At 67.4% G+C, this 922,746-nt stretch carries 781 protein-coding genes, 7 tRNA genes, 3 rRNA genes, 2 other RNA genes, 36 pseudogenes and 2 riboswitches (1 of these 831 cut by a window edge); of the genes and pseudogenes, 327 read left to right on the top strand and 502 right to left on the bottom strand.

The window, feature by feature from the left end:
* Positions 1-70: 70 nt before the first annotated feature.
* The 6 genes from GAA2_RS15110 to GAA2_RS15135 all read right to left on the bottom strand — a co-directional run bounded on the left by GAA2_RS15110 (position 71) and on the right by GAA2_RS15135 (position 4,596).
* Positions 71-781, bottom strand: a complete 711-nt coding sequence (locus GAA2_RS15110; RefSeq protein WP_024500394.1) for a lysophospholipid acyltransferase family protein — start codon at positions 779-781, stop codon at positions 71-73.
* A 136-nt stretch (positions 782-917) separates the two neighbouring features.
* Positions 918-1,907, bottom strand: coding sequence for an ROK family protein (locus GAA2_RS15115; RefSeq protein ID WP_024500395.1), 990 nt, complete (start codon positions 1,905-1,907; stop codon positions 918-920).
* Complete coding sequence (locus tag GAA2_RS15120) at positions 1,907-2,341, bottom strand: hypothetical protein (protein ID WP_024500396.1); 435 nt, start codon at positions 2,339-2,341, stop codon at positions 1,907-1,909. The genes GAA2_RS15115 and GAA2_RS15120 overlap by 1 nt, the downstream gene beginning before the upstream one ends.
* Positions 2,342-2,510: 169 nt before the next feature.
* Positions 2,511-3,695: an ArsA-related P-loop ATPase gene (locus GAA2_RS15125; RefSeq protein WP_024500397.1), complete on the bottom strand. Its 1,185-nt coding sequence runs from the start codon at positions 3,693-3,695 to the stop codon at positions 2,511-2,513.
* A gap of 20 nt (positions 3,696-3,715) precedes the next feature.
* Positions 3,716-4,153 carry an SRPBCC family protein gene (locus GAA2_RS15130; RefSeq protein ID WP_024500398.1) on the bottom strand — a complete coding sequence of 146 codons (438 nt, stop codon included), beginning with the start codon at positions 4,151-4,153 and terminating at the stop codon, positions 3,716-3,718.
* Complete coding sequence (locus GAA2_RS15135; protein ID WP_024500399.1) at positions 4,153-4,596, bottom strand: hypothetical protein; 444 nt, start codon at positions 4,594-4,596, stop codon at positions 4,153-4,155. The genes GAA2_RS15130 and GAA2_RS15135 overlap by 1 nt, the downstream gene beginning before the upstream one ends.
* Positions 4,597-4,704: 108 nt before the next feature.
* On the opposite strand from GAA2_RS15135, the gene GAA2_RS15140 reads away from it, so the two are divergent.
* Positions 4,705-6,513 carry an AMP-dependent synthetase/ligase gene (locus tag GAA2_RS15140; protein WP_024500400.1) on the top strand — a complete coding sequence of 603 codons (1,809 nt, stop codon included), beginning with the start codon at positions 4,705-4,707 and terminating at the stop codon, positions 6,511-6,513.
* A gap of 79 nt (positions 6,514-6,592) precedes the next feature.
* Positions 6,593-7,540 (top strand): NADP-dependent oxidoreductase, encoded by a 948-nt coding sequence (locus GAA2_RS15145; RefSeq protein WP_024500401.1) that lies wholly within the window; start codon positions 6,593-6,595, stop codon positions 7,538-7,540.
* Between the two features lie 7 nt (positions 7,541-7,547).
* Here the strand turns inward: GAA2_RS15145 and GAA2_RS15150 are convergent, their stop codons facing one another.
* The 4 genes from GAA2_RS15150 to GAA2_RS15165 all read right to left on the bottom strand — a co-directional run bounded on the left by GAA2_RS15150 (position 7,548) and on the right by GAA2_RS15165 (position 11,982).
* Complete coding sequence (locus GAA2_RS15150) at positions 7,548-8,672, bottom strand: glycosyltransferase family 4 protein (protein ID WP_024500402.1); 1,125 nt, start codon at positions 8,670-8,672, stop codon at positions 7,548-7,550.
* The gene (locus tag GAA2_RS15155; RefSeq protein ID WP_191834436.1) at positions 8,672-10,075 is read right to left on the bottom strand and encodes a hypothetical protein; all 1,404 of its coding nucleotides are present in this window, start codon (positions 10,073-10,075) and stop codon (positions 8,672-8,674) included. Before GAA2_RS15155 ends, GAA2_RS15150 begins: the two co-directional genes overlap by 1 nt.
* A gap of 9 nt (positions 10,076-10,084) precedes the next feature.
* On the bottom strand, positions 10,085-11,104 hold the full coding sequence (locus GAA2_RS15160) for a C40 family peptidase (RefSeq protein WP_262411034.1): 1,020 nt from the start codon (positions 11,102-11,104) through the stop codon (positions 10,085-10,087).
* A 197-nt stretch (positions 11,105-11,301) separates the two neighbouring features.
* Complete coding sequence (locus GAA2_RS15165) at positions 11,302-11,982, bottom strand: C40 family peptidase (RefSeq protein WP_006434965.1); 681 nt, start codon at positions 11,980-11,982, stop codon at positions 11,302-11,304.
* Between the two features lie 17 nt (positions 11,983-11,999).
* Positions 12,000-12,232, bottom strand: a riboswitch (cyclic di-AMP (ydaO/yuaA leader).
* A 679-nt stretch (positions 12,233-12,911) separates the two neighbouring features.
* On the opposite strand from GAA2_RS15165, the gene GAA2_RS15170 reads away from it, so the two are divergent.
* Positions 12,912-14,768: a DEDD exonuclease domain-containing protein gene (locus GAA2_RS15170; protein ID WP_191835014.1), complete on the top strand. Its 1,857-nt coding sequence runs from the start codon at positions 12,912-12,914 to the stop codon at positions 14,766-14,768.
* Positions 14,765-15,043 carry an Lrp/AsnC family transcriptional regulator gene (locus tag GAA2_RS15175; protein ID WP_191834437.1) on the top strand — a complete coding sequence of 93 codons (279 nt, stop codon included), beginning with the start codon at positions 14,765-14,767 and terminating at the stop codon, positions 15,041-15,043. Before GAA2_RS15170 ends, GAA2_RS15175 begins: the two co-directional genes overlap by 4 nt.
* Here GAA2_RS15175 and trpD read toward each other — a convergent pair.
* Together trpD and GAA2_RS15185 are read right to left on the bottom strand one after the other, a co-directional pair.
* Positions 15,040-16,116 (bottom strand): anthranilate phosphoribosyltransferase, encoded by a 1,077-nt coding sequence (trpD, locus tag GAA2_RS15180; protein WP_191834438.1) that lies wholly within the window; start codon positions 16,114-16,116, stop codon positions 15,040-15,042. The genes GAA2_RS15175 and trpD overlap by 4 nt on opposite strands.
* 11 nt (positions 16,117-16,127) lie before the next feature.
* Positions 16,128-16,625 carry a hypothetical protein gene (locus GAA2_RS15185; RefSeq protein ID WP_024500409.1) on the bottom strand — a complete coding sequence of 166 codons (498 nt, stop codon included), beginning with the start codon at positions 16,623-16,625 and terminating at the stop codon, positions 16,128-16,130.
* Positions 16,626-16,792: 167 nt separating this feature from the next.
* Between GAA2_RS15185 and GAA2_RS15190 the strand changes: the two genes are divergently transcribed.
* From GAA2_RS15190 to GAA2_RS15210, 5 genes are all read left to right on the top strand, one after another.
* A complete protein-coding gene (locus GAA2_RS15190) occupies positions 16,793-17,404 on the top strand; it encodes a heme-copper oxidase subunit III (RefSeq protein ID WP_024500410.1) in 612 nt (203 codons plus the stop codon).
* 91 nt (positions 17,405-17,495) lie between these two features.
* Positions 17,496-18,347: a cytochrome c gene (locus tag GAA2_RS15195; protein WP_024500411.1), complete on the top strand. Its 852-nt coding sequence runs from the start codon at positions 17,496-17,498 to the stop codon at positions 18,345-18,347.
* The gene (locus tag GAA2_RS15200) at positions 18,344-19,501 is read left to right on the top strand and encodes a ubiquinol-cytochrome c reductase iron-sulfur subunit (RefSeq protein WP_024500412.1); all 1,158 of its coding nucleotides are present in this window, start codon (positions 18,344-18,346) and stop codon (positions 19,499-19,501) included. The genes GAA2_RS15195 and GAA2_RS15200 overlap by 4 nt, the downstream gene beginning before the upstream one ends.
* Entirely contained in the window at positions 19,498-21,120 is a 1,623-nt protein-coding gene (locus tag GAA2_RS15205) for a cytochrome b (RefSeq protein WP_024500413.1), read from the top strand. The genes GAA2_RS15200 and GAA2_RS15205 overlap by 4 nt, the downstream gene beginning before the upstream one ends.
* 278 nt (positions 21,121-21,398) lie before the next feature.
* Entirely contained in the window at positions 21,399-22,898 is a 1,500-nt protein-coding gene (locus GAA2_RS15210) for a bifunctional phosphatase PAP2/diacylglycerol kinase family protein (RefSeq protein ID WP_081712496.1), read from the top strand.
* Positions 22,899-22,982: 84 nt separating this feature from the next.
* Here GAA2_RS15210 and GAA2_RS15215 read toward each other — a convergent pair whose 3' ends face one another.
* A complete protein-coding gene (locus GAA2_RS15215) occupies positions 22,983-23,399 on the bottom strand; it encodes a cytochrome c oxidase subunit 4 (protein ID WP_024500415.1) in 417 nt (138 codons plus the stop codon).
* Positions 23,400-23,401: 2 nt separating this feature from the next.
* Entirely contained in the window at positions 23,402-24,493 is a 1,092-nt protein-coding gene (locus GAA2_RS15220; protein WP_024500416.1) for a cytochrome c oxidase subunit II, read from the bottom strand.
* A gap of 332 nt (positions 24,494-24,825) precedes the next feature.
* Here GAA2_RS15220 and asnB point away from each other — a divergent pair, with 332 nt between their 5' ends.
* On the top strand, positions 24,826-26,751 hold the full coding sequence (gene asnB / locus GAA2_RS15225; protein WP_191834439.1) for an asparagine synthase (glutamine-hydrolyzing): 1,926 nt from the start codon (positions 24,826-24,828) through the stop codon (positions 26,749-26,751).
* Here the strand turns inward: asnB and GAA2_RS15230 are convergent.
* The 5 genes from GAA2_RS15230 to GAA2_RS15250 form a co-directional block, all read right to left on the bottom strand.
* Positions 26,748-27,767 carry an IS481 family transposase gene (locus tag GAA2_RS15230; RefSeq protein WP_191834440.1) on the bottom strand — a complete coding sequence of 340 codons (1,020 nt, stop codon included), beginning with the start codon at positions 27,765-27,767 and terminating at the stop codon, positions 26,748-26,750. The genes asnB and GAA2_RS15230 overlap by 4 nt on opposite strands.
* Before the next feature lie 248 nt (positions 27,768-28,015).
* Positions 28,016-28,330, bottom strand: a complete 315-nt coding sequence (locus tag GAA2_RS15235) for a DMT family transporter (protein WP_006434952.1) — start codon at positions 28,328-28,330, stop codon at positions 28,016-28,018.
* 10 nt (positions 28,331-28,340) lie between these two features.
* Positions 28,341-28,408, bottom strand: a riboswitch (guanidine-III (ykkC-III) riboswitch).
* 117 nt (positions 28,409-28,525) lie between these two features.
* Positions 28,526-29,497 (bottom strand): carbohydrate kinase family protein, encoded by a 972-nt coding sequence (locus GAA2_RS15240; RefSeq protein WP_006434951.1) that lies wholly within the window; start codon positions 29,495-29,497, stop codon positions 28,526-28,528.
* A gap of 121 nt (positions 29,498-29,618) precedes the next feature.
* Positions 29,619-29,972: a HesB/IscA family protein gene (locus GAA2_RS15245; RefSeq protein WP_006434950.1), complete on the bottom strand. Its 354-nt coding sequence runs from the start codon at positions 29,970-29,972 to the stop codon at positions 29,619-29,621.
* 154 nt (positions 29,973-30,126) lie between these two features.
* Positions 30,127-31,221, bottom strand: a complete 1,095-nt coding sequence (locus GAA2_RS15250) for a glycerate kinase (RefSeq protein WP_006434949.1) — start codon at positions 31,219-31,221, stop codon at positions 30,127-30,129.
* A 149-nt stretch (positions 31,222-31,370) separates the two neighbouring features.
* Here GAA2_RS15250 and GAA2_RS15255 point away from each other — a divergent pair, with 149 nt between their 5' ends.
* From GAA2_RS15255 to GAA2_RS15265, 3 genes are read left to right on the top strand one after another with little or no spacing between them, the layout of a single operon-like run.
* Positions 31,371-32,057 carry a DUF3043 domain-containing protein gene (locus GAA2_RS15255; protein ID WP_006434948.1) on the top strand — a complete coding sequence of 229 codons (687 nt, stop codon included), beginning with the start codon at positions 31,371-31,373 and terminating at the stop codon, positions 32,055-32,057.
* Positions 32,058-32,060: 3 nt separating this feature from the next.
* On the top strand, positions 32,061-33,839 hold the full coding sequence (gene cobT, locus GAA2_RS15260; protein ID WP_006434947.1) for a nicotinate-nucleotide--dimethylbenzimidazole phosphoribosyltransferase: 1,779 nt from the start codon (positions 32,061-32,063) through the stop codon (positions 33,837-33,839).
* A gap of 48 nt (positions 33,840-33,887) precedes the next feature.
* A complete protein-coding gene (locus GAA2_RS15265) occupies positions 33,888-34,685 on the top strand; it encodes an adenosylcobinamide-GDP ribazoletransferase (RefSeq protein WP_006434946.1) in 798 nt (265 codons plus the stop codon).
* A 79-nt stretch (positions 34,686-34,764) separates the two neighbouring features.
* Here the strand turns inward: GAA2_RS15265 and GAA2_RS15270 are convergent, their stop codons facing one another.
* Positions 34,765-35,871 carry a branched-chain amino acid aminotransferase gene (locus GAA2_RS15270; RefSeq protein WP_024500421.1) on the bottom strand — a complete coding sequence of 369 codons (1,107 nt, stop codon included), beginning with the start codon at positions 35,869-35,871 and terminating at the stop codon, positions 34,765-34,767.
* Positions 35,872-35,961: 90 nt separating this feature from the next.
* Positions 35,962-37,065: a glycine cleavage system aminomethyltransferase GcvT gene (gene gcvT, locus GAA2_RS15275; RefSeq protein ID WP_006434944.1), complete on the bottom strand. Its 1,104-nt coding sequence runs from the start codon at positions 37,063-37,065 to the stop codon at positions 35,962-35,964.
* A gap of 88 nt (positions 37,066-37,153) precedes the next feature.
* On the opposite strand from gcvT, the gene GAA2_RS15280 reads away from it, so the two are divergent.
* The 6 genes from GAA2_RS15280 to GAA2_RS15305 all read left to right on the top strand — a co-directional run bounded on the left by GAA2_RS15280 (position 37,154) and on the right by GAA2_RS15305 (position 44,217).
* A complete protein-coding gene (locus GAA2_RS15280) occupies positions 37,154-38,707 on the top strand; it encodes a leucyl aminopeptidase (RefSeq protein ID WP_006434943.1) in 1,554 nt (517 codons plus the stop codon).
* Positions 38,708-38,924: 217 nt separating this feature from the next.
* Positions 38,925-40,673, top strand: coding sequence for a 2-oxoglutarate dehydrogenase, E2 component, dihydrolipoamide succinyltransferase (gene sucB / locus GAA2_RS15285; RefSeq protein WP_191834441.1), 1,749 nt, complete (start codon positions 38,925-38,927; stop codon positions 40,671-40,673).
* A gap of 30 nt (positions 40,674-40,703) precedes the next feature.
* Positions 40,704-41,600: a TIGR01777 family oxidoreductase gene (locus GAA2_RS15290; RefSeq protein WP_006434941.1), complete on the top strand. Its 897-nt coding sequence runs from the start codon at positions 40,704-40,706 to the stop codon at positions 41,598-41,600.
* Positions 41,597-42,313: a lipoyl(octanoyl) transferase LipB gene (lipB, locus tag GAA2_RS15295; protein ID WP_191834442.1), complete on the top strand. Its 717-nt coding sequence runs from the start codon at positions 41,597-41,599 to the stop codon at positions 42,311-42,313. The genes GAA2_RS15290 and lipB overlap by 4 nt, the downstream gene beginning before the upstream one ends.
* Positions 42,310-43,407, top strand: a complete 1,098-nt coding sequence (lipA, locus tag GAA2_RS15300; RefSeq protein WP_191834443.1) for a lipoyl synthase — start codon at positions 42,310-42,312, stop codon at positions 43,405-43,407. Before lipB ends, lipA begins: the two co-directional genes overlap by 4 nt.
* 66 nt (positions 43,408-43,473) lie before the next feature.
* Positions 43,474-44,217 (top strand): DUF4191 domain-containing protein, encoded by a 744-nt coding sequence (locus GAA2_RS15305; protein ID WP_191834444.1) that lies wholly within the window; start codon positions 43,474-43,476, stop codon positions 44,215-44,217.
* Between the two features lie 90 nt (positions 44,218-44,307).
* Here GAA2_RS15305 and GAA2_RS15310 read toward each other — a convergent pair whose 3' ends face one another.
* Complete coding sequence (locus GAA2_RS15310; RefSeq protein WP_006434937.1) at positions 44,308-44,811, bottom strand: RDD family protein; 504 nt, start codon at positions 44,809-44,811, stop codon at positions 44,308-44,310.
* Between the two features lie 113 nt (positions 44,812-44,924).
* Positions 44,925-45,944 (bottom strand): IS481 family transposase, encoded by a 1,020-nt coding sequence (locus GAA2_RS15315; protein ID WP_191834445.1) that lies wholly within the window; start codon positions 45,942-45,944, stop codon positions 44,925-44,927.
* 326 nt (positions 45,945-46,270) lie between these two features.
* Here GAA2_RS15315 and glnA (GAA2_RS15320) point away from each other — a divergent pair, with 326 nt between their 5' ends.
* Positions 46,271-47,704: a type I glutamate--ammonia ligase gene (gene glnA, locus GAA2_RS15320; RefSeq protein ID WP_006434936.1), complete on the top strand. Its 1,434-nt coding sequence runs from the start codon at positions 46,271-46,273 to the stop codon at positions 47,702-47,704.
* Positions 47,705-48,128: 424 nt separating this feature from the next.
* On the top strand, positions 48,129-48,314 hold the full coding sequence (locus tag GAA2_RS15325; protein ID WP_006434935.1) for a hypothetical protein: 186 nt from the start codon (positions 48,129-48,131) through the stop codon (positions 48,312-48,314).
* 19 nt (positions 48,315-48,333) lie between these two features.
* On the opposite strand, the gene GAA2_RS15330 is transcribed toward GAA2_RS15325, so the two are convergent.
* From GAA2_RS15330 to glnA (GAA2_RS15345), 4 genes are read right to left on the bottom strand one after another with little or no spacing between them, the layout of a single operon-like run.
* Positions 48,334-48,993 carry a heme oxygenase (biliverdin-producing) gene (locus tag GAA2_RS15330; RefSeq protein WP_191834446.1) on the bottom strand — a complete coding sequence of 220 codons (660 nt, stop codon included), beginning with the start codon at positions 48,991-48,993 and terminating at the stop codon, positions 48,334-48,336.
* The gene (locus GAA2_RS15335; RefSeq protein ID WP_191834447.1) at positions 48,990-49,940 is read right to left on the bottom strand and encodes an endonuclease/exonuclease/phosphatase family protein; all 951 of its coding nucleotides are present in this window, start codon (positions 49,938-49,940) and stop codon (positions 48,990-48,992) included. Before GAA2_RS15335 ends, GAA2_RS15330 begins: the two co-directional genes overlap by 4 nt.
* 25 nt (positions 49,941-49,965) lie before the next feature.
* Positions 49,966-53,013 carry a bifunctional [glutamine synthetase] adenylyltransferase/[glutamine synthetase]-adenylyl-L-tyrosine phosphorylase gene (locus tag GAA2_RS15340; protein ID WP_191834448.1) on the bottom strand — a complete coding sequence of 1,016 codons (3,048 nt, stop codon included), beginning with the start codon at positions 53,011-53,013 and terminating at the stop codon, positions 49,966-49,968.
* A gap of 30 nt (positions 53,014-53,043) precedes the next feature.
* On the bottom strand, positions 53,044-54,384 hold the full coding sequence (gene glnA, locus GAA2_RS15345; protein ID WP_191834449.1) for a type I glutamate--ammonia ligase: 1,341 nt from the start codon (positions 54,382-54,384) through the stop codon (positions 53,044-53,046).
* 328 nt (positions 54,385-54,712) lie between these two features.
* Here glnA (GAA2_RS15345) and panB point away from each other — a divergent pair, with 328 nt between their 5' ends.
* From panB to GAA2_RS15360, 3 genes are read left to right on the top strand one after another with little or no spacing between them, the layout of a single operon-like run.
* A complete protein-coding gene (gene panB, locus GAA2_RS15350; protein WP_006434930.1) occupies positions 54,713-55,567 on the top strand; it encodes a 3-methyl-2-oxobutanoate hydroxymethyltransferase in 855 nt (284 codons plus the stop codon).
* Between the two features lie 24 nt (positions 55,568-55,591).
* Positions 55,592-56,557, top strand: a complete 966-nt coding sequence (gene pip / locus GAA2_RS15355) for a prolyl aminopeptidase (RefSeq protein ID WP_006434929.1) — start codon at positions 55,592-55,594, stop codon at positions 56,555-56,557.
* Between the two features lie 59 nt (positions 56,558-56,616).
* Entirely contained in the window at positions 56,617-58,110 is a 1,494-nt protein-coding gene (locus tag GAA2_RS15360) for a CYTH and CHAD domain-containing protein (RefSeq protein ID WP_006434928.1), read from the top strand.
* Between the two features lie 315 nt (positions 58,111-58,425).
* Here the strand turns inward: GAA2_RS15360 and GAA2_RS15365 are convergent, their stop codons facing one another.
* From GAA2_RS15365 to cobC, 6 genes are all read right to left on the bottom strand, one after another.
* Positions 58,426-59,844, bottom strand: coding sequence for an RNB domain-containing ribonuclease (locus GAA2_RS15365; RefSeq protein WP_006434927.1), 1,419 nt, complete (start codon positions 59,842-59,844; stop codon positions 58,426-58,428).
* Between the two features lie 54 nt (positions 59,845-59,898).
* An RNA gene (gene rnpB / locus GAA2_RS15370) (RNase P RNA component class A) lies at positions 59,899-60,314 on the bottom strand.
* Positions 60,315-60,377: 63 nt separating this feature from the next.
* Positions 60,378-61,058 carry a histidine phosphatase family protein gene (locus GAA2_RS15375; RefSeq protein WP_006434926.1) on the bottom strand — a complete coding sequence of 227 codons (681 nt, stop codon included), beginning with the start codon at positions 61,056-61,058 and terminating at the stop codon, positions 60,378-60,380.
* A 4-nt stretch (positions 61,059-61,062) separates the two neighbouring features.
* Positions 61,063-61,800, bottom strand: coding sequence for a zinc ribbon domain-containing protein (locus GAA2_RS15380; RefSeq protein ID WP_006434925.1), 738 nt, complete (start codon positions 61,798-61,800; stop codon positions 61,063-61,065).
* A 91-nt stretch (positions 61,801-61,891) separates the two neighbouring features.
* Positions 61,892-63,031 carry a Nif3-like dinuclear metal center hexameric protein gene (locus tag GAA2_RS15385; protein ID WP_006434924.1) on the bottom strand — a complete coding sequence of 380 codons (1,140 nt, stop codon included), beginning with the start codon at positions 63,029-63,031 and terminating at the stop codon, positions 61,892-61,894.
* Positions 63,009-64,103, bottom strand: coding sequence for an Rv2231c family pyridoxal phosphate-dependent protein CobC (cobC, locus tag GAA2_RS15390; RefSeq protein WP_006434923.1), 1,095 nt, complete (start codon positions 64,101-64,103; stop codon positions 63,009-63,011). Before cobC ends, GAA2_RS15385 begins: the two co-directional genes overlap by 23 nt.
* Before the next feature lie 30 nt (positions 64,104-64,133).
* Here cobC and GAA2_RS15395 point away from each other — a divergent pair, with 30 nt between their 5' ends.
* Both GAA2_RS15395 and GAA2_RS15400 read left to right on the top strand, forming a co-directional pair.
* Positions 64,134-64,820, top strand: a complete 687-nt coding sequence (locus tag GAA2_RS15395) for an HAD-IA family hydrolase (RefSeq protein ID WP_174324702.1) — start codon at positions 64,134-64,136, stop codon at positions 64,818-64,820.
* Between the two features lie 53 nt (positions 64,821-64,873).
* Positions 64,874-65,353: a low molecular weight protein-tyrosine-phosphatase gene (locus tag GAA2_RS15400; RefSeq protein ID WP_006434921.1), complete on the top strand. Its 480-nt coding sequence runs from the start codon at positions 64,874-64,876 to the stop codon at positions 65,351-65,353.
* Positions 65,354-65,376: 23 nt separating this feature from the next.
* Here GAA2_RS15400 and GAA2_RS15405 read toward each other — a convergent pair whose 3' ends face one another.
* Positions 65,377-66,381: a putative zinc-binding metallopeptidase gene (locus GAA2_RS15405; RefSeq protein WP_006434920.1), complete on the bottom strand. Its 1,005-nt coding sequence runs from the start codon at positions 66,379-66,381 to the stop codon at positions 65,377-65,379.
* Positions 66,382-66,418: 37 nt separating this feature from the next.
* On the opposite strand from GAA2_RS15405, the gene GAA2_RS15410 reads away from it, so the two are divergent.
* A complete protein-coding gene (locus GAA2_RS15410; protein ID WP_006434919.1) occupies positions 66,419-67,441 on the top strand; it encodes an SURF1 family protein in 1,023 nt (340 codons plus the stop codon).
* Here GAA2_RS15410 and GAA2_RS15415 read toward each other — a convergent pair.
* Complete coding sequence (locus tag GAA2_RS15415; RefSeq protein ID WP_191835015.1) at positions 67,419-68,396, bottom strand: cobalamin biosynthesis protein; 978 nt, start codon at positions 68,394-68,396, stop codon at positions 67,419-67,421. The two genes, GAA2_RS15410 and GAA2_RS15415, sit on opposite strands and share 23 nt — an antisense overlap.
* Before the next feature lie 72 nt (positions 68,397-68,468).
* On the opposite strand from GAA2_RS15415, the gene GAA2_RS15420 reads away from it, so the two are divergent.
* Together GAA2_RS15420 and GAA2_RS15425 are read left to right on the top strand one after the other, a co-directional pair.
* A complete protein-coding gene (locus tag GAA2_RS15420; protein ID WP_006434917.1) occupies positions 68,469-69,296 on the top strand; it encodes a spermidine synthase in 828 nt (275 codons plus the stop codon).
* Positions 69,297-69,402: 106 nt separating this feature from the next.
* A pseudogene (locus tag GAA2_RS15425) lies at positions 69,403-71,444 on the top strand (protein kinase domain-containing protein).
* A 104-nt stretch (positions 71,445-71,548) separates the two neighbouring features.
* Here the strand turns inward: GAA2_RS15425 and GAA2_RS15430 are convergent.
* The gene (locus tag GAA2_RS15430; RefSeq protein WP_024500434.1) at positions 71,549-72,373 is read right to left on the bottom strand and encodes a maleylpyruvate isomerase family mycothiol-dependent enzyme; all 825 of its coding nucleotides are present in this window, start codon (positions 72,371-72,373) and stop codon (positions 71,549-71,551) included.
* Positions 72,374-72,540: 167 nt separating this feature from the next.
* Between GAA2_RS15430 and GAA2_RS15435 the strand changes: the two genes are divergently transcribed.
* From GAA2_RS15435 to GAA2_RS15450, 4 genes are all read left to right on the top strand, one after another.
* Positions 72,541-73,524 (top strand): helix-turn-helix transcriptional regulator, encoded by a 984-nt coding sequence (locus tag GAA2_RS15435; protein ID WP_006434913.1) that lies wholly within the window; start codon positions 72,541-72,543, stop codon positions 73,522-73,524.
* A gap of 55 nt (positions 73,525-73,579) precedes the next feature.
* Complete coding sequence (locus GAA2_RS15440; protein ID WP_006434912.1) at positions 73,580-74,656, top strand: NAD(P)H-binding protein; 1,077 nt, start codon at positions 73,580-73,582, stop codon at positions 74,654-74,656.
* A gap of 40 nt (positions 74,657-74,696) precedes the next feature.
* Positions 74,697-75,404, top strand: coding sequence for a CPBP family intramembrane glutamic endopeptidase (locus tag GAA2_RS15445; protein WP_006434911.1), 708 nt, complete (start codon positions 74,697-74,699; stop codon positions 75,402-75,404).
* A 165-nt stretch (positions 75,405-75,569) separates the two neighbouring features.
* A tRNA-Val gene (locus GAA2_RS15450) sits at positions 75,570-75,641 on the top strand.
* Positions 75,642-75,695: 54 nt separating this feature from the next.
* Here GAA2_RS15450 and GAA2_RS15455 read toward each other — a convergent pair.
* The 3 genes from GAA2_RS15455 to GAA2_RS15465 form a co-directional block, all read right to left on the bottom strand.
* Positions 75,696-76,178, bottom strand: coding sequence for a peroxiredoxin (locus GAA2_RS15455; RefSeq protein WP_096274157.1), 483 nt, complete (start codon positions 76,176-76,178; stop codon positions 75,696-75,698).
* Positions 76,175-76,603 carry a DUF3052 domain-containing protein gene (locus GAA2_RS15460; RefSeq protein WP_006434909.1) on the bottom strand — a complete coding sequence of 143 codons (429 nt, stop codon included), beginning with the start codon at positions 76,601-76,603 and terminating at the stop codon, positions 76,175-76,177. Before GAA2_RS15460 ends, GAA2_RS15455 begins: the two co-directional genes overlap by 4 nt.
* A 199-nt stretch (positions 76,604-76,802) precedes the next feature.
* A complete protein-coding gene (locus tag GAA2_RS15465; RefSeq protein ID WP_024500435.1) occupies positions 76,803-77,423 on the bottom strand; it encodes a hypothetical protein in 621 nt (206 codons plus the stop codon).
* 142 nt (positions 77,424-77,565) lie between these two features.
* On the opposite strand from GAA2_RS15465, the gene aceE reads away from it, so the two are divergent.
* From aceE to GAA2_RS15495, 6 genes are all read left to right on the top strand, one after another.
* Positions 77,566-80,469: a pyruvate dehydrogenase (acetyl-transferring), homodimeric type gene (aceE, locus tag GAA2_RS15470; RefSeq protein ID WP_096274159.1), complete on the top strand. Its 2,904-nt coding sequence runs from the start codon at positions 77,566-77,568 to the stop codon at positions 80,467-80,469.
* A 76-nt stretch (positions 80,470-80,545) separates the two neighbouring features.
* Positions 80,546-81,820, top strand: a complete 1,275-nt coding sequence (locus GAA2_RS15475) for a PucR family transcriptional regulator (RefSeq protein WP_006434906.1) — start codon at positions 80,546-80,548, stop codon at positions 81,818-81,820.
* A gap of 195 nt (positions 81,821-82,015) precedes the next feature.
* Positions 82,016-82,924: an ACP S-malonyltransferase gene (locus GAA2_RS15480; RefSeq protein ID WP_006434905.1), complete on the top strand. Its 909-nt coding sequence runs from the start codon at positions 82,016-82,018 to the stop codon at positions 82,922-82,924.
* Positions 82,925-83,054: 130 nt separating this feature from the next.
* Positions 83,055-83,357 (top strand): meromycolate extension acyl carrier protein AcpM, encoded by a 303-nt coding sequence (gene acpM / locus GAA2_RS15485; protein ID WP_006434904.1) that lies wholly within the window; start codon positions 83,055-83,057, stop codon positions 83,355-83,357.
* Positions 83,357-84,625, top strand: coding sequence for a KasA/KasB family beta-ketoacyl-ACP synthase (locus GAA2_RS15490; RefSeq protein WP_006434903.1), 1,269 nt, complete (start codon positions 83,357-83,359; stop codon positions 84,623-84,625). The genes acpM and GAA2_RS15490 overlap by 1 nt, the downstream gene beginning before the upstream one ends.
* Positions 84,626-84,697: 72 nt before the next feature.
* Complete coding sequence (locus tag GAA2_RS15495) at positions 84,698-86,149, top strand: acyl-CoA carboxylase subunit beta (protein ID WP_006434902.1); 1,452 nt, start codon at positions 84,698-84,700, stop codon at positions 86,147-86,149.
* 159 nt (positions 86,150-86,308) lie between these two features.
* Here the strand turns inward: GAA2_RS15495 and GAA2_RS15500 are convergent, their stop codons facing one another.
* The 5 genes and pseudogenes from GAA2_RS15500 to GAA2_RS15520 form a co-directional block, all read right to left on the bottom strand.
* Positions 86,309-86,827 carry a DUF3145 domain-containing protein gene (locus tag GAA2_RS15500; RefSeq protein ID WP_006434901.1) on the bottom strand — a complete coding sequence of 173 codons (519 nt, stop codon included), beginning with the start codon at positions 86,825-86,827 and terminating at the stop codon, positions 86,309-86,311.
* Positions 86,828-86,954: 127 nt separating this feature from the next.
* Positions 86,955-87,773, bottom strand: a complete 819-nt coding sequence (locus GAA2_RS15505; RefSeq protein ID WP_006434900.1) for a serine hydrolase domain-containing protein — start codon at positions 87,771-87,773, stop codon at positions 86,955-86,957.
* Positions 87,774-87,821: 48 nt separating this feature from the next.
* Entirely contained in the window at positions 87,822-88,952 is a 1,131-nt protein-coding gene (locus GAA2_RS15510; RefSeq protein WP_024500437.1) for an NDMA-dependent alcohol dehydrogenase, read from the bottom strand.
* Positions 88,953-89,210: 258 nt separating this feature from the next.
* Positions 89,211-90,815 (bottom strand): fatty-acid--CoA ligase FadD5, encoded by a 1,605-nt coding sequence (fadD5, locus tag GAA2_RS15515; RefSeq protein ID WP_006434898.1) that lies wholly within the window; start codon positions 90,813-90,815, stop codon positions 89,211-89,213.
* Positions 90,816-90,900: 85 nt separating this feature from the next.
* Positions 90,901-91,706 (bottom strand): annotated as a pseudogene (locus tag GAA2_RS15520) (enoyl-CoA hydratase-related protein).
* A gap of 199 nt (positions 91,707-91,905) precedes the next feature.
* Here GAA2_RS15520 and GAA2_RS15525 point away from each other — a divergent pair.
* Entirely contained in the window at positions 91,906-93,117 is a 1,212-nt protein-coding gene (locus GAA2_RS15525) for a TetR/AcrR family transcriptional regulator (RefSeq protein ID WP_006434896.1), read from the top strand.
* Positions 93,118-93,274: 157 nt separating this feature from the next.
* Here the strand turns inward: GAA2_RS15525 and GAA2_RS23385 are convergent.
* The 9 genes and pseudogenes from GAA2_RS23385 to GAA2_RS15570 all read right to left on the bottom strand — a co-directional run bounded on the left by GAA2_RS23385 (position 93,275) and on the right by GAA2_RS15570 (position 101,165).
* A pseudogene (locus GAA2_RS23385) lies at positions 93,275-94,119 on the bottom strand (hypothetical protein).
* Between the two features lie 42 nt (positions 94,120-94,161).
* Positions 94,162-94,605: a pyridoxamine 5'-phosphate oxidase family protein gene (locus GAA2_RS15535; protein WP_006434894.1), complete on the bottom strand. Its 444-nt coding sequence runs from the start codon at positions 94,603-94,605 to the stop codon at positions 94,162-94,164.
* 55 nt (positions 94,606-94,660) lie between these two features.
* Entirely contained in the window at positions 94,661-95,413 is a 753-nt protein-coding gene (locus GAA2_RS15540; protein WP_006434893.1) for an isocitrate lyase/phosphoenolpyruvate mutase family protein, read from the bottom strand.
* A gap of 52 nt (positions 95,414-95,465) precedes the next feature.
* Entirely contained in the window at positions 95,466-96,113 is a 648-nt protein-coding gene (locus GAA2_RS15545) for a dihydrofolate reductase family protein (protein ID WP_006434892.1), read from the bottom strand.
* 233 nt (positions 96,114-96,346) lie between these two features.
* A tRNA-Asn gene (locus GAA2_RS15550) sits at positions 96,347-96,419 on the bottom strand.
* Positions 96,420-96,577: 158 nt separating this feature from the next.
* The gene (locus tag GAA2_RS15555) at positions 96,578-98,176 is read right to left on the bottom strand and encodes a hypothetical protein (RefSeq protein ID WP_006434891.1); all 1,599 of its coding nucleotides are present in this window, start codon (positions 98,174-98,176) and stop codon (positions 96,578-96,580) included.
* Between the two features lie 75 nt (positions 98,177-98,251).
* Positions 98,252-98,950, bottom strand: a complete 699-nt coding sequence (locus GAA2_RS15560; protein ID WP_006434890.1) for a cysteine hydrolase family protein — start codon at positions 98,948-98,950, stop codon at positions 98,252-98,254.
* Positions 98,951-98,983: 33 nt separating this feature from the next.
* A complete protein-coding gene (locus GAA2_RS15565; RefSeq protein ID WP_096274974.1) occupies positions 98,984-100,405 on the bottom strand; it encodes an allophanate hydrolase in 1,422 nt (473 codons plus the stop codon).
* Positions 100,406-100,469: 64 nt separating this feature from the next.
* On the bottom strand, positions 100,470-101,165 hold the full coding sequence (locus GAA2_RS15570) for a GntR family transcriptional regulator (RefSeq protein ID WP_006434888.1): 696 nt from the start codon (positions 101,163-101,165) through the stop codon (positions 100,470-100,472).
* Between the two features lie 137 nt (positions 101,166-101,302).
* Between GAA2_RS15570 and GAA2_RS15575 the strand changes: the two genes are divergently transcribed.
* Positions 101,303-101,379, top strand: a tRNA-Ile gene (locus GAA2_RS15575).
* An 11-nt stretch (positions 101,380-101,390) separates the two neighbouring features.
* On the opposite strand, the gene GAA2_RS15580 is transcribed toward GAA2_RS15575, so the two are convergent.
* The 6 genes from GAA2_RS15580 to GAA2_RS15605 all read right to left on the bottom strand — a co-directional run bounded on the left by GAA2_RS15580 (position 101,391) and on the right by GAA2_RS15605 (position 108,595).
* Entirely contained in the window at positions 101,391-102,194 is an 804-nt protein-coding gene (locus GAA2_RS15580; protein ID WP_024500457.1) for an alpha/beta fold hydrolase, read from the bottom strand.
* A gap of 37 nt (positions 102,195-102,231) precedes the next feature.
* Positions 102,232-102,765, bottom strand: a complete 534-nt coding sequence (locus GAA2_RS15585) for a dihydrofolate reductase family protein (protein ID WP_024500458.1) — start codon at positions 102,763-102,765, stop codon at positions 102,232-102,234.
* A 90-nt stretch (positions 102,766-102,855) separates the two neighbouring features.
* Positions 102,856-104,781: a DNA primase gene (gene dnaG, locus GAA2_RS15590; protein WP_024500459.1), complete on the bottom strand. Its 1,926-nt coding sequence runs from the start codon at positions 104,779-104,781 to the stop codon at positions 102,856-102,858.
* Positions 104,782-105,268: 487 nt separating this feature from the next.
* Positions 105,269-106,534, bottom strand: coding sequence for a deoxyguanosinetriphosphate triphosphohydrolase (locus GAA2_RS15595; RefSeq protein WP_096274161.1), 1,266 nt, complete (start codon positions 106,532-106,534; stop codon positions 105,269-105,271).
* Between the two features lie 43 nt (positions 106,535-106,577).
* Positions 106,578-107,060: a cold-shock protein gene (locus GAA2_RS15600; RefSeq protein ID WP_006434884.1), complete on the bottom strand. Its 483-nt coding sequence runs from the start codon at positions 107,058-107,060 to the stop codon at positions 106,578-106,580.
* A gap of 149 nt (positions 107,061-107,209) precedes the next feature.
* On the bottom strand, positions 107,210-108,595 hold the full coding sequence (locus tag GAA2_RS15605; RefSeq protein ID WP_006434883.1) for a glycine--tRNA ligase: 1,386 nt from the start codon (positions 108,593-108,595) through the stop codon (positions 107,210-107,212).
* 164 nt (positions 108,596-108,759) lie between these two features.
* On the opposite strand from GAA2_RS15605, the gene GAA2_RS15610 reads away from it, so the two are divergent.
* The 3 genes from GAA2_RS15610 to GAA2_RS15620 all read left to right on the top strand — a co-directional run bounded on the left by GAA2_RS15610 (position 108,760) and on the right by GAA2_RS15620 (position 111,170).
* Entirely contained in the window at positions 108,760-110,292 is a 1,533-nt protein-coding gene (locus tag GAA2_RS15610) for a M28 family peptidase (protein WP_081598182.1), read from the top strand.
* A 78-nt stretch (positions 110,293-110,370) separates the two neighbouring features.
* Positions 110,371-110,742: an ArsR/SmtB family transcription factor gene (locus tag GAA2_RS15615; protein ID WP_006434881.1), complete on the top strand. Its 372-nt coding sequence runs from the start codon at positions 110,371-110,373 to the stop codon at positions 110,740-110,742.
* Entirely contained in the window at positions 110,739-111,170 is a 432-nt protein-coding gene (locus tag GAA2_RS15620; RefSeq protein WP_006434880.1) for a Fur family transcriptional regulator, read from the top strand. Before GAA2_RS15615 ends, GAA2_RS15620 begins: the two co-directional genes overlap by 4 nt.
* Positions 111,171-111,260: 90 nt before the next feature.
* Here GAA2_RS15620 and GAA2_RS15625 read toward each other — a convergent pair whose 3' ends face one another.
* The 14 genes from GAA2_RS15625 to hrcA all read right to left on the bottom strand — a co-directional run bounded on the left by GAA2_RS15625 (position 111,261) and on the right by hrcA (position 125,429).
* A complete protein-coding gene (locus GAA2_RS15625; protein ID WP_096274163.1) occupies positions 111,261-111,662 on the bottom strand; it encodes a hypothetical protein in 402 nt (133 codons plus the stop codon).
* Positions 111,659-112,480, bottom strand: a complete 822-nt coding sequence (locus GAA2_RS15630) for an isoprenyl transferase (protein WP_006434878.1) — start codon at positions 112,478-112,480, stop codon at positions 111,659-111,661. The genes GAA2_RS15625 and GAA2_RS15630 overlap by 4 nt, the downstream gene beginning before the upstream one ends.
* On the bottom strand, positions 112,461-113,291 hold the full coding sequence (gene recO / locus GAA2_RS15635; RefSeq protein WP_006434877.1) for a DNA repair protein RecO: 831 nt from the start codon (positions 113,289-113,291) through the stop codon (positions 112,461-112,463). Before recO ends, GAA2_RS15630 begins: the two co-directional genes overlap by 20 nt.
* Before the next feature lie 307 nt (positions 113,292-113,598).
* Positions 113,599-115,455 (bottom strand): pyruvate kinase, encoded by a 1,857-nt coding sequence (locus GAA2_RS15640; RefSeq protein ID WP_096274165.1) that lies wholly within the window; start codon positions 115,453-115,455, stop codon positions 113,599-113,601.
* Positions 115,456-115,507: 52 nt separating this feature from the next.
* On the bottom strand, positions 115,508-116,926 hold the full coding sequence (locus GAA2_RS15645; protein ID WP_006434874.1) for a YhgE/Pip domain-containing protein: 1,419 nt from the start codon (positions 116,924-116,926) through the stop codon (positions 115,508-115,510).
* A gap of 73 nt (positions 116,927-116,999) precedes the next feature.
* Positions 117,000-117,929 (bottom strand): GTPase Era, encoded by a 930-nt coding sequence (era, locus tag GAA2_RS15650; protein WP_006434873.1) that lies wholly within the window; start codon positions 117,927-117,929, stop codon positions 117,000-117,002.
* Entirely contained in the window at positions 117,922-118,266 is a 345-nt protein-coding gene (locus tag GAA2_RS15655; protein ID WP_006434872.1) for a hypothetical protein, read from the bottom strand. The genes era and GAA2_RS15655 overlap by 8 nt, the downstream gene beginning before the upstream one ends.
* Positions 118,263-119,690, bottom strand: a complete 1,428-nt coding sequence (locus GAA2_RS15660) for a hemolysin family protein (protein ID WP_096274167.1) — start codon at positions 119,688-119,690, stop codon at positions 118,263-118,265. Before GAA2_RS15660 ends, GAA2_RS15655 begins: the two co-directional genes overlap by 4 nt.
* A 2-nt stretch (positions 119,691-119,692) precedes the next feature.
* Positions 119,693-120,274, bottom strand: a complete 582-nt coding sequence (gene ybeY, locus GAA2_RS15665; RefSeq protein WP_006434870.1) for an rRNA maturation RNase YbeY — start codon at positions 120,272-120,274, stop codon at positions 119,693-119,695.
* Positions 120,271-121,359 (bottom strand): PhoH family protein, encoded by a 1,089-nt coding sequence (locus tag GAA2_RS15670; RefSeq protein WP_006434869.1) that lies wholly within the window; start codon positions 121,357-121,359, stop codon positions 120,271-120,273. Before GAA2_RS15670 ends, ybeY begins: the two co-directional genes overlap by 4 nt.
* A gap of 169 nt (positions 121,360-121,528) precedes the next feature.
* Positions 121,529-122,323: an alpha/beta hydrolase family protein gene (locus GAA2_RS15675; RefSeq protein WP_006434868.1), complete on the bottom strand. Its 795-nt coding sequence runs from the start codon at positions 122,321-122,323 to the stop codon at positions 121,529-121,531.
* On the bottom strand, positions 122,320-123,069 hold the full coding sequence (locus tag GAA2_RS15680; RefSeq protein WP_006434867.1) for a 16S rRNA (uracil(1498)-N(3))-methyltransferase: 750 nt from the start codon (positions 123,067-123,069) through the stop codon (positions 122,320-122,322). The genes GAA2_RS15675 and GAA2_RS15680 overlap by 4 nt, the downstream gene beginning before the upstream one ends.
* Entirely contained in the window at positions 123,066-124,223 is a 1,158-nt protein-coding gene (dnaJ, locus tag GAA2_RS15685) for a molecular chaperone DnaJ (protein ID WP_096274170.1), read from the bottom strand. The genes GAA2_RS15680 and dnaJ overlap by 4 nt, the downstream gene beginning before the upstream one ends.
* Before the next feature lie 171 nt (positions 124,224-124,394).
* Positions 124,395-125,429 carry a heat-inducible transcriptional repressor HrcA gene (hrcA, locus tag GAA2_RS15690; protein ID WP_006434865.1) on the bottom strand — a complete coding sequence of 345 codons (1,035 nt, stop codon included), beginning with the start codon at positions 125,427-125,429 and terminating at the stop codon, positions 124,395-124,397.
* A gap of 105 nt (positions 125,430-125,534) precedes the next feature.
* Here hrcA and GAA2_RS15695 point away from each other — a divergent pair, with 105 nt between their 5' ends.
* A complete protein-coding gene (locus GAA2_RS15695) occupies positions 125,535-126,029 on the top strand; it encodes a type II toxin-antitoxin system VapB family antitoxin (RefSeq protein ID WP_006434864.1) in 495 nt (164 codons plus the stop codon).
* Positions 126,030-126,113: 84 nt separating this feature from the next.
* Here the strand turns inward: GAA2_RS15695 and hemW are convergent, their stop codons facing one another.
* Positions 126,114-127,325 carry a radical SAM family heme chaperone HemW gene (gene hemW / locus GAA2_RS15700; protein ID WP_006434863.1) on the bottom strand — a complete coding sequence of 404 codons (1,212 nt, stop codon included), beginning with the start codon at positions 127,323-127,325 and terminating at the stop codon, positions 126,114-126,116.
* 397 nt (positions 127,326-127,722) lie between these two features.
* On the opposite strand from hemW, the gene GAA2_RS15705 reads away from it, so the two are divergent.
* From GAA2_RS15705 to GAA2_RS15725, 5 genes are read left to right on the top strand one after another with little or no spacing between them, the layout of a single operon-like run.
* Positions 127,723-129,465, top strand: a complete 1,743-nt coding sequence (locus GAA2_RS15705; RefSeq protein WP_040004523.1) for a nitrite/sulfite reductase — start codon at positions 127,723-127,725, stop codon at positions 129,463-129,465.
* Positions 129,462-130,214, top strand: coding sequence for a phosphoadenylyl-sulfate reductase (locus tag GAA2_RS15710; RefSeq protein WP_006434861.1), 753 nt, complete (start codon positions 129,462-129,464; stop codon positions 130,212-130,214). Before GAA2_RS15705 ends, GAA2_RS15710 begins: the two co-directional genes overlap by 4 nt.
* On the top strand, positions 130,211-131,152 hold the full coding sequence (gene cysD, locus GAA2_RS15715; protein WP_040004522.1) for a sulfate adenylyltransferase subunit CysD: 942 nt from the start codon (positions 130,211-130,213) through the stop codon (positions 131,150-131,152). The genes GAA2_RS15710 and cysD overlap by 4 nt, the downstream gene beginning before the upstream one ends.
* A gap of 1 nt (position 131,153) precedes the next feature.
* Positions 131,154-132,449: a sulfate adenylyltransferase subunit 1 gene (locus tag GAA2_RS15720; RefSeq protein ID WP_006434859.1), complete on the top strand. Its 1,296-nt coding sequence runs from the start codon at positions 131,154-131,156 to the stop codon at positions 132,447-132,449.
* Positions 132,446-133,192: a sirohydrochlorin chelatase gene (locus GAA2_RS15725; RefSeq protein ID WP_006434858.1), complete on the top strand. Its 747-nt coding sequence runs from the start codon at positions 132,446-132,448 to the stop codon at positions 133,190-133,192. The genes GAA2_RS15720 and GAA2_RS15725 overlap by 4 nt, the downstream gene beginning before the upstream one ends.
* An 86-nt stretch (positions 133,193-133,278) precedes the next feature.
* Here the strand turns inward: GAA2_RS15725 and GAA2_RS15730 are convergent, their stop codons facing one another.
* Entirely contained in the window at positions 133,279-133,479 is a 201-nt protein-coding gene (locus GAA2_RS15730; RefSeq protein WP_006434857.1) for a hypothetical protein, read from the bottom strand.
* Positions 133,480-133,574: 95 nt separating this feature from the next.
* Here GAA2_RS15730 and GAA2_RS15735 point away from each other — a divergent pair, with 95 nt between their 5' ends.
* On the top strand, positions 133,575-135,596 hold the full coding sequence (locus GAA2_RS15735; RefSeq protein WP_096274172.1) for a glycoside hydrolase family 15 protein: 2,022 nt from the start codon (positions 133,575-133,577) through the stop codon (positions 135,594-135,596).
* Between the two features lie 33 nt (positions 135,597-135,629).
* Here GAA2_RS15735 and GAA2_RS15740 read toward each other — a convergent pair whose 3' ends face one another.
* The 7 genes from GAA2_RS15740 to lepA all read right to left on the bottom strand — a co-directional run bounded on the left by GAA2_RS15740 (position 135,630) and on the right by lepA (position 144,594).
* Positions 135,630-136,625, bottom strand: a complete 996-nt coding sequence (locus GAA2_RS15740) for a sulfate/molybdate ABC transporter ATP-binding protein (RefSeq protein ID WP_024500482.1) — start codon at positions 136,623-136,625, stop codon at positions 135,630-135,632.
* 1 nt (position 136,626) lies between these two features.
* A complete protein-coding gene (gene cysW / locus GAA2_RS15745; protein ID WP_024500483.1) occupies positions 136,627-137,565 on the bottom strand; it encodes a sulfate ABC transporter permease subunit CysW in 939 nt (312 codons plus the stop codon).
* Positions 137,562-138,458 (bottom strand): sulfate ABC transporter permease subunit CysT, encoded by an 897-nt coding sequence (gene cysT / locus GAA2_RS15750; RefSeq protein ID WP_096274174.1) that lies wholly within the window; start codon positions 138,456-138,458, stop codon positions 137,562-137,564. The genes cysW and cysT overlap by 4 nt, the downstream gene beginning before the upstream one ends.
* Positions 138,455-139,585, bottom strand: coding sequence for a sulfate ABC transporter substrate-binding protein (locus tag GAA2_RS15755; protein ID WP_394854754.1), 1,131 nt, complete (start codon positions 139,583-139,585; stop codon positions 138,455-138,457). Before GAA2_RS15755 ends, cysT begins: the two co-directional genes overlap by 4 nt.
* Before the next feature lie 152 nt (positions 139,586-139,737).
* Complete coding sequence (locus tag GAA2_RS15760; RefSeq protein WP_096274178.1) at positions 139,738-140,643, bottom strand: cation diffusion facilitator family transporter; 906 nt, start codon at positions 140,641-140,643, stop codon at positions 139,738-139,740.
* A 12-nt stretch (positions 140,644-140,655) separates the two neighbouring features.
* Positions 140,656-142,707, bottom strand: a complete 2,052-nt coding sequence (locus tag GAA2_RS15765; protein ID WP_096274180.1) for a M3 family metallopeptidase — start codon at positions 142,705-142,707, stop codon at positions 140,656-140,658.
* Positions 142,708-144,594 carry a translation elongation factor 4 gene (lepA, locus tag GAA2_RS15770; RefSeq protein ID WP_006434838.1) on the bottom strand — a complete coding sequence of 629 codons (1,887 nt, stop codon included), beginning with the start codon at positions 144,592-144,594 and terminating at the stop codon, positions 142,708-142,710.
* Between the two features lie 50 nt (positions 144,595-144,644).
* On the opposite strand from lepA, the gene GAA2_RS15775 reads away from it, so the two are divergent.
* Positions 144,645-145,343: an alpha/beta fold hydrolase gene (locus tag GAA2_RS15775; protein WP_096274182.1), complete on the top strand. Its 699-nt coding sequence runs from the start codon at positions 144,645-144,647 to the stop codon at positions 145,341-145,343.
* Positions 145,340-145,768 carry a type II toxin-antitoxin system PemK/MazF family toxin gene (locus GAA2_RS15780; protein ID WP_096274184.1) on the top strand — a complete coding sequence of 143 codons (429 nt, stop codon included), beginning with the start codon at positions 145,340-145,342 and terminating at the stop codon, positions 145,766-145,768. Before GAA2_RS15775 ends, GAA2_RS15780 begins: the two co-directional genes overlap by 4 nt.
* A 14-nt stretch (positions 145,769-145,782) precedes the next feature.
* Here GAA2_RS15780 and GAA2_RS15785 read toward each other — a convergent pair whose 3' ends face one another.
* Positions 145,783-147,051 carry an MFS transporter gene (locus GAA2_RS15785; RefSeq protein WP_096274186.1) on the bottom strand — a complete coding sequence of 423 codons (1,269 nt, stop codon included), beginning with the start codon at positions 147,049-147,051 and terminating at the stop codon, positions 145,783-145,785.
* 3 nt (positions 147,052-147,054) lie between these two features.
* Positions 147,055-148,188, bottom strand: coding sequence for a PLP-dependent cysteine synthase family protein (locus tag GAA2_RS15790; RefSeq protein WP_096274188.1), 1,134 nt, complete (start codon positions 148,186-148,188; stop codon positions 147,055-147,057).
* Positions 148,189-148,395: 207 nt separating this feature from the next.
* Here GAA2_RS15790 and GAA2_RS15795 point away from each other — a divergent pair, with 207 nt between their 5' ends.
* A complete protein-coding gene (locus GAA2_RS15795) occupies positions 148,396-149,166 on the top strand; it encodes a response regulator transcription factor (RefSeq protein ID WP_396349861.1) in 771 nt (256 codons plus the stop codon).
* Positions 149,156-150,331, top strand: coding sequence for a sensor histidine kinase (locus GAA2_RS15800; RefSeq protein ID WP_096274192.1), 1,176 nt, complete (start codon positions 149,156-149,158; stop codon positions 150,329-150,331). Before GAA2_RS15795 ends, GAA2_RS15800 begins: the two co-directional genes overlap by 11 nt.
* On the opposite strand, the gene GAA2_RS15805 is transcribed toward GAA2_RS15800, so the two are convergent.
* The 4 genes from GAA2_RS15805 to GAA2_RS15820 all read right to left on the bottom strand — a co-directional run bounded on the left by GAA2_RS15805 (position 150,315) and on the right by GAA2_RS15820 (position 155,185).
* On the bottom strand, positions 150,315-151,163 hold the full coding sequence (locus GAA2_RS15805) for a transglutaminase domain-containing protein (protein ID WP_006434835.1): 849 nt from the start codon (positions 151,161-151,163) through the stop codon (positions 150,315-150,317). The genes GAA2_RS15800 and GAA2_RS15805 overlap by 17 nt on opposite strands.
* Complete coding sequence (locus GAA2_RS15810; protein WP_006434834.1) at positions 151,160-152,137, bottom strand: alpha-E domain-containing protein; 978 nt, start codon at positions 152,135-152,137, stop codon at positions 151,160-151,162. Before GAA2_RS15810 ends, GAA2_RS15805 begins: the two co-directional genes overlap by 4 nt.
* Positions 152,134-153,954, bottom strand: coding sequence for a circularly permuted type 2 ATP-grasp protein (locus GAA2_RS15815; RefSeq protein ID WP_096274194.1), 1,821 nt, complete (start codon positions 153,952-153,954; stop codon positions 152,134-152,136). Before GAA2_RS15815 ends, GAA2_RS15810 begins: the two co-directional genes overlap by 4 nt.
* 79 nt (positions 153,955-154,033) lie before the next feature.
* Positions 154,034-155,185, bottom strand: coding sequence for a sulfotransferase family protein (locus tag GAA2_RS15820; RefSeq protein WP_096274196.1), 1,152 nt, complete (start codon positions 155,183-155,185; stop codon positions 154,034-154,036).
* Positions 155,186-155,415: 230 nt separating this feature from the next.
* Here GAA2_RS15820 and rpsT point away from each other — a divergent pair, with 230 nt between their 5' ends.
* A complete protein-coding gene (gene rpsT, locus GAA2_RS15825) occupies positions 155,416-155,676 on the top strand; it encodes a 30S ribosomal protein S20 (RefSeq protein ID WP_006434830.1) in 261 nt (86 codons plus the stop codon).
* 403 nt (positions 155,677-156,079) lie between these two features.
* On the opposite strand, the gene holA is transcribed toward rpsT, so the two are convergent.
* The 14 genes and pseudogenes from holA to GAA2_RS15895 form a co-directional block, all read right to left on the bottom strand.
* Positions 156,080-157,048, bottom strand: coding sequence for a DNA polymerase III subunit delta (gene holA, locus GAA2_RS15830; protein ID WP_096274198.1), 969 nt, complete (start codon positions 157,046-157,048; stop codon positions 156,080-156,082).
* Positions 157,049-157,301: 253 nt separating this feature from the next.
* Positions 157,302-158,860 (bottom strand): annotated as a pseudogene (locus tag GAA2_RS15835) (HD domain-containing phosphohydrolase).
* Positions 158,861-158,883: 23 nt separating this feature from the next.
* Positions 158,884-159,709: pseudogene (gene mddA / locus GAA2_RS15840) on the bottom strand (methanethiol S-methyltransferase).
* Positions 159,706-160,452: a hypothetical protein gene (locus tag GAA2_RS15845; RefSeq protein WP_191834451.1), complete on the bottom strand. Its 747-nt coding sequence runs from the start codon at positions 160,450-160,452 to the stop codon at positions 159,706-159,708. Before GAA2_RS15845 ends, mddA begins: the two are co-directional and overlap by 4 nt.
* A gap of 59 nt (positions 160,453-160,511) precedes the next feature.
* A complete protein-coding gene (locus GAA2_RS15850; RefSeq protein WP_191834452.1) occupies positions 160,512-161,924 on the bottom strand; it encodes a ComEC/Rec2 family competence protein in 1,413 nt (470 codons plus the stop codon).
* 4 nt (positions 161,925-161,928) lie between these two features.
* The gene (locus tag GAA2_RS15855; RefSeq protein WP_191834453.1) at positions 161,929-162,930 is read right to left on the bottom strand and encodes a ComEA family DNA-binding protein; all 1,002 of its coding nucleotides are present in this window, start codon (positions 162,928-162,930) and stop codon (positions 161,929-161,931) included.
* 103 nt (positions 162,931-163,033) lie between these two features.
* Entirely contained in the window at positions 163,034-163,894 is an 861-nt protein-coding gene (locus GAA2_RS15860) for a DegV family protein (RefSeq protein ID WP_006434822.1), read from the bottom strand.
* Positions 163,895-163,953: 59 nt separating this feature from the next.
* A complete protein-coding gene (gene octT, locus GAA2_RS15865) occupies positions 163,954-164,703 on the bottom strand; it encodes a diglucosylglycerate octanoyltransferase (RefSeq protein WP_096274201.1) in 750 nt (249 codons plus the stop codon).
* Positions 164,700-165,413 carry a histidine phosphatase family protein gene (locus GAA2_RS15870; RefSeq protein WP_006434819.1) on the bottom strand — a complete coding sequence of 238 codons (714 nt, stop codon included), beginning with the start codon at positions 165,411-165,413 and terminating at the stop codon, positions 164,700-164,702. Before GAA2_RS15870 ends, octT begins: the two co-directional genes overlap by 4 nt.
* On the bottom strand, positions 165,410-165,772 hold the full coding sequence (gene rsfS, locus GAA2_RS15875) for a ribosome silencing factor (protein ID WP_006434818.1): 363 nt from the start codon (positions 165,770-165,772) through the stop codon (positions 165,410-165,412). The genes GAA2_RS15870 and rsfS overlap by 4 nt, the downstream gene beginning before the upstream one ends.
* Before the next feature lie 18 nt (positions 165,773-165,790).
* The gene (gene nadD, locus GAA2_RS15880; RefSeq protein WP_006434817.1) at positions 165,791-166,552 is read right to left on the bottom strand and encodes a nicotinate-nucleotide adenylyltransferase; all 762 of its coding nucleotides are present in this window, start codon (positions 166,550-166,552) and stop codon (positions 165,791-165,793) included.
* A gap of 30 nt (positions 166,553-166,582) precedes the next feature.
* Positions 166,583-167,968: a vWA domain-containing protein gene (locus GAA2_RS15885; RefSeq protein WP_006434816.1), complete on the bottom strand. Its 1,386-nt coding sequence runs from the start codon at positions 167,966-167,968 to the stop codon at positions 166,583-166,585.
* Positions 167,968-168,891 (bottom strand): AAA family ATPase, encoded by a 924-nt coding sequence (locus GAA2_RS15890; RefSeq protein WP_006434815.1) that lies wholly within the window; start codon positions 168,889-168,891, stop codon positions 167,968-167,970. The genes GAA2_RS15885 and GAA2_RS15890 overlap by 1 nt, the downstream gene beginning before the upstream one ends.
* Positions 168,891-170,174, bottom strand: coding sequence for a glutamate-5-semialdehyde dehydrogenase (locus GAA2_RS15895; protein WP_006434814.1), 1,284 nt, complete (start codon positions 170,172-170,174; stop codon positions 168,891-168,893). Before GAA2_RS15895 ends, GAA2_RS15890 begins: the two co-directional genes overlap by 1 nt.
* A gap of 384 nt (positions 170,175-170,558) precedes the next feature.
* Here GAA2_RS15895 and GAA2_RS15900 point away from each other — a divergent pair, with 384 nt between their 5' ends.
* On the top strand, positions 170,559-170,795 hold the full coding sequence (locus GAA2_RS15900; RefSeq protein WP_006434813.1) for a DUF2892 domain-containing protein: 237 nt from the start codon (positions 170,559-170,561) through the stop codon (positions 170,793-170,795).
* Between the two features lie 110 nt (positions 170,796-170,905).
* On the opposite strand, the gene GAA2_RS15905 is transcribed toward GAA2_RS15900, so the two are convergent.
* Complete coding sequence (locus GAA2_RS15905; RefSeq protein ID WP_374978496.1) at positions 170,906-171,196, bottom strand: metal-sensitive transcriptional regulator; 291 nt, start codon at positions 171,194-171,196, stop codon at positions 170,906-170,908.
* Between the two features lie 134 nt (positions 171,197-171,330).
* Between GAA2_RS15905 and GAA2_RS15910 the strand changes: the two genes are divergently transcribed.
* The 3 genes from GAA2_RS15910 (at position 171,331) to GAA2_RS15920 (ending at position 174,626) form a co-directional block, all read left to right on the top strand.
* Positions 171,331-173,493 carry an MMPL family transporter gene (locus GAA2_RS15910; protein ID WP_006434811.1) on the top strand — a complete coding sequence of 721 codons (2,163 nt, stop codon included), beginning with the start codon at positions 171,331-171,333 and terminating at the stop codon, positions 173,491-173,493.
* Positions 173,494-173,569: 76 nt separating this feature from the next.
* Positions 173,570-173,974, top strand: a complete 405-nt coding sequence (locus tag GAA2_RS15915) for a DUF302 domain-containing protein (RefSeq protein WP_006434810.1) — start codon at positions 173,570-173,572, stop codon at positions 173,972-173,974.
* A gap of 46 nt (positions 173,975-174,020) precedes the next feature.
* The gene (locus tag GAA2_RS15920; RefSeq protein ID WP_006434809.1) at positions 174,021-174,626 is read left to right on the top strand and encodes a DsbA family protein; all 606 of its coding nucleotides are present in this window, start codon (positions 174,021-174,023) and stop codon (positions 174,624-174,626) included.
* A gap of 10 nt (positions 174,627-174,636) precedes the next feature.
* Here GAA2_RS15920 and GAA2_RS15925 read toward each other — a convergent pair whose 3' ends face one another.
* The 3 genes from GAA2_RS15925 to GAA2_RS15935 all read right to left on the bottom strand — a co-directional run bounded on the left by GAA2_RS15925 (position 174,637) and on the right by GAA2_RS15935 (position 179,472).
* Complete coding sequence (locus tag GAA2_RS15925; protein ID WP_024500512.1) at positions 174,637-175,425, bottom strand: HNH endonuclease family protein; 789 nt, start codon at positions 175,423-175,425, stop codon at positions 174,637-174,639.
* A gap of 148 nt (positions 175,426-175,573) precedes the next feature.
* Complete coding sequence (gene recG, locus GAA2_RS15930; RefSeq protein WP_024500513.1) at positions 175,574-177,826, bottom strand: ATP-dependent DNA helicase RecG; 2,253 nt, start codon at positions 177,824-177,826, stop codon at positions 175,574-175,576.
* Complete coding sequence (locus GAA2_RS15935) at positions 177,823-179,472, bottom strand: DAK2 domain-containing protein (protein WP_024500514.1); 1,650 nt, start codon at positions 179,470-179,472, stop codon at positions 177,823-177,825. The genes recG and GAA2_RS15935 overlap by 4 nt, the downstream gene beginning before the upstream one ends.
* A gap of 276 nt (positions 179,473-179,748) precedes the next feature.
* Here GAA2_RS15935 and rpmB point away from each other — a divergent pair, with 276 nt between their 5' ends.
* Positions 179,749-179,940, top strand: coding sequence for a 50S ribosomal protein L28 (gene rpmB / locus GAA2_RS15940; protein ID WP_004023092.1), 192 nt, complete (start codon positions 179,749-179,751; stop codon positions 179,938-179,940).
* 167 nt (positions 179,941-180,107) lie between these two features.
* Positions 180,108-180,878 (top strand): enoyl-CoA hydratase-related protein, encoded by a 771-nt coding sequence (locus GAA2_RS15945; protein WP_191834454.1) that lies wholly within the window; start codon positions 180,108-180,110, stop codon positions 180,876-180,878.
* Between the two features lie 79 nt (positions 180,879-180,957).
* On the opposite strand, the gene GAA2_RS15950 is transcribed toward GAA2_RS15945, so the two are convergent.
* From GAA2_RS15950 to GAA2_RS15965, 4 genes are read right to left on the bottom strand one after another with little or no spacing between them, the layout of a single operon-like run.
* On the bottom strand, positions 180,958-181,641 hold the full coding sequence (locus GAA2_RS15950; RefSeq protein WP_024500515.1) for a uracil-DNA glycosylase: 684 nt from the start codon (positions 181,639-181,641) through the stop codon (positions 180,958-180,960).
* A gap of 39 nt (positions 181,642-181,680) precedes the next feature.
* On the bottom strand, positions 181,681-182,202 hold the full coding sequence (locus GAA2_RS15955; protein WP_006434803.1) for a gamma carbonic anhydrase family protein: 522 nt from the start codon (positions 182,200-182,202) through the stop codon (positions 181,681-181,683).
* A gap of 50 nt (positions 182,203-182,252) precedes the next feature.
* Positions 182,253-183,617, bottom strand: coding sequence for a glutamine synthetase family protein (locus GAA2_RS15960; protein ID WP_051349695.1), 1,365 nt, complete (start codon positions 183,615-183,617; stop codon positions 182,253-182,255).
* 57 nt (positions 183,618-183,674) lie between these two features.
* Positions 183,675-184,709 carry a thiamine-phosphate kinase gene (locus GAA2_RS15965; RefSeq protein WP_051349696.1) on the bottom strand — a complete coding sequence of 345 codons (1,035 nt, stop codon included), beginning with the start codon at positions 184,707-184,709 and terminating at the stop codon, positions 183,675-183,677.
* Positions 184,710-184,914: 205 nt separating this feature from the next.
* Here GAA2_RS15965 and GAA2_RS15970 point away from each other — a divergent pair, with 205 nt between their 5' ends.
* Positions 184,915-185,160 carry an Lrp/AsnC ligand binding domain-containing protein gene (locus tag GAA2_RS15970; protein ID WP_006434800.1) on the top strand — a complete coding sequence of 82 codons (246 nt, stop codon included), beginning with the start codon at positions 184,915-184,917 and terminating at the stop codon, positions 185,158-185,160.
* A gap of 57 nt (positions 185,161-185,217) precedes the next feature.
* Positions 185,218-185,850 (top strand): DUF3515 domain-containing protein, encoded by a 633-nt coding sequence (locus GAA2_RS15975; protein WP_006434799.1) that lies wholly within the window; start codon positions 185,218-185,220, stop codon positions 185,848-185,850.
* A 9-nt stretch (positions 185,851-185,859) separates the two neighbouring features.
* Here the strand turns inward: GAA2_RS15975 and GAA2_RS15980 are convergent, their stop codons facing one another.
* Complete coding sequence (locus GAA2_RS15980) at positions 185,860-186,867, bottom strand: NAD(P)H-dependent glycerol-3-phosphate dehydrogenase (RefSeq protein WP_024500517.1); 1,008 nt, start codon at positions 186,865-186,867, stop codon at positions 185,860-185,862.
* 125 nt (positions 186,868-186,992) lie between these two features.
* Here GAA2_RS15980 and cofC point away from each other — a divergent pair, with 125 nt between their 5' ends.
* The 3 genes from cofC (at position 186,993) to GAA2_RS15995 (ending at position 191,019) form a co-directional block, all read left to right on the top strand.
* A complete protein-coding gene (gene cofC / locus GAA2_RS15985; RefSeq protein ID WP_006434797.1) occupies positions 186,993-187,742 on the top strand; it encodes a 2-phospho-L-lactate guanylyltransferase in 750 nt (249 codons plus the stop codon).
* A gap of 114 nt (positions 187,743-187,856) precedes the next feature.
* Positions 187,857-190,055, top strand: coding sequence for an RNA degradosome polyphosphate kinase (locus GAA2_RS15990; RefSeq protein WP_006434796.1), 2,199 nt, complete (start codon positions 187,857-187,859; stop codon positions 190,053-190,055).
* 40 nt (positions 190,056-190,095) lie between these two features.
* The gene (locus GAA2_RS15995) at positions 190,096-191,019 is read left to right on the top strand and encodes an NUDIX hydrolase (RefSeq protein ID WP_024500518.1); all 924 of its coding nucleotides are present in this window, start codon (positions 190,096-190,098) and stop codon (positions 191,017-191,019) included.
* 85 nt (positions 191,020-191,104) lie between these two features.
* Here the strand turns inward: GAA2_RS15995 and GAA2_RS16000 are convergent, their stop codons facing one another.
* From GAA2_RS16000 to leuC, 3 genes are all read right to left on the bottom strand, one after another.
* Positions 191,105-191,725, bottom strand: coding sequence for an HU family DNA-binding protein (locus GAA2_RS16000; RefSeq protein ID WP_024500519.1), 621 nt, complete (start codon positions 191,723-191,725; stop codon positions 191,105-191,107).
* A gap of 184 nt (positions 191,726-191,909) precedes the next feature.
* The gene (gene leuD, locus GAA2_RS16005; protein ID WP_006434793.1) at positions 191,910-192,503 is read right to left on the bottom strand and encodes a 3-isopropylmalate dehydratase small subunit; all 594 of its coding nucleotides are present in this window, start codon (positions 192,501-192,503) and stop codon (positions 191,910-191,912) included.
* 49 nt (positions 192,504-192,552) lie between these two features.
* Positions 192,553-193,989, bottom strand: coding sequence for a 3-isopropylmalate dehydratase large subunit (leuC, locus tag GAA2_RS16010; protein ID WP_096274211.1), 1,437 nt, complete (start codon positions 193,987-193,989; stop codon positions 192,553-192,555).
* Positions 193,990-194,084: 95 nt separating this feature from the next.
* On the opposite strand from leuC, the gene GAA2_RS16015 reads away from it, so the two are divergent.
* Both GAA2_RS16015 and GAA2_RS16020 read left to right on the top strand, forming a co-directional pair.
* Entirely contained in the window at positions 194,085-194,819 is a 735-nt protein-coding gene (locus GAA2_RS16015) for an IclR family transcriptional regulator (RefSeq protein ID WP_006434791.1), read from the top strand.
* Positions 194,820-194,885: 66 nt separating this feature from the next.
* Positions 194,886-195,383, top strand: a complete 498-nt coding sequence (locus tag GAA2_RS16020) for a PPOX class F420-dependent oxidoreductase (RefSeq protein WP_024500520.1) — start codon at positions 194,886-194,888, stop codon at positions 195,381-195,383.
* A 127-nt stretch (positions 195,384-195,510) separates the two neighbouring features.
* Here the strand turns inward: GAA2_RS16020 and GAA2_RS16025 are convergent.
* The 5 genes from GAA2_RS16025 to GAA2_RS16045 all read right to left on the bottom strand — a co-directional run bounded on the left by GAA2_RS16025 (position 195,511) and on the right by GAA2_RS16045 (position 198,913).
* Positions 195,511-195,583: transfer RNA gene (locus GAA2_RS16025), tRNA-Glu, on the bottom strand.
* A 54-nt stretch (positions 195,584-195,637) separates the two neighbouring features.
* A tRNA-Gln gene (locus GAA2_RS16030) sits at positions 195,638-195,709 on the bottom strand.
* A gap of 86 nt (positions 195,710-195,795) precedes the next feature.
* The gene (gene gltX / locus GAA2_RS16035) at positions 195,796-197,274 is read right to left on the bottom strand and encodes a glutamate--tRNA ligase (RefSeq protein WP_006434790.1); all 1,479 of its coding nucleotides are present in this window, start codon (positions 197,272-197,274) and stop codon (positions 195,796-195,798) included.
* Between the two features lie 44 nt (positions 197,275-197,318).
* The gene (locus tag GAA2_RS16040; protein WP_159405881.1) at positions 197,319-198,143 is read right to left on the bottom strand and encodes an alpha/beta fold hydrolase; all 825 of its coding nucleotides are present in this window, start codon (positions 198,141-198,143) and stop codon (positions 197,319-197,321) included.
* On the bottom strand, positions 198,140-198,913 hold the full coding sequence (locus GAA2_RS16045) for a fumarylacetoacetate hydrolase family protein (protein WP_006434788.1): 774 nt from the start codon (positions 198,911-198,913) through the stop codon (positions 198,140-198,142). The genes GAA2_RS16040 and GAA2_RS16045 overlap by 4 nt, the downstream gene beginning before the upstream one ends.
* A gap of 138 nt (positions 198,914-199,051) precedes the next feature.
* Here GAA2_RS16045 and GAA2_RS16050 point away from each other — a divergent pair, with 138 nt between their 5' ends.
* The gene (locus GAA2_RS16050; RefSeq protein ID WP_223121894.1) at positions 199,052-200,290 is read left to right on the top strand and encodes an MFS transporter; all 1,239 of its coding nucleotides are present in this window, start codon (positions 199,052-199,054) and stop codon (positions 200,288-200,290) included.
* A 99-nt stretch (positions 200,291-200,389) separates the two neighbouring features.
* On the opposite strand, the gene GAA2_RS16055 is transcribed toward GAA2_RS16050, so the two are convergent.
* Together GAA2_RS16055 and serA are read right to left on the bottom strand one after the other, a co-directional pair.
* Positions 200,390-201,400 (bottom strand): 3-isopropylmalate dehydrogenase, encoded by a 1,011-nt coding sequence (locus tag GAA2_RS16055; RefSeq protein WP_159405879.1) that lies wholly within the window; start codon positions 201,398-201,400, stop codon positions 200,390-200,392.
* Positions 201,397-202,992 carry a phosphoglycerate dehydrogenase gene (gene serA / locus GAA2_RS16060; protein ID WP_159405878.1) on the bottom strand — a complete coding sequence of 532 codons (1,596 nt, stop codon included), beginning with the start codon at positions 202,990-202,992 and terminating at the stop codon, positions 201,397-201,399. Before serA ends, GAA2_RS16055 begins: the two co-directional genes overlap by 4 nt.
* Before the next feature lie 332 nt (positions 202,993-203,324).
* Here serA and GAA2_RS16065 point away from each other — a divergent pair, with 332 nt between their 5' ends.
* Complete coding sequence (locus tag GAA2_RS16065; RefSeq protein WP_006434784.1) at positions 203,325-203,990, top strand: trypsin-like peptidase domain-containing protein; 666 nt, start codon at positions 203,325-203,327, stop codon at positions 203,988-203,990.
* A 118-nt stretch (positions 203,991-204,108) separates the two neighbouring features.
* Here GAA2_RS16065 and GAA2_RS16070 read toward each other — a convergent pair whose 3' ends face one another.
* The 5 genes from GAA2_RS16070 to GAA2_RS16090 form a co-directional block, all read right to left on the bottom strand.
* Positions 204,109-205,011 carry a DDE-type integrase/transposase/recombinase gene (locus tag GAA2_RS16070; RefSeq protein WP_232513020.1) on the bottom strand — a complete coding sequence of 301 codons (903 nt, stop codon included), beginning with the start codon at positions 205,009-205,011 and terminating at the stop codon, positions 204,109-204,111.
* Between the two features lie 119 nt (positions 205,012-205,130).
* A complete protein-coding gene (locus GAA2_RS16075; RefSeq protein WP_096273810.1) occupies positions 205,131-205,598 on the bottom strand; it encodes a hypothetical protein in 468 nt (155 codons plus the stop codon).
* 164 nt (positions 205,599-205,762) lie between these two features.
* Positions 205,763-206,776 carry a ketol-acid reductoisomerase gene (ilvC, locus tag GAA2_RS16080; RefSeq protein ID WP_006434783.1) on the bottom strand — a complete coding sequence of 338 codons (1,014 nt, stop codon included), beginning with the start codon at positions 206,774-206,776 and terminating at the stop codon, positions 205,763-205,765.
* Positions 206,777-206,871: 95 nt separating this feature from the next.
* Positions 206,872-207,375, bottom strand: coding sequence for an acetolactate synthase small subunit (ilvN, locus tag GAA2_RS16085; protein ID WP_006434782.1), 504 nt, complete (start codon positions 207,373-207,375; stop codon positions 206,872-206,874).
* On the bottom strand, positions 207,372-209,351 hold the full coding sequence (locus GAA2_RS16090) for an acetolactate synthase large subunit (protein WP_006434781.1): 1,980 nt from the start codon (positions 209,349-209,351) through the stop codon (positions 207,372-207,374). Before GAA2_RS16090 ends, ilvN begins: the two co-directional genes overlap by 4 nt.
* A gap of 334 nt (positions 209,352-209,685) precedes the next feature.
* Between GAA2_RS16090 and GAA2_RS16095 the strand changes: the two genes are divergently transcribed.
* The 3 genes from GAA2_RS16095 to ilvD all read left to right on the top strand — a co-directional run bounded on the left by GAA2_RS16095 (position 209,686) and on the right by ilvD (position 213,712).
* Complete coding sequence (locus GAA2_RS16095; RefSeq protein WP_096274213.1) at positions 209,686-210,165, top strand: PH domain-containing protein; 480 nt, start codon at positions 209,686-209,688, stop codon at positions 210,163-210,165.
* Positions 210,166-210,242: 77 nt separating this feature from the next.
* Complete coding sequence (gene mgtE / locus GAA2_RS16100) at positions 210,243-211,586, top strand: magnesium transporter (RefSeq protein ID WP_024500522.1); 1,344 nt, start codon at positions 210,243-210,245, stop codon at positions 211,584-211,586.
* A 281-nt stretch (positions 211,587-211,867) separates the two neighbouring features.
* Positions 211,868-213,712: a dihydroxy-acid dehydratase gene (gene ilvD / locus GAA2_RS16105; protein ID WP_006434778.1), complete on the top strand. Its 1,845-nt coding sequence runs from the start codon at positions 211,868-211,870 to the stop codon at positions 213,710-213,712.
* 84 nt (positions 213,713-213,796) lie between these two features.
* Here the strand turns inward: ilvD and GAA2_RS16110 are convergent, their stop codons facing one another.
* Positions 213,797-215,041, bottom strand: coding sequence for a DoxX family protein (locus GAA2_RS16110; RefSeq protein WP_096274215.1), 1,245 nt, complete (start codon positions 215,039-215,041; stop codon positions 213,797-213,799).
* A gap of 106 nt (positions 215,042-215,147) precedes the next feature.
* Between GAA2_RS16110 and GAA2_RS16115 the strand changes: the two genes are divergently transcribed.
* Positions 215,148-216,251, top strand: coding sequence for a PQQ-dependent sugar dehydrogenase (locus tag GAA2_RS16115; RefSeq protein WP_024500524.1), 1,104 nt, complete (start codon positions 215,148-215,150; stop codon positions 216,249-216,251).
* Between the two features lie 340 nt (positions 216,252-216,591).
* Here the strand turns inward: GAA2_RS16115 and gatB are convergent, their stop codons facing one another.
* Complete coding sequence (gatB, locus tag GAA2_RS16120; protein WP_024500525.1) at positions 216,592-218,097, bottom strand: Asp-tRNA(Asn)/Glu-tRNA(Gln) amidotransferase subunit GatB; 1,506 nt, start codon at positions 218,095-218,097, stop codon at positions 216,592-216,594.
* 115 nt (positions 218,098-218,212) lie between these two features.
* Here gatB and GAA2_RS16125 point away from each other — a divergent pair, with 115 nt between their 5' ends.
* On the top strand, positions 218,213-218,443 hold the full coding sequence (locus GAA2_RS16125) for a PspC domain-containing protein (protein WP_024500526.1): 231 nt from the start codon (positions 218,213-218,215) through the stop codon (positions 218,441-218,443).
* Here the strand turns inward: GAA2_RS16125 and GAA2_RS16130 are convergent, their stop codons facing one another.
* The 3 genes from GAA2_RS16130 to GAA2_RS16140 all read right to left on the bottom strand — a co-directional run bounded on the left by GAA2_RS16130 (position 218,444) and on the right by GAA2_RS16140 (position 221,539).
* Positions 218,444-219,478: a 6-phosphofructokinase gene (locus GAA2_RS16130; protein ID WP_024500527.1), complete on the bottom strand. Its 1,035-nt coding sequence runs from the start codon at positions 219,476-219,478 to the stop codon at positions 218,444-218,446.
* A gap of 77 nt (positions 219,479-219,555) precedes the next feature.
* Positions 219,556-220,248, bottom strand: a complete 693-nt coding sequence (locus tag GAA2_RS16135) for a response regulator (protein ID WP_159405390.1) — start codon at positions 220,246-220,248, stop codon at positions 219,556-219,558.
* Positions 220,249-220,258: 10 nt separating this feature from the next.
* Entirely contained in the window at positions 220,259-221,539 is a 1,281-nt protein-coding gene (locus GAA2_RS16140) for a sensor histidine kinase (RefSeq protein ID WP_024500529.1), read from the bottom strand.
* Between the two features lie 311 nt (positions 221,540-221,850).
* Here GAA2_RS16140 and GAA2_RS16145 point away from each other — a divergent pair, with 311 nt between their 5' ends.
* Entirely contained in the window at positions 221,851-222,405 is a 555-nt protein-coding gene (locus GAA2_RS16145) for a hypothetical protein (RefSeq protein WP_159405389.1), read from the top strand.
* Positions 222,402-223,652: an alpha/beta-hydrolase family protein gene (locus tag GAA2_RS16150; protein WP_024500531.1), complete on the top strand. Its 1,251-nt coding sequence runs from the start codon at positions 222,402-222,404 to the stop codon at positions 223,650-223,652. The genes GAA2_RS16145 and GAA2_RS16150 overlap by 4 nt, the downstream gene beginning before the upstream one ends.
* 83 nt (positions 223,653-223,735) lie before the next feature.
* Here the strand turns inward: GAA2_RS16150 and gatA are convergent, their stop codons facing one another.
* Positions 223,736-225,241 carry an Asp-tRNA(Asn)/Glu-tRNA(Gln) amidotransferase subunit GatA gene (gene gatA / locus GAA2_RS16155; protein WP_024500532.1) on the bottom strand — a complete coding sequence of 502 codons (1,506 nt, stop codon included), beginning with the start codon at positions 225,239-225,241 and terminating at the stop codon, positions 223,736-223,738.
* Entirely contained in the window at positions 225,238-225,549 is a 312-nt protein-coding gene (gene gatC, locus GAA2_RS16160; protein WP_006438859.1) for an Asp-tRNA(Asn)/Glu-tRNA(Gln) amidotransferase subunit GatC, read from the bottom strand. Before gatC ends, gatA begins: the two co-directional genes overlap by 4 nt.
* Positions 225,550-225,782: 233 nt before the next feature.
* On the opposite strand from gatC, the gene GAA2_RS16165 reads away from it, so the two are divergent.
* Both GAA2_RS16165 and GAA2_RS16170 read left to right on the top strand, forming a co-directional pair.
* On the top strand, positions 225,783-226,454 hold the full coding sequence (locus GAA2_RS16165; protein ID WP_024500533.1) for an amino acid-binding protein: 672 nt from the start codon (positions 225,783-225,785) through the stop codon (positions 226,452-226,454).
* 15 nt (positions 226,455-226,469) lie between these two features.
* Positions 226,470-226,982 carry an O-acetyl-ADP-ribose deacetylase gene (locus GAA2_RS16170; protein WP_024500534.1) on the top strand — a complete coding sequence of 171 codons (513 nt, stop codon included), beginning with the start codon at positions 226,470-226,472 and terminating at the stop codon, positions 226,980-226,982.
* A 299-nt stretch (positions 226,983-227,281) separates the two neighbouring features.
* Here GAA2_RS16170 and ligA read toward each other — a convergent pair whose 3' ends face one another.
* From ligA to GAA2_RS16220, 10 genes are all read right to left on the bottom strand, one after another.
* Positions 227,282-229,372 carry an NAD-dependent DNA ligase LigA gene (ligA, locus tag GAA2_RS16175; RefSeq protein ID WP_024500535.1) on the bottom strand — a complete coding sequence of 697 codons (2,091 nt, stop codon included), beginning with the start codon at positions 229,370-229,372 and terminating at the stop codon, positions 227,282-227,284.
* 129 nt (positions 229,373-229,501) lie between these two features.
* Positions 229,502-229,900: an MmcQ/YjbR family DNA-binding protein gene (locus tag GAA2_RS16180; protein WP_024500536.1), complete on the bottom strand. Its 399-nt coding sequence runs from the start codon at positions 229,898-229,900 to the stop codon at positions 229,502-229,504.
* Positions 229,901-229,949: 49 nt separating this feature from the next.
* Positions 229,950-230,966, bottom strand: coding sequence for a vitamin-B12 independent methionine synthase (locus GAA2_RS16185; protein WP_024500537.1), 1,017 nt, complete (start codon positions 230,964-230,966; stop codon positions 229,950-229,952).
* On the bottom strand, positions 230,963-232,081 hold the full coding sequence (gene mnmA / locus GAA2_RS16190; protein WP_024500538.1) for a tRNA 2-thiouridine(34) synthase MnmA: 1,119 nt from the start codon (positions 232,079-232,081) through the stop codon (positions 230,963-230,965). The genes GAA2_RS16185 and mnmA overlap by 4 nt, the downstream gene beginning before the upstream one ends.
* The gene (locus tag GAA2_RS16195; RefSeq protein WP_051349694.1) at positions 232,081-233,301 is read right to left on the bottom strand and encodes a cysteine desulfurase family protein; all 1,221 of its coding nucleotides are present in this window, start codon (positions 233,299-233,301) and stop codon (positions 232,081-232,083) included. The genes mnmA and GAA2_RS16195 overlap by 1 nt, the downstream gene beginning before the upstream one ends.
* Positions 233,302-233,359: 58 nt before the next feature.
* Positions 233,360-233,839, bottom strand: a complete 480-nt coding sequence (locus tag GAA2_RS16200; protein ID WP_024500540.1) for a DUF4334 domain-containing protein — start codon at positions 233,837-233,839, stop codon at positions 233,360-233,362.
* A gap of 62 nt (positions 233,840-233,901) precedes the next feature.
* Positions 233,902-234,765, bottom strand: a complete 864-nt coding sequence (locus tag GAA2_RS16205; protein WP_024500541.1) for a lysophospholipid acyltransferase family protein — start codon at positions 234,763-234,765, stop codon at positions 233,902-233,904.
* Positions 234,762-235,694, bottom strand: coding sequence for a GNAT family N-acetyltransferase (locus tag GAA2_RS16210; RefSeq protein ID WP_096274975.1), 933 nt, complete (start codon positions 235,692-235,694; stop codon positions 234,762-234,764). Before GAA2_RS16210 ends, GAA2_RS16205 begins: the two co-directional genes overlap by 4 nt.
* An 86-nt stretch (positions 235,695-235,780) precedes the next feature.
* Positions 235,781-236,737: an electron transfer flavoprotein subunit alpha/FixB family protein gene (locus tag GAA2_RS16215; protein WP_006438818.1), complete on the bottom strand. Its 957-nt coding sequence runs from the start codon at positions 236,735-236,737 to the stop codon at positions 235,781-235,783.
* Positions 236,738-236,789: 52 nt separating this feature from the next.
* Complete coding sequence (locus GAA2_RS16220) at positions 236,790-237,575, bottom strand: electron transfer flavoprotein subunit beta/FixA family protein (RefSeq protein ID WP_024500543.1); 786 nt, start codon at positions 237,573-237,575, stop codon at positions 236,790-236,792.
* A 231-nt stretch (positions 237,576-237,806) separates the two neighbouring features.
* On the opposite strand from GAA2_RS16220, the gene GAA2_RS16225 reads away from it, so the two are divergent.
* From GAA2_RS16225 to GAA2_RS16260, 8 genes and pseudogenes are all read left to right on the top strand, one after another.
* A complete protein-coding gene (locus GAA2_RS16225) occupies positions 237,807-238,625 on the top strand; it encodes a class I SAM-dependent methyltransferase (protein ID WP_024500544.1) in 819 nt (272 codons plus the stop codon).
* Positions 238,626-238,628: 3 nt separating this feature from the next.
* Entirely contained in the window at positions 238,629-240,188 is a 1,560-nt protein-coding gene (locus GAA2_RS16230) for a glycoside hydrolase family 57 protein (RefSeq protein ID WP_024500545.1), read from the top strand.
* The gene (locus GAA2_RS16235) at positions 240,188-241,471 is read left to right on the top strand and encodes a glycosyltransferase family 4 protein (protein WP_024500546.1); all 1,284 of its coding nucleotides are present in this window, start codon (positions 240,188-240,190) and stop codon (positions 241,469-241,471) included. Before GAA2_RS16230 ends, GAA2_RS16235 begins: the two co-directional genes overlap by 1 nt.
* Positions 241,472-241,616: 145 nt before the next feature.
* On the top strand, positions 241,617-242,138 hold the full coding sequence (locus GAA2_RS16240) for an alternate-type signal peptide domain-containing protein (RefSeq protein ID WP_024500547.1): 522 nt from the start codon (positions 241,617-241,619) through the stop codon (positions 242,136-242,138).
* Positions 242,139-242,149: 11 nt separating this feature from the next.
* Positions 242,150-242,722 carry a hypothetical protein gene (locus tag GAA2_RS16245; protein ID WP_024500548.1) on the top strand — a complete coding sequence of 191 codons (573 nt, stop codon included), beginning with the start codon at positions 242,150-242,152 and terminating at the stop codon, positions 242,720-242,722.
* Between the two features lie 170 nt (positions 242,723-242,892).
* Positions 242,893-243,240, top strand: a pseudogene (locus GAA2_RS23240) (signal peptidase I); the annotation flags it as partial.
* Positions 243,241-243,382: 142 nt separating this feature from the next.
* Positions 243,383-243,940 (top strand): hypothetical protein, encoded by a 558-nt coding sequence (locus GAA2_RS16255; protein ID WP_024500550.1) that lies wholly within the window; start codon positions 243,383-243,385, stop codon positions 243,938-243,940.
* Positions 243,940-245,472: a S24/S26 family peptidase gene (locus tag GAA2_RS16260; RefSeq protein WP_024500551.1), complete on the top strand. Its 1,533-nt coding sequence runs from the start codon at positions 243,940-243,942 to the stop codon at positions 245,470-245,472. Before GAA2_RS16255 ends, GAA2_RS16260 begins: the two co-directional genes overlap by 1 nt.
* Positions 245,473-245,485: 13 nt before the next feature.
* Here GAA2_RS16260 and GAA2_RS16265 read toward each other — a convergent pair whose 3' ends face one another.
* Complete coding sequence (locus tag GAA2_RS16265; protein WP_159405388.1) at positions 245,486-246,253, bottom strand: acyltransferase; 768 nt, start codon at positions 246,251-246,253, stop codon at positions 245,486-245,488.
* Positions 246,254-246,343: 90 nt separating this feature from the next.
* Between GAA2_RS16265 and GAA2_RS16270 the strand changes: the two genes are divergently transcribed.
* Positions 246,344-247,681, top strand: a complete 1,338-nt coding sequence (locus GAA2_RS16270) for a PQQ-binding-like beta-propeller repeat protein (protein ID WP_159405387.1) — start codon at positions 246,344-246,346, stop codon at positions 247,679-247,681.
* Positions 247,682-247,753: 72 nt separating this feature from the next.
* Here GAA2_RS16270 and GAA2_RS16275 read toward each other — a convergent pair whose 3' ends face one another.
* The 4 genes from GAA2_RS16275 to GAA2_RS16290 all read right to left on the bottom strand — a co-directional run bounded on the left by GAA2_RS16275 (position 247,754) and on the right by GAA2_RS16290 (position 251,243).
* The gene (locus GAA2_RS16275) at positions 247,754-248,953 is read right to left on the bottom strand and encodes a THUMP-like domain-containing protein (protein WP_159405386.1); all 1,200 of its coding nucleotides are present in this window, start codon (positions 248,951-248,953) and stop codon (positions 247,754-247,756) included.
* A 55-nt stretch (positions 248,954-249,008) separates the two neighbouring features.
* Positions 249,009-249,266, bottom strand: coding sequence for a hypothetical protein (locus GAA2_RS16280; protein ID WP_006436043.1), 258 nt, complete (start codon positions 249,264-249,266; stop codon positions 249,009-249,011).
* Positions 249,267-249,345: 79 nt separating this feature from the next.
* On the bottom strand, positions 249,346-250,320 hold the full coding sequence (locus tag GAA2_RS16285; RefSeq protein ID WP_040004688.1) for a class I SAM-dependent methyltransferase: 975 nt from the start codon (positions 250,318-250,320) through the stop codon (positions 249,346-249,348).
* 134 nt (positions 250,321-250,454) lie between these two features.
* Positions 250,455-251,243: an enoyl-CoA hydratase-related protein gene (locus GAA2_RS16290; RefSeq protein WP_006436041.1), complete on the bottom strand. Its 789-nt coding sequence runs from the start codon at positions 251,241-251,243 to the stop codon at positions 250,455-250,457.
* 86 nt (positions 251,244-251,329) lie between these two features.
* Between GAA2_RS16290 and ligD the strand changes: the two genes are divergently transcribed.
* On the top strand, positions 251,330-252,316 hold the full coding sequence (gene ligD, locus GAA2_RS16295; protein ID WP_159405385.1) for a non-homologous end-joining DNA ligase: 987 nt from the start codon (positions 251,330-251,332) through the stop codon (positions 252,314-252,316).
* A gap of 4 nt (positions 252,317-252,320) precedes the next feature.
* Here the strand turns inward: ligD and GAA2_RS16300 are convergent, their stop codons facing one another.
* Positions 252,321-253,145 (bottom strand): NUDIX hydrolase, encoded by an 825-nt coding sequence (locus GAA2_RS16300; RefSeq protein WP_159405384.1) that lies wholly within the window; start codon positions 253,143-253,145, stop codon positions 252,321-252,323.
* On the bottom strand, positions 253,142-253,978 hold the full coding sequence (locus GAA2_RS16305; protein WP_006436038.1) for an ABC transporter ATP-binding protein: 837 nt from the start codon (positions 253,976-253,978) through the stop codon (positions 253,142-253,144). Before GAA2_RS16305 ends, GAA2_RS16300 begins: the two co-directional genes overlap by 4 nt.
* 103 nt (positions 253,979-254,081) lie before the next feature.
* On the opposite strand from GAA2_RS16305, the gene GAA2_RS16310 reads away from it, so the two are divergent.
* Positions 254,082-255,086, top strand: a complete 1,005-nt coding sequence (locus tag GAA2_RS16310) for an LLM class flavin-dependent oxidoreductase (RefSeq protein ID WP_159405383.1) — start codon at positions 254,082-254,084, stop codon at positions 255,084-255,086.
* A 92-nt stretch (positions 255,087-255,178) separates the two neighbouring features.
* Entirely contained in the window at positions 255,179-256,066 is an 888-nt protein-coding gene (locus tag GAA2_RS16315) for a tyrosine-protein phosphatase (protein WP_159405382.1), read from the top strand.
* Between the two features lie 60 nt (positions 256,067-256,126).
* On the opposite strand, the gene GAA2_RS16320 is transcribed toward GAA2_RS16315, so the two are convergent.
* The 6 genes from GAA2_RS16320 to ctaD form a co-directional block, all read right to left on the bottom strand.
* Complete coding sequence (locus GAA2_RS16320) at positions 256,127-257,293, bottom strand: hypothetical protein (RefSeq protein ID WP_159405381.1); 1,167 nt, start codon at positions 257,291-257,293, stop codon at positions 256,127-256,129.
* 216 nt (positions 257,294-257,509) lie between these two features.
* The gene (locus GAA2_RS16325; protein WP_159405380.1) at positions 257,510-257,959 is read right to left on the bottom strand and encodes a cupin domain-containing protein; all 450 of its coding nucleotides are present in this window, start codon (positions 257,957-257,959) and stop codon (positions 257,510-257,512) included.
* Positions 257,956-258,789 (bottom strand): aminoacyl-tRNA hydrolase, encoded by an 834-nt coding sequence (locus tag GAA2_RS16330; RefSeq protein ID WP_024500562.1) that lies wholly within the window; start codon positions 258,787-258,789, stop codon positions 257,956-257,958. The genes GAA2_RS16325 and GAA2_RS16330 overlap by 4 nt, the downstream gene beginning before the upstream one ends.
* A 3-nt stretch (positions 258,790-258,792) precedes the next feature.
* Entirely contained in the window at positions 258,793-259,173 is a 381-nt protein-coding gene (locus tag GAA2_RS16335; protein ID WP_006436033.1) for a VOC family protein, read from the bottom strand.
* A 104-nt stretch (positions 259,174-259,277) separates the two neighbouring features.
* Positions 259,278-260,519 (bottom strand): phosphoserine phosphatase SerB, encoded by a 1,242-nt coding sequence (gene serB / locus GAA2_RS16340; RefSeq protein WP_159405379.1) that lies wholly within the window; start codon positions 260,517-260,519, stop codon positions 259,278-259,280.
* Positions 260,520-260,522: 3 nt separating this feature from the next.
* Complete coding sequence (gene ctaD, locus GAA2_RS16345; RefSeq protein WP_024500564.1) at positions 260,523-262,307, bottom strand: cytochrome c oxidase subunit I; 1,785 nt, start codon at positions 262,305-262,307, stop codon at positions 260,523-260,525.
* Between the two features lie 334 nt (positions 262,308-262,641).
* Between ctaD and GAA2_RS16350 the strand changes: the two genes are divergently transcribed.
* Together GAA2_RS16350 and GAA2_RS16355 are read left to right on the top strand one after the other, a co-directional pair.
* Positions 262,642-263,616 carry an ABC transporter substrate-binding protein gene (locus GAA2_RS16350; RefSeq protein WP_159405407.1) on the top strand — a complete coding sequence of 325 codons (975 nt, stop codon included), beginning with the start codon at positions 262,642-262,644 and terminating at the stop codon, positions 263,614-263,616.
* Positions 263,617-263,767: 151 nt separating this feature from the next.
* Positions 263,768-264,256 carry a beta-class carbonic anhydrase gene (locus tag GAA2_RS16355; protein WP_159405378.1) on the top strand — a complete coding sequence of 163 codons (489 nt, stop codon included), beginning with the start codon at positions 263,768-263,770 and terminating at the stop codon, positions 264,254-264,256.
* Between the two features lie 61 nt (positions 264,257-264,317).
* Here the strand turns inward: GAA2_RS16355 and GAA2_RS16360 are convergent, their stop codons facing one another.
* Entirely contained in the window at positions 264,318-264,482 is a 165-nt protein-coding gene (locus GAA2_RS16360) for a hypothetical protein (protein ID WP_191834455.1), read from the bottom strand.
* Positions 264,483-264,608: 126 nt separating this feature from the next.
* On the opposite strand from GAA2_RS16360, the gene GAA2_RS16365 reads away from it, so the two are divergent.
* Together GAA2_RS16365 and GAA2_RS16370 are read left to right on the top strand one after the other, a co-directional pair.
* Positions 264,609-267,605 carry a DEAD/DEAH box helicase gene (locus GAA2_RS16365; protein WP_159405377.1) on the top strand — a complete coding sequence of 999 codons (2,997 nt, stop codon included), beginning with the start codon at positions 264,609-264,611 and terminating at the stop codon, positions 267,603-267,605.
* Positions 267,602-268,414: a hypothetical protein gene (locus GAA2_RS16370; protein WP_159405376.1), complete on the top strand. Its 813-nt coding sequence runs from the start codon at positions 267,602-267,604 to the stop codon at positions 268,412-268,414. Before GAA2_RS16365 ends, GAA2_RS16370 begins: the two co-directional genes overlap by 4 nt.
* A 47-nt stretch (positions 268,415-268,461) precedes the next feature.
* On the opposite strand, the gene nrdF is transcribed toward GAA2_RS16370, so the two are convergent.
* The 5 genes from nrdF to GAA2_RS16395 all read right to left on the bottom strand — a co-directional run bounded on the left by nrdF (position 268,462) and on the right by GAA2_RS16395 (position 273,710).
* Positions 268,462-269,466 carry a class 1b ribonucleoside-diphosphate reductase subunit beta gene (gene nrdF, locus GAA2_RS16375; protein ID WP_024500569.1) on the bottom strand — a complete coding sequence of 335 codons (1,005 nt, stop codon included), beginning with the start codon at positions 269,464-269,466 and terminating at the stop codon, positions 268,462-268,464.
* Between the two features lie 68 nt (positions 269,467-269,534).
* Positions 269,535-271,727 carry a class 1b ribonucleoside-diphosphate reductase subunit alpha gene (nrdE, locus tag GAA2_RS16380; RefSeq protein ID WP_024500570.1) on the bottom strand — a complete coding sequence of 731 codons (2,193 nt, stop codon included), beginning with the start codon at positions 271,725-271,727 and terminating at the stop codon, positions 269,535-269,537.
* A 100-nt stretch (positions 271,728-271,827) separates the two neighbouring features.
* Complete coding sequence (gene nrdI, locus GAA2_RS16385; RefSeq protein WP_024500571.1) at positions 271,828-272,292, bottom strand: class Ib ribonucleoside-diphosphate reductase assembly flavoprotein NrdI; 465 nt, start codon at positions 272,290-272,292, stop codon at positions 271,828-271,830.
* Between the two features lie 230 nt (positions 272,293-272,522).
* Positions 272,523-272,759, bottom strand: coding sequence for a redoxin NrdH (locus tag GAA2_RS16390; RefSeq protein WP_006436022.1), 237 nt, complete (start codon positions 272,757-272,759; stop codon positions 272,523-272,525).
* A 393-nt stretch (positions 272,760-273,152) separates the two neighbouring features.
* A complete protein-coding gene (locus tag GAA2_RS16395; protein WP_159405375.1) occupies positions 273,153-273,710 on the bottom strand; it encodes an NAD(P)H-dependent oxidoreductase in 558 nt (185 codons plus the stop codon).
* A gap of 111 nt (positions 273,711-273,821) precedes the next feature.
* Between GAA2_RS16395 and GAA2_RS16400 the strand changes: the two genes are divergently transcribed.
* Both GAA2_RS16400 and hpxO read left to right on the top strand, forming a co-directional pair.
* Positions 273,822-274,448, top strand: coding sequence for a TetR/AcrR family transcriptional regulator (locus tag GAA2_RS16400; RefSeq protein ID WP_159405374.1), 627 nt, complete (start codon positions 273,822-273,824; stop codon positions 274,446-274,448).
* A 132-nt stretch (positions 274,449-274,580) separates the two neighbouring features.
* Entirely contained in the window at positions 274,581-275,741 is a 1,161-nt protein-coding gene (gene hpxO, locus GAA2_RS16405; protein WP_159405406.1) for an FAD-dependent urate hydroxylase HpxO, read from the top strand.
* A gap of 19 nt (positions 275,742-275,760) precedes the next feature.
* Here the strand turns inward: hpxO and eccB are convergent, their stop codons facing one another.
* Positions 275,761-277,239 (bottom strand): type VII secretion protein EccB, encoded by a 1,479-nt coding sequence (eccB, locus tag GAA2_RS16410; RefSeq protein WP_159405373.1) that lies wholly within the window; start codon positions 277,237-277,239, stop codon positions 275,761-275,763.
* Positions 277,240-277,440: 201 nt separating this feature from the next.
* Here eccB and eccE point away from each other — a divergent pair, with 201 nt between their 5' ends.
* Positions 277,441-279,174, top strand: coding sequence for a type VII secretion protein EccE (eccE, locus tag GAA2_RS16415; RefSeq protein WP_024500576.1), 1,734 nt, complete (start codon positions 277,441-277,443; stop codon positions 279,172-279,174).
* A gap of 31 nt (positions 279,175-279,205) precedes the next feature.
* On the opposite strand, the gene manA is transcribed toward eccE, so the two are convergent.
* From manA to GAA2_RS16430, 3 genes are all read right to left on the bottom strand, one after another.
* The gene (manA, locus tag GAA2_RS16420; protein ID WP_024500577.1) at positions 279,206-280,501 is read right to left on the bottom strand and encodes a mannose-6-phosphate isomerase, class I; all 1,296 of its coding nucleotides are present in this window, start codon (positions 280,499-280,501) and stop codon (positions 279,206-279,208) included.
* Positions 280,498-281,646, bottom strand: a complete 1,149-nt coding sequence (locus tag GAA2_RS16425) for a hypothetical protein (RefSeq protein WP_024500578.1) — start codon at positions 281,644-281,646, stop codon at positions 280,498-280,500. The genes manA and GAA2_RS16425 overlap by 4 nt, the downstream gene beginning before the upstream one ends.
* A 170-nt stretch (positions 281,647-281,816) precedes the next feature.
* The gene (locus tag GAA2_RS16430) at positions 281,817-282,377 is read right to left on the bottom strand and encodes a DUF3499 domain-containing protein (RefSeq protein ID WP_191834456.1); all 561 of its coding nucleotides are present in this window, start codon (positions 282,375-282,377) and stop codon (positions 281,817-281,819) included.
* Positions 282,378-282,480: 103 nt separating this feature from the next.
* Between GAA2_RS16430 and GAA2_RS16435 the strand changes: the two genes are divergently transcribed.
* Entirely contained in the window at positions 282,481-283,002 is a 522-nt protein-coding gene (locus GAA2_RS16435; RefSeq protein ID WP_024500580.1) for a metallopeptidase family protein, read from the top strand.
* A 96-nt stretch (positions 283,003-283,098) separates the two neighbouring features.
* Here GAA2_RS16435 and GAA2_RS16440 read toward each other — a convergent pair whose 3' ends face one another.
* Entirely contained in the window at positions 283,099-283,362 is a 264-nt protein-coding gene (locus GAA2_RS16440; protein ID WP_232513138.1) for a WhiB family transcriptional regulator, read from the bottom strand.
* Positions 283,363-284,078: 716 nt separating this feature from the next.
* Here GAA2_RS16440 and cofD point away from each other — a divergent pair.
* The 3 genes from cofD to GAA2_RS16455 are packed head-to-tail and all read left to right on the top strand — an operon-like array spanning position 284,079 to position 287,040.
* Positions 284,079-285,113, top strand: a complete 1,035-nt coding sequence (cofD, locus tag GAA2_RS16445) for a 2-phospho-L-lactate transferase (RefSeq protein WP_024500581.1) — start codon at positions 284,079-284,081, stop codon at positions 285,111-285,113.
* Positions 285,110-286,459 (top strand): coenzyme F420-0:L-glutamate ligase, encoded by a 1,350-nt coding sequence (locus GAA2_RS16450; protein WP_024500582.1) that lies wholly within the window; start codon positions 285,110-285,112, stop codon positions 286,457-286,459. The genes cofD and GAA2_RS16450 overlap by 4 nt, the downstream gene beginning before the upstream one ends.
* Positions 286,456-287,040 carry an NUDIX hydrolase gene (locus GAA2_RS16455; protein ID WP_159405372.1) on the top strand — a complete coding sequence of 195 codons (585 nt, stop codon included), beginning with the start codon at positions 286,456-286,458 and terminating at the stop codon, positions 287,038-287,040. Before GAA2_RS16450 ends, GAA2_RS16455 begins: the two co-directional genes overlap by 4 nt.
* 489 nt (positions 287,041-287,529) lie before the next feature.
* Here the strand turns inward: GAA2_RS16455 and glgC are convergent, their stop codons facing one another.
* Positions 287,530-288,744, bottom strand: coding sequence for a glucose-1-phosphate adenylyltransferase (gene glgC / locus GAA2_RS16460; RefSeq protein WP_159405371.1), 1,215 nt, complete (start codon positions 288,742-288,744; stop codon positions 287,530-287,532).
* A gap of 113 nt (positions 288,745-288,857) precedes the next feature.
* Between glgC and glgA the strand changes: the two genes are divergently transcribed.
* Positions 288,858-290,024 (top strand): glycogen synthase, encoded by a 1,167-nt coding sequence (gene glgA, locus GAA2_RS16465; protein ID WP_198362468.1) that lies wholly within the window; start codon positions 288,858-288,860, stop codon positions 290,022-290,024.
* A gap of 24 nt (positions 290,025-290,048) precedes the next feature.
* Here glgA and GAA2_RS16470 read toward each other — a convergent pair whose 3' ends face one another.
* From GAA2_RS16470 to GAA2_RS16515, 10 genes are all read right to left on the bottom strand, one after another.
* Positions 290,049-290,951 (bottom strand): putative RNA methyltransferase, encoded by a 903-nt coding sequence (locus GAA2_RS16470; RefSeq protein ID WP_191834457.1) that lies wholly within the window; start codon positions 290,949-290,951, stop codon positions 290,049-290,051.
* Positions 290,952-290,992: 41 nt separating this feature from the next.
* Positions 290,993-291,160 (bottom strand): DUF3117 domain-containing protein, encoded by a 168-nt coding sequence (locus GAA2_RS16475; RefSeq protein WP_004019232.1) that lies wholly within the window; start codon positions 291,158-291,160, stop codon positions 290,993-290,995.
* Positions 291,161-291,262: 102 nt separating this feature from the next.
* Positions 291,263-291,709 carry a DivIVA domain-containing protein gene (locus tag GAA2_RS16480; protein ID WP_024499000.1) on the bottom strand — a complete coding sequence of 149 codons (447 nt, stop codon included), beginning with the start codon at positions 291,707-291,709 and terminating at the stop codon, positions 291,263-291,265.
* Positions 291,710-291,848: 139 nt separating this feature from the next.
* Entirely contained in the window at positions 291,849-292,862 is a 1,014-nt protein-coding gene (locus GAA2_RS16485) for a glucosyl-3-phosphoglycerate synthase (protein WP_024499001.1), read from the bottom strand.
* Positions 292,859-293,740, bottom strand: a complete 882-nt coding sequence (gene folP, locus GAA2_RS16490; protein WP_024499002.1) for a dihydropteroate synthase — start codon at positions 293,738-293,740, stop codon at positions 292,859-292,861. The genes GAA2_RS16485 and folP overlap by 4 nt, the downstream gene beginning before the upstream one ends.
* The gene (locus GAA2_RS16495) at positions 293,737-295,569 is read right to left on the bottom strand and encodes a long-chain-acyl-CoA synthetase (protein WP_191834458.1); all 1,833 of its coding nucleotides are present in this window, start codon (positions 295,567-295,569) and stop codon (positions 293,737-293,739) included. The genes folP and GAA2_RS16495 overlap by 4 nt, the downstream gene beginning before the upstream one ends.
* 76 nt (positions 295,570-295,645) lie before the next feature.
* A complete protein-coding gene (locus GAA2_RS16500; protein WP_024499004.1) occupies positions 295,646-296,182 on the bottom strand; it encodes a TIGR00730 family Rossman fold protein in 537 nt (178 codons plus the stop codon).
* Positions 296,179-297,003, bottom strand: a complete 825-nt coding sequence (locus GAA2_RS16505) for a TIGR00730 family Rossman fold protein (RefSeq protein WP_006435999.1) — start codon at positions 297,001-297,003, stop codon at positions 296,179-296,181. The genes GAA2_RS16500 and GAA2_RS16505 overlap by 4 nt, the downstream gene beginning before the upstream one ends.
* A gap of 51 nt (positions 297,004-297,054) precedes the next feature.
* Complete coding sequence (dapE, locus tag GAA2_RS16510) at positions 297,055-298,152, bottom strand: succinyl-diaminopimelate desuccinylase (protein ID WP_159405370.1); 1,098 nt, start codon at positions 298,150-298,152, stop codon at positions 297,055-297,057.
* A gap of 18 nt (positions 298,153-298,170) precedes the next feature.
* Positions 298,171-298,680 (bottom strand): DM13 domain-containing protein, encoded by a 510-nt coding sequence (locus GAA2_RS16515; protein ID WP_191834460.1) that lies wholly within the window; start codon positions 298,678-298,680, stop codon positions 298,171-298,173.
* 212 nt (positions 298,681-298,892) lie between these two features.
* On the opposite strand from GAA2_RS16515, the gene dapD reads away from it, so the two are divergent.
* Positions 298,893-299,858 (top strand): 2,3,4,5-tetrahydropyridine-2,6-dicarboxylate N-succinyltransferase, encoded by a 966-nt coding sequence (gene dapD / locus GAA2_RS16520; RefSeq protein WP_159405369.1) that lies wholly within the window; start codon positions 298,893-298,895, stop codon positions 299,856-299,858.
* A 73-nt stretch (positions 299,859-299,931) separates the two neighbouring features.
* Here the strand turns inward: dapD and dapC are convergent, their stop codons facing one another.
* Both dapC and fdxA read right to left on the bottom strand, forming a co-directional pair.
* Positions 299,932-301,074, bottom strand: coding sequence for a succinyldiaminopimelate transaminase (gene dapC / locus GAA2_RS16525; RefSeq protein WP_282707224.1), 1,143 nt, complete (start codon positions 301,072-301,074; stop codon positions 299,932-299,934).
* 62 nt (positions 301,075-301,136) lie between these two features.
* Complete coding sequence (gene fdxA, locus GAA2_RS16530; RefSeq protein ID WP_024499009.1) at positions 301,137-301,466, bottom strand: ferredoxin; 330 nt, start codon at positions 301,464-301,466, stop codon at positions 301,137-301,139.
* 450 nt (positions 301,467-301,916) lie between these two features.
* On the opposite strand from fdxA, the gene GAA2_RS16535 reads away from it, so the two are divergent.
* Entirely contained in the window at positions 301,917-302,510 is a 594-nt protein-coding gene (locus GAA2_RS16535) for a cysteine dioxygenase (protein WP_159405367.1), read from the top strand.
* A complete protein-coding gene (locus tag GAA2_RS16540; protein ID WP_024499012.1) occupies positions 302,507-302,890 on the top strand; it encodes a rhodanese-like domain-containing protein in 384 nt (127 codons plus the stop codon). The genes GAA2_RS16535 and GAA2_RS16540 overlap by 4 nt, the downstream gene beginning before the upstream one ends.
* Before the next feature lie 112 nt (positions 302,891-303,002).
* On the opposite strand, the gene cofG is transcribed toward GAA2_RS16540, so the two are convergent.
* The 7 genes from cofG to typA all read right to left on the bottom strand — a co-directional run bounded on the left by cofG (position 303,003) and on the right by typA (position 312,330).
* On the bottom strand, positions 303,003-304,310 hold the full coding sequence (cofG, locus tag GAA2_RS16545) for a 7,8-didemethyl-8-hydroxy-5-deazariboflavin synthase CofG (protein ID WP_159405366.1): 1,308 nt from the start codon (positions 304,308-304,310) through the stop codon (positions 303,003-303,005).
* A complete protein-coding gene (locus GAA2_RS16550; RefSeq protein ID WP_236577663.1) occupies positions 304,307-305,743 on the bottom strand; it encodes a flavin-containing monooxygenase in 1,437 nt (478 codons plus the stop codon). The genes cofG and GAA2_RS16550 overlap by 4 nt, the downstream gene beginning before the upstream one ends.
* A 98-nt stretch (positions 305,744-305,841) precedes the next feature.
* A complete protein-coding gene (locus GAA2_RS16555; RefSeq protein WP_191834461.1) occupies positions 305,842-306,996 on the bottom strand; it encodes an FO synthase in 1,155 nt (384 codons plus the stop codon).
* A gap of 62 nt (positions 306,997-307,058) precedes the next feature.
* Positions 307,059-307,442: a facilitated glucose transporter gene (locus GAA2_RS16560; RefSeq protein WP_159405363.1), complete on the bottom strand. Its 384-nt coding sequence runs from the start codon at positions 307,440-307,442 to the stop codon at positions 307,059-307,061.
* A 92-nt stretch (positions 307,443-307,534) separates the two neighbouring features.
* A complete protein-coding gene (gene mshB, locus GAA2_RS16565; protein WP_159405362.1) occupies positions 307,535-308,425 on the bottom strand; it encodes an N-acetyl-1-D-myo-inositol-2-amino-2-deoxy-alpha-D-glucopyranoside deacetylase in 891 nt (296 codons plus the stop codon).
* Entirely contained in the window at positions 308,422-310,353 is a 1,932-nt protein-coding gene (locus GAA2_RS16570) for an ABC transporter family substrate-binding protein (RefSeq protein ID WP_159405361.1), read from the bottom strand. The genes mshB and GAA2_RS16570 overlap by 4 nt, the downstream gene beginning before the upstream one ends.
* A 66-nt stretch (positions 310,354-310,419) precedes the next feature.
* Entirely contained in the window at positions 310,420-312,330 is a 1,911-nt protein-coding gene (gene typA, locus GAA2_RS16575; protein WP_024499019.1) for a translational GTPase TypA, read from the bottom strand.
* 207 nt (positions 312,331-312,537) lie between these two features.
* Between typA and GAA2_RS16580 the strand changes: the two genes are divergently transcribed.
* Positions 312,538-312,714 (top strand): hypothetical protein, encoded by a 177-nt coding sequence (locus GAA2_RS16580; RefSeq protein WP_191834462.1) that lies wholly within the window; start codon positions 312,538-312,540, stop codon positions 312,712-312,714.
* 4 nt (positions 312,715-312,718) lie between these two features.
* On the opposite strand, the gene GAA2_RS16585 is transcribed toward GAA2_RS16580, so the two are convergent.
* Genes GAA2_RS16585 through GAA2_RS16600 form a run of 4 tightly spaced genes read right to left on the bottom strand, consistent with a single transcriptional unit; the run spans position 312,719 to position 317,491 of the window.
* Positions 312,719-313,636, bottom strand: a complete 918-nt coding sequence (locus GAA2_RS16585; protein ID WP_159405360.1) for an EamA family transporter — start codon at positions 313,634-313,636, stop codon at positions 312,719-312,721.
* 24 nt (positions 313,637-313,660) lie between these two features.
* On the bottom strand, positions 313,661-314,734 hold the full coding sequence (locus GAA2_RS16590; RefSeq protein WP_236577661.1) for an ABC transporter ATP-binding protein: 1,074 nt from the start codon (positions 314,732-314,734) through the stop codon (positions 313,661-313,663).
* Positions 314,731-316,392, bottom strand: coding sequence for an ABC transporter permease (locus GAA2_RS16595; protein WP_191834463.1), 1,662 nt, complete (start codon positions 316,390-316,392; stop codon positions 314,731-314,733). The genes GAA2_RS16590 and GAA2_RS16595 overlap by 4 nt, the downstream gene beginning before the upstream one ends.
* Positions 316,393-316,399: 7 nt before the next feature.
* Entirely contained in the window at positions 316,400-317,491 is a 1,092-nt protein-coding gene (locus GAA2_RS16600) for a thiamine ABC transporter substrate binding subunit (protein ID WP_191834464.1), read from the bottom strand.
* A gap of 324 nt (positions 317,492-317,815) precedes the next feature.
* Between GAA2_RS16600 and GAA2_RS16605 the strand changes: the two genes are divergently transcribed.
* From GAA2_RS16605 to GAA2_RS16620, 4 genes are all read left to right on the top strand, one after another.
* The gene (locus GAA2_RS16605; RefSeq protein ID WP_159405358.1) at positions 317,816-318,649 is read left to right on the top strand and encodes a hypothetical protein; all 834 of its coding nucleotides are present in this window, start codon (positions 317,816-317,818) and stop codon (positions 318,647-318,649) included.
* Between the two features lie 297 nt (positions 318,650-318,946).
* On the top strand, positions 318,947-319,846 hold the full coding sequence (locus GAA2_RS16610) for a hypothetical protein (RefSeq protein ID WP_159405357.1): 900 nt from the start codon (positions 318,947-318,949) through the stop codon (positions 319,844-319,846).
* A 56-nt stretch (positions 319,847-319,902) separates the two neighbouring features.
* Positions 319,903-321,174: a lipase family protein gene (locus GAA2_RS16615; RefSeq protein ID WP_159405356.1), complete on the top strand. Its 1,272-nt coding sequence runs from the start codon at positions 319,903-319,905 to the stop codon at positions 321,172-321,174.
* Positions 321,175-321,181: 7 nt separating this feature from the next.
* The gene (locus GAA2_RS16620) at positions 321,182-321,871 is read left to right on the top strand and encodes a lysoplasmalogenase (RefSeq protein ID WP_159405402.1); all 690 of its coding nucleotides are present in this window, start codon (positions 321,182-321,184) and stop codon (positions 321,869-321,871) included.
* Positions 321,872-321,889: 18 nt separating this feature from the next.
* Here the strand turns inward: GAA2_RS16620 and GAA2_RS16625 are convergent, their stop codons facing one another.
* A complete protein-coding gene (locus GAA2_RS16625) occupies positions 321,890-322,342 on the bottom strand; it encodes a hypothetical protein (protein WP_159405401.1) in 453 nt (150 codons plus the stop codon).
* Between the two features lie 118 nt (positions 322,343-322,460).
* Between GAA2_RS16625 and GAA2_RS16630 the strand changes: the two genes are divergently transcribed.
* Together GAA2_RS16630 and GAA2_RS16635 are read left to right on the top strand one after the other, a co-directional pair.
* Positions 322,461-323,033: an HhH-GPD-type base excision DNA repair protein gene (locus GAA2_RS16630; protein ID WP_024499029.1), complete on the top strand. Its 573-nt coding sequence runs from the start codon at positions 322,461-322,463 to the stop codon at positions 323,031-323,033.
* 81 nt (positions 323,034-323,114) lie between these two features.
* A complete protein-coding gene (locus GAA2_RS16635; RefSeq protein WP_024499030.1) occupies positions 323,115-324,032 on the top strand; it encodes a hypothetical protein in 918 nt (305 codons plus the stop codon).
* Positions 324,033-324,306: 274 nt separating this feature from the next.
* Here GAA2_RS16635 and GAA2_RS16640 read toward each other — a convergent pair whose 3' ends face one another.
* Together GAA2_RS16640 and GAA2_RS16645 are read right to left on the bottom strand one after the other, a co-directional pair.
* Positions 324,307-325,611 (bottom strand): WS/DGAT domain-containing protein, encoded by a 1,305-nt coding sequence (locus GAA2_RS16640; RefSeq protein WP_024499031.1) that lies wholly within the window; start codon positions 325,609-325,611, stop codon positions 324,307-324,309.
* Positions 325,612-325,628: 17 nt separating this feature from the next.
* Positions 325,629-326,858, bottom strand: coding sequence for an acyl-CoA dehydrogenase family protein (locus GAA2_RS16645; protein WP_096274274.1), 1,230 nt, complete (start codon positions 326,856-326,858; stop codon positions 325,629-325,631).
* Between the two features lie 195 nt (positions 326,859-327,053).
* Here GAA2_RS16645 and GAA2_RS16650 point away from each other — a divergent pair, with 195 nt between their 5' ends.
* The 6 genes and pseudogenes from GAA2_RS16650 to GAA2_RS16675 all read left to right on the top strand — a co-directional run bounded on the left by GAA2_RS16650 (position 327,054) and on the right by GAA2_RS16675 (position 334,590).
* A complete protein-coding gene (locus tag GAA2_RS16650; RefSeq protein WP_096274276.1) occupies positions 327,054-329,453 on the top strand; it encodes an acetyl-CoA acetyltransferase in 2,400 nt (799 codons plus the stop codon).
* Between the two features lie 267 nt (positions 329,454-329,720).
* Positions 329,721-330,875, top strand: a complete 1,155-nt coding sequence (locus tag GAA2_RS16655; protein ID WP_191834465.1) for an AI-2E family transporter — start codon at positions 329,721-329,723, stop codon at positions 330,873-330,875.
* Between the two features lie 45 nt (positions 330,876-330,920).
* Positions 330,921-331,823: pseudogene (locus GAA2_RS16660) on the top strand (acyl-CoA dehydrogenase family protein); the annotation flags it as partial.
* A gap of 20 nt (positions 331,824-331,843) precedes the next feature.
* Positions 331,844-332,995 carry an acyl-CoA dehydrogenase family protein gene (locus GAA2_RS16665; RefSeq protein WP_182154721.1) on the top strand — a complete coding sequence of 384 codons (1,152 nt, stop codon included), beginning with the start codon at positions 331,844-331,846 and terminating at the stop codon, positions 332,993-332,995.
* 105 nt (positions 332,996-333,100) lie between these two features.
* Positions 333,101-333,568 (top strand): hypothetical protein, encoded by a 468-nt coding sequence (locus GAA2_RS16670; RefSeq protein ID WP_096273810.1) that lies wholly within the window; start codon positions 333,101-333,103, stop codon positions 333,566-333,568.
* A 119-nt stretch (positions 333,569-333,687) separates the two neighbouring features.
* Positions 333,688-334,590 (top strand): DDE-type integrase/transposase/recombinase, encoded by a 903-nt coding sequence (locus GAA2_RS16675; RefSeq protein WP_232513020.1) that lies wholly within the window; start codon positions 333,688-333,690, stop codon positions 334,588-334,590.
* A 50-nt stretch (positions 334,591-334,640) separates the two neighbouring features.
* Here GAA2_RS16675 and GAA2_RS16680 read toward each other — a convergent pair whose 3' ends face one another.
* Positions 334,641-335,420, bottom strand: coding sequence for an enoyl-CoA hydratase (locus tag GAA2_RS16680; RefSeq protein WP_182154723.1), 780 nt, complete (start codon positions 335,418-335,420; stop codon positions 334,641-334,643).
* Between the two features lie 153 nt (positions 335,421-335,573).
* Between GAA2_RS16680 and GAA2_RS23465 the strand changes: the two genes are divergently transcribed.
* Together GAA2_RS23465 and GAA2_RS16690 are read left to right on the top strand one after the other, a co-directional pair.
* Positions 335,574-335,921, top strand: a complete 348-nt coding sequence (locus GAA2_RS23465) for a hypothetical protein (protein WP_374978469.1) — start codon at positions 335,574-335,576, stop codon at positions 335,919-335,921.
* Between the two features lie 55 nt (positions 335,922-335,976).
* Positions 335,977-336,285, top strand: a pseudogene (locus tag GAA2_RS16690) (leucine zipper domain-containing protein); the annotation flags it as partial.
* A 64-nt stretch (positions 336,286-336,349) separates the two neighbouring features.
* On the opposite strand, the pseudogene istB reads toward GAA2_RS16690, so the two are convergent.
* Both istB and GAA2_RS16700 read right to left on the bottom strand, forming a co-directional pair.
* Positions 336,350-337,211: pseudogene (gene istB, locus GAA2_RS16695) on the bottom strand (IS21-like element helper ATPase IstB).
* Positions 337,208-338,554 (bottom strand): Mu transposase domain-containing protein, encoded by a 1,347-nt coding sequence (locus GAA2_RS16700; protein WP_024498618.1) that lies wholly within the window; start codon positions 338,552-338,554, stop codon positions 337,208-337,210. Before GAA2_RS16700 ends, istB begins: the two are co-directional and overlap by 4 nt.
* Before the next feature lie 128 nt (positions 338,555-338,682).
* On the opposite strand from GAA2_RS16700, the pseudogene GAA2_RS16705 reads away from it, so the two are divergent.
* Positions 338,683-339,082 (top strand): annotated as a pseudogene (locus GAA2_RS16705) (IS481 family transposase); the annotation flags it as partial.
* Between the two features lie 34 nt (positions 339,083-339,116).
* Here the strand turns inward: GAA2_RS16705 and GAA2_RS16710 are convergent.
* On the bottom strand, positions 339,117-340,436 hold the full coding sequence (locus GAA2_RS16710; RefSeq protein ID WP_006438912.1) for an IS256 family transposase: 1,320 nt from the start codon (positions 340,434-340,436) through the stop codon (positions 339,117-339,119).
* A 138-nt stretch (positions 340,437-340,574) separates the two neighbouring features.
* Here GAA2_RS16710 and GAA2_RS16715 point away from each other — a divergent pair.
* The 4 genes and pseudogenes from GAA2_RS16715 to GAA2_RS16730 all read left to right on the top strand — a co-directional run.
* Positions 340,575-340,730, top strand: a pseudogene (locus tag GAA2_RS16715) (integrase core domain-containing protein); the annotation flags it as partial.
* A gap of 48 nt (positions 340,731-340,778) precedes the next feature.
* Complete coding sequence (locus GAA2_RS16720; protein ID WP_005195137.1) at positions 340,779-341,069, top strand: transposase; 291 nt, start codon at positions 340,779-340,781, stop codon at positions 341,067-341,069.
* Positions 341,066-342,004, top strand: coding sequence for an IS3 family transposase (locus GAA2_RS16725; RefSeq protein WP_020169777.1), 939 nt, complete (start codon positions 341,066-341,068; stop codon positions 342,002-342,004). The genes GAA2_RS16720 and GAA2_RS16725 overlap by 4 nt, the downstream gene beginning before the upstream one ends.
* A gap of 37 nt (positions 342,005-342,041) precedes the next feature.
* Positions 342,042-342,164 (top strand): annotated as a pseudogene (locus GAA2_RS16730) (integrase core domain-containing protein); the annotation flags it as partial.
* Here GAA2_RS16730 and GAA2_RS16735 read toward each other — a convergent pair.
* Positions 342,161-342,760 (bottom strand): TetR/AcrR family transcriptional regulator, encoded by a 600-nt coding sequence (locus tag GAA2_RS16735; protein WP_238063834.1) that lies wholly within the window; start codon positions 342,758-342,760, stop codon positions 342,161-342,163. The pseudogene GAA2_RS16730 and the gene GAA2_RS16735 overlap by 4 nt on opposite strands.
* A 95-nt stretch (positions 342,761-342,855) precedes the next feature.
* Between GAA2_RS16735 and GAA2_RS16740 the strand changes: the two genes are divergently transcribed.
* Complete coding sequence (locus tag GAA2_RS16740; RefSeq protein ID WP_182155779.1) at positions 342,856-344,166, top strand: cytochrome P450; 1,311 nt, start codon at positions 342,856-342,858, stop codon at positions 344,164-344,166.
* Positions 344,167-344,440: 274 nt separating this feature from the next.
* Positions 344,441-344,776: a transglycosylase family protein gene (locus tag GAA2_RS16745; RefSeq protein ID WP_182155781.1), complete on the top strand. Its 336-nt coding sequence runs from the start codon at positions 344,441-344,443 to the stop codon at positions 344,774-344,776.
* A gap of 102 nt (positions 344,777-344,878) precedes the next feature.
* Here GAA2_RS16745 and GAA2_RS16750 read toward each other — a convergent pair whose 3' ends face one another.
* Together GAA2_RS16750 and GAA2_RS16755 are read right to left on the bottom strand one after the other, a co-directional pair.
* Positions 344,879-345,301: a hypothetical protein gene (locus GAA2_RS16750; RefSeq protein WP_006435951.1), complete on the bottom strand. Its 423-nt coding sequence runs from the start codon at positions 345,299-345,301 to the stop codon at positions 344,879-344,881.
* Positions 345,302-345,368: 67 nt separating this feature from the next.
* Positions 345,369-345,548, bottom strand: a complete 180-nt coding sequence (locus GAA2_RS16755; protein WP_006435950.1) for a hypothetical protein — start codon at positions 345,546-345,548, stop codon at positions 345,369-345,371.
* A gap of 80 nt (positions 345,549-345,628) precedes the next feature.
* On the opposite strand from GAA2_RS16755, the gene GAA2_RS16760 reads away from it, so the two are divergent.
* Together GAA2_RS16760 and GAA2_RS16765 are read left to right on the top strand one after the other, a co-directional pair.
* Positions 345,629-346,372 (top strand): guanylate cyclase, encoded by a 744-nt coding sequence (locus GAA2_RS16760; protein WP_182155783.1) that lies wholly within the window; start codon positions 345,629-345,631, stop codon positions 346,370-346,372.
* Positions 346,373-346,380: 8 nt separating this feature from the next.
* Positions 346,381-347,582, top strand: a pseudogene (locus GAA2_RS16765) (RtcB family protein).
* Positions 347,583-347,606: 24 nt separating this feature from the next.
* Here the strand turns inward: GAA2_RS16765 and urtE are convergent.
* From urtE to GAA2_RS16795, 6 genes and pseudogenes are all read right to left on the bottom strand, one after another.
* A complete protein-coding gene (urtE, locus tag GAA2_RS16770) occupies positions 347,607-348,299 on the bottom strand; it encodes an urea ABC transporter ATP-binding subunit UrtE (protein WP_006435946.1) in 693 nt (230 codons plus the stop codon).
* A gap of 6 nt (positions 348,300-348,305) precedes the next feature.
* Positions 348,306-349,169, bottom strand: a complete 864-nt coding sequence (urtD, locus tag GAA2_RS16775) for an urea ABC transporter ATP-binding protein UrtD (RefSeq protein ID WP_182155785.1) — start codon at positions 349,167-349,169, stop codon at positions 348,306-348,308.
* Positions 349,166-350,278, bottom strand: coding sequence for an urea ABC transporter permease subunit UrtC (gene urtC, locus GAA2_RS16780; protein ID WP_006435944.1), 1,113 nt, complete (start codon positions 350,276-350,278; stop codon positions 349,166-349,168). The genes urtD and urtC overlap by 4 nt, the downstream gene beginning before the upstream one ends.
* Entirely contained in the window at positions 350,275-351,162 is an 888-nt protein-coding gene (urtB, locus tag GAA2_RS16785) for an urea ABC transporter permease subunit UrtB (RefSeq protein ID WP_006435943.1), read from the bottom strand. The genes urtC and urtB overlap by 4 nt, the downstream gene beginning before the upstream one ends.
* Positions 351,163-351,246: 84 nt before the next feature.
* The gene (gene urtA / locus GAA2_RS16790; RefSeq protein WP_191834466.1) at positions 351,247-352,530 is read right to left on the bottom strand and encodes an urea ABC transporter substrate-binding protein; all 1,284 of its coding nucleotides are present in this window, start codon (positions 352,528-352,530) and stop codon (positions 351,247-351,249) included.
* A 315-nt stretch (positions 352,531-352,845) separates the two neighbouring features.
* Positions 352,846-353,891, bottom strand: a pseudogene (locus GAA2_RS16795) (oxygenase MpaB family protein).
* 180 nt (positions 353,892-354,071) lie between these two features.
* Here GAA2_RS16795 and GAA2_RS16800 point away from each other — a divergent pair.
* Entirely contained in the window at positions 354,072-354,674 is a 603-nt protein-coding gene (locus GAA2_RS16800) for a TetR/AcrR family transcriptional regulator (protein ID WP_006435939.1), read from the top strand.
* Here the strand turns inward: GAA2_RS16800 and GAA2_RS16805 are convergent.
* Together GAA2_RS16805 and GAA2_RS23245 are read right to left on the bottom strand one after the other, a co-directional pair.
* Complete coding sequence (locus GAA2_RS16805; protein ID WP_159405335.1) at positions 354,655-355,947, bottom strand: MFS transporter; 1,293 nt, start codon at positions 355,945-355,947, stop codon at positions 354,655-354,657. The genes GAA2_RS16800 and GAA2_RS16805 overlap by 20 nt on opposite strands.
* A gap of 86 nt (positions 355,948-356,033) precedes the next feature.
* The gene (locus GAA2_RS23245) at positions 356,034-356,159 is read right to left on the bottom strand and encodes a hypothetical protein (RefSeq protein WP_255219186.1); all 126 of its coding nucleotides are present in this window, start codon (positions 356,157-356,159) and stop codon (positions 356,034-356,036) included.
* 98 nt (positions 356,160-356,257) lie between these two features.
* Here GAA2_RS23245 and GAA2_RS16810 point away from each other — a divergent pair, with 98 nt between their 5' ends.
* Positions 356,258-358,336, top strand: a complete 2,079-nt coding sequence (locus tag GAA2_RS16810; RefSeq protein WP_191834467.1) for a DUF2339 domain-containing protein — start codon at positions 356,258-356,260, stop codon at positions 358,334-358,336.
* On the opposite strand, the gene GAA2_RS16815 is transcribed toward GAA2_RS16810, so the two are convergent.
* A complete protein-coding gene (locus tag GAA2_RS16815; RefSeq protein ID WP_006435936.1) occupies positions 358,323-359,201 on the bottom strand; it encodes a formate/nitrite transporter family protein in 879 nt (292 codons plus the stop codon). The two genes, GAA2_RS16810 and GAA2_RS16815, sit on opposite strands and share 14 nt — an antisense overlap.
* A gap of 320 nt (positions 359,202-359,521) precedes the next feature.
* On the opposite strand from GAA2_RS16815, the gene cynS reads away from it, so the two are divergent.
* A complete protein-coding gene (cynS, locus tag GAA2_RS16820) occupies positions 359,522-359,974 on the top strand; it encodes a cyanase (protein WP_006435935.1) in 453 nt (150 codons plus the stop codon).
* 60 nt (positions 359,975-360,034) lie between these two features.
* Here the strand turns inward: cynS and GAA2_RS16825 are convergent, their stop codons facing one another.
* Positions 360,035-360,898 carry an AraC family transcriptional regulator gene (locus tag GAA2_RS16825; RefSeq protein ID WP_006435934.1) on the bottom strand — a complete coding sequence of 288 codons (864 nt, stop codon included), beginning with the start codon at positions 360,896-360,898 and terminating at the stop codon, positions 360,035-360,037.
* A gap of 152 nt (positions 360,899-361,050) precedes the next feature.
* On the opposite strand from GAA2_RS16825, the gene GAA2_RS16830 reads away from it, so the two are divergent.
* The 4 genes from GAA2_RS16830 (at position 361,051) to GAA2_RS16845 (ending at position 364,147) form a co-directional block, all read left to right on the top strand.
* A complete protein-coding gene (locus tag GAA2_RS16830; RefSeq protein ID WP_096274282.1) occupies positions 361,051-362,364 on the top strand; it encodes a S1C family serine protease in 1,314 nt (437 codons plus the stop codon).
* Between the two features lie 74 nt (positions 362,365-362,438).
* The gene (locus GAA2_RS16835; RefSeq protein WP_040004665.1) at positions 362,439-363,086 is read left to right on the top strand and encodes a TetR/AcrR family transcriptional regulator; all 648 of its coding nucleotides are present in this window, start codon (positions 362,439-362,441) and stop codon (positions 363,084-363,086) included.
* A 30-nt stretch (positions 363,087-363,116) separates the two neighbouring features.
* Complete coding sequence (locus GAA2_RS16840; protein ID WP_191834468.1) at positions 363,117-363,824, top strand: hemerythrin domain-containing protein; 708 nt, start codon at positions 363,117-363,119, stop codon at positions 363,822-363,824.
* Positions 363,821-364,147 carry an SRPBCC family protein gene (locus GAA2_RS16845; protein ID WP_006435930.1) on the top strand — a complete coding sequence of 109 codons (327 nt, stop codon included), beginning with the start codon at positions 363,821-363,823 and terminating at the stop codon, positions 364,145-364,147. Before GAA2_RS16840 ends, GAA2_RS16845 begins: the two co-directional genes overlap by 4 nt.
* A 16-nt stretch (positions 364,148-364,163) precedes the next feature.
* Here the strand turns inward: GAA2_RS16845 and GAA2_RS16850 are convergent, their stop codons facing one another.
* Positions 364,164-364,658, bottom strand: coding sequence for a nucleoside deaminase (locus GAA2_RS16850; protein ID WP_191834469.1), 495 nt, complete (start codon positions 364,656-364,658; stop codon positions 364,164-364,166).
* A 152-nt stretch (positions 364,659-364,810) separates the two neighbouring features.
* Entirely contained in the window at positions 364,811-365,170 is a 360-nt protein-coding gene (locus tag GAA2_RS16855) for an Rv2640c family ArsR-like transcriptional regulator (protein WP_191834470.1), read from the bottom strand.
* A gap of 97 nt (positions 365,171-365,267) precedes the next feature.
* Here GAA2_RS16855 and GAA2_RS16860 point away from each other — a divergent pair, with 97 nt between their 5' ends.
* The gene (locus tag GAA2_RS16860) at positions 365,268-365,768 is read left to right on the top strand and encodes an ArsI/CadI family heavy metal resistance metalloenzyme (RefSeq protein ID WP_006435927.1); all 501 of its coding nucleotides are present in this window, start codon (positions 365,268-365,270) and stop codon (positions 365,766-365,768) included.
* Positions 365,769-365,820: 52 nt separating this feature from the next.
* Here GAA2_RS16860 and GAA2_RS16865 read toward each other — a convergent pair whose 3' ends face one another.
* The 10 genes from GAA2_RS16865 to GAA2_RS16910 form a co-directional block, all read right to left on the bottom strand.
* Entirely contained in the window at positions 365,821-366,243 is a 423-nt protein-coding gene (locus tag GAA2_RS16865; RefSeq protein ID WP_191834471.1) for a low molecular weight phosphatase family protein, read from the bottom strand.
* Positions 366,240-366,668 carry an arsenate reductase ArsC gene (locus GAA2_RS16870; RefSeq protein WP_006435925.1) on the bottom strand — a complete coding sequence of 143 codons (429 nt, stop codon included), beginning with the start codon at positions 366,666-366,668 and terminating at the stop codon, positions 366,240-366,242. The genes GAA2_RS16865 and GAA2_RS16870 overlap by 4 nt, the downstream gene beginning before the upstream one ends.
* A gap of 69 nt (positions 366,669-366,737) precedes the next feature.
* Positions 366,738-367,817: an ACR3 family arsenite efflux transporter gene (arsB, locus tag GAA2_RS16875; protein ID WP_006435924.1), complete on the bottom strand. Its 1,080-nt coding sequence runs from the start codon at positions 367,815-367,817 to the stop codon at positions 366,738-366,740.
* Positions 367,814-368,194, bottom strand: a complete 381-nt coding sequence (locus GAA2_RS16880) for an ArsR/SmtB family transcription factor (RefSeq protein ID WP_006435923.1) — start codon at positions 368,192-368,194, stop codon at positions 367,814-367,816. The genes arsB and GAA2_RS16880 overlap by 4 nt, the downstream gene beginning before the upstream one ends.
* A 133-nt stretch (positions 368,195-368,327) precedes the next feature.
* A complete protein-coding gene (locus tag GAA2_RS16885) occupies positions 368,328-368,765 on the bottom strand; it encodes a VOC family protein (protein ID WP_040004680.1) in 438 nt (145 codons plus the stop codon).
* Between the two features lie 42 nt (positions 368,766-368,807).
* Positions 368,808-369,170, bottom strand: a complete 363-nt coding sequence (locus GAA2_RS16890; RefSeq protein ID WP_006435921.1) for a zinc ribbon domain-containing protein YjdM — start codon at positions 369,168-369,170, stop codon at positions 368,808-368,810.
* Between the two features lie 143 nt (positions 369,171-369,313).
* A complete protein-coding gene (locus GAA2_RS16895; RefSeq protein ID WP_006435920.1) occupies positions 369,314-369,646 on the bottom strand; it encodes a hypothetical protein in 333 nt (110 codons plus the stop codon).
* A gap of 37 nt (positions 369,647-369,683) precedes the next feature.
* Entirely contained in the window at positions 369,684-370,763 is a 1,080-nt protein-coding gene (gene ychF, locus GAA2_RS16900) for a redox-regulated ATPase YchF (RefSeq protein WP_006435919.1), read from the bottom strand.
* 69 nt (positions 370,764-370,832) lie between these two features.
* A complete protein-coding gene (locus GAA2_RS16905; protein WP_191834472.1) occupies positions 370,833-372,134 on the bottom strand; it encodes an AI-2E family transporter in 1,302 nt (433 codons plus the stop codon).
* A gap of 94 nt (positions 372,135-372,228) precedes the next feature.
* Positions 372,229-372,558 (bottom strand): hypothetical protein, encoded by a 330-nt coding sequence (locus tag GAA2_RS16910; protein WP_247603096.1) that lies wholly within the window; start codon positions 372,556-372,558, stop codon positions 372,229-372,231.
* Positions 372,559-372,663: 105 nt separating this feature from the next.
* Here GAA2_RS16910 and GAA2_RS16915 point away from each other — a divergent pair, with 105 nt between their 5' ends.
* The 4 genes from GAA2_RS16915 to GAA2_RS16930 all read left to right on the top strand — a co-directional run bounded on the left by GAA2_RS16915 (position 372,664) and on the right by GAA2_RS16930 (position 377,056).
* A complete protein-coding gene (locus GAA2_RS16915; RefSeq protein ID WP_006435917.1) occupies positions 372,664-374,196 on the top strand; it encodes a DNA-3-methyladenine glycosylase 2 family protein in 1,533 nt (510 codons plus the stop codon).
* An 83-nt stretch (positions 374,197-374,279) separates the two neighbouring features.
* Positions 374,280-374,873, top strand: a complete 594-nt coding sequence (locus GAA2_RS16920; protein WP_006435916.1) for a methylated-DNA--[protein]-cysteine S-methyltransferase — start codon at positions 374,280-374,282, stop codon at positions 374,871-374,873.
* A 52-nt stretch (positions 374,874-374,925) separates the two neighbouring features.
* On the top strand, positions 374,926-376,155 hold the full coding sequence (locus GAA2_RS16925; RefSeq protein ID WP_006435915.1) for a DNA recombination protein RmuC: 1,230 nt from the start codon (positions 374,926-374,928) through the stop codon (positions 376,153-376,155).
* Positions 376,156-376,159: 4 nt separating this feature from the next.
* A complete protein-coding gene (locus GAA2_RS16930; RefSeq protein WP_040004678.1) occupies positions 376,160-377,056 on the top strand; it encodes a DUF6542 domain-containing protein in 897 nt (298 codons plus the stop codon).
* A gap of 79 nt (positions 377,057-377,135) precedes the next feature.
* Here GAA2_RS16930 and GAA2_RS16935 read toward each other — a convergent pair whose 3' ends face one another.
* The 7 genes from GAA2_RS16935 to GAA2_RS16965 all read right to left on the bottom strand — a co-directional run bounded on the left by GAA2_RS16935 (position 377,136) and on the right by GAA2_RS16965 (position 382,871).
* Positions 377,136-377,699: a nucleosidase gene (locus tag GAA2_RS16935; RefSeq protein WP_006435913.1), complete on the bottom strand. Its 564-nt coding sequence runs from the start codon at positions 377,697-377,699 to the stop codon at positions 377,136-377,138.
* Positions 377,700-377,745: 46 nt separating this feature from the next.
* Positions 377,746-378,528, bottom strand: a complete 783-nt coding sequence (locus tag GAA2_RS16940) for a fructosamine kinase family protein (RefSeq protein WP_096274332.1) — start codon at positions 378,526-378,528, stop codon at positions 377,746-377,748.
* Positions 378,525-379,448: an SDR family oxidoreductase gene (locus GAA2_RS16945; protein WP_096274334.1), complete on the bottom strand. Its 924-nt coding sequence runs from the start codon at positions 379,446-379,448 to the stop codon at positions 378,525-378,527. The genes GAA2_RS16940 and GAA2_RS16945 overlap by 4 nt, the downstream gene beginning before the upstream one ends.
* Before the next feature lie 33 nt (positions 379,449-379,481).
* Positions 379,482-380,507: an N-acetylmuramoyl-L-alanine amidase gene (locus GAA2_RS16950; RefSeq protein WP_096274336.1), complete on the bottom strand. Its 1,026-nt coding sequence runs from the start codon at positions 380,505-380,507 to the stop codon at positions 379,482-379,484.
* A 220-nt stretch (positions 380,508-380,727) separates the two neighbouring features.
* Positions 380,728-381,792, bottom strand: a complete 1,065-nt coding sequence (locus tag GAA2_RS16955; RefSeq protein ID WP_096274338.1) for a CobW family GTP-binding protein — start codon at positions 381,790-381,792, stop codon at positions 380,728-380,730.
* Positions 381,780-382,625 carry a rhodanese-related sulfurtransferase gene (locus tag GAA2_RS16960; RefSeq protein ID WP_096274340.1) on the bottom strand — a complete coding sequence of 282 codons (846 nt, stop codon included), beginning with the start codon at positions 382,623-382,625 and terminating at the stop codon, positions 381,780-381,782. The genes GAA2_RS16955 and GAA2_RS16960 overlap by 13 nt, the downstream gene beginning before the upstream one ends.
* Positions 382,626-382,685: 60 nt before the next feature.
* Positions 382,686-382,871 (bottom strand): hypothetical protein, encoded by a 186-nt coding sequence (locus tag GAA2_RS16965; RefSeq protein ID WP_006435907.1) that lies wholly within the window; start codon positions 382,869-382,871, stop codon positions 382,686-382,688.
* Positions 382,872-383,718: 847 nt separating this feature from the next.
* Here GAA2_RS16965 and GAA2_RS16970 point away from each other — a divergent pair.
* Entirely contained in the window at positions 383,719-384,063 is a 345-nt protein-coding gene (locus tag GAA2_RS16970) for a histone-like nucleoid-structuring protein Lsr2 (RefSeq protein ID WP_096274344.1), read from the top strand.
* Between the two features lie 93 nt (positions 384,064-384,156).
* Positions 384,157-385,195, top strand: a pseudogene (locus GAA2_RS16975) (PHP domain-containing protein).
* On the opposite strand, the gene GAA2_RS16980 reads toward GAA2_RS16975, so the two are convergent.
* Positions 385,149-386,390 carry a cation:proton antiporter gene (locus GAA2_RS16980; protein WP_006435904.1) on the bottom strand — a complete coding sequence of 414 codons (1,242 nt, stop codon included), beginning with the start codon at positions 386,388-386,390 and terminating at the stop codon, positions 385,149-385,151. The pseudogene GAA2_RS16975 and the gene GAA2_RS16980 overlap by 47 nt on opposite strands.
* A gap of 43 nt (positions 386,391-386,433) precedes the next feature.
* Positions 386,434-387,669: a serine hydrolase domain-containing protein gene (locus GAA2_RS16985; protein WP_191834473.1), complete on the bottom strand. Its 1,236-nt coding sequence runs from the start codon at positions 387,667-387,669 to the stop codon at positions 386,434-386,436.
* Between the two features lie 149 nt (positions 387,670-387,818).
* Here GAA2_RS16985 and ygiD point away from each other — a divergent pair, with 149 nt between their 5' ends.
* Entirely contained in the window at positions 387,819-388,679 is an 861-nt protein-coding gene (ygiD, locus tag GAA2_RS16990) for a 4,5-DOPA dioxygenase extradiol (protein ID WP_024498239.1), read from the top strand.
* Positions 388,680-388,856: 177 nt separating this feature from the next.
* Here the strand turns inward: ygiD and GAA2_RS16995 are convergent, their stop codons facing one another.
* The 4 genes from GAA2_RS16995 to aqpZ all read right to left on the bottom strand — a co-directional run bounded on the left by GAA2_RS16995 (position 388,857) and on the right by aqpZ (position 392,360).
* A complete protein-coding gene (locus tag GAA2_RS16995) occupies positions 388,857-389,342 on the bottom strand; it encodes an SRPBCC domain-containing protein (RefSeq protein WP_024498238.1) in 486 nt (161 codons plus the stop codon).
* 3 nt (positions 389,343-389,345) lie between these two features.
* Positions 389,346-389,720, bottom strand: a complete 375-nt coding sequence (locus GAA2_RS17000) for an ArsR/SmtB family transcription factor (protein WP_024498237.1) — start codon at positions 389,718-389,720, stop codon at positions 389,346-389,348.
* Positions 389,721-389,865: 145 nt separating this feature from the next.
* On the bottom strand, positions 389,866-391,530 hold the full coding sequence (locus tag GAA2_RS17005; RefSeq protein ID WP_024498236.1) for an ABC-F family ATP-binding cassette domain-containing protein: 1,665 nt from the start codon (positions 391,528-391,530) through the stop codon (positions 389,866-389,868).
* A gap of 41 nt (positions 391,531-391,571) precedes the next feature.
* Positions 391,572-392,360 (bottom strand): aquaporin Z, encoded by a 789-nt coding sequence (gene aqpZ, locus GAA2_RS17010; protein WP_024498235.1) that lies wholly within the window; start codon positions 392,358-392,360, stop codon positions 391,572-391,574.
* A gap of 484 nt (positions 392,361-392,844) precedes the next feature.
* Between aqpZ and GAA2_RS17015 the strand changes: the two genes are divergently transcribed.
* The 5 genes from GAA2_RS17015 to GAA2_RS17035 all read left to right on the top strand — a co-directional run bounded on the left by GAA2_RS17015 (position 392,845) and on the right by GAA2_RS17035 (position 396,529).
* Positions 392,845-393,849 carry a hypothetical protein gene (locus GAA2_RS17015; protein WP_024498233.1) on the top strand — a complete coding sequence of 335 codons (1,005 nt, stop codon included), beginning with the start codon at positions 392,845-392,847 and terminating at the stop codon, positions 393,847-393,849.
* 109 nt (positions 393,850-393,958) lie between these two features.
* A complete protein-coding gene (locus tag GAA2_RS17020) occupies positions 393,959-394,432 on the top strand; it encodes a flavin reductase family protein (RefSeq protein WP_394854771.1) in 474 nt (157 codons plus the stop codon).
* A complete protein-coding gene (locus GAA2_RS17025) occupies positions 394,429-395,169 on the top strand; it encodes a pyrimidine reductase family protein (RefSeq protein WP_191834474.1) in 741 nt (246 codons plus the stop codon). The genes GAA2_RS17020 and GAA2_RS17025 overlap by 4 nt, the downstream gene beginning before the upstream one ends.
* 40 nt (positions 395,170-395,209) lie before the next feature.
* Positions 395,210-395,443 carry a hypothetical protein gene (locus GAA2_RS17030; RefSeq protein WP_024498229.1) on the top strand — a complete coding sequence of 78 codons (234 nt, stop codon included), beginning with the start codon at positions 395,210-395,212 and terminating at the stop codon, positions 395,441-395,443.
* A 174-nt stretch (positions 395,444-395,617) separates the two neighbouring features.
* The gene (locus GAA2_RS17035) at positions 395,618-396,529 is read left to right on the top strand and encodes a formylglycine-generating enzyme family protein (RefSeq protein WP_191835017.1); all 912 of its coding nucleotides are present in this window, start codon (positions 395,618-395,620) and stop codon (positions 396,527-396,529) included.
* 10 nt (positions 396,530-396,539) lie between these two features.
* On the opposite strand, the gene GAA2_RS17040 is transcribed toward GAA2_RS17035, so the two are convergent.
* Positions 396,540-398,894 carry an arylsulfatase gene (locus GAA2_RS17040; protein ID WP_191834475.1) on the bottom strand — a complete coding sequence of 785 codons (2,355 nt, stop codon included), beginning with the start codon at positions 398,892-398,894 and terminating at the stop codon, positions 396,540-396,542.
* A gap of 408 nt (positions 398,895-399,302) precedes the next feature.
* Positions 399,303-401,117, bottom strand: a complete 1,815-nt coding sequence (locus GAA2_RS17045) for a multicopper oxidase family protein (protein WP_407043647.1) — start codon at positions 401,115-401,117, stop codon at positions 399,303-399,305.
* Between the two features lie 233 nt (positions 401,118-401,350).
* Here GAA2_RS17045 and GAA2_RS17050 point away from each other — a divergent pair, with 233 nt between their 5' ends.
* Complete coding sequence (locus GAA2_RS17050; protein ID WP_191834476.1) at positions 401,351-401,965, top strand: TetR/AcrR family transcriptional regulator; 615 nt, start codon at positions 401,351-401,353, stop codon at positions 401,963-401,965.
* 118 nt (positions 401,966-402,083) lie between these two features.
* Here the strand turns inward: GAA2_RS17050 and GAA2_RS17055 are convergent, their stop codons facing one another.
* Positions 402,084-402,491, bottom strand: coding sequence for an NUDIX hydrolase (locus GAA2_RS17055; RefSeq protein WP_191834477.1), 408 nt, complete (start codon positions 402,489-402,491; stop codon positions 402,084-402,086).
* Here GAA2_RS17055 and GAA2_RS17060 point away from each other — a divergent pair.
* Positions 402,472-402,684 (top strand): annotated as a pseudogene (locus tag GAA2_RS17060) (hypothetical protein); the annotation flags it as partial. The gene GAA2_RS17055 and the pseudogene GAA2_RS17060 sit on opposite strands and share 20 nt — an antisense overlap.
* 91 nt (positions 402,685-402,775) lie before the next feature.
* Here GAA2_RS17060 and GAA2_RS17065 read toward each other — a convergent pair.
* Positions 402,776-402,848: transfer RNA gene (locus GAA2_RS17065), tRNA-Ala, on the bottom strand.
* A gap of 111 nt (positions 402,849-402,959) precedes the next feature.
* Complete coding sequence (locus GAA2_RS17070) at positions 402,960-403,706, bottom strand: DsbA family protein (protein WP_006435885.1); 747 nt, start codon at positions 403,704-403,706, stop codon at positions 402,960-402,962.
* Between the two features lie 119 nt (positions 403,707-403,825).
* On the opposite strand from GAA2_RS17070, the gene GAA2_RS17075 reads away from it, so the two are divergent.
* Positions 403,826-404,524 carry a VIT1/CCC1 transporter family protein gene (locus tag GAA2_RS17075; RefSeq protein WP_191835019.1) on the top strand — a complete coding sequence of 233 codons (699 nt, stop codon included), beginning with the start codon at positions 403,826-403,828 and terminating at the stop codon, positions 404,522-404,524.
* Here GAA2_RS17075 and pgm read toward each other — a convergent pair whose 3' ends face one another.
* A complete protein-coding gene (pgm, locus tag GAA2_RS17080) occupies positions 404,525-406,168 on the bottom strand; it encodes a phosphoglucomutase (alpha-D-glucose-1,6-bisphosphate-dependent) (RefSeq protein WP_191834478.1) in 1,644 nt (547 codons plus the stop codon).
* A gap of 144 nt (positions 406,169-406,312) precedes the next feature.
* Here pgm and GAA2_RS17085 point away from each other — a divergent pair, with 144 nt between their 5' ends.
* The gene (locus GAA2_RS17085; RefSeq protein WP_024498212.1) at positions 406,313-406,963 is read left to right on the top strand and encodes an alpha/beta fold hydrolase; all 651 of its coding nucleotides are present in this window, start codon (positions 406,313-406,315) and stop codon (positions 406,961-406,963) included.
* Positions 406,964-407,052: 89 nt separating this feature from the next.
* Here GAA2_RS17085 and GAA2_RS17090 read toward each other — a convergent pair whose 3' ends face one another.
* Entirely contained in the window at positions 407,053-408,837 is a 1,785-nt protein-coding gene (locus tag GAA2_RS17090) for a long-chain-acyl-CoA synthetase (RefSeq protein WP_024498211.1), read from the bottom strand.
* Positions 408,838-408,981: 144 nt separating this feature from the next.
* On the opposite strand from GAA2_RS17090, the gene GAA2_RS17095 reads away from it, so the two are divergent.
* From GAA2_RS17095 to GAA2_RS17115, 5 genes are all read left to right on the top strand, one after another.
* Positions 408,982-410,223: a CaiB/BaiF CoA transferase family protein gene (locus GAA2_RS17095; protein ID WP_024498210.1), complete on the top strand. Its 1,242-nt coding sequence runs from the start codon at positions 408,982-408,984 to the stop codon at positions 410,221-410,223.
* A 178-nt stretch (positions 410,224-410,401) separates the two neighbouring features.
* Complete coding sequence (locus GAA2_RS17100) at positions 410,402-411,328, top strand: metal ABC transporter substrate-binding protein (RefSeq protein ID WP_024498209.1); 927 nt, start codon at positions 410,402-410,404, stop codon at positions 411,326-411,328.
* Positions 411,325-412,080 carry a metal ABC transporter ATP-binding protein gene (locus GAA2_RS17105; RefSeq protein WP_024498208.1) on the top strand — a complete coding sequence of 252 codons (756 nt, stop codon included), beginning with the start codon at positions 411,325-411,327 and terminating at the stop codon, positions 412,078-412,080. The genes GAA2_RS17100 and GAA2_RS17105 overlap by 4 nt, the downstream gene beginning before the upstream one ends.
* Positions 412,077-412,952: a metal ABC transporter permease gene (locus tag GAA2_RS17110; protein WP_024498207.1), complete on the top strand. Its 876-nt coding sequence runs from the start codon at positions 412,077-412,079 to the stop codon at positions 412,950-412,952. The genes GAA2_RS17105 and GAA2_RS17110 overlap by 4 nt, the downstream gene beginning before the upstream one ends.
* 185 nt (positions 412,953-413,137) lie before the next feature.
* Positions 413,138-413,293 carry a DUF6131 family protein gene (locus GAA2_RS17115; RefSeq protein ID WP_096274988.1) on the top strand — a complete coding sequence of 52 codons (156 nt, stop codon included), beginning with the start codon at positions 413,138-413,140 and terminating at the stop codon, positions 413,291-413,293.
* Positions 413,294-413,501: 208 nt separating this feature from the next.
* Here GAA2_RS17115 and ssrA read toward each other — a convergent pair.
* Both ssrA and GAA2_RS17125 read right to left on the bottom strand, forming a co-directional pair.
* Positions 413,502-413,877, bottom strand: a transfer-messenger RNA (tmRNA) gene (gene ssrA / locus GAA2_RS17120).
* 232 nt (positions 413,878-414,109) lie between these two features.
* On the bottom strand, positions 414,110-414,658 hold the full coding sequence (locus GAA2_RS17125; RefSeq protein WP_024498205.1) for a TetR/AcrR family transcriptional regulator: 549 nt from the start codon (positions 414,656-414,658) through the stop codon (positions 414,110-414,112).
* Between the two features lie 190 nt (positions 414,659-414,848).
* On the opposite strand from GAA2_RS17125, the gene GAA2_RS17130 reads away from it, so the two are divergent.
* The gene (locus GAA2_RS17130) at positions 414,849-415,163 is read left to right on the top strand and encodes a hypothetical protein (protein WP_051349579.1); all 315 of its coding nucleotides are present in this window, start codon (positions 414,849-414,851) and stop codon (positions 415,161-415,163) included.
* 22 nt (positions 415,164-415,185) lie between these two features.
* Here the strand turns inward: GAA2_RS17130 and smpB are convergent, their stop codons facing one another.
* The 7 genes from smpB to GAA2_RS17165 form a co-directional block, all read right to left on the bottom strand.
* Positions 415,186-415,659 carry an SsrA-binding protein SmpB gene (gene smpB, locus GAA2_RS17135; RefSeq protein ID WP_191834479.1) on the bottom strand — a complete coding sequence of 158 codons (474 nt, stop codon included), beginning with the start codon at positions 415,657-415,659 and terminating at the stop codon, positions 415,186-415,188.
* Positions 415,660-415,727: 68 nt separating this feature from the next.
* Positions 415,728-416,636, bottom strand: a complete 909-nt coding sequence (gene ftsX, locus GAA2_RS17140; RefSeq protein WP_024498203.1) for a permease-like cell division protein FtsX — start codon at positions 416,634-416,636, stop codon at positions 415,728-415,730.
* A 55-nt stretch (positions 416,637-416,691) separates the two neighbouring features.
* Complete coding sequence (gene ftsE / locus GAA2_RS17145; protein ID WP_006435870.1) at positions 416,692-417,378, bottom strand: cell division ATP-binding protein FtsE; 687 nt, start codon at positions 417,376-417,378, stop codon at positions 416,692-416,694.
* 101 nt (positions 417,379-417,479) lie between these two features.
* Positions 417,480-417,959 (bottom strand): hypothetical protein, encoded by a 480-nt coding sequence (locus GAA2_RS17150; protein WP_191834480.1) that lies wholly within the window; start codon positions 417,957-417,959, stop codon positions 417,480-417,482.
* Positions 417,959-418,921 carry a mechanosensitive ion channel family protein gene (locus tag GAA2_RS17155; protein ID WP_024498201.1) on the bottom strand — a complete coding sequence of 321 codons (963 nt, stop codon included), beginning with the start codon at positions 418,919-418,921 and terminating at the stop codon, positions 417,959-417,961. Before GAA2_RS17155 ends, GAA2_RS17150 begins: the two co-directional genes overlap by 1 nt.
* On the bottom strand, positions 418,918-420,033 hold the full coding sequence (gene prfB / locus GAA2_RS17160) for a peptide chain release factor 2 (RefSeq protein WP_006435867.1): 1,116 nt from the start codon (positions 420,031-420,033) through the stop codon (positions 418,918-418,920). Before prfB ends, GAA2_RS17155 begins: the two co-directional genes overlap by 4 nt.
* A gap of 102 nt (positions 420,034-420,135) precedes the next feature.
* The gene (locus tag GAA2_RS17165; RefSeq protein ID WP_024498200.1) at positions 420,136-420,537 is read right to left on the bottom strand and encodes a hypothetical protein; all 402 of its coding nucleotides are present in this window, start codon (positions 420,535-420,537) and stop codon (positions 420,136-420,138) included.
* 19 nt (positions 420,538-420,556) lie between these two features.
* On the opposite strand from GAA2_RS17165, the gene hisN reads away from it, so the two are divergent.
* A complete protein-coding gene (hisN, locus tag GAA2_RS17170) occupies positions 420,557-421,378 on the top strand; it encodes a histidinol-phosphatase (RefSeq protein ID WP_051349578.1) in 822 nt (273 codons plus the stop codon).
* A 10-nt stretch (positions 421,379-421,388) separates the two neighbouring features.
* On the opposite strand, the gene GAA2_RS17175 is transcribed toward hisN, so the two are convergent.
* Together GAA2_RS17175 and GAA2_RS17180 are read right to left on the bottom strand one after the other, a co-directional pair.
* Positions 421,389-422,048, bottom strand: a complete 660-nt coding sequence (locus GAA2_RS17175; protein ID WP_024498198.1) for an MBL fold metallo-hydrolase — start codon at positions 422,046-422,048, stop codon at positions 421,389-421,391.
* Positions 422,049-422,066: 18 nt separating this feature from the next.
* On the bottom strand, positions 422,067-422,525 hold the full coding sequence (locus GAA2_RS17180; protein WP_024498197.1) for a DUF2752 domain-containing protein: 459 nt from the start codon (positions 422,523-422,525) through the stop codon (positions 422,067-422,069).
* A gap of 159 nt (positions 422,526-422,684) precedes the next feature.
* On the opposite strand from GAA2_RS17180, the gene GAA2_RS17185 reads away from it, so the two are divergent.
* Together GAA2_RS17185 and GAA2_RS17190 are read left to right on the top strand one after the other, a co-directional pair.
* Entirely contained in the window at positions 422,685-424,052 is a 1,368-nt protein-coding gene (locus GAA2_RS17185) for an acyl-CoA dehydrogenase family protein (RefSeq protein ID WP_035760333.1), read from the top strand.
* A 26-nt stretch (positions 424,053-424,078) separates the two neighbouring features.
* The gene (locus GAA2_RS17190) at positions 424,079-425,302 is read left to right on the top strand and encodes an acyl-CoA dehydrogenase family protein (RefSeq protein ID WP_024498195.1); all 1,224 of its coding nucleotides are present in this window, start codon (positions 424,079-424,081) and stop codon (positions 425,300-425,302) included.
* A 77-nt stretch (positions 425,303-425,379) separates the two neighbouring features.
* Here GAA2_RS17190 and GAA2_RS17195 read toward each other — a convergent pair whose 3' ends face one another.
* The 5 genes from GAA2_RS17195 to GAA2_RS17215 form a co-directional block, all read right to left on the bottom strand.
* Positions 425,380-425,748: a fluoride efflux transporter FluC gene (locus tag GAA2_RS17195; RefSeq protein WP_006435860.1), complete on the bottom strand. Its 369-nt coding sequence runs from the start codon at positions 425,746-425,748 to the stop codon at positions 425,380-425,382.
* The gene (crcB, locus tag GAA2_RS17200; RefSeq protein WP_191834481.1) at positions 425,745-426,209 is read right to left on the bottom strand and encodes a fluoride efflux transporter CrcB; all 465 of its coding nucleotides are present in this window, start codon (positions 426,207-426,209) and stop codon (positions 425,745-425,747) included. The genes GAA2_RS17195 and crcB overlap by 4 nt, the downstream gene beginning before the upstream one ends.
* A gap of 15 nt (positions 426,210-426,224) precedes the next feature.
* A complete protein-coding gene (locus GAA2_RS17205) occupies positions 426,225-426,707 on the bottom strand; it encodes a DUF6790 family protein (protein ID WP_191834482.1) in 483 nt (160 codons plus the stop codon).
* 13 nt (positions 426,708-426,720) lie between these two features.
* Positions 426,721-428,601, bottom strand: coding sequence for a propionyl-CoA synthetase (locus GAA2_RS17210; protein ID WP_191834483.1), 1,881 nt, complete (start codon positions 428,599-428,601; stop codon positions 426,721-426,723).
* Between the two features lie 156 nt (positions 428,602-428,757).
* Positions 428,758-429,201: a MarR family winged helix-turn-helix transcriptional regulator gene (locus GAA2_RS17215; RefSeq protein WP_051349584.1), complete on the bottom strand. Its 444-nt coding sequence runs from the start codon at positions 429,199-429,201 to the stop codon at positions 428,758-428,760.
* Between the two features lie 76 nt (positions 429,202-429,277).
* Here GAA2_RS17215 and GAA2_RS17220 point away from each other — a divergent pair, with 76 nt between their 5' ends.
* Complete coding sequence (locus GAA2_RS17220; protein ID WP_024498190.1) at positions 429,278-430,237, top strand: alpha/beta fold hydrolase; 960 nt, start codon at positions 429,278-429,280, stop codon at positions 430,235-430,237.
* A gap of 42 nt (positions 430,238-430,279) precedes the next feature.
* On the opposite strand, the gene GAA2_RS17225 is transcribed toward GAA2_RS17220, so the two are convergent.
* Complete coding sequence (locus GAA2_RS17225; protein ID WP_024498189.1) at positions 430,280-430,885, bottom strand: universal stress protein; 606 nt, start codon at positions 430,883-430,885, stop codon at positions 430,280-430,282.
* Positions 430,886-431,050: 165 nt separating this feature from the next.
* On the opposite strand from GAA2_RS17225, the gene GAA2_RS17230 reads away from it, so the two are divergent.
* Both GAA2_RS17230 and GAA2_RS17235 read left to right on the top strand, forming a co-directional pair.
* Entirely contained in the window at positions 431,051-432,220 is a 1,170-nt protein-coding gene (locus GAA2_RS17230; protein WP_248664811.1) for a sensor histidine kinase, read from the top strand.
* Positions 432,217-432,918 carry a response regulator gene (locus tag GAA2_RS17235; protein WP_024498187.1) on the top strand — a complete coding sequence of 234 codons (702 nt, stop codon included), beginning with the start codon at positions 432,217-432,219 and terminating at the stop codon, positions 432,916-432,918. Before GAA2_RS17230 ends, GAA2_RS17235 begins: the two co-directional genes overlap by 4 nt.
* 108 nt (positions 432,919-433,026) lie before the next feature.
* Here the strand turns inward: GAA2_RS17235 and GAA2_RS17240 are convergent.
* Positions 433,027-434,263: pseudogene (locus GAA2_RS17240) on the bottom strand (GAF domain-containing protein).
* Positions 434,264-434,428: 165 nt separating this feature from the next.
* Here GAA2_RS17240 and GAA2_RS17245 point away from each other — a divergent pair.
* Positions 434,429-436,268 (top strand): annotated as a pseudogene (locus tag GAA2_RS17245) (flavin-containing monooxygenase).
* Positions 436,269-436,418: 150 nt separating this feature from the next.
* Here GAA2_RS17245 and rrf read toward each other — a convergent pair.
* The 4 genes from rrf to GAA2_RS17265 all read right to left on the bottom strand — a co-directional run bounded on the left by rrf (position 436,419) and on the right by GAA2_RS17265 (position 442,659).
* Positions 436,419-436,535 (bottom strand): 5S ribosomal RNA (rrf, locus tag GAA2_RS17250).
* A gap of 114 nt (positions 436,536-436,649) precedes the next feature.
* Positions 436,650-439,778 (bottom strand): 23S ribosomal RNA (locus tag GAA2_RS17255).
* A 471-nt stretch (positions 439,779-440,249) separates the two neighbouring features.
* Positions 440,250-441,769 (bottom strand): 16S ribosomal RNA (locus tag GAA2_RS17260).
* Together the 16S, 23S and 5S rRNA genes form the textbook arrangement of a ribosomal RNA operon.
* 813 nt (positions 441,770-442,582) lie before the next feature.
* A tRNA-Met gene (locus GAA2_RS17265) sits at positions 442,583-442,659 on the bottom strand.
* Between the two features lie 229 nt (positions 442,660-442,888).
* On the opposite strand from GAA2_RS17265, the gene GAA2_RS17270 reads away from it, so the two are divergent.
* Positions 442,889-443,170 carry a hypothetical protein gene (locus GAA2_RS17270; protein WP_006437374.1) on the top strand — a complete coding sequence of 94 codons (282 nt, stop codon included), beginning with the start codon at positions 442,889-442,891 and terminating at the stop codon, positions 443,168-443,170.
* 88 nt (positions 443,171-443,258) lie between these two features.
* Here the strand turns inward: GAA2_RS17270 and GAA2_RS17275 are convergent, their stop codons facing one another.
* Positions 443,259-446,246 (bottom strand): UPF0182 family protein, encoded by a 2,988-nt coding sequence (locus GAA2_RS17275; protein ID WP_191834485.1) that lies wholly within the window; start codon positions 446,244-446,246, stop codon positions 443,259-443,261.
* A 165-nt stretch (positions 446,247-446,411) separates the two neighbouring features.
* Here GAA2_RS17275 and GAA2_RS17280 point away from each other — a divergent pair, with 165 nt between their 5' ends.
* Entirely contained in the window at positions 446,412-446,948 is a 537-nt protein-coding gene (locus GAA2_RS17280) for a PPA1309 family protein (RefSeq protein ID WP_096274993.1), read from the top strand.
* 19 nt (positions 446,949-446,967) lie between these two features.
* Here the strand turns inward: GAA2_RS17280 and GAA2_RS17285 are convergent, their stop codons facing one another.
* Complete coding sequence (locus GAA2_RS17285) at positions 446,968-448,032, bottom strand: PDZ domain-containing protein (RefSeq protein ID WP_191834486.1); 1,065 nt, start codon at positions 448,030-448,032, stop codon at positions 446,968-446,970.
* 173 nt (positions 448,033-448,205) lie between these two features.
* Between GAA2_RS17285 and GAA2_RS17290 the strand changes: the two genes are divergently transcribed.
* The 3 genes from GAA2_RS17290 to GAA2_RS17300 all read left to right on the top strand — a co-directional run bounded on the left by GAA2_RS17290 (position 448,206) and on the right by GAA2_RS17300 (position 452,018).
* Entirely contained in the window at positions 448,206-449,687 is a 1,482-nt protein-coding gene (locus tag GAA2_RS17290; RefSeq protein ID WP_096274392.1) for a zinc-dependent metalloprotease, read from the top strand.
* Between the two features lie 87 nt (positions 449,688-449,774).
* A complete protein-coding gene (locus GAA2_RS17295; protein WP_096274394.1) occupies positions 449,775-450,686 on the top strand; it encodes a hypothetical protein in 912 nt (303 codons plus the stop codon).
* A 15-nt stretch (positions 450,687-450,701) separates the two neighbouring features.
* Positions 450,702-452,018, top strand: a complete 1,317-nt coding sequence (locus GAA2_RS17300; protein ID WP_191834487.1) for an ABC1 kinase family protein — start codon at positions 450,702-450,704, stop codon at positions 452,016-452,018.
* 68 nt (positions 452,019-452,086) lie between these two features.
* Here GAA2_RS17300 and GAA2_RS17305 read toward each other — a convergent pair whose 3' ends face one another.
* Entirely contained in the window at positions 452,087-452,380 is a 294-nt protein-coding gene (locus GAA2_RS17305) for a WhiB family transcriptional regulator (RefSeq protein ID WP_024498914.1), read from the bottom strand.
* A gap of 561 nt (positions 452,381-452,941) precedes the next feature.
* Positions 452,942-455,074 carry an ATP-dependent DNA helicase UvrD2 gene (locus tag GAA2_RS17310; RefSeq protein ID WP_269551719.1) on the bottom strand — a complete coding sequence of 711 codons (2,133 nt, stop codon included), beginning with the start codon at positions 455,072-455,074 and terminating at the stop codon, positions 452,942-452,944.
* Between the two features lie 130 nt (positions 455,075-455,204).
* On the opposite strand from GAA2_RS17310, the gene GAA2_RS17315 reads away from it, so the two are divergent.
* Complete coding sequence (locus tag GAA2_RS17315) at positions 455,205-455,489, top strand: mycoredoxin (protein ID WP_006437384.1); 285 nt, start codon at positions 455,205-455,207, stop codon at positions 455,487-455,489.
* Positions 455,490-455,550: 61 nt separating this feature from the next.
* Here GAA2_RS17315 and nudC read toward each other — a convergent pair whose 3' ends face one another.
* The 4 genes from nudC to GAA2_RS17335 are packed head-to-tail and all read right to left on the bottom strand — an operon-like array spanning position 455,551 to position 464,480.
* Positions 455,551-456,486 carry an NAD(+) diphosphatase gene (gene nudC / locus GAA2_RS17320; RefSeq protein WP_024498912.1) on the bottom strand — a complete coding sequence of 312 codons (936 nt, stop codon included), beginning with the start codon at positions 456,484-456,486 and terminating at the stop codon, positions 455,551-455,553.
* A 46-nt stretch (positions 456,487-456,532) separates the two neighbouring features.
* Positions 456,533-457,609, bottom strand: coding sequence for a potassium channel family protein (locus tag GAA2_RS17325; RefSeq protein ID WP_006437386.1), 1,077 nt, complete (start codon positions 457,607-457,609; stop codon positions 456,533-456,535).
* 60 nt (positions 457,610-457,669) lie between these two features.
* Positions 457,670-461,080, bottom strand: coding sequence for an ATP-dependent helicase (locus tag GAA2_RS17330; protein WP_024498910.1), 3,411 nt, complete (start codon positions 461,078-461,080; stop codon positions 457,670-457,672).
* The gene (locus GAA2_RS17335) at positions 461,073-464,480 is read right to left on the bottom strand and encodes an ATP-dependent helicase (protein ID WP_096274406.1); all 3,408 of its coding nucleotides are present in this window, start codon (positions 464,478-464,480) and stop codon (positions 461,073-461,075) included. Before GAA2_RS17335 ends, GAA2_RS17330 begins: the two co-directional genes overlap by 8 nt.
* Before the next feature lie 99 nt (positions 464,481-464,579).
* Here GAA2_RS17335 and GAA2_RS17340 point away from each other — a divergent pair, with 99 nt between their 5' ends.
* On the top strand, positions 464,580-465,368 hold the full coding sequence (locus tag GAA2_RS17340; RefSeq protein WP_096274408.1) for an alpha/beta fold hydrolase: 789 nt from the start codon (positions 464,580-464,582) through the stop codon (positions 465,366-465,368).
* A 12-nt stretch (positions 465,369-465,380) separates the two neighbouring features.
* Positions 465,381-465,680 (top strand): MGMT family protein, encoded by a 300-nt coding sequence (locus GAA2_RS17345; protein ID WP_096274410.1) that lies wholly within the window; start codon positions 465,381-465,383, stop codon positions 465,678-465,680.
* A gap of 4 nt (positions 465,681-465,684) precedes the next feature.
* On the opposite strand, the gene GAA2_RS17350 is transcribed toward GAA2_RS17345, so the two are convergent.
* From GAA2_RS17350 to GAA2_RS17385, 8 genes are all read right to left on the bottom strand, one after another.
* A complete protein-coding gene (locus GAA2_RS17350; protein WP_096274994.1) occupies positions 465,685-466,416 on the bottom strand; it encodes a sirohydrochlorin chelatase in 732 nt (243 codons plus the stop codon).
* A 20-nt stretch (positions 466,417-466,436) separates the two neighbouring features.
* Positions 466,437-467,642 carry a uroporphyrinogen-III synthase gene (locus GAA2_RS17355; RefSeq protein WP_394855150.1) on the bottom strand — a complete coding sequence of 402 codons (1,206 nt, stop codon included), beginning with the start codon at positions 467,640-467,642 and terminating at the stop codon, positions 466,437-466,439.
* Positions 467,639-468,067, bottom strand: a complete 429-nt coding sequence (locus GAA2_RS17360; RefSeq protein ID WP_006437393.1) for a nitrite reductase (NAD(P)H) small subunit — start codon at positions 468,065-468,067, stop codon at positions 467,639-467,641. The genes GAA2_RS17355 and GAA2_RS17360 overlap by 4 nt, the downstream gene beginning before the upstream one ends.
* Positions 468,064-470,646: a nitrite reductase large subunit NirB gene (gene nirB, locus GAA2_RS17365; RefSeq protein WP_096274412.1), complete on the bottom strand. Its 2,583-nt coding sequence runs from the start codon at positions 470,644-470,646 to the stop codon at positions 468,064-468,066. The genes GAA2_RS17360 and nirB overlap by 4 nt, the downstream gene beginning before the upstream one ends.
* A gap of 50 nt (positions 470,647-470,696) precedes the next feature.
* Positions 470,697-472,163 (bottom strand): nitrate/nitrite transporter, encoded by a 1,467-nt coding sequence (locus GAA2_RS17370; RefSeq protein WP_006437395.1) that lies wholly within the window; start codon positions 472,161-472,163, stop codon positions 470,697-470,699.
* Positions 472,164-472,403: 240 nt separating this feature from the next.
* A complete protein-coding gene (locus GAA2_RS17375) occupies positions 472,404-473,258 on the bottom strand; it encodes a TIGR02569 family protein (RefSeq protein WP_006437396.1) in 855 nt (284 codons plus the stop codon).
* Positions 473,259-473,349: 91 nt separating this feature from the next.
* Positions 473,350-474,546: an adenylyltransferase/sulfurtransferase MoeZ gene (gene moeZ / locus GAA2_RS17380; RefSeq protein WP_006437397.1), complete on the bottom strand. Its 1,197-nt coding sequence runs from the start codon at positions 474,544-474,546 to the stop codon at positions 473,350-473,352.
* 73 nt (positions 474,547-474,619) lie between these two features.
* A complete protein-coding gene (locus tag GAA2_RS17385) occupies positions 474,620-475,663 on the bottom strand; it encodes a DUF3152 domain-containing protein (protein WP_006437398.1) in 1,044 nt (347 codons plus the stop codon).
* Positions 475,664-475,729: 66 nt separating this feature from the next.
* Here GAA2_RS17385 and GAA2_RS17390 point away from each other — a divergent pair, with 66 nt between their 5' ends.
* Positions 475,730-476,422 (top strand): TetR/AcrR family transcriptional regulator, encoded by a 693-nt coding sequence (locus GAA2_RS17390; protein ID WP_024498905.1) that lies wholly within the window; start codon positions 475,730-475,732, stop codon positions 476,420-476,422.
* A 91-nt stretch (positions 476,423-476,513) separates the two neighbouring features.
* On the opposite strand, the gene GAA2_RS17395 is transcribed toward GAA2_RS17390, so the two are convergent.
* Together GAA2_RS17395 and GAA2_RS17400 are read right to left on the bottom strand one after the other, a co-directional pair.
* Entirely contained in the window at positions 476,514-476,744 is a 231-nt protein-coding gene (locus GAA2_RS17395; protein ID WP_005197051.1) for a DUF3107 domain-containing protein, read from the bottom strand.
* Between the two features lie 113 nt (positions 476,745-476,857).
* Entirely contained in the window at positions 476,858-477,562 is a 705-nt protein-coding gene (locus tag GAA2_RS17400) for a ferritin-like fold-containing protein (protein WP_096274414.1), read from the bottom strand.
* A gap of 313 nt (positions 477,563-477,875) precedes the next feature.
* On the opposite strand from GAA2_RS17400, the gene GAA2_RS17405 reads away from it, so the two are divergent.
* Both GAA2_RS17405 and GAA2_RS17410 read left to right on the top strand, forming a co-directional pair.
* Positions 477,876-479,486, top strand: a complete 1,611-nt coding sequence (locus tag GAA2_RS17405) for a DEAD/DEAH box helicase (RefSeq protein ID WP_006437401.1) — start codon at positions 477,876-477,878, stop codon at positions 479,484-479,486.
* Positions 479,487-479,503: 17 nt separating this feature from the next.
* Positions 479,504-480,778, top strand: a complete 1,275-nt coding sequence (locus GAA2_RS17410) for a hypothetical protein (protein ID WP_024498903.1) — start codon at positions 479,504-479,506, stop codon at positions 480,776-480,778.
* Between the two features lie 19 nt (positions 480,779-480,797).
* Here the strand turns inward: GAA2_RS17410 and GAA2_RS17415 are convergent, their stop codons facing one another.
* Positions 480,798-481,586, bottom strand: a complete 789-nt coding sequence (locus tag GAA2_RS17415; RefSeq protein WP_006437403.1) for a ParA family protein — start codon at positions 481,584-481,586, stop codon at positions 480,798-480,800.
* A gap of 106 nt (positions 481,587-481,692) precedes the next feature.
* Positions 481,693-482,139, bottom strand: a complete 447-nt coding sequence (locus tag GAA2_RS17420) for a hypothetical protein (RefSeq protein ID WP_024498902.1) — start codon at positions 482,137-482,139, stop codon at positions 481,693-481,695.
* Positions 482,140-482,269: 130 nt separating this feature from the next.
* Between GAA2_RS17420 and GAA2_RS17425 the strand changes: the two genes are divergently transcribed.
* Positions 482,270-483,205, top strand: a complete 936-nt coding sequence (locus GAA2_RS17425) for a diacylglycerol/lipid kinase family protein (RefSeq protein ID WP_006437405.1) — start codon at positions 482,270-482,272, stop codon at positions 483,203-483,205.
* Here GAA2_RS17425 and GAA2_RS17430 read toward each other — a convergent pair.
* Positions 483,124-484,362, bottom strand: coding sequence for an MFS transporter (locus GAA2_RS17430; RefSeq protein ID WP_096274416.1), 1,239 nt, complete (start codon positions 484,360-484,362; stop codon positions 483,124-483,126). The two genes, GAA2_RS17425 and GAA2_RS17430, sit on opposite strands and share 82 nt — an antisense overlap.
* A 441-nt stretch (positions 484,363-484,803) precedes the next feature.
* Here GAA2_RS17430 and GAA2_RS17435 point away from each other — a divergent pair, with 441 nt between their 5' ends.
* Positions 484,804-485,058 carry a WhiB family transcriptional regulator gene (locus GAA2_RS17435; RefSeq protein WP_004023450.1) on the top strand — a complete coding sequence of 85 codons (255 nt, stop codon included), beginning with the start codon at positions 484,804-484,806 and terminating at the stop codon, positions 485,056-485,058.
* 91 nt (positions 485,059-485,149) lie between these two features.
* Here GAA2_RS17435 and GAA2_RS17440 read toward each other — a convergent pair whose 3' ends face one another.
* Together GAA2_RS17440 and GAA2_RS17445 are read right to left on the bottom strand one after the other, a co-directional pair.
* Positions 485,150-486,655, bottom strand: coding sequence for a sensor histidine kinase (locus GAA2_RS17440; protein ID WP_191834489.1), 1,506 nt, complete (start codon positions 486,653-486,655; stop codon positions 485,150-485,152).
* 42 nt (positions 486,656-486,697) lie between these two features.
* Complete coding sequence (locus tag GAA2_RS17445) at positions 486,698-486,913, bottom strand: biotin/lipoyl-binding carrier protein (protein ID WP_040004884.1); 216 nt, start codon at positions 486,911-486,913, stop codon at positions 486,698-486,700.
* Between the two features lie 143 nt (positions 486,914-487,056).
* On the opposite strand from GAA2_RS17445, the gene GAA2_RS23470 reads away from it, so the two are divergent.
* A complete protein-coding gene (locus GAA2_RS23470) occupies positions 487,057-487,131 on the top strand; it encodes a 50S ribosomal protein bL37 (protein WP_369758845.1) in 75 nt (24 codons plus the stop codon).
* Positions 487,132-487,250: 119 nt separating this feature from the next.
* Here the strand turns inward: GAA2_RS23470 and rsrA are convergent, their stop codons facing one another.
* Positions 487,251-487,538: a mycothiol system anti-sigma-R factor gene (rsrA, locus tag GAA2_RS17450; protein WP_006437409.1), complete on the bottom strand. Its 288-nt coding sequence runs from the start codon at positions 487,536-487,538 to the stop codon at positions 487,251-487,253.
* The gene (locus tag GAA2_RS17455) at positions 487,535-488,329 is read right to left on the bottom strand and encodes a sigma-70 family RNA polymerase sigma factor (RefSeq protein WP_006437410.1); all 795 of its coding nucleotides are present in this window, start codon (positions 488,327-488,329) and stop codon (positions 487,535-487,537) included. Before GAA2_RS17455 ends, rsrA begins: the two co-directional genes overlap by 4 nt.
* A gap of 206 nt (positions 488,330-488,535) precedes the next feature.
* On the opposite strand from GAA2_RS17455, the gene ybaK reads away from it, so the two are divergent.
* Both ybaK and GAA2_RS17465 read left to right on the top strand, forming a co-directional pair.
* Positions 488,536-489,030, top strand: a complete 495-nt coding sequence (gene ybaK / locus GAA2_RS17460) for a Cys-tRNA(Pro) deacylase (protein ID WP_006437411.1) — start codon at positions 488,536-488,538, stop codon at positions 489,028-489,030.
* Between the two features lie 56 nt (positions 489,031-489,086).
* Positions 489,087-489,833 (top strand): SOS response-associated peptidase, encoded by a 747-nt coding sequence (locus GAA2_RS17465; RefSeq protein WP_238063905.1) that lies wholly within the window; start codon positions 489,087-489,089, stop codon positions 489,831-489,833.
* A gap of 7 nt (positions 489,834-489,840) precedes the next feature.
* Here the strand turns inward: GAA2_RS17465 and GAA2_RS17470 are convergent, their stop codons facing one another.
* Complete coding sequence (locus GAA2_RS17470; protein WP_040004891.1) at positions 489,841-490,869, bottom strand: zinc-binding alcohol dehydrogenase family protein; 1,029 nt, start codon at positions 490,867-490,869, stop codon at positions 489,841-489,843.
* A gap of 138 nt (positions 490,870-491,007) precedes the next feature.
* On the opposite strand from GAA2_RS17470, the gene GAA2_RS17475 reads away from it, so the two are divergent.
* Genes GAA2_RS17475 through GAA2_RS17485 form a run of 3 tightly spaced genes read left to right on the top strand, consistent with a single transcriptional unit; the run spans position 491,008 to position 493,471 of the window.
* Positions 491,008-492,135, top strand: coding sequence for an ABC transporter permease (locus GAA2_RS17475; protein WP_006437414.1), 1,128 nt, complete (start codon positions 491,008-491,010; stop codon positions 492,133-492,135).
* Positions 492,132-492,812: an ABC transporter ATP-binding protein gene (locus tag GAA2_RS17480; protein WP_006437415.1), complete on the top strand. Its 681-nt coding sequence runs from the start codon at positions 492,132-492,134 to the stop codon at positions 492,810-492,812. The genes GAA2_RS17475 and GAA2_RS17480 overlap by 4 nt, the downstream gene beginning before the upstream one ends.
* A gap of 17 nt (positions 492,813-492,829) precedes the next feature.
* Positions 492,830-493,471 carry a TetR/AcrR family transcriptional regulator gene (locus tag GAA2_RS17485; protein ID WP_191834490.1) on the top strand — a complete coding sequence of 214 codons (642 nt, stop codon included), beginning with the start codon at positions 492,830-492,832 and terminating at the stop codon, positions 493,469-493,471.
* On the opposite strand, the gene GAA2_RS17490 is transcribed toward GAA2_RS17485, so the two are convergent.
* Positions 493,456-494,967 (bottom strand): flavin-containing monooxygenase, encoded by a 1,512-nt coding sequence (locus GAA2_RS17490; RefSeq protein ID WP_191834491.1) that lies wholly within the window; start codon positions 494,965-494,967, stop codon positions 493,456-493,458. The two genes, GAA2_RS17485 and GAA2_RS17490, sit on opposite strands and share 16 nt — an antisense overlap.
* A 340-nt stretch (positions 494,968-495,307) precedes the next feature.
* Positions 495,308-496,498 carry a hypothetical protein gene (locus GAA2_RS17495; protein WP_024498888.1) on the bottom strand — a complete coding sequence of 397 codons (1,191 nt, stop codon included), beginning with the start codon at positions 496,496-496,498 and terminating at the stop codon, positions 495,308-495,310.
* Between the two features lie 111 nt (positions 496,499-496,609).
* Between GAA2_RS17495 and GAA2_RS17500 the strand changes: the two genes are divergently transcribed.
* Positions 496,610-497,803 carry an MFS transporter gene (locus GAA2_RS17500; RefSeq protein WP_024498887.1) on the top strand — a complete coding sequence of 398 codons (1,194 nt, stop codon included), beginning with the start codon at positions 496,610-496,612 and terminating at the stop codon, positions 497,801-497,803.
* On the opposite strand, the gene malQ is transcribed toward GAA2_RS17500, so the two are convergent.
* The 6 genes from malQ to GAA2_RS17530 form a co-directional block, all read right to left on the bottom strand.
* Complete coding sequence (malQ, locus tag GAA2_RS17505; RefSeq protein ID WP_024498886.1) at positions 497,775-499,907, bottom strand: 4-alpha-glucanotransferase; 2,133 nt, start codon at positions 499,905-499,907, stop codon at positions 497,775-497,777. The genes GAA2_RS17500 and malQ overlap by 29 nt on opposite strands.
* 75 nt (positions 499,908-499,982) lie before the next feature.
* Positions 499,983-501,380 (bottom strand): FAD-binding oxidoreductase, encoded by a 1,398-nt coding sequence (locus tag GAA2_RS17510; protein ID WP_024498885.1) that lies wholly within the window; start codon positions 501,378-501,380, stop codon positions 499,983-499,985.
* Between the two features lie 4 nt (positions 501,381-501,384).
* A complete protein-coding gene (locus GAA2_RS17515) occupies positions 501,385-502,038 on the bottom strand; it encodes an SDR family oxidoreductase (protein ID WP_024498884.1) in 654 nt (217 codons plus the stop codon).
* 125 nt (positions 502,039-502,163) lie between these two features.
* Positions 502,164-502,442, bottom strand: a complete 279-nt coding sequence (locus GAA2_RS17520) for a GlsB/YeaQ/YmgE family stress response membrane protein (protein WP_024498883.1) — start codon at positions 502,440-502,442, stop codon at positions 502,164-502,166.
* A gap of 230 nt (positions 502,443-502,672) precedes the next feature.
* Positions 502,673-503,122: a lipoprotein LpqH gene (locus GAA2_RS17525; RefSeq protein ID WP_081712446.1), complete on the bottom strand. Its 450-nt coding sequence runs from the start codon at positions 503,120-503,122 to the stop codon at positions 502,673-502,675.
* Between the two features lie 120 nt (positions 503,123-503,242).
* Positions 503,243-504,109 (bottom strand): ParA family protein, encoded by an 867-nt coding sequence (locus GAA2_RS17530; protein WP_024498881.1) that lies wholly within the window; start codon positions 504,107-504,109, stop codon positions 503,243-503,245.
* A gap of 480 nt (positions 504,110-504,589) precedes the next feature.
* On the opposite strand from GAA2_RS17530, the gene GAA2_RS17535 reads away from it, so the two are divergent.
* Positions 504,590-505,207: a hypothetical protein gene (locus GAA2_RS17535; RefSeq protein WP_024498880.1), complete on the top strand. Its 618-nt coding sequence runs from the start codon at positions 504,590-504,592 to the stop codon at positions 505,205-505,207.
* Positions 505,208-505,225: 18 nt separating this feature from the next.
* On the opposite strand, the gene GAA2_RS17540 is transcribed toward GAA2_RS17535, so the two are convergent.
* Together GAA2_RS17540 and GAA2_RS17545 are read right to left on the bottom strand one after the other, a co-directional pair.
* Positions 505,226-505,420, bottom strand: coding sequence for a hypothetical protein (locus tag GAA2_RS17540; RefSeq protein ID WP_006437429.1), 195 nt, complete (start codon positions 505,418-505,420; stop codon positions 505,226-505,228).
* A gap of 87 nt (positions 505,421-505,507) precedes the next feature.
* Entirely contained in the window at positions 505,508-505,981 is a 474-nt protein-coding gene (locus GAA2_RS17545; RefSeq protein WP_024498879.1) for an NUDIX hydrolase, read from the bottom strand.
* Between the two features lie 60 nt (positions 505,982-506,041).
* Here GAA2_RS17545 and GAA2_RS17550 point away from each other — a divergent pair, with 60 nt between their 5' ends.
* The 18 genes and pseudogenes from GAA2_RS17550 to GAA2_RS17635 all read left to right on the top strand — a co-directional run bounded on the left by GAA2_RS17550 (position 506,042) and on the right by GAA2_RS17635 (position 529,177).
* A complete protein-coding gene (locus GAA2_RS17550; RefSeq protein ID WP_024498878.1) occupies positions 506,042-507,250 on the top strand; it encodes an aminotransferase class I/II-fold pyridoxal phosphate-dependent enzyme in 1,209 nt (402 codons plus the stop codon).
* Positions 507,251-507,465: 215 nt separating this feature from the next.
* Complete coding sequence (locus GAA2_RS17555; protein ID WP_191834492.1) at positions 507,466-508,854, top strand: FAD-binding oxidoreductase; 1,389 nt, start codon at positions 507,466-507,468, stop codon at positions 508,852-508,854.
* 32 nt (positions 508,855-508,886) lie between these two features.
* Positions 508,887-510,025 (top strand): annotated as a pseudogene (locus GAA2_RS17560) (helix-turn-helix transcriptional regulator).
* A gap of 193 nt (positions 510,026-510,218) precedes the next feature.
* Positions 510,219-511,855 (top strand): annotated as a pseudogene (locus GAA2_RS17565) (methane monooxygenase).
* A gap of 144 nt (positions 511,856-511,999) precedes the next feature.
* Positions 512,000-513,040, top strand: a complete 1,041-nt coding sequence (locus GAA2_RS17570; protein WP_182154869.1) for a 2Fe-2S iron-sulfur cluster-binding protein — start codon at positions 512,000-512,002, stop codon at positions 513,038-513,040.
* 28 nt (positions 513,041-513,068) lie between these two features.
* Positions 513,069-514,198 (top strand): annotated as a pseudogene (locus GAA2_RS17575) (aromatic/alkene monooxygenase hydroxylase subunit beta).
* A 5-nt stretch (positions 514,199-514,203) separates the two neighbouring features.
* Positions 514,204-514,542 carry a propane 2-monooxygenase effector subunit MimD gene (mimD, locus tag GAA2_RS17580; RefSeq protein WP_174324744.1) on the top strand — a complete coding sequence of 113 codons (339 nt, stop codon included), beginning with the start codon at positions 514,204-514,206 and terminating at the stop codon, positions 514,540-514,542.
* Positions 514,543-514,692: 150 nt separating this feature from the next.
* Positions 514,693-515,740: pseudogene (locus tag GAA2_RS17585) on the top strand (amidohydrolase family protein).
* Complete coding sequence (locus tag GAA2_RS17590) at positions 515,737-516,450, top strand: iron-sulfur cluster assembly protein (RefSeq protein ID WP_182154871.1); 714 nt, start codon at positions 515,737-515,739, stop codon at positions 516,448-516,450. The pseudogene GAA2_RS17585 and the gene GAA2_RS17590 overlap by 4 nt, the downstream one beginning before the upstream one ends.
* Positions 516,451-516,453: 3 nt before the next feature.
* Positions 516,454-517,479: an NAD(P)-dependent alcohol dehydrogenase gene (locus GAA2_RS17595; protein WP_182154873.1), complete on the top strand. Its 1,026-nt coding sequence runs from the start codon at positions 516,454-516,456 to the stop codon at positions 517,477-517,479.
* A 327-nt stretch (positions 517,480-517,806) separates the two neighbouring features.
* Entirely contained in the window at positions 517,807-519,459 is a 1,653-nt protein-coding gene (gene groL, locus GAA2_RS17600; protein WP_182154875.1) for a chaperonin GroEL, read from the top strand.
* A gap of 241 nt (positions 519,460-519,700) precedes the next feature.
* Positions 519,701-521,493: pseudogene (locus tag GAA2_RS17605) on the top strand (sigma-54-dependent Fis family transcriptional regulator).
* Between the two features lie 320 nt (positions 521,494-521,813).
* On the top strand, positions 521,814-523,628 hold the full coding sequence (locus GAA2_RS17610) for an acyl-CoA dehydrogenase (RefSeq protein ID WP_182154877.1): 1,815 nt from the start codon (positions 521,814-521,816) through the stop codon (positions 523,626-523,628).
* Between the two features lie 67 nt (positions 523,629-523,695).
* Positions 523,696-524,457 carry an SDR family NAD(P)-dependent oxidoreductase gene (locus GAA2_RS17615; protein ID WP_182154879.1) on the top strand — a complete coding sequence of 254 codons (762 nt, stop codon included), beginning with the start codon at positions 523,696-523,698 and terminating at the stop codon, positions 524,455-524,457.
* Between the two features lie 53 nt (positions 524,458-524,510).
* Positions 524,511-525,029, top strand: a complete 519-nt coding sequence (locus GAA2_RS17620) for a PH domain-containing protein (RefSeq protein ID WP_006438646.1) — start codon at positions 524,511-524,513, stop codon at positions 525,027-525,029.
* Positions 525,016-526,554 carry a PH domain-containing protein gene (locus GAA2_RS17625; protein ID WP_182154881.1) on the top strand — a complete coding sequence of 513 codons (1,539 nt, stop codon included), beginning with the start codon at positions 525,016-525,018 and terminating at the stop codon, positions 526,552-526,554. Before GAA2_RS17620 ends, GAA2_RS17625 begins: the two co-directional genes overlap by 14 nt.
* Positions 526,555-526,688: 134 nt before the next feature.
* Complete coding sequence (locus GAA2_RS17630) at positions 526,689-528,536, top strand: FAD-dependent oxidoreductase (protein ID WP_182154883.1); 1,848 nt, start codon at positions 526,689-526,691, stop codon at positions 528,534-528,536.
* 23 nt (positions 528,537-528,559) lie between these two features.
* Positions 528,560-529,177: a TetR/AcrR family transcriptional regulator gene (locus GAA2_RS17635; RefSeq protein WP_182154885.1), complete on the top strand. Its 618-nt coding sequence runs from the start codon at positions 528,560-528,562 to the stop codon at positions 529,175-529,177.
* A gap of 413 nt (positions 529,178-529,590) precedes the next feature.
* On the opposite strand, the gene GAA2_RS17640 is transcribed toward GAA2_RS17635, so the two are convergent.
* Positions 529,591-530,076, bottom strand: coding sequence for an NUDIX domain-containing protein (locus GAA2_RS17640; RefSeq protein WP_040005076.1), 486 nt, complete (start codon positions 530,074-530,076; stop codon positions 529,591-529,593).
* A gap of 149 nt (positions 530,077-530,225) precedes the next feature.
* Positions 530,226-530,603: a cupin domain-containing protein gene (locus GAA2_RS17645; protein ID WP_006438651.1), complete on the bottom strand. Its 378-nt coding sequence runs from the start codon at positions 530,601-530,603 to the stop codon at positions 530,226-530,228.
* A gap of 185 nt (positions 530,604-530,788) precedes the next feature.
* On the opposite strand from GAA2_RS17645, the gene GAA2_RS17650 reads away from it, so the two are divergent.
* The 4 genes from GAA2_RS17650 to rsgA are packed head-to-tail and all read left to right on the top strand — an operon-like array spanning position 530,789 to position 533,808.
* Positions 530,789-531,049: a hypothetical protein gene (locus GAA2_RS17650; RefSeq protein WP_006438652.1), complete on the top strand. Its 261-nt coding sequence runs from the start codon at positions 530,789-530,791 to the stop codon at positions 531,047-531,049.
* Positions 531,050-531,433: a VOC family protein gene (locus tag GAA2_RS17655; protein ID WP_006438653.1), complete on the top strand. Its 384-nt coding sequence runs from the start codon at positions 531,050-531,052 to the stop codon at positions 531,431-531,433.
* A 57-nt stretch (positions 531,434-531,490) separates the two neighbouring features.
* Positions 531,491-532,768, top strand: coding sequence for a 3-phosphoshikimate 1-carboxyvinyltransferase (gene aroA, locus GAA2_RS17660; protein ID WP_006438654.1), 1,278 nt, complete (start codon positions 531,491-531,493; stop codon positions 532,766-532,768).
* Positions 532,765-533,808, top strand: coding sequence for a ribosome small subunit-dependent GTPase A (gene rsgA, locus GAA2_RS17665; RefSeq protein WP_006438655.1), 1,044 nt, complete (start codon positions 532,765-532,767; stop codon positions 533,806-533,808). The genes aroA and rsgA overlap by 4 nt, the downstream gene beginning before the upstream one ends.
* On the opposite strand, the gene GAA2_RS17670 is transcribed toward rsgA, so the two are convergent.
* The 9 genes from GAA2_RS17670 to hpf form a co-directional block, all read right to left on the bottom strand.
* Complete coding sequence (locus tag GAA2_RS17670; RefSeq protein WP_006438656.1) at positions 533,762-534,958, bottom strand: fatty acid desaturase family protein; 1,197 nt, start codon at positions 534,956-534,958, stop codon at positions 533,762-533,764. The two genes, rsgA and GAA2_RS17670, sit on opposite strands and share 47 nt — an antisense overlap.
* 87 nt (positions 534,959-535,045) lie before the next feature.
* Complete coding sequence (locus GAA2_RS17675; protein WP_006438657.1) at positions 535,046-536,377, bottom strand: fatty acid desaturase family protein; 1,332 nt, start codon at positions 536,375-536,377, stop codon at positions 535,046-535,048.
* A gap of 261 nt (positions 536,378-536,638) precedes the next feature.
* Complete coding sequence (locus GAA2_RS17680; RefSeq protein ID WP_006438658.1) at positions 536,639-537,769, bottom strand: GNAT family N-acetyltransferase; 1,131 nt, start codon at positions 537,767-537,769, stop codon at positions 536,639-536,641.
* Positions 537,770-537,890: 121 nt separating this feature from the next.
* Positions 537,891-539,006, bottom strand: coding sequence for a ferredoxin reductase (locus GAA2_RS17685; protein WP_024497771.1), 1,116 nt, complete (start codon positions 539,004-539,006; stop codon positions 537,891-537,893).
* A gap of 94 nt (positions 539,007-539,100) precedes the next feature.
* Entirely contained in the window at positions 539,101-539,667 is a 567-nt protein-coding gene (locus GAA2_RS17690; protein WP_006438660.1) for a DUF6912 family protein, read from the bottom strand.
* Positions 539,668-539,727: 60 nt separating this feature from the next.
* Entirely contained in the window at positions 539,728-541,209 is a 1,482-nt protein-coding gene (locus tag GAA2_RS17695) for a wax ester/triacylglycerol synthase domain-containing protein (protein ID WP_006438661.1), read from the bottom strand.
* 68 nt (positions 541,210-541,277) lie between these two features.
* Complete coding sequence (locus GAA2_RS17700; protein ID WP_310649853.1) at positions 541,278-541,748, bottom strand: Rv3235 family protein; 471 nt, start codon at positions 541,746-541,748, stop codon at positions 541,278-541,280.
* 196 nt (positions 541,749-541,944) lie between these two features.
* A complete protein-coding gene (gene secA / locus GAA2_RS17705) occupies positions 541,945-544,758 on the bottom strand; it encodes a preprotein translocase subunit SecA (protein ID WP_006438663.1) in 2,814 nt (937 codons plus the stop codon).
* A 178-nt stretch (positions 544,759-544,936) separates the two neighbouring features.
* Positions 544,937-545,758: a ribosome hibernation-promoting factor, HPF/YfiA family gene (gene hpf / locus GAA2_RS17710; RefSeq protein WP_006438664.1), complete on the bottom strand. Its 822-nt coding sequence runs from the start codon at positions 545,756-545,758 to the stop codon at positions 544,937-544,939.
* A gap of 384 nt (positions 545,759-546,142) precedes the next feature.
* Between hpf and GAA2_RS17715 the strand changes: the two genes are divergently transcribed.
* On the top strand, positions 546,143-546,811 hold the full coding sequence (locus tag GAA2_RS17715) for a ComF family protein (protein ID WP_024497765.1): 669 nt from the start codon (positions 546,143-546,145) through the stop codon (positions 546,809-546,811).
* A gap of 7 nt (positions 546,812-546,818) precedes the next feature.
* Here GAA2_RS17715 and lpqB read toward each other — a convergent pair whose 3' ends face one another.
* The 3 genes from lpqB to mtrA are packed head-to-tail and all read right to left on the bottom strand — an operon-like array spanning position 546,819 to position 550,923.
* Complete coding sequence (lpqB, locus tag GAA2_RS17720) at positions 546,819-548,582, bottom strand: MtrAB system accessory lipoprotein LpqB (protein ID WP_024497764.1); 1,764 nt, start codon at positions 548,580-548,582, stop codon at positions 546,819-546,821.
* Positions 548,579-550,249: an MtrAB system histidine kinase MtrB gene (mtrB, locus tag GAA2_RS17725; RefSeq protein WP_024497763.1), complete on the bottom strand. Its 1,671-nt coding sequence runs from the start codon at positions 550,247-550,249 to the stop codon at positions 548,579-548,581. Before mtrB ends, lpqB begins: the two co-directional genes overlap by 4 nt.
* On the bottom strand, positions 550,246-550,923 hold the full coding sequence (gene mtrA, locus GAA2_RS17730; RefSeq protein ID WP_004023513.1) for an MtrAB system response regulator MtrA: 678 nt from the start codon (positions 550,921-550,923) through the stop codon (positions 550,246-550,248). Before mtrA ends, mtrB begins: the two co-directional genes overlap by 4 nt.
* Before the next feature lie 97 nt (positions 550,924-551,020).
* Between mtrA and GAA2_RS17735 the strand changes: the two genes are divergently transcribed.
* Entirely contained in the window at positions 551,021-551,653 is a 633-nt protein-coding gene (locus GAA2_RS17735; protein ID WP_024497762.1) for a dTMP kinase, read from the top strand.
* A gap of 415 nt (positions 551,654-552,068) precedes the next feature.
* Positions 552,069-552,578: a hypothetical protein gene (locus GAA2_RS23250; RefSeq protein ID WP_081712384.1), complete on the top strand. Its 510-nt coding sequence runs from the start codon at positions 552,069-552,071 to the stop codon at positions 552,576-552,578.
* A 99-nt stretch (positions 552,579-552,677) separates the two neighbouring features.
* Here GAA2_RS23250 and ahcY read toward each other — a convergent pair whose 3' ends face one another.
* The 13 genes from ahcY to GAA2_RS17805 all read right to left on the bottom strand — a co-directional run bounded on the left by ahcY (position 552,678) and on the right by GAA2_RS17805 (position 563,303).
* The gene (gene ahcY, locus GAA2_RS17745) at positions 552,678-554,153 is read right to left on the bottom strand and encodes an adenosylhomocysteinase (protein ID WP_006434582.1); all 1,476 of its coding nucleotides are present in this window, start codon (positions 554,151-554,153) and stop codon (positions 552,678-552,680) included.
* Positions 554,154-554,246: 93 nt separating this feature from the next.
* On the bottom strand, positions 554,247-555,785 hold the full coding sequence (locus tag GAA2_RS17750) for an amino acid permease (RefSeq protein WP_024497760.1): 1,539 nt from the start codon (positions 555,783-555,785) through the stop codon (positions 554,247-554,249).
* Between the two features lie 121 nt (positions 555,786-555,906).
* A complete protein-coding gene (locus GAA2_RS17755; RefSeq protein WP_159404889.1) occupies positions 555,907-556,083 on the bottom strand; it encodes a methionine/alanine import family NSS transporter small subunit in 177 nt (58 codons plus the stop codon).
* Positions 556,080-557,660: a sodium-dependent transporter gene (locus GAA2_RS17760; protein ID WP_159404890.1), complete on the bottom strand. Its 1,581-nt coding sequence runs from the start codon at positions 557,658-557,660 to the stop codon at positions 556,080-556,082. The genes GAA2_RS17755 and GAA2_RS17760 overlap by 4 nt, the downstream gene beginning before the upstream one ends.
* A 200-nt stretch (positions 557,661-557,860) precedes the next feature.
* Positions 557,861-558,157 (bottom strand): WXG100 family type VII secretion target, encoded by a 297-nt coding sequence (locus GAA2_RS17765; RefSeq protein ID WP_006434586.1) that lies wholly within the window; start codon positions 558,155-558,157, stop codon positions 557,861-557,863.
* Positions 558,158-558,186: 29 nt separating this feature from the next.
* Positions 558,187-558,507: a WXG100 family type VII secretion target gene (locus GAA2_RS17770; RefSeq protein WP_006434587.1), complete on the bottom strand. Its 321-nt coding sequence runs from the start codon at positions 558,505-558,507 to the stop codon at positions 558,187-558,189.
* Positions 558,508-558,622: 115 nt separating this feature from the next.
* Complete coding sequence (locus tag GAA2_RS17775) at positions 558,623-559,429, bottom strand: ESX secretion-associated protein EspG (RefSeq protein WP_024497758.1); 807 nt, start codon at positions 559,427-559,429, stop codon at positions 558,623-558,625.
* Positions 559,426-560,490 carry a PPE domain-containing protein gene (locus tag GAA2_RS17780; RefSeq protein ID WP_024497757.1) on the bottom strand — a complete coding sequence of 355 codons (1,065 nt, stop codon included), beginning with the start codon at positions 560,488-560,490 and terminating at the stop codon, positions 559,426-559,428. Before GAA2_RS17780 ends, GAA2_RS17775 begins: the two co-directional genes overlap by 4 nt.
* 85 nt (positions 560,491-560,575) lie before the next feature.
* Positions 560,576-560,887, bottom strand: a complete 312-nt coding sequence (locus tag GAA2_RS17785; protein WP_024497756.1) for a PE family protein — start codon at positions 560,885-560,887, stop codon at positions 560,576-560,578.
* Positions 560,884-562,233, bottom strand: coding sequence for a hypothetical protein (locus GAA2_RS17790; protein ID WP_159404891.1), 1,350 nt, complete (start codon positions 562,231-562,233; stop codon positions 560,884-560,886). Before GAA2_RS17790 ends, GAA2_RS17785 begins: the two co-directional genes overlap by 4 nt.
* Complete coding sequence (locus GAA2_RS17795) at positions 562,230-562,538, bottom strand: type VII secretion target (RefSeq protein ID WP_006434592.1); 309 nt, start codon at positions 562,536-562,538, stop codon at positions 562,230-562,232. The genes GAA2_RS17790 and GAA2_RS17795 overlap by 4 nt, the downstream gene beginning before the upstream one ends.
* 58 nt (positions 562,539-562,596) lie before the next feature.
* A complete protein-coding gene (locus tag GAA2_RS17800) occupies positions 562,597-562,911 on the bottom strand; it encodes a YbaB/EbfC family nucleoid-associated protein (RefSeq protein ID WP_006434593.1) in 315 nt (104 codons plus the stop codon).
* An 8-nt stretch (positions 562,912-562,919) separates the two neighbouring features.
* Positions 562,920-563,303 carry a hypothetical protein gene (locus tag GAA2_RS17805; RefSeq protein WP_024497754.1) on the bottom strand — a complete coding sequence of 128 codons (384 nt, stop codon included), beginning with the start codon at positions 563,301-563,303 and terminating at the stop codon, positions 562,920-562,922.
* 396 nt (positions 563,304-563,699) lie between these two features.
* On the opposite strand from GAA2_RS17805, the gene GAA2_RS17810 reads away from it, so the two are divergent.
* Entirely contained in the window at positions 563,700-565,229 is a 1,530-nt protein-coding gene (locus tag GAA2_RS17810; RefSeq protein ID WP_159404892.1) for a MinD/ParA family protein, read from the top strand.
* A gap of 9 nt (positions 565,230-565,238) precedes the next feature.
* Here GAA2_RS17810 and GAA2_RS17815 read toward each other — a convergent pair whose 3' ends face one another.
* Positions 565,239-565,910 (bottom strand): DedA family protein, encoded by a 672-nt coding sequence (locus tag GAA2_RS17815; RefSeq protein ID WP_159404893.1) that lies wholly within the window; start codon positions 565,908-565,910, stop codon positions 565,239-565,241.
* Between the two features lie 190 nt (positions 565,911-566,100).
* Between GAA2_RS17815 and GAA2_RS17820 the strand changes: the two genes are divergently transcribed.
* The 3 genes from GAA2_RS17820 to GAA2_RS17830 are packed head-to-tail and all read left to right on the top strand — an operon-like array spanning position 566,101 to position 568,392.
* A complete protein-coding gene (locus tag GAA2_RS17820; RefSeq protein ID WP_191834493.1) occupies positions 566,101-567,171 on the top strand; it encodes an alpha/beta fold hydrolase in 1,071 nt (356 codons plus the stop codon).
* A gap of 48 nt (positions 567,172-567,219) precedes the next feature.
* Complete coding sequence (locus GAA2_RS17825; protein WP_159404895.1) at positions 567,220-567,726, top strand: hypothetical protein; 507 nt, start codon at positions 567,220-567,222, stop codon at positions 567,724-567,726.
* Positions 567,727-567,786: 60 nt separating this feature from the next.
* Positions 567,787-568,392, top strand: coding sequence for a TM2 domain-containing protein (locus GAA2_RS17830; protein WP_159404896.1), 606 nt, complete (start codon positions 567,787-567,789; stop codon positions 568,390-568,392).
* 141 nt (positions 568,393-568,533) lie between these two features.
* On the opposite strand, the gene truA is transcribed toward GAA2_RS17830, so the two are convergent.
* The 8 genes from truA to infA all read right to left on the bottom strand — a co-directional run bounded on the left by truA (position 568,534) and on the right by infA (position 573,311).
* Positions 568,534-569,409, bottom strand: a complete 876-nt coding sequence (truA, locus tag GAA2_RS17835; protein WP_191835022.1) for a tRNA pseudouridine(38-40) synthase TruA — start codon at positions 569,407-569,409, stop codon at positions 568,534-568,536.
* A 19-nt stretch (positions 569,410-569,428) separates the two neighbouring features.
* Positions 569,429-570,013, bottom strand: coding sequence for a 50S ribosomal protein L17 (rplQ, locus tag GAA2_RS17840; protein WP_159404897.1), 585 nt, complete (start codon positions 570,011-570,013; stop codon positions 569,429-569,431).
* 83 nt (positions 570,014-570,096) lie between these two features.
* Entirely contained in the window at positions 570,097-571,149 is a 1,053-nt protein-coding gene (locus tag GAA2_RS17845) for a DNA-directed RNA polymerase subunit alpha (protein WP_005197582.1), read from the bottom strand.
* Between the two features lie 89 nt (positions 571,150-571,238).
* Positions 571,239-571,844, bottom strand: coding sequence for a 30S ribosomal protein S4 (gene rpsD, locus GAA2_RS17850; RefSeq protein ID WP_005197585.1), 606 nt, complete (start codon positions 571,842-571,844; stop codon positions 571,239-571,241).
* Positions 571,845-571,868: 24 nt separating this feature from the next.
* Positions 571,869-572,276 carry a 30S ribosomal protein S11 gene (gene rpsK / locus GAA2_RS17855; protein WP_004023536.1) on the bottom strand — a complete coding sequence of 136 codons (408 nt, stop codon included), beginning with the start codon at positions 572,274-572,276 and terminating at the stop codon, positions 571,869-571,871.
* The gene (rpsM, locus tag GAA2_RS17860; RefSeq protein ID WP_006360180.1) at positions 572,276-572,644 is read right to left on the bottom strand and encodes a 30S ribosomal protein S13; all 369 of its coding nucleotides are present in this window, start codon (positions 572,642-572,644) and stop codon (positions 572,276-572,278) included. Before rpsM ends, rpsK begins: the two co-directional genes overlap by 1 nt.
* Positions 572,645-572,856: 212 nt before the next feature.
* Positions 572,857-572,970, bottom strand: coding sequence for a 50S ribosomal protein L36 (gene rpmJ / locus GAA2_RS17865; protein WP_005207978.1), 114 nt, complete (start codon positions 572,968-572,970; stop codon positions 572,857-572,859).
* A 119-nt stretch (positions 572,971-573,089) separates the two neighbouring features.
* Complete coding sequence (gene infA, locus GAA2_RS17870; RefSeq protein WP_005170487.1) at positions 573,090-573,311, bottom strand: translation initiation factor IF-1; 222 nt, start codon at positions 573,309-573,311, stop codon at positions 573,090-573,092.
* A gap of 295 nt (positions 573,312-573,606) precedes the next feature.
* Between infA and GAA2_RS17875 the strand changes: the two genes are divergently transcribed.
* The 5 genes from GAA2_RS17875 (at position 573,607) to fdhD (ending at position 576,799) form a co-directional block, all read left to right on the top strand.
* Positions 573,607-573,999, top strand: coding sequence for a phage holin family protein (locus tag GAA2_RS17875; RefSeq protein WP_006434603.1), 393 nt, complete (start codon positions 573,607-573,609; stop codon positions 573,997-573,999).
* Positions 573,996-574,742 (top strand): SIMPL domain-containing protein, encoded by a 747-nt coding sequence (locus tag GAA2_RS17880; protein WP_159404898.1) that lies wholly within the window; start codon positions 573,996-573,998, stop codon positions 574,740-574,742. Before GAA2_RS17875 ends, GAA2_RS17880 begins: the two co-directional genes overlap by 4 nt.
* Before the next feature lie 162 nt (positions 574,743-574,904).
* Positions 574,905-575,420, top strand: coding sequence for a hypothetical protein (locus GAA2_RS17885; RefSeq protein WP_159404899.1), 516 nt, complete (start codon positions 574,905-574,907; stop codon positions 575,418-575,420).
* A gap of 55 nt (positions 575,421-575,475) precedes the next feature.
* Positions 575,476-575,925, top strand: coding sequence for a D-aminoacyl-tRNA deacylase (gene dtd, locus GAA2_RS17890; RefSeq protein WP_159404900.1), 450 nt, complete (start codon positions 575,476-575,478; stop codon positions 575,923-575,925).
* A gap of 16 nt (positions 575,926-575,941) precedes the next feature.
* Entirely contained in the window at positions 575,942-576,799 is an 858-nt protein-coding gene (fdhD, locus tag GAA2_RS17895; RefSeq protein WP_006360186.1) for a formate dehydrogenase accessory sulfurtransferase FdhD, read from the top strand.
* On the opposite strand, the gene GAA2_RS17900 is transcribed toward fdhD, so the two are convergent.
* From GAA2_RS17900 to rpsH, 15 genes are all read right to left on the bottom strand, one after another.
* Entirely contained in the window at positions 576,789-577,901 is a 1,113-nt protein-coding gene (locus GAA2_RS17900) for an ABC transporter ATP-binding protein (RefSeq protein ID WP_024497742.1), read from the bottom strand. The two genes, fdhD and GAA2_RS17900, sit on opposite strands and share 11 nt — an antisense overlap.
* A gap of 56 nt (positions 577,902-577,957) precedes the next feature.
* A complete protein-coding gene (locus GAA2_RS17905; protein WP_159404901.1) occupies positions 577,958-579,274 on the bottom strand; it encodes an ABC transporter substrate-binding protein in 1,317 nt (438 codons plus the stop codon).
* Between the two features lie 52 nt (positions 579,275-579,326).
* Positions 579,327-580,163 (bottom strand): carbohydrate ABC transporter permease, encoded by an 837-nt coding sequence (locus tag GAA2_RS17910; RefSeq protein ID WP_024497740.1) that lies wholly within the window; start codon positions 580,161-580,163, stop codon positions 579,327-579,329.
* Complete coding sequence (locus tag GAA2_RS17915) at positions 580,160-581,077, bottom strand: carbohydrate ABC transporter permease (RefSeq protein WP_006360190.1); 918 nt, start codon at positions 581,075-581,077, stop codon at positions 580,160-580,162. Before GAA2_RS17915 ends, GAA2_RS17910 begins: the two co-directional genes overlap by 4 nt.
* A gap of 130 nt (positions 581,078-581,207) precedes the next feature.
* Positions 581,208-583,301 (bottom strand): bifunctional lysylphosphatidylglycerol flippase/synthetase MprF, encoded by a 2,094-nt coding sequence (locus GAA2_RS17920; RefSeq protein WP_159404902.1) that lies wholly within the window; start codon positions 583,299-583,301, stop codon positions 581,208-581,210.
* 2 nt (positions 583,302-583,303) lie between these two features.
* Positions 583,304-584,695 carry an alpha/beta hydrolase gene (locus GAA2_RS17925; protein WP_316249304.1) on the bottom strand — a complete coding sequence of 464 codons (1,392 nt, stop codon included), beginning with the start codon at positions 584,693-584,695 and terminating at the stop codon, positions 583,304-583,306.
* 100 nt (positions 584,696-584,795) lie between these two features.
* Positions 584,796-585,590 (bottom strand): type I methionyl aminopeptidase, encoded by a 795-nt coding sequence (gene map, locus GAA2_RS17930; RefSeq protein WP_159404904.1) that lies wholly within the window; start codon positions 585,588-585,590, stop codon positions 584,796-584,798.
* Between the two features lie 23 nt (positions 585,591-585,613).
* Positions 585,614-586,168, bottom strand: coding sequence for an adenylate kinase (locus GAA2_RS17935; protein WP_024497736.1), 555 nt, complete (start codon positions 586,166-586,168; stop codon positions 585,614-585,616).
* The gene (gene secY / locus GAA2_RS17940) at positions 586,165-587,493 is read right to left on the bottom strand and encodes a preprotein translocase subunit SecY (RefSeq protein ID WP_024497735.1); all 1,329 of its coding nucleotides are present in this window, start codon (positions 587,491-587,493) and stop codon (positions 586,165-586,167) included. The genes GAA2_RS17935 and secY overlap by 4 nt, the downstream gene beginning before the upstream one ends.
* A gap of 202 nt (positions 587,494-587,695) precedes the next feature.
* A complete protein-coding gene (rplO, locus tag GAA2_RS17945; protein ID WP_004023566.1) occupies positions 587,696-588,136 on the bottom strand; it encodes a 50S ribosomal protein L15 in 441 nt (146 codons plus the stop codon).
* Between the two features lie 3 nt (positions 588,137-588,139).
* The gene (rpmD, locus tag GAA2_RS17950; RefSeq protein WP_005197622.1) at positions 588,140-588,319 is read right to left on the bottom strand and encodes a 50S ribosomal protein L30; all 180 of its coding nucleotides are present in this window, start codon (positions 588,317-588,319) and stop codon (positions 588,140-588,142) included.
* 2 nt (positions 588,320-588,321) lie between these two features.
* The gene (gene rpsE / locus GAA2_RS17955) at positions 588,322-588,969 is read right to left on the bottom strand and encodes a 30S ribosomal protein S5 (protein ID WP_006434614.1); all 648 of its coding nucleotides are present in this window, start codon (positions 588,967-588,969) and stop codon (positions 588,322-588,324) included.
* Between the two features lie 46 nt (positions 588,970-589,015).
* On the bottom strand, positions 589,016-589,420 hold the full coding sequence (rplR, locus tag GAA2_RS17960; RefSeq protein ID WP_024497734.1) for a 50S ribosomal protein L18: 405 nt from the start codon (positions 589,418-589,420) through the stop codon (positions 589,016-589,018).
* A 3-nt stretch (positions 589,421-589,423) separates the two neighbouring features.
* Entirely contained in the window at positions 589,424-589,960 is a 537-nt protein-coding gene (gene rplF / locus GAA2_RS17965) for a 50S ribosomal protein L6 (protein ID WP_006434616.1), read from the bottom strand.
* Between the two features lie 13 nt (positions 589,961-589,973).
* Positions 589,974-590,372 (bottom strand): 30S ribosomal protein S8, encoded by a 399-nt coding sequence (gene rpsH / locus GAA2_RS17970; RefSeq protein WP_005197628.1) that lies wholly within the window; start codon positions 590,370-590,372, stop codon positions 589,974-589,976.
* Between the two features lie 266 nt (positions 590,373-590,638).
* Between rpsH and GAA2_RS17975 the strand changes: the two genes are divergently transcribed.
* From GAA2_RS17975 to GAA2_RS18065, 19 genes and pseudogenes are all read left to right on the top strand, one after another.
* Positions 590,639-591,727: a PQQ-dependent sugar dehydrogenase gene (locus tag GAA2_RS17975; RefSeq protein WP_159404905.1), complete on the top strand. Its 1,089-nt coding sequence runs from the start codon at positions 590,639-590,641 to the stop codon at positions 591,725-591,727.
* Positions 591,728-592,055: 328 nt separating this feature from the next.
* Complete coding sequence (locus tag GAA2_RS17980; RefSeq protein WP_006360202.1) at positions 592,056-592,385, top strand: cupin domain-containing protein; 330 nt, start codon at positions 592,056-592,058, stop codon at positions 592,383-592,385.
* A 183-nt stretch (positions 592,386-592,568) separates the two neighbouring features.
* Positions 592,569-596,327 (top strand): nitrate reductase subunit alpha, encoded by a 3,759-nt coding sequence (locus GAA2_RS17985; protein WP_159404906.1) that lies wholly within the window; start codon positions 592,569-592,571, stop codon positions 596,325-596,327.
* Positions 596,327-598,018, top strand: a complete 1,692-nt coding sequence (gene narH / locus GAA2_RS17990) for a nitrate reductase subunit beta (protein ID WP_024497731.1) — start codon at positions 596,327-596,329, stop codon at positions 598,016-598,018. Before GAA2_RS17985 ends, narH begins: the two co-directional genes overlap by 1 nt.
* The gene (gene narJ, locus GAA2_RS17995) at positions 598,015-598,710 is read left to right on the top strand and encodes a nitrate reductase molybdenum cofactor assembly chaperone (RefSeq protein ID WP_191834494.1); all 696 of its coding nucleotides are present in this window, start codon (positions 598,015-598,017) and stop codon (positions 598,708-598,710) included. Before narH ends, narJ begins: the two co-directional genes overlap by 4 nt.
* Before the next feature lie 3 nt (positions 598,711-598,713).
* On the top strand, positions 598,714-599,463 hold the full coding sequence (narI, locus tag GAA2_RS18000; protein WP_159404908.1) for a respiratory nitrate reductase subunit gamma: 750 nt from the start codon (positions 598,714-598,716) through the stop codon (positions 599,461-599,463).
* Positions 599,460-600,668: an MFS transporter gene (locus GAA2_RS18005; protein WP_024497728.1), complete on the top strand. Its 1,209-nt coding sequence runs from the start codon at positions 599,460-599,462 to the stop codon at positions 600,666-600,668. Before narI ends, GAA2_RS18005 begins: the two co-directional genes overlap by 4 nt.
* 92 nt (positions 600,669-600,760) lie before the next feature.
* A pseudogene (locus tag GAA2_RS18010) lies at positions 600,761-601,359 on the top strand (DUF4262 domain-containing protein).
* Positions 601,360-601,483: 124 nt separating this feature from the next.
* Positions 601,484-602,884: an O-antigen ligase family protein gene (locus GAA2_RS18015; protein ID WP_191834495.1), complete on the top strand. Its 1,401-nt coding sequence runs from the start codon at positions 601,484-601,486 to the stop codon at positions 602,882-602,884.
* Positions 602,885-602,916: 32 nt separating this feature from the next.
* The gene (locus GAA2_RS18020) at positions 602,917-603,882 is read left to right on the top strand and encodes a glycosyltransferase (RefSeq protein ID WP_191835024.1); all 966 of its coding nucleotides are present in this window, start codon (positions 602,917-602,919) and stop codon (positions 603,880-603,882) included.
* Positions 603,879-605,408 carry a flippase gene (locus GAA2_RS18025; RefSeq protein ID WP_191834496.1) on the top strand — a complete coding sequence of 510 codons (1,530 nt, stop codon included), beginning with the start codon at positions 603,879-603,881 and terminating at the stop codon, positions 605,406-605,408. Before GAA2_RS18020 ends, GAA2_RS18025 begins: the two co-directional genes overlap by 4 nt.
* Complete coding sequence (locus tag GAA2_RS18030) at positions 605,405-606,499, top strand: glycosyltransferase family 4 protein (protein ID WP_159404911.1); 1,095 nt, start codon at positions 605,405-605,407, stop codon at positions 606,497-606,499. The genes GAA2_RS18025 and GAA2_RS18030 overlap by 4 nt, the downstream gene beginning before the upstream one ends.
* Positions 606,500-606,549: 50 nt before the next feature.
* Positions 606,550-607,647, top strand: a complete 1,098-nt coding sequence (locus GAA2_RS18035; protein WP_040004491.1) for a cellulase family glycosylhydrolase — start codon at positions 606,550-606,552, stop codon at positions 607,645-607,647.
* A gap of 114 nt (positions 607,648-607,761) precedes the next feature.
* Positions 607,762-609,237 (top strand): hypothetical protein, encoded by a 1,476-nt coding sequence (locus GAA2_RS18040; protein ID WP_006434625.1) that lies wholly within the window; start codon positions 607,762-607,764, stop codon positions 609,235-609,237.
* Positions 609,227-610,333, top strand: a complete 1,107-nt coding sequence (locus tag GAA2_RS18045; RefSeq protein ID WP_006434627.1) for a glycosyltransferase — start codon at positions 609,227-609,229, stop codon at positions 610,331-610,333. Before GAA2_RS18040 ends, GAA2_RS18045 begins: the two co-directional genes overlap by 11 nt.
* Complete coding sequence (locus GAA2_RS18050; RefSeq protein WP_159404912.1) at positions 610,320-611,573, top strand: hypothetical protein; 1,254 nt, start codon at positions 610,320-610,322, stop codon at positions 611,571-611,573. The genes GAA2_RS18045 and GAA2_RS18050 overlap by 14 nt, the downstream gene beginning before the upstream one ends.
* 83 nt (positions 611,574-611,656) lie before the next feature.
* Positions 611,657-612,850, top strand: coding sequence for a lipase family protein (locus tag GAA2_RS18055; protein WP_232513011.1), 1,194 nt, complete (start codon positions 611,657-611,659; stop codon positions 612,848-612,850).
* 55 nt (positions 612,851-612,905) lie between these two features.
* Positions 612,906-613,541: a GAF domain-containing protein gene (locus tag GAA2_RS18060; RefSeq protein ID WP_035760271.1), complete on the top strand. Its 636-nt coding sequence runs from the start codon at positions 612,906-612,908 to the stop codon at positions 613,539-613,541.
* Between the two features lie 98 nt (positions 613,542-613,639).
* Positions 613,640-615,121, top strand: a complete 1,482-nt coding sequence (locus tag GAA2_RS18065) for a sugar transferase (protein WP_024497716.1) — start codon at positions 613,640-613,642, stop codon at positions 615,119-615,121.
* A 17-nt stretch (positions 615,122-615,138) separates the two neighbouring features.
* Here the strand turns inward: GAA2_RS18065 and GAA2_RS18070 are convergent, their stop codons facing one another.
* Positions 615,139-615,279 carry a hypothetical protein gene (locus GAA2_RS18070; RefSeq protein WP_191834497.1) on the bottom strand — a complete coding sequence of 47 codons (141 nt, stop codon included), beginning with the start codon at positions 615,277-615,279 and terminating at the stop codon, positions 615,139-615,141.
* A 257-nt stretch (positions 615,280-615,536) separates the two neighbouring features.
* A pseudogene (locus GAA2_RS18075) lies at positions 615,537-616,368 on the bottom strand (HNH endonuclease).
* A gap of 124 nt (positions 616,369-616,492) precedes the next feature.
* Here GAA2_RS18075 and GAA2_RS18080 point away from each other — a divergent pair.
* Entirely contained in the window at positions 616,493-617,890 is a 1,398-nt protein-coding gene (locus GAA2_RS18080) for an AIM24 family protein (protein WP_096274504.1), read from the top strand.
* A gap of 15 nt (positions 617,891-617,905) precedes the next feature.
* Here the strand turns inward: GAA2_RS18080 and GAA2_RS18085 are convergent, their stop codons facing one another.
* From GAA2_RS18085 to GAA2_RS18105, 5 genes are read right to left on the bottom strand one after another with little or no spacing between them, the layout of a single operon-like run.
* Positions 617,906-618,397: a hypothetical protein gene (locus GAA2_RS18085; protein ID WP_096274506.1), complete on the bottom strand. Its 492-nt coding sequence runs from the start codon at positions 618,395-618,397 to the stop codon at positions 617,906-617,908.
* The gene (locus GAA2_RS18090) at positions 618,394-619,251 is read right to left on the bottom strand and encodes a ParA family protein (protein ID WP_096274508.1); all 858 of its coding nucleotides are present in this window, start codon (positions 619,249-619,251) and stop codon (positions 618,394-618,396) included. The genes GAA2_RS18085 and GAA2_RS18090 overlap by 4 nt, the downstream gene beginning before the upstream one ends.
* A 24-nt stretch (positions 619,252-619,275) precedes the next feature.
* Entirely contained in the window at positions 619,276-622,206 is a 2,931-nt protein-coding gene (locus GAA2_RS18095) for a Z1 domain-containing protein (RefSeq protein ID WP_096274511.1), read from the bottom strand.
* A complete protein-coding gene (locus tag GAA2_RS18100; protein ID WP_096275000.1) occupies positions 622,203-623,648 on the bottom strand; it encodes an ATP-binding protein in 1,446 nt (481 codons plus the stop codon). The genes GAA2_RS18095 and GAA2_RS18100 overlap by 4 nt, the downstream gene beginning before the upstream one ends.
* Positions 623,645-625,678, bottom strand: coding sequence for a hypothetical protein (locus GAA2_RS18105; protein WP_096275001.1), 2,034 nt, complete (start codon positions 625,676-625,678; stop codon positions 623,645-623,647). Before GAA2_RS18105 ends, GAA2_RS18100 begins: the two co-directional genes overlap by 4 nt.
* 205 nt (positions 625,679-625,883) lie before the next feature.
* Between GAA2_RS18105 and GAA2_RS18110 the strand changes: the two genes are divergently transcribed.
* From GAA2_RS18110 to GAA2_RS18120, 3 genes are all read left to right on the top strand, one after another.
* A complete protein-coding gene (locus GAA2_RS18110) occupies positions 625,884-626,339 on the top strand; it encodes an SRPBCC family protein (protein WP_159404913.1) in 456 nt (151 codons plus the stop codon).
* A 378-nt stretch (positions 626,340-626,717) separates the two neighbouring features.
* Complete coding sequence (locus GAA2_RS18115; RefSeq protein ID WP_159404914.1) at positions 626,718-630,059, top strand: hypothetical protein; 3,342 nt, start codon at positions 626,718-626,720, stop codon at positions 630,057-630,059.
* A 92-nt stretch (positions 630,060-630,151) separates the two neighbouring features.
* Positions 630,152-630,304: a hypothetical protein gene (locus tag GAA2_RS18120; RefSeq protein WP_236577613.1), complete on the top strand. Its 153-nt coding sequence runs from the start codon at positions 630,152-630,154 to the stop codon at positions 630,302-630,304.
* A gap of 78 nt (positions 630,305-630,382) precedes the next feature.
* On the opposite strand, the gene GAA2_RS18125 is transcribed toward GAA2_RS18120, so the two are convergent.
* From GAA2_RS18125 to rplN, 4 genes are read right to left on the bottom strand one after another with little or no spacing between them, the layout of a single operon-like run.
* The gene (locus GAA2_RS18125) at positions 630,383-630,568 is read right to left on the bottom strand and encodes a type Z 30S ribosomal protein S14 (RefSeq protein WP_005197641.1); all 186 of its coding nucleotides are present in this window, start codon (positions 630,566-630,568) and stop codon (positions 630,383-630,385) included.
* Position 630,569: 1 nt separating this feature from the next.
* Positions 630,570-631,172 carry a 50S ribosomal protein L5 gene (gene rplE, locus GAA2_RS18130; RefSeq protein WP_035754990.1) on the bottom strand — a complete coding sequence of 201 codons (603 nt, stop codon included), beginning with the start codon at positions 631,170-631,172 and terminating at the stop codon, positions 630,570-630,572.
* A 1-nt stretch (position 631,173) separates the two neighbouring features.
* Entirely contained in the window at positions 631,174-631,491 is a 318-nt protein-coding gene (rplX, locus tag GAA2_RS18135) for a 50S ribosomal protein L24 (protein ID WP_005197643.1), read from the bottom strand.
* A gap of 2 nt (positions 631,492-631,493) precedes the next feature.
* Positions 631,494-631,862, bottom strand: a complete 369-nt coding sequence (rplN, locus tag GAA2_RS18140; RefSeq protein WP_005197644.1) for a 50S ribosomal protein L14 — start codon at positions 631,860-631,862, stop codon at positions 631,494-631,496.
* Positions 631,863-632,434: 572 nt separating this feature from the next.
* Between rplN and GAA2_RS18145 the strand changes: the two genes are divergently transcribed.
* The 5 genes and pseudogenes from GAA2_RS18145 to GAA2_RS23255 all read left to right on the top strand — a co-directional run.
* The gene (locus GAA2_RS18145) at positions 632,435-646,225 is read left to right on the top strand and encodes an amino acid adenylation domain-containing protein (protein ID WP_191834498.1); all 13,791 of its coding nucleotides are present in this window, start codon (positions 632,435-632,437) and stop codon (positions 646,223-646,225) included.
* Positions 646,225-646,482, top strand: coding sequence for an MbtH family protein (locus GAA2_RS18150; RefSeq protein ID WP_035754988.1), 258 nt, complete (start codon positions 646,225-646,227; stop codon positions 646,480-646,482). The genes GAA2_RS18145 and GAA2_RS18150 overlap by 1 nt, the downstream gene beginning before the upstream one ends.
* Positions 646,460-647,686, top strand: a complete 1,227-nt coding sequence (locus tag GAA2_RS18155; protein WP_035754987.1) for an ATP-binding cassette domain-containing protein — start codon at positions 646,460-646,462, stop codon at positions 647,684-647,686. The genes GAA2_RS18150 and GAA2_RS18155 overlap by 23 nt, the downstream gene beginning before the upstream one ends.
* A complete protein-coding gene (locus GAA2_RS18160; RefSeq protein ID WP_035754986.1) occupies positions 647,676-648,458 on the top strand; it encodes an ABC transporter permease in 783 nt (260 codons plus the stop codon). The genes GAA2_RS18155 and GAA2_RS18160 overlap by 11 nt, the downstream gene beginning before the upstream one ends.
* A gap of 47 nt (positions 648,459-648,505) precedes the next feature.
* Positions 648,506-648,682: pseudogene (locus GAA2_RS23255) on the top strand (RNA polymerase subunit sigma); the annotation flags it as partial.
* 74 nt (positions 648,683-648,756) lie between these two features.
* On the opposite strand, the gene GAA2_RS18170 reads toward GAA2_RS23255, so the two are convergent.
* Positions 648,757-649,995, bottom strand: coding sequence for an IS256 family transposase (locus GAA2_RS18170; RefSeq protein WP_159405424.1), 1,239 nt, complete (start codon positions 649,993-649,995; stop codon positions 648,757-648,759).
* 57 nt (positions 649,996-650,052) lie between these two features.
* On the opposite strand from GAA2_RS18170, the gene GAA2_RS18175 reads away from it, so the two are divergent.
* The 3 genes from GAA2_RS18175 to GAA2_RS18185 all read left to right on the top strand — a co-directional run bounded on the left by GAA2_RS18175 (position 650,053) and on the right by GAA2_RS18185 (position 652,523).
* Positions 650,053-650,577 (top strand): sigma-70 family RNA polymerase sigma factor, encoded by a 525-nt coding sequence (locus GAA2_RS18175; RefSeq protein ID WP_262410983.1) that lies wholly within the window; start codon positions 650,053-650,055, stop codon positions 650,575-650,577.
* Positions 650,570-651,394, top strand: a complete 825-nt coding sequence (locus GAA2_RS18180; RefSeq protein WP_035754977.1) for an anti-sigma factor — start codon at positions 650,570-650,572, stop codon at positions 651,392-651,394. The genes GAA2_RS18175 and GAA2_RS18180 overlap by 8 nt, the downstream gene beginning before the upstream one ends.
* A gap of 124 nt (positions 651,395-651,518) precedes the next feature.
* Complete coding sequence (locus tag GAA2_RS18185) at positions 651,519-652,523, top strand: alpha/beta hydrolase (protein ID WP_035754972.1); 1,005 nt, start codon at positions 651,519-651,521, stop codon at positions 652,521-652,523.
* 44 nt (positions 652,524-652,567) lie between these two features.
* On the opposite strand, the gene GAA2_RS18190 is transcribed toward GAA2_RS18185, so the two are convergent.
* Together GAA2_RS18190 and GAA2_RS18195 are read right to left on the bottom strand one after the other, a co-directional pair.
* Positions 652,568-652,945 carry a LuxR C-terminal-related transcriptional regulator gene (locus GAA2_RS18190; RefSeq protein WP_035754971.1) on the bottom strand — a complete coding sequence of 126 codons (378 nt, stop codon included), beginning with the start codon at positions 652,943-652,945 and terminating at the stop codon, positions 652,568-652,570.
* 225 nt (positions 652,946-653,170) lie between these two features.
* Positions 653,171-653,821: a helix-turn-helix transcriptional regulator gene (locus GAA2_RS18195; RefSeq protein WP_035755171.1), complete on the bottom strand. Its 651-nt coding sequence runs from the start codon at positions 653,819-653,821 to the stop codon at positions 653,171-653,173.
* A gap of 421 nt (positions 653,822-654,242) precedes the next feature.
* Here GAA2_RS18195 and GAA2_RS18200 point away from each other — a divergent pair, with 421 nt between their 5' ends.
* A complete protein-coding gene (locus GAA2_RS18200; RefSeq protein WP_035754969.1) occupies positions 654,243-654,998 on the top strand; it encodes an acetoacetate decarboxylase family protein in 756 nt (251 codons plus the stop codon).
* Positions 654,999-655,045: 47 nt separating this feature from the next.
* Positions 655,046-656,053 carry a pirin family protein gene (locus GAA2_RS18205; RefSeq protein ID WP_035755168.1) on the top strand — a complete coding sequence of 336 codons (1,008 nt, stop codon included), beginning with the start codon at positions 655,046-655,048 and terminating at the stop codon, positions 656,051-656,053.
* Between the two features lie 18 nt (positions 656,054-656,071).
* Here the strand turns inward: GAA2_RS18205 and GAA2_RS18210 are convergent, their stop codons facing one another.
* Together GAA2_RS18210 and GAA2_RS18215 are read right to left on the bottom strand one after the other, a co-directional pair.
* Positions 656,072-656,905, bottom strand: a complete 834-nt coding sequence (locus GAA2_RS18210) for a glycosyltransferase (RefSeq protein ID WP_191834499.1) — start codon at positions 656,903-656,905, stop codon at positions 656,072-656,074.
* A 154-nt stretch (positions 656,906-657,059) separates the two neighbouring features.
* Entirely contained in the window at positions 657,060-658,136 is a 1,077-nt protein-coding gene (locus GAA2_RS18215; RefSeq protein ID WP_075863956.1) for an LLM class flavin-dependent oxidoreductase, read from the bottom strand.
* 155 nt (positions 658,137-658,291) lie between these two features.
* On the opposite strand from GAA2_RS18215, the gene GAA2_RS18220 reads away from it, so the two are divergent.
* Positions 658,292-658,810: a DUF4878 domain-containing protein gene (locus tag GAA2_RS18220; protein ID WP_075863957.1), complete on the top strand. Its 519-nt coding sequence runs from the start codon at positions 658,292-658,294 to the stop codon at positions 658,808-658,810.
* A 79-nt stretch (positions 658,811-658,889) separates the two neighbouring features.
* Positions 658,890-659,543: a DUF4190 domain-containing protein gene (locus GAA2_RS18225; protein WP_075863958.1), complete on the top strand. Its 654-nt coding sequence runs from the start codon at positions 658,890-658,892 to the stop codon at positions 659,541-659,543.
* A gap of 142 nt (positions 659,544-659,685) precedes the next feature.
* On the opposite strand, the gene GAA2_RS18230 is transcribed toward GAA2_RS18225, so the two are convergent.
* The 4 genes from GAA2_RS18230 to GAA2_RS18245 all read right to left on the bottom strand — a co-directional run bounded on the left by GAA2_RS18230 (position 659,686) and on the right by GAA2_RS18245 (position 703,099).
* Positions 659,686-660,000 carry a hypothetical protein gene (locus tag GAA2_RS18230; RefSeq protein ID WP_075863960.1) on the bottom strand — a complete coding sequence of 105 codons (315 nt, stop codon included), beginning with the start codon at positions 659,998-660,000 and terminating at the stop codon, positions 659,686-659,688.
* A gap of 287 nt (positions 660,001-660,287) precedes the next feature.
* Entirely contained in the window at positions 660,288-660,515 is a 228-nt protein-coding gene (locus tag GAA2_RS18235) for an MbtH family protein (protein ID WP_075863961.1), read from the bottom strand.
* Between the two features lie 69 nt (positions 660,516-660,584).
* The gene (locus GAA2_RS18240; protein WP_191834500.1) at positions 660,585-695,003 is read right to left on the bottom strand and encodes a non-ribosomal peptide synthase/polyketide synthase; all 34,419 of its coding nucleotides are present in this window, start codon (positions 695,001-695,003) and stop codon (positions 660,585-660,587) included.
* A gap of 68 nt (positions 695,004-695,071) precedes the next feature.
* Positions 695,072-703,099: an amino acid adenylation domain-containing protein gene (locus GAA2_RS18245; RefSeq protein WP_139319583.1), complete on the bottom strand. Its 8,028-nt coding sequence runs from the start codon at positions 703,097-703,099 to the stop codon at positions 695,072-695,074.
* 985 nt (positions 703,100-704,084) lie between these two features.
* Here GAA2_RS18245 and GAA2_RS23390 point away from each other — a divergent pair.
* Genes GAA2_RS23390 through GAA2_RS18260 form a run of 3 tightly spaced genes read left to right on the top strand, consistent with a single transcriptional unit; the run spans position 704,085 to position 706,863 of the window.
* Complete coding sequence (locus GAA2_RS23390; RefSeq protein ID WP_407043650.1) at positions 704,085-705,233, top strand: ATP-binding cassette domain-containing protein; 1,149 nt, start codon at positions 704,085-704,087, stop codon at positions 705,231-705,233.
* The gene (locus GAA2_RS18255; RefSeq protein ID WP_075864020.1) at positions 705,230-706,021 is read left to right on the top strand and encodes an ABC transporter permease; all 792 of its coding nucleotides are present in this window, start codon (positions 705,230-705,232) and stop codon (positions 706,019-706,021) included. Before GAA2_RS23390 ends, GAA2_RS18255 begins: the two co-directional genes overlap by 4 nt.
* On the top strand, positions 706,018-706,863 hold the full coding sequence (locus GAA2_RS18260) for an ABC transporter permease (protein ID WP_187346539.1): 846 nt from the start codon (positions 706,018-706,020) through the stop codon (positions 706,861-706,863). The genes GAA2_RS18255 and GAA2_RS18260 overlap by 4 nt, the downstream gene beginning before the upstream one ends.
* Before the next feature lie 121 nt (positions 706,864-706,984).
* Here the strand turns inward: GAA2_RS18260 and GAA2_RS18265 are convergent, their stop codons facing one another.
* Positions 706,985-707,899, bottom strand: coding sequence for a polysaccharide pyruvyl transferase family protein (locus tag GAA2_RS18265; RefSeq protein ID WP_075864018.1), 915 nt, complete (start codon positions 707,897-707,899; stop codon positions 706,985-706,987).
* Between the two features lie 230 nt (positions 707,900-708,129).
* On the opposite strand from GAA2_RS18265, the pseudogene GAA2_RS23260 reads away from it, so the two are divergent.
* Both GAA2_RS23260 and GAA2_RS18270 read left to right on the top strand, forming a co-directional pair.
* Positions 708,130-708,267, top strand: a pseudogene (locus GAA2_RS23260) (phosphoribosyltransferase); the annotation flags it as partial.
* A gap of 4 nt (positions 708,268-708,271) precedes the next feature.
* Positions 708,272-708,658, top strand: coding sequence for a GNAT family N-acetyltransferase (locus GAA2_RS18270; RefSeq protein ID WP_075864017.1), 387 nt, complete (start codon positions 708,272-708,274; stop codon positions 708,656-708,658).
* Positions 708,659-708,668: 10 nt separating this feature from the next.
* On the opposite strand, the gene GAA2_RS18275 is transcribed toward GAA2_RS18270, so the two are convergent.
* The 15 genes from GAA2_RS18275 to rpsJ form a co-directional block, all read right to left on the bottom strand.
* A complete protein-coding gene (locus tag GAA2_RS18275) occupies positions 708,669-709,814 on the bottom strand; it encodes a hypothetical protein (protein ID WP_075864016.1) in 1,146 nt (381 codons plus the stop codon).
* Positions 709,811-711,016 carry a sensor histidine kinase gene (locus GAA2_RS18280; protein ID WP_230461830.1) on the bottom strand — a complete coding sequence of 402 codons (1,206 nt, stop codon included), beginning with the start codon at positions 711,014-711,016 and terminating at the stop codon, positions 709,811-709,813. The genes GAA2_RS18275 and GAA2_RS18280 overlap by 4 nt, the downstream gene beginning before the upstream one ends.
* 41 nt (positions 711,017-711,057) lie before the next feature.
* On the bottom strand, positions 711,058-712,161 hold the full coding sequence (locus GAA2_RS18285; protein ID WP_155225492.1) for a hypothetical protein: 1,104 nt from the start codon (positions 712,159-712,161) through the stop codon (positions 711,058-711,060).
* Positions 712,158-713,405 (bottom strand): sensor histidine kinase, encoded by a 1,248-nt coding sequence (locus GAA2_RS18290; RefSeq protein WP_155225493.1) that lies wholly within the window; start codon positions 713,403-713,405, stop codon positions 712,158-712,160. Before GAA2_RS18290 ends, GAA2_RS18285 begins: the two co-directional genes overlap by 4 nt.
* 145 nt (positions 713,406-713,550) lie before the next feature.
* Complete coding sequence (gene rpsQ / locus GAA2_RS18295) at positions 713,551-713,841, bottom strand: 30S ribosomal protein S17 (protein WP_006360249.1); 291 nt, start codon at positions 713,839-713,841, stop codon at positions 713,551-713,553.
* Positions 713,838-714,071 (bottom strand): 50S ribosomal protein L29, encoded by a 234-nt coding sequence (rpmC, locus tag GAA2_RS18300; protein WP_005194647.1) that lies wholly within the window; start codon positions 714,069-714,071, stop codon positions 713,838-713,840. Before rpmC ends, rpsQ begins: the two co-directional genes overlap by 4 nt.
* A complete protein-coding gene (gene rplP, locus GAA2_RS18305; protein WP_004020548.1) occupies positions 714,071-714,487 on the bottom strand; it encodes a 50S ribosomal protein L16 in 417 nt (138 codons plus the stop codon). Before rplP ends, rpmC begins: the two co-directional genes overlap by 1 nt.
* 3 nt (positions 714,488-714,490) lie before the next feature.
* Positions 714,491-715,297: a 30S ribosomal protein S3 gene (gene rpsC, locus GAA2_RS18310; RefSeq protein ID WP_004020549.1), complete on the bottom strand. Its 807-nt coding sequence runs from the start codon at positions 715,295-715,297 to the stop codon at positions 714,491-714,493.
* A 2-nt stretch (positions 715,298-715,299) separates the two neighbouring features.
* Positions 715,300-715,710 carry a 50S ribosomal protein L22 gene (gene rplV, locus GAA2_RS18315; RefSeq protein WP_005194644.1) on the bottom strand — a complete coding sequence of 137 codons (411 nt, stop codon included), beginning with the start codon at positions 715,708-715,710 and terminating at the stop codon, positions 715,300-715,302.
* Positions 715,710-715,991: a 30S ribosomal protein S19 gene (gene rpsS / locus GAA2_RS18320; protein WP_004020551.1), complete on the bottom strand. Its 282-nt coding sequence runs from the start codon at positions 715,989-715,991 to the stop codon at positions 715,710-715,712. Before rpsS ends, rplV begins: the two co-directional genes overlap by 1 nt.
* Positions 715,992-716,008: 17 nt before the next feature.
* Positions 716,009-716,845 carry a 50S ribosomal protein L2 gene (gene rplB / locus GAA2_RS18325; RefSeq protein WP_005194639.1) on the bottom strand — a complete coding sequence of 279 codons (837 nt, stop codon included), beginning with the start codon at positions 716,843-716,845 and terminating at the stop codon, positions 716,009-716,011.
* Positions 716,846-716,873: 28 nt separating this feature from the next.
* A complete protein-coding gene (rplW, locus tag GAA2_RS18330) occupies positions 716,874-717,179 on the bottom strand; it encodes a 50S ribosomal protein L23 (protein ID WP_005194638.1) in 306 nt (101 codons plus the stop codon).
* Between the two features lies 1 nt (position 717,180).
* On the bottom strand, positions 717,181-717,870 hold the full coding sequence (gene rplD, locus GAA2_RS18335; protein WP_191834501.1) for a 50S ribosomal protein L4: 690 nt from the start codon (positions 717,868-717,870) through the stop codon (positions 717,181-717,183).
* A complete protein-coding gene (rplC, locus tag GAA2_RS18340; protein ID WP_005194633.1) occupies positions 717,870-718,526 on the bottom strand; it encodes a 50S ribosomal protein L3 in 657 nt (218 codons plus the stop codon). Before rplC ends, rplD begins: the two co-directional genes overlap by 1 nt.
* 19 nt (positions 718,527-718,545) lie before the next feature.
* Positions 718,546-718,851: a 30S ribosomal protein S10 gene (rpsJ, locus tag GAA2_RS18345; RefSeq protein WP_003938093.1), complete on the bottom strand. Its 306-nt coding sequence runs from the start codon at positions 718,849-718,851 to the stop codon at positions 718,546-718,548.
* Positions 718,852-719,339: 488 nt separating this feature from the next.
* On the opposite strand from rpsJ, the gene GAA2_RS18350 reads away from it, so the two are divergent.
* Positions 719,340-719,816 carry a hotdog fold domain-containing protein gene (locus tag GAA2_RS18350; RefSeq protein ID WP_024497680.1) on the top strand — a complete coding sequence of 159 codons (477 nt, stop codon included), beginning with the start codon at positions 719,340-719,342 and terminating at the stop codon, positions 719,814-719,816.
* A 635-nt stretch (positions 719,817-720,451) separates the two neighbouring features.
* Here the strand turns inward: GAA2_RS18350 and GAA2_RS18355 are convergent.
* The gene (locus GAA2_RS18355; RefSeq protein WP_159404921.1) at positions 720,452-721,720 is read right to left on the bottom strand and encodes a hypothetical protein; all 1,269 of its coding nucleotides are present in this window, start codon (positions 721,718-721,720) and stop codon (positions 720,452-720,454) included.
* Between the two features lie 249 nt (positions 721,721-721,969).
* Between GAA2_RS18355 and GAA2_RS18360 the strand changes: the two genes are divergently transcribed.
* The 4 genes from GAA2_RS18360 (at position 721,970) to GAA2_RS18375 (ending at position 728,137) form a co-directional block, all read left to right on the top strand.
* Complete coding sequence (locus tag GAA2_RS18360; RefSeq protein ID WP_159404922.1) at positions 721,970-723,769, top strand: N-acetylglutaminylglutamine amidotransferase; 1,800 nt, start codon at positions 721,970-721,972, stop codon at positions 723,767-723,769.
* Entirely contained in the window at positions 723,766-725,679 is a 1,914-nt protein-coding gene (locus GAA2_RS18365) for a prolyl oligopeptidase family serine peptidase (RefSeq protein ID WP_159404923.1), read from the top strand. The genes GAA2_RS18360 and GAA2_RS18365 overlap by 4 nt, the downstream gene beginning before the upstream one ends.
* Entirely contained in the window at positions 725,676-726,380 is a 705-nt protein-coding gene (locus GAA2_RS18370; protein ID WP_236577614.1) for a GntR family transcriptional regulator, read from the top strand. Before GAA2_RS18365 ends, GAA2_RS18370 begins: the two co-directional genes overlap by 4 nt.
* 140 nt (positions 726,381-726,520) lie before the next feature.
* Complete coding sequence (locus GAA2_RS18375) at positions 726,521-728,137, top strand: NCS1 family nucleobase:cation symporter-1 (protein ID WP_159404924.1); 1,617 nt, start codon at positions 726,521-726,523, stop codon at positions 728,135-728,137.
* Between the two features lie 25 nt (positions 728,138-728,162).
* On the opposite strand, the gene GAA2_RS18380 is transcribed toward GAA2_RS18375, so the two are convergent.
* From GAA2_RS18380 to mftE, 6 genes are read right to left on the bottom strand one after another with little or no spacing between them, the layout of a single operon-like run.
* On the bottom strand, positions 728,163-729,026 hold the full coding sequence (locus tag GAA2_RS18380) for an LLM class flavin-dependent oxidoreductase (RefSeq protein WP_159404925.1): 864 nt from the start codon (positions 729,024-729,026) through the stop codon (positions 728,163-728,165).
* Between the two features lie 41 nt (positions 729,027-729,067).
* A complete protein-coding gene (locus GAA2_RS18385; protein ID WP_375295619.1) occupies positions 729,068-729,748 on the bottom strand; it encodes a hypothetical protein in 681 nt (226 codons plus the stop codon).
* Complete coding sequence (locus GAA2_RS18390; RefSeq protein ID WP_159404926.1) at positions 729,735-730,166, bottom strand: PPOX class F420-dependent oxidoreductase; 432 nt, start codon at positions 730,164-730,166, stop codon at positions 729,735-729,737. Before GAA2_RS18390 ends, GAA2_RS18385 begins: the two co-directional genes overlap by 14 nt.
* Positions 730,167-730,175: 9 nt before the next feature.
* On the bottom strand, positions 730,176-731,525 hold the full coding sequence (mftG, locus tag GAA2_RS18395) for a mycofactocin system GMC family oxidoreductase MftG (RefSeq protein WP_159404927.1): 1,350 nt from the start codon (positions 731,523-731,525) through the stop codon (positions 730,176-730,178).
* Positions 731,522-733,060 carry a mycofactocin biosynthesis glycosyltransferase MftF gene (gene mftF, locus GAA2_RS18400; protein WP_159404928.1) on the bottom strand — a complete coding sequence of 513 codons (1,539 nt, stop codon included), beginning with the start codon at positions 733,058-733,060 and terminating at the stop codon, positions 731,522-731,524. Before mftF ends, mftG begins: the two co-directional genes overlap by 4 nt.
* A complete protein-coding gene (gene mftE, locus GAA2_RS18405) occupies positions 733,057-733,767 on the bottom strand; it encodes a mycofactocin biosynthesis peptidyl-dipeptidase MftE (protein WP_024497675.1) in 711 nt (236 codons plus the stop codon). Before mftE ends, mftF begins: the two co-directional genes overlap by 4 nt.
* A 178-nt stretch (positions 733,768-733,945) precedes the next feature.
* On the opposite strand from mftE, the gene GAA2_RS18410 reads away from it, so the two are divergent.
* The gene (locus GAA2_RS18410; RefSeq protein ID WP_006434696.1) at positions 733,946-735,055 is read left to right on the top strand and encodes a CaiB/BaiF CoA transferase family protein; all 1,110 of its coding nucleotides are present in this window, start codon (positions 733,946-733,948) and stop codon (positions 735,053-735,055) included.
* A gap of 632 nt (positions 735,056-735,687) precedes the next feature.
* Positions 735,688-736,857 (top strand): IS30 family transposase, encoded by a 1,170-nt coding sequence (locus tag GAA2_RS18415; protein WP_394855154.1) that lies wholly within the window; start codon positions 735,688-735,690, stop codon positions 736,855-736,857.
* 206 nt (positions 736,858-737,063) lie between these two features.
* Here GAA2_RS18415 and GAA2_RS18420 read toward each other — a convergent pair whose 3' ends face one another.
* The 5 genes from GAA2_RS18420 to mftA form a co-directional block, all read right to left on the bottom strand.
* Entirely contained in the window at positions 737,064-737,876 is an 813-nt protein-coding gene (locus GAA2_RS18420; protein ID WP_024497673.1) for a mycofactocin-coupled SDR family oxidoreductase, read from the bottom strand.
* 136 nt (positions 737,877-738,012) lie between these two features.
* Positions 738,013-739,209 (bottom strand): pre-mycofactocin synthase MftD, encoded by a 1,197-nt coding sequence (mftD, locus tag GAA2_RS18425; RefSeq protein WP_096274554.1) that lies wholly within the window; start codon positions 739,207-739,209, stop codon positions 738,013-738,015.
* A gap of 95 nt (positions 739,210-739,304) precedes the next feature.
* Positions 739,305-740,597 carry a mycofactocin radical SAM maturase gene (gene mftC, locus GAA2_RS18430; protein ID WP_006434700.1) on the bottom strand — a complete coding sequence of 431 codons (1,293 nt, stop codon included), beginning with the start codon at positions 740,595-740,597 and terminating at the stop codon, positions 739,305-739,307.
* Between the two features lie 70 nt (positions 740,598-740,667).
* Positions 740,668-741,036, bottom strand: coding sequence for a mycofactocin biosynthesis chaperone MftB (gene mftB, locus GAA2_RS18435; protein ID WP_096274557.1), 369 nt, complete (start codon positions 741,034-741,036; stop codon positions 740,668-740,670).
* A complete protein-coding gene (gene mftA, locus GAA2_RS18440) occupies positions 741,036-741,143 on the bottom strand; it encodes a mycofactocin precursor MftA (protein WP_096274559.1) in 108 nt (35 codons plus the stop codon). Before mftA ends, mftB begins: the two co-directional genes overlap by 1 nt.
* A 160-nt stretch (positions 741,144-741,303) precedes the next feature.
* On the opposite strand from mftA, the gene mftR reads away from it, so the two are divergent.
* The 3 genes from mftR (at position 741,304) to GAA2_RS18455 (ending at position 743,558) form a co-directional block, all read left to right on the top strand.
* Positions 741,304-741,933: a mycofactocin system transcriptional regulator gene (gene mftR / locus GAA2_RS18445; protein ID WP_096274561.1), complete on the top strand. Its 630-nt coding sequence runs from the start codon at positions 741,304-741,306 to the stop codon at positions 741,931-741,933.
* Positions 741,934-742,060: 127 nt separating this feature from the next.
* A complete protein-coding gene (locus GAA2_RS18450; protein WP_096274564.1) occupies positions 742,061-743,119 on the top strand; it encodes a ferredoxin--NADP reductase in 1,059 nt (352 codons plus the stop codon).
* Positions 743,120-743,219: 100 nt separating this feature from the next.
* On the top strand, positions 743,220-743,558 hold the full coding sequence (locus tag GAA2_RS18455) for a DoxX-like family protein (protein WP_096275005.1): 339 nt from the start codon (positions 743,220-743,222) through the stop codon (positions 743,556-743,558).
* 19 nt (positions 743,559-743,577) lie between these two features.
* On the opposite strand, the gene GAA2_RS18460 is transcribed toward GAA2_RS18455, so the two are convergent.
* The 10 genes from GAA2_RS18460 to GAA2_RS18505 form a co-directional block, all read right to left on the bottom strand.
* Complete coding sequence (locus tag GAA2_RS18460; RefSeq protein WP_096274566.1) at positions 743,578-744,324, bottom strand: DNA alkylation repair protein; 747 nt, start codon at positions 744,322-744,324, stop codon at positions 743,578-743,580.
* A 5-nt stretch (positions 744,325-744,329) separates the two neighbouring features.
* Positions 744,330-745,535, bottom strand: a complete 1,206-nt coding sequence (locus GAA2_RS18465) for an NAD(P)/FAD-dependent oxidoreductase (protein WP_096274568.1) — start codon at positions 745,533-745,535, stop codon at positions 744,330-744,332.
* A gap of 67 nt (positions 745,536-745,602) precedes the next feature.
* Complete coding sequence (locus GAA2_RS18470; protein ID WP_096274571.1) at positions 745,603-746,166, bottom strand: hypothetical protein; 564 nt, start codon at positions 746,164-746,166, stop codon at positions 745,603-745,605.
* Positions 746,163-746,816 carry a hypothetical protein gene (locus GAA2_RS18475; protein ID WP_096274573.1) on the bottom strand — a complete coding sequence of 218 codons (654 nt, stop codon included), beginning with the start codon at positions 746,814-746,816 and terminating at the stop codon, positions 746,163-746,165. Before GAA2_RS18475 ends, GAA2_RS18470 begins: the two co-directional genes overlap by 4 nt.
* Before the next feature lie 4 nt (positions 746,817-746,820).
* A complete protein-coding gene (locus GAA2_RS18480) occupies positions 746,821-747,330 on the bottom strand; it encodes a hypothetical protein (RefSeq protein WP_191834502.1) in 510 nt (169 codons plus the stop codon).
* Positions 747,327-747,923, bottom strand: coding sequence for a hypothetical protein (locus tag GAA2_RS18485; RefSeq protein WP_191834503.1), 597 nt, complete (start codon positions 747,921-747,923; stop codon positions 747,327-747,329). Before GAA2_RS18485 ends, GAA2_RS18480 begins: the two co-directional genes overlap by 4 nt.
* A gap of 14 nt (positions 747,924-747,937) precedes the next feature.
* Positions 747,938-748,837, bottom strand: coding sequence for an SDR family oxidoreductase (locus tag GAA2_RS18490; RefSeq protein ID WP_096274579.1), 900 nt, complete (start codon positions 748,835-748,837; stop codon positions 747,938-747,940).
* A 99-nt stretch (positions 748,838-748,936) separates the two neighbouring features.
* Entirely contained in the window at positions 748,937-749,584 is a 648-nt protein-coding gene (locus GAA2_RS18495) for a TetR/AcrR family transcriptional regulator (protein ID WP_096274581.1), read from the bottom strand.
* A 4-nt stretch (positions 749,585-749,588) separates the two neighbouring features.
* Entirely contained in the window at positions 749,589-750,926 is a 1,338-nt protein-coding gene (locus tag GAA2_RS18500) for a cytochrome P450 (protein WP_096274583.1), read from the bottom strand.
* A 115-nt stretch (positions 750,927-751,041) separates the two neighbouring features.
* Positions 751,042-752,025 carry an o-succinylbenzoate synthase gene (locus GAA2_RS18505; protein WP_191835025.1) on the bottom strand — a complete coding sequence of 328 codons (984 nt, stop codon included), beginning with the start codon at positions 752,023-752,025 and terminating at the stop codon, positions 751,042-751,044.
* A gap of 100 nt (positions 752,026-752,125) precedes the next feature.
* On the opposite strand from GAA2_RS18505, the gene GAA2_RS18510 reads away from it, so the two are divergent.
* Positions 752,126-753,061 (top strand): oxygenase MpaB family protein, encoded by a 936-nt coding sequence (locus GAA2_RS18510; RefSeq protein ID WP_096274585.1) that lies wholly within the window; start codon positions 752,126-752,128, stop codon positions 753,059-753,061.
* A gap of 69 nt (positions 753,062-753,130) precedes the next feature.
* Here the strand turns inward: GAA2_RS18510 and GAA2_RS18515 are convergent, their stop codons facing one another.
* Complete coding sequence (locus GAA2_RS18515; protein WP_096274587.1) at positions 753,131-753,886, bottom strand: alpha/beta fold hydrolase; 756 nt, start codon at positions 753,884-753,886, stop codon at positions 753,131-753,133.
* 87 nt (positions 753,887-753,973) lie between these two features.
* The gene (locus GAA2_RS18520) at positions 753,974-754,570 is read right to left on the bottom strand and encodes a TetR/AcrR family transcriptional regulator (protein WP_006434717.1); all 597 of its coding nucleotides are present in this window, start codon (positions 754,568-754,570) and stop codon (positions 753,974-753,976) included.
* 145 nt (positions 754,571-754,715) lie between these two features.
* Here GAA2_RS18520 and GAA2_RS18525 point away from each other — a divergent pair, with 145 nt between their 5' ends.
* Positions 754,716-756,383 carry a long-chain-fatty-acid--CoA ligase gene (locus GAA2_RS18525; protein ID WP_096274589.1) on the top strand — a complete coding sequence of 556 codons (1,668 nt, stop codon included), beginning with the start codon at positions 754,716-754,718 and terminating at the stop codon, positions 756,381-756,383.
* A gap of 249 nt (positions 756,384-756,632) precedes the next feature.
* Here the strand turns inward: GAA2_RS18525 and tuf are convergent, their stop codons facing one another.
* The 9 genes and pseudogenes from tuf to GAA2_RS18565 form a co-directional block, all read right to left on the bottom strand.
* Positions 756,633-757,823, bottom strand: coding sequence for an elongation factor Tu (gene tuf, locus GAA2_RS18530; RefSeq protein ID WP_006434719.1), 1,191 nt, complete (start codon positions 757,821-757,823; stop codon positions 756,633-756,635).
* 114 nt (positions 757,824-757,937) lie between these two features.
* Positions 757,938-760,043 (bottom strand): elongation factor G, encoded by a 2,106-nt coding sequence (gene fusA, locus GAA2_RS18535; protein ID WP_096274592.1) that lies wholly within the window; start codon positions 760,041-760,043, stop codon positions 757,938-757,940.
* Between the two features lie 89 nt (positions 760,044-760,132).
* Positions 760,133-760,603: a 30S ribosomal protein S7 gene (gene rpsG, locus GAA2_RS18540; protein WP_006434721.1), complete on the bottom strand. Its 471-nt coding sequence runs from the start codon at positions 760,601-760,603 to the stop codon at positions 760,133-760,135.
* A 6-nt stretch (positions 760,604-760,609) separates the two neighbouring features.
* On the bottom strand, positions 760,610-760,981 hold the full coding sequence (gene rpsL / locus GAA2_RS18545) for a 30S ribosomal protein S12 (protein ID WP_004020596.1): 372 nt from the start codon (positions 760,979-760,981) through the stop codon (positions 760,610-760,612).
* Positions 760,982-761,392: 411 nt separating this feature from the next.
* The gene (locus tag GAA2_RS18550) at positions 761,393-762,196 is read right to left on the bottom strand and encodes a hypothetical protein (RefSeq protein ID WP_159404936.1); all 804 of its coding nucleotides are present in this window, start codon (positions 762,194-762,196) and stop codon (positions 761,393-761,395) included.
* 10 nt (positions 762,197-762,206) lie between these two features.
* The gene (locus GAA2_RS23265) at positions 762,207-762,455 is read right to left on the bottom strand and encodes a hypothetical protein (RefSeq protein ID WP_236577621.1); all 249 of its coding nucleotides are present in this window, start codon (positions 762,453-762,455) and stop codon (positions 762,207-762,209) included.
* A 100-nt stretch (positions 762,456-762,555) separates the two neighbouring features.
* Positions 762,556-762,936 (bottom strand): annotated as a pseudogene (locus GAA2_RS23270) (class I SAM-dependent methyltransferase); the annotation flags it as partial.
* Positions 762,937-762,951: 15 nt separating this feature from the next.
* A complete protein-coding gene (locus GAA2_RS18560) occupies positions 762,952-763,554 on the bottom strand; it encodes a hypothetical protein (RefSeq protein ID WP_159404937.1) in 603 nt (200 codons plus the stop codon).
* A 161-nt stretch (positions 763,555-763,715) separates the two neighbouring features.
* Positions 763,716-764,591: an exodeoxyribonuclease III gene (locus GAA2_RS18565; RefSeq protein WP_159404938.1), complete on the bottom strand. Its 876-nt coding sequence runs from the start codon at positions 764,589-764,591 to the stop codon at positions 763,716-763,718.
* A 68-nt stretch (positions 764,592-764,659) separates the two neighbouring features.
* On the opposite strand from GAA2_RS18565, the gene GAA2_RS18570 reads away from it, so the two are divergent.
* Positions 764,660-766,321, top strand: a complete 1,662-nt coding sequence (locus GAA2_RS18570) for a sigma-54-dependent Fis family transcriptional regulator (RefSeq protein WP_159404939.1) — start codon at positions 764,660-764,662, stop codon at positions 766,319-766,321.
* A gap of 26 nt (positions 766,322-766,347) precedes the next feature.
* On the opposite strand, the gene GAA2_RS18575 is transcribed toward GAA2_RS18570, so the two are convergent.
* Complete coding sequence (locus tag GAA2_RS18575; RefSeq protein WP_159404940.1) at positions 766,348-767,496, bottom strand: HPP family protein; 1,149 nt, start codon at positions 767,494-767,496, stop codon at positions 766,348-766,350.
* Positions 767,497-767,754: 258 nt separating this feature from the next.
* On the opposite strand from GAA2_RS18575, the gene GAA2_RS18580 reads away from it, so the two are divergent.
* The 3 genes and pseudogenes from GAA2_RS18580 to GAA2_RS23275 all read left to right on the top strand — a co-directional run.
* Complete coding sequence (locus tag GAA2_RS18580) at positions 767,755-769,251, top strand: aldehyde dehydrogenase family protein (protein WP_159404941.1); 1,497 nt, start codon at positions 767,755-767,757, stop codon at positions 769,249-769,251.
* A gap of 52 nt (positions 769,252-769,303) precedes the next feature.
* The gene (locus GAA2_RS18585; protein WP_159404942.1) at positions 769,304-770,422 is read left to right on the top strand and encodes an NDMA-dependent alcohol dehydrogenase; all 1,119 of its coding nucleotides are present in this window, start codon (positions 769,304-769,306) and stop codon (positions 770,420-770,422) included.
* 154 nt (positions 770,423-770,576) lie between these two features.
* Positions 770,577-770,976 (top strand): annotated as a pseudogene (locus GAA2_RS23275) (Pr6Pr family membrane protein); the annotation flags it as partial.
* A gap of 10 nt (positions 770,977-770,986) precedes the next feature.
* Here the strand turns inward: GAA2_RS23275 and GAA2_RS18600 are convergent.
* The 5 genes from GAA2_RS18600 to GAA2_RS18620 all read right to left on the bottom strand — a co-directional run bounded on the left by GAA2_RS18600 (position 770,987) and on the right by GAA2_RS18620 (position 776,072).
* Complete coding sequence (locus GAA2_RS18600) at positions 770,987-771,661, bottom strand: TetR family transcriptional regulator (RefSeq protein ID WP_394855153.1); 675 nt, start codon at positions 771,659-771,661, stop codon at positions 770,987-770,989.
* A 3-nt stretch (positions 771,662-771,664) separates the two neighbouring features.
* Positions 771,665-772,837: an acyl-CoA dehydrogenase family protein gene (locus GAA2_RS18605; protein ID WP_006434732.1), complete on the bottom strand. Its 1,173-nt coding sequence runs from the start codon at positions 772,835-772,837 to the stop codon at positions 771,665-771,667.
* 46 nt (positions 772,838-772,883) lie between these two features.
* A complete protein-coding gene (locus tag GAA2_RS18610) occupies positions 772,884-774,047 on the bottom strand; it encodes an acyl-CoA dehydrogenase family protein (protein ID WP_006434733.1) in 1,164 nt (387 codons plus the stop codon).
* A gap of 61 nt (positions 774,048-774,108) precedes the next feature.
* Positions 774,109-774,912: a TIGR03084 family metal-binding protein gene (locus GAA2_RS18615; protein ID WP_159404944.1), complete on the bottom strand. Its 804-nt coding sequence runs from the start codon at positions 774,910-774,912 to the stop codon at positions 774,109-774,111.
* Positions 774,913-775,130: 218 nt separating this feature from the next.
* Entirely contained in the window at positions 775,131-776,072 is a 942-nt protein-coding gene (locus GAA2_RS18620) for a PaaI family thioesterase (RefSeq protein WP_159404945.1), read from the bottom strand.
* Positions 776,073-776,175: 103 nt separating this feature from the next.
* Here GAA2_RS18620 and GAA2_RS18625 point away from each other — a divergent pair, with 103 nt between their 5' ends.
* The 5 genes and pseudogenes from GAA2_RS18625 (at position 776,176) to GAA2_RS18645 (ending at position 781,485) form a co-directional block, all read left to right on the top strand.
* On the top strand, positions 776,176-776,637 hold the full coding sequence (locus tag GAA2_RS18625; RefSeq protein ID WP_006434736.1) for a hypothetical protein: 462 nt from the start codon (positions 776,176-776,178) through the stop codon (positions 776,635-776,637).
* 112 nt (positions 776,638-776,749) lie between these two features.
* Positions 776,750-778,339, top strand: coding sequence for a fatty-acid--CoA ligase FadD1 (gene fadD1 / locus GAA2_RS18630; protein ID WP_159404946.1), 1,590 nt, complete (start codon positions 776,750-776,752; stop codon positions 778,337-778,339).
* A gap of 4 nt (positions 778,340-778,343) precedes the next feature.
* Positions 778,344-779,428: pseudogene (locus GAA2_RS18635) on the top strand (TIGR03857 family LLM class F420-dependent oxidoreductase).
* Between the two features lie 13 nt (positions 779,429-779,441).
* On the top strand, positions 779,442-780,497 hold the full coding sequence (locus tag GAA2_RS18640; protein WP_006434739.1) for a phosphotransferase: 1,056 nt from the start codon (positions 779,442-779,444) through the stop codon (positions 780,495-780,497).
* Positions 780,494-781,485, top strand: a pseudogene (locus GAA2_RS18645) (NAD-dependent epimerase/dehydratase family protein). Before GAA2_RS18640 ends, GAA2_RS18645 begins: the two are co-directional and overlap by 4 nt.
* Positions 781,486-781,570: 85 nt before the next feature.
* Here the strand turns inward: GAA2_RS18645 and GAA2_RS18650 are convergent.
* The 8 genes and pseudogenes from GAA2_RS18650 to GAA2_RS18685 all read right to left on the bottom strand — a co-directional run bounded on the left by GAA2_RS18650 (position 781,571) and on the right by GAA2_RS18685 (position 788,508).
* Positions 781,571-782,464, bottom strand: a complete 894-nt coding sequence (locus GAA2_RS18650; protein ID WP_159404947.1) for an SDR family NAD(P)-dependent oxidoreductase — start codon at positions 782,462-782,464, stop codon at positions 781,571-781,573.
* Positions 782,461-783,728, bottom strand: a pseudogene (locus GAA2_RS18655) (hypothetical protein). Before GAA2_RS18655 ends, GAA2_RS18650 begins: the two are co-directional and overlap by 4 nt.
* A 6-nt stretch (positions 783,729-783,734) precedes the next feature.
* The gene (locus GAA2_RS18660) at positions 783,735-784,280 is read right to left on the bottom strand and encodes a nuclear transport factor 2 family protein (protein WP_159404948.1); all 546 of its coding nucleotides are present in this window, start codon (positions 784,278-784,280) and stop codon (positions 783,735-783,737) included.
* Between the two features lie 11 nt (positions 784,281-784,291).
* Positions 784,292-784,489 carry a ferredoxin gene (locus GAA2_RS18665; RefSeq protein WP_024497636.1) on the bottom strand — a complete coding sequence of 66 codons (198 nt, stop codon included), beginning with the start codon at positions 784,487-784,489 and terminating at the stop codon, positions 784,292-784,294.
* Positions 784,489-785,856 carry a cytochrome P450 gene (locus GAA2_RS18670; protein WP_159404949.1) on the bottom strand — a complete coding sequence of 456 codons (1,368 nt, stop codon included), beginning with the start codon at positions 785,854-785,856 and terminating at the stop codon, positions 784,489-784,491. The genes GAA2_RS18665 and GAA2_RS18670 overlap by 1 nt, the downstream gene beginning before the upstream one ends.
* Complete coding sequence (locus GAA2_RS18675) at positions 785,853-786,683, bottom strand: SDR family oxidoreductase (protein WP_159404950.1); 831 nt, start codon at positions 786,681-786,683, stop codon at positions 785,853-785,855. The genes GAA2_RS18670 and GAA2_RS18675 overlap by 4 nt, the downstream gene beginning before the upstream one ends.
* Positions 786,683-787,927: a cytochrome P450 gene (locus GAA2_RS18680; protein WP_159404951.1), complete on the bottom strand. Its 1,245-nt coding sequence runs from the start codon at positions 787,925-787,927 to the stop codon at positions 786,683-786,685. Before GAA2_RS18680 ends, GAA2_RS18675 begins: the two co-directional genes overlap by 1 nt.
* Positions 787,927-788,508 (bottom strand): TetR/AcrR family transcriptional regulator, encoded by a 582-nt coding sequence (locus GAA2_RS18685; protein WP_006434747.1) that lies wholly within the window; start codon positions 788,506-788,508, stop codon positions 787,927-787,929. Before GAA2_RS18685 ends, GAA2_RS18680 begins: the two co-directional genes overlap by 1 nt.
* A gap of 64 nt (positions 788,509-788,572) precedes the next feature.
* On the opposite strand from GAA2_RS18685, the gene GAA2_RS18690 reads away from it, so the two are divergent.
* From GAA2_RS18690 to GAA2_RS18705, 4 genes are all read left to right on the top strand, one after another.
* Positions 788,573-790,039, top strand: a complete 1,467-nt coding sequence (locus GAA2_RS18690) for an aldehyde dehydrogenase (RefSeq protein WP_159404952.1) — start codon at positions 788,573-788,575, stop codon at positions 790,037-790,039.
* Positions 790,040-790,372: 333 nt separating this feature from the next.
* Positions 790,373-791,815, top strand: a complete 1,443-nt coding sequence (locus tag GAA2_RS22970; RefSeq protein WP_159404953.1) for an SDR family oxidoreductase — start codon at positions 790,373-790,375, stop codon at positions 791,813-791,815.
* On the top strand, positions 791,812-792,201 hold the full coding sequence (locus tag GAA2_RS18700) for a carboxymuconolactone decarboxylase family protein (protein WP_159404954.1): 390 nt from the start codon (positions 791,812-791,814) through the stop codon (positions 792,199-792,201). Before GAA2_RS22970 ends, GAA2_RS18700 begins: the two co-directional genes overlap by 4 nt.
* Positions 792,198-793,550, top strand: a complete 1,353-nt coding sequence (locus GAA2_RS18705) for an alpha/beta hydrolase domain-containing protein (protein WP_159404955.1) — start codon at positions 792,198-792,200, stop codon at positions 793,548-793,550. Before GAA2_RS18700 ends, GAA2_RS18705 begins: the two co-directional genes overlap by 4 nt.
* Positions 793,551-793,577: 27 nt before the next feature.
* On the opposite strand, the gene GAA2_RS18710 is transcribed toward GAA2_RS18705, so the two are convergent.
* Genes GAA2_RS18710 through GAA2_RS18725 form a run of 4 tightly spaced genes read right to left on the bottom strand, consistent with a single transcriptional unit; the run spans position 793,578 to position 798,662 of the window.
* Positions 793,578-794,750 (bottom strand): alpha/beta hydrolase family protein, encoded by a 1,173-nt coding sequence (locus tag GAA2_RS18710; RefSeq protein ID WP_191834505.1) that lies wholly within the window; start codon positions 794,748-794,750, stop codon positions 793,578-793,580.
* Positions 794,747-796,192, bottom strand: a complete 1,446-nt coding sequence (locus GAA2_RS18715; RefSeq protein ID WP_191835026.1) for a wax ester/triacylglycerol synthase domain-containing protein — start codon at positions 796,190-796,192, stop codon at positions 794,747-794,749. Before GAA2_RS18715 ends, GAA2_RS18710 begins: the two co-directional genes overlap by 4 nt.
* A 3-nt stretch (positions 796,193-796,195) precedes the next feature.
* Positions 796,196-797,845: an AMP-binding protein gene (locus GAA2_RS18720; protein WP_191834506.1), complete on the bottom strand. Its 1,650-nt coding sequence runs from the start codon at positions 797,843-797,845 to the stop codon at positions 796,196-796,198.
* A gap of 19 nt (positions 797,846-797,864) precedes the next feature.
* Positions 797,865-798,662, bottom strand: a complete 798-nt coding sequence (locus tag GAA2_RS18725) for a lysophospholipid acyltransferase family protein (RefSeq protein WP_191834507.1) — start codon at positions 798,660-798,662, stop codon at positions 797,865-797,867.
* Positions 798,663-798,856: 194 nt separating this feature from the next.
* Between GAA2_RS18725 and GAA2_RS18730 the strand changes: the two genes are divergently transcribed.
* The 5 genes from GAA2_RS18730 to GAA2_RS18750 all read left to right on the top strand — a co-directional run bounded on the left by GAA2_RS18730 (position 798,857) and on the right by GAA2_RS18750 (position 802,802).
* Complete coding sequence (locus GAA2_RS18730) at positions 798,857-799,498, top strand: PaaI family thioesterase (RefSeq protein WP_191834508.1); 642 nt, start codon at positions 798,857-798,859, stop codon at positions 799,496-799,498.
* Between the two features lie 4 nt (positions 799,499-799,502).
* The gene (locus GAA2_RS18735) at positions 799,503-800,510 is read left to right on the top strand and encodes an alcohol dehydrogenase catalytic domain-containing protein (RefSeq protein WP_191834509.1); all 1,008 of its coding nucleotides are present in this window, start codon (positions 799,503-799,505) and stop codon (positions 800,508-800,510) included.
* A 103-nt stretch (positions 800,511-800,613) separates the two neighbouring features.
* Entirely contained in the window at positions 800,614-801,513 is a 900-nt protein-coding gene (locus tag GAA2_RS18740; RefSeq protein WP_191834510.1) for an amidohydrolase family protein, read from the top strand.
* Complete coding sequence (locus tag GAA2_RS18745; RefSeq protein ID WP_191834511.1) at positions 801,458-801,856, top strand: SDR family oxidoreductase; 399 nt, start codon at positions 801,458-801,460, stop codon at positions 801,854-801,856. The genes GAA2_RS18740 and GAA2_RS18745 overlap by 56 nt, the downstream gene beginning before the upstream one ends.
* Before the next feature lie 139 nt (positions 801,857-801,995).
* Positions 801,996-802,802 carry a FadR/GntR family transcriptional regulator gene (locus GAA2_RS18750; protein WP_096274612.1) on the top strand — a complete coding sequence of 269 codons (807 nt, stop codon included), beginning with the start codon at positions 801,996-801,998 and terminating at the stop codon, positions 802,800-802,802.
* A gap of 4 nt (positions 802,803-802,806) precedes the next feature.
* On the opposite strand, the gene GAA2_RS18755 is transcribed toward GAA2_RS18750, so the two are convergent.
* From GAA2_RS18755 to GAA2_RS18780, 6 genes are all read right to left on the bottom strand, one after another.
* The gene (locus GAA2_RS18755; protein WP_096274613.1) at positions 802,807-803,553 is read right to left on the bottom strand and encodes an amino acid ABC transporter ATP-binding protein; all 747 of its coding nucleotides are present in this window, start codon (positions 803,551-803,553) and stop codon (positions 802,807-802,809) included.
* Between the two features lie 3 nt (positions 803,554-803,556).
* Positions 803,557-805,293 (bottom strand): ABC transporter substrate-binding protein/permease, encoded by a 1,737-nt coding sequence (locus tag GAA2_RS18760; protein ID WP_232513146.1) that lies wholly within the window; start codon positions 805,291-805,293, stop codon positions 803,557-803,559.
* A 265-nt stretch (positions 805,294-805,558) separates the two neighbouring features.
* Positions 805,559-806,095 (bottom strand): hypothetical protein, encoded by a 537-nt coding sequence (locus GAA2_RS18765; protein ID WP_232513016.1) that lies wholly within the window; start codon positions 806,093-806,095, stop codon positions 805,559-805,561.
* 220 nt (positions 806,096-806,315) lie between these two features.
* On the bottom strand, positions 806,316-808,715 hold the full coding sequence (locus GAA2_RS18770; protein WP_096275010.1) for a hypothetical protein: 2,400 nt from the start codon (positions 808,713-808,715) through the stop codon (positions 806,316-806,318).
* A 515-nt stretch (positions 808,716-809,230) separates the two neighbouring features.
* On the bottom strand, positions 809,231-809,500 hold the full coding sequence (locus tag GAA2_RS18775) for a DUF2277 domain-containing protein (RefSeq protein WP_024497587.1): 270 nt from the start codon (positions 809,498-809,500) through the stop codon (positions 809,231-809,233).
* Positions 809,501-809,554: 54 nt separating this feature from the next.
* Positions 809,555-810,529, bottom strand: coding sequence for an NADPH:quinone oxidoreductase family protein (locus tag GAA2_RS18780; protein WP_159404963.1), 975 nt, complete (start codon positions 810,527-810,529; stop codon positions 809,555-809,557).
* A gap of 49 nt (positions 810,530-810,578) precedes the next feature.
* On the opposite strand from GAA2_RS18780, the gene GAA2_RS18785 reads away from it, so the two are divergent.
* Positions 810,579-811,271, top strand: a complete 693-nt coding sequence (locus tag GAA2_RS18785; RefSeq protein ID WP_159404964.1) for a class I SAM-dependent methyltransferase — start codon at positions 810,579-810,581, stop codon at positions 811,269-811,271.
* Between the two features lie 123 nt (positions 811,272-811,394).
* Here the strand turns inward: GAA2_RS18785 and GAA2_RS18790 are convergent, their stop codons facing one another.
* The 3 genes and pseudogenes from GAA2_RS18790 to GAA2_RS18800 all read right to left on the bottom strand — a co-directional run bounded on the left by GAA2_RS18790 (position 811,395) and on the right by GAA2_RS18800 (position 814,489).
* A complete protein-coding gene (locus GAA2_RS18790; protein WP_159404965.1) occupies positions 811,395-812,162 on the bottom strand; it encodes an SDR family NAD(P)-dependent oxidoreductase in 768 nt (255 codons plus the stop codon).
* Positions 812,159-813,101, bottom strand: a pseudogene (locus tag GAA2_RS18795) (alpha/beta hydrolase). Before GAA2_RS18795 ends, GAA2_RS18790 begins: the two are co-directional and overlap by 4 nt.
* Positions 813,098-814,489, bottom strand: a complete 1,392-nt coding sequence (locus GAA2_RS18800) for a flavin-containing monooxygenase (protein ID WP_159404966.1) — start codon at positions 814,487-814,489, stop codon at positions 813,098-813,100. Before GAA2_RS18800 ends, GAA2_RS18795 begins: the two are co-directional and overlap by 4 nt.
* A gap of 187 nt (positions 814,490-814,676) precedes the next feature.
* On the opposite strand from GAA2_RS18800, the gene GAA2_RS18805 reads away from it, so the two are divergent.
* On the top strand, positions 814,677-815,279 hold the full coding sequence (locus GAA2_RS18805) for a TetR/AcrR family transcriptional regulator (protein WP_159404967.1): 603 nt from the start codon (positions 814,677-814,679) through the stop codon (positions 815,277-815,279).
* A 7-nt stretch (positions 815,280-815,286) separates the two neighbouring features.
* On the opposite strand, the gene GAA2_RS18810 is transcribed toward GAA2_RS18805, so the two are convergent.
* From GAA2_RS18810 to GAA2_RS18830, 5 genes are all read right to left on the bottom strand, one after another.
* Positions 815,287-816,144 carry an LLM class F420-dependent oxidoreductase gene (locus tag GAA2_RS18810; RefSeq protein ID WP_159404968.1) on the bottom strand — a complete coding sequence of 286 codons (858 nt, stop codon included), beginning with the start codon at positions 816,142-816,144 and terminating at the stop codon, positions 815,287-815,289.
* 153 nt (positions 816,145-816,297) lie between these two features.
* The gene (locus tag GAA2_RS18815; RefSeq protein WP_159404969.1) at positions 816,298-817,350 is read right to left on the bottom strand and encodes a prenyltransferase; all 1,053 of its coding nucleotides are present in this window, start codon (positions 817,348-817,350) and stop codon (positions 816,298-816,300) included.
* A complete protein-coding gene (locus GAA2_RS18820) occupies positions 817,347-818,075 on the bottom strand; it encodes a class I SAM-dependent methyltransferase (RefSeq protein WP_159404970.1) in 729 nt (242 codons plus the stop codon). Before GAA2_RS18820 ends, GAA2_RS18815 begins: the two co-directional genes overlap by 4 nt.
* Entirely contained in the window at positions 818,062-819,339 is a 1,278-nt protein-coding gene (locus tag GAA2_RS18825; protein ID WP_159404971.1) for a glycosyltransferase family 4 protein, read from the bottom strand. The genes GAA2_RS18820 and GAA2_RS18825 overlap by 14 nt, the downstream gene beginning before the upstream one ends.
* Before the next feature lie 2 nt (positions 819,340-819,341).
* On the bottom strand, positions 819,342-821,018 hold the full coding sequence (locus GAA2_RS18830; protein WP_159404972.1) for an FAD-dependent oxidoreductase: 1,677 nt from the start codon (positions 821,016-821,018) through the stop codon (positions 819,342-819,344).
* Between the two features lie 100 nt (positions 821,019-821,118).
* On the opposite strand from GAA2_RS18830, the gene GAA2_RS18835 reads away from it, so the two are divergent.
* Entirely contained in the window at positions 821,119-821,946 is an 828-nt protein-coding gene (locus GAA2_RS18835; RefSeq protein ID WP_159404973.1) for an acyl-[acyl-carrier-protein] thioesterase, read from the top strand.
* Positions 821,947-821,955: 9 nt separating this feature from the next.
* Here GAA2_RS18835 and GAA2_RS18840 read toward each other — a convergent pair whose 3' ends face one another.
* The 9 genes from GAA2_RS18840 to GAA2_RS18880 form a co-directional block, all read right to left on the bottom strand.
* Positions 821,956-822,507, bottom strand: coding sequence for a DUF3558 domain-containing protein (locus GAA2_RS18840; protein ID WP_006436935.1), 552 nt, complete (start codon positions 822,505-822,507; stop codon positions 821,956-821,958).
* Positions 822,504-823,388: a DUF3558 family protein gene (locus tag GAA2_RS18845; protein ID WP_040004812.1), complete on the bottom strand. Its 885-nt coding sequence runs from the start codon at positions 823,386-823,388 to the stop codon at positions 822,504-822,506. The genes GAA2_RS18840 and GAA2_RS18845 overlap by 4 nt, the downstream gene beginning before the upstream one ends.
* A 185-nt stretch (positions 823,389-823,573) precedes the next feature.
* The gene (locus GAA2_RS18850; protein ID WP_006436937.1) at positions 823,574-823,768 is read right to left on the bottom strand and encodes a hypothetical protein; all 195 of its coding nucleotides are present in this window, start codon (positions 823,766-823,768) and stop codon (positions 823,574-823,576) included.
* A gap of 119 nt (positions 823,769-823,887) precedes the next feature.
* On the bottom strand, positions 823,888-825,657 hold the full coding sequence (locus GAA2_RS18855) for a hypothetical protein (RefSeq protein ID WP_159404974.1): 1,770 nt from the start codon (positions 825,655-825,657) through the stop codon (positions 823,888-823,890).
* A gap of 233 nt (positions 825,658-825,890) precedes the next feature.
* Entirely contained in the window at positions 825,891-827,561 is a 1,671-nt protein-coding gene (atzF, locus tag GAA2_RS18860; protein WP_159404975.1) for an allophanate hydrolase, read from the bottom strand.
* Positions 827,558-829,627 (bottom strand): 5-oxoprolinase/urea amidolyase family protein, encoded by a 2,070-nt coding sequence (locus tag GAA2_RS18865; RefSeq protein ID WP_096274618.1) that lies wholly within the window; start codon positions 829,625-829,627, stop codon positions 827,558-827,560. The genes atzF and GAA2_RS18865 overlap by 4 nt, the downstream gene beginning before the upstream one ends.
* A gap of 54 nt (positions 829,628-829,681) precedes the next feature.
* Positions 829,682-830,350 carry an urea amidolyase associated protein UAAP2 gene (locus tag GAA2_RS18870; protein ID WP_191834512.1) on the bottom strand — a complete coding sequence of 223 codons (669 nt, stop codon included), beginning with the start codon at positions 830,348-830,350 and terminating at the stop codon, positions 829,682-829,684.
* Between the two features lie 29 nt (positions 830,351-830,379).
* On the bottom strand, positions 830,380-831,225 hold the full coding sequence (locus tag GAA2_RS18875; RefSeq protein WP_006436942.1) for an urea amidolyase associated protein UAAP1: 846 nt from the start codon (positions 831,223-831,225) through the stop codon (positions 830,380-830,382).
* A 22-nt stretch (positions 831,226-831,247) separates the two neighbouring features.
* Positions 831,248-832,795 carry an amino acid permease gene (locus GAA2_RS18880; protein WP_159404976.1) on the bottom strand — a complete coding sequence of 516 codons (1,548 nt, stop codon included), beginning with the start codon at positions 832,793-832,795 and terminating at the stop codon, positions 831,248-831,250.
* Between the two features lie 219 nt (positions 832,796-833,014).
* Here GAA2_RS18880 and GAA2_RS18885 point away from each other — a divergent pair, with 219 nt between their 5' ends.
* Positions 833,015-833,656, top strand: coding sequence for a TetR/AcrR family transcriptional regulator (locus GAA2_RS18885; protein ID WP_159404977.1), 642 nt, complete (start codon positions 833,015-833,017; stop codon positions 833,654-833,656).
* A gap of 77 nt (positions 833,657-833,733) precedes the next feature.
* Here the strand turns inward: GAA2_RS18885 and GAA2_RS18890 are convergent, their stop codons facing one another.
* Both GAA2_RS18890 and GAA2_RS18895 read right to left on the bottom strand, forming a co-directional pair.
* Positions 833,734-834,717 carry a hypothetical protein gene (locus GAA2_RS18890; protein WP_159404978.1) on the bottom strand — a complete coding sequence of 328 codons (984 nt, stop codon included), beginning with the start codon at positions 834,715-834,717 and terminating at the stop codon, positions 833,734-833,736.
* A 96-nt stretch (positions 834,718-834,813) separates the two neighbouring features.
* Positions 834,814-853,182 carry an amino acid adenylation domain-containing protein gene (locus GAA2_RS18895; protein WP_191834513.1) on the bottom strand — a complete coding sequence of 6,123 codons (18,369 nt, stop codon included), beginning with the start codon at positions 853,180-853,182 and terminating at the stop codon, positions 834,814-834,816.
* 945 nt (positions 853,183-854,127) lie between these two features.
* Here GAA2_RS18895 and GAA2_RS18900 point away from each other — a divergent pair.
* Positions 854,128-854,632, top strand: a pseudogene (locus GAA2_RS18900) (MarR family transcriptional regulator).
* 52 nt (positions 854,633-854,684) lie between these two features.
* On the opposite strand, the gene GAA2_RS18905 reads toward GAA2_RS18900, so the two are convergent.
* From GAA2_RS18905 to GAA2_RS18920, 4 genes are all read right to left on the bottom strand, one after another.
* Positions 854,685-855,557 (bottom strand): type IV toxin-antitoxin system AbiEi family antitoxin domain-containing protein, encoded by an 873-nt coding sequence (locus tag GAA2_RS18905; protein ID WP_006436949.1) that lies wholly within the window; start codon positions 855,555-855,557, stop codon positions 854,685-854,687.
* 132 nt (positions 855,558-855,689) lie between these two features.
* Positions 855,690-856,559, bottom strand: a complete 870-nt coding sequence (gene mmsB, locus GAA2_RS18910) for a 3-hydroxyisobutyrate dehydrogenase (protein WP_006436950.1) — start codon at positions 856,557-856,559, stop codon at positions 855,690-855,692.
* 58 nt (positions 856,560-856,617) lie between these two features.
* Positions 856,618-857,793, bottom strand: coding sequence for an acyl-CoA dehydrogenase family protein (locus GAA2_RS18915; protein ID WP_006436951.1), 1,176 nt, complete (start codon positions 857,791-857,793; stop codon positions 856,618-856,620).
* An 11-nt stretch (positions 857,794-857,804) separates the two neighbouring features.
* Positions 857,805-859,337: a CoA-acylating methylmalonate-semialdehyde dehydrogenase gene (locus GAA2_RS18920; protein WP_096275012.1), complete on the bottom strand. Its 1,533-nt coding sequence runs from the start codon at positions 859,335-859,337 to the stop codon at positions 857,805-857,807.
* 269 nt (positions 859,338-859,606) lie between these two features.
* Between GAA2_RS18920 and GAA2_RS18925 the strand changes: the two genes are divergently transcribed.
* The gene (locus GAA2_RS18925; protein ID WP_006436953.1) at positions 859,607-860,050 is read left to right on the top strand and encodes a flavodoxin domain-containing protein; all 444 of its coding nucleotides are present in this window, start codon (positions 859,607-859,609) and stop codon (positions 860,048-860,050) included.
* A 29-nt stretch (positions 860,051-860,079) separates the two neighbouring features.
* Here GAA2_RS18925 and GAA2_RS18930 read toward each other — a convergent pair whose 3' ends face one another.
* On the bottom strand, positions 860,080-860,952 hold the full coding sequence (locus GAA2_RS18930; RefSeq protein WP_006436954.1) for a DMT family transporter: 873 nt from the start codon (positions 860,950-860,952) through the stop codon (positions 860,080-860,082).
* A 115-nt stretch (positions 860,953-861,067) separates the two neighbouring features.
* Here GAA2_RS18930 and GAA2_RS18935 point away from each other — a divergent pair, with 115 nt between their 5' ends.
* From GAA2_RS18935 to GAA2_RS18955, 5 genes are all read left to right on the top strand, one after another.
* Entirely contained in the window at positions 861,068-861,355 is a 288-nt protein-coding gene (locus tag GAA2_RS18935) for a hypothetical protein (RefSeq protein ID WP_006436955.1), read from the top strand.
* Entirely contained in the window at positions 861,352-861,846 is a 495-nt protein-coding gene (locus GAA2_RS18940; protein ID WP_006436956.1) for a SixA phosphatase family protein, read from the top strand. Before GAA2_RS18935 ends, GAA2_RS18940 begins: the two co-directional genes overlap by 4 nt.
* 43 nt (positions 861,847-861,889) lie before the next feature.
* On the top strand, positions 861,890-862,714 hold the full coding sequence (nadE, locus tag GAA2_RS18945) for an ammonia-dependent NAD(+) synthetase (protein WP_159404980.1): 825 nt from the start codon (positions 861,890-861,892) through the stop codon (positions 862,712-862,714).
* Between the two features lie 114 nt (positions 862,715-862,828).
* On the top strand, positions 862,829-863,848 hold the full coding sequence (locus GAA2_RS18950; protein WP_159405211.1) for an IS481 family transposase: 1,020 nt from the start codon (positions 862,829-862,831) through the stop codon (positions 863,846-863,848).
* A gap of 48 nt (positions 863,849-863,896) precedes the next feature.
* Entirely contained in the window at positions 863,897-865,933 is a 2,037-nt protein-coding gene (locus GAA2_RS18955) for an NAD(+) synthase (RefSeq protein ID WP_159405212.1), read from the top strand.
* A 31-nt stretch (positions 865,934-865,964) separates the two neighbouring features.
* Here the strand turns inward: GAA2_RS18955 and GAA2_RS18960 are convergent.
* From GAA2_RS18960 to GAA2_RS18970, 3 genes and pseudogenes are all read right to left on the bottom strand, one after another.
* Positions 865,965-867,364: pseudogene (locus GAA2_RS18960) on the bottom strand (WS/DGAT/MGAT family O-acyltransferase).
* A 124-nt stretch (positions 867,365-867,488) separates the two neighbouring features.
* Positions 867,489-868,325 carry a fibronectin type III domain-containing protein gene (locus GAA2_RS18965; RefSeq protein WP_096274622.1) on the bottom strand — a complete coding sequence of 279 codons (837 nt, stop codon included), beginning with the start codon at positions 868,323-868,325 and terminating at the stop codon, positions 867,489-867,491.
* Positions 868,325-870,217, bottom strand: a complete 1,893-nt coding sequence (locus GAA2_RS18970) for a serine/threonine-protein kinase (RefSeq protein WP_096275013.1) — start codon at positions 870,215-870,217, stop codon at positions 868,325-868,327. The genes GAA2_RS18965 and GAA2_RS18970 overlap by 1 nt, the downstream gene beginning before the upstream one ends.
* A 119-nt stretch (positions 870,218-870,336) precedes the next feature.
* On the opposite strand from GAA2_RS18970, the gene GAA2_RS18975 reads away from it, so the two are divergent.
* The 6 genes from GAA2_RS18975 to GAA2_RS19000 all read left to right on the top strand — a co-directional run bounded on the left by GAA2_RS18975 (position 870,337) and on the right by GAA2_RS19000 (position 876,945).
* Positions 870,337-870,891: a nuclear transport factor 2 family protein gene (locus tag GAA2_RS18975; RefSeq protein WP_006436962.1), complete on the top strand. Its 555-nt coding sequence runs from the start codon at positions 870,337-870,339 to the stop codon at positions 870,889-870,891.
* A 335-nt stretch (positions 870,892-871,226) separates the two neighbouring features.
* Positions 871,227-872,219 (top strand): acyl-ACP desaturase, encoded by a 993-nt coding sequence (locus GAA2_RS18980; protein ID WP_006436963.1) that lies wholly within the window; start codon positions 871,227-871,229, stop codon positions 872,217-872,219.
* A 74-nt stretch (positions 872,220-872,293) separates the two neighbouring features.
* Complete coding sequence (gene dusB / locus GAA2_RS18985; protein WP_255219194.1) at positions 872,294-873,421, top strand: tRNA dihydrouridine synthase DusB; 1,128 nt, start codon at positions 872,294-872,296, stop codon at positions 873,419-873,421.
* Positions 873,422-873,597: 176 nt separating this feature from the next.
* Complete coding sequence (locus GAA2_RS18990; RefSeq protein ID WP_096274624.1) at positions 873,598-875,862, top strand: LCP family protein; 2,265 nt, start codon at positions 873,598-873,600, stop codon at positions 875,860-875,862.
* A 105-nt stretch (positions 875,863-875,967) separates the two neighbouring features.
* On the top strand, positions 875,968-876,630 hold the full coding sequence (gene phoU, locus GAA2_RS18995; RefSeq protein ID WP_096274625.1) for a phosphate signaling complex protein PhoU: 663 nt from the start codon (positions 875,968-875,970) through the stop codon (positions 876,628-876,630).
* Between the two features lie 165 nt (positions 876,631-876,795).
* On the top strand, positions 876,796-876,945 hold the full coding sequence (locus GAA2_RS19000; protein ID WP_191834514.1) for a hypothetical protein: 150 nt from the start codon (positions 876,796-876,798) through the stop codon (positions 876,943-876,945).
* A gap of 64 nt (positions 876,946-877,009) precedes the next feature.
* Here the strand turns inward: GAA2_RS19000 and pstB are convergent, their stop codons facing one another.
* The 6 genes from pstB to GAA2_RS19030 form a co-directional block, all read right to left on the bottom strand.
* Positions 877,010-877,786: a phosphate ABC transporter ATP-binding protein PstB gene (gene pstB, locus GAA2_RS19005; protein ID WP_096274626.1), complete on the bottom strand. Its 777-nt coding sequence runs from the start codon at positions 877,784-877,786 to the stop codon at positions 877,010-877,012.
* Between the two features lie 66 nt (positions 877,787-877,852).
* On the bottom strand, positions 877,853-878,752 hold the full coding sequence (gene pstA / locus GAA2_RS19010) for a phosphate ABC transporter permease PstA (RefSeq protein ID WP_096274627.1): 900 nt from the start codon (positions 878,750-878,752) through the stop codon (positions 877,853-877,855).
* Between the two features lie 2 nt (positions 878,753-878,754).
* Positions 878,755-879,786 (bottom strand): phosphate ABC transporter permease subunit PstC, encoded by a 1,032-nt coding sequence (pstC, locus tag GAA2_RS19015; protein ID WP_096274628.1) that lies wholly within the window; start codon positions 879,784-879,786, stop codon positions 878,755-878,757.
* A 156-nt stretch (positions 879,787-879,942) separates the two neighbouring features.
* Positions 879,943-881,016, bottom strand: coding sequence for a phosphate ABC transporter substrate-binding protein PstS (gene pstS, locus GAA2_RS19020; RefSeq protein ID WP_096274629.1), 1,074 nt, complete (start codon positions 881,014-881,016; stop codon positions 879,943-879,945).
* Between the two features lie 268 nt (positions 881,017-881,284).
* Complete coding sequence (gene mshD, locus GAA2_RS19025; RefSeq protein WP_006436972.1) at positions 881,285-882,166, bottom strand: mycothiol synthase; 882 nt, start codon at positions 882,164-882,166, stop codon at positions 881,285-881,287.
* Positions 882,167-882,170: 4 nt separating this feature from the next.
* Positions 882,171-882,974, bottom strand: coding sequence for a winged helix-turn-helix domain-containing protein (locus GAA2_RS19030; protein WP_006436973.1), 804 nt, complete (start codon positions 882,972-882,974; stop codon positions 882,171-882,173).
* 211 nt (positions 882,975-883,185) lie between these two features.
* Here GAA2_RS19030 and GAA2_RS19035 point away from each other — a divergent pair, with 211 nt between their 5' ends.
* From GAA2_RS19035 to GAA2_RS19050, 4 genes are all read left to right on the top strand, one after another.
* On the top strand, positions 883,186-884,043 hold the full coding sequence (locus GAA2_RS19035) for a DUF2993 domain-containing protein (protein ID WP_006436974.1): 858 nt from the start codon (positions 883,186-883,188) through the stop codon (positions 884,041-884,043).
* Between the two features lie 409 nt (positions 884,044-884,452).
* Positions 884,453-885,292 (top strand): sulfurtransferase, encoded by an 840-nt coding sequence (locus GAA2_RS19040; protein WP_006436975.1) that lies wholly within the window; start codon positions 884,453-884,455, stop codon positions 885,290-885,292.
* A 5-nt stretch (positions 885,293-885,297) separates the two neighbouring features.
* Positions 885,298-885,603 carry a DUF1416 domain-containing protein gene (locus GAA2_RS19045; protein ID WP_006436976.1) on the top strand — a complete coding sequence of 102 codons (306 nt, stop codon included), beginning with the start codon at positions 885,298-885,300 and terminating at the stop codon, positions 885,601-885,603.
* Positions 885,604-885,895: 292 nt separating this feature from the next.
* Positions 885,896-886,582: an FABP family protein gene (locus tag GAA2_RS19050; protein WP_035760795.1), complete on the top strand. Its 687-nt coding sequence runs from the start codon at positions 885,896-885,898 to the stop codon at positions 886,580-886,582.
* 35 nt (positions 886,583-886,617) lie between these two features.
* Here GAA2_RS19050 and GAA2_RS19055 read toward each other — a convergent pair whose 3' ends face one another.
* The 13 genes from GAA2_RS19055 to GAA2_RS19115 form a co-directional block, all read right to left on the bottom strand.
* The gene (locus tag GAA2_RS19055) at positions 886,618-887,535 is read right to left on the bottom strand and encodes a hypothetical protein (RefSeq protein ID WP_006436978.1); all 918 of its coding nucleotides are present in this window, start codon (positions 887,533-887,535) and stop codon (positions 886,618-886,620) included.
* A gap of 503 nt (positions 887,536-888,038) precedes the next feature.
* Positions 888,039-888,701 (bottom strand): hypothetical protein, encoded by a 663-nt coding sequence (locus GAA2_RS19060; protein ID WP_006436979.1) that lies wholly within the window; start codon positions 888,699-888,701, stop codon positions 888,039-888,041.
* On the bottom strand, positions 888,701-889,591 hold the full coding sequence (locus GAA2_RS19065; RefSeq protein ID WP_006436980.1) for a hypothetical protein: 891 nt from the start codon (positions 889,589-889,591) through the stop codon (positions 888,701-888,703). Before GAA2_RS19065 ends, GAA2_RS19060 begins: the two co-directional genes overlap by 1 nt.
* Entirely contained in the window at positions 889,588-891,027 is a 1,440-nt protein-coding gene (locus tag GAA2_RS19070) for an MCE family protein (protein WP_006436981.1), read from the bottom strand. Before GAA2_RS19070 ends, GAA2_RS19065 begins: the two co-directional genes overlap by 4 nt.
* A complete protein-coding gene (locus GAA2_RS19075; RefSeq protein ID WP_006436982.1) occupies positions 891,027-892,322 on the bottom strand; it encodes an MCE family protein in 1,296 nt (431 codons plus the stop codon). The genes GAA2_RS19070 and GAA2_RS19075 overlap by 1 nt, the downstream gene beginning before the upstream one ends.
* Positions 892,319-893,578: an MCE family protein gene (locus tag GAA2_RS19080; RefSeq protein ID WP_006436983.1), complete on the bottom strand. Its 1,260-nt coding sequence runs from the start codon at positions 893,576-893,578 to the stop codon at positions 892,319-892,321. The genes GAA2_RS19075 and GAA2_RS19080 overlap by 4 nt, the downstream gene beginning before the upstream one ends.
* A 2-nt stretch (positions 893,579-893,580) precedes the next feature.
* Positions 893,581-894,801 (bottom strand): MCE family protein, encoded by a 1,221-nt coding sequence (locus tag GAA2_RS19085; protein ID WP_006436984.1) that lies wholly within the window; start codon positions 894,799-894,801, stop codon positions 893,581-893,583.
* A complete protein-coding gene (locus tag GAA2_RS19090) occupies positions 894,798-895,856 on the bottom strand; it encodes an MCE family protein (RefSeq protein WP_006436985.1) in 1,059 nt (352 codons plus the stop codon). Before GAA2_RS19090 ends, GAA2_RS19085 begins: the two co-directional genes overlap by 4 nt.
* The gene (locus GAA2_RS19095) at positions 895,849-896,970 is read right to left on the bottom strand and encodes an MCE family protein (RefSeq protein WP_035760631.1); all 1,122 of its coding nucleotides are present in this window, start codon (positions 896,968-896,970) and stop codon (positions 895,849-895,851) included. The genes GAA2_RS19090 and GAA2_RS19095 overlap by 8 nt, the downstream gene beginning before the upstream one ends.
* A gap of 57 nt (positions 896,971-897,027) precedes the next feature.
* Complete coding sequence (locus GAA2_RS19100; protein ID WP_006436987.1) at positions 897,028-897,879, bottom strand: MlaE family ABC transporter permease; 852 nt, start codon at positions 897,877-897,879, stop codon at positions 897,028-897,030.
* A 3-nt stretch (positions 897,880-897,882) separates the two neighbouring features.
* A complete protein-coding gene (locus GAA2_RS19105; RefSeq protein ID WP_006436988.1) occupies positions 897,883-898,647 on the bottom strand; it encodes an MlaE family ABC transporter permease in 765 nt (254 codons plus the stop codon).
* 63 nt (positions 898,648-898,710) lie between these two features.
* Positions 898,711-899,601, bottom strand: coding sequence for a 3-oxoacyl-ACP reductase (locus GAA2_RS19110; protein ID WP_006436989.1), 891 nt, complete (start codon positions 899,599-899,601; stop codon positions 898,711-898,713).
* 82 nt (positions 899,602-899,683) lie between these two features.
* Complete coding sequence (locus GAA2_RS19115; protein WP_005201561.1) at positions 899,684-899,878, bottom strand: ferredoxin; 195 nt, start codon at positions 899,876-899,878, stop codon at positions 899,684-899,686.
* Positions 899,879-900,022: 144 nt separating this feature from the next.
* Here GAA2_RS19115 and GAA2_RS19120 point away from each other — a divergent pair, with 144 nt between their 5' ends.
* The 3 genes from GAA2_RS19120 to GAA2_RS19130 are packed head-to-tail and all read left to right on the top strand — an operon-like array spanning position 900,023 to position 903,909.
* A complete protein-coding gene (locus GAA2_RS19120) occupies positions 900,023-901,225 on the top strand; it encodes an acyl-CoA dehydrogenase family protein (RefSeq protein ID WP_024499323.1) in 1,203 nt (400 codons plus the stop codon).
* Between the two features lie 27 nt (positions 901,226-901,252).
* The gene (locus GAA2_RS19125; RefSeq protein WP_006436992.1) at positions 901,253-902,374 is read left to right on the top strand and encodes an acyl-CoA dehydrogenase family protein; all 1,122 of its coding nucleotides are present in this window, start codon (positions 901,253-901,255) and stop codon (positions 902,372-902,374) included.
* Complete coding sequence (locus GAA2_RS19130) at positions 902,371-903,909, top strand: long-chain-fatty-acid--CoA ligase (RefSeq protein ID WP_006436993.1); 1,539 nt, start codon at positions 902,371-902,373, stop codon at positions 903,907-903,909. The genes GAA2_RS19125 and GAA2_RS19130 overlap by 4 nt, the downstream gene beginning before the upstream one ends.
* Positions 903,910-903,986: 77 nt before the next feature.
* Here the strand turns inward: GAA2_RS19130 and GAA2_RS19135 are convergent, their stop codons facing one another.
* Positions 903,987-905,126 carry an NAD(P)H-dependent flavin oxidoreductase gene (locus GAA2_RS19135; protein ID WP_006436994.1) on the bottom strand — a complete coding sequence of 380 codons (1,140 nt, stop codon included), beginning with the start codon at positions 905,124-905,126 and terminating at the stop codon, positions 903,987-903,989.
* A 50-nt stretch (positions 905,127-905,176) separates the two neighbouring features.
* Positions 905,177-906,802 (bottom strand): acyl-CoA synthetase, encoded by a 1,626-nt coding sequence (locus GAA2_RS19140; protein WP_024499324.1) that lies wholly within the window; start codon positions 906,800-906,802, stop codon positions 905,177-905,179.
* Between the two features lie 62 nt (positions 906,803-906,864).
* Between GAA2_RS19140 and GAA2_RS19145 the strand changes: the two genes are divergently transcribed.
* Positions 906,865-907,686 carry a crotonase/enoyl-CoA hydratase family protein gene (locus GAA2_RS19145; RefSeq protein ID WP_024499325.1) on the top strand — a complete coding sequence of 274 codons (822 nt, stop codon included), beginning with the start codon at positions 906,865-906,867 and terminating at the stop codon, positions 907,684-907,686.
* Positions 907,687-907,702: 16 nt separating this feature from the next.
* Positions 907,703-908,698 carry a TIGR03617 family F420-dependent LLM class oxidoreductase gene (locus GAA2_RS19150; protein ID WP_159405215.1) on the top strand — a complete coding sequence of 332 codons (996 nt, stop codon included), beginning with the start codon at positions 907,703-907,705 and terminating at the stop codon, positions 908,696-908,698.
* 27 nt (positions 908,699-908,725) lie between these two features.
* Here the strand turns inward: GAA2_RS19150 and GAA2_RS19155 are convergent, their stop codons facing one another.
* Positions 908,726-909,763, bottom strand: coding sequence for an LLM class F420-dependent oxidoreductase (locus GAA2_RS19155; protein WP_006436999.1), 1,038 nt, complete (start codon positions 909,761-909,763; stop codon positions 908,726-908,728).
* A gap of 91 nt (positions 909,764-909,854) precedes the next feature.
* On the opposite strand from GAA2_RS19155, the gene GAA2_RS19160 reads away from it, so the two are divergent.
* The 3 genes from GAA2_RS19160 to GAA2_RS19170 are packed head-to-tail and all read left to right on the top strand — an operon-like array spanning position 909,855 to position 913,142.
* The gene (locus tag GAA2_RS19160; RefSeq protein ID WP_006437000.1) at positions 909,855-910,898 is read left to right on the top strand and encodes a Zn-ribbon domain-containing OB-fold protein; all 1,044 of its coding nucleotides are present in this window, start codon (positions 909,855-909,857) and stop codon (positions 910,896-910,898) included.
* A 16-nt stretch (positions 910,899-910,914) separates the two neighbouring features.
* Positions 910,915-911,964, top strand: coding sequence for a thiolase domain-containing protein (locus tag GAA2_RS19165; protein ID WP_040004814.1), 1,050 nt, complete (start codon positions 910,915-910,917; stop codon positions 911,962-911,964).
* Positions 911,964-913,142, top strand: coding sequence for a thiolase domain-containing protein (locus tag GAA2_RS19170; protein WP_006437002.1), 1,179 nt, complete (start codon positions 911,964-911,966; stop codon positions 913,140-913,142). The genes GAA2_RS19165 and GAA2_RS19170 overlap by 1 nt, the downstream gene beginning before the upstream one ends.
* A 43-nt stretch (positions 913,143-913,185) precedes the next feature.
* On the opposite strand, the gene GAA2_RS19175 is transcribed toward GAA2_RS19170, so the two are convergent.
* Entirely contained in the window at positions 913,186-913,734 is a 549-nt protein-coding gene (locus GAA2_RS19175; protein WP_006437003.1) for a carboxymuconolactone decarboxylase family protein, read from the bottom strand.
* Between the two features lie 124 nt (positions 913,735-913,858).
* Here GAA2_RS19175 and GAA2_RS19180 point away from each other — a divergent pair, with 124 nt between their 5' ends.
* Complete coding sequence (locus GAA2_RS19180) at positions 913,859-914,395, top strand: hypothetical protein (protein WP_159405216.1); 537 nt, start codon at positions 913,859-913,861, stop codon at positions 914,393-914,395.
* On the opposite strand, the gene GAA2_RS23280 is transcribed toward GAA2_RS19180, so the two are convergent.
* The 4 genes from GAA2_RS23280 to GAA2_RS19195 all read right to left on the bottom strand — a co-directional run bounded on the left by GAA2_RS23280 (position 914,353) and on the right by GAA2_RS19195 (position 916,768).
* Entirely contained in the window at positions 914,353-914,514 is a 162-nt protein-coding gene (locus GAA2_RS23280; RefSeq protein WP_236577658.1) for a sigma factor-like helix-turn-helix DNA-binding protein, read from the bottom strand. The two genes, GAA2_RS19180 and GAA2_RS23280, sit on opposite strands and share 43 nt — an antisense overlap.
* Positions 914,454-914,897: an RNA polymerase sigma factor gene (locus tag GAA2_RS19185; protein ID WP_236577653.1), complete on the bottom strand. Its 444-nt coding sequence runs from the start codon at positions 914,895-914,897 to the stop codon at positions 914,454-914,456. The genes GAA2_RS23280 and GAA2_RS19185 overlap by 61 nt, the downstream gene beginning before the upstream one ends.
* A gap of 105 nt (positions 914,898-915,002) precedes the next feature.
* A complete protein-coding gene (locus tag GAA2_RS19190; RefSeq protein WP_006437006.1) occupies positions 915,003-915,452 on the bottom strand; it encodes a nuclear transport factor 2 family protein in 450 nt (149 codons plus the stop codon).
* Positions 915,449-916,768, bottom strand: coding sequence for a cytochrome P450 (locus GAA2_RS19195; protein WP_159405217.1), 1,320 nt, complete (start codon positions 916,766-916,768; stop codon positions 915,449-915,451). The genes GAA2_RS19190 and GAA2_RS19195 overlap by 4 nt, the downstream gene beginning before the upstream one ends.
* A 344-nt stretch (positions 916,769-917,112) precedes the next feature.
* Between GAA2_RS19195 and GAA2_RS19200 the strand changes: the two genes are divergently transcribed.
* Both GAA2_RS19200 and GAA2_RS19205 read left to right on the top strand, forming a co-directional pair.
* Complete coding sequence (locus tag GAA2_RS19200) at positions 917,113-918,276, top strand: steroid 3-ketoacyl-CoA thiolase (protein ID WP_159405218.1); 1,164 nt, start codon at positions 917,113-917,115, stop codon at positions 918,274-918,276.
* A 4-nt stretch (positions 918,277-918,280) separates the two neighbouring features.
* Positions 918,281-918,778 carry a nitroreductase family deazaflavin-dependent oxidoreductase gene (locus tag GAA2_RS19205; protein ID WP_191834515.1) on the top strand — a complete coding sequence of 166 codons (498 nt, stop codon included), beginning with the start codon at positions 918,281-918,283 and terminating at the stop codon, positions 918,776-918,778.
* A gap of 175 nt (positions 918,779-918,953) precedes the next feature.
* On the opposite strand, the gene GAA2_RS19210 is transcribed toward GAA2_RS19205, so the two are convergent.
* Positions 918,954-919,574 carry a TetR/AcrR family transcriptional regulator gene (locus GAA2_RS19210; protein ID WP_006437010.1) on the bottom strand — a complete coding sequence of 207 codons (621 nt, stop codon included), beginning with the start codon at positions 919,572-919,574 and terminating at the stop codon, positions 918,954-918,956.
* Between the two features lie 133 nt (positions 919,575-919,707).
* Here GAA2_RS19210 and GAA2_RS19215 point away from each other — a divergent pair, with 133 nt between their 5' ends.
* Complete coding sequence (locus GAA2_RS19215) at positions 919,708-920,952, top strand: cytochrome P450 (protein WP_006437011.1); 1,245 nt, start codon at positions 919,708-919,710, stop codon at positions 920,950-920,952.
* Between the two features lie 15 nt (positions 920,953-920,967).
* Here GAA2_RS19215 and GAA2_RS19220 read toward each other — a convergent pair whose 3' ends face one another.
* Positions 920,968-921,573, bottom strand: a complete 606-nt coding sequence (locus GAA2_RS19220) for a TIGR03086 family metal-binding protein (RefSeq protein WP_159405220.1) — start codon at positions 921,571-921,573, stop codon at positions 920,968-920,970.
* An 88-nt stretch (positions 921,574-921,661) separates the two neighbouring features.
* Between GAA2_RS19220 and GAA2_RS19225 the strand changes: the two are divergent.
* A pseudogene (locus GAA2_RS19225) lies at positions 921,662-922,603 on the top strand (helix-turn-helix transcriptional regulator).
* A 117-nt stretch (positions 922,604-922,720) separates the two neighbouring features.
* Here the strand turns inward: GAA2_RS19225 and fadD8 are convergent.
* A protein-coding gene (gene fadD8, locus GAA2_RS19230; protein ID WP_159405221.1) for a fatty-acid--CoA ligase FadD8 crosses the window boundary here: on the bottom strand, positions 922,721-922,746 show its 3' portion. 1,621 nt of this gene lie beyond the right edge of the window; 26 of the gene's 1,647 nt are visible here — the last part of the coding sequence; its start codon lies off the right edge, out of view; the stop codon is at positions 922,721-922,723.

Here is a 922,746-nt window from a genome sequence, read left to right on the forward strand (position 1 = left end):
GTTCACCCCTGGTCGATGTCGCACGCGACCTCGATCAGGGTGCCGTGCACTGGGTTGCGGGTCGCACTGCTCAGGCGGCCGCGTCGGCAGCCTGCGACTCGGTGGACGGGGCCTTGTTCTTGAGGCTCGCGGCGTAGACGTCGACGTACTGCTGGCCGGAGAGCTGCATGAGTTCGTACATGATCTCGTCGGTGACGGCGCGCTCGATGTAGCGGTTGCCCTCCATTCCCTCGAAGCGGGAGAAGTCGAGCGGCTTGCCGATGCGGACGGTCACCCTCGTGGGGCGCGGCAGGATCGACCCGGGCGGGTTGAACTTGTGGGTGTCGATCATGGCGACCGGGATGACCGGCACTCCGGTGTCCATCGCCAGACGCGCGAGTCCGGTCTTGCCCTTGTACAGGCGGCCATCGGGTGAGCGGGTGCCTTCCGGGTACATGCCCATCAGCTTGCCCTTGTCGAGTTGGCGGCGTGCGGCGGTGAAGGCACCTTCGGCGGCGGCCGCGCCCGACCGGTCGATGGGGATCTGACCGACCGCGGTGAAGAACCACCGCTGGAACGCGCCCTTGAGACCCGTGCCGGTGAAGTACTCGCTCTTGGCGAGGAAGTAGATCCGGCGGTCGACCATCAGCGGGAGGAAGAAGCTGTCCATCACCGCGAGGTGGTTGCTCGCCAGGATGGCGGGCCCGTCGACCGGGATGTTCTCGTGTCCCTCGATCCTCGGGCGACCCAAGACGCGGAGGAACGGTCCCAGGAAGATGTACTTGAACGCCCAGTACCACATGAGACTCTCCTCGCCGCGCATTACTCCTGACCCGATGCCGGTGTCGACAGCGGACCCCCACCGCCGGAACCCGCACCCCGTGGTCCCGACATCAAGACCTTACCTGCGTCGACTCTACCGACCGGCCCCGGTTTCCTCAGCGGGCGGCAGACGGCGGCGTCGAGCGACTCGCCGCCGTCCGAAGTGCTTGGCGCGCAACCTCGGCCGCGCCGACGACACCGGCTGTCTCACCGAGCTGGGTGCCACGTATCCGGGCGAGCTGACGGTGGCCGGCACCGGTGACCTGCCGCGCGTAGTGCTCACGCGCCTCGTCGAGGAACAAGCCCGAGGCCGCGCCGACGCCGCCGGCCAGCACGATCAGGTCCGGGTCGAAGATGTCTGCGATCATCGCCAGACCCTGTCCCAGGGAGGTCGCGAACCGGGCGAAGGCCGCCAGGGCCACGGCATCGCCGTCGGCGGCCGCACCGGCGACCCGCCGGCCGGTCAGGGAACCGGGGTCGGCGGCGACGTCGGCGGCGAGCTGGCTGCGCCCCCAGTCGCCGTCGGCCAGCAACTCGACCACGGTGTCAACCAAAGCGGTTCCGCTGCAATACCTTTCCCAGCATCCGCGTTTGCCACAGGCACAGGCACGACCGTCGGGGACGATCGCGAGGTGTCCGAGTTCCGGTGCGACGCCGTAACTCCCGCGGTAGATCTCGCCGTCGATCACGAGACCGGCACCGATGCCGGTACCGATCGCGAGCACCACCGTGTTGTGTCCACGCGCGGCCGCACCGAACCGCACCTCGGCCACCGCCGCCGCGTTGGCGTCGTGTTCGGCGAACACCGGGATGCCGACGCGTCGGGTCATGTCCTCGGCCACCGGGGCCTCACGCCACGGCAGATGGGGCGCGAACCGGACGATGCTGCGGTCGGTGGTCAGGAACCCGGCGATCGCGAGCCCGACGGCCTTCGCGTCCCACCTCGAGGTCAGCTCGCCGACGAGACGGTCCAGGCAGTGTTCGAGGGCCTGAGCGGTGGGCGGCGTCTGCGCGCGGAGGGTGTCGAGCATCGTGCCGCGGTCGTCGACCACCGACGCACGCACACTCGTGCCGCCGATGTCGATCCCGATCGTCAGCTCACCCATCACTGCTCCTGCTCGGGTGCGGTGGACGCGTCCGGACGACGCGGGCTGCCGATCCGAACCGCGATCGGCTCGTAGTTCCGCGGTTCCGACACCGAGCTGGGAGCCGACCGCAGAGCCTCCGCGATGGCCTCGAGGACGGCGATGACCGCCGCGAGAAGCCGGGCGATGAGGTCGCCGATCTCGCGCAGCAACGAGGTGATCTCCCCCGACGCACCGGCGAGTGTCTGGCCGACCGGGCCGTCGGCACCGAACGCGGCTACATACCCGGCGGCAGCCGCGCCCGCGTCCTGCGTGCCACCCGCGAAGAGACCCGCCAGCGCGTCGATCTGATTGGCCACACCGAGCAACAGGTCCCGGACCGGATCGCCGTGCGGACCACCGCGGTCGTCACGATCGGGCCCGTCACCCCGTGACGTCCCCTCGTCCGTGCCCATGCGCGTAGTCTCCCCTCACCGCTCGTACCCGGAGGCCTGGTGCCGCTCGCTCTCGCCATCATGAATGGACGGGCGTCCCAGCACCGTACCGTGTGGTCGCCGAACGCGCGTTCTCGCACACGACTGCGCGGGCGGTCTTCGAACGTACCCGGTGTCCGTGCGGCGTCGACTAGCGGCGCGGCCAGACGGCGGGGTCGGGGACGAAACAGACGGTCAGCCGGCCGTCGTCCCAGGCCGCGTCGACCACCGTGCACCGGCGCAACACCGACGGCAGACGCACCGGGTGACGGAACCCGGAGACGGTCACGAGCAGGTCGTCGCCGCTGCGGCCGAGGGCCAGCGAATCGGGTTCGGGCAGGCGCTGTGACCACGACAGCCGGAAGGAGACCGGCTCCTCGGAGGCGGTCTCGACGACCGCAGCAGCCGATCCGCGCGGGATACCGTGTGGATCGGGCAACCGGACCGCGAGTTTGCGCAGCCGCGCCATCCGGTCGATCGTCTCCGTGGACCGGTCCACCAGTGCGACCCGCACATCGCCGCGTCCGGCGAGAAGCCCCTCGACGTGCGCGGCGAGGTCTTCCGGCGACTCCGCGCCCACACCGCGGTTCACCTGAACCGAGGTGAGCGGTAGTCCCATGACGTCCGCCCCCGCGACATAGTGCTCAGCGAGGCGGCGTGCCCGATCCTCCGCGCCGAGAACCAGGTGGACGGCCACCGCATGCGCGTCGGCGAACAACTCGGCGACGTCCGCGCAGTCGCGGTCGATGGCGTCGACCGCGGCGGTCAACTGTGCCATCACCGGCCGTTCGGCCGCCATCGCGAGCCGCCGGTGCCGCGGCCAGAACCGGTTGAGGGCCTGACTCAGCACCGCTCCCCCACGCAGGAACTGCAAGGGGTCGCCACACCCCGAGCAGTCGACGACGATCCGTTGCCACCGACCACTCGTCGCCTCGTCGCGGATGCGCCGGAGCAACAGGAAGTCGTCGATACCCGGCAACGAGGTCAGCTCCGCGGCGTCGATGCCGGCGAGGGTCCCCACCCCCGGCATGACGGCCTTGCTGCGTCCGACCGTGTGCTCGAGGACGTCGACGAAGGCCGACCACGTGCGTTCGGTGAGATCGAGCCGGTCGAGTGTCAGCAGGTGCAGGAACTTCGAGACCGCCACCGGCTCACCGGGTTGCCGGTAGACGCGAGCCCAGTCGTGCACCGGCGACCAACGGTCGACCGTGATGAGCAGTGTGTGCTGCTCCGGTCGGGTGACGGCACGACGCGAATCCCTGGGCGTGCTGGGCCGTTGGGACGCCGCCGCGGCGGCGACAGCGGAGACACCGGAGCCTCCGGGACCGAGCACCACATGAATGGGTGTGAGATCGATCAGCCTTCGACCCTCTTCTTGAGCTCGTGCAGCGCGGAATCGGTGATCGCCTTCTCCGCACGACGTTTCAGCTGTCCGATCATCGGCACCTGCAGGTCGACCATCAGCTCATAGGTGACCTTGGTCGAGCCGGGAACCTGCTGGGTCAGGATGTAGCGGCCCCGCTGGTCCTTCTGCAGATCACTGGAGACCAGCCGCCACGACACCGACGTCCCGTCCGGATCCCACTCGTAGGCAAGCACATACGTGTCCTGCAGGACACCGGCGTCGAGCACGAACCGCACCTCGAGTGCGCGCCCGGCGGCGTCGGCGCGCAGCACCTCGACCTCACGCGCCGCGGCGACCCAGTCCGGGTAGTGCTCGAAATCGGAGATCACGGCCAGGATGTCCTCGGCGTCCGCGCCGATGACGATGTCGCGTTCGGTGTGATCGGCCATCACACGGCCTCGGCGGTCTCGGCACCGGCGGCCGGACCGCCCACGTGCCGGCCGGCCTCGAGGAGCTTCTTCACCTCGAAGGACATGTCCTTGCCCGCCACACGACGACGTTTGTTCTCCTCCGCCAGCGCGTCGGCGCGTGCGCGCGGATCGTCTCCCCGCTCGCCGCCCAGCGGCTGCGTCGGTTCCGCATGGAGGAAGTAGTGCAGTACGAAGCCGTCGAGAATGGCTTCGTTCCAGATCTCCATCGTTCCGGCCACCGGTCCGTCGACACGCCACCGGACCCCCTGCTCGGCACGGTCTTCGGTGACCGCCAGACGCAGGTCGGGCCACCATCGCCGCCAGTTCGCGGGGTCGCCGATCACGGCAGCGGCCAGGCGGGGTGCCGCGGCGACGAAGACCTCGTCGGCCACCTGGATGCTCGTCACGCCCACTAGCTTCACATACTCGTGTCGGCGCAGGGTAGTGCACCCGACGGGCGGTGCCGTGAACGTCCCGGTTCCCAACAGAGTTACGATCTGCACAACGGCATCTACTGGAGGGTAACCACGATGAGTGAGTACAGCGTGCCTGCGAAATTCTCGATCGCCGACGACGAGAACTGCACGAACATCATCTTCGATCTGGCACAGCGATCACCTCAGCACGTCGTGTTCCGCCACAAACAGGGCGATACCTGGGCGCCGATCACGGCCGCTGATGCCGCAGCACGCATCTCGTCGATCGCCAAGGGCCTGATCGCCTCCGGCGTGAACCCGGGCGACCGCGTCGCACTTCTCTCGCGCACCCGCCTCGAGTGGAACCTCTTCGACTTCGCGATCTGGTCGGCCGGCGCGATCACCGTGCCGATTTACGACTCGTCGTCGGCCAGCCAGATCGAGTGGATCATGCGCGATTCCGGCGCCGTCGCGATCGTCCTCGAAGACGACGGCCATCGTGCCGCCTTCGAGTCCATCGACTCGCTGACCGAATCGGTCAAGGTGTTCCAGATCGATCGCGCCGACGGACCGGGTGCCGTCGACGAACTCGTGTCCGCCGGCGCCGATGTCCACGACGACGAGGTCGCCAAGCGCCGCGCGACCGTCGGTGCCGCCGACCCGGCGACCCTCATCTACACCTCGGGCACCACCGGGCGACCGAAGGGGTGCGAGCTGACCCATTCGAACATGCTCTCCGAGGTGCGCGCGGTCCTCGCCGGCGACATCCTCGACGACCTCATCGCGCGCGACGAGAAGCGTCTCCTGATGTTCCTGCCGCTCGCACACGTCCTGGCCCGCGCCATCACCCTGGTCGCGATCGAGGCCGGCGCCGAGGTCGGGCACACCAGTGACATCAAGACCCTCGTCGACGAGTTCGCGGTCTTCAAGCCGTCGCTCATCCTCTCGGTGCCGCGCGTGTTCGAGAAGGTCTACAACTCCGCGCGCCAGAAGGCCCACGACGGCGGCAAGGGCAAGATCTTCGACGCCGCGGCCGAGACCGCCATCGCCTACTCCGAGGCGCGTGAGAAGGGTCAGATCGGGCTGCTCCTCAAGCTCAAGCACGCCCTGTTCGACGCGCTCGTCTACAAGAAGCTCCGCGACGCCCTCGGCGGCGAGTGCGGGATGGCGATCTCCGGTGGCGGCCCCCTCGGTGCACGCCTGGGCCACTTCTTCTCCGGCGTCGGCATCCCGGTGTTCGAGGGTTACGGCCTGACCGAGTCGACCGCCGCGTTCAGTGTGAACACCCCCTCCGCCTGGAAGATCGGCACCGTCGGCAAGCCCTTGTCGGGCAACGCCGTTCGCCTCGGCGAGGACGGCGAGATCCTGCTCAAGGGCGGCGTCGTGTTCAAGGAGTACTGGCAGAACCCGGAGGCGACGGCCACCGCGATCGTCGACGGCTGGTTCCACACCGGCGACCTCGGCACCGTCGACGCCGACGGCTTCATCACGATCACCGGCCGCAAGAAGGAACTCATCGTGACCGCGGGCGGCAAGAACGTCTCCCCCGCCGGACTCGAGGACGTCATCCGCGCCAACGCCCTGATCTCCCAGGCGATGGTCGTCGGCGACGCGAAGCCGTTCATCGGCGTGCTGATCACGATCGACTCCGAAGCGTTCCCCGCCTGGAAAGAACGCAACAACAAGCCGGAGTCGGCCTCGGTCGCCGATCTCTCCGACGACGCCGACCTGCGGGCCGAGATCCAGTCGGCCATCGACGCCGCCAACAAGACGGTGTCTAGCGCGGAGGCGATCAAGAAGTTCCGCATCCTGCCGTCGGACTTCACCGAGGAGACCGGCGAGATGACCCCGACCCTCAAGGTCAAGCGCAACGTGGTCGTGGAGAAGTTCTCCGACGACATCGAGGCGATCTACCAGAAGTGATCCTCCAGAAGTGATCTTCCAGAACTGATCCGTTCGCCGGATCAGGAATCAATCCGCCCGAGCACCCGTTGGTGCCACCATGCGTGCAATCACCTACAGCCGCTTCGGCGGCCCTGATGTCCTGGAGGTCACCGATCTCCCCACGCCCAAGGTCGGTCCGGACTCCGTACTGATCCGAGTGCGCGCCTCGAGTGTCAACCCCGTGGACTGGAAGGTCCGCGAGGGACACCTCGCCGAGATCATGGACACCGTGTTCCCGGTGATCCCGGGTTGGGATGTCGCGGGCGTGGTCGAGCAGGTCGGCCTGGACACGCCGGAGTTCCGGGTGGGCGACGAGGTGTTCGGTTACGTCCGGAAGGACGTCGTCGGCGGGGAGGTCGCCGGCGGCACGTTCGCCGATCTGGTCGCCGCACCGGTCCGCACACTCGCGCACAAGCCGTCCAGCTTGTCGTTCGAGGAGGCTGCGGCCGTACCGCTCGCCGGACTGACGGCGTACCAGACGATTCGACGGGCGGGCGTGCAGTCGGGTCACACTGTGCTGGTCCATGCCGCCGCGGGCGGCGTCGGGTCGTTCGCGGTTCAGATCGCGCGATCTCTGGGCGCACGGGTGATCGGCACCGCCTCGGAGTCCAATCACGACTACCTCCGAACCCTCGGCGCCGAGCCCACCACCTACGGGGATGGTCTGGCAGACCGGGTACGTGCGCTCGAGCCCGCCGGTGTCGACGTCGTCCTCGACTATGTCGGTGGAGAGGCACTCGATTCGGTGCCAGACGTATTGCGCGACGGCGGCACCGTCGCCTCCATCATCGACGCACGGGCGCGAGATGAGTTCGGGGGCCAGTACGCGTGGGTGCGTCCCGACTCCGCGGACCTCGCCGAGCTCGCCCGGCTCGCCGACGCGGGCGACCTCAAGCCGGAGATCGCCGAGGTCTTCGACCTGGCCGACGCTGCCGGCGCTCACGAGCGCAGCCAGTCCGGTCATGTGCGAGGAAAGATCGTGGTTCGAGTCTCGACCGGGGCGTAGGGACGACTCAGAGCAATTGGCGCAGCCGGGCCGCCATCTGACTCCACTGCCAGTTCTCCATCACGAAACGCCTTCCGGCAGCGCCCATATCGGCCGCCGCCGCCCGGTCGCCGAGGATCGCCAGGATCGCCAGGGCGACGGCGTCGACGTCGGTGCCGTCGACCGTCGTCCCCGTCACCCCCTCCACCACGGTCTCCGGCGCACCACCCGAGAGCCCGGCGACCACCGGCACGCCGGTCGCCGAGGCCTCGAGATAGACGATTCCGAGCCCTTCGACGTCGAGTCCGCCCCCGCGGGTGCGGGACGGCATCGCGAAGACGTCGGCGATGTTGTGATATGCCGAGAGTTCTTCGGCCGGAACCGATCCGGTGAAGATCACGTGATCGGTGACATCCGCCTCGGCAGCGAGTGCGTGCAGCTTCTCCGCATACGGGCCGCCGCCGACGACCACCAGTACGGCATCGGGCATCCGGCGACGGATCAGCGGCAGCGCCCGGATGAGCACGTCCTGCCCCTTACGCGGCACCAGTCGCGACAGACACAGGATGGTCGGCCGGTCCCCCAGGTCGTGACGGTCGCGGAACTTCTGCCGCAGAATCGGATCGGGCGCGAACCGGTCGACATCGACACCAGGCGGCAGGTATTCGAGTGCGGCATGCGGACCGAAGGCGGAGGCGAATCGGCCGCGCGTGTACCGGCTGACGAAGGTGATCACGTCGGTGTGGCGACCGATGTGTCCGAGTACCTGACGTGCCACCGGGAGCATCGACCAGCCGACCTCATGGCCGTGCGTACTGGCGAGCACGCGCTGGGCACCGGCACGCCTCATCGCGGGCGCCAGGACGGCCAGCGGTGCGGCCGCCCCGAACCAGACCGTCGAGATCTCTTCGCGCCGAACGATCTCCGCAGCACGTCGGGCGACGAACGGCGTCGGCAGCATCAGCGTCGTGCGATGGCGGTACACCCGGTACGGCGCTGCCGCGTCGAAGTCGATGTGCGACCGGCCGCGCCAGCGCGGCGCGTAGACGACGATGTCCTCCGGCGGTAGCAGATCTACCAGATTCTGCAGATAGGACTGGATCCCGCCCGGCCGCGGCGGAAAGTCATTCGTGATCAACAGGGTTCGTGACATCAGCGGACCTGTCCCTCGAGCCATCGACCCCACCCGGCCACCAGTTCATCACGACCGACGCCGAGCGCGGCCCGGATGGCGGCGTCCTGGCGAGCCGGGTCGGAGGTTGCCGCGACCCCGAGGTAGAGCCGCTTCAGACGCGCCTCGTCGTACCGGTCGGCGACATAGGCAGCCATCGACCACGCACTCTGATAGGCGATCTGGGAGTTCTGCCCGTCCACGGCGAAGGCAGCGTCGTCGGGCAACGCAGTGGGGGTGTTGCCCGCACGGACCGCCTGGGTCAGGTCGGGTGCGGCGTCGGGGAGTCGGGTGTAGGTGCCCTTGCGGCCGACGTACTCGGCCACGCCCTCGGTGATCCAGAGAGGGGCGTCGAGGGCGGTCTGGGCCCGGGCCGCGACGTGGGTGAGTTCGTGGCGCAGCACGACGGCGAGCGTCGGCGCGGCCAGGTCGTCGGCGGCTGGGGTGAAGACGATGCGCTGGCCGGAGGCGGTGCGCCGGGGGAAGTCCACTCGGCTGTACACGGTCGCGGCGGCTGCGGTGCCGGTCACCCCGCGTCCCGGCGCCACGAGCTCGTCGAACTCCTTCGGTGTCGAGGTCGCGACGAGCACTGCGCGTCGATCCCAGGAGTTGCCCCAGAAGGCGGTCACCGCGTCGACGGCATCGGGCAGCAGCCGGCGCAGGTTCGCCAGCGCCGGGTTGGTGCGCAGGTACCAGGCGATCACCGACGTCCCACCCGCGGTCTCCACATCGGAGACCGAGAGTCCGGGGAGCTCCCACAGCTGGGTCGGGGACGGTTCGCCGCCGAGCGCCTCGGCGTCGCCGACGAGCTTCCACTCGTCGCCGTACCTGGCGACCACGAACTGGTTGGTCACCACCACCTCGGGTTCGTCGACCCCGGGCGCACGCTCGCCTCCGAGGGCGTATCGCAGTTCCACCGGCGCGACCCAGGAGTCGGAACTCCCCTTCACGTCGAGAAGCCCCTGGACATCGGCGGGCACCAGCGTCTCGGCTTCCTCGGTGGGTGCGAGCTGATAGCGGAAACGGGCGAACTGCAATCGACCGTCGGACTCGTCGCCGGAGAACGGCCGGGGACGGAAGTTCTCCGCGGCGGTCACCCATCGATTCTCGAAGGCCGGGATCGCCGTGTCGTCCACGAGGCGGCCGATCGCCCGCAGGTCCCCCGCGGACACGGCGGTGGTGAGGTCGTCGAGCAGGCGCGTCACACCCTCGGCACGCTGCTGCTCATACACATTCGCCGGGGTCGTCGACGTCGTGGTGGACCCGGTGGAGACCGATGCGACGTTCGAGGACGGACCCGGACCCCCACATCCGGTGGTCACACCGATCAGCAGCACCACCGCGGAGGCGAGCGTCGGGCGCCAACGCCCGCGGAGTGAGACCACCAGAGGAGTCTAGAACCGACGGCCGGAGTTGAAGGGACCGGCCTCGTCGAGCGGGACGACCTTGACCGGGACACCGAAGGTCGAGGCGTGGATGACGTATCCGTCGCCGACGTACATCCCCACGTGGTGGGCGTCCGGGTAGTAGATGACCAGGTCGCCGGGCTTGAGGTCCTCGCGGGACACCGGCTGTCCGCCGGCCATCTGCGCCTCACTCGACCGCGGGAGGGTCTTGCCGGCCTGCTTGTAGGCCCACACCATCAGACCAGAGCAGTCGAAGGAACTCGGACCGGTGGCACCCCACACATAGGGATCGCCGATTCGCGTCAACGCTGCCTGAACGGCGACGAGCGCGGCGGCGGTGCCCCTCGGGACGATCCGCGGGTCGAAGTCGAAGGTCGGGCCGCGCAGCGCGGCGAGCTGCTTGCCGGTCATCGACTGGTAGATCGTGCGGATCTGGATCGCCTGCATCTGCAGGTCGGCCTGCTTGGTCTGGAGGTCTCCGCGGACGCGTTCGGCGCGCGAGACCGCCTCCGACGCGGCGAGCGCGGTCTGGTCGGCGTCCTTCTTGGCGGCCGCGGTCTGGGCGCGGACCTTCTTGACGGCGGTCAGGTCCGACGCGGCCTGCCGCGAGATCATGTCGAGCCCCGACATCTGGTCGAGGAGGGCCTGCGGCGAGTCACTGACCATCACCGCATAGAGGCCGCTGACGCGGGCTCCCTGGTAGCTGGCGCGCACGATGGCGTCGACCCTGGCCTGGTAAGCCGCGAGCTGCTCACGGCTGATGTCGAGCTTGCGCTGGGCGTCGGCCGCGGCCTTCTTGGCCTGCACGACGATCGAGCGCTGCTTGTCGTACTCGATCTTGGCGTTGTGCATCGCCTCGGTGGTCTTCTCGGCCTCGGTGCCGAGCTGCTTGTACCGATCGAGAAGCTGATCGGCTGATCGCGCGGGCACGGCCCGCGCCTGCCCGGTTCCGCCGGTCGTCAGTGGGACGACGGTCACGATGGCCGCCAGCAGACACATGACGAGCATCATCGGGCCCGATCGTGCACGGATACGAGTCGCGTTCACTCGCCCCTCCCCGGAAAGCACGGTGCCAGTCACTTCCTTACCGCTTCGTTACCGTCCGCGGACCACCGTAGGTTCCCCCGATGGCCCCAAGGACCGGATCGGGCGGATCGCACCAAACCGCGACCCGCCCTTTCCCTGATGCTCTTGTTCAGTTGATGTCAGTAGCGGCGGATACCGGTGAGCTGCCACTCCTTGACCGCGTCACGCTTGACCGGGGTGCCGTAGGTCGAGGAATGGACGAACTGTCCGTTACCGGCGTAGATGCCGGCATGGCCGCCACCGTTGAAGATCATCACGTCGCCGGGCTTGGCCTCGTTGTACGAGACCGGGCGACCGCCACCGAGCTGGCCGTAGCTGTCACGCGGGATGGTCTTGCCAGCCTGCTTGTAGGACCAGTAGACGAGACCCGAGCAGTCGAAGGCGTTCGGGCCGGCCGAGCCGTAGGAGTAGGGCGAGCCGATCTTGCTCTCCGCGGCCTTGACGGCCTTCTCGCCCGCGGTCAGCTGGGGCTGCCCGAGCGGGGCGCCACCGTGCGGACGGAACTGGTCCGGGATCTGGTTCTGGCCGATGCCCGGGATGGTGAACTGGCCGACGTTCGGGATCTCGACCGTTGCGGCCGGCGACTTCGCGACGGGCTTGGGCGCGGGCGCAGCCTCGGGAGCCTTCTGCTCGCCGGGCAGAGCCGGGATCTCGAAGGTTCCGAGCGGGGTGTGGACCGGGGCCGCGAGAGCAGGGCCGGCCGCAGCAGCGAGCGAACCGAGCGTGATCGATCCAGCGATCACCGCTTTCTTGGCTACCTTGCTCCCACGATTGGGCTGTTCCAAACGATGTTTGGCCACGAAGCGAGTTCTCCTTCAGTTTCTCCCTGTACCGCCGACCGAGTTAGCTGTCGGGTTCGGGCCGGAAGAGTGGCCCTACGCGTTTTCGGCACAGCCGTATCCCGAGAGGACACGCTTGCGCGTTGACGCGATTCACCCCGATTCGGGACAGTCTCACCAGGTCATGTCAGGACTGACATCGACTGGCCGCACTGCCCGAAGTGTGTGGTTCCCCGGTTCGCCCGCAAGGGCGATTGAGCGGCGACTTGTGCGGACCACTTCTGTTGAAGCGGGACGCTCCGCAAAGGTCTCAGAAAGGTTACGAAATCGACGGCCCTGTGTCCACTACGCAACGGACACGCAGATCGCACCCGACTTTCAGCCCGCGCGGAGATCAGTCCCGGCGACGACTCGAAATGCCCGATGACGTGCAGTTTTCGAGGTTCTTGCAGATCGTGCAGCACCGCTGGTGACCATTGCAGCGGACTGGAACACATCGATCGCGAGGTCCAGTTCAGCATCGTCGTCGAGGGCCTGCGCCGTTACCGTAACTCCACCTTCAGCGGGCCCATCGTCCCAGTTCGGGCCGCCGAAAAGCACCGTCATCATGCACCCGTCACAGGCGACGGGGCGGGCCGGGCAGGTCGCGCAGTCAACGTGCATGGTGTGATCTCCATCTCATCTTGGCGCCGGAGGCGTTTGACCTCCGAATCGGGCGGTTCATGGGGGTGTGGTTCGCCGCCGCCGGCGACGATCTCTCACTTCGAGGTGGAGACTAGGGGGCACCACCGACAAACTCGTTCGCACAGTGTTCGACACATGCGTCACAGGGGTAACAGGCGACATCGGCGAACGTCCCCGCGCCGACCGCCGCCGAAAACAGAACGATCGATCGGGGTGTCACATCCGGCCTGTCGGTGCGTCGAACTAATGTTCGGCCCGTGACGCGCATGGATGGTGGCGGTGCAGCCGCGGGACAGACGACCTCGGGCCAACTGACCTTCGCCGACCTCGAAGCCGCCGATCAGGCCACCGGTGGCGACGCGACATCGAACGAGTTCAGCGACCGGGCACTCTTCGACACCACCCTCGTCGTCGTCGACCTCGAGACCACCGGGTCCGATCCCGCGGGCGACCGCATCACCGAGATCGGCGCCGTGAAGATCCGGGGCGGCGAGGTGATCGGCGAGTTCGCCACCCTCGTCGATCCCGGTCGCCCCATCCCGCCCCAGATCGTCACCCTCACCGGGATCACGACCGCGATGGTCACCGACGCGCCCCGTATCGAGTCGGTACTACCTGCGTTCCTCGAGTTCGCCCGCGGGGCGATCCTGGTCGCGCACAACGCTCGCTTCGACATGGGGTTCCTCCGGCAGAACGCACTCCGGCTCCACCTCGACTGGCCGTTCAGCCTGAGTCTGTGCACGGTGACCATGGCCCGGCGCATCCTGTCGCGCGACGAGGCCCCGACGGTCAAGCTGAGCGCCCTCGCCGATCTGTTCGACGTCTCGGTCCGTCCCACCCACCGGGCGCTGGACGACGCCCGCGCCACCGTCGAGGTCTTCCACCGTCTGCTCGAGCGCGTCGGGAACCAGGGCATCGCGACGGTCGGGGAACTCACCTCCTACCTGCCGCGCACCGATCCCCGTCTGCGCGGCAAACGTCACCTCGCCGACCGGGTACCGGCCCGGCCCGGCGTCTACCTCTTCCGCGGGCCCTCGAACGAGGTCCTCTATGTCGGCACCGCGGTGGATCTACGACGCCGGGTCCGTTCCTATTTCTCCGGCAGCGATCCCCGGCGACGCATCACCGAGATGGTCCTGCTCGCCGAGCGCGTCGACGTCGTCGAGTGTTCCCACGCCCTGGAGGCGGCCGTCCGCGAGTTGCGACTGCTGGCGGCGCACGCGCCCGCCTACAACCGACGTTCGACACAGCCCCACAAGGGATGGTGGGTGACCCTGACGGAGGAACGTTTCCCGCGTCTCAAGGTCAGCCGCACCCCCACCGACGAATCCATCGGTCCGGTGGGCAACCGCAACAACGCGTCGACGGTTGCCGACGTGATCGCCGCAGCCGCCGGACTGCGCACGTGCACCAAACGTCTCGGGGCCACCGGCTACCACTGGTGCCCGACGTCCGACGGCGTCCGGCAGCCCGGCGGATGTCATGCCGCCGCCGCAGCGCCCCAGACCGTCCCGGACTATCTGCCGCGCGTGACCGCGGCCCGCCGGCTGATGCGTGGGGAGGCCGACGACCTCCTCGACGACCTCACCGCGCGCCTCGCGGATCTCTCCGAGGCGCAGATGTTCGAGACCGCCGCCCGCCACCGAGACCGGCTCGCCCTCACCATCGACGCCCTGGCGCGTTGTCAGCGGCTGGCCGCGCTGTGTGCGATCGCCGAGATCGTCGTCGCCCGTCCCGACGACGACCGCGGCTGGCATTTCGCCGTCGTCCGCCACGGACGCCTCGCGGCGGCGGGACGTGCGCGTCGGGGCGTCTCCCCCATGCCGGTGGTCGACGCGCTCGTCGCCGCAGCCGAGACGGTCATCGCCGGAACAGGTCCCCTACGCGGGGCACCCGCGGAAGAAGTGGCGCTGATCTACCGGTGGATGACCGAGCCGGGGGCCCGGATCGTGTCCACGACCGATCCGGTGGCGCTGCCGGCCGGATGCGCCGAGCGCCGGCGCGCCTGGTCGCAGTCGGCGCGAGAGGCACGCTCGGACGCCCACTCGGTGGTGCACCGGACACCACGGCCCGCACAGCGCTCGCCGGTCCACCGGCTCGCGGCCACTAGGCTTGCGCCATGATCACTGCCATCGTCCTCATCCAGGCCGACATCCACCAGATCCCGGAGACCGCTCAGTCCGTGGCCGACATCGCCGGCGTCGAAGAGGTGTACTCCTGCGCGGGTGACGTCGACCTCATCGCGAAGATCCGCGTCCGCGACCACGAGCAGATCGCGACAGTGGTGACCGGAGAGATCAACCGGCTGCCCGCGGTGCTCAAGAGTGCCACCCACATCGCGTTCCGCAGCTACTCGAGCTCGGACGTCGAGGGTGGTTTCTCCATCGGCGAGAACTAGTTTCGCGCGGCCGACCCCAACCGGGTGCTGAGCGAGGCCCAGCGGTAGAGCAGGGACGCCGCCGCCCCGGAGTCGATGGCGTCGGCCGCACGGTCCTTCGCGGCACCGAGCGCCTCGGTGAGTTCGGCGGAGGTCATCGGCGCCCGCTGTTCGAACGCCACGATCGCGCCGGCCGAGTTCAGCAGCACCGCGTCACGTACGGGACCGGTTGTGCCCGCGAACAATTCCCGCGCGATCGCGGCGTTGGCGACCGCATCGCCGCCCTGCAGCGCGGACAGCTCGACGCGCGGGATGCCGAGATCGGCCGGGTCGACGCCGAGCTGGGTGACGCTGCCGCCGACGACCTGCCACACCGTCGAGGTGGTGGTCGTGGTGAGTTCGTCGAGGCCGTCGTCGCCGCGCACCACCAGTGCCGATCCACCGCGGTCGGCAAAAGCGCCGGCGAGAACCGGTGCAAGGTCGGCGAAGGCGCACCCGATGAGGCCCGCGGTGGGACGTGCCGGGTTCGTCAGCGGCCCGAGCACGTTGAACACGGTCGGGATGCCGATCTCCTTGCGCGGCGGACCGGTGAAACGGAAGGCCGGGTGGAACACCGGCGCGAAGCAGAACCCGATACCGAGTTCGTCCACACAGCGCGCGACCGCGTCGGCGGACAGGGTGATGTCCACGCCGAGCGCCTCCAGCACGTCGGCACCGCCGCTCTTCGACGACGCCGCCCGGTTCCCGTGCTTCACGACCGCCACCCCGGCGGCCGCGATGACGATCGACGTCATCGTGGAGATGTTCACGGTGTGCGACCGGTCGCCGCCCGTACCGACCACGTCGACCGCCGGACGACTCACCTCGACGAGCGTCGCATGGTCGAGCATCGCCTGCGCCAGGCCGATGAGCTCGCCGGGAGCCGCGCCCTTCATCTTCACGCCGACACCGAAGGCGGCGATCTGTGCGCCGCTGGCACTGTCGGTCATGATCTCGTTCATCGCCCAGGCGGCCTCTTCGGCGGTGAGGTCGATGCGATCGGTGATCTTGCCGAGGATCTGCGGCCAGCTGAAGGCAGACTTTGCGGTACTCACAGGCAGAGAGCCTAGTGCCCCGCCCCGCCGGCCGGACGCTGCAGTACAGACCACCGTCGTGCGATTCCGCCGTGACGGGAACCCAGACTGGCCATGCGGGACCGTTCCTGGGACAGATGCATGGCGTCGAGCAACTGGACACGTGCGAGGACGAGCACCTCGAGCCGGTCGTCGCCGGCCTCGGGCCGCGGCCCCCAGCGGTCGTCGCCGACCACCTCATATCCGTCGAGTGCCGCCACCGCCGCGGCATCGCTCACGCGATCTGCCGGCAACTCGAGATCGTGACGGAGGATCACCTCCTCCTCCCCGCGCCAGGACGACTCGTCGAGGGCGACCGAACTCGCGATCGCATCGTCGTCCGAACCGGCGACGACAACCACCTCGTCCAGTAGACCGAGGGGAGCGGTGCCGCCACCGCTCCGGAGCCGGGATCGCAGGCGCGCCAGGCGACCCCGGGCGACGACCCGCCCGTTGAGGTCGCGGGGACCGGAGGAATCCGAACTCGACATGAACTCACCGTAGCTACCGTGCCAACGCCCCAGACAAGCCGCCGGACACGCCGCCGAACACGCCGGAGACGCGATCCCCGGCCCCCCGACCTGCAGCGGGACAAAAACCTGCCCCCAATATCCGACCCGGGTGGCCACCGCTTACTACGAACCGTCATACTTCACTTGTGACAAGCGCTGTAGGTACCTCAGGAACAGCCATCACCTCGCGCGTGCACTCGCTGAACCGGCCCAACATGGTCAGCGTCGGCACGATTGTGTGGCTGTCCAGTGAGCTCATGTTCTTCGCTGGCCTCTTCGCGATGTACTTCGTCGCCCGAGCCAACTCCGCCATCGGCTGGCCACCAGAGCCGACCGAGCTGAATCTCGCCCTCGCCATACCGGTGACGACGGTGCTGATTCTCTCGTCGGTCACGTGCCAGATGGGTGTGTTCGCCGCCGAACGAGGTGACGTCTTCGGCCTCCGCCGCTGGTACGTACTCACCTTGGCCATGGGCACGTTCTTCGTGTGCGGCCAGGCGTACGAGTACTACCACCTGGTGCACGAGGGCACGACGCTGTCGTCGAGTGCATACGGTTCCGTCTTCTACATGACGACCGGCTTCCACGGCATGCACGTCATCGGCGGACTGATCGCGTTCGTCTACCTCCTCATCCGCACCAAGCTCTCGAAGTTCACCCCGGCGCAGGCAACCGCCGCAATCGTTGTCTCCTACTACTGGCACTTCGTCGACATCGTCTGGATCGGACTGTTCGTCACGATCTACTTCATCCGATGACCCCGGCGACACCGCGCCACGCGCGATCCGCCAACCCAGAGCGCAGCTCGCTCTAGAACACCAGTCCGTCCCGCTTAGTAGAGAGTCACAGATGAGTTCATCTCCACCGCGACCGTCGGATAGCGGCACCGACGCCCGCCGCGCCAAGGCACGGCGCAAGCTCCGTCGACGCGCCAGCGGCACCATCGTGCTCCTGGCCGGTCTGGTCATGGCCGGTGTGCTGGCTTCGGTTCTGACCCCCGACCCCCAGGTCGCGGTGGCCGACGAGAGCAACGCCGCGATGATCAACGACGGCCGCAAGCTCTACGAGACCTCGTGCATCACCTGCCACGGCGCGAACCTGCAGGGTGTGCCCGAGCGTGGTCCCGCCCTGCTCGGCGTCGGCGATGCCGCCGTGTACTTCCAGGTGTCGACCGGCCGCATGCCGGCCGCACGTGGTGAGGCACAGGCACAGCGCAAGCCCGCGAAGTTCACCACCGAGCAGATCGACCAGCTCGGCGCCTTCATCCAGTCCGAGGGCGGCGGACCGCAGGTCCCCCGCGACGCCAACGGCGAGGTCGCCCAGGGTTCGCTCCGTGGCGACAGCATCGGACGCGGCAGCGAGCTGTTCCGCCTCAACTGCGCCTCGTGCCACAACTTCACCGGTCGTGGCGGCGCCCTGTCGTCGGGTAAGTACGCCCCGAACCTCGACGGCGTCAGTGAGGCACAGATCTACACCGCGATGCTGACCGGTCCCCAGAACATGCCCAAGTTCTCGAACCGTCAGCTGGATCCGGAAGAAAAGAAAGACATCATCGCCTACGTCAAGTATGCGACCGAGGCCAAGCCCAGCGGCGGACTCGGACTGGGCGGCTTCGGGCCGGTCAGTGAGGGCATGGTGATGTGGTTTGTCGGCGTCATCGCCATCGTCGCAGGCGCCATGTGGATGGGATCTCGAGCATGAGCGGCAGTGACAAGGACGTCCCGTCGCGGGACGAACTGGAGCAGATGAGCACGGATGAGCTCGTCAAACTCGGCACCAATCTCGACGGTGTCGAGATCATCCACCGGGCCGAGCGGTACACCGAGGCGGGAACCAGGGTCGAGAAGCGCGCCGAGCGCCAGGTCGCGGTCTGGTTCACGATCGCAGGTATCTCCGCACTCGCCTGCCTGGGCATCTTCCTGTTCAACCATTGGGAATTCGCCCTCCCCGACGATCCGAACTACTGGTGGTACACCTTCAACACGCCGCTCCTCGGTGCGACGTTCGGACTCTCGGTGCTGTCCATCGGCATCGCGATGATCCTGATCACCAAGAAGTTCATCCCGTCGGAGATCTCCGTGCAGGATCGCCACGACGGCGGTTCGGCCGAGGTCGACAAGAAGACGATCGTCGGACTCCTCCAGGACACCGGCACCACCTCGACCCTGGGTCGTCGCAAGATGATCATCGGTTCGGCCGGGTTCGGTCTGGGCGCCTTCGCGCTGACCGGCCTCGTGGCCTTCCTCGGTGGCTTCATCAAGAACCCGTGGGCCGAGCGCGAGAACGCCCCGCTGTGGCACTCGGGCTGGTCGCCGATCTACAACTCCAAGGAAGACCCCAACGAGACCGTCTACCTGCGTCGCGACACGGGCAACCCGTACCAGGTCGCCCTGGTCCGTCCGGAGGATCTCGACGCCGGCGGCATGGAGACCGTCTTCCCGTGGCGTCGTTCCAACGGGTTCGGCGAGACCGAGCACTCCCGTCACGCGCTGATGGAGAGCCTCCACGAGGTCCGCAACCCCGTCATGCTCATCCGTCTTCGTCCCGAGGACACGGCCCGCGCCATCAAGCGCAAGGGCCAGGAGAGCTTCAACTACGGTGACTACTTCGCCTACACCAAGGTCTGCAGCCACCTCGGTTGCCCCGCCTCGCTGTACGAACAGCGGAGCAACCGCATCCTGTGTCCCTGCCATCAGTCGCAGTTCAACGCGCTGGAGTACGCAAAGCCGATCTTCGGACCGGCCGCCCGCGCCCTCGCGCAGCTGCCGATCACGGTGAACAATGAGGGCTACCTCGTTGCGGCAGGCGACTTCATCGAGCCCGTCGGACCGGCATTCTGGGAGCGTAAGTCATGACCATCGCCGACCGCCTCGGCGCACAAGCCGAAGAAATGGACTCGCGGTATCACCTCGCCGCGGGTATGCGTCGCCAGATCAACAAGGTGTTCCCCACCCACTGGTCGTTCATGCTGGGTGAGATCGCGCTCTACAGCTTCATCATCCTGCTGATCTCGGGCGTCTACCTCTCGCTGTTCTTCGATCCGTCGATGACGCACGTCGTCTACGACGGCGCGTACCAGCCGCTCAACGGCGTCATGATGACCAAGGCGTACGAAACCACGCTGGACCTCTCCTTCGAGGTTCGCGGCGGCCTGTTCGTCCGCCAGATCCATCACTGGGCAGCTCTGCTGTTCGCGGCGTCGATCATCATCCACATGGCGCGCATCTTCTTCACCGGTGCGTTCCGTCGTCCGCGTGAGGCCAACTGGATCATCGGCTCCCTGTTGCTGGTACTGGCGATGTTCGAGGGCTTCTTCGGCTACTCGCTGCCCGACGACCTGCTCTCGGGCACCGGCGTCCGCGCCGCCATGAGTGGCATCGTCCTCGGCATCCCGGTCGTGGGCACCTGGATCCACTGGGCGCTGTTCGGTGGGGACTTCCCCGGCGACATCATCATCCCGCGCCTGTACGTACTGCACATCCTGCTGTTCCCGGGCATCATCCTGGCCCTGATCGGTGCTCACCTGGCGCTCGTCTGGTACCAGAAGCACACCCAGTTCCCCGGCCCCGGCCGCACCGAGAAGAACGTCGTCGGTGTCCGGATCATGCCGGTGTTCGCCGCCAAGGCCGGCGCGATGTTCGCCTTCGTCACCGGTGTGCTGGCCGTCATGGCGGGCATCTTCCAGATCAACCCGGTCTGGAATATCGGCCCGTACAACCCGGCGCAGGTGTCGGCAGGTTCGCAGCCGGACATCTACATGATGTGGACCGACGGTCTGATACGTCTGTTCCCCGCGTGGGAGCTCTACCTGGGCAACTACACCGTCGTGATGTCCAACTGGGTCGTCCTGATCATCACCATCATGTTCGGCGTGATGTTCGCCTACCCGTGGATCGAGAAGAAGCTCACCGGAGACGACGCTCACCACAACCTGCTGCAGCGTCCGCGTGACACCCCGGTCCGTACCGCGATCGGTGCGATGGCGTTCTCGTTCTACATCCTGCTGACGCTGGCCTGCATGAACGACATCATCGCGTTCAAGTTCCACATCTCGCTCAACGCGACGACATGGATCGGCCGGATCGGTCTGATCATCCTGCCGCCGCTGGTGTACTTCATCGCCTATCGCTGGGCGATCTCGTTGCAGCGCAGCGACCGTGAGGTCCTTGCTCACGGCATCGAGACCGGCATCATCAAGCGTCTGCCGCAGGGCGAGTACATCGAGCTGCACCAGCCACTCGGACCGGTCGACGACCACGGTCACCCGATCCCGCTCCCCTACCAGGGCGCTGCACTGCCGAAGCGGATGAACAAGCTCGGTTCCGCCGGCGCACCGGGTACGGGTTCGATCCTGACCGCCGACCCGGTCGAGGAGCAGCTGCGCAACGTCGAACTCGAGCACGAACTCGAGGCCGCCGAACGCAAGGCTCTCCGCGAACTCCAGGCCAAGGGTGGCAATCCCTTCGTCGAGTAGCTTCCGACGCAACAAAGCGGGCCGTCACGCACCATCCGGTGCATGACGGCCCGCTTTGTGGTGTTGCCCGCCGAATGAGCCGCTCGACGGGATGAGCGTTCCTTCGCCCGTTGAGCGTTCCTGCGCCGGTTGCGCGTTCCTTCGCCGGTTGAGCGTTCCTTCGCCGGTTGAGCGTTCCTTCGCCGGTTGAGCTTGTCGAAACCCCCCTCTCCCCTCCCCCACCGGGCCTTCTGGCCTCGCTCCGACGGCCGCCCCCCGGATATGGCACGGTGGACACCATGCGCCGGTTACGTCATCGTGGTTCCGGCCTGTCCCAGATCACCCGTGGGATGGGCACTCTGGACGCCGAGATCTATGACACGATCGCCCGCTCGCCGAGTCCGCTGCTCGACTCCACGATGCCGGTGCTGACCCACGCGGCTGATCACTCGAAGCTGTGGATGGCGATCGCCGCCGGATTGGCCGTCTCCGGCCGGCCGTCACTTCAGCGCGGAGCGGCCCGAGGTATCGCCTCGCTGGCCGTTACCAGTCTCGTGACCAACCAGGCCGCCAAGCGAATTCGACGCCGACCACGTCCGCATCCGGGACTCATCCCCGACCCTCGACGCGCCCGCAGACAGCCGACGTCGAACTCCCTGCCCTCCGGACACTCCGCGAGCGCTGCGGCCTTCGCGATCGGTGTCGCCGTCGAGAACCCACCCGCGGGCCTCGTGCTGTCCGGGCTGGCCGCCCTCGTCGGACTCTCCCGGGTCGCCACCGGCGCCCACTACCCCGGCGACGTGGTCGCCGGGCTGAGCATCGGGGCCGCCGTCGCGACACTGGGCACCCGTGTCGTGCCGCCGATCGCCCGGCCATCCCTGTCGCTCGCCGATCCGACACTCGTCGAGGCCGAACCTCGACCCGACGGTGCCGGTCTCGTCGTGGTGGTGAACCCGGCTTCCTCGGACGGGCGCGGACGTCGTGTGCTTAAGGACATCCAGACGGCGCTCCCCGCCGCCGAGATCGTCGAACTCGACGACAAGGACGATGTCGCCGCGGTGTTCGCCGATGTCGCGACGCGCGCGTCGATCATCGGCGTCGCGGGCGGGGACGGCACGGTGGCGTGCGCCGCAGGCGCGGCGGTCGACGCGGAACTGCCGCTCGCGGTGTTCCCGGCGGGCACCTTCAATCACTTCGCGCGTGACATCGGTTGCGGGACAGTCCAGGACACCGTCCACGCCATTGCCTCCGGGTCGGTGTCCAAGGTCGACGCGGTGTGGCTCAACGATTCTCGACTGATCCTGAACACCGCCAGCATCGGCGCCTATCCGCATTTCGTCCGCATCCGGGAACGCCTGCGGCGGCGCATCAGCCGTCCACTCGCCACCGCCACCGCGATCATCCGGGTGCTCCGCGAGGACGCCAACGTACGGATCGAGGTCGACGGCCAGGTGCTCGACGTCTCCCTGTTCCTCCTCGGGAACTCGATCTATCAACCCACAGGATTCCTGCCCACACGACGCCTACGGCTCGACGACGGGCTCCTCGATGTCCGGATACTCGAGATGGGACATCGCTGGGCAACCCTGCGGCTGCTGGGATCTCTCGCCGCCGGCCGCCTGGAACGGTCCCGGCTGTACCACGAGATGCAGGTACCCGAGTTCCGGTTCACGGCCGTCGACGGTCCGGTGGCGGTCTCCCACGACGGCGAGGTCGAGGAGAGCTACTCGACCGCGCACTTCCGCGCCGACTACCGCCGGCTGAAGGTGTACGGCCCGGTTCGCTCCAGGCGGATCTGAAGGGCTCGCCCGGACACGAGACAAGAAAAGACGACGCCCCACCGCATGGGTGGGGCGTCGTCTGTTGTCGGTTCTACCGAAGGCTCAGTGCTTCTCGGGTCCGACGTGGTACTCGAAGACGAGTCCGGCCGCGGTACCCAGGATCACCGCCACGGCGAAGATCGCGAGCCAGAAGTTGCCGGATGCGAACCCGACCGCGAAGGTCGAGGCGCCCAGGGCGATCAGGATCGGCCACCACGAGTGCGGGCTGAAGAAGCCCAGCTCGCCGGCGCCGTCCTCGATCTCGGCATCCTCATAGTCCTCGGGGCGGATCTCGACGCGCCGCGACACGAACCGGAAGAACGTGCCCGCGATCAGCGTCAGACCCCCGGCGAAGAACAGGCCGACGACGCCGACCCACTCGATGCCCTTGCTGGTGAACGCGGTGAACAGCGTGTACGCGACGCCGGTCAGCACGAAGAAGGCTGTCAACATCTCGAAGAGGCGTGCTTCGATCTTCATCGTCAGCTCTCCTTCTTGGTGCAGTTGGCGAGGGTCGGGTCATCCGGGTTGCCGGTGGCACCCACCGAACCGTCGGTCTTGCGACGGGTGTCGAACGGAACCGTGGTGACGGCTTCCGGTGCCTGGCAGATCGACGCGAGCGCCTCGGCGTTGGTGGCCTCCGGATTCGACTGGCGGAATCGGATGTAGCTGTCGAAGTCCTGCGGTGAGACCGCGCGGACCTCGAAGTTCATCATCGAGTGGTAGGTGCCGCACATCTCGGCACAGCGGCCGACGAAAGCTCCGGTCCGGTCGAGCGAGCCGATCTGGAAGATCGGGTCGGTCGAGTTCTCCTTCGGGAACGGCATCACGTCGCGCTTGTACAGGAACTCCGGCACCCAGAACGAGTGGACGACGTCGCCCGAGGCGAGATTGAACTCGATGCGCTTGTCGGTCGGCAGGACCAGGACCGGGATCTCGCTCGACGAGCCGACGGTCTCGATCTTGTCGAACCGCAGGTAATCGCGGATGTCGTCGTCGCGCCCACCGGCCGGACCGGGCAGCTCGCCGCCGTGCTCACCCTCGACAGCCGGCTCGGGCTCGACCTCGCCGCCCTTCTGCTGCTGCAGTTCGAACGGGTTGCCGTCGGCCTCGAAGCCGTCGTAGGTCGAACCGTCGCTGAAGACGACCTTGTTGTAGCCGAACTTCCAGTTCCACTGGAAGGCGGTGACATCCACCACGACCTTGGAGTCGTCGTTCTTACGCTCGACGTCGTTCTGCACGATCACGGTGAAGTAGAACAGCACCGCGATGATGACGAACGGGATCGCCGTGTAGGTGAGCTCCAACGGAACGTTGTACGCGGTCTGACGCGGGAACACGCCCTTCTTGGCGTCGTTCGCGCGGTGGAACGTGATCGTCCAGAAGATCAGTGCCCAGACCAGAATGCCCATGACGAGTGCGGCGATGACGGACCAGGTCCAGAGATCGACCATCTTCTTACCCTCGGGCGTGACGCCCTCGGGCCAACCGAAACGCATCGCCTCATTGGCGTCGCATCCCGACATCAGCAGCGCGCCGAGTCCGAGAGCGACGACGATTCCCAGTCGCTTCATCGTCTGCGACGCGGATGAGACACGCCGCGCTCGGGGCCGTCCACCGTGTGCCAATTTCACGCCTTCCTGCTCGCTCACCGGCGCCCTTGCGCCGCAGTGAGTGCATGCCACATGACCTGCACAGGGCAAGTACCCGCCGTGGACACACAACGAAGTCTTGCACCTAGTACTACGCAGCGTAGACCAACCCGGCGAAGCTTTCGTGATCGGGGTTTGATCCGGCCGTGTCCGAGCACTCCAGGTCGGAATCCCGCTGGTGGCTCAGGCATACTCGGACCCGACCCGACGCCCGTCGGGACCTGTGCTCGCGACGAGATTGGGGAGAAGCCAACGTGTGTGGTCTGCTCGGCCTTCTGACATCCGACCGGACGGCCGCCGAGGTCGTCGACGCGGTGGCGGTGGCCTCGCACTGCATGCGGCATCGTGGTCCCGACGAGCCCGGCACCTGGCACGACGAGAACATCGTCTTCGGCTTCAACCGACTCTCCATCATCGACATCGAGCACTCTCACCAGCCGCTCCGCTGGGGCCCGCCGGAGAACCCCGACCGCTACGCACTGGTCTTCAACGGCGAGATCTACAACTACCTGGAGATCCGCGCCGAGCTGGCCGAGGACGAGGGTGCGACCTTCCGTACCGAGGGGGACGGGGAGGCCATCGTCGCCGCGTTCCACCACTGGGGCCCCGACGCGGTGCGCCGCCTCCGCGGCATGTTCGCCTTCGCCATCTGGGACACCGAGAACCGGTCGCTGTTCCTGGCCCGTGACCCGTTCGGCATCAAGCCGCTGTTCGTGGCATCTGGGCCCGGTGGCCTGATCTTCGGCAGCGAGAAGAAGTCCCTCCTCGACCTGATCGAGCGCGTCGGCCTGTCCAAGGACCTGGACCCGCGGGCGGTCGAGCACTACACGGTGTTGCAGTACGTCCCGGAGCCCGAGACCATCCACGCCTCGATCCGCCGGCTCGAGTCGGGCTGCCACGCCACCGCCTCCCCTGGCAGTCCGCTCTCGGTCCGCCGCTACTTCACGCCGCAGTTCGGGGTGCGTCCCGTCACCGACGCCACGCGCCAGAAACGCTATGACGAGATCGCCGACGTTCTCGCGGACTCGGTCGCCAAGCACATGCGTGCCGACGTCACCGTCGGCTCGTTCCTGTCCGGCGGCATCGACTCGACGGCCATCGCCGCGCTGGCGATCCGCCACAACCCCGACCTGATCACCTTCACCACCGGGTTCGAGCGCGAGGGGTATTCGGAGGTCGATGTGGCCGCCGAGTCGGCCGAGGCGATCGGCGCGAAGCACGTCGTCAAGGTCGTCGGACCGTCGGAGTTCATCGAGGCGTTGCCGTCGATCGTCTGGTATCTCGACGACCCGGTCGCCGACCCGGCCCTCGTCCCCCTCTACTTCGTCGCCGCCGAGGCACGCAAGCACGTCAAGGTCGTGCTGTCCGGGGAAGGCGCCGACGAACTCTTCGGTGGTTACACCATCTACAAGGAACCGCTGTCGCTCGCGGCCTTCGACCGTCTCCCCCGCCCGCTGCGTCGGGCGGCCGGCAAACTGTCCGACCGCATCCCGGAGGGCACTCGCGGCAAGAGCCTGCTGCACCGCGGCTCGCTCACGCTCGAGGAGCGCTACTACGGCAACGCCCGCAGCTTCGACGACGCCAGGCTGCGTGCGGTACTGCGCGACTATCGCCCGGAGTGGACCCACACCGACGTCACCGCGCCGATCTACGCGATGAGCGAGGGCTGGGATCCGGTGGCCCGCATGCAGCATCTCGATCTGTTCACGTGGCTGCGCGGCGACATCCTGGTGAAGGCCGACAAGATCACGATGGCCAACTCGCTCGAGCTGCGCGTGCCGTTCCTCGACCCGGAGGTCTTCGCGATCGCCGAGCAGCTGCCGCACGACGAGAAGATCTCGCACGGCACCACCAAGTACGCGCTGCGCAAGGCGCTCGAGCAGATCGTCCCGGCGCATGTCCTGCACCGCAAGAAGCTCGGCTTCCCGGTCCCGATCCGCCACTGGCTGGCCGGCACCGAGATGTACGACTGGGCGCACGACACGATCACCGAGAGCCAGACCGACCACATCTTCGACAAGAACGCCGTGATCGCGATGCTGAACGAGCACCGGGAAGGCGTGGTGGACAACAGCCGTCGCCTCTGGACGGTGCTGATCTTCATGATCTGGCACGGCATCTTCGTCGAGGGCTCGATCGTGCCGGAGATCGTCGACCACACCTACCCGGTCCGCCTCTAGCTGTACTGACCCGCCAGGTTGGGTACGCGGTCGGCGGGTGAGTCGCCTCTGAGTGCGGTGTGGCCGCGTTCGTGATTGTAGATGCGCAGGAACTCGTCGAAGGCGGCCACGCGTTCGGTCTCGCTGTTGTAGGGGCGGGCGTAGGCCCATTCCTCTTGCAGTGTGCGGTTGAATCGTTCCACCTTGCCGTTGGTTTGCGGCCGGTACGGTCGTGTCCATTTGTGTTTGATCCCGTTGTCGGCCAATCGTTTCCGGAACATTCTGGACCGGTAACAGGACCCGTTGTCGGTCATCACCCGTGTGGTCGTGACGCCGATCGAGGCAAAGTGGGCCACGGCACGCGTCATGAACGCGGTCGCGGTTTCCTTCTTCTCATCAGCGAGGATCTCCGAATAGGCGTATCGGGAGTGATCATCGACGGCGTGGTGCAGGTAGGCGTATCCCAGGTTGGGGCGGCCATGCACGGTGCGGGGCCGGGACGGATCGCGATGGGCACTGGAATTGCGGCCGCCTCGGGCGCGGCCGTGCACGCGGTGCCCACCACCGTCGGGGATCCTGCCCAGCTTCTTGATGTCGACGTGGATCAAGTCCCCGGCAGCTTCGCGTTCATACCGGCGAACCTCACGTCGTCGTGCACGCACCGGTGCTCCGGTGGCCGGGTCGGTCCACGACAACCGCACACACTGGTACCGGGTGAGGATGCGGTGGACTGTGGACACGTTCAACCCCAGGTGGAACCCGATCCGAGCTGGTCCCCAACGGCGCGACACGCGTAACCCCACCACCCGGCGTTCCCGGCGACGGGTGGTGCGATGCGGGCATGAGCGGGGCCGGCTTGAGCGGTCAACCATCCCTGCGGGCCCGTGGTCGCGGTAGCGGTCGGCCCACCGTTTGGCCGTGGTCACCGAGACATTGAAACGGTCCGCGGCACGCCGCAGCGGCCACCCATCCTCGACAACACACCGAGCCAGACGCAGCCGGCCAGTCGGGGACAACGGTGAATTACGGTGAGACATGAAGACCTCCGGGTTGAGGAGCGGTTCTTAGACAGCTCCACACCTCACTCGGAGGTCTTCCCTATGTCACGCCGACTCGCCGAACCCCGTACCTAACGTCCCGGGTCAGTACATCTAGCCCCTGTCGCTGCCCGGCCCGAAAACCGCCCCTGGAAACGACCCTCACCAGGCGAACCGACGACACATTGTCGTCGGCGAGCCTCTGAAGGGCGCTTGCCAGGGGCGGTTTTCAGTGGTCAGGCGCGCGCTCAGTGGGCCAGTTTGAGGCCGATGACACCGCCGACGATCATCACCAGGCACAACGCCTGGACCAGCGACACCGGCTGCTCCCCGGTGACCATCGCGAAGACGACGGTCAGCACCGCACCGATACCGACCCAGACGGCATAGGCAGTGCCCACCGGGAGGTCACGCATCGCGAAGGCCAGACCGCCCATGCTGGCGGCGAGGGCCACGAAGAAGACCACGGACGGCGCCACCTTGGTGAAACCGTCGGACTTGCCGAGCGCGGTGGCCCACACCGCCTCGAGAACACCGGACAGCACGAGTATCAACCACGACATGACAGCCTCCCGCGGGCCGTCTTGTCGCACACCGGGTACAGCACCCCTCGTCCGGGAGTCCAGGAGAGCGGACTCTGCCTCCACGTTGTCACATCACCGATCGCGACGGCAATGTCAGACCGGTCACCGACCACTGCTGAGCGAAAACGGGTGGCGCAGGCCATTGCCCGCACCACCCGTCAGCGAAAGACGTTGTCAGAAAGCCGCTTTGATCTCCGCGGCGGCATCGGCGCCGTACGCACCCTCGATGCGTGCGAGTGCCGACTCGACGTCCCAGGTCCAGTCCTGCGTCGACACGGTCTCGAGGACGAGGACGGCGACCATCGAACCGACCTGCGCGGCGCGTTCGAAACCGAGCCCCTTGGAGAGCGCCGACAGGAAGCCGGCCCGGAAGCCGTCGCCGACGCCGGTCGGGTCGACCTTCTCGGTCTCCGGGACGACCGGGACATGGAGACGGGTCCCGTCGCGCTCGACGATCTCGACGCCGTCCTTGCCGAGGGTCGTGACGCGCACGCCGACCATCTCCGCGACCTGCGTCTCGGACAGGCCGGTCTTCTGGCGCAGCAGGCCCCACTCGTACTCGTTGGTGAACAGGTAGGCGGCGCCGTCGATCAGCGTGCGGACCTGCTCGCCGTCGAGACGGGCGAGCTGCTGGCTCGGGTCGGCGGCGAACGGGATTCCCGCGGCGCGGCAGGCCTCGGTGTGGCTGAGCATGCCGGCCGGGTCGTCGGCGCCGATCAGCACGAGTTCCGGCGTACCGGTCTCGGCGATGACGTCGGCGAGCGAGATGTCGCGGCTCTCGCTCATGGCGCCCGCGTAGAAGGTGGCGAGCTGCGCCATCGTCTCGTCGGTCGTGCACATGAAGCGGGCGGTGTGATGGGTCTCGGAGACCCGTACTCCCCGGCAGTCGACGCCGTTGGACTCGAGCCACTTGCGGTAGTCGTGGAAGTCCGAGCCGACCGCCCCGACGAGCACCGGGTTGCCGCCGAGCTGTCCCATGGCGTAGCAGATGTTGCCCCCGACGCCGCCGCGGCGGACGACGAGGTCCTCCACCAGGAAGCTGAGAGAGATGTGTTCGAGGTGGTCGCCGAGCAGCTGCTCGGAGAACTTGCCGGGGAACTTCATCAGATGGTCGGTTGCGATGGAGCCGCATACAACGATTGCCACTGGCGCTCTCAGCCCTTCAGTTGTTTGGTCGGACAGCTGTCCACGCTACCCACTGCCCCGACATACGACACCGGCCGCATCCCGAAAAGGGATACGGCCGGTGCCGGAAGACGTGTTCGACTCAGTTGAACGAGTCACCGCAGGCGCAGCTGCCGGTCGCGTTCGGGTTGTCGATGGTGAAACCCTGCTTCTCGATGGTGTCGACGAAGTCGATCGTGGCGCCCTGGACGTAGGGAGCGCTCATCCGGTCCACGGCCAGCGTGACGCCGCCGAAGTCCGAGGTGATGTCGCCGTCGAGGGTGCGGTCGTCGAAGAAGAGCTGGTAGCGCAGACCAGCGCATCCACCCGGCTGCACGGCGATGCGCAACGCGAGGTCGTCGCGACCTTCCTGGTCGAGCAGTGCCTTGGCCTTGCTGGCTGCTGCGTCGCTCAGGATGACGCCGGTGGCAGTGCCCGTTTCGTTCTGCACGGTCATTGATGCTCCTGTAGTGGTGTGGTCCCGGTGTGACGTGGCCCGATCGCGTCGCGAGACCTGCTGCCCGCGCATGATCGGGAAACACCCCGCTCGCCGGGAGGTCGACCGGTTGTGCCCGTGCGTACAACCGTACTCCTTCGCGCTGTATTCCCGCCTACTCGGACGTGCGTTTCCCCCAGTGCGCGGGGTAGGAGCCGGCGACCGTCTCCGCGAGCTTCACGAGTTGGTTCTCGGCGTCGCTCATGGCGACCTCGACCGACCCGGCCACGTCGACGATGGCATGCGCTTCCGCGATGCCGGCCTCCTCGATCTCAGCCGCCGACAGCGCGACCTGTCCGGCGAGGACCAGGGTCGGCGCGCCGGCACCGGATGCGCCCGCGGTCGACGCCTCATGGTGCAGGGCCGAGACCACTTTTCCGCGGAGTGTCTGGGAGTCGAACTTCCCCTCGCCGGTGATGACGAGGTCGGCGGCCGCGACGTCGGCCGTCAGGTCGGTTGCCTCCGCGACGACCGTCGCCCCGGACACGCGACGGCCACCGAGGGCGAGCAGCGCGGCGCCGAGCCCACCGGCGGCGCCGGCACCGGCGTCGGCGGTGATGTCCCGGCACGCGAGCCCGTTCAGGGTCGCCGACCATTCGGTGAGGCGCTCCTCGAGCAGTTCGACGGTGTCGGGGTCGGCACCCTTCTGCGGCCCGAACACCGTCGCGGCACCGAGCGGGCCGAGCAGCGGGTTCTCCACGTCCGACGCCACGACGATCTCGATGCCGGCCAGCCTCTCTCGCGCCCGCTCCGGCCCGCCCAGGGCGTCGACGAGTCCCGCACCGCCATCTGTCGTCGAGCTGCCGCCGAGCCCGACGACGAGCCGCCGGACCCCGCGTGCCAGAGCCGCCGCCACGAGCTCACCGACACCGTGCGTGGTGGCCGCGACCGCGGTCCGCGGGGTCGGCCGTCCGCCCAGCTGATGGAGACCACACGCCTGCGCACATTCGACGTAGGCCGTCGACGAGGCGTCGTCGAAGAGCCAGCGCGCGGTGACACCCGCGCCGAGCGGACCGTGCACGTCCGCGGTGACGAGAGTGCCGAACCGCGCGGCCAGGACGTCGACGAAGCCGGGTCCGCCGTCGGACTGCGGGGCGAGGACGAGGGTGTCGCCGGGTCGGGCGGCCGCCCATCCGCGGGCGATCGCGGTCGCGGCCACCACGGCCGACATCGTGTCGCCGAAGGAATCCGGCGCGATCAGAACGTGCAAACGCCGACTTCCGTCCCGGGTCATGGGCACGAAGTATAGGGACGCGGTGGCCACCCGGCAGCGTGACCGATTTGGGCGACCGCAAGGGTCCACCGAAAAGCGACGACCACGCGTTTCGACCGCAATCACGATCACCTACGCTCGTAGGCGTGAAGCTGCCATGGAAGAAGGACGAAACGTCGGAGGATTCCGGCGAGAGCTCGGTGACCACGTACGCCGCCGACGACGCGGCCACCGAGGACTCCGCGCCGGCCAAGGGCAGCAAGACCACCCCCGGCAAGGGCCGTCCGACGCCCAAGCGTCGTGAGGCCGAGAACCGTCGCCGTGGTCCCGTCGCGCCGCCGCCGACCACCCGGTCCGAAGCGCGCGCACGCAAGAAGGAACTGAAGAACACTCTTTCCAAGGAAGAGAAGAAGCAGCTCTCCGCGGAGCGGCGCGCCAAGCGCCTCGAGCAGCGTGAGCGGATGATGGAGGGCGACGAGGCCTACCTCATGCCTCGCGACAAGGGCCCGGTCCGCCGTTACACCCGCGACCTCGTCGACGCGCGCCGCAATTTCGCCGGGCTGTTCATGCCGTTCGCGATCGTGCTGATCGTGCTGATGTTCATGGTGCCGCGGGCGGCCGCGCTCACCAACCTGATCCTCGTCGCCTTCGTCGTCCTGATGGCCGTCGACGGCGTCATCCTCGGTCGTCTCGTGAACCGCCGTGTCGCCGAACGCTATCCCGATTCACAGGACGGCGGCTTCAAGCTCGGTTGGTACGCGTTCACCCGAGCCATGCAGCTCCGGAAGATGCGTGCGCCCAAGCCGTCGGTGTCGCGCGGCGACGAAGTCTGATCAATGGCCGATCGCGCTACGCGCACACTCGTCCTGGGTGGTGTGCGTTCGGGAAAATCCGCATACGGCGAGTCGCTGCTCCGCGCGCATCGGCAGATCCGGTACCTGGCCACCGGCCCGGTCACGACGTCGGACGCCGAGTGGACGGCGCGGGTCAACACCCACCGGCAGCGTCGCGATGATCGCTACACGACCATCGAGACCACCGAGCTCGCCGACGCCTTGCGCGCGGCACCGGACATCCCGGCACTCGTCGACGACCTCGGGAGCTGGCTCACCGCCCGGATCGACGCCGTCGACGGCTGGGACTCGGGTTCGGAGATCGATCTCGACGCCGACGTGGCGGACCTCTGCGACGCGCTGCAGACGATGAACGCCGACGTGGTGCTGATCAGTTCCGAGGTGGGGCTCTCCCTGGTTCCCCCGACCCCGGCCGGCCGGCTGTTCCAGGATCTGCTGGGCACACTCAACTCCGCGGTGGCTCAGGCGTGCGACCGGGTGTCGCTCGTCGTGGCGGGCCGGGTGCTCGACCTACCGCGCGACGCGGTCGCCGACGACACCTCCGGCGCAACGGTGGCGGCAACCGCACCGGCCCCCCACCACGCCATGACTGCTCCGGTGGTCACACCAGCCCCCGTCACGCACGGACACGTTGTCGAGCCCACCCCCGTCACGACCGCCGGCGAGCTCCCCGATCCCACCGACGCCGAGGTCTTCGAACCGGTCACCCCGCCGAGCGAGGCGATCGCCTTCGAGGCCCGCGAGCGCCAGGCGACGCTCACCAAGCCGCCGGGTTCACTGGGACGCCTCGAGGAGATCGGCGTCTGGATCTCGGCGTGCCAGGGCCAGTGCCCACCCGCACCGATCACGTCGCCGAGCGTCGTCGTCTTCGCCGGCGACCACGGCGTCGCCCGCGGCGGCGTCTCGGCGTTCCCGCCCGAGGTGACCGCGCAGATGGTCGCGAACATCTCCGCCGGCGGCGCCGCGGTCAACGTGATGGCCGCACGTGTCGGCGCCTCGGTGACGGTCGTCGACATGTCCGTCGACGCCGACACCGCTCCCCACCTGTCGACGTTCAAGGTCCGTCGCAGCAGCGAGGACCTGCGTACCACCGACGCGATCACCCTCGCCGAGGCCCGCGCCGCGCTGGCCGCCGGTCGGGCCATCGCCGATCGGCTCATCGACTCGGGTAGCGACCTGCTGATCGCCGGCGAGATGGGGATCGGAAACACCACCCCGGCGACCGTCCTCATCGGTGCGCTCACCCGCCGCGAGCCGGTCGAGATCGTCGGGCGCGGAACGGGTGTCGACGACCATGGCTGGATGCGGAAAACCGCCGCGATCCGGGACGGCATGCGCCGCGCCCGCAAGGTGGTCCACGACCCGCTCGCCCTGCTCGCCGCGGTCGGCGGCGCGGACCTGACGGCCACCGCGGGATTCCTTGCCCAGGCCGCACTCCGTCGCACGCCGGTGATCCTCGACGGCGTCGTGATCACCGCGGCCGCGATGGTCGCCAACGAACTCGCGCCCGGCGCCATGCGCTGGTGGATCGCCGGACATCGCTCGGTCGAGCCCGCACACCGGATCGCGCTCGACCATCTCGACCTCGAGCCGGTCCTCGACCTCTCGATGCGACTCGGTGAGGGCAGCGGTGCGGTCCTGGCGTTGCCGGTCGTTCAGTCGGCCGCCGACATCCTCATCTCGATGGCGACCTTCGCCGAAGCCGGGGTGACCGACCGCGACGACTCAGCCGTACCCGAACCCGCCCCCGAGTCATCCTGACCGCATGACACGGCGTCGACCTGAACGCATGACACGGCCGGTTCACCGTTGATCTCGCCGTCTCGGGCGGTCCGGACCGCGCTGTGCTGGATGACCGTCCTTCCCGTCGGCACGGACACCGACCCGGACGAGACGCCGGATCGCGCGCTGGGCGGTGCGGTGATGGCCGCACTCCCCGTCGTCGGCATCGTGGTGGGTGCCGCGGCGGCTGCCCTGGCCGCCGGACTGTCGTTCACCGCCCTCCCGGCCACGCTCACCGGCATCCTCGTCGTCGTCCTGACATCGGCGCTCACCCGGGGAATGCACCTCGACGGCCTGGCCGACACCGCCGACGGGCTCGGGTGTTACGGACCGCCGGAGCGCGTCGCCGAAGTGATGCGGAGCGGGACCGTCGGCCCGTTCGGGGTGGCGACCCTCGTCCTCACACTGGGTCTGCAGACCGCCGGATTCACCGGCCTCGTGGGCGAATCCCGCTGGTATGAAATCGCTTTCGCGGTCGCGCTGGGCCGACTCGGGGCAGTCGTCGGCACCCGGACGTCGATCTCGCCCGCTCATCCGAACGGTTTCGGCGCCCTCGTCGCCGGCACCCAGCGGCTCTCGATCCCGGTGTGGTGTCTGGTCGCCGCGGTGGCGACGATCCCGATCGGACTGCGCGACAACGGGTCCGGCATCGACCTCGACCTCGTCGCGGTGGTGCAGGGACTCGTCGTCGTCCTCGTGATCGTGGTGTTCGCATGGGTTTTCACCCGGCACTGTGCGCGTCGCATGGGCGGACTGAACGGCGACGTCCTGGGCGCGACCATCGAACTCGGTGTCGCGCTCGCCGTGGTCGGTCTGCTCGTCTAGACCCGCACACAACAGTTCTGGCGCCACGATCCGCCGATCGTGACGCCAGAATGTCTGTGCCGCAGGAGATCCCTGGGACTCAGGCCCGGTACAACTCCGTCATCCACCCGTGGGTGTCGGCGAAGGTGCCACGCTGGATACCCGTGAGGGTGTCGCGCAGGGCCTGGGTGACCTCACCGGTCTCACCGTTGTTGATCGTGTAGTCCTCGCCCACGCCCTTGACGCGGCCCACCGGGGTGATCACCGCGGCGGTGCCACAGGCGAAGACCTCGGTGATGTCACCCGAGGCGACGCCCTTGCGGAGTTCCTCGGTGGTGATCTTGCGCTCCTCGACCGCGAAGCCGGCGTCGGTGGCCAGCGTCAGCAGCGACGACCGGGTGATGCCCGGCAGCAGCGAACCCGACAGTTCCGGGGTCACGAGGCGTGCATCGGCACCGGAGCCGAACACGAAGAACAGGTTCATTCCGCCCATCTCCTCGATGTAGCGGCGCTCGATGGCGTCGAGCCAGACGACCTGATCGCAGCCCTGCTCGGAGGCCTGACGCTGCGCGAGGAAGGCCGCGGCGTAGTTGCCGCCGCACTTGGCGAAGCCGGTGCCACCGGGAGCTGCGCGCACGTATTCGGCGGACAGCCACACGCTGACGGGCTTGATGCCGCCCGAGAAGTACGCACCGGCCGGCGAGGCGATGACGGAGTAGATGTACTGCGACGAGGGCGCGTTGACACCCAGGCCTGCCTGCGAGGCGAACATGAACGGACGCAGGTAGAGCGCCTCCTCGCCACCTGACGGGGGAACCCACTCGTGGTCGGCGGCGAGCAGCGCCTCGAGCGAGGCGATGAAGTCCTCGACGGGCAGCGCCGGCATCGCCAGACGCTCGGCGCTGAGCTGCAGTCGCGCCGCGTTGGCCTCCGGGCGGAACGCGGCGATCGAACCGTCGGGCTGCCGGTAGGCCTTGAGACCCTCGAAGACCTCTTGACCGTAGTGCAGGACCATCGCCGAGGGATCGAGCGCGATCGGACCGTACGGACGTACCTGCGCGTTGTGCCAGCCCTTGTCCGCGTCGTAGTCGACCATCACCATGTTGTCGGTGAAGTAGCGGCCGAATCCCGGGGCGGAGAGGATCTCCGCGCGACGGCTGTCCGACACCGGATGGGGATGCTCGGTACGGTTGAACTCCAAGGTCATGCGGCCCATGGTACCGCTGGCCGCAAAAGCATTATCGAGCCCGTCCGCGAGGCGTGAGACGGCCCACGGAGCAGCGTCACACCGCCGGGGTCACACGTGGGAGGGCACGAACGGCGGGATGACGACCTCGCACGTGAGATCACGCCCCCGCACGTCGACGATCACCTGATCGCCCTTGGCGACGCCCGACGCGGTGTCCAGCAAGGCCAGCGCGATGCCCTGCTTGAGGGTCGGCGAGAACGTCCCGGACGTGCACACGCCGATCGCGTTGTCCCCCAACCGGACCGCGCAGTCGGCGCGCGGCACGCCGCGGCCGGTGGCCTTGAGTCCGTAGAGCCGACGCGCCGGGCCGGCCTCCTTCTCGGCGACCAGGGCATCGCGCCCGAAGAACGACGGCTTGTCCCAGCCGACCGCCCAGCTCGAACGCGCCTGCACCGGGGTGATCTCCGGGCTCAGTTCGTGACCGTGGAGGGCGTAACCCATCTCGGTGCGCAGGGTGTCACGGGCACCGAGGCCGGCGGGCTGTCCACCGGCCTCGGTGATCGCCTCGAGCAACACGTCGAAGACGGCGCCGGCGTCGTCCCACCGCGGCAGTAGCTCGTAACCGCGTTCCCCGGTGTACCCGGTGCGGCACACGCGGACCGGCTTGTTCCCGTCCGCCGTCGACAGCTCGGCGTCGACGAAGGCCATGTACTCCATGTCGGCGGGCAGGCCCAGTGCGGTGAGGACCTCCGGCGAGCGCGGACCCTGCACCGCGAACACCGCGAGGTCGCGGTGCTGGTCGGTGATCGAGATCTGTTCGGGCGCAACGGCGGACATCTGTGCCACGACGGCCGCAGTGTTCGCGGCGTTGGGGACCAGGAACACCTCGTCGTCGCTCACGAGGTAGGCGATCAGGTCGTCGACGACGCCACCGGAGGAGTTGCAGCACAACGTGTACTGCGCCTTGCCGGGAACGATCTTGCCGAGATCGTTGGTGAGGGTGGAGTTCACGAACTCGGCGGCGCCGGGTCCCGCCACCAGCGCCTTGCCGAGATGGCTGACGTCGAAGATCGCCACGGCCTCACGCACCGCGGTGTGTTCGGCGACGGTGCCCGCGTAGGACACCGGCATGTTCCAGCCGCCGAACTCGGCGAAACTCGCACCGAGTGCGGCATGACGGTCGGCGATGGGTCCGGCGAGGAGTTCACTCATGGGCCATACGCTATCGGGCCACGCACGCCGACCGGAGCGGTCCCGCGGTCGCCGCCGACATGCGGCGCGCTGTGGCAGAGTTGAGCGGGTGAGCAAGAACGACACCGTCGACCGCGTGCGCGGCCCCGAATTCGACCTGTCCACCTCGATCGGCAAGGGCGACACCGCCCTGGTCATCGGCCTGATCAGTGCGCCGGAGGGCGACGAGAAGGCCGGCGGCAAGGAGGAGTCCACCGCCGAACCGACGCTCGCCATCGGTGACGGCGTCCTCGACGACGCGCAGGCAGTCGCGATCACCGCGGCCCTGACCGCACTCGGGGCCACCGGTTCGCACGGCGAGGTGACCCGCCTGGCGGCACCCGAGTCGCTGCCGGTCGACCTCGTCGTCGCGGTCGGTCTCGGGGACGCCGACGATCTCGACGACGCCGACCAGGTCCGTCAGGCCGCGGGCATCGTCGCCCGCGAACTCGACGGCCTCGAGTCGGTCGCGACCACCCTGTCGTCGGTGGACCTCGCCGCCGCCGCCGAAGGCCTGTTCCTCGGCGCCTACCGGTTCGACGAGTTCCGCTCCGAGTCGTCGAAGCCGAAGAAGACTCCGCCGCAACGCATCACATTGCTGGTCGAGTCGAAGTCCAAGGAGGCCAGGGCGGAGCTCGACCGCGCGATCGCGGTCGCCGACTCCGTGGCCATCGCCCGCGACTTCGTCAACACCCCGCCCAGCCACCTCTTCCCCGAGGAGTTCGCGGCCCGCGCCCGCACCCTCGGCAGCAAAGCCGGCCTGAAGGTTGAGATCCTCGACGACAAGGAACTCGAGGCGCAGGGTTACGGCGGGATCATCGGTGTCGGCAAGGGCTCCGCGCGCCTTCCGCGCCTGGTGCGGCTGACCCACACCGGCAAGAAGCCGGCCAAGAAGGTCGCCCTCGTCGGCAAGGGCATCACCTTCGACACCGGCGGCATCTCCATCAAGCCCGCCGCGAACATGGACCAGATGACCTCGGACATGGGCGGGGCCGCCGCGGTCATCGCCGCCACCATCCTGGCCGCCCGCCTCGACCTCGACGTCTCGGTCACCGCGACCGTGCCGATGGCCGAGAACATGCCGTCGGCCACCGCCCAGCGTCCCGGTGACGTGCTGACCCAGTACGGCGGTCGCACGGTCGAGGTCCTCAACACCGACGCCGAGGGCCGGCTGATCCTGGCCGACGCGATCGTGCGCGCGGCCGAGGACGACCCCGATTACCTCATCGACACCGCGACGCTGACCGGGGCGCAGATGGTCGCGCTCGGCACCCGCACCCCGGGCGTCATGGGCACCGACGAGTTCCGCGATCGGGTGGCCGCACGGTCGGCCGAGGTCGGCGAGAACGCCTGGGCGATGCCGTTGCCCGCCGAACTGCGTGCCGACCTCAAATCCCGTGTCGCCGATCTGGCCAACATCACCCCGCACCGCTGGGGCGGGATGCTCGCCGCGGGCATCTTCCTCAAGGAGTTCGTGCCGGAGGATGTCCAGTGGGCCCACATCGACATCGCGGGACCGGCGTTCAACACCGGCAGCCCGTGGGGCTACACCACCAAGGGCGGCACGGGCGTACCCGTCCGGACCATCGCCGCCGTACTCGAGGACATCGCGGCCAACGGCTGACATGACCGGCATCCCACGCTTGAGAATCGTTACCGCCGAGTACGAGCCGAATCCAGTCGGCGACGCGGCGTACGGGTAGGGTGATCCGCGGGGATGAGTGGCTGACCCGCCCCTCATCTCGGCGGTCCCCTGACCGCTTCCCACCCCCGTGCCCACGGAGCACACACCGACGGGCCACATCTACAGACCACCACGTCGAGTTCAGGAGTTCACAACGATGGCCTTCTCCGTCCAGATGCCCGCCCTTGGTGAAAGTGTCACCGAGGGGACAGTCACCCGGTGGCTGAAGGAGGAAGGCGACACCGTCGAGGCCGACGAGCCCTTGCTGGAGGTGTCGACCGACAAGGTCGACACCGAGATCCCGGCTCCGACCGCGGGCGTGCTGACGAAGATCATCGCCCAGGAGGACGACGTCGTCGAGGTCGGTGGTGAACTCGCACTGATCGGCGACGCCGACGAGGCCGGCTCCGGCGACTCCGGTTCCGACGATTCCGCAGGGGGCGACGAGCCCACCGACGCTGCCCCCGAGCCCGAGCCCGAGCAGGCCGCCGAGGAGCCCTCCACCGAAGAAGAGGCGCCGGCCGAGAAGCCCACCGCCGACACCGGTTCGGGTTCGACCGAGGGCACCGACGTGCTGATGCCCGAACTCGGCGAGTCCGTCACCGAGGGCACGGTGACCAACTGGCTGAAGGCCGTCGGTGACGAGGTCGCCGCCGACGAACCACTGCTGGAGGTCTCCACCGACAAGGTCGACACCGAGATCCCCTCCCCGGTTGCCGGCACCCTGCTCGAGATCCTCGCCCAGGAGGACGACGTCGTCGAGGTCGGCGGCAAGCTGGCCGTCATCGGTGACGCCTCGGCGGCCCCGGCGAAGAAGGAGCCCGAGCCGGAACCCGAACCCGAACCGGAGCCGGAGCCCGAGGCCAAGTCGGAGGCGAAGGAAGAACCCAAGGCAGAGCCGAAGGAAGAGCCCAAGGCAGAGGCCCCCGCGAAGTCGACCCCGCCGACCGTCGAGTCGACCCCGTACGTGACCCCGCTGGTGCGCAAGCTGGCCGCGGAGAACAACATCGACCTGAACTCGATCAAGGGCACCGGGGTCGGTGGCCGCATCCGCAAGCAGGACGTGCTGGCCGCCGCCGAGGCCGCCAAGAAGCCGGCCGCCGCGCCGGAGAAGAAGGCCGAGCCGGCCGCCGCCTCGGCTGCGCCGTCGGCATCGCCGGAGATCCGACCCGAGCTCGCCGAGCTGCGCGGGACCACCCAGAAGATCAACCGCATCCGTCGGATCACCGCCAAGAAGACCCGCGAGTCGCTGCAGCAGAGCGCTCAGCTCACTCAGGTCTTCGAGGTCGACATGAGCAAGATCGTCGGCCTGCGCAAGGCGGCCAAGGACAACTTCAAGGCATCCGAGGGTGTCAACCTCACCTTCCTGCCGTTCATCGCCAAGGCCGTCGTCGAGGCGCTGAAGGTCCACCCGAACGTCAACGCGTCGATCGACGAGGACGCCAAGGAGATCACCTACTACGACAAGGTGCACCTCGGCATCGCCGTAGACACCCCGCAGGGTCTGCTGTCGCCGGTCATCCACAACGCCGATGACCTGTCGGTGGCCGGTCTCGCCCGCGCCATCGCCGACATCGCGGCCCGTGCACGCTCCAACGGCCTCAAGCCCGACGAGCTCGCCGGCGGCACCTTCACCATCACCAACATCGGCAGCCAAGGCGCCCTGTTCGACACCCCGATCCTGGTCCCGCCGCAGGCGGCGATGCTGGGCACCGGCGCGATCGTCAAGCGTCCGGTCGTCATCACCGGGGAGGACGGCTCGGAGTCGATCGCGGTGCGGTCGATGTCGTACCTGCCGCTGACCTACGATCACCGTCTCATCGACGGCGCCGACGCGGGCCGTTTCCTCACCACGGTGAAGAAGCGCCTCGAAGAGGCCTCGTTCGCCGCGGACCTCGGTCTCTAGGTACACGACGAGACGACGTCGAGGCGATCGATGCGCATAGCCGTCGCAGGTTCACAGGGGCTCATCGGAAATGCCCTGGTCAACTCGCTGCGCGCGGCGGGCCACACGGTCATCCGTCTGGTCCGCCGCGAGGCACTCGCCGATGACGAGTTCAGTTGGGATCCCGAGACCATCGGGATGCCCGCCGAGAGTCTCGACGGCGTCGACGCGGTGGTCTCGCTCGGCGGGGTCGGCGTCGGTAACGGTCGATGGACCGGGCGGTTCAAGCAGGAGTTGCGCAACTCCCGTATCACGCCGACCGAAGTACTCGCCGAGGCCGTGCGCGACCTGGGCATCCCGACGTTCATCAGCGCCAGCGCCACCGGTTTCTACGGTGACACCGGGACCCGGGCTGCGGTCGAAACCGATGGTCCCGGTGAGGGATTCCTCGCCGAGCTGGTCGTCGACTGGGAGCGCGCCGCCACCGCCAACGCGGGCCCCGACACCCGGGTCGTCCTGCTGCGGACCGCGCCGGTCCTCAGTGCGCAGGGTGGTCTGCTCGGCAAGTTGCGGCCGCTGTTCAAGCTCGGGTTGGGCGGTCCGATCGGCAACGGCAAGCAGTACTTCTCCTGGATCAGCCTCATCGACGAGGTCAGGGCGATCGAGTTCCTCCTCGACTCCCCCGGTATCGCCGGCCCGGTCAACCTGAGTGCTCCGGGGTCCCTGCCGTTCGGCGAGTTCTGCAAGGCCCTCGGCAAGGCCGTGCACCGTCCCGCGGTACTGCAGGTGCCCGAATTCGTGGCACGCCGCGTCGGTGGTGAGATGGCCGAGGAAATGATTCTGTTCAGTCAACGCGTTGAACCCCGCGTGCTCACCGAACACGGATTCACGTTCAACCATCCCGAGATCCGCCAGGCCCTGACCTACGCGATGAAGCCGGCGACATGACCCAGCATTCCGTCCGCGCCGACTCGGCTCCGATCGAGGTCCGGCGCCTGGGCATCGTCGACTACCGTGCGGCCTACGAGATGCAGCACCGTCTGGCGACCGAGCGCGCCGACGGCACGCTCGACCACGACGTGCTCCTGCTGCTCGAACACCCGTCGACCTACACGGCCGGCAAACGCACCGAGGACGCCGACCGGCCCACGAACGGCGCGCCGGTCATCGACGTCGACCGCGGTGGGCGCATCACCTGGCACGGACCGGGACAGCTCGTCGGCTACCCGATCGTGAAGCTGGCGGAGCCGCTCGACGTCGTCGAATACGTGCGGCGCCTCGAGACTGCCCTCATCTCCGTGTGCGCCGACCTCGGAGTCACCACCGGGCGCGTCGAGGGACGATCCGGAGTCTGGATCGACGACGACGCGGGTGAACGCAAGCTCGGTCAGATCGGCATCCGCGTGGCGCGCGGGGTCGCGCTGCACGGGTTCGCCCTCAACGTCGATCCCGACATGTCCGCCTTCGAGGCCATCGTGCCGTGCGGGATCGCCGATGCCGGCGTCACCTCGCTGGCCCGTGAACTGCCACAACCGATCTCGGTGACCTCCCTCCTCGACGCCACCGCGGCCGCGGTTCTCGCCGCGATGGACAACCCGCGGGAGTCCGCCCCGACGGCAACCGAAGGCGCCACGACCGCGAGCGTAGGATCGGTCCGGTGACCGCGTCCCCTCTCACCCCCGGACCCGGTGCCCCCGACGCCACACCCCCGGCCTCGGCCACCGCACCGAAGACCACCGCTCCCCCCTCACCGGCTCCCGAAGGCCGCAAACTGCTGCGACTCGAGGTGCGCAACGCGCAGACCCCGATCGAGCGCAAGCCCAGCTGGATCAAGACCCGCGCGACGATGGGCCCGGAGTTCACCGAACTCAAGGGACTCGTGAAGCGCGAGGGCCTGCACACGGTCTGCGAAGAGGCCGGATGCCCCAACATCTACGAATGCTGGGAAGACCGCGAGGCAACCTTCCTCATCGGCGGTGAGCAGTGCACCCGACGCTGCGACTTCTGCCAGATCGACACCGGCAAGCCCGCCGAACTCGACCGCGACGAGCCGCGTCGCGTCGCCGAGAGCGTGCAGGCCATGTGCCTGCGCTACTCGACGATCACCGGCGTCGCCCGCGACGACCTGCCCGACGAGGGCGCCTGGCTCTACGCCGAGACCGTCCGCGCCATCCACCGGCTCAACCCGGGCACCGGCGTCGAGAACCTGATCCCGGATTTCCACGCCAAGCCCGACCTGCTGGCGGAGGTCTTCGAGGCCCGGCCGGAAGTGTTGGCGCACAACCTCGAGACGGTGCCCCGCATCTTCAAGCGCATCCGTCCGGCGTTCCGGTACGAACGGTCCCTCGAGGTCATCACCGCCGCCCGGGATTTCGGCCTGGTGACCAAGTCGAACCTGATCCTCGGCATGGGCGAGACGCCGCAGGAGGTGCAGTCGGCCATCGTCGACCTGCACGAGGCCGGTTGCGACATCCTGACGATCACCCAGTATCTGCGTCCCTCGCCGCGACACCATCCCGTCGAGCGGTGGGTCAAGCCGGAGGAATTCGTCGACCACTCCGAGTTCGCCCAGGAGGTCGGGTTCGCCGGGGTCATGGCCGGTCCGCTGGTGCGGTCGTCCTACCGGGCCGGTCGGCTGTACGCGCAGGCCATGGCTCACCACGGCCGCGAGATCTCGCCCGCCCTGGCGCACCTCGCCGCCGAGGGTTCGGCCAGCCAGGAGGCGTCGAGCCTGATGGCACGGCTCGCCCGCTGACGCATTCGTGGCCGCGCCCGCCGACCATGCGGCAGGTCGCCCGACGACCGGACGTAAACTGGCCATATGGCAAAGGCGCAGTCCGTGAGCAAGGAAGCAAAGGCCGCGAAGAAGCAGGCCCGCAAGGCTGCATCGAAGGAACGGCGCCAGCAGTTGTGGCAGGCGTTCCAGATGCAGCGCAAGGAAGACAAGCGACTCATCCCCTACATGGTGGGTGTGATCGTGCTGTCCATCGCGGTGTTCACGGCACTCGGCTTCCTGCTGGGCTCGCCGTGGCTGCTCATCCCGCTCGGCGTCGTGCTGGGCGTGCTGGGTGCGTTCATCCTGTTCGGCCGTCGTGTGCAGAAGAACGTCTACACCAAGGCCGAGGGCCAGCCCGGTGCCGCCGGATGGGCGCTGAGCAACATGCGCGGTCAGTGGCGCGTGGCCCAGGCCGTGTCGGGTACCTCGCACCTCGACGCCGTGCACCGCGTGATCGGCAAGCCGGGCGTGATCCTCGTCGGCGAGGGCTCCCCGACTCGCGTGAAGACGCTGTTGAACCAGGAGAAGAAGAAGGCCGCGCGCGTCGTCGGCGACACCCCGATCTACGAGATCATGGTCGGCAACGACGACGATCAGGTCCCGCTGTCGAAGCTGGAACGCCACCTCAACAAGCTGCCCAGCAACATCGACCGCAAGCGCATGGAGACCCTGGAGGGTCGTCTCGCCGCACTCAGCAGCAAGGCTCCCGGTCCCGGCATGCCGAAGGGCCCGCTGCCGGGCAACGCCAAGATGCGGAGCATGCAGCGCACCGCGCGTCGTCGCGGCTGAGCAACTGCGCAAACCCACCCTTTATGGAGAGATCCACCACCCGATCGGGTGGTGGATCTCTCCATTAGTGGTGGGTTTGCGGGGGCGGGCTCAGCGGGTGCGGAGGATCGCCGTCCCGGTCGCGCGATCGTGCAGAGCGCGACCGTTGTAGTCGTTGATCAGGGCCGGCACGAGGAACACCATCAGCAGCTGCCGGAAGAAGGCGCGCACGATGCCGACGGCGGCGGGGCTCTCCTTGCCGGTGGCCTCGGCGGTGTTCCGTTCGGGCCCGTAGTCGACGCGGGCCACGCGCATGCCGAGGACGTACTGGCCGGGGGTGAATCCGAAGAGTGACACCGCGAAGATGCCCATCACGAACCAGATGCCGAGCTGCGTGGTGCCCAGGATCGACGAATCGAAGCCGACGAACAGGATCGCGAGCCCGCCGGCGATCAGCCAGTCGACGAGCAACCCGGCGACCCGCGGCCATCCGGTGGCCAGCGACCCGGGTCCGCACGCGGGCAGACCGAGGTCCTGACCGCGGAAATCATTGTCGACGCCTTCGCCGGGACCGATCTGCGGTCCCGACAGCCAGGAACCGGTGACTCGTCCCATCGTGATGACTCCTCTCGCAACCGCGGCGTCATCGTCGACGACCGCGGCGTTCACTGGTGTCCATCGTAGTCGTGGGCGTCACCCCTTCGGTCTTCCCCGGTCGCCCCCGCGGGCTAGGTGTACTGACCCGCCAGGTTGGGTACGCGGTCGGCGGGTGAGTCGCCTCTGAGTGCGGTGTGGCCGCGTTCGTGATTGTAGATGCGCAGGAACTCGTCGAAGGCGGCCACGCGTTCGGTCTCGCTGTTGTAGGGGCGGGCGTAGGCCCATTCCTCTTGCAGTGTGCGGTTGAATCGTTCCACCTTGCCGTTGGTTTGCGGCCGGTACGGTCGTGTCCATTTGTGTTTGATCCCGTTGTCGGCCAATCGTTTCCGGAACATTCTGGACCGGTAACAGGACCCGTTGTCGGTCATCACCCGTGTGGTCGTGACGCCGATCGAGGCAAAGTGGGCCACGGCACGCGTCATGAACGCGGTCGCGGTTTCCTTCTTCTCATCAGCGAGGATCTCCGAATAGGCGTATCGGGAGTGATCATCGACGGCGTGGTGCAGGTAGGCGTATCCCAGGTTGGGGCGGCCATGCACGGTGCGGGGCCGGGACGGATCGCGATGGGCACTGGAATTGCGGCCGCCTCGGGCGCGGCCGTGCACGCGGTGCCCACCACCGTCGGGGATCCTGCCCAGCTTCTTGATGTCGACGTGGATCAAGTCCCCGGCAGCTTCGCGTTCATACCGGCGAACCTCACGTCGTCGTGCACGCACCGGTGCTCCGGTGGCCGGGTCGGTCCACGACAACCGCACACACTGGTACCGGGTGAGGATGCGGTGGACTGTGGACACGTTCAACCCCAGGTGGAACCCGATCCGAGCTGGTCCCCAACGGCGCGACACGCGTAACCCCACCACCCGGCGTTCCCGGCGACGGGTGGTGCGATGCGGGCATGAGCGGGGCCGGCTTGAGCGGTCAACCATCCCTGCGGGCCCGTGGTCGCGGTAGCGGTCGGCCCACCGTTTGGCCGTGGTCACCGAGACATTGAAACGGTCCGCGGCACGCCGCAGCGGCCACCCATCCTCGACAACACACCGAGCCAGACGCAGCCGGCCAGTCGGGGACAACGGTGAATTACGGTGAGACATGAAGACCTCCGGGTTGAGGAGCGGTTCTTAGACAGCTCCACACCTCACTCGGAGGTCTTCCCTATGTCACGCCGACTCGCCGAACCCCGTACCTAACGTCCCGGGTCAGTACAGCTAGGGTGGGATTCGCCGAGTGCGTTCTCCGAGGTATGAGCCGTGTGTCGCCAAGAACACCGGGTGTGTAACACGGGGGAAACACGGACTTGACGCCTGGGCAACTTCGCCTCCATACGGTTGCCGCTGAGATCCGCTGCTGTTTCTCGGCGGCGGATGTGTGTGGCGTGTCAGTACCACTGACCACCCGATCACGAAGGAGTCACCGCACGGTGTACAGCAGTAAAGAAGAACTACTCGAGGGCATCAAGAAGGAAGGTGTCGAGTACGTCGACATCCGATTCTGCGACCTGCCCGGTGTCATGCAGCACTTCTCGATCCCCGCTTCGGCGTTCGACGAGGACGTGTTCGAGGACGGTCTGGCATTCGACGGTTCGTCGGTGCGCGGCTTCCAGTCGATCAACGAGTCGGACATGATGCTGCTGCCCGACCCGGCCACCGCGCGGATCGACCCGTTCCGCAAGGCGAAGACGATGAACGTCAGCTTCTTCGTCCACGACCCGTTCACCCGCGAGGCCTACAGCCGCGACCCGCGTAACGTCGCGCGCAAGGCCGAGGACTACCTTGCCTCGACCGGCATCGCCGACACCTGCTTCTTCGGTGCCGAAGCCGAGTTCTACATCTTCGATTCGGTGTCCTTCGGTTCGGAGATGAACGGCACCTTCTACGAGATCGAGTCGGAGTCGGGCTGGTGGAACACCGCCTCGCCGAGCGATCCGGACGGCAGCCCCAACCTGGGCTACAAGGTCCGCCCCAAGGGTGGTTACTTCCCGGTTGCTCCGTACGACCACTACGTCGATCTGCGCGACGAGATGTCGACCAACCTGCAGAACTCGGGCTTCGAGCTCGAGCGCGGCCATCACGAGGTCGGTACCGCGGGCCAGGCGGAGATCAACTACAAGTTCAACACGCTGCTCCACGCGGCCGATGACGTGCAGCTGTTCAAGTACATCATCAAGAACACCGCATGGCAGAACGGCAAGTCGGTCACCTTCATGCCGAAGCCGCTCTTCGGTGACAACGGCTCGGGCATGCACGCCCACCAGTCGCTGTGGAAGGACGGCAAGCCGCTGTTCCACGACGAGGCCGGCTACGCTGGCCTGTCGGATCTGGCTCGCTACTACATCGGCGGCATCCTGCACCACGCGCCGTCGCTGCTGGCGTTCACCAACCCGACGGTCAACTCCTACAAGCGTCTGGTCCCGGGCTACGAGGCTCCGATCAACCTGGTCTACAGCCAGCGCAACCGTTCGGCCTGTGTGCGTATTCCGATCACCGGCAACAACCCGAAGGCCAAGCGCCTCGAGTTCCGTTGCCCGGACAGCTCGGGCAACCCGTACCTGGCGTTCGCGGCGATGATGATGGCCGGCCTGGACGGCATCAAGAACAAGATCGAGCCGCACGAGCCGGTCGACAAGGACCTCTACGAGCTCCCGCCGGAGGAAGCCAAGTCGATCCCGCAGGCCCCGACCTCGCTGTCTGCCGTCATCGACCGCCTCGAGGAGGACCACGAGTACCTCACCGCCGGTGGCGTCTTCACCGAGGACCTCATCGAGACCTGGATCGCGCTCAAGCGTGAGAACGAGATCGAGCCGGTGCAGATCCGTCCGCACCCGTACGAGTTCTCCCTGTACTACGACTGCTGAGCACTGCGACTGCTGAGTCGCTTCTTTCAGCACGACGCCCCGTCCGCGTTCTCGCGGGCGGGGCGTTCGTCGTTGATGAGCACGCCTCTGGCGACGACGCACCGGTCACGTCGCCAGAGATCTCGTCTCCGTGAGCACCGCTCAAGGGCAATGTGCCCTCCGAGGCCCCTCAGATGGACGAGATCTGCGCCCGGTCGGCGCCGAGAGGTTCCACCCACCCCGACGCCGAGGTTGCGCACCACCGGCCCGAGGAAGCGCCGGAGACGCCATCTCGTGTTTCGGGGACACAGACGTAGGGCAGACGATGACACGCGACCGCGTGAACGGCCTATTGCGAGCGCCTGGACAGCCGTAGATGTGATCTGTCACACAATTGGGACTTCTTGCTCTGCCAAGCCACACGGTCCGGCCTTAATTTGGTCGTATGACCAGAGATGTGTATGTCGAAGATCTTGTCCCCGGGGATCGCATCAGCCTCGAAGGCACCCCGCGCGTGGTTCGCACCACCAGCCGCCTCGACGACAATCAGTTGCGCATCGAGTTGGTCAAGGGCCGCGACGACCTCCACGAGGTCGTCCTGGACCGCACCGTCAAGCTCCAGGTCAACTAGAAGCCCTCAGCACCACCGCTCAGGCGGCGCTGGCGCCGTCGAGATCGCCGAAGACCGCTTGGTTGTGGCCGAAGGCGGCGATCGCCTCGTCGACGAGCCGTTCCACGGCAGCCGCGTCGAGGGGCAGGGCGTCGAGCCGCGCACGGTAGGCGTCCTTGTACCGCTTGAGTTTCTCGATGCCGTCGAAGGTGTAGAAGCTCAATCCCGATGGATCGACGCCGTAGTGCTCACGCATGCGGTGGGCCACCACCTGTCCTCCGCTCAGGTCGCCCAGATATCGCGTGTAATGGTGTGCCACAAAGCGAGCCGGGTCGTCTCGCGTGGCCTCGATGGCTTCGACGTACCGGGCGACCGACGGCAGCGGCGCACTCGACGCCGGGTCGATCCCGAACGACGCGAGATCGGCTCCGAGGCGCGGGAGCCGACGCAACTTGTCATCGATGACCGCCCCGGCGATCGGATCGTCGGCGAGATGGTCCCCGACCGCTTCGAGGGCCTCGTAGACGAAGTACAGCTGGACGGCCAGCCTCTGGTACTCACCGCTGTCGAGACGACCGGACATGAGGTCGTCGATGAACGGCGCGTGCTCGGCGGCGCGGTGCGCGGCGGCGGTGGCCTCGCGAAGGCGTTCGGAAATGCTGGGTCCCGGGGTGCCGGGATCGGAGATGCTGGCGCTCATGATGCCACCAGTGATACCACCAGAGCCCGATGATCGGAACCGGGCAGGTGATGACTGTCCATCGACGTGGCGACGAATCCGCGCAGGATGACCCGATCGATGGCGACGAGCGGACGGTTGCCGATCCGCTTGTCGGTGGGATACGTCGGCAGGAAACCCGCACCCGCCATGTCGGTGCCGTCGACGAGCCCGTTGCTCAGCAGTTTCCGGTAGGTCGCGTGGTTCCAGGTGGAGTTGTAGTCGCCGATGGCGAGCACCCGGCCCGACGGCAGCTGTGCGAAATGGTCGGCGAGGATGTCCATGTCGTGGAACCAGCCGTCCTTGTCCCCCCACAGCGGCGCGGCCGGGTGAATGGCCAGGACCTGCGTGCCCGGCGCTCCGGGCAGGTCGGTGCGCGCCTGCAGGTTGTGGAGGGTGGTGTCAGGGATGTTGAACTGATCCGACAAGGCCTGCTTGGTGAACAGCGCGGTGCCGGCCGCCTGCGGATACGGGATCGCGAACTCGTTCGGCAGCAGGCGCGCGATCTCACTGCCGCGAAGACGTTCCAGCGCTTCCGGGGTCACCTCCTGCAGGGAGACCATGTCGGGGTCCGCGTCGGCCACGATCTTCTCCAGGACGCCGATGTCGCCGCCGCCGAACAGCAGATTCACCGAGACGACGGTGAACTCCTCGCCCGCCGGCGCACTCGCCGGAATCACCAGCGGGACCTGGGTGTAGGCCAGCGCACCGGACACCGCGAGCGCGATCACCAGCATGAACCAGCGACGCAGCGCGGCGAAGATCGCGATGGCGACGAGGCCCGGGATGAGCGCGAACTGCACCCCGCTCGTCAGATACAGCGCGACGTTCCCGCGCGAGGGATAGAAGTGCAGCCACACCCCCAGCACCACGCCGGCCAGCATCGCCCAGCCGACGATGTACGCCGACACCCACAGAAATCTCTTCATCTGTCCCCCGTACAGCAGCAGGCGCCTATGCGCCGAAGACCTTGAGCACCACGGCCTTCGCCCGGCGCGTCACCCGCAGGTAGTTCTCCAGGAACTCCGACGCCTGGTCCTCCGGCCAGCCGGCCGCATACGCGATCTGGCGCAGTTGTTTGCCCGGACCCGGCAACTGGTCGACCGGCTTCCCCCGCACCAGCACCAAGGCGTTGCGCGCCTTGGTCGCGGTGATCCACGCATTCTTGAGCAGCGCCACGTCGTTCTCCGACAACAACTCCGCGGCACCGATCGCGTCGAGCGACTCGAGTGTCGAGGTGTTGTGGAGACTACGGTAGCGGTGGGCATAGCGCAGCTGGAGCAGCTGCACCGTCCACTCGATGTCGGCGAGCCCGCCGCGCCCCAGCTTGGTGTGGGTCGCCGGGTCGGCCCCGCGCGGCAACCTCTCGGCGTCGACGCGGGCCTTGATGCGCCGGATCTCCTTGACCGCCTCGTTGCTGACGCCGCCCGCCGGGTAGCGCACGTGATCGATCATGTGCAGGAAGTCGATACCCAGGGCCTCGTCGCCGGCGACCTGGTGAGCCCGCAGCAGCGCCTGCACCTCCCACGCCTGCGCCCAGTGCGCGTAGTAGGCCGAGTACGCGGCCAGCGTCCGCACAACCGGGCCGTTGCGTCCCTCCGGTCGCAGCCCGGTGTCGACCTCGAGCGGCGGGTCGGCGCTGGGGCTGCCGAGCGCGGAGCGGACGGTCTCGGCGACGGTCTGCGACCATCGCACGGCCTCGGATTCGTCGGCGTCGCGGTTCGGCTGGCACACGAACAGGACGTCGGCGTCCGAGCCGTAACCGAGTTCGCCGCCCCCGAGCCGCCCCATGCCGATCACCGCGATGCGTGCGGGGGCGGGCTTTCCGCGGTCTCGTTCGGAGACCTTGATCGCGACGGTGAGTGCGGCGTTGAGGACGGCGGCCCACACGCTCGACAGTGCAGCGCACACGGCCGGCACGTCCATCAGTCCGAGCACGTCTGCCGACGCCACGCGGACCAGTTCGGCACGACGATGCGAACGCGCAACGGCGACCGCACGTTTCATGTCCTGTTGTCGCACGGTCGAGGCGATGAGACCCTTGGCCACATCCTCGGGCCGGATGCCGCACAGCTTCGGACCGTCGGGCCCGTCGGAGTACTGGTGGATCACCTCCGGCGATCGCATCAGCATGTTCGCGATGAACTCCGAGGTGCCGAGCACCTTCATCAGCCGTTCGGCCACGACTCCGTCGTCACGGAGTAGACGGAGGAACCAGTCCTTGTCCTCGAGCGCCTCGCACAACCGGCGGTAGTTGAGCAGGCCGGCGTCGGGATCCGGCGTGTCACCGATGTGTTCGAGCAGCTGCGGCAGGATGAGCAGCTGGATCTGGCCGCGGCGCCCGGGTGCGTTCGACAGCGCCCGGATATGGCTGAGCGCGCGGTCGGGCATGGCGTAACCCAGTGCGGCCAAGCGCCTCTCGGCCGACGCGTCGCTCAGGGTCAGCTCGTCGGGCTTGAAGCGGGTGACCGCCTCGAGCAGCGGACGGTAGAAGAGCTTCTGGTGCAGGCGTCGCACGCGGAGGGACTGATGGCGGATCTGTTCGCGCAGCACGCCTGTCGCGTCGAGTTCACCCTCGCGGCGGATGTGGGCCGCCCGCGCGAGCCAGCGCAGAGCCTCGGTGTCGTCGGCCTCCGGGAGCAGGTGCGTCCGCTTCATCCGCTGCATCTGCAGCCGATGCTCGAGCAGCCTGAGGAACTGGTACGACGCGCTGAGATTCGCGCCGTCGTCGCGTCCGACGTAGCCGCCGGCGGTCAGCGCCGCCAGTGCGTCGACGGTCGGCATGACCCGCAGGTTCTCGTCGACGCGGCCGTGCACCATCTGCAGCAACTGCACCGCGAACTCGACATCGCGCAGACTTCCCTGTCCCAGTTTGAGATTGCGTTCGCGCTCCCCCTCCGGGACCAGCGACTCCACGCGGCGTCGCATCTTCTGCACCTCGGGCACGAAGTCCGGACGCTCGGCGGCCTTCCACACCATCGGCTTGACCGCCGCGATGTACTCGTTCGCCAGTTCCATGTCACCGGTCATCGCGCGGGACTTGAGCAGGGCCTGGAACTCCCAGGTCTTGGCCCACCGTTCGTAGTACGCGACATGGGATTCGAGCGTGCGGGTCAACGCGCCGGACTTGCCCTCCGGCCGCAGCGCGGCGTCGACCTCGAAGAAGGCCAGCGATCCGATCCGCATCATCTCCCCGGCGATGCGCGAGGAGGTGCCGTCGGCGGGGTTGCTGACGAAGATGACGTCCACGTCGCTCACGTAGTTCAGCTCGCGCGCACCGCATTTGCCCATCGCGATGACCGCGATCCGGACCGGGATGGGATCGTCGCCGCACACCTCGGCGAAGGCGACCGCCAGTGCCGCGGTCAGCGCGGCGTCGGCGAGGTCGGACAGGTAGGCACCGACCTCGGGCAGCCACATCACCGGTTCGTCCTCGACCGTGGAGGCGACGTCGTGTGCGGCGAGCTGCAGGATCAGGTTGCGGTATGCGATACGGAGCGCGACGACGGACTTCGGTCCGGTCAGTTTCGCGCGGTAGAGACGGTTGCCCTTCTCGACCTCGCCCGGTTCGGCCTCGGCCCCGACGGATTCGAGCATCCGCCGGTCGACCTCATCCCGGTCGGGCAACGCGTCGGCGAGCAGCAGTCGCCAGCTCGACGGCTCCGCGACGAGGTGATCGGCCAGGGCGTCGGAGGACCCGATGACGCCGAAGAGACGACCCCGGAACGACTTGTCGGTGCGCAGCGCCGCGTCGATCTCGGACCACTCGTCCTCGACGGCCCCGCGGAGGCGGACCAGTGTGCGCAGGGCCAGGTCGGCGTCGGGCGCCCGCGACAACGCCCACAGCACGTCGACGGATTCGGGCGTGTTCCAGCCGAGGTCGGCGAGATTCTGCGGCGCGGTGGTGTCGAGGAGCCCCAACCGTCCCGCACTGGGTACCGCGCTGCGGCCCGATCGTCGTGTCACATCACAAAAATAGCGGCACCGGCACGCAGACGTCATCGAGGTCCCGAACGGACCGCCGATCGGTCCTTACAGCGGCAGGTAGTTCTTCAGCTCGTACGGGGTGACCATGCTGCGATAGCCGGTCCACTCGGCCCACTTGTTGCGCAGGAAGTAGTCGAACACGTGCTCGCCGAGGGCCTCCGCGACCAGCTCCGAGTTCTCCATCTTCGTGAGTGCATCCGCGAGGCTGCCGGGCAGTTCCTGGTACCCCATCGCCCGGCGCTCGGCGGTCGTGAGGGCCCAGACGTCGTCCTCGGCCTCGTCGGGCAGTTCGTAGTCCTCCTCGATGCCCTTCAAGCCGGCGGCGAGCAGGACGGCGAAGGTCAGGTACGGATTGCAGGCCGAGTCCGGGCTGCGGACCTCGATGCGACGCGACGACGCCTTGTTGGGCGTGTACAGCGGCAGGCGGATGAGTGCAGACCGGTTGGCACCGCCCCAGGTCGCAGCGGTCGGCGCCTCACCGCCGTGGATCAGGCGCTTGTAGCTGTTGACCCACTGGTTGGTGACGGCGCTGATCTCCGACGCGTGGTGCAGGATGCCGGCGATGAACTTCTTGCCGGTGGCCGACAGCTGCATCGGGTCGTCGGGGTTGTGGAAGGCGTTGATGTCGCCCTCGAACAGGCTCATGTGCGTGTGCATCGCCGAGCCCGGATGCTCGCTGTACGGCTTGGGCATGAAGGTGGCCCACACGCCCTCGTTGATCGCGACCTCCTTGATGAGGTAGCGGAAGGTCATCACGTTGTCGGCCATCGACAAGGCGTCTGCGTAGCGGAGGTCGATCTCCTGCTGACCGGGTGCGCCCTCGTGGTGGGAGAACTCCACCGAGATGCCCATCGACTCCAGCGCCTCGATCGCATGACGACGGAAGTTGGGAGCGGAGTCGTGGACGGCCTGGTCGAAGTAGCCGCCGGAGTCGGCCGGCGTCGGCACCGACCCGTCGAGCGGTGCGTCCTTGAGAAGAAAGAACTCGATCTCGGGGTGCACGTAGCAGCTGAAGCCGAGGTCGGCCGCCTTGTTCAGTTGGCGACGCAGCACGTGACGCGAGTCGGCCCAGCTCGGGGTCCCGTCGGGCATCGCGATGTCGCAGAACATGCGAGCCGAGTGGTGCCGGCCGGCCGAGGTGGTCCACGGCAGGATCTGGAAGGTCGACGGGTCGGGCTTGGCGACCGTGTCGGCCTCCGACACGCGGGAGAAGCCCTCGATGGCCGAGCCGTCGAAGCCGATGCCCTCGGCGAAGGCGCCTTCGAGCTCGGCCGGCGCGATCGCCACGGACTTCAGATAACCGAGTACGTCGGTGAACCACAGTCGAACGAAACGGATGTCGCGCTCTTCGAGGGTCCGCAGCACGAATTCCTTTTGGCGATCCATGGTCGCCGACATTAGAAGTCGGCTGTTAAATCTGTGTTACACGCGCAAGACCAACTCGCTGTCCAGCGAGTTTGTCGGCGCCATCCCATCATCTGGGACAACAACCCGTAGGGCTGGGAAGCCCCCGAACAGCCCGGATGCCGAAGGACCGCGACGGCCGCTGCACAACGGTCCCTGCCCACCCCCAGCGGGGTGTGACCAATTGCATAACTCACGGCGGTTACACCACAAATCCGCGGTGACACAATGGCGCTTGTCCGTGTTCAACCCGGGTACCCGCCGCGCCTCTTCTGGCCAGCCGGGACTCGAGGCAGGAAAAGAGACGACGATGTCCGAAACCTCGGTCTATGGTGCTTCCACCGCAACCCCCGCCACCGACGCGCCCAAACGTCGTGTGACCCGCGTCCATCACCTCGCCCAGATGAAGTCCGAGGGCGAGAAGTGGTCGATGCTCACCGCCTACGACTACTCGACAGCCCGGATCTTCGACGCCGCCGGAATCCCGGTGCTGCTCGTCGGCGACTCGGCGGCCAACGTCGTCCTCGGCTACGACACCACCATCCCGGTCAGCGTCGACGAGATGATCCCGCTGATCCGCGCGGTCGTGCGCGGTGCGCCCCACGCCCTCGTCGTAGCCGACATGCCCTTCGGCAGCTACGAGATCGGGCCGCAGCACGCCCTCGAGAACGCCTTCCGGATCTTCAAGGAGACCGGCGCCCATGCGGTCAAGCTCGAGGGCGGTGAGCGCGTCGCCCCCCAGATCGCGGCACTGACCGCCGCCGGCATCCCGGTCATGGCGCACATCGGGTTCACCCCGCAGAGCGTCAACGGCCTCGGCGGCTTCCGCGTCCAGGGTCGCGGCGACGGCGCCGACCAGCTCATCGCCGACGCGATCGCGGTCCAGGAGGCCGGTGCCTTCGCCGTCGTGATGGAGATGGTGCCCGCCGAGTTGGCCGGACAGATCTCCCGCAAGCTGACCATCCCGACCGTGGGCATCGGCGCCGGCAACGAGACCGACGCCCAGGTCCTCGTGTGGCAGGACATGGCGGGCCTCACCCACGGCAAGACCGCGAGGTTCGTCAAGCGGTTCGCCGACGTCGGCTCCGAATTACGTTCGGCCGCCGAGCAGTACGCCGACGAGGTCCGTCGCGGCGTGTTCCCCGGCCCTGAGCACAGCTACTGAGCTTCGGCGCCTACGCTGGCGTCCATGCGTGACTTCTACCCGGAGATCGAGCCCTACGAGTCCGGTCACCTGGATGTCGGCGACGGCCAGCAGATCTACTGGGAGACCACGGGCAACCCGGAGGGAAAGCCCGTGGTCTTCGTGCACGGCGGTCCCGGCGGTGGGACCTCGCCGACCCAGCGACGCTTCTTCGATCCCGCGAAGTACCGGATCGTGCTGTTCGACCAGCGCGGTTGCGGACAGTCCCGCCCGCACATCGCCGACGGCGCGGATCTGAGCGTGAACACCACGCCCCACCTCATCGCCGACATGGAGAGGCTTCGTACCCATCTCGGCATCGACCGCTGGCAGGTCTTCGGCGGTTCCTGGGGGTCGACGCTGGGACTCGCCTACGCGCAGACGCATCCCGACCGGGTCACCGAACTCGTTCTGCGCGGCATCTTCCTGCTGCGCCGCAGCGAGATCGACTGGTACTACAACGGCGGCGCCGCGCACATCTTCCCCGACGTCTGGGAGACCTATCTCGAGCCGATCCCGGAGAACGAGCGCGACGGCGATCTGGTCGCCGCGTACCACCGTCTGCTGACCTCCGACGATGCCGCGGTCGCCCGGGCGGCGGCCCGCGCCTGGACCGGCTGGGAACAGGCCACCAGCTACCTCCTCCCCCGCTCCGAGGAGGAATCGGGCCAGAACCCCGATGACGCCCACCGCTTCGACCTCGCCTTCGCCTCGATCGAGAACCACTACTTCGTCAACCACGGCTTCCTCGACGACGGGCAGCTCCTCGACAACATCGACGTCATCGCGCACATCCCCGGCGTCATCGTCCAGGGTCGCTACGACGTCGTGTGCCCGATGCGCAGCGCCTGGGATCTCCACCGCGCCTGGCCGGCCGCCGACCTGCGCATCGTCGACGACGCGGGTCACGCGTCCTTCGAAGAAGGCATCCGCCATCACCTGCTGGAAGCGACCGACCGCTTCGCGGAATGATCGGCCGCCGCACCCGCGGCCACTAGACTCGACATCGTCGCAGGCATCAGGAGGAACAGGTGGCCGCATCCGAGCAGGTCGAGGTGGAACTCAAGTTCGACGTGGACCCCGGCCATGTGGCCCCGGATCTACGGGCGCTACCCGGAGTGGTGTCGGCGACGGCACCCGAGACGTTCTCGCTCGATGCCACCTATTTCGACACCGAGAACCTCGACCTCGCCGGCAACAGGATCACCATGCGACGCCGCACCGGCGGCACCGATCAGGGCTGGCATCTCAAGCGCCCCACCGACATCCCCGGAACACGTCGCGAACTCCACGTGGGTTTCGACGAGGCGCCGGCCGACGGTGACGTCCCGGAGGCACTGGTGACCCCGGTCCTCGCACTGACCCGCTGCCGGCCCCTCACGCCCGTCGCGGTCATCTCGACAACGCGCACGGTGACGCGCCTGCTCGGCGTCGACGACGAGCCGCTCGCCGAACTCGCCGAGGATCTGGTGACCACCCAGTCCCTGCTGCCGGGCGGGCACTCCCAGCAGTGGGCCGAATGGGAGTTCGAACTCCTCTCCGGCGGCACCGGCAAGCTGTTGAAGGCCGCCGACAAGGTCCTGCGCGCCGGTGGCGGCCGCTCGTCGTCGAGCGCGTCGAAGCTGGCCCGCGCGATCGGTTCGACGCCGACCGTCCACAAACCCCGGTTGTCCAAGCGCCCCACTGCGCTCGAACTCGTGATCACCGACATCGCGATGCACCGAAACAGCCTGATCGCCTACGACCCGCTCGTCCGCGAGGACGCGGAGGACGCCGTCCACCAGATGCGGGTGTCGTGCCGTCGCCTGCGCAGCGTGTTGTCGGGATACCCTACGGTTCTCGACGCCGAACGCACCGCCCACATCGGTGCCGAACTCAAGCTGCTGGCCCGAATCCTCGGTGATGCACGGGATTCCGAGGTCCAGCTCGAACTCGACCAGTCCCTGCTGCGCGGCGAGAACGCCTCGCCCGAGCTGCTCGCCGCCCTTGCGGGTGCCGAGACCCGAACCCACGATCGCGCGATCCGGGCGGCGCACGCGGCGATGTCGTCGAAGCGCTACTTCACGCTCCTCGACTCCGTCGACGCCCTCCTCGCCTCTCCCCCGCCGGGACCCGACGCGGAACTCCCCGCAACCGACGTCGTCGACAAGGCGATCGCGAAGAGCCGCAAGCACATCCGCAAGGCCCAGGCCGAACTCGCCGGCCTCACCGAAGGCTCGGACGAGTGGCAGGAACAGCTGCACACGATCCGTAAACGCGCAAAGCGGTTGCGCTACAGCATCGATGCGACCGAGCCGCTGAACAAAAAGAAGTACCGCGCGATCGGCGCGGTCGCCAAGAAGATCCAGTCCGCCCTCGGCGACCACAACGACATCCGCATCAACCGCGCCCAGCTCGCCACGATCGTCGAGGACGGAAAGCTCAGCGCCGCCGACATGTTCATCGTCGGCCGTCTCGACGCGCGCCTCGAAGCCGCGTCCGACCGCGCCGTCGCCGAGTACCGCAAGGCCGCCAAGGACCTGTGACAACCGGCGACGTCGGGCGGGTATCGGGTGACCTCGATACGCGGCGTCCTCGCTTCGCTCGGTCGGCGCTACTCGGCCAGCAGTACGGACCCCACAGCTGGATGAACCGACCCCACCTGCTGCCGGTTGAGCCGGCCCCACCGGCAGGTTGAGCCGGTTCCAGCTGCCGGTTGAGCCGGTCACGAGCGCAGCGAGTAACCGTGTCGAAACCACCCGGTGACCCGGCCCCACTGCCGGTTGAGCCGGTCACGAGCGCAGCGAGTAACCGTGTCGAAACCACCCGGTGACCCGGCGTCGAAACGAAGTCGCAGCGCCCTACGCCGGCCGGAACCTGACCGTCCTCGTCACCTCGTCCGCGGTCACCAGCTCGACCTCGAGTCGGGTTCCCGGACGCAGATCACCTTCGCAACCCGCGACGACGGGCGGATCGGCGATGAAGATCTGGGCCGGCTTGCGCTCGGTGGCCGCCGACATCACCACCGCGTCGAAGCGTTCCCCGACGCGGCCGCCCAGGATGACCGCCTCGGCGAGGTCGATGGCCGCCCGGTCGGCCGTGGAGCCGAGGGTGTCGGCCGAGCGCAGGATCTTCGGGAGGGTCGGCAGGGCACGCGTCACCCAGTCGGGCACGTCGTCGCCGGTGGTGACGGCGAGGCACACCTCGGTGGCGAACCGGTCACCCAGCCGACGCAGGGGTGCGGTGACGTGGGCGTAGACGCCCGCGATCGCGCCGTGCCGCTTCTTGTCGTCCGGGATCGCGCGCGCCTCGTCGGTGCCGTCGAGTGCGAGATAGTTGGCGCCGCGCATGAGACCACTCGCGGCCGACTGGAGGGCCAAGGTGCTCGTCCGGTTGCCGGGCAGTCCGGCCAGGAACCAGCCCACCGCCAGCCCCTCGGGCCATTCGACGCCCAGCGCTCGGGCGGCAGCGCGCAGGTCCTCGACCGCGTCGGGGTCGGCCGGCGGCAACGTCCGCAACAATCCGACACCGGCCTCGGCCATGATCGAGCCGGCGCACATCCCGGCGAGCAGGGAGAGCTGCGAGTTCCACATGTCCGCCGGGGTGTGGGGCTGCAGGTCCAACCGCCATCCCGCGTCGGTACGTGACACCCGCTGGTCCGGCAGATCCAGTTCGACGGCGCCGCGGTCGAGCGCCACCTTCTGCCGGAGCTCGCCGAAAGCCGGCAACGCCGCGATCGACGGATGCAACCGTCCGGCCTCGGCATCCGCGCTGACACCGGCGTAGTCGAAGCGCGCCACGGATCGAATTCGCGATCGCCGAACCCGCACATCGATGACAGTGCCGTCCCCCGCCACCCGGATCGTCCACAGCACGCACGGCCGAACCTGTTCGGGCAGAAGCGATCCGATCCCCTCGGACAGTTCCCGCGGATGCAGTGGCACGGAGCCGTCCGGGAAGTACACGGTGGTCCCGCGGCGTCGGCTCTCCTGGTCGAGCGCGCCTTCGGGGATCACGAGTGCCGCGACGTCGGCGATGGCGTAGTCCACGACGAACCCGTCCCCGTCGGCGACGAGATGGACGGCCTGGTCGAGGTCCCGCGACGTCGGCGGGTCGATGGTGACGAACGGGACGCCGGTGTGGTCCTCGCGGGTGTCGGCGAACCGGTCGACGGCCTCCCGCGCCTCGGCGAGCGCATCGTCGCCGTATGACTCGTCCACCCCGAGTTGATCGCGGATTCCGGCGAAGTCGATGTCGGGGGCGAAGAGGAAGCGTGTCACGTGTCGAACCCTAGCGCGCGGATCCCCCGGTGAACCGAAACCGCGGGCCGAAGGCGAACGAGTCGGCGCGTAAGCCGGATCCTGTACCCGCGAGGTCTCTCGACCATCGCGGGCGGCGACCATCCATCTGGGCACACCGTCGCCGGGTACCTCGAGCGGCCCACCCGCGGGCTGGGGCGAGCAGCCCTCGTAACACCCGCGCACGCGCACCGTGAAGTGCGCGCTTCGGCCTTGCTCCGGGTGGGGTTTACCGAGCCGACGCGGTCACCCGCGCCGCTGGTGCGCTCTTACCGCACCGTTTCACCCTTACCGGCCTCGCGGCCGGCGGACTGTTCTCTGTGGCACTGTCCCGCGGGTCACCCCGGGTTGCCGTTAGCAACCACCCTGCTCTGTGGAGTCCGGACTTTCCTCGGTGCGCGGCGTGGCGGTCTTCCGCCCGTTCCGCTCACCGCGGCCGCCCGGCCGACTCGTTCGCGAACCCAGGATACGGCAGCCCCGGCACAGCTCTTCATCCGATGGCGCAGAGCGCCCCGTCAGTGCCAGTGCGCGGCGTCGTTGACGAGCCGGACCACGGAACCGCCGTCGGGGAAGAACTCCGCGATCGAGACCGACGCCAGGTCGAGGTGGAGCCGGAACAGCAACTCAGGTCCGACGCCCAGCGCCTCCCGCAGCATCAGCTTGATCGGGGTCACGTGCGAGACGAGCACGATCGTCTGTCCCGGATAACGCTGCAGCAGATCGTCTTTCGTTTCGGACACCCGCTCGGCGACCTGCGCGAAGCTCTCGCCACCCGGCGCGGGCACGGTGATGTCCGACAGCCACTTGCGGTGGATCTCGGGGTGCCGTTCGGCGGCCTCGACGAAGGTCAGGCCCTCCCATTCGCCGAAGTCGTTCTCGATGAGTCCGGGATGTTCGACGATATCGACCCCGGTCACCGCGGCGACCTCCTCCGCAGTGGCGCGGGCGCGGCGCAGCGGCGAGGTCACGATCGCCGAGATGTCCTTTTCACGCATGACCCGCTGGGCCGCCGCACGTGCCTGGCGCCGACCTTCCGGGGTCAGCTCGGGGTTGCCGCGCCCGGAGTACCGGCGTTCCACCGACAACGCGGTCTGGCCGTGCCGCAACAGGATGAATCTCGTCGGCGAACTCAGCTGCCCCTGCCAGGACGGCGATTTCCGGCCCGGCGTCGACACGCGCTCGGAACCCGCGCTCAAGGCGTCAGATCCCCGATTCGGCGGTGCGCACCAGGATCGCGCCGCATTCCTCACAGCGGATGACCTCGTCGGACAGTGCCGCGCTGATCGAGGCGATGGTGCCCCGGTCGAGTTCCATCCGGCAGGCGCCGCATCGACGTGCACGCAGGAGCCCCGCACCGATCCGACCGTTGGCACGCTGCTTGTCGTAGACGGCCAGCAGGTCGGAGTCGATCTCCGCGGCGAGCGAGTCCCGCTTCTCACGGACACGGGCCAGGTCCTCGTCGATGGTCGCGAGCGACTTGTCGCGGCGGGTCCGCGCGTCGGCGACCTTCTCCTCGAGGTGGGAGATCGTCGCAGCGGCGCGGCTGCGTTCGGCCTCGACGGCCTCCTGCTGCTCCATCAGCGTCAGCAGTTCGTCCTCGAGCACCGCGCGGCGGCGTCCGAGCCCGGCGAGTTCGTGCTGCAGTTCCGACAGCGCCTTGGGTGCCAACCCGCCGGCGGTCAGAAGCTTGGAGTCCTTGGCCTCACGGTTGGTCATCCCGGTCACCTCGGACTCGATGCGGCGATACTCGCGGCTCAGGTCCTCGGCGGAGATCTCCGCACGCACCAGATCGTCGCGGGCAGCATCGATTGCCTTGTCCTGCTCGGCGATCTCGGTGTCCTCGGGCAAGTTCTTGCGGCGATGCTCGAGTCGGTTGATCTCGGCATCGGAGTCCGCGAGATCGAGCAGCAGTCGCTGCACACCGGCGTCGACTTTCATTGCGGCCTCCTGTCTCTGAAGTCCCCCTACCGTACGCGGGTGGTCCCGGCGTTCCGGCGGCGGATGGGCTTTGGTCGGCGTTCCCCCGGGGTCAGCCGAAGCTGTGCAGCCCGAAGGGGTCGGTCGGTGTGTCGAACACCGTCACCGGCACGTGGAATTCCTTGCCGAGCAGTTCCGCGACCTGGGCGCACCACGGGAACTCGGTGGCCCAGTGGCCCGCGTCGACGAGGGCCGGCCCACCGTCGCGCAGACTCTCGTCGGCCGGATGGTGCCGCAGGTCGCCGGTCACGTAGACGTCGACGCCGAGCCCGCGGACACGACCGAGAAGTGAATCGCCCGCACCGCCGCACACCGCGACCGTGCGCACGAGCGCATCCGGATCGCCGGCCGCCCGGATGCCCGACGGGGCGCGCAGTGCCCGCGCGACTACCGCGGTGAAGTCGCGCAATGTCATCGGCTCGGTGAGCGAACCGACCCGACCCAGGCCCAGGTCGCTGCCGAGGTCGGCGAGCTCGAAGACGTCGAACGCCGGTTCCTCGTACGGGTGCGCGTTGCGCAGTGCCCGCAGCACGGATCCGCGGATGGATCGCGCGGCGACCATCTCCACCCGCGCCTCGTCGACGTGGGTTCTGGTGCCGATCTCGCCGATCGTCGGCGTCGCCTCCTCCTGCGCCTCGAACTGGCCCGTGCCCACGACCGTCCACGAGCAGTCGCGGTAGTCGCCGATCGCACCCGCGCCGGCGGCGAACATCGCCTCACTGACCTGTTCGACGTTGCCCTCGGGCACCATCACCACCCATTTGTCAAGGGGTGCAGCAGATCTGGGCTCGATGGGCACGGTGTCGACCACACCGAGCAGGTCGGCGAGTGCGTCGGACACGCCCGGCCGCGCCCGGTCGGCGTTGGTGTGGGCCGACAGCAACGCGATGCCGTGGCGGATCAGGCGGTGCACGATGCGGCCCTTGGGGGTGTCGGCGGCCACCGACGTGACCCCGCGCATCAGCAGCGGGTGATGCGCGATCACCAGGTCCGCCTTCTCGGCCACGGCCGCGTCGACCACGGCGTCCGTCACGTCGACGCACGCCAGCACCCGACGCACCGGTTCGGAGCGGTCGCCGCACACGAGCCCCACCGCATCCCAGGACTCGGCGAGCGCCGGCGGATACGCGCGTTCGACGACGTCGACCATGTCGCCGACGGTGATGCCCTCAGATGTCGACTCGGTTCCCATCCCTCATCTCCTCTCGTACCTGCTCGATCGCTGCGGTCAACGCACGGACCTGCTCGACCGGACGTACCGCGAGCCGCAGATGGTCGTCGCCGAGTCCGACGAAGTTGGCGCAACTGCGCACCGCGAACCCGTGATCGACGAGACGCCGTTTGACGTCCGTCGCCCGTGGCACCTCGACGAGGACGAACGGCGCGGCCGGTTCCGCCACGACGACGAGCCCGATCCGGGTCAGTTCGTCGACCATCTCGGCGCGTTCGGCCGCGACCCGGCGGGCCTGGTCCGAGCAGTAGCGATGCCCCTCGTCGCCGAGGCACGCGGTCAGCGCGGCCAGAGCCGGTGTGGACAGCGCCCACGGCCGACGTCCCGCACGCAGGCGCGCGACGACCTCCGGTGCGGCAAGCAGGTATCCGGCGCGTAACCCGGCCAGACCGAAAGTCTTTGTCACACTCCGGATCACGATGAGATCCGACCAGTCGGACGAGGCCAGCGACTGTGGTTCGAGGGTGCCGTCCACGCCGAGAGTGAGGTCGGCGAACGCCTCGTCGACGACGATGATGCGTCCCGGACGACGCAGCGCCCTGATCGCTTCCCGCGGGTGCAGCACCGACGTCGGGTTGGTGGGGTTACCCAGGATCACCAGGTCGGCGGTGTCGGGTACGTCCGCCCGGTCGAGCCGCCACGGCTCGTCGAGTGTCACCTGGGTGATGGGCACCGCGGCGGCACGCAGCGCGAGTTCCGGTTCGGTGAACGACGGCTGGATGAGGGCGGCATGGCGCACGCCCAGTCGCGGCAGCATCTCGAAGCCGTCGGCCGCGCCGGACAACAGCAACACCTCGTCGGGTGACCGCCCGTGGGCGGCGGCGATGGCGTCGACCGCGCGCCGCTCGTCGTCGTGGCCGGGGTACCGGGCCAGATCGCCGAGACCGCGCATGATGGCGTCGAGGACGAAAGGTGGTGGCGTGCCGCGGACATTGACCGCGAAGTCCACCAGCCCGGGCGCCGCGTCCTGATCGCCGTGCCGGTCCGGGTCGGACAGGTCGGATGTGGATGCCACGCCATACCCAGCTGTCATGCCTACTGACCTTACGTGCACGATGGACGCGTGTTGACGCCGCCAGATCCCCGCCATCCCGACACCGTGCTGCTCGTCGATCTCGACGGCACCATCACCGACAGCTTTGCGGGTATCGCCAACAGCTTCCGGCACGCCCTCGCCGCCGTCGGCGCGTCCGAGCCCGGTCCCGAGGTCGTCGCGGGCATCGTCGGGCCGCCGATGCTCGACACCCTCAACAGTCTGGGGCTCGCACCCGCGGTCGCCGACGAGGCGATGCGCGCCTACCGGGAGCGCTACACCGAGATCGGCTGGCGGGAGAACTCGGTGTACGACGGGATGGCCGACGTCCTGGCCGATCTCGCCGCGTCGGGGCGCACGATGGCGATCGCGACGTCGAAGAACCAGACCACCGCGCGCAAGATTCTCGAGCACTTCGGCCTGGCCGACCATTTCAAGTACATCGCCGGCGCCAGCGACGACGGTTCGCGCCGCCACAAGTCCGATGTCATCGCTCATGCGGTCACGGAGCTGGGACTTCCCGTGGATGCCGACACCGGTCACGTGACCGCACCGGTGGTGATGATCGGCGATCGCAGCCACGATGTGCACGGCGCAGCGGCGTTCGGCATCTCAGCGATCCTGGTCAGATGGGGTTATTCTCTGCACGGGGAGGAACAGGGCGCAGCCTGGACGGTTGATTCCACAGCCGAATTGCGCGACGTCCTGGGTATGTGACCGACGCCCTGGACCACCGAGCGCGTCGGCACGTCGAGCTGAGGTGGGCACCAGTGGCTGAAGAACTACACGTCTGTTTCGTGTGTACGGGCAACATCTGCCGGTCACCGATGGCGCAGAACATCTTCCGGACGGCTCTGGACGACGCCGGACTGGGCGGCAAGGTACGCGTCACCAGTTGCGGGACAACCGGTTTCCACGTCGGCGAACCGGCCGACAACCGCGCCCGCACCGAGTTGCTGGCCCACGGCTACTCCGACGCGCACGTGGCGGCGCTGCTCGGACCCGAACACTTCGACGCCGATCTCTTCCTGGCGATGGACGACGGCCACTTCCGGGAACTCGAACGCAAGCGGCTCGGTGACCGGACGCGACTGCTGCGATCGTTCGATCCGTCGGCACCCGCCGACGACCTCGCCCTCCTCGACCCCTATTACGGCGGCACCGAGGACTTCGTCGCCACCCGCGAGCAGATCGAGAGCGCCGTCCCCGGACTGATCGACTGGGTGCGCCTGCAGCTGGGCGTGGACTGACGCCACGCCCAGCGCGACCGGTCTCATCCGACCGGCGCCACCAGGTTGTGCACGAAGCGGATCTTCTCGAGCACCGGCGCCGGGAGCACGAACGGGTAGAGGTCCGGGTGACCCATCGACCGGTTGATCTGGTTGAGCGCCCACGTCAGCGGTAGCCACTCGCCGATGATCCGATCGAAGCCGACGTCGCCGGGCGGCACACTGTCCAGCGTCGTACCCGACGGTGCCATCGCGAATGCGGCGGCGGTGTCGAGGGTGTCGCGGATGTGCAGGTAGTGCGCGAAGGTCTCGGCGAAGTCCTCGGCCGGGTGCATCGTGGCGTAGGAGGAGACGAAGTTCTTCCGCCATCCTTCGGGCGCACCCTCCTTGTAGTGACGGTCCAGGGCGGCCTGATAGTCGTCGCCGGGGTTGCCGAACAGCTCCTCGAAGCCGGGCCGGCGGTCGTCGGTGATGAGCACGAGCTGGTAGTAGTGACCGATCTCATGCCGGAAGTGTCCGAGAACCGTGCGGTACGGCTCGTCCAGCTCGACGCGCATCTGTTCGCGGTGGACGTCGTCGCCCTCGGCGAGGTCGAGGGTGATGACCCCGTTGGCGTGACCGGTGATGACGTTCTGCCGAGCGCTGGACAGGAGGTCGAAGGCGAGTCCCGTGTCGGGATTCTCGTCACGGTCCTCGATCGGCAGTCCCAGTTCGGCGAGTTCGAGGACGAGCCGCCGTTTCGCGGTCTCGGCCTGGCCGAACGCGACGAGCGCGTCCGGATCGTCGTCACCCGGACGGGTGCGCGTCAGCCGGCAGGACTGGCACAGCTCCGGATTACCCGTCCACTTCACCAGCCAGTTGCACTGCGCCACCTTGATGTTCGCGCACCGTTCGATGAGGACACCGTCGACCTGGGCACGCCCCTTGTCGTCGAGCACTTGGATGGAGCGGGACTCGAGCCAGAACCCGAGCGCACTCTTGCAGTTCAGGCAGAGACTGTTTTCGAAGGAGAGACGCTGGCCGCAGTTCAAGCAGATGAAGTCTCGCATTTCGATCACGCTACCCGTGCTCGGTAACCTGGGAGCTGTGCACGTACTGCGAACAATCCTGCGTCCAGGGTGGATTGCCCTCGGAGTCGTGGTCGTGGCGTTCGCAGTGGCCTGCTTCACGCTCCTCGCTCCGTGGCAGCTCGGGAAGAACTCGGACACCGAACACCGCAACGACCTGATCCGTACCGCGACCTCGCTCGAGACCGTCCCGCTGGCCGAGGTGGCACCGTCGTCGACCCTCGACCCGTCGACCGAGTGGCGTCAGGTCGCGGTGACGGGCCGGTATCTCGAGGACCGGCAGGCACTGGTGCGGTTGCGCAACATCCAGGAACGTCCGGCGGTCCTGGTCCTCACCCCGTTCGCCGTGACCGGTTCGGATCGGGTGATCCTTATCAACCGCGGTTTCGTCCGCCCGGTGGAGGGCAGCGTTCCCGCCATCCCGTCGCCGCCCGTTGGTGAGCAAACCGTTCAGGGACGGATCCGCGCGGCAGAGAGTGTCAGCGCCGACCGCGGCTCACGTGCCGACAACGGCGTGCTGACCGTGCCGTCGATCAACCCCGGTCTGGTGGGGACCGCGACGTCGACGCCGATGGACGACTTCTATCTCCAGCTCTCCCCGGATCAGCCGGGCTCGCTGGGCGAGATCCCGCTCCCCCAGCTCGACACCGGCCCCTACCTCTCGTATGGGTTGCAGTGGCTCGCCTTCGGGATCATGGCGCCCCTCGGTGTCCTGTACTTCCTGATCGCCGAGATCCGTTCGCGCCGTCGGGCCGCCGCCGCCAACGCGGCTCCGGTGACGGAGGACACCGGCGCGGCCCCCGCCGCGGAGTCCGCGCCACGTCCGGAGCCGAGTACCGCCGCCTCGCGCGCCGAGCGACGCCGGCAGATGCGCGAGGAACTGCGCGCCGCGAGCGGCACCACGGTGGTCCACAGCGTCGGACGCATCGGCCACGGTCCGGTCGCCGAGGACACGGTCGGCGACGTCCGCGACGCGACCCCGGACCCCCGGAGTCAGGACGGCGACGTACGGGACAAGCTCAGCCGGCGCTACGGCGGCTGACCGCGACCCGGACCAGACAGCCCGCCACACACACGGCCAGCGTTGCACGCTGAACCCGACGTGACAGCTCGACAGCTGCTCGCAGATCGCCGGGTCGTGGCGCCGGCCCCTGTCCGAGAGTCGGCCGTTGTTCGACGCCGTGCGGGTACACCGTCCGGCCCCCGAGCTGCACCCCGAGGGCACCGGCGAAGGCCGCTTCGACGACCCCCGCATTGGGACTCGGATGTGCACGGCTGTCCCGGCGCCAGGCTTCGGCAGCGCGTCGAGGCGCGCCGGAGACCAGGACGATCAGCGCACCCGCGAGGCGTGCGGGGAGGATGTTGACGACGTCGTCGAGTCGCGCGGCCGCCCAACCGAAGTCGCGATAGCGCTCGATGCGGTACCCGACCATGGCGTCGAGAGTGTTGACCGCACGGTAGCCGAGGATTCCGGGAACGCCGGCGACCGCACCCCAGAACAGCGGTCCGACGGTCGCGTCGGAGGTGTTCTCGGCGATCGACTCCAGCGCCGCACGACAGATCCCGCTCTCGTCGAGTGACTCGGGGTCACGCCCGCAGAGGCTCGGGATGAGGGCTCGCGCGGCGTCGATGTCGTCCGATTCGAGGGCGTCGGCGACCGCATCACCCACCCGGCACAGCGAGGTCCCGCCCAGCGCGACCCAGGTCGACGCGGCGGTCAGCGCCACCACCGCCGGCGCCCGGCGCCCGGCCGATGCGACGACGCCCGCCCCCACGACGCCGCCGGCCGCCACCGCGACCAGGCCCGCGCCCGCCACACGCGAGTCGCGATACAGACGACGTTCGAGCACAGATGTCAGCCGACCGAAACCCGCGACCGGGTGTCCCCGAGACGGGTCACCCAGCGCTTCGTCGACCAGGAAGCCGACAACGAGTCCGGCTGCGGTCGACAACGAACGTCGTGCGGGTCGGTTTCGCTGCTCACGGGTCAGGGACACACAGGCGAGGGGCACCGCGCGATGGTAGCGGCCCCTCCCTCCTCCGTGATCCGGTCGTGCCAGACTCGACCCGTGGCCAGGTCATCTGCAGAACCGTCGCCGGGTCGGCACGTCATCGACACCGGTGTCGCCGAACTGGCACGTGACACCATCGCCGGCGGCTGGTTGCTGACCGTGAACGGGGCGCACAGCTCACACATCGATCCCGACGACCCGACCGTGCTCGACTTCGAGTACCTGCGCCAGATGGCCGCCGTGATCGCCGAACGCCACCCCACCTCGGATCGACTGCGCGTCCTGCACCTCGGCGGTGCCGCCTGCGCACTCGCCCGCTATCTCGACCACCTGTACCCCGATGCCCGGCAGGTGGCCGTCGAGGTCGACGGCGAACTCGCCCGCCTGGTGCGTGAGTGGTTCGACCTCCCCCGTGCCCCCCGGCTGCGGATCCGGGTCGGCGACGCGCGTGAGGTGGTGACCTCCCTGCAACCGGGCACGCGTGAGGTGATCGTGCGCGACGCTTTTGCCGGGGACCGCACGCCGGCCCATCTGACGACCCGCGAGTTCACCGCCGCCGTCCGCGATGTGCTCGTGCCGGGCGGGCTGTATCTCGCGAACTGCGGGGACAGCCGCGATCTGGCGGGCGCTCGCGCCGAGGCCGCAACCGTGGCGCCGGTCTTCGAGCACCTGCTGCTCATCGCCGACGCCGCGATGTTCAAGGGGCGCCGCACCGGAAACATCGTCATCGTCGGCAGCGACGCCCCGCTCGACGCGTCGGCGACACTGGTCCGCACCCTGCTCAGCGATCCGCTACCAGCACAGATCCTCTCGGGCGCCAAGGCGCGCGACTTCGCACGCGGTCCGGGACTGACGGACGCCGACGTCGCGTCGACCGGGGCGTGAGCGGTCGCCGGTCCCGCGTCCGGTCGATGTACGAACCCGCTCGACAGTCGTTAGGGTGGTTTCGACCGCCGGCTGAGGATCTGACGATCGAAGAACCGAGGATGACGTGACCGATCCATCGTCGAGAGCGGGCACCACGCTGGGCCCGTACCGCATCGACAGACTGCTGGGTCGCGGCGGCATGGGTGAGGTGTACGAGGCGTACGACACCGTCCGGGAACGTCGTGTCGCCCTGAAGCTGCTTCCGCCACATCTGGTCCACGACAACGACTTCCGCGAACGATTCGAACGCGAGTCGAAGACCGCGGCCAAACTGTCCGATCCGCACGTCATCCCGATCCACGACTGGGGCGAGAAGGACGGCGTCCTGTTCATCGACATGCGCCTCGTCGACGGTCAGGACCTGCGCAAGGTCCTCGACTCCGGTCCTCTGGCACCTACCCGGGCGGTCCACATCCTGGGTCAGGTCGCGGCGGCGCTCGACGCGGCGCATCGCGACGGTCTGGTCCATCGCGACATCAAACCCGACAACATCCTCGTCGACGCCGACGATTTCGCCTACCTCGTCGACTTCGGTATCGCGCAGGGCACCACCGACAGCCGGCTGACACAGGTCGGGACCGCGCTGGGGACGCTGGCGTACATGGCGCCGGAACGGTTCGGCGACGACCCGGCGGGCCCGGCATCGGACAACTACTCCCTGGCCTGTGTGCTGTACGAATGCGTCACCGGCCAAACCCCGTTCCCGGCGAAGACCGACCAGGGACTGATGACCGCGCACATCACCAAGCCGCCACCGCAGACCGGCGGACCGCTCGACCCGGTGATCGCACGCGGCCTCGGCAAGAACCCCGCGCAACGCTACCCGTCCGCACGCGAACTCATCCGTGCGGCGTCGGACGCCATGTCGGGCGGCGCAGCCGCGTCGGCGGTTCGAGCGCAGACACCTCCGGCCGATCAGGCGCCGCCCACGGTCGTCCCGCAGCCGCTCCCGCCCCCGGGCATGACTCCGCCGACCTACGCGCCACGGCCACCGCAGCAGACGCCGGCGGCACAGCCGACCCCGGGCAGCCCGATGTCCGCCGACCCGACGATGGTCCGCGGCCCGAGTTCGGGTCCGACCGTATCCGGCCCGCCGCACGCCCCCGGTTCGGGCGGTGGATACGGTTCTCCCCCGGGACATTCCGGCCCGCAAGGGTTCTCGGAGCCCCAGCCGTACTCGGGACCTCAGTCGCATTCCGGCCCGCAGTCCTATTCCGGGCCACAGTCGTATCCCGGCCCTCAGTCATACTCAGGGCCACAGTCGTATTCTGGGCCCCAGTCGTATTCGGGGCCCCAGTCGTATTCGGGGCCCAACCAGTGGGGTATCCCCCGACTCCGCCTCCACGCAAGTCGCACACCGGACGCAACCTGGCGGTCGCCATCGGCGTCGGTGTGGTGGTGATCGCTCTCGCGGTCACCGGCATCGTCGTCGCGCTGTCGGGCGGTGGCGAGGATCCGCCGGGCCCCGACACCTCGACCCAGGCCATGCCCGCGGGCACGGTCGCCTGTGACTATCCGACGCGGCCGGTGGTCGGCGGCATCACCCAGCCGCCGCCCGCGTCGACCCAGCCCAACACCGGCACCGTGGACGCGACGATCCCGATCGCCGCGCAGGGCACCATCAGCATGACCCTCAACCGGGCCGAGGCGCCGTGCAACGTCGGTGCCATGGTCTCGCTGATCAAGTCCGGCTTCTACGACGGCAGCAAGTGCCACCGTGCGTCGGCCAAATATCTGATCTGTGGGTCGTCGGGCGGCAAGGAGGGCACCAATCCCGGCTGGACCAGTCCTGATGAACTGCCCGAGGATCTGCCGTCGGCGGGCACGGATGACGACGGCGTCCCGCAGGTGACATATCCGCGCGGTACCGTCGGCATCCTCGATCTGCCCGACGACGAGGGCGCCACCGGGTCGACGACGTTCTTCATGCTCGCCGGCGACACCGATCTCCCGCTGACCTACTCGATCGTCGGCACCATGGACCCCGCCGGCCTTGCCGTATTGGACAGGATCGTCGCGGGCGGGTTCACGCCCGCCAAGCCCGGCGCGCAGTCAGGACCACCGAACCAGAATCTGCTCATCCAGAAGGCGACCGTCGGCGAGTAGCCGCGCTGCTCGCCGCTTGTGCGGCGGAGTCGGCAATAGGTATCGCCTGGCGAAACCTATTGCTGACTGAAACCCTCCTGAGCTCGCCACATCTCCGCTCCGGGTCAGATCACGTAGTTCATCCGGTTGAGGATCGCGCTGCCCAGTGCCTCATCGCCATCGATCTCCACCGCGCCCGGATCGGCGTCCCGCCGGCCACCGGCGCACCGGGCCAGGTTCGCCGCGTCGATCCGGAGCCGCACATCGGCGGAGGCGTCGCCGCCCTCGAACTCCTCGACCGCCGCCGCCCGGTCGCCGACGAAGATCCGGACCGTCCGAGCCGCCAGGCCGGTGATGTCGAAGAGAACCTTGCTGCCCTTGGGCGCGTCGGCTCGCTTGCCGACGACGAACGGCAGTGACGCACCGATCTCGTCGAGCGCCCACGACGCGGGGACGGGGTCGGTGACGGCCGAACCGTCGGTGCCGTCGCGCAGGTCGATCTCGTGGACCCAGCAGTCGAAGATGCGGATTCGCATGAAGCGCCCGTAGGTGTCGGCTCCGGCCGGGGTCATCGAGGGAGCCTCGAACTGCTCCTGTGTCATCGCCTGCAGCGCCGCGGTACGAACCCCGACGATCTCCTCGAGCGCCGCGAGAACCTCGGCGCGCGACTTGGGGCGGTAGTGGTCGACCCACTTCTCGTTGAGTTCGCCGATCGGGTTGCGCACGTGGTCGAGCGCACTCACCGTGCGGGTGGCCTCGACGTCTCGGCCGTCGAGCATGCTCTCGGTGCCGATGATGTGCGCGACGATGTCGGCGTTGGTCCATCCGTGCAACACCGAAGCAGCCGACCACTGTTCATCGGTGAGTCCGCCGGCCACGTCGGCGATCGCGGCCCACTGGGCGATCAGACCCGCGGTGACCTCGTCGAGCGGCAGGATGGTCGTGGCCATGTCGTCCTCCTTGCGGTCGTGCGCCCGGCGGGAACACCGGACCGGCACAACCCTAGCCGGGCAGTCGCGCTCAGCGGCCACATTGACCACCGCGCCGAACCGTTCCGAAATCCACGCTCCGACAAACAAGGACAGAACCTGTCCGCATCCTGAGGCAGGATGTCTGCATGTTGGAAACCTCGGCCCGGTTACTCGCTCTGCTGTCGCTGCTGCAGACGCGGCGGGAATGGTCGGGGAAGGAACTCGCGGAACGCCTCGACATCACGACCCGCACCGTGCGTCGCGACATCGATAAGCTCCGCGAGCTCGGCTATCCGGTCGACGCGAATGTCGGTGCACGCGGCGGGTATCGCCTCGGCGCGGGTGCGGAGATGCCGCCCCTGCTCCTCGACGATCAGGAGGTGCTCGCCGTCGCCCTGGGGCTCGACGCGGTGACCACGGGAGCGGTCGCCGACATGGCCGAGGCGTCCGCCGGGGCACTCGCCAAACTGCGCCAGGTCATGCCCTCGCGCCTCCAGCACCGCCTCGACGCGCTGCGCATCGAGGCAGTTCCCAGGGAGGCGCCATCGAGCGCTGTCCCAGCCGATCGCCTCACCGAGATCGCGACGGCCTGTCATCGCCACGAGCGCCTGCGTTTCGACTACCGACGCAACGACGGCGAGGAGAGCCGACGCGAGGTCGAGCCATATCGTCTGGTGCGCAACGGGAATCGCTGGTACCTCGTGGGCTTCGACCTCGCTCGCGCCGACTGGCGTTCGTTCCGCGTCGATCGCATGGACCCGAAGATCCCCACCGGACCGCGATTCACACCGCGCGAGCCGCCCGAGGGCGGCGCGGCGGCCTTCGTCGCCCGCGGTCTCGGCGCACTCCAGCAACGGGCGACGGCCCGGGTACGCATCCACCTGCCGCTGGACGAGGTCGCACCGATGATCCACCAATCGTGGGGCACTCTGGAGTCGGGCGACGAACACACCTGCGAGGTGACCGTCTACAGCACTTCGCTGACGTCGATCGCGCGCTGGATGTACGCCTTCGGGGCCGACTTCACCGTCATCGAACCCGCCGAACTGCGCGTCGAACTCGGCGCCGTCGCGGACTATCACGACCAGGTCGCCGAACGCTATCGGCGCGCGATGACCGCCCGGCCCTAGCTGCGCTGACCTGCTCGTCCGACCGGATCGCCGATTCTTCTCTACGGTCGAAGGCATGAGGCTACTCATCACGGGGGCGACCGGGTACGTGGGCTCCCGACTCGTATGCGCATTGCTCAGGCAGGGCCACGAGGTGGTGGTCACGTCCAGGGACACCCGCAAGCTCGACCGGTTCGGCTGGTCGTCGGACGTCACCAAGGTCGCCATGGACGTCGACGATCCGATCTCGGTGAAGAGGGCGATGTCCGACGCCGGCCACATCGACGCGATCTACTACCTGGTCCATGCCATCGGGACGGACGACTTCGCCAGCGGCGATCGGGACGCGGCACGCAACGTCGCCGAGGCGGCACGCGATGCCGACGTCGCCCGGATCATCTACCTGGGTGGCTTCGTGCCGGGGGGCGGCGACCTCTCGTCGCATCTGCAGAGCCGCGCCGACGTCGCCGAGGGGCTGGTCGTCGAAGGCGGCCCGGAACTCGTCTGGTTGCGTGCGGCGGTGATCATCGGCGCCGGGTCGACGTCGTTCGAGATCATCCGCTACATGGCCGACCGCCTCCCGGTGATCCCCGAGCCCGACTGGATCACCAACGAGATGGACCCGATCTCCATCCGCGACGCCATTCACTACCTCGTCGCGGCATGTGAATCATCGCTTCCGCCAGGCGAATACGATATATCCGGCCCCGACCACGCCCGCTATATCTCGATCCTGCACGAGTACATCTCCGCGGTCCGCTTCCCGCGGCTGCGGCTTCCGGTCTTCGGCGTCAGTACCCGCGTCGCGGGCCGGCTGGGTGGCATGTTCGTGCCGGTTCCGGCGTCGCTGACCGAGGAACTGGTGACGTCGCTCAACCATCCGATGACGGCGTCGGAGCATCGCATCCGCGAACTGGTGCCACCACCCGAGGGCGGTCTGACGCCGATGCGCGATGCCGTGCGGGCATCTGTGGAGTCCCCATATCCCCGTTCCGTCTGCGATCTGAACGACCTGCACCACCTGGCCGACACCGACCCGGCGTGGGCCGGCGGCGATTGGTTGCGTGTCAAACGCACTATCGGTGAGACGATCGGTGGCACGCTGCGGGTGTCGGCGAAGATCGCCGGAGCTTTTCTGTCGAGCCGTCCCTGAATGATTCGTGTCCGTAGACGACCGACCTAGGTGGTGATGAGTGCTGGTGACTGCACTGGCGCGCGACCTCTACAACTCGATAGCCACGGATCGGGATCCCGATCCGGGTTCCCACTACGTCCGACGCCGCTGGATCGTCGGCGTCTTCCTCGTCATCGGGGCCGTCATGCTCGGCGTCTCGATGCGCGTGGAGCCCGGCGACACCGCGTTCTACCCGCTGACGGCCGGAATGGCCGTGGTGTGGATCGCCGGGGCATTCACCTCCGGCAAACTACGACTCGGTGCCTACAGCCCGACGGCGTCCCGGCCCCCTGATCGTCTCGGCGCCGTGGGACTGGGCGTCGTCGTCGGCCTCGCGGTCGGTGCCGCGTTCGTCGTCGGCGGTCTCATCGCCCGGATGATCCCCGGCGTCAGCGACCTGGCGAACCAGGTGCTCGCCTTCGCCGACTACGGCAGCCTCGCCGTCGTCACCGCGATCACCATGATCAACGGACTCGCCGAGGAGCTGTTCTTCCGCGGGGCGGTCTACTCGGCAGCCCGCCCCCACAACCCGGTGCTGGTGTCGACGGTCATCTACGTGCTCGTCACCATGGCGAGCGGCAATGTGATGCTCGGCTTCGCCGGTGCCGTCCTGGGCACCGTCTGCGCCATCCTCCGACGCAGCACCGCAGGTGTCCTCGCGCCCGCGATCACGCACGTCATCTGGGGCGCCGTCATGGTCCTCGCACTCCCGCCGGTCTTCGCGTGAATCGCTGATCCGCTGCGTGACCGGTGGACCTCGGCCTCGACATGCAGACCTCGATCGACGTCTGCATGTCGAGGTGAGGTTCGCCGGTCACCGCTCCGCAGTTTGGGCGTTCGGCGTCGACCCGCTAGATTCGTTCTCGCAAGTGCCGCCGCGGAGGCGGCGCACGCGCGTATAGCTCAGCGGTAGAGCTCTGGTCTTACACACCAGCGGTCAGGGGTTCGAATCCCTTTGCGCGCACCGAGATCTATGGCTCCAACCCGCGCTCAGCGCGGCTTGGAGCCATAGGACGGATCAGCCGACCGAGCTGAGAGCCTGGTCCCAGACGTCGTTCTCGCGCACCTCGCCCGGCCCGACCATGTCGGCGTAGACGATGACACCCTCGCGGTCGACGAGGAACGTGCCACGGTTCGCGTAGCCGCGTTCCTCGTTGAACACGCCGTAGGCCTTCGCCACCTCACCGTGCGGCCAGAAGTCGGACAGCAGCGGGAACAAGAAGCCCTGCGCCGCCGACCACACCTTGTGCGTCGGCGAGGGTCCCACCGAGACCGTCACCGTGGTCACGTCGTCGTTCTCGAAACGCGGCTGCTGGTCGCGGATGTAGCCCAGCTCGCCCTGGCAGGTGCCGGTGAATGCGAGCGGGAAGAAGACCACGAGAACGTTGCGCTCGGCACGCAACGCGCTCAGGGACACGAGCTGGTTGTTCTGATCCCGCAGTTCGAAATCAGGTGCCCGATCACCGACGCTCAGCGGCGCGGTGGGCAGAGCATCGCTCATGCTTTCTTGCCCGAGCGTGCCTTGGGCTGGACGAGTCGGGCGGCCGACCAATCCCCCAGGCTGATCGCCGATGTCTGGGTGAGACCCGCAGTGGGGGCCGCCTCGGCGATCTCGCTCGGATCCACATATCCGGGTTTCCCGGTCTTGGGCGAGAACACCCACACGTATCCGTCTTCGGCCAGCGGTCCGATGGCGTCCATCAGCGCGTCGACGAGGTCTCCGTCGCCTTCACGCCACCAGAGGACCACGACGTCGACGACGTCGTCGGCATCCTCATCGACCATCTCGGCATCGATCGCGTCCTCGATGTCGGCCCGGAGCTCGTCGTCCGTGTCATCGTCCCAACCGACTTCCTGCACGACCAAGCCTGCCTTCAAGCCCAGTTTTTGGGCGTTGCTGCCCGTACCGTCTGTGGCGGCTACCACCGCGCGTGACCTCCTGAGGGTGATGGGACGTTTTTCTCGTCGCCGGTCTGTACGTCTCTTTTCGCCAACTCGCCTGTCAGCATAGGCAACAGCCTAGAGCCTCACATTGCAAGCCGACCGACGTCACTCGATTTCGGGCGTTTCTTTTCAGACGACGGTTGCACGATCGCACGAACCCCCGACACCGGGCGACGGCGCATCAGCGACCGGGACTCGTCGGAGCCGGGCCAGCGGGAACCGAGGTCCGGGGCGTGGCCGAGGAGGCCGCCGGGACGGGCGTGTATTCCCCGCAGACCTCGAGAAGGCGCGCCTTGTCGCGCGTCCACTGCCCCGACACCGGGTTGAGTTCGGTGCGCAGTTCCTTGCGGATCGCGTTCTCGAGACGCGTCGTCGCATCCAGGAACGTCCGCGCCGGCGACGCGATCTCCGGCGGTGAGGTGTCGGTGATCTTCGGCCGGATCTGGTCGGCACCCGCGATGAGGCTCGCCCGCGCCTTGTCGGCGAGGTCCCCGACCTCCGGATACGAATGCGTCGTGTTGAGCCGCTTGATGAAGGTGTTGTAGCCGCGCAGCATCACGACCATCGACGACATCGACTCCCGACAGAGTTCGACGCCCTCGGCACGTACCTGCGCAGCCGCCGAGGCCGACACCTCCGACCGGTAGACCGCCACCTCGCCGGGCGCCGGCACACCGGCACCTCCGACCGTGGACGTGCACGCCGACAGCATGATTCCCCCGAATGCCATGCCGATGGTCGCGCTCACCCGGACACCCCGATGTCCGCCGCGGCCGGGCCCGGCCTCCCCTGTGCCCAGCATCGCCATCCCCCTACTCATCGGTAACGCTGCAAGGACGCTACAGCACCTTCGCGATCGCGACAGCCTACACAGATCCAGCGGTGCCAAGCCCCCTCACATGGGGCACGATGAGGGGTGACACCGCACAACAAAAGGAGTTGCAGTGTCGTACGCCATGCAGTCGGACCACCACCCCGAGTCCGGCCTGTCAGAGGGAGTAGGCATCACCGTGACCGACCAGATGGACCAGGCGACGCAGGACACGATTCCCAGCGAGCACGCCGGCCAAGCCGACTCGAGCTCCAATGGACGTGCTGCCGGACGAAGCGGACACCGGGTCCGCGTCATCCGCGAAGGAGTCGCGTCCTATCTGCCCGACATCGACCCCGACGAGACCACCGAGTGGCTCGATTCGTTCGACGCCCTTCTCGACGCCGCGGGGCCCGGACGCGCCCGTTACCTGATGCTGCGGCTCCTCGAACGCGCCGGCGAGAAGCGGGTGTCGATCCCCGCGCTCACCTCCACCGACTACGTGAACACCATCCCCACCGAGGCAGAACCCTGGTTCCCCGGTGACGAGGAGGTCGAGCGCCGCTTCCGTCAGATGATCCGCTGGAACGCCGCGATCATGGTGCATCGCGCCCAGCGCCCGGGAGTCGGTGTGGGCGGCCACATCTCGACGTACGCGTCGTCGGCGTCGCTCTACGAGGTCGGCTTCAACCACTTCTTCCGCGGCAAGAACCACTCCGGCGGCGGCGACCACATCTTCATCCAGGGCCACGCCTCCCCCGGCATCTATGCACGCGCCTACCTCGAGGGCCGCATCGACGAGGCCCGCATGGACGGCTTCCGCCAGGAACACAGCCACGCGGGTGAGGGCGGCGGTCTGCCGTCGTATCCGCACCCGCGCCTGATGCCGGACTTCTGGGAGTTCCCGACCGTCTCGATGGGTCTCGGCCCGATGAACGCGATCTACCAGGCGCGCTTCAACCACTACCTGCACGACCGCGGCATCAAGGACACCTCCGACCAGCATGTGTGGGCGTTCCTCGGCGATGGCGAGATGGACGAGCCGGAATCGCGCGGCTTCGCCAGCTTCGCGGCCACCGAGGGTCTCGACAATCTGACCTTCGTCGTCAACTGCAATCTGCAGCGACTCGACGGCCCGGTGCGCGGCAACGGCAAGATCATCCAGGAGCTGGAGTCGTTCTTCCGCGGCGCCGGCTGGAACGTCATCAAGGTCATCTGGGGCCGCGAGTGGGATGCGTTGCTGCACGCCGACCGTGACGGCGCGCTGGTCAACCTGATGAACACCACGCCCGACGGCGACTACCAGACCTACAAGGCCAACGACGGCGCCTTCGTCCGCGAACACTTCTTCAACCGCGACCCGCGGACCAAGGAGCTCGTCAAGGACCTCTCCGACGCCGAGATCTGGAACCTCAAGCGCGGCGGCCACGACTACCGAAAGATCCACGCCGCCTACGCCTCGGCGATGACGCACAAGGGCCAGCCGACGGTCATCCTGGCCCACACGATCAAGGGCTACACGCTCGGCAAGCACTTCGAGGGACGCAATGCGACCCACCAGATGAAGAAGCTGACGCTCGACGACCTCAAGGCGTTCCGCGACAGCACGCGCATCCCGATCAGCGACGAGCAGCTCGAGAAGGATCCGTATCTGCCGCCGTACTACCATCCCGGCGAGGATTCTCCGGAGCTCCAGTACATGCTGGACCGCCGCAAGACCCTCGGCGGGTTCCTGCCGAGCCGTCGCACGAAGTCCAAGGTGCTCAAGGCCGACACCTCCTCGGCCCTCAAGGCCACCGCGAAGGGTTCGGGCAAGCAGCAGGTCGCGACCACCATGGCGCTGGTCCGTGTCTTCAAGGAACTGTTGCGCGACAAGGAAATCGGCAAGCGCATCGTGCCGATCATCCCCGACGAGGCCCGCACCTTCGGCATGGACTCGTGGTTCCCGACCCTGAAGATCTACAACCGTAACGGCCAGCTGTACACCTCGGTCGACGCCGAACTGATGCTCGCCTACAAGGAGAGCTCCGAGGGGCAGATCCTGCACGAAGGCATCAACGAGGCCGGTTCGACGGCCAGCTTCGCCGCGGTCGGCACGTCGTACGCCACCCACCACGAACCGATGATCCCGCTGTACATCTTCTATTCGATGTTCGGTTTCCAGCGCACCGGCGACAGCTTCTGGGCGGCCGGCGACCAGATGGCGCGCGGTTTCATCATCGGCGCCACCGCGGGCCGCACGACGCTCACCGGTGAGGGCCTGCAGCACGCCGACGGCCACTCGCCGTTGCTCGCCGCGACCAACCCGGCCGTGATCGCCTACGACCCCGCGTTCGCCTACGAACTCGGCCACATCGTGGACGACGGTCTCACGCGCATGTACGGCGAGGACCCGGAGAACGTCTTCTACTACATCACCGTCTACAACGAGCCGATCAGCCAGCCGGCGAAGCCGGAGGGCCTCGACGCCACGGGCATCGTCAAGGGCGGATATCTGTTCCAGAAGGCTCCCGAGAACAAGAAGTACCCGGCCAACATCCTGGTCTCCGGCGTCACGATGCCCGACGCGCTGCGTGCGTCCGAACTGCTCGCCGAGGAGTGGAACGTCGGCGCGAACGTCTACTCGGTGACATCGTGGAGTGAGCTGGCCCGCGACGGCATCCGCGCCGACCGGGAGGCACTGCGCGATCCCGGCACCGAGCCCGCGCCCGCCTACCTGACCGAACTGATGGCCGACGCGGCCGGACCGTTCGTCGGCGTCAGCGACTACATGCGCGGCGTCCAGGAGCAGGTCCGTGCGTACCTGCCCGGTACGTACCTGACGCTCGGCACCGACGGGTTCGGCTTTTCCGACACCCGCCCGGCCGCGCGGCGTTTCTTCAACGTCGACGCCGAGTCGATCGTGGTCGCGGTCCTCGTCGCGCTCGCCCGCGACGGCCACCTCGACATGTCGGTGGCCAAGCAGGCAGCGGACAAGTACAAGATCGACGACGTGGCCGCCGCTCCCGAGCAGACCAGCGATCCGGGCGTGGCCTGACCCGGAAACCGGGCCGCCGCCGTTCGAGGGGAACCGGCGATCCCGGCATGGCCTGAACAGGGACTAGATTGAGGTCGTGTCCGACGCGCGAGTGAATCAGCCCACAACACCGCCGGCTGACGTGTTCGGTGCGCGGGGTGCCCATGTGCCGGCCCCCGCCACCGTGCACGACGCGCTGCCCGACACGCTGCTCCGGCGGGTCAAGCAGTACAGCGGCCGCCTCGCCACCGAGGCGGTCCACTCGATGCAGGACCAGCTGCCCTATTTCGGCGACCTCGACGCCGCGCAGCGCGCGAGTGTGCAGCTGGTCGTGCAGACCGCGGTCGTGAACTTCGTCGAGTGGATCCAGGATCCCGAGGGCAACGTGAAGTTCACGGTCCAAGCGTTCCAGGTGGTACCGCAGGACCTCGCCCGCCGCATCACCCTGCTGCAGACCGTCGAGATGGTCCGCGTGGCGATGGAGTTCTTCGAGAAGTGGCTGCCGCTGCTCGCCCGGAACGACGCCCAGCTCCGTGCACTCACCGAGTCGGTCCTGCGCTACGGACGGGAGATCGGTTTCGCCGCAGCGGCGATCTACGCCTCGGCCGCCGAGTCGCGTGGCGCCTGGGACTCCCGACTCGAGGCCCTGGTCGTCGACGCGGTGGTTCGCGGCGACACCGGACCGCAGCTCCTCTCTCGGGCGGCCGCCCTGAATTGGGATTCGGACGCCCCGGCGACGGTGATCGTGGGCACTCCGCCGCCCGAACAGAACGTCTCGGTGCCACTGGCCATCCACAACACGGCACGGCAGTTCGACCGGTCGGCGCTGTCGGTGGTCCAGGGCTCGGTGCTGGTCGCGATCGTGAGCGGACCGGCACGGCCGACGGAGAAGTTCGTCTCGGCTCTCCTCACGCACTTCGCCGACGGCCCGGTGGTCATCGGGCCGACCATGCCGAACCTCGGCAGCGCCCACACCAGTGCCGCCGAGGCGATGGCCGCGATCGAGGCGGTGGTGGGCTGGCCGAGTGCACCGCGACCGGTCCACAGTCTCGAACTGTTACCCGAACGTGCACTCAAAGGTGACGAGTCAGCGGTGACCGCTCTGGTCGAATCGGTGGTCCGTCCGCTGTCGGCGGGAGGCTCCACTCTGACGACGACGCTCGAGGCCTATCTCGACTCCGGCGGATCGGTCGAATCCTGCGCGCGCGTTCTGTACATACATCCAAATACGGTCCGGTACCGGCTGAAGAAGATTGCGGAAATCACACGGCGCGACCCGACGAACCCCCGCGACGCGTATGTACTACGGATCGCGACGACCGTCGGTCGTTTGACACACTTACGGCACAAAACGGAGTCTTCTGCCCCATAGGCCACACGAGTAACATGTCCGATTCGCCATTTATGCTGATATGAGCCTTAAGAACACGTTTCGGTAACGAATCTCAGCCTGATGACGAAGCAGGTGGCACTTCGGTGAAGTTTGTGGGAACCCTACAAAACCCTGCGACAAGGTTCATGCTTCTCTACACCCACATAGGGCGGGGAAAGGGTGTTCTCTGGTCACGTGCTTTCGTTGCTTGCTCCCGGCCAGGGTTCCCAGACACCCGGCATGCTCACGCCGTGGCTCGACCTGCCCGGTACCCGTGATCAGATCGCCACGTGGTCCAAGCTCACTCAACTGGACTTGGAACGACTCGGTACCACCGCCACCGCGGAAGAGATCACCGACACCGCGGTGACCCAGCCGCTGGTCGTGGTCGCCGCCCTGCTCGCCTTCGACGAGGCCCGCAAGAACGGCGAGCTGCCCGCGGACGCGGTCGTCGCCGGCCACTCGGTCGGCGAGCTCGCCGCCGCCGCCATCACCGGTGTGATCTCGGCCGACGAGGCCGTCACCCTCGCCGCGATCCGCGGTGCCGAGATGGCCAAGGCCTGCGCTCTCGTACCGACCACCATGGCCGCCGTTCTCGGTGGCGACGAAGCCGCCGTGCTCGCCCGCCTCGAGGAACTCGAACTCGTCCCGGCCAACCGCAACGCGGTCGGCCAGATCGTCGCGGCCGGAGCCGTCGACAAGATCGACGAGCTCATCGCGTCCCCGCCGGAGAAGGCCCGTATCCGCAAGCTCGCGGTCGCCGGCGCCTTCCACACCCACTTCATGGCTCCGGCGCAGGACGCCGTCGCCGCGGCGGCCGCGAAGATCACCCCGTCCGACCCGAATCGCACGTTGCTGTCGAACTCCGACGGGCAGCCTGTAACGAATGGCTCCGAAGCACTGACAAAACTGGTGGGCCAGGTGACCAGGCCGGTCCGCTGGGATCTCTGCTCGGCGTACCTGCGTGAGAACTCGGCCACCGCCGTCGTGGAACTGCCGCCGGCGGGCACGCTCGTGGGGATCGCCAAGCGCGAGCTGAAGGGCACCCCATCGCTGGCGCTCAAGGAGCCCGGCGACATCGCGAAGATCACTGAACTTGGATAGCGGTCGCGGTTAGTCCGCGACCCCCGGAAGATCGGCCCCGACGCCGATCTGTCCAAGCGCGCGGACTCTCTCGGGTCCGTCCTGCGCTCCGGAAACTCATCTACCCGATACACGGAAAGGGAACCACACAGTGGCTGCCACCCAGGAACAACTCATTGCCGGCATCGCCGAGATCATCGAGGAAGTCACCGGCATCGAGCCGTCCGAGGTGACCCTCGAGAAGTCGTTCGTCGACGACCTCGACATCGATTCGCTGTCCATGGTCGAGATCGCCGTCCAGACCGAGGACAAGTACGGCGTGAAGATCCCCGACGAGGACCTGGCCGGTCTGCGCACCGTCGGCGACGCCGTCTCGTACATCCAGAAGCTCGAGAGCGAGAACCCCGAGGCTGCGGCTGCCATCAAGGCTCAGGTCGAGGCAGACCAGAACTGATGAGCTCCCCCTCCCTCCGCGACTACTCGACGCTGGGTGGGAACTTCCCGAGCGTGGTCGTCACCTCCATGGTGGCGACCACCTCGCTCGGCGAAGATCTCGACTCGACGTGGAAAGCACTGCTGGCGGGTGAGTCGGGCATCCGCGTCCTGACCGACGACTTCATCACCAGGTACAACCTGCCGGTTCGTATCGGCGGTCGTCTGCTGAAGGATCCGACCGACGAGGTCACCCGAGTCGAGGCCCGCCGGATGGCCTATGTCGAGCGCATCGCCCACGTGCTGAGCAAGCGTCTCTGGACGCAGGCCGGCGAACCCGAGGTCGACCCCGACCGTCTCGCCGTGGTCGTCGGCACCGGTCAGGGTGGCGGCGACGCGATGGTCGACGCCGTCAAGGCCATGGAAAGCACGGGCAACTACCGCAAGGTGTCCCCGCTCGCCGTGTCGATGGCCATGCCCAACGGTCCGGCCGCCGTCGTCGGTCTGAACGTCGGCGCCCGCGCAGGCGTCATCACCCCGGTCTCGGCGTGCTCGTCGGGGGCCGAGGCGATCGCACACGCGTGGCGCCACATCGTCATGGGTGACGCCGACATGGTCGTCACCGGTGGCGTCGAGGGACGCATCGACGCGGTGCCGATCGCGGCATTCTCGATGATGCGTGCCATGAGCACCCGCAACGAGGACCCCGCAGCCGCCTCTCGTCCGTTCGACAAGGACCGCGACGGCTTCGTCTTCGGCGAAGGTGCCGCGATGCTCATCCTCGAACGCGAGGAGCACGCTCGGGCCCGCGGTGCGCACATCCACGCGCGTCTCCTCGGCTCCGGCATCACCTCCGACGGATTCCACCTGGTGGCCCCGGATCCCAGCGGTCAGGGCAATGCCCGCGCGATGACTCGCGCCCTGCAGACCGCCGGTCTCCAGAAGTCCGACATCACCCACATCAACGCGCATGCGACGTCGACCCCGATCGGCGACACCGCCGAGTCCGCGGGCATCATCGCCGCCATCGGTCAGCATGCCGCGGTGTACGCACCGAAGTCCGCTCTCGGACACTCGATCGGTGCCGTCGGTGCTCTCGAGTCGGTCCTCACCATCAAGAGCGTCGAGGAAGGCGTCATCCCGCCGACCCTCAACCTCGAGAACCAAGACCCGGAATGCGACATCGACGTCGTCCACGGTGAGCCGCGCTACGGACAGATCGACTACGCGATCAACAACTCGTTCGGTTTCGGTGGGCACAACGTGGCGCTCGCCTTCGGTCACTACTGAGTCCTCGGCCTCCTCGCCGATCTCGGCAGCGCCCGAGACGAACCACGCCCGACACCCCTGGAGGAGACTGCGATGACGACCTTGGCTCCCATGCCCGGCCGCGAAGAAGCCGCCGATCCCCGCGACCCCCTGTTGCGGCTGACGAACTTCTTCGACGAAGGCACCATGTCGTTGCTGCACCCTCGCGACAAGTCCGGTGTCCAGGCCGCGGTCGGCCTGGTCAACGGCGTTCGCACGGTCTCCTACTGCACCGATGGCACCGTCATGGGCGGTGCCATGGGTGTCGTCGGTTGTGCTCACATCGTCAACGCCATCGACACCGCCATCTCCGAGCAGGCGCCGGTCATCGGTATCTGGCACTCGGGTGGCGCACGCCTCGCCGAGGGGGTCGAGGCGTTGCACGCGGTGGGTCAGGTCTTCGAGGCCATGGTCCGGGCCTCCGGGTACATCCCGCAGATCTCGGTGGTCGTCGGCTTCGCGGCCGGCGGCGCGGCGTACGGACCCGCCCTCACCGACATCGTGATCATGGCTCCGGCCGGTCGCGTCTTCGTCACCGGACCCGATGTCGTCCGCAGCGTCACCGGCGAGGACGTCGACATGGAGTCGCTCGGCGGTCCCACCACACACGGCAAGAAGTCCGGTGTCTGCCACATCGTGGCCGATTCCGAGCCCGACGCCCTGTGGCGCGCACGCCGTCTCGTCTCGACCTTCACCCAGCAGGGCCACTTCAACCGTGAGCTGGCCGCCGCCGGCGACACCGACCTCAAGGCCCTGCTGCCCGAATCCGCCCGTCGCGCCTATGACGTCCACCCGGTCGTCGAGAAGCTGCTCGACACGGCGCTGGCCGCCGACGGCGAGACCGAGATCTCGAGTTTCGAAGAGTTGCAGGCGAAGTGGGCGCCGAACATCGTCGTCGGATTCGGTCGGCTGTCGGGCCGCAGCGTCGGCGTCATCGCCAACAACCCGCTGCGCATGGGTGGGTGTCTGAACTCGGAGAGCGCCGAGAAGGCCTCCCGGTTCGTCCGCCTCTGCGACGCCTTCGGTATCCCCCTCATCGTCCTCACCGATGTCCCCGGTTACCTGCCGGGTGTCGGCCAGGAATGGAACGGTGTCGTCCGCCGCGGCGCGAAGCTGCTCCACGCCTTCGCCGAGTGCTCGGTTCCCCGCGTCACGCTCGTGACCCGAAAGATCTACGGCGGCGCCTACATCGCGATGAACTCGCGTGCGCTCGGTGCCACCGCGGTGTTCGCCTGGCCCGGTTCCGAGGTCGCCGTCATGGGTGCCAAGGCCGCCGTGGGCATCCTGCACAAGAAGGCACTCGCCGCCGCACCCGACGATGAGCGTGACGCCCTCCACGATCGCCTGGCCGCCGAGCACGAGGCCATCGCCGGTGGCGTGGGACGGGCCCAGTCGATCGGCGTCGTGGACGAGATCATCGACCCGGCCCGCACGCGCAGCATCATCGCCGAGGCACTCGCGGCTGCACCCGCCCGACGCGGTCGGCACAAGAACATCCCGCTGTGACCGCCTGACGGACCCACACGTCGACAGACATACGAAGAACGCCACCGGTTCTCACCGGTGGCGTTTCTCGTGTGTCCCTGAGATCGCGGGATGTACTCACCGCGCTCCCTGGGAAGTTCACGCTCCCTGAGTAGCCCCAGAGCTTGCGGAGGGCGCTCCTCAGCCGACCCGCTGCTGCAGCCAGGTGACCTCGGCCCCGGCACCGCCCATGCGGTACTGCTCGAGGGCGTCGTCCCAGGCCGTGCCGAGGGCGGCTTCGAGTTCGCCGGCGAGTCCGGCACGGTCGGGCTGCGATTCGATCAGCGAGCGCAGTTGGTTCTCGCCGACGATGACGTCGCCGTTGGCGCTGGTCGATCCGCGCCAGAGCCCGAGACCCGGCACGTAGCTGTAGCGTTCGCCGTCGACACCCTCGCTCGGGTTCTCGGTGACCTCGAACCGCAGCGCCGACCACTCGCGCAGAGCGGTCACCAAACGTGCCGCTGTCCCGACCGGCCCCGCCCAGTCGACAGTCGCACGCTGCATACCCGGCTCGGCGTCCTGTGCCGACCATTTCAGGTTCGCGCGTGCATTCAGGGTCGACGACAGAGCCCACTCCACATGCGGGCACAGCGCCACCGGCGCCGAGTGGATGTAGACCACTCCCGTTGTCATGTCCGCAAACTGGTTCAGATTGCGCACCTTTTCACCTCCGTTGTCGACGAGGAACGTCTTCCCCAACACACCTCGCGACTCCGGATATCACACTCGTGGGATTTATTGTGCCTCAAGATGCACGTGTTGCGCTAGTTTCTCGTGCGAGAAAACTTCATTTCTGTGACGAAAGTTCACTGACGACTCGATCGTTGAACTCACTCCACAACGGCTTCGCCCACGGTCCGAACGACCGGTCGGTGAGGACGACGCAGGCGGCCTGCAGGTCGGGGTCGACCCAGAGAAAAGTCCCAGCCTGGCCGAAGTGCCCGAAAGTCCGCGGCGAGTTGCCCGCCCCGGTCCAGTGCGGAGACTTCTTCGACCGGATCTCGAAGCCCAGGCCCCAGTCGTTGGGACGATGCCTCCCGTATCCCGGCACGAACCCGTCGAGTCCCGGGAACTGCACCGATGTCGCATCGGCGAGCGTCTCGGGGGCGAGGATCTGCGGTGCGAGGAGCTCCTGCGCGAAACGGGCCAGATCTGCGGTGCTGGATCGTGCACCGTGGCCGGCCGGTCCGTGGAGCTCGGTCGATTCGAGTCCGAGAGGCGCGCTGACGGCGTCGGCGAGGTACTCCGGAAACGCGATGCCCGCCGCCTGTTCGACGGTCTCGGCCAGGATCTCGAACCCCGCACTCGAATAGATGCGCTTCTCCGCGACCCCCGCCTCGATGTCCCGCGAGTCGAAGGCGAGTCCCGATGCGTGGGCCAGGAGATGCGCGACAGTGGCACCGGGCGGACCGGCGGGGTCGTCGAGTTCGACGGCCCCCTCCTCGACGGCCACCAGAACCGCCTCCGCGACGAGGAGTTTGGTGACCGAGGCGAGCTCATAGTCGCGAGCGGGGTCGCCGAATTCCTCGGCGACCCCGTCACGGGTGATGATCGCCGCCGACACATTGTCGACGGGCCATTCCGTCAGAGATTCAAGGACCGACACATCGGGTCACGTTACCCGTGGACGCGTGCCGGCCGGTGGGCACAGGGCTCACCAATCCTCTTCGGTGTAGCGGATGACACCGCGAATGTTGCGGCCTTCCAGCATGTCCTGGTAGCCCTCGTTGATCTGGTCCAGGCGGTACTGGCGGGTGATCATGTCGGCGATGTTGAGCTTGCCGATCTTGTACATCGAGAGCAGCTGCGGGATGTCGAGCTTGGGATTGGCGCCGCCGAAGATGGAGCCCTGCAGGTTCTTCTGCAGCAGCGTCAGCATGGCGAGGTTCAGGGTCACGTCGCTCTCGAGCATGTTGCCCATACCGGTCAGCACACAGGTGCCGCCCTTGCCGGTGATCCCCATCCACAGATCGACATCCTTGCCGTGGACCTCACCGACGGTGACGATCACCTTCTGGCACATACCGCCGTGGGTGGTCTCCGCGATGGCCATGGCGGCCTCTTCGACCGATGCGAATGCCGCGGTGGCCCCGAACTTCAACGCCTGCTCACGCTTCCACTCCACCGGATCGATGGCGAACACGTTGCGGGCACCCGAGATGACCGCCCCCTGCAGGGCTGCCGTACCGACGCCGCCGACGCCCACGATGGCCACGTCCTCGCCGGGGCGGACGTCACCGCTGCGGGTCGACGAGCCGTAGCCGGTGGGGACGCCGCAGCCGCACAGAGCGGCGACCTCGAACGGGATGTCCTTGTCGATCTTCACCGCCGACGCCTCGTGCACCACCATATAGGGCGCGAAGGTGCCCAGCAAGGTCATCGGGTAGACGTTCTCGCCGGCTGCCGTCTGGATGCGGAAGGTGTTGTCCGACACGGCTTCGCCCTGCAGCAGCATGGCGCCGAAGTCGCACAGGTTGGCCATGCCCGACTGGCACGACGGACACTTGCCACACGACGGGATGAACGACAGCACGACGTGGTCGCCGACCTCGAAATCGGTGACACCCTCGCCGACCTCGGCGACGACGCCGGCACCCTCGTGCCCACCCAGGATCGGGAAACCCGCCATGGGGATGCCACCGGTCACCAGATGGTGATCGGAGTGGCACATGCCTGCTGCTTCCATCTTGATCTTGATCTCGTGCGCCTTGGGGTCACCGATCTCGATCTCCTCGATCGCCCACGGCTTGTTGTTCTCGCGCAGCAGCGCACCTTTGGTCTTCACTGATCTCCTCCGTTCGACCCGGCAACGTCTCGCCCCGGGAGGTCTACCCGCGTCGTTGCCGACGCTTGTGACTGTAGTCACTCAACCACAAAATTGGAACGTGTCCTAGTCCGTGTTCCATCGACTCCCTACGCCGTTCGACGGACCGTCGAGACGCTGGAAACACGGCGACCTGGGCGCTTGGGAACACGCGCCCAGGTCGGAGTGTGTGCGCCGATCAGCGCGGGCCCGGACGGGCCGAAGAAACGATCGAAGCGGTCAGTTCGCCAGACCGGCGTCCTTGGACCCGTAGGTCTGACGCAGGGTCGGCTTGACGACCTTGCCACCGGCGTTGCGCGGCAGTTCCTCGACGATGACCAGGTCCTTGGGGTGCTTGAAGCGGGCCAGGTTCTCGTTCAGGTACGGCTCGAGGTCGGCGAGGGTCAGATCCTCGACGCCTGCGGCGGGGACGACGACCGCGACCGGCACCTCGCCCCACTTCTCGTGCGCGCGACCGATGATCGCCGCCTCGCTGATGCTCGGGTGACCGAACAGCACGTTTTCGACCTCGGCGCAGTAGATGTTCTCGCCACCCGAGATGATCATGTCCTTGGCGCGGTCGACGACGTAGAGGAACCCCTCCTCATCCTGACGCACGAGGTCGCCGGAGTGGAACCAGCCACCGGCGAAGGCGTCGGCGGTCCCCTGCTCGTTCTGCCAGTAGCCCTTCATCATGTTGGGTCCGCGGTAGACGATCTCGCCGACCTCACCCTGGGCGACGTCGTTGCCCTCCGGGTCGATGACGCGGGCGGTCACCGCGGGCACGACCTTGCCGATCGAGCCGATCTTGCGCAGGGCGTCCTTGCCTTCGAGTACGCAGGTGATCGGCGACATCTCGGTCTGACCGAAGACCGCGACGTTCAGCGCGTCCGGGAAGGTCTCGTTCATCGCGCGCAGCACGGTGTCCGAGGCCGGGGCCGCGCCCCAGCTGATCACGCGCAGCTTCAGGTCGCGCGGCTTGGCCTGCTGGGCGGCGCACACGGCCTGCCACTGAGCCGGCACCAGGAAGATCGAGGTGGTGCCCTCTCGCTCGATGGTGTCGAGCATGTCGTTCGGGTCGAACGCTCCGAGTGGGTGGATGACCGACAGTGCCCCCATGTAGAACAGCGGCGTCATGGCACCAAGCCCGGCGATGTGGAACATCGGCGCGACGCACGAGCCGATGTCGTCGGACCGGGTGTGCAGCGCCTGCATGCAGGTGGCTGCCTGCGCCTGCAGGTTGGTGTGGGTGAGCATGGCGCCCTTGGGCTTTCCGGTGGTGCCCGAGGTGTACATGATCAGCGCGACGGTCTCTTCGGGGACGTCGATCTCCGGCAGATCCGAGGAGTCCTCGGCGACGAGCGCCTCGTAATCGAGGTGGTTGTCCTTGTCGGATCCCCCCACGACGACGATGTGGTCGATCGCATTGGTCGAGGCCGCGACGGCATCGACGAGCGGGGCGAGCAGGGTTTCGGTGACGACGACCTTGGCGCCGCTGTCGTTGACCAGGAAGGCGATCTCGGCGGGGCTCATGCGGATGTTCACCGGCACCGGGATGGCGCCGATCAGGTTGGCACCCAACGTCGCTTCGACATACTCGGTGCGGTTGAGCAGGACGATGAGGATCCGGTCACCGAACCCGACGCCGCGACGGGTCAGCGCCGCGGCGAAGGCGCGGGTCCGTTCGTCGAGCTCCTTCCAGGTGGTGACCTTCCCGAGGAACTTCAGGGCCGGGCCGTCGGGGTTCATGAAGGCGTGGCGCTTGACCTGGTTGATCCAGTGGTTGCGGCGCGAGCGCAGCGGTTCGGTGGCGAGGTCGGTGACGGTGTCGACGGTCGCGGTCATACGATCGGTCTCCTTGTTGTCTTTCATCGTGTCGAGCGATGGGTGAAAACGTGTGTGGTGGTGAGTGTTCGGCGTGGGCCGAGGTTCACTTCTGGGCGCCCGCGAAGGCGGCGATGGCGGCCTGGAACTCCGGCGACTGCAGCAGTTCGGTCTGGCCTTCGAGTTCCCGCTCGATGGCCGCTTCGAAGCCGGACATCGTGTGTGCGTCGAGGGCCGACTTCGTCAGGCGCAGCGCGGAGCGGCTCTTGCCGGCCAGCTTCGCGGCGACCTTGTCGACAGCTTCGTCGAGTGCGGCGCGATCGTCGTAGACCCCGTTGATCAGGCCCGCGGCGAGAGCCTCCGGCGCGCGGAGCTTCTCACCGAGGAGGGCGAGCTCATTGGCGCGGACCCGGCCCACGGCCGAGGTGAACAGCATCGACGCGCCACCGTCGGGCATCAGACCGATGTTGATGAAGGCGAGCAGGAAGTACGACCGCTGGGTCGTGTAGATGAGGTCGGCGGCCAGAGCCAGCGAGGCGCCGATTCCCGCGGCCGGTCCGTCGACGGAGGCGATGACCGGGACCTGGACCGACCGCACCGCGCGCACGAGCTCGGAACCGGCGGAGATGATCCCGCGGGCCTGGTCGGGGTCGAGCCCCGACGACCCGTTGGCGGTCGACTGCGAGTTGATGGAGACGACATCGGCCCCGGCGCTGAAGCTTCCGCCCGCACCGTCGATCACGATGACCCGGACGTCGTCACTCGACGACCACTGCTCCATCGCAGCCCTGATGCCGAGGTTCGCCTCGGTGTCGAGAGCGTTCATCTTCCCCGGACGGAAATCGTCAGCCGCGCAACCCCGCGGTCGTCGACCGAGGTCACGATTGCGCTCTGGCTGGTCTCGTCGCTCACTGTTCTCCCCACTGGTGACCGGACAAATAGACACAGGTGATCCCATCTGTGCCATCGCCTAGATTTTTACCACAGTGCGACGCAGATCACGAGAATCTTGGTTAACTTATTCTCGCGTTCCAACGATTCTTCCTGGTGTTTTTGGTCGAGGCACCGGAATGTGTCTCGTGAACGTCGTATCCGGCTAGAGTGGGTCGCCATGACCGTGCGCCCGGGGACGCCGCCTTCCGAGACGTCCCAGACCGATGCTCCGGGCACCCGACGCCGCCGCCCCGCCGACCGGAGACGACTCATCGTCGACGCGTCGGCCAAGGCATTCAGTGACGGCGGCTATCACGCGGTCCGTCTCGAGGACATCGCCGACGCGGTCGGGATCTCCGCGCCCGCGCTGTACAGGCACTTCCCGAACAAGTACGCACTGTTCGCCGAGACGACCGCCGTACTCGCGCAGTCGCTGCGGTCCGCACTCGACGCGGTGGAGACCGGTGGCGACGACGAGCTGCGCTCCCTTCTCGTGGCGATCACGGCCGCCTCGTTCGAGAACCGTCGCAAGGGTGGCCTCTACCGGTGGGAGTCCCGGTATCTCGAGCCGGACGATCGCGCCATCGTCCGGGATGTCGTCGTCCATCAGCACCGGCGCGTCCGAGCGGCTGCGCGACGTCTTCGTCCCGGGCTCGGTGATGCTGACGCGAATCTGATCGCCGCCGCGATGACCAGCGTCGCCGCCAGTCCGACCACCCACCGCGCCTCGCTGCCCGCACGCGAGGTCACCAGCCTCATTCCCGACGCCGCGATGAGCCTCCTCGACGTCGACCTCCCCGATCCGGTGGAACCGGTGGCCTCCGGCGTTCACGGCCTCGCGCCGGCCGCGAAACGCGAGATCATCCTGACCGAGGCGATCAACCTCTTCGCGGCCCGCGGATTCCGCGACGTGACCATCGAAGACATCGCCCATGCCGCCGACCTACCGGCATCCGGCGTGTACCGCCACTTCCCGAGCAAGGTCGCCATCCTCGAGGCCGCGTTCTGGCGGGCGACCGATCGCGTCACCAGCGCCATCTCCGACGCCCTGGCCAACTCGACGACACCACGCGAGGCAATCGTCGGCATGGTTCACAGATACGTCCGGTTGACTTGCAGCACAACCGATCTGATCAGCGTCTACGAGACCGAGATCGGCCACGCCACCCCGGAGGCGCGGAACGCGCTCCGCAACCAGCAGCGCATCACCGTGGAAGAGTGGGCGACCTGGGTGAGCCGCGAACGCGAAAACCTCTCGATCACCCACGCCCGCTTCCTGGTGCACGCCGCGCTCAACGTCGTCACCGACCTGACGCGATTGAGACCACAACCCTCCCCTGAGCGCATCGAGGCGCCGTCGACGCGAATCCTGTTGGGAGAGAACGGCTGAGTCGAAGCCCCGCTCGTTGAGCCGACGCCGAGCGTCGTCCTGCCGGTTGAGCCGACACCGAGCGGAGCGAGGCGTCGCGTCGAAACCCCGTTCACCGCACCCCCCCTGCCGGTTGAGCCGACACCGAGCGACGCGAGGCGTCGCGTCGAAACCAGCCCTACAGCACCGCGAAGTCGTCCATCAGCCAGCGACCGTCGTTCTGGACCAACGTCACCTTCACCCGCGACTGGTACGGGAATCCCTCGGGGAACTGTTTCGCGGTCTGCGGCGACTTGATGGTCTGGTCGAGGGTGACGAGCACGACGGCCTTCCCCTCGTCGAGGGACATGATGCCGGCGTTGTCGGCTTTCGCGGTCGACACCGCTTCTGCGTCGGTGGAGCCGCGACGGGCGTCCTGCGAGGACTCGATGTAGGTCTGGGTGAACGCGGGGGTCGAGATCTCCCGGATTCGACGGTCGAGGTCCGAATAGTCGGCCGAGTTGTAGGTCGTGATCTCGGTGGCGTACTTGCGGGCGGTGTCGAGGATCGTCGTGTCGATCGTGCTGACCGCGGTGTCGCCCGGCGGTCGGCGTCGACGTAGGCGACGGCCAGGACCGCGGTCGACGCCGTGAGCACAACGGCGACGGCCGTCAACGCGACGACCGCCCACGTCTTCTTGCCGAGACCGGTCGCCCAGCCGGTCCAGCGATTGTTCTTGCCGGTGGCGGCTTTCCGGTCGAGCTTGCGGGGTGTGCGGTCCTCAGCGGACTCCCCCGTGGCCCGTGCTTCCGTGCTGTCCGGCTCGGTCTCGCCCTCGACGACGGCGTCGTCTGCTTCCCCACGACGCCCCGCCTTGCGTGCGGCCTTTGCCGCCCTGGCCTCCGCCTCGGCCCGGAACTTCTCCCGGTTCGTGCGGTTGGCCTGCAGGAACTGCTCGCCGTCGAGCGGGGTCACGCCATCTTCGACGTCGGTCGTCGCCGGGGTGGCGTCGGGGGCGTCGGAGGTCTGACGAGGCTTCGGCATGGGTTCAATGTAGCGATGCCGCGTCGGGCACTGTGTCCGGCGTCATATGACCGGCAGATCTCCGAGGCTGCCGAGGTCCAGTGACACCCACTGCTCGGGGTCGAGGTACAGCTTGGTCTGCGGGCCGTGCTCCTTCTCCGCCATCTCGATGTACGGTTCGACGGCCTGCGGCGGGAGGTACCGAGAGGCCAACTCGCGCAGGTCGTCTCGGGTTCCGGCGACCATGTCGACGGCGTTGCCGGACACCGATACGTACTTCAGCCGCGGCGACACCTCGTCGACCATGAGGGTGAACCGTCCCGCCGCCCGGATGAGATTCAGCTTCCGGGACTCGGTGCCGGTGAGCACCCACGGTCTTCCGCCGGGTGTGTAGTGGTACCAGATCGGCACCGTCAGCGGCGCCCTCCCCGGTTCGGCTTCCACAGACAGCGCCGCGACATGCGGTTCTGCCAGAAACGCTTCTCGTTCGCTCTTGCTGAGTGCCATGTCCCGACGGTAAACCCGACCTCTGACACCCGCGCCCGATTCGCTCGGTCCGACCCTACTTCCAGGGAGCGAGCACCTCGGCCGCCCGTTCGGCGAGCACCTTCTGGAACAGCGGGCCGAAGCTCACGCGTCCGACGCCGAGCGCGGCGAGTGCCGCCTTGTTGTTCTTGGTCGGGTGCCCGATGGCGTTGACCGGAAGCGGCAACTCGTCGGCAAGTCTCTTCTGCGTGGCGTCGTCGTGGAAGCCGACCGGGTAGAGCACGTCGGCTCCGGCCTCCGCGCAGAGCTTCATCCGGGCGATGGCACGGTCGACGCGGTCGGACTCGTCGCCGACCTGCTTGATGAACAGGTCGGTGCGGGCGTTGATGACGACGTGGACATCGGTGGCGTCCGACGCTGCGCGCAATGCGCCCACGAAGTCGGCGTGTTCCTGCGCCTCGCGGAGTCGGCCGCCTTCGCTGTGGACGGTGTCCTCGATGTTGAGGCCGACGGCCCCGGCGTCGATGAGTCCCTCGATCAGCGTCTTCGGGTCTTCGCCGTAGCCGGATTCGATGTCGACGGAGATCGGGACGTCGACTGCTGCGGTGATCTGTTTGATCCGAGTCGTCAGCTCGTCGAAGGCGATTCCCTCGTTGTCGGGTTTGCCGATCGAATCGGAGACCGGGTGACTGCCGACGGTGAGTGCGGTGAACCCGGCGGACACCGCCAGGTTCGCCGACCATGCGTCCCACACCGTCGGCAGGATCACCGGGTCGCCCGGTTTGTGGAGTTGGAGCAGAGTCGCGGCCTTGTCGGCTAGTTCCGTCATGACCCCTACAACTACCCCGCTCGCAGCAGACATTCCGGGGCTTGGCGAAAAACTACTTCCGCCAGAACAAATGGTGGGTGACTCCGCTGGGACTCGGGATCGCCTCGTGCTCGAAGCGATCCTCCAGGTCCTCCGGCGAATCCCACAGGCGCAGACCGTTCCCGTAGGTGACGGGCGCGACCGCGATGTGCAGCGTGTCGATGAGATCTGCGTCGAGGAACTCCCGCACGGTGCTGACGCCGCCACCGATCCGGACGTCTTTGCCGTCGGCTGCCGCTTTCGCCTTCTCGGCTGCCTCCGCCGGTGTGGCGTCGAGGAAGTGGAAAGTGGTCTCACCCAGGGTGAACGACGGTCGGAGGTGGTGAGTCAGGACGAAGACTGGGGTGTGGAACGGCGGTTCGTCGCCCCACCACCCCTGCCAGTCGTGGTCGGTCCACGGGCCGCGCTGATGACCGAACTTGTTGCGGCCCATGATCTCCGCGCCGATGTTGTGGGTGAAGTCCCGGGTGAAGTAGTCGTCGAGGCCCCGGGTCCCGCCGGGATCGGTGCGGTTGGGCCAGCTGGCAGTGGCCCCGGCCCACGACATCAGTTCCCAGGGCTCGACGGTGTCGCCGAAGGGCCTCTCGAAGGTCTGATTCTCACCTGCACCGATCCCGTCCTGCGAGACCGCGAAATTCTGCACTCTGAGTAGCTGCGGCATGGTTTGTCGTTTCCTGTTCGTCGTCCGGCATGAGGGATCTATGCAGGACAGACTCACCACCGCAGCGGAACTCATCGGTGGGACGGCAGGTCGGGCCAGCCCCGGCAAACCCACCCCTTTTCGACATTTCCACCCCGACGCGCGCGGCGGTGATTCTGCCGAAAAAGGGTGGTTTTGCGGGCCCACGAAGAAGCCCGCCACCTGCTGTCGCAAGTGGCGGGCTGTCGTTGTTGCTCCCCCAACTGGACTCGAACCAGTAACCGTTCGATTAACAGTCGAATGCTCTGCCAATTGAGCTATGGGGGATTGCTCGGCCCTCGTTCGGCGCCGCGGGCGCTTCACTTGAACCGAGGACAGACTCTAGCGCATGCCGCTGCCGGACGACAAAACGGCAGGTCAACGGCATACGACGTGGCGGCAGTTGTGTCCGGACATCGGACACAACTGCCGCAGATCCTACGACTTCAGTGACCGGCGACGACGTCGGCTTCGTCGACCTCCACCGGCGTCCGCGCACCGGGCAGGAACCAGTAGGCGAAGCACACCGCCCCGAAGAACAGGTAGCCCAGCGAGACCTCGGGCGCGGCCGCCCACGACACCTCCGGCGCGTGGATGAGGCCGATGAACGAGAGCACCGCCCCCACCGCCGCGGCGATGGCCGCGAAGTGGAACTTCTTCTCCAGGATGAACGTGACGATCGTGCCGAGGATCAGCCCGACGAGCACCGCTCCCTCGCCGAGCGTCTTGAGGCCCTCGTAGATCACGCCGGCACCGTTCATCGCCTCCATGCCCACCTCGTCGACCGTGGTCCCCGCCGCCGAGAGCGCGTTGTCGATGAGTCCGCGCCCCCACTCGGCCAGGTTCGGCAGCAGCGCCGCGACCACCGCGACCGCGTGCAGGCGCGGCACCGCCTGGAAGGCCTGTGCCCCGATCAGCAAGCCGATGAACAGCAGGATCGGCACGATCGCCGGCACCGGCAGCAGGTAGTTCAGCACCCCGAACAGACCGAGGAAACACAGCAGGCCGATCGCTGCTCCACTGGCCAGCGAGTAGCTCGCGCGACCACCGGCGTCCTTCCAGCCCGGATGACCGATGTACACGGCCGGCGGGAAGGGCGACCCGAACGCCGCACCGATGCACGCCCCGGCACCGTCGGCGAGCAGCACGCTGCGCAGATTGTAGTTGTCCCCCGCCGCCGCGGCGCTCTCCACATTGCTCATCGCCTCGGTGAAGTTGTAGACGCCCAGCGGTATCGCGGTGCCCAGCAGCGGCGCGAGATCGCCGAGACCGTTGAACAACAGGTCGAATCGTTGATCCGGAATGCCGACGGCGATGTCTTCCACCGCCGCGGTCAGGTCCGGTACCGACATGAACCCGCCTGCCCAACCGATCGCCGTACCGACGAGCAGCGCGGCGAGCCCGACGGGGACGTTGCCGGGCAGCTTCACATCGGTGAAGAAACCGATGAGGATGATCGCCAGCACCGGCAGACCGATCCACGCCGCCTCCCAGATCTGCCCTGCCGGACGCATCGAGATGAACGTGATCGAGATACCGGCCAGGGTGCCGAGCATCGCGGCGCGCGGCGTCAGTTTGCGCACATAGGGTCCGACGAACGCGCCGATCATGACGATGACACCGATCATGAACGCCCACGCCAGACCGGCCTGCCACGCCTGGATGGCGTCCTTGGTGTTCAGGTACACCGGCAACATCACGACGAACACCACGATGAACATGTGCGGGACACTCGGCCCGTACGGCAGGGCTGTCACATCGTCGCGTCCCTCCCGCGCGGCGAGGCGTCGGGCCAGGAACGTGTAGTACAGGTTGCCCAGGATCAGCGCGACGCCCAGCGCGGGCAGCACGGTGCCGAGGACGTTGTCCGGACTGAGACCGATCACGCCGATCATCAAGCCGGTCAACGTCAGCACGTTGACGAGGATGTTGAAACCGAGACCGAAGAAGGCGTTGGTGTCTCCGCGCGTCCACCACGCGACCTTCGGGGTTGCAGCCGGTGACGGCGGGTCGGTGGTCGGGGCTGGATCGGTGGTGGCGCTCATGAATTCCTCCGGACTGCTGGGGTTTGATGGGGAAAACGAGACGCCGATGTCTCGTCTGGGTAGGTTGGATCGTTCTCAGACGGCGGGTTCCACAGGCGCTCGCCCGTTCAGCAGCGGGATGATCGCCGTGCCGGGCGCGGTCCAGCCGAAGATGCCTCCCTGCGCCGCGATCATCTCCAGGCCGACGCGCTGGAAATCGGGGAAGTACGAACCGACACAATCGGATACGACGACGCACTCGAAACCTCGGTCGTTGGCCTCACGCGTGGTGGTGTGGACGCACACCTCGGTGGTCACGCCGGTCACCAGTAGTTGCGTGATCTCGTTGTCGGCCAGCACCTTCGACAGTTCGGTCGCATAGAACGCCCCCTTGCCGGGCTTGTCGATGACGACCTCGGTGTCGAGCGGGGCGAGTTCGTCGATGATGTCGTGCCCGTACTCACCGCGGATCAGGATGCGCCCGAACGCCCCCGGGTCGCCGATCCGCTTCGACGGTTGGCCGCGGTTGAGCTTGGCCGGCGGGCAATCCGACAGGTCTGGCAGATGCCCCTCCCGGGTGTGGATGACGAGCATCCCGACCGCCCGCGCGGCGTCGAGCAGAGCAGCGAGGGGTTCGACGACGCGCTGCAGTTGCGAGACGTCGTTGCCGAGGGTTTCGCCGAAACCGCCCGGCAACAGGAAGTCCCGCTGCATGTCGATGATGATCAGCGCGGTCTGGTCCAGGTCGAGTTCGATCGGACCGGGCAGCGCGTCGAGGATGACGGTCGTGGGCATCGAATGGCCTTCCGAGGTGGGTGTTCGCGGGTTTCAGGACGCGGGAAGCGTGGTCGAGGTGCGGACCTCACCGGCCGACGACGACCGGTCGCGCGGTTCGTCGAGCAGAGCGGCCGCCAACTGGAGCACGGTGTCGTCGGTGAGTGCGGCCCCGAGAAGCATCGCGCTGTGGGGCCGACCGTCGGATGTCACACCTTGCGGAACGGCGATCCCGGTGAGGTCGAGGAGATTTCCGAAATGCGTGTAATGACCGAGCATCGTGTTGGTCGCGATCGGTTGCGCCAGGACCTCCTCGACGGTGAACGTCCGCCCGATCGTCGGTACCACGAGGACATCGATTCCCTCCCACACCCGACCGACCTCGGACCGCAGCTCCTGCAATCGCTGCAATGCAGCGAAAGCGTCTACGGCCGTGTACTTCTCGCCGCTGCGGAGGATGTCGCGGACCACGGGATGGATCTCGTCGGGCTTCTCGGTGAGGAAGTCCCCGAAGACGACCAGTCGCTCCGCGACCCACGGTCCCGAGTACAGGAGTTCCCCGGCTGCCAGGAACGGCGACAAGGAGACGTCGACGATCTCGACGCCACCCGGTAAGGCCAGATGTGCCAGACGGTTTCGGAATGCGAGGTGCGCCTCGCGCATGGCGTCGTCGCCGAAGAACTCCAATTCCTCGACCGGCGGGAGGCCGACCGTGATCGTCGAGCCGTCGAATCCGGGTCCGCGGTCGCGGGACCACGGATCAGCGTCGTCGCGGCCCATCATCACGCTCATGACACGATCCATGTCGTCGACGGTCGCGGTCATCGCCGTGATGCAGTCGAGGGACTTGCAGGCCGGGACCAGCCCCACCGTGCTGATCAGACCGCGCGACGGTTTGTATCCGACGATGCCATTGAGTGCAGCAGGCACCCGCCCCGATCCGGCGGTGTCAGTGGCGACGGCGAAGGGGACGTCGCCGTGTGCCACCGCGAGGGCTGAGCCGGAACTCGAACCGCCGGAGATCATCTCGTTGCCGTAGACCCCGCGCGGCATCGTGGACGGGGTCCGCGTGCCGTTCAGGCCGGTGGCGAACTGGTCCAGATTGGTCTTCCCGATGAACAGCGCGCCGGCGTCGAGCAGGCGCTGTACGACAGGCGCGGTCGTGTCGGGGACGTACGCGTACCCGGGGCAGGAGAGAGTCGTCGGGACGCCGGCCACGTCGATGGAGTCCTTGACGCCGAACGGCACGCCGTAGAGCGGGAGGTCGCGTGCGTCGGGACGACTCTCGAGTTCCGCCGCCGCGGCGAGCACCTCGTCGCGCGGCACGGTCGACAGCCAGGTCCCGTCGTCACCCCGCGCCTCGATGGCGTCGAGGACCATGCGTGCGGTCCGCGTCGGGGATCCGCTCCCGTGTAGGTGCGAGTCGAGGATCTCGGCAACCGTGGGACCGGTGGTGGGCCCGCCCAAAAGAGTCATACCGTCGATTGTCGACAGAATCATGGCGCCTGCGGAACGGCTGTGTGTCGATTGTGTTAGCTGGTCAGCGCGGCTGTTCGTCCCCGGCTGTGGCCGAAACCAGGTCCAGGTAGTGGAGGTGGCCGTGATCGTGGAGGGCCGCGATCGCCGCCGCGGCGTCATTGCGTTCGAGTGCGTCGAGGATCGCCTGGTGCCGGTGGAACCCGTCGTCGGGGCCGTGGTGGTCGGCGGTCTCGGTTCGCAGGTTGACCGCCATCGGCAGCTGTAACTTCAGCAGGATCGGTTCGAGGGTGATGTCGAGCTGTCGATTCCCGGCCAGTCCGACGACGGCGGCATGGAATCGACGGTGCGCGTCATCGCGCGCGAGATCGTCTGTGGCACGGCGCATCGCATCGATCGCCGCACGAACAGGCGCGAGCTGCGATGCCGGATCGGTCAACGGCAGGGCGGCCTCGACGGCATACCGTTCGAGCACCTGGCGCAGCTCGAACAGCTGCAGGATGTCCCGGGGCGACCACTCCGCGACCCGGACCCCACGACGCGGCTGGTGTTCGACGAGCCCCTGCTGGGCGAGCAGCCGTAACGCCTCACGTACCGGCGCCCGACTGATCCCGAGGTCGGCACACAGCGTCTCTTCGACGATCTTCGCACCAGGCGCAAGAGCACCACTCAAAATGGCGTCCCGGATACGCCGGCCGGCCACGTCGACAAGACTCTCCGGCAGCTCACCGCCACCGTGAGACGCCTCCCCGACCGTCATCCGCGCACCCTCCCGTCCGCCGTGTCCGATTTTGCGCCAGTGTAGCGCCGTCGACTGTCGACCGTTTTCCATGACAGTTGGCTGCAGCCGCCGTAGCACGGTGCGGTAATCTCCTCCCGCGGGCCGGGTGCCCGTACGGGGAGTTAGCTCAGTTGGTTAGAGCCGTCGACTCATAATCGATTGGTCGCGGGTTCAAGTCCCGCACTCCCCACCATTCGGCGACGATCAGTCGTCGCCCGTGATCGCCTCCCGCAGCGCGGCCGTCACCGCCGCGGGGTTGTCGACGTTCATCAGGTGCCCGGCGTCCGGGATCACGCGGTAGGTCACGTCCGCCAGTCCGTCGACGATCATGCGGGCGGCCTTCTCCGGACACAGAGCGTCGCTCGACGCCGCGATGACATCGACATGCTGACGGATCTCGGAAAGCCGTGGGGTCAGCGGTTGCTCGCGCACCCGGGCCATCGCGCGTGCCGCGTTGGCATAGCCGGCACCGTCCCCGATCGCCTCGAGTCTCCTGGCCGCGATCTCGTCGACGCGATCATGGGCGGACACCAGCCCGGAGACGGTGTCGTCGCGCATCGCCGCCCGGAATTCGTCGCTCGAGGTGTCGGCGGCCTGACCGGCGCGCTGCGTGTAGAACTCGGCCGCGGCTCGCCCCACCACCGACGACGTACCGAGCACGATCGCCCGGCTCACCAGATCCGGCCGCTCGGCAGCCGCCCAGAGGACGATGGTCCCACCGGCGGAGAAGCCGACGACGATGGCCGGCCCGGTCACGGCCTCGAGGAACCCGACGAGATCTCGGCCGAGTTGCTCAAGGGTCCCCTCGGCCTCCCCGACCGTCGTCGCGCCGTGTCCGCGGAGGTCGACGGCGAAGGTGTGCTGGTCGGCGAGGTCGCGCTGCGTGTGCGCCCAACTCCGACCGTCTTCACCCAATCCGTGGACCAGAACGATTGGCGCCGAGGTTGATTCGTCGCTCCCCTGTTCTGAGTAGTTCACCGTGAGATCGCCGATCGACACCATCGTCATGGATCCAGGCTCTCACACGCGCGACACCCGGACCCGCTCACCTCTCGACCCGGCACCAGAACTCGGCTTCGCCCGGAATCCGCATCAGCCGCACCTCGCCGCCACCGGGACGATCGAAGAGCCGGACCCCGTCGCCCAGGAAGACCGGGACGTGGAAGACGAGGACCTCGTCGAGCAAGCCGGCGTCGATCATCTGACGCGCGACGTCGGCGCCGATGACCGTGACGTACCGATCTCCCGCCAGCCTCGTGGCCTCCTCGACGGCGCGGTGCAGGTCGGTGACGAAGGTGACACCCTCCACCGGGTCGGCGGGCGGATTGTGCGTGAGAACCACTGTCGGGCACTGGTATTCGCCCTCGAACGCACCTTCGCGGTCGGTGCCCTTGTTCGGGTCGTCGCCCCCGAAACTGCGATTCCCCACGAGCAGGGAGCCCGTCCCGTCCCGGAGCCGCCGGGCGGCGGAATTGTCCTCGTCCTCGCCGAAGAACCGCGTCAGCCAGGACATGTCTCCGCCGGGACCGGCGATGAACCCGTCGAGGGATGCGGTCGCCGAATAGATGGTGGTCGCCATGGTGTTCTCCGTTCAGACGTGGTCGATGTACAGACCGCCTGAACCGTTCCGACTCATCGCGCCCGGCGTAAGGCCTCTGCCGAGAGCGACTCAGCCGACGTCGACGGTCGGGTCGAGGGCCTGCTCCAGCAGGCTACGGCGATAGGCCTCCAGGGCCACCAGATCGCCGAAGACGGCGTTGTAACCGTCCGGGTCGTCGCTGGGTGCCATCCGACGCAGTCGTGACTTGATGTCGGCGATCTGCGAACCGACCCACACTTCCTGCAGTCGAGCGAGGACGCTCGTGATGTAGCGGGCGATGTTGTCCTCGTCGACGGGCATCGACTCGACGGCGAGCTCGGTGACCAGCGGGTCGATGACCGGGTCGTCGACGGCGTTGCGCACGGAGTCGACCCAGGCGGCCCCGCCCAGACCCGACGACGTGCCGCCGATGCTGATCATCGCCTGTCGCACAATGGCATACGCGGGCTCGTCGAAGCATTCGACGGGTAGCGAGTCGAAGACCGTCCCGGCGATCGCCGGGTACTGCAGCGCGGCCTTGAGGGCTTCACGCTGGGGCCACAGCCGCGGGTCGTTGGGCTGGGGGCGTGCGGACGTCGGTGCCGTCTCCGCTTCCGGCCGGTTGCGCGCGGGAGCACCGCGTCGACCGCCCCGCCCGGAATCCGTACCGCCCTTGGCCTTCCGGATCTTCGCGCCTTCTTCGCGCACCCGACCGAGGACCTGGCTCACTTCTTCCCAGCCGACCCAGCCGGCGAGCTGGCGGGCGTACTCGTCGCGCAGCGCGACGTCTTTGATGCGGGCGACCACCGGGACCGTGTCACGCAGGGCGTGCACGCGGCCCTCCGCGGTGTCGAGGTCGTGTTCGGTCAGCAGCGTCTTGATCGCGAACTCGAACATCGGCACCCGGCGGGCGATGAGGTCGCGCACCGCGGCGTCTCCCCTGGCCTGACGGAGCTCGCACGGGTCCATGCCCTCCGGTGCGATCGCCACGAACGTCTGACCCGAGATGGACTGTTCTCCCTCGAAAGCCTTGAGCGCGGCGGCCTTTCCTGCGGCGTCGCCGTCGAAGGTGTAGATGACCTCACCGCGGAAGTACGAGTCGTCCATCATCAGGCGCCGGATCAGCGCGAGGTGATCCTCCCCGAAGGCGGTGCCACACGAGGCGACGGCGGTGGTGACGCCGGCGAGATGCATGGCCATGACATCGGTGTAACCCTCGACCACGACCACCTGATGGCCCTTGGCGATGCTCTTCTTCGCGTGGTCGAGACCGAACAACACCTGAGACTTCTTGTACAGCATGGTCTCCGGTGTGTTCATGTACTTGCCGAGGTTATCGTCGTCGAACAACTTGCGGGCGCCGAAGCCGATGATGTCCCCGCCGAGATTGCGGATCGGCCAGAGCAATCGACGATGGAATCGGTCGATCGGTCCCTTGCGGCCCTGCTTGGAGAGACCGGCCGCCTCGAGTTCGCTGAACTCGAAACCCTGCGACAACAACGCCTTGGTCATCGTGTCCCAGCCGGCGGGCGCATAGCCGCACCCGAACTGGATGGCGGCCGCGGCGTCGAAATCCCGCTCGGACAAATAGTCCCGCGCCGCTTGCGCCTCGGGGGTCTGCAGGGCGGCCTGGTAGAACTTCGCGGCGGCGGCGTTGGCGGCGACGAGCCGGGCACGCGTACCACGGTCCCGCTTGATCGCGGTGCCGCCGCCCTCGTAGTTGATCTGGTAGCCGAGCCGGTCGGCGAGCTGCTCCACGGCCTCGACGAAACTGATGTGCTCCTGCTTCTGCAGGAAGCTGTAGACGTCGCCGCCCTCCCCGCAGCCGAAGCAATGGAAGTGGCCGTGGTTGGGACGAACGTGGAACGACGGCGACTTCTCGTCGTGGAACGGGCACAGACCCTTGAGGCTGTCGGCACCTGCTCGCCGCAGTGCGACGTAGTCGCCGACGATGTCCTCGATCCTCGTCTGCTCACGGATCGCCGTGATGTCACGATCGGGAATTCGGCCTGCCACGCGTCCAGTGTAGTGACCCCGGTCGATCGGTCCGGCCGGGCACTCGACACATGCCGTCCACGAGACGGATCCGACGTCTCGGCAGGTCCCCGGCCCGCAAACCGCCCCGGAGAAGGGCCCCGGAAATGCGCCCCCCGAGTTCCGCCCCGCGCCGAAACCGCCCCTCATATCCGCCCCTGGTTTCCGCCCCGGCCGGAAAACCACCCCTGATATCCGCCACCGAGTTCCGCCCCGGCCGGAAAACCACCCCTGGAAACAACCCGACAGCGCCGCGCCGCAACCCATATGTCGCCGCCGGGGCTGTGGAGGGCGTTTCCCAGGGGCGCTTTTCGACGCGGGGTGGATTGTAGGGGCGCTTTTCGGGGGCGGATCTCAGTGCCGGGCGGATACCAGGGGCGCTTTCCAGGGGCGCTTTTCGATGCCGGGCGGATTCCAGGGGCGGTTTCCAGGGGCGCTTTTCAGGCCCGGCCCAGCCCTGCCCACGGCCTCACCCCAGGTGCGCTTGAGCCCCGGAGTTCTGCTTGTCCGTGCGCTCCAGACGGCCCTCGGTCATCGACGCGATCTGATCGATGATGACCCGCATCCGGGCCGCGTCGTCGGCCGCGGCGTTCCACCGGGGCACGAAGATCGGGTCGAGTCCACCGGGAGCGGCTTCGACGAACCAGTTGGCGACGCGGTGAATCCGCTCGCGCTGCCGCTGCTGGGTCGCCTTGTGTCGTTCGTTGGAGAAGATGAACCGCAGCGCCATGGTCTTGAGCATGGGGACCTCGGCGGCGATGAGCGGGGGCACCTCGAGATCGGCGTCGTAGCGTGACACCGGCCGGTCCCCCACCATCGCGCGCGTACCGGTGATGGCGGCCGACGCGAATCGTCCGATGAGCTCACTGGTGAGACGTTTGAGGGCGACATACGAGTCGAGGGTGCCGTCGAAGACTCCGACCGCCCGCACGATGTCCATCTCGTGGAGTCGCCGGGCGGCGTCGACGAGTGCCTCCGGGTCCAGGCCGGGGAATTCCTTGGCGCCGATCTCCGCCATCTCCCGTCGGTCCTGCGGGTCGCCGAGGCTACGCAGGTCGATTCGGCCGCCGATGACGCCGTCCTCGAGATCGTGCACCGAATAGGCGACGTCGTCGGACCAGTCCATGATCTGGGCTTCGATGCACTTCCGGGTTCCGGGCGCGTTCCGGCGAACCCAGTCGAGCGTCGCGGCGTCGTCATCGTAGGCGCCGAACTTCCCGCCGGGGGTGCGTCGAGTCCACGGGTACTTCAACGTCGCGTCGAGCGAGGCACGCGTCAGGTTGAGCCCTGCGCTGTGGCCCTCGGCGTCGAGCAGCTTCGGCTCGAGCCGGGTGAGGATGCGCAGGTTCTGCGCGTTGCCCTCGAAGCCGCCGTGGTCGGCGGCCACCTCGTCGAGCGCGCGCTCGCCGTTGTGCCCGTAGGGCGGGTGCCCGATGTCGTGGGCGAGGCCCGCGAGTTCGACGAGGTCGGGTTCGGCGCCCAGCCCGATGGCGATACCGCGACCGATCTGCCCGACCTCGAGCGAATGGGTCAGGCGGGTACGCGGGGTGTCGCCCTCGCGGGGCCCGACGACCTGTGTCTTGTCGGCGAGGCGACGCAATGCGGCGGAATGCAGCACGCGAGCGCGGTCGCGGGCGAAGGCGCTGCGGTGATCCGTCCGGGTGCCCGGCAGGCTCGCGACCTTGGCACCTTCGGGGACAAAACGTTCGACGGCCTCGTCGCCGTAGGTGGCCATGTCCGGAAGGACATGGCCGGCGGCGCCGGAACTGGATTGACTGCTAGTCAAGCACCCAGCCCCGGCCGACCGCGAAATCGGTGACCCGCTGGCGGATGGCCACGATCTGGCGTGCGGTCAGGTCGTCGTCGGCGTCGAGGAGAAGCTCGGTCAGCTCCTCGGTGAACGCGCCGGCGTCGAGCGAGCCACCGCCACCGCGCGGACGCCGACCGTGATCGTCACGACGATGCCCGCGGTCACCACGATCGCCGCGGTCGCCACGTCCGTGGTGATCGTCGCGGCGATGCGCACGTGCACCCGCCGAATCGTCGGCCGGAGCCTCTTCGGTCACGGCGACGTTGATCGCCTTGGAACCGCGGTCGGTCTCCTCGATGTCGAAGGTCACCTTGGCACCCGGTTTCAGCGAGTCCTCGTCGATGTCGATGTCGTTGATGTGAAGGAACACATCGGCACCGCCCGATTCCGGCGCCAGAAACCCGAATCCCCGATTCGCGTCGTAATGGACGACTTTCCCGCTGACAGACACGACTCCACTCACTCTCTCGTCGCGCGCATGACGGGCCCCATGCCCTCCTCCGCGCGACAACTCGCCCTCAATTGTGACAGACAACCGCAGGTCAGGCGGAATCGTGCCCGTCCCGCCACACCGGGGGTACCAGGTGTGGCGGGCGGTGGTCAGGCGCCGAGCAGCTTGCCGCCGAGGTATTCGGCGACCTTGTCGAGGGCGACACGCTCCTGGCTCATGGTGTCGCGCTCACGCACGGTCACGGCCTGATCGTCGAGGGTGTCGAAGTCGACGGTCACGCAGAACGGCGTACCGATCTCGTCCTGGCGGCGGTAACGCTTGCCGATGCCCTGCGCGTCGTCGAACTCGACGTTCCAGTGCTTGCGCAGTTCTGCGGCGAGGTCGCGTGCCTTCGGCGACAGTTTCTCGTTGCGCGACAACGGCAGCACCGCGACCTTGATCGGGGCGAGACGACGGTCGAGGCGCAGCACGGTACGGGTGTCGGTGCCGCCCTTGGCATTCGGCACCTCTTCCTCGGTGTACGCGTCGCACAGGAACGCCATCAGCGAACGGGTCAGGCCGGCTGCGGGCTCGATGACGTACGGGGTGTAGCGCTCGCCGGTGGCCTGGTCGAAGAACGACAGGTCCTCGCCGGAGTGCTTGCTGTGGGTGGTGAGGTCGTAGTCGGTGCGGTTGGCGACGCCCTCGAGCTCACCCCAGGGGTTGCCGGCGAACCCGAACTTGTACTCGACGTCGACGGTCCGCTTGGAGTAGTGCGACAGCTTCTCCTTGGGGTGGTCGTAGAGTCGCAGGTTCTCCGGATCGATGCCCAGGTTGACGTACCAGTTGAAACGCTGATCGATCCAGTACTGGTGCCACTCTTCGTCCTCGCCCGGCTTGACGAAGAACTCCATCTCCATCTGCTCGAATTCGCGGGTGCGGAAGATGAAGTTGCCCGGTGTGATCTCGTTGCGGAAGCTCTTGCCGATCTGCGCGATGCCGAACGGCGGCTTCTTGCGCGCGGTGGTCATCACGTTCTTGAAGTTCACGAAGATGCCCTGCGCGGTCTCCGGACGGAGGTAATGCAGACCCTCTTCGTCGTCGACGGGGCCGAGGAAGGTCTTCATCAGCCCGCTGAACGCCTTGGGCTCGGTCCAGTTGCCGGGCTGGCCGGTCTCCGGGTCGTTGATGTCGGCGAGGCCGTTCTCCGGCGGGTGCCCGTGCTTGGCCTCGTAGGCCTCGATCAGGTGATCGGCGCGGTAGCGCTTGTGGGTGTGCAGCGACTCGACGAGCGGATCGGTGAACACCTCGACGTGGCCCGAGGCCTCCCAGACCTGACGCGGCAGGATGACCGACGAGTCGAGACCGACGACGTCCTCACGGCTGATGACCATGTTCCGCCACCACTGCCGCTTGATGTTGTCCTTGAGCTCGACGCCGAGCGGGCCGTAATCCCAGGCCGACTTGGTGCCGCCGTAGATCTCACCGCACTGGTAGACCAGACCCCGGCGCTTGGCGAGGTTGACGACGGATTCCACTTTGGACTGGGCGGCCACGGTTAACTGCTCTCCACGGGTTGAGGTTCTCGGCTTCGAACTGTTCTGCGCATGCGCGTGCGACCGGGTGGGGTCGGGCGCGCACGGCAACCCCTACAGACTACCGAGCGGGCCCTCCGTTCGACTAAACCAGTCGCCCCAGCAGGCCGATCGCGGCCCGGCCGATGCCGTCTCCCCGGAACTGTCACAGTGGCAGGGTGATCACTCGAGCACGACTGTTGCCCGTCGTCGCCGCGACCGCGGCCGCGGTGGCCTTTCTCGCCGGTTGCGGCGGAGACCAACGCGAGGGTCCGGCACGCAGCGTGTCCTCGGCTCCGGTGTCGACGCCGGCGGTCGGCCCGCCGGTCGTCGAGGTCACTCCGGATGGGCTGGCCGACGCGGTCACCCTCGACCGTGTCATGGGCCATGTCCGGGCGTTCCAGCAGACCGCGGACAACCACGGCGGAACCCGGGCGTCGGGCACACCCGGACATGCCGCGTCGGTGGATTACGTCGCCGGGCTCCTGCGTACCGCCGGGTTCGAGGTCACCACACCCGAGTTCGGCTACCAGCGATTCGACGCCGGGCCCGTGGAACTGACGGCCGACGGGGACAAGATCGATGCGCACGTTCTCGAGTACTCGGCAGGCACCGGCGGCAAGTCCGTGACCGGAAAACCGGTGGAGGTCGGCGCACTGGGATGCGCACCCGGCGACTATCCGCCGGCCGTGCGCGACTCCGTCGCGGTGGTCACCCGAGGTCAGTGCACCTTCGCCGACAAGGCGCGCACCGCCGAGACGGCCGGCGCGGTCGGGGTCGTGGTGGTGAACAACGAGCCGAAGCCGATGCTCGGCTCGACCCTCGGACCCGACGACCGGCCGGGGATCCCGGTGGTCGGGATCAGCTCCGACGACGGGCAGCGCGTGCGGTCGTCATCAGAGGTGAGCCTGTCGGTCGATGCCGAGACGACCCCCGTCACCACCCGCAATGTCGTCGCCGAGACGCGCACCGGGGCCACCGACGACGTCGTGATGGCGGGCGCCCACCTCGACAGCGTCGTCGAGGGACCCGGCATGAACGACAACGGGAGCGGCAGCGCGGCAGTTCTCGAGACCGCGTTGCGACTCGGGTCGTCGCCGCGCGTTCCCCACCGGGTGCGTTTCGCCTTCTGGGGTGGCGAGGAGGACGGGCTGGTCGGCTCCACGGAATACGTTCGTGGACTCGACGCCGCCGAGCGACGCGCCATCGCGCTCTACCTGAACTTCGACATGCTCGCCTCACCGAACGGCGGGTACTTCACCTACGACGGCGACGACTCCGAACACCAGGGTGCCGGCGCCGGGCCCGGCGGCTCCGACGGCATCGAACGCGTCTTCGCGAAGTTCTACGCCGATCGCGGAATCCCGTTGGGCCCGAACGACTTCGACGGTCGATCCGACTACGGACCGTTCATCGCGGCCGGCATACCGTCCGGTGGCGTGGCGACCGGCGCCGAGCGGAAGAAGAGCAAGGAACAGGCCGAGATGTGGGGCGGTACGGCCGGCGAGCCCTTCGATCCGAACTATCACAGCCCGCGCGACACCGTGGACAACGTCAACACCGAATCACTGGCCGTCAACGCCGCCGCCGTCGCCCATGCGGTCGCCACTTACGCGCTCGCGACGAACGGCCCCGACGGCGTTCCGGCGGTCGGCGTGCGGCAGCGAGCCGAGGGCTGAGTCCGCCCTCGCTGTTTGAAAACGATTTCCGTTAGAATGGCGGCAGTGCTGTGACGCGAGCAGTCCGGGAGGAGTGACATGTCGACCGAACCGATCGAAGGGTCCGGGCAGTTCGGCGCGTCCGGGCCGGTCGCGGACTCCGACGCCACCGCCCGTGAGGCCGCTGCCGATCTCCTGCGAGCCCTCGCCTCCCCCACCCGCGTCGCGATCGTCCTGTCCCTGCGCGAACGTGTCCAGTGCGTGCACGAACTCGTCGGACACCTCGGTCTGAGCCAACCGCTCGTCAGCCAGCACCTCCGCGTACTCAAGGACGCCGGCGTCGTCCGCGGCCACCGCAACGGCCGCGAGATCACCTACGAACTGCTCGACGACCACGTCGCCCACATCGTCGTCGACGCACTGGTCCACGCGAACGAGACCAACCGCGGCCCGTCGGTGGTGAACGAGTGACCGGCGTCGAGGCCACCGGCCCGCAGCCGGTCACCGGAATCCGCTCCACGCGTCAGCGCGCGGCCATCGCCGACGCGCTGGCCGGCACCGACGACTTCTGCTCGGCCCAGGAACTCCACGAGATCCTCAAGGGCCGGGGCGAATCCATCGGCCTGACCACCGTCTACCGCAACCTGCAAGCACTGAGCCAGGCCGGTCAGATCGATGTTCTGTGGGACGGTTCCGGCGAGACCCGCTATCGCCACTGCTCGTCCGGACATCACCATCACCTGGTGTGCCGCAACTGCGGCACCACGGTCGAGGTACAGGCCGATCCGGTCGAGAAGTGGGCGGCCACGATCGCCGCCGAACACGGCTTCACCGACATCAACCACACGGTCGAGGTCTTCGGCCTCTGCGCCGATTGCCAAGGGTGCCAGGACAACTGACCCAGCGGCCTGCCGTCGAGTCGTGGTTGCCCTCGTGCCCGATCGCCGGGCAAGGGCGCAATGAGATCGCGGAGCGACGAGCGCGACCAGCTACGTGGCCACCAGCCGCTCGGCGGCGTCGACACCCGCTGCCAGCACGATGTGCAGCACCGTCAGCAACGGCAGGTCGTCGAGCCGACCGGCGGGAAATGTGTAGTACTGCAACACATCTGTGGTGACACCGGTCGGATCGGAACGACGCAGACTGCCGAAGCTCAGCTGCGCGCCGAAGGTCTCCACATCGTCACGCAGGGTCGGGGTGTTCGGCAGGTCCATGGCGACCATCTGGGTCACGGCGAGCACGTCGAGGCCGTCCGCGAGCGTAAGCACGCGAAGCGACGCTCGAGTCGGGCCAACCTGCACCACAACGGATTCCGCATCAGGGCGGTCGGTGGGGCCGAGCTCTGCCACGATGACGGCGGCACGCTCGAGCAGCGCGGCGGCATCGGTCACGACGGCTTCACCCCACCGAAGCGCCGGTCACGGGAGGCGTACTCCAGGCAGGCATCCCACAGGTCCCGACGGTCGAAGTCGGGAAAGAGTTTCTCCTGGTAGACCATCTCCGCATACGCCGACTGCCACAGCAGGAAGTTCGAGATGCGCTGTTCACCCGAGGGACGCAGAAACAGGTCGACGTCGGGCATGTCGGGCTCGTCGAGGTAGCGGGCGAAGGTCGACTCGGAGATGCGTTCGGGGTCGATCTCTCCGCGCGCAGCGCGCCGGGCGATCTCGCGGGCGGCGTCGGCGATCTCGGCGCGGCCACCATAGTTGACGCACATCGTCAGCGTCATCACGGTGTTGTCCTTCGTGAGCTCCTCGGCGATCTCGAGTTCACGGATGACGCTGCGCCACAGGCGGGGTCGGCGGCCGGCCCAGCGGACGCGGACACCCATCTCGTGCATCTCGTCGCGCCGGCGACGGATGACGTCGCGGTTGAAGCCCATGAGGAAGCGGACTTCGTCGGGGCTGCGTGACCAGTTCTCGGTCGAGAAGGCGTACGCAGACAGCCAGCCGACGCCCAACTCGATGCAACCGCACACGGTGTCCATCAGGACTGCTTCGCCGCGCTTGTGTCCTTCGGTGCGCGGCAGTCCGCGGTCAGTGGCCCAGCGGCCGTTGCCGTCCATGACCAGAGCGACGTGCCTGGGCACGAATTGGGCGGGGATGGCCGGGGGTCGCGCTCCACTGGGATGGGGATCGGGGGGGCGAACCTCCGTGCGTGGGCTCGTCGGCTTGCGACCCTTCGACGAACTACCCGGCCGCAACGCCATCGTCGACTCTCCTCACCCCGTTGTCCCGCATCCCGCCGACCGCACCTGGTTCGACACCCGTTTCCATCAGCCTATGAGGCGCGGTGCGTTCGATGAGCGGCAGGGTTCGCAGCTGACGTTCGAGATGCCACTGCAGATGCGCGGCCGTGAGGCCGCTGGCCTGGCGGCGCAGCGAGTTCGAGGACTCCTCCACGTGGTCCCACTGACCGCGGAACAGTGCTTCCATGAGATCGAGAACGCCGGGCGACGGCGTGGCCGAGCCCGGCGGACGGCAATGCAGGCACACTGCCCCACCGGCGGCGACATGGAAGGCGCGGTGCGGGCCGGGGGTGGCGCAGCGCGCGCACTCCTCCAACGCTGGCATCCAACCGGCGCTGTACATGGCGCGCAGCAGGTACGCGTCGAGGATCAGTTCCCGCGGCCGGCGGTCGTCGGCCAGCGCCTCCAGCGCACCCACCGTCAGGCGGTGCAACTGGCGGGTGGGGGCGCGCTCCTCGCCGGCGAGCCGTTCTGCGGTCTCGAGGACCGCGCAGGCCGTCGTGTAGCGGCCGTAATCCGCGACGATCGCGTCGGCGAAGGCGTGCAGACTGTGCACCTGCGTCACGACGTCGAGGCTGCGGCCCGGATACAGATGTACGTCGATGTGCGCGAAGGGTTCGAGACGGGCACCGAACTTCGACCGTGTCCGACGCACCCCCTTGGCGACCGCACGCACGAGCCCGTGCTCCGCGGTCAGCAGGGTGATGATGCGGTCGGCCTCGCCCAGCTTGTGCTGACGGAGCACGACGGCCTCATCCCGGTAGAACCTCACCCGCCGATTGTCCCACTGTGTACCGACACCACCGGGTACCGACACTGGCAAGGTCCTTTCGATACGCCCCTCCGCAAGCTCCGGGGCTACTCAAGGAGCAGCAGACAGCCCTCACACGCCCCGGGGCCGCAGCAGACCAGCCCTCACACGCCCCGAGACCGCAGCAGACCAGCCCCCTCACAAGCGCCGAGACCGCAGCAGACCAGCCCCCTCACAAGCGCCGAGACCGCAGCAGACCAGCCCCCTCACACGCCCCAAGACCGCAGTAGACCAGCCCCTCACACACGCCCCGGGACCACCAGTGACGTCAGTCCAAGCCGATGTCGAAAGAGGTCAGGGGTCGCAGCAGCGACCGCTTCTTCTCGACGTGACCGCCCATCCGGTCGAGGATCGAGGTCAGCGCTTCGATGGCCTCGACGATGTAAGGGCCCTTGTTGAGCATGACCCCCTCCGCGCGGCGGCTCATCGCGGCGTCGGTGACCTCCGCGCGCGTCGGCACGCCTGTCTTCGCCAGACCGTCGAGCACCTGCGTCGCCCACACGACCGGGATGTGGGCGGCCTCGCACAGCCAGAGGATCTCCTCCTGGACCTCGGCGAGCCGCCCGAAACCGACCTCGACGGCGAGGTCTCCGCGCGCGATCATCACCCCGACCTCGTCCCACCGCATCGCCTCGAGCAGCATCTGCGGCAGCGATTCGAACGCGGCGCGGGTCTCGATCTTGAGGACGATCCCGACGTTCCGGGCGTCGAGGCGCTCGAGTTCGGCGATGAGGTCGGCGACATCCTCCGGCGACCGGACGAACGAGTAGTTGACCATGTCCGCGTGCGTCGCCACGAACTCGAGAGCCGCGCGGTCATCCGGTGTCAGCGCGGGAATGTGGAGGGTCGTGTCCGGGAGGTTGACGCCCTTCTCCGCACGCAGTTTGGAACCCTTCGGGCCGGCGCGTTCGACGTCGACGACGATCTCGTCGTCGAGCCTCTCACGCACCCGTCCGGCGATCTTCCCGTCGTCGAACAGCACCCGGTGTCCGGGCTCCACGTCGTCGAAGGCGTCTCCGAGTTCACACCCGATCCGATGCGGCCCGACCCTGGTCGCGGGCATGGGCGACAGGTCGCGCCGGAGTCGGATCTCATCGCCGGTGCGGATCAGCAGATGCTGTGGCTTCTCCGGCAGTTCACCGATGACGAGTGTTCCGCCGCCGAACCGTTTGACCCTGATCGACGCGCCCGTCCGGTAGTAGACGGTGCGGTCGCATTCGGCGTCGATCCCGTCCTCGGAGGCCCCGACGACGTCGAGGCGTCGACGCCGGCCCCGCGCATCGCGCAACACGAGCCGGTCACCGTCGGACAGGCTGCCGAGGTCGTCCACCGGGATTACCGCATCGATACCGTCGGGAAGGTCGTGCTCGGCATCGTGGGGGGTTGTGCTCAACCGCACCCGTGACCGCCGTTCGACGGTCCCGTCGTCGGCGCGAACGGGTTTGACCTTCACGACCTTCGGTCCCGGCTCGAGCGGCCCGGTCCGGAGTTTGGGTCCGGCCAGGTCCATAGCCACGCGCACCCGTCCGGGGAGTGCACGCACCGACTCGATCATCCGCGCCCATTCCGCGGGTCCGTCGTGGGCGCAGTTCACCCGCGCCACATCCATGCCGGCCGCGCCCATGCGTCGCACCAGGTCCGGCTCGTCGGCGGCCTGCGTCGGCATCGTGACCATCACCCGACTCGTCCGCTCACCGTGCTCGTCGCCGGACCGATCGGCGGTGACGTCGTCGACCCCGCCGGGGTGCACACTCCCCAGCAGTCGGTCCCGGTTGGCGCTGAGAACCCGCACGCCGTCGGAGAGATCGCCCCAGATCGGTTGTCGCCGTCGGCCTTCGGCGAGTGCGTCAACGGTTTCGATGACCGTCTCGATCCAGGAGTAGACGATCGACTCCATCCGGCCGAGACTCGACAGCCCGTGAGCGGCCATCGACGCCTGCAGCGGTCGCAGGTCACGACGACGGACGGTGACGTAATGCACGAGATTGCGTGCACTCTGCCGATGCTGTACGGCGACCGCGGAGATCAGCGGACCGGCGTGCTTCTCCGCGCGGTCGAGCTCGTCTCGCAGGTCGTGCAGAGCGTCCGACATCTCCTCGATCGACATCTCCACCGGGAACCCCATGCCTCCACCCTGCCAGGTTTCCGCCTCGGGGGGCGCGGCGACAGCGGCCTGCTCATCCAGCGTTCACGATCTTGTCGAGTTTGGGCGGCAGCGTCATGCCCCCCGGGTAGCGGTGCCAACCCTTGCGGTCGTAGTACTTGGTGCCGAGCAGACCCAGCAGGACACCGATGCACAGTCCGATCAGGCACTGGACGACCGACCGCGCGAGCCCCGCCGACAGGTCGGCGTCGAAGTACAGGACCGACCGCACCCCGAGGTAGATGACGTGCATCGGTTCGATCGCGGCGATCCACTCGAAGATCCGCGGACTGGCCTCCAGCGGCAGGGTCCCGCCCGACGACGGCAGGCCGAAGACCACGAAGAACAGGAGGTTGAACAGCAGACCGGCGTTGCCGAAGACGGCCATCATCGCGCTCGCGCTCACGCCGACGGCGAAGATGCCGAGGATCGAGATCACCCACAGCACGAAGGCATTCGGCAGGGACGTGCCCACCCAGGCGCCCACCACGATGAACAGGGTCGAGAGGACCACCGCGACGAGGAACATGATCGTCCACTTGGCGGCGAGGGTCGCCCAGCGGCTGATCGCCAGACGTTCACGGAGTTGGTAGAACGGGCCGTACTCGATGGGCGTCTGACCGAGCATGCCGTCGACGACGATGCTCACCATCATCGCGCCGGTGAAGCCGGCGAGCACCAGGAGAAGCGTGAGGTAGAACGCCGACAGTCCGTTTCCGGCACCCTGGGGCAGCGGCGTGGGCTCCGACACCGAGACCGCGACCGGATCGGCCAGCGCGAGCTGTGCGGCACCGGTGAACGTGACGTCGTTGCGGTCGAGCTGATCTCGGACCTGTGCGGTCAGCTGCGCGCCGACCTCGGCGTTGACCCGCTCGGTCAGTTGCTCGGCGAAGGTCGAGGTGATCGACGACGCGAAAGCGCCCGAGCCGCGGTTGATGAAGATGTCGATCGCCGGACGCGTGGGCTGCGCCGGAAGGACCGTCGAACGTCCCAGCGCGACTGCGCGATTGGTGAAGTTCGAGCCGATGACGACGACGCCGTACACCTTGCCGCTGTTCAGTTCACCGATCGCGGTCGAGCGGTCGGTGCGCCGGACGACGATGCCGCTGTCAGCGGCCGACGAGATGATCCCGTTCGCGACCTCGTTCCCGATGTTCTGCTCGGTGGCCTTTCCGTCCGCGCCGGTCACCTCACCGCCGGAGTCCTCGTTGACGAGGGCGACCGGGAAGTCGTGGAGGTGGCGTTGCGGGTCGACGACGGCCGACATGTAGAGCGCGGCCATGAGGGAGAACAGCACCGCCACGAGGACCAGTGGGGCGAGCCAGAACCGGGGTGACCCGAGTACGCCGGCGATCGTCCGGCCGGTCGGCTGTTCGACCTCGGGTGCCTCATGGGCTCCGCGACCAGTGTCGGCGTCGGAGTCCGAGACCTTGTGCGACTCGTGCGTTCCCATCGACGTACCTCCCCCGCAGGCGCGTGCCCGCCGTCTGAACACCGTCGCGAGGACGGTGCCGGCATTCTCTCCTCTAGAAGCCCAGTCGGCGTAGCTGCTTGGGGTCGCGCTGCCAGTCCTTGGCGACCTTCACGTGCAGATCCAGGTACACCTTGGTCCCCAGCAGCCGCTCGATCTGTGCGCGCGCAACTGTACCGACCTCTTTCAGACGCGCCCCCTTGCGCCCGATGATGATGCCCTTCTGGCTGTCCCGTTCGACGAAGAGCACGGCGTGGACGTCGACCATCGGCGGCTGGTCCGGGCGCCGGTCCTCGCGATCGATGACCTCCTCGATGACCACGGCGAGCGAATGCGGCAGTTCGTCGTGGACGCCTTCGAGGGCGGCCTCGCGGATGAATTCCGCCATCAGGACCTGCTCGGGTTCGTCGGTGAGCTCACCGTCGGGATAGAACGCCGGACCTTCCTCCATCAGACCGACGAGCACGTCGCTGAGGACGTCGAGCTGCTTGCCGGACTTCGCCGACACGGGGACCACCTCGGCGTCCGGGCCGAGGATCTCGGAGAGCGCCACGAGCTGCTTGGCAACCTGCTCGGGACCCACCCGGTCGATCTTGGTGACCACGCCGAGAAGTGTGGTGCGCGGGGCCATCTCGCGGACCTGGGAGATGATCCAGCGGTCACCCGGGCCGATCGCCTCGTCGGCCGGGATGCACACACCGATCACGTCGACCTCGGAGTACGTGTCGCGCACCAGGTCGTTGAGCCGCTGCCCCAGCAGCGTGCGGGGCCGGTGCAGTCCCGGGGTGTCGACGAGGATCAGCTGGGCGTCGGGCCGGTTGACGATTCCGCGGATCGTGTGGCGGGTGGTCTGCGGCCGGTTGGAGGTGATCGCGATCTTCTCCCCCACCAGCGCGTTGGTGAGCGTCGACTTGCCGGTGTTGGGGCGCCCGACGAAACAGACGAAACCGGAGCGGAATTCAGGAGCGGAGCCGGACTCAGACATCGGCGCCACCGAGTCGCTGCTGCGGCCGCCCGGCGGCATCGGTGACGTACGCGTAGGCCTGCGGACTCAGTTCGTGCAGGGTCGCGAGACCGGGATCGTCGGCGTCGCCGTTGACCAGGACGGCCGCCTCGAAGGAGCCGGCCCCGCTCGAGATCGCCGAGGCGACCGCGACCTGCAGACCGCTGAGTGTGAGGGTCTTGGTGCGGACCTCGGCACCCGCGTAGGTCCGACCGTCGCCGTCGCGAACGGCGGCTCCCGATCGCGCTTCGGCACGCGCGAGCGCGCCGCGAGCGAGCACCACGAGCTTCTGATCCTCGTCTGCGAGGGTCTCGGTCACTGATTCATCCTTGCTGTCGTCTGCTCGTGTGTACTGCGATGGGATTCGTCCTCGTGTTCACGCGCCGCGGTGCGGTCATGACGTCCGGAACGGCCGGAGTGCCCACGACCGCCCGAGGATTCGTGCCGCTGCGGGTCCGGTCCGTCGGCGCCCTCCCCGGGTACCCGGGTGACGAGGACGGTGATGATGCGTTGGCGCCCCTTGCGATTGGGACCGCCCTCCGCGACGAGCTGCAGGCCGTGGGACTTGACCCGGGCGCCGGGGAGCGGGACGCGGCCGAGTTCGAGTGCGACGAGTCCACCCACCGTCTCGACCTCTTCCTCCTCGATCTCGACGTCGAACAGCTCACCGAGATCCTCGACCGGAAGACGCGCCGACACCCGGTACGACCCGTCGCCGAGGTCCTCGACCGGTGCGAGTTCGTCGGTGTCGTACTCGTCGGTGATCTCACCGACGATCTCCTCGAGCACGTCCTCGATCGTCACCAGGCCGGCGATGCCACCGTATTCGTCGACGAGGATCGCCATGTGGTTGCGCGTGAGCTGCATGTCGGCGAGGACCTTGTCGAGCGGTTTGGAGTCCGGGATGAACTCGGCGTCGCGCATGATCTCGGAGACGCGCAGCGTGGTGGGGTCGGTGCGTTTGGCGACCGTCCGTTCGACCATGTCCTTGAGGTACACGATCCCGAGCACGTCGTCGGTGTTCTCGCCGATGACCGGGATACGCGAATGTCCCGACCGGGTCGCGAGGTTGGTGGCCTGCAGGACGTTCTTGTCGGCCTCGATCCAGACCATCTCCGGACGTGGCACCATGACCTCGCGCGCGCTGGTGTCGCCGAGGTCGAACACCGAGTGGATCATCCGGCGCTCGCCGGCCGCCACCACTCCGCGGGCCTCGGCGAGGTCGACGACCTCACGCAGCTCGATCTCGGTGGCGAACGGGCCGTTCCGGTAGCCGCGACCCGGGGTCAGCGCGTTACCGATGAGGATGAGCAGCCGCGTCACGGGCTTGAGCAGGATGCCCAGCGCGAACAACAGATACGACATCGACAGTGCGATGGTGTACGCGTGCTGCCGGCCCAGGGTGCGCGGCCCGACGCCCATGGCGACATAGGAGATGACCGTCATCGCGGTGATGGCGACGACGAGTCCCCAACCGACGCCGAGCCATTCGGCCGCGGACAGGGCGATGAGTGCGGCGGCCGCGGTCTCGCAGACCACGCGCAGCAGGACCACGAGTCCCACGTAGGTGGCGCGGGCGTCGAGGATGATCGCGAGGCGTCGTGCACCGCCGCGGCCCTCCCGGACCATGTCGTCGACGCGGGCGTTCGAGACGGTGGACACGGCGGTGTCGACGGCGGCGAACAGTCCGCCGAGCCCGATCAGAACGACTGCGGCCACGATGAACCAATAACCGGAGGACACGCTCAGTCCTCCTCGGACCGTCCGGTCGCCCCCGCGTCCCCGGTTCCCTGTTCGGTCCCGGTGAATCCGATGTTGGACAGCAACCGCGAATCACGATCGGTCTGCCGCTGTTCCTGCGCGCGTCGGTTCCGCTCGGCATAGAACGCGTCGAGGATCTCGTTCTGCAGCCCGAACATCTCGCGCTCTTCCTCGGGTTCGGCGTGGTCGTAGCCGAGGAGATGGAGCACACCGTGGATGGTGAGCATCGCGAGCTCGTGTTCGAAGGACCTGCGCGCCTCGCGGGCCTGCTTCCGTGCGAACTCGGGGCACAGGACGATGTCGCCGAGGATGGCCGGTCCCAGATCGGTGGCGTCGGGTCGGCCGCCCGGGACGAGCTCGTCCATCGGGAAGCTCATCACGTCGGTGGGTCCGGGCAGGTCCATCCACTGCACGTGCATGTCGGCCATGGTGTCCTCGTCGACGCAGAGGACCGACAGGAGCGCGCCGGGGTTGACGTCCATCGCGTTCACGGCGAAACGTGCGGCGTCGATGATCAGCTCGGCCGGGACCTCGACCCCGGACTCGTTGGCCAGTTCGATGCTCATGAGCGACGTCCGTGGGAAGCCGCACGACGCGCCGCGCGGTTGCCGCCGATCGCGGTATCGATGCGTGCACCGGCTCGCTGGGATTCCTCCGCGCGCCCGTAGGCGTCGACGATGTCGGCGACCAGACGATGCCGGACGACGTCCTGGCTGGTGAGACGGGAGAAGTGGATGTCGTCGATGCCCTCGAGGATCGCGGTCGCCGCCATCAGGCCGCTCTTCGCGCCGCCCGGCAGGTCCACCTGGGTGACATCGCCCGTGACGACGACCTTGGAGCCGAAGCCCAGGCGCGTCAGGAACATCTTCATCTGTTCGCTCGTCGTGTTCTGCGCCTCGTCGAGGATGATGAAAGCGTCGTTGAGGGTCCGCCCGCGCATGTAGGCCAGCGGCGCAACCTCGATGACCCCGGCGGCCATCAGCTTCGGGATCGCCTCGGGGTCCATCATGTCGTGCAGCGCGTCGTAGAGCGGGCGCAGGTACGGGTCGATCTTCTCGCTCAACGTGCCCGGCAGGAAGCCGAGACGTTCGCCGGCCTCGACGGCGGGACGAGTGAGGATGATGCGGTTGACCGACTTCGACTGCAGCGCCTGCACGGCCTTGGCCATCGCGAGGTAGGTCTTGCCGGTACCGGCCGGCCCCAGACCGAAGACGATGGTGTGGTTGTCGATCGCGTCGACGTAGTGCTTCTGGTTCAGCGTCTTGGGTCGGATCGTCTTGCCGCGGCGCGACAGGATGTCCAGCGACAGCACCTCGGCGGGCGACTCCTGGCTGCCGTCGGAGAGCATCGACACGCTGTGCCGGACGAGGTCCGGGGTCAGCGGGGTGCCACGTCCGACGAGGTCGGTGAGTTCGGCGATGACACGTTCGGAGGCGGCGACATCGGCGGGCTCGCCGGTCAGCGTCACCTGGTTGCCACGCACGTGGATGTCGGCGGGCAGCAGCTGCTCGAGCGTCCGAAGGTTGACGTCACTGGCGCCGAGCAGCCCGAACACCACTCCGGGAGAGACTTCGACGGTGGATGTGACCCCAGACCGGCGCGGCTGCGTACGGCTGGATTGCGCGCTCGGGTCGGGGTTGTCGTCACTCACGTATGAAATCACTCCTGGTGGTCTGCGGTTGTGGGCTGCGCGTCCGTCACCTCACAGTGAGAATTCACTGAAGGAAACACACAGCTGTGTGAACAGTGTATCGCTATGCAACGGCCGGTCAGCAGGCAATATTTCTCAGCACGGCCACGTCACCGCCGGACCGCGTGCTTCAGATCCCCAGGACCCGGATCGTCTGCCGGGCGCACCCGGTGCCCGGGTCGACGAAGGCCTCGTGACCTTCGCCCGGTACGACGATCAGTTCGGCCGACTGTCCGCGGGAGATCGCGTCGTCGACGTAGCGGCGGCTCACCACGTCGGGTACCAGGTCGTCCTCGTCGCCGGTGATCGCGACCACGTGCGCGTCGAAGACCGGCGCGAGCAGAGGCGAGGCCTCCTCGTAGCGGCGCGGCGACTCACTGTACGGCCGCCCCATGAGGGCCCGCAGGGATTGTTTGTCCGCCGCGGAGACCGTGTCGAGGACCGCCGCCTGGGCGACGACGGTGGTGATGGTGGTCGAGGCGGTCCGCGCCCCCAGCTTGCCGACGGCCCACACCGCGAGCTGGCCGCCGGCCGAATGCCCGACCACGCCGACTGTGGAGAAGTCGACCGCGGCGAGATCGACCTCCTGCTCCTGCAGCGCCTCGCGCACCGGGCCGTCGAGGGCACGGATCGCGCCGACCACATCGCGGCCGGTGTTCGGCCAGCCGCCGCCGGGCTCCCCGACGCGGCGATACTCGATGTTCCACACGACCGCGCCGCGCTCGGCCATCGTGCGGGCGACCGCGGTCTGGATCGTGGAGCCGTACTCCACCGACCACGAACCGCCGTGGACGAGCACGACCACACGGGCCGGGGTGGCGGGGTCGAGAACGTCACGCGGCACGTAGAGGTGGCCGAATTGTGAAAGCTCGGTGCCGTATTCGATCTTGGTGCGGCGCACGGCGCAGCGTCGGACGGCACTCACCGCGACCACCGTCGGGTCAGCACGCCGATCGCACCCAGCGCGACGGCTGCCGCCGTGGAGGTCCGCAGGACCTCCGGGCCGAGCACCACCGAATGCGCGCCGAGAGCTGTGAGGTCGGCGACCTCGGTGTCGTCGAGTCCGCCTTCGGGACCCACGACGAGCACGATCTCGCTCGCATCGGCGAGCGGCAGTTCGGCAAGGGGCCGGGCGGCCTCCTCATGCAGCACGGCGACGACTCCACCGCCGGCGACCGCGTCGGCACACCGCGCGCGGACGTCGATGGTCGAGGCGAGCTCGGCGACCTCGGGGATCCACGGCCGTCGACTCTGCTTCGCGGCGGCCGACGCGGCGGCCCTCCACTTGGCAACACCCTTGTCCGCCTTGCCCGTCCATCGGGCGACACAACGCATGGCCTGCCACGGCACGATGACGTCGACGCCCGCTTCGGTCGCGAGGTCGACGGCGAGTTCGGACCGTTCGGACTTCGGCAACGCCTGGACGACGGTCACCTGCGGGGTGGGGCGCGCCTGGAACGAGAACTCACGCACCGAGGCGACGAGGGTGTCCTTCCCGGTGATCTCCCGGATCTCGCACCCGGCGACCGAACCGGCGCCGTCCCCGACGAGGATGCGCTCCCCCGCCCCAAGCCGTGCGACCGTCACCGCATGCCGGCCCTCTGGCCCGCTGAGAACGAGGTCGGCTCCCGGGGCGGGGACGGAGTCCGCCCAGAAAAGCGGTGGGCTCACTTGCCCGCGAACGCGTTGCGCAGTCGTGAGAAGAGGCCGCCCGGGGCGGACGCGGCCGAGGTGTTGACCACCTCGATCTCGTCCTGCGCCACCGTCTTGAACTTCTTGAGGGCGTCGGTCTGGGCACCGTCGAGCTTGGTCGGGACGACCACGTCGAGGTGGACGTGCAGGTTGCCGCGGACACCGGCGCTGACGTGCGGCATGCCCTGGCCGCGCAGCTTGACGACCTGACCGGGCTGCGTTCCCGGAGCGATCGTGACGGTGACCGGGTCGCCGAGGATGGTCTCGACGTCGAACTCGGCGCCGAGCGCGGCGTCGACCATCGGCACCTTCACCGTGCAGTGCAGGTCGTCCTTGTCACGCAGGAAGACCTCGTGCGGGCGTTCGGTGACCTCGACGTAGAGATCGCCGGCGGGCCCGCCTCCGGGACCGACCTCGCCCTGACCGCTGAGGCGGACCCGCATGCCACTCTCGATACCGGCCGGGATGCGGACGGTCATGGTGCGGCGCGAGCGCACACGCCCATCGCCGCCGCACTTGTGACAGGGGTCGGGGATGACCTCGCCGACGCCGTGACAGGTGGGGCACTCGCGCACGGTCATCACCTGACCGAGGAACGACCGCTGCACCGACTGGATCTCGCCGGCCCCGTTGCAGGTGTCGCAGGCAACCGGCTTGCTGTCGCCGTTGGTTCCCGACCCGGTGCACGCGTCGCACAGGATCGCGGTGTCGACCGTGATCTCCTTGTTGACGCCCTTGGCACACTCGGCGAGATCGAGTTTGACGTTGACCAGCGCGGGCTCACCCGGCTGGACGCGCGAGCGGGGACCGCGCCCCGAGCCGAATCCGCCGCCGCCACCGAAGGCGCCGCCGTTGCCGAAGAACGCCTCGAAGACGTCGCCGAAGCCGCCGCCACCCCCGCCGAAACCGCCGGCGCCCGCACCCGCCAGGGGATCGCCTCCGGCGTCGACGATGCGACGCTTCTCCGGATCGGTCAGCACCTCGTAGGCGGTGCTGACTTCCTTGAACTCGTCTTCCTTGCCCGGGTTGACGTCGGGGTGCAGTTCGCGGGCCTTCTTGCGGTAGGCGCGCTTGAGCTCCTGGTCACTGGCACCCTTCGCCACACCCAGGATTGCGTAATAGTCACGTGCCACGGTTGTAGTGATCCTTCGGTTCAGTTTGGTACCCAAGCGGTCTCGGGTGATGCCCGCGCGGTGCGTGCCTCATCGGGATGGACGTACGTCCGCGCGGTACGCAGTGGAACCACTCGATTCTGCCGACGACCGGTCGAGGCCCTCACCCGACGTCCGTCGCCGGGGCGGCGGTCATCGTTCGGCGAGCACCTCACCGATGTATTTGGCAACGGCTGCGACCGAGGCGATGGTTCCCGGATAGTCCATTCGTGTGGGGCCGAGCACACCGACGCCGCCGAACACGGTTCCCGATGCACCGTACCCTGTGGACACCACCGAGGTTCCACGCAGGTTCTCGGTCTGCGTCTCTTCTCCGATCTGCACGGTGACCTGGCCCATGTCCTGCGTCGTGGCGAGGATCTTGAGCACGACGACCTGCTCCTCGAGTGCTTCGAGGACGGTGTCCATGCCGCCGACGACGGGCGTGAAGTCGGCCGCCGACCGCGCGAGGTTCGAGGTGCCGCCCAACACGAGACGGTCGTCGCCGCGTTCGACGAGGGTCTCGACGAGAACCATCACGATGTTGAGGACCGCGCCGCGGATGTCGTCGGGTGCGGAGTTGGCGAGTTCCGCGACCGCCGCCGACGCTTCTTCCAGTCGTTTGCCGTGGAGTGCCGCGGAGAACATGTCGCGCAGGCGCGCGATGTCCCCCTCGTCGTGATCCTCGTTCAGCGCGACCATGCGCTGTTCGACCCGGCCGTTGTCGACGATCACCACGAGCAGCAGTCGCGACGGCGAGAGGGACACGACCTCGAGATGCCGAACGCGCGAAACCGACAGGACCGGGTACTGGATGACCGCCACCTGACGGGTCAGCTGGGCCAGCAGCTTCACCGAGCGCCGCAGCACGTCGTCGAGGTCGACTCCGGAGTCGAGCACCGACAGGATGGCCCGTCGTTCGGCGGAGGAGAGCGGTTTGATCTCGCTGATGCGGTCCACGAACATCCGGTAGCCCTTGTCCGTGGGGACACGGCCGGAGCTGGTGTGCGGCTGGGTGATGTACCCCTCGGCCTCGAGCACCGCCATGTCGTTGCGAACGGTGGCGCTCGACACCCCTAGCTGATGTCGTTCGACGAGTGCCTTCGATCCGATGGGCTCCTGCGATTCGACGTAGTCGGTCACGATCGCGCGGAGGATCTCGAACCTACGGTCGTCCGTAGTGGACACGCGGTACACCTCCTGATCCGAGTCCCGGTCCATGGAGTTGGGCCATAGAGTCGGGTACGTCCCATACTGGGTAGGTTCCATACTACGAAACCGGCGCGGAGTCACATGATCTTCAAGGGGGTACGGGAGGGTAAGCCCTATCCCGACCACAAGCTGTCGACGCGGGGCTGGGCGAAGATCCCGCCGCGTCAGCTGCGGCTCGACCAGCTGATCACGCTGACCAAGGTCTTGGCCCTGGACAAGCTGCTGAGCGAGGACTCGACGTTCTACGGCGACCTGTTCGCGCATGTCGTGCGCTGGGAGGGCGAGCTCTACCTCGAGGACGGACTGCATCGCGCCGTGCGCTCGGCGCTGCGGAACCGCAACATCATCCACGCGCGCACCCTCGACCTCGACGCCCTCGATCTCTCCGAGGGCGCCCGCCCTCTGGAGGAGCAGCTCGATGACACCGCCGAGATCCCGGCGCGTCCCCGCGTCGTCGACGTCCCGTCCGAACCGGTCCGGCCGAACCGTGGCGCCGACGATCCGCACAGCGGCGGCGGCGCCCATCGTCGAGGCCCCCAGTCCACGGGCTGGACGAGGCCGACTCGCCCCTGGTAGCCGGCGAGATCCACCACTTTTCGCCGAACCCACCCCGCGACGCGGCGGTGGATCTGCCGAAAAGTGGAGGGTTTGCGGAGCGGGTCAGCCCCAGAGGACGCAGCGGATCACACCGTCGGCGAGGAGCCGGCCGGCGTCGGTGAGGACGTAGGCGTCCCCGGTCGAGGTGAGCAGGCCGTCGGCGCAGAGTGCGTCGGCGTTCGCGCGTTCGGTGTCGTCGAGCAGCCCGCCCGGCAGTCCGGTACGGCACCGTGTGGTGAGCATGACCGCCTCCATGTGGCGGTCCTCGGCGGTGAGTTCCTCCGACGACGCGGCGGGCAACACACCCTCACCGAGCGTCTGCGCATAGCGCGCCGGATGCTTCACGTTCCACCAGCGCACCCCGTTGACATGCGAGTGCGCGCCGGGACCGATCCCCCACCAGTCGTGACTGTTCCAGTAGGCGATGTTGTGCCGGCACGCACCGGCGTCGTCGAGTGCCCAGTTCGACACCTCGTACCAGCCGAAACCGTTGGCGCTCAACCGGTCGTCGAGGATCTTGTAGCGGTCGGCGAGGACGTCGTCGTCCGGTGCGGGCATCTCGCCGCGCCGGATTCGGCGCGCCAGGGCCGTGCCGTCCTCGACGATGAGCGCGTAGGCCGACACATGGTCGACACCCGCGGACAGCACGGCGTCGAGGGTGGCGTGCAGGTCGGCGTCGGTCTCGCCGGGCGTGCCGTAGATCAGGTCGAGGTTGACGTGTTCGAAGCCGGCCGCCCGGGCCTCGCGCGCCGCGGCGACCGCCCGTCCCGGCGTGTGGACCCGGTCGAGGACCTTGAGGACATGCTGGGCCGCGGACTGCATGCCGAGCGAGATCCGGGTGAACCCGGCGGCGCGCAGCTGCTCGAAGAACTCCGGCGACGTCGACTCCGGGTTCGACTCGGTGGTGACCTCCGCGTCGGGAGCGAGGTCGAAGTGGGCGCGCACCGCGTCGAGCAATCGCGTGAGACCGTCGGCACCGAGCAGCGACGGCGTGCCGCCGCCGACGAAGATCGTCGACACCTTCCTCGCCGGCTGCAACAGCCGCGCGGCCGACTCCAGTTCCGCGGCCACGGCCTGCTGCCACGACTCCGGCGACGACGTCGAACCCAGCTCCCCCGCGGTGTAGGTGTTGAAATCGCAGTAGCCGCAGCGGGTGGCACAGAACGGGACGTGCAGGTAGAGACCGAACGGCACCTCGGGGTCGACGTCGCGGCAGGCCCCGGCGACGAGCTCGGTGGTGAGCTCTCGGGCGGGCGCTTCGATGTCGACGTTCACCGTTCCATCATGCCGACCTCGGCGTCTGCACCGAAATCGTCGCGTTCTGTCCCCCTCGTCGGTGGGGCCGGGGAACAACCAGGCGGCCGGGCTGCTTGACCGGCTCAGGTAGGACCTCCGGCCCCGCCGGCACCGGCGCGTTTCCATCATCATGATGGAAAATAACCCCAAGTAGACGAGGCGATGATGGTCGTGGCACTATGGACCCCGTGATTTTCCCCGGGGTGTGGCTCGCAGCGCGTCGCCACATTGATCTCAAGCGCGTCAACAGCGCTTTCTGTCGCGTCTAGCGACGTCTCGGCCCCGATTGATCCCTGAATCCAGGGATGCCGGCACGTTTCAGCCCACCTTTTCGTGCGATTGAAGCCGGCCCCTGTGCGCCGGCACAGGAGATTTCATGACGTCCACAACTGATGCCCCAGCTGTGCCCGATGCCGTTCCCGCTCCGGCCGCCGAGAAGCGAACTCGTCCCGCCCGCAAGGCGCGCCCGGTCAAGCGCCGCGCCGAAGGCCAGTGGAAGCTCGGTTACCGCGAGCCGCTGAACCCGAACGAGCAGGTCAAGAAGGACGACAACCCGCTCAACGTGCGCGCCCGCATCGAGAACATCTACTCCAAGCAGGGTTTCGACTCCATCGACAAGCAGGACCTGCGCGGCCGGATGCGCTGGTGGGGCCTCTACACCCAGCGCGCCGAGGGCTACGACGGCACCTGGACCGGCGACGAGAACATCGACCTCCTCGAAGACAGCCACTTCATGATGCGCGTGCGCTGCGACGCCGGCGCGCTGAACGTCGAGCAGTTGCGCACGCTCGGCGAGCTCTCCACCGAGTTCGCCCGCGACACCGCCGACCTCTCCGACCGCCAGAACGTCCAGTACCACTGGATCCGGATCGAGGACGTCCCGACGATCTGGGAACGTCTCGAAGGTGTCGGACTCAAGACCACCGAGGCCTGCGGCGACTGCCCCCGCGTCGTGCTGGGCTCGCCGCTCGCCGGTGAATCCCTCGACGAGGTCCTCGATCCCACCCCGGCCATCGACGAGATCGTCCGTCGCTACATCGGCGACCCGAAGTACTCGAACCTGCCGCGCAAGTTCAAGACCGCGATCTCGGGCCAGCAGGACGTGGTGCACGAGATCAACGACGTCGCCTTCGTCGGCGTCGTACATCCCGAGCACGGCCCGGGTCTCGACCTCTGGGTCGGTGGCGGACTGTCCACCAACCCGATGCTCGCCCAGCGCGTCGGCGCCTGGGTCCCGCTCGACGAGGTGCCCGACGTGTGGGAGGCCGTGGTCTCGATCTTCCGCGACTACGGATACCGACGTCTCCGCGCCAAGGCCCGTCTGAAGTTCCTCATCAAGGACTGGGGCATCGAGAAGTTCCGTCAGGTGCTCGAGGACGAATACCTCGGCCGCAAGCTGATCGACGGCCCGGCTCCGGAACAGCCCGAGCGCCCGATCGACCACATCGGTGTGCAGAAGCTGCGCAACGGACTGAACGCGATCGGCTTCTCCCCCATCGCCGGCCGCGTCTCGGGCACCATCCTGACCAAGACCGCCGAGGCCGTCGCCGCGGTCGGTTCCGACCGCGTCCGCTTCACCCCGTATCAGAAGCTGATCGTGCTCGACGTCCCCGACGACAAGGTGGACTGGCTGATCGACGAGCTCAAGCCGCTCGGTCTGCACGGCCGCCCGACGCAGTGGCGACGGAATCTCCTGGCGTGCAGCGGTATCGAATTCTGCAAACTCTCGTTCACCGAGACCCGCAAGCGGTCGCAGGTCCTCGCCCCCGAGCTGGACGAGCGGCTCGCGGACATCAACTCGCAGCTCGACGTGCCGATCACGGTGAACATCAACGGCTGCCCCAACTCCTGCGGACGGTCGCAGATCGCCGACATCGGTTTCAAGGGACAGCTCGTCGAGGACGCCGACGGCAACCAGACCGACGGCTTCCAGGTCCACCTGGGCGGCAGCCTCGGCCTGGACTCCGGTTTCGGTCGCAAGCTGCGCCAGCACAAGGTGCTCGGCACCGAGCTCGGCGACTACATCGAACGCGTGGTCCGCAACTTCGTGGATCAGCGCGAAGAGGGTGAACGGTTCGCGCAGTGGGCCGTTCGCGCCGACGAGGAGGCACTCCGATGACCATCAGCACCACGGCGCCGGCCACCGGCCGCCGCCACAGCGAGGACGAACTCCGCGCGATCGCGGCGAAGGGCGCGGCCGACCTCGGTCCCGAGGCCACCCCGGAGGAACTGATCCGCTGGACCGCGGAGACCTTCGGCACGAACTTCGTCGTCGCGTCGAACATGCAGGACGCCGCCCTCGTCGATCTCGCGGTCAAGAACGTCGACCGCGAACTCCTCGGCGGCGACCCGGTCAAGGTCCTGTTCCTCGACACCGGCTACCACTTCGCCGAGACCATCGGCACCCGTGACGCCGTCGAGCAGGTGTACGGCGTGGACATGGTCAACCTGACCCCCGAGCACACCGTCGCCGAACAGGACGAACTGTTGGGCCGCAACCTCTTCGCACGCGACCCCGGTGAGTGCTGCCGGTTGCGCAAGGTCGTCCCGCTCAAGGCGGGTCTGGCGGGTTACGACGCCTGGATCACCGGCATCCGCCGCGTCGAGGCGCCGACCCGGGCCAATGCGCCGCTCATCTCGTTCGACGAGGGCTTCGGGCTCGTCAAGATCAACCCGATCGCACCGTGGTCCGACGAGACGATGCAGGACTACATCGACTCCAACGGAGTGCTGGTCAACCCGTTGGTCGACGAGGGCTACCCCTCGATCGGTTGTGCACCGTGCACCGCCAAACCCGAACCCGGATCCGATCCGCGCAGTGGCCGCTGGGCCGGCCGCGCCAAGACAGAATGTGGGCTCCACGCATGACCGTCACCGAACCCGTCCACGACGCAACCGTCTCCGCCGAGGCCGACGACTTCACCACGCTCGACGCCCTCGAATCCGAGGCCATTCACGTCTTCCGTGAGGTGGCAGGCGAATTCGAGCGCCCGGTGATCCTCTTCTCCGGCGGCAAGGACTCCACCGTCCTGCTCCACGTCGCACTCAAGGCGTTCTGGCCTGCGCCGCTGCCGTTCTCGCTGCTGCACGTCGACACCGGCCACAATCTGCCCGAGGTCCTCGAGTTCCGCGACAACGTCGTCGAGCGTCACAACCTGCGGCTCCACGTCGCCAAGGTCGAGGACTACCTCGCCGACGGCCGGCTGACCGAGCGCCCCGACGGCGTCCGCAACCCGCTGCAGACCATCCCGCTGCTCGACGCGATCACCGAGAACCGCTTCGACGCGGTCTTCGGCGGTGGCCGCCGCGATGAGGAGCGGTCGCGCGCCAAGGAGCGGATCTTCTCGCTGCGCAACGCCTTCGGCCAGTGGGATCCGAAGCGTCAGCGTCCCGAGCTGTGGAATCTCTACAACGGCCGGCACGCACCGGGCGAGCACGTGCGCGTGTTCCCGCTGTCGAACTGGACCGAGCTCGACATCTGGCGCTACATCGCGCGCGAGCAGGTTCTGCTCCCCTCGATCTACTACGCCCATGAACGTGACGTCTTCCTGCGGGACGGCATGTGGATGACCCCCGGCGTCTGGGGTGGGCCCCGTGAAGGCGAAGAGCTGCAACGTCTCTCGGTGCGCTACCGCACCGTCGGCGACGGCTCGTCGACCGGCGCGGTGCTCTCCGACGCCGCCGACAACGAGGCCGTGCTCGACGAGGTGGCCGCGTCGCGGCTGACCGAGCGCGGCGCCACCCGTGGCGACGACCGGGTCTCCGAGGCCGCCATGGAAGACCGCAAGCGCGAAGGATATTTCTGACATGAGGCATGCACCCGACCTTCTCCGCATCGCCACCGCGGGCAGTGTGGACGACGGCAAGTCGACGCTCGTCGGCCGCCTGCTGTACGACACGAAGTCCGTTCTGGCCGATCAGATCGACGCAGTGACCAAGGCGTCGGTCGACCGCGGACTCGAGGGGCCCGACCTGTCGCTGCTCGTCGACGGCCTGCGGGCCGAGCGCGAACAGGGCATCACCATCGACGTGGCGTACCGCTACTTCGCAACGCCCGCACGCTCTTTCGTGCTCGCCGACACCCCCGGACACGTGCAGTACACGCGTAACACGGTGTCCGGCGCCTCCACCGCGCAGCTGGTGATCCTGCTCGTCGACGCCCGCAACGGCGTCGTCTCGCAGACCCGTCGCCACGCCGCGGTGATGGCCCTGCTCGGTGTTCCGCAGCTCGTGCTGGCGGTCAACAAGATCGACCTCGTCTCCGATCAGGCGTCGGTGTTCGCCGAGATCTCCGCCGAGTTCGCCGAGCTGACGCGCTCGCTGGGCTGGTCGGACGAGCAGGTCACCTCGATCCCCGTCTCGGCGCTGCACGGCGACAACATCGCGAACCGTTCGGAGAACACCCCGTTCTACGATGGCCCCACCCTCATCGAGCACCTCGAGACGGTGCCGAACCTCACCGAGCGTGCCCCGGTGGGACTGCGTTTCCCGGTGCAGTACGTGATCCGTCCCCGCACCTCCGAGTACCCCGACTACCGCGGTTACGCGGGTCAGATCGCGGCCGGCCGGGTGTCGGTCGGCGACGAGGTCGTCGTCCTGCCGTCGGGTCAGCGGACCACCGTCAGCCAGATCGACACCGCCGACGGACCGTTGGAGACCGCGCACACCGGACGCAGCGTCACGATCCTGCTCGCCGACGACGTCGACATCTCGCGCGGCGACCTGATCGCGGCTGCGGCGGACGCTCCGGAGCCGGTTCAGCAATTCACCGCCACCGTGTGCTGGCTCGCCGAGAAACCGTTGCGCCCCGGTGTCCGCCTGCTCCTCAAGCACGGCACCAAGACCACGCAGGCCATCGTCGGCGGGCTCGACGCGCTCTTCGACGAACAGAACCTCGCGCTGGAGCAGGCTCCGGAATCGGTGGAACTCAACCAGATCGTGCGGATCTCGGTGCAGACCGCCGAGCCGATCCCGGCCGACGACTATCAGGTGAACCGCGAGTCGGGCAGCTTCCTGCTGATCGACCCGCAGGGTGGCAACACCCTCGCAGCCGGCCTGGTCGGCGACGCGCTCGCGCCGCTGCACCTCAAAGAGTTGGTGTGAATCCGGCTCTCGTCCTCGTCGCACACGGCAGTCGCGATCCGCGCTTCGGCGCGACCGCACGCCGTGTGCGCGACGCCGTCGCGGCGACCCTGCCGGGCGTCGAGGTGGTCTTGTCCTACCTCGACCTCGACGAGCCGCTCGTCGGCGATGTCCTCGGTCGGACCGGGAACGATGCCGGCGGGGATGGGGCGGGCGGCGATCCTATTGTGGTGCCGTTGCTGCTGTCCGCGGGTTATCACCACAAGATCGACCTGCCGGCGATCATCGCCGAGCACCGGCCGTTCGCGTATCAGACCGATGTCATCGGAACGCGGTCGTTCACCGCGGCCCTCGCCGACCGTCTGCTCGAAGCAGGCCTCGACGAGCGCTACGGCGTGATCCTGTCGGCGGTGGGTTCCTCCGACGAGTCCGCCGACCGTCACGTCCGGCGGAGGGCCCTCGAGCTCTCGACCCACCTGCATCGACCGGTCGAGGTGGTCTTCGCGACCAAACTCGGTTCAGGTGACCGCGCGGTCGCCTCGGCTGTCCGCCGGCTCCGTGCCGCCGGTGCCGAGCACGTCGCCCTCAGTCCGTACTTCCTCTCGGCGGGTCTGCTGATCGAGCGGGTCGAGACCGCTCTCGACGCGCTGGTCGAGGAGATGCTCGTGGCCGGCCCGCTCGGCGCGCACCCCGATGTCATCGGGGGCATCTGCAGCCTCTATCGCGCGGCCGCACGGGATCGGGCCGTCACCGCGTCACGGTGACGACTCCTAGATCGTGACGAGCCAGGCGATCACGACGAGGACCAGCAGCGCCAGCAGCGCCAGGGTGACCGGCGAGCGCAGTAGTTTCACAGTCCGGTCCCATCGTCGTCGGCGAAGCGTCTGCGGTCGAACAGCGTCGCCGCCAGATCGACCATGAGACTGAGAACATAGGCGATCAGGATCGCGACCGGAATCACCACGGCGACGGTGACCAAGAGCTGCGGAACGAAGGAAAGGCCGGTCAGCCACTCCTCCACACCGTCCCACCAGGCGAAGAACGCCGTCACCTCATCACCTCGTCCGTCCGATTCGGATCATCCTTCTGCCCGGCCCCGTCGAGACCGACTGGCGTCGGACAGCGCCCGTCGCAATGATAGATCCCATGTCTGTTGCAGATGACTCCACCGTAACGTCCCTGCCGACGGCGACCTCCGCACAGGGCACCGGCACCGACGCCGCACGAGTCAGCGTCCCGGGACCGGCGCCGATGGCCCCGACCAACCCGGCGCACGGGAGCGCCTTCCCACCCATCGGCGACTACGCATTCCTGTCCGACACCGAGACGAACTGCCTGATCGCCCGCAACGGTTCGGTCGAGTGGATGTGCGTGCCGCGACCCGATTCGCCGAGCGTCTTCGGGGCGGTGCTCGACCGGAGCGCCGGCCACTTCCGCCTCGCGCCGTACGGCGTCAACGTGCCCGTCGATCGCCGGTACCTGCCGGGCAGCCTGATGGTCGAGACGACCTGGCAGACCGACACCGGCTGGATCATCGTGCGCGATGCCCTGGTCATGGGCCCGTGGCACGACAACGACCGACGCTCCCGTACCCATCGCCGCACGCCCACCGACTGGGATGCCGAGCACATCCTGCTCCGCACGGTGCGCTGTGTATCCGGCACTGTCGAACTGCACATGAGCTGTGAGCCGGCGTTCGATTACCACCGCGGGACGACCAAGTGGGAGTACTCGGGTCCGGCGTACGGCGAGGCCATCGCCACCGCCCGGGACACCGACGCCGACACCCCGACCCTCAAGCTCACGACCGACCTCCGCCTCGGGCTCGAGGGCCGCGAGGCACGTGCCCGCACCCGCCTCGTCGAGGGCGACAATCGGTTCGTCGCGTTGAGCTGGTCTCGGTTCCCGGCACCGCAGAACTGGGACGAGGCGGCCCAGAAGATGTGGTCCACGGCCGAATCGTGGCGGCAGTGGATCAACATCGGAACCTTCCCCGACCATCCGTGGCGCTCCCATCTGCAGCGCTCCGCGCTGACCCTCAAGGGACTCACCTACTCCCCGACCGGCGCCCTGCTGGCTGCCGCGACCACCTCGCTGCCGGAGACCCCTCAGGGCGAACGCAACTGGGACTACCGCTATGCGTGGGTGCGTGATTCGACGTTCGCCCTGTGGGGTCTGTACACGCTGGGCCTCGACCGTGAGGCCGACGACTTCTTCTCCTTCATCGCCGATGTCTCGGGCATCACCAACGGTGAACGCCATCCGCTGCAGGTGATGTACGGGGTCGGCGGCGAGCGGACCCTCGAGGAGGAGGAACTCACCCACCTCTCCGGCTACGACGGCGCACGCCCGGTCCGGATCGGCAATGGCGCGTACAACCAAGCGCAGCACGACATCTGGGGCACGATGCTCGACTCGGTGTACCTCAACATCAAGTCCCACGAGTCCGTCCCCGAGACCCTGTGGCCCGTCCTCAAGGCGCAGGTCGAGGAGGCGATCGAGCACTGGCGCGACCCCGATCGCGGCATCTGGGAGGTTCGCGGCGAACCGAAGCACTTCACCTCGTCGAAGGTGATGTGCTGGGTGGCACTGGATCGCGGTTCCCGCCTCGCCACCATGCACGGCGAGGACACCCATGCCCGGGAGTGGGCGGCGATCGCCGACGAGATCAAGGCCGACGTCCTGGCCCATGGCGTCAACGACCGCGGGGTCTTCACCCAGCGCTATGGCGACGACGCCCTCGACGCCTCACTGCTCCTCGTACCCCTCCTGCGGTTCCTGCCGCCCGACGACTACCGCGTCCGCGCAACGGTTCTCGCGATCGCCGACGAACTCACCGACAACGGTCTCGTACTTCGCTACAAGGTCGAGGAGACCGACGACGGCCTCACCGGCGAGGAGGGCACCTTCACGATCTGTTCGTTCTGGCTGGTGTCGGCACTGGTCGAGATCGGTGAGCTGGAGCGGGCCAAGACCCTGTGCGAACGTCTCCTGTCCTACTCGAGTCCGCTCAAGCTGTACGCGGAGGAGATCGATGCGAAGACCGGTCAGCAGCTCGGGAACTTCCCGCAGGCGTTCACCCACCTGGCGCTGATCAACGCGGTCATGCACGTCATCCGCGCCGAGGAGGCCGAGCACCAGCACACGTTCCAGCCGGCGAATCACTGAGAACCGGCCGGTGTGCTCTTACCGGGCCAGGTCTCAGATCTCGGTCAGGGCGGCGACCTTGGTGGCCCGCGCGTACACGGTCTCGCCGGTCTTCAGGTTGAGGGCGTTCTGGTCCCCTCGGGTGATCTGGGCCGCGAACTCGTCACCCGTCGTCGCGGCGACGAGCTCAACCCGGGTCTCGAAGCCGAGGTTGACCACACGCAGGACGGTCGCCTTGATCACACCGGTGTCGAGGGACGCGTCGGCCGCCGGCGACGCCATCTCCGGGGTACGTCCGATCCGGATGTCGTGTGGGCGGACGAGTTCGCCGTTCAGACGCACCGTGGACCCGAGGAACGACGCGACGAACTCGTTGGCCGGGCGGTCGTAGAGGTCGTCGGGAGTGCCGACCTGCTCGATGCGCCCCTTGTTCAGGACAGCGATGCGGTCACTCACGTCGAGCGCCTCCTGCTGGTCGTGGGTGACCAGCACGGTGGTGACGTGGACCTCTTCATGCAGTCGACGTAGCCAGCGGCGCAGGTCATCTCGCACCTTCGCGTCGAGCGCACCGAACGGTTCGTCGAGGAGCAGCACCTTGGGGTCGACGGCGAGTGCGCGGGCCAGCGCCATACGCTGCCGCTGACCGCCCGACAGCTGTGCCGGGAACCGCTGCTGGAAGACGGTCAGTCCGACCACCTCGAGCAACTGGTCGACCTTCGCGTCGATCTCCTTCTTGGACCGCTTGCGGATCTTGAGGCCGAAGGCGATGTTGTCGCGCACCGTGAGGTGTTTGAACGCGGCGTAGTGCTGGAACACGAATCCGATGTCGCGCTTCTGCGGCGACTTCTGCGACACGTCGTTGTCGTTGATGCGGACGATGCCCGAGTCCAGTGTGTCGAGGCCGGCGATCGCGCGCAGCAGAGTCGACTTCCCCGAACCCGACGGACCCAGCAGCGAGGTCAGCTGCCCGTCCGGGATGTCGATGGAGACGTTGTCGAGGGCGGCGAAGTCGCCGTAGCGCTTGTTCGCACCGATCACCTGGATGGACATGTCACACGCCTTCCTTGTTGTGGGCGTTCGAGTGGACGACCTGCTTGGCGTCGACGGACTCCGGCCCGTGCGGCGGGGTCAGGTCGACTTCGGTGAGTTCGGCGTCGCCCGAGGTGGATTCACTGGCGTCGACGAGACGGGACTTGGCGCGGCGCTCGATGAGCGACATGAGCACGAGCACCAGGATGGCGACGAACATCAGCAGCGTCGCCGCCGCGTAGGCGCCGAACTCGTTGTAGTCGTCGGTGTAGCGGGAGTGAACCAACAGGGTCAGCGTCTGGGAGACACCGGGATAGTTCGACGAGACCATGGTCACCGCACCGTATTCACCGAGCGCTCGGGCGACGGTCAGGACGATGCCGTAGGTCAGACCCCAGCGGATCGCCGGAAGGGTGATCCGCCAGAAGACCTGCCACGAGTTCGCTCCCAGCGTCGCGGCCGCCTCCTCCTGTTCGGTGCCGATCTCACGCAACACCGGTTCGACCTCACGGGCGACGAACGGCAGGGTGACGAACAGCGTGGCCAGCACCAGGCCGGGGAAGCCGAAGATGATCCGGAATCCGAGACTCTCGACGCCGCCGAACCAGCCCCCGTGGCCCCACAACAGGATCAGCGCGACACCGGCGACCACCGGCGACACCGCGAACGGCAGGTCGACGACCGCCTGCAGGAGACCCTTGCCGGGAAACCGGCCGCGGGCCAGTGCCAGCGCCGTGATCACCCCGAACACCACGTTGAGCGGCACCACGATCGCGACGATGAGCAGACTGAGCTGGAGCGCAGAGATGGCCGCGGGAGTGGTGATCCACTCCCAGAACTGGACGATGCCGTGTTCGAAGGAGCGATAGAAGATGGTGCCGACCGGGACGACCAGCAGGATGAACAGGTAGACCAGCGCGACGGTGCGCAGCCCGTACCTGGTCAGCGGTGAAACCTTCATCGGTCTGCGTCCTCCCGCTTGGACTGCCACCGGCCCGCGACACGCAGGACGAGCAGGGTGACGAAGGCAATCAGCAGCAGTACCACCGAGATCGCGGCCGCGTCGACCGGTGCGTCGATCTCGACCTGCTGCTGGATGTACTGCGACGCCACCTGGGTGTCTCCGGGAATGTTGCCGCCGATGAGCACCACCGAACCGAATTCACCGATCGCACGGGTGAACGCGAGGCCGGCACCGGTCAGGATCGCCGGCAGCAGTGCCGGCAGGACGATCTTGCGGAAGATCGTGGCGTTGTTGGCGCCGAGCACCGCAGCGGCCTCCTCGACATCGACGTCGAGTTCGATGAGCACCGGCTGTACCTGGCGCACCACGAACGGCAGGGTGACGAAGGTCAGCGCGATCACCAGTGCCGGCTTGGTGGCGTTGAGCTGGATGTCGATGGGACTGTTCGGCCCGTACAGCGACAGCAGCACGAGGCTGGCAACGATCGTCGGCAGTGCGAACGGCAGGTCGATGATCGCGTTGACGAATCCCTTACCGGGGAACTCGTCGCGCACCAGCACCCACGCGATCAGGGTGCCGAACACGACGTTGATGAGCGCGGCCACCACGGACACGAGGACCGTGATCCAGATGGCGTCCACCGCGACGGGCGCGGAGATGGCCTCCCAGAAACCGCTCCAGCCGTCGTCGAAGGACTGCACCGTGATCGCGGCCAGTGGGAGCAGCACGATGATGCTGAGCCAGAGCCAGGCGATGCCGATGGTCATCGGGCTCACGCCGGCGAACGTCCGCGAGCGTCCGAGGAATCCGCGCGGCGGTCCGGCATCGGGGACCGGCGAGCCGGTGTCCGGGGCCGTGACCGGTGTTCCGACAGGATCGACCGAGGTCACTGCACACCCCCTGAGTCGTAGATCTTGGTGATGGCGCCCTTCTTCCCGAACAGGGCGTCGTCCACGGCTTTCCAACCCGTCAGGTCCGTGCCGTCGTTCTCCTCGGCGGTTCCCTCCCCGAGTACCTTGCCGAGTTCGGCGATCGTCCACAGCTTCGCGATGTCACCCGGGAACAGGTTCCGGGTCTCGTCGATGACCGCCGGGTCGACGGGCCGGAAGCCCTGCTCGGCCCAGATTCGTTGCGCCTCCGGGGTGAACAGGAAGTCCACGAACGACCGCGCGCCGGCGAGGTCGTCGGAAGTGTTGATCACCGCGACCGGGTTCTCGATCTTGAACGTCTGCGGCGGGATCACGTACTCGACCTCATTGTCCGGGCCGGCGGTGGCGTTCGCCCGGTCGAGCATGATCGCCTCGTTCTCGTAGCTGATCAGCACATCGCCCTGGCCCTGCTCGAAGGCCGTGGTGGCTTCGCGACCCGACTTGGGGACCACCTTGATGTGGTCACGCACCAGTTCGGCCACGTAGTCGAGGCCGGCCTGCGGGTTGCGACCGCCGTCGCTGATCGCGGCGTACGGTGCCAGCAGATTCCACTTCGCCGAGCCGGAGCTGCCCGGATTCGGGGTGACCACCTGCACGCCGGGCTTCAGCAGATCCGCCCAGTCGCGGATGTTCTTCGGGTTGCCCTTGCGAACCACCAGCGCGACGACCGACCCGAACGGGGTGCTGTTGTTGGGAGCCTGCTTCTTCCAGTCCTCGTCGACCAGACCAGCCTTCACCAGTCGGGTGATGTCGGGCTCGACCGAGAAGTTCACCACGTCGGACGGAACACGACGGGCCACCTTGCGCGACTGGTCACCGGACGCGCCGTACGACACCGAGAAGCCGAGGTCCTCACCCGCCGGGGTTTCGCGGAAGGCCGGGATGATCTCGTCGAAGCCGATCTTGGGGACTGCGTAGGCGACCAGATCGAGGTGTCGATCACCGCTGGAGATGTCCACTCCGCCGGGTTCGTCGGTCGATCCGCCACCGCAACCCGCGACGACCACCATCACCGCTGCCAGCAAGCTCACCAGCACAGCGGTGCTCGTCCGACGGATGCCGCGCCGCGCGGCCGGGCCAGCGCTCACTCTTCCTCCAAGACTCAACGGGACCGGCCGGTACGGGCTGTGACCGGCGGACCGAACCACGCTAGCAACCAGCGTGATCGTCATCGGATTTCAAATCAGTGAGATCGAAACTCTGCCCAGGCCACACCTGCGGTCGGCCGGCACACGTCCTGCTACTCCAGCCGCCAGTCCTCGTAGGCCCGCGGATCGTTGACCGGCTCGAGGTGTGTCGTGATGTTCAGATCGGGGACCGCGGCATGCAGATCGTCTTCGACGACCTCGGTGAGGTCGTGGGCGTGCTGTACCGACCAGTCCCCCGGCACCAGCATGTGCAACTGCACGAATCTCTGGTGACCCGCCTCGCGCGTGCGGATGTCGTGGAAGACGATACCGTCGGCGCGGTGCCGGTCGAGCACGTCGTTGATCGCGTTGCGCTGTTCTGCCGGTAGTGCGGAATCCATCAGACCGGCGCCCGACCGCCACACGAGTTGGGTGCCGACGACCATGATGTTGACGGCGACCGCGATGGCGATCAGCGGGTCGAGCGGGAGCCAACCGGTCCACGCGACCAGGAACACGCCCACGACGACGCCCACCGTCGTCCACACATCGGTCATCAGGTGCTTGCCGTCGGCCTCGAGGGTCAACGAGCGGTGTTTCCGGCCGGCGCTGATGAGAATCCAGGCCACCACCGCGTTCAGGACCGTGGCGCCCACGGATATGCCGAGGCCGAGTCCGACTTCCTCGAGCTCACGCGGGTTGATGAGCCGGTCCACCGCGGTTACCACGATGATGACCGCTGCGACGACGATCAGCACACCCTCGAAGACCGCCGAGAAGTACTCGGCCTTGGTGTGCCCGAAGTTGTGACGCTGGTCCGGCGGTTTCGCCGCGACCCGAAGAGCGACGAACGCACCCACGGCCGCGATGACGTTGACGATCGACTCGAGCGCGTCGGACAACAGCCCCACCGATCCGGTGACCCACCAGGCGAGCAGTTTGAGCCCGAAGACCGCGACGGCGGTCACGATGCTGAGCATCGCGAACCGCGACAGGTTCCGGCGATGGTTGCTCGTCATGACCGGCCCCGATCAGGCAGCAAGGCCACGACGACGCAGCAGCGGCTCGATCTGCGGCTTGCGGCCGATCAGCGTCTCGTGCGACACGAGCGGGTCGACGCTGTCACCGCGCGACAGCGTCGCCTCGGCGAACCGCCGGCCGTTCTCGCGCTCCAGGCCGCCCGAGGCGAGGAACCACTGTTCGGTCTCGGCGTCGAGGACCTCCGACCAGATGTAGCTGTAGTAACCGGCCGAGTATCCGCCGCCGAAAACGTGGTTGAAGTAGGCGCTGCGATAGCGGGGCGGGATCAGATCGGTCTGCAGGCCGACCTCGGTGAGGGCCTTCGCCTCGAAGGCCTCGACATCGGTGACGGCAGCGGCCTCCTCGACCGTCAGCCGGTGCCAGGCCAGGTCCAGCGACGACGCCGCCAGGTACTCGAGGGTCCCGTGTGCGGTCTCGGCGCCCGCGGATTCGCGTGCGGCAGCGGCCAGCTCGGCCGGGATCGGGTCGCCGGTCGCGTGGTGCAGCGCGTAGTTGGCGAGCACCTCCGGATGCAGCGCCCACATCTCGTTGACCTGAGAGGGGAACTCGACGAAGTCGCGCGGCACGGATGTCCCCGACTGCGACGGGTACTCGACCGACGACAGCAGACCGTGCAGTGCGTGTCCGAACTCGTGGAACAGGGTCGTGAGCTGATCGATGCTGAGCAGACACGGCTGCCCCTCATCGGGTTTCGTCAGGTTCAGGACGTTCACGATGATCGGCTGGGTCTGCAACACCGACGACTGGTCGACGATGTTGTTCATCCAGGCACCGCCGCGCTTCGACGGCCGCGCGTAGAAGTCACCGAGGAACAGGCCGATGCCGGTGCCGGCGTCGTCCCGCACCTCCCACACGCGCACGTCGGGGTGATAGACGGGCAGGCCGGTCCGTTCGACGAACTGCAGGCCGTACAGCTTGTTCGCGGCGTAAAAGACGCCCCGCGTGAGCACGGTGTCGAGTTCGCAGTAGTCGGCGAAACCGTCGAGCGGGACCGACGATCTGGCCTGCTTCTCGCGCTCGAGCCAGAAGGTCAGGTCGGCGGGACCGATCTCGACGTCGCCGGCGAACTCGGTGAGCCGCGTCAGTTCCCGACCACCGGCACGCATCGCGGTCTCGTTCAGCTCACGGAGCATGTCGTCGACCGCCGACGGGTCGGGTGCGGTCTGCTCGGCGATCACGAACTCGGCATGGTCGCGGTAACCGAGGAGCTCGGCGCGGCGGGCACGCAGACGCACGATCTCGAGGACGAGGTCACGGGTGTCGTGGTCATTGCCGCGCGAGCAACGGTTCACCGACGCATCGAAGACCCGTTGACGCACAGCGGGGTTCGTCAGCTCGGTGAGCACGGCCTGACTGGTCGGCAGTTCCAGGGTGATCAGGTATCCGCTCTCGTGACCGGCATCGGCGGCCGCTCGTCGGGCGGCCGTGATCTGGCCTGCGGACAACCCGTCGAGGTCGGCCGCGTCGTCGACGAGCACCGCCGACTCGTTGGTGTCGTCGAGGATCTTCTGCGAGAACGTGGTCGTGAGATACGCCAGCCGAGAGGCGATCTGACGCATCTCCTCCTGCTCCGCCGCGGGCAGACCGGCGCCGGCGCGCACCGACTCGCGGTACCGCTTGTCGAGGAGACGACGCTGCGGCTCGGTCAGGTCGAGTTCGTCGGTCCGGGAGGCGAGTTCCGAGATCCGGCCGAACAGAACCGGGTTCATCGCGATGGTGTTGCCGTGATCGGTGAGCAGCGTCGAGAGTTCTTGGGAGATCTCGTTGCGCTTGGGGTTGGTGTCGGGGCCGACGAGGTTGAAGAAGATTCCCGACGCGCGAGCCAGGTCACGGCCCGACAACTCCAGCGCCTCGACGGTGTTGGCGAACGTCGGCTCCGCGGGGTCCCACGCGATGGCCTCGACCTCGGCGAGATGCGACGCCATCGCCGAGGTGAAGGCAGGCAGGAAATCGTCGTCGGAGATCGACGTGAAGTCCGGCAGCTCGTAGGGCAGATCGCTCTGTGCCAGTACCGGATTGGTTGCGCTGTCCTGCCCCGCCATCTATTTGCCCTTCGGTTTGTCACCTGCTGCATCGGTGGAGAGCGCCGCGACGAACGCCTCCTGCGGGACGTCGACGCGGCCGATCGTCTTCATCCGCTTCTTGCCTTCCTTCTGCTTCTCGAGCAGTTTGCGCTTACGGCTGATGTCGCCGCCGTAGCACTTCGCGAGCACGTCCTTGCGGATCGCCCGGATGTTCTCGCGCGCGATGATCTTGGAGCCGATGGCCGCCTGGATCGGAACCTCGAACTGCTGGCGCGGGATGAGTTCCCGGAGCTTGAGCGCCATCCGGTTGCCGTAGGCGTAGGCGGCGTCGCGGTGGACGATCGCGCTGAACGCGTCGACGGCCTCACCCTGCAGCAGGATGTCGACCTTCACCAGGTCCGCTTCCTGCTCGCCCGCCTCCTCGTAGTCGAGCGAGGCGTAACCGCGGGTCCGCGACTTCAGCGAGTCGAAGAAGTCGAAGATGATCTCCGCCATGGGCAGCGTGTAGCGGAGTTCGACGCGGGTCTCGGAGAGGTAGTCCATGCCGCCGAGCTCGCCGCGGCGCGACTGGCACAGTTCCATGATGGCGCCGATGAACTCGCTCGGCGCGATCACGGTGGTCTTCACGACCGGCTCGTAGATGTGGCGGGTCTTGCCCTCCGGCCAGTCCGACGGGTTGGTGACGACATGCTCGGAGCCGTCCTCCATCACCACGCGGTACACCACGTTGGGAGCGGTCGAGATGAGGTCCAGATTGAACTCGCGCTCGAGACGTTCGCGGGTGATCTCCATGTGGAGCAGCCCGAGGAAGCCGCACCGGAATCCGAACCCGAGCGCCACGGACGTCTCCGGCTCGTAGGTGAGCGCGGCGTCGTTGAGCTGCAGCTTCTCCAGCGCCTCACGCAGCACCGGATAGTCCGAGCCGTCCATCGGGTACAGGCCCGAGTAGACCATCGGCCGCGGTTCGCGGTAGCCGGTCAGGGCCTGGGTCGCGCCGTGCCGGGCGGTGGTGACGGTGTCACCGACCTTCGACTGCCGCACGTCCTTCACACCGGTGATGAGGTAGCCCACCTCGCCCACACCGAGACCCTGGGTGACCTTCGGTTCCGGTGACACGATGCCCACCTCGAGCAGTTCGTGCGTGGCGCCGGTCGACATCATCTGGATCTTCTCGCGGGGCACGATCTTGCCGTCGACCACACGGACGTAGGTGACGACGCCGCGGTAGGTGTCGTAGACCGAGTCGAAGATCATGGCTCGCGCCGGGGCGTCGGCGTCGCCGACGGGTGCCGGCACCTTGCGGATGACCTCGTCGAGCAGCTCCGACACGCCGACACCGGTCTTGCCCGACACCCGCAGGACGTCCTCGGGCTCACAACCCACGATGTGGGCGAGCTCGGCGGCGTAACGGTCGGGGTCGGCCGCGGGCAGGTCGATCTTGTTGAGCACCGGGATGATGGTGAGGTCGTTCTCCATCGCCAGATAGAGGTTGGCGAGGGTCTGTGCCTCGATGCCCTGGGCCGCGTCGACGAGCAGCACCGCACCCTCACACGCCTCGAGCGCACGCGACACCTCGTAGGTGAAGTCGACGTGACCGGGGGTGTCGATGAGGTGCACGACGTAGTCGTCACCGTCGAGCTGCCAGGGCAGGCGTACGTTCTGCGCCTTGATGGTGATACCGCGCTCACGCTCGATGTCCATGCGGTCGAGGTACTGCGCCCGCATCTGGCGCTCTTCCACCACGCCGGTGAGCTGCAGCATCCGGTCGGCCAGCGTCGACTTTCCGTGGTCGATGTGGGCGATGATGCAGAAGTTCCGGATGCGCGCCGGGTCGGTGAAGGTCTGGTCGGCGAAGGTGGGAATTGGAACTACTCCTCGAGGATGGACACGGGCGTTGACCACCATGTTCTCATGAGCGCCGCGAATGGTGCCCAGGCGGATGGCGGGGCGCTACCGTGGCAGCCGTGACAGCCGAGTCCGACGAGTCGGAAAAGCCAGGGACCACCATCACCATCGTCGAGACCGACGACGTCGCCGCCGACGTGCACCGTCCCGACGGCACACCGCGCGCCACGATCGTCCTCGCGCACGGCGCCGGCGGGAACCGTTCCGCCGTCATCCTGCGCGCGCTGGCAGACGAGCTGAGTTCGCGCGGGTATGTCGTCGCCCGGATCGACCTCTCCTATCGCCGCCGCCGCCCCAAGGGACCTCCCAGTCCGTCGACGTCGCCGGCCGACCGCGACGGCATCCGCGCCGCCTGCGCGATGTTCCGGGCCGAGTCCGACGGCCCGCTGTTCGTCGGCGGTCACTCCTATGGCGGCCGCCAGGCGTCGATGGCCGTTGCCGAGGACGGGCCGGCCCTCGCCGACGGTCTCCTGCTCAGCTCCTATCCGCTGCACCCACCGGGCAAGCCCGACCGGCTGCGCACCGAACACCTGCCGTCGATCACGGTGCCGACCCTCGTCGTCCACGGCAGCACCGACCCGTTCGGAACCACCGAGGAGATGGCCGAGGCCATCGGCCTGATCGACGCGCCGACGCGGATCGTCGAACTCGAGAAGGTCGGTCACGACCTGAACCCGAAGAAGAAGCCGACCGCCGCGCTGACCGCCGACGCGGTGGACGAGTTCCTGATGGGAGAAACTTCCGCATGACCCGCACCAATCGCCCCGCCGCTCTCCGACCGAGTCGGGAGCTGGCGCGCACGATCAGCTACGTCCCGGACCTCGACGGCGACGCCGATCCCGGCGAGATCGTCTGGACCTGGGTCGCCTACGAGGAGGACCCCACGCAGGGTAAGGACCGACCAGTCCTCGTGGTCGGCCGCGATGCGCGCGCCGAGACCACCGACGACGTCCTAGGGCTGATGCTCTCGAGCAACGACCGACGCGCCGCCGACGACGACTGGTTCGGTGTCGGGTCCGGCGGCTGGGACTCGTCGAACCGCCCCAGCTGGGTTCGCCTGGATCGGGTCCTCGTCGTCGACGCCGACGGAATCCGACGCGAGGGCGCCGTCCTCGATCGTGCACGTTTCGATGCCGTCGCCGAGCAACTCCGCGAACGCTTCGGCTGGCGGTAACCCACCCGCGAGACCTACTGGCTCGTCGCAACTTCCCGACCGAGACCGACGTCGAGGGCGAGCCAACCACGACGGTTCAGCACGAACAGCGCTGATGCCGAAGCCGTACCCGTCAATAGCAGCACGACCCAGATCAGCTCCGCTCTGCCCTGGGTCGCAGCAACGCTGTACAGCCATCCCGTCACGGCATTACCCAACAGGATTCCCGCTCCTACGATCGTGTTGTAGAGGCCGTAATGGGTCGCGACCAGTTTGCCGTTCGCAAGTCCGATCATCGTGTCCATCTCGAACGGAAAGACCGCTGCGGTTGCCGCGGCAAGTATCGCGGCAGTCAACAGCAGTGCGGCGATGTTGACGGCGAGATTGCCCTGATCGGTGGTGGTGGTCACGATCAGTGGCAGGAAAGCTGCCGCCATCACAGCCATACCCACACTCAGACTCCCGGCGTTGCCCCATTTCCTGGCGAACCAGGAGGTGATGCGCAGCTGCCCCGCTATGGCCACCAACCCGGTCACCGCGAACATTGCAGTGACGACTCCGGTTGCCGCCGTTGGACTGTCCGCGATCCGATCGGCATGAAGGGGCAAGGCGAGGTAGATCTGGAACGACAACACATACGAGCTGGTCATAGCCACCGCAAAGAGCAAGAATCGGCGGTTGACCAGCACAGTTCGCCAGTCTTGAACAACCGAGTTGTCGCTCGCGGGCGGTTTGGCCGACGGTAGTGCCTTGATCTGAACGATCGTGAGAATCGCGAAGATTCCCGCCGCACACAGGGAAGTGAGCCGAAAGTCGAGTGCGGTCAATGCCAGTCCGACGAGCGGCCCCAAGAGGATTCCGGCCTGGTAGAAGACGTTGAAGACGGCGAACGCCTCGACTCGACGCTCCCCGGCATCAGCGGCCAGGTAGGCACGCACCGCCGGGTTGAACAATGCACCGGCGAATCCCGTTGCCGCCGAGGCAATCAGAATCGCGGGCAACGACGTGGCACATGCCAGCAAAATGAATCCGATGACTCGGATGAGACAGCCCGCAACGATCAGTGGCTTGTAACCCCAGCGATCGGCCAGTGTTCCTCCGACCAGGAACATGCCTTGCTGTGAGAAGTTCCGGATACCCAAGACCAGTCCGACCGCCCACGCGGCCAACGCCAACGGTCCGGCGAGATAGGCCGCCAGGTAGGGCATGAGCATGTAGAAGCCGAGATTGATGGTGAACTGGTTGACCATCAACACCTGGCTAGGACGGTCAAAACTGCGGAAAGTGCGATACAACCGGCGCATCTATCAGCTCGCAGGCTCGGCGCGTCGAATGCGAGTCGGATCGACAACAGAACCACACCGCGTCCAACTGGTCGCCACCTCGTTCAACGGATCATCGATGGTGCGAGGCCCGGTCGGCACCGGCACGTCGAGCAGGTGGTGTGCGCGGCAGTACTCGTCGTTGTAGACGGTTCCGTAGTAACGCGCGGGTCCATCCGGGAAGATTGCCGCGATCCGGGTATCGGCCAATCGGGTTCGTGCCAGCCAGCCTGCCACCAGGGCCACGGCGCCGACGCTCCACCCACCGGTCGCATAATGCGTGGCGGCGAGGGTCCTGCATGCCCACACCGCCTCGGCCGGCCCCACCCAGTGAACCTCACTGAACTGGTCGTAGTCCACGTTGCGCGGATAGATACTCGAGCCGAGGCCGCGCATGACTCGCGATTGTGCGGGTTGCCCGAAGATCGTCGAGCCGACCGTGTCCACACCCACGACCTCCAGATCGGGGTTGAACTGTCGCAGGGCGTGCGCCACACCCGCGGAGTGCCCGCCGGTACCCACTGAACACACCAGCACATCGACGTGCCGCAGCTGTGCGATCAGCTCCACCCCGAGCGGGTTGTATCCCGTCACATTGTCCGGGTTGGAGTACTGATCGGGGCACCACGCGGTGTCGTCGAGTTGCAGCAGCGAACGCACCCGGTCACGTCGTGCCTGTTGCCATCCGCCGGTCGGGTGGGGCTCGGTCACGATATCGACGTGAGCGCCATAGGCTGCCAGCATCTGCCGCAGAATCGGCTCCAGTCCCGGGTCGGTCACCAATGTCACCGGATGACCGAAGACGATGCCAGCCAACGCCAATCCCAGACCCAGGGTTCCGCTGGTCGATTCGACAATCTGCGCGCCTGGGGCCAAATCGCCTCGTGCACGGGCGCGTTCGACCATGTGCAACGCCGGGCGGTCCTTCATTCCGCCTGGGTTGAATCCCTCGAGCTTGGCCCAGAATCCGTGTCCTGCTCCGGCGAAAGGTTCGGAGATCCGGAGCACCGGAGTGCCACCTACTAGTTGACGGCTCAAGCTTGCATGGCGAGAGGTGGCTTCGGTGGCAGATACGGCGGCGAATGGGTCACTGGTGATGGGGTTGTATGAAACGGTCACCCGAGCATCCTCTGCGTCGTTGGAAAGGGGGCCGCCGGCCGCAACAACATCGACAGTGTGAGAGGGACTGCGTCATGACAACGCTCCGATCGGCGACAACTCCACCTTGCCGACCGAAGCTCAAGCTGATCGACAGACAAGTTCAAGATCTGCTCAAGAACGCCCACCGGGTTGGCCCGTTCGGTATTGCCCGCCACCATGGAAGGCGTGCACGATAACCGCTTCGTCGACGACCCACTCGTTCCGGCAGTCCGCCAAGCGCAGGGCCAGCATGCGTTGATCATCGAAGACGAGCCCGACATCGCTGAGGTCGTGGCCGGCTATATGCAGCGCAGCGGCTTTCAGGTCACCATCGCGCATGACGGCCGCGAGGGAATCACCGCAGCGCGCGCGGTGACTCCGGTGGTGGTGATCCTCGACCTCGGTCTACCATCGATAGACGGCGTCGAAGTCTGTCGACAACTGCGTACCTTCACCGACGCCTACATCGTGATGGTCACCGCGCGCGCAGACGAGGTCGACACTCTGATCGGTCTGGCGGTGGGAGCCGACGACTACGTCACCAAACCGTTCCGCCCACGTGAACTGGTCGCTCGTATCGACGCCATGCTGCGTAGACCACGAGAATCGACCGACTCCGTCGGGGCGCACTCACGCCGGCTCGGCGATCTCTCCATCGATCCACAGTCTCGTGAAGTCCAGGTATCGGGAAGAATCGTCGAGCTCACGCGTACCGAATTCGATGTGCTCGAGGTCCTCAGCCGGCGGCCGGGCATGGTCTTGCGCCGGGAACAGGTGCTCGCCGAAATCTGGGGGTCGGACTGGGTTGGTGACACTCACGTCGTCGAAGTCCACGTAGCGAGCCTCCGCCGCAAACTCGGCGACAGCGCCGCGACCGGACAGTTCATTCGTACCGTGCGCGGCGTGGGATACCGCATGGGAAGTGGCCGACCTCCGGGAGTAGACCATGCGAATTGATCGTCGCCGGCTCAGGTTCCCCGACGGCTTCGGCTCCCGCCTGCTACTGGCCCAGGCCATCGTGATCGGCGGCGGCGGCATCAGCGTAGCGCTCGTGCTGCTGTTCCTCGCCCCGCACGCCTTCCATGGACACCTCGGCCAGTACAACCCCGCGGTCGGCTCCGCCCCGGCCCGCCATCTCGAATCCGCGTTCACCTTCTCGATCATCGTCTCGATGAGCGTCGCACTGATCACCTCGACGGTGCTGGCCACGGCGGTGAGTTGGTTCCTCGCGCGTCGGGTCCAGCGTTCGGTGGCCAGTGTCGCGCAGTCGGCGGTGGCGATCGGCGCGGGTAACTACCGCTCACGGGTATCCGATCACCGACTAGGCCACGAATTCACCCAACTCAGCGACGCCATCAATCAACTCGCAGAGCGGTTGAACTCACAAGAAGACGTCCGCAAACGCATGCTCTCCGACCTCGCGCACGAACTGCGCACTCCGTTGACCACCATCGGCGCCGTCACCGATGCGATCGAAGACGGTGTACGGCCCGCAGATTCACAGACTTTCGACGTGGTGCGTTCGGCCACGACCCGGCTGCAACGACTGGCCGAGGACATCGCCGCCGTCTCCAGCGCCGACGAGCACCAGCTACCCCTCCACCGAGGGCCGGTCGCCCTCGACAGACTCCTCGAGACCGCGCGCGGCCAAGCCATCGACCTGTTCGCGGAGGCCGGTGTGGAGATGGCCATGGCCGCCCCCACATCACGCATCTACCTCGACATCGACCTCGACCGGATGAGTCAGGTTCTCCTCAACCTGCTCAGCAATGCCCTACGACATAGTTCACCTGGTGACCGCGTGACCGTTGCGGCGCGGGTATCGGCTGGTCGGACCGTCCACATCGCGGTCGTGGACGAGGGTGACGGTATTGCACCACAACATCTTTCCCATGTCTTCGACCGGTTCTACCGCACTGATTCCTCGCGTACAAGAGACGTCGGAGGCAGCGGAATCGGCCTCACGATCGCGCGCTCGATCGTCGAAGACCACGGCGGAACGCTGATCGCCGAGAGCAATGGTCTCGGGCACGGCGCAGCCTTCACCATCGCGCTACCTGCGATCGCCCTCTCCGGCAGCACGGACCGGCCGTCAGCAACCAGGATCACGCCAACCGGGTGATCTCCACGATGACGTCGAGATCCGTTGCGCCGCCGCCGGTGTAGACACCCTTGAGCGGCGAGACGTCCGCGTAGTCGCGACCCACGCCCACCGACACGTGCTGTTCGCTGATCGAGGTGTCGTTGGTCGGGTCATAACCCCACCAGCCACCGGTCCACGCCTCGATCCACGCATGGCTCTGGCCCTGGACCGTCTTGTCGATCGCGGCATCGGGTTCCGGATGCAGGTAACCCGACACGTAGCGAGCGGGAATCCCCAGGCCGCGCAACATCACCAGGGTGAGATGTGCGTAGTCCTGACAGACGCCCTTGCGCTCGTTCCAGGCGTCGACGGCGGTGGTGTGCACGCCCGTGGTGCCCGGAACGTACTCCATCTCGTCGTGGACGAACCGCGAGATCGCCTCGACCGTCTCCCCCGGTGTCAGGCCTTTGGCCACCTTCTTGGCCGCCGAGATCAGCTGACGGTTTCTCGGCACGTACGTGGTGTTGGACAGCATCTCGTCATAGCGGTCGATCACGGCGTCGCTGGTGATGTCCTCCCAGGTCGCCTGCTCGTCCTCGCCCGGCCGTTGCCCGCGATCGGTCTCGACCACCGACATCCCCGACACCTCGAGTTCCTCGTGGGGCGCGTGGAGATCGAAGGCGGTGACCGCGGTTCCCCAATAGTCGGTGTAGCGGTACGACCTGGTGGCCGGGACCGTCTCGACACGGTTGACGATGACGTTCTGCCGGGCATCGCTTCGAGGCGTGAGCCGGGCCTCGTTGTACGACGAGGTGACGGGACCGTTGTACGCGAAACCGGTGGAATGGACGACGCGTAGACGCCAGCTCACAGTTCACTCTCCTCGATGACTTGCCCGTCGCTGACCCGGGCGTCGGCCCACGAGACGTACGGCGACACATGGAAGTACTGCTTGGTGACCGCCTCGTTGACGGCACGGCAGGTGTCCTGCAGATCGACGAGCCGTTCCTGCAGCCCGTCGAGCAGCTCACCCGGTTCGAGGAACTCCAGCGAACTCCGCGCCCGACCGAGCAGCAACTGGGCCTCGGCCTGTGCGCCGACGCGGCTGGGGCCCTTCTCGAGCTGGGCGAGGTTGCGCTCGGCGACGCTGAGCGCATGGAAGATCGCCCGCGGGAACAGACGGTCGAGCAGCATGAACTCGACGATGTTCTCCGCGTCGAGGACGCCGCGGTAGGTGCGCAGGAAGGTGTCGTGACCGCCGGCGGACACCAGCACGTTGACCCATGCGGGCGACGACGTGCGATCCCCCGCACGCGACAACAACATCCGGATCGTCATGTCCACCCGCTCGACCGATCGGCCGAGCAGCAGGTAACGATAACCGTCGTCGTGGCTCAGGGTGGCGTCGGCGAGGCCGGCGAACATCGCCGCACGGTTCTTCACGTACGAGAGGAACTCGTGCGGTCCCAGGCGACGTGAGCGGCGTTCGGCGGCGTCGAGCCCGTTGTAGGTGGTGTTCAGACACTCCCACAGCTCGCTCGACGTGACTTCCCTTGCGCCCCGCGCATTCTCGCGTGCCGCACGGATCAGGTCGACGATCGACCCGACCGCGTCGGCGTCGTAGGCGACGCGCTCGGTCAGCGTCCAGACGTCGAGCTCCTCGTCGGTCTCGGGGGCCTCGAGGCCGAGCACCTGGATGATCAGTCGCGCCTGCTGGTCGACGTCGACGGTGGTGTCCTCGAGCAGCTGATGGATCGCGACGTCGAGGATGCGCGCCATGTCGTCGGCGCGTTCCACGTACCGGCCGATCCAGTAGAGGGATTCGGCGTTGCGCGCCAACATCATCGGGGATCACCGCCCTGCTGCTGGATCATGTCGCCGAGTTGCTGACACGGCCCGCCGGACGACTGCGACCGGGATGTCGTGCCCTGCTGCTGCTGCTGGGTCTGTGTGTGGACCGGGTCGGGGGCGCTGTCGGCGGGTCGGGCCGCGGCGACGCCGCTGGAGGTGACCACCTTCGCCCCGGACAGTTCGCGTTCGGCCTCCGACGTCCGGCTGGCCAACACCCAGGTGTCCTTGGAACCGCCACCCTGACTGGAGTTCACCACCAGCGACCCCTCCGGCAGTGCGACACGCGTCAGCCCACCGGGCAGGACCCACACGGACTCACCGTCGTTGACGGCGAACGGACGCAGGTCGACGTGACGTGGCCGGATCTCGTTGCCGATCTTCGTCGGCACCGTCGACAACTGCACGACGGGCTGCGCGATCCAGCCGCGCGGATCGTTGCGGACTTTGCGCGCCAGCGTGTCCAGCTCCGCCTTGGTGGCCTCCGGCCCGAAGACGATGCCGTATCCGCCCGATCCCTCAACGGGTTTCACGACGAGTTCGTCGATCCGGTCGAGCACTTCCTCGCATTCCTCGGGAAGCCAGCAGCGCAGGGTGTCGACGTTCTGCAGGCTGGGCTTCTCCCCGAGGTAGTACTGGATGATCTCCGGGACGTAGGTGTAGATCAGCTTGTCGTCGCCCACTCCGTTGCCGACCGCGCTCGAGATGACCACGTTGCCGGCGCGGGCCGCGTTGAGCAATCCGGCGACACCCAGCATCGAATCGGGGCGGAACTGCATCGGATCGAGGAAGTCGTCGTCGATCCGGCGGTAGATGACGTCGACGCGCTGTTCGCCCTCGGTGGTCCGCATGTACACGACGTTGTCGCGGCAGAAGAGATCTCGGCCCTCGACCAGCTCGACGCCCATCAGCCGCGCGAGCAGCGAGTGCTCGAAGTAGGCGGAGTTCGCCACACCCGGCGTCAGCACGACGATGTTCGGGTCGGCCTCGTTGAACGCGGCCGACGCCCGCAGTGCCCGCAGCAGATGGCTCGGATAGTCGGCCACCGCACGGACCCGGTGTTTGGAGAAGAGGTCGGGGAACACGCGTGCCATCGCACGACGGTTCTCGAGCACGTACGACACACCCGACGGCGAGCGCAGATTGTCCTCGAGGACACGGAAGTCGCCGTTCTCGTCCCGGATCAGGTCGATGCCGGCGACGTGGATGCGAACACCGTTGGGCGGCCGGATGTTTGCCGCCTGTCGGTGGAAATGCTCACACGAGTGGACGAGGCGTTTCGGCAGCACACCGTCGCGCAGGATCTCCTGCTCGCCGTAGATGTCGTCGAGGAACAACTCGAGCGCCTGCACACGCTGGGTGATGCCCGCTTCGAGCTTGCTCCACTCACTGGCCGAAATCACGCGCGGCACAATGTCCAACGGGAACGGACGCTCCTTGCCGGACAGCGAGAAGGTCACGCCCTGGTCGAGGTAGGCGCGGCCCAGTGCTTCGACGCGGGCCTCGACCACATCGGACTGGTCCTCGTCGGCCATCGCCTTGTAGATGCCGCGGTAGGGCGTACGCACCTCCCCCGCGGCATCGAACATCTCGTCATATGCCTTGCCGTACGGGCCTTTTGCGTATCCACCGAAGTTTCCGGTGAAGTTTCCCTCGCCACTCGACTTCGTCGGTTTGGCGGCCGATCCCGAACCCTTCGTCGCGCCGGTGCGGCCCGACGCCGATTTCCCGGACGAGCTCGACGTCGTCGTCTTCGCGGATGCGGACTTACGCGCCGCCTTCTTGGCGGGCGCACTTGTCGATGCGGGGGTCATAAAGTGCCATGGTGCCGCATAACCGCGTAATCGGCACGACGGTTGGCCACCCGTGTCGCGCAGGGCACGCGACCGCAGTTCAGCGCGAGCGACGCATCGCCAGAGCGCGGCGCTTGACTCGCCGCAGGACATTGGCCGCGCGGGTCTTGACCGGTGGCCCCACCTTGGGCAGCGGCGCCGCCAGCACCATCGACGCAATCGTGTCCAGCGCCACGTCGAGCACCTCCCGGTCCGACGGCATCGGCGCGTCGGCGGCGCCCTCCGCGGACACCTCGAGGTCGGCGAGGTCGCCGGCGACGTCGTATCCGGCGTTGCGCACCGACTCCACCATCGTGGCCGCCTGGGCAGCGGCCCACTGCCGATGTTCGACGGTCAGCCCCTGCGGCGCGCCCGACCGCGCTTCGAACAGGATCTCGCCGATCAGCTGCCCCTTGATGATGCGTTCGTAGCGACGCCATTCGATGGTCTCGGGCTGGAGGCGCTGGTTGAGACCGCGCAGGAACTCGGCCTGAGCGGCCGACAACGAACTGTTGAGGCTCGGCACCGGGATGCTCAGCGGTGCGGGGTCGACGTTGATGACCCGGAGGAAGCGATCCCACAGGGTGTCGCCCGTCGCCGGCCGGCCGCGCGGCACGGTCACCACGTGCACCCGTCCGGGCCCGACGAACTTCGCCCATTTGGCGAGGATGCCGACGTGGTCCTGGAACTCCCAGAACGGTTCGTCCTCGACGAGCGGACCGGCGTCCTCGGTGGCCGCCTCGTCCACCGAGTTCGACTCGGCCGCGAAAGCCACCGCGTCGACGAACTCGTCGAAGGAGGCACGACGCTGATTCTTGACGTTCTCCTGCCACACCGACGGGAGCTGCCTACCGAGGTCGCGGACGGTGGCGATGACGTGGACCTCGTCGGCGAACGACAGACCGGCCAGCAGCCGCTCGATCTGCTCGCTGGTTGCGGTGCTGTACAGCTCGTGGGACAGCAGTGACGTCTGCGGCCAGGCCCGCATCTGCCCGAGCAGCTTGGGCCACACGCCGGCGAAGGCCGGGTCGGCCCAGTCGAGGTAGCGCTCCGACTGGAGGTGGACCGCGGCGTGGAAGTGATCGGAGATCACATTGCCCGGATAGAGCAGCCCCGACGTCTGTAACGCCAGGTCACGGTTGCGCCAGAGTCGATCCTGCAGGTGCGTGGTGCCGGTCTTGGGGAGACCTATGTGTACGTAAACGACGGACATGATGAATCGAGCCTAGACTTTCATGCACGATGATTCTTTCCGGCGTGCGTCGCGCGCGCAACGGATTTTGGGCTGGCCGAACCCGGCTGGTAATGTTGTCCGCTGTTGCGGTGACGCCGTGAAGATACTTCACGCGCCGACACCGCGCGGGGCGAGCCCGGACCACCCGGTCCGCCGCCCCGACCCAGAACAGACAGTCATATCCACCAGCAACGACAGAGGTAACACGCGTGGCGAACATCAAGTCTCAGATCAAGCGCAACCGCACCAACGAGAAGAACCGGCAGCGCAACGTGTCGGTGAAGTCGGCGCTGCGTACCTCGATCCGTAGCTTCCGCGAGGCCGTCGAGGCCGGCGACAAGGCAAAGGCTGCCGAGCTCGGGCAGGCCGCGAGCCGCAAGCTCGACAAGGCCGCCAGCAAGGGTGTCATCCACGCCAACCAGGCCGCCAACAAGAAGTCGGCCATCGCTCTCGCGGTCAACAAGCTCTGAGCTGACCCACTCCGACCTCCGGGTCGCCTCGGCGCGGCGCGCCGCCATATCCTCATACGTACGATCACCCCGGCGGCATCCACGCGGTTGCCGGGGTGATCGTCGTTCTCGGGCGCCTTCGGACGATGGGCCCTGTTACTCGCAGAGTCGCCCGCTGTGGAGCCGCCCCTTCGCCGGTTGAGCCGCCCCCTCCCGCTGGTTGAGCCGGCCACGAGCGCAGTGAGAGCCCCCCTCCGCCTGTTGAGCCGGCCACGAGCGCAGCGAGAGCCCCCCTCCGCCTGTTGAGCCGGCCACGAGCGCAGCGAGAGCCCCCCTCCGCCTGTTGAGCCGGCCACGAGCGCAGCGAGAGCCCCCCTCCGCCTGTTGAGCCGGCCACGAGCGCAGCGAGAGCCGCGTCGAAACCTCAGCTCCGACGACGCCCGTCAGGCCTGAGGTCGGCGACGGCCGCAACGGCGTGCGTCAATGCGTAATCGGCGTCCGCGGCCTGGCCCTTGACGTCGCCGTTGAGCTTGGCGACCACGCCGATCGCGTGAGCGATCGACTCCGAATCCCACGCCTTGGCCTTCGCCTGCACGCTTTTCACCCGGTTCGGCGGCATGCCGAGTTCGGAAGCGGCCGCGAAGTGATCGATCGACCCCATCGGCCTGATACGGGCGATGGCGTGCACGGCCTCGGCGAGGGCATCGGCCAGCAAGACGCGCGGCACGCCGTGATGCAGAGCCCAGGCCAGCGACTCGAGTGCACCGGCCCGGTCACCGAGGACCGCTTTGTCGGCCACCTCGAAGCCGGTCACCTCGGACCGACCCTGGTAGTAGAGCTGGACGGTCTCGCGGTTGACCTTGCCACCGGTGTCGGCGACGAGCTGGGCACACGCGGCGGCGAGCTCACGCAGCTCGGAACCCACACTCTCCACGACCTGCTCGACGACGTCGGCGCTGACCTTCACCCCGAGGGACCGGAACTCGTCGCGGACGAACGTCATCCGGTCCGACGGCCACTTCGGTGCGGTGGTCGCGTGTTCCACCGCGCCGGCCTTCTTGAGCGCCGGCACCATCGACTTGGCGCGCCCCCCACCGTGGTGGATCACCATCAGCGTGATGCCCTCGGGCAGGGATGTGGCCGACGCGGCGATGAGGGCCGCAGGTTCCTTGCCCGCGTCGGCGGCCGCCTCGATGACGACGACCCGCTCCTCGGCGAAGAGCGACGGGCTCAGCAATTCGGCCAGCTCGTGTTCGCTGACGTCGCCCGCGCGCACCCGGGTCACCGGGACCGGAGTGCCCGCCTCCTTGGACGTGGCCTCGGCCACCGCGGAGATCACCCGACCGGTCAGGAAGTCGTCGTCTCCGAGGAGCAGGTGCAGGCGATCGGTCACGTGCTCATCGTGCCAGATCCGGCCGACAACGCCGCGGGGGCTACTGCGACGGTCTCAGCGCCGTGTGATCGACCTGCCCCGCGCCGAAAACCGCCCCTGACAAGCACCCTGTCAAGCGGCGTCGACGACGTATTGTCTCCCGCTGTCCCCTCGAGGGCGCATTCCGGGGGCGCATTTCCGGGGCGCTGTTCGGGGGCGGATCCCGGGGGCGCATTTCGGGGGCGGGCTCCGGCTGCGGGCTCCGGCCGCGGACTCACGACGGTCCCGCGAGTCCGTTCTCCAGGGCGTACAGGCTCGCGCCGACCCGGTTGGATGCCCCGATCTTCGTGTAGGTGCGCTCGACGTGATTGCGCACCGTCTTCTCGCTGAGCACCAGTTTCGACGCGATCTCCCGATTGGACAACCCTCGCGCGACGAGGCCAAGGATTTCCCGCTCGCGAGGTGTGAGCGCGTCGGTGCGCCGTGCCCGGGTCCGGGCGTGGCCGGCGGCGGCGAGGACGGCCTCGACGCAGTCGGCGTCGAGCTCCCCGCGAGCGGCGCGGCGTCCGAGCCGCGCCACCGCGTCCTCCGTGGACATCGCATCCCGATAGGGCCGCGGTTCGATCGCCGATCGATATGCGACTGCCGCGGCGAGGATGCGTTCCGGTCGTCCGAGCGCCGGCCCGCCGAGTCCCAGGGGATAGCCCGTGCCGTCCAGGTGCTCGTGATGGGTCCGGGCGATGCGAGCCTCGTCTCGGAGCCCGGGAATGCGCGTGAGGACGCGGTCGGTGAGATACGGGTGCATACGTACTCGCTCCCACTCGGCCGCGGTGAGGTCACCGGCTTTCGACCAGATCTGGTTGGAGACCCCGATCCGGCCGACGTCGTGGAGACAGCCGGCACGACGGATCACCGCGATGTCGTGCCGGTCGAGACCGAGGTGTCCGGCGGCCGACTCGGCCAATGCCGACACATCGCGCGAATGACCCAGCGCAAAAGGACATTTCAGGTCGACGAAATCACCGATGGCGAGTAGGAGGTGGTCGAGATCCGGATCGTCGAGGCGCAACTCCGCGTCGGGTGCGATGGAAAGCGCCAGCTCCCAGGGATCGTCGGAGTCGGCCGGGAACAGTGTCGCGGGGTCGTCGACGAACGCGTCGACGACGTCGGGATCGAAATGACCGCCCCGGCGACTCCGGGCCATCGCCACCGCGCCCTCGACCCCGTACATGCGGTGGTGAACCTCCGCCATGTCGGCCAGTTGCGCCACCCGCATCTCGATCGGGATACCCGCGCCCGACACCCCGCCGGGTAGTCCTCCCCCGTCGAATCGTTCGAAAGTGAACGTGATCGCGTGCTCGACGTCGGCACCGAGTCCGATGTGGCCGGCCAGGGCGGCCGCCGACAGGCAGTGTGAGTGCACGAGCAGCGACATCTGGCCGCGCGCATCCCGGAAGAGTTCGGCCATCGTCCGCATCCGTCTGGGGAGGGATTCTCCCCGACCGAGATTGCCGACGACGAACCGCAGGTACGGCAGACCCGACCAGTCGACGAGGTAGGCGTTGCGCCGCACCGCGATGTCGTCGCCGAACCAGTGGGCGTACTCCGCGGAGTCGGCATGGCACCCGATCCACATCACGAGCGTCGTGTAGTAGACGGTGTCCTGCTGGTGACGGTCGAGCCCGAGCCGGTGAGCCAACCGACTGGCGATGACCGCCGAGCGCAACATGTGCTCGGCCGGCTGACCGAGCCCGAGATCGCGATCGCGACCGAGAGCCCGGCCAGCACCTCGACACGACGAGGCAGCACATCCTGCGCACCCATGACGTTCATTGTCGCGCTCTTCGGCCCGGGTGTCAGCTGACCGGCACATGCACCGGGTGCGACGCCCGACGTGTACGCAACCCCGGCAGCAGCATCGGCACGCGACGGCGGTATTCGACGTAGTCGTTCCCGAAGACCCGGATCAGGTCCCGTTCCTCGAGATGTATGCCGACGAAGATGTAACCGGTTGTCGCGCAGGCGAACAGAAGGTGCCCGACGGTCATCGTCGGCGTCACCCAGAAGGCGATCACGAAGCCCAGATAGATCGGATGACGCACGACCCCGTACCAGAGGGGCGTGATGAACCGATATGGCGGGAGCGGACGCCGGCGCGCATTGGCGACCACCTGCCGCAGCCCGAACAGGTCGAAGTGGTTGATGAGGAACGTCGAGGTGAGGACGAGAAGCCAGCCGAACACGGACACCCCGACGAGAAGCGCCCGCGCAATCGGCGCCGAGACATCCCAGATGGTGGCCGTGACCGGATGCCACCACCACAGGAGTGCGGCGAGACAGGCTGTCGCCGCCAGCACGTAGGTGCTGCGTTCGATCGGGGTGGGCACGATCCTGGTCCACCTCTTCTTGAAACCTTCGCGCCATCACGCTGTGCTGCGCGGCGAACAAAGTCAGCAACGCCAGGTCGATCACCACCGCCAGGGCCACCCCCGTCGACGGTCCGCCCCGATCGACGGTCCGCGGGACGATCTCGACGCCTCCGACGACGATCGAGGCATTCTCGACGAAGGCGATCGCCCACAGGAACACGATCAGGAAGGCAACGTAGGCGATCACACCGTAGGCGAGGCATCCGAGGCGGACGAGAACTCCTGTCGTAGCGCCGGTTTCGGTGGTGGTCATCGCACTGCTCCCGTGTGGTGAAGTGAGTCCGGGTCGGTCGTGGTGGTGCTCGGAGTGTCGAACGCCGATCGACCGACGAAGAACAGACCGCGTTGCGGAAGCGGGATGTCGCCGATCCGGACCTGCTCGTCGAATGGTCCGGGAGCACCGAGAGTCTCGCCGTTGAGCGATGCCCGGCTGTCGGCGACGCGCCAGATGTACAGAGGTGTTCCCCGGAACTCGGGCCCGTTGGGGGTCCGTGCACACATCCGGACTCGGCCGGCACGCAGCATGATGGTTGCCATCGGTCCCACCGCGTGCAGCACCGCCCGGCTGCGCCACGCTGCTGCGGGCGTCGCACCGCTCAGCGCAGTCATCACGCGCGTCGTGGGTGACGAGGTCAGCTCGACCTGCCAGGTGAGGGTGTTGCCGAGTGTCACCTCGAACGTGTGGTCATCGGTCCACCCGACATCGATCGCCGGAACCTGACGGGTCGTCGCGCCCGCATCGAAATACCGCGGGCAGCTCCGCTCGGGTTCTGTTGTCGTATAGATCGTCCAGTGTCCGTTCGGATCTCGGTGCCATACGGACCGGTACGCCGGACCGATGGAACTGGCGACCATGTCACGCAGAGCCAGATAGTGGCCCGACCTGAACGGCAGGCCCATGACGCCGTATCCGGCGAAACGTTCATCGTCGCCGTCAGCGAGTCGCGGGTGAGCGCGGACATCGGTGACGACCTCTCGGGGTGTTCGTGTGTTCATGACCCCAGAGTCGTCCGCCATACGCCTCACCCGCGTGGGGCATCTGCCTCATCTTCCCCTCACCCCAGCACCTCCACACTCGCCCACCCCAGCACCTCCACACTCGCCCACCCCGGCCCGCCGAAGGCGTGCGCGCACCAGATCATCCACCACAGTTCCGGCCCCAGAGCTCGGACCAAGAGTTCGGCGATCCCGGCACCGAGGCCGTCGGGCGGACCGATCGCACCGATGAGGGCGGCAGCGGTACCGACGACGCTGATGATCGCGACCACGGGTGCGACGAGAAGGTTGGCCACGATCCCGACCACGGACAACTGACCTGTCACCAGCACGACGACCGGCGCGGTCACCACTTGCGCGGTGACCGCCATCGCGATCACCTCCGCCAATCCCGGCGGACAACGCCACGCCCGCAACCGATCCCGGAGACGAGGCGCCCACAGCACGATGGCGCAGGTGGCCGCCACCGACAGCGCAAAGCCCGGCTGCAGCGCCAACTCCGGCCACCACAGCAGACCGCCGATCACTGCGGCCCCCAGAGCAGGCAGCGACTGCGAGCGTCGCGACGCGAACAGAGCCAACACCCCGACCCCACCCATCAGCGCCGCGCGCAACACGCTGGGTGTCGGCCGGACGAGCATCACGAAACCGACGATCACCACGAGGCCGACGATCGCCGACGAGCGCGGCGGCACCCCGATGCTGCGGACGATGAGAAGCGCTGCGCCGCAGACGATCGCGAAATTCGCTCCGGACACCGCGGTGAGATGGCTCAGGCCCGCGGCCCGGAAGTCATCGCGCAGTCCCTCGTCCACCCCGCTCTCGTCGCCGAGCACGAGCCCCGGCAGCAGACCCGCGGCCTCCGGACCGAGGGCGCGGGTCGCCACCAGTTGTAGGCGTTGCCGGATCGATCCCGCGACGGTCTGGTACGCGGGCGGTCCGCCGACGAGCTTCGGGGAAGACGCGGTGAGGGACGCGACGAGAAGAGTTCGGTCCGGTGGTGGCCGCACCTTCACGACGGCGACGACTCGTTGACCGGGCAGCAACCCCGCCCATGCCTGCGTTGCACCACGAAGGTCTGCCGGCGCGGTCGAGACCCGCTCGGTACCGATCTGTTCGACGTCGACGCGCGCGCGGATGCGTCCCTGCCCCGTCGGGCCGATCGGCAACGGATCGCTGCGAAGAGTCATGACCACCGTCGCCTTCCCCGACACATGCGACAGCGGATGATCGGCACGGGCCTCCTGCCGGAGCGAGAGGGATGTCGCACAAGCCGCGGCCAAACCCGCTCCTACGACGACCAGCCCCACCGCCTCCCAGCCGAGCCGGTGAGCACCGCATGCCAGCACCCCGGCGAGGGCCACCACCGCCGAGACGATCGCGACGCCGACGCCGACACCGACCGGGGCCACCAGCCCGCACGCCGTCACCGACCACACCATCACCGCCGGCACCAGCAGCCGGAAGTCCATCGCCTCAGACCGTCACGAGGTTCACCAGCTTCGCCAGCCGGGCCGGACCGATCCCGTCGACTTCGGCGAGCTGGTCCACAGATGTGAAGCGGCCGTTGCGTTCTCGCCAGTCGAGGATCGCCTTCGCCGTCACCGGACCGACGCCGGGGAGCGCATCCAGCTCGGCCTCGGTCGCCGTGTTGAGGTTGACCCGGCCGCCCGGTTCGGCAGCCGACGATGCCGGTGGCGGACTTCCCCGCCCGACCGACGGGCCCGGTGCAGGCACACCACCTTCGGCTCCGACCACCGCACTACGCAGCGACATCCGCCCCTCGCCCGCGGCATAACCGACGAGGATCTGATCTCCGTCGCGCAGAATCCGAGCGAGATTGAGCGACAAGAGGTCCGCGCCCTTGCGCGGCCCACCGGCCTGGTCGATCGCCTCGGCGACCCTGGCTCCCGGAGCGAGACGCACCAGTCCGGGTCTGTTCACCAGTCCGACGACGCTCACCACCAACCGGGCCGGCGTCGTACTCGGTGGCGCGCTGACCGGAGGCACCGATGCATCCGGCATCGACGACGAACCGGCCGTCGCGCCGAAATCCACGACTGGTGCGGAATCCGTTCCGCGGAACAGTCCGAATCCGGCCACGACACAGGCGATCACCCCGACCGCGATCAACGCGATCGCCGCGGGCGGTGCCACGGCGAAGCGTCGGCGCGGAACGGGATCCTCGTCCTCGTCCCGGTCCTCACCCGACCGATCGTCGTCGGGGTCGAGCACATCGTCGAAATGCCCACGCGTCGGCGACGTGGGCGGCGGCGCATCCAGCCACGTCGGCATCCCACCGATCCCCCACCCCGGATGCTCGGGCTCCTCGACCGCCACGGCTGCCGCGGCAGGGTCACCGGCACCCGGCGGTGGGTCGGAGCCGGCCGCGGCCGGCGACAAGTCGTCCCGGCTCGCCGGCCGCTCGACGACCGGCCCCAACCGGTCCAGCGGATTCCGCCGTCCTGATGCGCTCATGGCGTCACACGCTAGGGGTGTTCAGAACCGATCACGTGAGCTGTGGACGCCGACCACGAGATCTGTGGACAGGAGCGCGGCTGTCGACAGGAAACGGGCGCCGTCAGCCCTCCTCGAGCCCTTCGATCGGTTCGAGATGCGACGCGATGACGACGCCCACCGCCCCGGGACCCACGTGGGAACCGAGGATCGGCCCGAGGTCGACGGTCAGCTCGGAGGTCACCATCCGCAGCCGGTTGCGCAGGGTGGCGAGAAGTTCGGCCGCGACGTCCGGGGTCTCGCAGTGCTGCACTCCGACGGTGACCGCGCGACCTCCCGCCGACTCGACCGCGGCGCCGACCATCTTGTCGAGCGCCTTGGAGAACGTGCGATGGCGTTCCTTGAGCTGGAGCGTGCCGTCGACCATGTGCAGGATCGGCTTGATCGACAGCGCCGACCCGAAGAGTCTTCCGGCCGCGGAGATCCGGCCACTCTGACGCAGGTTGTCGAGCTGCTGTACGCACAGCAGTGAGTCCACCGTCGCGGCCTGCCGGATCGCGGACTCGTAGACGCGGTCGCGGTCGGCCCCACCGGCGGCCGCCTGGGCCGCGGCGATGGCGGTCAAACCCACTGCGAGACCGACAGATCGGGAATCGACGATGCGGACCTGCCCAGAGAACTTCTCCGCCGCCAGCCGTGCCGAACCCCAGGTGCCGGACAATCTCCGGGACATGTGCACGCTCACCACACCCGCTCCCTCGCTGGCCTCCAGCGCGGATTCGAAGTACTCGGTGAGTTCGGCGGGATTAGCTCCAGACGTGGTCACGCCGGGCATCGAGACGACATCCTCCGGAATGGGGTCGATGCCCTCGCGGTAGTCCTTGTCCTCGACCGTCACGTGCAGCGGCACCTGCCGGATCCCGTAATGCTCGGTGACCGACTCCGGCAACCGAGAAGAGGAATCTGTGACGACGACGACAGGCACCCGTCTACGTTAGCCGGTTCACCGGCCCGACCTCACACGGGAGTCGTGGCGTCCGTCGACTATCGGTTCGCGCGGCTCTTCTCGACCACCGGCGCCACCGCATCGGCGATCCGGCGATGGCACGAGAAGCCCCAGTGGATGCCGTCCGGGTTCATCTCCGCGGCCGGATCGTCGAACGCGTCCCGGGTCACCGGGTAGAAGTCGACGCAGGGCAACCCGTGTCTCTCCGCCCACCGCGCGATCGCCGCCGTCGTCGGGATACGACCCGTGTGGACGTAGCCGTAATACGGGCTGCGATGGGTCGGTGGCAGACACACGACGATCGGCAGCTCCGGGCGTAGCTGTGTGAGGGCCTCTCGGATCTTGTCCAGGTATTCGACGGTCACCTTCGGCGGCAACGCCAGCGGCCAGCCCAGACGCGAGCCGCGCGGCTGCACCCATGAATACGCGTTCCGCACCAACTGCCGCAACCGATTCGGCCGCACATATCGGATCTGCTCCCGCAGCGCGGTCGGCAGCGGCGAGGGCAGCGTGTCCATCCCCCCGAATGCCAGCACGACGACGTCGGCATGCGGCACCGTGGCCCAGATGTTCGGGTCCTGGGTCAGCGCCCACCACACGTCGCGGCTCGTCCAGCCGATCCGGCCGAACAACCGCACGGGCAGACCGACGTCGGCGCCGACCAGCGACGGCCAGATCCGCGGATCGTCCGCGGGCAGCCCGCCGACCGGGCCGTAGTAGGCCAGCGAGTCGGACAGGACCAGTACACAGCGCTCCCCCGCAGGGGCATCGAGAGCCGGATCGGTCACTGCACGGCTGGATCGGAGTCCTCGGCCGACGCATTCCACACGTCGAGACGCCAGCGCGGGAGCTCGCCGGGCATGCCGTGCCCGGACAGCTGAACCCAGCTGGTGTTCGCCAACCCACCGAAAACCGGCCAGTTGTCCACCGGCAGTCCGAGCAGCGCAGCGGTCATCGCCGCGATCACCCCGCCGTGGGCCACCAGCACGACCGGAGCCTCGGGGTTGTCACCCACGCCCCATTCCGGCAGCTGCTCGATCAGCTCGTCCACCAGCGGGGTGGAACGCTTCGCCACGTCGACGCGGCTCTCGCCACCCGGCGGCGTCCACGTCGCGTCGTCGCGCCACACCACACGCGCTCCCGGCATCGCCGCGTCCACGTCGAGATGGGTGAGACCCTGCCACTCGCCGAGATGGGTCTCACGGAGGCGCTGGTCGACTGTCACCGAGAGCCCGGTGCGCTGCGCCAGCGCCTCCGCGGTCTCCCGTGCACGCTTCAGATCCGACGACCAGATCACCAGGGGCTGCCGCTTGGCCAGTTCGATGGCAGCCGAATTCGCCTGCCGCACACCAAGCTCGGAGAGGTCGGTGTCGAGCTGGCCTTGCATGCGGCTGCCCGCGTTGTACTCGGTCTGCCCGTGACGCAACAGGATCAGGCGCCGGACGACCGGGGTCAGGCGCTCGACCGAGGTGTCGTGATTGTCGGGACCGCCGCTCACGAAAGCCCTTCCACCTCGACCACCGGACAGTCCTTCCACAGACTCTCCAGTGCGTAGAAGCGTCGTTCGTCGGTGTGCTGGATGTGCACCACGATGTCGGCGTAGTCGAGCAGAGCCCACCGGCCCTCACGGGTACCCTCGCGGCGCAGCGGCTTGTGCCCGGCCTCCCGCAACTTCTCCTCGACCTCGTCGACGATCGCATTGACCTGTCGCTCGTTGTCCGCCGACGCGATGACGAAGGCGTCGGTGATCACCAACTGTTCCGACACATCGATCACGGTCACCTCATGGGCGAGCTTCTCCGCGGCCGCCAGAGCAGCCACCTTGGCCATCTCCAACGCTTCAGCTGACGCAGTCACACAAGTCCTCTCGAAAATTCACTTACCGGCCGAGGCCGCAGGCGCTCCCGGCGCAGGATCAACTCTGCCCGCTCGCTCCGCTCCCGGCGCAGGATCATTACCGCCCGCTCGCTCCGCTCCCGGCGCGGACACCCCGGGCGACGACGCCCGAGGCGCACGATACAGCTTCCTCTTGGCGATGTACTGCACGACGCCGTCGGGCACCAGGTACCAGACCGGTCGTCTCTGTGCCGCACGCGTGCGGCATTCGGTCGACGAGATCGCCAGCGCCGGGATCTCCAGCAGGTGCAGCGTGTCATCCGGCATCTGGGCGAGATGCTGCGCCAGATGCGTGGCGTCGAGCTCATACCCCGGCCGGCTCACACCCACGAACCGCGCCAGCTCGAACAGTTCCTCCCAGTCCTGCCACGACAGGATCGACTCCAGCGCATCGGCCCCGGTGATGAAGTACAGCTGCGCATCGGGCAGCTGTTTCCGCAGATCACGCAGCGTGTCCACGGTATAGGTGTCACCGTCACGGTCGATGTCGACGCGACTCACGCTGAACTGCGGATTCGACGCCGTCGCGATGACCGTCATCAGGTACCGGTCCTCGGGTGGGCTGACCATCGTGTGCTCGCCCAGCTTCTGCCACGGACGCCCGGTCGGGACGAAGATCACCTCGTCCAGCTCGAAACGGTGGGCGACCTCGCTGGCCGCCACCAGGTGCCCGTTGTGGATCGGATCGAACGTGCCACCCATGACGCCGATGCGGCGCGCGCGGTGGCGGTCGGTTGACATGGACGGTCAGTCTACGCGGTGACGGCCGGGTCAGACCGGCAGCAGGTCGGCGATGACGGTTCCCAGCTGCGTCGCATTGCGGCATTCGAACATGTCGATGACCTCCGCGTAGTCGGTGGCGACCGAATCACCGGTTCCCCAGTGCTCCTTGGCCTCGGGGTTCAGCCAGTACGCGTGCCGGGCGCGTTCGACCAGTTCCGCGAGCGCGTCGGCGTGCGCGTCGTGGTAGTTGTTGCGCGCGTCGCCGAGCACCAACAGGGCGCCCCGGTGCGTCAGCGTCTCGACGTGGTCGGCGACGAAACCGGCGAGCATGTTGCCGTAATCCGAATGTCCGTCGCGCGTGGAGATCCGCGCGGTCGAGATCATGTGGTGCATCGCAGCACCGAAATCCTCTTCGCCATGGTCGAAGAAGTCGGTGACCTCGTCGACGGTGTCGACGAAGGCGAACACCCGTACCTTCGAGAACTGTTGCCGCAGTGCATATACCAGCCGCAGCGTGAACTGGCTGAACCCGGCGACCGACCCCGACACATCGCAGATGACGATCAGCTCCGGGCGTCCGGGACGCGGCTTGCGGTGACTGAGTTCGATCGGGACGCCGCCAGTGGACATCGACGCGCGCAGTGTCTTGCGCACGTCGACCGCCCCGCGATGGGCACGACGCCGCCGCGTCTCGAGCTTGGCGGCGAGCAACCGGGCCAGTGGCTCGATCGTCTTGCGGATCTCCACCTGCTCCTTGGCGCCCGCGGAGAGGAAGTTGACGTTCTCCGGCAGGGGCGGCACCGCATACGCGCCGACCTTGTCCCGGCCGTTGCGATCGGCCATCCGACGCTGCGTCTCACGCTCGATCGCGGCCCGCAGGTCGGTGGCCTTCTGACGCGCGGCTTGCCGGTACAGCGGCTCGGTACCCGGTCGGGCACCGTCGCCACCGGCCATCGCCGCGGCGATCTTGGCGATCAACGTCTGCGGGTTGACCGCGGAGATCGCCTGATACGCCGAGAAGGCCTCGCCCTTCGTCGACCCGTAGCGCCCCAGTTCGTCGACGATCATCGCGATCGCCTGCTCGAGCCGCCCGTCACCGGCCGCCGCATCGTCGGCCAGCATCTCCGCCAGCGCGTCCCGCACCGCCTCGACGTCGAGGTTTCCGTCCTCGTCGCGCGGCAGATCCTCGGTGACGGTGCGCATTCCCGCGCCGACCGGGAACCACAGGTCGAAGACACGGTCGAAAACCCCTCGATGCGCATGGTCGACGAGCAGCGTCGTCGCCAGACCCTCACGGAGGCGGGACCGCTCGAGCAGATCGAGCACCTCCATCGCACTCGCCGCGTCGATCAGCGCCGACGGCCCGACGACGATCCCGCGACGACGCAGCTCATCGACGAAATCGGTGAGGTGCGCGACGAGCGGAGTCGTCATCAGCCCAGCTTGAGTTCTTTGAGAGCCGTCTTCAGATCGGGCCGGTGTTTGAGCACCACACCGAGGGTGCGGGCGATGAGGCCGTCGTCGAGTCCGCCGCGCTTGGCGTCGGCCTGTTCTCCCGCACCGAGCGCGAGCAGCGTGTGGGCCCAGTCGATCGTCTCGGCCACCGACGGCTTCTTGCGGATGTCCAGCGTCCGCAGCACACCGACGATCCGGACCAGTTCTGCACTCAGCGACGCCGACAGGTTCGGCACCCGCGACGCGAGGATCTCCTTCTCCCGCTCGGCGTCGGGGAAGTCGATGTAGAGGTACAGGCAGCGACGCTTGAGCGCCTCGGACAGTTCACGCGTGGCGTTCGAGGTGAGCAGCACGATCGGTCGGCGCTGCGCGGCAACGGTTCCCATCTCGGGGATGGTGATCGCGAAGTCGCTGAGCACCTCGAGGAGCAGCCCCTCCATGTCGACGTCGGCCTTGTCGACCTCGTCGATCAGCAGCACGGTCGAACCCTCGCGCGAGATCGCCTTCAGCAGCGGCCGCGGCAGCAGGAACTCGTCGGAGAAGATGTCGGTCTTCGCCTCTTCCCAGGCGCGGTTGCCCGTCGCCTGGATGTGCAGGATCTGCTTGGCATGGTTCCACTCGTAGAGCGCGCGGGCCTCGTCGATGCCCTCGTAGCACTGCAGGCGGACGAGCTCGGCATCCGTGGCTGCGGCGATCGACTTGGCCAGTTCGGTCTTGCCGACACCCGCGGGTCCCTCGACGAGCAGCGGCTTGCCCAGCCGGTCGGCGAGGAAGGTCGACGTCGCCGTGGCGTCGTCGGCGAGGTAGCCGGTGTCGCGGAGCCGTGCGACGACGTCGTCGACGGAGGTGAACGACGGGACGACCTGTGGTCCGGAACCGGTGTACTCCGTGGAGCCCGTCATCAGGCCGGCCGAACGTGGCCGTTGCCCCAGACCAGCCACTTGGTCGAGGTCAGCTCGGGCAGGCCCATCGGGCCGCGGGCGTGCAGCTTCTGGGTGGAGATGCCGATCTCGGCGCCGAACCCGAACTGCTCGCCGTCGGTGAAGGCGGTGGAGGCGTTCACCATGACGGCGGCGGCGTCCACGCGGCGGGTGAACTCGTCCGCGGCGGCGAGGTCGGTGGTGATGATCGCCTCGGTGTGACCGGTGCCGTAGGAGTCGATGTGGGAGACGGCGGCGTCGAGGTCGTCGACGACCTTCATCGCGATGTCCATCGACAGATACTCCTTGGTCCAGTCGTCCTCGGTGGCCGGTTCCATGCCCGGCTCGTCACCGTGGATCACGACGCCCTGGGACTGCAGGACCTGGGTGATGCGAGGCAGCGCGTCGGCCGCCACCGCCTTGTCGATCAGGACCGTCTCGGCGGTGTTACAGACACTCGGCCGGCGGGTCTTGGAGTTCAGGATGACGCGGACGGCGACGTCGAGGTCGGCGAGGGCGTGCACGTAGACGTGGCAGTTGCCCACGCCGGTCTCGATGGTGGGGACGGTCGCGTTGGAGACGACGGCCTCGATGAGACCGGCACCGCCGCGCGGGATCACGACGTCGACGAGTCCGCGGGCGCGGATGAGCGCGGTGACGCTCGAGCGGTCCTCGCTGGGCAGCAGCGACACGGCATCAGCGCTGACGCCCTTCGCGGACAGGGTCTCTCGCAGGACGCGGACGAGTTCGGCGTTCGACGACGCGGCCGACGACGAACCGCGGAGCAGCACCGCGTTACCCGACTTGAAGGCGATCCCGAAGGCGTCGACCGTGACGTTGGGCCGCGCCTCGTAGACGATGCCGACGACACCGAGGGGAACCCGTACCTGTCGGAGTTGAAGTCCGTTGGGCAGCGTCTTGCCGGAGACGATCTCACCGATCGGATCGGGCAGGACCGCGACCTGACGCAGACCGTTCGCGATGCCGACGACACGGGATTCGTCGAGACGCAGGCGATCGAGCAGGCTCGCCTCGGTGCCCGCCTCCTCGGCGCGCGCGATGTCCTCGGCGTTGGCGGTGAGGATCGTCTCCGACGCGGATTCGATGGCGTCAGCTGCCGCGAGCAGGACCTCGTTCTTGTCCGCCGACGTGAGACCACCCAGCGAGCGGGATGCCGATTTCGCCGCTCGCGCGAGTCCGAGGACGACCTTCTCGGTTCCGGACTCGTCTCTTGCGACGGAGGGCTCTGCGGTGGGTGCGCTCATCAACATCCTCGACTTCGCGGGTGGTCGCCGCGACGATGCCGCCGCGGGATGTATGCCGTCCTCAAGAGTAGCGCCGGGCCGAGCACGTCCCCAAAGAGCTATCCGGTCCGGTCAGGCTCTGGACCACCACTTCGAGCGCGGGGACGGCGCCTGCTTGTGCCCGTCGCACCACTGAGAGTCGAGAATGCGGCGTTTGAGGGCGTCGACATGACGACCGCACCCCGACCAGGTCGTCTTGCCACACGTTGGGCACTTCACCGGTGAACACATGCTCTCGGTCCTTACGTTCGAGTTCGAGACAACGCCGCCACTATACCCCAGGGGGTATAGTGGCATTGCCATCGATCCCGGGCGTTCACACGTCCCCAGCAGAAGGAAGACCCCATGACACGCGCAACCGGTACTCACGAGCCCCGATTGACGGTGGAGAGAATGGTGCCCGCGCTCGCGGGCGTGATGGTGACGATCAGCGTCATCCTCGTACTGACAGTGTCCCCGTGGTGGACCGTGCTCACCCTCTTCGTGGCCGCCAATCTGCTGCTCTACAGCGCCGTCGGATGGTGCCCCGCCAGCCTGCTCATGTCGAAGGCGGGACTCCCTCGCGCCACATACCCCCGCTGAGCGCCCTGCTCACCCACCCACGAAAACACCCACATCCACGAAAGAGGGGGCCGATGCCTCGGCCCCCTCTTTCGTTCGCTCCTACTCGGCCACCGGCCCCGGACCGCCCGTCACGCCAGCGCGAGGAACAGCTTCTCCAGTGCAGCCTCGGACAACGGCGGCTGCTCACCGTCGGCGGTCTCGACACACTGCCGCATCCCCGACGCCACGACCTTGAAGCCGGCCCGGTCGAGCGCTCGCGACACCGCCGCGAGCTGGGTGACCACGTCCGCGCAGTCCCGGCCCGCCTCGATCATGGCGATCACCCCGGCAAGCTGGCCCTGAGCACGCTTCAGCCGATTCAGAACAGCCCCCATCGCCTCTTCCCCGACGGTCAAGCGCGGCCTCTCGTCTGCGGCCATGGTGATTCCTCCTCATGTTTCAACACCCACAGCTCTCGGTAGTCGGAGCTGTGGATCCTTGACGCCACCATACCCCCCGGGGTATCTTCGCGCCAGATCCAATACCCCTACGGGTATCAGACGAAAGGAATCTCATGGCGCCGAAGACGGCCCTGTCCGAAGACGAAGCAACACCTGACCCAACAGGTTCCGCAGCCGGAATCCTCGGTCGCTGGGGCGCGACGATGGCCGGCCGCGCCCGTTGGGTGTTCGGTGTGTGGGTGCTCCTCCTGGTGGTTCTGGGAGCGGCGGCGCCCTCGGTGTTCTCCTCACTCGCCGGCGCCGGATGGCAGGCGAACGGGTCCGAGTCCGTCCAGGTCCGCGAACTGGCCCAGCAGCACTTCGGCGGCAACTCCTCGGCTGCGGTGCAGGTGGTCGTCCATTCCGACCGCGATCGCGTCGAGAGTCCCGCGGTCCAGGCCGTCGTCGGAAAGATCACCGAACTCGCGGCGACCGATGACCGATTCGCCCAGGTCGTGCCACCACAACCGGGAATGTCCATCAGTCCCGACGGTCACACCGGCATCGTCATCATCGGCGCTGCTGCCAACACCGACGACATGGTGCGGGCAGTCGACGAACACAAAGACGAGCTGACCGGGCTGTCCGGGAACGGTGTCGAGGTCTACCCGACCGGTGCGTCCGCGTTGTGGAGTGACTTCAACAAGGCCAATCACGACGCGATGATCAAGGCCGAGCTGTTCTCCTGGCCGGTCACCTTGACGATCATGGTGCTGGCCTTCGGGTCGCTGGTCGCGGCCGGACTTCCCTTGCTGCTGACCATCGCCGGACTCGTCGCGTCCGCCGGCGGACTGGTCCTGCTGAACCAGGTCACCCCGATCTCGGTGTGGGCGATCAACTTCGCCATGATGTTCGCTCTGGCCCTGGGCATCGACTACGCACTGTTCATCGTGTCGCGCTTCCGCGATGCCATGCGCGGTTACGGCGACAACATGCGTGCCGCGGTCGCCGAGACCATGGACACCGCAGGAAAAGCGGTGTTGCTCTCCGGCATCACCGTCCTGGTGAGCTTGTCGGCCGTGTTGCTGGTTCCCGCACCCGCGGTGCGAACGATGGCCGTGGGCATCATGCTCGCCGTCGTCTTCGTCCTGGCGGCAACCCTGACACTTCTGCCCGCCGCGCTGGGCAAGCTGGGTCCCCGGGTCAATGCGGTGTCGATGCCGTATGCCCGCCGTCAGCAGCACCGTTCACCGGTGTTCGCCCGCTGGGGACTCTTCCTGCACCGTCACCCGTGGACCGTGGCCGCCGGTTCCCTCGCCGTTCTCATCGCGTTGGCGATCCCGGTCTTCGGCCTGAAGGTCGCGATGCCGTCGATCACCGTCGTCCCCGAGGATGCACCGGTGCGTCAGGGCTACGAACTCGTCCAGTCACAGATGGGTGAGGGCGCACCCGGGATGTTGCAGATCGTCGCACCTGCCAACGAGGCACAGCAGACCGCCCAGGCCGCTTCTCAGTCGCCGGGAATCGAGATGGTGACTCCCCCGATGCCCTCCGCAGATGGCTCGGATTACGTTCTGATGCAGGCACTCCCGTCGGTCGACCCGTCCGACGAGCAGATGGGCACGATCGTCGACGACCTGCGCAGCACCCTGCCCGACGGTGCACTGGTCGGTGGCGCGCCCACTGAGAACCTGGACCTCCAGCAGGCCCTGAACGACTACTTCCCGCTGGTTGTCGCCGTCATCCTCATCCTGGGCTTCCTGTTGCTCCTGGTCTCGCTGCAGGCACCTCTGATCGCCCTGATCGGCACCGTGGTCAGCCTGTTGTCGACGGCAGCTGCCTTCGGCGTCGCAAAGCTCATCTTCCAGGACGGGCACCTCGCGGACCTGTTGGGCTTCACACCACAGGGCTTCCTCGACGGGTGGGGACCGGTGTTCTTCTTCGCGATGATCTTCGCGATCGCGATGGACTACACGGTCTTCCTGCTCGCCACCGCGAAGGAACACTTCGAGCGGTCCGACAACGCCACACAGGCACAGATCGACGGGATGGCGCACTCCGGCCGGATCATCTTCGCCGCGGCAGCGGTCATGGTGGCGGTGTTCTTCACCTTCGCCCTGGCCGAACCTCTTCCCCCGAAGGAGATGGGGATCATCCTCGGTGTCGCCGTTCTGCTGGATGCCGTCCTGATCCGTCTCACACTCCTTCCGGCGCTGTTGCGGATCACGCGTCGCGCGGCATGGTGGTCGCCCGCCTGGTTGCGCCGCATCCTGCCCAAGATCAGCTTCGCGCACTGACAACCCGAACCGGATTCCGTCCCGGGCCAGCGGACAACCGTCTGGCCCGGGCCGGGTCCGAACCGAAAGGAACACAATGTCCCTCGCACTGAACACCACGCTGGCCGTCCCCTTCGACGAAGCGGTCGAGCGCACCCGCGCCGCACTCGCCGACCAGGGTTTCGGAGTCCTCACCGAGATCGATGTCCAGGCCACCATGAAGAAGAAGCTCGACGAGGACATGGAGCAGTACCTGATCCTGGGCGCCTGCAATCCGCCTCTGGCAAACCGAGCACTCGGGGTCCAACGCCAGATCGGACTGCTGCTGCCGTGCAACGTCGTCGTCCGGTCGGACCCGGACCATCCCGGCACGACACTCGTCGAGGCGATGAATCCGGATCTGATGGTTCAGGTCTCGGGTGAGCCCGAACTCGAGTCCGTCGCACGTGATGCCGCCACGAAGCTGCAGGCCGCGATCGACGCACTGTCGAACCAGTCCTGACCCCCGCCGATCCCAGAACAGAATCCCTGACACGACAGGAGTTGTCATGAACCGCTTCGACTTCTACTTCGATCCGGTGTGTCCCTTCGCGTGGGCCGCATCGCGGTGGCTCGCCGACCAGGCCGGGAGACACGATGACTCGGTCGACTGGCACGTCATGAGTCTGGCCGTCCTCAACGAGGATCGGGAACCCGCATCGGACCAGCAGCGACGGCAACTGGACACCTCCCGCCGGCTCGGCCGGGTGTTCATGGCCGCCGTCGCGAAGAACGGCGCGGACGCGATCGGGCCCCTCTACTCGGCGGTCGGCCGGCGTTTTCACCACGCGGGCGACGAGATGACCCCCGCGGTCGTCTCGGAGATCCTCGTCGAGGCCGGACTCCCCGGTGAACTGGCCGAGGCCATGGACGACGACTCGTTCGACGATGCCCTGAGGACAGCGCACCAACGCAGTCAGGATGTCCTGGGCGAGACCGGCGGCAGCCCGATCACCGGGATCAACGGAACCCACTTCTTCGGCCCGGTGCTCTCCGACATCCCGACCGGTGACGAGGCCGAGGCCCTCTACTCCGCGATCGTCACGCTCGGGGCCACGTCTGCCTTCTCGCAGCTCAAACGGCCCACCGGAGGCAAACCGACGTTCTCGGCCTGAGCTCGCCGCCTCACTGTCCGCACCGCAACGCGTCGGTCAGCACCTCACGCGATTCGGCATCGACCGTCAAACCGTATGTCGCGCTGACCATCACGAACTGGATCGCGTACTGGCACCAGAACCCGCGGACCGGTGGCATCCACCGGCCCGGTTCGGAGTCACTCTTGTCCTGATTCGAGGGGCCGTCGACGGCGACGAGGTTGGCCGGGTCGTTGGCGAAGCTCAGTCGTCGGCCGAGTTCCCACGACCACGCACCCATGTCCCATGCGTAGGCCAGCGGCACGATGTGGTCGATCTGCACACTCGACGCGTTGCGGTCGCGGCGGAACACCACGAACTCGCCGCTGTACGGGCTCCGGAACTCCCCCGCGAGAACCGCGCGCGGACAACTCGACACCGGTCCCGCCCGGATGTCCTGTAGATCTCGGGCCAGGATGTCGTTGCGGGTGTCGCATCCGTTGCCACCCCCGGCCACGGCCACCGCATCCGTCCACGCCGCGCCGAACGCGCTTCGGTCGTAGTCGTCGCGGTCGGGACGCTGTGCGTGCACGGGGATGGACGCCAAGCGCGCCAGAGCTTCTCGCGCCAGCGTCCGCACTCGCGAGTCGATGTCGGACTGCGGACCGAATCCACCTGATCCCACCGCGACCACGATCGCCGTGACGACCGCGAAGACCAGCAGCGACCACTGTCGGGCCGACCACGACCCCGATGCCGATGACTTCCAGGCGATCCACCGCACCCGCATGCGGAGCCGCCGGAGCGTCGGCGATCGGAACGTCGCGTCGCGGAGGACCATGGGACTTTGACGCAGCGCCGGGCGGCGAGGTTCCACGAAACGTGAAACCTGTTTCCGCGCAGCGGTTCACCTCGCGATGGGCGGTTTCCTTCGCGCTGACCGGATCTGCTCGGCGTGAGGGAAACACGACGGCGGGATCAGCCGACGGTCAGGACTTGTCGAGATACGCGATCTTCTGCGGCACCAGAATCCCGTCGACGAGGTCCGCGAGCGGGCGGTGGTGCAGAAGCGTGATGTCCTCGCTCACCACGTCCTCGGCGAGTCCGCGCGCATCCTCGATGACCTCCACGTCCTCGAGCAAGGACAGGAACCGCAGCGAGGTGTTGACGCCGGACTGCAGCGACCCGAGCAGGTCACCTTCGCGGCGTTGTTCGAGGTCCACACGGGCCAGTTCGAAGCCGTCGTTGGACCCCGCCACGGCACGCAGACGCTGCATCGATTGGGAGATGTCCTTGCTGTGCGTCATCAGCAGACACAGGCCGGCGTGCTGGCCACGACCGACACGTCCACGCAGCTGATGAAGCTGGCTCACCCCGAACCGTTCGGCGTCGACGATCACCATCGTGGTCGCGTTCGGCACGTCCACACCGACCTCGATGACGGTGGTGGACACCAGGACATCGACCTCGCCCCGTCCGAACGCGTCCATGATCGCGTTCTTCTCCTCGGGCGCCAGGCGACCGTGCAACATCTCGACTCGCCGATGCGCGAACGGACCGGCCACGAGAGCCTCGTACTGCTCGACGACCGACGTGGTCTTCGGACCCTTCTCGTCGTCGTCGGCTGCGGGTTCCGGGGCGTCGTCGTCGCCGATGCGCGAGCACACGACGTAGACCTGTCGGCCGGCGTCGATCTCCTCGTTGGCACGTGACCACACCCGGTCGACCCAGTTCTGCCTGCCCATCGGGACCACCGACGTCGAGATCGGCTGGCGGCCGCGCGGCAACTCGCGCAGGACCGACGTCTCGAGATCGCCGAAGGCGGTCATCGCGACGGTGCGCGGGATCGGCGTCGCGGTCATCACCAGGAAGTGCGGGATACGGCCGTCACGCCCCTTGCCGCGCAACACATCACGCTGTTCGACACCGAACCGGTGTTGTTCGTCGATCACCACGAGGCCGAGGTCGAAGAACTCGACCTTCTCCTCCAGCAGGGCGTGCGTACCGATGACGATGCCCGCCGAGCCGGTGACCACGTCGAGCAGCGTCTCGCGCCGGCCTTTGGTCTTCATCGATCCGGTCAGCAGGGCGATACGGGTCGCCCCCTCGGCCGCGGTCAGCTCACCACCCTCGGCCAGGTCACCCAGCATCTTCTTCATCGTTCGGTGATGCTGCGCCGCAAGCACTTCGGTGGGTGCGAGGATCGCGCACTGGTATCCGTTGTCGACGACCCGCAGCATCGCGAGCAGCGAGACGAGGGTCTTACCGGAACCGACCTCACCCTGCAGCAGCCGCGACATCGGTTGCGCCAGAGCCAGGTCCTCGGCGAGTTCCTCCCCCACCGCGAGCTGCCCCTCGGTGAGCGTGAACGGAAGACGCTCCCGCAGCTTGTCCTCGAGACCGCCGGGCACATGCGGGCACGGCGGAGCCGCTTCACTGCGGCCCGCGAGCCGTCGCTGTGCGAGCACCGTCTGGATCGCCAGCGCCTCGTCGAACTTCAGCCGATGCGAGGCGACCTTCACATCGTCCTCGGAGTCGGGTAGGTGGATCTTGCGGATCGCCTCGTCGGTGGAGACCAGTCCGCGTTCCCGGCGCTGCGCGTCGGTCAGCGCGTCGGGGATCGGCGCGCAATGGTCCAGCACCCGCCGCACGGCGCCCAGGATGTCCCAGGTCTGTACGTCTTTGGTGGCCGGATACATCGGGAGGATCTCGCGGTCGAACATCGCGACCAACGGATGCGCACCGCCATGTTCCCGGGTGACCTCCTCCTCGATCGCGTACATCTCGGTCAGCATCTTGGAGCCGACGACGTGATCGATCTCGGGATCGCCGTCGGGCAGGATCATCCACTCCGGGTGGGACAACTGGATCTGCTCGCGGAAGTACTTGACCGTACCGGCCATCATCACCCGGGCACCCGGGCGCAGCTGATGCCTGATGAACTTCGGATTGAAGAAGCTCGCCTCGTAGACCTCGTTCTCGTCGGTGACCTTGACCTTCAGGAACTGTCCACGGCGGCTCTTCATCTGGATCAGATCGGACTTGGTGATCCGGCCGACGATGGTCAGCCACTCGCCGGGTTCGGGCCGCTGATGGTCGGCCACGAGACCACGGCGGATGTAGCGACGGGGCGTGTAGCGCAGCAGTTCGCCGACGGTGGTCACGCCGAGTGCGGCGAGCTTCTCCGCCGGCTTAGGGCCGAGAACGTCGGACAGCGAATCCGCCAGCGCCAGTTCGGTCACTCGACACCCACCTGCAGCAGATCGCTGCGCTGCCCGGTGCGGTAGACCGCGAGTTCGATACCCGGGTAGCTGCGGCGCATCTGTTCCGCGACGGCCTCCAGCGCGGACTCGTCGACGGCGGTGCCGGCGAGCACGGTCACCAGCTCACCACCGGTCGCGAGCATCAGGTCGATCAGGGCGGTTCCAGCCGAGGTCTGGTCGGGCGCCACCACCAGGACGTCGTCGCCGATGAGCCCGAGGACGTCACCGACGTCCGACATCCCGGCCAGCGTCATCATCTTCGTGGTCGCGAGCTGCAGGGACCCCCACCGCGCACCGGCGGCGGCCTCGGCCATCGCATAGGCGTCGATGTCGGGGGTCTCACTCGGATCGTGCACCGCGAGCGCCGCCAGGCACTGGGTCATCGACGACGTCGGGAGCATCAGCACCGAACGCTGCGTCGAACGCACTTCGGTGGTGACGGTGACGAGATCCTGAGAACTCAACGCGCCGTTGGCCATGACCACCACGTGGGCACTGTCGGTGTCGCGGATCGACCGTCCCAAGGCCTGTGCGGTCAGCCCGCCGTCGGCGCGCAGCACGGTCGCCCCGGCCTCGGCGAAGAGGTCGGCCGCACCGTCGCCGAGCGCCACCGCCACCACGGCACGCTTGTGCCGCGGCGGAGGTTCGCTCGAATCGACTTGTGCGCGAATGGCATCGAGCGCGAAGCAGCTGATGCGGACATCCGAGAGCCGGCCGAGTCCCGCGCCGGCCTCCACCGCGGGACCGGGCTCACAGGTGTGGACGTGGACGGAGAAGCGCTCGCCCTCGCCGCTCGAGCTGTCGCCGACGATGACCACGGCGTCGCCCAGTTCGTTCAGACGCTCGCGGAGTTCGGCGATCTGTTCACCCGCCGCGCCGTCGAGCAGGTACATCACCTCGAAGTCCTGATCGCTGCTCTCCACGCAGGCGTCGTCGACCCCGTGTCCGAGGGTCGTGCTGTCGGTGAGGATGCCCCGGTAACGGCGCCGGCGGTTGGCCACCCCGGTGATCACCCGGACCATGGCATCGACGATCACGAGGAACCCGCGTCCGCCTGCGTCGACGACCCCCGCGGAGGCGAGGACCGACAACTGCTCCGGCGTACGTTCGAGCGCCTCGGCGCAGTCGTCGGCGACGGCGCGGACGATGTCGGCGGCGGTCTCCTTCTCATGTGCGGCGGCCGCCTCGGCGGCCACTCGAACCAGGGTCAGCACCGTTCCCTCGCGCGGTTCGCTGACCGCGCGGGTCGCGGCGAGCGACCCGAGGCGGAGGCCGAGCGTCGCCAGATCACCGAAGGTCAGGGATTCGGTGTCGCCGAGGATCTCGGCGCCGTCGGCCAGGCCGACGAGGACCTGCGACAGGATGATGCCCGAGTTGCCGCGTGCCTGCGCCACCGCACCGTCGGCCATCGCGCGGGCGACCTGCGGCAACGACGCGTCGTCCGGTGCGGCCTCGGCGGCGTCCGCAGCCGCCCGCATGGTGAACAGCATGTTGCTGCCGGTGTCCGAGTCCGGGATCGGGAAGACGTTGAGGTCGTTGATCTCGCCTCGCAGATCCTCGAGCTGGTCGACACAGACACGGGCCCAGTCACGCAGCAGCTGCGGGTTGATGGTGCGGGCGATCACGCGGTGACTCTTTCTCGCTCTGACCTGGGCATACGACGGGGCTGCGCCGCGGGCCGAGGGGACGGTCTGGAAGGATGTGTGCAAGGTTACTCGGCGTCCCCGACGACCCGGAGACGTCCGCGCCTCGAGGCGGGGCACCGCGACCCGGATTTGGCCACGCCCACCCGAGCTGGTTATCCTTGCAGGGTTGCCTTTCGGTCCACGCGCACACTTCCGGTGGTGCCGATCCGCGAGGCTGACCACGAGACCATATTCATCTATCAAGGGAGTTCGACGATGGCTGCCGTCTGCGACATTTGCGGCAAGGGCCCGGGCTTCGGCAAGTCGGTGTCTCACTCGCACCGCCGTACCAACCGCCGCTGGAACCCGAACATCCAGTCTGTTCGCGTCGAGGTCGCCCCGGGCAACCGCAAGCGCAAGAACGTCTGCACCTCCTGCCTGAAGGCCGGCAAGACCGCAGCTGTCTGATCGTCATCACCCGTACGCGGGTGATGGGGTTCGAGAGCACGAGACCCGATGCCACCGAGCGTAAGCTCCCCGGCGTCGGGTCTTTGGTGTGTGCGAGATAATGTTCCGCGCATGACTTCCACGCAATCCCCACCACCGAAACCCCCCAGCCCGACGCGTCGGCTCCCGTGAGTGAGGCCAACGGCGTCCTGACGATCGCGGTGTCGGCTGCGGGCGCGGGCAACTCACTCGACGACGACGGGATCGCCGCGGGCACCCAGGCGCTGCGCGAGGTGGCACGCGGTCGTCGCGACGTCGGCGCGGTGCTCCTCGTCGGTGCGGGCAAGAACTTCTGCGCCGGCGGCAACGTGCGGGCCTTCGCCGCCGCCGACGATCGACCCACCTATCTGCGTCTGATCGCCGACAACTTCCACGCCTTTGTCAACGCCCTCTACGAGGCCGAGGTCCCGGTTGTCGCCGCCGCCAAGGGCTGGGCTGCCGGTGCCGGCATGTCGCTGGTGCTGCACGCCGACGTCGCCATCGGCGGCACCTCCTCCAAACTCCGTCCCGCCTACCGCGGCATCGGACTCACCCCCGACGGCGGGCTCACCTGGACCCTTCCCCGCGCGGTCGGCGCCGCGCGGGCACGCCAGATCATCCTCACCGACCGCGTCCTCTCCGCCGACGACGCGCTGAACTGGGGAATCCTGTCGGAGATCGTCGCCGACGAGGACGTCGAGACCGTGGCCCGCGCCAACGCCGAGACGATCGCGGCAGGGCCCCGCTCCGCCGACTCCGGCACCAAACGCCTGCTGGCCGTGTCGTCGGAGAACTCGCTGATCGAACAGCTCACCATCGAGGGACGTTCCATCTCCGAACGGTCCGGCCTCGCCGAGGGCATCGAAGGCGTCGACGCGTTCGTCGGCAAGCGCGCGCCGGACTTCGGCAAGACGCGCTGATCTTCTCGGCTTACCGAGTAGGCCACCGCTCCCTGAGATGGGTGGTTGTCCCGGGTTCTCTCGGAGACGAGAGCGGAACTCAGGGCAGCCGCCAGTCCACCGGATCGGCGCCGAGATCGGCGAGTTCTTCGTTGGCCCGGCTGAACGGCCGCGAACCGAAGAAGCCGCGCGACGCCGACAGCGGCGACGGGTGTGCCGAGACGATGGCCGGGACGTCCGGCAACCACTCCTGAAGCCCGGCCGCATCCTTGCCCCACAGGATCGCGACGAGCGGTTCGTCACGGGCGACAAGCGCCTTGATCGCGCATTCGGTGACCGCTTCCCAGCCCTTCTTGCGGTGAGATGCGGGCTCCCCCGGCGCGACCGTCAGCACCCGGTTCAGCAACAGGACGCCGTTGTCGGCCCACGGGGTGAGATCTCCGTTGGTCGGCATCGGATACCCGAGATCCGAACAGTACTCGGTGTAGATGTTGGCCAAGGACCGCGGAATCGGACGCACGTCGGGGGCCACGGAGAAGCTCAGGCCGACAGCATGCCCCGGGGTCGGGTACGGGTCCTGCCCGACGATGAGCACCCGCACGTCGTCGATCGGCCGGGTGAAGGCCCGCAGGATGTGTTGTCCGGCGGGCAGATAGCGGCGGCCCTCGGCGATCTCGTTGCGCAGGAACCGGCCCATCTCGGTGATGATCGGCTCGACCGGGGCCAGGGCCTCGGCCCAGCCGGGGTCGATGATCTCGGCGAGCGGTTTGGTCGGTGCGGTCACTCCGGTCTCCCCATCAGTCCCATCGGTGGATCATGTGTGTCAGTCGAGTCGCCGCAGCGATTCGCGGTAGTACTTGGCGTTCTGGAAGTACATCTCGCTGTTGAGTTCGGTGTGTCCCTCGGGGACCTCGTAGTTCTCCCGTAGTCGCGCGGGCACACCGAGTGCCATACGACGCGGCGGCACGTCGAATTTGAACGGGACGACGGCCCCTGCCCCGACGATCGCACCGCTGCCGATCGTCGACCCGTTCAGGACCACCGAGCCGGAGGCGATGAGACAGTCGTCGCCGATGGTCGCACCCTCGATGTGCGCATTGTGTCCGACCACGCACCGCGCGCCGATCACGGTCGGCTCGAAGACTGTGCAGTGGATGACCGTGCCGTCCTGGATGTTGCTGCGCTCACCGATGGTGATGGTGCCGTAGTCGCCCCGCAGAACGGCCCCCGGCCACACCGAGACACCGTCGCCGAGCGTGACGGCTCCGATCACCACCGCGTCGGGGTGGACATAGGTCTCGTCGCCCAGGACGGGCACGCGGTCGTCGAGTGCGTAGATCGCCATACGGAGACTCTAGCCACGTGCAGATACCGACCCGTGCCCACCCGCGCCGGTCACACGCTCCAGGCCAGCCGGAACCGCTCGGTCAGTGTCTCGGGGGTGTGATCGGGGAAATGGGTGACCTCGTACCGCCGGACCGCCACGAGTGCGTCGACCGCGGGGTCGCCGAGGATCCCGCGAAGCAGCGGGGACACCTCCATCCGGTCGACGACCTCACCTTGATCGGTGGACAGCGGCCTTCGCTCACCCAGTGGGCGGGTGCGGGGATCGACGCCGACCTCGGGCGGCAGGGTGGCCCTGCGTTCGATCCCGGCCGCGGCCGCGCCCAGGATGGCCGCGGTGGCGAAGTAGACGTTTGCGGACGGATCGATGATCTTCACCTCGACATTGGCGCCCCGACCCCGCGTTCCCGGAGCATCCTCTTGCGTACCAACGACACTCGCGATGTCCACCGCATCCGCACGGACCAGTCGCACCGCCGCTTCGCGGTTCTCCACACCCCAGCAGGCGTGGGCGCCGGCCCACTGCCCGGGCAGCATGCGCAGCCCGGACACCACCGATCCACACAGCACACCCTGCAGCTCGAGGATCGCGTCGAGGATGCCCGCGACCGCGCGCTCGCCGTCGGGCGTCATCCCGGCGACCCCGGTTCCCCCGGACAGCAGTGGCCGATCACCGCGGTGCAGCGAGATGTGCTGATGGGCACCGCATCCCGCCTCGTCCACGAACGGTTTGGGTGAAAAGCTGGCACGCAGACCGTGTTTGCGGGCGAGCCGTCCGATCAGGATTCGGGTGAGCACGAGTCGATCGGCCGCGGTGATGGGGTCGGACGGACCGAGTGACACCTCGAACTGCCAGCGCGCGTGTTCGGGATGAAACTGTTCGACGATGATCCCCGCGGCCCGACACGAGATGAGGACATCCCGGACGAACCCCTCGAGTTCGACGAGGCCGACCGCACCGTACGGCGTCCACAGGGCGGACGGCAGCGGCGTCCCGTCCGATGCGACGAGCACGAACTCGAGTTCGTGACCCACCATGGCGTGCAGTCCGGCGTCGGCGAGATCGGCGACGACGCGACGCAGTGTGCCGCGAGCGCACTGCGGCACCGGATCACCCGTGAGGCCGAAGAACTCTCCGGGTGCCCAGCTCAAGGTCGGGTCGACCACCACCCGGGCGTCGAGATCGATCCGGATGCGCTGATCCCCCACCACTCCGACCTCGTCGCTGAACGCGATACCGGTCTGATCGATCGCGAACGCATGCCATGACGGGCTGGCCCCGAGACCCGCCGACGCGAACGCCGGCACTCGTTCGGGAGTGACCGTCTTCGCCAGCGTCAGTCCGGCCGGATTGACGACGGTCGCGAGAAGGATCGACGACGATGCGTCGTCGGCGGCATCCGATCGCGAGACCATGTCCACAGTGTCATGGAGCGGGGCGATTCCGGTGGCGGAACCGCACGGTCCGTCGGATCATCCGCGCGGAACGGCGAACGACTGCCACCCGTGTAGATCGGGCCCGTCCGGTCCGCCGACGCGCCGGCCGTCGACCCACACCTCTGGTGTCGGCGAAGAGGCCTCCCGGACCGACCCGATCACCGTCCAGCCGTCGGGCACGGACGTGACGTCGAAGGCGGCGAGAAGGTGGTGATCCTCACCGCCGGTCAGCACCCATTCGTCCACCTCGACACCGAGTTCTGTGGCCAGTGGGGCCAGATCGGGACGCCGCGGCACCGCGTCGACCTCGACGGCCATCGCCAACTGCGCGGCACGCGACATGGTGATCAGTTCTTCGACGAGCCCGTCGGAGATGTCGGTCATCGCATGCGCTCCGGCCGCGGCCGCGACGGGCCCCTGGCTCAGGTCGGGCATCGGAACACGATGCAGAGCAACGACTTCCGACCACAGTGACTCGTCGATGCCCGGGGTCGACAACACCGCCAGACCGGCTGCACTGGCGCCCAGCGGACCACTCACCGCGAGGACATCGCCGCTGCGGGCACCACCCAGCGAGACCGGCCGGCGACCTTCGAGCGCCCCGACGGCGGTGACGCTCACCACCACCTGCTCCGCGGCGACCAGGTCACCACCGAGAACCCGTGCGCCCAGGGCATGTGCGGCGCCCACGACTCCGTCGTTGAGGTCGAGGACGACGCTCACGGGAGTGGCCGACGGGCAGGCGATGGACACCACGAGCCCGGTCGTCCGGCCGCCCATCGCGGCGACGTCGGCCGAACTCTGGACCACCGCCCGCGCCCCGACCTGCTGCGGCGTCGACCAGTCGAACCGGAAATGCCGTCCCTCGACGACCGTGTCGGTGCTGATCACCGCCGACCCGCCGATCTCGAGGACGGCCGCGTCGTCGCCCGAGCCGATCACGATGTCGTCGGCGGGTCCGGCCGCGGTCGCCGCTGCGGTGAGCGCGGCGATCACCGCACGCTCACCGATCTCCCCCACGGTGTCGGTGTGGTCGGTGTCGACAGAGTCGGTGTGGTCGGTGTCGACAATGTCGAGGCGCTCGGTGCCGACGTCGTCGGAGGTCACTTGTCCGGTCTCACTCTCGTCGGGTCCCCGTCGAGTCGCGCGCGAACGGGATTGTCGGTGACAATGTGTGCCACAGTGTATTGGGCTCACGGCGAACGGTGTTCGCCGCGCAGCGCCCACTGCCGCCGGATTCGAACCCGTGTCGGCGATGGGGGCACAAACGGAGAGGATGCCCGTGGTTCAGGCGTACATACTGATCCAGACCGAGGTCGGTCGGGCCGCCCTCGCGGCGGCGACCATCGCCGAGATCTCGGGGGTCGCCTCATCCGAAGAGGTCAGCGGACCTTATGACGTGATCGTCCGGGTGGATGCCGCCGATGCCACGCAGCTCACCGAGAGTGTGGTTCCCCAGATCCAGAAGGTAGCCGGGATCACCCGCACCTTGACCTGCCCGGTGGTCGACCACACCCGCTGAGTCGGGTTTGCCGGTCCCGGCTTCGGCCGGGACGCGGCCGGCTCCTAGGGTGGTGGCGTGACGTCAGCAGGTTCGGATGACACCCCTCAGGATCCCGAGAACGACAAGGCGGACGATCCGGCGGCCGGTGACCTCGCCGGCCCGGAGGACCCTGCGGTCGACGAACGGTATGGTGCCGGCTCCCGCCTGAGTCCCGCGCTCATCGCGACTCTCGTCGCCATCCCGGTGATGGTGATCGCGGGCTTCATCGCTTTCGCCGCGTTGCGGCCCGAGACGGTGAACCCCGTCGAGTCATACGCCTCGGACGGCAGCGCGTCTGCGGACTGCACGCGTCTGCTCGACGCGGCGCCCCAGCGGTTCGAAGGATTCGGCGACAAGGAGATCTCCGGGGACCGCGCGACCTGGCCCGCGGAAGCGTCCGGCGACGACCTGACGCTGCGCTGCGGCGTGACGCGGCCGGCCGAGCTGTCCCCGACGAGCAACCTGCAGGAGATCCACGCGGCCGGCCGGGCCGGTGTGCAGTGGTTCATCACCGACACCGTCGACGGTTCCGGACAGGCCTACGTGAGCGTCGATCATCGTCCCTACGTCGCACTGTGGGTTCCGTCCAATGCCGGGAACGGTCCGATCACCGACATCTCGGGCCTCATCGACCAGACGCTCGAACGCGGTCCGCTCGACTTCGGCTGACGCTTCAGGTCAGTCCCGGTAGATCTCCGGCTTGGCGCTGCGGCCGAGCAGGGAGTTGATCGCGTCGGCGACCGATTGCCCGTCATGGCACACCTTGTGCACCGCGTCGGTCAGCGGCATCGGCACCTGGTGCTTCTCGGCGAGCGCGCGCACCGACGAACACGACTTCACACCCTCGGCGACCTGTCCGTTGGTGGCCGCCTGCGCTTCGGCCATCGTCGCGCCCTCGCCGAGTCGGGCTCCGAAGGTCCGATTCCGGGACAGCGGCGACGAGCAGGTCGCGACCAGATCGCCGACTCCTGCGAGCCCGGCCAGGGTCTCGATCTGTGCGCCGACGGCCACCCCGAGACGGATGGTCTCCGCAAGGCCGCGCGTGATGATCGTGGCGAGCGTGTTCTGACCGAATCCGACTCCGCTCGCGATGCCGCAGGCGAGCGCGATCACGTTCTTGGCCGAGCCACCGATCTCGCAGCCGATGACGTCTGTGTTGGTGTACGGCCGGAAATAGCGGGTGCTGAACGCGCTCTGCAGGGTGACGGCGCGGGACTCGTCGACGCTTGCGATGACGGTCGCCGCCGGCTGCCCCTCGGCGACCTCATGCGCGAGGTTGGGTCCGGTGAGCACGGCGATCCGGTCATCGGCGACGCCGGTGACCTCGGCGATGACCTCACTCATCCGCAACAGCGTGCTGGTCTCGATGCCTTTGGCCAGCGACACGAGCGATGCGTCGGAACCGATGTGCGGGGTCCACTGCGTCAGGTTCTCCCGCAGGGACTGCGACGGCACGCCGCACACGACGATGTCTGCACCTGTCAGTGCGTCCACCGCGTCACTGGTGGCCGTCAGCTCGCCGGGCAACGTGATGTCCGACAGATAGTTCGGGTTCACGTGTTCGGAGTTGATCGCATCCGCCAGTTCCGGGCGTCGTGCCCAGATGACCGTCTCGGTTCCCGCATCCACGAGGACTTTCGCCACCGCCGTACCCCAGGAACCAGCACCCATGACCGCCGCGCGCACCGCACTCCTCCTGCCCCGGGTCCGTCTCTTCGGACCGAACGACTACCTGCCCACCCTAATGCCACGCACCGGCTGACCGACCCGGAATGTCACCCACCATCGCGCGGTGCACCATGATGGTCAGCATGGACCACAGCGCCGTCGACATGAGCGTCGACCTCAGCGCCGCCACGGGGAGCCCCGCGGCCGGCGGGGCGACGGTCGCGGCCGTGCTGGCCGTCAAGAGTCTCCAGCGCGCGAAGTCGCGGCTGGTGGCCACGCTGTCGGCCGCCACCGGCCACGACGAACCGACCACGCGGGGCTCTCTTGTCCTGGCGATGTTTCTCGACACCGTCGAGGCCCTTCGAGGTGCCGGCGTCTCGAGAGTGGTGGTCGTCAGTCCGGACGACGAGGTACTTGACGCGGCGCGACGGGCGGGCACGCACGGACTACCCGAGGTGGACTCGCCCACGACCGGTTCGGGCCTCAACAGCGCCTTCGGCCACGGTGCGCGGTGGGCCCGTGAGACATGGCCGGATTCGACGCGGCTGGTGTTCGTGCAGGCCGACCTGCCGGCCGCGACCAGCGATTCGCTGCGCGCGGTCCTGCGGGAGGCGCCGGCACACCGTCTCAGCTTCCTGACCGACCGCGACGGTACCGGCACGGTTCTCCTGCACGGCAATCTCCTCCCCGACGAGACCGGTGCTCTCGACGACGCACCTCGATTCGGCCCGGGTTCGGCGGCTGCGCACCGGGCCGCCGGCGCCGTCGAACTCGACCCCGCACACACCCGGTGGATCGATCTGCGCACAGACGTCGACACCGCAACCGATCTCGTCGCCGCACGCGCACTCGGCATCGGCCCCCACACCGCCGAGGCTCTGCGTCGTCTGTGACTGCCGCATGACTCCGCTTGTCGTGTGACGGCGACAGGGACATCGTGCCGTGGACGACGGGGTTCACGGGTCCTGCTCATGCCACGGGCTCCGAGTATGGGTCATCATTGATGGGTGAGCCCTGCCGACGACACCTCATCGACGACCGCCACGGTCACGACCACGCCGATCCCCAATGCCCCGCCGGCCGCAACGCTCGTCCCCGACGAGTCCGCGGACCTGCCCGAGGATCGGTATCTCAACCGAGAATTGAGTTGGCTCGACTTCAACTCCCGGGTGCTGGCACTCGCCGAGGACACCTCGCTGCCGTTGCTCGAACGCGCGAAGTTTCTCGCCATCTTCGCCTCCAACCTCGATGAGTTCTTCATGGTCCGGGTCGCGGGCCTCAAACGCCGCGACGAGACGGGCCTGTCGGTCCGATCGGCAGACGGACTCTCCCCGCGGGAGCAGCTGATGCGCATCGCCGGGCGGACCCAGAGCATCGCCGACCGTCACGCCCGCGTCTTCCTCGACTCGGTCCGACCGGCATTGGCCGACAACGACATCTATGTCGTGTCCTGGTCACAGCTCACCGATGACCAGCGTGCCCGGATGGTCGACTACTTCCAGGACGAGGTCTTCCCCGTCCTCACCCCGCTCGCGGTCGACCCGGCTCACCCGTTCCCCTACATCAGTGGCCTGTCGCTGAATCTCGCGGTGACCGTCAAGGACATCAACGAGAGCGGCGAGCACTTCGCCCGAGTGAAGGTCCCGGACAACGTGAACCGCTTCATCCGGGTCGATCAGCTCGCGCCCTACCGCGGCCCGGACGACGGGACGCACACGAAGAGCGCGGTGTTCCTGCCGATGGAACATCTCATCGCGGCCAATCTCGGCACGTTGTTCCCGGGCATGGAAGTAGTTGAACATCATGCCTTCCGGATCACCCGAAACGCCGATTTCGAGGTCGAGGAGGACCGCGACGAGGACCTCCTGCAGGCCCTCGAGCGTGAACTCGCCCGACGCCGGTTCGGTTCACCGGTGCGTCTCGAGGTGGCCGACGACATGAGCGAGCACATGCTCGAGCTGTTGCTGCGCGAGCTCGACGTCAACCCGGCCGATGTCATCCAGGTGCCCGGTCTGCTCGATCTGTCATCGCTTTTCGAGATCTACGACCTGGATCGGCCGCATCTGAAGGATCGTCCGTTCGTGCCGGCCACCCACCCGGCGTTCGGCGAGCGCGAGACACCCAAGAGTGTCTTCTCGACGTTGCGCGAGGGCGACGTCCTCGTTCATCACCCGTACGATTCGTTCTCCACGAGCGTGCAACGGTTCATCGAACAGGCGGCGGCCGACCCACAGGTTCTCGCGATCAAGCAGACCCTCTACCGCACCTCGGGTGATTCCCCGATCGTCAATGCGCTCATCGATGCCGCCGAGGCGGGCAAACAGGTCGTGGCGCTGGTGGAGATCAAGGCACGCTTCGACGAGCAGGCCAACATCAAGTGGGCGCGCAAACTCGAGCAGGCCGGTGTCCACGTCGTCTATGGACTGGTGGGGCTCAAGACGCACTGCAAGACATGTCTGGTGGTCCGCCGCGAGGGCTCGACGATCAAGCGCTACTGCCACATCGGTACCGGCAACTACAACCCGAAGACCGCGCGGCTGTACGAGGACGTGGGCCTGCTCACCGCCGCCCCCGACATCGGCGCGGACCTGACGGACCTGTTCAACACACTGACCGGGTATTCACGCAAGAAGGAGTACCGCAACATCCTCGTTGCCCCCCAGGGCATCCGGGCGGGCATCATCGAGCGCATCCACCGCGAGATCGAACTCTTCCGCGCGGGCGACGACCGCGCTCGCGTGCAGCTCAAGGCCAATGCGTTGGTCGACGAGCAGGTGATCGACGCGCTGTACCGGGCCTCGCAGGAAGGGGTCCCGGTCGATGTCGTGGTCCGCGGGATCAGCGCTCTGCGTCCGGGGATTGCCGGCGTCAGCGACAACATCCACGTCCGGTCGATCCTCGGCCAGTTCCTCGAACATTCCCGCATCCTGCATTTCGGTGCCCAGAACGAGTATTGGATCGGCAGCGCCGACATGATGCATCGCAACCTGGATCGTCGGATCGAGGTGATGGTGAACGTGCGCGACAAGCGCCTCGCCGGTGAACTCGGCGACATCTTCGCCTCGGCGCTCGACCCGCGCACGCGATGCTGGGTCCTGCAGACCGACGGCAGTTGGGTGGCCTCCCCTGCCGCGGGCGAGGAGGTCCGCGACCATCAGCGACAGATGATGCGCCGCAATCGTCGTCGGCCGGAGATCAATTCGTGACCGGCTCCGCCTTGACGCCGCATCCGGGCAGCGATTCCCGATGACGAAGACGGTGCCTCGGAAAAGTGTGTGGGCCGCCGGCGCCGTCGTCTGGCGGCCGGGTACGTCGGGCTCCACCGCTCCGGAAGACCTGGAGATCGCCGTTGTCCATCGGCCGCGCTACGACGACTGGACCATCCCCAAGGGGAGGGGTGAGCCGGGCGAGACCCTCGTCGACACCGCGGTCCGTGAGATCGCCGAGGAGACGGGGCAACACGTCGTCCTCGGACGGCACCTCGGCGATGTTCACTATGACCTCGGGTCGGGGCGCAAGCATGTGCGCTACTGGTCCGCGCGAGGCGACAACGGTGCGTTCACCCCCGACGACGAGGTCGACGAATTACGCTGGCTCACGGTCGAGAAAGCGCGAAAGACGCTGAGCTATGACCTGGATCGCGAAATTCTGCGCGAGTTCACGCGACTGCCGGCCGATCTGCACACGTTGCTGCTGGTGCGCCACGCCAAGGCGGGGCGGCGCTCTGTTTACAAAGGTGACGACCGCCTCCGCCCGCTCGACGCCCTCGGTCGCACCCAGGCAGCGGCGCTCGTCCCGCTGCTGCTGGCCTTCGGTGCGCAACGGATCCACTCCGCGGATCGAGTGCGCTGTGAGCAGACACTGGAGCCGCTACGCTCCCGTCTCGGTGTCGAGTCCTGCAGCGAGCCGGACCTCTCCGAGGAGGTTTATCGCGCGGATCCGACCGCGGCACAACGCCGAATCCGGGAGCTGGCGTCCGAAATGCCGGACACCCTGGCGGTGTGCAGTCAGGGCAAGGTGATCCCACCGCTGATGGACTGGTGGGCCGAGCGCGACGGCATCACCCTGCCGAAGGCCTCGAACCGCAAGGGCAGCGTGTGGGTGTGCTCGCTCCACGACGGCCGGCTCGTGGCGGCCGATCACATCGCGAGTCCGCTTCCGTCCGACTGAGAGTCCCTCCGAACACAGATCAACCCCTGGTGGGGAAGTCACCAGGGGTTGATCTGAAAAGCGGTGTGCCCTACCGGGCCGGTCTTCAGCGGCGCGTCGACTTCTTGGCCGGAGCCTTCTTCGCCGCGGCCTTCTTGGCCGGAGCCTTCTTGGCTGCGGTCTTCTTGGCCGGAGCAGCCTTCTTGGCCGGAGCGGCCTTCTTCGCCGCGGTCGTGGTCTTCTTGGCCGGCGCGGTCTTCTTGGCCGCCGTGGTCTTCTTTGCCGCGGTGGTCTTCTTGGCCGCCGTGGTCTTGGCCGGAGCCTTCTTCGCCGCGGTCTTCTTGGCCGGAGCAGCCTTCTTGGCCGCGGTCTTCTTGGCCGGAGCAGCCTTCTTGGCCGCCGTGGTGCCGCTGCCGCGCTTCACAGCCGGACCGGTGGCGGCGAGCTTCTGCTTGCCGGCCACGACGGCCTTGAACTGAGCACCCGGACGGAACGCGGGAACCGAAGTAGCACGGACCTTCACGGTCTCGCCGGTGCGCGGATTGCGAGCGACGCGCGGCGCACGCTTCCGCTTCTCGAAAACACCGAAGCCGGTGATCGTCACGCTCTCGCCCTTGTTGACCGCGCGAACGATCGTGTCGACGACGAGCTCGACGGCTTCAGTCGCAGTCTTGCGATCCGCGTCGAGCTTCTTGGTCAGCTCATCAATGAGCTCCGCCTTGTTCATGAGTACCTCCGCAAGCTGATCTGACCGGTTTTCGGCCAGCTACCCACACACGGTAAACGTCGAATTTGAAAACGTCCATCTTCCACGCCAATTAGGACGCCGTGTTGCGAAATCGCATAGCAGCTCACAGGGTCTCCGCGTCGCGGGACCGGACCGTCCGCGCGGCCTCGAGAGGGGTCTCCGGTCAGTCCGCGAGAGTCCTCGGTTTGAACGACGGACGCTTCGACTCGTACTCGGAAATCGCGTCTACCTGCCGCAACGTCAATCCGATGTCGTCGAGACCCTCAATCAGGCGCCACCTGGTGTAGTCATCAATTGCCAACGGCACCACGAGGTCTCCTGCCGTGACGCTCTTATCGACAAGGCTCACCGTGATTTCCATCCCGGGGCTCTCCTCGAGTCGCTTCCACAGCAACTCGACGTCGGACTGTTCGACCTGGGCGGCGACCAGTCCGGCCTTGCCGGCGTTCCCGCGGAAGATGTCGGCGAACCGGGACGAGATCACCACGCGGAACCCGAAATCGGACAGCGCCCATACCGCGTGCTCGCGCGAGGAGCCGGTGCCGAAGTCCGGCCCGGCGACCAGAACGGAGCCGTTGCTCCACGGCTCGTTGTTGAGGATGAAGCCCGGGTCGGTGCGCCACCCGGCGAAGAGACCGTCCTCAAAGCCAGTGCGGGTCACCCGCTTCAGGTATTCGGCCGGGATGATCTGGTCGGTGTCGACGTTGCTGCGGCGCAGCGGGACGCCAATGCCCGTGTGTTCGGTGAACGGCTGCATGATGAAAGTCCCTGTTCGGAAGTTGTCTGGAATGTGGTCTGGGGGTTACTCAACCGAGATCGGCCGGAGCGGACAGCGTCCCGCGGATCGCGGTGGCGGCCGCGACGGCCGGTGACACCAGGTGGGTGCGTCCGCCCTTGCCCTGCCGCCCTTCGAAATTGCGGTTCGACGTCGAGGCGCACCGCTCACCGGGCGCAAGCTGATCCGGGTTCATCCCCAGACACATCGAGCATCCGGCCTGTCGCCATTCGGCGCCGGCGTTCAGGAAGACCTCCCCGAGGCCCTCTTCCTCGGCCTGGGCGCGCACGCGCATCGAACCGGGCACGATGAGCATCCGCATGCCGTCGGCGATCTTGCGGCCCTTGAGGATGTCGGCGACCGCGCGCAGGTCCTCGATGCGACCGTTGGTGCACGATCCGACGAACACCGTGTCGACCTTGATGTCACGCAACGGCGTACCCGGCTGGAGATCCATGTACTCGAGGGCCTTCGACGCGGCGCTCGATGCGACCTCGTCACCGAAGTCGGCGGGGTCCGGGACGGTCGCTCCCAACGGCGCACCCTGCCCCGGGTTGGTCCCCCAGGTGACGAACGGGGTCAACTCGCCGGCGTCGATGTGGACCTCGGCGTCGAAGACGGCGTCGTCGTCGGTGCGCAGGCTGTCCCAATACTCAACAGCCGCATCCCATTCGGCACCCTTCGGAGCGTGCGGACGACCCTTGAGGAACTCGTAGGTGACCTCGTCGGGAGCGATCATGCCGGCGCGGGCGCCCGCTTCGATCGACATGTTGCACACGGTCATCCGCGCTTCCATCGACAGGTTGCGGATCGCCTCGCCGCGGTACTCGAGGACGTAGCCCTGTCCACCGCCGGTGCCGATCTTCGCGATGATCGCCAGGATCAGATCCTTGGCCGTGACGCCGGGGGGCAGGCGGCCGTCGACGTTGATCGCCATCGTCTTGAACGGGCGCAGCGAAAGGGTCTGCGTCGCGAGGACGTGCTCCACCTCGCTGGTGCCGATCCCCATGGCGATCGCACCGAAAGCACCGTGGGTGGCCGTGTGGCTGTCACCGCACACCACGGTCATTCCGGGCTGGGTCAGACCCAGCTGCGGACCGACCACGTGCACGATGCCCTGTTCGGCGTCTCCCATCGGGTGCAGCCGGATACCGAACTCCTCGCAGTTCTTGCGAAGGGTCTCGACCTGCGTGCGCGACACCGGATCGGCGATCGGCTTGTCGATGTCGACCGTCGGGACGTTGTGATCCTCGGTGGCGATCGTCAGGTCGGGGCGTCGCACGGGGCGACCCGCCAGTCGGAGGCCGTCGAAGGCCTGCGGACTGGTGACCTCGTGGACGAGATGCAGGTCGATGTAGATCAGGTCCGGATTGTTGTTTCCGGACGCATCGGCCTCACCGGGCACGACAACGTGGTCGCGCCAGACCTTCTCGGCAAGAGTTAGCGGCTGGGCTGGGCTGTTGCTCATGGCTGCACTCGATATCTTCTCGGGTTCGGCGGACGGTGCGCGCTCAGCTCGCGCTGAAACGTGCATCTCACTATTTGGACAGCTAGTATCGTCCTATGGGACAGGATAGCGCATCCGCGGTCAGCAGCGGAATCGGCGTACTCGACAAATCCGTGGCGGTACTCCACGCCATCGCCGAGGCCCCGTGCAATCTCTCGGAGTTGTGTGGGCGCACCGGACTCCCGCGCGCCACCGCACACCGGCTCGCGGTCGGCCTCGAGACCCATCGCTTCCTCGCACGAGACATCACCGGACGCTGGCAACCGGGGCCGGCACTGGGCGAACTCGCCGCCTCCGCCCATGATCCCGTGACCGAGTCCGCGTTGATGGTCCTTCCCCGACTCCGTGACATCACCGGCGAATCCGTCCAGGTCTACCGCCGCGAAGGTGCCGAACGCGTGTGCGTGGCCGCGATGGAACCGCCTACCGGCCTGCGCGACACCGTGCCCGTCGGAACACGGTTCCCGATGAGCGCCGGCTCCGCAGCCAAGGTCCTGCTCGCCTGGGCCGACCCGGCGACGCAGCGCGCGCTGCTGCACGACAGCGTGTTCAGCGAGCGAGCCCTGCACGAGATCCGACGCCGCGGCTGGGCCCAGAGTGCCGGCGAGCGCGCGGCGGGCGTGGCGAGCGTCTCGGCGCCCGTGCGCGACGGCAACGGTGACGTCGTCGCCGCGATCTCGGTCTCCGGCCCCATCGACCGCATGGGCCGTCGGCCGGGCGCCCGCTGGGCCGCCGATCTCCTCGCCGCCGCCGATGCGATCCACAAGCGGCTGCAGACCTCCCGCGCCTGACCCGCCGCCGCAGGCGTTCCCGGCGTGACCGTTCCGCGCAGCGGACGGGTCGGATAGCTTCGTCACATGGGAGTCAACCAACGCAACCAGATCGTCATGTCCGACGCCGAGATCGAGGAATTCGTCGCGCGCAGCCGCACGGCCACCCTCGCCACCACGGGCCCCGACGGTGGCATCCACCTCGTCGCCATGTGGTACGGGGTCATCGACGGCGAGATCTGGTTCGAGACGAAGTCGAAGTCGCAGAAGGCGGTCAACCTCCGCCGCAACAACCGCTGCACGGTGATGATCGAGGACGGCGACACCTACGACACGCTGCGGGGCGTGAGCTTCGAGGGGACCGCCGAGATCCTCGACGACCCCGACTCCTGCCTGAAGGTCGGGATCAGCGTCTGGGAGCGCTACACGGCGCCCTACACCGAGGAATCGCGCCCCTTCGTCGAGCAGATGATGCACAAGCGTGTGGCCGTCCGTCTGGTGCCCACACGCACCCGTTCGTGGGATCACCGCAAACTCGGTATCCCGGAGATGCCGGCGTCGGGAAGCACCGCCCAGTTCCTGTGAATCCGCCCACCCGATAGGCGGATCCCCCTCGCCCGTGTCGCGATGTGATCATCGCAACACGGGCGAGATCGTCTGCACCACAAAGAAAAACACCCTCCCGCTGCGATGCAGAGGGAGGGTGTTTCTGTAGCCCCGACGGGATTCGAACCCGCGCTACCGCCTTGAGAGGGCGGCGTCCTAGGCCGCTAGACGACGGGGCCTTGGAACTTTGTTGCGATCAAGACCCTAGCACGGTCTCGAACTCATTCAGTTCGCTGGGGTACCAGGACTCGAACCTAGAATGGCTGAACCAGAATCAGCTGTGTTGCCAATTACACCATACCCCACGGACTTCCCTTTTCCCTGAGGAAAAGTGCCGAGAAAGACAATAGCAAAGGGTTACCGGAAGTCCACAAACGTGCAGTTCAGAGGCCTATTTCGCAGCGATCTCACGAGCCGCGGCCAGACGGGCGAGGGTCTTGTCGCGACCGAGGATCTCCATCGACTCGAAGAGCGGCGGACTCACCTGCGAACCGGTGACGGCGACGCGCACCGGACCGAACGCCTTACGTGGCTTGAGCTCCATACCGTCGACCAGAGCCGCGTTGAGGGCGTCCTGCAGCTCCTGGGTGGTCCAGGACGTCAACGGCTCGATGGCGGCGATGGCGGCGTCGAGAACGGCCACTGCGTCGGCTCCCAGGTTCTTGCTCGCGGCCTTCTCGTCGATCGTGAACTCGTCGTCGGACACGTAGACGAACTTGATGAGGTCCCAGGCGTCGGCGAGTACCTGGATGCGCGTCTGCACGAGTTCGGCGAGTGCGGCGAATCTCACATCGTCGACCGGCTCCGACAGGTGTCCGTGACCGATCAGGAACTCCTTGAGGCGCGCAGTGAAGTCATCGGTCTCGAGCCGGCGGATGTGCTCGGCGTTGATCGCGTCGGCCTTCTTCTGATCGAAGCGCGCCGGATTCGAGTTCACCTGCCGCACATCGAAAGCGGCGATCATCTCGTCGAGTGAGAAGACATCGGTGTCGCTGGAGTAGCCCCAGCCGAGCAGCGCGAGGTAGTTGAGCAGGCCTTCCGGGATGAATCCACGGTCGCGGTGATGGAAGAGGTTCGACTGCGGGTCGCGCTTGGACAGCTTCTTATTGCCCTCGCCCATCACGAACGGGAGATGGCCGAACTCCGGGACGAACTCTGCGACACCGATGCGGATGAGTGCCTCGTACAGCGCGAGCTGACGCGGCGTCGACGAGAGGAGATCTTCGCCACGCAGCACGTGGGTGATCTTCATCATGGCGTCGTCCACGGGATTGACCAGCGTGTACAGCGGGTCGCCCGACGCACGCGTCAGCGCGAAGTCCGGAACGGTGCCCGCCTTGATCGTCGTCGTACCGCGGACCAGGTCGTCCCAGGAGAGATCGGTGTCCGGCATCCGCAGGCGCACAACCGGTTTGCGGCCTTCGGCGCGGTAGGCCGCGCGCTGTTCGTCGGTGAGGTCGCGATCGAAGTTGTCGTAGCCCAACTTGGGATCACGTCCGGCCGCCTTGTGACGCGCCTCGACCTCCTCGGGGGTGGAGAACGCCTCGTAGGCCTCCCCTGCCTCGAGAAGGCGTGCGACGACGCCGGCGTGGATGTCACGACGCTCCGACTGACGGTAGGGACCGTAGGGTCCACCGACCTCGGGTCCCTCGTCCCAGTCCATTCCGAGCCACCGCAGGGCATCGAGGATGGCCAGGTAGGACTCCTCGCTGTCACGGGAGGAGTCGGTGTCCTCGATGCGGAACACGAAGGTTCCACCGTCATGACGCGCCTGGGCGAAGTTGAACAGCGCGGTCCGTACGAGTCCGACATGGGGTGTACCGGTCGGCGACGGACAGAATCGGACTCGTACGGCTTCACTACTGGTCATGACCGTCAGGGTATCGAAACCCCGTCGAGCCCTGACCGGCGCGTTCAGTCCCGGAAACGCCCGCAGAAGTCGACGAGGACGCGGTTCACCTCGGCCGGTTGTTCGAGATAGCCGAAATGCCCGGCACGTTCGATCTGTACGTACTCCGCACCCGGGATCGCCTCGGCCACCTCACGCGCGAGGTGGGGCGGCAACGTGCGATCGTCGGCGAACCCGACGACGAGTGTCGGGCGCGTGATGTTGCGATACGCTGAGAGTCGGTCCGACTCCTTGTTGTGGAGCTCGAGCTGAGCGCGCACCCCCGGGGTCACCGTCTGCGGCGAGAACCCGATGATGTCGAGCCAGTCCCGTGCGGAGCGGTCGTCGTCGAGCGTGTGCGGCGACAGGTTCAGATGAGCCGTGATCGCGGCCTCGTACTCCGGCGGCAGCTTGATCTTGTTGTCGTAGAGCGCACGCTCACCGGCCGAGATCGCTTCCTGCAGTGGCGTGTTGCGGCCGTAGGTGGCGATCAGAACAGCGGCCTTGACGACGTCGGGCCGCGCCAGGGCGAGTTCTTGGGTGATCCGGGCGCCCAACGAGGTTCCCACGACGATCGCCGGACCACGGCCGAGATGTTCGATCAGCGCGGCGGTGTCGGCCACCATGTCATCCAGGCCGAAACCCTCGGGACATTCCGATGACGGGGCGATGCCACGGTTGTCGAACGTGACGACGGTGTAGCCGGCCTTCACCAGTGCCGGTTCCTGATTGGCCTTCCACACGCGACCGGGACTGCCCGTGCCCATGACCATCACGACCAGCGGGCCGCTCCCGGCCACGCTGTAGGAGATGTCGATGCCGTTGACGCGTGCCGTATTGGGAGCTGTCATGCCTTGTCCACCACCGGGTTCGAGAGCGTGCCGATTCCGTTGACGGTCACCGAGACCCGCTGTCCGGCAACCATGGGTCCCACACCCTCGGGCGTGCCCGTGAGAATCACGTCGCCGGGGAGCAGGGTCATGATCCGTGTGATCCACTCGACGATCTCGCCGATGTCGTGCAGCATCAACGAGGTCCGCGTCCGCTGCTTGACCTCACCGTCGAGTTCGGTGACGAGTTCGACGTCGGAAGGGTCGAAGGAGGTCTCGATCCAGGGACCGAGCGGACAGAAGGTGTCGTAGCTCTTCCCGCGCGTCCACTGTCCATCGATCTTCTGCTGATCCCGGGCGGTCACGTCGTTGGCGATCGTGTAGCCGAGGATGACGTCCTTGGCCTGTGCGGCCTTGACATCCTTGCAGGGCCGGCCGATGACGACGGCGAGCTCACCTTCGTAGTCCACGCGTTCCGACGACGGCGGACGCACGATCGGGACCTCGGGTCCGATGATCGAGGTGTTCGGCTTGATGAAGATCACCGGGTCCGCGGGCGCCTCACCACCCATCTCGGCCGCGTGGGCGGCGTAGTTCTTGCCGATGCAGATCACCTTGCTGGCCAGGATCGGGGCCAGCACACGGACGTCGGCCATTTTCCAGGAACGTCCCGTGAACGTCGGGGTGCCGAACGGATGCTCGGCGATCTCCTTGGCGACGGCGTCGTCGCCCTCCCCTTCGACGGACACGAAAGCCACTCCGTCGGGACTCGCAATTCGACCTAAGCGCATGTCCAGACCCTATCGCACCGACCGATCCCATCCGTTGGGAGCCGAGTTGGCGGACCCGGCCAGCGGTTTTAGAATGTGAACAGTTTGTTCCATATTCTGAGATTCAGACGATGCGAATCCGCGTGTGCAACGAGAGAGGTGAGTTTCATGGATGACGCCAGAGTCATTTCCGACACCAGACGGTGGGTCATCCTCGGTTGTTCACTTCTCGCCGCGCTGACCACCACCTGCGTCGTCAGCGGCATCGCATATCTGATTCCCTCACTGCACACCGACGCCGGACTCACCCTGACCGAGGCGTCGACCCTGGCCGCCATTCCCACGATCGGCCTCACCACCGCGACCATCCTGTGGGGAATCCTGCTGGACCGCTATGGCGAACGCCGGATCCTGGCGATCTCCCTGTCGATCTCGCTGGCCGGCGCCACCGGCGCGGCCGTGGCCGCGGCCGTCGACGCGTCGTATGTCGTCGTCGGTGCGGCTCTCCTGGTGGGCGGGATCGGTTCCGGTGCCGCCAACGGGGCCAGCGGCCGAATCGTGGTGGGCTGGTTCCCCGCTCATCAACGTGGCACCGCGATGGGCATCCGCCAGATGGCGCAACCCCTGGGCATCGGCGTGTGCGCATTGACGATGCCGGTCGTCGCTGCGACCCAGGGACCCGCTGCGGCGCTGGCGATCCCGGCCGTGATCACGGCCGCGGGGCTGCTGGCCGTGCTCGTCGGGATCAGCGACCCGCCGCGGCGTGCGGCCCCGAGCGGAACCGGCGATGTTCCGGCCACCCGTCCAAACCCGTACCGCGGCAATTCGTTCCTCGCGCGCGTCCACGCCGTCAGCATGCTGCTCGTCATCCCGCAGTCGATGATGTGGACCTTCGTGCCCACCTGGCTGATCGTCGCGCACGACTGGTCACCGGCCGCTGCGGGCTTGCTGATCACCGTGACCCAGGTGATCGGCGCGTTCGGCCGGATCGCCGCGGGCCGATGGTCGGACGCGTGGCTGTCACGGATGCGCCCCGTTCGCATCATCGCCGTGACCGGGGTTGCCTCGATGTGCGCTCTCGCACTGGCGGATTGGTTCGACAGCCCGGTCGCTCCCGCGCTGATGGCGGTGGCGAGCATCATCTCGGTTGCCGACAACGGGCTGGCGTTCACCGCCATCGCCGAGTTCGCGGGTCCCGACTGGAGCGGGCGCGGACTCGCGGTACAGAACACCGGCCAGTTCCTGGTCACCGCCGCGACCACGCCCGTACTGGGTGCGCTGATCGCCGCTGCCGGTTTCCCGGCTGCATTCGCGGTCACCGCGCTCGCACCGCTGGTCGCCGCCGCCCTGGTCCCCAATGATCAGGATCTGCGGGTCGAGGAACTGGCCGAGGTCTGACCCGCCCCGCAAACACGGCGGATACAGATCATCCCACCACCCGGGTCGGGTGGTGGGATGATCTGTATCCGGTGGATCTGTGGCGATCCGCCAAACGTCTCAGCTGAGCCGTTGGCGGATGCGCTTGCCGACCTCGCTGGTGTTCACCGGTCCGCTGCGTTCGGCAAGGTCATCGGCGACGGCCTTCTCGATCCGTGCCGCGGCGTCGTTCTCGCCGAGATGCCGGAGAAGCAGCGCCGTCGACAGGATCGCCGCGGTCGGATCGGCCTTGCCCTGGCCGGCGATGTCGGGTGCCGAGCCGTGAACCGGTTCGAACATCGACGGATTCGCGCCGGTGGCATCGATGTTGCCCGACGCCGCGAGTCCGATGCCACCGCTGACGGCAGCCGCGATGTCGGTGATGATGTCGCCGAACAGGTTGTCGGTGACGATCACGTCGAAGCGGCCCGGATCGGTGACCAGGTAGATGGTCGCCGCGTCCACGTGGCAGTAATCGGTGGTGACGTCGGGGAATTCGGCGCCGATCTCCTCGACCGCGCGGCTCCACAACGATCCGGCGAAGCCGAGCACGTTGGTCTTGTGGACCAGGGTGAGCTTCTTACGACGCTGCTGCGCGCGCTGGAACGCGTTGCGCACCACACGTTCTACGCCGAAGCGGGTGTTGACGCTGACCTCCGTCGCCACCTCGTGCGGGGTGCCGACGCGGATCGCGCCGCCGTTGCCGGTGTAGGGCCCCTCGGTGCCTTCACGGACCACGACGAAGTCGATCTCCGGGTCGCCCGCCAGCGGCGAGGACACACCCGGGAACCGGCGCGACGGGCGCAGGTTCACATGGTGGTCCAGGGCGAAGCGCATGGTGAGCAAGAGACCGCGCTCGAGGATTCCGGGCGGCACCGACGGATCGCCGATGGCTCCCAACAGGATTGCGTCGTGACGACGCAGCGACTCGAGGTCGGCCTCGGTGAGGAGTTCACCGTTGCGGTGGTAGCGGCGAGCGCCGAGATCGAACTCGGTGGTGCTCACCGACGGGACGACGGACTCGAGGACGCCGAGCGCCTCCCCGATGACCTCAGGGCCGATGCCGTCGCCGGCGATGACGGCGAGCTTCACGACAGATCCACCTGGACGATCAGGGTGGCGCCCACGGCCGCACCGATGGCCTCGACGACCTCGTCGGCCAAGACGCTGCTCACGCGCAGCATCATGGTGGCGCCTCCACCCTCGACGTCCTGCGACAGGCCAGCCGCGAGGATGTCGACGCCGGCATCGCCGAGCAGGGTGCCGATCTTGCCGAGCGAACCGGGACGGTCGGCGTAGCTCACGATCAGGTTGTGGCCCTCGGCGCGGAGGTCGAAGTTGCGTCCGTTGATGTTGACGATCTTCTCGACGAGACGCGGCTCGGTGAGCGTGCCGGAGACGTTGTGGATCGAACCGTCGGCGAAGACGGCCTTGACGTCGACGACGCTGCGGTGGTTCGGGCTCTCCGGAGCGGTGGTCACCTCGCTGGTGACACCACGGCTCTCGGCGACGGCCGGGGCGTTGACGAAGGTGACCGGCTCGTCGAGGACGGCCGAGAACAGACCGCGCAGAGCAGAGAGTCCGAGCACCTCGACGTTCTTGGCGGCCAGTTCGCCGCGGACGTCGACGACCAGCGAGGTCGGCGGCTCCTTGCTGATGGCGCCGACGAGGACACCGGCCTTGCGGGCGACCTCGAGCCACGGTGCGACCTCTTCGTCGATGGCGCCGCCGGTGATGTTGACGGCGTCGGGCACGAAGTGACCGGCCAGGGCGAGACGCACGCTCTTGGCGACGTCGGTGCCGGCACGGTCCTGGGCCTCGCTGGTGGAGGCGCCGAGGTGCGGGGTCACGACGACCTGCGGGAGGTCGAACAGGGGCGAGTCGGTGCAGGGCTCGGTGGCGAAGACGTCGAGGCCGGCGGCGCGGACCTGACCGGAGTTGATGGCGTCGGCCAGTGCCTGCTCGTCGATCAGACCACCGCGGGCGGCGTTGACGATGACGACACCCTTCTTGGTGCGGGCGAGCTGCTCGGCGCCGATGAGGCCGAGGGTCTCCGGGGTCTTCGGCAGGTGCACGGTGATGAAGTCGGCGCGCTCGAGGAGCTCGTCGAGGCTGACCAGCTCGATGCCGAGCTGAGCGGCGCGGGCCGGCGACACGTAGGGGTCGTAGGCGATGATGTGGGTCTCGAAGGCGGCCAGACGGGCGGCGACCAGTTGGCCGATGCGTCCGAGACCGACGACGCCGACGGTCTTGTCGAAGATCTCGACACCGTTGAACGCCGAACGCTTCCAGGTCTTCTCACGCAGGGTGGCGTCAGCGGCCGGGATCTGGCGCGACGCCGACATCAGCAGCGCGATCGCGTGCTCGGCAGCGGTGTGGATGTTGGAGGTCGGCGCGTTGACGACCATGACACCGCGAGCGGTGGCGGCGGGGACGTCGACGTTGTCCAGACCGACACCGGCACGCGCGATGATCTTCAGCTTCTTGCCGGCGTCCAGGACCTCGGCGTCGACAGTCGTCGCGGAACGCACGAGGATGGCGTCGGCGTCGACGACGGCCTCGAGCAGCTTGGGACGGTCCGGGCCGTCGACCCACCGCACCTCGACACCGTCACCGAGTGCTTCCACGGTGGACGGCGCCAGTTTGTCGGCGATGAGTACAACCGGGCGGCCAGCAGAGCTCACAGTCTTTTCTCCAGGTTCGGGGCAGGTGCGATTTCTCACCTTTGGCGGGACGGAGCGTCGGAGACTCTCCGTACCACAGCTTAAAGGTCTGGTCGATGGCTCAGAACAGGCGGTCTACCCCAAAAGAGGAGTCGCCTCCGTGCGGCTGGGTAGAGTGTGACGAGCATTACGACACGCTGTTGCCTGCATCACGGAAGGGTTGCAAACCGACCGCGGGTCGATCCCACGCAGGAGCGAACGACGGTGGCTCCCGGTACGGTGTGTTTGACCGCCTGCCGCGATGAGTTGCGGCAGGCGTTTCGGCGCATTGCGAAATCAGAAGTGGAGAGCGGATGACGAAGAAGCTGACGGCACTGTTGGCGGTTTTGGCTGCGACGGTGCTGGCCGGCTGGGGAGCGGGCGTCGCGGTCGCGGCCCCGGCGAAGATCTTCCTCGGGGGCGGCTCAGGAATCCTGGTTCTCAAAGGTGGGAACTCGGCTGCGGCCTGCACCTTGACGACGATCGGCCGCTCGAAGACCGGCAAACTGATCGGCATCACCGCGGGCCACTGTGGCAACCCCGGCCAGAAGGTCTATTCGGAGACCTTCCAGGACCGTGGACAGGCCGGCACCATCACCTACTCGGCCTCCGACCTTGACATGGCGATCATCGAGATGGACGCCTCGCGCGTGGTGCCGCTCCGGACCGTCCGTGGCGTGACGATCCGATCGGTCGACACCCGGCCTATCGGCTTCCCCACCATTGCCTGCAAGGAAGGCCGCACCACCGGCAACACCTGCGGCATCGCCTGGTTCTCCGACGGCGACGTCCATCTGAGCCAGCTGTGCGTGATCGAGGGCGACTCCGGTAGCCCGGTCGTCGTCGGCGACCGCCTCGTCGGCATGGTGAACGCCTACTACTTCCTCGGCTGCTTCGGCCCGGAGACCGGTACGAACATCAAACCGATCCTCGACCGGGTGGCCTCGCTTCCCGACTACAAGGGATACCGCGTCGCCTGACGTCTGATCGAACTTCCCTCGCGACGCCCCGGGTTACCACCCGGGGCGTCGCGCTTTCCCTGGGCCTTACGCAAAGCCACCCTTTTTCGGCATTTCCACCACCTCGCGGCGGAATTTCTCAACCTGTCTGAGACAGGACTTGGTTGGTTGTTCTTCTGTGGTTGATCCCGACGGTGGTCGGGATTTCCGGGGCCCGGGGTGGGCGCCGGAAGCGTTGCGGGTGGGCCAGGTAGTGGCGGTTGAGCAGTGTTTGGCGGTGCTGCCGCTGCTGGGTGGCAGTACCGTCGAACACCGAGGCCGGGGTGTGCCAGGCCAACCCGCTGTGGCGATGCTCGTCGGCATAGGTGGCGAGGAAGGTGGCGGTCCAGGCGCGGGCGTGGTCGATGTGGTCGAACCGGTCGGGACACTGCAGGTCGTATTTGATGGTCTTGAACAGCGATTCGGAGAACGGGTTGTCGTCACTGACTCGGGGCCGGGAGAACGAGGCTTCGATCTTGGCAGCCTGCAGGGCGTCGAGCAGATCGCGTGAGCGCATGATCGCCCCGTTGTCGGCGTGGAGCACCTGCGGGGCGCCGTAGCGGGTGAAGGCGGCGGCGAACATGTCGACTGCCAGGGCGGTGTCCTCGACGTGCTCGATGCGCCAGGCGACCGGGTAGCGGGAGAACACATCGATCACCAGGTACAGCTTGTAGCGCTGGCGGGATGGTCCTTTGAGTTCGGTGACATCCCAGGACCACAACTGCCCCGGCGCCGTCGCTACCGCTTTGGGCGCCGGGCGTGCGCACCCGCCGCCGTGCCTGCCTTTGCGGCGATCACCGGTCATCTGTTCGGCTTTGGCAATGCGGTAGAAACTGCTCTGCGAACACGGCACCCGACCGGCATCGAAAGCCCGCCAATAGGTTTGGCACACTGACAGCTCGGCGTATTGCTCGTCTTCGAGTACCGCTCGTGCCTGGGCACGCTCACCGGCAGTCAATGCCGCCGGCTGTTGGCGGGCGTGCTGCGGGACCGGATCGGTCACCGGTGTGTAGTGCCGATACCGGCGAGTGAGGCGATAAAACGTTGCCCGCGGCAATCCCGCCCACACACATGCCGCCGCGATCGTCATCCCAGCTGCGGCCAACGCGATGACCGTCTCGACTAGGACAGTCCTTTGCGGTGCAGCCACTGCTGGTACTGTTCGGCGCTCATCAACGCCGGTGGGATCTGCTCCTCCTCGCTCGTCGAGCTCGCGGTGATCCCGTCCATGAGCTCGATAGCTTTTCCCATGATCTCTTGAATGGCTTCGGCCTGTTCGACCTTCTTACGTAGCCGTTGGTTCTCAGCGCGTAACCGCGCCAACTCGGCTCGTTCCTGAGCATCCACCCGGCGCGATCCTTTCGACTTGAGTGCTGCCGACACCATCGACACCTCAAAGTCTCCCCGATCACGGGCGTGCAACCAGCCCCGCACCGTGGCCCGCGACAGAGCATGCTCGCGCAGCAACCGGGCACGGCCACCGCGCTCCAGCGTCGCCGCATCCCACAACTGCAAAAACTCGACCTTGAAACCAAGCGGGTAAGACCGCTGCCCATTCGGGGTTCGGCCGACCTCGACACTGATAGTCATCACACATTCCGATCCCCGCACACCCCGCCAGGTGTCTCACAAACAGCCTGACAGGATGCGGCGGGGTGGTGGAAATGCCGAAAAAGGGTGGCTCTGTCGTTGGCAGACGACGGCAGGCCCGCACCTCCGAAGAGGTGCGGGCCTGCTGTCAGAGTGGCTGAGACTCAGGCGGTCTCGGTGATCGGACGATCAACCCAGCTCATCAGGTCGCGCAGCTTCTTGCCGGTGACCTCGATCGGGTGCTCGGCGTTCTGCTTGCGCAGGCCTTCGAGCTCCTTGTTGCCGCCCTCGACGTTGGCGACGAGGCGCTTGACGAAGGTGCCGTCCTGGATGTCCTTGAGGATGGCGCGCATGCGCTCCTTGGTGTCGGCATCGATGACGCGCGGACCGGAGACGTAGCCACCGAACTCGGCGGTGTCGGAGACCGAGTAGTTCATGCGGGCGATGCCACCCTCGTACATGAGGTCGACGATGAGCTTGAGCTCGTGCAGCACTTCGAAGTAGGCCATCTCCGGCGCGTAACCGGCCTCGACCATGACCTCGAAGCCGGCCTTGACCAGTTCCTCGGTGCCACCGCAGAGCACGGCCTGCTCACCGAAGAGGTCGGTCTCGGTCTCTTCCTTGAAGGTGGTCTTGATGATGCCGGCACGGCCACCGCCGATGGCGCTGGCGTAGCTGAGTGCGAGGGCCTGGCCCTCACCCTTCGGGTCCTGGTGGACCGCGATGAGCGCGGGGACGCCCTTGCCGTCGACGAACTGACGACGCACCAGGTGGCCGGGGCCCTTGGGGGCGACCATGGCGACGGTGACGTTGGCCGGAGCCTTGATCAGGCCGAAGTGGATGTTCAGGCCGTGACCGAAGAACAGCGCGTCGCCGTCCTTGAGGTTCGGCTCGATGTCCTCGGTGAAGATCTGTGCCTGCGAGGTGTCGGGCGCGAGGACCATGATGACGTCGGCCCAGGCAGCAGCCTCGGCTGCGGTGAGGACCTTGAGGCCCTGCTCCTCGGCCTTGGCCTTGGACTTGGAGCCCTCACGCAGACCGATGACGACGTCGACGCCCGAGTCACGCAGCGACAGCGAATGCGCATGGCCCTGGCTGCCGTAGCCGATCACCGCGACCTTGCGACCCTGGATGATCGACAGATCCGCGTCGTCGTCGTAGAACAGTTCGATGGCCACTTTGTTTCCCTTCGATTTGTGGCGCCCCTCGCGATTTTCTCTCTCGCCGAGGGACTTCTAAATTCTTCGCCGCTGTTTCCAGCGGAGTGTATCGGTCAGCGATTGACCGACATGCTCTTCGGTCCGCGACCCAGCGCGACTGCACCGGACTGGGCGATCTCACGGATGCCGTAAGGATCGAGCATCCGCAGAAGAGCCTCGAGCTTCTCCGACGTACCGGTGGCCTCGATGGTGAGCGACTCCGGCGACACGTCGATGACCTTGGCGCGGAACAGGTTCACCACCTCGATGACCTCGGTGCGCACCGTCGAATCGGAACGGACCTTGACCATCATCAGCTCGCGGGACACCGAGTTGGCCGGGTCCTGCTCGACGATCTTGATCACGTTCACCAGCTTGTTGAGCTGCTTGGTGACCTGCTCGAGCGGGAAGTCCTCGACGGAGACCATGATGGTCATCCGCGAGATCCCCTTGAGCTCGGTCGGTCCGACGGCAAGCGACTCGATGTTGAACCCGCGACGCGAGAACAATCCGGAGACGCGGGCGAGGACGCCCGGCCGGTCCTCGACCAGGACGCTGAGGGTATGGGTGGTGCTCACTTCTGGTCCTTCTCTGCTGCGCGGTCGGCCGGAGCGTTGTCGACCTTCTGGTCCACAGTCCCGCGTGGGGCGTTCATCGTCTCGTGGATCTCGACCGGGTCCGACGCCGACTCGTCGTCGTCGAACAGCGGCCGGATGTCGCGGGCCGCCATGATCTCGTCGTTGCCGGTGCCCGCGGCGACCATCGGCCACACCTGGGCGTCCTTGCCGACGATGAAGTCGATGACGACCGGACGGTCGTTGATCGCGCGTGCCTGAGCGATGACGTCGTCGACGTCCTCCTCACGCTCGACGCGGAAAGCGACGCAGCCCAACGCTTCTGACAGCTTGACGAAGTCCGGGATCATCCGCGAATGCGTCGCCAGATCGGTGTTGGAGTACCGCTCCTCGTAGAACAGGGTCTGCCACTGCCGGACCATGCCCAGGTTGCCGTTGTTGATCAGCGCGACCTTGATCGGGATGCCCTCGATCGCGCAGGTGGCCAGTTCCTGGTTGGTCATCTGGAAGCAACCGTCGCCGTCGATGGCCCACACCTCGGTGTCGGGTGCGGCGGCCTTGGCGCCCATGGCAGCGGGGACGGCGTAGCCCATCGTGCCCAGACCACCGGAGTTGAGCCAGGTGCGCGGCTTCTCATAGGAGATGAACTGCGCCGCCCACATCTGATGCTGGCCGACGCCGGCGCAGTAGACCGCGTCGGGTCCGGCGGCCTTGCCCAGCGCCTGGATGACGAACTCCGGCGACATCGAACCGTCGGTCTGACGGTCGTAGCTCAGTGGGTACGTCTTCCGGATGCCGTCGAGGTAGGTCCACCACTCCGACAGATCCGGCGTGGCGCCACTGGTCGCCCGCTCGTCGCGCAGCGTCTCGGTCAGCTCGGCGATGACGGCTTTGCAGTCGCCGACGATCGGGACGTCGACCGGCCGGTTCTTGCCGATCTCGGCCGGGTCGATGTCGGCGTGGATGACCTTGGCGTCGGGGGCGAAGGAATCCAGCTGTCCGGTCACCCGGTCGTCGAACCGTGCGCCCAGCGTGATCAGCAGATCGCTTCGCTGCAGCGCACCGACGGCGGCCACGGTGCCGTGCATACCCGGCATACCCAGGTGCTGGTTGTGGCTGTCGGGGAACGCGCCGCGCGCCATCAGGGTCGTGACGACCGGGATGCCGGTCAGCTCGGCGAGCTCGAGCAGCTCCGCGGACGCGTTGGCCTTGATCACACCGCCACCGACGTAGAGAACCGGCGACTTCGCGGCGTTGATCATCCGAGCCGCCTCGCGGACCTGCTTGCCGTGCGGCTTGGTGACGGGACGGTAGCCGGGCAGGTCGATCTGAGGCGGCCACGAGAACGTGGTCTGGCTCTGCAGGATGTCCTTGGGGATGTCGACGAGAACCGCACCCGGACGTCCGCTCTCGGCGATGTGGAACGCCTCGGCGATGGTCTTGGGGATGTCGATCGCACGGCTGACCAGGAAGTTGTGCTTCGTGATCGGCATCGTGATGCCGGAGATGTCGGCCTCCTGGAAGGCGTCGGTGCCGATCAGCGACCGACCGACCTGACCGGTGATGGCCACGACCGGCACCGAGTCCATCTGCGCATCGGCCAGCGGGGTCACCAGGTTGGTGGCACCCGGGCCCGAGGTGGCCATCATGACGCCCGCGCGACCGGCGACCTGGGCGTAACCGGTGGCGGCGTGGCCGGCACCCTGCTCATGGCGGACCAGGACGTGACGGACCTTGGTGGAGTCCAGAAGCGGGTCGTAGACCGGCAGGACCGCGCCGCCGGGGATGCCGAAGACGACCTCGACACCGAGCTCCTCGAGGGATCGGACCACCGACTGCGCACCGCTGACGCGCTCCGGCGCGACGGTGTGCTGACCTACCGCACGGATGTTGCCCGCCGCGGGCGACTGCTGACGCAGTCCGGCGTTACGCGTCGGCTCACTGCGGCCGGCGTCGTTGCGTGCTGTTGGTGCGCTCACTGCACGATCCTCATCTTGTCTGTATTTCGGTGGTGGGGTGATGTGACTACCTGACATGAAAAAACCCCCGACAGCTTCCGCTGTTCGAGGGTGGCGCGTCGATGCCGGTAGGGGTCTGCGAAGTGACCGGTCAGGCGACGCGCCAGCCGATTACTACGAGGATCCCGTTAATCATCACGTTGATCACGGTAGGACCGCGCGTCGTTCTGAGTCAAACTCCGGACCATGCCGTCCCACATGATGGGAAGGCACAGGTGGTGACGGACGTCTCACCCACTACTCACGGGTACACCCGACGCCGGACTCGCCGCGGCCGGGTTGGCACAATGGAGACGTGCCGACTGATTCCAGCGACCCTGCCGCCCAGCCTCCGCGCAGCTCCCGGACACCACGCGACGCGGCGGCCGCCGACGACTCCCTCGAGATCACCTACCCGGTGACCTTCCGGATGAATCGGCTCGCCTACTTCACCGTGCCGATGCTCGCACTGGTCGTGGTCCTGCTGATCGGCGCCTCGCCGTGGTTCGCCTTCGCCTTCGTGGTGCCGGCCGTGCTGTGGTTCTGGATTCATCGTCTGCGCACGATCGTCACCGAGGACGGATTGCGTGCGGTCGGATTCTCGACCACCGAGGTGGCCTGGTCCGACATCGCGGGCCTGCAGTTCCCCAAGTGGAGTTCGGTGCGCGCCGTCCTCCACAACGGTGAGCGAGTTCGCCTCCCCGCCATCGGTTTCCGCGACCTGCCCGCGCTGTCGATCGTCAGCGGAGGACGGATTCCGGATCCGTTCGAGGCGGCCGCGAGCCCCGACGAGTAGAACCGGCACGCCCCAGAGGCACAGAATCGACGCTGCGCGAACGGCTTTGACACGGACTCGGCCGTTAGGCTCGTCGGGTGACGTACGCGACGCTCGACGCGAACCAACTCGACGACCTGATCTCCGACGGTGAACTCGGCGCGGTCGCGACCGCGCTGTCCGCGATCCCCGCCGGTGACATCGCCGCTCTCCTCGACCGTCTCCCCCACCAGTCGCGGGGCGTGGCGTTCCGCCTCCTGCCCAAGGATCTCGCCGTCGAGGTCTTCGACGATCTCTCCGCCGACTCCCAGCGCAGGCTCATCGACGACCTCGGGACGGTCGAAGTGGTCGCCGCGTTCGATCACCTCGACCCCGACGACCGCGCGGAACTCCTCGACGAACTGCCCGCCGGTGTCGCCCGGGCACTCATCCAGCAACTGACCCGGGCCGAACGCGACGTCACCGCCGTCGTACTGGGTTATCCCCGCGGTTCGGTGGGGCGGCGGATGAGCCCGGAGTTCGTGCACGCCCGACTCGACGAGACCGCCGGCGCGGCGCTGAGCCGAGTGAAGGAGCGCGGGCACGCCGCCGAGACCATCTACACCGTGCCCGTGCTCGACGATGCCCGCACGCTGAGCGGCGTCGTCAGTCTTCGTGACCTGCTACTCGCCGATCCGGAGGCACCCGTCGCCGGTCTGATGCGCAAGCCGATGTTCGCGCACTCCGACGACGACGCGGAGTCCACCGCCCAGCGGTGCGTCGATCGGGGCATCCTCGCGATGCCCGTCGTCGACCGCGACAACCGACTCGTCGGCGTCCTCACCATCGACGACGCGGTCGAAGTCGTCGAACAGGCCCGCGACACCGACGAAGCCCGTGCCGGTGCCCGCGAACCACTTCGCGAGCCGTACCTGCATGCGTCGATACTGTCGATCACCCGCGCCCGGATCGTGTGGCTGTTCGTCCTCGCGGTGTCGGCGATCCTCACCGTGAACGTTCTGGAGATCTTCGAGGGCACGCTCGAACAGAAGGTCGCCCTCGCGCTGTTCATCCCACTGCTCACCGGGATCGGCGGCAACACCGGTTCGCAGGCCGCGACCACCGTCACCCGCGCCCTCGCGACCGACGACGTGACGACCCGCGACGTCGTGCGCGTCGCCGGCAAGGAGATCCGGGTCGGTCTGACGATGGGCTCGCTGCTCGGCGTCGTCGGATTCGCCGTCGCCGCACTGGTGTACGGCATCGACATCGGCACGGTGATCGGCCTGACCATCGTGTCGATCTGCACGATGGCCGCGACCGTCGGCGGGGTGATGCCGCTGGTCGCGAAATCCATCCGCGTGGACCCGGCGGTGTTCTCGACCCCGTTCATCTCCACGTTCTGCGACGCGACCGGTCTCATCGTCTACTTCTCCATCGCCAAGGCGGTCTTGGGAATCTGACGCCGCCACCCGGCATCGCGAGCGTCCGTCCACGGCCGAATCGTTTTGTTTCCGCATGTCACAGCGGAGTAGCCTGGTCTCTCGGCGACTCGCGACGCCCACCCTCAGCGTGCGACGCCCCGTTCAACCCAGTTCCCGGGGCACACGGCCCTGTGAAAAACACCCTCGGGATCCCGGTGTTGACGCCACGAGTCCGACGCGGCGAACGCCTCCGGCCCAGGAGCCCGAAGGCGTTCGGCCGGAACGACTCCGCCCGACCCGACGATCGATATGAGGAAGCCATGCCAGCCCTGAGGTCACGCACCACCACCGTCGGCCGCGAAGCCGCCGGCGCCCGCTCCCTGTGGCGCGCCACCGGGATGACCGACGACGATTTCGGCAAGCCGATCGTGGCGATCGCCAACTCGTACACGCAGTTCGTGCCGGGGCATGTGCACCTCAAGGATGTCGGCGAGATCGTCGCCGACGCAGTGCGCGCCGCCGGTGGCGTCCCCCGCGAATTCCACACCATCGCCGTCGACGACGGCATCGCGATGGGTCACGGCGGCATGCTGTACTCGCTGCCCAGCCGCGAGATCATCGCCGACTCGGTCGAATACATGGTCAACGCCCACACCGCCGACGCGCTGGTGTGCATCTCCAACTGCGACAAGATCACCCCCGGCATGCTCAATGCCGCGATGCGCCTGAACATCCCGACCGTGTTCGTCTCCGGCGGACCGATGGAGGCCGGCAAGGCCGTCGTCGTCGGCGATGTCGCTCATCCGTCTTCGGACCTCATCACCACCATCTCCGCGTCGGCCAACAGCGACGTCGACGAGGCCGGGCTGGACGAGGTCGAACGGTCGGCCTGCCCGACCTGTGGCTCGTGTTCGGGCATGTTCACCGCCAACTCGATGAACTGCCTCACCGAGGCTCTCGGACTCGCCCTGCCGGGCAACGGTTCCACGCTGGCCACCCACGAGGCGCGGCGTGCGTTGTTCGAGCGCGCGGGCAAGGTGGTCATCGACGCCGCGAACCGCTGGTACCGCGACGACGACGCCTCGGTCCTGCCCCGCAACATCGCGACCCCGGCCGCCTTCCGGAACGCGATGGCGCTCGACGTCGCGATGGGCGGCTCGACCAACACCGTGCTGCACATCCTCGCCGCGGCACAGGAGGGCGAGGTCGCCGATTTCGACCTGTCGACCATCGACGAGATCAGCCGCAGGGTCCCGTGCCTGTCGAAGGTGTCCCCCAACTCCGACTACCACATGGAGGACGTCCACCGCGCCGGCGGAATCCCGGCGATCCTCGGTGAACTCCGTCGCGCCGGACTGCTCGACGACACCACCTCGACCGTCCACACGCCGACGATGGCTCAGGCCCTCGACGACTGGGACATCCGCGGCGGCAAGGCTCTCGACGAGGCCGTCGAACTGTTCCACGCGGCGCCGGGTGGCGTGCGGACGACGACCCCGTTCTCCACGGCGAACCGGTGGAGTTCACTCGACACCGACGCCGCCGGGGGCTGCATCCGCGACCTCGAGCACGCCTACACCGTCGAAGGCGGGCTGTGCGTGCTGCGCGGCAACCTCGCGCCCGACGGTGCCGTTCTCAAGACCGCCGGCATCGACGAGGACCTGTGGCACTTCGAGGGTCCGGCCCGCGTGGTCGAGAGCCAGGAGGATGCCGTCCAGGTCATCCTCTCGAAGACCATCCAGGCCGGCGAGGTCCTGGTCGTGCGCTACGAAGGCCCTGCGGGTGGTCCGGGCATGCAGGAGATGCTGCACCCGACCGCCTTCATGAAGGGCACCGGCATGGGCAAGAAGTGCGCGCTCATCACCGACGGCCGGTTCTCCGGCGGATCGTCGGGTCTGTCGGTCGGCCACATGTCGCCGGAGGCGGCGTCGGGGGGCGCGATCGGACTCGTCGAGGACGGCGACCGGATCCTCATCGACGTCAAGACGCGTCGACTCGAGGTGCTCGTCGACGACGACGTGCTCGCCGAGCGCCGGGCGAAGATGGAGGCCTCCGAGCGTCCGTGGCAGCCGAAGGACCGTCAGCGCACGGTCACGACCGCGCTGCGCGCGTACGCGAAGCTCGCGACCTCGGCCGACAAGGGCGCGGTCCGTCAGGTCGACTGACGCCTCTCAGCAGAAGATGCGGGGTGCGTACCGGAGTCCGGTACGCACCCCGCATCCTGTGTCGGAGCTTGCTCGTCGTGCGACTCAGTTGAGCGGGTTGGTGCCGTTCGCCAGAATCCAGACGGCAGCGGCCGCCCCGATGCCGACGATCAGCCACACGAAGGACCCGACGAACGGTCGACGGGCCCAGCCCCGCGGGTAGTCCAGTGAGTACAGGCCGGGACCGGTGAGGATGACCGCGGCCGCGGTGGCCGCGAGGAACAACTCGTACTCCGCTCCCTGTGCCGCGGCGAAGAATTCGAAGCCGCCGGCCGAGGACACCCGGTACGCCGCGGCGACGAGCATCGTGCCGAGGATCGCCGACGCGCCGATCGGGGTCAGCAAGCCGAGGATCACCATGAGGCCGCCGACCGTCTCCGCGAGTGCGCCGACGATCGCGAGGATCTGCGCGTAGTCGGCGTTGAACCCGCCGTCGACGAGCATCTGCTCGAATCCGCTGAGCCGCGGCCCGTTCCAGAGGCCGAACAGTTTCTGCAGGCCGTGTGCGCCGACGAACGCGCCGAGCGCGATCCGCAGCAGCAACAGGCCGAGGTCGATGGTGCCGCGCCGCGACTTCGCGACAGCGTCCTCGAGTTCGTCGTCGGCCACCGACCTCGTGTCGTACTCGTCCTCATGCGCCCGGCTCCGTCGACGACCGAACAGTCGCCGACCCGGTGACTCGTCGTCGAGCAAAGCGGTGTCCGACGAACGCGGTTCGTCCGGGTGCGCGCGGTAACGGCCGGTGTCGTCCTCGTCGTCGAGGAAGTCGTAGCGGCCGGTGCCGACCGGTGGCAACGCGGGTTCGGGCCTGGTCGCGGTGTCGTCGGCGGGGATCTCGACGGAGGTACCGGTCTGGGCGGCCGGGCGGCGCCCGAACGCGACGGTCAATTCGCCGTCCGACTGCGGGCTCCGGGACTCCGGAGTGCTCGCAGGTCCCGCGGTGCCCCGAGGTTCCGGGGAGCGAGCAGGTACGGGGCTGCTCGCAGGTTCCGGGGTGCGCACGGTTTCGTGTACAGGTGCCGGTGGCGGGTTGTCCACGGTGCCCCTGATCTGGCGGGTCTCCACATCGCCGGGATCGATGTCGTCGAGTTCGTCGACCCGCGAATACGGTGCCGGCGAACGCCGTGCGTGCCGGTTGTAGAAGTCGTCCCGGTCGACCGCGGGCGGCGGTACGGCGGTCGGTGGATGGTCCGTCACCGGGATCTGACCGGTCGGCTCGTCGTATGGGCTGGTCGCGGACGGGCTCGACGTATCGGGCTCCCTGTCGCTCGGCGTGTCGCGTTCGCTCACATGCCCGACTCTAGAGGCTCGCGGTGTGCGGTCCCCGCACCCCGACGGGGTGAGTCGGCACACCACTACTGTGGACGCCATGTGGAAGGGGCGGCCGACGGGCCGAATGCTGGTGGCGTTTCTGGCGGTGATCGCGCTCGCTCTGGGCGGCTGCGCGAACTTCACCGAACAGGACCGTCAGCGGGAGGCCGGCGCGTTCAGTCCCAACAACCGTCCGAGTGGCCAGGCCGAGCCGACGCCGCCCCCGGAGACGCCGCGGGAGACCCAGCCGCCGCCGACGGGACCGTGCGTCGACCCCGATCCCGCGGTGATCGCGACCTGTCTCGCGTCGACGGGTGGGGTGATGCCCGGTGACGAGCAGGGCGAGGTCACGGTCGTCGCCGAACGCACGACCGGGAAGATCATCACCACCAAGCGCTATGGCCCCGAACGGGTCCTCGGTCAGGCCCCGGTCGACGCGTCGGGCGACGGCGGACTCATCGATTTCGCCTTCTCCCCCACCTACTCCCAGGACCGCCTGATCTACGCACTGATCACCACGCCGTCGGACAATCGGGTCGTCCGTCTCGCCCCCGGCGACGTGCCGAAGCCGATCCTGACCGGAATCCCCAAGGGCGCCACCGGGAACATGGGCTCGATGTACTTCCGCTCGCCCACCGAGCTGGTGGTCGCCACCGGCGACGCCGGGAACCCGGCCGCCGCTGACGACGCGTCGTCTCTGGCCGGAAAGCTGCTGCTGATCACCTCGTTCACCTCGGGTGTGAGCCCGCGTCCGCAGATCCTGGCCTCGGGTTTCGGATCATCGGTCGCCCTGTGCCCCAACGCATCCACCGGGACCATCTACGTCGCCGACCAGAAGGCCACCGAGGACCGCGTGCAGGTCATCGAAGAAGGTGGCCCCAAGGTGCTGTGGACGTGGCCCGACAAGCCGCAGATCGCCGGGTGCGGCGTGGCCGGCGGCAGCATCTTCGTCTCGACGACCCGCACCCAGCGGATCGAGGGCATCCGCGAACCGACCCGCGAGGACCCGACGATCACCCCTCCCGTCGTAGCCCTCGACCGCCGCTACGGCGCGCTCGGCCGGATGGCCGCTCTTCCCAACGGACTCCTGCAGGTGGCCACCGTCAACAAGCAGGTCGGCAATCCGAAGCCGACCGACGACCGCGTGTTCCGCTTCCTCCCGCAGGGTGGGGGCAACGACCGGACCTGAGCGGGCTTCGACCGCACCGGGCTTCGACGCGGTTCCTCGCTGCGCTCGGTACCGGCTCAGCCGGCAGCAAGCACCACCCACGCTGCGCTCGGTACCGGCTCAGCCGACAGGAAAACACCACCGACACTGCGCGCGATACCGGCTCAGCCGGCAAGAAGCACCACCGACACTGCGCTCGGTACCGGCTCAGCCGACAGGAAAACACCACCCACGCTGCGCTCGGTACCGGCTCAGCCGACAGGAAACACCACCCATGCTGCGCTCGGTACCGGCTCAGCCGACAGGAAAACACCACCCACGCTGCGCTCCGTACCGGCTCAGCCGGCAGCAAGCGCCACCGCTAGGAGCAGGCCGCGAGCACCAGTTCCTTGACCCGTGCCGGGTCGGCCTGTCCGCGGGTGGCCTTCATGACGTCGCCGACGATCTTGCCGGCCGCGGCGACCTTGCCCCCGCGGATCTTCTCGGCGATGTCGGGGTTGGCGGCCAGGGCGTCGTCGACGGCCTTCTGCAGGGCCGAGTCGTCGCGGACGACCTCGAGGCCGCGGTCGGCCACGATCTGCTTCGGCTCACCTTCACCGTCGAGCACCGCGGTGGCGACCTGCTGGGCGAGCTTGGTGGTCAGCTTGCCCTCGTCGACGAGTCCGATGATCTCGGCGACCTGCGCCGGCGTGACGGACAGGTCGGCGAGTTCCACGCCACGCGAATTGGCCTGCTGCGCAAGGAACGACACCCACCAGCCGCGGGCGGCCTCGGGTGACGCACCGGCGTCGACGGTGGCGATGATGAGGTCGACGGCTCCGACGTTCACCAGGTCGCGCATGACCTCGTCGGAGACGCCCCATTCCTCCTGGATGCGCGCGCGACGCAACCACGGCAACTCGGGCAGCGTGGCTCGGAGTTCCTCGATCCACGCCGAATCCGGCTGGACCGGAGGAAGATCCGGCTCCGGGAAGTAGCGGTAGTCCTCCGCGGTCTCCTTGCGGCGTCCGGCCGAGGTGGTGCCGTCGGCCTCGTGGAAGTGCCGGGTCTCCTGCACGATCTCGCCGCCGGTCTGCAGGATCGCCGCCTGGCGGCGCATCTCGTAGCGCACGGCGACCTCGACGCTCTTGAGCGAGTTGACGTTCTTGGTCTCGGTGCGGGTACCGAATTCGGCCGCGCCCTTGGCCATCAGCGACAGGTTCACGTCGCAGCGCATCGAGCCCTGGTCCATGCGCACGTCCGACACGTCGAGGGACTTGAGCAGGTCGCGCAGCGCCGTCACATAAGCGCGTGCAACCTCGGGTGCACGCTCGCCGGCTCCGACGATGGGTCGGGTGACGATCTCGACGAGCGGCACGCCGGCGCGGTTGTAGTCGAGCAGCGAGTGGCTCGCACCGTGGATTCGGCCGGTGGCGCCGCCGATGTGCAGCGACTTGCCGGTGTCCTCCTCCATGTGTGCCCGCTCGATCTCCACGCGCCACGTGGTGCCGTCGGCGAGCAGGACGTCGAGGTAACCGTCGTATGAGGTGGGCTCGTCGTACTGCGAGATCTGGTAGTTCTTCGGCTGGTCCGGGTAGAAGTAGTTCTTCCGCGCGAACTTGCTCGACGGCCGGATCGAGCAGTTCAGTGCCAGGCCGATGCGGATCGCCGATTCGATGGCCTTGGCGTTGGCGACCGGCAGCGAGCCGGGCAGACCGATGCACACCGGGCACACCTGAGTATTGGGGTCGGCGCCGAACTCGGTCGGGCATCCGCAGAACATCTTGGTCGCGGTACCCAGCTCGACGTGCACCTCGAGGCCCATCACCGGATCGAAAGCGGCGATGACCTCGTCGTACTCCAACAGTTCGACGGCGGCGGAAGTCATGGCTGCCAGTTTATGCGGCGATATCCCAGGGATACGTTCAGGGTGATCACCGATGCCGGGAACCGGTCGTCGAACCTACCGTCGAAGACATCAGTTCACCGACCGAGGAGTCCCGATGACCACCGCACAACCTGCTTCCCCCGCCCCGCGACTGACGCGATCACGCTCGAACGCATGGCTCGGCGGCGTCTGCGGCGGTATCGCCGAACGATGGGGCTGGGACCCGACCCTGGTGCGTGTCCTGTTCGTGCTGTCGATGCTCCTCCCCGGCCCCCAGGTGCTCATCTACCTGGCGCTGTGGATCGTCATCCCCCGCGAACCCGCACCGGCCATCACCGCGGTCTAGCTAGCCGAAGATGACCCGGATCTCCTTGTACTGATCCAGGGGCACGGTTTTCAGTTCCCCGAGCGCCTCGTCGAAGGTGATCCGGTCGATCCGGGTCCCGTGGAGGGCGACCATGTGTCCCCAGCCCTTCTCGGCGACCAGGTCCGCGGTGGCCATGCCCATGCGGGTGGCGAGAACCCGGTCATAGGCCGACGGCACACCGCCGCGTTGGATGTAGCCGAGGACCGTTGCCCGGGTCGCGATGCCGGTCCGTTCCTCGATGAGCGGCGCCAGCACCTCCGCGACACCACCGAGGCGTGGCCGGTTGAATTCGTCGCGCCCCTTGGTGGAGTACGCCTCCGTCATCTCGGGGAGCTTGAAACCCTCGGCGACGACGACCATCGGTGCACGACCGCGCGCCTTGACACTGGTCACCCAGGCGCATATCTGATCGAGACTCTCGGGGTGCTCGGGGATGAGGATGACGTGCGCGCCGCCGGCGATACCCGAGTGCAGGGCGATCCAGCCGGCGTGGCGCCCCATCACCTCGAGCACCATGCACCTCCTGTGCGAGTTGCCGGTGGTCCGTAAGCGGTCGATGGCCTCGGTTGCGATCTCGACGGCGGTGTTGAATCCGAACGTGTAGTCGGTGGCGTCGATGTCGTTGTCGATCGTCTTCGGGACGCCGACGATGTTGATGCCGTCGTCGAACAGTCGCTTCGACGCCGACGCCGTGCCCTCGCCGCCGATCGCGATGACACCGTCGATGCCGAGGTTCTCGAGCACCTTCTTGATGTTGTCGGGGCCGCCGTCGGGTTCGGTGTAGGGACCGAACCTGCTCGTCCCCAGGATCGTTCCGCCCTGATTGGACAGACCGCGCACCGTGGATCGGTTCAGTTCCATGATGTCGCCGTAGACGAGACCCGCCCAGCCGTCCTTGAAGCCGACGAACTCGTGACCGTAGACGGTCTCACCCTTGAGCACCGCACCGCGGATGACGGCGTTCAGACCGGGGCAGTCACCGCCGGAGGTCAGAATGCCGAATCTCTTGGCCATGTGGTGAGACCCTCCTTCTCGAGCGCGACGGACACCCCCAATCTAGTGCCCGCGTGCCCGACCCGCTGACCACGAAATCACTTGATCCCGTTCTCGTAGGCGAACACCACGGCCTGCGCTCGATCGCGCAGCGCCAGCTTGCCCAGGAGACTGCTCACGTGGGTCTTGACGGTCTGTTCGGTGACGTAGAGATCGGCGCCGATCTCGGCGTTCGACTTGCCGTCGGCCACCAGATCGAGTACCTCTCGCTCGCGCGGGGTGAGGTGTTCGAGTGCGGGGTTGCGGCTGGGGCGTCGACGGCGTGCGGTCACCTCGGTGATGAGTCGCTTGGTGATCGACGGCGCGAGTAGCGCTTCGCCGGCGGCGACCACGCGCACCGCACGCACGAGTTCGTCGGCGGGCGCGTCCTTGAGCAGGAAGCCCGACGCACCGATCCGCAACGCCTCGTAGACGTAATCATCGATGTCGAAGGTGGTGAGCATCAGCACGCGCGTCGGCGGTTCCAGCCCGGCCGACAGGATCTGTTCGGCGGCCCACAGCCCGTCCTTGCGCGGCATCCGCACGTCCATCAGGACGACGTCGGGACGCGCACGCCGGCACACCTCGACCGCTTCGACCCCGTCGGCGGCGTCCCCGAGCACGGACAGGTCGGGCTGGGCGGCGAGCAGGGCCGAGAAACCCTGACGCACCATCGCCTGGTCGTCGGCGATGACCACGGTGATCGGACCGGTGTTGCCCTGTGCTTGCTGCGATTCCGCGTTGATCGGCACGCCTGCCACGCTACTGGTCGGAGACTGGCGAGGAGACCTTCGGCACGGTCGCCGACGACGGTGCGCCGGCGATGACCCCGTCGCGTGGTGGCGTCATCGGGATCCGCGCACGCACCGCGAACCCGCCGTCGACCGTCGGTGCCGCGACGAGCGAACCCCCTACGGCCTGCGCACGTTCGAGCATCCCGGGGATACCGACGCCGTTGCCGCCGATCCCGAGGGGTTCGGCCGTCGGCGTCGAATTGACCACAGCCACCTCGACGGTGCCGTGCTCACCCGGTGTCACACTCACCAGCGTGCGGCTGCCCGGCGCGTGTCGGGTGGCGTTGGCCAGCGACTCCTGAACGATCCGGTAGATCACCAGTGCCGCCGATTCCCCCACCCCGGCATCGTCGACCTCGCGGATCAGCGTGACCTCGGAGCCGGCCCGAGTGGTCGCGGCGACGAGCGAATCGATCTGCGCCAGGCCCGGATTGGGGGCCGTGGTCTCGGCGCCCTCGACCCGCAGCACCCCGAGCAGCTGGCGGACCTCGTCGAGTGAGGTCCGGGCGGCATCGGCGATGGCGTCGAATTCGGCTGCCGCCGCGGGCGAGACGTCGTCGATCCGGTAGCGCGCGGTCTGCGACATCACGACGACCATCGACATGCGGTGTGCCACCACGTCGTGCAGGTCGCGGGCGATGCGCGCGCGTTCCTGCAGCACCGCGGATTCGGCCTCCGCCTCCTCGGTTTGTCTCGTGCGAACGGCGAGCTGCCGCCGCGACGCCATCAGTCCGCGGAGCAGTGCCACGACGACCGCGAGCACCGAGATCCCGACGATCCACGCGGGGTGCACCGCGTAGGCGACGACGAGCGAGGTCGTGAGCCACACCAGCGGAATCCATCGCAACGGGCAGCGCAGCATCACCATGGCCGTCAGCACGAGCAGCTCGATGAAATGGGTGACCTGGATGGTGAGTTCCCAATCGTTGCGCGTGGGCACGACGAGACCGATGACCTGCGCCGAGACCACCGAGACCGCCCAGCCGACGAGCGGCGCCGACCAGGCGAGCGCGATGGGGAGCGCGGCGAACGCCGCGACGACGGGCAGGACGAACGCCGGCACGGAGTGCGTGACCGGCAGGGTCGGCCACGCGATCGAGTACATGATCAGGGCCACGACCAGGAAGAACCAGTTGACCCGCGAGGAGAAATAGGCACGCACCGCGGGGTCCTGGGCGACCGGCGCGGTGGACGCCCAGCCGACGAAGTCACCGCCGGCCGCGCGCAGATGCTTGCGTAAACCGAACATGAGGTTCACCCTAGGCTCCGAGGGGCCCGGCAGTCCTCATACTTTCGGGGGAGACGACCTCGTTCCCGAGTAGTGTCCGCCGCCGGACATCCCCGCCCCGCCGGTGATTACGAACCGCCCGTCGGAGCGATGTGGACCGGCGGTTTCACCACTTAGCGTCAACGGCCATGAACCCTCCCGGACCACTGCGGAAATGGCCTTCGGACAACACTTCTCACCTTGATCACGGCGCGGACCCGGCGCACCGACGGGGCCGGATCCGAACCCTCGTCGCCGCACTGACACTCGCTGTTCTCCTTGCCGGACAATGGATGTCGACGGCGCAAGCAGTCGCCGGTGACACCGGTTCCATCGCGGGTCCGGTCATCCCGCACCCCGAGGATGCCGACAATCCATATGCCGCAGCCGTCGTCGCACTGACCGGACCGGCTCCGGCCACGACGATGGACGTCCTGCCCGCATCCTTCGAGATGCACATGGGTTACACGCCGACGGTCGTGACCGGTGTACCCACGGACCCGGACGGCGGCTGCTCGTCGCCGGTACCGCTCCCGGACCGGTTCACACCGCTGTGCCGCACACACGATTTCGGCTACGACCTGTTGCGTGCTGCCGCGGCAGACGGCCGACCGCTGGGATCGTGGGCGCGATTCGCCCTGGACCGCATGCTGATCGAGGCGATGCAGCGTTCCTGCGATGATCCCGCCTGCGCGACCGCGGCCCGCGTAGCCCGCATCGGTCTGGCCTGGAACACCTGGCGCCAGTTCGGTGGACCGCCGATCCGACAGGAATCGATTCCCCAGCTGGTGTCCACCACGGTCGAACGCGCGCTGGTCGATCGGCAGCCCACCGAGGAGCTCTCATGACCAGCGCGCCTGCCGCTCGCGTGTCGATGGACGCCGGGCGAGCTCTGCCTCCCCCGGTTCTCGTGGTCAGTATCGTCGCTTCGTATCTCCTGGCGCTCCATCCCGGAACGCTTCCGCGCGACGCGGCGACGACCGCGGTCGTGACGTCCGGCTTCGCCGCCGTGGGCGCGGTCGTGGGAATGCTGTTGTCAGGATGGGCTTCTCGGCGACGCCCGCACCCGGACACGCAGACGCGTCGCGTCGTCTTCGGTGCCGGGGTGCTGATCGCGGCCGGCGGTGCGGGACTGTCGGTGTGGTGGCAGAGCTTGATCCGCGCCGCGGTCGGGGCGCCACCCGTTGGGCCCGACTGGTGGGTTGCGGCTACGGTCGCACCCGCTGCAGCGGTCGCCGCGATCGTGCTGATCCCCCGCGTCACCGCGGTGATCGCGGCGTCGGCGGTCGCGCTCACCGCCGGACTTCTCACCCCGGCCGACGCCGGTGCCGACCGCGGACAACCGTTGCCGCGCACCATCGTCGTCTCCGAGTTCGGGACTCTGCTGCGCGGAGAACTCGCCGCACCGGAATTCGATCGTCCGGCAGAACGGTTGGTGAGGTCCTGGATGCACAGCGGCGGACTGTCGGCTCGCGCGGTGATCGTTGCGGTCCCCACCGGGTCGGGCTGGGTCGACCCGGCCGCGGTCGCCGGTTTCGTCGACCGCTTCGACGGCGACGTCCGGATACTGACACTCCCCTACGCCGACGTGCCGTCGTGGAAAGCGTTCATCTCCGATGATGCGGCCGCGGCGGAATCGTCGATCACGCTGGTCCGCGAACTCGCGAAGGTCCTGGCGAGCCGGTCCGCGGGCGCCCGGCCCCGGTTGGTGCTCTACGGCCAGAGCCTCGGCGCGGTGGGGGCCGACGCCGCCCGGGTCTGGCTCGAGGACCATCACCCGTCACTGCTCGCGGAGACCGTCCTGACCGCACCGCCCGAGGGGACGGTGGCGCAGGCGTCGAGAACGCCGCGGATCGTCATGGCCAATCGCAGCGATCCGGTGGTCCGCTGGTCACTCGGTTCGCTGTGGCGTCCGCCTGCGTATCCCGACGACACCGTGCTCGGCGGTCGACGGGTACCCGAGGTCCCCTGGCTGCCGGTCGTCGGATTCCTGCAGTCCAGCGTCGACCTGCTGGCCGCGCTCGACGGACCGACGGGCGTCGGTCACCGCTACGGGACCGAGCAGGCGCGACCGGTCAGCGGCCTGCCGCGGTGACCTCGCAAACCCACCACAGATGGACGAACCCACCACCTGAAACGGTGGTGGGTTCGCCCAAAAGTGGTGGGTGTGCAGTGACGTCAGATGATCGCGCCGCGAGCCGCCTCATACGACGCGCCGACCCGGTAAAGCCGGTCGTCGGCGAGTGCGGGCGCCATGATCTGCAGGCCGACGGGCATGCCGTCGTCCTTCGACAGCCCGGACGGCACGGACATCGACCCGATGCCGGCCAGGTTCACCGGCAGCGTGCAGAGGTCGAACAGGTACATCGCCAGCGGATCGTCGACCTTCTCCCCGATCGGGAAGGCGGTGGTCGGGGTGGTCGGCGAGATCAGCACGTCGACCTTCTCGAAGGCGGCGGTGAAGTCGCGCGAGATCAGGGTGCGGACCTTCTGCGCCTGACCGTAGTAGGCGTCGTAGTAGCCCGAGGACAGCGCGTAGGTGCCGATCATGATGCGGCGCTTCACCTCTGGGCCGAAACCGGCTTCGCGGCTCAGCGCCATGACCTCGTCGGCCGAATGCGAACCGTCGTCGCCGACGCGTAGTCCGTACCGCATGGCGTCGAAGCGTGCGAGGTTCGACGACACCTCTGACGGGAGGATCAGATAGTAGGCGCCGAGCGCGTAGGTGAAGTGCGGGCAGCTGACCTCGACGACCTCCGCGCCGCGCTCGGTGAGCAGTTCGACCGCCTGGTTAAAGGAATCGAGCACGCCGGACTGGTAGCCCTCGCCCTGCAGTTCGGTGACGACGCCGATCTTGACGCCTTTGAGGTCCTGTTCCGCACCTTCGCGAGCGGCCGCGACCACGTCGGGTACCGGCACGTTGATCGAGGTGGAGTCACGCGGGTCGTGTCCGGCGATGACCTCGTGCAGCATCGCGGTGTCGAGGACCGTGCGGCCACACGGGCCGCCCTGGTCGAGCGACGACGCGCACGCGACGAGTCCGTAGCGGGAGACGGTGCCGTAGGTCGGCTTGACGCCGACGGTCGCGGTGACGGCGGCCGGCTGCCGGATCGAGCCGCCCGTGTCGGTACCGATCGCGAGCGGGGCCTCATACGACGCGAGCGCCGCGGCGCTGCCGCCGCCCGAGCCGCCGGGGATCCTGGTGGGGTCCCACGGGTTTCGGGTCAGCTGGTAGGCGGAGTTCTCGGTCGAGCTGCCCATGGCGAACTCGTCCATGTTGGTCTTGCCCAGGATCGGGATGCCTGCGGCGCGGAGCCGCTCGGTGACCGCGGCGTCGTAGGGCGGAACCCAACCCTCGAGGATCTTGGAACCGCACGTCGTGGGGGCGTCGGTGGTGGTGAAGACGTCCTTGAGCGCGATCGGCACACCGGCGAGCGACGACACGGCGTCGCCCGAGGCGATCGCGTCGTCGGCGGCTTTGGCAGCGACGAGCGCCTCGGCGCCGCTGACGTGCAGGAAGGCCCCCAGCTCGCCGTCCACCTCGGCGATGCGGTCGAGGTGGGCCTGTGTGACCTCGACCGAGCTGACCTCGCGGGTCGCGATCTTGGTGGCGAGTTCGGCCGCGGACAGACCGGTCAGGTCACCGGCGGGACGAGGAGCTGCGGCGTGCGAATCGGGGCTCACTGCTCTTCTCCCAGGATCTGCGGAACGGCGAAACGGTCCTGTTCGACGGCCGGCGCACCGGACAGCGCGGCGTCGGTGCTCAGGCCGGGCACGACGACGTCGGGACGCAGCACGTTGGCGAGTTCGGCCGGATGCGCGGTTCCGGGCACGTCGTCGGCGGCCACCTCCGACACCGACGCGACGTGGGTCAGGATCGAGTCCAGCTGCTTGGCGTAGACATCGAGTTCGTCCTCGCTCAGCGCCAGTCGCGACAGTCGCGCCAGATGCGCGACCTCTTCACGCGATATGGACTTCGGTTCGCCAGCCACCGTCAGCGTCCTCTCTCACCATCACTTGCTCGGTCATGTCGCTCACCCGACGCCCATGCGACGCAGATGCGCCTCTCCAGCCTATGGGAACGCGCCAACCCGACTCACCCCAGCCACCGGTTGCACCTCCCGGACACACCCGCCCCGCCCCCGGCGCGGCGCACCCGGTCGCCTCCGGCGCGGCGCACCCGGTCGCCCCCGGCGCTGCGCGCGCCGTCGCCACGGGTGCGAGAATGACCCACGTGTCTTACCTGTTGCGCGTCCAGCTCGAGGACCGTCCCGGCAGTCTCGGCGTGCTCGCCGTGCAGCTCGGTTCGGTCGGTGCCGACATCCTGTCACTCGAAGTGGTCGAACGCGGCAACGGTTATGCCGTCGACGACCTGGTCGTCGAGGTGGCACCCGGTGCGCTGCCGGACAGCCTGATCACGGCAGCCGAGAAGGTCAACGGCGTTCGCGTGGATTCGATCCGCCCGTATTCCGGCGTGCTCGACACCCACCGCGAACTCGAGCTCGTCGACCAGGTCGCCACCGCGAAGCGCAAGGATCGCCTCCAGGTCCTCGTCGACAACGCCCCGCGCGTGCTGCGGGTGTCGTGGGCGATGGTCATCACCAGGGCCAGCGGCGGCGTCCTACAGCTGTTCGGCTCCTCCGGCGCCCCGGAAACCCCACTCACCAGGGCTGATTGGCTGCCTCTGGAGCATGCGGCGCAACTCGACGCCGAAGGCGACTGGGTGCCGGGTGCATGGCAGGACATGGACACCCGCCTCGCCGCGGCGCCGATCGGCTCCAATGACAAGGCGATCCTGCTCGGCCGCATCGGCGGGCCGGATTTCCGGCCCTCGGAGGTCGCCCGACTCGGCTACCTCGCCGGGATCGTCAGTACGGTGTTGCGCGCCGACGGTTAGCAGGATGATGGAGGCATGACCTCCATCACACTCACGCAAGGAGACATCACCCTTCAGTCGGTCGACGCGATCGTCAATGCCGCCAATTCGACACTCCTCGGCGGTGGCGGGGTCGACGGCGCCATCCATCGGCGTGGAGGTCCCGCGATTCTCGCCGAGTGCAAGGAACTCCGGGCCGGACGCTACAAGCGCGGACTCCCCGTCGGCGAAGCAGTTGCCACCACCGCCGGCGATCTGGATGCACGCTGGGTCATCCACACGGTCGGACCGGTGCACTCCCACGATGAGGACCGATCCGAATTCCTGGTCGCCTGCTATCGCGAATCCCTCCGCGTGGCAGACGAATTGGGTGCGACGACGATCGCCTTCCCGGCCATCTCGACCGGCGTCTACGGTTGGCCCATGGCCGATGGCGCACGCCGGGCCATCGACACCGTCCGGTCCGTGGACACCGCGATGACCGAGATCCGGTTCGTGTTGTTCGATCCGCGGGCGTACCGCGCCTTCGACGCCGCGCTCAACGGTTAGCGCTGCTCAACGAAAAGAATTCGCTCCTGAGGAGCGGACTTACGAAGCGGAATCCCTGCTCCCTGAGGAGCGACCGGAGCGGACTGACGAAGCGGAATCCCTGCTCCCTGAGGAGCGTCCGGAGCGGACTGACGAAGCGGAATCCCTGCTCCCTGAGGAGCGACCGGAGCTTGCGGAGGACGCGTCTCGAAGGGTCGACGACGCGATCTCATCAGGCCTTCGAGGCTCGTCGCTTGCGCTCCTCACACCTCAGGCAGCGAAGGGTCGTGCCGCGTTCTTTCGATCCGGCCGCGAGGGGGTCACTCGGGACTGCCGGTCTCCAGGAGACGCTTGAACGCGTCCTCGTCGAGGACCGGCACACCGAGTTGCTCGGCCTTGTCGGCCTTGCTCCCCGGCGAGTCACCCACGACCACGTAGTCGGTCTTCTTCGACACCGATCCCGATGCCTTGCCGCCACGCTGCAGGATCGCCTCCTTGGCGCCGTCGCGGGAGAAGTCCACCAGCGATCCGGTCACGACGATGGTCTTGCCCTCGAGGGTCCGCGCGATCGAGTCGTCACGCTCGTCCTCCATGGAAACGCCTGCGGCGCGCCACTTCTCCACGATCTCCCGATGCCAGTCGATGGTGAACCAGTCGTGGATCGACTGCGCGAGAGTCATGCCGAGGCCCTCGACGTCGGCGAGCTGTTCGACGTCGGCGGCCTCGATGGCCTCCAGTGAGCCGAACTCGGTGGCCAGCGCGCGCGCCGCGGTGGGCCCGACGTGGCGGATCGACAGACCCACCAGCACGCGCCACAACGCCACGTCCTTGGCCTTGTCGAGGTTGGCCAGCAAGCGTTTCCCGTTCGCCGACAACGCGCCCGCCTTGGTGGTGAACAACTCCGTGCGGGCGAGGTCGTCGGCGGAGATGGAGAACAGATCACCCTCGTTGCGGATCACCTTTGCCGACAGCAGCGCGGTGGCTGCCTCGTAACCGAGCGCCTCGATGTCGAACGAACCACGACCGGCGAGATGAAAGAGCCGCTCCCGCAATTGAGCCGGGCAACTCTCCTGATTCGGGCACCGGACGTCGACGTCGGATTCCTTCTCCGGACGCAACGGCGTACCGCATTCCGGACAGCGCTCGGGCATCTCGAACTCGAGCTCGGAACCGTCGCGCAGGTCGACCACCGGCCCGAGCACCTCGGGGATCACATCGCCGGCCTTGCGGATGGTCACGGTGTCGCCGATGAGCACACCCTTGCGCTTGACCTCCGAGCCGTTGTGGAGGGTCGCGCGAGAGACCGTCGAACCCGCGACGAGGACCGGTTCGAGCACCGCGAACGGTGTGACGCGACCGGTGCGCCCGACGCCGACCTGGATGTCGCGCAGCTTGGTCGTGGCCTCTTCCGGCGGGTACTTGTAGGCGATCGCCCACCGCGGTGCGCGCGAGGTGGAACCGAGGCGGCGTTGGACGCCGAAGTCGTCGACCTTGACCACGATGCCGTCGATCTCGTGGTCGACGTCGTGGCGGTGTTCGCCCCAGTAGGAGATCTTGTCGAGGATCTCGGCGGCGGTCGAGGCCTTGGTGGTGTGGGTGGACACCGGAAGTCCCCACGCGCCGAGCGCGAGATAGGCATCATGCAACGACTCCGGCCGCCACCCCTCGGTGTGGCCGATGCCGTGACAGATCATCCGCAGTTTTCGACGAGCGGTGACCTGCGGGTTCTTCTGCCGCAGCGACCCAGCCGCCGAGTTGCGTGGATTGGCGAACGGCGGCTTGCCATCGGCCACCAGGGACGCGTTGAGCGCCTCGAAATCCTCGACACGGAAGAAGACCTCGCCGCGCACCTCGAGGACGTCCGGGATCGGATAGCCGTCGGCGGCCGTCAGTCGGTGCGGGATGTCGTCGATGGTGCGCGCGTTGAGCGAGACGTCCTCACCGGTGCGACCGTCGCCACGGGTGACACCGCGTTCGAGGACTCCGTTGCGGTATACGAGCGCCAGGGCGACACCGTCGATCTTGAGTTCGCAGAGGAACTCGACCTCGGCACCGGCGTCGGAGTTGACCCTCTGGACCCAGGAGGTCATCTCGTCGTAGTCGAAGACGTTGTCCAGCGACATCATCCGCTCGAGATGGTCGACCGGGGAGAACGCGGTGGAGAAACCGCCGCCGACCAGTTTTGTCGGCGAGTCGGGCGTCGCGAGCTCGGGGTGACTGTCCTCGAGGTCCTGCAGGCGTCGTAGGAGAGCATCGAACTCGCCGTCGGAGATGACCGGCGCATCCTTCACGTAGTACCGGAACTGATGCTCGCGGATCTCCTCGGCGAGCTCCGTCCACTGCTCCCGCAGGTCTCCCTCGGGTCCCGACTGTTCGGTCGCCGGCCGCCCCGACTCCGTTGTTTCTGCCACGCACCGAGGGTATCGGAGTACCCGGACAACGAGCCCGGAGCTCACCGGGCAACTGCACCGCCCCTACGGAATGACGTCGCGCGCGACGTCAACACCTCGGGGAGAAGTGGCGAAGCCGCTGCTCTCGGATCACGGAGCGGTCGAGTCGAGCTTCGCCAGCGACCGTTTCGGCGCGACCTGACGGTAGCTGGCGTCGAGGAGTTCGGCGACCTCGTCCCAGTCGGGGTCCCCGTCACCGTCGAGGATCAGGGCCAGCCACCCGTAGGGGCCGTAGTAGGCCGGCACGTAGAACCGCGGATCCTCTTCGAGCGCGGGCTTCTCCGACTCGTCGGGGATGAACAGGACCGAGTGGTCGTAGCGGATCTTGCCACCCTTCAGACCGCCGCCGTAGTTGGCGAACATCTTGCCGCACCGGAACGTCGGGCGACCGTGCGCCACGACCTCGGTGGCGTCGGGAAGCGCGAGCGCGATCTCGCGGACGCGACCCAGGATCGGGTCGGCGTCGTCGAACATGATCGGATGCGGCATGCCCGCAGGATAGTTCCGGCCGCCCGGGTTCCGCAGTCGTTCCGGGTCGTCAGAGGGCGGTCGGGTCGCCGGCGAGCAGCTGACCCGCTTCGGCAACCACCGCGAGAGCCTTGCGCGCCCAGCTCTCCGACGCTCCGGCCATACCGCAGGTCGGTGTGACGATGACGCTCTCCGACAACACTTTCCGGTTGAGGCCGATTCGGTCGGTGAGTGCGGCGAGGCCGGTCGCCACGGTCTCGGCGTTGACCGGCTGTTTCGGCGCGGTGGACGGCACCCGACCGGCAACCAGTACATCCCCGCGATCGATGAGCATCCCGATGCCGTCGAGGTCGGCGTCGCCGGGTGCGGTGACGTCTATCGAATACGCCACGCCCCGAAGGTGTTCGAGGAGATCCCAACGGGGACGGCTGCAGTCGTGGAGCACCACCGGGGCGTCGACGTGATCGATCAGCTCGGTGAGGGCCCGCGCCACCTCGACCGCCGGGATCGCCCGGATCGGGTCGAATCGGGTGAGGGGTGTGACGGTTCCGTCGATGACCCGGCCGATCATCGGTTCGTCGATCTGGACCACGACCTGTGCGCCCAGGCGCCGGGTGACCTCGCCGACGTGTTCGCGGATTCCTTCGGCGGTGGACGCGACGATGTCGCGGACCGCGCCCGGATCCTTCAGCACACGATGACCGTTGGGCAGTTCGACCGACGCCGACGTCGTGAACGGACCGGCGACCTGGACCTTGTAGGCTCGGCCGGTACCGACGAATCCCGCTGTCTCCCACAGCTCCTCGGCGACGTCGAGATCCTCTTTGAGGTAGTCACGCGCTCGCCGGGTCAGTTGCGACTCCCGTTGCGCCAACCGGTATCCCCAGGTCGCGGTGTCCATCGGGAGGTCGACGAGGATCGCGGCCATCCGGCCGATCAGGTCCGAGCCCGCTCCGCGACCGGGGAGTTCGACGAGGTGCGCGAGGTCGAGTTCACCGTTGACGACGGCAGCGGCCGCGCGCGGATCGGTGCCGGGCATCGAGCCCACGCCGGTGCCGATACCGGTGGGCAGATCGGGTGTGGTCACCGAGCCGCGACAGCGGTCGGTCGCGACGTGGTCGACGCGATGCGTCCGCATCCGACGACCTGATCGCCGCGCTCCGCGTCGGGCAGGTACAGCACGGCGGCCTGGCCGCGTGCGACGCCGGTCAGCGGTTCGTGCAGGACGATGTCGATCGCGGGTTCGCCGTCGACGGTGGTCGGCGTCGCGGTCACCGGCGCGAGCCCGCCGTGGGCGCGGACCTGGACCACGGCCTCGAACGGCTCGTCGGGGGTGATGCCCGACGTCCACACCGCGCGGGTGGCGGTGATGCCCCAGACCTGCAGATCCTCCGCGGTGCCGACCGTGACGGTGCCCGAGTCCGGGTCGATCTCGGTGACGTAGCGGGGCTTGCCGTCCGCGGCGGGGGCGTCGATGCCGAGCCCCTTGCGCTGTCCGATGGTGAAACCGTGGACACCCTCGTGGTCGGCGAGGCGCTCACCGGACGAGGCGTCGACGACCGCGCCCGGACGGATCCCGATCTTGGCGCCGAGGAAGGCGCGGGTGTCACCGCTGGGGATGAAGCAGATGTCATGCGAGTCGGGCTTGTCGGCGACCGCGAGACCGCGGCGCGCGGCCTCCGCCCGGATCTCGGCCTTCGGGGTGTCCCCGACCGGGAACAGCGCACGGGAGAGCTGCTCGCGGGTGAGGACGGCGAGCACGTAGGACTGGTCCTTGTCGTCGTCGACGGCCCGGCGCAGCTCACCGTCGACGAGCTGGGCGTAGTGACCGGTGGCCAGCGCGTCGAAGCCGAGGGCGATCGCCTTGTCGGCGAGCGCGGCGAACTTGATCTTCTCGTTGCACGTCAGGCACGGGTTGGGGGTGCGTCCGGCGGCGTAGGCCTCGACGAACTCGTCGATGACGTCGTCCTTGAACCGGTCGGCGAAATCCCAGACGTAGAACGGGATTCCGAGCACGTCCGCGGCACGGCGCGCATCCGAGGCGTCCTCCCGGGAGCAGCAGCCGCGGGAGCCGGTACGCAGTGCTCCCGGTGCGGTCGAGAGAGCGAGGTGGACGCCGACGACCTCGTGTCCGGCGTCGACGGCACGCGCGGCCGCGACCGCCGAGTCGACGCCGCCACTCATCGCTGCGAGTACGCGCATCAGGAGACCTTTCCGCCGGGTGCGGAGACGAGGCCGGCGGCGCGAGCACGATCCACGACCTCGTCGATGACCTGGGCCACCGCGTCGATGTCGGCGTCGGTGGTCGTGTGGGAGAGCGAGAACCGCAGCGACGAGCGGGCGTCGGCCATGTCGAGTCCCATCGCGAGCAACACGTGGCTCGCCTGCGCGACACCCGCGGTGCAGGCGGAACCGGTGGAGCACTCGATGCCCTTGGCGTCGAGCAGCATCAGCAGGGAGTCTCCTTCGCAGCCGGCGAAGGAGACATGCACGTTTCCGGGCAGGCGTGCGTCCACATCGGCCCCGTTGCGCACCGTGCCCTCGACGCCGAGCAGGACGTCGGTGAGCCGCGACGCGAGGGCGCGTACGCGGGTCGTGTTCTCCTCCATGTGCTCGACACACCAGGTCAGCGCAGCGGCCATGCCGGCGGCCCCGGCGACGTCCTGGGTGCCCGACCGCACGTCACGTTCGTGGCCTCCACCGTGCTGTAGCGGGACGCAGGCGACCTCACGACCCAGCAGCAACGCACCGACGCCCTGCGGTCCGCCGAACTTGTGGGCGGCGAGGCTCAGCGCGGACAGTCCGCTGGCGGTGAAGTCGATCGGCAGGTGGCCGACGGCCTGGACGGCGTCGGAGTGCACCGGCACGCCGAACTCGGCGCCGAGCGCCACGATCTCGGCGATGGGCTGAATGGAACCGACCTCGTTGTTGGCCCACATGACCGAGATGAGGGCGGTCTGGTCGGCGTGTGCCTCCAGTTCGGCACGGAGATCGGCGGGTGAGACCACGCCGTCGGCGTCGACCGGCAGCACCACCAGCTCGGCTCCGGCGTCGGCCGCGAGCCACTGCGCGGGGTCGAGGACCGCGTGGTGCTCGACCCCCGACACGATGATGCGGCGACGCTGCTCATCGGCCCGGCGACGGGCCCAGTAGATCCCCTTGACCGCGAGATTGTCAGATTCGGTACCGCCCCCGGTGAAGATGACCTCCGACGGCCGCGCACCGACCGCCGCGGCGATCGCCTCGCGCGCCTCCTCGAGGCGGCGTCGGGCGGTGCGGCCGGATCCGTGCAGGGAGGAGGCGTTACCCGGCGTGCTGAAGACAGCGGTCATCGCCTCGACGGCTTCGGGCAGCATCTGCGTCGAAGCGGCGTGGTCGAGGTAGACGGACGTGCGCGGAGGCACTCGGGTTGGCAGGGGCATCGCTAGCAAGGATAAACGCGCGGCCGACGTCGACAAATTCCGCGACCGCGTGCCTGCCTCAGACGCGTTCGAGATAGAAGTACAGGTGGCGTCCGTCGATGACGCCGCCCTTGCCGTTCATGATGCCCATGACGGTGGTGTCGTCGACGCGCTTGAAGTGATCGATGACCGGCTGGCCGTCGTAAACCATCGACGCGGTGATCTCGCCGCGGAACTCGATCGCCCACAGGCTCGCCTCGCCCTTGCCGAGTGCGACGTTGGAGAACAGCTTGCCGTTCTCGTCGCGACAGACCAGCGGCTGCACATCACTGCGCGAGGTGAAGGTCTTGCCGAACCAATTGGCCTTCCCCAGCACCCCGTTGATGGCGTGGCCGGTGGTGAACTCGCCACCCTTCCACGCCCCCAGCATCTCTTCGGGACGCAGCGTCGCGAGCCCCGCCCAGACGGTGTCGAGGACCGCGTCGTCGACGAGCCCTTCCGCTTCCCGCAGCTCGAAGAACTTGGCGCGGGCCGCTTCCCGGGTCAGGGTGGACGTCATCGTCGGACTCCTTCGACATACGGCGATCTTCTCGGCCGCGTGCGCGGCCGCTCCGAAGGAACCTATATCAGAGAACAGTCGATGTCACTTTCCGCCGAACTCAGGACGCGTTCGCAGCGACGCGCCAACTCGCGACGGTCGGTTCCCGGCGCTTCGGCGGGCTCGAGACGGACGACCACGGTCAGTCCGCGGGCCCGCAGCACTCTCCGGAGGGTGTCCAGGGGAGAGTCGTCGCCGATGAAACTCGGGTCGGTCGCGGCGTGTCCGTCCGGCCCGAGAAACCTCAGACGGACCGGGAGCACCGGCACCGCGGCGTCGATCGCGGCCTGGAAGAACGCCGGACGGAACTCACCGCCGGTGCGGCCGCAGAAGGTGGTCCCCTCCGGGAACACGATCACCGAGGAGTCGGCGGCCAGGCGCGCGCAGACCCCGCCCACCGCCGCCGGGAGTCCGCGCAGCGTTCCACGGTCGACGGCGATCACGCCGAATCTGCGCGCGATCCCCGCGACGACCGGCATGTCGACGACGTCCGATTTCGCCACCACATGCGCCGAGCTCACCAGGGCCAGCGCGAGGACGTCGAGGAACGAGATGTGATTGGCGACGATGAGCCCGGTCGCGCGCGGGTCGCGTCGCCGGTCGTCGACGACGACCCGGATACCGAGCGCGGCGAGCAGCGGGCCCGAGGCCCGCGCCCGAAGCGCTCGCCGTGGCCGATGCCGCAGGCGCGCCACCGCCTCGTCGGCGACGAGCATCCCGACGATCCAGCAGACGACGGCGGCGAGGCGGCACAGTCGCTGACCCACGACCACCGCGTCGACGAGCAGTGCGACACGCCTCGTGCCCCGGGGACCGAGGCAACTGTCTCCGCAGGTGCTGACCGGGAACCACGGGTGCCGCGCCGGTTCCGCCGACAGCGGGATCATCGCGACGGGGCGGCCGAGCCGAGGCGCTGGGCGCTCGATCGCAGGCGTTCGAGGTAGCGCCGGTTGGTACCTTCCCGATCGAGCACCGTGAGGAAGTCCGCGACATCGAAGACGTCGTCGACGGCGGGTTCGCCGCAGATACGGGCACCCATCCGCAGGTATCCGCGCATCAGGGGCGGCATGCCGACGGTGTCCGACGGCGTGATGTCCTCGAGCAACCGCCCGCCGATGCGTGGGGGCGTCAGTGGAGAGACATGCAGGACGGGGTCGGTGTAGTCCTCACGCAGCCGGTCACGGACCGCGCGCAAGACCGACCCGGGCATCCACTCCCCCGGGCTGTGCAGGGGCACCGATACACAACCCATCAGATAGCGGTAGCCGGCCTGATCCATGTACTGCAGCAGGGCCGCCCACATGAGCGCGGTGACCGACCCGTCACGATGCTCGGAGTGGACGCAGGCACGACCCAGTTCGACTGTCTCCGCGAAGATGTCGGCCACGGCTCCGAGGTCGAACTCGGTGGACGAATACCAGCCGCCGGCGGCGATCGCGCGTGGCGGGGCCAGCAGCCGTGCGCATCCGATGACGCCGTGGTCGTCGTGCCGCACGACGAGGTGTTCACAGAACTCGTCGAAACGATCGGCGTCGCGTCCGGTGACGGCGTCGCCGATGCGATCGGAGAACCCGGGCTCGTCGGCGAAGACCCGGTAGCGGAGTTGTTGGACGGCAACGATGTCGGCCGGGTCTTCGGACACGAGCACCCGGACCGGGCCGGCGGTCAACAAGGTGGTCGAGACGGCGGAAGCGGTTGCAGCGGACGAGGCGATGGACTGCAGAGCGTTCATGCCCCGAATGAAAGCCAGCGTCTGCGTCGCCACGGCCACGTCGGCGTGACGTGTCGGGGCGAACCGGGTGAACACGAGACGCACCGGGATTCCGGGTGAACGGAACGCGAACGCACGGTGGCCCCCGACGCGAACGTCGGGGGCCACCGGAGTTCTGCGTGATCAGCAGATCACTTGCGCTTCTTGACCTCTTCGGTCAGCTGCGGTGCGACGTTGAACAGGTCGCCCACGACGCCGTAATCGGCGATCTCGAAGATCGGCGCCTCTTCGTCCTTGTTGACCGCGACGATGGTCTTCGAGGTCTGCATACCGGCCCGGTGCTGGATCGCACCCGAGATACCCAGGGCGACGTAGAGCTGCGGCGACACGGTCTTACCGGTCTGACCGACCTGGAACTGACCCGGGTAGTACCCGGAGTCGACCGCGGCACGCGAAGCACCCACGGCGGCACCGAGGGCGTCGGCGAGCTCCTCGACGACCGAGAACTTCTCGGCGCTACCGACACCGCGACCACCGGAGACCACGATCGAGGCCTCGGTGAGCTCGGGACGATCGCCACCGATGTTCGGCTCGACCTTGGTGATCTTGACGGCGTTCTCGGCCGCAGCCGGGACCTCGACATCGACACGCTCGCCGGCACCGGCCTGCGGAGCGGCCTCCACACCACCCGGGCGGATCGAGATGACCGGGGTGTCGCCCTTGGCCTGCGCCTCGACGGTGAACGCACCACCGAAGATGGAGTGGATGCCCACCCCGCCTTCCTTGACGTCGACGACGTCGGCGAGGACACCCGAGCCGAGACGCACGGCGAGACGGCCGGCGATCTCCTTGCCGTCGGCGGTGGCCGCGACCAGGATCGCTGCCGGAGCAGCACTCTCGGCGATCGAGGACAGCACGTCGACCTGCGGGTTGATCAGGTAGGTGGCCGCGTCGTCGGACTCGGCGACGTAGACCTTCTCAGCGCCGGCTTCCTTGAGGCCGTCGATGATCGCATCGGCCGAGCCGGGCTTGCCGACGACGACAGCCGACGGGGTACCGAGGGCGCGGGCGGCGGTGATGAGCTCGCTGGTGACCTTCTTCAGGGCGCCTTCGGCGTCCTGCTCCACGAGCACGAGTACTTCTGCCATGTTGGTTTTCTCCTGAATGTCTGGGGTTCGCCGGATTGTCTGGTGGGGAAGATCAGATGATCTTCTGACCGACCAGGTACTCGGCGACCTTCGTGCCGCCGTCGCCTTCGTCGGTGACGCGCTCGCCGGCGGTCTTCGGCGGCTTCGGGGTCGAGGAGTTCACGACGCTGCCGGCGTTGGCCAGGCCCACATCGGTCGGCTCGACATCGATCTCGGCCAGCGAGACGACGGTGACTTCCTTCTTCTTCGCGGCCATAATGCCCTTGAAGGACGGGAAGCGGGGCTCGTTGATCTTCTCGTTGACGCTGACGATCGCCGGGAGCTGCGCCTCGACGTGGAAGATGCCCTCGTCGGTCTCACGCTCGCCCTTGAGGGTCTCGCCCTCCAGGGTCAGCTTGCGCAGATGCGTCAGGTGCGGCAGTTCGAGGTACTCGGCGATCATCGCCGGGATCGCGCCGACACGGCCGTCGGTGGCCTCGTTACCGGCGATGACGAGCTCGACACCCTCGACCGTGCCCAGCGCGCGGGCCAGTACATAGGCGGTCTGAACCGCATCCGAACCGTGCAGCAGATCGTCCTTGATGTGGATCGCCTTGTCCGCACCCATCGACAGTGCCTTACGGATGGCGTCGGTGGCCCGGTCGGGACCAGCAGTCAGGATGGTGACCTCACCGCCGTCGGCCTCCTTGATCTTCAGCGCTTCTTCGACGGCGCGCTCGTTGATCTCGTCCAGCACGGCGTCAGCTGCCTCACGGTCCAGGGTGTAGTCGTCGTCGGACAACTTGCGCTCGGACCACGTGTCGGGAACCTGCTTGATCAGTACGACAATGTTTGTCATGGGTCTACGTCGACCTCCTGCGTCGGGTTCGGCAACTTACCGGCGGGTAAGGCCATGGGTCTCCCCCACTTTAGCGTTTCCTATGTTCTCACTAAACACCGACTACCTCACACTATGGAGCGGCACCGGACCTGCGGGTGAGCCCAGCGGCGACGACGGCCGATCGCTTGTTCGGTCATCGGCGCCGGGACGAACCGGGAGGCCGCGACCCCATGCCCTACGCTCGTGCAGATGACTGACGCAGACCTCGGTTCTCCGCCGACCGCCGGGACGACCGGTCTGGAGGCCCTCGACACCGACCGGCAACTGGCACTGACCGGTGAACGGACGGTTCCGGGCATCCCCGCGGAGAACTACTGGTTTCGCCGCCACGAGATCGCGTACCGCCACATCCTGGACCGCTGCACGGGCCGCGAGATCCTCGAGGCGGGCTCGGGCGAGGGTTACGGCGCCGCGATGATGGCCGACGCCGGGGCGTCGTCTGTGGTCTGCGTCGACTACGACACCGCTGCGGTCGAACACACGCGTCGCCGTTACCCCGGACTCGTCGTGCACCAGGGCAATCTGATCGACCTCCCGCTGGCCGACGCATCGGTGGATCTCGTGGTGAACTTCCAGGTGATAGAGCACCTCTGGGACCAGGCCGCGTTCATCGCCGAGTGCCGCCGGGTGCTGCGTCCGGGTGGCGAGCTGCTGATCTCGACCCCCAACCGGATCACCTTCTCCCCCGGTCGCGACACACCGCTCAACCCGTTCCACACCCGTGAGCTGAACGCCGCCGAACTCACCGAACTCATCGTCGAGGGCGGGTTCACCCTCGAGGCGATGCTCGGCGTGCACCACGGCCCCCGCCTGGCCGCACTCGACGACAAGTGGGGCGGATCGCTGATCGACGCCCAGATCGAGCGGGCCCTCGCCGGCCAACCATGGCCCGCCGACCTGGTCGACGACGTCGCCGCCGTCGTCGCGGAGGACTTCGCGGTACTCGACGCGCGCGACTCCGACATCGACGCCTCGCTCGACCTGTTCGTGGTGGCGATCCGGGACTGAGGAATGACCATCAGCACCACAGAGGTTCCGGGACAGTTCACCTTCGTCCTGCACTCACACCTCCCCTGGCTGGCCAATCACGGTCGCTGGCCGGTCGGCGAGGAATGGCTCTACCAGTCGTGGGCGTCGTCGTATCTGCCGTTGTTCGATGTGCTCGAGCGGCTGGCCGCCGACGGCTTCACCGACCAGTTGACCCTCGGCCTCACCCCGGTCCTGGTCGCGCAGCTCGACGACCCGCACTGTGCGTCGTCGATGTACGAGTGGCTCGCCGACTGGCAGCTGCGGGCCATCCAGGCCGCGACGTCGAGCGATACCGACCGCGCCGACGCCGGCCGCCGCGAGTACCTCGCCGCCCAGCGTGCGCTGGACACCTTCGAGACCAAGTGGCGCCACGGGGCCTCGCCGCTGATCCGCCACGTCGCCTCGAGCGGGGTCGCCGAGATCCTCGGCGGACCGCTCGCGCATCCTTTCGCCCCGCTCCTCGATCCTCGCCTACGGATGTTCTTCCTCCGAGAGGGACTTGCGGACGCCCGCGCGCGTTGGGGTTTCGACCCGGTCGGGATCTGGGCCCCCGAGTGCGCCTTCGCTCCGGGCATGGAATTCGAGTACGCCCGCGCCGGCGTCGGGCATTTCATGGTCGACGGCCCGACCCTGCACGGCGACACCGCTCTCGGGCGGCCCGTCGGCGACAGCGGCGTCATCGCCTACGGGCGTGACCTGACCGTGAGTTACCGGGTGTGGTCGCCGAAGTCGGGCTACCCCGGCCATGCCGCCTACCGCGACTTCCACACCTACGACCACGAATCGGGACTCAAGCGGTTCCGCGTCACCGGACGCTCGGTACCCGGCGACGAGAAGAAGCCTTACGACCCCGCGCGCGTCGACGCCGTGATCGACCGCCACGTCGAGGATTTCGTCGGACACGTCCGCGACCGCCTCATCGAGGAATCCGCGCGCATCGGCCGGGACGCACTCGTCGTCGCAGCCTTCGACACCGAACTGTTCGGACACTGGTGGCATGAAGGTCCGGTGTGGCTCGAACGGGTCCTACGCCGTCTTCCGGAGGTCGGGGTGAAGGTCGGAACCCTCGCCGGCGCAACCCGATCCGGACTCGTCGGCGAGCCGGTCGATCTCCCGGCGTCGTCGTGGGGATCGGGCAAGGACTGGCGGGTGTGGAACGGCCCGCAGGTTCAGCATCTCGTCACGCTCAACGCGGAGGTCACCGAGACCGCTCTCGATGCCGTCGCCAAACTCCTCGCCCACGGAGGCGAACGGAGCCGCGTTGCCGATCAGATCGTGCGGGAGGCACTGCTGACGTTGTCCTCGGACTGGCCGTTCATGGTGTCGAAGGACACCGCCGCGCAGTACGCTGTCTCCCGAGCGCACACCCACGCACACGCCACGCGGGAGATCAGCGATGCCGCGATGCGCGGTCGCGACGACGCGGCGGCGACGCTCGCGCAGAACTGGGCGCGGGCCGACAATCTCTTTCCCGGACTCGACGCGCGCCGGTTGCACGCGATCATGACCGCAGATGGGTGTAGTGCCGAGGGGGGCATCTGATGAGAGTGCTGTTCGTGTCGTGGGAGTACCCACCCGTGGTGGTCGGTGGCCTCGGCCGGCATGTGCATCACCTCGCCACCGAGATGGCCGCCGCCGGACACGATGTGGTGGTCCTGACCCGCCGCCCGTCGGGGACCGATGCGGTGAGCCATCCGACGACCGACACCGTCGTCGAGGGTGTACGCGTGATCGCGGTCGCCGAGGATCCGCCGGAGTTCGAGTTCGGGCAGGACATGATGGCCTGGACTCTCGCCATGGGGCACTCGTTCATCCGAGCCGGTCTCAAGATCCTGGCCGGTGAAAGGGCATTCGCGGATTCTTCGACTCGATGGATTCCCGAAGTCGTGCACGCACACGACTGGCTGGTGGCCCACCCGTCGATTGCTCTTGCCGAATTCTTCGACGTGCCATTGGTTTCCACGATCCATGCCACCGAGGCCGGCCGGCACAGCGGCTGGGTCAGCGGCCGGACGAACCGGCAGGTGCACTCGGTCGAGTGGTGGCTCGTCGCCGAATCCGATGCTCTCATCACATGTTCGGCGTCCATGCGCGACGAGGTGAATCGTCTCTTCGGCTACGACGCAGCCGACATCGCGGTGATCCACAACGGGATCGACATCCGCACATGGCCGTTCGCGCCACGAACGCGGACGACCGGTCCCGCGGAACTGCTGTTCGCGGGGCGACTCGAGTACGAGAAGGGCGTGCAGGATCTGCTGGCCGCACTCCCCCGCATCCGGCGCAGCCATCCGGGCACCACGCTGACCATCGCCGGTGACGGTACACAGCGAGACTGGCTGATGGAACAGGCTCGCAAGCACCGGGTGAGCAAGGCGGTACGGTTCATCGGCGCCGTCGACCACGACGAACTGGTGACCCACATGCATCGGTGCGACGCGATCGTGTTGCCGAGTCGGTACGAGCCGTTCGGCATCGTCGCCCTCGAGGCGGCGGCCACCGGTATCCCGCTGATCGTCTCGACCGCCGGCGGTCTGGGTGAAGCGGTGCAGGAACCGGATACCGGCCTCACTTTCGAACCGGCTGACGTGGCAGGTCTTGCCACCGCGGTGCGGGCGACGCTGTCGGATCCGGATGCGGCAGCGCAACGTGCCTTACGTGCGCGGGCCCGGCTCACGGCCGAATTCTCCTGGGCCGAGGTGGCCGAACGCACGGAGTCGGTGCATCTGGCCGCCAAACGGCGAGTGCGTCATCCGGTTGGGCGCCCGGATATTCCGATGCGACCGTTACCGGAACGCGACCCCGGGAAACCGGTCGAGCACTAATTTGCACTTTCCGTAACAAAAGTGTCACCAGTCACAGGAATAACATCCGTTTCAAGTACGGCCCCTTTTTTTATTCGTTAGCGTGACGTTCGTTCCTCATCTCCAAGGTGATGGGGTATGACATTTCCCTCGGAGGGGCACGATCATGAATCGGAAAACCAAAGGCGCAATATCGGTCGGTGCGGGGGCGATCCTACTCCTCGGGGGGATGGGATCGTATGCGTTGTGGAGTGATGAAGAGGACGTGGCCGGCGATGCGATCACCACGGGCGACTTCGGGCTCAACTGTCCCGCAGGCACGTGGACCGATGTTTCCGGGGACGTACCTGTGGTCGCGATCGACACGACCACCGATCTGATGGTGCCGGGCGATACCTGGGAATACAGCGCCAACTGCACCGTGACGGCCACTGGCAAGAACATGAAAGCCGAATTGTCGGTCACCGGGGTCGGCACCGGTTCCACCACCCCGTCGACGACTTATGTGACCACGACGACTCAGGTGGCCGGCGGTACTCCTAATACGCCCGTGGTCGTCACAAACGGTCAGGTTCTCGCGGTGACCGTGACCGTCGCATTCTCGTCGACGACACCAGACACCGAATTCACCAACGGCACGATCAATGTCAGCGGAATGAAGATCGCACTGAATCAGGTGCGGCCCTAACGGCTGATTCGATGTCCGAAGCCCGAAAGCGGCGGGGCGTCCTCTACGCCGCCCTGGCGATCCTGGTGGCCGTACTGCTCTTCGGATCGGTGCGGACCACCGGGGCGCTGTGGGCCGAGCAGGCAGATGTCTCTGACACCGACATCACCACCGGGACAATCGGTTTGGCACCGGGTACCGGCGGCGGTTCGTCGTTCACATTTCCTGCGCTGAACGGCACCAATGTGATTCCGGGCCAGGCCCAGCAGGCCGTCCTGACCATCACCAACGCCGGCTCGACGCCGTTGCGGTTCCGGCTCGCGTCTGCCGGACCGTCGGTGTCGACGCCCGGCGCGACGGTCACGGTGAACCTCTCAGGTGCCCCGGGGGCGAGTTGTCCCGGGACCGGAACTCCGCTGACCGGTGCGTTCACCGCGCAGGACACGTCGAGTCCCGGTACCGGTTTCACCTCGCCGTGGACGCCTCTCGCCAAGAGTGCCTCCACCTCCTGGTGCGTCCGCGCCGAGCTCGTCTCGGTGACCGGAACACAACCGGCGACGTTCACCATCAACTTCAGTTTCGCAGCGGAGCAGACCCGGCCATGAACGAACCCACAGCACCCGCTGTCGACGAGAGTCCTACCGTCAAGTTCGGCCGGGATGAATCTCTCGAAGCCACAGACAGTTCTGCCGAGCAACCGGCCGAGCGACGCAGCGTCCTCCACCACCTCTGGCAGGTTCTGTCCTGGCTGCTGCTCATCGGGGCCGTCGCGATCATGTGCCTGACGATCCTCATCCCGAAGATCGCCGGAGCACAGCCCTATACGGTTCTCACCGGCTCGATGGAGCCGGACTATCCCCCGGGCACGCTCATCGTCGTGAAACCCCGCCCGGCGGATGAGATCGGTGTCGGCGATGTGATCACGTATCAGATCCGTTCGGGTTCACCGGAAGTCATCACGCACCGGGTCATCGAGGTGACACGGGATGACGACGGCGAGCCACGATTCATCACCCAGGGTGATGCCAACGGCGGCGCCGACGAAGACCCGGTCCGCCCCGTCCAGGTGCGTGGCACGCTCTGGTACTCGGCGCCCTACTTCGGTTGGGTCAACAACTGGTTCATCGGGCAGCGTCGCACGGTGCTGATATTCGTACTGGCGGGCACGCTGTTCGTCTACGGCGCATGGCAATTCATCGCCGATCGGCGCGAGCGCCAGGACGAGGAAGAATGCGGCACGCACCATCCGGTCCGGAGACGATTGCATGAATCGTCCGAGGTGGTCACCGGGCACGTCACGCCGAGTGCGTGCGCTGCTGACGTGCGGAGTCCTGCTGACGACCGGCGCTATCGGTACCACGGCACTGTGGTCGACAACTGCAGCGACCACGTCGGGCACATTCACCACCGCGAACCTCGAGATCAAGGCCAACGGTTCGGTCGCACACACTTTCGCGTTCCCCGGAGCCCTCCTTCCCGGGAACACGACCGCCTATGTGGTGAACGTTCAGAACACCGGGTCGGTGCAGTTCCGCTACGACGCCAAGGTCTCCAGTTCCACCGTGTTGGGGCGGGCCATGAGACTGCGCGTGGTCAGCGGCGGCACCGTCAGCGGATCGACCTGTTCGGGCGGTACCCAGATCGCGTCCGATCTCGCGATCACCGCCGGCGCCGTCGCCTTCGCCACGAGCCGTGGTCCCTTGGCCGCCACGACCGGCACCGAGGCGCTCTGCATGCAGCTCACCCTGCCGTCCACGGCAGCCGGATCTCTCGCCGGCACGAGCGGGTCCGTCACCTTCACCTTCGATGCGACGGGCCCGTGATGGACAGCACCGGATCGGAGAACTTCCCGACCGCCGAGTTCGCGGCGCAGCAGCAGCGCCGTCGGGGTGACCGCTTGCTGACCGTCGGCGCGATCCTGGGCGGCATCTGTCTGGCCGCAACAGCTCTCGCGCTGATCCTCGGGGTGCGCCCGGTGATCTTCGAGACCGGTTCGATGGCGCCCACGATTCCCACCGGATCACTGGGACTCAGCCGCACGGTGCCCGCCACGTCGGTGCATCCGGGCGACGTGGTCAGTGTCATCCGCGACGATGGCGTCCGGGTGACCCACCGCGTCACCGCAACCGGCGAGCCAGTCGGCAACTCCGTCTCGCTGACCTTGCGCGGCGATGCGAACAGCGCCCCCGACCCGCAGACGTACGTGATCACCGAGGTACAGCGGATCGTCGGCACCACGCCGATTCTCGGCTATGTGGCGGCCTGGCTGAAGAATCCGTACACCCTGACACTGCAGGCTGTCGCGGTCGTGTTCCTGCTCGCGGTCGCGTTCGCACCTCGACGGGGATGGCGCAATTCGCCTGCCGGGCAACGAATCGTAGCCGGGACCGCCGCCGCAACCGTTGTCGCACTGAGCGTATCGAACGTCCACGGCACGGGCGAGGCGAGCGCGCTCACCGGTCAGGCCACCGCCACCGGTTCGGTGACCACCGGACGACCGTCGAACCCATCGTTCACCTGTACCAACACGGTTCGGCCGCTCATCTCCGACACGGTCACCCTCAGCTGGCCGAACCCACCGGCGAACGTGACCGCGGGGTACATCTACGAACTCCGGTTCCCGTCCCTCCCCACGATCAATCCCATCTCCGTGCCGGCGACTTCGGGACTAGGGGATCCAGCACACTATGAGTTCTCGTCGACCCTGATCGGAGCACTCCTTGCCCTCCTGGCGGGTGATACCACCGTGACCCTGACCGTCAAGGCCGGGAACTTCCCGTCGGCAGTCAGCCTCAGTCACCAGATCGGCGCTGATCTGGGGCTCCCCGTCGGTATCGAATGCAAACCCCCGGGCACCGTCACCGCACCTGCGGGCGCGGTGGCATTCCTCGCCGCACCGGAGGCGTCGGTAGCCGAAGAGACGACCTCGACAACGGCCGATGAGTCGCCCGTCCCGAGCGTCACCGAGGACTCCGCCGACCCGACGGCCAGTTCCTCGACCGTCTCCGAGCTGCCGGCCGGCGGGACCCTCAGCGGCTCCGGAGAGTTCGCTTTCTACTACGACGACACCGAGGTGACGATCCGGGACGTGGAGACCACCGATGTCGAGTACCGGGCGCAGTTCTCGTCCGACAGCCTGGTCCGCTGGCTTCCCGACACGTCGACGCTGGAGATCAGCGAACCCGATGGCACGGTCACGCTCGTCGACCGGAGCGGCTCGCGATGGACGGAGACCGTCGACGAGCCCGACGCGACCGAGACGACGACCCCGGCCGGCGAACTCGGGTCGGCAGAGACCACGTCGGCAACGATTGCGTCCCCGGTGCCCGCGGCAGTCGAGCCGACCGAACCGTGACGTGCCGACAGATCTACTTGTCGGCTTTCTGCGCGGCAGCCTTCTCCGCCGCCGCCTTCTTGCGTTCGATGTCGGCCAGGGCGCGTTCGAGTTCGGCACGCTGCTCGGCGTTCTTCGCCCAGTCGTCCATGCGGTTCTTGACCACGCGGGCCGGGGCCCCGACCGCGATCGAGTAGTCGGGGATCACCCCCTTGACCACCGCGTGCGAACCGAGGACACAGCCTCGGCCGACGATGGTGTTCCGCAGCACCGACACCTTGGCGGCGACCCAGGTGTCCGGCCCGATCCGAACCGGACCCTTGACGATGCCCTGGTCCTTGATGGGCAGCGTGATGTCGTCCATCTTGTGGTCGAAGTCGCAGATGTAGCACCAGTCGGCGATGAGCGTCGAACCGCCGATCTCGAGGTCGAGGTAGGAGTTCACGACGTTGTTGCAGCCGAAGACGGTCTTGTCGCCGATCTTGAGGCTGCCCTCGTGGCAGCGGATCGAGTTGCCGTCGCCGATGTGCACCCAGCGCCCGATCTCCATCCGGGCGAGCTCGGGCGTGCAGTGGATTTCCACGTTGCGCCCGAGGAAGACCATGCCCCGCAGTACGACATGCGGGTTGGCCAGGCGGAACTTCGCGAGGCGGTAGTAGCGGACCAGGTACCACGGCGTGTACGCCCGGTTGCGTTTCACCCAGCGCAGCGAATCGAGAGTGAGGAATCGTGCCTGCTCCGGATCGCGGCGACGGCCCGCGCGGCGCCGGGACCGGTAGGAGGCGTTCCACATGGTGGTCATGGGACAAACCCTAAACGACCCGTTTTTCGCACACGATAGGCTCACTGCTGGCACGTGCAGTGCCCGTGAGGACCGACGATGAGGAGCGCGATGGCCTTGGCACGACCGCAGGTGTCCCGACACCGCAGATCCGCGGTGACCCGCCTGTTCGTCGCCGTCACCGCCGCGTGCTCGCTGGTGCTCGCCGGCTGCTCCGACGGACACATCGACGTCCGATCGATCCCGAGCGTCGGCTGGCCCAGCTACGGCGGCGCCGCCGGCAATGCGAACTTCGCCTACGCCGACGTCCCCGACGACCTCGCCCTGAGTTGGACGCGTCCCACCGGCGGACCGGTCACCGCGCCCGTCACCATCTCGGGCAAGGGCAATGTCGGCGTCACGTCGAATGCCGCCCAGGGCTGCAACGTGCTGGTGCTCGACGGCCGGTCGGGCCGCAAGAACTTCTGCAAGGACATGCGCGCAGGGGTCGAGATCAACGCGATGCTCGTCGACCAGTACGACCAGCCGTACCTCGGCGAGGAGACCACTTTCCTGGCGTTCAACGCCGGTGGCGCGATCCGCTGGCGTGCCGGCGTGATCGGCGTCCCGCTGTCGGCGAAGTTCGCCGCGCCGAATGAAGTGCTGGTGACCACGACCCAGGGCCAGATCCTGCTGATCGACACCCAGCGCAACGAACTCGTCGCCCCCGAGGTGAAGCTGCGCGACGACGCCGATCCGGAGCAGCCGCTGCTCGGCTTCGGCGACTGTGTGCGCAACGGACCGCAGTGCGCGATTCCCGCGCCCGCCGCCGTCGACACCGGCCGAGAACGCTTCTACCTCAACTTCTTTCCCGAGGGCGCCGCGTCGTCGCAGATCCGGTCGATGAAGTACAACAAGGTGGGCGGCAAGCGCGAGGTGCGGACCGCCTGGACGGCCGATGTCCCGAGCGGAGTCGTCGGTACGCCGACCCTGTCCGCCGACGGCTCGACCCTCTATGCGTTCTCGCGCGACGGCAAGATCGTCGCGCTGAACACCGAGGACGGGTCGACCAAGTGGACGCAGGACATCGGCGGTCACGGCTTCGCGACGATGACCGTGTCACCCGACGGCCTGATCATCCCCACCGGTTCGCTCGGCGCCCCGCTCACCCTTTACCGCGACGCCGGTGACCGTGCCGAACGCCTCTGGCAGCGCACCGATCTCGCCACGGTGAGCCTGTCGGCGCTCACCCAGCAGAAGACCGCGTGGACCGTTGTCCGCGACGCCGGCAAGGACACGCTGTCGCTGGTGGAGGTCTCCACCGCGGACGGTACGACCAAACGGTCTCTGCCGCTACCGAACTCCGCGGGCTTCGCGACCGGTGTCTCGATCTCCTACTCGGGTCAGATCGCCACCGCGACCAATCTCGGTGAGGTGTACTTCTTCGACAGCAAGGCGAACCTGGGATAAGCGTCCGAACAAGAATGCGGGCTGAGTGCCGGAAACCGACACTCAGCCCGCATTCTGTTTGTGCGTGGTCGCTCAGAAGCGCACCCCCGGTTCGCAGATGAACGCGGTCCCCTTGCGTCCGATCCGGGTGAGCACCACCGACAGTGGGCGATCGCCCTTGGGTTTGAGCTTCTTGCGGAGCTGGTCCGGGTCGACGTCCAACCCGCGGACAAGGATCTCGAGCGGTCCGCAATCATGGACGGCCAGAGCCTTGCGAAGGATCTTCTCGGTCACCCCGACCTGTTCGATCACTCGGAAGCCACGTGCCCCGGCCGGCACCGAACCGCCGGTCAGATAGGCGATCTGCGGGTCGAGCTGCCAGAGACCGAAACGGTGCGCGTAATGCTTGACGAGTCCGGCGCGCACGATGGCGCCGTCCGGATCGACGATCCACTCCCCCGCCTCGCCGGCCGGCACCTCGTCGTCCTCGTGGTCGGTGATCTCGAACTGCGACACCGACCCGTCGGGTCGCGTGCGCAGCACGGTTGCCCGGCGTCGGGTCTCGATCCCCGGCCCCGACCACAGGCAGGCTTCCCGGACGCCGCCGTCGAGCGAGGTCACCTGGACCTCACCGTCGAAACCGAACCTGTTGCGCAGCATCTGATGATCCAGTCCGGGAGCACATTTCACGATGAGCACGCGACCGGCATAGGTGGCGAGCAGTTCGAGGAGCGGCGGGGTCAGCTGGTCGAGCCGGAAGATCCGGCCGGCGTCGGAGCGGCGGGCCGGGTCGGCGAGCAGGACGTCGGCACTCGAGGTCGGGGTCAGCGCATCGGCGACCAGGAGCGTCGCGTCGGGTACGTTGTGGCGTGCCATCGCGAGCCGGACCCGGTCGAGGTCGCTGCCGATAGCTCCCGAGATCCCGCTGGCGCGCACCAGTTCTCGGAGCTCGGCCCCGATCGAGCAGGTCATGTCGTGGACGACCGACGCCGGAAAACGGCCGGCGATCTCGGCGGCGCGGTGTTCGGCAACCACCGAGGCGGTCGCCTGTTGCAGTGCGTCGTCGGTGAGCAGCAGCTCGGCGGGATCCCGCAGTTTCGTCGTCGCCCGCCGACGACAGCGCACGGTTTCGATCAACGCGGCGTCGTGCGGTGCATACCGGCTGCGGACCTCGGTGATGTCGGACAGCATCGACGACGACGTGAGCGCGAGACCCGACACCGTTTCCAGCGCCTTCTCGCCGTGCCGCGACCGCAGGAAGCCGACGTCGTCGAGACTGAAGGAATAGCCCATGATCCTTGCAGGCTACCGTCGCCCGCACGGGTTCCCGCGCCGAGGTTCGTCGGCGCTACCCGCGCACTTCGGAGATCGCCAGCACCACCGTCTTGCCGTCATCGGTACCCAGCGACTCGTCGCCGGGATCCTGGTCGACCAGCGTGAAGTGTTTGACGTTGCCGAGATTCAGGAAGTGGGCCGTGCCCTCGACCTCGAGCGCGATCGGTTCCCGCTTGTCGACGACTTCCCGGAGGAACTTCTTCACCTCCGCCACCGGCTCGGCGAAGAGCAATCGGAGGTCGAACTCGTCGGATGTGAGGAGCGTGGCCATAGCCCATGGTGGCACGCGGCGACCCGATCGGTAGCGAGAATGCGCGCGATGGCCCCACGCTTTCTACATCATGGTCCGGTTACTCCGGCTTGGTGCCGGTGACCACCACGTTGTAGAAGAACTTCGGCGGCACGACCTTGCGCAGGACGTTCTCGTCGAGCCAGGTGAGACGCTTCCAGCCGCCGAAGGCGAACCGCGCCCAGCCCCAGCCGAGCTTCTCCGGCGGGACAGCGGCCTCGAAGGTGCGGACCGGCCAGCCGAGCATCGCCGCGGCCAGTTCTTCGGTGGCGGTGGAGACCTTGGCCGCGCCGGCAGAACGGGCGATGCCGGCCAGCTCGTCGGGATCGAAGGTGTGGATGTCGACGACGGCCTCGAGCGCCGCGGCGCGCGAGGACTCGTCCAGCTCCTCCTGCGGGCGCCGCCAGCTCTTGAGCGGACCGAACTTGGTGACGTTGGTGGTGGCGAACCACGTCGCGCGGCTCATCCAGCGTGCGTAGAAGTCGCCGATCGTCGACGGCTCACCGGCGAACACGAAACGGCCGCCCGGCTTGAGCACCCGGAGCACCTCGCGCAGCGCCTGCTCGACATCCGGGATGTGGTGCAGCACAGCATGTCCGACGACGAGGTCGAAGGTGTTGTCATCGTAGGGGATCTTCTCCGCGTCGGCGACCCGGCCGTCGACGTCGAGGCCCAGATTCTCGGCGTTGCGCAGCGCGACCTTGACCATGCCAGGCGACAGGTCGGTGACCGAACCCTTCTCGGCGACACCGGACTGCATGAGGTTCAGCAGGAAGAAGCCGGTCCCGCAACCGAGTTCCATCGCCCGCCCGTACGGCAGTGGCTCGTCGGCGGCGATGGCGTCGAAACGGCCACGCGCGTAATCGATGCAGCGTTCGTCGAAGCTGATCGACCACTTCTCGTCGTAGGTCTCGGCCTCCCAGTCGTGGTACAGCACCTGGGCGAGTTTGGTGTCCTTCAGTGCGGCCTGCACCTGCTCCTCGGTGGCATGCGGATTCGGCGCCGGATCGATACCCGGAGTGGCGTCGGTGGTCATGATCGCTTCCTTGTCGCGTGGGTCGGTCACTGCTGATGTCGTTGTGGGCCGGTGATCAGCCCCGGTGAGGTTCGCTTCGCTCAGCGCCCCGATGGAGTTCGCTCCGCTCAGCGCCCCGATGGAGTTCGCTCCGCTCAGCGCCCGGTGAACTTCGCCTTACCGGGGCCGTTCTCCACGAACGACTTCATGCCGATGGCACGGTCGTCGGTGGCGAACAGCGCGGCGAAGAGCTGTTCCTCGATCTTGAGGCCGGTGTCGAGGTCGACGCCGAGGCCCTGGTCGACGGCCTTCTTGGCGGCGGCGATGGCAACCGACGCGGCGTCGGTGAACTGTCCCGCCCAGGCGAGGGCGGCGTTGTACACCTCGTCGGGGGCGACGACCTCGTCGACGAGACCGATGGCGAGTGCTTCCTCGGCACCGACGAAACGGCCCGTGAAGATGAGGTCCTTGGCCTTGGCCGGGCCGATGAGCCGCGCGAGACGCTGCGTGCCGCCACCACCGGGGATGAGGCCCAGCAGGACCTCGGGCACACCGAGCTTCGCGTTGTCGCCGGCGATCCGGCGGTCGGCTCCGAGTGCGACTTCGAGGCCGCCGCCCAGTGCGTAACCGGTGATGGCCGCGACCGTCGGCTTCGGGATCGAGGCGATGGCGCCCAGGTCGCGTTGCAGACGACCCGCGACCTTGCTCATCTCGGCGTAGGTGAGGTCGTTCATCTCCTTGATGTCGGCGCCGGCCGCGAGGACCTTGGGGCCGCCGTAGACGACGACGGCCTTGATGTCGTCGCGCAGCGTCGCCTCCTCGGCGGCTGCGGCCAGTTCGGCCTGCACCTGGCGGCTCAACGCGTTCATCGGCGGGCGGGCCAGGAGGATGGTGCCCACGCCGGGATGGTCGTCGGACGTCTCGAGTGTCACGAACTCAGGCATCCTCGAAGGCTACCGTCTGGTAAGTCGGCCCGGTGTCCCAGGCCGGACAACCGCGCTCACGCGCGGTTGCGCCTTACAGTGGGCGCATGGCGAAGGGTGCGGGTTCCGCAGGTGAGCCGATCGAGCTGCAGGTGGGCGACCGAACGGTCCGCCTGTCGAGTCCGGACCGCATCTATTTCACCGAACGCGGCGAGACCAAACGCGACCTCGCGGAGTATTACCTGTCGGTGGGTGACGGCATCGTGCGGGCGCTGCGCGACCGCCCCTGCATGCTGCACCGCTTCCCCAAGGGCGTCAGCGGCAACAAGGTACATCAGAAGCGTGTCCCGGCCGGCGCACCCGACTGGCTGGAGACCACCGAGATCTACTTCCCCCGCTACGGACGGACCGCCGACGAACTGTGCGTGACCGAGCTGGCGTCGGTGATCTGGGCCGTGCAGATGTCGACGGTCGAGTTCCATCCCTGGAACTCGCGCCGCGCCGACCCCGAATCCCCCGACGAGTGGCGCATCGACCTCGATCCGATGCCCGACTGCCCGTTCTCGCGCATCCAGCGGGTGTCACACGTGGTCGCGGAGGTTCTCGACGAACTCGGCATGCGTGGTTTCCCGAAGACGTCGGGCGGGCGCGGTCTCCACATCTACGTGCGGATCGCACCGGAATGGGGCTTTCCGCAAGTCCGGCGCGCCGCCCTCGCTTTCGCCCGCGAGGTGGAACGCCGGGCCCCGAAGGACGTGACGACGAAGTGGTGGCGCAAAGACCGCGACCCGGCCGCCGTCTTCGTGGATTACAACCAGAACACGCGCGACCACACCATGGCCTCGGCCTATTCGGTACGCGGCAACCAGCGCGCGACGGTGTCGACGCCGGTGCGCTGGGACGAGATCGACGACATCGCACCCGACGACTTCACGATCGCCACCGTGCCCGCACGGTTCGCCGAACTCGGCGATCTACACGCCGAGATCGACGACGTCGCCCACCGTCTCGACACGCTGCTCGAATGGGCTGATCGCGAGGACATCGGCGAGGACGAGGACTCCGTCGAGGCAGTCGACCTCGACGAGCGGTGATCCGTCAGAGAGTGATGTCGGGCGGCGTCTGGTCGCCGAGCGTGCGGAAGTACTCGTCGGAGCCCGGGAAACCGAGGCCGGAGAGACCGGCACCCGGGGTGGTGTCGGGAAGTATGCATTCGATGGCCCGCTCGGCGGCCAGCAGTTCGTCGACGGTCGCGAAGCCACTGACGTAGTGCAGCTGCGCCCAGGTCGGCGGCATCAGGAAGTGCTTGCCGTCGGCCCACGAGTCGATCGCGACTCGGGCGTTGACCCAGCGCGCCACCTCGGCCTCGGTGGTCTCGGCATCGGCCTCCTGCCCTTCGGGCATGGCGGCGAGGAAGAAGCGGGTGTCGTAGCGGCGCTTTTCGTTGACCGGGGTGATCCAGTGCGCGAGCGGACTCAGCAGATCGGCGCGCAGGGTGAGGCCCCGCGCGGTGAGGAACTCCGCGAACGACAGCGACTTCTCGACGAGCCGCTGTCGATCCTCGGCGAGTGCTCCCGGATCGGCGAAGACACCGTCGGCGGTGGTCGCGAGCAGGACGCCGCATTCTTCGAAGGTCTCGCGGACGGCCGCACAGACGAGTGCCTGGGCCAGCTCGTCATCGGTGTTGAACCGGTCGGCCCACCACGCCGCGTCCGGACCGGTCCAGGCCACGTGGGCACCGGCGTCACGCTTGTCGACGCCGCCGCCCGGGAAGACGGTCATGCCGCCGGCGAACGCCATCTGCTTCACCCGACGCTGGAGGAACACCTCGATGCCGTCGGCGGAGTTCCGGACCAGGACCACCGTCGCGGCGTCGCGGATCGGTGCGGACACGACCTCGGGTCCCTGATCGGTGGATGTCATCGGTTGCCTCCTGCTCGACGGTGACCGCCCGCGCGGCGACGACGTCGAGCGAAGTACCGTCCGTCGACCTTGTCGAGGATGATCTGCTGCCGGAAGGCGGCCGTCAGGTTCTCGCTGGTCAGCACCTCTTCGAGCAGGCCCTGTGCGACGACGCCGCCCTCGGACAGGATCAGCGCGTGCGTGAACCCCTCCGGGATCTCCTCCACATGATGGGTGATCAGCACGATGGCCGGAGCGTCGGGGTCGGCGGCAAGCGTGGCGAGACGATCGACGAGTTCCTCGCGCCCGCCGAGGTCGAGACCGGCGGCCGGTTCGTCGAGCAGCAGCAGCTCGGGGTCGGTCATGAGCGCACGGGAGATGATCACACGTTTGCGTTCGCCCTCCGACAGGGTGCCGAAGGTGCGTTCGGCGAGATGCTCGGCGCCCATCGACTCCAGCGACTCGACCGCCTGGTCCCGATCCATCTCGTCGTAGGCCTCGCGCCAGCGACCCAGCACGGCGTAACCGGCCGAGATGACGACGTCGCTGACGACCTCGGAGTCGGGCACACGATCGACGAGCGCGGGACTGGCGACGCCGATCCGAGTCGCGAGTTCCCGGATCTCGATCCGGCCGAGCTTCTCGTTCAGCACGAAAGCCGTACCCGACGTCGGGTGGAGCTCCGCACCGGCGAGGCGCAGCAGGGTCGTCTTCCCGGCACCGTTCGGGCCGATGATGACCCAGCGTTCGTCCAGCTCGACCTGCCAGGACAGCGGGCCGACAAGCGTTTTGCCACCGCGGACTATCGCGACGTCGCGGAAGTCGATCAAGAGGTCGGGATCGGATTCGGTCACGCCCCCATCCTGCCTCACGCCCGCGCAGTCGACCGGCTCGGATCAGCCGTGTCGGAGACGGGCGCGGGAATACTCGGACCGGTTCGCCGGGTTGAGGGACTACGTGACCGCTCAACGCCTTCCCCTGTCCATCCTGGATCTCGCCACCGTCGGCCGCGACGAAACGGTCGCGCAAAGTCTCGCCGCCAGTGTCGATCTCGCGCAGCATGCGGAGAAGTGGGGATACAAGCGGATCTGGTACGCCGAACACCACAACATGTCGGCTATCGCGTCGTCGGCGCCGGCGGTGCTCATCGCGCACATCGCCGCCCACACCTCGTCCATCCGCCTGGGTGCCGGCGGCGTCATGCTGCCCAACCACGCCCCGCTCACCATCGCCGAGCAGTTCGGCACGCTCGCCGAACTCCACCCCGGCCGCATCGACCTCGGACTCGGCCGCGCGCCGGGCAGCGACCAGCAGACCTTCCAGGCTCTCCGTCGCACGCACGCGTCGGCGGAGCGGTTCCCGCATGACGTTCTCGAACTGCAGGCGTTCCTCGGCGACGAGTCACGTATCGAAGGTGTGCGCGCGACGCCGGGCGCCGGTACCCATGTGCCCCTCTACATCCTGGGCTCGTCCCTTTTCGGTGCGCAGCTCGCCGCCGCTCTGGGACTCCCCTACGCCTTCGCGTCGCACTTCGCTCCGCAGGCACTGACTCAGGCAGTTGAGTTGTACCGCCGCGAGTTCCGGCCGTCGGAGGTCCTCGCCGAACCGTACGTGATCGCCGGCGTCGGTGTGATCGCCGACGACGACCCGGACGTCGCTCAGGAGCAACTGCAGATCGCCCGACGCCAGCGTGTCTCGTTGCTCTACGGTCGCGGCCGGACCTTCACCGACGAGGAAGCCGACGCCGTGCTCTCGATGCCTCAGGGCCGGCAGATCGACGAGATGCTCACCTACGCCGGTGTCGGGACGCCCGACGAGGTGCGGAAGTACCTGACCTGGTTCGCCGGACACGCCGACGCCGATGAGCTGATCGTCGCCTCGCTGGCGCCCAGTCGCGCCGTGTCGCTGAGCACCCTCGGACACCTCGCCCCGGCGATTTCGCCGGTCGCCACGCTCGACTGAGCGCCCACGAGTCACCTGCTCGCCGCGGGCAGTTGGTTGTCCGTTCACCGCACAACAGTCCGCAGTCCATTCGGCCGATGAACGATCCGACCGTGAGAACAACACGAACGGTATGGAAGACCCTGGCCGCCATCGCAATCGCGGCCGGTCTCGTCGCCGGCTGCAGCGCGACACAGAGTCCGCCGCAGCATGACGCGCAGTCCGGCGTCGCTGCACCGGCTCCGGCTCCGCGGCTCGCCTCTGTCGACAACTTCCGTGATGTGGCAGGAGCGGGCGACGGCTATCCCGTCGACCGTGGCCACATGCGTCGCGGGGTCCTCTACCGATCGAACGCGCTGACACCCGACGACCACGACCTGGCCTCGCTGTCCGCACTCGGCATCCGCCGGGTCTACGACCTGCGGACCACCCTGGAGATCGAGGCCAAACCCGACGTCCTCCCGACCGGCGCGGCGTACGTGCGACACAACATCGTCGGCGACGACCAGGGATCTGCCGCGATGGGCCTGTCGAGTCTGCGGAGTGCCGACGAAGCCCGCGGTCTCCTGATCTTGGCGAACAAGAACTTCGTCACCGACCCCGACGACCGAGCCGAGATCGCCGCCACCATCCGCGACATCGCCGCCGGCCAAGGTCCTCAACTCTTCCACTGCACGTCGGGCAAGGACCGTACGGGCTGGATCTCCGCGGTTGTCCAGACCCTCGTCGGGGTGAACCGCGCCGACGTGATGCGTGACTACCTGCTCACCAACGAATACTCCGCCGCGTCGATCGACAAGGCGGCCTCGGCCGCGGCGGCGAAAGCCGGACCGGGGACCGGCGAGGCGGTACGGGTCGTGTCCGGGGTCTTCCCGGAGGCGCTGGGTGCCGGACTCGACGAGGTCGACCGACAATACGGATCGATGGAGGAGTACGCCCGCAGCGGGCTGGGCCTGTCCCCCGACACCATCGATGCCCTCAAGGCGGAACTCACGGCGTGAGCACACCACTGAAGTCGATTCATCGGCAGTAATGACCTATCGACATGAGGCTCCGTTGACCTATAGGCCAAGTGGCGCATAGGGGCCATCGAGGAACAGTTCGGTCTGACCCGCGCCCGACCACTCGCGCCCGTCCGGGGCAATTGTCCTGGTGCGCACCAGATATTCCTTCCCGATGAGAACCCGCTGGACGACGCCGTCATGGCGGACATGGTCGAACGGCTGGTCTCGTGCGTCCACGTCGTCCCACTCGAGCGAGACCCCCGGTCCGTGGTAGGTCCGCATCGAGCCTCCGTCCCTCCAGGAACCGGCCTGGTATCCGATCGTCGAGGTGATCCACGGCGGGCAAGCAGGTTCCACTTCCTGCACCCACTCGCCGTCGTCGGCGTCGTGCAGGATCACTCGACCTCGCCGCAGGAGCCGGGTACCCGGCACCAGCTCGAGTTCACAACGCCCGCTGACCAACTCGTAGGTCTCCTGGTCCCATCCGACGACGAGCCGGCCTTCGAAGGGGGTTCCGAAAGTGTCGTTCATGGGCACCTGACGCCCCCGGGCGTCCTCGTGGATGGCGTAGAAACCGGAGAGATCCTCCGACCCGAACAGCGTCCAGAACCGCAGCGATCGCGGAACACCTTCCGGCGCGGGAGGAGGAAGGAGCTGCGGATTCGGGGCGATGGGTGGGCGCTCGAAATAGACACCCCATGAGTGATCGCGGCTCCCATACCAATTCGGGCCACCCACCTCGATCCGTTCACCGTCGAGTTCGATCCACCCCTCCACCGTTCCCGGCTGCGAGTAGCGGGACTGGTCGGTGGTCGGGCGGCCCCGATTGGTCGCGAGGTGATGCGCCTCGAGATAGGCCGGCGACATACCGAACCAGTCGAGCGAACACGACAGACCGGATTCGTTCGGCGCGAGCTCCAACCGGATGTGGCGGTATGGCTCCACCACGGTGATGCGATACGGCCCGACCTCGAGTTCACACTTCTCCCGCCACGTGCGACTGAATCGCACGGTGCGCTGGAGGCCATCCCGGTTCAGACCGACATACCCCCCGATCAGATCCGTGTTCGGAGAGATGCGCAGACCCTGGAAACAGAAGGTCTTCGCCTCCGCGGAGAATGCACCGAAGTAGTACCCGTCGTCGAAGCCGGTGTTGGTGTCACTCACCACCGACAACGGTTGCGACGTCTGATGCACGGGCAGTTCGTCGTAGGGACTCAGCACGAATTTCCTCCTCGTCTGATGAACATCACCGGTCCATCAGAATAGTCTAGGCATGGATTTTTTATCCCTCACCTATTTCGAGGAGTTCGTGGTGACATGGACAGCCAGGCGGGGACCTGTCCCGTCGGCACGTTCGACGACCTGATGGGCCCGCATCCCGACATCGTCCGCTGCCCCTACGGCGCTGAAGCCACACTCACGGCGTGACAGTCTGTTTCAAGCCAGCCGGAAGTCCGCGAAGTCGAATCCGGGCACCACGATGCAGCTGACCAGCGCCGCCTCGTCCCCGATCGGCCGCGCCCGTTGCCACACGCCCGGAGGGACCAGCGCCTGCGGCTGATGTCCGGCGGCGATGTCGGGTCCGACCATGAGCGGGGTCGGATCACCCGGCGCATCGTCGTCTCCGCCGAGGTCGAGTTGCACGGGCGCCCCGCGGTGGTGCAGCCAGATCTCCGTCCCGCGAACGGTGTGCCACGCGGACTGTTCGCCGGGCATCAGGACGAAGTAGATGGCGGTCCCGGCGGCCCGGTCACCGGTGTAACCGGCCGGCAGCACCTCCTGCGGCAGGCCGACCTCGCTCCGCCAGGTCTGGCGATACCAGCCGCCCTCCGGGTGTGGCTGAAGGTCAAGGCTTTTCGCCCAGTCCGGCAGCTCCGTCGCGCTCATCTGCTCCCCTGTCTCGTGATCAGGTCTCCGATGACCTCGGCGATGACGGTGACCGAACCGGGCGCTATCTCGGTGAACCCGGCATCGCGGACCGCCACCGCGGTTCCGGCGGCATCGGCGTCGAGCAGTTCTCGCCATCGTTCGGGCGTGGCCCGACGCACCGCCAGCCGGCATTCGTCGAGCCGCCACCGGATCGCCTCGTCGGCGGTCAACAGCTTGGCGGCGAGCATCGACGCGTGCCCGACCTGCGCGGCGAGCTTGCCGACCGTCATGTCCAGGCCGGGGTTGGTCCACAGCACCACACCGTGTTCCGGCGCCTCGGTGGGGATGTCGCCGTCGACCTCGGTCCCGCCGATCTGCAGTTTCTTGACCCGGCGGTCGAGATCGCCGACACGACCGGGCACGAAAGCGCGCGCCTCGGCGTCGCCTTCGGTCGCGGTGACACCCCACACCTCTTGCGCCGCAGCCCATTGCGCTCCACGGGCGCGCCGGGCGATCTTGCGAATCCGGGCGTTGCACCAGTCGTCCATCGCCGATGCCCACGGTCCGTCGCCGGCGGCGCGGTGGTCCAGGCACAGCAGCGCGACGGCCCGCGCAGCTGCGGCCAGCAGATCGGTGCGATTCGGCGGGTCGTTCTTCTCGATGCGCAGCACCATCGCCATCGCCAGCACATCGGCGGGATCCTCGGGATCCTCACCGCCGCCGACGTACCCGACGAGACGTCGGTGGTCGGCGACGATCGCTTCCGGCACCACCGGGAGGGGCACCGGCCGATCGTCGACCTCCTCGGACGGCGACCGTTCGGCTGTCGGTGTCAGGTCATCGGTCACGCATCATCCCCAGTTCTCGGCTTTCGTCAGACAGAACGGATGTCCGGCGGGGTCGAGCAGCACACGCCACGTCTCCCCCGGTTGTTCCGACGGTACGGTGGCGCCGAGTTCCACGCAGCGCGTCTGGGCGGCGTCGAGATCGTCGACGGCAAGGTCGAAGTGGAACTGCTTGGAGCCGTGCTCATTCGGCCACGCCGGGGCAACATAGTCGGGCACCGTGCCGAAGCCGACGGCGGGACCGTCACCGACGATCATGGCGTACCCCTCGCCCGATGCGCCGATCTTCCAGCCGAGCACCTCGGACCAGAAGGCTGCCGACGCACCGGCATCGGCGCAGTCGAGGGAGATCATGGCGAGCTTCGCGACACTCGTCGAGATGGTCATCGGAGGTCCTTTCACGGCAGGAACGAATGGATCTCCATCGTCTCTCGCCATCTGGACCCCCGCCTTGAACGAACCCGACGGATCGGGCCCCTCGAGACCCGATCTCAGCCCAGCGGGACCCGTCGGTACACACCGTCGGCGGCGTCCGCGGCCTCGATCTCGTCGCGTGACACCCCGAGGATGAACAGCACGGCGTCGAGGAACGGGTGGTTGAGCGTCGCGTCGGCGACCTCTCGCAACGCGGGCTTGGCGTTGAAGGCGATGCCGAGTCCGGCGACGCTGAGCATGTCGATGTCGTTGGCACCGTCACCGACCGCGATCGTCTGCTCCATCGGCACGCCGACCTGGTCGGCGAACGAGCGCAGCGCCTGCGCCTTGCCCATCCGGTCGACGACCTCGCCGATCACGCGGCCGGTCAGTTTGCCGTCGACGATCTCCAACGTGTTGGCACGCACGAAGTCGAGCTCGAGTTCGTGTGCCAGACCGTCGATGACCTGCCGGAAGCCACCGGAGACGAGGCCACAATGGAACCCGAGACGATGCAACGTCCGGATCGTGGTCCGCGCGCCCGGGGTGAGCTCCAGCGATTTGGCAACGTCGTCGAGGACACTCGCGTCGAGACCGGCCAATGCCTTGACCCGTTCGTGGAGCGACTGAGCGAAGTCCAGTTCACCGCGCATCGCAGCTTCGGTCACCGCGGCGACCTCGGGCTCGCGGCCGGCATGTGCGGCCAGCATTTCGATGACCTCGCCCTGGATGAGCGTGGAGTCGACGTCGAAGACGATGAGGCGCTTGGCGCGTCGGGCGAGACCGCCCCGTTCGACGGCGATGTCCACCGAGTGCCTGGCCGCGACTTCGGCCAGTCCCTTACGCAGCGCGGCGTCGGCAGCGACCCCGCCCCGGCCCGCGACGCTGACCATCAGTTCGAGGCCGGTGAGCGGGTAGTCGGCGATGCCACGGATCGAATCGATGTTGCCACCCTGGCTCGCCAGTTTCGCGGCGACCGCGCTGAACGCGGTGGCCGTGACCGGGCTGCCCAGGATGACGACCGCGTGCGAAGACGGCGAGCTCTTGCCGGCTCCGACACCGATCTCCACGCGGACATCGAACCCGATGGAGGCCATGGCCTGTTCGACGACCTCTTGGAGACCTTCAGGGTCCCTGGTTGCCGAGACGAGAACGCCGAGCGTCAGCTGACCGCGGATGACCACCTGCTCGACGTCGAGCAGTGCTACGGCCTGACCGGCCAGGGCACCCATCAGAACGGAGGTGACACCTGGCCGGTCGGGACCGGTGACAGTGAAGAGAACGGTCGTGCCGGTACTGCCTGTTGAGTCTTTGCTCACCGGTCAGCGCGGATCGGGATCCGGCGACCCCTCGTGCGATCCGACGGTGAACGGCTCGCGACGAGCCTCCTCCATCTGGCGATCCTTGCCCGCGTCGTGACCCGGACCGACGTGAGCCTCGGCACGCATCCGCTCGATCATGTGCGGGTAGTGCAGCTCGAAGGCCGGACGCTCCGAACGGATGCGGGGCAGCTCGGTGAAGTTGTGGCGCGGCGGCGGCGACGAGGTCGCCCACTCCAGCGAGTTGCCGAAGCCCCACGGATCGTCGACGGTCACGACCTCGCCGTAGCGGTAGCTGCGGAACACGTTCCACAGGAACGGCAGGGTCGACAGGCCGAGGATGAACGCGCCCACGGTCGAGATGGCGTTCAGCGTCGTGAAGCCATCCGACGGCAGGTAGTCGGCGTAACGACGCGGCATGCCCTCGTTGCCCAGCCAGTGCTGCACCAGGAACGTCATGTGGAAACCGATGAACGTCAGCCAGAAGTGGATCTTGCCCAGGCGCTCGTCGAGCATGCGTCCGGTCATCTTCGGGAACCAGAAGTAGATACCCGAGTAGGTGGCGAACACGATGGTGCCGAAGAGCACGTAGTGGAAGTGGGCGACCACGAAGTAGGTGTCGGAGAGGTGGAAGTCCAGCGGCGGGCTCGCGAGCAGAACACCGGTCAGACCACCGAAGAGGAAGGTCACGATGAAGCCGACCGCGAACAGCATCGGCGCTTCGAACGTTATGTGACCTCGCCACATCGTTCCCACCCAGTTGAAGAACTTCACGCCGGTCGGAACCGCGATCAAGAACGTCATGAAGGAGAAGAACGGCAGCAGCACGGCGCCGGTGACGTACATGTGGTGCGCCCACACGGCCGCCGACAGGGCGGCGATGGCCAGGGTCGCGTAGATCAGGCCCGAGTAACCGAAGATCGGCTTACGCGAGAAGACCGGGAAGACCTCCGAGACGATGCCGAAGAACGGCAGCGCGATGACGTACACCTCGGGGTGTCCGAAGAACCAGAACAGGTGCTGCCACAGGATCACGCCGCCGTTGGCCGGGTCGTAGATGTGGGCACCGAACTGGCGGTCGACCTCGAGGCCCATCAGGGCGGCGGTCAGCAGCGGGAAGATCAGCAGGATGAGCACGCTGGTCACCAGGATGTTCCAGGTGAAGATCGGCATCCGGAACATGGTCATACCGGGGGCACGGAGACAGACCACCGTGGTGATCATGTTGACGGCACCGAGGATGGTACCCAGACCGGACACACCCAGACCCATGATCCACAGGTCGGCGCCGAGGCCCGGGCTGTGGACCGCGTCGGTCAGCGGGGTGTACGCCGTCCAACCGAAGTCGGCAGCACCACCCGGGGTGATGAAGCCGGCAAGGGCGATGGTCGAACCGAACACGAACAGCCAGAACCCGAGCGCGTTGAGTCGCGGGAAGGCGACGTCAGGCGAACCGATCTGCAGCGGCAACACGAAGTTGGCGAAGCCGATGACGATCGGGGTCGCATACATCAGCAGCATCACGGTGCCGTGCATCGTGAAGAGCTGGTTGAACTGCTCTGTCGACAAGAACTGCATGCCCGGCTGTGCGAGCTCGCCACGCATCAGCAGCGCCATGAGGCCACCGATGAGGAAGAACGCAAAACATGCAGAGATGTACATCATGCCGATCAACTTGTGATCGGTCGTGGTCAGCAGCTTGTAGATGAACGAACCCTTGGGCTGATAGCGCTCCGGGAACGGACGCACTGGAGCCACTTGCGTGGTGGGTTGGTCTACCGCGGTCACAGATCCTCCTCTTGCCCGAGCGCGACGCCGAACCCCTTCGGACGTCGGTCGGCACATGAACAAACCGAGCGCTGAATACTGATCCTAAACCCTCACCGGCGCCCGAGCCGAGCGGGTCCTACGATCTGTCGTATTCGACGCCCGACACACCACATCGGCCGTGCTCAAACCCATTTCCGTACGACGCGCCAGGCGTTCCGGACAGCCTGGGCGGCGTCGGCGGCCGACGGTCTCGCGGCCCCATCCGAGCCTACGCTCGACCCGAGTGGGCCGATGCTAGGTTGGGCGGGTGCAGAGCAGGGGTAACGGTGCCACGGATGTACGTGTTCGTCGTATTCGGGGTCGCCGACCGGTCTGGGCAGCCCTTCTCGGTGTGGTCGCCCTCGCGTCGGCCGCCTGTTCCGGCGACGAACCGCTGACCACTCCCGACGGCTCCCCCATCTCGACCACCGTGACACGCGTCGCGGAGGTCAACATCGTCTCCGCCGACCGCGACTTCTCGAAGACATGTCTCGCCCCCACGGCGGCCGACGCCGGGACGACCGACGCCGCCCGCATCGTCGTGACCGATCCGGCGCTCCTGGACGCGCTGTGCGCGCTCGGTATCGGCGACAAGGTGACGGCGGTGACCGCGGCACCCGGTTCGGTGCCCGCCTATCTGGGACCGCAGCTGACGTCCGTGCCGGCGATCGGGACAACCCCGGACGCCGCAGCGGTGTCGAAGGCCGACGCCGACCTCGTCCTCACCACTCCCGGGACCGCCCCGTCGTCGAAACCCTTCGGTGCAGTGCGTTCCGTGACGATCCCGGCCGGCGACTGGCAGGAGCAGTTCCGAGCAGTCGCCGACGCGGTGAACCGCAGCGAGGCGGGCCGTCAGCGGCTCGCCGAGTTCACCACCGAGGCCACCAAGACCGGCCGGCGCATGGACGCCTCGCACACCCAGGTGTCGCTGGTCCGGTTCGGCGACGACTCCGAGACCATCGCCGGCATGGACACCTTCGCCGGGCAGATCCTCGGCGAGATCGGTGTCCAGCGACCCGGCCCGCAGCGCGTCCCCGATTCGTTCCCCGTCGACGACGCGAACTTCCGCGCGGCCGAGGGCGACCTCATCTATGTGAGCTTCGAGGGCGAGCAGGGTCGGAAGCACGGCGAAGAGGTCCTGCTGAGCGACGAGTGGCTGAATCTGGGCGCCTCCATGTGGAAGCGCGTCCTGGCCGTCGACGACGCCGTCTGGTACGACTCGTCGGGCCTGGCCGCCGCGTGGCTGGTCCTCAACGACGTGAAGGGTTCGCTCGACGGGAACTCGTGAGTCACGCCCGGCCGCGAGAGTGCGTCGTGAGTGCCCTTTTCCGGCACTGACCACGCATTCTGCGACGAGGACACTGTCGACCGAGTCCACCGTTTCGATCAGGCCAGGTGAAACCCTCGCCCGTGGCGCCGCAACCCATCACTGTTGACGCATGAGTGTCACCGATCAGTACCTGGCGAACAACGCCGAATACGCCAAGACCTTCACCGGGCCCCTGCCGCTGCCGCCGAGCAAGCACGTCGCGGTGGTCGCCTGCATGGATGCCCGCCTCGACGTCTACCGCGTCCTCGGCATCAACGAAGGCGAAGCCCACGTCATCCGCAACGCCGGCGGCGTCATCACCCACGACGAGATCCGCTCCCTCGCGATCAGTCAGCGACTGCTCGGCACCACCGAGATCATCCTCATCCACCACACCGACTGCGGCATGCTGACCTTTACCGACGACGAGTTCAAGCGGGAGATCCAGACCGAGATCGGCCAGAAGCCGGAGTGGGCCGCCGAGTCGTTCACCGACATCGACGAGGACGTCCGCCAGTCACTCACCCGTATCAAGAACAGCCCGTTCATCACCAAGACGAGTTCGCTGCGCGGATTCGTCTTCGACGTCGCGACGGGTCTGCTGCGCGAGGTTTCCTGACCTTCTGACACAACTGACCGGGTACGCGCTCGAGCCGCATACCCGGTCAGTTCGTCTGCGATCAGTCCTCCGCGGAGTCGTCCGAGCGCTGAACCGCGTCCGGGGCGTTCTCCCTGGTCGCCATACCGCCCTCGCGTCCGTGGTCCTTCGGCCCCGGCGGGTCCTGGCGCACCTCGGCGGTGCCCGCCTCGTGTTCGGACTTCCTGCTGTCCTTCGACTGCCCCATCGCGTCCTCCTCGTGCCACGGCCGGATACCTCTGCGCCGGATCTCCAGTTCTCGTCCATACCCCCGCCGAACGATGCGGAAACCGGCACTGTCGTGGGTCGTCGTTAGACTGGCGGGCGATCCTCGATGCCATCAGAACCGCAGCTCAGTGGGCCGACTCCGCCGGACTCCGCCTCGTCCCCCCGTTCCCTCGCACCCCTCCACGTCCTGTGGCGGCCCGGTGTCGGTATGGCCGTGTGGATCGATGGCGAACCGGCCGACCTTCCCGAGTCGCTTCGCGACGCCGTGTCCGGCCGCCGGTTCCGCAGCGAGATCCCGATCGTCGACGACGGCAACCGGCGACGATTCGTCCGGGCGGCGACACTCGGTCTGACCTCGGCGGTGTCACTGCTCGATGCGTCGAGGTCGGTGACGGTCCCGGGCGACGTCCGGTGGTACCGATACCTCTTGGACGGCGTGCGCACCTTCGTCACCGCGGGTGCGGTCGCGCCGTCGGCCGAGCAGGTCGCCGGGGAATGGTTGCTCCGCTGGGTCGCCATCCCGACGCCCACGTGGCGCAGCTGGCACGCCGTCGTGCTCGGTAGCGCGCCGGATGCACTGCTGCACAACGGCTCCCACGCCGCGCTCGACGATTTCCTCGCCGAGCTCGTCGATCACGAGTGCCGTACCACGATCGCCCGCTCGATCCCCCGGCTCGGTGAACCTCGTCCGGCGTCGCCGGTCGTCCGTGCACTCCTACCCGGGACCGACGTCGGTCCGCCCTGCTCCCCCGAACGACTCTCGGCCGCCGCCGGGAGCTGGTCCCGATGGAATGCCGGCGTGCCACGGGACGACCAGTCACTCATCTTCCGTCTCCACGAGCCCGAGTACGACGACCTCACCGACAGTCACTGGGACGATGCGTGGGAGGACGAGACGTTCGACCTGCCGACCCGCGACGAGGTCGCCGACGCCTCGCGATGGCGGCTGGAGGTCTGCCGCCGCAGCATCGACGGTCAGATCGAGCCGGTCGCACCCCATCGCCTGGACGCCCACGAACTCGACGAGCTGACCACGGCACTGGCCGCCGCGGTACGGGAGTTCCCCGAACTCGATCGAGCCGACCCGGACCGCGGCTCCCTCGACTTCCTGTTGCCCACCGACGTCGCCGCCGAACTGTTCGCCACCGGCGCTGCAGCCCTGGGCGCCGCCGGGATTCCGGTGCTGCTTCCCCGCACCATCGCCGAGGTCCGGCCGAGCCTCACGCTGCGTGCACTGGCGCCGCCCGGCGGTGGCGCACCGGCGGCGATGGTCGGACTCCGCGAGATCCGCGAATTCGAATGGCGACTGGCACTGGGAGATTCGCCCGACGCCATCACCCTGACCGATGCGGATCTCGACGACTTGTCCGGCCAGAAGGGTGATCTGGTGCGGGTCCGCGGCGTGTGGGTCCGCGCGGAGGGTTCGGCGTTGACGCGTGCCGCCGCCTTCGTCGCGACCCAGCGTGCGCTCGCCGCATCTGCGCCACCTGCCGACTTCGGCGAACTGTTCGGACTCGTGACCGGCGAGTCCGACAGACTCCCGGTGCCCGTCACCCGGGTCGAAGGACTCTCGTGGCTCGACGATGTCGCCGAGGGCGGTGTCATCCGACCCGAACCCGTCACGCCCCCAGCCGATCTGGAAGCGATCCTGCGTCCCTACCAGCAGCGCGGCCTGGACTGGTTGGCGCACCTGTCGGACCTCGGCGTCGGAGGTGTGCTCGCCGACGACATGGGTCTGGGCAAGACCCTGCAGGTGATCGCGCTCGAGTGTCACGAACGCAGCGTCGTCGCCGACGATGCCGAGACACCCGGGCCGACCCTCGTGGTCTGCCCGATGTCATTGGTCGGCAACTGGTCTCGTGAGTTCGCGCGCTTCGCGCCGACCCTTCGGGTGGCCATCCATCACGGTCCTTCGCGGGCATCGGGCGCCACCTTCACCGGCATCCGCGACTCCGTCGACGTGGTCATCACGACGTTCGCGATCGCGGGCCGCGACCTCGAGCTGCTCTCTGCACATCCGTGGCACCGCATCGTCGTCGACGAGGCCCAGCACCTCAAGAACGTGAACACCATTGCCTCCAAGGCGATACGGACGATCCCGGCCGACCGTCGCCTCGCGCTCACCGGTACTCCTGTGGAGAACCGGCTCGAGGATCTGCGCGCGGTGATCGACCTGGTTAACCCCGGCCTCCTGGGGTCCGCGTCGGTGTTCCGGGCCCGTTACGCCGAACCCATCGAGCGGGACCGCGACCCCGGCGCCCTCCGACGCCTGTCCGCGATCACGCGGCCGTTCATCCTGCGGCGCGAGAAAACCGATCCGGCCATCGCCGCCGACCTGCCGGAGAAAGCGGATTTCGCGGTGCGCGCCAACCTCACCGTCGAACAGGCCGCGCTCTACCGTGCCGTCATCGACGAACTCATGGAGGCACTGCGCGACAAACAACAGCGAACGCTGCGCCGCCGCAACGTGCTGGCCGCACTCACCCGGCTCAAGCAGGTGTGCAACCACCCTGCGCACTACCTCGCCGACGGCACCGACCTCGTCCGCGACGGCGAACACCGCTCGGGCAAGGTCGAATTGCTGGCCGACATCGTCTCCACCGTCGCCGACGAGGGCGACCGCGCACTCGTCTTCACCCAGTTCGCGGCCTTCGGCGAGATGCTGTCGGGCTGGCTCGGCGAACAGTTCGGCACCGAGATCCCGCTGCTGCACGGTGGTCTCGGCCGCACCGAACGCGATCGTCTGGTCGCCGACTTCCAGTCCGACGACGGCGCCCCGGTGATGCTTGCGACCCTCAAGGCCGGCGGCACCGGTCTCAATCTGACCGCTGCCAACCACGTCATCCACGTGGACCGCTGGTGGAATCCCGCGGTCGAGGATCAGGCCACCGACCGCGCGTACCGCATCGGCCAGAACCAGAAGGTCTCGGTGCACCGCTTCGTCTGCGTCGGCACCATCGAGGAACGGATCGACGACATGATCGCCAAGAAGCGCGAACTGTCCCGGCTGACCGTCGCGGCCGGCGAGAACTGGGTGTCCGATCTCGCCGATGACGAACTCTTCGAACTGTTCCGGCTCCGCGACGAGGCGGTGAGCGAATGACCGTGCGCAAGAAGGGCACTCAGCGTAAAGGCGAACGGGGCACCATCGCGGTCCGCGGGTACGGCCTCACCCCGTGGTCGCGAGCGTTCGTCGACGTGGTCGAGGGCCGTGGCGCCGACGGTGAAGCGGTCGCCGACAGCCGACATGTCACCAAGGCGCGCAGGTACTTCCGCGACCGGCATGTACGTGGTCTGCGGATCGGGGCAGGCCAGGTGACGGCATCGGTGGAGGGCACCCAACTCGAACCGTTCGACGTCATCATCACCACCCGGACCGTCGACACCCCGACTCTCGCCGGTCTGCTCCGTGACCGCGGCGGCGTCGAAGAACTCATGCGACTCACCCGCGGTGAGCAGCCACCGATCCTCGGTGAGCTGCTCGTCCCCACCGAATCGGCGGACGTCGCGACCGACTGCACCTGTCCGGACGAGGCGCCGAGGTGCGTCCATGCCCTGGTGACCAGTTATGAGATCGCCGCCGAGATCGACAGGTCGCCGCTGACGCTGTTGACCGTGATGGGTACCGACCTGCGCGACCTGCTCACCGAGATCGACTCGCGCCCCGCGCCCTCCCCCGTCGCCGCCGACGACGACTCATCGTCGGGAACGCTGCGGCCCGACGACTTCTACGGCACCGCGTCGACGCGGCCGCCGCTGCCCTCGGTCCCACCGATGAATCCCCTCATCGCGCTCGACGGCTCGGACCTGCGCGCCGCGCTGCGTGCCACCGGCGTGGCGCCGGCCGACATCGCCGAGGCGATCGACGAACTCGGCGATCTCTACGACCGCCTGACCGCCACAGATTCATAGCCCGAAACCGCGCTGAGCGCGGCTCCGGGCCATAGATCGGGTGGGATCTAGAAGTCCCAGTCCTCGTCTTCGGTGTTGACGGCCTTGCCGATGACGTACGAGCTACCCGACCCCGAGAAGAAGTCGTGGTTCTCGTCGGCGTTCGGCGACAGTGCCGACAGGATCGCCGGGTTCACATCGGTCTCGTCCTTCGGGAACATCGCCTCGTAGCCGAGGTTCATCAGCGCCTTGTTGGCGTTGTAGCGCAGGAACTTCTTGACGTCCTCGGTGAGCCCGACCTCGTCGTAGAGCGTCTCGGTGTAGTCGCTCTCGTTGTCGTACAGCTCGAACAGCAACTCGAAGGTGTAGTCCTTGAGTTCCTGACGACGCTCCGGCGACTGCGTCTCCAGACCGCGCTGGTACTTGTACCCGATGTAGTAACCGTGGACGGCCTCGTCGCGGATGATGAGGCGGATCAGGTCGGCGGTGTTGGTGAGCTTGGCGCGGCTCGACCAGTACATCGGCAGGTAGAAGCCCGAGTAGAACAGGAACGACTCGAGCAGCGTCGAGGCGACCTTGCGCTTGAGCGGGTCCTCGCCACGGTAGTAGTCCATGACGATGCGCGCCTTGCGCTGCAGCTGCTCGTTCTCCTCCGACCAGCGGAAGGCCTCGTCGATCTCCTTGGTGGAGCACAGGGTCGAGAAGATCGAGCTGTAGGACTTGGCGTGCACCGACTCCATGAACGCGATGTTGGTGAGCACCGCCTCCTCGTGCGGAGTGGTGGCGTCCGGGATCAGCGACACTGCGCCGACGGTGCCCTGGATGGTGTCGAGCAGCGTCAGGCCGGTGAAGACCCGCATGGTGAGCTGCTTCTCGTACTCGGTCAGCGTCCCCCACGATGGGATGTCATTGGACACCGGCACCTTCTCCGGCAGCCAGAAGTTGCCGGTGAGGCGATCCCACACCTCGGCGTCCTTGTCGTCGGGGACACGGTTCCAGTTGATCGCCGAGACCCGGCTGACCAGCTTGATGGGCGCGCCGTCGGCGGGGCTGTGGCTTTCGGTGGAGGTCATGTGACTGTTCCTCGTCTAACGGGTCGTGTGGGGGCCGGGATTGCTGAAAGGCATTGCGGAGCAGGGGGTCACAGCATGCATGACACGCAGCCCTCCACCTCGGTCCCCTCGAGGGCGATCTGGCGCAGACGGATGTAGTACAGCGTCTTGATCCCCTTGCGCCATGCGTAGATCTGCGCCCTGTTGACGTCGCGCGTGGTGGCGGTGTCCTTGAAGAACAGGGTCAGGCTCAGGCCCTGGTCGACGTGCTGGGTCGCCGCCGCGTAGGTGTCGATGATCTTCTCGTACCCGATCTCGTACGCGTCCTGGTAGTACTCCAGGTTGTCGTTGGTCATGTACGGCGCCGGGTAGTAGACGCGACCGATCTTGCCTTCCTTGCGGATCTCGATCTTCGCCGCGACCGGGTGGATCGAGCTGGTCGAGTGGTTGATGTAGCTGATCGAACCGGTCGGCGGAACCGCCTGCAGGTTCTGGTTGTAGATGCCGTCGCGCTGCACGGCTTCCTTCAGCTCGCGCCAGTCGTCCTGGGTCGGGATGTGGATGCCCGCCTGTCCGAAGATGTCCCGGACCTTCTGGGTCTCCGGCTCCCATGCCTTGTTGGTGTACTTGTCGAAGAACTCACCCGACGCGTACTTCGACTTCTCGAAGCCGGTGAACGCCTGGCCGCGCTCGCGAGCGATCCGGTTCGACGCGCGCAGTGCGTGGAAGAGCACCGTGTAGAAGTAGATGTTCGTGAAGTCGATGCCCTCTTCGCTGCCATAGAAGATGCGCTCGCGGGCCAGGTAGCCGTGCAGGTTCATCTGGCCGAGACCGATGGCGTGAGAGTTGTTGTTGCCGTGCTCGATCGAGGGCACCGAGGTGATCGAGGTCTGATCGCTCACCGCGGTGAGTCCGCGGATCGCGGTCTCGATGGTCTGGCCGATGTCCGGCGAGTCCATCGTCTTGGCGATGTTGAGCGACCCCAGGTTGCACGAGATGTCCTTGCCCACATGGGAGTAGGACAGATCGTCGTTGAAGGTCGACGCCGTCGAGACCTGCAGGATCTCCGAGCACAGGTTGGAGTGGGTGATCTTGCCGTCGATGGGGTTCGACCGGTTCACCGTGTCCTCGAACATGATGTACGGGTAACCCGACTCGAACTGCAGCTCGGCGAGGGTCTGGAAGAACTCGCGGGCCTTGATCTTGGTCTTGCGGATTCGACGATCCTCGACCATCTCGTGGTAGCGGTCGGTGACGTTGATGTCGGCGAACGGCACGCCGTAGACGCGTTCGACGTCGTACGGGCTGAACAGGTACATGTCGTCGTTGGCCTTGGCCAGCTGGAACGTGATGTCCGGGATGACCACGCCGAGCGACAGCGTCTTGATGCGGATCTTCTCGTCCGCGTTCTCGCGCTTGGTGTCGAGGAAGCGGTAGATGTCGGGGTGGTGGGCGTGTAGGTAGACCGCACCCGCGCCCTGACGCGCACCGAGCTGGTTGGCGTAGGAGAAGGAGTCCTCGAGCAGCTTCATGATCGGGATGACCCCCGAGCTCTGGTTCTCGATCTTCTTGATCGGAGCGCCGTGCTCACGAATGTTGGAGAGCAGCAACGCAACTCCGCCACCGCGCTTGGACAGCTGCAGGGCCGAGTTGATCGAGCGGCCGATCGACTCCATGTTGTCCTCGATGCGGAGCAGGAAGCACGAGACCGGCTCGCCGCGCTGCTTCTTGCCCGAGTTGAGGAAGGTCGGCGTGGCCGGCTGGAAGCGGCCGGAGATGATCTCGTCGACCAGGTCGCGGGCAAGTGCCGTGTCGCCGTCGGCCAGCGTCAGCGCCACCATGCAGACACGATCCTCGAAGCGCTCCAGGTAGCGCTTGCCGTCGAAGGTCTTGAGCGTGTAGCTCGTGTAGTACTTGAACGCCCCGAGGAACGTCGGGAACCGGAACTTCTTGTCGTAGGCGTGCTTGAACAGGCCCTTCACGAACTCGCGGTCGTACTTGGCGAGGACCTCGGGCTCGTAGTAGTTCTCCTCGACGAGGTAGTCGAGCTTCTCGTCGAGGTCGTGGAAGAACACGGTGTTCTGGTTGACGTGCTGCAGGAAGTACTGGCGCGCGGCCTCACGATCCTTGTCGAACTGGATCTTCCCGTCGGCGTCGTACAGGTTGAGCATCGCGTTGAGCGCGTGGAAGTCCAGCTCGCCGGGCTCATGGCCCGACGGGCCGGCATGCACGCCCGACTTACTTGCTGAAGAGGTGTCCGAGACGGCGGCGGTGGGCGACACGACAGATGACTCCTGCGGATAGTGGTGGGCTTACCAAGTGCCTCATGGGCAGAGTATGGGCGGGGTGTGACAGTCCGGTGGCGGCGCGCCCGGCCGACTGTCAGGCGGGTGCGGCGTGGAGCGAACCGGTTGCCGCGAACGCGGGACTCTGGGCGAAGTCGGCCAGTCCCGCACGCACGCGGTCGACGTCGTCGGTGGTGCCCATCAATTCGAATCGGTACAGGTAGGGCACGCGACACTTGCGCGAGATGATGTCGCCGGCGTAGCAGAACTCCTCACCGAAGTTCGTGTTGCCGGCCGCGATCACCCCCGTGATGAGGGATCGGTTGTGTTCGTCGTTGAGAAAGCGGATGACCTGCTTGGGGACGAAACCGCCGGGCTTGCCCGTCGCCTTGCCTCCCCCGTAGGTCGGGCAGATCAGCACGTAGGGCTCATCGACACGGAATTCACCGGCCGCTCCGGTCAGCGGGATACGCACCGAGCGCATATCCAGCTTCTCGACGAATCGGTGGGTGTTCTCGGAGACCGAGGAGAAGTAGACGATCAACGGCGACGTGGCCGACATGTCTCCCTCCAACCCTGCTGACGATGACCGTGTGGAACGTCTGTTCGTTTGCGTTCTGATCGACGGCGCCGATCACCGACGCCATCTGGTTCCAACACCGGAACCCTCGTGACCATTTCCCGATCCGAGACCGGGGTCACTCTCGGCTGTCACATCCCGACGCGGCGGATCCGGCTTCCCCTTCGGATCGCACCCGCGCCCGGGTCGACGGTGACAGCAGACTGCGGAGATCAGGCAGCAGCAGTGGCGAGCGCCTTGATGCGGTCGGGACGGAAGCCCGACCAGTGCTCGTCGCCGGCGACGACGACCGGGGCCTGGAGGTAACCGAGCGCCATCACATAGTCGCGGGCTTCCGGGTCCTGGCTGATGTCGACGACCTCATAGGACAGACCCTGCTTGTCCAGGGCCTTGTAGGTGGCGTTGCACTGGACACATGCCGGCTTCGTGTAGACGGTGATGGAAGACATCGAGAGGTTCTCCTCGGTCGTAGGAATCGCCAGTGACGTGCAGTTTCCCAGCGTGAAGATGGTGACCTACGTCACCGTCTCCCTGGCGTTTCCGGAGGAGTGGATCCACTTCCTCTTGTCCGCCTGACTGGTACCGCAAACACTACACCTAGTGGCTGACATTTCTGGTCACCACAAGGGGTTGTGAATAACATCGGTGGAAGACATGCAGGTCGGAGGGGTGCAGGATTCGAAATTCCGGCGTGTCACGGGCCCGTACGGCGTGTCGCTCACAGGTTGTCCAGGACTGCTCCACAACATGTGCACCGGCAGTCCACAATCCCCAGCTCGTCGACAAGACGACGCCGCACCGGGCGTGGGCCCGGTGCGGCGTCGAAGAAACCAGAGAACAGGTCAGGCGCTGACGGCGACCTCGTCGACGAGGCGGGCGACCGACGCGACGACCTTCGCCACGATCGTGGGATCGGTGAGGCCACCCTCCGGGAGCGCGGGGATCTGCAGACCGAGGTCGGCCTCCTCGATCGCGCGACCGCCGGCGATGCCGACCGACTTACGGGTGTCCTCACGGGTCCACTGTCCGCCGTACTGGCCGAGGCCCGCACTCAGCACCGCCACCGGCTTGCCGCCCAGCGCCCCGGCGCCGTAGGGACGCGACAGCCAGTCGATGGCGTTCTTGAGCGCGGCCGGAATGGTGCCGTTGTACTCGGGGGTGGCGATGAGCACTCCGTCCGCCTTGGCCACGGACTCACGGAGGGCGACCACACCGTCGTGGAGGGCGCCCTCGACGTCGATGTCCTCGCTGTAGAACGGCAGCGCACCGAGATCGTCGACGACCGTGATGTCGACCCCGGCGGGAGCATTGTCGGCAGCGACCTGGGCCAGCTGCCGGTTGACGGAGGCAGCACGAAGGCTTCCGACGAGCGCAACCAATTCGACAGTTCGATCCGACATGTCATTCCTTTCGACGAGGGCATCGGCCCGGAGGGGACCGTGAATACGCATCAAGTAACCGGACCCGGGTCCGATTGATTCCAGGCCGAGGTAAAGAGTTACCCTCATCACGTGCCGAACGGGCCAGACCACTCCCCGCTCCATATCTCCTTCAACAACTCGGGGACCGAACGTGCCGACGCCGCACGAAATCGGCGTCTGTTGCTGGCTGCCGCCAAAAACCTGATCGATCACCACGGCGCGGCGGCGGTCACCATGGAAGCGGTCGCCCGCGAGGCAGGTGTGGGCAAGGGCACGGTGTTCCGACGCTTCGGCAACCGCACCGGATTGATGCTCGCACTGCTCGACCATTCCGAATCCGAGATGCAGCAGGCCTACCTGTCCGGACCCGAACCCCTGGGTCCCGGCGCGCCCCCGCTCGACCGGTTGCTGGCCTACGGCCGCGCCCGGCTCAAACTCACCTGCGACCACCTCGACATCCTGCTGGAGGCCGGGGCGGCCGCCGACGACTTCATGACCCACCCGGTGGGTCGCGCGTCGACCCAGCACGTACAGATCTTGCTGCGGCAGTTGGGTTTCGCGGACGAGCTCGACTTCATGTCGCTGGCCGTGCAGGCACCGTTGGCCGCCGGGTCGGTCCGGTATCTGATGGTCGAGGTCGGCCTCGATCTCGAGACCATCACCACACAGTGGCAGGAGATGGTCACCGCTCTCGTGGCCTCCCGCCGTTCGCAGTGATCCCCACCCCCACTGTCCTCTCGTAGGCCGGACGAGATGTTTGGTCGCGCACCAGCGTCGGTCGCGTCTTAGCCTTGTGTCGTGTCGGTGAGAAGCGGCCGGCGGGTGACATCGGAGAAAGCGGTGGTGAGCGTGAAGGCAGTGATCGTCGGCGCAGGTATGGGCGGTATGTCGGCGGCCATCGCTCTCAGACAGCTGGGAATCGAGGTCGAGGTCTACGAGCAGGTCACCGAGAACAAGCCCGTCGGTGCCGCGATCTCGGTGTGGTCCAACGGGGTCAAGTGCCTCAACCACCTCGGGCTGGAGAAGGAGACCGCCGAGATCGGCGGGATCCTCCACTCGATGAGCTACGTCGACGGCTTCACCGGTGACACCATGTGCCGCTTCAGCATGCAGCCACTCATCGACGAGGTGGGTCAGCGTCCGTACCCGATCGCGCGGGCCGAACTGCAGCAGATGTTGATGGACGCGTATGGATTCGACGACATCCACTTCGGCAAGGAGATGGTGGCGGTCCGCAGCGACGAGAATCGTGCCACCGTCGAATTCGCCGACGGGACCACCGATTCCGGCGACATCGTGATCGGCGCCGACGGCGCGAGGTCACTGGCCCGCGAATACGTCCTGGGCGGCCCGGTTGCGCGCCGCTACGCGGGGTACGTCAACTTCAACGGACTCGTCGAGGTCGACGAGAAGATCGGCCCGGCCACCGAATGGACCACCTATGTGGGTGATTCACGGCGTGTGTCGGTGATGCCGGTGGCGGGCAACCGCTTCTACTTCTTCTTCGACGTCCCGATGCCCGAGGGCGTTCCGTTCGAACGCGGCAGCGCGCGCGAGGTGCTCGCCGCGGAGTTCGCCGACTGGGCGCCCGGCGTCCAGACCCTCATCGCGGAACTCGATCCCGCGACCACCAATCGGGTCGAGATCCTCGACCTCGACCCGTTCGACACCTGGGTCAAGGGACGCGTCGCCGTGCTCGGCGACGCCGCGCACAACACCACGCCCGACATCGGACAGGGTGGATGCTCGGCGATGGAGGACGCGGTCGCACTGCAGTTCGCCTTCCGCGACCACCCCGACGATCCGATCGCCGCCCTGGACGCCTACCAGGCTGCGCGCACCGAACGCGCCGGCGATCTGGTGCTCCGCGCCCGCAAGCGCAGCGACGTCACCCATGGCAAGGACCCGGAGAAGACCGCCGCCTGGTACGACGAACTGCGCAGCGAGGACGGCACCAACATCATCCGCGGCATCGTCGGCAACATCGTCGGCGGTCCGCTCACGTCCTGAGGCTCCGCCCGAATGCGAACTACTCGCCGTCCCGGCCGATCTCGGCCGTCTTCAATCCGTCGTGAGCGACCAGCGCGGCCTCCCGGGAGAGCGTCGGACCGGGCGCGAGCAGGGACACCACCGACCACGGTGCACGCGCCGGCGAGTCACCGAGCCCGAGGATCCCACCGGTCTCGAGGTCGGGAATCCCGAACCGTACACCCGAATCGTTCACGTAGAACAGCGATTCGGTGCGGGCACTGTCGGCCTCGTTACCGGTCACCTGCAGATACTCCCCCGACCCCTGCGGCAGATAGACCTCGTCGAGACCGGGTCCGACACCGTCGGCCGAGGTGAGGCGTACCGGCACCGCATCGGACGCGAGCGGAAGGGCACGCCCGGCCAGCAATGCGGTCTCGGCCCGAGGCTCGTCGGTGCCACGAGACCAGCTGCGGCACAGCGTCGGATCGGCAGCGAGACCGAGCAACGACGGGTCGGCCTGCGGGAAGTCGCCGATCGGCAACTCCTCCACCACCTTCAGCGTCGCGAGCTCGCCGGGCGCCACCGTTCTGACGGGCGCGGCGCCGTCGCGGTCGGCCAGACGCAGGATCTCGGCGGTCGGGGCACTGATCTCCTGGACACCGCCGCGGAGCACGACGTGATAGGTCGTCTCGTCGTCGACGCCGACCGACTTCACGACCGAGCCGACGGTCGCCGAGTCCACCGCGCCCGGCTGTCCGGCGCCCGGAATGGCGGGCACCGTCAGCGGATCGACGAGCGGAAAGCTGTTGAGCAGGCCGGGGGTCATCCGCCGCGGCGTCACTCCGTCGAGTCCGAGACCCCGCATGACCGGGGCGCTGCCGGTGTCGACCTCCGCGCGAACCGGGCTCCATGCACCGTCCCGGAACAGCTGATAGACCAGGAAGATCTCGTCGCCGGCACGGACGAGCACCGCGTCGGCCGGGCGCGCGGTCTCGACGGTCGACGAACCCAACGCGGGCTTCTCACCGATGACCGTCTGCCGGATCGACTCACTCGACGAATCCGACGCGACGGTCGACGAATCGCACACCGTCCACACGGAGTTGCCCTGGTGCGCCGAACCCGGCAGGGACGCGGGTGCACCCGGGATTCCCAGCAGAGGGCCACGCGGATAGGACTTGAGTTTGGTGTCCGCCACCGACGTCGGCTTCTCGGAACTCCCGGTGATCAGCCGGGCCGAGGCGAGATTGAGCACGGGGTGCAGCGTGTCCTCGACGAGGACATGGGTGCTGCCGCTGTTCTTGCTGACGATGATGGTCGCGTCCCCGACCGAACCCTGCGGCCGGACGAGACCGTACACCCCGCAACCGCCGAGAACGAGCAGGCCCAGAATCGTGCCGACCACCAGCGCCTGCAACTGGGATCGCATCGGGTCGTGCAGCATTCGCACATCGCGGCGCACGAGCGCGTGCTCGAGCCGCTTGATCAGGAAACGATAGCCGTTGACCTGCGCCTTGGTCGTGAGCTGACGTGCCACGACTCCCCCTGTCCGCACCGATCCCAGCCGCCCGCGAACGGGCGCCGCTGTGGACCGGTTGTGATCTCCTGCGGCATACCCCCTGCCGCGCGGTAGTAGCCTAACCGACAATCAGGCCCCTCACGTGCGGGGCTCAGCCGCCTGTGGACACACCGACGGGCGGCGCCGCATTCGACGCGGCACCGGGATCGAGGGGGGATCGTGGATCGGAACACGCGTGCGACGGGGCTTCGCACACTCCTGGTGATCGAGGTGATCGTGGCTCTCGGCCTCGTCGTGTGGGCGTTGTCCGGCAGCGTGTGGGGTTCGTCGGCACTGATCGTGGCCGTGGTGGTCGCAGCCGGACTGGTCAGCGTCGGCGGCCGGTCTCTGTTCGGGCGGATCGGCGCACGGATGTCGTTCTCCTGGTTGCGGATGCGCCGGAGCCCCGCCGACCTCAACCCGGCCCCCTTCGACGTCCCGCTGTCCGGATCGTCGACTCGTCCATCAGCACGCCGCTCGTCGGCACCCACGACCATCGGCGCCCGCTGGGTGGGCGACACCCTGGTCACCGTGGTCCGGGTCGACCCCGGCGGCCCCGCGGTCACCTACCTGACCCCCGGCAACAGCACGCTCGCCGGCGAGACGGGCCAACTGGTTCCGCTCGACGTCCTCGCCGAATGCATCGACCGCTACGACATCGCGCTCAGTTCCATCGAGGTCATCAGTCACGGTGTGCGCGTGTGGGGTTCCGGTGTGGCACCAGCGACCTATGACCGCACCCTCGGACCGCTGTCGGCGACCGCCCAGCGCTCGGTGTTCGTCGTGCTCCGGCTCGATCCACTCGAGTGCCCCGACGCCGTGGCGCGGCGCGGCGGCGGCGCGACCGGTGCCCTGCGCACCGCGACGGTCACCACGCGCCGCGTCGCCAAACGCCTCGCCGAGCACGGGCTGACCACCACCATCCTGTCCGCCGCACAGATCACCTCGGTCACCACCCAGCTGACCGAGGGAGCCGGCCTCGACTCCCTGGCCGAGGAGTGGGAATCGGTCGGGGTGTCGGGGCTCCGCATCCGGAGTGCCGCAGTCGAATCGGAAGCGCTGCCCGCCGTCGTCCGCGACGTCTGGGTCAACTCGGCCGTCTCGACGACACTCACCATCCGACTCCGGCACATCACCGCCGACCGCCGTCACCGCAAGGGACGACGGGAGGTCGAGGTGTCCGCGTTCGTCCGGTTCAACGAGTTCCCGGATGCGCGCCGGTCGGTGCCGTCGTGGCCGGCCGGCCTGCAACCGCTCGACGGACGCCAGTTCGACGCCCTCGCGGTCAGCCTTCCGATCGCGACGCCCACCCGCCTCGACCGGGCCCTGCCGACCCTCACCGGCGACGCGGCCCAGGCTTTCCTGGGATCGGTTCGCCTCCCCGCCGGAGGGTGCGGTCAGCTCATCGGAGCCGACCACGCGGGCCGCGCCGTCGCCACCCGACTCGTCGGCCCCGGCATCGCCACCGTCTCCGTTGCCGCCGGAATCCACGTCGTCGCGCAGATGGCACTGCGCGCGGTGGCTGTGGGTGCCTCGGTCCGTGTCCACACCGACCGACCGCATCGCTGGGCGCCACTGGTCACCGCGGTCGCCGATCCGAGCGCACTGTCACTGGCCGGCGACCGCACACCGGCCCGTCCGGGACCGGCGCTGGTCATCGTCGACGGCGTCAGTCCTCCATCCCCCCAACCGGATACGACGCGGATGATCGTGTCCGCACCGGGCGTCGACGACCCGGCCGGCGGGCACACCGTCGCTCTGATGCAGAATCCGCGTGCGCCACAGGACCTCTCACTCGACACCGGCGGAGAACCGATCCTGGTGACGATGGTCGCGACCCCGGACGAGTGGAACCTGATCGGCGGCTACCCCGAACCCGCGGCCCACACACCCGCCGGACCCGTTCGGCGCTAAGCCCGTATCACTGAGCGCTGTCGCCGCGGTATCACTCAGCGGCTGTCGCCGCGGCCGGCGCGGACGCGGACACCCCGTCGGCAGCCGACACCGCAACCGGCACGAGCGCCCGGTAGAACACCGCGCGCGCCGAGGCGGCCCGCACGATCACGTCCGGGTCGTCGTCGGTGATCCACAGGGCACGACCGGACTGCACTGTCAGCGGCGCGCCACCCGCGGGACGAACCTCGATCGCACCACTGAGCACCGCGAGGATCTGAGGCCCCGGCATGTCGAAACAGATCGACGACGAATGATGCAGCCCGGTGCCGTCCAGCTCGACCCGGGACAGCCGGAACTCCGGCGCGGGGGTGAGGTACACACGTTCCGCGCCGATCATGCGCACCGGCGGTGCCAGCTGGGCGGAGTCGACCGGGGTGAAATCGAGGACGCGCAACAGCTCGGGCACATCGATGTGCTTGGGCGTGAGGCCGCCGCGCAAGACGTTGTCGGAGTTGGCCATGATCTCCACGCCGGTGCCACGGAGGTACGCGTGCAGATTGCCGGCCGGCAGGTACAGACCCTGCCCCGGCTCGAGGTGCACGTGATTGAGCAGCAACGAGGCGAGCACACCGGGATCGTTCGGATAGTCCTCACCGAGTTCACACACCGTGCGCAGTTCGGCGGCGAACTCCGTGCGCCCCGCGCTCAGCACCTCGATCGCGCCGTGCAGTACCGCGGGCACGAGCTGACGTATCAGCGACTCCGGCAGTGTCAGCCAGGTGGTGAACACCGCCCGGAGCCCCTCTGAATCAGGTTGCCCGACAAGCATTCCCAGATAATGGTCGAGTTCGCTGACCTGAAGTTCGCGAAGCAGGGCGATGGTCTCGTGCGGATCGCGGAAACCGGCCAGCGCATCGAAGGGCGTGGTGGCGACCATCAGCTCCGGCTTGTGCCACGGATCGCGGTAGTTGCGGTCGCGGGCGTCGATGGCGAGGCCACGCGCGTTCTCCCGTTCGAACCCCTCTCGCGCCTGTTCCGCGGAGGGGTGCGCCTGCAGCGACAGGGCCTCTTCGGCGGCGAGGACTTTCAGCAGAAACGGGAGCCGATTGCCGAACTCGGCCGCACTGGCCGTGCCGAGTGTCGCCACCGGATCGGCGTCGATCACCTCGCCGAGGTCCTGCTCGGGACCGGAGGGGTCGACACATCGCGCCGAACCTGCCGGGTGCGAACCGAACCACAGCTCGGCTTCCGGATGGGCCGACGGGACAGGCCTGCCCTGAATCGACGCGATGGCCGTCCGTGAACCCCACGCGTAGGGGCGCACCACTCCGTCGAGAATCCTCATTGCACCGTGTTCCCAATCAGGCGGAGATACACCGCCGCCATCTCGACCCGCAACGCCACGACCAACAAACCGAGAACGTCCCCCGGGCCGTCGGCCACCGGGTCCTCACCCGGTGCCGGACGCCGGTCGTCCCACGGTTGGCCGCCACCCGGCGGCACCCCGCCTGCCTCGTCGGCACCGACAACCAGATCGACGTCGCCCAATCCCATCACTCGCTGCCGGGTGTACCACTCGCGCCGGGGAGTCGACACCACCATGATGCGGGGAGCCGGCTCCTGTGCCGGACCGTCGAACTCCGGGTCGTAGAAGATCGTGTCGGCGGCCGGCGCTCCGCCCGGCCGCGACTCCAGGAGCCGGGACATCCTCGCCACGTCGCCGAGTTCGGCGACTGCGCTGATGATCCCGGCGAACCCGACGAAGCTGGAGGCGGCGTGAGCGGCCAGGACCGAACCCGCCGGCGAATCCGACGTCCAGACGGCGGGACGGCCCTGCACGCGGACCGCCAGCGACTTGGCGCGATTGTGGAAGGTCTCGCGGGAAGGATGCGATCCGGAGGCCTCGGCGTCGAGCGCGTCGGCCAGGTCGTCGAGGACGGGCGTCGGGCCGGTGACACGGACCTGCGTCAGTGCGCCGAACACCGCCAGCAGTGCCGCGACGAAACCGACGAAACGGAAGCGCGGTTCGACGTCGAACCGCGGAGAGAGGTCGATTCCGTTGCCGCCCAGGGCATCCCGCAAGGGGCCGGCGATCGGCGCGGCCACGACCACCTCCGCCCGACGACGCTGGGCGCGCGCGGCGGCATCCGCCAGCGCCATGTCTCCGGCATCCTCGCCGGCCACGATCACGACGTCGAGAGGACCGACCCAGCCAGGCAGGACGGGACCACTCACGACCGGGACGTCGACACGCGCTGCGAGGGTGGCGACACTCAGCTCGGCCGCCCGATGCGAGACCTCGCTGGAACCGTGGACGACCACGATGCTACGTGGTCGGAGGTCCGCGAGAGGGGCGAGGACACCCTCACGAACGGCCTCGGCGGTGGCACGGACCTGCGCTCCGGCGAGCGCGACGGCCCGCAGCAGTCCGTCGACGTCCGCGGAGAACAACTCCTCGGCATCGTCGAGGTCGGGTGTACCGGTACGCATGGAACCAGCGTAGCCAGGTGCGGGGACACACGCCCGGGTACGCGACACAGTCACCCGTTCGATTCTCGGACCGGGTTCGGACGGGCGGGCGGGTCCGGGCCGGAGCACGAATGATCCGCGGCCCCCGACGGCGACAACGGGTTCCACGCCCCCCGCGTGGTGGTGTCCGCTCAGTCGACCGGATCCGGGAGTACGCGGAGATGACCGCGGCGGCCCGGACGTGGCCGCGTCTGGTGGCGCGGCACTCCCGGAACGGCCGGCGGCTGCGACGGCGAGTCGACCGGCCCGGCGCGATGGCGGCCGCTCCGGCGATCCGCGAGGGCGGCCTCGTAGGCGGCATCGGCCGCGCGTGCCTCGTCCCGAGCCCGCGAGTCGAAGGCGTCGAGGGAGTCCACCGGCATCCGATCCGAACCACGACCGAGGGGCCCGCGATCGACGAAGCCCGGGCGCGCACCCCCGGCGACGGCGCCGGCCTCGCGGACGGCCTCGGCGAGGGCGGTCAGTTCGTGGTCCTCGGCAGGTGCCGAGAATCCCCGCTCACTGCGCAACATCTCCCACCCCCGCGGCACGGTGATCCGCCGGGCGTGATCGTCGCACAGATCCCAGGAATGCGGCTCCTCCGAGGTCGCCAGTGGACCGATCACCGCAGTCGATTCGGCGTAGACGAAGGTCAGGGTAGCCACCGCGGATCGGGCGCAGCCGGGTCGGCAGCACAGACGGGGAAGCTTCACGTGACGAGATTAGCCCGCCCTGTCCGCAACCACAGATTCGACACGCTCACAACGGGCCGAGGCGGGGGCGACACGAGCCACTGCGACCTCTTAGACTCGCGCCATGCGCATCCACCCGAAGCCGACGCAGCGCGGCTCATACGGCCAGCCGGGACTTCGTCGTGGCCGACGACGGGTCGAACGGTACCGAGACCGGCGAGGACGCGGCCTGCGTTCCCCGCTGCTGCCGCAGAACGTCCCCGCCTACAACACCCGATCCGATGAGTTCGACGCCGTCGCGCTGGAGGCCTTCGCCGAGATCGACGCGCAGTGGCACGATCAGCTCTCCGGACTCGACATCGCCGTCGACGAGATCCCGCGCCTGCTCCCCCGAGATCCCGAGACCGTCGAGTGGCCCGACGAGGTGACCGCCGACGGTGCGGTTCCGCTTGCACGGCTGATCCCGGCGGGGATGGACGTCCACGGGGTTCCGACGCGGGCTCAGATCATCCTGTTCCGCCGGCCGCTGGAGTCCCGCGCGAAGAAGGGGACAGATCTTCTCGAGTTGGTACACGAGGTTCTCGTCCAGCAGGTCGCGACCCACCTGGGCGTCGACGAAGACACGATCGACCGCGGACCTGAATGATCCGCGGTCGATGATCGCGTTCGACGATGACCGTCGAGCGTCCAGCTGTCGCTGGTCTATTCGTCTGTTCTGACGACGCCGTTCCGGCGACGTCGGTCAGATGATGCCGCGCTTGATGCGACGGCGCTCGCGCTCCGACAGCCCGCCCCAGATACCGAAGCGTTCGTCGTTGTGGAGCGCATACTCCAGGCATTCCGCCTTGACCTCGCAGCCCTGGCAGATGCGTTTGGCCTCACGTGTCGATCCACCCTTTTCCGGGAAGAACGCCTCGGGATCGGTCTGCGCACACAGTGCGCGGTCCTGCCACTGCTCCTCGACCGCGTCGAACAGGTCGTCGAAGTCGTTGGGCACCAGGGCCAGATGACGACGACCCGCCGACTCGTCCGCGTCGGCACCGGCGAGACCGGTTGCGTCGGCGGCGAATTCGACTGAGGCCGCACGCGCGGTGCCGCCGATCATCGAATCGTCAACGGGGCCAAGGGTACGGAATTCTGGGGTACCGATCTCCGGGGCGGATGTCATCACGGGAGACTCTGCGATGAATTGCGGGCGATCATGTGGTTCAAGCGGATTGCCGATCGGGTTGTTCAAAGCCATCGTCGGCGCCTCCTAGCTCGGGATGTTGGTCGTAATCTGTCCTTTGCGAACACGACGTGCTGCCGTACCCACCACTGCTGCCACACCACTTGTACTCCGGGTGCGCGAACTCCCTGCATCCGTTGTACACAGCGCCCGAGCGACGGCACTCGATGCCGGCACCGACCCTCTGCCGAGTTCGAACACATGATCGAATCCCTTGGAGGCCAGTAGTTCTCGACTTCGAATGTTCTCGATCTCAAACTCGGAATGACACTGATGTGATTAGACACGCCGAGGGCGGTCCCGGTCAAGTTGAATCGAAGAATTCCCTTTACCATCGCGTGCCGACAAATCTGTGACTCGACACGACGATGACGCGAAGGCGAAGCGAAGATCACACTCACGAGCCCTCCTCCCAGCCCGCCGGACGGGCATGACAGCGGCGTACGAACCCTCGCGGCCGACCACTAGAGTGGCGGTGTGAAGGAGTACCTGCTGTGAAGGTGACCGTACTCGTCGGCGGCGTGGGGGGTGCCCGTTTCCTCCTCGGACTGCGCGAATTGCTGGGTGTCACCCCGTTCCCGCCGCATCCGGACGACCCCACTCTCGGTGTCGGCGAACATCAGATCACCGCGATCGTGAACGTCGGCGACGACGCGTGGATGCACGGCGTGCGCATCTGCCCCGACCTCGACACGTGCATGTACACCCTGGGCGGTGGCATCGACCCCGAACGTGGGTGGGGCCGGCGCGGTGAAACCTGGCACGCGAAAGAGGAACTCGCCGCCTACGGGGCGGACCCGGACTGGTTCGGCCTCGGCGACCGTGATCTCGCCACCCATCTGATCCGCACCCAGATGCTCGACGCCGGGTACCGGTTGTCCGATGTGACCGCCGCCCTGAGCCGCCGATGGAACCCGGGGGTGCGCCTGCTGCCGGTGACCGACGACCGGCACGAGACCCACGTGGTGATCGCGAAACCGGACGGCGACGAGGGCGAGCGGGTCGCGATCCACTTCCAGGAATGGTGGGTGCGCCACCGGGCGCAGGTCCCGACCTTCGGCTTCGCGCAGGTGGGCTCGGACGACACCACGCCCGCACCCGGTGTCCTCGACGCGATCGCCGACGCCGACGTCATCGTGCTCGCGCCGTCGAATCCGGTGGTGAGCATCGGTGCGATCGTGAGTGTTCCGGGAATGCGCAGCGCACTGCGGACCACGACGGCCCCGGTGGTCGGCGTCTCCCCGGTCATCGACAACCGACCGCTGCGCGGTATGGCCGACGAATGCCTGTCGGTGATCGGCGTGGAATCGTCGGCCGAGGCCATCGCCGCCCATTACGGGGCCCGCAGCGGCAACGGCATCCTCGACGGCTGGCTGATCGCCGAGGGCGACCACGCACGCGTCGACGGCATCTCGATCGGTTCGGCCCCGCTGCTGATGACCGACCCGCAGGCCACCGCGCAGATGATCCGTGCGGCCTGCGCGCTCGTCGACGTGGCGCTGCCGGACCAGAACGTGGGCACCGCGTGAGCGAGCTCGCCGATCATCGCGCCCCGGACGGCCTGGAGATCCGGCCCGTCACCGGGCTCCCCGAATTCACCGACGAATCCGACGTCGCCGCCGAGGTCCTCGCCGCCGCACCGTGGCTGGAATCCGGCGATGTCCTGGTGGTGACGAGCAAGATCATCTCCAAGGCCGAGGGCCGCATGGTCGACGCACCCGCCGACCCGGAGGAACGTGATGCGCTGCGGCGCAAGCTCGTCGAGGCCGAGTCGGTGCGCGTGCTCGCCCGCAAGAACCGCACGCTCATCACCGAGAGCCGTCTGGGTCTGGTCCAGGCCGCAGCCGGGATCGACGGTTCCAACGTGCGCTCCGACCAGCTGGCCCTGCTCCCCGAGGATCCGGACGGCAGCGCGGCACGGTTGCGGGCCGCCATCGCCGAGCGAACGGGCCTCGAGGTCGCGGTGATCATCACCGACACGATGGGCCGTGCGTGGCGCACCGGGCAGACCGATGTCGCGATCGGCTCGGCGGGCATCGCCGTCACCCACCCGTATGACGGTGGCACCGACGACTACGGGAATCCGTTGGTGGTGACCGACATCGCGGTCGCCGACGAACTGGCCGCGGCCGCCGACCTGGTCAAGGGCAAGCTCGCGGCTGTCCCGGTGGCCGTCGTCCGCGGGTTCGCACCCGTCGACAACGGTTCGACCGCCGCCGATCTGATCCGGCCCGCCGAAGAGGACCTGTTCCGGCTCGGCACGGAGGAGGCCATCGCCCTGGGGCGGCGTCAGGCCATCCGCACACGACGTTCGGTGCGCGCCTTCGACGACCGACCGGTCGATCCCGACGACATGCGGACCGCACTCGGGGAAGCCCTGACGGCGCCCGCGCCCCACCACACCCATCCGGTGCGGTTCGTGTGGGTGCGGTCGGTCGAGCGGCGTCGTGCGTTGCTCGATGCGATGAACGCCGAATGGCGCGCCGACCTCGAATCCGATGCCAAGACACCCGAATCGATCGAGAAGCGGCTCCGTCGCGGTCGGATTCTGTACGACGCACCCGAATTGGTGATCCCGTTCCTCGTGCCCGACGGTGTGCACGAGTACCCCGACGAGCGACGCAACGCGGCCGAGCACACCATGTTCACGGTGGCCGCGGGCGGCGCCGTGGCGAGCCTGCTCATCGCGCTGTCGGTCCGCGGGATCGGCAGCTGCTGGGTCGGATCTACGATCTTCGCCGCGCCGACGGTGCGACGCGTCCTCGAACTCGACTCGTCGTGGGAGCCGTTGGGCGCCGTCGCCATCGGGCACCCGCTCGAGGCCGCCCCGCTGCGCGACGCCGCGCCGACCGACGAGTGGGTGGTCGAGCTGTGACCGCGGAGTCGCTGCACGCCTCGGCGGTCGAGGCCCTGACCGCCTGGCAGGCGCCGGACTCGGCGCAGGACAGCCTGCGGCACGCCTACCTCGCGCTCCTCGCCGCCACTCCCGACGCCTGCCTGCGCGCCTGTGCGGCAGGTCATCTCACCGGGTCGGCCATCGTCTTCGACGCCGATCGAAGCCATGTGCTGCTGACTCTGCATCCGCGCGTGGGCAGATGGATTCAGCTCGGCGGACACTGTGAGCCGACCGACGAGACCCTGGCCGACGCCGCATTGCGGGAAGCCCGTGAAGAATCCGGCATCCCGGGTCTCGACCTCGATCGCGTCGGCGGCAGTGGTGGCATCGTGCACCTGCACACCCACCCGATCACCTGTTCACTCGGCGTGCCGACCAGGCATCTCGACGTGCGCTACCGGGTGGTCGCCGCCCCGACTGCCGACGGCAGCCTCCCGGCGTTCGAACGCAGTGAGGAATCGGTGGACCTGCAGTGGTGGCCGATCGACGATCTGCCGGCGGACACCGACGCCGACATCCCGGAGCTCATCCGGGCCGCGCTGGCCACGAAGACCTGGTGAGTCGACCTCGCGAGCCCTTCGTGACGCGTCCTCCGCAAGCTCCGGACGCTCCTCAGGGAGCGGGGGTTCTGCGTCCTCCGCAAGCTCCGGACGCTCCTCAGGGAGCGGGGGTTCTGCGTCCTCCGCAAGCTCCGGACGCTCCTCAGGGAGCGGGGGTTCTGCGTCCTCCGCAAGCTCCGGACGCTCCTCAGGGAGCGGGGGTTCTGCGCCCTCCGCAAGCTCCGGACGCTCCTCAGGGAGCGGGGGTTCCGCAAGCTCCGAAATTCTCGTCCCCTGAGATGCCTCCGAGGGCAGATTGCCCTTGGACACCGCTGAGCGGGACGAGTTTTCGAACCTCAGGCGAGATCGGCGGGCAATCGACGAGGACGGTCAGCACTAGGTATCGCTTGGCGATACCTAGTGCAGAGCGTGGACCGCAGCGGCGGGTGACCTCGATACGCGGCGCCCTCACTGCGCTCGGTCGTCGCCCCTGCTGCCTGAGGTGCGGCGCTAGACCCGAACCCCCTTGCCGACGGTCACCACGCCACCGGCGCTGACGGAGAAGCGTTCCCGATCGGAGTCGGGGTCGACGCCGAGTTGCTCACCGTCGCCGACGACGACGTTCTTGTCCAGGATCGCCCGGCGGACGACGGCGCCCTTGCCGACGCGTACGCCCGGCATGAGGACACTGCCCTCGACGATTGCACCGTCCTCGACGATGACGTTCGACGACAGCACCGAATTGCGTACGGTCCCAGCCGAGATGATGCAGCCCGAGCCGACCACCGAGTCCTCGGCCACTCCCCCTTGGACGAATTTGGCCGGCGGCAGGTTGTGCGTCTCACCGCGGATCGGCCAGCGACCGTTGTAGAGGTTGAAGATCGGGTGCACCGACACGAGGTCCATGTGTGCCTCGTAGAACGCATCCAGGGTCCCGACGTCGCGCCAGTACCCCTTGTCGCGTTCGGTTGCGCCGGGTACCTCGTTGTCCTTGAAGTCGTAGACATACGCCGTGCCGCGGTCGACGAAGGCCGGGATGATGTCGCCACCCATGTCGTGGTCGGAGTCGGAGTCGGCGGCGTCGGCGCGCAAGGCGTCGACGAGTGCCTCGGTGGTGAACACGTAGTTGCCCATCGAGGCGAAGGTCGAGTCCGGATCATCCGGTGTCCCGGGCGGGTCCGCGGGCTTCTCGAGAAAACGCGTGATCCTGCCGGACGCGTCGGAGTCGATGCACCCGAAGGCGAACGCCTCGGCGCGCGGTACGCGGATGCCGGCGACGGTGACGTCGGCGCCCGATTCGATGTGCGCATCGACCATCTGCGACGGGTCCATGCGGTACACGTGATCGGCACCGAAGACCACGATGTACTCGGGTTGTTCGTCGGTGATGAGGTTCATCGACTGGAAGATGGCGTCGGCGCTGCCGGTGTACCAGCGCGGTCCGAGTCGCTGCTGGGCCGGCACCGGGGTGATGTATTCGCCGTGGAAACCCGACGTCCACCACGTCTGCGAGATGTGCCGGTCCAGCGAATGCGACTTGTATTGTGTCAGCACGCAAATGCGCTCGTATCCGGCGTTGACCAGGTTCGACAGCACGAAGTCGATCAGCCGGTAGGCACCTCCGAAGGGCACCGCGGGCTTGGCCCGGTCGACTGTCAGCGGATAAAGGCGCTTGCCTTCGCCGCCGGCGAGGACGATGCCGAGGACGTGCGGCTGTGATCTCACTCCCCCAACTTAACCGCGATCGGGAGCCTCGGCCAGACGACGGCGCCATCGGATTCGTGGTCGTGTTCGCACAGCGATGGCGAACTGCCCGCGATGCCACTAGCGTCGTCGGTATGAGGGTGGCGATGATGACACGGGAGTACCCGCCCGAGGTGTACGGCGGCGCCGGTGTACACGTCACCGAATTGGTCCGCCATCTACGCGATCTCGCGACCGTGGACGTGCACTGCATGGGTGCCGAACGAGAGACCGCAGCGGTCTATTCACCCGATCCGGGTCTGGCCGGTGCGAATGCGGCGATCACGACACTCTCGGCCGATCTGCGGATGGCCGTCGGCGCCGAGGGCGCCGACGTCGTGCACTCCCACACCTGGTACACCGGACTCGCCGGCCACGTCGCCGGGCAGCTGTACGGCGTCCCGCACATCCTCACGGCGCATTCGCTCGAACCGTCGCGGCCGTGGAAGGCCGAACAACTCGGGGGCGGCTATCGCGTGTCGAGCTGGGTCGAGCGCAACGCAGTCGAATACGCGGATGCGGTGATCGCGGTGAGTTCCGGAATGCGCAACGACGTCTGCAACACTTACCCTCGACTGGACCCCGAACGTGTCCACGTGGTGCGCAACGGCATCGACACCAGCCAGTGGTATCCGGTCGACGATCCGTTCGGGCCGGAGTCGACACTCACCGCGCTCGGCATCGATCCCGACCGCCCGATCGTCGCCTTCGTCGGACGTATCACCAGGCAGAAGGGCGTCGCCCATCTGGTTTCGGCCGCACACCGGTTCGCTCCCGACATCCAGCTCGTGCTCTGTGCCGGAGCACCGGACACCCCGGAGATCGGCGCCGAGATCGAGGCGGCGGTCGGTGAACTGTCGGCATCACGACCGGGTGTGCACTGGGTTCGGGAGATGCTGCCGCTTCCCCGCATCCGCGAGATCCTCACCGCCGCATCGGTCTTCGTGTGCCCGTCGGTGTATGAACCGCTGGGCATCGTGAACCTGGAGGCCATGGCCTGCGCGACCGCCGTGGTGGCGTCGGAGGTCGGGGGCATCCCGGAGGTCGTGCGCGACCACGTCACCGGCCGTCTGGTGCCCTACGACCCGGTCGATCCGCAAGCCTTCGAACACGATCTCGCCCAGACGGTCAACGCGGTCGTCGGCGATCCCGCCGGGGCGGCGGCGATGGGAGTGGCCGGCCGCGAACGGGCCGAGGCCGAATTCTCCTGGGCGACGATTGCCGAACAGACTCTCGGGGTATACCGGTCCGTACTGCGCTGACCGAGCATCTCCGTCCAGCGGGGGTCAGCCCGGCGGGGTCGGGCGGCAGACCGTGACGACCACCGACAGTGTCACATCGACGACGCCTTTCCCCACGAATGCGTCTGCACGTGAGCGGATGTCGGCGTCGTCGGCATGGAAGGCCGACGGGCCCATCGCAACCAGGTCGCCCACGGTCTGGGCGTCGAGTTCGGTGACGGAACGGATCGTCGACGAATCGAGGATCTCGTAGCCGTCGGCGAATGTGGCCTGGAGCCGTTCGGATTTGCCGGAGTCGACGCGCAGCATCCGCATGGGTTCGATGATCTCGGCGAGGTGGTCGGCGGCCGGACTGACGACGACGAGTCCACCGCCCGGGTGCAGTACCCGCGCGAACTCGGCCGCGTTGCGTGGTGCGAACACCGAGAGCGCAACAGTGACAGCGTCATCGGCGACCGGGAGGCCACGCCAGATGTCGGCGACGATCGCCGCGTGGCGTGGGGTGCCGCGGGAGATGGCCCGCGCGCAGAATTTGGAGAGATCGATGCCGAGCCCGCGGGCCTCGACAGACGGCGAGGCGTCGGCGAGTCCGGAGACCGCGGCGCGAAGGTAGTGGCCGCCACCGGCTCCCGCATCGAGTACGACGGGTTTGTCGACGCCGGCACCTAATTCGCGCGTTCGGTCCGCCACCGCGTCGAGGACCGGAGCGAAGAACCCGGCGTCGTGCACCCGCGCGCGGGCCGCGACCATGGCGGCGGTGTCGGCGCGCAACGATCCCGAACGTCCGTCGAGCAGTGAGACATAACCCTGCTTGGCGACGTCGAAGGAGTGACCGTCACCGCAGCGGAGTGTCCCTCCACGCGGCGACGGCCCAGACCCGGCTACAGCCGGGGAAGTCTCGTCGTGCCCGGCCCCCGGGAGACCGGTCTCGAATGGCCCGGCACACACCGGGCATCGAAGCAACTCGACGACGTCGGCGAGATCTCCGTTCAGCCGGTGACCCCGCGGAGTTCTTCACCCAGTGCGGCGGCTTCGTCGGCGGTCAGCTCGACGACGAGGCGACCTCCGCCCTCGATCGGAATCCGGACAACGATTCCACGCCCTTCCTTGGCCGCTTCGAGGGGGCCGTCCCCAGTACGTGGCTTCATTGCCGCCATTCTCAAGCTCCCTTCACAGTGTCCCTGCTTTGAACATGATACGTGTCGTCGTCTCAATCGAATGCGAGTGCGCGACACAAGCGCTGTTCCGGCGTGATCCGGTCATCGGTCGGAGGGTACCGACGGACCTCCTTCGCGGGATGCGGGATTGGGGGTCGGGTCGTCGTAAACCCTCTGCTCCCGGCCGTTCTCGGAGCCGGTGGTGTCGCCCGTTCCGGTCTCGGGAACGCCTGTGGAGCCGTGGGTCACACCTGTCCCGGAGTCGCGCTCCCGGAGACGTGTGATGACCGACCGGAGGTCGTCGACCTCGCGTGCGAGACGCGCCAGCGCCCAATCGACCTCGGACTGCTTGTAGCCCCGCAACGTCTGCGCGAACCGCAGCGCCCGGACGTCGTCGCCACTTATCCCGACCGTCGGCAAACGGGTGAGTGTGGTTTCGGGTTCGACCGGAGGCAGGTCCTCCCCGCGCCCGAAGACGAACCACACGACGGCGAACACTGCCCCGGCGACGAGCGCCATGATCAGCAGGTACAGCAGCAGGGTCTGCATACATTCCATCCTGACAGACCGTCGTCCCGCGGCCCCGCCGGCACCTGGCCGCCTCCGTCCGGCCCGCACAAGCATCCGGCGACACCGCGTCACGCCGAGGGCGTGTCACCGTGTCGCCGGAGTCGGGTGGATCGGCCGGCTAGGAGGCCATCACCTTGGAGCCCATCGAGCGGAGGGTGTTCATCGGCGGACGGTCCTCGAGGTAGACCTCGGTGGTGTGCGGCGTGAACGAGCCGTCGGGCTCGGCGGTGAACTGCGTCAGCCCGACACCGGAGTCCTCGATGCCGCACCGGCGCATGAGCGTGCCCACGATCTGACGGCTCATCACGCCGAGTTCGATCAGCGGACGATTGCGGTGGGTGCGGACGCCGAGGTTCACCTGGCCGATGCCCGCGAGGCCGTAGCGGTCGTAGGTGTCGATGAGGAGTCCGATCTCGACGCCGTAGCCGGGCGCGAACGGCACCGACGACAACATCTCGCGGGTTCCGGCGTATTCGCCGCCGAGCGGTTGCAGGACCGCGGTGAGGTCGGGCTTCTGCGAGGCCAACAGCGGCCGGGCGACGAGTTCGGTGACTCGACCGCCGCCGTTGGCGTCCTGGGTGCCGCCGGTACGCAGCGGACGGCGGTAGTACCCCTTGACGAGGTGGATCTCGGGATTCACCAGAAGCGGGCCGAGCATCTTCGGCACGAACATCGGATCCGGATCGATCAGGTCGGAGTCGACGAAGGCGATGATGTCGCCGGTGGTCGCGGCGATCGAGCGCCACAGCACCTCCCCCTTGCCCTTGACGGGTTCGAGTTCCGGCACCGCCTCTTCGCGGGTGATGACCTGCGCGCCGGCGGCCAGTGCACGTTCGGCGGTGGCGTCGGTGGAGCCCGAGTCCAGGACGATCAGTTCGTCGACGAGCGTGCCGTACAGCGGCATGATCGTGGCGATCACATCGGCGACGGTCTCTTCCTCGTTCAGGGCAGGCAGAACCACCGAGACGGTGCGTCCGCCCTTGGCGGCGACGAGTTCCTCGATGGTCCACTTCGGCTGTTCCCAGGTGTGGGTCGTCGACCACTGCCGCTCGTCCGCGAGCGACTCGGCCGGCGTCGGCCACACGGTGGCCTTGTCACGACTGATGGGGTTACGTCGCTTCTGCTTGGTCATGCAAGTCCCCTGACTGTTCGGGCGGGCGGTCTCGTTCCCGCGATGGCAGCGACCATGTCGACCACGCGACGAGTGGCGGCGACCTCGTGAACGCGAAAAATCCGGGCGCCGTCGGCGGCAGCCAGACTCGTCGCGGCGAGAGTTCCCTCCAACCGTTGCTCTAGATCTGTACCCAGAGTCTCCCCCACAAAATCCTTGTTGCTCAGCGCCATCAGGACCGGCCAGCCTGTATTAACAAGATCTTTCACATGGCGTAACAGAGCGAGCCCGTGGTGAGTGTTCTTGCCAAAATCATGCGTCGGGTCGATAACGATCGCATCTCGATGCACGCCCGCTGCCAGCGCCCGCTCCGCCGCACCGGTCACCTCGGCGAGTACGTCGGCGACCACGGCGTCGACGGAATCGCCGTAGGCGACACGGTGCGGCCGGGTCCGCACGACGGCACCACCGGTGTGGGAACAGACGATCCCGGCTCCCCGTTCGGCCGCCACCGCGACGACCTCGGGGTCGTAGCCGGCCCAGGTGTCGTTGATGAGATCGGCGCCCGCCGCGCACGCCTGGTCGGCGACCTCGCTGCGCCAGGTGTCGACGCTGATCAGCACGTCGGGATGGCGCTCACGAATCCACGAGATCATCGGGACCACGCGGGCAGCCTCGGTGGTCGCGTCGACCTCTTCGCCCGGCCCTGCCTTCACGCCGCCGACGTCGACGATGTCGGCCCCCTCGGCGACCACCTGGTCGACGCGTCGCTGCGCGGCCGTGTCGTCGAAGCTGGCGCCACGGTCGTAGAAGGAGTCGGGCGTGCGGTTGACGATCGCCATGACCAACGCGCGGTCGGTGGCCACCGGACGACCGCACAGGGTCGGCGAAACGGTCATCCCTTGGGAACCTTGGCGGCCGCCACTTCGTCGGCGTAGTCCTCGTAGTACTCCACGTAACCCTTCTCCTTGCCGAGCAGGACATAGACCTGTCCGGCGTCGGCATCGGCCTCCGCGTAGCCCTCCTTGCGGAGCTCGACCTTGCGGTTCTTGAAGGTGGAGGTCCGCTCGAAGTCGTCGACGATCCGCACGAACAGCGGGACCGCATACGACGGCAGCTCCTCGTAGAGGTGTTCGGCGAGACGCTTGGGGTCGAGGTCGGCGCCCTCGCGCAGCTTCACGGCCGCCATCCCCGCGCGACCGTCCGTGCCGGGCACCTCGACACCGTAGACCACCGACTGGGCGACCGCGTCGTAGGAGTCGACCGCACCCTCGACCTCGGTGGTGGCCACGTTCTCACCCTTCCAGCGGAACGTGTCGCCGAGCCGGTCGACGAAGGAGATGTGCGCGAAGCCCTGGTCGCGGACGAGGTCACCCGAGTTGAAATACGCGTCGCCCTTCTTGAAGGCGTCCCGAACGATCTTCTTCTCGGTCTCCTCTTCGTCGGTGTAGCCGTCGATCGGTACCCGGTCGGAGATCTGCGCGAGCAGCAGACCGGTGCCGCCCTTGCCCACCTCGGTGAGCCGCCCGTCGTCGTTGCGCTTGGGGTTGCCCTCATCGTCGTACTCGACGATCTTGTACGGCAGCGGGCAGAACCCGGCCGTCTTGTCGACGGTGAAGGCGTTGACGAAGGCCAGGTTGAGCTCGCTGGCGCCGTAGAACTCGACGACGCGGTCCACACCGAACCGCTCGCGGAACTCGTCCCAGATGTCGGGCCGCATCCCGTTGCCGACCACGGTGTGAACCGAGTGCTGCCGGTCGGTGGGCTTCTCCGGCTGCGCCAGCAGATAGCGACACAACTCGCCGATGTAGCAGAAGGCGGTGGCGCGGTTGAGGATCACGTCGTCCCAGAACTTCGACGCCGAGAACGAGCGGCCGACCGCGATGCACGCACCCGATGCGAGCACCGACGACAGCGACACCGACAAGGCGTTGTTGTGATAGAGCGGCAGCGGCACGTACATGGTGTCGCTGTGGCGTAGTCGAACCGCGAGACCACCGATGCCGGAGAGGCTCGCCAGCCAGCGGTTGTGGCTCATCACGCTGGCCTTGGGCATTCCGGTGGTCCCCGAGGTGAAGATGTAAAAGGCCTTGGTCGACGCCGGCAGCTGCGCGGTGATCTCCGGGTCCGAGTCCGGCTTGCCCTCCGCGGCCGCGTCGAACCGGGCGAAGTCGTAGACGTGTTCGGGCAGCGCCGATTTCGGGATCGACTCGAAGGCCTCGGCACAGTCCGGATCGTGGACGAGCACCTTGGCGTCCAGCAACCCGACCGAGTGTTCGAGGACGTGACCGCGCTGGTTGTAGTTCAGCATCCCGGCGATCGCGCCGAGTTTCACCGTCGCCAACATCAGCAACAGATCGGTGGCGTTGTTCTTGGACAGCAGCGCCACCACATCACCCTTGCCGACGCCCGCCTCGGAAAGGACTGCGGCGTAACGGTTCACACGGCGATTGGCTTCGCCGTAGGTGGTCGTGCGTCCCTCGAAGCGGACGAACGGGCGGTCCGGATGCGCAGCCGCGTGCTTCTGGAACACCGATCCGATGGTCTTCTTGGCCTCCGGTGGCCGACGGATCAGGCCGGGTGCGTGCTTGATCATCCCGCTCGCGTGGGGCGCCATCTTCACCACTCCGCGGAGGAGATCCGCGACCCCGACGGTCTTGACCGCATCCTTGGTCGAACCGTTGGTCGTGTCGTTCTGGACGTCCTTGCGCTGGGTGTCTGGGGACATGTGGGCTCCGCTCTCCGCTGGGCGTCGTGAGTGCCCCGCGCACTCACCGGGCTACCTTACCGGCCGGTAGGAAGTTCTACCGCTGTGTCGCCAACTCGATCGCCTCGTCGATCGATGCCGTGACCAGCAGCCGGTCCAGCGATCGCCGGGAGACGAACCCGGTTGTCGACAACTCTCGCAGCCAGCCCAGGAGCGGCGCGTAGAAATCGAAAGGATCGAGCAGAACCACCGGCTTGTCGTGCATCCCGAGGTAGCCGCCCGTCCAGGTCTCGAACAGCTCCTCCAGTGTTCCGATACCCCCGGGAAGCGTGATGAAACCATCCGCGCGCTCATCCATGAGGCGCTTGCGCTCGCGCATGGTCTCGGTGATGACGAGTTCGTCGGACCCGAGATCGGCGACTTCGCGCTGGATCAGCGCCTTCGGGATGATCCCGATCGTGGTGCCGCCCTCCGCGCGCGCCCCGGTGACGAGCGCACCCATCATCGAGACATTGCCACCGCCGGACACGACCGAGTGCCCGGCACGCGCGATCGCCGCGCCCACCTCGGAAGCGAGGTCGAGGAAACGTTGCTCGACGGGACCGGACGCACAGTAGACACAGACGGCACTCACCGGGCAATCGTGCCATCGGCGCCGGGTTGTTTCGCGCCGGGCTGGGTGGGAGCGGCCGCCTCGATCGCCGCGACGACGTCGTCGGGGTCGTCGACGACGGTCAGCAGGTCGAGGTCCTCGGGAGAGATCATCCCGCGCGCGGCCAGGACGTCGCGCATCCAGTCGAGCAACCCACCCCAGAAATCACGACCCACCAGGACGATCGGGAATCGCACGACCTTCTTCGTCTGCACCAGCGTGAGCGCCTCGAAGAGTTCGTCGAGCGTGCCCATCCCGCCGGGCAGGCAGACGAAGGCCTGCGCGTACTTCACGAACATGGTCTTGCGCACGAAGAAGTAGCGGAAGTTCATGCCGAGGTCGACCCACGGGTTGAGGTCCTGCTCGAAGGGCAGCTCGATGTTGAGGCCGATCGACTGGGCGCCCGCCTCGTGCGCACCCTGGTTGGCCGCCCGCATCACACCGGGCCCGCCCCCGGTGATGACGGCATAGCCCGCCTCCCCGAGCGCACGTCCGACCCGCACGCCGAGTGCGTACTCCGGCGATTCGGGCGCGAGACGCGCCGACCCGAAGACCGTCACCGCCTCCGCGACCTCGCTCATGGCGTCGAAGCCCGCGACGAACTCCGACTGGATGCGCAGCACCCGCCAGGAATCGCGCATCGTGCGTTCGGCGCGACGGTTCTCGTCGCGCGGGTCGATCCACTCGAGGAGTCGCCGGTCCGTCGTCTTGCCGCGCTGCTTCGGGCGAACGCGGATGGGTCCGACGTAGTAGACGTCGTCGGCGGCGGGATCGGACGCGGACGATTCCGGATTGGTCGACATGCGGCTCACGCTAGCAGCGGGCCGATCCACCCCCGCCCGGCGTCGGGCGGCTCAGGACAGATAGCTGCGCAGCAGGTCGGTGACCATGCGGATCTGCTCGACCGGAACCCGTTCGTCGACGCGGTGGGCGAGGTTGGGGTCGCCGGGTCCGAGGTTCACCGCCGGGATGCCGAGTGCGGAGAACCTCGAGACGTCGGTCCAGCCGTATTTGGCCCGGAAGCGCCCCTGAGCGGCCTCGACCAGCGCGGCCGCCGCCGGGTGCGCCAGGCCGGGGAGTGCACCGGCCGCCGCGTCGGTGACCTCGAGGGTGACCGTGCCATCGGCGAGGTCGGTCGCGAAGACCTCGCGCACGTGGTCGAGGGCTTGTTCGACGGAACGATCGGGGGCGAAGCGGAAGTTCACGTCGACGTGCGCAGCATCGGGGATCACGTTGCCCGCGACACCGCCGCCGAGCCCGACCGCCGAGAGTCCCTCGCGGTATTCGCACCCCTCGATGTCGACGCGACGAGCCTCGTATGCGGCGAGCTTCGTCAACACTCCCCCGAGTTTGTGGATCGCGTTGTCACCCATCCACGAGCGGGCCGAATGCGATCGAGTACCCGAGGTGGACAGTCGAACCCGAAGCGTCCCTTGGCATCCCGCCTCGATCAGACCGGCGGTGGGTTCGCCGAGGATGGCGACGTCGCCGGCGAGCCATTCGGGCAGCTCACGTTCGATGTCGTTGAGGCCGTTGAACTCGGCAGCGATCTCCTCGCAGTCGTAGAAGATCAGCGTCAGGTCGTGCGCGGGTTCGTCGAGCGTCGCGGCGAGGTGCAGGAACACCGCGTCGCCCGACTTCATGTCGACGGTGCCGCACCCGTGCAGGACGTCACCCTCCTCGGGATGCGTCTCCCGACGCGACGGCAGATTGCCGGCCACCGGCACGGTGTCGAGGTGCCCGGCGAGGATGACACGCTGGGCGCGACCACGATCGGTCCGGGCGAGCACACGATTACCGTGCCGAAGGATCTCGAAGCCCGTCGTCTGTTCCCGCAGTGCCGCTTCCACCGCATCGGCGATCGCCGTCTCGTTGCGTGACTCGCTCTCGATGTCGACGAGGGCGGCGGTCAGTTCGACGGGATCGGCGGCGAGGTCGAGTGCGGTGCTCACGCACATACGGTAGCGGGGTCAGTCGGCGGGCGGTGAGGTCAGTTCGGCGGCGCCGAAGGAGACGCTGAACTTCACGCACCACAGGAACACCGCGGGATAGGCGTCGAGGTCGACATCGGCGGGGATCTCGTAGACCTGGTTGCCCTTGTTGCCCTTGATCATCCCGAGATCGACGTGGGGCGGGTCGGCCGCGGCTCGCCAACCGCCGAGGCCTTCGACGACCTCGGCCTGCGACAGCCAGACGTGGACATCGGGTCCGGTGGTGGTGTCGAGGTCCTCGATGGCGAGAACCCGCGAGCCGTCCGGCTTCTCGATGATCGACACGGTTCCGGAGGTGGAGTGCTCGTGGCTGATGAATCGTCCCCGTGACACCAGGACCGGCGCGACCGGCGGCGGCTGACCGACCTGCGAGGTGGACGGCGTCACGGCGACCGGGATCTCGTCGTCGACCTCGGTGTCTACGAAGATCAGCCACGGCTGGAAGATCACCGCCGCGACCGCGACGCCGACGACGACCACGAACCCCACGCCACCGAGTACCCAGGGCAGGCGGCGTCTGCGCCGGGGGCGGGTGGGAAAGGTCGGTCGTGGCCGGTCATGGCTGCGACGATACGAGCGGTGAACACGCTCCCACCAGGACTTTGAGCCATTCGGATGACGCCGCGCACCGAGTGCCGCGATGCCTGGACGACCGGTGGGCGGCGGGAGTCGCCGTCGTCGATCACCTAGACTGACGAGTCGTGACAACTACTGGCGCACACGCAACTGGCATCGCAACCGTGATCGACGGGGGGTCGACCCCAGGAGTCGTGCTCGACGTCTGGTTCCCCGCACCCGAACTCGACGGCGTCGAGACCGCCGAGACCGTCGTCCTCGACGAGGAATCGACGCCGTCCGAACTGCGCGACCTGGTGGGTGTCGACGAGGCCCGCGGCGTCCGGACCATCGCGGTTCGCACCGGCATCGCCGACCTGTCCGCCGCCCCGGTCGACGCCTACGACGTGTACCTCCGACTGCACCTGCTCTCCCACCGGCTCATCGAGCCGCACGGCGCGAACCTCGAGGGCATCTTCGGGATGCTCACGAATGTCGTCTGGACCAACCACGGCCCGTGCGCGGTCGAGGACTTCGAGTCGGTGCGCGCCAAGCTGCGCGCCCGCGGCCCGGTCACCGTGTACTCCATCGACAAGTTCCCGCGCATGGTCGATTACGTCGTCCCCGGCGGAGTCCGCATCGGTGACGCCGACCGTGTCCGGCTCGGCGCCCACCTGGCCGCCGGTACCACCGTGATGCACGAGGGCTTCGTCAACTTCAACGCCGGCACCCTCGGGTCGTCGATGGTCGAAGGTCGCATCTCGGCCGGCGTGGTCGTCGGCGACGGCTCCGACATCGGCGGCGGCGCGTCGACGATGGGCACCCTCTCCGGCGGCGGCAAGGAGATCATCTCGCTCGGCAAGCGCTGCCTGCTCGGCGCGAACGCCGGTTGCGGCATCCCGCTCGGCGACGATTGCGTCATCGAGGCCGGGCTGTACGTCACCGCCGGCACCAAGGTGACCGGCCCCGACGGCACCCAGATCAAGGCGCGTGACCTCTCGGGTCAGTCGAATCTGCTGTTCCGGCGCAACAGCCTGACCGGCGCGGTCGAGGTCGTGCCGTGGAAGGGCGACGGCATCGCACTCAACGAGGCGCTGCACAAGCACAACTGAGGTTCCACAAACCCACCACTCATGGAGAAACCCAGCACCCATCGGGTGCTGGGTTTCTCCGTTTGTGGTGGGTTTACGCGGTGAGTCGCGCGGCCGCGGCCGCGATGCGCTCGTCGGAGGCGGTGAGCGCCATGCGGACGTGCTTCTGCCCTGCCGGACCATAGAAATCACCGGGCGCACAGAGGATTCCGCGTTCGGCGAGCCAGGCGACGGTGTCGCGGCACGGCTCGTCACGGGTGGTCCAGAGGTAGAGGCCCGCCTCGGAATGGTCGATGCGGAACCCGGCCGCCTCGACCGCGGCCAGCAACGTACGACGACGATCCGCGTAGTGCGCACGCTGTTCGTCGACGTGCGCGTCGTCGCGGAGGGCTGCGGTCATGGCCCCCTGGATCGGGAACGGCAGCATCAAGCCGGCGTGCTTGCGCACCGCGAGGAGTTCGGCGATGAGATCGGGGTCACCGGCGAAGAAGCCGGCACGGTACGACGCGAGGTTGGAGATCTTCGACAGCGAGTGCACGGCCAGCAGACCGGTGTGGTCGCCGTCGCACACCCGCGGGTCGAGGATCGACAGCGGTTCGCCCTCCCAGCTCAAGCCGAGGTAGCACTCGTCGGACACCACGACGGTGCCGCGTTCGCGTGCCCATCCGACGACCTTGCGCAGGTGGTCGACGCCGAGGATCTTGCCCGTCGGGTTCGACGGCGAGTTGATGAACATCAGCGCGGGCTTCGACGGCCCCAGCGCGACGGTCGAATCCGCGCGCACCGGCCGAGCACCGGCCAGCAGCGCACTCACCTCGTAGGTCGGGTAGGCCACCTCTGGGATCACGACCTCGTCCCCCGGTCCCAGGCCGAGGGTCGACGCCAGGCCGGCGATCGCCTCCTTGGTGCCGATCACCGGGAGGATGCCCGACTCGTCGAGCCCGGTGACACCGTGACGCCGCGTCAGCGACTCGGCAGCGGCCTCACGGAGCTCGGTGGTGCCGATGGTGGTCGGGTACCCAGGGAAGCCGGAGGCGTCGGCCAGCGCGTCCCGGATGAGCGCCGGCACCGGATCCACCGGCGTGCCGACCGACAGGTCGACGATGCCGTCGGGATGGGACTGCGCCGTGGCTTTCGCACCCGCGAGGGTGTCCCACGGGAAATCGGGCAGCCGACCGCTCACGCGCGTCGACGACACGCGGAGCGGCGCTGCTGCGCGGGAAATGGGTGTGCTCACTGCGGGCCGCTCTGTCTTCTTCGTACTGTCTGTCTGCGTCGTACCGTCGGTCTTGTCGGCTGTCAGTCTTCTTGGTTCATCGGCGGCAGGCCCTTGATGAAGGCCGGGTCGGCATCGGTCTTGCCGACCTTGCTGGCGCCACCGGGCGAGCCGAGGTCGTCGAAGAAGTCGGCGTTCGCGCTGACGTAGGGCTCCCACTCATCCGGGACATCGTCCTCGTAGAAGATCGCCTCGACCGGGCACACCGGTTCGCACGCACCACAGTCGACGCACTCATCCGGCTGGATGTAGAGCATGCGCTCACCCTCGTAGATGCAGTCGACGGGGCATTCCTCCACGCAAGCCTTGTCCAGGACGTCGACGCAAGGCTCCGCGATGATGTAGGTCACCACTCACTCCTTCGCTAGGGAAGATCGTTGTCGGCGCGACAGGGTGAGCAGCTCGGCGTCGAACGACTCTCCGGCGTCGGCGCCGGCGCGATCCGAGGGCTGGTCGAATCGCATCCCACAGTATCCGCTGCGGTGGTGTCCACGACGAAATCGGCCCCCGGCTCCAAGACATGCAGAAGGCCTTGCTGTAACGAGGATCACATCGATGACCGGGTGCCCACCGGCGTGACGGGCGACTTTCGCTCAGGGTGCCGACAATTCTCGACTCCGGCCGAGGCGTCGGGCATTCTCGGCGGCATGATCGTCGTGTCGAATCCGGTCGCGGTAGACCGTCCCCGTTCCGGCCGATGGGCCGTTCCGGGACTCGAACCGACCTCGCGGTCGATGTGTATGTGCTGTCGCTGACCTGATCAGCCCCGACCCACACATCCACTCCCCTCTCAAGGATCTGCCATGACCTCGACCCTGGCTCGCACCTCGATCGCCGCTTCCCCACCGAAGAACGTCACCCCGAGCACCCGAGGCCCGGTGACCGCGATCGCGCCGCGGACACGAACCCACCTGCCGACGCACCTGCGGCCGGCCGACCTTCTCCGCATCACCGACCAGGGGGTGGCCGATGTGCTCGACGGCCGTCACGACACCCTTCTCCCGGCCGAGTGGGACACCACCCACCGATGGTCGACGCGCCTGTATGCGGACGACGACCTCGACCTGTGGCTCATCAGCTGGACTCCCGGGGAGGCCACCGAACTCCACGACCATGCCGGCTCCCTCGGTGCGCTGACCGTCCTGTCGGGGTCCTTGCGGGAGTACCACTGGACGGGAGACGATCTGGCCGTGCGCGTTCTCGATGCCGGCGACCAGGCCGCCTTCCCGCTCGGATGGGTGCACGACGTCGTGAAGAACCCGACGGTCGAGGTGACCGGCCCGACGCTGAGTGTGCACGCCTATTCGCCGCCGCTGACCGCAATGTCGTACTACGAGGTGGCCGACGCCGGCCACCTGCGTCGTACCCGCACGGTCCTGACCGACGAACCCGAATGAGCGACAAGCCCGCTCCGCGCACCATCGACGACGTCCTCGCCGCGGCCCGCGAACGTATCGAACGGATCGACGCCGCATCGGTGCCCGACGAACTCGCGGCCGGCGCCGTCCTCGTCGACATCCGACCGGCGGCCCAGCGCGCCGCGGAGGGCGAGGCCCAGGGGTCACTGGTCATCGAGCGCAACGTCCTCGAATGGCGATGCGACCCGGCCAGCGACGCACGCATCCCCCAAGCCGTCGACCACGATGTGCGGTGGATCATCCTGTGCCAGCAGGGTTACACGTCGAGTCTGGCGGCCGCGGCGCTTCACGACCTCGGATTGCATCGCGCGACCGATGTGATCGGCGGTTACGAGGCGCTCGCACCCGTGCTCGGCTGATGCCGACACGGCTCGATCGCGACTCCTCCAGCGAGGGAAGTCATCGCCACTTCGCGGCCGGAACCGCTGATCAGGAGCCCTTCTGCCCAGAGGTGGCGATCTCGCGGGGGGTCTAGGCCACCGCGGGCCACGGACGCGGCACCGGGCACGTGTCGACGGCGAGGCCGGTCGACGGGTCGGCGAGCGCGGACACATGGTGTGCGAGTGCCGGGTCGATCCAGTTCGCGGCGTCGAGCACATACGTCGGCTGCGCCGTGATCCGTTCGGTGAGAACGAAATCCGACTCGGCGGTACGGGCGGCCAGTGCATCCAGATTCGGCCAGGGACGTTCGGGGTTCACGTGGTCGGGGGTAAGCGGCGACACCCCACCCCAGTCGTCGATGCCGGAGGCGATGAGCGCGGCACACTCGGCCGGCGACACCAGGTTCGGCGGCGCCTGCACCCGCATGTGCGGTCCGAGGACGATGCGCGCCACGGCGACCGCCGCGAGGAACTCGGTCATCTCCGCGTCGGGGGTGGATCGCATCGCAGTGTCGGGTTTGGCCCGGAAGTTCTGCACGATCACCTCCTGGATGTGACCGCCCGCGGCGTGCACCTTCGCGATGGCGAGCAGGGATTCGGCTCGCTCGTACAGTGATTCGCCGATCCCGACGAGGATGCCGGTCGTGAACGGGACCCGCGCGGTCCCGGCGTCGCGCAGCACCTGCATCCGGACCAGCGGGTCCTTGTCCGGGCTGCCGTAGTGCGGTTGCCCCTTCTCGGTGTACAGACGGCGCGACGTGGTCTCGAGCATCATGCCCATCGACGGGGCCACCGGACGCAGACGCAGGATCTCCTCGAGGCTCATCACCCCGGGATTCAGATGTGGCAGCAGGCCGGTCTCGGTCAGCACGGCCACGGCGGCCGCGCGGACGTAGTCGAGGGTCGACGAATAGCCGCGCGCGGCAAGCCATTCGCGCGCCTCGGGCCACCGGTCCTCGGGACGGTCACCGAGCGTGAACAACGCCTCTTTGCAGCCGAGTTCGGCACCCCGACGGGCGAGGTCGACGACCTCGTCGAGTTCGAGGTACAACCCCTCACCCGCGCGGGCGAGTTTGCCGGGCACCGTCACGAACGTGCAGTAATGACACCGGTCCCGGCACAGCCGGGTCAGCGGGATGAACACCTTGCGCGAGTACGTGACCTGGCGCGAACGCCCGACCGCGTCGAGCCCCTCGTCGCGAATCGCACCGGCGATTGCCTGCAGGCGGACGAGATCCGCACCCGCACAAGACAACAGCGTGACCGCCTGGTCGATGTCGATGGACTCGCGGGCCTCGGCAGCGGCCAGGGCGGCATCGATCGCCTCACGTGAAGGACGTTCCGCGGCAGGATGTTCCACAGCCTTGGCCCGCACCGTGGGGATGCTGAGGTCGGTCATCGTTCCCCTTCCGAAGGATCACGACTGGTCAGGTACGGCGCGGGGTCGAAGGTCCCGTTGCGTTCGCGGAACGACGCCGCGGTGCCCGGCCAGAGCAGCGTGAGACGTCCGCTGTCCGGGTCGACATACCAACTGTCGCAACCGGTCAGCCACACGGTCGACGCACTGCGCTCGTCGATCTCGCGAGTGTAGGCGGCCTCGGCCTCGGGCGAGACCTCCAACGCCCCCACATCACTGTCCCCGAGGAACTCCAGAGCGCCGAGCACATAGTCGAGCTGCGTCTCGATCATGTAGATCGCCGAGTTGTGGCCGAGCGCCGCATTCGGCCCGTCGAGGACGAACATGTTGGGGAATCCGCTGACGACGGTCGACGCGTACGAGGTCATCCCCGACGACCAGTGCTCGGACAAGCGAAGTCCCGCCCGGCCGACGACGCGGCTCGCCGCGGGCGGCCGCGCGGACTCGAAACCCGTTGCCATCACGAGGACGTCGAGGTCGAAGGTGCGTCCGCTGCGTGCGGTGGCCTTCGATTCGGTGACGGAATCAAGCGCACTCGGCTCGAAGACCACGTTCGGCCGCTGCAGCGACGGATAGAAGTCGTCGCTGAGCAGGATTCTCTTGCATCCGATCTCGTAGTCGGGCGTCAGGAGCTCACGCAACATCGGATCGTCGACCTGACGGTGGAGGTGGTCGCGGGCCCGCGCCCGGATCTCGTCGATGTCGGGATGCAGGCCCAGTCGCTGCCGGAACGCGCCGTCGGCCTCGGTGAGAAGCTGGTGGCGGACCTCGCCGGCGACCTCCGGATCGAGCAGGGCGGCACGTTCCTCAGCGGTGTAGCGGCGGTCCTCCCGCGGCACCACGTAGGGAGCGGTCCGGCAGAACACGACGAGCTCTTCGGCGGCGTCGGCCAGGTGCGGGACGAGCTGCACCGCCGACGCACCGGTGCCCACGACACCGACCCGGGCCCCGTCGACGGCGACGTCGTCGTGCCAGGCCGCGGTGTGGACGACCTGACCGGGGAACCCCCCGAGACCCTCGATGTCGGGGATCCTGGCCTCGGACAAACGGCCGACGGCGAGGACGAGCGTCCGCGCACGAAACGTCCGGCCGGAGCCGTCCGCGCCGGCCGCGGTGATCATCCAGCCGGCTGCAGCCTCGTCCCAGGTCGCCTGCCGCAGTTCGCAGTTCAGCAGAATGTGCTCGGCGAGACCCTCGTCGGCGACGGTCTGTTCGAGATAGTCACGGATCTCGCGGCCGCTCGGATACCGCGACGCCCAGTCGGCCGGTGGGCGGAACGAGAACGAGTACAGATGCGCGGGGATGTCACACGCGATGCCGGGGTAGACGTTGTCGCGCCAGGTACCGCCCACTGCGTCGGCCCGCTCGAGGACGACGAAGGACTCGCGGCCGCGACGGGCGAGCTGCGTGGCCATGCCGAGGCCGGCGAAGCCGGCACCGACGATGGCGACGTCGACGTCGTGCACCCCGTCGTTGTCGTCCACCCGGTCACCCCCCTGCGTCGCCGTTCCCGTCACGAACGTACCTGCGGGAGCGGGAGCAGCCGATGCGTTTCCGGCTCGGTGTAGCGGGTGGTGCGCTGACGTGGCGTGCGCCCGGCACGATCGGCGACGGCGACGAGGGTGTCGACGTCGAGGACACGACCCGCCTCCGGACCCGCATGCGGCATGAGCCGGCCGTCGAGCAGCAGGCCGCCGATGTCGTCGGCACCGCCGCGCAGCAGAAGGTCGACGGTGTCGGACCCCAGCTTGGTCCAGGCAACCTGTAGATGGTCGATCAGCCCGGTGGACATCAGGCGGGCGACCGCGTGCAGGGCGCGGGTCTCCCGTTGCGACGCGGTCGACGTCGCGGCGTCGATCAGATGCGGCGGCGTGTTCGACGAGACCATCGGCATCAGGATCAGCTCGCTGAAACCACCCGTGCGGCGCTGGATTCCGAGCAGGGTCCGCAGGTGTGCGACCTGCTGCTCGGGGGTCTCGACGTGCCCGTAGACGATGGTTGCGGTCGAGAACAGGCCGACGCCGTGTGCGGCCTCGACGATCTCGATCCACTCACGCGCCGGTGCGGAGCCCGTCGGCGACAGATACCCGCGCACGGTGTCGTCGAGGATCTGGGCGGCGGTTCCGGGGATCGACCCGAGTCCGGCGGCGCGCAACCGGCGGAGATGTTCGTCGACCGTCGTCCCGGTTCGGGCCGCCCCGTCGGCGATCTCCGCCGCGCGGTACGCGTGCAGGTGCAGACCGTCTGCCGCGCCGGTGATCTCTTCGACCAGGCGCACGTAGTCACCGGCCGGCCGGTCGGCGGGCAACGGCCCCTGCATGCAGATCTCGGTGGCGCCGAGTTCGACGGCCTCCCCGACCAGATCGGCGAGTGTCGGATCGTCGGATCGCCGTTCATCCGAGATGAGGCGGGCGGCGACCCCGGTGTCGAGATTGCGGTTCACGACGAAGGTCAGGACGCCCGGCTCGGTGACCCGGCCCCGGACCGCATCGGCGAGTTCGCACAGTTCCTCGAGCTCGGTGCCGGAGGCGCCCAGCAACGCGACCCAGCCCTCGTCGTCGAGGGCGTCCGGGCCGAGGGCTGTCGGGTCGTCACGGAGACGGCTCAGGGCCGCTGTGACGCGCTCGATCGGGGCCGTGATGTCTTCGGCCCACGCGCGCAGAACCATGTCCACACTCTAACGCTCGGCCGTAGTCGGCCTGCGCGCCGCAGGATCGGCCCCGGCGAAAGTCAGTCGTCGGCCTCGGGTAGCCGGTGAGTCCAGCTGAGCACCGCGGCCGGCCCGATGCCCAGTACGAGGAGCAGCAGGGTCTGGACCAGGTAGTTCCCCGACGTGCTCAGGATGACGTCACCGCCCGGTCCGGGGAGGCCGCCGGCGATGAGAACCACCACCCCCCAGGCGCCGAGCGGGGCATACCGCACCGGCGACGAGGTGTACCCGGCCGCCAGCCAGAGCAGCGTCGCGTTGAGGAGGCCGGCGACGAGGGCCGCCACCGGCAGCGCGACCCCACCGAAACGCTGGTACGCGAACGCCACGCTGAGAAGGCCCACCGCGAAGCCGTCCAGGATCAGCAGCGCCAGGAGGAGCCGGTCACGGACGTGCGGATCGATCATCGAGCCACCACCGCCCCGCGTCGGACTCTTCGGGTCCGGAGTCCCGGAGGTGCGATTGCGTGTACCGCGGGCTGACATGTTCCCCACCGTCCTCACACGATCCCGGCGAAGAGGTCCGTCTCCCGGTCGCCGCCGAGAGCGTCACGCGGATCGTGGTCGGTGAGGACGAAGTGCTCGTGGCGGTGGATCGGCTGCAGGATGTTGTTCGACAGCGCGAACTCGGTTCCCGACGGCGCGACGGTCACCTGCGTCACATGTGCGGCGAGTGCGGCGACCTTGTGGGAGTGGTACGCCGCCACGTCGACCTCGGTGGTGATCTGCTCGTCAGGGTAGCTCGGCAGTTCACCGGGATGGGGCATCCGCCAGCCATCGGGCACACCGGGAGCCGCCGCCAGGCCGTTCTCGAGCGCGCTGCGCTCGGTGACCGACTCGTACAGTTTCACGGGGCCGCCGCCGGCCGCACGGGCGCGTGCGACCGCGGCAGCGGTGACCTCATGCACGAGCTTGTGGTCGGGGTGCCCGTATGTTCCCGACGCGTCGTAGCTGACGACCACCTGCGGAGCGAAGTCGAGGAGCAGCTCGACCAACACGCCGACCGGCTCGTCGAACGGTGCCTGCACGAGAGCGCGCGGATGGTTCGCCGACGGGGCGCCGGCCATGCCCGAGTCGCGCCAGCGTCCGGCGCCGCCGAGGAAGCGCGGGGTCAGGGCCGGACCGTCGGCTGGGCTCAGTGCCGCGAGGGCGCGCGTCAGCTCCGCGATCCGGTAGCCGCCGAGCTGGTCGGCGCCGCCGTCGGCGACCAGTTGTGCGTATTCGTCACCGATGACCTCGCCCTCCTCGCCGAGGGTGAAGGTCAGGACGCGCACGTCGACGCCTTCGGCGAGATAGCGGGCGATGGTCCCACCGGTCATGATCGTCTCGTCGTCGGGATGGGCGTGGACGAGCAGCAGCCGCCGGTCCGCGGCCCGGTTGGCCTCGGTCACGAGAGCTTCCAGTCGACCGCGGTCCCGAAGATCGACTCCTGGATCGGTCCGGTGAGCGGCACGTCACGGACCGCGGGCGTGACACCGACGATCATCGAATCCTGGTACAGCGGCAGGTAGATCGCCTGCGCGGCCAACAGCGGCTCCGCCTGGTCGAGGGTCCCGATCGGGTCCTCCTCGGACAGCGCGTTGCGCGCGAGCTCGATCAACCTCGGGTCGCAGAGACCGGAGATGTTGCTGGCGTAGCTGTCGCCGACGTCCCCACCGCTCGGCGCGATGCTGGTGGGGGTCGGCGGGGTGGCGGGCGACGGCTCGGTACTCGGCTTGGGCTGATTGCAGTCGACGGTCGAGGCCAACGACGCCGCCGGCGGCACACCGAGCCCGGTCCAGCCGACGACGAGGTCGACGCGCTTCTGGGTCAGCGCCGAGCCGTACAGCTCGCTGTTCGGCATCGTCACCACCTGCGAGCGGATTCCGGCGCTGCGCAGCTGGTCGACGACACTCGACGCGGCCGAGATGGCGCGCGGGTCACCGGCCACCGCTCCCACGCGCACGAGCAGGTCCTGACCGTCCTTCTGGAACGGCAGGATGCCCTCGGGCAGCTCCGCGACCTCGACCGCCCCCGGGGTCGGCGTCGCGGCCGGGTTGGACGGGGTGGAGGAGCCGGCCGCGGACGGCGTCCCGGACGCGGGCGCCTCGGTCGACGGCTCGGGTACCGGGGAGGTCTGTCCGGTCGTCTCCGGGTCCGCCCGGCGGTAGCCGGCGCCGGCGAGGAGCGCATCCACCGCGGCCCGGTCGGGACGCGGGCGCGAGATCGGGGTGTAACCCGGGTCGGACGGCGCGAACACGGTGTTCGCGTACGGCTCGACGATCCAGTCCCCCGCACCGGCGAACGTGGTCAGCCGGGGATCGACGAGGCCGAGGATGGCGCGCCGCACCTCCACCGAGCTCATCGCGTCGGTGCGGGCGTTGACGCTGATGCCCAGCGAGCGTGAGGTGAGACTGCGTTCGGTCTTCAGGCCGGGCAGTGCGGTCAGTTCGGCGGCCGTTGCGAGCGAGGCACCGAGCGCGACGATCTCGGAGTCACCCGAGCGCACGGAGTCGAGCATCTGCGCGTTGCTACCGGCACGGCGGAGCACGATCTGGTCCAGCCGCGGCGGCGTCACCCAGTAGCGGTCGTTGCGGGCCAGGCGTACCTCGTCGCGGGTCTTGTCGATCCCGACGATCGCGTACGGGCCGGCCGAGACCGGCTTGCCGGTGTCCATGCCGGTCTGGAAGCCGGCCGGAGCGCCCTTGAAGACGTGACTCGGCAGCAACCCGGTGAACAGCTCGCGCCAGGCCGGATACGGCCGCTCGAAGCGCACCTCGACGACCTTGCCGCCCTCCCGGGACTGCACCGAGTCGATGAGCCGGTAGCCCGCCGGGGCCACCACGTTGGGCTGCCGCGACATCTGCTGCCACAGGTAGCCGAAATCGTCGCCGGTGACCGGCAGTCCGTCCGACCACTGGGCGTCGGTGTGGATGCGGTAGGTCACCGTGAAGGGCTGACGCGACGTCACTTCGGCGGAGGTGACGAACTGGCGCTGCAGCTCCCACACCGGTCCGGCGGGCGTCTGTACGGGAGAAAAAGCACTCGGGAGCGTCATCGCGGCGACTGCCGTGGTCACCGGGTTCTGATCTGCCGCGATGTGCGGATTGAACCCGTTCCCCACCGAGTCGGTGGCGATGAAGATCGTCTTCTCGACCGGATACTCGGTCGGCGTCGGCGGCGGCCCGGTGTCCCGGACGGGCGGCGGCGGATCCGCCGTGCACGCCGTCAGGGCGATGAGCAGTGCGACACCGCACGAGAGCAACCCGAGCACACGGCTCCGGTTCGTGGCGTCGCGACCCCGCTGTGGTCTCGCCCGTTTCACCTCGGATACCCCCATGAAGATGCTTCTCGGTCGATCAGACGATGCCGGTCCCCCGCCGTCGGCGGGAGACCGGCTCGGCGGTCAGCTGACCGCTGCGTCCCGGGACTTGGCCCGCGAGCGCTCACGGGCACGGGTCGACGAGTCCAGGTGCACCTTACGCACACGCACGACCTCAGGGGTGACCTCGACACACTCGTCGGCGGCACAGAACTCCATGGCGGCCTCGAGGTCGAGCTGCATCGGCTTGGCCAGCGTCTCCATCACGTCGGCGGAGGACTGCCGCATGTTGGTCAGCTTCTTCTCGCGGGTGACGTTGATGTCGAGGTCTTCCTGGCGCGGGTTGATGCCCACGACGTGGCCCTCGTAACTGTCGTCGCCGGGGTTCACGAAGAACGTGCCGCGGTCGGCGAGCTGGATCATCGCGAACGGGGTCACCGTGCCGGAACGGTCGCTCACGAGCGAGCCCGTGTGGCGGGCGCGGATCTCGCCTGCCCAGGCGTCGTAACCGTCGAACACGGCGTTGGCGATACCGGTGCCGCGGGTTTCGGTGAGGAAGTCGGTGCGGAAGCCGATCAGGCCACGCGACGGCACGATGAACTCCATGCGAACCCAGCCGGTGCCGTGGTTGTTCATCTGCTCCATCCGGCCCTTGCGGGCGGCCAGCAGCTGGGTGACCGCACCGAGGTACTCCTCGGGCACGTCGACGGTCAGGTGCTCGAACGGCTCCTGGACCTTGCCGTCGACCTTGCGGGTGACCACCTGCGGCTTGCCGACGGTCAGCTCGAAGCCCTCGCGACGCATCTGCTCGACGAGGATCGCGAGCGCGAGCTCACCTCGACCCTGCACCTCCCAGGCGTCCGGACGGCCGATGTCGAGCACCCGCAGCGACACGTTGCCGATGAGTTCGGTGTCCAGGCGCTGCTTGACCATGCGGGCGGTCAGCTTGTGACCGGACACGCGGCCCGCGAGCGGCGAGGAGTTGGTGCCGATGGTCACCGAGATGGCCGGCTCGTCGACGGTGATCCGCGGCAACGGCTGCGGGTTCTCGAGGTCGGCGAGGGTGTCGCCGATCATGATCTCCGGCATACCGGCGACGGCCACGATGTCGCCGGCCGACGCGGACTCCGCCGGTTCGCGCTCGACGCCGACGGTGGCGAGGAGTTCGGTGATCTTCGCGCGTTCGACGACGGGCTTGCCGTCGACCTCGCGGCACCAGGACACCTGCTGCCCCTTGCGGAGCGTGCCGTTGTGGATGCGGACGAGCGCGAGGCGGCCCAGGAAGGCCGATGCGTCGAGGTTGGTCACGTGAGCCTGCAGCGGCGCTTCGGGATCACCCTTGGGGGCGGGCACGTGCTCGAGCAGGACGTCGAAGAATGCGTCGAGGTTCTCCGCGGCCGGGATCTCACCGTCGGCGGGCTGTTCGGTGCTGCACACACCGGCGCGGCCGGAGGCGTAGAGCACGGGGAGCTCGAGCACCAGCTCGGCGGCCTTCGCGGCCTCCTCGTCGAGGTCGGACGCGAGGTCCAGGAGCAGGTCCTGGGTCTCGTCGACGACTTCCTGGATGCGGGCGTCGGGGCGGTCGGTCTTGTTGACGACCACGATCACCGGCAGCTCGGCGGCCAGCGCCTTGCGCAGCACGAAGCGCGTCTGCGGCAGGGGCCCTTCGGAGGAGTCGACCAGGAGCACGACGCCGTCGACCATCGACAGGCCGCGCTCGACCTCACCGCCGAAGTCGGCGTGGCCGGGGGTGTCGATGACGTTGATCACCACTTCGGTGCCGTCCGGCTGACGCCGGTGCACCGAGGTGTTCTTGGCGAGAATGGTGATGCCCTTCTCACGTTCGAGGTCACCGGAGTCCATCACCCGGTCGACGACCTCGGCACGCTCTCCGAAGACGCCGGACTGGCGCAACATGGCGTCGACGAGGGTGGTCTTTCCGTGGTCGACGTGCGCGACGATCGCGACGTTACGGAAGGTGGGGGCAGCGCTCACAGGCTCTCTTTCATGTGGTTGGGGACCGCTTCGGCGGCCGGCACTCGGCGCGAGCCGAAACTACTCAGTGACTCGCGGCGGACAGCTCTGACCGGCGACAAGTGCAGATCACCTTGGGATTCAACGCTACAGAGTATCGGTTTATCTGGTGAGACCGCGATCACAGGCGTCGGAACACCCATTATTAGGGTCTGCTAACCTCGCCGCATGGGCAAGGTCGACGCGGTCAAGGTGGGCTCTCTGAAGCCCAAGAAGAAGTGCTGCAAGAGCTCCACGCGGTGCGTGCGGTGTCCCGTGGTGATCCACCGGATGCGCAAGCTCGACACCTCGGACATGACCAAGAAGGAGCTCAGCAAGGCGCTGAAGAAGGCGCGCGCCGCCTGAACGATCAGCTCGGCGGGATCTCGTCGGTGTTCATCGACCGCTCCGCGGGGTCTGCCGACCGCACCGCGACCGCCAGCGCGACCGCCACGATCCCCACGGCCTCCAGCGGCCGGGGAACCTGACCGAGCACGATCAGGCCGATCACCGCCGCGGTCACCGGGAGCAGGGCGAGCAGGATCGCGAACCGCGCCCGGCCCACGCGGCGCAACACGACCTGATCCAGGGCGTACGGGATGGCGGTCGACGCCACGCCCAGCACCAGGCCCTGACCGATCAGCGCGGCCGCCGACGCACCGTCGCGCACCGCCTCGGAAGAACCCCAACCGGCTACCGCCTCCAGCACCCACCACGCCAGCGGTGAGGTTGCCAACGCGGCGATCACGAAACCGGTGGCGAGATCCTCGACGCCCGCACCACGCGCCGCGACCCGCTTGCCGAGCACGATGTAGCCGGCCCAGCAGGCGGCCGCGGCCAGGGCCAGCAACACCCCCACACCGGTTCCCGACCATCGGACGTCGGCGATGAGGACCACCCCGAGCCCCGCCAGCACGAGTGCCGCGATGTCCCGGCGGGTCCGAGAACCCAAGGCCGCCACCGTGATCGGGCCCAGAAACTCCAGTGCGACGGTGGTGCCCATCGGCAGGTGCGCGAGGGCCTCGTAGAAGGTGATGTTCATCGCCGCCGTGATCAGACCGAAGCAACCGGCCAACCGGAGGCGGGAGGGCTGCCACGCGGACCGCGGTGGCCGGACCCAGATCAGCAGCACCAGTGCGGCGCCGGCGATGCGCAACCAGGCCACCGCCGACGGCGAGACGTCGTCGAACATGCCGACGGCGACCGCCGCCCCGAGATACATCGACGTCGCGCCGAGCACCATCAGGCCGGGCGGGAGAAGCAGTTCGCGTCGCGCGGTGTCGGTCATCAGCGCTCCGTCACCGGGTCGCCCTCACCCGATCACCGCGACCCGCTCGGGCACCAGACGGATACGCACGCGGTCGCCGATGACGACGGGTTCGTCTGCCACGGCATCGATCTCGCCGACCGCGGTCTCGATGCGCACGCGTGGACCCGCGGGCAGTTCGGCGACGAGCACGACCGTGGCGGAGTTCGTGTCCGCGTCGTCGTCCGGGCCGTCGGGGGACGCCCTGGCGACCGCAACCGATTCCGGCCGGAGACCGAGTCGGCGAGAACCGTCCGGCAGGTCGAGCGCGATCTGACCGAGCACGGTGTCGGCGACCCCGGCGCGCAGCTGCGCGTCGATCACGGTGGTGACCCCGAGGAATTGGGCCGTCCACTCGTCGACCGGTCGGCGCCACAGGAGCGACGGTGTGGCGACCTGCACCATCGCACCGGCGCGCATCACCGCGATCTCGTCGGCCATGGTCGCGGCCTCGGCGTGATCGTGCGTGACGACGACGGTGGGGACACCCGCCGCCCGTACGATCTCCGAGATCTCCACCGCCAGTTCATCTCTCAGCCTACGGTCGAGCGCGGCCAGCGGCTCGTCGAGCAGCAGGAGCCGCGGATGCGGGGCGAGCGCACGCGCCAGTGCGACGCGCTGCGCCTGACCGCCGGACAGCGTGTCGACGGAGCGCTTCTCGTAGCCGGGAAGACCGACGACGTCGAGCAGTTCGGTCACGCGCTGGGCGGTCCGGCGGCGCGACCACCGACGAATCCTCAGGCCGTAGCCGATGTTCGACGCGACGCTGCGCCCGCCGAAGAGTTGCCCGTCCTGAAAGACCACGCCGAAGTCCCGACGGTGCACCTCGACCCCGGCGAGGTCCTCACCGCCGAAGCGCACGACCCCGCGTGTCGGCTGCTCCAGCCCGGCGACGGCGCGGAGCAGCGTCGACTTGCCGCAACCGGACGGGCCGAGGACCGCGGTCACCAGGGAACCCGCTCCCCCGACGCGCCAGGACAATCCGTCGATCACGGTGTGCCCGCCGTACGCGACGGTGAGATCGGAGATCTCCAGCAGGGCGTGGGAACCGGTCGCGGTGTCTCGTTCGGTTCCGGTCACAGCAGCGGCACCTCCGCTCGCGGCCGGAACACCTCGACCACCAGCACGGCGAGGGTGGTCGCGGCGACGAGGACCACCGACGCGGCCATCGCGGTCGCCAGGTTGGCGGCGCCCGGCCGGTTGAGAGCCGATCCGATCAGCACCGGGAGAGTCGTCGTGTCGGCCCGGGCCAGGAAGCTGGTGGCGCCGAACTCACCGAGCGCCATCACGAAGGCGAACCCGGCGGCCGCACCCGTCGAACGGCCGATGATCGGCAGATCGACCGTCGCGAACACCCGGGCGGGCCGGGCGCCCAGCGTCGCGGCCGCCTGCCGCAGCCGGACCGGTACCGACTCGAGCGCGGGCAGGATGATGCGGATGACCATCGGGATGGCGATCAGCGCCTGCACGCACGGGATGATCGCGGGCGACGCCGCGATCGCGTAGGGCATCGACGCCAGCACGATCAGATATCCGAAACCCAGGGTGACAGCACTGATCCCGAGCGGGACGAGAGAGATGGCCGAGGCGATCGCACCGACCACCCCGCGGGAACGGTGGAGCGCGACCGCGGCGAGCATGCCCACGACGACGGCGATGAGGGTCGCGAACGCCGCCGACACCAGCGAATACTCGAGGCTCTCCAGCGGGGTGACCCCGTTGACCGGTTCGGCGAGGGCCCGGTATCCGGCGAGCGTCCAGTCACCCCCGGCCGTCGGCCGCACCGATCGCGCCATCAGGACCACGACCGGCCCGACGAGCAGCAGCACCGTCCACCCGCCCACCAACAACATCGCCGGAAGCACGAACCGACCGTTCGCGAACGCCGCATCCCGACGACGCCGCTCGGCGCCGCCACGGGCGGAGCCGGTCCCGGCGGGATCGGCGAACACACGGGTGAGCATCAGGGCCGCGAACACGACGACGATCTGCACCATCGACAACACCACCGCCTCCGGGATGCGGAAGTAGCCGATGGCCTGGGTGTAGATCTCGGTCTCGAGGGTGCGCAACTGTCCCGCACCCAGAATGATCACGACGCCGAAACTGGTGGAACAGAACAGGAAGATCAACGCGGCTGCACCGGCTGTGGCGGGTAGCAGCCTGGGGATCACCACAGTCAGCGTCGCGCGCAGTCGTCCGGCGCCCAGGGTGCGCGCAGCCTCCAGCAGTCGGGGGTCGAGGTTCCGCCACGCCGCACCCACCACGCGCACGACGACGGCGACGTTGATGAACACATGCGCCGCCAGCACCGCGCCGAGCCCGGACTGGATGTGCAGGAAGGACAGCGGGCCGCTCAGCAACGATCGGAAGGCGACGCCGACCACCACCGTCGGCAACACGAACGGCACCGTCACCGCGACGGCGAGGAGGACCGATGCGCGCCCACCGACATGGGCGTACAGCCACGCGATCGGCGCGGCCGCGACGAGCGCGAGCACGGTCGACGCCGCCGCCTGCCCGAGGGTCACGCCCAGGAGCGCCCACGCATCGGTACGCGTGAGGAGATCGCCGAGTCGTTCGCCCGACGCGGCGGCCAGATGCACGGCTCGGCGGACGAGCGCGAGGACCGGCCAGGCGAACAGGACGGCGATGAACAGCGCCGGGATCAGACGCAGCGCCACCCGGCCGGCGACGGTTGCCGTCCGCGCCACGGGCCGCGCCGTCACCCGGGTCACCGGGCGATCACCTTCCGACAGCGGCACGCCACTGGTCGAGCCAGCTCTCGCGGTTCTCCGCGATCGTGGCCGGCGGCATCGATGACATCCACGCCGGCACCGCCGCTCGGGCCGGCCAGCCCTCGGGCAGGGCGACGTCCCGCTGCACCGGGTACACATACATCGACTCCGGCAGCGCGGACTGCACTGCCGGGCTGAGCATGTAGTCGACGAGCTTGCGTGCCCCCGTCGAGTTGCGGGTGCCCTTGAGGACGCCGATGTACTCGACCTGCGGAAAGCAACTGTCGAGCAGGGCGCTGGTGCCGGGCGTCGCGGCGGGCGAGGACGCATAGGACAGCACGATCGGCTTGTCTCCCTTGCCCTCGCCGGCGCTGAACAACTGGTTGTAGGCGACCTCCCAGCCGGAGACGATGGTCGCGCCACCGCCGACGACCTGCTTCCAGTAGTCCTGCCAGCCGTCGCCGAGGGCCCCGACCGTCGTCAGCAGGAAGGCCGTGCCCGGCGAGGAGGTGGCCGGATCGGTCAGCACGGTCTGCGATGCGTACTCCGGTTTCGTCAGGTCACGGAAGCTCGCCGGCGGCGTCAGCGATCGCGACTCGTACCAGGTGTTGTCGATGTTCAGGCAGACGTCACCGCGGTCGACGGCGGTCAGCTGGTCGGCCGCACCGGGGACCGCGTATTCGGCGGCCCCGCCGGCGGCGAGCGGTGACACATAGGATTCCAGGGCGCCCGCCTCGATCGGCCGGGAGGCGAAGGTGTTGTCGATGCCGTAGACCGCGTCCCCCTTGGGCGCGCCCGGGGTCAGGGACACGGTCGACGCCAGTTGCCCGGCATCACCGGAACGCACGATCTTCAGGGTGAGCCCGGTCTCCTGACGGAAGCCGTCGATGACCGACTCGGGCAGCTCGAAGGACTCATGGGTCAGCAGAGTGACCTCACCTCCCGCCGTCGACTCGTCGGCACAGGCCACCGCAGTCGTGAACGCCAGCCCCACACCGACGGTGAGTGCGATCGTCCGGGAGACGATCCCCGCCCACCCACGCCGACGACCGGTGCCACCCACGGGTTGCAGCTCGTTCACGCCCCGCAGTTGGTTCACATCCGACTCCTTGCGACCGACTGTCCCTGTCCTGTCCACCCCCACATCCAACCAGGTGCCACCGAAACGCACGATGCGCCGTCGACCTTAACCACTTTGGTAACAATTGCATCAATAACCACATACGTCACAGTCGCAGCCGGCGGGACTGCCTGGACACAGCAGATGCCGAGGGGCTTAGAATGACCCGCGACGTCCGGGGTGGGATGATCGAAGAACCTGAAGACCCCGGGCGACCCACACGACCACGACCCACACGACCACGAGGCGCACGAGGCTCGCTCTTTCCGGCCGACGCAGCGCCACGACCGATAGGACTCACCAGTGCGTTTCACACGGCCGTCGAGGTTGCGTTCCACCGCCTCTAGCCCGCACCGGACCCGCCGCCACCGCCTTCTCCTCAGTGCATCGGCGCTCGTCGTCGCGGCCGGCCTCGCCCTTCCGGCCGTCGCCCAGGCCGCTCCCGCTCCCAAGGTCGATCAGCGCGTGCTGGACTCGCTCGGCGCGTTCGCACCGGCGATCATCGGCTCGGTCGCCACTCCCGGCCCCGATGGCAAGGTCAACGCCCAGCTCCTCCAGCAGGCCGAGAGCTTCGCCAACACGCCCGGAATGCCCGCCGAGGTCACCAAGATCTGGCGTTCGGTCGCCGACTTCCTCGGGGAACCCGGACGCAAGGAGGCCGCCCGTCAACTGGCCGCCGAGACCAAGCCGGGCGATCCCGAGATCCCGAAGGGCCCGAACGCTCCGAAGATCCAGGAGTTCCTGTACCCGACCTTCGGTCTCGGCTGCATCCCCGGCGGCGGTTCCCTCGGACGCGCACTGGTCACCGCGGGCCCGCAGGAAGCACCGGCACCCGGACCCAAGCGCGGCGAGGGCGGCTACGTCTACACCGCACTCGGCACCGGACCCGCGATCGACAACAAGGCCCAGCCGCTCATCGCGAGCTGGCTCAACGTCGACACCGGACGCACCGGCACCACGACGCTCAAGCGGAACCCGAAGATCAACGTCAAGGACGGCCCCGGCACCTTCACCGGCATCGCCCGGACCGGCAAGGGCCGCGTCATCTCCGCGATCCACGGGAACGTGACCACCAAGACCAAGGGGCAGGTCGTGTCCTGCACGATCGTCCCGGTGATCGGCCTCGCCATCATCTGACGCACGTCCACTTTCGTTCAGCGGCACCCCGGCTCACCGCCGGGGTGCCGTTGTTTTGTGCCCGCACCCCCAACGCACCGGCCGCCGCCGGTGACGAAGCATGTGGCGCGCGTCTCAGGCGCTGAAAGCCGAAAACGCCAGGTCGCCGGGAATGTCGGTATCTCACCGATCGCGCGGATGTCACAGCTCGGACTCGCGACTTGCCCAGGTCGTCACACTCGTGGTCTCTTTTAACTTGAATCCCATCTGTCACACCCGCCACACGTGGCGGGGTGTTCGGCTGTTTGAAGGAGTGCCATGTCCATCACGTCTCGGTTCACACGTCCATTCGTCGGGCGACGCGGAATCCGGCGCTGCGGTGTGGGCCTCGTGGGCGTGGCGATGGCCGCTGCTGCGGTCACCACGACCGCGCCGGCCTCGGCCGCGCCCTCCCTCCCCCTGCTACCGCCGAACATGCTGAGCGCATACTCCATCCCGTTCGACGCCGAACTCGCCGGAGCAATCCGTCTGTTGAAGTCGGCCGGCGTGGACCAGATGGCCGTGCAGGCTGCGCAGGCGGTCCTGGGCAGTACCGGCCAGTTGTCCGTCCAGGACATCTCCGGACGCGCGGGCGCACTGCCATTCGACGCGTCGCGGCCGCAGCCGGCCTCGGCTCCCGCCGCCGCTCCCCATCCGGTGGCCGCCACCGATCCGATTGCCCTGCTCAGGACTCTGGGCATCCAGACCCTGACCCCGTCCGTCGCGCCGTTCTGCACCGCCCCCACCGCCGACAACCCTCTGGGTCTGGTCACCGCGGGCGCCGGCGCCGTCGCGGGCCCCTGGCCGATGAAGACCGATCCGCTCACCCAGCTCAAGCCGCTGCTCGACATGCTCCCGGGGGTCTCGATCCCGGACAAGCTGAACCTGGTGGAGAACGGCGAGACCGCGTACGCGTTCGTGCCCGCCTCCCCGAAGGCCGGCAAGGGCGGCACCATGCAGGTCGCCTGGTTCAACACCAGCACCCTGCAGGGTGGCTTCGCCGATCTCGAGCCCGTCAGCAACCAGGCCACACTCGCCGCCCTGCCGCTGCTCTCGGGTGTGCGTCTCGCCCCGGTGAAGACCGGCAAGGGCACCATCCTCTCCGCCGTCTTCGGCACCGCGCAGAACGGCGCGCAGAACTGCTGGTTCCTCCCGGCAGTCGGCGTCGTCAACGCGTGAGACCCCCACTCACCGACGACACTCCCACCCCCACACACAGAACGAATAGACGACACATGAACACGCACGGCATCTCGTCGACCCTTCGGAGTGCCTCCATCGCCCGCACGGTCGCCCTCGCCGCAGCCCTCACCATGGGCCTGACCACCTTCGGCGTCGCCGCCGAGGCCGTCGCGGAACCGACCACGACCACACCGTCGACCAGCACCTCGACGCCCGACGCCGCCGACGAGGAGACGGGCGCCCCCGCCGACGACAACGCCGGGACGATCGACACCCGCGGCCCCGGTCAGGCACCGGGTGCCGTCCACGCCAATCGTGATCTCGCCCGTGCCCGCATGGTGGCCGGCGCCGTCTCCGGCAACGACTTCACCTACTGGAGCACCGGCGCCGACGGCAAGGCCCACCTGTCCTCCGGCGTGCTGATGGTGCCCGCCGGGCGGGCACCCGCCGGCGGCTGGCCGGTGGTCGCATGGGCCCACGGCTCGCGTGGCATCGCCGACAAGTGCGCCCCGTCGGAGCGTCCGATCAAGGACGACACCACCGAACTGAGCCGGTGGCTCGGCCGTGGCTACGCGGTCGTCTCCACCGATTACGCGGGCGTCGGCACACCGGGGACCCCGCAGTACTACGACCTCGAGGCCACCGCCCGCAACATCGTCGACGCGGTCAGCGCCTCACGCGACGTCTCCGACAACCTGTCGCGCTCGTGGGCGGTCGTCGGCGAGGGGCAGGGTGCCGCGGCCGCGATCACGCTGGCTCGCATCGCACCGCAACTGCAGCAGCGTAACTCGCTGAACTTCAAGGGCGCGGCGGCGACGTCGATCCCGGCCGAATTCGGTGCGCTCCTGGCCAATCTCGGGCCGTCGTCGGCGAGCATCCCCTCCGGACTCGCCGCGGATGCGCTCTACACGCTGAGCGCGATCCGCAACGCGCGCCCGGGACTGGACGTCGACGCGCTGCTCACCGACACCGGCAAGAAATGGATGGCCAAGGCGGCCAACGAGTGCATCACCGAGTTCCGCAAGGACGTCGACGGTCTCGCGATGGGTTCCCTCTTCGCCAAGCCGGTGTCGGGGAACAAGGAGCTGACCAACCTGCTCACCGAGGCCACCGCGCTGCCCAGCCGCGGCTTCGTCAAGCCGGTGATCATGACGCAGTCGCTCCAGGACACATCGGTCGTCGTACCGCTGTCGCTCAAGTACCTCAACGAGGCTCGCGCCGATCGCCAGGTGCAGTCCCGCACCTACCTCACCCTCGACGGTGCGCAGTCGGCGAAGCTGTCCGACAACGACATCCGCGCCTTCATCGCCAAGATCCTGAAATGAGTCGATGATGGGTCGCCGTCTTCCGGGCCGACGGCTGTTCGATCTGGCCTACGCGGCGACGACGGCGGCCGCCACGGTCACCGGCGCGCTGGGGCACCGGCGGGCGGCGGCCCTGACCAAACCGCTGCCGATGCTACTGCTCGCCGGACGAGTGGCCGCCGGGGCAGGGGGGCGCGACGCCGTCGACACCGCCGGATTGGCGGGCGCGCTGGCGTTCTCGATGGCGGGCGACCGGCTGATGTTCCTCGAGGAGTTCGAGACCGAGCCGGTCGCCAAGGACCGCTATCTACGCCTCGGGGCGTCGTTGTTCGCCGGCGCCCAGTTGAGTTACATCGCGACGATGTGGCGGGCAGGCGCTCGGCCGTCGGCCCGGCAGCTCCTCCCCCGGGTCGGCCTGCTCGGCGAATCGGCCGCCGTCCTGGCCCGTCATCGGCCGGCCCTGCTGCCGGTGCTGGGCACCTACGGCAACACGCTCGCGACGATGTCGGCGACGGCGAGCGCCATGTCCGATCCGCAGCCGCGGCTACGGATTGGCGGTGTCGCGTTCCTGCTGTCCGATCTGGTCATCATCAACCGCCGTCACCTGATCACCGATCCTTGTCTCCGGATGGCGGGTGAGGCCTGGGTGCTCGGCAGCTATTTCGCCGCGCAGTACCTGCTGATCGGCGGTCTTGCCGAACGCCTACGCCGACGCTGATCACCGCGGTCGGGCGGCTCAGGCCGTCGCCCGCCCGCTGCACGACGAGTACTGCGGATTGACCATCGGGTTGAAGGCCATCGCGCCGAGCTTCTGCCTGATCGTGAACGCGACGGGCCCGCGTCCGGGATGGATGTCCACCTGCCACTTGACGGTGAAGCCGCGACCGGGCACGAAGACCGTGCCGGTGCGTCCGGTGCGCAGATTGCGCCACGACACGGTGACGTCGTAGGTGTATTCCAGCGCAACGGGTTTCGCACGGTCGGTGCCGATGAGTGCGATCGCGGGTCCGGGCAGTCCGTCGGCCGGGAAGCGGATGTCGTTGAACACGTCGACCCGGATCTTCACCGTCCCCGCCGGCCACGGGTTCACGCTGTCGCAGACCAGCGTCGTGACGTAGTTCGGTTCGGTGTTATCGGGGATGGCCGTCGCGCTCCCCGGCCCGGCGACGCCGATCAGCGCCGCCACCATGCCGACGATCACCGCCCCGATGCCCGCACGTGATCTCCATCGCCCCGAACTGCTCTCCCCGCTGATCATGGGGGAAGTCTAGAGCCGCGCGGTCACCGCGTCTGCCAGAATCGTTCCCATGCCGAAGATCCAGATCGCCCAGGAACCCGCGGCCGACGAACTGCTCTCGACCGATTCGTTCGCACTGCTCGTCGGGATGTTGCTGGATCAGCAGTTCCCGATGGAACGGGCCTTCGCAGGTCCGGCCAAGATCCGTGACCGCTTCGGGACGATGGACCCGGTCGAGATCGCCGACGCAGACCCCGAGGCCTTCGCGGATCTGTGCTCCACTCCCCCGGCCATCCACCGGTACGGCCGCTCGATGGCCGGACGTGTGCAGGCATTGGCGAAGGTCGTCGCCGAACAGTACGGCGGTGACGCCGCCCGGATCTGGACCGAGGCGAGCAGTGGCGCCGACCTCATCAAGAGGTTGCGTGAGCTGCCCGGATTCGGGGAGCAGAAGGCGAAGATCTTCGTCGCACTCGTCGCCAAACAGCTCGACGTGAAGCCCTCCGGCTGGACCAAGGTCGCCGGCGACTACAGCAAGCAGGGATACCGGTCGGTCGCCGACGTCGTCGACCCCGACTCGTTGCAGAAGGTCCGTGACTTCAAGAAGGCGGCCAAGGCCGCCGCGAAGGCCGCGAAGGAGTAGAGACTTCGCGGTGGGTCACCTGACCGGGAATCACCCGACCTTCACCCCCGATCGCGATCCGGTGGCCTAGTGTCGGGAACCATGGAGTCTCTTCCCGAACGAAGCGCACCTCCCGGGACCAATCCGACTCGTCTGCTCCTCGAGATGCCGCTCCGGCTGGGATTCACGGTGACCGGAGTGGTCCTCGCCGCAGCCGAATCCGCGGTGACGATCGCCCGGATCACCGCGGGCAGTGTTCAGCACGAGATCAGCCTGGCGATCGGCGCCGAGGACGAACTCAACGCGGCGCGTACCCCCCTCGCGCTCCTCAACCAGCTGTCCGAACTGCTGGGTCCGGAGCGGCCCTTCGGACGCATCCTGGCCTCGGGCGGCCCCCTGGAACGTCTGCTCAACCCCGGCGGGGTCATCGACCGGCTGACCGCACCCGACGGTCTGCTGGAGAGACTCACCGCCAAGGGCGGGCTCCTCGACCAGATGGCCGACGACCGCGGCATCCTGATGCGCCTGACCGCCAAGGACGGGCCACTCGATCGCCTCACCCGCCCCGGCGGCGTGGTCGACCAGTTCACCGAGAACGAGGGCATCCTCGAACGTCTCACCTCCGAGGGCGGCGTCGTCGACAAACTCACCGCACCCGACGGCATGCTGGAGAAGGTCACCGCTCCGGGCGGCATCCTCGACCGCTTCGCCGCAGAGGCGGGCCTCCTCGACCAGCTCGTCGGCGAGGGCGGCGCGGTCGAGCGCGCCATCGCGCCGGGCGGTCCGCTGGATCGGTTCACCGAGCTGACCGAGGTGATGGGTCAGCTGGCACCCAACCTGATCGCCATGCAGGACACCGTGCACGAACTCGCCGAGACCGTCGACCTGCTGAATCAGACGGTGGCACCCCTCGGCGGTCTCGCCGAGCGACTGCCCAAGCGACTCACCCGCGGCCCCAAGGGCTCCGGCGGCAACAGCGACGCCTCCCCCGCGGACACCAACGGCCGCCCGAACGCCTGAGAGCCAGTCCCCACTGCTCGTTGAGTAGGCACGAGCCGACGCACGAAACTTCCACACCACGCAACCCAATGCCGGTTGAGCCGACACCGAGCGAAGCGAGGCGTCCCCACCGCTCGTTGAGTAGCCGAGGAGCTTGCGACGAGGCGTCCCCACCGCTCGTTGAGTAGCCGAGGAGCTTGCGACGAGGCGTATCGAAACGACCTCCACCCACCCACCGGTTGTGTCAGAACGGTGCACCGCCGCTCGACATAGGAGAGACGGTCGCTCGAGGACCCTAGCGACGAGGCGCGGCGAAACCAGCCCGCAGCAAATCCATGTACCGGTCGACATCGGGCATGATCTCCGGGCTGGTGGTCACCGACACCGCGATGCGGTCGCCGATGCCGTGCACTCCGTGTGTGAGTCCCTGCACCGGCGACAGCGCGGGAAAGCCGGTGGTGAACAGGATCTCTCCGCCATCGAGATCGACGTCGGCGGCACCCCGATCCACCGAGGACACCACGGTGACACCGGTGACCGTCTCCGGCCGGGTGTCGAGGTCGACGGCCCGGATGCCCCAGTGTGCGAGGATCGCCGGCGTTGCTTCTGAGACCCGCCGCTGCGCGACTCGTGCCGGATCGGTATCGGCCGCACGGGCGGCGTCGATCTCATCGCGGATGAGTCGCGCACGTTCATGCGGTTCGTCGGCTTCGAGGTGCAGATCGATCCCCACATTGCGAAAATTGTTGCGCGTCTTCGATTTGTCGGATCGTCCGACGGTGAGTTCCACACCGAGACGTTCACAACCGTCGCCGAGATATCTCGGTAGCGCCTGGGAGATCGCGACCAACACCGCCACCGTGACCGGAGACCCGGACGCGGTGAGACGCTCGCGGTCGAGCACGACGACCCGCAGGAGCCGTCGCGACCCGGGATTGCGGTTCAGCGTCGTCAGCGGATAACCCGGCTTCCCCGGATTCGCCTGTCCCCCAACCTGCGCGACCTGTATTCCGCGTCGGCTCGTCGAGACGAACTCAGCCGGAAACCGCAACGCGCCCAGCGCGAGCGTTCCGACGTCACGGATGAGCCCGGGGACGCCATAACCGCGGGCGACCTTCTCGAGGTACGGGGCGTCGAAGAGGTCCCGCGCGATCTGCGACGCCCGACGTCCGTCCCCGAGCGCGTGGGAGATCTGGAGTACCACGACGACTCCCGTGACCGGATGGCCATCGCCGGCCGGCAGACCGGCCACCGGACCGAACAGGTGCAGTCGCCAGGCCGCGCGGGACGGCGCCAGCTGGTCGGCAACGAGCGCGCCGACGGTGTCCAGACACGACGACCAGGTCCGCGTCGTCGTGTCGACGCGGACCTGGTCGGGTGTGGGTTCGGCCGAGACCCAGTACGGCCGGTCGGCGGTGGCGGGAACGTCGTGGATCCGTAGGCAGAGATCGTCGACGTGCCGCGCCCGCGCCAGCAGTCGCCGGGCGCACTCGTCAAGCGAAATCGACGGTGTGGCAAAGCCATACAGCAGGAACTGGTCGTTGGGTATGCGCTCGGACATCCAGTACGACGCGGCGTCCGCCGCCGCCATCCGCTGCATGGGGCCAGCGTAGCCGCCTACTTCTGGCCGGCACTCCACGCGTAGGGCAGCTCGGTGCCGTTGAGGACGTGGTCACCGATGGCCTGCAGTTTGAAGATCAGCGGGTTGTGGACCGAGATCACCCGCGCGTTGCGCCAGTGTCGGTCGAGGCGCAGCCGCTCGGAGGTGATCGAGGCGCCACCGACCTCGAACAGCTGGGTGGTCGCGTCGAGCACCAGCGGGATGACGGTCGCCTGGGCACGGGCGACGTCGAACTCGACCTTGTCGAGCAGCTCCTCGTCCTGCCAGGCGGTCTCGGCGAGACGGTCGAGCTGATCGGCGATGTCCAGGACAATGGTGCGCGCCGAGTAGGCGGCCGCCGTCAGCCGGCCGATGACCTGCTGCACCAGCGGGTCGTGGCGGGGCAGGTCGGCGGTCGAGTGGGTGAAGGTGCGCGTGCGCTCCCGAACCCACTCGCTCACGTCGTCGGTGGCACGCTGCGCGATACCGGCCAGCACCGACAGTTGCACGAGCTGCAGGTAGGAGGTGGCGTAGGTGCGGCCCTCGACGCCGTAGCCCGGGCCGAGGATGCGATCGCCCGACACCTGCACGCCGCTGAACTCGGTGGTGCCGCTGGCGGTCAGCCGCTGGCCGAACCCGTCCCAGTCGTCGTGCTGGGTGACGCCCTCGGCGTCGGCGTCGACGAGCACCGACACGCGCTCGCCGTCCTGGTCCGCAGCGACGAGGATGTGGTCGGAGTACAGGCTGCCGGTGCTGTAGTACTTGGTGCCGTCCAGGCGCCAGGCATTGCCGTCGGAGTTGTCCGGGTCGCGGCTCAGCCGGGTCTGGTAGCGGTCGATGGCGCCGACACCGGGCTCGGTGATGGCGTTGCCGACGAGCGTGCCCTCGGCGACCTTGCGCAGCCAGCGCTCCGCCTCGTGATCGGGCAGCGCGGCGAGCTGATCCTCGACGAACGACCAGTGCACGCGCAACGCCTGCGGGAGATTCGACTCTGCCGTGGCCAGGTCGATGAGCAGCCGGAACAGCTGGCGCACCGAGGCGCCGTACCCGCCGAGCTCGACCGGCACGCGCAGCGCGCCGAACTTGGCCTCACGCAGCCACGACACCTCGTCGTGTGCGAGTCGCCGATCGTCTTCACGAGCCACCGCGCCTTCTGCGATACGCGCGAAGATCGGGGCGAACACCTCGTCGAGCCGCTCGTCGGTTGTGCCGGCGGCCGACGTGCTTGCGGGCACGGTTGCGGTCATCAAACGTCCTTTCGATACAGACTTGTCGGCCGATAGTGTCGTCGGCTCCCGCCCCTTCGGCCACGATTGAAACCGCGGTGAACGCAACGTTCCCAAGCACTCGATGCCGCGGCAGACTGGGTACCGAACCCGCAGGTATGGCCGATGCCGGACCACGTTGAGACGCCTGTCACGCGTTTGTGCCATTGTGTGCGTATGCCAATCTCGATCGCTGATCTCGATCCGAACACCCCCGTCGTCGTCGGTGTCGGCCAGGCTTCCGAGCGTTTGACCGATCCCGGGTACGAGGCGCTGGGTGAAGCGGACCTCGCGGCGCGCGCCGTCACCGCCGCCTTCGACGACGCCGGCGCGTCCGACCTGGCCTCGTCGATCGACACCATCGCCGCGATCCGCTCGTTCGAGATCTCCAGTCCCCTGTCCTCCTCGCCGCTGGGTCGGCCGGACAACATGCCGCGCGCCGTCGCCAAGCGCGTCGGCGCCGACCCGCGTCGCGCCGTGCAGGCCGTCACCGGCGGGCAGACCCCGCAGACGATGCTCACCGAGCTCGCCGGCGTCATCGCGGCGGGCGACTCCGAGGCAGTCGTCATCTTCGGCGCCGAGGTCATGTCGACCGTGCGGCATCTGCAGTCGAAGCCGGACAATGAGCGTCCGAGCTTCGCCGAGGAGGTCGGCGGGCAGCTCGAGGACCGCGGATTCGGCGTGAAGGGCATCATCACCGTCGCCGAGGTGCGCCATGGTCTCGCGTCGGTGATCCCGCAGTACGCGCTGCTGGAGAATGCGCGCCGGCACAACACCGGTCTGGGCCGCGAGGAGTACGCCGCCGCGATGGGTGAGCTGTTCGCTCCGTTCACGAAGGTCGCCGCGGCGAATCCGCATTCAGCCGCCCCGACTGTTCGCGACGCCGCGGAGTTGGTGACCGTGACCCCCGAGAACCGAGTGGTCGCCGATCCGTTCACGCGCTACATCGTCGCCCGCGACCAGGTGAACCAGTCCGCCGCCGTCGTCGTCATGTCGATCCGGGCCGCACAGGCCGCCGGCATCGACCCGTCGAAGTGGGTGTTCCTGCACGGTCACGCCGAGACCGTCGAGCGCACCTCGCTGAACCGTCCCGACCTCGGTGCCGCGCCGGCCGCACCGGCCGCGGTCCGGCACGCACTCGAGGTCGCCGAGGTGGGTCTCCACGACATCGACGTCATCGACATCTACAGCTGCTTCCCGATCGCGGTCTTCAACATCCTCGACGGCCTCGGCCTCGCCACCGACGACCCGCGTGGCCTCACCGTCACCGGCGGCCTGCCGTTCTTCGGCGGCCCGGGCAACAACTACTCGCTGCACGCGATCGCCGAGGTCGTGACGCGCGTGCGGCAGTCCCCCGGCGACTTCGGTCTCGTCGTCGCCAACGGCGGCGTGCTGAGCAAGCATGCGGCCGGTGTCTACTCTACGACGCCGGCGCCCTGGCGTGCCGACAACAGCGCACAGATCCAGGCTCGGCTCGACGCGGTGCCCAGCGTTCCCACCATCGGCGACGCCGACGGGCCGGCGATCCTCGAGACCTACACCGTCATCCCGAGCAAGAGCGGCAAGCGGACGGGCGTCGTGATCGGTCGCCTGATCGACCACGCAGCGCCGGACGGACTCGGTGCACGCTTCGTGGCCAATCTCGACTCCGACGACGACGAGTTCTTCGATCACCTGTTGACATCTGACGATCCCGCGGGCACGAAGATCGTGGTGCGCTCCTTCGACAAGGGCAACCGGGTCAAGCTGACCGAGGCGGCGATGAACGCCAAGTACCCCGCGGTCGCGCCGGCCTTCCGGGACAGCTACGAACACATCGAGATCCGTCGTGACGGACACCTGCTCGAGGTGACCATCAATCGTCCCGACGCCCGCAACGCGCTGAACCCGGCGGCGAACGCCGAACTGGACTCGGTCTTCGACGCCTACTTCGCCGACGACGACCTGTGGGTGGCGATCCTGACGGGCAAGGGCGACAAGGCGTTCTCGGCGGGCAACGACCTCACCGCGACAACGAGCCCGGCCGCACTGTCGGTGCCCAAGAACGGATTCGCCGGTCTCACCGCGCGCGCGAGCCTGCCCAAGCCGGTCATCGCCGCGGTCAACGGGTTCGCGCTGGGCGGCGGTTGCGAGATCGCGATGGCCTGCCACATCATCGTCGCCGACGAGGAGGCCTCCTTCGGACTGCCCGAGGTGAAGGTCGGATTGGCCGCCGCCGCAGGCGGTCTGGTGCGTCTTCCGCGGATGATCCCGCCCGCGCTCGCCCGCGACATGATCCTGACCGGTCGCCGGATCTCCGCCACCGAGGCCGCCGCGGCCGGCCTGGTGAGCCGGATCGCTCCGGCCGGAAAGGTTCTCGAGACCGCCCGCGGGGTGGCCGAGGAGATCCTCGCCGCCTCCCCCACCTCCGTCCGCGCGTCGATCGCGACGATGGAGCAGTCCGACGCGATCACCGACACCGTCGAGGCGGTCCGCGCGAGCACCAACGTGCTCGACTCGCTGATCGTCAGCGGCGACACCCTCGAGGGCATCATGGCGTTCGTGATGAAGCGGACCCCGGAGTGGAAGGGTCGCTGACAGAGCACAATCGCACCCTGAGGTGTGAGGGAGCTACCGGTGAACCAGCGCAGAATGATGTTCGCATGCGACGTCATTCCGGGCGCCACGCACCGGGTTCAAGGGTGAAGCCGCGGCTGACACCCCGCCGACGCGCCCGTGCGCAGTTCGAGCAGGCGCGGAGTCGTCGCCGGAAAGCGCTCCGCCGCAGATCGTCGTACTGAACACTGGATGACGGTCGCGCACTCCGGGCACGACCCACGTCGTGGGCGAGAGTGAGGCGAGAGCATGGCACGTCGGGGCACGAACCGCTCCAGGACCACCGCGCGCCCGCCCGAGGCACCGTCCTATCGCACCGACCCACCGGCCTGGACGCTCCCCCGCGGGACGATAGTGCTGATCACCATCGCCGGCCTGGTGGTCGCGGTCGGGGGCATCAAGGCGGTCTCGTCGTTCGCCGCGCCGACGTTCCTGGCGCTGATGCTGACCGTCGCCGTTCAACCGGTGCCGAGATGGTTGCGCACCAAGGGCTTTCCCGGCTGGGCAGCGTTCCTGACGACCGTCGTGCTCGTCTACGGCATCCTGATCGGGCTGTTCGCGACGCTGGTGTTCTCAGTGGCCCGGCTTGCGACGATACTGCCCGACTACGACGAGGAGTTCAACGAGATCATCACGAGCTTCCAGGACTTCCTGACGAGCCACGGCGTGAGCCAGGACAAGGTCCAGGACATGATCTCGCACGTAGACACCGGCAAGGTCGTCAACGTGGTCACCGACGTGCTGGCCGGCACTCTCAGCGTCGCGTCGGCCCTCGTCCTCGTACTCGCCCTGTTGCTGTTCATGGCGGCCGACTCGGTGGGATTCGACGACCGGATGACACATCTGCGCGACATGCGGCCCGACATCGCCTCCGCATTCGGCGCCTTCGCGCAGGGCACCCGGAGTTACCTGTGGGTGTCGACGGTCTTCGGACTGATCGTCGCCGTGTTCGACAGCATCGCGCTGGCATTGCTGTCGGTCCCGTTGCCGATCCTGTGGGGTCTGCTCTCGTTCATCACCAACTACATCCCGAACGTCGGTTTCGTCATCGGACTCGTCCCGCCGGCGCTCCTCGCCCTGCTCGACGGCGGGGTCGTGAAGATGCTCATCGTGATCGCGGTCTACAGCGTCATCAACGTGATCATCCAGTCGGTCATCCAACCGAAGTTCGTCGGAGATGCCGCCGGACTGTCGACGACCCTGACGTTCCTGTCGCTGATCTTCTGGGCCTGGGCGATCGGGCCACTGGGCGCGATCCTCGCGGTCCCGCTCACCCTGTTGGCGAAGGCACTGCTCATCGACATCGATCCGGCGACCCGCTGGGCCGATGTCCTGCTGTCGTCGTCGAAGCCGGAACCGCTCCCGGACGACCCCTCGGACGTCACACTGGAAAGCGAATCGTGAGCCGGGCTACGCTCCGGAGCGAACATTCGGTAGATTGCCATTCGACAGAAGAACTTCTTCCTGCCGGGCATCCTCGACGGCAGCGTCTTCTTCTGCCAGGGCTACTCCGAGCCCGAGTCCGGTTCCGACCTCGCGTCGCTGTCGATGGCCGCGGTCGACGACGGCGACGACCTCGTCGTCACCGGCTCCAAGATCTGGACCACCCACGCCTCGGAGGCCAACTGGATCTTCTGCCTGGTCCGCACCTCGCGCCAGGAGCGCAAGCAGCAGGGCATCACCTTCCTGCTCATCGACATGAACTCGCCCGGCATCGAGGTCCAGAACCTCGTCTTCGCCTCGGGCGAGCAGGTCCAGGCGCAGGTGTTCTTCGACGGCGTGCGCGTCCCCAAGAAGAACGTCCTCGGCAAGATCGACGACGGCTGGACCGTCGCCAAATACCTCCTCGTCTTCGAGCGTGGCGGCGGCGCGGCTGCCCCGGCGCTGCAGGTCATGGCCGAGCAGCTCGGTCGTGACGCAGCAACGGTGACCGCACCCGACGGGGGCCCGCTGTCGGAGAATCCGGCGTTCGCGGCCAAGCTCACCGACCTCCAGATCCGCGCGAAGATCCTCGAGGTCCTCGAGTATCGTGCGCTCGCCGCGATGACGTCGGGCAAGGACCCCGGCTCGATCGCGTCGATGCTGAAGATCCTGGGAACCGAACTGAGCCAGGAGATCACCACCCTGGCGCTCGAGGCCGCGGGTCCGCACGGCCGCGTCTTCCAACCGCATGCGACCCGCCCCGGTGGTCCGATCTTCCAGTACACGCCACCCACCGACGGCTACGTCAGCGGTGAGCCCTGGCAGGCCGTCGCTCCCCTGCACTACTTCAACGACCGCGCCGGCTCGATCTACGCGGGTAGCAACGAAATTCAACGAAACATCCTCGCCAAAGCGGCTCTGGGTCTCTGACGGGTCACAGGAGAAAACTGATGGACTTCACACTCACCCCCGAACAGCAGCTGCTGTCCGACGGACTCAACAAGTTCCTCGACGCACGCTACGACCTGCAGGTCAGTCGCGACGCCGCGAAGGTCGGCGAGGGCTGGCAGCCCAAGATCTGGAAGGCCTTCGTCGAGGACCTCGGCGTCGTCGGCGCCTACCTGCCCGAGGAGATCGGCGGATTCGGCGGCGGCGCCGAGGAATTGATGGTCGTCACCGAGGCACTCGGACACGCCCTGGTCGTCGAGCCGTTCGTCGACTCGGTGGTTCTCGGTGCCGGACTGCTGCACTCCACCGGTAACCCGGTCGCGCTCGAAGCCGCCGGTCGTATCGCCGCGGGCGAGGCCCTCAGCGCGCTCGCCGCACTGGAGGACGGTTCGGGCGGCGTGCTGTCGCGCATCGAGACGAGCGCCGACCGCGACGGCGAGGGATGGGTGCTCAACGGCAGCAAGGCCGTCGTCACCACCGCACCCATCGCCGACTACCTCATCGTCAGTGCCCGGACCTCGGGCGAGCCGCACGACCCCGCGGGTGTGTCGCTGTTCCTCATCGACCTCGCCGACGGCGCGCCGCAGGGACTCGAACTCCAGCGGCTGCGCACCATCGACGACCGGCAGGCCGCCGACATCACGTTCACCGACGTCCGGCTCCCCGGAGACGCACTCATCGCGGGCGACGGTGCCATCGACCTGCTCGAGAAGGCCTGGGACACCGCCACCGCAGCCGTGGTCTCCGATGCCGTCGGACTGATGCGGAAGGTCTTCACCGACACCGTCGAATACGCCAAGCAGCGCGAGCAGTTCGGCGTCCCGATCGGCAGCTTCCAGGTGCTGCAGCACCGCATGGTGGACATGCACCTGCAGCTCGAGCAGTCGGTGGCCGCCCAGTACTTCGCGATCCTGTCGCTCGACGCCGAACCCGCCGAGCGCGCCGCCGCGGTCTCCGCCGCCAAGGCGACGATCAGCCGCGCCGCACGCTTCATCGGGCAGAACTCGGTGCAGCTGCACGGAGGCATGGGCATGACCGAGGAACTGGCCATCGGTCACTTCTTCAAGCGTCTCACCGCCATCGAGTACGAATTCGATACCGCCGACGCCCATCTGGCGCGTTTCGCCAAGGCGACCGCGGAGACCAGCGTCTGACGCATCCGCAAACCCACCACAGATCGGCAAAGCCACCACCTTGAACGCATCCTGTCAGGCTGTTTGTGAGACACCTGGCGGGGTGTGCGGGGATCGGAATGTGTGATGACTATCAGTGTCGAGGTCGGCCGAACCCCGAATGGGCAGCGGTCTTACCCGCTTGGTTTCAAGGTCGAGTTTTTGCAGTTGTGGGATGCGGCGACGCTGGAGCGCGGTGGCCGTGCCCGGTTGCTGCGCGAGCATGCTCTGTCGCGGGCCACGGTGCGGGGCTGGTTGCACGCCCGTGATCGGGGAGACTTTGAGGTGTCGATGGTGTCGGCAGCACTCAAGTCGAAAGGATCGCGCCGGGTGGATGCTCAGGAACGAGCCGAGTTGGCGCGGTTACGCGCTGAGAACCAACGGCTACGTAAGAAGGTCGAACAGGCCGAAGCCATTCAAGAGATCATGGGAAAAGCTATCGAGCTCATGGACGGGATCACCGCGAGCTCGACGAGCGAGGAGGAGCAGATCCCACCGGCGTTGATGAGCGCCGAACAGTACCAGCAGTGGCTGCACCGCAAAGGACTGTCCTAGTCGAGACGGTCATCGCGTTGGCCGCAGCTGGGATGACGATCGCGGCGGCATGTGTGTGGGCGGGATTGCCGCGGGCAACGTTTTATCGCCTCACTCGCCGGTATCGGCACTACACACCGGTGACCGATCCGGTCCCGCAGCACGCCCGCCAACAGCCGGCGGCATTGACTGCCGGTGAGCGTGCCCAGGCACGAGCGGTACTCGAAGACGAGCAATACGCCGAGCTGTCAGTGTGCCAAACCTATTGGCGGGCTTTCGATGCCGGTCGGGTGCCGTGTTCGCAGAGCAGTTTCTACCGCATTGCCAAAGCCGAACAGATGACCGGTGATCGCCGCAAAGGCAGGCACGGCGGCGGGTGCGCACGCCCGGCGCCCAAAGCGGTAGCGACGGCGCCGGGGCAGTTGTGGTCCTGGGATGTCACCGAACTCAAAGGACCATCCCGCCAGCGCTACAAGCTGTACCTGGTGATCGATGTGTTCTCCCGCTACCCGGTCGCCTGGCGCATCGAGCACGTCGAGGACACCGCCCTGGCAGTCGACATGTTCGCCGCCGCCTTCACCCGCTACGGCGCCCCGCAGGTGCTCCACGCCGACAACGGGGCGATCATGCGCTCACGCGATCTGCTCGACGCCCTGCAGGCTGCCAAGATCGAAGCCTCGTTCTCCCGGCCCCGAGTCAGTGACGACAACCCGTTCTCCGAATCGCTGTTCAAGACCATCAAATACGACCTGCAGTGTCCCGACCGGTTCGACCACATCGACCACGCCCGCGCCTGGACCGCCACCTTCCTCGCCACCTATGCCGACGAGCATCGCCACAGCGGGTTGGCCTGGCACACCCCGGCCTCGGTGTTCGACGGTACTGCCACCCAGCAGCGGCAGCACCGCCAAACACTGCTCAACCGCCACTACCTGGCCCACCCGCAACGCTTCCGGCGCCCACCCCGGGCCCCGGAAATCCCGACCACCGTCGGGATCAACCACAGAAGAACAACCAACCAAGTCCTGTCTCAGACAGGTTGAGAAATTCCGTTGAAGGTGGTGGCTTTGCCCAAAAGTGGTGGGTTTGTGGGTTATTCGGTCCACACGGGCGTCCGCTTCTGCAGAAACGCCGACATCCCTTCCTGCGCATCGCACGTCATCGCATTGGTCGCCATCGTCTCCGACATCTCCTTGTAGGCCGAGGCCTCGTCGAGTTCGATCTGCCGGTAGAAGGCCTGTTTGCCGATGGACACCGTCCGGGCACTCGACCCGGCGATCCGCAGTGCCAACTCGCGGACCGTCGTGGCGAGTTCGTCGTCCTCGACGACACCGCTGAGGAGCCCCCAGTCGGCGGCCGTCTCGGCGTCGATCGCCTCACCGGTCAGCAGCATGTGCATGGCCCGCTTGCGACCGATGGCGCGGGTCAGCGCGACCATCGGCGTCGAGCAGAACAGCCCGATCCGTACGCCGGGCGTCGAGAACGTCGCGCTGCGTCCGGCGACCGCGAGATCACAGGTCGCAACCAGCTGGCACCCCGCGGCGAAGGCCATTCCGGCGACCTCTGCGATCACCGGTTGGCGCACCTCGTGGACGGTCCGCATCAGCTCGGCGCAGGTGTCGAAGACGGCGCGTTCGTCGTCGAGCGTGCGGTCGACGAGTTCACCGAGGTCGTGACCGGCCGAGAACGCCGGGCCTTCCGCTCGGATCACGATGACCCGCACCTCGGAGTTCTCGTCGAAGCGGCGGAGTCCCGCGGTCACGGCCTTCATCGTGGTGGTGGACAACGGGTTCCGACGCCGCGCGGCGCACAGGGTGATCACACCCAGCGGCCCGTCCACCTCGACCGTCACCCGGTCTGTCGTCTCGCTCATCCGCGGACCCCTCTCCCAGAGAACCTCGATCGGCCGGAACTGCGCACCGGATGCCGCCGGCACTGCGACCTGAGTCACAACCTACCGTCCGGGAATTGCCGGCCGCCGGGACGGGTGACTCCAACTGTGACCAGTACCGCGCTCTTCGAGCCGATGACGCTCCGCGACCTGGAGATCCCCAACCGGATCTGGCTCGCGCCGACGTGTCGATACAGCTGTTTCGCCGGCGACGGTGTACCCACCGACTGGCATCTCGCCCACCTCGGCGTCCGTGCCGCCGGCGGTTTCGGTCTGATCCTCACCGAGGCCGTCGCCGTCGTCCCACGGCCGTCCTCTTCGGACGCGTCGCCTGCGCGAACCGTCCTGGCCGCAGCGCGCCGCACACGAACTGGGCCTCCCCCGCGACGAGGCGCCGTATCCGCCTCAGTATCTGCGCGGCGCCTGGCGCTAGCTGTAATGACCAGGGACGTTGTGGACGGTGTGGCGCCAGTGAATAGGTGAGGACCTCCGGTATCGGTGTGGTTACCACAACACACGCCGCTACCAAGAGGTCCTCATGTCCCACGCTAATGCCTTACTGACCCCAAAGGGGCGTCTGAAACTCGCTTCGGTGATCATCGATGAGGGCTGGTCGATCCGCCGAGCCGCCGAACGGTTCCAGTGCTCGCCCACCACAGCCAAGAAATGGGCCGACCGCTATCGGGACGGCGGGCCCGCGGCGATGGCTGATCGATCCAGCCGACCCCACCGCAGCCCCAATCGGACCCCCACACGCTGCGAACGGCGAATCATCAACCTGCGCTTCACCCGCCGCTGGGGACCACACCGCATCGCCTACCACCTCCAACTGCCCTGCAGCACCGTCGGTGACGGGGCTCAAGAAACTTCCCCAGGTGTGCTCACTGAAATTCCCCACCCGTGGGCGGCTCCTACTGTAGCGTCCGTCGGGTTGGTGCGGTGGCGGTGCGCTGGTTTTGGGTGCGGGCGTGGTGGTCGCGTAGCCGGTAGGAATCGCCGTCGAGTTTGAGCACGACGGAGCGGTGTAGCAGTCGGTCGAGCATGGCGGCGGCGACGGTGGTGTCGCCGAGGACTTCACCCACATTCGGCGACTGACCGGTTGGTGGTGATCACGATGCTTGTCTTCAAATATCGTTGTGCCACAACTTGAAACAGCGCTGACGCGGCTTCGGCCGGTAGCGGCAGGTATCCGAGTTCGTCGATCACCAGCAGGGTGGGACCGGCGAAGAATCGCATGCAGGTGGCCCAGCGGCCCTCGATGGCGGCTTTGTGGCAGCGGGCGGCCAGATCCGCGGCGGTGGTCACATACGTGCGGTAGCCGGCGTGCACCGCGGCATGCGCCAGCCCGACGGCGAGGTGGGTTTTGCCGGTGCCGGGCGGTCCGATGAGCAGCACGTTGGTGGCCGATTCGAGGTAGGCGCAAGTGCCCAGTTCGCGGATCAATGCTCGGTCGACTCCGGGGGCGGCGTCGTAGTCAAACCCGTCCAGGGTGGCGGGGGTGGGCAGGCAGGCGAACCGCAGCCGCCCGGCCAGGCGGCGGGCCTCGGTGGCATCGACCTCGATGCCGAGGAGGTGCTCGAGGGTGTAGGTCATCGTCCACTCCTGCTCGGCGGCGGTCTGCAGCACCTGCGGTAGGGCTTGCGCGGCGGAGTCGAGTTTGAGTGCGGCGAGATGCCCACGTAGCTGCTGATACACCGAGACCGCCGATTGTGACTGCGGTGCATCACTGTTCGGATTGGAGGTGGTGGTGGTTTCGTCGGTCTTGTTGGTCATGGGAGTTGGGTCCTGTTCTGTGCGGCGCGTTCGTACACGCTCAGATCGATCACCGACGCCTCGGTCGGTGTGGCGGGGTGGGCGGTTGCGCGGCGCAGCGCTTCTGCAGCTTGTCGGGCGGTCTGGCCGGGTGGGATGCGTTCCTTGCGGCGATGCGGTCGGCGACTCGATGAGGCGCCGGCCTGGGCCAGGGTGTCCAAGGCGACGACATGGCCGTGGTCACGCACTTGGGCTCCCGAGCCGGCAGTGGCCAGGCGGTGGCGGGCGATCACGATGCCCGAGTCGGTGGCGATGTCGATATGCCCGTCACCGAGACGCTCACTGACGTGCACGTCGCTCATCGCCAACTCCGGGGGCACCGAGTACTGGTTGCCCTTCCATGCCACCAGCGCCTGGCGAGACACTTTCCGCACCTCGGTGACCGTCGTCGGGTACGGAGCTGCTGGCGGGGCGCTCAGGGGTTCGCGTTTGGCGATGGTGGCCACGTTCGAGCGCCCATCTTTGGTTCGGCGCACCCGAACATCCGAGCGGGTCCGGCAGAACGTGTCGCAACTGGTCTGGGCTTGCTCGACGGTCAGCTCGTCAGGAAGTGTGCGCCACCAGCGTTGCGCGGCAATGTGATTGGACTTCTCCACCACACCCTTGCGGTTCCCGCGCCGGGGTGGGCACACGGCCACCGAGACGCCGTAATGCTTGGCGACGCCGGCGAACTCGGCGGTCAACGCGCCGGTTGCCGGGTGACACACCGTGGCCATCCGGTCGAACCGCCACGACTTGGTGACCCCACCCAAGCGGCGGGTGATGCGGTCGATACCGGCGATCACCTGCGGGCGGGTCATATCCGGTGCCAGATAGCCACGCCACCGCCCCGAATGCGACAGTGACCCGACCAGCAGGAATGCGGTCGAACCCCAACCCCACTGCGCTGGAGGATTCGGCAACTCCACCCAATCCCATTGTGTCTCTTCACCCGGCGGGTGTTCGATGATCGCATTCGCCCGTTCGGTGACCTGCGCGCAGTCCGCACACTTCGGTCGCAGACCGCGAGTCCGGATCTGGCGGGTCAGGGTCTGATACGACTGGGTGTAGCCGAGGTCCTCGAGTTCATCGCACAACGTGCGTGACCACAGATGCGGGTCCTCGTCGAGTCGGGCCCGGACATAGTCGAGGTAGGGGTCGAACGGATCAACCGCCGGCCTCTTGCGCTGGCCCGGGGTGCGCTCACCGTTGAGGTAGGCCCGGATCGTCTTTCTATCGTGGCCGGTGTGGCGGGCGATCGCCGAGATCGTCCACCCCCGGTTGTGCAGTGCATGTACTTCCACATCGTTCTCCCGTGTCAACATGAAAGCGGGCCTCCCGAGGTTGCTGGTGAGTGGTCAGAGACCATCAGCATCACGGGAGGCCCGCCTACTCTGGCGGAGCCACACGGGTGGGGAATTCAGATGAGCATCACTGGGGAATTTCGATGAGCGCCGTCATCGGAGCGGTGTTACGCCGGTATCAGATGCCGCTGCTACGGCATCTCGACCACAACACGGGCCTGGTCGTCCGCCGGCCTCGACCACGCCGTTACGAGCATCCAGAGCCCGGCGACATGATCCACGTCGATATCAAGAAACTCGGCCGGATCCCCAACGGCGGCGGACACCGCAAACTCGGACGCACGATCGGTAACCGCAACAACAAGAAGAACGGTCGCGGCTACGCCTTCGTTCATCACGCCGTTGATGACCACACCCGACTGGCCTACTCCGAGATCCTCGGCGACGAACGTAAAGAGACCGCCGCCGGATTCTGGTCGCGTGCGAACGACCTACTTCAACAGTCACGGAGTCACCGTCAAACAGGTACTCACCGACAACGGATCCTGCTGAGAAATTGTCAAGACCTGTGGATCGGGGTGTTTCAGGCGACCTCCGTTCCGGTGCGCTCGTCACCGTTTGAAGGCGGTTGCGGTGGGGTGATGTCGGTGGGCCGTTCGAGCAGTTTGCCTTTGTGGAAGACCGCGCCGGCACGGACCAGGGCGACCAGATGCGGGGCGTTGACGGCCCGCCAGCGGGCTTGTGCGGCGTCTATCAGCTTGTAGGCCATGGCAATCCCGGCCGCGCGTGATCCAGGCCCCTTGGTGACCTTGGTCCGAAGTCGCACCGTGGCGAAAGTGCTTTCGATCGGGTTGGTCGTGCGCAGGTGAATCCAATGCTCGGCCGGGTACTTGTAGAACTCAAGCAGGGTGTCAAGGTCGTCGGTGATCTTGGCGACGGCCTTGGGGTATTTGGCGCCGAAGTCGACCTCGAATGCCTTGACCGCGACCTGTGCCTTGTCGATGTCCTCGGCGTTGTAGATATCCTTGATCGCCGCCAACGCCGACGGATGTGCCGACTTAGGCAGTGCGGCAAGGACATTGGCCTGCTTGTGAAACCAGCACCGCTGCTCACGGGTCGCTGGGAACACTTCGCGGACCGCCTTCCAGAACCCGAGGGCGCCATCGCCCACGGCCAGCACCGGGGCAGTCATCCCGCGGCGTTTGCAGTCGCGTAGCAGGTCGGCCCACGACTCGGTGGACTCCCGATACCCGTCGGTGATCGCCACCAGCTCCTTGCGGCCATCAGTACGCACGCCAATCATCACCAGCAGGCACAGTTTGGTCTGCTCCAGGCGCACCTTGAGGTGGATGCCGTCGACCCACAGGTAGACGTAGTCGGTACCGGACAGATCACGGCGCCCGAACGCCGCGGCTTCGTCCTGCCACTGCGCGGTCAGCCGGGTGATCGTCGAGGCCGACAACCCCGCACCCGAGCCGAGGAACTGCTCCAACGCCGCAGTGAAGTCGCCGCTGGACAGCCCATGCAGGTACAGCAGCGGCAACACCTCACTCATCTGCGGAGACTTACGTGCCCACGCCGGCAGGATCGCCGAGGAAAACCGCTGCCGCACACCGGTATCGGGGTCCACGCGGCGGTCGTTGACCCGCGGCGCCTTCACCTTGACCGCGCCGGCCGCGGTCAGCACCTCACGCGGCTGGTGGTAGCCGTTGCGGACCACCAACCGATGGCCGTCCTCATCGAGCTGGTCGGCGAACTGGGCCACGTAGGCGGCGACCTCGGCTTTGAGTGCTGCAGCCAGCATCTGCCGGGCGCCGTCGCGGACGATCTCGTCCAATAACGACCGACCGGCACCGCCGGTGCTTTCAGTGGCCTCGGTGGCATCGTGAACTACGGTGAGCATGGGCGTACCTTCCCGAACCAGCGCGCCAACGCCGGCTCATGATCGGACCTTCGGATATTCAGATCATCCTCGGGAAGGTGCGCCCACTTTCAACGCCCCCTCACCGAGGGTCATCCACAGGTTCTGATCATTGCTCGATCCTGCTACCGCTCACACCTTTTCAAGCAAACCCTGGGTCCCGAGATCACGCACAAACGTACCCGTCCGTACCGACCACAAACCAATGGCAAAGTCGAACGATTCAACCGGACGCTGAACCAGGAATGGGCCTACGCCCAGACCTACCTGTCAGACGAGTGAGGTTCCCCCCGAACCGTAGAGGCATCGATAATGAGGAGCACGATGCCAGAGAAGCGGAAGAAGTACGACCGGGAGTTTCGTGATGGGGCGGTCCGGATCGTCGAGGAGACAGGTAAGCCGATCGCCCAGGTCGCTCGAGACCTGGGGGTCAACGAGGGCACCTTGGGTAACTGGGTCAACCGGGCGCGCGCCGAGCGGGAGGGCCGCGGCGAGCTGACCGTTGATGACGCTGCTGAGCTCAAACGGTTGCGTGACGAGGTCGCCGAGCTGCGCATGGAGCGTGATGTCCTCAAGCGATCAGTGGTCCTGTGGGTGAAGGAGGCGACGAAGTGAGCGTGGCACGCTTTATCGCCGACCAGAGGACCAACTATCGGGTGCCACACGCGGTGTCCTGCCGGCTGCTCGGGGTCAGCGAGGCGTGGTTCTACAAATGGCATAAGCGGACCCAATCGCCGGGTGCGGCAACGGGTTTGCACACCACCCGCGACTATCGCCGGGACACCATCGACCGGGCCGTGGCGGTGGCGTTCGACAAGGCCCGCGGCCTGCACGGGTCACCGCGCCTGCATGCGGATCTGCGTGCTGACGGGTGGACGGTGACCGAGAAGACTGTCGCTGATTCGATGTGTCGTCAGGGCCTGGTCGCGCGGCGGATCCGCCGGCGCAACGGGCTGACCCGTCAGGACAAGACCGCCCCGAAGTTCCCCGATTTGTTGGGTCGCGATTTCACCGCACAGTGCCCCGATCAGCGGTGGGTCGGCGACATCACCGAGATCCCGACCGCGGCGGGCAAGCTGTATCTGGCCACGGTCATCGACCTCTACAGTCGCCGCCTGCTGGGGGCGGCCACCAGTCGTCACCCGGATGCAGCGTTGGCGTGTGCGGCGATCGAGATGGCGGTCGCCACGCGGGGCGGTATGCAGGCGATATGGCGTGATGACGATGCGCAGAAGCTGATTTTCCACACCGATCGTGGGTCGACGTACACCGCGAAACGGTTCACCAGGCTGTGCCAGAAGATGGGTATCCGGCAGTCGATGGGCCGGGTCGGATCGTGTTTCGACAACGCCGCAGCGGAGGCATTCTTCTCTTCTTTGGAGTGGGAAGTGTTGTCACGCAACGAGTTCCATACTATCATGGAGGCGCAGGCGGTCGTGTTGGAGTGGTGCTACGGCTTCTACAATCACCAGCGTCGCCACAGCGCGATCGGGATGATGAGTCCGGTCGACTACGAGAACACCGCAGTCACCGAGCCCGAAGCCGCATAGAGGAGTCCTCCACGATTCCGGGGGAACCACAGAGGCCCGCGCCCAGACCTACCAGGACTGGGTTCATCACTACAATCACCACAGACCCCACACAGGCATCGACGGCAAATCACCCATCGAGCGACTCGCCGTCCACAACCTCCCTGGGAAGAACAGCTAGCTTCCGCCGGCTCTGATCAGGGCGAGGCATGCCGCTGTCGCGGGTTCGATGATCTCCGACAGCGGCGCGCCCGATTCCACGGCGTCGGCGGTCAGCTCGCGCACCCCGCCCCACAGGAACACCGCCCGCTCCCGGCTGATCGGCGACACGCCCGCGGCGACCATCTCCGGGGTGGATGTCAGGCTGACGAACAACCTGATCCAGTCCTCCATCGCCTCGTCCTTCACCGACTTCGCCTCCCGGCCCAGGGCCGGCAATTCGCGAATCCAGCTGAGCGTGAGGCCGGGGTACCCTTCCCCGGTGCGAACATAGGCTGAAACCGCCTGCCGCACCTGCACTTCCGGGGTCGCTGCGCGATCTATCGCAGCCGCGATCTCGGAGATCATGAACGTGTTGGTGGTCCGCAGCAGCGTGAAAAAGCAGTCCTGCTTGTCGGTGAACTCCTGATAGAAGGAGCGCCGCGAGGTCTGCGCCACACGGACGACATCGGCGACGGTGGTCTCGCGGTATCCCGACCCGGCCACACAGTCGAGCATCGCCGCCAGGAGCCGTTCCCGCGTCGACGACGCGCCTTCCGGCCACAGATGCGAGTTCACGCAGCGAGCATAAGCCTCTTGCCCTGCCTGATACCCCCGCGTACCGTCACTGGTACGCCGACGTACCACCCTCCTCCGGAAGGCCTCGACTCCCGATGAGCACACCTGTCATGAGTGGCAACGCGATCCTGCCGCCCGCCACCCGCCTACCGACGGCTGTGCAGGGCGTCGCCGCGGTCACCTCCCGGAGACACTTCTTCGGTCTCCTCCACCGACGGCACGGTTCGGCCTTCACGGTGAAACTGCCCGTCTTCGGCCCGGCCGTCGTCATCTCCGACGCCGCGCTCGCGCGCGAACTGTTCACCGCAGGCGACAAGGTCATCAACGTCCAGCCCAACCTGGGTCGCATCCTGGGCACCGGGTCGATCTTCTCCCTCGAGGGCAGGCAGCATCGCGCCCGCCGCAAACTGCTGACCCCGCCGCTGCACGGCAAGCGGATGAAGACCTACGAGCAGATCGTCGAGGAAGAGGTCCGGACCGAGGCGGCGACCTGGCCGAACGGGACCGAGTTCGCCTCGATGGAGCCGATGATGCGGATCACGCTGAACGTGATCCTGCGGGCGGTGTTCGGCGCTCAGGGCAAGGACCTCGAGAATCTACGCAGGATGATCCCGCCGATGGTCGTCACCGGTTCGCGCGCGGCCACCTTCCCGAATCTCCCCCACGCCCTGCGGGCACTCGATCCCAACCACCGCTACCGCCGCATGCATGCGGAGTACAAGACCTACATCGGCGACCTGATCACCAAGTCGCGCAACGACTCACGCCTGGAAGAGCGTGACGACATCCTCGCCCTGATGCTGCGCAGCACCTATGAGGACGGCACGGGCATGGACGACGAGGAGATCGGCGACGAGCTGCTCACCATGCTGGCCGCGGGTCACGAGACCACGGGCACGACTCTCGCGTGGGCTTTCGAACGCCTCCGTCGCCACCCCGACGCCCTGGCCGAACTCGTCACCGAGGTCGACGCCGGCGGCACCGAGTACCGGCACGCGACCATTCTCGAGACCCAGCGCAGCCGTCCCGTCATCGACTTCGCCGCCCGGCACGTGGTCGCCGACCACCTCGAACTCGGCCGCTGGCGCATCCCGCGTGGATACAACGTAATGGTCTCCATCGCCCTGCTCCACGCCGACAGCCGTGAGTTCGGCAATCCGGAACGGTTCGATCCGACCCGCTTCCTGGGCACCGCGCCGCCAGCGGCCTGGTTGCCCTTCGGCGGCGGGACCCGGCGCTGCATCGGCGCCGCTTTCGCGACGATGGAGATGGACGTGGTGCTCCGGACCGTGCTGAGCGACTTCGAGCTGCTCCCGACCGACGACCGCGCGGAGCGCTGGTTCTCGCGGGGCGTCGCCTACGCCCCTGCAGGCGGTGGACGCATCGCCGTGAGACGGCGTCCCTAGTCGCGCAAACACCCCGCGAGCAAGTGGTCCGCACCACATTTTGTGTGTGACCTTCGTCATCGAACGCGTCCGAACACCGGGCTCCGCGCCCCTCCGCGGAATGCCGCGGTGCGCTGGGCTTTTACCCCAAAGCTAACACCGTTATCCGTGCGTTACCAAAATCCCGCAGGTCACGAGGATGACGTGACCTTAACGTTACCAAGCCGTATGGTCGGCCCCGGTCCGAAATCAACCACCTTGCCAACCCCGGGTGGTGATAGGAGGAACGAAGACCATGCGAATGACCAAGACGCATACGACCAAGCTCGTCGCCCGTGCCGCTGTCGTCGGCGCACTCACCGCAGCACCGTTCGGCATGCTGGCGTCCACCGCCTCGGCCGACTCCGGCAACTGGGACGCTGTCGCCCAGTGCGAGAGCGGTGGCGACTGGTCCATCAACACCGGCAACGGCTACTACGGCGGCCTGCAGTTCTCGATGAGCACCTGGCAGGCCAACGGTGGCACCGGTAACCCGGCAGACGCCTCGCGTGAGGAGCAGATCCGCGTTGCGGAGAACGTCCTCGCCACCCAGGGCCCCGGCGCGTGGCCGACCTGCGGCGCGAACCTCTGATAGCAGTACCGGCGCCTCAGGTGCCGTGACTGCATCACCGAAACCATGAGGCCGGTGAGTCCACCTCGGACTCACCGGCCTCATGCGTTTCCCCGACCGCGCTCAGTCCGATTTCTCGTCGTCACCCGGTTCCGCGTCGAGCGCCTCGTCGAGAGCACTGACCGCGATGCCATACGGCAGGAAGCGCACCTTGCGACGCGGGTCGGTGTTGTTCTTGTTGGCACGTAGCGCATCGAGTTCGGTGGCATAGACCTGCTCGACGCGGGCCCCGCCGTCCTCGTCGACGACGAACACGGCCCACACACCCGATCCGGTCTCACCGGCTGTCTCCGGACGCGGCTGCGTCCGGGTGCGGCCTCGGGCCGCCTCGTCGAAGAACATCGAGAACGCTCCGGGACCGGCCTGACCCTCGAAGAGCTTCCCGAAGACGTCGCGCAGGCCCTCTCCCGCCTCACGCGCGAACCGGTCGAAGTCCTCCGGGCCGAAGTTGAACGGTCCGCCGCCGAATCCGCTGTTGTCGCTCATGGTGTTCCCTATCTGTGGTTCGGCTTTGCCCGGCCGACCGCGGGGCCGACCTCGCCCACCAGTGTCCTCAGGATCGTTCGTCTCCGCCACCTGCGGTGTCGGCCTCCGCCAGGCGTCGATGCAGACGTTCGCGGACATCGTCGGCCGAGTAGGCGTTGCGCTGCCGCTGGTCCCGCGCGATCAGCACCCCGCCGGTCGTCACGCCGACGGCACCGGCGAGGCCGAGCCACTTCCACAGATTCCTCATGGGGGCAGGATAAGTCGCATCGGAACGATCGTCACCGCCACCGATGGCTGCGAGGGCCGACGAGGCTCTACCCTGCTGAGGTGCCCACCAGGAGAAAACCGCGCCGCGCCGACCTCGCCGGCGAGTCCGGCGGCGTCTCGCTGACCACAGCGCTCGAGGCCACCCGCACCGGCGACGTCTGGCTGTTCCGCGGCGATTCAGGCCCCGACCGCGCCATCCGCACCCTCACCAACGCGCCGGTGAACCATGTCGCGATGGCTGTCTGCATCGACGATCTGCCGCCGCTCCTCTGGCACGCCGAACTCGGCGACAAACTCACCGACGTCTGGACCGGGTCGAACCACCGCGGCGTCCAGCTGCACGATGCGCGCGAGGCCGTCGAACAGTGGATGGTGCGGTACGAGCAGGCGTGCTGGATTCGTCAGCTCAGTCCCGAGGTCACCAGGGAGCAGGAAGACCATCTGCTCAAGGTGATCGCGCGACTCGACGGCACCCCGTTACCGACCACCGCACGTCTCGCCGGACGATGGTTCCGTGGTCGTATCCCCAACTCCGTCGACCTGGTGCGCGGCATCCCCTACCTCGATCGCAAGGTCCGGGAACGTCGTGACCAACGGCAGCACGAGGTCTCGGCGCCGGAGCCGGTGAGCCTCGAAGCCGCGTATTGCGCCGAGGTCGTCGCGATCACCTACCGCGACATGGGCATTCTCGACACCACCAAGGGCTCCAACTGGTTCGACCCGGGCCGGTTCTGGAGCGGCGACCGTCTCCCCCTCCACGCACCGCACACCCTCGGACCGGAGATCGCGGTCCATCTCTCGTAGGGAACACAATGCCCGAGATGATCGCACCGAAGGTACTCAGCTTCGCCTCGATCCTCGACGACACGACGCGGTCGCAGGCGCACGGGATCTCGACACTGCCGTTCATCCATCCGCACGTCGCGCTCATGCCCGACGCCCACGCGGGCAAGGGATCCGCGGTCGGCACGGTCATCCCGACCATCGACGCCGTGATCCCGGCCGCGGTCGGCGTCGACATCGGCTGCGGGATGATCGGCGTGCAGACCTCCATCGGCAAGGACGACATCGCCGGCTTCGACCTCGCCGACCTGCGGCGTCGCGTCGAGTCGACGATCCCGCTGTCACCGGGCAACTACAACAAGGCCGTCCTCTACCCGCACACCGCGTCCCGGATCGCCGAGCTGGATAAGGCCGCAGCGGAGAAGAACGTCGACCTGTCCCACTCCCCGAAGTGGCGCGAACAGCTGGGTTCACTCGGCGGCGGCAACCACTTCATCGAGTTGTGCGAGCAGATCGAGGGCGATGGCACGGGAAGTATCTGGTTGTTCCTGCACTCGGGCAGCCGTGGCGTCGGCAACAAGATCGCGCAGAAGCACATCAAGATCGCCCAGGAGCAGTGCAGGCGTCGGCACATCCCGCTCGCCCACCCCGACCTTGCTCATCTCGCCGCCGGAACACCGGAGTTCGGAGACTACATCCGGGAGTTGCGGTGGGCACAGCGGTTCGCCTTCGAGAACCGGGCCGAGATGATGGACCGGTTCCTCAGGTGTTCGGCGAATGGTTGGGAGACAACTCGTTTCGTCCGGCAGCCGTGATGGAGGTGCGTCGGATCAACTGTCACCACAACTACACCGAGAAAGTGGAGATCGCGGACCGGGCGGTGTGGCTCACCCGTAAGGGGGCCATCGACGCGAGCACCGGGACCCACGGTCTCATCCCGGGATCGATGGGCACCAAGTCGTATGTGGTGCGCGGGCTCGGGAACGAGTCGGGATTGTTCTCCGCACCTCACGGTGCGGGCCGGCGGTTCTCGCGGAGCAAGGCCAAGAAGCTGTTCACCCTCGACGATCTCGCAGCGGCGATGACCGGGATCGAGTACCGGCACGGCGCGGAGTGGATCGACGAGATCCCGGACGCCTACAAGCCGATCGACCAGATCATGGACGACGCCCGGGACCTGGTCGAGGTCGAGGCCGTGCTGACCCAGCTGCTCAACGTGAAAGGTGTGTGATCCGCTCCTTCGTGTGGGTCGCGGTCAGATCGTCATGGCCTCGCGCACGGTGGCCTCGGCAGCCGTACCGCCCTCGCCCGACGAGGTGACCCGGCCGCTCTCGAGGACGTAATACTGTTGCGCCGCTTCGAGAGCGAATCCGATGTGCTGCTCGACGAGCAGCACGCCGAGCCCGCCTCGCCGGGTGAGGGTGGTGATGGTCTGTTCGATCTCGGCGACCACCGAGGGCTGGATGCCCTCGGTGGGTTCGTCGAGGATGAGCATGCGCGGTTCGGTGATGAGGGCCCGGGCGATCGCGAGTTGCTGACGCTGGCCACCCGACAGCAGACCTGCACGTCGACCGAGCAGTTCTTTCAGTGCCGGGAACATGTCGAGCATCTCGGCGATGAGTTCCTTGCCACGTTTGCGGCCGTCGGCCACCACCTGCAGGTTCTCCGCGGTGGTCAGGTGACCGAAGCTCTGCTGTCCCTGCGGGACATAGGCGATGCCGTGCTTCACCCGCGAGCTCGGACGAGCCTTGGTGATGTCGACATCGTCGAAGGTGATGGAGCCCCGGGTGGTCTTGACGAGGCCGACGGCGGCACGCAGCAGCGTGGTCTTGCCGGCGCCGTTGTGGCCCATCACCGCGACGACACCGTCGGTGGGCACCTCGATGTCGACCCCGTGGAGGACCTCAGTCCGGCCATATCCGGCATGCACTCCGGAGAGTTTCAGCATCTCCCCTCAGCCCTTCTTCTCGGTCGACGCGGTGGGTCCGTCCGCTGATTCGGCGGCGATCTCCTCGAGTTCCTCACCGCCGGCGGCGGTTCCGAGGTAGACCTCCTGGACCTTCGGATTGGCCTGCACCTCGGCGACACTGCCCTCGGCCAGCACCTGGCCACGGGCGAGCACCGTCACCGACGTCGCGAACGCCCGCATGAAGTCCATGTCGTGTTCGACGACCACGACTGTCCGCTCACCACCGATGCGGCGCAACAGGTTTCCGGTCTCCTCGCGCTCCTCGTGGCTCATCCCGGCGACCGGTTCGTCGAGCAGCAGCACCGAGGCGTTCTGCACCAGCAGCATGCCGATCTCCAGCCACTGTTTCTGCCCGTGCGCGAGCACACCGGCGGGGGTGTCGCGCAGGTCCTGCAGGCCGATGGTCTCCAGGACTTCGGCTATCCCCTCAGGGATCTCCGCGGGCCGGCGGCGCAGCATGGACCACACCGACCGTCCCGCCCCGGCGGCGATGTCGAGATTCTGCAGCACGCTCAGTTCCTCGAACACGCTGGCGGTCTGGAAGGTCCGGCCGACGCCGAGGCGCGCGATCTGGTGCACCTTCCTGCCGACGAGTTCCACACCCGACTTCTGGATCGAGCCGGTGGGTTTGACGAGGCCGGTGATCGCGTCGATGATGGTCGTCTTGCCCGCGCCGTTGGGACCGATCAGGAAGCGCAGATCTCCTTGCAGCAGTGTCAGATCCACATTGGATACGGCCTTGAAACCGTCGAACTCGACGCTGAGGCCGCGCACCTGAAGGTAGTCGCTCTCCATTCCGGCGTTGCCGCCGGCGACCGGTTCCATCGTGCTCGTCTCGGTGCCGCTCATGAGGAGGCTCCTACCTTGCTGGTGGTGTGCTCGTCGATGTCACCGGTGGGCGACGGATCGGCCGGTCGCTGACGACGCCACCGGAACACCGCGCCGAGTCCGGCGAGTCCGGCCGGGAAGAAGCCGACGACGACGATGAACAGAACGCCCTGGGCGTAGGTCCATCCGGACGGGAAGTTCTCCGACAGGCTGGTCTGCGCCCAGGCGACCGCGATCGCGCCCAGGACCGGACCGAGCAGTGTGGTGCGCCCACCGATCGCGACGCCGATGAGAAAGGCGATCGACGGGACGATCCCGACGTCGGCGGGCGAGATGATGCCGACGATCGGCACGAACAGGGCGCCGGCGATGCTCGCGAACAGTGCCGCGATCGCGTAGGCGACGACCTTGACGTTCGCCGGGTCGTAGCCCAGGAAGCGAACGCGCTCTTCCTGGTCACGCACCGCGACGAGCAGCTCGCCGTAGCGGCTGTACATCAGCTGCCGGGTGAGTGCGACGACCACGAGCAGGGTGCCCGCCGCGATGAAGAACAGCAACTGCCGGTTGACCGGGTCGTTGAGTGCGAGACCGAAGAAGCTGCGGAAACGGTTGAGCCCATTGCTGCCACCGGTGCTCTGCTGTCCGATGAGCAGGATCGCGAAAGCCGCGGCCAGCGCCTGCGACAGGATCGCGAAGTAGGCGCCCTTCACCTTCCGCTTGAACACACCCAGGCCGAGCAGGACGGCGATCACGGTGGGCACGAACAGGATGCCGAGGATCGTCACCACCGGCGACGCGAACGGCTTCCAGTATCCGGGCAGTTCCCGGATGCCGGCGATCTGCATGAAGTCCGGGACGTCGTCGCCGCGGAGTTCCGCGTCGGCGATCTTCAGATGCATCGCCATGATGTAGGCGCCGAGTCCGAAGTACACACCCTGACCGAGGGTCAGCATGCCGCCGCGACCCCAGGCCAGACCGATACCGACGGCCACGATGCCGAAGCACAGGAACTTGCCGAGCAGGTTGAGCCGGAAATCGGAGAGCACCGCCGGCGCGACTCCGAACAGGAGCACCGCCGCGACGGCGAATCCGGCGTAGGTCTTCCAGTGACCGCTGAAATAGTCCTTCACACGAGACTCCTCGACTGGACCGTGAACAGGCCCTGGGGGCGGATCTGCAGGAAGATCACGATGATCACGAACACGGCGACCTTGGCCACCGATGCGGTCGTGTTGTATTCGATGAACGAGTTCAGGATGCCCAGGGCGATGGCCGCGATGACCGCGCCCTTGATCTGGCCCAGGCCGCCGATGACGACCACGAGGAAGGCGTCGATCAGATAGGTCATGCCGGTGTTCGAACTGGTCGAACCGATGAGGGTCAGCGCCACACCGGCGACGCCGGCCAGTCCCGAGCCGATGAAGAAGGTCGTGATGTCCGTGGTGCGGCTGGAGATCCCACTGGTCTCCGCCAGGTCGCGGTGTTGCACGACGGCACGGATGCGACGCCCCATCGGGGTGTACTTCATCGTGACGGCGATCGCGACCACGGCGATGACGGCCAGCAGCATGATGAACAGGCGGGTCTTGGGAACCACCGCACCGAGGATGTCGACACCGCCCGACAGCCACGGCGGCGCGGTCACGTCGACCGCGGGCGCACCGAAGATGTCGCGGGCGAGCTGCTGCAGGATGAGTCCGACGCCGAACGTCACCAGCAGGGTGTCGAGGGGTCGGTCGTACATGCGTTTGATGAGGGTGACCTCGAGCAGCACACCCATGAGACCGCCGACGAGGAAGCCGATGAAGAGTGAGACGATCAGGGACACACCGGCATTCGAGATCAGATACTCCTGGACCGAGTACGCGGTGTAGGAGCCGGCCATGATGAACGACCCGTGGGCCATGTTGATCACGCCCATCTGACCGAAGGTCAGGGACAGGCCCAGTGCTGCCAACAGCAGGATCGAGCCAAGACTGAGCCCGGTGAAGAGCTGTCCGATAACGGTTTCCACGTCACCATCCGTTCGTCGTGGGTGTCGGTGAGGGCACAGGCGTGACCCGCCTCGAGCGCGCGGCTCGAGACGGGTCACGTCGTGTCAGCTGCTGAGACCCTCGGCCCACGGGTAGGACTTGAGGTACGGGTCCGGCTCGATCGGCTGGCCCGAATCCCACACCGTGTAGATGAGACCGTCGCCGCGGATCTCACCGATGCGGGCGGTCTTGGTGATGTGGTTGTTCTCGCCGTCGATGGTCACCAGACCCTCCGGGGCCTCGAAAGTGACTCCGCCGGCAGCCTTCTGGACGTCGGCAACCGCGAACGAGTTCGCCTTCTCGACGGTGTTCTTCCACAGGTAGACCGAGACATAGGCGGCCTCCATGGGATCGGAGGTGGGCTTGTTGGCGCCGTAGGCCGCCTTGTAGTCCGTGACGAAGGACTTGTTCGTCGGGTTGTCGATCGTCTGGTAGTAGTCCCACGCGACCAGCTGGCCCTCGATGTTCTCGACACCGATGCCGCCGACCTCTTCCTCGGCGATCGAGACCGACACCACCGGCATCGCCTGCGGGGTCAGACCGACGTTCTTGTACTCACGGAAGAAGGCCACGTTGGAGTCGCCGTTGAGAGTGTTGAACACGGCGTCGGCGTCGGCGGTGCGGACCTTGTTGACGATGGTCGAGAAGTCGGTCGAACCGAGCGGGGTGTAGTCCTCACCCTTGATCTCGATGCCGTTGGCCGCGGCGTAGGCCTTGATGATCCGGTTGGCCGTCTGCGGGAACACGTAGTCGCTGCCCACCAGGTAGAGGGACTCGACGCCCTTCTCCTTCAGGTACTCCAGCGCCGGCACGATCTGCTGATTGGTGGTGGCGCCGGTGTAGAAGATGTTCTTCGACGACTCGAGTCCCTCGTATTGCACCGGGTAGTACAGCAGCGAGTTGTTGTCCTCGAAGACCGGGAGCATGGCCTTGCGGCTCGACGACGTCCAACCGCCGAACACCGCTGCGACACAGTCGCTCGAGATCAGCTTCTCGGCCTTCTCGGCGAAGATGGTGGGCTCGGACGCACCGTCCTCACCGATGAGCTGGATCTGCTTGCCCAGCACGCCGCCGTCGTCGTTGATCTGGTCGACGGCCAGCTTGATCGAGTCGCGCACGGTGACCTCGGAGATCGCCATCGTGCCCGACAGCGAGTTCAGCGAGCCGACCTTGATGGTGTCGCCCGAGGTGTCGACGCAGGACTCGGCGCTCGAAGCCGAGTCCTCACTGGCCGAACTGCCACAGGCGCTCAGCGCGAGTGCGACGGCGGACAGTGCCGCGGGGATGAGGATGCCGTACCGCCGACGGCGTGTGGGGGTGACGGCGGACGGCAAAGAATCAAACGGCATCCGGAGGCCTTTCTCAATACGTCTCAGGTCGGCTCGGGCGGGGCCGTGACAGATACCCGGCGCACCTGCGCGCCGGGTGACCCCCCGATGACATACGCGCCGCTACTCGGGTAGCGATCTGGCGTATGGGGGGTAAACGTATTTTGACTTTGTTACACCGGCGTGACGTGAGATGAAATCCCTGTTTCCGCTCCAGTGCGGCTCACGCCCGGTTCATGAAAGCGAATGTTGTTGTGGGAATGGACTTTTGAAAGCCGAAGGGCGGCACATCGATTAGGACGTGCCGCCCGCGGGCGTGGTGGCCTGGTAAGAAGCCTAGTGGGAGAAGGTAGCCTCGACCTCTGCGCGACTGAGCTCGGGGTCGGAGCCGAGTTCATAGCGCGGAAGGGTGTGCGGCACATCGGTACCGTCGGCGACGGGACGCCGCGCGGCGGCGAACTCCGGAGCCTCCCCCATCGACAGGTGCGCCGAGTTGATGATGGTCCAGACCGCCGAACGCCGGGCCCGACGCTCGAGCGGATTCGGCGGCACATAGGAGATCAACTGTTTCGCCCACCGGGGCATCGTGTCGCGGATCGCCCAGTCCACCGCCGCCTGCGCGGGATTCTTCACGTTGACGCCCGTGGCCATCGCGTTGCCGTGTGTGAGGGCGAGACGCGGGAGATACGACTCGAGACATTCCAGGGTCTCCGCCTTGGTGGCCGGCAGGTCGGTGCCACCGAGCGAATGCCCCACGCGCACGAACTCCCCGTAGTACCGGTCGAGTTCGGCCCCGCGCAGTGGGCGCGGGTGGTAGATCTCGTGCGCCGTCGCGACCCCCACACGACCGTCGCGTAGTTCCATCGCAGCCAGTCCGGGTCGTCGGCGTCGTAGGTGGCGCCGTCCGGGCGGACCCCCTTGATCGTGTGGTGCATGGCGCGCACCGTTCGTGCCAGTCGCTCAGCGCTGTCCGTCGATCCGTACGCGGTCCCCATGAAGAAGGCCAGGGAGTGCCCGAGGCGGGCCATGGCGCCGTCGGGGTCGATCGACATGGTCGGGGTGCCATCCTCACGCCGCCGGACCAGACGGGAGTGGTGCATCCCCATCCAGAAGATGCTGGGGTCGAGACGTTCGAGGTACGACGCGCACTGCAGGCCGAAGATCAGCGCCGGCGTGTGGGAGTGGACGTACCAGGTGGCACTGTCGGGACCGAACCACCCGGGATCACCGGCCGGACTCTCGAACTCCATCCCCCGGAAGAACTTCGCGCGGACGTTCTCGTCGAATTTGCCGTTGAGCCACGATCCGAGCATCTCGTGCGGCAGGTCCAGCGGAACCCATTCGGTCGACGGCAATCGTACGGGCGCCAGAGGCACGTTCATCGGTCGTCCTTTCTCGGTACCGACACACGGGGGGCGGGCTGGTCCCGGCTCCGGCTGCCGATACGGCGACGCCGTGCGGCACGGTCGCCGTGTGGTCACGGTTGTGTCCACTTTAACGCTTTGGTTACACATGTGACCAGACCTGGCTCAGGTCCGGTGCGGTCCGTCTATGGTGAAACGATGTCCAGTCCGACCCGGTGGGCCGGCGTTCCCCTGGAGGACCGCCGCGCAGAGCGACGAGCGATCCTCGTCGCCGCGGCCTTCGACATCTTCGGGGGCGACGGACCCGAGACCGAGCTGTCGGTGCGCGCGGTGTGCCGTCACTGCGGTTTCAACACCAGGTACTTCTACGAGAGCTTCACCGACACCGACGAGCTCCTCGGTGCCGTCTACGACGCCACGGCCGCCGAACTGGGCACGGTGGTCGAGGCCGCGATGACGACTGCCGGCCGTTCCGTCCGTGCCCGGACCCGCGCCGGCATGCTCGCGGTCCTCGGTCACGCCTCCGAGGATCCCCGTCGCGGCCGCATCCTGTTCACCGAGGCACGCACCAATCCCGTACTCGCGCAACGACGCGCCGCGACGCAGGAGATGCTCTTCGAACTCTCCTTCGCCGAGGCCGACGCCCGGGAGGTCGATCCGCTCACCGGGCGGGTGCGGGCGGCCGTCTTCACCGGGGCCATGGCCGAGCTGGCGCAGCAGTTCCTCGCCGGCAGCCTCGGGGACGACCTCGAACGGGTCGTCGACGACGCCCTGGCGACACTCATACCAGGTCGTCGCTGATCCGCGGGCCCGCTCTCCGCAGCGCCTGGATCGACGCGGGCCCCATGCCGCGGTCGAGTGCCCTGATCATCACGACGACGCCGATGCCCGAGAGCACCAGGGCAATCCCGAACAGCGCCGGGAATCCGAACAGATCACCCACGACGCCCGCCACGAACCCGGCCGCACCCTGGACGCCGACGACCGCACAGGCGAACAGCGTGTAATCGCTTCCTTCGTAGCCCTTCTCGCACGCATCCATCATGAGGGTGAAGACCGCGACGGTTGCCGCCCCACCGAGGATGTGTTCGGCCAGACTCGCGGTCACCACGAGCCAGAACCCGCCGGCGCCCGCCGCGGCCGCCAGATAGAGCGCCAGACTGAGGGTTTGGGTGACACCGCCGAACAGCAGTGCCGGCCGCCGGCCGTAGCGGAACGCCAGCCAACCGCCGAGGGCCGCACCGGCGAGCGCACCGGCTGAGGACAACGCGCCTTCCACGAGAGCGATCTGCCCCAGGCTGAGCCCGACGTCGGACATGAACGGCCCGACGAGTGCCGATCCCATCGAGTTGCCGAACTTGAACGCCCCGACGACCAGGATGAACACGAGGACTCCGGGACGTCGAAGCCTGGCGAGCCAGTCCGTCAGCAGCAGTGCCGGCGACGGTCGCGAACGATGCGCCCGGTCCTCCGACGGCGTCGTCGTCGTGTCCGCGGGAGTACGGGCGAGAAACCACACCGGCAGCGTCAGCGCCACGAGCAGCACCGACATCGCGACGAAGAGACTGCGCCAGCCCGCGAGCGAGAAGAGCCACAACAATCCGCCGCCCCCGACGATCATGCCGACCCGGTAGGCGCCCACCTGGATCCCGTTGCCCAGGCCGCGTTGTCGGGGTCCGAGGCTCTGCACCGCCAGTCCGTCGGTCGCGATGTCCTGGGTGGCGGAGACCAGGTTGATGACCGCGATGCCGACGAGCAACCAGACGAGTGTCCCGGACAGGTCGAGACAGGCCAGGACGAGCGCGATCGTCGCGGACGTCAACTGCATCGCCAGGAGCCAGCGGCGTCGTGTCCCGTACCGGTCGACGTACGGCGCCCACAAGAACTTCAGGCCCCACGGCGCGAACAGCAATCCGTACACGCTGATCTGTGTGAGCGAGTACCCCTCCTCCCGCAGGATGACGGGCACCGCCTGACTGAAGAACCCGTACGGCAGGCCCTGCGCGAAATAGAGGGCCGTGAGCAGGACCATGGTGCCGACGGCAAGCGTGCTCGTACGCGACGGGGTCGACATGGCAGACATCATGCCCCAGCCTCGTCGGCCGGCCCTCCCGAGTCACCTCCAGGCGTTCACCTCACCGGCCGGCAATCCATCGGTCGTCACGCGGCCATGGCCGGAAACGACAGCGTCACCAGCATCAACGCGAAGAGGAACCAGGCGGCGCCCTGCCACCTCTTCTCCACATCCTGCCGACCGCGGTCTGTGGGATCGTGCACATCGTTCATGCCGGAGGCATACCCCCGTCTCCCGCCGCACGAAACCCTCAACCTCGCCGAGTAGCACTACTCATGTCCCGTCGAGCGCGAGCGGACAGGGTCGGTGCATGACCACTTCCAGCAGCATGTTCGGACGCGAGCCCGGGGTCGCGACACTCGCGCGAATCTCCACCGAGTTCGAGGCCATCGCCCGCCAGATGTCCACGGTCTCAGCCGAATTCGCCGAGCTGAGGCGGATCGTCGAAAACCCCGCCGCGCAGACCGGTCAGCAGTCCGCGGAACAGGCTCAGGCGAGTCCCCTCATCCCACCGACCGTGGCTTCGGCGCCTACGCCTCCGGCGCCAACTCCACCGATGACCACGCCGCCGATGACCACGCCGATGGCGCAGCAGCCGCCGACTGCCTGGTCGTCACCCGGACGTCCGCCGAACTATGGGAGCTTTTCCTTCGGGCCGCCCGCCCGTCCGGTTCCGCGTCCGGGGCCGCATCCCGCGTACGCCCCGGTGGCGCAACCGCCGAGCGCTCCGCGGCCGCCGCGTCCGCCCGCGCGCCCGCTGTCCGAACGGGTCGCGGCAGCGGCCGAGCGGGGGCTGGTCGGCAAGGTCCTCGCCACCGCCGGGGTGGGCGTCACGCTGATCGGCATCGCCCTCCTGCTCGTGCTGGCCGCCCAGGCCGGCATCCTGCGCCCGGAGTTCCGTGTCGCGGGCGGCGCGATGTTCGCGGTTGCACTCGTCTCCACCGCGATCTGGTTGCGCCGCAAGCCAGGCGGGCGGGCCGGGGCGATCGCCACGGCCGTAACGGGCATCGCGGCCGGGTACCTCGACGTCCTGGCGGCCACCAAGATCTACGAGTGGCTGCCCGTCGTGGCGGGTCTGGCGGTCGCCGGCGCCGTCGCCGCCGGCGGCCTGGTCCTCGCCTACCGCTGGCGCAGTGAGCATCTCGGACTCCTCGTGGTGGTCCCCCTCATCGTCCTCGGCCCGGTGCTGACCGGGGGCCTCGACATGACCCTGATCGCGTTCATGATCGTGCTCGCCGCGGCGTCGGCGTGGGTGCAGTGGCGCCGCGACTGGATCTGGTTGCACACGGTGCGACTGGCGGCCCCGACCATCCCCCTCACCGTCGTCGGCCTGTCCGCACTGGGCGGCACGAACACCGCGCACACCGGATTCCAGTTCGCCGGTGCCACACTCGTCGTGATCGGCCTCGGTTTCGCAGGTGCGCTGGTGGCGATGCCCACCACCCGTTTCCGTGCGGTGCTCGCCGGTCTGGCGTCGGCGACGACGGTTCCGGTGCTGCTCGCCGGCGAGGTGATGGACACCGCGGGTGCGGTCGCACTGCAGGCCGCGGTCGCCGTGCTCGTCATCGGCATCACCGTGATCTGCTCGGTGGTGCGGACCGAACGCCTCGGGCCGCTGCCCGACGTCGTCGCGCAGATCTGGACCGCGACCTCGCTCGTCGTGCTGTTCGTTGCGATCCTCGTGTGCTTCGACGGGCCGGTGGCCGTCTCCGCGATGCTGGGCCTCGCCACGGTGACCGCTCTGGTCGCCCGTTCATGGTCGGCGACGTCGCTGGTCCTGCTGGGCGGGAGCACCGTGATCTGGGGCATCGGATTCGCGGCCCTGCTCGACGACATGCCGCCCTATGTCCTCGCACAGGCCCGTCTCGTCGAGGAGAACGCCTCGCTGTCGATCGTGATCGGAAGCCTGCTCGCCGGTGCGGGGGCCATCGTGATCGCCGTCGGGTGGACCCGACTCACCGCCGGCGACCTCGCCCGCGTGGCCTACAGCGCTGCTGCCGTGGTCGTGGTGTACGCGGTCACCGCCATCAGCGTGGTCTCCGGGGTCCTGATCGCCGGTCCCGACGGGTTCCTCGGCGGCCATGTCGTCGCGACCACCTGCTGGGTCGTCCTCGCCGGCGCGACACTGGCTTTCGCCCGGCGCCGCACCGGCGGCGAACGCACCGCCGCACTCACCGGAGGCCTGGTGCTCGTCGCCGCGGCGATGGCCAAACTGTTCCTCTTCGACCTCGCCGCCCTCGACGGGATCTTCCGGGTCCTCGTCTTCATCGTGACCGGCCTGATCCTGCTGGGGCTCGGGGCCTGGTACGCCCGGGCGCTCCACGGCGAGCGGGTCCCGGGGTCGTCGACCACGCCCCCGGGAACCGGAACTCCCGTCAGACCGTCTTGACGGCCTCGATCTCCGCGGGCGCAGCGACGTCGACCTCGGTCGTCTCATCGTGGGAGACGGGCCGACGGTCGGCGGCGGTGCGCGCATGGGTGATGTAGATCGTCAGCCCGACGAAGGTGAGCCCGCCGACGAGATTGCCGATCACCGTGGGGATCTCGTTCCAGACGAGGTAGTCGCCGATCGAGAAGTCACCACCGAGCATCAAGCCGGACGGGAACAGGAACATGTTGACGATCGAGTGCTCGAATCCCATGTAGAAGAACAGCATGATCGGCATCCACATGGCGAGGACCTTGCCGGGCAACGACGTCGACATCATCGCCCCGACGACGCCGGTGGACACCATCCAGTTGCACAGGACCCCGCGGATGAACAGCGTCAGCATCCCCGCGGCCCCGTGTTCGGCGTAACCGACGGTGCGGCTCTCCCCGATGTGACCGAGCTGCTGCCCTATCTCGTCAGGATCGACGCTGAAGCCGTAGGTGACGATCACCGCCATCATCACCGCGACCGTGAAGGCGCCCAGGAAGTTCCCCAGGAACACCCAACTCCAGTTGCGCAACATCGATCGGACCGTCACACCGCGTCGTTTGTCGATCAGTGCGAGCGGGACGAGCGTGAACACCCCGGTGAGGAGGTCGAAGCCCATCAGGTACAGGAGGCAGAAGCCGACCGGGAACAGCAGCGCCCCGAGCAGCGGTTCTCCGGTGCGGACGGTGACAGTCACGGCGAATGCGGCCGCGAGCGCCAGGATCGCGCCCGCCATGTAGGCGCGGATGATCGTGTCGCGGGTGGACAGGAACACCTTCGCCTCACCGGCGTCGACCATCTTCACCGCGAATTCGGACGGATTCACATAAGACAAGAGATTCTCCCGAGCGTTTCGATTCGTGTCTCTTGCCTCCATCGAATCGAGACCACATGTCGACGATGTGTCGTCGGGACGTCCTGGTGTTACATCGACCTCTCCCGGGCGATTCGGTGCGGTGATGTTTCTCGGGGATTACCGCTTCCTCGTGGCGCGGTGTCGCCCGTGTGAAATCTGGCAAGAGTTCCAGCGGCACCTTGGAATTCCGCCGGGAACTGTGCATGGTGGAGGTATCCCTCGACGTGCCAACAGGATTCGGCGACGTCGCCAGTTCCACACGTCGACGGGCCATCATCAGCGCCGACCGAGGAGACACGATGACCACCCCGATCATGCCGAAGTCCGACGCCGCCGACCTCATCGTCGCGGCCCGGATCCGGCAGGGACTCACCTGGGCGACCATCGCCGACAAGATCGATGCGCCGCTGGTGTGGACGGTGGCGGCACTCCTCGGAAAACACCCGGTGCCCGCGGACAAGGCCACGGCGGTCGTCGAGATGCTCGGTCTCGGCGAGGGCGTCGCCGAGAGCCTGCGACAGCAACCGACGCGCACCCCGGACGAGGCCGCGACCAGTGATCCCACCATCTATCGCTTCTACGAGGCCCTCGACGTCTACGGTCCCGCCCTCAAGGAACTCATCCACGAGGAGTTCGGCGACGGGATCATGAGCGCGATCAACTTCAAGGTCGACATCTCGCGTCGCGCCGACCCGGGCGGTGACCGGGTCGTCGTGACCTTCGACGGGAAGTTCCTCGACTACAACTGGTGACCAGTCCCGTTTCATGGCTCCAACCCGCTCAGCGCGGTTCCGAGCTATGAATCGCGCAGGTCACGCCCGCTCGATCGGCATCCAGATCTCCGCGTCGGCGTAGGTTCCGCCCAAGTCGAGGTAGCGCACGAAGGTCGGCCCGGGACGTAACCGCCAGGGGTTCGACGGGAACCACTCGGTTGCCGTTGCCGCCCAGGTTTCCTGGAGGGTCGCCGGGAACGGCCCGGACGAGCGGAAGGTCGCCCACGCACCCGGAGCCACCGCGATGGTCGACAGATCCGGCGGAACCGTCGAATCCTGCTGCACGGCCACACCATGGAGGTACGTGATCGGTGTTCCCTCCGGGGCGTCGGGCCGGCTCTGGTCGGTGACGGCGAGGATGCCGACGGGTTCGGTGTCGTTGAGCGACTTGAGTCGAGCGTGCTCCTCGGGGGCGATCGACGCGAGGTGTTGCTGGATGTGCGGATTGACCCCCTGGTAGATGAGCGGCACCTGTGCGGCGTGCCCGGCGAGTACGAATGCGGGTCGGTCGGTGATCGTGACGTCCATCGGACGGCTCCCTTCGACGGTCAGGCGGAACCTGAGTACGGCTTGTGTTGCGAAAGGACCGCCATGGACCCGCACGTCCGCCGGGGACGCACCGTGGACCGACCGGAATGCCCGGCCGAACGCCTCGACCGAGGAATAGCCGTAGCGCACGGCGATGTCCAACAGGCCGGTGTCACTGCTCACCAGATCGGTTGCCGCGAGCGTCATCCGACGACGACGCACGTACTCCGAGAACGGAATTCCGGCGAGCGCGGCGAACATCCGGCGCAGGTGGTACTCAGTCGTCCCATGGGACCGGGCGAAGCCGGAGACGTCGACGGTCTCGTCGGTGTGCCGGTCGACGAAGTCGACCAGGTCATTCAGCGTGCCGATCATGGCTCTCCTTTCGTCCATGATCATGGTCGCTCCGCGCGATCTCGCACCCGATGATTCCGGGCAGGGACTGTCATCGCCACTCTCGTCCAGTTGTCAGGAAACTCGCAGGAAATCACCGCCTTACTCTCAAGAAGCCCCGGCACTGTGGTGCTGTGAGCGCACCTCAGTCCCCCGACCACACCCCCACTGAACCGCTGGGCGCACCCGGTGGTCCTCCACCGCCGCATGCCCACTGGGACGGCCTGCATTCGGGTTCGCCGCACGCGGCGAGTCCACCTCCGCGTGTCGGCGGCGTGACGAAGCCGATCGTCGTCACCGCCCTGCTGGCGGGCCTGCTCGGCGGCGCGATCGGAGTCGGCGGCAGCGCCCTGCTCGACCAGCACGGCAGTCCCTCGGCGCCGACCCTGAGCTCGCAACCGGCGAACACCGTGAGCGCCGCCGACGTCAAGCCGGGGTCGGTGACCTACGCGGCGCAGGTGGCGTCGAGGTCGGCGGCGGACATCAAGGTCCAGACGGCCCGCGGAACCGCCGTGGGCAGCGGGATCGTGCTCTCGCAGGACGGATACGTCCTGACCAACCACCACGTGGTCGCCGGGGCCGGCTCCGCCAGCAAGATCACGGTCACCACCAGCGACGGCAAGCAGCATTCCGCGACGATCACCGGCAGTTCGCCGTCGTACGACCTCGCCGTGATCAAGCTCGACGGTGCGTCGGGACTGACCCCCGCGGTGCTCGGCGACTCGGACGCGCTGCAGGTCGGCGAGCAGGTGGTGGCCGTCGGTAGCCCGGACGCCCTGACCAACACCGTCACCTCTGGCATCATCAGCGCATTGTCGCGCACGGTGACCGCCGCCGACGAAAGCGGTTCGGCGGTCACGGTGTACAACGGCCTGCAGACCGATACCCCGATCAACCCGGGCAACTCCGGTGGGCCCCTGGTGAATCTGCAGGGTCAGGTGGTCGCCGTGAACTCCGCCGTCGACACCGGGCAGGCAGCCAGCGGCGGACCTCAGTCCTTCGGACTCGGTTTCGCCATCCCGATCAACACTGCCAAGCGCATCGCGAACCAGCTGCTGCAGAACGGTGAGGCGACCAAACCCGTTCTCGGCGTGTCGGGTTCGCTGTCGTCAATCGGCGCCGAGGACGGCGCGACCGTGTCATCGGTGGAGAACGGCGGACCGGCGGCGAAAGCCGGTATCTCTCGCGGAGACGTGATCACGAAGGTCGGCGACACCCCCGTCGCCGACTATGCCGATCTGATGGCGCAGGTGCTCACGCACGCGCCGGGTGAAACCGTGCCGGTCACCGTCGGCTCGGGGTCGGACGCGCGCACCGTGAAGGTGAAGCTCGGCAGCATCGTCGACAAGCAGCAGACCACGGTGCCCGAGTCGGGCGGCGGCTCCGACGGCGGGCCGGACGGATCTCGACTCCCTTTCGGCATCAATCCGTTCGGACAGGTTCCGTGACCGCCTGACGGGTGGTGCGCAGACTTCGTCTGATAACCCTTGTATTGAAAACAAAGCAGGCGCATACTTCGGGTATGGGTTCGTCCGATCAGCCCGCATCCGCAGCGACGGCCACCCGGAGGAGTTACGACTCGACCCTCCGGCGGAGCCAGGCGGAGCAGACCCGCGCGCAGATCCTCGAGGCCGCCACTCGCCTGTTCGCCGAGCGCGGCTGGTCCGTCGGGGTGCGCGAGATCGCTGCTGAGGCAGGCGTGTCCTTCGAGACGGTCTATGCGAAGTTCGGCTCCAAGACACGGCTGTTCCTCACGGCGTTCGACGTGGCGGTCGTCGGCGACGATCGGCCTGTCGCACTCGCCCAGCGGCCGGAGTTCGCCGCGCTGTCCGCGGGCGACCGCCGTGAACGTGCCGCAGCCGGAGCCGCCCTGGCCGCCGACATCTACGCTCGCACCGCTGGTCTGTACCGGGCGCTGCGCGAAGGCGCCTCCTTCGACCCCGAACTCGCATCCAGGCTCGTCGAGGCGTACCGCCGTCAGCGTTCAGATGTGCGGGCAGCGGGTGAGGCTGTCGCCGGACGCACGCTCGCCACCGATGAAGCCGAGGGATTGTGGGCGGTGATCAGCACAGAGGTCTACGACCTGCTCGTCAACAACGCGGGGTGGAGCCACACCCGCTATCGGAACTGGATCGCCGACGCCACCGTGCGACTACTCGGCCCCGATTGACTTCAGCCCTTCGATCGAGAGGACAGGGCCATGTCCATCACCACACGCGAACCCGCCGACACACGAAGCATGGGCATCGTGCACAGCGCACTACGACGGGACCTGCAGCGAGCCCGCCTCGTCATCGGAGCACCGCCTTATCCCGACGACGCCCGCCGACGAGCCATCGCCGACCACATCACCTGGATGATGGGCTTCCTCCACATGCATCACACCGGCGAGGACAAGGGGTTGTGGCCACTCGTCCGGTCGAGAAACCCCGACGCCGCACCCCTTCTCGACGACATGGAAGCCGATCATCTCCGGATCGCTCCGGCCGTCGACGCGTTGATCGAAGCCACCTCCGCCTACCGTCGGGACCCACAGGCACGGGACACCCTGCTCGACGCGCTGGAACGGCTGTCAGAAGTACTGCTCCCCCATCTCGAACGCGAGGAACTCGAGGCGATGCCGGTGGTCGCGGCCGCGATCAGCACCGCGGAGTTCCGGGACGTCGAACACGAATTCTTCGTCAAGCCAAAGGGATTCGCCGAACTCGGCCGCGAGGGTCACTGGGTCGTCGACGGTCTGGGAGATGAAGACCGGGAACTGATCTACGGCGTGGTGCCGGCCGTACCCAGGTTCATCCTCGTCCACGGCTTCGCACGCGCCTACCGGCGTCGGGCCGAGCTCATGTGGGGGCATGTTCCGGCGTCGAGGATCGGCCCGGTGACTGTCGAGGCGAAGAACCCGTCATGACACGCCGTCTCGCCCACCAGGGTCGCACCGAGTCGTATGCCGACGCACCACCCGAGGCCGTCTTCGACATCGTCTCCGACGTGACCCGGGTCGGCGAGTGGAGCCACGAGTGTCGGGGCGCGCACTGGGTCGGCGCCGAGAGGGAGGCAGCTCCCGGCGTACGATTCCGCGGCATCCTTCAGACCTACGACTTGCTCCATGTCGCACCGGGTTTCGACCGCATCTACTGGTTCCTCATCAAAGGCCATCGAGACCGCAGAGGTGCGCTCGCCGCGGATCTCGATCGCCTGGCAGCGCTCGCGGCTGCATTCAGCCGACGGTGAGGATCGCCAATCGCGGTCATGCGCGGTCACCCTCGTCGTCGACGACGCCGATGTCCTCGTTCCACAGGCCGGGATTGGCCGCGATGAACTTCGACATCATCGCCGTGCAACGTTCGTCGTCGAGGATCGTGACCGACACCCCGAGGTCGGCGAGCCAGTCCTCTCCGCCCTGGAACGAACGGTTCTCGCCGATCACCACCGATCCGATGCCGAACTGCCGGATCAGTCCGCTGCAGTACCAGCAGGGCGCGAGGGTCGTCACCATGATCGTCGACGAGTAGTCCCGTTGCCGACCGGCCGCACGGAAGGCGTCGGTCTCCGCATGCGCCGACGGATCATCCTGCTGGACACGGCGATTCCGACCCTCACCGAGGAGGGTCCCGTCGGCGGCGAACAAGGCCGCACCGATCGGGATGCCACCCTCCTCGAGACCCGACCGGGCCTGCCGATAGGCGGTGTCCATCAGATGCGAGAGATCGAGACCGGAGGGGAGGTCCGCGGGAGAACTCATCTGGCAAGAATTGCCGATCGGGACCTCAGGCGGCAACTGAGGACTACTCCGTCCTGCACCGCGCCGAGACCTCCACAGCCACGACACCTACGACGACGATCGACCGACACCAGCGAGATCACCCGCCGATCACCGGGGCAGGCATCTGCCTTTCAACGGCAGCACGCCGGGTCGAGCACCTGGCGCAACGCTTGGAGCGCATCGACGTGGGCACGGTAATAGACGTTCATGCCGCGACGCTCGGGCCGGACCATGCCGGCTTTCTTGAGTTGACCGAGGTGGTGGCTGACCGTGGGTTCGGACAGTCCGACGGCGGTGGCCAGGTCGCAGGTGCAGACCTCGCCGGCCCCGTCGGTGAGCAGGATCGACATCAGCTTGATCCGCACCGGATCGGCGAGCGCTTTGAGTCGCAAGGCGATCTCCAGTGCGGCGTCATCGTCGAGCGGTGCGGCCGACACCGGTTCGCAGCAGATGGGGTCGATCATGTCGATGACCGGGAGCGCCTTGGGCATGACGGCCATCCTACCCACATCATTGACATATGTCGAAGAGGTTGGCACTCTGGACAGCGTCAGTAATTCGATATAAGTCGCACAGGTGGAGGTAGTCATGTCGCGTATGCAGCTCGCACTCAACGTTGATGATCTGAATCAAGCGGTCGAGTTCTACTCGAAGTTGTTCAATGTCGCCCCGGCCAAACGGAAGCCGGGTTACGCGAACTTTGCGGTCGCCGAGCCGCCGCTGAAGCTGGTGCTGTTGGAGAACCCGGGCAAGGGCGGCACGATCAACCACCTCGGTGTGGAAGTCGAGTCCAGCGATCAGGTGCACGCCGAGATCGCCCGACTCAGCGGTGAAGGCCTCTTCACCGAGGAAGAGATCAATACCACGTGTTGTTTCGCCACCCAGGACAAAGTCTGGGTGACGGGTCCGGCAGGTGAGAAGTGGGAGGTCTACACCGTCCTGGCCGACTCCGACACCTTCGGGACCAGCCCAAACCTGCTGGCCGACAGCGCGACCGGCGATTCGACCGACTCGCCGGCATGTTGTGGCACTGCCGGTGCCCCAGAGGCCGGCGAGCCCGCACCGAGTGCGTCCACCGCCTGCTGCTGACATCTCCCGAACCCGTCGGCGAGCAGCAGTGCTGCTGGTGCCCGCCGCCGGCTCAGGCGTGGTCGGCCAGGCGCGCGGTGAGGTCGGTGATGCGAGCGGCGATGTCGTCGCGGATCAGACGCATGCGCTCGATGCCGTCGATCCCGCGTGCGGAGGGTTCATCGGTCTCCCAGACCTCGACGACGGCCCCATCTGGCGGGGTGACTTGCGCGGACGTTCCCAGCACGACCGTGAGGTCGCCGTCGCGCATCAGATCGTCGGTGAGTTGGCGTGGCGTATGGCCGTCGATGTCCACGCCGACTTCGGCGAGCACCTGAGCGGACAGGTCGTTGACATGCTTGCCGATCGCGGCGTCGGTTCCGGCGGAGGAGGCGTTGATCGCGCCGGCGCCCAACGTGCTCGACAGGCCTTGGGCCATGACCGACTTACCTCGATTGCTCACGCACACGAACAGAACCGATCGTGATGTGCTCATCGCACGCTCTGTTCCGTGCCGGCGGGCACGATCTCGGCGAGCAGGTCGACCACCAGCGATCGGATCTGATCGCGGATTGGGCGCACCGCGTCAATACCCTGGCCGGCGGGGTCTGCGAGTGCCCAGTCGCGGTAGTCGACCCCGGGAAACACCGGGCAGGCGTCGCCGCAGCCCATGGTGATGACCACGTCGGAGCGCTCGACGGTGTCGGGGGTGAGGATCTTCGGAGCTTGGTCGGAGATGTCGATTCCGACCTCGGCCATGGCCTCCACGGCCACGGGGTTGATGGCTTCCGCCGGCGCCGAACCCGCAGAGCGAACCTCGACCCGACCGCCACCCAGCGCGGTGAGAAACCCGGCGGCCATCTGAGAACGGCCGGCGTTGTGGACGCAGACGAACAACACACTCGGTCTCGGTGCAGACATGGCGTGGCTTCCTTTTCGGTGTGAGAGGAGGTTATGCGTGTGGTGCGCGGGACGAGCCCTCGAGCAAGCTCAGGACTTCTGCGGGGCGATGAAGCGCTTGCGCAACGCCAGCGAGACGTACACCAACCCCACGAGGACCGGGACCTCGATCAACGGGCCCACGACACCGGCCAATGCCTGTCCCGAAGTGGCGCCATACGTGGCGATCGCGACCGCGATGGCCAGTTCGAAGTTGTTGCCGGCAGCAGTGAACGCCATCGTCGTGGTGCGTTCGTACCCGAGTTTCATGGCCGCACCGAATGCATAACCGCCGCCCCACATCACCGCGAAGTACACCAGCAGCGGGATCGCGATGCGGACGACATCGAGCGGTTGAGAGGTGATCTGATCACCTTGCAGGGCAAAGAGAATCACGATAGTGAACAGCAACCCGTACAGCGCCCACGGACTGATCCTGGGAATGAACGTCGACTCATACCAGTCGCGACCCCTGTTCCGCTCCCCCAGATATCGGGACAGGAATCCGGCGGCCAGCGGGATGCCCAGGAAGACCAGCACCGATTTGGCGATCTGCCACGGAGACGCATCGATCGTTGTCTGCTCCAGACCCAGCCAACCCGGCAAGACCGAGAGGTAGAACCAGCCCAGGACGGCGAACATCACGACCTGGAACACCGAGTTGATCGCCACCAACACTGCAGCTGCTTCACGGTCACCGCACGCCAGATCATTCCAGATGATCACCATCGCGATGCATCGCGCCAACCCGACGATGATCAGACCGGTGCGGTACTCGGGCAGGTCGGCGAGGAAGATCCAGGCCAGAGCGAACATCAACGCAGGGCCGACGACCCAGTTCAGGACCAGCGATCCGATGAGGAGTCGCTTGTCTCCGGTCACCGTGTCGAGGCGGTCGTAGCGGACCTTCGCCAGAACCGGATACATCATGATCAGCAGGCCGATCGCGATGGGTAACGAGACGCCATCGATCGAGATGGCCGACAGCACATCGTTCAACCCGGGGATCAACCGGCCCAGGAGCAGGCCGGCGACCATCGCCACCCCGATCCACACCGGCAGGAACCGGTCAAGGGTGGAGAGTTTGCCGACGACCGCGGGGTGCTCGGAAGTGTTCGATGCGGTACTCACGCGATCACCAACGTGTCCGCGGTGGGATCCGCCGAGCTCAGAATGGACGAGAGCTGCTGCAACGCAGCAGGAATGACCCAGTAGTACACCCAGGTGCCCCGGCGCTCACAGTCCAGCAGACCCGCCTGCCGCAACACCTTGAGATGGTGCGAGATGGTGGGCTGGGACAAATCGAACGATCCCGAGATGTCGCACACGCAGGCCTCCCCGCCGGCATGGCTGGCCACCAGGCTCAGCAACCGCAATCGCACCGGATCGCCCATCGCCTTGAACATGCGCGCCAACTCCACCGTCGCATCGACGCTGAGAGGCTCCTGCACCAACGGCGTACAACACGCCTCGTCCGCCACGTCGGGCAGCCGGTCCTGATTCGACATGCGTCTATATTGACAGACCTCGAACCGCCGACCAAATGAACATTCGTCGAACGCCGGCCGCGAGACAGATGGCGCCAGGGCGATGTCGAGCCATCGATTCCTGCTACTGCATGACGGTCGCCATAGGTGGTCGTCAGCTCTTCGTCAGATCCTGCGCGAGCATCACGATGATGCCGCTGGGCCCACGCACGTAAGTGAGCTTGTAGATGTTCTCGTAGTTCGCGACCCCGCGAAGCGGACGACATCCGTGCCGCGCGGCAATCTCGAGCGCCGCGTCGAGGTCGTCGACCGAGAACGCGACACGGTGCATGCCGATCTCGTTGGGCAGCGTCGGCGTCGTCTCGATGGCGTCGGGATGGAGGTACTCGAACAGTTCGAGCCGGCCTTGCCCGTCGGGTGTCCGCAGCATCGCGATCTTGGCGTGGTTTCCGTCGAGACCGACTGCGGTGGAGGCCCATTCGCCGCTCACCTCGTCCCGGCCGACGACGCTGAGGCCGAGGTCGGTGAAGAACGCGATCGCCGCCTCGATGTCGCGGACCGCGATCCCGATGTTCTCGAGTTTGATGGCCATGTCGGCCACGGTAACTCCCCGAAGCTGTGGATCGGTATCGGCTCAGAGAACCTTCTTCACCACGCTCGACTTCAGTTGCATCTGACCGAAATCGGGAACCTTCGCGTCGATGTCGTGGTCGCCCACGCCGTCGGAGATCAACCGGATGTTTCGCACCTTCGTGCCGATCTTGATGACACCGCCGCCACCGCCCTTGACCTTGACGGTCTTGACGATGGTCACGGTGTCACCATCGGCAAGGGCGTTGCCGACCGAATCCTTGATCTCGGTCGTGGCCGCGGCGTCGACTTCCGACGATTCATCGGCCGACCACTCGTGCCCGCACATCGGGCACACCAGGAGCGCGCCCTGCGGGTGGGTGAACTCCTGAGCACACTCCGGGCACGGAGGCAGCTGGTCAGACATGGAAGAAGCGGAACGTTTGCATGCCCATGAGCATAGCCTGCCACCTGCGCAAACATGCCAACCAGCTGGGCGTTGGACCCGGAAAGAAGGTTCGTCGGAGCTTCCTCATCTCGGATGGACTCTCGTCGGAAACGCCGGCGCATTCAGCCCAGGACCGCCGGGCACTCGATGACCTCGATCGAGTTGCCACGGAAGAGTGTCAGGTGTGGGTGCTCGCCCAGGATGCGGACCGCGTCGTCATGGGAATCGGCCTCGACAACCGCGTACGCAACCTTGGCGTCCTCGAACTCCTCGACGCCGTCGGCGGTCACTCGACGCTTCCGGAACAGTGGGGCACCAGGATCGATCAGAGCCGTTCGATGGGCTCGTGCCCAGGCCGACCAGGCCGCCATGAAGTCGGCCTGCTGCTGCTCGGTCAGCCCAACCCTGTCGATGTCGCCGGCCGAGCCGTTGAGGATCGCGAGAAATCTGGGCACACCAACACGATAGGCGTCGGGGCGAGCCGGTGCGCCGCTACACGTTGAAGCGGAACTCCACCACGTCGCCGTCCTGCATGATGTAGTCCTTGCCCTCCATGCGGACCTTGCCGGCGGCCTTGGCGGCGGCCATCGATCCGGCCTCGTCGAGGTCGGCGAAGGACACGATCTCGGCCTTGATGAAGCCCTTCTCGAAGTCGGTGTGGATGACGCCGGCCGCCTTGGGTGCGGTGTCGCCCTGGCGGATCGTCCAGGCGCGCGCCTCCTTCGGACCTGCGGTGAGGTAGGTCTGCAGGCCGAGGGTGTGGAAACCGGCGCGCGCGAGCGAAGTCAGGCCGGGCTCGTCCTGGCCGATGGAGTCGAGCAGTTCCAGGGCGTCCTCCTCGTCGAGTTCGAGGAGTTCGCTCTCGACCTTCGCGTCGAGGAACACCGCGTCGGCCGGTGCGATGGCGGCGCGCAGTTCGGCCTTCTTCGCGTCGTCGGTGAGCACGCCCTCGTCGGAGTTGAACACGTAGAGGAACGGCTTCGCCGTCATCAGGTGCAGCTCGCGGACCGAAGACAGGTCGAACGAATCCTTCTGCGAGAACAGCGTTTTTCCGCTGTCGAGGATCTCCTGTGCCTTCTTGGCCGCCTCGAGGGTCTCGACGAGGTCCTTGTTCTTGCGCGAGTCCTTCTCCAGACGCGGGAGCGCCTTCTCCAGCGTCTGCATGTCGGCGAGGATCAGTTCGGTCTCGATGACCTCGATGTCGGCGAACGGATCGACGCGACCGTCGACGTGCACGACGTCACCGTCGTCGAAAACACGGACCACCTGGCAGATGGCGTCGGCCTCACGGATGTTGGCGAGGAACTGGTTGCCCATGCCCTCGCCCTCGGAGGCACCCTTGACGATGCCGGCGATGTCGACGAACGACACCGTGGCGGGCAGGATGCGCTCGCTGCCGAAGATCTCCGCGAGACGCTTCAGTCGCGCGTCGGGCAGTTCGACCACGCCCACGTTGGGCTCGATGGTGGCGAACGGGTAGTTGGCCGCCAGCACATCGTTACGGGTCAGGGCGTTGAACAGGGTCGACTTACCGACGTTGGGCAGACCGACAATTCCCAGGGTGAGACTCACGGGCGACCAGTCTATCGGCACCGGCCGCGAGGCCCGACGCTGCGTCGGACCTCGTCGTGGACCCGGCGGTCAGTCCCGGTCCAGCAATCCCTTGACCGGGTTCGGCGGCTCCTTCGGCGGGTCCTCGTCGGGGACGCCCACCTGCTTGGTGACGGGCGCACCTTCGGGTGCCAGCGACTCCCCCGCGCGTTCGGCGATCCGCTCGTTCAGGTAGCGCAACACCACCGCCAGCGACGCGACCGCCGGCACCGCGAGGAAGGCACCGGTGATACCGAACAGGGTGCCGCCCAACGTCACCGAGAGCAGCACGATCACGGCGTGCAGATCCATCGACTTCGCCTGCAACCACGGCTGCAGCACATTGCCCTCGAGCTGCTGCACAGCCAGGATGACGCCGAGCAGGATGAGCGCGGTGGTCAGGCCGTTGGACACGAGGGCGATGAGCACGGCGAGCGCTCCGGCGACGAACGCACCGACGATCGGGATGAAGCCGCCGAGGAAGGTGACCACCACCAACACGCCGGCGAGCGGAACCCCGAGGATGAACAAGCCGAGGCCGATGAGCGCGGCGTCGACGAAGCTGACGACCGCCTGCGTCCGGATGAATCCACCGAGGCTGTTCCACATCCGGGTCAGGACCTCACCGACGTGGGTGCCGGAGGGCTTGCCGACCGAGCGGTCGAACCACGGCACGAACTTCGGCCCGTCCTTGAGGAAGAAGAACACCAGCACGAACGTGGTGAAGACGGTGACGAGCAGCGATGTCGCGGTGCCCACGCCGCTGAACACACCCGAGGCGATGGTCGACGCACTCGACTGCAACTTGCTCGTGATGGCGTTGACGATGTTGTCGAGCTGTTCGTCCTCGATGTTGAGCGGCGGCCCCTGAACCCAGTCCTGGAGATGCTTCACACCGTCGGTGGCCCGGTTGGCGAGTTCGGGAGCCTGGTCGACGATCGACGGCACGATCAGACCGATGACACCTCCGAGCACACCGAGACCGATCAGCATCATCAACAACGACGCCGCCGCGGCCGGGACGCCGTGGTTACGCATCCAGCGCACCGGCGGCCACAGGATGGTGCACACGATGATCGCGAGCAGGACCGGCAGCAGGATCACCCAGAACTTGCCGAGCACCCAGAAGAGCACCCACAGGGCGGCTGCCACCAGCACGATCTGCAGACCCACGGTCGCGCACGATCGCAGGCCGGCCATCATCACCTGGGCGCGCGTCGGGTATGCCTTCTCCTCGACGCCGCCGAGTACGGCATCATCCCCGAGGACGGCGTCGGCACCCACCGAGATGGAATCCGGGCTGCCGGTTCCGGCTTCGTCGTCTGCACGCTGGTCGTCCGAGCTGTCAGTCACTCGTGGATCCTCACACACCACGATGACATCGCGGAGTCGACGCGACGGATGACGGTCGCCGCGGATGCGAACAGCTCAGGGATGCCGCGACCGGTCAGCGTCGGCGCAGTTTGCGTCCGATGAAGCGGATCAGCGAATTGAGCGCCTCGAGTTCGGCGTCAACCTGATTGAAGACCGGCGGGATGTCGTCCCGGCCACACATCTCGACCTCCGGCGCGTCGAACGGCCGGATCGGCGACTCGTCGGCCCGCTGACCATCCCACGGCACGGGCGCGATGCCTTGTTCGGCCTCTTCGGTGAGTGCGCGTCTGATGGTCTCGGGGCCGTAGAGACCCATAATCATCTCCAGGCCCCATCCGGGCAGCCCGGCGAGGGGCAGGTCGTCGTGCCGGCTTCGCCGTCGGCCATCGAACCGTGTGGACATGGCGCAATCGTGCCACAGCACTGTTACTCAGATCACAGATTCGGCCGTACATGTCGCGTCCGATTTCCGCCAGAAGTCGATCCCGCCGAATGTCAGAGTGGAGAGGTGACCACAGCTTCCGTCGAACACACCGTCCCGGGCTCGGCTCCGGACTTCGACCGCTGCTATCGCGCCCTCCAGGCACGGGATGCACGTTTCGACGGCCAGTTCTTCGTCACCGTCCGGACCACCGGGATCTACTGCCGTCCGTCGTGCCCCGCGCAGACGCCGCGACCACACAATGTCGCGTTCGTGCTGACCGCGGCCGCGGCCCAGCAACAGGGCTACCGTGCCTGCCGGCGATGTGCTCCCGACGCCGTCCCCGGTTCTCCGCTGTGGAATGTGAACGCCGACATGTCCGCCCGCGCGATGCGGCTGATCGCGGACGGGGTCGTCGAACGTGAGGGTGTCGGCGGTCTCGCGGCACGGCTGAAGTACTCACCCCGCCATCTCAACCGTGTCCTCACCGACCACCTGGGTGCCGGTCCGCTCGCGCTCGCCCGCGCGCACCGGGCCACCAACGCCCGGGTGCTCATCCAGTGCACGACGCTACCGATGTCCGACGTCGCCTTCGCCGCCGGCTTCGCCAGCATCCGGCAGTTCAATGACACGATCCGCGCCGTCTTCGGACTCACCCCGACCGAACTCCGGCGACTCCGCAACGGTCGCGACCGACCACACGCCGAAGCACCGTCGGCTCCGGGCAGTGTCAGCCTGCGCCTGCCGTTTCGCGCGCCCTACCGCTGGACGTGGATGCGCTGGTTTCTGTCCGCACACGCGGCAGCGGGGGTCGAGACCGTCATCGACGACGCCGACGCACCCCTCGGTTGGCGGTTCCGGCGTGTCATCAACCTCCCGCACGGCTCGGCGATCGCCGAGATCGAACCCCATGACGACCACGTCGGTGTCGTTCTCTCCCGACTCGACATGCGCGACCTCGGTGCTGCGGTGAACCGTCTGCGTCGGCTACTCGACCTCGATGCCGACATCACCGCCGCCGCGGAGACCCTCGCCGACGACCCGACTCTCCGCCCTGTCGTCGAGACCGCGCCCGGACTCCGCGTGCCGGGCAGTCTCGACCCCGCGGAGACGATCATCCGCACCATGCTGGGACAGCAGGTCAGTCTCGCGGCCGCACGACATCAGATCGACCGGCTCGTCGACGCGCTCGGCGAAGCGTTGCCCGACGGTGCCACCTCGGGCGCCGATCGGGTACCGAAGGCTTTTCCCACCTCGGCCGCCATCGCGGCCCACGGACGCGAAGTGTTGCGCGGACCGCGCCGCCGGATCGACGCCGTAATCGGGGTCGCCGAGGCGCTCGCCGAAGGTCGGGTGGAACCGCATGCCGGGGTCGATGCGTCTGACCTACGTGCGCAACTGATCGAGCTGCCCGGAATCGGCCCCTGGACCGCCGACATCGTCACCATGCGGGTGACGGGCGATCCCGACGTCCTGCTCGCGAACGACCTGGTCGTCGCCCGGGCCGCGGCCGACCTGGGACTCGATCTGCGCGACACACATCACTGGGCACCGTGGCGGTCGTACGCGACGATGCACCTGTGGCGACACCGCCTCGCCGGCGCCGGCGAGGACGTATGACGAGCGGACCCCAGATGACGCCTGATCCGATGACGCCCCATCCGACACCGATTCGACTCGAACCCCGACCCGACAGGAACGCCATGCCTGCACCGTCCCCCACCGTCACCGACGGACCGACCGCCCACACCACGGCCGCCGACGACCCCGTCACCCCCGGCACTGCCACCGCCGCCGGTTACGCCACCCTCGACACCCCGAACGGTCCGTTCACCGTGATCGCCGACGACTCGGAGCGCGTCCTCGCATCCGGGTGGACCGACGATCCCGCCTATCTCTCCGCACTCATCCACCGATCGTTGCGTCCGGAGTCACTGCAGCGTTCCGTGACGCTCGGGAGACTCACCGACGCGGTGTCGGCGTACTACGCGGGCGAGGTCGATGCGCCGTCCCGGGTCGAGGTGGTCCAGCTCTCCGGCGGCACCTTCCTGAACAAGGCGTGGGACGCGCTGCGTCTCGTCGAACCCGGGCGGCCGGTCACCTACACCGAGTTCGCCGAGCGCGCGGGCGAACCGGCCGCCATCCGCGCCGCGGCGACCGCGTGTGCGCGCAATGCCGCCGCACTCTTCGTGCCGTGCCACCGGGTCAAGCGCAGCGACGGAACGCTCGGTGGCTTCCGCTACGGACTGGACATCAAGAGGTGGCTGCTCGACTTCGAGGCACCAGCGGAGGACTGAGCCGGAGCTGCGGCGACGGCGTTTTGTCGGAGGCATCCGCCACCATCGGGGCATGATCGCTGCAGCCCTGTCACTCGTGTTCGGCGTCCTGCTCGGCATCGCGCTCGGGTGGTGGGCGCATGCCGCGCGCAGCGCCGGGGTGGTGGCGGCCGCCCGCTCCGAGGTGGAGATGCTGCGCGAGGGACGCAGCGAGGTGGCGTCGTCGTTGTCGTGGGCCACCGAGGATGCGGCACGGCGGCAGTCCACGGCGATCGGCAGCCAGGTGCAGCACATCGTGGAACCGCTACGCGCGACCCTCGCCCAGCTCTCCGACGAACTGCGTCGGGTCGAGTCCAATCGGATCGGCGCGTACGCCGGGCTCACCGAGCAGGTTCGCGGCATCCACGCGGCATCCGTCGCGCTCAACGACCAGACCCGGCAGCTCGCCAACGCACTGCACAGCTCCCACTCGCGCGGCCGCTGGGGCGAGGTGCAGCTCGAACGGGTCGTCGAACTCGCCGGGATGACCAAACACTGTGACTTCAGCACCCAGGTGTCGCTGCCGGACAAGACCAAGGCCGGCGCGACGGTCCGGCCCGACCTCGTCGTCCACCTCGCGGGCGGACGCGACATCGTCGTCGACGCCAAGGTGCCCCTCGAGGCGTATCTGCGTGCCGCCGAGTCCACCGAGGCCGCCGCCCGGGATCGTCTGATCGGCGAGCATGCCCGGGCGCTGCGCGCACACATCGCCCGGTTGTCCGCGAAGTCCTACTGGACGGCCTTCGAGAACACGCCGGAGATGGTGGTGCTGTTCCTCCCCGCCGACGCAGTCCTCGAAGCCGCCGTCCGCACCGATTCCGAGGTCCTCGAGTACGGCTTCGCACGCAATGTGGTGATCGCCACTCCGACGACCCTCATCGCGTTGCTCCGGACCGTCGCCCTCGGCTGGCGCCACGACGCGATGGCCCGCGACGCCGCGGTCATCCATGCCCTCGGCATGGAACTCCACCAACGGCTCGCCGGTGTACTCGGTCATCTGGGCTCGCTCGGCACATCGCTGCAGCGCACCGTCGACGCCTACAACTCGACGATCGGGTCGGTCGAGAGCCGGCTGGGCGTCACCGCACGACGACTGGCCGAACTCGACGCCCTGGGCGAGGTCGCCGAACCGCCGCGGCCCCGCGTGATCCACGACACCTGCAGGTCCGCCGAATCCGTCGCGACACCTGCGACGACATCGGCGGCCGCGTCCACGCCACGGTCCGGGGGTGGAGCGTTTTCCGCCGATGAACCGGTACCGTGACCATGTGCCTTCCCCGCAACGCCTACAGACGGCGGTACCCCTGGACCAGCAGTCCGTGCTGCCCGCGGTCCGCGGTCTGCCGTGGTGGGGTGCCGTTCTCCTGGCAACCGGGATCACGGCCCTCGGTGCGGCGATCGACGCCGGCAGCAACGATTCGCTCGGCGGGATCTACAAGTTCTGTTATCTCGTCGGCTGCGTCCTCGCTGCTCTGGCCGTGCGTCGCCGCGCACTGTTCACCGCTGCCGCCCAGCCGCCGCTGATCGCGTTCTTCGTCAGCATCGTCACGCTGTACGGCCTCAATTCCGAGCAGGCGTCGTCCGGTCTGAAGAGCCTGATCTTCAAGGTGCTGTTGCCGATCGCCGCGGATTTCCCCTGGATGCTGACGGTCTTCCTCGTCACCTTGGCCATGGTGCTCGTCCGATGGTTCCTGACCCGCGGCGACGACGACAAGAACTCCGGTGGTCGCGAGAAGCCGACGGGGTCCCGCGGTGCGTCGACTCGCGCGAGTCGAGACAAGAACGACCGCGCCAAGACCGGCGAGTCGACCGAGCGCGCGACGACGCATCGTCGGGCCAAGAGCAGCACGGCCCAGCAGGCCGGCCCCGGCCAGACCGCCAAGGCGCCGTCGAGCAAGTCGCGCCCCCAGCGCTCCCGTCCCGGCTCCGCCTCCGAACGCCCGGCCTCGTCGACGCGTACGGCGACCGTCGAACGGACCCAGCGGACCCCGGCAACCGCGCGCCCGACGGTGGCGGATCTCGCCGCACCCGACCTCACCCCGTCGGACGCACCGCTCTCGGGTCAGGCCGACACGCCTCGTACCGACCCCGCCCCGTCCGGTTTCCAGACGTACGAGTCGGCCACCGACGGCGGTCCGGCAGGCGTCGCCGACACCCGCTCCTGACGCGCGCCGAATCGCCACCTCCGGTCGCGCGCGCCAGGCGGTTTCAACCGGTCGTGACCAGCGGGGTCTCCGACGAGCGTCAGCCGCCGGCGTTGAGTTCGATCCAGTGCCCCAGCTTTCGGGCCGCGGCGTCGACCAGTTCGGGCCACTCCATCGCACCCTCGTCGGCGTTGTCGGTGACGGCCTTGACGAGCCGGCACGGGATCCCGAACTGCGCGCTCACATGGGCGACCGCGCATCCCTCCATGTCGACGAGATCGGCGTGGCGTGCCAGTTGGGCCCGCCGCACCGGGTCGGCGACGAAGGTGTCCCCCGAGGCCAGCACCGTTCCGTCACCGTCCGGGAGTTCCCAGCGGTCGGTCATCTCATAGCCCATGGCGCGTAGTTCGGCGCTGCTGATGTCGTGTTCGAGCACCGATGACGGGATGAACAGATCGCGTCCGGGACCGACGACTTCGTCCCGCAGCACCCCCGCGGTGCCGATGTTGATCACCTGCCGGACCGGTGCACCGGCGGCGAGCTCGCGACTCAACGCCATCGTCGCCCGGACCTTGCCGATCCCGGTGATGAGCAACCGTGAACCCGCCGGCAGATGCCGCGCCTCGGCGCGGGTCGCCGACACGATCAGAACACTTCCGGACACACCACTCCGCACATCGTCATCAGACACCGGGTGATTATCGCGTGCGTCATCTGCGCGCGAGCGCCGCGGACGCCCGAGCGGCCCGGCCCAGAGCGGTGCCGTAGCCGGGTCCGTGCCCGGCGGCGTGCACCGCGAGCGGGTGCAGTTGGTGGACCTCGACCCTGTCCTGCCAACCGGGCACCAAGGGGTGCGTCTCCTGATAGCCGTCGATGATCTCGTCGAGCAGCGGGCAGCCGAAGAGCGCGAGCATCGCGAGGTCGGTCTCCCGGTGACCCCCGTGTGCGGCGGGGTCTATCATCACGACGCCCTGGGAGGTCCAGAGCACGTTGCCGTTCCACAGATCGCCGTGGATGCGGGCCGCGGGTTCGTCGTCGTCGAACGCTCCGCTCGCGACCAGCTCGCAGGCGGCGCGAACGGCATCCTCGTCCTCAGCGGTCAGATTGCCGGCCTCCCGCGCCGGACGCAGATACGGCTCGACGCGTTCCCGCGCGTAGAACTCGCCCCACGAGTCGTATTCGATCGAACTGAGCGGGCGCCGGCCGATGAACAGCCGGCCGTCGAAACCCGCGGGCGGCGAACCGAACCGCGGGGCACCGGCGTCGTGCATGCCCGCCAGCGCAGCTCCGAAGGCCCGGGCGGCCTCGCGATCCGGACGCGTCGTGTCGAGGTACTCGAGTTCGATGGCGTCCTCGCTCACCGCGAGCACCTTCGCCACCGGTGCGCCGGAGTCGGCGAGCCAGCGCAACCCGGCGACCTCGGCCGCGAAGAAGTCCCGGTGACCGCCCGGCGGGCCGCTGCCCCGCAGCGTCTTACGGAAGACGCGGCTCACTGCGCCGAATGGTGGTCGCGTGCCCGCGCCTCGAGCGTCGTGCCGCTAACCCGCGCGAGCTTGTCGAAACGATCGTTGGCCACCCGCATCGCGATCTCGTAGGGCAGGGCGAACTTCCGCGCCCACCAGTATCCGAACCGTATGTCGAACGACGTGTAGACCATGAACCGATTCTTGCGGATCCCCTTGAGGATCGCCGCGGCCGCGGTCTCGGGTGACACCGCGACCTTGTGGAAGTTGTTGATGGCGGCCTTGACTCGCGGGTCGGCACGGTCGACGCCGACGATCTCGACGGTGTCGACCAGCGGGGTGTCCACACCGCCCGGACACACCAGCGACACCCCGATACCGTGACGCCGCAGATCGAACCGCAACACCTCGGAGACACCGCGGATCCCGAACTTGCTCGCGCTGTAGGCGGCGTGCCACGGCAGGGCGAGCAGCCCCGCGGCCGACGACACGTTGACGATGTGTCCGCCACTCCCCCGCCGGACCATCTGCGGCACAAAGCATTCGATGATGTGGATCGGGCCCATGAGATTGACGTCGACGAGCGATCGCCAATGGCGGTGCTCGAGATTCTCCACCGTGCCCCATGCCGAGATCCCGGCGATGTTCATCACGACGTCCATCACGCCGACCTCGGCGTCGACCTGCCGCGCGAAGTTGGCCACCCAGTCGTAGTCGGAGACGTCTCCGGCGAGGTGGTAGAGCACGGTTCCGTCGGCGCGGAGGATTCCGGCGACGACCTCGTCGAGCTGATCGGCGTGTAGGTCGGTCAGCACCAGTTCGGCACCCCGTGCGGCGGCTGCCTCGGCGGTCGCGCGTCCGATCCCGCTCGCCGCCCCGGTGATCAGTACCTTGCGTCCGCGCAACGACGGCACCGGAGTGTCCATCACCAGGAGATCTCGAATGCCCATGGGGCCGAGGTTAGCCGCCTGAGGCGGACGGGCTCAGCCGATCGGCAGCTTCCCGTCGAACAGGCCGTACAGAATCGTGAGCATCGCCTTGAGGACCTGCGCCGACACATCCTGTCCCTGTGTGGCCAGCAACTGGACGACGGCCTCGGGCTCCTCGGTGGCGAGCAGCTGCTGCACGAACGGGATCACCGCGGACAGCCCGCTGGCGTCGTCGGCCGGCGGCACCGAGGGTGCGGGTCCGGCGCCGGTGGCCGCATTGCCGTTGACGTATTTCAGGATGCCGTCGGTGATGGCCGTCGCGTACTTCAGCTGGCCATCGCGTCCGGCCAGGGCGGCCGCCTCGGCCGGGTTGGACAGGTTGCCCATCTCGATGAAGACGGCCGGGACCTTGGTCAGGTTGACCGCGGCGATGTCCGGACGCGTCTGGATGCCGTTGTTCACCCCCGCGTAGTTGGCCGACGGGAAGCCGGCAGCGATGAAGGAATCGCGCATGACGGTCGACGCCTTGCGCCCCTCACCCGACTGCACGCGGTTCACGGTGGCGTCCGGGATCGGCAGCGACGGCACGATCATGTGGAAGCCCTTCTTGGCGCCGTCCGCTCCCCGGCTCGTCGAATCGGCGTGCAGGCTGACCGCGACCGCTGCGCCGGACCGGCTCGCCGCGGCGGCACGCTCGTCGACGCAGCCACCCCACCCGAGGTCGTCGGGCCGGCTCAGCACCACCCGGGCGCCCTGGCTTTCCAGGCCGGCCTTGACCAGCTGGGTGATCTGCCAGTTGACGGTGTGCTCCTCGGCCCCGTTCACCCCCGTGGCCCCGGTGGTCTGGCAGTCCTTCTTGCCGCCGCGCCCGTCGGACACCTGCGCGCTGAGGCTCCGACCGGCAGCACTCGCCTGGTGCCCCGGGTCCAGGAAGATCGTCTTCCCCGCGAGCGCGGTCCCACGGGCCGGCACGGCCTGTGCAGGCGCCACCACCAGGTTCGACGCCATCACGGTCGACGCCATTGCCGTCACGGCGAAGGCGGTCGTCAACATGCGCTTCTTCATCATCTTCTGGAACATCGGCGTTTCGAGGCGGCGACCGCGCGTCTCAGCTCCGGTCATTCGCCTCACTCCTCCCGTTAGGCACCATTGGTCACACTGGTCACAGACTTAACAGTGAAACAGGGCGAGCGGAGTTTGCGAAATGCGCTACCTGGGCGTTCCGGATTTCGTTAGCCGAATGTGACATCCGGACCGGCGTGTCGCATGATCCGCGCCACACGTGTCGCGGGTATCGCGCTCAGTCGGGCACGTGGCGCAGGACACCGAGAATGCCGTGCTCGTCCTCCGCATCCTCCGGACGCGCGATCGCGGCCTGCAACTCGGCGTTGACGGCCTCGGCGTCGAGACCGCGACCGATCGCGACCAGTTCGGTCGACGGCGTCCGCGGCGCCCACGACTCACGGCTCACCCGGACGAACCCGCCCACAGCGTGTACGACGAACTTCTGCCGATACCGCGGCCGGTCGAAGTGCACGATGCCCTTGATCCGGAAGCATCCGCTCGGCGGTCGCTCCAGGAACCGCGCGAGCCGACGCGGGTCGAGCGGTTCATCGCTCCGAAAGGTGATCGCCTCGTACCCGGCGTGCAGGTGGTCGTGACCGGAATGGTCGTGTTCCTCGAGCAACAGCTCGTCGAGGGTGAGCTGTCCGCTTCGCGGTTCGTCGGTCCCGGCCGACTCGTCGATGTCGAACAACAGCGCCGGGTCGATCCGGGCCTCCTGGGTCACCATCGCCGCTACGGTCGGGTTCAGCTGCGCGACAATCTCTTCGACGGTTCGCAGGTCCGCGCCGGTGATCAGGTCGGACTTGTTGACCAGAATGAGATCGGCTATCGCCATGTGCGCGTCGACCTCTGGGTGTTCCTCGCGCAGCGCGTGGATGTGCGCGGCGTCGACCACGTAGACCAGACCGCCATAACGAAGCCGCGGATCCGTCACCGCGGTGACCATCCGGATGAGTGATCTCGGTTCGGCTATCCCGCTGGCCTCGATCACGATCGCGTCGATCTTCGCGCTCGGGCGGACCAGGGAGGTCAGCGCGTCGGCGAGACCGTCAGCGTCGACCGTGCAGCACATACATCCGTTGCTCAGGCTCACCGCACCGTCGGCCTGGGCGGACACCAGCAGTGCATCGATGTTGACCGATCCGAAGTCGTTGACCAGGACGCCCAGTCTCGTACCGGTGGCTCCCGCGGTGCGCAGCAGATGGTTGAGCAGGGTCGTCTTGCCGGACCCGAGGAAACCGGCGACCACGATCACCGGCACCGGCGGCCGGGCCGTCCGGGACGTGCTCAGGCCAGACATGCCGGGCAGATCACGGCGAGGTCCCGACCCTCGCGGTCGGGATGATTCGCGACGTTGTTCGTCGAACCCCCGCATTCGACGCATTGTCCGAGCACCTCGGCGCGATCGGAGAACTCCGTGCTCATGCGGTTGTCGAAGACGTAGAGAGATCCTTTCCAGAGCCCTCCGTCGCGGTACCGCTCGCCGTATCGCACGATGCCGCCGTCGAGCTGATAGACCTCGTTGAATCCACGGCTGCGCATGACCGTGCTGAGGACCTCACACCGGACGCCCCCGGTGCAGTAGGTGACCACCGGACGGTCTTTGAGGTGGTCGTAGGCACCGCTCTCGATCAGTGGGATGAAGTCGCGCGTGGTCTGCGCCTTGGTGACCACCGCCCCGTCGAACCGCCCGACCTGCGCCTCGATCTCGTTGCGGCCGTCGAAGAAGACGACCTCGTCACCGCGTTCGTCGACGAGTCGGTGGACCTCTTCGGGCGTCAGCCGGACACCGCCTCCGACCACCCCGTTCTCGTCGACGACGATCTCGTCGGGAACCCCGAAGGTCACGATCTCCGGGCGCACCTTCACACTCAGGCGGGGGAAATCGTCGCCGGCGCCGTCCGACCATTTGATGTCGGCATCGGCGAACCCGGGGTAGGAACGGGTGGTCCTGACGTAGCGTTTGACCGCGGCGATGTCGCCACCGACGGTGCTGTTGATTCCGTGTCGTGACACGATGATCCTGCCCCGCAGCCCGAGCGACTCGCACACCGACAGCTGCCACAGCCGAATGGCTTCCGGATCGGGCAGCGGGACGAAGACGTAGAACAGAACGATCTTGGGGGTCGACACAATGCAAGGGTACGGAAATCGACCACGGCGGCCCGTACCCGTCCCACGTCCGCGGCCGACTCACTTCGGCCGTGTGATCTGCGCGTCATTCGCAACCGTGACGGTCGCGGCAATCGTGACGATCACGGGTTGCTCGTTGCCCACCGACACCACGCCGTCACGAATCGTCATTCCACCGACCGACGAACTGTCCACCCTCACCGAGGTCGAGTCGTCGTCGACGACGTCCACCACCGGTGAGGACACGGCACAGAATCTTCCCGATTGGACAATCGGCCGAGTGGTCGCATTGGCCCCACGAGTCGACAATTCGCGCTTTCATCAGGGTTCGGTGACCGCGGATTCACCGTTACAGGACTCGTCCGGCTTCCATTTCTCCACACCCGATCGATCAGTCAATTGCTCGACCGGCACCAACGGACGGTCGTCGCTGGTCTGCCGTATCAACGACGGGGCCGACTCCGGACCTTCGAGGCGGCGCGAGGCTCCGTCCACGGCGTCGGCATCCTGCGACTGGGCGCCCGATTACGCAATCCTCAGTTCGGACGGTCCGCAACATGGTGCGTGCGCCAATCGCTATCCGGTTCTCTATCGCTCTTCAATAGTCGACTTCGGGCACACAATTTCCATTTCGCGATTCTCTTGCCTCATCGAGACGATTGGCATGTTCTGTCTCGAATCGCGTTCGAAATCCGGATTCTCGGTGACCGACGGTGGTTACCGAACCATCTACGCAGCCGATCGCGCACCCGAAGATCTGGTGGCACTCTCCCCTGAAGAAACGGGCGAATCCGCTCGGAGTGCGACGACCATCACGCCCACAACTCGGACATCACGGACGACAACTCGGACCGAGACACACCGAACGCGATCATCGAACAGCAGTATTGCGCCTAATCCCTAATAATCTGGCGTCCCGGCTTCCCTGAGGCCTTTCGATACTTTATGGTCTAAGCGGGGGGGTTCTCAGCGGCTACTCATAGTTTGGGTCTAAGCTGTGTACCGATGAAAAGATCAAACCGGGTGGATAAGGTTTAATAGACCTCCCACGACCGTCTTGGTCGCATGACACAAATCGAGGGGAAAGCGTTTCATGGCGAAGAAGGAAATCGTTCAGGTCATCGACGATCTCGACGGCAAGGTTTTGGATCAGTACGAAACTGTTCGGTGGTCACTCGACGGTAAGAATTACGAGTTCGACACTTCATCGAAGCACGCTCAGCAATTCCGTGATTCGCTCGCGAAATACCTCGACATTTCGCGTCAGACCGGCCGGGTCACCAAGCGCGCGACGGCCTCCACCGCCGCTGCCGGCGGCGGACGCAACAAGGAGACCACCAAGGCGATCCGCGAGTGGGCCATCCGCGAGGGCTACGAACTCAGCGACCGCGGCCGCATCCCGCAGAGCATCATCGAGGCCTTCGAGGCCGCACACTGACCGGTCACGCGTGAGGAATTCCTCGGCGACCCGATCGGCCGCCCGGCTGCATCTTCTGCGCCGGGCGGTACTCGTCTCCGACCCGGTGCACGTGTGAAGCCGCTCGAACCGCTGACCCCTCCGGTCGACCCGGTAGAGGCGCTGACCCGCATCTCCTGGCTTCTCGAACAGCGACGAGAGAGCACGTACCGGGTGGAGGCGTTCCGACGAGCCGCCCAGGCCGCGGCACGACTCTCCGCCGACGACCTGCGCGACCGGGCATCGGGCCGATCCCTCACCACGGTGAAGGGCATCGGGAAGACCAGTCATCGGACAGGCCGTCGACGGCCGGGTCCCCGACTATCTCGCCCGGCTTCAGGACGAGGATCCGCCGTTCCCGCCGGAGGGCGCCGACGATCTGGTCACCGCCGTCGTCGGGGACCTCCACGCACACACCGAGTGGAGCGACGGCGGCGCCCCCATCACCGAGATGGCCTCTGCAGCACGGGCCCTGGGCCACGATTGGCTGGCGATCACCGACCACTCGCCGCGCCTGACGGTCGCCAACGGGTTGAGTGCCGAACGACTGGCCTCCCAGATCGAAGCCATCGACGAGTGGAACAGCTTGCACGGCAATGGTTTTCGACTTCTCCGGGGAATCGAGATCGACATCCTCGACGACGGCGCGCTCGATCAGTCGGACGAGATGATCGAACGCCTCGACACCGTGACCGCCTCCGTCCACTCACACCTGCGGATGGACCACGACGCGATGACGACCCGGCTCGTCAACGCCGTGTCCGACCCTCGCGTCCATGTCCTGGGGCACTGCACCGGCCGCCGGGTGCTCAGCGGACGCGGCCACCGACCGCCGTCGACCTTCGACGCTCGCGCGGTCTTCGAGGCGTGCGCCGCGAACGACACGATCGTGGAGATCAACTCACGACCCGAACGCGTGGATCCGCCCGACGAGCTGATCGAGATCGCCCTCGAAGCCGGCTGTCTGTTCGCGATCGATTCCGACGCGCACGCGCCCGGCCAGCTCGAGTTCAAGGTCCTGGGTGCGCGTCGTGCCGTGGAGCACGACATCGACCCGGACCGGATCGTCACGACGTGGTCGTCGGATCGGTTGCTGGAGTGGATCTCCCGATGAGCCTGGCGGCCAGCGGGAACAGCAGGACCGTCGTCGCGCCGGCGGCCACCAGTGTGGAGGCGAGCGCGGCGGAGATCAGTTCCGAGGACACCGCGACCTCGGTGACGGCCACGATGATCGGCAATCCGGTCACGGCGAACAGCGCCAGCTGACCACGCTCGCGCGGGTGTCTCAGGAAGTGCCCGTCGTCGAGGAAACGGGCGCTGAACCAGACGGGACCGCCGCGGGCGATCGCGATGGCCAGCACCAGCACGACCCACGTCCCGGGCTTGGACGCGACCGCGGACACGTCGATGTTCATACCCGAGGTGACGAAGAAGATCGGGATCAGGACTCCGAACCCGATGACCTCCAACGACCTACCGACATGCGGGTGTTCGGGTCCGATGAGCCGGCGCAGGATCAATCCGGCCGCGAAGGCGCCCAGCACGACGTCGAGGTCGAACACCGCGGCCACCGTCATGAGTGACACGAGCAGCAGCACCACCACGCGCACCGGCAACTGCACCGTTCCGCCGGCCATCTCACCGATCGCCGTCCCGATGCCGGGGATGCGCGCGAGGATGTGCTGCGGGGCAGCCGCGATCAGCAGAGCAGCCAGCACGAAGAGCACCAGTACGATCACCGCACCGCCGAAACTCCGGCTGGTGAGCAGCAGCGACATCGCGAGCACCGGGCCGAGCTCGCCGACCGCCCCGTGCGCCATGACCGCACGCCCCAGGCGGGTGCCGTCGAGGCCGGCTTGTTTGAGGATGGGCAGCAGGGTGCCGAGCGCGGTCGAGGTGAGGGTGATCGCGATCGCGATGTGGGCGGTGAAGCCGGCCTCACTCAGACCCAGCGCGAGAACCGTGGCGACCAGGGCCACCGAACCCCAGGCGATGAGGAGACTCACCAACCAGGACAGCTGCGCGACTCGACCAGGCCTGCCGCCCAACAGCTTCGGGTCGAGTTCGTAACCGGCCAGGAGGAACAGCATGCCCAGGCCGAGCTGGCTGAGCATGTCGATGCCCGTGCGGTCGGCCCAGTCCAGCGCGTGCGGGCCGATCACGATCCCGAACACCAGCAGCAGCACGGCGTCGGGAACGTAGCCGCGGGACAGCCTCGACAACAGCGGCGACACCGCGGCGATGAGCACGATCCAGAACAGCGACACGATCACTGAGGTGTCCGTGGACGCGGACTCGGCGAGAATCATGCGAAACATCGTGGCATGCCGCCACGTCCGTCACGCGAGGTAGTCAGTCCCGCGGGATCGGCGGTGCGTGATCGGGCGCCATCAGCGCCCCGATCTGCGAGAAGATCGGGTTGCCACCGTTGTCGTAGGAACCGTCGGGGCCGAACGCCTCCGATTCGTAGGTCACCGCGACGGCGATGGAGATCTTCTCCTCCGGCAGGTATCCGACCACGGCGGCGTAGCCGTTGAACAGCGGATTCTGGACGATCCATTCCCCGGCGAGGACCACCCCCATCCCATAGGTGTAGCGCTCGTTCATCTCCCGGCACGTCGCGCATCCGGACAACGGCCGGGCGATCCCGCGGAGGCGGGTCGAGGTCATCGTCTCGTAGCCCTCCTTCGAGAGCGTCTCGCCGGCGAAGAGCTTGCGCCCGGTGGCCTCGACGTCGTAGATGTTCGACGTCTGGATGGCACCGTGGGTGATGCTCCACGACGGGTTCCAGCCGGTGGTCTCCTCGTAGAAGGGCGTATCCGGCGAAAGATTCAGGATTCCGCGCCGTTCGGAGGAGTACGCGTGCAGGGCCGGCTCGGGAATCGTCGCGGTCAGGTTCGACACGGTGTTCGTCAGACCCAGCGGCTCCGAGATCCTCTCGCGGAGCAGATCTTCGACGGGCTTGCCGGTGATCTTCTGCAGCGCCAGACCGAGGATCACGTAGTTGGTGTGGGCATAGTTCCAGTTGGTGCCGGGCTTGTACAGCAACGGCTTGTCGATTGCGTAGGACAGCATCTCGTCGATCGTCCACGCCTTGAAGGGATTGTTGAGTTCAGTCCTCTCGAAGGCTTCGTTGCCGAGAACGTAATCCTGGTATCCGGAGGTCATGGTCGCCAACTGACCGAGGGTCACCTCGTCGGCGTGTGGGATCTCCGGAACCCACCTGCCGATGGTGTCGTCGAGGGACACCTTGCCCTCGTCGACGAGCTGCAGGAGGACCGCGGCGACGTAGGCGATCGCGACGGCACCGTTGCGGAAGTTCATGTCGGGGGTGGCCGGGATACCGGTCTGGGATTCGCCGAACGCCTTGGTGATCACCTCGTCGCCGTCCTGTGTCACGCGGACGATCACTGCCTTGAGGTGCTTCGACGCCATCAGGTCTTCGACGATCCGCTCGATCGCCGCGGCTTTCCCCGGGTCTGCGGAGGTTGCCGAGGTGGGCGACTCCGAGGACGAACCGGACGACCCGCACGCCGCGAGCACGACGACCAATAGTAGTGCCACGACCACCGACCAGCGCTTTGCCATACAGTCAGCTTCTGGCATCGGCCGTCGTCGCGAGTCCGAACTCGGCGGTTTCGGCACACAAATGGCGGTACTTCGTGTTGCGAAGCTGTCCGGCGGCCGGCGGCGTACCGTCGTCGGTGACCCGACCCGCGCGACCCGAGGCGGCCATCATGACCACTGCCCAACCGACGATGCCCACAGCGTTCATCGGACACGGCAACCCGATGAACGCACTCGAACGCAACCGGTACACCGAGGCGTGGCGGGCGTTGGGGCAGGCGGTTCCGAAGCCGCGGGCGATCCTGGTGATCTCCGCGCATTGGTACACCAACGCGACAGCAGTGACGGCCATGCCGCGTCCGCGCACCATCCACGACTTCTACGGATTCCCGCAGGACCTGTTCGACGTGGAGTACCCCGCACCCGGCGCCCCGGACGTCGCCGAGATGGTCTCCGACGTGGTCAAACCCACGTGGTGCGGCCTCGACCTGGACAGCTGGGGCATCGACCACGGCACCTGGTCGGTCCTGGTGCACACGTTCCCGGACGCGTCGATCCCGGTTCTGCAGTTGTCCCTCAACGCCTTCAAGGACTTCGAGCACCACTACGAACTCGGCCGTAAGCTGGCGCCGTTACGCGAGCAGGGCGTGCTCATCATCGGCAGCGGCAACATCGTCCACAACCTGCGGGCCGTCGATTTCAGCAAGGCCGACAGCGGATACGACTGGGCCCACCGGTTCGACGACGCCGCGCGCGAAGTGCTGCAGGACAACCCCTCTCACGTCCTGAGCCTCGACGGCCATCCCGACTTCGAGAATTCCGTGCCGACACCCGATCACTACCTGCCGCTGCTCTACGTCGCGGGACTGGCGCAGGAGTCGCCACTGGATCTGCTGGTCGACGGACATGCGGCCGGATCGATCTCGATGGCTGCTTACACACACGGCCTGGACCTGGACGCCGGACAGTTCAGCGACGCGCCGGCCGCCGAACTGCCCGAAGGGTTCCCAGCGCTGAACTCCAACATCTGACCCGTTACCCCGCCGGCCGAGTAGGCCGAGGCGCAAGCCGACGCGTCCCACCGCCGGCCGAGTAGGCCGAGGCGCAAGCCGAGGCGTCCCACCGCCGGCCGAGTAGGCCGAGGCGCAAGCCGAGGCGTCCCACCGCCGGCCGAGTAGGCCGAGGCGCAAGCCGAGGCCGTATCGAGGTCAGACCTTCAGGAAGTCGTCGATCTGATTGATCGCGCTGGAGGCACCTTCGACGACGCCCATGTCGAGCACCTTCTGAAGTGCTTCGGCGGAGTCGTAGGTGCTGATGTATGTGGCGAGTGTCTTGTCATCCTTCTCGGCGAACGTGTATGCATTGCGGGACTCGGGCATATCGGTGAGCGGGTTGAGGTCCGCGTCGGCGAATCCGTCGAGGAAGGTGAATCCGCGCGGCTCGTCGACCGTCTCGACTTTCCAATAGCCGCCGAACTTCTCGCCATCGGGACTGGTCATGTAGTAGGTGACCTTCCCGCCCGGCTTGAGTTCGTGGTCGACGACGGTCGCGGGGTAGGTGGGCGGACCCCAGATCTTCTCCAGCTGACGCGGATCGGCATAGATCTGCCAGACGCGTTCGATGGGGGCGGCGAATTCGGCGTTGATGGTGATCGTGCGGGCGTCGAGGTCCGGGGTCACATCGATGACGGGCATTGGTCATTCCTCCGATGGTGTTGTAGCTGGTGGTGTTTCGAGCGTGAGCAGATCGTCGATGCGCGCGATACGGCCACGCCACACCTGTTCGAGTTCGGTGAGCATCGACGCCACCGAACGCACCGCGGCGACATCGCCACTGGCCAGTTGTTCGCGCCCCTGACGTCGTTTGGTCAGCAGGCCCGCCTTTTCCAGCACGGCGACGTGCTTCTGTACCGCCGCGAAGCTCATGTCGTATTTCGCGGCGAGTACCGAGACCGAGTGTTCACCGGCGAGCACACGTCGCATGATGTCGCGGCGGGTGCGATCGGACAGCGCGTGGAACAGGGCGTCGGCCCTGTCCTCGTCGTCTGGCGATGTGCCAGTGGTTCCGGCCACACCTACAAAGTACAACCGATTGGTTGTATGTCAACCCCTACTCCGGAAGTCGCTCCCGACAGCACGCCGGCACCCGCGACCGGCAGACCTCACTTCGACCGCCAGACGTCGACTGGAATCTGGCAGTCGGACTGACGTCGACCGGTCAGAGCTCGGTGACCTGACCATCCTCGACGTGCCAGTGCCGGTCGACGCGCACATTCGCGAGCATGCGCCGGTCGTGCGTGACCAGAAGCAGTGCGCCGTCATAGGAGTCGAGGGCCGATTCGAGTTGTTCGATCGCCGGGAGGTCGAGATGGTTGGTCGGCTCGTCGAGCACCAGGACGTTGACACCACGGGCCTGCAGCAGCGCCAGCCCAGCGCGGGTGCGCTCGCCCGGTGACAGTTCGCCGACCGCCCGGTCGACGTGGTCGGCGCGCAAGCCGAACTTGGCGAGCAGTGTCCGGACGTCGGCCATGGTGAGGTCGGGCACGAGTTCGGCGAAGCGGTCGGCGAGCGGTGTCGTACCGGTGAATTGCCCTCGCGCCTGGTCGATCTCACCGATCGCTACATTGGCGCCGAGCTGCGCGGAACCCGAATCGGGTTCGAGGTGGCCGAGGAGCAGCCGGAGCAGCGTCGACTTCCCGGCGCCGTTGGGCCCGGTGATGCCGATGCGCTCACCCGCGTTCACCTGGATCGAGACCGGCCCCATCTCGAAATCACCTTGGCGCACAACGGCGTTGTTGAGGGTCGAGACGACAGAGCTCGATCGGGGTGCCGAGCCGATCGTGAACTCCAGGACCCATTCCTTGCGCGGTTCGGCGACCTCGTCCAGGCGTGCGATCCGACTTTCCATCTGCCGGACCTTCTGCGCCTGTTTCTCGCTGGACTCGGTGGCGGCACGGCGTCGGATCTTGTCGTTGTCAGGTGCCTTGCGCATCGCGTTGCGCACACCTTGGCTCGACCATTCTCGTTGCGTGCGCGCCCGCGCCACCAGGTCGGCCTTCTTGGCGGCGAACTCCTCGTACTCCTCGCGTTTGTGCCGACGCGCCACTTCGCGTTCCTCGAGGTAACTCTCGTAACCGCCGCCGTACACCGTGTTCGTGTGCTGGGCGAGGTCGAGCTCGAGGACCCGGGTCACAGTGCGCGCCAGAAACTCTCGGTCATGACTGACGAGCACGACGCCGCCGCGGAGACCGGCGACGACATCCTCCAGGCGGGCGATGCCGTCGAGGTCGAGGTCATTGGTCGGTTCGTCGAGCAGCACGATGTCGAAGCGGGAGCACAGCAGCGCCGCGAGGCCGACGCGCGCCGCCTGGCCACCCGACAGCGCGGTCATCGGGGTGGTGTCCGGGTCGATGACATCGGTGGCGAGGCCCAGGTCGGCGAGGACTGCCGGCAGACGTTCGTCGAGGTCTGCGGCACCGGTGGTGAGCCAGTGGTCGAGGGCCGTCGCATAGACATCGGCGGGATCGTCGGCACCGGCCGGAGCGGAGTCGTCCGCGAGAGCCGCGGCGGCGGCGTCCATCGCCCGCGTGGCAGCCGTGCATCCGGTACGACGCCCGACGTACTCACGAACCGTCTCCCCGGGGATCCGCTCGTGCTCCTGTGGCAACCAGCCGACGAACGCGTCGGCCGGTGCACGGGTCACCGTTCCGGCCAAGGGTGCGAGGTCACCGGCGAGGACGCGCAGTAGCGTCGTCTTGCCTGCTCCGTTCGCTCCGACCACCCCGACCACATCGCCGGGCGCGACGGTGAGGTCGAGGTGATCGAACAGGACGCGGTGGGCGTATCCGCCCGCGACGTCCTTGGCGACGAGAGTTGCGGTCATCGGTCAATGGTCGCACCACCGGTGGCCCCGGCCGTGGGCGGTCAGCTCCGGGTCGGCTCGGCGGCCGGTCCGTCGTCGGACGCCCGGCCCAGAGCGAATTTCCCATTGCCGAACATCAGCGGATACAGGATGCCGCCGATGAGGCCGCCCAGCAGCGGCGCGACCCAGAACAACCACAACTGACCGGGTGCCCCGTTGCCGTTGAAGAACGCGACCGCCGTCGAACGCGCCGGATTCACCGACGTGTTGCTGATCGGGATCGAGACCAGGTGGATCACCGTCAGCGTCAGACCGATGGCCAGCGGACCGAATCCAGCGGGCGCCCGGCCGTCGGTGGCACCGAGCACCACGAGCAGGAAGAACGCGGTGAGGACCGCCTCGGCGATCAGCACCGCGACGAGACTGTAGTTGTTCGGTGAATGGTCGCCGTAACCGTTGGCCGCCATGTTGCCGGTCGCCTCGAACCCCGGCTTGCCGTTGGCGATGGCATAGAGCAGGGTGCCGGCGAGGAGCCCGCCGACGACCTGCACGATCCAGTAGCCCGGTAGATCCTTGACCGGCAGGCGACCGCCGATGACCGCACCGAGCGTGATCGCCGGGTTGAAGTGCGCGCCCGAGACGTGCCCGACCGCGTAGGCCATCGTGACGACCGTCAGACCGAACGCCACCGCGACGCCGAGCAACCCGATGCCCAACTGGATCAGGGTGTCTCTGTCGTCGCCGGCGCTCGCGACGTATTTGGCCGCGAAGATCGCGCTGCCACAACCGCCGAAGACCAACCAGAAGGTGCCGAACAACTCGGCCAGCAACCGGCGCGGAGTACTTGCCATGAGACCGTTCTCCTCTGCCCGGCTCGTCGATCACGGGCACGGCAGCGCCGAGCCGGGTACCCACCACCGCATACCGAGTGGAACGCAGCCACCCACGCGAAGTCCGGCGGTTCACGGATCCCATGCCTAGAAGTGACCCTCGTGTCCTTAAGTTCGAGGACGAGCCGGGGACCAGCGGACGGTCGGGGTCGTTCGCCATCGAACCGTCGTGGATCGCCACGTCGTCACGACCGCCGATGAGCACCCCTCGAAATCCTCATTCGACCGCATGAAATACGGCGTTCGTCACGCCGTGGAAGCCGTCCGAATCCCGCCCGTTCCCCCACTCTCGAAACCATCGATGACCTGCGAAGACAAATCGGCCATCCCTCGCGATCCGGGTTTCTCGGACACCACCGTGAGCCTTGAGTGTGCGCGGTACTCTCCCCGAGTCGACGACCGCACAGAGTCATGGGTCGCGTTCCGCTGAGAAAAGGAGCCAATCGTGGGCAGTCCCTACGACCCGAATGAGCCCACCCGGCTCGGCCCGCAGGGTGGACAACCCGCGCCCGGTCAGCAGCCGTACGGTCAGCAACCCCATGGACAGCAGCAGCCGTATGGCCAGCAGCCCTACCCGCAGCAGCAACCCCATGGCCAACAGCCGTACGGGCAACAGCCCCATGGCCAACAGCCGTACGGGCAACAGCCCTATGGGCAGCAACCACCGTTCGGGCAGCAGCCCTATGGTCAACAACCGTACGGTCAGCAACCGCCTCCTCCCCCGTCGTCCGGCGGCGGCAAGAAATGGTGGTTCATCGGCGGCGGCGGACTCCTGCTCGTGCTCATCGTCGTCGTGGCGGTCGTCCTGGCGTTCACACTGGGCGGCGACAACAGTTCCGACGAGCCCAAGGTGCCGACCGCGTCGGCCGTCGCCATGCTGCTCCCGGAGGCCGAATTCCCCGACATCACCGGCGAATTCACACTGGACACCGACCAGTCCGACGAGGACGACGGCACGAGCGTCGACAACGAGAAGTGCGCGCGACTGGTGGAGAGCCCCGACACCACCGCCGAGTACGCCGAACGCCAGCTCAGCGAAACCGCCGACTCGGGAGAGGTCTTCTTCGGTCTCGACGAGTACAGCGTCGACGTGACCAAGCCCGCCGACGGAAGCTACCAGGACTTCGACGAGATCCTCTCCGCCTGCCGATCCTTCACTCTGAATCTGGAGGAGGACGGCGAGACCGTGCCGGTCGCGATCAAGCTCGAGAAGCAGAACCTGCCGATCAGTGGCGACTACAAGGCATTCCGGATGACCGGCGAGTTCACCATCTCCGACATCGAGGTCCACATGGTGGGCACCCTGGCGGTCGGCGAAGAGCGCGGCGTGTCGTTCTCGGTGGCCCACAACACCTTCAGCGACAGCGCGCCGTCGGTCAGCTCGGAGGTGACCAGCAGCCTCGCCGAGATGTTCACCGCGCAGCGTCAGCAGATCAAGGACGCCGCGTAACCCGACGCTCCGACGCGGTTGAGACTCACACCGATCGGGTACGACGCCAAGGCACTGTGTACCGCGAGAGAAAGAGGTGAGTGTGGCCGGCACGGACGCATTCGACAAGATGGTCGAAGTCATCGACTACCCGGTGTTCGTGATCACGACCGTCGCCGACGGTCGACGGTCAGGGTGTCTCGTGGGGTTCGCGACCCAGACGAGCATCGACCCCCGGCGCTTCCTGATCGGGATCTCCCAGGCCAATCACACGCACGGCGTCGCAACGGCCGCCGAGTATCTCGCGGTTCACCTGATACCGAGCGATCACCAGGAACTCGCCGAACTGTTCGGAGGACAGACGGGCGATGAGGTCGACAAGTTCGAGCGATGCCGATGGTCGGCGGGCCCGCATGGTCTGCCGATCCTCGAAGACTCGGAGATGTGGTTCGCCGCACGGATTCTCGATCGCATCGACGTCGGCGACCACACCGCGCACATCGTCGAGCCGATCGACGGCGCGGTGTTGGTCGACGACCCTTCGCGCGATTCCTGGGTCAGCTTCGCCGACACCCGCCACATCGAGCCCGGACACGACGCATGAGCGACACGACCAACGAGGAGCACGGTCCGGGCTTCGACGCGCCGGCGTTTGCCGAACGCCTCTACGCCGACTTTCCCGAAGGGCTCCGCACCAACATGGTGATGAGCATCGACGGCTCGGTGAGTTTCCGCGGTCGGGTCGGCCCGTTGTCCTCACCGGCTGACCGTGCCCTTTTCCACGCGCTCCGCGCCCTGTCGGACGTCGTGCTCGTCGGTGCGGCGACCGCGCGCGTCGAAAAGTACGGTCCCGCGACCCTCTCCCCCGAGCTGGCCGAATTGCGTTCGCGCACTCGCGGGTCGGGAAGCTCGGACATCCCGCGACTGGCGATCGTCTCGCTGTCCTGCGCACTGCCCGAACGGTCTCTCGACGTACCGCCGGAGCATCGACCGATAGTCATCACCTCCGCGCAGGCGGACACCTCCGCGGTGCGGGACCGAGCGGAGATCATCGCCGTGGGAGACGACGGCATCGACCTGCCCGCCGCGATCGGCGAACTCCGTGCACGAGGACTGCGACGGATCAACTGCGAAGGCGGGCCGAGCCTGCTCGACAAACTGTCCGAAGCCGACCTCGTCGACGAGTTCTGCGTGACCCTGGCGCCCCAGGTGACCGCCGAGGGCAACCCGGTGACCGACCCGGCCGCGGCAGTGCTCAGTCCGCTCGACGCCCCTCGTCGATTCCGGCTCAAACATGCCGTTCCGCACGGTGACGACGTGTTCCTGCGCTACGTGCGGTGACACGCGGGGAGCGTAGGTCGGCTCCGCTACGCTCTCGACCATGAGCAAGAAGAAGAGCTGGAAAGAGCTGTCCCCCACCGCGAAGGCCGCGATCGTGACGGTCGCCGCGGTCGATGCCGGTACGCGAGTGTGGGCACTACGAGACCTCGCCGGACGGCAGGCCGACGAGATCAACGGCCCCAAGCGTGCCTGGGTCATCGGACTGTCGCTCGGCTCGACCGCCGGCATCGCGCCGGCTGTCTACCTGCTCTGGGGCCGCAAGCGCCGCGGGTGAGCCCGCGGGCCGCTTTGGGAAACCATCTGGGTCGGACACGCACTGGACGCCCCGGCATCCGATTCCGATAGGGCAAGACCTGCACGGTGTCCCGAGACCGCACTCGAAACGCGCCGGTTCCGGGATACTCGAGGTGTGCAATCTGCAGCGTCGACCGGCCGCGCACCGAAGAACATGAGCTGGATTCCGGGCGGGATGTTCTGGATGGGGTCGGAGGAGTTCTACCCCGAGGAGCGTCCGGTCCACCAGGTGGGTGTCGGCGGGTTCTGGATGGACACCCATCCGGTGACGGTCGCCGAGTTCCGGCGTTTCGTGAAGGCCACCGGTCACGTCACGACCGCCGAGGTCGCGCCCGATCCGGCCGAGTATCCCGATGCCGACCCGGCACTGCTGGTACCCGGGTCGCTGGTGTTCACCCCGCCCGCTCGGCGCGTACCGCTCGACGACTATCGCCGGTGGTGGTCGTGGGTGCCGGGTGCGGATTGGCGCCATCCCGAGGGTTCGGGAAGTACGGTCGGCGGCCGCGAACGCCATCCGGTGACCCACGTGTCCCACTATGACGCGCTCGCCTACGCCCGGTGGGCGGGCAAGGAGCTGCCGACCGAGTCCGAGTGGGAGTTCGCGGCCCGCGGCGGCCTCGATCGGGCCCGGTTCGCATGGGGCGACGAATACACCCCGAAGGGGCGGTACCTGGCCAACACCTGGCAGGGCGAGTTCCCGTGGCAGAACCTCGCGGAGGACGGGTACGTCGGCACGTCCCCGGTGGGCAGCTTCCGGCCCAACGGTTACGGCCTGGTGGATGTGACCGGCAACGTCTGGGAATGGACGACAGACCGCTTCGCCGCCCGCCACGATCCGAACAGACGTGGGAGCTCCCCGGCCACGGCATGCTGCATGCCCGCCGATCCGCGCACGCTCGCGTCCGGGCCCGGCGCCGAGGCCCATCCCCGGCGAGTCATCAAGGGCGGCTCGCACCTCTGCGCCCCGAACTACTGCTTGCGCTACCGGCCGGCAGCCAGGCAGGGCGAGAGCGCGGAAACCTCCACCTGCCACATCGGGTTCCGCTGCATCGTCCGCAGCCGCTGAGCAGCGCCGGTCAATCGATCGAGAACCAGGCGCGCACCTGCGCCTCGTGGTCGACATAGCGTTCGCCGGAGACGTCGACGACGACCCTGTCGATCGTGCCCCCGGTGAACGGGAACGGGGACACGTAGTCCGGTGTGACCGATGAGGCGCTGTCACGCCCGACGCAGATGCCGTCACCGACGGCACAGAACGGCCCCGGTTGGGTGACGATCTCACCGGTCGCCACCTGCTGATCGTCGACGTAGAGGGTCAGGGTGCCGGCGAACCCCGGCATCGCCGGATCGGTGTTCTTCCCGGAGAGGGCGAATTCGGCGGTGCACACGTGGTTTCCGGGACCAATGTCCCGGTCGGCGACCACGGTCTGCAGGTGCGAGCCGACCCAGTTGAAGGCGTAGCGCAGACGACGATCCCTCACGTAGAGACTGTGACCGCCGGCCAGGCCGCCGTGGGCGTAGAGGACTCCCCCGGCATCGGCCGAATCCAGGTGGACTCCGGCGGCGATCGTGTAGGACCGTCCGATGATGACGACACCGGCTGCCTCGGGGACGTCCGCACAGTCCGGGTAGTAGACGTAGCGGTCCCGCGTCTTTCCTGGGCGGGGGCGTTCGGCGACCGCCTGTTCGAGGATGCTGCGGTCGTCCAGCGGTAGCCCGTGGTAGCGGCCGGCGTAGTAGAACCACAGGCTCTTCAAGGCTTCCAGTCGCTCGGGTTCGGCGGCGGCGAGATCGTGCAGTTGGGCCCGGTCCTCCACCAGGTGGTACAGCTCCCACACATCTTTGTCGAAGTGACCCCACCCGGACAGCGGCGGATGCACGGAGCAGACGAGCCACCCGTCGTGATAGAGCGAGCGTTGCCTCAGCATCGTGTAGAACTGCACGTCCTTGCCCGGTGCGGTGGGATCGGTGAGCGAGGCCGCGAAGCTCTCGCCTTCCAGCGGACTCTGGGTGTATCCCTTCAGTACCTCGGGCGGGGTGATGCCGAGCAACTCGTAGATCGTCGGGACGACATCGACCGCATGGACGTACTGCGGGCGCGGTTCGGCCGAGGCGTCGATCCGCGCCGGCCACGAGAGCACGCATATGTCGGCGACGCCACCCTCGTAGCCGGCCCAACGCTTCCAGTACGGAAACGGGGTGTCGAAGGCCCACGCCCAGCCCGTGTTGTAGTGGTTGTACGACAACGGTGTGCCGAGCTCGTCGAGGTGCGGCAGGGTGTCCTCGGCGGTGTCGGGGATCCCGTTGAAGAACCGCCATTCGTTGAACGATTCGTTCGGCCCCCCTTCACCGCTGGCACCGTTGTCGGAGACCACGACGATGAGGGTGTTGTCGAGCTCGCCGGTCGCTTCGAGCAGGTCGATCACCCGGCCGAGCTGGTCGTCGGTATAGGAGATGTAGCCGGCGAACACCTCGGCCATCCGGATGAACAGGCGTTGCTCGTCGGCGGTGAGCGAATCCCAGGGGCGGACCGTGTCGAGCAGGGGCCACGGCTGTCCGTCGGGCCCGGTGGCGGCCGGTTCCCTGTGCGGATTGATCGGGGGGAGCTCGGTGTCCTCGGGTAGCAACCAGAGATCCTTCTGCCGCTGCAGGATCTCGGCACGGATTGCCTCGTAGCCCTGGTCGAACCTGCCCTTGTACCGGTCGGCCCATTCGGTGAAGACATGGTGCGGGGCGTGCCCGGCCTGTGGGGCCAGGTACATGAAGAACGGTTTGTCCGGGTCGACGACCCTGGCGTCACGGATGAATTCGATTGCCTTGTCCGCCAGGTCTTTCGACAGATGGTAGCCGTTCTCCGGGGTTGCGGGGGCGTCGATCGGATGGTTGTCGTAGACCAGGTCGGGGTACCAGCTGCTCGACTCGCCGCCGAGGAAGCCGTAGAAGCGCTCGAACCCGCGGCCCAGCGGCCACCGGCTCTTGACCGCCGCCATGTTCATCTCGTCGGCCGGCGTGAGATGCCACTTGCCGACGCAGTAGGTGTTCCATCCCCGCTCGGCCAGCACCTCGGAGATGAATCCGTTCTCGAACGGGATGTGGGTGCTGATGCCCGGGAACCCGGAGCTCAGTTCGGCGATGGTCGCCATGCCATTGGTCGTCGCGTTGCGCCCGGTCAGCAGTGAGGCCCGGGTCGGGGAACACAGGGCGGTGGTGTGGAAGTTCGAGTACTTCACACCCCGGTCGGCGATGCGTCGCATGGTGGGTGTCTCGATCGGGCCCCCGAAGATGTCCATGCTGCCGTACCCGACGTCGTCCCAGGCGATGATCAGGACGTTCGGGGCGTTTTCGGGTGCCTGTGCGGGGAGATACGGTGCCCAGTCCGGGACGGCATCGCGAATGTCGACAGCGATCTTTTCGCGGCGAATTCCCGCCATGACGACGCTCCCGGTGTCGAGCAGACTTGGCTGACCCCCGGAATCCCGAGCGTAACAACTGGCCTGATCGCCGACCATGCAAACGGCCCGATCGGCCGAAGTTCATCGCACGATATCGCGGCTCCGACAGAATGTGACCACGCCACCCGCGGGTCGAACAGGCCGCGGATTCGGCTGTGAGGTCCGGGTCGTCTCCGGCCAGATTCCGGGACTGAAGTCGGAGTCTCCTGGATCACCAACGTCGGAGACTGGATCTGGCGGCACGGCGCGACGCCGGGTCGACCCCGCGTCGCCGAACGTACGACCCTCCATCTGGGCGAATCCGTTTAGGCTGCAGCACTTGGTATTTCAGTCGTAAGCGCCGGCCGAGGAGACGAACGAGTCCGGAAGAACTCCACCCGACCTATGTCACGGCACCACCCGGTAACGCAACATCATGTCGTGATCCTCGTGGTCGAGGATGTGGCAGTGCCAGACGTACCCCTGCAGATCCTTGGTGACCATTCCGTGCGCAGGCGTCGCACCGGCATGGTTGTGGTGCGCAGACGGTGCCGGCCGGTCGGCCTCCTGGCCGAGTGACGGGCGTGTCCAGGACTGTGTCGGATCGGAGGAGAAGATCGCGTCGGGGTCGAATCCCAGTTCGTCGGCCGTCGGGAAGCGGACGACGATCGACGTCACGTGCCCACCGGTGGCGTGCACGGTGTCCTTCCAGCCCGCCTCCCAGGCCGCCGGGCCGCGCATCGGTCCCGCGTAGAAATCGCTCGGATCGGGTGCCCAACGGGTTCCGAGCGGCGGCTGCGGATGGGCGGCCTGGTACTCGACGGTCCGCAGTGGACGCCTTCCGAGTACACGGAACATCACCAGATGCAGGTGCACCGGGTGAGGATCCGGCGTGATGTTGATGATGTCCCATCGTTCGGTGGTACCGGCGCGCGGCTTCTCGATCTGCGGATCGGAGTAGCGCAGATTGTTCAGCGACATGATGGCCGGCGGGACGCGCAGCGCGTAGGGCTGCGAAACACTCACCCGCCGCACTCGCGTCGGCGTGGCGATCGGCGGAACCGGTCTGGGTTGTCCGTGGCCGCCGCGCAATCTGGTCGGAACACCGCGTCGGTGACCGCGATCGGCACCTGCGATGAACCGGCAGAACCGCGGCATGGCGACCTCTCCCAGAATCGCCGCCTGGAATGGCGGCGCGAGGTCGTTGCAGAGGTCGACGGTTTCTCCTGGTGCGAGCGAACCGAAGTCGACCAGAAGATCGAACCGCTCGCCGGGCGCCGCCTGGAACGAACGGGTCGCGACCGGAGCGTTGAGCAGGCCGCCCTCGTTGCCGATGACCCAGAACCGCATGCGGTTGGAGAAGAAGAGGTTCCACACCGAGAACGACGCCGCGTTGATCAGCCGGAAGCGGTACAGCCCACGAGCCACCGTCATCTTCGGCCACACCTTGCCGTTGACCAGCCCGCGGTCGCCGACCGCGCCTCCCTCCCACATCCCCTGCGGGACCACCGGCGTCGAGCGCAGTGACTGATGCCCGTCGGGGCGGAAGATCTTCTCCTGCAGGATCAGTGGGATCTCGTACTCGCCGGCGGGGAGCCCGAGTGGGTTCTGGGGCGTGCCGGTGTCGTGGTCGTCGCGCAGAAAGTACATCCCGGCGAGCCCGGCGTAGACGTTGGCGCGCGTGATCGCCATCGCATGGTCGTGGTACCAGAGGTGCCCGGCCTCTTGACGATTGGGGAATTCGAACAAGGCCGTGCCGTGATGCGGCAGCATCAGCCGTTCGGGGTTGCCGTCGAATTCCGGCGGGGTGGCACCGCCGTGGAGATGCATCGAGGTGACCGGCTCGTCGCGGTACCGCTCGGCGACGCCGTGCAGTGACGTGTCGAGGTCCGCCGCGAAGATGTGCTTGCCGAGTTCGCTGCGATAGTGGACGGTGGTCTGCTCGCCCACGTGTGCCTCGATGGTCGGCCCCAGGTACGACTCGTCGTTGTACGCCATCGTCGGCACCTTCGGCTGATCCCGGTGGAACCGGCTGCTGGTGGTGCGGGCGATGATCTCGATCGGCTGCGACGGCGATGAGGTGATTGCGCTCGGCACGCGAAGGTCGTCGACGTACGGGGCCATCTCCGGCGAGTGGAAGATGGTCGGCAATTTGACGGGCGGCAGCTTGATGTCAGGCACGGGCACGGCGCTCGACGAGCCTGCGCCGAGACGGCCCGCCATCGCGGCCGACGCGGTGGCGGCGGCAGTTGTCCTCCAGAGAAACTGCCGACGATTGATGCTGTGCCCCACGCGATCCCCTAACCCGAACGGACTTGAAACGAGAGAACCATACCATCGGTATGGTTCTTTCGACCCGGCCGAAGCGACCCCACGAATGCAACACCGCCGCTGGTCGCCGTGGTGTACTCGGTTGCGAACATCGTCCGCGCCGACCAGAGAGGATCGCCCCACCGATGACCGAGTCCCGTCGGAGCGCACGCCTGAGCGCCACCGACTGGGTGGACGCCGCATTCTCGCTGGTCACCTCCGAAGCCGGCGGTGTGCACGGGGTCACGATCGCGCGGTTGTGCACGACGTTGGGCGTCACCAAGGGCAGCTTCTACTGGCACTTCAGAGACCTCGACGCCTTGTGGGAAGCGATGGCGGCGCGCTGGCAGGAGATGAACCGTCGACGCGTCGCCGACCTGGACGAGCTCTCCGAGGTGCCGCCCGAGGGCCGCCTGATCGCTTTGTCGACGATGCTCGTCAGCAGGGATCATCTGACGGTGGAACGTGCCATCCGGAATTGGGCGCGCAGCAACGACACCGTCGCCGAAACGGTGCGCAACATCGACACGGAGATCTTCGAGGCAGTCGAGGCCATCTTGCGGGAATTCGAGATGAGCACGGTTCAGGCCCGCTTGCTGTCCGGCGTCTTGGTCTACGCCGGTATCGGCTACATCCACGGGCACGAAGGCCTACCGACCATCTCCCCGGAGGACATACAGCGAGCACTACCCGGGCTGTTGTCCTTGACCGTGGCTGAACCGCCGGCCGATCCGGACGCGCCCGGTCCAGGCGTTCACTGACGCGTGCGATTTATCCTGTCGTGGGCGCAGTTGCAGGATCGCGACCCCGAATCGACGCGCTGGCCAGAGATAGCCCTTCTGACCCGGAGGTGGCGACTCTGCGTTCGGGACCGATCGCTCAGATCAATTCGGGCAGTACACATTCGGTGAGCGGAGCGAGATCCGGCGGCAAAACCGAACCGTCCAGCGGCTGCCAGCGCAGTTCGGCGATCTCGGCCGCGGGGCTCAACGTCGCCCTGTCCACCGGTGCCGAGCAGACGAAGACCGCTGCCTCGACGTCGAATCCGTCCTCGTTGGCGGCGACAGCACGGTAATCGCCGCGCGGCTCCAGCTGCGCGGGGTCGAGCTCGAGCTGTAACTCCTCCCGGCACTCCCGGATCGCTGTCTGCAGCGCACTCTCACCGGGCTCGGGCTTGCCCCCGGGAAACATGAATCGGGCGGTGCCGCGCTTGCGCACGGTCAGGACTGCGCCGGTGGTGTCCCGCAGGACCACCGCACTCACCCGGATGACAGCCGAATCGACCACAGGGGCACCTTATGTCGCGCACCCGCAGGCAGCGGACCCCGGGTGGGTACGACGTCGGCCTACGCTCGAACCACTCGCGCAGCTCGTCCTCGAACGCGACGGCACGTATCGGGTGATCGCCGCCGGGGTGGCCTGGCACGCCGGGGCCGGTTCCCATCCGGGCCGGCCGACCGACAACGCGAACTGGCATGTCATCGGGATCGAGGCGGTGAACGACGGCAGGGCAGCAACGATCTCCGAAATGAAAACACCCTTTCCGACGGATCGGAAAGGGTGTCTTCTTGTGGAGCTAAGGGGACTCGAACCCCTGACCCCCACACTGCCAGTGTGGTGCGCTACCAGCTGCGCCATAGCCCCGTATTTTGTTGTTCCGCCCTGTTCGAGGGCACTAGGAAAGTTACACCACTGCCACGACGGCGACCAAATCCGCAGGAACCGGGCCCGATGGAGGGCCCGGTCCCTCCCGGATCAGGACTTGCCGGCCAGGATTCCGTCGAGCCAGCCGGTGCCGTCGAGCAGGTTCTCGACGGGCTTGCCCTCGTGCAGAACGCTCGGGGTGCCCACCTGGCCGGCGGCCTTCTTCAGTTCGTCGGTCGACTTCGTGGCGTTCGCCTCCGCCTGCGCGACCTTCTCGTTGTTCGTGATGCACGTCGCGGTGGCGGGGGTCGCACCCTGCGCCGTCGCAAGGCGCGCGAGTTCCGGGCTGGTGATGTTGCCGGTGCCGTCCTCGGCCGGCTGGGCGCCGAACAGCGCGCTGTGGAACCGGAGGAACAGGTCGGTGTTCTGCTCCTGCGCCACACACGTGAGGGCACCCGCGGCCCGCGAGCTGTAGTCGCCCGTCGCCGATCTGGAGTTCAGGAAGTTGAGCGTGTGATAGCGCACACGCAGCTTGCCCTCGGTGACCGCGGCGGTGATCGCCGGCCCCGACTGCTGCTCGAAGAGCTTGCAGACCGGACACAACGGATCCTCGAACAGATCGATCAGCGGCGCGTTCTCCGGTCCGACGATCATCGTCGAGCTCGACGCGAGCGCGGACTGGTCCGCAGTGCCCTTGTCGCGGCCACTCCACCAGATGCCGCCGATGACCAGACCCGCGATCACCAGGACCGCGATACCGCCGAGGACGTAGGTCATCGTGCTCGACGGCGCGCTCGGCTGATACTTCGATTTGGTGGCGCGGGGCACGGAGGCTCCCGACTTACGCTTTTCGCTCACGTTACGACAATATCCGCGCCGCACTGATAAGTCGCTGAGTGGATGCCCCGGGTCGGCGAGCGGCCCGGAACGTGCGTCGTTACGCTCGGCGGGTGACGAACAGAGAGCTCGACGAGGACATGAACCCGATCAGCCATGAGCACGCGGACGTGTCTGGTGGCCGTGTGCGAGCCGCGACCTTCGGGGCGATGGACGGGCTGGTCACCAACATCAGCCTGGTCGCCGGTGTCGGTGGCGCCGGTGCGAGCGCACACACCATCGTGTTGTCGGGTGTCGCGGGCCTGATCGCGGGCGCGTTCTCAATGGCTCTCGGCGAGTTCACCTCGGTCTCGACGCAGAACGAGCAGCTCGACGCCGAGGTCGCTGTCGAGCGCAACGAGATCGAGAAGAACCCACGCGGCGAGCTCGACGAACTCATCGACATGCTCACCGACATGGGGATGACCGAGTCGACCGCGACCACCGCGGCGAACGAGATCCACGCAGACACCGACGGCGCCGTCAACGTTCACATCATCCACGAATTGGGCGTCGCCCCCTCGGACAAGCCGTCCCCGTGGGTGGCCGCGGTCTCGTCGTTCATCATGTTCGCGATCGGCGGCATCGTGCCGCTCATCCCCTACCTACTCGGCTTCTCGTCGCTGATCCTCGGCCTGTCGGTGGGTGCCGTCGGACTCCTCATCGCCGGTGGCGTCGCCGCCTACGTGACCCGTCATCCGATCGTGCGGGGCGCGCTGCGTCAGCTGTGCTTCGGGGTCGTCGCCGCCGGCGCCACCTACCTGGTGGGCCTGGCGATCGGCGTCCCCGCGGGCGGCTGATCAGCTCCCGAGTGCGGCGTCGACGACCTGCTGCGCCTCCTTCTGCACCTGCGCGAGATGCTCGGGACCCTTGAAGGACTCGGCGTAGATCTTGTAGACGTCCTCGGTTCCCGACGGCCGTGCCGCGAACCACGCGTTCTCGGTGGTGACCTTCAGGCCGCCGATCGCCGCCCCGTTGCCGGGCGCGGAGGTCATGATCGCGGAGATCGGTTCACCGGCGAGTTCGGTGGCCTTGACCTGCTCCGGCGACAGCTTCGACAGCACCGCCTTCTGCTCGCGCGAGGCGGGCGCGTCGATGCGGGCGTAGGCGGTCTCGCCGTACTCCTCCGCGAGCTCGGCGTAGCGCTGCGACGGCGTCTTGCCGGTGACGGCCAGAATCTCCGAGGCGAGCAGCGCCATGATGATGCCGTCCTTGTCGGTCGACCACGGACTGCCGTCGAACATCAGGAACGACGCCCCGGCGCTCTCCTCGCCGCCGAAGGCGACGCGGCCGGACAGCAGCCCGTCGACGAACCACTTGAAGCCGACCGGCACCTCCAGGAGCGGCCGTCCTATTCCGGCGACCACCCGATCGATCAGCGACGAGGACACCAGCGTCTTGCCGACCGCGGCCTGCGCCGACCATTGCGGGCGATGCGTGAACAGGTAGTCGATGGCCACCGCGAGGTAGTGGTTCGGATTCATCAGGCCGGCGTCGGGCGTGACGATTCCGTGGCGGTCGGAGTCGGCGTCGTTGCCGGTGGCGATGTCGAACGAGTCGCGCGCGGAGATGAGCGACGCCATCGCGTTCGCCGACGAGCAATCCATCCGGATCTTGCCGTCGGTGTCGAGCGTCATGAACGAGAACGTCGGGTCGACGGTGGGGTTGACGACGGTGAGGTGTTCCAGGTTGTAGCGCAGACCGAGGTGGGCCCAGTACCCGACCGACGCCCCGCCGAGCGGGTCGGCGCCGATGTGGATGTCGGCGTCGCGGATGGCCTTCATGTCGACGACGTCGCCGAGGCCGTCGACGTAGTTGTGCAGGAACGAGTAGTCCTGGACGTACTCGCTCGCCCGGGCGCGTTCGAAAGGGATTCGCTTGACCCCGTCGAGGCGTGAGGCGAGCAGGTCGTTGGCGCGCGCCGCGATCGCCGAGGTGATCGTGGTGTCCGCCGGCCCCCCGGTCGGCGGGTTGTACTTGAATCCGCCGTCGCGGGGCGGGTTGTGCGACGGCGTCACCACGATGCCGTCGGAGAGCACACCGGGGTTCTCCTTGTTGAACGTCAGGATGGCGCGGCTGACCGCTGGAGTCGGGGTGAACGAGTCGTCCTCGGCAGTGAGCACCGACACCTCGTTGGCGGCGAGCACCTCCAGCGCGGTCCGCCACGCCGGAATCGACAAAGCGTGGGTATCGAAACCGATGAACAGCGGACCCGTGATTCCGGCGCCTCGCCGGTATTCGACGATCGCCTGGGTTGTCGCGACAATGTGCGCCTCGTTGAATGCGGTGTCGAAACTCGAACCGCGATGACCCGACGTCCCGAACACGACCTGCTGCAACGGGTCCGAGGGATCGGGGACGTTGTCGTAATAGGCACGCTCGAGTGCGTCCACGTCGATGAGGTCTTCGGGCAGGGCCAATGTTCCAGCTCGGGAATGTGCCATATTGCGATTCTGCCACCCTGCGCCGAATTCGACTCTCCGACGACACCGATCAGCACGGCTGACGAGAGGCGATCCGTATTCCACCCGGAATCGAATCGCTAGGGTGGAACGATCGCCGACGCGCCGTTGGAGGACTGCCAGACCATGTTGAACCCCGGTCCACCCGCCATGTTCTCCCCGAGACTGTTCTCGCCGGGACGCGACTCGACGGGCCTCGTCGTCCTGGTACTGCCCGGCGGCACCGACGACAGCCGCAAGCCGTTCACCCCGTGGCAGGCGTCGGCGCTGCGGATGTATCCGTTCACATGGTCGCTGCGGTTCCGCTACGGACGGGCGGTGCGCGTGCATCAGGTGCGGTACCGCGTCTACGGCTGGAACGGCGAGGAGAACAGTCCGATGCTGCCGGCGCGCGCCGCTCTCGACGAGATGTGCCGTCGACACCCGGGCGCACCCGTGGTGGCGATCGGACATTCGATGGGCGGCCGGGTCGCCGCCCAGCTGGCGACCGACCGCCGGGTGATCGGCGTCCTGGCGCTCGCCCCGTGGTGGCAGTTCGCCGACTGGCGGCACATCCAGCCCGGCGCCCGGGTGGTGGCGGTACACGGCGACGCCGACGAACGCACATTCGCCAAGCGAACCCGGAAGGGTATCGACGAGCTGTCGGCTCAGGGCGTCGACGCCGAGTTCATCAACGTTCCCGACGGCGGTCACGCCATGCTCGACCACATCGGTCTGTGGCAGCGCACCGCCCTCGACTTCGTCGGCGAACGGCTCTCCGCGCTGCGTCGGGCCTGACAACCCACAAACCCACCATTTATCGCCAAACCCAGCACCCCCATGGGTGGAGGATCTGGCGATCAATGGTGGGTTTACGAGGCGCTCGATCAGGCCGGGCGCCGCGACCCCGACAGTTCCTCGACGAACTCCGCGTAGAACTCGACGTAGGTGTCGCCGGAGAGCACGTACATCGGATCGTCGCCGGTCTCGCCGTAGGCCTGCTTGCGCAGTTCGGTGCGCATGTTCTTGAAGGTCGACGTGTGTTCGAGTTGGGGGACGATCCGCACGAACAGCGGCACCGCGTAGCTCGGCAGTCCATCGCGGACGTGCGCGGCGAACCCCGCGGCGTCGAATTCCTGACGGTCGCGGAGACTCACGGCTGCCATGCCGGCCTTGCCGTCGACGCCGGGCACCGGCACGCCGAACACGACGGCCTCTTCGACGGAGTCGTGCGCGTCGAGGACGGCCTCGACCTCGGTGGTGGCGACGTTCTCTCCCTTCCAGCGGAAGGTGTCACCGATCCGGTCGACGAACCCGATGTGGTTGAAACCCTGGTCGCGGACCACGTCGCCGCTGTTGTACCACTGGTCACCCTTCTTCAGGGCGTCGCGGACGATCTTCTTCTCGGTGGCCTTGGGATCGGTGTAACCGTCGAACGGGACACGCGAGTTGATCTGCGCGAGAAGCAGTCCCGTACCGCCCTTGCCGACCTTGCGGACCCGTCCGTCGCCGCCGCGCAACGGCTCGCCGGTCTCTTCGTCGTATTCGACGACGATGTACGGCAGCGGCGAGAATCCGGCGGTCTTCGACAACCCGAAGACATTCACGAAGCCGATGTTGGCCTCGCTGGCGGCATACAGCTCGACGATGCGGTCGATGCCGAAACGCTCGGTGAAGTCGTCCCAGATGTCAGGGCGCAGTCCGTTGCCGACGGCGAGCCGCACGCGGTGTGCGCGGTCGGTCGGCTTCGGCGGCTGCGCAAGGAGATACCGGCACAGCTCACCGATGTAGCTGAACGCGGTGGCGTCGTTCTCGATGAGTTCGTCGAAGAACCGCGACGCAGAGAACTGCTTGCCGATCGCGAGGCAGGCGCCCGAGGCGAGCACCGACGACAGCGAGATCGTGAGCGCGTTGTTGTGGTAGAAGGGCAGCGCCGTGTACATCACGTCGTCACCGCGGAGACGGATGCCGAGACCGCCGATACCGTTCATGGCCACCAGCCAGCGGTAATGGGTCATCTTGCTGGCCTTGGGATATCCGGTGGTCCCGGAGGTGAAGATGTAGATCGCGGTCGACCCGAGTTCGACGGTCTCCGTCGCCGCCGGGTTGACCGGCGAGCACGGCGCGGTCAGCGACGACAGCTTCTCGAACGTGAATTCCTTTGATGGACGCGCACTCTCCGGCACCGAGTCGAGAGCCTCGACCAGATCCTCCTGGTAGAGAACGACCTTGGCGCCGATCAGACCCAGGCTGTGCTCGAGCACCGCGCCGCGCTGGTGGAAGTTGATCATGCCGCAGATCGCGCCGATCTTGACGATGCCGAGCATGGCGATCACGACGTCGGGGTGGTTCTTCGACAGCACCGCCACCACGTCGCCCTTGCCGACGCCTTCCCGGGTCAGGAAGTCGGCGAGCCTGTTGGCGCGGGCGTTGGCCTCGCGGTAGGTGATCGACGAGCCCTCGAAGCGCAGGAAGTCGCGGTCCGGGTACTTGTCGACGGACTGCTGGAAGCGTTTGCCGATCGACATCTTGGTCGTCGGCGGCTTGGGCAGCATCTCCGGCAGCACACGCAGAACGGTCCCGATGTCCTTGCGCAGTGACGCGACCCCCGCCGCCATGTCGGCGAGACGGATGTCGGGCAAGAGCCCGGTCCCCGATGCGTGTTCAACCATTCAAAGCCTCCCCGAGTATGTGTTCGACGACACACACCATAGCGGGAGATCGGCGACGATGAAACGCCGGTAGCGATTCGTTCCAACCGGGAATCGGTCACCTGGTGATGGCGTCGCCGGTTGTGACCCGCCACACTGTCTTCCATGACCGACAACACCGTTGCCGCGCCGGACCGGCCCGCAGCGCCGACCGGACCGCTCGAGGGCGTCACCGTACTCGAGCTGGGCACCCTGATCGCGGGCCCGCATGCCGCCCGACTCCTGGGCGACATGGGCGCCGACGTCATCAAGATCGAGCCGCCGGGCAAGCCCGACCCGATCCGCACCTGGGGCCAGGCCGAGGTCGACGGCCATCGCTTCTACTGGACGATCCACGGCCGCAACAAGAAGGCGATCACCCTCGACCTGCGCTCCGATCGTGGACGCGAGATCTTCCTCCGGCTCGCCGACCACGCCGACATCGTCGTCGAGAATTTCCGGCCCGGCACCCTCGAACGCCTCGGCATCGGCCCCGAGGTGCTGTCCGAGCGCAACCCGGGCATCATCGTCGTACGTGTGTCCGGCTACGGCCAGACCGGACCGGATTCGACGCGTGCCGGTTACGCATCCGTCGCCGAAGCGGCGAGCGGCCTACGGTATCTCAACGGTTACCCCGGGCAATTGCCTCCGCGACTGGCACTTTCGCTCGGTGACACCCTCGCCGGGATGTTCGCCGCGCAGGGCGCGTTGGCGGCACTGTACCGTCGTTCGGTGACCGGCAAGGGCCAGGTCGTCGACACCTCGCTCATCGAATCCTGTGTGGCCGTTCAGGAGTCGGCGATCGCGGACTACGACGCCGGTGGCGTGGTGCGCGGACCGTCGGGCACACGCCTCGACGGCATCGCGCCGTCGAACCTCTACCCCACCAGCGAGGGCACGCATGTGATCATCGCGGCCAACCAGGACTCGGTGTTCGCACGCCTCTGTCAGGCGATGGGCCGGCCCGAACTCGCGACCGACGAGCGGTTCGCCGACCACGCCGCCCGCGGTCGCAACCAGGACGAGCTCGACGAACTGATCGGCGAATGGTCGTCGCAGTATTCGCCCGACAAGCTCACCGAGGTCCTGAGCGCCGCGGGAGTCGTTGTGGGACCGGTCAACACGGTCGCCGAGGTGGTCGCCGACCCACATCTGCGGGCACGCGGCATGATCGCCGAACACTACGACGAACGGGCGCAGCGCACGGTCCTTGGACCCGGCGTCGTGCCGCAGTTCAGTGAAACCCCCGGCGGCATCCGCAACGCCGGGCCCCCGGCCCCGGGATGCGACAACGAGACCGTCTACGGCGAGCTGCTGGGGTTGTCGACCGGGGAGCTCGAGGAGTTGCGTGAAGAGGGTGTCATCTGACGCCAACTGGAATCCACCCCGACATCCGCCCCTGGTATCCGCCCGCCGTGGACCCACCGGCGGCGATATGTCGCCCACCGCGCTGAGCAGGGCGCTTTTCGGGGGCGGATCTCGGGGATGACGGGGTATGCGGGCCACCCAGGTAGAAAGTTCGGGGGCCCGAAACTATAGTGTCGGCATGCCCAAGCCGCATCCTGACCGCCGACTCCTGCCATTCGGTGCGTTCATCGCTGCGGTCGGCATCCTCATCACGGGCTGCACACTGTCGAGTCGGCTGCCCGACGAAAAGGTGGTGCTCACCACGTTCACCGTGCTCGCCGACATCGCGTCGAACGTGGCCGGCGACCGTCTCCGCGTCGAGTCGATCACCAAACCGGGCGCGGAGATCCACGGCTACGAACCGACGCCCGGCGACGTTAGACGCACGGCGACGGCTTCCCTCGTCGTCGACAACGGACTCAACCTCGAGGCCTGGTTCGGGCAGTTCGTCGACGGACTCGACGTCGAGCACGTCGTGGCCAGCGAGGGCATCGCACCGATCGACATCGCCTCGGATGCCTATGCGGGCAAACCGAATCCGCATGCATGGATGAGTCCGGTCAACGTCGGCATCTACGTCGACAACCTGGTCGACGCCTTCACCGACCTCGACCCCGAGGGCGCCGAGATCTTCGCGGCGAACGGCGCGTCGTACAAGAAACAGCTGCAGCAGGTACAGAGCGAATTGGTCTCGGCACTCGACGACCTGCCGCCCAACGAACGCGCACTGGTCACCTGCGAAGGCGCCTTCTCCTACCTCGCACGTGACGCCGGGCTCACCGAGCGCTACATCTGGCCGGTCAACGCCGAACAACAGGCCACCCCCCAGCAGGTCGCCGCGACCATCGACTTCGTACGCAAGAACCGGGTGCCGGCCGTCTTCTGCGAGTCGACGGTCTCCGACGCAGCGATGCAGCAGGTCGTCGGCGCCACCGACGCCCGCTTCGGGGGCACCCTGTACGTCGACTCCCTCTCGGAGGCCGACGGCCCGGTGCCCACCTACCTCGACCTGATCCGCCACGACGCCCGGACCATCGTGTCGGGACTGACGGGAGACAACCGATGATCACCTCGCAGGCAATCGAGGTCGACGACGTCACCGTGCGCTACGGGCGAATCCTCGCGCTCGATCACGCGTCGGTGCGGGTGCCGGCCGGCCGCGTCTGCGCTCTCATCGGCATGAACGGATCAGGAAAGTCGACGCTGTTCAAGACCATCGTCGGGTCGGTCACCCCGACCACCGGCTCGGTCACCCTCGCGGGCAAGAGCACGACCGCTGCGCGCAAGTCCGGCCTTGTCGGGTACGTACCGCAGTCCGAGGACATCGACTGGTCGTTCCCGCTGTCGGTACGCGATGTGGTGATGACCGGCCGCTACGGCCATCTCGGCTTCACCCGACGCCCCAAACGCGCCGACCACGACGCCGTCGACGCAGCACTCGCCCGCGTCGAACTCACCGACTACGCCGACCGCCAGATCGGCCAGCTCTCCGGCGGTCAGCGCAAGCGCGCCTTCGTCGCCCGCGGCATCGCCCAGGAGGCGTCGATCCTCCTGCTCGATGAGCCGTTCGCCGGCGTCGACAAGCGCACCGAGGCCACGATCACCGCACTCCTGCGTGAACTCGCCGACTCCGGCGTGACGATCCTGGTCTCCACTCACGACCTGCAGGTCCTGCCGACGCTCGCCGACGAGGCGATCCTGCTGATGCGCAGGGTCGTTGCCCAGGGCGCTCCGGACGAGGTCATCACCACCGACAATCTCGTGCGCGCCTTCGGACTCGACCCGCTCGAACGCGACCGCCAAGGAGAGGCATCGTGAGCATTGTCGACTACCTCCTCGACCCGTTCGCCTACGCATTCATGACGCGTGCGCTGTGGGCGACGCTGATCTCGTCGGTGGTGTGCGCCCTGTTGTCCTGCTGGCTGGTACTCATCGGCTGGTCGCTGATGGGTGACGCTGTCTCTCACGCGGTGCTGCCCGGTGTGGTCCTCGCCTACATCGTCGGAATCCCGTTCGCCATCGGCGCGGCCGTCTTCGGATTCCTCGCGGTGACGATGATCGGCGCGGTCCGCGACGGCGGGCGGGTGAAGGAGGACGCCGCAATCGGCATCGTCTTCACGACGCTGTTCGCGCTCGGCCTGGTCCTGATCTCGGTGACGCCGAGCCAGACCGATCTGAACCACATCATCTTCGGCAATCTGCTCGGCGTCTCGACGTCCGACCTCATCCAGATCGCCATCCTCGGCGCCATCGTCGCGGTCATCCTTCTGCTCAAGCGCCGCGACTTCACTCTCTACGCCTTCGATCCCACGCACGCCTTCGCCATCGGTCTGAGTCCGAGACTCCTCGGCGCTGCACTCCTCGCACTGCTCGCCCTGACCGCCGTGACCGCCCTGCAGGTCGTCGGCATCGTGCTGGTGGTGGCGATGCTGATCATCCCCGGCGCCACCGCGCAGCTGCTCACCAACCGATTCAGCCGGATGCTCGTCATCGCTCCGGTCACCTCTGCACTGTGCGGCGTCATCGGCCTGTACGTGTCGTACTACCAGGACACCTCGCCCGGCGGCATGGTCGTTCTGGTGCAAGGCATCCTGTTCCTGCTCGTCTTCCTGTTCAGCCCGACCCACGGCGTCATCAGCAAGCGACGCCGTCACCGCGAGAACGCGCCGGCCGACGCGACGGCGGCTTGAGCCGCCGACCGAGACCGGCCGGCTGTCGAAATCCGCCGTATCAACCGGGTGTTGCCCACGTACCCGCAGACATGGATCCGACGCCGGGCATCATTTGGCGCACCACCGGATGTGACGGGAGTAACGTGAGAATCGCTTGCAGCAGCGTCGAGCATCCTGTAACACCGAACCCCGGAGTGTGCGCGGTGATCATCCTCGGAATCATCCTTCTAGTTCTCGGATTCATCTTCGGCATCCCGATCCTGTGGACCCTGGGCATCATCATCGCCGTGATCGGCGTGATCCTGGCGATCCTCGGTGCCACCGGGCGCGCAGTGGGCGGTCGAGCGCACTACTACTGAGATAGGCACTCGGAGAACCAGCACCAGGCTTTCGCCGAACTCGAAGTTCGAGGTCAGCTCGGATTCCCGAACTGACCCCACGCTTTTCCCGAGGTTCGTGGGACGGGCTGCGGAAGTGACCAGCAAATCCCTACGGTCCCGTTGCGAGAGACGTGTACAACCCCTGTACGCAAAAGCGCCCCACCTGCGAACAGGTGGGGCGCTTTCGCCGTGGAGCTGCCGGGAATTGAACCCGGGTCCTCCGTCGTGTTGGTAGGGCTTCTCCGTGTGCAGTCCGCTATGTCTCTACTTGGATCTCCCGGTCACGCGAACAAGCCGAGATGACGATCCCAGTCGCTGTTTGATGTTCCGACCTCGCCCGCGACCGGCGAGGACGGTGAGCTCCCTGAGATGATGCCGGCATCCGGATTCGGGAGCACAATCCGGGCCGACAGACTAGCCGTCGCTACTTAGGCAGCGAGGGCGTAGTCGCGCTGATTGGAATCGGCGCTTAATTGGTTGCTGCGACGCTTATACGGTGGTCTCCAGCCTGCACCGACACGCTTCCCCTACCTCGACGCACGTAGTCGAAACCGATCAGCCCCGAGGAGGAACCCGCCGACCGAAGTCAGCGAGTACTTCAGTCTAACAAGGCGGACAGCGGAGTCTATTCCCGGGATTTCGACAAGCTCAACCAGCGGGAAACTGGAGAGCTCAACCAGCGGGAAACCGGAGGGCTCAACCAGCGGGAAACCGGAGGGCTCAACCAGCGGGAAACCGGAGGGCTCAACCAGCGGGAAACCGGAGAGCTCAACCAACAGCGAGAACGGAGCCCGATCAACAGGACGGGGCGAGCACGAGCGGGGCGTACATCTCGACGACACGGTTCTCCCAGTCGTCGCCCACACTCCCCGACCTGGCCTTTTCGGCCACGAGCGTCCCGACGATCCCGTCGAGCAGGGTATCCGGGTCCACGGTCGACGCCACGAGACCACGGCCCTTGCCGTCGTCGATGACGGCGGCGAGATCGGCGCGGTGCTTGGACAGCACGGTTCGGAAGATCTCGGTGAACGCGGGATCGGCATCGGTGATCAGCGCGGCCATCCCGCCGAATCCGATGCCGTCGGACACCATCGACGCCGCCTGCCGGACCACCCACCTGAGTCGCTGCTCACCGGACAGATCCTCGTCGGGGGCCGGCGGCGTTCCCACGGCGACGAGCGCGGCGGTCAGCATCTCGTCCCGGTTGCGGTGACGCCGATAGATGGTGGTGCGGGCGACGCCGGAATGAGCTGCGACCGCCTCGATCGTCACCCCGGCCGGACCTTTCGCGCGCAGCAACTCCAGCGCAGCCGTGATGATCTTCGAGCCGCTGTCAGCAGGCACCCGCGGAACCCTTCGTCGTCGAATCCGGTGCTTCAGGAATATCACGCGCCCATCGAGCGCTACATAAAGTGTAGCGCTACAGTCGGTGTATCGATACATGCTATGTAGCGATCAATGTCAAACAAGGAGGTTGGTGGACGTGCACAATGCATCCAGCTCTAAGTCGTACGCTTTCGCCGGGTACCTGGTGATGCTTCTCGGATTCCTTTTCCTGGGACTCTTCGTGGTGTCCCTGGCCGGCGGCATAGGTACGCCGGCATGGCCGGTCGGCGTGGCGGTGGCAGTGCTGTTCGCCCTGTCCATCGCAGCTTTCCGGCTGCAGATCGCGCTCAGCAAGCAGCACTCCGACGACATGATCATCTCGTCGGATCCGATGACTCCCCCACTGCGACGGGCCGACGTCGAACAGTACGAGCGGACCTACCGTCGCGCACGGGTGGCAGCCGTCGAGGCCCCCGCGACCGCACCCGCGGACGAGGGCACTCGTCTCTACCGGGCCGCCTGACGGCTATCTCCCCGAAGGTGAGTCACATCCCCTTCACCCGACGGCCGATCTCACGCTCGACCTCACGCTGCGCGGTCCGCTTGGCGATGTCGTGACGCTTGTCGTGGGCCTGCTTACCGCGGGCCAGCGCCAGCTCGACCTTCACGCGACCATCGCTGAAGTACATCGAGAGCGGCACGAGCGTGAGGTTGCCGTCGCGGATCTTGCCGATCAGGTTGTCGATCTCACGACGATGCATCAGCAGTTTGCGCTTACGCCGAACCGCGTGATTGGTCCACGAGCCCTGGCCGTACTCGGCGATGTGCAGGGCGTGCAGCCAGACCTCGCCGTCGTCGATGGTGGCGAAGGCGTCGACGAGCGACGCCTTTCCGGCGCGCAGGCTCTTCACCTCGGTTCCGACCAGGACGATGCCGGCCTCATAGACGTCGAGGATGGTGTAGTTGTGCCGCGCCTTGCGGTTCGTCGCAATCACGTTGCGTCCCTTTTCCCTGGGCATCGCGCACTCACCTCCTCGTCGAACCGGTAGTCGTACTGGCCGCGCCACACCGGCAGCGGCGGGTCCGCTCACTCACGGACGTACACACGAAGGGTGACATATGCCGTCGCACCCGCCAACACAATTCCGCCGAGGATCAGCCAGGGCGCCACGAACAGCACGTCGGTCAGCTCGATGCGGGCGAAGAAGCTGACGCCGTACAACTCCTTCAGCGCCGTGTCGAAGAAGAACTTCTTCGCGAGCAGCAGACCGCCGATCGCCAACAGCGAACCGGCCAGGGCGGACACCACCGCCTCCAGCAGGAACGGCAACTGCGTGTACCACCGCGTCGCGCCCACCAGGCGCATGATCGACACCTCGGTCCGTCTGGTGAAGGCAGCGATCTGAACGGTGTTGATGATCAACAGGATCGCCGCGATCGCGAGCACCGACGCGATCGCGAAGGTCGCGTTCCGCACGCCGTCGAGCACGCTGAAGATTCGTTGCACCAGTTTGCGATCGTCCTTGAAAGCGTCCACGCCCATGTCTTTTCGGCCCGCGTACTTGGTGAGCACGGCGTCGAACTGTGCCGGGTCGGAGACGCGGACCCGCAACGACGCCGGCAGCGTGCCCTCGACGATGTTCTCGGCGAGGTCGGGATTGTTGGCGAAGATCTCCTTCGCACGCTTGTAGGCCTCGTCCTTGTCCAGGTACGTCACCGAGGTGACCCCTGGCTCGTTCTCGAGTCCCTGGCGCAGCTGCGCACACGGGTCCGCATCACACTGCGGATCGCGTTCGGTGACCTCAGGATTGAGGTAGAACTCCATCTCCACCCGGTCGAGGAAGATCTTCTGGCTCTTGTCGGCCATCTGGATCACCAGCAGACCGCCGCCGAACATGCCCAGCGTGATCGCCGTCGTGATGATCATCGCGATGGTCATGGTCGCGTTGCGGCGGAGCCCGTGGAGAACCTCGCTGATGATGAAATTCGCTCGCATGCTTGCTCAGACGTCCTTGGGGGTCGTTGTTGTGTGTCGGGAGTGGGCCGAGCCGTCAGCCGATTCCGTACACACCCTGCGGGTCGTTGCGCACGAGCTGCCCGTTGTCGAATTCGAGGACCCGGCGTCGCATCGCGTCGACGATGTGCCGGTCGTGAGTGGCCATGACCACCGTGGTGCCCCGACGATTGACGCGGTCGAGGACGTCGACGATCTCCTCGCTGGTCTCGGGATCGAGGTTTCCGGTCGGTTCGTCGGCCAGCAGAACGAGCGGGCGGTTGACGATCGCACGGGCGATCGCCACTCGCTGCATCTCACCGCCGGACAGTTCGTTGGGCATGCGGTCGTGCTTGCCCTCGAGGCCGACGTACTCGAGCACCTCGGGCACCACGCGCTGGACCGTCGACCGCGGGCGGCCGATCACCTCGAGCGCGAAGGCGACGTTCTCGGCGACGGTCTTCTTCTGCAGCAGACGGAAGTCCTGGAACACACAGCCGATCGACTGTCGCAGCTTGGGCACGTCCCGGGCCCGGAGCTTGTTGACGTGGAATTCACCGAGGTACACGTCGCCGCTCGTCGGCCGGTCCTCCTTGAGCAGCAGTCGGAAGAACGTCGACTTGCCCGATCCGGACGGTCCGATGAGGAACGCGAACTCCCCCTTGTCGACCTCGAAGCTCAAATCCTTCAGAGCCGGCCGAGAGGATGCCTTGTACTGCATCGTGACGTTCTCCAGCTTGATCACGATGAGCCAGTGTAACGACGACGCCTGAGAGTCCGTTCAGGCGCGACACACCACACCGTGAATGTTCCTGACCTGCCCCTTCGGCAGCGGTTGTGTCGACCTCAGCGTGTCGGGACCGGCGTGGTCGGCGTCGGGGCGCCGAACTGCGGTATCTCCACCCCCGGCAGACCCGGGATCGTCGGGCGGGTGGTGGACGGCGTCGACGTGGAGCGTGTACCGCCCTCGGTCCCGCCGTCGATGCCCGGCTCGCCGGTCGACGACTCCGACGGTCTGCTGGACGTGGTTTCGCTGGACGTCGACGGCACCGGCTCCTCATAGACCGGTGTGTCGACGACCTGCGACGTTCTCGGTGCAGGTCGAGGAGGTTCCGGCGCGACCACACCGTAGCGCTGCGAGGTGTAGCCGTAGAGGACACAGCACAGGATGAACACGGCGAACAGGATCGTGGTGCTGATCCGGACCGTCGTCCGGCCGATGTGCTGATTCCACCGGAACATGCGCCGGTGGCGCCCGTCGTGCGGAGTCGGGTTGCTGCCACCGGACCCCGACTGCTGCGCCCCCGACTGCTGCGACGCGGCCATCACTCGTCCCCGCCCCGATCACGCGCGACCTGGTCGGCCAACGTTGCCGGCGGCCCACTCGACGCCTGGACGTCGCGTGCGGGCACGTTGATCCCCTCCCGTGCCAGCGCCCGGATGATGTGGATACGCAGTGCCCGACCCACCTCGAACTGTTTGCCGGGGAGTGTTCGGGTCACCATACGGACGGTGATCGAATCGAGCTCGAGGCTGATGACACCCAGCGACGACGGCGCGTCCAAAAGGAGGTCATGCCATCTCGGCAGCTCGTAGAACTCGCTCCCGACCCGGTCGAGCGTGTCGTTGACGAGACCGATGTCGGCCTCGGCGGGCACCGGCACGTCGACGACGGCGCGGGCCCAGTCCTTGGATAGGTTGGTGGCCTTGATGATCTGACCGTTGGGGACGGTGATCACCTCACCCTCGGTGGTGCGGAGCTTGGTCACCCGCAACGTCACGTCCTCGACCGTTCCCTCGGCCGGCGCATTGCCGGTCACCGTCAGGTTCACCACGTCGCCGTAGCCGTACTGCTTCTCGGCGACGACGAAGAAACCGGCGAGGATGTCCTGCACGATGCGCTGCGCGCCGAAACCGAGCGCCGCACCGATGACCGCGGTCGGTCCGGTGAGCCCGCTCAGCGGGATCCCGAACACGCCCAGGATGTGGATGATGACGATGATCGCGATCACCACGATCAGCGTCCACGCCACCACGTCGACCAGTGCCCGACGGTGTTTGGCGTCCTCCGTCTGGACGATGAGGTCGCTGGTGGAGAAGCGCGATTCGACCCGCGTGGCATATTTGCCGGCGAACCACCGGATGACGCGCGCCAACAGGACCGCACCGAGAATCCAGATGACGATCTCGAGTCCGCTGGTGGCCAGCCAGACATAGACCCGGCCGATGAGGATCTCGGTCGGGGACGGCCCGGCGGCCAGCAGCACGGTTCCCGGCTGCACGATCACGCTTCGGCGGACGCCATACGCCAGCGGATCCCGGCCTCGATGAACTTGTCGAGCTCGCCGTCGAGCACCGCGGTCGGGTTGTTGTCCTCCACGCCGGTCCGCAGGTCCTTGACCATCTGGTACGGGTGCAGCACGTAGGAACGCATCTGGTTACCCCAGCTCGAACCGCCGTCGCCCTTCAGAGCGTCGAGTTCGGCGCGCTCCTCCAGTCGCTTGCGTTCGAGGAGCTTGGCCTGCAGCACCCGCATCGCCGACGCCTTGTTCTGCAGCTGGCTCTTCTCGTTCTGACAGGTCACGACGATGCCGGTCGGGATGTGTGTCAGGCGCACGGCGGAGTCGGTGGTGTTGACCGACTGACCCCCGGGGCCGGACGAGCGGTAGACGTCGACCTTCACGTCGTTCTCGTCGACGTCGATGTGGTCGGTGGTCTCGACCACCGGCAGCACCTCCACCTCGGCGAACGAGGTCTGGCGGCGGCTCTGGTTGTCGAACGGGCTGATCCGGACGAGGCGGTGCGTGCCCTGCTCGACAGAGAGGGTGCCGTACATGTAGGGCGCCTTGACCGCGAAGGTCGCGGACTTGAGGCCCGCCTCTTCGGCGTAGGAGGTGTCGTAGACCTCGACGCCGTACCCCTTCTGCTCGGCCCAGCGGATGTACATGCGCATCAGCATCTGTGCCCAGTCGGCGGCGTCCACGCCACCGGCGCCCGAGCGGATGTTGACCAGTGCCTCGCGGGAGTCGTACTCACCCGCGAGCATCGTCTTGACCTCCATGGCCTCGATGTCGGCGCGCAGGCTCGCCCGCTCGGCATCGGCGTCGGCCAGGGCGGCGGTCTTGTCGTCACCCTCTTCGGCGTCGGCGAGTTCGTAGTGCACGGGCAGGTCGTCGAGGCGCTGACGCAGTTCGGAGACCTTGCGCAGCTCGGACTGGGCGTGCGAGAGCTCGCTGGTGACCTTCTGCGCGTGGTCCTGGTCGTTCCACAGGTCGGGATCGGAGGCCTGCATCTCCAGCTCGTCGATGCGACGACGGAGCTCCTCGAGGTCGAGCACCTTTTCCACGGTGGTCAAGGTGGTGTCGAGGGATTCGAGGTCTGCGGTCACGTCGGGATGCACGGTTATCCAGAGTACCGACCGCGGGCCGGGTCAGACAGTGTCAGGCCCCGCAGTTCAGATGCCGCCGGGTCCCGCGGTTCAGATGCCGCCGGGTCCTGCGGTTCAGATGCCGCCGGGTCCTGCGGGCGGCTGCGGATCGGGCAGGACACCGAACTGCCAGGACGTCACGGCCTTCTGCGGCTTGTAGATCACCGGCAGGTCGTCGCCCACCTGCGGCCACGGATCGTCGGGACCGAGCACGAGGGTTCCGTAGACCTCGGTCGGGTTGGTCTCCGGTCCGACGATGGTCCCGGTGATGGTGTAGAAGCGCTGGCCGTTCTTGTCCGTCGCGCTCTGCGGGTCGACCTGGTCGTCGGAGACGCCGACAACCGTCAGCGTGCCCTGCACATACTGCGAGGCCTTACCGGGGGACATCGCCCGCGGGTTCCGGCCTCGCTGCCACTGGACGACCAGCACCACCACCAGCGCGGCCAGCAACAGGGTGAACGTCACGGTGAGCAGCATGACGGCTACCCTACCGGGCATGTCCGCCGACTCCGGTCCGAAAATCACCAGAACCGCACAGAGCTACGACGACGACCTCGAACTCGCGCTGTCCCTCGCCGATTCCGCCGATGCGCTGACCACGGACCGGTTCGGGGCGGTCGACCTCCGCGTCGACGACAAACCGGACCTGACACCCGTCACCGACGCCGACCTCGCCTGCGAGACGCTGCTCCGCGAACGGCTGGCCGCCCGCCGGCCCGCCGACATGGTCCTCGGTGAGGAGTTCGGCGGTGACGCGAACCTCACCGGTCGCCAATGGGTCATCGATCCCATCGACGGCACCAAGAACTTCGTCCGCGGGGTGCCGGTCTGGGCCACGCTGATCGCCCTGCTCGTCGACGGAGTGCCCACGGTCGGCGTGGTGTCGGCACCTGCCCTGCGCCGCCGCTGGTGGGCCGCCGGCGGACTCGGCGCCCACACGTGCTTCGACGGCGAGGACGCCCGTCAGCTCTCGGTGTCGGGGGTCGGCGACCTCTCCGCGTCGAGCCTGGCGTTCTCGAGCCTCTCCGGCTGGGCCGACCGCGGCATCCGCGACCGTTTCGTCGACCTCACCGATCAGGTGTGGCGGGTCCGCGGCTACGGCGACTTCTTCAACTACTGCCTGGTGGCCGAGGGCGCGGTCGACGTCGCCGCCGAGCCGGAGGTCTCCCTCTGGGACCTCGCCCCTCTCGACATCCTCGTCCGGGAGGCCGGCGGGCGGTTCACCGCACTCGACGGGACCCCGGGTCCCGCCGGCGGCAGTGCCGTCGCCAGCAACGGTCTGCTCCACGACAAGGTGCTGGCCGCGCTCCGTCCCTAGAGCACAGTCCCTAGAGCTCCGTACCGGTCTCCTTGTCGAGGACCTTGAACTCGGTCGCGTCGTTCTTCATGTCCGACAGTCGCCCGTAGTGGATGCCGGTCCCGGCGTCGGAGAGGATCGCCTGGTGGATCGGCACCGCGACCCGCGGGGCCATCGCGCGGAGGTAGTCGACGGATTCGCTGAGCTTCATCCACGGCGCGGCCGACGGCAGCGCGAGGACGTCCACGCGCTCGAAGGGGATGTAGAAAGAGTCACCCGGGTGCATGAACTGTCCCGGGTTCTCGGGGGTGCCGAGAATATAGGCGACGTTGTCGATGACCGGGATCTCCGGGTGGATGACCGCGTGTCGGCCGCCGGTGAATCGTGCAGTGAGTGAACCGATCTCGATCAGGCCACCGCTGTGGGCAGCCGTCCACTCCCCCGCGACGTCGTCACCGTTGAGCTGTGCGGTGGTCTGCGGGTCGGCGTAGAGCACGGCGTCGGGGTTGCCTGCGACGAGGTCGGGCAGCTTCGCGACATCGCAGTGGTCGGGGTGCTGATGGGTGATGAGGATGGCGTCGAGACCGCTGATGCCCTCGAAACCGTGCGAGAAGTTGCCCGGGTCGAAGAGCACCTTGGTCCCGTCGATCTCGACGAGCAGACAGGAGTGGCCGAAGTGGGTGATCTGCATGCATCCACTCTGCCTTCTTCAGACCACGATCGGGAAGATCCCCCAACCCGCGGCGGCGTCGACGATGCGCGCCAACCCGTAGGTCAGCCACACGCCCAGCAGGACAGCTCCGGCGCGGCCCGACACGACGTCGCGCCAGCTCGCGAGCGGAGACTTCCGCCGCCACAACAGAGTTGCGGTTGCGAGGGCGACGGTCACCATGGTGAGGACGAGCAGGATCGGCCCGAAGACGTTGAAGCGAAACGCCGCTCCGACGTCGCCGTGCATGAACGCCACCCAGCTACGGGTGAGACCGCAACCCGGACACGGCAGGCCCGTCATCATCGCGAACGGACAGATCCCCGGACCGGCGTCGATCCCGGCCGGGGTGAACACGCAGGCGGCTCCGACCGCGGCCGCGCCGGCCAGTCCGACGACCGCCGCCCCCAGCGCGCCGGTGGACGATAAGCGCAGGTCGGAGCGGGCTTCCACGGTCACCCGGCCAGCCTAGCGCGTGACGCCCACGACGGCGTCGGACAAGTAGGTGACAAACTTCTTACTGCAGAGTAAGGTCTGGACTTACCACCGAGTAAGATCGGTCCGCAAATACCTGTGCAGAGCCCCTTACCGGGGCGACTGGAAGAACGGCTGGTGATCATGACAACTCACACCGAACCGCGCGACACCTCCGCAGTCGGCCGCAACCCGCATCCCCGCAACTTCATCGGCACCGCGATGCGTGTGCTCACGACGGTGACCGGCTCGGAGTTCGCGGAGAAGTACAAGATCCGCGAACCCATCAACCGGGTCGCCTATCAGGCCACCAAGACCGGTTTCCAGACCCTCGGTGCGGCCAACCGCGCGTTCAAGGCCGCCCAGGGCGGCTCGGGCGACGCCAAGCGGCTGACCACCGCACCCAAGAACTACTTCAACCTCACCCCCGACGACGAGCAGCAGATGATCGCGGAGACGGTGAAGGAGTTCGCCACCGAGATCCTGCGCCCCGCCGCCTACGACGCCGATGCCGCCGCCACGGCGCCCGAGGACATCGTCAAGCGCTCGGCCGAGCTGGGCATCACGATGATCAACGTGCCCGAGACCTTCGACGGTGCGGCCTCCGAGCGTGGCGTGGTCACCAACGCACTCGTCGCCGAGGCGATGGCCTACGGCGACATGGGCCTGGCCCTCCCGCTTCTGGCGCCGAGTGGTGTGGCAACCACCCTCACCAACTTCGGCACCGACTCCCAGCAGCGCACCTACCTGCCCGACTTCGCCGGCGAGAACGTGCCGCAGTCGGCCGTCGTCATCGCCGAGCCCAAGCCGCTGTTCGACGCATTCGCGTTGAGCACCAAGGCAACCCGCGTACCCAGCGGATACCGCCTCAACGGCGTGAAGTCCTTCGTGCCCGCCGCCGGGTCGTCGGAGCTGTTCGTCGTCGGAGCCCAGCTCGACGGCAAACCCGCGCTGTTCCTGGTCGAGTCCGACTCGAAGGGCCTCATCGTCGAAGCCGATCCCGGCATGGGTGTCCGCGCCGCCGGTATGGGACGCCTGCTCCTTCAGGACGTCGCCGTTCCCGAGACGGCGCTGCTCGCCGGCGACGGCGACGCCGCCGTCGCCGCGTACCGCGACGTGGTGCGCCTGTCGCGGCTGGGATGGTCGGCACTGGCCGCCGGTACCGCACGCGCCGTGCTCGACTACGTGATCCCCTACGTCAACGCGCGTGAGGCCTTCGGCGAGCCGATCTCCAACCGCCAGGCGGTCGCGTTCATGGTCGCCAACATCGCCACCGAGGTCGACTCGATCCGCCTCGTGACGCTGCGCGGCGCCGCACGTGCCGAGCAGGGCCTGAGCTTCGCCCGCGAAGCCGCCCTCGCCCGCAAGCTCACCATCGACAAGGGCCTGCAGATCGGCCTCGACGGCGTCCAGCTGCTCGGCGGACACGGCTTCACCAAGGAGCACCCGGTCGAGCGCTGGTACCGCGACCTCCGCGGCGCCGGCATCGGCGAAGGCATCGTCGTCCTCTAGACCGACTGTGACCCAAGGAAACTGACATGAGCATCAATCTCGAACTCCCGAAGAAGCTGCACGTCACCATCGACCAGGCACACCAGGCGGCGGCGGAGATCTTCCGGCCCATCTCGCGCAAATACGATCTGCGCGAACACGATTACCCGGTCGAACTCGACACCCTGGCCAGCCTCTACGACGGTCTCTCCGAGACCGGGCAGGCCGGCGCGGGTGCCGACGGCGGTCGCAGCCAGCAGAAGAAGGCGAAGCCGCGCGAAGAGGGCGCGGTGGTCAACGGCGGCAACATGCAGTCGGCGCTCAACGTAATCGAAACATGCTGGGGCGACCTCGGTCTCATGCTGTCCATCCCCTACCAGGGTCTGGGGAACTCGGCGATCGCCGCGGTGGCCACCGACGAACAGCTGGAGCGGTTCGGAAAGGTATGGGCCGCGATGGCCATCACCGAGCCCAGCTTCGGCTCCGACTCGGCGGCCGTGAGCACCACCGCCACCCTCGACGGCGACGAGTACGTCATCAACGGCGAGAAGATCTTCGTGACCGCCGGCTCGCGCGCCACCCACATCGTCGTGTGGGCGACCGTCGACAAGAGCCTGGGCCGCGCCGCCATCAAGAGCTTCGTGGTCCCGCGTGAGCACCCCGGGGTGGAAGTCGTTCGGCTGGAACACAAACTGGGCATCCGTGTCTCCGACACCGCGGTGATCCGGTTCGAGAACTGCCGGATCCCCAAGGAGAACCTGCTCGGCTCCCCCGAGGTGGACACCAAGAAGGGGTTCGGCGGGGTCATGCAGACCTTCGACAACACCCGTCCCCTCGTCGCGGGCATGGCGGTCGGTGTCGCGCGTGCCGCGCTCGAGGAACTGCGCCGCATTCTCGACGAGGCCGGCATCGAGGTCGACTACGACCGTCCCGCCGCCGACCAGCACGCCGCGGCCGCCGAGTTCCTGCGCATGGAGGCCGACTTCGAGGCGGCCTACCTGCACACGATGCGCGCCACCTGGATGGCCGACAACAAGCAACCGAACTCGACCGAGGCGTCGATGTCGAAGGCCAAGGCCGGACGCACCGTCACCGACATCACCAACAAGGTGGTCGAGCTGACCGGCACGCTCGGGTACTCGGAGCGCCTGCTGGTGGAGAAGTGGGCCCGCGACTCGAAGATCCTCGACATCTTCGAGGGCACCCAGCAGATCCAGAACCTCATCATCGCCCGCCGCGTGCTGAACAAGAGCAGCGCCGAGCTCAAGTGAGCCTCTGACCGTGCGCTTTTCGTCCCCGCCGCTTCGACGAAGGTGGCGGGGACGAATGCGTTCGGCGCCGGTGGACCTCAGGCCGCCCCGACTAGTGCCAGACCGACGGCACATGCGGCGACCGATACGGTCAGCGTGATTCCGGCGTACCCGGCCGCGACCAGCCTCTGCCGGTTCTCCGCCAGGCGGACGACCTCGAAGCTCGCGGTGCTGAAAGTGGTGTAACCGCCACAGAATCCGGTGCCGACGACGGCCTGCAGTTCATGCGGAGCCCCCTGGAAGATCACCAGACCGGCGAGCACACCGAGCAATGCCGAACCGGTCACGTTGATGACGAAGGTCCCCCACGGGGTGATGCTGGGCCACTTCCATTTGACCGCACCGTCGACGACGAAGCGCACCACCGCTCCGAGCGCTCCCGCCACCACCACGGCGAGGGCGATCATCGGCGCCTCCGTCGTGCCGCGAATCCCGAGGCGGCGGCGATCCCGCCGGCTGCCGCGCCGAGACCGAGCACGACGCTGACCGCCGCGTACGCGATGGCGGTCACCACCGCCGACGCGCGGGTCAGTTCCGAGATCTCCAGCGCGAACGTGCTGTAGGTGGTCAGCGCCCCGCAGATGCCGGTGCCACCGAACAACCTCACCCGCTGGCGCCAGCCCTCGTCATGGCCAAGCCGCGCAAGCAGTTCCAGGAGCGCACCGAGGACGAAGGCGCCGATGATGTTGACCGCGAACGTCGCCCACGGCCAGTGCCCCTCGGCGGCGGGGAACGTCTCCTCTGCCCAGTACCGCACGCCCGTACCGATCAGCCCTCCCGCGAACACCCACGCCAGGGCGTGCACGCGCAGATGCAGCGGCCGTTCGTCGGGATCGACGGGGAGTTCGTCGTGCTTGTCCACATGCACGCGACCAAGTCTCCGCTACGTGACGACCGTGTACAACACGATCAGATAGACCGGCACCAGCACGTCGAAGAAGAAGATCGGTCCGGCGTTGCCCGCCTTGAAGTTCCGGTGCGTCACCATCTCCCGCACGTGTCCGACGGCGGCACCCAGGTAGAACACGGAGAACGCGATGATCGTGGCCAGGGTGAACTCGTCACCGAAACCGGAGGCGATGACGCCCAGCACACCGGTCGCCAGGCTGGCGAGACCGACCTCCCACTGCCACGGCGTCTTCGACGGCCAGCCGATCGACTCCGCGATCGGCTCGCCGAAGAACATGTGACCGCAACCGGTCATCCAGCCCTGTACACCGATCATCCACAGCACCGAGTTCTCGAGCAGATCCCGGCCGAGGTCGCCTCCCGGTGCCAGCACGTCGATCACCGTCATGACGATCGTGCCGACCAGCCCGACGAACGGGACGAGGGCTATCGCGGTGCGGAGGATGCGGTCGCGCACGTCGTGACGCCCGTCAGCCCTTGAGCTGCTCGGCGAGCGCGGTCAGGACGTCCGGGTCCTCGATGGTCGACGGGACCGTGTACTCCTCGTGGTCGGCGATCTGGCGCATCGTCTTGCGCAGGATCTTGCCCGACCGCGTCTTGGGCAGCGCCGGCACCACCGTCACATCGCGGAAGGTCGCGACGGCGCCGATCTCGTTGCGCACCTTGGCGACCAGCTCGCTCCGCAGCGTGTCCGCCTCGATCTCGACACCCGACTTCAGCACCACGTAACCGCTCGGGCGCTGCCCTTTGAGATCGTCGTGGATCCCGATGACCGCGCATTCGGCGACCGCCGGATGCGACGCCACGACCGCCTCGATACTTCCGGTCGAAAGCCGGTGCCCGGCAACGTTGATCACGTCATCCGAGCGTCCCAGGACGAACACGTACCCGTCGGAGTCGAGATATCCGCTGTCGCCGGTCAGGTAGTACCCCTCGAAGGCGGCGAGGTAGGACTTGCGGTAGCGCTCCTCGTCGCGCCACAAACCGGTCAGCGTCCCCGGCGGCAGCGGGAGGGTGATGACGATGTTGCCCTCCTCATTCGCGCCCACCTGCTTGCCCTCCGCGTCGACGACGCCCACCTGATAGCCGGGAACGGGGACCGTCGGCGACCCCGCCTTGATCGGCATCGGTTCCAGGCCACGAAGATTCGCCGCTATGGCCCAGCCGGTCTCGGTCTGCCACCAATGGTCGACGACCAGCACCCCGAGAACCCCCGAGGCCCAGGTGAAGGTGTCCGGGTCGAGTCGCTCGCCTGCCGCGAACAACGTGTGGAGCGTCGACACGTCGTACTTCGCCAGCTCCGCGGCATTCGGGTCGGCTTTGCGGACGGCGCGGATCGCGGTCGGCGCGGTGAAGAGTGCCTTGACGCCGTGGTCGGCGATGACGCGCCAGAAGGCACCGGCGTCCGGCGTACCGACCGGCTTGCCCTCGTACATCACGGTCGTCGCACCGACCAGCAGCGGCGCGTACACGATGTAGGAGTGGCCGACGACCCAGCCGACGTCGGACGCCGTCCACCACACGTCACCGGCGGAGATGCCGTAGATGTTCTTCATCGACCAGGTCAGCGCGACGGCATGGCCGCCATTGTCGCGGACCACACCCTTGGGCTTTCCGGTGGTGCCGGAGGTGTAGAGGATGTAGAGCGGATCGGTCGCGGCGACGGGCACCGGATCGACGGCCCGGGCGTCGCCCATCGCGGAATCCCAGTCCAGCCAACCGTCGTGATCGGCTGCGGAGCCGTTGATCTCGGGACGATCCTTGACGATGACGGTCTGCGGAGCACTGGCCGACAGTTCGATCGCCCTCGCCACCATCGGCAGGTACTCGACCGCGCGCCCCGGTTCCAGACCACCGGAGGCGGTGACGACAGCGACCGGCTCGGCGTCGTCGATGCGGGTGGCGAGTTCGGGTGCGGCGAACCCACCGAAGACCACCGAGTGGACGGCACCGATCCGCGCGCAGGCCAGCATCGCGATCGCGGCCTCCGGGATCATCGGCATGTAGATGACGACGCGGTCACCGGCGGCGATGCCCCGGGCGGCGAGGACACCCGCGAAGCGCGAGACCTCGTCGAGCAGTTCGGCATAGGTGTAACGGCGGACCTCGCCGACCATCGCCGAATCCCAGATGAGTGCGGGGCGGTCGCCGTTTCCGGCCTGCACGTGCCGGTCGAGGGCGTTGTACGACGTGTTCAGCTCGCCGTCGGGAAACCATCGGTAGAACGGTGCGGCCGAGTCGTCGAGGGCGCGAGCGGGCCGCACGGTCCAGTCGACGGCCCGGGCGGCCTCGAGCCAAAAGCCTTCACGATCGTCGACCGCCTGGGTGAATGCTTCGGTGTACCGGCCCATGGCCATCCTTTCGCCGTTCTCGCGCGCAGGGCGGGACACCTCATGTGCCCCGCCGCCCCTAGAGGGTATCGGTGTGATGGCCGGCACCGAATCGGATCTCTCAACCTGCGCCGATCGGTCACCTGCAGGCGACGAACGGTCACGCACCACGCTCGGTCAGGCGTTGCGCAGCTCCCCCACCGCCGCGGTGACGTGGTCGAGGAAGGCGCGGACGGTGTTGAGCTCGGCCGCCGAGAAGTCGTCGACCACGGTCCGGACCCGGTCGATGAGCGGACCGAAGAAGCCCCAACCCATCTCCTGGGCCGCGTCGGTGACGTACAGCGTGACCCGTCGACGATCCGCGTCGTCGCGCGCCCGGGAGACCAGGCCCCGACCTTCCAGCCGATCGATCAACGCGGTCGTCGATGCGCTGTTGAGTCCCAGGTGACCGGCAAGCCAGCCGGGGGTTGCGATTTCCCCTGCCCGCGAACGGTCGAGGAGGGCGATGAGCGCACGCACGTCAGTGGCATGCAGGACGTTCCGCGACGCGAACTCCGACCCGAGCAACTCGAGTTCGACGGTCAGCGCCCGCAGACGATGGACCAGGTCGTCATGTTCCACGCCGACCACTTTACGACATATTCTCGATGATCTACTCTCTCGATCATCGAGATATTAGACAGATCGGAGCGGCCCCGTGGCACGACCGTCACTGCAGGAGTTCGCCGATTCGCCTGACGGCACGAGGTTCTTCACCGCCTACGACGCCCTCATCGCACGCGGAGGAGGTCGGCCCCTCGAGGTCGAGAGCGGCCACGGGGTGACTCGGGTCAACAGTTACGGCACCTCGCCGGGCACGCCCATCGTCCTGCTCCCGGGCGGTGGCGCGACATCCGGGTCGTATGTGAATGTGGCCGGCCGCCTCGCAGAGTCGCGTCGGGTACTCACCGTCGACATCATCGGCGACGCCGGTCGCTCTCGCCCCGGGCCCGGCCGACCGCGCACAACCGACGATCTGTCGACCTGGCTGGACGCGACGTTCGACGCCCTCGATGTCGAATCCGTTGACCTGGTGGGCCATTCGTACGGCGCGATGATCGCGCTGGCCTACGCGACCGGCGTCCACCGAGAGAGGGTGCGGCGACTCGTCCTCCTCGACCCGACCTCATGTTTCGCCGGCCTGCGACTGCGCTATCTCGCCCACGCAGTGCCGACGCTCATCGCACCGACTCCGCGGCGGCAACGCCGGTTCCTGTCGTGGGAGACCCGCGACGCCACCCTCGACCGCACGTGGATCGAGATGTACTGCGCCGGAGCGCAGTACCCCACCGGCCCGACGATCGTTCCGAAACGCCCGTCCCGAGAGGAATTCTCGAAGCTGCAGGGCGGCAAGATCGTCACCGCGATCTTCGCGCCCGACAGCCGGGCACACCACTCTCCCCGTGTCGCGGCGCGACTTCGGGAGCACCTACCCGATGCGCGGATCATCATGTTGCACAGCGGAACCCACCACACACTGCCACTGGAGCCCGCGGACGAGCTCACCGCCTCAGTGCTCGACGCGGTCGAGCAGCGTGCGGAGAAGCGTGTCGAAGTAGACAAGTACAGGACCTTGCGGTCTCCACCACCAGGATCGGATGCCCGACGATCTCCCTGAGACGTGCCTCGTCGGTGATGCGCATGCGCACCTCCCAAGCCTTCAGCGGGAGGCAAGGCCGCGTTGCGGAGCGGTCCATCCCGGTGTCCAGCGGATGGTGCGGAGCGATGCCTCGCGCGTCGCGAACCGGCGGTGCTGATGCAGCCTCCCGTCGGTGACGACGAGATCCACCTCGGAATCGAGTCGGCGGGCAAGACTCTTCGCCGTCCACCCGGGCCGCCGACCGGACGTGCCCAGCACGACCGCCCCGGCGCCGAGGCGATCGGCAGCGTGCTGCAGCACCGTCACCGGGTCGCCGAAGTCGGTGACGATCTCCACCGACCGTGCACCGAGCCAGATCGCGAGTTCGCGTGCGGTCCGCAGCTGCTCGGCGACCGTGGCCTGCCCGGTCAGCAGATAGGACTCGCCCTTGAGTGCATCGTGGAGTCCGGTCGGGGCCTCGTCTCGTCGGCTGCGTCGTGTCGCACAGACGAGAATCACGTCGGACGTCCCGCCGGTCGCGCGCACGGCGGTCTTGATGGCCCGGCGCGACGCCTCGCTTCCGGAGACGCCGACGACCACCGGGCGTCCCGCGGACAGTCCGTGTAGTTCCGGAACAGCGGGTGACGCGACCCATCGCGGGCCGTTGCGTCCGGGGAACAGCATCATCGTCTCGTCCTCTCGCCAGGGGGGTAAACGTGCTGCTCACAACGCTATGGAGATGAAGACCCCGAAACGCCATGCCGTGGGATGAACTGACCTCCACCCATGGGTGGAGGCCAGAATCCATCGGTGGGCGGAGGTGGGAGCGGGCTGCGGACCTATTCTGGAACGGTGACGAGCTTCACAGCAGACCTCGGAGCCGAACTGCGGCGTCGGGTCGAACGCGCCGGCGGGGACTATCCGCCGCTGTATCCCGCGGTCATCCTGTCGGCGAGTGTGGTCGTCACGGTGGTCTCGGTGGCGCAGCGATACCCGTTCGATCGGCCCGGCTGGGTGATCGCCGGGCTCGTGCTCGCCTGCGTCACTCTCGTCCTCGATCTGAGTGTGCCGCCGTCGTCCTTCGTGTGCTTCACCGTGCTCGCGAGCACGCTGTGCTTCCTGATGGATCCGGTGCCCAACGACGCCGCGCCCCTGCAGCTGATCCTGTCGGCGGCCATCGGTGCCGCGATGTACTCGCTGCGCACCGGAATACGCGTGGTGGCGTTGTGCATCGCGCTGGTCGTGGGGTTCGGGATCTTCGGTGGCCTCGAGTCCCCGGCGCTGTACGCGCTCGGTGTCGCGTGCGGGTGGCTGATCGGCTACATGGTCCTGATCCAGAAACGCCTGTCCGACAACCGTGCCCGCGTCCTGCGCGAGCGTGCCGACCGCGCCGCCAGCGACGAGCGCCGCCGCATCGCCCGGGAAATCCACGATGTCATCGCACACTCGTTGTCGATCACCATGCTCAACGTCACCGGCGCGCGGCGCGCATTGGAACAAGATCGCGACGTCGATGAGGCAATCGACGCCCTCACCGACGCCGAACGCCAGGGCCGGCAGGCCATGTCCGAGATCCGGACGATCGTGCACGTACTCGGCGCCGACGAGTCGCAACCGCCCACGGCAGCGCCCGGTGGCCGCGATCTCACCGCGCTGATCGACGACTACCGGAAGGCGGGCGTCCACGTCTCCTATCGGGTGGCCGGCGACCTCGCCTCGCTCCCCGATCCGGTCTCGGCCGCCCTGTACCGGATCACGCAGGAGTCCCTCGCCAACGTCGTCAAACACTCGACCGCCAACCGGGCGGCGGTGAACGTCACCGTGGACGATTCGGTCGAGATCATCATCGAGAATCCACACCTCGGCGCACGGGCGCGGGATCGGGGCGGCGCCGGCATCGACGGCATGACACAACGCGCCGCCTTGCTCGGCGGCACACTCGAGACCCGGCACGACGATGGGACCTGGATGGTCCACGCCACACTGCCGGCACGGGTCATGACCGACGGGCTGAGCGTATGACGACCGGCAACAGGTCGGGCGCGGGTCCCACCGACACGGTCGCCGAATCGATCCGCGTCCTGCTCGTCGACGACCAGGAACTGATCCGCACCGGACTGCGGCGCATCCTCCGACTCCGCGACGGTTTCGACATCGTCGGCGAATGTGCAGACGGCTCAGAGGTTCTCGCGGCGGTGGCCGAACACCGGCCGGACATCGTGGTGATGGATCTCCGCATGCGCAACATCGACGGCATCACGGCCACGACGATGCTGCGGACACTCCGGAAACCGCCCCCGGTGCTGGTGCTGACCACCTTCGACGACGACGATCTGCTGTCCGGCGCACTGCGTGCGGGGGCCGCGGGTTTCATCCTGAAGGACTCGCCTGCCGAGGCGCTGATCTGGGCGGTGCGGGCTGTGGTCCGCGACGGCGCCTTCCTCGATCCCGCGGTCACCGAACGCGTACTCAACGGCTTCCGGCGTGCCGGCCGCGAACGGACCTCGACCGCGCCGGACCTGACCGACCGCGAGACCGACGTCCTGCGCCTGATCGCCCGCGGGCTGACTAATGGCGAAATCGGTTCAGCACTCGGCATTTCGCAGGTGACGGTGAAGAGCCACGTGAACCACATCTTCACCAAGCTCGACCTGCGGGATCGCGCGGCAGCAATCGTCTTCGCCTATGACCGAGGGCTGGTCCTGGCCGAGTTCGACTGACGGAGAACAACGAATCCACCCCGGAGATCCGCCCTCCTGGACGCAGCCGACGACGGTATGCGCGCGGCGCGACCCCATCGGTTGGTTTTCCGGGGCGGTTCTCGGCACTCAGCCGTCCAGCCGCACCTCGACCCCGTCGGCGAAGCGATACGGCCCCGCCACCAGGAGACCGCCGAACCGCTTGCGCAGCCGCGACATCTCGGCGCGCACGGTCACCGTCCGGTCATCGACGCCGAAGAGGTGCGTCGACATCTGCGCCGCGGCGACCCCGCTGCGATGCCGGGCGAGGTGGGTGAGGATGTCCCCGTGACGCGGCGAACACCGGTGGGTCCATCCGCCGCTGGCTCCCTCGACCGAGACCGCGACGCACTCACCGCCGAAAGCGGTCGTGACCGTGCGCATCGACACCCGCGTCGGCGACGCATCCACCGCGTCGGCGACCCGAACCAGCCAGCCGCCCGGCAGCGCCTCCACATCGCACTCACCGAGCGCACCGAAGAAGGTCCGGCCGGGTCCCACGCCACGCGGCAACAGCAGCCGGGCTCGCGGGGACACCGCGTCGACAGCCGCCACCCAGCCGTCGACGTCCACGGCCAGCGCCGGACCCGGTGAGCGGGCCAGGATCGGGGCAGCGACCGCGCGTAGGCAGTCCAGACGTCGATGATGCCGTTCTCGCAGCTGGGACTCGGCAAGCCGCGCGACGGCGTGCACGAGCGCCAGCGTGGTGGGATGGATCGTCGCCGCCGGCCCACTCACGTCGACGACGCCGAGCACGTCACCGGTGCGCGGGTCCTTGATCGGCGCGCCGGAGCACGTCCAGGAGTGATGGCTGCGCACGAAGTGCTCGGCGGAGAACACCTGGATGGACCGGCCGGACATCAGGGCGGTGCCGATCGCATTGGTGCCCACCGAGCTCTCGGCCCAGTCGGCGCCCTCGATGAAGCCCAGCTGATCGGCGCGGCTGAGCACCCTCGACGACCCGCTGCGCCACAGCACATGACCCCGCGCATCCGCGATCACCAGGATGTTGTCGCCGTCGGCGATGAGCGAGTCGAGACCGCGGGCGAGTTCGTCGACGACCTCGACAAGCCCCGATTGGCGGCGGCGCTCCTCGAGTTCTTCCACGTCCAGTCGTCTTTCGACGGCAGAGTCCGCGTCCGGGTCGAGGCCCGCCTTACGGAACCGCTGCCACGAGTCGTCGATCACGGCGGCGCGGACGTGCCGGCATCCGCCCACCCGACATCGCCGCGTCGTGGACGGCGCTGAGGACGTGGGCGAACTCCCTCGGATCGTCGCCGGCCTGAACCGCAGGCTCCAGATCGGAGACGTGGTCGGAAGTCATCATCACGAAGATTGTGCGTCACATCACAGAATCGATGCAAGAAGGGGTCGGGTCGCAACGGGCTGCAACCCTTGCCGCGGTGGATAGGCGTGGCGTCTGCTGTCCTCAGCAAGACTGTGGTCCGCGTCACTTTCGGGGGTGGACCACCCGAACTGTTGAGGAGACACCATGACCCAGACGCTCGAGCCGGTCGTCAGCACCGGCCGGACCCCGCAGCAGCGGATCGACGCGTGGCTGGAGGAGTTCGAAGCCGCGCTGGCCTCGCTCGACGTCGGTCGGGCGACAGCTGCGTTCCTCACCGACAGCTATTGGCGCGATCTGACGGCGTTCACCTGGAACATCAAGACCGTCGAAGGCCACGAGCAGATCACCGACATGCTCCTTGCTCGTCTGGCCGACACCCGTCCCGCGGGCTTCGCGACGACCGAGGAGGCCGCCGATGACGGCGACGGTGTGGCGTCGGCCTTCATCTCCTTCGAGACCGCCGTCGGACGCTGCGAGGGTCACCTACGTATCCGCCCGGACGCCGACGGCACCGATCGCGCCTGGACGCTCCTCACCACCATGCAGGAGCTGAAGGGGTACGAGGAGAGCCGGGGCCCCACCCGCGTGCTGGGTGCCGTACATGGTTCCGATCCCGACACCCGATCCTGGGCCGAGAAGAAGGCCGACGAAGAGCGCGAGCTGGGCCGCACGGCACAGCCCTACGTCCTCGTCATCGGCGGCGGACAGGGCGGGATCGCGCTGGGCGCACGCCTCCGGCAACTCGGGGTGCCGTCGGTCGTCGTGGACCGTCAACGACCGGCCCGGTGATCAGTGGCGCAAGCGGTACAAGTCTCTCTGCCTACACGACCCGGTCTGGTACGACCACCTCCCGTACCTCCCCTTCCCGGAGAACTGGCCGGTGTTCGCACCCAAGGACAAGATCGGCGACTGGCTGGAGTTCTACACCAAGGTCATGGAGGTGCCGTACTGGAGCAAGACCACCTGCCTGTCGGCCACCTACGACGAGGACCAGGAACGCTGGACGGTCGAACTCGACCGCGACGGCGAACGCCTGACTCTTCATCCGATGCAGCTCGTTCTCGCCACCGGTATGTCCGGTAAGCCCTCGATCCCGACCGTTCCGGGTCAGGACATCTTCGCCGGCGAACAGCATCACTCCAGCCGGCATCCGGGACCCGACGCCTACGCGGGCAAGAAGGTGGTCGTGATCGGGTCGAACAACTCCGCCCACGACATCTGCAAGGCGCTCGTCGACACCGGCGTCGACACCACGATGGTGCAACGATCGTCAACGCACATCGTGAAGTCGGATTCGCTACGGTCGATCGCTCTCGGCGGCCTCTACAGCGAGGAGGCGGTCGCCTCCGGGATGACCACCAAGAAAGCCGATCTCACCTTCGCCTCGCTGCCCTACCGGATCATGCACGAGTTCCAGGTGCCGGTGTACAACCAGATCCGCGAGCAGGACAAGCAGTTCTACGACCGTCTCGAGGCGGCCGGCTTCCAGCTCGACTTCGGGGACGACGACTCGGGTCTCTTCATGAAGTACCTACGACGCGGCTCGGGCTACTACATCGATGTCGGCGCCAGCGAACTCATCGCCAACGGCACCATCAAGCTGGTCCAGGGTCAGCTCGATCATCTCACCGAGACCGCGGTGGTCCTGTCCGACGGCACCGCACTCGAGGCCGATGTCGTGGTTTACGCCACCGGATTCGGATCGATGAACGGCTGGGCCGCCGACCTCATGGGACAAGAGGTCGCCGACCGCGTCGGCAAGGTCTGGGGACTGGGATCGGAGACCACCAAGGACCCCGGACCGTGGGAGGGCGAGCAGCGCAACATGTGGAAGCCGACGCAGCAGCCGGGCCTCTGGTTCCACGGAGGCAATCTGCACCAGTCCCGCCACTACTCGCTGTACCTGGCCCTTCAGCTGAAGGCTCGGTACGAGGGCCTCGACACTCCGGTCTACGGCCTGGCCGAGGTGCACCACCTCAGCTGAGGACGCATGAACGAGAAATGCCCCAGCGACAACTAGGTCGCGGGGCATTCTCATGGCTTGGACGCCGCATCCGTCCTGAACCGACCCGAGCGCTGAAATGCACTGTGGCCCTTCACGAACGGTGTCGTGAAGGGCCACAGTGGAAGTTGTGTTCGGCGGTGTCCTACTCTCCCACACTGATTAAGGTGCAGTACCATTGGCGCTGGAGGGCTTAGCTTCCGGGTTCGGAATGGGGCCGGGCGTTTCCCCTCCGCTATGGCCGCCGTAACATTGTGAAACAACCACAAACCGCTGGTGTTTGTTTGTTCGTGTGTTGTCTCAGAAGATGCATAGTGGATGCGAACACACCAAAACAGAATGTTTTTGTGGTGTGTGGGTGTTGTTGGTAAGTCCTCGGCCGATTAGTACCAGTCACCTGAACACATTGCTGTGCGTACAGTTCTGGCCTATCAACCCCATGGTCTGTAGGGGGCCTTAACCCCGCAAAGGGGGTGAGAAACCTCATCTTGGAACAGGCTTCCCGCTTAGATGCTTTCAGCGGTTATCCCTTCCGAACGTAGCTAACCAGCGGTGCCCCTGGCGGGACAACTGGCACACCAGAGGTTCGTCCGTCCCGGTCCTCTCGTACTAGGGACAGGTTTCCTCAAGTTTCTTACGCGCGCGGCGGATAGAGACCGAACTGTCTCACGACGTTCTAAACCCAGCTCGCGTGCCGCTTTAATGGGCGAACAGCCCAACCCTTGGGACCTACTCCAGCCCCAGGATGCGACGAGCCGACATCGAGGTGCCAAACCATCCCGTCGATATGGACTCTTGGGGAAGATCAGCCTGTTATCCCCGGGGTACCTTTTATCCGTTGAGCGACACCGCTTCCACTTGCCGGTGCCGGATCACTAGTCCCGACTTTCGTCCCTGCTCGACATGTACGTCTCACAGTCAAGCTCCCTTGTGCACTTACACTCAACACCTGATTGCCAACCAGGCTGAGGGAACCTTTGGGCGCCTCCGTTACCTTTTAGGAGGCAACCGCCCCAGTTAAACTACCCACCAGGCACTGTCCCTGAACCCGATCAGGGTCCGAGGTTAGAAGTCCAATACGATCAGAGTGGTATTTCAACAACGACTCCATGAACACTGGCGTGCCCACTTCACAGTCTCCCACCTATCCTACACAAACCGAACCGAACACCAATACCAAGCTATAGTGAAGGTCCCGGGGTCTTTTCGTCCTGCCGCGCGTAACGAGCATCTTTACTCGTACTGCAATTTCGCCGAGTCTGTGGTTGAGACAGCAGAGAAGTCGTTACGCCATTCGTGCAGGTCGGAACTTACCCGACAAGGAATTTCGCTACCTTAGGATGGTTATAGTTACCACCGCCGTTTACTGGGGCTTAAATTCTCAGCTTCGCTCCCCGAAAGGAACTAACCGGTCCTCTTAACCTTCCAGCACCGGGCAGGCGTCAGTCCGTATACATCGTCTTACGACTTCGCACGGACCTGTGTTTTAGTAAACAGTCGCTTCTCTCTGGTCTCTGCGACCCACACCAGCTCAGAGAGTAAATCTCGTCACCAGGATGGGTCCCCCTTCTCCCGAAGTTACGGGGGCATTTTGCCGAGTTCCTTAACCACAGTTCTCTCGATCGCCTTAGTATTCTCTACCTGACCACCTGTGTTGGTTTGGGGTACGGGCCGTGTACCAACTCACTAGAGGCTTTTCTCGGCAGCATAGGATCATGGAATTCACCGCAACGGCTACGCATCACCTCTCAGGCTCACTGTGTTCCGGATTTGCCTAGAACACGCCCTACAGGCTTACACCAGTACAACCACTGACTGGCCCCACTACCTTCCTGCGTCACCCCATCGCTTGCCTACTACCAGCCAAGGTCCCATGCATCACCCCACCCGGCACCCGAAGGTGCTCCTGGGGGATCTGGATGGTTAGTACAACTGATTCAGCATGGGCGCGGATACACGGGTACGGGAATATCAACCCGTTGTCCATCGACTACGCCTGTCGGCCTCGCCTTAGGTCCCGACTCACCCTGGGCGGATTAGCCTGGCCCAGGAACCCTTGGTCATTCGGCGGCAGAGTTTCTCACTCTGCTTTCGCTACTCATGCCTGCATTCTCACTCCCACACCCTCCACCACTAGATCACTCTGTGGCTTCCACGGATGCAGGACGCTCCCCTACCCACCCACACACCTGGTTCACCATCCGTAAACGGAGAACGGGCTATTGTGTGAGTGCCGCGGCTTCGGCGGTGTACTTGAGCCCCGCTACATTGTCGGCGCAGGATCACTTGACCAGTGAGCTATTACGCACTCTTTCAAGGGTGGCTGCTTCTAAGCCAACCTCCTGGTTGTCTTCGCGACCCCACATCCTTTTCCACTTAGTACACGCTTAGGGGCCTTAGCCGGCGATCTGGGCTGTTTCCCTCTCGACTACGAACCTTATCGCCCGCAGTCTCACTGCCACACTCTCACTTACCGGCATTCGGAGTTTGGCTGACGTCAGTAACCCTGTGGGGCCCATCGGCCATCCAGTAGCTCTACCTCCGGTAAGAAACATGTGACGCTGCACCTAAATGCATTTCGGGGAGAACCAGCTATCACGGAGTTTGATTGGCCTTTCACCCCTACCCACAGCTCATCCCCTCCATTTTCAACTGAAGTGGGTTCGGGCCTCCACGACGTCTTACCGTCGCTTCACCCTGGCCATGGGTAGATCACTCCGCTTCGGGTCTAGACCCGGCGACTCAAACGCCCTATTCAGACTCGCTTTCGCTACGGCTACCCCACACGGGTTAACCTCGCCACCGAGCACTAACTCGCAGGCTCATTCTTCAAAAGGCACGCCATCACCCACCCCGAAGGCGCAGGCTCTGACGGATTGTAAGCGTCCGGTTTCAGGTACTATTTCACTCCCCTCCCGGGGTACTTTTCACCTTTCCCTCACGGTACTTGTCCGCTATCGGTCACCAGGAAGTATTCAGGCTTACCGGGTGGTCCCGGCAGATTCACAGCAGATTCCACGAGCCCGCTGCTACTTGGGAGAACATCACGCAAGACCATGTGTTTTCAGCTACCGGACTCTCACCGTCTACGGCAGACCATTCCAGGCCACTTCACCTAACACACGATTTTCTGACTCACGCTTCCACAGGCAGATGGAAGAAGATGAACCCCACAACACCACACACACAACCCCTACCCGGTATCACATGCGCATGGTTTAGCCTCATCCGCTTTCGCTCGCCACTACTCACGGAATCACTTTTGTTTTCTCTTCCTATGGGTACTGAGATGTTTCACTTCCCCACGTTCCCTCCACACCCCCTATACATTCAGAGGTGGGTAACACGACATCACTCGTGCTGGGTTTCCCCATTCGGACACCCTCGGATCACAGCTCGTTTGACAACTCCCCGAGGACTATCGCGGCCTACCACGTCCTTCATCGGCTCCTGGTACCAAGGCATCCACCGAACGCCCTTACACACTTACAACAACACCTACAAACCACCCCCACCACACAACCCGAAAGCTGCACACAACCCCAAAGGATCATGTTCGGCGAGGATCGAATGTAGACAACACAAAACATTCTTTCTGCTAAATCACAGACCAACAAAAAATTGTTGATTTGAAATAAAGATGCTCGCATCCACTATGCACTTCTCAAACAACACACACCATCCCACCACCCACACCTCCGCGCCCCATCACAGGACACCTCACCAGCATGATTGGCCGAACAGTTAGGTCAGAGACAACCCGTTGCACACCCGAAAGCATGCCGCGTGTTCTCTCAGAACCCCGATAGTGTGCGATGAACCCGCCGGCCTCACGACCCAGCAGCAACCCCCCAAACTTCCACAGGTGTGGAAGCGGTGAGCCTGTCTGATGTTTCACCCTCGAACACACACGCGCCGCAGAACATACGCCTGCAGAAACACGTGATGTTGTGTGCTCCTTAGAAAGGAGGTGATCCAGCCGCACCTTCCGGTACGGCTACCTTGTTACGACTTCGTCCCAATCGCCGATCCCACCTTCGACAGCTCCCTCCCACAAGGGGTTAGGCCACCGGCTTCGGGTGTTACCGACTTTCATGACGTGACGGGCGGTGTGTACAAGGCCCGGGAACGTATTCACCGCAGCGTTGCTGATCTGCGATTACTAGCGACTCCGACTTCATGGGGTCGAGTTGCAGACCCCAATCCGAACTGAGACTGGCTTTAAGGGATTCGCTCCACCTCACGGTATCGCAGCCCTCTGTACCAGCCATTGTAGCATGTGTGAAGCCCTGGACATAAGGGGCATGATGACTTGACGTCATCCCCACCTTCCTCCGAGTTGACCCCGGCAGTCTCCTGCAAGTCCCCGGCATAACCCGCTGGCAATACAGGACAAGGGTTGCGCTCGTTGCGGGACTTAACCCAACATCTCACGACACGAGCTGACGACAGCCATGCACCACCTGTACACCAACCACAAGGGGGCTATATCTCTATAGCTTTCTGGTGTATGTCAAACCCAGGTAAGGTTCTTCGCGTTGCATCGAATTAATCCACATGCTCCGCCGCTTGTGCGGGCCCCCGTCAATTCCTTTGAGTTTTAGCCTTGCGGCCGTACTCCCCAGGCGGGGTACTTAATGCGTTAGCTACGGCACGGAACTCGTGAAATGAGCCCCACACCTAGTACCCACCGTTTACGGCGTGGACTACCAGGGTATCTAATCCTGTTCGCTACCCACGCTTTCGCTCCTCAGCGTCAGTTACTACCCAGAGACCCGCCTTCGCCACCGGTGTTCCTCCTGATATCTGCGCATTTCACCGCTACACCAGGAATTCCAGTCTCCCCTGTAGTACTCAAGTCTGCCCGTATCGCCTGCACGCCTACAATTGAGTTGCAGAATTTCACAGACGACGCGACAAACCGCCTACGAGCTCTTTACGCCCAGTAATTCCGGACAACGCTCGCACCCTACGTATTACCGCGGCTGCTGGCACGTAGTTGGCCGGTGCTTCTTCTCCAGGTACCGTCACTTGCGCTTCGTCCCTGGTGAAAGAGGTTTACAACCCGAAGGCCGTCATCCCTCACGCGGCGTCGCTGCATCAGGCTTGCGCCCATTGTGCAATATTCCCCACTGCTGCCTCCCGTAGGAGTCTGGGCCGTGTCTCAGTCCCAGTGTGGCCGATCACCCTCTCAGGTCGGCTACCCGTCGTCGCCTTGGTAGGCCATTACCCCACCAACAAGCTGATAGGCCGCGGGCCCATCCTGAACCGCAAAAGCTTTCCACCAAACACCATGCGATGTAAGGTCATATCCGGTATTAGACCCAGTTTCCCAGGCTTATCCCAGAGTCCAGGGCAGATCACCCACGTGTTACTCACCCGTTCGCCACTCGAGTACCCGCAAGCGGGCCCTTCCGTTCGACTTGCATGTGTTAAGCACGCCGCCAGCGTTCGTCCTGAGCCAGGATCAAACTCTCCATGAAAAAATAGCGAAACAAAACCAACACCCAAAAGGTGCCAGCGTTTCAACACAATCAGGAAAGCAAAACCTGACCAATCCAAAACTAGCAAAAACATGTGACACCCAGACGGGGCCGAGCGCCACACACAATAAACATCTACATCCATAAAGAATGCACGATGCCAAAATGGCATCAGACAATTCATCATCACACTATCGAGTTCTCAAAGAACACACACCCACCAGATACTCACCCCGACAAGGGCTTTCACCAGCAGACTTGTTCTGACTTTCCGCGTCAACCCCGTCTCCGGGGCAACTCTTCCAGCCTACCAGACCCGATCCTCAGTCCGCAAATCCGAAGTTTCTCGAACTCAGGGGATCTGGCAACCCCGCACACCTCATCCAAGACACGAAGTCTCGAACTCGAAGTTCGGGGGCGGCCAGCGAAGAACCCGGTCTCCACTCCCCGCCTTCAGACCCTCTCAGGTCTTCCGGGGCGGCGCCGTGGCTCGCTGACTCGACATAAGTTACGCACGTGGGTCCCCAACGTCAAATCGCCTGGTCAGAAGGGGTGATTGGGGATCGGCGCCGAGGTCGGCATGCACAACCGCGGCGGATTCGCGCGAGATTCGGTGAAGAAATTCCTCGGTCCGCTCCGGAGACCGGTGCCGGCCGATCTGGATCGGCCCCCATCCCGCAACCGGGCGAGCTCCACGCACCTGCGGTTCGAGCACCGCGCCAGGCCGGCCGTCGCTCGGGCATCGGCTCCGCACACATGAGAAGCACATAGCAAGAACCCCCGCCCGGGAGTCCCGGGCGGGGGTTCTTGTGTTGGTAGCGGGGACAGGATTTGAACCTGCGACCTCTGGGTTATGAGCCCAGCGAGCTACCGAGCTGCTCCACCCCGCGTTGGTGAACACCACGTTACACATGCGCTCGTCAGCGATGCAAATCGATCCCGAAACCGCGGCTGAACTGGGCGTATAGGAGTGATCGCGGTCACGGAAGACCGTTAAGCACAGGTCACGGCGCCGTACCTGACCTGCGTCGGCGGACCACCATCACTGTGAGCCGAGTCACCTTCGGGCGTAGAATCGGCGCTACCCGAACCCGGCCGACCCACCACCGAGGAGGGACCATGTCCGCCCACTTCCACCATGAGAGCCACGGCAACCATCCGATGAGCTTCATCGGATTCGTATCCGCGCTCGGCGGCTTCCTGTCGGCTGCACTGTGGCTGGTCCACATGGCCTCCGGCAACACAGGCCTCGCAGTCCTGTTCGCAGTGGTCACGGTCGCAGCGTTCGGCTTGACCGTCTCGATCTTCTTCACCATCGGTCACCGGTATCACCACAGCCCGGTGCTACCGGACAACACCGCGGACGAAAAAGAGCGCTACGTGCGCAAGTACCGCGGCTAGCGGTACCCGACGCACGTAACGCTCGGATCGTTACTACTGCCCGATCGACACGCCCCCGTGTGGGGCGCGTCGATCGGATCCACCCGGTTCAGTTCTGCTTCGGTAGTGACTCGTACTGTGTCACAGCCTTGTTCAGCTGATCGAGGGCCGCGCCATAACCGGCGAAGTCGCCCTTGGTCTGCGCGTCGCGCAGCGCGCTGAGCGCGTCTCCGATCGCCTTCACCGCGGCATCGCGCTCGGGTGTACCACCCTGCGGAGGAGCCGGCAGCTGCGGGCTCGTCGTCCCACCCTGCTGCTCAGGCCGGTCCGGCTGGGTGGGCTGCTGTTCACCGGGAACCACACCGGCGGCCGGCGTGATCCCGACCTGGCGCAGTGCCTCGGCCGTCGTGGGCGCATAACCGATCCGGGCCTCTCGTTCCTTCGGCTCGTACCGGGTGATCACCCGGAACAACCGCGGGAAGGCCTCTTCGCCCTGGGCCTGCGCATACATCGGGACGACGTACAGGATGCCGTTGTCGCCGACCGGCAGCGTCAGCAAGTTGCCGAACGTCACCTTCGCCGTGTTCTCGAGGGACTTGAGTGATTCGGCGACTCGACCATCGGTCTTCATCGGGTTGAACGCCTGCTTCGGTCCCGACCGCTGGTTGTTGCCCGGCAACTCCTTGACGGTGATCTGTCCGTAGTTCTCCGGGTCCGAGGCAACGGTGAGGTAGGCACCGAGGATCGGACGGTTGAGTCGTGTGAGGACCGAGGTGAGCTGGAACGACGCCTGCTTGCTCTCCGGGTCCGAGGCCACGAAGTAGTACGGCGGCTGATCGAGTCCACGCTGTTCGGCGTCGGGGCTCGTCGGGTCCGACGGCACCGACCAGAAGTCGTTCGCCTGGAAGAACGTTCCCGGGGTGTCGACGTGGTAGCGCGTCAGAAGCGCCCGCTGGATCTTGAACAGATCCTCCGGGTACCGGACGTGCTCGCGCAACGAGGTCTGCTTGTCGAACTCGGCACGCGAGGCGACCGATCCCGGGAAGACCTTCATCCACGTCTTGAGGACCGGGTCCTCGGTGTCGAACTCGTACAGCTTGACCTCACCGGTGTAGGCGTCGACCGTGGCCTTCACCGAGTTGCGCACGTACGACACGGTCTTGTTGACCTGCGTACGTCCGGTCTGACCGGGGTTGAGGTCCTGGGCGTCGGCGGTCGCGCTCTGCAGCGACGTCGGCTGCGAGTACGGGAAGTTGTCGAGCGTGGTGTAGCCGTCGACGATCCACTTGATCGAGCCGTCCTCCATGACCGCCGGGTAGGTCTTGGAGTCGACGGTCAGCCACGGCGCGATCTGCTTGACGCGGTCCCGCGGGTCGCGGTTGTAGATGATCTTCGACGCCGAGGTGATCTCGCCCGACAGCAGGAAGTTGCGCTCCGCGTACTTGCCCGCATAGAGGAGTCGGGTGAACCAGTTGCTCAGCGGGACGCCCGCCGGCCCCTGGTAGGTGTACTTGGCGTCGCCCATGTCGTGTTCGCGGGGCTCACCGCCTTCGGAGCCGACGATCGCGTAGTCGGGGTCGATCTTCGCGAGAAGCTCACCGAAGTAGATGCGCGGCTGTGTCACCTTGATCGGGGCGTCGCGCTTGTACGCCTCGGTCTGGTAATTCGTGGTGTCGCTGACGTAGTAGAACGGGTCTCCGCCGCCGTCGATGTCGTTCTCGTCGACCGACTCGTTGACCCGGTTCGCCGGCGCGGCGACGAAGCCGTTGCCGTGGGTGTAGACGAGATGCTTGTTCAGCCAGTTCTGCTGGTTCTCGAGGTAGCGGCTCGGGTCGAGTTCACGCACCGCGACCACGAAGTCGCGCAGTTCGCCGTCGATCTTGTAGCGGTCGACGGCGAGCTGCGTCGGGAAGCCGTAGAAGTTCTGGCGCTGCTGCTGCTGGATGAACGTCGGCGACACCACGTTCGGGTCCAGGATGCGGACATTCGACAGCGTCGGGGTGTCACCGTTGACGAGTGCGGGATTCGCGGGCTCGGCGGTCCAGTCCTTCTGCGTGATGACCTTGTCCGGCCCGATGCCGTAGGCCTCCCGCGTGGAGTTGATCGCCCGCTGGATGTATTCGGCTTCCTTCTGCGCGGCGTTCGGCTTCACCGAGAACTGCTCCATGGTGAGCGGCCAGCCCACACCGATCAGCAGTGCCGAGAACAGCATCAGCACGGTTGCGAGGGCGGGGATGCGCAGATCCCGCAGCACGATGGCGGCGAAGAACGCGACGGCACAGATGATCGCGATCGCCATGAGGATGAGCTTGGACGGCAGGACCGCATTGATGTCGGTGTAGCTGGCACCCGGGAAGATCTCGGCCTTGCGCTGACTCGAGAGCAGGTTGTACCGGTCGAGCCAGTAGGCCGCCGCCTTGAGCAACAGGAAGGTGCCGGCCAGAACGGCGAGCTGGATACGGGCGGCCATCGTGACCGAACCCCCGCCCTGGCCAAGCCGGATGCCGCCGAAGAGGTAGTGGGTGACCAGGTTGGCGAGGAACGCCACGACGACCACGACGAACAGGAGATTCAGCACGAACCGGTAGAACGGCAGATCGAAGGCGTAGAAGCCGATGTCGAGGTTGAACTGCGGATCGGTCTGGCCGAACGAGGTCCCGTGCAGGAACATCTGGACCGTCGCCCAGGAACCCTGCGCGACGAGACCGGCGAGTGCGCCGATGATCAGGGCCGGCACCACGGCGAACCACCGGACCTTGGTCATGATGGCGGTCCGGTAGCGCGCGAGCGGATCGTTGGGTCCCGCGGTGGGCACGAACACCGGCCGGGACCGGTAGGCCAGGGCCACCGCGCCGAAGATGATCAGGCCGACGACAACAGTCGTGATCAGGAAGAGGATGACGCGGGTCCAGATGACCGTGCCGAACACGCTCGAGTACCCCACATCACGGAACCACAGCCAGTCGGTGGCAAGACCGATCAGTCGTGGTCCGATGAGCAAGAGGACCAGCACGGCAACGCCGAGGCCGATGACGATCTTGCTCCTGCGTGACAGTGTCGGCATTCCTGCCGGCCCTCGGACGCCCACCAGACCCACTCTCCAAAGCTCTCAATTCGGACAACGCCCTGCGTGACGCGCAAGCCTGGGCGTGGTGCCCACTGTACTGGCACCGCCCGAATGCCGATCACACTCGGGCGGTGGGACAACGATCCGGGACCGGTCACGGTTCCCGGGTGCGCCCCGCCGGGGCAAGATGGTCGGATGCCCGACAACGCGACGACACCACGCGGCTTCTCCACCGACGACCTCGGAAGCTCGCTGAGCGAGATCATGGATCACCTCGATGCCGGTGGCTGGGGGCAGCCGCCGGCGGTGTACGCGCTCGTGCCCACATCCCTGCTCGTCGAGCGCGTTCCCGGCGTCGTCGCCGACCACGACCGGTCGGTCTTCACGCCCGTGGAGGAGGAGTGCGACGACCTCGACGAATTCCTGGCCACCGCGATCTGGCCCGCAGCGGTCGCCGGGGCGGCGGTGGCGCTCGAGATCGTCGTCACCCCTCCAGGCCCCGATGACGACGGCACACCGAAGTACGTCGTCACCGAGACCGGTGATCACCGGCCGGACGAGGACGTCGCCCGGCTGGTCGTCGGGGTGCTGCGCAACGGCCCCGACCTGGCTCTGCTGCGGCTCCGGTCCGAGCCCGACGAGGTACCCGAACTCCGCACCCACCCCCAGCTCGCGCTCGAGCTACGGGCAGCGCTGCACGAGACCTTCGCCCCGGACTCGCCGGAGTCCTGACCGATGGACCGCCGGTCCGTCAGCAGGACGGGGCCGGGCGTCCCGAACCGATCGCGTCGAGGGCGTCGACCGCGCCGTCGAGCGTCTCGACCTTGACCAGTTCGAGTCCGTCGGGACGGTCGGAGACCGCCTCCGCGCAGTTGCGGCCCGGGACCAGGAACACCGTCGCACCGGCGTCGCGGGCCGCCCGTGTCTTGTGGGTGATGCCGCCGATCGGCCCCACGTCACCGTCGGCCGAGATCGTGCCCGTTCCCGCGATGAACTTGCCGTGCGTCAGTTCGCCGGGACTCAACTGGTCGACGACCGAGAGCGCCAGCATCATGCCCGCCGACGGTCCACCGATGTCGCCGACGGTGTAGGTGACCTCGAGCGAAGGGTCGGCGTTGGCGACCTCGGCCGTGACCCCGAGGAATCCGGCCTTCTCGTCGCCGGGATGCGGGGCGAGCGTGACGGTCACGGTCTGCGGCGTGCCCTGCCGCACGATCTCCAGCGGAAGCACCGTGCCCGGCGGATTCTTCGACACGACGTCGCGCAATTCCTTGCTGGTCTCGACCTCGACTCCCCCGGCCCTGGTGACCACGTCGCCGGCGCGCAGGACGTCGGCCGACGGCCCGTCGGCGCCCACAGCGGCGATGCGCAGGACCGTGGGACGGTCCAGGAACCGCAGGGCCGCGACGGTGGCGTCCTCCTCCGACCCCGCCATCTGCTGGGCGTTCTCCTGCTGTACCTGTTCGGTGCTGCGGTCCGGCGGATACACCTCGTCGCGCGGGGTCAGCGCGTACTTCCCGGACATCCACATGCCCAGGGCGTCGAAGAGTGTGAGCCCGTCGCTCACCGACACCGTGGTGAGGTTCAGGTTGCCGGTGGTCTTGTCGAGGGGCGCACCGTCGATCTGTACGACCTTGCGTTCGACGACCTTGCCGTCCTGCTCGACCTTCGTCATCCCCAATGTGTTCAGCGTCGGTCCGGGACCGAGAGCGGCGTAGGGCACCTGCACCTGCGTGCCGACGACGAGCAACGCCAGCAACACCAGGGCGCTGACCGCGGCGGTGGCGATCCGGCGGAAGCGAGGGCTCGAACTCATTCCGCACACGATAGTGCCCCGACCTCTGAGGACAGTGTCGACGTCGTGCTCCGCACAGGCCGACGTCATGCCGCCACACCGCCGGGCGGCGGGCCGCGCACGTGCGGCGGCGCTACGCGCACGGCGAACATCCGACGCCGTTGAGGGGCCTGTCCGGGCGGTACGGTGGACATATGAGTGATCTGCCCTTCGGCTTCTCGGCGTCCGGCAACGGCGACGACGACCGCGACAAGAACAGCGGCGACCAGAACAAGCCGGGCGACAACCCCGGCGGCAACCCCTTCGGCGGGGCCAACCCGTTCGGATTCGCCATGGGCGGCCAGGGACTGGGCGGTGGACAGGGCTTCGGCGACTTCGATCCGTCGAACTTCGACCCGAACATGCTCGGCCAGATGTTCTCCCAACTCGGCAGCATGTTCAGCGGCATGGGCGCCGGCATGGCCGGTGGCGGCGGCGGTCCGGTGAACTATCAGGTCGCCATGAATCTCGCGCGCCAGCAGATCGGTTCGTTCACGCCGATCCTGGACAAGGAGATCTCCGCGTCGGCCGACGCCGTGCGACTCGCCGACGTCTGGCTCGACGACGCGACCACCTTCCCCAGCGGCGTCACCCAGACCGTCGCGTGGACCCCGGTGCAGTGGCTCGAGGAATCCATGGACACCTGGAAGGGTCTGTGCAACCCGGTCGCCGAACAACTCGCGCGCACCTGGCAGGACAACCTGCCCGCCGAGGCGGCCCAGTTCGCCGGCCCGATGCTGGGCATGCTGACACAGATGAGCGGTATGGCCTTCGGGACCCAGCTCGGCCAGGGCCTCGGCCAGCTCGCCAAAGAGGTGCTCACGTCCACCGACATCGGCCTGCCGCTGGCCCCCGAGGGCATCGCGGTGCTGCTCCCCGAGGCGATCGCGAAGTTCGCCGAGGGTCTCGAGCAGCCCGGACAGGAGATCATCGTCTTCCTCGCCGCCCGCGAGGCCGCGCACGTCCGCCTGTTCACCCACGTCGGCTGGCTGCGTCAGCGCCTGCTGTCGACGGTCGAGGAGTACGCCCGCGGGATCAGCATCGACTTCAGCGGGATCACCGACGCCACGGCGAACATCGATCCCACCGAACTGCTGTCCGATCCGTCGAAGCTCGAGGAGCTCATCAGCTCGTCGACATCTTTCGAGCCGACCACCACGCCCGAGCAGAAGGCGGCGCTCGGCCGCCTCGAGACGCTGCTGGCGCTCATCGAGGGCTGGGTTGAGCAGGTGGTGACCCGAGCACTGGGCGACCGCATCCCGAGCACCGGCGCGCTGACCGAGACCATCCGTCGCCGCCGCGCCTCCGGCGGCCCCGCCGAGCAGACCTTCGCGACCCTCGTCGGTCTCGAACTGCGCCCGCGCAAGGTCCGGGAGGCGTCGGAGCTGTGGCGCCGGGTCTTCGAGGCCACCGATCTGTCGACCCGCGACGGTGTCTGGGCGCATCCGGACCTGCTGCCCGACTCCGACGACCTGGACAACCCGGCGGCGTTCATCGACCGTCTGCTGCACAAGGACACCGACCTCGACGACGCGATCGCGCAGCTCGAGAAGTCGCTCGCCGAACAGGACGGGATCGAACAGGGAGAGGCCGACTCCGGAGACGACGGCCCGAACCCCGGGCAGACCGGCTCATAACTCCACAGTCGACGCCGAGCCCCATCATGTTGTGGATAACCGGCCCGAACGACGCCGGCGAGGTCTTTTCGCTGGCAGAGTTGCGCCATGTCCATCACGGTCCCGCGCATCCGTCCGGGAACACCGATCCTGGTGCGGCCGGGCAACCGGGTCCACGTGGGGATCGATCCGGCCGGCAGCGTGATCATCGAACTCGACGCCGGCATCTCGGCGCATTCGGTGGCCGCGATGTTGCGGTTGCTGGAGCGCCCCTGCACACCGGAACTGCTCAGCCGTCGCGCGTCGGCGGCCGGGCTCGCCGACGACGAGATCCGGACACTCCTCGACGGTCTGGCCGCGGCCGGACGGACCATCTCCGACATCGCAACCGAAACATCTTCGGGCAGTTCAGATCTCGCGGACTTCCGGATTCAGATCCACGGCCAGGGGCCGTTGTCGGACCTGCTGGGCGCCTCCCTGCGCGCACAGGGCATGCAGGTGCACCGGACGATGCGGCGGCGAGCCGACGGCTCCCTCGACACCGTCGACACCCGACTGGTGATCCTCAGCGACTTCCTCGTCCACGACCCGCGGGTCGTCTTCGCACTGACGAGGGCACGGATCCCGCATCTGCTGGTGCGCGTGCGCGACGGCGTCGGCATCGTCGGCCCGCTCGTCCTACCCGGACTCTCGAGTTGTCTGATGTGCGCCGATCACCATCGCTCCGACGCCGACCCGGAATGGCCGATGATGGCGGTGCAACTCATCCGCGCGCCGGGCGATGCGGATCCCGCGATCGTGCGGCCGACCGCAGCGATCGCGCACGGCCAGATCGAACGTCTGGTGAACAGCTTGCGGCGACCCTCCCCCGCCGCGAGACGATACGAACCGCAGCTGTTGAATCAGGTGTTGGAGTTCCGCGATGACCCCGCACGGGTGGACCGTAGAGAATGGTTACCCCACCCGAGCTGCGATTGTCGTCCGGTGGGAGACGAACGGCTCAAGTCGTCTATTGTGTGACGCGGAAAGGATGCTATGACCGACATCACTCGGGGGCAGGGTCGTCGCAACGCGAAGTTGGCGTCTCTCCCCATCGGTATGGCCGGACGTGCGGCGGCGGGGCTCGGCAAACGCATGGTCGGCAAAGACAAGGACGAGGTCAACCAGGAACTCCTCGAGAAGTCCGCGGAACAGCTGTTCGCGGTCCTCGGTGAGCTCAAGGGCGGCGCCATGAAGGTAGGCCAGGCGCTGTCGATCATGGAGGCCGCGATCCCCGACGAATTCGGTGAGCCGTTCCGGGAGGCGCTCACCAAGCTCCAGGCGGAAGCACCGCCGATGTCGGCCGACAAGGTCCACAAGGTCCTCGACCAGCAGCTCGGCACCCGCTGGCGCGAACGCTTCAAGGAGTTCTCCGACGAGCCGGCAGCGTCGGCATCGATCGGTCAGGTCCACAAGGGCGTGTGGTCCGACGGGCGCGAGGTCGCGGTCAAGGTGCAGTACCCGGGCGCCGACCACGCACTCAAGGCCGACCTGAAGACGTTGTCGCGCATGTCGGGACTGCTGCAGCGGCTGTCGCCGGGCACCGACGTCAAGGCGATGATGGACGAGCTCATCGATCGCACCGAGGCCGAACTCGACTACCTCGGCGAGGCCGAGAACCAGCGGGCTTTCGCCAAGGCGTACGACGGGCATCCGGACTTCTTGATTCCCAAGGTCATCGCCAGCGCACCCAAGGTCGTGGTCTCGGAATGGGTCGACGGTGTCGCACTGTCGAAGATCATCACGACCGGCGACCAGAAGACCCGCGACAATGCGGCCGCGAAGATGGCCGAGTTCGAGGTCAGCTCGCCCTACCGGGTCGGCCTGCTCCACGGCGACCCGCATCCGGGCAACTTCTTCATCGCCGACGACGGCCGGTTCGGCGTCCTCGACTTCGGCGCCGTCGGCCACTACCCCGGCGGTCTGCCTCCAGAGACGGGGCCCATCCTGCGCCTCGCCCGGGACAAGAAGTACGACGAGCTCAAGGAGCTCATGGTCGAGGCCGAGTTCATCCGGCCGTCGCATGCGTCGAAGGTCACGAGCGCCGACCTCGAGGCCTACCTGCGGCCCTACGTGGACCCGCTGTACTCGGAGTCGTTCCACTTCACGCGCAAGTGGATGCAGCGCGCCGCCGGCAAGGCGACCGACGTTCGCGGTGAGGTCTACAAGACCTCGCGAAACCTCAACGTGCCCAAGCGGTTCGTGATGGTGTTCCGTGTACTCGGCGGCTGTGTCGGCATAGCCTCGCAGCTCGAGGCGCATGCGCCGTACCGCGCGATCATGGAGGAATGGGTCCCCGGCCTGGGCGATTGATCCCCGACAGCACGCAGAACGACGACGCCGCGAGCATGTGCTCGCGGCGTCGTCGCTGTCGGTTCGATTCAGGCCGCCGCGTTCTTCCGCGGCCGGCCACGGGGGCGCTTGCGTGCGATCACCGCACCGCGCTCGAAGATCTCGCCACCCCACACGCCCCAGGGCTCGGCGCGATCCAGGGCCGCCTGCAGGCACTGGGTCCGCAGCGGGCAGTCGGCACACATGGCCTTGGCACGCTCGAGGTCACGGGGATTGTCGGCGAACCACAGATCTGCGTCGGCCACCTGGCAGGGCAGGTCGAGCCGGGCGGTCGCTGCGCGGTCCGCCGATGGACAGGACTCGAGTACGCAATCGACAGTCATTGGTGTTCTCCACATCTGCTCGTTGGGAAATGGTGACCCATGTCCTCGATGTGGCTGTCGGTCCGAACCCCTGGTGGGACGTTGATCGGGTGACAAAAAAGAGGGCCACGGGTTTCGCCTCTGCGATTCGCCCGTGGCCCGAATGTCTCGGAGGTCTAACTCCGTGGAATTCGTGTCGGTACGGGGAACCCATGCGGCGCGGGGGCTGCTGCTGCGGCTGCCGCGGGCGGCGCTACGTGCGCTGCTGCAGCCGGATGCGCTGCCGGTGCCATCGTTCGAATAGCGACCGGACGTGCACAGACGGCAGGCAGCCAGGAGCGGTTGCGACGGGCGCGCAGAACGACGGCGTGCGCCTGATTCGGCTTGGCCGCAGGCACGGCGACGCCGGCCTGGTTCACGATGCTTCCGTTCACTGATCCGCTCCTTTCTCTTCTCGATGGCTCCCACATGAGCGATGGGCCCCTGACGGACACAAGAACTCCGGCGTCCGCCGTCGCACAGGAATACTCCCACCCGTGCCGACGGAGACCAGACTAAACGGTGCGCCGGAAAGCGCACAACCTATTTTTGACCTGCGGTTTTGACGAGTTCGAGGAGATCCTCTCCGTACTCGTCGAGTTTTTGCGCACCGATCCCCGAGATCGACACCAGCGCGGCGGTGTCGGTGGGACGTTGTTCGGCGATCGCGGTGAGCGTCTTGTCGGAGAAGACAACGAAGGCGGGCACCTTCTTCTCGTGCGCACGATCGCGACGCCACTCCTTGAGCGCGACCAGGAGGTCCTCATCGAGGTCGGACGGGCATCCGGCACAGCGGCCGAGGAGGGTCGCCGTCGAATCCATCAGCCGCGAGCCGCAGACGCGGCACGTCGGCCCCTTGCGGGGGGCACGTTCCCTGGCGACCTTCGAGGCCGGCGAGTCGTCGGGGATGAGGTCGGCGAGGAACCGGGAGCGACGGCGGGCGCGGCCGCCTTCGTTGCGGGCGAGCGCCCAGGACAGATGCAGGTGTTCGCGGGCACGCGTCACACCCACGTAGAACAGTCGACGCTCCTCCTCGACGTCCTCCCAGGAACCCTTGATGGCCTGGCTGATCGGCAACGATCCGTCGGTCAGACCCACCAGGAAAACCGCATCCCATTCGAGCCCCTTGGCCGCGTGCAGCGACGACAGGGTCACCCCCTGCACGGTCGGGGGGTGGCGTGCCTCGGACCGGGTCGTCAGTTCGGCGGACAACTGCGGCAGCGTGAGGTCGGGGTTCTCCGCGACCATGTCCTCGGTCAGCTGCACCAGCGCCTTCAGCGATTCCCAACGGGCGCGCGCCTGGGCACCCGACGGCTCCTCGTCGGTGAGTCCGAGTTCGCCGAGAACCGCGCGTACGACGTCGATGGTCGTGACACCGGGCTTGACCTCGCGGCCGGCAACCGTGGCGATCTGACGCATCGCCTGCCGGACCTCGGTGCGGGCGAAGAAGGCCTCACCGCCGCGCACCTGGTACGGGATCCCGGCCTCGGTCAGCGCCTGCTCGTAGTTCTCCGACTGGGCGTTGACGCGGTAGAGGATCGCGACCTCGGACGGCGAGACACCCGACTTGATGAGGTGTTTGATCTCGATCGCGATCGACGTGGCCGCGGCCGGTTCGTCGGCGTACTCGGCGAACTGCGGTTCCGGGCCGGGTGGTCGCTGGCCGATGAGCCGGAGCCGGGTGCCGGCGATGCGTCCGCGGGCGGCGCCGATCACGCGGTTGGCGAGGTCGACGACCTGGGGTGTGGACCGGTAGTCCCGCTCCAGTCGGACGACCGTCGCCTCCGGGAAGCGACGGCTGAAGTCCAGCAGGTAGTTCGGCGAGGCGCCGGTGAACGTATAGATCGTCTGGTTGGCGTCACCGACCACCGTCAGATCGTCGCGCTCGCCGAGCCAGGCGTCGAGCAGACCCTGCTGGACCGGCGTCACGTCCTGATACTCGTCGACGACGAAACACCGGTAGCGCGAACGGAATTCGTCGGCCGCACCGGGTTCGATGGTCAGGATCTGGGTCATGTAGATGAGCAGGTCGTCGAAGTCGAGGAGACGGTCGCCGTCGGGCGAGACCTTGGAGTCCTCGTAGTGCGCGTACACCGCGGCGACCTTCGGCGGGGGTGCCGGTGACTCGCGACCGAGACGACCGACCGCCTCGACGTAGTTCTCCGGCGAGATCAGGGTGGCCTTGGCCCACTCGATCTCCGAGGACAGGTCGCGCAGGGTGTCGGTCGCGGTGTCCAGGCCGGCGCGGCGTGCGGCGCGCGAGATGAGCGGAAACTTGTTGTCGAGGAGCTCCCATCGGGCATCGCCGAAGGCGCGCGGCCAGAAGTATCGCAGCTGCCGCATCGCGGCGGCGTGGAAAGTCTGGGCGGCGACGTTGCCGGTGGAGCCGCCGACGCCGAGGCTCCGCAACCGGGTCCGCATCTCCCCCGCCGCGCGGGCGGTGAACGTCACCGCGAGGACCTGACCGGGATTCACCTGACCGGTGTCGACGAGATGCGCGATACGGCGCGTGATGGTGCGCGTCTTACCCGTACCCGCACCGGCGAGCACGCACACCGGTCCGCGCGGCGCGAGGACGGCCGCGGACTGCTCGGGGTCGAGGCCCTCGACCGCACCGGCGTCGCGGGAGCGGGCATCGGGGTTCGCGGAAGAGGTCGGGTGGCGCACGGGGTCCACTATGTCACCACCCACCGACGCACTCCGGACCGGCGATCGGGGCCGGCGATCGGGGCCGGCGTGACGCGTCCCACGCCGGGGACGACGGCGCCGCCGGGAACAGCCCCGATGACCGTGGTGTTATGGGTGCATGAGCAACGTGATCGACGACGAGGCCGGCGCCCGCACCTCCGACACCGGCGAACTGACCATGTACACCACCTCGTGGTGCGGCTACTGCGCCCGCCTCAAGACCGGACTGAAGGCCAGCGGGATCCCCTGGCAGGAGATCGACATCGAGCTGAACCCGGATGCCGCCGAGTTCGTCGGCAGCGTCAACGGCGGCAATCACGTCGTCCCCACCGTGCTCTACGCCGACGGCACGACCGCGACCAACCCCTCGATCGCCGACGTCAAGAAGAAGCTCGGCGTCTGATCTCGTGACCCGATCACCCGGGCCCGGCTCTCGCCGGACCCGGGTTTTCTCCTCTGTCGGGCTACCGGCCCGGCGCTTGCGATCCCTGGGCCCAGGACTCGATCAGCGTGCGTGCGATCGAGATCGAGCCCGGCAACTGCAGCCGGGGCGCTTCGCCGCCCGGACCGGAATCGGCGCGCGTCCATCCATCCCGCGACAACGCCTCGCGCACCTCGTCACGGTGGAACCACTGGGCGTCGCCGATCTCGCCGTCGAGGAAGGCCAGTTCGTCGGCCGGGTCGCCGATCGCGGCGAAGCCCAGCATCAGCGACCGCGGGAACGGCCACGGCTGGCTGCCCAGGTAGCGCGGTTCACGCACCACGATGCCGACTTCTTCGTGCACCTCCCGCAGGACGCACTGTTCGAGCGACTCCCCCGGCTCGACGAAGCCGGCGAGGGTCGAGTACCAGCCGTCGGGCCAGACGGCCTGTCGCCCCAGCAGAATCCGGTCGGCGCCGTCGTGCACCACGGTGATGATCGCGGGATCGGTGCGCGGGAACTCGTCCCGGCCGGATTGGACACTACGACGTACCCAACCGCCCCGTGCCGGCTGGGTGGCCGAGCCGTCGACCGGTGAATGGCGCGCCGTCTCATGCCAATTCAGGATTCCCAGTGCGGTGACGAGCAGGCCCGCCTCGTCCGGCGTCAGATGGATCGCACCGCGGCGCGCGTCGTCGGTGGGTCCGTCGATGTGGTCGACCCGGCGCGTCCACCGGTCGATGCCGTCGACCACACCGAGGATCACCGCGTCGGCCGGCGGCGCATCGGCGACGGTGGCCGCCGGAACCCAGTGCAGTGCACCGGAATCCCCGACCGGATACCGGCCGTTGGAGTCGATCAGCAGCACCTTCGCCGAAGACCATCCCGCCAGCATCCGCTCGGTGTCGTCGCGGATCTCGTCGGCTCGGTGGAAGGTCGCGCGCGACAGCAGCGGCTGCTGGACAAGTTCGAACTGCACGTCGGTGTGTCCCTTTTCCGTGGTCGGTGCTGATGGTCGGCGAGCCCTAGTCGTCGCCGGGGCTCTTGCGGACGTACAGGAGGCGGTCGCCGACCTCGATCTGCTCGACCTCGCTGTCGTCGACGCGGTGCAGCACCCCGTTGCGGACGACACCGAGCACGATGTCACGGGTGTGCGCCGGTGAGCCGCCGGTCTCCGTCGGGTCGACCTCGCGTTCGGCGATGGCGTAACCCGCGTCGGGCGTGAGGAGATCTTCGATCACCTCGACCACCGACGGCGTCATCGTCGCGATACCGAGCAGGCGTCCCGCCGTCTCCGAGGACACCACCACGGAGTTCGCGCCCGACTGCCGCATCAGATGCGTGTTCTCCGACTCCCGGATCGACGCCACGATCTTGGCCCGCGGGTTGATCTCGCGTGCGGTGAGCGTGGCGAGGACGGCGGTGTCGTCACGGTTGGTGGCCACGACGATGCTCGCGGCATGTGCGACACCGGCGAGGCGGAGCACGTCGGACTTGGTGGCGTCGCCACGGACGGTGACCAGCCCGTTGGAGGCCGCGGACTCCAGGACGGTGGGGTCGGCGTCGACGACCACGATCTCCGAGGGCTTGATGCCGTCGCCGCGCATGGCGTCGACCGCGGTGCGGCCCTTGGTGCCGTAACCGATGACGACGGTGTGATTGCGCACGGTATTCCTCCAACGCTGGATCTTGAGCGCCTGTCGGGACCGTTCGGTGAGCACCTCGAGAGTGGTGCCGATCAACACGATCAGGAACAGCACACGCAGCGGCGTGATGATGATGAGGTTGATGAATCGAGCGAAGGGGCTGATCGGCGTGATGTCGCCGTATCCGGTCGTGGACAGCGTGACCGCCGAGTAGTAGAGCGCATCCAGGTAGGACAGTTCGTTGTCCTGGGCGTCGCGATAACCTTCGCGGTCGAGCCAGACGACCACCGAGGTGAACAGCAGCGCCAGCGTTGCCCACAGCACCCGCCGGCCGATGGCGCGGCTGGGGCTCTGCTGCAGTTCGGGGATGCGGACGACACCGACCAGCGCGTGGTCGGGCCGGTTGGCCAGCTCGGATGATCCGAAGCGGCCGCGGAAGCGGCTACGCACGGCCACGTTTGCGCTCCTGGAGTTCGCTCACACGCTGAAATGTAACCCACGGAGGGGCGCGATAGCTCATTTGGCGAGCTTGGCGGCGATGGTTGCCTCGTCGGGCAGGTCGTCGGCCTCCAGGGTGTGTCCGTCACGCACGTAGTGGAACGCCGCGTGCACCTTCTCCACCGGGACACCGGCGAGCTGCGCCCAGGCGATCCGATACGCGGCCAACTGGATGAACAGCGACTCCCGTCTCGCCGGTTCGGGTACGACGCCGGTCTTCCAGTCCACGACCGTCCACGAGCCGTCCTTCTCGGCGAAGACCGCGTCGATCCGGCCGCGCACGACGATGCCGCCGATCACCGTCTCGAACGGCACCTCCACCTCGGTGGGGCTGCGATTGGCCCAGCGCGAGGCGAGGAATGCGTCACGAAGGGCGTCGAGGTCGGCGTCGGGACTCGCTGTTGCGTCGGCGGCACCGGGCAGTTCGTCGATGTCGAGCAGCCGGGTGGCGCCGAACCAGCGTTCCACCCAGGCGTGGAATGCGGTGCCGCGCCGTGCCATCGGGTTGGGCCGGAAGGGAGTCGGACGCCGGAGCCGACGGGCGAACTCGGCCTCGTCGGCGTCCAGTTCGACGAGCTGACTGACCGAGAGGTGCGTCGGCAACGTCACCTCGACGAGCGCCTGGTTGGCCTGATGATGTTCGGCCAGAAGTGCCGCCACCTCGGCCTCCCAGGCCGCGACCTCGACCTCCGGATCCGGTGGCATCGGCAGGGTCTCCGGATCGGCCGAGGTGGCGGGGGTCTCGAACAGCGCGGGCGCCTCGCGGTCCGCGATGGCCGCCAGGACGAGGTCGGCGGCCGCCTGCACCGCATCGCGGCGCCCGGCGAGCGGGTCGCGCGGCCAGGGCTGCGCGACAACGCGTTCGGCGAGCGGGTTGGTCGCGTCCTCTGCGGGCGGCGGCGTGCGGACCGCGATGGACAGACCGGTGGAGTCGACGGCCGGGTCGGTGACCGCCTCGTCGACGGCAACCATCAGCTCGTCGAAGAAATCCGAACCGCCGCGCGGCTTGTCACCGGTCTCCGACCAGTGGTGGGCCGAGATCAGCAGATCGTGCCGGGCACGGGTGAGGGCGACGTAGAGCAGGCGCCGGTCTTCCTCGAGGCGTCGTTCGCCGATCGCCGCCTTGTGATCGGACAGGGCGTCCTCGAGCTGTTTGCGGTCGCCGACCGTGTCGATCTTCAGCAGCGGAAAGCCCTCGGGCGCACCGTCGGCCGACTCGGCGGGGATCGCGAGGTCACCGCGCAGGTCGGCGGGGAGTTCGCGCGCGCTGCCGAGCCAGGTGGTGTCGGCCTTGGCACTGGGGAAGATGCCCCTCGCCAGGTGGGGGACGGCCACGACATCCCACTCCAGGCCCTTGGCCGCGTGCACGGTGAGGATCTGCACGCGCTGTTCGGCAACCTCGATCCGGCCCGGTTCGAGGCCTTTCTCGATGGACTCGGCGGCGTCGAGGAACGCCAGCAGCCCAGGCAGATTGGCGCCGGGACGGTCGGCGTAGTGACTCACGTAGTCGGCGAACGCGTCGAGATGTTCGCGGCCGGTGATCGCACCGCGCATGCGCCGTGCGCGGATCTGTGCTTCCACGCCGACGCCGATGGTGTTCTCCACGTCGGCGACGAGTTCGGGCAGTGGCTGTCCGATGCGGCGCCGAAGTGATTCCAGTTGGGCGCCGAACGCCCGGATGCGGGCGTATCCCTCGGGGCTGTAGTCGCCGGGGTCACCGGGATCGATCACGGCGTCGGCGATTCCGGCCCGGTCGACGATCTCGGTGGGCAGCACCGCGTCGAGCGCGGCGTCGAGTTCTTCCCGGCTGGTGACGACCCCACCCGCTTCGGCGTAACTCTCGGCGGCCAGGGTCGTGGCCCGGCGCCAGAGTGCCGCAAGGTCTTTGGCCCCCAACCGCCAGCGGGCACCGGTGAGGAGCCGCATCACCGCGGTGCCGGCCATCGGGTCGGCCATCACGCGCAGGGTCGCGACGATGTCCTCGATCTCCGGGACGTGCAGCAGTCCGCCGATGCCGACGACCTCGGTGGGGATGCCGCGGCTCTCCAGCTCGGCGGCCAGCGGTGCGGAATCCTCGTTGCGCCGCACCAGGATCGCCGTGGTCGGCGGTGCCTCGCCGGCGGTCTCGGCCGCCCGGTAGCGCGTCTCGATCTCGTCGGCGATCCAGTTCCGTTCGTCGATGACCGTCTCGGTGAGAGCGAGGGTCGCGGTGCCGCGCGGGGCGTCGGGCCGGGGCCGCAGGATGGAGACCGGGATGCCGCGGCGGCGGAGTTCCTCGGAGATCTGGTTGGCCAGGCGAAGGCCCTGGGCGGCATTGCGCCAGCTGGTGAGGAGTTCGCGGCGCTCGGCGGGCGTGCCGTCGGGGCGCGGGAAGTCCCGGGCGAACCGCGGCAGATTCGCCGCGGAGGCGCCGCGCCACCCGTAGATCGACTGGATCGGATCGCCGACCGCGGTGACGGCGACGGCATCGCGCGACGGATCGTGGCCGCCGAACAGGGTCGAGAGCAGCACGCGCTGCGAGTGCCCGGTGTCCTGGTACTCGTCGAGGAGGACCGCCCGGAACGCCGTGCGCTCGGCGGCCACGACCTCCGGATTGGACACGACGAGCCGTGCGGCGAGCGACATCTGGCTGCCGAAGTCCAGTGCGGACTGAACCCGCATCGTCTCGCCGAGGGCGATGACCATCGGGATCAGTTCGCGCCGTTCGTCGATCACCTCCTGGACCTTCAGCAGCGCCTGCGTCGGCTTGTCGCGTTGCTTCGGCCCCTTCGGCAGGGTGTCGATGAGCTCGTACAGCTTCGAGCCCGCCTCGGCGAGATCGTCGATGTCGACGAGATGTTCGGACATCTCGCCGTACAGCTTGAGGACGGATTCGGTGACGGAGGCCGGAACCTTCTTGGTGTTCAGTTCCCCCGGCCACGACGACACGAGCGAGAACGCGAGCTGCCAGAGTTCGGTCTCGGTGAGCAGCGTCGACGACGGTTCGACGGGCAGGAGCAGGCCGTAGTCGGCGATCAGCCGGCCGGCGTACGCGTGATAGGTGCTGACCTCCGGGTCCGCACCGCGCAGGCGCGCGGCCAGCGAGCCGTCCGGGTCCCAGGTCCGCAATGCCGGTGCACCCGACAGCATCGACAGCCGGCGGCGGATGCGCGCACCGAGTTCACTGGCGGCCTTGCGGGTGAATGTGAGTCCCAGGATCTCGTCGGGCGCCACCACCTGGTTGGCGACGAGCCACACCACGCGCGACGCCATCGTCTCGGTCTTGCCCGCACCGGCACCGGCGACGACGAGCATCGGTTCGACCGGCGCCTCGATCACCGCGACCTGTTCCGGGGTCGGGTCCGGGAGGCCGAGCGCCGCAGCCAGCGACTTCGCGCCGATCATCGCCCGGCCGGTCGCGAGTCCACCGGTCTGGGTTCCGCTAGTCATCGGTCACCGCCTTTCCGGGGATCTTCGCGGGGCAGCTGGTCGAGAGGTTGCAGTGCACGCAGCCCGGGTTGGGCGTCGCGGTGAAGGTCGGGCCGATGCTGGCCCGAGCGGCCCGGCGCACGACGCCGATCCACTCGTCGAGCAGCTCCGGCGTCAGCGGTGACTGAACGCGTTCGGCCGCACCGGAATTACGGTTCGCGGTGGACACGTACACCAGACGCGCCCCGCCGGGTGCGACATCGCCGAACTGCGGCACTCCCCCGTGGGCCAGCGCGACCTGGTAGGCGGCCATCTGGGCGTGTTCGTCGGCGTCGGCCTTGGTGATCGGGGTCTTCGACGTCTTGACGTCGACCACCACCGGGCGGCCGGCCGAATCGGTCTCGAGGCGGTCGACCCGGCCGCGCAGCCGCACGTCGGGGGCGTCCTCCTCGCCGGGTTCGCCGGTGGGACCACCGGGAATGGTCGCGTCGACGGGCAATTCGACGCCCACCTCGTCGAGGTCGGCCCGCGAGATCCGCAGCCAGTCGCGGAAATGGCCGAGCATGTTCTCGGCACGCTCGAGTTCCCGCGCCGAATACCAGCCCGCACCCGTGTCGACCCGGTCCCAGATCCCGCGTAGCGCCGCGGTCACCTCGGCCGGATCCAGCTGTCCCGCGACGGCCTGCACCAGCGTGTGCACCAGGCTGCCGGTGAGCGCCGGTGTCCCGTCGCCGTCTCGGCCGCCGTTGCGTTCCAGCACCCAGCGCAACGAACAGCGGTTCAGCGCTTCGACATTCGACGGCGACAGCACGACTGGTCCGTTGTCCGGTGTCCACAGCGGCGCGTCGGTGCTGGGTGCGGCGAGCCCGAACCAGTCGCGCGGATGGGCACCCGGGATGTCGGAGTCGGCGAGCACGGCGAGCAGGCGGGCGGCCGCGCGCGTCCGCTCATCCGGTTCGGGTTCGTGCGCACCGGCCATCACCACCGACCGCAGCGTGGCGACCAGCGACGGCAGCGACAGCACGCGGTCGACGCCCGGGTCGAGCTGGAGTTCGGCCTGCGGCGCCTCCTCGTCGGGATCGTCCACGAGGTCGGCCAGTTCGGTGAGAAAGCGAGACGGCGAGGCGTCGCCGCTGCCGTCCTCCACGGCCGTCACCAGCAGCCTGCTGCGCGCACGCGTGCACGCGACCAGGAACAGCCGCCGCTCGTCGGCCAGGGCCGTGGCGCCACGGGCGACGGTGTCGACCGCGCCGGCGTCCATACCGTCGAGGATGTCGACCAGCGCGCCGGTGGAGAGCACGCCGCCCCGGCTGCGCAGCGACGGCCACAGACCGTCCTGGACACCGGCCACCGCGACGACCTCCCACTCCCGGCCCACCGCGGCGTGCGCGGACAGTACGGTCACCGATTCGGTTGCCGCTGTGGCGGTTCGGCTGTCGCGCGGGATCTGCAGCTGAGAGAGGTAGTGGACGAACCCGGCCGGTCCGGCGGCGGGCAGCGTGTCGGCGAAGTTGGCGGCCGCCTCGAACATCGCCATCACCGCGTCGAGGTCGCGGTCGGCCTGCTCCCCGGCCGGACCGCCGCGGACCGCCGACGCCGCCCAGCGCCGCTCCAGACCGGTGGCCTGCCATGCGGCCCACAGCGTCTCCTCGACGCCACGGCCGGCATCGTGGGCCCGCTGTCCGGCCGCCACGACGTCGAGCACTCGTGCCAGTGGGGCGGCCTCGGTCTCGGTGAGGGCGCGCCGGTACCGTGCGCCGAGTTCGGGGTCGAGGAGGGCGCGGGTGAGCGAGGTCAGCGACTCCGGTTGTGCCGTCGGGTCGCTCTTCTCGTCGAGGCGTCGGATGCCGCGCCGCAGACGCCGCATCGCGCCGGGATCGGCGGCACCGACCGGACCCGACAGCAGTGTCAGGGTGTCCTCGGTGGTGAACAGCTCGAACTCCGGGATCGCCTCACCACGTGCCGTCGGGTCCTCGCGCCGGGCGGCCACCACCCGCAGCACCAGCATCAGCGCGATCACCGCGCGCTGCCGGTGCAGCGGCAGATCGCTCGCCGGTGTCGTGACCGGGACACCGGCCGACCGGAACGCGCGTCGGAGCGGCGGCAACGCCAGCGACACCGACCGCACGATCACCGCCATCTGCGACCACGGGACGCCGTCGAACAGATGCGCCCGCCGGAGCAGATCGGCGATCGCGGTGGCCTCCTTGGCCGTCGAACCGTAGACGCGTACCGCGGCGACGTCGCGCGGCACGTCGGCATCACCCTCGGGCCGTACCGGCTCCGGATACGCATGCGGGCGCGCCCCGGGGAGCCGGGCGGCGATCGCACGCCCCAGGCGAGCGAGGTCGGGGTGGGAGCGGAAGTCGTGTTCGAGGACGATGTCACGGTCGGAGCCCGGGTCGGCGAGCTCGTCGGCGAAACGCGGACTGGCTCCGCGGAAACCGAAGACCGACTGATCGGTGTCGGCCGCGATGATCGTCGAGGTGGTGCCGGTGCCGACCAGCCGGATCAGCTGTGCTGCCTGGGGATCCAGATGCTGCGCATCGTCGACGAGAAGGTGGCGGATGCGGCGGCGTTCACCGCTCAGCAGTTCCGGGTCGGTGGCGAAGGCCGACAACGCCGAACCGATCAGCTCGGCCGCGTCGACGGCCGGCGCCGATGCACCGGGGGTCTCGAGTCCGACTGCGCCGCGCAGCAGCATGTTCTGCTCGTACTGGGCGTAGGCGCGGGCCGCGGCGGTCCACTCGGGGCGTTTGTGTTCACGGCCAAGCGCCGCGAGTTCCTCCGGTCCGACGCCGCGTTCGGCGGCCCGCATCATCAGGTCACGCAGGGCCTGCGCGAAACCGTCCGTTCCCAGGGCCGGCCGTAGATGCGCGGGCCAGTAGTGCGCCCCGTCCTCGATGTCGCCGGCGAGCAGCTCACGGAGCACGACGTCCTGCTCCGACCCGGTGATGAGCCGCGGGGGCGGGTTGCCGTGTGCGCTCGCCTGCAGGCGCAGGATCGCGAAGGCATAGGAGTGCACGGTGCGGACGAGGGGTTCGCGGAGCGCACCGCCCAGCACGCGCCGCCCGGCGGCGTTGGCCGAGAGCACGCGCCGGGTGATCTCCTCGCGCAGCGCAACCGCCGCACGACGACTCGACGCCAGGACGAGCACCGATTCCGGATCTGTCGCGGGGTCGAGCAGGCGCGCGACGGCGGCGTCGACGATCAGTGCCGTCTTGCCGCTGCCGGGTCCGCCGTGGACCCGGATCGGCCGCCAGGCCTGCTGTTCCGCGCTGCCCGGATTGCTCGCGGCCGGGTCGATGACCTGCGCGATCACCGGCGGCCACGTCCGGGGACGGTCCGCCACCTCGGGAGCCGCGACGAGTCGTGCGCGCAGGGCGCTGCGTGGCGCCGTGGTGCCCGGTTTCCGACTCATGGGCTCCATCGAATCATGTGCCACCGACGCCCCCGTCGGCCCCGAGGTGTCACGCGGGTGGGTCGGGCTCCGGCCCCGCGCATACGGCAGGATGGACGGGTGACAGCTCTCAACACGTATGTCTTCGGCGGCGGCTCGGCGGAGAGCACCCCGACGGTTCTCGCGATCCACGGGCTCACCGGCCACGGTCGCCGCTGGGAGCCCCTGGCCCGGCACCTGGGTGGCGTCCGCATCGTCGCACCCGATCTCATCGGCCACGGTCGCTCACCGTGGCGTCCGCCGTGGAGCATCGAGCACCACGTACGTGCACTGTCGGCGGTCCTCGACGAACACGTCCCCGACGGTCGTCCGATCGTCGTCGCGGGTCACTCGTTCGGCGGTGCGCTCGCCCTGCACCTGGCGAATCGCCGACCCGATGCGGTCAAGGGGCTCGTCCTCCTCGATCCCGCGCAGGGCCTCGACCCCGAGTTCGCGCTCGAGGTCGCCACCGACAGTCTGGACAACTGGGACTACGCGAACGTCGACGCCGCGCGCGCTGCCAAGAAGTCCGAGGGCTGGGCGGATGTTCCCGACGACATCATGGAGGCCGAGCTCACCGAGCACCTGATCCCCCGCCCGCACGGCCAGGTGGGCTGGCGGGTCAGCGCCCCGGCGGCCGCCGCGTCGTGGAGTGAAATGGCCAGGCCCGCAGTACTTCCGCCACCGGGCGTGCCGACGCACATCGTCGTCGCCGACCAGGTGCAGCCGCCGTTCGTCCGACCCGCGTTCCTGGAGGCCTGCGCGAGCGAACGCGGTGGCGACGTCACGGTGCACCACGCCGACTGCGCGCACATGGTGCCGTTCCTCGAACCGGAACTGACCGCGACCCTGATCCGCTCACTGCTCTGAGGGCCTGCGCCGATGGCTGCGATCACCGAGGAGCAGGTGGAGACCGTCCGCGCGCTGGTCGCGGCCATCCCGGTCGGGCAGGTGAGCACCTACGGCGACCTCGCCGGCGCGGCCGGACTGTCCAGCGCGCGGATCGTCGGCTGGATCATGCGCACCGACACCGCCGACCTGCCGTGGCACCGGGTCGTTCCCGCGAGCGGTCGTCCCGCACCGCATCTCGCCACACGTCAGCTGGAACGACTTGCCGCGGAGGGCGTTCCGATCGACGACGGACGGATCCGGTTGCGCGAGTGCCGGTGGGAGATCCCCTGACCCGTCAGACCGGGGTGCGCCGATACGGGCTGATCGCCGCACGCATGCGCGTGACGATGAGGTCGACGATCCGCGGGTCGGGGCCGAGAGGTGCGGCCACCGCGTCGGCGCCGTAGGTCTCCAGACGCTGGTGGAAGAGTCCCGGCGCGAGCAGGTAGCTCGCGATCACCACGCGGCGACCCGTGCGGCGCGCACATGCGACCGCCTCCGGCACCGACGGCTGCGCAGTGGCGATGAATCCGACCTCCACTCGCCCACCGATCAGCGATTCCAGTTGCCGCGCAGCCAGATACACCTGTCCGCAGGCACCGGAGTCCGACGATCCGGCGGCCGCGAGGACCACCGCGTCGCCCGGCTCCCAACCGGCCTCGGCCAGCCGCAGGCGGGCCACCGCCGCGATCGACGGGTCCGGGCCGAGCGCGCGGGTCACCACGGTGTCGGACCGGCCCGCCAGCGCGACGTGTTCGGGGATGTCCTTGCGGACGTGGTAACCCGACGCCAGAAAGGCCGGCACCAGCACGGCCGGACGGTCGAGGTCGGCGATCACCTCGCTGGGCGTGGGTCCGAGTACGTCGACGAACGCGGTGCGGGTCACACCGATCCGCGCGCTGACGGCCTCGGCGATCTCGGCGATGACGTTGACGCCGTGCGGATTACGGGTGCCATGGGCGACCAGCACCGGACTGACGTCGCGCAGGCGGTCGCCGTGCGGGAGCCGTACGTGATTGTCTCGCATGTGTCCTCCCCAGGATGTGGTCATTCGTCTTCGGCGTCGTACTCGAGGTCGACGGCCAGGCGGTAACCGCGTTTCACGACGGTCTGGACCATCTTCGAATCCCCCAGTGCCGCACGGAGTCGCGCGACCGCGACCTCGACGGCGTGGGTGTCGGAGCTGTCGCCGGGCAGCACGGCGAGCATCTCCTGCCGGGACACCACCCGACCGGGATTGCGCGCGAGCAGTTTCAGGAGCAGCAGGCCCGTCGCCGACAGGTCTTTCAGTTCGCCGTCGACGACGACGGCCTGCCCGCGGATCGCGGTGTCGTGTCCGGCGACACGCAGCACGTGGGTGCGGCGCGGGAGTTCGTCGGTGATCAGGCGCGCGAGCGCACCGAGCCGGAACCGGCGCGGATACGTCGTCGGGATCTGCAGCGCCTCCAGTGGACTGGCCGTCACCGAGCCCACACACATCACCGGCACCGCGGTACGCAGCGCGTGGACGAACTGCTGCAGCTTCCCGAGTTCCTTGGCGCGGGTCAGGATCGACGCCGCGGCCGGCGCACTGGTGAAGGTGATCGCGTCGAGGTCGCCGCGCAGCACCGAGGCGATCATCTTGTCGATGCGCGCCACATCCGGATGCATGTTCCAGCGGTAGACCGGGATCGGTACGACCTCGGCCCCTGCGGCGCGCAGGACGGTGCAGAAGTCCGGCAGCGGTTCCCACTCGCTGGTCGCGCCGTGGAGCTGCACGGCGATCCGCACACCTTCGACGCCCTCGGCGAGCAGGTGATCGAGCACCTCCGAGGAGGATTCGCTCTCCGGCGACCACTCCTCGCGCAGTCCCGCGGCGCGGATCGCTCCCTTTGCCTTGGGGCCGCGCGCGATCAACCGGCTCTTCGACAGCGAATGCAGCACGTCCTCGGCCCTGCCCCAGCCGTCGGCCGCCTCGATCCAGCCCCGGAACCCGATACCGGTGGTGGCGACCATGATCTGCGGCGGCGAGACGATGATCTCCTCGGTCACCCGCTCGAGTTCGGTGTCGTCGACCAGTGGCAGGATGCGGATGGTCGGCGCCTGCACGACCCGCGCACCTCGTCGTTCCAGCAGCGCGGCGAACTCCTCGGCCCGGCGGGCGGCGGTGATACCGATGGTGAATCCGGTCAGTGGCAAGGGGTCGGCGGGCAACGGGTCGGCGGGCAACGGGTCGTTGTCGGTCGAGTCACCGGGATGATTGATGGCGTTCACGCGGGAAAGAACACCTCGACGGTCCGCTCGACGACGCGTACTCCGTAGCTCGGCACGGAGACGGACTCGTCGTCCAGGCAGACACCGGTCCGCAGCGCGAACACCTGCTTACCGAGCGGCGAGGCCACCGTCGGCTCGCCGGCGCGGTCACCGGTGAGTCCGCGCGAGAGCACCGCGGCGCGGCCGAACGGGTCGATGTTGCCGATCGCGTACAGGCGGGAGCGGCCGGGTGCCGCCTCCCGGTCGGTCTCGGCGGCGAGCAGCCGGAACAACGCGGCCTGCTCTCCGCGAGGACCGAGCACCGCGACCCCGCGTCCGACGATCAGGTCGTCGATCGAACAGGCCCTCACCCAGGTTCCCTCGACCGCGCCGGACCCGTCGACAGCGAAGGAACTCCGTCCGGTCTCGTCTGGTGCGATGGTCATGTCGGCACTCCTTCCTTCACCGGCGCCGCGTCCACGACCGATCCGGTGTTCACATCCGCCCCCGGACGTACCTGCGGCATGTCGAGCAGCACCGGCACCTTACGTTCGTACTCCGCGAACCGGATGGTCGGGTCGACCACGTCGGGTGCGTTCACGAACGACACGAACCGCCTCAGCTTGTCCTCGTCGCCGAGCACCGCTGCCCATTCGTCCTGGTATCCGGCGACGTGCCGGGCCATCGCGTCCTCCAGTTCGGCGGCGAGTCCCAGGCTGTCGTCGCAGACCACCGCCTTGAGATGGTCCAGACCGCCCTCCAGAGACTCCAGCCACGGGGCTGTGCGCTGCAGTCGGTCGGCGGTACGGATGTAGAACATGAGGTACCGATCAATGTAAGCGACCAGGGTGTCGTCATCCACTCCGCCGGCCAGCAGCTGCGCATGCTTGGGGCTCTGGCCCCCGTTGCCGCCGACGTAGAGGTTCCAGCCGTGCTCGGTGGCGATCACGCCGACGTCCTTGCCGCGGGCCTCCGCGCACTCGCGGGCACATCCCGAGACCCCGAACTTGATCTTGTGCGGCGACCGCAGGCCCCGGTATCGCTTCTCCAGGAAGACCGCCATGCCGACCGAGTCCTGGACGCCGTACCGGCACCAGGTGGAGCCGACGCAGCTCTTCACCGTGCGCAGGCTCTTGCCGTAGGCGTGGCCGGACTCCATCCCGGCCTCGACGAGGCGTCGCCAGATCTCGGGCAGCTGGTCGACGCGGGCGCCGAACAGATCGATGCGCTGACCGCCGGTGATCTTGGTGTACAGGCCGTAGTCGCGGGCGATCTCGCCGATCACGATGAGCTGCTCGGGCGTGACCTCACCTCCCGGCATGCGCGGCACCACCGAGTACGACCCGTTCTTCTGCATGTTCGCGAGGAAGTGGTCGTTGGTGTCCTGCAGTGCGGCCTGTTCGCCGTCGAGGATGTGCTCGCTCGACGTGGAGGCGAGGATCGAGGCGACGGTCGGCTTGCAGATCTCGCAGCCCTGCCCGGTGCCGTAGCGGTCGATGAGCTCGGAGAAGGTCCGGATGCCGGTGACCGCGACGATCTCGAACAACTCGGCGCGAGACTGGGAGAAGTGGTCGCACAGCGACTTGCTGAGCTCGACGCCCGACGCGGAGAGCAACTGCTTGATGCTCGGCAGGCAACCGCCGCAGGTGGTGCCGGCCGAGGTGCAGCCCTTGATCGCCGCGATGTCGCAGGCCCCCTCGGCGATCGCCGAGCAGATCGCCCCCTTCGACACCCCGTTGCAGGAGCAGATCTCGGCGTCGTCGGGCAGCGCGTCCATACCGACGCCGGTGCCGCCCTCCGGCGCGATCAGAGCCGCCGGGTCGCCGGGGATCTCCCGGCCCACCATCGGCTTGAGCAGGGCGTAGGCCGAGGCGTCGCCGACCAGGATGCCGCCGAGCAGGGTCTTCGCGTCGTCGCTGACGACGATCTTGGCGTAGCGGCCCGCCACCGCGTCGTGGTAGGTGATCTCGAGGGCGTTCTCGGTGGTCGCGAACGCATCGCCGAAGCTCGCGACGTCGACGCCGAGAAGCTTCAGCTTCGTCGACATGTCGGCGCCGGGGAAGGTCGACGAGCCGCCGAGCAGGCGGTCCGCGACGACTTCGGCGGTCGAGTAGCCGGGAGCGACGAGCCCGTAGCAGCGCCCCTCGACCGCGGCGACCTCGCCGATGGCGAAGATGTTCTCGTCGTCGGTGACGCAATCGGTGTCGACGAGCACACCGCCGCGCTCGGCGACCGCGAGGCCGGCGTCGCGGGCGAGCTGATCGCGGGGCCGGACGCCGGCCGAGAAGACGACCAGCGAGGCGTCGATCAGCGACTCGTCCGAGAGCGTGACGCGCAGCCCGCCGTTCTCGGCGTCGGCGATCTCGGAGGTGCCGACCCCGGTGTGGACCTCGAGACCGAGGTCGGTGACGAGGTTCTCCAGGATCGCCCCGCCGCCGGCGTCGACCTGCATCGGCATGAGCCGCGGCGCGAACTCGACCACATGCGGTTTGAGACCCATCAGCCTGAGCGCGTTGGCCGCCTCGAGTCCGAGCAGGCCACCGCCGACGACGACGCCCGTGGCCCCCGGGCCGGCCGCGTCGGCGGCCGCCCGGATGTCGTCGAGATCGTCGAGCGTGCGGTAGACGAAGCACCTGGGGTTGTCGTGACCCGGGACCGGCGGTACGAAGGCGTAGGAACCCGTCGCGAGCACGAGTGCGTCGTAGGCGATCTCGCGTCCCGACGACGTGACGACGCGGCGTTGCGGCCGGTCGATCGCGGTGACGGCCTCACCCAGATGGGTGACGACGAGATCGTCACCGTCGTAGGTGTTGCCGTCCAGTGCCAGCGAATCCCGCTGCCATGCGCCGACGTAGGAGGACAGACCCACGCGGTCGTAGGCCGGTTCGGTCTCCTCACAGACGATCTCGACGCGCCACCGGTTGTCGGTGTCACGCTGCCGCATCTCCTGCACGAAACGGTGTCCGACCATGCCGTGACCCACCACGACGACGGTGCTGCAACCCGTGTTGGTCTCGCTGCTCATTGTCTACTCCCTGTGCCTTGCCTGGTGGTCGAGTTGCGCCGCGCGCGATCTCAGGCCAGCGCTTCCTTGGCGGCCGGCTCGCCGGTGGTGGCCGTGCCGGCGCTCACGGCGTCCGCGACCGGCAGATCGGTGGTCTCACCGACGACGATCGGGCGCCGTGCGTAGAACCACCAGGTGACCACCGCGGCCATCACGTAGAAGGTGAGGAACACCCAGAAGGCCTGTGTGGCCGACTGATTGGACTTGTAGCTGGACCGCAGTACCAGGTTGATGCCGACACCGCCGAGGCCGCCGGCCGCACCGGCGATCCCGATGAGCGCGCCGGACATGCTGCGCGACCAGGTGGTCTTGCCGAAGGCGTTCAGACCCGACAGCGACTGCGCCTTGTGCTCCCAGATCGTCGGGATGATCTTGTACACCGAACCGTTGGCGATCCCGGAGAGCAGGAACAACAAGATGAATCCGGTGATGAAGGCCGCGAGGACACCTCCGCTGATCACCTTGCCGTTCGCATCGGCCGACATACCGGCGATCACGAGGATCGACGCCGATGCGGCCATCGCGATGAAGCAATACAGCGTCACCTTGCCGCCCCCGATGCGGTCGGCGAGCTTACCGCCGTAGGGACGTGCGACCGACCCCAGAAGCGGTCCGATCCAGGCGATCTGGGCCGCCGCGAGGGCGGGCTTGGAAGCGCCGGCCGAGGTGAAGCTGATGTTGAGGACCTGGCTGAACGCGAAACCGAAACCGATGAACGAGCCGAAGGTGCCGACGTAGAGCAGGCAGATGAGCCAGGTGTCGCGGTACTTGAGGCAGTCGATCATCGCCTTGCCGCTGGCCGTCTGATGGTCGAGGTTGTCCATGTAGATCGCGGCGCCCACACCTGCGATGGCAAGTGCCACGAGGTAGATCGCGCAGACGATCTCGGGCTGGTCGGCGAAGAGCCAGATGACCAGCAGACCGATGACCTGGACGACCGGGACACCGATGTTGCCGCCGCCGGCGTTGAGTCCGAGCGCCCAGCCCTTGAGACGCTGCGGGTAGAAGGCGTTGATGTTGGTCATCGAGGAGGCGAAGTTGCCGCCGCCGAACCCGGTGATGGCCGCGACCGCCAGGAACCAGCCGAACCCGAACTCGCCCGGGTTCATCATCAGCATCATCGTCAGGCCCGTCGGGATGAGGAGCACGACGGCCGAGAAGATCGCCCAGTTGCGTCCACCGAACTTCGCGGTCGCCTGGGTGTAGGGAATGCGCAGGCACGACCCGACGAGGGTCGCGGTCGCGGCGATGACGAACTTCTGATCCATGCTGATGCCGTACTCGGGGCCCATGAACAGGGCCAGCACCGAGAACAGCGACCAGATGGAGAAGCCAACGTGTTCGCAGATCACCGACCAGATCAGATTGCGCTTGGCGATCGCGGCGTTGCCGTTGTCCCAGGCGACCCGATCTTCGGGATCCCAGTCGGTGATGGTGTGGTCACGAGTGAGCTGTGCTCTGAGGTCTGCGAAGGCCATGCGTCCCCGTCTTCCGATGCTTGGTGGTCACTGCACGAGCAGTGCGGGCGGTCATCTGTGACACGACAGCGGGCTGTCGTATCGGGCGCCGACACCGATGTCGTGCGACTGACACCAAGCATGTGGGGAGCGTGTTGCGGGGATTTTCCGCGAGGTGACCGGACCGTCACGTTGTTCTCACTTCGCCGCAGATGGGGTGTGAGAACCCTGACAGATCCGACGCAGGGCTGTGAGCTGCGGTTATACGAGCAAACGTACCAGCTCGACGACCCGCTGCAACCCGGGCAGTGCGCCGGAGGTGGAGCGCGGGTGCAGCGCGTGGACCGCCAGCCGGAACATGGTCGCCCGCAGCATCATCTGCGGCCACTCCGGCTGATCCGACCACCGCTGGACGAGTTCGGTGTCCGCGCCACCCCAGGCGAGGGCGTCGACCACCGCGACCGCGGCCGCCCAGGGGGCCGGTCGCCAGTACGGGACGATGTCGGTGATGCCGGGTGCGGCGGCACCGGCGAAGAGTACGGTGCCGAACAGGTCGCCGTGCACGACCTGAGACGGCAGGTCGACCGGCTTGCGAAGCTTCGCAAGGGTTCTCAGCATCTCGACGCTCTGCACGCCGTCGGGTGCCGTCGGCTCGGCCATCCCCGCGGCCCGCGCCGACCGCAGCGGGACGTCCTCCCACGCGGCACGGTCGGCCGCGGTGAAGACGTCGACGTCGGTGTGCGGCGGCGCGGGGGGCTGCAGGAGGAAGCGCGGACGTTCCAGTGCGGCGGTGGCCTCGTGCAACCGGTCGGCGACGAGGACGACCTCGTCGTGCCGCGGCTCGGGGGTCCCGGCGATGTAGGTGTCGGCACGCCATCCCGAGACGACGTAGCGCCCGTCGGTCGCGCGGAACGGCCGTGCGATCCGCATACCCTCGACGTACAGCGTCTCGCGGACGGAGGCCGACCAGGCGGCGCGCGCGTGATCGGGCACCAGCGACAGCACGACCTCACCGACGCGCCAGCCACCGACCCAGGAGTCGCCCATCGCGACGGGCGGATGCGCGGTGAGCCCGAACGTGTTCAGCACATGTTCGGGCGGCTCGACGGTATTCACCAGGCCAGATTACCGAGCGCCGTGGACCGATTCGGTGAGGCACGCGGTGCCGCGCCCGAGATGCGGCGACCGCTGCCCCCCGCGGACGCGGTCAGTAGACCGGCAGCGTCTTGTCGACCTGGTTGGCCCAGGCGGTCACCCCGCCCTGGAGATGCGTGGCGTCGGCGAAGCCCGCCCGCTTGAGTGCGGCGAGCGCCTCGGCCGAGCGGATGCCGGTCTTGCAGTACAGGACCGTCGGACGATCCTGCGGCACCTTCGCCAGACCCTCGCCCGACAGGATCTCGCCCTTCGGGATGAGGGTCGCTCCGTCGATCCGGACGATGTCCCACTCGACCGGCTCACGTACGTCGATGATCGCGAGCTTCTCCCCCGCGTCGATCTTCTGCTTGAGTTCGACGGCGGTCAGCGTCGATCCGGCCGCGGCGTCGGATGCCTCACTGGACACCACGCCGCAGAAGTCGTCGTAGTCGATGAGGCCGGCGATGCGCTCACCCTCGGGGTCCTTGCGGATCTTGATGGTGCGGTAGGTCATGTCGAGGGCGTCGTACACCATGAGCCGGCCGAGCAGCGGCTCGCCGATACCGCAGATGAGTTTGATGGCCTCGGTGCCCATGATCGAACCGATGGAGGCGCACAGGATGCCGAGCACACCGCCCTCGGCGCACGACGGCACCATTCCGGGCGGCGGGGCCTGCGGATACAGGTCGCGGTAGTTGATGCCGCGGCCGTCGGGAGCGTCCTCCCAGAACACCGACGCCTGACCCTCGAAGCGGTAGATCGACCCCCAGACGTACGGCTTGTGCGCGAGTACCGCGGCGTCGTTGACCAGGTAGCGGGTCGCGAAGTTGTCGGTGCCGTCGAGGATGAGGTCGTACTGCGAGAACAGCTCGACAGCGCCTTCGGGTTCGAGACGCTCGTCGTGGAGGTTCACCGTGACGTACGGATTGATCTCGAGGATCGAGTCCCGCGCGCTCTCTGCCTTCGGACGCCCGATGTCGGACTGGCCGTGGATGACCTGGCGCTGCAGATTGGACTCGTCGACGATGTCGAATTCGACGATGCCGATGGTGCCGACACCCGCCGCGGCCAGATACAGCAGCGTGGGCGAGCCGAGTCCGCCGGCGCCGATCACGAGCACCTTCGCGTTCTTCAGGCGCTTCTGACCGTCCATCCCGACGTCCGGGATGATCAGGTGGCGGCTGTAGCGGGCCACCTCTTCATTGCTCAGTTCGGCTGCCGGCTCCACGAGGGGTGGCAACGACCCGGTGAGCGACCCTTGCGACGACACGAACGCCTCCAGTATTCGGCGAGTACACGGACTCTTGGCACAACCACCGTGGTGGCCGGCTCATTCCCGTGGGTCAGCGACTGGGAAACGGCCAGGGGTTGGGACGACAGACGAACGCGCGATTGGCCTTCATGTCCGGATCGAGGGCCATGACCTCGGAGTTGGCGGTACCGAAGGACTGCTGCATCATCACCGGCGCGAGCGCGCCGTCCTCGCGGCACGGCTCATGTGCGGCGTAGCCGAGTCCGTGCCCGACCTCATGATTGACGAGATACTGCCGGTAGGCGACGTCGTCGCCCTCATAGGACAATGCTCCGCGAACCCAGCGCGCCTCGTTCAGGGTCACGCGGCCCTGCGGCGGGTAGAAGCAGGAGGTCTCCAGCTTGATCTGGTACCCGCACAGCTCGCGGGTCGTTCCGGTGGAGACCAGGGTGATGCGCAGGTCCGGCTCGCCGCGGTCGATGCGCCGGAAGCTCACGCGTCCGTCGCCGATCCAGCTGCGCGGATTGGTCAGCGTCGTGTCGACCATCTTCGCGAAGGTCGGGTCGCCGCCGTAGTCCTGAGGGTTGAGACCGTTCTCCACCTCGACGGTGTAGGTGTACTCCTGGCCGCCGGTGCCGACCTTCTCGCCCGCACCCCGCAGCACCCGGAAGGTCTGCCGGCCCTGCGTGGTGAACGGGCCACCCTGGGGGAGGGTACCGGCGGGCAGTGCCGCCGCCTGGATGTCGCCGGTCGGGGCACCGATCGGACGCGTCTCGGTGCTGATGTACGGGTTGCGTGCAGCGGAGTCGGGGTTGACCGCGGCGGTCGGTGCCAGATCGGCGTTCCCGCTGTCCTTGATGGTCACGACTATCAGCGCGATCGTGAGGATCGTCAGAACCGGGATGGCATAGGCGCGCCAGCCGTACGTCGAGACGAATCGGCCGAGAGCCGACTGCTTCTTGTACTCGGGCTGTGCATCGCGATCCACGCGGGGACGGCCGCTGTCATCGGTCGGGTCCCAGCGCGCACGCAGCGGCTGGTCCGGCTTGGGACGTCCCGACGATCTCGGGCCGACATCCTTGGTGCGCACCGGTCCCTGATCCAGGCCGGGGCCACCATCCTCTGCGCGGCTCACGGACTAACTTTCTCACAGCGGACCGCAGATACTGCGTAGGAAGGTCTCCCGAGTACGATCTTGCCCATGTCGACCGCAACCAACGCGTCCGCAGTGCCCGGACGCAGTACGCGCCTGCCGCGCAGCGCACGGCGGATGCAGTTGCTCGACGCGGCCAGTGAGATCTTCGTCGAGCGCGGCTACCACGCCGCCGGGATGGACGAGATCGCGGTGCACGCGGGAGTGAGCAAACCCGTCCTGTATCAGCACTTCCCGTCCAAGCTGGACCTCTACATCGCGGTCGTCGACTCCCATGCCGAGAAGCTGGTGAGCGATGTGAACACCGCCCTGCGCACCACCACCGACAACCGGAAGCGTGTGCGTGCGGCGGTGGAGGCGTTCTTCGACTTCATCGACCAGGACAACTCCGGCTACCGGCTGATCTTCTCCTCCGACGCCTCCGATCCGGCCGTCATCCGACGCGTCGAAGGTGCCACCGAGGCGTGTGTGGATGCGGTGTACGGCCTGGTCATGCACGATTCCGGACTCGATCCGTACCGCTCGCGCATGCTCGCCTCCGGACTCGTCGGAGCCAGTCAGGTCAACGCGCGCTACTGGCTCGAGGCCAAGCGGCCCGTCGACAAGCAGACCGCCGTCGACACCACCGTCGCGCTCCTCTGGGGCGGTCTGTCCCACTTCCCGCGTCAGGCGCCCCAGAACACCGAGACCCAGAACGACGCCGAGACCCCGGCGGAGGACTCCGACCCCGGTCCCGCCTGAGAACCACGGACGTACGAACAAGGGTCCTGCGCGCACCTCGCGATCATTCGCGGAGGGCGCACAGGACCCTTGTTCGTTGGCTTGTGTCCGGTCAGGAACCGAATCCGACGCGACGGTTCTCCGACGCACCGACCTCGACGTAGGCGATCTTGGTGACCGGGATCAGGTAACGGGCGCCCTTCTCGTCCACCAGGGCCAGCAGCTGCTGCTTGCCGCCGAGTGCCGCCTCGACCTCGGCGTAGGCCTTGTCGCTGGTCAGCGACGTCGCGATGGTCAGCTCACGCGGGCTGTCGGTGATGCCGATCTTCACTTCCACGGCCATGTGCCGCCCTCCTCCGGTGTCAACAACGCTTGCCGCACAAGGCTAGTCCAGCAGCTGTCAGACGGGACAGCCGCTCCGCTGACAGCGAAAAGCAGCGGGGTGCGCGAGCCCGGTCAGTCGAGTCCGAGATCGGCCATGCGCGTGGCGTGTTTGGCCGCGACCGCGTCTAAGAACCGAGCGACCCCCGACAGCGACGAGGCCCCGGAGAACAGCAGATCGGTGACCTCCTCCTCGGCGGCGAGCACCCATTGCGCATGGGTGATGGCCTCGCCGAGCAGGCGGCGACCCCAGAGGACCAGCGCCGATTTGATCGACGGATCCGCCTCGACCGCGGCCCGGACCTGATCGCGGGCGAAGGCCGAGTTCGCGGTCTCGGCCATCACCTCGGCCATCACCGAGCGGGAGTCGGGCGGGAGCATGTCGGACAGTTCGACGTAGAAGTCGGCGGCGAGCCCGTCGCCGACATAGGCCTTGACCAGAGCCTCGTACCAGGTCTTCGGGGTGGTGGCCCGGTGGTACTGGTCGAAGATCGACCGATAGCGTTCCACGGCCTCGGCGGCGGTGAGACCGGTCATCGTCTCGACGCGCTCGGCGAGCCGGTCGAAGTGGCCGACCTCGGAGGCGGCCAGCCGCGCGATCGCGATCTTGCCCGGCACATCGGGAGCCATCGCCGACTCTTCGATGAGCCGGTGGAAGGCGGCGAATTCGCCGGCGAGCAGCACCGCGAACAGCTTCCCGACCACGCGGTCCTGATTCTCGATCGCAGCAACCGGCGTGGACGACGGGATGGGCTCAAGGGGGTCGGATGCATGCGCCATGAGGTGATGGTAGCGGCCGCTCCGGAAGCACCAAGTACACTCGACTGCGGTGCACTCCGACGGGACCCCCCGTCGCTTGCCCGCTGAGCTGCGTGATCATCGCGTGCTCTCCGGCGCGAGCGTGTGGATGCGGCCGATGGGATGTGACGACAACCGCTCGCGAGATTCTCGCGGGAGCCAAGAGTTCGTGTCACGACGCCCCGGTCGGATCCCCGGTGCCACTACGACATTTGCGCGCGCACTTTCGAGCTTTCCTCGTGCGCGCAGGAATCACACGCGCGCAAGAGACTGCCCAGAAAGGCAACCACCGCATATGAGCGATTCGGCCGTGCAGACGACCATCGTCGACGACACCCACACCGCCCCCACCTTCGCCGAACTCGGCGTGGATGAGCGTATCGTCTCGGCTCTCGCCGACGACGGCAAGACCCACACCTTCGCGATCCAGGAACTGACGCTCCCGCTCGCCCTCGAGGGTCACGATCTGATCGGTCAGGCCCGCACCGGCATGGGCAAGACCTTCGGTTTCGGCATCCCGCTGCTGCACCGCCTGGCCCACGCCGAGGCCTCCGGCGTGCGGCCCCTCGACAACACCCCGCGCGCGCTGATCATCGTGCCGACACGTGAGCTGTGCGTTCAGGTGACCGGCGACCTCCAGGTGGCGGCGCCGTCGCTCGAGGTCACTCTCGCCGACGGCACCCGTCGGCCGCTGAAGGTCACCTCGATCTACGGCGGTCGCCCCTACGAGGCGCAGATCGCCGAGCTGCAGTCCGGCGTCGACGTCGTGGTCGGTACCCCGGGTCGCCTCCTCGACCTCGCCCAGCAGGGCCACCTCGTGCTCGGCAAGGTCTCGATCCTCGTCCTCGACGAGGCCGACGAGATGCTCGACCTCGGCTTCCTCCCGGACATCGAGCGGATCATGTCCGCGCTGCCGACCCCGCGCCAGACCATGCTGTTCTCGGCGACCATGCCCGGACCGATCGTCACCCTGGCCCGGACCTTCCTGCACCGGCCTACCCACATCCGCGCCGAGAACGCCAACGACTCGGCGGTCCACGACCGCACGAAGCAGTACGCCTACCGCGCGCACGCACTCGACAAGGCCGAGCTCGTCGCCCGCATCCTGCAGGCCGACGGCCGCGGCGCGACGATGGTCTTCACCCGCACCAAGCGCACGGCCCAGAAGGTCGCCGACGACCTCGCCGAGCGCGGGTTCAAGGTGGGTGCCGTGCACGGCGACCTCGGTCAGATCGCCCGCGAGAAGGCCCTCAAGCGGTTCCGCGACGGCGCCATCGACGTCCTGGTCGCCACCGATGTCGCCGCCCGCGGCATCGACATCGACGACGTCACCCACGTCATCAACTACCAGTGCCCCGAGGACGACAAGACCTACGTGCACCGGATCGGCCGTACCGGGCGCGCCGGCCGCACCGGCATCGCGGTGACCCTGGTGGACTGGGACGAGCTGCACCGCTGGGAACTCATCGACAAGGCCCTCGGTCTCGGCATCCCCGACCCCGCGGAGACCTACTCGACCTCCGAGCACCTGCGCGAGGACCTGTCCATCCCGGAGACGGCCACCGGCCGCATCGTGGCCGCCAAGCCCGAGCGCGACCCGAACGAGACCCGCGAGACGCGCGAGGACCGGGAACCGCGTAAGCGTTCGACCCGCACCCGTCGTCGTACCCGCGGCGGCCAGACCTCCGAGGGCGACACCGCGGAAACCGCCAGCACGAGCACCGAGACCGCCGAGGAAGCCAAGGGCAACGATTCCGAGGCCTCCGACGAGGGCACCGGCGAGGGCGCCTCGAAGCCGCGCCGTCGTCGCCGCCGTCGCGGTGGAGCCAAGGGCAAGCCGGCCGGTGAGGGTGCAGGCGACGCGACCCCGGTGTCCGCCCAGTCCGCACCGGCAGCTGCCGAGTAACCACCACGAGTCCACGCGTGGCACGCGTCAAACCGGAGCGGCGCCGGCCGATCGACCTCGCGGTCACCGCGATCATCGTCGTGCTCGTCGCCGTGTCCGGGCTGATCGCCTGGCTGGTGAGTCCGGTACGTGGGACCACCAGCGTCCAGGCGCAGTCCACCCCACCCAAGGTCGAACAACCCGCGGCGGTTCCGGGCTCCTTCGCGCCACGCTGGCACGCCGCCTCCGACGCCACCGTCACGCCGGCCATCGCCGCTTCGGTGGTCGTGACCGGCAACGGCGGCACCGTCACCGGGCACGACCCGGCCTCGGGGGCGGAGCTGTGGTCCTACCGCCGAGATCTCGACCTCTGCGTCGTCGGCACCGCGTGGACCGCCAGCACCGACCTCGCGCTCGCGGTCTACCGCAACTCCCGCGGCTGCTCGGAGGTCACCGCGCTCGACGCGAAGACCGGGGCCCGCAAGGGCGCCCGGACCAGTGACGCCGACGACCAGCTACGGCTGGTCAGCGACTACGGGTACGTGATCGCCCAGGGCCCCCGCCGGCTCGAGACGTGGGGCTCGAACCTGGTGCGCGGAATCGAGTACGGCCGGGTGGAGGCGCGCGTCCGCCCGGAGGACGAGGCCAAGCGCAAGGACTGCGTCATCTATTCCTCGGCCATCTCCGGCGACCGCATGTCCGTCACCGAACGCTGCGCCGACGACCCGGGGTATCGGCTGACCGTGCTCGGCGTCCTCCTCGACGACGACGAACGCGTCGAGCAGTACGGGTCGACACTGATCACCGGTGACGTCAGCGGGCCACCGCCGGTGGTCATCGCGATGTCGTCGTCGGGTATCGCCGTCTACGACGGCGGCGCGAGTCCCGCCGAACCGCCGGCGCTCGGCGGCGACAGCGGACCGTCCATCCGACGCTTCGACTCCGAGGGCGTGGCGACCGGCTCGAACACCGTGTCCGGGGATGCGACACCACCGTCGGGAAGCGTCCCGCTCGACGGGAACGGCATCGTCACCTATTGGACCGGCAAGTCGACGGTCGTGCTGGATGGACAGAGCCTCAAACCGATCTACCAGGTCCCCGGCACGCTCGGACCCGGCCAGGTGATGGCCGGGCAGCTCCTGCTGCCGAGTACGGCCGGGATCAGCGTGCGTGATGTTGCCGGCGGCCGCGAGATCCGTTCGATCCCGCTCGCCCGCAACGCCCCGCCGGACGGAGTGGTGAGCCTGCGGGTCCTCGGCGACGTGGTCGTCGAACAGCGCGGCACGACGGTCGAGGCCTTCGGTCCGGCCTGACCTCACCCGTCACGACGCCTCAGAAGTCGAGGGTGCGTACACCCTCCCCCGCGTCCCAGTACTTCCACAGGTTCTCCGCGAGTTCGCGATATGCGGTGGCGCCCTTGTTCTTTCGTCCGCGCATGACCGAACTCCCGGAGGCCGAGGCCTCCGCGAACCGGACGGTTCGCGGGATCGGCGGGTTCAGCACCGGGAGCTCGTAGCGATCGGCGACGTCGGAGAGGACGTCGCGGCTGTGCGTGGTCCGAGCGTCGAACAGCGTGGCCACCGCACCCAGCATCGTGAGGTTGGGGTTGGTGATCTGCTGGACCTCGCGGACGGTGCGCAGCAACTGCCCGACACCACGATGCGCGAGCGTCTCGCACTGGAGCGGGACGATCACCTCGTCGGCCGCGGTGAGCCCGTTGAGCGTGAGCACGCCCAGCGACGGCGGGCAGTCGACGATGATGACATCGAAGTCCTGCCCGACCTCGGCCAGTGCCCGCTTCAGTGCGTACTCCCGCCCGGGCCGCATCAGCAGCAGTGCCTCGGCCCCGGCCAGGTCGATGGTGGCGGGCAGCAGGGTCACCTTGTCCTCGGTGTCGAGGAGCACGTCGGCGATCTCCTCGTCGCCGAGGAGCACGTCGTGCACCGAGGACTCCAGCTGGTCGGGATCGTGCCCGAGGGAGAACGTGAGACAGCCCTGCGGATCGAGATCGACGACGAGCACCGACACGTCGAGGTCCGCGAGAGCGGCTCCGAGGGACTCGACCGTGGTGGTCTTGGCGACCCCACCCTTCTGATTGGCAATCGCGAGGATGCGCGTCATGGGCCCTACTGTACGGCCGGTCGGCACCGAGTCGACATATTAGAGTCGGCGTCGCGGTAACAACTGGGTCAACTGATCGGAATGCCCGATTTCCGCCGCGATCAGGTCAGGGGCCGGGTTCGAGGTCGCCGGCCAGCCACCGGACCGAAGCCGGACTGAACAGCATCACCAGCACCGCGAGGGCCGCCAGGGCCAGCGGCACGCTGAAAACCGGCAGGCCGCTGGTGAACAGGTAGTACGCCACCGGGAGCAGCAGGATCTGGGCGATCATCGCGATCGAGCGTCCCCAGCGCCGCCCCGTCCACAGCGCGATCCCCCCGGCGAGGACGCCGCCGCCGATGATGCCGAACCAGGCCGCGGTGCCGTAGCCGCTGATGGTCGTCTCCTCGTGCCCGGCGAGCGCGCGGATCACCAGGATCACCGCCACCACCACGCCGATCAGTCCCTCGACGGTGGTCACCGCCCCGGCCACCTTGATCTGGGTGGGCGTCACCGACGGATCGGCGTCGATCTCAAGCCGGTCGTGCTCCGGGCGGTCCTTCTCCGTGCTCACCCGTCCAGGGTATTCGGCGCGGGTCGGGAGAGGCTGTGCACCCCACGCGGGCACATCTGCCGGGCCGGCGGACGCAGGGCGGATGCGCGCCCATGCCACCCACCCCATATCCTCGGGTGTCGTGCGCGTCATGCTCATCGTCAACCCCTTCGCCACCGCGACCAGTCCGGCCGGTCGCGATGCTCTCGTGCACACGCTGAGCGCACACTTCGACCTCGACGTCGAGCTCACCACCCACCGCGGGCATGCCTTCGAACTCGCTGCCCGCGCGGCGGCCGAGGATTTCGACACGGTCATCGTCCACGGCGGCGACGGCTCGGTGAACGAGGCCACCAACGGTCTCCTCGACCCGCCGGGGACGAGTGACCCCTCGCGTCACCGGCCCGCCCTCGCCGTCATCCCGGGCGGCAGCGCCAATGTCTTCGCGCGCACCCTCGGCATCGACCCCGACCCGTTGCTCGCGACCCGGCAGATCATCGAACTCCTCGACGCGGGGGCGAGCCGTCGGATCGGCCTCGGTCACACCGACGACCGGTGGTTCCTGTTCAACACCGGAATGGGTATGGACGCAGTCGTGGTGCATGCGATGGAGGACAAGCGCCATGCGGGCAAGGCCGCCACTCCCGCCCGGTACCTGTGGACCACCGTCACCAGTTTCCTCAAGCAGGCGGGCAGTTCGGCGACCTTCGACGTCGAGATCCCCGGCCGCGACCGGATCGTCGGCGCCCGTTTCGGTTTCGTCTCCAACACCAGCCCCTGGACCTATCTCGGACCGCGCGAGATCCGCACCAATCCGACCACCGGTTTCGACACCGGTCTAGGCGTGTTCGTGGCGACCTCGACCGGCGTGTTGCGCAACCTTCCCCTGGCCACTCGATTGCTGACACAAGCAGATCCCAAGGCGCACCATCTATTCCGGGATGACGATGTCGACGAGGTCCGCTTCATCGCCGAGGCCCCGATCGACGTGCAGATGGACGGCGACTACATCGGCGCGTTCCGCGACATACGCTTTCGCCATCGTCGCGACGCCCTCGGCGTCATCGCGCCGCCCGCCACCGCGTAGGGCAGCGCGGCGATCGCGAACAGCGCCGCCGGGCCCAGATGTGCCGAGCCCGCGGCCCATCCGGCGAACGCCAGGAGCGCGACCACCTCCTCCCCCACGCCCGCGATCGACGTGACCGTCGCCCGCGACGCCGAAGCCAACCGGTCCTGCAGCGCGGCGTCGGCGACGACCAGCGCCCAGCCGAAGATCCCGAAAGCGACGGCCACGCCGAGGACACCGGCCGGGTGGCCCCACAGCGCGGCGAGGATCAGCGTGACCGCACCGGCTCCCACCGCGGGGCCGACCGCGGCGGAGTCGCAGACGCGTCGCGCCGCGAGGGAACCGCAGATGTCGCCGGCGGCGACCACGATCATGAGCAGTGCGACCGACTGTGGGGTCGGGGTATCCGAGACCGAATCGGCCAGGAAGGACTCGACCAGCAGCGGCAGATACTCGTCGAGCGCCGCGACCCAGGTCAGAGCGACGACAAGCATCAGCATCCGGCGGGCGACCGGCTGTTCGCGCACGTCGCGCAGCCCATTGCGGAGAATCGCGAGCCACCCCGTCGGCGCATCGTCGACGGCAGTGACGGCGGCGCCCGGTGCCACATCCTGTCCTGTGCGTCGTGGCCCGGTGCGCCGGGTCTCGGGCAACAACGCGGATGCGACCGCGCAGAGCACGCATGCCGCGACGCTTGCGATACCGACCGCCGCGTATCCGCCCCACGCGAGCAGGGGCACCGCCAGCGCCGTGCCGCCGATCAGCCCGACCGCGGCGGCCGCGCGCATCGCACCGGCCAGACGCGCATAGTCCGGTGACCTGCCGAGATGCGCGAGTTCGTCGTAGACGAGCGCCTGGCTCGTGCCGGAGCGCAGCGAGCCGCCGATCGCCCACAGGACGAAGCCGGCCCCGAAGGAGAGGAACGAGGGAGCGAAGGTCCAGAGCGCGAAGCCGGCACCGGTGACCAGCGGCCCCGCGACGAGCAGGCGGCGTCGTGAGAACCGGTCGGCCAGGATTCCGGTGGGAACTTCGACGACCACCGTCGAGACCGACCAGAGCGCGAACAGGGCGCTGATCTCGACGGCCGACAGCCCGGCCCCGGGAACGGTGGCATCGGCGAACAGAATCGCGTAGACCGGGTAGAGCGGTATCAGGTCCTCGAAGAGGGCGGCGCTCACGGCCGCGGCCGTTAGTCGCCGTTGTGGACTCGGACCGTCATGGCCGGATCGGCGTGGTGTGGATCAACATCGTCGACGCATGTGAGCAAGAGTACTCGATGGGTCTGTCCACGTCACGGGCTATTTTGTGCCATGCCAGGGTCGCGACCTGCGGAAACTCATCGACAGTTGTCGCGGGGTGCGCGTAGGCTACTACACGGGCGGTCAACCTGCTGTCCGTACCCCCCGTGGGTCCCGCTTCGGCCGGAGTGGTAGGCGCGAGACGTGATGTTGCCCACGTGTTAACCGAGAACCATTGACTTCGGCCGGATTCGTGAAAGTATTCACAAGCAACAACGCGGAAACATACGGTGCGCCCGCGTGAACTGAGAGTTACCAGCCAACAAATCAGCAATCAGCCAATCGAGTGGTGCGCGGAAACGCGCCTGAAGGAGTAGTGGAATGGACTGGCGTCACAAGGCCATCTGTCGCGACGAGGATCCGGAGCTGTTCTTCCCCGTGGGAACCAGCGGTCCGGCCATCGCACAGGTCGCCGACGCGAAGCTCGTCTGTGCACGGTGCCCCGTCACCGCCGATTGCCTCTCGTGGGCCCTCGAGTCGGGCCAGGATGCAGGCGTCTGGGGCGGCATGAGCGAGGACGAGCGTCGCGCACTGAAGCGTCGTACCGCACGCACCCGCACCCGGAGCAGCGTCTAGAGCTCATCCGAGTCGGCGTTCGCCCGGATTCGAAGAAACCCGGCCACGGCCGGGTTTTTTCGTGCCCGGCAACGGTTTTGCCGACCGCCCCTCATGACCGCAGGGGAACGTTCACTCCGACTTCGGTTCCCGCGCCCTCGGGATTGGCACGGACGTCCAATTCGCCGCCGAGTTCGATCGAGACGAGTGTCTTGACGATCTGCAGTCCGAGGTGATCCGAGGTGGACAGGTCGAAATGCTCGGGTAGGCCGGAGCCGTTGTCGCGCACGGCGATCCGGAGGTTACGCACGTCACGTTCGGCGATGACGGCGATCTCGGCGTCCGACCGGGGTGAGCCGTCGAAGCCGTGCTCGATCGCGTTCTGGATGAGCTCGGTGAGCACCATCACCAGCGGCATCGCGAGCTCCGCGGTGAGCACCCCGAGACGGTCGCGATGACGCACCGTCACCCGCGACTCGTTCGACGCGACATCGACCAGGATCGGAACCAGGCGATCGACGACCTCGTCGAGATCGACCTCCTCGTCGACGCTGCCGGACAACAGCTCGTGCACGAGGGCGATGGAGGCGACGCGGCGCACGGCCTCGTTGAGGGCCTCCTGCGCGTCGGTGTTGGAGGTGCGCCGGGCCTGCAGACGCAGGAGCGCCGAGACCGACTGCAGGTTGTTCTTGACCCGGTGGTGGATCTCCCGGATGGTCGCGTCCTTGCTGATCAGCGCGCGGTCGCGCCGTTTGACCTCGGTGACGTCGCGGATCAGGACCACGGTCCCGGATTCCTGGCCCTTCGGGCGGAGCGGCACCGCCCGGATGAGGACCGTCGCGCGTCGGGCGTCGGCCTCCACGCGCATGCCGATGTCGCGGTACGGCCCGGTCGGTACCTGGGCGACCCCGGCGGCGATGTCGAGCATCATCGCGACATCGTCGGCCTCGAACGGCTCGGTGACGAGTTGTTTGACGACGTCGGACAGCCTGGTGTGGTTGAGCTCCGCCGTCCAGCCCATGCGGTGGAACGCCGAGAGCGCGTTGGGGCTCGTGTAGGTGACCGTGCCGGTCCGGTCGAGCCGGATGAACCCGTCCCCGGCGCGAGGCGTCGACAGACCCCGCGGATTCCCCTCCTCGTGCGGGAACGTGCCATCGGCGACCATCTGGCACAGATCGTCCGCGGAGTCCTGATAGGCGAGCTCCAGGGGCGACGGCAACCGCGGGTGGGTGAGGTCGACGGCCCGCGTCAGCACGCCGATCACCGCCCCGTCGAAACCGACCGGAACCGCCTCCTGACGCATGGCGGTCGCCCCGAACCAGGTGGGGTCCTCGTCGCGGAGCACCTTGTCGGAGTCGAAGGCGCGGAGCACCTGCGGATGCACCGCGGTGTCGATGACGCGGCCCACCTCGTCGGTGGGGAACACGGTCGACGCAGTGTTGGGCCGGCACTGTGCGACGGTGACCACGGCGCCCTCAGCCGTGCGGACCGACAGGAGGAAGTCCGCGAAGGAGAGGTCGGCCAGCAGCTGCCACTCGGCGACCAGACGCTGCAGGTGCGCGGCAGCCGCGTCGGAGAGGGTGGTGTGCTCGGCGAGCAGGTCGGCAAGGGTCGACATGGGGATGCTCCGGGTTCGCGGACCGGCGGGCGGGCGGGCGGGCTACTCGAAGGTCGCGATGACGTCGCCGGCCTGGATGACATCGCCCACCTGCACTTTGATGTCGGCGATGGTGCCCGGTTCTTCTGCGAGAACAGGGATCTCCATCTTCATCGACTCCAGCAGCACCAGGCTGTCACCGACCTCGATCTGCTGTCCGGGGGCGACCAGGACCTCGAGGACACTCGCGACGATCTCTGCCACCACGTCTTCTGCCATGCACATAAGTTAGCCCACGTGATGGCGGCCGACGATCGGTCGGGGCCGCGTCGGCGCCGGGCGATGACCGACCGGGTTTTGGCACGTGGGAGAATGCCTGAGACACTGTGATGTCCCCATCCGCCGGCAAAAGGAGATGCGTCATGGGAAAGCGCGGACGCAAGAAGCGCGCTCGTAAGAAGAACGCTGCCAACCACGGCAAGCGTCCCAACGCCTGATCTTCGCCTCTCGGCGGGGTTCGGCGAACGAGCACCAAGAAAAACGCCCGGGTACGGCCACCATGGCCGCCCGGGCTTTTTCGTGTCCGGCCTCCGCACGGTCGGAGGCCGGATCGGGTTCAGCGGTCGGTTTCGGCGATCTCCTGGATGATGACCGTCTTACGGATCTCCACTCGCAGACGATCGCGCAGACCCTGAGGTGCCTGGTCGCCGCCGCATTTGCGGTTGACGAGCGCCTTCAGCTGCAGCTCGATGCCGTAATGGGCGAGGCAGGACGGGCAGGTGTCGAGGTGCCCCTGGAGCCGCCTGCGGGCGTTCTCGTCGCATTCGTTGTCCAGCAGCAGCCAGACGTCGGCGATCACCGCGGAGCAGTCGAGCTGGGTGAGTTCCGGATCGATGTCGCTCATCGCGCCACCTCCGCACCCTTCGCGCTGGCGGATCGGTTGAAACCACGCTCCCGCGCGACGTCGGCCAGCAGTTCACGCAGCTGACGGCGTCCCCGGTGGAGTCGGGACATGACGGTGCCGATGGGGGTGTCCATGATCTCGGCGATCTCCTTGTACGGCAGGCCTTCCACGTCGGCGTAGTACACGGCCATCCGGAAATCCTCCGGGAGCTCCTGCAGCGCGGCCTTGATGTCGTCGTCCGGAAGGGCGTCGAGGGCCTCGATCTCCGCCGAGCGCAACCCCTGTGAGGTGTGCTCGGCAGTCGACGCGAGCTGCCAGTCGGTGATCTCGTCGGTCGGGTACTGCGCGGGTTGGCGCTGTTTCTTGCGGTAGCCGTTGATGTAGGTGTTGGTCAGGATCCGGTAGAGCCACGCCTTGAGGTTGGTGCCCTCCCGGAACGACGCGAAGGCGGTGAACGCCTTGATGTAGGTCTCCTGGACGAGGTCCTCGGCATCGGCGGGATTGCGGGTCATCCGCAGGGCGGCACCGTACATCTGGTCGAGCAGCGGCAGGGCGTCGCGCTCGAACCGTTCGGTGAGCTCCGCGGGCGACTCGCTCGGATCGGTGCGCCGCGGCGCACCCTTCTCGGCAGACCCCTTCTCGGTGTCGGCTGACTCGGCTTCGGCCACTACGATCCCTTCGATGAGAGGCGTCACTGGGACGTTGCCGGTCAAGCTTACCGACCTCGGCCCAGGCAGGAGAGGCCTCGCCTCCACGAGTTCCGGTGGTTCGAGTACCGCCGTTGAGCTCATATCGGTTCGACCTCCTCGCATGCGCTCCCGATCATCACGTCGCAACCAGTCACAACAGGCCGGGACGGGAGGTTTGTTCCCGACGTGATCCGTCACATCGGCGGAATTCGACCCCGAGCAGGGCAGCTCCGCCGACAACGGTGAACCGGGGGCGGCTCGCTTACGCTTTCCACGTCCCGACTCCGTCCCCCAGGAGGCTCCCGACCATGGCGGCAACACCGGCGATCGCTGCACTCGAACGCGCGAAGGTCGTGCACACCGTGCACCGCTACGACCACGACCCGCGGTCGGAGGCCTACGGGGCCGAGGCCGTCGAGGCCCTCGCCGACTCGCTCGGGGTGGTCGGCGAACAGATCTTCAAGACGCTCGTCGTCGAATTGTCCGGCGGCGATCGCCCCGGGCTCGCCGTCGCCGTGGTCCCGGTCCCCCGCAAACTGTCGGTGAAGGCGGCCGCCGCCGCACTCGGTGCGTCGAAGGCGCAGATGGCCGAGGCCAAGGCCGTCACCCGCAGCACCGGTTACGTCCTCGGCGGCGTCTCGCCCGTCGGCCAGCGCACCGCCCTGCCGACGGTCGTCGACTCCTCGGCGCTCGAGTTCGACCGGATTCTCTGCAGCGCAGGCAGACGCGGACTCGAGATCGCCCTCGCACCGGCCGACCTCGTGGCGGTCACCAAGGCGGTGGTCGCCGACATCGCCGTGTGAGGTCCCTTGTGTCGCAGGCGTAGGGCAGCATGGTGACCATGTGAGGACGCTATGCGGTGACCACCGATCCGGCGAAGCTGGCGGCGGAGATCGACGCGGTCAACGAGGTACCCGACCCCCCGGCGGCGGATGCCGCCGACCTGGACTCCCCTGGTCCGCGCTCCCTCGGCCCGAACTACAACGTCGCGCCCACGACCACGGTGATGACCGTGGTCAAGCGGCATTCACCGGAGGACCCGCACGACGACCCGCTGCTGCGCATCCGCGCCATGCGGTGGGGGCTCGTGCCGCCGTGGAGCAAGGAGGTCGGCAAGGGTCCGCTGCTCTTCAACGCCCGGGCCGAGAGCGCCGCGGAGAAGAGTTCGTTCCGTGCCTCGGTGAAGTCCAAGCGATGCCTCGTGCCGATGGACGGCTGGTACGAGTGGAAGAAGGGTCCGCTCGACAGCAAGGGCAAGCCCACCAAGGTCCCGTTCTACATGTCCCCGCAGGACGGCACGCGGTTGTTCATGGCCGGGTTGTGGTCGGTCTGGCACGACAAGAACTCCGACGACGCGCCGCCCCTGCTGAGCTGCTCGATCCTCACCACCGATGCCGTGGGCAAACTGCGCGACGTGCATGACCGGATGCCGCTGATCATGCCGTTCGACAACTGGGATGCCTGGCTCGATCCCGACCACCGGGCACCGGACGAGCTGTTCGCCGCGCCCGCGGAGCGTCTCGCGGAGGCGATCGACATCCGCGAGGTCGCCCCGCTGGTCAACCGCGTCGCCAACAACGGACCGGAGTTGCTCAACCCCCTGTGATGCCGACTCACGCATCCGCGACCAGCACTGCGGCCCCGTCGAAGCGTCCCGCCGCGAGGTCGGCGAGTGCGCGATCGGCCTGCGACATCGGGTACCGGTGGGTCGTCGCCCGGACGCCGTGCTGGGCGGCCAGCGTCAGGAACTCGACGCCGTCGGCGCGAGTGTTGGCGGTGACGGAGCGGATCTCCTTCTCGTAGAACAGCTCCCGCTCATAGTTGAGCGGAGGGATGTCACTGAGATGGATGCCGGCGATCGACAGGACGCCGCCACGGTCGAGTGCGCGCATCGCGACCGGGACCAGCTCGCCGACCGGGGCGAAGGTGATGGCCGCGTCGAGCGGCACCGGCGGGGCGTCGGTGGCGTCTCCCACCGACGCCGCGCCGAGGTCGGCGGCCAATCGCCGGGACTGTTCCCCGCGCGTCAGGACGTGCACCTCGATCCCGAGCGCGATCGCCAGCTGCGCACACAGGTGGGCACTGCCGCCGAAACCGTAGAGCCCCAACCTCTTCGGACGTCGGCCATCAGTCTCGAGATCGTCGAGGAGGCCGGTCCGGCGCAGTGCGCGATAGCCGATGATGCCCGCACACAGCAGCGGGGCGATCGCCACGTCGTCGATCCCGGACGGCAGCGGATACGCGAACGCGGCGGGGACGGTGACGAACTCGGCGTAACCGCCGTCGACCGCCCATCCGGTGTACACCGATGCCGCACAGAGGTTCTCGGCACCTCGGACGCAACGATCACAGGTGCCGTCGGTGCTGTGCAGCCAGGCCACGCCGACCCGGTCGCCGAGCGCGAAACCGTCGGCGTCGTGACCGAGTTCGACGACCTCCCCGACCACCTCGTGACCAGGTGTCACGCCTGTGCGGCGGACCGGCAGATCACCCTCGGCGACATGCAGGTCGGTGCGACAAACGCCGCACGCGCGCACCCGGACCAGCAGTTCACCGGGCCCGGGCCGCGGATCCGGTTTGTCGACGAGCCGCAGCGGACGTGTGTCGATCGGCCCCGGCTCGGTCACCGCCCAAGCACGCATGCCCCTCAGGTTAGTGCCGGACACACGACGCCGCGCGGTCTTGAACATGACCGGTATCACTCCTGGGGACGTCATCATGCCGACAGGGTGTCGGTATCGTTGTCGACATGGTGTCGGCAAACCTGCGAGAGCAGTGACATGTTCCTCGCACTACGTGAACTCTCATTCGCACGCGGACGATTCGCCCTGATGGGCTCGGTGGTCGCGCTCATCGCCATCCTGATGGTGCTGCTCAGCGGGCTGTCGGTCGGTCTGGTGAACGACGGCGTCTCCGGCCTGAAGAAGTTGCCGGTGACCTCCTTCGCGTTCCAGAAGGACGTCGCCACGGATTCCGCTTTCTCGCGCTCTCTGGTGCCGACTTCGGCCGTCGAGAAGTGGGCGCAGCAGCCGGAGGTCGAGGACGCCGCCCCGTTCGGCAACACGTTGATCAACGGCCGGACCAACACCGGCGTCGACATCGACCTCGCCCTTTTCGGCGTCGAACCGAACACCTTCGTCAACCCCGCCGCCGCGGACGGCGACTCGCTCTCCGGTGCACCGGGAGAGCTCGTCATCAGCGAGACCGCCGCCGAGGACGGCCTCGCGATCGGCGACACGGTCACCGTCGAGCCGCTGGGTACGCAGCTTCGCGTCGTGGGAATCCTCGACGGTCAGAGCACTTTCGGACACGTCGACGTCGCCTACGTGCCGCTCGGCACCTGGCAGGAGATCGGCGCCGGGTCGCGTCCCGGCGAGCCGGTGCCGCCCCGCGTCTACGAGGACATCACCGCTGTCGCAGTGCAGGCGGGCAACGGCGTCGACCTGGCGGCCGGTGACGCAGCCGCGAACACCACCTCGCTCACCCTCGACGAATCCTTCGGCGCCTCACCGGGATACACCGCCGAGACGTCGACCCTGACACTGATCGAGGCATTTCTGTACGCGATCTCGGCACTCGTCGTCGGGGCGTTCTTCACCGTCTGGACGATCCAGCGCAGGCAGCAGATCGCGGTGATGCGGGCGATGGGCGCCTCCACCGGATACCTGCTGCGCGACTCGCTGATGCAGTCGTTCATCCTGCTGCTCGTCTCGGCCGGGGTGGGTATAGGCATCGGCGTCGGCCTCGGGGCCGCCATCGGCTCCACCCCGATGCCCTTCGCCCTCGAGACCGGTTCGGTCGCAGGGGCCGGCGCCCTGCTCGTGCTCTTCGGCATGATCGGCGCCGCCGTGGCCGTCCTCCGCATCACCCGTGTCGATCCCCTGACCGCCCTGGGAGGCAACCGATGAGCGCACTCACCCTCTCCGAGGTCAGCCTCGTGCACGGGGACGGCGAGGACGTCGTCACCGCACTCGACACCGTGAGCATCGACGTCGCGCCCGGTGAGTTCGTCGCCGTCATGGGGCCGTCCGGTTCGGGTAAGTCCAGCCTGCTGGCCGTCGCGGGCGGTCTGATCACTCCGACCTCGGGGACGGTCACCGTCGACGACACCGACCTGAGCACCGCGTCGAAACGAGAGCTGACCCGCATCCGGCGCGAACACATCGGATTCGTCTTCCAGAGCGGCAACCTTCTCGACGCACTGACCGTCGAGGATCAGTTACGGTTGCCACTGACCTTCGGCCGCGTCACCGACCCCCGCTCTCCCGACGAGCTCCTCGCCGACGTCGGCATGTCGCACAAGGCCAAGCGTCGTCCCCACCAGCTCTCCGGAGGTGAGCGGCAGCGTGTGGGCATCGCCCGGGCACTGATGACCCGGCCGGATGTACTCCTCGTAGACGAGCCCACGGCCGCGCTCGACCGCCGGCGGAGCCACGAGATCGTCGAGCTCCTGGCCCATGAAGCCCATGAGCACGGCGTCGCGACGGTCATGGTGACACACGACCACGAGGTCGTCGCGCATTGTGACAAGGTGTACGAAATGGTCGACGGAAAGCTCACGCCGGGATCGCCGGCATCCAGATGAGCTGAGGAGGTGGGCGTTTGCCACGCATTCAAGCGCCCACTGTCGCCGAGCATCGACGACAGCAGATCCAGGCGATCCTCGCCGGCGCGAAGGCCATCCTGGCCGAGACCGGCGAGGCGCCGACCCTGGCCGCGGTCGGCAAGCGCGTCGGCCTCGCCCGCTCGAGCGTCTACCAGTACTACTCGTCGAGCGAGGAACTCCTGGCCGCGGTCGTGGCTGATCTGTTCCCCAGTTGGGGCCGGTTCGTCCGCGATCGTGTCGGTGCGCAGACCGAACCCGGACAGCAGATCTGGGGTTACATCTGTGCCAACGTCGAATTGTTCGTCGGTTCGGAACAGGCTGTGGCGAATGCGCTTGCCCGGGTGGTCGATCCGAGTGTCCTACAGGAGCCGATGCAGCGGTTCCATCGGGAACTGCAGGAGCCGCTCGTCGAAGCCCTCGTCGCGCACGGCGAGCAACGTCCGCTCGAGGTGGCCCAGCTGATCGACGCGGTGATCGTCCAGGCGTGCAGGTCACTGGGTGCCGAGCATTCCGAGACGGCGACGTCGCCACCTGCGAACGCAGACGGGTCCGAGATCACCGCGATGATCCGCCGGTTGCTCGGCGGCTATCTCGGACTCCCCGACACTGACCTGGGCTCCGGTCAGCGGAATGCGTAGTCACTCAAGGGGAATGAGTCCATCTCGCGCAGGGTGCGCAGCGTGGAGGCAGGACGCAGGAGCGTCGCCTCACCGTGCTGATTGAAGTAGTAGCTCCGCGACGTCGTGCAGTCGCCGTTGTAGAACACCGACGACTGCAGGCGGCGGGTCGCCTCGTCGAGGAAGTCGGCGTTGGCCGCCTCGGTGACCTCGAAGGTGTCCCGGCCGCGGCGTCGGAGTTCACCGAAGAGGCGGGTGATGTGTTTCATCTGCCCCTCGATGGTGGTGAAGTAGGACAGGCCGCTGTAGGAGTACGGACTGTTGAGCGAGATGAAGTTGGGGAACTTCGGCACCGCGACGCCCTCGTAGGCCTGGAATCGGCCCTCCCGCCAGAACTTCCCGAGGTCGCGGCCCTCCCGGCCGATGATCTCGAAGGCGGGAAAATTGACGTCCCACAGGTTGAATCCGGTGGCCAGGACCAGGGTGTCGATCTCGGTCTTGGTGCCGTCGCCGGCGAGGATGCCGTCCGCCTCGAGCCGGGCGATCCCGCTGGTCTCCAGTGTCACATTCGGTCTGGCGAAGCTCGGGAAGTAGGTGTTGGAGAAGGTGGGACGCTTGCATCCGAAGTCGTAGTCCGGCGTCAGCTTTCGTCGCAACTCCGGGTCGGGGACCTGTGATCGCAGGTGCGCCTTGCCGAGTCCCGCAGCCAGCTTGTTGCCCGGCTTGAACTGCTTGAAGTGGAGGACGCCGAAGACCATCAGCATCTCCAGCAACGAGGTGTTGACCAGCCGTGCTGCGCGCTGGGTCAACGGGATTCGCCGGAACAGCTGCTGCACCGGCGACGGGATCGCGAAGTCGATCTTGGGCACCACCCAGATCGGTGTCCGCTGAAAGACGGTGAGCGCATCGGCACGCTCGGCGATCTCCGGGATCAGCTGGACGGCGGTGGCGCCGGTGCCGATGACCGCCACCTTCTTACCGGTGAAGTCGAAGCCGTCCTGCCACGCCGCGGTGTGCAGGATCGTGCCCTGGAAGTTCTTGATCCCCGGGAAGTCCGGGACGTGCGGCTGGGAGAGAAAGCCGGTCGCGGTCACCAGGTACCGGGCGGTGCGCTCGGTTCCGTCACCGGTGCGCACCCGCCAGAGACGCGCGGTGTCGTCCCACTCGGCGCCGTCGACCGTCGTCTGGAATTCCATGTGCCGTGTGAGGTCGTACTTGTCCGCGACGTGATGTGCATACCGCTTGAGCTCGGGACCGGGGGCGAACAGTCGAGACCAGTTCGGGTTGGGCTCGAAGGAGTACGAGTAGGTGACCGAGGCGATGTCGACGGCGAGACCGGGATAGTGGTTCACGTGCCAGGTCCCGCCGAGATCGTCCTCCCGCTCAAGGATCGCGATGTTGCCGATGCCCAGGCGTTTGAATGCGATGGCCGCGCCCATCCCACCGAATCCCGCGCCGACGATCAGGACGTCGTGGGCAGGAGCCTCGTGAGCAGGAGCGTCGTGTGCAGGTTGCATGGAAAATTCCCCGATAACTGTTACCGACAGTTACCGTAACGTAGCACACACTCAGGCGGCCCGGAACCGCTCCGGATCGCCTCAGAAAGGCGCCGGACCGTCCGCCCGCTGACGACGTTCCCGCTCGCGCTGGTTGCGGGCACGTTCGGCTCGCCGCCGGGCGTGTTTCGCGGCGGTTCGATCAGTCGGCGGCGGGGCGTCGTCGCCGGTGATGGCCCGGGGTGTCCAGTTGTGCAACAACCGAATTCGCCGAGTTGACGTCCCATGCGATATCGGTCCGGCTCCGCGAACTCGGTGAAAGTCGCGCCACCCGAATGACATCGCATGGCGCTCATCGCCATCATGCGATCGCGGTCCCGTCCCACAGCACGTCGAAGAACTGCGTCGCCATCAGCTCCTCGCTCGTGTCGCGGTTGAGTCCGAGCTCCTTGCGATAGGCCAGGATGTGTTGCAGGGACAGTGCCGAGTAGAGCAACGGCAGGTGGTCGTGCGGCTGGTCGTAGACACCGCCTGCACCCTTCGCCGCGGCCAGGTCCCTGCGCAGATGCGATGGATGCCTGAGCGCATCACGCAGTACAGCCGCTGTGATCATCTTCTTGCGCCCCGCGGGGACGACGACCAGTTCACCCGGGTCGAACAACGCGGTGTCGAACTCGTCGGCGGTGGCGACGGTGCACCCGGCGGTCGGCCGCGGATTGCATTCGACCATGTGGTGGACGCCGTCGTCGGTGACGAGGTAGTCGAAACTGATCTGCCCGTGCCAGTTCAGTTCTCGCGCGAGGCTCTGTGCGGCGGCGAGCGACTCCGGGGAGTCGACCGACTCGAAGACGATACCGCCGCGGTCGTCGATGGCGAGGGGATGCTCGTAGCAGGAGTGCAGCACGATCTCCCCGTGATGCGCGACGCTCCAACTGCACCGGTCGACACCGGTGAGGTATTCCTGGACGAGCCACGGATCGTCGCGGGTCGGGGTGATGTCATCGATCGAGGACTCCCCGGCCAGCGGGCCGGTGTTGGTGAGGACGTCGAGTCCGCCACGGCCGTAGGCGGCCCGGGCGAACCAGTGCGGCCAGCGCTGCGTGGCCTCGCGCAGTTCGTCGCGGTTCGTCGTGGTCACCGACTCCGCGGCCGGAAGCCCGAGTTCGCGGCACAGTGCGGTGAATTCGACCTTGTCGTGGACGCGGGCCAGGGTCTCGAAGTCGGGGAAGAACAGTTCGGTGACCGGATGCGCCGCCGTGATGCGGTCACGATGCCTGGCGAGGTAGAAGACCTCCTCGAACATCGGGAGCAGCCAGTTGATGTCGTGATCGCCGATCGCTTCGATCACCGCGTCGATGAAGGCCGCGGTCTGCTGGGTGGGCGCGGGGAACACCAGATGCCTCCGCGCGCCGCGCGAATGGCTGCCCGGCGCCGCCGCGAAGGTGTCCGCGGCGGTGACATCGCGGCCGGTCTCGCCGAGTTTGTGGATCTCGTCGACGGCGAACGGCATCCGTGACGTGGTCACCAGGACACGAGGTTCAGAAGCCTGCATGCCACGGACCATAGGCGACGCGACGGCGCCCGGTCCGGCGATGCGCCGAGACGTCGAGGATTTGTTCCCGGTGAACGCCCGGAACCGGTCCGGCGGTAGTTTGGCAGTCTCATGTCTGATCGATCGAGCACCCCGTCGTTCATCGCGGCGGTGTACGCATTCGCCGTTGTCATGCTCGGGACCACGCTGCCGACGCCGCTGTATTCGATCTACAGCGAGAAGCTCGGATTCGGGGTCGCGACGACGACGGTCGTCTTCGGGGTGTATGCGGCCGGCGTGATCGCCGCACTGATCGGATTCGGCCGCTGGTCCGATGTCGTCGGCCGACGCAAGCTGCTCCTCGCCGGCGCACTGCTGTCCGCCGCGAGCGCCGTCGTCTTCCTCACCGCGGGACCGGTCTGGCAACTGCTCGTGGGGCGGGTGCTGTCCGGGCTGTCGGCGGGCATCTACGCCGGGGCGGCGACGACCGCGGTCATCGAACTGGCCCCACCCTCGTGGCGGGGTCGTGCGCCGGCGGTGGCGACCGCGGCCAACATCGGCGGTCTCGGACTGGGACCGCTGGTGGCCGGCCTGCTCGCCGAATACGCGCCGTCACCGCTGCGCACCCCGTTCCTCGTCGATCTCGTCCTGCTGACGCTCGCCGGCGTCGGGATCTGGCGACTGCAGGAGACGGTCGACGTCAAACCCGGTGCACGTCTTGGTGTTCAGCGACTGTCCGTGCCCGCCGACATGCGCGGGGTGTTCGTGCGCGCGTCGATCGCCGCCTTCGCCGGTTTCGCCGTGATGGGGACATTCACCGGCGTCATGCCCTCTTTTGTGGTGAACATCCTCGGCATCGACGACCGCGCCTTCACCGGATTCATCGTCTTCGTGCTGTTCGCCTCGTCGGCCGTCACGCAGATCGTGGTGCGGCGCATGCCCACCGACCCGGCACTGATCGCCGGCTGTGCGATCCTCATCGGCGGCACCTGCCTGTCGATCGTCGGTCTGACCGCCGCGTCGACTGCCGCTCTGCTCGGTGGCGCCGTGGTGTGCGGTGTGGGGCAGGGCATGTCCTTCAGCAAGGGACTGGCCTCAGTGGTGGCGGCGAGCCCGGCGGATCGGCGCGCGGAGGTCACCTCGACCTATTTCGTGGTCGCCTACGTCGCGATCTCGCTGCCCATCGTGGGACAGGGCGTGGCCGCGCAACAGTGGGGTCTGCGCCCGGCCGGGATCGCCTTCAACATCGGTGTCGCGGTGCTCGCGCTGGTGGCGCTGATACTGACGATCTTTGTGGTCAGGAGCCCGGCACACCGCACTCGTTGAGCACGTTCACCAGGCGACGGAACCGCACGCTGCTGACGAGGTCCTCGACCAGCACCACCTCGCCGTCGGCGTTGGCCAGCGGGATGCACCAGTTCGGGTACTGCTCGGCGCTGGTACCCGGCTGGTTCTGAATCCGCCGCTCCCCCACCGCATCCACCAGGGCGACGCTCAGCAGCACCGACGGCGAATGGGCGATGACGGCATACAGGGCATCGACCACCTTGGGGTCCGACAGCGGGGTGTCCCGGGACAGCAGCCCGCGCTCGTAGGCGAGTTCGAGGACGGCGTCACGTTCGCGTTCGTTGCGCTCCCGTTCGGCCTCTTCGCCCGTCTCGAGGAGGCCCAGCCGCGCTCGAAGCGCGATGTGGTCGCCGGCCAGATAGCCCGACGTCGGCGGCAGATCGTGGGTCGTCACCGACGTCAGGCACAGCTCGCGATAGCGCTCCGGCGCGATCGCGGCTGCGCGGTCCTGCTCGAACCACAGGATGGACGTGCCCAGGATTCCGCGCTCGCGCAACGTCTCCTGCACCGTCGGCTCGAAGACGCCGAGGTCTTCGCCGACGACCACCGCGTCGGCCCGCTGCGCCTCGAGCGCGAGGATTCCGATGAGGGCCTCGCTGTCGTAGTGCACGTAGGTGCCGCCGGCCGGAGTCATGCCGTCGGGAATCCACCACAGCCGGAACAGGCCCAGGATGTGGTCGACGCGGACGCCGCCCGCATGCCGTAGCACGGTGCGGATCATGTCGCGGTAGGGCTCGTAGCCGGCCTCGGCGAGACGCCGCGGATGCCAGGGCGGCTGATCCCAGCCCTGTCCCTGCTGGTTGAACCCGTCCGGCGGCGCGCCCACCGTCGCCCCCGACGCGAGCACGTGACCGAGCGCCCAGGCGTCGGCGCTGTGCCGGCCCACTCCCACGGCGAGGTCGGTCATCACGCCGACCGACATCCCGGCGGACTTCGCCGCATGCGCCGCAGTGGCGAGCTGCTCGTCGCAGATCCACTGCAACCAGATGTGGAAGTCGATGCGCCGCGCCAGTTTCCGGCGCTTCTTCTTCAGGTGGACGGGATCGAGAAACTTGTCCTGCCAGCGCGGGTCGTCGGCGTCGTAGCGTTCGGCCAGCGCGCACCACGTGGCGAAACGTTTGAGGCCCTTGCCCTCCCGCCGGCGGAACTCGCGCAGGGCGGTCTTCCGCTCCGGGCTCAGTGGCACGTCGTAGATCAGTTCGAGCGCCTCCAGCTTGGCCCGGTAGGCCTTGTTGCGCCGAATCCTGTCGGTGGCGGTGTTCTCGCCCATGAACCCGCGGGCGAGCTTGCGAACCCACTTGCGCTGCGCCTTCGACAATCCGTCGAGTTCAGGGATGTCGGTGACCCGGATGTAGAGCGGGTTGAGGAAGCGGCGGGTCACCGGCAGATACGGCGAGGCCTCGATCGGGGGGTGCGGTTGCGCCGCGTGCAACGGGTTGACCTGGACGAAGTCGGCGCCGAACGCGCTGCCCGCGACCTCGCAGATGCCCGTCAGATCGGCGAAGTCGCCGACGCCCCACGAATCCGCCGAGCGAATCGAGTACAACTGCACGGCCAGACCCCACCGCTGCCGCCCGAGCAGCCGGTCAGCGGTGTGGAGCCGGCGCGGGGTGACGATCAGCGGTGCACTCGACGCCGTCGAGTCGTCGACGTCCAGGGCCTTGATGTGGTGGTATCCGGGTTCGAGGTCGTCCGGGATCGCGAAGGTGGCCCGCCCGACCAGCGCGCCGTCGATCTCGCGCGGCTCCACCCATACGTCGAGTTGTTCGGGTGCGACGTCGCGGCCGTCCTCGGTCGCGATCCACACCTTCACCAGATTCCCGTGCGGGACATGGACGCAGAAGGTGTGGCCGGTGCCTTCGGTCACCACGGTGACCGAGGGGACGAACTCGCGCCACGGCCGCTCGTCGACCTCGCGGATCGACTCCTCGACCGCCTCGGCCGAGTCCGCGGCGACATCGAGGGCGCCCAGGACGGCGACGAGCGTCTCCGCGCTCACGTCGTGGGTCTCCTCGTCCCAGCCCACATACTCGGTGGCCACACCGTGACGATGCGCCAGCTCGGTCAACCTGTCGGGGTTCACGTCAGCCACCTCGCCATCGTCTCAGGATTCAGACGGGTCTGCTGACTGATACGCCCTCCGCACGCTCCGGGCTGCTCAGGAAGCAGGAGCACCGAATATGACGCCCGGATTCAACAGCCCTTGCGGATCGAAGGACGCCTTGACGCGCCGCATCGTGTCGAGGTCGACGTCGGACCGGCCGAGGTGCGTCCAGGCGGTCTTGGCGCGGCCGATGCCGTGTTCGGCGCTGATGGACCCGCCGTTGGCCGCGACGATCCCGAACACCCGATCAGTGACCGTCCCGGTGTGTTCCTCGGGGACGTCGAGCAGGTTCACGTGGATGTTGCCGTCGCCGATGTGACCGAAAAGTATCGGCCGGCAGGGGAATTCGCTCATCTCGCCGACCTCGGCCAGTTCGGCGAAGGCCTCCGGCAGGGCCCTGATCGGTACCGAGATGTCGAGTTTGACCACCGGCGTCGTACTCGACCGTGCGATCGTCTCGGTGTGACTCTCGCGCGCGCCCCAGAGCGCACGGGCGGGCGCGGGTTCGAGCACGGCGTCGATGAGTCCGTCGGTCTCGCCGAACAATTCGGCCATGGTCGACTCGATGTCGCCGACCCCGGACACCTCGAGCAGAACGTAGGAGGGGCCCGGTGTCGCGGTCGGGCGACGCTGTCCGTGCTCGTGGACGAGTTGGATGCCGGCCTCGGTCATGAGTTCGGCCGCCTCGACGGTGAGGCCGCGTGACGATGCGGCCCCGATCAGCCCGATCGCGTTCTCGACGTGCTCGACGGCGGCCACCGCGACCGTCGCCGCCGACGGCGGCACGACGAGTTTGAACAGCACGCGCGTGATGACCGCCAGAGTGCCCTCACTGCCGGCCAGGAGTGCCGGGAGGTCGTATCCGACATTGTCTTTGACCAGCGACGTCCACCGGCGCAGGACGCGACCGTCGGCGAGGACCGCCTCGATCCCGAGCACCTGGGAACGCGTGTTACCGCGACGGATCATGCGGATGCCACCGGCGTTGGTCGACACCACCCCGCCGGCGGTGGCCGACTCCCTGGAGGCGAGGTCGACGGGGAACGCGAGACCGGCCTCGGCGGCCCGGCCGTCGATCGCGTCGATCGTCGCCCCCGCCTGGGCGCCCACGCAGCGTCCGACCGCGTCGACCTCGTCGATGTCGGTCATCCGGACCGTCGACAGCACGATCACCGGTCGTCCCGTGTCGTCCCGGGCCGGCGGGACCGACCCGCCCACCAGTCCGGTGTTCCCACCCTGCACGCAGATCCGCGCACCGACGGACGCGCATTCACCGACGACCCGGGAGACCTCCTCGGTGGTGCGCGGCCGCACGACCGCATCGGCCTCGCCCCGGTACCGGCCCGTCCAGTCGACGAGAAAGCCCTCGACCGCTTCGGGATCGGTGAGGACGTGGCCCTCACCGACCACGTCGCGCAGCTGCGTCACCAGAGCATGCGCACGCGCGGGCATCGTGTCAGACCTGTGCCACCGCGTCGGCGACCGGCGTGGGTCCGTCGTTGAACTCGATCACCTTGTGTACGGTCTCGGGCCGCGCGAGAACGGCTGCGGCAACCGCGGCGACGTTGTCGCGGCTGACCTCGTCACCCCCGCCGCGGGTCCCGCCGACGGCGATCCTCCCCGTCCCCGGCTCGTCGGTGAGCCGGCTGGGTCCCAGGATCGTCCAGTCGAGATCGCCCGACTTGAGGTAGGTGTCGGCAGCCGCCTTGGCCTCGGCGTATGCGTGAAACGAATTGTCCTCGGGAACACCATGATCCGGGCGGGCGCCGAAATAGGAGACCATCACGTACCGGTTGATCCCGACCTTCGCCGCGGCGTCCATCGAACGGATCGCGGCGTCACGGTCGACGGCGAAGGTCCGTGCCGGGTCGCCTCCGCCCGCACCCGCCGACCACACCACGGCATCGTGTTCGGAGATCGCCGTGGCGATCCCGGTCGTGTCGAGGGTCTCCACGTCGGCGACCACGGGCACCGCGCCGGTCTCCGCGACGTCCTGGGCATGTTCGGGATTGCGGATGATCGAGGTCACCTGATCGCCTCGGTCGGCCAAGATCTTCGCCAGGCGCAGCGCGATCTTGCCGTGTCCACCGATGATGGCCACTCGGGTCACTGGTTGCTCACTTTCGCAGTCGAGGAACACACGTACTTCTCCCAACGTACTCACCCGCGAACGGCGCCGCCCCGGCCCGAACGCGTGGTGCGTCGGGAACCGGGGCGGGGTCACGGTCGGGTCGGTCAGACGCGTGTGCGGCGTCCTCGCCCGGTCACGAGCTTGACCAGGAACAGCAGGATGCACGCACCGACCAGGCACGTGATGAAGCTGAAGATCCATCCGGCGCCTTCGACGTCCACGCCGAAGAGTGTCAGCAACCAACCGCCGAGCAGACCACCGATCACACCGACGACGATGTTGAGGATGATCCCCTGCTGCGCATCGGTCTTCATGATCTTGCTGGCGATCCAGCCGGCCAGGCCACCGATGATGATCCACGCAATGATGCCAATTCCCAGCATGTCTGCCTCCTAGGTCGTCGTTGATCCTGCGTGTGTAAATCGTCCGAATCGTCCAGATCGTGCGATTTGCTACAAGGCTGAACGTACCCAGATCGCGCACCCTTCACACCTGAGCCCTCGATCTGTATGCGCATCGAGACCCTCGGATGCCTCAACCGACACCTCCGAGCAGCCCAGACGCGGCCCGGTCCGAGGTCAGCCGTTTCCGGGGGTCGGCGGAGTGACCGGAGTCAGGGGCAGGTCACCTTGATCTCGTACGACTTGGTCACCTTCTGGGTCGGGTTGGCGAGGTCGATTCCGGTCGCGTCGCCGGTGATCGTGTAGGTGTCGCCGTCCTTGGAGGCCTCGGCTTTGCCGTCGCCCAATCCCTTCTGGAAGCCCAGCGTCACGCCGTCCACCGAACCGAGCCCGACCGATTCCACCTCGGGCGAATCACCCGACGACAGCACGACGCCCACACCGGAGGTTCCCGATCCGGAACCGATCCCGATGGTGACCTTGTCGCCGGCGTTGGTGCAGCCGACGCTCTTGTCCGCCAGCTCCACCTCTTTGCCGTCTACGGTCACCGAAGCCTCCGCGTCGGTACCGTCGGAACCCGAGTCGTCCGAGCCGCATGCGGTGACGGCCATCGCCAGTGCCGCCGCGCCGAGGACTGAAGCGATGTGCACCTTGTTCATCATGGGAACTCCTGGGCAGTCGTGAATGCCGCCGGGCGGCGGACTGAGACGAATCTAGCCGTTGAGCTGCGGGTTGGAACCGAAACGTGGGGATCTCGCCGTCGTTGGGCGTAGCAGGGCGGCTCAGCCGATGGGCAGCAGTTTGGCCCCGGCTTCGACCATGACCGCACGCGTCAGATCCCGAAATTGCTCGTAGTGTCCGTGATACCCGTATTTGGCATGCAGACTCGGCCACCGCGTGTGGGCGGCGGCCGCGCCGATCGCGTTGGCCTCGTGAAGGTATGCCGGCAGGATGTTCTGGATGGTCGGATCGCGCCGGAGCCGGTGGACGGTGTCCCGGTGCAGCGACGACGACGACCGGTACTTGGTGATGACGACACCCAGTTCGACGATCGTTCGGCCGATCTCGGCGCCGAAATCGGCGACCTGCCGCTGGATGCGCGGAATCGCGTAGGTGGACAACACATCCGGGATCGTCGGGAGGAGATATCCACTGGCCATGAACAATCCGTTGAGACTGAACGGGCCGACGTTCGGCGGGCAGTCGATGAGCACGTAGTCGTAGCGGGACATGGCCGGCGCCAACGCACCCCGCAGCACCCCGACCGCGGCGAGATGATCGTCGGCGACGACCCGGTGCGCGCTCATCTCCTCCTGTAGGTCGATCAGATCGAGCGACGAGGGTACGAGGTCGATTCCCGCGACCCCGTCGATCGACGAGACACCGCGTTGCACGGTGCGTTCGAGATCGAAGCGACGGGTGCCGTCGAGGACGTCGGCGAAGAGGGTGGCGACGGTGTGGCCGCGCGCGTTGCACGCCTGCCAGGTCTTCTCCCCGATCATCATCGTCGTGAGGTTGGTCTGGGCGTCGAGATCGACGAGGAGCACCTTCTTGCCGAACACACCGGCGAGAAAATCGGCGAGACCGGCCGTGAGCGTGGTCTTCCCGACCCCACCCTTGAGGCTGATGGTCGCGATCACCGTCGGCATGGGAGTCCCCGGTCTGTTCGGTGGTGCCCGTCGCGAGACAGACTAACCGGGTGGCTCTCGGCGCGCAGTCGGCCGGCCGAAGTGGATGCCGTCGGTCTCGGGGAGACGGTCCGGCACGTCGACCCAGCCGTCGAGGAGCCGACGACGAGCCGGCGTCCAATCCGGTTTGAACCTCGGCCGTGCAGTCGGCGCCGGCCGCAGCGGACTCGACGCCGGTGGTCGTCCGTCGCATCGCGCGGAACAGTGAAAGTGGCGATTATTCGAGCGGCCGGGAAATTCATATCGGCCCCGATTCTGCCGACCGACGAGAAATCTGTAAGAATGACGTTCGCCGAACATTCACGCCGAGACCGTGCGGAGATCATCGGCATATTTCGTGAACCGCGAGGAAACTCGTCCCGATTTCCGTTTCCTTCGTTTGCGGAGTACCCACACATTCACCGACCGCGGCCGCCCGACTTCCGCGAGGGAAGGACGATCATGACCACTCGCCTCCGAACGCTCACCGCTGGAACGGCTTTCATCGCGGCCGCAGCATTCGCGACGGCACTGGCACCGGTCGCGACGGCAGCTCCGGCCGACGTCACCGTGTCACCGTCGGTGTCGGGAAACACGATCACGCTGAACGTCGTCAACAAATCGGCCAAGCGCATCGGCTGCGAGATCTTCGGCGTGGCGGCGAATACCCCTCCGGCCGCGTCGGGTGTGGCTTTCGGCTATCAGACCCCCGAAGAACTCGGCGCCCTCATCTCGCCCGGCACGTCGAAGAATGTGACGATGCAGGTCGCCACGGGCACGCCGCCGAAGCCCACCGGGTCCAGCACCATCCCGAACGGGACCTACGACATCTACTGGGGTTGCGCCACCATCACCCTGCCTCCGGGTTCCGCCCGCGAAGAGTTCTGGGGCACCAACCCGCCGCTGACGGACATCACCCCGACGGCGGGCGCACCGATCCGGGTCACGGTCACCGGTGCCGGGCGCGCCGCGCCGACACCGGAGAAGCCCGCACGTCCCTCTGTCCCGGGATTCCCGCAGATCCAGGTTCCCGAGCAGATCTGCGTCCCGTGGGCCTGCTACCCGGTCCCGGCTTTCTGACGCGTCACCGGACGAACGTCACAGGGGCGTCGGATGGTTGCCCTTCGACTTCGAGCGGAACAGCATGTAGCCGCCGTAGAGGGCCAGTGCGATGAGTGCGATCCAGAAAAGCCCCTTGAGGAGTGGGCCGATCACCGCCAGCGCGATGAGGACGACCGCGATGATCCCGAGGACCTTCCAGAACGTGGTTCCTGAATCCGTTGATGTGCTCATGCCTCGAGTCTCCGCCGCCGTAGCCCGGAAATCGACCGGCCGGCCGGGATATGGGGCGAAGTTCAGGGACTTCCCTGAGGTCGGGCCCTACCGCTGAAACCAGGCCTCGGGATTGCCGCTAAGCGCCTTGGAGATCCGCAGACGCGAGGTGTCGGTGAGATCGTCGGGCAGCGCGTCGGGCGCGAACCAGTCGACATCGGAGTTCTCGTCATCGGCGGCCCGCGGTTCACCCTCGAGGTACCGCGCCAGGAAGCAGACGTCGAGGTAGCGCGTCTGATCGCCGTTCGGGTAGGTGATCAGAGGCGTAACGTCGATGCTGGTCAGCCGGATGATCTCGGCGGTCACCGCGGTCTCCTCGGCGACCTCGCGCAACGCCGCACGAGCCGGTTCCTCCCCTGGTTCGAGGACCCCGGACACCACCGCCCACTGTCCGTTGTCGACGCGTCGGGTGAGCAGCAACCGGCCGTCGGCGTCGCGGACCACGACGCTGACACCGGACAACCAGAGTTCGCGATGGCCGACGTGGGCGCGCAGGTCTCGGATGAAGTCGGGAATGGGCATCCCCACATCCTGCCCGCCCGCACGACGTGGCGAGCATCGGCCGTGCGCACAATGGAACTCATGAGGATCTCCCGACGAGCCGAAGGGATCGCCCCGTTCTACGCGATGGAGTTCGCGCGGAACGCGGCCGAGCTGGAAGAGCAGGGCCACCACGTGGTCAAGCTCAACATCGGCGAACCCGACTTCGGACCGCCGCCGGCGGTGCTCGCGGCGGCTCGTGAGGTCAGCGACGGCAGACCTCTCGCGTACACCGGCGCACTCGGACTGCCCGAGCTGCGGATCGCGATCGCCGACTTCTACGGACGCCACTTCGGCGCCGATGTGGACCCTCGACGGGTCGCCGTCACCTCCGGCGCCTCTGCGGCACTGCTCATGACGTGTGCCGCGCTCATCGATCCCGGCGACGGAGTGCTCATCGGGGATCCGTCGTACCCGTGTAACCGCCAGTTCGCCCACGCCTTCGGGGCACAGGTCAGCCTGATCGAGACCAGCGCCGAGACACGGTTCCAGCTGACCACCGACGACGTCGAGCGGGCGTGGACAGACACCACGCGGGGCGTCATCGTCGCCACCCCCTCGAATCCCACCGGCACCTCGGTGCCCTACGACGAGCTGGTCGCGATGACCGATCTCGTCGCCGCCCGTGGCGGCTGGACCATCGTCGACGAGATCTACCTCGGGCTCTCCGACCCCGGTCCGGACGGACGCGCACCGCGCAGCATCCTGGCCGTCGATACCCCGGGCACGGCCGAGACGATCGTGGTCAACAGCTTCTCCAAGTATTTCGGCATGACCGGCTGGCGCCTGGGCTGGTGCATCGTGCCCGACGAGCTGGTCGGGGTCGTCGAACGGCTCGCACAGAACTTCTACGTCTGTCCGCCCACCCCATCCCAGTACGCCGCACTCGCGTGCTTCACCCCGGAGTCGCTGGCCGTCGCCGAGGACAACCGGCGGGAGTTCGCACGTCGTCGGCACCTCGTCATCGACGGACTCGCCCGCATCGGGCTCGACGTGCCGGTCGTCCCCGACGGCGCGTTCTACGTCTACGTCGACGTGAGTTCGACCGGATTGACCGCGGCCGAGTTCTGCGACCGCGCCCTGCGTGAGGCACACGTCGCCCTCACACCGGGCAAGGACTTCGGACTGGCCGGCGCCGACCGGTTCGTCCGGCTGTCCTATGCGGCCTCGACCGAGGATCTCGCCCTCGCCGTCGATCGTCTCGGGGCGTTCGTCGGCGTGCGTTCGGGCAGCGACACCGAGATCGCGTGACGCGAGCGGCGGAAACGCCGCCGGTACCGGCGCGCGACGCCAGACGGAAAAGGACCGCAGGACGACACCTGACCGGTCCGGCCGGGAAGCGCGTCACGCGACGTCCCCGGGACCCCCAGAGTTCTGGGGGTACGACTCATCCAGAATGCTGGCGAGGAGATTTCCGGCGTTCGAGGGATGGCGGGAACAAAAGGCGTTCAGCGACTCTGAGTGCCATGAACACACCGATCACCTCCGAACCCATCGACTTCGCCGACATCGACGCCCTCGCGACAACGGTCGCCGGCCCCGTCCTGACAGCAGCCGACGAGGGCTACACCGCCGAACTCACCGGCTTCAACCTGGTGGCAACCCCGGCGGCACAGGTCGTCGTCGGCGCGACCACTGCCGAAGACGTAGCCGCAGCAGTGCGATACGCGCGTTCCAACGGACTGCGAGTCGGCGTGCGGGCCACCGGACACGGGGCACCGATCGAGGGGCGCGGCACGGTCGTCGTCACCACCTCGCGGATGACCGAGATCGTCGTCGACCCGGTCGCCAAGACCGCCCGCGTCGGCGCCGGCGTCCGCTGGCGCGACCTCGCCGCGGTGACCGCCCCGCACGGCCTGACCGGCATCGTCGGGTCCTCGTCGTCGGTCGGCGTGGTCGGCTATCACCTCGGGGGCGGCCTCAGCCCGCTCGGACGCCGATTCGGCTGGGCCGCCGATCATGTCCGGTCGATCGAACTGGTGACCGCGGACGGGATCATCCGAACGGTCGACCCCTCGGCCGGGTCGGATCTGTACTGGGCGATCCTCGGCGGACGTGACGGCTTCGGCATCGTCACCGCCATCGAGTTCGAACTCTTCGAGCTCCCCACCGTCTACGGCGGCGGCATCTTCTTCGCCGGCTCGGCCGCGGCCGACGTCCTCCACGCGTGGCGTGAGTGGGCGCCGACGCTCCCGGACGAGGCCGGCACCTCGGTCGCCATCCTGCGTCTCCCGCCGGACCCCAACCTGCCCGCCCCGCTGCAGGGTCAGCTCGCCGTACACGTCCGCTACACCCACACCGGCGACCCGGCAACCGCGGCAGCGCTTCTCGCGCCCATGCGGTCGGCCGGCCCCATCCTGCTCGAGAACATCGACGTGCTGCCGACCGCCGCACTCGACGCCGTGCACATGGACCCACCCGGACCGATGCCGAGCGCCGAGCGCGGCAGCCTCCTCAGCGAATTCCCGGCGTCGGCCGTCGATGCCCTCCTCGAAGCGGCCGGACCACAGGTCGCGAGCCCGCTGGCCATCGTCGAGGTCCGGTTGATGGGCGGCGCGCTGCAGCGACCGCAGCGCGTGCCCAACGCCGTCGCCGGGCGGTACGGCGCCTTCAACGTCATCGCGATCGGTGTGCCCGCAGGCCCCCTCGGCGCTCAGGTGGGAGCACACCTGAGCGCCGTGACCGCGGCTCTCGCCCCGTGGTCCTGCGGTGCACTGCTCAATTTCTGCGGCCTCGGCGCCGCCGAGCGGGCGGGGATGTGGACGCCCGAGCAGCAGATGCGCCTCGAGACGATCCGACGCCGCCAGGACCCGACCGGTGTCCTCCGAGTGGATGATCCCAGCTTTGTGGGATAGACATCGATGCAGCTCATGCCGATGATTGTCCAATGACCTCGAGCCTGACCGCCGAACGCGTGCGCCGCGACATCGACGTCGTGGCGCACGCGGGTCTCGGTCTCGACGACTTCTTCGCGGAGGCGGTGGATTCGCTGCGTCGCGCGGTACCGATCGACGCCGCATGCGTCGCAACCTTCGACCCGAACACGGTCATGCTGACCTCCGCCCGCAAGTACGGCGATCTCCTCGGACAGGACCACAAGGACCCCGAATTCGGACTCCTCGAATACGGCCGGGTCGAGCCCTCGGCATTCCGGGAACTGGTGGCGCACAAGCGTGACGCCATCGGCATGAACCTGCTGACCCGGGGCGAGCCCCATCGTTCGGATCGCATGGCGCAGTTGATGATTCCGGAGTACTGCTTCCACGACGAGGCACGTCTGGCAGTGCGCGACGGGGACCGGGTGTGGGGCGGGATCGCCATGTTCCGCAGCGGCGCCGGATGTCGTCCGTTCGACGAGGACGAGATCGGGTTCCTCGCTTCGCTGTCGCAGACGCTGGCCCACGGGGTCCGGATCGGGCTGCTCACCGCGATCGTCGCCGAGGAACGCACGTCGATCGCACAGGGCCCGGCGGTGCTGATCATCGACCGCGACAATCAGATCGCGCAGATGAGTGCGGGAAGCCAGGAACGCATCGACGACCTGGCGGCCGGGCCGAACACCGCGTCGCCGAGCAACCCGATCTTCGGACTCATCGGTGCCGCACGGCGCTACGGCGCGGGCGAGACCGACGTACCGCCCCGCCTGAGGGTCCGCGGCAAGTCGGGTATGTGGCTCGTCATCAACGCTCTCCGCTGTCCTCGGCCGACGGACGGTCCGGCGAGGTCGTCATCACGATCGAAGAGGCACGGCCACCGGAGATCATCCCGCTGGTCGTCGAGGCATTCGGGCTCACCGCGCGGGAGCGTGACGTGACCCAGATGGTGTTGCAGAGTGTCGCGACCAAGGACATCGCCGCCACCCTGCACGTGTCGGCGTACACGGTGCAGGACCACCTGAAGTCGATTTTCGACAAGGCCGGCGTCCGCAGCAGTCGCGAACTCATCTCACGCGTGTACTTCGACCAGTACGCACAGCGGCTCAACGAGCCGCACGCCCCGTCGGGGTTCTACGCCTCCACCCCGTAACCGCAGGTCGACGCCACATCGACACAAGAGGGTCCGCGCTGCGGGCCCTCTTTCTTCGTCGTGAGACGCCGGGCAGCTAGGTCATGCGTCTCACAGTGAGACGTTTGTTACCTGCATCACAGGGTTGTATCGAAGTCGCTCCAGTCCATGCGGGCCGGCACACCCGTCGGCTCCCTCTAAGAGGAGGCGCACTTTGAGCAGGCAGAGCTTGACGAAAGCCCATGCGAAGATCACCGAGTTGTCCTGGGAGCCCACCTTCGCGACCCCGGCAACCCGGTTCGGAACCGACTACACCTTCGAGAAAGCTCCGAAGAAGGACCCGCTGAAGCAGATCATGCGGTCGTACTTCCCGATGGAGGAGGAGAAGGACAACCCGTGTACGGCGCCATGGATGGCGCGATCCGCGGCAACATGTTCCGCCAGGTCCAGGAACGCTGGCTGGAATGGCAGAAGCTGTTCCTGTCGATCATCCCGTTCCCCGAGATCTCCGCGGCCCGCGCGATGCCGATGGCCATCGACGCGGTCCCCAACCCCGAGATCCACAACGGCCTGGCCGTGCAGATGATCGACGAGGTTCGTCATTCGACGATCCAGATGAACCTCAAGAAGCTGTACATGAACAACTACATCGACCCGGCGGGCTTCGACATCACCGAGAAGGCCTTCGCGAACAACTACGCCGGCACCATCGGACGCCAGTTCGGTGAGGGGTTCATCACCGGCGATGCCATCACCGCCGCCAACATCTACCTCACCGTGGTCGCCGAGACCGCCTTCACCAACACCTTGTTCGTCGCGATGCCCGACGAAGCGGCCGCCAACGGCGACTACCTGCTGCCCACCGTCTTCCACTCGGTCCAGTCCGACGAGTCGCGGCACATCTCCAACGGCTACTCGATCCTGCTGATGGCGCTGGCCGACGAGCGCAATCGCCCTCTGCTGGAACGTGATCTGCGGTACGCGTGGTGGAACAACCATTGCGTCGTCGACGCGGCGATCGGCACCTTCATCGAGTACGGCACCAAGGACCGGCGCAAGGACCGCGAGAGCTACGCCGAGATGTGGCGCCGGTGGATCTACGACGACTACTACCGCAGCTACCTTCTGCCGCTGGAGAAGTACGGGCTCACCATCCCGCACGACCTGGTCGAGGAGGCCTGGAACCGGATCACCAACAAGCACTACGTCCACGAGGTCGCGCGGTTCTTCGCGACGGGCTGGCCGGTCAACTACTGGCGCATCGACGCGATGACCGACAAGGACTTCGAGTGGTTCGAGGAGAAGTACCCCGGTTGGTACAACAAGTTCGGCAAGTGGTGGGAGAACTACAACCGCCTCGCCTACCCGGGTCGCAACAAGCCGATCGCCTTCGAGGACGTCGACTACGAATACCCGCATCGATGCTGGACCTGCATGGTGCCCTGCCTCATCCGTGAGGACATGGTGGTCGACAAGGTCGACGACCAATGGCGCACCTACTGCTCGGAGACCTGCCACTGGACCGACGCGGTCGCCTTCCGCGACCACTACGACGGCCGGGACACCCCGAACATGGTTCGCCTCACCGGTTTCCGCGAATGGGAGACCCTGCACCACGGCAAGGATCTCGCCGACATCATCACGGATCTGGGTTACGTCCGCGACGACGGCAAGACCCTGATCCCACAGCCGCACCTCAACCTGGACCCGAAGAAGATGTGGACGCTCGACGACGTCCGCGGCAACGTCTTCAACAGTCCCAACGTGCTGCTGAACGAGATGTCCGACGCCGAGCGGGACGCGCACATCGCGGCGTATCGCGCCAATCCCAATGGGGCCGTGCCGGCCTGACGCCCTTCGAGACGCTCGCAAGCTCGCTCCTCAGGGAGCACGAAGACGCTCGCAAGCTCGCTCCTCAGGGAGCAGACGGGCGGGGGCGTCCCCTGGCGCCCCCGCCTCCCCGTCCTCCCGTCGTCACCGTCCGAAGGAGTTTTCGTGGCCGACACACATCGCATCAACTTCGCCCCCGTCGACATCGAGATGGAGGTCACCGAGGACGAGTCGATCCTCGACGCCGCGTTCCGGCAGGGCATCCACCTGATGCACGGGTGCCGCGAGGGCCGGTGTTCGGCCTGCAAGTCGTACATGCTCGACGGCGACGTCCAGATGGACGACTACTCCACCTTCGCCTGCAACGAGGCGGAGGAGGCCGAGGGCTATGTGCTGCTGTGCCGGTCCTACGCCTACAGCGACTGCGAGATCGAGCTCCTCAACTTCGACGAGGACGAATTGCTCGGCGGCGCACCGATCCAGGACGTCCGCACCCGGGTCGCCGCCATCGAGCCGGTGACCTCCGACATCGTGTCGCTGCGCCTAAACGTGGTCGAACCGGAGACCTTCGAGTTCAAACCCGGCCAGTACGTGGACCTCTCGGTCCCCGGTACCGACGAGAAGCGCTCGTTCTCCATCGCGACGACCCAGGCCACCCCGGACAAACTCGAGTTCCTGATCAAGAAGTACCCGGGCGGTCTCTTCGCCGGCCTGCTCGAGGAAGGGCTCGCGCCAGGCGACGAGATCATGGTCAACGGCCCGTACGGGTCCTGCACCCTGCGCAACGGCCATGTGCTGCCGATCATCTGCATCGGTGGCGGGGCCGGCATGGCCCCGCTGCTCTCGCTGCTGCGTCATGTCAGCGAGACCGGCCTGAACCGGCCGGTGCGCTTCTACTACGGCGCCCGGACCGCGGCGGATCTGTTCTATCTCGACGAGATCGCCGCGCTCGGCGAGAAGATCGCCGATTTCCGGTTCCTCGCCTGCCTGTCGGAGTCCGCCGACGGTGCCCCCGACGGGGTCGAGGTCGCCGAGGGCAACGTCACCGACATCGTCAACGAGCACGAATCCGATCTCGCCCGAACGGAGGTGTATTTCTGCGGCCCCCCACCCATGGTCGATGCGGCACTCGCTCTCGCCGACCAGCATTCGGTCCCTCGGGACCAGACCTTCTACGACAAGTTCACCAGCCCGGCTTTCGACTAGAAGTCGCCGAACGACAGGAACGAAAGGTATGTCCGCACCCACCGCACCGAAGTCCTCTCCGGGATCTCCTCAGCGCGAACGTAGTTTCCCGACCATCGAATTCACCGACGCCGAGGCCGGCGCCAAAGAGTTCCCGAGCAGCAAGAGCCGCAAGTACAACTACTATCAGCCGGCCAAGAAGCGGGCGACGGTCTACGAGGACGTCACCGTCGACGTGCAGCCCGATCCGGAACGCCACCTGACCCAGGGCTGGATCTACGGCTTCGGCAACGGTCCCGGCGGTTATCCGCAGGAGTGGACGGCGGCGAAGTCCAGCAACTGGCATGCCTTCCTCGACCCCAACGAGGAGTGGGAACAGACCATCTACCGCAACAACTCGGCGGTGGCCACCAGGTCGACCTGTGTCTGCAGAACGCCAAGCGGGCCCGGGTCTACGACGGATGGAATCCCTCGTGGCTCAAATTCATCGAGCGCAACCTCGGCGCCTGGATGCATGCCGAGAGCGGAATGGGCCTCCATGTCTTCACCTCGATCCAGAGGTCGGCACCCACCAACATGATCAACAACGCGGTCGCGGTGAGTGCGGCGCACAAGCTGCGCTTCGCCCAGGACCTCGCACTGTTCAACCTGGATCTCGCCGAGGCCGAGGAGGCCTTCGACGGATCGGCACACAAGGAGGTGTGGCAGTCCGCGCCGGAGTGGCAGCCCACCCGGGAGGCCGTCGAACGGCTGACCGCGATCGGCGACTGGGCGAAGTTGTTGTTCTGCACCAACATCGTCTTCGAGCAACTCGTCGGGTCGCTGTTCCGGACCGAACTGATCATGCAGGTCGCGGCACGCAACGGTGACTACATCACGCCGACGATCGTCGGCACCGGTGAGTACGACTACGACCGCGACCTGAACTACACGCGGGCCCTGTTCCAGATGCTCTCCCGCGACGAACAGTACGGCGCGCAGAACCGCGAGCTGTTCGGACAGTGGCTGTCGGAGTGGGTGCCGCGTTGCCTCGACGCAGCGCGTGGACTGCAACCGATCTGGTCCCAACCGGCGGACAAGTCGGTCACCTTCGCCACGAGTCTCGAGGCGGCGACCGAGAAGTTCCGCGACGTCCTCAAAGCCATCGAAGTCGACATCCCCGAGGAGTTGAACCAGTGAGCACCATGCAATTCGGCGCACAGACCGAGTTCTCCAACATGTGCGGCGTCACCCTGATGAACACGCCCATCGGCCGCGTGGTCGCCGACGTCATGGGCGCCAAGGACGGCGTCGAACTCACCGAGTACCCGTCGATGATCCGCGTCGACGGCGTCAACCGGCTCGAGTTCGACTACGACGAACTCACCGACGCCCTGGGCCAGGAGTTCGACGGCTCGGTCTTCGAGGAGATCAGCTCCACCCATTACGGGCGGATGGTGCACCTCGACGATCGGACCTACCTGTTCGCGAGCCCCGAGGACGCCGCCGAGTTCATCGGGTTCGATCTCACCGCCGAGAGCTGACGCGAGGCGAACCGACGCCCCACACGACTACGTCGTGACCGCCGGTGACCGAGCCCGGCGGTCACGACGTAACCACCATCAACGATCCATCCCCGCCACGGTTTTCATCTCTTCCCCGCCAACCAGCCCATCAGACCAAGGGAGTCATCGATGTACGAGAAGAATGGCGACAAGTACTTCATCGTCGACGCACACGTCCATCTCTGGGACGGCCGTGAATCCAATCAGCGCAACATCCACGGCAAGCAGTTCATCGATTGTTTCTACGACTACCACCGCAATCTCAGTCCGGAAGAGGAGGTCTGGGACTACGACACCTACACCTATTACGGTCCCGAACGCCTCATGAGCGACCTGTTCGAGAACGGCCCGGCCGACCATGCGATCTTCCAGGCGACGATCCTGAAAGACTTCTACGTCAACGGTTTCGCCCAGGTCGACGACTCGCTGAAGCTGTGCGAGGACAACCCGAAACTGCTCACCTACAACCACGCCTACGACCCGCGTCACGGAGAGGCCGGTCTCGAGCAGCTCCGCAAGGACGCCGAGAACATGAACCTGAAGGGCGTGAAGCTCTACACCGCCGAATGGTTCGGCGACTCACGCGGTTACAAGCTCGACGACGCCTGGTCGCGCCGCTACCTCGAGGAATGCATCAAAGCTCGGCATCAAGAACATCCACGTCCACAAGGGCCCGACGATCCGCCCGCTGGACCGCGACGCCTTCGACGTGGCCGACGTCGACAAGGTGGCCACCGACTACCTCGACCTGAACTTCATCATCGAGCACGTTGGTCTGCCTCGCCTCGAGGACTTCTGCTGGATCGCCACCCAGGAGTCCAACGTCTTCGGCGGGCTGGCCGTGGCCATCCCGTTCATCCACACGCGGCCCCGCTACTTCGCTCAGATCATCGGTGAACTCCTGTACTGGATCGGCGAGGACAAGATCCTCTTCGCCAGCGACTACGCCCTGTGGACGCCGCAGTGGCTGGTCGAGCGGTTCGTCGACTTCCAGATCCCGGAGGACATGACCGAATACGCGCCGATCACCGTCGAACAGAAGAAGAAGATCCTCGGCCTCAACGCGGCCGCCCTGTACCCGCACATCGAGGTTCCCGAGGAACTGAAGCTCCCGACCAGCGCGGCCGATCCGGAAGTCGAGGTGGCCGCCGGCGCGAAGGACGCGGTGACGGCATGACCGCGGTCGCACCTCTTCCCGGATATGTCGCCGGTACCGCGGTGGAACTCGAGCGCGACGTCCTCGCCGCACTCGACACCGTGCTCGATCCCGAACTCGACCAGCCCATCACCGAACTGAGGTTCGTGCGGTCGATCCTGATCGACGAGGCGGGTGTGACCGTCCACCTCCGGCTCCCGACGTCGTTCTGTTCGCCCAACTTCGCCTATCTGATGGGGTCGGATGCCCTCGACGCCCGCGCCGGCTACAAGGGGACGTTCGGCGTCGAAGCACTCGAGAGCCTCGACGAACTGCGCCTGACGTTCCAGCGCAAGGCCCACACGGCCGCGATGGAACGCGCCGTGGCCGCCGAGATCGCCGCGGGACGGGTCACGGTGGCCGAGGTGGATCGGCTGGCATTGCGCGATCTGCCGCGGGGACAACACAAGTCGGCGCTGCTGCGACGGCGCATGGAACTGGGCCTCAGCATCTGCCCCAACAGCCTCGTCGTCGTCGACGAGGAGGGGCACGCACTGCCGGTCGATCAGGTCCCCATGCGGTTGAGATTCGCGCGCTCCGTGCGTATCTCGATGGAGGGCAACAGCCACTTCTGCCGCGGCCTGCTCGCCACCCGCTACGCCGACGACGACGAATGCGACGGGGCCAGCGGCCCGGTCATCACCAATCTCCGCGAAACCCCTCGCGCACACCACCGAAGCGAACAGGAGTAAGCCATGCGCGCAGTCCAGGTCGTCGGCTATCACGACAAACTGCAACTCAACGAGGTCCCGGCACCCGAGATCACCGGACCCCACGACGTCATCGTCCGAATCGGCGGTGCCGGTGTGTGCCGCACCGATCTGCATATCCTCGAGGGTCAGTGGGAGGCGAAGAGCGGTGTCGCGCTTCCCTACACGATCGGTCACGAGAACGCCGGCTGGGTCGAGTCGATCGGTGACGCCGTCACCAACGTCGCCGTCGGCGACAAGGTGATCCTGCACCCGCTGATCACCTGCGGTCTCTGCCGGGCCTGCCGATTCGGCGACGACGTCCACTGCGAGAACAGCCAGTTCCCGGGTATCGACACCGACGGCGGTTATGCGGAGTTCCTCAAGACCACCGCCCGCAGCGTGGTGAAGATCGACGATTCCCTCGAACCCGCCGACGTGGCCGCACTCGCCGACGCCGGCCTGACCGCCTATCACGCGGCCGCGAAGGTCGCGCGGATGACCCGATCCGGCGACACGTGCGTGGTCATCGGCGCAGGCGGTCTGGGGCACATCGGAATCCAGGTGTTGTCCGCGATCTCCGCGCTGCGGATCGTCGTCGTCGACCGGAACCCCGATGCGGTGGAACTCGCCAAGGAGGTGGGTGCCGAGATCGGCATCGTCGCCGACGGAACACATGTGCAACAGGTCCTCGACCTGACGGGCGGACACGGTGCCGAGGCCGTGCTCGATTTCGTCGGCGAGGGCGGGGCGACCGCCGAGGGTACCGCGATGCTGCGCCGCGCCGGCAGCTTCTTCGTGGTCGGCTACGGCGAGAACATCGACGTCCCCACCATCGACGTGATCTCCACCGAGATCAACTTCATCGGCAACCTGGTCGGTTCCTACAACGACCTCGGTGAGCTGATGGACCTCGCCGCCCGGGGAAAGGTGAAGCTGCACACCAGCACCTACGCCCTTGCCGATTTCCAGCAGGCACTCGACGATCTCGACGCCGGTCGCGTACGCGGCCGCGCGATTCTTGTGCCCTGACCCTTCGAGGCTCGTCGCTATCGCTCCTCGCACCTCAGGGAGCAGTCGATCGTCGCTATCGCTCCTCGCACCTCAGGGAGCAGAGGACGCGCGCTCCGCCGGCTGAGCCGGTACCGAGCGAAGCGAGGCACCGCGTCGAAGCCCCACGCAGGCCGAACCCGCCCTCGCAAGCTCGCTCTCCGCCGGCTGAGCCGGTACCGAGCGAAGCGAGGCACCGCGTCGAAGCCCCACGCAGGCAGAACCCGCCCCTCGCACCGCAGAGAGCAGAAGGCACGACAGATTTCCCGCAGTACCCAGCCGAGAACACCACAGAAAGGCAGGACGACCATGGCCAAGGAGTTGCGCTACAACGCCGAAGCGCGACTGCGGCTCGAGCGAGGAGTGAACGCACTCGCCGACGCGGTCAAGGTGACATTGGGACCGAAGGGCCGCAACGCGGTCCTCGAGAAGCTCACCGGCCCACCGACCATCACCAACGACGGGGTGACGATCGCCCGGGAGATCCAGCTGCGGGACCCGTTCGCCAACATGGGCGCACAGCTAGTCAAGGAAGTGGCGATGAAGACCAACGGCGTCGTGGGTGACGGCACCACCACGGCAACCGTGCTGGCGCAGGCCATGGTTCGCGAAGGTCTGCGCGCGGTCGAACAGGGTGCCAACCCGATGCGCGTGCGCCGCGGGATCGAGCGTGCGATCAGCACGGTGATCGATGCGCTGTCGGAACAGTCCGTCTCGCTCGGCGGCCGTGGCGATCTCGAACGCATCGCGACCCTGGCCGCGAGTGACGACGAGGTCATCGGTTCGGCCATCGCCGCCGCGGTCGAGTACGTCGGCCGCAACGGCGTCATCACCACCGAGGAGAGCGACACCCTGGGACTGTCGGTGGGCGTGGTCGACGGCATCGAGTTCGACCACGGCTACATCTCCGGGTACATGGTCACCAATCACGAACGGATGGAAGCGGTTCTCGACAATCCGGTGGTGTTGCTGACCAACAAGAAGATCACCTCGGTGCAGGAGATCATGCCGAGTATCGAGGCGGCCAAACGGGCCGACCGTCCGCTGGTCGTACTCGCCGAGGACGTCGACGGTCCCGCCCTGCAGCTGCTCGTCGGCGGCAACATGCACAAGACGATGCAGTCGGTGGTGGTTCGTGCGCCGGGATTCGGTCATCGCCGCGTCGCCGAACTCGAGGATCTCGCCGTCGCGCTCGGCGGTCATGTGATCGCCAAGGACACCGGCCTCGAACTGCACGAGGTCTCCCTGGAGCATCTCGGCCAGTGCGACCGGATCACCGTCACCGAGGACGCCACCACGATCGTCGGTGCACGCGGCGACCAGACCCTCGTCGATGCGCGGGTCGCCCAACTCGAGGCGCAACACGGGCGCGCCCGGATCGACGCCGACCGGGACAGCCTGGAGCTGCGTATCGCACGGCTCACGGGCCGGGTGGCGGTGATCCGGGTGGGCGGCGTGACGAGCGTCGAACTCAAGGAACGCATGCTCCGTGTCGAGGATGCCCTGGCCGCAACGCGTGCCGCGGTCGAGGACGGCATCGTCTCCGGCGGTGGTACCGCACTGGCCCAGGCGCACCGGGCCCTCGACGCCCTCGGCGACGTAGGCGGTGACGAAGGAGCCGGCATCGACGTCGTCCGCAGGTCGATGGCCGAACCGCTGTTCTGGATCGCCACCAACGCCGGATTCGACGGCGAGGAAGTGGTCAAGGTCGTGAGTGGTCTTCCCCTCGGCCACGGATTCAATGCGATGACGGGCAACTACGGCGACATGTTCGACGAGGGCGTGATCGATCCTGCCAAGGTCACCAAGGCCGCGCTGGAGAGCGCCGCGTCGATCGCGGCGCTGCTGATCACCACCGAGACCGCGGTGGTCGAGGAGGTGTTGACGCACCCGGGCGCGATCGAGGCCCCCGGATTCGGTGATCTCGCCGAGGGGATGGTGCGGCCCTCCAACATCTACTAGTCCTCCCTCCCCCCAAGACCCCGGCGGGGACGTCGTCGCTGCAGCGGCGACGGGGGCCGGTCGCGATTGCGGATTCGTTCTCGGCGTCGATCGCGACCGGCCCACTTCCGGCTGTCTGCGGACTCCTGACCAGGTATGACCCTGGTCGACACGAGTGGTCGTTAACGCCCATGACCAGCGCTTTGTCCGATACACTGCGATGGACATGAGACCTACATCACAGTAGGGAGTTGCAGTCCCGGTGAAGCCCAAGCCAATTACAGCCCGCTCTCGTGAACCCATCGCCCACGTGGCCCGGGCTCGCGAGAAGTTCCTCAGTGCCGACGATTCCGGGGACGGTCGCCTCGACGACGCCGTCCGCGATGCGATCTCCACCTCGTGGCGCCGATCCCGGTCGTTCAAGGTCCAGGCCGACCGCCTGGAGCTCCCGTTCGTGCGGGAGCCGAACACCGACAGCCCGCTGATGACCGCAGCCCAACCGGTTCTCGATCAGCTTGCCGCCGACCTGTCGTCCGAACCCGTGAGCATCATCCTCACCTCGCCGGACGGCGTGGTGCTCTCGCGCACAGCCGGCAGCGGCGAACTCCTCGGCCGGCTCGACGAGGTGTCCCTCGCCCCCGGCTACAGCTACAGCAAGGAACACGCCGGCACCCACGGGATCGGAACCGCGCTCGAGACCCGGCAGGCGACCCTCGTCACGGGTGCCGAACACTACGCCGGATGCCTCGCGCAGCTCAGTTGCGCCGGGGTGCCCATCCGAAATCCCTTCTCCGGCGGCGTCGTCGGTGCCCTCGACCTCACCGGGTGGGTCGAAGAGGGCGGTTCCCTCCTGCTTTCGCTGGCCAGGTCGGCGACCGTGCAGATCGAACAACAGATGCTCACCAACGCCAGTGAACGCGAATCCCGGCTTCTCTCCGCCTATCTCGCCACCTGCCGGCGCGCACCGCAGATGATGGTGCTCGCCCTCGCCGCCGACGTCGTGCTGATGAACCGGCGACTCCGGCAGAGCATCGACCCACAGGATCAGGTGTCGATGCTCGAGCATGCCGTCGACCAGACCCTCGACATCGCCGCGGGTCGTCGGGTGAACACGCTGCCCAGCGGTCGCTCGGTACGACTCGCACCGGTCACCGAGTTCTCCGACGCCGACGCGGGTATCGCAATTTTCCATGTGCACCTGATGGATTCGGCCACCACACCACCGAAGCGCCAACCGGCGAAGGCCTCGGTGTTACCCGGGATCGTCGGGCGCAGTTCCTCGTGGCGGCAGGGATGCGAGCGCATCGCCCAGCTGTCGCGGCGGGTCAATGGATCGCGGTCTCGGGCGAACGCGGTTCCGGCCGGTCGGCGGTTCTGCGGGCGGCGGCGGGACAGTACCGACGCGGGACGACCCGCGTGTTCGCCGCCGAGGACTTCCAGGACACCGACACGATCGACGGCTTCGCCGCCGAGATCGACACGGACGGGTTCGCGATCATCCTGCGCGATGTCGACGAGTTCGACGACGACATGTTGTTCGACGTCGCCGAGGTGCTGCAGGGACGCGAGCACGCAGGATGGCTGGGGATCACCCTCAGCACCAGCGACGCGATGCCGACACTGGGCGCGACGCTCCTGCCGTTCTTCTCGCACACCATCGAGGTACCGCCGCTGCGCCATCGCATCGAGGACCTCCAGGTGCTGGTGCCGACCATCCTCCGACAGCTCACGCGGGGACGGGAACTCGACGTCGCGCCGGACGCCATGCGGCAATTGAGCAAGTACACGTGGCCGGGAAACGTCGCGGAGCTACGCCAGGCGTTGCGCGACGTGGTGACCCACCATCGGTCGGGAACGATCGCCGCACAGCATCTTCCACCGACGTATCGCGCACAGAGCCGGCACACCCTCACGCGGATCGAGGCACTCGAACGGGATGCGATCGAGCGGAGCCTGGAGGAGAACGACCAGAACAAGGTCGCGGCCGCGAACGCGCTCGGCATCTCGCGCGCGACGATCTATCGCAAGATCAAGGAATTCGGCATCGACGTCTGACGGCCAGATCGGGAGGCCGGCAGATCGGGACGATGCCACCCCCGCCGAATGGCATCGTCCCCGGTGGGCGCACGAGCACGCCATGACCGAAGTTGTTCACGATCGTGAATCCCGGATAGTCCAGCATGTTCCGCGCACCGTGACAAGCAAAAGTGTCAAGGTGTGATGGTCGTAACAGCGTCCGGCGACGGCTGCATTCCGGCGCGCGGCCTGACCCCTCGACCGAGGGCCCGATACCGAGCGGACGATCGGCAGGGGCATGATGAACAAGTGCCCCGTGAGACGGGCACCACACAGCGGTCCGATCACGAGGAAGTGCGATGACCACACCCATGTCCCGGCGGGATCTCGAGTTCCTGCTGTACGAATGGCTCGATGTCGAGGCACTGACCTCACGGGACCGCTTCGCCGCGCATTCACGCGACACCTTCGACGCCGTCCTCGAGCTCAGCGCCGACATCGCGATGAAATGCTTCGCTCCGGCCAACAAGATCGGCGACGCGAACGAGCCCTACATCGGCGAGGACGGCAAAGTCGTGCTCCCCGACGAGGTGGTGTCGGGGCTCGCCGAATACCGGAAGGCCGGCCTCATCGCGGCCTCGTTCGACGAGGAGCTCGGCGGCATGCAGCTGCCCACCGTCATCCGGCAGGCGTCAGCGGTGTGGTTCCAGGCGGCCAACGCCGCCATGTCGTCGTACAACTTCCTCACGGTCGGCAACGCCAACTTGCTGGCGGAATACGCAACCGCCGAGCAGCGCGACACCTGGGTCCGGCCACTCGTCGAGGGCCGCTTCTCCGGAACCATGTGCCTGTCCGAGCCGCAGGCGGGATCGTCGCTGGCCGACATCACGACCAAGGCCGAACCGGCCGGCGACGGCACCTACCGGATCACCGGGACCAAGATGTGGATCTCCGCCGGCGACCACGAACTGACCGAGAACATCGTGCATCTCGTGCTGGCGAAGGTGCCCGGCGGAGGTGCGGGCGTCAAGGGGATCTCGCTGTTCATCGTGCCCAAGTTCCTCCCCGACGGCACCCGCAACGACGTCGCCCTGGTCGGCCTCAACCACAAGATGGGCAACCGGGCCACCACCAACACCCTGCTGAACTTCGGCGACGGAACCTTCTCCCCCGACTCCACCCCCGGCGCAGTGGACACTCAGCCCGCTCGCTCCGCTCCCGGCGCTGTCGGCTATCTGGTCGGCGAAGAGCACCGCGGCCTCTCGTACATGTTCCACATGATGAACGAGGCGCGGATCGGCGTCGGGTTCCTCGCCACCGCACTGGGTTACGCCGGCTATCAGGCGTCGCTGGAGTATGCGAAGGTCCGCACCCAGGGCCGGCCGGTCGACCAGAAGGACCCGTCGACCAAGCCGGTGCCGATCATCGAACACGCCGACGTCCGGCGCATGCTGCTGGCCCAGAAGTCCTATGTGGAAGGCGCACTCGCCTTCGAGCTGTACTGCAGTGTCCTCGTCGACCAGGCCGCGACGTCCGCGGACGCCGAGGAACGCGCGCGGATCGAGTTGCTGCTCGAGGTGCTGACCCCGATCGCCAAGAGCTGGCCGTCGCAGTGGTGCCTGGAGGCGAACAGCCTGGCGATCCAGGTCCACGGCGGATACGGCTACACCCGCGAGTTCGACGTCGAGCAGTACTACCGCGACAACCGGCTCAACCCAATCCACGAAGGGGCACACGGCATCCACGGCATCGACCTGCTCGGCCGCAAGGTGATCATGCAGGGCGGGGCCGGGTTGGCGCTGCTCGCCGAGACCATCGGCGCGACCGTCAGGCGCGCACTCGAGGTACCCGATGCGGCGGCTTACGCCGAGGTGTTGCAGTCGACCGTCGACCGGCTCGTCAAGGTGACCGCGCACATCTGGTCGGCGGGCGATCCGAAGCTCTCCCTGGCCAACGCAACGCTTTATCTCGAGGCCACCGGTCACATCGTCATCGCCTGGATGTGGCTCGAGCAGCTGCTCGCCGCGGACGGCCGGACCGGTGACTTCTACGATGGCAAACGTGCTGCGGCCCAGTACTTCTTCCGGTATGAACTACCGAAGACCGGTCCGCAGCTCGATCTCCTGACCGCTCTGGACCGGACCACACTCGACGTCGAACCGTCCTGGTTCTGACCTCACCACCACATCGACGCGGCGCCCGATGCGTCGCGTCACGTAAGAATATGCAAGGGAGACAACGATGTCCGTGATGGATCTGTTCGACACCACCGGCAAGGTGGTCATCGTGACCGGCGCTTCGTCGGGACTCGGTGTCTCCTTCGCCCGTGGCTTCGCCGAGGCCGGCGCCGACGTCGTGCTCGCCGCGCGTCGGGCCGAGAAGCTCGCCGACACCGCCGCGGCCGTCGAGGCGCTGGGGCGCAAGGCGCTCGTCGTCCCCGCCGATGTCTCCGATCCCGAACAGTGCCAGCGCGTCGTCGACGCGGCGATGGAGACCTTCGGCAAGGTCGACGTCCTCATCAACAACGCCGGTGTCGGCACCGCGTACCCCGCCACCCGCGAGGCCCCTCAGCAGTTCCGGGATGTCATCGACATCAACCTCAACGGCTCGTACTGGATGGCGCAGGCGTGTGGGCGGGTGATGCTGCCGGGCAGTGCGATCGTGAACATCTCGTCGATCCTCGGCATCACGACCGCCGGACTGCCGCAGGCTGCCTACGCCGCGAGCAAGGCCGGTGTCATCGGTCTCACCCGGGACCTCGCCCAGCAGTGGGGTACCCGCAAGGGCATCCGGGTCAACGCGATCGCACCCGGCTTCTTCGAGAGCGAGATGACCGACACCTACAAGCCCGGCTACCTCGACTCCCAGATGCCGCGCGTCGTCCTGGGCCGCACCGGCCACGGCGAGGAACTGGCCGCCACCGCGATCTGGCTGTCGTCTGCGGCCGCCGGGTACGTCACCGGCCAGACCCTCGCCGTCGACGGTGGCGTGACGATCACCTAGACCGGGCACGCGATTGCGGCGCTCGACGGCCGTGCGGCCCTAGACTGTCCGCAATGGAATCCGCACCCGCTCCTGACAATCCGTTGCATCCCACCCTGCGCGAACCGGTCAACCAGGTCGACCCCCGGGCCAAGACGCTGTGGCGCATCGGACCGCTGATCCTGGGCGTGCCGGCCACCGTCGCGGCGATCGTGGTCGCGGTCGTCGTCGCCGACGCACGATGGGGCGCAGCGCTCGCCGCAATCGCGCTCGCGGTGCTGACCGTGTTCTACACGACGGTGGTCCCGTTGTGGCGGTACCGCTTTCACCGCTGGGAGGTCAGCGAGGACGCGGTGTACGCACAGTCCGGCTGGTTCGTCCGGCACCGGGTGATCATCCCGATCGCACGTATCCAGGTCGTCGACACCGAGGCCGGACCGATCGAACAGTTGCTGAGGCTGGCGAAGCTGACCGTGACCACCGCCTCGTCGGCGGGCACGATCCACATCGCCGGCCTCGACGCCGAACTGGCCCGCGCGACCGCATCCGACCTCACCATCCGCACGCAGGCGTTCACCGATGACGCAACCTGATCCGCAGCCCGGCCCCGAGTCGCCACCGACCCCGGTGCCGGGCCTGCACATCGACGCCCCCGACGAATGGCATCGCCTGTCGCCGTGGATGATGGCGGTGACCCCCGTCGAACAGCTCCCCTCGCTGGTGCCGATCCTCATCGCACTGGTCTTCGCGGGTCAGGGCGCGCCGTTGATCACACTGATCGCGACCATCGTGATCGTGCCGCTGGTGACCGTCGTACCGTGGCTGACGACGCATTACCAGGTGACCGACGAACACGTCCGCGTCCGTAGCGGACTGGTCACCAAGAAGGTCGCCACCGCCCGGCGCGACCGGATCCGAAGCGTCGACCTCACCGCGTCCCTCGTCCACCGGGTGCTGAACCTCCAGAAGGTCACCATCGGAACCGGCGGCGACGAACAGGCGTCGCAGGTCAAACTCCGCGCCGTCACCCTCCCCGAAGCGCGCGCACTGCACGACGACCTGATGCCGACGGCAGGAGCCCGACCGGCTGCAGCGGCGTCGAATTCGCCGGCCTCTCCCGACACAGCGGCGGCGGCACCCGAGGTGCTGACGCGATTCCAGAACGCCTGGCTGCGGTACTCACCGTTCTCCCTCGGCGGTCTCGCGATCGCCGCCGCGGCCGGCGGCATCGGACTCCAGATCGCCAACGACGCAGGCATGTTCGACGAAGGGGTCGGGCTGGCGCGCGACGCGTTCCACAGCCTGCGGTCGATCCCACTCGCGCTCATCATCGCCGTGGGCGTGGTGGCGGTGATCCTCGTGGGCGCCGTCCTGTCGGTGATCGGATATGTCCTGAGCTACTGGGATTTCCGGCTCACCCGACATCCCGACGGGACGCTGCGCACCGAACGCGGACTCCTCACCACCACCGCGATCAGCTTCGACGAGAAGCGCATCCGCGGCAGCCATCTCACCGAACCCGTCCTGATGCGCCCATTTCGAGGCGCTCGTCTGCAGGCGATCGCCACCGGGGCAACCAAACACCCGCTGCTGCTCCCGCCCGCTCCGATCGACGAGGCGATGCGGGTGGCCGGTCTGGTCACCCACGAACGTTCCGAACTCACCGCATCGCTGACCGGGCACGGCCGCGTCGCCCACCTCCGGCGGCTCAACCGCGGGTTCCTCGCGGGTCTGGTGATCCTCGTCGGTATCACCGTCCCGGTCGTCACCGGCGCGATCCCGGTCGGCTGGATCGCCGTGGGTGTGCTCGCGCTCGCCGGGTCGATCGGCCTCGGCGCGGCCCGGGCACGGCACCTCGGTCACCGCCTCACCCCGTCGTCGGTCGTCATCGCACCCCCGACCGTCGCCCGACAGCGGATCGTCGTCGACCGTGACGGCCTCATCGGCTGGGCGAGCAGGGCGTCGGTCTTCCAGCGTCGCGCCGGGGTCAGCACGCTGATCCTCGCAACGGCCGCCGGTGCCGAGCACTATTCGCTGGTCGACGTCGACGATCCGACCGCCGCGGCGATCACCGGCGAGGTGTCGCCGGACTGGGTGGCGCCGTTCCTTCGCTCCTGACCCGACCGACGTACGACCTGGACGACTGACCGAGACGTTCTGGGAAATCCGTCCGACGGCCCCAACCGCTGTGGTAGACATCACACCAGCTGAGTCAGAACTGACTGTTCTGGGGTCGATGGAGGGTCGGACACATGTCGGATGACCAGCAATCAAGGGTGAGCGATTCCGGTGACGGGACCGCCCGGGAGGGCTTCTCCCGCCGCACGGTCCTGCGGGGATCGGCAGCCGCGGCCGTGCTCGCCGGCACCGCGACGGCACTCCCACACGCGCACGTGCCCTCGGCACGGGCAGTGCCGCGCAATGGGCGCGGGCGCGGGCGCGACGTCGCCGTCTTCGGCGGCGGGATGTCCGGTCTCGCCGCCGCCCACGAGCTCGTCGAGCGCGGCTTCGCGGTCACCGTCTACGAGCCCGCACACCTCGGCGGGAAAGCCCGCAGCCACGACGTACCGGGCACCGCGAGCGGCGGCCGTCTGGCGCTGCCCGGCGAGCACGGATTCCGCTTCTTTCCCAGCTGCTATCAGCACGTTCCGGAAATGATGGAACGAATCCCCGTGGGCCGCAGCAGCGTTCGCGAACGACACCTGATCAGCGTCGAATCGGCGACGATCGCGTTCGACGAATCCGGCTACGCACCGACCACGGCGCCCGCCTCGCTCCTGGGTTTCGTCGACCACGCACCCGAGATCGTCACCCTGGACAACCTACGCAACGCCATGATGACCGGACTGAAGTTCGTCGTCGACGTCCCCCTGACCGAACTCGCCTACTTCGTGTCGCGGGAGCTGGTGATCGCGACGAGCTGCACCGAACGCCGGATCGGTCAGTGGGAGAACCAGTCCTGGATGCAGTTCGTGAAGGCGAAGGGCAAGTCACGCTCCTACCAGCGTTATCTCGTCGGTGCCCTCACCCGCGCCCTGGTGGCCGCGAAACCCGACTCGGCGTCGGCCCGTACGATCGGCCAGATCGGCCTGGCCCTCACCACCGCCGCCAGCGGCCTGATCCCGCAGTACCAGTCGGGGCTGGTCATCGGTGACGTCGACCGTATTCTCAACCGGCCCACCAACCATGCGTGGATCGATCCGTGGGTCGCCTATCTACGGGGCCGCGGTGTTCGCTTCGCCATGGGGGCGGGTCTGGCGCAGCTGAACGTCGCCCGTGGCCGGATCACCGGTGCGCGGCTGACCACCGGCTCGACGGTCGAATCCGACTGGTACGTCGCAGCGATGCCGATCGACCGGCTCAAGCCGCTGCTGTCGCCCGAGCTGGTCTCCGCGGACCCGACGCTTGCGGGCATCCACCAGCTCCAGGACGACTGGATGGTGGGCATCCAGTACTTCCTGTCGAGGCGATCGGAGTTGCCACCGGGCCACATCGCCGCGCTCGGGACCCCGTGGGCGCTGACGGGCCTGTACCAGGCGCCGCCCTGGAAGGTCGACTTCTCCCGCAAGTATGGCGACGGTCGCGTGAAAGACTGCCTGTCCATCGACATCTCGGAGTGGGAGAAGCCGGGGATCCTGTACGGAAAGCCTGCGAAGCAGTGCACCAAGCAGGAGATCGCCCGGGAGGTGTGGGCGCAGATGAGCCGGGCGATGAACGCCGGTGGACGAAAGATCCTGAACTCCGCGGACATCGTGACATGGTCGCTCGACCCCGGGATCACGTGGTCGCCGAACATCGCCAACGCGACCCCGCTGATGGTCAACACCGCCGGGTCGTATGCGAACCGGCCGAACGCGCACACCAGGATCCCGAACCTGTTCATCGGCGGCGACCACGTCCGCAGCAACATCGACCTGGCAACGATGGAGGGCGCCAACGAATCCGGTCGTCGGGTCACCAACGCGATCATCGCCGCGTCCGACAGTCCCGCGAAGAACGCGACGCTCTTTCCCCTGTGGGAGCTGCCGATGCTCGATCCCCTCAAACAGATTGACCGCGACCGCTACCGCGCCGGCCTCCCGCACATCCTCGACGTGTGAGCCGTGCGATCTAGGATGCGGAGGTGACCACCCCACCCGGTGGCGCACGCCCCGCCGTCCAGCAACTTAGTGGCGTGACGCGTACCCGCATCCTCGACGCAGCGATCCGCGTGCTCGTCGACCGCGGCTACTCCGGTGCCAGCACGGTCGCCATCCAGAACGAGGCCGGCATGAGTCGCGGCCGGCTCCTGCATCACTACCCGTCGCGGGATGCACTGTTGATGGCCGCGGTCGGGCACCTCGCCCGCACCCGGATCGAGGAACTCCCCAGTCGGGTGGACTGGCCCGACGACCCGATCGCCCGTATCTCGCTCGCCACCGACGTCGGGTGGTCGACGTTCCATCAGCCGTACTTCGTGGCGTCGATGGAACTGTGGGTCGCCGCCCGGACCAACGAGAACCTGCGCACCGCGTTGCTGCCGACCGAACGTGAGATCGGCAAAACCGTGCGCGAGGCGGTCGCCGGGTTCCTCGGGCCGGAGCTGACGGCGTCGCCGCGGTACGCCGACCTCTACCCGATCCTGTTCACGAGCATGCGCGGTGCGGCGACGACCTACCTCATCGATCGACGCGACCCGCGCACCGATCCGCATCTGCGGCTATGGAAGGACATGATCCGGATCTACCTGCTGGAGAAGTGAATCGGGTTCCCGCTCATCCGCTGACCGAGGACCGTATCGAGGTCCCGCTTATCGGTTTCCTTCCCGCTTATCGAGCTCAATAGGGAGGAAGGAAACCGATAAGCGGGAACGACTACTACCGAAAGTCGTTGCACACCGTCCGATCCACCCGATCGGCGCCGAACAGAATTGTCTCCCTTTTGAGGGAACACGTGGGTGGGCCGGACTTCGATACGCCTCGTCGCAAGCTCCTCGGCTACTCAGCCAGCGATCGGGGGGCCTCGGTAGCAAGCTCCTCGGCTACTCAGCCAGCGATCGGGGGCCTCGGTCGCAAGCTCCTCGGCTACTCAGCCAGCGATCGGGGGCCTCGGTCGCAAGCTCCGCGGCTACTCAGCCAGCGATCGGGGGCCCTCGGTCGCAAGCTCCGCGGCTACTCAGCCAGCGGCCGGGAGCGCCTCGAGCAGCCGTTCGACGAGTGGTGCCTGCGCCGGGTTGAGTTTCTTCTTCGCGGTCTCGGGGTCGAACCACTCGGCGCGATCGATCTCCGGGAACGACTGCATGCGACCCGACCGCGGGGGCCAGGCCATCTCGAAGGTGTTGCTGATGACCGTCGACACGTCGAGATCACCTTCGACGGCGAACCCGACCACGATCTTCCCGCTCTTGAGTTTCACCTCGCCGAGTTCGATGTGCGGGCCGTCGGGCACCGGGCTGCCGATCTCCTCGAGGAACTCGCGTCGCGCCGCGTCCCATTCCGATTCGTCCGGGTCGATCAAGCCCTTCGGGAGCGACCACGATCCCTCGTCCTTGCGGGCCCAGATCGGACCGCCGGGGTGAGCAAGGAGCACTTCGACGCCGGCCGGGCCGGTGCGTCGATACAGCAGGATTCCCGCGCTGCGGCGGGTCGTAGATGCGGTCACGTACACATCCTGCGCCACCCATATGTCGTCGAAGGTGTCGACCGGCGTCACGACTCGCGACATCTGCCGGAACGTCCGTCGCACAGCAGGGATCGGGTGCCGTCGTCGATGCGGCAGATAACCGTCTACTGAGTGCTCGTCGACTGCCGTCAGTCCCCAACGGACTTGGCATAGTTGCTCGCCCCGTAGAAGTCGACGGTGACCACCGGTTCGTCGCCGACCACCCAGGCGTCGTGTCCGGACGGCAGCGACGTGATCTGTCCCGGCCCGGCGTCGAACTCGGTGCCGTCGGCCATCACGATGTGCAGCACCCCGGACACGTGGTACTGGAAGTGCGGGGCCTCGCACAGTTCGGTTCCGGCGATCGGTTTCACATCCACCGACCATCGCCAGCCCGGTTCCAACTCGAGTCGGCCGATCTCGGAGTCCCCGACGCCCACCACGGCCATGCGACCGTGTCCGAAGGTGCGGACCTCGTCGGGTTCGGCGAAGTCGCGGTGCTCGGTGCGATGCTCGGTGCCGGTCATGATTCCTCCTGCGGGTCGACATCCGGATGCCACCTCTGACGCTACGAACCCGAGCTTGCGGTTCGGTCGCGGTCGGCGCACGATCCGGCGCTGATGAGGGCCTCGAACCGCGTGCCCCCGAGACACGACCGCGACGGAGCCCGGACGCCGCCCCGCGCGTCGCGAATCGGCATATCGTGGGGTCCATGTCCTCCAGATTCGAACCCGGTCCCGGAGCCGACGACGTCGCCGGCTCCCCTACCGACGACTCCGACGAGCACATCGTCGATCCCGACGTCCCGCATGAATGGCCCCACGCCTCGGCCTTCGCCTTCGGTGATTCGACGCCGATCGGCGAGACCGATCGCCTGGCCCGTGAACGCGCCGCGTACGAGGCGGCCGGTCACGCCGATTACAACCGGGGCCACGCGGTGGGCGGGTCCGACGGAAGCACCGAGGGGCAGTAGATGGAGGTCTTGTCCAGCCGAGTACTCCTGCTCTCGGCAGATCCCGAACGACTGCAGGCCTTCTACCGTGACCAGCTGGGTCTCCCGATCCACCGCGAGTACCCCGGCGGAATCGTGTTCTTCGCCGGCAACGGACTCATCGAGATCTCATCGCACATGAAGACCGACGCACCCGACCCGTCGAGCAACGCGGCGCTCTGGTTGCAGGTCCGCGACGCCGAGGCCACCGAGAAGCAGTTCCGCGACCGCGGGGTGAGCGTCACACGCGAGCCGCGAACCGAAACGTGGGGCCTCATCGAGATGCATGCCGAGGACCCCGACGGACGCGGGATCATCGTCGTGGAGATCCCCGCCGATCACCCGTTGCGCAAGGACACCCGCTAGTCGGCCGGCCTCGGCGGTGGTGAAACCGGCAGGACCGGGCATGACAAACTGGTTCGCATGAGTACCTGGAACGCGCCCACCTGCGCGAGCGGCCCGAACGCCGGTCTGAATGCCACCGTCGAGCTGCCCGGTTCCAAGTCCATCACCAATCGCGCGCTCGTCCTGGCCGCGCTCGCCGACGGCCCGTCGACCGTCCGTGGAACCCTCCGCAGCCGCGACACCAACCTCATGCTGGATGCTCTGGCGGCGCTCGGGGCGCAGGTGCGTGTCGATCCCGCTGCCGAGACCACCGTCTCCCTCTCCCCCGGGCCGCTACACGCAGCCGACATCGACTGCGGCCTCGCCGGAACGGTCATGCGGTTCCTACCGCCGCTGGGTGCGCTGGCCACCGGGCGGGTGCGCTTCGACGGCGACCCGCAGGCGCGCGTCCGCCCCCAGACCACGATCCTCGACGCCCTGCGCGGTCTCGGCGTCGCGATCGAGGGTGACCGCCTGCCCTTCACCATCGACGGCACCGGCCGGGTGCGGGGTGGCGAGGTCACCATCGACGCGTCCGGGTCGTCGCAGTTCGTGTCGGGTCTGTTGCTGTCGGCCGCCCGGTTCGACGAGGGACTGGTCATCCGCCACGTCGGGCCGCCCGTCCCGTCGACACCGCACATCGACATGACGGTCGACATGCTGGCGACCGCGGGCGTCGAGGTCGACACCTCCGAAGCCGATGTCTGGCGCGTGTCCCCCGGTGCGATCCGGGCCGTCGACTGGACCGTCGAACCCGACCTCTCGAACGCCGCGGCGTTCCTGGCCGCGGCCGCGGTCACCGGCGGCACCGTCCGCGTCCCGTACTGGCCGGCGGTCACCACGCAGCCCGGTGCACGTATCGCCGACGTGCTGGCCGCGATGGGCTGCACCGTCGAGCACCTCGACGGCACTCTGACCGTCCGCGGGCCCGCCGTGCTGAAGGCGGTGAACCTCGACCTGCGCGACATCGGCGAACTGACCCCGACCATCGCCGCCCTGTGTGCCGTCGCCGACGGCGAATCCGAGCTGAGCGGCATCGCCCATCTGCGCGGCCACGAGACCAACCGGTTGGCCGCCCTCACCACCGAGATCACCCGGCTCGGCGGGATCTGCGCCGAGACCGAGGACGGGCTCCGGATCACCGGGACGACGCTGCACGGCGGGACCTGGGAGTCCTACGCCGACCACCGCATGGCCACCGCCGGCGCGATCGTCGGACTCGTCACGCCCGATGTCGTGGTCGACGACATCGAGACGACGAGCAAGACCCTGCCCGACTTCCCCGGTATGTGGCAGCAGATGATCGGTCGCCTTTGAGCCGCCGCGCGGCGAGTTACGACGAATCCGATGTCCGGGTTCGTCCGGGAAAAGGCACGCGTCCGCGCACCAAACAACGTCCGTCCCACGACGATGCCGAACAGGGCATGGTCGTGTCGGTGGATCGCGGCCGGTGGGGTGTCGTCCTCGGCGGCGATCCGGACCGTCGCGTCGTGACGATGCGGGCCCGAGAGCTCGGCCGGACTCCGATCGTCGTCGGCGACGACGTGTCGGTGGTCGGCGACCTCTCCGGGAAGCCGGACACCCTGGCGCGGATCGTGCGTGTCGCCGAGCGCCGAAGTGTGTTGCGGCGCACCGCAGACGACTCCGACCCGTATGAGCGGATCGTGGTGGCCAACGCCGATCAGTTGTTGATCGTCACCGCGATGGCCGACCCGCCGCCGCGCACGGGGTTCGTCGAACGAGCACTGGCGGCGGCCTACGTCGGCGGTCTGTCCCCCATCCTGTGCCTGACCAAATCCGACCTCGCCGATCCGACCGAGTTCACCGCCGCCTTCGCCGACCTCGACCTACCCGTCATCCGCGCCGGACGCGACGACCCCATCGACGACATCCTCGACGCGCTGCGCGGGCACATCACCGCCTTCATCGGACACTCCGGCGTCGGAAAATCGACACTCGTGAATCGCCTTGTCCCCGACGCATATCGAGCGACGGGGGTGGTCTCCGGTGTCGGCAAGGGACGCCACACCTCGACCCAGTCGGTGGCGCTTCCGCTACCCGGGACTGGCATCCCGCGCAGCTGGGTCGTCGACACCCCCGGCATCCGGTCCTTCGGACTCGCCCATGTCGGTCCCGACGACATCATCGCAGCGTTCGACGATCTCCGCGACGCCATCGAGGAATGCCCCAGGGGCTGTACGCATCTCGGCCCGCCGGCAGATCCCGAATGCCGGCTCGACGACCTCGGGGGTCACTCCTACCGGCGCGGCATGGCCGTCCGGCACCTACTGGCGGCCGTCAGCGGAACGCTCAGCGACGACGACGCCGTTCCCGCAGCTGACGAATCGCCGTCTTGAGCCCGGTCGACCTCGGCATCCCGGCAAAACGCTTCTCCGACGCGGTTTCCGGGGCATCGTCGGCGGTCGCGCGCAGGAACGAGTCCGGCAGGGCCAGTTTGTTGATGGTGCGCAGCGTCTGCAAGTACTGCACCACGATCGAACCCGTCGTGTAGGGCAGGTCGTACTTGTCGCACAGCGCACGGACCCGAACCGCGATCTCGGCATACCGATTGCTGGGCAGATCGGGATACAGGTGGTGTTCGATCTGATAGCAGAGGTTGCCGCTGAAGAACGCCATCGCGGGTCCGGCGTCGAAGTTGGCCGTGCCGAGCATCTGCCTCAGGTACCACTGGCCCTGGGTCTCGTTGTCGAGGGTGTCTGCGGTGAACTTCTCTGCACCGTCCGGGAAGTGGCCGCAGAAGATCACCACATAGGCCCAGACATTGCGGATGAGGTTCGCGGTGAGATTGGCGGTCAGCGTGTGTTTGAAATTCGGTCCGGACAACACCGGGAACAGCACGTAGTCCTTGGCGACCTGCTTGCCCACCTTGCGCGCGAACAGCTTGAGCTGCGGGATCGCGATCTCCTTGGGCTTGTCGCCGGAGATGACGTCCTTGAGGTCGAGATCGTGCAGACCGATCCCCCACTCGAACAGCGCCGCGAGCACGATGTTGGTGAACGGCTGGAAGATCTGTTTGGGCTGCCACGGCTCGTCGCGGGTGACGCGCAGCGTCTTGTAGCCGACGTCGTGATCCATGCCGAGGACGTTGGTGTACTTGTGATGGATGTAGTTGTGGGAGTGCTTCCAGTGTGGCGAGGCGCACACCATGTCCCATTCCCAGGTGGTCGAGTGGACCTCCGGGTCGTTCATCCAGTCCCACTGCCCGTGCATCACGTTGTGCCCGAGCTCCATGTTCTCGATGATCTTCGAGAGCGCGAGAGCCCCGGTCCCGAGGAGCCACAGCGGCCGCGATCGACTGCCGAGCAGAGCTGCGCGGCCGGCGACCTCGAGGGCGCGGTGCGCCAGGATCGTGCGGCGCAGGTACTTGACGTCGCGAATCCCCCGGTCCGCCTCGATCTCACGACGGAGGGCGTCGAGTTCGGCACCCAGCGCCTCCACATCGGCGTCCGTCAGATGTGCGTACTCGTTGATGTCAGTGATCGCCATTGGGTCCCATTATGCCGACGTTGTCGAATCGATGCATGGACGCAGCCGGGCGGGCGTCCGACGCGCCCGCCGACCACGATCCCAGAATCAGGCGGCCGCCTCGTCGTCGCGCGTCGCGCGCAGCGGCGTCACGACGGCACGGCTTCCACGGCCGGCGCGCCGCCGCTCGCGCAGACCCGCGATGGCCGATCGCAGCCCGCGACGGGTACCGGTCTGCTCGTCGACGGTGGCCTGCAGGCGCGCGCCTTCCGGCAGCCCCTGCTTGAAGCGACGCTCGGAAGCGGTCTCCGGGGCGTCGTCGGCGGTCGCCTTCAGATACTTGTCCGGCAGCGACAGTTTGGCGATGGTCCGCCAGGTCTTGGCGTACTGCACCGGGAACGGGCCGGAGGTGTAGGGCAGGTCGTACTTGTCGCACAGCTCACGAACGCGCACGGCAATCTCGGCGTAGCGGTTGCTCGGAAGGTCCGGGAAGATGTGGTGCTCGATCTGGTACGACAGGTTGCCGCTCATGAACGCCAGCACGAAACCGGCGTCGAAGTTGGCGCTGCCGAGCATCTGACGCAGGTACCACTCGGCCTGGGTCTCGTGGTCGACGTCCTGCTTGGTGAACTTCTCCGCACCGTCGGGGAAGTGCCCACAGAAGATGACCGCGTTGCTCCACACGTTGCGGATCACATTGCCCAGGGCGGTCGCAGTGGCCGCCTTGCGGTAGGCGTTGACGTATCCCACCTTGTGTCCGGTGGTGGCGGCCACCAGCGCCGGGTAGGCGAGATAGTCCTTGGCGACCTGCTTGCCGACCTTCGACAACACGTCGGCGACGTCGCGCTTGTACTGTTCCTTCTCCTCGGGCGTCCGGCGCTTCTTGCCGAGCTCGAGGTGCTGCACGGCGACTCCGTACTGGAACGCCAGCGCCAGGATCGTGTTGTAGACGAGGTTGCCGTAGTTGAACGGCCGCCAGCGCTGGTCACGCGTGACGCGCAGCAGGCCGTAGCCCACATCGTCATCCATGCCGAGCACGTTGGTGTACTTGTGATGGATGTAGTTGTGGGTGTGCTTCCAGTGCGCCGACGGGTCGGTGTTGTCCCACTCCCACGTGGTGCTGTGGACCTCGGGATCGTTCATCCAGTCCCACTGCCCGTGCATCACGTTGTGGCCGAGCTCCATGTTCTCGACGATCTTGGCCACCCCGAGTGCACCGGCACCGGCCCACCAGGCCGACTTCTTGGTCGACCCGAACAGCAGGGCGCGTCCGGTCAGCTCCAGCCCGCGCTGGAAGCGGATCGTGTTCCGCAGGTAGCGGGCGTCCCGCTCGCCGCGGCTGGCCTCGATGTCGGCGCGGATCGCGTCGAGCTCTGCGCCGAGTGCTTCGACGTCGGCTTCGGACAGATGCGCGTATTCGGGGATGTCGGTGATAGCCATACGTGTGGTCCCTTCGCCGGGTGGGTGGCTGCGCTGGTGTCGGCGTCGACAACCGGTGCGGCTCATGCCTGGGTTCCAAACCCTACGTTTCCGTAACTTACGCAAGCGTAGGTTACTGATCGCGCGTGTGTCCAGCGATGGGGTGGGCGGGTCGTTTCGACGCGGTGCCTCGCTGCGCTCGGTACCGGCTCAACGAGCAGGGCACACGGACGCGGCGATGGGGTGGGCTCGACGCGGCGCCTCGCTGCGCTCGGTACCGGCTCAACGAGCAGGGCACACGGACGCGGCCTCGCGGTAGTCGTCGACGAACAGCTCGAAGCCGATGAGGTCCTCGAAGACACCGTCGGAGCGGGCAGCCAGCTTCTGCCTGCTGACCTCGCGGAAACCGGCCGCGCGGGCGAGTTTCTTGCTGCCTTCGTTGCTGTCGGCGGCGAACAGCGTCAACCGCCGGAACCCCAGCTTCTCGAAGGCATAGCGCACAGACGCCGGGAACGCTTCTCCCAGAACGCCCTGACCGCGCGCCTCGGGATGCGTGTAGAAGCCGGCCTCGGCACCGGTGACCTCGTCGATGTGCAGCAGGGTGATGTCACCGAGGTAGTCGTCGGTCTCCAGGTCGGCGACCGCCCAGGTGCAGGTAAGGCCCTGCGCCGCGGTCCACCACTTGCGCAGACGTTCGGCCGCGGCGTGCTCGAGTTCCAGCGGGTCGGGTCGTGCGAAAAGGTATTTGCGGGAGACCGGGTCGTCGAGGGTTTCGCGGATGCGCGGATCATCGTGTTCGGCGAGGGGCCGGAGACGGAACCGCTCGGTCTCGAACACGTCGGTGCGCCATTCCGTCTTCGGTTTCCGCACATCGTCGGCACGCAGCGAGCCGACCCACGCGTCCCGGATGTGTCCGCGGACCTCGATCCCGTCGGGCACCGCGGCGTCGAGACGGAACCCGCAGGAGTGCGCGACGCGCAGGGCGTCGATGTTGCCCGCGACCGTGGTCCAGCGGACGACCTCTTTGCCCGCCTCGGTGAAGGCGTAATCGACCGCCAGGAGGACCGCGCGTTTCATCACGCCCCAGCCACGGGCGTCGGGGTGGAGGTCGTAACTCAGCCTGCTGAGCGGCCCCTCCCCCTCGAGGTCGACGGTGCCGACGAACCGGCCGTCGAACTCGACGGCCCACAACATCCGGGAACCCTCCGCCCAGGATCGGGGTGCATAGTCGAGGGCGAACCTCTCGGCGGCGGCGCGACTGTAGGGCGCCGGGACGGGTGTCCACCGCATCATGGCCGGATCAGCCGCGAGCTCGACCATGCGATCGAGATCTCGGGGCTCATGAGGCCGCAGGGTCACTCCGCCGTCGGTGAGAACGGGGACGTTTTCGGGAATCGGGACCGCGGCTTTCACCGGTCAGCCTCCAGACCGAACTGGACGCCGAGCTCGACGGGACCCATCACTGTGACCACGCACGTTTTCGAGCGTACCGGCTGTTCCCGCGGCGTCGCCGGGTCACAGACGAAGAAGCAGGTCAGACGTCCAGCGTGCAGTCCCCGGCAGCGGCACTGATGCACGTCTGGACGCGTTCGCCCTCGACATGTTCGACGCCGGAGCGGAGATCGCGCACGCATCCCTTGTCGAGCATCACCACGCAGCTCTGGCAGATCCCCATCCGGCAGCCGAACGGCATGATCGCGCCCGCGGCCTCGCCGGCCTCGAGAAGAGTGGTGGCGCCGTCGACAGCCGCGGTCTTGCCGGACCGGCCGAAGGTCACCGTCCCGCCCTGCGCACCGACCACACCGCGTTCGAGGGCGAACCGTTCGATGTGCAAGCGGTCGGCCAGGTCGGCGTCGGAGTAGAGGCGATGCAGACCGTCGAGGAAACCTGCTGGGCCACACGCCCAGGTCTGACGCTCACGCCAGTCCGGGCACAGGTTCGGCAGCACCTCAGGGGTGATCTTGCCTGCCGTGCGGGTGTACTGCACGTGCAGGTCGACGAGACCCGAAGACGCCATCTCCTCGAGTTCGTCGGCGAAGAGCAGGTCGGCCTCGGTGGGTGTCGAGTGGATCAGGCGGATGTCGGTGTTCTGCTTGCGCTGTTTGACGGTGCGCAGCATCGAGATGATCGGCGTGAGTCCGCTGCCGGCGGTGGCGAACAGGATCTTCTCCGGCAGCGGGTCGGGCAGGACGAACTCACCGCGCGGCGCGGCGAGGCGCACCACGGTGCCCGGCGTCAGGCCGTTCACGAGGTGGGTCGACAGGAAACCCTCCGGCATCGCCTTCACGGTGATCGCGATGGTCTTGTCGTTCGCCGACGTATCGGGGGTCGAGGTGAGCGAATACGAGCGCCACGTCCATCGGCCCTCCATGAGCACGCCGATCCCGACGTACTGTCCGGGCGCGTAGTCGAACGAGAATCCCCAGCCCGGACGAATCCGGATGGTCGCGGTGTCCTCGGTCTCCCGGATCACCGAGATGACCTTGCCGCGCAGCTCGCGCGCCGACCACAACGGGTTGGCGAGATGCAGGTAGTCGTCGGGCAGCAACGGCGTGGTGATGCGGGTGACCGCCGCACGGACCCACTGGGCACCGCGACTTCGCGCCGCGACCCCGGCCACCGGTTCTTCGAATCGCTCGAGCAGACCCAACCCACACACCGCCTTCGACGTCAGGAACACTGCGTTGACACTCTAACCTACGCAACCGTAGGTTAGCGCCGTCAGGAGTCGGGGACGAGTCGGGTCAGAGCAGTTCGAGCAGGAACGGCAGCTCCTGGGTGGCATACCACGCGAGGTCGAAGTCCTCGGCGTCGCCGACGGCCAGTTCGGCGTCCAGGTCGCCCATGTCGGCTGCGTCGATGACGACCACCGCGGCACGGACCTTGTCCTCCGCCTCTTTTACGTCGACGTGGACCGAGGCGATCGCCGAGACCGGAATCGTCCCGGAGACCTTCACCACGGCGTCGTCGAGATCGGGACGGAGTTCCACCTCCTCGACGTCGGCGGCCACCACGACCCGACGCGGCGGCAACGAGGGGGTGTCGCCCGGCTTCGTGACGGCCTCGTCGGCGGCGAGATCGCCCTCGGCAGCGGCGTCGCCGGGCTCCGGCACTTCCCCGGCGAGCAGGCGCAACGACGCCCGTGCCGCCTCGCGCATCGCGACCTCGGAGAGTTCGTCGTCATCGCCGGAGACGAACGCCTCGCGCAGCGCCGGAGTCAAGGAGAATCCGGTACCGCCGATCGGCCGGAACTCGCCATTCGAGTTGAGCTGCATCAACATTGCCAACGTCGCCGGCAGGTAGACCCTCATTCGACCTTCGCTCCTCGCGGTCCGATTGCGGTACCCGCTCACCTTAGCCGCGACCTCGGCTCAGCCGGTGACCAGCAACTCATCGAAGGACTCGGCGACGTAATCCGCCATGTCGGGCAGGTCCCGGATGACACCGCGGTCGGCCATGAACGCGAACTGCAACCGGTCGCCGTACTCGACGACGCTGACCGCGAGCGCCCGCGGTGACACGAGAACCGGGATGTAGAAAACCTCGCGCACCGGAACACCGAGCACGAAACGGTCGGCGACCGGCGCCGTGCTCATCGCCACCGGCACGTTGTACGAGCGGCTGTCGAGAGACCGGAACGCCCGGGAACTGATGTCGGCGAACGGCACCATACCCAGCTCGGGAAACAGCGGACTCGGGCCGGTACTCATGCGTCGCGACGACTGCGCGTACCGGTCGGCGAGTCCCGCGACCTGGGCGAGCCGCACGGTCGGGTTCGATTCCCCCACCGGCAGGTCCGTCACGAAGCTCGGTTTGCCGACACTGATCCAGCCGGGTTCGGACTCCGCCTCGACCTCCACACCGGGGTCCCGGGTCGACAACGGGATCACCACCCGGACGGTGTCGGCCGGCACCGTAGCCGGGTCGACCGACAGCATCCACCTGCGCATCACCCCGGAGATGATGGCGAGCTCGACGTCGGTGACGGTGCAGTTGTGGTGATCGGCGATCTTCGCGCAGTCGCGGCGCGGCACCGACGCCGTGGTGAAGGTCCGCGTCGTCGTACCCGAGTTGTTGAGCGGACTGCGGGGAGCGGAGTCGGTGAGCTGGCCGACGACGTCCCCGAACCGCCGGACGGTGTTGCCGACCGCCGAACGCACCTCGGACACCAGGCCGTTGCCGTGCACCATGGTCTCGACCAGGTCGCCCGGACGGGCCATCGCCTCGGCGAGCGCACCGATGACCAGGCTCGTCGTTCCCGGCGGGGAGCCGGGCATCCACAGTTCCTCGGGCAGCGACTCCGGCGTGTCGGTGTCGTCGCAGATGACCTCGCTGATCTCCGGGTGCTCCGGACCATCGATCAGACAGCGGTGCGACTTCGTCAGGATCGCCAGCCGTCCGTCGGCCAGACCCTCGATCAGGTACATCTCCCACAGCGGCCGTGTGCGATCCAACGGTCGGGACATCACCCGGGAGATGAGCTCGGCGAGGTCGGTGGGACCGCCCGGCCGCGGTAGTCCCGAGCGCCGGATGTGGAAGTTGATGTCGAAATCCCGGTCGTCGACCCACACCGGGCGAGCGAGCCCAAGCGTGACCTCGCGGACCACCTGCCGGTACCGGGGCGCACGCTGGAGTCGGTTCTCGACCAGCGACACCAGCGACTGATAGTCGATCGCGGGTCTGCGGGACACGGAAGCGGAAGCGGAAGCGTTCTCCCCGGTCGCCGTGTCACCTGCCTTCATCCCTTCGCCGGCGCAGGGGTCGATGACCAGCAGCGCCCCGAGATGGGTCGTCGACCGGGCATCGTCGAGGAAGTAGTACATCGCGTCGCGCGGCGACAAACGGTTCACCACGCCGCCGATCCTAGCCGCCCGGACGCGTGGTGGCCGGAATCGACAGTGTCAGCAGAACTGCACAGCGGTCAGCAGAACTCGAGCGCCACGAGTTGCCAGCGGTATTCGACCTGACCGAGGCCGGCTCGCGCACCCCGGCCAGCGGCGCGCGGATCGGCTCCACGCACACGGCACGGCTTGCGTTCGACGCGCCCGGCGAAGGCGCGGACCCGCCCGCCACTGGTGTACGACCCGAAGACCTCGGCGCTGCTGGTGTCGCGCAGCTGGACGTGGACGCGGTGGAGGACCGTACCGCGAGCCGGCGGTCCCCCGGGGGCACCGCTCGTCTCGGCGACGCGGAAGGCGTCGTGGCGGACCAGTGCCACCACCTGGTCGGCGATCGCGGGCGAGACGGAGTCGCCGAGGTGCGCGATCCCGCGGCGGCGGTCGATGACCTCGAAGAGCAGTCGAGACGTGGCGACGGTGAACCTCCGGGCCTCCACCGCGGCGGCCACGGTCTTGCGCGACGGCCCCGCACCGGAGCGCGGCCGTGGGAACACGGTGCGCTCCCGGTCGGGCCCGGCCCCGGTCGCCCCGGCCCCCATCGCGCCGGGCCCGGCCGGTTCATACGTGGGGGCCGGCCGAACCCGAACCCTCGTCGTCTGTGCGCCGGCGGGTGGAGCGGAAGTGAGTGTCTGCATGGGGATTGGACGCAGCCACTCCCCTGTCAGGTTCCGCTTTTCACCCGAAAATTTTTCAGCGGCGCTGCTTCTTGGCCTTCGGCGGCTTCGGGCGGCTGCCCTTGGTGTTCGCACGCGCGGCCGCACGACGCTCCCGACGGCTGGCCGACTCGGCGGCACCGGCGAGTTCCTCCTCCTCGGAGTGGACGACCGTGCCACCACCCTCGTCGGGCCCGGAGAACGTCATCGGCACGTCACCATCTGTGACGCCGGACCCCCGCAATGCCGCGGGCACCTGCGAACCGGCGTCGGCCGCCGGGGCGGGTGCACCGGCACCGACCGCGGCACGCAGATCGGCCGCGGTGGGCAGCGGCGCCTGCGGTGCCGGCTGCTCGGTCTGCACCTGTGCGTTGAACAGAATGCCGAGCGCTTCCTCCTTGAGGCCCTCGAGCATGCCGGTGAACATGTCGAAGCCCTCGCGCTGGTACTCGACCACCGGGTCGCGCTGCGCCATCGAACGCAGGTGGATGCCCTCGCGGAGGTAGTCCATCTCGTACAGGTGGTCACGCCACTTGCGGTCGAGGACGCTCAGCAGGACGCTGCGCTCGAGCTGGCGCATCGCACCCTCACCGGCGAGCTCGTCGATGGCCTGCTCACGCTTGTCGTAGGCGGCCTTCGCGTCGGCGACGAGGGTCTCACGCAGCTCCTCGGCCGAGATGTCGTCGCGCTCACCGTATTCCGTCTCTCCGACAACGGCTTTGGGATCGAGTTCGATCGGGTACAGGGTGCGCAGGGCGGTCCACAGCTCGTCGAGATCCCAGTCCTCGGCGTAGCCCTCGGCGGTCGCGCCGTCGACGTAGGCGCTGACCACGTCGTCGATCATCTGCTTGACCTGCTCGTGGTGATCCTCGCCCTCGAGGATCTGGCGGCGCTCGGCGTAGATGATCTTGCGCTGCTCGTTCATGACCTCGTCGTACTTGAGGACGTTCTTGCGCATCTCGAAGTTCTGCTGCTCGACCTGGGTCTGAGCGCTGCGGATGGCCTTGGTGACCATCTTGGCCTCGATCGGCACGTCGTCGGGCAGACGGCTCATGATCGCCTCGAGCGCACCGCCGTTGAAGCGGCGCATGAGCTCGTCGGCGACGGAGAGGTAGAACCGCGACTCGCCCGGATCGCCCTGACGGCCCGAGCGGCCGCGCAGCTGGTTGTCGATACGACGCGACTCGTGGCGCTCGGTGCCGAGCACGTACAGGCCGCCGGCCTTGCGCACGGCCTCGGCCTCGTCGGTCGCCTCCTTGCGCGCGACCTCGATGGCCTCGTCCCAGGCCGCCTCGTACTCGTCGGGCGTGTTGACCGGGTCGAGACCGGCCTTGCGCAGACGGGTGTCGGCGATGATGTCCGGGTTGCCGCCGAGCACGACGTCGGTACCACGGCCGGCCATGTTGGTGGCCACGGTGACCGCTCGCAGACGGCCCGCCTCGGCGATGATCTGGGCTTCCTGCTCGTGGAACTTGGCGTTGAGGACGTTGTGCGGGATCTCGCGCTTCTTCAGCTGGCGCGACAGGTACTCCGACCGCTCGACGCTGGTGGTACCGATGAGCACCGGCTGGCCGATCTCGTGACGCTCGACGATGTCGTCGACGACCGCGGCGAACTTGGCCTCTTCCGTCTTGTAGATCAGATCGCCCTGGTCCTTGCGGACCATGGGTCGGTTGGTCGGGATCGGTAGCACCCCGAGCTTGTAGATCTGGTCGAACTCGGCGGCCTCGGTCTCGGCGGTACCGGTCATACCCGACAACTTGTCGTAGAGACGGAAGTAGTTCTGCAGGGTGATCGTGGCGAGAGTCTGGTTCTCGGCCTTGATCTCGACGCCTTCCTTGGCCTCGATCGCCTGGTGCAGGCCCTCGTTGAAGCGGCGGCCGTCGAGCACACGTCCGGTGAACTCGTCGACGATCAGGACCTCACCGTTGCGAACGATGTAGTCCTTGTCGCGCTGGAACAGTTCCTTGACCTTGATGGCGTTGTTCAGGTAGCTGACCAGCGGCGAATTGGCGGCCTCGTACAGATTGTCGATGCCGAGGCGGTCCTCGACGAACTCGACACCGGCCTCGTGCACGCCGATCGTCTTCTTCTTGATGTCGACCTCGTAGTGGACATCCTTCTCGAGCAGCGGCGCGATGCGCGCGAACTCGGTGTACCACTTGCTCGACCCCTCGGCCGGGCCCGAGATGATCAGCGGGGTGCGCGCCTCGTCGATGAGGATCGAGTCGACCTCGTCGACGATCGCGTAGGCGTGGCCGCGCTGGACGAGGTCGGCGAGCGAGTGCGCCATGTTGTCGCGCAGGTAGTCGAAGCCGAACTCGTTGTTGGTTCCGTAGGTGATGTCGGCTGCGTAGGCCTCGCGGCGCGCAGATGAGGACATGCCGGTGAGGATCACCGCGGTCTCGAGGCCGAGGAAGCGGTGCACGCGCCCCATCCACTCGGAGTCGCGCTTGGCGAGGTAGTCGTTGACCGTGACGACGTGGACGCCGTCGCCCGACAGCGCATTGAGGTACGCCGGCAGCACACAGGTGAGGGTCTTGCCCTCACCGGTCTTCATCTCGGCGATGTTGCCGTAGTGCAGCGCCGCGCCGCCCATGAGCTGCACGTGGAAGTGCTTCTGGTCGAGCACGCGCCATGCCGCCTCGCGGGCTGCCGCGAAGGCCTCGGGCAGCAGCTCGTCGAGCGTCTCACCGTCGGCGATCCGTTTCTTGAACTCGTCTGTCTTGGCTCGCAGTTCGGCGTCGGAAAGCGCCTCGAACTCGTCGGACAGCGCCTCGACGTGCGACGCGATCGCGTCGAGTCGCTTGACCATGCGGCCTTCGCCGACACGCAACAGCTTGTTCAGCACCGTGGATCGAGTCCCTCACCTGTAGAAAACACACGGAATCCGGCCCGTGCGAACACACAGACCGGATCCCATGGTAGCGAGGTGAGCTGAGCAGACCCTGATCGACCGGCACGTTGGCCGAAGACTTCATCCCTTCGGGATTCGTCGGCGGCTCACCGGAAGGGCGGCTCAGCGGCGTTCAGGTCAGGCGGATGAGGCCGTAGTCGAACGCATGCCTGCGGTACACCACCGACGGCTTGTCGGTCTCCTTGTCGTGGAACAGGAAGAAATCGTGCCCGACGAGCTCCATCTCGTAGAGCGCGTCGTCGACGTTCATCGGTACCGCGGTGTGTTCCTTCACGCGGACGATCTGACCCGGCGTGTACTCGTCCACGTCGTCATGATTGGACGTCGTGGCACCGGCCGCGGCGGTCCCGGGCTCACCGACGAGCCCCTCCACGGACAATTGGTTGTCCCGCAACGGCGGTGCCCCGATCTCGGTGGCCTCGGCCACCGACAGCGGACGGCGGTTGCCGTGGTGCACACGGCGCCGGTCCTTGACCCGGCGCAGGCGGGATTCGAGCTTGTCCAGGGACCGCTCGAGTGCGGCGTAGAAGTTCTCGCCGCAGGCCTGCGAACGGACGATCGGACCCTTGCCCTTCGCGGTGATCTCGACCTGCTGACAGGCCTTGGACTGTCTCCGGTTGCGTTCGTGGTACAGCTCGACGTCGAATTGGAAGATCGTCGGATCGAATCGCTCGAGGCGGGCGAGCTTGTCGCCGACGTAGATGCGGTAGTGGTCGGGTATTTCGACGTTCCGGCCGCTGAACACGATCTTGGCGATGGGCTCGGCGGGTTCGTCGGATTCCACCGTCCCCGGTGGGCGGACGAACGCGAACTCCTGGTCGTCGGAGTCGGTTTGGGCGGGTTGGTGGTCGGGCTCGAGGCCCTCCTCCACGGTCGGCCTCTGCTCTGCGAGTTTGGGTTCGCGCTGGCCTCTGCGGTGGATGACGTTGGACATTCAACTACCTCCTGAATTGTTCCCGGCGCGCCTGATACATCGTGATCTGTTGTCGCACTGATGATTTGGTCGACGTCGAGGATTAGTCCATGCCAACTGACAGCTGACACTCAACGGCAGGGGCACCACCTCCTGAAAACCGGTCGTTACCGGCGCGGGGAATCTGTTGTCCTCCCGGCAACCCGATGTACCCACGACCGTAGTCGCAAGTTCGGGTATCGGCCACGTTTTGGCCTGCCGCGTCGGCGGAGTCGGGACAAGTGGGGTACGAAGGCCCCGGCACGGTGATCCCAAGGTCTCGGCCCACGCCGTCCAACAGGCCGATCCGTCCACAGCCGGCGCGACGCCACCGGGTCGGAGCACGACCGGACCTAGGGTCGGGACATGACCTGGCGACAGGTGCCGGCCGCGGCGGCAGATCTGGTTCTTCCCGTGGTGTGCGGCGGGTGCGGGCGGCCGGGGACGCCGTGGTGCCGACGCTGCGACAAGGCGTGGCACGACGTTCCCGTCGCCGCCCGGCCGCGCATCGAGCCGGGTGTTCCGGTGTGGGCTCTCGGGCGCTACCGGGGTCCGCACCGGCAGGGGATCATCGCGGTCAAGGAACACGATCGACGTGATCTGATCCCACCGCTGGGCGCCGCACTCGCCCACGCCGTGCGGGTCCTGGCCGGCTGGGGCGAGATGCCCGACGCGGATCGCCTGACATTGATCCCCGCACCGACCCGCCGGATGAGCGCCCGGCGTCGCGGCGGCGACCGGGTGACCGCGATCGCCGAACACGCCGCACCTCTTCTGGGGTCCCGGGTCGTCGTGACGCCGCTGTTGGTGACGTCGGCGACCGCTCGCGACTCCGCCGGACTCGACGCCCGGGCGCGTGCCCGCAATCTCGCGGGCGCGGTCCGTCTGCGCGCCGGTCCGTCTCCACCGCACGGTGCCGCGGCACTACTGATCGACGACGTCATCACCACGGGTGCCACCGCGGCCGAGTCGGTGCGCGTACTGCGTGCGGCCGGCGTCGGGGTCGCGGCGGTCGTGGTGCTGGCCGCCGCCTAGGGAGGGATCAGGGCAGCACCGGGATGGCGCCGGCGATCATGGCCGGCTCGACCTCGGTCCAGTACTGGTCGGGCTGCCCGTTGTTGCTGCCGAGACGGAGCACGCCACGCTGATCCCCGACGTAGATGGTCGACGAGTTCGCCACCACGGCCCGCACCGGTGGCGACACGTTGCCGCTGAGCAGGCCGACCGCCGGGGTGCCGTTGATCGACAGCTGCACGACCGGGGACTCGGGTGCCTCCCGCGCGATGACCAGCGTCGTCGGCGACGCCCAGTCCAGGGACACCGCACGATTGCCGACGTTGTAGGCGGCGATGCGCGGACTGGTCAGCGACACCTGCCCGTCGGCGTTCGTCGACAGCACCGCGAACACGATCTGCCCGCCGACGACGAGTGCGGCACGGACGCCGTCTGGTGCGACCTGCATCTCGGTGATGGCCCCGCGCGCCACGGTCGGGATCGACGACGCCTCGACCGGGACGGTCTGGGTCCCGTCGTCGTCACGCTGCCACTGGACGGGCTTGCCGTCCACGACCACCCACACGGAGTTCTCGTCCGCCCCGAAGGACGGCCGGGTGATGGACACGCCGCTGACGATCGGACCGACGTCGCCGCCGTAGTCGCCGATCACGCATTCGAGCCGGCGGTCGCTCGCGGTCCGGACCGCGGCCACCCGCGCGCCGTTGTCGGAGATCGTCGCCGCCCGCACATCGCGTGACGACCCCAGCGGTCCGCGCACGGGCACGGTCCCGGTGTCGGTCACCGCGCGCAACGCCCCGCCGGTGACGATGTTCAGACCGACGTCGGTCGACGGCACCGCGTTCGGATCGAAGGACCGGACGTCCGCGGGCTGCCACCCCGAGGCCCGTTCGCCCACCAGTGGCGCACCGTCGGCGTCGATCACGTACGGCCCCGAGATGTCGGCTCCGTCGAGGGTCCAGACGATCTGGGCCGCCAGGACCGTGCGATCCCTGCTCGACGCGTTGCCGATGCCGTTGAGGTCGACGCGTACCCCGCCGCCGGCCAGTCCCACCACCGGTCCGCGCAGCGTCGCCCCGCTCGGGAATCCGCTGTCGACAGCGGCGGACAGGTCGGCCGCCGGACCGTTGATGAGCCGGTTGACCAGCACGGTCGGGTCGGTGGCCTGCCCGGCGTAGAACCACCGCGGGTCCGGGACGAGTCGCCGGCCGGTGCGGTCGGAGAAGTAGAGCGAGACCGGACGGTAGGTGTTGTCGAACTGGTCGCGGTCGATCATCGTCCCGTTCGGCAGGGGCCCGTCGATCCGCCACTGGTCGCCCTGCCGGGTCAGGCTGATGCTGGTCTCGACCCGGCCCGAGGCGGGCAGCAGCTGCCCGTCCGATTTGAGGGTGCCGACGTTGTCGCCGGTCAGCCGCATGCGGACGGAGTCCTCGTTGCGCTGGTCGACGAAGATGCTGATCTCGTCGAGGATCAGCGCGTCCCCGCGGTCGTCCCACTGCTGCGAGGCGACCGGGGTCAGGAAGGCGCGCGCGGTGTCGTGTCCGGAGTCCGGGTCGACCGTCGACTTGAGAAACGCGCGGACGAGGGCCTCCGGGTCCATGTCGGACTGCGGCACCGGGGCCGCGTTGGTGGCGCCTTCGCGCTGGAAGGACTTGATGGGCTGCGGAGACGAGTCACTCGGGATCGACCCGCACGCCGACACCACCACCATCGCGACGGTGGCCATCGCGACGGCGATCACGAACCCCAGGACACTCCGACGCGGGTGTTCCGGACGACCTGCGACGCTCATTCGATACCAGCCTCCACGCCTGGTGTACGGCTACTCGTCTTGGCGGCGGTCCGGGGAGCCGAGCCGACGGATTTCAGCGGCAACGGCGAGCCGAGCACCTTGTGGCCGCGCACCAGAGGCAGGGTCAATCGGAAGCACGCACCCTTGCCGGGTTCGCCCCATGCCTCGAGCCGGCCCTGGTGAAGACGGGCGTCCTCGATGCTGATGGCCAGTCCGAGACCGGTGCCGCCCGAGCGGCGGAACCGCGACGGATCCGAGCGCCAGAACCGGTTGAACACCAGCTTCTCCTCCCCCGGCCGAAGCCCGATGCCCTGGTCGCGGACCGTGATGGCGACCGCGTCGCCATCGGACCGCATCGTGAGCGTCACCGGCTTCCGTTCACCGTGGTCGATCGCGTTGGCCAGCAGGTTCCGCAGAATACGTTCGACGCGGCGCGGATCGATCTCGGCGAGCACCGGTTCTGCGGGCAGATCGAGGACGAGTTCGGTCCCGGTCTCCTCGGCGAGATGCCGCACCGTGGCGAGAGCTCCGTCGATCGGGATGGCCATGTCCATCCGCTCGGCCGCCAGCTCGGCCATACCGGCGTCGTGGCGGGAGATCTCCAGCAATTCGTTGAGCAGCGTCTCGAAGCGGTCGAGCTCCTTGTCCAGCAACTCGACCGAACGTTTCCGGACGGGGTCGAGTTCATCGCGGCCCTCGTAGAGCACGTCCGAGGCCATGCGGACCGTGGTCAGCGGCGTCCGCAGTTCGTGACTGACGTCGGAGGTGAACTGACGCTGCAGCCCGCCGAACTCCTCGAGATGGGTGATCTGCTTGGACAGGCTCTCCGCCATGTCGTTGAACGACATCGCGAGCCGGGCCATGTCGTCCTCACCGCGCACGGGCATGCGTTCCTTGAGGCGGCCGTCGGCGAAGCGGACCGCGATCCGGGACGCCGACCGAACCGGGATGACGACCTGCCGCGAGACGAGCCAGGCGATGGCCGCGAGCAACCCGAGCAGCACGATGCTGCCGGTCAGCAGGGTGCCGCGGACGAGGTCGACGGTGTTCTGCTCCGCGGTCAGGGGGAAGACCAGATACAGCTCGAGACCGGGAACCGACGCGTTGGTCGGCGTGCCCACGATCAGCGCCGGCGCGTGCCCGCCGGAACCGTTGGGTACCTGGGTGTACTGATAGGCCACCTGGCCGCCCCGAACCATGTCCCGGAGGTTCGACGGCACCTCGGCGGTCGGGCCGACGCCGCTGGACGCACTGCCCCCGGACGATCCGGGGACGAGCAGGACGGTGTCGAATGCGCCGACGGTTCCAGAGGCCTGTCCGGTGTCGGCATCACGATCGGTCAGCAGCGACCGCGTCTGCTGCAGCCGGTTCTGCACCGACATGTTGCCGGCGCCGCTGGACAGGTCGCGTTCCACCGAGATGCGGGCGCGGTCGATCTCCTCGGTCGCCGCCGCCAGCTTCACGTCGAGGAGTCGGTCGGTGATCTGGGAGACCAGCACGAAACCCAGGATGAGCAGCACGACGACCGACAGCGACAGCGTCGACGCCACGACCCGCAGCTGCAGCGAGCGCCGCCAGATGTGCCCGAAGGCACGTCCGACAGCGCCGGCAGCGCGGGTGAAGCGTCCGAAGGTGCTGTTGACCCGTCGTCGGGAACGACCGATCACGGCGGGCCGGCCTTGTAGCCGACCCCCCTCACAGTCAGCACGACCTCGGGGTTCTCCGGGTCGGTTTCGACCTTCGCACGCAGACGCTGAACATGCACGTTGACGAGTCTAGTGTCCGCCGGGTGACGGTAGCCCCACACCTGTTCGAGGAGGACGTCGCGGGTGAAGACCTGACGCGGCTTTCGCGCGAGCGCGACCAGTAGATCGAACTCGAGCGGGGTGAGCGAGATCGGCACGCCGTCGCGGGTCACCTTGTGCGCAGGGACGTCGATCTCCACCGGACCGATCGAGAGCAGTTCGGCCGGCTCCTCGTCCGTCCGGCGCAGGCGTGCGCGCACACGGGCGACGAGTTCCTTCGGCTTGAACGGCTTGACCATGTAGTCGTCGGCACCGGACTCGAGACCCAGCACGACGTCGACGGTGTCGGACTTCGCGGTCAGCATGACGATCGGGACACCGGAGTCGGCACGCAGCACGCGACACACGTCGATGCCGTTCATGCCCGGGAGCATGAGGTCGAGGAGCACGAGGTCGGGACGGATCTCCCGCACCGCGGTGAGTGCCTGCGTCCCGTCACCGACCACGAAGGGTTCGAAACCCTCGCCGCGCAACACGATCGTCAGCATCTCGGCGAGAGCGGCGTCGTCGTCGACGACGAGGATGCGAGGCTTCATGTGTTCAATGGTGACACCATCGTGATGAAAGCGTGGTGAATGACGCGCCGTACCGGACGTACTGGCTCGATTCGTCCCACCACATACACTCCTCCGCGTGGGTCAGTTGATTGCGGTGGAGGGGCTCGACGGCGCCGGTAAGAACACGTTGGTCACCGGTCTGGTCGAGCGCTGGACGGCGTCGGGTCTGCGGATCGCGACGTTCACCTTCCCGCGCTACGGGAAATCCGCGACCGCCGACATCGCGTCCGAGGCGCTGCACGGTTCGCACGGCGACCTGCGGGACAGCGTGTACGCCATGGCCCTGCTCTTCGCCCTCGACCGGGCCGATGCCGCGGAAGACATCGCAGCGGCCACCGCGGCCAACGACATCGTCATCCTCGACCGTTACGTCGCGTCGAACGCGGCCTACAACGCCGGACGCCTGGAACAGGACGTCGACGGAGAGGTCGTGCGATGGGTCGCCGACCTCGAATACGGCCGGTTCGGGATGCCCGTACCCGATCGACACGTGTTGCTGGGGGTGCCCGCCGAGGTGGCGATGCAGCGCGCCCGGACCCGGGCCGCCGGCGATGCGAGCCGGGTACGCGACGCCTACGAACGCGACAGCGACCTGCAGCGCCGCGTCGACGCGGTGTACCGCCGGCTCGCCGAGGACAACTGGACATCCCCGTGGTACCGGTATGACGGGCAGGACATCGCCGCGCTGGCCGATCTCCTGATTCCCTGACCCAAGGCGCGCGCAACACCCGAAACAGGTGTCATTCGGACGAACGCCACCGGCGATGACGGGGCTCTGCCGCCACCACGGCACTTCGATAGCCTGAATCAATGACTGGGGAGAGGGTCGCATGACCTATCAGCCGCCACCACCCGGCGGTGCGCCGCCACCGTTCGGACCCGGTCGGCCCGGACAAGGCCCCCAGTGGCCGGGCCCCGGCGGGCGGCAGCCCGGCGGACCCCGTCCAGGACAGTTCCCGCCCGGGCAGACACCCCCCGCGCCACAGCCGCGACCACCCTACGGACCATACGGCCCCCCGCCTCCCTACGGCGCCTACGGTCCCGGGCCATACGCTCAGCGCGGCGGTCACGGAGGCCCTCCGGGCGGCCCCTATGGTCCCCCGCCACCCCGGCGCAACGCCGGCGTGATCGTCGCCTGGATCACCGGCGGCGTCGCGGTGGTGGCCCTCGTCGCCCTCGTGGTCACCCTCATGGTGACGTCGTCCGGACCAGACGAGTCCACCGTGGCAACGGGTTCGAGCACCTCGTCGAACAGTTCGCCGGATGGTTCCGCGAGCACCGCGGACGAATCGGAATCCGAATCCGCAGACCACGCAGCGCTTTCCCAGATCCGGGCGGCCCTCCAGAACTACGTGTCGGCTCGCAACGCGCGTGACGTCGTGCGCATGAAGGCCGCGGTCTGCACGCAATCGCGCGACCGGATCACCGGCCCGCCGCCCGACGACGACGGCAACATCGTGGTCGACGGCTTCCTCGGGACCGTGTTCGACGGCGACGTCGCACAGTCCGAGGTCGTGTCCCACCTCGAGAAGGGCAACCAGCGCACCGAATCCGAGAAGTCCAAGGAGCGGTTCCTGAAGGAACGCGGTTCGTGGATCTACTGCCCCGACGCCGAACCCGACATCGGTGCCTGAACAGCGAAAAAGCCGCAAACCCACCACTTTTGGAGATTTCCACCACCCGATCGGGTGGTGGATTTCTCCATCAGTGGTGGGTTTGCGACGCAGGTCCGATCAGTAGCGGTAGTGCTCCGGCTTGTACGGACCCTCGACGTCGACGCCGATGTACTCGGCCTGCTCCTTGGTGAGCTTCGTCAGCTTGCCGCCGAGCGCCTCCACGTGAATGCGCGCAACCTTCTCGTCGAGATGCTTGGGCAGACGGTAGACCTCGTTGTCGTACTCGTCGTTCTTGGTCCACAGCTCGATCTGCGCGATGACCTGGTTGGAGAAGCTGTTGCTCATCACGAACGACGGGTGGCCCGTCGCGTTGCCGAGGTTGAGCAGACGCCCCTCGCTCAGCACGATGATCGACTTGCCGCTGTCGAAGATCCACTGGTCGACCTGCGGCTTGACGTTGATGCGCTTGGCGCCCGAACGCTCGAGGCCGGCCATGTCGATCTCGTTGTCGAAGTGACCGATGTTGCCCAGGATCGCCTGGTGCTTCATCTGACGCATGTGGTCGATGGTGATGATGCCCAGGTTGCCGGTGGAGGTGATCACGATGTCGGCGTCACCGATCGCGTCCTCGACGGTGACCACGTCGTAGCCGTCCATCAGGGCCTGCAGCGCGTTGATCGGGTCGATCTCGGTGACCTGGACACGGGCGCCCTGCCCGGCCAGCGACTCCGCGCAACCCTTGCCCACGTCGCCGTAACCACAGATCAGCACCTTCTTGCCGCCGATGAGGACATCGGTACCGCGGTTGATGCCGTCGATCAGCGAATGGCGGGTGCCGTACTTGTTGTCGAACTTGGACTTGGTGACCGAGTCGTTGACGTTGATCGCGGGGAACGTCAGTTCGCCGGCGGCGGCGAACTGGTAGAGCCGCAGTACGCCGGTGGTGGTCTCCTCGGTCACGCCCTGGACCGACTCGGAGATGGTGGTCCACTTGTTCTTGTCGGTCTCGAAACGCTTGCGCAGCAGTTCGAGGAAGACCTTGTACTCGGCCGGGTGATCATCCTCGGCGGGCGGCACGACACCGGCCTTCTCGAACTCGGCACCGCGCAACACCAGCATGGTGGCGTCACCACCGTCGTCGAGGATCATGTTGGCCGGCTTGTCCGCCTCGGGCCAGGTCAGCATCTGCTCGGCTGCCCACCAGTACTCCTCGAGCGTCTCGCCCTTCCAGGCGAACACCGGGACACCCTTGGGCTCGTCCGGGGTGCCGTGGGGACCCACGACGACGGCCGCAGCCGCGTGATCCTGGGTCGAGAAGATGTTGCACGACGCCCAGCGGACCTCGGCGCCGAGCGCAACAAGCGTCTCGATCAGCACAGCGGTCTGAACGGTCATGTGCAGCGATCCGGAGATTCGAGCACCCTTGAGCGGCAGGACGTCTGCGTTCTCACGACGCAGTTCCATCAATCCGGGCATCTCGTGCTCGGCGAGCTCGATCTCCTTGCGGCCGAAGTCCGCCAGGGACAGATCGGCCACCTTGTAGTCGATCCCGTTGCGGCTGTCGGCCTTCAGCTCGTCCTGAGCAGTCGTCATCTGATCCCCTTGTCGTTCGCGTCGGACGCCGCGTGTCTGCAGCGCGATATGCGTTCGATCCAGGCTATCCGACCACGCCCGCCGAGCCCATTGTCAGGTGTCGGGCCCGGGTTCTCCGGCTGCTACGCCCGGGGTTCCGATCTGCTCACCTCGCTCGCGCCGGGCGAAGACCGAATGGCGGTATCCGTACGAGAAGTACACGACGACGCCGACCACCATCCACACCACGAACCGGATCCATGTCTCCACGGACAGGTTCAGCATCAACCACAGGCAGGCGAGGATGGCGAGGATCGGGATGAGCGGAACGAAGGGCGCCCGGAAGCCGCGTTCGAGATCGGGCCGGGTCCGGCGGAGGACGAGCACCCCGATGCTCACCAGTACGAACGCGAAGAGGGTGCCGATGTTGACCATCTCCTCGAGGGTTCCCATGGGGAAGAACGCCGCCAGCACACCCGAGACGATGCCGACGACGACGGTGAAGCGCACCGGTGTACCGCGCCTGCCGGTGTGCGCCAGCGATCGGGGCAACAGTCCGTCGCGCGCCATCGCGAATCCCACGCGGGTCTGACCGAGCAGCAGCACCATCACGACCGTGGTCAGGCCGGCGAGCGCGCCGAGGTCGATGACCCAGCCCGCCCAGGTGACACCGTTCGCCTCGAATGCCGTGGTGAGGGTCGACCCGGTCACCTCTCCGGTCACCGGATCGGTCTGGTCGGCCAGTTCCGGGTAGGGCACCATCCCGGACACGACCAGACTGACCGCGACGTAGAGGACCGTCACGATGGCCAGAGATCCCAGGATGCCGCGCGGCATCGCCTTCTGCGGGTTCTTCGTCTCCTCGGCGGTCGTGGCCACGACGTCGAAACCGATGAAGGCGAAGAAGACCAGCGATGCCGCCGCCAGCAGGCCGTACCAGCCGAAGGTGCTGCCCTCGGCACCGGTGATCGCCGAGAAGAGCGTCTGGTGGAGGCCGGTGTCGCCCTCGGCGGGCGGCGCGGCGGGCGGCACGTAGGGGTCGTAGTTCTTCATCTTGATGTAGAACGCGCCGACCACGATGACCAGCAGGACGACGAAGACCTTGATGGTGGTGATGACGAGTGACACCCGCGACGACAGTTTGGTACCGAGAGCCAGCAACACCGTCAGCACGGCGATCAGCAGCACCGCGCCCCAGTCGAAGCTGATCGAGTCGGTGATCTGTACCGATGCCGCGGAGCCGAGGATGTTGCCCAGGTAGAGCGACCAGCCCTTCGCGACCACGGACGCGGCCAGGGCGAACTCGAGGATCAGGTCCCACCCGATCACCCATGCGACGAACTCGCCGAAGGTGGCGAACGAGAAGGTGTACGCACTGCCGGCGACGGGCACGGTCGAGGCGAACTCGGCGTAGCAGAGCGCGGCCAGCGCGCAGGCGATCGCGGCCAGCACGAAGGCCAACGACACCGACGGCCCGGCGAGATTGCCCGCGGTCCGGGCGGTGAGGGTGAAGATGCCGGCACCGACCACGACCGCGACGCCGAACACGGTGAGATCCCACGCCGTGAGGTCTCGGCGGAGTTTGGTATCCGGTTCGTCGGTGTCGGTGATCGACTGCTCGACCGACTTGATGCGCTTGAACGGGTTACTCATCGTGCCTCCTAGGACCGAAGGTGACGCGCATCGCAGCTCATCCAGGCCAGTTGACCGGAGGCTGATCGTACGCCGAGCGCAGGTGGGACCACCAGGCCCGACTGAGCTCAGCCGTTGCGGTTCAGGTGTCGCGGAACGGGTGCGGCTGCGCTGCGCGTTCCTCGTCGTCGCGCACGAGGTCGGGATCCTCGAACAGATCCACCTCGGAGCGACGGTTCAGGAAGATGATGCTCGCGACCAGCCCTCCCCACACGATCCCGATGGAGACGAGGAGCATGACGATGGCGACACCACTCATCGGAGGGCCTCCTCGGTGGGATTGGGGGCGGCGCCGCGGACACCGTCCGGCAGTGGTGGCCACGGCAGGAAATCGGGTTCGTCGCGGCCCTTCCACGACGGCAGGGTCAGGGCGACGGCAGCGATGACGATCAAGGCGATGGTGCCCCACCCGAAGACGCTGATGTACCAGGTGGGATACCCCTCGTACCCTTCGTCGATCACCGACCAGACCTTCTGGACGAGCATGATCGTCAGGAAGATCGGCGCGACCACACCGACCAGCCCGAGCCAGATCTTGCCGACCTTGAACGTCGACACCGCATTCAGGTGGTGGCGCAGCATGTCGCCGCGTCGCAGCACCCAGATCAGGATGATCGTCATCAGGATCGCCGAGGAGACCACGCCGACGTTGTTGGCGAACATGTCGACGGTGTCGAGGGCGATGAGGCCCGAAGTGGTCGAGAACAACCCGACCGAGATGAGACCGCACACCACGGACACGCCGACCGCGGCCTTGGTCCGGGACAGGCCCCACTTCTCTTGCAGCGCACTCGACACGCCGATCATCAACGAGATCAACGACGTGAACCCGGCGATGACCAGCGAGCCGAAGAACAGCGCACCGAAGAACGCGGCGCCGGGCATCTCCGAGATGACCGCCGGGAACGTCACGAAGGACAGGATCGGTCCGGTGAGACCCTCGAGGTCGGACACGGCGACCTGCTGCTGGTAGGCGAGGAAGCCGAGCGCGGAGAAGACGCCGATGCCGGCGAGGATCTCGAACGAGGAGTTCGCGAATGCGACCACGAGACCGGAGCTGGTCATGTTCGCCTTACGCCGCTGGAACGACGCGTAGGCGATCATGATCCCGAAGGCAATCGACAGCGAGAAGAAGATCTGGCTGTACGCCGCGATCCACACGTCGAGGTCCTTCAACGCCGCCCACTGCGGGGTGAACAGGGCATTGAGGCCGTCGACGGCACCGGGCAGCGTGAGAGCGCGGATCACCAGCCCCGCGAAGCCGACGAAGAGCAGCGGGATGAAGACGACGTTGACCTTCTCGATGCCGTTCGCGACGCCCAGCATCAGCACGGCGAGCACGGCCAGCCACACGACGATCAGCGGTAACGCGACGCCGCCGACGATGGTCGTGGAGACCCCGGGGTCGCCGACCTTCAGGTACTCGCCGGTGAAGAAGGCCGCGGGATCGTCGCCCCAGCTCTGATCGAACGAGAAGAAGAAGTAGCTCAGGGCCCACGCGATGACCGCCGCGTAATAGACACCGATGACGAACAGCAGGCCGGTCTGGAACCAACCGAGGACCTCGGCCGGCTTCTTGATCCGCCGAAAGGACAACGGCGCGGTGCCGCGGAAACGATGACCTACTGCGTAGTCGAGGAACAGCACCGGGATGCCCGCGGTGAGTAGGGCGACCAGATACGGGATGAGGAATGCCCCACCACCACTCTCGTAGGCCACGCCGGGGAACCGCCAGATGTTGCCGAGCCCCACCGCCGATCCGATTGCGGCGAAGATGAAGCCGGAATTCCGGGTGAAGGACTCCCGGGGCTCTCCGGCGGCGTTCGCAGATGCCACTGCTACCTCCTCGTCGGGCGCTGAGTCCTCGAGACACGGGTGCCCCGACGACCGTCGGATTCCGACGCTATCGCACCCACCCGTCACGCGGGCCCGTTGACGTCGGCCTGTCGGAATGCCGTCGACGGATGCTCCCCGATGAGCAGAGACGACAACGGGAACCCCGCGGGATGACCGCGGAGTCCCCGTCGGCGTGTCGATCAGGCGAGCGAGCGGAACCCGCTGGCGATCGAGGAGTCGGTGTCCGACATGATGCGGCTCGCGTTGCTGACGCCGGACTGCAGCGACTGCAGCGACTCCCGCGACTGCGTGAAGATGCGGTCGAAGTTCATCTGTGCGTCGAGGTAGGCCGCCTTCGCCTCAGCCGAACTCCAGTTGCCGTCGAGCGCGGCGATCTGGTTCTTGAGCTGCGTGTTGAGAGCGTCGAGCTCACTGAATGCCCGCTGCAGTCCGCCACTGAGGTCACCGAGTGCCGCGAAATCGTAGTTGATGGTCATGGAAGTCCCTTTCGAAGAGGCGAAGCAGGTCAGACGGTGATGTTGAGGCCACCGGCTGCGGCGGCGTCCTGGTCCTCGTAGCCGGTGAAGCCGTTGGTCAGCTGGGCCTTGATCTGATCGAGGAGCTGGTTCATCGTGTTCGCGGCCTTGTTCCAGTCGGTGTGTGTGCCGTCGAATGCCACGCCCGCCTTGCCTTGCCACGTCGGCGTCGCGTTCGACGCGTGCTTCGCGATGACGTCGATCGTTTCTTTCATATCGGCGACGATCCCGCCGACGCCGGCCGCGGTGGCCTGGCCCTCCGCGACATCGACCTTCACACCGGGGCCACTGGCACCTGGCAGATTCAGCATGAGTTGTCCTCCTGTGTAACGGCACCGTTTGGCGATGCCCCCGTTGGTATCCGTGACACAGATACCCCTGACAGTTGTCTCTCGCGGTGTGGACCGCGAGATCCCCCGATGCGGATCATGTCGACCACGTCCCGCCCGGGAGGGTCTCGATCAGCAGGCGCACGGCCTGCGCGATCCGATGACCCGAACCCGGTGAGAGGGTGGTCCACACCCGACCGTCCGGAGACTTACTGGGACTCGACACGATCCGCCCCCGGGCGGTGTCGAAAACGGCTAGGGCCCCAGAAGATTGGGAGAATCGTCCGTCCTCGTTCGAGGAGGCGACGATCTCGGTGCGCACCCGGCAGGATGCGAATGCCGAGGAGATGACGACGGCATCGGCCAGCGGCACGCCGAGCGTGTACAGAGCGTCGGTGACCTCGGTACCCGTGCCACTCCGTCCGAGGCTGTCGACGAGTTCGTCGGTGGGTACCGAGAACGAGGTGAACTCGCATGCAGCGGCGTCGTCGAACCGGGAGCGCACGATGTCGGCCACCGCGTCGAGGTCGGCGAGCTCGACGACGGCCAGGTCGAGCCGTTCGCCGGAACGTTCGGCCAGAACATGCTCATAACCCCTGCGTGCCAGGCACATTCGGCGAACACCGGTATCGGTGAAGGAACGGATCTCGATCTCACGTTGCGGCCGGGAGAGGACGCGGAGAACCGTGGCCAGCCACGGGACGGGCTCGTCGTGGTCCACCAGGCCGAGGGCGGCGATGGCCGCATCGCTCTCGCGGTCGGCCACATGCTGCGCGGACTCGTCCTCAGCACCGACGGGCATGTCGAGCACCACCGGCCAGGTCTGCACGCCGAAGCGATCCCCGAGGCGAAGGAGCACAGCCGCGTCGAGCGCGACGGCGTCGTCGTGAGTCGTCGGCATCATGCGCGGTCCCCGTGATCACCGAGGAACAATGTCTCCGCCAGATACCGCGGATCGACCTTCGAAGACTCGGAGACCGGCGCCGAGACATAGTGGGCTGCAGGATGATCGGAGGTTTCGACGTCGGCCCAGGTGCGCGGGGCGTCAAGGCCGTCCGACGCACGTGCGAGGCCATCGCCGGGATCGGACGACTCGGAGTCGACGGAGACGCTGCGGATGGTGGCGCCACGATCGCCGGCGGCCGCCGTTCCGGGCGCCATCGGTGGCGGCACACCGGCCCCCGGCGTGGTCGCCGTACTCGCGGATGCCGCAACGGGAGTCGCAGACGGGGGTCCAGCACTCGCCACGACCGTCGGCGCGTAGCGGAGCTTTTCCGCGGGCGGCGCGTACGAGCCGGACATCACACCCGTCATCGGCGCGCTCGGAGGCGTCATCGGTGGCGTGACCTCGGCTCGCGCCCCGGCCCGAGCTGCGGCGGCCTGCTCGGAAGCAAGCGCCTCGCCGGACACCAGGTCGGGAGCCCGGCGCGAAGACGGCCAGGGTTTGCCCACCGGTTCCGTCGCGTTCTCGTACGTCTGCATGACCCGGGCTGCGCGCATACGTTGCTGTGCGACAGCACGTTCGGCCTCCGCCGCGGCCCCGGCGATGATCGGCGCGACCGCGGTTGCGCTGGTGGCGATCTCGTGGAGCTTCGTCGCCACCTCGACCTCGGCGAGGTTGGGCATGTTCAGGCGCGCGACGGTGGTCGCAGCTGCCTGCGCCTCCGCACGCAGGGCATTCTCCGCAGCCTCGGCGGCGGTGTCGGCGAACCACGGAGCCAGCTCCGTGAGTTTCTCGAACGCCGCACTGGTGTGTGCGGACTGCCAGTGCACACCCATTCGCGCGAGTACCGCAGCGTAGTCGATCCCGGCCTCGCCGATCTCGGTCGCGAGCGACGCCCACGCCGACCCGGCTTCCGCCAGTGGCGCGGGACCCGGCCCGGCCCCGAGGTCGGCGGCAAGTTGTCCGCTCGTACGCGCGTCCCAGTTGACGCCGGTGAAGCCTGCTCCGGTCGTGCTGGTCATGGTCCCTCCCCTCTGCTGGTCCACGAGTCTGGTGCGATGTCCGAGTCGACTGCCGCGGTGGCGGCGGTCGGTCAGGTATGTGGGTTCACGCCTCGGTCTTGAATGCGGCGGCGGCCTCGGCTTCACCCTCGATGAATCCGGACGCCTGCGCCCGGAGCAGGGCGGCGATCTTGCGAAGCTCGAGAATGCCGGTCGCCGTGTCCTTCTCGAACTCCCGGGCCACCGAGGTGAAACTGGCCGCGGTTGCGGTCGACACCTCATCCCGACCCTGGGCGTGAACCGCGAGCTTCGGCCCCGCACCGTTGAGAGCCAGTTCCAGCCGATCCGCGATCTTGTCGAGATCACCTGCAGCCGAGAACAATGCGTCGGGCTCTACGCGAAGTTGTGTGTTGCTCATACTTCCTCGTCTCGTGTCAGACCGGGCACGCCCAGCCGTAGCTCGATGTCCGGACCGGAATCGGTGTCGGCCGTCTCGTCGTGGCCGATGACCGCGGGTGCGACCTCGGGATCTTCACCGACCACCGCGCGCCCGTTGTCCTCGGTGACCAGATAATCGGGCACGCTGTGCTGCCCCTCGGACGCACCTGCTCCACGCGCTCCGGCTCCGGCTGCGCCCATCGGCGCCCCGCCCATCGGCATCGCCGCCGGCGTCGTCGCGACCCGAGTCGCCGCCGGCGACCCCATCGCAGGCTCGCCGACGCCGAAACTGGTCGGCACCGTCGGACGGGAAGCGCTCAGCGGCGCCATGATGCCGCCGACTCCGCCGATTCCGCCGCCACCACCGCCTCCGCCCCCTCCGCCGCCGCCTCCGGCGGCCTTGGCCTTGGTGAGCGGGATTCCGGCCGGGCCGACGATCGCCGAATCGGGATTGACGCCGAGCATCTTGCTGATCGGCTGCATCAACGAGGACGGGAGTTCGGCGGCAGTGGACACCGCCGGGGAGACCACGTCGAGGACCGAGCCGGCCAGGGCGAACGGGGACTGCCCGGCACCTGCGGTGGGCGCGCCGGTGACCGCGACGGGCGCCCCGTTCGCGGTCATGGCCGTCGTGGGAGCGAGGAGCTCTGCCCGGGTCACCGCGACCGCCGCGGTGGCCAGTTCCAGCCCGGCCCCGGCGACCACCGCCGCCGTACTGAGCCCGACCGCGATCGCCGGACTCATGATGACGGGGACCAGAGCCGAGATCTTGGCGACCGTGGCGGCGACGATTCCCTGGACGACGGCCAACCCCTTCGCGACGATGGCGGCGGCGGTCTTGGTGTCGATCGAGATGCCGGATCCCTGGGCTGCCAGGGCCGTGCTGTTCGTTCCGGCCTCGGCAGTCTTGGTGGCCGCACCGACCGCACCCTGGCCCGACCACAGCTGATCGGCGAGCTTGAGTGCGCCCTGCCCCATCGTCATCGACGTCTCGAGCACCTTGGTGAGGCTGTCGAAGATGATCGTCGGGTCGAATCCGGCACCGTTGAGATCACCGCTGCCGAACCCACCGAGCAGGTCGGTGATCGGCTTGATGAACATGTCCAGGTTCGGTGGCTGTATCGGTGGCAGACCCGGCATCGGCGGCAACGGCGGCAGTGCGGGGAGGGGCGGAAGTCCCAGTCCCCCGAGCACATCCGCAACCGTGCGGTCGAGGATCGGTCCCAGCGGACTGGCGTCGATCATCTCCTGCACCGTCATGTGGTTCAGTGCAGGCACGTCCGGGACGCCGGGCAGCGGGCCTGGCCACGGAGGGATCGGGGTCACAGCACCGAGCGGATCGCCGCGGCGGTCGCCGCGTCGGTGCCCTCGTACTCGGCGAGACCTGCCACCGTGGAGGCGGCGGTCGCGGCGTGTACCGCGGCGAGCTGTCCGACCGACATCAGGTGATTGGCCTGAGCCACGATGAACGACGCGAGGAACTCCTGACCGATGAGGCCGAACACCGGGACCATCGCAGCCGTGTTGGCGGCGGCGTCGATCGACCCGGCCGTTCCGATGGCGGACGCCATGGCCGCATTCGTCGCCGCGAAGCCTTCGAGCGCTTCGGATGTCACTTTCACGTTTGTCATCACAACCCCCTCGTGAGTGCAAGTCTTTCTCGGTCGGCCACCTGTCGGCCGGTCGGTGTCATTCACCCGCCGGACGCGCACCGAGCATGTCGCCGAACGATTCGTTGAAGTCCTCGGTCACGGCCGCCACGCGGGCGTAGACCCGTTGTGCGGCAAGAGCCGAAGTCGCCACGATCTGCTCACCCAGCCGTGCGGCGCCGAGTTCGTTCGCGCCACGCTCGAGGCGAAGATCGATCAGGGCCCCCTTCGCGTCGACCTCGGCGGTCACCAGACCGTCGGCCGAGGTCACCGCCACCGTGATCGCCTCGAGGTTCTCCTGGAAAGATCGCAGTCCGTCCAGCTGACGGGCGGCACGCGCCTCGAGTTCGTCCATGGCCCAGCTCATCGGCGCAACCACGACGTCATGGCGTCGGCTTCCTCGTCGTCACGCTCTTCGGCCGCGGACAGATCCTCCGGACGCGGCAGCTTCATCTCGTTGACGAGATCGCGATCGACTCCGGCCGCGAGCAGGTTCTCCCGCAACCGGATTCCGGCCGACATCGCGGCCTGCTTGCACAGGCGCAGGATGTCAGCAGCCAGCAGTTCGGGATGTTTGTCGAGTTCGGTGGACGCGATGTGCACGGCAACCGGCAGACCTTGGGCCGTTGTCCGGACGGCCAGGCCACCAGATCGCGAACGTGCTTGTGAGAACTGATGCACAGGCGCCCACGGATCGTCGTCGCGCGCGTCATCGGCATACGTTGCCGTCTCATCGGTGTAGCTCATCGAAGCCGAACCCCCCTTCACGCCGAATTAGACGCAGACGGGGTTCCTCCCGGTTCCATCGAATTTTCGTTCGACGAAGCCACCTCCCAGATACGGTCACCGCGTCATGCATCACCATGACCACGGTGCCGCCCCGCCTCGCACCTGGGATTCAAGTGCCTGATCCTGCCACAATCCGATCAACGCCACCACACGCCGAATCCGATATCTCGAACCCAGGTGTGAGACGAACTGTGGATCTCGTCCGAAATCCTCTCACACCCTTGGGTACACTCTCGTCGACGCTGCCGGAGTCGATCACAGTGCAAGCAGATCCTCGCATGCCGCCGGTGATCATGCTCGCGCACGGATCACCGCTCGCCCGGTCGGCCCGGCCGCAAGACCAGAGGATTCCCGATGACGTACGAGAACTCGACGCCGAACGGCGCCGACGCGCCGGCACCACCGCCGTGGCTGCAGTTCGCACCGCCTCCCCCGGAGGCCGCACCGGCTCCGCAACCACCGTCGGCACCGGCGCCACCGCCCTCGTCGAAAGACGGCCTAGACACCGCTTTACCGCCGATCCCCGGCCACACCCAGCCGAAGGCCACGGCGCCGCCCGGCCACGACGCACCGCGTCCACCCGAGACGAATCCCGCTGGCCGCACCACGCCCGCGACCGCCGGTCGGTACACGCCACCGCCGGTTCCGCCCGCGCCCGAGCCGGGCCGGTTCCCCGCTACGAATCCGGCAGCCGACCCGTACACGCCTCCGCCCGGACCGCCCATCCACGCCGGGCCCACTCCCCCGTTCGACCAGTCATCCCCACCGGCACCTCACCTGCCTCCGTCGTTCCCGGAGTCCGGAGCCCACGTCCCGGCCCGCCCCGCCGGCCCGCCGATGGTGAACAGTCAGATGCCGCCGGGACAGTTCGGCCCGGGCACCGGCCCCGCACCCGCATATCCGGGTCAGCCGATGCCTGCGGGTTACGGCCCGCCACCGGGCGGACCGTCGCTGGACGAGGTCGCATTGATCCGCAAGGCGCGTCGTGCACCGAGCCGCGGATGGCGACGAGCGGTCCACACCCTGTCGGCCGGCGCCATCAACCCCGGTGAGTCACAGGGCGACATCGCCCATCAGCAGCTCCTCGAACGCGTGAACCGGCCCGTGCGGGGCGACTATCGGATCGCGGTGCTGTCGCTGAAGGGCGGCGTCGGCAAGACGACGACCACCGTCGGCCTCGGCTCGACCTTCGCGTCCCTGCGCGGTGACCGGGTGATCGCCGTCGACGCCAACCCCGACCTCGGCACGCTCGCCCAGCGGATCCCGCAGCAGACGCGGTCCACGGTCCGCGATCTGCTCGCCGATCAGAACGTGTACCGCTACTCCGATGTCCGGGCTCACACATCCCAGGCACCTAGCCGCCTGGAAGTGCTTGCCTCCGAACGTGATCCGGCGGTGGCCGAGGCGTTCAACGAGGAGGAGTACCGCGGGGTCGTCACCATCCTCCAGCGGTTCTACAACATCATCATCACCGACTGCGGCACCGGTCTGAGCCACTCGGCGATGAACGGTGTCCTCGACCTCGCCAACACGATCATCCTGGTCAGCTCGCCGGCGCTCGACGGTGCACGCAGCGCCGGTGCGACCCTGGACTGGCTCGAGGCCCACGGTTTCGGGCACCTCGTGTCGCGGGCCGTCGTTGTGCTGAGTTCGTCGCGTCCCGGGTCGTCGACCATCGACACCGATCAGCTGGGCCAGCACTTCCTGACCAGGTGCCGTGCGGTCCACAAGATCCCGTTCGACGACCATCTCGCGGAGGGCGCCGACGTCGACCTCGAGCTGATGTCGAAGGACGCCAAGCGGTCGTTCGTCGAGCTCGCGGCCACCATCGCCGACGATTTCTCGGGTACCACGCTGCCGCGGGAAGATCCCTACCTCGGATAGATCGGGGTCTCACGTCGCTTCTGGCGGGACCTGTTTCTCCGACGGGGCCGAGTCCACCGGCACGACGGCGCGTTGCCGTCGTCGCGTCTCCCGCCAGCGCCGCGCCGCGTGCACGAACATCGGCACCACGACCGTGAAAACAGATCCGATGATGAGGATCTCGATGTTGTCGCGGACGACCGGCACGTTGCCGAGCAGGTAGCCCGCCAGGATTATCCCGCCCGCCCAGACGAAGCTACCCAGAACGCTGAACAGCGTGAACACACGGTGCGACATCCCGCTGAAGCCCGCGACGAGTGGCGTCAGCGTTCGGACGATCCCGATGAACCGGCCGAAAAACACCGTCAGCGGACCGAATCGGTCGAAGAAGGCGTTGGTCTTCACCACATATTCGGGACCGATGCTCCGCATCATCCGGCCCTCGACGACACCGCGACCCAGCCGTCGACCGATGAGGTAGCCGCACTGGTCCCCCGCCACCGCGGCCAGCGCCACCAGGGGAATGACCAGCCAGACCGGTGCGAACGGGTCGGGTTGCGCGGCGAAGACACCCGCGGTGAACAGGAGCGAGTCACCGGGGAAGACGACACCGACCAGCAATCCGGTCTCGACGAAGACCAGGACGCACAGACCGACCAGGCCACCGGTGGCCACGAAGGATTCGACATCGAACGGATTCATCAGCGCCAACAGTAGTGGTTCGCGCAGGTGAGACGGTTGTTCGGACCGGACCAACAGATGAATTCCGGTGGAGGTCCGGGCGACGGCCGGCCTGGTCATCCGTCCCACTCACATACCGGCGCGCGACCTCCCACGAGATGGGGTTTACTCGAGGAAAGCAGCACACCTCGAGCAAGAAGGGGGAACCACAGTGCAGTCCAAGACCCCCGGTCCGTCGAAGACACCAGGCCCGTCCTTGCGACCCGTCACCGACACCGACGTCCGCGTCGAGTACCACACGATCCACGGCTACCGTCGCGCCTACCGGATCGCCGGCAGCGGTCCCGCCCTGCTGCTCATCCACGGCATCGGCGACAACTCGTCGACGTGGGATGAGGTCATCCCGATCCTGGCCCAGCACTACACGGTCATCGCGCCGGATCTCCTCGGCCACGGCCTTTCCGACAAACCCCGGGCCGACTACTCGGTCCCGGCTTTCGCCAACGGGATGCGCGATCTCCTCGTCGTCCTGGGGCACTCCAAGGTCACCGTCGTCGGGCACTCACTCGGCGGCGGTGTGGCGATGCAGTTCTGCTATCAGTTCCCGCGGTTCGTCGAGCGCCTGGTCCTCGTCGCCGCCGGCGGCGTGACCAGGGAGGTCAACCCCGCCCTGCGCCTGATCTCCCTACCAGTCGTCCACCAGGCCCTGTCGGCACTCCGAATCCCGGGCGTCGTACCCGGACTCCGGGCCGCCGCGAAGGCCGCCGCGGCCGCCCCGGTACTCCCGTTCGCGCCGGCGAGCACCACACCCAGGCGCCTTCTCGCCGATCACGAGGACCTGATGCGCGTCCTGGGCGGCCTCGCCGACCCGACGGCATGTTCGGCGTTCCTGCGAACACTGCGAGCCGTGGTCGACTGGCGCGGACAGTCGGTCACGATGCTCGACCGCAGCTACCTCACCGAACGCCTCCCCGTGCTGCTCGTATGGGGTGACGAGGACATCGTCATCCCGTATCACCACGCCGAACTCGCGCATTCGGCGATTCCGCACTCCGAACTCGAAACCTTTGTCGGCTCCGGACATTTCCCGTTCCACGACGATCCGGAACGCTTCTGCCGAGTGGTCATCGACTTCATCTCGCGGCACGAGCCCATCGTGTTCGACCCGCTGAACTGGCGTCATCTGATGTCCGAGGGAGCACATCCCGAGCAGTTCACCGGCGACGAGGACACGGTCGAGGAGGTACTCGAGGCGTTCGAAGACGAACGCAATGCGACCTGAGCGAGCACACCGCCGTCCCGTGTCGGAGGTCTGTGCCACCATGGGTCCATGACCTACCCGGGTGGCGGGCCCGACGGCACCACGCCGTTCCCGCACCAACGTTCCGAGTACGACTCGAGCCCCGGTTTCGCCGTGCCCGGCTACGGTGCGCCACAGTCGGATCCGACTCAGTACCAGTACGGCGCGGCACCGATCCCCGAGCAACCGCTCGTCGTGATCGGCGACATCACGTGCACCCAGAACTTCGTCATCACGCCTTCGGGCACCTGTCCGATCTCCGGTACCCAGTGGACCGTCACCGACATGTCCGTGTCGACCGAACGGATGTCACAGACCGGTCTGGTACTGGCCATCGTGGGGTTCTTCATGGTGTGCTTTCTCAGCCTGCTGTTCCTGCTGATGAAGGAACGCAGTACCAGCGGCTACATCCAGGTGATCGTGCGCGGCGCGGGCGGCTTCCTGCACGTCACCAACATCCCGGCGTTTTCGCCGGTCACCATGGGTGACGTCTCGGGTCGCGTCAACTACGCCCGCACGCTGGCCGCGATGGCCTGACCGCACGACCACCGAGCACGCTCGACACCACGCAGGACCACACCGAGGAGGACGACCCCGATGACCAGTCCGGAGAACCCCGGAGACAAGCCGTGCGACCCGTTCGTGAAACAGCCCCCGCCTGCGGAGACCTCCCAGAACGGCGGCCCGGCCCACGGCACCGACCCCAACGCGGGATACGCGGGACCGCCGTCTCCCGGCGCGCCCGAGGGTTACCAGTCACCGCAGGGGTATGACGCCCAGCAGCAGTACGGCACCCCGCCGCAGTACGGTTCCGCTCAATACGGAGCACCCCAGTACGGAGCACCTCAGTACGGTGCACCCCAGTACGGGGCACCGGCTGGCTACGGATATCCCGGCGCACCGGACCCCACCGCTCCGTACGGTCGCGATCCCGCGACCGGCGAACCGCTGTCGGACAAGTCGAAGCTCGTCGCGGGTCTGCTCCAGATCTTCCTCGGCTCGCTCGGCGTCGGCCGCTTCTACATCGGCGACAACACCATCGGCGGTATCCAGCTCGGCCTGACCATCATCGGCTACATCACCGCGATCTTCCTGATCGGGTTCGTGCTGATCTTCGGCGTGGCGATCTGGGCTCTCGTCGACGGCATCATGATGCTGACCGGCAGCGTCCGGGACAAGAACGGCCTCAAGCTCGGGAACTGACCCTTCGATACGCCCCTCCGCAAGCTCCGGGGCTACTCAGGGAGCAGTTGTTCACCCTCCCCTCCGCAAGCTCCGGGGCTACTCAGGGAGCAATTGTTCACCCCCCCCAACCTCCGGGGCTACTCAGGAAGCAGGGCTACCTCAGCCGCCGCAGCAACCGGTGGATCCGCGCACGTCGCGGGTCACCGTGTTGCGGGCGGCTAGTTCGTCGTCGGCCGGATAGTCGACGCCAACCAGACACAGTCCGCGGGCCTCCGCCACCGGAACCTGCGGGCTGCGCACCTTCTCCGAGAGTAGTCCTCGACACCAGTCGATGCCGCGCCGGCCGTCGCCGACGCTCGCGACGGCACCCACCAGCGACCGCACCATCGACCAGCAGAACGCATCCGCAGTGACCTCACCGACGAGGACTCCGTCCGGGTCGCGGGTCCACTCGAAACGCTGGAGGTCGCGGATCGTCGTCGCGCCCTCGCGACGACGGCAGAAGGCGGCGAAATCGTTCAGCCCCAACAACTCCGACGACGCGGCATTCATCGTTCGCACATCGAGCGGTCGGCGCCACGTCGCCGTGGTCCGGGCCACCACGGGTTCCGGGCCCCAGCGCGAATCGTCCAGGCGGTACCGGTAGTGGCGTCGTAGCGCGGAGAACCGCGCATCGAATGCGTCAGGTACCACCCGGACTTCTTTCACCCGGATGTCATCCGGGCACATCTTCGCCAGTCGACCGACGAGGGTCGACGGGTCCCCGCCGATCGACCGGGTCTCCAGCGCCGAGGCCGGGATGACGGCGTGCGCGACCTGCCCCGTCGCATGCACACCGGCGTCGGTCCGCCCGGCCACCGTCAGCCGGACCGGCACCCGCAGGATCGTCGACAACCGGGTCTCGAGTTCCTCGCACACACTGCGCTGACCGATCTGCCGTGCCCATCCGGCGAAATCGGTGCCGTCGTAGCCGAGGTCGAAGCGCAGACGACAGAACCCGCCGGCACCGGAATCCGGGCCGACGGGTTCGGTCAGCAGTTCTCGACTCAGTCGACTACTTCTTGTCGTCGTCTGTGTCGGACGAAGCGGGGTCGGTCGCCTCTTCCGCCTCCACGGCGGTGGCGGCGGTCGACTCGTCGTCGACGGCCTCGGCGACAGCTTCGGCGTTGGCGACCTCGGCGTCGGTGGCGTCGGCCTCGACAGCCTCCACCACGTTCTCGGTCTCCGCAGCCTTCTTCGAGGCGGCGACGCGGGTCGCGCGCGAAGCCTCGCTCGACGCGGTGGTCTCGCGCACCAGCTCGATCACGGCCATGGGGGCGTTGTCACCCTTGCGCGGCAGCGTCTTGATGATGCGGGTGTAACCACCGTTGCGATCGGCGAAGAACGGGCCGATCTCGTCGAACAGCGTGTGCACGACGTCCTTGTTGCGGATGTCCTTCAGCACCTCACGACGGTTGGCCAGCTTGCCGGCCTTGGCGTGGGTGATGATCTTTTCCGCGTACGGGCGCAGGCGCTTGGCCTTTGCTTCGGTGGTGGTGATGCGGCCGTGCTCGAAGAGCGAGGTGGCGAGGTTCGCCAGCATCGCTTTCTGGTGGCTGGCCGACCCGCCGAGGCGGGCACCCTTGGTGGGCTTGGGCATTGTCTTCTCCTAGGAGGACTCCCGATCGCTCGAGCGGGAAGTCAGGGTTTGGGCGAGCGTGACAGCTTGCCGCGGCGACGCGACTAGAGCTGTTCGGTTTCGGCGAAATCCTCACCGGAATCGGCGTCGAACGACGCGTCTTCCGACCACGTACCGGTGGCGGGGTCGTAACCGGCGACCTGCGACGGATCGAAGCTGGCCGGACTGTCCTTGAGGGACAGGCCGAGCGCGTGCAGCTTGACCTTGACCTCGTCGATCGACTTCTGGCCGAAGTTGCGGATGTCGAGCAGATCCGACTCGGTCCGGGCAACCAGCTCGCCGACGGTGTGAACACCCTCGCGCTTGAGGCAGTTGTACGAACGGACGGTCAGCTCGAGATCCTCGATCGGCAGGCTGAACGACGCGATGTGGTCGGCCTCCGCCGGAGACGGCCCGATCTCGATGCCCTCGGCCTCGACGTTGAGCTCCCGGGCGAGCCCGAAGAGCTCCACCAGGGTCTTGCCCGCCGACGCCAGCGCGTCACGCGCGCTGATCGAGTTCTTGGTCTCCACGTCGAGCACGAGCCGATCGAAGTCGGTGCGCTGCTCGACACGGGTGGCCTCGACCTTGTAGGTCACCTTGAGCACCGGCGAGTAGATCGAGTCGACCGGGATACGGCCGATCTCGGCACCCGACGCCTTGTTCTGCACGGCCGGCACGTAGCCGCGGCCCCGCTCGACGACGAGCTCGATCTCGAGCTTGCCCTTGTCGTTCAGGGTTGCGATGTGCAGATCGGGGTTGTGCACGGTGACACCGGCCGGGGGCACGATGTCGGCGCCGGTGACGGTGCCCGGACCCTGCTTGCGCACGTACATGGTGACCGGCTCGTCCTCGTCCGAGGAGACCACGAGGCCCTTGAGGTTCAGGATGATGTCGGTGACGTCTTCCTTGACCCCGGGGACGGTGGTGAACTCGTGCAGGACACCGTCGATCCGGATGCTGGTGATCGCAGCACCCGGGATCGAGCTGAGCAGAGTACGACGCAGCGAGTTACCGAGGGTGTAACCGAAGCCCGGCTCGAGCGGTTCGATGACGAACTTCGACCGGTTCTCGGCGATGACTTCCTCGGTGAGGGTGGGTCGCTGTGAGATGAGCATTTCGTTTTCTCCTTTGGCCGCCCGCTATATGACGGCCTCGAGGGTGAACCGAACAGCAGGTAGCTGTCGGGCTGGTCTTGCTCGAGGAACTACTTGGAGTAGAACTCGACGATGAGCTGTTCCTGCAGCGGGACCTCGATCTGAGCGCGCTCGGGCACCGAGTGCACGAGGATGCGCAGGGTCGAGGGCACGACCTGGAGCCAACCCGGGACCGGACGATCGCCGACGAGCTCCTTGGCGATCTGGAACGGGACGGTCTGCAGCGACTTCGGACGGACGTCGATGATGTCGTACTGGCTGACGCGGTAGCTGGGGACGTCGACCTTCACACCGTTGACGGTGAAGTGGCCGTGGCTGACCAGCTGGCGAGCCTGACGACGGGTCCGCGCGATGCCCGAGCGGTACACGACGTTGTCGAGACGGGTCTCGAGCAGCTTCAGCAGTTCGTCACCGGTCTTGCCGGTGCGACGATTCGCCTCCTCGAAGTAGCGACGGAACTGCTTCTCCATCACTCCGTAGGTGAAGCGGGCCTTCTGCTTCTCCTGCAGCTGCAGGAGGTATTCGCTCTCCTTGATCCGCGAGCGGCCGTGCTGGCCGGGCGGGTAGGGGCGACGCTCGAACGCAGCGTCTCCACCGATCAGATCGACGCGAAGACGACGAGACTTCTTAGTTGCGGGGCCGGTATAACGAGCCATGTTTCTCTGTTCCTCCCTTTCCCGCTAGACCCGACGCCGCTTGGGCGGACGGCAACCGTTGTGCGGCTGCGGGGTGACATCGGAAATGGTGCCGACCTCGAGGCCGGCTGCCTGCAGGGAGCGGATGGCGGTCTCGCGACCCGAGCCCGGTCCCTTGACGAACACGTCGACCTTCTTGACGCCGTGTTCCTGGGCCTTGCGCGCAGCGTTCTCGGCCGCGAGCTGAGCCGCGAACGGGGTGCTCTTGCGCGAGCCCTTGAAACCGACGTGGCCCGACGACGCCCAGCTGATGATGTTTCCGCTGGGGTCGCTGATCGACACGATGGTGTTGTTGAACGTCGACTTGATGTGTGCGTGGCCGTGCGGGACGTTCTTCTTATCGCGACGGCGGGTGCCCTTCTTGGGGCCTGCGCTACGTGACTTCGGAGGCATTACTTCTTCTTCCCGGCGATGGTCTTCTTCGGGCCCTTGCGAGTGCGGGCATTGGTCTTGGTGCGCTGTCCACGGACGGGCAGGCCACGACGGTGGCGCAGACCCTGGTAGCAGCCGATCTCGATCTTGCGACGGATATCGGCCTGCACCTCGCGACGCAGGTCACCCTCGACCTTCACCGAGGCTTCGATGTACTCACGCAGCTTCGAGACGTCTGCGTCAGTGAGATCCTTCGCGCGGAGGTCGGGGCTGAGGCCCGTTCCCGCGAGGATCTCCTTGGAGGTGGTGCGTCCAACTCCGTAGATGTAGGTCAGTGCGATCTCCAGCCGCTTTTCGCGGGGGAGATCCACACCAGCAACACGTGCCATGTGGCGGATTTCCTTTTCGATGTCCAGAGGTCTTCTCCCAGTCCGTCCCGTGAGCTGTGTGCGGACCGTGTGTCCACACCTCGCGGGCTCCGGCCTCTGATCCGGAGGTAGGCGGTGACTCGTCTGTCGCCGCTGGTGCTGAGAGGTCTTCTGATATTCGGTTGTCGTTCTTCAGTTGTTCTGACTCAAGCGACCCGGAGGGGTGCGCGTGATCAGCCCTGACGCTGCTTGTGACGCAGGTTCTCGCAGATCACCATGACCCGACCGTTGCGGCGGATCACCTTGCACTTCTCGCAGATCGGCTTGACGCTCGGCTGAACCTTCACGTCAATCTCTCCTGCTCGGCTCGCCCGCGCGCACGCCGAAACGCGGCCGTACACGTGGGTGTCGGTCTCCTCCCAGACGGATGTCGGGGAAGTCTTCTCCCGGCGGCGCCGGGAAAGTCTTACTTGTAGCGGTACACGATCCGCCCACGACCGAGGTCGTAGGGCGAGAGTTCCACGACGACCCGATCCTCGGGCAGGATGCGGATGTAGTGCTGCCGCATCTTGCCGCTGATGTGGGCGAGAACCTTGTGTCCGTTCTCCAGCTCAATACGAAACATCGCATTGGGCAGGGGTTCGATCACTCGACCCTCGACCTCGATGGCCCCGTCTTTCTTCGCCATGTCCTCCGCGATCCTGGCCGTTTCCGCGACACCCGGATGGTGCTGCGTCGTTGGCCCGGTTGAATCAGTGTTTGTCCGTTAGGGTGTGGGCACCGGTCCGCAAGGACCTGCACCCGGTGCGAGCGTCTCCGGATCCGCGTGGGGGCACGCGAACACCGGCACGCGAGACGCACCGACGATCTATGTTACGCGAACTGCGAGAACAGTCCAAATGCGTGCCGATCTACCCGGCCATCCACATGGTTCGGACACGAGACCACGATTTCGGCACGACCGTACTGGCAGACTGTTGCCCATGCTGGCATTTCTGGTCCGCACCGTGTGCACCGCGGTGGCGTTGTGGGTGGCGACGCTGATCGTCCCGGGCATCGAGTTCGTCGGCGGGTCGACGACGGCCGAGAAGATCGGGATCGCACTGGTCGTGGCCGTGATCTTCGGCGTCCTCAACGCCTTCGTGAAGCCGATCGTGCAGATCATCTCGATCCCCTTCTACATCCTGACGCTGGGGCTCATCCACATCGTGATCAATGCATTGATGTTGGAGATCACCGCGTGGATCACCCGCAACACCACGCACTGGGGTCTCGAGGTCGACGACTTCTTCTGGTCGGCCATCTTCGGCGCGATCGTCGTCTCGGTCGTGGGCTGGCTACTCGCGCTGCTGATGCGGGACCCGGTCGATCGATGAGCGCCGCGAGGAAGACCCTCGAGGGCCTCAGACGCCTCGGGGGCGTGGCCGTCGCCGTCCCGGCGCTGTCTCTCACGCTCGCCGCGTGCGGCAGCGACGCGGCCGTCGATCAGGAACGGTCGGTCACCGTCGTCGGCTCCGGACAGGTCAGCGGCGCCCCCGACACATTGCGCGCCGACATCGGCGTCGAGTCGACGGCCGGCGACGTGACCACCGCGGTGAACGAGACGAGCGAGAAGATCCGCGCGGTCACCGACGCGATCGTCGGCGCCGGTGTGGAACGCAAGGACGTGGCCACCCAGCAGGTCTCGGTCACCCCGCAGTACTCGAGCCCGGTCCCCGGCGGTTCCGGTCAGATCAGCGGATATGTGGCGACCAACTCCATCCGGGTCACCATCCGCGACATCTCCACGGCCTCGACGATCCTGAGCGCGGCCGCCACCGCGGGCGGCGACAACACCCGGATCAGCAATGTCGCCTTCGCCATCGACGACGATTCTCAACTCCTCGAGGAGGCCCGGGAAACGGCGTTCAACGACGCCCGGGGGCGCGCCGAGCAGTACGCCTCGCTGGCCGGCGACGATCTCGGCAAGGTCCTGACCGTCAAGGAGACGACCAGCGGCCAGGAGCAGCCCGCCTCCCCCGGTTCGTTCGAGCGCGATGTCGCCGCAGCCCCCGTCCCCATCGAACCCGGCGAGCAGGAGCTGACCTTCACGGTCACGGTGACGTTCGCGCTCAACTGAGCTCGTTCGACGTGATGCGCACCCGAATTGCCCGGTGCGCGAAGAATCTTCGCCACGGATCGACAACAGCTGGGTCACAACCCGATAACACCGCCGGAACGCGGTTTCTACCGTGAGGGGGGCCGGGGAATAGGAGAGCGGAGTCTAGCGAAGGAGATTGTCATGACGGGTATCCGAGTACGCGCACTCACCGCCACCGGTGTCGCCGCAGCGGCCGCACTGGTCGCGACCCTGGGGGTCACCGCGCCGGCCGACGCCGCCGAGACCAAGTCGCTGAAGGTCTCCGGCGAACTCGAGATCGCGCCGGACCCCGAGATCCTCGAGATCACGGCCGAGGGCACCACCGACGCGGAGGGCAAGACCACCGGAACCTACGTCGCGACCCTGCTGGCCGGTGACGACGACAATCCCCTCCCGTTCAAGGTGAAGGGACCGATCACGTGCATCCACACCGAGGGCAACACGGCGTCGCTGGTGTACCCGATCACCGGCACCGAGCCCAACCTCGTCCCCGCTCCGCTGAAGGACGCACTCGCGGTGCAGATCACCGTACGCAAGGGCGCAGGCGAGGACGACAACAAGGTCGGGGTGAACGGCCCGGCACCCACCGCCTCCTTCCGTGGATGCAAGCCCGCGGCCACCCCGTACGAGTTCGACGGGGACATCGAGATCAGGTAGCTCTCCGGGTCTCCCCTGTCGCGAAAGAGCCACGCGCGCCTGGCATCCTGGACCGGTGCGAGCCGTCATCCAGCGAGTCAGTCAAGCCCGCGTGAGCGTCGACGGCGAGGTCGTCGGCGAACTCGACATCCCGGCCGGCGGTTCGGGCCTGGTCGCGCTCGTCGGCGCCACCCACGACGACACCGCCGACCATGCCGCGAAGCTGGCTGACAAGATCTGGCGGTTGCGGATCTTCAACGGCGACGACGGCCCCGAGAAAGCCGCCGCCGACATCGACGCCCCGATCCTGGTCATCAGCCAGTTCACCCTGTACGCCAACACCGCCAAGGGACGACGCCCGTCCTGGAACGCCGCGGCCCCGGGCCCGGTGGCCGAGCCGCTGGTCGACGCGGTCGCCGACGCCCTGCGCGCCGCCGGGGCAACCGTCGCCACCGGCCGGTTCGGAGCGAACATGCAGGTGAGCCTGGTCAACGACGGACCGGTCACCCTGATTCTCGACGTCTGACGACTAGGGTCGAACCGTGGGACGAATAACCGCACGCCGGCGCGTCACCCGCATCCGACGCGATGCGGCCCCGACGCAGCGTGCCGACACCCTCGCCGTCGAGGAACCGTTGGAGATCCGCGTGGGCGGTCGACAGCTGAGCGTCACCATGCGTACCCCCGGCCACGATTTCGAACTCGTGGCCGGATACCTCGTCTCCGAGGGTCTCATCATCGCCGGCAGCGACTACTCCACCGCGCGGTACTGCGCGGGTACCGACTCCACCGGCGCGAACACCTACAACGTCGTCGACGTCTCGCTGGCCGCCCACGTTCGGCCGCCCGCATCCGGCGTCGTCCGCCACAACACCATGACCAGTGCCTGTGGTGTCTGCGGGAAGGACAGCATCGAGTCCGTCCACACCGCGTCGGCCCACGACCCGGCGGCCGACACCTTGACCGTCGACGTCGACACGCTGCTGGGTCTCCCCGACCGTCTACGCGTCGAGCAGGACGTCTTCGACAAGACCGGCGGGCTCCACGCGGCGGCGCTCTTCGACGCCGACGGCGAACTGCTCGTCGTCCGTGAGGACGTGGGCCGGCACAACGCCGTCGACAAGGTCGTCGGCTGGGCGGTCCTCGCCGACCGACTCCCGTTGACCGGCACCGTCCTCCAGGTTTCCGGCCGGGCGAGCTTCGAACTGGTGCAGAAGGCCGCGATGGCGGGCATCCCGATGCTGAGCGCGGTGTCGGCGCCGTCCTCGCTCGCCGCCGATCTCGCCGACGAGCTCGGCATCACCCTGATCGGGTTCTCCCGCGGCGAGTCGATGGTGGTCTACACGCGGCCGGATCGGGTCGTCGCCGTCGACGAACACGCCGGGATCGTCACGAGTTGAGGTCGTGGCGCAGCGGATCGTCGAGTGCGGCACCGGTGACCGGGTCGAACCAGTAGGTCTCGGAGGGCTCCGGCACCAGACCGACCACGTCACCGACATCGATGGTGCGCCGATGGTCGACGCGAACGACGATACGGCTGTTCCGCAGCGGGACATCGGCACTGCAGTAGACGAACTGTTCGGCGCCGAGTTCCTCGACCAGATCAACCGTCCCGCGCAGCGCCCCGTCGTGCGAGACCGTCGAGACCGTCCACGATTCGGCGCGGAGTCCGACGACCACCTCCGAGGAGTTCGCAGCGGCGAGGACGGAGTCGGGCACCGGTAGGTGTGCCGCGCCCAGACGCACGACACCGTCGTCGATGCGGCCGTTGATCAGACACATCTGCGGCGACCCCATGAACGATGCGACGAACAGATTCGACGGCCTGGAGTAGATCTCCCGCGGAGTGCCCACCTGCTGCAACACACCATGGTCGAGGACGGCCACCCGGTGCCCCATGGTCATCGCCTCGATCTGGTCGTGTGTCACGTACAGCGTCGTGACACCCAGTTCCCGCTGCATCGCGGCGATCTGCGCGCGGGTGCTGACCCGCAGCTTCGCGTCGAGGTTGGACAACGGCTCGTCCATGCAGAAGACCTTGGGACGCCGGACGATCGCACGTCCCATCGCCACCCGCTGCCGTTGTCCCCCCGACAGTTTGGCGGGCTTCCGGTCGAGAAGATGTGCGATGTCGAGCATTTCGGCGACTTCGGCCACACGCTTGCCGGTGTCCGGCTTGCTCATACCGGCATTGCGGAGGGCAAAGCCCATGTTGTCGGCGACCGTCATGTTCGGGTACAGCGCATAGTTCTGGAACACCATTGCGACGTCGCGCGCCTTGGGGGCCATCCCGACGACGTCGACGCCGTCGATCAGGATGGCCCCCGATTCGACCGACTCCAGGCCCGCGACCATCCGGAGGCTGGTCGACTTACCGCAACCCGACGGGCCGACGAGCACCATGAACTCGCCGTCGGCGACGTCGAGATCGAGCGAATCCACCGCGGGTGGTAGGTCGTCGGCGAACCGCCGGGTCGCCGCGTCGAAGGTCACTGAAGCCATGAACTATCGAATCCTGCCCTGTGTCTTGCTGTCAGAGATGGTTACGGGGTGCGTGATCAGTTCGGCAGCTTGGACTTGATCTGTCCGTCGTAGATCCGCTGCAGCTGCTGCTGCACATCGCCGAGGGTCTTGGTGACATCGGCGTTGCGCAGACCGATCTGCTCGTAGCCGGTGCCGATCACCTTGTCGGCGCCGGGCAGGAACACCCGGGCGTAATCCTGCGACTTGGTGTTCGGCAGCTGCTCGATGGCGGTCTTGAAGTTCGGGTTCTCGGCCAGGAACTTCCTCATCGACGGGTCGTCGGCCGCCCCGGTCCGCACCGGCATGTAACCGACGTTCTGCGAGAAGTACGCGGTGTTGGCGGTGTTGGTGAAGAAGTCGATGAACCTGAGCGCGTTCACCTTCCGCTCATCGGAGATCTTCGCCGGGATGGCGAGGCCGGCGCCGCCGGTCGGGCAGCCCTTTGTTCCGTCCGGCGCAGGCAGGAAGGCCGTGCCGAAGCTGAACTTGGCATCCTTGGTGACACCGGAGAGGTCACCGGTCGACGCGATGGTGGACGCGATGATCCCGGCACTGAAGTCGGCGGCGATGTCGTTGGAGATCGCGGCGTACTTGTCCTTGTTGATCGAGTCGGACAGATACTGCGCGGCCTCGATCGTCTTGGGATCGGTGAACTTCAGGTCCCACTGGTCGGAGTAGGCACCACCGAAGGTCCAGGTGGGACCCTCGAAGGTCCAGCCCAGGTAGTCGGTGGCGTTACCCCAGCCGTGGGCCTTCTTGCCCGAGCCGACGACCTGCTGGATCCGCGGACCCCACTCACCGAACTCCTGCCAGCTGGCCGGACCGCGATCGGGCAGTCCGGCCTTCGCCCACACGTCCTTGTTGTAGTAGAACAGCGGCGTCGACCGGGCGTACGGCAACGCCCAGTGCTGATCATTCCAGTTGTAGTCCTCGACCAGCGAGGCAACATATTCCGAGGTGTTGACGCCGGCCTTGCCGAACAGGTCGTCGAGCGGCGTGATCGCGCCCTGCAGAGCGAAGTTGAACCACCACACATCCGACAGGACGACGATGTCGGGCACCGATCCGCCGGAGAGCGCCGCATTGAACTTCTGGGCGACCTCTTCGTAGTTCTTGCCGCCGTCCACGAGCTTGACCTTGATGTCGGGGTTGGCGGCCTCGAACCGGCTGATCAGTTCCTTCTCCACATCGGCCGATTTACCGGGGTGATTCGACCAGAAGGTGAGGGTGTTGGCGTCTCCGCCGGCGGAATCGCCCCCGCTGTCTCCGGAACCGGCACAGGCGGCCAGAGTGAGACCGGCGGCTGCGGCGGCTGCCGCGGCGAGAAAGCCCCGGCGCGAGAGATCGGTCATGGTGTCATACCCCTTTGTTCGTTGTTCGTCGGATACGTGGAGCCCGTGCTGGTCATCCTTTGACCGCACCGGAGGTCAGGCCCTTGATCATCTGGCGTTGCAGTACCAGGAACACGATCAGGATCGGGAGCATCGCCAGGACGGTCGCGGCCATCACCGGTCCCCAGTTGGTGACGCCGTCGTTGTTCTGCAGCTGCGTGAGACCTACCGGCAGCGTTGCCACCGAGTAGTCGTCGGCCATCAGGAACGGCCACAGGTACTCATTCCATTCGTTGACCAGGGTGATGAGCGCGAATGCGACCATGGTCGGGATCGAGATCGGCAGTACGACCCGCAGCAACAGCCGGACATGACCCGCGCCGTCCATCCGAGCGGCCTCGATGATCTCGGCGGGGATGGACAGAAAGTGGTTGCGCATCAGGAAGGTGCCGAAGGCGACACCGGCGAGCGGGAGGATGATGCCGATGAAGGTGTTCCGGAAGCCGAGTTGCGCGACCAGGGAATAGTTGGTGATGACGGTGATCTGATTGGGCACCATCAGCGCTGCGATGATGAGGATGAACACGACGTTCTTGAAGGGAAACCGCAAGAACACCAGCCCGTAGGCGCTGAGCACGCCCAGGACGAACTTCGCCACGGTCAGGACACACGTGACGATGACGGAGTTCCGCAGGAACTGCCAGAACGGCACGGATGTCGTTGCCTCCGTGTAGTTCTCGGGGTGCCAGCTGGACGGCCACCAGACCGCCGGCTGGACGTAGATCTCGGAGCGGTCCTTGAACGACGCCAGGACGATCCACACCAAGGGCAGCGCCACCACGACCACCACCAGCACCATGGCCGCGTAGCCGCAGGCGGTCACCAGACGATGCCTGCTCACGTCGTTCATCGACTCTCCCGATCCATGACACGCACCTGCGCAACGGTGATCACCAGCAGGACGACGAACATGATGGTCGCGACCGTGGCACCGTAGCCGGCTCGAAAGTTGCGGAACGACTCCTCGTAGACCTGGTAGACCATCGTGGTGGTGCCGTTACCCAGAGGTCCTCCCCGCGTCATCACGTTGATGATGTCGAAGACCTGTAACGAGTTGAGCATCACGGTGATCGACAGGAAGTACGTCGTCGGACGAAGCTGCGGCAAGAGCACCCGGCGGAAATGGGTTGCCGCACTGGCACCGTCGATCTGGGCGGCTTCGTCGAGGTCGACCCGTCGCGCCTGCAACGCGGCCAGGTAGATGACGAACGTGTAGCCGATGTTCTTCCAGAGATAGGTGACCGTCACCATGAACAGTGCCCAGCCGGGCTGCTGGTAGAAGTCCGGTGCAGAGCCGAGGCCGAATCGGGTCATCAGGTCGTTGATGAGACCGAAATGCGGATCGAAGACGAACTGGAACGCGATGCCGATCGCCGCACCGGAGATCACGAACGGCGCGAAAACCACCGAACGCACCAGGTTCCGACCTCGGAGCGCCCGGTCGAGCAGCATGGCGAGCACCAGTCCGATCAGCATGCTCCCCGCCACCGCGACGACGGTGAAGACGACGGTGTTCGAGACGATCGTCCAGGTATCGGAGCGCGTCGCCCACTCCCGGTAATTCGACCACCCGATGAAGGTTGCCCCCGGCGACGAGATGTTCCAGTCGTAGAACGACATTCGGATGTTCTCGATCAAGGGACGGTAGGTGAACACCCCCAAGAGCACGAGATTGGGGCCCACGATCGCCAGAAAGAGCGCATAGGTGCGCCACGGACGTCGGCGCCCCACTTGGGGAAGGACTCGTTCGGTGACCGCGGGCACCCGGGGGAGTATTCAGATCGATTCGGACATCCCGCGAACGAGTCGGGGGTGATCCGGTGACAACTGGGTGTCCGGTGGGTGTCACAACCGGTACGGTCGTCCAGGTCGAGCGTACCGGTTGCCGGGCGGCCTACGCCTCCTTGCCGGCCGCCGCGAGCTTGAGCAACTGCCCGGCGGTGGCGTCGGGCAGATAGGCGCGCGATACGGCCAAACCGATGCGGGGAAGATCACCTTCGTCGCGAACAGCCAGGTACACGGGCTCGTAGCGCGGATTGAACTTCTTCTTGAACGTGTGCAACGACCGGAAGCCGTAGTAAGGTTCGAGCGCTGCGCCGAGCGCGTCGAGCAGTTTGTCGAGCGGCTCGGGATCGAAATCCCCGGTGCGGGCCAGCGGCGCACCCGACAGCGAGATGAACTGTGCGCCCTCGTCTTTGAACGCGACAGCCGAGGAGGCGATGAGGTACTCGACGACGGGACCGAAACCGTCGGTCCGCCGCCGCATGATGTCGAGGGTCCAACCCGCAACCCCGCCGCCGGGCCCGTACACGGGGAGCCACGACAGCACACCGTGGACGTTGCCGTCCGGATCGACGGCGAGGGCGACCCGCACCGCGGGGTCCATCGCCTCCTCCACACTGCCGAGCGTGAAACCCATCTCCGGTAAGCCCTTGTCCCCCACCCATTCCTCGGAGATGGCGCGGACCTGGGTACGCACGGCGAAGGACTCGTCGGCGAGGGTCACCATCTTCATCGAGATGTCCTGCTTGCCGGCCTTGTTCATCGCCGACCGCACGTGTTGCCACGGCTTGCCCTTGAACTCGAGGCCGGGCAGGTCGACGATCGTGTCCTCCGCAATCTGCACGCTGAGCCAACCGCGTTCGGTGACGATCTCCGATGTCGACGACCCGATGGAGAACCAGCACGGCGTCGCACCGGATCGCTCCGCGAGCTCGATGAAGGCGTCGACCGCCGCCTTGCCCCGCTCCGGTGCGCACACCGGATCTGCCAGTGCCAGAAGGGTCCCGACGTGGTTCTGGTAGGTGACCACCGACTGCCCCGCGGAATCATCCGCACTGCCGGTGAACTGATAGGAATTGCCGGGCCAGGTCGTCATCCACGACATCGTGCCGCCGCCGTGTTCACGCAGGAGCGCCTTGACCCGGTCGACCGGGTCGGCGTCGGGGTCATCTCCCGCGCCCACATGCCGCACCCGCCACGGGACGGCGAACGCGAACCGGCCGGGGATCAGGATGGCGAGCAACAACGCCCACAGCAATGTGGTTCCCAGTGTCACCGCCCCCTCGGTGGAGACGTCGGTGAAGATGACGAGGACGACCGTCAACACCGTCGCGACGACGTTCACTGCGCCGATCACGACCGCGACCCACCAGGCCCAGCGCTTTCCCCGCCGCAGCTCGCCGGCGATCAGCACGTTGATCACCAGACCGATCAGCATGGTGAACACTGAGGCGTCGCCCGCGTCGGTCGGGCCCAGCGGGCCGTCCCCGGGGAACAGGAAGACCATCAGGTTCGCCGCCGCGATCACCAGCAGCGCGGCACAGCCCAGCATCCGGACCTCACGCCGAGTGCGCGGCATGTAGCCGCGTTCCTTGATGGCGAAGAACTTCTCCCCGATCACCAGCATGATGACCGCTGCGAGAACGTATTCGACGGAGGCGAGCGTCCCCTGGAACAGGAAGGCGATGGCGACAACCGCACCCATCAGCACACGCACGCGCAGGCGCCACGGTGACCGGACGGTCGCCGAGGCCACCGCGACCGCGGACACAACCAGGGCGCCGACACCGGTCCCCCGCGAATCGGCCAGCTCCTCGGCCCACCGCCAGGAGGTGACCTCGGTCGACAACAGCCACAGCAGACCGACGGTCAGGAAGCCGGCGACGAGGTGGCCGCCGACGCCGACCAGGATCGCCTTCACGGTGCCCAGTTGCCACTCGGCCCAACCCATTCCGACGATCACGACCACGAACGCGATGACGTACAGCCACGGGCCGGGTTCGACGAAGGCGGAGCTGATCGGCGTCCACCACTTGCCCTCACGCAGAGCGGGCAGACCGAAGGCCACCTCGTGATACCAGGCCTTGTCGTTCGCCCGGCTCCAGAGCGACCCGGTCGCCACCCCGACGACCGCAAGCGCGATGGCGAGCGCGGCGGTGAACGGCAACCGGCGGACAGCAGAGGACCACGACACGTCGAAGTGCATGGTCAACCGTACGACGGCGCGCTGCCCCGCAGTGCCTCCTTGTTCGGCAATGTCCCGTATTCGATGCGCTCCGGGCGATTTCGGCGCACAACTGGACCATGCGTCGGCTGTCCGGGTGGCCCGAGCCCGAGACGTTGGGCGAGCCATGGCGTTTGTTGCCGGAGAGCAACTGCCCACGCCGTGAAAGTATGCCCACCGGGAACCTCGGAGTAGTGGACGTCCATGCCGGCCGCCCGCGCCGCCCGGTACGACGTCACCACCGCCGGCCGGGTGGAACGGTCACCGCGTCCGACGACGAACGCCCCCGCCGAGTCGGGGTAGCGCCGGCTCGCCAACAGATGGAGAGGTGTCACCGCCCGGAAGGCCGCCGCGTCGCCCCCGAACGCCGCGTCGACCGTGGTCTTCGTGGAACCGAGAGACGGTTCGGCGTCGCCGGAGAGGTCCAGGAACGTCGGGTACATCCCCGGACGGGTCGTGGCCAGCTGAAGTGCGCACGTGCCGCCGTACGAAAGCCCGCCGATGGCCCACGCCCGCCGGTCCGTCTCGGCGACGGGAAGTGTCCTGCGCGCCCAGCTCGCGACATCGTCGGTCAGATATGTCGCGACCCTCCCCAGCCGGGAATCCAAGCAGAGCGGGTTGCCGAAGATGCTGCCGGTGCCGTCGGCCAGGATCACGATCGGTGCCAGGCCGTCGTGAGCGCTCGCATAGGAATCCATGGTCGCCGCCAGCCGGCCCCCGAACAGCCAATCCTCCGGCGAACCGGGCTGACCGGCCAGCAAGACCAGGACCGGAAGCCGAGGTGAGACCGGATCGAAGACGGCCGGCGGCAGGTAGACCTTGGCCGGTCTGGCTCGGAAACCCGAAACGGTACCGGGAATCCCGGCCGTCAGAATCCTCCCGTGACGTCCGGTGTCGCGGGACGGGCGCCATTCCGGCAGATCGACGACTCGCTGATGGTGAGCGACCTGCGCCACCGAGACGGTCGGGGCACCCTCGTCGTGAATGAGCGCACCGACGGTCGGGTACCAGGCATAGAACGTGTTGACGTGCGAGAGCCCGAGCACGACAGCCAGCACTGCGGCCAATACGGTCACAGATCTCTGGACGACGCCGCGTCCGGCGACGAGACGGGGCACCGACAGCAGCAGGCCGAGAACGCCCGCCGCACCCCATGCGCACACCGCCACGGGAACCGATTCGCCCCAGGAATGTTCGATGAAACGACGCACCAGCAGGGCCAGCACGACTGTCACGGCAATTGTCACCGGAACCACCACGAACAGATGGCGCTTCCGGGGCGAGAGAATCAGCCAGAGGACCGCGACCACACCGAGGACCGTCACCGTCAGCGGAATCCAGCCGCCGATGATCGACAGACCTACGGCATCACCCATCGCCATGGACCTCCCCAGCAGATGACCCGGCCAGGTTAGCACTGCGGGACGCCGACAGCGGGGGCCGATGGCGGCGTTCAACACCCAGAGGGCGAGAATCTCATTCCGGGCGGGGAGTCAGAATCCGCGGACCGTCTGCGGTGACCGCGACCGTGTGTTCCCAGTGGGCGGCGCGAGATCCGTCGTCGGTGACGACCGTCCAGTCGTCGGCGAGGACAGTGGTGTCCACGGTGCCGAGAGTCAGCATCGGCTCGATCGCGAGCGTCGACCCGATCACCAGCAGCGGGCCCTTGCCCGGCGCGCCCTCGTTCGCAAGGAACGGGTCCATGTGCATCTCCCGGCCGATGCCGTGACCGCCGTACCCGTCGACGATGCCGAAGGGACGGCTGAACTTCTCCTCGGCGGCGCGGGTACCGAGTTCGATCGCATGGGAGATGTCGGTCAGGCGGGCGCCGTCGACCATGGCGGCGATACCGGCCTCCATCGAGAGCCTGGTGGCCTCGGACAGCTCCGCATCGGCCTGCGACAGCTCTCCGACACCGAAGGTCCAGGCCGAGTCGCCGTGCCAGCCGTCGAGGACCGCACCACAGTCGATGGACACCAGATCGCCTTCGGCGAGAACGACATCGGCCGACGGGATTCCGTGGACCACGACCTCGTTCACCGAACTGCAGATCGATCCCGGGAAGCCGTGGTAGCCCTTGAAGGACGGCACGGCCCCGGCTTCGCGGATCACCGTCTCGGCGACCTCGTCGAGGTCGAGGGTGCTCACCCCCGGCTTCGAGGCGGCGCGAACGGCCACCAGGGCTGCTCCGACGACCGCGCCCGCCGCCGCCATCGCATCCAGCTCGCCGGCGGAGCGGAACGGGACGCGCTTACGTTTACGAAAGCCCATGAGCGGACGCAGTCGGCGGGACGTCAGGAAACGCCGGCGCCGAGAGCGCTCAGCACACGCTGGTGGACATCCTGGATGTCGCCCACCGCGTCGATGGTCTTGACCTGATCGCCGTAGTAGTCGAGCAGGGGCGAGGTCTCCTTGGTGTAGACGTCCATCCGGTTGCGGATGACCTCTTCGGTGTCGTCGGCGCGGCCACGGGCCAGCATGCGCTCGACGACGACATCGGTGTCGACGACGAAGGACAGCACGGCGTCGAGCGAGGCGTCGAGGTTGGCCAGGATCTCCTTGAGCGCGTCGGCCTGCTCGGTCGAACGCGGGAATCCGTCGAGGATGAAGCCCTTGGTCGCATCCGGCTCGCTCACGCGCGCACGGACCATGTCGACGGTGATCTCGGACGGGACCAGGTTGCCTGCGTCGAGGTACTTCTTGGCCTCGATGCCGACCGGGGTGCCCTGGGAGATGTTGGCGCGGAACAGGTCACCGGTGGAGATGTGCGGGATGCCGAGGGCTTCGCTCAGCAGTTCCGCCTGGGTGCCTTTACCTGCGCCGGGGGGGCCGAGAATAACGAGTCTCACTTGAGGAATCCTTCGTACTTGCGTTGCATCAACTGACTGTTGATCTGTTTCATCGTGTCCAGACCCACACCGACCATGATCAACACGGCCGTGCCCCCAAATGGCAGGTTCTGGACGTTGCCGCTGTTACCGATCTCGAGGAACAGGTTCGGCAGCACCGCGATGATACCGAGGTAGATCGAGCCCGGCAGAGTGATGCGGCTGAGCACATAGCCCAGGTACTCCGCGGTCGGGGCGCCCGGCCTGATGCCCGGGATGAAGCCACCGTACTTCTTCATCTCGTCGGCGCGTTCCTCCGGATTGAACGTCACCGCCACGTAGAAGTACGTGAAGAAGATGATCATCAGGAAGTAGACCGCGATGTAGACCCCGTTGCTGGGATCGGTCAGGTACCTGGTGACGTATTCCTGCCAGGTCGACTGCGTGCCGTCGGTGCTGCGCGTCAGTTCGACGATCAGCTGCGGCAGGTACAGCAGCGACGAGGCGAAGATGACCGGGATGACGCCGGCCTGGTTCACCTTCAGCGGCAGGTAGGTCGACGACCCGCCGTACATCTTGCGGCCGACCATGCGCTTGGCGTACTGCACCGGGATGCGGCGCTGACCCTGCTCGATGAAGACGACGCCGGCCACGATGATCAGCGCGGCGACACACACCAGCGCGAAGACGAGTCCGCCGCGGGAGTTCAGGATGGTGCGACCCTCGGCCGGGATGCGAGCGGCGATACCGGCGAAGATCAGCAGCGACATGCCGTTGCCGATGCCGCGTTCGGTGATGAGCTCGCCGAACCACATGACGACACAGGCGCCGGCGGTCATGACGAGCACGATGATCGCGAGACCGAAGATGCTCGAGTCGTTGAGGACCTCACCGCTGGTCGCACAGGACTGAGGGAGGAGCTGACCGCGGTCGGCGAGGGCGACGATGCCGGTCGACTGGAGAAGTGCCAGCGCCACAGCCAGATAACGCGTGTACTGCGTCATCTTGGCCTGACCGGCCTGGCCTTCCTTGCGCAGCTGCTCGAACCGTGGGATGACCACCGTGAGCAACTGGACGATGATGGACGCCGTGATGTACGGCATGATGCCGATCGCGAACACCGACAGCTGCAGCAGCGCGCCGCCGGAGAACAGGTTGATCAGGGAGTAGACCGAGCTCGACTCACCGTTCGAGACCTCGTCCAGACATGCCCGCACGGCCTGGTAGTCCACGCCGGGCGACGGCACGGTCGCACCGAGGCGATACAGGACGATGATGCCGAGAACGAAGAGGATCTTCTTCCTCAGGTCCGGCGTCCGTATGGCCGCGAAGAGGGGGGAAAGCACTAACTCCTCCTAGGAACGACCACGCGAGGTCTGTGTTCCGGGTCGGTGGCGACCCGATCCCCCGTGTGCTCGGCAGTCGACAATGTTCGGGATGCGGCGATCTGTGCGGATGCGGCAGACAACGTCTGAAACTCTAACAGTGACGCCGAAACGCCCCGGTCGGGCGGCAGCTCTGCTGCCGCCCGACCGCGGGTCTGTTCCGTCAGAGTTCGGTGACGCTGCCTCCGGCAGCGGCGATCTTCTCCTTGGCGGAGGCGGTGAACTTGTCGGCGGTGATGTCGACCTTGACCGACAGGTCGCCGTCGCCGAGCACCTTCACCAACTTGTTCTTGCGCACCGCGCCGGCTGCGACGAGCTCGTCGACGCCGATGGTGCCGCCCTGCGGGAAGAGGCGCGCGATGTCGCCGACGTTGACGACCTGGTACTCGATCCGGTTGCGGTTGGTGAAGCCCTTGAGCTTCGGCAGCCGCATGTGGATCGGCATCTGGCCACCCTCGAAACCGGCCGGCACGTTCTTGCGCGCCTTGGTGCCCTTGGTGCCGCGGCCCGCGGTCTTACCCTTGGATCCCTCACCGCGACCCACGCGGGTCTTGTCGGTCTTCGACCCCGGTGCGGGGCGAAGGTGATGGAGTTTGATGGTCATTGCTTAAACCTCTTCGACTGTCACGAGGTGACGAACCGCGTTGATGAGGCCGCGGTTGATCGGCGTGTCCTCGCGGGTGACGGTCTGGCGGATGCCCTTCAGTCCGAGGGTCCGCAGGCTGTCACGCTGGTTCTTCTTGGTACCGATGGTGCCCTTGACCTGAGTGATCTTCAGCTCTGCCATGATCAGACTCCCTGTCCTGCGCGAGCGCGCAGCATACCGGCCGGAGCGACGTCCTCGATCGGCAGACCGCGGCGGGCCGCGACCTCTTCGGGACGCTGCAGCATCTTGAGAGCGGCGACGGTGGCGTGGACGACGTTGATGGCGTTGTCGGAGCCGAGGCTCTTGGCGAGGACGTCGTGGACGCCCGCGCACTCGAGCACGGCACGCACCGCGCCACCGGCGATCACCCCGGTACCGGGGCTGGCCGGGCGCAGCATGACGACACCGGCAGCGGCCTCACCCTGAACCGGGTGGGTGACGGTGCCACCGATCAGCGGCACGCGGAAGAAGTTCTTGCGAGCCTCTTCGACGCCCTTCTGGATCGCGGCCGGGACTTCCTTGGCCTTGCCGTAGCCGACGCCGACCATGCCCTGGCCGTCGCCGACCACCACGAGAGCGGTGAACGAGAAACGACGTCCACCCTTGACCACCTTCGAGACGCGGTTGATGGTCACCACGCGCTCGAGCTGGTTGCGGTCCTGGTCGCGGCCGCCGCGATCGCGGCGATCTCCGCGGCCACCGCCGCGACGGTCGTTGCCGCCACCTGCGGTGTTCTGGTTGCTGTCGTTACCGGCGGGTCCGTTTCCGCCGTCACGCTGACGTCCGGGCATCAGAGGTTCCCTCCGGTCATGTGGGTGTAGCTGGTGAAGATGGTCATCAGAAGCTCAGGCCTCCCTCACGGGCGGCATCCGCGAGCGCGGCGATACGGCCGTGGTAGTCCTTGCCACCACGGTCGAACACGACGGCGTCGACGCCGGCGGCCTTGGCACGAGCGGCGATGAGCTCGCCGACCTTGCGGGCCTGCGCCGACTTGTCGCCGCCGGCCGCACGCACGTCGGACTCGATCGACGACGCGGCGGCCAGCGTCTTGCCGGCCAGGTCGTCGATGAGCTGCACGTGGATGTGGCGCGAGCTGCGCTTGACGGCGAGACGCGGACGCTCCGGGGTTCCGCTGACCTTCTTGCGGAGACGGAAGTGCCGGTTGGCGGTCGCGGTGCGACGACGCGTCGACACGTCCTTGCCGAGGGGCTTACGGCTGGTCTTGGTAGCTGTGTCACTCATGGCTTACTTACCCGTCTTTCCGACCTTGCGACGGATCTGCTCACCCTCGTAGCGAATGCCCTTGCCCTTGTAGGGGTCCGGACGACGCAGGCGGCGGATGTTCGCCGAGATCTGGCCGACTTTCTGCTTGTCGATACCCGAGACCGAGAACTTGGTCGGGGACTCCACGGCGAAGGTGATGCCTTCGGGGGCCTCGATCGGTACGGGATGGCTGTAACCGAGGGCGAACTCGAGGTCCTTGCCCTTCGCCTGGACGCGGTAGCCGACACCGAAGATCTCCATCTTCGTGGTGTAGCCCTGCGTGACGCCGATGACCAGGTTGTTGATCAGCGAACGGCTCAGGCCGTGCAGCGCGCGGCTGCGACGCTCGTCGTTGGGGCGGGTCACGACGACGGAGTTGTCCTCCTTGGCGACCTCGATGGGCTCGGAGACGGTGAGCGAGAGCTCACCCTTCGGGCCCTTGACGGAGACGCGCTGTCCGTCGACGGTGACGTCGACGCCCGCGGGGATCTCGATGGGGTTCTTACCGATACGCGACATGTCGTTTCCTCCCCTACCAGACGTAGGCGAGGACTTCGCCGCCCACGCCCTGGTTGGCTGCCTGGCGATCGGTGAGCAGACCCGACGACGTGGAGATGATGGCCACGCCGAGGCCGCCCAGCACCTTGGGCAGGTTGGTGGACTTTGCATAAACCCGGAGACCCGGCTTCGAGACGCGGCGCAGACCTGCGATGGAGCGCTCACGGCTGGGGCCGTACTTCAGGGAGACGATGAGGCTCTTGCCGACCTCCGCATCCTCGATGCGGTAGTCGGTGATGTAGCCCTCACGCTTGAGGATCTCGGCGATGTTCACCTTGATCTTCGACGACGGGAGTTTCACCTCGTCGTGGTACGCCGAGTTGGCGTTGCGCAGACGTGTCAAGAAGTCTGCGATCGGGTCAGTCATGGTCATGGGTGACCGTCAACCTTTCTCGTGGCGGTTCCCATACAGCGCCGATGAGAGGGAAATCCCTCTGACCTGCGGTGGGCCTTCCACGAAGTGGATAGTTTCTGAAGGTTCTCGCCGCCGGTGCCCTTGGCTTTTCGCCGGCACCGGAGACTATTCAGTTGTGTCCCGGGCACCTGAGGTGCACAGGCAACCGGTCTAGTGTAGGGAATCTGCTGGCCAGACCCAAATCGGGCCCGGGAGCGCCACCGAGATCGGGCACCATCGAGGGTATGGATCGCCGCCAGCTTCTCACCGCCGGGCTGCTCGGGTTCACCGGCGCCGTACTCACCTCCGGCTGCTCGGGCGCCGACGTCGTCCGCCCCTCACCGTCGCGCGACGGGCAGAGAGACACCGAGGACACGGGGAGGACAGCCGTCGAGGTGATCGCCTCGGGACTGAACGTGCCGTGGGCAATGGGATTCCTCCGCGGCGGCGATGCGTTGGTCACCCAACGCGACGACGCCACGATCGTGCGGGTGTCCGGGTCGGGCGAGGTCCGGACCGTCGGCGAGATCGGCGACGCCGCGCCTCGCGGCGAGGGTGGGCTGCAGGGCATCGCGATCGCCCCGGGCGCCGAGGACGCGGTGTTCGTCTACTACACCACCGACTCCGACAACCGGCTCGTCCGGCTGGACTTCGACGGCCGGCGACTCACCGGTCCGCGCACGCTCCTGCGCGGCCTCGACGCCGCCTACAACCACCACGGCGGTGCGCTCGTCTTCGATGCCGACGGCAGCCTCTTCGTCGCGGTCGGCGATGCAGCCGAACCCGCTGTCGCACAAGACATACGGTCCCTCAACGGCAAGATCCTACGTGTGGACACCGAGGGTCGCCCATGGCCCGGCAACCCGTTCGGCAACGAGGTCTACTCCTACGGCCATCGCAACGTGGAAGGGTTGGCATTCGACGGCGCGGGCCGCCTGTGGGCAACCGAGTTCGGCCAGAACAAGCGCGACGAACTCAACCTCATCCGGCGCGGCGGCAACTATGGCTGGCCCGAGTTCGAAGGCGAATCCGACGATCCTCGGTTCATCGCCCCGAAGGTCACCTGGACCCCGCAGGAGGCCTCGCCGGCCGGCCTCGCGATCGTCGGTGATCGCGCGTACGTCGCCGCGTTGCGCGGCCGGAGGCTGTGGGAGGTGCCCCTCGACGGCGAGTCGACCGGTCAACCGGCGAGTCACCTCACCGACGACTACGGACGGATCCGCGCGGTGGCCGCAGCACCCGACGGTTCGCTCTGGGTGAGCACGAGCAACACCGACGGCCGCGGACAGCCCACCGATGACGACGACCGCATACTGCGCGTGATTGCCGGATGACACGACGCTGTCGACAGCAGATCCGGGTCACCCGACGGCGGCTCTCTCGACTGGGGCTCACTCGATCGGCGCTCTTCGCGTGTCTGACCCGTCGAGCCGACGCGGCCACGATCATCATCCGACCAGCCCCGTGAAGAGACCACCGATTTCCGCAGGCACCATGACGACATCGCGTATTCAGCGCGAGTTCCGCCCAGAGCAGCGCACTATTCACCAGGCCGCACATGTGTAAGCCGGCGAAAGCTCCGGCAGTGTTCCGGTCGGCAACAAATCGGCGTCGATCGGCAGAACCACAACCATCGTGCGCGCCGTATGCCATCGTCGAGCCATGCACTCGACCCGGCTGCCCGAACTCGTCGACGAGCTCCTGACCACCGCACATGGGGCCAGGAGCCGTCGCGCTGCGCACACACTGTACGGCGACTCCTCACGGCACCTGCGACAGACGGTTATCGCGCTGGTCGCCGGAGCCACGTTGTCCGATCACGAAAGCCCCACCGAGGCAACCCTTCACGTCCTCCGGGGCCACGTCTCCCTCAAGACGGGCGAGCACAACTGGGATGGCCGGCAGGGCGACCTCGTCACGATCCCTCCCGAGCGTCACGGACTCACCGCCCGCGAGGATTCCGCGGTGCTGCTGACAGTCGCCACGCACTGACCCACGACGCCGAAGCACGTCAGACCTACGCAATCGATGAGCGCAACCTGCCCTGGGGTCCGCAATTGTTCGAGTGTGCGGATTTGATTTCCCGACACACCATTCTTGAGATTGTCTGTCGCATTCGCGTCGAATCGAGGAAATGGCAGATATCGCCTGACACAGATCCGTATCGTTGCGCGCATGGCCCGGTCCGGCGACACTCAGGGCACTGCAGCCACTGCCCTTCTGAACATCGGCAAGTTCTTCACCCGTTGGGACGAGACCGACGACCGTCGCGCAGTATTCCGTGACGGTGGGCGCGCCGGCGACGTCTTCTATCGAGACCGGTGGAGCCACGACAAGATCGTCCGTTCCACGCACGGGGTGAACTGCACCGGTTCGTGCTCGTGGAAGGTCTACGTCAAGGACGGGATCATCACCTGGGAGACCCAGGAAACCGACTACCCGTCGGTGGGACCCGACCGACCCGAGTACGAGCCACGCGGATGTCCGCGCGGCGCCGCATTCTCCTGGTATACCTACTCCCCCACGCGTGTTCGGCACCCGTACGCGCGAGGTGTTCTCGTCGAGATGTACCGCGAGGCGAGAGCCCGGCTCGGTGACCCCGTCCTCGCCTGGGCCGATGTCGTGTCCGATCCGCTCCGGCGCCGCTCCTACCAGCAGGCCCGGGGCAAAGGCGGCCTGGTGCGGGTGAGCTGGGACGAAGCCACCGAGATGGCGGCCGCGGCACATGTCCACACCATCAAGACCTACGGGCCCGACCGGTGTGCGGGATTCTCACCGATCCCCGCGATGTCGATCGTGAGCCACTGCGTCGGCACGCGCTTCATCCAGCTCATCGGCGGCGTCATGACGTCGTTCTACGACTGGTACGCCGACCTGCCCGTGGCGAGTCCGCAGGTGTTCGGCGACCAGACCGACGTCCCGGAATCGGGGGACTGGTGGGACGCGACCTACCTGATGATGTGGGGATCGAACGTGCCCGTCACCCGTACCCCGGACGCACACTGGATGGCCGAGGTTCGCTATCGCGGCACCAAGGTGGTCGCCGTCAGTCCCGATTACGCCGACAACACCAAGTTCGCCGACGAGTGGCTACCGGCGCAGGCCGGCACCGACGCCGCTCTCGCGATGGCCATGGGCCACGTCATCCTGACCGAGTTCTTCCGCGACCGCACGACCGACTTCTTCGACTCCTACGTCCGCACCTACACCGACCTCCCGTTCCTCATCCGCCTCGACGAGCACGACGACCAGGACACGCTGGTGGCGGCCAAGTTCGTCACCGCCGACGAAGTCGGCTCCAGGCCCACCGCCGACGAAGTCGGCTCCAGCCCCACCGCCGACGAAGTCGGCTCCGGTCACACCGCCGAGGACGTCTGGAAGACCGTGTTCTGGGACGAGGACCGCGACGGTCCCGCGGTGCCGAACGGTTCGGTGGGGTTCCGGTACGCCGAGTCCGGCGTGGGACGGTGGAATCTCGACCTCGAGGGCGTGCGGCCCGCCCTGACTCTCCTGGGTCCCGACGCGGAGCTCGTCTCGGTGTCCTTCCCGGTCTTCGACGCACCGGACGGCAGCGGCTCGGTGGTCCGCCGCGGTGTCCCGGCCCGGCGGATCAACGGCCGCCTCGTCACGACCGTCTTCGACCTGATGCTCGCGCAGTACGGCGTCGCCCGGGACGGGCTTCCCGGCGAGTGGCCCACCGGCTACGACGACGCGACCACGCCATACACCCCGGCGTGGCAGGCCGAGATCACCGGCGTCCCGGCCGAGGCCGCGATCCGCGTCGCCCGCGAATTCGCTGCCAATGCCGAAGAGTCGCAGGGCCGCTCGATGATCATCATGGGCGCCGGAATCTGCCAATGGTTCCACGGCGACGCGACCTACCGCGCGATCCTCTCGCTGCTCATCCTCACCGGCTGTATGGGCCGGAACGGGGGCGGCTGGGCACACTACGTCGGGCAGGAGAAGTGTCGTCCGATCACCGGTTGGGTGTCGCTGGCGAACGCGCTCGACTGGTCGCGTCCGCCTCGGACGATGACCGGGACGTCGTACTGGTACATGCACACCGGGCAGTGGCGCAACGATGGATATTCCACCGCGTCACTCGCCTCGCCGCTGGCGCGCGGCTCGATGAACCACGAGCACACCGCCGACGCGATCGCACAGTCCGCGCGGCTCGGGTGGATGCCCTTCTACCCGCAGTTCTCGGCGAATCCCCTCGACGTCGCCGACGAGGCCACCGCAGCGGTCGACCGTGGAGACGCCGACGACGTGGCCGGTTACGTCGCCGACCGTCTGCACACCGGCGACCTGACACCCGCCATCTCCGATGTCGACGCGCCGGAGAACTGGCCGCGAACTCTCGTCCTGTGGCGGTCGAACCTGCTCGGTTCGTCGGCCAAGGGCAACGAGTACTTCCTGCGGACTCTGCTCGGCACACATCACAACGTGCTGGGGACCGAAGATCCCGAGGCACCGCGTCCGAGCGAGATCCGGTGGCATGACCGGCCTCCCGAGGGGAAACTCGACCTGCTGCTGTCCGCCGACTTCCGCATGACCTCCACGACGCTGTTGTCCGACATCGTGCTGCCTGCGGCGACCTGGTACGAGAAGTACGATCTCTCGTCCACCGACATGCACCCCTTCGTCCACGCGTTCACCCCGGCCATCGCTCCCCCCTGGGAGGCGAAGTCGGACTTCGAGCTGTTCCACCGGCTCGCCCGCAAGTTGTCGGAGCTCGCTCGGACGCACCTCGGGACACGTCACGACCTCGTGAGTGCGCCGATGCAGCACGACACCCCCGGGGAAACCGCCCAACCGCACGGGCGGGTCGTCGACTGGCGCGACACCGGCGTGCGTGGCACACCTGGTCGGAACATGCCGAACTTCAGTGTCGTCGAACGTGATTACACGGCGATCGCCGACAAGCTCGCGACGATCGGACCGCTGGCCGACACTCTGGGCTTCACCGTCAAGAGCGTGACCTACCCTCTCGAGGAACACACGCGGACGCTCGCCGAGTCCAACGGCGTCATGCCGAGCGGTGCCGGCGAAGGCCGCCCGGCGATCGACACCGACGAGAAGCTCGCCGAGGCGATCCTCACGCTGTCCGGCACCACCAACGGCGCACTCGCGGTGGCCGGTTTCGAACAGCTCCAGACCCGCGTGGGTGTGCAACTCGACGACCTCGCACGAGGTTCGGAGGAGAAGCGGATCAGGTTCGCCGACACCCAGAAGGCACCCGTTCCGGTGATCACCTCGCCGGAATGGTCCGGCTCCGAGACCGGCGGTCGGCGGTACGCCCCGTTCACCGTGAACATCGAGCGGCTCAAGCCTTTTCACACACTCACCGGACGCATGCACTTCTACCTCGATCACGACTGGATGATCGACATGGGCGAGTCGCTGCCGATCTACCGACCCCCACTGGACATGCACCGCCTGTTCGGCGAACCGCGACTCGGTCCCGACGGCGCGCGCGAGATCACGGTGCGTTACCTGACGCCGCACAGCAAGTGGTCGATCCACTCCGAGTACCAGGACAACCTGTTCATGCTGTCGCTGTCGCGTGGTGGTCCGGTCGCCTGGCTGAGTCCGCAGGACGCCGCGTCGATCGAGGTGTCCGACAACGACTGGATCGAATGCGTTAACGCCAACGGGGTGTTCGTCTGCCGCGCGATCGTGAGTCACCGGATGCCCGAGGGCGTCTGCTACGTACATCACGCGCAGGAGCGCACCATCGACGTACCCAAGTCGGAGGCGACCGGGCGCCGCGGCGGAATCCACAACTCCCCCACCCGACTTCTCGTCAAACCCACTCACCTCATCGGTGGATACGCCCAGTTGTCCTACGCCTTCAACTATCTCGGCCCCACCGGCAATCAACGCGACATGGTGTCGACGATCCGCAAGCGCAGCCAGGAGGTGACGTACTGATGCGAGTCATGGCCCAGGTCGGGATGGTGATGAATCTCGACAAGTGCATCGGATGCCACACCTGCTCGGTGACCTGCAAGCAGGCCTGGACCAACCGGTCGGGCACCGAGTACGTGTGGTTCAACAACGTCGAAACCCGTCCCGGGCAGGGTTATCCACGGCGTTATGAGGATCAGGACACGTGGCGCGGTGGATGGCGACTCAACCGCAACGGGAAGTTGCGGTTGCGCACCGGGGGACGGCTCCAGAAGCTGTTGACCCTGTTCGCCAGTCCCGTGCAGCCCACGATCAACGACTACTACGAGCCGTGGACCTACGACTACCAGACGCTGATCGATGCCCCGCTCGGTGACGACTTCCCCGTCGCGCGTCCCAAATCCCTGCTCACCGGCGAGGACACCAAGGTGACCTGGTCGGCGAACTGGGACGACAACCTCGGTGGCGCAACAGAACACGTGCCGCACGACCCCATCGTCGAGAAGCTCCGGCGCGACAGCGAGGACGCGGTCAAACTCGGGTTCGAGCAGACCTTCATGTTCTATCTGCCGCGGATCTGCGAGCACTGCCTCAATCCTTCGTGCATGGCGTCGTGCCCGTCCGGCGCGATCTACAAGCGCAGCGAGGACGGGATCGTGCTCGTGGACCAGGACCGGTGCCGCGGCTGGCGTCAGTGCATCACCGGATGTCCGTACAAGAAGATCTATTTCAACCACAAGTCCGGTAAGGCCGAGAAGTGCACCCTGTGCTATCCGCGCATCGAGGTGGGTCAACCCACCGTGTGTTCGGAGACCTGCGTCGGACGCCTGCGCTACCTCGGGATCTTCCTGTACGACGCCGACGCCGTCACCGCGGCCGCGTCCACCCCGGATGAGCAGGATCTTTACGGGGCCCAACTCGATCTGATGCTGGACCCCGACGACCCCGAGGTCCTCGCGGCGGCTCGGGCCGACGGGATCCCCGACGACTGGCTGGCGGCGGCGCGCCGCTCACCGGTGTACGCGCTGGCCAAGAAGTATCGGGTCGCACTTCCGCTGCATCCGGAATACCGCACCATGCCGATGGTCTGGTACGTCCCGCCGCTGTCCCCGATCGTCGACCTGCTGGCCGAGCAAGGACACGACGCGGAGAGCCCGGGAACCCTCTTCGGCGCCATCGAGGCGCTGCGTATCCCGGTCGAGTACCTCGCCGAACTGTTCACCGCCGGTGACACCACGGTGGTCGACGCGGTGTTGCGCCGCCTGGCGGCGATGCGTGCCTACATGCGTGATGTCACGCTCGGCCGGGAACCCGACGGTGCCATCCCCGCGGCGGTGGGGATGACCGAGGAACAGATCTACGAGATGTACCGGCTGATGGCCATCGCGAAATACGATGAGCGGTACGTGATCCCGACCGCACATCTCGAACAGGCCGAGAAACTCGACGAAATGGCCTGTGCGCTCGACTACGACGAGGGTCCGGGCATGTTCGACTCGTCCGCGTTCGGTGAGGCGAGTGGCCGTCCGGCACCGGTCTCGGTGGAGACCTTCCACGCGCTGCGGCAGCGACAGACCACCGACACCGCGGCCGGCTCGCACACGCTGGCCGGACGCACCAACCTGCTGAACTGGGACGGGAACGGTGTTCCCGCGGGGATGTTCCCCGACCGCGCGGAGCACGGGCGAGAGAATGAACGGGGCGATCGCGGATGAGGGCCTTCCCCCGGTTCGACCGCGCCGCGAGAACATCGACCGGAGTCCGGGTGATCCACCAGATCAGCTCCTGGTGCCTCAGCTATCCCGACGACGACGTGCTCTCGCGCATCGACCTCATGCGCGCCGCTCTCGACGAACAGCGCCGGGACGCCGCGGTGCAGTTGCTCGGACGCACCGTCGACCACCTCGCCGGCGAGGACGCGATGACCCTGCGTCGCAACTACATCGATCTGTTCGACCTGTCGAAGCGATCCACGCTGTACCTGTCCTATTGGTCGGACGGCGACACCCGCCGGCGCGGATCCTCGCTCGGCGAGTTCAAACAGGTCTACCGGGACAGCGGATTCCTCGTCGACCTCCACGGCGAGCTACCCGACCATCTGCCGATCGTCCTCGAGTTCAGTGCGCGCGCCGATCCCGGACGAGGCGTCGAACTCCTCGAAAAACACCGCGCGGCACTCGAACTCATCAAGTTCTCGTTGCTGGAGGCGGACTCACCGTACGCCGGCGCGGTGGCCGCGGTGTGTACTACCCTGCCCAGTCCGTCCCCGCCCGACCGCGAGACGGCGATGGCACGATGCCGGCCGGTCCCCACCGAGACCGTGGGACTGGAACCCTACGATCCCCGGCTTCTCCCCATCGATCCGACGTCATCACGACCCCCGATCCCGAACCCGACCGTGAGGTGACGCGTGGACATCTTCCTCTGGGGCGTACTGCCGTACGTGACGCTCGGACTGCTGATCGGCGGCACGATCTGGCGATATCGCTATGACAAATTCGGCTGGACCACGAGATCCTCGGAACTCTACGAGTCCCGCCTGTTACGAGTGGCCTCGCCGCTGTTCCACCACGGGATACTCGTGGTCATCATCGGACATGCGATGGGTCTGCTGATCCCGGAGTCGTGGACCGACGCGGTCGGTGTCAGCGAGACGACCTACCACTGGGGCGCGGCGATCTTCGGGCTGCTGGCCGCGGTCGCGACGCTCGTCGGAGTGGGCATGCTCGTCTACCGCCGCCGCACCGTCGGCCCGGTGTTCATGGCCACCACCCGCAACGACAAGGCGATGTATCTCGTGCTCACCACGGCGTTGATCGCGGGCACCTACATCACGATCATCGGCGCGGCGGACCCGCACGCGCACGGCGTGAACTACCGGGAGACCGTGTCCCCGTGGTTCCGATCGATCTTCGTCCTCCAACCGGACGTCTCGGCGATGGTGCAGGCCCCGTTCCGCTTTCACGTCCACATTCTGATCGGGATGCTCCTGTTCGCGATGGTGCCATTCACCCGGTTGGTACACATCTTCACCGCACCCGTGCACTATCTGTTCCGGCCGTACATCGTCTACCGGAGCCGCGACCGTCGACCGGCACCGGGTAGCCGGCCGTCTCGGCCGGGCTGGGCCCCGGTCGGAGTGAAGGACCGTGATCGATGACCACCGACACCGCAGCCACCCGGGCAACCACCGGGTCGCAGTCGATCAACCTCACGCTCGCGACGCTGGCCTTCACGATCAGCTTCTGGGCATGGAATCTCATCGGCCCCCTCGGAGTGGTGTACACCGATCAGCTGGACCTGTCGGCAAGCCAGAAGTCGATCCTCGTCGCGATCCCCGTTCTCGTGGGGTCGCTGGGCCGGATCCTGACCGGAGCCCTGACCGACCGGTTCGGTGGTCGTCTCATGTTCACGGTGCTTCTGGTCGTCACGATCCCGTTCGTGTTGCTGGTGGCGGCGGCCGGTCGCCTCGCGAGTTACCCGCTGCTGCTCGTCGCCGGGTTCCTCCTCGGCGTCGCCGGTACGACGTTCGCGGTGGGCATTCCCTTCGTGAACGCCTGGTACGACAAGTCACGTCGTGGCTTCGCGACCGGGGTGTTCGGCGCGGGAATGGGCGGCACCGCGCTGTCGGCGTTCTTCACCCCGCGATTCGTGTCGTGGTTCGGATACGTCGCCACCCACGTCGTCATCGCGGTGGCGCTGGCGGCGACCGCGGCGGTCTGCTGGATGTTCATGCGCGACTCACCGCGCTGGGTTCCGTCCCACGACTCCGTGGTGCCGAAGCTCGCCGCCGCCGCCAAGTTACCCATCACCTGGCAACTCGGTTTCCTCTATGCCGCGACGTTCGGCGGTTTCGTCGCGTTCAGCACCTATCTGCCGACCTACCTCAAGGACGTCTACGACTTCGACCTGCAGGCGGCCGGCACCCGAACCGCGGGTTTCGCGATCGCGGCGGTACTCGCCCGACCGCTCGGCGGCATCCTGTCCGACCGGTTCGGACCGCGGATCATCACGGTGATCTCGTGCGGCGGCGCGGTGGTCCTCGCCGCCTGGATGATCACCACACCCCCGGTGGAGATCCCGGCAGGCATCGATTTCGTGCTGATGGCGATCTGCATGGGCCTCGGATCGGGGTCCGTGTTCAGCTGGGTCGCACAGGCCGCGCCGGCCGAACGCGTGGGCTCGGTGACCGGCATCGTCGGAGCCGCGGGCGGGGTCGGCGGCTTCTTCCCGCCACTGGTCATGGGGGCCACCTACGACGCCGCCACCCACAGTTACACCACCGGCCTCGCCCTGCTCGCGGTGTTCGCCGCAGGTGCGATGGTGTTCACGATCTTCGGCATCCGCGGAAGGCCGGCCGACTGAGCCCGCGCCCGACCGGCACTCGGGCTTCGACGAGCAGAGTTGTCGGACCTCCGTGGTGTCATGTCGTCACCCTTCGAACAAAGGAGCGATCCATGTCAGACCACGCTGCCGCGATCCGAGGTCTGCCCCGGTGGCATCCCAATCCCGTCATCCGCTCGACCATCGAGACCATCCGTCGCTGCGGCTGGCAGGTGACCTCCATCGGCGAAGGATCTCCGGAGACGAGCAGCCGCGAGACCGACTGCGGCTTCTCCTACACCGCAGGACTCTCGCTGCACTCGATCCCCGAACTCGCCGTCTACGGCGTCGATCCGGTCACCGCACATCACGTCCTGAACGAGCTCGGCGACCTGCTGCACCGCGAGGACTGGCGCGATCTGGTCGCGACACAGACCGACATCCGTCTGCAGACGGTGCGGTCTCGGTGCGGCTGATCGAACAGGTCGACAAGGACGAACTCATCCTCGCCAACCTGCTGTTCCCCGATTCCCCGACGCTGCAGGTGGTCTGGCCCGACGAGTACGGCCGGTTCCCCTGGGAGGAGGGTTACATCCTGCTGCCGATGCATCAGCCGGTGAAGGGCATCCCGGATCTCTCGGTCCGCTCACGACAAGCCGCACATGTCGTCACCGTCGAGTCCGGTCCCGACCGCACCCGCCCCCGTCGGGGCCGCCGGATCTCGGGTCACTGAGGCCCGCCGCTTGTCCGTGGTGACACGCTCTACGCGGGGTTGCCACGGACAAGCGGGCGCCGAGGTGTCAACATTGTTCACCGGGGGTAACGACCGGCGGGGGCACGAGGAAGGCGGATAGCGCGTGCAGCACCTGCCCGTCGTGCTCGCCGTGCTGTGTGCCGCCGTCTTCGGCGGAGTCGTCATCACTGCCATCTACCAGCGGCCTCAGCGTGGGCTCCTGCTGCTCGCCGCGTTGACCCCGCTCGACGGTCTACTCGACATCGCACCCGTCCCGGGGATCGCGGGGGCCTGGAAGGAAGGCATCCTCGCCGTCACGCTGATCTGCGCAGCGAACCGTCGTCTCCGCCCGTCCACACGAACGGGTCCGCCTCTTCACATGCCGTGGTGGCCCGCGGCGGCCGGCCTGGTGGGCCTCGGACTGATCTCGGCGGCGTGGGTCTACGGGCCCGTCGGGATCTACGGCGTCAAGGTGACCTTCTTCTATCTGTTCGTGGTGCTCGCGCTGTGGCTGACACCGTTCGACGCCCAGGACCGCGATCGCCTGGTGTCGATCATCATGACCCTCGGCGTGATCACCACCCTGGTGGGCATCGGACAGCAGATCGTCGGTCCGGCAAGGCTCGTCGAACTCGGTTACACCTACGGTGAGCAGGTCCGCTCGAGCGGACCGTTGTTCCGCACGTTCTCCACGTTCAACCAGCCCTTCGGGTTCGGACTGTTCGTCACCATGGCCCTGCTGGTCGGCGGGGCGGTGGCGCTGTCCGACACGAGCCGCCGCCGCAATCAGCTGTTCCTCGCGTTCTGGCCGGTCATGGCGATCACGATGGCCACCTCGGTGGTCCGCGCGGCGATCCTCGGTCTCGCCGTCGGCGTGATCTGGCTGGCGGCGTTGCGATTCCGGCGCCTCATCGCGCCGATGCTCGCGATCACCGCGCTCGCCCTGGTGTCCTTGCCGTTCCTGCCGCCCTCGATCACGAAGGTGTTCTTCTCGTCGAGCAGCCTGAGCCAGCGCGGGTCGGGATGGAGCGAGATCTTCGCCAGCATCGGGGTGCACCCGCTCGGTCGCGGTCTCGGTTCCAGCGGGTCGGCGGCAGATGCGATGTCGGCGGCCCGTGGTGAGAACACGCAGACGGTCACCGCCGGCGCGGGTGGAACGGTCCAGGGCATGTCGTCGAACTACCAGCCCGACAACTACTACGTGAAGGTCCTGCTTGAACTCGGACCGATCGGGTTGTGGCTCTTTCTTGCGATGATCGTGACGGCGGTGATCTGGTGCGTGCAGTCCGCACGCCGGCTCCCCGACCCGGACGGGGCCTTCGTCCTGGGTGTCAGTGCCTCGATCATCGCGGCGATGGCGGCCAGCCTGGTGGCCACCTATTTCGAGATCTTTCCGCTCGACTTCTACTTCTGGATGCTGTTGGGAGCTGTGGGATGCGCGACTGCACAACACGAATCACGTACGGTGCGCTTGCACTTCGACCCGGGGGAAGCGGCGTCCAGACCTACATCCGCGAACTACTGAGGGCGCTGCCGGCGCATCTCGGTGACACCCCGCTGGCGGCGATCGTCCAGGAGGACGCCACCGGCGAGTTGCCCGCGTCGATCACCCCGTTGCGTCGCCCGGTGGCCGACGGCGTCCGACGCGCGATCCACGGTGTGCTGCCCACCCGACGCGGTGGGGTGTTCCACGGATTGGACGTCGACCTCCCCGTCGCGGGGCCGACGACGACCGTGGCGACCGTGCACGACATGTCGGTACTGGACATGCCGTCGGCGTCGAGCAGGTTCCGCGCCACAGGCGAATCCGTCCTGGTCCGCACCACGTTGCGGCGGGCAGACGTTCTGATCGCGGTCTCCGAGTTCACCGCCGAACGCATCCACGACGTCTGTGGGCGCGACGCCCACGTCACCGAACTCGCGCCCGCGGACTGGGCGCACCCGCCCGCCGCCGCGGACATCGAGCGTGTCCGCACGAAATACGAACTGCCCGACCGTTTCGTGTTGCAGATCGGCACGGTCGAGCCGCGGAAGAACGTGGCACTGGTCGCGGCCGCCGCGCGCCGGCTCGACATCCCGTGTGTTCTCGGCGGCGCCGGGTCAACCGGACCCGACGCCCCGTCGTCGGCGATCGGCCTCGGATACGTCGACGTCGAAGACCTCCCCGGGCTCTACGCCGCAGCCACCGTGACCGCGTATGCGTCGTTCTACGAGGGGTACGGGCTACCGCCGGTGGAGGCGATGGCCTGTGGTGGTGCCGTTGTCGCGAGCGCCGTCGGCGCACTTCCCCAGGTCGTCGGCGACGGGGCCGTGCTCGTGGAACGACACGACGAGGACGACTGGGTCCGCGCCCTCGAACCCCTCGTCCGGGACCCCGAGACCCGCTGCGGGCTGGTGGACGCGGGCACCCGGGTCGGGGCATCGCTGAGCTGGGGCACCACCGCCCGACGCACGGTCGATGCCTACCGCGCGGCCGGCATCGATCTGCCCGCCGCGGCCCCGCCCCCGGGTGGCTCGCAGTGAGCCCGGACGTCACCGGGCCGTTGCCCTCCGACGTCGAGATCGAGCGGTTGGCGATGGAACCACCCGAACCGTCAGTACCTCATCCGGCGTCGGACGCGAAGGCGGCCACCCGGGCCACCGCGGCGATGCTGTTGAGCCGCATCGTGATCGCCGCGCTCGGCTGGGCGGGCAGCGTCATCATCGCGCGCACGCTGTCCCCGGAGGACTGGGGCAGTTACTCGTTCGTGTTCGCACTCCTCGGGCTGACCGCGATCTTCACCGACCTCGGCGTGGGCCGTGCCGTGATGGCCCGGCTCATCTCCGACGACGCCGAGGACGTCGCCCGGACCTCGTCCGCCTTCATCGCGTTGCGGGTACTCCTCGGACTCGTCGGGTACGTGCTGGCCGTCCTCTATGTCGTAGTGCTGCAGTATCCGGGCGAGGTCATCCGGGCCACCGCGGTCGCCGGACTCGTCGTCGTGTTCGCCACGCCCGGACAGGCGCTGACGGTCATCTTCCAGAGCCGGCATCGCCTGGTCCTCACCGCGATCGCCGAAAGTCTCGGCCAGGTGCTGCAACTCGCGATCACCATCGCGGCGGCGTTCGCCGCACCCTGGCTGCTGGTGTTCGTCCTCGCGCCCGTCGCCAACGAGATCTTCGCGCTGGTCGTGAAGGTGGCCGGGATCGCACGCCGATCGTCGGGGCTGCGGCCGTCCCGGGTCGTCGAGTGGTCACGGTGGAAACCGATGCTCGCCGACGCCCTGCCACTGGCGATCGGGTTCGCGCTGACCATCGCACTGCAGAAGATCGACGTGCTGTTGCTGAGCCTGCTCGACTCGCTCGACGCGGTGGGCATTTACAGCATCGGCTACAAGTTCTCCGACATCATGGACACGCTGATCCTCGCTGCCGTCGGCCCGATCAGCACACTGCTGGTGGCGGCCTGGCCGCACCGTCCGGCCGAACTCCGCCGGCAATGCCGAAGCGCAGCGATCGCTTTCGGCGCGGCCGGCGCCGTCACGGTGGCGGCGTTCTGGCCGAGCGCCGGACAGATCATCGAACTCCTCTACGGCCGCCGCTTCGTCGACGGAGCCGACGCCGCACGGTTCCTGGTGCTGGGTGCCGCGATCATGGCCTTCGTCGTACTCGGGATATTCCTCCTCGCCGCCACCGGATCCGCGAGACGGTATCCATGGATCGCGGTCGCCGGCCTCGCTCTCAACGTGGCCCTCAACGTGGTGCTGATCCCGCGGTACTCCTACACCGGCGCGGCGATCACGACCGTGATCACCTTCGGCGTGTGCGCCGTGGCTCTGTGGGTCGTCGTGGCCCGGACGCTGCCCGTCGCCGAGTTGTTGCCCCTCGGTGCACTCATCGCGCTGGCGCTGCTCACCGCCGCCGTCTGCGTCGTCGGTGTCTGGGCCGTCGACCCGGTGCCGTGGCCCGTCGTGTCCGTCATGGCCGCGCTTGTCGTCGCCCTGCCCGCGGCCGCCCTGTTACGGCTGACCACCCTTCCTGCCGGCCGCCACACAAAGGTGATGCGATGACAGAACCAGTGATGTCCACCGGCACATTCGTCTTCGTCGCACACACCGGGCAGGTGTCGGGGGCGGAGAAGGTGATGCTCGACCTCATCGACGTCGCGCTCGAGCGCGGCCGGCGGGTGGTCGTCGTGTGTCCCGACGGCCCCCTGCCCGACCGGTTGCCGGACGGTGTGCAGCACGTGCCGATCCCACCGCTCGGGCTGAGCGGTGAACGCGGGCTCCGCCGTCTGGCCGGGGCCTCGCGTCTCCTGGTGGACTGGGTTCGCGCCGGACGCATCCTCCGCCGCATCACCCGGCACGACGCCACGACGATCGTGAACTCCCTGTTCGCCTTGCCCGCGGCACGGGTCGCGAGTCCTCACGACCGGGCGTCGTGGCTGGTGCACGACACGTTGTCCACCGGGCGTCAGCGTGCGGTGGTGCGTCTCGGCGCGCCGGCGATCCGCCGTGCGGTGGCGGTGTCCGAGGCAACCGCGGCGCCGCTGACGGCGATGGGCCTGCCCACGGTGGTGGCACACAACGGGGTCCGGTGGCCGGTACCCGCACTGTCGACCGAACTCCACGACCCGCCCGTCGTCGGAATCCTCGCGCTGCTCACCCCGTGGAAAGGTCACGCGGTCCTGCTCGAGGCCGTCGCCTCACTCCCCGGAGTCGAACTGGAGTTCGCCGGCGGGTCCTTCCCCGGGGACGCCGACCACGTCGCATTCCTGCACGAGCGTGCCGGACGACCCGATCTCGCCGGTCGCGTGCGATTTCTCGGTCACACCGATCCGCAGGCCGCGCTCGAGCGGTGGGATGTCGTCGTGTCGGCCAGCGTGACCCCCGAAGCCGGTCCGCTCTCGGTGCTCGAGGCGATGGCCTACGGGAAACCGGTCATCGGCACCGATCACGGCGGCACGACCGAGTTCCTCCGCGGGGGCGCCGGAATCCTTGTTCCACCGTCTGACGCGCCAGCATTGGCCGCGGCCATCACACGAGTTCTCGACGATGCGGACCTCCGGCGAGCAATGACCGCGCAGGCCCGTGACCGGATCAGCACCAAACACGACAAATCCGTCACGTTGCCGCTTATGCTGCACGAGTTGTCGTCATGACGACGACACAGAGGTGGCGCGCACTGCACTCCTTCCTAGATAGGCTGCCCATGAACCAGTCCCTCTCCCGCCGACGGAAGACCTCCCGGTCAGTGCTGGCGTTCACCTGCGTCCTGCTCGCGACCCTCGCCGGCATCGTGTGGGTGCGCAGCGACGCCCACTCGGCGCCGACCACCTGTGCGTTGTCGAGCGGCAGCCACAAGGTGGCGGCCTCGCCCGGAGCCTCGATACTCGCCGCGTCGGACGCCGACCTGAACCGGGAACTGTCGCTCGCCAAGGAGCTCGACATGTGGGCGGTTCGGATCGACGTGGACTGGTCGGTCGTCGAACCCCGTCGCGGCCAGCGCAACTGGGCGCCCATCGACCGAGTGGTGAATGCCGTCGTCGCCCACGGCATGTGTCCGGTCGGTCTGGCCACCTACACCCCGCTCTGGGCCGCACGGCCGCTCGACTTCCCGCGCAACTCCCACTACCGGCCCGCCGACCCCAACCTGTTCGCTTCCTTCGCCGCGGCGGCCGCCCAGCGCTACTCACAGTCGATCGCGGTGTGGGAGATCTGGAACGAGCCCAACCTCGCCAACTACTGGCTGCCCCGGTCCAACACCACCGAGTACGGGCGACTCCTCGCGGCGTCCTACACCGCCATCAAGCGGGCCGTCCCCGAGGCGGCGGTGATCTCGGGCGGTCTCGCCCCCGGGACCGACAACGGTCGCGACATCGCACCGCTGACCTTCGTCCGCAACCTCTATCAGGGCGGATTCAACCGATCCTTCGACGCGCTGAGTGTGCACCCCTACACCTATCCGGCGCTCCCCAATGATCCGGCCGCGGCATCGTGGAGCACGGCCGCACGGATGTGGGACATGCGCGACGTGATGGTCGCGGCGGGGGACGGCGACAAGAAGATCTGGATGACCGAGTTCGGCGCCCCCACCGGCAGCGGGACCAACGCGGTGTCCGAGGAGATCCAGGCCCAGAGCATCCAGATCGCGATCGGCGCGCAGAACGATGCGTCGTGGCTCGGACCGCTGTTCGTCTACTCCCTGCGCGACGCGGGGACCGACCCGAACAACCTGGAACACAACTTCGGCCTGGTGCGCCGCGACTGGTCGCCCAAGCACGCGTACACCTTTCTGGACTCGCGCTAGACGTCACGTCACACGTGAGGGCAGGTCGTTAGCTAAAGTGAACCGAAAGTCGACCGACGGCAAGATCATCGGGCGGCGACCGCCGGGGGGCACCCAACACCACAGGAGAGATGTGTGACCTCCAGTCTGGACTCCGCCGGACGCCGCGACGCGCCACCGTCGGTCGATCTCTTCGGGCATTTCCGCGATCTCGCCCGTGTCGCCCTGCCCGCCATTCTGATCGGCCTGCTCGTCGGCGCGTGCGTGTTCGGTCTGCGCACCGCGCTCGTACCCAAGGAGTACTCGGCGACCGTGGTCGCCGAGATCACCCCGTCCGGCGACATCATCCCGGGGGACGCCTACATCGAGCAGATGCGTGCCCCGTTCATCGCGCTCTCGACCGACGAGAACGTGCTCCAGCAGGTCCTGACCCAGGTCGACACCGGTTGGGACACCACCGAACTCCGCGAGCACGTCACCACCGGACCGGGTACGACGCCCTCGCTGCTGCTGTTCACCGCGACGGCACCCTCATCCGAACAGGCCGAGAACGTGGCACGCGCCATGGTGACCGCGATCTCGGCGGCTGCGATCTCCAACCACGCCCGCGACATCAGCCGGGTCGTCGACCAGCTTCGCGCCCAGATCACCGCCGAGCGGGCACGAAACCGCGCGCTGCCCGATCGGGGCGACTCCAAAGCGGAGTCCAATGCCACCCTGGCGGACCTCAACTCACAACTGACCCGCCTGCAGAACTCCTCGACCGACAGCCTCGCGATCCTCGCCGCCCCCTCGGCGGGCGCGAAACCGATCGCCCCGAATCCGACGCAGGAAGGTGCCGTGGCCGCCATCGCCGCAACCATCCTCGCCGCCGAACTGCTCGTACTGATCCGGGGCAGAGCCGGGCGGACACCGAATCCCATCTGGGCGAGGAGAATCGCCCACAAGTACGGGGCGCAGCTCTCCTACGACGACGCCACTGCCGGCCCAGGACTGCCGGACACCGTGCTGCCCGCGCTCGCCCAACGACACCGACGCGCACAGGTCGCGCTCATCCTGACCGGCTCCGGTGTGGATGCGGACGGCCTCGTCGACCGGACCGCCCCGCCCGCCGACGACGCCGCGGGACATCCGATGCGTCTCGAACGGCTCCCGCTCACCGAACCGTGGTGGCAGCGTGTCGATCCGGGTGACCTCGCGCTCGCAGTGGTCACCATCTCGACCGCCGGCACCGACCGGTCACTCGCCGAGCGGGCGCTCGCCCAGTTCGCCGAGATCGGCATCAACCGTCACCTCGTCGTACTGCGACGTCCTCCCGTCGGAGCCGACGACACTCTGGCCGACGACGGTCCACCACCGGGTCCCGGTGTCGATGTCCACACACCGCGAGCCCACGTCGATCCCTTCCCCAGCGGCGACGTGGCCACGACGGCGGTGCCGTCCCACCCGCCACGCACGCCGGCCCACCGGCACTCGCACGGTCGGCCGTTCGACTCCGACCGGTTCCGCGTGTCCCCGCTGGACGCGTCCCCGCGGGACCCTCGTCCTCAGGAGCCGTTCTCCCCGAACCGGAACGGCACCACGTGGGACATGGGTGACCATGCCCGGTGATCGCATCGCCGTCGTCCACGAACGGCTCACCGAGATCGCCGGATCCGAACACGTCGTCGAGCAGCTCGCCGCGACGTGGCGCGAGGTCGAGGTCCACGCACCCATCGCCCGCGCCGAAGGGATCCCGGCGGGTCTGACCGATCCCCCGATCACCACGCCACTCAACCGCGCCTACCGGTTGCTCCACGAACGCAGTTACGCCCCGTTGCTTCCCCTGATGCCGTGGGCTTTCCGCCACATGCATCTCCGGGACGCATCGGCGATCGTGGCCAGCCACCACGCGTTCGCGACACAGTCGGTGTTCGCCACCGACGCACCCGTCATCGCCTACGTTCACAGTCCCGCCCGGTGGGCCTGGGACCCGTCGCTGCGCGCAGGCGAAGGCGGCGGAGCTGCCGGTGCCGCGATACTGTCGGCCCTGTCGGTCGTCGCGCGCCGATGTGAGGTCGCAGCCGCACCGGAACTCCACACCGTGGTCGCGAATTCCACGGCCGTGGCGGCACGTATCCGCGAACACTGGGACCGCGACGCGATCGTCGTCCACCCACCCGTCGACCTCGATGGATTCACCCCCGATCCGGCAGTGGAACGCGAGGACTTCTACCTCCTCGCCGGGCGCCTGGTGCCCTACAAACGTCCCGACCTCGCCATCGCCGCTGCCGCGAAAGCCGATGTCCGGCTGGTGGTCGCCGGAGACGGCCGCGCCATGCAGCAGTGCCGTGAACTGGCCGGCCCGAAGACCACCTTCCTCGGGCGGGTTCCCCACGAGACGCTCCTGAACCTGCACCGCAGCGCGCGTGCCGTCCTGATGCCCGGCATCGAGGATTTCGGGATCGTGCCGGTCGAGGCCATGGCCACGGGCACGCCGGTCATCGCTCTCGGCGAGGGCGGGGCGCTGGACACCGTCGTCCCCGGGTCGACCGGACTCCTCGTCGAACCCGGCTCCGACGACGACATCGTCGACCGGTTCGCCGCAGCCATGCGCGACTTCGCCGTCGCCGATTACGACCGCACCGAGATACGGGCGTGGGCCGAACGATTCCGCCGGGAACGCTTCCGCGCCGAGATGCGGGAGGTCGTCGGTGCCGCAATCTGACACGACGCGTTCGACGGTCCTCGATCGCGCCCTCGCGACGTCTCGCACGATCGCGATGACCGGTCCACTGGCCTCACTCGACGCCGACCGCATCCGCGAGCGCCTCGCACCCGCGCTGACCCCGACCTCGCGCCTCACCGTCGTCCCCGACCCGGCGTCGAAGACGTGGGCCCACGACGTCTCGCCGATCCCCATCTCGGTGCGGCCCGATCTGGCCGAGCTGTCCCCCGGCGAGATCCTGACACGGCTGCGGAACGCTCCGGTACCGGCGGGACGCCCCGAGTATCTGCTGTGCGGGAGTTGGCTCGTTCTCGAACACAGCCACGGGATCGGCGACGGCCGGGTCGGTCTGGAGCAGTTCGCCGGGCTGGCCGGCCGCGACGAGGCCGCGATGGCAGCCAACCTGGAACGGTCACTGCCGGCGAACTCGGCGTGGCACGCCGCCCGCAGGCACCTGTTGCGCAACCCCGGACGGCTGCGCGAGATCGCCCGCCTGCGCGCGGCGAACGCGGCCGGCGCTCCGGCGGGCCCCACCCGTTCGCTGTCGGACTGGCGCACCACGCGCCACGTCGTGGCCACCTCGATGCCCGCCGACCGGGCACGCGCACTACGCGCCGCGGTCGCCGACAGCGGGATGAAGGCGTCCTCGGCCGCCGTGACCGTTGCACTGTGGCGTGCGGCCGTCACCGCGCAGGGCGTCTCGATCGACGATCGCACGCAAGTGCTGTTCGACTGCCGGCGCTACCTCGACCCCACGCACGCCGCGGATCACGGCAACCTCGCCGTCGGCATCCCGATCCGAGTCCCTGACGGGGCGACGCCGCCCGAGGTCGGCGACCGCATCCGCGCGGTCGCCGGTTCCGGGTGGCCGGCCGCCATCCTGGCCTCGGCGGAACTCCGCGGCCTGCTACACAAGTCGGGGGCCGGGATCGAGCCGGGGGCATCCGACGACGTCCAGGTGCCCGACCGACTGCGTCTCTCGGTCAGCGACATGGGGCGGATCGACATGTTCGACGACGTCGACTGGGACCCGACCGCGCCGTCGCACCACCTCTATGCCTCCCTCGAACCGGACGGTCCGGATGCGGCGACCACCTTCGTCAGCGAGATCGGCGGGGTCCGCTCTCTCACCACCACCTTCTACCGCGCCTTCATCGACCCCGCCCTGATCGAAGCCGCCCAGCAGCACCTCTGCGACGATCCGGTGTCGCTTTTCGAACGGCTCCTCACCCGATCATGAGTGCACCCGGCCCCAGGTTCCGTGGCCCACGATCGCTCCGCTCGGGAAGATCCTCACCCCTGCGCTCGGGAACATCCTCACCGTTGCGCTCGGGAATCATCTCGACCGTCCTGTTCCTCACGACCCTGCTGGTCGCCCTCACCGGGACGTCCTGCGCCACCGATGGCTCCTCCGAGTCCGGCCCGTCCGGGAGCACGGTGCCGGAGGGGGCATCGCCCGGCGACGTCATCGGCACGGCCTCCGACACCAGCGAGTACCGCTCACTGGCCAAGATCGCCGAGCGCGCGCTGCGTTTCCGGTATCGCTCGGAGCATCCCGTCACCGGCGAATTGGTGCCTGTGTCGGCGGCCGCATTCGTGCCCCGTGGAACGGCCCCCGCCGGCGGCTGGCCCGTCATCGCGCTCGGTCACCCGACGACCGGCGTCGCGAACAACTGCGCACCGTCGTTCTACGGCAACCTGCTCGGCACCGTCGATCTCGTCGCCACCCTCCTCGAGCAGGGATTCGTGGTCGTGCAGACCGACTACCAGGGTCTGGGCACCCCGGGTGATCACGCCTACCTCGAACCCACGGTTGCCGCACGCAACATCATCGACTCGGTGCGCGCAGTGCGCTCGATCGTCCACGACACCACCGACGACTGGTGGGGATTCGGTGTGTCCCAAGGTGCGCACGCGGTGTTCCGGGCGAACGAGATCGCCGATTCCTATGGCGACGGACTGAACCTGATGGGGACGGTCAGCATGAGTCCGGCACTCGACATCCGGCCCCTCGCCGACTCCATGGCGGCCGGCACGCTGACACCGGATCAGATCGCGTTCCTTCCGGTCATCCTGACGGGACTGAAGACGGTCCACCCGGAACTGAACATCGACGACTACCTCCGCGGTCCCATCCGCGACACGTTCCGGGTCTTCCTCGAATGCAACGACGCCGCGCGGGTGCAGAAACAGGACATCGTCGAGATCACGGAACCCCCCGACTACCGTCCGATCGACGCCGCTGCCACCGAACGACTGCGGGGGTGGCTGGGTGAGGCGAGTCTGCCGCAGGGTCGGGCGAGCGCTCCGATGCTGATCTCCTACAGCTCCGAGGACAAGGTGATCCGTCCGTCGTGGACCGCGGGCGCGATAGAGCAGGCCTGCGCTCGAGGTGATGTGATCAACACGGTGATCGTCAGGGGGCAATCGCACGGCATACTCGACGTCGGCTCGAAAACAGCAGACTGGGTGAAGGCCGTGTCGAACGGGGATCCCGTCCGGAACGACTGTCGATGACCCACCACCCGCCGTCGGGGCAAGCGCGGTGTGGCTCGCGAAGTGGAGACCTCTCATGAACACCAACCCGAACGAGGCGGACGACCGCGAAGCGGACGCGTCCGCAGATCGACTGTCGTCGGTACTGGGCGTCCCGGGCGACTCGACCATGTCGGCCATCTTCGACGCGGTTCGAGGGGCAGATGAGAAGACCGCGGCGGCATTACGCGAACTGCTGTCCGACCCGGCCCGCGTGCGAGCCATCGAGGAATCGGGGCTTCTCTCCGGTCAGCCACATCCGGCCGTCGATGACGCGATCAGCCTGACGATCAATGCGCTTGGCGTCGCCTACGCGGCACTCAACGTGGTCACCGCCGAAGGACAGACCAACGCGTCGATCGCCTGGCAGTCCGGAAAGCCGGGGCACAAGGGTACGCGGCCGCTGCTGGACTCTCTGTGCGTCTACCCCGTTGTGAGTGACGCAATGCTGGTGATCGACGACATCGCCGACCATCCGGTCCTGTCCGAGCACTCGACCGCACGCAACGGCGAGGTGGCCTCCTACCTCGGCATTCCGCTGCACGCGGGCGACGGACACGTCATCGGTACCTTCTGCGTCTGGGATACCGAACCGCACCACTGGTCGTCGACCGACATCGCCCTGCTCACCGATCTGTCGGTGGTGGTGAGGGAAGCCGTGTTCCGCGACTGAGCGCGACTCGCCGGCAAATGTGAGGCCGAGTCGCATGTTTCCGTTAGCCACCTTTACAATTGGCGGTGACCGGGGGGCCGTTCATCGATGGAGTGGACTTGGCTACCCATACCTCGGAGGTCGAGGCGCTGCCCAGGTCGGGCAGGCCTGCCGACTCCCCTGATTCTCGGCGCTCACTCGGCGACCTGGTGCGCGATGATCCGCTCAGTACCGCCATCACGGTTTCCATCGACGTCGTGACCTCGGCGATCGCCACAGCTGTCGCCATCTGGTGGATCGTCCTTCGCCAGTCCGACTATCCCCCACTCTGGACCATTGCGCTGTACCCGGTCGCCCTCGTGGGCGTCTTCGGGTTACGAAAGATCTACCGGCGCGGACTCAATCGCCGATTCCTGGACGAGGTCGGCAAGGTCATGACCGGTTGCACCGTCGCGGCGATGGTCCTGCTGTCGCTGATGCTCCTGGCCGGCCTCGACGAACGTCCGGGCGCGGCCACGACGAAGCTCTGGATCTCCGCGTTGTTCTGGGTCCCGTTCGGGCGGCTGGTCCGGGATCTCGTTCAGCGCAACCTCCGCCGCCACGGACACCTGATGGCACCGACCCTGATCATCGGCGATGGACCGGTCACCGAGCAGGTGGTCGGGCGCATGGTCGCAGCGCCGGAGCACGGCCTCAAGCCGGTCGGTGTCCTGGCCGCCGGGGCACCGCCGCGTGACCGGGACGAACGCGCGTCCCGGGTTCCTCAGCTCGGGGGTGTCGACGACCTCGACCAGGCGATCCGGGCGACGAATGCCGAAATCCTCGTGGTCGCCTTCGCGGTCACGAACGTCGAGCGATTGACCGCGTCGGTCCGCATCGCACACCGGCACGGGGTCAAGGTGTGGATCGTTCCCCGCATGTTCGACGTCATCGGCCGACGCAGCCGCGTCGACCACATCGGTGGCCTCCCGTTGATGTCGGTTCCTCACACCAATCCGCAGGGATGGCAGTTCCGGACGAAGCACATCGGCGACCGTGTGGTTGCAGCGCTGATCCTCGCCGCGATCTCGCCCGTGTTCCTGACACTCATGTTGCTGGTGCGCCTGAGTTCCCCCGGCCCGATCTTCTTCGCCCAGCCGCGTGTGGGCCGCGACGGCCGGGTCTTCGACTGTCTCAAGTTCCGTTCGATGCGACCCGAGGACCCGACGGCCGAGAAGTTCCGGCCCGCGGCCGGCAACGCCCCCGGCGGCGTCGAGGGCGTCGACCGGCGCACCAGGATCGGCAAGATCATGCGTTCGACGTCGATGGACGAGTTGCCACAGCTGCTCAACGTCGTGCGCGGAGAGATGAGTCTTGTCGGGCCCCGCCCGGAACGCCCCGAGTTCGTGTCCCTGTTCGAGGTGCAGATCCGCCGCTACGGCGAACGGCACCGGGTCAAGGCCGGCGTGACCGGCTGGGCCCAGGTGCACGGTCTCCGCGGTCAGACCTCGATCGCCGACCGCGCCGAATGGGACAACTACTACATCGAGAACTGGTCGCTGTGGCTCGACGTCAAGATCCTGCTGCTGACGGTCCTCGCAGTACTCAAGCGCGCCGAATGATGGCCGGCAGCTGATACTCAGAGGCTCGGACGCCGGGTGTCGTACGCGTCCTGGTACCTCACCCGCCGACGACCGTCGCCGGCGACGACGAGAACCGTGCGGATGATGATCGCGAGCAGGATGAGGCCGCCCACGATCGCCAGTAGAACCACGGTCATGACGACCTCCTCACCGCCGGCCACCACAGACGCGAACTGCGTTGCGGCAGCGTCGAATCACCACGGACATCGCCGTGGACGCACTGTCGGTGAACATGGTGCGGCGTCACCGCCCACGAGCGCCACTGATTTTCCGGCGCCTTCACACTGTGGAGTTGTCAAGGAACAGATGCGGTCCCGACATGTGGCGGACCCCGCTGCTGGTTGAGTACGCGAGGAGCTTGCGACGAGCCGTATCGAAGCCGGCTGCGCGAAAGTCAGGCGGCGTCGTCGAGTCGCATGGTGCGCCGCTTGTAGGCGGGTAGGGCGCGCCGTTGCGGATCGACGTCGGCGGGCGGGATGAGCCACGGGTGGCGGAGGAAGCCCAGCATGATGTCCCAGCCGTTGTGGTGGACCTGGGTGTGGCAGCGTTGACAGAGCAGGCACCCGTTGTCGAGGTCGGTATCACCGTCGTCGGACCAGTGCTGGATGTGATGGACCTGCGTATGTGACGGCGGCGCACCGCATTTGATGCAGGTCTCGTCGCGCAGGATGATCGCCTTGCGCAGGCGTGCCGGGAACAGTCGTCGTTCGCGGCCCATGGCCAAGGGCACGGTCTCGCCGTCTGTGAATCTCGGTGGGCGTGGCACCCGACAAGGCTTGGGTGAGGAGTTCGATTTCGTAGATCGTCCGGTCGCCGTCGGAAAGCGCTGCAGATGAACGTCTCTCGATCACCGCGATGCCCCGGACGATGGCATCGACGACTTCACCCGAGAGACGACCATCGGCAGCGCAGGCCTCGACCTTGCTCAGCGTGCCGAGAGCGTCGGCGATCCGAGTGGTGCGAGTAGCCGCTGCGGGCGGGAACCCCATCTCGATCAGCAGCTTCTTGGTGGTCGAACCCGCCTTTTCCGCGACGCCAAGGTCGTCGAGGTATGCTGCGTGCGTGGCGATCTGGCGATCGGCCACGTTGCGGATCAACCGCCAATACTCCAGCTGCTCGTACGTCAGACGGCCGGTGGGATCGTCGGCGGGCAGGGTGATCTCGACGAGTTGGTCAAGGACCACGTTGAGTGAAGTGGTGTCGATCCGCGGGAGCTCGCGACTCACTGGCCCCTTCACTGACGCACACCGCGTAACTCACGGTGCCGTGGGTCCTGGAACGCCGCGGGACGGCCCACAGGTGACGTCAGTCGGTATACAGGCAGTTCCCTCGCGCGTCCGACTTGGCACAATGGACGACGTGCTCACCCTGTCCGCCGGAGAGAACCGCCCGTTGCCGTCGTCGGCTGTGACGGTCTCGGTGCGTTCGGCATCGCCGGTCAACACCTCGGCGATCCTGCTCACCGATGCCGGTCGCGTCCGCTCCGACGCCGACCTGATCTTCTACAACCAGCCGGCCGGTCCGGGCGTCGGCTACCGGTCCGCCGGGGCGGTCGACATCGTCACCGTCGACACCGCCGCGCTACCCCGCGACATCACGACCGTCGTCGTGGCCGCGAGCCTGGACGGCAGCGGGCCGTCCACCTTCGCGACCGCCGGTGCGCTGACCGCGACGCTGAGCGGCGGCGGCGAGGAACTCACGTTCGCGCCCACGGGCCTCACCAGCGAGGCCGCCGTCGTCTGCCTGGAGATCTACCGCCGCAACGACACCTGGAAGGTCCGCGCCGTCGGTCAGGGCTACGACGCCGGGCTCGCGGGTCTCGTCTCGGCGTTCGGCATCGAGGTCGAGGACGACCCGGCACCACCACCCGAGCCCGGCCGGCCACCGCGGGTGACCGATCCCCAGCCGTGGCCGCCCGCCTCGCAACCACAGTCACCACCCGCGGCCGCGCCGTCACCCGTCACTCCGCCCCCGGCTCCGGCCACCACCCAACCCACGGGAGTCCCCATGCACAGCGATCTGTTCGCCCCGTCCCACGCCGAGGTCAGCGGCCAGGGAATCCAGAAGCAGGGCAGCAAGATGTGCCGTATCGGTCTCTCGGGTGAGGTGATGGCCCGCACCGGGTCGATGGTCGCCTACCAGGGTGACCTCAACTTCGAGGCCCTCGGCTCCGGCGGGCTGGGCCGGATGATGCGCCAGGCCATGACCGGCGAGGGTGTCCCGCTGATGAAGGTCACCGGACGCGGCGACCTGTTCCTCGCCAACGCCGCGTCGGACGTCCATCTCATCGACCTCGACGGCACCGACGGCCTGACCATCAACGGCGCGAACGTCCTGGCGTTCGACTCGACCCTGCGCTACGACATCCAGCGCGTCCAGGGGGCGGGCGCGATGAGCAACGCGGGCCTGTACAACTGCGTGTTCACCGGTCGCGGACGCATCGCCATCACCACCGACGGCACCCCGGTGGTGCTCAACGTCGACGCCGCGACCTACGCCGACCCACAGGCCGCGGTCGCCTGGTCGTCGAGTCTCCGTACCTCGGTGAAGTCCAACGACTCGTTCAACCTCGGCACCCTGATGGGACGCAGCACCGGCGAACGTTTCACCCTCGCCTTCTCCGGCCAGGGCTTCGTCGTCGTGCAGCCGTCGGAGCTGCCGCCGGGCGGCTTCATCGGCGGCACGGGCGGCGGCGGGGCCGCGGGCTCCGGCGCCGGCGGGATGCTGGGCGGCATCCTCGGGCGCTGAGCCCGGCGGCGGCTCCTACCGGAAGACGCTCCCCTTGTTCTCCGACGCCTCGACCCGTTCGACGATCCAGGCAACCAGCACCTCGGCCTTCCGCTTGCGGCCGGTTTCCTTACGGGTGTCGAGTTCCTGTTCGGCGATGATGTCCCGGAGCTGCTCGATGGTCAGCTCGCCAAGCCGCGCCGCCAGGTCCTGCCCGCCGCTCTCGCGGTAGACGACGAACGGGTCGAACGCACCCGGTTGACGCGTCACCCGCTTCTTCGGCGCCGCGGCACGCTTCCGCGGCGCCGGCACCGGTGCTGCGCCGAGCACACCATCGGCCGGACGCAATGCGTCGACGACTCCGGTCAGCGCGGCGGCGAAGCGGGAGGACCGCTCGGCTTCCGCGATGATCACCGTGGTCAGTCCGGCGATGAGCTGTGCGGCTTGCGGATTCTTGGCGTCCAGCTGCGCGAGCGCCCCGCCGACGGCCTGGTACTCCATTCGACGGCGGGTGTCGTCGGAACTCATCGGATCTTCTCCTGCGCCTCGGTCATCACGTCCATGGCCAGCCCACGGAACTGATCGAACTGTCCTTGATTGCCGTACTTGACCCGGAGCGTCCCGTAGGGCGTGAACTCAGCAGCTGCCGCAACGGAATTCGCCTCATTGATGTAGCTGGGCAGCACATGCTGGATGGTGGGATCACGACGCAGACGCAGGGCCGTCGACCGGTGCACGGCCGAGTTCGCCTTGTACTTGGTGATCACCACGCCGAGTTCGACGATCGTCCGGCCGATCTCGTCACCGATCTTGCGCACGCGGGTCTGGATCTGGGGAATACCGTACGTGGACAACACATCCGGGATCGTCGGGATGATGTAGGCATCCGCGGCGGCCAGACCGTTCAGCGTGACGGGTCCGATGTTCGGCGGGCAGTCGATCAGCACGTAGTCGTAGAAGTCGACCACCGGTGCGATTGCTTCACGCAGGAACTGGGTTCCGTTGCCTCGAGCGCGCCCCTCCACCCGCAGCGCACTCAGTTCCTCCTGGACCTCGATGAGATCCAGGGACGACGCCAGCAGGTCGACGGTATTCACCTTCTTCACCGGGGAGACACCCCGTTCGATCGCGTCGTTCAGCCGGAAGTACTGGGTACCGTTGATCGCGTCGGAGAACAACGTGGCCAGCGTGCGGCCATTCGTGTTCAGCTCGAACCATCGCTCCTCGCTGATCATCATGGTGGTCAGATTGATCTGCGAGTCGAGATCGATGAGCAAGACCCGCTGCCCGAACTCCGCCGCCATGAACTCGGCCAGCCCGGCGGTCACGGTCGTCTTGCCGACACCGCCTTTCAGGCTGATCGTCGCGATCACCTTCGCCATCGAGAATTCCTACCTTCCATACGGTCATGCATCGACGATTGCCCCCGCCCCTTCCTTGCGTACCGTGAACCCGACCTTCGGGGAGGGATCAGCAAGATACGGAAGCGCATACGAGAACAGGGTCGCCACGTCACGCGGATCGGCCCTGCCTCGCCTGTGCGACTTGAAGTGGCGACTCCCCTTGGGCGGATCGCTGGCGAACAGGAGGATCATCGCTCCGCGGGTGGGCGACCGGAGCGCGTCGGCCAACCGGCCGCCGACGAGCTTGCTCGGGTTGCCCGCGATGTGTTCGATCGCGTCGCGTTCGCGCACCGCGGTTCCGGTGAAACCCGTGCGATAGTCAGCCTCTTCGCGTTTGCGGTTGACGAGCGGAAGTTCCGTCGGGTAGTCGCCGATCGTCGCAGGCTTCTTCGTCTTGGGGATCGGCAGCAGGATCGCCATGTCCTCCAGCGCCCCGCGTTTCATCGCCGATTCGAAGGCCCGACGATGCGGTTCGAAGTCCCAGTTGGCATCCCACACGAACCGGGTGATCGTCTCCAGAACGACCTCGGCGTCGACAATCCCGTACCGCGCATGGAACATCCGTGACGTGGAATCCTTGTCGATGAACGAGAACTCGCCCGACTCGTCAAGGGCATCGAGCAGTGGCCGCACCGCCGCGAAATGGGTGGCGTTGTACGAGCCGTCGCCGCGGGGTGCCTGCATGGTGAAGCTGAAACTCTGGCCGCCGACGCTGCGATAGCTCAGTTCGGCGTTGTACATCTTGTTGGTCGCGGTCGGCCGCAGCCACGGCAACCGCTGGAACACCATCGGTGGTACATCGCGCGGGGTGATCATCGGCTCACCGGCCTCATTCACGCCTTTGAACCGACGGAGTTCGTCGCGGAACTCCTCCTCGTCGGCGACGACGGCCTCGAACGCCTCGTACATGTCCACGATCCGGCCGCCCGGTCCCGGCACCTCCCGGCCGATGAACAGCCGCACCAGATCTCGGTAGCCGGGGCGGAAGCCGAACCAGCGTCCCATCTGCATCAGCGTGTCGGCCTGCGCGGTTCGCCGGGTGTAGTAGGTCGTCGTGAGCCCCTCCACCGTGAACCCGCGGCTCAGCTTGGTTCCGCCGACCAAGATCTTCCACACGGGATGCTCCTGGAAGTCCAGCGGCTCCTGGATGTAGTCCTTGTCGGCCGCTCCGTTCACCACGATGACCGGGCTGACGCCCGAACCGATCCGGTCACACGCCGCGCCGATGAACACCTCGAGCTCACCGAATGACGCCGGACTTGCCGTCGACGGGTCGGCTCGCACCGCGGACACCCGACGGAAGTCGTCGTCCCACAGGTTCTCCAGCCGCGCCAATCCGTGCGGCTGGCTGTACCCGGCTCTCTTCCACACCATTTCGAAGTCGTCGGCCAGCGCCTTGTGCTCGGCCTGCTTCACCGACTCGTGGACCAGCATGGTGTGGTGGTGGAAATCCCCTGGTACACCTCGACTTTGCCGGTACAGTTTGATCGCGCCGGCCAGGACGAACGAGTCCAGCGCACGCCGCATCTCGGCGGTGCGATCCTCATCGCTCTGCGCACGTAGATCCCGGACGAACGCCTTCTCGTTGGAATTCGCGGGCGTTTTCTCGACCCCGTCGTCGAGTTGATCGGCGTCGTGGAAATCGGCTCCGCCCATGTACTTCTCGGGCCGGTCGAGACTCACGATGAAGTCGTTCGGGAAGATGTTCACCGAGTCGTCGGGATCGACGAAGACATTCGCGAACGGCGTTGCCGTGTATCCGATGTACTGGCTGCGTTTGAGGGTGTCGAGTAGACGCGAGATCTGCTCGTTGATGGCGGTCCGTTCGATCCGGCCGGCGGCGAAGTTCTTCGGATTCTGGGTGTTCACCGACGCCTGGTCGGCCTCGTCGTCGATGATGAGGGTCGGGATCTGTTCCAGAGGCGTCGGGATTCTCCCGACGTCGGCGACGAGTTTGCGCAGCACGGCAGCGTTCTTCTTGACCACCGCCACCCGGACGTTGCTCGAGTACAGGTTGACCGGATCGAAGAGCGGCCGTGAATGATCAGCGAATTCGTAGTGCAGGGTGCCGATCCCCTTGGCCAGAGCCTGGTAATCGTCGACGCGGCCGGTCAACCTGCGGATCGCCGGGGCTTCGTTGGAGTGGTTCGGGTCCAGCACATGATCGAGGAACCGACCGGCATGCCAGTCTTCGTCATTTTCGTACTCGGCGTCGTCGATGTTCTGCATGCCGATGAGTTCCATGTCGAGTCGGCGCTGAGTCTGACTGCGCAACAACTCGATCGTGCCGGTCAGCACGATGACCAGCCGGTAGCCGGCGTCGATCGCCTTTGCGATCACCCCGGTGAAATTCGCGGTCTTCCCGCTCTGGACGTGACCCACCACAAGTCCTTTGGACTGGTAGGGCTCGTCACGGGTCGGATCGGCGAGACGCTGGACGACGGCGGTGGTCGCGACGTCGAGACCGGTGATGACCTCGGGTTCCCAGCCCTTAACGGCGAGCACGCGTCGATAGGCCGACCAGTAGAAGTTCTGTGCCACACGACGTTCGGGCACATACCAGGGTTCCCATGGCTGCGGGGCGGCGATCACAGTGGGGCCGACCGCGATCGGGAACGCGGCGGTGAGCGCTTCGAAAGCGACTTCGGGAATGCCCAGGAGTGTGTAGATCAGCGTCCGACGCCCGTCGGTCTGCGGTGCGGTTGCCGCAGTCCACTCCGCGGCTCCTTCCGCGTCCCAGCGTGTGAGCGACGATCGGACGGCCGACCGCACCGCCGAAGCCCGGTCGTCGACGATGATGTCGATCAGGGCTTCCATCGTGACCGGACCTCCGCCGGCGTCCAGGACACGTCCGGCCACGGCACCGAGGAAGCGAGCCGGAGCGAGATCGGTCTTGAACTCGCGCACCAGAGCGTCGATCACCACGTCGATCACTCGTCACCCCCATCCTCTGCAGCCAGTGCAGCGATCAGCACCCGTTGCCAGGCGTCGATCTGCTCGACCTGCCTGGCACTGTGCCGCACCGCGTCGAACATGTCCTGTGCCAGCAGGAACACCAAGGTCCGCAATACCGGGAGGTCAGCGCCGTTCGAACGTCGGCGGCCGCCCAGCTTCCTGCGGAGACGCGCATTCAGCCACAGTGCACGGGATTCGAGATCGATTTCGAAGAAGCGATCCTGCGGCAGTACCCGCCATCCGATCTGGACGGGTTCTGCGGTCTCCACGAAGGTGAAGGTGTCCGCGAACTCGTCTGCCACCTCATCGGGCAGCCCGGTCCCCGGTTCGACCACGGTGATCGGACGACGCTGAACCCGCCGCGCGGCGACGGCGGTCGCCGCCGCGTCGTCGAGGTAGTTGCCCAATGCGTCGTGAAGCGCCGTGGCGAGTGTGGCGTCGAGCGTCACCCCGGCCTTCTCCGGATTGATCGTGATGTGTTCGGCCAGAAGGGGGTCGATGTCTATCGCAACCCGCGCCAGCGCCCACTCGGGTCGTGGACGCAACACGCCCAGCCATCCACCGGCCTGTAACAGTCGGCCATTGCGATACACGAAGAACCCCTGGGAATCCCGGCCGGGTCGCCCATCGAGTTTGTAGTCGGGCGAGGTACTGCGTGCGGGCCAGATGTGTGCGGTCACCACGTCGCTGCCGAGAACGGACACGGACTTCGGATAGCCCGTGCCGCCACTGGTGCGATAACCGAACGGGTCGACCGGCCGCACCGACCTTGGTACACCGGCCCGCCCGGCCAACTCGTCGGCGACATCGACGGTGATGGTGAGGCCGTCGGCGATCAGACGGTGGAACACCAGGCCTAGCCACGCCTGCAGATCGGCGACCGTGACCTCCAGCCAGGCACCCTGTTCCTCGGTGGCGACGCCGTTGGGAAAGGTCCGAATCCCGCGCCATTCGACGATGGTTCCCGACCGGAACGGGAACCGCGGTGCGGCCGTGTCGATCACCCTGGCCGCGTCGGCATCGTCGACGACATCGAGCCGGGGCGCATCGTGGCGAGCCTCGACGGTGAGCCGCCGGCCGACCGGATCACCCTGTACGGCATGCGAATACACCGTGACCTGGTCCGCCTGGCTGAGGGATGCGGCTTTCAGACCGACTCCGAAGTGGCCTTGTTCGTCCCCGCGGTAGGCACGCTGGGTGCCGTACCGCATGGCGGCGTCGATGGTGACCGGATCCATGCCGAGTCCGTCGTCGACGATCCGCAGTCCGCTGACCCGTTGTCCGGACTGCAGGAACCGCACCAGCACATGCTGCGCCCCGGCATCCACGCTGTTGTCGATCAGATCGGCCACTGCCGTGAGCAGGGTGTGGTGCAGCCCGAGCGCGCGGATGGTCGGGGTTTCCGCCGATTCTGCGGTCATCGAACGGCCACCGTCCACGCAGACTCCAGCAGAGTGGCGACCGCGTCGTCCCGTGCCTGGTAGCGACTGAGGATTCGGCGGGGTTTGGCGGAGGCCTCCATCCCGATCGCGCTCGCGAGCAACGGAACCGCCTCGTTGTCGGACACGGTGTCCGGCTGCGCGACACCGACGAGTGCCAGCGCACCCCGGACGGGGTCTTCGAGCGTCGCGACGCAGGGAACAACCCCGAATCCACCGGTGGCCGAGTAAGTGAGGAACACGTAGTCCGTGGGCGCGACCTGTTCCTCCACCAGAAACCGCCGGATGGTCCCGCACGTCGGGTTGATTCCGGTCCACCGGATCATCTGTGGACCGAGCGGACTTCGCAGCTCACGCGTCTCACCCCTGTTGCAGCCGAATGCCTGTGCCACGCCAACCGGAATCGTGAAGCCCGATCCGCGCAGGTGCTCGGTGGTGACCCGCATCCGGAAGCACCAGGTGTCGCCGATTCGGTAGAGGCGTCGCGTGGGACGGACGGAGTCCATGCCGGCGACTCCGTCGACAGCACCGGGTTCACCTGCGACGTCGAGGAGGGCGGGCCGCCTGGGCACGGACCCCACGCCGCCGGCAGCGATTTCCCGTCCGGCCAGACGCCACAGCCCGGAAGCGGTGGTCTCGAACCGTTCGTCGTCGGAGAGCCGGCGGGCGACGTACTGTTCGGAACGATCGGTGTCGACCAGGTCGACCAGTGTGCGGATGTCGACGGGTCCGCCGACCACCTCCAGGACTGCTGCGGCATGGTCGACGAGGCGTCGGGTGGACAGCAGCACATGGTCGTCGAGGACCGGGATCCCGCAGTACTCCAACCACTGTCGTGTCTCGTCGGGCGTCAGCTGCAGCGTTTCGGCGGCATCGTCGACAGGGACGACCCCGTTGCCGGATTCGAACTGCTCGAGCATGACGATCGTGCGCCCGGTGGCCGAACGGAGGTCCGGTGCGATCGCCCACGGCCCGGTGACCTCGAATCCGTCGTCGAGCCGATCGAGCGCCAGCCACAACGGCACGCCCAGTGACGGGACCTCGGTCCGGAGCACGGGCTGCATCTCGAGCAGCCTGATCAACGGGGTCACCGGCCGGATCTGCCCTCGCATGCTCGCCAACAGACCGCCGGCCGTGGTCTCGTACTCACAGGCCGAGGCCAGGTCCTGCCTGAGCTTCGCCACGATCCCCGAAGCACGACTCTTGCTCACGTGCAGCCGTACGCTCAGCTCGCCGATCGTGATCGGGTCGGTGGCCATCACGAAGGCGGTGAGGGCAAGGGTCTCGCGCTCGTCGAGTTGCTCGATCAGGTTCTCGAGTTCGTCGACCGGATTCGACTCAACCGTGCGCGCGAAGTCCCGCCCGGTGATCGCCGAGATACGCGCAGCGACCTCCTGCACCTGCTCGGGCGTCTCGTCCTCGATGTCGATGCGGATCAGGGGTGCGTCCTGCGCACCGCGGAGCCCACGCCATCGCGCCAGTACCCGCAGGTCGTCGACGAGTTGGGTGACGACGGGATCGACGGTGTTCTCGTCCTCGGGCAGACCGTCCTCGGGGTCGACCAGGATCGAGGCACCCAGGACGCCGGTGGCGACGTCCTGCACGGTCTCTGGACTCGTGCCCCTGAGGTCGAACAACGACCCGACGGTCGTCGACAACAAGCCCTCCACCCGGTCCCGGTCGGTGAGTCTCCGCACGACGGTCTCGGCTCGCGGACCCAGACGCAGTGCGACGAGGCTCGCCGACGGGTCGATCCCCGGCGCGAGTTCGCCGAAGGTCGCGGTTCGGTGCCGACGGACGGCCAGACGTGCCAGGCCGGCGACCAGTTCGTCGAGTGAGGTGTCCGCCGCGGTCTCGCGCGGGGAATCGGCGATCCACCAGTCAGGGACGTTCGGCACGAGGGCTTCGAGGTGCGCAGCGTCCGATGACTCGTAGGTGTCGAGCCACGGAAACAGGTCGACCCAGGTGGTTCCGCGCAACGCGGCCGCGCCGATCTCCGAAAACGCGAACATCACCTTCGAGCTCCAACATTCCGCCACCACACACTGCGGTGATGATCCCGTCGTCGGAGCATATCCAATGCCCGCGATCACGCACGACGAGCGGGTGTGGAGCTGTCCCGATTCCCACCATCCTCGCTGCGGTATCCGTCGCGAAAATGCGCGCCATATCCCAACTTTCGCTACGGATTCCGGGGTCACGGGTAACGTCGCGCCCATGCCCGTTGCCTCCGCCTCCGTCGTGATCAAGCAGTCGGTCGAGACCGTCTGGGAGTATTGCCTGGTCCCCGAGCACGTCGCGGCACTCACTCCGGGTGTCGTCGGCATCGTGCCGGTGTCGGACGGGCCCATCCGTGTCGGCACCACGTGGAAGGGCCAGATGAAAGCGCTGGGGCGCACGGTCGGCTGGGTCGGCGAGTTCATCCGCGTCGACCCCGCTGAGGCGACCGAGTTCGCCTCCACGGAGTCGCCCGTCGGGTTCACCATCTCCGCCACCTTCGATGACGCGCTGGACGGAGTCCGACTCACCTACCGTGTCCACAACGATGGTGTCGGCGGCGGAGCCATCGGCCGGGTCGCCGACGCGCTCGCCATCCGTGCTTTTCAGCGCTCGTTGTCGGCCAGCGCCCGAGAGCTGCCGCGCCTCGTCGACAACTGGGCGGCAAGACGCTGATCTCTGTCGCGAGACCATCCGGACGACACGATTCGGGTGTCGTCCGCTCGGACGGTTTTCGTGTCGCACGCCGGAGCGATCGGAGGTCGCATCAACGGTCACGTCGCCGGTCGTCGAACTGAGCCGTGGCCCCGCCGAGCACCGGATGCACTGCACCACAGCACAACCCGGATGGCCCCCGTTCGGGGGACGCCGCGAGCCCGGCGGCGGGTCCATCACACGCGGGACTCCGACCAGGTGAATCGTTCGCGGAACTGTTCGTGACCGCCGCCGCGAACGACTACCGTCAGAGACGTCGGCTGGGTCCGCGGTGGTGATCTGTTCAGCCATCGTCGTTCACAGCGATATGTGCTGCTTCGTATCGAAGGTCTCCCGAAGATGACCATGACCACTGCGCGACCCCGCCGCGTCCGGGTGCTCGCGGTCGCAGCTGCCGTGGGTCTGGCGCTCTGCTTCGGCGGGCAGGCACCCGCGACGGCCGAACCGAGCGACTCCGGCGGCGGCTCGCACAGCGTGGACGCCCCTGGTTCCGGAGGGGACTCGAGCAGCGGTGGCGAGTCGGGCAGTGGTGACTCGGGCGGCAGCGCCTCCGGCGGTAGCGGCGCGGAGGGCGGTGGAGACTCCACCGGCAGCGGTTCGGGCGGCACCAGATCCGGCGGCGACTCCAGCAGCGGCGACTCCGGCGGTGGCTCCGCCGACAGCACACCCGACCCCGGGTCGAGCACGGATTCCGATGCCGGCGATTCCCCAGCGGAACCCTCGAGCTCCCTCTCGGAGAACGACGTCGTCCCGGTGGACCCCACCCCACCATCCGAGACCGAGGGGTCCAGCGCGGGCGAGCCCAGCGCGCCACCTGCCGCCGAGGTGACCGAGCCCGACCCGGAACCCTCCTCCGACCCCGCCCCGAACACCGCAGTCGCGGACGTCGACGTCGACATCCACCGAAATCCGGTGCCGGACCAACCCGACGACGCCGATCGCGACGGCGCCGACGGCACTCCGCCGCCCGGAGCCGAACGCCGGCCCGGGGACTCTCCGCTTGCCGCACGATCGGCCGGGGCCACCGGATCACAGTTCGATCGTCGCGTGTCGCCATCCGGCGACCCGCCTCCGTGGGCCCCCATGCTCAAGACCTCCACCCCGCCGGTCGCCGTGGCCCCGCAGCCGTACAAGACCGGCGCCTTCGGGCTCCTGACGTTCCTGGGGATCCACATCCTCGGAGGAGGAAGCACCGGCGCAGTCAGCCCGGCACCGTGGACCCTCCTGTGGTGGATACGGCGTTTCGGCACCCCCGGCCCGGTCGCCACCGCCGAATCTCCCCTCACCCCCTACACAACCGGCCTGGTGACAACCGGTCCCGACCAGTTCCTCGGCTCGGCCGAGGGGTCGGGATCGAACAGTCCCGTCCCACAGTCCGCGCTCGTCGGCGGTCTCGTCTTCGGTTCCGCGCTCCTCACCAGAAAGCGCATGGCGGCCGCGGTGACGGTCACGTCGAACGACCCTGCGTCGACGATCCCGGTACCACGCCACACTCATGCAAAGACGGTGGCAGCACCCGCTCCCTCCGGCGTCCTGCACGGTTCCTTGCGGTTCACCGATCCGGACGGAAACCCGATCCCGACGACGCTGCACGGCGTGACACGGACGAGCGACCAGACCTTCCTCACCGCGAGCGGCAGCGTGCTCGCCTACGACGCGTCGACCGGCACGTACACCTACACGCCCGGCCTGCCGGCCCGCGTCGCAGCAGCCGCACCGGATGCCCCGGAATCCGCTCGCTTCGACTCCGTGGTGATCACGGCGGCCGACGGCCGGGGCGGTACGACACCGATCACCGTCGCCCTGCCGATCACGAGTCCGTACACCCTCGGGCAGGTGACGGTACCCGGCTGCCAGATCGACGACGTGGTCATCGGCCACGACGACGCCGCGTTCGTGACCACCCGACGCGGCGACGGTTGCACCCAGGTCTCCGTGGTCCGGCCGAAGACCATGACGGTGGCAACGGTCCCCATCGCGGGGTCGCCGGCGGAGCCGAACCGTGGCGTCGTCCTCGGCCCTGACGGCCGCGCCCATCAGCTCACAGAACTCGCGGAGATCGCCGACGAGACCCTCAGGACATCGGTGCGCGTCACTCGAGTGGATCCGTCCGGCGCCGCGTCGACCACCCGACCGATCCTCGGCCAACCCGCAGATCACCTACTGTTCGACGGCGCCGGCGTGGGCTACCTGCTGACCACGTGGTCCGACGACGACGGCCGGGCCTACACGTACCTGACCGCCCTGGACCACGACGGCACCGCCTTTACGTTCCCGCGTATCCCTGGCGCCGGCAGCCGCCTTGTCCTGTCCTCGTCGGGAAAGGTGTTCGTCTCGACGTCGGATGCCGATGAAACCAGTCTCTACGAGGCCGGCCTTGCTGGACTCTCGCCCGTCGGGCCGGTGTTCGACGGCGAGGGCGGCGACATCTGGGCGCGGCGCGGGGACACGCTGTACTTCGTGCGCCATCACGGCGATCACGTCGGCCGGCCGGTCGCCACCCTCGCGATCCGCGACCTCGGGGGTTCGATGACCACCGTCGGAGAGATCCCCGGGCTCGTGTCCTCCGTGGTGCCGACCGATGCCGCCGTGTATGTGGTCTCACGGTCTCCCGAATCGGTTCATGTCACCGCAGTCCGTTCCGAGGGCCAGATCTCGACGGTCGATCTCGCCGGCACCGACGACGGCGGCGCCGTTGCCGGACCCGGCGACCACCTCTTCCTCGCGCTGACGGACCCCTCAACCGGGATGAGCACCGTCGTCGGGATCTCACCGGACGGCGTCGCGCAGATGATCGCAACGGGAATCGGGCCGGCGTCCGTCCAGGCAGACGAGTCCGGCGCGGTCTTGCTGACGGCGACGACCACCACGCCGGCCGGCGAGGACACCACGACGGTCACCGTCATCCGCGGTGACGGCATCGTGGACGACGGGTACGTCGTCCACGGGACCCCGGTCTCGGTCCACTTCGACCGGACCGGCGCCGCGCATATCCCGATGCTCGCCACCGACCCGGTCAGCGGGGCCCCGCTCATCTCCCTCGCGGTGATACGCCCGGACGCCACGACCGTGGTGTCCCCTCCGGTCTTCGGGGAGCCGGCCGGCACCCCGGCGATCGCCCACGACGGCCGGACATATCTGCCGCTGACCCGCTTCTGTCCCCAAACCCGGCGACCGACAACGACTCTGGTCGTTTTCCACACCGACGGTTCGGTCGTCGAGGCCGGGGAGTTCCACGGCCATTCGACGCACGGCCCGGTCATCTCACCCGATGGCGACGTCATCCTTCTCACGCACGACGCCGGTACCACGACGATCCGTCCGATCAGGACGACCGCCCACAACAGTCACAGCGTCGAGAACCCGGCCCCCGCCTTGGTTGTCGAACTCAGACCTACCATCTCGGCCATCAACCCGAAAACGGGCGCCGTGTCGGGTTCGGTGGCCGAGACGACCGGCCAGACCTGCGCTCTCCGTTATCTGACCACCGACTCCCAGGTGATACTCGATTCCGGCAGCGGCACATTCGTTTTCACGCCTACCACGGCGCAGCGCCACTGGACCACAGGGTCGGCCTCACACGATTTCGCCGTTCTGGTCTCCGATGCGTCGGGGTCTTCCACAGTGATCTCGGTGCGCGTCCCGATCATGCCCGCGACCACCCTCGATCCACTCGATTAGACTGCGCGGCAACGACTTCGCCGCACCGAAACGGATGAGCACACATCCACAAGACGCACTCGAATCTGGAGGAGACCTCCCACGGCGTCCGTATGACCTATCACGTCGAGTCCGCCAACGGTTTCGGCGGTGTCTTCGGCAAGATGGCCGACCCGATCGTCATGCGCATCTATCAGCGCTCACTCACCGCGTCGATCGAGAGCGTCCCTGATCTCATCGAGGAGTGGCTGGCCCGGAAAGGTTGACCACAGACACGAAACGGCCCCGATCTCCGCCAGACGGAGATCGGGGCCGTTCGTCAAAGCGTCAGCCTCGGGGAAAAGTCACCAGCTGGACTTCTGCACGCCCGGGAGCTCGCCCGCGTGCGCCATCTCGCGCAGGCAGATTCGGCACAGGCCGAACTTGCGGAACACCGAGTGCGGACGACCGCACTTGTTGCATCGGGTGTAGCCCCGCACGGCGAACTTGGGCTTCTTGTTGGCCTTGTTGACCAGAGCCTTCTTTGCCATGTCAGTTGTCCTTAACGTTGTTGTCCTTGAACGGGAAGCCCAGGGCACGCAGCAGCGCGCGGCCTTCCTCGTCCGTGCGGGCAGACGTCACGACGGTGATGTCCATACCCCGCGGGCGGTCGATGTTGTCGATGTTGATCTCGTGGAACATCGACTGCTCGTTCAGACCGAACGTGTAGTTGCCGTTGCCGTCGAACTGCTGGTCCGACAGACCGCGGAAGTCGCGGATACGCGGGAGTGCGATGGACACGAGGCGGTCCAGGAACTCCCACATGCGGTCGCCGCGCAGGGTCGCGCGGGCGCCGATCGGCATACCCTCACGCAGCTTGAACTGCGCGATGGACTTGCGAGCGCGGCGGATCTCCGGACGCTGACCGGTGATCTTGGCCAGGTCCTCGACAGCGCCGTTGATCAGCTTCGCGTCACGGGCGGCGTCGCCGACGCCCATGTTCACGACGACCTTCACGACGCCGGGGATCAGCATCACATTGGGGTACTCGAACTGCTCGTTCAGCTGGCCCTTGATCTCCTCGCGGTAGCGAGTCTTCAGGCGCGGCTGGATCTTGGTCCCGGCGGAGCCGTTCTCGATTTCGGTAGAGGTCATGTCAGATGTCCTTCCCGCTCTTGCGCGAGATCCGGACCTTCTTGCCGGTCTCTTCGTCGACGCGGTAGCCGACGCGGGTCGGGTTGCCGTCGGAATCGACGACCATCACGTTCGAGACGTGGATCGAGGCTTCCTGGGTCACGATGCCGCCGGAGGAGGCACCGCGCTCGTTGGCCGACGCGGCGGTGTGCTTCTTGATTCGGTTGACGCCCTCGACGAGGACACGCTGGGTCTTCGGGAAGGCCTGGATGACCTTGCCCTTCGCGCCCTTGTCCTTGCCCGAGATGACGATCACGGTGTCACCCTTGTGAACCTTCATGCTCAGATCACCTCCGGTGCCAGCGACACGATCTTCATGAACTTCTTCTCACGCAGCTCGCGGCCGACCGGGCCGAAGATGCGGGTACCGCGGGGGTCGCTCTCACCCTTGAGGATGACGGCGGCGTTCTCGTCGAAGCGGATGTAGCTGCCATCCGGACGACGGCGCTCCTTGGTGGTGCGCACGATGACGGCCTTGACGACCTCACCCTTTTTGACGTTGCCGCCGGGGATGGCGTCCTTGACAGTGGCGACGATGACGTCACCAATGCCGGCGTAGCGCCGCGAGGAACCGCCGAGCACGCGGATGCACAAGATTTCCTTGGCACCGGTGTTGTCGGCGACCCGCAGGCGAGATTCCTGCTGAATCACTCGTTAGTCTCCTTGACCTGGCTTCTTATGTACGGCGGATTTCCGACCCGACGCACACGGTCCGTTGCCACCGAACACACGCCTGCCTGGGGTTTTCCACCAGGCTGTGACACCTGGACGGATCGCCCAGTGGGTTCGTGAGCCGATTCGCGACACAGCCGTGCCGCAGGCAACCCCATAAGTGTAGGGGAACGTGCAGGTGGGAGCCAAATCCGCGCTGCGGACCCCCGTCAGGCGTTTGGCCATCACCCGTACCGGGCAAAACTATTTTCGAACCGGACCCATCTGGCCCGGTGCCCCACACGAAGCACCCATGGGACGAGACCAGCCCGCACTGGCCGATTCAAACCACGAGCGATCAGTACGGCTTCACCATCCGGTGCGCAGGAAGCAGACCTGCGACCGACGGGGCACCCGACGAGTGTGACGAGTTCCGGGGGGATCTGCTTCGACCCGAGCGTGACCACGTTTTCACGCCATCGGGGTCCGACGTCCAGCACGAAACGCGCGACCTGGCCTTCTCACGACTTCGGTTCCCGGCTGCCAGGCGCCCGTCCACAGGGGAGGCATGCGTGACCACTGAAGACACGATCCGGCACACCAGCCGTATCGAGAGCACATCCGACCGCGACCCCGCCATCCCGATGACTGCCGCCCAGCGCGGCATCTTCTATGCCCAGCAGCTCGAACCCGATGTACCGCTGACGATCGACGCGTACATCGAGTTCCGTGGCGACACATCGGGTTCCGACGGCGCTCCGGTCGACATCGATCCCGAGATCCTCCAGCGCGCGACGACGCTGACCGAGCTGGAGACGGAAGCGTCCATGCTGCGGCTGACCCCGACGGATGACGCCGAACCGACCCTGACCATCGACCGGTCGCGCCGATTGGTCCTCGGCACACAGGATTTCAGCGACGCCGCGGACCCGCGTGCAGCCGCACTGGCCTGGATCGACGACCACCGGTCGAAGAGTCCGGACATGTTCTCCGATCCTCTCCTCGACACACACCTGCTCAAAATCGGTTCGGGACATTCGATCTGGTACTGCCGCGGGCATCACATCGGGTACGACGGCTATGCCGCCATGTATCTGATGCTCCGCGTCTCGTCGCACTACACGGCGATTGTCAACAATGCTCCGCCTCCCCTGGCAGACACCGCGACGATGGCCGAGATCGCCGCGATGGACGTCGCCTACCGTGCGTCGGAGAAGTTCCTCGACGATCGGGAGTACTGGTCGCAGCATCTGGCCGATCTGCCCGAATTGGCCACTCTGACCAGGCGTTCCGGTCCGGCGGCACCGTTGTCGACGGTCCGATCGGCAGTGCTCGACGACGACCTGGTCACTCGCATCCGCTCCCTGGCACGGGCCCACCGGGTGCGGCCGGCGTCGGTCATCACCGCTGCCGTCGCCGCCTATGTCGCCCGGTTCACCGACCGTGACGAGGCCGTCCTCAGTCTTCCGGTCGCCGCGCGCGACCGTGACGTCCTGCGTACCTCCGCGGGCCTCGTCTCCAACGTCGTCCCGCTACGCGTCGCCCTCGACCACGACGCCACCGTCGCCGATCTGCTGGCCTCGGTGAACGCGGAGATCAAGAGCGCTGTGCGCCACCAGAAGTACCGACACGAGGACATCGTCGCCGACATCCTGGACGCCGCCGGGGCCCGCCGTGGGTTCTTCGGACCGCTGGTCAACGTGATGCTGTTCTTCCAACACATCGACTTCGGGCCGGTGCACGGCGAACTCAATGTGCTGTCCACCGGACCCATCGAGGACCTGTCGGTCAACGTCTACGACAGTCTCGACGGCGGCATGAGCGTCGACCTGGAGGCCAATCCGAACATCTACTCCGACGACGAGATCGTCACCCATCACCGGCGACTCGTCGAGTTCCTCGAAGCTCTCGTCACCGCCACTTCCGAGACCCCGGTGTCGCATGTCAGCGTGCTGCGCGAGTGTGAAGCCGCGGAGTTGCCCCAGGGCACCACGGGTGCACATGTCGAGCTCGGCGGGCGCACGCTCGTCGACCTGCTGGACGAGGCCGCGGCGGCCCACCCCGAGGCGCCGGTCCTCGTCGCGGCGCACCCACGCGACCCGGCCGAGTCCAGCCCTCTCTCCCACGCCGAGTTCGCGCGACAGACGCGATCACTGGCAGCGGCGCTTCAGGATCGCGGCGTCGGAGCGGAAAGCGTTGTCGCCGTCCAGCTCCGACGCAGCCTCGATCAGGTGCTGGCTCTGCACGCCGTCGTCCGGGCGGGCGCGGCCTTCGTCCCGGTCGACCCGGATGAGCCGGCCGATCGTCTCGAGCACATCCTGGCGGTGGCGGCCCCCGATCTGATCATCGGCGAAGCGAGCCTGGCCGAGCTGCGGGCGAACCCCGACCGGCGAGAGCCGGTGACTGTCGCCGGTCCCGACAACACCGCGTACCTGCTGTTCACGTCCGGCTCCACCGGCAAGCCCAAAGGCGTGGCGATTACCCACCGTGCGATCGTCAACCGGCTCGGATGGATGCAGGCGCGGTATCCCCTCAACGAATCCGACCGTGTTCTGCAGAAGACCCCGGCCACCTTCGACGTGTCGGTCTGGGAGTTCTTCTGGCCGTTCGTCACCGGCGCTGCCCTAGTCGTGCCGTCCGCTGACGGACACCGCGACCCCTGGTATCTCCGCGACGTGATCGACGAACATCGCATCACCACGGCGCATTTCGTCCCGTCGATGCTCACCGCGTTCTCGGCCGCGCTGTCCGCCGACTCCGACACACCCGGCGGTGCGCACCGGCGGGACGAGAGGACTCTTGGCTCGCTGCGCCAGATCTTCACCAGCGGCGAGGCCCTGACACCGGGCACGGTCGGTGCGACGGCGGCACTCACCTCCGCCCCGATCCACAATCTCTACGGCCCCACCGAGGCGGCCATCGACGTGACCCACCACGACGCCTGCCGCGCCGACGTGCCGGTCGTGCCCATCGGCCGACCGGTGTGGAACACCAGCGTCCACGTCCTCGACCACCGGTTGCGCCCGCAGCCGCCCCGAGCGGTCGGCGAGCTGTATCTCGGCGGCGTCCAGCTCGCCCGCGGCTACCGGTCACGGCCCGATCTGACCGCGGCGCGATTCATCGCCTCCCCCGACGGAACCGGCGAACGTCTCTACCGCACCGGCGATCTGGTCCGGATGAACGACGACGGTGAACTGGAGTACCTGGGACGCACCGACTCCCAGGTGAAGATCCGCGGCCAGCGGGTGGAACTCGGCGAGGTCGAGTCGGCGCTGGGCTCCCTGCACGGAGTCGCTGCCGCGGGTGTCCTCGTGCGCGACGATCTCGTGGCCGACGGACCCGTCCTCGTCGGCTACGTCAGCGGCACGGCCGACCTGCACAACCGCGAGCTCCGGACCGAACTGGCATCAGCCCTGCCCGGGCACATGATCCCGACGGTGGTCATGGTGCTCGACGAGCTCCCGACCACCGCGAACGGCAAGCTCGACCGCCGTGCGCTCCCCCGCCCAGAGCTCCGCACCGACCGCGAGTTCGTCGCGCCGGAAACCGCGCTCGACCGGTTCGTCGTGCGCACCGTCGCCGATGTCCTGGGACTGGACCCCGATCCGACGGGGAGCTCACCGATCTCGTTGCGCGACGACTTCTTCGCGATCGGCGGCTCCTCGCTGTCCGCGACCCGGGTGGCGTCCCGTCTGTCGAAGGCGACGGGACGGCGGATCGGTATCCGCACGATCTTCGACGCCGAGGATGTCGGCGGGATCGTCGACGCGCTCACCGAACTGGGTGTCGGAGTCGACGATTCCCCGGGGACCACCTCGGCCCGCGCCGCTTCGGCCCTCCTCGCCGACTCACCGGTGCCACTGTCACCGGCACAGCATCGGTTGTGGCTGGCCACCCGGCTCGACCCGGCCGGCGCGGCGACCTACAACATGCCCTTCACCGTCAGACTCGTCGGCACGCTCGACACCGATGCCCTGCGGGAGGCCCTCACCGACGTCATCGTCCGGCACGAGCCGTTGCGGAGCATCGTCGTCGAACAAGACGGCATAGCCTTCATGTCGCCGCGATCGCCGGACACGGTGACCGTCGACCTGCCGGTCTTGCGGACGGAGGATGTGCGCGATCTCCCCGACCGCGAGTTCGCTTCGCAGACCTTCGATCTGGGCGCCGACCTGCCGATCCGTGCGCGACTCGTCCGTACCTCCGACGACGACCACCGTCTCACCGTGGTGGTCCACCACATCGCCGCGGACGGATGGTCACTGGCACCCCTCGCCGGCGACCTGGCGACGGCCTATCGCGCCCGGCGGGAAGGAAACGAACCCGACTGGGCGGCACTGCCCGTCACCTACTCGCAGGTCAGTGCCGATCGCCATGCCTGGCTGTCCGAGTCTGCCGACGCCACCGCCGAACTCGACTTCTGGCGCGCCACACTCGCGGACGCCCCCGGCGAGACCGATCTGCCGCTCGACCGCCCGCGCACCGGCCGTGGTGACGCATCGGGCGCGTCGGTGACCCACACGGTCTCGACCGACACACACCGCGCCATCCGAGAACTGGCCGCCGCCACCGGTTCCACCGTGTTCATGGTGTTGCACGCCGCCGTGGCCGCCCTGCTGCGGTCGCTGTCCCGATCGTCGGACGTCGTCGTCGGAACTCCCGTCGCCGGCCGGGGGGACGCCGACCTCGACGGCCTCGTCGGCATGTTCGTCAACACGCTGGCACTGCGCACAAAGGTCGACAAGGACGCCGGTTTCGTCGACCTGCTGACGCATGTGCGCGACGTCGACCTGAACGCCTTCGACAACGCCGGCCTGCCCTTCGACCGTCTCGTCACCGAACTGAACCCCGACCGGTCGTCGCATGTCCATCCGTTCTTCCAGGTGTCCCTCGCTCTGGAGGACCGTTCGGCCATCCGCCTCGACTTCGCCGGCCTCGCGGCCACCGCGTCGCGGGTCGACACCGGCCACACCACCTTCGATCTCCAGCTGACCTTCACCGAGGTGCAGGACACCGACGGGGAGCCCGCCGGAATCGGTCTCGAGATCGCTTATGCCACCGCACTGTTCGACCGGTCCACGGTGACCGCACTCACGTCACGGCTCGACCGCCTGCTCCAGGCGGCCACCGCACAGCCGCGCTCGGCGGTCGGCGACCTCCCGGTCCTCGACCTGCACGAGCGACTCGATCTCGTGCCCGCGGTCGGCGAGGGCCGCCGACCCGTAGAACATCTGACTACGCTGCTGTCCACGGCCGCCGCCTCCTCCCCGCATCGGGTCGCCATCACCGACGGCACCCGGTCGCTGACGTATCGGGATCTCGACGCCGCGTCGAACCGGCTCGCGCGACTGCTGATCGAACGGGGCGCCGGGCCCGAACGTCATGTCGCGGTGGCACTCCCCCGTGGCGTGGACTGGATGATCGCCATGTGGGCGGTGACCCGGTCGGGAGCCGCGTGGGTGCCCGTCGACCCGGCCTACCCGCCGGCGCGTATCGCGCACATGCTCACCGACTCCGGTTCCTGCCTCCTCCTGACCGACCGGTCCGCCGACCCGCGGCCGGCACTGGCCGACGAATCCTCAAGCAACCCCGGGCATCTCCCGCAGATTCTCGCTCTCGACGACGGTGAGGTCATCAAGTCGGTGCGCCAGAAGTCCGCCGCCCCGGTGTCGTCCTCGGAACGGCCGGGCCCGCTCGACGTCGACCAGCCCGCCTACCTGATCTACACCTCCGGCACCACCGGCACACCCAAGGGTGTGGTGGTCGGTCATCGAGGTCTCGCGGACTTCGGGGCGCAGCAGGTCACGCAGTACGGGATCACTCCCGACAGCCAGACCATGCACATGGCCTCCCCCAGCTTCGACGCGACCGTGCTCGAGATCCTCATGGCCATCGCGGCCGGTTCGACCATGCACATCATCCCGCCGGGCATCGTCGGCGGCGCCGAACTGGCCGAGCTGATGCGGGAAGGCCATGTCACCCATGCATTCCTGACCCCGTCCGTGCTGACCACCATGTCGCCCGACGACGTCCCCGAACTCGAGGCCCTCGTCATCGGCGGCGAGCATCCGAACCCGGAAGTGGTGCGTACGTGGTCGAGCGGACCGCGGCTGTTCAACGCCTATGGCCCCACCGAGACCACGGTCGTCGCAGCCGTGTCGGCGCCGATCGAACCCGACTACACGACGCTGACCATCGGCCGGCCCATCCGCGGGGTCTCCGCGCTCGTGCTCGACGAACGCCTGCGGCCGGTGGCCCCCGGGGCGATCGGCGAACTGTACATCGCCGGTGAGCATCTCGCCCGCGGGTATCACGGGGTGCGCCCGCTGACCTCGAAACGGTTCATCGCCAACCCGTTCGGTGATCCCGGCGAGCGGATGTACCGCACCGGCGACCTGGTGCGTTGGACGACCGATCACGAACTCGAGTTCCGCGGCCGTGCCGACCATCAGACCAAGATCCGCGGTCACCGCATCGAACTCGGTGAGATCGACGCCGTGCTCGTCTCCGACGCCGCGGTGCGTGCGACGGTCACCACCACCCGTGGCGAGGGCGACCGCGCTCATCTCGTCTCGTATGTGACGATGGCGCACGGAACCTCCGATACGGCATCCGACGTGCGTGAACGGTTGTCGGACCGTCTTCCGCGGCACATGATCCCGTCGGCGATCGTCGAGCTCGACGAGATCCCGACGACTCCGATCGGCAAGGTCGACCTGCGCGCGCTGCCCGCACCGGAGACCCTGCCGGCGAACACCGGCGTCGTGTACGTCGCACCGATCACACCGATCGAGCAGACGGTGGCCGACCTCATCACCGAACGCCTCGACCTCGAACCCGGTACCGTCGGCCGTCACCACGACTTCTTCGACCTCGGCGGGAACTCGCTGCTGGCGACCCAGATCGTCGGCGCGCTGGAGCACCTGACCGGACACCGGATACCGGTACGTGAGGTCTTCGACAACTCGACCGTCGCTGCCATCGCGCGGCTCGTGCCCGGGCGGGAGACCGGCCGGTCGGCCACAGACGAGACGCGTATCCCCCGTCTCGTGCACGACCCCGACGCGCCCGTCGAGCCCGGCCCGGCCCAGCAGCAGCTCTGGTTCCTCAACCAGCTCGCCATCGGCGAGGTCACTGATGGAGATGGCTCGGCGACAGCCGGTTACGCCATCGCGTTCGCGCTCGACCTCCGGGGCCGGCTCGACGTCGACGCGCTCGCCACCGCGATCCGGCGGACCGTCGACCGTCACGTGATGCTGCGAACCGTCTATCCCGATCTCGACGGCAGGCCTGTTCTCGACGTGCGCCCCGCCGACGCGGTCACTCTCGACCTCGCGGTCACCGACACCACCGAGGCGCAGTGGCCGGACCTGGCCCGTGCTCTCGCCGGCCGCCCGTTCGACCTGACCACCGACCTCCCGCTGCGGACCGCGTTGCACCGGATCGACGGCGACACCATGCACCACCGGCTGTCGATCGTCATCCACCACATCGCCGCCGACGGATGGTCGATGATCCCGCTTCACCGCGACATCACCCGCACCTACGCCGAACTCGGTCGCGGCGACGCGACCGAGACCGACCGGCCCGACACCGCGATCGACTACCTCGACTACCTGCGCTGGCAGGCCGAGAACCTCGCCGATCACGGTGAGCTCGCGGAATGGTGGCGACGCGAACTCGACGGGGTCGACGCGGGGCCCATCCTGATCCCCGATGCCCCGGCCGGACAGACGCGACGTGCCGAGGTCGTCGAGGTCGAGTTCGGCGCCGAGATCCGTGGCCGGCTGATGGCCGTGTCCCCGGGTCGCGCAACCGAATTCATGAGTGTGCACGCGCTGTTCGCGGCGCTGCTCCACCGTCTGCACGCCGATCCGGCCACCCATGTCGGCGGCGCGGCCTCCGACATCGTCATCGGCACTCCAGTCGCCGGGCGCAACGACCCCCGTCTCGCCGACGTCGTCGGGATGTTCGTGAACTCGGTGGTCCTGAGGACACCGGTGGACGGTCGCGAGAGCTTCACGGCGCTGCTCGACTCCGTTCGCCACCGTGACCTCGAGGCGCTGTCGCAGTCCGACATGCCGTTCGAGCGGATTGTCTCGATGGTCAATCCGCCTCGTACCGGCCGGCATCCGATCTTCCAGATCGCGCTCGCCTTCGACGCCCAGACGAGCGACGCCTCCACCGGCATCGGGACATCCGGTCCGCTCGACGGCGACTCCGGGATCTCCGACCTCCGCATCGACGCCGACGAGATCGACACCGGTGTGGCCCGTTTCGATCTCGAGCTCCGCATCCGGGACGGGCGTGCGCGGTTCACCTATGCGACCGACGTCCACACCCGCCCTCGCGTCGAGGCCCTGGCCCGGATGTTCGCCGAACTCGCCGACGCCGCGACGGCACATCCCGACGTGCCCATCGACGATCTCCCCTTGACGACGACGGCGATCGCCGCCCGGCAACCGAACACCGAGCCCACGATCACGCCGCGTCACCTCGCCGACATCATCACGGCAACCGCACGCCGGTTTCCCGACCGGGTGGCCGTGGAGGACTCCGATCGCAGTCTGACCTACTCCGAGATCGACGAATTCTCGACGATCTGGGCGCACAACCTGCAGGCCTTCGCGGTGGGCACCGACGACGTCGTCGCCGTCGCACTCGATCGCAGCATCGAGTCGGTGATCGCGACCTGGGCGATCGCCAAGAGCGGGGCCGCGATCCTCCCGGTCGACACCCGATACCCCGCCGACCGGATCGCCCACATGATCGCCGACTCCGGGGCGAGGCTGGGCATCACGACCGCGGACCGGTTCGCGGATGTGCCGCAGGAGATCTGGTGGGCCTCCCCCGGCATGTTGGGTGTCCCGTGGGAGAACCCGACCCCGGATGCCGACTCGCTCACGGGTCCGCGCCACGTCGACTCGCTCGCCTATGTGGTCTACACCTCCGGATCGACCGGAAAACCCAAGGGCGTCAGCGTGACCCACCGTGGCCTGGCCGCATTCGCTGCAGCGCAACGCGATCGCTACCGGGTGGCGCCCGGAGACCGCACGCTGCACTTCGCCTCCCCCGCCTTCGACGCCGCGATGCTCGAGTTCCTCCTGGCGTTCGAGGTCGGCGCGACGATGGTGATCGTCCCGTCGACGATCTACGGCGGCGACGAACTCGTCGACTTCCTCGACGACCACGCGGTCACCCACGCGTTCATCACCCCGGCTGCGCTGGCCACCGCCGCGCCGCATCCACTCCCTGCGCTGCGCACACTCGGTGTCGGAGGCGAGGCCTCCACGCCGGAGCTGGTGGCGCGCTGGGGAGCCGACCGCAGCTACATCAACTCCTACGGCCCGACCGAGACCACGATCGTCGCCGTCATGTCGGAGCCGCTCCGTCCGGGAACGCCGATCACCATCGGCACCCCGGTCGTCGACTGCACCGCACTGGTCCTCGACCATCGCCTGCGCCCGGTGCCCGATCACGTCCCCGGTGAGCTGTACATCAGCGGCCCCGGGGTCGCCCGTGGCTATCTCGACCGGCGCGGCCCGACCGCCGCCCGTTTCGTCGCCCGACCCGACGGTTCCGGCGACCTCATGTACCGCACCGGTGACATCGTCCGGCGCGACGCCGACGGATCGCTGATCTACCACGGCCGCAGCGACAACCAGGTCAAGGTGCGCGGTTTCCGTATCGAACTCGACGAGGTCACCGCCGCGCTCGGAGCAGCCGAGGGTGTCGACTTCGCGACGACGATCGTCCGCGGGCAGGGGGCCGACTCCGTGCTCGTCGGGTACGTCACCCTCACCGACCCGGCCGACGCGCCGGACATCGCAGCCATACTCGACACCGTCCGGCAGCGACTCCCGCGTCACATGGTCCCGTCCGCGATCGTCGTGCTCGACTCGATCCCGTTGACCCGCAACGGAAAACTCGATCATCGCGCTCTCCCCGATCCCGCCACGACAGCACTGTCGTCGACGGGACGGGCTCCGCGTTCTCTCGCCGAGACCACGCTGACGCACATCCTCGCCGACGTTCTCGATCTCCGTCCCGACGAGGTCGGCGCCACTGACGACTTCTTCCTCCTCGGTGGCACGTCGCTGCAGGCGACCACCCTTGTCAGCCGGATCAACCGGGTCCACGTCGGCGAACGGCTCCGGGTCCGCGACGTCTTCGACCATCCGACACCCGAATCGCTGGCGCCGCTGCTCACGCTCCCGGAGGGTTGGAACGTGAGTGCACCGGCCGCGGCCGACGCCGGTTCATCCGAAGACGACGCATCCGAACGCATTCCGGTCCGACCCGAGCGGTTCCCGCTGGCGCCCGCCCAACGTCGACTCCACTCGATGGCCACCGCGAACCCGGAATCCACGGAGTACCTGATGCCCTTCGTGCTGCGTCTTCGCGGAGAACTCGACGTGCCGGCCCTGCGCGGCGCACTCGTCGACATCGTGGCCCGGCACACCAGCCTGCGTACCGTCTTCGAACCCGGCGAGCACGGCCCCATGGGTCGCGTGCTCGACGACCCGGAGGCGGTGATCGGGGACCTCGCCGTGCAGTGGACGACCGACGTCGCCGCCGAGATCGCCCGGCACGCAACCCGGCCGATGGATCTCGCCCGACATGCGCCGATCACCGCAACACTCGTCGCGGACAGCTCGACCACCGGCTCGGAGACCGAGCACGTACTCGTGCTCGTCGTGCATCACATCGCCGCCGACGGTGCGTCGTTGCCGATCCTCGTGGCCGACCTCACCCGTGCCTACGGCGAACGTCGACGCGGCCGTACCGAGAACTGGCCCCCGGCCGACGTCGACTACCGCGACCACGCGGTCGAGAGTGCCGACGCCGAGAGCCTCGCCCACGACCTCCGCTTCTGGGAGGAGACCCTCGCCGATGCCCCGGCGGAGACCACCGTCGCGCCGCTGACGGATGACGCACAGCCATCCGAGTCCGGAGCGGGCTCGGTGAGTCTCGGGCTTCCGGCACACACGCGAGCGGGCCTGGTCGCCTTCGCCCGTGAGCAGTCGACCACGCCGTTCTCGGTGCTGCACACGGCGCTGGCGATCCTGCTGCACCGGCTCGGCCTCGGCACCGATCTGGTCGTCGGCAGCCCGGTCGCGAATCGCATTGGGCACGACGCCGACCACGACTACAGCGGTGTGGTGGGCATGTTCGTCAACGTCGTGCCGCTGCGGACGCGTCTGGCGGCGGCCGACACGGTCGCCGGACTCGTCCGCCGGATTCGCGACGCCGACGTCGACGCACTCGACCACCGCGGCCTGCCGTTCGACGACATCGTCGCGTCGCTGAACCCGCCGCGCACCCCCGGACGGCATCCGCTGTTCCAGGTCGCGCTGTCGGTCCACGACTACACGGCCGGGAACACCGGGGTTCCGGCCGACGGCCTGCCGGCGGCGACCATCGAGATGGATGCCGGACTCCGCGCATCGATCGCCGAATTCGATTCCCCGGAAGCGAAATTCGACCTTCAGTTCACGATCACCGGCATACGCGACGGCGACGCCGCCCTCCAGGTCACCTACGACACCGCTCGATATCGCCGACAGGATGCCGAACTCCTGGCCACGCGCCTGATGCGGGTCGTACGCGGCATGCTGGGTGACCCGGGCCGCCCGATCGGTGACATCCGGATCACCGACCCGCTCGAGATCGCCGAGCGCACACCATCACTCGGACGTCCGGCGCAGATGCCGACGACGCTCGACCGGTTGTTCGCGCAGGCCGTGCAACGCAACCCCGATGGTGTGGCGGCGATGGCGGGCTCGCCGGAGTCACCCGAAACCATCACCTACGCAGAGCTCGACGCCCGTTCGAACCGGTTGGCCCGCGTCCTGCTGGGTCGCGGCGTCGGCGCCGCGGACGCCGAACACGTAGTCGCAATGGCCGTGCAGCGGTCGATCGAGTCCCTCGTGGCGATCTGGGCCATCGTGAAGACCGGCGCGGCCTATGTGCCGATCGACCCCACCTATCCCGCCGACCGGATCGCCCATATGCTCGGCGACAGTGGTGCACGGCTCGTCGTGACGACCGCGGCGGCCGGCGAATCCATCGCCGCCGGGATGGCCGGGGATCCGACACCGCTGCTGGTTCTCGACGACGCGTCGACGATGACCCGGCTGCAGCACTCGTCACCCTCGCCGATCACCGATTCCGAACGCGGCTCGACGATCCGGCCCGATCAGCTCGCCTACATCATCTACACGTCCGGTTCGACCGGACGACCCAAGGGTGTGCTCGTGCCGCATTCCGGGCTGCGTCCGGTACACGACGAACTCGCCCACCGGATGGCCCCGGGTCCGATGTCGCGGGTGCTGCACTTCGCGTCGCCCAGCTTCGATGCGTCGGTCCTGGAAATGCTGCTCGCCCTTGCCGGTTCGGCGCCGTTGGTCATCGTCGGTCCGCAGGTCTACGGCGGTGAGGCCCTCAGCGACGTCATCGACTCTGCGCAGGTCACCCATGCGTTCATCACGCCCGCGGCCGTGGCGAGCATGTCGCCGGCCGCGGTGCCCTCGTTGCGGGCGCTCGCCGTCGGCGGTGAGGACTACGGCGCCGACCTGGTCCGGCGCTGGGCTCCCGGACGCACCCTGATCAACGTGTACGGTCCGACCGAGACCACGATCATCATCACCGGCAGCGAATCCCTCACGCCCAACCGTCAATTGACTATCGGCACGCCGAACAACGGAGTGGGCGCGCTCGTCCTCGACGAGCGTCTCCATCCGGTCCCGGCCGGGGTGGTCGGCGAGCTCTACCTCATGGGACCGCAGATCACGCGTGGTTACCATCGCCGGCCGGGCCTGACCTCGACCCGTTTCGTGCCGGCACCGATGGTCACCGGCCCGCGCTTCGCCGGGCGTCGGATGTACCGCACCGGCGACCTGGTCCGCTGGACCGAGGACGGGCGACTGGTCTATGTGGGCCGCGGCGACACCCAGGTGCAGGTCCGCGGCTTCCGGATCGAGCTCGGCGAGATCGACGACGCCCTGACGACCGAGCCGGATGTCGACTTCGCGGTGACCCTCGTCGACGGGACCGGTGCGGCGGCGACGCTGCGGAGCTACGTCACCGCGACCGACGGAGCCGCCCCGGAACCCGCCGATCTCCGACGCCGCGTGAGTCGCCGGCTCCCCCGGCACATGGTGCCGACCTCGGTGACGCTGCTCGACTCCATCCCGCTGACCCCCACCGGCAAGCTCGACCGCAAGGCGCTGCCCGCACCCACCGATGACGCCACCCGTCGGGCACCAACCCCGGGTGGGGAGACGACGATCGCGCAGGTCTTCGCCGAGGTCCTGGAAGTCGCCCCGGACACGATCGGGGCCGACGACGGCTTCTTCGACCTCGGGGGCAATTCCCTGCTGGCCACCGCCGTCACCGCACGCCTGACCGAACGGACCGGCCGCCAGGTGTCCGCGCAGTCACTGTTCGGCGCGCCGAGCCCGGCGGAACTCGCTGCGGCACTGGGGATCGACGGGGCGGCGCCGACCGATCCGTCGGAACTGTCCGGCACTGCGGGGCTGGACCTGCTCCTGCCGCTGCGTCGGCAACGCGGTGACACCACGGAGAATCCCGGCGAGCCACCTCTGTTCGTCGTCCATCCGGCGATCGGGCTGTCCTGGAGCTTCACCTCGCTCCTGCCCCACCTGCCCGCCGGCCGGGCGTTGTACGGACTGCAACATCCGGCACTGTCCGGGAAGCGCTGCCCACGCTCGATCGGCGACCTCGCCGCGGAATACGTGGCGCAGATCCGGACCGTCTCACCGGAGGGTCCGTACCACCTCGTCGGGTGGTCGCTCGGCGGACTGATCGCGCACGAGATGGCGGTTCAGCTGCGCGAGGCCGGCGACGAGGTCGCCCGGCTCGTCGTGCTCGACAGTTACGTCATCTCCGAGCGGCCGGACCTCGACGCGGAGGCGTCGATCACCGACCTGATGCGCGAGTTCGGTCTCAACATCGACAGCGAAGAGTTCTCCGGCACAGACGAACTCACGGTAGCCGATGCCCACCGCATCATCTCCTCGGTGGGCGGAGCGCTCGGTGGTCTCACGCGGGAGACCCTGGGCACGGTCCACGAGGTGTTCCGCCACGCCTCACCGCTGGCGGAGAGGTGGCGGCCGCGTGTCTACGACGGGGACCTGACCTTCGTCACCGCCACCGTCGACCCCCAGCCCGGCGCGCCCGCCGTCGAGGCCTGGTACTCGAAGGTGACCGGACGGGTCGTCGAGATCGAGTCGCACAGCACGCACGCACGAATGATGTTGCCCGAGCACGTGTCCGACTGGGTACATGCCATTGGTGTATCGCCGGGAGAACCGGCGTCCGCCACACGACAGGAGAAGTGATGACCAATCCCTTCGACGACACCGACGGAGTCTTCCGGGTGCTCGTCAACCACGAGAACCAACACTCGCTGTGGCCGGAGTTCGCACCCGTGCCTGACGGCTGGCGGACCGTCTTCGGCCCGTCCGGTCACGACGAATGCCTCGAGTACGTCGAACAGAACTGGCGAGACATGCGGCCCGCCAGCCTGATCCGGACGATGGAAAGTGCACAGGACAAGGGAAGCGAGGTCACCCGTGGGGCGACACAGTATCGCTGACAACACCCCTGACCGTGGGGCGTCACCGTATGCGCTGGAGCTCCGCGGGCTGCAGAAGACCTTCCGCACCGGATTGTTCGGCCGCGGCCCGCGGGTCCACGCCCTGAACGGCCTGGATCTCTCGGTCCCCACCGGAACCGTGCACGCGCTCCTCGGCCCCAACGGCGCGGGCAAGACGACCACGGTCCGCGCGGTGGCGACGCTGATGACCCCCGACGAGGGCTCGGTCATCGTTGACGGCATCGATGCCATCGCCGATCCCGGCGCGGTCCGGAAGATCGTCGGGGTGTCCGGCCAGTACGCCGCCGTGGACGGGAACCTGACCGGTTTCGAGAATCTGCGCATGGTCGGTCAGTTGTACGGGCAACCACGTGCGGTGGCATCGGAACGTGCCCGCGAACTGATCGCGGAGCTGAACCTCGCGGATGCCGCGGACCGACCGATGCGGACCTACTCGGGCGGGATGCGGCGTCGCCTTGATCTCGCCGGCGCCCTCATCAATCGCCCCTCACTGGTGATCCTCGACGAACCGACGACCGGACTCGACCCGCGCGGCCGACGCCAGATGTGGGAGGTCATCGCCGAGCAGGTCAGCTCGGGCGCGACGGTCCTACTGACGACGCAATACCTCGAGGAGGCCGACGCCCTCGCCGACGAGATCACCGTCATCGACCACGGCACGATCCGGGCCCAGGGAAGCGCAGCGGAGCTGAAGTCCGCCACCGGTGGATCAATACTCACCGTCGAAGTCGTTGTCCCCCATACGGACGACGCGGACGCGCGGGTCTCGGCATCCCTCACCGACATCGGCGTCGGACCGGCAGAACGCCTCGAATCGGGCGCGGACGGTGACATCGGCATCGATTCCGTGCGCTGGTCCGTTCCCGTCGACGACGGCACCCGCAGTGCGGTCGCCGCGGTCCGGGCGCTGTCCACGGCCGGCATCGTGGTCGTCGACGCATCCGTCTCGACACCCACGCTCGACGATGTCTTCCTGACACTCACCGATCGGGGGCATACCGAACCTCCAACTGTCGACCAGATCACCGACGCACCAACAGATTCGTACCTCACGGTCGCCGAACCGGACATAGATGGCAAGGCAGTCGACGGTCTTGCCGGACCTGTCATCGGAACAGACGACACCGACGCGGACGTAACCGACATTCCGCCCAGCCGATCGGAGCGAGCCCGTGTTCACTGACACCGCAGTACTGGTCGAACGAAATCTACTGACCGTCAAACGTATACCGACACTTCTCATCAGCGCGACGATCCAGCCGCTGATGTTCGTCTTCCTCTTCGCCTATGTCTTCGGCGCGACCTTCGGCGGTAGCTCGTACCGCGAGTTCCTGATGGCGGGGATCTTCACGCAGACCGTCGTGTTCAATGCCGCTTTCACCACTGTCGGCCTGGCGAACGACACCTCGGACGGGATCATCGACCGCCTCCGCTCACTGCCGATGACCCGACTGGGCGTCATCAGCGGCCGGGTCACCTCGGACATGCTCCTGGGCGCCGTCGGACTGGCGGTGATGGTCGCCTGCGGACTGGCCATCGGTTGGCGGATCTACGGCAGCGCCGCCGACGCCGCAATCGCCTTCGGCATCATCGGACTCTTCGCCATCGCGATGGCCTGGGTCGGTGCCGTGAGCGGCCTGGCGGCGCCGAATGTCGAAGCGGCACAGAGCATAGGCTTTCTCTGGATGTTCCCGGTGACATTCCTGTCGAGCGCGTTCATCTCCGCGCAGAGCCTCCCCGGACCCCTGCGGACCATCGCGGAATGGAACCCGGTGACCGCCGTCGCGACCGCCTGCCGTCAGCTGTTCGGGAACGAGGCACCACCGATGTTCCCGACCGCGACCGGGTGGGTCGCCGACCATGCCGTGGGGTATGCGGTGGGCTCGTCGTTGGTCATCCTGGCCGTGTGCGTCCCTGTGTCCCTTGCCCTTTACCGAAGGTCAGCAAACCGGTGATCGCGGATCGCCGGAGAACTCCCGGCCATTCCGGTTACGGTGAAGAGGTGACATCGGACGACGGCAGCGCGACCCCCGATGCGGACCACGGACGTGGACACGAATCTCGTTTGTTGCGCGATCTTCTCGAATCGGCTTCCACCGGGGACCGTGCCGCGTTCACGCGTCTGTACGACCTGACGAGTTCGCGCATCTACGGGCTCGCGTTCCGCGTCGTCCGCGACGATAGCGCCCCTTGGGGTGGTGGACTTCGGACCGGCGTGAGCCACGCGTTGTGATCAACGAGTCGTGGTGAATGTTAGGCGATTTGGCGTGTTTCGTCGACTGTTTCGGTGGCTTGATGTTTGGCGGCGATGACTTTGCGAAGTTCGGCCATGCTGATGTCGGAGAGGTAGCGGCGGGTGACTTGCCACTCGTCGTGGGCCTCGATCACGACCGCGGTCGCCAACCGCAGGAACGCGGCGGGGTTGGGGAAGATCTCGACGACATCGGCACGGCGTTTGATCTCCTTGTTGAGCCGTTCGATGGGATTGTTGGACCAGATCTTCTGCCAGTGCGCGTGTGGGAACGCGGTGAACGCGAGCACGTCGGGTTTGGCATCGGCCATCATCGCCGCCACCTTCGGGAACGACGATTCCAGGGTGTCGGCGACCTGGTCCCACTGCGCGGCGACCTCGGCGGGCTCGGTGTGAGCGAAGATGGTCTTGACCGCCGCGGTCACCACGGGTGCCTGTTTTGCTGACACCGCACCGTGCAGGTTCCGCATGAAGTGAACCCGGCATCGCTGCCACGATGAGCCGGTGAACTGTTGGGCCACAGCGGCTTTCAATCCGGCGTGGGCATCGGAGATGACCAGATGCACCCCAGACAGACCCCGCGCTTTGAGGGAGGCGAGGAATTCACGCCAGAACTCGAAGGACTCCGAGTCGCCGACTGCGGTACCCAACACTTCACGGGTGCCGTCGATCGACACTCCCGTCGCCACGACCAACGCTTGCGACACCACGTGGGCACCGACGCGAACCTTGCAGAAAGTGGCATCGGCGAACACGTACGGGAACTCGGTGTGGGTCAGCGAGCGCTCGCGGAACGCGGCCACTTCCTGGTCGAGGCCGGCGCAGATGCGGGAGACTTCGGACTTGGAGATGCCCGAGGACACGCCGAGGGCGTTGACGAGGTCATCGACCGAGCGCGTGGACACGCCGTGGACGTAGGCCTCCATCACCACTGCGTGCAGTGCTTTGTCGATGCGTCTGCGTCGTTCGAGCAGGCTCGGGAAGAACGACCCGGATCGTAGCTTGGGGATCTTGACCTCGACATCACCCGAGGTCGTTGACACGGTCTTGGTGCGGTGGCCGTTACGGTGAGTCGAGCGTTCCGCGGAACGCTCATAGCGGCCGGCACCGATTTTCTCGCTGGCCTCGGCCTCGATCAGGGCTTGTAGGCCCGCTCGGATCAACTCGGCGAACACCGCGCCGGAATCAGCGGCCGTAAGTGCATCGAGCTGGGCGAGCAAGGCAGAATGATCGTGGGTCATCGCGTCGTGTGTCCTTCTGTTGAGTCACTGGGTAGGTAACTCACTGACCACTACGCGATGGCCCGCCTCAACAGGGGCACCGACACGCAACGTGACGGCCTCACCCCAGCCCCGAAACCCCACCACACCAGGGGACTCACCCTCCGCGACCGCGAATACGCGGAGGAGATCGTGCAGGAGGCCTACCTGCAGTACTGGCAGAAGGCGGGCCAGTACCACGCCGCCCGGGGGTCGGTCCTCACCTGGATGATGACCATCGCCCATCGTCGCGCCGTCGATCGCGTGCGCACCGAGCAACTCCAGCAGGAACGGATGTCCGACTACGGCGCTGCCTCGGTGGAAACTCCACGCAACATTCCGCTCGAGGTGGTTGTCCACGCCGACGAGGCGCGTACGCTACGGACGTGCCTCGGCGAGCTCACGGAACTGCAACGAAGCTCCATCGAGATGTCCTACTTCGGCGGTCTGACCTATCCGGAGGTGGCAGAGCAGACCGAGACCCCCTTGCCCACCATCAAGTCACGCATCAGGGACGGCCTACGCCGCCTGAAACAGTGCTTGGGGACGCAGGAGGATGTCTGAACTGACCATGACAACCACTGACACGGATCCCGATGACCGCATGTCTGCCTGGCTCGACGATCACATCGAGCTGTATGCCGTTTCCGCTCTGACTCCGGAGGAGACCCTCCGCGCGGAACGGGAACTCGCCGCGCTCCCGCCGGACGCACGATCGGCCTATGAGGACCGGATCGTCGAGATCCACACCGCGATGGCCGGATTCTCGAGCACGTACGCACTCGAGACGCCTTCCGGCCTTCGGGGTCGGGTACTGACCCACGTCTTCGACGGGGCCGCCGGATTCGATGCGCCGACACCGCCTCCGATTCCTGAGCCCGTGCCCATCGGCGGACGCCGACAGGGTCCACAGCGGACGACGGCCGTGCTCGCCGCCGCCGCGGTGACCGTCGTCGTCGCTCTCGGCGCCGGCGTCCTGATCGGCCGCACCACGGCACCGGAACCCTCGCCCGCCGCGACCTCGGTCGGCGAGACGCAGCAGGAGGTCCTCACCGTTCTCGCGGCCGGTGATGCGACCATCACCGCCGAACCCCTGGCGGACGACCGCGGCACGATCACCGTCATCACCTCCGAGACCGCCGGCCGCGCGGTGACCCTCATCCGGGATCCGGGCCGTCCGATCTCACCGGACAGCACTTTTCAGCTCTGGCTGGTCGGCGGAGCGGAGAAACCGGTCCCGGCCGGTCTGATCCCCGGTGGCGACACCGAACCGGTCGTCGTCGACGGGCTCGGCGACGCCCAGGTGCTGGCGGTGACCATCGAGCCCGCGGGCGGTTCCCCGCAGCCGACCACGCCGATCCTGGCCCAGGTCCGTCTCTGAGCCGAGGCCGTATCGCCGAGTACGCCTGCGAACGATGCCTACACTGACGGCGGGGCCATTTCGCCGGCCGGCGCGTCCTGCGTCGGCAGAGGTGGGATGAATCAGAGAAGACAGGTGGGGCGCGGTGGGCGTGAACGGCGGACGGTTCCGGACGGTTCTGTTGACGGTGACGGCGCTACTCGCCGCGCTCGGCTGCGTATCCGCATCACCCGCCGGCGCGGAACCCGGATCGCGGGTCATCGACCGCTACGTCGACGACCCCCAGCAGACGACGCTGTTGGTGCACTCGGCGGCGATGGACCGGTCGGTCGCGGTGACCGTCCTCACGCCACGCGACCGGTCTCGACCGGCTCCGGTTCTGTACCTGCTCAACGGGGCCGGCGGCGGCGAGGACTCGGCGACCTGGGACGCCCGGACAACATACAAGAAGTACTTCGCCGACAAGAACGCCTACGTGGTGACGCCGATCGGCGGCGCCTTCTCGTATTACACGGACTGGCAGCGTGACGATCCGGTACTCGGCCGCAACAAGTGGCAGACGTTCCTGACCGAGGAACTCCCGCCGATCATCGACGAGGAGTTCCCGACCACCGGCGCGAACGCCATCGCAGGTATCTCGATGGCGGGGACCTCGGTGCTCAATCTGGCCATCGCCGCCCCGGGGCTCTATCGATCCGTCGCCGCGTTCAGCGGCTGCGCCCGGACAAGTGATCCGGCCGGACAGCAGTACATCCGGATGGTCGTCGAGGATCGTGGCGGGGCGAACATGGTCAACATGTGGGGCCCGCTGAGCGGACCGGGGTGGCGTGCGAACGACCCGTACCTCAACGCCGAGAAGCTGCGGGGGACCAAGGTGTACATGACCAGCGGGACCGGCCTGCCCGGTTCGCACGAGCGGCTCGGGGATCCGAGTATCGACGGCAGCGCCTTCGACCTGGTCAACCAGGCCGTCGTGGGTGGCGGCATCGAGGTCGCCATCGACATCTGTACCCGTCAGATGGTGCAGCGGATGCGCGCACTCGGGCTGCCGGTCCAGGTGAATCTTCGTCCCACCGGTACCCACTCGTGGGGTTACTGGCAGGACGACCTGTACGCGACCTGGCCGAAACTGGCGCGCGACCTGCGCTGAGCCCCGTTCCGGGATCACCGCAGGCCGCGCGTGTGACGGGTCGGTCACCAGCGATCGAGGCTGGTGTATCCGTCTTGCAGGGCGCGGGCGAAGAGGTGCGTCTTCGTCGGGGCCGGACGGCCGACCGCGGTGTACTTGGCACGGATTCGTGCGAGGTGGGTGCTCACGGTCGACGCCGAGATGAAGAGCCGGGCGGCCGCCTCTTCCTTCGACTCGGCAGCGAGCCAGCCGAGCAGAACCTCGACCTCGCGGTCGGACAGGCTCGGCCGCGGCAGCGCCGCCGGTGCACGGTCGACGGCCGGGCGGTAATCCGAAAGCCGGGTGATCCCGTTGTGGAGCATCGACTCCGGCGAGCCGACGCGGCGCTGGTCCACGGCCCCCCGGGACTGTGCGGTTCGGTAGAACTCTGAAGTGGCCGTCACTGGTCCATCCCCTAATTTCTGGCGCATCGCCCACGTCCCCCGACGCCGCACGCTCCACGCGTCATTCCCAATGATCTGAAAGTAGTGCTGCTGTCGGTCGCCCGGTAGACCCAGAAATGGGGACTCCTACTGTTCCGGCGCCGATCGCCCACTGATTCCCCACTATTCCCCTTGTCTGCCTACTGATTCCGAACCGGACAGTCCCTGGGCCCGATCCGGATCGACCTATTGTCGACGATCCGAAGCGCCACGACTCCGGTGCCGTTGGGGCACCGGGAGCCAGCCGTCCTCCACCGCACGCTTGAACAGGTCGACCTTCGTCCGGGTCGGCCTGCCGGCGTCTGCATACTTCTGACGAATTCGTTTGAGGTACTCGTTCACCGTCTCCGCGGACACCCCGAGGGCCGCTCCCACCCGAGAAGAGGTCTCCCCCGACGCGTACAGCGCCAGCACCTTCTGCAGCTGCGGCGACAGATCGACCGCGGCCAGTTCGGGGTCACCGTCGATGGCCGCGGCCCACTCGGTGGTCAGAACCGCCCGCCCCTTGGCGGCCGCGCGGATCGCGTCGATGATGACGGACTCCTCGGCCGACTTCAGTACCACTCCGAGCGCGCCCGCCCGGGCTGCCGAACGCAGGAGCGCCGGATGCTCACCGGATGTGTACACGACCGTGGCGACACCGGCCGCGGAGAGCGTGTTGACGTTCTCTCTGGGCGTGGTGCCGTCGTCGAGGCGCAGATCGAGCAGCACGACGTCGAGTGGCATCCCCGCGAGCACGCCCGCGACCGTGGACGCCGAGCATGCCAGCGAGATGTCGTCGACCGGGTCCAACACCCGCTCGATCCCCCAGATCGGCGAGCGGTGATCGTCGATCATCCCCACGCGGATGACACGACCCTCCGCCACCACATCGTTCGCCGTCACCGTGCGCACCTCGCCGTCGACATCCGACTCGGCGCGGCACCCCTTCGGTGCGGCGATGCGACGTTACCCTCGGGCATCGACGACGCCCCCTTTCGTCGGCTCACCGTGCGGCATTCACGCGTCTCTCAGCAATTACACAGTGTGGCGCGTCCGCACACGAGGCGAACCGTATACGACATGTCGGACACCGGCCGCTTTCCGGCCCGGACCTGCGACAATCCGTCTCGCCTCGTCGCCTTCCCTGTCCACAGGATGGGGGACATCCGCCTTCCACGACGCCCCCGCACCCTGGCCGTGCAAGACTAGAACACGTTCTAGTCTTGCATCGATCCGTTCCAGCAGCCCCCACGTCAGAGCAGTAGAAGGAGTACCGGTGACCGCACCCTCGTCCCACGACATCCTCGGCACCACGGTGACCATGCCCGTCGAGATCCGGCATGCGCAGTGTTTCGTCGCGGGCTTCACCGCCGACGCGGCCGCGGTCCAGCGAGCGATCGACAGCGAGTCCGCACGCCCAGGCACCCTGCGTCCGCTGCGCATCCGACCGGGACGAGCGATGTGCATGCTGGTCTTCGTCGACTACGTCGACGGCGACCTCGGGCCGTACAACGAGTTCGGTGTCTGTTTCCTCGTCGACGACCCCTCGCAGCCCCCGACCTCGCCTCTTCGGGCGCTCCGCTCGCTCGCCAAGGGCGACGCACGCGCCCTCGTGCACCGACTCCCGGTCGACGGCGACTTCACCCTCGCGGCCGGGCGCGGGATCTGGGGCTTCCCCAAGACCCTGGCCGAGTTCGACGTCGACCACACCTCATCGGTCCGGCACGGCCGGCTCGAGGCCGACGGCGCGCTGATCGCGGATCTGCGGATCAAACCGGGGATCAAGGTCCCGGACACGACCGCCGACACCGTCCTGCACGCCTACTCCCAGCTCGACGGCGTCACCCGACTCACCCCCTGGCGGCTGACATCGGTGAGCGGGACCCGCACGCGCCTCGGCGGGGCGAGCCTCACGCTCGGCGACCATCCGATCGCCACCGAACTCCGCTCACTCCGACTCGGCCGGCATGCGCTGATGACCAGCTCGGTGGAGAAGATCACCATGCGATTCGAGGACCCGACCGTCGTCTGAAGTCTTTCCGGGCACCGCGATCCCCGACGCCGGGGAGAATGGTCACCATGAGCAATCTGGAAGCCCAGCCGGCCGAGGTCGAATGCCGGACCGACGCCGAAAGTGCGACCGGGTCCGGACGCCTTCGCCTCGAGGTGCTCACCGCACGCGACGTACCCCTCGGCGGTCCGCGCGCGATGACCGTTCACCGGACCCTCCCCCAACGGTCGCGGTCACTCATCGGCGCGTGGTGCTTCGTCGACCACTACGGACCCGACGACGTGGCGAGTACCGGCGGCATGGATGTACCGCCGCATCCACACACCGGCCTGCAGACGGTCAGCTGGCTGTTCACCGGCGAGGTCGAGCATCGCGACACGATGGGCAATCACGCGATGGTCCGCCCGGGCGAGATCAACCTGATGACCGCGGGACACGGCATCGCCCACACCGAGGTGTCGACGCCGGAGACCACGATCCTGCACGGGGTGCAGCTGTGGACCGCGCTTCCCGCCGATGCCGTCGACACCCCAAGGGATTTCGCCCATCACCGCCCGGACGACACCGTGCTGGACGGGGTCACTGCCAAGGTGTTCCTCGGCGAGCTGCTCGGCACCCGGTCACCGGTGCACACGTTCACGCCGCTGCTCGGCGCCCAGCTCGACTTCGCGCCCGGCGCCACCCTCGACCTCGACGTCGATCCCGCCTTCGAACACGGCATCCTCGTCGACGCCGGGACGATCGAGGTCGCCGACACCGGGGCCGCACCCCTCCAGCGCACCGAACTCGGTTACGTCGGAGTGGGCGCGTCGCGACTGACGCTGACCAACGTCGCCGACGACGAGGCCCGCGTGATCCTTCTCGGCGGCACCCCGTTCGGCGAGGACATCGTGATGTGGTGGAACTTCATCGGTCGCACGCATGAGGAGATCGTCGGATTCCGCGAAGAGTGGATGGCCCACAGCGAACGGTTCGGGCAGGTACAGGGATACGACGGAGACATCCAGCACCTGCCCGCCCCCGCCTTGCCGCACTCGCGGCTGCGGCCGCGGACGAACACGCCGGGCCGCGCCTGACGGGCGCGGCTCGGCCGATCAGTCCATCGGCAGAACCCGTCCCTGGCCGGCGAATACATTGCGCCAGTGCCAGGTCTGGGTCTTGATGTCGTAAGGCAGCAGCACGATCCAGAACGACCACCCGACTATCAGAGAGATCGGCATGAGACCGGTGATCACAGCAGCAGTCTTGTACTCGCGGTGACGCAGGTATGTGCGCGGCGCCGCCAGAGCGTATCGAAGGCTGGCCATCGGCGAAGATTTCACCCGACGATAGGACTGCGAGGCAACCAGCGAGGGTAGCCACCACATGACCTTGCCTTTCTTCTTGAACGCCAGACAGAGATCGACGTCCTCGAGCAAGTCGGTCTCGAGGAGCTGCAAGGCACGGGTCGAATCCCAATCTTCCCGGCGGACGACCATGTTCGCGCCGTATAAGTTTTCGCGTCCGCGATCCGCATCCGCCATGCGCCTGACTCTGCGCTCAAACCAGCCGGCAAATGGGACGTCATACGGATACGTAGCGCCCGACGCCGCCGCGACATCCGGTCGCTGTTCGAAGAAATCCACGACGGTTTGCGCCCAGTTGGGTTCTAGACGGGTGTCGGCGTCGATGCGCCCCAACAGGTCACCGATGGCAACTTCGAAACCTCGCTCACGAGCCCAGGCAACTCCAGCCCGCTTCTCCGCCACGATCCTGAGGGGTAGGCGATTTTCGAAGGTTCGCGCGATCTCGATCGTGCGGTCCGTGCAGTTGTTGTCAACGACGACACACTCGTCCACCGGATAGGTCTGAGCAGCTATGGCCTCCAGACAGGGTCCGATGGCATCTTCTTCGTCGAGGACGGGAATGATCACACTCAGCTTCGGCATCCTGGTCTCCAGTCGCAAATCCCGCTTTTCGGACCTCCCCTCCTTAGCGAACCTTACCAAGTTCGAGAGGCTTAGGCGAGGCGGAGGATTCCGGACCAGGCACAATGTCCGGGTAGACTCGGCATACCCAGCTGCCTATAGGGAGCGGCGAGTCTCATACTCGTGAGCGCGCGGCCACCAGCGACGCGTGTGTCGGCGCGTCGGGAACGTCGGCGAGCCTACCCTGAGCGAACCCCTCGCGCAGCTCGGGCAGGACCTCGCCGAGCAGGTCGAGCTGCTCGAGGACAACCTTCAATGGCAGGCCCGCATGGTCGACGAGGAACAGCTGTCGCTGGTAGTCCCCGAAGCTCTCGCGGAACGACAGCGTCTTGTCGACGAATTCGGCGGGGCTGCCCACCGTCAGCGGGGTCTGCGACGTGAATTCCTTGAGCGACGGGCCGTGACCGTAGACGGGTGCGTTGTCGAAGTACGGCCGGAACTCGCGCACTGCGTCCTGCGAGCGCGGTCTGATGAAGAACTGCCCGCCCAGGCCGACGATGGCCTGATGGGCCTTGCCATGTCCGTGGTGCTCATACCGCTCGCGGTAGAAGGCGATGAGCCGCTGGAAGTGTTCCTTTGGCCAGAAGATGTTGTTGGCGAAGAAGCCGTCGCCGTAATACGCGGCCTGCTCGGCGATCTCCGGACTGCGGATCGATCCGTGCCACACGAACGGCGCGACGCCGTCTAGCGGGCGCGGGATCGAGGTGAACGACGTGAGCGGGGTACGGAACCGGCCCTCCCAGTCGACCACGTCCTCGGTCCACAGACGGTGGAGCAGGTGGTAGTTCTCGATCGCGAGCGGGATGCCCTGGCGGATGTCCTGACCGAACCACGGGTACACCGGTCCGGTGTTCCCGCGCCCGAGCATCAGGTCGACGCGCCCGTCGGCGAGGTGCTGCAACATGGCGAAGTCCTCGGCGATCTTCACCGGGTCGTTGGTGGTGATGAGTGTGGTCGCCGTACTGAGCTGCAGACGCTGTGTCTGCGCGGCGATGTAGGCGAGGGTCGTCGTCGGCGAGGACGAGAAGAACGGCTCGTTGTGGTGCTCCCCGATGGCGAACACGTCGAGGCCGATGTCCTCGGCTTTCTTGGCGATCTCGACGATCGCCTTGATCCGTTCGTTCTCGGAGGGGGTCCTGCCCGTGGTGGGGTCCGTCGTGATGTCGCTGACGCTGAAGATTCCGAACTGCATGTCGCGCCTCCCGTTGCGTGCCGATCCTGCTGCTCTGGCAGCCTCGCCCAGCATAACCGGACCGCGGTCCGATTAATTCCGTCTCAGCGCTGGGTTAGTGTTGGCTCACTACTCCGCGGTGCCGATCCGCGGAGGCGTCGCATGAAGGGGAATCAATGAAGATCCGGAAGTCCGTCGCCGCCATCGCCATGGCCGGGTCCGCGCTGTTCGTTGCCACCGCCTGCTCATCTGAGGACGTGGACGAGGCCACCAGCAAGGTGTCGACTGCAGTTGAGTCCGCCGCGTCCGAGGTCTCCACCGCCGCCGGTGACGCGATCGACGAGGTGACCGGCCTCAGCGACTCGAGGGCCCAGGACATTCTGCGCAAGGCCGTCGACCCGGCGACACCTGCCGACGAGATCGACACCGTCGTCGACACCTCGGAGCCCGCCACCAAGGCTGCGGTCATCGCCTTCGCGAAGGGTTCGTCGGTCGCCGGCTACACCCCTGAGGTCTACACCGTGAAGGACGTCTCGAAGGACGGCGACAAGCAGGCCGTCGCCATGGTCTCGGTCGCCAGCCCGCATGCCCCGGCCCCGGTCGACATCAAGCTCACCTATGTCGACGCCGACGGCGGCTGGAAGCTCAGCGCCGACGCCGTCACCCAGCTCGCCGGAATGGCCACCGGACGCTGACACCGGCAGGCACTTCCTCCTCGCCGGTAGACTCGCCCCGGTACGGCCCGTCCAGCGAGCCGTCGAGCGAGGAGGTGCCGTGCGCGTCGACATTCCCACCCAGCCGTTCCCACCGGCGATCACCGAACGTCATGACCGATGGCCCGCGGTCAACGATCTCGACGACAACTCACTTCCCGCGGCGTCAGACTCCGCAGCAGAGGCCGCGCCTCCTGCCGAACATCAGACACCTGGGCCCTCGCCGCGGCCCGTCACACGCGTAGAGCCGCGTGTGCGCCCGGCACCGGCGGACCACGCCGCACTCCCGCCAGTGGGCGACTTCTGGGACCTGCAGATCTCCGCCGACCAGAACCCCGTTCTCGGCATCACCTCGAGCGGACCCGCCCGACCGTCGACTCGCCGGCCGGTGTCGATCATCGATTTCCGGCCGGCTCCCGCTTTCCGACCGTTGCCGTATTCGTCGCCGACGGTACGCCGTACGGTAGCGCCCGCCGCATCGCTGGCGCTGACAACCGGTTTGATCGCGGTTCCGATGACCCTCGTCCTCGGACTCGGGGCAATTCTCGGAATGGTCGCGATCGTCGCCGGCATCGTGGGGATCAGACAGGTCAGCCGTGCACCCGCGACACGTAGAGGCACCGGTCGCGCGGTCACCGGAATCGTCTGTGGCGCCGGAAGTGTCGTCGTCGGCGGGCCGATCATTTTGGTCCTGGCACTGATTTTCGGTCTTTGAACCGACACCGCCAGTTCGCAGCACCCGCACCCGCAAATACAGATTCCCGCGAATCGTCGCAAAACGAACGTAGTCCCAGACGACGAGACCCGCCCGGTGTCACCGGGCGGGTCTCGTCGTCGAGACGTTGCGTGCTGTGGGCCTAGCTGACAGCGCGAAGGCGGGGGCGCACGCTGGCGACCTCCCCGCGCTCACGCCCGAGCCATGCCTGAACCTCACCGATCACCTGCAGCCGGGCCTCGGCGGGCTCGATGTCGGCAAGCGCGGGCACGCAGTGCATCAGCGCCGCGTAAAACGCAGCGGTGTGAGACATGCCCTGGTCGGCAAGCACCGTGTCGTAGTCCTCGATACTGTCAGCGAGCTCCCCGTACGAGAGCGCCTTGTCGCCCAACCGCACCGCAGTGAGATGCGGCGTGATCGCACCACGATTCTGAATGTCGTGCAGCAGATCGTCCATGGTCAAACTACCTTTCCCCCCGCCACTTCGGCGTGACCGCGGCGTCCTCGCCTCCCCAGACGTTGGTACGTTGCGGCCCTTCCACACAGTGTGCCCTACCTCAAAGAATTTGAGGACTCCTACTTCAGCATCTGTGGCACATTCCACAAGCAAATCTGCGAGGAAAATGCAACTTCATGTTACTGGTGGGGTTCTAGTTACGGTAGTGCACTGCGAATCGTTGGTTAACTTGTTATTCACGCGCGATCGTCCCGACATTCCGGTAGATCGATACCGGACAAAGCGGTTTAGGAACCGGCGCCCTTGTCCGCTTCCATGGCCTCGATGAGGCTCTTCGGCCGGAGGTCCGTCCAGTTCTGCTCGACGTACTCGAGGCACGCAGCGCGACTGTCCTCGCCAAACACCTTGGTCCATCCGGCTGGGATGTCCGCGAAGGTCGGCCACAGCGAATGCTGGTTCTCGTCGTTGACGAGCACGTAGAAGCGACCGTTCTCGTCGTCGAATGGGTTGGTCATGGTCTTGTCCTTTCACTTTTGGGTTCGGTCGTTCTGCTCGAGACTCTGTCACCAGGGTCTCATTTCTGGTCACTGTGCCGGCAAGATCCGAAGTGCCTTGTCCAACAACGGACCGATCAGGGCGAGGGCCGCTCCATCGGCCATGCCGAGATGGGGGACGTCGACGTCGTGGTTCACGACGTCGCCGCTGACGTAAGGTCGCCAACTCGCCGCCACCCGGGCGGGATTCTCCTTGTCGGCGATGGCGGTGAACACGACGACGTCACCCGACAGCGCCGACGGCGTGTGTTCGGCCATTACGGTGTCGGCGACGCGGAAGCTCGTCATGATCCGGTCGATCTGATCGTCGTCGAGCAGTCCGGTGGCCCGCAGCTGGGTCCGGATCAGCTCGGCGACCTGTTCCGGCGTCGCCTCCCCTCCGTCGGCGGGTTCCAGATCGAACAGTGTCCGCCATGCCCCGAGCAGTTCGGCCACATCAGGCTCGGACTCCGTGCGATCATCGCGGGCGAGATCGGCCACCGACGGGGCCGCGTCCATGAGCGCGACGAGCCCGACGGTCTCTCCGGACGCCTGGATCTGCACCGCGATCTCCTGGGCGATCACACCACCGAGAGACCAACCGAGCAGGTGGTACGGGCCGGTCGGTTGCACCGCGCGGATCTCGCTCAGATAACGACGCGCCATCTCCACGACCGAATCGGCAGGTTCCTCACCCGTCACCACGTGCGGGTCCTGTACGCCGTAGATCGGCCGGTCCGCCACATATGGCGCCAGACCGCCGTAGAACCACGCCAGACCGCCTGCAGGATGCACACAGAAGAGTGGCGCACCCCGTCCCTCGGCCCGTAGCGGGATCACGATGTCACCGGTCAGCGCGGCCGACGATTCGGCCCGGAGATCTGCGAGCACACGGCTGGCGAGACCTCTCACGGTCGGGTCTGCGAAGAGCCACGCGAGATCGACCGCACGACCGGTCTTTTCACGCAATCGTCCGATGACGCGCGCCGCCGACAAGGAGTTGCCACCGAGGTCGAAGAACGACTCGGTCACGCTCACGCGTTCGATCCCCAGAACCTCGCCGACGACCTCGGCGATGAGCGACTCGGTCTCGTCTGCCGGCGGCACGTATTCCGCCGGCTTTACAACAGGCTGCGGGAGAGCCTTCCGGTCGATCTTGCCCGCCGCGCTGAGGGGCATCTCCTCGAGGACGACCCATGCAGTGGGCCTCATGTACTCGGGTAGGCCCCGGGCCACGACGTCCTTGACGACGTCCAGATCGACGGCTGCGGGGTCCGCCCCGGCGACATAACCCACCAGGCGCTCTTCGCCGGCTGCCTCCACGACCGCCGCGACCGCGTGCGCGACGCCCGGAGCCGATGCGGCGACCGACTCGATCTCACCGAGTTCGATGCGCTGACCACGTAGCTTGACCTGGAAATCGGTGCGGCCCAGGTACTCCAACTGCCCGCCTTCGTTCCACCGGACGAGGTCGCCCGTGCGATAGAGACGTGCGCCCGGGGCACCGAACGGATCGGCGACGAAGCGGTCGGCCGTCAGATCGGCGCGACTCGAGTAGGCACGAGCCAACTGCACACCTCCGAGGTACAGCTCACCGTTGACCCCGACGGGTACCGGACGCAATCGCGCATCCAGAACCCGCACCGTCGTGTTCCACACCGGTACGCCGATCGGGATGACGGTGTCGCCCGCCGACACCGGGTGATGGGTGACGTCCACCGCTGCCTCGGTGGGCCCGTAGAGGTTGTGCACGCTCACCTCCGGCAGCCTCGTCGACGCGTCCGCGGCCACGGACACCGGCAACGCCTCACCGGAAGTGAACAGCCGCCGAACGGAGTCGAGACGTCCGACGCCGTCCGGCCCGATCACCTCGAGGAATGTCGAGAGCATGGACGGGACGAAGTGCAGGGTCGACACCGCCTGGTCGGCGATCACCTGGGCCAGATAGTGCGGATCCCGATGCCCGTCCGGGCGTGCGATGACCAGTCGGGCGCCGGTCATCAACGGCCAGAAGAGCTCCCACACCGACACATCGAACGTCACCGGGGTCTTCTGCAGCACCACGTCGTCACCGGCGATCGGGAAGGCGCCCTGCATCCACTCCAGGCGGTTGACGATCGCCGCGTGCGAGACCGCGACACCCTTGGGACGCCCGGTCGAGCCGGAGGTGAAGAGGGTGTAGGCGAGGTGGTCCGGTAGCAGGACGCCGGTGCGCTCCTCGGCCGACACCCAACGGGGTGCATGGCGTCCGACGGGCTCGTCACAGTCGACGACGACACGGTCCAGATCGAGGTCTGGGAGCTGCTCTCCTGCGCCGGCCACCAGGGCCAGTCGCACCCCTGCGGTCGTCGCGATATGGCGCAGCCGATCCGCCGGCGCATCCACGTCGATCGGGACGTAGTGTCCGCCCGCGGCGACTACGGCGTGCACGGCGACCAGGAGCTCGACCGATCTCGGAATCGCGACTGCCACCGGCACGTCTGGCCCGACACCCCGCTCGATCAGGGTTCGCGCCAGACGGGCCACGCGTCCACCGAACTCAGCGTAAGAGACCTCCCGGCCCTCCACCACCAGGGCGGTCGCGTCCGGGGTGGCGGCGATCTGTCGTCCGACGAGATCGGGTAGCACTGCGGGCGCCACCGACACGTCGGGTCCAGATTCCCACTCGGCCACCTGCGCGGTGTCCTGGTCGAAGACCGGAACGTCGCCGACCGCGAGGCCGGGATCCACCGTGGCGCTGTCGAGTACCCGTACCAACTGGTCAGCCATGCGCTCGGCCGTCGCGGCGTCGAAGAGGTCGGTGGCGTAGATCAGGGATCCGTGCCAAGGATCGCCCGATCCCGCCGTCGTGATCCCGAAGGTGAGGTCGACTTGAGCCGGATAGTCGGCCGGGGCCACCGGTTCGACAGTCAGGTCGTCCCCGTCCACGTCGGCGTCCGGCGCGGACGGCGAGGGCTGACCGAATGTCAGCATCACCTGGGACAGAGGCGCGAACGACTGTGACCGGACGGGGTTGAGCTTCTCCACGAGATACTCGAACGGCACGTCGGAGTTGGCGAACGCGTCGAGGTCGGTCGTGCGGACCTGGTCGACCAGCTCGGCGAAAGTCGTTCCCGGCCTCACCTCAGTGCGCAGAACCAGGGTGTTCACGAACATTCCGACGAGGTCGTCGATCTCCCGCCGGCCACGACCCGCGACCGGCGTGCCGATGGCGATGTCGTCGTCTGCCGACAGTCGCGACAGCAGCACGGCGAGCGCTGCGTGAACCACCATGAACGGTGTCACACCGAGGAGTCGCGCGGTTTGTGCCGTCCTGTCCGCGACGGCGGGCGGCACCTCGAATTCCACGAGGGCCCCGCGCTGCGAGGCGACGGCGGGACGCGGGCGGTCCGTGGGGATGTCGATGACGTCCGGAATGCCGGCGAGGTGCTCGACCCAGTAGTCGAGCTGTCGTCCCAGAACGGATCGGCGATCGTCGACGGACCCGAGGACGGCGCGTTGCCAGAGCGCGACGTCGGCGAACTGCACCGGCAGCGGCGCCCAGTTCGGCTCCGATCCGGTGCGGCGCGACTCGTAGGCGACCACGAGGTCGCGCACGAACGGTCCCATGGACTCACCGTCGGCAGCGATGTGATGGACGACCACGGCCAGCAGATGCGATCGCCCGTCCGAGGTCTCGGCGAACAGGCGCACCCGTAACGGGGAGTCGACTGTCACGTCGAAACCTCGCGTCGCGGCGGCGATCAGTTCCTCCTGGGATTCGACCACGGCGAAATCGAGATCGCGCAGGGCGTCTCGCGGTTCGGCAATCGCCTGGACCGGGTCGCCGTCGATCGACGGATAAGTCGTCCGCAGCACCTCGTGGCGCTCGACGACGTCGCCGAGCGCGGCCTGCAGGGCGTCGACGTCGAGCGGCCCCCGCAGACGCAGTCCGGTCGGGATGTTGTACGCCGGCGACGTGGTGTCGAGCTGATTGATGAACCACATGCGCTGCTGCGCCAGTGACAGGGGAACACGTTCAGGCCGTGGCCCTGCGACGATCGGCGCGACACCGGTTCCGTCCGGCGGGGGCAGATGCCGGGCGAGTTCGGCAACCGACGGATGATCGAAGAGATCGCGCACCCCGACTCGACGGTCCACCAGTTCCGACAGCCGTCCGGCGACCCGGGTCGCCGACAGGGAGTTACCACCCAGGTCGAAGAACGACGCCGTCACCGACACATCGTCGACCGCGAGGACCTCGCGGAAAACTGCGGCGATCGCCTCCTCCGACGGGTTCCGCGGCGCCACCGTCTCGGTGGAGGCGAACTCGGGTTCCGGGAGAGCCCGGCGGTCGGCCTTGCCGATCGGGTTCAGCGGAATCCGTTCGAGCACCATCAGACTCGAGGGGACCATGTAGGCGGGCAACAGTGCCCCCAATTCGGACAGGATCTGCCCCGGCGTCTTGTCGACCCCGCCGGAGAGCGTGACATAACCGGCCAGTGCGGTGCCCGCCGGGCGCTCGACGGCGATGACTGCCGCCGCGGTCACCTCCTCGACTCGCAACAGCGCCGACTCGACCTCGCCGGTCTCGATACGCAGACCGCGGACCTTCACCTGGAAGTCCGTGCGACCCACATACTCGAGTTGATCGTCAGACCGCCACTTGACGAGATCGCCGGTGCGATACATCCGCGACCCCGGTTCGCCGTAGGGGTCCGCCACGAATCGCTCGGCGGTCAGCCCGCTCTGGTTGACGTAGCCGCGCGACAACTCCGGCCCCGCCAGATAGAGCTCGCCCGCCATGCCGACCGGGACCGGGTGCAGGGACTCGTCGAGGACCCGAGGGGCGACACCGGGCATCGGATCGCCGATCACCACACGCGCACCTGGCCGGAGATCGCGAGCAGTTATCGCGATGATCGTGGTCTCGGTGGGGCCGTACCCGTTGTACAGGGTGCGCCCGCCATCCGGTGTGACCCACCGGGCGACCTCGGTCTCGGGCACCGCTTCGCCCCCGAGCATGAGGTTCGTGAGTACACCATCGGCGACATCGGGCATGGTCGCCGCGACACTGGGGACGAGGAACGCGTGAGTGGTTCGGTGCTCGTCGACGAAACGCGTCAGCTCCGGTCCGCCGTAGGTGTCCGCCGGTGACACCACCAGGGTGGCTCCGTTCGGGAACGCGCCCAGTACCTCGAGCATCGTGGCGTCGAAGGCCGGTGAGCTGACTGCCAGCCACCGCGACGAGGGGCCCGAACGGTGCTTGTCGCGTAGACCGTCGGCGACGTTGCGCAAGCCGGTGTGGCTGACCATGACACCCTTCGGGCGTCCGGTGGAACCAGAGGTGAAGATCGCGTACGCGGCGTTGTGCGGGCGGATCGGCGCCCCACGGTCGGCGTCGGTGACCGGATCGGACGGCCACCGGTTCGAGATCGTCTGCAGGGCAGCGTGGTCGATGACGATCCACTCGGGTCCGGCCGGGAGCGACTCGACGCTCGCGGCCTCGGCCAGGCCGAGTGCCGCACCGCTGTCCTCGACGACCATCCGCACCCGATCGCTGGGGTACTTCGGGTCGATGGGCGTGAGGACCCCGCCGGCCTTGGCCACCGCCCACATCGCGATGTACATCAGGTCGGACCTGGAGAAGGCCGACAACACCATTGATTCCACGCGGACACCGCGCTCGATCAGCATCCTGGCCAGGGAGTTGCTCAGTTCGTCGACGCGGGCATAGGTCAGTGCACTGCCGTCGTAGATCACTGCGGTCGACGACGCATGGCGAGCCGCGGAGCCACTCAGCATCTCGGGGAGGGTGAGCACCGGGGCCGGCGTCGCACCCGTGACCGCGAGCCGTGCGGTCATCGCCTCGGCGTCGAGCAACTCGATCTGCCCGATGATGCGCTCGGGGTCGGCGGCGAACGATCCCAGTAGCCGACGGACGACCGCGGCGAAGCCGGCGACGGTCGGCTCGTCGAACACGTCCGGCAGGTACTTCAGTGTCAGCGTGAGACCACCCGCCGACGGCGCCGCGGCGAGGGTCAGCGGGTAATGCGTCGCGTCGCGCCCGGACACACCGCGGACCTCGAGTTCACCGCCTGCGACGGCGTCCGCCGCGCTCGACGTATCGACCGGATAGGACTCGTACACCGTCAGGGTGTCGAAGAGAGCGCTCTCCCCGATCGCCGCGGCGATCTCGGCGAGTCCGATGTGGTGGTGGTCCAGCACCGCGGTCTTCGCGCGCTGTAGCCGTCCCATGACGTCGGCAACCGTTGCGCGGGGGTCGACGTCGACGGCGACCGGCAGGGTGTTGATGAACAGCCCCACGATGGCCTCGGCACCGTCGAGATCGGCGGGCCGGCCGGAGACGGTCTCGCCGAACACCACCGACCGCTGCCCCGTCATACGCGACAACAGGACCGCCCACGCGGTCTGCAGCACCACGGACAGGGTCAACTCTCGCGTACGTGCTAGCTCGGTCAGCGACGCTGCCGCCGCCGCGTCGAGCTCGACCGCGAGATCGCGCGGAAGGGGCCGCTGCTCCGGCGACATCTGTGTCGGGGCGACGAGTGTCGGACCCTCTACCCCGGCAAGGGTCTCGCGCCAGGCCGCCAGTCCGGCGTCGCGATCGCGATGGCCCAACCATCGCAGGAATGCGTCGTAACCTGACGCATCAGACGCGGTCAGGATCGACCCGGTGAAGTAGGCGACGAGGAGATCGGTGAGCACCAGCGGTCCCGACCACCCGTCGAGGAGGATGTGATGGTTGGTGATCACCAGGCTGTGACGGTCGCCCGGTTCGGCGATCAGCGCGAAGCGGATGAGTCCGGGCCGCGCCATCTCGAACCGCGATTCCCGCTCCGCGTCGGCCACCGCGTTCCGGCGGTCGTCGAGTTCGGCGGCGGAGACATCGCGCAGATCGACCACCGACCACTCGGGCTCGACCTCAGGCGGGACCACTGCGACGACGGTTCCGGCGTTCGTGCGCACGTAGGCCGACCGGAGGATCGCATGGCGTGCGAGCAACAGTCGACTCGCGTGACGCATCCGGTCCGGCTCGAGCGTCCCGTGCAGTGACAGCGTGGCCTGGGTGACGTACACGTCCGCCGCTTCGTATTCCGCTGCCAGCTCGGCCTGATAGAAGAGTCCGCGCTGGAGCGGGGACAGCGGCCAGATCTCGGCGTCGCCGAAACGTGCGGTGAGATCGTCGACCTCCGCCTGGGTCAGCCCGGGAGCCAAGACATCCGACGGAGTCCGGCCCGGGACGCCGCCGTCGCCGACCCAGCCGACGAGAGTCCGCAGTGCCTCGAGCCAGCGACCGGCGATCTCGGTCACCTCGGCGTCGTCGAGGACCGCCGACGGGAAGGTGAGTTCGGCGTGCAGCACTCGGCGTCCGTCGACGACGATCGTCGACACGTTCACCGAGAGCACCGCGGAGACCGCCATCGCCCCCGATGCGGTCGGCGGGAGGCTGTAGCGCTCGGGCACCGGGGTGAACGGGACCAGGTCACCGTTCTCCACCGCCGCCGCGGTGTTGCCGAAGTAGTTGAAGCTCACCTCGGGTAGCGGCCGGTCGCGCAGACCCGACGCGGGGTCGAGGTAGCGGGCGGAGCCGAAGGACAGGCCCCGGGCAGGCATGGACCGGCGTGTCTCCTTGACCGCCTTGACACGCTGGACCAGTGCCGCGGCGTCAGCGGGAGTACTGCCGGCCACGTCGACTTCGATCGGCATGATCGAGGTGAACCAGCCGACGGTGCGGGCGAGATCCGCGCCCGGCGCGACCTCCTCCTCCCGACCGTGTCCTTCGAGCAGCACCGGTACCGACCCGAGTTCTCCCGACGCACCGACGGCGACGGCGAGGGCTGCGATCAGTGCGTCGTCGACGGCCGATCGGAAGGCGGCCGGTACGTCGACGAGCAACGGTTCGGCGACATCCGCGGGAACCTCGACGGCCAGGCTCCGGACGGTAGACATCCTGTCCCGGGCACGATCGAGGGGTGCCCACGCCTGCGGCCCCGCGGGCAGCTGGCGGCTCCAGAACGCCCGGTCGGCGTCGCTCGAGTCGGCGAGGCCGGCGAGTACGTCCGCCCACCGGCGGAACGACGTGCCAACCGGCTGCAGTTCCACGACCGCACCGGCGGCCACCTGAGCCCATGCAGTGGCGAGATCGGTGACGAGCACCTGCCAGGAGACCGCGTCCACGGCCAGGTGGTGGACCACGACGAGTAGACGGCCGTTCTCCCCATCGGTGGGCCGGAGCGCGACGAACTGCGCCATCGTGCCGGTCGCAGGATCGAGTCGGCCGAGGGCCTGCCGGTGGGCATCGAGCACGGTGGAAGTGAACTCTGTCTCGCCGGGTCGTGCCGAGGTCTCCATCATGCTGATCGCGGCTGTCGCGTCGAACGGCCCGCCCGCGGTCAGGACCGGCACGCCGTCGTCGTCAACCGCGAACGTCGCCGACAACATCGGATGGTGGGCGACGACCGCCGAGATGACTTGGGCGAGTTGTTCTTCGGTGAACACGTCGGGTAGGGCCAGTACCGCCGACTGGGAGAAGTCGGCAATGTCGGCGAGGGTGGCGGCATGCTCGAGCAACCAGTGCGCCATCGGGGGCGCGGTAACCGGACCGGTTGCGCCACCAGGCAATTCGGCGAGGACTTCGCCCTCACCACTACGGGCGACAGCGGCCAGGGCCCGGACCGTGCGGTACTCGAAGATGTCCCGCGGGGTGACGGTCAGTCCAGCGGCACGGAGTAGCGAGGACAACTGGATGGACATGATGCTGTCGCCGCCCAGTTCGAAGAACGAACGGGTAACCGAGATCTGGGGGTCACCCAGGACCATCGAGAAGACGTCGGCAAGGACCTGTTCGGTCGGGGTGGCCGGGGACTCGAAGGTGTCGTTGTCGACGATTCCCGGGACCGGCAAACCCGTCCGGTCGAGCTTGCCCGTCGGCGTGAGTGGAACCTCGTCCATTGCCACGATCGCCGACGGCACCATGTATTCCGCGAGCCGCCCGGCCAGTCGCTTCCGCGCGGCTTCGGCGTCGAAGGCGGCAGGCTCCGTGGTCACCACGTAGCCGATGAGGCGCTTGGTCCCCGTCGGACTGTCCATCCCGAGCGTGAACGCCTGATCGACTCCCGGCTCCTCGCTCAGCGCGGCGTCGATCTCCCCCAGCTCGACTCGCTGACCGTTGATCTTGACCTGGAAGTCCGAGCGTCCTGCGTAGAGAAGTTCGTGGTCGACGGTCCAGCGAGCGAGGTCGCCCGTCCGGTACATGCGTGTGCCGGGGGACGCGAACGGCGCGGCTACGAAGCGCGCGGCCGTGAGATCGGGTCGATGGAGGTATCCGCGGCCGACGCCATCGGCGATGACGTAGATTTCGCCGACGACTCCCACGGGAACGGGCTGCAGACGATTGTCGAGGAGCACCACGGCGAAGCCGGGGATCGGGCGCCCGATCGTGATCGGACGGTCCGGCACCATCGCGCCGACGGTGGACAGCACCGTGGCCTCGGCGGGACCGTAGAAGTTCCAGATCGGACTCAGGTTCGCGAAGCGGGCCACCAGCTCAGGCGGGCAGGGCTCGCCTGCGGTCAGGAGGTGACGGACCGTGGGAATCAACTCTGGGTACAGGGTCCCGAGAACGGACGGCGTGACAACCATGTCGGTGACGCCGCCCGCCGTGACCACCTCTGCCAGAGGTTCGCCGGCATAGGCATCCGCCGGCGCGATCACGGTCGTGAAACCGGGTAGGTAACCCCACATCAACTCGAAGAACGCAGCGTCGAAACTCGGTGACGCCACGTGCAGCACCCGCACGTCGGGCCCCTTCCCGGACACCGTGAGCTGCCGGGAGAGGAGGTCGGCGATGCCGCGGTGGGAAACCGCCACGGCCTTGGGCCGCCCGGTCGATCCCGAGGTGTAGATGAGATAGGCGAGGTTGTCGAGGCGAACCGCCGCCAGGCGTTCACCGTCGGCGATCGGGGCATCCGACCGACCCGCTATCCGGGCGCCGGTCGCGGGATCGTCCAGCACCACCCAGTCGGTGTCGGTCAGCCCACGGAAGGACGCCGCGTCGCCCGCGACGGTCACACCGACCGACACCCGCGAATCGGTGAGCATGTGACGAATCCGGTCGGCGGGGTGCCGCGGATCCACCGGAAGGTGGGCGCCGCCGGCCTTGATGACCGACCACACCGCGATCACCGACTCCATGGACCGCGAGATGCCAACTGCTACGGGAATTTCCGGACCGACGCCACGTTCGATGAGTTCTCGGGCGAACCTGTTGGTCACCGCCTCGAACTCAGGGTAGGTCATGACCCGGTCCCCCTCGATCACCGCGGGGCGATCGAGGTCGAGGTCTCGCGCGGCGAGCATGTCGGTCAAGGTGGCCGGTTGGACACCCTCGGTACGGGCGAGGGCCACAGGCGCCAGCCGAGCGCGTGTCTCGTCGTCGACGATGGCGATCTCCCCGACCGGTCGGTCCGGATCCGCAGTCATCGCGGCCAGGACCAGGCGGAGCACACCGACGAAACGGTCGACGGTATCCGTGTCGAAAAGTGTGGCGGCGAAGGAGACCTCACCGCGGAGTTCCCGGGCGTCGGACTCACCGGCACGTTCGGTGAAAGCGAAGGCGAGGTCGAACTTCGTCGCGGGGGCGGCGGCTTCCTCGAAGCCCACCCCGAACGACGTGAGTGCCTCGGCGATGTCTTCCTGGTCGGATTCCACGAGATAGTTGAAGCCGACCTGGAAGAGCGGTGCATGCGCGGTGGATCGTTGCGGCGCAATCGCTTCGACGATCTGCTCGAATGGCACATCGGCGTGCGCGAACGCGTCGAGATCCTCCTGCCGAACGCGGGCGAGCAAGTCGCGGACAGACTCCGCAGAGTCGACGACGGTTCGCAACACCACCGTGTTCACGAACATGCCCACCATCTCGTCGAGTGCGGCCTCGCCACGTCCGGCGACGGCCGCGCCGACCGCGATGTCGTCGGTCCCGGCCACGCGTGCGAGGGTCGCGGCGAGCGCGGCGTGGACGACCATGAACGGTGTCCCGCCGACGGCACCGGCGAGTTCACCCACCGCGCCCATGACCGCGGGCTCGATGGTGAAGTCGACCCGGCCCGCGGTCGGATCGAACACCGGCGGCCGTGGGCGGTCGGTGGGCAGGGGCAACACCTCAGGCAGGTCGACGAGGCGCCCCCGCCAGTATTCGATCTGTGCCGCGAGAACGGAAGAGGGGTCGTCCGGGTCTCCGAGAACCCGGCGCTGCCACAGGGCGAAGTCCGCGTACTGCACCGGGAGGGCCCGCCATTCCGGTGCCCGGCCGCTGACCCGGGCGGCGTATGCGGTGACCAGATCGCGGGCGAGGACGGGGGCCGACTCGCCGTCCGAGGCGATGTGATGGGTCACGAGGAGCACCAGGTGGTCGCCGGCGTCGACCTCGGCCACCCGGACCCGGATGGGCAGATCGCGCTTGACGTCGAAACCCTCGACGGCAGCGGCACGTATGTCGTCGGCGCTCCCGGCCGTCCGCCAGTCCAGGCGTCGGGCGGCCTCATCCACGTCGAGCACCTGCTGGTGAGGGGTGCCGTCCTCGGCGGGGAAGACGGTGCGCAGCACCTCGTGTCGTGCCACCGTGTCGGTGACCGCGGCATGCAGCGCGTCGAGGTCGAGGTCACCGGCCACCCGCAATGCGACGGGCACGTTGTACGCCGGTGAGGTGGTGTCGAACTGGTTGATGAACCACATTCTCTGCTGGGCGTAGGACAGCGGGATGCGGACCGGGCGCGGACCCGCGACCAGGGGTTCGCGACCCGAGGCGTCACGTCCAGCGGTGCCGGCCACCAGGGCACGCACGCTCGGCGCATCGAACAGGTCACGCGCGGAGACCGGCCGGCCGAGGCGTTCGCTGACACGGGCGACGACCCTGGTCGCCGACAGAGAATTGCCCCCGAGATCGAAGAACGAGTCGGTGACCGACACCTGTTCCACGCCGAGCACATCGGCGAATACCGCGGCGACATGGGCTTCGGCATCGTCGGCCGGGGCGACGTACTCCCCCACCTCGATGACCGGCTCTGGGAGTGCGGCCTTGTCGAGCTTGCCGACCGGTGTCAGCGGCAGAGAGTCAAGCACCGTGATCGACGCCGGAACCATGTGCGCCGGTAGCCGTTCGGACAGGTGTGTCCGCAGTTCGGTCACATCGATCGAGTCGCGGTCGCCGACCACGTATGCGGCCAGCGCCGTTGCCACCGACCCGCCGACCCCGACCACCACCGCGGAGTCCACGGCACGGTGCGAGGTCAGCGTGCTCTCGATCTCCCCGAGTTCGATGCGTAGACCGCGCAGCTTGACCTGGTCGTCGCTGCGGCCCGAGTACTCGAGTACGACCTGGCCGGAGTCGTCCTTGCGCCACCGCACGACGTCACCGGTCCGGTACATGCGGTCCCCGGGAATCCCGTACGGATTGGCGACGAACCGCACCGCGGTCAGCGCCGGGTGGTCCAGGTAGCCACGCGAGATGGCGTGTCCGACGACGTACAGCTCACCGGGCACTCCGACGGGCACAGGCTTGAGCCGGTTGTCGAGGACCAGCAGCCCGACGCCGTCGATCGGACGGCCCAGGTACACCGGCGCACCGATATGCATCGGCTCGCTGATGGTGACACCGATGGTGGTCTCGGTCGGGCCGTACAGGTTCTGGATCCGACGCATCGTCGCCCAGTCGTCCTTGAGTGCCTGAGGCACCGCTTCGCCGCCGGCGTAGACGACGCGCAGGGCCGGCAGCGCCGTGGACTGCAACGTGGACAGGACCGTCGGCGTCAAGAACGTATGGGTGACCGCCTGCCGCATCATGAAGTCCTGCAGCTCCGGCCCGCCGACCGCCTCGCTCGGACGGTAGATCAGGACACCACCGCTGACGGTCGCCAGCAGGTACTCCAGCACCGACGCATCGAAGCTCGGCGACGCGAAGCCCAGCACGCGACTGTATTCGTCTGCGCTGGAACGCTTCCGTTCCTCGGCGGCGAAGTTCGCGAGACCGGTGTGGGTGACGACGACACCCTTCGGCCGCCCGGTCGATCCCGACGTGAAGATCACGTAGGCGGTGTTGTGCACCCGCGTCGGTGTCGGCCGTTCCTCATCGACGATCGGATCGGCGCTCATCGTCTCGATCTCGGCGACGACGCCGGGATCGTCGAGACGCTCCCAGCTGCCGAACCGGCCCCGCGGCAGCTCGCCGGACCCTGAGACGCTGAGGCCGAGAACGGCTCCGGAGTCCTCGACCATCGCCGCGACCCGCTCGGACGGATAGTCGGGATCGATGGGCACATATGCGCCACCGGTCTTGGCCACCGCCCAGATCGCGGTCAACAACCGGGCGGAGCGGCCGATGGCGAGGGCGACCAGGGTCTCGGTCCCGACCCCGCGGCGTAGCAGCCATCGGGCCAGCCGGTTGGACTCTGCGTCGAGCTGCGCGTACGTGAGGGTCGCTCCCTCTGCGTCGACGACTGCCTGGCGTGGTCCCCAGGTCGTGGCGGCCTCGGCGAAGATCTCCCGCAGCAGGACCGGTGCGGTGCTCGGACCGCTGACGGCGAGTACCTCTGGGTCTGTGCCCTCCAGCGGATCGAGTACCCGGTAGCCGGCGCCTCCGGCGACCGAGGAGGACTCCGGCGCCTGGGCCGCCGCGGGGCCACCGTGGTCCCGCGCCCGCAGGGGGAGGTCACCCACTGCCACCGACGGATCCGCCAGTGCCGCCTCGAGGATTCCGACGAGATAGTCGCCGAAGGTCAGCACGGTGGTCGCCTCGAACAGGTCGGTGGCGTACAGCAGCGCGATACGCCAGTCGCCCTCGCCGGGCACGACTCCGACCAGCAGATCGACGCGGGCCGGGACCGAGCCGGTGATGACCGGCGCGACCTGCAGGCCGGCTATCTCCCCAGCCGCAAGATCTGAACCGGCCAGCTCGGGCAGAGCAGTCTGGTCGAACGTGAGCCAGATCTGGGTGAACGGCGCGAACGCATCCGATCGTGTCGGCCGGAGCGCGTCGACGACCACTTCGAAGGGGACGTCGGCGTTCGACATCGCCTCGACATCGGCTGCGCGCGCACGGTCCAGCAGATCGGCGAACGACGCCCCCGAGTCGACCTGGGTACGCAGGACGAGGGTGTTGACGAACATGCCGACGAGCGGATCGAGCACCGCCTGGCCGCGGCCCGCGACGGGTGTGCCGATGGCGATGTCGTCGTTCGCCGACAATCTGGCGACCATGGCGGCCAACGCCGCGTGCACCACCATGAACGGTGTCACACCGAGTTCGGTGGCCCGTTTGCCGATCTGGTCGGCGATCTCCGCGGGGATCGACATCTCGACCCGATCACCCTGCCGGGTGGCGACTGCCGGCCGGGGACGGTCGGTGGGCAACTCCACCAGGTCCGGGAGCCCGGCCAGCGCACTCCTCCAGAAGTCGAGCTGTCCGCCGACGGTCGACGACGGGTCGTCGAACGCCCCGAGCACGGTGTGCTGCCAGATCGCGAAATCGGCGAACTGGACCTCCAACGGGGCGAGGTCGGGGTCGCGCTCTTCGATCTCGGCGAGATACGCCGCGACGAGATCGGAGACGAACGGGCCCATCGATTCGCCGTCGAAGGCGATGTGGTGCACGACGATCGCGAGGATGTGTTCGCCGTCGTCGACCTGCCACAACCGGATCCGGATCGGCCACTGCTTGGCGACGTCGAATCCGCGGTCGACGGCCCCGGCGATCTCCTCCTCGGAGTCCACGACGTCCCAGTCCAACCGGGCTGCGATCGTCGATGCGCGTCCGATCTTCTGGTACGGCTCGCCGTCGACGGCCGGGAATGACGTGTGCAGGACTTCGTGCCTGCGGACCACACCGACGATCGCCGCGTGCAGAGCGTCGGTGTCGAGGTCACCGGTAAGACGCAGCACGGTCGGGATGTTGTAGGCAGCCGAATCCGTGTCGAACTGGTTGACCAGCCACATGCGTCGCTGGGCGAAGGACAGCGGTATCCGTTCCGGTCGCGGGTCCACTGCGACGATGGGTGCGAGCGCCGCATCCTGCTCGGACACCGCGGCGGCGAGCTCACGCACCGATGGCGCGTCGAAGATCGTTCGCACTCCGAGATTGACACCGAAGATCTCACCGGCCCGCGCGGCGACCCGGGTCGCAGAGAGCGAGTTGCCGCCCAGGTCGAAGAACGACTCGACAACGCTGACCTTCTCGACCCCGAGCACGTCGGCGACCACCGCGGCGATCGCAGACTCCTTCTCGTCTTCGGGGCCCACGTACTCCGCGGCCTCGAAGACCGGCGCGGGCAACACCTTTCGATCGATCTTGCCCGAAGTGGTCAGCGGCATCTCGTCCAGCACCACCCATGCGGTGGGTCGCATGAACTCCGGGAGATGCTCGGCTGCAACCGTCTTGACGGCGTCCAGATCGACCGCCCCGGCAACGGAGACGTAGCCGACGAGCTGTTCGCCACCATGAGCCGACACCACCGCGGCTGCGGCGTTCACCACCCCGGGCGCGGAGGCAAGCACAGCCTCGATCTCGCCCAGTTCGATCCGCTGACCACGAAGCTTGACCTGGAAGTCGGTGCGCCCCAAGTACTCCAGTTCCCCCTCGCGTGCCCACCGAACGAGGTCACCTGTGCGGTAGAGCCGCTGCCCGGGGGCACCCGAAGGTGCTGCGACGAACCTGTCGGCGGTGAGATCCGGACGGCCGGCGTAGCCGCGCGCCAGCTGAACGCCACCGAGGTACAGCTCACCTGCCACCCCGATCGGGACCGGGCGCAGGCGTGCATCGAGGACGTGGACGCTCGTATTCCACACCGGGGCACCGATCGGTATCGCCGGATCACCGGCGAACACCTCGTGCGCGGTGACATCCACCGCAGCCTCGGTCGGACCGTACAGGTTGTGCAGGCTCGCTCCGGCCAGCAACTCGAGTGCGGTCCCCGCCACCGCCGGGGCGAGCGCCTCGCCGGAGGTGAAGACCTGCCGCACCGAACGGAGATCCGCGGAGTCCTGGCCTGCGAGAACGTCGGCGAAGGTCGACAGCATGGACGGCACGAAGTGCAGGGTCGTGACCCGCTGCGTCGCGATCAGTGAGGCGAGGTACATCGGGTCGCGGTGTCCATCGGGCTCGGCGATCACGAGTCGCGCGCCGGTCAGCAACGGCCAGAACAACTCCCACACCGACACGTCGAAGGTGTACGGGGTCTTCTGCAGGACCGCGTCTGCCGCATTGAGGGCGTACCGGGACTGCATCCACTGCAGACGATTCACGATCGCCTCATGGGAGACCGTCACACCCTTCGGACGTCCGGTCGATCCGGACGTGAAGATGGTGTAGGCGGCCGACGCTGGTCTCAATGGGGCGACACGCTCGTCGTCCGTGACCGCCGGCGTCGCGACGTCCACCTCGGAGGAACAGTCGATCACGATGCGATCCACGTCGGTGGTACCGGACCAGACCGGTGCGTCGGCGGCCACCAGCAGAAGCCGCGTGTCGGCGGTCTCGAGCATGTAGCGAGCGCGGTCCTCGGGCGCGTCGACGTCGACCGGCACATAGTGTCCGCCGGCGGTGACGATGGCGTGAACGGCGACGAGCATCTCGACCGAACGCGGAATGGACACCGCGACGGCCACGTCTGGTCCGACTCCCCGCGCGATGAGCTCCCGCGCGGTCTCCGCGACACGCGCACCGAACTCTCGGTAGCTCATCTCGCGGTCGCCGGACACGAGTGCGGTACGCCGTGCGTTCGGTGCCACCTGGGCTGCGAGCAGATCCGGCAGCACTGCGGTGGGCAGCGGAACCCGGTCGCCGGTGGACCAGGCCGAGACCTCCGAGTCGACGTCGCCGAAGACTGGGGCATCGCCGATCGCGGAGTCAGGCCGCGCGACCAGGGTCTCGACGGTTCGGAGCAGCCGGTCGGCAAAGGTGCCGACGGTGGCCGGGTCGAACAGGTCGGTCGCGTAGCGGATGACGCCACTCCACGCCGAGCTTTCCGCGCCCTGCAGGACCTCGACGGTGAGGTCGTACTGACTGGGTCGGTCGCCGGTCTGCATCGGTGCGATGTGCAATCCGGCCAGCGACACCGGTTCGTCGGTGTCGTCGAGGACGTTGAGCAATATCTGGGCGAGCGGCGCGAAGGCCTGCGAGCGGACCGGGTTCAGTTTCTCGACGAGGTATTCGAACGGTACGTCGGCGTTCGCGTAAGCGTCGAGGTCCACCCGGCGCACATCGTCGAGCAGACGGTCGAACGTCATCGACGGCTCGACGCCGGTGCGCAGGACGAGGGTGTTGACGAACATGCCCACGAGAGGGTCGAGTTCCGGACGGCCGCGCCCCGCGACCGGGGTCGCGATCGTAATGTCGTCCACCGCAGCGAGGCGAGAGATCAGGGCGGCGAGGGCTCCGTGGAGAACCATGAAGGGAGTGATGCCGCGCTCACGCGCCACCGAGATGACTCGTGTCACCACGTCGGCGGGTAGTTCGAACGGAACCGACGCGCCGCCCATCGACGCAACCCGCGGACGCGGACGGTCGGCAGGGAGGTCGATCACGTCGGGTGAGCCGGCCAGCTGGTCCTGCCAGTAGCCGGCCTGCCGTCCGACGATCGACGACGGGTCGTCGGCATCGCCGAGGACGTCGCGTTGCCAGACGGCGAAGTCGGCGAACTGGATCGCCAGTGGGGCCAGCTGCGGGGTCTCACCGCGTCGGCGCGCGTCGTACGCGACGACGACGTCGGTGACCAGCGGCCGAATGGACTCGGCGTCACCGGCGATGTGATGAAGCACCACCACCAAGACGTGACGGTCGGCTGCCTCCCGGAGCAAACGAACCCGTACCGGGAGATCCGCGGTGACATCGAAACCTCGCGCCGCAGAGGCGTACAGCGCGTCGAGATCGGTCTCGTCGGCCCAATCCAGCGCGGGGCGCGCCCGGTCGACGGGCCAGATCTGCTGCACCGGTTGGCCGTCCACCGATGGATACGTGGTGCGCAGCACTTCGTGACGTTCGATGACGTCACCGACCGCTGCGCGCAGGGCGTCGGTGTCGAGGTCACCGGTCAAACGCAACCCGGCCACGATGTTGTACGCACCCGAAGACGCATCGAACTGATTGATGAACCACATCCGCCGCTGCGCAAACGACAACGGCAACCGCTGCGGACGCGCACCCGCCACGATCGGCGGAAGCGCCTGCACCGAACCGACATCCACCCGCACCGCCAGCTCACGCACCGACGGCGCATCGAACACCATCCGCACCGTCACCTCGGCATCGAGCGCATCGGCCACCCGCGCCGCCAGCCGTGTCGCCGACAACGAGTTCCCACCGATATCGAAAAACGACTCCACCACACTGACCTGCTCGACCCCGAGCACATCGGCGAACACATCCGCGATCACCCGCTCCAGATCGGACTCCGGCCCCACATACTCCGCCGAGGTGAACTCCGGCTCCGGCAACGACTTCCGATCCAACTTGCCCGCACTGTTGAGCGGCACATCCTCCAGCACCACCCACGCGGTGGGACGCATGTACTCCGGCAACCCGACCGCAACCGACGCCTTGATCGCCTCGAGGTCCAACCGCTCCCCCGGACCACCCGCAACATAACCGACCAGATGCTCACCACCAGCAGCACTGACCACCGTCGCCGCCGCATGCACCACACCCGGCGCACCCGCCAACACCGCCTCGATCTCACCGAGCTCGACCCGCTGACCCCGCAACTTCACCTGGAAATCGGTACGCCCCAGATACTCCAAGTCCCCACCAGCATTACGCCGCACCAAGTCACCGGTCCGATACAACCGCTCACCCGGCCCACCGAACGGATCAGCCACAAACCTCTCAGCAGTCAGATCCGGACGCGCCGCATACCCACGCGCCAACTGCACACCACCGACATACAACTCACCGACCACACCATCAGGCACCAACCGCAAACGCGAATCCAACACAAACGACGTCGAATTCCACACCGGCCGACCGATCGGCACATTCAACACACCATCAGCCCGACCCACACGCTGATACGTGATCTCCACCGCCGCCTCGGTCGGACCATACAAGTTGTACAACTCCGCCGACGGAACCGCCGCCAACGCCTGCCCCGCCACCGCAGGCGGCAACGCCTCACCCGAAATGCCGACGTGGCGAAGGCTGGTCAAGCCCTCGAGGCGACGTGGTCCCGCGAGATCGAGGAAGACCGACAGCATCGACGGCACGAAATGCACCATCGTCGCCCGAGTCTCCCGGATCGTCTCCGCGACATAGACCGGATCCAGATGACCATCAGCCCTGAGCACCACCACCGTCGCACCCACCATGAACGGCGCGAACAACTCCGGCACCGACACATCAAAGGTGTACGGCGTCTTGAGCACCACCACATCCGACTCATCGATCGGCAACTGATGCAGACCCCACCACAACCGGTTCACCACCGCCGCATGCGGCAACGTCACACCCTTGGGCCGACCCGTCGAACCCGACGTGAAAATCGTGTACACCGCCGAGGACACCGACAACACACCACGACGCTCCGCAGCAGTCACCGGACACGTATCACCCACCACCGGACCCGACGCATCCACCACAAACGTCCGCGCACCACAATCAGCCACCGCCGCCGGAACCGGCCCAGGACCGACCAACACCAACTCAGCACCCGCGGTCTCCACCATGTACCGCACACGCTCAACCGGAGCACCGGTATCGATCGGCACATACTGCCCACCCGCCGACACCACCGCATGAATCGCCACAACCATGTCCACCGACCGCGGAACACACACACCCACAGCCACATCCGGACCCACACCGGCATCGATCAACGCACGCGCCAACACCGCCACACGATCAGACAACTCGCCGTACGACACCGACCGGCCCTCGAACACCAGAGCCACCGCATCCCGATCACGAGCCACACCCGCCGCCAACACATCAGCAACCGTCTCCGGCACCAACTCCCGCGACTCACCCGTCGACACCGCCAGAACCGTGCCTGCTTCGTCGGTGTCGAGGACGCGGATATCGTCCACCCGCAGACCCGGGTCGGGCACCTGGGCGAGAATCCGCTCGAGCATCGTCATGTAAGTCTCAGCCGCGGCCCGGGACACGTGGGCAGGACGGTACTTGAGTGTCAGACGAAGCTCCCCACCGATCGGCGAGACCTCGAGGGTCATGGCGTAATGGGTGGCGTCCTTCATCTCGACGTCGTCGATCTGCAGATCCGCGGACCGGTCGGCAGCGGCGGCTTCGCCGAGCTGGATCGGATAGGACTCGAACACGAAGAGCGTGTCGAAGAGACCGTCAAACGGTGAGACCTGCAAGATCTCCGACAGTCCGATGTGCTGGTGATCGAGGACACGCAGCTTCGAGGAGTGCAGTGCCTGAATACCATCCGCGACACGGACGCCAGGGTCGACCTCGGCCACCACCGGAATCGTGTTGATGAACAGCCCGACTGCCCGATCGATGCCTTCCAGCACCGACGGCCTACCCGAGACCGTCTCTCCGAAAGACACAACCGGAGTACCGCTGACACGTGCGAGGAGGACGGCCCAACCAAACTGGACCACTTCGGCCACCGTGGCGTCAAGCGAACGCGCCAGCGCATTCAACTCGAGTACTCGGCGCTCATCCAGGGTGAAGTGGGTCGACCCGGGCAGTGCTTCCTGCGCTCCCGGTCGGCTCGACCCCACGATCGTCGGCTCTTCCAGCGGTGCCAGGACCTCTTGCCACGCCCGCAGACCGGCGTTCGAGTCCTGCGACGCGAGCCATCGCAGGTAGTCGGCGAACTCGGCGCCCTTCGAGACGCCGGCGTCGGTCACCGTGGTACCGGTTCGGTAAACCGATACTAGGTCGGCGAGCACGAGCGGCGCAGACCAACCGTCCATGATGATGTGATGGTTGGTGAACACCAGAGCGCACCTGCCACCCGGCATCCGCACAAGCAGGAACCGCAGCAGCGGCGCACGGCTCAGATCGAAGGGGCGGGTGTACTCGCGGTCCACCAATGCATCGAGCCGCGCACTCGCGTCGTCATCGGAGAGCTCCGAGAGGTCCTCGACACCGATCGGCGTGCTGACCGAGGAACGGACCACGACTACCGGTTCGCCGCTTTCGGCTCGGAAGAACGAAGAACGAAGTGCAGCGTGTCGCCGTGTGACCGCATCGGCCGCTCGCTGAAGGCGCATTTCGTCGACGTCCCCGGCGACGCCGATGACCGACTGCGACACGTAGACGTCGACTTCGTCGCCGGCCGTCGCCAGTTCGGCCTGGAACAGCAGACCCTTTTGCAACGGTGAGAGCGACCAGAGCTTCGCACCCGGGTGTTCAGCCGCCAACCGGTCGATATCGGTCTGCGAGAGATTCGCGGCGGGAATGTCGGACGGCGAGTAACCCACATCCCCCGACGACGCGACCGCGTCGGCAATCGCCGAGAGCGCCTCGAGGAAATACCTGTCCAGCTTCTGCATCTCGTCGTCGGACACTGCCGACGGCGAATGGCTCCACGCGACCTCGAGCTCACGTCCGTCTGCCGTGCTCACGGTCGAGATGTTCGCGTTGAGGTTGCCCGGTACGACCATTCCGCCGTTGACCGTGCCGGGCAGCAGGTACCGCTCCGCGGCTGGGAGGAATGCGACATCCGAGGACACGTCCGTGGCGTCCGCAGACGATTCGGCCACGTTCCCCAGATAGTTGAGGGTGACCTCGGGCATCGGGCGGTCGGCGACCGGTGAACCCTGAGTGAGGTAGCGGTGCACGCCGAAACCGATGCCGTTGTCGGGCAACGCGTTCAGCGCTTCTTTCACACCCTTGACCAGACCGACGACCGAAGCGTCGGACGTCGACGCAGTCACCGGGAAGGTCACCGGCGCGATTCCGGTGAACCACCCGACTGTGCGGGTGAGATCTGCGCCCGGGGCGACGTGCTCCTCGCGTCCGTGCCCCTCGACGAGCACGGTCAGGTTGGTCAACGGCGTTCCGGGCGTGCGCTCGGCCCGGAAACGGGCGAGTGCACTACCAAGTGCCGCCAGCAACGCGTCGTTGACGCGGGTGCGGAACGCCACCGGCACGTCGACGAGGACCGGCTCGGCGATGCGGGCCGGTATACGCGAGACCACATCTCGCAGAGCGCGGTCGCGGTCACGGTCGCGGTCGATCGGCGCCAGTACGGGGGTGTCGGTGTCCGGCAACATGCGGTCCCAGAGCGCGGCCTCGTCGGCGCGGGCGGTGGCGAGATCAGCGATCGCCGCAGCCCAACGGCGCATGGATGTGCCCTCGGCGGGCAACGAGATCTCCTCCCCGCGGGCGCGCTGCGCCCCCGCGTTGACCAGGTCGGCGACAACGGTCTGCCAGGAGACCGCGTCGACCACGAGATGATGGATGGTGACGACCATCCGGCCGTTCCCACCGTCGGCCGGCCGCAGGACGACACAGCGGACCATCGCACCGCTCTCGGGGTCCAGGCGCAGCATGGTGTCACGGTGCGCCGCGTGGACCGCGGCTTCGAATTCGGTCGTGCCCGGCACCGCGTCGACGATCTGCTCCTCGACAGCGGCCTTCGCATCGAATGCCTCGCCGGCCAAGAGATGCGGTACGCCGGACTCGGAGTGGACCAACCTGGCCGACAGCATCGGGTGAGCGGCGATCAGCGCGGTGAGGACGTCGACGATGTCGGAATGCGGGATGCCCGCCGGTATCCCGACGACCATCGCCTGGGCGAAAGCGGCGTAGTCCGTCGGCGCGTCGGCGCGTTCCAGCATCCAGCGTGCGACCGGCAGAAGCGGCACGGCACCGGTCCCGCCGCCGGGCAACTCGGCGAGCGTCTGCCCTGCCCCGCTCATGGCGACAGCAGCGAGGGCGCGAACGGTCTTGTGCTCGAAGATGTCCCGTGGACGGACCGCGAATCCCGCGGCGCGCAACAACGCGGCGAGCTGGATCGACATGATCGAATCGCCACCGAGCGCGAAGAACGACTCCGTCACCCCTACGGTCGGGCGTCCCAGCAGACCGGCCATCACCTCGGCGATCAGCTGCTCGGTCGGGTTCTCGGGGGCGACCTCTTCTGCGCTGTCGAAACGGGCTTCCGGCAATGCTTTTCGGTCGATTTTGCCCGCCGATGTCAGGGGCATCTCGTCTACGACGTTCCACGACGCCGGTCGCATGAACTCGGGTAGGGTTTCCTCCGCAGCTGCCTGGACGACGGCCACATCGACCGATTCGCTGGGGCCGGCAGCGAGGAAGGCTGCGAGGAACTCTCCGCCACCCGGCGCGGACGCGACGGTGACCGCCGCGTGCACGACCCCCGGCGCCGCGGCCAGCACCGCCTCGATCTCGCCGAGTTCGATCCGCTGTCCGCGCAGTTTCACCTGGAAGTCACTGCGTCCGACATACTCCAGGCGGCCGTCCCTGTTCCAGCGGACGAGGTCGCCCGAGCGGTACAGACGCGCGCCTGGCTCTCCTAGCGGATCGGCGACGAACCGTTCCGACGTCAGCGAGGGACGCGACGCATAACCACGGGCAACCAGGGCGCCGCCTAGGTAGAGCTCGCCGACGATGCCCGGCGGGACGGGCCGCAGGCGCGCGTCGCGCACGTGTGCGCGTGTGTTCCACACCGGCCGTCCGATGGTCACGTGCGAGTGTCGTTCGACGTGGTCAACGGTCGAGTAGATGGTCGTCTCGGTGGGACCGTACTGGTTGTGCAGGCTCACTCCTGGCAACGCCTCGTGGAAGCGTCGCGCCAGAGCCTCTGGCAGGGCTTCGCCACCGGTGTGCACCAGCCGCAGACGCGTGAGCTGCGTGAGCTGCTCGCGGTCGACGACCTCGAGGAAGACCGACAACAGCGACGGCACCAAGATCGCGGAGGTCACCCGTCGCGCCCGCATGACCTCGGCAAGGTACTGCGGGTCCCGGTGTCCGCCCGGGGCGGTCACGACCAGGGTGCCCCCGGCGAGCAGCGGCCGGAAGAACTCGAGCACCGACGGGTCGAAGGTGTACTCCAGCACCTGGAGGACGACGTCGTCGGCGGTGAAGCCGTAGCGCCACTGGTCGTAGGCGAGGTGGGTCGACAGCGATCGATGGCTGACCGTCACGCCCTTCGGACGGCCCGTCGAACCCGACGTGAAGATCGTGTACGCGGCGCGGTCGGCTTCGCGCGAGGACACTGGGAGGTCAGCACTCGCGATCAGGGGTGCGTCAGAGTCGATCTCGGCGCCGGCGTCGATCTCGATCACAGTGATGCCCTCTAGTGCGCTCAACGCCGCGGGCAGCTCCCCCGCGAGCGTCAGCACGAGGCCTGCCCCCGAGGTGGACAAGATGTACTCGATACGCTCCGACGGTGCCGCCGGGTCGACGGGAACGTACTGTCCCGCTGCGGCATTGACGGCATGGATACCGATCACCATCTCGATGGAGCGCGGCAAGCACAGCGCCACTGCGACATCCGCGCCAACTCCATGGCCGAGGAGTGTCCGAGCCAGTATTGACACCCGGGCCGCGAACTCGGCGTAGTCGAGCACCCGATCGTCGAGAACGACGGCCGGCGCCGTGGGCGTCAGCCGGCTCAGCTCCGAGACCCGGTCCCACATCGCCGCGGTGTCGATCTCGGCGATGTCACCGCGTGCCGTGATCTCGTTGTCGTCATCGGCCGGCACTGCCACCGACACGTCGCCGACCGGAAGGGCCGGATCGGCGGTCACGGTGTCGAGCACTGTGATCAACCGGTCGATGAAGACCCGGATCCCGGTCTCCTCGAAGAGGTCGGTGGCGTACGTGATCGAACCCGCCCAGTTCTGTTCGGACGCGCGGATCTCCAGCGCGAGGTCGAGCTGCGCAGGATGATCGCCGGTCTCAGCCGGCTCGACCGACAGTCCCGGGATGGAAGCGGTCGACGGTGTGTCGTCGACGAAATTGAGCATTACCTGCGCGAGCGGTGCGAACGCCTCCGAACGCGCGGGGTTCAGTTTCTCGACGAGGTATTCGAACGGGACGTCGGCGTTCGCGTACGCGTCGAGGTCCACTCCGCGGGTGTCGGCGAGCAAGTCGTCGAAGCTCCGTGCCGGGTCGACCGCGGTTCGCAGCACCAGGGTGTTGACGAACATACCGATGGTCTCGTCGATCTCAGACCTTCCGCGACCGGCAACCGGCGTGGCGATGGCGATGTCGTCGACGGCTGCCAAGCGCGACAGCACTACCGACATCGCGGCATGCACCACCATGAACGGCGTGGCCCCCGCCCGGCGCGCAAGAGGCGTGACGCGCTTGACAACCTCGGCAGGGAACTCGAACGCGATGGTGTGGCCGCGCATCGATGCCACGACGGGGCGCGGATGGTCGGTCGGAATGCGGAGCAAGTCCGGCAGGTCTGCGAGTTGCCGAAGCCAGTAGCCGAGCTGCCGTCCCAGAATCGATGATTCGTCGTCGACATCGCCGAGGACGTCGCGTTGCCAGACGGCGAAGTCGGCGAACTGGATCGCCAGCGGGGGCAGCTGCGGGGTCTCACCGCGGCGCCGCGCGTCGTACGCGACCACGAGATCGCGGACCAACGGGCGCACCGACTCGTTGTCGCCGGCGATATGATGGACGACCACGACGAGCACGTGCCGATCTCCGGCCTCACGTAACAGGCGGACGCGTACCGGCCACTCACGCGTGACATCGAAACCGACGCCGGCGGCCTCGACGAGCTCATCGGATGACGTCGACTCCGCCCAGTCCAACCGGTAGTCGACCAGCTCGGCGGACTCGATCGACTGGACGGGTTCACCGTCGATGCTCGGGAACACAGTGCGAAGGATCTCGTGGCGCGCAACGACATCCAGGAAAGCTGCGCGCAGGGCGTCGGTGTCGAGGTCACCGGTCAAACGCAACCCGGCCACGATGTTGTACGCACCCGAAGACGCATCGAACTGATTGATGAACCACATCCGCCGCTGCGCAAACGACAACGGCAACCGCTGCGGACGCGCACCCGCCACGATCGGCGGAAGCGCCTGCACCGAACCGACATCCACCCGCACCGCCAGCTCACGCACCGACGGCGCATCGAACACCATCCGCACCGTCACCTCGGCATCGAGCGCATCGGCCACCCGCGCCGCCAGCCGTGTCGCCGACAACGAGTTCCCACCGATATCGAAAAACGACTCCACCACACTGACCTGCTCGACCCCGAGCACATCGGCGAACACATCCGCGATCACCCGCTCCAGATCGGACTCCGGCCCCACATACTCCGCCGAGGTGAACTCCGGCTCCGGCAACGACTTCCGATCCAACTTGCCCGCACTGTTGAGCGGCACATCCTCCAGCACCACCCACGCGGTGGGACGCATGTACTCCGGCAACCCGACCGCAACCGACGCCTTGATCGCCTCGAGGTTCAACCGCTCCCCCGGACCACCCGCAACATAACCGACCAGATGCTCACCACCAGCAGCACTGACCACCGTCGCCGCCGCATGCACCACACCCGGCGCACCCGCCAACACCGCCTCGATCTCACCGAGCTCGACCCGCTGACCCCGCAACTTCACCTGGAAATCGGTACGCCCCAGATACTCCAAGTCCCCACCAGCATTACGCCGCACCAAGTCACCGGTCCGATACAACCGCTCACCCGGCCCACCGAACGGATCAGCCACAAACCTCTCAGCAGTCAGATCCGGACGCGCCGCATACCCACGCGCCAACTGCACACCACCGACATACAACTCACCGACCACACCATCAGGCACCAACCGCAAACGCGAATCCAACACAAACGACGTCGAATTCCACACCGGCCGACCGATCGGCACATTCAACACACCATCAGCCCGACCCACACGCTGATACGTGATCTCCACCGCCGCCTCGGTCGGACCATACAAGTTGTACAACTCCGCCGACGGAACCGCCGCCAACGCCTGCCCCGCCACCGCAGGCGGCAACGCCTCACCGGTCGTGCTCAGCAGACGCACCGACGTGAGGCCGGCCAGTCGCTCGGCACCAGCCACGTCCAGGAAGACCGACAGCATCGACGGCACGAAATGCACCATCGTCGCCCGAGTCTCCCGGATCGTCTCCGCGACATAGACCGGATCCAGATGACCATCAGCCCTGAGCACCACCACCGTCGCACCCACCATGAACGGCGCGAACAACTCCGGCACCGACACATCAAAGGTGTACGGCGTCTTGAGCACCACCACATCCGACTCATCGATCGGCAACTGATGCAGACCCCACCACAACCGGTTCACCACCGCCGCATGCGGCAACGTCACACCCTTGGGCCGACCCGTCGAACCCGACGTGAAAATCGTGTACACCGCCGAGGACACCGACAACACACCACGACGCTCCGCAGCAGTCACCGGACACGTATCACCCACCACCGGACCCGACGCATCCACCACAAACGTCCGCGCACCACAATCAGCCACCGCCGCCGGAACCGGCCCAGGACCGACCAACACCAACTCAGCACCCGCGGTCTCCACCATGTACCGCACACGCTCAACCGGAGCACCGGTATCGATCGGCACATACTGCCCACCCGCCGACACCACCGCATGAATCGCCACAACCATGTCCACCGACCGCGGAACACACACACCCACAGCCACATCCGGACCCACACCGGCATCGATCAACGCACGCGCCAACACCGCCACACGATCAGACAACTCGCCGTACGACACCGACCGGCCCTCGAACACCAGAGCCACCGCATCCCGATCACGAGCCACACCCGCCGCCAACACATCAGCAACCGTCTCCGGCACCAACTCCCGCGACTCACCCGTCGACACAGAGACCAGATCGGCGCGAGCGGTGTCCGACAGCAGGCTGACGGAACCGACGGTGAGCGACGGATCCGTCGTCAGATCGTCGAGGAGTGCGACGAACGTGCCGGCGATCGCCTCGATCGAAGGACCGTCGAAAAGGTCAGTCGCGTAGACGATCTGACCGCGCCATGAACCGTCCTGCGTCGCGGTGCCCACGCTGAAGGTGAGATCGACCTTCGCCGAGTCGGTACCGGGATTGACGGTCTCGAGGGTCAGGCCGGGCAACTCGGCGACGAGCCCGACGCCGGGCTCCCCCGTCAGTCCGAAGTCGTGCTGATCGAACGACAGCATGACCTGACTCAGCGGGGCGAACGCTTCCGAACGCACCGGGTCGAGCCGCTCGACGAGGTACTCGAAAGGGACATCCGCATGCGCCAGCGCATCGAGGTCGGTGGCGCGGACCTGGTCCAGAACGGCCTCGAATCCGTCGTCCTCGCTCAACCGGGTACGCAACACCAGCGTGTTGACGAACATGCCGACGAGTTCGTCGAGCACCTGCCGGCCGCGGCCGGCGATCGGCGTCGCGATGGCGATGTCGCCGGAACCGGTGAGCCTGGACAGCAGCACGGCGAGGACCGCATGGGTCAACATGAATTCGGTGACGCCGTACGCACGGGCGAGATCGGCGATGCGCGAAGCGGTGTGGGCGGGAACCGTGAAGTCGATGGCTTCGCCGCGAAGCGACGCCACCGGAGGCCTCGGCCGGTCCGTCGGCAACTCGATGACATCGGGTAGGTCAGCGAGCTGCTGCTCCCAATACGCCAGTTGCGAACCCAGCACCGAAGTGGGGTCGTCGACGTCGCCGAAGACCCGGCGCTGCCACAGCGCGAAGTCTGCGAATTGAACCGGCAGAGGCGGCAACTCGGGAGCACCGCCGTCCCGGCGGGCCTGGTAGGCGACGACCATGTCCCGTACCAACGGGCCGATCGACTCACCGTCGCCGGCAATGTGATGGATGACTGCCAGGAGCAGGTGCGTGTCCTCGGATTCGCGCAGCAGGCGTACCCGGATCGGCAGATCTACGGTGACGTCGAAGCCCGTCATCGCCGCCTTCAACAAGTCGGCCTCGCCGTCGACGACCCCGAAGTCGAGTCCCTGAAGGGCGTCGGCAACCGACTGCACGGACTGGTACGGGACGCCCTCCACTGCGGGGAAGACGGTGCGCAGCACCTCATGCCGCGCCAGGACGTCGCCGATCGCCCCCCGGAGGGCCTCTACGTCGAGATTGCCGCGGAGTCGCAGAGCCGCGGGGAGATTGTATGCGGGAGAAGCGGTGTCGAGACGGTTGATGAACCAGACGCGCTGCTGTGCGAACGACAGGGGGACCCGGTCGGGCCGCGGCCCCGCGACGATCGGTTCGAGAGTTCCGCTCCCGGGACGGATCCGGGCCACCAGATCGCGCACTGTCGGCGCCTCGAAGACCATGCGCACCGACACCTCGGCATCCATGGCCTCGCCGACGCGCGCGGCGAGGCGAGTTGCCGACAACGAGTTGCCGCCGAGGTCGAAGAAGGACCCGGCGACGCTGATCTCCTCGGCACCCAGCACGTCGGCGAATGCAGCCGCGACCAGCCGTTCGGCTTCATCAGCGGGCGGCACGAACTCGGCCGTCGAGCGGAATTCCGGTTGCGGCAGCGCTTTTCGATCAGCCTTGCCGGTCGGGTTGAGCGGGATCGAGTCGAGGACGACGAGCGCCTCGGGCACCATGTACGGCGGCAGCGACCGCGACACGGCGGCGAGCGCATCGTCGGGTGACACCGAACGACCGGGTTCGGCGGTCACATACGCGGCCAGCCGGGTACCTGCCGGGGTCGGTATGCCGACGACGACGGCCGACGCGACCTCCGGCAGCTCACGAAGCGCAGCCTCGATGTCACCGAGTTCGATTCGCAGACCACGGATCTTGACCTGGAAGTCGGAACGACCGACGTATTCGAGGGTCATCGACGAGGTCCATCGCACGAGGTCGCCTGTGCGGTACATGCCCTCACCTGTGGCACCGAACGGGTTCGCGACGAACCTCTCGGCGGTCCGGGCGGGCTGGTGCGCGTATCCGCGGGCCAACGGCGGACCCGCGAGGTAGAGCTCGCCGACCACTCCGATGGGGACAGGCCGCAACGACTCGTCGAGCACAAGGGTCGTGATGCCCTGGACAGGCGCACCGATCGTGACCGGCGCACCGGGCCGTAGCGGTCCGGTGCCGGTCGCGATGATCGTGGTCTCGGACGGGCCGTACAGGTTGAACATCGTCCGGCCGCCGGAGTCCGGTCCCAGTGTGCGCCGGGCGATCTCGGATTCCGGCAACGCCTCGCCGGCGGTCATCAGGACGGGGAGCGCCTGCGCCGGGAGTTCCGGGAGGGTGGCCAGGACGCTGGGCACGATCACGGCGTGGGTGACCCCATGGGCGACGATCATGTCCGCGAGTTCGGGCCCGCCGTAGATGTCGGGGGGCGACAGGACGAGAGTTGCCGCATTTCCGTAGGCGAGTAGATACTCAAAGACGGAGGCGTCGAAACTCGGCGAGCTCACCGACAGCATGCGGGACCCGGCGGCGAGGCCGTAGTCCCGTGCTGCCAGATCGGCGACGTTCGCCAGGGCGCGGTGGGTGACCACCACTCCCTTGGGACGACCGGTGGAACCGGACGTGAAGATCAGATAGGCGGCGGAATCCGCGGTGAGGACACCTGTTTCGGGAAGTGCGCTGCCGGTCTCCCCTTGCAGGGCTCGCAGGAGCGTGTCCAGGTCGTCGTCCAGCACCGTCCAGTTCGGCCCCGCCGGCATCGCGGCGTGGTGTGAACGTCCGACTACGCCGATCGTCGAACCGGAGTCCTCCACGATCGCGGCGATCCGCTCGGCGGGATACCCGGGATCGACCGGACAGTAGACCGCACCGGTCTTGGCGATCGCCCACAGGACGATCTGCCCCGCCAGGCCCCGGGGAAGCGCGCTGATGACCGGCCGCTCAGGTCCGGCGCCCGCGGCGATCAGCCTGTGCGCCAACGCCGTCGATGCCGTGTCCAGTTCGCCATAGGTGAGCTGCGCCGAACCCATGACCGCAGCGGGGCGGTCGCGGTGCACGGCGGCTGCGCGGAAGATCTCCGACAGGTTCACCGGCGGAGCGGCGTCGGGCCCGGCGACCACCATCGCGTCGCGGCCGGCCGCCTCCATGATGTCGAAGTCACGGACCGGCCGGTCGGGTGAGTCGACGGCCTGACGCGCCACATGCTCGAAATGGTCGACGAATCGGGCGATCGTCGACGGCTCGAACAGGTCGACCGCGAAATCGATCGTGCCCGAGAGGTAATCACCGCCGGCCTGCTCCCCTGCCAGCCCTTCGACAAAGGTGATGTTGAGATCGTAGTCGGTCAGCGCGCGCGTCTGGTCGACGAATTCCGCTGCCACTCCGGGCAATTCGAACTGGGTCGCGGTCGCGTCCTGCAAGGCCAGAGCCACCTGGAACAGCGGTGCGTGCGATTCGGATCGCGGCACCTGCAAGGCATCGACGACCAGCTCGAACGGCACATCGGCGTTCGACATCGCAGCCAGATCGCGGTCGCGGACGACTCGCAGGAGTTCGTCGAACCGCGTGTCGGATTCGAACTCCGTACGCAGCACCAGAGTGTTGACGAACATGCCGATCAGATTGTCGAGCGCACGCTCTCCACGACCGGCGTACGGAGTCCCGACGCTGATGTCGTGGCTGCCCGTGATCCGGTTCAGGACCACGAGCCACAACGCATGGAGCACCATGAACAGCGAGACGCCATGGCGATGCGCGAGCTCCTCGAGCTCGGCTGCCATTCCCGCTCCGATGGTGAACGCGTGGCGCGCGGAACGCTTGGTCTGCACACGCGGACGAACGTGGTCGAGCGGAAGGTCGATGATCTCGGGCGCGCCGGCGAGGGCGTCTCGCCAGAATGCCAGCTGTGCGCCCGCGACGGTGTCGGTCGAGGCCGGATCACCGAGCACGTCCCGTTGCCAGAGCGCATAGTCGACGTACTGGACCGGGAGCTTGTCGAAGTCGGGTGCCGAGCCACCGTGCCGTGCACGGTAGGCCACCATCACGTCACGTGCGAGCGGCACGATCGAGGCGCCGTCCGCGATGACGTGGTGAACGACGAAGACCAGGACGTACTCGGTGCGCGACAGCTGCAGCAACCGCACCCGCAGCGGCGGTGCCGCGTGCAGGTCGAAGGGGGCACGCACCAGCGCGTCGACGGTCTCGTCGATCGCGTGCGCAGCCACCGGCACCGGCGGGTCGACCACGACATCCGGTGGGGTGTCCTCGACTTCGCAGACCAACTGCTGCGGGACACCGTCGACGGACGGGAACCGGGTGCGCAGCGCCTCGTGCCGACGGATGACGTCGTCGATGGCCGCCGCCAGGTGCCGGGACTCGAGCACACCGGAGAACCGCATGACGAGCGGGATGTTGTAGACCCCGCTTTCCGGCTCGAGCTCGGCCAGGAACCAGAGCCGTTGCTGCGCATAAGAAAGCGGAATATCCCCGGGACGGTCGATCACCGTCAGCTCCGGGATCTCGACGTGGGCGCGGTCGCGGACCCGCTCACCGAGGGTCCGCACCGACGGGCACTCGAAGATGTCCCGGACGCCGACCCGCAGTTCGAGGACCTCGGTTGCGCGAGCGGCGATCTGCGCCGCGACCAGTGAGTTGCCGCCCAGGTTGAAGGCCGACTCGGTGACGCTGATCGACTCGACGCCGAGCAGCTCGGCGAACACCTCGGCCAGCCGTCGCTCGAGTTCGTCGGCCGGCTCGACGAACTCGACCGTGGCCTTGTCGAGCGCGGGCATGGGCAGCGCCGCCCGGTCGAGCTTGCCGTTGACGTTGAGCGGCAGTTGTTCCAGGACCATGATGACGTCGGGCACCATGTAGTCGGGAACCAGCTCGGCAACCGCGGAACGGACTGCGGCCGTGTCGAGTTCGGCGCCATCCGCACCGGCACCGGTCACGTAACCGACGAGATAGTCGAGCTTGTTCTCCCGCTGGCGGACGGCGGCGGCCGCGGCGTTGACGCCCGGCGCGGCCATCAGCGCCGCCTCCACCTCACCGAGTTCGATACGGAAACCACGGAGCTTGACCTGCGCGTCGCTGCGGCCGAGATACTCCAGTCCGTCCCCGCGCACGATGGCGACGTCACCGGTTCGGTACATGCGGTCGCCGGTGCCGAACGGATTCGCCACGAACCGCGCGGCATTGAGCTCCGAACGTCCCAGATAACCCCGAGTCACCTGTGGGCCGGTGAGGTAGAGCTCGCCGGGGACGCCCTCGGGAACGGGTGCCAGGCGTCGGTCGAGGACATGCGCGGTCAGCCCCGGAAGCGCACCGCCGATATCCGATGCCGCTGTGCGAGAGACGAATTCGGGAGTACAGTCGCGTCGCGTAGCGTAAACAGTAACCTCGGTGGGCCCGTACATGTTGTTCAGCTCGGGACCGGTCCCGCCGTCGATCTCCTGACGGTCCTCGTACCAGCGTCTAACCTGTTCGAAGTCGAGGGCCTCGCCCATCAGCACGAGGTAGCGGAGCGAGCCGGCGAGGCGGCCGAGAGCCGGCGGGCGCAACGCTGCGGCCAGCTGGTAGAACGCCGACGGCGTCATGTTGACAAAGGTGATCCGCTCGCGATTGACGACGTCGATGAAATCGCCGGGCGATCGCGTGGTGAAGAAGTCGAGGACCACCAGACGACCGCCGAACATCAGCGACACCCAGATCTCGGCGACCGAGACATCGAACGCGTACGACTGGAACATCGCCCAGACATCGCGATCGGACAACTCGTACATCTGCTCCATCGCGGACATCAGATGGATCACGCCCTCGTGGTGCACGACCACGCCCTTGGGCTTACCTGTCGACCCCGACGTGTACATCACATAAGCGGGATGGCGCGGGTCGATCCGAGCCGGGATACGCTCGTGCCCCTCGGCGGTGGAGATCTCCTCCACCGTGCACAAATCGACGTCGAACTCCGAACGCCAGTCGTTCGCGGTGTCTGCGTCGGTGATGATCCGAACCGGTTCGGCATCGGTGACCACCGATTGCAGCCGCTCCATCGGATGCGATCGATCCAGGGGAAGGTATGCCGCACCTGACTTGACGACGCCCAGAAGTGCGACGATCAGTTCGGCGTCACGGCTGAGCGCGACGCCGACGAGCTTCTCGGGACCGGCACCGGCCGCCACCAGGCCCGCCGCCACGCGGTTGGAGCGTTCGTCCAGTTCCCGGTAGGTCAGGGACACGCCCTCCAAATCGGTGACCGCGACGCGATCGCCGAAACGGTGCACGGACGACCGGAAAACCCCGGGCAGGCTCGCCCAGTCGTCGGTTCCGAGCACGGCTGACGCCGAATCCCGGATGGTCGAGATCGCTCGCTGCGTCGCAGTCGCCATCTCGGCGGGTGAACTCCCGGGTGCCACCACCAGACCGGTTACCGCGGCCGCGACGGCGGCCTCCGAATCGAGCCCCTGCGCCGCCAGGATGCCGGCGGTCATCGACGCCTGGGCGTGCAGTTGACCGAAAGCAACCGGACCCGCCGCACCTTCGAATGCGGTGGCGTCCGGATCGAGGGCGGCCGCGGAAGCCACCAGGTTCAGTGTCGCCGGGCTGGATCCCCATGGACGAGAAATTTCTGATCCTCCTGATTCAGCGGCGGTCACTGCGTAGTGGTCTGTTGTGGTCGGCCCGCACTCACGATTCGCTCGGCGTTGTCACGTAGTTGCGCGAGGACGGTGTCGAGCGCTGCCGGCCCCTGGGCCGCCAGGCCGGGCACACTGCTCATCAACGCCATCGTCAGCGCCGCATCTTCATCGGAACCGGGGATCACGCCCATCATCGCGGTCGCCGCCGACGACAACTGCCCGAACTGGATCTGCGAGCCGTTGTTCTCGATCGCTTCGGCAGTGGGCTCGAGCTGTGCCGCCGACGCCACCAGCGCCGGAAGACTCAGGTCGACACGGCTGTCTTCGGCGGAGTCGACGAGCTCGGAAAGGGTGTGGATCACGATGTCTCCGACTATACAGTCGACGTCCGCGGCCACCGCCTCGAGAACCTGCACGAATCGTTGTGCCAGCTTGTCCACCGTCGCAGCGTCGAACAAGTCAGTCGCGTAGTGGATTTGGCCTCGCATGGGGCCGTCGGCATCTCCCCAGGCGGGCGACCCTGCCGGGTACACGGTGAGCTGGAGATCGACCTTCGCGCTGACGAGTTCCTCGGGAATGTGCGACACCCGCAGGCCCTCGAGTTCGATGGTGGGGAACTCCAGATTCTGGAATGCGAACATGACCTGGTAGATCGGATTGTAGGCTGTCGGGGGCGCCGGCAGCACCGCCGATGCGATCGTCTCGAAGGACACGTCTGCGTTCGCCATGTCGGCCAGATCCTGACGGCGAACCCGTTCCAGCAGGCCGGCAAAGGTCTCGTCGGGCTCCACCCGCGTGCGTAGCGCCAGCGTGTTGACGAACATGCCCACGACATCGTCGAGTGCCCGATCGTCTCGTCCGGCATAGGGCGTGCCGATGACGACCTCGTCCTGTCCGGAGAGCCGCGTGAGAAGGGCTGCGAAGGCTGCGTGCGCGACCATGAACAGGGTGCTGTTGTTCTCCCGTGCCAGTTTCTCGAGCGAACGCACGAGTTCGGGCTCGACCTCGAACTCGACGAGACCACCCTCATACGATGGCGTCTTCGGCCGCGGGCGGTCTGTCGCCAGGGTGATCACTTCCGGCGCACCGGCGAGCCGGCCCGTCCAGTAGTCGAGCTGGGACTGCGCCTCGGTACGCCCGTCGGTGTTGACCCGGCCGAGCTTCTCCAGTTGCCACAACGTGAAGTCGGCATACTGCACCTCCAACGGCGACCACTGGGGCGCGCGACGGTGACGACGCGCCGTGTACGCCGCCATCAGATCACGGGCCATCGGTGCCATCGAGGAACCGTCACCACAGATGTGGTGGACGACCGCGACGAGCACGTGGTCGGTCGGCGAGACCTCGAGCACTGCAACCCGAACCGGCGGCTGGCTCGTCACGTCGAAGCCTTCGCCGGTCACGGCTGCGATGGCCGCCTCGACAGATCCCTCGACCCGGATCGTCCGGAAGTCCATCTGACCCACCACCGACTCCGGTGGGATGATCACCTGCGCCGGTTCACCCGAGATCATCGGGTAGGTGGTGCGAAGGGACTCATGCCGCGTCAGGACGTCGATGACCGCCAGCCGCATCGCCTCGTGGTCGAACTCACCCTCGGCACGCAGGGCCAGCGCCACGTTGTACGCGGCGGACTCGGGTGCGGCCTGGTTCAGCAGCCACATGCCGCGCTGGATCGTCGACACCGGAACGAGCTCGGCCCGGCTGCGCGGGCGCAGAGGCGGCGGTGCCTCGCCCGCCTCGGGGGTCGAGAGGTGCTCGGCGAGCTCCGCGACCGTGGCGGCTTCGAAGAGTTCCCGGACGGAGATGGTGCGGTCGAGCACCTCCCCGAGACGGGTGGTGACCTTCACCGCCGACAACGACGTGCCGCCCAGACCGAAGAAGTCGTCGGTCGCACCGACCCGGTCCCCGCCGGTCACCTCGGCGAACACCCCGGCGATCACCGACTCCATCTGGGTCCGCGGGGCGACGTACTCGGCTGTCGAGCTCAGGTCGACAGGCGGGAGTGCCTTGCGGTTGATCTTGCCCACCGGGGTCAGTTCGAACTCGTCGACAAGCACCACGGTGTGCGGGACCATGTGACGCGGCAGGCGCTCGGCAGCGAACTCCAGCAGCGCATCCGGACCCACCCAGGACCCGGGCGTCGTGGTCGCGTAGGTGACCAGCAGGGTCTCCCCGCCCGGTCCCGGCATGCCCACGCTGAGGCAGGTGACCACGTCCGGATGGTCCTCGAGCACGGCGTCCACCTCGCCGGGTTCGATGCGCAGACCACGGATCTTGATCTGGAAATCGTTGCGTCCGTGGTAGACGATGCGTCCGTCGGGACGTCGGGTCACCCGGTCGCCGGTTCGGTACATCCGTCCCGAACCGAACGGGTTGGCCACAAAACGCGTTGCGGTCAACGGCGTCTGGTGAAGATAGCCGAGCGCCACCTGATCGCCGGTGAGATAGAGCTCGCCTGCGACCCCATCCGGGGCGGGGCGCAGTGCGGAGTCCAGGACCAGGGCTCCGACGCCGGTCCACGCCCGGCCGATGGTCACGTGGTCGTCGAGGGACATCGGGCCGTCCACTGTCGCGATGACCGTCGCCTCCGTGGGCCCGTACGCGTTGAAGAATCGTCGGCCCGCCCAGCGACGGACCAGTTCCACGCTGCACGCTTCACCGGCGGCCATGATCGTCTGCAGCGTCGGGACGTCGGCCGGGTTGATCGTCGTCAGCACAGACGGGGTCATCATCGAATGGGTGACACCACCGTCGTTGATCACCTTCGTCAGTGCCGCACCCGCATAGTCGTCTGCTCCCGCCACGACGAGTTCGGCGCCGGCGCACATCGCCAACAGCAGTTCGAGGATCGAGACGTCGAAACTCGGTGCGGCGACGTGGAGGACTTTGCTCTGCGAATCGACTCCGAAACGCTTCAACGCGCTGACCGCGAGGTTCGCCACCTGGCGATTGCTCACCGCCGTCGCTTTCGGGCGGCCGGTGGATCCGGACGTGAACACGAGGTACGCGAGATGGTCGAGACCCGCAGGTACCGGCATCTCCGAATCCGAGATGGGTGCACCGCTGTGCCCGGCGACCTGCATCTCGGTGCCCGGACCGTCGAGCTCGAGCCATTGCATACCGGTGCGCTGTGTCGGTGCGTGCCCGGCCTTGGCGAGGCCGATTCGCGCACCAGCGGTCTCGAGGAGCATTTCGCGACGATCCGCCGGATAGGTCGGGTCGACGAGCACGAAGGCCGCACCCGACTTGATGACCGCAACCGTCGCGACTATCGACAACACCGATCGGCGCATCTCGACTGCCACGACGTCGCCCGGACGTGCGCCCAGCCTGATGAGCTCACGCGCGATCTGGTTGGTCCGTGCCTCGAAGACCTCCCGGGTGACGGTCGTGTCCCCCGACAGGGCAACCACCGACCGGCCCGGTTCCCGGGCCGCATCCCCCAGGACGTCACGGAAGGTGCGCGGGCGAGCCGGCGCCTCCACCGCCGTCACCTCGGCGGCCCGACGCGCGTCCAGCAGATCGATGCGACCGACCGGTGATGTCGGATTCGACACCATCGCGTTCAGGACGCGCTCGAACTCCGCGGCGACCTCGGCGATCGTCGAGCGATCGAAGAGATCAGTCGCATAACCGAACTCCGCGACGATGCGCGACCCGTCGGGACGATCGACCTGGGTGAAAGCGATGTGGAGGTCGTACTTCGCGGCAGGCACCCGGGCGTCGAGCAATCGGGCGCCGAAGCCGCCCTCGACCGCGCCGAGGCGGTCGTGGTTCCAGGTCATCATCACCTGGAAGAGCGGCGAATGGTTCAGGGCGCGCTCGGGTGCGACGGCTTCGACGACCTGCTCGAAGGGAACGTGAGCGTGTGCGAGGGCGCGGGCACTGACCTGACGGCTCTTCGCAACGATCTCGTCTGCGGAGTCGTACGCACGGACTTGGCTCCGCAGTACCACCGTGTTGACGAACATGCCGACCAGGTCGATGACGGCAGGATCGTCCCGGCCGGCCACTGCCGTCCCGACGGTCACGTCCTGGCCGCCCCACAGCCTTGAGAGAAGCACCGACAGCGCGCCATGGAGCACGTGGAACGGGGTGGACCGGTTGCGGGCCGCTAGCTGCGCGATGGCCGAGACCGTATCGGTGCCGATCTCGCGGTCCAGGTACGCACCTTCCCCGGTTGGAACCGCGGGGCGCGGGCGGTCGGTCGGGAGGTCCACCATGTCGTCCAGTCCGGCGAGCTCGGTGGTCCAGAACTCCAGTTCGTCATGGGCCACCGAGCCCTGCTGAGCACGATCGCCGAGGACGTCTCGTTGCCACAGGGTGTAGTCGACGTATTGGAGCGGCAGCGGCTGCCATTCCGGCTCCGTACCGCGCCTCACCGCGTCGTAGGCGTGCATCAGGTCACGGACCAGCGGGGTCAGCGACAGGCCGTCGCCGCACACATGGTGCAGGACGATCACCACGGTGTGACCTGATGGCGACTCGATCACGGCACACCGGACGGGAACTTCACGAACCAGGTCGAAACCGGTGGCCGACACCTCGGCGATGACGGTGTCGATCTCATCGTCGGCGACCCGGCGGACCTGATCGATGATGTCGCCGACGACGTCGGCGACATCCAGGATCTCCTGCGTCGGCTCACCGTGCACGGCGGGATACCGGGTACGCAGCGGCTCGTGTCGCGCGACGACGGCTTCGAAGGCCGCGCGCAGTGCCTCGGCATCATGACCTGGCCCGAGTGCGACGGCGCCCGCCATGTTGTAGGTCGCGGCCTCGGGATCCATCCGGTTGATGAACCACAGCCGGGTCTGCGCCGGTGACAGCGGCAGGACCGCCGGACGTTCTTTGACGCGGGCGGCTGCCGAGGGCAGCCGTACGGAACCGGCGCGGTCGATACGACGGGCGAGGTCGGCGAAATCCTCGCTCTCGAACAGTTCGCTGAGCGGCAGCGACGTGTGGAAATTGTCGCGGATGCGCGCCGCCAGGCGGGCCGCGTCGAGCGAGTCCCCGCCGGCCGAGAACAGGTTGTCCCGCATCCCGACGCGCGGAACCTGCAGGACGTCGGTGACCAGTGCCGCGAGTTCGGTCTCGGTCTCGGTCTCGGGGGCGACGTATTCGGCGGTCGCGGCGAGGACCGGCGCCGGCAACGCCCGGCGATCCAGCTTGCCGTTCGCCGTCAACGGCAGGGCGTCCACCATCATCACGACGTCTGGGACCATGTATTGCGGGACGCGGTTGCGGACGCCTTCTCGCACGGCAGGCGCGTCGAGCGCCGAACCCTCTTCGACACTGACATATCCGACGAGCTTGGCACCGCCGCTCTCGTTGCCGTCGACGACGACCGCCGCGGCCGCGGTGACTCCATCGACCCCGCGCAGTGCCGTCTCCACCTCCCCGAGTTCGATCCGGAACCCGCGAAGCTGAACCTGATCGTCGGCGCGACCGAGGTATTCGACATCGTCATTGATGCGACGCCCGAGGTCACCGGTGCGATACAGCCTCGTTCCCGAGCCATCGGGATTCGCGACGAACCGGGTGGCGGTCAGACCGGGCCGACCCCGATAGCCGTGAGCCAGCTGCTCACCGGCGACGTAGATCTCACCCACCGCATGCTGCGGCACCGGACGCAGTCGGCGGTCGAGGACCTTCAGCGCCAAGGACGACAGCGGTCGCCCGATCATGCTGCCGCTGTATCCGCGCACCAGTTCTGGATCCAGCGGCCGGAACGTGACGTGCACCGTCGTCTCGGTGATGCCGTACATGTTCACCAGCGCGATGTCGTCACCGAAGCTGTCATACCAGCGGGCGACCTCGTCAAACCGCAGTTCCTCACCGCCGAAGACGATGTACCGCAGGGAAAGATGTGCCGGCGCCCGGCGCCGGGCGTCGGTGAGCACGTAGAACGCGGACGGGGTCAGCGACGCAACGGTGACCCGCTCGCGGTCCAACAGCGCCAAGAACTCCTCGGGAGCCCGTGCCACGTCGCGCGGCACGATCACCGTCCGGCCACCGCTCAGCAGCGGACCGAACATCTCCCACACGGAAAAGTCGAATGCGTACGAATGGAATACGGTCCAGACGTCCTCCGGCGAGAAGTCGAAGTCCTCGTTCGCGGCGTCCAGCAGAGTGAGGACGTTACGGTGCGACACCGCGACACCTTTGGGACGCCCCGTGGAGCCCGAGGTGTAGATCACATAGGCACCACTGCCGGAGTGGACTCCCGCCGACGGCGATGCGCCGGGCCCGGATTCGGTCAACTGCTCCAGCGTGACCGCGGGCGCATCGCCGAGCCACGCGCCGTCCTGACCATCTGTGATCACGCAAACCGGTGCGGCGTCACCGACGATGTAACTCAACCGGTCCTCGGGATTGGTCGTGTCGAGCGGCAGGTAGGCCGCACCGCTCTTGAGGACGGCCATGATCGCCACGACCAGACCCGCGTCGCGCGCGGTCGCGACACCCACCAGCGCACCCGGCCCCGCGCCACGGGCGACGAGGCCGTGGGCCACGACATCGGAACGGGCGTCGAGCTCGCCATAGGTGAGGGTGACGCCGGAAGAATCGGTCACCGCACCCCGATCGGGATGAAGTCGCGCGATCTCGCCGAACACCTCGATGATCGTCCGGTCGGCGTTGGCGGTCGGGCTGACGGGGCGGGGAAGCGTCTCGAGCAGACGACGATCGGAATCGGTCAGGATGGCGATGTCGTCCACCGGACGATCCGTGGCCTCGGGCCGCAGGAATTCGCCGAGGAAATTGACGAAGCGGGAATGGAGCGCATCCAACTCGTCCTGGGTGTATAGGCCGGGGTTGCCGTGCAGGTCTATCACCAGCGGCGCACCGGGGCTGCTCTGGTACAGATTCAGCAGCATGTCCTCGAGAATCCCCGAGCTCAGGATGTGATAACCGGTGGTCGCACCGGCGATCGCAATCGGCTTGTCGAAGAACATCATGTTCACGACGGGGCCGAACGACGCCGACGCCGAGTCCAGCTGGCCCGCGTCCCGACGGATGTCCTCGATGCGGTACCGCTGATGACGAAGTGCGCCGGTCAGTTCGATCTGTACCTTCTCGATCAACGACCGTACGGAGCCCTCGGTGACATCGGCGGTCCGGACCGGCAGAAGGTTGGCGACCATGCCGCCTCCGCGTTTGACCTTCGCACTGGCGCGGCCGGTCACCGGGAGGGTCAGTACCACATCGTCCTTCCCGGTCATCCGGGCCAGGAACGCGCTGAACGCCGCTGTGAGGACGACCGCGGCCGACGTGTTGAGTTCGGAGGTGCGGACCTCGAGACGGCGTTGCTCGTCGGCCGGAAGCGTGGTCGATGAGACCAGGTTGACGGGGGTCAGCGGAGCTGTGGCGCCGCGAGTCGAGAGGGTGACGCGCTCGGGCAGGTCGGCCGTCCGGGCCCGCCAGTGCTCACCGTCGGTCTGGCGACGTGAGGACGCGCGATATTTCTCGTCGTCAGCGACGATCTCCGCGATGGTTGCGGGCGGTTTCTCGTCGAACTCGCGGCCTTCGATCTTCGCGTTGTAGATCTCGACCGTCTGGCGGATGAGTGTCAGCGCCCCGTAACCGTCGATCACTATGTGGTGACCGCGGGTGTACCACAATGTGCGCTCGTCCGATACACGGATCAGGCACGTGACGACGAGTGGATCGGTGGCGAGATCGAGGGGACGCTGGTAATCGTCGTGCATCCAACGGCGGGCCGCTTCGAACGGGTCCGATTCGTGGCGCACGTCCACATACGTCATCTCATGGCCCCAGTTGTCCAGGTCCACTATCTGGTAGGGCTCGCCGTCCTCCTCGAGGATTCGCAGGTAGGGCGACTGATTGGCGATCGATGCCTCTTCGAGCGAGTCTCGCAGCAGCTTCTGGTCGAAGCCTCCGGGTGCGTGCCTGACGTCGAGGTACTGCGCGATGTTGACCGAATAGCCGGAGGAGAGCCGCTCGGCGAACCACATTCCGCGCTGCGCCGCGGTCAGCGGCACCTTCGACGGCTGTGTCGGACCTCCCGCCGGGTTCATATCGTGCACGTGGTGCGCCTCATCTCTCGACATTTCATGGTCACTTGTGACCAATTCGGACACACGAACTCCTGATTATGAGCCATACGGAACCAAATTGGTAACACGCGATGTCACTCAGTCGCCCCTTCGTATAGTCCAGTTCGTAACTCAACCACGGCCTCGCCGTCGATTCGCAACTATCAACCGTGATCATCCGATTTTCCGCGGTCAACACTCCCATGCACTCGAACGCCACGTGGTTTGTTCGGATTCCTGCTTCCCTGCGTTACATCACCGGGTGACATTCGACCGATGGACGCGCCGGTTGGAGCCGACGTCATCCGGCATGTGACGAATGCCCTGGCGGCAACCGTTGAAACAATCAACTACGAACCTCCACGTTATCCCGTAGCCGACCACCTCAACGTTCCGGTGCCCGTGCCCCTCTCGACCTCTGGCACTACTCCCGCCACGACACGCAGGTGATCGCGTGCTGCCTGACGACTGCGTATGTTGAGAGGCGACCCGGCGGATTCCGCGGGGAGCCGGAAAAAGGAGATACATGTCCGACGTGTCACAGGGGCGACACGAGTCATCCAACCGCACCCGCCCGGTTGACTCGTGGCGTGGTGATCCCCGGCCCCAGCCGGCCGATACCGCTCCAGGGAACGGTGCCGACTCACGCGAACCCGGCGCTACGTCTCCATCGCGTCCGCGGGCAGGGCGTCACGCACGCCAAGACCACGAGCCGTCTCCATGGTTCGACGCTCGACCGACGAGCGAACGGGCGCCTCGCGGCGGGTTCGGCGTCCGGGTAGAGGCGAACGACGGGCAGCAGCCCTCCCTCGCCCCCGAATCATCTCTCCCGACCGCAGGTCATTCATCTGTCGTACCCGGGACCCTCCACACCGACAGCGCGGTTTCCGGCCAGGGCTGGTCCGGGGATCCTGTCGTCACCCCGGCACCGGCGTCGGTGTGGTCCGGCGATCCGCCGGACCACAACCTGTCCACCGCGCCCCAGCAGGCCCCACCAGCCCCTGCGTCGTCGCGGCCAGAGGCCCGTACGGTCGCCGTTGACGACCCTTCACCCGAGAACCGGGAGACGCAGGACCGGCACGCGAAACCGCCGGCAGATTCCGTGATCGCGATCGGTGTCGACGGCCTCCACAAGAAGTTCAAGGACATGGTCGCGGTCGAGAGCGTGAGTTTCTCGGTCCCCAGAGGTTCCATCGTCGCGCTACTCGGACCCAACGGAGCGGGGAAGACGACGACGGTGAACATGCTGTGCACTCTTCTGGCGCCGGACGGCGGATCCGCCACAGTTGCGGGTCACGACGTGGTCAAGGACGCACCAGCCGTGCGCCGGTCGATCATGCTGACGGGACAGTTCGCCGCCCTGGACGAATCGCTGACCGGCCAGGAGAACCTGGTCCTGTTCGGCAGGCTACTGGGATTGAAGAAAAGCCAGGCACGGGCTCGCGCCGATGAACTACTCGACCAGTTCGGCCTCTCTGCTGCGGCCGGGCGACGCGTCCGCGAATACTCCGGCGGAATGCGTCGCCGCATCGACATCGCATGCGGCCTCGTGACAATGCCGCAGGTCGTGTTCCTGGACGAACCGACGACGGGGCTCGATCCCCGAAGCCGGCAGGAAGTGTGGAGTCTCGTCAACGGGCTTCGAGACCGTGGGGTCACCACTCTGTTGACCACGCAGTACCTCGAGGAGGCAGATGCCCTGAGCGACCGGATCGTGGTCATCGATCGCGGCCGGGTGATCGCTGAGGGTACATCGGACGAGCTCAAGGAGCAGACCGGCGCTTCGTACTGCCAGGTCACGCCCCAGCACGTTCACGACCTGCCCCGACTCCACGAAATACTCGCCGATCTCATCGGTCCGACACGCACGCCGGCCGCACGCTTGCCGATCATCGACAGCGACGACACCGGCGGCTTCTCCGCGCTCCACGACGACTCGGGAGGCGAGTTGTCGGTGGCGGTGCCGGCACCCCACGGCGCGGAAACGCTCGTCGAGATTGTCCGACGGACGACCGCAGAGGGAATCGAGCTCTCCGACATCGCGCTGCGACGCCCGTCCCTTGACGAGGTGTTCCTGTCGCTAACCGACCCCGCACGAGACAGCACGGCGACGTGACGATTCAGATCGACGCGATTCCTGAGCGAATCAGCGCATTTGGCCAGTGGTGGGCTTTGACGGTTCGCGGCCTGGCCGGAATGACCCGTACCGGCGAAGTATTGTTTGCGCTCATATCACCTGTTTTCTTGGCGGTGTGTTTTTACCTACCGCTCCGCTCGATCATGAACGCAACCCCGGGAATGGATTACGCGCAGTTCCTCATGCCGATCATCACATTGCAGGCAGTGGGGTTTATGGCGTCGTCTGCGGCGATGCGGTCTGCTTTCGATGGGGCCAAGGGGATCAGCACCCGCTTCCGGACGATGCCGATGCCCCTGATTGTTCCGGTATTAGCACGCTTGAGCGTCAACGCTGTGTTGCTCGCAATTTCACTGGTCTGCGCAACATTGGCGAGCCTGGTCATCGGGTGGCGCGCGGAAGGCGGAGTGTCCGGGACTCTCGGACTCTTCGCCATCGCGGCGGCCGTCGGCCTCCTCGTCGCGGTTCTCGCCGACGCCATCGGCCTTCTCGCGGGAAGTCCGGAAGCCACGAGTCAGGCGCTGTCCCTACCGATCTTGATACTCGGGATGCTGTCGACAGGTTTCGTTCCCGAGAACCAGTTCCCGGACTGGATCGGGCCCTTCGTCCGCAATCAACCGATATCGCAATTCGCGACAGCCATGCGGGCATTGAACGAAGGAACCGCAACGCGTGAGATCCTGATGCCTTCGCTGTGGTGGTGCGTCGGACTGGCGGTTCTGGCGGTCGTGCTCATGTCTCTCGGAGTTCGGAAGATCGCTCGATGACGACTCACACGATGAATCCACCGATTCCCGCCGGCGGCGCCGAGCCGTCGGAGATGGCCGGCGAACGGTCACCGCGCGCATTGCTCGACCAGGCTCTGGTCCTCACCGGACGCCAGTTGGCCGTCCTCGTCCGGGACCGCGCCACGGTCCTTCAGATTTTGCTCATGCCGGCGCTGACCATGCTCATGTTCAAGGTGGTCCTCGGCGATGCCGTCGGAAAGGCGACGGGCCAGGACAGCGTTTACGGCACGGTTCCCCTCGTCATCCTGGTGAGCGCGATGTTCGGGTCCTTGGCGAGCGCCGTCAGGTTGAACAAGGAGCGAGGGACAGGACTTCTCGGCAGGCTCTACGTCCTTCCGATCCATCGGGCCGCCGACCTCACGTCCAGGGTGCTCTGCGAGGTGGTCCGCATCGTGGTGACAACCGTCCTCCTGCTGTTGGCGGGAATGCTGATCGGGTTCCGGTTCACGCAAGGCCCGTTTGCGGCGATCGGGATAATCGGTGTCGCGTTGATGTTCGGGATCGCCTACTCGACATTCGTCCTGTCGGTCGCGGTCAACGTTCGGCCCAGCGTGACACTTGTACCCATGCTGTCCCTTCTGTCGAGCGTGCTGATGTTCTTCAACTCGGGGTTCAGTCCGGTGGAGGCCTATCCGACCTGGCTCCAGCCGATTGTCGAGAATCAGCCGATGACGCCTGCGATCGAGGTCATGCGTGCTCTCGCATCCGGGGGACCGATCACGGAGAACATGCTCAAGGTGATCGCGTGGGCGCTGACTATCACGGTGGTGTGCGCGGTTCCTGCTCTACGCGGTTACCGACAGGCGGCGACCTCACGATAGTACGGCCTCACGCTGGTGCGGCCTCGTCGCGCTAAGACATCCGTCCGGTCTGCTGGTGACGGCGCCCGGGCACCGGAGTCCTCTTCGAGGGGTCGCCTGGCTCGAGTACCTTCCCGGGAAATCAGATCCCAGTGGGAGCCGACCCATCGACGCGGCCCGCACGACCGGGAGCCGACTCGATCGCGTCCTGCTGTCCAGGCGAGTACGGAAATGCCGCCAAGAGCTCGTCCTGCAGCACCCGCAGGTTGGGAACCCCTGTGTATTCGTCCTTCAGCTGTTGTATCGCGTCAGCGTCTTCCACAATCGCAGCATTGTGCTGCACGGCATTGCCATCAAATGCAGAATAGTAATCTTCGAATTTGTAACGTCCGCCGCCGAGTGGTTTTTTCAAAGCAACCCACGCATTCGGCACGCCGAACGCGTCGGCGACGACGAGGCCGTGAAGACTGGTTGCGAAAACGAATTCACACTTTGTGATATCTACGATCACATCTCGCGGATCTCTCAAAGGGTCGATAGTCGCCACTCGTCCAGCTTGGGCCAGCGCGCGAAGAATCCGGTCGTTTCTGTGTTCATGGTTGTAGACGAAGCCGACCCGCCCCGGAACGACCGGCGCCGGCTGGTAGACCCTGCTGACGAGCAAGCCCGGGTCGCCGAGGGCCACTCGCCGGTCGGCGCGGACCCGGTCCAGAGTCAGCTTCCCTCGTACGGCATAGAAGTCGAAGTCCGGGAAGTCGTACTTACGCTTACGTTTGGGCTCCTGTATGAACCCACTACCCCACACTTTCAATCCACGGGGGGCCCCAGCCGCCTGCACCATCTCGAGGATCGAACCAGCCCCGATGAACTCGCTCCGTTTAGGATGGGCCCACGTGCAGGAAATCTCCGATATCTCTGGAACGAGTCGCGCGGTCAGCTCATCACCGAAGTTCGGGCGGTCGTGAGCGAATCCGACTCGGCGCCACCAAAATGTCTTGACACCTTCTCGCCGATCGTTCAATTTATCCGCCAGCAGGCGCCGAGCGTAAGGGATCATGACCTAACGTTAACGGAGGAAAATAGCGCGCCGAAATGCACTGGAGACCTGCATCCGTCTATGTGATATCGTTCCAGTCTCTTTTCATTACGTGGTACACAACGCGAATCATGCTCGGTACGAGTTACCGCGGGTTTCGGCCGATCCGCGAACGCCCCCGCCCGAACCATACGAACCCGAAGCGGTCGATATTGTGTGACAAGCCTCACTTCCATTCCGCGGTAGGGTATGGGCGGGTCGCCGAAGTTCGCGACGCGGTGCTCTACAAGAAGCCGCACACCATCACGGCCCCCGACTACACGTGGCGGACGACCGACAAGTGGATCAACTTCCCGTGGTCCGTCCAGGGCCCGATCGTGGGAGGGTGAGTCCGTGACACAACACGAGCAGACCGCCGACAAGACGGGCGCGCAGACCACGGTTCGCGACAACGCACCGGGCCGGCGCTATGAGATCACCATCGACGGGACGCCGGACGGCGTCGTCGCCGGTTTCGCCGAGTACCGCGACCGCACCGATCCCGAGACAGGCACCGAGCGGGTCTTCTTCCACACCGAGGTCGCCGAGGAGTTCGGCGGCCGCGGGCTGGCGACGATCCTGGTCCGCCAGGCGCTCGACGACACCCGGTCACGCGGGTTGACCATCGTCGGGGTGTGCCCGCTGGTGGCGGCGTTCCTCGGGAAGCATCCGGAGTACACCGACGCCACGCGGCCGGTGACACCCGATGTTCTCGGTTGGCTCCGACGTCAGCAACCCTGAGGGATCACGCTCACGCCGGAGTGACGGGCCCCGTCGTGTCCACGTCACCGACCGGGGTGGCATCGACGGCGACACCGCCGTTCCGAAGTATTTCCGACCTGCGCATGTGCGAGCCCACATCGACGACGATCGAGGCGACCACCTCGCGGCCCGACGGCAGGATACGGGCGGTCACGCTGCCCTGAACCGCCATCGTCGCCTCGACGGCGGTCAACTCGTTGACGAGCATCCGACGGGCCAGGCTTCCCGGCGAATGTTCGTCGTCGAGGTCGTCCGATGTGTGGTCGTCGAGGCCACCGTCGTCGAGCAACCGCACGGAGACGCCGCGTCGGCGTACCGCCCGCACCGACTCCCCCACCTCCGGCGCATCCCACCCGGGTGCACGGATGGTGTCGCGGAGGTGAGCCTCCGTCAGCCGCACCTCGAGCGCCTCCTCTGAGCCGAACTCGTGTCCGGCGGCGATCCGCTCCAGGATCGGACGGGCGCCGGCGTCGAGTCGTTTGAGCTGTTGTCGACGTTCAGAGGCCGACGCCGTCGTCGCGGCCTCCTCCGCAGCCTGCGCGAACGCCTGTTCCCGGAGGCTGCGGAGGCGGTCGGGCATCGGGATGGCCATCAGCCCGAACAGCGTCGCCAGCACCAGGACCGGATAGCAGAACATGGTGTTGCCGGCCCCGACCGCGTAGCCGATGCCGGTCAGATGCCCGCCGACCGCTGCCAGTCCGGTCGCGCTGAGCGCCCCCACCCAGGCGAACAGCGGCCGACGGTACAGCACCACCATCGCCAGGATGATGGTCATCGCCGAGGTCATGGGTGATGTCTGCACCGTGAGGTACGTGTCGAGCGGCAGGCTCCAAAACGACGTCGTGAGTCCGGCCACCGTGAGCGTCGTCACCGCCAAGGCGGTGCGCCTGGGCAGAGTCGACCTGCCGTATCGCATGAGCATCGATGCGGCTGACACGAACATGACGAAACCCGCCGCCAGCGCGACCCACGTCGCGGCCGATCGGATCTCCCGACCCGCGCCGATGACCGCGACCACGTAGATGCTCGCGAAGATGACGAGTGCCCTGATTAACAGCGGCGAACCGAGTCCGAACAGGTTCAGGGTCGTCGTATCGAGGTCCATCGGGTCCTCCGGCGGCGGTTGCGAGGTCATGGGCGCCTCCACTCGACCGTCACGACCGTGCCCTCTCCAGGCGCGCTGTCGATCTCCGCACTGCCGCCCGGCAGACCGGCCATCCGTGCCCGGATGCCGACTGCGATGCCGAATCGCCGCGGATCGACGAGAGCCGGGTCGAAGCCCACCCCGTTGTCGGCCACGGACACTCGGGCGAAGCCGTCCCTGAATTCGGCGGCGACCTCGCAGCGCGAACCGGCGCCCCCGTGGCGCATCCAGTTCCGGGTCGCCTCGGCCACGCAGTCGACCATGTCCGCTACCACCTGCGCCGGATAGCTCGCCGCGGGTGAGGCGATCACGTGTGTACACGACGCGCGGTCGCTCATCGCGACGACAGCGTCCTCAGTACGGGAGGAGAACGTCGCGGCGGTGAACTCCGACGGCGGCACGGTGCTGCGGTCCAGTTCCGCGAGCGCCGACACCGCCTGCGCCGCGAGGCGCGGATCCGGCGGCCCCCGGCGCACCGCCAGGAGGGTGGCGATCACGTGATCGTGGATTAGCGCGTCGAACCGGGAGCGCTCCGCCTCCTGCGCCGCGTTCGCCGCGGCGCGGGCGGTCATCGCCAGGACGGCGGGATGCCGCTCATCGAGGGCACGGACGTTTCGTACCGCGGACACGGCCACCGCCAGGAACACCCCGGCGAGCGCCGCCGACAGCGGCACACTCAACAGTTCAGCCGGCCGGAGCTCACCGTAGCGGGCGATCTGATTCGCCACGTGAACGGCGAAGGTCGCAACGACGAGATTCGTCACCGCCATGCCGGTGCGGAGCATGACGACCAGCCCGAAGCTCGACACCGAGGGGAACTGGAACAACCACACCGCCCAGCGGGCCTCCTCGTCCGGTTCACCGAGCCAGGCCGGGAACCACAGCAGCGTCGCGACGAGATAGCCCAGGGCGCAGGCACACACGAGTGTCAACAAAGCCCGCGGGACGGTCAGGAAGGTGGAAGCCACCAACAAGGTCGCCGGCAGGACGACCAGCACCAGACTCACCGGCGTCCACCACGCGGCCGCGAGATCTGCCCGGGCGATCGCCACCGGGAACATCACGGCACAGAACGCGAGCAACCCGGAACCGACGAACCGGCAGCCGATCCTCTTCTGCCGGTCGAGATCCGATGCGTCCTCTCGGATACCGCGACCGAGGTCTCGGCGGAGGCGATCGATCAACTCCGCCATAAGGTCCGTCCCGCCTGACCCACGCCGCGCGTCGACCCCCGTCATCGCGCGAACCGTTTGTCCCGCAGTGGGGAAGGATCGCGAATGTCAACGATCGTGAACCCGACCAACGCCACCCGATCATCGGTGTCGACCCCCACCGACGCCAGGGTTTCCCGTCCCGGGGGGTGAATGCGCACGGTCACGCGGCCGCTCTCGGCGTCCGCGAGCAACTCGGCGATCGCCGCACCGAGACGCTCTCGCGCGAGGGCGGCTTCCTCCTCGGCGAGGACGGACAGGCCGCCGTCGTCGAGGAGTACCACCCTGACGCCGCGCTGCCGCGCACGCCAGGCCGCGTCCCGCACCTCTGGCACGTCCAGGCCGGACGCGCGGATGCCGTCTCTGAGCTGTGCCTCGATGAGTCGGGCGACGGCCACCTCCTCGACACTGAATCGACGCCCCTCGGCGATCCAGGTGAGGATCGGGCGGGCTCGTTCATCGAGTGCCGCCAGTCGCCGGTCCCGTACCTCGGCCGCCGCGGCTGCTGCGGCGTCTGCTGCGACCTGCCGTTCATTCGCCGCGCGCAGGGCGTAGATCTGCCGCGCCATCGGGCGCAGCATCAGTGAGAACAGCGAACCCATGATCATGATGGCGTAGCCGGGAAGTGTGATCGACACGCCGTACTCGGATCCGACCCCGCTGACCTGTCCCCACACCGCGGCGACGACTGTGATCGCCGCGCTCGCGAGCCACGCCGCGAGCGGTCGGCCGCGAACCGCGAGGAGGGCTAGGACGATCACCGATGCGCCCATCGGCGGCCCGGACTGAATCGCCTCGGTCACCGGGAACGGCAACGCGAACAACGTCGCAGCGACCGCGGCGACCGCGAGTGCCGCAACGACGACGGTGATCGGAGTCGGCAACGGGTCGCCCGGGGCATCGAGCAGGGCGACACCGGCGACGAGGAACAGGACGAATCCCGCAGTAAGCCCAGCCCACTGCCACGTCGCGAGGGATTCGGAGAAATTGGCGCAGACCGTCAACATCACGTAACTGGCCGCGAATACCGCCATCATCACCCGCAATGGCCGAGAACCGATCCCGAAAGCGTTGACGACCGCTCCTCGGTCGTCCACGCGCGCGACCGAGTCGCGGTCGCACGTCACGGCCGCTCCCAGGTGATCGACACGGTGGTGCCCCTGCCGGGCCGGCTGCTCACATGCGCCCGACCGCCCGGAATACGTGCCAGGCGCCCGCGGATACTGACCACGATCCCCAGCCGGCCGGGCGCCACGGAGCCGGGGTCGAAACCGGTGCCGTTGTCGACGACCGCCATGCTCAACGAGTCGGGCGCGATGTGCACGATTGCGGCGCAGTCGGCGTCCGGACCCGCGTGACGAAGCACGTTTCGCAGAGCCTCCGACATCGCTTCGACGACCGCGTCGACGACCTCGGCCGGGTACACGATCAGTCCGTCGTCGGTCTCGTCCATCACGACTTCGACGTCGAACCGCTCCGAGATGTCGGCGGCCGCGGAGCGCATGCGCCGGATCGCGTCCCGCGCCGACCCGGCGACCGGCTCCGTCGGCGTGGGCACCCGGGCCAGCTCTTCGAGCGCAGAGCGCGCCTGCGCGGCGAGCCGGGCGTCGGGCCGGCCCGGTTCGACCGCGAGCAGCGATGCGATCACCCGGTCGTGGACGATGGCGTCGATACGAGCCTGTTCGACGTCGCGCGCCGACGTCGCCGCAGCGTTTGCGGCCGCGCGATACGTGGCCTCTCGCGTCTCGTCCAACATGCGTCCGGTGCGGATCGCCACCAGCACGACAGAGAGGAACACGCCGGTGAACACGAACGACCAGACGATCTCCAAGGCCAGATCGGCGTTGACGGCACCGAAGCGTCCGAGTTGCTGGGAGATGTTGGCGACGAGTGAAGACACCGCCAGACTGATCAGCCCCAGTCGGGTGTGGATGAGCATCAGCACCATGCTCGGCATCCCGCAGAACGCGATCATCCACTGCGCGGAATCTCCCGGATCCGCCAGCGACGTGCCGTTCCAGGCCACGAACCAGAGGGCGACGCCGAGGAGATAACCGCCCCACGTGGTCAGCGCCAGCGGTCCCAGCCACGCCGTACCCGGTCGGAAACTGGCCAGGATCAGCAGGATTCCCGGTCCGACAGACAGGAGGATGCTCACCGGCGGCCACCACGGGGCCGTCAGCGGAGCGGCCGCGACGATCTGGGTGATCGAGACGAGTGGGTAGCCGATGAAACCGAGTCCGAGGAAGCGGGCACCGACGCGTCGGACACGATCGAGATCCTGCTCGGCCGAGTCGGATTCGAACACCCGACGCATCCACGCCGGATGGTCCATCGGGGTGTCGGTCAGAGATGCATCGGTCGCGGCCATCAGGTCAACCCTCACACCCACCGGTGACGCGGTCAATCCATCGGGGGAACCAACGGGAACGGCGGACTCACCCGGCACGCCGAACGGCCCGTCCCCCTCGAAAGGGGAACGGGCCGTTCGGGTGTAGAGCTCGCTGGGAGTCGGCTTACTTGGCCTTCTCCAGCACCTCGACCAGACGCCAGTGCTTGGTCGCCGACAGCGGGCGGGTCTCCATGATCCGCACGCGGTCACCGACGCCGGCATCGCCGTTCTCGTCGTGTGCCTTGACCTTGCTCGTGGTCCGGATGATCTTCTTGTAGAGCGGGTGGCTCTTACGATCTTCCAGCTCGACCACGATGGTCTTCTGCATCTTGTCGCTGACCACGTAGCCGATCCGCTCCTTGCGGCGGTTACGCTCGGCAGCCTGGGTTTCGGTCACTTTCTGGTCCTCACTCATGCGTCTTCACCTTCCGGTCCCGACGCCAGGCCCAGCTCACGCTCACGCATGACGGTGTAGATACGTGCGATCTCGCGACGCACGGTGCGCAGACGGCGGTTGTTGTCGAGCTGGCCGGTGGCCATCTGGAAACGAAGGTTGAAGAGCTCTTCCTTCGACTCCTTCAGGCGGTCGACCAGATCGGCGTCGTTGAGCTCGCGCAGCTCGTTCGCAGCAACTCCGAGAGACATCAGAACTGCTCCTCTCGTGTCACGATCCGGGTCTTGATGGGGAGCTTGTGCTGTGCGCGGCGCAGGGCCTCGCGAGCGATCTCCTCATTCGGGTAGGTCATCTCGAACAGCACGCGACCCGGCTTGACCGGGGCGACCCACCACTCGGGCGAACCCTTACCCGAACCCATGCGGGTTTCGGCCGGCTTCTTGGTGAGCGGGCGGTCCGGGAAGATGTTGATCCAGACCTTGCCGCCACGCTTGATGTGCCGGTTGATCGCGATACGAGCGGACTCGATCTGACGGTTGGTGATGTACGCGCCTTCCAGAGCCTGGATGCCGTAATCGCCGAACGTCACCTTGGTGCCGCCCTTGGCCTGCCCCTTGAGGCTGGGGTGATGCTGCTTGCGGTGCTTGACCCGACGTGGGATCAACATGGCCTAGCCCTCCTGCTTCTCAGCCGCACCAGCAGTGGCCTCGGCAGGAGCGGCCTCGGCCGCGCGAGCGGCGTCGGTGCTCGTCGCAGTGGTGCCCGAGGCACCGCTACGCCGGGGCCGGCTGGGCCGGCGCGGACGGCGATCCTCGGCTGCCGGAGCGGCCGCAGCCAGCTCGCGACGTCCACCGACGATGTCGCCCTTGTAGATCCACACCTTCACGCCGATACGGCCGAAGGTGGTCTTGGCTTCGTAGAGTCCGTAGTCGATGTCGGCGCGCAGCGTGTGCAGCGGCACGCGTCCCTCGCGGTAGAACTCACTGCGGCTCATCTCAGCGCCGCCCAGACGACCCGAGCACTGGACCCGGATACCCTTCACGTTCGGCTGACGCATCGCCGACTGGATCGCCTTGCGCATCGCGCGGCGGAACGCCACACGGTTGCTCAGCTGCTCGGCGACGCCCTGGGCCACCAGCTGGGCCTCGGACTCTGCGTTCTTGACCTCGAGGATGTTCAGCTGGACCTGCTTACCGGTCAGCTTCTCCAGGTCGCCGCGGATGCGATCGGCCTCGGCGCCACGGCGACCGATGACGATGCCCGGTCGCGCGGTGTGGATGTCGACGCGAACCCGGTCCCGGGTGCGCTCGATCTCCACCTTCGCGATGCCGGCGCGCTCGAGCCCCGTCGAGAGGAGCTTGCGGATCGCGACATCTTCCTTGACGTAGTCCGCGTACTGCTTGTCGGCGTACCACCGCGACTTCCAGTCGGTGGTGATGCCCAGACGGAAGCCGTGCGGGTTGATTTTCTGGCCCACTACTAGGCTCCCTTCTTCTTCGGCTGACGCGAACGGCCACGGCCGCCGGCTGCCTTCTCCGGCAGGCTCTCCACGACCACGGTGATGTGGCTGGTGCGCTTGCGGATACGGAATGCGCGGCCCTGGGCACGCGGCTGGAAGCGCTTGAGGGTCGGGCCCTCGTCGGCGAACGCGGTGGCGACGACCAGGGTCCGGCGATCCAGATCCAGGTTGTTCTCTGCGTTGGCGACAGCGCTGGCCAGCACCTTGTACACGGGCTCGGACGCCGACTGCGGGGCGAACCGCAGGATGTCCAGGGCCTCGTCCACGTTCTTCCCGCGGATGAGGTCCAGCACGCGGCGGGCCTTCATCGGCGTGACGCGAACGAACTTCGCGGTGGCCTTGGCGGTCGGATTATCGGTCTGCGTAGTCATCAGCGGCGCTTCGCTTTCCGGTCATCCTTGATGTGACCCTTGAAGGTGCGGGTGGGGGCGAACTCGCCCAGCTTGTGACCGACCATCGAGTCCGAGATGAACACCGGCACATGCTTGCGTCCGTCGTGGACGGCAAAGGTGTGACCGATGAAGTCGGGAATGATGGTCGAACGGCGGGACCAGGTCTTGATGACCTGCTTGGTTCCCTTTTCGTTCTGAACGTCCACCTTCTTCAGGAGGTGGTCGTCGACGAACGGGCCCTTCTTGAGGCTGCGTGGCATTCTCTTACCTCCTCCTGTTATCGCTTGTTCTTGCCGGTGCGACGGCGACGGACGATCAGCTTGTCGCTGGCCTTGTTCTTGCGGGTGCGGCCCTCGGGCTTACCCCACGGCGAGACCGGGTGGCGACCACCGGAGGTCTTGCCCTCACCACCACCATGCGGGTGGTCAACCGGGTTCATGACGACACCGCGGACGGTCGGGCGCTTGCCCTTCCAGCGCATACGGCCGGCCTTGCCCCAGTTGATGTTGCTCTGCTCGGCGTTGCCCACCTCGCCGACGGTTGCGCGGCAACGCACGTCGACACGACGGATCTCGCCGGAAGGCATACGCAGCGTGGCGTAGGCGCCTTCCTTACCGAGCAGCTGGATCGACGCGCCGGCGCTACGTGCCATCTTGGCGCCACCGCCCGGGCGCAGCTCCACAGCGTGGACCTGGGTACCGGTCGGGATGTTGCGCAGCGGCAGGTTGTTGCCGGGCTTGATGTCGGCGGCCGGACCGCTCTCGACGATGTCGCCCTGCTTCAGGTTCTTCGGCGCGATGATGTAGCGCTTCTCGCCGTCGACGTAGTGCAGCAGCGCGATGCGCGCGGTGCGGTTGGGGTCGTACTCGATGTGAGCGACCTTGGCGTTGATGCCGTCCTTGTCGTTACGACGGAAGTCGATCAGACGGTAGGCACGCTTGTGGCCGCCACCCTTGTGACGAGTGGTGATGCGGCCGTGAGCGTTTCGGCCACCGCGCCCGTGGAGCGGACGCACCAGCGACTTCTCCGGATGGTCACGGGTGACCTCGGCGAAGTCGGAGCCGCTGGCCCCGCGACGACCCGGGGTCGTCGGCTTGTACTTACGAATAGCCATGAGTCTCAGTCCTTCTCTGAAGCCCCGGTCAGCTGACCGAGCCTCCGAAGATCTCGATGGGCTTGCTGTCTGCGGTCAGCGACACGATGGCGCGCTTGGTGGACTTGCGCTGGCCGTAGCCGGAGCGGGTCCGCTTGCGCTTGCCCTGTCGGTTCGCGGTGTTGACGCTGGCAACCTTCACACCGAAGATCTTCTCGATCGCGATCTTGATCTCGGTCTTGTTGGACTCCGGGTGCACCAGGAAGGTGTACACGTTGTCCTCCATGAGTCCGTAGGACTTCTCGGAGATCACGGGCGCCAGGATGATGTCGCGCGGATCGGCAACGGTCGTCATGTCAGGCCTCCTCTGCTGTCTTCTCGACGGCAGCCTTGGCATCCGCCGTGTTCTGCTCGATGAAGGCATTGAGCGTCTCGACGCTGAACACGACTTCGTCCGAATCCAGGACGTCGTAGGTGTTGAGCTGATCGGGAGCGATCGGGAGCACGTTGTCCAGGTTCGCCACGCTCTTCCACGCCGTCAGGTCCTCGCGGCCGAGAACGACCAGGAACTTGCGACGATCGGAGAGGCTCTCCAGGAACTCGCGAGCCGACTTGGTCGAGGGGGCCTGCCCCGCAACCAGTTCGGTGATCACGTGAATGCGCTCGTTGCGAGCGCGGTCGCTCAGGGCACCGCGCAGGGCGGCGGCCTTCATCTTCTTGGGGGTGCGCTGGCTGTAGTCACGCGGCTGCTGGCCGTGGACGGTGCCGCCGCCGGTGAACTGCGGTGCACGGGTCGAACCCTGACGCGCACGGCCGGTGCCCTTCTGGCGGTACGGCTTGGCGCCACCGCCACGGACCTCGCCGCGGGTCTTGGTCGAGTGCGTGCCCTGGCGAGCCGCGGCCTGCTGGGCCACGACGACCTGGTGCATCAGCGCGATGTTGGCGGGAGCGTCGAAGAGCGCGGCCGGCAGGTCAACGGTTCCGTTGGTCTTGCCGTCGGCGGTCTTGACGTCCAGCGTCAACTTGGTCGTGGTCTCGGTGCTCACTACTTCGCACCACCCTTCACTGCGTCGCGGACCACCACGATGCCGCCCTTGCGACCCGGGATCGCTCCCTTGATCAGCAGCAGACCGGCCTCGGCGTCCACCTTGTGGACGGTGAGGTTCTGCGTGGTCACCTTGTCGTTACCCATACGACCGGCCATGCGCATGCCCTTGAACACGCGACCCGGGGTGGCGCAGCCACCGATCGAGCCCGGTGCGCGGTGCACGCGGTGAGCGCCGTGGCTGGCGCCCAGACCGGCGAAGCCGTGGCGCTTCATGACGCCGGCGAAACCCTTGCCCTTCGAGGTGCCCGTGACGTCGACCAGCGCGCCGTCGGCGAAGATCTCGGCGGTCAGTTCCTGACCGATCTCGAACTCGCTGACGTCGTTGACGCGGATCTCGGCCAGGTGACGGCGCGGGGTGACCCCGGCCTTCTCGTACTGGCCGGCGACCGGCTTGGTCACCTTGCGGGGATCGATGGCACCGTAGGCGAGCTGGACGGCGGTGTAGCCGTCACGGTCCTGCGTACGGAGCTGGGTGATCACGTTCGGGCCGGCCTGGATGACCGTGACCGGAACGACGCGGTTGTTCTCGTCGAAAACCTGGGTCATGCCGAGCTTGGTGCCCAGGATGCCCTTGGATGAACTCTGGTTGCTCATGATTTATCTCGCCCCCGTCCTACTGGATGTTGACGTCGACACTTGCCGGCAGGTCGATGCGCATGAGCGCGTCGACCGTCTTCGGGGTCGGGTCGAGGATGTCGATGAGTCGCTTGTGTGTACGCATCTCGAAATGTTCGCGGCTGTCCTTGTACTTGTGCGGCGAACGGATGACGCAGTACACGTTCTTCTCGGTGGGCAACGGCACCGGGCCAACGACACGTGCACCCGTACGGGTCACGGTCTCCACGATCTTGCGCGCCGAAGCGTCGATCGCCTCGTGGTCGTAGGCCTTGAGCCTGATGCGGATCTTCTGTCCCGCCACGCTGTGTCCTCTTCCGTCAGTTGTTCTCGACAGACAAACACCGCGTGACCAGGGGCAGGCTCTCGCCGGCTGAGCACATGACCACCGTGTGAGATACGGCAATCGACGCTGTTCATCTGTCGTTGTACGTTGGCTCGTCGCTGGTACGAGCCGGTTTGCTCCGGCACCCGCGGTCGGGCGTGTCGAGTCCGTGAACCTGATTCGGAGCACGCGTTACACGCCCAGTCCCCGTAAACCGGGCCTGGGAGTCATTCACCTGACGGCTTCCGCGGTGTCGGCACAGAGTGCGACCTGCGTCCGCCGGTCAAGGCAACCCGACAAGTATGCAACAGAGCCGGTGCCGATTCAAATCCGGCTTGGTCACACCCCTGCTCCTGGCGATCGCTCACCGAATCCGTTCCCGCTCACCCCTGCCTGCAGGCTGAGCGGGAACGGACATCGTGAGCGCGCGCGGGCGCACCTAACTGACCGGTGAGTAAGATACGCGCATGGCTGCACTCAACCCCACCTTCGCCCTGCGCAAGAAACTCCCCGCCAACCCGCTCGGCAACGTGCTCTTCTCGCTCGGCATGGTCGCGAAGGTCCCCTACTTCGGCACCGTCCTCCCCCTGGTCCAGGAGATGGAGCCCGGGTACTGCAAGGTCACCGCACCCAACTGGTTCGGCGTGCACAACCACATCGGCACCTTCCACGCGATCGCTGCCTGCAACCTCGCCGAAGCTGCGATGGGCATGCTGATGGAGGCCACCACCCCGACCACACACCGATGGATCCCGAAGGCGATGCAGACGAGCTACCTGACCAAGGCGACCACGCGGCTGACCGCCGAAGCGCGTCTCGCCGACCCCGTCGACTTCGGCGCCATCACCACTGGGACCGACGTCACGGTGTCGGTGAGCATCGTCGACACCAAGGGCGTCGAGGTCGTCCACTGCGACATCACCACCTGGGTGACGCCGAAGTAGCGGTCTCTGCTCGACGTCTCTGTACTCGCAACTGCCGGATCAGGACCCCTACCACCGAGACGAGGACCCACAGCAGCGGCGCCCAGGCATAGCAGGACATTCCGTACCAAGCAGAGACGACGACCAGGCCCTCGGCGGCGCTCGTCGTCGCGGTGTCGGCCGCGACAACATAGGTCCATCCCCAGAACGCTACGAAAACCAGGTAGCTCAACGGCAAGCAAACGACCGCGAGCCTGAGTGAGTACGGGCGGAACCATCGTCGGATCAATTACCGCCCACCTTCACGTCGTGGTGCCCCGGCAGGTGCATCAGGGGACCCCACGGGTCGGTCGGGTCCGGCATATGACCGTAGACCTGTGTCGGAACTCCAGAGTCGGAGTCTGCGTAGACCTCCCAGGCTGGATAGTTGGTGAGCTGACCTTCCAATCTTGGCTCCACACCGTCGTATGGTTCTGCAACCAGGGTTCCTCGCACGCTGGCCCCCACCGTGCTCGAAGCCCACTTGCCAACTTCCTGGTCGTAGAACGGACATTGTATATGCGCCCGACGCCACGCCTACGTGTCCATCCACAAGCGTTCCGGGTGCAACGTACGAACAGCCCCCCGCTCCACCGGTGACGGTCACCCCGAAGTAGCTACCGGTAGCAGGCCGGCCACCCTGCCGATCGCACCGTCTCCGCCGAACAATAGGTCGCGCGCGGATAGTAAGGACCCATCGTCGACGCCGGCGGTGCGCCCGAGTCCTGAGATGCCTGTACCGATCGCGGATAGAACTGCGGCGACGGCAGCATGTGGCGCAGGAACACGATCTTGCGCTCGACGGAGGTGGTCCCCCACGGAATCACCGTCAGATCCGACGACGCGACCTGTTGGGGCGTCAGGTCCGCGGGCGCCGCGATCACGTAAGTGTAGTAACCGTCCGCGTCGAGTCGGGTCTGGAAGTCGGCCGCGCACGCCACCACCGGGTAGGGGGTGACCTTGTCGTTCTGGCACATCGACCAGTACCGCACCTGGAGACCGGGGGTGGCCGGCGACTGGCCGGCACGGCTGTCGGGGAACGTCGGCGCCTTGCCGCGGATGACGGCCACGCGGCCGGGACGGTAGGTCAGAGGGGATCCGACGTACTTGTTGTCGCCGTTGGGGAAGAGTCCCGCGGTCGTCGCCGGGTTGGTGAAGGTGACCTCGGCCGCGTTGTCGGGGAACGACGCCGCTGCGGCCCGCTCGATGAAGTCGTCGAAGACACGCGTGAGAGCCGCGGCGATCGGTCCCTGGTACCGCCGGGGGTTGAACGGCTGCGCGCACGGCTGCAGCGGAATCGACTGCCCGCCGACGGAGAAGGTGACCGTCGGCAAGGTGACACCACCGTTCGGCGAGGCGGCGTCGTCGGGCACGTAGATCCGGACGAGCAGGAATCCGACGGGGGCCTGTTGTCCGGCGGGCAACCCCCGGATCTCGTTCCGCGAGTGGTCGGCGGCACCGGAGACGACCGTCGCATGCCAGCGCCGCTCGGCCGGCGCAGGCATGGCCACGGGAGCGACATAGGGGTTGATGCTGCCCGGGTCAGGTCGGATGGCGTCGTCACGCAGGGTGTCGACGGTGTCGAGATCCGTCCCGTAGGTATTGAGTGAGAAATACCGGGCGGCCGGGAAGGTCCCCGACAAACGGATCGAATCCCCCGGACCGAGGGCGTAGGGCAGCACCCAGTAGGTCGCATTGGCGTCGGGAAAGGCGACGTTGAGGTCGGTGCTGTTGGACATCAGCTGCCACGCGCATCCCGGGCCGGGTGCATAGCCCTGCGGGGCTGCCGATGCCGGAGCCGGCACCATACCGGCCACCACCGTGAGCACCGTGCCGATGACGGCACCGGCGAGCGCTCGAATCACAACATGGACCTGTGCTGACATTGGTCTTTCCCTCCGCCGTGGAGATAGTAGCCAGAGGTCACCTGTGTGTCGGGCCGATTGCACGACACCGTCTCGGCCTGCCACCCGGCGGGGATGCTCATAGGGTGAGGGATGGCCCCGTCGTCGATGCCGCCCCCGGTGCGGTGCAGACCTTCGGGGTCCGCGCCCGGAGTGCGGCAGTATCGAAGAGGGACGGTTTGTCACAGCAGAGCCGACCGGCAGGCGCCACCGAGCAGGAGGACAGACATCATGTGCGGAATATGCGGCGAGATCCGTTTCGACGGCAGCGTGCCCGACGTCTCGACCGTCGATGCGATGACCTGCGAGATGGCGCGCCGCGGCCCCGACGGGAGCGGCGTCTTCGCGAAAGGGGCTGTCGCTCTCGGGCATCGGCGGCTGAAGATCATCGATCTGTCCGAGAAGGGCAGCCAGCCGATGATCGATCCGACGCTGGGGCTGGCACTCGTGTTCAACGGTTGCATCTACAACCACCACGAACTGCGGGCCGAACTCGAGGGGAAGGGGTACTCCTTCTTCTCCCACGCCGACAGCGAGGTGATCCTGAAGGCCTTCCACGCCTGGGGCCCTGACTGCGTGGACCATTTCATCGGCATGTTCGCGTTTGCGATCGTGAACACCGACACCGGCGTCGTGACCCTCGGCCGCGACCGCCTCGGCATCAAGCCGCTGTACCTCGCCGACACGCCCGGACGACTCCGCTTCGCCTCGTCGGTGCAGGCCCTGCTCCGCGCCGGTGACGTCGACACCTCGATCGATCGTGTTGCGCTGCACCACTATTTCAGCTTCCACGCAGTGGTCCCGGCGCCACACACCATCTACAACGGCATCCGCAAACTGCCGCCCGCCACGGTCATGACGATCAACCCCAACGGGCGGCGCACCGAGCGGAAGTACTGGGAGCCGACCTTCGCGCCCCACCCCGACCGTGCCGACTGGGACGAGGAACGCTGGCATGCCGAACTACTGGACTCGCTGCGCACCTCGGTCAAGCGCCGCATGGTGGCCGACGTCCCGGTCGGCGTGCTCTTGTCCGGCGGTGTCGACTCGTCACTCGTGGTCGCCCTGCTCGCCGAGCAGGGCCAGAGCGACCTGGCCACCTTCAGCATCGGATTCGATTCGGCGGCAGGAGAATCCGGCGACGAGTACGCCTATTCCGACCTGATTGCGGACACCTTCGCGACCGACCACCACAAGATCCACATCGGTACCGACCGGTTGCTGCCCGCGATCCCCGACACCGTCGCGGCGATGGGTGAGCCGATGGTCAGTCACGACTGCGTGGCCTTCTACCTGTTGTCGCAGGAGGTCAGCAAGTCCATCAAGGTGGTCCAGTCCGGGCAGGGCGCTGACGAGATCCTCGGCGGGTACAGCTGGTATCCACCGCTGCGCGGGGTGCCGCGGAAGGACACGACCCGCGCCTATGCGAACGTCTTCTTCGACCGTGACGACTCCGACATCCGCAGCATCCTCGCCGACGAGTACCTCCTCGAGGCCGGCTACGATCCCAGTTTCGCCTTCGCGCATGCACATCAGTCCGCACCGGGTGCCGACACCTCCGTCGACGCGGCGCTGCGCCTCGACACCACCGTCATGCTCGTCGACGATCCGGTGAAACGAGTCGACACGATGACGATGGCGTGGGGGCTCGAGGCGCGGGTGCCCTTCCTCGATCACGAGTTCGTCGAACTCGCCGCGACCTGTCCGGCGGAACTCAAACTCGCACACGGCGGCAAAGGTGTTCTCAAGGAGGCCAGCCGGGCGCTCCTCCCCTCGGCGGTGATCGACCGGACCAAGGGCTATTTCCCCGTGCCGGGCATCCGCCATCTGACCGGCGGAGTCCTCGACCTCGTCACCGACACCCTCCGCTCGCAGGCCGCGGTCGACCGCGGCCTCTATCGACCCGAGGCCCTCGAGAAGCTCTTCGGCGACCCCAACGGCATCCGGACCCGACTCGACGGCAACGAGCTGTGGCAGGCCGCCCTCCTCGAGATGTGGCTCCAGACGATGGAAGCGAATTCCCGACGGTGACCATCCTTCGTTTCGACGACCGCGGTTGGAAGACATATGGCGCCTCACTCTCCCCCGACGGGAGTGCGTTCGCCTATATCGTCGACGACGGCAACGGTTATCCCCGTGCGGCGCAACGATCCCTGTCCCGTGACGGTGTCGGCGACCTGCGCTGGGTTAAGGTGCGGTCCACCGGCCCGGTCCGGAAGATCGTGCATTCCACCGACAGCCGGTGGCTGGCCGTCGAGATCGCCCCGAGTGGCGGTGAGCACCACCAGGTCTGGGTCGTCACCACCGACCCCGACGACGACACCGCGCACCGGATCGCGGCCACCCGCCCGGACGGCCGGTCCTACGGGACCGTCCGCCTCGTCGGCTGGGACACCGACTGGGTTCTGCTCACCGCGATCGACCACGACGGCACGACGCATGCGTTGCGCGTCCATCCCGGCACCCAGGCCACCCGCACTCTCGACCTGCGGGTCGGCAGCGAACTGATCGACTCCTGGAAGGGGGCGACGCTCGTCCGGGTCGGTCCGCGCGGCTATCACGACATGCTCCTGATCCGGCGCCACCCCGATGCGCCGGACGACGAGGTCACGATGACCCCGCTGCTCCCTCAGGACCCCGGCGCGGTCACCGATCAGGGTTACGTGCTCGACCAGGGTTTCGACCATCCGTCGCTGGTCTTCGTCCCCGCGCCCAACGAACCGATCCGCGACCTCGACAGCGTCCAGGCGCTGGTGCGCAGCGACTTCGACGCGAAATTCCCGCGGCTCCTCGGCGTCGAGGTGAGCAAGTTCGGCGTGCGGTTCCGGGTGATGGCGCAACGCGTCGACATCGGGCTCGACGAGTTCGCGGTCAGCCACGACCAGTCCACCGTCGCCCTCCTGTGGAATGTGAAGGGCCGCAGCGAGTTGCAGATTCTGACACTCCCCGACCAGACGCTGCATCCACCGGTCGAGCTGCCCGGCGAGGTCGCCTCCGATCTCTCGATCAGCGCGGCGGGTTCGGTGGTGTCGGTGACCGTCTCGAGCCCACAGCATTCCCCGATCGTCCACCTGATCGACGTCGCGAACCGGACGGTGACACCCGTCCGCGACGACGTCGTCACCGGCGAGGGTCCCTCGAGTCTCCTCCGCCCCGAACTCGTGGAGTTCTTCGCGCGAGACGGCATGCCGCTCTCGGGTTTTCTCTATCGGTCCGCGAGGAAGAGCCGCGACGAGCGGCCCGGCCCGACCCTGCTCTACTTCCACGGCGGCCCCGAGGGCCAGACCCGGCCGGACTACCAGTTCCTTTTCGGGCCCCTCGTCGACGCCGGGATAACCGTCTTCGCGCCCAACGTCCGCGGATCGTCGGGCTACGGACGCCTCTTCTCCCATGCCGACGACCGGTACGGCCGCTACGCGGGCATCGACGACGCCGCGGATTGTGCGGAACTGCTGTGCCGGCTGGGTATCGCCGATCCGGACTCGGTGTATTGTTCGGGCCGCTCCTATGGCGGCTACCTGACACTCGCCTGCCTGACCTTCCACCCCGACGTGTTCGCCGCCGGCATCGCCATCTGCGGCATGAGCGACCTCGAATCCTTCTTCCGCAACACCGAACCGTGGATCGCCGTCGCCGCCTACACCAAGTACGGCCACCCCGAGTCAGACCGCGAGCTGCTCGCCGACCTCTCCCCAATCCACCGAATCGACGATGTGCGAGCCCCTCTACTCGTGGTCCACGGCGCACACGACACCAACGTCCCGGTCAGTGAGTCACAACAGATCGTCGCCGAACTGCAGGCCCGCGGCGCGGTCGCCGAGATGTTGATGTTCGACGACGAGGGCCACGAGATCGTCAAGCGCAGCAACCAGCATCGATTGACCGAGGCCGTCGCCGAGTGGATCGCGAAGTACCCGAGCCGCTCCGGAGTGATGCGATGACCCGGCGGATGACCGACCGGTTGCTCGCACAGCTCGCGGAGACCCGCACGGGCAACGAGCGCGCCAATGTCCTCGAGGAGCTCCGCCGGCTGATCCTGTCCGGTGGCGCGCCTCCCGGCACCCAGATCCCACCCGCCGAGATCGCCGACGTCTTCCAGGTCAGCCCGATACCGGTACGCGAGGCGCTGAAGACGCTCGTCGGCGAGGGTCTCGTGGTGCACCGGCCCCATGCCGGATACCGCGTGAGCCAACCGTCCACCGACGAGCTCCGCGAGATCTACTTCGTTCGTGGAACCCTCGAACAGGCCGCCCTCGCCCGATCTGTCGAACTCATCGACGAGTCGTCACTCCAGATCGCCCGGGACCGGCACGCCGAACTCCTCGTCGCGGTGAAGTTCAACGACGGCAAGGCATTTCACGATGTGTCCCGCGAGTTCCACCGCGCACTCACCACGCCGTGCGCGATGCCGCGACTGCTCAACATGTTCGAGGCGACCTGGAACCTCACCGAACCCTTCCAGATGATGCGATCGGTACCGTCGGAGACGCAGGCGGCACTCAACGCCGATCACGAAGACCTGCTCGACGCCTTCGCCGCCCGCGACACCTCAGCGGTCCTCGAGGTCGCGCACCGGCATCATCGGCGACTCGAGAGCGCGATCATCGAGAACGCAGACCTCCTCGACGTCCGCCACGACTGACACGCCCGGCCCCGCTGCTCACCCGTTGGAATATATCCACGCGTTCATCGGCAGGTAACAAACCGTTCCTATTTTTGTCCCATCAGCATTTCCGCACCTGAGGGCGGTTTTCCGCGCTGAGAGACACACCGGGAGAACACATGTCCACACCGACCCCTGCCGAGGCGGCACAGTCGCATCACGGCGCCGCGGGCGAGAGCGTCATCAAAGCCGGCTACGACGAGCGACTCACCAACACCGATCTCGCGCCACTGAAGGAACAGAAGTGGACCTGGTACAACATCTTCGCGTTCTGGATGTCCGACGTGCACAGCGTCGGCGGCTACGTCTTCGCCGGCAGCCTGTTCGCGCTGGGTATCGCCGCCTGGCAGGTCCTCGTCGCCCTCCTGGTGGGCATCGTGGCCGTCAATCTCCTGTGCAACCTCGTCGCCAAGCCATCGCAGATCGCGGGCGTTCCGTATCCGGTGACGACGCGAGTGTCCTTCGGCGTCAAGGGTGCCAACATCCCGGCGATCATCCGCGGCGCGATAGCGGTCGTCTGGTACGGCATCCAGACCTACCTCGCCTCGGTCGCGTTCGGCCTGCTGGCATTGAAGTTCTGGCCGGGTCTCGAACCGTGGGGTGACGTCGACCAGCACGGTTTCCTGGGGCTGTCGGTCCTCGGCTGGGCCGGTTTCCTCCTGATGTGGGTCCTGCAGGCGTTCGTGTTCTGGAACGGCATGGACACCATCCGCAAGTTCATCGACTTCTGCGGGCCGGCGGTCTATGTGGTGATGATCGTGCTCGCCGGCTACCTGATCGTGAAGGCCGGCTGGGACAACGTGAGCCTCGATCTCTCGGTGGGTGAAGGTCTGTCCGGCTGGTCGTCGATCACCATGATGTTCAGTGCGTTCGCGCTGGTGGTCTCCTACTTCTCCGGCCCGATGCTCAACTTCGGCGACTTCTCGCGCTACGGAAGGAGTTTCGGCGAGGTCAAGAAGGGCAACTTCTGGGGCCTGCCGGTCAACTTCCTGTTCTTCTCGCTGCTCGTCGTGTGCACCGTCTCGGCGGCGGTGACGGTGATCGGCACGGACGAGGACGGCAACATCATCACCGACCCGGTCCATATCGTCGACAAGATCGACAACACCACCGCCGCCGTGCTCGGCGTGCTGACCTTCGCCATCGCCACCATCGGTATCAACATCGTCGCCAACTTCGTGTCCCCCGCCTTCGACTTCTCGAATGTGGCCCCCACCAAGATCAGCTGGCGTACCGGCGGCATGATCGCGGCGGTCGGCTCGGTGCTCATCACCCCGTGGAACCTCTTCAACAATCCGACCGCGATCCACTACACGATGGACACACTCGGCGCGGTGATCGGTCCGCTGTTCGGCATCCTGATCGCCGATTTCTACCTGGTCAAGAAGCAGAAGATCGTCGTCGACGACCTGTTCACCATGAAGCCCGAAGGCACCTACTGGTACCGCAACGGCTGGAATCCGGTGGCGGTGGCCTCGACCGTCATCGCCTCCATCCTGCCGATCTGCGTCGTCGTCTTCGGCACCGCCTACCAGGCCAGCTTCACCTGGTTCATCGGCGCCGGACTCGGCCTGGCGGTCTACACGCTGGGCATGAAATTCGTTCCCGCGCATCTGATCCACGGGTCGGTACCCGCGGCACACATCACCACCGACATCGCGGTCGACGCCGCGGGTGACCCCGTCGTCGACCCGACGCCGGAGCCGGCGGTCGCCCAGGAGACCACCACCAGCTGATCCGTGGGGCGCCGCGGTCTCGGGATCACGAGGCCTGACCGAGCCCGCGCTCCGCGATCGACTCCAGGACACCCATCGGCGCCTCGTACGGTTCGGCCTCGCGGGGCCAGTGCACGATGACGTCGGTGAATCCCAGTTCGGTTGCTCGCCCGACCATGTCGTCGAACAGACCGACGCTCTCGAGCGCATTGCGCGGAGACGCGTCGAGACTGAGGTATCGGTCGATCCGACGGCCGGGGTACCGGCTCAGCTCCTCGTCGAGGATGTCGACGGTTCGTCCGACCGCCGCGAACCAGTCGCCCAGCGTTTCCGCCGCTTGGCCGGTGGTCACCCAGGCCTCACCGTGGCGGGCCGCGAACCGCGCCGAGCGGGGTCCGTTGCCGGCGAGGAGAAACGGGACCCGGTCGCGTACGGGTCCACGCCCCAGCCGCATGTCTCGCGCCCGGTAGTACTCGCCGTCGGCGTCGACGTGGTCCTCGCGCAGGGTCCGGTCGAGGAGGCCGACGAACTCCTGGAATCGATCGACGCGCTGCCGGGCGGTCAGCTCGGGCTGCCCGAGCACGACATCGTCCGGTGTGCCGCCGGCGCCCAACCCCAGCAGAAAGCGACCGTCCGAGATGTCGACGAGGGTCTCTACCTCACGCGAAAACGACACCGGGTGACGGAAATTGGGCGAGACCACGAACGCTCCGAGTTGGATGACGCTGGTCACCGCGGCGGCTGCCGACAGCAGTGGCATACAGCCCGACCAGCGCGAGTCCGGCAGACGACCCCAGACGAGGTGATCGTAGGTCCAGGCGTGATCGAAACCCATCTCCTCGGCCAGAATCCACCGCGGACGGGACTGTTCCCAGGTCAGGTCGGGCAGTATGCAGATACCGTGGCGCACGCCTCGAACACTACTGCGTCGTCCCGGTTCTCCCGGCCGGCTCAGCGATGCCTGGCCCCGGGCAGCACGACCGCCGACGCCACGAAGAAGCAGAGCGCGCCGACGAAGGTCCCGGCGGTGGCGGCGACGGCGTCGGCGGTGACACCGTCCTCGGTGACGAAAGCGCCGACCGCGGACACCCCGAACGCCACGCATCCCACCCAGTTCACCAGCACCGACCACCAGTCCCGGTCCCGGATGTCGAGGCCACTGCCCGACGATCGCGAGTACGCGACGAAGGCGACCGCGCCGCTGATGAGGAAGGCGATCGAGCCGCCGGCATCGGGCGACCACACCAGGTGACGCTCACCGGCGACCGTCTGGGCGAACAGCGCACTCGTCGTGGAGATGTTGAACAGGATGGTGCCGACGGACTGGGTTGCGGCACTCAGCCATTCGGCCCGGGTGGCCGATCCCGGCAGCGACGCCTCCAGCTCAGCGGGCGGGCCGCTACGCACCAACTGGATGAAGCCGGCCCCGGTGAAGAACCACGCGCCGATGAAGTAGCACAGATTGACGACGTCGGCACCGGCGAGCTGCCCGAATCCGGGTGCCGACCCCAGGGCGAACAGCGCGGAACCAACCATGAAGCCCCAGCACTGCTTCGGCAGGGTGGGTGCGAACGCCGCGGCGGGCCAGACTCGACGCCGTGCGGTCGCCACCGACGCATCACGCGGTGACATCGAGGACCGCGATGACCTTGCTCGGTTCGATCCACACGCCCAGTTCGCCCGGGACGCCGTTGCGCGTACCGAACTCCTCGGCCCGGTCGGCACCCATGTACCGCGCCCCGCACATCGTGGCGATCCGACGCACCTCGTCGAGATCCTCGGTCACCACCGCGCGCCCTTGCACCTGGACGAACCCGTACGGGGGCTCCGGCAGGTCCACCGACATCACGGCCCGCGGATCACGCAGAAGCGCACGACCTTTCGCGGTGGTGGCACCGGTGTTGAAAGCGAGACGGTCACCGTCGACGACGAACCACACCGGGATGACGAGGGGCCGCCCGTCGGCGGCGAGATAGCCCAGATGCCCGGTCTTGGTTCCGGACGCGAGGAATTCACGGACGGTCGGATCGGACAGCGAGGTGGCAGACATGCACCCACCCTAGATCCGTGACGCTATGTGCACCGCCATCATCATGATCGTGGCATGCGGACCGCTGTGGCCGCCGGTGGGCAGGATCGACCCGTCGACGATGCGCAACCCCTCGGTCCCGTACACGGCGCCGAGTGCGTCGGTCCACACACCCATCGGCATGGTGCCCCACGCATGCTGGGAGAACCCGGGCACCGCGGCCACCGAGACGCTGCCCGGCACGACGATGCCGGCGAAGTCGGGCGAACGCAGCATCTCCACGACGCGGTCGGCACCCGCACGCATCGATGCGGTGGCCTCGGGCGACGGTTCGCCGAACTCGAGTCGGACCCGTCCCCGGTCGGCGACGAGCTTCACCGGCGACCGGCGCATCGCGGTCACCTCGACCATCGTCCCGATGGGCGGCACGCCCTCGATGTAGACCGCGAAATCATCTCGATAACAACGGATCTCGAGTCCATCGACGGTGTGGAGCACGGTCGGCAGCACCATACCGGGTTCGGCCGGATCCGTCCGCCGATAAGAGACGACCAACCCGCGATGCTCACCGGCCTCCAGAAACCCCGCCCCACCGAGCACCTCGAGATCCGAACCGAGCAGGAGCCGCGCGGTGCCCAGGGTGCCGGCGGCGAGTATCACCTCACCGGCGCTCACGGCGAACCGGTCGGTCGCGACACCGGTGACGCGCCGCCCGTCGGAGACCTCGAGCCGTCGGACCTCACAGTCGGCCACGACACGGAGGTTCGGCCGGCGGAGGGCCGGCTCGAGATAGGCCTCGGCCGCGGTCCGGCGCAGCATCCCGGACCGGTTGCCGAGCACCCGGTTCACGCCGATGACCGGCCACCGGACACCGAGCGGCCGAGTCACCTCCCGCGACGACCAATACCGCTCGAAAGCCGTTCCGGCATCGCCGAGTTCGTCGTCGGACACCGGAGAGACGCCCATCGTACCGTCGCTTCCGTCCAGCTCGGAGTAGGCGGCGTCGATCGCCTCGAGGCCCCAACCTTCCGGCCAGTCCGCGAAGTCGTCCTGGTGCCAGCGGAGGAAGTAGCCGCCGTTGACCACCGAGGAACCACCGACCGCACATCCCCGCGCCGCGGTCAGACCGTCGAGATCGGTGGCGTGCCGGACCGCGTAGGGCGCGCGGTCGCCGATCGGGAGACGCCGGAGGTCCCGGTCTTCCGGTCCCGGCCAGCGCCCGGGTCCCCGCTCGAGCAGCACGACGTCGCGCCCGGATTCCCTCGACAGCTTCTCCGCGAGGACGCATCCCGCGCTCCCGGCACCGACGATGACGACATCCGCGGTCAGACGACCATTGTCGGCCGACTTCAGCGCGGGATGGCGGGATCGACGGGTCATCGGGAGATGACCGGGCGCAATGCCTCCGCGTCTCGGTGGGTGATGACGCCCTGCCACAGACCCGCACCGTAGGCCAGATCGTCGAGGCGACGCATCACCAGATAACGGAACGGGCCCAGGGCCGGCGGGGTCGTCGGGTCCGCGAGCAGGTCCCGGAACCAGGACACCACCCCCTCGACGACCGCCACCTGGACCACGAGTATGCGGAAGCGTCTCGACACCAGAGCCATCAGCAATGCCACCGGCCAGTAGTGCCGGCAGATCGCATCGGCCGCCTGCAGTAACCCGAACCCGGCCGCTCGTCCGGTCAGTTGCGCCGAGACGAGAGGTGCCGAGGGCAGATCGCCCAACCGCTTGCGGAGCCGGGTCGCGAGGTGGGTCAGGATGAGCATCGCCAGCGCGGTGCCGAAGCGGGTTCGCGACAGCAGTGCGACGACGGCCGCGGCCATCGGCACCGACAACACCAGCGGGGCGGCTCGATCGCCGTGACGTGCCGCGAGGTGGGCGGCCCCGGTTCCGTAGAAGCATCGGCGAGACAGCACCGAACGCAGGTCGGTGCGGTGGTCGTGGGCCACCCGCGCGACCGGGTCGTAGCGGATCCGCCATCCCGCGGCATGCATGCGCCAGCACGCGTCGACATCCTCGGCCACCCGGAGCGACTCGTCGAATCCACAGAATGCACTGCGCCGCACCACGATTGCCGCGCTGGGGACGTATGGGACCCGGGTCGAGGGCAGGACCGCCGACTCCTCCGGCCCCATGTCCAGGGACGACCAGCCGTTCTCGTAACGCTCCGCCAGCGAGGACGACTCGTCAGCCGATCGGAGGCCGACGATGCGAGGGGCCACGACCCCCACCGTCGGGTCGGAGAAGTGGGTCAGCAGCACGGTCAGCCAGTCCGGGTCGGGAACGACGTCGGAGTCGAGGAAGGCCACGAAATCGGTGGTGGCGGCCGCCGCCCCGGCGTTCCGGGCAGCGGCCGGACCACGATTGTCCTCGAAGCGGATCACACGAACGCCGGGCCGCTCGGCCACGATCGGGACGTCCGAGCCGTCGTCGACGACCACGACCGTCAGACCGTCGAGGGCATCGAGCAACCGGTCGACACCGGCCTGGTTGTCCTTGACCGGCACCACCACGGTGACATCGGCGGGTTGCGGCCCGAACATCGGACGGGGGTTGGCGATCCCGGCGTCGAGAAGTGCACGCGCGAGACGGCGGGTCACGTTGTCGCACACCTCGATTCGACCGTCATCGGAAGTCATCCCGAGCGCGGTGTCCGACATGCGCAGCAGTCGCGTCGGAGATCCGCCGACGAGATACCGGAAGTCACCGCCGCGCGCGGAGCGCAGATCGATCTGAACCTGGAAACCGTCGGGCAGATCAGTGCGGTTCTCCGGCGCCGCTTCCTCCGACGTGCCGGCGCCCTCATCTACGTTTTCGTCCGAAACCGATTGTGCACCAACGGCTTCTTCGCCACTGATGCCCTGGGCCGTGGCGCCGCCGCGGGGTGCGGAATCGTCGAGCGCGGTCATCCGATCCGCCCCTGCTCGTCGACCTCCCAGGAGACAAGCGCGGCAGCGAGTCGATCGGTCACCTCGGCCACCAGTCGACGTCCCTCGTCGGCGGTGGCCTCGGTGGGATCTCCCAGCACGCCGTTCGGGCTGACCGCGGCGACACCTCCCTCACGCATGACCGGCAGAAGTGCGCCGACCGGCTCGCGATTGCCGGCGGCCGCCCGTGCGGGGTCGACCAACGACGGCGAGACATGCAGCAGCACAGAGGTTTCAGTGAATCCGGCATGCGCATCCGCCCCTGGGAAGGCACAAGGGAACCAGGCGGCATCACGCCCCTCGTACCGGAGTCGGGTCACCGCGTCGATCAACGTCCGAGTGTTACCGCCGTGTCCGTTGACGAACACGATGCGTCTGGCCCATCTGCAGGCGCTGCGCCCGTATTCGACGAGCATCCCGCGAAGAGCGTCATGCCCGATGGAGATCGTCCCGGCGAAGCCTTCGTGTTCGCCGCTCGCGCCGTAGTTGAGGTCCGGCGCGCGGAGGATGTCGGAATCCCCGAGGCGCTCGCAGACGACGTCGGCCACCGCCGCGGCGATACGCGTGTCGGTGTCCAGAGGCAGGTGCGGACCGTGTTGCTCGACAGAACCGAGGGGTACCACGAGAGTGATCACCTTCCCATCGAGGTCCGGCCAGCTGCACTGCCCCAGCGTCGACGGTCCTGTCATCTGACCAATGCTAGCCATCGCGCCCTCAAGCTTCTGCCCCTCGGCCCAAAAACAGGAAGAAAAACGCGCCGAAATTGTCGTGCCGCCCGGCTTGACGAGCGTTCGATCGGTTGTGGAATGCTAATGCCTACGCGTGACGCCTGACACAGGTGGCAGTACAACGACCGGAGGACGACACATGAGCAGTACGACACCCCATAACAGTGGAAAACCCGGCCCACTCAGTTCGATCCGGGTCATCGAGTTCGCCGGCATCGGTCCGGGACCCCATGCGGCCATGTTGCTCGCCGATCTGGGTGCCGACGTGGTCCGGGTCCAGCGCCCCGGTTCACTCCCCAAGCCGGGCGTGAACGCCGATGCGCTGTTGCGCGGGCGTCGCGTCGTCGAGGCAAACCTGAAGGACGAGACCGATCGTGCGACGATCCTCGACCTGGTGGCCAAGGCCGACGTCATCCTCGAGGGTTTCCGCCCCGGCGTCATGGAGCGTCTCGGATTCGGGCCCGACGACCTCACCGAGGTCAATCCCGGCCTCGTCTACGGCCGGATGACCGGCTGGGGCCAGGACGGCCCCCGCGCGAACCTCGCCGGCCACGACATCAACTACATCTCGCTCACCGGTCTGCTCCACGCGATCGGCCGCAAGGATGATCGTCCGGTGCCGCCGCTCAACCTCGCGGGCGACTTCGGCGGCGGATCCATGTTCCTCGTCGTGGGCGTGCTGGCCGCACTGCTCGAGCGCGGCATCTCCGGCAAGGGGCAGGTCGTCGACGCAGCGATGGTCGACGGCGCTTCCGTTCTGGGACAGATGATGTGGGCGTTCCGCGGCACCGGCCTGTGGAGTGACACACGCGGCACCAACATGCTCGACACCGGCGCCCCCTACTACGAGGTCTACGAGACCTCGGACGGCAAGTACATGGCCGTCGGCGCCATCGAGCCGCAGTTCTACGCCGAGCTGCTGAAGGGCCTCGGCCTGGCCGACGCCGACCTTCCGGCACAGAACGACATCGCGAACTGGGGCAAGCTGAAGGAGATCTTCACCGAGACCTTCAAGTCCCGCACCCGCGACGAGTGGGCCAAGGTCTTCGACGGCACCGACGCCTGCACCTCGCCGGTGCTGACCTTCGCCGAGGCGCCCGGCGACCCGCACATGGCCGCCCGCGCCAACCTCGTCGACATCGACGGGGTCACCCAGGCACAGGTCGCCCCGCGCTTCTCGCGCACCCAGCCGGAGACCCCGGCCGGACCCGCCACCGAGGCCGTCGACCCGAAGACCCTCTGGGCCTGATCCGGCACCACGGAGAATCGCCACTCCCCGGACGGATGCGCTGGTTCCAGCCGGCGCTCCTGAATGGGAAGTGGCGATTTTCGTTTCTCACGATTCGCTTCGTGACGATCTCGCTCCCTGAGGTGCGATGCCCGGCGAACTGTCGGAGATTGCGTCCGCGTGAGCACCGTCCGAGGGCATATAGCCCTCGGACGCACCTGAGGTGGACGAGATTTCCGACCGCGCGGCCCGCTGTTCACCATTCACCCCGTGAAGTCCGGTGCGCAGCGCCCTGATTGATGTCGCGCTGTGCCCGGTTTGGTGACCGGTTGGTGTTGTTGGTTGATGCCGGGAAGACGGTGAAGCAGGCGGCTGCCGAGGTGGGTCTGTCACCGGAGCGGTGTTCGACGATTCTGAAAGCGATCGGCCGACCTGCGGGCAAGCCTCATCGTCGGCATCGGCCACCAGGGGTGGTCGATCGGGAGGTGATCGTTGCCCGGTTCATCGAGACCGGCAAGATCCTGCCGGCAGCGAAAGCTTCGGGGGTGTCGCATACAACGGCTCGCCGGGTTCTGGTGGAAGAGGGTCTGATCAGCCGCGAGGGCATCCTGCCAAAGAGTGCCGATGGCACCAAAGACCGCTTCCTGGCCCTGGTGCCGCAGGGGCGGACGGCGACTGCGGCTGCGCGCGAAGTTGGGGTTCATCCGGCCACGGGATCGGGGTGGCTGCGCGGGATACGCCATATCCGTGGCGGCCGAATTTATCCCGATGGCACGGTCGTGGACTACACCAACAAGACCGTCGACAAACAGTCGGTGACCAGTGCAGTGATCAGGGACCGGTATCTGTCGCTCGAGGACCGGGTAGCGATCGCTGACGGGCTGATCGTGAAGGATTCCTTGCGTGTGATCGCTGCCCGGATTGGCAAGCACGTCTCCTCGGTGTCTCGTGAGGTGCGGGCTTATCGTGGCGAGGATGGCCGGTATCTGCCATATCAGGCTGATCGGGCTGCGGTGGCGGCTCGCGCCCGGCCCAAGCAGTCCAAACTGGTGGTGAACGCGGTTCTGCGGGCGGCAGTCGAGGAAGGCTTGGCGCGCAAGTTGTCACCGGAGCAGATCTCGCACCGGTTACGGCGGGACCATCCTGACGACGAGAGCATGCGGGTGAGTCACGAAACGATCTATCAGGCGCTGTACTTTCAGGCTCGCGGGGGTTTGAAAAAAGAAGTGCAACTAGCACTTCGGAGTGGACGCACCCGCCGTAAACCGCAGCGCAAGCCCGGGGAACGCTACCAACGGTTCACCGACGAGATGATCATGATCAGCGAGCGTCCCGCTGAGGTGGAGGATCGGGCGGTGCCCGGTCATTGGGAAGGCGATCTGATCGTCGGGGCCCAGCACAAGTCCGCGATCGGCACCCTGGTCGAACGCAAGACCCGTTACACGATGCTGTTGCACCTACCTGACGGCCACGATGCTGAAACGGTACGTGATGCGTTGATCGCCTCCATCGGCACGCTGCCCGAGCATTTGCGGGGATCGTTGACCTGGGATCAAGGGGCGGAGATGGCCGGGCACAAGCAGTTCAGCATGGCCACCGATATGACCGTGTACTTCTGCGACCCGGCCAGCCCGTGGCAGCGGGGTAGCAACGAAAACACCAACGGCCTTCTGCGCCAGTACTTCCCGAAGGGTACCGACCTGAGCATCTACGGGCCGGAGGACCTCGAACACGTCGCCCAAGAACTCAACGGGCGTCCACGCAAAACACTCGGCTGGGATACCCCAGCCGAGCGTCTGCGTAATCTAGTCACCACCCAATAGCCACCAGCGTTGCGACGACCCCTAGAAACCACCCAATCAGGGGGAACGACTTCAGCCGAGGTCGTACAGCCGGAGCGATGTCGCGTGCGACGTCATTCAGCCGGCCCGTTCGATGCGACCAATCCCTCGCTCCCTGAGGTGCGAGGAGCGTAGCGACCTCCCCCGCTCCCTGAGGTGCGAGGAGCGTAGCGACGAGCCTCGAAGGGTCAGACCTTCGAGTGCCCCATGTCGATCTGGAACTCGGCACCGGTGATGCCCTTGGCGCTGTCGGAGGCCAGATACAGCACGGCATCGGAGATCTCGTCGAGCGACGCGACCGGGTGGTAGTCCAGGATCGACGTGAAATGCGGGTTGACCCAAGGAATCCCGAAGATGCGATGTGCCTCGGTGTCGGCCACGCCCATCGGGGTGTCCACCGCGTAGGGGTGCACGCTGTTGACCCGGATGCGATGGTGGCCGAGCTCCTTCGCGGCGGTCTGCGCCAGACCCACCAGACCGTGCTTCGACGCCGAGTACGACGCCTGCAGGGGCATCGCCTTCAGCCCGGCGACGGAGCTGATGATGGCGATCGAGCCGCCGTTACCGGCCTCGAGCATCGCCGGGACCGTGGCCTTCAGCGTCTTCCAGGCGCCGACGAGGTTGATGTCGACGACGTCGGTGAACTGTTCCTCGGACAGCTCCCACACCTTGCCCCAGGTGAGCACGCCCGCATTGGCGATCACGTGGTCCAGCCGTCCGAACTGTTCGACGGCATCCGCGACGAGCTGCTGCTGGAAGCCCAGGTCGCGCGTATCTCCCTGCCGCGCAAGGATCTTACCCCCGACGCCCTCGACGAGCCGGATGGTCTCGGCGAGGTCCTCGGCGGTGGCGGGCGGATAGGTCGCGTGGTCGATGATCGGACCCGCGATGTCGAGACCGACGATCGCGGCTCCCTCCCGGGCGAACCGGACCGCGTGATTGCGGCCCTGACCACGGGCGATGCCGGTGATGTAGACGACCTTGCCGTCGAACTGTCCCATGGCAGAACTGTAACACGTTCTAGTTCTGCCCACGTTCTAGTTCTACCCACATCCGGTCCGGCACCGAGAGGCGTTCACGAACTCGCCCGCCGACCGGAGATCCGGTCGGCGGGCGGGAATCGGCGGGTGCGACGCGTCAGGCGCCGAAGGACCTGGTGAAGTCGTCGGGGATGATCAGGTCGTCGGCCGAGAGCTCATGCACGCTCCTGTGCCCCAGACCCATCAGCACGCCGTCGAGCCCCATGCGCATGAGGTCGAGGACGTTCTCGACGCCGGCCTGGCCGTTGGCAGCGAGACCCCAGAGGTACGCCCGGCCGATCATCACAGCCCGGGCACCCAGCGCGAGCGCCTTGGCCACGTCACTACCGCGACGGATGCCGCCGTCGAGAAGCACCTCGATGTCGTCGCCGACCGCGCTGGCGATGTCGGGCAGCAAGCGGATGGTCGCGGGGGTGCCGTCGAGGTTGTTGCCGCCGTGGTTGGAGACCGAGATGGCCGACGCACCGATGTCGACCGCGCGCTTGGCGTCGTCGAGCCGGGTGATGCCCTTGACCATGAACGGACCGCCCCAGTGCTCACGTAGCCACTGCAGGTCTTCCCACGTGGGCGGCGGGGTGCCCATCCACTCGCCGTAGGCACCGAAGAAGGTCGGGCCGGGGACGCCCTGCGGGGTGAGGTTGGGCGCCGTGAGATCAGGGATGACGACCTTGCCGCCCTTGACCCAGTCCAGCGCGTAGCGCGGCTTGACCGCGATCTCCGGACCCAGACGCACGAGCGCCTTCAGGTTCACCTTCTCCGGGATCTCCGGACTGCCCCAGTCGCGTCCGACGTTGAAGACCCAGTCGGTGGTGACGATCAGCCCTTTGGCGCCGGCCGCCTTCGCCCGCTCGGCCCGCCGGAGGATGTCCTCACGGCTGCCGAGCCAGTAGATCTGGAAGAAGACCTTGTCGTTGACCGCGGTCACCTCTTCGACGGCGTGGGAGGCGAAACTCGACAAGCCCATCGCGGTACCGCGGGCGGCCGCTGCACGTGCGACGGCGACCTCACCGTCCGGATCGACGGCCTGGACACCGGTCGGCGAGATCATGACCGGGAAGGAGAGCTCCTGCCCCATCACCGACGTGGTCATCTCCCGCTCCGGCTGGGCACCGACAACGTGTGGTGCCCAACCCAATTCGGAAAAGGCCTGCACGTTGTCGTCGAGGGTCACACCGGCCTGGGTGCCGGCGACCAGCGATGCGTAGACCGACTTCGGCAGCCGTTTCTTCGCACGACGCTGAGCCTCGGTGACCGTTTCGAACCAGGGGTTTCTCGCCCAGGGGTTGAGAGCCATTCTCTTACTCACTCACTCTTCTCGGATGCGGGCCGTCGCCCGCGGGATATGTTCGATGCCCCGCGATGACTCGACACACGGTGGGGCCGCATGGATTACCGCGCGGCGGGGGTGAACCCGGCCAGCGGGTTCTCGTCACAGGACTTGGTGGGTCGTCCACCCACCGGGGTCAGGTCGCCGTCGGGGCGACGGGTCATCAGCGTCAGGGGGGTGCCGCGCGAATGATCCTTGTTGGCCGTCGGTTTGGTGCGATCGCCGGCGAGCAGTTCTTCGCCGTAACCCTGCACGCACTCGGGGTCCGGTCCGGCCAGCGGCAGGCCGGTGAAGAACTTGGCCGCCATGCAGCCACCGCGGCAGGCGTCGAAGTGCGCACACTTGGTGCAGGCACCGGCGTTCTGCGGCTCGCGCAACTCGGTGAACAGATCCGAACGCTGCCAGATCTCCTGGAATCCGCCGTCGGACAAGATGTTGCCGGCGAGGAAGTTCTCGTGGATCGCGAACGGGCAGGCGTACACGTCGCCCACCGGGTCGATCAGGCACACCACGCGCCCGGCACCGCAGAGATTGAGGCCGGGCAGGCCGCCGCCGGAATCCCCGCCGAAGGCCGACAGGTGGAAGAACGAGTCACCGGTCAGCACACGATCCCCGTGGGCGACAAGCCAGTCATAGAGTTCGCGCTGCTGCTCGGGCAGCGGGTGCAGGTCGTCCCAGACGTCGGCGCCACGGCCGGACGGACGCAGCCGGGTGATGCGCAGGGTGGCGTTGTAGCGGTCGGCGAGTGCCTTGAACTCGTCGAGCTGCGCGACGTTCTGCCGGGTCATGACGACGCTGATCTTGGCGTCGGCGAACCCGGCCTCGGCCAGGTTCTCGAGCGCCCGGACCGCCATGTCGAAAGAACCCGGGCCGCGCACGGCGTCGTTGACCTCCGCGGTCGCGCCGTCGAGCGAGATCTGAACGTCGACGTAATCCGATGCCGCGAGCCGCGCCGCGACCTTCTTGTCGATGCGCAAACCGTTGGTGGAGAACTTGACTCCCACCTGATGGCTGGTGGCGTAGTCGACGAGTTCCCAGAAATCCGGGCGGACGGTCGGCTCGCCGCCGCCGATGTTCACGTAGAAGACCTGCATGCGCTGCAGTTCGTCGATGATCGCCTTGCACTGTTCGGTCGACAGCTCGCGCGGGTCGCGCTTGCCGGACGACGACAGGCAGTGCACGCACGCCAGGTTGCAGGCGTAGGTGAGCTCCCAGGTCAGGCAGATCGGTGCGTCGAGGCCGCGCTCGAACTGGTCGACGAGGCGTCCGACCTTGGGCACCTGGTCGGCGGGCGCGCTCGGACGCTCGGAGGTCACGAGTTCGGCTGCGGTGGGCGGCATCTCGATGGTCGTCATCGTGTCGGTCCTAGGGTCGGGGCTGAATGCGGGGTGTCGATCGGGGCTGGCGATCGGGACGGATTCTGGATCAGGCCGCGCGGGGCGTGATCATCGCGCTGTCGGCCAGCGCCCTGAGCGCCTGCACATACAGCGGACGCTGCGCGGGCGTGATCCCCGCGGCGAGAAGGGCTGCCTCGGCGGAGTCGTGATCGGCGAGGGACTGCACGATTCCCACCACCGTGAGGTTCTTGAGGAAGGACAGCTTACGGGTACCGAAGTGGTACAGCAGGGCGCCGAAGGGCTCGGGGCGCAGCGCCACCTTCGGGTTGAGCTCCCACGCGACGAACGTGTCGAAGCCGGCTCGGGAATCGGGGGAATCGGGACCGGGGGTGTCGAACCGGACCCCGGCGACCGCAGAACGGCCGCCGGAGGTCGGATTCGATGTCGGGGCAGACATCAGTAGACCCCGCACATCCCATCGATCGACACCTCTTCGACGAGCGACTCGGCGATGAGTTCGGTCTCGTTCGAGTTTCCAGCGGTAGCGGCGGACTGGTCGGCCATGATCCATACCTCCTGATCTTCTTAGTGACTCGGATCACGAAGGACTATAGTGGCACTCAGTGCAGATTTCTACTGCTAGAGCAAAGCTGCCCGTTCGGGCAGGTGATCCGCACGTGTTCCGTCGGCCGCGCGGAAGTGCATCCCATATGGTGAGGTCTCGATGACGTCGACAACACAGCAGGACGCGAACCCGGGGCGCACCGCGCCCGGGCGACGCCCGATCTCCTCGCGCGCGCGGATCAGCGCGCTCGCGATCAGCCTGTTCACCACGCGGGGCTTCGAGGAGACCAGCGTCGACGACATCGCCGAGGCCGCGGGCATCGCGCGCCGCACACTGTTCCGGTACTACTCGTCGAAGAACGAGATCCCTTGGGGAGAGTTCGACGACCACCTCGGCGAATTGCGCGGACTTCTCGCACAGATACCCACCGACATCCCCATGGCCGACGCCCTCGTCGATGCGCTGGTCGCTTTCAACCGGGTGCCACCGGAGGAACTCGAGAACCATCGCAGGCGCATGTCCCTGCTGCTCGGAGTTCCGGCGCTCCAAGCGCATTCGATGATCATGTATGCCGATTGGCGCCATGTCATCGCCGGGTTCTGCGCAGCCCGACTCGGCCTGGACGAGAACGACCACATCCCCCAGACGATCGGCTGGCTGTGCCTGGGCGCGGCCCTCGCCGCCTACGAGCAGTGGCTGGCCGACCCCGATGCCGACCTCGAGGCACTCATCGCCGCCGGTGCGCGGACCGTCGCGAACGGGGTCGCGTCACTCGCCCGGACGGCATGACCACCGCGGCGACTACGCTGGCGACGGCATGGCCTCGTGGGACGCCCACAGATTGGGCTATCCTGAAGTAGAACGTGTTCTAATTCGGTCCGGTTCAACCCGGTCCTCGACGTCGGAGAGCTGCTACATGTCTGACCTGACCCCTCATGGCTCACGAAGCGTGATCCTCACGGTGGCCGAGGTGATCGATGAGACGTCCGATGCCAAATCCATCGCCTTCGAGGTCCCCGAGACGTCGTCGGCCGCCTTCACCGACTACAAGCCGGGGCAGTTCCTCACGCTCCGCATCCCCAGTGAGCAGACCGGGTCGGTGGCCCGCTGCTACTCCCTGGCATCGTCGCCGTACACCGACGCCCGTCCCAAGGTGACCGTGAAGCGCACCGTCGACGGCTACGGGTCCAACTGGGTGTGCGACAACCTCTCCCCCGGTTCCCAGGTCGAGGTGCTGCCCCCGTCCGGGGTCTTCACGCCGAAGTCCTACAACGACCCGCTGCTGCTCATCGCCGCCGGCAGCGGCGTGACGCCGGTGATGTCGATCCTCAAGGCGGCGTTGAAGAAGAGCGACGCGCCGATCGTCTTCTTCTACGCCAATCGCAGCGAGGACGACGTGATCTTCGCCGCCGAGCTGCGCGACCTGCTCCACGCGCACGCCGACCGCCTCACCGTCGTCCATTGGCTCGAGACCCTGCAGGGGCTGCCCACCGCGGCAGCCCTGACATCGGTGTTCGCGCCGTACTCGACCACCCACACCGCCTACATGTGCGGTCCCGGACCGTTCATGGACGCCGTCCACAAAGCCTTGGCGCAGGCGAACTTTCCGCACCACAACGTCCACACCGAGGTCTACAACTCGCTGTCCGGCGACCCGTTCGCCGACGTCGAACTCGAGGAGGTCAGCGAGGAGGACCAGGCTTCCGCGGCCACCGTCGAGGTCGAACTCGACGGCGAGACCCACACTCTGAGCTGGCCGCGCAAGCGCACCCTGATCGAAATCATGCTGGCAGCCGGGCTCGACGCCCCGTACTCCTGCCAGGAGGGCGAGTGCGGTTCGTGCGCATGCACTCTCACCGAGGGCACCGTCGACATGGACAACGCCGGCGCGCTCGACCCCGAGGACATCGAGGACGGTTACATCCTGGGCTGCCAGGCACATCCGACCTCGGATTCACTCAAGATCGAATTCTGACCGGCAGTTCCGACCATCGAAGGGGAGCACCGACGTGACGACCATCCTCAGTTCCCGGCGTGAACGCTCCCGATTCAGTCCGGCGCAGCTCGCCCGCGGTATGGCCGTGATGCTCCTCGGTATCGGGGCACTCCACTTCGTGGCACCCAAACCGTTCGACGAGATCATCCCGGAGGAGATCCCCGGCGACCCGCGAACACTGACGTATCTGTCCGGGGTTGCCGAGATCGGCTTGGGCGCCGGACTTCTCGTGCCACGGACCCGCCGCCTCTCCGGTGCGCTGGCGGCGCTGCTGTTCCTCGCCGTCTACCCCGCGAACCTCAACATGGTGCGGATCTGGTGGGACAAACCGCTGCCATACCGGGTCGCCGCACTGGCGCGCCTGCCGTTTCAGTTCCCGATGATCTGGGCGGCGATACGCGTGGCGCGCGAGAGCTGATCCTCTCCTCGGCGTCTCCTCACCTCAGCGCACGGAAGTGCGCGCGCTCCTCGGGCGTCCGGTGTTCGATCGCGTAACTCAGTGCGGTGCGGCCCATTCGGGCGGCATTCTCCTCGAGGTACGCCAGAAGTGTCTGCTCGTCGACGCGCTTACCGATCTCGCGAAGCATCCACCCGAAGGCCTTCTGGATGAGGTCCCGCGGGTCGTCCCGGACGAGTGGCGCCACCGACAGAAGCACTGATGCGTCAGCGTGTTTGATGTGGGCGAAGGTCGCGATGATCCCCACGCGTCGCCGCCAGAGGTCGCCGTCGGCGGCGTGGGCGAGGATGACGTCGATGTCGCCCCGCCGGCGGCAGTATTCGCCGAGGACGGAATCGGCGGACGAGTCCACGAGATCCCAGTTGTTCACCCGTCCCCGACGGACCGCGTCGAGGTACAGACCGACCCACCCCGCAGCCTCGTCCCAATCCGGGCCCGAGCGCGGCCGCAGGGCCCGTTCGAACTCGCCGCGCAGCAGGAACAAGGCGATGAGCCGATGCTCGTGAACCGGCGAGTCCAGAAGCGCGACAACCTCATCAGCGCCGATGCCACGGAAGCGTTTGGCGATCGCCCGTTGCTGGGGCACGCGCAGGCCGAGGAATTCGTCACCCTCCCCGTAGCCGCCGGGCCGGACCTGGAAGAACCGCGCCAGGTCGACCGCACACTGGGGATCGGCGATCTCGGCCGCCGCCGCGCGTACCGAAGCGGCGTTCAACTCGGCGCCCACCGACGCTACAGCAGATCGGCGATGGGCGTCGGTGTCTGGAGTTTCGATCGGGTCTTCATGACGGCACCGACCTTGCCCGCACCGACGACGCCGGTGAGGACGCCATCGCGGCTGTAGTAAGCCACGAACTTCTTGCCGTCGTCGTCGACGACGTGCACGGTGTCGTCGGCGCGTGGGGAACCGAGCACCTGGATCTTCAGATCGAACTGGTCGCTCCAGAAGTACGAGACCCCGGCGGTGACGGCGTCGCCACCGGCGATCTGGTGGGCGACGACGGAGGCCTGTTCGACCGTGTGGTTCCAGTGCTCGACACGGTGCGGGGTGCCGTCCTGGTCTCGCCAGTTGGCGACGTCGCCAACTGCGTAGACGTTCTCGGCACTGGTGTGTCCGGTTGCATCGCAGGCGATCCCGCCACCCGCTTCGCGCGGCGCGAGTTCGATCCCGGAACCGTCGAGATAGCCGGTCACCGGTGTCGATCCGATACCGACGACCACGATGTCCGCGGACAGTTCGGTGCCGTCGTCGAGCTTGACCGCGGTGACCTTCGGTCCGGTCGGGTCCTCGACGACGACGATCTCGGCAACGCCGACCCCGGTGCGCAGGTCGACCCCGTTGGCGGTGTGGAGGCGTGAGACCAGCGTGCCGATCTCTTCACCGAGAGCCACCGCGAGCGGAGTGGGGGCGGGCTCGACGAGGCTCACGCTCAACCCTCGGGAGGTGAGGCTCGCGGCCACCTCGCAGCCGATGAACCCGGCACCGATCACCACAGCGGTCGAGGCGGCATCGATCTCGCCGCGCAACGCCACCGCGTCGTCGTAGGTCCGGATCATGTGCACGCCGGCCACGGCGTCGGCAAGACCCGGGAACGGTCGCGGGTTCAGCCCCGTGGCCAGGACCAGCGTGTCGTAGGCGAGAGTGTCGCCGGATGCCAGCGTGATGGTCTTTCCTGCCGGCGACACCGAGGTCACCGCGGAACCCAGGCGAAGGGTGATGCCGGATTCGCCGTAGAACTCCTCGGGTTTGAGGTCGACCCGATCGTCTTTGCCGAGCAGGACAGACTTCGACAGCGGTGGACGGTCGTAGGGCGGATGATCCTCGGCCCCCACCAGGGTGATCGGATCGGTGAACCCGTGGTTGCGGAGGCTCTCCGCAACCCTGATCCCACCCAGGCCCGCCCCGACGACCACGACGCCCGCGCCTGATCCACTCATCTTCGTCCTCTCTCACCGCGGACACCGTTCAACTCGGAATGCCCGACGACATTCCGAGGACAGTGCCTCAGCGGGTTACGTCTCCGACCGGTTGCAGGTCGGACAGCAGCCAATTCCCGTCGACCTTACGCATAAGTGCCCACCTCGCGGTAGGGGTTGTCTCACCGTCCGCGTCGGCAGGCACCCTAAAGCCTATAGGTTTTTGTCCGTCGGCGACAGACACCGTCTGGTCGACGAACACGAGGACCCGCGCGCGTTCGTCGGCGCTGTCGTCCAGACCGGCGCCCACGACCCGTCCGACCATCGAGATCGCCGCGGCCCGCGCCCCGGGAAGGACGACGTCGGCGCCCCGGTTGCGGTATTCGAGACGCAACGGGTCGGCAAGCAGCGCATCCGTGCGCCGCCGCTGGTCGGGTGGGTCATCCGGCCCGAATGTCATCAGTGCACCGACCGCGCCGCCCGCCGCGGACAGGATCGCGGCACGCTCATCCTCGCTGGGCTGTGGGTCGGACCGCAACACCGCGATCCCGGCGATCAGCGCGACAACGAGTGCCACGACGGTGACGACGGTCAGCGCAGCGATGCGATGGCGTTGCCGGCGTGTCGGGCGCGGTTCCAGGAGTTCGGTCACGACAGACGCGCCTCGGCGATCTTCCAGCCGTCACCGGTGCGTTCCATGGTGATCAGCGCCGTGATGCGTTCGGCGGTCGCGTCGACGGCGGCCGGGTCCGCCGCCCTCTCCGACCCCAGCAACAGCGGGTTCGTGGCGTCGGCGACGACGAGCACGTCCACGGTGGTGCCGGTGTCGTCCGACGCCGGGTCGGTGACCAGGCCGGCCGAGACCACCTGTCCGACACTGCGTCCGGTCTGCGTGCGCACTTCGGTGACGAGAGCGTCACGGGCCTTGTCGATGCGATCCCGCTGCGAGCCGGTGCTCACCGCGAGCACTCCGTCCACATAGGCACCGGCCTCGGCCGGGTCGGCGGTGAGCATGGCCGTGACCGCAGCACGCGCCGAATCCAGCACTTCGCCCTGCAGATCGACTTCGGCCCGCTGCCCGCGGATCTGCCATCCCAGGACAACGCCCGCGACGACGAGGATCGCGACGATCGCCGCCACGGCCAGAAGACCCGCTCGTAGGCGGCGCGTCCGTCGCACGGCACGCTCGCGGAGCGCGGGTGCGGCGGCGATCCGGGCTGTGCGCGCACTCCGCGTCGCCTCGTCGACCCGGCTGCGGGCAAGCCGCACGCGGGCGGAGGTCGAGTCGTCTGCCTGCGTCACCGTCTCACCCGATCACATCGGCCGCGGCGAGCAGCCACGAATCATCGGCACGGACGAAGCGAGCCAGCACCGATCGCCGGACCGTCGCCGCATCAGGTTCGGATCCGGCACGAACATCGGACCGTACGGTCACCGCCACCCGCATCAGTGCCTGCCCTTCGACGGCGTCGGCGTCGACCACGCTGACGATCTCAGGCCGCCACACGACCGAGATCGTCCCCGGCTCCGGCGGCCGGGTGAGCTGTGCTCCGTAGCTGTCGAGAAACTGGCGAGCGACCAGCTCCCGGGCCCGCGCCCGATCCTGTTGCCACCGAGACGAATCGACCGAGAAGACGTCGGCCACGATCGTTCGCGCACGGCTGCGGAGCTGCTCACGGCTGTCCTGCAACTCGTCTCCCGCGGCGTGGGCACGCCACGCGGACCCCGCGGCGACCAGCGCAGCCGCGAGCACCAGCGCCGCCACCAGAATTCGGAGAGCGCCGGCCCGCGCCGAGATGTAACCCGATGAGGTCATGGAAGGTATTGCACCGCCCCGAGTTTCAGCGAGCCGTCGTCTGGTGTGACCAGTACCCGTAGCCGGAATCGGCGTGCCTGCCCCGGACCGGTCCCGTCATCGGCGTCGAACAGGACGGTCGCCGCGACGAGAACCGTTGCGCTGCCGCCCTCCCGGGCAGAGACACCCGTGCCGTCGACCGAGGACTCGGACACCGAACCATTGGCCTGCACGAAAGCGCTGTAGCTGTCCGCGGACTGGGCGAACTCGTCGTAGAAGGTGCCGGTGGCGCCCGCGAGGATCTTGCGCGCCCGGCCCGGATCGCGATGGTCCGGCGCGATCAGCACGGCGACGCGTTCGGCGGCGGCACGTTCGAAATCGTCGTCGGTGTAGGCGTTCCGCGCGTCGGACCAGGCCGCGACCGCGATCCCGGCGCCGACGACCGCGACGACCGTCACCAGAATCGTCAGAATCCACCGCCACCGCGGCACCGGGCGTCGCAGGCCCGCGTCGACCTCCACGGCATGCAGTTCGTCGAGCGCCTCGCGCAGTTCACGCCGAGCGCTGCGTGCGGACGCGATTTCCGCCGCACCGGACCGCGACCCCTCGCTCAAAGCCGGGCTCTCCTCTACGACGACAGGCGGGTGTTCGCTTTGTTCTCGACCTTCTCACCGCGGATTCGGCTCGAGTAGGCGGCGCGCGCCTCCTGGTCGGGGCTCAGGAAGATCGAGTCCAACTTGGTGAGCTTCCGGCTGAACCGCTTCATCGCCTGTGGGAACAGGGGACTCGAGTCCGCCCAGCGCATCGACCGCGGGGCGTACACGCGCGTCACCGGGCGGGCGATCGTCTCCACGACGATGGCCGCCACTTCTTCCGGCGACACGGTCTGGATGAACTTGTTGGTCTGGAGTCCGGAGATCAGCGCGGTCCGGGTGAAGGTCGGGAGGACGGCGCTGACGGTGACACCCTCCGGCTCGAGCTCGGCGCCCAGCGCCTCGGAGAACTCGATCACCGCGGCCTTGGCGCCGTTGTAGATGGTCAGACCCGGGGTCGGGATGCGGCCGGCCGTCGACGCGATGTTGACGATGTGGCCGGTCCGTCGCGGGGCCATCCGGCGAGCTGCTTCCTGGCAGCCGATGATGACGCCGAGGACGTCGATGTCGAAGGTCCGGCGGATGATCGTGTCGTCGTAGGACAAGAACGGACCGACCGGCATGATCCCGGCGTTGTTGACCAGGACGTCGATCGGTCCGAGCCGGCTCTCGACCTCGGAGAGGAACGCGTCGAAGGACTCCCGCCTGGTGACGTCGACCTCGACGCCCTCGATGCCGAGATCGGCAGCGGCCTTGCCGACCGCCTCGCCGTCGACGTCGCCGATGGCCACCTTCGCGCCCGCTCGGAACAGCTGGGTCGCGGTCTCGAATCCGATACCGCGCGCGCCGCCGGTGATGACCACCACCTTGTCCTTCAGCGCCGCGCGGACGGCATCGTGGTCGGGCTTCCGAGACAGTTTGTCACGCAGGCTCATTGGTTCCCCCTCGGGTGATTGTTGTTGATTGGTCTCGACAGTGGGCGGCGCGCACGGCCACCGCACAGGAGGTCGTCGCCGTAGTGCGTCGGGCTCCGGTCACCAGATCATCGGGGCGAGGAACTTCGCCGCGAAGTCGCGAACCCGCTGCGGTTCGGTGCGGGCCGGATCCGACGGCGGCGTCTCGAGGAGCGAGATCACCAGGCGCACATGGATCTCGACCGCCTCGAGCAGATCCTCGACCGGCATCTGGGCGCCCTCGTCGCGCAGCGTGGCGGCAACCCGATCGGTGACCATGTCGATGAACAGCGACGTCATCTTCGCGGTGACGCTCTTGATCTCGGAGTCGGTGAGGACGATCCGGCTCAACAGCGGGTCCGACATGACGAGCTCGGCACCGACCGCGAACGCCTCGACGAGCGCTTCCTTGGGTCCCATCCCCTTGACCGAGGCCTCGAGTTTCTGCATGCCGCGTTCGTAGGCATCGTTGGCCACGGCATAGAGGAGCGCCTCCTTGTTCGGGAAGCGGCGGTACAGGGTGCTGCGGCTGACGCCGGCACGCGCTGCGACCTCGTCGATGTTGGCGCGGCGCACACCGACCTCGGCGAACTCTGACGCCGCGGCCGCGAGGATCGCCGCCTCCTGGTCGGCCGGGCTCGCGGTGTTGCGCACCTTCCGGGTGGACGTGCGGGCGCCCTTCCCCTTCACGACGCTCTTCACGGTCTCCTTCACGAGATTGTCCGACACTCGATCACCTGCGCCGAAGGGTCACAGGGAGCTTGTCCTTGGGCACGGGCAGCGCGCTGTAGTCCATCGGCAACGTGTAGTCGGCCGGCACCGACCATTCGTACCCACGCAGCAGGTGATGCATGATCGTCTTGATCTCCATCTGGCCAAAATACAGGCCGATACATTTGTGAACGCCACCACCAAATGGCATCCAGGCGAACCGGTGGGACTTGTCCTCCGCGCGCTCCGGACCGAACCTCTCCGGGTCGAACATGTCGGGATTGGTGAAGAACTCCGGGTCCCGCTGGCCGGACAAGGAGGAAGTGGTGACGATGGTGCCCTCGGGGATGTGGAAACCCTGGACCGAGGTGTCCTTGATGGCCATGCGGGGCTGGGCCGGCACCGGCGGACAGAGCCGCAGCGACTCCTTCATCACCAGGTCCAGCGCAGTCATGCTCCCGAGGCTGTCGTATCCGAGTTCGGGTCCGAGTTCGAGCGACTCCGACCGGGCACGTTCCTGCCACTCGGGCGCCTTGGCCATGTGGTAGGCCATCTGGGTCATCGTGATCGTCGACGTGTCGTGCGCGGCCATGAGCACGAAGATCATGTGGTTGACCACGTCCTCGTCGGAGAAGCGATCTCCCTCATCGCTCTCCGCGTGACAGAGAACCGAGAAGAGATCCGGGGTCTCCCGTGCCCGCTTCGCCGCGATGTTGGCGTAGAAGAACTCCTCGAGGACCTTGCGCGAGCGCAGCCCCTTCCACCAGCGACCGCCCGGAACGGGTTTGCGCACGTAGGCGACACCTGCACGGACGGTGTCGATGAACGCCTTGTTGATCCGGTCGGCCTCGTCCCTGGGAAGGTTCAGGCCGAGGAAGACCTCGAGCGCGACGTCGAGAGTGAGCGCCTTGAACTGTTCGAACAGTTTCACCGAGCCGACCGGGAACTCCCCGACGCGCTCGGCGATCATGGGCTGCATCTCCTGCATGTAGCCCTTGAGCGCAGAGGTGCTGAACGCCTGCTGCAGGATGTGCCGATGGTGACGGTGCTCGTCGAAGTCGAGGAGCATGACGCCGCGGTTGAAGAAGGGACCGATGAAGTAGCTCCACGCCGGACCGTTGGCGAACGCCCGGTCCTTGTTCATCAGGATCTCCTGCGCGGCGCGGGGGTCTCCCGTCACCACCATCTGCACGCCGAAGGCATCGAGTCCCGACACGTTGCCGAACCGGGCGCGGCGGCGGTCGGCGAAGGCGAACGGGTCGCGCCGCATCGACATGATCTCGAGGATGCTGTTACGACCCGAACACGGCACGGCCTGCAAGCCGCTCCCCGTGGGAGGGGTCGCGAGTACCGACGCCATGACCGTCTCCCGTCCAGTCGAGTCGTGCAGAATGTGATCCACATCGCATACTAGACCATGTTGAGACAATCTGGGAAAAGCGTTCCTAACTCGCCTCCGATCGGCCGGCGAGCGCTCAGCCCTCGACGAGCAGTCGATGACAGCGTCGAAGCCGGTGCCGCCACCACTGTTGACGGTCCTCCGGCGCAGCATGACTCACGACGTCGACGTCGAACCCGGCACCGAACCAGCGTGGTTCGACGACGCCGTCCCGCATCAGGAACGACGGTGCGACGTCGGCGGTGAAGAGCGAACCGGTGCCGAGGCCGCAAGCGAGGTCGAGACGCGGTAGTGCGGCCGCGGCCGCGACCCCGGCTGCCATGCCGATCGCGCTGTCGAGGGCGCTCGACACGACGACGTCGAGACCGAGGGTGTCGGCGAGTTCGAGCGTCGCCCGCATCCCGCCGAGCGGTGCCACCTTCACCACGGCGACGTCGGCGGCCTCCGCGGCGACCACCCGCAGCGGATCGTCGGCCCGGCGGATGGATTCGTCGGCGGCGATCGGCACGTCCACCGAACGCCGCACCTGCGCCAGTTCTTCGACCGTGCGGCACGGTTGTTCGGCGTATTCGACGTCGCCGATCGCGCGGAGAGCGGTGATCGCCTCGTCCACCGACCAGCCGCCGTTGGCGTCGACGCGCACCCGACCGATCACCTCACGTGTCGCGGCGACCCGCGCGACGTCGTCGTCGAGGGTCTGGCCCGGTTCGGCGACCTTCACCTTGGCCGTACCCGCGCCCGGATACCGCTTGAGCAGTTCGGCAACATCCTCGGCCGGGATCGCGGGCACGGTCGCGTTGACCGGCACCGTGTCCCGCACCGCGGGGGGCGGACCGAGGTAGGCGGCCTCGATGCCGGCCCGCAGCCATGCGGACGCCTCGTCGTCGTCGTACTCGACGAAGGGACCGAACTCGCCCCAGCCCGCCGGCCCGGCGAAGACCATCGTCTCGCGGGCGGTCAGTCCACGGAACCGGGTTCGCATGGGGAGGCGAACCACCACGGCCGTCGCGAGCAGGTCCTCCACATCCGGGAGCTCCCACTCACCGTTCACGCCGGGCATCACATCCTCCTGGGTCACTCGCGTCGACTTTGAACGAGGGTTATGTGAATTCGATGGAACAACCTTCCCACTTTGTTCCAAGTGCGCTACCCTCGCCCTCATGTCAGTCAACCAGGGATTCGATGCCGGTATCCGCGAGGCGGAGCCGATGATCGTCGACGACACCCCGGACACCGCCGGCGAGATCGTGCGGCCTCGGCTCGGAGCCGATTCACTCGTGTGGAAGTTCTACGGCGATTCCCGGGGCATCCTCGGCTTCCAGCGGCTGGCCGGTACCGAGAACTGCATCGAGCAGCTCGGGCAGGCGGTCCTCGACCATTCGGTGATCTTTTCCGACTTCCTCGGTCGCGCCAAGCGGACCGGGCCGCCCGTGATGAAGACCGTCTACAGCACCGAACCCGAGAAGTGGGGCCGGACGGTCCGTGACTTCCATCGCGACATCAAGGGCACCATCAGCGACGGCTCGCGCTATCACGCGCTCAACCCGGAGCTGTTCTACTGGGCGCACGCGACCTTCGTCGACCAGGTCCTCTACATCACCGACACGTTCATCCGTCGCCTCAGCTACGCCGAGAAGGTGCAGATCTTCGAGGAGAGCAAGGTCTGGTACCAGCTCTACGGTGTCAGCGACCGTGGTCAGCCCCAGACCTACGAGGAGTTCCTCGCGTACTGGGAGGACATGCTCGACCGCTTCGTCCCCCACAAGACGATCGTCTACGCGACCGGCTACATCCGTCAGGGGCTGCCTCGCCCCAAGAAGATCCCGGGCCCGGTGTGGAAGGTTCTGTCGGCTCCGCTCAACGCGTTCATCCGCACGGTCATCGTGGGGACGCTCCCCCAGCAGATGCGTGATGTCTGCGACCTGGAGTGGAACGACAAGAAGGAGAAGAACTTCCAGCGCTTCGCGGCTTTCATGCGCGCCATCAACCCGCTGGTCAACCGACTGCCGCTGAAGTACCTCTACGTCCCGTGGGCGCATGAGGCGTGGACGAAGGTGGGCGTCGACCCGCGGCCGCTGCACAACAAGCCGGCCTAACGACCCAGGCCCTTCGAGGCTCGCTCCGCTCGCACCTCAGGGAACGGTGGGTCTCGCTCCGCTCGCACCTCAGGGAACGGTGGGTCCCAGGAACTCCTCGACGTGCCGAATGAACTCCGCACGTCGGTCGCGGTGCACGCTGTGTCCGGCATCGATGGTGACGAACCGTGAATCCGGCAGGGCCTCGCTGACCGTCCGCAGGTGACGAGGCGGCAGGAAGCTGCGTTCCCCGCCCGAGATGACCATCGTCGAGGCGCTCACGCGCGGCAGTTCCGACCACCACTGTGGTGCACAGACATCGAACTCGGCGACGATCTCGTCGCCCATCCGGCCGTCGAACCGGATGACCGGGAAGGGGTTTCCCACCAGGGCGAGGAGTCCGCGGACCTGTTCGCCCAGGGTCGCCTTCATGGTGATGCCCTCGGAGAGGTCGGCCTCGTCGCGGGGCATGGGCGGTACCTCCTCGAGGACCAGACGCCGCACCCGCGACGGCTCGTGCATCGCCAGGCGGAGCGCGGTGTGCGCACCGAGCGAGTGCCCGACCACGTCTGCACTGTGAATGCCGAGGACGTCGAGCACGTAGACGAGGTCGTCCCGGAAGTCGTCGAGCCGATAGGCCCCCTGCGCGCGACCGCTGCGGCCGTGTCCGCGGAGGTCGACGCTCACGACCGGTCGACCCTGCCGGCGCAACGCCGATGCGAGGGGACGCCATGTCGAATGGTCCGACGCCATCCCGTGGACGAGTACCACCGGCAACCCCCTGTTGGGTTCGCCGGCCACCCGGACCGCGAGGGCCGGCTCGGCCCGCCGCTTCAGCACGCGCATGAAAATCAGCCTACGGCCGGCCGCGGTGCGCGCCGCGTCACACCCAGTCCTTCCCACCTGTACCGCAGCCATCGTGGGCCACCCGGACTACCGCTCGACGATGGACACGCTCAGGGAAGGTTTCTCCGAGTCGGCGGTGTCGAGCCCACCCGCGCCCGCCCAGATCGCGTCGACCATCGGCTGCAGGAACAGGCCACCGAGCTGGCGCACCATCACCCGGACCACCTGCACGGCCTCGGACCGGTCGGTGGATGCCAGACCGCTCTCGCGCGATTTGGTCACCTCCGACCTGGTCAGTTCCGTGAGACGCCCGATCAGCGCCCCGTGCTCACCCGCCGGATCGAGCACGGCGCGTCGGAGGTAGTCGACCACCGGCGGGTGTTCGAGAAGCATCCGTTGAACCGCCCGGTCCCGTTCGGCTATCACCTCACCGGGAGTGCCGTCGGTGGGCGCCGACGCGATGGCCTGGGCGTGGTAGTCGACGATGAGCTGCTCGACCGCATTGCGCAGGCCCTCTTTGGTCTTGAAATGATGCTGGACCAGCCCCACCGTCACCCCGGCCGCCGCGGCGACAGCGCGCATCGAGACACGCCCCTCCCCCTGATCCGCGTACAGGTCGAGTGCCGCGTTGCGAATCTTCGCCTTCGCGGTGAGATCACCAGGACTCGCGCGTGGATCTGACATGACTGTGTACCTCCCGCAGGCCGACGTCGATTGTACAAAGAGATGGGTTTCCATACATCAGAATTGCCAACTGTACAGTTGTATCGGCTGTCTGGTCGTGATCCTCAGGACAGCACGATCGACCAACGAATCCGAAGGGACCGTCATGACCACCGAGATCGTCCGGGGCCTGCCCTCGACGCACGGCGACTCCTACCAGCTCAACACCACCACGCTGATCCGCCACAGCGCTCGCACCTACCCGGAGCAGGAGATCGTCTCCCGCGCCGCCGACGGTTCCTGGGATCGCTACACCTACGCCGACTGCTATGCCCGCACCCAGCGCGCCGCCAACGTGCTGACCGGCCTCGGTGTGAAGCCGGCCGACGTCGTCGGCGTCCTCGACTGGAACAGCAGACGTCATTTCGAGCTGTACTGGGCCATCCCGGGTACCGGTGCGGTCATGCTGCAGATGAATCTGCGACTCGCCCCGGAGGATCTCGGCTTCGTGACCTCGCACTCCGAGGCATCGGTGGTGCTCGTCGACGAGTCGCTGCTCCCGGTCGCCGAGGCCATCGCCCCACACGCACCCGGTGTGCGTCAGTGGGTCGTCATGACGGATCGCCCGTCGGCCGAGATCTCCACCAGCCTGCCCGACGTCGTGTTCTTCGAGGACCTGATGGCCGCCGCCGAACCGTCCTTCGACTGGCCGGTGATCGAGGAGAAGTCCTCCTACAGTGCGTGTTACACCACCGGCACCACCGGTCGGCCCAAAGGCGTCTACTACTCGCATCGCGGGATCTACCTGCACACACTGGCCGAGGCCGCCAACCTCGGCATGGATGCCTCGGACGCGGTCATGCTGATCACCCCGATGTTCCACTCCTCGTGCTGGGGACTTCCCCAGTCGGCGATCTTCAGTGCCGCCAAAGTGGTTCTGCCCGGGCGATACCAGGCCGACGACACCGCGATGCTCGTCGACACGATGATCGACGAAGGTGTGACCATCGCCAACGGAGCACCGGCGATCTTCCAGCCGATGCTCGACTACATCACCACACTCGACGAGAAGCCCGACTTCAGTCGCGCCCGACTCCTCTGTGGCGCAACCGAACCCGCCCTGTCTCTGATGCGCGGCTTCGCCGACCTGACGGGCGCCGACATCATCCACGCCTACGGCGCCACCGAGACCACCCCGATGGTGACCATCAACCGCGGCCTCAAGTACACCCTGCAGGGCAGGATTTCCGACGAAGAGAAGTGGGATCTGAAGCGCTCCCAGGGACTTCCGCTCAACGGCATCGATGTACGAGTCGTCGACGCCGACGGCAACGACCTGCCGCATGACGGGGTCAGCCAGGGTGAACTGCTCTTCCGCGGTCCCTGGATCACCGAGCGCTACCACAACCTCGACGACGACGCCGACAAGTTCCTCGACGGTTACTGGCGCAGCGGCGACGTCGGCGTGATCGACGAGAACGGGTACATGAAGCTCACCGACCGTCTCAAGGACGTCGTCAAGAGCGGAGGTGAGTGGATCTCCTCGATCGACATGGAGAACGCCATCGTCGCTCACCCGCGCGTGGCCGAGGCAGCCGTCATCGGCGTCGAACACCCGAAGTGGCAGGAACGACCGGTCGTGCTGGTGGCCACGACCGACGGCGAGGACATCGACATCGACGAGGTGCACGCGCTACTCGTCGACCGCTTCGCCAAATGGCAGCTCCCCGACACGATCATCCGGGTCGACCGGTTGCCGCGCACCAGCGTCGGCAAACTGGACAAGAAGAACATGCGCGGCGAGTACGGAGATCTCTACACGAACACGCAGTAGGACATTCTAGGAAAGCCCGCCGGCGATCGACTGCGATCGCCGGCGGGCTTTTCTCGTCTCGTCAGAGTTCGTCGACGATCCGTTCACGGTCGCGTGATGACAAAGGCGCCCCAACCGCTTTCGCGGCTGGGGCGCCTTTGCGACTCAGAGAGTCAGTGCGTCAAGACAGGATCACTTGGTGATCCGTGACGCAGGCCCCCGCCCCGAGGACGACGCTCGCACGTCACCACCGAGGGCCGGGGGAAATCGTCACTTGGTGATCTTGGTGACTCGACCCGCACCAACGGTGCGGCCACCCTCGCGGATGGCGAAGCGCAGGCCCTCGTCCATGGCGACCGGCTGGATGAGCTTGACGCTCATCTCGGTGTTGTCGCCCGGCATGACCATTTCGGTGCCCTCGGGGAGGGTCACGACGCCGGTCACGTCCGTGGTACGGAAGTAGAACTGCGGACGGTAGTTGTTGAAGAACGGGGTGTGACGGCCGCCCTCGTCCTTGGACAGGATGTACGCCTGGCCCTCGAACTCGGTGTGCGGGGTCGTGGTGCCCGGCTTCACGATGACCTGACCGCGCTCGACGTCCTCACGCTTGAGGCCGCGGAGCAGCAGACCGGCGTTGTCGCCTGCCTGTGCGGAATCGAGGAGCTTGTGGAACATCTCGATACCGGTGACGGTGGTCTTGGTGCTCTTCTCGCGGATGCCGACGATCTCGACTTCCTCGTTCACGTTGACCTCGCCGCGCTCCACACGACCGGTGACCACGGTGCCGCGGCCGGTGATGGTGAAGACGTCCTCGACGGGCATGAGGAACGGCTTGTCGGTCTCGCGAACCGGATCCGGGATCGACTCGTCGACAGCAGCCATGAGCTCTTCGATCGACTTGGCCCACTCGGCGTCACCCTCGAGCGCCTTGAGCGCCGAGACCTTGACGACCGGTGCTTCCTCGTCGAAGTCCTGGGCGGCCAGCAGTTCGCGGACCTCCATCTCGACGAGCTCGATGATCTCTTCGTCGTCGACCATGTCGGCCTTGTTCAGGGCGACGAGGATGTAGGGCACACCGACCTGGCGGGCCAGCAGCACGTGCTCGCGGGTCTGCGGCATCGGACCGTCGGTGGCGGCAACCACGAGGATCGCGCCGTCCATCTGAGCCGCACCGGTGATCATGTTCTTGATGTAGTCGGCGTGACCCGGAGCGTCCACGTGAGCGTAGTGACGCTTCTCGGTCTCGTACTCAACATGCGAGATGTTGATCGTGATACCGCGAGCCTTCTCCTCAGGAGCCTTGTCGATCTGGTCGAACGCGAAGCTCTTGTTGAGTTCCGGGTACTTGTCGTGCAGCACCTTGGTGATGGCCGCGGTCAGGGTGGTCTTGCCGTGGTCGACGTGACCGATGGTGCCGATGTTCACGTGCGGCTTGGTCCGCTCGAACTTCGCCTTCGCCACTTGATTGTCCTCCTGGACTGTTGTTGCTCTACTGGGCGGATCCCAGCAGGGGTTTTCATTTACGTTGGTGCGCCCGCTTGTCGGCCAGCGCGTGTCGCCAGGGCGACCGGGGAATTACTCTCCGGTGGCCTTCGCGATGATTTCCTTCGACACGTTCGCGGGAACTTCCGCGTACGAGTCGAACACCATGGAGTAGTTTGCCCGGCCCTGGGTCTTCGACCGAAGGTCTCCGATGTAGCCGAACATCTCCGACAGCGGCACCTGTGCCTTCACGACACGTGCACCACTGCGCTCCTCCATGGCCTGGATCTGGCCACGGCGGGAGTTCAGGTCGCCGATGACGTCGCCCATGTAGTCCTCAGGAGTCGTGACCTCGACGGCCATGATCGGCTCCAGGATGACCGGGCCGGCCATCCTCGCAGCTTCCTTGAGGGCCTGCGAGCCGGCGATCTTGAAGGCCATTTCCGACGAGTCGACGTCGTGGTACTGACCGTCGAGCAGGGTGACCTTCAGGTTGACCAGCGGGTAACCGGCGAGGACACCGTACTGCATGGCGTCCTGGGCACCGGCATCCACCGACGGGATGTACTCGCGCGGGACTCGACCACCGGTGACGGCGTTGGCGAACTCGTAGGTCGCACCGTCCTCGGCATCCACGAGGGGCTCGAGCTTGATGATGACCTTCGCGAACTGACCCGAACCACCGGTCTGCTTCTTGTGGGTGTACTCGTGCTTCTCGACCGTCTTGCGGATGGTCTCGCGGTACGCCACCTGCGGCTTGCCGACGTTGGCCTCGACCTTGAACTCGCGCTTCATGCGGTCGACCAGGATGTCGAGGTGGAGCTCGCCCATACCGCCGATGACGGTCTGGCCGGTCTCCTCGTCGAGCTGGACCGAGAAGGTCGGGTCCTCTTCGGCGAGCTTCTGGATCGCGGTGCCGAGCTTCTCCTGGTCGGACTTGGTCTTCGGCTCGATCGAGACGTTGATGACCGGGTCCGGGAAGCTCATGGACTCGAGCACGATGGGCGCTGCCGCATCACACAGGGTGTCACCGGTGGTGGTGTCCTTGAGGCCGATCATCGCGTAGATGTGACCGGCGGTGGCGTCCTCGACCGGGTTCTCCTTGTTGGCATGCATCTGGAAGAGCTTGCCGATGCGCTCCTTCTTGCCCTTGGTGGCGTTGAGCACCTGGGTGCCGGCGTTGATCTTGCCGGAGTACACGCGCACGAAGGTGAGCTTGCCGAAGAAGGGGTGGGCCGCGATCTTGAACGCGAGAGCCGAGAACGGCTCGTCGGCGGACGGCTTGCGCGAGAGGATCTCTTCCTCGTCGCCCACGGCGTGGCCCTCGACCGACGGCACGTCCAGCGGGGACGGCAGGTAGTCGATGACCGCGTCCAGCATCGGCTGGACACCCTTGTTCTTGAAGGCCGAGCCACAGAGAACCGGGTAGAGCTCACGGGAGACGGTCAGCTTGCGGATCGCAGCCTTGATCTCCTCGACGGTGAGCTCTTCGCCGCCGAAGTACTTCTCCATGAGGGCTTCGTCGGACTCGGCGACCGTCTCGAGCAGCTGCTCGCGGTACTCCGCAGCCTTCTCGACCAGGTCGGCCGGGATCTCCTCGATGGTCGGCTCGGCACCGGTCGGCACGACGCCGCGCCAGGTGATGGCCTTCTGCTCGATGAGGTCGACGACGCCGTCGAAGTTGTCCTCGGCACCGATCGGGAGCTGCAGGACCAGCGGCTTGGCGCCGAGGCGGTCCTTGATGGTCTGAACGGTGAAGTAGAAGTCCGCGCCCAGCTTGTCCATCTTGTTGACGAAGCAGATACGGGGGACTTCGTACTTCTCGGCCTGACGCCACACCTGCTCGGACTGCGGCTCGACGCCTTCCTTGCCGTCGAACACGGCGACCGCGCCGTCGAGGACGCGGAGGCTGCGCTCCACCTCGACGGTGAAGTCGACGTGGCCGGGGGTGTCGATGATGTTGATCTGGTTCTTGTTCCAGAAACAGGTCACGGCCGCGGAGGTGATGGTGATACCACGCTCCTTCTCCTGCTCCATCCAGTCGGTGGTCGAGGCACCGTCGTGGGTTTCACCGATCTTGTAGTTCACACCGGTGTAGAAGAGGATTCGCTCGGTCGTGGTGGTCTTGCCGGCATCGATGTGGGCCATGATGCCGATGTTGCGCACCTTGTTCAGGTCGCTGAGCACTTCCTGTGCCACTTATTCGCCTCGCATTTTCGCTAGAGCTGTTGGGTCTGAGGTGGGTCCGGCCGCGGCGACCCGGAAAGGGCCACCGCGGCCGACAGTGATCACCAGCGGTAGTGCGCGAACGCCCGGTTGGCCTCGGCCATCTTGTGAGTGTCCTCGCGGCGCTTCACCGAAGCACCGAGGCCGTTGGACGCGTCGAGCAGCTCGTTGGCCAGGCGCTCGACCATCGTCTTCTCGCGACGCTGACGGCTGAAGGTCACGAGCCAGCGGAGCGCCAGGGTGTTGGCGCGACCCGGCTTGACCTCGATCGGCACCTGGTAGGTGGCGCCACCGACGCGGCGGCTCTTCACCTCGAGGGTGGGCTTGACGTTGTCGAGCGCACGCTTGAGGGTGACGACCGGATCGGTGCCGGTCTTCTCGCGGGCCTGCTCGAGCGCGCCGTAGACGATGCGCTCGGCGGTCGACTTCTTGCCGTCCAGCAGGATCTTGTTGACCAGCTGGGTGACCAGCGGCGAACCGTAGACCGGGTCGTTGATCAGCGGGCGCTTGGGTGCGGGTCCTTTACGTGGCATGACTTATCAGTTCCCCTTCTTCGCGCCGTAGCGGCTACGGGCCTGCTTGCGGTCCTTGACACCCTGGGTGTCGAGCGAGCCGCGGATGATCTTGTAGCGCACACCCGGGAGGTCCTTCACACGACCGCCGCGGACGAGCACCATCGAGTGCTCCTGCAGGTTGTGGCCTTCGCCGGGGATGTAGGCGGTGACCTCCACCGAGCTGGTCAGACGCACACGGGCGACCTTGCGCAGCGCGGAGTTCGGCTTCTTGGGGGTGGTGGTGTACACGCGGGTGCACACGCCGCGACGCTGCGGGCTTCCCTTGAGGGCCGCGGTCTTGGTCTTCGCAGCCTTGTCATGACGGCCCTTGCGGACCAGCTGATTGATGGTTGGCACTAGGTGTTCATTCCTCTTTGTTGTCCGTTGTGGTTGGTGCTCCGGGCAAGCTCGTGGAAACCGATCTCCAGACCGACTTCCGGCGCGCTTCCACAACTCGCCCCACCAGCGCATACGCACTGGTCAGTACATTTTCGCTACCCCGGGGTCGGGCGTGTCATACACTCGACAGCGGATTCGCCTGTCAGGCCGCTGTGCCGCCCTGCCCCGAGTTCACTCGATCTCGGGGCCGACTCGAGAGCCATTGGCCGGGCATGCGGACTGGCCCAGCATTGGCCGGGCACCGACGATCCACTCTACCGATCGGGTTTGCACAGGTCAAAAAACGGATCCTCCGCGCGACCTGCAGGTGAACAGGTCGTGTGCGCTGGGGCCCGAACACACTGCGACACGGCATTACCTTCTCCACTCTTACACCCCCGGACCCGGCGCGTCGAGGCTTCGTCCGGCCCGATCTGGCCGACCGTTTCCCCTGGCCGGAATCGGTGCCCGGACCTGCGCGATCAGGGGTGCAAAAGGACTGTCGGGATCCATCGGTCGGCGCGACGGTGAGCTCTGACCGCCGTACCAGCGGTCGACGATCGTCGCCTGGCGTTCGAGGTTGTGTTCTGCCCACTCGTGGTGAGCGTCACCCGGCCCGCGGAGGCGGTAGACGTTCTCGCCGAGCTCGTGCCGCGCTTGAACCGCGAGCGCGTCGGCCAGGAACGACGCCGACGACCCGGCGCCGACGATCTGCCGGACGTGCACGAGCTCGTGGATCAGCAGCTGTCCGGGCACCGGATAGGCCACGGGCCCGGGCCCCAGCGGCGCGTCGAACATCGCGCCGAGGTGACAGAAGACCAGGCCGTCCACCGCGGGCAGCGTGAAGGCACGTCCCCCGAGTCCGGAGAGGTCGGTGAGGATCACGTCATCGAACCATTCGGCAGGCCCGAACACACGCTCGGCGGCTCGACGTTCCTCGTCGGACAGCGGGCGGTGCCGGATGCGGAGGCCGGCAACGACCCCGGCACCCAGGCCCGCCATCACCGCGAGCGCGAGCCCGAGGGGTCCGAACCAGATCGTCACGAGTGCGACGTGCACGGTCACGAGCACCCCGGCGGTCGGCCCTGGTCCCGCCGGCAGACGTTGACCTCCGGCTCGATGGGCGAGTGACAGCACGACACCGAGGAACCGTCCGTAGCCGCGGGCCACCCGGACGAGGAGTCGTCTCGACATCGAGTGCCCCTCAGTCCCGTACGGCCATGACGACCAGACCGGGTCCGACGTGTTCGTCGGCGGGCAGCCGGAGCTCGGCGACCGGGCGCAGGCCGGCCTGCTCGATCAATCCGACGTACTTCTCCGGCGACCACTGATGGGTCGTCCACTCGACCGGACCGCCGTAGACCACAGTGCGTCGCACGTCCTTCTCGCCCGTGTGGGTGCCGGTGATGAAGCAGCCGCCCGGCATCAATGCGCGGGCGAATGAGGCGAGCACCTGAGGGAGAACGTGCCGCGGGAGGTTGAACAACGACCCACCACCCCAGGACACCGCCCACCGATGCGTCAGCGAGATCCAGGTCGGTCGCCGAGCCGACCTCGAAACGGCAGGACGGGTGCAGGCGACGCGCGTTGTCGATCATGCGCGGCGAGAGGTCCACGCCGGACACCTCGAGTCCGCGCTCGGCGAGATAGGCGGTGACGGTCCCGGGTCCACAGCCGACGTCGAGCACGGGACCGATGCCCGCCACCGATTCGGCGAACGCGTCGAGTGCGGCCTTCAGCCACGGCTGATACCGGGGGTCGCCGATTCCCGTGTCCACCACCAGTCGGACGTAGTCGTCGGCCACCCGGTCATAAGACGCGCGGACGGCGTCGAGGTCGGCCGGTCGATCGATGGGGTCGGCGCGCATGGGCCCCACGATAGGACCCGGATACGACACCGCCCCCGGTCCAGAGATCCGGCCGGGGGCGGGCATGACGATTCCGGGCGCCTACGGGGTGTTGAACCAGGCGACGACCGAGGGCCACGCCTTCGGGTTCGACTCGCCGTAGCCGATGTAGGCACCGATGAACGCACCGACGCCGGCGCCGATCCAGCCGAAGACGATGAAGCCGATGAGGCCGCCGATCAGCGTGTACAAGGGCGTGTTCCCCCGCCAGCCCTTGTTCAGCTCCGTCCACATGATGTCGTAGCGCTGCTGCTTGGTCAGGCGCTGCTTGGCCGCCTTCGTCTCGGCGGCGTCGAGCACGGCCCGGAAGTCCGTTCCGACGACCGGAGTGAGGGTGACCGACGACTTGTCCGCACTGACCGCGGCGCGCAGCGGAACGGTGAACCCGTCCATCTGCCCCGACAGCGGCATCGACGAGACGATGCGACCGCGGCCGTCGAGGATCTGCAGCGCACCCGCCGGCGTGACCGCGAGGCTTCCCCCGCGGACGTCGACGATCACGCTCCTGTGGTCGCCGCCGATCGCTGCGGACGCCGTCGGGAGCGCCACCGTCGCCGGTGCCGCGTGTGCCGTCGCAACGGGGACGGCGACGAGTACTGCACCCATCATGGCCAGCGCCATGATCCCTGCCCTGAGGTGCTTCATGTGTGAATTCTCTTTCTCACGAGGATCTTTGGCCCGTGCTCGGGCCGCGGTGATCATATCGGAGAAGAGACAGGTTGCCGCAATCGTCTCAACAGGCCAATCCCGTGTGGGCGCTGACGAATCACGTTGCGGCGCAGCAGATTCGAGAATAGTGAGCGGGATCACTCCGGCGTCTGGGGGAGTTTCACCTTCGAGCCACCGCGCTTGGCCGGATTCGACGGGGGCGGGACCACCGGGCCGATGTCCCCGTCGGGGGCCTCGTCGAGGTCGACGATGACCGGCGCATGATCGCTGGGTTTGCTGCCCTTGCGCGCCTTGCGGTCGATCCAGGCCGCCTCGACCCGGCCGGCGGCGGACTCGCCGGCCAGGATCAGGTCGATCCGCATGCCCAGGTCCTTGTGGAACATTCCGGCACGGTAGTCCCAGTAACTGAAGACCCGGTCGTCCGGCCAGCGGTCACGGACGACGTCCCGCAGACCCAGAGCCGCGAACTCGGCGAGTGCCGCCCGTTCCGGCGGGGTGACGTGCGTGTGCCCGACGTAGGCGTCCGGGTCGAAGACGTCGGCGTCGGCGGGAGCGATGTTCATGTCGCCGCAGAGAAGCGTCGACGACGGGTCTGTGACCGCGCGCGCGAGCGCGGCCAGCCACTCGAGCTTGTACGTGTAGTGATCGGAGTCCGGGGTGCGGCCGTTGGGCACGTAGAGCGAGTAGATGCGCAGGCCGTCGCACACCGCCGAGACCGCCCGCGCCTCGAGCGTCTCCGGGTTCGGGTAGCCGGGCATGCCGTCGAATCCGATTCGCACGTCATCGAGCCCGACCCGCGAGAGCAGGGCGACGCCGTTCCACTGACCCTGCCCCGCATGCGCGATCTCATAACCGCGTTCGGCGAGATCGGCGCCGAGCGTCTCGTGGAATGCGGCATCGGAGAGCTTGGTCTCCTGCAGGCAGACGACGTCGGGACGCCGTTCGTCGAGCCACGGCAGCAGGCGCGGAATCCGCTGTTTCACCGAGTTCACGTTCCAGGTCGCGACGCGCATGGGCCCACGGTAGTACGACCCACCGACGCCGTTCCGGCCCGGCATCCGGGCTTTCCTTCGTCGGTGATGTGTGTCACGTTGGTGTCATCGACACTCTCTCGTTCCGGCCAGATCGAACGCCACACCGCCCTGTCATCGAGCACTCGTGGCGACGGTCGGCGCTGTCGGGAGTCAGGCCGGAGGACAACACCCCCGCCCGACTCCGGGACATCGGATCCGCCGATCCGCTGCTCGATGCGGCGCGTCCCGTCCTCGACGACGCCGCGGCCCGTCTCGCCGACACCGACGTGTCGCTGCTGCTCGTCGACCACGAGTGCCGCATGGTCACCCGGGTGGCATTCGGGACGACCGTCGAACGCCGGCTCGATGCGATCGGTGCGACGCCCGGTGTCCCGTTCGGCGAGGACATCGTCGGGACCACCGCGCTCGGCACCCCCGCCGAGACGCGCGGCGGTGTGATCGTCAACAGCACCGAGCACTACCTCGAACAGTTCCGGACGATCAGCTGCTTCGGGCAGCCGATCATCCATCCCGCGACCCGACGCCTCGCGGGGATCATCTGCATGTCCGAGATCGCCGACCGCATCAACCCGCTCGCGGTGCCGGTGGTCAACGGCATCGTCGCCGACATCGCGGACCGGTTGCTCGACCGATCCCGTGCGCACCAGCGACGCGTGCTCGACGCCTTCCAGCGCGCCGCGCCACGTCGCGACATCGCGGTGGCCGCCATCGGCGACGACCTGCAACTCACCAATGCCCTGGCCGCCGAGTTGCTCTCCCCCACCGACATCGGCGCACTCCGCGTGATCGCCACCGATCCCGCGCTGCGTACGACGACGCTGCCCCTCACGCTCGTCTCCGGGGCGGAGGTCGAGGTCGCCGTCGAACCGGTGGCCGGTACCCGCGGGGCCGCACTGTTCCGCTTCCGCGCCCTCAGCACACCGACGACGCCGACGCGGTCCACTCCGGTCCGGCCGTCACGCACGACCGTCGCCGTCTCCGGTGAGCCGGGCACCGGACGCACGACGCTGGCTCTCGAACTTGCCGCCGAATCATCCGACGAGTCCGGCCGAACCGTGGTCGTCGACGTCGCCGACGAGTTGATCAACGGTCGACAGCCGGATGTCGCCGGTCAGCTCGCACGAGCTCGATCGTCGGGGGTCCCGCTGGTGATCGACGGTGTCGACCTGCTCGACGACCGGTCCATCGCCCTGGTCACGCGGGCCACGGCATCGACACCGGCGGCGGCGCCGTTGATCCTCGTCAGCGGTCCTCGCGCACAGGCGGGTCCCGCGGTCGCGGCGCTGCTCGGCCGGTGCGCAACCCGCATCGATCCGGCGCCACTACGTCACCGGACCTCGGAGCTCGCGGCCGTCGCGAGCGGCGTCCTCGGTGAGATCGATCCTGAACTCACGCTGTCCGGACCGGCGACCGACGCCCTGCTCAGCCAGGACTGGCCCGGGAACCTCACCGAGCTGATCGCGGTCCTGCGGGAGGCCGCGGCGTCGTGCCGGGAGCGGGCGGCACGCGTGATCGAAACCGCGGATCTCCCGGCCACCTATCGGACGACGAGTCGGGCGGCCCATCTCTCCGGACGGGAACAGGCCGAGCGAACCGCGATCGTCGACGCGCTCGACCGAGCGGGCGGCAACAAGGTCCGCGCCGCCCGGGACCTCGGGATCAGCCGCACCACGTTGTACGCGCGGATGCGAGCACTCGGGGTCCAGTAGGCACCGCGATGAGGCCGGGCCGTACGTCAGTCGACGAGCGGATCGGCCAGCGTGTGCCGTGCGAGCGCGGCGATGAGGTCGGTCTGCGTGACGATGCCGACCAGCAGGTCCCCGTCGAGCACGGGCACGGCACCGCATCCGCTGTCGGCGAGCATCGGCAACAACGCGGTCACCGGCGCGTCCGGCGCCGCGATCGGCAGCGTGGTGTCCATGACGTCGGCGGCCGTCAGGACGCTGCCGTCCCGGCGCAGCAGCCGGGCGAACATCCGGTCCGATCCGCGTGCCGAGCCCACGCGAAGGCGTGAGACGAGATGGATCTGGAAGACGACACCCAGGAACCGGCCGCCGCGCGTCACCACGGGCAACGAGGTGAAGCGGTGGGTGTCGAACATCTGCGCCAGGTCGGGAAGTGTCGCGTCCGGTCCCACTGTCACCAGATCCCCGGACATGACGTCACCGGCGACGAGCGGGTCGGCGCGATGGCCCGCAGCCTGGAGTTCGGCTGCCACGATGAGTCGTGCGAGATCGGCGACACCGAGATTGAGGGACTGGCTGTACCGGTTGAGGATGTCGGTCAGCTCGTCCTCGTCCAGTCCGATCCGCGCGGTGGCCGACGACTCGTCGTCGAACCGACGGTACGGATACCGGCGTCCGGTGACCCGTGCGTATCCGGCCGCGAGCACGACCAGCGCGATCGTCCCCACGGCGACGGGGGCCAGGGCGAACCGGAACCCGAGCGCGTGGACCACGTCCGGGCTGAGCCCGGCGGTCATCGCGACGGCGCCGCCGGGCGGATGCACTGCGCGACAGACCACCATGGCCAGGACCGCCACACCGACTGCGAGCGGGACGCGCAGCTCACTCGGCGACACCAGCAGGGTCACCAAGACGCCGGCGAACGCCGACACGGTGTTGCCGACGACCGCCGACCAGGGCTGGGCGAGCGGACTGTTGGGCGCGGCGAACATCAGGACCGCGGACGCCCCGAACGGTGCGATCAGGAACAGACCCGTCCGCAGATCGACTCCGGACGTCGCGAGCACGAGTCCGACGAGCCCGAGACCCAGCACCGATCCGACTCCGGCACGTACCGCCTCGCGCAGCGACACCGACGCTCCCGGCGGTCCCACCGACTGCAGCGCACCGCGAAGACGGTCGGCCATGCGCGCTGCCATCGGTTCCCTCTCCGGATGTGGAGGCGGCGCTCGCCACCCCCGGACACGCTAGCGACGCCGCCGGACGCACTTTCCGCGACCCCGGATCACGCCATCCGGCAACGACGAGGTGAAGGTGTTCAGTTTCTGGACACGGCGACCGCCCCGATCGGTGGCAGAAATGAGTCAGGTCACAGCTATGACCCAGATCACCCTGACCGGCTCGTCTCGACCCGCTCGCTTCGCCACCGGCGTCGAGCGCTTTCCCAGGAGGTACCCATGACCGCAGTCGCCACCGACCTGCTCCCGAAGGTCCGCGACTTCATCGGCCACGACCGCCCGATGCTGATCGGCGGTGAATGGGTGTGGTCGGCGTCCGGCCGCACCTTCGAGACCATCGACCCCGCCACCGCCCGTCCCCTCACCTCGGTCGCTCACGGTGACGCCACCGACGTCGACCGCGCGGTCCGCGCCGCCCGCGAGGCCTTCGACTCCGGACCGTGGACGCGGATGAAGCCGAACGAACGCGAACGGCTGCTCTGGCACGTCGGCGATCTGGTCACCGAACGCGCGGCCGAGTTCGGTCAGCTCGAAGCACTCGACAACGGCAAAGCCGCGACCATCGCGACCGCCGTCGACACCGCTTGGGCCGCCGACATCTTCCGCTACAACGCGGGCCTGGCCACCAAAATCACCGGTTCGACGGTCGACGTGTCGATGCCGTTCGTACCGGGTGGCGAGTTCCACGCCTACACGCTGCGCGAACCGGTCGGGGTGTGCGGGTTGATCGTCCCGTGGAACTTCCCGCTGCTGATGGCCGCCTTCAAACTGGCGCCGGCGCTCGCGGCGGGCAACACCGTCATCCTCAAACCCGCCGAGCAGACCCCCCTCACCGCACTGCTGCTCGGTGAGATCTTCGACGAGGCGGGCTTCCCGCCCGGCGTGGTCAACATCGTAACCGGATACGGCGAGGCAGGCGCCGCCCTCGCCGCACACGACGACGTCGACAAGATCGCCTTCACCGGTTCCACCGAGGTCGGCAAGAAGATCGTCGAGGCGGCGAAGGGCAATCTCAAGAAGGTGTCGCTCGAACTGGGCGGCAAGAGCCCCAACATCGTCTTCGCCGACGCCGACTTCGAGAAGGCGGTCGCCGGATCGGTGGCCGCGTGGATGTTCAACCACGGCCAGTGCTGCGTCGCCGGCACCCGGTTGTTCGTCGAGCGTCCGATCTTCGACGACTTCACCGCGGCGGTCGCCGAGGCCGCATCCCAGGCGAAGATCGGCCCCGGCCTCGATCCGGCCACCGAACTCGGACCGCTGGTGAGTCAGGAGCAGTTCGACCGCGTGTCCGGCTACGTGGCGGCCGGACTCGCCGACGGTGCACGAGCATTGACCGGCGGAAAGCGTTGGGGCGATGAGGGATTCTTCATCGAGCCGACCGTGTTCGTCGACGTCGAACCCGACTTCTCCATCGTGCGCGAGGAGATCTTCGGGCCGGTCGTCGCAGCGCTGCCGTTCGACGCCGACACCGGGGTCGCGGCCGCGGCCAACGACTCCATCTACGGTCTCGCCGCGGGCATCTGGACGACCGACCTGTCGAAGGCGCACCGGACGGCCCGCCAGATCAAGGCCGGTTCGGTGTGGGTCAACCAGTACAACGGCTTCGACACGGCGATGCCCTTCGGTGGCTACAAGCAGTCGGGCTGGGGCCGCGAACTCGGCTCCTCGGCCATCGACCTCTACACGCAGACCAAGGCCGTCAACATCGCGCTGTGACCGGCCATCCCTGATTCACCCAGAGTTCCCATCAAGTGCAAAGGAGCACGTCATGACACTCACCACCAAGGCCGCCGTTCTCACCGCCCCCGGAAAGCCCTTCGAGATCGTCGAACTCGATCTCGACGAACCCCGCGAAGGTGAGGTCCTGATCAAGTACACCGCCGCGGGCCTGTGCCATTCCGACCTCCACCTCACCGACGGCGACCTGCCGCCCCGCTACCCGATCGTGGGTGGTCACGAGGGCTCCGGCATCATCGAGGCCGTCGGACCCGGTGTGACCAAGGTGAAGCCGGGTGACCACGTCGTGTGCAGCTTCATCCCCAACTGCGGCACGTGTCGTTACTGCTCGACGGGACGACAGAACCTGTGTGACATGGGCGCGACCATCCTCGAGGGTTCGATGCCCGACGGCACCTTCCGATTCCATTCGGGCAAGGATGATTTCGGCGCCATGTGCATGCTGGGCACGTTCTCCGAACGCGCCACCATCTCGCAGCACTCGGTGGTGAAGGTCGACGACTGGCTGCCCTTGGACAAGGCGGTCCTCGTCGGCTGCGGCGTGCCGTCGGGCTGGGGGACCTCGGTGTACGCCGGCGGCGTGCGACCCGGTGACACCGTGGTCATCTACGGCATCGGCGGGCTCGGCATCAACGCGGTGCAGGGTGCGGTGTCGGCCGGCGCCAAGTTCGTCGTGGTCGTCGACCCGGTCGCCATGAAGCGCGACGCCGCACTGAAATTCGGTGCGACGCACGCCTATGCGGACCCCCAGGAGGCCGCCGCCAAGGTCAACGAACTGACGTGGGGACAGGGCGCCGACCAGGCACTGATCCTGGTGGGCACGGTCGACGAGGAAGTCGTGTCGAACGCGACGGCCGTCATCGGCAAGGGCGGCACAGTGGTCATCACCGGTCTCGCCGATCCGGCCAAACTGACCGTGCACGTGTCGGGCACCGACCTCACGCTCAATCAGAAGACGATCAAGGGCAGCCTGTTCGGCTCGGCCAACCCGCAGTACGACATCGTCAAACTGCTGCGTCTCTACGATCAGGGCCAGCTCAAGCTCGACGAGCTGATCACCACCACCTACACCCTCGACCAGGTCAACGAGGGCTATCAGGATCTCCGCGACGGCAAGAACCTTCGCGGGGTCATCATCCACGGCGAGTGAGCCGAGCCGGACTCGCCCGGGGGACTCATCCCCGGGCGAGTTCGCGTATCCGTTGCCCTCCGGTTCGCCGCACGCAGTTCCCCGCGCGCCGCACCACCGGTGTCCGGGATGGACCGGGCAACTGTCCGAGCATCATCGGATCCCGGTTGCCGACGGAGCGGTGACCACCTGCATGGTGATCACCGGAATCGTGTACGCGCTGCTGCTCAGCGGGGTGGATGTGGACGTCACCTACGGCTGGGTCAACGACGTGCTGCACCGCATCATCCCTCTGGTGATACTGGTGGACTGGATCGATCCTGGTGCGCGCCAGGCGGATTCCCGAACGTAGTTGGCTCACCTGGCTGGCCGTCCCGCTGGTGTACGGCGTGTACACCCTGATCCGCGGACCCATCGTCGACTGGTATCCGTATCCGTTCATCGATCCCCGTGGGCAGGGCTATGTCTCGATGACCATCTCGCCCGTGGTCGTGTTCGTCGGGATGGCGCTCATGTCCTTCGGCGTCTACTGGGCCGGGACCCGAGGCAGGTCACGCGAGGAGGTCGCCGCCTGAGGGCGGTGAACTAGAGACCGGATTCGACGCCCAGCGCCACGGCGATCTGCTCGCACCAGGTGTCGACCACCTGGGCGCGTCGTGCCGAATCGTCCGACAGGGTATCGGCGAGACCGAGTCCGCGAGCGAAGTCGAGTGTCGCCTGGACAAGGCGGCGTCCCTTCTGGTCATCCGGCGAGACACCCATCGCCGCCATCGTCCGCTGATGGGCGGCCCGGGCGAACTTCGCCTCGAGGGGCAGGATCAGTTTGCGCAGCGCAGGGTCGGACGCTGCCGCGGCCCACACCTGCAGTGCCGCCTTGAATTCCGTGCCCGTGTACACCGCCACCGCGCACTGGACCGCGGCGCTCACCCGCGCAGGGGTGATCGCCTCGTCGGAGCCGGGTGCCTCGATCTCGCTGCCCGCCGCCGCGGTCAGGTCGTCGAAGACCTGCTCGAGCGCAGCGGTGATGAGCGCTTCCCGCGTCGGAAAGTGATGTTGCGCAGCACCTCGCGACACTCCGGCACGTTTGGCGACGGCGGCAACCGTGGCGGCCGCCCATCCGTCCGCCGCGAGCACGTCGACCGTGGACCGCAGCAGTCGCTGACGGGTCAGCCGTGAGCGTTCCTGCTGCGGGCCACGCGAATTCGGGCCGGCATTCGACGACCCTGGGTTCGGGGACACTGCCGTGGACACCGGCGCCACACCTCAGTAGGACTTGGGAAGGCCGAGGCTGGCCTGCGCGACGAAGTTGAGGATCATCTCCCGGCTGACCGGCGCGACGCGGGCGATGCGGACGAGGCTCAGCATCGGCGCGATACCGTACTCGGACGTCAGTCCGTTGCCGCCCATCGAGTGCACGGCCTGATCGACGATCTTCACCGCAGCCTCGGCCGCGGCGTACTTCGCCATGTTCGCCGGCTCGGCCGCGCCCCAGTCGTCGCCCGCGTCGTACATCGTCGCGGCCTTCTGCATCATGAGCTTGGCCATCTCGAGCTCGATCTTGCCCTGCGCCAACGGATGCGCGATGGCCTGGTGCGCGCCGATCGGCGTCTTCCACACCGTTCGTTCCTTGACGTACGACACTGCCTTGTCGAGTGCGAACCGTCCCATCCCGACCGCCGACGCCGCAGCCATGATCCGTTCCGGGTTCAATCCGGCGAACAGCTGGCTGAGAGCGGCGTCCTCGTCGCCGACCAGCGCGTCGGCCGGCAGTCGGACGTCGTCGAGGAACAGCTGGAACTGCTTCTCCGGGTTCTGCAGTTCCATGTCGATCATGGTGTAGGAGAAGTTCTCCGCATCGGTCGGCACGATGAACAGCGCCGGCTTGAGCTTGCCGGTCTTGGCGTCCTCGGTACGCGCGACGATCAGGACCGCCTGGGCCTGGTCGACACCCGAGATGTAGACCTTCTGGCCGGACAGCAGCCAGTCCGCGCCGTCACGGCGAGCGGTGGTGGTGATGTTGTGCGAGTTCGACCCGGCGTCGGGTTCGGTGATACCGAACGCCATCGTGATCGACCCGTCTGCCAGTCCGGGCAACCACCGCTGCTTCTGCTCGTCGGTGCCGAAGCGCGCGATCACATTGCCGCAGATGGCCGGTGAGACCACCAGCATCAGCAGCCCGGTGCCGGACGCAGCGATCTCCTCCATGACGATCGCCAGCTCGTACATGCCGGCTCCGCCGCCGCCGTACTCCTCGGGGAGGTTGACCCCGATGAAGCCGAGCTTGCCCGCTTCCTGCCAGAGTTCGTCGGTCTTGCGTCCCTCACGGGCGCACTGCCGGAAGTACTCCTGGCCGTATTTGGCCGCCAGACCGGCCACCGCGGAACGCAGTTGGGCGCGCTCCGGGGTTTCCACGAAGGGGTTGTCCAGGGTTGTCATCGCGTCGTTCCCTCTCGGTCGTGTCGGTTCGGATGTTCGCAGCGGTTCAGGCGTGGAAGCCGAGCCGCTTGGCGGCCAGACCGTTGAGGATCTCGGTGGTGCCGCCGCCGATACCGATGATGCGCATGTCGCGGTACTGCCGCTCGACCTCTGTGCCGGTCATGTATCCCAGTCCGCCGTGGAGCTGAACGGCCTTGTTGGCCACCCATTCTCCCGCTTCGACGGCGGTGTTCTTGGCGAAACACACCTCGGCGATGAGGTCGTCGTGTGAGGTCACCTTGCGTTCCACCACGGCGCGTGTGTAGGTGCGGGCGATGTCGATACGACGCGCCATCTCGGTGAGGCTGTCCTGCACCGACTGCCGCGCGATGATCGGTTTGCCGAAGGTCTCGCGGTCGCGCGCCCACTGCACGGTGAGATCGAGACAGCGCTGCGCGCTGGCGTAGGCCTGCACCGCGAGTCCGGACCGCTCGGTGACGAAAGCCATGGCGATCTGGGCGAATCCGGAGTTCTCCGGGCCGACGAGGTTCTTGACCGGCACACGTGCGTCGACGAACGACAGCTCTGCGGTGTCCGAGCAGCGCCAGCCCATCTTGTCGAGCTTCCGGGTGACGGTGAATCCGGGTGTGTCCTTGTCGATGACGAGCAGCGATACGCCGCCCGCGCCCGGCCCGCCGGTGCGCACCGCCGCGACGACGAAGTCCGCCCGGACAGCCGAGGTGATGTAGGTCTTGGAGCCGTTGACGACGTAGTGGTCGCCGTCCCGCTCGGCCTTCGTGGTCAGGTGGCCGACGTCGCTGCCTCCGCCGGGCTCGGTGATCGCGAGGCTGCCGATCTTCTCGCCGGCCAGGGTCGGGCGCACCCAACGGTCGATCTGTTCCGGATCGCCGGCGGCGATCAGGTGCGGCAGGGCGATGCCGTGAGTGAACAGCGAGGCGAAGATGCCGCCGGCCGCACCCGCGTAGTGCAGTTCCTCGGCGAGGATCGTTGTGTCGATGTGATCGCCACCGGAACCGCCGACCTCCTCGGGGATCCCGAGGCCGAACAATCCGAGCTTCGCGGCCTCGAGGTGGAGCGAACGCGGGATCTCGCCGTCACGCTCCCAGTCGTCCTGGAAGGGCAGGATGTGCTTATCGACGAATCTGCGGACCGTCGAACGCAGTTCGAGACGTTCCGGCGTGTCCCAGACGTCGGGGCTGACAATGGGCACCCAAGGCTCCTTTGTGTGATGTGACTGTGATGTGTTGGGGTCGGGTCGTCGGTGCGGTGGTTCAGGCCCCGCGCGGCTCGCGCCCCTCTCCCGGCGGGCCGGCGAAACACTGAGCGATGCCGGACCATTCGAGCGCGTCGTGACCGACGATCTCCAGGTCGAGGTCGGCGAGGGCGCGACGCTGGGTCACCAGCTGACAAAAGTCGAGCGCCGAACCGCGGATGACGTCGGACGCGTCATCGGGCCCCCACGTCCACAGCTCCCCCGACGGCGACGTCAGCGCATAGTGGAACGGTTCGGCCGGCGGGGTCCTGCCGTTGACGATGTAGGCGAAATCGCGTGTGCGCACCCCGATGTGCGCGACGTGGCGGATGCGGTCGCTGGGCAGCACGGTCACCCCGAGGGCATCGGCGACGTCGAGGCCGTGGGCCCACGTCTCCATCAATCGCGCGGTGGCCATGGAGGCGGCCGACATCGGCGGGCCGAACCACGGGATCTTCACACCCGGTGGCACGTTCCGGAGCGCATCCGCGAGCTTGCCGCGGGCGAGACGCCAGCCGGCGAGGATCTCCTCGGCCGGGGCACCCGCCCCGGCCTCGGCGGCGTCGTCGACGTAGGTCTCCGGATTCTTCTGCAGGGCTTCGGTGACGAGATCTGTGAAGCGATCGGGATCGGTTGCCGCGATGGCCGCGACCTCATCGGTCCACGCCAGATGCGCGATCTGGTGGGCGATCGTCCACCCCGGTGCGGGTGTGAGCGTCGCCCATCCCGCGTCGTCGAGGTCGGCGACCAGCGCATCGAGCTGCTCCGACTCGGCCTCGAGATCTGCCACCACACCGTGGACGGCCGCTGCCCGATCAGTCATGCGGTCAGCCTCACACAGGATCCCAGAAGAATCAAGCACGCTTGATTGTTTTTCGGCCGGAAACGCTGAAAACCGCCCCTGGAAACGGCCCTCCGGACCGCGTCGGGCGACGATATGTCGTCGACTCCGCTGCAGGGCAGGTTCAAGGGGCCGATCTCAGAGGCGGTTTTCAGGGGCAGATCTCAGGGGCGGTTTTCGGGCAGTGGTGCGACGGACTCTCAGTGATAGTGGACGTCGAGCGTCGCGCGACTGAGCAGCACGTCGTCGTATGACGTCATGGTGGCCTCGAAGGACGAGATACGACGCCCGGTCTTGATCGGCGTCACCTCCACGGTGACCTCGCCGCCGTCCACCGCGGGCGAGCGGTAGAAGCCGATGGCCATGTCACCGATCGAGTAGTCCTGCCCCGGTCCGGCGTGCAGGTGACCGGCGAACGAGCCCGCCTGGCCGACGATCGTGGCGATGACGCCGCCGTGCATGGTGCCGAACATGTTGCCCATCCAGGGATCGGTGGCGCTGCGGAAGCGGATGCCGGCGTCCCGGTCGGTGGCACCGTCGAGCACCTCGACCGTGCCGTTGAGCATCTCGACGAGCGGCCCCGGGTCCCGCTGCTTGGTGGCGATCTCCTCGACCACCGCCCGTCCCGGCAGACCCGAGGGAATCGTCGGCGGGAGCGTCACCCCGTGGTCGTCGTTGCAGCGGGGCATCGGCATCCCGATCTCCGCGGACGGTGTCTGCCCCGTCGGGGCGCGTCCGACGCGGACGTTGCGTGCGGAACCGACACAGCAGAGTTGCCCTGCGCCGGAACGGATCTCGACGCTCGTCGACCCCCAGCCGTCGTCGTGCATCACGACATCGGCACGCGCCGCCAGCATGTCCCCGATCCGTGCGCGACCGTGCGTCGAGAGCGACAGCCGAGCCTGCAGCGTGGCGGCCGCCGGATCGTTGTGGACGCGATGGAACGGGATTCCGCCGCAGTGATCGAAGAGAACAGCGAGGGCGGGCACCTCGATGAGGCCGCGATGGTCGGCGAACTGCGAGCACAGGAGCTGGGCGGCACGCACACCGTTGGGCTCGACGGCCAGGTCGCCGAGGTGGAATGCGGACAGTGGGTCATGCGGCCCCGGATTCGGTGACTCGGCGTGGTGCAGATCGCTCATGCATCTTCTGTATCAGCAGAATGCGGCCGACCTCACCTTGAGGAGTCCAACATCACTCCCGTACGCTGTGGGTTCGAAGTGTCCAAAGTGACGGGAGATACACATGGGACGCAAGACTGTTGCTGGATTCGGAGCCGCCGCGGCATTCGCTGCACTGACCCTCGGCACTGCCACCGCGCAGGCGGCTCCCGGCGAGCAGCCACTGAGCGTCGAGCAGATCCCGAACGCCGGCATCACCGTGGGCTCCAACGGTGTAACCGGAGGTTTCGTCGCCTCGATCCTCGCATCCGCAACCGAACCCGGGATCACCCATGTCTCACTGAACACCACCCCGACCGAGTCCTGCTCGACGAACCTGAAGGACGCGCGCATCGGCATCTCCTGGACGAACCGGTCGACCGGGAACTCCGGTAGCGAGGTCTTCGCCACATGCACCGACGGACGCCCGTCGGACGGGGTCTCGATCGCGACCGGCGCCGGGCCTGTCGAATTCACCACGACGATCATCGGCAAGAACGACCAGACGTTCACCGTCGTACCCGGTAGCGGTTCCTTCACCCGCTAGAGCACACCCACACGAGCCTGTCGGGGACGCTTCGGCGTCCCCGACAGGCTTGCAGTAGACAATATTTCAGATCTGTACACAGACCGGGTGAACACGTTCTAGATTTGGCCGCATGGCCGAGACAGTCACCCAGCTCCTTCAGGAACGCGCCGACGACGACAACCTGGCAATCACCTACGAGGGCAGCCGGTGGACGTGGCGCGAGTACATCCGCGACGCGGAGAAGACCGCGGCCGCAATACTGTCCGTGGCCGACGCGTCTCGCCCGATGCACATCGGCACTCTGCTCGGGAACACCCCGGACATGCTCATCGCCCTGGCCGCCGGGGCTCTCGGCGGCTACGTCACCGCCGGCATCAACAACACCCGACGGGGCGAGGGCCTGGCCGCCGACATCCTGCGCGCCGACTGCCAGATCCTGATCACCGACGCCGAGCACCGCCCTCTCCTCGAGGGCCTGGACCTGCCCGGCGTCACCGTCCTGGACACCTCGACCCCCCGATGGGCCGATCTGGTCGCCGGAGCCGGCGAGCTGACCCCGCATTCGGTGCCGGGTGCCATGGACACGTTCATGCTGATCTTCACCTCGGGCACCAGCGGTAACCCGAAACCGGTTCAGTTCGCGCACATGATGATTCCGTTCGCCGGCCCCGTACTCGTCGACAAGTACGACATCGGCCCGGGCGACGTCTGCTACCTCTCGATGCCGCTCTTCCACAGCGCGGCACTGATGGGTGGCTACTGCGTCGCCCTGTGCGGTGGCGCGGCGATCGCCCCGGCCAAGTTCTCGGCGTCGACCTTCCTCGACGACATCCGCCGCTACCGGGCGACGTACATGAACTACGTCGGCAAGCCGCTCGCCTATATCCTCGCCACCGAGGAGAAGCCCGACGATGCCGACAACCCGCTGCGCGTCGCCTTCGGCAACGAGGCCACCGACCGCGACATCGACGAATTCTCGCGTCGGTTCGGTTGCACGGTCTGGGACGGATTCGGCTCCACCGAACTCGCGATCATCATCACCCGCGAACCCGGCACCCCGCACGGCTCGATCGGCCGGGGTTTCCCCAACGTCGCGGTCTACGACCCCTCGACGATCACCGAGTGTCCCCCGGCCCGATTCGACGACACCGGAGCACTTCTCAACTCCGACGAGGCGATCGGCGAGCTGGTCAACGTCGAGGGCGGCGGGATGTTCATGGGCTACTACAACGACTCCGACGCCACCAACGAGCGACTGCGTCACGGGATGTACCGGTCCGGCGACCTCGCCTACAAGGATTCCGACGGGTGGATCTATCTCGCCGGACGTACCGGCGACTGGATGCGCGTCGACGGCGAGAACCTCGCCGCCGGACCGATCGAACGCATCCTGCTCCGGATACCGGAGATCAACCGCGTCGCGGTGTACGCGGTCCCCGACGAACAGGTCGGTGACGCCGTGATGGCGGCCGTCGTACTGCAGGACGGCACCTCGCTGAGCCCGGAGTCCTTCGCCGAACAGCTTGCCGCACAGGCAGACCTGTCACCGAAGGCCTGGCCGCGCTTCGTACGGATCGCGGAGGACCTGCCGACGACCGCCACCAACAAGATCCTCAAGCGCACCCTGAAGCAGGAGGGTGCGACGGCCGGTGACGGCATCCTGTGGGTCCGGGAGCCGCGATCGCGCACGTACGGGGAGGCCGTCGGGGCGAGTGCCTGAGACGATGGAGGATCAGCTCACCGAGCTCGGCTACTACGCACTCTCCCGGCACCCCGTCACCCCGAGCGAGCTCGCCGCCGAAGCACGCTTCGCCGACGAGATCGGACTCGGCACCGCTTTCGTCTCGGAACGGTTCAACATCAAGGACGCCGCCGCACTGTGCGGGGCTCTCGCCGGTGCGACCGAGAATCTCGGAATCGCCACGGCGGCAACCAACCACAACACCCGGCATCCCATCGTCACCGCGACCATGGGGGCGACGCTCAGCGAACTCTCGGCGGGGCGGTTCGCTCTGGGTCTCGGGCGCGGGATCACCCCCCAGTGGCAGATACTCGGGCTCCCCCTCGTCACCGGCGCCGGCCTGCGTGACATCACCGGGCTCCTCCGCAGGCTGTGGACGGGCGAGATGGTGATCGGTCACGACGGACCGGCCGGCTCCTACCCTCTGCTGAATCTCGGTGTGACACTCGACCCTCCCCCACCGATCCTGATGGTCACCATGAGTCCCAGGACTCTCGAGCTGGCCGGTGAGATCGCCGACGGCGTCGTCCTGCACACATATTTCAGCGACGACGCGACCCGCCGGGCAGTTGCCCATGTCCGAGGCGCAGCGGAGCGGGCCGGGCGCGATCCCGCCTCGATCCGGATCTGGTCGGTCGTGGCGACGGTGGGCGACCACCTGGATGAGACCGACCGTCTGCGTAGGCTGTACGGGCGGCTCGCCACCTATCTCCAGGGGTATCCGGATCAACTCATGGCGGCCAACGCCTGGGACCCGACAGACCTGGAACGAGTCCGGGCCACTGCGGCTTTCAGCGGTGCGCGCGGTCCCATCGACGCCACCGCCACCGCCGGTGAACTCGCCGACCTGGCCGCCGTCATCCCGAACGCGTGGGTCGCCACTCGGCGACCGGCTCGCCGTCGGACTGCGCGAAGACCGTCGCCGCGCAGTTCGACCTGGGCGTCGACTCGGTGATCCTGCACGGTGCGACACCGACCGAACTCGCGCCGGTGGCCTCGGCGTACCGCGACATACGCCCCGACCGCGCGGTCGGACTGCCGGCCAACCCGGGAAGGATGCCCTCGTGACGGAGACACCCGCATGACAGAAACCATCGAGATACCCACGAGCGTCGAGCAACTCACGCCCGCCTGGCTGACGGACTTCCTCGGCGAGAACGGCCACGACGAATCGATCACCGCCGTCGCCGCCTCGGCCGTGGGAACCGGGCAGATGGCCGGGTCGTACCGCCTCACCCTCGACTACTCCGGACCGGCCGAACTCCCGGCCACGATGATCGCCAAGTTGGCGACCGGCGAACCGGAACAGCGGGCATTCGGTTCCGGAGTGTTCCGCAACGAGGTCCGGTTCTATCGTGATCTGGCCTCGGCTTTCACCGTGCCGATGCCGAGGTGTTACGCCGCGACGATCTCGGACCCCGGCACCGAGTTCGTCCTCCTGCTCGAGGACATGGGCGCGGCGGTGCAGGGTGACCAGATCATCGGATGTACGGCGGCACAGGCGGAGTCGGTCGCGGTAGCGGCGGCCGGGTTGCATGCTCCGCGGTGGAACGACCCCGCACTGCTCGCGGAGATGCCACTGCCCGGTGAAGCCGAACGCGAGATGATGGAGTCGTTGCTCGCGCCGATGGCCGACGTCTATCGCGAGCGCTTCTCCCCGGACGGACAGAGTTCGGCCGCCGTCGACTGGCTGGTGCGTGAGGCCGGCGACTGGCTCGTCGCCCCGCTGCGCAACACGGCTCTGATCCACGGCGACCTGCGCGTGGACAACGTGCTGTTCGGGCCGTCCGGTGAGGTGACGGTGATCGACTGGCAGACGATCACGACCGGTAACCCGCTGCGCGACATCGCTTTTCTGCTCAGTACCAGCCTGACCACCGAGGATCGTCGCAAGCACGAACGCGGCATCGTGGCGTCGTATCATCGCGCGGTCGTCACCGCCGGGGTGACCGGGTACACCCTCGACGAGTGCTGGGACGACTACGTCGGCAACCTCATCCAGGCCCCGCTGATCATCGTCTTCGGCTCGGCCGCCGCCCAGCCCACCGAGCGTGGCACCGCCATGTTCGACGCCATGCTGTCCCGCAGTGCGGCGGCGATCGATGACCTCGCACCCGGAGGGCTGGCCGGACGATGAAGCTCGTCATCGGCGGCAACGGTTTCCTGGGTTCCCGGCTGGTCCGCCGGCTCGTCGAGAACGGCGACGATGTCCGCGTCCTCACCCGCCCGACGAGCGACCTCCGCACGTTGTCCGGACTCGACGTCCACCATGTCACCGGCGATCTGTTCGACCAGGATTCCGTGCGCGCCGCGATGGCCGGCTGCATCGTGGTGTTCCACTGGCGGTCGACACCCGGGCCTGGTTACGGGATCCGGCTCCGCTGTACCGCACCAACGTCGACGGATTGCGGGCCGTGCTCGACGTCGCCGCCCGTCAGCCGTTGCGCAAGTTCGTGTTCACCAGCAGTGTCGCCACCATCGGTCGGGTGGAGGGTCGTCGGGCCACCGAGGGCGACGCGTTCAACTGGTCTCGGCGCGCGCCCGAGTACGTGCTGAGTCGAGTCGCGGCGGAGAACCTGTTGCTCGACTACTCGCGCGACGGGGCCGTGTCGGGAGTCGCCATGTGCGTCGCCAACACCTATGGCACGGGCGACTGGCAGCCGACGCCGCATGGATCGTTCGTCGCCGGAGCAGCCCTCGGCAAGATGCCGTTCACAGTCCGCGGATGCCGAGCCGAGTCGGTCGGTATCGACGACGCCGCTCGCGCGCTTGCCCTGGCGGCCGATCGGGGTGAGGTGGGCGAACGCTACATCGTGTCCGAACGGTCCATCGACATGGGTGAGATCGTGGCGATCGCCGCACGCGCCGCGGGCCGGGAGCCGCCGCGCCTCGTGCTCCGTCGTGCGGCGTTGTATGGGGCCGGCGCCGTGGGCTCGGCTCGGGCAGCGATCACGCGCAGGCCGGTCCGGCTGACCGTTCCGTCGGTGCGGCTCATGCATTTCATGTCGGAGATGGACCACTCCAAGGCCGAACGCGACCTGAACTGGCGCCCGCGCCCGGTCACCGAAGCCATCGAGGAGGGGGCGCGGTTCTGGGTGGATCGCCGAGCCGCCCGCCACTCCTGACGCAAACCCACCCTTTTTCGGCATTTCCACCACCCGCGCGGGTGGTGGAAATGCCGATAAAGGGTGGGTTTGTGGGGTGTCCGAGTTAGCCGAGTAGCTCGGCGAGCTCGACGAGGCTGTACGGAGAGGTGTCCCTGTGGTCGCGGTAGGCGACGAAGCTCGCCTGCTGTGACTCGAACCGGCCGATGAAACCGCCTGCGGCGCTGAAGATGTTGCCGGTGATGTGCTCGGCCGCGTCGCTGGCGAGGAAGACGTACAGCGACGCCACGTACTCGGGCGGCGCCGGATCCAAGGCCGCGTCGCGGGTGAGGTCGTCGAGAATCCCCCGCCGATGCAGCCCCTCGATGTGCGCGACGTAGTCGTCGCCGGTCGACAATCGCGACTTGGCTCCGGGCATCACCACGTTCACCCGGACGTGGTGATTGGCAAGACCCGCGGCCGCGGCGAGTGCGAGCGCATTGACGCCACCCTTCGCCGCGGGATAGCCGCTGCCACCGAACATCCCGAGCGACGCCGCCGAGCCGGTGAGCACGATCGACCCGGACGCCTGCTCGACGAAGACCCGCCCGGCGGCCTGGACCAGATGGAACGCGCTCATCAGATGGGCGTCCACCTGGGCCCGGAATTCGTCCGGGGCGATGGTCAGCACCGTCGACCCCGGGGGTTCGGCGATGCCGGCGCAGTTTATGGCGATGTCCAGTGCACCGAACTCGGCGAGCGCGGCGTCGACCATCTGCTGGGCGACGCCGTCGTCACCGGCCGAACCACAGACTCCGACAGCCTGACCGCCGCCGCCGCGGATCTCCGCGACCGTCTCCTCCAGCGCATCACCGTCACGACCGTTGGCGACGACCGAAACCCCCTGTCCCGCGAGTGCATATGCAACCGCGAGACCGATGCCCCGGGTGGCGCCGGCGATCACGGCGACCCGGCCACCCAGTCCGGCGGCACCGGGAGACCAGCCGCCGTCCGGACTCACGTCGAGCTACCGACCGGCGTGATCGGGATCGAGCGGCCGCGGTCGACGAATTCGAAACTCGCGCCACCGCTGAACCGAGCGATCGCCACCTCGCCGCTCTCCTTCTGTGCGGTGTCCGACGTGACGATCCGGATCTCGAGCGCGTCGTCGGTCTCGACGGCACCCTCGACACTCAGGTAGGGATTCACCGCGGTCGCCGCCGCCTGCAGCGGTTCCAGATGATCCGGGCTGATGATCGACATCCACCCGCCGTCGGCCGTCGCATCGGACTCACGCGGAATCCGTACGACGACGGCGTCGCCGTCGACGGTGGCGGTCAGGCCGGTGTACTGCGCCGGACCGAAGCACGGATGCAGGGCCAGGACCTGGGCGAGACCTGCGGCGCCGGTGGGGAGATCGAGCGCCGCGCGAATGCGGTCCGCCGCGAGTCCGGCGATCCCGATCAGCTGTCTGCGGAGGATCTCGACCACCTGATCCTCGCTCTCGGCACACCGCCGCAAACCGACCAGGAAGCCGAGGGACAACAGCTGATGCTGCAGCGCAACCTCTTCGGCGATCCGCCCCAATGCCGACGCCGACCACTCGGCGAACTGGAGATCCTCGACGAGCGGGCCTCGATAGTCGACCCAGCCGTCGGTTGCCGAGCTGTCGATCGCGGACAGCTGGATCTGGCCGGCGCGAGTGCCGAACATCTCCTCGGCGTCCGGAGGGAGCGGCAGTTCCTCGCGGTCGGGTTCGATGGTGACCGTCCACTCGCAGTGCGGAGTCCGGTCGACGGGACGACGAGGTGGACGATGCACCGGCCGGATTCGCGCCCGCCGGTTGGTGGCGATGGCCGTCGCGTCGAAGGTCGGGTCCTCGATGTCGTGGCACATCGTGGTGACGTAGTCGTCGCCGAGCGGTTCGACGTCGAGCAGCGCACCGCAGTGATCGAGCACGAACGACCCGTGATACTTGTCGTCGACCCGAAACCGGAATCCATGAACTGCGGCGGCGCACCGATGTCGAGTTGGAGGCATTTGAACATGTCCTCGACGCCGTCACCGTCGATACCGAGCGCGGTCCGGATCCGGTGTGTGTAGACCGGACTCGCGGCCTTCCACTCCTCGATGGCGATCCGGCCCATCACGTCTCGTCCGAATGCGCCGATGAGATGGGCCATTCCGCTGCGGTCGATCATCTGACCGCACAGCAGGAGTTCGGGTACCAGGACGGCGAGCTGTTCCTGACTCAGACCTTGGTAGGTCGGGGCTGTGGGAGTCATCTCAGTTCACCAGAACGCGACCGGCGTCTTACCGAAGTCATACCAGCCCGGCAGATTCCCCGGCGCCGCCTTCTCCACCCGCTTGAGCATGCCCTCGCTCATCGCGTTGTTCTGCATCATCTCGATGAAGAGTGCGGAGACGTTGCCGTAGTCGAAGAAGTCACGTTGCCAAGAGAACTGGAAGTTGTCGCCGTACTTGAACCAGCTGCCCTGGATACCTTCGAGCGCATAGTGGGTGCCGTCGTCGCGGGTGCCCTCATAGATCTGCTTCCAGAGCCCGATCATGTCGCCGGTCTTCTCGTCGATGACCCACGCCTGGTACGGGTACTCCCACCCTTCGAGGCCCTCCATCTCCTGGCCGAGCGCGAGTTCGCGGATCTCCTCGCGACCCACGGCCATGAAGTCCTTCTTCGGGCCGTAATTCCAGCCGTAAGTGGCGTCCTCGGTGTAGAACTCGGCGAGCGGCTTCCAGTCTCCCGCCTTCTCCGCCTCGATGTTGGCGGCGAGCCACCGTTCCTTCATCTCTTCCAGTTCGGCACGGTCAAAAGACATGTGTTCCACCTTCACTCGTCATCTTCGATGAGACGCAACGCTTGCGTCGGGCAGTACTGCACGGCCGCCTCGACCTCGGCGCGCCGGGATTCGTCGGGAGTCGCGTCGAGGATCTCGACATGGTCGGTCTTCGTCGCGAAGACCTCGGGGGCCTCGAGCTCGCACATGCCGTGGCCCTGGCACAGATCCAGATCGACCTCGATGCGCATCAGCGGTCCTGACGCTTACGGTAGGCAACGCGGCACGGCTGCTGGAGCTGAACGACCATCTTCGAGTGGTCGTTCCGGTAGCTCTCGGACGGCTGCAGCATCTCGAACTCGTAGTTCTGGAACAGCACCGAGAAGATCGCCTTGAGCTGCATGATCGCGAATTGCGCACCGACGCAACGATGCCGGCCCGCCCCGAACGGAATCCAGGTCCAGCGGTTGACCAGATCCTCCTGCCGCGGCTTGTCGTACCGGTCGGGGTCGAAGGTGTCCGCGTCCGGGAAGTCCTCCGGCAGGCGGTTGGAGATCGCCGGCGACACCGCGATCGACTGACCGGCGGAGATCTCGTAGTCCTCGACGTGGAAATCCTTCTGCACCACACGCATCAGGATGATCAGCGGCGGGTGCAGGCGCAACGCCTCTTTGAGGGCGTTCTCGAGCCGAGGCATCTGCCGGGTGCGGGCGAAGGTGTACTCGGGACGTTCACCGGCCGGCGTGTCGCCGTAGATCTCGTCGAGCTCGTCGTAGACGCGCGACATGTAGTCCGGGTTGCGCAACAGCTCGATCAGCGTCCACGCGGCGGTGCCCGACGTCGTGTGATGGCCGGCGAACATCATCGAGATGAACATGCCAGTGATCGTGTTGGCGTCGAAGCCGACCTGGACGAGCACGTCCATCAGGTCGCGATCGTCTTTGTCCTCAGTCGGATTCGCGATGCGCTCGTCCATCACGCCCTGGATGAACTCGACGAGTTCGGCACGCGCCTCGTCGCGTTTGCGGAAGCTCTCGATGTCGGCCTTGTAGTCGACGTACGCGATTGGGTCGGTGCCCTTCTCCAGGTCATGGAAGAGGTGGGCGATGTGCCCGCTGAGCCGCTCCCGGAACTTGCGTCCGATCAGGCACGACGACGAGGTGTAGAGCGTGAGTTCGGAGAAGAAGTCGAGCAGGTCGATCTCGCCCTCGTCGCCCCACTCGGCGATGATGCGCTCCACCTCGTTCGGGATCGTCACCGCGTGCTGCTTCATGTGGGCGCCCTTGAGCGCTGAGTTGTGGATCGCCTTGGACCGCTCCTCGGGGCTCGCGTCGAACACGACGCCCTCGCCGAACACCGGGGTCATGAACGGGTAGGCGGCAGCCTGATCGAGGTCTTCCTCGGGCGCGCGGAAGAACTCCTCGTTGGCCGCGGCCCCGGACACCAGCACCACCTCGCGGTCGGCGAGCTGGAACATGCCGACGTCGCCGCATTCCTCGCGGACGCGCCAGAACAGCGAGATCGGGTCGCTCGCGAGTTCGTCGAGATGGCCGTGTTCGCTCTCGCCGCCCGAGACTCGATGCGGCTTCTTCAGACCTGATGCGGTGGTGGCGGTCATCGATGGGTCCCCTTGTCCTTCGTCGACTGTGGGTCTTCTGGTGTCGTGGCCCGGTCCCGGGAGACCGCACCCTCGGCCTCCACCTCGACCGCGCGCATGTGGGCACCGCGCGGCATGGTGACCATCGCCGCGACGGCCAGCGCGATGTGCTGGGGTTCGAGGAAGTTGCCGTGGCGGGCCAAGCCGTGCTTGATCCAGTCGTTGAGCATGTCCTCGGTGGTCTTCTGGTCGAGGTTCATGCCCATGCCGGTCAGCGTCTGTCCCGGTCGGACCACACCTGCTCGCACACCGGTGCCCTCGAGTTCGAGCTGGATGGTGGCGACCACTCCGTCGATCCCCGACTTCGCCGCGACATAGGCCGACGACCAGGGCCGCGGGTGGAGTACGACATCGGAACCGATGAACACGAAATCGCCTCGGGCACGGTCGATCATGCCACCGATGACGGCCCGGTAGATCCGGTAGGCGCCGGTGAGATGGATGTTGACCTGATCGGCGAAATGCTCCGGGCTCGTCTCGTAGGAGAGCCCGACCGCGAGGTCGCCGGCTCCGGCGACCGCGATCTCGAGTTCGCCGAGTGCGGCCTCCGCTTTCGCAACGCAGTCGACCACGGACTGTTCGTCGGTCACGTCGAGCGGTACGGCGACCGCCTCGCCGCCCGCGGCGATGATCTTGTCGGCCAGCTCCTGGAGCTTCTCGACTCGGCGGGCCGCCAGGGCCACGGGATGGCCGGCCGCCGCGAGGTGTTCGGCCGTCGCCGCTCCGATGCCCGACGAGGCACCCGCGACGAGGACCGGCCGACGTTCGGGATGAGGACGAAAACCCATCAGCGCACCGTCACTTTCACGGGGAGTTCGGCGAAGCCGCGCACGTTGACCGAGTGCACGCGCACGGCTTTGTCGATGTCGATGTCGACCGCGCGGATCGACCGGATCACCTCGCCGAGACCGATGTTGGCCTCGAGACGGGCGAGATGTGCGCCGAGGCAGAAGTGCGCTCCGAGACCGAAGCTCATCAACGCCTGGCCGTTGTCGCGCCCGATGTCGTACTTGTCGGCATCCGGCCCGAAGACCTCCTGATCACGGTTCGCCGAACCGACGAGGAGGAGGACGCGGTCACCGGCCGGGATCACGTGGTCGCCGTAGGGTGCATCCTCGATCACGCGACGCACGACGATCTGGGTCGAGTTGTCGTAGCGCAACGTCTCCTCGGTCCACTGCGGGACCGCGAGTTCGGGGTCGGCGAACACCTTGGCCAGTTCGTCGGGATTACGCCAGCCCCAATAGAGCGCATTGGCAAGGAGTTTCGTCGTGGTCTCGTTACCCGCGACCACCATCAGGACCATGAAACCGACGATCTCGTCCTCGGTGAGCCTGATCTTCTCGCCGGTCGCGTCGTCGTCGATCTCGGCCTCGATCAATGCCGAGACCAGATCCTCGCCGGGACTCTTCCGCCGGTCGGCGATGAGTTCCGAATAGTACTTGTGCAGTTCGATGTACGCGTGGATCGCGGCCTCGGGGATGTCGAGGACACCGTCCTCGCGATGAAGGAGCAGATCGGACTGGTGCCGCAGATGTGTCCGGTCGGCTTCGGGGACTCCCAGGAGCTCGGAGACGACGTCCATGGGCAACAGTGCGGCGAAGTCGTGGACGTAGTCGAACTCGCCCCTGTCGAGGCACTTGCTCCAGTGCTGGTGCGTCAGCGCGGTGATCCGGCCGGCGAGGTCGTTGACGCGGCGCGGCGTGAAGCCCTTCGAGACCAGCTTGCGGATGCGCATGTGTTTGGGGTCGTCCATCGCGAGGAAGGACATCGACTTGTGTGCGTCGGGCCCGTACGCCGACGGGTCCATCGACACGCCCCAGCTGTTCGAGAACCGTTGCACGTCACGGAATCCCGCGCGGACATCGGCGTGATTCGCCAGTGCCCAGAAGTTCATCTCGGCGTTGTAGTAGACCGGCGCCTCCCGACGGAGCCGGGCGTAGGTCGGATACGGATCCTCGTGGAAGTCATAGGCATACGGGTCGAAGGGGAGGGCTCGCTCCATCCCCGGCACCGATGTCGTTTCGGTCATCACTTCTCCATCAGTAGATGCGCAGCAGCGACAAGACGTTCGGAGGTCTGCTCATAGGTCATGTGCCCCATGCCGGCGTAGACGAGGCCGCCGGAGTAGATCATCTCCAGGGTGTCGAGGAGCGGCCCGGGATTCTCCGGATCCTCCTCGAGCGCGGCGGCCAGACGCCGGCGGATGAACGCACCGATGCGGACGCGGAGGTGCTCGACGTCGGGGTCGGTCCCCAGCAGCGCAACGGTGACCGCACCACCGAGTTGCCCCTCCCCCGCCACGACGAGCGCCACCTCGCGGAGCACCTGCGCGACCCGCTCGCTCGGCGCCGCGGCGGGATCGGGTTCGGAGACCCCCGCGGACAGCCGCCGCCAGAAGACCTCGGCGACCAGATGGCTCTTCGACGAGAAGTACGTGTACGCCGTCGCCGGCGCGACACCCGCGATCTTGGCCACCGACCGCACCGTGAGCCCGTCGAAACCCTCGGCGTTCAGCACGTCGACCGCGGCCTCGGTGAGCCGCGAGACCGTCTCCGCCTGCTGCTGCGTGAGGCGGCGACGTGTGGATTCCTGGGATACGGGGCTGGACATGTGAGCCACGCTACACTAGGTTTGAACGCGAGTCCAGACACCTGTCCAGATGGAGTTCCAGCTCATGCCCCTTCGCCCCGAAACCGCGTCGGATCTGTTGATCGACGGCAAGCTCACCCCCGGCAGCGGCGGTGTCTTCGACGTCGTCAACCCCGCGACCGAGGAGGTCATCGGACAGGCCGCCGAGGCCACCGCCGCCGACATGGACGCCGCGATCGCCGCCGCCCGCACCGCTTTCGACACCACCGAGTGGTCGCGCGACCACGCCTTCCGCGCCCGCTGCCTACGACAACTGCGCGATGCCCTCCTCGCCCACGCCGACGAGTTCCGCGAACTGACGATCGCCGAGGTCGGCTGCCCGTCGTTCCTCACCCACGGCCCGCAGTTCGAGGGACCGGTGACCGATCTCGGCTACTTCGCCGACCTCGCCGAGAGCTACGAGTGGTCCCGCGATCTCGGCGAGGCCAGGCCGATGGGCATCAAGAACCATCGTGAGCTTCGGTCGGAGGCCGTCGGCGTCGTCGGTGCGATCACGCCGTGGAACTTCCCCCACCAGATCAACTTCGCCAAGATCGGGCCGGCCCTCGCCGCCGGATGCACCGTCGTCCTCAAGCCGGCACCCGACACCCCCTGGTGCGCGGCGCTCGTCGGCAAGGTCGTCGCCGAGGAAACCGACCTTCCACCCGGCGTCCTGAACATCGTCACCTCCACCGATCACCGCCTCGGCGAGCAACTGTCCACCGACCCCCGCGTCGACCTCGTCTCCTTCACCGGCTCCACCGCGACCGGCAAGAAGGTGATGGCCGCGGCGTCGGAGTCGCTGAAGAAGGTGTTCCTCGAACTCGGCGGCAAGTCCGCGTTCATCGTGCTCGACGACGCCGACATCGGTTCGGCCTGCGCGATGGCGGCGTTCAACGTCGTCACCCATGCCGGCCAGGGCTGTGCGATCACCACGCGCCTCGTCGTGCCTCGCCCCAGGCTCGACGAGGCGATCACCGCGACCCGCGACGCGCTGGCCGGTCTCCCGGCCGGGGACCCCACGAGTTCGGGCACCATCTGCGGACCGTTGATCTCCGAGCGTCAGCGTCAGCGCGTCGAGTCCTACATCGAACTCGCCAAGCAGGAGGGCGGCACCATCGAGATCGGTGGTGGCCGCCCGGCCGACAAGCCCAACGGTTTCTTCGTGGAGCCGACGCTGATCTCCGGACTCGACAACTCGGCACGCGTCGCGCAGGAGGAGATCTTCGGTCCGGTCCTGGTGATCATCGCCCACGACGGCGACGACGACGCCGTTCGCATCGCCAACGACTCCCCCTACGGACTGTCGGGCATGGTCTACGGCACCGACGAGGACCGGATCAACAAGGTGGTCAACGGTGTTCGCACCGGGACCATGGGCGTCAACGGCGGCATCTGGTACTCCGCCGACGTCCCGTTCGGCGGCTACAAACAGTCCGGCATCGGCCGCGAGATGGGCGTCGCCGGTTTCGAGGAATACCTGGAGACCAAGGCCGTCGCGCGACCCGCGTGACCTCCCCCGCCGGCTGAGCCGGCACCAACCCCGCCGGCTGAGCCGGCACCGACCCCGCCGGCTGAGCCGGTGCCGAGCGAAGCGAGGCACCGCGTCGAAGCCCCCACAGCGGCCCGTCACAGAGCCCACACCACCACCTCCCCCGCCGGCTGAGCCGGTACCGAGCGAAGCGAGAAACGCCTCCCACCCCGCCGGCTGAGCCGGCAACCCCACCGCCGGCTGAGCCGGTACCGAGCGAAGCGAGGCACCGCGTCGAAGCCCCGAAGCGGACCCGAAGCTCGCGGAGGCCCGTCACGAAGTCCACCCCCCACCACCCACACAGAAAGCAGGACAATGAGTTCCCAGCGTTTCGAGAACAAGACCGTCATCGTGACCGGCGCCGCCGGCGGGATCGGCGAAGCCTACGCGCGGGCACTGGCCGCCGAGGGCGCCAACGTCGTGGTCGCCGACCTCGCCGACGAGAAGGGCAAGCAGGTCGCGGCGGACATCGGCGGACTGTACGTCAGCACCGATGTGGCCGACGAGGAGTCGGCGAAGGCACTCGCCGCGGCGACGGTCGACGCCTACGGCTCCATCGACGGCCTGGTCAACAATGCGGCGATCTACGGCGGCATGAAGCTCGACTTCCTCATCACCGTGCCGTGGGACTACTACAAGAAGTTCATGTCCGTGAACCTCGACGGTGCGCTCAACGTCACCCGCGCCGTCTACCCGCACATGACCAACGGCGGCGGCGCCATCGTCAACCAGTCCTCCACCGCCGCATGGCTGTACAGCGGCTTCTACGGTCTCGCCAAGGTCGGCGTCAACGGCCTGACCCAGCAGCTCGCCACCGAACTCGGCGGGCAGAACATCCGGGTGAACGCCATCGCACCCGGCCCCATCGACACCGAGGCCACCCGCACGACCACCCCGAAGGAGATGGTCGCCGACATCGTGAACCGGTTGCCGCTCAAACGGTTCGGCAAGCCCGAAGATCTCGTCGGGATGTGCCTGTTCCTGCTCTCCGACGAGGCGATCGGCAAGGTCGTCGACAAGGGTGCGAAGGCGGCCGGTTCACTCGCCGAACTCGCCGCCGGGACCGACATCGTCGGCATCTGCGTCCTGAACGACGAGCAGGTGAGGTCGGTGGTCACCGGGCCCGACGGACTGTTGTCGACGGCCCGTCCGGGCACCATCATCACCGTCCATTCCACGATCGGACCGGACACCGCGGTCGACCTCGCCGAACAGTGCGCGGCCCGCGACGTGGTCCTGCTCGACGCCCCGATCTCCGGTGGCGCGATGGGAGCGGCGTCGGGACGGCTGGCGATCATGGTCGGCGGCCCGCGCGAGGCCTACGAGAAGCTCAAAGAGCCCTTCCGGCTCACCGCCGACATGCTCGTGCACGCGGGCCCGGAGGTCGGCGCGGGCACCAAGATGAAGCTCGCCAGGAACCTCCTGCATTTCATCTCGTTCACCGCGACCACCGAGGCGGCGCGCCTCGCCGAGGCTGCCGGGCTCGATATCACCAAGCTGGGCAAAGTCGTTCGGCACACCGACGCCGTCACCGGCGGTGCCGGTGCGATCATGCTGCGGGAGACCACGGCGACGCTCGACACCGACGATCCGTGGTACGGCATCTTCACCGGCGTTCGTACACTGGGCGAGAAGGACCTCTCGCTGGCGCTCGCGCTCGGCGACGAACTCGGCGTCGACCTGCCTCTCGGGCAGATCGCACTCCGCGAGCTGGCCCCCGGACTCGGTGTCCCCCATCTCGAAGGAGAAACCGCATGACCCGATCCAATGTCTCCGACGACGCACCCGACGAGGTGCGCAAGCGCGGCCTGAGGCGGATGTCCGAGGTCTACGGCTGGGAGGTGAGCGATGGTCCCGGCGACTACTTCGCGCACACCGCCGACCAGGTGTTCGGCAACGTATGGGCTCGCGAGGGTCTCTCCGACGGGGATCGGCGACTGATCCTGCTCGGTGCACTCGCGGCGGGCAACAACATCGACGTCGCCGAGATCCAGGCCGGGGCCGCTCTGGGCAACGGCGAGCTGACGCCCGAACAGCTCGAGGAGATCAGTCTCTTCCTCTGCTATTACATCGGCTGGCCCCAGGGCACCAAGATGCACTTCATGTTCGGTGAGGTCATCAAGAAGTACCGGAAGCAGAAGTGAACAAGCACATCATGTTTCGCCCGCTGGCAGACGGCAAGGGTCCCTCGTTGCTGAGTGCCTCGCCGGTGCCCGACCTCGCCGCCGCCGGATACACCGACACCGAATACGCCGCGTCGGGAATCGCCGACCGGCTCGTCGGCGACGGAGACACACCTCCGGCCGAGTTCACGACCCGGCTGGTCGTCCGACGCCCCGCAAACGCGGCCGCGTTCAACGGCTGTGCCGTCGTGGAGTGGCTGAACGTGAGCAGCGGCAGTGATGCCGCGCCCGAGTATTCCTATCTCGCCGCCGAATTGGTGCGCGCGGGTTACGCCTGGGTGGGGGTCTCGGCACAGTACGTCGGTGTCGAGGGCGGCACCGGTTCGGTGGGCGTCGCCACCGGTGAACCCCAGAGTCTGTCCGCCAAGGACCCGGGCCGCTACGGCGGACTACATCACCCCGGTGACGCCTACTGCTACGACATCTTCCGCTCGATCGGATACGCGGTTCGTGGTGACCACTCCGGAGAGGCACCGACCCCGTATCACCCGCTCGCCGGACTCTCCGTCGGCATGGTGCTCGCGGTCGGCGAATCGCAATCCGCGATGGCCCTGACCACCTATGTCAACGCGGTGGCCGCCGCCGGGGACTTCGACGGGTTCCTCATCCACAGTCGTGCGGCTGCAGGTCTGCCCGCCGGCGACGTGGGTACGGGCATCGATGTGGGCACCGTGTTCAGCGGCGAACCCACCAGGATCCGTACCGATCTCGACGCACCGGTCCTCGTCGTGCAGACCGAGACCGATCTGCTGACCAACTTCCGCTACCACCTCGTTCGTCAGCCGGACACGGACCGTCTGCGGGTGTGGGAGATCGCCGGTACCTCACACGCCGACCTGCATCAGATCGGCGACTTCGAGGAGTTCCTCGGCTGCCCCGATCCGGTGAACCGCGGCCAGCAGCGCTTCGTGTTGCGCGCGGGGCTGCGCCATCTCCGCGCGTGGGCCGACGGCGGGGATCCGCCACCGGTCGCCGATCCGCTGCGTCTGCGCGGGGTGACGACTGCCGAACCCGAGTTCGAGGTCGACGACATCGGCAACGTCCTCGGCGGCGTCCGTACGCCGTGCGTCGACGCGCCGACGCATGTGTTGAGTGGCGTTGTCCCCGATCCGATCTCTCGCATCTGCCTACTGTTCGGATCGACCCACCCCGTCCCCGCGCATCTGCTCGCAGAGCGCTACGGCACACGCGACGAATACGAGAAGCACTATCGTGACGCCGCCGACGCGGCCATCAACGCCGGGTTCGTCTTGGTCGAGGACCGGGACGAGCTGATCGCCGACGCGAATCCGGACATGGTGCCCGAGTAGGATTTCCGGGACTCGTCGCGGGCGACGTCAGTTGATCGCCCGCTTGCCCTCCTCGGCCGGGCCGGCCGGGCGCGCGCGTTCACTCAGGAATCCGTCCGTCGCGTGCCGGATGCCGGTCGAAATGGCATGGCCGACATGGCTTCCGGGATACCAGTGGATGCGTCCACCCCAGTGCTCGTGGAGCTGCTGTGCAGCCGACACCCAGGTCACGCGGTCGTTGAGTGCCGCGACCACCATCCGGCGGTCCGGGGTTGCGATCGGTTGCACCGACAGCGGACTGATGACGCTCGCCACCTCGCGCACCGACTCGTCGCGCATCAACGATGCGAGGCGCTGCCCCTTGGGTCCGCCGCGAGACATGTGATGGGCGAGCGTCGCATGCATGTCCAGCATCGGCACCACCGCGAGCACTGCGGCGATCCGCGGGTCCATCGACGCGGCCAGGGCGGCGATGGGGCCACCCAGAGACGTTCCGGCGATCGAGATCTCGGCTGGTTCGTGACTCTCGATCCAGGTGATCAGCGACCGGATCTCGGCGACGGCGCGGACCGTGATGAGGGTGTTCACCAGCGGGTCGAAACCCGGATAGGACACCTTCGTCACGCGCCGGGGTCCGTGCGCGGGGAGCACCGGGAACGCGACGTCGTAGCCGAGCTTCTTGTGGAGATGCGCCGCCCGGAACGCATACAGGTCATCCGGTCGTCCCTGCGCGGCACCATGCACCCAGATCAGCCATCGGGCGCCGGCCCGGCGCTTCGTCATCACCCGAACCGACGAGATGCCGTCGGCGTACGGGTCCAGCGACGCCACCGATGCCGGCAACTTCGCGTCGACGGCATAGTCGATGTGCTCGAACGACGTGGTGCCGAAGACCTTGCGGTCGCGCGACAGGATTCTGGGCGCACCGGGATCCCGGTGTATCCCAGCGGGTCCCAGTCGGAGGAATTCGTCGGCCACGTCGGCGCATCGCGCCACCATGTCCTCGACCGTCTCCATCGGCGGGATGTCCCGGATCACCGAGTTGACCGCGATGAACAGTTCGTCGATCGCGGTCTCCCCGACCTGCCGCGGCCCGCACCCGGCTGCCGGGATACCCGTCTTCGGGTTTCCTCGTCCCGCCGCGATCGAGCTGCCGATCGCCCGAGGCAGTACGCCGGCGAACAGTCCGAGCCGGGCTCGTTCGGTCTCCCAGTCGATCAACTGGCCTCCCGTGCCATCTCGCCGATACCGAGCGCATCGGTCGCCTCGTCGACCGCCCGCACGACCCGGCGGAGGAACCCGGCCGGGTCCGGCATGGATTCCGGTGTCGCGATGAGTCCCATGCTGAGCCGTCCGGCGTAGCTGTAGGTCGTCAGGTTCACGTCGGCCGGCGCGATCGCCAGGGCGAAGGAGATCCAGTCGACAACCTCGATGTCGCCGATCCAGCGCGTGGTCCGGGGGCCGGGCATGTTGGCGGTGGTGATGTTGTTCATCACCAGCGGTGCCCGGTTGGCGGCCAGCCCGCGGAAGAACGGACCGAGCCGTCCGGTATAGGTCGCCAGCTTCTCGGTCAGTTCGAAGCCGACGTCCCGTCGGCACGCCACGGTGGCCGCGCAGCTCTCGCCGGTCGCGACGATCCGTTCGACGGGATCGGCCAGATCGGAGCGCAGATACGCCATGGCGGTGGCGATCTCGTTGCCGTGAACCCGGTTGGACCCGAGGTCTTTGCAGACCCCGAAGATCGTGACCGAGGTGCCCGGCTCCTCGCCGCGCGCGATGAGCTCGTCCCTGATCGCACCGGCGATCACACCGTGCAGGGCACCGTTCACCGTGGTGCCGGCGGCCAGGGCGATCCGCTGGATGTCGGCGAGCGCGATGTCGGCCGACGCACACACCCGGTTCGCCCCGCTACGTGCATTGAAGCTGGTACGGCGCACCGTCAGCGGTTTCGGGATCAGCTCGCCGTGGGACGCCTTGCGCCGCGCTGCCACCGCGTGCCGGGCCGCGGAGACCACGGACGGGAGTCGACGGACCAGTCGACGCGACTCTGTGCGCGCCGCCTTCGTGAGGGCCCTCGTGTCCTGCACGAGAGCCTCGGGGACAGGTGCCATGGAAACACGATCGCCCGGTTCGGCGGTGGCAGCCATGAAGGTGTTGAGCGCCGCGAGTCCGTCGGCCACCGCGTGGTGGACCCGGACCACGACCGCTTGCCGACCGCCGTCGAGACCGTGAACCAGGGTGAGTGCCCACAGCGGACGGTTGCGGTCGAGTTGCGCGACCGCGAGTTCGGACAGCACGGCGTCGAGTTCGGTGCGTCCACCCGGGGCGCCGACCCACACCTCGTCGATGTGGTCGGCGACGTCGAAACCGTTGTCCTGCACCCAGAAGGGGCGCGCCGAACAACCGGGCACCCAGCGCACCCGCTGGGTGGCACGCGGGAACATTCCGAGAAAGCGCGGCAGGACGTCGGCGATCTCGGCGAGTGACAGTGGACGACCGTGTCGGGACGTGTCGAGCACCGCGACCTTGAGAGTGTGCATCGGGTTCGACGGGGTCTCCATGTTGAGCATCAGTGCGTCCGGCCCCGTCATGCGCTCGGCACCCGAACCGGCATCGGCACCGGCGAACAACTCGGTGACGTCAGGTGTGTTGCGTGCGTTCATCATTCAGCTCACCTTCCGTTCCGGTCCGGCCGACTCCAGGTCGCGCTTGAGGATCTTGCCGGTGGCGTTGCGGGGCAGTTCGTCGAGGAACTCGACGTCGCGCGGAACCTTGAACCCGGCGAGCTGTTCCTTGACGTGCCGGCGGATCTGGTCGGCACCGATGAGGGTCTGCGGAGTCCGCACCACGTACGCGGCCAGACGTTGACCGAACTTGTCGTCGTCGACCCCGATGACGGCGACCTCGTGCACCTCGTCGAGGGCACCGATGACCTGCTCGACCTCGAGCGGATAGACGTTCTCGCCGCCGGAGACGATCATCTCGTCGTCGCGGCCGACCACGAACAGCCGGCCGTTCTCGTCGAGCCGCCCGACGTCGCCGGACACCATGTGCCCATCGCTGAAGGATTTGGTGTCCGAGGTCGTGTATCCGTCGAATCCGGAGTTGTTGGCGACCACGATGCGACCGATCTCGCCGACCGGGAGTTCGCGATCGTCGTCGTCGAGAATCCGGACGCTGGTGCCGGTCAGCGGCCGGCCGGCGGTGTCCGGGCTGATGCGCAGGTCCTCGGGTGTCGCGGTACTGATCAATCCGGCCTCGGTGGCGTTGTAGCTGTTGTAGACGACGTCGCCGAAGCGGTCGAGGAAGGCGATCAGGGCATCGGTACGCATCCGCGAACCGCTCGCCGTGGCGAATCGCAGACTGGGCATCGGATGCGCGTCGAGAACCTCGTCGGGCAGGTCCATGATGCGTTCGAGCATCACGGGGACGACGGCGAGTCCGGTCGCGTCGTGGTCGCGGACGAGGTCGAGGGTCGCGACCGGGTCGAAGCGGCGGCGCATGATCATCGTGCACGTCATGGTCGCCGAGATGGCGACCTGCCCGAATCCCCAGGCGTGGAAGATCGGTGCCGCGATCACCGTGGATTCTCCTGCGCGCCAGGGAATGCGATCGAGCATCGCGGCCAGCGACGCGATGTCGGTACTCCCACCGCGACGCGCGCCCTTCGGGGTACCCGTGGTGCCCGACGTCAGCAGCACGATGCGTCCGGCGCGCTCCGGCCGTGCGGGTCGCCGGCCGAGGTTCGCGTCGATGAGCGAGTCGGCCGTGAAACCCGAGACCGGCCCGGTCTCGGTCCAGGCGTGGATGCGGCGCATCCACGGAAGCCGTTCCGCCGCCGGAGCGATGACCTCGTCGAACTCGTCGTCGGCGATGAGGACGTCGGCACCCTCCCGCTCGAGGACGTCGGCGAGCTGAGGTCCGGCGAAGCCGGTGTTGAGCAGCACCGCATCGGCACCGAGCCGCGACGTCGCGGCGAGTGCCTCGATCAGTCCGCGGTGGTTGCGGCAGAGAATCGCGACGGTCGTGACCGGAGCGCCGGGGAGCTCACGCAGTCCGACGGCCAGGGCGTCGCAGCGCGCGTCCAGCTCGCCCCATGTGAGCCGGCCCGCCTCGTCGATCAGGGCCAGGGCCTTCGGGGCACGGGCGGCGGCCAGACCGATTCCGCTCACCGGTGACGCACCACCGTGGCGACGCAGGTTGAGACCCATCCGGATGTAGCGGTCGAGTCGGAGCGTGCCGAGGAAGCCGCTGCGGACGAGGGTGCGAACGAGCCACGTGTAGGTGGTGACGCGATCGCGGAACCGAGTGATCATCGTCGAGCTCCTTTCGTGGTCAGCCGAGAACCGGGAACCGGCGCTCGCGGGCGAGCCCGTCGAGGGCATGCTGCATGTGCTTGCGGATCATCTGGTCCACCTCGGCATGGTCGGGATCGGTCCCGAACTCGGCCGTGATGTCGATGGGGTCGAGGACCTGGGTGACCAGCTTCGACGGCAGCGGCACGTTCGGCGGGAAGTGGGCGGTTAGCCCGAACGGGAAGCCGAACGCGAACGGTGCACTGTCGACCCGGAGCAGCTTCTGCAATCCGAGCAGCTTGGCGAGGCTGCCGCCGCGGTTCAGGAAGAGCTGTGTCTCCTGGCCGCCGATGGTGACGATCGGGACGATCGGGACGCCCGCTTCGAGAGCGGTGCGGATGTAGCCGGTGCGTCCGTGGAAGTCGATCGTCGCGGACTGGCTGGTGGGACGCAGCGCTTCCCATTCGCCGCCGGGGAACACGATGGTCGCGGCACCGGCTCTGAGTGCGGCGACGGCGTTCTTGGGGTGGGCCGGCAGGAAGCCGACCTTGCCGAAGATCTGTTTGCCCGCGCCGGTGAAGATGAGGTCGTGGGCGAGGGTGTACAGCGGCCGGTCGGGTCCGAACTCGTCGGCGAATGCGACGCTGATCACCGGGACGTCGAAGGCCATCAGCCCGCCGGAATGGTTGGAGACCAGCAGGGCGCCCCCGTCGGGAACCTTGTCCATGCCCCGGACCTCGGAGCGGAAGTAGGTCTTGGCCACGAGCTTCAGGACGGGTAGCACCCGTTTGACCCAGGTCTCGTCGCGAGCGGTGAGGTCGAAGGTATCGGCACTCATCGTGGAGCACTCCTGTGGTTGGGTTTCCGCCTCGCGCGGATCACCGCCGGAGGTCGCCCGTGAGCTGGATGACCTGGTGGTCGATGTCCACGAAAACAGAAACGAGAACACGTTCTAATGCTTGAATTAGAACACGTTCTACTGCAGGCCTCCACCCTTCGTTACCTATGCCACACCTACTGATCGGTAGACACATGGAGTTCATCCTCGAGGACATAACCGAAGACGAAGTCGCTCGTCGCCGCGGCGTCTACACGCCCCTGACCGACACCGTGCGCGACCTCGTCGACGCCGTGATCCGCACCGAGGTGGGCGAGGATGCACTCGCCGACGCGCAGCGGCGGATCGCGGAGATCGTCGCCGACCTACGCACCGAGCAGATGGACGGCCCATACGGCGTCCGGCACACGCGCGAGAACACCGGCATGGCCTGGGGGAATGCCGTGATCGGCGTCCGCAACGCCCTGGCGCCCCCGCTCGACATCGAACACGTCCCGGACGGCGTGCGCAGCGAGTTCATCCTGGGCGCCGCCTACGAGGGACCGCCGGGGCAGGTCCACGGCGGCGTCTGCGCCATGCTCCTCGACCACCTGCTCGGCAACGCGGCCAGTTACTCCTCACCGTGCTACACCGGCACCATCACCGTCCGCTACCTGCGGCCCACTCCCCTCGGCGCGCTGGTGGCCCAGGCGTGGGTGACCGAGCAGAACGGGCGCAAACGCATCGCACGCGGCACCATCTCCGACGCCGAGGGCGTGACCTGCGAGGCCGAGGGCGTCTTCATCGTCCCGCGATCCGCGGTCGACGGACCCGTGGTGCGCTGGTCGGAGGGCTGAGCGGATGCGTGCCGCGGTGACCACCGCAGACGGATTCGAGGTCGTCGAGGTCCCCGACCCCACGCCGGGACCCGGTGAGCTCGTCCTCCGGGTCGCCGCGAACGGCATCTGCGGCTCCGACCTGTCGACCGCCCCGTTTCTCCCACCCGGCACCATCCTGGGACACGAGTTCGCCGGGGAGGTCGTCGCGGTCGGTCCACCCGACCCCGCCGATGGCACAGACCACGGTTTCCGCCTCGGCGATCACGTCGCGTCGATGCCCGTCCGCGGCTGCCGACGATGTCGCGCCTGCCTGGTCGGCGACATCGCTCGCTGCCCGTCCGCACGCACGCTGGGGCTGGGCGTCCTCCCCGGGGCACTGGCCGAGTTCGTCGTCGTCGGTGCGGCCGAGAGTGTGCTGGTCGATGGCATCGACCCGGTGGACGGCGCCCTCGTCGAACCCCTCGCGGTCGGCCTGCACACCGTGATGCGGGCCGGGATCGAACCCGCCGACCGCGTCCTCGTGCTTGGTGCCGGTCCGGTGGGAACGGCAGTGCTGCACTGGTTGTCGCGCGGCGTGGCCGGCGAGGTGATCAGCTCCGACCCCTCGCCCGGTCGGCGTGCCGCGGCCCTCGACGCCGGCGCATCCGCGGTGCACACCCCGGAGCAGCTGTCCGGGGAGGTCCGCGACGGCTTCGACGTCGTCATCGAGTGCGTCGGCAAACCCGGGATGATCGCCGCGGCGCTCGACGCCGTACGAACTCACGGCCGCATCGTCGTCGCCGGCGTGTGCCTCGGCGACGATCACTTCATGCCCGTCGCCGGCATCGTCAAGGAGGCGTCCATGCACTTCGTCTCGTACTACACCAAGACCGAGTTCTGCACCGCTGCCGCCGAACTGAACCGCGGCGCGGTGGGCTCGTCGACGCTGGTCAGCCAGATCGTCGGGCTCGACGAGGTGGACCGCGTGTTCGCCGAGTTGTCGGCGCCCAATGATCATCGGAAGGTGCTGATCTCACCCGCCGTCGGCTGACCGGCCGAGATGCCCTGCGACCTCCGCCGGGCGTACCGTCGTACGGGTGAACAGTGCCGTTCCCGAAGCCCCCAGACCCGACAGCCCCAGACCTGAGGGCCCTGTGCCGTTCAGCTCCCACGAGGCGGATCGGGTGCGCGCGGTCTGGCAGGACCTCGACCTGCCGGGCATCGTCGACGTCCACACCCACTTCATGCCGCGTCCGGTCATGGACAAGGTGTGGTCGTACTTCGACTCCGCGGGGCCGCTGGTCGGGCGGGAGTGGCCGATCACCTACCGTGCCGACGAGGACGTCCGGGTGTCGACGCTGCGCGAATTCGGTATCCGCGCCTACTCGTCGCTGGTCTACCCGCACAAGCCGAACATGGCGGAGTGGCTGAACGGCTGGGCCAACGACTTCGCCGCCAACCACGAGGACTGCCTGCACACCGCGACGTTCTACCCGGAAGAATCGGCCACCACCTACGTCTCTCGTGCGATCCAGGCCGGAACGCAGGTCTTCAAGAGCCACATCCAGGTCGGCGACTACTCCCCCATGGATTCCCTGCTCGACGGAGTCTGGTCGCAGATCGCCGACTCCCAGGTGCCGGTGATCATCCACTGCGGCTCGGGTCCCGCACCCGGCCGGCACACCGGCCCGGAACCCGTTCGCGCTCTCCTGCATCGGTTCCCGTCGTTGCCACTGATCATCGCGCACATGGGCATGCCCGAATACGCGGCCTTCCTCGACCTCGCGGGCGAGTACCCCAACGTGCACCTGGACACCACGATGGCGTTCACCGACTTCGCCGAGGAGGACGCCCCGTTCCCCGCGGACCTCCGTTCGCGTCTCGTCGACGCCGGGGACAGAATTCTGTTCGGCAGCGACTTCCCCAACATCCCCTACGGTTACACGCACGCCCTCGAAGTCGTCACCGACCTGGGATTCGACGACGACTGGCAGCGCGATGTGTTGTACCGCAACGCTACTCGGCTGTTCGGGCTCGATCGTCCCAGCAAATGACGATGTCGGTGTCCGCGCCACGGAGCACGGACACCGACATCGCAGAGATCCACCACGGGGGCCGGCGGATCCCGACCCGGGCGAACTCGGCATCACATGCAACACGCTGTGTTCCGGATACGTGGAGATCCCGACGCGGGTTCCGACGCAGTCGTCGTCGGCAGGAAAGGCCAACACGGGCCGCTACTCGAATCCTCAGCAGAATTACAAGGACCTGACAAGGACGGGCCGACATGCGACCCTGGACGAGGTCACGCACGCCGCTGTGAGCCTCCTGGGCGAGCACAGTGGCGCGATCACCGGAACCACCCTCAACGTCGACGGTGGATCGTCCCCGTACTGAACCCGCCGCGTCGAGCGCCGGTTTCGTTCACACGTACGAAATTCCGAAGTCGGACACCGTTCACCAGTAGTGTGCAATCCGACTGCGAATCCAGCCAGCGGCTCGCGGACCGCCGCCACCGAATGAGAAAAGGTCGACGATGACACGCGAACTGACCCGCACGGGTCTCCCGATCATCTACAACCCCGGAGAGATGCGATCGTCTTCGGAGAAGAATGGCGAGACCACGCGTGCCCCCAAGGCATCGGAGACCACCGCCGCGTCGATCGTCTCCGACATCGTCAGCCTGGGGCTGCGGCGCGGCGACCGTCTCCCGGCCGAGAGCGACATGCTCGCCAACTACTCGGTCAGCCGCGAGACCCTCCGTGAGGCGCTTCGCATCCTCGAGGTCCAGGGGCTGATCACGCTCAAGCGCGGCCCCGGTGGGGGTCCGTTCGTGAGCGCGCTCAACGCGTCCTACCTCGCGCGCACCGCCACGCTGTATTTCCATCTCGCCGGCGCGACCTACGACGAGGTCTTCGACACCTGGGAGATCCTGGAACCGCAACTGTCCGCCAAGGTCGCCCGGATCGAGGATCGGAAGCTGAAGGAGGCCGCCTTCGCGCGGTTCCTCGACTACGACGTCGAGGAACACGAGGAGAGCGAGATCTTCAGCGATCTCAACAACTTTCACGCCGTCATCGCCGAACTCAGCGGCAATCGCGTCCTCACGCTGCTCACGCAGGCGATCGACCACATCGTCGTCGAGCACGTCCTCGAGGCCGGCCGCGACACCATCGCCGAGGACGATGCGATGAGCCACGACCACGCCGACATCGCCAAGGCGATCATCGCGGGCCGTCCTCGTAAGGCGGAGACGCTGATGCACGATCACATCAGCGAGGTCGTCCAACGGTTCCGGGACCGTCACCCGGAACGGTCCGACGAACTCGTGCAGTGGATGTGAGCTGCTACAGGACCTGAGACAGGAACGTACGCAGTCGTTCCGACTTCGCGTCGTCGAAGATCTCGCCGGGCTCACCGGTTTCCACCACGACGCCGTGATCCATGAACAGCACGTTGTCACTCACATTGCGCGCGAAGCCCATCTCGTGGGTGACGACGACCATCGTCATGCCCTCGGATGCGAGGTCGGCCATGAGTGCGAGCACACCCTTGACGAGTTCGGGATCGAGAGCCGAGGTCGCCTCGTCGAAGAACATCACCTCCGGTGTCATCGCGAGTGCACGCGCGATGGCCACACGCTGTTGCTGACCGCCCGACAGGCGTGCGGGTCGCACGTCGGCCTTCTCGGTCAGGCCGACGATCTCCAGTTGCTTCAGCGCGACGTCGCGTGCCTCGTCTTTGCTCAGCCCCTTGAGTTTCCGCGGTCCGAACGCGACGTTCTCGACCACCGTCTTGTGCGGGAACAGGTTGAAGTGCTGGAACACCATGCCGATTCGGCGGCGCAGTTCGTCCGGGTTGTCCTGGAGCACCGACCGGCCGTCGAGCAGGATGTCCCCCTGGTCGGGTTCGTGCAGGCGGTTCAGTACCCGCAGGAGCGTCGACTTGCCCGATCCCGAGGGGCCGATGACGGTGGTCGTCGTACCCGCGTCGACCTGGATGTCGACGCCGCGCAGCACGTGATGTTTGGCGAAGGACAGGTGCAGGTCGGTACCGGTCAGCGACACAGCTTTTCGTGTGGTGGTGGCAGGCATGGCCTATCCCTTCTCGACGACGGTGACGGGCAACGGATCATCGTGGACATCGGCCGGCCTACCGGTACGGAGGCGACGGTCGATGTAGTTGACCAGGTGCGTCAGCGGGATGGTGAGGATGAGGTACATGATGCCCGCGGCGACCAGCGGAGACAGGTTTCCGGTCTGCGCGTTGAGGTCTCGGCCGACGGCGAACAGTTCGCGCTGGCTGGCGAGCAGTCCGAGGAAGTAGACCAGGGAGCTGTCCTTGATGAGGCTGATGAACTGGTTCATCAGTGCGGGCAGCACGCGCCGGACGCCCTGTGGGATCACCACCAGCCGCATCGACTGCCGATAGCTGAAGCCGATCGCACGCGACGCCTCGAGCTGACCGTCGTCGACGCTCTGGATACCGGATCGGAAGATCTCGCCGATGTAGGCGGCCGCGAGCAGTGCCAACGCGACGGCGCCCAGCCAGTACGGGTTGTTTCCGGTGAGGCCCTTGACCACCGGGCCCACGCCCAGGCCGACGATGAGGATGACGACGACGGCCGGCAGACCGCGGAAGATGTCCGTGTAGACACGTGCGGGCCAACGCAACCAGCGCGACCGGGAGATGCCGCAGACCGCGAGGATCATCCCCAGGATGGTGCCCAGCACACCGGAGACCACGGAGAGGATCAGCGTGTTGACCAGGCCGGTCTTGATCAGTTCGGGGAACGACTTCTCGTAGAGCTCCCAGTTGAAGAAGGTGTCACCGAGCTGTTCGAGCGTGCTCTTGGGCGTGGTGGCTTCGGTCGGGCCGGCGTTCTCGGCGTTCTCGGCGGCGATCGCGGCGATGTCGGGGAGTTCGGGTTCGGGTGCGGCTTTGCTGCCCGGCTTCCAGCCTTCGGGGAGTTCGCGCGGCACCCAGTCGACGTAGAGCTTGGCGTAGGTGCCGTCGGCGATGATGGCATCGAGCCCGGAGTTCAGGGCCTCGACCAGCTTGGGCTTGTTCTTGCCGACCGCCCACGCGACGAAGTTGTTGACGCTGAAGGTGTTCTCCACGATGGCGGTGCCGTCGCCCTCGCGTACCGCGCCTTCCGCCTGTTGCGACGGCGCGACCCACGCGTCGACCTGACCGCTCTTGAGATTGGCGTAAGCCGTTGCGTAGTCGGGGAACTTGACCGGGTCGAGGCCGAGCGTGTTGACGACGTAGTCGTCCTGCACGGTGCCCTGGACGACGGCGATACGGGTGGAGTCCGACAGGTCGCCGAATCCCTTGATGGGACCGCCCTCGGGGGCGACGAGCGAGAAGTAGCCGAAGTCGTAGCCGTTGGTGAAGTCGACGGTCTTGCGACGGTCGTCGGTGGTCGTGATCGACGACGACCCGACGTCGAACCGGTTGTTGGCGACCTGCGAAAGCAGACCGGCGAACTCGGTGCCGTTGAACTCGATCTGCAGACCCAGCTTCGCGGCGATGGCCTTGAGGAGTTCGTTGTCGAAGCCGGTGAAGTTGCCGGCGCTGTTGACACAGATGCTGGGTCCGGCGTCGGACAAGGTGCCGACGGAGATCTTGCCCGGCGCAAGCAGTTCGAGCGAGCCGATGTCGATCTGGTCGATCGGCGTGGTGTTCGGGGTGGTGTATTTGTCCTCACCGCCCTGTTCCGCGGCGGCCAGGTTGACCGGCGCAGCCGACGCCGACGCAAGCCCGGCCGGGCTACAGCTGTCGTCGGGGGCTGCCTGGGCATGCGGCGCGGGTCCGCCGAGGATCGTCAGCATGCCGACGATGGCGGCGGTCAGCGCCAGCGCGAGGATTCGAACCACGCGCGGAGCGGCTCGATGAGCGCGGGGAGATCGGTGGTTGGACACCACTCGGACCCTAGCCCGACCCCGCGGTCACGTCCCAAATTTTTGCTCACCGGTGAGCGTAACCCCACTGAACTGGGGTTTTATCTCCGAGCCGCCGGGGCAGGTGGCACGGATCAGCAACAGGTTTCGCTGAGCGAAACCTACTGCTGACTCACCCGCTGCGCGTTCGCGCGTCTCAGACTCCGGCGCCCGACCAGCCCGGGAACGACGGGCCGGGAGACGTCAGGTCTCCCATGTCACCGCAGATACTCGGGTCGGGCATCGGTTCCCGCCCCCACTTGTCAGGCCCCGACCCCCGTGGCGCCCACGAATCCGTGTACTCCGACACCCACCAATCTCCGAATACGTCATAGCCGGGAAACAGGCTGGGACCGGGCCGGGTTTCGGGCGGCGACTCGCCCTCACGATGGAACGTCAGACGGTCGACCGCCACGAACCTGTCGCGGGCATCGGGGACATTCTCCGAATCGAAATAGGGCGGAAAACTCGCTTCTTCGGTGCTCACCTGCCCGGATGTGCACACAAGCGCGACAGCAGAGTTGTCGCCGAGGTCACGAACGTCGGCAATCTTATAGATCTCATCCACCGTCTGGTAGTCGTTGCTGCCCAGAGGCGGCATCCAATCCTTGCGCCCAGGAATCGCGTCTTTGATGCCTGGAAACTCACCGTCAACATCCCAGTCGAAGAGTAGTAGGGTTTCTCCTTCGATCACCCCACGAATGAACGTCCCCGTCGGGGATGACAGGTCGACAGCACCGTCCTCACGCCAGCGCATTCTCCACTGCAAACGGTCTGCTGCCCGCGCTTCCGAGGGGGACATAGATCGGACCGAACCGGACGCGGTATTGCCCGAAGAGCCCGAGGATGAGGATGTACCGATGTCGCTGCAGGCAGTCACGAGCCCAAGGCACAGCAATGCTACTGCGACAACGTCAGCGCGGCGCACGGTCCACTACCTCCATGGACTGGTCGGAATCGTTAATGGTCGGATCTTCGAGTGATTCACCGAAGTGGTCGTTGTATTCGAAACGAGTACTTTCCGCGCCAATTTCCTTCGAGAACCTCGTGAATTCTCGACCGTTGGCCTCAACCTTTTCCAGGTCGATAGACCCGTCTGGCTTCACAAATGTTATCGAAGCACCGTCGCGAGCTATCCACGCCTTGCCCCAGAGGTCTGGTCGATCCTCGAGGTAGCCAGACGTCACCTGTACCACGCGGTCTTGGCCGGCGGTCAATTTGTCGAGGCTGGTTCCCAGGTTCTCAAGCTCTGTCTTCCATGCAGCTTCGTTGTCCTGCGGATCGGCAGTCGGCAATGAAATCTCATCCATCTTCACGAGTGGCACGGCCAGGCCGGCGACCTCGGAAAGCCCAGGCACTTTCAACCCGCCAGCAGCCAAAAGCCCTCCGGCCGAGTCGATCAGGAAGGACTTCTCGTTGTACTCCCGCAATCTCTCCCACTGGTCGTTGTCGGCGAGGGTTGAGAGCGCGTTGGTCAACCCGTCGTCCATTGACCTGTGTATTTTGGCAGCGGCAGTGGCGAGCTCCGAGTTGTCCGGGTCGCTGCCGTACTCGTGCGCGAGGAAGTTCTCCCAGTGCACGGCTGCGCTCAACGCAACTCGACCCGCACCGGGATCCGTGGAGAGCACCCCGATGAGTTTCGAGAACTCCACCGCGTCTTCGAGCGGAGCGGCTGTGTGGTTGACCAACACCCCATCCGGAGCACCGGCGAAGTTACCGAAATACGGCGCGAGGTTCTTGGCAAGTACCTGCGACAGCAGGGCATTCCGGTCACCGAAGGTTTCGTACTTGTTGTTTCCTGCTGAGTCTCGTTCGACGACCAGCGAATCGAGTTCGTTCTCGTGTTCGATCAGAATGCGCGCCAATGCATCGGCGGCCCTACCACCGAGCTGTCCCTCGTACCCCTCGGATGGTGCCGCCGCCCCGATCCAATCGAAAAGATCTCTGCCGCCCGACAAGTCACCTTCCGCACCGAGTTTGGCACCGTCGACAGACCACCGTTCAGAAAGGATGTTCAGCACGTGCGCGTCGGCGTCGTACTTATGCCCTTCAGCAACTGTCACGCTCATCCGCTCCCCGGTCAGGAAATCTGTGACGGCTTGCCGGTCGTGACTCGAGTTGGTGAGCATCGAGCTCGCGAGCTTTCGAACGTCCTCGACGCGCTGATTCTCGTCGTACAGACCAAAGAGCTTGTCGTCGCCGTCCGGTAGAGCTCCGACGATCTCAGAGGACTGCTTGAGCATCCCGCGGTCGACGTCGGTGCCCAACTGCAGACCACGGTCGGTCCGGTCACTCAAGATTGTGTTGAGTGCCTTGAAGTCCTCGAGACGCGGCACCCCCGCGAAGGAGTAGGGGAATCCGGTCGACGTTCCTGCTGTCGTGTGCTTTATCGGATTCTCGCGTAGCAGCGACACAACCGAGCCAGGCAAACGGTCCAGGCCGCCAGTCGAGCCCGCTTTCGTGTGCACATTGGGACTCGACATGATGCGGAACGCGTCTCCGAGCAGACCGGGCGCGGCGTTGTGAACTTTGAGGAGGTCGTCCATGTTCGCCGTCTCGAGCTCGGTCATGATATTGCTCAAATAGTTGTACTGCCCCTGGGAGATCTCCGTGACTTGCCCTTCGCGGAGCGCTTCAAGCTGGCCGGGACTCAGGCATGTCGCTCGCCTCAGACGCTCTCGGCCCGCCGGCGACAGCTTGCCATCCTTGAGTGCCTGCAGGTCTATCTCGGACTGGCGGATGCTGAGTCCCGCTGTGACGGGTGTTAGCGTCCTGATGAGTTCTTCTGCTTCGCTGATCGCGCGCTTCGTGTCCACGTCAGCCGTGTGCAGCTCCTGCGCAAGCCTCTGCAGCCGGATGGTCTCGTTGGTCGCTTCCTCACCCCGGATGCGGCGAGCTTCGGCTATCTCGGACAGCGCGGTGGAGTCGCCCTCGTTGCGCTTCTCTTCGGAGGCGTAGTCGCGCAGATCACGAACGGTCCAATCATCTTCGACTGAGAACAGGTCGTTCTCGAGATTGGACGCTGAGGTGTTGAGGTTCGCGACCATCGGGGCCATCCGACTGCTGCCAGACGTGAACGCTTCGCCGAGTTCCTCGACTGCGTCCGCAACCCGGGTCATCTGCGTTTTCTCCCAGTCCGCGCGGGTCACCGCTCCGTCACGCGCGACCCCTTTCCAATCGAGGCCTGTTACCTTCGCGTGGAGTTCCCCGGCTTTCCTCTCGATCGCGGCCGACACCGGAACCAATGCGGACGCGGCATGAGCGAGAATCTCGGGGTGCGCGTCGCGGACAATACTTCGAGTCTTTGCCGCCATCACTCAGGACGCTGGTTGAGATTGCCGAGTGACTCCAGTAGCCGAGCGGCGACGTAGTCGGCATTGACCACCGCGCTCGAGGCAGATTTCAGAGCATCACCGAACTGCTCGTGTCGACCCGCAATTGTTGTCAGAGCCTGCCTCACCGACCCGTCGAGGCCATCCGTGGCTGATGCGGTCTCGAAACCCGCCAGCGAGTTACGGATAGCTCCGAACGTCGGCGACTCGATCCGCCGAATCGACGTCCCGTACGAATGCAAGTGCCTCGCTGCGTCCGCGAGACTGCTCGGGTTCACCTCTACAGGCTTCGGTGTCACTCGTCCCCCACCCAATCGCATGGCCACGAGGTGGCCACGATCAGCACAAATGTCTTCGCGATCCTAACCCTGCCAAGACAGGGGTGCACTCAGGTACTCCACAATGCCGATCGCGGCCGTCAGGAACCGCTTCCGACTCGGAGCCCACACAGTCAGCAATAGGTTTCGCTCAGCGATACCTATTGCTGATCGAAGCGACTACCCCCGCGCGGCGATTCGCGCCTGGACCTCGGGGCGTCGAAGCGGCGGGACCGTCTTGGGCGGCTGGCGACGCTCGGGAAGGGCGTCGAGCAGGGTGCGGGTCGCCGCCGTGACGGCGACGACCGCGGCCTCGAAGGCCTCGACGTTGGCCGGCGACGGGTGCCGAACGCCGCTCACCTTCCGTACATACTGTCGCGCCGCCGCCTCGACCTCGTCGGCCGTGGCGGGCGGTTCCAGTCCGCGGAGTTCGGTGATGTTGCGGCACATGGCGGTTCCCTTCGCAGGTGGCATCTCCTGCGGTCGTCGCCGGCCGGACCGGTCTCAGTCACCGATCTTGACGACCGCCTTACCCAGGATCCGCCCTTCGGCGAGATCGGTCAACGCCTCGGGCAGCTGATCGAGCGAGTAGGTGACGTTGACCTGCGGGGTCATGCCGTCGGCGATCATCTGAGTGAGTTCCTCGTGCAGCTTCGCCGGGAGGTTCAGCTCGGGATGGGTGCGCACGTACTCGCCCCAGGCCGCGCCGACGACGGCGATGTTGCGGAAGAGCACGCGGTTGAGCTTGACCGTCGGGATCCCGCCCGCAGCGAAACCGACCACGACGTAGCGACCGTCGGGGGCGACCTGGCGCAGCGCCTCGTCGAAGACCTCACCGCCGGACGGATCGATCATGACGTCGACACCTTTGGGTGCGACCTCCTTGAGCTTGTCGCCCCAGCCCTCTTCGAGCTGCACGATCTCGTCGGCGCCCGCACTGCGCAGCAGTTCCTCGGCACCCTTGCGGTGCACGATGGCGACGACCTTCGCACCCATGGCCTTGGCGACCATGATCGACGCGGTGCCGACGCCGCCGGCGGCACCCAGCACGCCGACGACCTCACCGGGCTGGGTGTGCGCGCGGGTCTTCAGCGCGAACAGCGCGGTCTGGTAGTTGATGCCCATCGCGGAACCCTGCTCGAAGCTGAGTCCCTCGGGCAGGGGCAGCAGCTGTTCCGGCGCGGCCGCGACCTGCTCGGCGAAACCGCCGACGATCGACGCGACGAGGACCTTGTCCCCCACCTTCACCGACGATCCCTCGGGCGCCGACCGCACCACTCCCGCGACCTCGGTCCCCGGGGTGAACGGGGTGGGCACGCGGAGCTGGTACTTGCCCTGGCTCATCAGGAGGTCCGGGAAACACACACCGCACGACTTGACGTCGACGACGACCTGGCCGTCGGCGGGAGTGGGGTCGGGGACGTCGGTCAACTCGAGTCCGGAGGGGCCTGTCTCTGCGCTGAGTACCTGAGCTTTCATATCGCTCACCCTACGCGGCGCCCCTCACACACCCGATAGGATCTGTGCCATGTCACAGTCCACGGCGCCGTCGCCGAACGCACCGTCCCCCGAACGTCGCCGAGTCGCCGACGAGGCGCCGGGCTTCATGCCGCTCGACGAGGCACAGACGCTGTTCGAGATCGCCGGAGAGTATCTGTCACAACCGGATTCGACGAAGGTCGGCATCGAGATCGGCACCTATTGCGGAAAGTCCACGGTCTTCCTCGGTTCCGCCGCCGAGGCGAATGACGCAGTCATCGTCACCGTCGACCATCACCGCGGTTCCGAAGAACACCAACCAGGTTGGGAGTACCACGACGAATCCCTCGTGGACCCGCACACCGGAACGCTCGACACCTCGGCGCGCTTCCGCCGCACCATGTTCGACGCCGGGCTCGAGAAGACCGTCGTCGGACTCCTCGCACCGTCGACCGTCGCCGCCCGGATCTGGGGCAAGCCCGCCGACTTCGTGTTCATCGACGGCGGCCACAGCATGGAGGCCGCCCAGAACGACCTCGACGGCTGGGCCCCGTGGGTGCGTATCGGCGGGGCCCTCCTGATCCACGACGTCTTCCCCGATCCCGCCGACGGCGGACGCCCGCCCTACGAGATCTACTGCCAGGCCCTGGAAACCGGTCAGTTCACCGAGGTCCGGGCCGAAGGCTCGCTGCGCGTGCTACGACGCGACTCCGGCGTCGTCGGCGCACCGCTGGCCGGCTAGCGCCTTCCCGCGTAAGGATTTCCCTCCCGAGCGACCAGTTCCCTGCCGCTGATCGAGTCCGATCAGCGGCAGGGAAACGGTGCCGCGCGAAGATCGATTACCGAAAACAGTTGCGGCCTCCGGCTATTGGGACTCGTACTGTTCCAGCATCGCCCGCGCCTTGCCGAGGACGTCGGGATACCGCTTCAGGTGGGCGCCACCGTTGACGTCGAAGGCAGCCCCGGTGATCCACCGCGCCTTGTCGGAGGCGAGAAAGACGACGGTGTCGGCGATCTCGGCTGGTTCGCCGCTGCGTCCGAGCGGGGTGTTCTCGATGTACTCCTCGGTGAGTCCGGGGACGAATCCGATTCCCTCGGTCAGCGGCGTCGACACCAGACCCGGCGACACGGCATTGACCCGTATCCCCCGGTCCGCCAGTTCCAGGGCAGCGACCTCGACGAGCATCAGGACCCCCGCCTTCGACGCGCAGTACGACCCCATCCCGGCGCCTGGCTGCCGACCGTTGAGCGAGGCGATACAGGTGATCGAGCCGCCGTCGGCGATCCGACGGCCGGCGTGTTTGATCACCAGGAACGTACCGGTGAGGCAGACGTCGAGGGTGTGACGCCAGGCGCTCAAGTCGAGTTCGGTCAGGGTACCCGGATCCGACAGGCCCGCACAGTTCACCACCGTGTCGAACTCCCCGACCGCGTCGAAAGCGGCGACCACCGAGTCTTCGTCGGTGACGTCGAGACGCAACGCACGGACCGTGTCACCCCGCTCGGCGGCGACTCTCTCGGCACGCTCGGCGTCGACATCGGCGACGACGACCTCCACTCCGTCGGCCGCCAGCGCGTCGACCGTCGCCAGCCCGATACCCGACGCCCCGCCGATGACGATCGCGCGCTTCACCGGGCACTCACGGTCTTGTCCGCGAGGTGGCGGGTGAGGAACGAGACCGCATGTCCGACACACGGTTCGAACCAGTCGTTGCCCTCGAAGACGTCGAAGTGATCACACGGATAGTGCCTGACCTCGGCGCGCGCCTTGAAAGCCGTCTTGGCTGCCGCCTGCGGCGGCGCGGCCGAGTCGTAGTCGGCGATCTGGACGAGCACCGGGGCATTGAGGTCGCCGACATGCCTTGTCGGCCCGGAACCCGCCGATCTCCAGACCGACCGACGCGTCGACCTCGTTGCGCCACGACGGTCCGGCAATGGCCAGGTAGCTCTCCAGGAATCCGGGGGCGGTCAGTGCCGCATCGCGGTCACCCGGCTCGCCGACCACGCGCATCATCTTCGGGCCGCGCCCCAGCTTCGACGACACGGCACTCGCCACGGCCGACGCGGTGGAGCGCGCGATGGCCGCACCTCCGACCTGGTCATAGGCCACGCGACCGGCGGCCAGACCGTTGACGAGCGGGATCACCGAGACCACCGCGGCGATGTCGAGACGACCGCTCGCGACCGTCAGCGCATGACCGCCCGATTGCGAAACACCTCAGAGGATCACCCGATTCGGGTCCACACCGGCTTGCTTCTTGGCGGCCACGATCGCGGCCCGGTAGTCGTCGGCCTGGCGTTCCAGCGAGATCTGCTGCCGCGGTTGCCCATCCGAGAGACCGAAACCGCGGTAGTCGAAGGCGAAGACGGCGAGTCCGGCCTCCGAGAATCGCTGTGCGAACGGCGCGAGACCCGAATCCTTGGTGCCCGCGAAACCGTGCGCCATCACGACGACGGGGCGTTTGCCGTCGATCTCGAAAGGCGAGCCCGACGAACCGGCGAAGAACCAGGCGTCGCATTCGGTGCCCGCCGACGGGAAACGGACGGTCTGCGCTCCGGACGGTGCGGTCATGCGGTGGCCTCCGTTCCCGAGACGCTTGCGACAGGAACGTTGTCCGCCACTCCCGCCCAGGTCATCGGCCCCTCTTCCTGCGCGCGGCGTCGGCCGTTGGGGATCTCCTTGGTACGCATGTTGTGTTCGTACGGGTAATGGTCGAGCTGCTGGGTGTGGCGTGCGCTCTGCACCATGTGGCCGGTGAAGAACTGCGTGTCCGCGGCTATCGTCTCCCGCATCTCCGCCACCGATGGTGGGCGATAGTGTCCGGTCGCGTACGCGCCGATGAGGCGCGCCTGGCATTCGACGAACGGGAACAACGTCGGGACCGCCTGTGCGAATCCGGCGAAGACGAGGTCGTCGATACCCGGGTAGAACATCCGCTTGTACAGGTCGATCCGGTTGTCCGGCGCGCTGATGAAGTCGGGGTCGAAGAACGGGAAGGTGATGTTGTAACCCGTTGCGTAGATGATGATGTCGAAGTCGTCGGAGGTGCCGTCGTCGAAGTGGACCGTCGACCCGTCGAGGCGACTGACATTCGGCTTCGCGATGACGTCACCGGAGCCGAGACGCAGCGGCAGCTCCACCGATTGTGTCGGGTGTGCCTCGAAGAACTTGTGATTCGGCGTCGGCAGACCGTAGTCCTCGGGACGTCCGGCGGTGATCGGCTGCATCATCTGGACGAACTTCCGCTGCCACGACATCGGGATGTGGGGGGAGGTCTTGTAGTACTTGTCGGCGGGTTTGCCGCCGAAGTACTTCGGCACGATCCAGGCCCCGGACCGGGTGGACAGCGTCAGCTTGTTGTCCAGCGCCTTCGACGACAGTTCGACCGCGATGTCGGCCGCACTGTTCCCCAAGCCGACGACCAGGATCCGCTTGCCCGAGAAGTCATGTGGCGTCCGCGGATCGATGTAGTGATGTGCGTGCATCTCGATGCCGTCGAACTCGCCCGGGAAGTTCGGGAAACGCGGGTCCCAGTGATGTCCGTCGGCGACGACGAGGAGGTCGAACCGGCGTCGTTCACCGTGCTGGGTCTCCAGCTCCCAGCCGCCGCCGTCGAGCCGGCGTGCATGTTCGACGCCATTGGTGAACTCGATCGAGGGGATGAGGTCGAAGGCCTCTGCATAGGCGTCGAGGTAGGCCTTGATCTGCGTGTGGTGCGGGAAGTCGGGATACTCGTCCGGCATCGGGAAGTCGCGGAAGGACAGCTGGTGCTTGGAGGTGTCGATGTGCAGCGACCGGTAGGCACTGCTGTGACCGTTCGGATTGCCGAACGCCCAGTTGCCGCCGATGCGGTCGGAACTCTCGAAACACGTGTACGGGACGCCGTAGTCGGTGAGCATTTTGCCTGCGGTCAGACCGCTGATCCCGGCGCCGATGATCGCGGTGGTCGGTAAGCGCACGCTTCCCCCTCTGGACAGACATCAGTTCTGGACAAACATCGGGTGTAGACACAATCTGGTTTGTGTCTACACGATGGCCGGGACCGTGTACACAGATTCCGCGAACTGTCTACGGCCTTGTTAGTCTTCGCCGGAGCACACACGCCACAACGAGCAACGCAGACCGCAGAGCAACGCAGGAGAACCCGTGATCGAGACAACCAACCCGTCGGTTCACGACCGCCTGCTCGACGCCACCGCGAAGTTGCTGGCGGACAAAGGTATTCGCGCCACCACGATGCAACAGGTCGCCGAGTCGGCCGGGGTCTCCCGAGCCTGGCTGTACCGGCACTACCCGGACAAACCGTCCATGATCGGCGCCACCATCGTGCGACTGACGGAATCGTTCTGGCGGGACGCACGGACCGCGCTCGACGACATCGGCGATCTCGCCGGTCAGCTGACCGCCGGTGTGCGGATCGGCCGTGGCGCCTACGACGACCCCGGCACCCTCCTGATGCGGCTGCGTACCGAGGAGCCGACAGAGTTCGCCGAATGCGCGGGCGTCGGCGTCGTGAAACTGGTCCCCGACCTCGCCGGCTTCTGGTTCCCCTACGTCGAGGCGGCCGCCGGCCGCGGCGAGATCCATCCCGCGCACGATCTGCACGAGGTCGCCGAATGGGTTGCGCGCGTGTTGATCAGCCTCGGAACCACGCCGAGCGAGACCATCGACATCGACGACGCCGGACAGGTCCGGCGCCACCTCGACCGTTTCGTGATGCCCGGCCTGCGCACCGACCCCGGCGCCTGACGGACCGCTAGACGACCGCCGGTGCGAGCTCGAGTTTGCCGGCCAGCTTGGCCAGGTATCCGCTGGCGCGCTCGACCGAGTCGTCGGGAAGGCCGTACAGCACGGTCGTGACACCGATCTCGCGCCACTTCTCGAGCTTCTCGGCCACCGGCTTGAAGTCGAGGACGACGACCTGCGGGTCGCCGTCCCGGCCGGCGTCGGCCCAGATCCGCTTGAGCAGCGCCACCGAACCCTCGATGTCGTCTTCGCCCGGCGTGGTGATCCAGCCGTCGGCGCTGCGGGCGATCCACTTGAAGTTCTTCTCCGTGCCGGCTCCGCCGACCTGCACCGGAATGTGCGCCTGCGTCGACTTCGGCCACGCCCAACTGGGACCGAACCTGACGAATTCGCCGTCGAACTCGGCTTCCTCCTGCGTCCACAGCGCCCGCATCGCCTCGAGGTACTCGCGCAGCATGGTCCGGCGACGCTTCGGTGGCACGTGGTGGTCTTCGAGCTCGTCGAGGTTCCACCCGAATCCGACGCCAAGGGTCACCCGGCCACCGGAGAGGTGGTCGAGCGTCGCAATGGTCTTGGCGAGGGTGATGGGATCGGACTGCACGGGAAGAGCCACCGCAGTGCCCAGTCGAATCCGCTCGGTCACCGCGGCTGCGGCCGCGAGTGACGTCCACGGGTCGAGGGTTCGCATGTACCGATCGTCGGGCAGGGTCTCGTCACCGGTCTGCGGATGCGCGGCGTCGCGACGAGTGGGGATGTGCCCGTGCTCGGGGACGTAGTACGACGCGAAGCCGGCGTTCTCGATCAGCGGCGCCAAGATGTGCGGCATGAGGCCACGATCACTGGTGAACTGTACGATTCCGAAATCCATGAGGGCCTCCCCGGGCGCCGTTGCTGCGCCCTCATCAGAATCGGACGGTTGACTGGACACCAGTCTAGGTGATGGGCGCCACAGAGGCCAGGGGTTCAGACCCTTCGAGGCTCGTCGCTTGCGCTCCTCGCACCTCAGGGAGCGACGGTCCGGCTAGGGCGCGACAACGAGCCGTTGCCGGACATCACGGAAGATCCCGTTGGCGACGCTGGTGCGGCTCACGGCATCGGCGGCCAGGACGACAGCCGCCGAGGTCCAGCAGCTCTTCTCCACCGGCCAGCGCTTGCCGTCCGCGAAAACCAGTCCCGTCCAATATGATCCGTCGGGATCGCGCAGGTGCTGTATGGACGCGATCAGCTCGACCGCATCAGCTGTGTCGCCCAGCGCGTCGAGAGCCAGTGCCAACTCGCAGGTTTCGGCGCCGGTGACCCAAGGGCGGTGGTCGACGCACCGCACACCCTTGCCGGGGACGACGAACTGGTCCCAGCGACGGGCGATCAGTTCCTGACCCTCCTGGCCGCGCACCGCACCGCCGAGGATCGGGTAGTACCAGTCCATCGAATGTTCGGACGGGGGCGTGAAGATCTCCCACTCGTCCCGCACGGTGTCGGCGCGGATCACATCCCCGAGCCTGGTGTGGGCGACGATCCAGTCCTCGTCGGGCTGATCCATCTGACCGGCGATCCGGATCGCACAGTCCAGAGCCTGAAAGATGCTGGAGTTGCCCGTGATCAGAGCTTCACCGAACATGGCGCCGGTGCGGTGGTCGCCACCCCACCGGTACGCGCCGTCCTCGCGCTGGAATCGGAGGACGCAGTCGATCGCCGACCAGACCACCGGCCACATCCGTTGCAGGAAGCCATCATCCCCGGTGATCAGGTAGTGATGCCACACCCCGACCGCGATGTAGGCGCAGAAGTTGCTGTCGGTGCCGGCATCCTCGACCTTGCCGCACACGGTGCGGATCGGCCAGGAACCGTCGGCTCGCTGCTTGCGCCGCGACCACTCGTAAGCGGCCTCGGCCTCGGCGTGAAAACCGGTGACCGACAACGCCATCGCCGATTCTATGTGATCCCACGGATCGGTTTGCCCGCCGGGGAACCACGGCAGTGCGCCGGATTCCTCCTGCATGCCGACGATCGCTGCGCCCGTGGCGCGCATCTGCTCGGCGGTGACCACTCCAGGGACAGCCGGAGCGACCGTCATGAAGACGCAGCAGTCTCGGGCTTACGGAGATACAGGGCCACGGACTTCCCGATGAACGGGTTGAGCACCTGCTCACCCACCCGGGTCAGCCACGGCTTGCTCATCATGTCCCAGACGAGCAGCTGATGGTAGCCCTTGACCAGCGGGTTGTCGTTGTTCTCCACGCCGACAGCACATTTCAGCCACCAGTACGGAGCGTGCAAAGCGTGTGCGTGATCGGTGCCGGTGACCTCGAGGCCCGCCGTGCGCAGCTTGCCGGCCAGTTCGGAGGCCTTGTAGATGCGGACGTGTCCGCCCTCTACCTCGTGATACTCGTCCGACAGGGCCCAGCAGACCTTCTCCGGCCAGTACCGCGGCACCGTCACCGCGGCCACCCCACCGGGCTTGAGAACGCGAACCATCTCGCTGATCGCGCCCTCGTCGGACGGAATGTGCTCCAGGATCTCCGACATCAGCACCACATCGAAGCTGTTGTCCGCGTACGGGAGACGCAGTGCGTCACCGACCTCGGCGCGCGCCTTGGCCGAAGCGGGCACATGCCCCTCGGCCGTCATGGCGTCGAACATCTCCGCGACATCGGCCATGTCGCTCTCCGACATGTCGAAGGCGATGACATCCGCTCCTCGCCGGAACATCTCGAAGGAGTGTCGGCCCTGACCCGCCCCGATGTCGATCGCCTTGATGCCCGGGCCCACGCCCAGACGGTCGAAGTCAACTGTCAGCACTCGATGTCCCTTCTGTTGCTCGCCGGTGTCCGGCCAGCACGGTTTCGTAGTGGGCCGCCGTCTTCGCGGCCACCGCCACCCAGCTGTAGTTCTCCTCGGCCCGGCGCCGTCCGCCCGAGCCCAGACGGGCCCGCAGCTCGGCGTCGTCGAAGAGTCGACCGATCGCCTGCGCCAGACGCCCGGAGTCCCGCGGCGGAACCAGCAGCGCGGCTTCCTCGCCCGTACCGACGACCTCCGGGATCGCGCCGGCGCGAGTGGCCACCAGCGGTGTGCCACAGCTCATCGCCTCGACCGCCGGCAACGAGAAGCCCTCGTACAGAGACGGCACACACGCAACCTCGGCCGAGGCCAGGAGTTCCGCGATCTCGGAGTCCTCGAGCCCCGAGACCACCGACACCCGATCGGCGATCGCGAGATCCTCGATCATCGCGGCAGACGGTCCATTCGGGTCCAATTTGGACACCAGTACCAGTTGCACCTCGTCGCGTTCGGCGGCGAGCTTCGCCACCGCCTCGAGCAGGTACGACACCCCCTTGAGAGGTGCGTCTGCACTGGCGATGCTGACGATGCGTCCCGGTACGCGTTCGGTTCCGGGCGTGAAGATCTCGGTGTCGACGCCGAGCGGAATCGTCGTGATACGGCCCGACGGGATGTCGAAGGCCTTGCGGATGTCGACCTCGCTGCTACGGGAGACGGTGAGCAGTTCCGGGATCCGGCGCGACACACGTCCCTGCATACGCAGGAAGGAATGCCACCGCCACGCAGTGATCTTGCGCCAGCCCTTGGCCGCGCGGACCGCGAGGGTGCGGTCCCGCGTGATCGGGTGGTGGATCGTCGCGATCAGCGGGAAGCCCGCCTTCTGGATGTCGAGCAATCCGTAACCGAGACACTGGTTGTCGTGCACGATGTCGAAGTCGTCGCGCCGCTCCTTCAGCAACCGGGCGACCCGGAGGCTGAAGGTGAGCGGCTCGCCGAAGCTCGCCGTCCACATCGATCCGACCTCGAGCAGGTCGATCCAGTCGCGGTACTCGCTCAGTCCCGGGGTACGGAAGGGGTCCGGCTCGTCGTAGAGCCCGAGGCTCGGCACCTTGGTGATCGTGACACCGGCGTCAATCGCCGACTGGTCCAGTTCCGGGTACGGCTGCCCCGAGAAGATCTCGACGCTGTGCCCGAGAAGCGCGAGCTCTCGGGACAGATGACGGACGTACACCCCCTGCCCACCGCAATGAGGTTTGCTGCGGTAGGACAGCAGTGCAATCCGCACGGTTACTGCGCCCCGGCGGTGGCAGCCGCCTCGAACTCGGAGATGCTCACGAACTTCGCACGCGCACGGCCGGCCGCCTTGCCCGCCGACTTCTCGGCGGCGTCGATGGCCTTCCACCCGGCGAGGTCGATGCGGTTGGCACCGCGATCGGCGACGAGCGCGGCGACATCGTCACGCGGGGTCGACGGATCGGCGATCGTGCCGGCGCCGAAGTCGTCGATCACGGCGCGCGCCGTCTCCTGACCACACAGCCGATTCATGCCGATCCCGCCGGTGGCCCCGCGCTTGATCCACCCGGTGACGTACAGGCCCGGCATGACCTCGCCGTCGGCGGCCACCTGGACCCGCCCGCCGGCATTCGGGACGACGCCGCGTCCCTCGTCGAAGGGGAGGTCGGTGACCGGGACGCCCCGGTAGCCGATGGCTCGCAGCACCAGGCCCGTCTCGAGGTCGAACCGCTCATCGGTCGGCGTCACGGCCACTCGCCCGGAGGCGTCGGTGTAGGCATTGCGCACGCACGTCAGCGCGGTCACCTCTCCGTCACCGGCGATCTCCACAGGAGACGTCAGGAAGCGGAAGACGATGCGCTTGTTGCCGGGCGTCTGCGGCCGTTCGGTGAACTCGCGGGCCAGCCGGATCTTGGTTGCGATGGTGGAGTCGAGCGTGTCGTCGGCCAGCGCCGCCTCGGTGGCCGGGTCGAGGGCGAGGTCCTCGGGATCGATGACCACGTCGACCCCCTCGACGTCGCCGAGGGCCAGGAACTCGCTGTTGGTGTAGGCAGCCTGGGCGACGCCTCGCCGGCCGAGCAGCACGACCTCCTTGATGTTCGACTCACGCAGCTTCGCCAGGGCGTGGTCGGCGATGTCGGTCTTGGCCAGCTCGTCGGGATCGGTCACGAGGATGCGTGCCACGTCGAGCGCCACGTTGCCGTTTCCGACCACCACCGCGCGCTCCGAGGACAGGTCGACATCGAGGTCGGCGAAGTCCGGGTGGCCGTTGTACCAGGCGACGAACTGGGTGGCCGCGACGGAGTTGCGCAGGTCCTCCCCCTCGATGCCCAGCCGCTTGTCGGTGGCGGCACCCACCGCGTAGATGACCGCGTGGTAGCGCGCGACGAGTTCGTCGTGGCTGATGTGCTTGCCGACCTCGACGTTGAGGTAGTAGTCGAAGTTCTTCTTGGCGGCGACGGACGCGAAGGTCTTCTCGACGCCCTTGGTGGCGGCGTGGTCCGGGGCGACGCCCGCGCGGACCAGGCCGTAGGGCGTGGGCAGGCGATCGAACATGTCGACCTTGATGCTCTGCTTGCGCACGAGTTCCTCGGCGGCGTAGAAGGCGGCCGGCCCGGCGCCGATGATCGCCACGTGCAGCTCCTTGTCGGGCAGCTGCGGCGACTTGCGCGGCGGGACGAGCCCGCCCTCGACGTCGTGGTCCTTGTAGTAGTCCGCGTTGATCTGCAGATACGGCTCGTCGCGCTCGGTGAGCTGATCGTCGGGGACGATCGCCTCGACCGGGCACTCGTCGATGCACGCGCCGCAGTCGATGCAGGTCTCCGGGTCGATGTAGAGCGCCTCGGCCGTCAGGAATTCCGGCTCGTCGGGCGTCGGGTGAATACAGTTCACCGGACACACGCTCACGCAACTCGCGTCGTTGCAACATGGCCGGGTAATCACATGCGCCATCTGCTGTTTCCTCGTAATCCAATACGTAGAACGTGTTCTAGTTTCGGCCTTGACTGTACCTTAACTGCAAAGATACCTGCGACCCATTGAAGGGACTCGAGTGAGCCAGGTTACTTCAGGTGTACAAGCGGGATCATTACCGGCCCGCAAGGACGGCGCCCGGTTCTACCAGGCGCAGTACCGGGTCCGGACCGGTGATGTCGATCAGGACATGCGGGTGCGGCTCGACGCCGTCGCTCGGTACCTGCAAGACATCGCCAACGACAACCTCGAGGCCACGGAGTTCGGCAAGACCGAACCGTTCTGGATCGTCCGGCGAACCGTCATCGACGTCATCCGGCCGATCTCCTGGCCCGGGACGGTGACCGCCCAGCGCTGGTGCGGGGCCCTGTCGACGCGGTGGACCAACATGCGGGTGCGTCTCACCTCCGATCACGAGACCAACCGGTTCAATCCCGACCCGCGTCCCGAGGGCCTGATCGAGACCGAGGCGTTCTGGATCAACGTCAACGACAAGGGCGTGCCCTCGCGGCTGTCGGACGAGGCCTTCGAGATGCTGTCGTCGATGACCGACGAACACCGTCTGCGGTGGAAGTCGATGAACCCGGAGAAGGCTCCGGCCGCCGAGGACATCCCGTTCCCCGATCGCGAGCACGTCCTGCGCATCACCGACTTCGATCCGTTCAAGCACCTCAACAACGCCGCCTACCTCGAGGCCATCGAGGACGAGCTGGTCGAACACCCCGATCTCGTCGACATGCCGCACCGGGTGGTCATCGAGTACCTGCGGCCCATCGTCCCCGGGACGCGCCTCACCCTTCGTCGCGTCCGCGAGGGCGACCAGCTGACGGTGTGGCTGCTGGTACCAGGGTCCGGCGACGAGCTGGTCGTTGCCGCGAGTGTGGTGGTGGCGCCGCTACCGGCCTGAGGCGCGGCGCTACTGACCGCCCTGGAGGAGCAGTTCCATCAGCTTGATCGGGGCTGCGCACGGGTCCCCCTGGGGCGCACTGCGGGGTTCGACGAACCAGGTGAAGATCCCCCGGCTGGGCGCCCGCGCGGTGACCCCGCAGACGCCCGGACGGTCGGGACTGCGCTGGGTGAAGGCGGACTGGCTGGCGACCTTGATGTTCTCGGTCTGGAATCCGAGCTTCTTCGCCGTCTCCTTCTCGAGGTTGACGTTGCCCCATTCGAACCAGTTGAACGTCACGCTGACGACGTCGGTGGCACCGGACACCAGCCAACGGCAGATGGCACCGCTGAAGGATCGCTCGGCGAATCCACCGCCGGCCACGACGTCGGCGATCATGGCGTCGGGGAGCACGTCGCATTCGAGGAGCAGCTTGTCGAACTGATCGGTGTCGATGTCACTGCTGCCGGACTGTCCGGCGGCGCCCACCGGCACCGGCTCACCGTCGACCGTTCGTGCACACCCGGCGAGCGCGGTCAGGCCGAGGAGAAGGGCGATGAGAACCGCCAGCGGCCGCCTCATGACGCACGCTCGATCGACAGTGTCGCCAGCTCCCGGGCGGCGTCGCAGATCTGCTCGATCGGACGGGCCTGCTGTGCGTCGCCGCGGATGGACCATTCGAAGAAGTCGGCCCCGAAACCGATACCGACCTCACAGATCTGACCGGACTGGGTGTAGCCGATGAACCCCTGATGACCGTCGATCTCGAGCTTGTTCGTGACATCGCGCGACAACTTGACGTTGGCCTCTTCCCGGCCGATGGGTGAACCCCGGTACCAGTTGAACGAGGCGACCGCGCCCGTGCGCGAGCCGGTGGTGTCCCACTCACAGACCGAGGTGTTGTTGACGGTCTCGGTGAGCCCGCCGAAACCGGTGATCCGGGTGACCTCGTCCAGCGTCACCCCACCGCATTTGCCGAAAAACGGTCCGGAGCCCGCCTGGGCGGGGGCCTCCGGGGTGTTCGGCTTGTTCGGGTCGGCCGGCGCGTCGTCCGAACAACCGCCGACCAGCAGCACGACGACGGCGAGGAGTGCGACGAGGAAGCTCGAGTCGCGGAGCCGATCGAGTTGTCGCCGTTCACGTTTGGTGGGCCTGCCGGCGCCGCGGTCACGACGGGGCTGGCTCGCGAGGATCTCCTTGGGCGGAGGTGGCGGGGACCGGTCGACGAAACATTCGGCGGCCATCGGCGCGGACACCCGCTTGTTGATCGTCTTGATCACCTCGACGATGCGTTCGCGCCCGGCCAGACGGACACGGATCTCGTCGCCCGGAACCACGGGCTGAGCGGGCTTCGCGGTTACGCCGTTGACCCGCACATGGCCACCCCGGCACGCCGCACCCGCCGCGGATCGGGTCTTGGTCAAACGGATCGCCCAGATGTAGGCATCGACGCGCGTGGACATGGTCAGCGACCCGGCCGCCCGGCCGCCGGGCCGTGGTGACGACCCGAATAGTCGATCATGTGCCCGCACTCCCTTCACCCGCGTGCGCCCGCCGCCGACGCGCACGGCGTCGCGGTCGAGCTCAGTGGCCACCACTGTAGCCGCGCCCGCCGTCGAGTCGCGGTTTCACCGCGCGGGCGACGTGCTCACCGTTTGCGGGTCAACAGATACACTCCGCCGCCGACGGCGAGGACGGCGAACAGGATCGCCAGGAACGTCTGGTCGAGCAGCAGCAGGACCACGAACACGGCGATGCCCGGCGAGACCGCGACCAGGCTCATCACCGGATGCTCCCGGACGACCTCCGACACCGCTCTGCTTCTGTCGCGATCGATCGCCATCACGACCTCCTCATCGGCTCCGCGTGGCGTCCAGCCCCGCTTTTCGTCCAGAGTAGTGGTCGACGCCCCGGCACGGATCGAGTCCAATGCCGGGGCGCCGGTCTGAGGGGCGGCCGGTGTCAGGCCGCTTCTGCGCCGGAGCTGCTCGACGAGTCCGAGCCCGAGTCCGATGCGCTGGCGGAGTCGGTGTCCGAACCCGCGTCGCCGCCGGCGTCCGGACTCGCGTCGCCGCCGCTGTCCGAACCGGCGCCGTCGGAACCGGAACCGCTGGAGCCGCTGCCCGATTCACCGCCGTCGTCGGTGCCCGAACCGTCGTCGTTGCCCGCACCGTCGTCCGAGCCCGCACCGGTGTCCTCGGCGTCCACCGCGGTTTCGGGGGCGCGGTGCTTGCCCTCGTAGGTGGCGCGATGCTTGCCGACGTATTCCTCTTCCTCGACGACGTCGCTGCCCGACTCGCCGGTCTCGGGGGCAGCGAGCTCGGGGGCTTCGGTGTCCGCAGAGGTGACCGACGCGAACCCGGCGGGGGCCGAGGCCGCGACCCGGGCGACGGTGTTCGACTGCGGGATCACCGCGTCGTCGGTCGCCGGGATACCGAAGGGGAACTCGTAGCTCGGTATGTGGATCACCGGGACGATCTCGCCGGTGTCGAGCTGACCGAAGGAGATGACCGGGCGGCCGAGACGATTGGGCCGGAGTTCGCCGTTCACCTCGACCAGGGGACGGAAGGTGACCGTGGAGCCGAGCCAGTCGACGGTGATCGGCCCGGTGAAGCCGTAGTCGCTGGTGAGGCGGAGGAAGTTGCCGCTGAGCAGGCCGTGGTCGCCCCCGACACTGAGCCGGGCGAAGTCCTTGGAGAGGGAGAACCAGTCTCCGTCGAAGTCGACACCTTCGCCGCCGAGCAGCGCGGACGCCAAGCCGGACAGGATCTCGAGACCTGCGCCGCCCAGTACGCCGGTCGGGTCCGCCAGGAGCGCAGTCGGGTCGGTGAGCGCGAACTGCACCTCGCCGTTGGGCTGCTGGTAGCGGAAGTCGAAGGTTCCGGCGACATTCGCACACGCGCCGACGCCGTCGGCGTAGCCGGCGGTGAGTCCGCCGTAGCAACCGACGCCCGTGATCCCCGGGATGGTGGCCAGAGGCTTGCCGAGAACGGTCACGTCGAGATCGCCGGTGTTCCACGCGTGGGCCGAACCGATCACCGCGAAGGCGAACGCCGACCGGCCGTCGCTGGCCCCGGCGGTCGCGATGCTCAGCGGCAGGTAGGAGACGGCGGTGGCATCACCGTCGCGGTATGCGAGTGCAAACTGAAAACCGTTGCCCTTGACCGTCGCCGAGCCGGTGGTGTCGGGTTCGGGTGTGATCTCGAAGGGCAGCTCCGTCTGGAAGATCGGCACGAGAATGACGTTCGCGGCATCCTTGATCCACTGCGGAATACCGTCGTAGAGCTCCTTGAACGAGCCGTACACGCCGACCGGGACCAGCTCGAGGCTGTCGGGCAGCACGACCGCGACGCCGAATCCACCGAGGTCGGTGGACGAATCGGAGCAGTCCGCTCCCCCATTGCCACCGCCCGATGCGCAGAGCTCGATCCGCCACGCCTCGACGAGCTCGGCCAGAGCCTCGTTGTTGATGTCGGCGAAGAGGTCGCCCAGCGGATTCGTACCGTACTCGTTCTTCAGGTCCTTGATCTGGTTCGCCAGACCGGAGCCGGTCGTGGGGGTCGGCCACAACGACAATGCCTCTGCCGCGGCCGGTTCCATCGCCTGTCCGGCGCCGATCGCGGCGACCGTGGCGAGCGCGGCAGCACCCGCGACGACGCGGTGCTGGCGCTTCTGCTTGCGGTCCGCGCGGCGCGCGACCTTCTCCGAACGCTGAGTTCCGTTCCGCCCCATGCTGGTCACTCGTCCAACTTTCTTCTCCCACCCCTTGCGCTGAGCAAGTTAAGCACCGGGGATCGAAAATTGGTAGCCGACGCGGCGCCACGGCACGGAAGCGACCTGCTGGACAAACGACCAGGTCGGAAGGTTTGCGCGAGACGGATGCGGCCGCCCGGATCCGTATGACGTCGAACCCGGATACCGGGCTCGACGTCATACGGATGAGATGCGGGTGGGCGAGGTCGGGACTACCAGCGGTCGCGGTCGAGTTCCGTTCCGGCAGCACCGGCGTCGGCCGCGCAACCGAAGCCGACGATCCACCGCGCCGGTCCCGTCTCGCCGGCGGCCACCTCGACCTTGCCCAGCATCATCGGTTCCGGCAGAGCGGCGAGGAACTCGCCGAGCGCGGCCGGCGACAACCGCCAGATCTCGCCCCGAATGGCCCGTCCGGCAGCAGGATCGCGGATCAGGCCCGGTTTCGGCGGGATGGTGTCGAGCGCTACGAGTCGGTAGGTCGGGGTCGTGGTGATCTCGCCCGCCCATCGGGCGCCACGCTCGCTGAGCTCGTGGGTGAGCGGCCCGCCCCGCATGTGCGCGCCGAAGACCGCGAGCTCGATCGACTCCGCGGTCTCCACCCACGACGCCCGGATGTCGGGAGCACCGAGGAACCGGCCCGCCACGTCGACGAGGACCGCATCCTCGTGTGCCGTGCCCAGGAAGGTGACGCCGAATTGCGCCTCGGTCCCGTCGGTTTCGGATACGACGCCGCTCGGGACGGCGAGGCCGCAGAGATCGAACAGATTGCAGAAGTTGGTGTACGTGCCCATCCGGGAGTTGACGCCGACCGGGTCGTCGGCGACCTCGGCGATCGTCGGGTGCGCCGGCGCGGTCGGGACCATCAGCACGGTGGCGTCACCCCACTCCTCCATGGCCTCCGTCCGGAGTTCGGCAAGGCGGCGGCGCGCGCGGAGGAGATCCACGGCGGTGAATCGGGCTGCGGCACCGATGATCCCGGCTACGGTGGGGTCGAGCCCGGCATCGTCCGGGTCCGCCGAGTCCAGGAAGTCACCGACCGCGTCGTGCCGTTCGGCGACGAGCGCGTCCTCATACAGAAGTTTCGCAGCCGCCAGGAAGGGCGACAGGTCGACGGTCTTGATCACGAGTCCGGCAGCCTCGGCCCGCAGCACCGCCTCGGCGAACGCGGCGCGCCAGGCCTCGTCGAGTTCAGGCAGGTCGGCGGGCACGGCGACCACAGGACGTTCCGGTGCGGCCAGCGGCGCCGACGAGCCGAACGGCCTCGGGCCCTGCGCTGCAGCCATAGCCGACATGGCGCGGTTCGCCAGTGGGAGGTCGGCGGCGAAGATCGTGACCGTGTCATAGCTTGCACACGCCGGCACGACGCCGTCGGTCGAGATCGCCCCGACCGTCGGCTTGACGCCGACGAGCCCTTGTAGGCCCGCGGGTACGCGGCCCGATCCGGCGGTGTCGGTGCCGATCGCTATGTCCGCGAATCCGAGCGCAACCGCCACCGCAGATCCCGAACTCGAACCGCCCGAGATGCGATCGGGTCGTCGCGAATCACGCACGGCGCCATGAGGACTGCGCGTTCCCACGAGTCCGGTCGCGAACTGGTCGAGGTTCGTCTTCCCGATCACCACGGCACCGGCCGCCCGCAGTGCCGCGACCGCGGGTGCGTCTGCGGTCGGCGTGGAGGCGTAGCCCGGGCAGGCCGCGGTGGTCGGCAGCCCGGCGACGTCGACGTTGTCCTTGACCGCGAGGATCGTGCCGGCCAGCGGCCCGCCGGACGCGAGTGCCGCATCGAACTCGGCCGCGACGTCCGCCTGCGGACGCAACGTGATGAACACCTCGGGACGGTCCGCCGCGGCGATCCGGGTGTAGACCTCGTCGACCTTGCTCATGCCACTCGCTCCTCGTTCCCCACGCCGACCACTGCCGTCTCGGCGCCGTTGCCGTCGTCGGCGAATTCACCCTGCGCCGACCATCTCTGACGCTCCTCGGCCCGGGCGATCTCCATCTTCTCCCGCCGAGAGGCGATGTCGGCGGCATTGTCTTCGAGGTACTGCTGGTGTTCTGCCAGCGAGAAGACACCGTCGACGATCTTGGTACTGTCCCCGCGGCCGGCAGCGACGTCGGCGCGCATGTCGAGGAGTTCCTCGGCACTCACCGGGTACCAGTGGATACGGTCGAAGAAGCGCAGCAACCATGGGTGTTCGGGATCGAAACCGGGAGCCGGCTGCGGGTGGCGATGGTTCCACACCTGCGTGGTGCGTCCGACGAACTGATAGCCGCCGGGACCCTCCATTCCGTAGATGCACAGGTAAGCACCGCCGATGCCGACCGCGTTCTCCGGCGTCCAGGTCCGCGCCGGGTTGTACTTCGTCGTGACGAGCCGGTGGCGGGGGTCCAGCGGAACCGCCACCGGCGCACCGAGATACACGTCGCCCAGGCCGAGTACCAGATAGCTGGCGTCGAACACGGTGCGATAGACGTCGTCGACGGAGTCGAGGCCGTTCATGCGGCGGATGAACTCGATGTTCCACGGGCACCAGGGAGCGTCGGAACGCACACCGAGCATGTAGCGTTCGATGGCCTCCCGGGTGGCCGGGTCGTCCCACGACAGCGGCAGGTGAACCGTTCGGCTGGGCACCACGAGATCTTCGGCGGCGGGAAGCTCGCTCTCGCATTCGGCCAGCCATTCGAGCATCTGCGTCTGTGACCACACATCCGGGTCCGCTTTCACCTGCAGCGACCGGATGCCGGGCGTGAGATCGATCAGACCCCGGGGCTCTTCGGCGGCGATGCGCTCACTCAGCGCGTGCACACGTGCCCGGAGCGCCAGGTCGAGCTGCATCTCGCCGTATTCGACGAGGATGTTGTCGTCTCCGGAGCGGCGGTACGTCACCGACGTCGACCCGTCGGCGGTCGTCGTCGAGCCGAGGATTCCGTTGTCGGCGTCGCCGCCCGAGGACAGGACGTCGACGAAACTGGCGCGCCGGCCGAGGCCGGTCTCCTTGGGCGAGGCGGTCTCCGCACTGCGCACGGCCACGAAGCGGATCGTGTCACCGGGCTTGAGCTGACCGAGCTTCCACCGCTGGGCGGTCACGACCGTCACCGGGCACACGAATCCGCCGAGGCTCGGCCCGTCGGGTCCGAGAAGGATCGGTGTGTCGCCGGTGAAGTCCAGGGCACCAACGGAGTACGCGTTGTCGTGGATGTTCGACGGATGCAGTCCGGCTTCGCCGCCGTCATTGCGCGCCCATCGCGGCTTGGGACCGATCAGCCGGATGCCCGTCCGGTCGGAGTTGAAGTGCACCTCGTAATCGGTGGCGAACAGGTCGGCGATGTCGGCCTCGGTGAAGAACTCGGGTGCGCCGTGCGGACCGACGGTCACCGCCAGTTGCCAGGTGTTGGTCAAGGCGGGCTGCTCGTCGCCGAGGATGCGCCGCGCCGGACCGGTCGGACCGCCCAGCAGTGCGAGCTGATCGCCCGCCGCGAGCGGCCGGCCGTCGAGTCCACCGAAACGCCCCATCGTGAAGGTCGAACGGCTACCGAGATAATCCTCCGCGTCGAATCCGCCCGACACCGCGATGTATGCCCGCATGCCCAGCGACCCGACGGTACCCACGTCGAGGACGTCACCGGCAGCCACCGAAAACGGAACCCATTGCGGCACGGGCCGTCCGTTGAGCGTCACGGCGACCGGCGCACCGGTGACCGCCACGACGGCCCCGGCCTCGAAGCGCAGTGCCGGACCCATGAGGGTGATCTCGAGGCCGGCCGCCGCCTCGGGGTTGCCGACCGCGAGGTTGGCGAGCCGGAACGACAGGTCGTCCATCGGCCCGGAGGGCGGTACCCCGACCTTCCAGTACCCGGTACGACCGGGCCAGTCCTGGATGGTGGTGAGCGGGCCGGACCGCAGGACGGTGACGGGGGCCGGCGTGGGGGCCCCGATGGAGGCAGACATGGTGTGGTCCCTCGGTGAGTCGGTGAGCTGTACGGATTCGACGCGGCGGAGGTGTCAGGCGGCTGGTCGGGTCACGATGACCCGGACCGCGGTCGGGTCGAATCCGTTGCACGGGTTGTTGATCTGCGGGCAGTTGGAGATCAGCACCAGGGTGTCGGTCTCGGCGCGCAGCGCTAGGCGCTTTCCGGGCGCCGACAGTCCGTCGACGATGCCGAGAGACCCGTCGGGGTCGACCGGCACGTTCATGAAGAAGTTGACGTTGCCGACCAGGTCGGCCTTGCCCAGTCCGTGCCGGCTGCCCTCGATCAGGAAGTTCTCGACACACGCGTGCTGATGCTTGGTGTGGTGGCCGTAGCGGAGGGTGTTGGACTCCTGCGAGCACGCACCACCGACGGTGTCGTGGTTGCCGACCTCGTCGGCGACGATCGTCATCAGCGGGTCGCCCTCCTGGTCGCAGATGACGGTGCCGGTGGTCAGGAAGATGTTGCCCTGCGCGGCGATCGTGGCCTGCGCCGAGTAGCGCTTCGTGTGGTCGTCGGCACCGTAGAAGAGGGTGTCCACGGCCTGGTTGCCGTGTAGGTCGACGATGGTGAGCACGTCGCCGGCCGCGACGACACCCGACCAGGGGCCGCGTTCACCCACGGTGGCGTCGTGGACGACCGTGCCGGTGACGAGGGCGAGGCCGGCGGCGGGTGCCGCGGCGAGATCGATGGTGGCGGTCATGAGTGTTCGGTCCTCTCGGGATGGGGAGCTCAGAAACGAGCCGCGGCCCAGGCGTCTTCGGAGTTGGCGACGGCCCGTTGGTATTCGGGGTCGGTGTGTGCGACGCCGGCCAGCAGCGCATCGAGTTCGGCCTGGGCCTTCCACGCGAGCAACTCGAGCGAGGTGGTGTCGAAGGTCGGCGACGGGTCGACGGGGTGTGCGGTGTTCACGATCGCCACGACGCACGGCAGGTGCAGGATGAGGTCGACCGACTTGTCGGCACCGGCGGAACCGGTGGAGCGCAACGAGCCGTCGTCCTCGACCTTCACCCCGTGGAAGAACGACACCGAGGGTGCGACGTCGGTCGGCGTCAGGCCGTGCTTGGCGGCGGCGAGAGTGAACATCTCGCGTCCCGCCGGGGTTGCCGAATGTACATGTCCGTCGCCGTATTTCGCGATGTTGCCGGCGAGAGTGGTCGTGCCGCAGAGGGCGTCGTGATGGCCGGACTCGTCGGCGACGACGGTCGCCAGGACGCGTCCCTGATCACTCAGCAACGGATGTCCGGCGCCGAGATAGGCCTGCCACGGGACCTTCACCGTGTCGGCGACATTGAGCCGCTCCCACGGTGCGTCGGCGCGCCACAACAGGATGTGGGCGCAGGCCGAACCGGCGACGTCGTGCAGGCGCAGGCGCGTACCGCGGGCCAGGACCTTGCTGGTGTAGCGCCCACCGGGAACGGCCTCGGCCCAGGTCAGGGATGCGGGCTCGATGCCCGCGGGTGGGTTCGGCCAGTTCGACGCCGGGACGACCGGCATGCTGTCGGTGATACGGCCGGCCTGCGACCGGGCATGCTCGCGGGCTCCCGCGGTGGTCCCGGTGGCGGTGATGGTGGTCATTCTCGTGACTCCTCCGAGTTGTTCAGGAAGCGGGGAAGGTGACGGGCTTCGGATGTTCCTTGCCGCGTGGGAAACACGCGATCCCGACGAGGACGGTGACGGCGATGCAGATCGGTCCGGCCCAGCGCAGGATCGGCATCTCGCCCGCGGGATCGAAGACCTCGGCGCGTGGCCAGGCCAGGTTGATCACCATGAGCGCTCCGTAGAGCACCGCGAGAGCGTTGACGACGATCCCGAGGCGACCCAGGCTGAACAGCTTCTTGCCGCCGGCGTCGACGCCGCCCCGGTGCGGCCAGCCCTGGAACCGGCGGTAGAGCATCGGACCGGTGACCGCGAGGTAGGCCAGGTAGATCAGGATGATGCAGACGCTGGCGAGGGTCGCGAAGATCGCGGAGTTGCCCACGTTGACCAGCAGGATGCCGATGCAGAGCACACCGATGAGGATCGACGGCGCGATCGGGGTACCGGTGCGGCGGTTGACGTGGGACAGCTGCGCGGAGAACGGGAGCCGGCCGTCGCGGGCCATCGAGAACATCAGTCGCGAGCACGCGGTCTGGATGGCGAGGGTGCAGATGAAGATCGCCACCGCGACGTCGCACAGCAGGACCTTGCCCCAGAAGCTGCCGAGCACCGAATCCAGGACGTAGGGCAGTCCGCCGGTCGCGAGTTCCTCACCGAGCGTCGGCGCTGCCATGAGCGCACCGAGCAGCATCAGTCCACCGCCGACGGCGGAGACGGTCAGAGCCATCCGGATGGTGCGCGGTGCGACCCGTCGCGGGTCCCGGGTCTCCTCGGCGAGCTCGCCTGCGGAACCGAAGCCGACCATGACATATGCGGCCATCAGGCCGGACACGATGAACGCCCAGATGTAGCCGGGTTGCTGCCCGGGGACGCCGGTGTCGAAGACGACGTCGGGGCCGCGGCGGGCGTGGGTGAACAGCGCGAGGATCACCGCGGTGACGCCGACGAGTTCGCAGATGACGCCGATGCTGTTGACGCGGCTCATCCAGGTGACGCCGACACAGTTGATCGCGGTGACGATCACCAGGAGGATCGACCCGAGCAGCACCGCATTCGCCGCACCGCTGGTACTGGTGAGCGTCGGGTCGTCACCGACGATCTGGAAGCCCGTCCACACCGCAGGCAGGACCACCTGCAGTGCGATGGCCGCCGCGGCGGCGGTGACGATCTGCGCGATCATCATGAACCATCCACCGAACCAGCCGATGACCTCACCGCCCAGGCGCCGGGACCACTGGTAGATGGCACCCGAGATCGGGTACCGCGCAGCGATCTCCGCGAAGCACAGGGCCACCAGGAACTGGCCTGCGTAGACGATCGGCCAGGTCCAGAAGAACGCCGGTCCACCGAATCCGAAGCCGAGTCCGAAGAGCTGGAAGATCGTGGTCAGGATGGAGACGAACGAGAAGCCCGCGGCGAAGGAGGCGAATTTGCCGAGCGAGCGGTGCAGCTGCTGCTCGTAACCGAATTCGGAGAGGTCGTCGGCGTCGAGGTCGCCGGCCGGCGCGGTGGCCGGTGGCGCGACAGCCGTTTCCGGGGTTGAGGTCATGGTGCGTTCTTTCTTGTCGAGGAGCTCCTCGTCGAGCGCGAATCTGTCAGTTGACAGATAAGCGAACGCACATTTCTTGCGGTTGACAGTTTTGTTCCGACCGCGAAAACGGGCGTAACGAGTGCGTTAATCGATGCAGGTCGAGGTATCGCAACGGCCTCCGGAGTCGCTCACACATGGTCCACTGGGTCGAGAACATCCACCAACGCAGGAGGAATCATGGCGACCGGCACGCGCTCGGCCACCACATCCGGCGGTCCCGGGCGCCCACGCCTGGTGCCGTCGAGACGTCGGGGCGAGACCGCCCGCGACGAGATCCTCGACGCCGCCGCCGAGCTCTTCACGCGCCACGGCTACACCGGGACATCGACGCGGATGATCGCCGAGGCCGTGGGCATCCGTCAGGCATCGATGTACCACTACTTCGGCACCAAGGACGACATCCTCGCGAACCTGCTGGAGACGACCGTGCTCGCCTCGGTCGAACAGGCCCGCGCTCTGCTCGACACCGAGGGACCGGCGTTGGATCGGCTGCTCACACTGGCCCGGTTCGACGTGGAACAGCTCGCCCGCGCACGCTGGAACCTCGGCGCGCTCTATCTGCTACCCGAGGTGGGCGAACCCCGATTCGTCGAATTCCGCTCCGCGCGACAAGAACTCGCCGCCGCCTATGCGGCGCTGACGTCCGCGGCGCTGGGCGATCCGGCGGACAAGCGCTGTCTGCTGCCGTTCCGCCTCGTGGAGTCGGTCATCATGATGCGCGCCGACGAACAGCGCGGCGAGCTCGGCAGCCACACCGCCGAGGGTCTCGTCGGCACGATCGTCGGCGCGATCCGGATGCTGACCGAACACCGGCCCTGACCGGCCGACGGCCCAGCGGAGAGCAGAACGACCCTGGCGCAGTAGGTCACTGCGCCAGGGTCGTTGCTCTGGTCCGATCAGCAGCTGCCGACCACACCTCCCTGTAACGCGACCTCCGCCATCCGCAGCAGCGAACACGGCACCGCATCGCGACGGGCGGACTGGGCGGGCGCGATCCTCTTCACCGCCGGCGTCGGCGTCACGCGCCGAACCGCGGGCACCGGGGCCGACCGCGTGACGGCGGACACCGGGGTCAGCTGCCTGATGGCGGTCGCCGGTACCGGCGGGGCCACCTGGGCCGGAGCCCGGTCGAGAGAGACCGACGTCGGCTGGGGACGCGTGGCCGGCTTCCGGTTGAGCGGCACCTTCCACCCCTTGTCGTAACCGTGCGCCGCTCCGATGGCGACACCGGCCGCGACTGCCGGCAGCGCGACCAGAGTGGCGACGACAGCGGTCCCGACCAGCGGACCCACGACGAGACCGGTAGGCCAAAGCGGAAGTGTGAGAACGAGTCCGAGTCCACCACCGACCACACCGCCGACGGCCAAGGCCAGCGGAGCCGCGACACCGGCGCCGATCACACCACCGACCGCGGCGTCGCCGACCATCTGTTCGGCGACCTTGTCCGCACGAGCCACCGAAACCCCGTTGCTGCGCAGGACGTCGGAGATACCCGCCACGAGTTCACCCGAGCCGGCACTGATGTCCCCGGCCAGCTGCCGGGACACGACGCTGGGGCGACGTAGCTCGAGATTGCCGATACGCACGACGTCACCGGTTCCGGCCGCTCGATCGGCGACCCGACGGGCGGGCCCCAGCGGCGTCGGATGCACCGACACATCACCCGGCAGAACCCGCGGCCAGGTCGACGTCACGACCGACTCCTGGTTCCCGCCAACGGCCTTCGACACCACCACCTGGGACACCGGACGAAGGTCCGGCAACCTCCCGATCGGCGGGGCCCCGGCGAGAATCCCCGCCGGGGCGAGGTCCGGTGTCGGCGGCCCGGCCCCTGGAGTGGCTGCGTCGGCAGGTGCGGTCACCGCGAACGACGCGGCCATCGCACATCCCAACAGTACGACCGCTGGGCGTCGAACGCGCAAGCCCTGGAAGCGCATTCGGTGTAGCTCGGTCGAAGTCCCTGACCTGCTCATGGACTACCTCATTTCTGGATGGTGAATCTCCCCTTGTTGAAAAACGCTAGACCCGGAACGGCCGTCCTCGTGGCCGTTTTCGCGAGTCATGTATTCGTCGAGAATCGCGGCGATCCGGATGATCGCCTCGTTCTCGGTCATCCCGAGGTGGTGCACGTCGACGTCGACGTTCGAGATGTTCCCGCGGACATACGGTGCCCATCCGTCGTGCCCCACCGCGTCCGCACGACGGTCGCGGACCGCGGTGAAGTACCGCAGGTCGACGTCGACGACGGGTGGCTGCCAGTCCCCGGTCGCCCGGATCAGCATGTTGTACGCCTCGGTGAGGTTCTCGATGGATTCGGCGTCGATGCCGAGTCCGCCGCCGAGACGCGCGGCGATCTGTTCGGCCGCCTCCTCCGCGGTCGCGTCGGCGCTGACGAAGTCGATGCCGAGGACCGGTCCGAGGTTGCTGATGAGTTCACCGGCCGTGATGGTGGTGATCGCCTCGGTGTCGACCGCGTCGGCCTCGGTGTCGAGCATCGCGAGCAGCGCGACCTCTTCCCCTGCTGCCCGCATCTCCGCGGCGACCGCGTGCGCGATCGTGCCGCCCAGCGACCACCCCATCAGGTGGTACGGCCCGTGCGGCTGCACGGTGCGGATCTCGTCGAAGTAGCGGCGGGCGAGCCCGGCCACGGTTGTGGGACCGTCCTTCTCGCCACCGATCTGTGGTGCCTGCAGGCCGTACACCGGTCGTCCGGACGCGAGGTGCCGGCCGAGGGTGTGATAGGCCCACGAGAGCCCGGACGCGGGATGAACGCAGAACAGGGGCGGCCTCTCACCGCCCGGCCGGATCGGCAGCAGGACGTCGAACCCCAGCGGTGGCAGCGCGTCGAGTTCCATGGATTCGCCGGTGCCTTCGCCGTTGCCCATCCCGTCCTCGATCCGCCGGGCCAGATCGGCCGGACTCGACGCCGACAGCATCCACCGGACGGGGATGTCCATGTGCAGTTCGCTCTTCAGGTCGTTGACCACCTGGACCGACCGCAGCGAGTTGCCGCCGAGTTCGTAGAAGTCGTCGTCGACCCCCACCCGTGGCACCCCCAGGACGTGTTCGAAGGTGCGGACAATCTCACCTTCCAGCCAGGTCGACGGCTCGCGGAACTCCGCGGTGTTCAGCGCCGGCTTCGGCAGGCGCTTGCGGTCGAGCTTGCCCGACGCGGTCAGCGGCACCGTGTCCAGCACCAGCACCGCGGTGGGCATCATGTACCCCGGCAGTTCCGTCGACGCGTAGGCCGTCACCTCGTCGGTGTCGAAGTCGGCGGCGTCCGGGGAGTCGATGCCCGGGGTCGCGGGCACCAGGTAGACCGCGAGGAACTCGACGGTGTCGGTCGAGGTGACCGTGGCGACCGCGCGGGCGACCTTCGGGTGTTCGGCGAACACCGCCTCGATCTCCCCGAGCTCGATTCGCAGGCCACGCAGCTTCACCTGGAAGTCGCTGCGGCCCAGGTACTCCAGATCCCCGCTCGGCCGGCGGCGCACGAGGTCGCCGGTGCGGTACATCCGCTCCCCCGGCGCGAACGGGTCGGGTACGAAGCGTTCCGCGGTCAGGCCGGCTCGTCCGTGATAGCCACGAGCCACCTGGGTCCCGGACAGATACAGATCGCCGGTGACGCCCGTCGGTACGGGCTGCAACCGCGAATCGAGAACGTAGGCACGGGCATTCCACACCGGCTTGCCCATCGGCACGGCCCCGGTGTCGTCGGGATGCGCGGCATACGCGGTGGCGTGCACCGTGAACTCCGTCGGACCGTAGAGATTGTGCAGTTCCACCCCGGGCAGCATCCGCCGCGCCGCGGCGACCACGTCCGGGCCGAAGGCCTCGCCCGCCACGAGGAGCGCCCGCAGCGAATCCAACGAGCCGGTGGTCGCGGCGCCCGCGAACACCGCCAGCATCGAGGGCACGAACGAGGTGATGGTCACGCGCTCCCGGGCGATCGTGTCGGCGAGGTAGTCGGTGTCGGTGTGTCCGTCCGACCGCGCGATCACGAGGCGCGCTCCCACCGCGAGGGTGGCGAACAGCTCCCACACCGAGACGTCGAACGTGGCCGGCGTCTTCTGGAGGACGACGTCGGTGACGTTCAGCTCGTACTCGTCGCTGATCCAGAGAACCTGGTTCACCACCGAACGGTGCGACACGGCGACGCCCTTCGGCCTTCCGGTGGAACCGGAGGTGAACAGGACGTAGGCGAGATGGTCCGGTGTCAGCCGACCGAGCCGGTCGTCGTCGGTCAGCGGCGCATCGTCGAAGGCGTCGAGTTCGACGCCGTCGAGCGATGTCAGGACCACGACCGGGTCGGCGCACTCCAGCATGTAGTCGATCCGCTCGGCCGGATGATCGGGATCGACCGGGACGTACGCTCCACCGGCGGCGTGCACCGCGTACATCGCGGTCACCTGGTCCAGCGAACGCCGCATCCGCAGCGCCACCAGTGAATCCGGGCCGACCCCGCGGGAGACGAGCCACCGGGCCAGCCGGTTGACGCGGCCGGCGAACTCCGCGTAGGTCAGGACGGTCTCGCCGGCGGTGATCGCCGGGCTGTCGGCGAACCGGACCGCGGAATCGGCGAAGAGCGACGCCAGCGTCGCCGTCGGATCGATCGCGTGGGCGGTCTCGTTGCACCGCACCAGGACCGCGTCCCGTTCCGAGTCGTCGAGCAGGTCGACCTCGTGCACTCCTCGCGCGGGATCCTCGGCGAGCGCGGTGAGCATCCGCATCAGGCGTTCGCCGAAGCCGGCGACCGTCGATGCGTCGAAGAGGTCGGTGGCGAAGGTGATCCCGCCTCGGAGACCGGCCGGCGCGCCGCTCGCGTCGTAGGTGTCCGACACCGTCACCTGCAGGTCGAACAGCGACATCCCGGTGTCCGGCTCGACGGCGGACGCCGACAGCTCCGGTAGTTCGATGTCTGCCGAGGCGGTGTTCTGGAACGCGAGCATCACCTGGAACAGCGGGTTGTAGGCGTCGGACCGGACCGGGTTGAGCTCCTGGACGAGTCGCTCGAAGGGGACGTCCGAGTGGCCGAAGGCCGCCAGATCGGTGTCTCGTACGTCGTCGATCAGTTCCCGCAACGACATGCCCGGCCGCAGCTGTGTGCGGAGGACCAGGGTGTTGACGAACATGCCGATCAGATCGTCGAGTTCGCGCTCGCCTCGCCCGGCGTACGGGGTGCCGATCGACACGTCGTCGGTCGCCGCGAGCCGGGCCAGGAGTGCCGCCAGCGCCGCGTGGAAGACCATGAACAGCGTGGTGTTGTGGGCACGCGCGACCTGCTGCAGCGCGGCGTGCAGATCGGCGTCGACGGTCAGCGGCACGTTGCCGCCGGTGTAGGACTGTGTCGGCGGCCGCGTGCGGTCGGCGGGCAGTTCGAGCAGCGCAGGCGCGTCGGCCAGCTGCCTGGTCCAGTAGTCGATCTGCGCATGCAGGAGCGAGTCGGGGTCATCGGCTGCACCGAGGACCACCCGCTGCCAGAGCGCGTAGTCCGCGTACTGCACCGGCAGCGGTTCCCAACCGGGTTCCCCACCGTTCGTGCGGACCGCATACGCGTTCATCAGATCGCGGGCGAGCGGCGTCAACGACGAACCGTCGGCACCGATGTGATGGATGACGACCGCGAGCACCCACTCGTCGTCGCCGAGCGAGAACAGGCTGATCCGCACCGGGACCTCCGACGTCACGTCGAAGGGCCTGGCCAGCAGCCGGGACATCGCCTGCGGCATCTCCGATTCGGGAACCGACGTGACGACCACCGGGACACGGTCACCGGTGGGCGGCAGGATCACCTGCGTGGGTTCGGCATCCACGTAGGGGTAGACCGTGCGCAGGATCTCGTGACGGTCGACGACGTCTCCGACGGCCGACCGGAGGGCGTCGACGTCGAGGCGTCCGGACAGCCGTACGACGATCGGGATGCTGTACGCCGGCGAGTCGGGTTCGATCCGGCTGAGGAACCACATCCGCTGCTGCGCGTACGAGAGCGGGATGCGTGCGGGTCGTTCCAGCGATCCCAACGGGATCCGGCCGATGGCCGTGTGGGATTCGGCCCGTGCCGCCAGCTTCGACACCGTCGACGCCTCGAAGATCATCGACACGCCGACGTTGGTGCCCAGGGCCGCGCCGATCCTCGACACGACACGGGTCGCGGCGAGACTGTTGCCGCCGAGGTCGAAGAAGTCGTCGTCGGCACCGACCCCGCCCTCGATCCCGAGGACCTCGGCGAAGACCCCCGCGACGATCTCCTCCACCGGGGACGCCGGGGCGCGGAATCGCCGGGTGGTGATCAGCGGTGCGGGAAGGGCCTTGCGGTCGAGTTTCCCGCTCGGCGTCAACGGGATCTCGTCCAGAACCATGACCGCGGCCGGGACCATGTACGGCGGCAGCGAGTCCAGGAGGAGGGCACGCAGCTTCTCGCCCGAGACCACCTCACCGGGAGTGGGCACCACATAGGAGACCAGCCGCATGCCGACCCCGCTGTCGCGGCGCGGCACCGTCACCGCGAACGACACCCCGGGGTGCTCCCCCAGCGTGGCGTCGATCTCGCCGAGCTCCACCCGGAAGCCGTGGATCTTGACCTGGAAATCGTTGCGTCCCAGGAACTCCAACGATCCGGCGGCATTCCAGCGGACGACGTCACCGGTGCGGTACATCCGCTCCCCGGCCCGACCGTGGGGATGGGCCACGTAACGCGATGCCGAGACGCCGGGCCGGTTCAGATAGCCACGGGCCAGCGCCGGACCGGCCAGGTAGAGTTCGCCTGCCACGCCGACCGGGACGGGCTGCATCCGCGCGTCCAGGACCAGGGCCTGCATCCCGGCCATCGGGGTACCGATCGTCGACCGTTCCCCCGCCTTCAGCGGCTCGGTCGCAGTGGCGACGATCGTGGCCTCGGTGGGGCCGTACAGCACTCGGAATCGGCGTGCGCGGGCCGGATCGTCGCCCACCCACCGGGTGATCAGGTCCGTCGGCACCTCGTCGCCGCCGGACATCACCTCTCGCAGGTCGTCGAGACCCGCGGGATCGACCGACGCCAGCGCCGCGGGGGTCACGAACGCGTGGGTGACGCGTCGGCTGCGGAGGAAGTCGCCGAGTTCGCTGCCGCCTCGTACGTCGGTCGGCGCCACCACGAGTGCCGACGACGAACTGATCGCCAGCAGGATCTCGAGCAGGGATGCGTCGAAGGACGGCGAGGCGAAATGCAGGACCCGGGAGTCGGGTCCGCTCGCGGGATCGACGAACAGCGAGGACAGATAGTCGGCGACCCCGGCGTGGGTGACCGCGACGCCCTTGGGCACCCCGGTCGATCCGGACGTGAACACGACCCAGGCCGTGTTCGCTGCGCGCACCGGCCGGATCCGTTCGGCCTGTCCGACCTCGCCGTCGTCCAGCGCGTCGATGCGCGCGGCGTCGGCGGGATCGTCCGCGACGACCCAGTCGATCGTCCCGGGTAGTCCGGCGCGTGCGCCGAGCGTCGTGATACCCAGCGTCGCACCGGAATCGGTGACCATCTGACCGATCCGGGCGGTCGGGTAGTGCGGGTCGACCGGCACGTAGGCGGCGCCGGACTTGACCACGGCCCACCAGGCGATGACGGAGTCCAGGGACCTCTCGACCGCGACGGCGACCGGCTGTTCGGGTGCCGTACCCCGTCGGATGAGGTGCCGTGCCAATCGATTCGAGCGTCGGTCGAGTTCGGCGTAGGACAGCTCGACGCCACCGGCGACCACCGCCGGCCCGTGCGGGTTCCGCCGAACCGCAGCGGCGAAGACCTCCGGCAGGAGTACCGATGAGGGCGGCGCCTGGTCACCGGGGAGCCGCGGCCGTCCGACACGGGAGAGCAGGTCGGTGCGTTCCGCGGAGTCGAGCCAGTCGATCTCGCCGACGGGTGTCTCCGGATCGTCGACGATCGCTTCCAGTATCCGGCACAGACGCTTGACGAAGCCCTGGACCGTCTCCGGGTCGAAGAGGTCGTGCGCGAACATCATCGCGCCCGAGATGCCCTTCGCCGCACCGTTCTCGCCGTAGGCGTCGGCGACCACGAGCTGTAGGTCGAACTGGCAGACACCGGTGTCGGCCTGCACCCGCGACACGGTCACCTCGGGCAGTTGCACGTCGACCTTGGAGAGGTTCTGGAAGGCGAGCGCCACCTGGAACAACGGGTGGTGTGCGGTCGAGCGTTGTGGGTTCAGCTCCTCGACGATCCGCTCGAACGGGACGTCGCCGTGCTCGTAGGCATGCAGGTCGGTGTCCCTGACCTCGCCGAGAAGTCCGGCGAAGGACTGATCGCGGTCGAGGGATGTGCGCAGCGCGAGCGTGTTCACGAACATGCCGACGAGCGGTTCGAGTCCCGGCTCGCCGCGGCCGGCGACGGGGGTCCCGACGACGATGTCGTCGCCACCGCTCAAGCGGCCGAGAAGCGTGGCCAGCGCGGCGTGCAGGACCATGAACAGCGACGCGTTCCGCGATCGCGCCAGTTCCAGCAGGCGGCCGTGGAGCCGGGCGTCGATCTCCACCGGGACGTGGCCGCCGGACAGACTCGCCACCGCAGGTCGCGGACGGTCGGTGGGGAGATCCAGCACATCCGGGATCTCGGCCAGCGTCGACCGCCAGTAGTCCAGCTGCGCGTGCATGAGGGACTGCGGATCGTCGGGCTCACCGAGCACCCGACGCTGCCAGAGCGCGTAGTCGGCGTACTGGACCTCGAGCGGTTCCCAGGCCGGTTCCTGTCCGGCGAGCCGGGCTGCGTAGGCGGACATCACATCCCGTGCCAGCGGCGCCATGGACTGTCCGTCACCTGCGATGTGGTGCACGACCAGGATCAGCAGGAACTCTCCGGCCTGGTCCAGGAAGGGACCGCCGACCGCGGTGCCGGGCTCGCCGATGCGCAGGAGTCCCACGCGGATCGGCACCCTCGTGGTCACGTCGAAGCCGCGACGTACGAACTCGCCCACCGCGTCTTCGACGGCGCTCTCGGGCACGTACCGGATCTCCACCGCTGCTGCCACGTGGTCGAGCACCAGCTGGTGCGGCTCACCGGCGTCGTCCGGGTAGATCGTCCGCAACACCTCGTGCCGGCCGATCACGTCGGCGAGCGCATCCTCCAGCGCCGCGATGTCGAGGTGTCCGGCCAGCTTCAGGATCACCGGGATGTTGTACGCGGGTGATTCCGGCTCCATCCGGTTCAGGAACCACATGCGCTGCTGCGCCAGCGACAGCGGGAGGCGCTCCGGTCGCGGGCCCGGGATCAGCGGTGCCCGCTGTCCTTCGTGCAGCGATCCGGCGAGCGCGGCCAGGCTCGACACGGTGGGCGCCTCGAACAGGGCGCGCACCGGGACACGGACGCCCAACGCCGCACCCACTCGCGCGGCGACCACCGACGCGCTCAGCGAATCGCCGCCGAGGGCGAAGAAGTCGTCGTCGGCACCGACCCGAGCGATGTCCAGGACTTCCTCGAAGGCGGTGGCCACCGCGGACTCCGCGGGATTCGACGGTGCCCGGAACTCCGTTGCGGCGAACACCGGTGCGGGCAACCGGCTCCGGTCCAGCTTGCCGGTCTGTGTGCGCGGGACCTCGTCGAGTACGACGACCGCGGCCGGGACCATGTATGCGGGCAGCCGCTGCGACAGCGACTCCCGCAGGTCGTCGCCGGAGCACTCCGCACCCGGTACCGGCACGACGTAGGACACCAGCGTCCGCGGCATCCCGTTGTCACTGCGGGCGATTGTGGCTGCGTACGCCACGTCCGAGCGACCGCCGAGGAGCGCGTCGATTTCCCCGACCTCGATCCGGGTACCGCGGATCTTGACCTGGAAATCGTTGCGTCCCAGGAACTCCAGCTGGTTGTCGACGGTGCGCCGGACCAGGTCGCCGGTCCGGTACATCCGGTCGCCGGTGTCACCGAACGGGCACGCGACGAACCGGGCCGCGGTCGTCGTCGCGTTCCCGACATAGCCGTCGGCCAGTCCGGGTCCGAACAGGTACAGCTCGCCGACGACGCCCTGGGGCACCGGGCGCATCCAGGTGTCGAGCACGGCTGCGGCGACCGGACCGACCGCGCGGCCGATCGTCACCCGGCCACCCGGTTCGAGCGGTTCGCTGGCCGTGGCCCAGATGGTGGATTCGGTGGGGCCGTAGAGGTTGATCATGGCGCGTCCCGGCGCCCACCGCGCGATCAGCTCGGGGCCGACGGCCTCGCCGGCGGTCGCGAGGACACGCAGCGTGTCGAGTCCCGCATCGGGCACGGTCGCCAGAGCCGAGGGCGTCACCACCACGTGGGAGACATGTTCCCGACGGATCAGCTCGGCGAGTTCGGGGCCGCCGTAGACATCCGGCGGCGAGACGACGAGGCGCCCACCGGAACCGTGCGCCATCAGCATCTCGAAGACCGAGGCGTCGAAGCTCGGTGAGGCCACCTGCAGAACGCTCGACGTGGCATCGCAGTCGAGGATGCGATGCTGTGCGTCGACGAGCCGCGCCAGGCCGCGGTGGCTGACCAGCACGCCCTTCGGCGTGCCGGTCGAACCGGAGGTGTAGATCACGTAGGCGGTCTGTGCGATCCGGATCGGACCGCCCCGCTCCACATCGCTGATCGGCTCGGCGGCTTCGGCGTCGAGCATGCACAGGTGCCGTTCGTCGTCGAGTTCGAGCCACTCGACGCCGGGGGGCACGCCGGGACCGTCCAGGGTAGCGGTCCCGGCGTGCGTGAGACCCAGCCTGACATCGGCATCGGAGAGCAGGTATCCGATCCGTTCAGCAGGCAGGGTCGGGTCCACCGGCAGGAATGCCGCACCCGTCTTGGCCACCGCCCAGAGGGCGACGACCGCGTCGAGCGATCTCGGCAACACACAGGCGACCACGTCGTGCGACCGGACTCCTTGGCGCAACAGGAATCTGGCCATTCGGTTCGACCGCTCGTCGAGCCAGCGGTACGACACCGACGCGCCACACGTCACCGCGATCGCGTCGGGGTGGCGGGCGACGGATGCGGCGAGGATGTCGGGCAACGTCTCCGGGTGGTGACCCCGCAGCGGCGCCGGCCGATCCCGCTCGCCGCCGACATGCGCGAGCATGCCCAGGCGCGCGTCGGGGTCGTCGGCGATCCGGGACAGGCACTCGACGAAGAGGTCGACGATCTCCCGCGCCCGGCTGGGGTCGAAATCGTCACGGCGGAAGCGAAGGGTGATGGACAGGCCCGGTTCGCCCTCCCCCGCATCGTTTTTCGGTGCCACGACCAGACTCAGGGGGTACGGGGTGGCGTCGACGCCGGTGAGCCCGTCGACGCGGAGACCCGCCGACGAGACGAGTTCCTGCAGGCTCGACTCGCGCAGGGGGAAGGACTGGAAGGCGAGCGCGGTGTCGAACATGTCGGCCAGCCCCACCGCGCGGTGGATGGCGGGAAGGCCCACGTAGTGGTGGTCGAGCAGTTCGGCGTTGTGGTCCTGGGCCTCGACCAGCAACTCCCGCAACGACGTCGAGGGATCGAGCCGGACCCGGACCGGGACGGTGTTCAGGAACATCCCGAGGGCCTGGCCGACCCCCGGCAGTTCCGGCGGGCGTCCGGCGACGGCCGAACCGAGGATCACGTCGGTCTCACCGGTCAGCACACGCAGGACGAGTGCCCATGCCGTGGACACCGCGGTACCGACGGTCACCGCGGAATCGGCGGCCACGGAGCGCAAACGCAGGAACTCCTGTGCGGGCAACTCCGCGCCGACCTCGCCGGCCCGATCTCCCGACATCGCGGCACCGTTCCGGCTGACGCGGGTCGCCGCGTCGACGTCGGCGTAGGCCCGTGTCCACGCCGCGATGGACGCGTCGTGGTTCTGCTCGGCCAGCCAGCGCAGGTAGTCGCGGTAGGAGGGGGCCGAGCCGGCCGTGTCGATACGCTCCGGCTCGCCGTAGAACTCGAGGAGTTCACCGATGAGCAGCGGCATCGACCAACCGTCGAGGATCACGTGGTGATTGGTGATGTGCAGCGCGAACGCCTCGGCCTCGAGACGGACCAGGGTGAACCGGATCAGCGACGGGATGCTCAGGTCGAACCCCGCGGCGGCGTCCTCGGCGGCGATGCGTTCGGCTTCCTCCCGGGCCCGGTCGGCGGACCGGCCGGTGAGGTCGATCTCGCGGAAGGCGACGTCGGTGTGCCCGACCACGACCTGGCGTGGGCCCCGGGAGGTCTCGACGAAACCGGCGCGCAAGATGTCGTGACGGTCGACGAGCGCCTGTGCGGCACGACGCAACCGCGCGCCGTCGAGGTACCCCGACAGCCGGATCGTCGACTGCACGGTGTAGTTGTCCGAAGCGTCGGGATCGAGCGTGGAATGGAAGTGGATGCCGGCCTGCGTGGGCGACAGCGGCCAGATCTCGGCCAGATCCGGGTAGCGATGGTGGAGGAGCTCCGCATCGGAGTCGCAGACATCCCCGAAGTCGTTGTCGGAGAGCGCATCGCGGTTCTCCAGAGGTGCGACGTCGGTCTCGACTGCTCGAGCGGGGTCGCCGGACTCGGGGCCGTCGAGGTCGGCGAGGGCCGCCAGCGCGGCGACCGTCTTCGCCTCGAAGACCTGGCGGCCGGTGATCGTCAGTCCGACCGACTTCGCCAGTGCCACGAGCTGCATCGAGACGATGCTGTCGCCGCCGAGGGCGAAGAAATTGTCGTCGGCGGTCACCGTGTCGACGTCCAAGACCTCGGCGAACAGCCGGGCGACGAGCTTCTCGGTGGGGGTTGACGGCTCTCGACCGCCGGCGCTCTCGGCGCGGAAGTCCCACGCGGGGAGCGCCTTCTGATCAACCTTGCCGGTGCGGGTGACCGGCATCGCCGGCAACTCGAGGATGACGGTCGGCACCATGTAGCGCGGCAGGGATTCCGCGAGGTCCGTGCGCAGCGCGGTCACGTCGAGCTGCTCCCCCGGCGTGCCGACCACATAGGACACGATGACCGGCCGGCCCGCCGGTCCCGGCTGGACCAGGGTGACGGCCTGCGCGACCGCGTCGTGCCGCGCGAGATGTGCGTCGATCTCGCCGGTCTCGATACGCAGACCGTGGATCTTGACCTGCTGGTCGTTGCGTCCCAGATAGTCCAGTTCGAGTCCGCCGCGTCCTCGGATCCACCGCACCTGGTCACCGGTGCGGTAGATGCGCTCGCCGGTCGCCGACCGGGGATCGGCGACGAACCGGGATGCGGTGAGGTCGGGACGGTCGAAGTACCCGCGGGCCAGACCCGGTCCGCCCAGGTACAGTTCGCCGGACACGCCGACCGGCACCGGCCGCAGCCATGCGTCGAGCACCACCGCAGACACCCCGCGGACCGGCCCGCCGATGGTCACCGGTTGTCCGGGCTGCAGGTCGTCGGCCGCGGTGGCCCAGATCGTGCATTCGGTGGGGCCGTAGTGGTTCATCAGCCGGCGTCCGGGGGCCCAACGGTTCACGATGTCCGCGCCGGTCGCCTCCCCGACCACCGCGATCGTCGTGAGCGACGGCACGCGTGCGGGGTCCATGGTGTTGAGGGCGGTCGGGGTGATGATCGCGCACAAGATCTCCTCGGTCCGCACCAGTTCCTCGAGATCGGTTCCGCCGTAGACGTCCTGGGGCGCCACCACCAGACATGCCCCGTTGCCGTGCGCGAGCAGCACCTCGGAGACGCAGGCGTCGAAGCCCGGAGACGACACCTGCAGCACTGCCGAACCCGGTTGCACGCCGAAGTAGTCGCCCAGTTCGGTGACCCGGTCTCGCAGGCCCCGGTGATCGATGTGGACCGCCTTCGGCCGTCCGGTCGATCCGGAAGTGAAGATCAGGTACGCACTGCTGTCGGCCTCCACCGTGGTCGTCGACCAGTCCGCTTCCGCCCCTTCGTCATCCGCCTGTCCGGCGGCGTCCAGAACGAGCCAGTCGACGGAATCCGGGAGGTTCTTCGTGACCTCTTCGACCGTGATGCCGAGCGTGCAGTGCGAGTCGGCCAGCAACTCGGCCAGGCGGTATGCGGGATTGCCGGGATCGAGGGCGACGAACGCTGCTCCCGACTTGGCCACCGCCCACATGGCGACGATCAGTTCGACCGACCGCGGGAGCGCCAGCGCGACGAACCCCTCGGGTCCGGCGCCGCGGCGCACGAGTTCACGGGCGACACGGTCGGCCCGTCGGTCGAGCTCCCGGTAGGTCAGCGTGCCCTCTCCCGAACGCACGGCCGGCATGTCGGGGTGGCGGCGCGCGGTGTCCGACAGGATGCCCCGGAGCGTCCGCGGTGTCATGGCCGGCGGACCCTCGACGCGGGACAGCGCGGCCCGTTCGGTGTCCCAGCAGGGAGAGACCGCCGCGACCTTCCGGCCCGGGTCCGCCGCGATCTGCCCCAGCAGCATCGCGAAACGTTCGAGCAGGAGTGACGCGCTCTGCGCGTCGAGACGATCGGCGGAGTACTTCAGGATCAGCTCGTAGCGGCCCGGATCGCCCGCCCCCCGTCCGGCGGTCACCGGTCGGGGCGGGGTGACCTGCAGGCTGACCGGATACGGGGTGGCGTCGTGCGCCACGATGCCCTTCCACCGCAACCCGGCATCCGCCAGGGCGCCCGCGACTCCCTCGGCGTCGATGGGATAGGACTCCAGAACCGTGGCGGTGTCGAAGATGTCGGCCATCCCCGCGGCGCGCTGGAGTTCGGCGAGCCCGATGTTGCGGTGCTCGAGCATGGTGGCCTGCTGGGCCTGCGCCCTGGTGAGCAACTCCGTGACGGTCTCGTCGGGATCGAGCCGGACCCGCACCGGCAGGGTGTTGATGAACAGGCCGATCATCCGCTCGATGCCCGCGATGTGCGCCGGCCGATCGGAGACCGTGTTGCCGAACACCACATCCGACCGACCGGTCATGGCGGAGAGCAGCAGTGCCCACGCCACCTGGATGGCGGTGTTCGGGGTGACGCCGTGGGCGCGGCCGAGTCCGAGCACCGCGTCGGTGGTGGCCACGTCGAGATCGAGGTCGACCTGCGCGACGTCGTCCGCGGCGACCCGGTCCGGGTTGCCGGTGAGTCGCGTCGGGCTCTCGATGTCGGCCAGCATCTCCTCCCACGCGGCCGTCGTCGCCTCATGGTCCTGAGAATCCAACCACTGCAGGTACTCCCGGAAGGACCGCGGTGCGGGCAGCCCGGCCGCTCCGCCGTCCGCCGAGTCGGCGATGTACAGCGCGAGCAGGTCGTGGACGAGCAGCGGCATCGACCAGCCGTCGAGCACGATGTGGTGGTTCGTCAGCAGGAGCAGGAACTCGTCGTCGTCGACGCGGATGAGGTGGAACCGCACCAGCGGCGGCTGCGACAGGTCGAAGGGGGTCGCCGACTCGGTGATCAGCCGGCGCAGCTCACGATGCCGCTCCTCGGCGTCGACGATGCCGGTGAGGTCGGAATCGGTCCAGTCGACGGGCACGTCGCGCAGCAGGATCTGGCGTGGACCGGAGCGGGTCTCGACGAAGGCGACCCGGAGACTGTCGTGGCGGTCGATGAGCGCCTGCGCCGCCTGCCGCATCCGTTCCGGCCGGACCGACCCGCCGAGGGTGACCTCTGCCTGCACGACGTAGCCGTCGGCGCCACTCATGCCTCCGGCGCTGTTCTTGGCGTCGATGCCGTCGAAGGTGGCGTGGAACAGGAGTCCGGCCTGCAGGGCGGTCAAGGGCCAGACGTCGACCATCGACGGGTGGTCGCGCAGCCAGCCGTCGATCTCCTCCTGGGTGGTCTCGACGAGCGGGAAGTCCGACGGGGTGTGACCGCCCACGTGATCGGCCTGCGCGAGTCGGGCGAAGGCCTCGAGAGCCTGCACCCACAGCTGCGACAGTTCTTCGGCCTCGGCGCGGTCGAGCACCAGCGAGGCGAATTCGAACACGGCGTCGAGTTCGAGTCCGTCCGGACCCGGCTCGGCGATCGCGTTGATGTCCAGGATGGCCGGCAACGCCATCGACGGGTCGGCCGTCCCGGCCAGCGCGTCGAACTCGCGTGACGGCGTCCACGGTCCCACGAGATCCCGGGTGCCCGCGCGGCCCAGGTAGTTGAAGCTGATCTGCGGTTCGGGACGGTTCTGGAGTTCGTTGCAGCCCACCGGGTCCAGGTGCCGGACCATGCCGTAGCCGATGCCGTTGTCGGGCACCGCGCGCAGTTGTTCCTTCACCCGCTTGATCGCCGCGCCGGCGGCTGCCCCGCCGGCGAAGGCGTCGTCCAGATCGATGCCGGCCAGGTCCAGGCGGACCGGGAAGCGAGAGGTGAACCAACCGACGGTCGCGGTCAGGTCGGCACCGGGGACCGCGGACTCCTCACGACCGTGCCCCTCGAGCGCGATCAGTTCGCTGCCCGATGCCTCACCGCGCAGAGACCGCCAGCGTGCCAGCGCGAGTGCCAGGGCGGCGAGCAGCGGGTCGTTGGGGCTGCCGTGGAACCGGCCGGGGATGGTGGTGACGACCGACTCGGTGACGTCGGCGGGTAGGCGCACACGCACGCGTTCCGCGGTGGCGGTGACGTCGCGATCGGGGTCCAGCGCGCGGGCACCCAGCGGACGGTCACCGGCCGCGAGGATGTCCGACCACAGGTCGAGTTCGGCGGCGGTACGGCCGGAGGACCGTTCGACCAGGCCGTGGACCCAGCGCCGCACGGAGGTCGTCCGCGGGCTGAGCTGCGGGTCGGCGCCCGCCGCGATCTGACCGTGGGCGATCGCGAGGTCGCCCAGGAGGATTCGCCACGACACCCCGTCGACGGCAAGGTGGTGGATGACGAGCCACAACAGATCCGGCTTCGCACCGCCACGGTCCCGCATCCACACGAAACGCGTCAGCAACCCGGCCGTCGGGTCGAGGAGATCGGCCGCGGCCTGCAGGTGTTGGTCGATCTCGTCGGCGTCGCGACGGTCGAGCCACACCTCGGCGAGCGTGGAGTCGACGTCGACCGAGCCCGGTTCCCGCACCTCGACGAACCTCTCGCCCGAGTGGACGTCGCGCAGTACCGCGCGCAGGATGTCGTGACGGTCGACGAGGGCGCCCAGTGCACGAACGAGGTCGGCGCGGTCGAGGTCGTCCGGGAGTTCGACGAGGGCGGCCTGGGCGAAACGGGAAATGTGCCCCCGGTCGAGCATCGCGTGCATGATCGGCGCCAGCGGGAACGATCCGACGCCCGCCCCGGGGAGTTCCTGCAGGGCGTCGTCGTCGGCTGAGTCGGTGGCCCGCACCGCCAGGGCCGCGACGGTCTTGCACTCGAACACGTCCTGGGTCGAGAACGCCAGTCCGGCGGCCTTGGCGCGGGCGACGAGCTCGATCGAGGAGATGCTGTCGCCGCCGAGGACGAAGAAGCTGTCGTCGGCGCCGACCTCGTCGACCCCGAGGACGTCGGAGAACAGCTGTGCCAGTCGGTATTCCCCGGGCGCCGACGGAGGCCGTCCGGTGCGCGCGGACGCGAAGACCGGAGCGGGTAGTGCCTTCCGGTCGACCTTGCCGAACGGGTTGAGCGGCAGGGCGTCCAGCGTGGTGATCACCGCCGGGACCATGTGCGGCGGAAGCGATTCGCGCGCGAATCGGCCCAGCTCCGGGACATCGATCCGGTGGTCGCGGACGGGCGTCACGTAGGACGCGAGGACGGTTGCGCCGGAGTTGTTGCGGACCGGCACGGTGATCGACGCCTCGACGTCCGGGTGACCGATGAGAACCGCGTCGATCTCGCCGGGCTCGATCCGGAACCCACGGATCTTCAGCTGGAAGTCGGTGCGTCCCAACAGTTCGAGCGACAGTGCAGAATCGTCTCCGACCCACCGTGCGAGATCGCCGGTGCGATACATCCGCTCCCCGGGCCGGCCGTGGGGGTTCGCGACGAAATGGTCCGCGGTCTGCGCGAACAGGTTCGCGTAGCCACGCGCAAGACCCGGTCCGGTCAGATACAACTCGCCCGCGGTGCCGACGGGGACCGGCTGCAACGCAGGGTCGAGGATCACCATCGACGCGCCGCGCACCGGCCGGCCGGCCGTCAGACCCTCGGGAGGGTCGAGGACCTTGCTTGCGGCGGTGATGGTCGCCTCGGTCGGTCCGTATTCGTTGATCATCCGCGCGCGCCGCGTCCAGAGTTCGACGATGCGCGGCGCGGTCTTGTCGCCGCCGACCATGACCGCCCGCAGATCGGTCAGCTCCTCGGGCTCGACCGTGGCCAGCATCGCCGGCGTCAACGTCAGGTGGGTGACACCCTCGTCGGCGAGCAGGCGTGTGAGCCGCTCGCCGCCGATCACGTCCGGCGGCACGACGATCAGCGCGGAACCGCTCGCGAAGCAGGTCAGCAGCTGTTCCATCGACGCGTCGAAGCTGGGCGAGAGCGCGTAGGACACCCGCGACTCCGGGTCGAGGCCGTAGGCCTCGGACCGGTCGGAGATCAGGTTCGCGAGTCCGTTGTGCGTGACCTGGACGCCCTTCGGCACACCCGTCGATCCCGAGGTGTAGGTCACGTAGGCGACGTTGTCCGCACGCAGCGGACGAATGCGGTCGCCGTCCCCGATCGCCGGGCCCGAGGCGAGGGCGGCCCCCTCCCCGAGACCGCCCTCCCCTCGGGATTCGTCCCCCCGGGAATCGTCACCGTCGACGAGCACCGTGGGCATCGACTCCGGGAGTCGATCGGTGAACTCGTCGGCGGAGATGGCCACCGCGGCGCCGCTGTCGGCGACGATGTGCTCGATTCGCTTGCGTGGGTAGTCCGGGTCCACCTGGACGATGGCAGACCCGGACTTCGCAACCGCCCACGCGGCGGCGACGGACTCGGCGGACCGTCGGAGAAGTATCGCGACCGACGTGTCCGGCCCGCAGCCCAGGGCGATCAGGCGGCGCGCCATCCGGGACGAGACGGCGTCCAGTTCCCGATAGGTCAGGCGGACTCCGTTCGACGAGATCGCGACCCGGTCGCCGTGACGAGCCACGCTCTCGGCGAGGATGTCCGGAAGAAGCCGCGGCGCAACACCTTCCGGACCACGAACGGGCAGAAGCGCAGCGCGTTCGTGATCGTCGAGCAGGTCGAGCAGACCCACCTGGCGCTCCGGCGGACCGCCGAGGAACTCGTGCAGGAACATCAGGAACCGGCGGTGGTGGTCGGCGAGTTCGGCAGCGGTGTAGACGTTGGGGTTTCCCTGGAAGTCGATGTGCGTGCTGTCGTGCCCCGCACCGGGATAGATGTTGACGAACAGATCCGAGGTGGGCCCGGACGTCAGCACGTGCAGGCGTCCCACCACGTCGCCGAACACGACCTCGCTGTCGACCATCATCAGGTTCACGGCCGGACCGAACGAGGACGCCTCGTCGCGGGCGATCCCCATGTCACGGAAGATGTCCTCCTGGCGGTACCGCTGCCGCCGGAGAGCGCTCAGCAGCTCGCCTTTCACGGCGGTGACGACCTCGCTGAGCGTGTGCCCCGCGACCGGGACCCGGAGCGGCACGACATTCGCCACCATGCCACCCGAGCGACGGAGGACGGCGGAATGCCGGCCCGAGACCGGCAGACCCAGAAGGACCTCGGGACTCCCGGTCATCCGGGCGAGGTAGGCGGCGAAGGCCGCGACGATCACCGGCGTGACCCCGCCGTCATGCGAGGCGTCGTCGAGGAGTCGGGCGGTCTCGTCGGGCAACGGGGTGCTCACGAGGGTCGGATGCAGCGTGGGCTTGCCGAGTCGGCCGGCGAGACTGACCACCGGCGGGGCACCCTCGAGGTGTTCGCTCCAGTACTTCCGGTCGTTCTCGTAGCGGGTCGAGCCGGGATATGACGCGTCCTGCTCGATGATGTCGGCGAGATCGCTTGCCGTGCAAGGCGGTGGGGCCTCGCCTCGGATGCCGGCGTTGTACCGCTCGGTGATGCGCCGGACCATCGTGACCGCCCCGAACCCGTCGAGGGCGATGTGGTGTGCACGCAGGTACCAGAAGTAGTGGTTCGTCCCCACCTGGTACACGATGCTCGTCATCAGATGGTCGACGAGCAGATCCAGAGGCCGCGAGTAGTCCTCCGACATCAGGCGATGTGCGGTCTCGACCGGGTCGGGCTCCCCGCGCAGATCGACGGTGTACACCGGGGCGCTGTGGGCCGCGTCGACGTACTGCCGCGGCTCGCCGTCGACCTCGATCAACCGCAGGTACCCGGAACCGAATTCTCGTCCGGTCGTCCGCGCGGCGTCTTCCAGCACACCGGTGTCGAGTTCACCTTCGATCTCCACGTACTGCGCCACCGAGATCGGCAGGTCACCTGCCACGTGCTGGGCGAACCAGATTCCCCGCTGCGCTGCGGACAGGGGCAGGGTGCCGACCCGTGACCGAGCGCCCGACTCATCGTCGAAGGTTGACTCGAAATTTCTCTCTGAGATGGTCAACGCGGCCTCCCCATGCGTCTTCATCGACTGCATTCGCCGGGCATGGGGGCAGAGCCCTGGCGGAATCTTCAGACCACAAATCGCCAATCCCGCGCCTGACACGAGACCGGGCAAAGTGGCCCCCCTGGATAGTTGTCGCCCCCTCGACAAGAACGGACCCTACTCTCGCGAAACTTTCCGCCACAACGATTTCCGCGAAGACAAACCGCCCGTTATGAACCAGGATGGCAAGGTCTCGAAATGATGACATTCGGCAATTGGTCCAATCGGATGACATTGCCCTGACCGCCTGTTATCCGCGCAGATTTCTGCATCTCCACTGCCGCAGAAACAGATTCGGATCCAGATTCACAAACCCGGGGGTACGGTCCCGAAACCGTTTGTCGGGGAGGTGGTTTCAGGCGACACCGGAAGACGGTTAATAAGCACAAATCGCCCAGAGTGCGCATATCGTCAATCTCATTAGATTGGGTAGCTAATGGGTATGAATAATTTGACTAACGACGCCGTGACCATTTCGATATTCAATCTCCACTTAGATTCTCAACCGCGACAGAAGGTCTCGATTCAGACGGTGTCGTTCCAGGAAACTACAACGACCCAGACGCATGTACATCTGCGGCAACCACATTGCCGCGCTGCTCCGTAGGACCTTTGTCACTCGGCGGGTGCCTTTGGTCATCACGCTGTCCCCCGTTCGGTTCACCGCGTGCCGACCGTTGCGCCGCAGTCGCCGAACCGGCCTCTACCGGGCAGGCACCGACCGCGTGCGCCAGACCCGGCGGAGGCATCCCGCTCGCGCAGGGCTCAGGTCCACGGACTGGCCCTGCTGCTCCTCGCCGCCCACTACCCCGCCGGGCGGACCCCGTCGCGGCCAGGTACGCCGTGATCGACGGTTGGCGCGCCGTCGATCGGCGACGCCGCAGGCCGATTAGGGTGGTGATCATGGCAGGGCGCAGCATGGACTTCGATCCCATCACCGAGGCACGGGACAACTGGACCCAGGCCGGGTGGGGCGACGTCGCCGACGGCATGGTCGCGGTGACCTCGGTGATGCGCGCGCACCAGATCCTGCTCGCCCGCGTCGAGGCCACGTTGCGACCGTTCGATCTCAGCTTCTCCCGGTTCGAACTCCTTCGGCTGCTGGCGTTCTCACGCCAGGGCGCACTGCCCATCACCCAAGGCCAGCGACCGTCTCCAGGTTCACGTCACGAGCGTCACCCATGCGATCCGTCGCCTCGAGGAAGGCGGCCTCGTCCGACGTGTCCCGCACCCGACCGACGGGCGCACCACCCTCGTCGAGATCACCGACCTCGGCCGCTCCACCGTCGAGGACGCCACCAAGACCCTCAACGAGAAGGTCTTCGCCGACGTCGGCATGACCGACGACGAGATGGCCGGCCTGGTCGGGGCGATCCAGTCGTTGCGGAAGCACAACGGGGACTTCTGACCGAGATCGGTGTTGCGTTTTGTCCCGGCAACCGGGACAGAACGCAACGTCATCACGAAGCGGCCCGCAGTAGAGCACTCCGAACTGCCTCGACGACCTGCTGCGGCCGTTCGGTCAGGTCCGCCCACGTGAAATTCAGGACTGTCCATCCGTCGGCGATAAGCGCATTGCGCTTGGTCCGGTCCCGCTGAAATGTGTCGGCGTCGCGGTGGAACGCAAAGCCATCGATCTCGACGGCGAGCCTGGCCTGCGTGAACGCGAAATCGAGCAGGTACCCGCATACCGGCAGATTGGCCGTCCATCCGTCGATGCCCTCACGACGGAACAGTCCAGCGGTCAGGCGTTCAGCCTCAGAGCGTGTCCCGTCCTCGAGTTGATCGAGATACTTCGACACCGCTCCGGATCCGGCGCGTTTGGGGTATCGGCCATGTGCGGCCCGGAGGTCGGCGAGCGTCACGTCCTCGGAGAGCAGCACCGAGTCGAGGACGCCGATCCCGAGATCGACTGCCGCGTCGAGGACGGACAGCGCGGGCCTGGTGACGCGGAGGTCGTCTTCGACGGTGACGTCCTCGTCGGCGAGGTCACGGTGCCGTACCAGCGCAGTCGCCGACGACCTCGCGTGGCGCCCGCGACGTCGCGTGAGCACCAGATGTTTCGCGGGCTCCCTGGGATGCAGCCTCAGCCACCAGCACGCCGCGATCCCACCGAGCGCGGCGTCGTCGCCGACGGAGAGCACCGCGATCCGGGCCTGCGCCCGTGCCGAACGATGATGGCCGGAGACCAGGTAGACAGCGGGCGCAACCGCGGTCCAGTCCCCCGCTGCCCGGCGTCGGCTGATCGCGGACCGGCTCAGCCCGGCCGCGTGCGCCTGCGACGTCGTCAGCACGCCGTCCTGGCGAATGATGAGCTCGTTGAGGTCGACCACGGAACTTCGACGCAGCACGCGTCGACGCGGTTCCACCTCCCCCGAGCGCAAGAAATCCCGTTGCGTTTTGTCCCGGTAACCGGGACAAAACGCAACGGGATTTCAGGAGCCGTCAGGCAGGTACTTCGAGACCTAGTGCAGCGAGGTGATGATCGCGCTGAAGTCGAGGTCGGCGTGCTGCTCGGCGAAGCCGCGGTACAGCTGTGCGGCGTGGGTCCCGAGCGGTGCGCGGGCGCCGGTGCTGGCGACGGCGTCCATCGCCAGACCGAGGTCCTTGTTCATCAGTGCGGTGGCGAAGCCCGGCTTGAAATCGTTGTTCGCCGGCGAGGTCGGGACCGGGCCCGGGACCGGGCAGTTGGTCTCGATGGCCCAGCAGTTGCCGGTGGCACCGGTGACGACGTCGTAGAGCGCCTGCTCGTCGAGGCCGAGCTTCTGAGCGAGGACGAACGCCTCGCCGACCGCGATCTGCTGGACGGCGAGCAGCATGTTGTTGCACACCTTCGCCGCCTGGCCGGCACCCGCCGCACCGCAGTGGATGATCTTCCCCGCCATCGGGTCGAGGGTCCCACGCGCCGCGGAGAAGGCCTCGTCCTCGCCGCCGACCATGAAGGCCAGGGTGCCGGCCACGGCACCCTTCACCCCGCCGGAGACCGGTGCGTCGACCTGAGCGAAACCGTGGTCGACGGCGCGACGGTGGATCTCCCGCGCATCGTCGACCGAGATGGTCGACGAGTCGATGAAGAGCGCACCGGTCGGGGTGACCGGGATGATCTCGTCGTAGAGCTTCTTCACGATGCCGCCGTTGGGCAGCATGGTGATCACGACCTCGGCCGCGGCCACGGCCTCGATGGCGGCGGGGAACGTCTCGATGCCGTTGGCCTTGGCGGTCTCGACCGCCTCGGGAACCGGATCGAACCCGTGCACCGTGTGCCCGGCCTTGACCAGATTGGCGGCCATCGGGCCACCCATGTTGCCGAGGCCGAGGAAAGCGATCGTCGTCATTGTCTTTGCTCCCTAGAGTGTTTGCCTGCGAAAACCATTGCGTTGCAGCGAGTTCGCGTCAGCTCTCCCGGTAACGGGACGCGATCGAACGGCCGAGGACGACCCGCATGATCTCGTTGGTCCCCTCCAGGATGCGGTGCACACGGAGGTCGCGGACGATTTTCTCGATTCCGTACTCGGACAGATACCCGTAGCCGCCGTGCAGCTGCAGCGCCTGGTCGGCGACGTCGTAGCAGCTGTCGGTGACGAAGCGTTTCGCCATCGCACACTGCTCCACCTTGTCGGGGGCGTTGTCGTCGAGCGCGGTCGCCGCGTGCCACAGCATCAACCGTGAGGTCTGCAGCGAGGTCGCCATGTCGGCGAGTGTGAACCGGATGGTCGGCTCGTCGAGCAGCGAGTTGCCGAACGCCCGACGACTCGAGACGTAGGCGGCCGCCTTGTCGAACGCCGCCTGGGCACCACCGAGTGAGGACGCCGCGATGTTCAAACGGCCACCGTTGAGGCCGTTCATCGCGATGCCGAACCCGATGCCCTCGGTCTCGGCGAGCAGGTTGGCCGCCGGGACCCGCACCTCGTCGAGGATGACCTGCGCGGTGGGCTGTGCATGCCAACCCATCTTGTGTTCCTGCGCACCGAAACTCAGTCCGGGAGTGTCCTTCTCGATCAGGAAGGTGGAGATGCCCTTGGGTCCGGCGTCGCCGGTGCGGGCCATCACCACGTACAGGTCCGACGACCCGGCACCGGAGATGAACTGCTTGACCCCGGTGAGGACGTACTCGTCACCCTCACGCTCGGCACGGGTGGCTAGTGCCGCCGCATCCGATCCGGCACCCGGTTCGGTGAGGCAGTAGCTCGCGATGGTCTCCATCGTCGCCAGTCGCGGCACCCACTTGTTGCGCTGTTCGTCGGTGCCGTAGTGATCGATCATCCATGCGCACATGTTGTGGATGGACAGGAACGATGCGACCGCCGGATCGGCGTAGGCCAACTGCTCGAAGATCCGCACGCCGTCGAGACGGCGGAGTCCGCTGCCCCCGGCGTCCTCGGAACAGTAGATGGCACCCATCCCCAGTTCGGCCGCCTCGCGGAGCTCAGGCACCGGGAAGTGGTTGGACGCATCCCATTCCAGCGCGAAGGGCGCCAGTTTCTTGGCCGCGAAAGCCGCTGCGGTCTCGACGATGACGCGTTCGTCACCGTCGAGCCGCGCGACTGCGGCCTCGGCAAGTGTGGTCATCTCGGCCGCACTCAGTCCATCGTCGGGATGACGAACTCCGCGCCATCCTTGATGCCCGACGGCCAGCGCGTCGTGACAGTCTTTGTCTTGGTGTAGAACTGGATCGACGCCGGGCCGTGCTGGTTGAGATCGCCGAAGCCGGAACGCTTCCAGCCACCGAAGGTGTGGTAGGCCACCGGCACCGGGATCGGCACGTTGACGCCGACCATGCCGACCTCGACGCGTGCGGTGAAGTCGCGGGCGGCGTCACCGTCCTGGGTGAAGATAGCAACACCGTTGCCGTACTCGTGATCCGAGGCCAGCGCGAGGGCTTCTTCGTAGTCGTGCGCGCGCACCACCACGAGCACCGGACCGAAGATCTCGTCGGTGTAGATGCTCATGTCCTTGGTGACGTTGTCGAACAGGCTTGGTCCGATGAAGAAGCCGTTGGAGATGTCGTCGTCGCCGTACTGCTGCTCAGGCGTGCCGATCTCGCGGCCGTCGAGAACGAGCTCGGCGCCTTCCTCGACACCCTTGGCGATGTAGCCGCGGACACGATCGAGTGCGGCGGCGGTGACCAGCGGGCCGTAGTCGGCCTTGGGATCGAGGCTGTGGCCCACGCGCAGTGCGTTGGCCTTCTCGAGCATCTTCTCGCGCAACCGGTTCGCGGTCTCCTCACCGACCGGCACGGCAACGGAGAGGGCCATGCAACGCTCGCCGGCACTGCCATAGGCGGCGCCGATGATGGCGTCGGCGGCCTGGTCGAGGTCCGCGTCGGGCATGACGACGGCGTGGTTCTTGGCACCGCCGAAGCACTGCGAACGCTTGCCGTGTGCAGCGGCGGTCGAGTAGATGTACTGCGCGATGTCGGAGCTGCCGACGAAGCCGAGAGCCTTGACGTCCGGGTGGGTCAGGAGCGCGTCGACGGCTTCCTTGTCGCCGTGGACGACCTGGAAGACACCGTCGGGAAGCCCTGCCTCGGTGAACAATTCGGCCAGGCGGACAGGCACGGACGGGTCCCGCTCGCTGGGCTTGAGAATGAAGGCGTTGCCGCAGGCGAGTGCCGGGCCGGCCTTCCAGAGCGGGATCATCGCCGGGAAGTTGAACGGGGTGATACCCGCGACCACACCGAGCGGCTGGCGGACCGAGTGGACGTCGATGCCGTTGCCGGCACCCTCGGTGAACTCGCCCTTCAGCAGATGCGGGATGCCGATGGCGAACTCGATGACCTCGACTCCGCGCTGGATGTCACCGAGGGCATCGGAGTGGGTCTTGCCGTGCTCGAGCGACAGTGTGGTCGCGAGCTCGTCGGCGTTCTTGTTGACCAGGTCCACGAAGCGCATGAGGACGCGGGCACGACGCTGCGGGTTCCACGCCGCCCATTCCTTCTGCGCCTTCGAGGCGGTGGCGATGGCGGCGGCGACCTCGTCGGTCGACGCGAGCGGCACCTGGGCCTGCACGGCACCGGTACTCGGGTTGAAGACGTCGGCGAAGCGGCCACCCTCGGCGGTGACGCGCTTGCCGTTCAGGAAGTGCGGGATGGAAGGGACAGCGGGAGCGGACACGGAGATCACCTTTGATTCTTCTCGGGCGTTGCCTGGTCGGGGTCTCGGCCGGGGGCCTGACGCGTTGTTCGGGGTTTTCGGACCTGCCTCGTCGGCGTCGGAGCCGGCGGCGAGCGCCCCGTTCCGGAGTTCGGGGTTATGGCCTCTGTCACCACATAGTAGGACATCCAAGTATTTCTTCCAACCCCCTTCCCACCTGCGATTTCGCAGCGAGGAGCGGGTTAGGTTACCCTCGCTGCCAAAAGCCGACGTCGAGAGGAGTTCTGCAAATGTCGGTCGTCATCCTCTACGGAACCGAGACCGGAACGGGCGAGCTCGTCGCGGACGCCATCGCGGACGCGCTCGACCAGCACGATCCCTCGATCTACGACATGAGCGAGTACGCGGTCGAGGACCTTGCCCCGGAAGACTTCCTGGTGATCGTCTGCTCGACCTACGGCGAGGGCGAGCTCCCCACCGGTGCCGAGCCCTTCGCCGACGAACTCGAGAGCGTCAACCCCGATCTCGGCGGGCTGCGCTTCGCCGTGTTCGGGCTCGGCGACTCGATCTACGACACCTTCAACCGCGGCGGCGAGATCATCGCCGAGATGCTGACGAAGCGTGGGGCCGTCCAGGTCGGCGAGCACGCCCGCCACGACAACTCGTCGTCGATCAAGCCCGCGAAGCAGGCCGAAGAATGGGCCGAGGGCATCGCGGAACTCATCGAGGGCTGATCAGAACAGACTGGTCGACTCCGAGCTGATCATGCCGCCGGCCGTCCCACGGTCGGCGGCATTGCCGTCTCTGTGGCCACCGCCTGCTCCCATCCGCGGACAGCCGACAGCTTCGCCAGCTCACACACCGCGCGGATCATGATCGCGAGCACGATGCCGAGGAACATCGCGGTCGGCACCGAGACGTTGAGGTTCTCGCCGAGCAGCAACACGCCCAGCACCATCGCGACCGCCGGTTCGGCGACCGTCATGGACGGGAACGACGTCTGCAGGTCGCCCGCCCCGAAACCCAGCTGCTGCGCGACCACCGCACAGACCACCACCAGCACGAACAGATAGATCTCCGGCTGGACGAAGGTGCGCCAGAACTCGTGGGTCATCTGGTAGATCACCGCTTTGACCAGCAGCGCCGAGACCCCGAACATCGTGCCCGCGACGAGTCCGTAGAACAGCGCCTTGTAGTGCGGGCTGGAGCGTCGCGCCAGGATCACCAGGCCCACGACCATCCCGATGACGGCCCCGACGGTGCCCCACAGCAGGAGCGCATCCGGTCGCCGGAGTGACGGTTCCGGTCGCGAGACGATGAGGAACGTCGCGACGCAGACGACGAGCACCCCTCCCCACGCCCACTCGATGCGCGCGGGATGCCGGTGGTCCGCCCAGGCCTCCAGCGGCAACGCGAACAACACCGCGAGCACGACGAGCGGCTGTACCAGCAGGATCGACCCGAGCCCCAGGGCGGACGCCTGCAGGCCGAAGCCGCAGAGCGCGATCCCGGCACCCACCCACCATCCGACGGTGATCGCACCGTTGACCCGGGACGCACGCTGCCGCAACACGGTGCCGGCGGCGATCATCAACGCCGCCAGCACCGCCAGTAGCGCGGGAACCCAGGAGTGCACGTCCCCAAGGGTAAGGGCGTCGGGGACCCCGCGCCCGAGTCGGGCACCTGCCGGCCGCGGATGCACCCGGTGTCGCAACCCCGACAACCAGCGCCGACGACGTACATTCGAGTGCATGCGGTATCGGTCGGATCTGGAACGCCTGGCCACTCTCGACGCAGCCGCGATCGAGCGGGCCTGCGCCGACTGCACGACCCTGGACGAACTCATCGGTTGTGCCGTCGACGAACACCTCGAGTTCGATGCGCTGGCCGACGAGGCCGAGATGCACGACGAGCGCGAGCACGCCGCCTTCCTGCGCCAGGAGGCCGCCGCGTGGCGCGCGACCGTTCGCCTGTTGCGCACCATCGCCGCCGATCCGGACGCCTATCCCGCGGAGTCCCGGCGGACCGGCACCGCATGAGCGGCACACGCACCTTGATCCTGATGCGTCACGGCAAGTCGGCTTATCCTCCGGCGACGCGCGACCACGACCGCCCGCTCGCCGGACGCGGCGACCGGCAGGCCGCCCTCGCCGGGCGCTGGATGGGCGACGAAGGCCTGCGCATCGACGCGGTGCTGTGCTCGACGTCGACCCGGACCCGCCAGACCCTCGAACGGACCGGCGTGCGGGCGCCGGTCACCTTTGTCGAGGACATCTACGGCGGGGACGCCGACGACGTGCTCGAGTCCATCCGCATCCACGCGCCGGCCGACGCGGCCACGCTGCTCGTCGTCGGACACGAGCCCGGTATGCCACAGACCGCGCTGACGCTCGATCCGGCCGGTCCGATCGATCGGTTTCCGACGTCCGCGTATGCGGTACTCACCGTCTCGCAGCCATGGGAGCGCCTCGGTATGGCGCCGGACCCCGACGCTCACCTCGTCGGCGTGCGGATACCTCGGGAGGAGTGACCGCGGCTGCTCGACCCGACCCCGAGCGAGCATAGGAGCGCGTATGCGCGAGACCCAGCGGACCATCATCGAAGCCCTGGGGGTCCGACCCTCCATCGATCCCGCCGACGAGGTGGAGCGGCGGGTGGGCTTCCTCGCCGACTATCTCCGCGCGGTCGGCGCGTCGGGATATGTGCTCGGCCTGTCGGGCGGCGTCGACTCGACGCTGGCCGGGCGCCTGGCCCAGATCGCGGCGGAGCGTGTCCGGGCCGATGGCGCCGACGCGGTGTTCGTGGGCATGCGTCTGCCGTATCGGGTACAGCACGACGAGCACGACGCCGCCGCCGCCGTCGAGTTCGTGGCGGCCGACGAGACGCTGACCGTCAACGTGGCGCCGGGAGTGGATGCCCTGAACAGCGAGATCTCGGGGGCGATGGGCGCGCCGCTCACCGACTTCACCAAGGGCAATGCCAAGGCACGACACCGCATGGTCGCGCAGTACGCCGTGGCCGGCGACCGCGGGCTGCTGGTGATCGGCGCCGACCACGCGGCCGAGAACGTCACCGGTTTCTTCACCAAGTACGGCGACGGCGCCGCGGACATCCTGCCGCTGTCGGGTCTGAACAAGCGTCAGGGCCGATCGCTGCTGCGTCACCTCGGTGCGCCGCAGCAACTGTGGGAGAAGATCCCGACCGCCGACCTGCTCGACGAGAAGGCGGGCCAGACCGACGAAGACGAACTGGGCCTGACCTACGAGATCATCGACGACTACCTCGAAGGCCGCGAGGTCCCGATCGATGCGGTGGAGAAGATCGAGGCCGCCTGGCACCGCAACCGGCACAAGCGCACGACTCCGGTGGAACTCGACGACTCCTGGTGGCGGGCCTAGCTGTACTGACCCGGGACGTTAGGTACCGCGTTCGGCGAGTCGACGTGACATAGGGAAGACCTCCGAGTGAGGTGTGGAGCTGTCTAAGAACCGCTCCTCAACCCGGAGGTCTTCATGTCTCACCGTAATTCACCGTTGTCCCCGACTGGCCGGCTGCGTCTGGCTCGGTGTGTTGTCGAGGATGGGTGGCCGCTGCGGCGTGCCGCGGACCGTTTCAATGTCTCGGTGACCACGGCCAAACGGTGGGCCGACCGCTACCGCGACCACGGGCCCGCCGGGATGGTTGACCGCTCAAGCCGGCCCCGCTCATGCCCGCATCGCACCACCCGTCGCCGGGAACGCCGGGTGGTGGGGTTACGCGTGTCGCGCCGTTGGGGACCAGCTCGGATCGGGTTCCACCTGGGGTTGAACGTGTCCACAGTCCACCGCATCCTCACCCGGTACCAGTGTGTGCGGTTGTCGTGGACCGACCCAGCAACAGGGGCGCCCGTACGTGCCCGCAGACGCGAGATTCGTCAGTACGAACGCCAAGCGCCCGGAGACTTGATCCACGTCGACATCAAGAAACTCGGCAGAATCCCCGACGGTGGCGGACACCGCATCCACGGCCGCGCCCGAGGCGGCCGCAACTCCAGCGCCCACCGCGAGCCCGCACGACCCCGCAAAGTCCACGGCCGCCCCAACCTGGGATACGCGTTCCTCCACCACGCCGTCGACGACCATTCCCGCTACGCCTACTCAGAGATCCTCGGTGATGAGAAGAAGGAAACCGCGACCGCGTTCATGACCCGTGCCTTGGCGCACTTCGCCTCTATCGGTGTCACCACCGCGCGGGTGATGACCGACAACGGGTCATGTTATCGGTCCCGAATGTTCCGGAAGTTGTTGGCCGACAACGAGATCACGCACAAGTGGACCCGCCCGTACCGGCCGCAAACCAACGGCAAGGTCGAACGCTTCAACCGCACCCTGCAGGAGGAATGGGCCTACGCCCGCCCCTACCTCAGCGAAACCGAACGCGTCGCGGCCTTCCCCGAGTTCCTGCGCATCTACAATCACGAACGCGGCCACACCGCACTGCGAGGCAACTCACCCGTCAGCCGCGTACCCAACCTGGCAGGTCAGTACACCTAGCGAGCCGGCGCGCGATCTTCGGGCACTCCGCGGTTTACTGTTGTCGACGTGTCTGTCTACGCAAACGGCTTCGTTCGGGTCGCGGGTGCGGTGCCCGTCCTCACGATCGCCGAACCCGCCGCGAATGCCGCACGCACCGTCGAGCTGATGCGGCGCGCCGCCGACGACGGCGCCGCTCTGGTAGTCTTCCCCGAGCTCGGGCTCTGCGGCTACAGCATCGACGACCTGTTCCACCAGGACGCGCTGATCGACGGGTGCCGCGACGCACTGAGCGAGATCGCCACGGCCAGTAGGGGTCTCCGACCACTGATCGTGGTGGGTCTGCCGATGGTCGTCGGCGACGGACTGTTCAACTGCGCGGCGGTCATCCACGACGGCGAGGTGCTCGGCATCGTCCCGAAGTCGTATCTGCCGAACTACCGCGAGTTCTACGAACAGCGATTCTTCTCGGCCGCCCGCGATGCGGTGCCCACCACCGTGACCGTCGACGGCAAAGAGGTCCCGTTCGGGGCGGATCTGATCTTCGAGGCGACCGATCTGCCCGGTTTCGCACTGCATGTCGAGATCTGCGAGGACGGCTGGGTGGCGATCCCGCCGAGCACCTGGGCGGCCCTGGGCGGCGCGACCGTGCTGGCCAATCTGTCCGGCAGCCCGGTCACGATCGGCAAGGAGTCCTACCGGAAGAACCTCTGCACAGGCCATTCCGCGCGCACGATCTCCGCGCACGTCTACGTCGCGGCGGGTTACGGCGAGTCGACCACCGATCTCGCCTGGGACGGTGACGCCCTCATCACCGAGAACGGCTCTCTGCTGGCCCGGAGCGAACAGTTCGCGACCACCGATCAGGTGATCTCCGCGGACATCGACCTCGACCGGCTCCGGCAGGAACGCATGCGGATGATCAGCCTGCGCGACCAGGCCGGCGATTACTCCGATCAACTGAAGTCGTTGCGGCGCATCGGGTTCTCGTTCGGCGAACTGAACGGCGACGACGATGTGCTGCGCCGGGTCGTGCCCCGATTTCCTTATGTCCCGACGGATTCCGCCGATCTCGACGAGCGCTGTGCCGAGGTCCGGCACATCCAGGTGCAGGGTCTGGCCCAGCGGTTGCGCTCGACGGGCATCGACAAGATCGTCATCGGCGTCTCCGGCGGACTCGACTCGACTCTCGCACTGCTCGTCGCGGTCGACACCTTCGACCGACTCGGCCTGCCCCGCACCAACATCCTGGGTTACACGATGCCCGGTTTCGCCACCGGCGGCGCGACGCTGCGCCGGTCTCACATCCTGATGAACTCACTCGGTGTGACCGGCAAGGAGATCGACATCCGGCCGTCGTGCGAGCAGATGCTCGCCGACCTCGACCACCCCTACTCCCGCGGCGAGAAGGTCTACGACGTCACCTTCGAGAACGTGCAGGCCGGTGAACGCACGTCGCATCTGTTCCGGCTGGCGAACCACCACGGCGCCATCGTCCTCGGCACCGGCGACCTGTCCGAACTCGCGCTCGGGTGGTGCACATACGGTGTCGGCGACCAGATGTCGCACTACAACGTCAACGGCTCGGTGCCGAAAACCCTCATCCAGCACCTGATCCGGTGGATGATCAGCAACAGCCACCATTCCGCGGAGACCACCGAGGTGCTCGCCGAGATCCTCGACGACGTCATCTCCCCCGAACTCGTCCCGGCCGGCGACGACGGGAAGATCCAGTCCACCGAGGACACCGTCGGCCCGTACGAACTCCACGACTTCTTCCTCTACTACGTGACCCGGTTCGGGTATCGGCCGACCAAGGTCGCCTACCTCGCCCGGCAGGCCTGGGGTGACCGCTCACGCGGCCCGTGGTCGGAGCTGCTGGTCGAGGACAAGCGCAACGAGTACGACACCGCGACCATCGAGCACTGGCTCGGGATCTTCCTGAAGCGCTTCATGGGCAACCAGTTCAAACGCACCGCCATGCCCAACGGCCCCAAGATCGGTTCGGGCGGTTCGCTGTCACCGCGCGGCGACTGGCGTTCGCCGTCCGATGCGTCGGCGCGGGTCTGGCTCGACCAGCTGGCGGGCGGATCGGACCGGGTGTAGCGCCCACCGGTCACGCCGCGCGCGGCGCGGCTCAGTCGCAGGCGGCGAGCAGCTGTTTGAGCTGATCGTCGAAGGCGTTGGCGATCTCCCACGGGTCGGGGGTCTGGTCGGTGCACGCCAGGATGCCGATGTTGAGGTGTCCGTCGGCGGAGAACACCGTGATGTTCAGTCCGAGTCCGTGGAAGATCGGCCCGAGCGGGTAGACGGCGGTGACGCGTGAACCGAGGAAGTAGAGCGGGAAATCGGGGCCGGCCACGTTGGACACGAGGACGTTGAAGATCGGCGGATGCGCCGAGGCAAGCTTCCGGTTGCCGTAGAACTTCATCGCCGTCGACAGTGTGACCCCCGGTGCGAACTGAGCCCAGGACCGCAGGATGTTGGCGTCGATCTCGGCGTGGTGTTCCTTCGACTTTCGGCTGAACTCCGCCTGCTTCTCGAGTCGCTCCACCGGATCCTCGACGTCAGTGGACAACTGGGTGAACATTCCCGTCACCTTGTTGGTGCCCTCGACCACGAGGTCGGACTCGTCGGCACCGTGGACGGACACCGGCACCATCCCGACGAGCGGCCTGTCGGGCAGCTCGTCGTGTTCGAGTAGGTAGGTGCGCATCGCACCGCCGACCAGCGCCAGCACGACGTCGTTGAGCTTCACCCCGAAGTGGTTCTTCACGCGCTTGACGTCGTCGAGCGACAGTTGGCTGAGGCCGATGCTGCGGTGGGGCGTGATCGCCGAGTTGAACCGGGTCCGGGGCGCCATGAACGGTGCGGGCATGGCGGACTGCCGTTGAGCCCGGCGCAGCCAGCCGACCGGGACGCTGACCGTCCGCGGCAACAGTTTCGCCATCGCCTGCGGGCGCTGGCGAAGTAGTTGATCGCCCCGGTCGCGGCGATCGTTGCGCGCGACGGCGGGCCCGCCGATTCGTGGACCTTCGACGAGTCGAGTTCGGGTGGGTCCGGTGTGAGAGTGCACATCTGGGCGAGCATCTCGGCGCTGGTGACACCGTCGGTGCCGGCGTGGTGCATACGCAGCATCGCGCAAATGCGGCCGTTGGAGAGCCCTTCGATGATCCACAGTTCCCAGAGGGGCTTGCCCCGGTCGAGGGTCTGGCCGGCGAGATGACCGCACAGTTCGGCGACCTCACCCGCACCGCCCGGCGCGGGCACCGCCACGCGATGGACGTGACGCTGGATGTCGAAGTCCTCGTCCTCGATCCACACCGGGTGGTCGATGTTGAAGATCGAGTTGTCGAGCTTTCGGCGGAAGGCCGGGATCGCGGCGACGCGCCGCTCCATCTCCTCGCGCAGCCTGTCGAAGTTGTACCCGCCGGGCATGGTGCTCGGATCGATCTCCACGAGACCGATGACGTGCATCAGCTGGCTCCGGGTCTCCAGGTAGAGGAACGAAGCGTCCAAACCACTCAACCGCTGCATGACATCAACCTCTCGTCTCCCCGCACCCGAAAGCCCCCACGCCATCATGCCGCACGCCGGAGACTCCGGAAGCGTGTTCGTCCCAGTCGATCGACCAGGTTGTCCTCCACCGCCCGGACAGGACTCAGATCGGCATCGAATCGACCATCTGGAGGACGTTCTGGGCCGGGGTCTCCAGCACCACGATCATCGCCAGTTCCCGAGCCGGGTCGTCGGTGATCTTGAAGACGCCGCGACCGTTCTCGTCGATGAGGCCGGTGCCGTGCTTCCACCGCACCGGCCGCGAGGTCGCCGACGAGCGGGAGTACTCGGCGTTGAGGGCGTCCTTGGAGGCGAACCAGAACACGCCGAACGGGCGGTCGACCGCCCCCGCGGCGCATCGCACCACGAACACGGTGCGCACCTTGCCGTTTCCGGTCTCCGACGGGCCGACCTCGTCGCGGCCGCCGGCGTACCTACGGACGCACTCGGCGTTGCCCCATCTCGCGGCGGTGTCCGGGGTCTGTGGGAGGAGCTCGGGGAACTGCGCCACGAGCGGCGCGAAGACCCCCCAGGTCGCGCCAGTGCGTACGGACTGCGACGGGCTCGGCGGCGAGACGGTGTCGCCGTCCAGCGCGGCCACCCGGTAGGTGTGTTCGCCTGCGGGCACCGAGGCGTCGACGACCTCGGTCTCCGTACCGCGGTACACGACTATCCCGTCGTCGCGGACGAGCTGATAGCCCGTCGCACCCGGCACCGCATCCCAGGTCGCGACGAGGCGTCCGGTTCCGGCGTCGAGTTTCAGGCCGGTCGGTGCATCCGGCACGTCGACGCTGGTGAGCGCACGTACCGAGAAGAAGGAGCCGACGGCGAGCAGCACCGCGGCGACGACGATCGCCGCGATCGTCCACGGCCGCACGGTCGGTGAGTTCGGCGGGGTGGTGGGCGGGCCCGCGGGTGGGGTGGTCACAGGTTGTGCCATCAGATCGGCAGCCTCTTCAGCAGATCGGCCGCAGCGGCAGCCGGTTTGCCGGGCACCACGACCCACACGACCGACTTGGCGCGGTCGCCGGTGTCATGGGCGAGGATGGCCTGCCCCTGATCACGCTGCTTGTCCGAGAGGTACAGCGTCCCCGTGAAACCCTGCGCCGTTGTGTAACCGGTGCCGCGCAGATTGTAGGCGGTCACGTCCGCCGCCGCCCGCGCCTCCTCGGGTGTGTCGTACACGTCGACGATCACCTGGTAGTCCGCATTCTTCGCCTCGTCGTCGCGGTAACGGGTGCACCACACGGTGCGCTTGGAGGACTCGAACGCGAGGTCGCCGTCCTCGCCCCAGCACCGCATGCCGTCGAAACCGTTGGTGCTCAACGGAGATGCCGGCACGAGGTCGTGGTAGAGGTCGGCGATGGGTTGAAGTTCGCCCCAGGTCATGAAGACGTCGACAGCCTCTGAGTTGCGGGAGAACTCCGAGGTCCGGCCGTCCTCGTCCTGCGCAGCGACCTGGTAGGTGTACGTACCCGGAATCGGGCGCGGTGCGGTGAATTTCGTATCGGGACCGGAGTAGATGACCTCGTGGTTCTGGGTGACGACGTAGTCGGTCGCGTCGTCGACGTGACCCCAGGACAGTTCGACGGCGGTCGTCGTCACCTCGGCGTCGGGTGCGTTCGGGGTCTCCAGTGTCCCCGCCGAGGTGCTCACGAATCCGGCACCGGCGCCGAGGATTCCGGCGATCAGCGCGACCGCCGCCCCGATCGCGACGACCGTGGCGCCACCTCCACGCCGGACGGGCCGGGCCGGTTCCGCGGCATGTGTGGGCTCCCATCCGTGCAGGGTCTCGGTCGAGACCATCGGCGGCCCCAGCCGCTCCCGGGCGGTCGGATCGGTCGCCCGATCACGGTACGCCGCAGATGAAGTCGGATCTCCGGCGGCAGGCATGCCCGGAGCCGACCCCGAAGAACCCGGAGACGCATGGGGATCCGGCTGCATACGCGGCCCGACGAGGGTCTGACGGGTGTCGAAGGCATCGTGCAGGGCGTCGGCGAACTCGCCGGCGGTCGGGTACCTGTCGTCTGGGTTCTTGGCCATCGCCCGAGCGAGGACCGCGTCGACCGCGGCCGGGAGCGCCCCATTGCGACTGCTCGCCGGCGGCGGCTCGTGGTACATGTGCGCGGTCATCAGGCCGTGCAGCGACGTCGCATCGAAAGGCGGTGCGCCGGTGAGGAGTTCGAAGGCGGTGGCGCCGAGCGAATAGATGTCGCTACGGGGGTCGACGCGTCGGCCCTCGATCTGCTCGGGCGACGCGTAATGCATCGTCCCGATCGTGATGCCGGTCCCGGTCAGGTTCGTCACCTCGTCGAGCACCTGCGCGATGCCGAAGTCGGTGACCTTGACGGCCTCGGGTGTGAGGGAGCCGGTGTTTCCGGGACGGTCGCCGCCGAGACCCGGGGTGACGAGGATGTTCGCCGGTTTGATGTCGCGGTGCATGATCCCGCGACGGTGCGCGGCGTCGAGCCCGGCGGCCACGCCGCGGACGATCGTGCACGCCAGCCGAGGGTCGAGGGGCGCGTCGGCCGCGAGCATCCGCGCGACGTCGACACCGGGCACGTACTCCATCGCGATCCAGAGCTGACCCTCGAAGACCCCCCGGTCGTAGACGGTGACGACATTGGGGTGGTGTAGCGGCGCGACGATGTCCGCCTCCCGCTCGAACCGGGCGCGGAACACCGGATCGGTGGCGTGTCCCGACCGCAGGACCTTGAGTGCATCCGACCGCGGCAGCCGCGGGTGGGCCGCCTTGTAGACGTCGCCCATGCCACCGCGTCCGAGCACGTCAAGGACGCGGTACCCCGCGATCAGGTCCCCTACCTGGTACATGACGTCCTCACCGATACCCCGTGCACCCGCGGCTTCGGGCGGATGCATAGGCACCGAATGCTACCGAGTGTCACCAAACCCCGGCCGGGTACACCGTCCGAACCCTACGATCGGCGTCGATGGAATCCACCGAGAAACTTCCCGACGCCCCGGGCGGGGCCTTCAGCGCGACCGAACTCGACGAGGCGTTCGCCGAATTCCAGCGCACGGTCGCCGAGGTCGCGGTCAGCGGTGACTGGGACCGCTACGCCGACATGTTCACCGAGGACGCCGACTTCGTCGAGCACGCGCTGGGGACGCTGCGCGGCCGCGAGGAGATCCGCGCCTGGGCCTGGCGCACGATGACCGCCTTCCCCGGAAGTCACATGACGGGCTTCCCGTCGCTGTGGCACGTGGTCGACGCCCCGACCGGTCGGGTGATCTGCGAGGTCGACAACCCGATGCGCGATCCGGGGGACCAGAGCCTCATCACCGCCACGAACATCACCATCCTCACCTATGCGGGCGACGGTCTGTGGAGCCGCGAGGAGGATGTCTACAACCCGATGGAGTTCGGCCGGGCAGCGATGCGGTGGTGTGAGAAAGCCCGCGAACACGGCAATCTCGATGAGCCCGCCGCCACGTGGATGGAGACCAGCGGCGCCTTCTTCGCCCGGTCCCACAAGAAGGGCTGACGCCGGGAAAAATCCCCGCCGACCTGCGACGAGGCGACCGAACCGATCGCCCAGGACAACCGTGACCGACACCACCGTGCACGGTCGTAACGTCGGCACCATACGGACACGACAGTGTCACAGACGGACTTGGGACCCGATCGCAAGTGCCGTAGGCTAGGGCTTTGACCAGTGGAGGAGGGCTGCGCAGTCGCGCGTCCGAGACCACCCAAGGTCCGCCCGGGTGGGCGTGACCCGCCCACGACGACGCCGCTATCCCACTCGCGGCACCGTCGCGAGGCAAGAAAAGACGACACACGTACGACATACGCGGACACCCTTCGGAGGACATCTATATGGCACGCGAGCTGACGCAACTCGAGCTTCTCAAGGAACTCGCCCCGGTTGCCGAGGAGAACGTCAACCGTCACCTCAAGACCGCCAAGGACTGGAACCCGCACGACTATGTCCCGTGGGACGAGGGTCGCAACTTCGCGGCGCTCGGCGGCGTCGACTACGACCCCGAGCAGTCGCAGCTCGACGAGGTCGCCAAGGCCGCGATGATCACCAACCTGCTGACCGAGGACAACCTCCCATCGTACCACCGCGTCATCGCCGACAACTTCTCGATGGACTCCGCCTGGGGCCACTGGGTCGGTCGCTGGACCGCCGAGGAGAACCGCCACGGCATCGTCATGCGCGACTACCTCGTCGTCACCCGCGGTGTCGATCCGGTCGCCCTCGAAGAGGCGCGGATGATCCACATGACGAACGGCTACGACCCGATGCTGGCGACCGCCGGTCGCGTCGACGAACTCGAGGAGCACGCCGACGAACTCGGCCTGCTGCACTCGGTCGCATACGTGACCTTCCAGGAACTCGCGACCCGCGTCAGCCACCGCAACACCGGCAAGGCCTGCAAGGACCCGATCGCGGACAAGATGCTGCAGCGCATCGCGGCCGACGAGAACCTGCACATGATCTTCTACCGCAACATCTGCGGTGCGGGCTTCGACATCTCCCCCGACCAGACGCTGCGCGCGGTCACCGACATCGTGACCAACTTCCAGATGCCCGGCGCCGGAATGCCGAACTTCCGCCGCCACGGCGTCCTGATGGCCAAGCACGGCATCTACGACCTTCGCCAGCACCTCGAAGAGGTCGTCATGCCGGTTCTGCGCAAGTGGAACGTCTTCGAGCGCGACGACTTCACCGCCGAGGGCGAGAAGACCCGTGAGGAGCTCGCCGCCTTCCTCGAGCAGCTCGAGAAGGACACCATCCGCTTCGAGGAGATGCGCGACCGTTCGCTCGCCCGCGAGGCCAAGAAGCGGGAGCAGCGGGCATCCTGAGCACGACCCTCTCCAGCAGCCCGGCGCCTTCGACCTCCGAAGGCGCCGGTTCTGCGTCCCCGGCCAAGCTCCGCATCGGCTCCATCGAGCTGGCGAGCCCCGTCGTCCTCGCGCCGATGGCGGGTGTCACCAACGTCGCATTCCGCACGCTGTGCCGCGAACTCGAGCTCGCCCGCACCGGGACCGTCTCCGGTCTGTACGTCTGCGAGATGGTGACCGCCCGCGCCCTCGTCGAACGTCATCCGGTCACGATGCACATGACGACCTTCGGACCCGACGAGAGTCCGCGATCGATGCAGCTGTACACCGTTGACCCGGAGTACACGTACCAGGCGGCGAAGATGATCGTCGACGAGAACCTCGCCGATCACATCGACATGAACTTCGGCTGCCCGGTACCCAAGGTGACGCGCAAGGGCGGTGGCTCGGCCATCCCCTACAAGCGGACGCTGTTCCGCAAGATCGTCGCGGCCGCCGTCCGTGCGACCGAGGGCACCGACATCCCGGTCACGGTCAAGTTCCGCATCGGCATCGACGACGACCACCGCACGCATCTCGACGCGGGGCGCATCGCCGCCGAGGAGGGTGCCGCCGCGGTCGCCCTGCACGCCCGGACCGCGTCGCAGCGCTATTCCGGCGAAGCCGACTGGGATGAGATCGCCCGCCTCAAGGAGCACGTCACCTCGGTGCCGGTGCTGGGCAACGGCGACATCTTCGAACCAGCGGACGCGGTGGCGATGATGAACCGGACCGGGTGTGACGGAGTCGTCGTCGGCCGCGGCTGCCTCGGACGCCCCTGGTTGTTCGCCGAACTCGCCGCCGAACTCAACGGATTCGAGGCACCCAGTCCCCCGAACCTGGGCGAGGTCGCCGAGATCATGGTCCGGCACTGCCAGCTCCTCGTCGACCACCACGGCGAGATGAAGGGCTGCCGCGAGATCCGCAAACATGTGGCGTGGTACCTGCGGGGATTCCCGGCCGGCTCGGAGATCCGTCGGCGGATGGCGCTCGTCGGCAGCGTCGACGAGCTGCGCGAACTGCTGTCCGAACTGCCTGCCGACGCACCGTTCCCGAGTGACGGTCATGGCCCGCGCGGCCGCCAGGGTTCGCCGGCGAAGGTCGCCCTGCCCGACGGCTGGCTCGACGATCCCGACGAGGACGTCGTGCCCGCCGGTGCGGAGATCATGCACTCCGGCGGCTGACACGTTCTGCGAAAACCGTCACAACGACGGTCCGGCTGAGTTCGATTCTCAGGTGCGATCAGTAATATGGCGCGAAGGTCCCGGCCACCCGGGGCCCTGCGTGCGTGCGTGCCGCGTCGATCAGCCCCGACGCGCGGTCATGCGCATTCGAGACCTACGGGGTAGAGGAACGTGCATTGAGTCGGACATCGGGACCGGACGAACCGGAGGCGGGAGACGAGGCCAACCGGTCTCGTCGTGGCCGTCGTGCCGGGCGTCCCGACGATGCCAACGACCGCCGTCCGCCGGTGGACCCCGGCGCTCGGGACGCCTCGCCGCCGGGAGCGCACCCGAGTCTCCGCGAGCCGCGTTCCAGTGATCGCTTCGTCCGCGGGCGGACCCGACTGACCGTCCGCGAGCTCATGGAGCAGATGAACGCGGAGGAACCCCGGACGCCCCCGGCCGACTCCCCCCGCCGCGGACGCTCCCGCGCCGGTGCGCCCGACCAGGCACCCCCGCCCGGCCCTTACGCGAACATCCCGCCGACGACCCGCAGCCGGTCCCGCCGCTTCAACCCGGCGCAGCCCGATCAGGTCCGGCCCCCTCGTCCTCCGCTCGGACGGAGCGACCAGAGCCAGCCCGCGGCCGACGATCGTCCCACCGAGATCCACCGCTTCGACAACGACGTCACCCAGAAGATCCCCACGATCGGTGACAAACCCGGCGAGCCCGCACCCGACCTGTCGGACCGCGCCACCGCCCAGCGCGCCTTCGAGGAGTCGCGTGCCCAGGACGCGCTGGTACCCCCGGCCGCGACCACGCCGGACGAACCGCCGACCCCTCGCGAACCGCTCGAACGAACCCCCGACCTGACCGGTCCACTCCAACTCCGCCAGGCGCCCCGCCACCACCCGGGGCGCGGCGGCGACCGTCGCGGTGCACTCGTCCGAAAGACCACCGCCACCGGACGCATCCTGGTGGCCATCGCATGTGTGACCGCCCTGGTCGGCACCGGTTTCGTCTGGAACTACCTGCAGTCGTGGAACGGCAACTGGCGCAATGTCACCGCCGTCGACGCCGAAGACAAGAACATCCGCAACAAGGACGCCCAAAACGGCGACGAGACCTACCTGATCGTCGGCACCGACACGCGTGGCGGCAAGAACGCGAAGGTGGGTGCGGGCACCACCGCCGATGCCGAGGGCGCCCGTTCCGACACCGTCATCCTGGTCAACGTCCCGGCCAACCGTGAACGCGTCGTCGCGGTGTCCTTCCCACGCGACCTCCAGGTGGACCAGCCCGCATGCAACTCGTGGGACAACGAGACCGGCAAGTACGGCGCGGAGATGCCGGCACAGAGCGGCGTGAAGCTGAACAGCGTCTACTTCTACGGCGGCCCGCAGTGCCTCGTCCGGGTGCTGACCCAGATGAGCGGCCTCAACATCAACCACTTCATCGGCATGGACTTCTACGGCTTCGAGCAGGTCGTACGGACGATCGGTGGTGTCGAGGTGTGCTCGACGGTGCCACTCTACGACTACGAGCTCGGCAACATCCTCCGCAAACCCGGCAAACAGAAGCTCACCGGGCGCAGGGCCCTCAACTATGTCCGCGCCCGCAACATCGCCTCCGAGGGCAACGGCGACTACGGTCGCATCAAGCGTCAGCAGCTGTTCATGTCGTCGTTGCTGCGTTCGACGCTGTCGGGCAACGTGCTGGCGAACCCCAACAAGCTCAACAGCATCGTCAACACGTTCATCAAGTACAGCTACGTCGACGGCGTCGACACCCAGTCGCTGATCAACCTCGCCGAGTCGATGCAGGGCATCGAGGCCGGTCGCGTCTCGTTCCTGACCATCCCCACCTCCGGCACGACCACCGACGGTTCCAACAATGAGATCCCACGCACCGACGACGTCGATGCGATCTTCAACGCGATCATCGACGACCTGCCGTTGCCCGGCGAGAAGGTCGAGAAGAAGAAGCCGACGTCCAAGGCGCCCTCGCGAGCTCCGAGTTCGAGGAACTCGACGGAGACCCCCGGACGGATCAACGCCACCGCGCAGAATCCCGGCAACATCGGTATCCGCGTGCTCAACGGGACCAGCACCACCGGTCTCGCCGCCGAGGTGTCCGACCAGTTGAAGCCGTACGGCTTCGACGTCCGCGGTGTGGCCGACGCCTCGGAGAGCCGGGACGACACCGTCGTGCGGTACGGCACCGGACAGCAGAACGCGGCCGCCACGCTGGCCGCCATGTTCCCCGGCGCCGAGATCCAGCTCGACCGGACGGTCAAATCGGGGGTCGAACTCATCCTCGGGTCCGACTTCACCGGCGAGCTGGGATCGGTGCCCGACGCCGGGGCCACGGTGAACGTCGAGCAGCTCGCGCCGGCCGAGAACACCGGTGATCTGCCCAACGATCTCGCCGTCACCAACGCGGGCGACACGACCTGTACCTAGCACGATCGTCCGGATGAGACGACGACGACGTCACCGCGCCGGTCGTTCACGCTGCGTTCATCGCCCGTGAGCGAAGAAGACCGTTCCCCGACGTACCCTGGGTACATGCGTACTGCCTACCAAGAGCAACTCGAGGAGCTGACCAACGTCCTGGGTGAAATGTGTGAACTCGCGGGTACCGCGATGTCGCGTGCCACCCAGGCGCTCCTGCAGGCCGACCTCGCCGTTGCCGAAGAGGTCATCGGCGACAGCGAACGGATGGCACAGTTGTCGGCCCGCGCCGAGGAACAGTCCTTCGCTCTCCTCGCTCTCCAGGCCCCGGTCGCCGGCGACCTCCGCGGAGTCGTCAGTGGTTTCCAGATCGTCGCCGACGCCGACCGGATGGGTGCCCTCGCCCTCCACGTGGCCAAGGTCGCCCGTCGTCGCCACCCGGCAAAGGCCCTCCCTGAGGAGGTCAACGGCTACTTCGCGGAGATGGGCCGGCTCGCGGTGACCCTTGCCAAGAATGCGCATGAGGTCTTGGTGACCCACGACCCGCAGGCCGCGCTGCGCTTGCAGGAGGACGACGACGCGATGGACGATCTCCACCGCCACCTGTTCACCGTCCTGATGGACCGCGAATGGCAGCACGGCGTCGCCGCGGCGGTGGATGTGACCCTGCTCGGTCGCTACTACGAACGCTTCGCAGATCATGCCGTGCTGATCGGTCGCCGGGTGGTGTTCACCGCCACCGGCAAGACCCCCGAACAGTTCCAGAACATCGGGTGATCTTCCTCGCTCACCCTTCTCGGGGAGCGAGGGCACACATTTCGAGAGGCCGAGGATTCAGTTGGATGAACTGAACTCGGCCTCTCTTCATGTCAGGAACATCTGGCGCGCTTTGCGCCCGGGAACGATTTCACAGCTGCACATGTCCCCGTTATGGTGGCGGACATGGGCCAGAATCAGCCGATCGAACCCGATTTCAATGCGATGACCGACGAGGCAGCCGCGGCAGCCGCCCACCGACGGCAGATATTCACCTATCTCGGCGTCATCGCATCGCTCACCGCTCTGCTGGTCATTCTCCTGATCAACATGTGAGCAGCAAACAAACAGGGCCCCTCCCGTCAACGGGAAGAGCCCTGTTCGGAAGGTTGGCGCTGCGTCAGCCGAAGCGCCCCGAGATGTAGTCCTCGGTCTCCTTCTTCGTCGGATTCGAGAACATCGTCTCGGTGTCGCTGATCTCGACCAGCTGTCCGGGCTGACCGACACCCTCGAGATTGAAGAATGCGGTCTGGTCGCTGACGCGGGCGGCCTGCTGCATGTTGTGGGTCACGATGACGATCGTGTACTCCTTCTTGAGCTCACCCATCAGATCCTCGATGGCCAGCGTCGAGATCGGGTCGAGCGCCGAGCACGGCTCGTCCATCAGCAGCACGTCCGGGGAGACCGCGATGGCCCGCGCGATACAGAGCCGCTGCTGCTGGCCGCCGGAGAGCCCGCCGCCGGGCTTGTCGAGACGGTCTTTGACCTCTTCCCAGAGGTTCGCGCCGCGCAGACTGCGCTCGGCGACCTCGTCGAGCTCGGCCCTGTTGCGCACGCCCTGGAGGCGCAGGCCGGCGACGACGTTGTCGCGAATGGACATCGTCGGGAACGGGTTGGGTCGCTGGAACACCATGCCGATCGTGGCGCGCACGCTCACCGGATCGACGTTGCGGCCGTAGATGTCCTCGCCGTCGAGCAGCACGCTGCCCTCGGCGTAGGCGCCGGGGGTGACCTCGTGCATCCGGTTCAGGGTGCGCAGGACCGTCGACTTGCCGCAGCCCGACGGGCCGATGAAGGCGGTGATGCAGCGCGGCGGCACCTCGAGGGTCACGTCCTTCACCGCATGGAAGTCGCCGTAGTAGATGTTCAGGTCTTTGATGTCGAGGCGCTTTGCCATGACGTTGTCCGTTTCTCAGTGTCGACCCGTTCACCGGGCCGGGGGTGGTCTCAGAGTCGCCGAGACTCAGGATGTCTTGGGTGCGAAGATCTTCGAGACGACCTTGGCCCCGACGTAGACGATGGCCACGAGGATGACCAGGCACAGGGCCGCCCCCCAGACCTTGTCGAAGACACCTGGCCCGTTGTTGTACTGCTGAACCATCATCAGCGGCAGTGATTCCTGGTTGCCCTCGAAGGGATTCCAGTTCATCGCGCGCGTCGAGCCGACGAGGATGAGCACGGGCGCCGATTCCCCCATCACGCGGGCGATGGCCAGCATCACGCCGGTCACGATGCCCGAGAGGGCCGTCGGCAGCACGATCTTCACGATGGTCTTCCACTTCGGGATACCCAGCGCATACGACGCCTCGCGCAGATCCTGCGGGACGATCTTGAGCATCTCCTCGGTGGCACGGACCACGAGCGGCACCATGAGCAGCACCAGCGCGATGGCCACCACGAACCCCGAGCGGGGCAGTCCGAGGCTGGTGCGCCACACCGCATAGACGAACAGGGCCGCGACGATCGACGGAACTCCGGAGAGGATGTCGACCATGAAGGTGGTGACCCGGGCGAGCAGCGACTTCTTGGTGGCGTACTCGACGAGGTAGATGGCCACGAAGATGCCGAGCGGGATCGAGATCACGGCGGCCAGTGCGGTCTGCATCAGCGTTCCGACGATGGCGTTAGCCGCGCCGCCCTTGCGCTCGGGCAGGGTCCACCAGTCGATGTCGAGCAGTGGTTCGATGCCGCGGATGACCAGCGTGGCGACCAGCCACACGAGCGGGACCAAGGCGATGAGGAGTGCGGCGATGACCGAGGTCCGGACGATGTGATCGGTCAGGCGCCGACGCTTCGCGAGCGGGGCGAAGCCGGTCGGCTTCTTGACCGGGTCGGCCGATCGTGAGGGCGTTGTGACGGTCATGGTCACTTCTTTCCGGCGACGACCGCACGGGCCGCGGCGTTGACGATGAAGGTCAGGACGAAGAGGGTGAGTCCGGCGGAGATGTAGGCGCCGGTCTTGCCCGGTGAGTCGAACTCGGCGGCGTTGTTGGCGATCTTGGTCGCGAAGGTCTCGCCGCTCTCCATGAGGTTGAAGTTCATCGGGCCGGCGGTGGAGATGATCAGCAGCAGCGCCATCGTCTCTCCGAGCGCGCGACCGAGGCCGAGCATCGAACCGGAGATGTAGCCGGAGAAGCCGAAGGGCAGCACCGCCAGCTTGACGACCTCGAACTTCGTCGCGCCCAGGGCGAGAGCGGCCTCACGGTGCCCCTTGGGCGTCTGCATGAAGACCTCACGGGTGACCGCGGTGATGATCGGCAGGATCATGACCGCGAGCACGATGCCCGCGGTGAGCAGCGTGCCACCGGTGGACATGTTCGCGACCTGGGTGGGCTGCTGGAAGAACGGCAGGAAACCGAGGTGGCCGACGAGCCACTCGTTCACCGGCACCAGCGCGGGGCCGAGGACGAGGATGCCCCACAAGCCGTACACGATCGAGGGCACCGCGGCGAGCAGGTCGACGGTGTACGTGATCGGTCCGACGAGGCGCTTGGGGGCGTACTCGGTGAGGAAGATCGAGATCCCGAGCGCGACCGGCATCGCGATGAGCAGGGCGATGACGGAGACGACGACCGTCGCGTAGAACAGCTGTGGGATGCCGAACGCGAGTTGGTTGCCGCTGGTGATCCAGTCACCGGTGTAGGTGAAGAAGTTCTCCTCGTTCTTGGCCAGCGACGGGATGGCCTGCGCCAGGAGGAATAGCGCGATGAGCCCGATGACGAGCGAGACGACGAAGCCCGAACCGACCGCCAGGTTGCGGAACACCTGGTCGGCCACACGGTGACGCGCCCCGGAGTGCAGGTTGCTGGGTGTGGCGCCGTCGGGCGACGACTCGGGAAGGCTCGTCCCATCCGAATCCGGCGGGATCGCACCACTTTCTTTGCTCAGCGACGTCATGCGTCCCTCTTGTGCTTCCGCTCTGGTCATTGGGGCCACTTCCCGGTCCACTGCTCACAGTCCGTGCGACACACGAAGAGTCGTGTCAGTGTGTCAACCGCACATGCGGGGCCGCAATTCCTGGCGGCCCCGCATGCACTGTTCCGTTGTGTCACGTCAGGCGTTGCCGCTGCCGGCAAGCGCGTCGATGCTGCCCTGCAGCTTGGCCTTGAAGTTCTGCGGCACCGGCACGTAGCCGATCTCCGCGAGACCGGTCTGGCCGTCGCCGAGGATCTTCGTGAACGCATCCTTCAGGGTGGCACTGGTGGCCTCGTCGGAGTAACCGGCCGAACAGACGATGCTGTACGGCGTCAGCAACAGCGGGTAGGCACCCGGGGTCTTCGACGCGAACAGCGCGTCGGTGTCGACGACGAGGTCCTTGCTGGCCGGGTTCTTGAACTCCAGCGCGTCGAGGGCCTTGCCGGCACTCTCCGCGTTCAGCTCGACCGGACCCGCTCCGAAGTCGATGTCGGCGACACCGAGCTTGTTCTCGGTCGCGAAGCCCCACTCCACGTAGCTGATCGAGCCGGGGGTCTTCTTGACCGTGTCACCGACACCGGTCGACTTCGACGCGCCCGAACCGACGTTCTTGGGAGCGAATTCCTTGCTGTGCTCATACGGCCAGTCGTTGGTCGCCGAGTTCTGCAGGAACCGCTGGAAGTTGTCGGTCGTGCCCGAGCTGTCGGAGCGGTAGACCGGGACGATGTCGCCGCCCGGCAGCTGCGCGCCCGGGTTGAGTGCGGCGATCGCCGGATCGTTCCACTTGGTGATCTTGCCGTTGAAGATCTTGGCGATGACGGCGGGATTGAGCTTGAGGTCGTCGACGCCCTCGAGGTTGTAGGCGACCGCAACCGGTCCGACGACCATCGGCAGATGCCAGGCGTCGTTGCCGTTGCAGCGATCCTTGGCCTTGGTGATCTCGTCGCCCTTCAGGGCCGAGTCCGAACCCGCGAAGTCGACGTCGCCGGCGATGAACTTCTTGATGCCGTCACCGGAGCCGCTGCCGGTGTAGTCGAGGACGATGTCGCTGTCGTCCGAGAGGATCTGACTGAAGTGCTCCATGGCCTTCTGCTGGGCGGTGGAACCCTCGCCACTCACCGTCTGAGTGTCTCCCCCACCACACGCCGTCACCAGGGTCAATGCCGCGATCGCCGACACCGCCGCCAGAGCGCCGTTCCGCTTGATTCTCACCGCAGGTGTTGCCTTTCCGTATCGTGCTCCGTCCCGAGGCCCGGGTGTCCGGAGTGTCCGAAAAGGAAAGCTAGGCGCGCCGGGTTGCCGAATCCCCGACAGAAGGTGAACGGAAGGTGAACCACCCGAGGCGGTCAGGTGCGAATGGCGTGCCGCGACCTCCGGGACCGGATGGAAGTGATCTACGCAACGCAGGTGTCCTTACTTGGCGGGAGCCACACATCGGCGACATCGTCGGGGCGATGCGGACCGCGCTCAGCCGCGGGCTTCACCCGTAGGCGACATCGACGGCATACCTGGTGAAGCCCAGGCGTTCATACGTGCGCAAGGCCGCCGTGTTGTCGCCTTCCACGTAGAGGTTGATCTCGGCGACACCGCGCCGTGCGAGGTGGTGGAGTCCGGCAAGCGTCAGCAGCTTCCCGAGCCCGCGCCCCTGCGCCTGCGGATCGACACCGACGATGTACACCTCGCCGAGATCGGCATCGTGCTGTTTGGTCCAGTGGAAACCCAGGAGCCGTGCCGGATCCTCGGCGTCGAAGGCGAGGAACAGACCTTCGGGATCGAACCAGTCGGCCGCGACCCGCTCGGCGATCTGATCGAGCTCCCAGCCGCCCTGTTCGGGATGCCAGTCGAAGGCGGCGTTGTTGACGCGCAGGATCTCTGCATCGTCGTCCGACCCGGCATAGGTCCGGAGTGTGAGACCCGGATCGACGACGAGTTCGGGGAGCTCGTGTCCCTCACCGACCGGGCGCCGTAGTTGCAGGAGTTCGCGCCGCTTCTGCAGTCCCATCGCCGATGCGAGCGCGACTGCACCGGGCAGATCGCCGTGCGCCCACACCCGGGCCGGGAGCCCTTCCTGCTTCGCCGCGGCGAAAGCGGCGTCGAGCAGCGAGCGTCCCAGTCCCTCGCGCCGCCGCTCGGGGTCGACGACCGCCTCGATCATCGACGGCTCGCCGTCCCGACCGGGCACGACGTTGGCGTAGGCACCTGTGGACCACACGTGGATGACCGGCGAATCCGCGTCGGTGTCAATCGCTTTGACCGCCTCGTCCGAGAGCGGAGCGACGCCGTCGGCAGAGGTCGCCGCACGCACCATGCGACGTGCCTCGGCGACGACCTCCGCGGGGGCGGCACCTCGTCGTACCTGCATTCGGTCAGTTTCCGGCGCTGGCACTGAACTCCTCGTCGAAGGTATCCGGACCGTGGAGGGTGTCGTCGAACTCGCCCGGATCAACTTCCGGGGCAACGTCTTCCGGCACTTCCTCGACCTCGGCCTGGGCCCCCCGACCGCGCGTGGGCCGCACCGCCTTGTATCCGACGTTGCGGACCGTGCCGATCAGCGATTCGTGTTCGCTGCCGAGCTTGGCGCGCAGACGGCGCACGTGCACGTCGACCGTGCGCGTACCGCCGAAGAAGTCGTACCCCCACACCTCCTGCAGCAGCTGAGCGCGCGTGAACACACGACCTGCGTTCTGCGCCAGGTACTTCAGGAGTTCGAATTCCTTGTAAGTCAGATCGAGGGGACGTCCACGCAGTCGCGCGGTATACGTCCCCTCGTCGATGACCAGCTCCCCGAGCGTGACCTTCCCCGACGTCTCCTCGGCGGCCACTCCGCGGGTGCGCACCACCAGCAGGCGCAACCGCGCGTCGAGTTCCGCCGGTCCCGTGCCCGGGAGCAGGAATTCGTCGATGCCCCAGTCCGCATTGACCGCGACCAATCCGCCCTCGGTCAGCACGGCCGCCACCGGCACCGAGGAGCCGGTGCTACCCAGCAGCCGGCACAGTCCTCGTGCCGCCGCCAGATCCGCGCGTGCGTCGACCAGGGCCACGTCCGCGTTGCCCGCCTCCATGAGTGAGGAAACCTCCGTCGGGGCGACACGCACGTTGTGAGCGAGCAGCGACAGCGACGGCAGGACCGACTCCGGATTGGGATCGGCCGTCAACAACAAGAGATCCACCTAGCACTCCGATCTCGTTCGTCCCCGTCCCAGACCATCCAATCCGCCCACCACGCTGTGAACGCCTCCGCACACGCCACCGCAGATTGTTTACTCTGGCTTACCAACGTGTGCGAGATAGGTGACAGAATAGCGCCATCCGCGCACTTCGCTGTTAACAAGTCGAGTCGGGGCGATCGGTGGACACGCCGGAGAGGATGGTCGTCCGAGCATGCCGGGCATCCGGAAAGTCCTCGTCATCGCGGTCACCGTGGCGGTCGTCGCCGCCGGATCGGTGCTGCTCGTCGACGTCGGCGCGGCCATTCGCAGCGAGCACCGACTCGCCCGTGCCCTCGCCGAATCACCGCGCGTCCCATTCGATCCCGAGGTGACACTCGCCGGGTTCCCGTTCCTCACCCAGGCGTCGAAGGGTGACTACTCCGGGGCGACGATCGCCGCTCGCGGTGTCGAACTACCCGGTTGCGAACCCGCCCGCGGCATCTGCCGAGGCGAACTCGGCGCCACACTCGGCCGTTTCCAGGGCCCGGAACGAGGGGATTTCACCGGGAGTGATGTTCTGCACACATCGTCGATCTCGGCCTACACCCGCCTCGACGCGGTCACCCTCGCGCGTTATCTGCGGATCACCGATCTGACGGTGAGCACGCCCGCCCCAGACGGCAAGGCCGGGGGCGGTGGTCCCCAGGACGGCGTCGTCTCCCGTTCGGAGGGTGTCGTTTTCACCGGCACGGTCGCCCTGCCGCCGGACGCCGGGCTCGCCGCCGATGATCCCCCTTCGGCGTCCTCGTTCACCGGGCCGAAGGTTCGGGTCAGCGTCGCGGTCGACCTGTCGGTCTCCGACGGCGCACTGGAGATCCGGGCCACCGACTTCTACACCGGACCCGAACGACACGTGGACGCCGACGTCCCCGAGCAGATGCGCGCAGCTGTACTCGACCGTTTCAGCATGGTCCTCCCCCCGCTCCCGATGGCCTGGGGACTCGTGGCCCAACGTGCGGAGAGCTTCGGCGGCGACGTGCAACTCGTCGCCGACTCCGGCCCCGCCGGCCTCCGGCCGGGCCGGTTCTGACAACGCCGTACGCAGCGCACACACCGCTCTGCACGCGGCCTTTCTGCGCTGGTCAGAGCGCAATCCACCCGGGGGTTCGGACTCCGATCGGCACTGTTGTACCCTCGTGGGCATGCAACAGCGCCGTGAGTACTTGCTCACACGCCGCCGGGCGATCGACTTCTGTCGTGTCGCCGATTGTTGCTGTCGCACGCACCGCTGACGGTGTGCCCTACATGCGCTGCCACGCAGTCGCATCATGCGCACCGCCGATGACGACGGGGTGCGTCTTCACCGAGGCCTGAGTCCTCTCTCCACACGCCTCCTCGCTCATCACAGATCAGAGCCCGCGGGCGTCTGTCCGCGCCTCGCCGCTGTTTCGCCACACAGATCCATCCACCACCAGATATTCATCCGAAAGGAACCAGACATGGCACGTTCCGACGTCCTGGTCAGCGCCGAATGGGCTGAACAGAACCTCAACGCCGACAAGACCGTCTTCATCGAGGTCGACGAGGACACCTCGGCCTACGACGGCGGCCACATCCCCGGCGCGATCAAGCTCGACTGGAAGCAGGACCTGCAGGACGGAATCCGCCGCGACTTCGTCGACGCCGATCGCTTCTCGAAGCTGCTGTCCGAGCGTGGCGTCGCCAACGACGACACCGTGATCCTGTACGGCGGCAACAACAACTGGTTCGCGGCCTACGCCTACTGGTACTTCAAGCTGTACGGCCACAACGACGTCAAGCTGATCGACGGCGGCCGCAAGAAGTGGGAGCTCGACGGCCGTCCGCTGTCCTCGGATGCGGTCACCCGCCCGGCCACCGAGTACAAGGCCTCCTCGCCCGACCTGAGCATCCGCGCGTTCCGCGACGAGGTCATCGACGCCATCGGCACCAAGAACCTGGTCGACGTGCGCAGCCCTGACGAGTTCTCCGGCAAGATCCTCGCGCCGGCGCACCTCCCGCAGGAGCAGGCACAGCAGCGCGGCCACGTCCCCGGCGCCATCAACATCCCGTGGTCGACCACCGCGAACGAAGACGGCACCTTCAAGTCCGACGAAGAGCTCACGGCTCTCTACGCGGGCAAGGGATTCGACGACAGCCGCGAGACCATCGCGTACTGCCGCATCGGCGAGCGCTCGAGCCACACCTGGTTCGTACTGACCGAGCTGCTCGGCAAGAAGAACGTCAAGAACTACGACGGAAGCTGGGTCGAATACGGCTCGCTGGTCGGCGCGCCGATCGAACTCGGAGAAGGAAAGTAACAACTATGTGTGCTGCACCCAAGCAGGGACAGAAGCTGCCTGCCGGCGTCGACGTGGAGAAGGAGACGGTCCTCACCGGGCAGGTCACCGACGGCTCGGGCAACCCGGTCGCGGGCGCCTTCGTTCGTCTGCTCGACTCGACCGGTGAGTTCACCGCCGAGGTCGTCGCCTCACCGACCGGCGACTTCCGCTTCTTCGCCGCCCCCGGCACCTGGACGCTTCGCGCCCTGTCGTCCGTCGGCAACGGCGATGCGTCGATCAGCCCCGAGGGCCCCGGCATCCACGAACAGGACATCACCGTCTCCAAGTGATGCACTCCTCGTCGTGGGTGTCCGAGACCTCACGACGCCGCCCGGTCACCGCACTGCGGTGACCGGGTTTCGTCGTTTTCGGGTCCCTCGAGTGGCGACCCGCTGAACCCTCCGCAGGAGCCCGGGTTAGAATTTGCCTCGTGGTCCTCTTCTTCGAAATCCTGCTGATCCTGGCCGCCGTGCTGATCACCTGGTTCGGTGTCTACACCCTCTACCGCCTGGTCACCGACGAGTCGTGACGTCCCACCCGGGAACCGGTGGAGCCGCCGACGAGCCTGCCGGCTCCGTGCCCATGGGCGACGGTGTCACGCCGCCATCGGGCGACGGTGTCGCTGTGCCCGCGGGCGAAGGTGTCGCCCATCGTTCCGGTGACGAGGCGATAAGCCAGGCCGAGGCACGGGCCGTCGAGTCCGGCAGCCGCGAGCGCAACGTCCCCACCTGGGACGACCTCCCGCTGCCCGCCGACACCGCGAACCTTCGCCTGGGCGCCGATCTCCATCCCGGCCTGCTGGCACTTCTGCCGCTGGTCGGCGTCTGGCGCGGCGAGGGCGAAGGCCACGACGCGGACACCGACACCGACTACCACTTCGCGCAGCAGATCGTCGTCTCGCATGACGGCCAGAACTTCCTCACCTGGGAGTCGCGCTCGTGGGTCATCGACGACGACGCCGTCTTCGTCCGACCAGACCTCCGCGAATCCGGTTTCTGGCGTATCGGCGAGGACGACACCATCGAGTTGCTCCTTGCCCACGCCGAGGGTTCGGTCGAGCTCTTCTACGGCACTCCCCTCAACCAGACCTCGTGGGAGTTGGCGACCGACGTCGTCATCAAGTCCCAGTCCGGCCGCCGCGCCGGCGGGGCGAAGCGCCTCTACGGTCTGGTCCCCGACGGTGACCTGGCCTACGTCGAGGAGCGCGTCGACACCGACGGCGACCTCATCCCCCGTCTGTCGGCCAAGCTCCGACGCCACGTCGGTTGAGCATCTCGCGGGATCAGCGGATTCCCGGGAGCCCCTCACCGATGAGTCCGGCCGCAACGTCGTAGATCCGAGAACGCCAGGTACAGATTCCGCTTCGGAAGGGCGCTGTAGACCAGCGACCCGAGCATGATCACGACCGACCCGTACGCCGTCGCGGCGCCGGGTCGGCCCGCCCAGCCGGGGTGAACCGTCCCCGACGCCGAGATGTAGGGTCCGTGTCCGGGTGAACCGCCGCGCCGCGGCCCCACCACGGAGAACACGTCGCTGTGGGTGGAGTACGGGGCGATCTTGAAGTCGACCCGCTCATGCGGCCCGCATTCGACGACGGTGTACTCCGCTCCGGAACGATGAACGACCGCGACCCAGGTGTCACCCGCATTGCGGACCGTGAATGTCGTTCCGCCGGAACGAAATTGGTACGTTATCCGGTCCTCTACAGGGTCCCGCAGCCGGCAGCCGGCGAGTCCGCTGACCCAGTCGGCACTCCATGGTGTGAGGTAACGCTGGTCGAAGAATTCCCGCTCCGACGGGATCGGGATGGTCACCGGCATCGCGCGACCCCGGTGGACCCACACCCCTCCGTAGATCACCGGACGACCGTCGGCTCGACGGGGTGCCTGTACATAGGTGAACGAGTCCTCGTCGGACAGGGTGATCGTCTCACCGGGTCCGAGGCGGCGGAGTTCGACGCGGCCATCGAAGAAGATGAGCGCGGCCGCGGAGCCGTCACCCCGGTTGTGGATCGTCACATGCTCGTCGTCCGCGTGGAAGAGCCCGGCGGCGTGGGGATCGGCGAAGGCGAAACGCGGTGGTGTCGCGGTTCCGAAATCCGTGTCACCCGGGCCCCAGTAGCCGTCTTGCCAATGGCTGTCGCGGGCGGCCGCTTCATTGGTTTCAGGGCCGTCGAGACCGGGTTCGATCGGGTCTTCACGGACAGCGTTCGTGGTGACCATCGTTCTCTCCCTCTGGCCGGTGTTTCCTCTGGCAGGTATTCGTGGCACGCACAACGGTGGACTGCTCCAGTTCACTCCCGCTGGAGCCCGGTCTCACGAGTAGTGCGCTACGCGGATCACCGATGGCCGTCGTGCCGGGAACGAGTGGTGGGCGGACATGAGGGCCCGAGACACGGAACGGCCCCCGCATCGCTCGAACGAGCCTCGTGCCGACCGGACCGGGTCGGGATGCGGGGGCCGGGTGACCACCTGGTATTCGTCGGCGCTGATGAGGTGGTGACCCACCTCCGGCGACACGAATGCCACACGGTCAGCTGCTAACGGATGGTCACCTCACATGTCCGATGAGAAATCACTATCAGACCACCTCCTTCCCTGTGTAACCGCGAAAGTACGCCCGCTCTCGGCGTCCCGCAACGGGATTTTCGACACGGCTCCGCCCTTCGCTCGACACCGGTTCGATCGGGGCACGCGGCTCGATCAGCTGGGTCAGACGGGGTGGATCAGGGCACGGGTACTGCGGGTGCGCCCGATCCCGGGACCGGCGCGGCCGGCGGCGCTGCCGGGGCCGGGGAGGGCGCCGGCGACTGTCCGGGCACCGGCTTGGCATCCGGCGGCAGGGACTCGACGACCTCGAGCTTGGAGCGGAAGGTGTCGTCGGTGATGACCTCGATGTGGTTGATCATCCAGCGCCCGCCCTGGCGTTCCATGTCGAAGGTCAGCCGCGACGGGTTGATGCTGACGAGTTCCTTCTGGCCACGGGTGACCGACTGGTTCATGAAGATCAGCACCTGCGAGGTGTCGGCGGTGTTGGTGACCACGCCGGCGTCCTGGATGGTGACCTCCGAGACGACCTGCTGCTTGCGAACCTCCGCGGCCAGGTTGTTCTCGGTGATCAGCTTGGTGTACTCGGGTTTGGCCGGGCCGGTGAGCACGCTCATCGACTGGTCGATGTGATCGCTGACGTTCCCGGCGTTGTACCCGAACATGGTGTTCGCGTAGTCGCGGGCGGTGGCGAGCGAGGATTCGCGCGCTTCCTCCTCCGCACGGCCCTGGGTGTACCGGTAGCCGAGGAACGCGGTGGCCGCGACGGTCGCCACCACGAGGACGGCCAGCACGATCAATCCCAGGCGCGCCTTGCTGAGCCCGGATGTCTTGCCTGCCATCACGCCACCCACTCGAAATCCGTCATCTTCAGGTCGCCGTTGATCCGGGTCATGTCCACACGCCAGCGGAACACCTTGTCCTGGGCGGGGGTCTGGCCGTCGAGCGACTGCTGATGCCAGCCGAACACCATGATCACCGAACCCTCGTCGGGTTCGGCCTTGGTGACCGCCGAACTGAGGATGATCGACTTGGTCTCGAGCTTGCCGTCCCGCACGAGCGAGGCGACCTGCTGGATGTTGTTCTGCACTTCCTGCTTGACCTTGCCGCTGGTGTCGTCCTGCACCGACCTCAGCGTCTGGTCGACGGTGTCGGGATTCATGCTCGTCAGGTTGATCAGCACCTGCGAGGCGAACGCCGAGTACTCCGCCCGCAGATCGTTCTGCTCGTTCTGCCGGGCGATGCCCAGCGCGAACACCACCGAGGCCACCGCGCAGACGACGATGACCACGATCGCGACGACGACGCCGACCACGGCCCGCGGCGATCGCCGGCCCGACCCGCGGTAGCGAACCTTGCCCTTGCCGGCCTTCTCCGGGGACTTCGACGCCAGACGTGCCCGACGTCGCTCGCGGTAGCTGACCGTCTTCTCGACCTCGGAGGGATCGGGAGCGATCTCCGACCCGGCGTCCGGCTCGGCGAGTGGCACTGCGGGGGTCGTCGTCTCCTCGGCCGACTCGACCGGGGTCTCGGCGGCGGCGGTCTCGGCAACGGGGGTCTCGGTAACCGGGGTCTGCTCCGCGGGCTTCTTTCCGGCCGGGCGGCCACGTCGGATCGGCGCCGACCGGACCGGCCTCGTCGGCTTCCGACGGTCGGTCTGGGCGGTGCGACTCGGTGCCGTGCCGGCCGGGCTCGTGGTGACCGGGGTCGACGTGGTGCCGTCAGGCGTCACGGACTGACCGTCCTGCTGATCATCGTCTGCCATGTACTGCTCTGTCCCTGCCCTTCACTCCCCGTGCCGGCGTTGTACGTCTTGCCGTCGGGTCCGATGAAGTTGCCCGACTCCGGATCGTATGTCGTGGCGTACACCGCGGGCTCCGGGGTGAAGTCCTTCGGTGTGCCCGGTGTCACGGTACCGGAGGACGCCGGCTGCCATTTCAAGCCGAACGGAAGACCGCTCTGGAACGGATCGACCGATCCCGGCAGCGGTTTGTAGCCCGTGCGGCACTCGGCCGGCGTCGTCGCGCGGCGGCCCGGGAACTCCGCACACGGGTAGTTGCGGGCGCCGCGCACGGCGACGTTGGAGTTCTGCGGCACCCGGCAGAGCATTCCCGGCGGCAGCTCGCGCGCGGTCTGCGCCGACGGCCACCGCCACTCCTCCTTGGGCAGGAAGCCGATGTTGCACACCGGCCGGTCCTGGAAGCCCAGCGAGAAGTTCACATTCGGCCCGTAGTTGTTGGTGCCGGTGTTCAGGGCGGTGATCAGTGAGTTCATCAGACGCGGATAGAGCACCAGGATCTGCTTCCAGTTCGGCAGGTAGATCGCCTGGGTCTGGGCGATCGTGCCCAGATTCGACACCAGCAACGGGTACGAACCGCCGAGCGATTCGAACAGTTTCTGTGCCTTCGACGTCGTCGACGGCCCCTTGCGGAGGATGTCGCCGATCTCGGGACGATCGGCCCGCAGCTGGTCGGTGAACGCGGTGACGTCACGGGTCCACGCCCGGATGTCGTCGGCCGTGCGGGACTGCGTCGCCAGCAGCGGAGCCCCCTGCTCGACGAGTGCGATGGTGGTGTCGGTGTTGTTGTTGGCCTCGCCGATGAACAGGGTCATCGAGTCGAGGAGCCGCTGCAGCGCTTCACCGGTGCCGTTGAAGGCGACGAAGGATTCGTCGACCAGCGACCGGAGTTTGGTGTCGCCGATCTCCTGCAGCATCGCGTCGGCCTGGTCGAGCATGGTCGAGATCTCCACGGGGACCTCGGAGACGGTGACCTCGGTGCCGTCGTGGAGGTACCCGGTCGGAGCGTCGGCCGGCGGGTTCTTGTTCGGGGTGAACTCGACGAACTGCTCACCGATCGCCGAGACGCTGCGCACCGATGCCACCGCCGACGCCGGGATGTCGGTGCCGTTGTCGATGACGAGCGTCGCCGCGACGCCGTCGTCGGTGAGCTTGACCGAGTCGACCTTGCCGACATAGACGCCGCGATAGCTGACGTTGGCGTTCTGGTACAGGCCGCCGCTGGTCTCCATGTTCAGCTGCACCCGATAGCTGCCCACGCCGAACATCGACGGGATCCGGATGTAGAACAGCGCCATCGCGACCATCGCGATCACGGTGACGATCGAGAAGATGATCAGCTGGATCCGGACGAATCGAGTGATCTTCATCAGCGCCCACCTCCCGCATACGAGGGCACCGTCGGCGGCGCCGTGGGCGACGGCACCTGCACCGGTGGAATGAGATTGGCCGGAACCGGTTCCGCGGTGTCGGGAAGCTTCTCACCACCCGGGATCAACGGCGCGGTGAAGGGGTTGAGTCCGCGAGCGGCCGCACCGGCCGGGCGGCCGAACACGCCTTCTGGGCCGGTGACGCCCAGGCCGGCGAACATCGTCTCGCTCAGCCGGTCCACCGTGAGGTCGAGGGTCAGATCCGAGTTCACGAAGTCGCCCTTGACGATTTGGCGGATGGTCGGCTCGTAGAACGGGAAGGTCAGCAGGATGTTCAGCGACTGCGTCATCGCCGGTCCCGAGGCCTGCAGCTGATCGAGGGCGGGTTCGATTCCCTTGACGATCGTGACGATGTCCTCGGAGTTGGCGCCGAGGATGTCGTTGGCGGTCTTCGACAGTTTCGACACCGAGGCGAGGGTGTCGAGGAACTGCTGACGCTGGTCGACGAGCAGCTGCAGGATCTGCGGGCTCGCGTCCAGCGCTCGTTCGATCGTGTCCTTCTGCTCGTTCATCGTGCGGGACAGGCGATCAAGCCCCTCGGTGGCGCGGATGATGTTGTCCTTCTGGGCATTCAGATCCGCAACCAGGGTGGTCAGCCGCGGGATGAGTTTCTTGATCTGCGTCTCACGTCCGCCGAACACCTGGCTCATCTCGTGCACGATGTCGCCCACCTGCGACAGCCCGCCGCCGTTGAGGACCACCGACAGCGAGCTCAGCACCTGCTCGGTGCTCGGGTAGGTGCACGCCGCGACCTGTTGCGCGGCATTGATGTCGGGCACCGTCGGCACCTTGGGATCGGTGACGATGTTGGACTGTTCGGGACACTTGGTCAGCGGGATCTCGTCGCCCGCTTCGAGGCGTCCGCCCTCCGGTTCGGCGGGCTGGACTATCTCCAGGTGCGTCGAGCCCAACACACTGGTCATCCCGACCATCACATGCGAACCGCGCGGGACGATGACGCCGTCGTTCAGACGGATCGTCACCTGTGCGTTCCAGTCCTTCACCGCGATGTCGCCGACGCTGCCGACGTTCGCATCGTCGATGAGGACCGGGGCGTTGTTCACCAGTCCGGCGGCGGACGGGATGAGGGCGGTGATCTGGTAGGAGCCGCCGCCGGTCCCCTCCGCACCCGGCACGGGCAGCGAATTCGGTCCGTCGAAAGAACATCCGGCGAGGAGCGCGGTGAGCGCCACCGCGCCTGCGGCCAGTCCGCCGCGTAGGCGTGCCGAGGTCATCGGTCACCCCCGAACGGCACCAGGAGGTTTCCGAGCGGCGAACCGGCGTTGTCCCGCCGCGTCTCGTTGTCGATGCGCCGCACGCCGGCCTGCGCCCGCGCCTTCACGTTCGCATTCTGGTACTGCAGCTGACTCGGCAGCGCATTGGTTCCTTGCACCGGGTTGGTGAGGAAGGGCGGGTAGTTCATCGAGATCGACGACAGCACCGGCGCGAGGATCTCGACGCATTTGTCGATGTCCTGCATCGACGTTCCCGGACGGTTGGTGGCATCCATCGAACCACACAGCAGCGTGATCAGGTTGGTGCCGTTGCCCAGGCCGAAGACGCCCGACAGCGAGCCGGAGAGCGGGTTGTAGATGTTGTAGAAGTTCGCGAGCTGGTTGGGCGCGGAGTGCAGCACGCCCTCGACCTGCTCGTTCTTGTCGGCGACGATCTTGGTGGTCGCCTGCAGCCGTTCCACCGACGAGGCCAGTGCGTCCTTGTTGGTGTCGATGAAGCCCTGCACGTCGGTCATCGCCGAGTCCAGGCCCTTGAGCGCCTCGTCGAGCTCGGTGGTGTTGTCGGCGAGAACCGAACTCACCGAGGCGAGCCGGCCGTTGAACTGCACGAGCTGCTCGTGGCTGCCCGACAGCGCGTCGGTCAGCTTCTGCAGACTCTGGATCGTCGAGAACAGATCTCCCCGGCCGGCGGCGAGGGTGCCGATGACGTCGGAGACCTCGCGGATCGACTTGTTGATCGCGGCGCCGTTGCCCTCGAGATTCTCGTCGAAGACGTTGACCGCCCTGGCCGCCGAGCCCTGGTCGGGACCCTCCGGACCGATCGCCTCGGTCAGCTTCGTGAGCTGGGCCTTGATGTCATCCCATTCCATCGGGACCGCCGTGCGATCCATCGGGATGTCGTAGCCGTCGGACATCACCGGGCCGCCCGAGTAGACCGGGGTCAGCTGGACGAAACGCCCCGACACCAGGCTCTGCGCAACGATGACCGCCTTCGCGTCCTCCGGGATGTCGACGCTCTTGTCCACGCGCAGTTCGACTTTCACGTCGTTCTCGCGGGGCGTGATCTTCGAGACCCGGCCGACGTTCACACCCAGGACCCGCACGGGATCACCCTCGTAGAGGCTCGCGACCGATCCGAAGTAGGCGGTGAAGGTGTTCGTCGTGGACCGGAGGAAGACCGTCCAGCCGACGACGACCAGGGCGATCACGAGTACCACGGCGAGCACACCGAGCAGCACCTTGCGTCCGATGGTCATGTTCACCGCCCTCTCGTGGTCGGCGCCGGCGTGGGATAGGTCGGGGATGGCAGCGGGCCGCGTGGCGAGTCCGTGCCGTCGGGGGGACCGAGCTTGTAGTAGTCCGGGATCAACGGGAAGCCGGTATACATCAGCGACTGCCAGACCTGCGGGTAGCGTCCGCGCAGCGCGTTCAGGAAGGTCGCGGTGTAGTCGCCGAAGCTGTTGAGGCCCACCAGGGAGTCGAAGTTCGGACCGGACGCCACCGCCTCGCCCAGGGTGTTGGCGAAAGGCCCGAGCCGATCGATCGTCTCCTTCAGGTTCTTCTCGTTGTCGGTCAGGATCGTCGCCACCCGGTCGAACTTCTCGAGCACCGGCGTCAGCTGTGCGTTGTTCTCGGCGATGAAGCCACGCAACTGAGCGGTCACGTCGCCGATGCCCTTGATCAGCTGGTTGAGCGCGTATCTCCGCATCTCGATCTCGCCGACCAGGGCGTTGGCGTCGATGAGCAGCCGGTTGATCTGGTCGTTGCGGTCTCCGACGATCTTGCTGACCTGATTGGCCTTGGCCAGCAGGGCACGGAGTTCCTGGTCGCGGTCGGCCACGGCCTTCGACAGCCGGGCGACGCCGTCGACCGCGCCCTGCACCTGGTCGGGTGTCTCGGAGAAAGTCACCGACAGCGTGTTCAGCGCGGTGTTCAACTGGTCGGTCTTCGTCCCCGAGATCGTGTCGGTAGCGCCTTCGAGTGCGTCCTGCAACGAATACGGCGCGATGGTGTTGCCGAGGGTGATCGATCCCCCCGGCTTGATCCGTTCGCCGCCGTGCGGGATGACCGTGAGGTTGCGCCGGCCCAGCACGGACTCGGTGCGGATGGCGGCCTGCGTCTCGTCGCCCATCTCGACCTCGTCGTTCATCCGGAACGAGACCTTGACCTTGGTGCCCTGGTCGGTGCCGGCGAGTTCGATGCCCTCCACCGTGCCCACCTGCACGCCCGACACCACCACGATGTCGCCCTTGGCGAGTCCGCCGGCGTCGTCGAAGTAGGCGCTGTAGGTGCTGATGGGTGCCAGGTACGGCAGCTTGTCCATCTGCATGGCGGTGATGACGACGAGCGCGATCACCACGATGCCGATGACACCCACCTGCGCCCGGGTGCGTCCGCCGCGCTTCTGCTCGCGCGCGATGTCGGCCTCGTCGGATTCGGTTCTGCGGCTGGAGAACATGCCGCCGAAGGGAAGACTCATGAGCCGTCACACCTTCCGCCCGCGCGGGTGGTGTCGCCCATGACGTTGTTCGAGGTGTAGATGATCGTCTGTCCGCCCGGCGCGGGGAGCAGTAGTCGGATGCGGCAGAAGTAGATCTGCAGCCAGGCACCGTAGGAACCCAGGTTCGACAAGGTCTTGTAATCCTCCGGCAGGCGCGTCAGCAGATTGCGGACGAATGGCTCGGCGGCCAGCAGCTCCTCCGACACCCGACCGGTGTTGGCGACCATCGACTGCAGCGTGGGACGGGTTGTCGAGAGCAGATCGGCGAGACCGTTCGTGACCCGCGACGTCTGGGTGAGGGCATTGCCGATCGTGCCCTTCTGCTCGGCGAGGCCGGTCACCAACTGCTGCAGCAGGTCCACGCTGGTGTCGAGTCCCGCGCGGTCGCCGTCGAGGGTCGCGAGTGTCGTGTTCAGGTTGTTGATGACGCTGTCGATCAACTGGTCGCGGTCGGCGAGTGCATCGGTGAACGACGCGGTGTTGGCCAGCAGGGTGTTCAGCGCCCCGCCCTGGCCCTGGAAGACCGCGATCAGCGAGCTGGTGAGCGCATTGACGTCGTCGGCGTTGAGGGTCCGGAACAGCGGTTTGAAACCACCGACGAGTTTGTCGAGGTCGAGTGCCGGTTCGGTCTGGGTGATCGGGATCTGCGCACCGTCGCCGAGGAAGCTCGAGGTGTCACCGGTCCCCTGCTGGAGTTCGAGATACCGGTCGCCGGTGAGGTTCTCGTACCGGATCAGTGCCCGAACGGATTTCGGGAGCGGGTACTGCTCGTCGACGGAGAAGGTGACCACGGCCTCGTTTGCCCGGTTCAGTTCCACACCGCCCACGGAACCGACCTCGACGCCGGCGATCTTGACCTTGCTGCCCGACTTCATCGCCGATGCGCTGGTGAAGACCGCGGAGAACTCGTTCGACGCCCCGGAGCGGTACCGGCTGAAAACCACGACCAGCGCGACGAACACCAGGATCATCACGACGGTGAACGCGCCGAGTTTGATGAGGGTCGCGCGGAACGCGCGTGCGCGGTTATCCACGGGGCGGCTCTTCGAACAGGATCTGGAACAGCTTCTTCGAGTTCACCTTCGGCTTGGTCCTGGGCTCGTAGGGCTGAGGAGCGTTGTCGCCCACGAAGAACGGGGCGTGTTCGGTACTGCCCGGGTCGGAGAGACCACCGGCGCAGGTGGGCGGTGCCTCGACCCCGACCTTGGGCAGGTCATACGGGTAGGCGTAGGGGTCCTTGCCGGGGAACAGTCCGGCGTCGAGCATCAGCATGCCGTTGCGGCCACCCATGAACGGTTTGGCGACCTCCGAGGCGATGGCCCCCGCGGTGAGGAAGCACTTGATGCCCGGCGAGTTGTAACCGAGCAGCGCAGCAATGGGATTGAGATCCGACAGCGCGCCGATGAGCGTCTTCTTGGTCGGCGCGATGACACCGTCGATGGTGTTGGCCATCCCGGTGGCGTTGATCAGCAGCGCGTCGAGGTTGGAGGTGTTGTCCACCAATGTGTTTCCGACGACGGTGAAGTTGTCGACGGTGCGAATCAGGTCCGGCATCGAGTCCGCGTAGACGTTGGTGACGGTCGCCCCCTCTCGGAACAACCGGTTCAGCGCCGGCAGGTGCGGATTGGTCTTGCCCAGCAGCGTGGTCAGCTGCTCCAGGGCCACACCGATGTCCTCACCCTGACCCGACAACGCGGTGTCGACCGCACCGAGGGTGGCGTTGAGTTTCTCGGGCTGCAGGTCGGCGAGCACCGAGACGAGTTGCTGGAAGACGGTGTTGAGTTCGACGACCACGCGGTCGGCGGGGATGACCGCGCCCGCGGTGAGTTCTCCCTCGGCCTCGCCGGGGACGACGAAGTTGACGGCCTTGGCGCCGAAGATGGTGTTGGACTTGATGTCGGCGACCACGTTACCCGGGATCTTCGACATCTCGCTGTCGGCGATGTCCAGGGTGAGGATCGCGTCGCCGCCGCGTTCGGTGATCTCGCCGACCCGCCCCACCTCGACCCCGCGCAGTTTGACCTTGGCGTCGGGATTCATCACCAGGCCGGCGCGCGGTGCGACGAGCGTGACCTGTTGGGTTCCCTTGAACGCGCCGAGGAACGACGCGCTGGCGCCGATGATCAGGGCCAGCAGCGCCGAGACCATGACGACTGCCGCCAGGCGACGGGTGGTCCGTGTCCGTTCTTGTCTCTTGCTCATCGCTCAGCCCGCCAGGTTGAACTTGCCGTCCGCGCCGTAGATGGCGAGGGAGGTGAGCAGGGTGATGACGACGACCACGACCAGCGAGGCACGAACGGCGTTGCCGACCGCGACGCCCACGCCGACCGGACCGCCGGAGGCGTTGTACCCGTAATAGGTGTGGATGAGCATGACCGCCACGGCCATACAGATGGCCTGCACGAACGACCACAGGATGTCCGACGGGATCAGGAAGGTGTCGAAGTAGTGGTCGTACACACCCGGCGACTGTCCGTAGAGGAACACCGTCGCCGAGCGGCTCGCGAGAAACGATGCCAGGGACGCCAACGCGTACAGCGGGATGATCGCGATCAGACCGGCGACGATGCGGGTGCTGACCAGATACGGGATCGAGGAGATGGCCATCGTCTCGAGGGCGTCGATCTCCTCCGACACCCGCATGGCGCCGAGCTGCGCGGTCGCGCCGGCGCCGATGGTCGCGGCCAGCGCGATCCCGGAGATCACCGGCACCGCGATACGCACGTTGATGAACGCGGAGAAGAAGCCCGTGAGGGCCTCGACGCCGATGTTGGCCAGCGAGCTGTAGCCCTGGACGGCGATGGTGCCACCGGTGAACAGCGTCAGGAAGCCGACGACCACGACGGTGCCGCCGATCATGGCGAGTGCCCCTGTGCCCATGGAGATCTCGGCGATGAGCCGGAGGGTCTCCTTTTTGTACTGCTTGAGCGCACGGGGGATCGACACGATGCTGTCCCAGTAGAACAGTGCCTGATCGCCGATCTGGTCCCAGTCCTCGCCGGCTCGTTTCACCGCGACGCGCGCGGTCCGGAAGCGGGTGGTGAACGGAAGTACCATCGCTCAGCCCGCCGTTGCTTTGAGTCCGACGGCGGTGACGACGACGTTGACGACGAACAGTGCCATGAACGAGTACACGACGGTCTCGTTGACGGCATCGCCGACACCCTTCGCGCCTCCCTTGACGTTGAGTCCCTGGTAACAGCCGACCATGCCGGCGAAGAGGCCGAACAAGGCGGCCTTGACCATGGAGATCATCAGCTCGCCAAAGCCGGTGAGCAGGGTCAGATTGGCCACGAAGGCGCCCGGGTTCACGTCCTGGAGGTATACGGAGAAGACGAAACCGCCACCGATGCCAATGGTGCAGACCAGGCTGTTCAGCAGGAGGGCGACGCCCGTCGACGCCACGATGCGCGGGACGACGAGACGGTGGATCGGGTTGATGCCGAGCACCTTCATCGCGTCGATCTCTTCGCGGATGGTGCGGGCGCCGAGGTCGGCGCAGATGGCCGTGGCACCCGCACCTGCGACGATCAGCACGGTGACGATCGGGCCGATCTGGGTGATGGTGCCCAGGGCCGCGCCCGCACCGGACAGATCCTGCGCACCGATCTCGCGCAGCAGGATGTTCAAGGTGAAGCTCACGAGCACCGTGAACGGGATTGCGACGAGCAAGGTCGGCACCATCGACACCCGGGCGATGGCCCACGACTGTTCGACTGTCTCCCGCCACTGGAACGGACGACGGAAGAGCTCACGCGCCGAATCGACGCCGAGCGCGACGAAATCCCCGATCCCCCCGAGGGGTGTTGCCAGTTTGTTCAGCACCAGCGGACCCCCTTCACCCTCGCACCATCGCGAAACCTATCACGCAGAATCCCGGCGATTAAGTCAGTTGACCAGAGCGCTTGCCGAGAACGTACGTCCCGGATCTCGGTCGGCGAAGTAGCCGGTGAGAGTCTTGGCCAGGTCCTCCGAGTCCCACGCATCGCCGTCGGCGGTGAACACCTCGTCGATCGTGGGTGCCGCCATGAGGGTGACCTTGGGGCCGTATACGACGAACACCTGTCCGGTGACGCCGTCGGCTTCGGGGCCGGCGAGGTAGGTCACGAGACGGACCACATGTGCTGGATCGAGCGGATCCACGCCATCGCTGGGCGCCTCTCCGAAGACGTCCGCGGTCATCGCGGTCCGCGCGCGCGGGCAGATGGCGTTGGCGCGAACGCCGTAACGCTTGAGTGCACGCGACGCGGACAGCGTGAGCGCGGTGATGCCGGCCTTGGCGGCACCGTAGTTGGCCTGCCCCTCGGGACCGAGTAGACCGGCCTCCGAAGAGGTGTTGATGATCCGGCCGTAGACCGGACCACCAGCAGCCTTCGACGCCGCACGCCAGTGCGACGCCGCATTGCGATTGAGCAGGAAGTGGCCGCGCAGGTGCACGCGGATGACCAGGTCCCACTCGTCGTCGGTCATGTTGAACAGCATCTTGTCGCGAACCACGCCCGCGTTGTTCACGACGATGTCGAGCGAACCGAGCTGCTCGGTCGCCGCGGTCATGATGGCAGTCGCGGTGGACGAGTCGCTGATGTCGCCGGGCACGGCGATCGCTCGACCACCGGTCGCGGTGATCGTGTCGATGACATCGCTCGAATCGAGCGCTGCCGGAAGGTCGTTCACGACGACCGCGGCCCCTTCTGCGGCGAGACCGATGGCCTCCGCCCGACCGAGACCTGCACCTGCACCGGTGACGACCGCGACGCGACCGTCCAACGAGTAACCCACCCGACATCCTCCTGAGCTGAAACTAGAACCTGTTCTAGCATGATTCCCGATCAGATGGAACCGAGCGGGAGTTCCAGCTCTGTCAGTCCTCGACGACCGAGAGTGCGGACTTCGGGCAGTTGGCCGCCACCTGCCGCAGTTCCTCGACGCGGTCCGCGGGGATCTCCTCTTGGAGAATGACCAGGTAATCGTCATCATCCAGGTCGAAGAAGTCCGGTGCCATCCCCACACAGATGGCGTTGGACTCGCACAGGTCGAAATCTGCCTTGATACGCATCAGAACCTCCTCCTCACCGGCTCGTCGCCTGTTGACGGGGCTGCCAGAACAGGTTAGAACGTGTTTCAGAAACTAGACGAGCCTTCCCCCATAACTTGACCACAAGCGGGGTTCGGACGCTAGCCACCCACCCATGGAGTTTCGATGCGAATCGCCTATACCGATCAACAGTCCGAGCTCCGGCGGGAGCTGCGTGGCTACTTCTCGTCCCTGATGACCGAGGAGCGCCGCGCGGCGCTGTCCGGCGGCGACGGCGAACTCGGCGAGGGGGACGCCTACCGCGATGTCGTTGCGCAGATGGGCGCCGACGGCTGGCTCGCCCTCGGGTGGCCCACCGAGTTCGGCGGCCAGAACCGCTCGATGATGGATCAGCTCATCTTCACCGACGAGGCCGCCATCGCAGGTGCCCCGGTTCCCTTCCTCACCATCAACTCGGTGGCGCCGACGATCATGCACTACGGCACGGAGGACCAGAAGGCCTTCTTCCTACCGCGCATCGCGGCAGGCAAGCTGCACTTCTCCATCGGCTATTCCGAGCCGGGCGCCGGCACCGACCTCGCTGCGCTGCGCACCACCGCGGTCCGCGACGGCGACGACTACGTGATCAACGGCCAGAAGATGTGGACGAGCCTGGTCCCCTACGCCGACTACATCTGGCTCGCCTGTCGTACCGATCCGTCGACGCTGCAGGAAGGCGGCAAGAAGCACAAGGGCATCTCGGTGCTCATCGTGCCGACGAACGCCGAGGGTTTCGATTACACCCCGGTGCACACGATGTCGGGGGTCGACACCAGCGCCACGTACTACCAGGACGTGCGGGTACCGACGTCGGCGATCGTCGGCGACGGGGGCGGCGGGTGGCCGCTGGTGACCAACCAGCTCAACAACGAGCGCGTCGCCCTGTGCAGCGCGGCACCGATCCAGACCGCTCTGCGCGAGACGATCGCCTGGGCACAGCACACCAAGACCGGCGACGGACAGCGACTCATCGACGCCCAGTGGGTTCAGCAGAATCTCGCCCGGGTGCATGCGAAGGTCGAGTTCCTCAAGTTGATCAACTGGAAGATCGCCTCGATCGCCGGTTCGGGCGAGGCGCCGAGCCCCGCCGACGCCTCGGCGACCAAGGTGTACGGCACCGAGTTCGCCACCGAGGCCTACCGGTTGCTGATGGAGGTCGTCGGCCCTGCGGCGACGCTGCGCGCGGGAAGCCCCGGCGCCCACCTCAACGGTCGGCTCGAACGCTTCCAGCGCACCTCGCTGATCCTCACCTTCGGCGGCGGCACCAACGAGGTCCAGCGCGACATCATCGCCATGCTCGCCCTCGGTCTTCCCCACCAGCGTCGCTGACGACTCACTCGAAAGAGGCACTCCACCATGGATTTCTCCCTTCCCGAATCCGGTGACGACGTCAGTGGCCTTGCCCGTGACATCGCCACCGCCGTCAGCACGCCCGAACGCGTCGCCGAACTCGAATCCGCACGCGCACCGATCGACGCCGAACTCTGGCGGCAACTCGGCAATGCGGGCCTGCTGGGGCTCGAGTTGACATCGGAGGACGCGGGCGATGCCGGCGGCGATCTCGGCGTCATCGAGAACGCACTCATCGCAACCGAACTCGGCCGGACTCTCGCGCGGGTGCCGTTCGGATCGCATGCGATCGCCGCACTGCCGGTCATCGCCGCGCACGGGTCGACGGCTCTTCGTGAGCAGGTGTTGGCTTCGGGGGCCTCTGGTGGTCTCGTCGTCTCGGTGGCCGTCGAGGAGGACCTGGGCTCGCCCACCGACTCCCCCACCACCTCCCTCTCGTCCGACGGTTCGCGACTGTCCGGCGTCAAGGTCAACGTGCCCTATGCCGAGGCCGCTGATCTGCTGCTGGTCGACGCGGTCGGGCCCGACGGCGTCGTGGTGGTCGCCGTGCGCACCGACTCGACCGGGGTCCGGGTCACGGCCGCGCCGTCGACCGGACTGATACCGACCGCGCAGGTCGAGTTCGACGACGTGCCGGTGGATCCCGACGCCGTGCTCGAGGGTTCCGGCGTGGCGGACGCCCTGTGGGCACGGGTGACGCTGGCCTGTTGCGCCGAACAGTCGGGTGTCGTGCAACGCGCGCTCGAGCTGACCGCCGAATATGCCCGTGAGCGTGAGCAGTTCGGCCGGGCGATCGGCTCTTTCCAAGCCGTCGCCCAGCGTCTCGCCGACGGTTACATCGACGCTCAGGGTCTCGCGCTGACGGCCACCCAGGCCGCTTGGCTGCTGGCGAACTCGGACAACGCCACCGAGGTGCACAACGCGATCGCGACTGCCAAGTTCTGGGCCGCGGAGGCCGGGCATCGGGTAGCGCACACCACGGTCCACGTGCACGGTGGCGTCGGCCTCGACACCAGCCATCCGGTTCATCGATACTTCCTGCGCGCCAAGCACAACGAGTTCGCCTACGGATCGGCGACGGCGTCGGTACGCGCGATCGGCGCCGAGTTGGCCGCCACCCCGGCGTGAGCGCGCCGGGCCGGGTGTCGACGGGGTCGGTGGTGTCGACGGTCGGCGACCTGCTCGCCCCCTTGAGCGAGGTCACCGACCGCGGTGTGTACTTCGAGGAGGAGTTCACCTCGTGGGCACGCCATCTGGAGGGCGCTGCGGTCCGGGCGGACGTCCTGCTCGAGTGGTTGTCACCCGACCGGCCACCCCATGTCGGTGTACTACTCACCAACACACCGGAGTTCAGCGCCCTGTTCGCGGCCGCGGCGCGGCACGGCTTCGTCCTCGTCGGACTCAACACCACTCGACGCGGCGCCGCGCTCGCCGCCGACGTCGCGCGCGCCGACTGCCAGATCGTGCTGTGTGGCAGCGATACCCGCGACCTGCTTGCCGGCGTCGACCTCGGTGACGTCCGCGTCGTCGACGTCGATGGTCCGGAGTGGTCGTCGGCGATCGAATCGGGTGCCGCGGCACCGCTGGTCGAAGCGACGCCCGACGACCTGCTGATGCTGATCTTCACGTCGGGAACCACCGGCGATCCGAAGGCTGTGCGCTGCACGCATCGGACCTTCGCGGTCAGCGGACCGATGCTCGCGGAACGGTTCGGAATCGGTGCCGACGATGTCATCCATCTGTCGATGCCGATGTTCCACTCGAACGCGATGATCGCGGGATGGAGCGTGGCCGTCGCGGGTGGTGCGTCGATCGCGGTGCGTCGCAGCTTCTCCGCACGCGGCTTCGTCGCCGACCTCCACCGCTACGGCGTGACCTACGCCAACTACGTCGGAAAGCCGCTCAACTACATCCTCGCCACCGACCCACATCCCGACGACGCGTCGAGTTCATTGCGCATCATGTACGGCAACGAGGCGTCGGCGGTGGATCGGCAACGCTTCGCCGTCCGCTTCGGCTGCCGCGTCGTCGACGGATTCGGGTCCACCGAGGGCGGTGTCGCGATCACCCGGACCCCGGACACCCCGCACGATGCGCTGGGTCCGCTTCGTGCACCGACCGCCGTCGTCGACGTCGAGACCGGTGAACCCGCACCGCCCGGCGTAATCGGTGAGATCGTGAACTCCTCGGGGCCGGGGTTGTTCGCCGGCTACCACAACGACCCCGACGCGACGGCCGAACGCATGCGCGGCGGCGTCTACCACACCGGCGATCTCGCCTGGGTGGACGACGACGGCTACCTGCACTTCGCCGGCCGCCTCGGCGACTGGTTGCGCGTCGACGGGGAGAACCTCGGCACCGGACCCATCGAACGAATCCTGCTGCGGCATCCCGCGATCCGACAGGTCGCGGTGCACGGGATACCGGTGGAGATCGGGGACGAGATCGAGGCGGTGATCGTCGCGGACGGTGACCTGGACCCCGAGGACTTCGCCGACTTCCTCTCGGCGCAGAACGATCTCGGCCCGAAGCAATGGCCACACCGGGTGCGGATCGTCGACTCGCTTCCCGAGACCGCCACGTTCAAGACGGTGAAGCGCCTACTGGCATCCGATCCCGGCCCGCCCACCTGGCGACGTGAGGGTCGAACCTACCGCTCCTGACGCAGACCCACCCCTTTTCGGCGTTTCCACCACCCGCGCGTGCTGGGTTTGCCGAAAAGGGGTGGGTGCGGGGCGGGTCAGCCGCCCAGCGTCTTGTTCATCCGCCCGACGGCCTCTTCGTACTCACTCACGAGATCCGCGATGAGGCCGGCGACCGGGGTGATCGCGTTGCAGCGTCCGACGATCTGACCCGCGGGCATCGCGACGACGTCGGGATCGTCGGCCGCCGAGATGCGCGCGTGCGCCTCGGCGACGAGGAGGTTCTGCAGCGGCATCGGCAGCGGTTCGGGAGCGTTCTCGGCGTCCCAGGCGTCGGTCCACGCCGTCTTCAGCAGACGCGCGGGCTTGCCCGAGTAGATACGACGACGCACCGTGTCGCGCGACGTCGCCTTGAGCAGCGCCTGCTGTACCGTCGACGGCTTGTCCGAGCCCTCGGGCACACCGAGTTTGTATTCGGCGGCGGTCAGCCAGTACGTACCCATCCACACGCCCTGCGCACCGAGCGCGATGGCCGCGGCGATCTGGCGACCGCTACCCACACCGCCGGCCGCGAGCACCGGCGCGGAGTCGCCGACCGCGTCGACGAGTTCGGGCCACAGGATCATCGAGGTGACCTCGCCGGTGTGGCCGCCCCCCTCGTAGCCCTGGGCGATGACGATGTCGACGCCGGCCTCGACATGGTGCAGCGCATGGTCTTTCGCGCCCGCGAGGGCGGCGACCAGCACCCCGTTGTCGTGCGCGGTCTGGATGACATCCGACGGCGGCGATCCGAGCGCGTTGGCGATGAGTTTGATCTGCCCGTACTTACGACGATGCTCCATCGCGACGTCGACATGCGAGCGGGCCACCGAGTGCAGCCAGCCCAGCACACCCGCATTCACGCGATCACCACCCGGCAACGGCGGGACACCGAGATCGTCGAGCGTGCGCTCCACGAACGCCCGATGCTCCGGCGGGATCATCGAATCCAGGTCGACCTTGGACCCCTCGGTCGGGATCTTGGCCGGCATCACCACGTCGACGCCGAACGGCTTGCCGTCGGTGTTCTCGTGCATCCACTCGAGGACCTCGTCGAGTTCCTCGGCCTCGTTGAACCGCACACATCCGAGCACACCCAATCCGCCGGCACGGCTGATCGCCGCCGCGACATCCTGGCTCGGGGTGAACCCGAAGATCGGGTACTCGATGCCGAACCTGTCGGCCAGTTCTGTACGCATTGCTCTCACTCGTTTCCGGCGCTCTACAGCGCCTTGTCACATTTCCGGCGCTACAGCGCTTCGTCGGCGGGACGCTCGGCGGTGACCGCCGCCCCCCAGCGATAGTCGGGTTTACCTGCGGGCGAACGCTTGATCTCGTCGACGAACCAGACGCTGCGCGGGCATTTGTAGCCCGCGAGCTCCTTGCGCACGACGTCGTTGAGACTCTCCAGCGAGGGACGTGCCCCGTCACGGGCGGCGATCACCGCGGCGACGCGCTGACCCCAGCGGTCGTCGGCGACTCCCACCACAACGGTGTCGAACACATCGGGATGGGCCTTGAGCGCACCCTCGACCTCCTCGGGGAAGACCTTCTCGCCGCCGGTGTTGATCGACACCGATCCGCGGCCGAGCATGGTGATGCTGCCGTCGGCCTCGAGAACCGCGTGGTCGCCCGGCAGCGAGTAGCGCACGCCGTCGAAGACCTTGAACGTCTTCGCCGACTTCTCCGGGTCGTTGTGATAGCGCAGCGGCACATGGCCCGACCGTGCGAGCACCCCGATCTCGCCGCTGCCCGGTTCCACCGGCGTACCGTCCTCACGGAGGACGTGGGTCTCGCTGTCGGCGTTCACGCGTGGGCCCCCGGTGTGCGGTGTGCCCTTCGCGACGATGCCCAGACCACCGAAACCGGTCTCCGACGAGCCGATCGCGTCGACGATGACGGCGTTCGGGAAGCGTTCCAGGAACTGCTCTTTCACGCTCGGCGAGAACAGGCAGGCCGACGAGGCGATCGAGACGACGCTCGACAGGTCGTACTCCTTGCCCTGCCCGAGGGCCTCGACCATCGGGCGCCCCATGGCATCACCGGTGATGAACACGACGTTGACCTTGTGTCGCTCGACGATCTCCCAGGCCGTCGGACCGCTGAACTCGGGGTACACCACGGCTTTTCCGCCGGCGAACAGCGACTGGAAGATCGCCCACTGTGAGCCGCCGTGGATGAACGGCGGGATCGGGTAGCGCACGAGCTGTCCACCGTCGGCACCGGTCTTCGCGAGGTGCCACTCGTCGGGCACGGGTTCGCTGGTGTACCAGTCGATTCCGCCGCCGAGTACGCGCCACACATCCTCCTGGCGCCACACGACGCCCTTGGGTTTTCCGGTCGTGCCGCCGGTGTAGAGCATGTACAGGTCGTCGTTGGAGCGGTCCTCGAAGTTGCGTTCCGACGGCGCCCCGGCGATGGCCTCCTCATACCGGATCGCGTCGTCGTGCCCCTCGCAGCACAGGTCTTCCGACGTCCCGTCCTCGATCACGATGCGGTGCTCGATCGCCGGTGATTTCGGTAACGTGTTGCACACCCGTTGCGAGTACCGTCGCTCGTGGATCAGGACCTTCATCCCGGAGTCGGTGAAGATGTGCTCGAGCTCGGCCTCGACGTAGCGGTAGTTGACGTTCACCATGACCGCTCGCGCCTTGAAGACGGCGATCATCGACTCGACGGACTCGAGGGTGTTTCTGCTGTACAGGCCCACCCGATCGCCGGGCTGCACGCCCAGTTCGCGGAGCTTGTGGGCGAGCGCGTTGGAGCGCGCCTCGAGTTCGGCGTAGGTCCGGCCGTGATCGCCGGATTCCAGGGCGACGCGCTCCGGAACCAGGTCGACGGCATGCTCGATGAGATCGGCGATCGTATAGGCCATGGCCTCAAAATTAGAACGTGTTATCGTTCTGGGCAAGTGCGGAATATGACCGGGAGACAGCGATGACCACAGCCACCCCCACCGAGTCCGTCACCGACAAGGCTCCCGAGTGCCTCGTCGAGAAGCGCGGGCACATCCTCATCGTGACGATGAACCGTCCGGAGGCGCGCAATGCACTCTCGACCGAGATGATGCGGATCATGACCGAGGCGTGGGACCAGGTCGACTCCGATCCCGACATCCGGGTCGCGATCCTCACCGGCGCGGGCGGTTACTTCTGCGCGGGCGCCGACCTGAAGAGCATGAACAAGCAGGCCCCTGGCGACACCGTCGACTCCGGCGCGTGGAACCCCGCGTCGTTGCCCGCCCTGCTCAAGGGCCGTCGCCTGACCAAGCCGCTCATCGCCGCGGTCGAGGGCCCGGCCATCGCCGGCGGAACCGAGATCCTGCAGGGCACCGACATCCGAATCGCCGGCGAGAGCGCGAAGTTCGGCGTGTCCGAAGCACGGTGGGGTCTCTACCCGATGGGCGGCAGCGCCGTGCGCCTGGTCCGGCAGATCCCGTACACCGTCGCCTGTGACATCCTCCTGACCGGCCGGCACATCACCGCGCGCGAGGCGCTCGAGTACGGCCTCATCGGGCACGTCGTCGACGACGGCAAGGCACTGGACAAGGCTCTGGAGCTGGCCGAGAAGATCGCCGCCAACGGACCACTCGCGGTCCAGGGCATCCTCAAGACCATCCGCGAGACCGAGGGCCTCCACGAACTCGACGCCTTCGCGATCGACGCCGAGATCGGCATCAAGGTCTTCAAGTCGAAGGACGCCAAGGTCGGGCCCCGCGCATTCGCCGAGAAGCGCACCCCGGAGTTCACCGGCGAGTGAGGACCACCGAGCACCGGTGAGAATCCACACCGCACTCTTCGGTCCGCAGCAGGCGGCCGAACGCGCCCGGGCACTGCGAGACGCCGGGATCGACGGGATCTTCACCTTCGACGGCCCGCATGACGTCTTCAGCCCGCTGTTCGGCGCGGCCGGCGTCGACGGCGTCGCGCTGATGACCAACGTCGCCATCGCGTTCCCGCGAAATCCGATCACGGTCGCCCATCAGACCAACGACCTCCAGCTGCTCAGCGGCGGCAGGTTCACCCTCGGACTCGGCACGCAGATCCGACCGCAGATCGAGAAGCGGTTCGGGGTGCCGTTCGAGCGGCCGGTCGACCGGATGGTCGAGTTCGTCTCCGCACTGCGGGCGATCTTCGACTGCTGGCAGAACGGCACCCGGCTGGACTTCGACGGCGAGTTCTATCGGCACCGCCTCATGACCCCGATGTTCAACCCGGGACCCAACCCACACGGCATGCCACCGATCTACGTCGGCGCCCTGGGACCCCGACTCACCCGCGCCGTCGCCGAACATGCCGACGGCCTGCTCGTCATGCCGTTCACCACCGATCGATTCGTCCGCGAATCGATCCTGCCGCGCGTCGACGCCGGCCTGGACGCGTCCGGACGTACCCGCGCGGACTTCGCGGTGGTCCCGGAGATCATCGTCGCCACCGGTCGCACCGCGGAGGAGTTCGACACCTCGGTCGACGCGGCCCGCCGTCTCCTGTCCTTCTACGGGTCGACGCCCGCCTATCGACCGGTGCTGGAGATGCACGGCTACGGGGACCTCCAGACCGAGCTGAACCTGCTGTCGAAGCAGGGGCGCTGGGCGGAGATGGCCGGTCTCGTCGACGACGAACTCCTCGAACTCATCGCCGCACACGGCAGTCCACGCGATGTGGCCGCGACGATCCGCGCACGGTCGCACGACATCGCCACGGATGTCGCGATCTACCAACCGTTCCCGCTCGCCGACGAGACGCTCGCGGAGATCATCGACAGCCTCTGACCACTTGCTGCCTGAGCGATGAGGCGACTACACCAGCGTCGCCAACTGCCGGATGGTCTCGGTGTCGCGCGCGGTGACCATCAGCATCGTCACACCCGCGGCCTCCCAATCCTTGATCTGCGCCCGGACCACGTCGGCGGTCCCGACGAGCATCGTCTCGCGGACCATCTCGTCGGGGACCGCGGCCATCGCCTCGGCCTTCTTGCCGCTCAGGAACAGGCTGACGATCTCGTCGACCGCGTCGCCGTAACCCATGCGCTTGTAGAGCTCGGCGTGAAAGTTCTTCTCCTTGGCGCCCATTCCGCCGACGTACAGCGCGGTCGACGGCCGGTACCGCTCGATCGCCGACGCCACGTCGTCGGTGATGACGACCTGCACCGTGGCCGCGACCTCGAAGTCCTCACGACTTCGGCGTGCTCCGGGACGTGTGAATCCCTCGTCGAGCCAAGAGTTGTACTGATCGGCGAGCCCGAGGCTGAAGAAGATGGCGAGCCAGCCGTCGGCGATCTCGGCGGTCTGCGCGACGTTCTTCGGCCCCTCGGCGCCCAGCCAGATCGGGAGGTCGGCGCGCAGCGGATGCGTGATCGGCTTGAGCGACTTGCCGAGTCCGGTGGCGCCGGGCGCGTCGGCCGGGTACGGCAGCGGATAGTGCGGTCCGGCACTCGTCACCTTGTCGGCGCGGGCGAGGACGTCACGAACCACCTGGACGTATTCACGGGTGCGCGCCAACGGTTTTCCGAAGGGTTCGCCATACCAGCCCTCCACCACCTGCGGCCCGGAGACACCGAGGCCGACGATGTGCCGGCCGTTCGACAGGTGATCGAGGGTCAGCGCGTGCATCGCCAGCGAGGTCGGCGGCCGCGCCGACAGCTGGGCCACCGCGGTGCCCAATCGGAGGCGCGACGTCGCCGCACCCCACCACGCCAGCGGCGTGTAGGCGTCCGATCCCCAGGACTCCGCGGTGAACACCGCGTCGAATCCGCATTCCTCCGCGACCGCGATCAGCTCTGGCGCGTTCGGGATCGGATCGGCACCCCAATATCCGAGTTGCAGACCGAGCTTCACTCGCATTCCCTTTCGCCGGCCGCGGAGATTCTCACGGCCTGACATGCGTCTTGTGTCCAATACTAGAACGTGTTCTACTCGAGATGTGAGCATGAGCGTAACGTCTCCGGCCGCCGGCAACCCCATCGCCAGTCCTGTTGCCACGGTGCCCGAGCCGAAGTCCCCCATCCTGACCGCTCCCCTGATCAACTCCTTCGACTACACACGGTCGCTGGGTCCGGTGCTGAGCCAGTTCGCGCTCGCGCTGCGCGACGGCCGCATCGTCGGGTCGAAGGGCAGCGACGGCAAGGTCTCCGTGCCGCCGGCCGAATTCGATCCCGTGACCGGGAAACAGTCGACGGAGTTCGCGGAGGTCTCGACCGTCGGCACCGTCACCAGCTGGACCTGGCAGGACGAGCCGGTGCCCGGACAGCCGCTCGACAAACCCTTCGCGTGGGCACTGATCCGGCTCGACGGCGCGGACACCGCACTGCTGCAGGCGGTTTCGGTCGAGTCGCCGTCGGAGATCTCCACCGGACTGCGTGTGCACGCGGTGTTCGGCGCCGCACGGATCGGCCGCATCGACGACATCGCGTACTTCGCCCCGGGCGAGAGCCCACAGACCGCACCGGAGAACACCGCCGACGCACCGAAGGGTGCCGAGGCCGGCCTCGTCGTCATCCCGACCCCCATCACGACCGAGATCACGCATTCGGCCACCGAGGAGGAGTCCGCCTACCTCGAAGGCCTCAAGGCGGGCAAGCTGATCGGTACCCGGATCGGTTCGGGCGTCGACGAAGGGCGCGTGTACTTCCCGCCCCGTTCGGTCAGCCCGGCGGACGGCGCCCGCGCCGTCGAACGAGTCGAACTCCCACACACCGGCATCGTGACGACGTTCTGCATCGTGAACGTGCCGTTCCAGGGCCAGCGGATCAAGCCTCCGTATGTGGCCGCATATGTGCTCCTCGACGGTGCGGACATCCCGTTCCTGCACCTGATCCTCGACTGCGAGGCCGACGACGTCCGAATGGGCATGCGCGTCAAGGCCGTCTGGCTGCCCGAGGACGAGTGGGAGCACTCGATCGGCAACATCAGCCACTTCGCACCCACCGGCGAACCCGACGCCGAGTACGACACCTACCGAGCCCACCTGTGATGAAGGACCATCTGTGATGACACTGCCGCCGATCGCGATCATCGGGTTCGCCCACAGCCCCAACGTCGTGGGCACACATGGCACCACCAACGGTGTCGAGATGCTCATCCCCTGCTTCGACAAGCTCTACGCCGAACTGGGCATCGGCCGCACCGACATCGAGTTCTGGTGCAGCGGTTCGTCGGATTATCTTGCCGGACGCGCCTTCTCGTTCATCTCCGCAATCGACTCGATCGGCGCGATGCCGCCGATCAACGAGTCCCATGTCGAGATGGACGGCGCCTGGGCACTCTATGAGGCCTGGGTGAAGATCGCCACCGGCGAGGTCGACCTGGCGCTCGCCTACGGCTTCGGCAAGGCCTCCGCAGGCAACACCGACCAGACCCTCGCCCTGCAGACCGACCCCTACACGGTCGCGCCGCTGCATCCCGATGCCCGTTCGCTGGCCGCGCTGCAGGCACGCGCCGGGATCGACGCCGGGACCTGGACCGAGGCCGACATGGCCGCCATCGGGGCCCGCACCTCCGGCGGTTCGGTCGACGACCTCCTGGCGAGCGACTACGTCGCGAATCCCCTGCGCCGCCATGACATCGCGCCCTACACCGACGCAGCCGCCGCGGTCGTCATCGCCAGCGAGCGCAAAGCCCGTGAACTGGTGGCCAATCCGGCGTTCGTCACCGGTTGGGATCACCGCATCGACACGCCCAACTTCGGGGCCCGGGATCTCACCGTCTCGCCGTCGACGAAGCTCGCCGGCGACACCGCGTTCGGTGACCGCAGCCGAGCGGTGGACGTGGCCGAGATACACGCGCCGTACTCGCATCAGGAGATCATCGTGCGTAATGCTCTCGATCTACCTGATTCGGTGCGGATCAACCCGTCCGGCGGTGCGCTGGCCGGCAACTCGCTGTTCTCGGTAGGCCTACAGCGCATCGGCTATGCGGCCCACGAGATCCTCACCGGCAACGCCGGCACCGCCGTCGCCCACGCGACGAGCGGCCCTCTGCTGCAGCAGAACATGGTGGTCACCCTGAGCGACCAGAACAACGCGGGAGGCGGGAACTGATGGGACACAAGAACCGTGCGGCAGTCCTCGGTACCGGCCAGACCCGCTACGTCGCCAAGCGCTCCGACGTCACGATGGCCGGTATGGTCCGCGAGGCGATCGACGCGGCGCTGATCGACTCCAGGGTCTCCCTCGACGAGATCGACGCCATCGTCATCGGCAAGGCCCCCGACCTCTTCGAGGGGTCGATGATGCCCGAGCTCGCCATGGCCGAGGCCATCGGTGCCGTCGGCAAGCGTCTGATCCGGGTGCACACCGCCGGATCGGTCGGTGGCTCGACGGCGAACGTCGCCGCATCCCTGGTCTTCGCAGGCGTCCACAAGCGCGTCCTCGCCGTCGCCTGGGAGAAGCAGTCCGAGTCCAACGCCATGTGGGCGCTGTCCATCCCGGTGCCGTTCACGAAGCCCGTCGGCGCCGGCGCCGGCGGCTTCTTCGCGCCGCACGTGCGCGCGTACATCCGCCAGTCGGGCGCACCGGAGCACATCGGCGCGATGGTCGCGGCGAAGGATCGTCGCAACGGCGCACTCAATCCGCTGGCGCACCTGCATCAGCCGGATCAGAGCGTGGAGAAGGTCATGAGCTCACAGATGCTCTGGGATCCCATCCGCTACGACGAGACATGCCCGTCGTCGGACGGCGCGTGTGCGGTCGTGATCGGTGACGAGCAGGTCGCCGACGACGCGGTCGCCGGTGGCAACCCGGTCGCGTGGATTCACGCCACCGCCATGCGGACCGAGCCGCTGTCGTTCGCACACCGCAACGTGGTCAGTCCGCAGGCCGGCCGGGATGCCGCTGCCGCCCTGTGGAAGTCGGCGGGCGTCAGCAATCCGCTCGACGAGGTCGACGTCGCCGAGATCTACGTGCCGTTCTCGTGGTTCGAACCGATGTGGCTGGAGAACCTCGGCTTCGCCGCCGAGGGCGAGGGCTGGAAGCTGACCGAATCCGGCGACACCGAGATCGGTGGGCGCATCCCGCTCAACGCCTCCGGTGGCGTGCTGTCGTCGAACCCGATCGGCGCGTCGGGCATGATCCGCTTCGCGGAGGCCGCGATCCAGGTCATGGGCAAGGCCGGCGACCACCAGGTCGACGGTGCCCGCAAGGCCCTGGGCCACGCCTACGGCGGTGGCTCACAGTACTTCTCGATGTGGCTCGTCGGAGCCGACAAGCCCCTCCACTGACCGGCGTTTCGTAGCATTCATGCGCACCATCAGCGCATGGATGCTACGAAATCCGCTCGGGCACAGCGCAGGCCATCCCGTCCGCCATTCCGGTCGGACGGACCCCCAGGGACTGGTTGAGGCGAGCCCGCTGATTCTCCCAGGCGACGGTCATCGCGAGTTCGACGATCTGCGTCGGCGAGAAGTGACCGGCCAGGCGTCGACGCACCTCGGCGAGATCGTCGGCGACCGCGGGGGTGCGGGTCATCGCCTCGGCGAAGGCGATCACGAGCTTGTCGACCTCGCTGTAGGCATCGGAGTCCTGGTAGTCGGGCAGATCACGGAGTTGCTGCTCGGTGATCCCGGCACCCGATGCCAGCGCCGAGCCGATGTCGAGACAGAATTCGCAGCTGACCATCCCCGCGGCCTTGAGTTCGGCGAGCTCTTTGAGTTTCGGGTCGACACTGTTGGACAGCAGCATCGCGCTCTCCATCCCCATCGTCGCCCCGGCGATGAGTGGTCGCCGCGCTATCTTCCCGACGAGTTCGGTGCGGTTGCGCCGGGCTCCGCTCATGGCGCTGAGGTAGTTTCGGATCCGGTGTAGTGCTCTCATATCTACCCTTCCCGTCCGCGTCGCCGGCTGTAACGCCGTGCAGCCAAGTATGTGACCAGCAGTACAATCGCCGCCAGCGCCACCGCACCGTGCGCCACGGCCCCCAGGCGAAGACCCCGATCTCATGCACCCCGCGGCCGCCCAGCACCAGACCCAGCGGCACCCCCACGAGAAATGCGACCGGCAGCCATCGGCGACGCGTCGACGCCACCACGATCGCCGCACCGACCGCCATGAACGCGAGGCCACCGTCGACCATCGCGTGCTGGTTGTACGGCTCACCGAGCGAGGTCGAGAGCCATTCTCCGGCAACCATGTTGCCAACACCATGCAGGACAAGGAGAAGCCCGAGCACAGCCGCGGCCCCCTGTGCGAGCGACCACCGCCACCGGCCGGCGGAACTCGCCCGCGCCGCGGCGACCTGCCGTTCCACGGCCGCGTAGGTCGACGTGGTCGGCGCACGCCGGAAGGCATTGGCCAGCAACACGAGATCCGGCTCCACCGCACCCGGTCGGGCGGAGCCGGCGAGAACGGCGGCGATGTCGTCGTCGAGGCGCTCGGCCGCCGCGACCTCCTCGGGATCGAACGGCGGCTCGGAATCGGATGGATCGTTCGACGTCACCGCGGCATCACCTCCCTCAGTTTGGCCACGCCGCGGTAGACCAGCATGCGAGCCGCGGTCGCCGAGAGACCCATCGCAGCACCGATCTCCTCCGAGGTCAGCTCGGTGGTGAACCGCAGCGTGACCGCTTCGCGTTCCCGCGCGGTGAGAACCCACAGGCGACTCCGGACATCGTCGACGTCCGCCGCGCGGAGCATCGCCGTCTCCGGATCATGCCCTCGGACCGGTCGGCATCGGCACTCACCTCGGCCACGGGCACCTCTCGCGCGGTACGCGCCCACCAGTCCGCGACGACATGCCGGGCGATCCCGATCAGCCACCTGCCCACCGAGCCGCGCCGGCCGTCGAAACGGTCCCAGGAGCGGATCGCCTTGGCGAACACCTCAGCGGTGACGTCGTCGGCATCGGCGGTTCCGGGCACACGGGTACGCACGTAGCGCCACACCCCCGCAACGTGCTCGCGGTACACCGCGTCGAATTGATCGATCGCGCCGGACTCCGAGTCCTTCCACCCTTCGTGTCGATGGTTCTCTCGACCCATCTTCGGCCACGAGGCAACCACTGTAACGACCGATCCGACAAGAAGACCGCGGGCGGGACGGGTGAGGTCATCACCGGTCCCGCCCGCGGCGGTTCGTGTGCTCGTTCAGGCCTTGCGCACCGAGTTGATCGTCTTCTCGACCTCCCAGTAGGCCCGCAGTGCGGAGAGGCGGCCCTCGGAGTCGGCATGGTAGGTGAACACACCACGCGCCTCGGAGACATGACCTGCGATGTGCGTGACGATGCTGCCGATGTAGGCGACCTCGTTCCCGCAGATGATCTCCTCGTCGAAGCGGAACTCGATGCTCTCGGTGGTCGCGATCGACTTGTCCCAGAACTCCGAGATGCGCTCGTACCCCCGGAATCCGACACCCTCCGGATCGAACATCGAGGGACCCACCGGATCCTGGACGATCGCGTCCGGCGCGAAGTTGTCGATCCACGCCTGCTTGTCGCGGGACTCCACGAACTCTCGTGAACGACGACCCGCCACGACCGCGGGATGGTTCTCGCGGTCGATGTCCAGGTAGGCCGGCTTCGGGTCTGTCGCGGTCACTTCGTCCCGTAGTCGACGCGGAGTTCCTTGACGCCGTTGATCCAGCCGTGACGCAGACGACGCGGCGCGGCGACCTTGGTGATGTCCGGGACGAGATCGGCGAGCGCGTTGAACATCAGGTTGATCTCCATGCGCGCCAGGTTGGCGCCGACGCAGAAGTGCGCACCGTTGCCACCGAAGCCGACGTGCGGGTTCGGGTCGCGAAGGATGTTGAACGAGAACGGATCGTCGAACACGTCCTCGTCGTAGTTGGCCGAGCCGTAGAACATGCCGACGCGCTCGCCCTTCTTGATGTCGATGCCACCGATCTGCGTGTCGCGCTTCGCGGTCCGCTGGAAGCAGTTGACCGGGGTCGCCCAGCGGACGATCTCGTCGACGGCCGTCGCGGGGCGCTCCTTCTTGAACAGTTCCCACTGGTCGGGGTTGTCCAGGAAGGCGTTCATGCCGTGGCTGATGGCGTTACGCGTGGTCTCGTTGCCGGCCACGGTCAACAGGATGAAGAAGAAGCCGAACTCCGTCTCGTCGAGCGACTGCCCGTCGATGTCGGCGTTCACGAGCTTGGTGACGATGTCCTCGCCCGGGTTGCGGCGCTTCTCCTCCGCCATCGTGTAGCCGTAGCCGAGGATTTCGGCGTTGGCCTGCTGGGGATCGGTGGTGTAATCCGGGTCGTCGGCGTTCATCATCGAGTTCGACCAGTCGAACAGCTTCTCGCGATCCTGCTCCGGAACACCCAGGAGATCGGCGATGGCGAGCAGCGGCAGGTCCACGGCGACGTCCTTGACGAAGTCGCCACTGCCCTTCTCCAGAGCGCGCGTGACGATCTCGCGGGCGGCGTCGTCGAGCTTCTCCTCGAGGAAGTGCACCGCACGGGGAGTGAACAGCTTGGAGACCAACTTGCGCAGACGGGTGTGCTCCGGCGGATCGTGGTTGATCAGCAGGGCCTTGGTGATCTCGATCTGCTCGGCGGTCATCTCGTCGTCGAAACGCATGATGACGCCGTTGGCGTTGGTCTCCCAGTCATCGTTGTTCTTGGAGATCTCGCGGATGTGGGCGTGCTTCGAGATCACCCAGTAACCGCCGTCGTGGAAACCTCCACCCTTGCCGGGCGCCTGGGCGTTCCACCAGACCGGCGCGGTCTTACGGAGCTGCGCGAACTCCTCCACCGGGATTCCCTGCTCGAGCAGGTCGGGGTTGGTGAAGTCCCAACCCTCCTGCTCCATGAACGCACACTTCACGACTACGTCGGAAGGGCTCGTGCGCGCAGAATCCGCCGTGGTCGGCTCACTGCCGATCGGGGCACTCTGGGCCTGGGTCACGTCACACCACCTCGCTGGAGATTTAGAACCTGTTTCAATCTCATTAGACCACATTGTGACACACGCGACACCCCCGGATGAGAACTTGTTCTAGTTTTCGGATCGCGCACCCGCCCCACCTGCGGAGTTCGGCCGTCGGGGACATAAGATCCCATGTATCCCGGTACGCATCGGAAGTCCGGCGGAACGTGCTACGACACCGCCCAGACCGGCCTTCCGACGCTGCCCATGGACGCAAACATAGAACATGTTCTAGCTTGATTGCACGGCCTCGACACCTCCGTCGAAGTGCCGTCGACCCGCAGACGACGGACGAGGTCCGCCGGGTGAACGAAGGAGTGAAGATGGGCGTTCCGGTCATCGTGGAAGCAGCACGCACGCCGATCGGCAAGCGCGCCGGGTGGTTGTCGGGCCTCCACGCAGAGGAGTTGCTGGGCATCATGCAGCGCAGTCTCATCGAGAAGGCCGGAATCGACCCGGCCCTCGTCGAGCAGGCCATCGGCGGCTGCGTCACGCAGGCAGGCTCGCAGGCGGGCAACGTCACCCGCAAGGCCTGGCTGTCGGCCGGACTCCCCGAGCACACCGGCGCCACCACGATCGACGCCCAGTGCGGATCCGCCCAGCAGGCCAATCACCTCATCGCCGGGCTCATCGCGTCGGACGCCATCGAGGTCGGCATCGCCTGCGGCGTGGAGACCATGACCGCCGTGCCGCTCGGCGCGAATGTCGGCACCAATGCCGGCCCTTACCACGCGGACTCATGGAATGTGGACCTGCCGAATCAGTTCGAGGCAGCCGAGCGGATCGCCAAGCGACGCGGCATCACCCGTGCCGACGTCGACGCACTCGGCGAACGAAGCCAGCGCCTCGCCCGCCAGGCCTGGGACGAAGGACGCTTCGACCGTGAGGTGCTCACGTTCAAGGCGCCCGAGCGGACCAAGGACGGCGAGCTGACGGGCAACATCATCGATGTCAGCCGCGACCAGGGCCTGCGGGAGACCACTCTCGAATCCCTCGCCGCACTCAAGCCGGTCATCGACGGCGGCATCCACACGGCGGGCACGTCGTCGCAGATCTCCGACGGCGCCGCGGCCGTGCTGATCATGGACGAGGCGAAGGCCCGTGCCCTCGGCCTGACGCCGCGCGCCCGCATCAAGGCTCAGGCGCTCGTCGGCTCGGAACCGCACTTCCACCTCGACGGCCCGGTCCAGGCGACTGAACGTGTCCTGGCGAAGTCGGGAATGTCGTTGTCCGACATCGACATCGTCGAGATCAACGAGGCCTTCGCATCGGTGGTGCTCAGCTGGGCCCAGGTCCACAACGCCGACATGGATCGCGTCAACGTCAACGGCGGCGCCATCGCTCTCGGCCACCCCGTGGGCAGCACCGGTTCTCGCCTGATCACCACGGCCCTGCACGAACTCGAGCGACGCGACGGACAGACCGCCCTGGTCACCATGTGCGCCGGCGGCGCGATGGCCACCGGCACCATCCTCGAGCGCATCTGACCGCGTGGCCGTCTTCGACCCGGACAAGAAACCGGACCAGCTCGATTCGCCGATCGTCAGCACCATCATCAAGCTCGGCTCACGGGCACACACCGCGGTGTACAAGCTGACGGGCGGACGATTCGGCGAGACCTGGCGCATCGGTGCGGGGCTCAAGAAGCCAGCGCCGGTGTGCCTGCTCACCACCATCGGCCGCAAATCCGGTCAGCCGCGTACCGCGCCGCTGATCTACCTGCGTCGCGGGGACGCGTTCGTCGTAGTCGCTTCGCAGGGCGGCTCGGCGAAACACCCTGCGTGGTACCTCAATCTGCGCGACAACCCTCAGGTCACGATCCAGCTCGGCAAGGAGAAGTACGACCTCGTCGCACATACCGCCACCGACGCCGAGCGCGCCGGATTGTGGCCGGATCTGATCAAGGTCTACGCGGATTACGACACCTACGCCGCCTGGACCGACCGGGAGATCCCGGTGGTGATCTGCAAGCCGGCCGCTGCCGCCTGAGGAGCGCGACACCTCTGGTGCCTGATCGGAGAGAACGCGACACACCAGCAGTGCTGCCTGAGGTGTGAGGAGCGCAAGCGACGAGCCACGAAGGCCTGGTGAGTCGACGTCGCCAGCCCTTCGTGGCTCGCTGCGCTCGCACCTTAGGGAGCAAGTACAAGCGCCGGCTCGCACCTCAGGGAACGACCGGGCCCTGTCGCGCGAGCTCCCGAACCGCGGCACCGGTCCAGGCGTCGAGAAAAGCCCGGAGTTCGGCACCGGTCCGGTGCGACTCGGTGTCGAGGACCATGGATTGCAGTGTGCGCAGGACGATCTCGGCGATGAGGTCGAGGGCGTGGGCGTCGTAGCCGTTCTCGGCCCAGCCGACCTCGAGTCGGTCGACCATCGTGCGGGCGAATCGTCGGGCGTCGGCGGAGGTGAATCCGCCGACCACCGGCACGCTCAGCTTGTCGGCCCGCAGGAGTAGGCCGACGTAGTCGTCTTCGGCGAGCTCCTCGAGTACGGCGGCGATGCCCTCGACGAGGGCCGCGTCGGGTTCGGCGATACCGGCCAGTCGTGTCATCACCCGTTCGAGCAGTCCTTCGACGGCGTCGAGGGCGGTCGCCGACAACAATTCCTCGGTGCCGGAGAAATAGCGGTACACCGTCTGCCGGGTGACCCCGAGTTCACGTGCGACGTCGGCGATGCTGGTGGCCGTGCCACGCCGGTCGATGGTCGTGCGGGTCGCCGCCAGGATGCGCGCGACCGCCTCGGCGTCGTTGACGGGTACCCGACCGCTCCAACCATGTGTGCGCATCAGGTCATGAGCCTACCGTCACCAGTCCGTTCGCCCGCGTCTCGAGCTGACCATACGCATGACCCAATGATGTATGGTGTGGTGATGTAGCACACATCACGTACATGCGTGCTCGTCCACCCGGAGGTTCGAGATGACGACACCGACGAAGGTCAATCCGTTCCGCGACGGTTTCGACTTCACCGACCCCGATCTACTCCAGCAGCACGGCATGCCGGTCAAGGAGTTCGCCGAGCTCCGCCGCACCGCCCCCGTCTGGTGGAATGCGCAGCCGGTAGGTACATCGGGGTTCACCGACGGCGGTTTCTGGGTGATCTCCAAGCACGCGCACATCCGCGAGATCTCGAAGAACAACCAGCTGTGGTCCACCAACGCCAAGGGCGCGATCCTGCGCCTGCCCGACTACGTGACGCCCGACCAGATCGAACTCACGAAGGCGTTGCTCATCAACCACGACCCGCCGGAGCACACTCGACTGCGAAAGATCGTGTCGCGCATGTTCACTCCGCGGGCGGTAGCACTGCTCAAGGACCAACTGGCGGCCTCGGCTCACGAGATCGTCGAGGCCGCGGCCGCCAAGGGCAGCGGCAATTTCGTCGACGACATCGCGGTGCATCTACCCCTGCAGTCGATCCTCGACCTCATCGGCGTCCCGCAGGCCGATCGCGAGCGGCTCCACGTGCTCGTCGACGCGATGATCAACAACGACGACCCCGACGAGACCATCGACCCGGCGACCGCGAACGCCGAGGTACTCGCCTACGCATATGCGATGGCGGAGGAACGCCGCAAGAACCCGACCGACGACCTCATCACCGCCCTCATCGAGGCCGACATCGACGGCGAGAGAATGACCGAGATCGAGTTCGGTTTCTTCGTCGTCCTGCTCATCACCGCCGGCAACGAGACAACCCGCAACGCGACGTCGCACGGGATGAACGCCTTCCTGGACCATCCGGAGATGTGGGAGCTCTACCGGCGGGAACGTCCGGCGACGGCCATCGAGGAGATCCTGCGATGGTCCACCCCGGTCCATGGATTCCAGCGAACCGCCCTGACCGACACCCGAATCGGCGACGTCGACGTCGCCGCCGGCCAGCGTGTCGGGTTGTTCTACAGCTCCGCGAACTTCGATGAAGAGGTCTTCGACGACCCGTTCACCTTCGACATCACGCGAGATCCCAACCCGCACCTGTCCTTCGGCGGCAACGGCGCCCACTTCTGCATCGGCGCCAACCTCGCCCGACTCGAACTCAACCTGATCTTCAACGCGATCGCCGACACCCTGCCCGACATCGCCCGGCTCGGCGAACTGCGTCGTGTGCGATCGGGCTGGCTGAACGGGGTCAAACAGTTCGACGTCTCCTACCGGAACTGAGGTGGCCGGACCGGTTCACCGAGTCGCGGCCGGAATCCATGCCGCGGAACGCCGTCCGGACCAGTTGGCCAGCGTCTCGGTCGGCCCGGCGCCGGCCCGCGGCTCGACAACGACGCCGAAGGGAACGTTCGGGTCCTCGCGGATCTCGGCGGGGATGAACTGACGCGCGATCGCGAGCGTCGCGGCGGCGGCTTTCGGGACGGCTTCGGACGGCTGCCCGGTCGCCACCGCGAGATCCCAACCGTGCACCAGACTTTCGTTGACATAACCCCACAACGCACCGGCGCCGGGAACCTCACCCCACGGGACCTGCACCGGCGCGGTGAGCGTTGCGTCGTCGGACCAGAGTTCGAGGGCACGAGCCACGACCGCCGCATACTCCTGCGCGTCGAAACGGTCGGCGATGAACGGCATCGACCGCACGTCGACTCCCGCGGGCAGGGCGGCCGCGCGCTGCGCCGTCGCAAGCAGATGGGCCCCGAGAGTGCGGACGTCGAAGTCGTCGCACGGCGTCGGGGCGGCGAACTGGTCGGCTGTCACCGCGGAGAGCAGCTCGGTGACCCAGGTGGTGGCGGCCGCGAAGACCGGGCGGGGATCCGGCGGTGTGGTCTGTGCGTTCATGGTCTTTCCTTTCGTCGGTGGCTGACGAGTCCAGTCAAACCGCGAAACCTGACATCTTCTGTCATGTTTGTGCGAGATGATCGTCGGCATGCGCGCCGAACGCCTCATCGCGGTCCTGATGCTGCTCAAGAAGCACGATCGGGTGACCGCGTCGACGATCGCCGTCGAACTCGGGGTGTCGGAGCGGACCGTGCTGCGCGACATCGAGGCGCTGTCGCTGTCCGGGGTGCCCGTCTACGCGGAGCGCGGCCGGCACGGCGGGTTCTCGCTCGTCCCCGGCTATCGCACCGACCTCACCGGCCTGACGGTCGAAGAGGCGACCTCGCTGCTCGCCGGAACGGGACGGCTCGACTCGCCCGCCTTCGCCAGCGCGATGCGCAAGGTCACCGCGGCACTGCCCGAGGCGTACAGAGGTACCGCGGTACGGGCCGCCCAGCGGGTTCTGGTCCGCCCCGAGGGATTCGTGCGGACGCCGAAGGAACTCGACGCTCTCGATCCGGTGCAGTTCGCGGTCTTCGCGGGCAGGCGAATCCGCACCCGGTACCGCCCGCGTGGGGTGGGCGAGGCACGGGAGCGGATTCTCGATCCGATCGGGCTGATCATCGCGGGCGACACCTGGTACCTCGTCGCACACGGTGCGGGTGACGGGACCTAGGAACGGATGTACCGATTGTCGCGGATGAGCGAGGTGGAGGTCCTGGACGAACCGGCGGTGCGCGACGCAGACGTGGATCTGGAAGAGATCTGGGAGCGGCGTCGTACCGCGTTTCGTTCCTCGTTCGATGCGGTCGACGTCGTGGTCGAGTGCACCCCCGACGATGTCGATCGGGTCCGCGCGATCGTGCTCTCCTCGGAGACGAGGGGTGACGCCGCAGATCGTCGACGGGTCGAACTCCGGTTCGCCGACCGCCGGCATGCCGCCGGCGCGTTGTGGGCGGCGATGTTCGACCTCGACATCGCGGTCCTCGAACCGCAGTGGGTCCGGGAGTCCTTGGCCGACCGGGCGCGAGCGGTCCTCGCCCGCCCCTGAAATGCGCCCCCGAAATCCGCCCTCCACAGGCGGCTCGACGACAGTATGTCGGCGTTCCGCCTGCTCAGCGCGGTTTCCAGGGGAGGTTTCCAGGGGCGGTTTCCAGGCGCGGGACGCCTAGCCGACCCCGCGCTCCGCGTCGG

It is taken from the genome of Gordonia ajococcus (assembly GCF_012974285.1).
In the GTDB taxonomy this organism is placed as follows: Bacteria; Actinomycetota; Actinomycetes; order Mycobacteriales; family Mycobacteriaceae; genus Gordonia; species Gordonia amicalis.

Coding starts and splice junctions, on each gene's coding strand:
- GAA2_RS17810 (WP_159404892.1), top strand. CDS start 563,700: ATGACGTACGAGAACTCGACGCCGAACGGCGCCGACGCGCCGGCACCA.
- GAA2_RS17905 (WP_159404901.1), bottom strand. CDS start 579,274: ATGACCGATCTCTCGCGCCGGGGCTTTCTCGCCGCGGCAGCCGCCGCA.
- GAA2_RS15720 (WP_006434859.1), top strand. CDS start 131,154: ATGAGGCATGCACCCGACCTTCTCCGCATCGCCACCGCGGGCAGTGTG.
- lipB (WP_191834442.1), top strand. CDS start 41,597: ATGACCCAGCATTCCGTCCGCGCCGACTCGGCTCCGATCGAGGTCCGG.
- GAA2_RS18605 (WP_006434732.1), bottom strand. CDS start 772,837: ATGACAACCCTGGACAACCCCTTCGTGGAAACCCCGGAGCGCGCCCAA.
- GAA2_RS16195 (WP_051349694.1), bottom strand. CDS start 233,301: ATGCCCCTGCCAACCCGAGTGCCTCCGCGCACGTCCGTCTACCTCGAC.
- ybaK (WP_006437411.1), top strand. CDS start 488,536: ATGGCGGCAACACCGGCGATCGCTGCACTCGAACGCGCGAAGGTCGTG.
- GAA2_RS17805 (WP_024497754.1), bottom strand. CDS start 563,303: ATGAGCTACACCGATGAGACGGCAACGTATGCCGATGACGCGCGCGAC.
- gltX (WP_006434790.1), bottom strand. CDS start 197,274: ATGACCAGTAGTGAAGCCGTACGAGTCCGATTCTGTCCGTCGCCGACC.
- GAA2_RS18230 (WP_075863960.1), bottom strand. CDS start 660,000: ATGGACGATCTGCTGCACGACATTCAGAATCGTGGTGCGATCACGCCG.
- GAA2_RS15895 (WP_006434814.1), bottom strand. CDS start 170,174: ATGAGCGCACCCACCGCAGAGCCCTCCGTCGCAAGAGACGAGTCCGGA.
- GAA2_RS18500 (WP_096274583.1), bottom strand. CDS start 750,926: ATGGCGTCGGTACTCGCGACCCCTCCCACGGGGAGCGGCTTGCAGGCC.
- GAA2_RS17765 (WP_006434586.1), bottom strand. CDS start 558,157: ATGACCATCAACTACGATTTCGCGGCACTCGGTGACCTCAGTGGCGGA.
- GAA2_RS16180 (WP_024500536.1), bottom strand. CDS start 229,900: ATGCCGCATCCGATCATGTTCGACGACGCCGACCCGATCCTGGGTCGC.
- GAA2_RS19135 (WP_006436994.1), bottom strand. CDS start 905,126: ATGCGTACAGAACTGGCCGACAGGTTCGGCATCGAGTACCCGATCTTC.
- urtE (WP_006435946.1), bottom strand. CDS start 348,299: ATGCTGAAACTCTCCGGAGTGCATGCCGGATATGGCCGGACTGAGGTC.
- GAA2_RS16865 (WP_191834471.1), bottom strand. CDS start 366,243: ATGAGCACATCACGATCGGTTCTGTTCGTGTGCGTGAGCAATCGAGGT.
- GAA2_RS15195 (WP_024500411.1), top strand. CDS start 17,496: ATGAGTTCATCTCCACCGCGACCGTCGGATAGCGGCACCGACGCCCGC.
- GAA2_RS15385 (WP_006434924.1), bottom strand. CDS start 63,031: ATGGGAACCGAGTCGACATCTGAGGGCATCACCGTCGGCGACATGGTC.
- GAA2_RS17920 (WP_159404902.1), bottom strand. CDS start 583,301: ATGCACTTCGACGTGTCGTGGTCCTCTGCTGTCCGCCGGTTGCCGTTC.
- GAA2_RS18865 (WP_096274618.1), bottom strand. CDS start 829,627: ATGTCTGCCTCCATCGGGGCCCCCACGCCGGCCCCCGTCACCGTCCTG.
- GAA2_RS18755 (WP_096274613.1), bottom strand. CDS start 803,553: ATGCCTGCCACCACCACACGAAAAGCTGTGTCGCTGACCGGTACCGAC.
- rpsE (WP_006434614.1), bottom strand. CDS start 588,969: ATGCCCGGACGTCAGCGTGACGGCGGAAACGGACCCGCCGGTAACGAC.
- GAA2_RS16580 (WP_191834462.1), top strand. CDS start 312,538: ATGGGCAAGGTCGACGCGGTCAAGGTGGGCTCTCTGAAGCCCAAGAAG.
- GAA2_RS15465 (WP_024500435.1), bottom strand. CDS start 77,423: ATGCTGGGCACAGGGGAGGCCGGGCCCGGCCGCGGCGGACATCGGGGT.
- mshD (WP_006436972.1), bottom strand. CDS start 882,166: ATGCAGGTACGACGAGGTGCCGCCCCCGCGGAGGTCGTCGCCGAGGCA.
- rplW (WP_005194638.1), bottom strand. CDS start 717,179: ATGACGACCGTTGCCGATCCGCGCGACATCATCCTGGCGCCCGTGATC.
- GAA2_RS18520 (WP_006434717.1), bottom strand. CDS start 754,570: ATGTCAGATCCACGCGCGAGTCCTGGTGATCTCACCGCGAAGGCGAAG.
- GAA2_RS15525 (WP_006434896.1), top strand. CDS start 91,906: ATGACCGTGCGCCCGGGGACGCCGCCTTCCGAGACGTCCCAGACCGAT.
- GAA2_RS15230 (WP_191834440.1), bottom strand. CDS start 27,767: ATGTCTCACCGTAATTCACCGTTGTCCCCGACTGGCCGGCTGCGTCTG.
- sucB (WP_191834441.1), top strand. CDS start 38,925: ATGGCCTTCTCCGTCCAGATGCCCGCCCTTGGTGAAAGTGTCACCGAG.
- GAA2_RS18385 (WP_375295619.1), bottom strand. CDS start 729,748: ATGTCACCGCGTGATGCGTCGGTGGCGACCGCACGGCGTCGAGTCTGG.
- GAA2_RS18455 (WP_096275005.1), top strand. CDS start 743,220: ATGGCCGTGATGCTCCTCGGTATCGGGGCACTCCACTTCGTGGCACCC.
- GAA2_RS18665 (WP_024497636.1), bottom strand. CDS start 784,489: ATGCGCATCGAGGTCGATCTGGATCTGTGCCAGGGCCACGGCATGTGC.
- GAA2_RS15215 (WP_024500415.1), bottom strand. CDS start 23,399: ATGAAGATCGAAGCACGCCTCTTCGAGATGTTGACAGCCTTCTTCGTG.
- GAA2_RS15455 (WP_096274157.1), bottom strand. CDS start 76,178: ATGAGCGATGCTCTGCCCACCGCGCCGCTGAGCGTCGGTGATCGGGCA.
- GAA2_RS16860 (WP_006435927.1), top strand. CDS start 365,268: ATGTCGCGTATGCAGCTCGCACTCAACGTTGATGATCTGAATCAAGCG.
- rpmD (WP_005197622.1), bottom strand. CDS start 588,319: ATGGCAGAGCTGAAGATCACTCAGGTCAAGGGCACCATCGGTACCAAG.
- pstC (WP_096274628.1), bottom strand. CDS start 879,786: ATGACGTCGCTGAGCAAAGAAAGTGGTGCGATCCCGCCGGATTCGGAT.
- GAA2_RS16335 (WP_006436033.1), bottom strand. CDS start 259,173: ATGACCATCTCGACGAGTGTCGCGAAGCTCGCCATGATCTCCCTCGAC.
- GAA2_RS15540 (WP_006434893.1), bottom strand. CDS start 95,413: ATGACGGAACTAGCCGACAAGGCCGCGACTCTGCTCCAACTCCACAAA.
- GAA2_RS15920 (WP_006434809.1), top strand. CDS start 174,021: ATGAACCGCTTCGACTTCTACTTCGATCCGGTGTGTCCCTTCGCGTGG.
- GAA2_RS18735 (WP_191834509.1), top strand. CDS start 799,503: ATGCGTGCCGCGGTGACCACCGCAGACGGATTCGAGGTCGTCGAGGTC.
- GAA2_RS15310 (WP_006434937.1), bottom strand. CDS start 44,811: ATGGGACGAGTCACCGGTTCCTGGCTGTCGGGACCGCAGATCGGTCCC.
- GAA2_RS17435 (WP_004023450.1), top strand. CDS start 484,804: ATGGACTGGCGTCACAAGGCCATCTGTCGCGACGAGGATCCGGAGCTG.
- GAA2_RS18195 (WP_035755171.1), bottom strand. CDS start 653,821: ATGATCGACGATCACCGCTCGCCGATCTGGGGGATCGAGCGGGTGTTG.
- GAA2_RS17150 (WP_191834480.1), bottom strand. CDS start 417,959: ATGGCCGCGTCGCAGCAGTCGGGGGCGCAGCAGTCGGGGTCCGGTGGC.
- GAA2_RS18690 (WP_159404952.1), top strand. CDS start 788,573: ATGCCCCTTCGCCCCGAAACCGCGTCGGATCTGTTGATCGACGGCAAG.
- pstB (WP_096274626.1), bottom strand. CDS start 877,786: ATGGCAAAGCGCCTCGACATCAAAGACCTGAACATCTACTACGGCGAC.
- GAA2_RS19035 (WP_006436974.1), top strand. CDS start 883,186: ATGCCGGGCATCCGGAAAGTCCTCGTCATCGCGGTCACCGTGGCGGTC.
- GAA2_RS23465 (WP_374978469.1), top strand. CDS start 335,574: ATGACGCTCCGCGACCTGGAGATCCCCAACCGGATCTGGCTCGCGCCG.
- GAA2_RS18940 (WP_006436956.1), top strand. CDS start 861,352: ATGAGCGGCACACGCACCTTGATCCTGATGCGTCACGGCAAGTCGGCT.
- GAA2_RS16745 (WP_182155781.1), top strand. CDS start 344,441: ATGCGAATGACCAAGACGCATACGACCAAGCTCGTCGCCCGTGCCGCT.
- GAA2_RS16065 (WP_006434784.1), top strand. CDS start 203,325: ATGACGAAGAAGCTGACGGCACTGTTGGCGGTTTTGGCTGCGACGGTG.
- GAA2_RS16630 (WP_024499029.1), top strand. CDS start 322,461: ATGCCGAAGATCCAGATCGCCCAGGAACCCGCGGCCGACGAACTGCTC.
- gatB (WP_024500525.1), bottom strand. CDS start 218,097: ATGACTTCCGCCGCCGTCGAACTGTTGGAGTACGACGAGGTCATCGCC.
- GAA2_RS18875 (WP_006436942.1), bottom strand. CDS start 831,225: ATGACCACCATCACCGCCACCGGGACCACCGCGGGAGCCCGCGAGCAT.
- GAA2_RS16615 (WP_159405356.1), top strand. CDS start 319,903: ATGAACACGCACGGCATCTCGTCGACCCTTCGGAGTGCCTCCATCGCC.
- GAA2_RS15545 (WP_006434892.1), bottom strand. CDS start 96,113: ATGCCGCAGCTACTCAGAGTGCAGAATTTCGCGGTCTCGCAGGACGGG.
- ftsX (WP_024498203.1), bottom strand. CDS start 416,636: ATGCGAGCGAATTTCATCATCAGCGAGGTTCTCCACGGGCTCCGCCGC.
- GAA2_RS17390 (WP_024498905.1), top strand. CDS start 475,730: ATGTCGACCGCAACCAACGCGTCCGCAGTGCCCGGACGCAGTACGCGC.
- GAA2_RS17555 (WP_191834492.1), top strand. CDS start 507,466: ATGAACACACCGATCACCTCCGAACCCATCGACTTCGCCGACATCGAC.
- GAA2_RS17455 (WP_006437410.1), bottom strand. CDS start 488,329: ATGAGCTCAACGGCGGTACTCGAACCACCGGAACTCGTGGAGGCGAGG.
- GAA2_RS18450 (WP_096274564.1), top strand. CDS start 742,061: ATGTCTGACCTGACCCCTCATGGCTCACGAAGCGTGATCCTCACGGTG.
- rpsD (WP_005197585.1), bottom strand. CDS start 571,844: ATGGCTCGTTATACCGGCCCCGCAACTAAGAAGTCTCGTCGTCTTCGC.
- GAA2_RS17845 (WP_005197582.1), bottom strand. CDS start 571,149: ATGCTCATCTCACAGCGACCCACCCTCACCGAGGAAGTCATCGCCGAG.
- GAA2_RS15495 (WP_006434902.1), top strand. CDS start 84,698: ATGACGACCTTGGCTCCCATGCCCGGCCGCGAAGAAGCCGCCGATCCC.
- GAA2_RS17395 (WP_005197051.1), bottom strand. CDS start 476,744: ATGGCCGTGGAAGTGAAGATCGGCATCACCGACAGCCCGCGTGAGCTG.
- GAA2_RS16570 (WP_159405361.1), bottom strand. CDS start 310,353: ATGGGGGTATCCGAGGTGAAACGGGCGAGACCACAGCGGGGTCGCGAC.
- GAA2_RS17780 (WP_024497757.1), bottom strand. CDS start 560,490: ATGACCAGCACGACCGGAGCAGGCTTCACCGGCGTCAACTGGGACGCG.
- GAA2_RS17040 (WP_191834475.1), bottom strand. CDS start 398,894: ATGGCGGGAATTCGCCGCGAAAAGATCGCTGTCGACATTCGCGATGCC.
- phoU (WP_096274625.1), top strand. CDS start 875,968: ATGCGTACTGCCTACCAAGAGCAACTCGAGGAGCTGACCAACGTCCTG.
- GAA2_RS18510 (WP_096274585.1), top strand. CDS start 752,126: ATGTCAGTCAACCAGGGATTCGATGCCGGTATCCGCGAGGCGGAGCCG.
- urtA (WP_191834466.1), bottom strand. CDS start 352,530: ATGCCGTTTGATTCTTTGCCGTCCGCCGTCACCCCCACACGCCGTCGG.
- GAA2_RS17975 (WP_159404905.1), top strand. CDS start 590,639: ATGGATCGCCGCCAGCTTCTCACCGCCGGGCTGCTCGGGTTCACCGGC.
- GAA2_RS18775 (WP_024497587.1), bottom strand. CDS start 809,500: ATGTGCCGCAACATCACCGAACTCCGCGGACTGGAACCGCCCGCCACG.
- GAA2_RS15130 (WP_024500398.1), bottom strand. CDS start 4,153: ATGGCCGATCACACCGAACGCGACATCGTCATCGGCGCGGACGCCGAG.
- GAA2_RS17615 (WP_182154879.1), top strand. CDS start 523,696: ATGTCCGTGATGGATCTGTTCGACACCACCGGCAAGGTGGTCATCGTG.
- GAA2_RS16215 (WP_006438818.1), bottom strand. CDS start 236,737: ATGGCAGAAGTACTCGTGCTCGTGGAGCAGGACGCCGAAGGCGCCCTG.
- GAA2_RS18205 (WP_035755168.1), top strand. CDS start 655,046: ATGAGCAATCTGGAAGCCCAGCCGGCCGAGGTCGAATGCCGGACCGAC.
- GAA2_RS15340 (WP_191834448.1), bottom strand. CDS start 53,013: ATGACGTCTGCGTGCCGGTGCCGCTATTTTTGTGATGTGACACGACGA.
- GAA2_RS18045 (WP_006434627.1), top strand. CDS start 609,227: ATGCCCGGTGATCGCATCGCCGTCGTCCACGAACGGCTCACCGAGATC.
- smpB (WP_191834479.1), bottom strand. CDS start 415,659: ATGCCCAGGGAAAAGGGACGCAACGTGATTGCGACGAACCGCAAGGCG.
- GAA2_RS16150 (WP_024500531.1), top strand. CDS start 222,402: ATGACCAGCGCGCCTGCCGCTCGCGTGTCGATGGACGCCGGGCGAGCT.
- GAA2_RS17425 (WP_006437405.1), top strand. CDS start 482,270: ATGCTCATCGTCAACCCCTTCGCCACCGCGACCAGTCCGGCCGGTCGC.
- GAA2_RS16145 (WP_159405389.1), top strand. CDS start 221,851: ATGTCGACGGCGCAAGCAGTCGCCGGTGACACCGGTTCCATCGCGGGT.
- GAA2_RS16000 (WP_024500519.1), bottom strand. CDS start 191,725: ATGAACAAGGCGGAGCTCATTGATGAGCTGACCAAGAAGCTCGACGCG.
- GAA2_RS18810 (WP_159404968.1), bottom strand. CDS start 816,144: ATGGATTTCGGAATCGTACAGTTCACCAGTGATCGTGGCCTCATGCCG.
- GAA2_RS15695 (WP_006434864.1), top strand. CDS start 125,535: ATGATCTTCAAGGGGGTACGGGAGGGTAAGCCCTATCCCGACCACAAG.
- GAA2_RS19210 (WP_006437010.1), bottom strand. CDS start 919,574: ATGCGCACACATGGTTGGAGCGGTCGGGTACCCGTCAACGACGCCGAG.
- GAA2_RS15740 (WP_024500482.1), bottom strand. CDS start 136,625: ATGTCCATCCAGGTGATCGGTGCGAACAAGCGCTACGGCGACTTCGCC.
- ygiD (WP_024498239.1), top strand. CDS start 387,819: ATGACCACTGCCCAACCGACGATGCCCACAGCGTTCATCGGACACGGC.
- GAA2_RS18375 (WP_159404924.1), top strand. CDS start 726,521: ATGTCCACACCGACCCCTGCCGAGGCGGCACAGTCGCATCACGGCGCC.
- GAA2_RS15565 (WP_096274974.1), bottom strand. CDS start 100,405: ATGACTCTTTTGGGCGGGCCCACCACCGGTCCCACGGTTGCCGAGATC.
- GAA2_RS18780 (WP_159404963.1), bottom strand. CDS start 810,529: ATGAAAGCTCAGGTACTCAGCGCAGAGACAGGCCCCTCCGGACTCGAG.
- GAA2_RS18680 (WP_159404951.1), bottom strand. CDS start 787,927: ATGACCGAAACGACATCGGTGCCGGGGATGGAGCGAGCCCTCCCCTTC.
- GAA2_RS16260 (WP_024500551.1), top strand. CDS start 243,940: ATGGACAGCACCGGATCGGAGAACTTCCCGACCGCCGAGTTCGCGGCG.
- GAA2_RS18115 (WP_159404914.1), top strand. CDS start 626,718: ATGACCATGACCACTGCGCGACCCCGCCGCGTCCGGGTGCTCGCGGTC.
- GAA2_RS15735 (WP_096274172.1), top strand. CDS start 133,575: ATGTCTGTTGCAGATGACTCCACCGTAACGTCCCTGCCGACGGCGACC.
- GAA2_RS17885 (WP_159404899.1), top strand. CDS start 574,905: ATGACGGGTATCCGAGTACGCGCACTCACCGCCACCGGTGTCGCCGCA.
- mtrA (WP_004023513.1), bottom strand. CDS start 550,923: ATGAAGCCTCGCATCCTCGTCGTCGACGACGACGCCGCTCTCGCCGAG.
- GAA2_RS17330 (WP_024498910.1), bottom strand. CDS start 461,080: ATGACTAGCGGAACCCAGACCGGTGGACTCGCGACCGGCCGGGCGATG.
- GAA2_RS15810 (WP_006434834.1), bottom strand. CDS start 152,137: ATGATGTTGGCGCGCAACGCCGAATCCCTCTACTGGATCGGCCGGTAC.
- rpsG (WP_006434721.1), bottom strand. CDS start 760,603: ATGCCACGTAAAGGACCCGCACCCAAGCGCCCGCTGATCAACGACCCG.
- GAA2_RS15610 (WP_081598182.1), top strand. CDS start 108,760: ATGCCGTCTCCCCGGAACTGTCACAGTGGCAGGGTGATCACTCGAGCA.
- GAA2_RS18915 (WP_006436951.1), bottom strand. CDS start 857,793: ATGACCACACTTGCCGAGGCCGCAGTCGCGCGGCTCGACGGTGACGAA.
- rplX (WP_005197643.1), bottom strand. CDS start 631,491: ATGAAGGTTCACAAGGGTGACACCGTGATCGTCATCTCGGGCAAGGAC.
- GAA2_RS17655 (WP_006438653.1), top strand. CDS start 531,050: ATGGAGGTCTTGTCCAGCCGAGTACTCCTGCTCTCGGCAGATCCCGAA.
- GAA2_RS15145 (WP_024500401.1), top strand. CDS start 6,593: ATGCGTGCAATCACCTACAGCCGCTTCGGCGGCCCTGATGTCCTGGAG.
- fadD5 (WP_006434898.1), bottom strand. CDS start 90,815: ATGACCGCGACCGTCGACACCGTCACCGACCTCGCCACCGAACCGCTG.
- GAA2_RS19160 (WP_006437000.1), top strand. CDS start 909,855: ATGAGCGTAACGTCTCCGGCCGCCGGCAACCCCATCGCCAGTCCTGTT.
- GAA2_RS18850 (WP_006436937.1), bottom strand. CDS start 823,768: ATGGCGATCGATCGCGACAGAAGCAGAGCGGTGTCGGAGGTCGTCCGG.
- GAA2_RS16435 (WP_024500580.1), top strand. CDS start 282,481: ATGCGCATCCACCCGAAGCCGACGCAGCGCGGCTCATACGGCCAGCCG.
- GAA2_RS18275 (WP_075864016.1), bottom strand. CDS start 709,814: ATGACCTCGCAACCGCCGCCGGAGGACCCGATGGACCTCGATACGACG.
- GAA2_RS16240 (WP_024500547.1), top strand. CDS start 241,617: ATGAATCGGAAAACCAAAGGCGCAATATCGGTCGGTGCGGGGGCGATC.
- GAA2_RS16205 (WP_024500541.1), bottom strand. CDS start 234,765: ATGATCCCGCTGTCGGCGGAACCGGCGCGGCACCCGTGGTTCCCGGTC.
- GAA2_RS16505 (WP_006435999.1), bottom strand. CDS start 297,003: ATGTCGACCAATCCGGAATCGTCCGCGTCCGATCCCGCCGCCGACGAC.
- GAA2_RS19215 (WP_006437011.1), top strand. CDS start 919,708: ATGACGACACCGACGAAGGTCAATCCGTTCCGCGACGGTTTCGACTTC.
- GAA2_RS17985 (WP_159404906.1), top strand. CDS start 592,569: ATGGCCCGGTCCGGCGACACTCAGGGCACTGCAGCCACTGCCCTTCTG.
- GAA2_RS17290 (WP_096274392.1), top strand. CDS start 448,206: ATGAGTGATCTGCCCTTCGGCTTCTCGGCGTCCGGCAACGGCGACGAC.
- GAA2_RS17190 (WP_024498195.1), top strand. CDS start 424,079: ATGAGCATCAATCTCGAACTCCCGAAGAAGCTGCACGTCACCATCGAC.
- GAA2_RS18760 (WP_232513146.1), bottom strand. CDS start 805,293: ATGCTGACGATCCTCGGCGGACCCGCGCCGCATGCCCAGGCAGCCCCC.
- GAA2_RS17925 (WP_316249304.1), bottom strand. CDS start 584,695: ATGGGTGATGCCGTAGGTCTGTCGATCATCGGCGGCTGGATTCCGCTG.
- GAA2_RS17675 (WP_006438657.1), bottom strand. CDS start 536,377: ATGGCTATCACCGACATCCCCGAATACGCGCATCTGTCCGAAGCCGAC.
- GAA2_RS18370 (WP_236577614.1), top strand. CDS start 725,676: ATGACCCGGCGGATGACCGACCGGTTGCTCGCACAGCTCGCGGAGACC.
- GAA2_RS18030 (WP_159404911.1), top strand. CDS start 605,405: ATGACAGAACCAGTGATGTCCACCGGCACATTCGTCTTCGTCGCACAC.
- pstA (WP_096274627.1), bottom strand. CDS start 878,752: ATGACCGTCACAACGCCCTCACGATCGGCCGACCCGGTCAAGAAGCCG.
- GAA2_RS15955 (WP_006434803.1), bottom strand. CDS start 182,202: ATGGCGATCTACGCACTCGACGACCGCGTGCCCGTCCTGGGCGACGAG.
- GAA2_RS15305 (WP_191834444.1), top strand. CDS start 43,474: ATGGCAAAGGCGCAGTCCGTGAGCAAGGAAGCAAAGGCCGCGAAGAAG.
- GAA2_RS16985 (WP_191834473.1), bottom strand. CDS start 387,669: ATGGCAAAGCGCTGGTCGGTGGTCGTGGCACTACTATTGGTCGTCGTG.
- rplP (WP_004020548.1), bottom strand. CDS start 714,487: ATGTTGATCCCACGTCGGGTCAAGCACCGCAAGCAGCATCACCCCAGC.
- GAA2_RS16230 (WP_024500545.1), top strand. CDS start 238,629: ATGACCATCAGCACCACAGAGGTTCCGGGACAGTTCACCTTCGTCCTG.
- GAA2_RS19175 (WP_006437003.1), bottom strand. CDS start 913,734: ATGAGAGCACTACACCGGATCCGAAACTACCTCAGCGCCATGAGCGGA.
- GAA2_RS17610 (WP_182154877.1), top strand. CDS start 521,814: ATGACCACACCCATGTCCCGGCGGGATCTCGAGTTCCTGCTGTACGAA.
- GAA2_RS18720 (WP_191834506.1), bottom strand. CDS start 797,845: ATGATCACTCGGTTCCGCGATCGCGTCACCACCTACACGTGGCTCGTT.
- glgA (WP_198362468.1), top strand. CDS start 288,858: ATGAGGGTGGCGATGATGACACGGGAGTACCCGCCCGAGGTGTACGGC.
- rpsH (WP_005197628.1), bottom strand. CDS start 590,372: ATGACCATGACTGACCCGATCGCAGACTTCTTGACACGTCTGCGCAAC.
- GAA2_RS15140 (WP_024500400.1), top strand. CDS start 4,705: ATGAGTGAGTACAGCGTGCCTGCGAAATTCTCGATCGCCGACGACGAG.
- GAA2_RS18950 (WP_159405211.1), top strand. CDS start 862,829: ATGTCTCACCGTAATTCACCGTTGTCCCCGACTGGCCGGCTGCGTCTG.
- atzF (WP_159404975.1), bottom strand. CDS start 827,561: ATGAGCAAGGTCGACGAGGTCTACACCCGGATCGCCGCGGCGGACCGT.
- GAA2_RS18210 (WP_191834499.1), bottom strand. CDS start 656,905: ATGCCGAAGCTGAGTGTGATCATTCCCGTCCTCGACGAAGAAGATGCC.
- GAA2_RS15785 (WP_096274186.1), bottom strand. CDS start 147,051: ATGCGCCGGTTGTATCGCACTTTCCGCAGTTTTGACCGTCCTAGCCAG.
- GAA2_RS17270 (WP_006437374.1), top strand. CDS start 442,889: ATGTCCGCCCACTTCCACCATGAGAGCCACGGCAACCATCCGATGAGC.
- GAA2_RS16625 (WP_159405401.1), bottom strand. CDS start 322,342: ATGGTGGCGGCGCTGATCGGCGTCGCCGGGCCGGGGAGCGCGACGGCC.
- GAA2_RS15710 (WP_006434861.1), top strand. CDS start 129,462: ATGACCATCAGCACCACGGCGCCGGCCACCGGCCGCCGCCACAGCGAG.
- GAA2_RS16610 (WP_159405357.1), top strand. CDS start 318,947: ATGTCCATCACGTCTCGGTTCACACGTCCATTCGTCGGGCGACGCGGA.
- GAA2_RS17690 (WP_006438660.1), bottom strand. CDS start 539,667: ATGAGGGTCTACCTGCCGGCGACGTTGGCAATGTTGATGCAGCTCAAC.
- GAA2_RS16640 (WP_024499031.1), bottom strand. CDS start 325,611: ATGCAGCGGATGGCGGCGGCGGACGCCGCGTCGTACTGGATGTCCGAG.
- GAA2_RS18730 (WP_191834508.1), top strand. CDS start 798,857: ATGGAGTTCATCCTCGAGGACATAACCGAAGACGAAGTCGCTCGTCGC.
- GAA2_RS16535 (WP_159405367.1), top strand. CDS start 301,917: ATGACCTCGACCCTGGCTCGCACCTCGATCGCCGCTTCCCCACCGAAG.
- GAA2_RS17025 (WP_191834474.1), top strand. CDS start 394,429: ATGAGCGACACGACCAACGAGGAGCACGGTCCGGGCTTCGACGCGCCG.
- GAA2_RS16980 (WP_006435904.1), bottom strand. CDS start 386,390: ATGATTCTCGCCGAGTCCGCGTCCACGGACACCTCAGTGATCGTGTCG.
- GAA2_RS15210 (WP_081712496.1), top strand. CDS start 21,399: ATGCGCCGGTTACGTCATCGTGGTTCCGGCCTGTCCCAGATCACCCGT.
- GAA2_RS17400 (WP_096274414.1), bottom strand. CDS start 477,562: ATGGCGCATGCATCCGACCCCCTTGAGCCCATCCCGTCGTCCACGCCG.
- nirB (WP_096274412.1), bottom strand. CDS start 470,646: ATGAGCAGCGAGACCAACACGGGTTGCAGCACCGTCGTCGTGGTGGGT.
- GAA2_RS18815 (WP_159404969.1), bottom strand. CDS start 817,350: ATGACGGTCGCTCCGGCTGTCCCTGGAGTGGTCACCGCCGAGCAGATG.
- GAA2_RS17650 (WP_006438652.1), top strand. CDS start 530,789: ATGTCCTCCAGATTCGAACCCGGTCCCGGAGCCGACGACGTCGCCGGC.
- GAA2_RS16845 (WP_006435930.1), top strand. CDS start 363,821: ATGACACGCCGTCTCGCCCACCAGGGTCGCACCGAGTCGTATGCCGAC.
- GAA2_RS18180 (WP_035754977.1), top strand. CDS start 650,570: ATGTCTGAACTGACCATGACAACCACTGACACGGATCCCGATGACCGC.
- groL (WP_182154875.1), top strand. CDS start 517,807: ATGGCCAAGGAGTTGCGCTACAACGCCGAAGCGCGACTGCGGCTCGAG.
- mnmA (WP_024500538.1), bottom strand. CDS start 232,081: ATGCGCGTACTCGCAGCGATGAGTGGCGGCGTCGACTCGGCGGTCGCG.
- GAA2_RS16710 (WP_006438912.1), bottom strand. CDS start 340,436: ATGCTCACCGTAGTTCACGATGCCACCGAGGCCACTGAAAGCACCGGC.
- cysD (WP_040004522.1), top strand. CDS start 130,211: ATGACCGTCACCGAACCCGTCCACGACGCAACCGTCTCCGCCGAGGCC.
- aqpZ (WP_024498235.1), bottom strand. CDS start 392,360: ATGGCAAGTACTCCGCGCCGGTTGCTGGCCGAGTTGTTCGGCACCTTC.
- GAA2_RS17785 (WP_024497756.1), bottom strand. CDS start 560,887: ATGAGCAACACACAACTTCGCGTAGAGCCCGACGCATTGTTCTCGGCT.
- GAA2_RS17880 (WP_159404898.1), top strand. CDS start 573,996: ATGAGCGCCGCGAGGAAGACCCTCGAGGGCCTCAGACGCCTCGGGGGC.
- GAA2_RS16275 (WP_159405386.1), bottom strand. CDS start 248,953: ATGGGCTATTCCTTCAGTCTCGACGACGTCGGCTTCCTGCGGTCGCGG.
- GAA2_RS18855 (WP_159404974.1), bottom strand. CDS start 825,657: ATGGGGCGGAACGGAACTCAGCGTTCGGAGAAGGTCGCGCGCCGCGCG.
- rplB (WP_005194639.1), bottom strand. CDS start 716,845: ATGGCTATTCGTAAGTACAAGCCGACGACCCCGGGTCGTCGCGGGGCC.
- GAA2_RS16550 (WP_236577663.1), bottom strand. CDS start 305,743: ATGGCCACGCAGCTCGCCCGTCGCGGCCGCGAGTCCTTCGTCGTCCTC.
- GAA2_RS17550 (WP_024498878.1), top strand. CDS start 506,042: ATGAGGATCTCCCGACGAGCCGAAGGGATCGCCCCGTTCTACGCGATG.
- GAA2_RS15220 (WP_024500416.1), bottom strand. CDS start 24,493: ATGAAGCGACTGGGAATCGTCGTCGCTCTCGGACTCGGCGCGCTGCTG.
- GAA2_RS18640 (WP_006434739.1), top strand. CDS start 779,442: ATGACAGAAACCATCGAGATACCCACGAGCGTCGAGCAACTCACGCCC.
- narJ (WP_191834494.1), top strand. CDS start 598,015: ATGAGGGCCTTCCCCCGGTTCGACCGCGCCGCGAGAACATCGACCGGA.
- GAA2_RS15815 (WP_096274194.1), bottom strand. CDS start 153,954: ATGACCCCCGCATCGACAAGTGCGCCCGCCAAGAAGGCGGCGCGTAAG.
- GAA2_RS15850 (WP_191834452.1), bottom strand. CDS start 161,924: ATGGACTTCCGGCTGCTGGTGCCGGCGGTGATGGTGTGGTCGGTGACG.
- rpsQ (WP_006360249.1), bottom strand. CDS start 713,841: ATGAGTGAGGACCAGAAAGTGACCGAAACCCAGGCTGCCGAGCGTAAC.
- mftB (WP_096274557.1), bottom strand. CDS start 741,036: ATGTCTGCCCCGACATCGAATCCGACCTCCGGCGGCCGTTCTGCGGTC.
- GAA2_RS15205 (WP_024500413.1), top strand. CDS start 19,498: ATGACCATCGCCGACCGCCTCGGCGCACAAGCCGAAGAAATGGACTCG.
- GAA2_RS17470 (WP_040004891.1), bottom strand. CDS start 490,869: ATGCGTGCTTGGGCGGTGACCGAGCCGGGGCCGATCGACACACGTCCG.
- GAA2_RS17045 (WP_407043647.1), bottom strand. CDS start 401,117: ATGGCGGGCCGTCTCGGCGCAGGCTCGTCGAGCGCCGTGCCCGTGCCT.
- GAA2_RS17095 (WP_024498210.1), top strand. CDS start 408,982: ATGACCGACAACACCGTTGCCGCGCCGGACCGGCCCGCAGCGCCGACC.
- GAA2_RS18120 (WP_236577613.1), top strand. CDS start 630,152: ATGACCTATCACGTCGAGTCCGCCAACGGTTTCGGCGGTGTCTTCGGC.
- GAA2_RS17020 (WP_394854771.1), top strand. CDS start 393,959: ATGGTCGAAGTCATCGACTACCCGGTGTTCGTGATCACGACCGTCGCC.
- GAA2_RS17625 (WP_182154881.1), top strand. CDS start 525,016: ATGACGCAACCTGATCCGCAGCCCGGCCCCGAGTCGCCACCGACCCCG.
- GAA2_RS15245 (WP_006434950.1), bottom strand. CDS start 29,972: ATGACCGTGCAGAACGAAACGGGCACTGCCACCGGCGTCATCCTGAGC.
- GAA2_RS15970 (WP_006434800.1), top strand. CDS start 184,915: ATGCCCGTGGTTCAGGCGTACATACTGATCCAGACCGAGGTCGGTCGG.
- GAA2_RS17495 (WP_024498888.1), bottom strand. CDS start 496,498: ATGCAGGCTTCTGAACCTCGTGTCCTGGTGACCACGTCACGGATGCCG.
- cofG (WP_159405366.1), bottom strand. CDS start 304,310: ATGACCGACCTCAGCATCCCCACGGTGCGGGCCAAGGCTGTGGAACAT.
- GAA2_RS18125 (WP_005197641.1), bottom strand. CDS start 630,568: ATGGCAAAGAAGGCTCTGGTCAACAAGGCCAACAAGAAGCCCAAGTTC.
- GAA2_RS18355 (WP_159404921.1), bottom strand. CDS start 721,720: ATGTCAGCACAGGTCCATGTTGTGATTCGAGCGCTCGCCGGTGCCGTC.
- GAA2_RS18090 (WP_096274508.1), bottom strand. CDS start 619,251: ATGGCGAAGGTGATCGCGACGATCAGCCTGAAAGGCGGTGTCGGCAAG.
- GAA2_RS18975 (WP_006436962.1), top strand. CDS start 870,337: ATGGAATCCACCGAGAAACTTCCCGACGCCCCGGGCGGGGCCTTCAGC.
- GAA2_RS16300 (WP_159405384.1), bottom strand. CDS start 253,145: ATGACATCCACCGATCAGGGACCCGAGGTCGTGTCCGCACCGATCCGC.
- GAA2_RS19145 (WP_024499325.1), top strand. CDS start 906,865: ATGACCACAGCCACCCCCACCGAGTCCGTCACCGACAAGGCTCCCGAG.
- GAA2_RS16290 (WP_006436041.1), bottom strand. CDS start 251,243: ATGCCTGAGTTCGTGACACTCGAGACGTCCGACGACCATCCCGGCGTG.
- GAA2_RS16485 (WP_024499001.1), bottom strand. CDS start 292,862: ATGACCAAGCAGAAGCGACGTAACCCCATCAGTCGTGACAAGGCCACC.
- GAA2_RS18965 (WP_096274622.1), bottom strand. CDS start 868,325: ATGGCACAACCTGTGACCACCCCACCCGCGGGCCCGCCCACCACCCCG.
- GAA2_RS18580 (WP_159404941.1), top strand. CDS start 767,755: ATGACCGCAGTCGCCACCGACCTGCTCCCGAAGGTCCGCGACTTCATC.
- GAA2_RS17035 (WP_191835017.1), top strand. CDS start 395,618: ATGAGCTGGATTCCGGGCGGGATGTTCTGGATGGGGTCGGAGGAGTTC.
- GAA2_RS15335 (WP_191834447.1), bottom strand. CDS start 49,940: ATGAAGAGATTTCTGTGGGTGTCGGCGTACATCGTCGGCTGGGCGATG.
- GAA2_RS17540 (WP_006437429.1), bottom strand. CDS start 505,420: ATGAGCACATCAACGGATTCAGGAACCACGTTCTGGAAGGTCCTCGGG.
- GAA2_RS15705 (WP_040004523.1), top strand. CDS start 127,723: ATGACGTCCACAACTGATGCCCCAGCTGTGCCCGATGCCGTTCCCGCT.
- GAA2_RS16800 (WP_006435939.1), top strand. CDS start 354,072: ATGTCCAGTCCGACCCGGTGGGCCGGCGTTCCCCTGGAGGACCGCCGC.
- GAA2_RS17900 (WP_024497742.1), bottom strand. CDS start 577,901: ATGGCTTCAGTGACCTTCGACGCGGCGACCCGGCGGTTCGCCGACGAC.
- GAA2_RS15640 (WP_096274165.1), bottom strand. CDS start 115,455: ATGGGGTTCCCGGTGGAGATGTCGATCGAGGAGATGTCGGACGCTCTG.
- GAA2_RS16755 (WP_006435950.1), bottom strand. CDS start 345,548: ATGAGGAATCTGTGGAAGTGGCTCGGCCTCGCCGGTGCCGTCGGCGTG.
- GAA2_RS18840 (WP_006436935.1), bottom strand. CDS start 822,507: ATGAGGCGGCCGCTGGCGGTTCTCATCGCCCTTCTCCTCGGCCTGACC.
- GAA2_RS16270 (WP_159405387.1), top strand. CDS start 246,344: ATGGCCTTGGCACGACCGCAGGTGTCCCGACACCGCAGATCCGCGGTG.
- GAA2_RS16360 (WP_191834455.1), bottom strand. CDS start 264,482: ATGGGGCAGTCGAAGGACAGCAGGAAGTCCGAACACGAGGCGGGCACC.
- GAA2_RS18770 (WP_096275010.1), bottom strand. CDS start 808,715: ATGGCGGCAAAGACTCGAAGTATTGTCCGCGACGCGCACCCCGAGATT.
- GAA2_RS17795 (WP_006434592.1), bottom strand. CDS start 562,538: ATGACAAACGTGAAAGTGACATCCGAAGCGCTCGAAGGCTTCGCGGCG.
- GAA2_RS16740 (WP_182155779.1), top strand. CDS start 342,856: ATGAGCACACCTGTCATGAGTGGCAACGCGATCCTGCCGCCCGCCACC.
- rpsK (WP_004023536.1), bottom strand. CDS start 572,276: ATGCCTCCGAAGTCACGTAGCGCAGGCCCCAAGAAGGGCACCCGCCGT.
- GAA2_RS23245 (WP_255219186.1), bottom strand. CDS start 356,159: ATGAACGATGTGCACGATCCCACAGACCGCGGTCGGCAGGATGTGGAG.
- GAA2_RS15570 (WP_006434888.1), bottom strand. CDS start 101,165: ATGACGGTCGGGGAGGCGTCTCACGGTGGCGGTGAGCTGCCGGAGAGT.
- GAA2_RS18925 (WP_006436953.1), top strand. CDS start 859,607: ATGTCGGTCGTCATCCTCTACGGAACCGAGACCGGAACGGGCGAGCTC.
- GAA2_RS18465 (WP_096274568.1), bottom strand. CDS start 745,535: ATGAGTGGATCAGGCGCGGGCGTCGTGGTCGTCGGGGCGGGCCTGGGT.
- GAA2_RS17370 (WP_006437395.1), bottom strand. CDS start 472,163: ATGGCCTTCGCAGACCTCAGAGCACAGCTCACTCGTGACCACACCATC.
- GAA2_RS18565 (WP_159404938.1), bottom strand. CDS start 764,591: ATGCGCGTCGCGACCTGGAACGTGAACTCGGTGAAACAGCGGATTCCG.
- GAA2_RS18070 (WP_191834497.1), bottom strand. CDS start 615,279: ATGACCGTGGTTCTACTGGCGATCGTGGGCGGCCTCATCCTGCTCGCG.
- GAA2_RS19085 (WP_006436984.1), bottom strand. CDS start 894,801: ATGAGTCTTCCCTTCGGCGGCATGTTCTCCAGCCGCAGAACCGAATCC.
- GAA2_RS19050 (WP_035760795.1), top strand. CDS start 885,896: ATGGGCGACGGTGTCACGCCGCCATCGGGCGACGGTGTCGCTGTGCCC.
- rpsS (WP_004020551.1), bottom strand. CDS start 715,991: ATGCCACGCAGCCTCAAGAAGGGCCCGTTCGTCGACGACCACCTCCTG.
- GAA2_RS22970 (WP_159404953.1), top strand. CDS start 790,373: ATGAGTTCCCAGCGTTTCGAGAACAAGACCGTCATCGTGACCGGCGCC.
- GAA2_RS18170 (WP_159405424.1), bottom strand. CDS start 649,995: ATGACCCACGATCATTCTGCCTTGCTCGCCCAGCTCGATGCACTTACG.
- GAA2_RS17285 (WP_191834486.1), bottom strand. CDS start 448,032: ATGAGTTCGAGCCCTCGCTTCCGCCGGATCGCCACCGCCGCGGTCAGC.
- GAA2_RS15580 (WP_024500457.1), bottom strand. CDS start 102,194: ATGACGATGGTGTCGATCGGCGATCTCACGGTGAACTACTCAGAACAG.
- GAA2_RS15235 (WP_006434952.1), bottom strand. CDS start 28,330: ATGTCGTGGTTGATACTCGTGCTGTCCGGTGTTCTCGAGGCGGTGTGG.
- GAA2_RS16805 (WP_159405335.1), bottom strand. CDS start 355,947: ATGTCGACCCCGTCGCGTACGAGCACGCTTGCCGTCGGCACCATGGTC.
- leuC (WP_096274211.1), bottom strand. CDS start 193,989: ATGAGCAACAGCCCAGCCCAGCCGCTAACTCTTGCCGAGAAGGTCTGG.
- GAA2_RS17350 (WP_096274994.1), bottom strand. CDS start 466,416: ATGCGAGACAATCACGTACGGCTCCCGCACGGCGACCGCCTGCGCGAC.
- GAA2_RS19040 (WP_006436975.1), top strand. CDS start 884,453: ATGGCACGTTCCGACGTCCTGGTCAGCGCCGAATGGGCTGAACAGAAC.
- GAA2_RS17345 (WP_096274410.1), top strand. CDS start 465,381: ATGGCTGCGATCACCGAGGAGCAGGTGGAGACCGTCCGCGCGCTGGTC.
- GAA2_RS17005 (WP_024498236.1), bottom strand. CDS start 391,530: ATGACCGCAACTCTCGTCGCCAAGGACGTCGCGGGCGGATACGCCCAC.
- GAA2_RS19060 (WP_006436979.1), bottom strand. CDS start 888,701: ATGGCAGGCAAGACATCCGGGCTCAGCAAGGCGCGCCTGGGATTGATC.
- GAA2_RS17175 (WP_024498198.1), bottom strand. CDS start 422,048: ATGCAGATCACCCACTTCGGCCACTCCTGTCTGCTCGTCGAGATCGAC.
- leuD (WP_006434793.1), bottom strand. CDS start 192,503: ATGCAGCCGTTCACCGAACACACGGGCATTGGCGTCCCGCTGCGCCGC.
- GAA2_RS17475 (WP_006437414.1), top strand. CDS start 491,008: ATGTTCCTCGCACTACGTGAACTCTCATTCGCACGCGGACGATTCGCC.
- GAA2_RS15765 (WP_096274180.1), bottom strand. CDS start 142,707: ATGGCGGGGCAGGACAGCGCAACCAATCCGGTACTGGCACAGAGCGAT.
- GAA2_RS19055 (WP_006436978.1), bottom strand. CDS start 887,535: ATGGTCACCACGAACGCTGTCCGTGAAGACCCGATCGAACCCGGTCTC.
- rpmB (WP_004023092.1), top strand. CDS start 179,749: ATGGCTGCCGTCTGCGACATTTGCGGCAAGGGCCCGGGCTTCGGCAAG.
- GAA2_RS15910 (WP_006434811.1), top strand. CDS start 171,331: ATGGCGCCGAAGACGGCCCTGTCCGAAGACGAAGCAACACCTGACCCA.
- GAA2_RS16045 (WP_006434788.1), bottom strand. CDS start 198,913: ATGCGCTTAGGTCGAATTGCGAGTCCCGACGGAGTGGCTTTCGTGTCC.
- GAA2_RS16115 (WP_024500524.1), top strand. CDS start 215,148: ATGCTGGTGGCGTTTCTGGCGGTGATCGCGCTCGCTCTGGGCGGCTGC.
- GAA2_RS19185 (WP_236577653.1), bottom strand. CDS start 914,897: ATGGGTCGAGAGAACCATCGACACGAAGGGTGGAAGGACTCGGAGTCC.
- GAA2_RS18625 (WP_006434736.1), top strand. CDS start 776,176: ATGGGACGCAAGACTGTTGCTGGATTCGGAGCCGCCGCGGCATTCGCT.
- GAA2_RS18265 (WP_075864018.1), bottom strand. CDS start 707,899: ATGATCCCTTACGCTCGGCGCCTGCTGGCGGATAAATTGAACGATCGG.
- GAA2_RS15925 (WP_024500512.1), bottom strand. CDS start 175,425: ATGGTCCTCCGCGACGCGACGTTCCGATCGCCGACGCTCCGGCGGCTC.
- GAA2_RS15200 (WP_024500412.1), top strand. CDS start 18,344: ATGAGCGGCAGTGACAAGGACGTCCCGTCGCGGGACGAACTGGAGCAG.
- GAA2_RS17875 (WP_006434603.1), top strand. CDS start 573,607: ATGCTGGCATTTCTGGTCCGCACCGTGTGCACCGCGGTGGCGTTGTGG.
- GAA2_RS16880 (WP_006435923.1), bottom strand. CDS start 368,194: ATGTCGAATCAGGACCGGCTGCCCGACGTGGCGGACGAGGCGTGTTGT.
- nrdI (WP_024500571.1), bottom strand. CDS start 272,292: ATGTCGGCCACGTCGCCGTTGATCGTCTACTTCTCCTCGGTCTCCGAG.
- GAA2_RS16670 (WP_096273810.1), top strand. CDS start 333,101: ATGACTATCAGTGTCGAGGTCGGCCGAACCCCGAATGGGCAGCGGTCT.
- GAA2_RS17530 (WP_024498881.1), bottom strand. CDS start 504,109: ATGCCGACGGTGATCGCGACCATCAGCCTCAAGGGTGGGGTCGGGAAG.
- GAA2_RS17775 (WP_024497758.1), bottom strand. CDS start 559,429: ATGATGCCGACGACTCACGACGACGCCGTCGCGCTCGACGCGGCTGTG.
- GAA2_RS15915 (WP_006434810.1), top strand. CDS start 173,570: ATGTCCCTCGCACTGAACACCACGCTGGCCGTCCCCTTCGACGAAGCG.
- rpmC (WP_005194647.1), bottom strand. CDS start 714,071: ATGTCTCTCGGAGTTGCTGCGAACGAGCTGCGCGAGCTCAACGACGCC.
- GAA2_RS18550 (WP_159404936.1), bottom strand. CDS start 762,196: ATGTCGAGACGACTCCTCGTCCGGGTGGCCCGCGGCTACGGACGGTTC.
- GAA2_RS18585 (WP_159404942.1), top strand. CDS start 769,304: ATGACACTCACCACCAAGGCCGCCGTTCTCACCGCCCCCGGAAAGCCC.
- GAA2_RS17755 (WP_159404889.1), bottom strand. CDS start 556,083: ATGAGTGGTGTCGCCATCGTCATGCTCCTCGTCTCCATCGGGATCGTG.
- GAA2_RS18260 (WP_187346539.1), top strand. CDS start 706,018: ATGACGACTCACACGATGAATCCACCGATTCCCGCCGGCGGCGCCGAG.
- GAA2_RS16645 (WP_096274274.1), bottom strand. CDS start 326,858: ATGACCGCAACCGTGCCCGCAAGCACGTCGGCCGCCGGCACAACCGAC.
- GAA2_RS16855 (WP_191834470.1), bottom strand. CDS start 365,170: ATGCCCAAGGCGCTCCCGGTCATCGACATGATCGACCCCATCTGCTGC.
- GAA2_RS18515 (WP_096274587.1), bottom strand. CDS start 753,886: ATGCGCGTGCTGAAGCGGCGGGCCGAGCCGGCCCTCGCGGTCCGGGTG.
- cobC (WP_006434923.1), bottom strand. CDS start 64,103: ATGACAGCTGGGTATGGCGTGGCATCCACATCCGACCTGTCCGACCCG.
- GAA2_RS16395 (WP_159405375.1), bottom strand. CDS start 273,710: ATGTCGGATCGAACTGTCGAATTGGTTGCGCTCGTCGGAAGCCTTCGT.
- GAA2_RS19070 (WP_006436981.1), bottom strand. CDS start 891,027: ATGAAGATCACTCGATTCGTCCGGATCCAGCTGATCATCTTCTCGATC.
- hisN (WP_051349578.1), top strand. CDS start 420,557: ATGTCCGCCGACTCCGGTCCGAAAATCACCAGAACCGCACAGAGCTAC.
- GAA2_RS15585 (WP_024500458.1), bottom strand. CDS start 102,765: ATGGCGACCACCATCTATTCGGCGACCGCATCCCTCGACGGGTTCATC.
- GAA2_RS15185 (WP_024500409.1), bottom strand. CDS start 16,625: ATGTCGAGTTCGGATTCCTCCGGTCCCCGCGACCTCAACGGGCGGGTC.
- GAA2_RS16825 (WP_006435934.1), bottom strand. CDS start 360,898: ATGATCGGCACGCTGAATGACCTGGTCGACTTCGTCGACCGGCACACC.
- GAA2_RS18220 (WP_075863957.1), top strand. CDS start 658,292: ATGAAGATCCGGAAGTCCGTCGCCGCCATCGCCATGGCCGGGTCCGCG.
- map (WP_159404904.1), bottom strand. CDS start 585,590: ATGGGCTTTCGTAAACGTAAGCGCGTCCCGTTCCGCTCCGCCGGCGAG.
- GAA2_RS17440 (WP_191834489.1), bottom strand. CDS start 486,655: ATGTCGACCCTTGCCGACCTGCTCGCCGAGCACACCACCCTCTCCGAC.
- GAA2_RS16390 (WP_006436022.1), bottom strand. CDS start 272,759: ATGTCTTCCATCACCGTCTACACGAAGCCGGCATGTGTCCAGTGCAAC.
- GAA2_RS17185 (WP_035760333.1), top strand. CDS start 422,685: ATGACAACTCACACCGAACCGCGCGACACCTCCGCAGTCGGCCGCAAC.
- GAA2_RS17545 (WP_024498879.1), bottom strand. CDS start 505,981: ATGCCCATTCCCGACTTCATCCGAGACCTGCGCGCCCACGTCGGCCAT.
- GAA2_RS18660 (WP_159404948.1), bottom strand. CDS start 784,280: ATGTCTTTTGACCGTGCCGAACTGGAAGAGATGAAGGAACGGTGGCTC.
- GAA2_RS15325 (WP_006434935.1), top strand. CDS start 48,129: ATGACCAGAGATGTGTATGTCGAAGATCTTGTCCCCGGGGATCGCATC.
- GAA2_RS19125 (WP_006436992.1), top strand. CDS start 901,253: ATGGATTTCTCCCTTCCCGAATCCGGTGACGACGTCAGTGGCCTTGCC.
- GAA2_RS18845 (WP_040004812.1), bottom strand. CDS start 823,388: ATGTCCACGCGCGTCGATGCCTACATCTGGGCGATCCGTTTGACCAAG.
- folP (WP_024499002.1), bottom strand. CDS start 293,740: ATGACCGTTTCGCCGACCCTGTGCGGTCGTCCGGTGGCCACCGACCGC.
- GAA2_RS16665 (WP_182154721.1), top strand. CDS start 331,844: ATGGACTTCACACTCACCCCCGAACAGCAGCTGCTGTCCGACGGACTC.
- GAA2_RS17050 (WP_191834476.1), top strand. CDS start 401,351: ATGACCGAGTCCCGTCGGAGCGCACGCCTGAGCGCCACCGACTGGGTG.
- GAA2_RS19075 (WP_006436982.1), bottom strand. CDS start 892,322: ATGACCTCGGCACGCCTACGCGGCGGACTGGCCGCAGGCGCGGTGGCG.
- GAA2_RS17980 (WP_006360202.1), top strand. CDS start 592,056: ATGCACTCGACCCGGCTGCCCGAACTCGTCGACGAGCTCCTGACCACC.
- GAA2_RS16425 (WP_024500578.1), bottom strand. CDS start 281,646: ATGCGTACCGGTACACCCGACCTCGACGATGCCGAGGAGTTGTTCTCC.
- GAA2_RS15560 (WP_006434890.1), bottom strand. CDS start 98,950: ATGCCCACGACCGTCATCCTCGACGCGCTGCCCGGTCCGATCGAACTC.
- GAA2_RS16850 (WP_191834469.1), bottom strand. CDS start 364,658: ATGAGTTCTCCCGCGGACCTCCCCTCCGGTCTCGATCTCTCGCATCTG.
- GAA2_RS17295 (WP_096274394.1), top strand. CDS start 449,775: ATGTCCATCACGGTCCCGCGCATCCGTCCGGGAACACCGATCCTGGTG.
- GAA2_RS15490 (WP_006434903.1), top strand. CDS start 83,357: ATGAGCTCCCCCTCCCTCCGCGACTACTCGACGCTGGGTGGGAACTTC.
- cynS (WP_006435935.1), top strand. CDS start 359,522: ATGACCACCCCGATCATGCCGAAGTCCGACGCCGCCGACCTCATCGTC.
- narH (WP_024497731.1), top strand. CDS start 596,327: ATGCGAGTCATGGCCCAGGTCGGGATGGTGATGAATCTCGACAAGTGC.
- GAA2_RS17480 (WP_006437415.1), top strand. CDS start 492,132: ATGAGCGCACTCACCCTCTCCGAGGTCAGCCTCGTGCACGGGGACGGC.
- mftD (WP_096274554.1), bottom strand. CDS start 739,209: ATGGCTCTCAACCCCTGGGCGAGAAACCCCTGGTTCGAAACGGTCACC.
- GAA2_RS18280 (WP_230461830.1), bottom strand. CDS start 711,016: ATGGCGGAGTTGATCGATCGCCTCCGCCGAGACCTCGGTCGCGGTATC.
- mftC (WP_006434700.1), bottom strand. CDS start 740,597: ATGACGACCATCGAGATGCCGCCCACCGCAGCCGAACTCGTGACCTCC.
- GAA2_RS17225 (WP_024498189.1), bottom strand. CDS start 430,885: ATGATGCTGTTCCCCGGACGCAACGGCCCGCGATGGGTCGCGTCACCC.
- infA (WP_005170487.1), bottom strand. CDS start 573,311: ATGGCGAAGAAAGACGGGGCCATCGAGGTCGAGGGTCGAGTGATCGAA.
- GAA2_RS18785 (WP_159404964.1), top strand. CDS start 810,579: ATGTCACAGTCCACGGCGCCGTCGCCGAACGCACCGTCCCCCGAACGT.
- GAA2_RS15905 (WP_374978496.1), bottom strand. CDS start 171,196: ATGGCCGCAGACGAGAGGCCGCGCTTGACCGTCGGGGAAGAGGCGATG.
- GAA2_RS18620 (WP_159404945.1), bottom strand. CDS start 776,072: ATGAGCGATCTGCACCACGCCGAGTCACCGAATCCGGGGCCGCATGAC.
- GAA2_RS18420 (WP_024497673.1), bottom strand. CDS start 737,876: ATGGGACAGTTCGACGGCAAGGTCGTCTACATCACCGGCATCGCCCGT.
- GAA2_RS18615 (WP_159404944.1), bottom strand. CDS start 774,912: ATGACTGATCGGGCAGCGGCCGTCCACGGTGTGGTGGCAGATCTCGAG.
- GAA2_RS15800 (WP_096274192.1), top strand. CDS start 149,156: ATGCGAATTGATCGTCGCCGGCTCAGGTTCCCCGACGGCTTCGGCTCC.
- GAA2_RS16245 (WP_024500548.1), top strand. CDS start 242,150: ATGTCCGAAGCCCGAAAGCGGCGGGGCGTCCTCTACGCCGCCCTGGCG.
- GAA2_RS15430 (WP_024500434.1), bottom strand. CDS start 72,373: ATGGCCACGACCATCCTGCCGCTCGACGAGGTCACCGCGGGTCTGATC.
- GAA2_RS15995 (WP_024500518.1), top strand. CDS start 190,096: ATGACGAAGACGGTGCCTCGGAAAAGTGTGTGGGCCGCCGGCGCCGTC.
- GAA2_RS16495 (WP_191834458.1), bottom strand. CDS start 295,569: ATGTCCCCAGACACCCAGCGCAAGGACGTCCAGAACGACACGACCAAC.
- GAA2_RS17620 (WP_006438646.1), top strand. CDS start 524,511: ATGGAATCCGCACCCGCTCCTGACAATCCGTTGCATCCCACCCTGCGC.
- GAA2_RS15435 (WP_006434913.1), top strand. CDS start 72,541: ATGTTGGAAACCTCGGCCCGGTTACTCGCTCTGCTGTCGCTGCTGCAG.
- GAA2_RS15820 (WP_096274196.1), bottom strand. CDS start 155,185: ATGTCCGTCGTTTACGTACACATAGGTCTCCCCAAGACCGGCACCACG.
- glnA (WP_191834449.1), bottom strand. CDS start 54,384: ATGGATCGCCAAAAGGAATTCGTGCTGCGGACCCTCGAAGAGCGCGAC.
- GAA2_RS15170 (WP_191835014.1), top strand. CDS start 12,912: ATGGATGGTGGCGGTGCAGCCGCGGGACAGACGACCTCGGGCCAACTG.
- mftE (WP_024497675.1), bottom strand. CDS start 733,767: ATGACAGGACCGTCGACGCTGGGGCAGTGCAGCTGGCCGGACCTCGAT.
- rplF (WP_006434616.1), bottom strand. CDS start 589,960: ATGTCGCGTATCGGTAAGAACCCCATCGAGATCCCCGCGGGCGTCGAC.
- GAA2_RS17405 (WP_006437401.1), top strand. CDS start 477,876: ATGAGCGATTCGGCCGTGCAGACGACCATCGTCGACGACACCCACACC.
- GAA2_RS18080 (WP_096274504.1), top strand. CDS start 616,493: ATGGACGACGTGCTCACCCTGTCCGCCGGAGAGAACCGCCCGTTGCCG.
- GAA2_RS19220 (WP_159405220.1), bottom strand. CDS start 921,573: ATGAACGCACAGACCACACCGCCGGATCCCCGCCCGGTCTTCGCGGCC.
- GAA2_RS17595 (WP_182154873.1), top strand. CDS start 516,454: ATGCGCGCAGTCCAGGTCGTCGGCTATCACGACAAACTGCAACTCAAC.
- GAA2_RS18890 (WP_159404978.1), bottom strand. CDS start 834,717: ATGGCCGCGTCGTTCGCGGTGACCGCACCTGCCGACGCAGCCACTCCA.
- GAA2_RS19115 (WP_005201561.1), bottom strand. CDS start 899,878: ATGCGTATCAAGGCAGATTTCGACCTGTGCGAGTCCAACGCCATCTGT.
- GAA2_RS16885 (WP_040004680.1), bottom strand. CDS start 368,765: ATGGCCATCAAACTCGAGAACATCGGGATCGCGGTCCGCGACATCGAG.
- GAA2_RS15615 (WP_006434881.1), top strand. CDS start 110,371: ATGTCGACCGAACCGATCGAAGGGTCCGGGCAGTTCGGCGCGTCCGGG.
- GAA2_RS15115 (WP_024500395.1), bottom strand. CDS start 1,907: ATGGGTGAGCTGACGATCGGGATCGACATCGGCGGCACGAGTGTGCGT.
- GAA2_RS17830 (WP_159404896.1), top strand. CDS start 567,787: ATGACCAGTCCGGAGAACCCCGGAGACAAGCCGTGCGACCCGTTCGTG.
- GAA2_RS16015 (WP_006434791.1), top strand. CDS start 194,085: ATGGGACAGGATAGCGCATCCGCGGTCAGCAGCGGAATCGGCGTACTC.
- GAA2_RS16555 (WP_191834461.1), bottom strand. CDS start 306,996: ATGGTTCTGCGCGCGTGGGCCGAAGACATCACGGCCCCGATCGAGCGC.
- mmsB (WP_006436950.1), bottom strand. CDS start 856,559: ATGACGACGATCGCTTTCCTCGGCCTCGGCAACATGGGTGGCCCGATG.
- GAA2_RS18700 (WP_159404954.1), top strand. CDS start 791,812: ATGACCCGATCCAATGTCTCCGACGACGCACCCGACGAGGTGCGCAAG.
- GAA2_RS16125 (WP_024500526.1), top strand. CDS start 218,213: ATGACCACCGCACAACCTGCTTCCCCCGCCCCGCGACTGACGCGATCA.
- ahcY (WP_006434582.1), bottom strand. CDS start 554,153: ATGACGACTGCTCAGGACGAGCTGAAGGCCGACAGCCGCAACGGGATC.
- GAA2_RS18505 (WP_191835025.1), bottom strand. CDS start 752,025: ATGCCCGGCGTGAACGGTGAGTGGGAGCTCCCGGATGTGGAGGACCTG.
- nadD (WP_006434817.1), bottom strand. CDS start 166,552: ATGTCAACCGACCGCCACCGCGCGCGCCGCATCGGCGTCATGGGTGGC.
- GAA2_RS16700 (WP_024498618.1), bottom strand. CDS start 338,554: ATGTTGACACGGGAGAACGATGTGGAAGTACATGCACTGCACAACCGG.
- GAA2_RS15290 (WP_006434941.1), top strand. CDS start 40,704: ATGCGCATAGCCGTCGCAGGTTCACAGGGGCTCATCGGAAATGCCCTG.
- nadE (WP_159404980.1), top strand. CDS start 861,890: ATGCGCGAGACCCAGCGGACCATCATCGAAGCCCTGGGGGTCCGACCC.
- GAA2_RS16950 (WP_096274336.1), bottom strand. CDS start 380,507: ATGTTCCAGAAGATGATGAAGAAGCGCATGTTGACGACCGCCTTCGCC.
- GAA2_RS18215 (WP_075863956.1), bottom strand. CDS start 658,136: ATGCAGTTCGGAATCTTCAGCGTCAGCGACATCACGACGGACCCCACC.
- GAA2_RS15150 (WP_024500402.1), bottom strand. CDS start 8,672: ATGTCACGAACCCTGTTGATCACGAATGACTTTCCGCCGCGGCCGGGC.
- GAA2_RS16255 (WP_024500550.1), top strand. CDS start 243,383: ATGAATCGTCCGAGGTGGTCACCGGGCACGTCACGCCGAGTGCGTGCG.
- panB (WP_006434930.1), top strand. CDS start 54,713: ATGTCCGAAACCTCGGTCTATGGTGCTTCCACCGCAACCCCCGCCACC.
- GAA2_RS17800 (WP_006434593.1), bottom strand. CDS start 562,911: ATGGACGAACTCGAGGCGCGTGCCGCCCGTCAGCTGGACGGACTGCGA.
- GAA2_RS15380 (WP_006434925.1), bottom strand. CDS start 61,800: ATGAAAGTCGACGCCGGTGTGCAGCGACTGCTGCTCGATCTCGCGGAC.
- fadD1 (WP_159404946.1), top strand. CDS start 776,750: ATGGCCGAGACAGTCACCCAGCTCCTTCAGGAACGCGCCGACGACGAC.
- GAA2_RS15315 (WP_191834445.1), bottom strand. CDS start 45,944: ATGTCTCACCGTAATTCACCGTTGTCCCCGACTGGCCGGCTGCGTCTG.
- GAA2_RS16355 (WP_159405378.1), top strand. CDS start 263,768: ATGAGTGTCACCGATCAGTACCTGGCGAACAACGCCGAATACGCCAAG.
- GAA2_RS17815 (WP_159404893.1), bottom strand. CDS start 565,910: ATGAATCCGTTCGATGTCGAATCCTTCGTGGCCACCGGTGGCCTGGTC.
- GAA2_RS19140 (WP_024499324.1), bottom strand. CDS start 906,802: ATGGCCTATACGATCGCCGATCTCATCGAGCATGCCGTCGACCTGGTT.
- GAA2_RS16635 (WP_024499030.1), top strand. CDS start 323,115: ATGGAGTCTCTTCCCGAACGAAGCGCACCTCCCGGGACCAATCCGACT.
- GAA2_RS15405 (WP_006434920.1), bottom strand. CDS start 66,381: ATGCGAGACTTCATCTGCTTGAACTGCGGCCAGCGTCTCTCCTTCGAA.
- lpqB (WP_024497764.1), bottom strand. CDS start 548,582: ATGAGCGTCGCAGGTCGTCCGGAACACCCGCGTCGGAGTGTCCTGGGG.
- GAA2_RS17100 (WP_024498209.1), top strand. CDS start 410,402: ATGCCCAAGCCGCATCCTGACCGCCGACTCCTGCCATTCGGTGCGTTC.
- GAA2_RS17130 (WP_051349579.1), top strand. CDS start 414,849: ATGCTTCTCGGATTCCTTTTCCTGGGACTCTTCGTGGTGTCCCTGGCC.
- GAA2_RS18670 (WP_159404949.1), bottom strand. CDS start 785,856: ATGACCGCCACCACCGCATCAGGTCTGAAGAAGCCGCATCGAGTCTCG.
- GAA2_RS18480 (WP_191834502.1), bottom strand. CDS start 747,330: ATGACCTCATCGGGTTACATCTCGGCGCGGGCCGGCGCTCTCCGAATT.
- GAA2_RS15175 (WP_191834437.1), top strand. CDS start 14,765: ATGATCACTGCCATCGTCCTCATCCAGGCCGACATCCACCAGATCCCG.
- GAA2_RS16945 (WP_096274334.1), bottom strand. CDS start 379,448: ATGGGCATTCGAGATCTCCTGGTGATGGACACTCCGGTGCCGTCGTTG.
- era (WP_006434873.1), bottom strand. CDS start 117,929: ATGTCTGAGTCCGGCTCCGCTCCTGAATTCCGCTCCGGTTTCGTCTGT.
- GAA2_RS16020 (WP_024500520.1), top strand. CDS start 194,886: ATGGGAGTCAACCAACGCAACCAGATCGTCATGTCCGACGCCGAGATC.
- ybeY (WP_006434870.1), bottom strand. CDS start 120,274: ATGAGCATCGAACTGGCCAACGAGTCCGGGGTCGAGGTCCCGGCCGAG.
- GAA2_RS15780 (WP_096274184.1), top strand. CDS start 145,340: ATGACCCGCACCAATCGCCCCGCCGCTCTCCGACCGAGTCGGGAGCTG.
- GAA2_RS16835 (WP_040004665.1), top strand. CDS start 362,439: ATGGGTTCGTCCGATCAGCCCGCATCCGCAGCGACGGCCACCCGGAGG.
- GAA2_RS16130 (WP_024500527.1), bottom strand. CDS start 219,478: ATGGCCAAGAGATTCGGCATTCTGACCTCCGGCGGTGACTGCCCCGGT.
- rplO (WP_004023566.1), bottom strand. CDS start 588,136: ATGACCATCAAACTCCATCACCTTCGCCCCGCACCGGGGTCGAAGACC.
- urtD (WP_182155785.1), bottom strand. CDS start 349,169: ATGAGCGGCACCGAGACGAGCACGATGGAACCGGTCGCCGGCGGCAAC.
- GAA2_RS17335 (WP_096274406.1), bottom strand. CDS start 464,480: ATGAGTCGGAAACCGGGCACCACGGCGCCACGCAGCGCCCTGCGCGCA.
- GAA2_RS16165 (WP_024500533.1), top strand. CDS start 225,783: ATGACCCACGTGTCTTACCTGTTGCGCGTCCAGCTCGAGGACCGTCCC.
- GAA2_RS17235 (WP_024498187.1), top strand. CDS start 432,217: ATGACGACCGGCAACAGGTCGGGCGCGGGTCCCACCGACACGGTCGCC.
- GAA2_RS15645 (WP_006434874.1), bottom strand. CDS start 116,926: ATGGGAACGCACGAGTCGCACAAGGTCTCGGACTCCGACGCCGACACT.
- GAA2_RS18675 (WP_159404950.1), bottom strand. CDS start 786,683: ATGGGTTTTCGTCCTCATCCCGAACGTCGGCCGGTCCTCGTCGCGGGT.
- GAA2_RS16325 (WP_159405380.1), bottom strand. CDS start 257,959: ATGAGCGCGACGGAGCTGCCGGACTGGGCGAAAAGCCTTGACCTTCAG.
- GAA2_RS19000 (WP_191834514.1), top strand. CDS start 876,796: ATGGGCCAGAATCAGCCGATCGAACCCGATTTCAATGCGATGACCGAC.
- GAA2_RS16075 (WP_096273810.1), bottom strand. CDS start 205,598: ATGACTATCAGTGTCGAGGTCGGCCGAACCCCGAATGGGCAGCGGTCT.
- GAA2_RS17280 (WP_096274993.1), top strand. CDS start 446,412: ATGCCCGACAACGCGACGACACCACGCGGCTTCTCCACCGACGACCTC.
- GAA2_RS16840 (WP_191834468.1), top strand. CDS start 363,117: ATGTCCATCACCACACGCGAACCCGCCGACACACGAAGCATGGGCATC.
- GAA2_RS16585 (WP_159405360.1), bottom strand. CDS start 313,636: ATGACCGACACCGCGCGACGCGAACTGCTTCTCCCGCCCGGCCTGATG.
- GAA2_RS16910 (WP_247603096.1), bottom strand. CDS start 372,558: ATGTCCACACGGTTCGATGGCCGACGGCGAAGCCGGCACGACGACCTG.
- GAA2_RS16540 (WP_024499012.1), top strand. CDS start 302,507: ATGAGCGACAAGCCCGCTCCGCGCACCATCGACGACGTCCTCGCCGCG.
- GAA2_RS17195 (WP_006435860.1), bottom strand. CDS start 425,748: ATGATCGCCCTCGCCGTGGTGGTGGCGGGAGCGCTCGGAGCGGTGGTG.
- GAA2_RS18100 (WP_096275000.1), bottom strand. CDS start 623,648: ATGACCGCAGAATCGGCGGAAACCCCGACCATCCGCGCGCTCGGGCTG.
- rsrA (WP_006437409.1), bottom strand. CDS start 487,538: ATGAGCGACATCGATCCGGAACTCACCCAGCTCGACTGCTCCGCGGTG.
- GAA2_RS18175 (WP_262410983.1), top strand. CDS start 650,053: ATGGCCCGCCTCAACAGGGGCACCGACACGCAACGTGACGGCCTCACC.
- GAA2_RS15760 (WP_096274178.1), bottom strand. CDS start 140,643: ATGACGAGCAACCATCGCCGGAACCTGTCGCGGTTCGCGATGCTCAGC.
- GAA2_RS19200 (WP_159405218.1), top strand. CDS start 917,113: ATGGGCGTTCCGGTCATCGTGGAAGCAGCACGCACGCCGATCGGCAAG.
- GAA2_RS15330 (WP_191834446.1), bottom strand. CDS start 48,993: ATGAGCGCCAGCATCTCCGATCCCGGCACCCCGGGACCCAGCATTTCC.
- ligD (WP_159405385.1), top strand. CDS start 251,330: ATGGCGAAGGGTGCGGGTTCCGCAGGTGAGCCGATCGAGCTGCAGGTG.
- GAA2_RS17630 (WP_182154883.1), top strand. CDS start 526,689: ATGTCGGATGACCAGCAATCAAGGGTGAGCGATTCCGGTGACGGGACC.
- GAA2_RS17090 (WP_024498211.1), bottom strand. CDS start 408,837: ATGGTTGAACACGCATCGGGGACCGGGCTCTTGCCCGACATCCGTCTC.
- GAA2_RS15595 (WP_096274161.1), bottom strand. CDS start 106,534: ATGGCCACCTACGGCGACGAGGCCGTCGAACGTTTTGTCCCCGAAGGT.
- GAA2_RS15110 (WP_024500394.1), bottom strand. CDS start 781: ATGTGGTACTGGGCGTTCAAGTACATCTTCCTGGGACCGTTCCTCCGC.
- GAA2_RS18575 (WP_159404940.1), bottom strand. CDS start 767,496: ATGGCAGCGCGCATGGCCGACCGTCTTCGCGGTGCGCTGCAGTCGGTG.
- GAA2_RS18490 (WP_096274579.1), bottom strand. CDS start 748,837: ATGAGCCTGCGTGACAAACTGTCTCGGAAGCCCGACCACGATGCCGTC.
- GAA2_RS16040 (WP_159405881.1), bottom strand. CDS start 198,143: ATGACAGCTCCCAATACGGCACGCGTCAACGGCATCGACATCTCCTAC.
- pgm (WP_191834478.1), bottom strand. CDS start 406,168: ATGGCACATTCCCGAGCTGGAACATTGGCCCTGCCCGAAGACCTCATC.
- GAA2_RS19170 (WP_006437002.1), top strand. CDS start 911,964: ATGGGACACAAGAACCGTGCGGCAGTCCTCGGTACCGGCCAGACCCGC.
- GAA2_RS16285 (WP_040004688.1), bottom strand. CDS start 250,320: ATGACCACCGACGCCACTCCGGGTATCGATCCGGCGCCGAATCCGCAT.
- GAA2_RS17750 (WP_024497760.1), bottom strand. CDS start 555,785: ATGAGTAACCCGTTCAAGCGCATCAAGTCGGTCGAGCAGTCGATCACC.
- GAA2_RS18935 (WP_006436955.1), top strand. CDS start 861,068: ATGCGGTATCGGTCGGATCTGGAACGCCTGGCCACTCTCGACGCAGCC.
- cobT (WP_006434947.1), top strand. CDS start 32,061: ATGGCCGATCGCGCTACGCGCACACTCGTCCTGGGTGGTGTGCGTTCG.
- ilvD (WP_006434778.1), top strand. CDS start 211,868: ATGCCAGCCCTGAGGTCACGCACCACCACCGTCGGCCGCGAAGCCGCC.
- GAA2_RS15855 (WP_191834453.1), bottom strand. CDS start 162,930: ATGAGCGCATCAGGACGGCGGAATCCGCTGGACCGGTTGGGGCCGGTC.
- GAA2_RS16750 (WP_006435951.1), bottom strand. CDS start 345,301: ATGAGCGACAACAGCGGATTCGGCGGCGGACCGTTCAACTTCGGCCCG.
- GAA2_RS18245 (WP_139319583.1), bottom strand. CDS start 703,099: ATGAACCCGGCGGGAGGTCCGACACAGCCGTCGAAGGTGCCGCTGACC.
- lepA (WP_006434838.1), bottom strand. CDS start 144,594: ATGGTGGTCAACGCCCGTGTCCATCCTCGAGGAGTAGTTCCAATTCCC.
- GAA2_RS18360 (WP_159404922.1), top strand. CDS start 721,970: ATGTGCGGAATATGCGGCGAGATCCGTTTCGACGGCAGCGTGCCCGAC.
- GAA2_RS18410 (WP_006434696.1), top strand. CDS start 733,946: ATGAGCAGTACGACACCCCATAACAGTGGAAAACCCGGCCCACTCAGT.
- GAA2_RS18560 (WP_159404937.1), bottom strand. CDS start 763,554: ATGAAGCACCTCAGGGCAGGGATCATGGCGCTGGCCATGATGGGTGCA.
- GAA2_RS19120 (WP_024499323.1), top strand. CDS start 900,023: ATGCGAATCGCCTATACCGATCAACAGTCCGAGCTCCGGCGGGAGCTG.
- GAA2_RS15440 (WP_006434912.1), top strand. CDS start 73,580: ATGAGGCTACTCATCACGGGGGCGACCGGGTACGTGGGCTCCCGACTC.
- GAA2_RS17210 (WP_191834483.1), bottom strand. CDS start 428,601: ATGGGCCGGTACACCGAAGCATTCACCCAGGCGGTCGACGATCGTGAA.
- GAA2_RS16970 (WP_096274344.1), top strand. CDS start 383,719: ATGGCGAAGAAGGAAATCGTTCAGGTCATCGACGATCTCGACGGCAAG.
- GAA2_RS18830 (WP_159404972.1), bottom strand. CDS start 821,018: ATGGCGCATGTGATTACCCGGCCATGTTGCAACGACGCGAGTTGCGTG.
- GAA2_RS18880 (WP_159404976.1), bottom strand. CDS start 832,795: ATGACCTCAACCCCGGAAACGGCTGTCGCGCCACCGGCCACCGCGCCG.
- GAA2_RS19080 (WP_006436983.1), bottom strand. CDS start 893,578: ATGACCATCGGACGCAAGGTGCTGCTCGGTGTGCTCGCCGTGGTACTC.
- GAA2_RS17445 (WP_040004884.1), bottom strand. CDS start 486,913: ATGGCAGAAGACGTGGTGGCAGAGATCGTCGCGAGTGTCCTCGAGGTC.
- GAA2_RS16365 (WP_159405377.1), top strand. CDS start 264,609: ATGCCATCAGAACCGCAGCTCAGTGGGCCGACTCCGCCGGACTCCGCC.
- GAA2_RS19045 (WP_006436976.1), top strand. CDS start 885,298: ATGTGTGCTGCACCCAAGCAGGGACAGAAGCTGCCTGCCGGCGTCGAC.
- GAA2_RS16955 (WP_096274338.1), bottom strand. CDS start 381,792: ATGTCTGGCCTGAGCACGTCCCGGACGGCCCGGCCGCCGGTGCCGGTG.
- GAA2_RS19095 (WP_035760631.1), bottom strand. CDS start 896,970: ATGGTCTCGGCGCTGCTGGCCCTGATCATCGGCGCCAGCGCGTCGTTC.
- GAA2_RS18745 (WP_191834511.1), top strand. CDS start 801,458: ATGTGTTGTACCGCAACGCTACTCGGCTGTTCGGGCTCGATCGTCCCA.
- rplV (WP_005194644.1), bottom strand. CDS start 715,710: ATGACTACGCAGACCGATAATCCGACCGCCAAGGCCACCGCGAAGTTC.
- GAA2_RS16995 (WP_024498238.1), bottom strand. CDS start 389,342: ATGCCCGTCATCGATGTGACCCCGGACCTCGACGCCCGCACGATCACC.
- GAA2_RS19165 (WP_040004814.1), top strand. CDS start 910,915: ATGACACTGCCGCCGATCGCGATCATCGGGTTCGCCCACAGCCCCAAC.
- rplR (WP_024497734.1), bottom strand. CDS start 589,420: ATGAGTGACACAGCTACCAAGACCAGCCGTAAGCCCCTCGGCAAGGAC.
- GAA2_RS16890 (WP_006435921.1), bottom strand. CDS start 369,170: ATGTCTGACCAGCTGCCTCCGTGCCCGGAGTGTGCTCAGGAGTTCACC.
- GAA2_RS18715 (WP_191835026.1), bottom strand. CDS start 796,192: ATGAACGCACGCAACACACCTGACGTCACCGAGTTGTTCGCCGGTGCC.
- GAA2_RS18525 (WP_096274589.1), top strand. CDS start 754,716: ATGACCACCGAGATCGTCCGGGGCCTGCCCTCGACGCACGGCGACTCC.
- GAA2_RS19180 (WP_159405216.1), top strand. CDS start 913,859: ATGCACCCCGCGGCCGCCCAGCACCAGACCCAGCGGCACCCCCACGAG.
- GAA2_RS16650 (WP_096274276.1), top strand. CDS start 327,054: ATGCCAATCTCGATCGCTGATCTCGATCCGAACACCCCCGTCGTCGTC.
- GAA2_RS17075 (WP_191835019.1), top strand. CDS start 403,826: ATGAACCCGATCAGCCATGAGCACGCGGACGTGTCTGGTGGCCGTGTG.
- GAA2_RS17305 (WP_024498914.1), bottom strand. CDS start 452,380: ATGACTGTCGATTGCGTACTCGAGTCCTGTCCATCGGCGGACCGCGCA.
- GAA2_RS16235 (WP_024500546.1), top strand. CDS start 240,188: ATGAGAGTGCTGTTCGTGTCGTGGGAGTACCCACCCGTGGTGGTCGGT.
- GAA2_RS17085 (WP_024498212.1), top strand. CDS start 406,313: ATGTTGAACCCCGGTCCACCCGCCATGTTCTCCCCGAGACTGTTCTCG.
- manA (WP_024500577.1), bottom strand. CDS start 280,501: ATGAGGATTCTCGACGGAGTGGTGCGCCCCTACGCGTGGGGTTCACGG.
- GAA2_RS18725 (WP_191834507.1), bottom strand. CDS start 798,662: ATGAGTGCCGATACCTTCGACCTCACCGCTCGCGACGAGACCTGGGTC.
- GAA2_RS18005 (WP_024497728.1), top strand. CDS start 599,460: ATGACCACCGACACCGCAGCCACCCGGGCAACCACCGGGTCGCAGTCG.
- GAA2_RS17510 (WP_024498885.1), bottom strand. CDS start 501,380: ATGCCCGCGCGTGCGCATGCTCTGGTGACGCAGCTGCGCGACGTGGTC.
- GAA2_RS17490 (WP_191834491.1), bottom strand. CDS start 494,967: ATGCAACCTGCACACGACGCTCCTGCTCACGAGGCTCCTGCCCACGAC.
- GAA2_RS16620 (WP_159405402.1), top strand. CDS start 321,182: ATGGGTCGCCGTCTTCCGGGCCGACGGCTGTTCGATCTGGCCTACGCG.
- GAA2_RS15845 (WP_191834451.1), bottom strand. CDS start 160,452: ATGAACACACGAACACCCCGAGAGGTCGTCACCGATGTCCGCGCTCAC.
- GAA2_RS17910 (WP_024497740.1), bottom strand. CDS start 580,163: ATGAACGACGTGAGCAGGCATCGTCTGGTGACCGCCTGCGGCTACGCG.
- GAA2_RS17105 (WP_024498208.1), top strand. CDS start 411,325: ATGATCACCTCGCAGGCAATCGAGGTCGACGACGTCACCGTGCGCTAC.
- GAA2_RS16680 (WP_182154723.1), bottom strand. CDS start 335,420: ATGAGCGAGACGACAGACCGGGTGACGGTCGAGGTGGACGGGCCGCTG.
- GAA2_RS16170 (WP_024500534.1), top strand. CDS start 226,470: ATGACCTCCATCACACTCACGCAAGGAGACATCACCCTTCAGTCGGTC.
- GAA2_RS18980 (WP_006436963.1), top strand. CDS start 871,227: ATGGCACGCGAGCTGACGCAACTCGAGCTTCTCAAGGAACTCGCCCCG.
- GAA2_RS16870 (WP_006435925.1), bottom strand. CDS start 366,668: ATGTCTGCACCGAGACCGAGTGTGTTGTTCGTCTGCGTCCACAACGCC.
- GAA2_RS15270 (WP_024500421.1), bottom strand. CDS start 35,871: ATGACCTTGGAGTTCAACCGTACCGAGCATCCCCATCCGGTGTCGGAC.
- GAA2_RS17315 (WP_006437384.1), top strand. CDS start 455,205: ATGAGCAACGTGATCGACGACGAGGCCGGCGCCCGCACCTCCGACACC.
- GAA2_RS15555 (WP_006434891.1), bottom strand. CDS start 98,176: ATGAGCGCCACCACCGATCCAGCCCCGACCACCGACCCGCCGTCACCG.
- mftG (WP_159404927.1), bottom strand. CDS start 731,525: ATGACCCGTCGATCCCGCCATCCCGCGCTGAAGTCGGCCGACAATGGT.
- mftR (WP_096274561.1), top strand. CDS start 741,304: ATGACGTCGACAACACAGCAGGACGCGAACCCGGGGCGCACCGCGCCC.
- GAA2_RS16220 (WP_024500543.1), bottom strand. CDS start 237,575: ATGACAAACATTGTCGTACTGATCAAGCAGGTTCCCGACACGTGGTCC.
- rpsM (WP_006360180.1), bottom strand. CDS start 572,644: ATGGCACGTGTTGCTGGTGTGGATCTCCCCCGCGAAAAGCGGCTGGAG.
- GAA2_RS15885 (WP_006434816.1), bottom strand. CDS start 167,968: ATGACGACTCCGCTCGTCGCGCACCTCACCGATTTCGTCGATGAGCTG.
- GAA2_RS17770 (WP_006434587.1), bottom strand. CDS start 558,507: ATGCTGAATCTGCCAGGTGCCAGTGGCCCCGGTGTGAAGGTCGATGTC.
- cofC (WP_006434797.1), top strand. CDS start 186,993: ATGGACCACAGCGCCGTCGACATGAGCGTCGACCTCAGCGCCGCCACG.
- GAA2_RS18035 (WP_040004491.1), top strand. CDS start 606,550: ATGAACCAGTCCCTCTCCCGCCGACGGAAGACCTCCCGGTCAGTGCTG.
- GAA2_RS17590 (WP_182154871.1), top strand. CDS start 515,737: ATGACCGCGGTCGCACCTCTTCCCGGATATGTCGCCGGTACCGCGGTG.
- GAA2_RS17535 (WP_024498880.1), top strand. CDS start 504,590: ATGACCACTCGCCTCCGAACGCTCACCGCTGGAACGGCTTTCATCGCG.
- GAA2_RS15160 (WP_262411034.1), bottom strand. CDS start 11,104: ATGCTCGTCATGTGTCTGCTGGCGGCCATCGTGACCGTCGTCCCACTG.
- GAA2_RS18885 (WP_159404977.1), top strand. CDS start 833,015: ATGGCGACCGGCACGCGCTCGGCCACCACATCCGGCGGTCCCGGGCGC.
- GAA2_RS17360 (WP_006437393.1), bottom strand. CDS start 468,067: ATGACCATCGCACCAGACGAGACCGGACGGAGTTCCTTCGCTGTCGAC.
- GAA2_RS18750 (WP_096274612.1), top strand. CDS start 801,996: ATGACACGCGAACTGACCCGCACGGGTCTCCCGATCATCTACAACCCC.
- GAA2_RS17500 (WP_024498887.1), top strand. CDS start 496,610: ATGTCTGATCGATCGAGCACCCCGTCGTTCATCGCGGCGGTGTACGCA.
- GAA2_RS16925 (WP_006435915.1), top strand. CDS start 374,926: ATGATCGCTGCAGCCCTGTCACTCGTGTTCGGCGTCCTGCTCGGCATC.
- GAA2_RS16480 (WP_024499000.1), bottom strand. CDS start 291,709: ATGCAGACCCTGCTGCTGTACCTGCTGATCATGGCGCTCGTCGCCGGG.
- GAA2_RS16920 (WP_006435916.1), top strand. CDS start 374,280: ATGCCTGCACCGTCCCCCACCGTCACCGACGGACCGACCGCCCACACC.
- mftF (WP_159404928.1), bottom strand. CDS start 733,060: ATGACCGCGCTCGACGATTCCGCACCCCGCGGCGGCGCCACGGCCCAG.
- pip (WP_006434929.1), top strand. CDS start 55,592: ATGCGTGACTTCTACCCGGAGATCGAGCCCTACGAGTCCGGTCACCTG.
- nrdF (WP_024500569.1), bottom strand. CDS start 269,466: ATGACCTCCACCGAAAGCCACAGCCCCGCCGACGGCGCGCCCATCAAG.
- GAA2_RS16475 (WP_004019232.1), bottom strand. CDS start 291,160: ATGGCGGCAATGAAGCCACGTACTGGGGACGGCCCCCTCGAAGCGGCC.
- GAA2_RS17415 (WP_006437403.1), bottom strand. CDS start 481,586: ATGACGCGCATCCTCGCGATTGCCAATCAGAAGGGTGGGGTCGCCAAG.
- GAA2_RS16655 (WP_191834465.1), top strand. CDS start 329,721: ATGGCACGTCGGGGCACGAACCGCTCCAGGACCACCGCGCGCCCGCCC.
- cysW (WP_024500483.1), bottom strand. CDS start 137,565: ATGAAGGTTTCACCGCTGACCAGGTACGGGCTGCGCACCGTCGCGCTG.
- GAA2_RS17670 (WP_006438656.1), bottom strand. CDS start 534,958: ATGGCGATCACTGACATCAACGAGTACGCACATCTGACGGACGCCGAT.
- GAA2_RS18350 (WP_024497680.1), top strand. CDS start 719,340: ATGGCTGCACTCAACCCCACCTTCGCCCTGCGCAAGAAACTCCCCGCC.
- GAA2_RS15960 (WP_051349695.1), bottom strand. CDS start 183,617: ATGGTCTCGCGATCGGATGCCGCCGACGACGCATCGTCGTCGATCCTT.
- GAA2_RS15120 (WP_024500396.1), bottom strand. CDS start 2,341: ATGGGCACGGACGAGGGGACGTCACGGGGTGACGGGCCCGATCGTGAC.
- GAA2_RS18235 (WP_075863961.1), bottom strand. CDS start 660,515: ATGACCAACCCATTCGACGACGAGAACGGTCGCTTCTACGTGCTCGTC.
- GAA2_RS18150 (WP_035754988.1), top strand. CDS start 646,225: ATGACCAATCCCTTCGACGACACCGACGGAGTCTTCCGGGTGCTCGTC.
- rplE (WP_035754990.1), bottom strand. CDS start 631,172: ATGACCTCTACCGAAATCGAGAACGGCTCCGCCGGGACCAAGATCCAG.
- GAA2_RS18685 (WP_006434747.1), bottom strand. CDS start 788,508: ATGTCCAGCCCCGTATCCCAGGAATCCACACGTCGCCGCCTCACGCAG.
- GAA2_RS16720 (WP_005195137.1), top strand. CDS start 340,779: ATGCCAGAGAAGCGGAAGAAGTACGACCGGGAGTTTCGTGATGGGGCG.
- GAA2_RS19100 (WP_006436987.1), bottom strand. CDS start 897,879: ATGGTACTTCCGTTCACCACCCGCTTCCGGACCGCGCGCGTCGCGGTG.
- mimD (WP_174324744.1), top strand. CDS start 514,204: ATGCAATTCGGCGCACAGACCGAGTTCTCCAACATGTGCGGCGTCACC.
- GAA2_RS15890 (WP_006434815.1), bottom strand. CDS start 168,891: ATGACGGGCTCCACGGAGTACACCGGTTCCGGACCACAGGTCGTCCCG.
- GAA2_RS15630 (WP_006434878.1), bottom strand. CDS start 112,480: ATGGCGTTGCGGCCGGGTAGTTCGTCGAAGGGTCGCAAGCCGACGAGC.
- GAA2_RS18085 (WP_096274506.1), bottom strand. CDS start 618,397: ATGAGTTCCGACGACACCCGCCGTCGAATGGAGTACCAGGCCGTCGGC.
- GAA2_RS16265 (WP_159405388.1), bottom strand. CDS start 246,253: ATGACCACCATGTGGAACGCCTCCTACCGGTCCCGGCGCCGCGCGGGC.
- GAA2_RS17030 (WP_024498229.1), top strand. CDS start 395,210: ATGAGCAAGAAGAAGAGCTGGAAAGAGCTGTCCCCCACCGCGAAGGCC.
- GAA2_RS17165 (WP_024498200.1), bottom strand. CDS start 420,537: ATGCTGCTCACCGTGACGTTCACCCTGTTGCTGGCCGCGCTGGTGGTG.
- GAA2_RS18105 (WP_096275001.1), bottom strand. CDS start 625,678: ATGTTCGCGTTTTCGGAGATCGGCGCGGCCGCGTTGCGCGGAACCACC.
- GAA2_RS18110 (WP_159404913.1), top strand. CDS start 625,884: ATGCCCGTTGCCTCCGCCTCCGTCGTGATCAAGCAGTCGGTCGAGACC.
- GAA2_RS18290 (WP_155225493.1), bottom strand. CDS start 713,405: ATGGCCGCGACCGATGCATCTCTGACCGACACCCCGATGGACCATCCG.
- GAA2_RS15535 (WP_006434894.1), bottom strand. CDS start 94,605: ATGGCACTCAGCAAGAGCGAACGAGAAGCGTTTCTGGCAGAACCGCAT.
- GAA2_RS17520 (WP_024498883.1), bottom strand. CDS start 502,442: ATGCTGGGAATTGGCATCATTGCGTGGATCATCATCGGTGGCCTGGCC.
- GAA2_RS16280 (WP_006436043.1), bottom strand. CDS start 249,266: ATGGCCACGCTCCTCACATCCGACGAGTTCGACCTCCGATTGCTCTTC.
- mftA (WP_096274559.1), bottom strand. CDS start 741,143: ATGGCCGACCAGTCCGCCGCTACCGCTGGAAACTCGAACGAGACCGAA.
- GAA2_RS18060 (WP_035760271.1), top strand. CDS start 612,906: ATGAACACCAACCCGAACGAGGCGGACGACCGCGAAGCGGACGCGTCC.
- GAA2_RS16370 (WP_159405376.1), top strand. CDS start 267,602: ATGACCGTGCGCAAGAAGGGCACTCAGCGTAAAGGCGAACGGGGCACC.
- GAA2_RS17300 (WP_191834487.1), top strand. CDS start 450,702: ATGACCGACATCACTCGGGGGCAGGGTCGTCGCAACGCGAAGTTGGCG.
- rplC (WP_005194633.1), bottom strand. CDS start 718,526: ATGAGCAACCAGAGTTCATCCAAGGGCATCCTGGGCACCAAGCTCGGC.
- GAA2_RS18390 (WP_159404926.1), bottom strand. CDS start 730,166: ATGTCTGCCACCTCGCTGTCCGATCCGACCGTCCGTGAATTCCTCGCG.
- GAA2_RS16200 (WP_024500540.1), bottom strand. CDS start 233,839: ATGACGTCCACCCTGACCCGGGAAGCGGCCCGCGCCAAGTTCTTCGAG.
- gcvT (WP_006434944.1), bottom strand. CDS start 37,065: ATGAGTGAACTCCTCGCCGGACCCATCGCCGACCGTCATGCCGCACTC.
- GAA2_RS16140 (WP_024500529.1), bottom strand. CDS start 221,539: ATGTTCGGTTTACGCAAGCATCTGCGCGCGGCCGGCGGTGACTTCGTC.
- GAA2_RS18870 (WP_191834512.1), bottom strand. CDS start 830,350: ATGACCGCCACCATCGATCTCGCCGCGGCACCCGCCGCCGGCCTCGCC.
- hpf (WP_006438664.1), bottom strand. CDS start 545,758: ATGTCCAACGTCATCCACCGCAGAGGCCAGCGCGAACCCAAACTCGCA.
- GAA2_RS16810 (WP_191834467.1), top strand. CDS start 356,258: ATGACCACTTCCAGCAGCATGTTCGGACGCGAGCCCGGGGTCGCGACA.
- aroA (WP_006438654.1), top strand. CDS start 531,491: ATGAGTACCTGGAACGCGCCCACCTGCGCGAGCGGCCCGAACGCCGGT.
- GAA2_RS16225 (WP_024500544.1), top strand. CDS start 237,807: ATGACTGACGCAGACCTCGGTTCTCCGCCGACCGCCGGGACGACCGGT.
- GAA2_RS15900 (WP_006434813.1), top strand. CDS start 170,559: ATGACACGCGCAACCGGTACTCACGAGCCCCGATTGACGGTGGAGAGA.
- GAA2_RS17645 (WP_006438651.1), bottom strand. CDS start 530,603: ATGACCGGCACCGAGCATCGCACCGAGCACCGCGACTTCGCCGAACCC.
- GAA2_RS17525 (WP_081712446.1), bottom strand. CDS start 503,122: ATGATGAACAAGGTGCACATCGCTTCAGTCCTCGGCGCGGCGGCACTG.
- GAA2_RS17715 (WP_024497765.1), top strand. CDS start 546,143: ATGACCTGGCGACAGGTGCCGGCCGCGGCGGCAGATCTGGTTCTTCCC.
- GAA2_RS17825 (WP_159404895.1), top strand. CDS start 567,220: ATGACCTACCCGGGTGGCGGGCCCGACGGCACCACGCCGTTCCCGCAC.
- GAA2_RS18970 (WP_096275013.1), bottom strand. CDS start 870,217: ATGTACCAGGTAGGGGACCTGATCGCGGGGTACCGCGTCCTTGACGTG.
- rplQ (WP_159404897.1), bottom strand. CDS start 570,013: ATGCCCAAGCCCACCAAGGGTGCCCGCCTCGGCGGGTCGGCCAGCCAC.
- GAA2_RS16560 (WP_159405363.1), bottom strand. CDS start 307,442: ATGATCGATCCGCACGTCCGTGACCGGCTCCTCCTGGCGCTGCTGATC.